Origin of the sequence: Streptomyces sp. x-19 (assembly GCF_046549115.1) — a bacterium.
Lineage (GTDB): Bacteria > Actinomycetota > Actinomycetes > Streptomycetales > Streptomycetaceae > Streptomyces > Streptomyces albulus_C.
Genome location: NZ_JAJPWK010000002.1, coordinates 112,706 through 879,019, shown reverse-complemented (window position 1 = coordinate 879,019; position 766,314 = coordinate 112,706). Strand labels below are relative to the sequence as shown.

Below are 766,314 nucleotides of genomic sequence, written 5' to 3'. Positions count from 1 at the left end.
CGATCGACGCGGCCCGCTTCGTCCCGGCCCTCGCCAAGGAGGGCTGAGGGCGTTCGCGTCGGCGGGGAGCGGGGGGCCCGGGCCGGCCCCCGGGGGCCCCCCCCCCCGGGGGGGGGGCCCCCCCCCCCCGGCCCCCCCCGCCGGGGGGGGGGGGGGGGGGGGGGGGGGGGGGGGGGGGGGGTGGGGGGGGGGTGGGGCCCCCCCCCCCCCCGCCCCGCAGCCCCCGGACCCTCCCGTGCGTGGCGGGGCGCGCCCCGGTGGGGGTGGGGGAGAGAGACCTGGGGCGTCCCGTGCGGGGAAGGGCCTTGCTCCGGTGGGGAGTTGAAGAAGAGAAACCGGGGGCAGAGAAAACCAGGGGGCAGGGAAAACCAGGGGGCGGAGAAAATCAGGGAGTGGCGGAGAAAGCCTGGGGCGCGGGTAGATAACCGTCCATGAGGCGATTCGAGGGGTACCGGGTACTGATCACGGGGGCCGGGCGGGGCATCGGTGCGGCCACGGCGCGGCGGTTGGCCGACGAGGGGGCCCGGGTGTTGGTCACCGACCTGGACGGGGCGCGTGCCGAGGAGGCCGCACAGGCGATCCGGGCGGACGGCGGGGCCGCGGAGGCGCGGGCCTGCGACGTCGGGGACCGGGCCGCGGTGGAGGCGGCCGTCGCACAGGCGGTGGAGCGCTTCGGCGGCCTGGACACCCTCGTCAACAATGCCTTCGGCTGCCACCCCGACGCACCCCGCTTCGAGGACACCCCGGACGACGACTGGGCCGCCGACCTCGACGCCACCCTGACCGGCGCGATGCGCTGCGCCCGGGCCGCGCTGCCGCACCTGGCCGCCGCCGGTGGCCGCGGCTCGATCGTCAACATCGGCTCGGTCAACGGCATCCAGGACTTCGGCAACCACGCCTACAGCGCCGCCAAGGCGGGTCTGGCCAGCCTGACCCGCACCCTCTCCGGCCACGCCGCGCCCCGCGGCGTCCGCGTCAACCTCGTCGCGCCGGGCACCATCCACACCCCCAACTGGGCCGGCCGCGAGGACCACCTCGAACGGGCGGCGGCCGTCTACCCGTTGGGCCGCGTCGGCCGCCCCGAGGACATCGCCGCCGCCGTCGCCTACCTCGCCTCCCCCGACGCCTCCTGGGTCACCGGCGTCACCCTCCCCGTGGACGGCGGCATCCTGGTCGCCAACACCGAACTCCGCCAGGCCCTCCACGGCACCTGACAGCAGCTCCCCCCACATCCACCCCACCGGGACAGGGCCCTTCCCCGCACGGGACGCCCCAGGGCTTTCCCCCTCACCCCCACCGGGGCGCGCCCCGCCACGCACGGGAGGGTCCGGGGGCGGAGGGGCGTGTTGTCGGACGTAAAGCGCAGCAGTCCGACAACACGCCCCGCAGCCCCCGGGCCCGGCACCACCCACAACAAGGGGCACCGCCCCACAACACCCCACCCGCCGAAGGCGAAAAACAGAACGCCCACGGCGGGAAACCCAACAACGTGGGAAAAATCAGCCGCCCACGGCGGCAACGGCAACGGCCTTGACCAACGCCTGCGCCCGCGGGTCCGCGGTCACGTTCGGCTGCATGCCGTTGGTGACGTAGCCGAAGGCGATCCCGCGCTCCGGGTCGGCGAAGGCCAGTGCGCCGCCGCGGCCGGGGTGGCCGAACGAGCCGGGGCCGAGCAGCGGGGAGGACGGGCCGTGCAGCATGAAGCCGAGGCCGAAGCGGGTGGTGACGAGGAGGGTGCGGTCGGGGCCGGCGGACTCCTCGGTGCGGGCGAGGGTGAGGGTGGCCGGGGCGAAGAGCCGGGGGTGGTCGTCGACGGGGCCGATCAGTGCGGCGTAGGCGCGGGCCAGCGCGGGGGCGGTGGCGATGCCGGCGGAGGCGGGGAGTTCGGCGGCGCGGTAGGCGTCGGCGTTCTCGTCGGGGGCCGGGGAGATCGCGGCGAAGGCGCGGCTGGTGAGGGAGGTCGGGTCGGCGTACGCGTCGGCGACGGACTTCTTGGGGCGGGCCCGCAGGCCGGCGGAGGCGGGGCGGGGCGGGGCCTCGACGCGGGTGAGGCGGCCGACGCGGGGGCGGGCCTCGTCGGGCAGGCCGATCCACAGGTCGAGGCCGAGCGGCCGGGATATCTCGTCTGCGACCCAGGTGCCGAGGGTGCGGCCGGTGACCCGCAGGACGAGTTCGCCCAGCAGCCAGCTGTAGGTCTGGGCGTGGTAGCCGTGGTCGGTGCCGGGCGTCCAGGCGGGGGCCTGGGCGGCGACCGCGGCCGGGCCGCTGACGCCGTCGATGGCCTGGGCGGGGGTGAGCGGGGTGTCCAGGGCGGGGACGCCGGCGCGGTGCGCGAGGAGGTGGCGGACCAGGACGCGGTCCTTGCCGGCGGCCTTGAACTCGGGCCAGTAGGTGCCGACGGGGGCGTCCAGGTCGAGCTGGCCGCGCTGGTGCAGCAGGAGCGGGACGGTGGCGGCGATGCCCTTGGTGGCGGAGCGGACGATCTGGGCGGTGCCGGGCTCCCAGGGGGCGGCCGTGGCGTCGCCCGGCTCGGCGTCGCCGTCCTTGGTGCCGCCCCAGAGGTCGACGACCTTGCGGCCGTCCCGGTAGACGGCCACCGCCGCTCCGCGCTCGCCGCGCTCGGCGAAGTTGGCTGCGAAGGCGTCCCGGACCGGCTCGAAGCCGTCCTCGACCGTGCCCTGGACGTCCACCCTGAATCCCGCTTCCCGCTTTTTCCGTCGCTTCGGTGACCCATCAATGGTGCAACGTCGGGATCCATGCTCATGACCAGGGGCGCCGCCAGGGCCCGGGGCCGTGGTCTTCCTCACATCCGTCCGTGGGGCGGGGCGGTCAGCCGGGGAGGGTCACCGAGCGCGGGTCGAAGCCGAACGGCAGTTCCAGGCGGTGGCCGCGCATCAGCTCCTCGTCGCAGAGCAGTTCCTGGGTGGTGCCGTCGGCGACGATCACCCCGTCGGAGAGCACCACGGACCGCGGGCACAGCTCCAGGGCGTACGGCAGGTCGTGGGTGACCATCAGGACGGTGACGTCCAACGAGCGCAGGATGTCGGCGAGTTCGCGGCGGGAGGCCGGGTCGAGGTTGGAGGACGGCTCGTCCAGGACGAGGATCTCGGGGCGCATGGCGAGGACGGTGGCGACGGCGACCCGGCGGCGCTGGCCGAAGGAGAGGTGGTGCGGCGGGCGGTCGGCGAAGGCGGTCATGCCGACCCGGTCGAGCGCCTCGGTGACGCGGGCGTCGAGTGCGGCGCCGCGCAGGCCGGCGGCGGCCGGGCCGAAGGCCACGTCCTCCCGGACGGTCGGCATGAACAGTTGGTCGTCGGGGTCCTGGAAGACGATGCCGACCCGGCGGCGGATCTCGGCGAGGTGCGCTTTGGCGACCGGCAGGCCGGCGACGGTGACGGAGCCCGCGCCGGCTTCGAGGATGCCGTTGAGGTGCAGCACGAGGGTGGTCTTGCCGGCGCCGTTGGGGCCGAGCAGGGCGACCCGTTCGCCGCGCTGGAGGGTCAGGTCGACGCCGAACAGGGCCTGGTGGCCGTCGGGGTAGGCGTAGGCGAGGCCGGCGACGGCGAGCGAGGGGGCGGGGGCGGTGGTACTCACAGGGTCCATCCCAGGAGGCAGACGGCCAGTGCGGCGAGCGGGAGGGCGGCCGCGCGGGTCCATTGGGTGCGGGTGGCGGTGGTCCGGTCGAGGACGGGCATGGTGCCGGTGTAGCCGCGGCTGACCATGGCGAGGTGGACGCGTTCGCCGCGCTCGTAGGAGCGGATGAACAGGGCGCCGGCGGATGTGGCGAGCACGCCCCAGTGGCGCACGCCGCGCGCTTCGAAGCCGCGGGAGAGCCGGGCGATCCGCATCCGCCGCATCTCGTCGGTGATCACGTCGCCGTAGCGGATCATGAAGGCGGCGATCTGGACCAGCAGCGGCGGCATCTTCAGCCGTTCCAGGCCCAGCAGCAGTTGCCGCAGTTCGGTGGTGGCGGCCAGGAGGACGGAGGCGGCGACGCCGAGCGTGCCCTTGGCGAGGATGTTCCAGGCGCCCCACAGGCCGCCCACGCTGAGGTCCAGTCCGAGGACATGGGTGCGCGGGCCCTGGGCGACGAACGGCATCAGCACCGCGAACGCCACGAACGGCACCTCGATCAGCAGCCGTTTGAGCAGGAAGCCGGCCGGGACGCGGGCGGCCGCGGCGACCGCCGCCAGCAGCACCGCGTGGAGCGCGAAGGCCCAGACGGCGGTGCGCGGGGTGGCGACGACGACCAGGACGAAGGAGAAGACCGCGGCGATCTTGCAGTGCGCCGGGAGGGCGTGGACCGGGGAGGCGCCGTCCCGGTACAGCTTGTGGGCGTGGCCTGCGCCCATGTCAGCCCTGCTCTGCGGGGGCGGGGGCGTCGACGGCCGGGGCGGCGTCGGCGGCGGCCTTGCGGCGGCGCAGCACGACGAAGACGCCGGTGCCGACGGCGAGCGTCGCGGCGACGCCGATGACGCCGGCGAGGCCGCCGGCCAGCCGAGGATTGGCGATGTCCTTGACGCTGTAGTCGGCGAGCGGGGAGTCGGCCGTGGCGTGCGCTTCGGTCTTGGTGTCCAGGCCCTTGTCGTGGGCGACCTTCTCCAGGCCGTCGGGGCTGCTGGAGGCGTAGTAGCTGAGGCCGCCGGCGCACAGCAGGGCGGCGGCGAGGCCGGCCAGCCACAGCGGGCGGGTCGAGCGGCGGGGGGCGGCGGGCGCGGGGGTCGGGATCGGGGCCGGCGTCGGCTCGTCGGCCGTCTGGTCGGGCGCGGCGGCCGGGGCGGTGCCGGCCAGCGGGGAGGTGCGCAGTTGGAGCGGGCGGGCCAGGTCGCGGGCGCCGTGGACGAGGTCGGGGCGGACCGCGATCACGGCGCCGACGGTGAGGGCGGTGATCACGGCTTCGCCGATGCCGATCAGCACGTGCACCCCGACCATGGCGGTGAAGACCTTGCCGATCGGCACGTCGGTGGTGCCGCCCAGGGCGTAGAGGGCGGTGAAGCAGACCGCGGCGGCGGGCACGGAGAGCAGGGCGGCGGCGAACGAGGCGACGGTGATCGAACGGCGGCTGCGCGGCAGCACCTTCACCAGCAGCCGGAAGACGCCGTAGGCGACGACGGTGGTGGTCAGCGCCATGTCGGAGATGTTGATGCCGAGCGCGGTCAGCCCACCGTCGGCGAACAGCACGCCCTGCATCAGCAGCACCACGGACACGCACAGCACGCCGGTGTACGGGCCGACGAGGATCGCCGCGAGGGCGCCGCCCAGCAGGTGCCCGCTGGTGCCGGCGGCGACCGGGAAGTTCAGCATCTGCACGGCGAAGATGAACGCCGCGACCAGGCCGGCGAGCGGCGCGGTGCGGTCCGCGCCGGTGCCGCCGCCCGTTCCGGCACCCGCCAGTTCGCGCCGGGCGCCGCGCAGGCTGACCGCCACCGCGGCGGCGGCGACCACACCGGCCGCCGCCGACACCGGCGCGTTGATGAATCCGTCGGGTACGTGCATCTTCAGGCTTCTTTCGCTTCTGGCTCCGCAACCCGACGATGATGTGGGTCCTGCAACTAAGTTGCAAGAGCGCCCGCGATGCGGGACGGTCCGACCGGCGCCGCGCGCCCCGTCCGCCCGCACCGCCATTGACTCTTGCGCCCCGCTCCCGCACCCTCCCGGCCATGGCTGCCCAGGAAGCACCCCAGGCCCCCGTCTCCGGTCCCGCCGCGTTCACGCCCTGCGCCGGAGAGGGCTGGCGCGCCCCGTGGGACATGTACGCGGCCCTGCGGGACCGCGATCCGCTGCACCACGTCGACGACGGCGACTACTGGGTGCTGTCCCGCTACGCGGACGTGCTCGCCGCCGCCCGCGACACCGAGCGGTTCTCCTCCGCCGGCGGCCTGACCTTCACCTACGGCGAGCGGGAGCGGCTCGGCATCACCGACGCCGCCCCAATGGTGATGCTGGACCCGCCCGAACACACCGACTTCCGGCGGCTGATCACCCGCGGCTACACCCCGCGCCGGGTGGCCGCCATCGAGCCGGACGTGCGCGCCTTCGTCCGGGACCGGCTGGACCGGATCGCCGGGCTCGGCGCCGGCTGCGACATCGTCGCGGAGCTGTTCAAGCCGCTGCCCAGCTTCGTCGTCGGCCGCTACCTCGGCGTGCCGGAGGCGGACCGGGGCCGCTTCGACGGCTGGACGCACGCCATCGTGGAGGCCAACGCGCTGGGCGACCCGCTGGCCGCGGTCGAGGCGGTGGGCGGGTTGTTCGGCTACTTCACGGAGCTGGTCGCGCGGCGGCGCGCCGAACCGGCCGACGACACCGTCTCCGACCTGGTGCGGCTACTGCCGGACGACGACACCGCGCTGCTGCGGATCCTCGGCTTCGCGTTCACCATGGTCGCCGGCGGCAACGACACCACCACCGGCCTGCTGGGCGGCGCCGCGGAGCTGCTGACCGCCGACCCGGACCGGCGCCGCGCCCTGCTCGACGCCCCCGCCCGGCTGCCGGCGGCCGTCGAGGAGCTGCTCCGGCTGACCTCCCCGGTGCAGTGCCTGGCCCGCACCGTCACCGCCGACACCATCCTGCACGGCCGCACCGTCCCGGCCGGCCGCAAGGTGCTGCTGCTGTACGGCGCCGCCAACCGCGACCCGCGCGCGTTCGGCCCGGACGCCGACCGGCTGGACCTGACCCGCGACGGGCCGCAGCACCTCGCCTTCACCCACGGCCCGCACCACTGCCTGGGTGCCGCCGCGGCCCGGCTGGTGGCGCGGGTCGCGCTGGCGGAACTGCTGGCCCGTTTCCCCGACTTCGCGGTGGACCCGGCCGGCGGCACCTTCGCCGACGGCCACTACGTGCGGCGGTACGCGACGCTGCCGTTCGTCACCGGCCGGGGGTGAGGGTTTCCCGTTCCCGGGCACGGGGCGCGGCACGTGGGGCGCGGCCGAAACGCGCCGGCCGGGCGGGCCGTCCGGGCAGGCCGACTTGCCGCCCGCCCGCGGCGCCGAAACCATGGGTGGGGTGAGCGATGCACCCGAGGCCACCGGGCCGCTCCCGGGGCCGGACGACGCGGACCGCGCGGACCCCGCCGCGGTCACCAACGACCCGGGGACTGTGGAGGGCGCCGGAGCACGCGGGCGGCTGCGGCGCGTGCCGCAGGGGCCGGACCGGCCGCCCGGCTCGTACCTGCGGTACCCCCACCTCCACGGCGACCTGCTCTGCTTCGCCGCCGAGGACGACCTGTGGCTGGCGCCGCTCGCGCCGGACGGGGCGGAGCCGGGCCGGGCCTGGCGGCTGACCGTGGACCGGACCCGGGTCGGGCACCCGCGGTTCTCGCCCGACGGCACGCAGATCGCCTTCACCACCTGGCGCAGCCTGGACCCGGAGATCCACCTGGTGCCGGTGGCCGGCGGGCCGGCCCGCCGATTGACGTACTGGGGCAGCACCGACGCCCGGGTCTGCGGCTGGACGCCGCCGGACCACGACGGGCAGGCGCAGATCCTCGCGGTGTCCTCGCACGGCCAGCCGTTCTCGTACTACTCGTGGGCCTACTGCCTGCCCACCGACGGCAGTCCCGGCGGCCAGTTGCCCTGGGGGCCGGTCGCCGACATCGCGCTGGCCGACCTCGCCGGGGAGCGGCGGACCCTGCTGCTCAGCGGCAAGCCGCCGCACGAGCCGGCGTCCTGGAAGCGCTACCGGGGCGGGGCGATGGGCCGGATGTGGCTGCACGGCACCCGGCTGTTGCCGGACCTGCAAGGGCATCTGGACGCGGTGATGTTCACCGCCGGCCGGATCGCCTTCCTCTCCGACCACGAGGGCGTCGGCAACGTCTACTCCTGCCTGCCGGACGGCACCGACCTGCGCCGGCACAGCGACCACCCCGACTTCTACGCCCGGCACGCCTCGACCGACGGTTCCCGGATCGTCTACCAGTGCGCCGGCGACCTGTGGTTGATCGACGACCTGTCGCCGGACGCGGTGCCGCGGAAGCTCGCGGTGCGGCTGGGCGGGCCGCGGGCCGGCCGCCGCAGCTACCAGGTGCCGGCCGCCTCGCACGTCACCGGCCTGGCGGTGGACGCCACCGGACGGGCCAGCGCGGTCGGGGTCCGCGGCAGCCTGTACTGGCTCACCCACCGCGACGGCCCGGCCCGCACCATCCACGACGTCCCGGGCGTGCGGGTGCGGCTGCCGGTGATGTTGGGCGCCACCGGGCGGATCGCGTACGTGACGGACGCCGAGGGCGAGGACGCCGTCGAGGTCACCAACCTGCCGCGGGCCAGTGGCCCGGGCACCCCGCGCCGGCTGGCGGCCGGGGCCCTGGGCCGGGTGCACGAGCTGGTCTCGGCGCCGGACGGTGAGCGGCTGGCGGTGGCGACCCACGACGGGCGGCTGCTGCTGGTGGAGACCGGCGCGCCGGAGGAGGCCGGGCCGGCGGACGGCGGGCCGGTCCAGGAGGTCACCGAGGTGGCCCGGTCCGGCAACGGCCCGGTGCGCGACCTGGCCTTCTCGCCGGATTCGCGGTGGCTCACCTGGTCGCACCCGGGCATCGGCCGCAGCCTGCGGATGATCAAGATGGCCCGGCTGTCGGACCGGCACGTCGTGGACGTCACCAACGGCCGCTTCGAGGACGAGCAGCCGGTGTTCACCCGGGACGGCCGGTACCTCGCCTTCCTGTCCTGGCGCGGTTTCGACCCGGTCTACGACGTGCACACCGGCGACCTGTCGTTCCCGTTGGGGTGCCGCCCCTACCTGGTGCCGCTGTCGTCGGCGACGCCGTCCCCGTTCGCGCTGTCCCCTGAGGGACGGCCGGCGGCCGGCGGGCTGGATCCGGACGAGAGCCCCCCGCCCGGCGAGGGTCCGGTGCTGGTGGAGGTGGAGGGGCTGGCGAACCGCGTCACGCCGTTCCCGGTCTCCGCGTCCAAGTACTCCGCGTTGAAACCGGTCAGCGGCGGCGGCCTGGTGTGGCTGCGCTGGCCGATCTCCGGTGCGCTGGGCGAGACCTTCGCCAACCCGGCCGACACCTCCGGCCGGCCCACCCTGGAGCACTTCGACCTGACCAAGGCCCGGCGCACCGAACTCACCAGCTCCCTGGACGGGTTCGCGCTCAGCGGCGACGGCACCCGGCTGGTCGTCAACGACGAGGGCGAGCTGCGCGCGGTGCCCGCCACCGAACCGGCGGACAGCGACTCCACGGTCTACCTGGACCTGCGGCGCATCCTGCACGACGTGGACCCGGAGGCGGAGTGGCGGCAGGCGTTCGACGAGGCGGGCCGGATCGTCCGGGCGTACTTCTGGGACCCCAAGCTGTGCGGCATCGACTGGGAGGACGTGCTGGCGCAGTACCGGCCGCTGCTGGAACGGGTCGCCAGCCCCGACGAGTTCGCCGACCTGCTGCGCGAGGTGCTGGGCGAACTGGGCACCTCGCACGCCTACGTCAGCGGCGCCCGGCGCAACGAGGGGCCGCCGCACTACCAGCGCCCGATCGGCCTGCTCGGCGCCAACTTCGTGCGCCGGGACGGGCGTTGGGTGGTCAAGCGGATCCTGCCCGGTGAGTCCTCGGACTCCAAGGCCCGTTCACCGCTGGCCGGCACGGGCGTCCGCGACGGCAGTGCGCTGACCCACGTCGACGGACGCCCGGTGGACCCGGTGACCGGCCCGTACCCGCTGCTGGCCGCGGCGGGCGGGACGACCGTGGAACTGACCTTCTCCCCGCCCGCCGCCCAGCCCCCGCCGGGCGAGGACCCTGCGGCCCCCCTCGCTCCACAGGCGGCGGGCAACGGCCACGCCCGGCGGGTCGCGGTGGTCCCCCTGATCGACGAGCGGCCGCTGCGCTACCAGGACTGGGTGGCCAAACGGCGGGCCGTGGTACGGGAGTTGAGCGACGGCCGGTGCGGCTACCTGCACATCCCCGACATGGGCGGTTCGGGCTGGGCGCAGTTCAACCGCGACCTGCGGCGGGAGGTGGCGATGCCCGCCCTGATCGTGGACGTGCGCGGCAACGCCGGCGGCAACATCTCCGAGCTGGTCATCGAGAAGCTGACCCGCACCATCATGGGCTGGGACCTGACCCGGGACGCCGAGCCGGTGTCGTACACCAGCAACGCGCCGCGCGGCCCGGTGGTCGCCCTCGCCGACGAAATGACCTCGTCCGACGGGGACATGATCACCGCGGCGTTCAAGCTCCAGGGCATCGGGCCGGTGGTCGGCACCCGCACGTGGGGCGGGGTGGTCGGCATGACCGGCCGGCACCGGCTCGGCGACGGCACCCAGATCACCGTCCCGATGAACGCGGCCTGGTTCCACCTCTACGGGTGGGGCGTGGAGAACCACGGCGTGGAGGTCGACATCGAGGCGCTGCGCTCGCCGCTGCACTGGGCGGAGGGCCGGCACCCGCAGCTCGGCGTCGCGGTGCGCACCGCGCTGGAACTCCTGGACCGGCACCCCGCGGCGGACCCGCCGGACCTCTCGGACGTCCCTGACCGCCGGCGTCCCCCGCTGCCCCCGCGCGGCGCCCACTGAGAACGCGCCGCACGAGAACGCGCCGCACGGGAACACATCACAGGGGAAGTCGACATCGATCGCGCCTCCCCTGCGGCTTCGGCTTCGGCTTCGGCACGCCGGAGAGGCGCACCCGGGATCACCGGATGCGCCTCTCCACGAGGACGAACGACCCTCGTTCAAGAAGACGTCAGGCGTCCGTCACGACGGACGCCCGGGCGTCAGCTCTGGTAGCGGTCCTCGACGTCGTCCAGCGACTGCTGGCCGCGCTCGCGGGCCTGCTGACCGCGCTCCTGGGACTGCTTGCCACGCTCCTGGCCCTGCTGCTTGCCGCGCTCCTGGCCCTGCTGGGCCCGCCGCTTGGCCTCGTCCTTGAGCTGCTGCGCCTTGTCCTTGAACTGGTCTTCGATGCCCATGCTGTTCACTCCTGTGGGGGTGTTGGGGGATCGGGCTCGACCAGCGTGACACGAACCGGCATTCGTCGCATTTCGATCACAATCGGACACTCTCCGTGGCCGTCCGCAGGTCGGAGCGGCCCCGCCCGCCCCCGCTACCCGTTCAGCCGGGCCTTCTCGTCCGCCTCGCCGCCCGCGCCGACCAGCCCGGGCCGGAACCCGTCGAGGCGGTCCCCGAACCGCCGCATCTCGCGCTGCCCCACCGTCCCGATGAGCGACGGCAGATGGCCCCGCACCGACTGCATCCCACGCAGCCACCACTGCCCGTAGACGTGCGCGGAACGGCGCTCGATGCCGGCCACGAGGCGGTCCACGGCCGGGCCCAGCGGATAGGTCTTGTTGGACGGCCAGGGCAGTCGCGCGCGCAACTCCCGCATCAGGTCCTCCCGGTCGGCGCCGCGCACCATGTCGGTGTCGGTCCAGCTCAGGTACCCGACGCCGACCCGGACGCCCTTGTAGCCGACCTCCGCGCGCAGGCTGTGCGCGAACGCTTCCACGCCCGACTTGGAGGCGCAGTACGCGCTCATCATCGGCGCCGGCGTGAGCGCGGCGAGCGAGGCGATCTGGAGGAAGTAGCCGCGGGACTCCATCAGCACCGGCAGGAACGCCCGGGCGGTGACCGCGCTGCCGATCAGGTTGACCTCGATGACCCGCCGCCAGGCCACCGGATCGGAGTGCACGAACGGGCCGCCGGTCGCCACCCCGGCGTTGGCGACCACCACGTCGACCTTGCCGAAGCGGACCTTGACCTGCTCGGCGACCTCGGCCATCGCCTCGTGGTCGGTGACGTCGGCGTGCCAGTGGTGGGCCGGGCCGTGCAACGAGGCGGCGACCTCGCGCAGTTCGTCCGGCTCCAGGCCGACCAGTGCCAGGGTCGCGCCGCGCGCGGACAGCTTGCGCGCCAGCAGTGCCCCGACCCCGCGCGCCGCGCCGGTGACGACCACGACCTGCCCGTCGAGCTTGCTTCCGTTCACGCCGTCTTCTCCTTCTTCTGCCGGGCCGGACGCCCGCCCCGGGGGGTCGGGGCGGTGGCCAGATGGTCGCGGACGAGGTCCCGCAGGCACCCGGCGACCGCGTCCGGGTCCTCGATCGGGGTCATGTGCCCGAGGCCGGGCAGTTCGGTCAGCCCCGCGCACTGCGGGAGGACGGAGGCCAGGCGCCGGGCGTGCACGACGGGGGTGAGCCGGTCCGCGGTGCCCACGAGGACCGCGGTCGGCACCTCCAACCGGCTTACTCCGCGGGTGAGTTGCAGCTCGTACAGCACGTGGCCCCAACGGGCGCGGACGCCCGACGGGCAGGCGTGCACGATCCGCGCGCACGCCTCGATCTGCTCGGCGCTCGCCCCGGCGCCCATCGTGGCGTACCGCAGGGCCCACTTGGCGGGCGGCGAGACCGGGCCGAGCGGGGCGCGGGAGCCCAGCAGCAGCCGGTGCGCGTGGCGCCGGCCACCGGGGGTGGGCAGCGGGAACACCCGGGCCTCGGACGCCAGGTCGGCGCTGCCGGTGCTGCACAGCAGGGCCGCCGCGGCGCGGGCGCGCAGCTCCGGCCGTTCGGCGGCCGCCATGATCGTCATGCCGCCCATGGAGTGCCCGCCGATGACGGCCCGCTCCCCGGGCGCGAGGGTCTGTTCCAGGACGGCGACCAGGTCGTCGGCGAGCGCGCGGGTGCTGTGGCCGGCGGGCGGGACGGCCGGGCTGCGCCCGTGCCCCCGCTGGTCGTAGACCACCACCTGGTGGGTGTCGGCCAGTTCCCGGACGACCGGCGCCCAGAAGGCGGTCGAGCAGGTCCAGCCGTGCGACAGGACCACCGTCGGGGCGCCCTCGGGCCCGTGGACCTCGGCGTACAGCCGGGACCCGTCGGCGGAGGTGACGTCCAGCGTCCTGCGGGGCACCGGCGGGGCGTAGCGGCCCTGGGTGAGGTGCGCGGGCTGCTTCATGCCGCCACCTCCTCGGTGGCCGCCCGGCCGGTGCGGGTCCGGGCCGGTGCGTCGTCCGGTTCCGTGCGGGGTGGCCGGATCACCTCGTACTCGGCGAGGTCCACCTGCCGGGTCTGGCGGCGGAACTCGGCGGTGGTGCCGGGCCAGGCGGTGGTGTTGCGCCCGTTGGCGTCCAGGTACCAGCTGTCGCAGCCGCCGGTGTTCCAGACCGTGCGGGTCATCCGCTGCTGGACGGTGCGGGTCCATGCGTCCACCGCGGACCGGCGGGCGTCCAGGGCGATCCGGTCGCCGAGCACGTCGAGTTGGCGCATGTAGTCGACGAGGTAGTTCAGCTGCGCCTCGATCATCAGGATCATCGAGCTGTTCCCCAGGCCGGTGTTGGGCCCGATGATGGTGAGGAAGTTGGGGAAGCCGGTCGCGCTGGTGCCGCGCAGCCCCTCCATGCCGTCCTTCCACTCCTCCGCCAGGGTGGTGCCCCCGACCCCGGTGACCCGCTTCGCGATCGGCATGTCGGTGACGTGGAAGCCGGTCCCGAAGACGATCGCGTCCGCCTCGACCTCGCTGCCGTCCGCCGCGACGAGGACGTTGCCCCGGATCTCGCGCAGCCCGGACGACACCACGTCCACGTTGGGCCGGGTCAGCGCCGGGTACCAGGTGTTGGACAGCAGGATCCGCTTGCAGCCGATGCGGTAGTCGGGGGTCAGCCGGGCCTGGAGCGCCGGGTCCTTGACCGCCCGGCGCATGTGGGCCTTGGCGAGGGTCTCGACCAGCCCCAGTTCGTTGGGCCGCTTGGTGAACGCGCTGACCTGCAACTCGCGGATGGTCCACAGCAGTTGGCGGCGCATCTGCCGGGTGGCCGGCACCTTGGTGTGCAGCCACCGCTCGACCCCGCTGATCCGCCGGTCGGCCCGCGGGATCACCCACGGCGGGGTCCGCTGGAACACCGTCAGCCGCCCCACCTCGGGCTGGATCGCCGGCACGATCTGGATCGCCGAGGCCCCGGTGCCGATCATGGCGACCCGCTTGCCGCGCAGGTCGTAGTCGTGGTCCCAGCGCGCCGAGTGGAAGACCTTGCCGGGGAAGTCCGCCAGCCCGGGCACGTCGGGGATCTGCGGGTCGGCGAGCGGACCGGCCGCCGACACCACCACGTCGGCGGTGAACGCCCCTTGCGCGGTCTCGACCTCCCACCACACCTTCTCGCCGTTCCAGGTCAGTTGGCGCACCTCGGCGTTGAAGCGGAGGTGCGGCCGCAGCCCGAACGTGTCCGCCACCCGCTCCAGGTACGCCCGGATGTGGCGCTGGCCGCTGAAGTTGCGCGGCCACGCCGGGTTGGGTGCGAACGAGAACGAGTACAGGTGCGAGGGCACGTCGCAGGCGCACCCCGGATAGGTGTTGTCCCGCCAGGCGCCGCCCACCGAGTCCGCCCGTTCCAGGACCACGAAGTCGGTGATCCCGGCCCGCCGCAGCCGTACGGCGGCGCCCAGGCCGCCGAACCCCGATCCGATCACCGCCACCCGCACGTGCCGCTGCCCGTCGTCGGCCATGCCGCCACCTCTCGCATCGACGCTCCACCGTCCCCCAATCGCGCCAGCAATCACTGGCACGATTGGCACGGTTGGAGCGTAAGGCAGTCCCGTACTGAGCGGTAGGGGTCCGGCGGCAGGAAGTTACCTCCGGTCACCTCACAGCCCCGGCGGACCCGTCCCGCATAGGCTGACCCCGTGGCAGATCAGGCGGCAGCGCAGACCCCCAGCAACGCGGGCCCCCGCGACAACGCGGCGGACACCCCGCCCGCGACGCCCGAAGACCCCGCGAAGGAACGCGAGTTCCGGATGGCGGACCTCGCCAGGGAAGCCGGCATCACCGTCCGCACCCTGCGCTTCTACCGCGAGCGCAAGCTCATCCCGGCGCCCCGCCGCGAAGGCCGGATCGCCTGGTACAACGAGCACCACCTCGCCCGCCTGCGCACCATCGCCGCCCTCCTGGAGCGCGGCCACACCCTCGGCGGGATCGCCGAACTCCTCACCGCCTTCGAGACCGGCCGCGACGTCGGCGAACTCCTCGGCCTGCCCAGCCCGCTGCTCTCCCCCTGGTCCGAGGAGACCCCGGTCCGCCTCACCCCCGAGGAACTGGCCGACCACTTCAGCGGCGAGGTCACCCCGGAGAACCTCACCGCCTCCCTGGCCCTGGGCTATCTGGCCGTGGACGGCGACGAGTTCGTGCACATCAGCCGGCGCCTGCTGGACGTCTCCACCAGCCTCATCGCCCAGGGCGTCCCGCTGGCCGCGGTGCTGGAGGCCGGCGGCCGGGTCCGCGCGCACGCCGACGCCCTCGCCGACATCTTCACCACCCTCATCCGCACCCACCTGGTCCCCACGCTCCAGGACCTGCCCCGCGCCACCGAGAGCGTCGAGAACCTCCGCCCGCTCGCCAAGGGCGTCGTCGACGCCGAACTCTCCATGGCCATGGACCGCCGCATCCGCACGGAGCTGGAGAGCCTGCTGACCGGCGGGGCGCCCGCTCCACGCTCCCCCGACGCCCAGGAGGCCGCGCACGAACAGCCGGCCCCCCGGGAGGACTGAACCCCCGGAAGGCCGGCTCCGCGAACGGCGCGGGTGGGACTACGCCCCGTACGCCACCGTCACCGGTGCGTGGTCGCTCCACCGCTGGTCGTAGCTGTCCGCCCGCTCCACGTACGCCTTGACCGCGCGGGCCGCCAGCCCGGGCGTGGACACGTGGTAGTCGATGCGCCACCCCGCGTCGTTGTCGAAGGCACGCCCGCGGTAGGACCACCACGAGTACGGCCCCTCGCCCTCCGGGTGCAGGGCCCGGACGACGTCCACGTAGCCGCCCTGCTCCGCGTCCAGCACGGCGGACAGCCAGGACCGCTCCTCCGGCAGGAAGCCGGACTTCTTCTGGTTGGCCTTCCAGTTCTTCAGGTCGGCCTCCTGGTGGGCGATGTTCCAGTCGCCGCAGACGAGGACCTCGCGGCCGGCCGCCGCCGCCCGCTCCCGCAGCCCGACCAGGTACGGCAGGAACTCCGCCATGAAGCGTTCCTTCTCTTCCTGCCGCTCGGTGCCGACCTCGCCGGCGGGCAGGTACAGGCTGGCCACCGTCACGCCCGGCAGGTCGGCCTCCACGTACCGGCCGCTGTCGTCGAACTCCGCCGACCCGAAGCCCACCTGCACCCGCTCCGTCTCCCGCCGCGTGTAGAGCGAGACGCCGGCCCGGCCCTTGGCGGCGGCCGGCGCGTGCACCACGTGCCAGCCCGCCGGCTCCCGCACCTCCGCCGGCAGCTGGGCCGTCTCGGCCCGCACCTCCTGGAGGCACAGCACATCGGCGTCGGTCCCGGCCAGCCACGGCACGAAGCCCTTCTTGGCCGCGGCCCGCAGCCCGTTCACGTTCACAGAGGTCACGGTCAGCATCCCGGCACCCTACCCGGCGCCGCACCGGCCGCGTCCGACCCGTCCACCGCGGCCGACCGCCGGCCGCCACGCCTCCCGGAGGCGGCGTCAAAGCCGCCAGGAATCCGCCGGGCGCTCCAGCCACGCCCGCGCGCCGTCGGCCTCGACGGTCAGCCCGAAGCGGTCGTGCCCGGGCCGGCCGCGCGCCGTCCACCACCGGTAGGCGGCCTCCGCCTCGTCCCAGAGCCGACGGTCCCCGTGCTGCCAGACCCGCGCGGCCCGGCCCTCCCGGAACTGCACGCAGGCCCACGACCGGTCCCCCAGCCCGTACAGCCAGACCGGCCGCGCACCGTCCCGTTTCTCCCCGACGACCTGAAGGCAGCGCGGCACGCGCAGCCCCAGGACGAAGCACAGGGCGTCGAACGGCCCCCCGACGAACGCGTCCTCCGCGACGGACGTGGCGGTCTCGTCACCGTCGGCCACGCTCCCCGGCACGTAGTCCCGGTGGACGACCGGCGGCAGGCGTTGCGCCCGCAGCTTCATGAACTCCACGGGCCCGGTGAACCGACCGGACGCGCTCCGCCCGTCGTCGCTCACGACCAGCCGGGCCACCGCGTCCCCGTTGCCGAAGTGGGTGCCCCAGGGGACCACGACGACCCCGCCCGGCCGGCACTGCGCCACCCACGCGTACGGGACGGCCCGCAGGCCGCAGGTCGCCACGACGCGGTCGTAGGGCGCGCCCGCCGGGTGCCCCTCGAAGCCGTCCCCGTGCACGACCTCGACCGGGGTGCCGAACCGCCCCAGTGCCGCCCGCGCGGCGGTGGCGACGGCCCCGTCGACCTCCATCGTGACCACGTTCTCCGGCCCGACCCGGTGCGCCAGCAGACCCGCGTTCCAGCCGGTGCCGGTCCCGATCTCCAGGACGCGGTGGCCGGGGCGCACATCGAGGTCCCGGAGCATGCGGAACACCACCGACGGCATCGACGCCGAACTGGTGGCGACCCGTCCGGGCGCGGTGCCGGTGTGCTCGCCGTCGTCCCACTGCGTCACGATCGGGCAGTCGGCGTCCGCGCAGGCGCGCCAGGCTTCCGGATCGTCCGCCCGGGAGACGGGCACGCTCGCGCCGACCCGCATGTCCCACGGCCACATGAGATCGGGCAGGAACGCGGCGCGGGGCACGGCGGCGTAGGCGGGGGCCCAGTCGGAGGAGAGGGCGCCGGCGGACATGAGGGCACGCCCCAGCCCGGTCCGACTGGGGCGCTCCTGGTGTGCGTCGGTCATCTTCAGTCGGCCTTGGGCGGGTTGGGGACACCGGGGCCGCCGTCGGGCGTCGGCGGCTGGTGGGGGCCGGGGTACGGCTCGCCGGGAAGCCTGTCGCCACCGTCGGCGCTGAGATTCATGAACAAGGGGTCTTCCTCCGGTCGCTGTCGTACGTCGGGAGTCTTCAGGGGCGGGGAGTGGACGACGAGCGTCACGCCGTGCTCGTCGCACCGGTACACCGCGGGGGCCCAGATCGTCATGTCGTGCCGGCCGACCGGGCAACGCACCGGCACGTCGTCACCCACTGGGTCCGACCGCGGCGCGGCACCCCGCTGAGCTGCGAGCAGGCGCCCTAGGAGGCGCTGCACGGCCTACCGCTCCCGTCGGTCCGCTTGCCCGCGTTCGGCCCCAACGCCCGCCTGGTCCGCTCCGCGTTGCGCGCACTGAGGTCGTCCGGCCGCCCGTCACCCGCCCGCGCCGCCCGCACGATCCGTGCCAACCGGGCGGTCTGACTGGGCGTGAGCAACGGCGGCGCCACCCGGGACACCGTGACGCCCTCGTCCTCCGTCACGGACACCGTGCAGGGCGGAGCGTCGATCCCCACCTCCCGCAACGCGGCATCAAACTTCGTTCCTTCCTCAGCGCACGCCGAGTAGGGCGTACGAACAGGACTGGCCATCAAGCCCTCCTTGCTCTCCGTAGCGGTGTCGCTACTGGGGAGGTTCAGAGTGGACCGCGCCTGGGGAGCATTCAACTTGTCACCACGGGACGGAAGGTCGTCGAACACCCCTTGAACAAGAACGAGTTGAACCCGGATTCCTCACCACAGGCGGCCTACGGAGCGCATTTACGCAGCGCCCGAGAGTCGCGCGGCTGGACGCAAGATGACCTCGCTCAACGCATGGACTATTCCAGCGTCCACGTTTCAGCCGTCGAAAACGGTCGGAAGCCTCCAACCCTCCGTTTCTCGCGTAGCGCAGACAGAGCCTTCGGCAGCCAGGGCGCAAGGGACTCCTTCGAGCGCCAGTGCCGCGAGATCACGCACGGCGGCTTGTTGGAAGGCTTCCCGGAGTACGTCAAATACGAGGGCCGGGCAGTAGAGATCCGCCTGTACAACATCGGGATCATCCCAGGCTTGTTGCAGACGCCTGAGTACGCCCGCGTCCTGGCAGAGAGCGCCATGCGACGGGGTGCCATCACGCCCGAACAGGCGGAGGAACGCGTCTCGTTCCTGGCAGACCGGCAAGCGGCACTGAGGCGACATCGACCCCCCATGATGTTTGTGACCATGGATGAAAGCTGCATTCGCCGACCCATCGGTGGGTCTCGGGTGATGGACGATCAGTTAGCGCACCTGGTTGAGTTCGCCGGGTTGCCCAACACACTGTTGCAGGTGGCTCCTTACGGGATAGGAGAGCGCCGGACCTTTGACCTGCCAGTCAACTTGCTGACACTGCCGGACCGCTCCGTGATCTGCTATGCGGAATCGCAAGCGCAAGGAAATCTCGACCGAGACAGCGCCTCCGTGGTGCCTGTGCTGAACGCTTACCATCAGCTACAGGCCGAAGCTATGTCCCAGGCGGCATCGGTGGCCATGATCGAGCAGGTACGAAAGGGCTCCCCGTGACGACTTCTCCCCGCTGGTTCACGTCCTCCTACAGCAACAACGGCGGCGACTGCATCGAGGTCGCCACCAACCTCGCCGCCACCCGCGGCACGGTCCCCGTTCGCGACTCCAAGGACCCGGGCGGCCCGCACCTGCACCTCACCCCCCAGGCGTTCGCCGGCCTCGTCGCGCTGGCGAAGCGGACGCACGTCTGAGGGCAGAGAACACGACGACGCCCCCGCCCGGAATCCCCTCTCCCGGTGGGGGCGCCTCACGTTTCCGCAGGCCAGGAGGGGCGTCACCGCACCTCCTCGGCCACCCCGCCCACCCGTCCAATCCGTCCAATCCGCCGCTTCCGCCCCGCCCGTCGCTTCCGTACGCTTCGTGGAATGGAGATACGCCCCGTCCGCTATGACCATCCCGACGCGCTCCGGCTCGACGAAGAGGTCCAGCAGGAGTACGTCCGGCGGTACGGCGGCGACGGGGACGTGACCCCGCTGGCGCCGGAGATGTTCCTGCCGCCGCACGGCCTGTACCTGATCGCCTACGAGGACGGCCGGCCGCTGGCCACCGGCGGCTGGCGGGTCCAGGACGACACCGCCTCCGGGCACGCCACCGGCGACGCCGAGATCAAGCGGATGTTCGTGGTGCCGACGGCCCGCGGCCGCGGCCTGGCCCGACGGATCCTGGCCGCGCTCGAAGCCGACGCCCGGGCCGCGGGCCGCACCCGGATGGTGCTGGAGACCGGCATCGAGCAGCCCGAGGCACTCGCCCTGTACGCGTCCAGCGGCTACGCGTTCGTCGAGAAGTTCGGCTACTTCCGGACGTACGAATCGAGCCGCTGCATGGCGAAACCGCTGGTCGGGGACGCGTAGCCGCACCGTCCGGAGCACCACCGGCCGCCGCCGGGCCCCTTGCGCTTTGACATGCACGCCACCCTCTCCCCATACTCATTCCACTAATTAACTAGCTAAAGGGGGGATCCACCATGCACGACCCGAGCCCCTGGGCGATCGAGGCCGAGGACCTGGGGAAGCAGTACCGCCGACGGTGGGCGCTCCAGGAGTGCTCCTTCCGGCTCCCGGCCGGGCGCGTCTGCGCCATGGTCGGTCCCAACGGCGCCGGCAAGAGCACCTTCCTGAACATCGCGGCCCGCCTGGTCGAGCCGTCCGCCGGCACCCTGCGGATGTGCGGCGTCCCGGTCAGCAACCCCGCCGTCCTCAAGCGCGTCGCCTACCTCGCGCAGAACAAGCCGCTCTACCCGCGCTTCACGGTCGCCGAGACGCTCCGGCTCGGCCGCGAGCTGAACCCGCGCTGGGACCAGGCGGTGGCCGAGCGCATCGTCCGCTCCGGCAACGTGCCGCTCGACGCCCGGGTGGGCACCCTCTCCGGCGGCCAGCGCACCCGCGTCGCCTTCGCCGTCGCCTTCGGCAAGCGCCCCGAGCTGCTACTCCTCGACGAGCCGATGTCCGACCTGGACCCGCTGGCCCGCGACGAGCTGTCCGGGCTCCTGATGGCCGAGGTCGCCGAGCACGGCACCACCGTCCTGATGTCCTCCCACATGCTGGCCGAGGTCGAGGAGATGTGTGACTACCTCCTCGTGCTGGCCGGCGGACGGCTGCGGATGGCCGGCCCGACCGAAGCCCTGGTGCCGGCCCACATGCTGGTGACCGGACGGGCCGTCGACGACCGGGTGCCCGCGGAGCTGACCGAGCGGCACACGATCGTCGAATCCCGCGTCAGCGGACGGCAGTTCAGCGCCCTGATCCGCCCCGAGGGGCCGCTGCCCACCCACTCCGGGGCCCCCGGAGACACGCCTTGGGACGCCATGCCGCCCAGCCTGGAGGAGATCCTGCTGGCCTGCATGCGCTCCCCGGACGCACCCGCCCTGATCATGGACGAGGCCCTGAAGGAGACCGCGGCATGAGCACCACCACCACCCCCGAGGCGGGCACGGTCGCCGGCACCGCCTCCGGCCCGCTGCGCGGCACCGTCTGGCTGGTCTGGCGCCGGCACCGCGCCGCGCTGCTCACCGGCATCCTCGTCACCCTCGCCGCCTGTGCGCTCTTCTCGTACCAGCGGATCGGCCTGATGGAGTACCTCGGCACCAAGACCGCCGGCCTCGACTCCTCAGGGGACGACTTCCGCATCCGCTTCGGCGGGACGTTCGAGGCCGACATCCAGTTCCTGGAGGCCGTGCCGCTGATCGTCGCCGCCTTCCTCGGTGCCCCGCTGATCTCCTCCGAGCTGGAGCGCGGCACCCTCCAACTGGTCACCACCCAGTCCGTGAGCCGCAGCCGCTGGCTCGCCAGCACGCTCGCCGTGCCCCTGACGCTCGTGGCGGCCTGCACGCTCCTGCTGTCGCTGGTCTTCCGGTGGCTCTGGTTTCCCGGCCACGAGCTGATCGTCAGCGGCGACTGGCTCAACAGCGGCCCGTTCGACGCCACCGGCCCCGTGCTGGTCGCCAAGACCCTGTTCCTCACCGCCTGCGGCATCGCCCTCGGCAAGCTCATCAAGCGGATGATCCCGGCAATGGTGGCCACCGCGTTCACCGTGGTGGTGGTGAACGTCATCTGGAGCGACAAGGTGCGGCCCAAGCTCGGCACGCTGCACGACCTCACCTACCCGGTCAACGGCGAGAGCCCCGGCGTGCCCCGCGGCGCGATCCAGATGGACGACTGGGTGGCCACCGCCGACGGCCGGCTCTTCGGCTTCAGCACCTGCGTCGGCGACGCCAAGCCCGAGGCATGCCGAGCCTCCAAGGGCATCGTCAACCACGTCACCCAGTACTACAACTTCGACCAGATGCCGGGGATGCAGTGGCTCGGCGCGGGCATCCTGCTGGCGCTGACCGCCCTGGTGCTGGCGTTCGTCGTGTGGCGGGCGACCCGGCGGCCGCTCTGAAACGGGACCGGCCGCGCCGCGGGGGACGCTTTGACACCCGCCGCGGACGGCCCGATCATCAAGCGGTCGGCCGGCCCGGCCCCCACGGACCAACCGGCCGCACCCGCCGCACCGAAACAAGCACAGAGGCAGAGAGGTGGTGAGCGCCGTCGAGTTCCGGATCGACCGCCGCAGCGGCGTCGCCACCTACCTCCAGATCGTCCAGCAGGTCCAGCAGGCGCTGCGGCTGGGCGTCCTGGTCGAGGGCGACCGGCTGCCCACGGCCGCACAGGTCGCCGCCTCGACCAAGGTCAACCCGAACACCACGCTCAAGGCGTACCGCGAGCTGGAGCGCGAGGGCCTGGTCGAGCCGCGGCCCGGGCTCGGCACGTTCGTCAGCCGCACCCTGGCCCGCCCCGACTCCGCGGCCGACGCCGTGCTGCGCGAGGAACTGCGCGCCTGGATGGAGCGCGCCCGGGCCGAGGGCCTGGACCGCGAGGACGTCCGGGCCCTGCTGAACTCCGTCCTGGAGGACCGCTTCCCGGACGCGTGAGCCGGCGGGCCGGACGGGCCGCCACGGGGGGGCGGACGGTGCGGACGTCCGCGGCGGCCGCCCCGGCTCACCGCCCGTCCGCGGCCCCGCCCGCTCCGGTCTCCCCGGCACCGTCGTCCCCCACCGGGCACAGCGCCCCCCGCAGGTCGACGGTGGCCTGCGCACCGCCCGCGGACGGGTTGGCGAAGCGCAGCCCGGCGCCCAGCACCCGGGCCTGACCCGCGGCGATGGTCAGCCCGAGGCCCAGCCCCGGACCGCCCCGGCCGCCGCTCGTGCGGAACCGCTGCGGACCGTGCGCCAACAGCGCCTCCGGGAAGCCCGGCCCGGCGTCCCGCACCCGTATCAGCCCGCCGTCGACCTCGACCGTCACCGGCTCCGCGCCGTGCCGCCGGGCATTGCTGATCAGATTGACCAGGATCCGCTCGACCCGCCGCGGATCGGTCTCCACCAGCCCGTCGGCCAGCACCCGCACCCGGACCGCCCCGTCCACGGACCCCGGACCGGCCGCCGCCCGGTCCGGCTCCGAAGCGCCCCGCCCGGCCGTGCCACCGCCGGCCCGGGCCCCGGCCCCCTGGCCACCGGCCTGACCGGACGCCGAGACCGCCCGCCGCACCAGCTCCCCCAGCGGACGCACCTCCCGGTCCGCCTCCTCCGTGCGGGCGTCCAGCCGGGCCACCTCCAACACGTCCTCCATCAGCCCGCGCACCCGCGCGGCCCGCTCCTGCACCATCTCGGCGGGCCGCGACGGCGGCAGCAGCCCGGCCGCGGTGACCAGGCCGGCGACCGGGGTCCGCAGTTCATGGGCGATGTTCGCGGTGACGTCGCGCTCCGCCCGCAACCGGCCCGCCAGCGCCTCCGCCATGGTGTTCACCGCCGCGGTGAGCTGCGCGATCTCGTCGTTCCCGGTGCGCGGCAACCGGGCGCCCAGATCGCCCTCCGCGATCCGCTGCGCGGTCGCCGCCGAGGCGGTCAGCCGCCGCCCGAGCCGGTGCGCGACCAGCAGCCCGACCACGCAGCCCAGCCCCGTCCCGGCCGCCCCGGCCACCCACAGCATCCGGTCCAGCGCCCGGACGGTCTGCTGCTCCCGGTCGTAGGGACGCTTGAGCGCGACGATGTCCGGCCCCAGCTTCGTCGCCGCCCACAGGTACGGCGTACGGCCGCCCAGCTCCAGGTAGACGCCCCGCCGACCGCCCTCCACCAGGGCCCGCAGCGGGCCCGGCAGGTCCTTGGGGTTGATCAGCCCCCGCCCGGTGTCGATGCCGGCGGCCCGGTCCTGAACGGTGGTCTGCAACCGGCTGTCGAGGGTGTGCCCGGACAGGTCGAGCTGGGCGTTGACGGTGCGGTGGTGGACGAGCACCCCGACGAGCACCGCCACCACCGCCGCGGTGGCGGAGATCGCGATACCGATCTTGGCGCGCAGCCCCATCCGTTCCCTTCTCCGTTCCGTTCGTCCCCCGGTCCCGTTGCGCGGGCACACCGCCCGCCGCCCGGCCCCGGGCCCGACGTCGGACCGTCCGAGCTATTCGACGTCGGGCAGGTGCAGGCTCACCCGCCCCAGCTCGGCGGCCTTCGCGCCGTGCACCTCGGGTGCGACCACCCCGGCGCTGGCGTAGTACGCGAACCCCCGCTGTCTCTGCAGTCCGCTCAAGGTGACCGTCACCTCGTACGGCGTGCGCACGCACTGCGGCGCGCACCAGTCCCCGACCAGCCCGCCGGCCGCCACCGCGGTCGGCCCGCCCCACGACTTCCAGCGCAGCCCGGTCAGCCGCGCGGTGTCGCCCAGCGGGAGCGCGTCCGGGCGCTGCAACGGCTGCCCGGCCTCACCCGCCGCGTAGACCGGGCCGCTGCGCGCCGGGGCGGACGGCGCCACCGGCGGCCCCTCGTCCCGCAGCAGCGGGGACGGCCCGCCGCACCCCGTGAGCACCGCACCGAGCAGCCCCGCGAGCAGCACGGCGAGCAGCGCGGCGCCGACGGCCCAGGCGGCTCGGGCGGTGGGGATTGCTGGTCTCACGAAATCCTCGGGCAGCGGCGGACGGGCGGACGGGCTGCGCACCACGTGCACGCTGTGCACACAAGCTCGTACAGGATGCGCACACACGAGCGAATAGCTGTTTCCCGACAAATGTAACGGCGGTCCCGCCGATCCGACGCCCCCCTCTCACATACCGACACCGCCCACACCCCTCCCCTTGACCCTCACGTCACGTCAGGCCACACCCTTGAACCACGCCGCGTGCAGCGCCACCCCCGTCGCACCACCCCACCCACCAGCGAAAGGCACCCCCATGGGATACCCGGTAGGCCAGGTCTCCGCCTTCGCCGGGGTCACCGTCCGCACCCTGCACCACTACGACCGGACCGGCCTGCTGCGCCCCAGCGACCGCAGCCCCGCCGGCTACCGCCTCTACAGCGACGCCGACCTCGCCCGGCTCCAACAGATCCTCTTCTACCGGGAGCTCGGCTTCCCCCTCGACGAGATCGCCACGATCCTCGCCGACCCCCAGGCCAACGCCCTCACCCAGCTCCGCGCCCGGCACCACCGACTCACCGAGGAGATCCACCGGCTGACGCGCCTGGTCGAGGTCGCCGAGCAGGCCATGGAGGTGCAGCAGACCGGCGTCCGACTGACCCCGCAGGAACGCTTCGAGGTCTTCGGCGAGATCGCCTTCGACCTGACCTACGCCACCGACGCCGACCGCAGGTGGCACGACAGCGACGGCTACCGCCGCTCGATGGCCCGGGCCGCCACCCACACCAAGGACGACTGGGCGCAACTCATGGCCGAGGCCGCCGCCTGGCGGGCCCGACTGACCGCCGCCTTCGACGCCGGCGAACCGGCCGACGGCGAACGCGCCATGGACCTCGCCGAGGAACACCGCCGCCACCTCACCCGCTGGTTCACCCCCTGCCCCACCGACATGCACGGCCGGATCGCCGACGACTTCGCCACCGACCCCCGCGCCTTCGCCCTGCTCGTCCCGCCCACCGAACAGCGCCCGGGCCTCGCCCCGTACCTGCGCACCGCCGTCCACGCCAACGCGGTCCGCCAGTCGCCCCCGGCCCCCGACGCCGACCCCGCGACCGGCCCCGCCCCCACCCGCCCCGAGGCCGCCCCATGAACATCCTGCTCACCGCCGCCGGCTCGCACGGCGACGTCGCCCCGTACACCGGCCTCGGCGCCCGCCTCCGGGCCGCCGGCCACCAGGTCACCCTCGCCACCCACGACAGCCACGCCCCCCTGGTCCGCGCGGCCGGCCTGGACTTCCGCAGCCTGCCCGGCGACCCCGGCGCCACCCCGGCCCACCGCGCCGACCATGACGCCCCGGGCACCCCCACCACCCACCGCGCCCTGATGCGCCGCGCCGCCACCTTCGTCGCACAACTCGGCACCGGCCTGGCCGACGCCGTCACCCCGGACACCGAACTGCTGCTGCTGTCCACCACCACGGCCCCACTCGGCTGGCACGTCGCCGAGGCCCTGGACATCCCGACCGTCGGCGCCTACCTCGTCCCCACCGCGCCGACCCGCGCCTTCTCCCCCGTCCTCAGCGGCGGCCGGCGGCTCGGCGGCTGGGGCAACCGCGCCGCCGGCCGCCTCTCCCTACGCGTCGTGGACCGCCTCCACACCGACGCCGCCCGTGCCCTGCGCACCCGCCTGGGCCTGCCGCCCGCCACCCCCGGCACGGTCCGCCGCCGCACCGAGGCCGCCAACTGGCCCGTCCTGCACGGCTTCAGCGAACTCGTCGTCCCCCGCCCCGCGGACTGGCGCCCCGGCCTCGACATCACCGGCTACTGGTGGCCCCACCTCGCACCGGACGCCCGGCTCCCGCCCGCCGTCGAGGACTTCCTCGCCGCCGGCCCGCCCCCGGTCTCCATCGGCTTCGGCAGCATGGCCGCCGCCGACGCCGAACGCCTGAGCTGCGTCGCGGTGCGCGCCCTGCGCCGCGCCGGCCTGCGCGGCCTCCTGCTGTCCGGCAACGCGGGCCTGACCGCCGCCGACTCCCCCGCCGACGACGTCCTCACGGTCCCCACCCCGGTCCCGCACGCCCTCCTCTTCCCCCGCGTCGCCGCCGCCGTCCACCACTGCGGCGCCGGCACCTCCGCCGCCGCGCTCCGCGCCGGCATCCCGTCCGTCCCCGTCCCGTTCACCGCCGACCAACCCTTCTGGGCCGCCCGCCTGGCCGCCCTGGGCGCCGCCACCCCCGCCCTCCCCGTCACCGCCCTCACCCGGGCCGCCTCCCCCGACGACGCCGTCACCCGACTCGCCGCCGCCCTCACCGAGGCCACCACCGCCCCGAACCTCCGCACCCGCGCCCGCGCCGCCGCCCACCACCTCACCACCGAAGACGGCCCCACCACCGCCCTCAACGCCCTCACCCGCCTCGCCCCCTGACCCACACCCCGTCACCAACGCCCCACCCCACACAAAAGCCCCCACCGGGCATCCCCGGTGGGGGCTTCACTGTGCAGTGCGGTGGACCTGGGGGAATTCGCCCCCCTGGCCCCCTCGCGGCGAACCATCGGCACGAGGCTCGCCGGGCGCACCCCGCAGGCGTTACGAGGCGGGCCCCGTGCCCTCCTCGAAGAGGAAGGTCTCGTCTTCCCCGAAGTCCGGGGCCTGGAAGGGGTTCGTCGTCGGGGGCGGTGCTGCCGCAGCGGAACAACGAGTTTGCCCTTCCGGGGCTGAGAACAGCGACGTCAGCTCGATGAGAGATCTCCCTTGCGCTCCAGGTCCCCGAAGGGCCTCGGCATGCCTACAACTTGGTCATCTTGGCGTACGGGCTCAAGATCCGCATTTGCGTCGAGCCGAAATCCACGAGTGCCGCAACTCCCTCCTCGACGCCGACCACCCGGCCGAGGCCGTACATGTCGTGTGTGACCTGGTCGCCCGTGGCAAAGTCCTTCGGCGCCGGCGCGACCGGGGCCTTGAAGGGACTGGTGGGCAAATGGCGCTTCGGTGCAGCAGGCTTTGTCATTGCGCACAGTATGCGCCTACCTGAGCCCCTGCGGCTGCGGTTGTCCACGCCCGATGACGGGCACCGCCCCCGCCGGCACCACCCGCGCCACCCGCGATTTCAAATGATCATGACCTTGGCCTGCGGGTTCACGGCTCCGACTGGATGTCGATCAGCCCCTCCACCGCCCCATGTGATCCGCCCCGTTCACCCTGGAGCCTGGCAAGTCGACCCACCCAGGGGCCCGACGCCGAGCATCGCCCCGTACCTCGCCCGACCACCCCTACGGGCCGAAACGGAGACGAGGACTCCCCCGCGGCACCCCCCCCCCCACCCCTGCGTGACACCCCTTCACATCCACGCACCGGACAGGAAGGCCCAGGAGACAGCCACCCAAGCCCCCGCCCAGCCCCGCGGCTCCCCCTCACAACACCTCGCCACACCCCACGCAAAAGCCCCCACCGGCTTCCCGGTGAGGGCTTCACTGTGCAGTGGACCTGAGGGGACTCGAACCCCTGACCCCCTCGTTGCGAACGAGGTGCGCTACCAGCTGCGCCACAGGCCCTTGCGACGAGTGAAACTCTAGCATCTCGTTCGCCGTGCTCGGAAATCGCTTCCGGCGCTGGTCAGTGGGGGGACCTCACTCGTTCGCCGCGCGCGGCCGGTCCTCGTCCTCGTACTGGTCGAAGAGGGGGGTGCGACCGCGGGCGCGGCGGCCCGGGTGGGTGGGGCGGTCCTGCGAGGCGTCGGGGCGCGGGCGCTCGGGGACGGAGCTGGAACGGGCGGAGCTCCAGGCGTCGTCGGCGTCCAGGTCGACGTGGCTGGTGGCGCGCGGGGCGACCGGGGCGGTCACGTAGGTGGGCAGTGGGACCGGGACGGGCTCCCAGCTGCCGGCGGCCGGCCGCCGGCGCTCGCGCTGCTGGTCGACCCACTCGGCGTGGTCGGTCTCCTCGACGAGGGCGCGGGCACCGGTGGCGTGCGGGGGCGGCGCCGGGCGGGACGGCTCGGGGGCGGCCTCGGCGGCGTCAGCGCGGACGTCGGGCTGGTGGTCGGCGGCGGGCGGCTGGTCGGCCGCCTGGTGAGGGCGGGGGCGACCCTCCCGCAGTCGTCGTGCTGCCGCCTCCGCCTTGCGCTGGTCCATGGTGAAGGTGAAGCGGCGGCGCTCCTGGGCGCGCAGGTACACGATGTAGGCGGTCAGCAGCACGGCGGGGAGGGCGGGGGCCCAGAAGAAGGGCAGCCCGCCGACGGCCGCGGCGATGGCACCGGCGGTGAAGCCGAAGAACAGGACGGTGATGGTGCGCCGGCGGCGGGCCAGCACCTTCGCGCGCTTGGTGCGCTCGGCCAGGGAGGGGCGCAGGGGCGCGGCGTGGGCGCGGGTGGGCATGTCGTCCGGGGGCGCCGGGGCCGGTGCGGGGTCGCCGAAGGACCGGGCGCCGGCCGGGTCGTCCGTGGCGTCCGGTTCCTGCTCCTCGGCCGCATCGTCGGCGGGGCACGCCCCGTGCGCCTTGTCGTAGCGGCGCTGCATGGCTGCGCGCCCCGACAGGAGCCGGATGGCCGTGCTGAAGCGCTCGGTGGGACGGGCCTCGTTGAGCTCGTCCTGCCTACGGAGCCACATCGGCACCAAATAGGCGGCCCAGGCCCCGACGATGACTGCGTAGATGAGGCCGCTGCTTCTCACAACTCACACGGTAGAGGGGTTTCCGTGGGGCCATCCGCCAATTGAGCCGGTGTGTCGCACGATCTGGCTGATATCTCGAACTTTTTTTGTGATTGTTGCGATGAAGTTGTGGTGAATGCAGTGTCGGCCACCGATTAATTCGAACAGGTTTTTCATTTGTGGGATGCGTCGGGGCGGCCGGAGGTGCCGGGTCGCTGGCTCCGCCAGCGGGCGAGTAGCCCTTCCGGCACTTCCTCCGCGGTCAGCGCGAAGACCGCGTGGTCACGCCAGGCGCCGTCGATGTGGAGGTAGCGCGGGCGGAGACCCTCCTCGCGGAAGCCGAGTTTCTCCACCACGCGTCGACTGGGGACGTTTTCCGGCCGAATGCAGACCTCGATGCGGTGCAGTCCGACGCTGCGGAAACAGTGGTCGACGGCGAGCGCCACGGCGGTCGGCATGACCCCGCGGCCGGCGACTTCCTGGTCGACCCAGTAACCGATATGGCCCGAGCACATCGAGCCCCAGGTGATGCCGGCGACGGTGAGTTGTCCGACGAGGCGACCGCGGTATTCGACGACGAACGGCAGCATCCGACCGGCGTGCGCCTCGGCCCTGAGGTGACGGATCATCTGCCGGAAGGTGGGGCGGTGCGGCACCGGGACGCCCGGCGGGGGCGGCGGGACCGTCGCCTCCCAGGGGCGCAGCCAGTCGCGGTTGCGGCGGTTGACCTCGCGCCAGGGGCGTTGGTCGCGCAGCTTTATGGGGCGGAGGGAAACGTCTCCGTCCCTCAGGACCACCGGCCAGGGCGTGTTCAGCTGGGGCTCCCGGAAGGTCTGGGATGGTCGCCGCCGCGGATCTGGTCGACGGCGTGCGGGAGGATCTCGGCGAGCACGGCCAGGCCGTCGCGCACGCCACCGGTCGAGCCGGGGAGGTTGACGATCAGGGTGCGGCCGGCGACGCCCGCCAGACCGCGGGAGAGGGCCGCGGTGGGGACCTTGGCGCGGCCGGCGGCGCGGATCGCCTCCGGGATGCCGAGGACGTCGTAGTCGAGGACCCGGCGGGTGGCCTCGGGGGTGCGGTCGGTGGGCGAGATGCCGGTGCCGCCGGTGGTGAGGACGACGTCGTAGCCGGCGGCGACGGCGGCGCGCAGGGCGGCCTCCACCGGGTCGCCGTCGGGCACCACCTGGGGGCCGTCGACGGCGAATCCCATGGCGGTCAGGCCCTCGGCGAGCAGCGGGCCGCCCTTGTCCGCGTAGACGCCGGCGGCGGCGCGGTTGGAGGCGGTGACGACCAGGGCGCGGGCGGGGTTCACGGCCGCCGCCAGTCGCCGGACTTGCCGCCGGTCTTCTCCTCGACGCGGATGTCGGAGATGACCGCGGCCTTGTCGACCGCCTTGACCATGTCGACGACGGTGAGCGCCGCGACCGAGACCGCGGTCAGCGCCTCCATCTCGACGCCGGTGCGGTCGGTGGTCTTGACCGTCGCGGTGATCTCGACGGCGTCATCGGCGACCACGAGGTCCACGGTGACGCCGGAGACCGCCAGCGGGTGGCACAGCGGGATCAGGTCCGGGGTGCGCTTGGCGCCCAGGATGCCGGCGATGCGGGCGGTGGCGAGGGCGTCGCCCTTCGGGACGCCCTCGCCGCGCAACAGCTCGACGACGCGCGGCGCGACCAGCACGCGGCCGCGGGCCCGGGCGGTGCGGGCGGTGACGTCCTTCTCGGAGACGTCGACCATGCGGGCCGCGCCGGCCGCGTCGATGTGGGTGAGGTGTTGCTGGCCGCTGCTCATCGTTCTCCCGGTCCATACTGCCGCTTGTGGGACGACACCGTACCGCTGGGCCCCGAAGGGCATTCGCTACGGGCCGCCCGCTTCCGCCCGCCCGGGGCGGGCGGGTCAGCAGGGACCGAGCGGGACGACGTCCACGACGGCGTCGGCGGGCACTTCGGTGGTGTCCTCGGGGATGACGATCAGGGCGTCGGCGTGCGCCATGGCCTTGATGAGGTGGGAGCCGGTGCCGCCGACGGGGGTGACCGTGCCGGCCACCGGGTCGTGGGCGCCGCGCAGGAACTGCCGCTTGCCGCGGGGCGAGGAGCCGAGCGACGCGGTGACGCGGGCGGGGACGGGGCGGCGGTGCACCTCGGGGTGGCCCATGAGTGTGCGGATGACCGGGCGGACGAACAGTTCGAAGGAGACGTAGGAGCTGACCGGGTTGCCGGGCAGGGCGAGCAGCGGGATGCGGTCGGGCCCGATCAGGCCGAAGCCCTGCGGCTTGCCGGGCTGCATGGCGAGCTTGCGGAACTCGACCCGGCCCTCGTCGGTGCCGAGGCCGGCCAGGGTCTCCTTGACCACGTCGTAGGCGCCGACGCTGACGCCGCCGCTGGTGACCAGGACGTCGGCGCGGGCGTACTGGTCCTCCAGGGTGGCGCGCAGCGTCTTCGCGTCGTCGGCGACGGCGCCGACGCGGTAGGCGATCGCGCCGGCCGCGCGGGCGGCGGCGGTGAGCTGGAAGCTGTTGGAGTCGTGGATCTGACCGGGGCCCAACGGCTCGCCGGGCTGGACCAGTTCGCTGCCGGTGGAGAGCACCACGACCCGGGGGCGGCGGTGGACCATGACGGTGTCCAGGCCGAGGGCGGCGAGCAGGCCGAGCTGGGTGGGGCCGAGGACGGTGCCGGCGGACAGGGCCGGCTCACCGGTCCGGGCGTCGCTGCCGGCCCGGCGGACGTGGGCGCCGGCGGCGGCCGGCCGGTGCACCCGGACCTCGCCGCCGGCGTCCTGCGGAGCGTGGCTGTGGGCGCGCATGGTGGCGGCCGGCCCCTGGCCGGTGCCGCCGTCGGTCCACTCGACGGGGACCACCGCGTCGGCGCCTGGCGGCACCGGGGCGCCGGTCATGATGCGGGCGGCGTGGCCGGGCTCGACGGTGGGGAGCTCCCCGCTGCCTGCGGCGACGTCGCCGATGACGGTGAGGGTGACCGGGGAGCCTTCGGTGGCGGCGGCGACGTCGGCGGCGCGGACCGCGTAGCCGTCCATGGAGCTGTTGTCGAACGGCGGCAGCGGCAGCGGCACGGTGAGGTCCTCGGCGAGGACGCAGCCCTGGGCGTCGAGGAGTTGCCGGCTGACCGGGGCCGGCAGCTGGAGCTTGGCCAGGATGTCGTCGAGGTGCTCGGCCACCGACCAGACGCGGTCAGAGTGGTGGGCCTGATCGGTGGTGCCGTTCAACGTCCTACATCTCCTCGGTGACGTAACTGCGCAGCCAGGCCCGGAAGTCGGGGCCCAGGTCCTCACGTTCGCATGCCAGTCTGACAATGGCACGCAGGTAGTCACCGCGGTCGCCGGTGTCATAGCGGCGGCCCTTGAAGACCACGCCGTGCACCGGGCCGCCCAGTTCGGGGTGGGCGGCCAGTACCTGGAGGGCGTCGGTGAGCTGGATCTCGCCGCCGCGGCCGGGGTCGGTCTTGCGCAGCACCTCGAAGACGGCGGGGTCGAGGATGTAGCGGCCGATGATCGCGAGGTTGCTGGGCGCCTCGGCCGGTTCGGGCTTCTCGATCAGGTCGGAGACGGTGACCACGTCGTCGTCGCCGGTGGGAGCGGCGGCCGCGCAGCCGTAGAGGTGGATGTTGGCCGGATCCACCTCCATCAAGGCGATAACCGATCCCCCGTGCTCCTCGCGGACCTCGATCATCCGGCGCAGCAGGGGGTCGCGGGGGTCGATGAGGTCGTCGCCGAGGAGGACCGCGAAGGGCTGGTCGCCGACGTGCGGCGCGGCGCAGAGCACGGCATGGCCGAGGCCCTTGGGGTTGCCCTGGCGGACGTAGTGGATGGTGGCCAGGTCGCTGGACTCCTGGACCTTGGCGAGCCGGGACCCGTCGCCCTTGCGGTGCAGGGCCTCTTCCAGCTCGTAGTTGCGGTCGAAGTGGTCCTCCAGCGGGCGTTTGTTCCGACCGGTCACCATGAGGACGTCGGTGAGTCCGGCCCCGGCCGCTTCCTCCACCACGTACTGGATGGCGGGCTTGTCGACGACCGGCAGCATTTCCTTGGGCGTGGCCTTGGTCGCCGGCAGGAACCGGGTGCCGAGCCCTGCTGCCGGGATGACAGCCTTGCTGATCCGTGCATGCGATGGGGTCATGCGCGCCACCCTAACCGGCCCGCACGGACCGATGATGAGCGTCCGGTTAAGAGATCATGAGAGCCCGAGCGAGGCCCACGATGAGCGTTGAGCACGAGGAAAAGCGCAGGTTGCGGCGGGATCTCCAGGAGGTGAGGAGAGCGTTGCCGACCGATGTCGTCGCGGCCCGGGGCGCCGCGCTGGCCCGGCGGGTGCGGGAGCTGGACGAGCTGCGGGCGGCGGCTCCGGCGGCGGATGCCGGGGGCCCCGAACCAGCCGCGCCGACCGTTGCCGCGTACGTGTCGATCGGCGGAGAGCCGGACACCCGGGCCCTGCTCGACGCGCTGCGGACGGCCGGGGTGCGGGTGCTGCTCCCGGTGCTGCTGCCGGACAACGATCTGGACTGGGCCGTGTACGAGGGCCCCGAGCATCTGGTGCCCGCGGCCTGGGGGCTGCGGGAGCCGGACGGGCCGCGGCTGACTCCGGAGGCGGTGACGGGGGCGGACGTGGTGCTGCTGCCGGGGCTGGCGGTGGACCGGACCGGGTTGCGACTGGGCCGGGGCGGCGGCTCCTACGACCGGGTGCTGGCCCGGCTGGAGCGGTCCGACCGGCGGACGGCGCTGGTGGTGCTGCTCTACGACGACGAGGTGGTGGACGCGGTCCCCGCCGAGCCGCACGACCGCCGGGTGCACGCCGCGGTGACCCCGTCGGGGGTGCACCGCTTCCGGCGCTGACCGGAGCCCCGCGGGACGGTGTTTCACGTGAAACGCCGTCGGGCGGGCCGGAGGTGTCCGGCCCGCCCGATGCGGTGGTGCTTCCGCCGTCCGTTACGGCGACAGGGTCAGGGTGTCCTTCCCGGCCTTCTTCACCGCGTCCTCGCTGAACGCCCAGGGCAGCAGCTCGCCCTTGGCCCACTTGTCGGTCTGGTCGTAGTAGTGGGCTTCGTAGGCGTGCCCGGAGGCGCCGGTGAGGTTTATCCAGCGGGACTTGTCGAGGTCGGCGAGGTTGACCACCATCCGCATGGACGGGACCCAGGTGACCTTGTAGCCGCCGGCGGCGTTCCAGCCAGTGGCGTCGACCGCGGCCTCACCGCCGCCGAGGTTCCACGGCCCGCGGTTGAGCAGGCTCTGGAGGAAGCCCGGGCCCTCCTTGCCAAGGGTCTGGTTGGTGAGGTCCATCTGGTGCAGGCGGCCCCAGGCCCAGTTGTCGATGTTCTTGCCCAGCTTGGACGTCAGCTCGTAGCGGGCGTCCTTCATGGCCTGGGCGAGGAGCTGGTCGCGGTTCTTCAGGCCGGGGTGGCCGGGCCGGTCCTCGGTGTGCCACCAGGCGTTGTTCGGGTCGTCGAGGATGTTCCGGACGACCTCGTACCAACGGTCGCCGCCGTCGGGCTGGGCGGTGTCACCGGACCGCTCGCCGCACTCGCGGACCAGCTTGTCCTGGTCGTCGGCCGGGCCGGTGTCGCTGGCCGGGCGGACGTAGAGGCACTGGCCCTGGACCCGCAGCTCCTTGGGCATCTTGTTGCCGAAGGCGAGCTTGAGGGTGTTGCGCCAGACCGCGTTGAAGTAGGCGGCCGCGGCGGAGTCCGGCTCCTGGGTGAAGTCCCAGCCGTTGAGCAGCTGCTGGGCGTCGCGGACGTACTTGTCCTTGATGTCGATCTTCGTCAGGTAGGGCGTCAGCAGCCGGGCGATCTCGCTGCTGTTGTCCGTCTGGAACGACTGCATGTCGTCGGTGGAGACCTTGCCGCCGTCCTTGATCTTGGACTCGATCAGGTCGGTGATCCGCTGACTGCGGGCGCCGTAGCCCCAGTCCTTGGTGATCAGGTACGGGTACTTGGCGTTGGTGACGGCCTGGTTGGCGGTGACGATGAAACCGCGCTTGGGGTTGTACTCGTAGGGCAGGGCGCTCTGCGGGATGGTGCCCTTCCACTGGTAGGCCGGGTCCCAGCCGGGCGCCGGGTAGGTGCCGTCGCCCTTCCCGCGGATCGGGATGGTGCCGGGGGCCTGGTAGCCGATGTTGCCCTTGGTGTCGGCGTAGATGAGGTTCTGCGAGGGGACCTCGAAGTCGGCCGCGGCCTTGCGGAAGCTGGTCCAGTCCTTGGCGCGGTTGAGCTCGAAGACGGCGTCCATGGACTTGCCGGGGGTCAGCGCGGTCCAGCGCAGGGAGACGGCGTAGCCGTCGCCGCGGTCGGGGGCGCCGTTGGTGACCGGGGCGTCCTTGCCGACGCCGGCCAGCTCGTCGTCGCGGTCAGAGACGATCGGACCGTTGTTGGTGGACCGGACGGTGATCTTGCGGCTCTCGCCGCCGGCGACCTTGATGGTCTCCTGGCGGGTGAGGAACGGCTTCTGCTTGCCGTCGTAGAGATAGCCGTCGGCGTTGATCTTCTCCAGGTAGAGGTCGGTGACGTCAGCGCCCAGGTTGGTCATGCCCCAGGAGATGTCCTGGTTGTGGCCGATGATGACGCCGGGCATCCCGGAGAAGGTGAAGCCGGCCACGTTGTAGTTGCACTTGGGACCGATGGTGCGGCAGTGCAGGCCCATCTGGTACCAGAGCGAGGGCATCTGCGGAGCCAGGTGCGGGTCGTTGGCGAGCAGCGGCTTGCCGGTGGTGGTGTGCTCCCCGGAGACGACCCAGGAATTGGAGCCGATGCCGTTGCCGTTGGGGCCGAGCAGCGCCGGGACCTGTCCGAGGGTCTTGGAGAGCGAGGAGAGCTGCGCCTGGACGCCGGCGGTGGCGTTGCGCGTGGTCCCGGTGCCCGTACCGGTCCCCGTGCCCGTACCGGTCCCCGTGCCGGTGCCCGTTCCCGTACCCGTGCCGCTGTTGGTGCCGGCGTTGCTGTCGCCCTTGGGGTCGAACTCCTTGGTGGCCGGGTCGACGCTGCCGCCGTCGACGATCGGCCGGTTCCGCTGGTACGGGTACTCCGGGTACAGCTGGGCGATCTGCTGCGGGGTGAACCGACTGGTCATCAGGGACCGGTCGATCTCTTCCTTCATGTTGCCGCGCAGGTCCCAGGCCATCGCCTTGAGCCAGGCCACCGAGTCGACCGGGGTCCAGGGCGCGGGCTTGTAGTCGTTGGTGAAACCGAGCGCGGCGTACTCCAGGGAGAGCGCCGAACCCTGGTGGTCCTTGAGGTAGGCGTTGACACCGGCGGAGTACGCCTGAAGGTATTTCTTCGTGCTGGCCGAGAGCTTGGTGTCGTATTCCTTCTGCGCCACCTCGTGCCACCCGAGGGTGCGCAGGAACTCGTCCGTCTTGATCTGGCTCTTGCCGAACATCTCGGAGAGCCGGCCGGCCGTCATGTGGCGGCGGACGTCCATCTCCCAGAAGCGGTCCTGCGCCTGCACGTAGCCCTGGGCGCGGAAGAGGTCCTCGTCGGTGTCGGCGTAGATCTGCGGAATGCCGTTGGCGTCACGGACGACGTCCACCGGGTCGGTCAGGCCCGGAAGTTTGAGCGATCCCGTGGTTTCCGGGAAGGAGGCGCGCACGGTGCTGACGCCCCAGTACGCGCCGAAGCCGATGCCCGCCACGAGCAGCAGCACGACCGTGAGGGCGACGAGGCGGCCTCGCCGCCCTCTCTTCTTTTTGGGGGCTGGACCGGACTTGTTGGCGGGCATCTCTGTCCTTCGAGGGGCAGGGTGGGAGTGCTGGAGCAACCATAGGCGCACCGGTTTGCCGACCCCTACGCGGAGTCACCACCGAGCACATTAAACTTTCAAGCAATGGTAAATTGTTAGGGTCAGTAACTAGATACGGTAAGGACAACCAGCCCATCCCGACCAAGGCGCGTGGAAGGATCAGCTCCTGACTGTCGAACACCTCAACGAACTCCTGCTGATCTGCTCACTCGTACTGCTCATCGCAGTGGCCGCAGTACGACTCTCCTCGCGCAGCGGGCTCCCCAGCCTGCTCATCTACTTGGGGATAGGCATCGCGATAGGGCAGGACGGCGTCGGCGGCGTCATCTTCGACAACGCCGAACTGACCCAACTCCTCGGCTACGCCGCACTGGTGGTGATCCTCGCCGAAGGCGGCCTGGGCACCAAGTGGAAGGAGATCAAACCGGCCCTCCCACGGGCCGCGGTGCTGTCCACCTTCGGCGTCGCGGTGAGCGTCGGGGTCACCGCTGCCGGCGCGCACTACCTCGCCGGCCTCGAATGGCGCCAAGCACTGCTGATCGGCGCGGTGGTGTCGTCCACGGACGCCGCGGCGGTCTTCTCGGTGCTGCGCAGCGTGCCGCTGCCGGCCCGGCTGACCGGCATCCTGGAAGCCGAATCCGGCTTCAACGACGCCCCGGTGGTCATCCTCGTCGTGGCCTTCTCCACCGCCGGCCCGGCCGAACACTGGTACGTGCTGCTCGGCGAGATAGCGCTGGAACTGGCCATCGGCGCCGCCGTCGGCCTGGCCATCGGCTGGCTGGGCGCGTACGGGATGCGACACGTGGCGCTGCCCGCCTCCGGCCTCTACCCGATCGCGGTGATGGCCATCGCGGTCTCCGCGTACGCGGCCGGCGCGCTGGCGCACGGCTCCGGCTTCCTCGCCGTCTACCTGGCCGCGGTCATCCTCGGCAACGCCAAACTCCCGCACGCCCCGGCCACCCGCGGCTTCGCCGAGGGGCTCGGCTGGATCGGGCAGATCGGCATGTTCGTCCTGCTCGGCCTGCTGGTCACCCCGCACAACCTGCTCGACGACATCGTGCCGGCGCTGCTCATCGGCATGATCCTCACGCTGGTCGCCCGCCCGCTGTCGGTCTTCACCTCGCTGCTGCCCTTCCGGGTGCCGTGGCAGGAGAAGGCCCTGCTGTCCTGGGCCGGGCTGCGCGGCGCGGTACCGATCGTGCTGGCCACCATCCCGATGGTGAGCGACGTCCCCGGCAGCGAGACGGTCTTCAACATCGTCTTCGTGCTGGTCGTGGTCTACACCCTCATCCAGGGCCCGACGCTGCCGTGGCTGGCCCGCCGGCTCCGATTGGGCGAGGGCGAGGAGGCCGCCGACCTGGGCATCGAGTCGGCGCCGCTGGAACGGCTGCGCGGGCACCTGCTGTCCACGTCGATAGGCCCCACCTCCCGGATGCACGGCGTGGAGGTCGGCGAGCTGCGGATGCCGGCGGGCGCCGCGGTCACCCTCGTCGTGCGGGACGGCACCAGCTTCGTGCCGTCCCCCACCACGGTGCTGCGCCGCGGCGACGAACTGCTGGTGGTCGCCACCGACCCGGTGCGGGACGCGGCCGAGCGGCGGCTCCAGGCGGTGTCCCAGGGCGGCAAGCTGGCCGGCTGGCTGGGGACCGGTGCGGAACGGACCGGTGCGGAACGGCGCCCTCAGGAAGGGGCGGCGGAGCGCGGACGGCGACGCGGGGTCGGTTGACCCGACGGGCGGCGGGCCCGCCCCGCTTGCCCGGCCGAGCGTCGTATGTGCGCTATCTCTCCACCGATAGCAAGGAAATCCGCGGGAAGCCCTGGTTAATCCCAGGGCTTCTTTGCCTTTTGCCTGTACAATCGAGAAGGAAATTTGTACGGATCACGAACCAACTCTGCCTGACGCAGAGCTGGCGCGACCGCTCGGCGGCCGCGGTCCCCTGCCACACGCAGCCACCCCTTTCGGTGCGGACCATGCGGTATCACTCGGTCCTGCGCGAGAGGACAGCTCTCGGCGCTCAACCGGGACGACCTCTCGGGGCAGCGCTACCAGGCAGTAGAAAGGCCCGGCCGTGGCATCCGCGGTCAAGGACCCCCGTCCCGGTTACGGACAACTGTTGCGCACGCCCAGTGCGTGGACCTTCCTGTTGCCCGGCTTCCTGGCCCGACAGCCGTTCGCCATGCTGACCATCGGCATCGTCCTGCTCGTCCAGTCCACCACCGGCTCCTACGGCACCGCCGGCGCGGTCTCCGCCGCCACCGGCGTCTCGATGGCGCTCTTCGCCCCGCAGGGCGGCAAGCTCGCCGACCGCTTCGGCCAGCGCGCCGTGCTCATCCCCGGCGTCCTGGTCCACGTCGCCGGCGTCTCGGCACTGATCGTCCTGGCCCTCGCGCACGCCCCCCTGTGGGCGCTGCTCGCCGTGGCCGTCCCCACCGGCGCCTCGACGCCGCAGGTCGGCCCGATGGTGCGGGCCCGCTGGGCGGCCAAGCTGGGCGGCACCCCGCTGATGCCCACCGCCGCCGCCTTCGAGTCGGTGACCGACGAGTTCACCTTCGTCGTCGGCCCGGTCCTGGCCACCGCGCTGTGCACCGGCATCCACCCGGCCGCCGGCCTGATCGCCGAGGCCGTGCTGTCGCTGGCCGGCGGGCTGCTGTTCGCCTCCCAGCGACGCACCCAGCCGCCCGTCCACCGGGGCGCGTCCGACGCCCACCCCCGCGTCTCGGCCCTGTCCATCCCCGGCGTGCGCGTCCTGATCGTGGCGTTCCTCGGCATCGGTTCGGTCTTCGGCGGCATGCAGGTCTCGCTGACCGCGCTGACCGAGAGCATCGGCCAGCCCGGCCTCAACGGCGTGCTCTACGGGGTCTTCGCCGGCGGCAACATGCTCGCCGGCATCGCCTGCGGCGCCATCGCCTGGAAGATCGGCCCCCGCCGCCGCCTGCTCGTCGCCTACGGGCTGCTGGCCCTGGCCACCACCCCGCTGTGGGCGGTGACCGCGCTGCCGCTGCTGGGCGCCGTCGGCCTGGTCGTCGGCCTGTGCATCGCCCCCGCGCTGATCACCGGCTACACCCTCGTCGAGTCGCTGGTCCCGGCCGCTGCCCGGACCGAGGCGTTCACCTGGCTGACCGGAGCGGTCGCCCTCGGCCAGGCCGCCGCGGCCACCTCCGCCGGCCAACTGGCGGACCGCTTCGGCCCGAGCTCCGGCTTCCTGGTGCCGCTGGCCGGCACCGTGCTGGCCCTGGTGGTCCTGCTGAGCCTGCGGGCCCATCTGATGCCCCGCACGTCCACGGTCGTCACCGGGTCGGCGGAGGCCGCCGGCACCCCCGCCGACGAGCGCGAACGCGAGCTGAGCCACGCCTGAACGGACGCCCCGGCGGGTCCGCGCACCGGCGTGGAGTCGGTCACCGTGCGACGTTCACGGTGGACTGGCGCGCGGGAATACTGCAAGATGGAGCGTCGTTAGCACTCAATGAGTGAGAGTGCCAGGAGGAAGTCAAGTGCCGACCTACCAGTACCAGTGCACCGCGTGCGGCGAGGGCCTTGAGGCCGTGCAGAAGTTCACCGACGACGCGCTCACCGAGTGCCCCAGCTGCAACGGACGCCTCAAGAAGGTGTTCTCGGCGGTCGGCATCGTCTTCAAGGGCTCCGGCTTCTACCGCAACGACAGCCGCGGCTCGTCGTCCAGCAGCAGCCCCGCCAACAGCTCCTCGACGTCGTCGAACGGCTCGTCGTCGAGCAGCTCCACCCCCTCGACGTCGACGCCCTCCACTTCGTCCTCGTCCTCCGACGGCGCTTCGAAGTCGTCGACCCCGGCGAGCTCCGGCTCGGCCGCCTGACCCGCGGCAGCAGCCCGGCGCGCGACGCCACCGGCAACCGGACTCCAGGCCCCGCCTCCCCACCAGGGACGGCGGGGCCCGTCGCATCCCGGCCGGGGCGTGCGAACCGAGCCCACCACCCCGGAGCCGAGCAGCGCGCCACGTGCCCGGCCCCGCGGACTCCGACGGTTCCGGTGACCCACCAGCGGACCGCCGCCACGCCCCGATAGTGTGACCGCATGGCTGAGGCGGAGATTGGCGTTATCGGCGGGTCGGGCTTCTACTCCTTCCTGGACGACGTGACCGAGGTCGCTGTGGACACGCCCTACGGGCCTCCCAGCGACTCCCTGTTCCTCGGCAAGATCGCCGGCCGCTCGGTCGCGTTCCTGCCCCGGCACGGCCGCGGCCACCACCTCGCGCCGCACCGCATCAACTACCGCGCCAACCTCTGGGCCCTGTGCTCCCTCGGCGTGCGGCAGGTCCTCGGCCCGAGCGCGGTCGGCGGGCTGCGCCCCGAGTACGGCCCGGGCACGCTGCTGGTCCCCGATCAACTCGTGGACCGCACCAAGTCCCGCGTCCAGACCTACTTCGACGGCGAACCGCTCCCGGACGGCAGCGTGCCCAACGTCGTCCACCTCACCTTCGCGGACCCGTACTGCGACACCGGCCGCGTCGCCGCCCTGGGCGCCGCCCGCGGCCGGGACTGGGAGCCGGTCGACGGCGGCACCCTCGTGGTGATCGAGGGCCCGCGCTTCTCCACCCGCGCCGAGTCGCGCTGGCACGCCGCGCAGGGCTGGTCGGTGGTCGGCATGACCGGCCACCCCGAAGCCGTCCTGGCCCGCGAACTGAGCCTCTGCTACACCTCGTTGACGCTGGTCACCGACCTGGACGCGGGCACCGAGACCGGCGAGGGCGTCTCCCACGAGGAGGTCCTGAAGGTCTTCGGCGAGAACATCAGCCGGCTCCGCGAGGTCCTCTTCGACACCGTCGCCGCACTGCCCGCCAACGAGGACCGCGCCTGCCGGTGCACCGACGCGCACCAGGGCTGGGACCTGGGCATCGAGCTGCCGTAGGCGCGGGAGCAGCGCCGGGGCGGGGACGGCTCGAACGCCCCTGTCGGGTGACGGAGTTGTCCACAACCGCAGGTTCGTCCACAGGCCGGAGCGGGCCACCGCGTCATGCGGCACGGTGGTGAGCGCGGGGCCGAACGCCGGTCCCGCTCCGCACCACAGGCGGTGACGACCATGCCCCACCCCTCCGCGCCCTTCCCTCCGACGCCCCGGACGCCCGTTTCTCCACTGCCCTCGCCGACCCCGCTGACTCGTCTGACTCCTCTGACTCCTCTGACGGCTGCGACGGCTGCGACGGCTGCGACGGCTGCGACGGCTGCGACGGCTGCGACGGCTGCGACGGTCTCGTTACCCCCGACGATCCGGACCATCCCGACGGACCCGTCGATCCCGTCGTCCCCGGTCCTGCCCGCTCCCCCGCGGTGTGAAGTGCCGCACTTCGCCCCCGTCCGCGCGGGCGGTCTCGGCCCCACCCGATGGCACGGGGCAGCACGGCGGCGACTGCTCACCGTCGCCCTGGCAACGACCGCCGCAGCACTGGCCACCGGCCTGTCGCACGGTCCGGCGCGCACCACGTCCGCGCCCACCGGCTGCCCCGCCGCGGCGGCCTCAGGGGGGCGATGACCATGACGGAGCGGGGGCAAGATCGAGTGGCGTCCACCGATCGGGCGCGCGAGACTTCTGCGAGTGGCGGGGCACCTGCCGCACGCCGCACCTGCCGGCGTGCCCGCACCACCGATACCGAAGCCGCTATCGGCACCGCCGCACCAATCGCCGCCGCACGGGCCCTGCCGAGCGGCCGGATTCGCCGCCGCCCGGTGGCTCCCGGTTCCCGCCCGGCCGCCCGGCCGCACCGTACGAGCCGCCTCCGGCACGGCCCGGTCCCCGGGATCCGTCGTACCAGTACGGAAATCCGCACTGACGCTCTGGCCGATCGCCGGTTCGGGTTGCGCGATTGGACACCTCCGCCCCGCCCTGCCGTAAGTTGCGGTGCTGATTGTCGGTGCACCGTCCAAAGTAAGCGTGGAAAGAGGCTGTCAGGTGAGCGAGAACAAGAGCGTCCTTCAGGGATTCAAGGACTTCCTGATGCGCGGCAACGTCATCGAACTCGCGGTGGCGGTCGTCGTCGGTGCGGCGTTCACGAGCATCGTCAACGCGGTGGTCAAGGGCGTCATCAACCCGATCGTCGGTGCCTTCGGCTCGCAGAACCTCGACAACTACCAGACCTGCCTCTCCACGTGCTCGGTGGACAAGAAGACCGGCCTGTACGTGGACGGCATCTACGTCCTGTGGGGCTCGGTGCTCAGTGCGGCGCTGACCTTCCTGATCACCGCGGGCGTCGTCTACTTCCTCATGATCCTTCCGATGAACAAGTGGAAGGCCCGCCAGGACGCCAAGAAGTCGGCCGACGACGCGGCGGCGCCGGCCCCGACCGAGATCGAGCTGCTCACCGAGATCCGCGACGCCCTGATCGCCCAGCGCGACGGCACCTCGGCCACTCCGGGGGCGGCCGCGGCGGCGGCGATCGTCACGCAGAAGACCCAGCAGACCCAGCAGTAGCGAGCGCTACGGACGGCCGAAGCCGCCCCCTCGCCTCGCTCAGAGGTGGTGGGGCGGCTTCTCGTCCAAGAAGCGGGCGAGGTCGGCGGCGCTGTCCGTGCTGGCGGCGCGCTCGCCCCAGCCGCGATCGGTGTCGTCCGAGGACTGCTGGCTCAACGGGTCGTCGAAGATCAGGGCGGCGGCGCTCCTCGGCGCCGGCCGCGCGGTGACGGCGGGCTCGCTGCCGGCCGGCGCCGCGGGGGCCTCGGCCGGGGCGACGAGCCCTCCGGACGCGGTCGGCTCCGGAGCCTCGGCCGGGACGACGGCGTCGGGCGTCGGGCTCGGGTCGCCGGTTCGGGTGCCCCGGCCGCCCCGGGCGGTCGGCTCGGGCTCGGCGGGGGGCTGGGACGTGGTGCTCACCCCTTCAGGGTACGGGCGGACACCGCGCTTGCCCGGCGCAGCGGGTCGTTGGTGACGCCGTGCTTGCGATGGCCGGGCGGAGGCCGGCGGGGCGGGGGCCGGCGGAGCTGCCGGGGACCCGCGGAGCTGCGGAGTGGTGTGGCTGCGGAGTGGTGTGGCTGCGGAGTGGTGTGGCTGCGGAGTGGTGTGGCTGCGGGGCGGCGTCCGGTTAACCGGTGGGTGGCTGAGCACCGTCCGGGCCAGCGGCTTCCGGTTGGTCGGTGGCTGGTTCGGCGGTGGGGGGGCGGGGGCGACGGCCGGGCCTAGGTGCTCCGGCTGCCGTTCTCGTGGGTGGGTATCGGGTGGGCCCGGTGCGCGTCCTGCGGGCGCGTGGGCGGACCGTGCTCGGCGCAGCCCCGCCCGCGCGCCCGCCCGCGCGCAGAACCGGGGAGGGAGAGGGGCACGGGGTGGGGGTGGGGGTGGGGGTGATGGCCCCGGGCTTCACTCTTCGGCATGGCTACCCGGCTTCCGTACGGGGGCGGGAAGACTCACGCTAGGAGCGCTCGCGGGGCCCGGCCCGCTGGGTGGCGCATCGGGGTGTGGGGTGCGGGGTCGCGTTCCGTGGGGGCCGGTGTCTGGGATGCCTGCGCTCACCGGTGGCGTTCCGTGGGGGCGGGTGCCGTTTCCGCCGGAGCGGGTCAGGACGGACGCCCGGGGCCGGACGAGTGCGCAGGCCGGGCGAGTGCGCAGGCCGGGCGTGCGTGTGCCCGATTCCGGGTGAGTGGCCGGGGCCGGACGAGGACCGGGAGCCGGACGGGTACCCAGGTCCGGGCGGCTGGAGCCAACTGCCCGAGGTGCCCGAGTCCGGGCAGCTGGAGCTGACGGCCGGGGCGAACTGCCCGAGGAACCCGGGCCCGGGATGCCTGCCCGCGGTACGGGCGGGACCTGATGGGATGGGTGATCACCGTGTTGCCGGGGCGGGGCGGGGCGGGTCGGGTCGGGGCGTTCGTGGGGAGGTGTGTCGGGCCGTGGGGAGCGTGACGCGGGCCGCGGTGGGCGCCGCGGCCCGTAGCGCGTGGGTCAGTCGGTGGCGAGGGCCTCGTGCCACCACTTGTCGCGGCCGGGCTTCCAGGAGACCGGGCGGGAGCAGCGGTTCACCACCAGGACGGTGTGCGGCAGGCCGCCGGCGGTGGCGGTGCGCGCCAGCGCGTGGTCCAGTACCGGCTTCACCGGCCGGATGGCGCCGTCCCAGAACGCCGCGTCCGCGGTGATCAGCACCCGGATCCCCGTCTCCCTTATTCGCGCGGCCAGTTCGGGGACGGTCAGCGAGACCGGCAGCGTGGTGCGTATCGCCTCCAGGCGACCGCAGGCGAGCGTGGCGATCACCGATTCGGGGACCAGCGGCAGGTGGACCGCGACCCGGTCGCCGGCGCGCACGCCGTAGCGGGCGAGCGCGGCGGCCGCGCGGTCGGCCTGTTCCAGGAGCATGCCGTGCGTCAGCTCCTCCAGACGGCCCGGCTCCCCGCTCCAGGTGAGGGCGATCTGCGACGCATCCGGCTCTTGCACTTCCGGGGCGTCATCTGCATGCTCTGAGATCACACGGCGCAACATGCGCATCAGCATGAGGACCAGCGATCAACGATCGCTGAACGTCCGCTGTACGGTCCCTCGGAGGCCGTGCGGCTCTACGGGGCGAACGCCGGGCCCCTTCTCGCACCCTGCACGGTAGCGCGGCCCGTTCCCGCCTCTATCTGCCCCGGTCCGGTGCGCTTCACCCCTCTCTCTTCTTCTTCCTTCCGTGGTTCTTCGTCCGGTGTGTTGAGAGGCGGGTCGTCGGCGCCATGTCCGTACCTCCTGTGAACGGTCTTCCTCCCCAGGTTCGTTGGGCGCAGGCGGCGTTGGCCGTCGGGGCGTTCTGCGTCCAGTTGGACTCCTTCGCGCTGAATCCGGCGCTGCCCGTCGTCCGGGCCGATCTGCACGGTTCGCCGGCCGTGGTGCCGTGGGTGGTCAGCGGCTACCTGCTCGCCGCGGGGGCGCTGATGCCGGCGGCCGGGCGGCTGGCCGACCTCTACGGGCGGCGGCGGATGCTGACGCTCGGAGCAGTGCTCTTCGGTGTGAGCGCTGCACTGTGCGCGCTGGCGCCGACACTGCCGTTCCTGGTGGCGGCGCGGGTGGCGCAGGGCGTCGGCGGCGCGTTGATCATGCCGGCGGGGTTGGCGCTGCTCACCAACGCCTCCCCGCCGGGGCAGGGGCGGCGGGCGACCGGGCGGGCACTGGGCCTGGCCGGGGCGGCCACCGTCTGCGGCCCGTTCCTCGGGGGCGTCCTGGCCCAATCGGCTTCCTGGCGGGCCGTGTTCTGGCTGACGGTGCCGTTCGCCGCGGCCACGGCGTGGTTGGCCCGCAGGGCGGACGAGTCCCGGGACGCGTCGGCCGCGCAGTCGCCCTTGGACGTGGCGGGCGCGTGGACCGCGACCGGCGCCCTGCTGTGTCTGGCGCGGTGGCTGGAGCACGTCGGCGGCTGGGGTTGGGCGGTGGGCGCGGCGTCGCTGGGCGCGCTGTTCGTCCGGGCCGAACGGCGCGCCCCCGCACCGCTGGTGGACCTCGCGTTGTTCCGTAACCTGCCCTACGTGACGCTGACCGCGGCCGGGGCCGTCGCCAACGCGGCGACGGTGGCGCTGCTCTACGTCCTGCCGTCGACGCTCCAACAGGGGTGCGGATGGGGGGCGTTGGGTGCGGGGGTCGCGTTCTTGGCGCCGGCCGCGGCGCTGGCCGTCGGGGGGCCGGTGGCCGGGCGGGTGCGTCCCGGGGCGGCCGTGCCGGTGATGGCCTCGTGCCTGGCCGGCGCCGGGGGCGCGCTGTGGGTGGCCGGGGCCGCGACGGGCCCGTCGGTCCTGGTGGTGGCCTCGACGGGCGCCGCGGTGGCGTTGGGGGTGGCGGGCGGACTGGCCCTCACCGGGACTCAGGCGGTGGTCCGTCGGGAACGCGCCGGGGAGGCTTCGGGCGTCACGAAGTCGGTCCTGACGGTGACGGCGGGGCTGGGGTTGGCCCTTGTGGGGGCGGGAACCGGCGATGCTGGGGGTGGCGGGGGCGCTGGTGGCCTGGTGGGGCCCGACGGCGCCGGTGGCCTCGTGGGGCGGGCGGCCGGTGGCGGAGTGCTGCCCTCTCTGGCGCTCCCGGCCGTGGGGTGCCTGGCGGGGGCCGTGCTTGCGGCGGCGCTGGCGGTCGTGGCGGCGGCATCGGGGCGCCGCGGCGCGGGCCGCGGCCGGGACGGGCGGCGGGGACGGGGATGAGGCGTGGGCGTGGGGGAGGGCCGGGGCCCTCCCCCACGGGTCAGGCGGGGACGGGCACCGGGCAGCCGCCGGAGACGTCGCTGACGTCGTCGAAGCCGCTCGCCTCCAGGAGGGCCGCGGCGATCACCGAGCGGTTGCCGCTGCGGCAGTAGAGGACGACCGGGCGGGCCGGGTCCAGCTCGTCGATCCGGTCCAGCAGGGCGGCCAACGGGATGTTGCGGGCGCCGGGCAGGGCGCCCGCCGCGTACTCGGCCGGGTTGCGGACGTCGATCAACTGGACGCCGTCCGTCGGGTCCAGGGGCAGTCGTTCGAGCAGGTCGGCCAGGCGCAGCCGGGTGCTGCGGCGGGTGCGTTCCGGGGCGCCCGCCAGGACGCCGGCCAGGTCCGGGAGGTGGCCGAGGACCCGGTCGTAGCCGATGCGGGCGAGCCGCAGGCGGGCCTCGTGCTCCGTCCCGGGGGCGGCCAGGAGCACGATCGGGGTGCCCGGGGCCACCACGCTGCCGGCGTACTCCGCGAACCGGGTGTCCAGGCCGACGTGCAGCGAACCGGCCAGGTGGGCGCGGGCGTAGTCGGCGGCCGGCCGGCAGTCGAGGAGGGCGGCGCCCTGCCGGTCGCGGGCGGTGAGCGCCTCGGCCAGGGTGAGCGGGGCCGGTGGTGCGGGGTCCCGTAGGGGGTGGCCGTCGCGGTTGAGGGCCGCGTCGTGGGCGAAGTAGCCGGGGGCGGTGGGTTGTTCGGCGGTGACGAGCCGGACGAAGGCGTCCTCGGTCATGGGCTGGAGTGCGTAGTTGAGGCGGCGTTGGTCGCCGATGGTGGAGCTGGTCTCGGTGGAGATGCTGCGGCCGCAGGCCGAGCCGGCGCCGTGGGCGGGGAAGATCCGGGTCGCGTCCGGGAGGGTGAGCAGTTTGGTGTGCAGGGAGCGGTAGAGGCGTGCGGCCATGTCCTGCGGGGTGTGGCCGGCGGCGGAGAGCAGGTCGGGGCGGCCGACGTCGCCGACGAACAGGGTGTCGCCGGTCAGGACGCCGAACGGCGCCTCGTCGTCGGGGTTCTCGCGGACGACCAGGCAGAGGGATTCCAGGGTGTGCCCGGGGGTGGCGAGGACGGTGAGGGTGACACCGGATTCCGTTCCCGTCGCCGTCCCGGATTCCGTTCCCGTCGCCGTCCCGGGCTCGGTCCCCGGGGCCGCGTCGGACGGCTCGCGGGGTGCGGCGCCCAGGCAGATGCGTTCGCCGTCCCGTAACCGCCGGATGGGGAAGCCGGTTTCGGCGGCGGCGCCGAAGGCGATCTCGGCGCCGGTCGCCCGGGCCACCTCCAGGTGTCCGGAGAGGAAGTCGGCGTGGATGTGCGTCTCGATGACGAGTTCGATGCGCAGGCCGGCCGCTTCGGCGTCGGCCAGGTACGCGTCGATGTCCCGGCGCGGGTCGACGAGGACGGCGCGTCCGGTGGTCTGATCGCCGATCAGGTACGACGCCTGGGACAGGCAGTCGAGGTAGTACTGCGCGAAGTGCACGGTCGGGCCTCCAGGGGTGCGCGGCGCCCGTGCGCGGTTCGGCTCGCTCGGGCTGGGAGCGTGGACGGCTGAATACACCGCGCATCTCGCTCTGTTGTGCGGATGCACGGATGTACGTACATTAAGTATCCGGTTGGCGGGGGGACAAGCCGGACCCCTCCCCGCGGACCGGACCACGGACGAGAGGACCGACATGACGCCGCCCCAGCCCGAACCGACGGGCGCGTACGGCCGGATGCCCCGGCGCGGCGCCGACGGCAACGGCGACGCGCACGGGCCGCGCCCGTTGGACCGCGGTTCCCCGCTGCCCCTGTGGGCGCAGCTGCGGGACGACCTGCGCCGCCGGATGGAAGCCGGTGCGTTCACCGAGGAGTTCCCGGCCGAGCACCGGCTGACGGGCGAGTACGAGGTCAGCCGCCACACCGTCCGGGAGGCGCTGCGCAAACTGCGCGCCGACGGCCTGGTGATCGCCGAACGCGGCCGCGCCAGCCGCCTCGACGCCCGCCGCATCCAGCAGCCGCTCGGCTCCCTCTACAGCCTCTTCCGCGACCTGGAGGCCCAGGGCGTGGACCAGCACAGCGAGGTGCTGCGGCTGGAGCGGACCGCGGACGCGACGGTCGCCGGGCACCTGGGGCTGATCCCGGACGCGCCGCTGGTCGTCCTGGAGCGGTTGCGCCTGGCGGACGGCGAACCGCTGGCCCACGACACCGCGTACCTCCCGGCCGACCTGGCCGAGCCGCTGCTGGGCGCCGACTTCGGACACACCTCGCTCTACGGCGAACTGTCCCGGCGCTGCGGGGTGAAGGTCACCGGCGGGCGCGAACGGATCGCCCCGTTCCTGCCGGACGTGCGGCAGGCGTGGCTGCTCGGGCTGGCCGACCGGGAGGCGGCGTTCGCCATCGAACGCGTCGGCCGGGCCGGGGAACGGGTGGTGGAGTGGCGCGAGACGGTGGTCCGCGGCGACCGCTTCGCGTTCGTCGCCGAGTGGTCCGACGCCGGTCGGGCGGTCGCCCTCGCCCCGCGCGCCGCGGCGCCGTCCGTCTGACGGGCCGCCGTGTCCGTCCTCATAGCCGCGACGGCGCTGCCCTGCGGGCTGTTGATCGGCCTGTTGCTGGGCGCGCTCGGCGGTGGCGGTTCGGTGCTGGCGGTGCCGGCCCTGGTCTATCTGATGGGCCAGTCCCCGCACGCGGCGACCGCGGGCGCCCTGGTGGTGGTCGCGGTCGGTGCGGTCAGCGGACTGCTCTGCCACGCCCGGGCCGGCCGGGTCCGCTGGGCCGCCGGCGCGACGTTCGGCGCCCTGGGGACGGCCGGCAGCTACGCCGGTTCCCGTTGGAGCGCGGCCCTGGACCCCGGCGTCCTGATGGCCGCGTTCTCGGTGCTGATGCTGGTGGTGGCGGCGGGCATGGTGTTGCGCGGGGGGCGGCGGAGCGCACCGGCCGCCACGGAGGACGGGGCACCGGAACCGGAGCCTCCCGAGGAGCGGTCGACGCCCCGGGGCTGGCCGACGCGCTTACGGGAGGGGCGGCGCTCGCGGGAGTTGACGCGCCCCCCGGAGTGCGGGCGCCGGCCCGAGGGCCCGGGCGTCCCCCGCCCCCGTCCGCTCCGCACCGCCCTGACCGCCTCGGCCGTGGGGCTGCTCACCGGCTTCTTCGGGGTGGGCGGCGGCTTCGTCGTGGTGCCCGCCCTCACCCTCGTCCTCGGCCTGGAGATGCCGGTCGCCGTCGGCACCTCGCTGCTGGTGATCCTGGTCAACTCCGGCGTGGCGCTGGCGACCCGGGCCGGTACCGGGTCCTTGGACTGGCCGCTGCTGGCCACCCTCGCGGCCTGTGCCGCGGCCGGCAGTCACCTCGGCAACCGGCTCGCCGGCCACCTGCGCCCGCAGACCCTCACCACGTCCTTCGCCGCCCTCGTCGCCGTCCTCGCGCTGGCGATGGCGGCCAGCACCCTGCCCGGCCTGTGAGACCGCCGCCCGGACGCCACGACGTCCCGCCTCAGGCCCGCGACCGACCCCGGGCCCGCACCTCCGGGGCCCGCCCGGGCACCCGGCCGCGCCCCGCGCCCCGGCCCTTCCGGAACCCCAACCCCCGACAACCACCCACGAGTCAGGAGACCCGCATGACCCGGCCCGCCGCCGACGCGGACCCCGCGCCCGCCGCCACCCCCATCCACCACCAGGTCCTGATCGTCGGCGGCGGTACCGCGGGCATCACCGTCGCCGCCCGGTTACGCCGCGCCGGCGTCCGCGACGTCGCCCTGCTGGACCCCGCCGAGACGCACTGGTACCAGCCGCTGTGGACACTGGTCGGCGGCGGCCAGGCGCCGCTGCGCGCCGCGCTGCGCCCCGAGGCCGAGGTCATTCCGCCCGGCGTGCGCTGGCTGCGGGAGCGCGCCACCGCCGTCGATCCGGTGGCCCGGACGGTCACCACCGCCACCGGCCGGGTGTTCTCCTACGGGCGGCTGGTCCTGGCGCCCGGTCTCAGCCTCGACTGGGACGGTGTGCCGGGGCTGGCCCAGGCCGTCGGCCATCACGGGGTGAGCAGCAACTACCGGGCCGACCTCGCCCCGTACACCTGGGAGTTGATCCGCCGGATGCGGCGCGGCACGGCCGTGTTCACCATGCCGTCCGGGCCGGTCAAGTGCGGTGGCGCACCGCAGAAGATCGCGTACCTGGCCGCGGACCACTGGCGCAAGCGCGGCGTCCTGGGCGACATCCGCATCGTCCTCGCCCTCCCGGAGCCCAGCCTCTTCAAGGTGCCGGTCTTCGCCCGGGCCCTGGAGGGGGCCGTCCACCGCTACGGCATCGAGGTGCGGCTGCAGACCGAACTGACCGAACTGGACGGCCCGGGGCGGGCCGCCGTCCTCACCGACCACGCCACCGGCCGCGCCGAGACCGTCCACTACGACCTGCTGCACGCGGTCCCGCCGCAGCGCGCCCCGCAGTGGCTCGCCGACGGCCCGTTGGCGGATCCCGGCTCCCCGCACGGCTACGTCAAGACGGACCCGCACACCCTCCGGAGCCCGGACTTCCCCGAGGTGTTCGCGCTGGGGGACGTGGCCCACCTCCCCACGTCCAAAACGGGCGCCGCGATCCGCAAGCAGGCCCCGGTCCTCGTCGCCAACCTCCTCGCCGGACTCCGCGGCAGGCCGGCCACCGCCCGCTACGACGGCTACACCTCCTGCCCCCTGGTCACCGCCCGGCACAAGATGCTGCTGGCCGAGTTCGACTACGACCTGCGCCCCGCACCGTCGATCCCCTTCCTCGACACCACCCGGGAGCGCACCGACATGTGGTTCCTCAAGCGCTACGGCCTTCCGCAGCTCTACTTCCAGGGGATGTTGAAGGGGCGGGCTTAGCGGCCGACGGGCGCCCAACTGCCCCGCGGGGGGCTGGTGTTGCCCCCTCCCCCGCCGGGCAGGGATCCCGCAAGGGGCACCCACACCCCCTAAGGGCACCCCGTAAGGGCCCGCCCCGCCCCCTTCCCGCCCGGCTCAGGCCGCCGCTGCCTCCTCCACCACGTCCGCCACCACGCATCCGACGTTGTCCGGGGCGCCGGCCTCGTGGGCGAGCCGGACCAGGTCGGCGACGGCCTCGTGGGGCGTGGCCGCGCCGGCGAGGGCCGCCCGGATCGCCTCGGGCGGCACGACGCCGGTCAGGCCGTCGGTGCACAGCAGGTACCGCTCACCGGGCCGGGCGTCGAGCAGCTGGAGGTCCGGGGCGAAGTCGGTGCCTCCGTCCAAGGACCGCGACAGCAGCGCGCGCTGCGGGTGCGACTGCGCCTCCTCGGGGGTGAGCCGGCCCTCGTCGACGAGGGACTGCACCAGGGTGTGGTCGTGGGTGAGGCGGATCAGGCCCGAGTCGCGCAGCACGTAGGCGCGCGAGTCCCCGACGTGCAGCAGCGCCAGGCGCGCGCCGGACCGCAGCACGGCGGTGAGGGTGCTGCCGGTCGACTCGTCGACGGACGGCGCCGCCCGGTGGGCGCGCCGGGCCGCCTCCTCCAAAACGGCCAACAGGTCGCCCGCGCCCGCCCACTGGTCCTCCTCGTCCTCCAGTGCCTTCAGCGCCTCGACGGCGGCGGTGGCGGCCGGCCCCCCGCCGGGACCGTAGCCGTCGGCCACCGCCAACAGGTGCGGGCCGGCGTGGGCCGCGTCCTGGTTGGCGGGCCGGACGAGTCCGCGGTCCGTGCGGGCGGCGCACCGCAGCGTCAACGGGGCGGTGGGGTCGTGGGGTTCGGTCATCGTGGCGTCCTTCCGTTCCAGCTGGTCCACGAGGAAGGCGGCCAGGTCCCGGCGGGCGGCGACCTCGGTCTCGACCTGCGCCCAGTACGCCGCGACCGCCCGGGCCGCGGCGGCCGGCGCCAGCGCGCACACCTCACGGATGCGGGCCAGCGGCATGCCGAGCCGCCGCAGCCAGGCGACCAACCGGGCGCGCTCCAACTGGGCCGGCGCGTAGTACCGGTAGCCGCTGTGCGGGTCGACGCGGACGGGGGTCAGCAGGCCGAGCTCGTCGTACAGGCGCAGCGCCTTCGGCGAGAGCCGGGACGCCCGTGCGAACGCCCCGATCGTCAGCATTTCCCCGTCCACCCGGTGCTCCTCCGCGCTCCGTCGCGCCCGCCCGGTCCGGGTCCGGCAGGTGTCCCGTGCCGGGCGGACCGGACCGTCGGCGGCGCTCCGCGCGCCGCCGACGAAGGGCGTCCGTCCTCCTCGTACCGGGCACCTCGCCCGGCCCCACCGATGCTGGGCCTTCCCCCAAGGACAAGGTCAACGAGCCGTTCGCCCCGGTGTCCGGCGGGTCCTGCGGGGCGCGGTCGCGCCCCGGCTACGCGCGGCCCAGCTGCCCCAACGCCGCCACCGTCAGCGCCTGCACGCCCGTGGACAGGGTCGGCCGGGTGACCGGCACGAAGCGGGACGAGTGGTTGGAGGGGATGTCCTGGGCCAGCCGCCCGGCGGCCAGCGCGGTGCGGAACGCGTCCGGGTCCCAGCCGCCCAGCCACCAGTAGTACAGCGGTGCCTCGGCGGCCGTCGCCAACAGGCCGGCGTCCTCACTGCCGGTCGCCGGGTCGAAGGCGAACACCCGCTGGTCGCCGAAGTGCCGCGTGAAGTCCGCGTTGACGGCCGCCAGCACCGCGTCGTCGTTGACCGTCACCGGGAACGAGTCGAGCATCGTCGTCTCCGGCTCCTCGGGCGCGCCGGACGCGGCCGCCTCGGCCCGCGCGATCCGCTCGACGGCCGCCAGCACCGCGGTCCGCACGTTCGCGTCGAAGCTGCGGACGCTGAGCCGCACGACGGCCCGGTCCGGGATCACGTTGGCGGTGTCACCGGCGTGGAACGAGCCGACCGTGACCACCGCCTGCTCCTTCGCCGCGATCTCCCGCGCCACCACCGACTGCACCCGCTGCACGAACGCCGCCGCCATCAGGATCGGATCGACCGTCGTCTCCGGCCGCGACCCGTGGCCGCCCGTCCCGTGGAACGTGATCTCCAGCGTGTCCGCCGCGGCCATGCAGGCGCCCGGGCAGTACGCGATCAGCCCCGCGCCGAACGGGGCGACGTGCTGCGCCAGCACCACGTCGGGCACCGGCACCAGCTGCTTGCTGTAGAGGCCGTCGTCGAGCATGGCGCGGGCGCCGCTGCCGGCCTCCTCGGCCGGCTGGAACAGCACCACGAGCGTCCCCGACCAGCGGTCGCGGCCGGCGGCCAGCAGGTCGGCGGCGCCCAGCAGGCACGTCACGTGGACGTCGTGGCCGCAGGCGTGCATCCGCCCCGGGACGGTCGAGGCGTACGGCACGTCGGAGTTCTCCGAGACCGGCAGCGCGTCCATGTCGGCACGCAGCAGGACCACCGGCCCCGGGCCGTTGCGCAGCACGCCGGTCACGCCGGTCACGCCGATGCCGGTCGTGACGTCGTAGCCGTACGCGGTCAGCCGGCGGGCCGCCTCGGCGGCGGTGCGGGTCTCCTCGTAGGCGAGTTCGGGGTGGCGGTGCAGGTCTTCGTAGAGCGCCACGAGGTCCGCGAGGCGGGCGTCGAGCGGTTCCAGGACGGATGCGGGGGAGGAAGGGTCACGGTCGCTCATACGCGCATTCGACCACGCACGGCCGCTGCCGTCTGCCCCCTGGCGCGCCCGTCCGCGCCGCCCGCCGCCCCGTGCGCCCTGGCCGGTACCCAGCGGTTCACCACCCCTCCCCCCGTGACACCACCGCCACCGCCTGCAACCGTGGATCACCATGCCTGCGACGTGGCGCAGCGCAGGCCCAAGCCGACGACCGGAGGCTGACGTTGGCCACTTCACCCACCCGACCGGCGGACGAGCCCGGCGACCTCGCGACCCACCTCATGGACCAGGCCCTGGGCCACCTCTTCTCCGCCGCGCTGCGCACCGCCGCCCACTACCGCATCGCCGACCGGCTCGCCCTGGGCCCGCGCACCCCCGAACAACTCGCCGCCGCCACCGACACCCACGCCCCCCACCTGCGCCGCGTGCTGCGCTACCTCGCCGCCCGCGGCGTCTTCCGCGAGGACGCCGCGGGCGCGTACCAGCTCACCCCGGCCGCCCGGCAGCTGCGCACCGACGTGCCCGACTCGCTGCACCCGGCGGTCATGATGCTCACCGACGACCTGTTCCTGCGGACCTCCGCCGGCCTGCCCGAGGCGGTGGCGCACGGCGGCGCGGCCTTCGAGCGGCTCTTCGGCACGCCGTTGTTCACCCACCTGGCATCGGACGCGGCCAAGCGGGAACTCTTCGACGACGGCATGGCCTCCCTGGCCGCACCGGCGGACGACGCGGTGGCCGCGGCCTACCCCTTTCCCGAGTCCGGCACCGTCGTCGACGTCGGCGGCGGCCGGGGCGGCCTGCTGCGCGCGGTGCTCCGCCGCCGTCCGCAGGCCACCGGCGTCCTCTTCGACCTGGCGCCGCCGCTGGCCCACCACCTCCTGGACACCGACGACCTGAAGGGCCGCTGGCGCACCCAGGAGGGCGACTTCTTCGCGGCGGTCCCCGAGGGCGGCGACGTCTACGTCCTCAAACACGTCCTGCACGACTGGCCGGACGAGCCCTGCCGCCGCATCCTGCGCACCTGCCGCGCGGCGATGGCGCCCGGCCGCCGCCTCCTGGTCGTCGACTCCGTCCTGCCGCCGGGGAACGCCCCGCACTTCGGCAAGACGATGGACATCGCCATGCTGGCCGTCCTCGACGGGCAGGAACGCAACGCGGACGAGTTCGCCGCGCTGCTGGCGGCGAGCGGCTTCCGGCTGACCCGGGTGCTGCCGACGGCCGGCTTCCCCTCCATCGTGGAGGCGGTCGCCGACTAGGACGGCGGTGCACGCCGCGCGGGGCCGCGACACGCCGCGGTCCCGGTGCCCCCACGGCCCTCGCCCCCGCGCTGTACTGAGTGCCACCCCATCAGCGGTCGACGAGAGGGGCTGGTGCACCGTGCCGGTTCTGATGCGTGCGCGCGGTCGTACGGAGGCGCACCGCGCCTCCACTCCCCTGGAGCTGTTCTTCGACCTCTGCTTCGTGGTGGCGGTCGCCCAGGCCGGCCGCCAACTGGTGCACGCCCTCGCCGAGGGCCACCCGGGGCACGGCGTCGTCGGCTATCTGATGGTGTTCTTCGCCATCTGGCTGGCGTGGCTCAACTTCAGCTGGTTCGCCTCGGCGTACGACACGGACGACGCGCTGTACCGCGTGGTGACGCTCGTTCAGATCGTCGGGGTGCTCGTCCTGGCCGCCGGCGTGCCGCGGGCCTTCACCGCCGGGGACTTCCGGATCGTCTGGTTCGGCTATCTGGTGATGCGGTTGGCACTGGTCAGCCAGTGGCTGCGGGCCGCCCACGACACCCGGGGCGCGGAACGGCGGACCGCCCTGCGCTACGCGTCGGGGGTGACCCTCTGCCAGGTCGGCTGGCTGGCGCTGCTGTTCCTGCCGCCGGCCGACGCCCCGTGGGTGTTCATCGTGATGGGCCTGCTGGAGCTGTCGGTCCCGGCGCTCGCCGAACGCGAGCGGCCGACCGGCTGGCACCCGCACCACATCGCCGAACGCTACGGCCTGTTCACCATCATCGTGCTGGGCGAAACGGTCTCCGCGGCGACCGTCGCGGTCCAGTCCGCGCTCGACGAGCACCACGACCTGGCCACCCTGCTGCCGATCGCGGCCGGCGGCCTGCTGCTGGTCTTCGCCGCGTACTGGATCTACTTCGCCGTCCCCATCCACCTGCACCTGCACTCCAACCGGCAGGCGTTCCTGTGGGGCTACGGCCACTACCTGATCTTCGGATCGGCCGCGGCGATCGGCGCGGGCATCGAGATCGCGGTGGAGGAGTCGGCCGGCCGGGCCCACCTGTCGGCGCACGCCGCGGCGGCCTGCGTCACGGTGCCGGCGGCGCTCTACCTGTTCACCGTCTGGCTGATCCACTCTCGCCACCAGAAGCACGGACCGGCCCAGCAACTGGTGTTGCCGGTCTCCGCCGTCCTGGTGTTGGCGTGCACCTTCGCGGGGTCGGCGGCGGTTCCGGCGGCGGGGCTGGTGGCGGCGGTGACGGTGGCGGTGGGGGTCACCCTGACGGCCCGCCAGGGCACCGCACTGGCGGAGGAGTAGCGGCCCTCCGGTCGCCCCGCCGCGCGCACGGGTGTGAGCGGCGCGCGGCCCGCGCGCCGTCCCCCGTTAGCGTGCCGAACGGCCGTGCGCGCGCCCGTCCCGCCGCGCGCCCCGCCCCCGCACCCCCTCCCCCGCGCACGCATCCCCCGAACTCCCGCATAGCGCGTCAACTCGCCGTACACAGGGCAGACTTGGGCCGCATTCCGGCCAACTTGGGGTGGCCCCCCGCGCCCCCGGGGCACCCTCCGGAGCGCCTCCCCCACCCCCGCCCATCCGACCAATCGGCGCATTCCCCTACCAAAGGTTCACCCGGCGTGCGGCATCGCCCCGATGCCCTCTACCGTTCACCAGGGCCCGCGGAAGCGGCTTCGCCGGAACGCGGTAGGGTGCAGATTGCCCTTTTTATGCCCGGGGGTCCTGCCGGTTCGCAGCGTCCCACGGGCCGTCCACCCGCCCGTACCTGAGGAGACGCCAGACATGGCAGCCCGCCACGCTCAGTCCCGTGCGCGCAGGAGACTGTCCCGGCGCAGCAAGGCCGTCAGCGGCCTCGCGCTCTCCACCCTGGTCGGCACCGCCCTGTGGGCCTGGCCGGCCTCGGGCGACGACCACAGCGGCCGACCGGACGCCAAGAGCGGTTCGACGCACGCGGCGTCCAGCCCGAACACCCCGGCGCCCGCACAGGCCGCACCCCAGACCGCCCGCGGCCTGCGCGCCATCCCGGACCTCAGCGACGCCGCCCGAAAGCGCATACCGGCCAACGCCCGCCAGGTCCTCGTCGTCACCGGCAAGGCCACCGACTCGTACGAGTCCCGGGTCGTCCTGTACACCCGCGCCGACGGCTCGGACTTCTGGGAGGCCGGCCCCAGCTGGGCCGCGCACAACGCCGCCCACGGCTGGACCGGCGACCACCACTACGGTGACCTGCGCTCCCCCGAGGGCGTCTACGCCCTCACCGACGCCGGCGGGCGACTGCCGGCACCCGAGGGCACCAAGCTGCCCTACGACCACAACCGCAGCTTCGTCGCCCACGGCACCGGCGTCGAGGGCGAGCCGCTGGCCGGCGCCTTCGACTACGTCATCGCCATCAACTACAACCGCGTCCCGGGCACCTCCCCGCTGGACGGGCAGCGCCCGCTCGGCGACGAAAAGGGCGGCGGCGTCTGGCTGCACGTCGACCACGACGGCCCCACCCAGGGCTGCGTCAGCCTCAAGCCGGAGGTGATGCGCGCACTGCTGCGCACCCTCGACCCGGCGCTCCACCCGGTCGTCGTGATGGGGCCGGCCGGCCACTGAGCGGGCTGCGCGCGTGGTACGCATGCCCCCATGACTGACGCGCGGCAGCATCAGCGGCACCAGGGGGGCGAGGCCACCCCTCACCCCCCGGGCCCGCACGACGCCCTGACCGACGTGCCCGGCCTGCGGGTCGGCCACGCCCAGCGCACCGGCGACGGCTGGCTCACCGGCACCACCGTCGTCCTCGCCCCCGAAGGCGGCGCCGTCACGGCGGTCGACGTCCGCGGCGGCGGCCCGGGCACCCGGGAGACCGACGCCCTCGACCCCCGCAACCTCGTCCAGCGCATCGAGGCCGTCGTCCTGACCGGCGGCTCCGCGTTCGGCCTCGACGCCGCGACCGGCGTCGTCGGCTGGCTGGAGGAACAGGGCCGCGGCTTCCGGGTCGGCCCCGATCCCGCCCAGGTCGTCCCCGTCGTCCCCGCCGCCGCCCTCTTCGACCTGGGTCGCGGTGGCGACTGGCGGGCCCGGCCGGACGCCGCCCTGGGCCGCGCGGCCGTCGAGGCCGCCGCCCGCACGACCCCCGGCTCGCCCGTCCCCCAGGGCAACGTCGGCGCCGGCACCGGAGCGGTCAGCGGCGGCATCAAGGGCGGCGTCGGCACCGCCAGCGCCGTGCTGCCGTCCGGGATAACCGTCGCCGCGCTCGCCGCCGTCAACGCCGCGGGCTCCTTCGCCGACCCGCACACCGGCGCCCTCTACGGCACCCCCACCCGGCTCCCCGACCCCGCGGTCCACGCGGCCGCCCGGCGCCGCCTCGTCCGGGCCCGGGAGATCTCCGCGGCCCGGTCCGCCGCGTCGGTCCACCCGCCCCTCAACACCGTTCTCGCGGTGGTGGCCACGGACGCCGACCTCACCCGCGCACAGGCCCACAAGCTCGCCGGCACCGCCCACGACGGCCTGGCCCGCGCCCTGCGCCCCGTGCACCTCCTCAACGACGGCGACGCGGTCTTCGCCGTCGCCACCGGCGCCCGCCCGCTGGCCACCGCGGAGGCCCTGGCCGACCCCGCCTTCGGCGTCCACCTCCAGGCCGGCGCCCTCAACGACGTCTTCGCCACCGGCGCCGACGTGCTGACCCGGGCCATCGTCAAGGCCGCCCACGCCGCCACCTCGGTGGACGGCCCCGGCGGCCTCTTCCCGTCGTACACGGACCTCTACGGTCCGCCGGCCGACGACGACCCGGACCGCTCCGGCACTCCGGGCGCGCCCTAGGCCCCCACCGCGCCCAGCAGCGTGCCCGCCACGTACGTGACCGCCATGGCCAGCGCGCCTCCGGCCACGTTCCGCAGCACCGCCGGGCCCACCGGCGCCGACCCCAGGCGGGCGCTGGTCCACCCGCACAGGGCCAGCGCCGCCAGCACCGCGGCCACCGTGATCCACAGGCGCTGGCCCGTCGGCGGCAGCACGATCGCGAGCAGCGGCAGCAGCGCGCCCGCGGTGAAGGCGAGGAAGCTGGCGCCCGCCGCGTGCCAGGGGTTGGTGAGTTCGTCCGGGTCGATGCCCAGCTCCACCTCGGCGTGGGCGCGCAGCGCGTCGTGGTGCGTCAGCTGCTCGGCGACCTCCCGGGCGAGTTCGGGGCCGAGGCCCTTGCCCTCCAGCAGTTCGGTCAGTTCGCGCAGTTCGGCCTGCGGTTCGGTGGCCAGCTCGCGCTTCTCCAGGGCCAGCGCGGCCTTCTCGGAGTCGCGTTGGGTGGAGACCGACACGTACTCGCCGGCCGCCATGGACATCGATCCGGCGAGCAGTCCGGCGAGTCCGGCGGTGAGCAGGGTGGCCCGCGAGTCGGTGGCGCCGGCGACGCCGACGACGAGGCCGGCGGTGGAGACCACTCCGTCGTTGGCCCCGAGGACCGCCGCCCGCAGCCAGTTGAGGCGGCTGCCGAGCCCGCCGCCGTGCGCCTCGTCGTGGTCCGGTGTCTGAAGGGTCACCGGTCGAGCGTCTCATCCGGGGCCGGCCGACGGGGCCTTGCCTCGCCCGGTGCCCATCGGTGCCGGCCCGGTACCACCCGGTAGCCGCCCCGGGTCAGCCGGTGCCCGCGCGTCGGGCCCCGGTGGGGCCGGTGGTAGAAACGGCCGTATGTCCGCATCGCCGCCCCCCACCCCGCCCCCGTCACGGTCCGGCCGGCGCGCCGCCGCGCCGTCGCGTGCGGAGCCGCCGCCCCCGCCGCCGCCCACGTTGGTGCAGCCGGCGCCCCCCGACTCCGGGGGCGCCCGCCCGCCGGCCGGGCGCCGGGAGTCCGTCCGTCAGGAGCCGGTGCGGCGCCGCCGGTTGTGGTGGCACCGGTTGATACTCGGGCTCTGGTACCGGCCGGTGGACGTGTTCGACGAGGCGCGGGACCGCAGTGCGTGGAGCGCTGCGGTGCTGCTGTGCCTGATCAGCGGCGGGATCGGGATCGTGTCGGTGGGCGCGTTCCGGGCGCAGTGGGCGGCCAACCACACGGCGGCGCTGCAGTTGGCCGGGATGGCCGAGGCGGGCGTGCTGCTGGCCAGTCTGGGGCTGGGGGCGGTCACGCACGCGATAGCGCGGACGCTCGGGGGCAACGGGCGGTTCGCGCCGACGGCGAGCCTGTTCGTGGTGGTCTTCTGGGTGACGGACCTGCCGCGGTTGCTCATCGCCGCCTGGCTGCCGACGAGTTCCACGTTCGTGCAGGCCGCCACCTGGACGACCTGGGGGTTCGGCTATTTCCTCGCGGTGCTGCTGATACGCGGTCAGCACCACCTGCCGACCCGTAAGGCGGCGACTGCGGTGTCGGTCCAGATGCTCGCGGCGCTGGCGCTGCTGAAGCTGGGGCCGGTGCAGTGAGCCGGGCGCGCCTGTGGAGCGCGCGCCCGGTCGGCCGGCGCCGGGTCAACTGCGGCTGCTGAGCTGTCGCACGAGGTCGTCGAACGCCTGGCGTTCGGCGGGGGTCAGGTCCACGTTCTCGGAGGGCGGGCCGCCGGGGCCGGTCTGGCGCGGGACGGCGTCGAGCCGGGCCCGGGAACGCGACGGGCGCCCGTACGGGGTGGGGGCGCCGTAGGTGCCGCGCCGGGTGAGTCTGACCAGGCCGACTGCCCAGAGGACGACGACGACCAGCAGAACGCCTAGGCCGATCTGCTGGAGAATCGAAACGGAGGGGACCATGCTGTTCCTCCCGAACAAGTGGGCGCTGGGCAAGCCCCAGTAGACACCACACGTCTGGGCTTCCAACAGGGAATCTTGGGTTGTAAATCGGTAAGTGACACATCTCCTATGACATTTCCCATCATTCCAGACACCACGCGCATAGCGCCTCTCCGTCCTGCGGCCCGCCGCCGGCGCTCGCCTCCCGCTCCGGCGCACCACCGGCCGGACCGGCGCACTGCCGCGCCGGCCGTTGGACACCGCGGCGGCTTCCCCGCGGCGCGCGGGTGCGCCAACGATGGCGGCACCCCGTCCGCGACGTGAGGAGTTCGCCCGTGCCCCGGCAACACCACCGGACCGCCCCCCGCGCCCTCGACGGCGTCCTCGTCGCCGACTTCAGCCGGGTCCTGGCCGGCCCGCTCGCCGCCGCCACGCTCGCCGACCTCGGCGCCGAGGTCGTCAAGGTCGAGCGGCCGGGGGTCGGGGACGACACCCGTTCCTGGGGGCCGCCGTTCGCCGACGACGGCACCGCGGCGTACTTCGACGCCGCGAACCGCTCCAAGCGGGGGCTGGCACTGGACCTGGGCGATCCCGAGGACGCGACGGCTGCCCGGGAATTGGCCCGGCGGGCGGACGTCCTGATCGAGAACTTCCGCCCCGGGTCGCTCGCCAAGTACGGCCTGGACCCCGCGGCCACGCTGGCGGCCAATCCGGGGCTGGTGCACTGCACCATCAGCGGTTTCGGTGCCGGGGCGGGGGCGGCGCTGCCCGGCTACGACTTCGTGGTCCAGGCGGTGGGCGGGCTGATGAGCATCACCGGCGAGCCCGGCGGGGCGCCGCTGAAGGCGGGGGTGGCGCTGGTGGACGTCTTGACCGCCAAGGACGCCGCGACGGGGATCCTGGCGGCGCTGCGGCACCGCGACCGGACCGGCGCGGGGCAGACGGTGGAGGTGAACCTGCTCTCGTCGCTCCTGGGGTCGTTGGTGAACCAGACGTCCGGCCATCTGGCCACCGGGCGGGATCCGGGGCCGATGGGCAACCGGCATCCGAGCATCGCCCCGTACGAGACGTTGGCGTGCCGGGGCGGGCTGTTGGCCGTCGCGGTGGGCAACGACCGGCAGTTCCGGGCGCTGGCGGGGGCGCTGGGGGCGCCGGAGCTGGCGGCGGACCCGCGGTTCCGCCGGAATCGGGATCGGGTGCGCAACCGTGCGGACCTGGTCCAAGAACTGGAGGATCGTCTGGTCGCCGACACCCCGCGGGGTTGGGCGGAGCGGCTGGCGGCGGTTGCGGTGCCGTGCGGACCGGTCAACACCGTGTCGGAGGCCCTGGAACTGGCGACGCGACTCGGGCTGGACCCGATCGCCCAGGTCGGCGCGGGGCGGATCCCCCAAGTGACCAGCCCGCTGCGGCTGTCGGGCACGCCGGTGACCCAACCCAGTGCGCCACCCCGCCTGGACGAAGACGGCGCGGCACTGCGAACCTGGCTATCAGGGCCGGACGACCGGCCCTTGCCGCCGAAATTGTGACCTTCGTCACAACAGGACCGTATCCGCAACCAAATCCACCCGTTGGTGCTGTTTACCAGCACGGAATCACAACACCCCTGTATGGAGCAGCTCGTGACATCGCTGGACAACCCCGCGCCCGCCCAGTCCCGCACCGACCACCAGCCGCTTCACCACGAGGCGCGGGATTCCGCCGCCCCCCGTCGCACCCGCCGGATGCGCCGCACCCTGGCCCTCACCGCCCTGCTCGCCGCGGGCGCACTGTCGCTGACGGCCTGTGGGGGCGACGCCTCGGCCGGTCAGGGCGACGGCAAGAACGGCCAGGCCGGCGCGGACGCCGCGGCCGCCAAGGACGCCTCCGACGCCAAGATCCAGGTCACGTCGAAGGACGGCGCCACCGACGCCAGCATCAACGACACCGGGGTGAAGGTCACCGGCGGCAAGTTGACCGATGTGAAGCTCACCGCCGTCGACACCGGCAAGGACGTCGCCGGCGCCATATCGTCGGACGGCCTGTCCTGGAAGCCCGGGGTGCAGCTGGAGCGCGGCGCCAAGTACAAGATCGTGGCGAACGCCAAGGACGCCAAGGGCCGCCCGGCGACCGAGAACGCGACCTTCACCACGGTCTCGTCGGCCAACAGCTTCATCGGCTCGTTCACGCCCGACAACGGCAAGACCGTCGGCGTCGGCATGCCGGTGTCGTTCAACTTCGACAAGTCGATCAGCAACCGCAAGGACGTCCAGTCCCACATCACGGTGACCTCCAGCAGCGGCCAGCAGGTCGTCGGCCACTGGTTCGGCGACCGGCGGCTGGACTTCCGGCCCGAGGACTACTGGAAGGCCGGCTCCAAGGTCACCATGAAGATCGACCTGGACGGCGTGAAGGGCGGCCAGGGCATCACCGGCGTGCAGTCCAAGACGGTCTCCTTCACCATCGGTCGCTCGCAGGTCTCCACGGTCGACATGAACACCCAGACCATGACCGTCAAGCAGGACGGCAAGGTCATCAAGTCCGTCCCGATCTCCGGCGGCAGCCCCGACCACCCGACCTACAACGGCCAGATGGTCATCTCGGAGAAGTTCGAGCAGACCCGCATGGACGGCTCCACGGTCGGCTTCGGCGGCGAGTACGACATCAAGGACGTGCCGCACGCCATGCGCCTGTCGTCCTCCGGCACCTTCATACACGGCAACTACTGGGGCAGCTCGTCGATCTTCGGCCGCACCGGCACCAGCCACGGCTGTGTCGGCCTGGAGGACAACAAGGGCGGCGGTGGCGACACCCCGGCCAAGTGGTTCTACACCAACTCGCTGATCGGCGACGTGGTGATCGTGAAGAACTCCCCGGACAAGACCGTCAAGCCCGACAACGGCCTCAACGGCTGGAACATGTCCTGGTCGGAGTGGACGGCGGGCAGCGCCTCCTGACGGCCGCCGGCCGCACCCGCTGAGCGCACGAGGCGGTGACCGCCCTTCGAGGAGGAGCGGTCACCGCCTCGTCGTGCGTGCGGCACGGTGCGCGGCGGCGGGTCACGCCGTCGGCGCCCCGGAGTGCAGCAGTTCCACGACCCCGCCGAGGCTCTCGTGGCCGTGCCCGTCCGCGACCCGGCGCTTCATCAGCTCCCACAGCGGGCCGAAGAGCTCCGTGCTGACGCCCTGCGCCCGGCTGACGTCGCCGATCGCGTCGTGCGCGACCTGCATGGCGAGGTGGGAGCCGGTGGCGCCGTACTCCCCGGCCGCCGCCTGCGCCGCCATCGCCGGCAGTTGGCTTTCGGCCATCGCCCGCAGCCACGGCACCAGCAGCTCCCGGGTGAACGCGTCGACGTTCCCGCCCGCCGACCGCACCAGGGCCGCGGCGTGCAGGAATCCACCGAACATGCCGTACATCCCGCTCAGCAGCGCGAGGTCGTGCAGTGGCGCCGCCCCGGGATCCGGGCCCAGATAGACGCTCCTCGCCATGGCGTCCAGCACCCCGCGATGCGCCTCGAAGGCGGCCTCGGCGCCACTGTAGAGCACGAACGCCTGGGGCTGCCCGATGATTTCCGGAACGGCCATGACGCCGCCGTCGAGGTACTCCGCGCCGAGCCCGGCGACCCGCTCCGCGAGCACCCGCGCCTCGGCCGGCGAACCGTTGGTCACGTTGACCACGACCCGGCCCTCCAGCGCCGCACCGGCGCCGTCGTCGGCCAGCAGCGGCGCGACGTCGGCGTAGTCCAGGATGCAGACGATCACGACCTCGCTCGCGGCGATCGCCGCGGCCGGCGATGCGGCGCGCCGGGCGCCCTCGGCCACCAGCGCATCGGCCTTGTGCGCCGTGCGGTTCCACACCGTCACCCGATGCCCGGCCGCCAGGAGCGCCGACGCCAGCGCCCTGCCCATGTCCCCCAGGCCGAGCACCGCGACGTTCTCGCGCGACGTTCCCGCACGCGCACGTTCCCCGGCCGCCTGCACCCGGGCCTCATTCTCCGCTGACATAACGGAACTGCACCCCCGCCTCGTTCTTCGCACTGATCACTTGCTGATCAGTTTTGGCGGGAGGGCAGTTCCGGACAAGTACCTACTTTTTAGTGGGTGGTTACCTCGCGGTGCGTGCTCACCTGGGGGTGCGTGGCGTCGGCGGCGGGCACGTCCGTGCCCGGGGTTCCGGCCGCCGGCGCCCGGAGGCTCTTGAGGAGCACGACCAGGGCGGCGCTGACGACGGTGCCGGCGGCGACGGCGAGCAGGTAGAGCAGCGGCTGGCCGATCAGCGGGACCACGAAGACGCCGCCGTGCGGGGCGCGGAGGGTGCAGCCGAAGGCCATCGACAGGCCGCCGGTGACCGCCCCGCCGACCATCGCGGAGGGGATCACCCGCAGCGGGTCGGCGGCGGCGAACGGGATCGCGCCCTCGGTGATGAAGGACGCGCCGAGGACCCACGCGGCCTTGCCGTTCTCCCGTTCGGCCCGGGTGAACAGGCGGCCCCGCACGGTCGTGGCCAGCGCCATCGCCAGCGGCGGGACCATGCCGGCCGCCATCACCGCGGCCATCACCTTCAGGCTGCCCGGGTTGGGGTTGGCCAGGCCGCCGACCGCGAAGGCGTAGGCGACCTTGTTCAGCGGCCCACCGAGGTCGAAGCACATCATCAGGCCCAGGAGCACGCCGAGGATGACGGCGTTGGCTCCGGACAGGCCGGACAGCCAGCCGGTGAGGGCCTTCTGGAGCGCGGCGATCGGCTTGCCGACCACCAGGAACATCAGGAAGCCGACCGCCGCCGAGGAGAGCAGCGGGATGACCACCACCGGCATGATGCCGCGCAGCACCGGCGGCACGTCGATCCGTTGGATCGCCCGCACCACCGCCCCCGCCAGCAGACCGGCGATCAGCCCGCCCAGGAAGCCGGCGTTGACGGTCAGCGCGACGGCGCCGCCGACGAAGCCGGGGACCAGGCCGGGCCGGTCCGCCATCCCGTAGGCGATGAAGCCGGCCAGGACCGGGACGAGAAAGCCGAAGGCGGTGCTGCCGACCTGGAAGAACAGCGCCGCCCAACTGGCCGACTCGGTCCACAGGAAGTGGTCGGCGACCGACGGTGCCTTGTCGACGGTGTAGCCGCCGATCGCGAACGCCAGGGCGATCAACAGCCCGCCCGCGGCGACGAACGGGACCATGTAGCTCACGCCGGTCATCAGCCAGGTGCGGAGCCGGGTGGCGTAGCCGTCGGTGGTCTCGGCGCCCTGGTCCATGGGGGCGGTGGGGCGGGCGGGTGCGTCGGCGGCCGGGACGGGGCCCCGGGCGGCCTTCTCGCGGACCTCGGCGATGAGTTCCGCGGGACGGTTGATGCCGGCCTTCACCCCGACGTCGACGAGCGGCTTGCCGGCGAACCGCTCGCGGTCCCGCACCTCGACGTCGTGCGCGAGGATCACGCCGTCGGCCGCCGCGATCAGCTGCGGGTCGAGGCGCTGGAAGCCGGCCGATCCCTGGGTCTCCACGGTGAGTTCGACCTCGGCCGCCCGAGCGGCCTTGGCCAGGGATTCGGCGGCCATGTAGGTGTGCGCGATGCCGGTGGGGCAGGAGGTGACCGCGACGATGCGGAACGGGGCGGACGCCGGGGCCTCCGGGGCGGTTCCGGGGGCGGCGGACGCGGCCTCGGGGGTGGTCGGCTCCGGTGCGGGGGCGTCGGCGGACCGCGGACCGTCCGCCTCCGGCCCCGGCCCCGGCTCCGACCGCGACTCCGACTCCGACCGCGATGCCGCCTGCGGCCCCGACTGCGGCTCCTCTTCAGGTTGCTGCTCCGGCTGCTGCTCCGGCTGTTCGCCCCGGATGAGCGCCGCCGCCCGCGCCGGCTCGGCCGCGGACCGCAGCGCGCCCGTGAACGCCTCGTCCATCAACTGGCGCGCGAGCGACGACAGGATCGACAGGTGGTCCGCGTCGCCACCCGCCGGAGCCGCGATCAGGAAGATCAGGTCGGCCGGGCCGTCCGCGGCGCCGAAGTCGATGCCGGCCGCGCTGCGCCCGAAGGCCAGCGTCGGTTCCGTGACGTGCGCGCTGCGGCAGTGCGGGATGCCGATGCCGCCGTCCAGGCCGGTCGGCATCTGGGCCTCGCGGGCGGCCACGTCCGCGAGGAACCCCTCCAGGTCGGTGACCCGGCCGGCGGCGACCATCCGCTCCGCCAACGACCGGGCGGCGGCGTCCTTCGTTGCGGCGGACAGGTCGAGATCGACCAGGTCCGCGCTGATCAGCTCACTCATCGCGGGCTCCCTTGCGCGCGGTACCGCCGGGCGGGCGGTGGGGACGGGGTGCGGGCGGATCGGGGACCGGCTCCGTCAGCGGCCGGCCGAGCGGCACTTCGACGCTCAGCACGACCCGTTCCGGGGCCAGGTCCGCGGGCGTTGGCATCAGGCTGCCGGGGAGTTGCACGGCGGCCGCGCCGTGCGCCACCGCCGCGGCCAGCGCCGGGGCACCGGTGCCGCCCGCGGTGAGGAAACCGGCGAGCGAGGCGTCCCCCGCACCGACGTTGCTGCGGACGGCGGCGACCGGGGCGCTGCCGAAGCGCGCGCCGTCGGCGTCGACCAGGAGCTGCCCGTCCGCCCCCAGGGAGGCCAGGACCGCCCGGGCGCCCCAGGAGCGCAGTTCCTCGGCAGCCTCGACCGCGTCGCCGACGGTGGTCAGCGGGCGGCCGACGGCCTGGGCGAGTTCCTCGGCGTTGGGTTTGACGACGTCGGGGCGTTCGCGCAGCGCCGCGGTCAGCGACGGGCCGGAGGTGTCCAGGGCGATCCGGGCGCCGGCGCGGTGCGCCCTGGCGACCAGTTCGGCGTACCACTCGGGGGCCAGGCCGCGCGGCAGGCTGCCGCAGCAGGCGATCCAGTCGGCGCCGGCGGAGCCCTCGCCGACCGCGGTCAACAGCGCCTCGGACTCGTCGGGGGTGAGTTCCGGACCGGCCGCGTTGATCTTCGTGAGGGTGCCGTCGGGTTCGGCGACGGCGATGTTGGAACGGGTCTGCCCGGCGACCGGGACGCCCGCCACGTCGATGCCCTCGGCCCGCAGCAACCCGGCCAGCGCCGCGCCCGCGGGACCGCCCAACGGCAGGACGGCGCGGGTGCGGTGGCCGGCGGCGGCGACCGCGCGGGAGACGTTGACGCCCTTGCCGCCGGGGTCGACGCGGTCGGCGGTGGCCCGCAGCACGGCGCCGCGCTCCAGCGCCGGGACCTCGTAGGTGCGGTCCAGGCTGGGGTTGGGGGTGACGGTGAGGACGATCATGGGTGTACCGGTCCGGCGGGTTGGGCGACGCGGGTCGCGGTCGGGGTGGTGGCAGCGTGGCGGGCGGGCCCGTGGGGCGGCGTCATGCGCGGACCACCTCCGTGCCGGCGCGTTCGATGGCGCGGGCGTCCTCGGGGCTCAGCCCGGTGTCGGTGATCAGCAGGTCGACGTCCGCGAGGTCGCCGAAGCGGGCGAAGTGCTGCTGTCCGAACTTGGCGGAGTCGGCGAGCAGCACCACCCGGCGGGCCGCGGCGATCAACGCCCGCTTGACCGCGGCCTCGGCGAGGTCGGGCGTGGTCAAGCCGCCGTCGAGGGAGAAGCCGTTGGTCGCCAGGAAGAGCACGTCGGCGTTGATCTCCCGGTAGGCGCGCAGCGCCCAGTCGTCGACCGCGGCCCGCGTGCGGTGCCGGATCCGGCCGCCCACGAGGTGGAGGGTGAGGCCGGGGTGGTCCGCCAGCCGCGCGGCGACCGGCAGGCCGTGGGTGACCACGGTCAGTTCGGCCTCCAACGGGATCTCCGCGGCGAGCCGGGCCGCGGTGGTGCCGGCGTCGAGGATCACGCTGCCGGGGCCCTCGCCGCCGGGCAGTTCGGCCAGCGCGGCCCGGGCGATGCGCTGCTTCTCGTCGGCGGCGACCGCGTCCCGCTCGGCGAGGTCGGGCTCGAAGTCCAGGCGGCCGGCCGGGATGGCGCCGCCGTGCACCCGCCGGACCAGGCCGGCGCGGTCCAGCGCCTTCAGGTCGCGCCGGATGGTCTCGGCGGTGACCTGGAACTCCTCGGCGAGGGAGAGCACGTCGACCCGCCCGCCTTCACGGGCGAGCCGCAGGATCTCTTGCTGGCGCTCGGGTGCGTACATCTGTGTCTGTGTCCGTTCCATGCCCGAACCTGTGGTTTCACCGGGATGCTACGCCCACACCCTCCCCAAGTAAACAGATACGGGCATCCCATCGGACCCAAACGGGCATGATCGCGCGCTATGGACCCACCACCCGGGCCTCCCACGGACGGACTCGGGCACCCCGTGGACCCGCCCGGCCACCCCCGTGGACGCAAAGGAGCCCCGACGCCGTCACGGCACCGGGGCTCGCCCAAAAAAACACCCGCACCCAGGACCGACGTCACCGCCGGCCCGGTATCACCGCGGGCCCGGCATGCGGGCCCGCCCCGGTGGACGCGACTCAGGCCGCCGCGTCGAACCCGGTGTCCCGCGCCATCCGCTTCAGCTCCAGCAGCGCGTGCTTCTCGATCTGGCGGATCCGCTCACGGGTCAGACCGTGCTGCTTGCCGACCTCCGTCAGCGTCCGCTCACGGCCGTCCTCGATGCCGTAGCGGGCCTTGATGATCGAGGCGGTGCGCTGGTCGAGGCGGTCGATCAGGTCCTCCAACTCCTCGCTGCGCAGCAGCGTGAGCACCGACTGCTCGGGCGAGGCCGCGGAGGTGTCCTCCAGCAGGTCGCCGAACTGGGTGTCGCCGTCGTCGTCGACCGACATGTTCAGGCTGACCGGGTCGCGGGCCCAGTCCAGGACGTCGGTGACCCGGGCCGCCGTGGAACCCAGCTCGCCCGCCACCTCCTCCGGCTCCGGGTCGCGGCCGTTCTCGCGGTTGAATTCCCGCTGCACGCGGCGGATCCGGCCCAGCTCCTCGACGAGGTGGACGGGCAGGCGGATCGTGCGCGACTGGTCGGCGATGGAGCGGGTGATGGCCTGACGGATCCACCACGTCGCGTAGGTCGAGAACTTGAAGCCCTTGGCGTAGTCGAACTTCTCGACGGCGCGCACCAGACCGGCGTTGCCCTCCTGGATCAGGTCGAGCAGCGGCAGGCCGGAGCGGGGGTAACGGCGGGCGACGGCGACGACGAGGCGCAGGTTGGACCGGATGAAGACGTCCTTCGCGCGCTCGCCCTCGGCGGCCAGCGCTTCCAGCTCCGCACGCTCGGCACCTGCGGCGTTGCCCTCGGTGATCTCGCCGTCCAGGATCTGCTGGGCGTAGACGCCCGCCTCGATGGTCTGGGACAGCTCCACCTCCTTGGCGGCGTCGAGCAGCGGCGTGCGCGCGATCTCGTCGAGGTACATGCCGACCAGGTCGCGGTCGGCGATGTCTCCGCCTACTGCGCGAACGCTGTTGGCCTGGCCAGAGCCGGTGGTGCTGGCCTGACGACGGGCGACGGCACGGGTTGCCATGCGGATGCTCCCTTAGCGCTGAGTCGGTCGCGGGACAGTGGAGCGGGTCGTCGGCCTATGGACCGTGTGGCCAACCGGCTGACCCGTCCGAAGGAAACAACGGCTGGAATCCGGACAGAATTCCCAAGCCGTTCCTCAATTTTTCTGATCATGCAGTACCCTGCGCCGTCACGAGGGAGGGCAGATGTCGCCTGAGCGCGGGGAAGTGCAGGTCAGAGCGGGCGCCGAGACGGACCTCACGGCCCTTACGGATCTTTACAATCACTACGTCCGTGAGACGGCCATCACATTCGACACGGAGCCCTTCAGCCCCGACCAACGTCGCCCGTGGTTGCTCTCCCACCCCAAAGACGGTCCGCACCGCCTTCTGGTTGCGCAGTCCGCAGGAGAGGGGAACGGTTCCCTCCTCGGCTACGCGACCAGCAGCGCCTTCCGCCCCAAGGGCGCGTACGCGACCTCCGTGGAGACGACCGTGTACTGCGCGCCGGAGGCCGGCGGCCGGGGCGTCGGCACGCTGCTGTACCGGGCGCTCTTCGCGGCGCTGGCCGACGAGGACGTGCACCGCGCCTACGCCGGGATCGCCCAGCCCAACGAGGCGTCCGTCCGGCTGCACGCCCGCTTCGGCTTCCGGCCCATCGGCACGTTCACCGAAGTCGGGCGGAAGTTCGACCGCTACTGGGACGTGTCCTGGTTCCAGAAGGACCTGCGGTAGGCGTTCCCGAAGGACCCGCGGTGGGCACGGGACGGAGCGGCGAACGCCGCGGCGCCTCGCGGGCCGCTCCCGTCCGACCCGCGGAGCCGCTCCGGTCGCCGGCCGGGCCGCTCCGGTTGCCGGCGCCGGTGCCCGGGTGTCGCCTGGACAGGAAGAAGGGCGAACGAGAGGAGCCCGTCATGGACCAGCACGCGCACGGCGACCAGCCCGCCCGCCGGGGTGAACCGTCCGGCGCCCGGGCCGCCCGCTCGCACGGCGCCGTCGAGCCGGAGCACGGCGCGTCGGCCACCGGCCCCGCCGCGGACTCAGCCACGGGGCGCTCCGTCACCGACAGGATCCGGCGCGCCCCGCTCACCGTGACCCTGCCGGTCATCGCGGCGCTCTGCTTCGGCTGCTACACGATCTGGATGGACCACACCAACGGGGCCAAGGGCGGCCAGGCCGCGCTCCTCGGGCTGATCGCGGCGGTGGTCACCGGGATCCTGGGCCTCACGTTGACGCACTTCCAGTCGAGCATGCTCACCGAGACCCGCGCCCTGGCCTACGCCGCGCTCTTCGGGGCGTCGATGGGCTGGCTCTACTCCCTCGGCGGCAGCCGGCCGTCGGTGCTGACTTCCGTGGGGTGGGGCATAGGGATGTTCTTCGTGATGTTCCTCGTCTCGCTCTACGTCTTCCGCACCCACCGCACGCGCGAACCGCACGGCCTGCACCGCCCCCACGAAGCACACGCGGCCGGCCGCAACCGCCTGCACGCCGCACACTGACCGCACCGGAGGCGGCACCCCCAACCCGCTTGACCTCAAACGCAGTTGAGTTCCTAGCCTCCTCCCCATGACACCCACACCCGCGACCCCACCGGCATCCGCCCCGGGCTCCGGCCCCACACACCCGCCGGAGCCCGACGGCACGGCACCGTCCCCGCCCGCCGACCCGGTCTTCACCCCGGAGGAGCGCGCCTACCTCGCCGGCCAGCCGCTCGCCCGTCTGGCGACCACGGGGCCCACCAGCACCTCCGGATCCTGCGACGTCCGTCGCAACGTCCGCAGCTGCCGGCCCGGCCGCCAGACCTCCAACTTCATGAACGGGGCCTCGACGGACGTCCGCACCACCTCCGTCAGCAGCGCCCGGAACAGCTCGAACGGCTCCGGCGGCTGCACCGCCGCCGCGTACCGCGCCTTCAGGCCCGGATCGCCCACCTCGACCACCCGCCCGGACACCCGCACGTCACCACCGGCCAGGTCCGTCCCGCCGCCGGGGTTGCCGTGCAGTGCGAAACGGGGGTCCCGCCGCAGGTCCTGCACCTTGCGCGAGCCCGCCATCATGCCCAGCCACAGCTCCCCGAAGCGGAAATCCGCCTCCAGCCCCGTCAGCCGCGGTGCGCCGTCCTTCCGCAGCGTGGCCAGGACGTGGTGCCGGTGCAGCCCGAACCGCTGCCGCACCAGCGCGGCGAACTCCGGCGCCGCCGCCTCCACGGCCGCCCAACCGACCGCCTCACTCTCGGCCCCCGCTCCGCCCCCGGTCCGTCGTGCGCTCTCACTCGTCATGCCGTCCAGGCTCCCGCCCATACCCGACACCCCCTGACCGGATTCCGGTCCCGATTCCCGCCCCGATTCCCGTCCGGAATCCCGTCCGGAATCCGCATGCAGAATCCGCCTCCGCGCGCCCGGGCCCCCGCGCGCCCCGCACCAACCCCCTTCCGCAGCCCTCCACTTCAGCGTCGCACCCACCACTGACAACGCCCCGCCGCACCGCCGGCGTCCCTGCTCGCGGCCCCTCGGCGGCCCCCGCCCGCCCGCCGGCCGTGCCGCGCCCCCGCCACGGCCCCCGTGCGCCGTAAGACCAAGGCCGTAGTCCCACCGGCCGGTTGGGGATCCGCCCGCGGCCCGTTACCCGGTCCCGGGGCCCGGTCCTAGCCTCGGGCCATGGATACGACGAGCGGCACACTCGACGAAGCCCTGGAACGCCTCCACACCACCGGCCCCGAGTTCAACGGGTTCCTCAGCAATCACGGTCCGATGGCCGTGGAGGCCCTCGTCCGGCACGGCCAGGTGCGCACCGTCCACCGCTGGCTCGACGACTACGCCACCCGGCTGGAGGACGTACCGAGCGCGCAGACCACGATCACCGAAGCCAACTGGCAGGAGGCGCTGGGCGATCCGCGCCGGGTCACCGACTGGACCGCGCACCTGACCCGCCAGGTCGCCGAACGCCCCTGGCGGGAGGTGCTCGCCGAGTGGTGGCCCCGACTCCTCCCCGGCATCGCGGGCGCCGCCACCCACCCGGTGATCCGCGTCGGCCACGCCGTGCGCACCCTCCTGGAACAGGGCGAAGAGGAGCCGCGGAGCGTGGAGTTGGCGCACGCCCTCGGCTACTGGGCGGCCCGCCACACCACGCTGCCGGTGTCCGTGCGGCCGAGCGGCACCGGCACCCCCGACGACGTGCTCGCCACGCTCCCGCACGTAGCCGACCAGCGGACGTCGGTCGTCAACGGACTGGCCCAGCTCCCCGGTACGCAGGGCTGGCTGGCCGCCGCCGAGTCGCTGCGCGCACCGCAGGGGCCCGAGGACGCGCGCGAGCAGCTGGCCGCGCTGGTGCGGGCCGCCACCCACCGGTACCTGGACTACGGCCACGGCGACGCGGTCCTCCTGGTGCACGCGGCCACCGCGCCGAGCGCGGTCCTGCGCACCCTCCCGGCGCTCCCCCGCGAGCTGTGGGCGCCCTCGCTCGGGGCGGCCTGGACGGCGAGCGCCGCGCTCACCTCCGTCTACAGCCCCGACGCTCCGTTGCCGGCCCTCAAGGCCGGGGCGCTCACCCCGGAGGAGGTCTTCGAGCGGGCCGCCGCGCACGGCGACGCGCACGCGATCAAGCTGACCGACACCGCCCTCGACGTGGCGTCCTGGACCCCGGACGGCGACGACCGCGCCCTGCTGGCCGCGCTCCGGTCCCTGGAGTTGATCACTCCGGGCGAGGACTGAGCGCGCCGGGGGCGCACCGGCGCGCTCCGGACGTCCGGAGCGCGCGGGCGGAGCGCGCGGGCGGAGCGCGCCCGGACGGCGCCCCGGCCGAGAAATGGTTTCGACATTAACGACATAACGGCGCTACGGCGTCACACTGGCGGTATCCGACCGCCCCGCGACGAGGGCCGTCCCACCGCGGGGCGCTCACACCTGCGGCCGACCCGGTTCCCCCGCGCCCGGATCCCCGCGCCCCGCCCGTTCGTCGACACCGGGCCCCTCCGACCGGAAGAAGGCCGTTCTCAGCCGAACCCGTATTGTTAAATATTAAATAATTCGCGTGGCGGTGAGAGAGTGGATGGCATGAGCAACGAATCCGCGACCGAGCCGCGCTGGCTCGACGACGAGGAGCAGCACGCCTGGCAGGCGTACCTCCACGCCACCACGCTCCTGGAGGACCACTTGGACCGCCAGCTCCAGCGTGATGCCGGGATGCCGCACGTCTATTACGGCCTGCTCGTCCAGCTTTCCCGCGCGCCGCGGCGCCGGATGCGGATGACCGAGCTGGCCCAGAACGCCAAGATCACCCGGTCCCGACTCTCCCACGCCGTCGCCCGCCTGGAGAAGAACGGCTGGGTCCGGCGCGAGGACTGCCCGTCCGACAAGCGGGGCCAGAACGCCCACCTCACGGACGAGGGGCTGCGGATCCTGGAGAAGGCCGCCCCCGGACACGTCAACGCGGTCCGGGCCGCGATCTTCGACCGCCTCACCCCGGAACAGATCGGCCAACTCGACGCGATCTGCTGCGTGATCGCCGACGGCCTCCAACCGCAGGGCGCCGACCTCCCCTGGCTCCGCTGAGCGTCAGCGGAACGAGGGGAGGCCGGCGCAGCGCCACGCGTTCGGATGGTTTCGGGGCGTGTGGGAGCAAGGGGGCGCAGCGGCCGCGCCGGCCGCCCGACGCCGCGCCGGTGCCGGCGCGGCGTCGTCCCGCGGGCCCCGCCCGCCGTCCCGCCCTCAGTGCACCAGCACCGGGACCTGCGCCGCCTCCTCGGCGCCGGCCGACGCGCCCGCACCGTCGTCCGACGACGCCTTCGGCGAACCGCCGCCGGGCCGCCCGGTGTTGATGAAGGTGAAGGCGATCACCGCCGCCAGGGCCAGGATGCCGACCGCCCACCAGATGGCGGAGGTGTAGCCGTGCACCATCGACTGGAGCTTGAGCAGGTCCGCCGAGCGGGCGCCGGCCGCGTGCGAGGTGGCGTACGCGGTGGTGGCGCTGGCCGCGATGGTGTTCAGCAGGGCGGTGCCGATCGCGCCGCCCACCTGCTGCGAGGTGTTGACCATCGCGGAGGCGACGCCGACGTCCCGCGGCTGGACCCCGTGCGTGGCCAGCGACATGGCCGGCATGAACGCCGTGCCCATGCCCAGGCCCATCAGGACGAAGCCGGGCAGGATCAGCGCCGGGTAGGACGTGTCCAGGTCGATCTGGGTCAGCACCAGCATGCCGAGCGCGGCGACCGTGAAGCCGGGCGCCATCAGCAGCCGCGGCCGCACCCGGGTCATCAACCGGGCGCCGATCTGCGTCGAACCGGTGATCATGCCCGCGACCATCGGGAGGAAGGCCAGACCGGTCACGACCGGCGTGTAGCCCTTCACGATCTGCAGGTAGTAGGTCAGGAACAGGAAGAGACCGAACATGCCGATCACGGCCAGGCCCAGCGACGCGTAGACGCCCGCGCGGTTCCGCTCGGCGACCACCCGCAGCGGCAGCAGCGGCGCCGCCACCTTGGACTCGACCACGACGAACGTCAGCAGCAGCACGGCCGCCGCGGCGAACAGCCCCAGCGTCGCGCCGGCCAGCCAGCCGTCCGACTCGGCCCGGGTGAAGCCGTAGACCAGCGAGACCAGGCCGAGCGTCGCCAGGATGACGCCGGGCACGTCCAGCCGGGAGGAGTTGCGGCCCTCCGCGGGCTCGCGGATGACCAGCGCCGCGCCGGTCGCGGCGACCACGGCGAACGGGATGTTGACGAAGAACGTCCAGCGCCAGTTCATGTACTCGGTCAGCACGCCGCCGAGGATCAGGCCGACCGCGCCGCCGCCACCGGCGATCGCACCGAAGATGCCGAACGCCTTGGCGCGCTCCCGGGCCTCCGTGAACGTCACCGCGAGCAGCGACAGTGCGGACGGCGCCAGCAGCGCACCGAAGGCGCCCTGCAGCGCCCGCGCGCCCAGCAGCATGCTCTCGTTGAGCGCGGCCCCGCCGACCGCGGAGGCCGCCGCGAAGCCGATCAGGCCGATGACGAAGGTCCGGCGCCGGCCCCACAGGTCGGCGATCCGCCCGCCGAAGAGCAGCAGCCCGCCGAAGGCCAGCGCGTAGGCCGTGATGACCCACTGCCGGTTGGCGTCGCTGATCCCCAGGTCGTCCTGGGCGGAGGGCAGCGCGATGTTCACGATCGTCGAGTCGAGGACGACCATCAGTTGCGCGAGGGCGATGAATATCAGCGCTTTCCAGCGCCGGGGATCGACGGGCGAAACGGTTTCAGGCATGACGGGGTCCACCTAGTGGTGCGTAACGGAACAGAGGTGACGAACGGGGCGGAACTAAGGGAACTAAGGAACTGCGGAACTGCGGAACTGAGGAGCTACGGAGTCGTGCAGTCGTGGACTGGCGCGGACGGAAGATCGGGAAGCGGGCGCACACCCGCAGGGGAACGGAAACGGACGACGACGTCCCGACGGAGGACGCCGGAGGCCGGGGGCTCGACGGGCCGGTCGGTCCGGCCCGCTCGCCTCAGCCGCCGCGGCTCACGAGCAGCGGTGCCTCAGGTCCTCCAACGTCACGGCGCAACCGGGCAGTTCGGACCGGCCGGGGGCCCGTAGGCCGTCCAGGAACAGCTGGAGGTGCCGGTGCGCGAACTTGTCGAAGTCGAGACAGCCACTGCCCGGCAACGGACGCGTGAGCTGGGTGAGCGCCACCATCAGGTCACCGACGGCGATGTCGGCGCGCAGTTGGCCGCCGTCGCGCGCGGCACCCATGACGGCCTCAATGGCCGCGTCCAGGCGCCCGCGCGCCGCGAGCAGATCGGGATGGGCCGGGTCGAAGCCGTCGGAGAGCAACGGGCACAACGCACCGATCCGCTCCTCCACCGCGTCGTGGACGAAGCGCCGCAGCGCTTCAAAGGCATCCGACTCCTCGGCGAGGGCACGCTCCGCGCGGTCCGCGATACGGGACATGACGGAAAGCGTGACGTGGTGGATCAACTCCCGGCGATCCGTGAAGTGACGATAGAGCGTCGCATTGCCGACACCCGCACGTCGAGCGATTTCATCGAACGGCACCTCGGCCCCGAATTCGACCATCGTCTCCCGCGCGGCAGCGATGATCCGCTCCCGGTTGCGCACCGCATCGGCCCGCAGCCGCGGCTGCACGCTCTTCACCCGCACCTCTCCGGACACGTCGGCACACTCCCTTCGTACGCGCCACACCCACGAAACCGGGGAGCTACTCCCCACTTCGCCCAACACCACGTACAAACGGGGATCGGCTCCCCGGATATTTCCCACCCGCCATGTGACGTGGAGCACAAGCGGTCGCGCCTGCGGGCCCCGACGCGCGCCGACCATCCCTCCGCACCACCCCGGCCCTCCATTTGACGCATCCCCACGCGCGGGCGACCATCCACCGCCGCAGGCTGAGCAGCATGAGGCAGAAGGCATCCGCCCAATGACCCGAACGGTCCGCCCGCACCCCGGCCCGGGCCACGCGCACACCGGCCCACGCCGCACGGCCGCCGGCCCGCCCCCCATGGCCGCCGGCCCGCACGAGGCGGACGCCCGCCCGCACCACGCCGCCCCCGCCCCGCACCCCGCGCACACCGGCACGCCCGAGGCCCCCTCCGAGGCATCCCCATGCGCCCCCTGACGCACCGGCTCCGCGCCGCCCTGGCGACGACCGCCACCTGCGCGGCCGCCACCATCGCCCTGACCACCCCGCGCTACGCCACCGCCGCACCACCGCCCCCCGGCACCCAGCCCGCCACACCGCCCACCGCCCCCGCCCGTCCGACCGCCGCGGCCACCACCGCAGCCGCGGCGACAGCCACCACGATCCCCGGCACCACCGCCCCCGCACCCCCCGTCGCGCCCCGTCCCCCCGTCCCCCCGGCGCCACCGACCCCGCCGGTCCCCCCTGGCGCCCCCGCCGCCGTTCCTCCCGGCGCACGCCCCACCGGCCCCTGCGCCCTCCCCGGTATCAGCGACGACGTCGCGGAATCCGCCCCCACCCCCGCCGCCTTCGCCCACGCCACCGGCACCGTCCGGGCCCTCACCCTGTTCGTTGACTTCCCGGACGCCCCCGCCGCCCTCTCCCCCATGGCCCGCTTCGCCGAGTTCTTCCCGGCCGTCACCGACTACTTCCGCACCAGCTCGTACGGGCGGCTCTCCTACGTCCCCAAGCCGCTCTTCCGCTGGATCCGCATGTCACGCCCCCTGGCGGCCTACGGCGTCACCCGCGGCGCCACCTTCGATCCGTCCTCGGACCGCGGCTACCACGCCCTCTCCCGCGAACTCGTGCACGCCGTGGACCCGTTCGTGGACTTCCGCAACTACGACATCGTCAACGTCATCGCGTCCCCCAACGCCGGCCCGGCCGCCACCCACACGGTCCTGTCGGTCACCTTCAGCGGTGCCGACCTCGGCCTCAAGAGCAGCCGCGGCGCGCCGTTCCGGAACGTCTCGTTCATCTGGAGCCGGCAGACCGGCCTGAGCGCCTTCCGCGTCCTCAACCACGAGAACGCCCACTCCTTCGGCCTACCGGACCTCTACTACACCGACGGGCGGAGCGGTTCGACGCCGGTGGGGCACTGGGACCCGATGGACGAGGACTGGGGGCCGACCAACGACTTCCTGGGCTGGCACAAGTGGAAGATGGGCTGGCTCGCCCCCGGCCAGGTGCACTGCACACCGGCCGGCGGAAGGCCCACCGAGCACGTCCTCACGCCGATCTCCACCCCCGGCGGCACCAAGATCGTCGTCATCCCGACCGGGCCGCACACCGCCTTCGTCGTCGAGGCCCGGGCCAGCGGCCTGCTGGACCCGATCGTCTGCCGCCCCGGCGTCCTCGTCTACCACGTGGACACCAAGGTCCCCACCGGCCGCGCCCCGCTCCGCGTCGTCGACGCCACCCCGCACAGCCGCGGCTGCTACACCGACGCCCGCTACGTCGAGGCGGACCTGACGGACGCCCCGTTCCGCCCCGGCGAGACCTTCACCGACCACACCAGCGGCGTCACCGTCACCGTCCTCACCGAGAACACCGACGGCACCTACCGCATCCGCACCACCCCCGCCCACCACTAACCCTCGGACGGCTCCGCGGAACCGGACGGCCCGGACCGCCCGTACTCCGCTTCCGTCCCCGGCGCGGGCGCCCGCCCCTCCTCCCCCCAATGCCGTCGCCCGAGGCTGATCAGCCGCAACTGCCGCCGGGCGCGCCACACCACCCGCTCGGCCGCCTCCTCGCCGCCCTCCTCCCGCGCGTCGAGCAGCTCCGCCGCGGTCGTCACCAGCCGGTCGACGTACAGCTCGGCCAGCATCCGCACGTCCTCGTCCCGCCAACCGGCCGACACCGGCTGGGTCTTGAGCGCCGCGGCGACCTCCGCCGCGAACCGGTCCAGCTCCCCGGCGATGGCGTGCCGCACCGCCCGCACCCCACCCCGCCGCTCGCGGGCCACGAACCGCACGTGCGCGGGGTGTTCGCGCACATGCCGCTCGACGACCGCGATCGTGCGGTCTATCCGCTCCTCCGCGGCGTCCTGCTCGGCGAGGATCGCGCGCACCATCACGTGCAGGCTGCCCAGCGCCTCCTCGACGAGCGCGACGCCCAACTCCCCCAGGTCCCGGAAGTGCCGGTAGAACGCGGTCGGGGCGACCCCCACCACCCGGGTCACCTCGCGCAGCCCGAGGCTGCTCAGGCTCTGCTCCTCCAGCAGCCCGAGCGCCGCGTCCAGCAGCGCCTGACGGGTCTTCTGCTTCTGCGCCTGCCGGACTCCACCCACACTGTGACTCATGTCATCCAGTAAACAACCGTTCTCCGAAGCAATCCACCCGCCCCCGGTCGTACACTGAAGAAGTCAGTGAACAACTGTCCTCTCAATTTTCGAGAGCCCGGAAATCCCTGACCCCGCAACCCCAAACCCTTCGGCCGACTCCACCGCGGACCCCACACCGGACCGCCCACGAGCCGGAACCGACCCCGGAAAGGCAGACCATGCTCTTCCTCGTCGCAGCCCTCCTCCTGATGGGGATCGCGCTGGGCACCGCGGCGCACCTCCCCGTCCCGGTCACCCTCGTCGCCGCCGCGGTCATCGCCACCTGGCTACTCGTCTTCTCCCTGCGCGAACGCCGCCGCCACACCGAGGGGAGCCCCCGATGACCACCCTCACCACCACGGGCACCACCACGCCCCCGGCGCAGCGCCCCACCGCACCCCGCCGCTCCCCCCAGGCCGACGGCATGGCCGTCGCCTCCTTCGTCCTGGGCCTCGTGGGCACCCTGGTCCTCAACATCGTCCTGGGCCCCTGCGCCCTGGTCCTCGGCACCCTCGCCCTCACCCGCGGCACCACCCGCCGCGGCCGCGCCCTCCTGGGCCTCACCCTCGGCGCCGCCGACCTCCTCCTCCTGGCCGCCCTCACCGCCACCGACGGCACCCTCAGCTGGCACCTCGGCTAACCCACCACCCCGGCACACCCCCGTCCCCAACCCACCATCCGCTACGCTTATCGCCGGATCGGCTCACCCCGATCCCCGCCTCCGTAGCTCAGGGGATAGAGCACCGCTCTCCTAAAGCGGGTGTCGCAGGTTCGAATCCTGCCGGGGGCACCAGTGGAAGGCCACCTACGAAAATTCGTAGGTGGCCTTTGGCGTCCATGCCCGACATCGCGGCAGGTGGCCGACGGCTGGGGCCACGTATGTTGCCCGCCCCGGCACGGCGATCACTTGCCATGCCAACTTGGCTGCACTGACAGGCGCGTTGAGGCGTTGTGACGCCGTCACGTGCCGCGCCACGTCAGCCCCGTGCGGACCGGCCTGCCGGGTGCCACGAGCGGGCAGGTGGGCGCGTCTGCTGCGGGCTCGTCGCGTTGGCTCTCCGGCCTCTGTGCCACGCCCACGACGGGGTCCAACGGCACACGGTGGACGGGTACTTCCGAGCGGCCGAGCCCTTCCGGGATGCCGGCGGTACGGACGTTCCCGGCGGCCGTACCCAGCGGGAGCGGTGCCCTCACTGTGAACCGTGGCGGCCCCGGCGCGCGTGAGCGGGATCTCGTGCCAACGGCGGCAAGGACCAAGGGCCATGTGCGACAAGGTCGGGAAGCGCTGCGATCCGGAAGCGCTGTCCGGGTCTCGTACGTCGTCGGGCCGCTTCCGGGCAGTCCGAGAGCGCTCGTGGGTGACCTCGGCGGCTGGATTGCGCGGCCCTTCCGCACGTCGGGGGGCGTCGTGGCACGCAACCCTCGAATCGGACAAAAGTGGCAAGCAACACATCAGTGAGAAGTCGCACAGGGGTAAGTGGTTGTTCTGCGCGCGGCCTCGGGGTGGAATCGCCGCAACTGTCGAGTGGGGGTCTCACCGTGCAAGGGGAATGATCATGCGCAGAGTTCGTGCGCGTCGCCGCATCGCGGCCGCAGCCGTCGGGGTCACCACCCTCACCAACATCGCACTGATGTCCCCCGCCCTGTCGGGTTCCGCGATCGCCGCACCGGTGCATGCGGGGCATTCGGCACGAGGGGTCAAGGTCGTGCCGGCCGCGGCCGGGGAGCAGTCGGGGAACACGGCCCACGGGTTGCTGACCACCGCGCAGTGCCAGGCGAAGTGGCAGATCTCCTGTTACTCCCCGAACCAGTTCCGGCAGGCGTACAACCTGAACCCGCTCTACCAGGCGGGAGTCACCGGCAAGGGGCGCACGATCGTGATCGTGGATTCCTTCGGCTCGCCGACCATCCAGCACGACCTGGATGTCTACAGCTCCCGGTTCGGCATGAAGAGCACCCCCGTCGACGTGGTGAAGTGGGGCAACGTCCCGCGCTTCGATTCCACCAACCCCGACCAGGTCGGCTGGGCCGGGGAGACCACCCTCGACGTGGAGATGGCGCACGCCGTCGCCCCGGACGCGCACATCGTCCTGGTGGAGTCCGGGGCCGACCAGAACGGGGACGGCACCACCGGCCTGCGGGAGATGATGGACGCCGAGAAGTCGCTCATCGACCGCGGTGTGGGCGATGTGATCAGCCAGAGTTTCGGCGCGACGGAGAACACCTTCCCCGGCTTCCGCAACGGTGACTTCTCCAGCATCGAGAACCTGCGGTACGCCTTCAAGGACGCGGCCCAGCACAAGGTGACCGTCCTCGCCGCCTCCGGCGACGGCGGAGCCACCAACACCACCGCGAGCGGCAACGGGGACTACCCGTACAGGGTCAACGCCTGGCCCTCCTCCGACCCGCTGGCCGTCTCGGTCGGCGGCACCCAGCTGCACCTGGACGCCAAGGGTGACCGCATCGCTCCGGACAGTGTCTTCAACGACGAGGGCGCGAGCGGCGGCGGCCCGTCCCACGTCTTCGCCCGCCCCTCGTACCAGTCCGGGGTCGAGCAGGTGGTCGGCGACCACCGCGGCACCCCCGACGTTTCGATGTCCGCCGCGCTGAAGGGCGGCGCATGGGTGTACTCCAGCTACGACCCGAAGCGGGTCGGCTGGGGGGTCTACGTCGGCACCAGCGAGGCCAGCCCGCTCTTCGCCGGCATCGTGGCCCTGGCCGACCAGGTCGCCGGACACCGGCTGGGTGACATCCACCAGGCGCTGTACGCGCTGTCCGCCCGGCCCGCGCGGAACCCGTCCACCGGGGTCGTGGACGTGAAGGACGGCACGAACAACAGCTACGCGGGAGTCACCGGCTACACCGCGGCGAAGGGCTACGACATGGCGACCGGCGTCGGCACGATCGACGCGGCCCGCTTCGTCCCGGCCCTCGCCAAGGAGGGCTGAGGGCGTTCGCGTCGGCGGGGAGCGGGCGCCCGTCGCGGACCGACGGGCGCCCGCTCCCGTGGCTGACGCTCCCCACACGGCGGGCACGCCCGGCGTGTGGGGGCGATGTTCGGGCCGGCCGGGCGGGCGGTGGGATTTCCCATACGGCCGGGTGCGGCGCCGGGCGTGGGGCGGGCGGTGGCGGGTGACGGGCGGCGGGGAGTAGGTGGAGTTGTCCACAGGGTCGGCGGCGGGTGGGGCGGAGCTCGTACGCTTTCGGAGTGGTTCCGGCGGACGTGGGAGTGGTCGTGGGCGTGGAAGGCGACGTGGACGTGGACGTGGCGAGTGGCCCGGAGGCGGGCGAGGCGGTGCAGACGCTGCGCCGGGTCTTCGGGTACGACGCGTTCCGCGGGGAGCAAGAGGAGATCATCGAGCAGGTGATCGGGGGCGGGGACGCCGTCGTCCTGATGCCCACGGGCGGGGGGAAGTCGCTGTGCTACCAGATCCCCTCGCTGGTGCGGCCGGGTGTCGGGGTGGTCATCTCGCCGCTGATCGCGTTGATGCAGGACCAGGTCGATGCGCTGCGGGCGCTGGGGGTGCGGGCCGGGTTCCTCAATTCGACGCAGGACTTCGAGGAGCGGCGGCTGATCGAGGCCGAGTTCCTCGCCGGCGAGCTGGACCTGCTGTACCTGGCGCCGGAGCGGCTGCGGGTCGAGCAGACGGTGCAGTTGCTGGACCGGGGGAAGATCTCGCTCTTCGCCATCGACGAGGCGCACTGCGTGGCGCAGTGGGGCCACGACTTCCGGCCCGACTACCTGATGCTGTCGATGCTGCACGACCGTTGGCCGGACGTGCCGCGGATCGCGCTGACCGCGACGGCGACGAAGGCGACGCACGAGGAGATCACGTCCCGGCTGCGGATGGACGGGGCCCGGCACTTCGTGGCGAGCTTCGACCGGCCCAACATCCAGTACCGGATCGCGGCCAAGAGCGAGCCCAAGCGGCAGCTGCTGGAGCTGCTGCGCGGTGAGCACGCCGGGGACGCGGGCATCGTGTACTGCCTGTCCCGCGCCTCGGTGGAGAAGACCGCCCAGTTCCTGGTGGACAACGGGATCGACGCGGTGCCTTACCACGCGGGGCTGGACGCCCGGGTACGGGCGGCCAACCAGGCGCGGTTCCTGCGCGAGGACGGTCTGGTCGTGGTCGCCACCATCGCGTTCGGGATGGGCATCGACAAGCCCGACGTGCGGTTCGTGGCCCATCTGGACCTGCCGAAGTCGGTCGAGGGGTACTACCAGGAGACCGGTCGCGCCGGCCGCGACGGCCAGCCGTCGACGGCCTGGCTGGCGTACGGGCTGCAGGACGTGGTGCAGCAGCGGAAGATGATCGACGGGTCGGAGGGGGACGACGCGCACCGGCGCCGGCTCTCCGCCCATCTGGACGCGATGCTGGCGATGTGCGAGACGGTGGAGTGCCGTCGGGTGCGGCTGCTGGCGTACTTCGACCAGGAAAGCGGTCCGTGCGGCAACTGCGACACCTGCCTCACGCCGCCGCAGACCTGGGACGGGACGGTGTCGGCGCAGAAGCTGCTGTCGACGGTGGTGCGGCTGAAGCGGGAGCGGGGGCAGAAGTTCGGGGCGGGGCAGATCATCGACATCCTGCTCGGCCGCAAGACCGCCAAGGTCATCCAGTTCGACCACGACGGGCTGAGCGTCTTCGGGATCGGGGACGACCTGCGCGAGGCCGAGTGGCGGGGCGTGGTGCGTCAGTTGCTCGCCCAGGGACTGCTGGCCGTGGAGGGGGACTACGGGACGCTGGTGCTCACCGAGTCCAGCGGTGAGGTGTTGCGCGGGCAGCGTCAGGTGCCGATGCGGCGGGAGCCGGAGAAGGCGGCGCGGGCGGCCAAGGCGAAGTCCAAGGGCAAGCGGGCGCCGGTGGACCTGCCGGAGGAGGCGCTGCCGGTCTTCGAGGTGCTGCGCGGCTGGCGGGGTGCCACGGCCAAGGAGCAGGGCGTCCCGGCCTACGTGATCTTCCATGACGCGACGCTGCGGGAGATCGCGACGGCCCGGCCGACGAGCCTCGCCGAGCTGGGCACGCTCACCGGAGTCGGTGAGAACAAGCTCGCCAAGTACGGGGAGCAGATCCTGGAGGTGCTGGCCGACGGGCCGGCCCCGGCCGAAGCGGCGGGAGCGGCCGAAACGGCGGGAGCGGCGGGAGCGGGCACGCCGCGCGCGGCCGGGCCGGGCGCGGCGGCTCCGGCCGGCGCTCCCGCCGGTGCGACCTCGGCCGGTGCCGCGCCGACGTCCGTGTTCGAGGAGGACGAGGCGCTGCCCGAGCCGCCGGACGACATCGACTGGTGAGGCGGGGCACGGGCGCACCGCTCGCCGGACGCGACGCGGGCGCCCCCCTCACGAGCCGAGCGGCCAACGGGCGGACGGCGGGCGGACCGCCGGCGGGCTGAGGGGTGCGGCAGTCGGCCCGCTCAAGGCGTCGCCCGGCCGCCCGGGCGGCCGGGCCGCTCCGTAGGGGGCTGCGGTGGGAACGTCAGGAGGGCGTGGGCGCCGCCGTCGGGGGCGTTGCCGAAGTGCAGGTCGATGCCGAGGACGGCGGCCTGTCCGACGGCGATGGTCAGGCCCAGTCCGTGGCCCCGGCCCCGGCCCGGGACGTCCGTGCGGAAGCGCTGCGGCCCGTGCTGGAGCAGGTCGGCGGGGAAGCCGGGGCCGTGGTCGCGCACGGCGATGGTCGGGGTGCCGTCGGGCGGCGCGTCGACGGTGACCGTGACCGGGGGCCGGCCGTGCCGGTGGGCGTTGAGGACGAGGTTGGCGAGGACGCGGTCCAGGCGGCGCCGGTCCGTTTCGACGACCGTGTCGGCGTCGATCCGCACCTCGGCGTCGAGACCGGTGGCGCGCACGGAGCGCAGCACGAGCGGGCCGAGTTCGTAGGCGGCGAGGTCGGCGTGCTCGGTGCCGGAGTCCAGGCGGGAGATCTCCAGCAGGTCCTCGGTGAGCCGGTGCAGGGCCCGCAGCCGGTCGTTGATCATCTCCTTGGGTCGGCCCTCGGGGAGGAGTGCGGCGGAGGCGAGGATGCCGGTGAGCGGGGTGCGCAGTTCATGGGCGACGTCGGCGGTGAAGCGCTGTTCGGCCTGCAGGCGGCTCTGCAGGGTGGCGGCCATGGAGTCCAGGGCGGCCGCGACGGCGGCCACCTCGTCCTGCTCCGCCCCGTCGCGCCGCCGTTGACCTGCGGATTCGTCGACCCTGGCGTCCAGGTCGCCGGCGCTGATCCGGCGGGCGACGGCGGCCGTGGTGGCCAGCCGGCGGCTGATGTGCCGGGCCAGGAAGAGTCCGGCCGCGGCGACGGCCGCGGCGGCGAGGACGGCCGAACCGAGGATCGCGGTGTCGAACTTGTCGAGGCTCCAGCGGGTGTTCCCGTAGGGCGACCAGACGGCCATGATCTGGTCGTCGGCGGGCGCCGCGGCCCACATGACGGGCTGCCCGCGGTAGCTGCCGACCATGCTGCCGCGCCGCCCGCGGTGCACCAACTCCCTTAGTTCCGAGGGGAGTTCGGGGGGATCGAGGACCGAGTTGATGCCTTCGCGGGAGGTGCCGTACTCGAAGAGGTCCAGTGCGGTGTCGAGGTCCGCGCGGGTCTCCTTGCGTACCTGGCCGACGGTCTGGCGGGCGACCGCGTTGTGCACGAGCGCCCCGAGGACGGCGGCGACCGCGCAGCACACCGCCGTCACGGTGAGCGAGATCTTCCAGCGCAGGGAGACCGCCGGGCGCCAGCGGAGGGGGAGCGTCGGCCACCGGCGGCGGGGACCCGCCGGGCGTCGGCCCGGCGGTTCGCCCGGGCGGGGGCGCGTCACGGGGGCCCCACTGCCGGGGCGGCGCCGGACGTGGTGGGTTTGGGCTTGTGGGCCAGGTCGAGGGTGAGGTCCCACAGGCCCATCGAGTTCCCGTCCCAGACGTAGTCGGTGACGCTGACGTAGCGCGGGTCCTTGGTGGGCTCGCGGATCGCCAGGTGGCCGGCCGCGAGTTCGACGCCGGCCAGTACGCCGCGCAGCGCGAGGATCCGGGTGACCACCGTCTTGCGGACGGTGTAGACGCGCAGTTCGCTGGTGCGGCGGTCGACGTCGACGACGGCGATCAGATCGGGTTTGCCGTCGTCGGTGAGGTCGTGCAGTTCCGGGCGGCGCACGGAGCCGGGCGCGGGCGGGGCGGCCCCGGACGCGGCGAAGTCCGCGTCGAGGACGGCGAGCGGATCGGCGTGCCCCATGTCGCCGCTCGGGATGCGGGGGAGCTCGGGGAGCGGCTTGAGGGCGGCCGGGTTCTCGTTCTCGCGCAACGGGGCGGGCGAGTTCCGCGGCCAGAGGTCCAGCGGCGCGGTGACCTGCCGCGCCCGCCCCTCGTCCTTGAGGCCCTCGGGGCTGGCGCATCCGGCGAGGAGGATCAGGAGCGCGGCGGCGAGGACGAGGGGTCGCGCGCGGGCACGGGGAACGGGCGCCGGGGTACGGGTGTGACCGACCGGCGAGCTCCCTGCGGGGCAAAATGCGGACATAACCTGACCAAGCTACCCAAGGTGTCGGGGTAGGGAATCTTCGGGACGACCGTTCCGGCGGCGGCTCGCCCCGTGCGGCGCACCGGGACGTCGGCCCGGCTCGCGGCCGGCACCCCGGGGCGACGCCGCCCCCGACCGCGTCGTCACAGGAATGACAGCAGAGGTGGGGCTGACTGTTACACAACATACGGATCGCCGTTATGGACCCTCCGTAGCGTGATCACCCGTTACCGCGTCCTCAGGGCGGCCGCCGGCCGCCCCCGTCAAGGAGTAGTCATGCGTGGTCAGCGCCGTTCCGTGATCCGTACCGCCACCGTTGCGACCGGTGCGCTGGCCGTCCTGCTGCTGCCCGCGGGCGCCGCGTTCGCCGCCGACTCGACCGCGCCGACGGAGACCCGGACCTCGATCATGCTCCCGGACGACGGGCTGGCCGGCCTCGCGGAGAAGGCCGGGCACCTGCCGAAGGCCGGCATCCTCGGCGGCGCGGCCGCACTGGGCGCGGCGAGCGTCGGCATCGCGGTGCAGCGGCGGCGGAACGAGCCCGCGGACCGGTCCCGGTAACCACCCGGCGCCCGCCCCGCCCGCGCCCCGCCGACCGGCGCGCCGCACACCGACGCGCTACGCCTCCCCGCGCTCCCCCGCACCCCGGCCGTCCCCGACGTCGCCGCTGCCGCCGGTCAGCCGCTGCACCTCCCCGTAAGCGAGCGCGTCCGCGCAGGCCGGCGGTTCCCCCGCGCCACGGACCGGCGCGCCGCCAGGCCGCCCGCCGCCCGCGCGGATCGCGTCCGCGGCCGCGCAGGCCGCCCCCAGGGCCGTACGGAACAGCAGCGAGCCGGTGCTGATGCGGCGCACGCCCAGGTCGGCCAGGCGGCGGACGGTGTGCCGGCCGGGAGCGAACAGCACGTTCAACGGCGCGGCGATGCCGTCCACGAGCACCGCGAGGTCCGCGTCGGCGGTGACGCCCGGCACGAAGACGCCGTCCGCCCCGGCGGCCAGATAGGTCTCGGCCCGGGCGAGCGCCTCCGACAGCGGCGGCGGGGTGTCCACCAACCAGTGCGTGTCGATGCGGGCGTTGAGGAAGAGACCCGGCGCGCACTCCTTCACCGCACGGATCAACTCCGCCTGGCGGGCCGGGTCTTGCAGCCCACCGCCGCCGGGGAGCCCGTCCTCCAGATTGATTCCGGCGGCGCCGCACTCCGCCAACTCCACTGCCAGAGCTGCTACTTCATCGGGCTCGGCGCCGTAACCGCCCTCGATGTCGACGGTGTACGGGCAGGGCAGCCGGCCGGCGAGCCGGCGCGCCAGGGCGAGCGTGGCGTCCCGGACCTCGGGCAGCGCCCGGCCGTCCGGATGGCCGTGCGCGGCCGCGACGCCCAGGCTGGTCGTGCCGATCGCCGGGTGACCGGCGTCGGCGAGGGCGAGGGCCGAGGCGCTGTCCCAGGCGTTGGGGAGCAGGAGGGGGTGGCCGGGACGGTGGTGGAGCGCGTGGAAGGCGGCGGGGTGCGGGTCGGTGCCCGGCGTGACGCCCGCGTGCCGGCCGTCGCCGGTGCCCGCGCCGCTGTGCGTGTCGGTGGTCATGGGCGCACCGTAGGCCGGCGACGTGTCGGTGGTCGCCGAAGCATCGCCGCGGACAATGGGCGTATGACGTCGCCGAAACGGACCGCGCAACGGACCGGGCCCGGACCGACCGCCCCGTGGCGCCCCGCTGTGGCGCCCGACCACAGCCACGAGCTGGCCCGGCTCGCCGCGCTGCTGGCGGACCGCACCCGGGCCGCGTTCTGCCTGGCGCTGCTCGACGGGCGGGCCTGGACCGCCGGGGAACTCGCCGGGTACGCGCGGGTGGCGCCCTCGACCGCCAGCGAGCATCTGTCCCGGCTGATCGCCGGCGGGCTGCTCGTCGAACGGCGGCAGGGCCGGCACCGCTACGTCCAGCTCGCCGGCCCGCGCGTGGCCGAGCTGCTGGAATCGGTGACCGCGCACCTGGACCCGCCGGCCGGGCCGCCGCGCGGGCTGCGGGCGGTCAACGCCTCGGCCGCGCTGGCCCGCGGCCGGACCTGCTACGACCACCTGGCGGGCCGTCTCGGCGTCACCCTCACCGACACCATGACCGCACGCGGCCTCCTGGACCAGGAGGGCGGTTTCGCCCTCACCGACACCGGCCGGGAGTGGTTCGCGGACGCCCTCGCGGTCCCTGCCGACGCCCTGCGCGGCGGCCGCCGCCCGCCGGCCCGCGGCTGCCTGGACTGGACCGAACGCCGTCAGCACCTCGCCGGCACGGCCGGCGCCCGGCTCTGCGAACGGCTGCTGGAGCGGCACTGGATCCGCCGGATCGGGACCGGCCGGGCGGTCCGCCTCACCTCCGAGGGCAGCAGCGCGCTGCGGGAACTGCTGGGCATCGACGGGCAGGCGGCCGGGCTGGTGTGAACCGGCCGAGGACGGACGACGGCCCCGGACCGCCGCGGCCCGCCTCCACCGGCCCGCGGCTCCGGGCGTCAGCAGCGGCCGCCGCCGCCCGGCCCGCCCACCCGCACGTACAGCGTGACCTCCGCGCCCCGCACCCGGGTGCGACGGCAGACCACGAACGCCGAGCGCAGCGTGGCCCGTTTGGCGATCTCCTGGTCGTTGGTGTCGGCCGGCTGCCCGGCCGGGTCCCCGGCGACGACGATGCGGCGGCTGGCCAGCATCCGGTCGCGGATCTCGTCGCCGGACAACTCCGTGCCGTAGAGGGTGCGGGAGGCCACCGGGTCCCGGTCCAGGGCGAGGTCGGGCAGTCCGCGGAAGTCGTGCGGCCGGGTCGCCCGCCAGATCCGGCGGCGGGACGGCGTGAAGAGCAGCCCGTCACCCGGTTCGGAGATCTGCCGGACGGCCTGGGCGACCGCGGTGACGTCGTCGACCCGGCTGTCCGGACTGCGCAGGTGGACGTCCACCGGGAGCAGCGCGGCCAGGACCAGCGCCACCGCCGCCGACCGCCGCAGCCGCCGGGCGGGCGTCTGGCCCGCCACGCCGGCCGGCCGCAGCAGCCGGGCCGCCGCGGCGCCCGCGACCAGCGCGAACCCGACGACGTAGTAGAGGACGTAGCGGTCCACGTAGGCCGGCTCGACGTTGGACAGGAGCAGCAGCAGGACCGTCGGCAGGAGCAGCAGCGCCAGGCCGAGGGCGCGCAGTCCGATCGGGCCGCGGGAGCGCACCGGGACGCGGGCGCAGAGGCAGCCGAGGACGGCCAGCACGGCGAAGGTGAGCAGTTGCAGCGGGTCCGGCCACATCAGCCAACTGATCTGGTCCGACTGGCTGGTGCTGAAGACGGCGAGCGGGGCGAGGACGGCGAGCACGGTGCCGGCCGCGAGCAGCCAGGCGCGCCGGGTCCGGCGCGGCAACCGGGCCAGGGCGACGGCGGCGCCGTGCGCGGGCAGCGCCAGCGACGCGAACTCGTGCAGCAGACAGGCCAGCACCATCAGCGCGGTGTACCCCCACCACAACGCGCGGCGCGGTCGGGTCCCGGCGACCAGCACGAGCAGGTACGACGCCCAGACCACCAGGGCGCAGACCAGCGCGTACGAGCGGCCCTCCTGCGCGTACTGCTGGACGACCGGGACCAGCGCGAACGCCAGCCCCGCGCACAGTCCGGCGCACCGTCCCACCAGGCGCTCGCCCAGCAGGGCCACCCCGGCGGCGGCCGCCGTCATGGCCACGGCCGACGGCAGCCGCAGGCCGATCACCGCGCCGAGGGCGTCGCCGAGGGTGGCGTCGTAGACGGCGAACCAGCAGTGCATCAGCGCGTAGTACAGGCCGTGCACGACGTCGACGTGCAGCAGCGTCGCCGCGAGGTCGGGCAGGCCGCGGTGCGCCATGTCGTAGGTGACCGCCTCGTCGCGCCAGACGGCGTCCTGGCGGCGGATGCCCCACGCGCTCAGGAAGAACATCAGCCCCGCCGGCACCAGCACCACCGCGCTCCGCGCGGCCCACGCGGAGCGCGCGGCGACGGAGCGGGCGCCGGACCCGTACGCCGGGTGCCCCGGGGCCACCGAGGCCGCCGGGGCCCCGTTGGACGACCCGAACGCCCGGGCCGCCCGGTGCGGCTGCGACGGCTGGTGCGGCTGCGGCGCTTGCGGGGCGTCGATGGCGGGCTCCGGTCACATCGGGGGCGGCGGCCGGCCGCCGGGAGCGGCCGGGGGAACGGTCCGGCGCGGACCGGACGGACGGAAAAACGGCCGGACGGCCGGGGGATGTGAAACATCCGCCCGACCGTCCGGCCGTGGACTCACCCCAGTCGGGTCAGCTTCGCCCCGAAGGTCGGGTTGCTCAGGGCCGACTGGAGCGCCACCGGCACCTTCTGCTGGCTGGCGCCGTTGCCGACGGTCAGCTCGCCGACGACGGTCCCGGCCGCGGCCTCGTGCGGGATGGTCTTGCCGTCACCGCCGATGCTCAACTGCAGCTTCTGGCCCGGGACTCCGACCGCCTTCAGGTCCTTGGTGGCGACGACCGGCGTCAGCGTGCCCAGACCGTCGTCGACGTAGCCGACGACCTGCCCCTTCTGCACCGCCGTGGCCGAGTTCAGTGCGTCGCGCACCGCCTCGATGACCTTCTTGCTGTTGCCCTTGACCATGGTCAGGCTGTTGGAGGCGTTGGGGTCCAGCCCCTTGAAGTGCTGGTCCATCATCGTGCCCAGTATCAGGCGGTCCTTGCCGTCCACCGTCTTGTACGCGGCCCAGGACAGGGTGCCGCCGGCCGCCGTGCTGGAGCCGGTCTTGATGCCCTTGACGCTCAGCCCCGCCAACAGCAGGTCGTCGTTGTTGTTGTTGATCCGCTCCGGCAGGCCCGGGATCTCGGCGTTGGGCATGGCGACGATCGGCCGGAACGCGTCGAACTTCATGACGGCCTCGGCGAGCTTGATCTGGTCGACGGCGGTGCTCACCGTCTTGGGGTCCAGGCCACTGGGGTCCGTGTAGGTGGTCTTCGTCATCCCCAGGTCCTTGGCGGCGGCGTTCATCTTCTTGACGAACGCGGCCTCGTCGGCGGACTGGGTGTCCCAACGGGCGAGCAGCCGGGCGATGTTGTTGCCGGACGGGATCATCAGCATCTTGAGCATGTCCTGCTCGCTGAACTTCTGCCCCGCCTTGAGCCCCGCGATCCGCGACTCGCTCTCGGAGTTGCCCTCCTGGACCGCCTTGTCGTCGACCTGGACCTGCGGACCCTTGTCGTTCTTGTCCTTCAGCGGGTGGTCCCGCAGGATCACGTAGGCCGTCATGATCTTGGCGACGCTGGCAGTCGGCACCGACTTCTGCTCACCGAACGTCCCGACCTCGCCGGAGCCCACGACCTTCACCGCCGCCTGCCCCTTCTCGGGCCACGGGATGGAGAGCTTGCCGCCCGCGAAGGTGAACGAGGACTTGGCGTCCCCGAGGACCAGCGTCGGGGCGGGCAGCGGACGCACCGCCTGGACCACCATGAAGACGATCACCAACAGCACCGCCAGCGGAGTCCAGATCTTGAACCGTCGGACGACGGTGCGCATCGGAGTCTCGGGCGGCGGCGGGGTGTTGGTGAGCTTCGCCAGGAGGTCCAGCGGCGGCAGCGGCTCCTGTCGGGTCCGCTCGGCATCGGCCTCGGACGCGGACGCGGCGGGCGCGGCGGCACCGGCGTCGGGCTTGCCGTCCGGCTTGGCCGGCGCGGCCGCCGGCATCGCACCGGGAGCCTTGCCCGGCCCCTTCTCCGGCGCCTTGTCCGACGCCTTGTCCGACGCGTCGCCGGACTTCCCGCCTGACTTCCCGCCCGCGGCGGCACCCTTGTCGGCGGTCTTGTCGGCGGTCTTGTCAGCGGCCTCGTCGGCCGCCTTCTCCTGACCCTTGTCCGCGTCGTCCGCGCCGCCGCCGGGCTTGCCGAGCGGCGCCTTGGGCGCGGTCTTGCCGATCGAGCGCTCCGCCGAACCGTCGTCCGACGACTTCAGCGCCACGAACTGGCTGGTCCGCTCGGCGTCCCGCTCGACCGCGGCGGCACCCTTGGCCTTCGCCCCGGCATCCTTGGCGTCGGGCTTCTCGTCGGCTTTCTTGGCGTCGGCCTCGGCGCCGTTCCCGTCGGCCTTCTTGGCGTCGCCGGCCTTGGGGTCGGTGTCCGTGCCCAGCTTGAAGACGGCGGTCGGCTGGTCGGCGGGCGGTTCCGCCGCCTCCTTCTCGGACGCCTCGGACGCCTCGGACTTCGCGGCCTTGGCTGTCTTCGCAGACTTCGCAGACTTCGCAGCCTTCGCAGTCTTCGCTACGGCAAAGACCCGCGTCGCGTCGTCGGCCGGCTCCTCCTCCGTGCTCTCGCCGGCGCCCTTCGGGTCCATCGTCTTGAAGACGGCGGTCGCCCGGTCCACGTCCTCCGCGTCGTCGGCCGGCGCGCCCTTCTCCTCGGGCGCGCCCTTCTCCTCGGAGGCGGCCGGCTTCCCCGACTTCTCGGGGGCGGCCAGCGCCTTCTCCTCGACGGTTCCGGCCTTCGCGCCCGCGGACGCACCGGCCTTCACACGGCCCGCACCAGCCTTGGCCTTCCCTTCACCCTCAGCATCGCCCTCCGTGGCCGTCTGAGCCGCCTCAGGCGCCTCCTCGGGCTTCTCGGCGGGCTCGGCCCCGTCCGCCTCCGCCGACGCGTCGGGCTTCGCCGTCCCGGACGCGCCCTTGCCGGACGCCTTCTCCGCACCGGCCGCCTTCACGCCGGACGCCTTCGCCCCGGCCGCCTTCACCCCGGCCGCCTTCGCCCCGGAAGTCTCCGCCTCGGGCGTCCCGTTGCCGTTGTCGTCGCCGTTGCCGGAAGCCCCCTCCTCGGGCGCCTTCCCCGCCCCGTCGTCCCCGGAGCCGTTCCCGGCCTTCTCCGCGCCGCCCCGATTCCCCCGCTCGTCGCGGAGGATCGACAGCCGCGGGTCCCGTTCGGTGCGCGCCGTCTCCCCCGACGACTGCTCCTTGCCCGACTTCTTGTCCGACTTGTCGGGGGACTCGCCCGCCACCGATGTCTCCTTCACTACGTCGCACTGCCCTGCCTGGTGCCATCTGGTACCGAACGGAACCAGTGTTGCCAAGTCTCCTGTGTCAGGGCGGCCGCTTCCCACCGCCACGCGAACCCGTTCGTGCCGCGCCCCTAGGAAGATGTCGCCGACGTGCTAGACGAGAACGACATACCTACCGGTTCCCTACCGAACCCACCACGCACCCTCGACAGATGAATGTGAGAGGGGTCACCCTGTCATTCATCCACGCGGGGAGGCTTGGATGGGCAGGAGCCGCAGAACAATTCCGGAGGAGCTTCTGCTGCTGGCTTTGGACCCGACCACGGGCACCACAGCACAGCCGCAGTCGCTCGACCTCGGCCTGGCCGGGGCCCAGCTAGTCGAGCTGGCTCTGGCAGGACGGATAGCCCCAGACGGGGATCGTATCGCCGTGGTCATGGCACGGCCGACAGGAGATCCGACTCTGGACTCAGCGCTCGAACTGCTGCGCCGTCGCGGCAGTCCGGTGCGCGCGGTCCACTGGATCGGCGGGCCCCGGCTGGGGCTGCGCCAGACGTACCTCACCCATCTCGAACGGTGCGGCATGGTGCATGCCGTGGCGGGCCAGATGTGCGGGGTGCTGCCGACGACGCGCTACCAAGCGACGGAGACGGCCATCAGCCGGGAGATCAGGACCCGGCTCGACAACGCGATCCGCACCGGAGTCCCACCGGACCCGCGGACCGCGGCGCTCGCCGCACTGGCCCACGCGGTCGGCCTCGGCAAGCACCTCTACCCGGGGAACGAGGGGCGCTCATCGCGCTCCCGCCTGAGGGACCTGATCCGGCACGACCCCATGGGCGGGCTGGTCGCACACGCCGTCATGGACGTCCAGAACGGCGTCGCGGCACAGCCGCGACGCAACGCCGGACCGGGCGGCGGCTCGGGGACACGGACGGCGGCGGCCCACCCGACGGCCGACGCCACCGGCGTGCCCGGCCAGTCACGACGACACGGGCACGGCAGCATGGCCCGGGTAGGCGCCCGCTGAGACCACCGGCACCACCGAAGAGCGCCGGCCCGCGATGCCCGGGCCCGGCGCGCACCACCGGGTGCCGCCGCGCACCGACCGCACCACCAGGGCAGCCCCCGCGCCGCGGAGGCACCCACCAGCGCCACCGCACCGCCCCTTCCCGGACCGTTCGGGAGCCGCAGTGAGAAGCGCGGGGTGGCGGACCGAGCCGTTCGGACGACGGCCCCGGTCCGCCACCCCGCGCACATGTGCGCTCGCCTACTGTGTTCATTTGACTGCGCGGCGTCCACATGAAGTGGCAGTCTGCTCAACAAGAAATGACAGCAGTGCGGAGCCGGAGGTGCACGTACCGTGGCGTCCAACGTCAACCCCACCGTCAGGCGACGCCGATTGGGCCAGGAGCTTCGCCGGCTCCGGGAGGACAAGGGCCTGACGGCGGAGCAGGTGGCCGAACGGTTGCTGGTCTCCCAGTCGAAGATCAGCCGACTGGAGAACGGCCGCCGCAGCATCAGCCAGCGCGACGTCCGCGACCTGTGCGGGGTCTACGAGGTGGACGACCGCCGGATAGTGGATTCGCTGATGCAGATGGCCAAGGATTCGCGGCAGCAAGGCTGGTGGCACGCCTTCGGCGACATTCCGTACAGCGTCTACATCGGGCTGGAGACCGAGGCGGCGTCCCTGCGGACCTACGAGTCCCTGCTGGTGCCCGGTCTACTGCAGACGCCCGGCTACGCCGAGGCGGTCATTCCCGGCGCGGTTCCGGAGCTGGCGCCGGAAGACCTGGAGAAGCGGATCCAGGTGCGGATGCGACGCCAGGACCGGGTCCGCGACCAGGAGCGCCCGCTGCGGCTGTGGATCGTCCTCGACGAGAGCGCGCTGCGTCGGGTGGTCGGCAGTCACCTGGTCATGCGCGAGCAGTTGGAGCACCTCGTCGAGGTGAGCACGCTCCCGCACGTGACGGTGCAGGTGCTGCCCTACGACACCGGTGCGCACGCCGGGATGTCGGGGACGTTCTCGATCCTGGAGTTCGACGACGCCGCGGATTCCAGCGTGGTCTACATCGAGGGCGTCACCAGCGACCTCTACCTGGAGAAGACCAACGACGTGCACAAATACACCATCATGTACGAGCACCTGCGGGCGCAGGCGTTGAGCGCGGACGCCAGTCGCGAGTTCATCGCCGAGGCCGCCAAGCGTCATGCGGACGCGCTGAGTTGAGGGCGCCGGGGCGGGTTCGACGGCGCGGATCGCACGGAATGTTGAATTCCGATGAACGCGGCCGCACGGTACACCTGAGCCTCGACGCCTGAAAAGAGATCGCGGAATATGCCATTCGGACGGGTGAACGGCCCTCTGCGGCCGGTGATGTTGGCGCGTAGCGTCGTCCTCACCGAATCCGCGGTAACTCAGAGTAAGGTGGAGTGACAATGGCCGTTCAGCCCAATTCCGCGTTCTCCTGGACCAAGTCCTCGTACTCCGGCGGGAATGGCGCCTGCGTGGAGATCGCCGCACCGGCCGTCACGGCCATCGCGGTGCGCGACTCCAAGGTCCCCGACGGTGAGCGTCTGACCTTCGGCAACTCCTCCTGGAGCAGCTTCGTGGCGGACGTCGCCGCGGGCACCTTCGACCTCTCCTGAACCGAGTCGTCACCGCCCGCAGTCCTTGTGACGCCAGCGCGGATACGAGCCCTCTCGACTGGATCGCCGTCCCGGCCGAGGGGGCTCGGCCATGTCCGGGCACGGACGGTCTCCGGTGAGCGCCACGCACGGTCATCGGCGCCGCCGCTCAACGGAGTTCGGACACATAGCGGTCGGTGCCCGGGACGGTGGGCACGAAGGGTGCCACCAGCTCGACGCGCCCCAGGCCGGAGGCGGCCACCTCGGCGTCCAGGTCGGTGAAGTGCGCCGCCCAGGCGCGGCGCGGGTCCTCCTCCAGGAACCACAGCAGGGTGAGCCGGGTGTCCACCCCCTCGACCTGTTTGACGTAGGACATCCGGTCGCCGGGCAGCGGCGTCGGCCGGAAGACCGTGACCAGCGCCGACGGCGAGTCGGCCAGGCGTCGTGGCAGGCGGTCGGAGCGCAGCCAGTCCAGCAGGGCGGCGCGCGATTCCGGGCCGTCGGCGTCGATGACCTCCAGGACCAGTCCGGCGTAGGGGTGGTCGAGGGCGTGGAAGTCGCGGGGGCCGGAGGGGCCGTCGCGGTAGACGGTCGCCGCGTGGTCCTGGAAGGCGGTGAAGACGTGCGTGCGGTCGTGGTGGACCCGGCCGTCGCGGTTGAGGCGCTGGTTGATGGCGACGGTCCACCGCATGTGGGCGTCGTAGCGGCCCTCGGTGAGCCAGTAGGTGGAGAGGTAGCAGCCGGCGGTGACGGGGTGGGCGACCGCGGAGTGCTCGGGGTAGCGCAGGAGTTGCAGGTCGCGGGTGGCGACCCAGCGGCGGCCGGCGAACATCCAGGGCATCGCCATGGCGCCGGCGATGTAGTGGTCGTCCTCGTACCAGCGGTTGTAGGCGCGTTCGTGGCCGGGGTGGGGCTCGACCATGGTGATCAGGGCGTGGCCGGGGCGGACGCCGTAGGGGCCGGTGGCGGGCAGGGCGGCGTAGGCGGCGAGTTCGTCGGCGGCGTGGTCGGCGGCTTCCCGGGGGGCGCGGTGGTCGTCGGTCGTCATGGCGGTCAGGTGTAGCTGACGTTGCGTCAGAAGGGGAGGGGCGTGGACGGGGAATCACGGCGGTGGTTCACGATGCGGGCACGTGCGTCAGGTCCGGTGGAACGCGTCTAAGCTGCCCGGCAGCTGCCGCTAACGATGGTTAACGCAGCGCACGAGCGAATGGAGCTGCCCATGTCGGACCAGGCCCTGACCCTTGCCACCGCCCCCGTTCCCGAGCTCGCCGCGCGGGCGGTGCGGACCGGCAGCTCGCCCGTACGCGACATCCTGGCGCTGACCGCCCGGCCGGAGGTGATCTCGTTCGCCGGCGGACTGCCCGCGCCCGAACTCTTCGACGTCGAGGGGATATCCGCGGCGTTCCGGGAGGTGCTGGCGCGGGCGCCACGGCAGGCCCTGCAGTACTCGACCAGTGAGGGCGATCCGGCGCTGCGGGCCGCCGTGGCGGCGCGCACCACGGCGCGCGGGTTGCCCACCGACGCCGACGACCTGCTGGTCACCACCGGCTCCCAGCAGGGGCTCACGCTGCTGGCCGCCGCGCTGCTGGAGCCGGGTGACGTGGTCCTGGTCGAGGACCCCTGCTACCTGGCGGCGTTGCAGATCTTCTCGCTCGCGGGCGCCCGGGTGGTGGCGGTGCCGACCGACGACGAGGGCCTGGACCCGGTGGCGCTGGACGAGTTGGCCGCCCGCGAGCGCCCCAAGCTGCTCTACGTCATCCCGACGTTCCAGAACCCCACCGGGCGGACGTTGGGTGCCGAGCGGCGGGCCGCGGTCGCTGAGGTGGCCGCCCGGCGCGGGCTGTGGATCGCCGAGGACGACCCGTACGGGGAGCTGCGCTTCGAGGGGGAGCCGCAGCGCTGGGTGGCGTCCTTCCCGGGGGCGGAGGACCGCACGGTGCTACTCGGTTCGTTCTCCAAGGTGATGGCGCCCGGGCTGCGGCTGGGCACGCTGCGGGCCCCGGCGGCGCTGCGCCGGGCCTGCGTCATCGGCAAGCAGGCCGCCGACCTGCACACCTCCACCATCGACCAGGCCGCCGCGGCGCGGTACTTGGCGTCCTCGGACCTGGACGCGCACCTGGCCCGGGTCCGGGACGCCTACCGGGAGCGGCGGGACGCCCTGGTGGACGGGTTGGCCGGGGCGCTCCCCGAGGGCTCGCGGTGGAACCGCCCGGCGGGCGGGATGTTCGTGTGGGCGACGCTGCCCGCGGGGTGGGACGCGGCCGCGCTGCTGCCGGAGGTGGTGCGGCACGACGTGGCGTACGTCCCGGGCGGGCCGTTCTTCGCCGGGCGGCCGGACCCGGCGGCGATCCGCCTGTCGTTCGTGACCCACCCGCCGGAGGAGATCGCGACGGGGCTGCGGCGACTGGGGGCGGCGCTGACGGCGGCGCGGCGGGCCGCCTGACGACGTCGGGCGGCCCGGGGGCGGGCCCGTCGGCGGCGGAAAATCCGCTTCCCGCGGGCCCGGCCCCGGGCGGACACTGGTAGGTCCGCGGCGCCCGCCACGGGAGCCCCCATGCCGGGCCCCCGGCGGCACATGGACCAGGACCTCCCAGGAGGCCGGATGACCGATGGCCCCGACGCACGGGATCCGACGGATCCCCCGACTCCCACGGCTCCTCCGGCTCCTCCGGCTCCTCAGTCCCCTTCGTTGCCCCGGCGGCTGCGGACCGCCCTGCGCGACGCCGGGTCGCGGCTGCGCGGTGCCGGGCGCTGGCTGCGCGCGCACGCCCGGCACGCCCTGGTGGTGGGCGTGGCCACCTCCGTCGTCGGCGCGCTCGCCACGTTCGCCGTCGACCAGTTGCCCAAGCTGTTCGAGGAGCCTCCGCCCGGCTGCCCCGGGGCCGGCTGCGACGGCAAGGACCCGCAGTCCACCGGGTGCGGGGTGGACGCGACGTCCTTCGAGCCGGCGCAGGGCAATCCGGTCCACCTGCACCTGCGGTACAGCAAGCGCTGCGGTGCGGTCTGGGGCGGATCGTGGCGGGCACGGTCGGGGACGAGGTGACGGTGAGCGCGTCGGGCGGCTCGTCCCGCAGCGCCTTCATCGCCACCTATCACGACGTCTTCACGCCGATGGTGTCGGTGGGCGGCACCTTCCGGGTGCGGTTCTGCGCCGTGCCGACGAACAGTCCCGACCGGTCACGCTCCTGGGTCAAGTACTGCTTCGAGGCGACCGAGGCGTCGGCCTGGGACTGACCGGCGGGTCCGATCGGGCCCGGTGGACGGCGGCCTTCCCTTCGCGGTGCGGCGCGCCTACCCTGGCCATTCGCCATTAACTGACGCTCCGTCAGGTCATGTTCGGCCGAGACCTGGCGCGGGCCGGCCGGCAGGAGGGTGCCGCATGCTGCTGCGCGACAAGACCGTCATCGTCTCCGGGGTCGGCGCCGGGCTCGGCCACCGGGTCGCGGCGGCGTGCGTACGGGACGGCGCCCGGGTCGTGCTCGGTGCGCGCACCGAGCAGAACCTCGCGGCGACCGCGGCCCGGATCGACGCCTCGGGGGAACGGACCGCCTGGCGGGCGACCGACATCGCCGACGAGGAGCAGTGCACGGCGCTGGCCGGGCTGGCCGTGGAGCGGTTCGGCGGGATCGACGCGGTGATCAACGTCGCGGCGCTGGACGGGCACCTCGGGGGCCTGCGGGACGCCGACTTCGACGCCTGGCGGCAGGTGGTGGACGTCAACCTCTTCGGCACGCTGCGGATGACCCGCGCCTGCCTGCCGGCGATGACGGCGGGCGGCGGCGGGTCGGTGGTGCTGATCGGCACCCAGTCGTCGGTGGCCGCACCCTCGCAGGTGCAGCAGGCGGCGTACGCGGCGTCGAAGGGCGGACTGGTGTCGGCGATGTACTCGCTGGCGCGGGAGGTGGGGCCGGACCGCATCCGGGTCAACACCGTGCAGCCGGGCTGGATGTGGGGTCCGCCGGTCGAGGGGTACGTGCGGTACGCGGCGCAGACCGAGGGGGTGCCGGAGTCGGAGGTACTGGACCGGCTCGCGGGGCGGATGGCGCTGCCCGACCTGGCCACGGACGGGGACGTGGCGGAGGCGGCGGTCTTCCTCGCCTCGGACCGGGCGCGGGCCATCACGGGCCAGTCGCTGCTGGTGAACGCCGGGGAGTTGATGCGGTAGCGGCTGGCGGGGGCAGGGGGCGGCGCCGCGGGTGCGCCCTTGAGGGCCGTACGGGACGGGCGTCTCGTACGGCTCTTTCGCGCGCCCGCCGGCGGGCCCGTTCCGCCGGGTGTGCGGGCGCGGGGCCGTGCGGCGTGCGGGGGCGGGGCCGCGCGGTGTGCCGGGGGCGGGGCCGCGCGGCGCGCTTCGTTCGTCTCGATGACCTGTGTTCATATCCATGACCGTCGAGGCCCTTGACCGGCGGCCGCGTCGAACGGTTCAATCCCCAAAGTTCCCGCTGTCGGGCGGGGAGTTGGCGCCGCAGGACCGCATCACGACGACGTGCTTCCACATCCGGAACGTTCACAAGGCGGACCCCTGGAGGGGGCATGAACAGTCTCGACTGGGCCGTGCTCATCGGCTACTTCGGCGTGATGGTCGCGATCGGGGCGTGGTCGCACCGGCGGGTCGCGGACGTCAGCGACTTCTTCACCGCCGGCGGCCGGATGCCGTGGTGGCTGTCGGGCATCTCGCACCACATGTCCGGCTACAGCGCGGTGATGTTCACCGGGTACGCGGGCATCGCCTACCAGTACGGCATCACCTCCTACGTCACCTGGTCCTTCCCGATCGCCGTCGGGATCGCCATCGGGGCCCGGCTGTTCGCCGGCCGGCTGAACCGGCTGCGGTCCCGCCTGGGGGTCGCGTCGCCGCTGGAGTACCTCAAGGACCGCTACAACCTGTCCACGCAGCAGGCGCTCGCCTGGTCCGGGGTGCTGCTGAAGATCGTGGACGTGGGCGCCAAGTGGGCGGCGATCGCGACCCTGTTGACGGTCTTCACCGGCATCTCCCTCAACCAGGGCATCCTCCTCACCGGAGTGATCACCGGGATCTACTGCACGGTCGGCGGGCTGTGGGCGGACGCGCTGACCGAGCTGGGCCAGTTCGTCATCCAACTGCTGGCCGGGGTGGCGATGGTGGTGACGGTGCTGGGGGAGCTGGGCGGCGTCAGCGGACTGTGGACGCTGTGGGACCGGCTGCCGGCCGGCCACGCCCAGCCGACCGCCGGCCCGTACACCGTGACCTTCCTGCTGGCCTACCTCTTCATCAAGACCTTCGAGTACAGCGGCGGTATGTGGAACCAGGCCCAGCGCTACATGGCCACCCGCACCGCCCGGGAGGCGCGGCGGTCGGCGCTGCTGTCGGCGGCGCTGTGGTTCGTGTGGCCGGTCGTGCTGTTCTTCCCGATGTGGGCGGCGCCGCTGTTGGTGACGAGCGGCAAGCCGGACGCCTCGGACGCCTACGCGCTGTTGTCCGAACGGCTCTTACCGCACGGCCTGTTGGGGCTCGTCGTGGTCGGCTTCTTCTCCCACACGATGGCCATGTGCTCCTCGGACGCCAACGCGATCGCCGCGGTCTTCACCCGGGACATCGCGCCGGCGGTGTCGGCACGGGCCCGGGCCTGGTCGCACCGGGCCGGGCTGGTGGCGGCGCGGCTGTCGACGGTGTGCTTCCTGGCGCTGTCGATGGCGATCGCGACGCAGGTCGACTCGCCGGCGTTCAAGGACATCATCACCGTGGTCATCAAGTGGGTGGCCGGGCTGGTCGGGCCGGTGTCCATTCCGTTCCTGCTGGGGATGGTGCCGCTCTTCCGCCGGTCCGGGCCGACGGCGGCGCTGGTGTCCTGGGCGGCCGGCCTGGTCGCGTTCTGGCTGACCAACTACGGCCTGGCCGGCGTCCAGTTGCAGGTGCAGATCGTGGCGCCGGTGGCGACGTCGCTGGTGCTGTTCGTGCTGCTCGGGCTGGTGCGGCCGGAGCCGAGCGCGGCGCGCGACGCGCTGTTGGCGCGCATCAACGACGGAGACGACGGAGACGACGGGGACGCCGAGGACGCCGAGGACGGGTCGGCCCGGCCCGCGGCGCTGCCGGACGGGGCCTGACCTGCGGGGCGGCGGGTCAGGCGCGGGGGTAGCGGGCCAGCCAGCCGGCGGCGGAGCCCGCCGGGCCGTGCAGGGCGGGGCCCTGGGTCATCTCCATGGCGAAGTCGTCGGCGAGTTGCAGGATGGTGGCGCGGCCCTCCAACTCGACCAGCCAGTTGGGGGGCAGTGCCGTCTCGCCGTGCAGGGCGCCGAGGAGGTTGCCGCAGACGGCGCCGGTGGAGTCGCTGTCGCCGCCGTGGTTGACGGCGAGCAGCAGGCCGTGCCGGACGTCCTCGGCGACCAGGGCGCAGTACACCCCGATCGACAGGGCCTCCTCGGCGGTCCAGCCTTCACCGAGCGACTCGACCCGGGCGGGCGTCGGCATGCCCTGCCGCACGGCGCCCAGGGCCCGCTTGAGCGCGTCGGTGGTCTCCTCGTGGCCGGGGCGGGTGGCGAGGTGGGCCAGGGCCTTTTGGACCGCGCCGTCCAGGTCCTCGCCGCGCGCCAACGAGTGGCTGATCACGGCGAACGCGCCGGCCGCGAGGTAGCCGGTGGGGTGGCCGTGGGTCTGCGCCGCGCATTCGACGGCGAGCTGGAAGACCAGTTGCGGCTCCCATCCGACGAGCAGGCCGAACGGCGCGGAGCGCATCACCGCGCCGCAGCCCTTGGAGTCGGGGTTCTTCGGCTGGTCGAGGGTGCCCATGACCTCGTCGCCGAGGCCGCTCAGGCAGGCCCGACCGGGGGCCCGGCGGGCGTAGAGCCACTCCTCGCGGGCCAGCCAGCCGTCGTCGTCCTTGCGCTCGTCGGGGCCCCAGTCGCGCTGGGTGGCGGCCCAGCGGAGGTAGGCGCGGTGGACGTCGGTGGGCGGGTGCCAGGCGCCGGTGTCGCGGCGTACCTGGGCGCGGATCAGGCCGTCCATGGTGAAGAGGGTCATCTGGGTGTCGTCGGTGACCGCGCCGCGCCGCCCGAAGGCGGGGACGAGGTCGGTCACACCGTCCTGGCCGTGCGCCTCGCGGATCGCGTCCAGCGAGTCGAACTCGACGGCGGCGCCGAGCGCGTCACCGATCGCGCCGCCCAGCAGGCAGCCGCGCACCCGGCTGCGGAAGTCCTGCTGCTCGGCGCGGCCCCAGATGGCGCTGCCTCCTGCCGCTGCGCTCATGCCGACACCTCGCTCCGCTCGTCCGCCCGGTCCCGGGGCCGTGCGGAGGCCCCTGGCGAAGCACTGTATCGACCGGGAATGATCGAAACCGGGCCGGGTTTGTATCAGGTTCGTATCGTGATCTGACGGGTGGGACGGTCCGCCGCCCGTCACCGCCCCGGGAGGCCCCATGACTGCGTCCGCCACCGCGCCCGAGCCGGGCACCGGCCGGTCCGCGGCCCTGCGCTGCACCGTGCTCGACGACTACCAGGGCGTGGCGCTCACCCTGGCCGACTGGTCCGCGCTGGCCGACGCCGGCGCCGGCACCGTCGACGTTCGGGCGCTGCGCACGCCGCTGCGCTCCGAGGACGAGGTGGTCGAGGCGATCGGCGACTGCGAGATCGTGGTCGCGATGCGCGAGCGGACGCCGTTCCCGGCCTCGCTGCTGGCGCGGCTGCCGCGGCTGCGGCTGCTGGTCACGTCGGGGATGCGGAACGCCTCGATCGACCTGGCGGCGGCCGCCCGGCACGGCGTCACGGTCTGCGGCACCGCCAGCAACGGCGAACCGCCCGTCGAACTGACCTGGGCGCTGCTGCTGGGCCTGGCCCGCAACGTGGTCGCCGAGAGCACCGCGATGCGGACCGGCGGGCCCTGGCAGAGCACCGTCGGCGCGGACCTGCACGGCCAAACGCTGGGCCTCGTCGGCCTCGGACGGATCGGCAGCCGGGTGGCGCGGGTCGGCCTGGCCTTCGGGATGGACGTGGTGGCCTGGAGCCCGAACCTGACCGCCCGGCGGGCCGCGGAGGTGGGCGTGCGGGCCGCCGCCAGCAAGGAGGAGCTGTTGGAGGGCAGCGACTTCGTCTCCGTGCACCTGGTCCTCAGCGACCGCACCCGCGGGCTGCTCGGCGCCCCGGAACTGCGCCGGATGCGCCCCACCGCCTACCTGGTGAACACCTCGCGGGCCGGTCTCGTCGACCAGGCCGCGCTGCTGCGGGCCCTCGACGAGAACTGGATCGCCGGCGCCGGCCTGGACGTCTACGAGCAGGAGCCGCTGCCCGCGGACGCCGCGCTGCGCACCCTCCCGAACGTCCTCGCCCTGCCCCACCTCGGCTACGTCACCCGGCGGAACTACGAGGGCTACTTCCGCGAGGCCGTGGCGGACATCGCGGCCTACCTGGCGGGGGAGCCGGTCCGCCAACTGCTCTGAGGCACCGGGCGCGGCGCCGGCCGCCCGGACCCGGCCGGGGTGGTGGGGCGCGGTCGGCCGGCCGGCGGGTTCCCTTTCCGACCGCCCGTTCGATGATGGCGCTGTCACCCGCTGGGCATGCTCTTCCCATGTCCGAGTACGAGTGGGATCGCACCACGATGGCCGTCGTCGCCTCGGCCCTGTCCGGCGACAGCGACGGCGCGGTGGAACTCCTCCGACCGCTCCCCCAGCGCGACGTGTGCCACGTCGCGGTGCGGCTGGCCGCCATGGCCGCCGACGCCCTGATCGTCGCCGCCCAGGACGCCGGTGGCGACCGCGAGGAGGCGCTGTCGCAGTGGCAGCAGTGCATCCTCCAGCACGAGGCGGAGCACAGCGGGGAGTGACGGGTGCCGGCCCGGCCGGGCGGGACGCTCCCCCGCCCGGCCGGGCCGGCACCCCGTGCGGGCGGCTACTCCACCACCGGCAGCAGCTCCGGCAGGTGGCCGTCGGACGCCAGCGCGGTGGCCTGGCGCTCGGCGGGGACGTTGCCGTAGGTGGTGGTGCGGGGGCGGGCCGGGCGGCCGGCGAGCTCGGCGATGCCGACCAGGTCCTGGAGGGAACGGTAGGAGCCGTAACTCGAACCGGCCATCCGGGAGATGGTCTCCTCCATCAGCGTGCCGCCGAGGTCGTTGGCGCCGGAGCGGAGCATCTCCGCGGCGCCCTCGGTGCCCAGTTTCACCCAGCTCGTCTGGATGTTGGGAATGTGCGGGTGGAGCAGGATCCGGGCCATCGCCGTCACCGCGCGGTTGTCACGGGTGGTGGGGCCGGGGCGGGCGATGCCGGCGAGGTAGACGGGCGCGTTGGTGTGGATGAACGGCAGCGTGACGAACTCGGTGAAGCCCTCGACGCCCTTGGCCACCGCGGACCGCTGGATCTCGGCGAGCAGCCGGAGGTGGCCGAGCCAGTGCCGGGGCTGGTCCACGTGGCCGTACATCATCGTCGAGGAGGTGCGGATGCCCAGCTCGTGCGCGGTCTTGATGACCTCGACCCAGGTGGCGGTGGGGAGTTTGCCCTTGGTGAGGATCCAGCGGACCTCGTCGTCGAGGATCTCCGCGGCGGTGCCGGGGAGGGTGTCCAGGCCGGCGGCCTTGGCCTCGGTCAGCCACTCCCGGATGGACAGGCCGGTGCGGGTCGCCCCGTTGACCACCTCCATCGGGGAGAAGGCGTGCACGTGCATGCCGGGGACCCGCTCCTTCACCGCGCGGGCGATGTCGAAGTAGGCGGTGCCGGGCAGGTCGGGGTGGATGCCGCCCTGCATGCAGACCTCCACCGCGCCCACGTCCCACGCCTGTTGGGCGCGGTCGGCGACCTGGGAGAGGGAGAGGGTGTAGGCGTCGGCGTCCGTGCGGCGCTGGGCGAAGGCGCAGAACCGGCAGCCGGTGTAGCAGACGTTGGTGAAGTTGATGTTCCGGGTGACGATGTAGGTGACGGCGTCGCCCACCGTGGCGCGGCGCAGGTCGTCGGCGATCCGGCAGAGCGCGTCCAGCGCCGGACCGTCGGCGTGCAGCAGCGCGAGCGCCTCGTCGTCGGTGAGCCCGGTGGGGTCGTCGGCGGCCTGGGAGAGGGCCTGGCGGACGTCGGCGTCCAGGCGGGAGGGCACCATGCCGGGCGCGGCGGCCTCGCGCAGCTCCGCCCAGTCGCCGTACACCTCGTCGAAGTCGTCCCGGCGGTCCGCCGTGCGGCCCTCGGTGTCGATGGTGCGGTGCAGGTCCGTTCGGCCGGTGGCGACGAACCCCTCGTCGGGCTCCTGCCAGGGGCGGCCGGTCACCACGGCGTCCTCGCGGGCCAGGCCGGTGGCCGGGTCGGCGAGGGCCGTGACGTGCGGCAGCAGCCGCGGGTCCAGCCAGGGCTCGCCGCGCCGGACGAACTCCGGGTAGACCGCGAGGCGTTCGTGCAGTTGGAAGCCCTCGGCCGCGGAGTGCTCGGCGAGGGTGTCGATCTGGGGCCAGGGCCGCTCGGGGTTGACGTGGTCCGGGGTGAGCGGGGAGACGCCGCCCCAGTCGTCGATGCCGGCCCGGATCAGCCGGCCGTACTCCTCGTCGACGAGGTTGGGCGGCGCCTGGAGGCAGGCGGACGGACCCATGAGGTGCCGGGCGACGGCGACCGTGGCGACGAGTTCGTCGAGTTCGGCGTCGGGCATGCCGCGCATCGCGGTGTCCGGCTTGGCGCGGAAGTTCTGCAGGATCAGCTCCTGCACGCCGTGGTAGGCGCGGGAGACGCGGCGCAGCGCGAACAGCGAGTCGGCGCGCTCCTCGTAGCTCTCCCCGATGCCGATCAGCAGGCCGCTGGTGAACGGGACGGAGCTGCGCCCGGCGTCCTCCAGGACGCGCAGCCGCACCGCGGGCTCCTTGTCCGGTGAACCGTAGTGGGGGCCGCCGGGCTCGCTCCACAGGCGCTCGGCGGTGGTCTCCAGCATCATGCCCATCGACGGGGCGACGGGCTTGAGGCGCTGGAAGTCCGTCCACGACAGCACGCCGGGGTTGAGGTGGGGCAGCAGCCCGGTCTCCTCCAGGATGCGGATGGCGATGGCCCGGACGTAGGCGAGGGTGTCGTCGTACCCCTCGGCCTCCAGCCACTCGCGCGCCTCGGGCCAGCGCTCCTCCGGCTTGTCCCCGAGGGTGATCAGGGCTTCCTTGCAGCCGAGTTCGGCGCCGCGGCGGGCGATCTCCAACACCTCGTCCGGGGACATGAACATCCCGTGGCCGGCGCGGCGGAGCTTGCCGGGGACGGTGACGAAGGTGCAGTAGTGGCACTTGTCGCGGCACAGGCGCGTCAAGGGGATGAAGACGCTCTTGGAGTACGTGATGACGCCGGGGCGGCCGGCGGCCTCCAGGCCGGCGTCGCGGACCCGCGCCGCGGAGGCGCACAGGTCCTCCAGGTCCTCGCCGCGCGCCTGGAGGAGCACGGCGGCCTCGGTGACGTCCAAGGCCACCCCGTCCCGGGCCCGCTTGAGCGCCCGGCGCATCGCGTTGGCCGTCGGCCGCGGGGGCGCGGCGCTGCGGTCGGCCTCGTCCGACACCTGGTCAGATCCCTGGTGAGAGCCCTGGTCAGATCCCTGCGCGCTGGAAGTCATGCCCCGAGCATACGAGCGAGGACCGACATCTCCGCCGCCGGAAGCGGAGCGATCCGTGTGCTGCTGATCACGTTAAACGGAGGGCATCTCCGGTCGGGTGGGGCGACACCGCCACGATGCCCACGGCACGCCGACGGCTGGTCCGGCCGGGCCGGACCAGCGGCGGGCACCACCACGCTCAGAGCGAGTTCAGCAGTTCCTCGGAGTAGGTCCGGGTCAGGAACTCCATGGCGTGGCCGTCGGGGTCGTCGACGTACACGCCCCGACCACCGTCGTGGTGGTTGATCTGCTGCGGCCTGGAGTGCCTCGGGTCCGCCCAATACGGCAGGTCACGCTTCTGTATGCGGGCCAGGATCCCGTCGAACTCCTCCTCCGTCACCAAGAACGCGTAGTGCGTGGCGACGAATTCCCGGCCGCCGGCAACATGCTCGGCGTAGTCGAGGGTCACCCCGTTGTCCATCCTCAACGCGGCGAACGGGCCGAACGCCTTGGGTTCGGGGGCGTCCAACAGGTCGGCGAGGAAACGGGCCGAGGCGAAGCGGTCCTTGCTGTGCACGATCGTGTGGTCGAGGCTGGGCATGGCGTCTCCTTCATCTCCGAGAGTTCGGCTGAACTCCTTCGGGGAGGTGGTCCCTGGTGCCTTCCCTTCCGACGTTACGCCCGGCGCCAACGGGGCGGATCGGTCTGAGGTACCGCTCCACCGGCACGACGCCGTAGGCCGCTGGGCCTAGGGCGTGCCCGATGGGTCAGGCCAGGGCGCACGGGCCCCGCCAGGTCACAGGTACTGCGCGAAGTCGTCCAGGGTCCGCAGCACCTCCGCCTCGCCCGCCGCCGGCAGTTGGAGGACCACCTCCGGCACGCCCAGCTCCCGGAAGTGCGCCAACTTCCCCGGCGTGGGCCGGACCGCGTACGGCACCACCGCCGGCTCGCCCACCCGGCCGGCGTCCGCCCAGGCGCGCCGCAGCGCCGGGAGGCTCTCGGACAGCCCGCCGCCACCGATCGGCAGCCAGCCGTCCGCGGTGGCCGCGATCTCCGCCAGGAGCTTGGGCCCGGCCGCGCCGCCCAACAGGACGCGCGGCGCGCCACGGACCGGCTTGGGGTGGGCGAACGAGGCCCGGACCGAGCCGAAGGGGCCCTCGTAGGCGGTCGGTTCCTCGGCCCACAGGGCGCGCATCAACGCCAGCCGGTCGCGCACCAGGGCCCGCCGGGTCGACCACTCCACCCCGTGGTCGGCCGCTTCCTCCACGTTCCAGCCGTAGCCGACGCCGAGGGTGAAACGACCGCCGGAGAGGTGGTCCAGCGTCGCGACCTGCTTGGCCAGGTCGACCGGGTCGTGCTGGGCGACGAGCGTGATGCCGGTGCCCAGGCGCAGCCGCTCGGTGACCGCGGCGGCCTGACCGAGGGCGATGAACGCGTCGAGGGTGCGGCCGTACTCCCGGGGCAGCGGCTCGCCCATCGGGGCCGGGGTGTCCCGGGATGCCGGGATGTGGGTGTGTTCGGGCAGGTACAGCCCGTCGAAGCCGCGCTGCTCCAACTCCTGGGCCAGCCGGGTCGGCCGGATCGTCTCGTCGGTCAGGAACAGCGTGGTCGCGATCCGCATGCTGGGTGCCTCCGCGTCGGGTGGTCGGGGGTGGTGAGCGGTCGGGAGTGGGTCGTGATCGGGAAGGGGTCGTGATCGGGAAGGGGCCGCGTGGTCGAACGTGCCGGAACGAACGGGTGGGCGGCCGGGCGGGCCGTCGCGGACGCCGGCCGGGTGGGTGGAGTGACCGCATGTTGCCGCACCGCCCGCGAGTTATCCACAGGGCTTTCCCCGCGTGTCACACACGCGTAGAACAGTTTTCACAGCGCGCAACGACGCGGAGACGGCACGGCACCGGCATCGGCACCGGCACGGGCCGGCACGCCACCGCCGACCGGCCCGAGCGCAGCACGACCCGCGGCCCACGACCCGCGGCGCACCGCACACCGACGACGCACGACGAATCCCGACGACGCAAAGGGGGCGAAGATGGAGCGACGCGACGTACTGAGGCTTTCGGCGGCCACCGGCGCGGCCGGCACGCTGCCGCTCGGCCGGCTGAGCTTCGCCGAGGCGGCACCGACCACCGGACCACCCCCGGACGGGCCGGCCGAGCAGCGGCGCACGGTCACCGGCCGGCTCCCCGTCGGCGCACCCGACTACGTCTACCTCCCCGTCGACGTCCCGCACGGCGTCCGGGAGATCGCCGTCGCGTACCGCTACGACAAACCACCGGTCCCCGACGGCACCGCGGGCAACGCCTGCGACATCGGCATCTTCGACGAGCGCGGCACGGCACCGGGCGGCGCCGGCTTCCGCGGCTGGTCGGGCGGGGCCCGCTCGGAGTTCTTCCTGCGCGCCGACGACGCCACCCCCGGCTACCTCCCGGGCCCCGTCAACGCCGGCACCTGGCACATCGCCCTCGGCCCGTACACCGTCGCCCCCCAGGGCCTGGCCTACGAGGTCACCGTCACCCTGCGGCACGGCCCACCGGGGACGACCCCGCCGCCCGTCCACCCGCCGGAGCGGGCCCGGGGCCGCGGCCGCGCCTGGTACCGCGGCGACAGCCACCTGCACTCCGTGCACTCCGACGGCAAGCGCACCCCGGCCCGCATCGCGGCACTCGCCCGGGCCGCCGGGCTCGACTTCATCACCACCACCGAGCACAACACGACCTCCAGTCACCGCGCCTGGGAGGGGCTGTGGGGTGAGGACCTGCTGATCCTCACCGGCGAGGAGGTCACCACTCGCAACGGCCACGTGGTGGCGATGGGCACCGACCCCGGCGTCTTCATCGACTGGCGCTACCGGGCCCGGGACGGCGCCTTCGGCCGGTACGCCCGGGCCATCCACCGCGCCGGCGGCCTGGTCATCCCGGCCCATCCGCACGCCACCTGCGTCGGCTGCGGCTGGAAGTTCGGGCTCGACGACGCCGACGCGGTCGAGGTGTGGAACGGCCCGTACGGCCCCGACGACGAGATCACCCTCGCCGCGTGGGACAACGCCCTGGTCGCGCACGTCCGGGACGGCGCCGCCTGGCTGCCCGCCGTCGGGCACAGCGACGCCCACCGCGACCCGGACGTGGTCGGCCTGCCGCAGACCGTCGTCCTGGCCGACGACCTCTCCCGCCGGGCCCTGCTGGACGGCATCCGGGCGGGCCGGGCGTGGATCGCCGAATCCGCCGGGATCGACCTCGCGTTCACCGCCACCGGCCCGCGCGGCGAGCACGCCGGGATCGGCGAGCGCCTGGCACTGCCCGGCCCGGCAGCGGTCACCGCCCGGCTGGCCGTCTCCGGGGCGCCCGGCTGCACGGTCTCCTTCGTCACCGACCAGGGCCGCCGGCACACCGCGCCGCTCCCACCGTCCGGCACCGGCACGCTCACCTGGCCGACCACACCGGACAACGCCGCCTACATACGCGTCGAGGTCCGCCACCCGTCAACGGCGGCGGACCTCCCGGGCCCGATGGCAGCGCTCACCAACCCGATCTTCCTGGGGCAGCGGTAGCGCCGAAGCGGCATGGGGTGGGGTGGGGTGGGGTGGGGTGGGGTGGGGTGAGGGCGGGGGGAAAGCCCCCCAGGCCACCACTCCCCTACTCCTCCACCACCAGCGCCGGCGTGGCGCGGGTGAGGATCTCGCCGCGGAAGAAGGCCGGGCTGCGGCGCTGCATGACGAGCATGAGCACGACGCCGAGGAGCAGCAGGCCGACGCCGATGATGAACACCGAGCCGATGCCGAAGACCGAACTGCCCGATCCGTAGGCGGGGTTCCACATGTCGATCAGCGTCTTGGTGAAGACCGCGGCCAGCAGCAGCCCGCCGAGCAGCGGGAAGACGCCCTTGAGGAAGAGGTCGCGGACGGAGTTGCGCAGGTCGCGGCGGAAGTACCAGGCGCAGGCGAAGGCCGTGATCGAGTAGTAGAAGCAGATCATGAGGCCCAGCGCGTAGATGGTGTCGATCAGCACGTTCTCGCTGATGAAGCTCATCACGGCGTAGAAGACGCCGGTGGCGGCGCCGGCGGCGATGGTGGCCTTGCCCGGGGAGCGGAAGCGCGGGTGGATCTTGGCGAAGGAGGCCGGCAGCGCTTCGTAGGTGCTCATCGCCAGGACGGTCCGGGCCACCGGGATGAAGGTGGTCTGGAGGCTGGCGGCGGCCGAGGCGAGGACCGCGACGAAGAGCAGTACGCCGAGTGCGGTGCCCATGACGGGGTTGGCGAGGGTGGCGAAGACGTTGTCGGCGGTGTGCGGGTTGCCGAGGCCCAGGCCCTTGCCGCCGACGCCGGCGAACATCTGGGAGCCCACGGCGGTGAGCAGGTAGGAGCCGATCAGCACGAGCATCGCGAGCAGGGCGGCGCGGCCGGGCGTCTTCTCGCTGCCGGCGGTCTCCTCGTTCACGGTCAGGCAGGTGTCCCAGCCCCAGAACATGAAGATGGAAAGGGAGAGTCCGGCGGTGAAGGAGGAGAAGGACTTGACCGCGAAGGGGTCGAGCCAGGTCCAGGAGAAGTGCAGGGAGCCGGCGAAGTCACCGGAGCGGGCCTTGACGACGGCCATCGCCACGAAGACGGCGAGGACGGCGAGTTGGAGGCCGACGAGGGTGTACTGGATGCCCTTGGTCGCGGTCATTCCGCGGTAGCTGATGGCGGTGGCGACGGCGATGAAGGCCAGGCACGTCAGGACGTGGGCGATCCGGTTGTGGTCCAGGGCGGCGATGGTGGGTGAGCCGGTGAGTTCGCCGAGCAGCAGGTAGAAGAACGAGGTGGCGACGCCGGCGAGGTTGGAGAGCACGATGATCGTCGCGATCACCAGGCCCCAGCCGCACATCCAGCCGACCCGCGGCCCGAATGCCTTGACGGTCCAGGTGAAGGAGGTTCCGCAGTCGGGGACGGCCTTGTTCAACTCGCGGTAGGCGAAGGCGACCAGCAGCATCGGCAGGAAGCCGGCCAGGAAGACGGCGGGCATCTGCACGCCGACCTCGCCGACCGTGGGGCCGAGCGTGGAGGTGAGGCAGTAGACGGGTGCGACGGTGGAGATGCCGATCACTGCGCTGCCGAGCAGGCCGACGGAGTTGCCGCTGAGGCCCTTGCTCCGGGTGTCACCGGAGCCGCCCTGGCTGTTACTGCCGGTAGCCATGACGCTCGTTACCGTGTCTCCGGTCTGGGGCCGGGGGTCAACCTGAACCATGAACAGGACGTTAAGCGCTGCTGTTTTCGTATCCGGAAGATCATCCTCCGGGGCGCCACTCTTCACTCCGCAGGAAAATTTGATGCAGAGGGCACCCATTCACAAGAAAAAATTGAGTTGAACCTTGGACTTCACGGGCACGACTGAAGTCTTCCGCATTGCGAGAACCGCAGCACTGTCCGTTTTACCCCGGTTCTAAATTTTCCCGTCCGGATTTCGAACGTCACATTCCCGCCATGCGAACACCTCGCGCGTCCGCACCGTCGGCCCCCCTTCTCCCGTCCGCATTCCCCCGTCCGCACCGTCGGCCCCCTATCTCCCCGCCTCACCCCGCCTCACCCCGGCCAGACGATCGCCTGGAGCTCGCTGTAGGCGTGCAGGGCGTACGAACCCACGTCGCGGCCCACCCCGCTGCGTTTGAAGCCGCCGAACGGCGCCTCCATGTTCCGACCGACCGTGTTGATGCCGACCCCGCCGGCCCGCAGCCGCCCCGCCACCCGGAAGGCCCGGGCCACGTCGCCGGACCACACGTAGTCCAGCAGCCCGTAGTCACTGTCGTTGGCCAGCGCGACGCCCTCCTCCTCGTCGTCGAAGGGCACCACCGTCACCACCGGCCCGAAGATCTCCTCGCGGACCGCCCGCATCACGGGGGTGCAGTCGGCGAAGAGCGTCGGCGCCACGTAGAAGCCGCGCGCCGGCGCCGGCCGCTCGCCCCCGGTCACCAGGCGGGCCCCCTCCTTCACCGCCAGTGCGACGTACGCCTCGATGCGGTCCCGGTGGGCGGCGGAGATCACCGGACCGACCACCGTGCCCGGCTCCCGCGGATCGCCGACGCTCAGGTGCTCCGCGTATCGCGCCAGGCCGGCCACCAGCCGCTCGTAGATCCCGCGCTGGGCCAGCACCCGGGTCGGCGCGGTGCAGATCTGACCGCTGTAGAAGGAGAACGTGGTGCCGATCCCGGACACCGCGGAGGCCAGGTCGGCGTCGTCGAAGACCAGCGCCGCGCCCTTGCCGCCCAGCTCCATCAGCTGCCGCTTCATTCCGCGGCCGCACTCCTCGGCGATCCGCTGGCCGACCGCGGTGGAGCCGGTGAAGCTGACCATGTCCACGCCCGCGGCCGCCACCGCCGCCTCGCCGACCTCCGGCCGCGCCCCGCTGACGACGTTGACCACGCCCGGCGGGGCCCCGGCCTCCGCCAGCGCCTCGGCCATCCGGTACACCGACAGCGGGTCCTGCGGGGCCGGCTTGACCACCACCGTGTTGCCCATCGCCAGCGCCGGCGCGACCTTCCCCGCCGGATTGGCCCATGGGTTGTTGTACGAGGTGATGCAGGTGACGACGCCCACCGGGCGACGCACCGCGACCGCCCCGAAGACGCCCCCGCCGCCCATCGGCCCGGCCGCGTTGATCTGCGGCGGCACCGCGGTCTCCACCGGTTCCAGGGCGCCGCGGGCGTAGCGCTCGAAGCGGGCCGCGGACACCCCGACCTGGAGGGCCCGGGCCGTCGCGGTCGTCGCACCGCTCTCCGCCTGCGCGAGTTCCGCGTAGCCGGCGGCCTCCCGGCGGATCACCCGCGCGGCGCGGTCCAGGACGGCCGCGCGTTCCTCGGGCGCGGTCCGCGACCAGCCGTCGAAGGCGTCCCGGGCCGCGTCCACCGCGGCCGCCACCTGTGCCCGGCTCGCCTCCGGGGCCGCCCCGACGACCTCCTCGGTCGCCGGGTTGATCACGTCGTAGTGGCCGCCGTCGGGCGCCACCCACTCCCCGCCGATGTAGAGCCGCTGTGCGGCCGGGTTCCGGTCCGTGCTCACCTGGTGCTCACCGTCCTCGTGTCCCGCCCGGAGCGCAGTACGGTTCCGGGCACCGCGCCGGTCACCACGTCGTCCCGGATCGTCTCCACCCCGTTGACGCGCACGCTGACCACGCCGATCGCGCGGGAGTCCAGCCGCGGGCTGTCCCCCGGCAGGTCGTGCACCAGGGTGGCGGGCCCGGCGTCGATCCGTTCGGGGTCGAAGAGGACCAGGTCGGCGTGGTGGCCCTCGGCGATCCGGCCCCGGTCGCGCAGTCCGAACAGCTGCGCCGGGTCGTCGGTCAGCATCCGCACCGCCGCTTCCAGCCCGACGAGCTTGCGTCCGCGCAGGCAGTCGCCGAGGAAGCGGGTGGTGTACGGGGCGCCGCACATCCGGTCCAGGTGGGCGCCGGCGTCGGAGCCTCCCAGCATGACGTCCGCGTGCTGCCAGGTCTGCTGCCGCAGTGCCCAGCTGTCCGGGTCGTTGTCGGTCGGCATCGGCCAGAGGACGGTGCGCAGGGCGTCGTTGGCGCAGATCTCGACGAGGCAGTGGAAGGGCTCCTGGCCGCGTTCGGCGGCGATGTCGCGCACCACCCGCCCGGACAGTCCTTCGTTGGCCGCCGAGTAGGTGTCCCCGATGACGTACCGCGCGAAGTCGGTCAGCCGGCGGAAGACGCCGGCCTCCTTGCTGTGGGCGCGGCGCAGCATCTCGGTCCGGACGTCGGCGTCGCGGAGCCGGGCGATCCGCTCGGGCACGGGGAGGCCGAGGACGTCTCCCCAGCCCGGGATGAGGTTGAGGGCGCAGAAGGTGCCCAGCGACATGTTCATCGGGGTGAGGATCGGCATGGTCAGGGCCACGATGCGGCCGCCGGCCCTGCGGGCCCGTTCGCTGGCGAGGAGTTGGCGGGGCACGCGTTCGGGGACCGCGGCGTCGATGGTGAGCACGTTCCAGTTGAGTGGGCGGCCGGCCGCCGCCGACATCTCCACCAGCAGGTCGATCTCGTCGTCGGCGAACTGGTCCAGGCAGCCCGCGACGATGGCCTCCAGTTGGGTGCCTTCGTGGGCGGCGACGGCGCGGGAGAGCGCGAGCAGTTCGTCGGGGCGGGCGTGCCGGGAGGCGACGGGTGCGCCGTCGCCGTCCGAGTGGCTGGAGGACTGGGTGGTGGACAGACCCCAGGCGCCGGCGGCCATCGCGTCGTGGAACAGCGTGAGCATGGCGTCGAGTTGGGCTTCGGTGGGTTGTCCGCCGACGGCGTCCGGGCCCATCACGTGGCGGCGCAGTGCGCAGTGCCCGACCATGAAGCCGGCGTTGACCGCGATCCGGCCCTCCAGTGCGTCGAGGTACTCGCCGAACGTGTGCCAGTTCCAGGGCGTGCCCTGTTCCAGTGCGACCAGCGCCATGCCTTCGACCTTGCTCATCATCCGCCGGGTGTAGTCGGCGTCCTCGGGCCGGTCGGGGTGGAGCGGGGCGAGGGTGAAGCCGCAGTTGCCGCCGGCGACGGTGGTCACGCCGTGGTTGAGGGACGGGGTGGCGTACGGGTCCCAGAAGAGCTGGGCGTCGTAGTGGGTGTGCGGGTCGATGAAGCCGGGGGCGAGGACGAGTCCCGCCGCGTCCTCGGTGGTCCGGGCGTCCTCGGTGACGGTGCCCGGCCGGGCGATCACCGCGATCCGCCCGTCCCGGATGCCGACGTCGGCCGCGAAGGCCGGCGCGCCCGTGCCGTCCACGACGGTCGCGGACTGGATGAGGTGGTCGAGCATGGCGTGCGTCCTTCCTGGGGTGCGGGCGCGTGCGGGACGGGCGGGTGCGGGGCCGGGCGGGCTCAGCCCGTCGTCCCGGCCGCCTGCCGGAAGCGGGTGGTCCGGTGCACCGGATCGGTGTCGATCTTCGGGATGACGTGCTCGCCGATCAGCTTGATGCTGTTCAGGGTGTCCTCGCGGGAGACGCCGATCGGCAGTCCGAAGGAGAGTTGGTCGGCGCCGGCCTGTTCCCAGCGCTTGCACTGGCGCAGTACCTCGTCGGGGTCGCCGCAGATCATCAGTTCCTCGGCGATCAGCAGCTCGATGATCTCCTCGGTGTAGTCCGGGAGCAGTTCGGGCCACTCGGGGATGCCGTCCGGGCGCGGGAAGGTGTCGTGGTAGCGGAAGAGCAGCGACTGGAGGTAGTTGAGGCCGCCGCCGAGGGCGATCTGGACGGCCTTTTGGTGGGTCTCGGCGCAGATGGCGGTCGACGTCACCATCACGTTGTCGTTGACGAAGTCGCCGACGGGTTCGGCGTCCTTGACCGCGTTCTTGTACGACTCGACGACCCATTCCATGTCGGCGACCTTCTGCACGCTGAAGCCGAGGACGCCGAGTCCCTTCTTGCCGGCCATCGCGTACGAGGCCGGCGATCCGGCGGCGTACCACATGGCGGGGTGGGAGCCGCGGTACGGCTTGGGCAGGACCTTGCGCGGCGGCAGCTGCCAGTGCTTGCCCTGGAACCCCTGGTACTCGTCCTGGAGCCACATCTTGGGGAATTCCGCGATGGTCTCTTCCCAGATCTCCTTGGTGTGGTTCATGTCGGTGATGCCCGGCAGGAACCCCAGGATCTCGTGGCTGCCGGCGCCGCGGCCGGAGCCGAATTCGAAGCGGCCGGCGGAGAGGTGGTCGAGCATGGCGACCTTCTCGGCGACCTTCACCGGGTGGTTGACCGGGGCGAGCGGGTTGAAGATGCCGGAGCCGAGGTGGATCCGGTCGGTCGCGTGCGCGAGGTAGCCGAGGTAGACGTCGTTGGCGGAGAGGTGGGAGTACTCCTCCAGGAAGTGGTGCTCGGAGGCCCAGGCGTACTTGAAGCCGGACTTGTCCGCCTGGATGACGTACTCGGTCTCCTCCATCAGTGCGTGGTGCTCGGCCTCCGGGTCGGCCTGCGCTCGCGCGGCGGGCACGTAGCCCTGCACAAAGAGCCCGAATTCCAAGGGGGTTCACCGTCCCTTATCCGCTGCTGCGGCTATTTCTGACGTACCATCAGATTGGCTTTCCCCGACTGTTCCAGTGGCACCGGGGCCCGTCAATACCCGCAACCCGCAAACCTGACGGCGCATCAGTTATGGGCGCCGGGCCCCTGCCCGCGCCTCGCCCGGCCCTCGCCCGGCCCTCGCCCGCGGAACGGTCCCGGACGCCCCTCAGAACGGACTCACCCCCGCCAGCCACCCCCCGTCGATCACGAACGGCTGCCCCGTGATGTACGACGAGTCCTCCGTCGTCAGGAACAGCGCCAGCCGCGCCACCTCCTCCGGTCGCCCGATCCGCCCCAGCGGCACCAGCTTCCGGTACAGCTCGTCCACGGCCCGCGCGCTCCGCGCCGGGTCCGCCGACGGGTCCAGCGCCGCCGGGTTCGTCATCGGCGTGTCCACCGCCCCCGGACAGACCGCGTTCACCCGGATCCCCTGCGCCGCCAGCTCCAGCGCGGCGACCCGGGTCAGCCCCACCACCGCGTGCTTGGTGGCGGCGTACGCCCCGACGAACGCCATCCCGGTCACCCCCGCGTACGAGGCGGTGTTGACGATCGTCCCGCCGCCGGCCGCCGCGATCCGCGGCGCCACCGCCCGCATCCCCAGGAAGCAGCCCGTCTGGTTGACCGACACCACCTGCTGGAACTCCTCCAACGGGGTGTCCACCAGCGCGTTGAACCGCAGGATGCCGGCGTTGTTCACCAGCCCGTCGATCTTCCCGAACGCCTCCTCGGCGGCGTCGACCAACGCCGACCAGTCCTCCTCCACCGCCACGTCCAGATGCACGAACCGCGCCCGCTCCGGCCCCAACTCCGCGGCGAGCGCGTCCCCCCGTTCGTCCAGCACGTCACCGAGCACCACCCGCGCCCCCTCCGTCACGAAGAGCCGCGCCTCGTGCTCCCCCTGTCCGCGCGCCGCCCCGGTGATGACGACGACCCTGCCGTCGAGCTTGCCCATGCCCACGCTCCTGTGGTGTGCGTACGGATCGCGGCGCCCCGGGCTCCCGTGAACCCGCCCGGCCGCAGCGCCAACGGCCCCGGCGGCCGCGGCGCCTCCAACGGCCCGACCGCTCAGTCGTTCAGCAGCGGCCCGACCTCGGCCCCGAAGGCCGTGACCTGCTCGACGAGCTCCGCCCGTTCCCGGCTGCGGAACCGCACCTGGAGCTGCTGCACCCCCATCGCCGCGTACTCCCGCAGCGAGGCGGCGATCCGCTCCGGCGCCCCGACCAGCGTCCGCCGCCCGACGTCCCACCCGGCATCCCCCACATACACCGGCTCCACGATCGCCCCGATCTCGATCGGCTCGTCGACGCCCGCCGCCTCCCGCAGCCGCCGCACCTTCGCGATCTGCCCCGGAAGCTGCTCCCGCCGGTCCCCCTGCGGCAGCCACCCGTCACCCCGCACCGCGGCCCGCCGCACCGCCGCCGGGGACGAGCCGCCCACCCACACCGGCGGCCGGGGCGCCTGCACCGGCCGCGGCGCCTGCCCCAACCCGGCGAACGCGAACCGCTCCCCCTTGAACTCCGGGAACTCCTCCTCCCCCAACGCCGCCTTCAACGCGTCGATCGCCTCGTCCAGCACCGCCCCGCGCCGCGCGAAGTCCACCCCGACCGCCTCGAACTCCTCCCGCACGTGCCCGGCCCCGACGCCGAGGATCAACCGCCCACCCGACAGCCGGTCCACCGTCGCGTACTGCTTGGCGCCGAGCAGCGGATGCCGCAGCCCGACCACCGCCACGTGGCTCAACAGCCGCACGCGCTCCGTGACGGCCGCCAGGTAGGAGAGCGTGGCCACCGGGTCGTACCACACGGTCCCCATCGGCCCCGCCAGGCGCCGCGGAATCGCCACGTGCTCGCAGCACGCCACGTACGCGAAGCCGGCCCGGTCCGCCGCCCGCGCCACCGCCACCAGGTCCGCCGGCCCGCCGCCCGCCTCCCACTCCTCCGCGAAGAGCGTGCTCTGCGCCTGCACCGGCAACTGCATCCCGTACACCAGCCGCCCCTGCGGCAGCACTTGCACCATGACTGCACCCCTTGTCCGTCCCTGCGCCACGCCGCCGCGTGCCGCGCGAAGTGCGGACATGGTGATACCTGACGGCCCATCAGACAAGGGTGCGGACAACGCAGCGACCCCGCCCGCCCCTGACACCGGGGCGGACGGGGCCCACCTCCCTCACCACGCCACCCGGCGCGGCACCCTTCAGGGGGGACGCCCGGGACGCTCCCCGCAGGACGGACCGGGCCGACGAGCCACACCCGCCGACCCCGATCGGGGGAGCTCCTAGCCGGGCACCTCACCCGACTCGCCGAGCCGAGCGCCGCGACTCACCGCCACCCGACGGACGTCCCGCAGCGCACGCGTCAAATTCCGCGCCAAGAAACGCAGTTCCCCCTCCGAAAGCCTCGCCTCACCGAGCATCCCGTCCGCGTGCGCGACCAGCCCGCCCGCCATCTCCAACTGAACGGCCTCCACCCGGTCCGCCATCCGGGACACGAACCCCTTCCCGTCCCCCAACAGGAAACACGTCTTCCCCTCCGGTGACACCCACGGCAACAGCCGGGGCTCCGTCCCCTCGCTCACCGTCCGGCCACCTCCACCCGGCGCCGTCGTCCCGAGGCGGGCGCTAACGGCCGCAACAGCGGCTCGAAGACACGGGCGATACAGTGCGGCATGTTGACCTGCTTCCTTCAGGTTGGCCACGCCCCCGGGCCGTTCGCAGCGGTCGCGGGGGTCCTCGGTGGTGAGGTACTGATCGACCGTATGGCGTCTGCGGCCGGCGAGGGGGCACAGTTTGTGCCCACCCTTCACACAGCCAGTGTTCCGATTCTTACTGCGAGTTCGCTCGCCCTGCGTCGCTGTCCGGGACTCTTGGACTCGGACTCCTCAAGGATGATGCGGCGGGCGTAGCCGTTGTAGCGGATGGTCTCCGGAGCCGCCTCGTACGCCTTGGCAAGCGTGGCCAAGGCCGCCTCCGGCTGACCGTCGAGTTGGTAGCCGCGGGCCTCCTCGATGCGGTGACGAGCCCGGCGCGGGCGGGAGGGCAAGGCCGAAGTGACGTCCGCGGCTCTTGCCTGCCGGACGCTCTCTGAGCCCGAGTGCAGCTCGACCGCGATGGTCACGGCATGTGCGCCCATGACCGCGCGGGAGAAGGACGTCACGGGATGGTAGTAGTCGTCAGCCAGCCGTTCGGCGATGGTTCGGGCGGTGTCCCAGTAACGCCAGGCCGTGCCCGTGTCACCGCGACGGGCGGCGGTGTAGCCGGCCTCGAACCGCAGTGCCCCCGTAATGGCGAGCACGTCTGGTGCCGCATCCGGCAGTAGCGGCTCCAAGTAGCGCAATGTCGCCAGATTCACCGCATCCGCCGCATCGAAGTGGGCGTGCCCGCTGTCGCGGTGCGCCTGGGTCGCCAGCCAGGCGGCTACGCCGATGGCGTGCGGGTCCTCGGACTCCTGCGCGGCGACCATGCCGCGCTCCACTGCCCGCCACAGCAGCGCCGGGTCCGGCTGGTACGCGAGAAAGAATTGGCTCAGGCCGTACACCTCGGCGAGCAGCCCCTGAGCCGTGCGGCGCTCACGGCCCGAATCGGCCTGGAGGACGGCGCGTTGCGCGTCCTGGATGAGCGCCGGAAGCAAGGCGCCGACGACATCGCGGTGGTTCGGCGCGGAATGCCGAGCCTGCCAGGCCCGCACCAAACGCTCCTGCAGGTGCGTGGTGCTCGGCGCAGGCTGCCGCGACGCCAGAGGGAAGGCGTCGATAGCCGCCCGCACCTGGGGCAGCCGCGGGTGGCCCGGGCCGGTGAACATCGCGACCGACATGGACTGGTCACCGGTCAGATCAGCAAGGTCCCCGACGCGCAGGACCTCGGCGATCCGCAACACCACCGGGAGCTTGGGCATCTGGAGTCGTCCGCACTCCACTTGTTTGACCCAACTCGGCGACCTTCCCAACAGCCCGGCGAGCACGGTCCGGCTCATACCGCGTCGGTTCCGAAGGATCTGCATGCGCTGACCAAAGACGACAGGTTCGACCACCGGGTCGGGCGTAGCATCAGATGTCACGGCCTTGCCCCTTTCTGGACAGTTCGTCACTGTCAGCGTACGGGGCAGGACCGTATGCATCGCCGCTGCGCGCAGGCTGTGCGCGGAGGACGGCAGCAGCGCGGTGTCAGATCGTCACTCCGGGCCTTCAAGTGCCGCCATTTCGCGCCGAATCAGCGCCTTGGCCGCGTCCCCATAGACCGCGGACCGCTCCAGACGGCGGAACGCTTCCTCGTAGACACGGACCTGATCCGGTTCGGTGTGCGTCGGAGCTCCCCCGTACAGCTCAATCTCCACACGCTTCCCATCGAAGATCCCGAACGAGTGGCCCGGGTAGACGTGCTGCTCCGCCCGGTCGGGGATGACGCCGAGCTTCAAGCCTGGGAGTTCGTACGATTCCAGAAGCCTGACGAGCTGCCCCCTCATGACCTCGCGCCCACCGATGTTCGTGCGAAGGGCCGCTTGAGCGAGGATCACGTGGTAGGTACGTCCCTCTGCGCCGATAAGTTCGGCTCGTGCGGTCCGGCCCTGCACGCCGGCTTCAATGTCGCCGGGTGTGCCGTGGAAGTCGGCCACCAGCCGCAGCATCGCCCGCACGTAGTCCGGAGTCTGGAGATTCCCCCAGATCACGTTCGCGCAATAGTTCTTCGTGTCCTTCGTGCTGCGCACCAGGTCGAGGAAGGCTTGCTGCGTCGGCCCCACGCCATGGCGGAGAAGGTCATCCCATCCACGGAACTCATACTCTGTGCTCACGTTCGAACCCTTCCTCCGAGGCTTCCAGGCATCGTGCCAACCGCAGGCGGCAGCAGTGGCCGACGACGAACACTCTCTATCGGTGCAAGTTCCTGCAAGTCACGTGCGGCGTCAGGTGCGTTGGGGGCAATCTCCGTTGCAGAGGCCCCGTTCCGCAAGCGAGGAGGACACTGTGTCATTGCATATGCTCGGCAAGGACCCCCAATCCAAAGAGGGAAAGTCCGCAACCGTCTACTACGACGACGTCAGGGACAGGTACTTGGTCCAGGGCCTGAAGGTCCTGGACGACGAGCGGCTGTCGCAAATGGACCTACCGGACCACGAGACGGTCGTTGAAATCCCCACGTACATGGTCGAGTTCTTCCCGGAGGTGAACGGTGGCGGAGACGACGTTTGAGGACCTGTTCCGACAGGCCAAGCACTCCGCCGTGCACCTGGAAATGCGCGACGGCTACATGCGCTCGGACTCCGAGTTCGTTTCCTGGTCGCAGGATCCCGGCAGTGTTCCGCCGGTGTGCGATCCAGAGACGCGGGCCTGGCTGTCGCTGATGAAGGAGATCACCAGCCGCGGGGTGGTGGTGCGCCGGGCCCGGGTCTTTTCCGAGCCGATGAGCGACTACCTCCGCTTCGAGCACTACCTGACGCCGCGCAATGTCGAAGCCGGCGAACAGGTTCGTTGGCTGCCACGTCGCAGGGCCTCGGACCTGGCGCTCCCCGGCAACGACTTCTGGCTGTTCGACAACAGCCTCGTGCTCTTCCTGCATTTCACGGGCGAGGGTGAGCTGTCTCCGGAGGGCGACGAGGAGCGCACCGCCGAGCCTTCGGTGGTTCGCCTGTGCGCCACAGCCTTCGAAGCCGTCTGGGGGCGAGCCATCGCCCACGAGGACTACCGGCCGGTTTGATCGACTGACCAGGCCGTTCACCGTGTCCCGTCCGTCACCGCCACCAAGCATCCAGCAGGCCCGAGAGGCGCTGGGAAAGCGCTTACGCGAGATCCGCCAGGACGCGGGCCTGACTGCTCGCGCGGTGGCGGCGATGGCGGGGTGGCACGAGTCGAAAAGCTCCCGGCTTGAGAACGGCAAGACGGCGCCGTCAGACGAAGACATCCGGCTGTGGACCCGCATCTGCCACGTGGAAGCCCAGGCAGCAGACCTGATCGCGACAGCACGCGGCATCGACGGCCTGTACGTCGAATGGCGCCGGCTGGAACGCGCTGGACTCAAGCACGTACAAGACTCCGTGCTTCCGCTGTACGAACGAACCCGTTGGTTCCGCTTCTACCAGTCCCAGGTCGTGCCGGGTCTGCTGCAAACGCGGGAGTACACCGAGGCGATCCTCCGAACGGTTGTCGCGCTCCGGGACGCCCCCGACGACATCGAGGAAGCTTCCGCGGCCCGCATGAGCCGCCAGCGTGTTCTCCACAGCGGTGGGCGCCGTTTCGCCTTCGTCGTGGAGGAGTGGGTGCTCCGCTCGGTCATCGGCAGTCCGGACATCATGGTGAACCAGCTCGGGCACCTGATCGGCATGACGGCCACGCCCTCCCTGAGCATGGGCGTGATCCCCATGGGAGTCGTCCGGGGCCATGCCTGGCCGTGCGAATCCTTCTCCCTCTACGACGGCGAAGAGGCTGCCTCAGAGCTGGTGTCCGCCAGCCTCACCGTCACGCAGCCCAGCGAGGTCGCCGAGTACGCGAAAACGTTCGTCGAGCTCGCGAATCTCGCTGTTTACGGCGCAGCAGCCAGGAAGCTCATCATCTCCGCGCTCGATGCCCTCGGATGAGGTCGCGCAAGTTCGTAGAAGTTCGTTGAGCTCGTACTTCCGCCCGCCTTACCGTCGGGAGGGCAAGCGGGTCCCTGTGTGTGCCCCACGGTTCGGGGGCCCGGTGCATGTTCCCGCCCCGGCCGCGAAGCCCTGGACAGTCGAGCGGCCGAAGCGGGTGACCCAGCCGCAGGAAACCTGCGGGTCCACGGGCCGTGCCTCGACGGTACGGCGGCACGGCCCCTCGGAGAAGAGGAGGTTGGTAGATGAGCGTGGCAACCGTCGAGACGTACGACACGCGCACGCCCGACGCCGATGGCTGGCGCGGCGTCCCGTTCCGGTGCCCCCGGGAGTTCACAGTCGTCGCGCAGGACGACGGCGGGAAGCACGACGGGGGTCCGCTGCCCCCGGAGGCGCCGCGTGAGCCGGAGCCGCAGCCGCAGGGCGGCGACGGCGCGTGAGCCATTGACGGATCCCGTCAGTGGCTGAAACCGGTCCCGTCCGCCGTACGTCCCGGTGACACGCGGACGGGACCTCTGCTTGTCAGCGATGTCGATCGAGTCGGCCTCACATCGTGGGGGCCGACGGCCCCCACAGCCCCTCCCCCGTCAACCCCAACAGCTCGATCGCGTTGCCGCGGACGAGGCGTTCGACGACGTCGGGGGCGAGGTGGGACATCTGCGTCTCGGCGACCTGGAGGGACTTGGGCCAGGTGGAGTCGGAGTGCGGGTAGTCGGTCTCGTAGAGGACGTTGCCGACGCCGATGGCGTCGAGGTTCTTCAGGCCGAACGCGTCGTCGAAGAAGCAGCCGAAGACGTGGCCGGCGAAGAGTTCGGACGGCGGGCGGCGGACCTTGTCGGCGACGCCGCCCCAGGCGCGGTTCTCCTCCCAGACCACGTCCGCGCGCTCCAGGATGTACGGGATCCACCCGATCTGACCCTCGGCGTACATGATCCTGAGGTTGGGGAAGCGTTCGAACTTGCCGCTCATGAGCCAGTCGGTCATCGAGAAGCAGCAGTTGGCGAAGGTGATCGTGGAGCCGACGGCGGGCGGCGCGTCGGCCGACGTGGACGGCATCTTCGACGACGAGCCGATGTGCATGGCGATGACCGTGCCGGTCTCGTCGCAGGCGCGCAGGAACGGGTCCCAGTAGTCGGTGTGGATGCTGGGCAGCCCCAGGTGCGGCGGGATCTCGCTGAAGCAGACGGCGCGCACGCCGCGGGCCGCGTTGCGGCGCACCTCCTCGGCGGCCAGCTCCGCGTCCCACAGGGGGATGAGGGTGAGCGGGATGAGCCGGCCGCCGGCCTGCGGGCCGCACCACTCCTCGACCATCCAGTCGTTGTAGGCGCGCACCCCGAGCAGCCCCAGGTCGCGGTCCTTGGCCTCGGTGAAGGTCTGGCCGCAGAAGCGCGGGAAGGTGGGGAAGCAGAGGGCGGACTGGACGTGGTTGACGTCCATGTCGGCCAGCCGGTCGGGGACCGCGTAGGAGCCGGGGCGCATCTGCTCGTAGGTGATGCCCTCCAGTTTGATCTCGTCGCGAGGGTAGCCGACGGCGGTGTCCAGGCGGGTCAGCGGGCGGTGCAGGTCCTCGTAGATCCACCAGTCGGCTATCGGCCCGTCGTCGCCGGGCGCTCCCATCTTCGGGGCGAACTTGCCGCCGACGAAGGTCATCTCCTTGACGGGGGCGCGGACGATGCGGGGGCCGGTGTCGTGGTACTTCGACGGGAGCCGGTCCCGCCAGACGCCCGGGGGCTCCACGGTGTGGTCGTCGACCGAGATGATCAGGGGGAAGGGTTCCTGGGGGTGTTCGGGCGCCTGGGTCTCCTTGGGCTGCGTGGTCTTCATGGGCGGTACGGTAGCGCTGATCTGACGGTCCGTCAGTAAGTTGGACGGGGAACGGGTCGGCGGCGGGCGACGTCGGGGCGGCCGCGGGGCCCCGCGAGACGGCACGGGGCGGCCCGAGCTGCGGCGGGGCGTCGCACCGGAGGACCGGCCGACGGCCCGCGGGCCCGTACGCAGGCGGTTCGGGCGGCCGGTATCGATCCACCGGCAGTAACAAACCAGCCAGTCAGAAACGTTGTGCGGCATGCCGGGTGGACAGCGGCGGGCCTTCGAGCGGCGACCGGGCAGGGTGGCCCGAACGCGGGGCGGCGGGCGGGCGAGCGGGTGACGGTCGGCCCGGCACACCGCACCCATCAGGGCGAATGCGCGGGACGGCCGCCGCCGGGGGCGGAGCGAGTAAGAACGGAAGGTTCCCCTCCGAACTCCCGGGAAATCGCCGCACCTTCCCCTCCGCGCCACACGAGGAGGCTTTGTGCACGCTCCGGACCCCTACTGACGCGAGGGGTCGCGACAAGGCAGACTGACCGTTGCGCACGATGTAAAGGCGCGAACGGCCTTGACAAAGCGGACAGACGGGACAGGGCAGGGGGACACCATGGACGACGGTCCGGGACAGGTGCGGGAGCGGCTCCGCTTCACCGTGCTCGGTCCCGTGCGGGCTTGGCGCGGTGCGACGCCGCTGGCCGCGGGTTCTCCGCAGCAGCGTGCCCTGCTCGCCGCGCTGCTGCTACGCGGCGGCCGGACCGCCACCGCGCCCGAGCTCGTCGACGCCCTGTGGGGCGACGAACCGCCGCACGCCGCGCTCGCCGCCCTGCGGACCTACGCCTCCCGCCTGCGCAAGGCACTCGGCACCGACGCGGAGGCGCTGGTCAGCGAGTCCGGCGGCTACGCCCTGCGGTCCGTGGACGGTCTCCCGTTGGACCTCGACCACGACACCGCCGAGCAGTACGCCGCCGAGGCGGAGAAGGCCAAGGCCACCGGCGACCGCACCCGGGCCCGCGAACTCCTCGACGCCGCACTGGACCTGTGGGACGGCGAACCGCTCGCCAGCGTCCCCGGGCCGTACGCCGAGAACCAACGCACCCGCCTCCAGGAGTGGCGGCTGTCCCTGACCGAGGTCCGGCTCGAACTGGACCTGGAGGCCGGCTGCCACGCCGAGGCGGTCTCCGAACTCACCGCGCTCACCGCCGCGCACCCGTTGCGGGAACGACTGCGGGAACTGCTCATGCTGGCCCTCTACCGCAGCGGCCGGCAGGCCGAGGCACTCGCGGTGTACGCCGACACCCGGCGGCTGCTCGCGGACGAGCTGGGCGTAGACCCCTGCGCGTCGCTCTCCGAGCTGCACCAGCGGATCCTGCGGGCCGACACCGAGTTGGACGCCCCACCCGCCGCGGACTCCGGTTCGCCGGAGGCCACCTTCGTCCGGCCGCGCCAGCTCCCGGCCACCGTCGCCGACTTCACCGGCCGCGCCGCCTTCGTCACGGAGCTCAGCGACCAGCTGGCGGCGGCGGAGGGCAGCGTGATGGCGGTCTCCGCGGTCGCCGGCATCGGCGGCGTCGGCAAGACCACCCTCGCGGTGCACGTCGCCCACGCCGCACGGGAACACTTCCCGGACGGCCAGCTCTACGTCGACCTCCAGGGCGCGGGACACAACCCCGCCGAACCGGAGGCGGTGCTCGGTGCCTTCCTGCGAGCGCTGGGCGCGGCGGACTCCGCCATCCCGGACGGACTGGAGGAACGGGCCGCCCTCTACCGCTCCACGCTCGCCGGACGACGCGTCCTGGCGCTGCTCGACAACGCCCGGGACGCCGCCCAGGTCCGCCCCCTCCTGCCCGGTACGGCCGGGTGCGCGGCCCTGATCACCAGCCGCTCCCGGATGATCGACCTGGCCTCGGCCCATCTGGTCGACCTCGACGTGATGAGTCCCGAGGAGGCCCTGACCCTCTTCATCCGCATCGTCGGTGAGGAGCGTGTCACCTCCGAGCGGCAGGCCGCCATGGCGGTGGTCGGCGCCTGCGGCTTCCTGCCGTTGGCCATCCGCATCGCCGCCTCGCGCCTGGCCGCCCGCCGCACCTGGACGGTCTCCACCCTGGCCAGCAAGCTCGCCGACGAACGCCGCCGACTGGACGAACTCCGCGCCGGCGACCTGGCCGTGAAGGCCACCTTCGAACTGGGCTACAAGCAACTGGAGCCCGCCCAGGCCCGCGCCTTCCGCCTGCTGGGCCTGGCCGACGGTCCGGACATCTCGCTGACCGCCGCGGCCGCCGTGCTCAACCTGCCGCCGGACGACACCGAGGAACTGCTCGAATCGCTGGTCGACACGTCCCTGTTGGAGTCCGCGGCCCCGGGTCGCTACCGCTACCACGACCTGGTGCGCCTGTACGCCCGCGCCTGCGCCGAGCGCGACGAGCACCCGCCCTCCGATCGACACGCGGCGCTCTCCCGGCTGCTCGACTTCTACCTGGTGACCGCCTCCCGGATGTACGCGCTGGAACGCCCCGGGGACCGGCTGATCGCCCACATGGAGCCCACCGACTACCCGGGGCTGGAATTCCCCGACCGCGCCTCCGCGTTGGAGTGGCTGTTCAGCGAGGCGGGGTGCGTCCTGGCGTGCGCCCGGCAGTCCACGAGCCCGTCGACCCTGCGCCGCGCCGCCGACCTGCTGCTGCTCACCAAGGACCTGGCCGAATCCGGGGCCGACGCGCTCCAGTACGAGCAGGCGAACACCGCCCTGCTGACCGCGGCCCGCGAACTCGGCGACGAACATGCACAGGCCCGCATCCACACCGCCCTGGCCTACGTCCGGACGCTCTCGGGCCGGTTGGAGGACGCCGACGAGAACGCCAAGTCCGCGATGCTGCTCGGGCTCGCCGCCGGGGACGCCTTCTCCTCCTCCTACGCCCCCAACGACCGCGGCATCATCGCCAACGCGCAGCGCCGCCACAAGGATGCCGAGGCGTACCTGTTGCAGGCCCTGGCGGCCTTCCGCGACGACGGCAATCGGCAGTCCGAGGCCAGCGCGCTGTGCAACCTCTCCCGCGTATACCTGGACACCGGGCGGGTGGACCACGCCATCCGCCTGGCGGAGGAGGGCATCGCGATCTATCACGACCTCGGAGCCAGACGGCGTCTCGCCAACGGCATGTACGCCCTCGCGCTGGCCTACACCCAAGCCGGGCGGCTGCCCGAGGCGGCCGAGCAGCTGATGGCCGCCCTGGGCATCTTCCGGGACAGCCGCCAGCGCTTCTGGGAGGGCATGACCAACTACCGGCTGGCCGAGGTGGACCTCGCCGCCGGCCGCCCCACCGCCGCCGCCAACCGCGCCGAGCAGGCGCTGACCGCGTTGCGGGGAATCGGCGGGGAGCCGTGGCGGGCGAGCGCCCTGACCACGCTCGGCCGCGCCCTGCACCAGATCGGGCACGGCGGTCGGGCCCGCGTGTGCTGGCAGGAAGCCCTGACGATCTTCGAGCGGCTGGGCTCCGCGGAAAGCGCCGCCGTGCGCAGCCTGCTCACGCCCGCAACGGTGGCCTGACGCCCGTTCAGCCGCGCGCCGCCGGCGTTTATCGATCGTTCATCGGCCCGGGCCAATCTTATGGCTACCGATCCGCCGCCTCGGGGGGCAAGCGGCTCGGTGCCCAGGCCGCGCAGTTATCGTGAGCGGCCGCGTCACGTCCGTCCGGCGGCCAACGGGGGAGTCGCCGGCCGGACTGACAGCCTTCAAGCGCCCATCAGGAGTTGATCGCCATGAGCACCGAGAACACTGTGCAGAATTCGGGGGAACGGGACGTCGTCGCCCCGCGCGACAGCCATCAGCCGATCATCGCGCCGCGCGACAGCCACCAGCCGATCATCGCGCCCGGCACCGCACCGAAGGTCCCGAAGCCCCGGGACCGTGACGTCGTCAAGCCGATGGACAGCCACCAGCCCATCGCCGCCGACGCGGTCACCGCGGAAGCCCCGGCGGACAAGGTCGGGAAGGCTCCGGCCAAGGGGGAGAACCTCACCACCATGGACAGCCACCAGCCCGTCGGCGGAGTCAAGTAGACCGTCGACGCAGGGGGAACACGGGGGACACGGGGGGGCACGGGGGACGGGGGAGCACGACCGGAGGACCCGGGGGGGGTCTCCGGGGGGATCCGGATGATTCCGGGAGCTCGTAGGGGCCGTTTTCCCGTGGCTTGGAGGGGAAGCCACGGAAAACCGGCCCCTACGACGTTTTCGTGCGGGAAGTAAAACCTGTAGATGTGCCTCGGCTTTCCATGGCAAGGCTCGAACACCTGCTCACACTTGACGCTAGTTTGTTTCTGGGAACAGCAACGACCCCCGTTACTTGAGGAGTTGGAATGACCCGCACGAAGAAGTCCCTGGCCGTCGCCGCCATCGCGGCGGCCGTGCTCGGCACCGCCGCGGTGCCCGCCATGGCCGACAACCACATACCCGGCCCGCCGAACACGGTCACGGCCCAGGACCGCCACACGCCGATGGCGCCGCAGGACAACCACGCACCGCTGGCCCCGCAGGCCCAGTACGCGGGACTGGCTCCGATGGACAACCACATGCCCTGACCGGAAGCCGAAGGACAGCCCTCCGGTAGCGGCATCACGGACGGGGCCGGGTCTGCACCCGGCCCCGTCCGCCGTTCTCCAACGGCCGGACGTTTCCATTCCGAAACGCTCGGCGCGGCCCGGGGACAGGGCGCGGCACCCGGACGGAGCACCGCACCACATCTGATGCTCCGTCAGTTCTGGTGCTACAGTCACGCCCCACCCCGCCCATCCACCCCCGGAGGCGCGCCGTGTTCGAACCCGCCCGTCTACGCACGCTGTGGGAACTGGTCGAGTACCGGGCGCGGGCCTCCGGGGACGCGCCGATGTTCTTCGACGGCGACGGCGGGCGAACCATGACCTTCGGGGCGGTCCGGGACGCCGCGGCGCGCGCCGCGGCCGGGTTCCGGCAGTGGGGCATCGGGGCCGGCACGCGGGTGATGTGGCAACTGCCGACCCGGATCGACACGGTGGTCGCATCGCTCGCACTGGCCCGGCTCGGGGCCGTGCAGACGCCGGTGATCCACCTGCACCGGGCGCGGGAGGTCGGGTTCATCCTGCGCGAGTCGGCCGCCGAGTTCGCCCTGGTGCCCGGGGCGTTGCGGGGCTTCGACTACCCGGCGATGGTGCGCGGCGCGGCCGGGGACCACTCCGACGTGCGCGTGGTCTCGGTGGCGGACGGGCTGCCCGAGGGCGATCCGGACACCCTGCCCGCGGCCCCGGCCGCCGAGGACGACGCCACGCGGTGGATCTACTACACGTCCGGCACGACCTCCGCCCCCAAGGGCGTCGAGCACACCGACGCCTCGCTCATCGCCGGCGGCGTGGGGCTGGCCACCGCACTGGGCATGACGGCGGACGACGTCGGCTCGATCGCGTTCCCCTACGCCCATATCGCCGGGCCGGACTACGTGATCGCCATGCTGGTCAGCGGCTTCCCGGCGGTGGTGCTGGAGAGCTTCGACGCGGACCGGGCGGCCGCGGTCTACCGACGCCACGGGGTGACCATGGCGGGCGGCAGCACCGCGTTCTACCAGGCGTTCCACGACGCCTCGCGGCGCCGCCGGGCCGCCGCGCCGGACGCCGGGCCGCTGATCCCCTCGCTGCGGCTGCTGTCCGGCGGCGGGGCGCCGCTGCCGCCCGAGCTGTACCGCGCGGCCGGACGGGAACTGGGCTGCGCCCTGGTGCACGGGTACGGGATGACGGAGAGCCCGATGATCGCCATGGGGACGCCGTACGACACGGACGAACAGCTGGCGCACACCGTCGGCCGGCCCGTGGCGGGCGCCCGGGTGCGGATCGTGCGGGCCGACGGGAGCCCGGCCGCGACCGGAGAGACCGGTGAGGTCACGGTCTCCGGGCCGATGGTGTTCCGGCGCTACACCGATCCCGCGCTGACGGCCGGGGCGTTCACCGCGGACGGCGCGTTCCGCACCGGCGACCTCGGGCACCTGCGGGCCGACGGGCACCTGGTGCTCACCGGGCGGCTGAAGGACATCATCATCCGCAAGGGCGAGAACATCTCCGCGCAGGAGGTCGAGGACCTGGTCCACACCCACCCGGCGGTGGCCCAGGCGGCGGTGATCGGCCTGCCGGACCGGGAGCGCGGCGAGCGGGTCTGCGCGGTGGTCACGCTCGCCGAACCGCGGGACGGGGCGCCGCAGCTCACCCTGGCCGACCTCACCGCGCACCTGCGGGCGGCGGGGCTGATGACGCAGAAGCTGCCGGAGCAGTTGGAGATCACCGATGCGCTGCCGCGCGGCGGGCCGCTGGGCAAGGTCCTGAAGGCGGCGCTGCGGGAACGCTACGGGCGTTAGCGGCTGCCCGGGGGCCGGGGCCGGGCGCGCCGATGAGTTCTCGGGCGTTGCGGGGTCTTCACTCGTGAGACCGGCCGCGGTGGCCGGCCCGCCGGAGGAAGGGACCCGCAATCATGACCGAGAAGGCTGCCCCGCCGACCCCGCCGATCGACTTCGCGGCGCAGGCCCGGGAGGTGGCGCGGCTCGCCGCCGGGACCGCCGACGCGCAGCTGGGGGCGCCCACCCCCTGCCCCGCGTACGCCGTGCGGCACCTGCTGGGCCACCTGGCCGGGCTGACCGTCGCGTTCCGGGACGCCGCGCGCAAGGACCTGGGGCCGACCACCGACACGCCCCCGGACACCGAGCTGCCGGACGTCGCCCCGGGCTGGCGCGCGGAACTGGCGCGGAACCTCGACGAGCTGGCGGCGGCCTGGCGGGTGCCGGCCGCCTGGGAGGGCGAGACGCAGGTGGGCGGGGTCACCCTGCCCGGGGCCGCGGCGGGCCGGTTCGCGCTGAACGAACTGGTGCTGCACGGCTGGGACCTGGCGCGCGCCACCGGCCAGGAGTACGCGCCCGACGGCGCGAGCCTGGAAGTCGCGCACGGACTGCTGGCGACCGTGGCCGACGCGGCGCGCGACGGGTCGCTCTTCGGGCCGGCGGTCCCGGTGGCGCAGGACGCGCCACTGCTGGACCAGGTGGTGGCGCTCGGCGGACGCGCGCCGGACTGGACGGCGGCACCGGCGGACGGCGACGCGCGGTGAGCGGCGCCCGGTGAACGGCCGCCGCCCGCCCGGCCCTTGACCCTCACATCGGTGTCAGGGCTTAGGAAGGGGCGTCCGACCCAGTCCCCCTTATCGGGAGCGGAGGCCCCCATGAGCGACGCCGTCACCCCCCAGCACCCCAACGCCCACCCCACCGTCCCCGGTGCGGCCACCGGGCGGCCGGACCGGATGCGGCTGCACGTCGTCCTGCCGTCCGAGGCGGGCACGATGCCCGCCCCGGAGCTGGTCCGGCTGGCCCGGGAGGCCGAGGAGCTGGGGTACGCGGGGGTCTGGCTGCCGGACCACCTGCTGCCGCCGGGCCCGTACGGGCGACCGCCGGACGGCTACGGCGGGGTGTACGAGGCGCTGACCACGCTCGCCTTCCTGGCCGCCGCGACGGAACGGCTCACGCTGGGGACGTCGGTGCTGATCGCGCCGCTGCGCGAACCGCTGCTGCTGGCCCGCCAGTCGGCGACGCTGGCGCGGCTGAGCGGCGGCCGGTTCGTGCTGGGCGTCGGCGTGGGCTGGCAGCCGTACGAGTTCGCGGCGGCCGGCGTCGGCTTCGGCGACCGGGGTGCGCGCACGGACCGGACGCTGCGGCTGGTGCGGCACCTGCACGCGGGAGCGGGCGGGCCCTACGACGACGGGCAGGTGGCCTTCGACGGGCGGGCGGTGTTCCAACCGGTGCCGCGGGAGCCGGTGCCGTTCCTGATCGGCGGGAACTCGGACGCGGCGCTGCGCCGCGCCGCGGAGTTCGGCGGCCACTGGCAGGGAGTGGGCCTCACCCCCGGGCAGTTCGCCGAGCGGGCGGCGGAGTTGGCCCGGCGGGCCGCGTCGCGTGGGACCCGGGTGACGGCCGGCACCCGGATCGGCTGGGACGGCCCGGACCGCACGGTGGCGGACGTGGCGGCCGAGGTCGCCGACTGGGAGGCGGCGGGCGCCGCGGACCTCGGGGTGTGGTTCGGGTCGGCGGACGCCGGGTTCGCGGACCGGATGCGGGCGCTGGCGGAGCGGACCGGGGTCACCGGCGGCCGCGTCGCACGGTGAGCACGTCGCGGGCCGTTCGGCTTGGCCGGGACCGAGGAGGGCCGTTCCGGGCGGGGCGTCGTCGGACGCCCGGCCCGGAACGGCCTCCGGGGGGGCCGGGGCGTCAGCCGATGGGGTTGACGAAGGTGGCCGGGTGGGTGGCGCCGCGCTGGTCGACGAGCGTGCCCCAGGGCCACTCGACCTTCAGCGAGGTGGTCTCGTTGGGCGGGGTGATCTCCACCCATGCGGGCTGGTAGAAGCCCTCGTTCTCCTTGGTCATGGCGACGTTGAGCGTGACGTCGGTGCTGTCGCCGGGCGCCAGGGTGATCGAGCTGAACTTGGCCGAGGAACGGGCCAGAGACCACCGCTCGCCGCCGTTGATGGACGTGAGGTCCACACCCGGGAACCCGCCGATCTTGCAGGCGCGGCTGCCCTTGTTGACCAGGTTGATGCTGGTGGTCGTCGACCCGCCCGCGTCCTCGTCCGGGACCGCGTCCCCGCCGGTGTTGAACGACGCCTTCAGCCCGGAGGTGTGGCAGCGCTCGATGCCCGAGCCGGCCCGGCCGCCGGTGGCGTGCGCGGTCCCCGCCTGCTGGCCCGCGGCCCCCGCCTTCGTGCCGCCCTCGGCGCCCGTGCCCGCCTTGGCGCCACTGTTCGGGCCGTCGGCGGAGGGGCCGGCGGCGTCGGTGCCGGCGGTGCCGGTGTCGGCGGAGGAGCCGGCGGCGTCCACGCCGGCGGCGCCCACCGCTCTCTCCGTGCCGCCGGCGGCCTTGGCGGCGCCGGGCGTGTCCGCACCGGAGCAGGCGGTCAGGGTCAGGCCGGCGACCGCGGTCAGTGCCGCGGCGGCGATGCGCAGGGTGTGGCGGCGGGCGTTGCGGACGGCGGTGTTGGAGCTCATGTCAGGTCCCCCCGGGACGGTCGGTGTCGTGGTCTCCTCGGTACGACACCCACTCTGTCCGGGCGCCCTGGCGTCCGGCTGCCACGTGGCTAACGCGCCGCTAATGCCTCCGCGGCCGCGCCCCGCGCGGTCTCCGGCGCGGGTGTCCCCCGGCCCCGCCGGCCCTCAGCACGCCCCGCCCCGCCCGGTACGCGAATCGCCCTGCGTGGTACGCGAACCGCCCTGCCGCAGCCGCCCCTTGACCACCTTGCCGCTCGCGTTGCGCGGCAGTCCGGCGACGAACTCCACCTCCCGGGGGACCTTGTAGTTCGCCATCTCGCGCCGGGACCAGGCGATGAGGTCGTCCGCGGTGAGCCGGGAACCGTGGCGGCGGACCGCGTACGCCTTGCCGACCTCGCCGAGGCGGCGGTCGGGGACGCCGATGACCGCGACGTCGGTGATGTCCGGGTGACGGGCGAGGAGTTGCTCTATCTCGGCGGGATAGGCGTTGAAGCCGCCGACGATGAACATGTCCTTGATGCGGTCGGTGATCCGGAGGTTGCCGGCCCCGTCCAGGACGCCGACGTCGCCGGTGCGCAGCCAGCCGTCGGGGGTGAGCGCGGCGGCGGTGGCGGCCGGGTCCTCGAAGTAGCCGGACATCACGTGGTAGCCGCGGACCAGGATCTCGCCGGCCTCGCCGGGCGGCTGCGGACGGCCCGCGGGGTCCACCACCCGGACCTCGGTGTCCGGCACGGCGCGCCCGGAGGTCGCCGCGATCACCTCGGGCGGGTCGCCGCGCCGGCACATGGTGACCACGCCGGTGCTCTCCGACAGGCCGTAGGCCGTCAGGACGGTGGCCACCTTCAGCTCGCCGCGCAGCCGTTCGACCAGCTCCAGCGGGACGACGGCGGCGCCGGTGACGACCAGCCGCAGCGCCGACAGGTCGTGCAGGGCGCGGTCGGGGTGGTCCAGGAGCTGCTGGTGGAGGGTGGGCGGGCCGGGCAGCACGGAGATCGCCTCGGCGGCGATGTTGGCGAGCGCGGTCTCCACGCTGAAGACCGGCTGCGGGACCATCGTGGCGCCGCGCAGCAGACAGGCGACGACGCCGGCCTTGTAGCCGAAGGTGTGGAAGAAGGGGTTGACGATGAGGTAGCGGTCGCCCTCCTCCAGGCCGGCCAGTGCGCTCCAGACGTCGTAGGCGCGCAGCGTCTGGCCGTGGGTGATCACGGCGCCCTTGGGATGGCCGGTGGTACCGGAGGTGAAGATGATGTCGGAGGGGTCGTCGGGGCCGAGGGCGTCGGCGCGGGCCCGGACCGCCTCGGGCGGCACCGCCGCACCGGCCGCGAGGAAGTCGCGCCAGGTGGTGAAGTCGGCGGGGGCGTCGTCGGCGAGCACCACCACCCTTTCCAGGTGCGGCAGTCCGGGCAGCGGGCCGTGGCCGTCGCCCCGCTCGGCGGCGCGGCGCAGCGAGGCGACGTAGGAGGTGCCGAGGAAGGTGCCGGTGACGAAGAGGGCCTTGGCGCGGGTGCGGCGCAGCACGTCGGCCGCCTCGGCGCCCTTGAAGCGGGTGTTGACCGGGACGAGGACCGCACCGGAGGTCACCGCGCCGAGGGCGGAGACGATCCAGTCGAGGGTGTTGGGCGCCCAGACCGCGACCCGGTCGCCGGGGGCGACGCCGGCGGCGACGCAGGCCGCGGCGGCCCGCTCCACCCGCCCGCCCAGTTCGGCGTAGGACACCCGGGTGCGGCCCTCGACGACGGCCTCCCGGGGGCCGTACCGCGCGGCGGCCGCGCGCACCAGGTGCGCCAGCGAGCCGTATGTCACGTCCGCCCGCGCATCGAGCTGTTCGCCCATCGCACTGCCTCCCGCTCCCGGCAAAGACCCCGCACCGCACTAGCTGACTGCCCGTCAGATTAGCGGTAGCCTCCTGCGCTGTCAGCAGTGACGGCCGAGCACGGAGGTGGCGATGGGGGCGACCCTCAAGGACGCTACGGCGATCGTCGGCATCGGACAGACGCCCTTTGCCAAACAACTCCACGAATCCGAGCGGACCTTGGCGTGCCGGGCGATCGTCGCGGCCCTGGACGACGCCGGGATCGCCCCCTCCGAGGTGGACGCCTTCGCGTCGTACACCATGGAGGAGACCGACGAGGTCGAGATCGCCAAGTCCATCGGCGCCGGGGACGTCACGCACTTCTCCAAGGTCGGCTACGGCGGCGGCGGTTCGTGCGCGACGGTGGCGCACCTGGCCGCCGCCGTCGCCACCGGGCAGGCGAGCGTCGGCGTCGCCTGGCGGTCCCGCAAACGCGGCTCCGGACCCCGACCGTGGACCAGCACCCACGCCCAACTCCCCACCCCCGGCCAGTGGACCCGGCCCTTCGGCCTGCTCCGACCCGCCGACGAGATCGCCATGCTGGCCCGGCGCTACATGCACGAGTACGGCGCCACCCGCGACCACTTCTTCAACGTCGCGCTGGCCTGCCGCAACCGCGCCAACCAGAACCCGGCCGCGATGATGTACGACCGCCCGCTGACCCGCGAGATGTACATGACCTCCCGCTGGATCAGCGAACCGCTCTGCCTCTTCGACAACTGCCTGGAGACGGACGGCGCCCTGGCCTGCGTCGTGGTCTCCGCCGAGCGCGCCCGCGACTGCCGCCGGCGCCCGGTCTACGTCCACGCCGCGGCCCAGGGCCTGCCCGCCCAGCACCACGGCATGGTCAACTACTGGAACGACGACCCGCTCAGCGGCCCGGCCCAGGCCGCCGCCCGCCACCTCTGGAAGGGCGCCGACCTCGGACCGCAGGACGTCGACGTGGCGCAGATCTACGACGCGTTCACCCCGCTGATACCGCTCTCCCTGGAGGGCTACGGCTTCTGCGGGCGCGGCGAGGGCGCGGCCTTCACCGAGGGCGGCGCCCTGGAGATCGGCGGCCGGCTCCCCCTCAACACCGCCGGCGGCGGCCTCTCCGAGGCGTACCTGCACGGCTTCAACCTCATCACCGAAGGCGTCCGCCAACTGCGCGGCACCAGCACCGCGCAGGTGCCCGACGCCGCCACCTGCCTCGTCACCGCGGGCGAGTGCGTGCCCACCTCCGCGCTACTGCTGAGGAGCTGATCCGAGATGCGCGCAGACCACCGCGCCGGCGGGACCACCGCCGACGCCCGATCCGTGACCGCCGACGGCCCCCCGGCCCCCGAGACCGGCCTGCTGACACCCGTCACCGACGACGACGGGGCCCCCTTCTGGGAGTACGCGGCCCGCGGCGAGCTCCGCGTGCAGACCTGCACCGACTGCGACGAACCGCGCTTCCCGCCCCGCCCCTGCTGCCCGCACTGCCAGTCGTTCACCGCCCACTGGCAGCGGACGAGCGGCCGCGGCCGGATCTGGTCCTTCGTCGTGCCGCACCCGCCGCTGCTGCCCGCCTACGCGGCCCAGGCCCCCTACAACACGATCGTCGTGGAGCTCGCCGAGGCGCCGCGGATCCGCCTGGTCGGCAACCTCGTCGCCGCCGCCGACGCCGCCCTGAACTCCGTCGACCCGGCCAAGCTGCGCATCGGCGCACCCGTGAAGGCCGTCTTCCACCGCACGCCCGACGGTCCCACCGTCCCCCGCTGGGTCCTGGAGCGGCCGTGACGTCCCCCGGGGTCCGCACCGAGACCGCCGACGGGGTCGCCCTGGTCACCCTGGACCGCCCCGACCGGCACAACGCCCTCGACCTGGCCACCGCCGACGAACTCGCCGCCATCTGGCGGGAGTTGCGCTTCGACGACACGGTGCGCGCGGCGGTCCTCACCGGGGCCGGCGGCCGCGCCTTCTGCACCGGCCTGGACCGCTCCGCCGACGTCCCCCAGCCCACCAGCCCGTTCTCCCTCGACGACCCGCTGCTCCGGATCGGCCCGAAGGCCAACGACCTGTGGAAGCCGGTGGTCGCCGCGGTCGAGGGCATGGCCTGCGGCGGCGCCTTCTACCTGCTGGGCGAGGCGGAGTTCCTCGTCGCCGCCGAGGACGCCACCTTCTTCGACCCGCACACCACCTACGGGATGGTCAGCGCCTACGAGTCCATCCTCATGGCACAGCGGATGCCGCACGGCGAGATCGCCCGGCTCGCCCTGATGGGCACCGCGGAGCGGCTGGGCGCCCGCCGCGCCCACGCCGTCGGCCTGGTCTCCGAACTGACCCCGCCCGGCGCCGCCGCCGAGACCGCGCTGCGCCGGGCCGCGGTGCTGGCCGCGCAGCCCACCGAGGCCGTCCAGGGCACCGTCCGCGCCCTGTGGGCGGCGAAGGAGGCCACCCGGGCCCAGGCACTGGCGCACGCCCCGCAGCTGATCGCGCTGGGCAACCTCCCGCCGGAGCGGCAGGCCGCCCTGTTCGCCGCCCGCCCGCGGACCACCACCGCAGCCGCCCCGCCGCCCGTCAGATGACCGGCGGCGCACCGCGGCGCCGGCGGGCCGGCGTCACATCTTGGACTTCGTCGCCCGGGTGATCTGGCAGGTGTACCAGAACGCCTGCCAGGAGGACTGGTTCAGCGTGTACTTGGCGGTGTAGGTCTCGGTCGCACCGGGCGCCACCACGACGCTGCGTTGGTGCTGCCCGTAGGACGAGCCGTCCGCCGGCCGGTCCTTCATCCAGTCGATCCGCATGTCGTAGGAGTACGAACTGGTCGTCGACGGGTTGGTGATGGAGACCGTGTAGGTGAACTGGCGCAGCGAGGCGGAGAAGTCGCAGCCGCTGCCGCGGACGTCGGACCGCCCGTCCGGGTCGTACGTCTCCTGCGTGGGCGACGGCGACGGCGAGTAGCTGTCGTAGCCGGGCGTGTACGACGGGGTCGGGTTGTACGGGTCGTAGCTGGCGGACGGCGAGGCCGTCGCCCAGCTCGGGGGCGTCACGTCGATCTTGGGCCGGCCGAACGCACAGCCGCCGACCGTGGCGAGCGTGACCGCCGCCACCCCCACCGCGAGTCCCGCCCTGATCCCCCTGCGGACCCGGTCCGCGGTGCCCGCGGCGGCCGTGCCCGTGCGCGTACGCGTGCGCTGCTCCATGTCCTTCGACCATCCCCCGTTGCTGCGTTCCAAGACGCGCTACCCCCAGGGTTGACGCGTGCACGGCACCCTAGCAAGAGCCGGTGACAGCCCGTGCGGAGCCCTCGGCGCGGTCGGACCGCATCCGGCCGTGCTTGTCTAGCGGGCGCAGACGGGCAGGCGTAGCGTCGATCACGGGACGACAGGACGAGTCGAAACGAGGCGACGCCGGTGGTGCGCAACGTGCTCGGCTCCCTGATCGCCCTCATCGGAGCGACGGCCGCCGTCTGGAGCCCCTTCCGTCCCTGGTACGACGGCCGTCACGGAAGCGACATCCGGATCGAGGACCTCTTCAACGGCCTCACCGACGGCGGCGCCACGCTCTTCGGCTCGCTGCTGCTGCCGATGGTCTTCGCCGGGCTGCTCACCCTGATCGGCGTGGTGCTGCGCTCCCGTTTGCTGATCACCCTCGCCGGGCTGGTGGTGCTGGGCTGCACCGTCCTGTGGATGGTCCGCCAGGGCCAACGCACCGGCGAACTCGCCGCCGGCGCCCACGGACTGGGCATCGGCGCGGCCACCGCCCTCGGCGGCGGCGCACTGCTGATCCTGGGCGCCCTCGTCATGCGCGGACGCCCCCGCCGGGTCCCGGCACACGAGGACTACGACGACGCCCGCGACGCCTACGGCGCCTACGGCTCCTACGACTCCTACGACTCCTACGACTCCTACGACGAGGACCGCGCGGGCTACGGCCGCGCACCCCACCGGCCGCCGCCCGACGCCTGGGACCCCTCTCACCAGCCCACCCGGACCTGGCACCCGCAGCCGCCCGGCCCCGCTCCGGGCCCACCGCCCCCGCCGACCGGGCCGCAGGCGCCCACGCCGCCCGTGGAGTGGGGCCGGAGCCAACGGCCGGCCCCGGAGCACCCCCCGGACGACCGGCCCACCCGACCGACCCGACCGGACTGGCCCGCCCCACCGGACGGACCGGAGGCACCGCACGACCCGGGGCCGAGCGGGCCGGACGCACCCCGGTGACGGCCCGGGGTGACGGCCCGGGGTGACGGCCCGGGGTGACGGCCCGGGGTGACGGCCCGGGGTGACGGCCCGCCAGCGAGGAGCCCCGCCTACGGGCGCCGGGCCAACCCCGTCCCCTTGGCGGCGTCCAGGGCGTACACGCAACGGTCCTTGCTGCAGGCGTAGACCACCCCGCCGACCGCCACCGGAGAGCCGGTGATCTCACCACCGGTGGCCAGCTTCCACCGCAGCTGACCGCCCATCGCGTCGAGGGTGTACAGGCAGTGGTCGTTGGAGCCGAAGTGCACCCGGCCCTCCGCGACCACCGGCGAGCCCACGACCTCGGCGCCCGCCTGGAAGCGCCAGCGCGGGGTGCCGGTCACCGCGTCGAGCGTGTAGAGCGCCTTGCCGCTGCCCAGGTGGACGGCGCCGTGCGCGACCAGGACCGGTTCGGTGGACTGGCGCGACTCGGTGGCGATCCGCCAGCGGTCCCGGCCGTCCGCCGCGTCCAGGGCGTAGACCGTGCCGAGGTAGTCGGCGAGGTAGAGGCCGCCGCCGGTGACGGCCGGACCGGGCGCGAAGGCGGGCGGGCTCAGGAAGGCCGCAGGCGCCTCGAAGTGCCAGCGCAGGTCACCGCGGGCGGCGTCCAGGGCCAACACCCGGGTGCCGGCGACCACGTACACCGCACCGTCCGACGCGGGCAGCAGCCGGACCGGCACGCCGCCGCAGGACGCCGCGTCACCCACCGGGTACGACCAGCGCTCGACGCCGGTGCGCGCCTGAAGCGCCTTGAGCCGGGCGTCGGCCCAGACGTAGACCGTGCCCTCGTGCTGGACGGGCGCGGCCTCGGGGGTCTCGAACTCCGTCTGGGCGCCGGACAGCTCCCACAGCAGCTCGCCGGTGGCGGCCTCCCGCGCCTGGACGCCGCCGCCCCGGGTGCTGGTGACGACGGTGCCGCGGTCCGCGGTGAGGGCGTAGACCCATCCCTCGCTGCTCAGGCGCCACAGCTCGCCGCCGTCGTCGGCGTCCAGGGCGTAGAGGGTGGGGCCGTCCGAGGCGTGGATCCGGCCCTCGGCGACCGTCATCGCCCAGGCGACGTCCCGGGTCTTGAACTTCCGTCGGCCGCTGCCCACATCGAGGGCGTGCACTTCGAAGGAGGTGACGTAGAGCAGGTCGCCGGCGACCACCGGGGTGCCCCAGACGTCGTTCGACATCCGGAACCGCCAGGGGCGCCAGCGGCCGGGCTCGGCGGACGGCGGCTCCGGCGGGGCGGACGGCACGGCCTCCCCGCCGGAGCCGCCGCCGGTGACCGCACCCTGCTGGGGCACGACGGCCGCGGGTGCCCCGGCCGGCGGCCGGACCCAGTTCGTGGCGGCGGCCGGGCCGTGCTGCGGCGGGGCGTCGGCGGCGCGCGGACCGGGCCCTATCGGGGCGGGCGAGCCCCCGAGCCGCACGGGGCCGCCGGCGGCGTCCGGGGCCGGCGGGGCGGCCGGCGGGGCGGTGGCGGGCTGGGGCACCGGGGCGGCCGCGCCGCGGGGGTCGGCGGCGCGGTGCGCACCGGGGCCGGCGCCGATCCGGCCGGGCCAGCCCTCGGCCGGCCGGGAGCCCTCGGCCCGCTGCGGCACGGGTTGCGGCGGGGCCTGCGGCATGGGCGGCGCGGCCACCGGCTCCCGGCGAGCGGCGTCCCGGGGTGCGGCGGCGGCCCGCGGGGTGCTCGGTGCCACGGCGCCACGGCCGCCGCCGCGCCGCTGCTCGATGAGCGCCACGGCGCCGGGCGGCAGCCAGGCGGACGCGGTGCCGCTGTCGTCGCTGCCGGAGCTGAAGAGGTGCGGCGCCAGTTGGGACTGCAAATCGGCCGGGGACGGCCGGTGGACCGCCTCCATCTGCATGCAGGACTCCATCAGCGGGCGCAGTTCGTCGGGCAGTCCGGCCACGTCGGGGCCTTCCCGCAGCAGCATGAAGACCGTCTCGACGGGGTTGGCGCCGTGGAACGGCGCGTGCCCGGTGGCGGCGAAGACCAGCGTGGAGCCGAGCGAGAAGACGTCGCTGGCGCCGGTGACGCTGCGGGAGTCGCGGGCCTGCTCCGGCGACATGTAGGCGGGCGTCCCGACGGCCACGTTGGTCATCGTCAGGCGGGTGTTGGACACCCCGGAGGCGATGCCGAAGTCGATCACCCGGGGGCCGTCCTCGACCACCAGGACGTTCGACGGCTTCAGGTCGCGGTGGACGAGGCCGGCGCCGTGGATGGACTGGAGCGCCTCGGCGATGCCGGCGGCGAGCCAGCGCACCGCCTGGACCGGCAGCGGCCCGCACTCATTGACTATCTCCTCCAGGGAGGGCGCGGGCACGTACGCGGTGGCCAGCCAGGGCACGGCCGCCCGGGGGTCGGCGTCGACGACGGCCGCGGTGTAGAAGCCGCTGACCGCGCGGGCCGCCTCCACCTCGCGGGTGAACCGGACCCGGAACAGCTGGTCCTCGGCGAGTTCGGACCGGACCGTCTTGATCGCCACGCGCCGACCGGACGCCGACCGCGCCAGATAGACCAGTCCCATGCCGCCGGCCCCGAGACGGCCGAGGACCTCGAACGGGCCGATCCGCCGGGGATCGTGCTGCGTCAGCTGCTCCACCACTTGCCTGCCACCTCCCCGTGGGGCATAAAACGAGACTCTCCAAAGCCACGAGCCGCCGAGGGCGACTGCCCCGCGCAGCGTCTCACCGCCTGCGGCCAGGGCTGCCGAAACGGCCGTACGCACCTTGATTCTTCCTGGCCGGGCCGGCGGTTGCGAACCCGGGGCCTGTCGGCCGTGTCACGACTCACCCCCTGCGGTACGCAACAAGCCCATTACCCGGCGTATTCCACCCCGCCCTGACGTGCTCCGATACGTCCGGGGACGGGTGATTGCCGAAGGGTTACCGACCAGTTGCGGCCCGCGTGGGGGTGCCGTTCGCGGAATTTCCGCCGCCCATCGCCCCATCCGGACGGACTGGTTCCGCCCAGGCGGACGGATCGGGGGGCCTCCGCCGCCCCCTCGACGCCCGACGCGAACCCGGGCGACCAACCGCCCCCCGTGGCCGAAAACGCTCCATTTCCCCGCCCGTCATCCGTCCGCACGCCTTCCCCCGCACCCCGCCTTGCGTCAACGGTTCAATTCTGCTTCGCCCGCGGCGATTTCGTGGCCGTGACACCGCGCGCGGCGCAGGGATTCCCCCACCCCCCTCGCCAGGCACCCGATGCGGCACGCCCACCCCCTTGTCCACCGATGTTGTCCACAGCCTGTTGATAACGGCGTTCACTGGATCGGACCAATGCCTGGGCGGCCAGTCCCGGCGGCCGTCGGGCCCGCAACCAGCACGGCAACGGGCGCCGGGCGGGCCGAACTCCCCCGTCCCCATTTGCAGGCAGCCAAATCGCGCTCCGATCACCCCTCGGTAAGCTGACGGCATGACAGGACAAGTGCGAACCGTCGACGGCAGAGTTGCCGGCCGCCGCGGACAGGCGACGCGGCAAAAGCTCCTCGACTGCCTCAGTGAAATGCTCAGTTCGTCCCCCTACCGGGACGTCAAAGTCATCGATGTGGCCCGAAAAGCGGGCACTTCACCCGCGACGTTCTATCAGTACTTCCCGGACGTTGAAGGTGCGGTCCTCGAAATCGCCGAAGAGATGGCGAAAGAGGGCGCGAGCCTGACCCATCTCGTCGCCGAACGCTCCTGGGTGGGCAAATCCGGTTGGCAGGCCGCCGAGGAGTTGGTCGACGGCTTCCTCTCCTTCTGGCGCAAGCACGACGCCATCCTGCGCGTCGTCGACCTGGGCGCCGCCGAGGGCGACAAGCGGTTCTACAAGCTCCGCATGAAGATCCTCAACGCGGTCACCAACTCCCTTACGGAGTCGATCCAGGAGCTCCAGGCCAAGAACAAGGTCGACAAGGACGTCAGCCCGGCAGCCATGGCCGGCTCCATCGTCGCCATGCTCGCGGCGGTCGCCGGCCACCAGAAGGGCTTCCAGAGCTGGGGCGTCAAGCAGGCCGACCTCAAGCCCAACCTGGCCCTGCTCGTGCACTTCGGCGTCACCGGCAAGAAGCCCACCAAGTAGCGGGCCGCCCCGCCCGGATCCCGAGGGTCCGCGTCGGGACCGCCGCACCGCTCGGGCCGCCGAGCCGCCGTTCCCGCCGCGCCGGAACGCCGCGCCGCACCGTCGCGCCCCAGCCACCGCACTACCGCCGGGGAGGCCGTCGCATCCCCGATGTCCCGGTGTCGCCGGGGCAGTTCGCCCACGTCGTCCTGTGTCCGTCCTGCCATAGTCGTACCGCGTCGCAGCGGGTGCCGACCGCCCTTTCGGGGCCGTACGGCACCCGCTGCGCGCGTATGACGGCCCCGTCCGGGCAGGTCAGCGCCGGTCCAGCCGGAACAGGCGGATCTCCCGTTCCAGCCGCGCCTGATAGGCCGCGTACGGCGGCCAGAACTCCAGCGCCGCCCGCCAGGCCCGCGCGCGCTCCTCGCCGGTGAGCAGCCGGGCCCGCACCGGGACGTCCCGACCCCGCCAACTCACCTCCGCCTCCGGGTTCTTGATCAAGTTTCCGGTCCAGGCCGGGTGTCCCGGGCGGCCGAAGTTGCTGCCGATCAGCAGCCAGCCGCCGTCGTCCTGCGGCATGCAGGCCAGCGGGGTGCTCCGCGGCAGGCCGCTCCTGGCGCCGATGGCGGTCAGTACGACGCCGGGCAGCATCCGGGTGCTGAGCAGCGCCCTGCCGCCGGACAGTCGGTGGACGGCGCGGTCCAGCGCGGGGATGACGTGGGGTGCGACCCGGGCGAACGTGCGGGTCGAGGAGATCTTCTGCACCAGCCGTGTGCGTCGGTCCATCAGGCACCGACCGCCGCTCGCGCCACCGGGCCGGCGAGGTCGCCCGCGCCCGCCCCGTCCGGCCCGGTGGCCCCGAACAGGCCGGCCTGCTCCGCCGCCCGGGCCCGCAGTCGGTGCACCGGCCCCAGCAGCAGTTCGTCACAGGCGGCCCGCTTGAAGTACAGGTGTGCCGTGTGCTCCCACGTGAAGCCGAGCCCGCCGTGCAGTTGCACCGCCTCGGCGGCCACCGCGCGCAGCGCCTCCAGCGACTGGGCCAGCGCCAGGCCGCCCGCCCCGGGTTCGGGGTGGGCGCCGCCCGCCGCCCAGGCCGCGTAGTACGCCGCGGAGCGCGCCGCCTGCACCGCCACGTACAGGTCGGCGAGCCGGTGCTGCACCGCCTGGAAGGACCCGATCGGGCGGCCGAACTGGGTGCGCTCCTTGACGTAGCCGACCGTGCGGGACAGCGCCGCGTCGGCCGCGCCGACCGCCTCGGCCGCCAGGCACGCGGCCGCCGTCGCCCCGGTGGCGGCCAGCGCCGCGGTCACCGCGCCGTCGTCCCCGGCCGGGTCGGGTCCCAGCAACTCCGCCGCCACGTCGCGGAGTTCGATGCGTGCTTGCGGACGGGTCTCGTCCATCGCGGTCTGCCGGGTCCGCAGCAGCCCGGGCGTCTCGGTGCCGTCCGGGCCCGTGGTGCGCACGGTCAGGAGCAGGGTCCGGCTGCGCGCGAAGCCGCCGGTGTGCGCGGCGACCACCAGCACGTCCGCTGTGTGTCCGTCGAGGACCTGGCCGGCCTCCCCGTAGAGCCGCCAGGCACCGTCGACCTGCCGTGCCTGGATCCCGCCGGCCCGGCCGCCGCCGGCCCAGTCACCGTCGTTCGGCCCGGTCAGTGCCAGCGCGGTGGCCAGTTGTCCGTCGGGGACGACGAGGGTGGCGGTCAGCTCCCCGGCGGCGAGCGGTGGGAGCAGTGCGGCGCGCTGTTCCTCCCCGCCCAGTGCGAGGATCAGCGGCGCGGCGAGCACGGCGGTGCCGATCAGCGGTGCGGGCAGCAGGGCACGGCCGGTCTCCTCGCAGGCCAGGGCGAGTTCGGTGGGGCCGCAGTCGGCTCCGCCGTACGCGGCGGGCAGGGCGAGGCCGGGCAGCCCCAACTGCCCGGCGAGCTGCCGCCACAGCGCCTGGTCGTGGCCCGCCGGGGTGCGGACCGCGGCCCTGACCTCGTCCGGGCCGCAGCGTTTGTCCAGCAGTGCGCGCAGGGTGCGGCGGATCTCGTCCTGCTCCTCGGTGAACGCGGCATCCATCGGCGGGCTCCTCCCGGCCGTGCGGCGACGCCCGTCCGCTCGAACGGGGTCCGATCTGACGGCCCGTCATAGTAGGCATCCGGGCGGCACTTTCCTAGAGACGGGCGCGGGGAAGCCGCGCGCCGGAGCCTCTGCCCACTCCCCCACATCTGATGTACCGTCAGATTTATGAGGCTGACGCCAGGGACCCCTTCCCGGAACCGCAAGGTCGCCGTCGCCGGAGTCGCGCTCTCCGACTGCGGACGGGTGGACGAGGCCACCCCGTACGCCCTGCACGCCCAGGCTGCCCGCCGGGCGCTCGCCGACTCCGGCCTGGACCGGTCGGTGATCGACGGCTTCGCCTCGGCCGGGCTCGGCACCCTCGCCCCCGTCGAGGTCGCCGAATACCTCGGGCTGCGCCCCACCTGGGTGGACTCCACCTCGGTCGGCGGCGCCACCTGGGAGGTGATGGCCGCGCACGCCGCCGACGCCATCGCGGCCGGGCACGCCAACGCCGTCCTGCTCGTCTACGGCTCCACCGCCCGCGCCGACATCAAGGCCAAACGCCGCACCGCCAACCTCTCCTTCGGCGCCCGCGGCCCACTCCAGTTCGAGGTCCCCTACGGGCACACCCTGATCGCCAAATACGCCATGGCGGCCCGCCGCCACCAGCACCAGTACGGGACCACCCTGGAACAGCTGGCCCAGATAGCCGTCCAGGCGCGGGCCAACGCGGCCACCAACCCGGAGGCCATGTACCGCGATCCGATCACCGTCGACGAGGTGCTGTCCGGCCCGATGATCGCCGACCCGTTCACCAAGCTGCACTGCTGCATCCGCTCCGACGGCGGCTGCGCGGTTCTGCTGGTCGCCGAGGACCACGTGCCCGACCTCGCCAAACGGCCGGTCTGGGTGCTCGGTTCGGCCACCGCCGTCTCGCACACCACCATGGCGGAGTGGGACGACTTCACCGTCTCCCCGGCCGCCGTCTCCGGCCGGCTCGCCTTCCAACGGGCCGGCGTCCGCCCCGCCGAGATCGACCTCGCCGAGATCTACGACGCCTTCACCTACATGACCCTGGTGACGCTGGAGGACCTGGGCTTCTGCGCCAAGGGTGAGGGCGGACCGTTCGTCGAGAAGGGGCGGCTGCTGCGGGACGGGGAGCTGCCGGTCAACACCGACGGCGGCGGACTGGCCGCCTGCCACCCCGGCATGCGGGGGCTGTTCCTGCTGGTCGAGGCGGTGCGACAGCTGCGCGGCGAGGCCGGCCCGGACCGCCAGGTCCACAAACCGGACGGCGCCCTGCCGCAACTGGCCGTCGCGTCCGGCACCGGCGGCTGGTTCTGCTCCTCGGGAACCGTGGTCCTCGGACGGGGATAGCGGCCCGCCCGACGGCGGCCGTCGCCCCTTCCGCCGGCACCCCGAGCACCCCGCGTACGCTGCCTGGCATGCCCGACCACACGGATCACCGCGCCGCCGGGGCCGCTCCGGACCCCGAGCCCGGCGTCCCCGCGGCCCCCGGGCCGGCGGCCGACGCCGACGCCCGCGCCTTCCGCACGCTCCTGCGCGGCCTGCGGGTCTGGGACGGCGAGCTGCCGACCTTCGCCGCGGAGCGGGCGCCGGCCGAGCCGCTGCCGCTGTTCCGGCAGTGGTTGCGGGAGGCCGCCGAGGCCGGCGTTCCCGAGCCGCACACCATGTCCCTGGCGACGGCCGACGCGGCCGGCGACCCCTCCGTGCGGATCGTGATGCTGCACGACGCGGACGAGCACGGCTGGCACTTCGGCACCCACCGCGACAGCCGCAAGGGCCGCGAGCTCGCCGCCCGCCCCCGCGCCGCGCTGGCCTTCTACTGGCCGGCGGTCGGCCGCCAGGTGCGGGTCCACGGCACGGTGACCGCGGCGGGCCCGGAGGAGAGCGCGGCCGATCTGCACCACCGCTCCACGGGCGCACTGGCCGCCGCCCTGGTGGGCCGCCAGAGCCAGGTGCTCGGCTCGGCCGAGGAACTGGCCCACGCCGCGGACGCCGCCTGGGAACGCGCCCGGCGCGAACCGGACGCACCGGTACCGAGCTGGACGCTGTACGTGCTGCGCGCCGACGAGGTCGAGTTCTTCCAGGGCGACCAGCACCGGCGTCAGCACGTACGACTCAACTACCGCCGCAGGGCGGACGGTTGGGAGACGGAGCTGCTCTGGCCGTAAGACCCGCCGGCACCGGGCCGCCCGGCGCCCGGCCGTCGCGGGCGGCTACAGCTTCTGGTACATGACGTGCAGCCCCACGTACCCGTGAGCGGGGTGGTGGAAGCCCTCGGGGATGGTCGTCATGATCCGGAAGCCGAGCGACTGCCAGAGGGCGACCGCGCCGGTGTTGGCCTCCACCACCGCGTTGAACTGCATCCCCCGGTAGCCCTCGGCGCGGGCCCAGGCCAGGGCGTGCTCCCCCAGCGCCCGCCCGGTGCCGCGCCGGCGGTGCTCCGGGTCGACCATGAAGCTGGCGCTGGCGACGTGCGCGCCGTTCCCGCTCTGGTTGGGGTTCATCTTGGCCGAGCCGAGCACCGTTCCGCGGTCGTCGACGGCGATCACCGTGCGGCCCGGCGGGCGGAGCATCCACAGGTCGCGGGCGGCCGGCTCGTCGATGTCCTGGGGGTAGGAGTAGGTCTCGCCGGCCCGTACGACGGAGCGGAAGAAGGGCCAGATCGACGGCCAGTCGGCCGGGTTCGCGTCTCGAATCAGCACGCGGGCAGCCTCCCCGAGAAGCCCGTCCTCCGCCACTCCATTAATCCGGCGGGCGGGCCGGCGGGCGCCTCACGCCGGCCGGAACACCGGTACCGCGCACCCGCCGTCCCCCGCCGGCCCGTCGCCGCTCCCCGCCGCCGGCACGGGGCGGAAGTGCACCGCGAGCGGCATCCCGATCCGCAGGTCCGACGCCGCGCAGTCGGTCACCTCGGTCATCATCCGGGGGCCCTCGGCGAGTTCGACGACCGCGGCGACGTACGGGACCCGGTCGCCGAACGGCGGCAGGTCGTTGCGGTGCACGACGGACCAGGTGTACAGGGTGGCCCGCCCGGTGGCCGGCTCCCAGGCGACGTCCTCGCTCCAGCACCGCGGGCAGAACTCCCGTGGGTAGTGGTGCACGGCCCCGCACCCCTCGGCCCGGCACCGGCGCAACAGCAGCCGGCCCTCGGCCGCCGCGGCCCAGTACGGCCGGGTGAAGGCGTCCACCTCCGGCCGATCGAACCGCGCCGCCGCGCGCCCCGGCGGGGCCGCCGCACCCTGCACCCGCCCCGCCCTTCCGGCGTCGTCCCGCACGGCCATCCCGGCACTCCCCTCAACGGTTCAGCCCAGCAGTTAACTGACGTTGCGTCAGTTCAATGACGTCCGGCCAGTCCAGCCCATCGACCGCCCGCCCGCAAGAGGGTCGACACCCTCGCCCCCCGGGCGGCACCGCGAAGCTTTACCGCGCACACCCATTCCTGACATGGCGTCAGTTCAGTAATCTGACTATGCGTCAGCTACTGCGAGCGCGGTACGGCGCGCAGTCCACGAGAGCCGTCACACAGGAGCGGGCGTCTGCGATGCTTGGATCGACTCACGGCACCCTCACCACGCACTCCCGGCCGGCCCGCGTCGTGGCCTGCGGGGAGCGCCCACCCCACACCGTCCACGGCACCGCCGACCCCGACGGCGTCGAAGGCCCGCGGTCCGCCGGCGCCACCACCGGCCCGGCCGGCACCGACCAGGACGTCAGCGGACGCCCGCTGTACGCGCCGGTGCCCGACCTGGACCGCTTCTTCCGGCCCGAGTCGGTGGCCGTGATCGGCGCCTCGGACAGCGAGGGCCGCCCCAACACCGGCATCACCCGACAGCTGATCGCCTGGGCGGAGCGGGTCGGCGCCCGGCTCCACCCCGTCAACCCCGGGCGCGAGCGGGTCTTCGGCCTGCCCTGTCACGCCGGCGTCGGCGAACTGCCGGAGCCGGTCGACCTGGCCGTGCTGCTGGTCGGCGACCCGCTGCCGCTGATCGGACAACTGGCCGAGGCCAAGGTGAAGTTCGCGGTGGCCTTCGCCTCCGGCTTCGCCGAGACCGGCGAGGACGGCGCGGCCGCCCAGGCCCGGCTGGCCGACGCCGTGGCCCGCTCCGGCCTACGACTGCTCGGCCCCAACACCAACCTCAACGCCTTCGAGAAGTTCCGCGACGACCTCGACGGCCCGGCCATCGCCCTGATCACGCAGTCGGGCCACCAGGGTCGGCCGGTCTTCACCCTCCAGGAACTGGGCGTCCGCCTCTCGCACTGGGCGCCGACCGGCAACGAGGCCGACCTGGAGACCGCCGACTTCCTCTCCTACTTCGCCACCCGCCCCGAGGTCGGCGCGATCGCCGCGTACGTCGAAGGGCTCAAGGACGGCCGCAGCTTCCTGCTCGCCGCCGACCGCGCCGCCCGCAACAAGGTGCCGGTGGTCGTCGTCAAGGTCGGCCGCACCGAGGCCGGCGCCCGGACCGCCGCCTCGCACACCGGCAAACTCACCGGCGCGGACGAGGTGGTGGACGCGGCACTGCGGCAGTTCGGCGTGATCCGGGTCGACGGCCTCGACGAGCTCCAGGACACCGCGGCGCTGCTGGCCCGCGCCAAGAAGCCCACCGCCGAGGGCGTCGCGGTCTATTCGATCTCCGGCGGCACCGGCGCCCACTTCGCCGACCTGGCGACCGCGGCGGGCCTGACCCTGCCCGCCCTGTCCCACGCCAAGCAGACCGAACTCCACCAGTGGATACCGGACTACCTCAACGTCGCCAACCCGATCGACAACGGCGGGCACCCGGTCGGCGACTGGCGCGGCCGCAAGATCATCGACGCGATCCTCGCCGACCCGGCCGTCGGCGTCCTGATCTGCCCGATCACCGGCCCCTTCCCGCCCATGAGCGACAAGCTGGCGCAGGACCTCGTCGACGCGGCGGAGCAGACGGACAAGCTGGTGTGCGTGGTCTGGGGGTCCCCGGTCGGCACCGAGGACGCCTACCGCCGCACCCTCCTCGGCTCCTCCCGCGTGGCGACCTTCCGCACCTTCGCCAACTGCATCACCGCCGTCCGCGCCCACCTCGACCACCACCGCTTCACCGCCGCCTACCGCTCCCCCTTCGACGACGCCCCGCGCACGGCCTCCCCCTCCGCCCGCAAGGCGCAGGCCCTCCTGCGGCCCGGCCAGCAGCTCAGCGAGCACGCGGCGAAGCAACTGCTGCGCGCCTACGGCATCCGCGTCCCGCGGGAACAGCTGGTGACCAGCGCGGCGGCGGCCGTCCGGGCGGCGAGCCAGGTCGGCTACCCGGTGGTGCTGAAGGGCTCCGGCCCGGAACTGGCGCACAAGACCGAACTCGGCCTGGTCAAGGTCGGATTGACGTCGGCGAGCCAGGTCCGCGACGCCTACCGCGAACTTACCGACATCGCCCGCTACGAGGACCTGCCGCTGGACGGCGTCCTGGTCTGCCAGATGATCGAACGGGGCGTCGAGATGGTCGTCGGCGTCACCCCGGACCCGCTCTTCGGGCCGACCGTCTCCGTCGGCCTCGGCGGGGTGCTGGTCGAGGTCCTGAACGACATCGCGGTCGGCGTCCCGCCCTTCGGTGAGGAACACGCCCGCAGCATGCTGCGCCGACTGCGCGGACACGCGCTCCTGGAGGGCGTCCGCGGCATGCCGCCCGCGGACACCGACGCGCTGGTCGAGACCGTGCTGCGGGTGCAGCGGATGGCCCTCGAACTCGACGGCGAACTGGCCGAGCTGGACATCAACCCGCTGGTCGTGCTGCCCCGCGGGCAGGGCGCCGTGGCCCTGGACGCCCTCGCGGTGTGCCACTGACCACCGGCCGACCGGCCGCGCCCGCGCCCCCGTCCGCCCTCTTCCCCGGAGCCGCTCCGCCATGATCTCCGCATCCTCCCCCAGCCCCGCACCGGCCGCCGCCGACCCGGTCGACGCCCTGGTGCTCCACACCGCGCACGACGGCGTCGCCCACCTCACCCTCAACCGCCCCGACGCCCTCAACGCCCTCACCTGGGACATGCGCGAACGCCTCATCGCCCACCTCGCCGACGCCGCCGCCGACCCGGACGTCCGCGCCGTGGTGCTCACCGCGACCGGCAAGGGCTTCTGCGCCGGTGCCGACCTGCGCGGCGCACCGGCCGCCGGGGACCGGGTCGCCGGCGACGTCGCCCGGATGATCCGCAACGGCGCACAACGCCTCGTCACCGCCGTCCTGGACTGCGAGAAGCCGGTGATCGCCGCCGTCAACGGCACCGCCGCCGGCATCGGCGCCCACCTCGCGTTCGCCTGCGACCTGGTGCTGGCCGCCGAATCCGCCCGCTTCATCGAGGTGTTCGTCCGCCGCGGCCTGGTCCCGGACGGCGGCGGCGCCTACCTGCTGCCGCGGCTCGTCGGCCCGCAGCGCGCAAAGGAGCTGATGTTCTTCGGGGACGCCGTGCCGGCCGCCGAGGCCGCGCGGCTGGGCCTGGTCAACCGGGTCGTCCCGGACGGGGAGTTGGCGAAGACCGCCCGCGCGTGGGCCGAGCGGCTCGCCGCCGGCCCCACCCGCGCCCTCGCCCTCACCAAGGCGCTGGTCAACGCCTCCCTCGACGGCGACCGCGGGACGTCCCTCGCGGCCGAGGCCACCGCCCAGGAGATCAACATGACGACGGCGGACGCACAGGAGGGCGTCGCCTCGTTCGTCGAACGCCGCCGCCCCACGTACCGGGGCCGGTGACACCCGCCCCGCGCGCCCGGCCGCCTCACCAGCCGTCCGCCGGGCACTCCGGCACCTCCCGGGTGTTGCGGGTGCGCACCCCGGGCAGCCACCCCTCCGTCCCCTGCCCGGTGCGCACCCGGTACCAGCGGGTGGAGGTGACGCCCTGCTCGTCCCGCACCAGCTGCCCGTCCGGCACCACGCACCGGGCCGCGAGCACCTCCCCGTGCCACACCCGCCCCGCGGTGTTGCCGCGCGCCGCGTACGCCCGGTGCGGGTCCTCGGCCAACCGCAGTGCGCACTCCAGGGTGTGCCGCGGGCGGCACGCCGCCTCGCTGTTGTAGACCGTGAGCGGCACCGTCCGGGGCGGCCCGGCCGGTCTGACCTCCAGCGCCGCCGGCCGCAGGAACGCCCACCAGACGCCCAGCACCACCGCCGCCACCGCTGCCGCGACCGCCACCACGACGGCGTACGGGTGCCGCCGCGGCGACCGGGCCGCGCCGAAGCGTCCCGCGGCCCCCGCGGCACCGGCCGAACGCCCGTCCGCCGCGGGCTCCTTGACCCGTTCCCACAGCCCCGGCGGCGTCTCGATCTCCTCGTCGGCCGCCCGCAGCCTCGCCCGCAGCAGCCCCTCGACCTCGCCGTCGCCGCCCGCACCGTCCCGTGGCCCCGCGCCCACCGTGCCGCTCACCTCCCGGCCTGCCCGTGCTCCGATTCAACGAGGTACGCGCGCAGCCTGTCCAGGGCACGGGCCCGGTGCCGGGCGGCGGTGCCGCGGTGCACCTTCATGATCTTCGCGGCCTGGTCGATCGTGTACCCGTCGAGGTCCACGAGGATGACGATCCCCGCCTGCCGGTGCGACAACCGGCCCAACAACCGGACCGCCTCCAGCTCCGCGTGCCGCCGCCCCACCCCGCCGTCCCACCCGCCGAACCCGCCCACGGCGCGCGGCCCGGCACCGGCCCCCGGACCGTCCGCCTCGTCCACCGCCTCCACCAGCACCTGTCGCCGCTCCTTGCGGTGGGCGTCCCGGGCCACACTGAGGACGGCGGTGAAGGCGTAGGCGTACGGCTCCGGGTGGGCCAGGAAGCGCTGCGGGCGGGCGGCGAGCTTGAGGTACGCCTCGTGCACCACGTCCTCCGCCGACTGGCGCGTGCCGGCGAGCATCACGGCCCGCCGGTAGAGCCGCGGCAGCAGCTCGCAGAAGACCTCGTCGAAGGTGGGCGCCGCGGCGTGCGGGCCGCCCGGCGGTCCGGGCGGTCGGGACCGCGGGTGCGGGTTTCCCGCCCCCGTCGGACGGGCCTGCGGGGGCCCGGCGGCCGACCAGGCGGTCGGCGGTGTCGCATCGGCCATGACCGGAACACTCCCCCGTGCTGGGCTACGGCGCGGCCGAGGTGGGAGGTACCCGAGCGCTCGGCGGGCAATCAGGAACGCGGTGCCCAATCTGCCCCGAACCGCCATGATCCGGCCGGCTTTTCCGCACCAAACCACCCGTGCGAGTGGCGCCTCCACCCTTCCGATCTGACGATGCATCAGATTCAATGGAAGGCGCCAGCCCACCGAACGCCGTAAGGGGACGGAAGCCATGATGGGACACGCCGGAATGGCGGCCACCGCCATTCGCTACCTGCGCTCCGTCGGCGCCCCCACCACCGCCCCGCCGTCGGCGGCGCCCGCCCGCACCACCACCCCGCGCCCCCCACTGCGCGCCGTGCGCGACGGCGAGCGCGCCCCCCTCGATCCGGCCGAATTCCGCGCCGTGCTGGGCCACTTCGCGAGCGGCGTCACGCTCATCACGGCCCCCGGCGAACCGCAGCCGGCCGGCTTCGCGTGCCAGTCCTTCGCCTCGCTCTCCCTGGACCCGCCACTGGTGGCGTTCATGGTCGCCCGCACCTCGACGACCTGGCCGCGCCTGGCGCGGGCCGGCGTGTTCTGCGTCAACGTCCTCGGCGCCGACCAGGGCGACCTCTGCCGGGCGTTCGCGGTCAGCGGCGCCGACAAGTTCGCCGGCGTCCGGCACACCCCGGCCCCGGCCACCGGCTCCCCCCGCCTCGCGGACGTACCCGCCTGGATCGACTGCACCGTGCACGCCGTGCACACCGGCGGCGACCACCTCATCGTGGTCGGCCGCGTCGAGGCCCTCGGCACCGACCCGGCCGCCGCGGCCCGCGGCCCGCTGCTCTTCCACCGCGGGGCGTTCGGCCGCTTCGCCCGCTAGGCCACCGGCAGACCCCTCGGCCTACGGAGCCGGCAGCCCACAAGCCGCCTACCGGAACCCGGCTCCGGCCACCGAAAGAACACCGAAGCCACCCGCCCGTTCACCCGCTCCCGTACACCGCGGCCCCGTACGACCGACCACGGGCAGAAAGAACACCGGCCGCGCCGACCACTCCACCCACAGCCCGCCGCAGTCAAGCGCCAACCCGCACGACTCGCCCCGGTACAGCGCGGCAACCGCCTCCACCTGCCCGCCACCGGCCACCCCGCCTGCCCACCGCCGGGCATCCATCCGGATCGCCCGCACAGCACGCACCGGATCGGCGACCGCCAACGCCGACCACGACACGACCTCCTCCGCGCGCACCGACCGGTACACCACCCGCTCGCACCACACCCCCGCCGCGCCGAACCCCCCGCTCACGCCGCCAGCCACGCCGACCCCCGCACATCCGCCCAGGACACTCCCTCGCGCCGGGCGACCAGGTCGTAGGCGCACCCCTCCGCGTCGACGACCGTCAGCCGTAACGGACTTCCGCACTCCAGCGCACCCACGGCCGCCGCGAACTCCACCCTTTCCCCGAGCCACGCCGGCACCCCGCCGTCGTACGGCGCACCCAGCTGCTGCGCCACCTGCCGCGCCCGCGTCCGCACCCATCCCACGGCCCGACGAGGCGAGGACGACGCCCACCCCCCGAGCCGGATCGTCGCCCCGTCCGGGCACCGCACCGTCACCTCCGCCCGATACCTGGCCACACCCCCGATACGGCCAACTCCGCCCACACGACCTTTCCGATGCCGTCCGGCTCCACGCCCCAGCCACTTGCCAAGGCATCCACGAGCACCAACCCACGACCACATTCCGCGGCCTCCCCTTCCGTCTCTTCTGCTTGCTTGTCGTTGATCACGGGACGGCCACCACTCCCGTCCCGCACCTCCAACCGCACCCGCCGCCCACCGCCCTCCAGCGCGAACCGGACGCCGACCCAGGTACCACCACCGGCCACCTGCGCCCGCACGGCGTTGGCCATCAGCTCCGACACCAATAGCGCTGCAGATTCGCCCAGTTCACCGGCCAACCCCCACTGCTCCAGCTGCCGCCGCAGCTCTCTGCGAACCCAGCCGACGCTGCGGGGTTCGCTCGGCAAGCGGTAGGCAATTGAGGTTGGCGTGGCAGGTGCGACGCGTGATGCGACTGACCGGGCGCGTGTGGACATGGCTATCCCCTCGGGGAGCGCGGCTGAAGAGACCCCGTATGCCACTGGGCTGACGCCCCAGCGTGGCTGGGCCCGCACCCAACGTGACAGCGCCGAGACTATTGATGCAACCCAATCCCGGGAATTAATTCTCGCGAGCGATAGCTCCGGCACCTATGTTGCAGTGCGTCGTTACGAACCCAGAGACTGTGCACGCGCACTCACAGGAGGCAGCCATGCCGGGGCAACAGGCAGGCACAGAACGCAAATCCACCGTCTTGGGCAGGAAGTTGGGTGGCGAGCTGCTAAAGCTCCGCACCGCGAAGGGGCTGACGCAGCCCCAGGCTGCGGAGCACCTCACGGCTACCCAAACGAAGATCGCCAAAATAGAGCGCGGCGTCGTGCCCGTACGCGATCCGGACCTTCACACCCTGTGCGACCTGTACGGAGTGGAACGTCCCAGCCCGGCAAGGGACCGCCTGGTAGCGCTAGCCAAGGCCGACCGCGAACGCCGCAAGGCGAAAGGCTGGTGGGAGGAGTACACGGATCTCGGTGATCTCCTGGAGTACATCCAGCTTGAGGCCGGGGCCACCAGGATCCGCACGTTCCAGAACCAGTTGGTGCCCGGTCTGCTCCAAACACCTGAGTACGCCCGCGCGGTGACCGTGGCAGATGACGTCTGGGAAGACCCGGACGAGGTCGATCAGTTCGTTGCGGCACGGATCGGCAGACAGGGGCGGCTCACCGATGACAATCCGCTGGAGCTGTGGGCGATCCTCTCGGAAGCAGCCCTCCGTCAACAGGTCGGCGGCCCGTCGGTGATGCAGGGCCAACTGGAACGGCTTCTTGACGCTTCTTCCACGCCCAACGTCAAGCTGCAGATGTGGCCTTTCGAAGCCGCAGCGCACGCCTCGATGACCGGGCCGTTCGTGATCGTAGGCTTCGAAGAACCCGCCGCGCTGGACGTGGTCTATGTCGAGACCGCCGGCTCACGGCTCTGGCTGGAGAGTGAGGACGACGCCAACCGGCATCGCGGACTGTTCGATAGCGTTCGCAGAAAGGCGCTGTCCCCCGAGGACACCCGCGCCCGGCTGGCCAGCCTGTTCAAGGAGTACCGGTGACCATATTCGAGTTTCGCAAGTCCAGTTACAGCGGCTCCCAGGGGGAATGCGTAGAGGTTGCCCGCAACCTCTACGGGGTCGCGGCCGTGCGCGACAGCAAGGACGCCGCGGGCCCGCAGGTGACCGTGAGCGCAGCCGCCTGGGCCGCCTTCATCGACGACGTGAGGAACGGCGAAGCGGCGATCGGCTGAGGCGCCGGAGCACCCGTACCACCCACCAGTGAGCCCCGCCCCCTCCCGGACCGGGGCTCGCTGGTGTGCGTGGCCGGTAAAGGCAAGGCGCGGCAGGGCAGACGCCGCGCACTCAGGCCGCGACGGCCGCCGTCCTCCCCCGCAACACCAGTGCCATCAGCGCCGCCACCGCGCACAGCGCGCCGGAGGCGTACCAGACCGGGTCGTAGGTGCCGAGCGCGTCGCGGGCCAGGCCGCCCAGGTAGGCGATGAGCGCGGCGCCGACCTGGTGGGCGGCGAGGACCCAGCCGAAGACGATGGCGCTGTCGTCGCCGTAGTGCGCGCGGCAGAGGGCCAGGGTCGGGGGCACGGTCGCGACCCAGTCGAGCCCGTAGAAGACGATGAAGAAAATCATCGGGGGATGGACGGTGGCGGAGAGCAGGACGGGCAGGAAGAGCAGCGAGACGCCGCGGAGGGCGTAGTAGACCGCGAGCAGGCGGCGGGTGTCGAAGCGGTCGGTGAGCCAGCCGGAGCCGATGGTGCCGGCGATGTCGAAGACACCGATCACGGCGAGCAGCGAGGCGGCCGCCGTCATGGGCATGCCGTGATCGTGGGCGGCGGGCACGAAGTGGGTCTTGACCAGGCCGTTCGTGGTGGCACCGCAGATCGCGAAGGTGCCGGACAGCAGCCAGAAGGGCGCCGTGCGGGCCGCGGAGAAGAGGGCGGCCAGGGCGCGGCGGGCGGCGCCGCGCTGCGGGGGCGGCTTGGGGACGAACTCCGCCGAGCCGTAGGGGGCGGTGCCGACGTCGGCCGGGTGGTCGCGCAGCAGGAGCCACACCAGCGGGACGACGGCGAGGGCTGCCACGGCGACGGTGACCGCGGCCGGGCGCCAGGAATACCGCTCGACGATCAACGACAGCAGCGGCAGGAAGACCAGTTGCCCGGAGGCACCGGCCGCGGTCAGGATGCCGCTGACCAGGCCGCGGCGGGCGGTGAACCAGCGGTTGGTGACGGTCGCGGCGAACGCCAGCGCCATCGAGCCGCTGCCCAGGCCGACCAACACGCCCCAGCACAGCACCAGTTGCCAGCTCGCGGTCATGAAGACGGTGAGACCGGCGCCGACCGCGATCACGGTCAGCGCCGCGGCCACCACCCGGCGGATGCCGAAGCGGTCCATCAGGGCGGCGGCGAACGGCGCGGTCAGCCCGTAGAGGGCGAGGTTGACCGAGACCGCGAGGCCGATGGTGCCGCGCGACCAGTGGAACTCGGCGTGCAGCGGGTCGATCAGCAGTCCGGGCAGGGAGGCGAAGCCGGCCGCGCCGATGAGGGTCAGGAAGGTGGCGGCGGCGACCGACCAGGCGCGGTGCGGACGCCGCCGGACGGGGGCCGGGCCGGAGGGCGGCCCCGGGCTCACGGGGGCGGCGGTGGGAGCGGGCGGCTCGGGCGAGGTGCGGGTCACCCGAGCAGCTTCGACGAGCCGGCCCGCCCGTACGAGTGGCCGAACGGACAGGGATCGCAAGGATCGGGCCAGCCCACGCGCGCCGCCCGCCGCACGCCCCCTCACTCCCCGAAGACCAGCACCGCCCGCGCCACCCGTCCACGGTGCGCGTCCTCCGCCGCCTTGGCGAAGTCCGCCACCCCGTACGTCGCGGTCACCAACTCGTCCAGCAGCAGCCGCCCTTCGCGGTACAGCCGGGCGTAGAGCGCGATGTCCCGTTGCGGGCGGGCCGAACCGTAGCGGCAGCCGAGGATGGACTTGTCCAAGTACATGGCCGAGACCAGGAACGACGCCTCGGCGGTGGCCGGCGGGACGCCGAGGAGCACCGCCTGCCCGCGCCGGTCCAACAGGTCGATCGCCTGCCGGATCAACCGGGTGCTGCCCACGCACTCGAAGGTGTGGTCGGCACCGGTCGGCAGGATCTCCCGCACCGCCTTGACGGCGTCCGGCACGGCCGAGGCGTCGACGAAATGCGTCGCCCCGAACTGCCGGGCCGACGCCTCCTTGTCCGGGTTGGCGTCCACCGCCACGATCACCGAGGCGCCCGCGATCCGGGCGCCCTGGAGCACGTTGAGGCCGATGCCGCCGGCGCCGATCACCACCACCGAGTCCCCGCGGTCCACCCGCGCCCGGTTCAGCACCGCGCCCACCCCGGTCAGCACGCCGCACCCGATCAGCGCGGCCGACGTCAGCGGGATGTCCTTCGGGATCTTCACCGCCTGGACCGCCTTGACGACCGTCCGCTCCGCGAACGCCGAGTTCGACGCGAAGTTGTACAGCTCCGCGCCGCCCCGCCGGAACGGCGTACCGGGCATCCCGATCGCCTTGCGGCACATCGTGGGCCGTCCGCGGTCGCACTCCGCGCAGGTACCGCAGTTCGCCAGCGTCGAGAGTGCCACGTGGTCACCGGGCGCCACGTGGCTCACGCCCGCCCCCACGGCCTCGACCACGCCCGCGCCCTCGTGCCCGAGCACCACCGGCACCGGGAACGGAATCGTCCCGTCGATCACCGACAGGTCGCTGTGGCACAACCCGGCCGCCCGGATGCCCACCAGCACCTCGCCCGGCCCCGGATCCCGCACCTCCAGGTCGTCCACGTACCGGGCCTGTTCACCGTCGAATATGACGCCTTTCATCCCCGCTCCACTCTGGGCAGGCCGAGCACCCGCTCGGCGATGATGTTGCGCTGGATCTCGTCCGAGCCGCCGTAGATCGTGTCGGCCCGAGTGAACAGGAACAGCCGCTGCCAGTCGTCGAGCGCGTACGGCGCCGCGGCGGACCAGTCGACGGGCCCCACGGCCCCGACCGCGCCCCGCACCCGCATCGCCACCTCGCCCAACCGCTGGTGCCACCCGCCCCACAGCAGCTTCGCCACACTCGGCGCCCCCGCGTCGCCCGCCGCACCCAAGGTCCGCAGTGCGTTCCACCGCATGACCCGCAACTCGGCCCACTGTCGGACGAGTTGCTCGCGCAGCACGGGATCGCGCACCGCCCCGCCGCGCACCGCGGCGTCGATCACCTCCGCCAACTCCTGCGCGAAGCCGATCTGCTGGACGAGCGTCGACACCCCCCGCTCCAGGGCGAGCAGCCCCATCGCCACCCGCCAGCCGGCCCCCTCGCCGCCCACCACGTGGTCGGCGTGCGCCACCGCCCCGTCGAAGAACACCTCGTTGAACTCCGCGGTCCCGGACATCTGCCGGATCGGCCGCACCTCGATGCGCCCCGGCTGGTCCATCGGCACCAGCAGGAACGACAGCCCGCGGTGCCGCCGCGCCCCCGGATCGGTGCGCGCCAGGACGAAGCACCAGTCGGCCTCCGCGGCCAGCGAGGTCCACACCTTCTGGCCGCTGATCCGGTAGCCGGCCCCGTCCCGGACCGCCGTCGTCCGCAGCCCGGCCAGGTCCGACCCCGCCTCCGGCTCGCTGTAGCCCTGGCACCACAGTTCCTCGCCCCGCGCCACGGCCGGCAGGAACCGCTTCCGCTGCGCCTCGTCCCCGTACGCGATCAGGGTCGGCGCCAGCAGGTTCTCCCCGATGTGGCCCACCCGACCCGGCGCCCCGGCCCGCGCGTACTCCTCCGCCCACACCACCTGCTGCGTGAGCGACCCGGCCCGGTTCCCGTACGCCCCGTGCGCCCGGTCCCACCCCAGCCCGATCCACCCCCCGCGCCCCAACTCCCGTTCCCAGCGCCGCCGGACGGCGACCCCGACGTGCTCGCTCCCGGGCCCACCGCCCGCCCCCAACGCGGCGAACTCGCCCACGAGGTGCGACGCGAGCCACCCCCGCACCTCACCCCGAAACCCCTCGTCCTCGTCACCAAACCCGAACTCCACCCGAACCCTCCCTCTGGCACCAACCCACCCACCCCAGGCCCCACCCACCCGTCTTTTCCCACCCACAACGGGAGGTGGCGGGCCGGAGGGGGTGGTGTGCAGGACGTAAAGCGCAGCAGTCCTGCACACCACCCCCGCAGGCCCGTCACCGCCACCCAACAGCCCCGCGCAGCGGACAACGCCCCGCGCCGCAGGCGCAACGGCGAAACCCCCACGGCGGGACGGCCGACCACGTGGGAAGAAGCCCGCGCCGCAGGCGCAACGGCGGGACGGCCGACCACGTGGGCCTACGAATTGGGCCGCTCCTGGGCCGCCGCCGCCCTGGCCATCTCCTCCAGTTGCGCCAGCATCGGCATGGGGTCGACGCCCACCGGCCCGGCCACCGCCTCGGCGACCCGCTCCGGCGTCCACCACCGGCCCCCGTCGGCGCCGTCCGGCCGCTCCTCGTCGGCGTGCACCGCCCGCAGTTCCACCGGCTGGGCCCACACCGCGATCTTCGGCCCCGCCACGGTGTAGACCTGGCCGGTGACCCCGTCGGTGCGCGCCCGTTCGCTGAGCAGGTAGACGACGAACGCCGCCACGTCCTCCGGCTCGCCGATCTCCTTGAGCTCCATCGGGACGTTGGCCGACATCCGCGTCCGGGCGACCGGCGCCACGGCGTTGGCCGTGACCCCGTACTTGTGCAGGCCGAGTGCCGCGCTGCGCACCAGCGAGATGATCCCGCCCTTCGCCGAGGAGTAGTTGGCCTGGGCGACGCTGCCCTGGTGGTTGCCGCTGGTGAAGCCGATCAACGTGCCGGACTTCTGCTTGCGCATCACGGCGGCGGCGGCCCGGAACACCGTGAAGGTGCCCTTGAGGTGCGTGGCGACGACCGGGTCCCACTCCTCCTCGGACATGTTGAAGAGCATCCGTTCGCGCAGGATGCCGGCCACGCACACCACGCCGTCGATCCGGCCGTACTCGGCCAGCGCGGTGTCCACGATGCGCTGACCGCCGGCCATGGTGGCGACGTCGTCGGCGACGGCGACGGCGGTGCCGCCGGCCGCCTCGATCTCCTTGACGACCGCCTGGGCCACCGCGCTGCTGGGCTCGCCGCCCTCGATGGAGACGCCGTAGTCGTTGACCACCACCTTCGCGCCCTCGGCGGCCGCCGCCAGGGCGACGGCCCGGCCGATGCCGCGGCCGGCCCCGGTGACGGCGACCACCTTGCCGGCCAAGAAGTTCCCCATGCCGCGCCCCTTCCACGGTTTCTGACGGACCGTTAGATTTTTGAGCAGACGCGGTGCGAGCACAAGACCCCGGACGCAACCCCGGAGATCCGAGGTGGCACGATGCGCCAGTACGGCACAGGACGCACCACCGGAGGCGTCGGCGCACCGCACGCCCGCGCCCCTCTTCGGAACCGACCGACCGCACCCGACGCCAAGGAGCACCCATGCCCCTGCCGCAGGAGTTCCACGACATCGCCCGACGCGTGAACAACTGGGGCCGCTGGGGACCGGACGACGAGCTCGGCACCCTGAACCTGATCACCCCGGACGTGGTGCGCGCCGCCGCCGCGACCGTCCGCAGCGGCCGTCGCGTCCCGCTCGCCCTCCCGCTCCAACAGGACGGCGTGCAGAACGGCATGATCCTGGGGCGGGTCAACCCGCTGCACACCATGGTCGCCATCAACCACGAGCTCTTCGGCCCGGACACGGTCGCCGTCTCCGACGACACCGTCACCATGGGCCTCCAGGCCGCCACCCACTGGGACGCCCTGACCCACGTCTCGCACTCCGGGCGGTTCTACAACGGCCGGCCCGCCGGCATCGTCACCCCGCACCGGGGCGCCACCGCCCTGGGCATCGAGAAGGCCGCTCCGGTCGTCTCCCGCGGCGTACTGCTCGACGTGGCCCGGGCCCGCGGCACCGAGCGGCTGCCGGGCGGGCACGCGATCACGCCGGAGGACCTGGACGCCGCCGAGGAGTTGGCCGGCACGACGGTCCGCGCCGGCGACGTCGTGCTGGTCAGGACCGGACAGCTCCAGCACTACCTGGCCGGCGACCGGGACGCGTACGCGATGCCGTCGCCCGGACTGTCGCTGCGCACGCCGGAGTGGTTCCACGCCCGCGACGTCGCCGCGGTCGCCAACGACACCCTGGTCTTCGAGACCTTCCCGCCGGAGATCGAGGGCCTGTGGCTGCCGGTGCACGCCCTGCACCTGGTCGAGATGGGCATGCTCCAGGGCCAGAACTGGAACCTGGAGGAGTTGTCGACGGCCTGCGCGGAGGAGGGCCGCTACGCCTTCCTGCTGACCGCGATGGCGGAACCGTTCGTCGGCGGCACCGGGAGTCCGGTCGCACCGGTGGCGGTGCTCTGAGGCGCGGCGGGGCGCCTCGGGCCGGCCCGGTGGCGGCGCGGGGCACACCACATCAACGCCTGGCCTGGACCCACTCCCTGCCAGGCGAACCGATTCAGCGGCCTACGCCCTATTTGTCGCGGCGCAAGCGGGGTCGTACGTGCCCAGGTCCGCGCCGGCCGTCATCAGGAGCGACTGCCCACGGTCCACCTCGCACCAGATCCGCTTGCCGGCCCCCTCCTGCTGCCACCCCCAGCGGTCCGCGAGGCCGTCGACGAGCTCCAGGCCGCGGCCGTTGGTGTCGTCCCCCTCCGCGTGCCGCGGGCGCGGCGGGCGGGCGCTGGCGTCCACCACCTCGACCCGCACGGTGGCCACCACGGCACCGGACCCGGAGAAACACATCCGCAGCCGGGCCGCCGAGCCGGTGTGCACCACCGCATTGGTGACCAACTCGGAGATCAGCAGGATCAGCGTCTCGGCGAGCGGCTCGTCCGCCCCTATGCCCGACCCCGCGAGCCTCGACCGGGCCCACCGTCGGGCCCGCCCCACTTCCGCGGGGTCGGGCCGCACTTCCAACTGCACCTGAAGCACCTGCACCGCTCACACCATCCGAACCGGCGGAAACATCGCCTCGCGCCTCCACGGAGTCACGGTGCGTGACTCCGACGAAGCACAGCATGGTTGACGTTCAGTCACCGCAACAACCGCTTCGGGCATATTCCAGCGCAAGGGAGTATGCGTGCGGCATACTGTGCGACGCACAGCGCGGGGAGTCGAACATGGGGGGTCGTCGGGGCCTCGCCCGAGGCGAGCGGCGTGCAGTCGGTACCCCGGAGCCGTCCTTCCGACGGCACCGTGACCGTTGCGCCAACGCACCACTCGCACCCCACGGAGCGTACCCGAGCGGGCCGCCGACTCCCGCCTGTGACGAGTCACGCCCAGGACACAACCCGATATCGACCCTCCGTGACCGCTTCTGCGTGCGGCATCCGACATTCCGCACGCGGGTTGCCAGAGTCTGACACCGACACCGCGATCGCCACGCTCCGTGATCATCCACGACCGCCGGCGCACGCCCTCAATCCACCAGGGCGGCCGCCCACCGCTCCGCCGCGTCCTGCGCACCGCCCCACGCCGCGGCCCGCAACCAGGCCCGTTTGAGGTGCAGGTGGACGTCGGCCTCCCAGGTGAAGCCCACGCCGCCGTGCACCTGGAGGCAGTCCCGGGCGTTGTGCACCGCGGCCTCGTCGGCCAGCAGCTTGGCGCCCGCGACGTCGAGCGCGTCGCCGGTCACCGCCGCCGCGTAGACCGCGACGCGGGCCAACTCGGCGCGGACCAGCATCCCGGCGCACAGGTGCTTGACGGCCTGGAAGGAGCCGATGGGCGCGCCGAACTGGGTGCGCTGCCGGGCGTGTCCGACCGCCATCTCCACCGTCCGGGCCGCGCTGCCGAGCTGCTGGGCGGCGGTCAGCAGGGCCGCCTCGCGGCGCAACCGGGGCACGTCGAGGCCGTCGCAGGGGGTGCCGTGCGCAGAGTCGGTGACGCGGGCGAGCGGAGTGAGGGGGTCGACGGAGGCGTAGGGGGCGCGGGCGACCTCGGCCGGCGCACTCTGGCGCGCCCGGCCGACGTGCTCCGGCGCACTTCCCTCCAGGAAGATCAACAGGTCGCAGTCGGCCGGGTGTTCGCACAGCACCGGCTCGACCGATCCGTCACACAGCGCGACGATCCGCTCGCCGGTCGCCACCCCCTCCACCGCGCCGGCCAGCAGATGGCCGGCCACCAGCGGCCCCGGCAGCAGCGCCCGGCCGGCCTCCTCGAAGACCAGGACGGCCTCGGGCAGCCCCAGCCCGACCCCGCCGTCCGCCTCCGGCAGCCGCAGCGCGAAGAACCCGGCGTCGGCCAGTTCGCGCCACAGCGCGCGGTCCAGTGCGGGGTCGTCGACGGCCGCGCGCAGCCGATCGCGGTCGAAGCGGCCGGTCAGCAACTCCCGGGTGCCGTCCCGCAACGCCCTTTGGTCCACGGTGAGTTGGAAGTCCACCGGCCGCTCACCGCCCCTTCGGCAGGCCGAGGATCCGCTCGGCGACGATGTTGCGCTGGATCTGCGAGGTACCCGCGGCGATGGTGTACGACAGGGCGGAGAGCCGGTCGGCGACCCAGGGGTGCGCGGCGTCCAGTGCCTGGCCGCCGAGCACCTCGGCCGCCGCGTCGTAGAGCTCCTGGCGGGCGTGCGAGTAGCGCAGCTTGAAAACCGAGCCGCCGGTGCCGGGGACCCCGCCGGTACTCCCCCTCGGTCTGGAACCCGCTCGACCAGAGGGGACCCCCATGGCCTCACTGACGTTCCACTGGGTCAGCCGCCACAGGGCGGCGAACTCGACGTTCAGCCGGCCCAGTCGGCGGCGGAGCACGGCGTCGTCCCAGCGGCCGTTGGCCCGGGCGGTGCGGGCGAGTTCGGCGAGCACCCGGCGGCAGGCCACCACCTCGCCGACGAAGGCGGTGCCGCGCTCGAAGGAGAGCGTCACCATGGTCACCCGCCAGCCGTCGTGCTCGGCGCCGATGCGGTGGTCGACCGGGACCCGGACCTCGTCGAGGAACACCTCCGCGAACTCCGTGGAGCCGGCCAGCGTGCGCAGCGGCCGCACGGTCACCCCGGGGGCGTCCATCGGCATCGCCAGCCAGCTGATGCCGCGGTGCCGGGGGGCCTCGGGGTCGGTGCGGACGAGCAGTTCGCACCAGTCGGCGACCTCGGCGTGCGAGGTCCAGATCTTGCTGCCGGTCACCACGTACTCGTCGCCGTCCCGGACCGCCCGGGTGCGCAGCGCGGCCAGGTCGGAGCCGGCGTCCGGTTCGCTGAAGCCCTGGCACCAGATCTCGTCGCCGCGCAGGATCGGCGGCAGCCAGCGGGCGCGCTGGGCGGCGGTGCCCTCGGCGGCGATGGTCGGGCCGGCGTGCAGCAGTCCGACGAAGTTGGCGCCGACGTAGGGGGCGCCGGCCTTCTCGGTCTCCTCCAGGAAGATCAGGTGCTGGGTGGGGGTGGCGCCCCGGCCGCCGGCGTCGACCGGCCAGTGCAGTCCGGCGTACCCCGCGTCGTACAGCATCCGCTGCCAGGCCGCGTCGTGGCGCCGCCGGCCGGGCCAGTCGGTGGCGGCGGGCTTCGGCGGCAGCTTCGGCAGCACGTCGGCGAGCCAGGTCCGCAGGCGGGCCCGGAAGGCTTCCTCCTCCTCGGTGAAGGTGAGGTCCACTAGCGGTCCCGGTGGGTCGGCGCCGGGTGGGCCCCGGGGCGCTCCGCGGGCGCGCCCGCGGTGCGGTCGGCGCCGGTGCCGCGCGGCGGCTCGGTTCGGTTCGCCATCGTTTCCCCTCACCGGGTGCCGGTCGCCCCGCACCACCCATATCTGATGACCCGTCAGTTTCAGGCTAGCGCCGGACCCCTGGACCGACAAGGCGTCGCCCCTTACCCTCGGGCCCTGATCTGACGATGCGTCAGTAACGAGTCGGGGAGGGCCACATGACCGGCGACACCCTGTGGGACCTGGTCGCCTGGCGCGCCGCCCGCACACCGGACGCCACCGCCCTGATCCAGGGCGCCGAGGCCGCCCGGGACGAGCGCCGGATCACCTTCGGCCACCTGCGCGAGCGCGCCGAACGGGTCGCCGCCGGACTGGCCGCGCACGGCGTCACACCCGGCAGCCGGGTGGTCTGGCAACTCCCCACCCGGATCGAAACGGTGCTGGTCAGCCTGGCCCTGGCCCGGCTCGGCGCGGTGCAGAGCCCGGTCCTGCCGCTCTACCGCGAGCACGAGCTGGGCCAGGTGCTGCGCCGCACCCGCGCCAGCCACGTGCTCGTCCCCGGCGTCCGGCGCGGCGTCGACCACACCGCGATGGCGCACCGCCTGGCCGCGGAGCTGCCCGCGCCGCCGACCGTCGTCGAGGCGTACGACACCCTGCCGGACGGCGACCCGGCCGTCCTGCCACCGCCGCCCATCGACCCCGACGCACCCCGCTGGATCCACTGGACCTCCGGCACCACCGCCGCCCCGCGCGGTGTGCTGCACACCGACCGCAGCCTGCGCACCGCCGGCAGCTGCCTGGCCGCCGCGCTGCGCCTGGGCCCGGACGACGTCGGCTCGATGGCCTTCCCGTACGCCCACGTCGCCGGGCCCGACTACACCGTCATGCTGCTCGTCCACGGCATCCCGGCCGTCCTGGTGGAGCACTTCGCCCTGCCCGGCGCGCTCGCCCCCTACCGCCGCCACCGGGTCACCGTGGCCGGCGGCTCCACCGCCTTCTACTCCCTCTTCCTCGCCGCCCAACGCGCCCTGCCGCCCGGGCGGCGCCTGCTCCCGGCGCTACGCCTGCTGGCCGGCGGCGGCGCCCCCAAACCGCCCGCGCTCTACCACGAGGTGGTGGCCGAGCTGGGCTGCCAACTCACTCACGGCTACGCCCTCACCGAGGCCCCGATGGTCACCATGGGCGACCCGCACGACACCCCCGAGGCGCTGGCCACCACCGACGGCCGGCCGCCCGCCGGCATGGAGATCCGGATCGCGCCGGGGAGCGGGGAGGTCCTGCTGCGCGGCCCGGCCGTCTGCCGCGGCTACCTGGACGAACCGACCCCGTTCGACGCGGACGGCTTCCTGCACACCGGCGACCTCGGCCACCTGACCCCCACCGGGCACCTCGTCATCACCGGCCGCCTCAAGGACATCATCATCCGCAAGGGCGAGAACGTCTCCGCGCGGGAGGTCGAGGACCTCCTCTACGGCCACCCGGACGTCGCGGACGCCGCGGTCATCGGGCTGCCCGACCCCGAGCGCGGCGAACTGGTCTGCGCCGTGGTCGAACAGCCGCCGGGCGCCGCCGCGTTGACGCTGGCGACGGTCACCGCGCACCTGCTCGCCCAGGGACTGGCCCGGCACAAGCTCCCGGAACGGCTGGAGGTGCTGCCCGCCCTGCCGCGCGGGGCGACCCTGCGCAAGGTGCTCAAACAGGAGCTACGAGAACGCTTCGGAGCCCCCACCCCTCGCGGACAGCCACTGTCCTAGATCCCCACTACCGTCGGGCGCCATGAGCCCCGCACCCTCCACCCGGCCCCGGATCGACGCCGCCCAGCGCCGCGCCCGCCTCGCCCGGCGACACCTGCTCGCCCCCGAGCACCGGGCGGCCACCGCCGAGGAGATCGCCGACGCGGTCGTCGCCCTGCACGCCAGCGACCCGGCCACCGTCCACCTGGCGGCCTGCGCCCGCCTGCGCGCACCGGACCACACGGAGGTCGAACGGGCGCTGTACGACGACCGGTCGCTGGTGCGGATGCTGTGCATGCGACGCACCCTCTTCGCGCTCGGCACGGAACTGGCACCCGTCGTCGCGTCCGCCGCGGCCCGCCCCATCGCCGCGAGGGAACGGCGCGGCCTGGTGAAGTGGGTCCGGGACGGCCTGGGCTGGGACGAGGCGCGCCTGGCGGAGGTGACCGACCTGGCGCTGGCCGCGCTGGCCGCCCGCGGCGAGGCGACCGCCACCGAGCTCGCCGCCGACGTCCCCGAACTGCGCGCCACCGTCGTGGACTCCCCCGGCAAGCCCTACCAGGCCACCGTCTCGGTCAACAGCCGGCTGCTGCGGGTACTGGCCGCCGAGGGCAGCGTCCGCCGCAGCCGGCCGCGCGGCGGCTGGACCAGCAGCACCTTCCGCTGGGCACCGGGCACCGCGCTCGTCGACCTGCCCGCCCCGCCGGCCCCCGAGGCGCGGGCCGCGCTCGCCCGCCGCTGGCTGGCCGCCTACGGTCCGGCGACCGTCGAGGACCTCAGGTGGTGGACCGGCTGGACGCTCACCGACACCCGGCGCGCCCTGGCCGACCTCGGCGCCGCAGAGGTCACACTGCACGGCGACGACGGCACCGCCACGCCCGGCGTCGCCCTGCCCGACGACCTCGGCCCCGTCCCGACGGCCGACCCCTGGGCCGCGCTGCTGCCCGGGCTCGACCCGACCGCGATGGGCTGGAAGGCCCGCGACTGGTACCTCGACCCGGCGCTGACGCCCCGGCTCTTCGACCGCAGCGGCAACATCGGGCCGACGGTGTGGTGGAACGGCCGGATCATCGGCAGCTGGGCGCAGCGCCCCGACGGCGAGATCGTCTGGCACCTGCTGTCCGACGGGGGCCGCGCCGCCGACGACGCGGTGGCGGCCGAGGCGGCCCGGCTGGCCGACTGGCTCGGCGACACCCGCGTCACCCCGCGCTTCCGCACCCCGCTGGAACGCGAACTGAGCAGGCCGTGAACCCTGACGGCACCCGACGCCTCAGGGCTGGTCGGGGCGGTAGGCGCTGCTCGCCTGGGCGTAGAACCGGTCCACCTCGGCGCGGCCGGCCTCCGGGCCGATGACCAGGACGAGGTGGTAGCGGCCCCGGTCGATCATCGCGAGGTTGCGGGCGTAGAGCTGGCGGCCGCCGCCGTCCCGCCAGCTGAAGGTCCCCTCGGCCATCGCGGTCTGACCCACGTCGATGCGCCGCAGCCCGGCGGCCGACGACCAACCGGCGCCCCGGACCGCCGCCAACTCGGGCTCCGCGTCCTGCTGGTACGCCAGCGGGTCGGCGCCGAACCGCGCGGTCGTGTCGCGGCCGGGCACCACCAGCAGTTCGTAGCCGCCGCCCGCGTAGCGCACCTGGCCGCGGTCCGGGCCGGTGCGGCGCTGCCAGCCCTTGGGCACCGCGATCTGGAACCCCGCGGGATCGGTGCGCAGCGCGAAACCGGGGGCGAGATCCCCGGGAGTGGTGGTCTGCGGCGTACCGGCGCCCGGCGGGCGGCCGGCACCCTTGCCGTCGTCCGCGCCGGACGAGGGGGCGGAGCTGCTGCCGGGCGCCGCACCCGCGGACCCGGAGAGGTCCGCGCCGGACGGTCCGCCCGCCGCATCCCTCCCGGACTTCGGCAGGAACACCACGGCGTAGGCGATCCCCGCCACCACCAGCAGCAGGATCACGGTGAGCAGCACCCTGCCCAGGCTGCGCGGGGCACGCCCCCGCCGCCCGGGCTCCCGCTGCGCCGCGGGACCGACCCCGAACCGCCCCAGCGACTCCCCCGCCTCCGGCCCCGCACCGGTCGAAGGCGCCGAGGACCGGGGCGCCCTGGGCGGGCGGGCCGCCGCGGACCGCCCGGCGGACCGGGACGGCCCCGCGGACGCGGACCGCGGACGGACCCGCGGCCTCTTCGGCCGCCCCCGGCGGACGAGTTCGCCCCGGCGCCGCAGGATCGGCAGCCGCCGCGGATCGGCAGGCCCCTCCAGCGCGGGCAGGGACACCATCCGACGGCCGAGGTCCGGCTCCGGCGCCGCCCGCACCAGGGCCCGCAACCGACCGCGCAACTCCTCGGCCCCCGGCCGCCCGGCCGGATCGAAGCAGAGCAACGCCTCGATGACCGGCCGCAGCACCCCGCCCGCCGCCGCCTCGGCGGGCGCCTGCGCCCGCACCAGCCGCGCGAGTTCAACGGCGCTGTCCTCCGGGAACGGCGGCTGCCCCTGCACCGCACGGAACAGCAGGGCGCCCACCGCCCACAGGTCCGCGGCCGGCCCCAGGGGCGCGCCGCTCCCGTCCACCGGTCCGGCCTGCTCCGGCGCCCAGCGCTCGGTGACCGGACCGACCATCTGGAGCCGCGCCTGCCGGGCCCGCTCGGCGGCCAACCCGGTCAGGCCGCCCTCCGCCGCGCCCGCGCCGCCCTCCTCGCAAACATCCCCGGCACCGCTCCCGGCGGCCGCCTTCATCAGCGAGACCGCCGCCGGCACCCTCGGCACCGGGTCGTACCCGCACAGCGCCTCCTGGGCCGCGCCGGCCGCCAGCCCCGTCAGCACGGCCCGGCCGTCGTCGCAGACCAGGACCGTGTGGGCGGTGACGTTGCGGTGCAGCCAGCCGTGCGTGTGCAGGGCGCGCAGCGCGGTGAGCAGGTCGGCGGCGATCTCGGCCGCCCGGTGCGGGCTCAGCGGCCGCCGGGCGAGCAGCGCGGCCAGCGGCCGGGCCGGCAGCAGCTCCCCGACGATCCACAGGCTGCCGTCCTGCGTGAAGACGTCGAAGACCTGGTCGAGCAGGGGGTGGTCGGGGAGCTGGGCGGCGGCCGTCGCGGCCTGTAGGGCGCGCCGGACGACCGGGTCCCGGGGGTCGCGGTCGGCGCCCGGCGCGGCCCACCGCCCGGTGCGGCCGGCCGGAGCCCCGCTGGCGAAACCATCCTGCGCACGTCCGTCCGCCGCGAACCCGTCCGCTCCGTCGTCGCCGCCCGCCACGATCTCGGCGTCCACCACCTCCGGCAGCGGCACCTGACGGATCAGCACTTCCTGGCCGCTGTAGGTGTCGAAGGCCCGGGTCGCGGGGGACGCCTCGGGGCAGGAGACGTCGAAGGTGACGTCGAAGCCGTCCGCTGCGGCGTCGGGCCCGTCGGCGGCCGGCCGGGCCGGCAGGCGGTAGCGCTCGGCGAGCACTCTCCCCGCGTACTCGTCCACGACGCGCCTCCCCTCAGCGTGCGCCGCTCCCGCCCGAGGCGGATGCGTACGACTGTGGACTTCTCACGATACGGGGCAGCACCGACAGTTGAGCCCGTCGGACCGCGCCGCGCGCCGTGTCCGTCCGCGCCGGCCGGGGGCCGGCCGGCGCACGGCGTCTGGTCAGTCCTTCACCGCGAAGGTGCGGAAGGCGGTGTTCCGCAGCTCCCGGCACTCCTTGTCGTCCCAGGCGCCCGCCTTGCAGGTGATCATGATGGCGTAGCCGTGGTTGTCGTCGGCGCGGAAGCCGCGGTTGAGCACCCGCACGTCCTGACCGTGCTGCCGGCGGGTGAACGACCAGTCGGCGACGGTCGGGTAGTCGCGCCAGCCGATGGCCTTGATGCCCAGCAGGTGGTAGTTGTCGCTGGAGCCGGCCACGCTGGGTTCCTGACTGCGCCAGGAGGCCGCGGCGTCCTGGCCGGGCGAGTCGTTGTAGTCGACCTGGATGCGCGGGAAACCGCCGGAGGCGCTGTATATGGCGCCGGAGTTCTGCCCGGCCGTGTCGGTCTGCTTGAACCCCTTGGGCATCACCATGGCGAAGTGGAACCCGCCGTTGGTGACCTGCGCGAAACCGTCCGGGACCGCCGCCCCGCCCTTCTTGCCGCCGGCCCCTTCCTTGCCGCCGCCGGGCGTGCCACCCGGCTTCGCGCCCGGCGCGGACGCACCGTCCGACGCGGAGCCCTGGCCCGCGTCGGCCGACGGGTTCGCGTCCCGGCTCGCGGCCGTGGGGTTGGCGTCCTTGCCGCCCTTGCCGGCGGAGTCGGTGCTGTCGCCGTTGCTGAACACCAGGGCCAGCAGCGTCCCGAGGACGACGACGACCACGACCACCCCGATGATCAGCGTGCGGCGCGGGACGACGTCGGTCACCGAGGCGCGCGGCGGGGCGGGACGGCCGTCCCCGTCGCCGGGTCTGGAGTCCGACCGGGCCGCGGCGGCGGCGTTGCGCACCGACGTCAGGGCCGCCCGCACCCGCTCCTTGGCGGCCTCCGCGTCGAACCCGGGACGCGCCGCGGAACCGCTCGCGGCGGTCTTGCCCGCGACCGGCGCCACCGCGGTGGCATCCTTGGTGTCCCTGCCGTCCCTGCCGTCCTTGGCACCCTGGCCGGACTCCCGCGCCGGCGCCGGCTTCACCGCGGCACCACTGCCGCCCGTCGCCTCCGGTGCCTGCCGGGCCGTGCCGGCCGCCGCACCGGCCGCTCCGACCGCTCCGACCGTCGGCTTCCCCTTCGGCTTCTTCGGCACGCGGGGCTTCGCCGCGGGCTTGGCGGGCCTGGCGGCCTTCCCCGGGGTGCGCTCCGCCGGCTCCACCGGCGCGGTGGGCAGCGTCATCGCCCGCGTCGCGTCCAGCGGGGGCTCCGGCTTCGGCTCCGGGGCGTGCACGACCTCCTGGAGCAGCACCCGCGCCCCGGCCTCGTCGAGCCGGCTCGCCGGGTCCTTCACCAACAGGCCGTAGATGACGTCCTCCAGCGGCCCGGCGCTCTTGGGCGGCTCGACCGGTTCGGTCATCACGGCGGTCAGGGTGGCGATCGCCGACCCCTTGTCGTACGGGGGCACGCCCTCGACGCAGGCGTACAGCAGACCGCCGAGCGACCACAGGTCGGCGGGCGGGCCCGGCTTCTGGCCGCGGGCCCGCTCCGGCGAGATGTACGAGGGCGCGCCGACCAGCATGCCGGTCGAGGTCACCGAGGGGTCGCCCTCGACCTGGGCGATGCCGAAGTCGGTGAGCACGACCCGGCCGTCGTCGGAGATCAGGACGTTGGACGGCTTCACGTCCCGGTGCAGGATGCCCTGACCGTGGGCGGCGCGCAGGACGTCGAGCACCGCGAGGCCGACCTCGGCGGCGCGCCGCGGGGTGAGCGGGCCGTCGTCGCGGACCGCTTCGGCCAGCGAGCGGCCCTCGACCAGCTCCATCACGATCCACGGCCGGTCGTCCTCGTCGACCACGTCGTAGACCGTCACCGCGCCGTTGTTGCGGATCCGGGCGATCGCCTTGGCCTCGCGCAGGGTGCGGGTGATCAGACGACGCTTCTCGTCCTCCTCGACCCCGCCGGGGAAGCGCAGCTCCTTGACCGCGACCGTGCGGCCCAGGACCTCGTCGCCGGCCCGCCAGACGGTGCCCATCCCGCCCCGGCCGAGAACATCGGCGAGCCGGTACCGGCCGGCGAGCAGCCTGCCCTCCTTGCCGTCCATCTCGACCTCGTCGCCCACTGAATCCCCTCTGCAATCCAGCCGAGTTGGCAGCCTCGATTCTCCATCGATCACCAAACTGGCCCAACTCGGACAACCCACCCTGGCAGAGCCTTCATTCTCTCTCATCCGCGGCCGTGCGGAAGGCCCGGGTGGGTGCCGGCAGGTGCCCCGCACCCGTCATGATGGCCCCGACGACGGGAGATCTTTTTGCCCCTCCGCCCGCACCGCCCGGCCGCGCCGGGCCCGTCGCGCCCGTCCGCCCGCACCACCGTGGCCACCCTGGCCGCCCTGCTCCTGACGGCGTGTTCGAGCACCCCGCCGGCCGCCGTGCGCCCCCCGACCGCGCCCCGGCCGCCGGCGTCCACGGCGTTCGCACTGCACCGCCTGGTGGCCGACGGCGCACCCGGCGCGGCCTCGTTGGTCACCCGGGACGGCCGCCTCGGCGCCTCGCGGTTCGCCGCGGTCGGTGTGGCCGATGTGCGCAGCGGCCGGAAAATGGGCCGCCTGGACCGCTTCCGGGCCGGCAGCCTCACCAAGACCCTGGTCGCGACGGTGGTCCTGCAACTCGTCGGGGAGGGCCGGCTCCGGCTGGACGACCGGGCCGCCGACCACCTGCCGCCCGGCGTGCCGCTGACCGGCGCGGGTGGCGCGAGTGACCTGCGCCGGGTGACGGTCCACCAACTGCTCGACCACACGAGCGGCCTGTTCAACTACACCGAGGACCCGCACCTCGCCGAGCAGCTGTACGGCGCCGGCTTCCCGGCCCACCGCTACGACCGCTACACCCCCGCCGAGCTGCTGCGAGTCGCCCTCGACCACCCGCCGACCGCCCCGCCCGGCGCCCGCTACGCCTACTCCAACACCAACTACCTGGTCCTCGGCCTGCTCATCCAGGGCGCCACCGGCCACCCGTACGCCGACGAGCTGCGGCGCCGCATCCTGACCCCGTACGGCCTGACCGGCACCTCGTTCCCCGGCAACAGCGCGGCCCTGCCCGCACCGCACGGCCGCGGCTACTCCCGGATCGACGGCCGCCAGGTGGACAGCACCACCCTCAACCCCAGCCGGGCGGGTGCCGCCGGCGAGATGGTCACCACGCTGGTCGACCTCAACCGGTTCTTCGCCGCGCTGCTCGGCGGCAAGCTGCTGGCGCCCCGCCAGATGACCGAGCTGCGCAGCGAACAGGCCACCGGCGGCCGGTACGGCCTGGGCGTCTACGCCACCCGCCTGCCCTGCGGGGTGACCGTCTGGGGCCACAACGGCGACATCAACGGCTCCTACGCCCAGACCGCGGGCACCACCGACGGCCGGCACCTGGTCAGCTACCGCCTCAACACCGACGCCCCGACCGGCCGGACCGACGGCACCGCCGTCCTGACCGCCGAGTTCTGCCCGTCCCGCGGCCGACCGGACCGACCGGACCGACCGGACTGACCGGACCGGCGGCTACGTCAGCGGCACGATGTCCGGCGCGCCCAGCCGGGCCGCATCGGCCGTCAGGTCGTCGGGCTGCCGCTGCGATTCGCGCTCCGCCTCCACCCGCTTCTCGTAGTGCGCGACCTCCTTGTCGACCTGCGCGGCGTCCCAGCCCAGGGCCGGCGCCATCAGCTCGGCCGCCTCCCGGGCGCTGCGGGTGCCGCGGTCGAAGGTCTCGATGGAGATCCGGGTGCGCCGGGTCAACACGTCGTCGAGGTGCCGGGCGCCCTCGTGCGTGCACGCGTAGACCACCTCGGCGCGCAGGTAGTCGTCGGCCCCGGCGAGCGGCCGGCCGAGCGCGGGATCGGCCACCACCAGCTCCAACAGCTCCTCGGCCAGCGATCCGTAACGGTTCAGCAGGTGCTCTATCCGGGCCACGTGCAGTCCGGTCCGGGCGGCGATCCGGGCCCGCGCGTTCCACAGCGCCCGGTAGCCCTCGGCGCCGACCAACGGCACGTCCTCGGTGACGCACTCGGCGACCCGCGCGTCGAGCGCGTGCACCGCCTCGTCCACCGCGTCCTTGGCCATCACCCGGTACGTCGTGTACTTGCCGCCCGCGACGACCACCAGGCCCGGCACCGGGTGGGCGACGGTGTGCTCCCGCGACAGCTTGCTGGTGGCGTCCGACTCGCCGGCCAGCAGCGGCCGCAGCCCGGCGTAGACGCCCTCCACGTCGTCCCGGGTGAGCGGCGTGGCCAGCACCGAGTTCACGTGCTCCAGCAGGTAGTCGATGTCGGCGCTGGAGGCCGCCGGGTGCGCCTTGTCCAGGTCCCAGTCGGTGTCCGTGGTGCCGATGATCCAGTGCCGCCCCCACGGGATGACGAAGAGCACGCTCTTCTCCGTCCGCAGGATCAGCCCGGTGGTGGAGTGGATCCGGTCCTTGGGCACGACCAGGTGGATGCCCTTGGACGCCCGCACGTGGAACTGGCCGCGCTCCCCGATCAGCGCCTGGGTGTCGTCGGTCCACACGCCCGTCGCGTTGACGACCTGCCGGGCCCGGATCTCGTGCGCCACCCCGCCCTCGACGTCCTGCACCCGCGCGCCGACCACCCGCTCACCCTCGCGCAGGAAGCCCACCACCCGCGCCCGGTTGGCGACGTGCGCCCCGTAGGCGGCGGCGGTACGCACCAGGGTGGTGACGTAGCGCGCGTCGTCCATCTGCGCGTCGTAGTACTGCAACGCCCCGACCAGCGCGTCCTTGCGCAGACAGGGCGCCACCCGCAGCGCCCGGCGGTGCGAGAGGTGGCGGTGGACGGGCAGCCCCCGGCCGTGGCCGGACGACACCGACATCGCGTCGTAGAGCGCCACGCCGGAGCCGGCGTACCAGCGCTCCCAGCCCTTGTGCTGGAGCGGGTAGAGGAACGGGACCGGTTTGACCAGATGGGGCGCCAGCCGCTGGAGCAGCAGCCCGCGCTCCTTCAACGCCTCCCGCACCAGCGCGAAGTCCAGCATCTCCAGGTAGCGCAGGCCGCCGTGGATGAGCTTGCTCGACCGGCTGGAGGTGCCCGACGCCCAGTCACGGGCCTCGACCAGCCCGGTGTCCAGCCCGCGGGTGGCGGCGTCCAGGGCGGTGCCGGCGCCGACCACGCCGGCGCCGACCACCAGCACGTCCAGTTCCCGCTCCGCCATCTGGGTGAGTGCCTTGGCGCGCTGCGCCGGTCCGAGTGTCGCTGTCTTCACCACTGCCTCCCGCTGTGATTCGGAACTGGACCCCCCGTCCGTCGATTCTGTCCGCGCCTGGTTCCGGCAACCGCCTTCCGTTCGCGGTGGCAACACCCGACCAGCTTGATCCACCAATACCCATTCTGGGTCAAATATCCGCTTAGTCTACTTATGCCACTTCGGTGGTCGGCCCGCCCGCGCGGCGCCCGACCGCCGCGAGGACACCGCGCAGGGCACCCACACACTCGCTCGGGAAGGACGGCCGCAGCATGCCCGCAGATCTCGCCGTCATCGGACTCGGACACCTGGGTCTCCCCCTCGCCCAGGCCGCCACCGCCGCCGGCCTCACCACCATCGGCTACGACCCCGATCCCCGCGCGGCCGCCCTCCCCGGCGCCGGCGGCCCGCTGTCCGCCACCGAGGTCCGCCGCCTCATCGCCGCCGGCTTCCGCACCACCACCGACCCCGGAGCGCTCGGCCGGGTCCGCACCGCCGTCCTCTGCACCCCCACCCCGGTCGACGAGGACCGCACCCTGGACCTGTCGGCCCTCGCCGAGGCGGCCCGCACGCTGGCCACCCGCCTGCGCCCGCACACCACCGTCATCCTCGAATCGGCCGGCTACCCGGGCACCACCGAGGACGTCCTGCGGCCCCTGCTGGAAGCGGGCTCCGGCCTCACCGCCGGCCGCGACTTCCACCTCGCCTGCTCCCCCGCCCGCCACGACCCCGGCAACCGCACCCACCGCTACCGCAACACCCCGAAGGTCATCGGCGGCCTCACCCCCGCCTGCACCGAGGCCGCCGCCGCCTTCTACGGCCGGCTCACCGACAAGGTGGTCCGCGCCCGCGGCCCCCGCGAGGCGGAGACCGCCCACCTGCTGGAGACCAACTACCGGCACATCAACATCGCCCTGATGAACGAGATGGCGGTCTACTGCCACGAGATCGGCGTCGACCTGTGGGACGTCATCCGCTGCGCCGAGACCAAGCCGTTCGGCTTCCAGTCCTTCCGCCCCGGCCCCGGCGTCGGCGGCCACGCCGCGCCCCTCGACCCCAACCTCAGCCCCCCGCACAGCCGTTCGACCGGCGCCCCGCTCCGGATGGTGGAACTCGCCCGGGAGATCAACGACCGGATGCCGGCCTACGTCATCCAGCGCTGCACCACGCTCCTCAACGAGCACGGCAAATCCGCCCGCGGCGCCCGCATCCTGCTGCTCGGCGTCACCTACAAGCCCGACCTCGCCGACCTGGCCGGCACCCCCGCCCGCGAGGTCGCCGCCCGCCTGCGCACCCTGGGCGCCCACCTCACGTACCACGACCCCTACGTCCCGCGGTGGGAGGTCGACGGCCGCCCGGTCCCCCGCGCCGAGTCCCTCTACGACGCCGCCTCCGCCGCCGACCTGACGGTGCTGCTCCAACCGCACCGCACCTACGACCTCCAGGGCCTGGCCGTCAAGGCCCCACTCCTCCTGGACACCCGCGGCGCCACCCCCACCGGCGCCGCCCACCGCCTCTGAACACGACGAAGCCCGGCCGCGCAGCAGCACACGACCGGGCTCTCTCCCCCCACCGGTGGAAGCCGCCACACAACGGAAGGGGTCAGGTCTCCGGTGCGGGTCGTTCGGACGTAAAGCGCAGCAGTCCGAACGACCCGCACCGGAGACCTGACCCCGAACCCCTCCACGAGCGAGAGCCACCCCACCACGCGCGAGGGCCGCCCCGCACAAGACGGAGCGGCCCGACGCACGGCGGAAAAGCCGACGACGCGGTGCGACTACCGCCCCGGCGCCACCGTGACCTCCACCCGCTGGAACTCCTTCAGCTCGGAGTACCCGGTGGTGGCCATCGCCCGACGCAGCGCGCCGAAGAAGTTCATCGTCCCGTCCGGCGTGGTCGACGGCCCGCAGAGGATCTCCTCCGTCGTGCCGACCGCACCGAGGTCCACCCGCTTGCCGCGCGGCACGTCCTCGTGGACCGCCTCCATGCCCCAGTGGTGGCCACGGCCCGGCGCGTCCGTCGCGCGCGCCAGCGGCGAACCCATCATCACCGCGTCCGCACCGCAGGCGATCGCCTTGGGCAGGTCGCCGGAGTAGCCCACGCCACCGTCGGCGATCACGTGCACGTACCGGCCGCCGGACTCGTCCATGTAGTCCCGGCGGGCGGCGGCGACGTCGGCCACCGCGGTCGCCATCGGCACCTGGATGCCCAGGACGTTGCGGGTGGTGTGCGCCGCCCCGCCGCCGAAGCCGACCAGCACGCCCGCCGCGCCGGTCCGCATCAGGTGCAGCGCAGCGGTGTACGTCGCGCAACCGCCGACGATCACCGGCACGTCCAGCTCGTAGATGAACTGCTTGAGGTTCAGCGGCTCGGCGGCGCTGGAGACGTGCTCGGCGGAGACCGTCGTCCCGCGGATCACGAAGATGTCCACGCCGGCGTCCACGACCGCCTTGGAGAACTGCGCGGTGCGCTGCGGGGAGAGCGCGGCGGCGGTGACGACACCGGCCTCGCGCACCTCCTTGATCCGCTGCCCGATCAGCTCTTCCTTGATCGGCGCGGCGTAGATCTCCTGGAGCCGCTTGGTGGCGGTGGCACCGTCCAGCTCCGCGATCTCCGCGAGCAGCGACTCGGGGTCCTCGTAGCGGGTCCACAGCCCTTCGAGGTTGAGCACTCCCAGACCGCCCAGCTCACCGATGCGGATCGCGGTCTGCGGGGAGACCACCGAGTCCATCGGGGCCGCCAGGAAGGGCAGCTCGAAGCGGTAGGCGTCGATCTGCCAGGCGATCGAGACCTCCTTCGGGTCGCGGGTGCGCCGACTGGGTACCACGGCGATGTCGTCGAACGCGTATGCCCGGCGGCCGCGCTTGCCGCGCCCGATCTCGATCTCAGTCACTGGTTCTGCCTTCCTACGGATACGCCCCCAGTATCCCCGACGGGGAAGACTGGGGGCGCATCCGGCCGCCGCTCGGCGGAGCGGACGGCGAGGGGGGCGTCAGCTGCGCGCGTAGTTGGGCGCCTCGGTGACCATCTGCACGTCGTGCGGGTGGCTCTCCTTCAGACCGGCTGCGGTGATCCGCACGAACCGGCCCTTCTCCTTGAGCTCCGGGACGTCGGCCGACCCGACGTACCCCATGGAGGCGCGCAGGCCGCCGACGAGCTGGTGCGCGACCGAGGCCAGCGGGCCGCGGTAGGGCACCTGACCCTCGATGCCCTCCGGCACCAGCTTGTCCTCGGAGAGCACGTTGTCCTGGAAGTAGCGGTCCTTCGAGAACGACTGCGCCTGGCCGCGCGACTGCATCGCGCCCAGCGAGCCCATGCCCCGGTAGGACTTGAACTGCTTGCCGTTGACGAAGACCATCTCGCCCGGCGACTCCTCGCAGCCGGCCAGCAGCGAACCGAGCATCACGGTGTCCGCACCGGCCGCGATCGCCTTGGCGATGTCACCGGAGAACTGCAGACCACCGTCGCCGATCAGCGGCACGCCCGCCGCGTGGCACGCCTGCGCGGCCTCGTAGATCGCGGTGACCTGCGGGACGCCGATGCCGGCGACCACCCGCGTGGTGCAGATGGAGCCGGGGCCGACGCCGACCTTCACGCCGTCCACGCCCGCGTCGATCAGCGCCTGGGCGCCCTCGCGGGTGGCGACGTTGCCGCCGACGACGTCGACGCTGATGTTGGACTTGACCTTGGAGATCATGTCGAGGATGCCGCGGCTGTGGCCGTGCGCGCTGTCGATGACCAGGAAGTCCGCGCCCGCCTCGACCAGCGCCTGCGCCCGGTCGTAGGCGGAGTCGCCGACGCCCACCGCGGCACCGACGATCAGCCGGCCCTCAGCGTCCTTCGCGGCGTTCGGGTACTTCTCCGCCTTGACGAAGTCCTTGACCGTGATCAGGCCCTTGAGCACGCCCGCGTCGTCGACCAGCGGCAGCTTCTCGATCTTGTGGCGGCGCAGCAGCTCGATGGCGTCCTCGCCCGAGATGCCGACCTTGCCGGTGACCAGCGGCATCGGCGTCATGACCTCGCGGACCTGACGGCTGCGGTCCATCTCGAAGGCCATGTCGCGGTTGGTCACGATGCCCAGCAGCTTGCCCGCGGCGTCGGTGACCGGCACCCCGCTGATCCGGAACTTGGCGCACAGCGCGTCCGCCTCGGTCAGCGGCGCGTCCGGCCGGACCGTGATCGGGTCGGTGACCATGCCGGACTCGGAGCGCTTGACCAGGTCGACCTGGTTGGCCTGGTCCTCGATCGACAGGTTGCGGTGCAGGACGCCCGCACCGCCCTGACGCGCCATGGCGATCGCCATCCGCGCCTCGGTGACCTTGTCCATCGCGGCGGAGAGCAGCGGAATGTTCACCCGGACGTTCCGCGAGACGCGGGACGCGGTGTTCACGGTGTTGGGCAGGACCTCCGACGCGCCGGGCAGCAGCAGCACGTCGTCGTATGTCAGCCCGAGCATGGCGAATTTGGCGGGCATACCCTCGACGTTGTCACTCATGACACCTTCCCCAATGCTCTTGCCTCAGCGCGGACTCCCATGCTAACGGCCTTGTAGGGTGTCCCATTCCACGAGCACTGAGGGGCTCGTCACTCGTGCTTTCCTACGGCGACTTCCCGCCGCACGCAGGGCGAATTCGCGGCACGTCGGACGGTGCACGCTCCGTGGACTACTGCTCGGCCAACGCCCGCAGCCTGCTCAGTGCGCGGTGCTGGGCGACCCGCACCGCGCCGGGCGACATCCCCAGCATCTGCCCGGTCTCCTCGGCCGTGAGCCCCACCGCCACCCGCAGCAGGACCAGCTCCCGCTGGTTCTCCGGCAGGTTGGCCAGCAGCTTCTTGGCCCATTCGGCGTCGCTGCTCAGCAGCGCCCGCTCCTCGGGGCCCAGCGAGTCGTCCGGCTGCTCGGGCATCTCGTCCGACGGCACGGCCGTACTGCCCGGGTGCCGCATCGCGGCCCGCTGGAGATCGGCGACCTTGTGCCCGGCGATGGCGAAGACGAACGCCTCGAAGGGCTTGCCGGTGTCGCGGTAGCGCGGCAGCGCGCACAGCACCGCGACGCACACCTCCTGCGCCAGGTCCTCGACGAAGTGCCGGGCGTCGCCGGGCAGCCGGGACAGCCGGGTGCGGCAGTAGCGCAGGGCCAGCGGATGGACGTGGGCCAGTAGGTCGTGGGTGGCCTGCTGGTCGCCCTCGACGGCGCGTGCGACGAGAGCGCCGATCTCCTGCTTCCCGTCATCGCGCATCGGTCCATGGTGCCTTGACGGCGAACGATCCGCGGCATCAGGTCCACGCTTGTGCGCCGAAGCGTTATGCGCGGCAGGTGCGCCGGGTGTCATCTCCTGCGCCCTCCCCTCGTGCCCGAACGACCCGTCCCCGAGGAACTCCATGCCTCAAGCATGCGGCACCGCGCGGGGAATCGGGCCGCCGTGGCGCCCGCCGGCGTGCGGGGCCTCATGCCGCCCCGCCCGCCGCAGGGCGGGCGGGGATCTTCATTCCCCCGCATCGCTGCACGTCACGACGGTTCAGCGGACCAGACCCCAGCGGAAGCCGAGCGCCACGGCATGCGCCCGGTCGGAGGCGCCCAACTTCTTGAACAGCCGCCGCGCGTGCGTCTTGACGGTGTCCTCGGAGAGGAACAGCTCACGTCCGATCTCGGCGTTGGAGCGGCCGTGACTCATGCCCTCCAGCACCTGGATCTCGCGGGCGGTGAGCGTCGGTGCGGCGCCCATCTCGGCGGACCGCAGCCGGCGTGGGGCGAGCCGCCACGTCGGGTCCGCCAGGGCCTGGGTCACCGTCGCGCGCAGCTCGGCGCGCGAGGCGTCCTTGTGCAGATAGCCGCGGGCGCCGGCGGCGACCGCGAGCGCGACCCCGTCGAGGTCCTCGGCCACCGTGAGCATGATGATCCGGGCACCGGGGTCGGCGGACAGCAGCCGACGCACGGTCTCGACACCGCCGAGGCCGGGCATCCGCACGTCCATCAGAATCAGGTCCGAGCGGTCGGCCCCCCAGCGGCGGAGGACCTCCTCGCCATTGGCCGCGGTGGTCACGCGCTCGACACCGGGCACGGTCGCAACCGCCCGTCGAAGCGCCTCTCGGGCAAGCGGGGAGTCGTCGCAGACGAGGACGGATGTCATGACCGCCCTCCGCAGCTGATGCGCGTCACCTTGAGCCTCCAGGCTGGTACGTATCGTCACCTGGGCGATTGACGAACCCCTCGGACACCTGCCCGAGGGCTACCTCTGCCAACCGCCTCCGCACACTCAACGACGGTCACTCGAAAGAGTTACGGCTTCGGCGACCGAGTTCAGCACGCTCCGTGAGGAGCCGGATACGCAGACGACTCACTGAGCAGCCGGCATCCGCGCGTGCACCCTATGCCCTATTTGGCCCTGTTTCTTCCATTTTGGCGTTGACTGCGACTAGATTCGCAATGAGTCATATTTACATCTACTTAGACAGTAGATGTACCGTCGTGAGCACCGAGCCCGCTCCGCATCGCCTCCGAGGGGACACGCAATGGCAGATTTCTCCCGCCTCCCGGGCCCGAACGCAGACCTCTGGGACTGGCAGCTGCTGGCCGCTTGCCGCGGCGTGGACAGCTCGCTCTTCTTCCATCCCGAGGGCGAGCGGGGAGCGGCCCGCAGCGCGCGGGAGGCGTCGGCGAAGGAGGTCTGCATGCGCTGCCCGGTGCGGGCCCAGTGCGCGGCGCACGCGCTGGCCGTCCGGGAGCCCTACGGCGTGTGGGGCGGCCTCACCGAGGACGAGCGCGAGGAGCTCATGGGTCGGGCCCGTCACCGGATGGTCCCGGCCAGTTCGTTGCCCGGCCACGCGAGCATGCCGGGCGCCTGACCGTCGCCGCGACCCAGCGTTCGAAGAAACGTTCCTGCGCAGCTCACGACACCTCGCCCGCGCGCCCCGCCCCTCCGGGGCCCGCGTCACCGGCCCGCGGCGTCCGCCAGCTGGTCCAGCATCGCCCCGACCGCGGGCACGTGCGCCAGGTCCGGCAGGGTGAGCGCGACGATCTCACGGTGCACGGCCGGCTCCATACGGACCGTCGCCGCCCCCTTGGGCCGCACCGACTCCAGGGTCAGCTCGGGCAGCGCCGCGACCCCCAGCCCCGCCCCGACCAGGCCGATCACCGCCGGATAGTCGTCGGTGGCGAAGTCGATGCGCGGGGTGAACCCGACCCGCTCGCAGACCTCGACCAGGTGCGTGCGGCAGCGCGGGCAGCCCGCGATCCACGGCTCGTCGGCCAGGTCCGCGAAGCGCGCGGTGCCGGCCCGTGCCAGCCGGTGGCCCTCCGGCACCAGCCCCACCAGCCGGTCGGACAGGACCGGCCGGACCACCAGGTCGGCCCACTCCGCCCCGGCGGACGGATCGGCGCCGGGCACCTCCGGGTAGCGGAAGGCCAGCGCGATCTCGCAGTCGCCGTTGCGCAACAGGTCGATCGAGCGCGGCGGTTCGGCCTCGTCCAGCGACACCCGGACGCGCGGGTGCGCGGCCCGCATCTTGGCCAGCGCGGTCGGCACCAGCGTCGAGCTCCCCGACGGGAACGACACCAGTCGCACCCGCCCCGCGCGCAGCCCCGCGATCGCCGCGACCTCGTCCTCGGCCGCGGTGAGCCCCGCCAGGATGCCGACCGCGTGCCGGACCAGGGCTTCACCCGCGTGCGTCAACCGCATCTCGCGTCCCGTGCGCACCAGCAGCGGGGTGCCGACGGACTGCTCCAGGGCCTTCATCTGCTGACTGACCGCGGGCTGGGTGCAGCCGAGTTCCCGTGCGGCGGCGGAGAAGGAACCGGTCCGGGCCACGGCGCGCAGCACCCGCAGATGACGAGCTTCGATCACCCTTCAAGCATAAGCGAATCTTGGACAGACCGTGAAAAATCGAAAGACGCCTTTTGCCGGATGTCTTACCGTACGGACATGAACGCGAAGCTGCTGTCCGTGAACGTGGGGCGGGCCTTCGCCGCTCCGTACACCTCCGCCGAGGGCGGCACCGGCATCGACAAGCGCCCCGTGACCGGCCCCGTCGCGGTGTCGGCCCCCGGTCCCAAGGGCATCGGCGGCAGCGGCCTCGCCGGCGACGCGGTGGTGGACCGGCGCCACCACGGCGGCGACGACCAGGCCGTCTACGCCTACGCCCGCGAGGACCTCGACGACTGGCAGCGGCAGCTGGACCGCACACTGCCCAACGGCGTCTTCGGCGAGAACCTCACCACCACCGGCCTGGAAGTCACCGACGCCCGCATCGGCGAACGCTGGCGCGTCGGGCCCGAGGTGTTGCTGGAGGTCACCTGCCCGCGGATCCCCTGCCGCACGTTCCAGGGCTGGCTGGACGAGCGCGGCTGGATCAAGCGGTTCACCGCGGCCGCGACGCCGGGCGCGTACCTGCGGGTGCTCCAGGCCGGGGAGATCCGGGTCGGCGACCCGGTGCGCGTCGAGCACCGGCCCGACCACGACGTCACCGTCGCGCTGATGTTCCGCGCCCTGACCACCCGGCGCGAACTGCTGCCGCGCCTGTTGGAAGCGGGCGATCCGCTGCCGGCGGAGGCCCGGGCGACCGTGCTGAAGCACCGTGCGCGGACGGCGAACTGACGCCCCGGGGCCCGGCCGCCCGGGCCCCGGGGCGCACCGCCTCCCGACAGGCGTGCGGCAACTCCCCTACTGAGGACCGTACTTGCGTCCCGTGCGCGAGGTGAGTCCGCCGAGCAGGCCGCGCGGCGCCAGCTTCACGGCGCCCATCAGGGCCTTGTAGCGCGGGTCCGGGACGGACAGCGACTTGCCGCGCGCCAGGTCCTTCATGGCCGCGTCGACGAGGTTGTCCGCGTCGAGCCACATCCAGCCCGGGATGTTGTCCGTCCCCATCCCGGCCCGCTGGTGGAACTCGGTCCGCACGAAGCCCGGGCACAGCGCCATCAGGCGCACCCCGCTGCCGGCCAGGTCGCGGGCGGCGCCCTGGGTGAACTGCACGACCCACGCCTTGCTCGCGCCGTACGTGCCGCGCGGGACGAACGCCGCGACCGAGGCCACGTTCACCACGGCGCCGCGCCGGCGCTCGCGCATCCCCCGCGCCGCGGCCGTGGTCAGCCGCAGCACGGCCTCGCAGTGCACCTTGAGCATCGCCAGCTCGTCGGCCATCGGGACTTCGAGGTACTCGCCCTTGTTGCCGAAGCCGGCGTTGTTGACCAGCAGGTCCACCGGGTGCTTGGGGTCCGTCAGGCGCGCCTCGACGGCGGCGATCCCCTCTTCGGTCGCCAGGTCGGCGCTGAGCACCTCCGCCTCGATCCCGTGCCGGTCGTGCAGTTCGGTGGCCTGCTCGCGGAGCCGCTTCTCGTCGCGGGCCACCAGCACCACGCTGTGCCCGTCGCCCGCGAGCCGACGGGCGAACGCGGCGCCGATGCCGGCCGTCGCTCCTGTGATCAGTGCAGTCGTCATACCGGAACGGTAGCGGGGCGGCGGGGCGTGTCCCGTGGTGGCCGGGGTGGCGTGTGGTCTTCCGGTGGGGTGCGGCGGCGCGCCGCCGATGGGATTGCCCGCCCTTTCGACGGGCAGTCAGCAACCGCCGGGGCGGCGGGAGCCGCACGCCGCCCGCCATCACGCAGGAGGAGTCGACAGATGCGCCCAGCCCTTCTTCTGGCCATGGGGCCAGGCATCGCCGAACGGCTGCTCGGGCCGTCGCAGCGGGCCCGGTTGGCCCGCCTGGTCCGTACGGACGACCGGCTCGTCGCGCACGACCTGGCCGCGGCGGAGCCCGCGGTCGCGGCGGCCCTGGCCACCGCGGAGGTGCTGCTGACCTGCTGGGGCGCGCCGCCGCTGACCGCCCGGGTGCTGGCCGCGGCGCCCCGGCTGCGGGCCGTCGTGCACGCCGCCGGGTCGGTCAAGGGCCATGTCACCGACGCCTGTTGGGACCGTGGCGTCGTCGTCAGCTCGGCCGCCGCGGCGAACGCGCGGCCGGTCGCGGAGTACACCCTGGCCGCCATCCTGTTCGCCAACAAACGGGTGCTGCCCGCCGCGCACCGCTACCGCACCCTGCGCACCCGGCACGACTGGCTGCGCGAGCTGGACGGTGCCGGCAACCACGACCGCACGGTGGGGATCGTCGGCGCCTCCCGCATCGGCCGCCGCGTCATCGAACTGCTGCGCCCGTTCGCGCTGCGGGTGCTGCTGCACGATCCGTTCGTGACCGCCCAGGAGGCGGCGCGGTGGGGCGTGCGGAAGGTCGCGCTGGCCGAGCTGTGCGCGGGCAGCGACGTGGTGAGCGTGCACGCGCCGGAGGTGCCCGCCACCCGGCACCTGATCGGCGCCCGCGAGCTGGCCCTGATGCCGGACGGGGCGACGCTGGTCAACACCTCGCGCGGGTCCCTCGTCGACGGGGCGGCGCTGCTCGCCGAGCTGTCCAGCGGCCGGCTCGGCGCGGTGCTGGACGTCACCGAGCCCGAACTCCCGCCCGCCGACTCCCCGTTGTACGACCTGCCGAACGTGCTGCTCACCCCGCACATCGCCGGTTCGTTGGGCACCGAGCTGCACCGGATGGCCGACCACGCCCTGGACGAGCTGGAACGGTACGCGGCGGGGCGGCCGTTCGCGGATCCGGTGCGGCGGGAGGGGCTGGGCCACTCGGCCTGACGCACCGCCGTTCCCCGGTACCCGGCGGGGCGCCGGACGCGGGCGAGGCCCGGTCCCGCGGGGAGCGGGACCGGGCCTCGACGGGTGCCGGCGGGCGTGCCGCCGGCGGATGCGCGCGGTGCGTCAGTGCGCGTGGCCGTGGCCGTGGCCGGCAGCGGCGGGCTCTTCCTCTTCCTTCTTCTCGACGACCAGGGTCTCGGTCGTCAGGAGGAGGGAGGCGATGGAGGCCGCGTTCTCCAGGGCGGAGCGGGTGACCTTGACCGGGTCGATGACGCCGGCCTTGACCAGGTCGCCGTACTCGCCGGTGGCGGCGTTGAAGCCGTTGCCCTTGTCGAGCTCGGCCACCTTGGCGGTGATCACGTAGCCCTCAAGGCCGGCGTTCTCGGCGATCCAGCGCAGCGGCTCGACGGCGGCGCGGCGGACCACGGCGACACCGGTGGCCTCGTCGCCGTCCTTGCCGAGGTTGCCCTCCAGGACCTTCACGGCGTGGACGAGCGCGGAGCCACCGCCGGAGACGATGCCCTCCTCGACCGCGGCGCGGGTCGCGGAGATGGCGTCCTCCAGACGGTGCTTCTTCTCCTTGAGCTCGACCTCGGTGGCCGCGCCGACGCGGATCACGCAGACGCCGCCGGCGAGCTTGGCGAGGCGCTCCTGGAGCTTCTCGCGGTCCCAGTCGGAGTCGGTGGCCTCGATCTCGGCCTTGATCTGGGCGACGCGACCCGCGACGTCCTCGGAGTTGCCGCCACCGTCGACGAGGGTGGTGTCGTCCTTGGTGACGGTCACACGACGGGCGGTGCCGAGCACCTCCAGGCCGACCTGGTCGAGCTTGAGGCCGACCTCTTCGGCGACGACGGTGCCGCCGGTGAGGGTGGCCATGTCGCCGAGCATCGCCTTGCGGCGGTCACCGAAGCCGGGGGCCTTGACGGCCACCGCGTTGAAGGTGCCGCGGATCTTGTTGACGACGAGGGTGGAGAGGGCCTCGCCCTCGACGTCCTCGGCGATGATCAGCAGCGGCTTCGAGGCGCCGGCCTGGATGATCTTCTCCAGCAGCGGCAGCAGGTCCTGGATGGAGGAGATCTTGCCCTGGTGGATCAGGATGTAGGGGTCGTCGAGGACGGCCTCCATGCGCTCCTGGTCGGTGACCATGTACGGCGACAGGTAGCCCTTGTCGAAGGCCATGCCCTCGGTGAAGTCCAGCTCCAGGCCGAAGGTGTTGGACTCCTCGACGGTGATCACGCCGTCCTTGCCGACCTTGTCCATCGCCTCGGCGATCAGCTCGCCGACCTGCGGGTCCTGGGCGGACAGCGCGGCCACGGCGGCGATGTCGGACTTGTCGTCGATCGGGCGGGCGGTCGCCAGCAGTTCGTCGGAGACGGCCTTGACGGCGGCGTCGATGCCCTTCTTCAGGGCGGCCGGGGAAGCACCCGCGGCGACGTTGCGCAGACCCTCGCGGACCAGGGCCTGGGCCAGCACGGTCGCGGTGGTGGTGCCGTCACCCGCGATGTCGTTGGTCTTGGTCGCCACCTCCTTGACGAGCTGGGCGCCGAGGTTCTCGTACGGGTCCTCGACCTCGACCTCGCGGGCGATGGTGACACCGTCGTTGGTGATGGTCGGCGCACCGAACTTCTTGTCGATGACGACGTTGCGACCCTTGGGGCCGATGGTGACCTTGACCGTGTCGGCCAGCTTGTTGACGCCGCGCTCAAGGGCGCGACGGGCGTCCTCGTCGAACTTCAGGATCTTCGCCATGGGTGCTTCAAGTCCTCTCGTTGCGATCGTCGGCCTCGCCGCCGTGACCGCTTTCGCTCAAACGAACTGCGCCCCTGCCCCGGGTCGATGAGAACGCGGGAACCAGGGGCGCAGATCAGGGCAAATCTGGGTGACTTACTTCTCGACGATCGCGAGCACGTCGCGAGCCGAGAGGACGAGGTACTCCTCGCCGCTGTACTTCACCTCGGTGCCGCCGTACTTGCTGTAGAGCACGACGTCACCGACCTTGACGTCGAGCTCGACGCGCTTGCCGTCCTCGAAGCGGCCCGGACCGATCGCCAGGACGACGCCCTCCTGGGGCTTCTCCTTAGCAGTGTCCGGAATGACCAGGCCCGAAGCCGTGGTCTGCTCGGCGTCGAGCGGCTGGACCACGATGCGGTCCTCAAGCGGCTTGATGGCAACCTTGGAGCTGGCGGTCGTCACGATCCGACCTCCCCCTTCGGAGATCTCACGGGGTTAACTGTCTGAGGTGGCGACCAGGTCGATCCGTCGTCGCGGGTGCCGGACCTGCCCGTCGCTGTGTTGGCACTCCCTTAGGGAGAGTGCCAACGCTGAGACTATGACGCGGTTAGCACTCGGTCAAGCGGAGTGCCAGCGCGCCGGGGACGCGTACCGTATCTGCTGCCCGTGGCCGGGCGTGGAGTCGGACACACCTTCCGCCCGGCCGCAACCCGGCCCCTACGCTGCCCCGTCTTGCCTCCGGGACCGCCGAGTCCGGGCCACGACCCGGCCGCCCCGCGGCCCAGACCCATCGATGGCGGAGGAACCGTGCGTGGACTGACCAGCGCTCCCCGGGATTCCGGGGGGCCGGAGAGCGACGCCGAGCGCACCATGACGTTCGCCGCGCTGGCCCAGGCCCCGAACCGTCGGCGCACCGAGGCGTGGCTGCTCGGCTTCGTCGTGTTCATCACCGTCTTCGGCTACGCCTACACCGAGCTGTCCATGAAGGGGCAGCTCGGGGGCGGGCTGGGCGGTTTCGCGGTGAGCGTCTTCTTCATCGCGCTGGTGGCGCACCTCGTGGTCCGCCGGTTCGCGCCGCGCGCCGATCCGCTGATCCTCCCGCTGGCGACCCTGCTCACCGGGATCGGCCTGGTGCTGCTGCACCGGCTGGACATCACCTACGCGGAGAAACCCCGGCTGCACATCGCCCAGGCGGCGACCGGGCAGTTGGTGTGGACGGTCATCGGCGTCGCGGTCTGCGTCGTCATCCTGATCGTGCTGCGCGACCACCGGCTCCTCCAGCGCTACATCTACCTGACGATGGCGGTCGCGCTGGTGATGCTGATGGCACCGGCGTTCTTCGGCGCGGACAAGTTCGGCGCCAAGCGCTGGATCATGCTCGGGCCGTTGTCGCTCCAGCCCGGCGAGTTCGTGAAGATCATGATCGTGGTGTTCTTCGCCGGCTACCTGACCGTCAGCCGTGACGCGCTGGCGCTGTCCGGGCGCCGGGTGCTGGGCATGCAGCTGCCGCCGGGGCGACAGCTCGGCCCGATCTTCACGATCTGGGTGATCAGCCTGCTGGTGCTGGTCTTCGAGCGCGACCTGGGCACCTCGCTGATCTTCTTCGGCGTCTTCGTGATCATGCTCTACATGGCCACCGAACGCACCAGTTGGGTGGTCTGCGGCCTGCTGATGGCCGTGATCGGCGCCGGCGTCGTCGGCTCCACCGAACCGCACGTCAAGGGCCGCGTGATGGCCTGGCTGCACCCGATGGACATCTTCCTGCCGCCGGACAAGCGGCCGCCGGGCCTGATCTCCGACCAGGCCGCGCAGGCGCTGTTCAGCTTCGGCAGCGGCGGGATCGGCGGCACCGGCCTCGGCCAGGGCCACCCCGAGCTGATCGGCTTCGCCGGCAACAGCGACTTCATCCTCACCACCGTCGGCGAGGAGTTGGGACTGGCCGGAGTGATGGCCATCCTGCTGCTGTACGCACTGCTGGCCCAGCGCGGCATGCGGGCCGGACTGACCGCCCGCGACCCGTTCGGCAAGCTGCTGGCGGTCGGCCTCTCCGGGGCGCTGCTGCTCCAGGTCTTCGTCGTCACCGGCGGCGTCACCGGCCTGATCCCGCTCACCGGCAAGGCGCTGCCGTTCCTCGCCGCGGGCGGTTCGTCGATGGTCGCGAACTGGGTGATGGTGGCGGTGCTGCTGCGGGTCAGCGACAGCGCGCAGCGCCGGCGGGAACCGGTCCGACCGGCACCGCCGCGGCCGGACGCCGACGCCACCCAGCGGGTGCCGCGGGTCACCGGCCCCACGCCCGGCACCTGACGGCCCCCGCCACCGGGCGGACCGCGGGCCGAGCCGTCCGCGGGCCCGCCCGGCGGCTGGCCCACAATGGTGCGGGTGACCGACCTCGACACCTTCTCCGCGCTGCTCGCCCCCGAAGGACAACAGCTCCTGGCCGTCCTGCGGGACCACGACCCGGCGGACGAACTGGCGACCGCCACCCGGCTGCGCCGCGACCACCCCGCACCGCTGGTCTCCGCCGCCCTCGGGCAGGCCCGGCTGCGGCAACGCGCGGCCGCGAAGTTCGGCCCGGACGCGGCGCGGATGTACTTCACCCCGAACGGCGTCGAGCAGTCCACCCGCGCCCCGGTGGCCGCCCACCGCGCCGCCCGGCTCGCCGCGCTCGGTGTGCGGACCCTGGCCGACCTGTGCTCCGGGATCGGCGGCGACGCGCTCGCCCTGGCCCGGGCCGGGATCCGGGTGCTGGCCGTGGACCGCGATCCGCTGGCCTGCGCGGCCGCCCGGGCGAACGCCGAGGCGCTGGGCCTGGCGGACCGGATCGAGGTGCGGTGCGCGGACGTCACGGAGGTCGACACCGCCGGGTACGACGCGGTGTTCGTGGACCCGGCGCGCCGCACCAAGGCACGCGGCGGCCGCGTCTTCGACCCCGAGGCGTACTCGCCGCCGCTGTCCTGGGCCGTCGAGGCGGCCCGCGCCGCACCGCACGCGGCGTTGAAGATCGCGCCGGGGGTGCCGCACGAGGCGCTGCCCGCGGACGCCGAGACCGAGTGGATCTCCGACGGCGGGGACGTGAAGGAGGCCGTGGTGTGGTTCGGCACCGGCCGGGCCGGCGCCCGGCGGGCCACCCTGCTGCCGGCCGGCGACTCGCTGCTCGGCGCCGGCCTGCCCGATCCCGAGCCCGGCCCGGTCGGCGGCTGGCTCTACGAGCCGGACGGTGCGGTGATCCGCGCCCATCTGGTCGCGGACGTCGCCGAGCAGGTCGACGGGCGACTGATCGACCCGACCATCGCCTACGTGACGGCGGACCGGCTGCGGCCGACGCCCTACGCCACCGCGTACGCGCTCACCGACGTGCTGCCCTTCAACGTCAAGAAGCTGCGGGCGCTGCTGCGGGAGCGCGGGGTCGGCGTCGCGGTGATCAAGAAGCGCGGGTCCGCGGTGGAGCCCGAGGAACTGCGCAAGAAGCTCAAGCTCGCCGGGCCGCACGCGTGCACGGTCTTCCTCACCCGGGTCGCCGGCGCGCCGACGATGCTGCTCGGGCACCCCGCCGGAGCGGACGCCTGACGGCGGCTCAGGCCAGGTCGGTCAGGTCCTCGGCGTAGACCTGGGAGAGCGGCTGCGGGCCCACGTACTGCTGGCAGTTGCACCGGCGGGCCTCGTACCGGACCGGCGCGTGGTCCGCGTCCCAGGCCACGGCCGTGGGCACCGTCTCGTGGCACATGCCCTGCTTGTCGTGCTTGGCGAGGTGGTGCTCACAGCCGCAGACCGGGGCGGGCGGCCGGTCCGCGGCCTCCAGGGCCAGGCGCTCCTCGCGGCGGGCCTCGATGAGGGCCAGCTTGCGCCGGTGCCGGGTCTTCAGCGCTTTGCGGGCCGCACCCCGCGCCGCGGAGGCGGCGTAGAGGGCCGGCCCGGTCAGGACGAAGAGATACCACCACTGCACTGCGTCGACCCCCGTCGTCCCCCGGTGTTGCGAACGGGGCGGCTCCCCGGCCCCCCGGCCCTCCAGGATAGGACGCCGCACCGGGGCCGCCACGGTCCCGGCCGCCTACGGGTACAGGTTGTCCTTGCTGAGCTCGTGGAAGTGATCGTGGTCGTGATCTTGCGCGTGGCCGTGCCCGTGGTCCTGGCCGTGGTCGTGCGCGTGCGGGTCCGGGACGTGCGGCTCGGTGACCGGCAGCGAGGAGTCCGCGGAGAGGTCCCAGGCGGAGGCCGGGCGGTTGCGGGCCACCATCTCGGCGCCCAGGGCCGCGACCATCGCGCCGTTGTCGGTGCACAGCTTGGGGCGCGGCACCCGCAGTCGGATGCCGGCGTCCTCACAGCGCCGCTGCGCCATCGCCCGCAGCCGGGAGTTGGCCGCCACCCCGCCGCCGATCATCAGGTGGTCCACGCCGTTGTCCTTGCAGGCCCGCACGGCCTTGCGGGTCAGGACGTCGACGACCGCCTCCTGGAAGGACGCCGAGACGTCCGCCACCGGCACCTCCTCGCCGGCCGCCCGCTTGGCCTCGATCCAGCGGGCCACCGAGGTCTTCAGGCCGGAGAAGGAGAAGTCGTAGGCGGCGTCGCGGGGGCCGGTCAGCCCGCGCGGGAAGCGGATCGCCTCCGGGTCGCCCTCGCGGGCCCAACGGTCGATGACCGGGCCGCCGGGGAAGCCGAGGTTGAGCACCCGCGCCACCTTGTCGAACGCCTCGCCCGCCGCGTCGTCGATGGTGGCGCCCAGCGGCCGGACGTCGGAGGTGATGTCCGGGGCCAGCAGCAGCGACGAGTGGCCGCCGCTGACCAGCAGCGCCATCGTCGGCTCCGGCAGCGGGCCGTGCTCCAACTGGTCGACGCAGATGTGCGAGGCGAGGTGGTTGACGCCGTAGAGCGGCTTGCCGAGGGCGTAGGCGTACGCCTTGGCGGCCGAGACGCCGACCAGCAGGGCACCCGCCAGGCCGGGGCCGGCGGTGACCGCGATGCCGTCCAGGTCCGAGGCGGTGACCCCGGCGTCCTTCAGCGCGCGCTGGATGGTGGGGACCATCGCCTCCAGGTGGGCGCGGGAGGCCACCTCGGGCACCACTCCGCCGAAGCGGGCGTGCTCGTCGACGCTGGAGGCGACCGCGTCGGCCAGGAGGGTGTGACCGCGGACGATGCCGACACCGGTCTCGTCGCAGGAGGTCTCGATGCCGAGGACGAGCGGTCCGCCGCGGGAGTCAGCCATGTTCACGTTCCTTGTACGGAGGGTGCTTCGGAAGAGGTCTGGGTGGGGCGGCGCATCACCAGCGCGTCGACGTTGCCGGGCTGGTAGTAGCCGCGGCGGAAGCCGAGCGGTTCGAAGCCGAACCGCTCGTAGAGGCGCTGGGCGCGGGCGTTGTCGACCCGCACCTCCAACAGCACCTCCTGGCACTCGAAGTCGGTGGCGGCGGCCAGCAGCGCGGTCAGCAGTCGGGCGCCGAGGCCGGTGCCCCACTGGTCGCGGGCGGTGGCGATGGTCTGCACGTCACCGGTGCCGCAGGTCGCGGCCAGCCCTCCGTAGCCGAGGATCCGGCCGGCCGACTCGGCGACGAGGTAGCGGCGGTTGGCCAGCGGGCCGCGGGCGTGCGCGAGTTCGGACCAGAACATCCCCGGCGACCAGGCGTCCTCGGGGAACAGCTCGCGCTCCAGCTCCAGCACCGCGTCCAGGTCCCACCAGCGCATCTCCCGCAGTTCGACGGGGCGACCCGGCGCCTCGGGTTGGCCACTCACTGGGGAGTGACCACCTTGTAGTTGGCCGGCACCTGGGCGTCGGGCCGGCGCAGGTACAGCGGGCGCGGCGGGAGCAGTTCCTCGCCGGCGGCCAGTTTCCGGGCCGCCAGCTCGGCCAGCGCGGCGGCGGACTGGTGCGCGGGCCCGTCCCGCAGCACGCCGGTGAAGACGGTGTCGTAGAGCAGCGCGCCGGCCCCCACGGCGGGGACCCCGGCGACCTGCTCGGCGAGGTCGGCGGGGCGGTCCACCGCGGGCTCGGTCAGCCGGGTCAGGGGGAGGGGCGCCGCGGAGCGGCTCGTGCCGGGGCGGTGGTCGGGCGACGGGCGGGCGTAGCGTGCCCAGTAGACCTCCTTGCGGCGGGCGTCGGTGGCCACGACGAAGGGTTCGGTCAGGCCGGAGGCGTGGGCGATGCCGTCCAGCGAGCACAGGCCGTGGACCGGGACGCCCAGGGCCGCGCCGAAGGTGGTGGCGGTCACCAGGCCCACTCGCAGCCCGGTGTACGGGCCGGGGCCGACGCCGACGACGACGTCGCTGACCTCGGCCAGCTTGTGTCCGGCCTCGGCCAGCACCCGGTCGACGGCGGGCAGCAGCAGTTCGCCGTGCCGGCGGGCGTCCACCTCGCCGGCGGCGGCGAGGACGCGGGAGCCGTCGTGGAGCGCGACCGTGACGGCGGGGGTGGCGGTGTCAAGAGCTAGCAGCAGCACGCCTTAAAGACTACGGCGCGGCCGGCGGTGCCCCGGCCGGTGCTACCGTCGATCCGCAGTCGGCACAGTCAGCAGCCTCCCCGCCGGTGGCCGGGAGCGGACGGAAAGGTGGCACCCGCGGTGCCCTCGAAGAGCAGCACGATCGTCACCGGTCTCACCGCGGCCGCCCTGGTCGCGATCGGCCTGCTCGGTTTCCAGGCGTCCGCGTCCGCCTCCGGCCCGCTGACCCCGGTCCGCGGCAGCGTCCGGACCTCCGACGAGAAGCCGGCCGCCCGCGACCAGCACGACAAGAAGGACAAGCCGCCGGCCCCCGCCCCGGTCCCGGCGCAGTCCGGCAGCGGAAAGCGCGTGGTGTACGCGCTGGGCGCCAAGCGGGTCTGGCTGGTCGGCGCCGACGGCGCGGCGCAGCGGACGTTCGCGGTGGCGCCGAGCACGGTGTCCCCGGTGCCGGGGACGTACCCGGTCAGCTCGCGGTCGGTGAGCGTGACCGGCTCGGACGGGGTGGCGATCGAGCACGTGGTGCGGTTCGCCAGCGTGGACGGGGTGGTCGTCGGCTTCAGCGCGGCGGTCGACGGCTCCACGCCCGCCCCGGGTGGGGCGAACGCGAAGAAGACCGGTGGCATCCGGGAGTCGCGCGCGGACGGCGCGGCGCTGTGGGACTTCGCGGTGCGCGGCGTGAAGATCGTCGTCGTCCCCTGAGCCGGCGGCGCGGAGCCGTCCGCGCCCGCCCGCTTCGCCCCTGTGGGTTACGCGGCGTCGCGTCCCGGAGTGGACGCCCGACCGCCCGGCCCGGCGTTTTTCCCTGACTCGCCCGAGTCGTCGGCTTTCTCCGTAGCGGGCCGCTCCGCGGTGTCCGGCGGCGTGGAGACGGCGTTGGCCGCGGCGCCCGCGGCGAGCAGTTCGTTCATCGTCGGCGGGGTCTTCCGTGCGGTCCGATCGGCGCGCCCGGCCGCCGCGACGGGGGCGTCCGCGCGCCGCTCGGGCGCGGACGGGGGCTGGTGGGGGGACATGGACGCCTCCCGGGCTCCTGGGGCAAGCGACAGCGGTTAGGCTCTACTTAGGCACACCTAACCAGGGCTCTTCCACCCATGTGACCACGGCCGACACCGCGCGCGCAACATCTTGCCGACGGCTTGTCGGAAACTATCGGGCCGCCTGGCCCGATAAGAGCCTTTACGCCCCTTTCGTCAGCAGATCTCCAGCTCGGGAAGGCCGGCGTCCGCCCACCGCGCACCGAGCCCGATGACCGTCACCTCGCGGACGTCGTCCACGTCGTCCAGGCCCTCCTCCAAGTGACCGGCCGGCCCACCAGGGGCGTCGTCCCCTCCCACGGCCCGCCCGATGACGACGTGCAGCCGGTCCTCCGACAACTCCTCGACCTTGCCGTCGCCCCACTCGACGACCACCACCGACTCCGGCAGCGAGACGTCGAGGTCCAGGTCCTCCATCTCGTCCAGGCCGCCGTCGAGCCGGTACGCGTCGACGTGCACCAACGCCGGACCGCCGGTGAGCGACGGGTGCACCCGCGCGATGACGAAGGTCGGCGAGGTCACGGCACCCCGCACGCCCAGGGCCTCGCCCAGGCCGCGGGTCAACGTCGTCTTGCCCGCGCCCAGCTCACCGGTGAGCAGCACCAGGTCGCCGGGGCGCAGCAGCGGCGCCAACCGGCGACCCAACTCCTGCATCTGATCGGGGGACTTGACGGTTACGCGGGCGGTCACGCCAGTGGTGCTCATGCCGCAAATGGTACGGCCCGGACGGGCTGCCGGTCCCGCGTCGGGCCCGGCCCCGGCGCCTGGGCCCGGCTCAGGCCCGCGCGGTGCGCGACCGGCGGGCCGCCGCGCTCGCCCGTTCCACCAGCCCCACCAGGTGGTCGTTGACCAGCTCGGGCCGCTCCAGCATCACCAGGTGCCCGGCGTCCGGGACGCACACCAGCTCGGCGTCCGGCAGCACCTCGGCGATGGTCCGGCTGTGCTCGGCCGGCGTGATCAGGTCCTTCTCCCCGGCCAGCACCAGCGCCGGCACCGCGTCGTACGCCACCAGCGCCTCGGTCTTGTCGTGCACCGCGAACGCCGGGAAGAACTCGGCGACCACGTCGATCGGGGTCGCCTCGATCAGCCGCTCCCCGAACCGCGCGATCGCCGGGTCCACGTCCTGCGCGCCGAACGAATAACGCTTGATCAACCCCGCGAACAGGTCGGCGGTGGCCCGCCGGCCCCGCTCGACGATCTCGCTCTGCCGCCCCAGCGCCTTGAGCACCCCCGGCGCCAGCAGGTGGAACGCCTTCGAGCCCATCGACGGCAGCCCGAAACCCACCTCGCTCAGCCGGCCCGCCGACGTCCCGATCAGCGCCACGCCGACCACCCGCTCCGCCACGTACTCGGGGAACTGGTCGGCCAGCGCCATCACCGTCATCCCGCCCATCGAGTGCCCGACCAGCACGATCGGCCCCTCGGGCACCGCGGCGTCCAGCACCGCCTTCAGGTCCCGGCCCAGCAGGTCGATGGTGACCGGTTCGGTCCCCTCGATCTGCCCGTGGCCGCGCGCCGAGCGGCCGTGGCTGCGCTGGTCCCAGTGCACCGTGCGGACCGCGCCGCGCAGCGCGGCGCGCTGGAAGTGCCAGGAGTCCTGACCGAGGCAGTAGCCGTGGCTGAAGACGACCGTGGGCGCCGGGGAGCGCCGCCCCAGGGCCGCCGTCAGCCGCTTGTGCAGCCCGGTCCGGGCCTCGTGCGCGGCCCGCGTCTCCTTGCCCGCCCGGCCGCCCCCGACAACCCTGCCGCCCTTGGGAGCCGGACCGGTCGCCACCTCGTCGACCTCGTAGTACAGCTCGGTCCCGTCCTCGGCGAGCGCCACCCCCGAGGTGCCGCGCAGCGTGCCGTACGGGCCCGCCGCGTCCAGCGCCAGCCGCGCCCGGCGCCGCATCCCGCGGCCGACCGTCAGACGCTCTATGGCCACCCCGGCCGCCGCACCCGCCGCGACCACGCCGATCGCCAGGCCCGCGAAGCCCGCCTGACGCCCCGCCTTGGCCCAGTTGCCGGCCGCCTCCGCGGCGGTCTCGACCGCCTGCGCCGCGGCCTCCGTCCCGTCGGTCATGCCACGCCCCCCGTCAGCGCCGTGTCACCCTCGCTCCGGTCCCCGGCCTGCGCCGGCACCTCGCTGTCCACGTAGACGCGCGGCACCCGCTTGCCGATCCGCGTGACGATCTCGTACCCGATGGTTCCGGCCGCCCGCGCCCAGTCCTCCGCGCTCGGCTCCCCGCGGTCCCCGGGGCCGAACAGCACCGCCGGCTCGCCGACCTCGGCCCGGTCGCCGCCCAGGTCCACCACGAACTGGTCCATCGCGATCCGCCCGGCGACCGTCCGCCACTTCCCGGCGACCAGCACCGGTCCGGTGCCCGAGGCGTGCCGCGGGATCCCGTCGGCGTACCCCAGCGGGACCAGCGCCAGCGTCGTCTCCCCCGGCGTCGTGTAGTGGTGCCCGTACGACACCCCGTGCCCGCCCGGCACCCGCTTGACCGACGCCAGCGACGCCTCCAGCGTCATCACCGGCCGCAGCCCGAAGTCCTCGGGGGTGCCGAGCTCGGGGCTGGGCGAGACCCCGTAGACGCCGATGCCGGTGCGGACGAGGTCGAAGTGGGCCTCGGGGAGGGTGAGCAGCGCCGGGGTGTTGGCGATGTGCCGCACCTCCGGGCGCAGCCCGGCCGCCTCCGCGACGGCCAGCGCCCGGTGGAACTCCGCCAGCTGGGCGGCGATCGACGGGTGCCCGGGCTCGTCGGCGCAGGCGAAGTGCGACCAGACGCCGGTGACCGCGAGCAGGCCCTCGGCCTCGGCGGCCCGGGCGGCGGCGGTCAGTTCCGTCCACTCGGCGGGCGGGCAGCCGTTGCGCCCCAGCCCGGTGTCGACCTTGAGCTGCACCCGCGCGGCGCGCCCGCGGTCGCGCGCCGCTGCGACGACCTCCCGCAGCGCCCACAGGCCGCTCACCGAGACGTCGACGTCCTGCTCGATCGCTCTGCCCCAGGGCCCGCCGGGCGTCCACAGCCAGCACAGCAGCCGGCCGACGTCCCCGGCCGCGCGCAGCGCGAACGCCTCCTCGGGCAGCGCCACGCCCAGCCAGGGCGCGCCGGCCTCACGGGCGGCGCGGCCGCAGCGGACCGCGCCGTGGCCGTAGGCGTCCGACTTCACGACGGCCATCAGCTGCGCCCGTGGGGCACGCTTCCGCAGTGCACGGACGTTCGACCGCACGGCGGCGAGGTCAATGGCGGCACGGGCTCGCATCGCTGTCTCGTTCATCCCCCTCAGTGTCGCAGGCGAGGCGCTGAGCCGGCCGCCTTCCCACGTTGTGGTGCGGGTGCGTTCCTCTTCCGCGGGGGTGCGGGGGCGGGGTCGCGCGGCGTGGCGGCGGGTGGCGAGGAGCGTCGCCGCCCCACGGCGCGGCGGCCGTCGACGGGCCCCCGCCCCGCCGCACGACCCGCCCGTCCTATGAGGACACCACGTTCTCCCACGCCGCCCCCAGCGCCCCCGCCACCTCCGACGCCACGATCGGCTCCCCGTGCCGGCCGGCCGCCAGCCGCCCCGCGAGGCCGTGCAGGTAGGCGCCCGCCGAACCGGCGTCGCGCGGGTCGAGGCCCGCCGCCAGCAGCGCGCCGGTGAGGCCGGAGAGCACGTCCCCGCTGCCGGCGGTCGCCAGCCACCCCGTCCCGGTGGGGTTGACCCGCACCGGAACGCCCTCGTCCGGATCTGCCACCAACGTCGTCGAGCCCTTCAGCAGCACCGTCGCCCCGTACCGCCCCGCCAGCTCCCGCACCGAGGCCAGCCGCGCCGCCTCGACCTCCGCGCGCCCGCGCTCCAACAGCGCCGCCGCCTCCCCGGCGTGCGGCGTCAGCAGGGTCCCGGCCGTCCGCCGCCGCACCTGCTCGGGCGTCAGGAAGCGCAGCCCGTCCGCGTCCACCAGCACCGGGACGTCCGCCGCCAGCACCTCCGCCAGCGCCCCCGACTCGTCGCCGAGGCCCGGTCCGATCACCCACGACTGGACCCGGCCGGCCTTCTCCGGCGGGCCGGCGTGCACCAGCGTCTCCGGAAACCGCGCCAGCACCGCCTCCGCCGCCGGTCCCACGTACCGCACCGCCCCGGCACCGCCCCGCAGCGCACCGGCCACCGCCAGCACCGCCGCCCCCGGGTAGCGCGCCGACCCGGCGACCACCCCGACCACGCCCCGCCGGTACTTGTCGCTCTCCGCGGCCGGCCGCGGCAGCAGCTCCGCCACGTCCGCGTGCTGGAGCGCCTCCACGTCCGCACCGGCCGGCGGGCGCAGGCCGATGTCCACCAGGCGGAGCGCCCCGGCCCGTTCGCGCGCCGGGTCGATCAGCAGGCCCGGCTTGTACGCGCCGAACGTCACCGTCGCGTCCGCGCGCACCGCGTCCCCGGACACCTCGCCGGTGTCGGCGTCCACCCCGCTCGGCAGGTCGACCGCCGCCACGGTCGCCGCGGCCCGCGCGGCCCGGGCGAGCCGGGCGGCGTCCGGGCGCAGCCCCCCGCGGCCGCCGATGCCGACGATGCCGTCCAGGACCAGATCGGCCCGTTCCAGGTCGCGCAGCGGGTCGGTCGCCACCCGGCCGCCGGCCCCGCGCAGCGCCGACAGGCCGCCGGCGTGGGCCCGTTCGGGTGCGAGCAGCACCGCGGCCACCCCGGCGCCGCGGCGCGCCAGCCGCGCGCCGGCGTACAGCGCGTCCCCGCCGTTGTCGCCGCTCCCCACCAGCAGCACCACCCGGGAGCCGTACACCCGGCCCAGCAACTCCGCGCACGCGACGGCCAGTCCGGCCGCCGCCCGCTGCATCAGGGCCCCCTCGGGCAACCGGGCCATCAGTTCCCGCTCGGCGGCCCGCACGGTCTTCACGCTGTAGGCAGTCCTCATGCGGCCAGTGTCACACCGGGCCGCGGCGGTGGCGCGGAGCGCTCGCCCCCGCACGCCGCCGGGCGCACCGGGGAGTACCCGGGCCGCCTACCCCTCCGCGATCACCACCGCCGAGGCCACCCCGGCGTCGTGACTGAGCGACACGTGCCAGGACCGCACGCCCAGTTCCGCGGCCCGGGCCGCGACCGTGCCCTGCACCCGCAGCCGCGGCTGCCCGGTCTCCTCCACGTACACCTCGGCGTCCGTCCACCGCAGGCCCCCCGGCGCGCCCAGCGCCTTGGCCACCGCCTCCTTCGCGGCGAACCGGGCCGCCAAGGAGGCGATGCCCCGGCGTTCACCGCTCGACAGGTTCAACTCCGTCTCGTTGAACAGCCGGTGCGCCAGCTCCGGCGTCCGCCGCAGCGCCGCGTCGAACCGGTCGATCTCCGCGACGTCGATCCCAACCCCAATGATCACCAGGTCACTCCACCGTCACCGACTTGGCGAGGTTGCGTGGCTGGTCGACCTCGTTCCCCCGGGCGGTGGCCAGCTCGCACGCGAACACCTGCAGCGGCACCGAGGACACCAACGGCTGTAGCAGCACCGGCGTCCGCGGGATCCGCACGAGGTGGTCGGCGTACGGCACCACCGCCTCGTCGCCCTCCTCGGCGATCACGATGGTGCGGGCGCCGCGGGCCCGGATCTCCTGGATGTTGGAGACGATCTTGCCGTGCAGGACGGACCGGCCGCGGGGCGACGGGACGACCACGACCACCGGCAGGTCCTCCTCGATGAGCGCGATCGGGCCGTGCTTGAGCTCGCCGGCCGCGAAGCCCTCGGCGTGCATGTACGCCAGTTCCTTGAGCTTGAGCGCGCCCTCCAGGGCCACCGGGTAGCCGACGTGCCGGCCCAGGAACAGCACGGTGTTCTTGTCCGCGAGGGAACGGGCCAGCTCCCGGACCGGCTCCATGGTGCCGAGGACCTGCTGCACCTGCGTGCCGATCGCCGCCAGTTCGCGCACCACGTCCCGGATCTCGTCGCCCCACTTGGTGCCGCGCACCTGCCCGAGGTACAGCGCGACCAGGTAGACCGCGACCAGTTGGGTCAGGAACGCCTTCGTCGACGCCACCGCGACCTCCGGCCCGGCGTGCGTGTACAGCACCGCGTCCGACTCGCGGGGGATGGTCGAGCCGTTGGTGTTGCAGATGGCGAGCACCCGCGCGCCCTGCTCCCGGGCGTGCCGCAGCGCCATCAGGGTGTCCATGGTCTCGCCGGACTGGCTGATGGCGATCACCAGCGTGCGGTGGTCCAGGATCGGGTCGCGGTAGCGGAACTCGCTGGCCAGCTCGGTCTCGCAGGGGATCCGCGTCCAGTGCTCGATGGCGTACTTGGCGATCATGCCGGCGTGGTAGGCCGTCCCGCACGCCACGATGACGACCTTGGAGACCTCCCGCAGCACCGCCGGCGGGATCCGCACCTCGTCCAGGGACAGCACCCCGGCCGCGTCGACCCGGCCCAGCAGGGTGTCCGCGACCGCCTTCGGCTGCTCGGCGATCTCCTTGAGCATGAAGTAGTCGTAGCCGCCCTTCTCGGCGGCCGAGGCGTCCCAGTCCACGTGGTACGCGCGGACCTGCGCCGGCGCCCCGTCGAAGTCGGTGACCGTCACCCCGTCCCGGCGCAGCTCCACGACCTGGTCCTGCCCCAGCTCGACGGCCTGCCGGGTGTACGCGATGAACGCCGCCACGTCCGAGGCCAGGAACGCCTCGTCCTCGCCGATGCCCACCACCAGCGGGGAGTTGCGGCGCGCCCCGACGACCACGTCCGGCGTGTCGGCGTGCACCGCGACGAGGGTGAACGCCCCCTCCAGCCGCCGGCACACCTGCCGCATCGCCTCGGCCAGCTCCCCGCACGAGGAGTACTCCTCGGCCAGCAGGTGCGCGACCACCTCGGTGTCCGTCTCGGACGCCAACGCGTGGCCGCGGTCGGCGAGTTCGGCGCGCAGCGCGGCGAAGTTCTCGATGATGCCGTTGTGGACGACGCTGACCCGTCCGGCGTTGTCGAGGTGCGGGTGGGCGTTGGCGTCCGTCGGGCCGCCGTGGGTGGCCCACCGGGTGTGGCCGATGCCCACCGCGCCCGTGGGCAGCGGCCGATCGGCCAGCTCCTTCTCCAGGTTGGCCAGCTTGCCGGCCTTCTTGGCCGCCGCCAGCCCACCGTCCGCCAGCACCGCGACCCCGGCCGAGTCGTAGCCCCGGTACTCCAGCCGTTTCAGCCCGGCCAGCACCACCTCAAGGGCGCTCTGCCCGCCCACGTATCCCACGATTCCGCACATGGGGGCAGCCTACGCCGGGGCCTTGTCAATACCCGCGAGCTATCCGGTCCCGCGCCTCGCGGACGCGTTCGCGCAGTTCCTCGTCGGCCTCCGGGTCGGCGCCCGGCTCGTAGCGGTCCAGGAAGTCCGTCAGGTCCTCCCCGAGGTCCTCGTCCGGCAGGTCCTCGGCCAGTTCGGCGTGGACCCGCGCGGCGAAGCCGTCCGCCCGCAGCCGTCGTTGCCTGGCCCGTTCGCGCAGTAGTTCCCGCAGGCGCGCTCGCACGCCACCCCCCTGTGTCGCCACGGCGCCCCCTGGCGCCGCCCCCGGTCACCGACCGTACCGGGCTCCGCCCCGGCCGGCCACAAACGCACAGGTCCGGTCGGGCCCGGCCACCGCACCGCCACCCCGCCGCCGGGCCGCCCGCGCCGGCCCCGGACAATGGGCCCGTGCCCCTGACGACGGATCCGCAGCAACGACGCCGCACCGACAGCTCGCCGTACGTCGACCTGACCCGCGCGGAGTGGAGCGCCCTGCGGGAGAAGACCCCGCTGCCGCTCACCGCCGAGGAGGTCGAACGGCTGCGCGGCCTGGGCGACGTCATCGACCTCGACGAAGTGCGCGACGTCTACCTCCCGCTGTCCCGGCTGCTCAACCTCTACGTCGGCGCCACCAGCAACCTGCGCGGCGCGCTCAACACCTTCCTCGACGACACCGGCAACGGCCACGGCGCCCAGCCCGGCACGCCGTTCGTCATAGGCGTCGCGGGCAGCGTCGCGGTCGGCAAGTCCACCACCGCCCGGCTCCTCCAGGCGCTGCTGGCCCGCTGGCCGGAGCACCCGCGCGTCGAGCTCGTCACCACCGACGGCTTCCTCTTCCCCAACGCCGAACTCCACCGCCGTGGCCTGATGTCCCGCAAGGGCTTCCCGGAGTCCTACGACCGCCGGGCGCTGACCCGCTTCGTCGCGGACGTGAAGTCCGGCAAGGCGGAGGTCACCGCGCCCGTCTACTCGCACCTGATCTACGACATCGTGCCCGACGAGCGGCTGACCGTGCACCGGCCCGACATCCTCATCGTCGAGGGCCTCAACGTCCTCCAGCCGGCCCTGCCCGGCAAGGACGGCCGCACCCGGCTGGGCCTCGCCGACTTCTTCGACTTCTCGGTCTACGTGGACGCCCGCACCGAGGACATCGAACGCTGGTACCTCGGCCGGTTCCGCAAGCTGCGCGGGACGGCCTTCCAGGACCCGTCCTCGTACTTCCGCAAGTACACCCAGGTATCCGAGGACGAGGCGCTGGAGTACGCCCGCATGATGTGGCGCACCATCAACCGGCCCAACCTGGAACAGAACGTGGCCCCCAACCGCGGCCGCGCCACCCTCGTCCTGCGCAAGGGCCCGGACCACAAGGTGCAGCGGCTGTCGCTGCGGAAGCTGTAGACACCACGACGGGGCCGCCCCGGACGGCAGTGGCACTGCCGTCCACGGGCGACCCCGCCGATCGGAACTCCGTTACCCCAGCGCGGACTTGACCGCGTCGGCGAGCCGCTGCGCGACCGCCCGGGCCTGCTCGATGTCGGCGGCCTCGACCATCACCCGGACCAGCGGCTCGGTGCCGGACGGCCGCAGCAGCACCCGCCCGGTGGCGCCCAGCTCCTGCTCCGCCTCGGAGACCGCCGCGGCGACCTCGGCGGAACTGCCCACCCGCGCCTTGTCGACGTCGGGGACGTTGATGAGGATCTGCGGCAGCCGCTCCATCACGCCCGCCAGCTCGGCCAGCGACCGGCCGGTCGCCGCGACCCGGGCGGCCAGCATCAGCCCGGTCAGCGTGCCGTCACCGGTCGTGGCGTGGTCCAGCACGATGACGTGCCCGGACTGCTCGCCGCCCAGCGCGTAGCCGTGCGCCTTCATCTCCTCCAGGACGTACCGGTCGCCGACCCCGGTCTGCACGAGGTCGATGCCCTCGCCCTCCATGGCCAGCTTGAAGCCCAGGTTGGACATGACGGTGGCGACGACGGTGTTCTTGCGCAGCGTCCCGGCCTCGCGCATCCCGAGCGCCAGGACGGCGAGGATCTGGTCGCCGTCGACCTCGTTGCCGGCGTGGTCCACGGCCAGGCAGCGGTCCGCGTCACCGTCGTGGGCGACGCCCAGCGCGGCGCCGTGCTCGACGACGGCGGCCCGGAGCTTGTCGAGGTGCGTGGAGCCGCAGGCGTCGTTGATGTTGAGCCCGTCCGGCTCGGTGCCGAGGGTGACGACCTCGGCGCCGGCCCGCGCGAACGCCTCCGGCGAGACCCGGGCGGCCGCGCCGTGCGCACCGTCGATGACGACCGTGAGCCCGTCCAGCCGGTTGGGCAACACGCCGACCAGGTGCGCGACGTACTTGTCGAAGCCCTCGTCGTAGTCGGTGACCCGGCCCACGCCGGCACCGGTCGGCCGCTCCCACGGCTCACCGGCGCTGTGCGCGCGGTAGGTCTCCTCGATCCGGTCCTCCAGCTCGTCGGCGAGCTTGTGACCACCCCGGGCGAAGAACTTGATGCCGTTGTCGGGCATCGGGTTGTGGCTGGCGGAGAGCATCACGCCCAGGTCGGCGCCGAGCGCGCCGGTCAGGTACGCCACCGCCGGGGTCGGCAGCACGCCCACCCGCAGCACGTCCACTCCGGCACTGGCCAGGCCGGCGACCACCGCGGCCTCCAGGAACTCCCCCGACGCCCGCGGATCGCGTCCGACCACGGCCACCGGCCGGTGTCCCTCAAACGTCCCCGCCTCGGCCAGCACGTGAGCCGCCGCGACCGACAGACCGAGCGCCAGCTCCGCCGTCAGGTCCGCATTGGCGACGCCGCGCACACCGTCTGTGCCGAAGAGTCGTGCCACTGGTGTCCTCCGAAGTAGATGAGCTGTGACCGGGGCTTGGATTCCAGGTATACGCCGCCGGTCGCCGAAAGCCGAACGCCCCGGCAGCACGGAAGTGCCACCGGGGCGTTCGACAAGGGCTGCCTGCGTGCAGCGCGCGATTAGCGCTTGCTGTACTGCGGCGCCTTGCGGGCCTTCTTCAGACCGGCCTTCTTGCGCTCGACCGCACGGTCGTCACGCTTGAGGAACCCGGCCTTCTTCAGGGCCGGACGGTTCGCGTCCACGTCGGCCTCGTTCAGCGCACGGGCCACGCCCAGGCGCAGCGCACCGGCCTGGCCGGAGATGCCGCCGCCGGAGATGCGGGCGATGACGTCGTAGCGGTTGTCCAGCTCGAGCACCTTGAAGGGCTCGTTGACTTCCTGCTGGTGCACCTTGTTGGGGAAGTAGCCCTCAAGGGTGCGACCGTTGATCTTCCACTGACCGGAGCCCGGAACGATCCGGACGCGGGCGATGGCGTTCTTGCGACGGCCCAGGCCGGCGGCCGGCTGCGGCTCGCCGAAGCGGGACGCGAGGGACTCGGAGGTGTACTCGCCCTCCAGCGGAACCTCGGTCTCGGTGGTGTACTCCTCGACCTCAACCTCGTCCAGCGGGGTCTCGGGGGTGGTCTCAGCCACGATGCTCCTTAAGAATTCTCTGTCGTCTTAGGGGGTGGCCGGACTTACTGCGCGACCTGGGTGATCTCGAACGGGACCGGCTGCTGCGCAGCGTGCGGGTGCTCGGCGCCCGCGTAGACCTTCAGCTTCGAGAGCATCTGACGGCCGAGGGTGTTCTTGGGGAGCATGCCCTTGATGGCCTTCTCGACGGCCTTCTCGGGGTTCTTGTCCAGCAGCTCGTCGTAACGGACCGAGCGCAGACCACCCGGGAAGCCGGAGTGGCGGTACGCCAGCTTCTGGGTGCGCTTGTTGCCGGAGAGGTGCACCTTGTCGGCGTTGACGATGATGACGAAGTCACCCATGTCAACGTGAGGGGCGTAAACCGGCTTGTGCTTACCCCGGAGGAGGGACGCAGCCTGGCTGGCCAGACGGCCCAGGACAACGTCCTGCGCGTCGATGATGTGCCACTGGCGCTGAACGTCGCCGGGCTTGGGGCTGTACGTACGCACGTCTTAGCCTTCGCTTCGTGAGTTGGGGTATCCCCGTGGTCCGAAGGGACCGCGGGGAAGGGTCCTGTACTGGCACCGCGGCTGCTCGCACAGTGAGATGGCGCTACGGGCGACGCAACCCGATCGTCCACCGCTGGTGAGCGGCTCGGCTAGCCGCGCAAGGCCCCTCACGTGAGATAGAGCAAGCCCATACGCATAACGAACCAGCAGGATACTGACCCAACCCCGTACGGGTCAAAACGCGCCCCGGACAGGCGTGCGGCCGGCCCCCTCACCCCACCTGCGATCATGGCCCCCGCCCGACCCCGGCCGGCTCCCTCCAAGGACCCGCACCGCGCCCGCGCCCCCGCGGCGCCCCGCTCCAGCACCGGCCGCAACGGGTTCCGCACCGCCCGCCACACCGCCGGCCCGGCGCATTAGGATGCGCGGCATGAGCTTTGGGCAAGGGGGGCCGTTCGGCGGCCCGGGGGGTTCCACTCCGGACTGGGAGGCGCTGGCCGACGAGAGTCGGGCCCGCTCCCGCCGCAAGCGCTGGGTCGTGATCGGCGGAGGTGCCGTCGCCGCACTCGCGGTCGCCGGCATCGTCGCCGTCGCCGTGATCAACAACAACGGCTCCCCCGGCGGCAACGCCACCGCCCGGCCCACCGCGTCCGGCCAGTCCGCGCTGCCGGACGACAAGCCGTCCTTCCCCGACGTCTCGGTCCCGCCCCCGCCCAATCCGCAGGACTACATCTCCGACCCGAAGAAGGACACCGCGCCGCTCACCCCGGCCACCCTCTTCCCGCAGAAGGCCATGCTCGTCGGCGAGCACAGCTACCCGCAGACCGGCACCGCCAGCACCGCGGACTGCACCGCCGGCGCCCAGGGCGCCCTGGTCTCCTCGCTCCACCACAACGGCTGTAAGCAGCTGCTGCGCGCCACCTACTCCCAGGGCGGGGTCGCGGTCACCATCGGCGTGGCCGTCTTCGACTCGCCGGCCCAGGCCGCCGCGGTGATGAACGAGAACAAGCCCAACCTGCTGCCGCTAGCCGGCGGCGGCGTCCCCGCCGACTTCTGCCAGGGCAGCAAGTGCCGGATGACCACCAACGCCACCGGCCGCTACGCGTACTTCACCATCGCCGGCTACACCGACGGCAAGGACGTCACCGCCGGCGAGACCAAGGCCCAGCAGATCAGTCGGGACGGCGGCGCGTACGCCTTCACCCAGATCGCCCAGCGCGGCAAGGACCAGGCCGCCAAGGCCGCCGCGCAGCAGCTCAAGGAAGCCCAGCGCAAGGCCGGCCAGACCTCCTGACGCCCCGGGCCGCGCCCGCCCCCGACCGACCGGCCCGGGGCGGGCCCCGTCCTCAGCAGCAGCCGGCCGACGGCAGCGACCGCTTGTTGCGCGCTTCCTTGTTCCGGGCCATCAGCAGCTCGTCGGCCGGGTAGCCGACCTCCTCCAGCGTCAGCCCGTGCGGCCGGACGACGTGCACCGCGGAATCCCGCACCCCCGCGGTCAGCACCTTCCCCGGCCAGTCCACCGGACGGTGCCCGTCGCCGACGAACAGCAGGGCCCCCACCAGCGACCGCACCATGTTGTGGCAGAACGCGTCCGCCCGGACCGTCGCCGTGATGATCCCGTCCGCGTCCCGCTCCCAGCTGAGCGCCTGGAGCGTGCGGATCGTCGTCGCCCCGTCCCGCCGCTTGCAGTACGCGGCGAAGTCGTGCTCCCCCAGCAACGGCCGCGAGGCGGCGTTCATCGCCTCGACGTCCAGCTCCCAGTCGTGCCACAGCACGTGCCCGCGCAGCAGCGGATCGACGCCCCCGTGGTGATCGGTGACCCGGTACGCGTACCGCCGCCAGATCGCCGAGAACCGCGCGTTGAAGCCGTACGGCGCCTCCGACACCCGCCACACCCGGACGTCCTTGGGCAGCCGCCCGGCCAGCCGCCGCAGCAGCTTGTCGTGGTGCTCGGCCCACAGCTCGGCCGGCAGGTCCACGTGCGCCACCTGCCCGCGGGCGTGCACCCCGGCATCGGTCCGCCCGGCCACGGTGAGCTCGTACGTCTCTCCGGACCGCGTCACGGTCCGGAGGGCGTCCTCCAACTCCCCCTGGACCGTTCGCTGTTCGCGCTGCTTGGCCCATCCGGAGAACTCCGCGCCGTCGTACGACAGGTCCAGCCGCACCCGGACGAAACCGGGCTCCACTTCGTCACTCACACCAGCAATCCTCTCAGGCCCACCACAGACGAAAGCGGGCCCGCCCCAAAGGGGCGGGCCCGCTCACCGCTCAGCGACGACGAACGCAGGCGTCCGGGTCACCTCCGCTCACGCGGAGCACGGACTCAGGCGTCCTTCGACTCCTCGGCCGGAGCCTCGGCCGCAGCCTCGGACTCCTTCACCGCGCGCTTGGTCGCGGCCTCGGCCTCGGCGACGGTCGCCTTCTTGGCGATCTCGCCCTCGACCAGCTCGATGACGGCCATGGGGGCGTTGTCACCGCGACGGTTGCCGATCTTGGTGATGCGGGTGTAACCACCCGGACGCTCCGAGAAGCGGGGCGCGATCTCGGTGAAGAGCGTGTGGACGACGCTCTTGTCCGTGACCAGCTCCATGACCTGGCGGCGGTTGTGAAGGTCGCCCTTCTTCGCCTTGGTCACCAGGCGCTCCGCGAACGGACGCAGACGGCGGGCCTTGGCCTCGGTCGTCGTGATGCGGCCGTGCTCGAAGAGGCTGGTCGCCAGGTTGCGCAGGAGCGCCTTCTCGTGGGAAGCGCTGCCGCCCAGACGGGCACCCTTGGCGGGCTTCGGCATGGTGTTTCTCCTCAAACGTCTGCCCCGGCCGTGTCAGGTACCGGAGTCAGTATCCGAGCAGGCGGTTGCCTGTCGGAGATCCGCGCCCCTGCTGGGGCCCGGAGGACCCGCGCCCCCAGCAGGGGCGCGGGGAACCGCGTGGCCGGTCGAGGACCGGCCCGCAGTCAGGATCGAACAGCGAGCCGGAGCCCTCAGTACTGCTCGGTCTCCACGAACCCGGCGTCCGCGTCGTCGTCCGCACCGAAGGCGTCGGCGGCGGCGGTCGGGTCGAATCCGGGCGGGCTGTCCTTGAGCGCCAGGCCCATGCCGGCCAGCTTCGCCTTGACCTCGTCGATCGACTTCGCACCGAAGTTGCGGATGTCGAGCAGGTCGGCCTCGGAACGCGCCACGAGCTCACCCACGGAGTGGATGCCCTCGCGCTTGAGGCAGTTGTAGGAGCGGACCGTGAGCTCCAGCTCCTCGATCGGCAGCGCCAGGTCGGCGGCGAGCGCGGCGTCCGTCGGCGACGGGCCCATGTCGATGCCCTCGGCGTCGATGTTCAGCTCGCGGGCGAGACCGAACAGCTCCACCAGGGTCTTGCCGGCCGAGGCCATGGCGTCGCGCGGACGCATCGCCTGCTTGGTCTCGACGTCGACGATCAGCTTGTCGAAGTCGGTGCGCTGCTCGACACGGGTCGCCTCGACCTTGTAGGTGACCTTGAGGACCGGCGAGTAGATCGAGTCGACCGGGATCCGGCCGATCTCCTGGCCGACCTGCTTGTTCTGCACGGCGGAGACGTAGCCGCGACCGCGCTCGACGGTCAGCTCCATCTCCAGCTTGCCCTTGCCGTTCAGCGTGGCCAGGACCAGGTCGGGGTTGTGCACCTCGACACCGGCCGGGGGCGCGATGTCGGCGGCGGTGACCAGACCCGGGCCCTGCTTGCGCAGGTACATCACGACCGGCTCGTCGTGCTCCGAGGAGACGACCAGCTGCTTGATGTTGAGGATCAGGTCGGTGACGTCTTCCTTGACGCCCGGCACGGTGGTGAACTCGTGCAGCACGCCGTCGATGCGGATCGACGTGACCGCCGCACCCGGGATCGAGGAGAGCAGGGTCCGGCGCAGGGAGTTGCCGAGGGTGTAACCGAAGCCCGGCTCCAGCGGCTCGATCACGAACCGGGAGCGGTACTCGTCGACGACCTCTTCGGTCAACGAGGGACGCTGAGCAATCAGCATGGTGTCTTTCCTTCAGTCATGGACGCCCGCTATTTGACGTCCGCTGCACTTCAAAGGGTACGGGCGGTACGACGCCATCGGCTCCGTACCGCCCGTACCACTTCGCTCAGCTCTTACTTGGAGTAGAGCTCAACGATCAGCTGTTCCTGCACCTGGGTGTCGATCACCGGGCGCTCGGGCAGGCTGTGCACGAGGATCCGCAGCTGAGAGGGCATCGCCTCGAGCCACGCCGGGACGGTCTTCTCGCCGGCCTCCGCCTTGGCCACCTCGAAGGGGGTCAGGTTCTTGGAGCCCGAGCGGACCTCGATGATGTCGTTCACGGCGACGCGGGACGACGGGATGTCGGTCTTGCGGCCGTTGACCTGGATGTGTCCGTGACGCACCAGCTGACGGGCGTGGTCGCGGGACTTGGCGAAGCCGGCCCGGTAGACCACGTTGTCGAGGCGGGTCTCAAGGATGCGCAGAAGGTTCTCACCGGTCTTGCCGGTCTTCTGGTTCGCTTCCTTGTAGTAGTTCACGAACTGCTTCTCAAGGACACCGTAGATGCGGCTGCACTTCTGCTTCTCACGAAGCTGCAGCAGGTACTCGCTGTCCTTGGTGCGCCCGCGACCGTGCTCACCCGGGGGGTAAGGACGGATCTCGATCGGGCACTTCGCGCTCTCGCACTTGCTCCCCTTGAGGAAGAGCTTCTGCTTCTCCCGACGGCAACGCTTGCAGTCGGCCCCGGTGTAACGCGCCATTGTCTAGTTGTCTCCTACTTCAGTGGGTCAGACGCGGCGACGCTTGGGCGGGCGGCATCCGTTGTGCGGGGTGGGGGTGACGTCCTGGATGGAGCCCACCTCAAGACCGGTCGCCTGAAGCGAACGGATGGCGGTCTCGCGGCCCGAACCCGGACCCTTGACGAAGACGTCGACCTTGCGCATGCCGTGCTCCTGCGCGCGACGGGCGGCCGACTCGGCGGCCATCTGCGCGGCGAAGGGGGTGGACTTGCGCGAGCCCTTGAAGCCGACGTGGCCGGCAGAGGCCCAAGAGATCACGTTCCCGGTCGGGTCGGTGATCGAAACGATCGTGTTGTTGAACGTGCTCTTGATGTGAGCGTGCCCGTGGGCGACGTTCTTCTTCTCCTTGCGGCGCACCTTCTTGGCGCCGGCCGTACGGCCCTTCGGAGGCATTCAATATCTCCCGTGGAGGTGGTCGGTCCTACAGCGAAGACCGCTGACGTGGTCCTGCTGAGGACTACTTCTTGCCCGGCTTCTTCTTGCCGGCGATCGCGCGACGCGGACCCTTGCGGGTACGGGCGTTCGTGCTGGTGCGCTGACCGTGCACCGGCAGGCCGCGACGGTGACGCAGACCCTGGTAGCAGCCGATCTCGACCTTGCGGCGGATGTCGGCCTGGATCTCGCGACGGAGGTCACCCTCGGTCTTGAGGTTGTTGTCCACGTACTCGCGGATCTTGACCAGGTCTTCCTCGGCCAGGTCGCGGACCCGGGTGTCCGGGTTCACGCCGGTGGCGGCGAGGGTCTGCTGCGAGAGCGTCCGCCCGATACCGAAGACGTAGGTGAGGGCGACCTCCACCCGCTTTTCGCGCGGGAGGTCAACGCCTGCGAGGCGTGCCATTGATGTGGCTCCTGATGGCTATTCGGAGGTCTTCCGCAGCACCGTTCCCGTAAGACTCTTCGGTATTACGAGCCGGGTCCCCGGCCTCCGAGCCGGGGGTGGCGTCCCTCGCGCGGGGCGCGGGGTCGGGTGACTGCATATGTACGTGATGTGCTTGCGTCGCGCGAACTGCGAAATGCAGGTGGTCGGCGTGCGTCAGCCCTGGCGCTGCTTGTGGCGCAGGTTGTCGCAGATGACCATGACCCGGCCGTGTCGGCGGATCACCTTGCACTTGTCGCAGATCTTCTTGACGCTCGGCTTGACCTTCATGGGATGTGAGGTTCTCCGGGTCAGTGCCGCTGCCCCACGGGAGCGGGGCGTCGGCAAGATCTACTTGTACCGGTAGACGATCCGGCCACGCGTCAGGTCGTAGGGAGAGAGCTCCACCACGACCCGGTCATCCGGGAGGATACGGATGTAGTGCATCCGCATCTTGCCGCTGATGTGCGCGAGGACCTTGTGACCGTTCTGGAGCTCTACCTTGAACATTGCGTTCGGCAGAGACTCGATCACGGTGCCCTCGATTTCGATGGCACCTTGCTTCTTGGCCACGCTTCGCCTTTCGGATCGGCTACCTTGATCAACTCACTTGCACTGCCGCACCCGACGTGCGGGCACACGGGTGCACGAGAGCCGACGCGTCAGTCTACGTCAGTGCCTGAGAAAAGACGAATCCAGGAGTATTGCCCACCACGGAGATCATTACGCGTACGACACGGGTGCGACGCCCACGGACGGACCGCTACGCCAGCGGGTCGGGCGCCGCGGTGATGCCGAGGGAGGCGAGCCTGGCCTTGCCGCCGTCGGGGGCGGTGAGCACCAGCGGACCGTCCTCGGTCAGCGCGACCGAGTGCTCCCAGTGCGAGGACCAGCTGCCGTCGTTGGACTTGACCGTCCAGTCGTCCTCGAGGACATGGGTCTTGGCGGTGCCGAGGTTGACCATCGGCTCGATGGCGATGCAGAAGCCGGGCACCAGCTTCGGGCCGCGGCCGCGCTTGCGGTCGACGTAGTTCAACAGGTGCGGGTCCATGTGCATCTGCGAGCCGATGCCGTGGCCGCCGTAGTCCTCGACGATGCCGTACTTGCCGCTGGCCGGCCGCGGCTGGCGGCGGATGTACCCCTCGATCGCCTTGGAGATGTCCACCAGCCGGTTGCCCTTGGCGACCGCGGCGATCCCCGCCCACATCGACTCCTCGGTGACCCGGCTGAGCTCGACCAGCTCCGCGGAGTGACCGGACCCGACGAAGGCGGTGTACGCGGCGTCGCCGTGCCAGCCGTCGATGATCGCGCCGCAGTCGATGGAGATGATGTCGCCGTCCTGCAGCACCTCGTCGGCGGACGGGATGCCGTGCACGACGACGTCGTTCACGGAGGTGCAGATCGTGGCGGGGAAACCGCCGTACCCGAGGAAGTTGGACTTCGCGCCGTGCTCGGCGAGCACCTTGCGCGCCGCGTCGTCCAGGTCCTTGGTCGTGGCACCCGGCACCGCGACCTCACGCGTGGCCGCGTGGATGGCGGCGACCACCAGCCCCGCCTCGCGCATCTTCGCGATCTGTGCGGGGTTCTTGATCTCCAGCATGCCGGTGCCTTCCGCCTTCACTCTCGTCCGCGGGCTTTTCCCGCCCGCCCAACACTACGGCCGCGGTGCCCGTGCTGGACAACCGCGGCCGTTCGGAGCGTGCCGCTCTACGCGTCGCCGCCCAGGGCGCTCATCGCGCGCTCGGTGACCTCCGCGACCTTGCCGAGGGCAGAGATCGTGGCGACCAGGCCTTGGGCCCGGTAGAAGTCGATGATCGGCTCGGTCTCCGCGTGGTAGACCTCCAGCCGCTTGCGGACGGTGTCCTCGCGGTCGTCCTCGCGCTGGTACAGCTCGCCGCCGCAGGCGTCGCAGACGCCCTCGGTCTCCGGCTGGTTGTACGTGACGTGGAAGACGTGACTGGAGTCCTTGCGGCAGATGCGCCGACCGGCGATCCGCTTGACCACCTCGTCCTCGGGGACCTCCAGGTCCAGCACGGCGTCGAGCTTGAGGCCCTTGCCCTGGAGGTACTCGTCCAGCGCCTCGGCCTGCGCGAGGTTCCGCGGGAAGCCGTCGAGCAGGAAGCCCTCGGCCGCGTCGGCCTGCTCCATGCGGTCCTCGGCCATCCCGATGGTGACCGAGTCCGGCACGAGGTTGCCGGCGTCCATGTAGGACTTCGCCTCGACCCCCAGGGGCGTGCCCTGGGAGATGTTGGCGCGGAACAGGTCCCCCGTGGAGATGTGCGGGATCGTGAGGTTCTTGGCGAGGTACGCGGCCTGCGTACCCTTACCGGCCCCCGGGGGTCCGACGAGGACGATTCGCATCAGCGGAGGAACCCTTCGTAGTTGCGCTGCTGAAGCTGGCTCTCGATCTGCTTCACGGTCTCCAGACCCACACCCACGATGATCAGGATGCTCGTCCCGCCGAACGGGAAGTTCTGGTTCGCGTTGAACAGCACCAACGCCACCGTTGGTACGAGCGCGATCAGCCCCAGGTACAGCGAGCCCGGCCACGTGATCCGGTTGAGCACGTAGCTGAGGTACTCGGCCGTCGGGCGACCAGCCCGGATGCCCGGGATGAAGCCACCATACTTCTTCATGTTGTCGGCAACTTCTTCGGGGTTGAAGCTGATGGCCACGTAGAAGAAGGCGAAGAAAACGATCAACAAGAAGTACGTAATGATGTAAACGGGGTGATTTCCCTTGGTGAAGTTGGTGGCGATCCAGGTCGCCCATGCCGCCTTCGACCCGCTGAACTGTGCGATGAGCGCCGGGATGTAGAGCAGCGACGACGCGAAGATGACAGGAATCACACCTGCCTGATTCACCTTGAGCGGGATGTACGTGGACGTACCGCCGTAGGAACGGCGCCCGATCATGCGCTTCGCGTACTGCACCGGAACGCGCCGCTGCGCCTGCTCGACGAAGACCACGAGGGCGACCATCGCCAGGCCCACCACGATCACCGAGAAGAACTCGATCCAGCCGTCGGCGAGCTTGCCCTGGAGCTTGATCTGCCACAGCGCGCCCGGGAAGCCGGCCGCGATCGAGATGAACATCAGGATCGACATGCCGTTGCCGATGCCGCGGTCGGTGACGAGCTCACCGAGCCACATGATCAGGCAGGTGCCGGCGGTCATCGTGACCACCATCGTGATGGTGGTGAAGATCGAGTCGTTGGGCACGATCTGGCTGGCGACCGGGCAGCTCTGGAAGAGCGCACCGCTGCGGGCGGTGGCCACCAGGCCGGTGCCCTGCAACACGGCCAGTGCCACGGTCAGGTAGCGGGTGTACTGGGTGATCTTCCCCTGCCCGGACTGCCCCTCCTTCTTGAGGGCCTCCAACCGGGGAATCACCACGGTCAACAGCTGGAGGATGATGCTCGCCGTGATGTACGGCATGATCCCCAGCGCGAAGATCGTGATCTGCAGCAGCGCTCCACCGCTGAACATGTTCACCAGGGCGAACAACCCGCTGTTGCCGCCGGCCTGCTTCATGCAGGTCTCGACGTTCGCGTAGTTCACCCCTGGGACCGGGACGTGCGCTCCGATCCGGTAGAGCACGATGATGCCCAACGTGAACAGCAGCTTCTTGCGCAGGTCGGGCGTCTTGAACGCTCGGGCGAACGCGGTGAGCACGGTGCCTCCTGCGCCTCCCGCCTTCACAGGCTGAGAGGTGACGGTCTTGAGGATCGACGAATACGTAGCGGCTGTACCGCGCGGACAGCGCCCGCACGGTGCGTTCCGGAGCGGACCCCGGACAAATCAAACAGTGCAGGCCACCTTACCGGCGACCGTACCCCCGTGGAACGACCAACCGGGGATGCCCCAAACGATGGGCATCCCCGGTCAGTTGAACCAACGAACTCAGAGGAGTTCGGTGACGGTGCCGCCGGCGGCGGCAATCTTCTCCTTGGCGGAGCCGGAGACGGCGTCAACCGTCACCTGCACTGCCACGGAGATCTCGCCGGTGCCGAGCACCTTGACGAGCTCGTTCTTGCGCACCGCGCCCTTGGCGACCAGGTCGGCCACCGTGACCTCGCCACCCTGCGGGTAGAGCGCGGCCAGCCGGTCCAGGTTCACGACCTGGAACTGCTTGTGGGCGGGGTTCTTGAAGCCCTTCAGCTTCGGGAGGCGCATGTGGAGGGGCATCTGCCCACCCTCGAAGCGCTCCGGAACCTGGTAACGGGCCTTGGTGCCCTTGGTACCACGACCAGCGGTCTTACCCTTGGACGCCTCACCACGACCGACACGGGTCTTGGCGGTCTTGGCGCCCGGGGCGGGCCGGAGGTTGTGGACCTTCAGCGGGTTGCTCTCCGCCATGTCAGTCGACCTCCTTGACCGACACGAGGTGGCGGACGGTGTGCACCATGCCGCGGTACTCGGGACGGTCGTCCTTGACAACCACGTCGTTGATCCGCTTCAGACCAAGCGAACGCAGGGTGTCGCGGTGGTTCTGCTTGCTGCCGATCACGGACTTGACCTGCGTGATTTCGAGGCGAGCCATTACGCACTCACCCCTGCACGCGCCCGCAGCAGAGCGGCGGGGGCCACGTCCTCCAGCGGCAGGCCACGACGGGCGGCGATCTCCTCGGGCCGCTGCAGGCCCTTGAGCGCCGTCACCGTGGCGTGCACGATGTTGATCGGGTTGGACGAGCCGAGCGACTTGCTCAGCACGTCGTGGATGCCCGCGCACTCCAGGACGGCGCGCACCGGGCCACCGGCGATCACACCGGTACCGGGGGAAGCCGGCTTGAGCAGGACGACGCCCGCAGCCTTCTCGCCCTGGATCGGGTGCGGGACGGTACCGGCGATACGGGGGACCTTGAAGAAGTTCTTCTTGGCCTCTTCCACGCCCTTGGCGATGGCAGCCGGAACTTCCTTGGCCTTGCCGTAACCGACACCTACGGTGCCGTCACCGTCGCCCACCACGACGAGCGCGGTGAAGCTGAAGCGACGACCACCCTTGACAACCTTGGCGACGCGGTTGATCGCGACAACGCGCTCAACGTACGCGGTCTTCTCGGCGGCAGCGCCACCGTCGCGACCCTTCCGGTCCCGCCGCTCGCCGCCACCGGCACCGCTTCCGCGGCGCTGGGGTCCAGCCATTGGATTTACCTCTCTCTGTTACGTCCGCTAGCTCCGGAACCGGGGCTTAGAACTTCAGCCCGGCTTCGCGGGCGGCGTCGGCCAGAGCGGCAATCCGCCCGGCGTACTGCTTGCCACCGCGGTCGAACACGACGGCCTCGACACCGGCGGCCTTGGCACGCTCGGCGACCAGGGCGCCCACCTTCTGGGCCTGGGCGCTCTTGTCGCCCTCGCCACCACGGATCGACGCGTCCAGGGTCGACGCCGAGGCCACAGTGTGGCCCGCAACATCGTCGATCACCTGGGCGAAGATGCCGCGGTTGGACCGCGTCACCACCAGACGCGGACGCTCCGAAGTACCCGAAATCCGCTTGCGGATGCGGATGTGGCGACGCTTGGCGGCAGCGCGCTTGTAGGCGTTGCCCTTAGCGATCTTCACACCGTATGCCATGGCTTACTTACCCGCCTTTCCGACCTTGCGGCGGATGACTTCGCCCTCGTACTTGACGCCCTTGGCCTTGTACGGGTCGGGCTTCCGCAGCTTGCGGATGTTCGCGGCGACCTCGCCGACCTTCTGCTTGTCGATGCCCTCGACGCTGAACTTCGTCGGCGACTCGACCTTGAACGAGATGCCCTCGGGCGCCTCGATCAGGATCGGGTGGCTGTAGCCCAGGGAGAACTCCAGGTTGGAACCCTTGGCCTGGACGCGGTAACCAACACCGCTGATCTCGAGCTTCTTCACGTAGCCCTGGGTCACGCCGGTGATCATGTTCGCCACCAGCGTGCGGGACAGGCCGTGCAGGGCCTTGTTCTGACGCTCGTCGTTCGGACGGGAGACGGCGACGACGCCGTCCTCACCCTTGGCGACCTCGATGGGCGCCGCGACGGTGTGCGAAAGGGAACCCTTGGGGCCCTTCACGTTGACCGTGCGGCCCTCGATGGTGACGTCCACACCAGCGGGAACCTGGATGGGCAGCTTGCCAATGCGCGACATTAGCTATTCCTCCGTTCCCGATTACCAGACGTAGGCGAGGACTTCCCCACCCACGCCCTTCTTGCTGGCCTGCTGGCCGGTCAGGAGACCGTGGGACGTGGAGATGATCGCCACGCCCAGGCCGCCGAGGACCTTCGGCAGGTTGGTGGACTTTGCGTAGACCCGCAGACCCGGCTTCGAGATTCGCTTGATGCCGGCGATCGAGCGCTCGCGGTTCGGCCCGAACTTCAGCTCCAGGACGAGGTTCTTGCCAACCTCTGCGTCCTCGACGCTCCAGCCGGTGATGTAACCCTCCTGCTGGAGGATTTCCGCGATGTGCGACTTGATCTTGCTGTGCGGCATCGCCACGGTGTCGTGGTACGCCGAGTTCGCGTTACGCAGACGGGTCAACATGTCTGCGATGGGATCAGTCATGGTCATGAATTGGCCTTCGGCCTCTCTCGCCGGGGTTTCCTATATGCGCCATCCCTCTCCCCGATCTCGGTCGGGACGGGTGCGGCACGGGGACCTACGGCGTAGTAAGCGACGTTATGCGGGCGGAGCCCGCGGTCGGTCTCGGGCGGCGGGGCGCCCAAACCCTTCCAGCGTACGGGAAACGGGTCCGGGCCCCCACCAGCCGATTGCTTACCGAGAGCCTCCGGTAATGCCCAACTAGGGGATTACCAGGAGCTCTTGGTCACGCCCGGCAGCTCGCCACGGTGAGCCATCTCACGAAGGCACACGCGGCACAGGCCGAACTTGCGGTACACGGAGTGCGGGCGGCCACAGCGCTGGCAGCGGGTGTAGGCACGCACACCGAACTTGGGCTTACGAGCAGCCTTGGCAATAAGAGCCTTCTTCGCCATCTCGCTTACGCCTCCTTGAACGGGAAGCCGAGGTGACGAAGCAGGGCACGGCCCTCGTCGTCGTTGGTCGCCGTGGTCACCACGGTGATGTCCATACCCCGGGTACGGTCGATCTTGTCCTGGTCGATCTCGTGGAACATGACCTGCTCGGTGAGACCGAAGGTGTAGTTGCCCCGACCGTCGAACTGCTTCGGGGACAGACCACGGAAGTCGCGGATGCGCGGCAGCGCCAGCGACAGCAGGCGGTCCAGGAACTCCCACATGCGGTCACCGCGGAGGGTGACGTGGGCACCGATCGGCTGGCCCTCACGCAGCTTGAACTGCGCGATGGACTTACGGGCCTTGGTGACGGCCGGCTTCTGGCCGGTGATCGTGGTGAGGTCGCGGATGGCGCCCTCGATCAGCTTGGAGTCGCGGGCGGCGTCGCCCACACCCATGTTGACCACGATCTTGGTCAGACCGGGGATCTGCATGACGTTCTCGTAGGAGAACTCGTCCTTCAGCTTCCCGGCGATCTCTTCGCGGTAGCGCGTCTTGAGACGCGGCGCGTTGGTGGTGGCAGTCATCAGATGTCCTCACCGGTCCGCTTGGCAACGCGGATCTTGTTGCCCTCGTCGTCAAAGCGGTACCCGACGCGGGTAACGACCTTCTTGCCGTCCTGCTCCACGACCAGCTGCACGTTGCTGACGTGGACGGGGGCCTCGGTCGTCACGATGCCGCCGGTCTGCGAACCACGAGCGGTCTGTCCGGCCTTGGTGTGCTTCTTGACCCGGTTGACACCCTCGACCAGAACACGGTCCTCGCGGGGGTAGGCCGCGATGACCTTGCCCTGCTTGCCCTTGTCCTTGCCGGTGATGACCTGGACCAGGTCGCCCTTCTTGATCTTCATCGGTTACAGCACCTCCGGCGCGAGCGAGATGATCTTCATGAACTTCTTCTCGCGCAGCTCACGGCCCACGGGGCCGAAGATACGGGTGCCGCGGGGGTCGCCATCGTTCTTGAGGATGACGGCCGCGTTCTCGTCGAAGCGGATGTACGAGCCGTCCGGACGGCGGCGCTCCTTGACGGTGCGAACGATGACGGCCTTGACGACGTCACCCTTCTTCACGTTGCCACCGGGGATCGCGTCCTTGACGGTGGCGACGATGACGTCACCGATGCCCGCGTAGCGGCGACCGGAACCACCGAGAACACGGATGCAAAGGATTTCCTTCGCACCAGTGTTGTCGGCGACGCGCAGTCGCGACTCCTGCTGGATCACGTCTATCTCCTGAATGTCTGCCGGTTCCCGGCAGGGGCCCGCCCCTTACGGGACGTCAGCCCCTGCCGAGCCTGGCGGAACTGTTCCTAGGGGGTCCCCCTAGGAGGGATGTGCTTGCCTGTCGAAATCCCCGCGAGGGAATTACTTGGCCTTCTCGAGGATCTCGACGATGCGCCAGCGCTTGGTGGCGGACAGCGGCCGGGTCTCCATCAGGAGGACGCGGTCGCCGACGCCGGCAGCGTTCTGCTCGTCGTGCGCCTTGAGCTTGTTGGTACGGCGGATGACCTTGCCGTACAGCGCGTGCTTGACGCGGTCCTCGACGGCGACGACGACGGTCTTGTCCATCTTGTCGCTGACGACCAGACCCTCACGGGTCTTGCGGAAACCGCGCTCGTTCGTCTCAGTCACATTCTTCTCGCTCATCAGGCGCTCTCCACCGTCTCGATGCCGAGCTCGCGCTCCCGCATCAGGGTGTAGATCCGGGCGATGTCCTTGCGGACGGCCTTCAGCCGGCCGTGGTTCTCGAGCTGTCCCGTCGCCGCCTGGAAGCGGAGGTTGAACAGCTCCTCCTTGGCCTCACGCAGCTTGGCAACGAGGTCCTCGTTGTTCAGCTCGCGCAGCTCGGTCGCCTTGATACCGGCCGCCATCACGACTCACCTGCCTCGCGCCGCACGATGCGGCACTTCATCGGAAGCTTGTGGGCGGCGCGGGTCAGCGCCTCCTTGGCAACCTTTTCGTTCGGGAAGGACAGCTCGAACATCACCCGACCGGGCTTGACGTTCGCGATCCACCACTCCGGGGAACCCTTACCGGAACCCATGCGGGTTTCGGCCGGCTTCTTCGTCAGCGGGCGGTCGGGGTAGATGTTGATCCACACCTTGCCGCCACGCTTGATGTGACGCGTCATGGCGATACGAGCGGACTCGATCTGACGGTTCGTCACGTAGGCCGCGGTGACGGCCTGAATGCCGTACTCACCGAAGGCAAGCTCGGTACCGCCCTTGGCCATACCGTTCCGCTTCGGGTGGTGCTGCTTGCGGTGCTTGACCCTGCGAGGGATCAGCATGTCGGTCAGCCCTCCGTTCCAGGGTTCTCCGCCGGAGCAGCGGCAGCGGCCTCGGCCTTGGGGGCCTCGGCAGCCGGCGCCTGCTGCTGCGGCTTGCGGCCGCGGCCGCCACGCTCGCCACCACGACGCGGGCGCTCGTTGCCACCACCACGGGCCGGGCGGTTGCCCGCACGGGCGGCGGCGTTCTCGGCACGCACCTCGGCGATGTTCTTGACGTCGCCCTTGTAGATCCAGACCTTCACGCCGATACGGCCGAAGGTGGTCTTGGCCTCGAAGAAGCCGTAGTCGACGTTCGCGCGGAGCGTGTGCAGGGGCACACGGCCCTCGCGGTAGAACTCCGAACGGGACATCTCGGCGCCGCCGAGACGGCCACCACACTGGATCTTGATGCCCTTGGCGCCGGCCTTCATCGTCGACTGCATGCTCTTACGCATGGCGCGACGGAAGGAGACGCGGGAGGACAGCTGCTCGGCGACGGCCTGGGCCACCAGCTGAGCGTCGGTCTCGGGGTTCTTGACCTCGAGGATGTTCAGCTGGACCTGCTTGCCGGTCAGCTTCTCCAGCTCACCGCGGATGCGGTCGGCCTCGGCGCCGCGGCGGCCGATGACGATGCCCGGGCGAGCGGTGTGGATGTCAACGCGGACGCGCTCACGGGTGCGCTCGATCTCCACCTTGGAGATGCCGGCGCGCTCCATGCCCTTCGTCATCATGCGACGAATGGCGACGTCTTCCTTGACGTAGTCCTTGTACAGCTTGTCGGCGTACCAACGCGACTTGAAGTCGGTGGTGATGCCGAGCCGGAACCCATGCGGGTTTACCTTCTGGCCCATTACCGGGTTCCTTCCTTGCTGCTGACGACCACGGTGATGTGGCTGGTCCGCTTACGGATCCGGTAGGCACGGCCCTGGGCACGCGGACGGAACCGCTTCAGGGTCGGGCCCTCATCCACGTACGCCTCGCTGATGACCAGCGAAGAGGCGTCGGTGTGGTCGTAGTTGTGCGCGGCGTTGGCAATGGCGCTGTCCAGCACCTTGCCCACCGGCACGCTCGCGGCCTGCGGGGCGAAACGCAGGACCGCCTGAGCCTCCGTGGCATCCATGCCACGGATAAGGTCCACCACGCGGCGGGCCTTCATGGGCGTGACGCGGATGTACCGCGCCTGGGCCCTGGCTTCCATGGTTGTCCCTTCGGTGTCAGTCATAGTCTTCGCACTCCGGTCGATCAGCGACGACGCGACTTGCGGTCGTCCTTCTCGTGGCCGCGGAAGGTGCGGGTCGGCGCAAACTCGCCGAGCTTGTGGCCGACCATCGACTCGGTGACGAACACCGGGACGTGCTTGCGGCCGTCGTGCACCGCGATCGTGTGGCCGAGCATGGCCGGGACGATCATGGAGCGGCGGGACCAGGTCTTGATGACGTTCTTGGTGCCTGCGTCGTTCTGTACGTCCACCTTCTTGGCGAGGTGGTCGTCGACGAAGGGCCCCTTCTTGAGACTGCGCGGCATCTAAACCCGCTCCTAGCGCTTCTTGTTCGTCTTGCGGCGGCGGACGATGTACTTGTTGCTGGCCTTCTTCGGCGAGCGAGTACGACCCTCCTTCTTGCCCCAGGGCGAGACCGGGTGGCGACCACCGGAAGTCTTGCCCTCACCACCACCGTGCGGGTGGTCAACCGGGTTCATCACGACACCACGCACGGTCGGGCGGACGCCCTTCCAGCGCATGCGGCCGGCCTTGCCCCAGTTGATGTTCGACTGCTCGGCGTTGCCGACCTCGCCAACAGTGGCGCGGCAGCGGACGTCGACCAGGCGGATCTCGCCGGACGGCATGCGCAGGTGGGCCATGGAGCCCTCACGCGCCAGCAGCTGCACGGAGGCACCCGCGGAGCGGGCGAACTTCGCGCCGCCGCCGGGCCGCAGCTCGATGGCGTGGATGGTCGTACCGACCGGGATGTTGCGCAGCGGCAGGTTGTTGCCCGGCTTGATGTCGGCGCCAGCGCCGTTCTCAATCCGGTCACCCTGCTGCAGGCCGCGCGGCGCGATGATGTAGCGCTTCTCGCCGTCCGCGTAGTGCAGCAGCGCGATGCGCGCGGTGCGGTTGGGGTCGTACTCGATGTGCGCGACCTTGGCCGGCACGCCGTCCTTGTCGTGACGACGGAAGTCGATCACGCGGTAGGCGCGCTTGTGGCCACCGCCCTGGTGGCGAACGGTCACACGACCGGCGTTGTTACGGCCGCCCTTGCTGTGCAGCGGGCGGACCAGCGACTTCTCCGGCGTGGACCGCGTGATCTCGACAAAGTCGGCGACGCTGGAGCCACGACGGCCCGGGGTCGTCGGCTTGTACTTGCGGATACCCATTTCTCAGTCCTCGTCCGATTCCGGACGACTCGGACTCCGTTAGGAGACCGGGCCGCCGAAGATGTCGATACGGTCGCCCTCGGCGAGGGTCACGATGGCGCGCTTGGTGTCAGCGCGCTTACCGAAACCGGTCTTGGTGCGCTTGCGCTTACCCTGACGGTTAATCGTGTTGACCCCGGTGACCTTGACCGAGAAGACCGCCTCGACGGCCTGCTTGATCTGGGTCTTGTTCGAGCCGGGCGCGACGATGAACGTGTACTTGTTCTCGTCCAGCAGCGCGTAGCTCTTCTCGGACACAACCGGCTTGACGAGGACGTCACGCGGGTCCGTGAAGGTCTTGCTGGTGACGACGGCCTCACTCATCAGGCGTCGCTCCCTTCGGTCTCAACGGCCTTGGGGCCAGACACGAAGGACTCGAAGGCGGCCTTGGTGAAGACCACGTCGTCGGAGACGAGCACGTCGTACGTGTTCAGCTGGCCCGGCTCCAGGATGTGCACCTGGGGCAGGTTACGGGCGGACAGCCACGCGGCCTCGTCGGAGCGCTCGGCGACCAGCAGGACGTGCTTGCGGTCGCTGACCTTGCCGAGCAGGCCCTTGGCGGCCTTGGTGGACACCGCGCCGTCGACCACGCCGGAGACGACGTGGATGCGGCTGTGGCGGGCCCGGTCCGAGAGGGCACCGCGCAGCGCGGCGGCCTTCATCTTCTTCGGGGTCCGCTGGCTGTAGTCACGCGGCTGCGGGCCGTGGACGACGCCACCACCGGCGAACTGCGGCGCACGGGTCGAACCCTGGCGCGCGCGGCCGGTGCCCTTCTGGCGGTACGGCTTCTTGCCACCGCCGCGGACCTCGCCACGGGTCTTGGTCTTGTGCGTGCCCTGACGGGCAGCGGCCAGCTGTGCGACGACGACCTGGTGGATCAGCGGAACGCTGACCTTCGCGTCGAAGATCTCCGAGGGGAGCTCGACGGTCCCGGCCTTGTCGCCTGCCGGCGAAAGGATGTCAATGGTGCTCATCGGTTACCTCAGGCCCCCTTGGCCGCGGTACGGACCAGGACGAGGCCGCCGTTCGGACCAGGAACTGCGCCCTTGATGAGCAGCAGACCCTTCTCCGCGTCAACGGCGTGGACGGTCAGGTTCTGGGTGGTGACCCGCTCATTGCCCATACGGCCGGCCATCCGCATGCCCTTGAACACGCGGCCCGGGGTGGCGCAGCCACCGATGGAACCAGGCTTACGGTGCACGCGGTGGGCACCGTGCGATGCCTTGCCGCCGTGGAAGCCGTGACGCTTCATGACGCCGGCGAAGCCCTTGCCCTTGCTCTTGCCGGTCACGTCCACCTTGACGCCGGACTCGAAGGTCTCAGCGGTCAGCTCCTGGCCGAGGGTGTACTCGCCGGCATCGGCGGTACGGACCTCGACGAGGTGGCGACGGGGGGTGACGTCGGCCTTCGCGAAGTGGCCCTTGAGAGGCTTGTTCACCTTGCGCGGGTCGATCTCGCCGAAGGCGATCTGGACGGAGTCGTAGCCGTCCTGGTCATTGGTGCGCACCTGGGTAACGACGCAGGGGCCGGCCTTCACCACGGTCACCGGGACGACACGGTTGTTCTCGTCCCAGACCTGGGTCATGCCGAGCTTCTCGCCCAGGAGCCCCTTGATCTGCTTAGCCATCTCTTCCGCGCCTCTCAGAGCTTGATCTCGATGTCAACGCCGGCCGGAAGGTCCAGGCGCATCAGCGAGTCAACGGTCTTGGGCGTCGGGTCGAGGATGTCGATCAGGCGCTTGTGCGTGCGCATCTCGAAGTGCTCGCGCGAGTCCTTGTACTTGTGCGGCGACTTGATGACGCAGTACACGTTCTTCTCAGTGGGCAGCGGCACCGGGCCCGCGACCGACGCACCAGTGCGGGTCACCGTCTCGACGATCTTCTTCGCCGAGGAGTCGATGACCTCGTGGTCGTAGGCCTTGAGCCGGATGCGGATCTTCTGTCCCGCCATGGCTACTTCGTAGTCCTGTCTCTCGTAACGCTCTGGGACCCGGGAGGTCACCGTTCTTCTCCGACCCACGCGGTCGGGCGTGTCGCACCCCTTCTCGTAAATCTCCACATGGAAGATCCCTCGAGGAGGAGAACGTGGGGGAAGAACACCCACCGGGCGCCTGGAGGAGGCACCCCGCTGACGCTTCCCGGAAGATTCCCGTACTTCCGCCCCTGAAAAGGAACGACGAATACCTGGGACTCGCTTCCGGTCCCCCCGGCGGGAGGCGCGCAGCATCGGCACTCAACCGAGCAACCTGGACAGTGTGCCACACGGGCCGCGCGTAAGGCCAATCGAGGCCCAACTGTCAAGAAGCCCCGCCCACCTGGTGGCGAGCGGGGCTTCCCGAACTACTACCGGATCAACCGGAGACCGTCTTACTTGACGATCTTGGTGACCTGGCCGGCGCCGACGGTCCGGCCACCCTCACGGATGGCGAACTTCAGGCCCTCTTCCATCGCGACGGGCTGGATGAGGTCCACCTTCATCTCGGTGTTGTCACCCGGCATGACCATCTCGGTGCCCTCGGGGAGGGTCACAACACCGGTCACGTCAGTCGTACGGAAGTAGAACTGCGGACGGTAGTTGTTGAAGAACGGCGTGTGACGGCCACCCTCGTCCTTGGACAGGATGTAGGCCTGCGCCTCGAACTCGGTGTGCGGGGTGACCGAGCCCGGCTTGATGATGACCTGGCCGCGCTCGACGTCCTCGCGCTTGATGCCGCGGAGCAGCAGACCGACGTTCTCACCGGCCTGGCCCTCATCGAGCAGCTTGCGGAACATCTCGATACCGGTGACGGTGGTCGAGGTCTTCTCCTGCTTGATGCCGATGATGTCGACGGTCTCGTTGACCTTGAGGATGCCGCGCTCGATACGACCGGTGACGACGGTGCCACGACCGGTGATCGTGAAGACGTCCTCGATCGGCATCAGGAACGGCTTGTCGACGTCGCGCTCGGGCTGCGGGATCGACTCGTCGACGGCCTTCATCAGCTCGAGGACGGAGTTGCCCCACTCCTTGTCGCCCTCAAGGGCCTTCAGGGCGGAGACCTTGACGACCGGAACGTCGTCGCCGGGGAACTCGTACTCGGAGAGGAGCTCACGGACCTCGAGCTCGACGAGCTCCAGGATCTCCTCGTCGTCCACCATGTCGGCCTTGTTCAGGGCGACGACGATGTACGGAACGCCGACCTGGCGGGCCAGGAGCACGTGCTCCTTGGTCTGCGGCATCGGGCCGTCGGTGGCGGCGACCACGAGGATGGCGCCGTCCATCTGCGCGGCACCCGTGATCATGTTCTTGATGTAGTCCGCGTGACCGGGGCAGTCAACGTGGGCGTAGTGACGCGTCTCGGTCTGGTACTCGACGTGCGCGATGGAGATGGTGATACCGCGCTGGCGCTCCTCAGGAGCCTTGTCGATCTGGTCGAAGGCCGAGGCCTCGTTCAGGTCCGGGTACGCGTCGTGCAGCACCTTGGTAATGGCGGCCGTGAGGGTCGTCTTACCGTGGTCGATGTGACCGATGGTGCCGATGTTGACGTGCGGCTTAGTCCGCTCGAACTTCGCCTTCGCCACTGGGGTCCTCCTGTGGAGTGGTTCTGTACGCCTTACTCATCGGCGCCAGGTGATCTTTGCTGGATAGCCCGGGGCCCGGGGGCATTCCTCCGCTGTTGCGGCGGAATGCCCCGGCAGGCTCCGGAGTCAAGCCTAGAGCGTGAACTCGGGGGGTGAGTTACTCGCCCTTGGCCTTGGCGATGATCTCCTCGGCGACGTTCTTGGGAACCTCGGCGTAGGAGTCGAACTGCATCGAGTAGCTCGCGCGACCCGACGTCTTGCTGCGGAGGTCTCCGACGTAGCCGAACATCTCCGAGAGCGGAACCAGGCCCGTGACGAGCTTGGCGCCGGCGCGGTCCTCCATGGACTGGATCTGACCACGGCGGGAGTTGATGTCGCCGATCACGTCGCCCATGTAGTCCTCGGGCGTGGTGACCTCGACCTTCATCATCGGCTCGAGCAGGGCCGGGCTGGCCTTGCGGGCGGCCTCCTTGAAGGCCATCGAGCCGGCGATCTTGAACGCCATTTCCGACGAGTCGACCTCGTGGAACGCGCCGTCGAGGAGGGTGACCTTGACACCGGTCAGCGGGTAGCCGGCGAGAACACCGAACTCCATGGCCTCCTGGCAGCCCGCGTCCACGGACGGGATGTACTCCCGCGGGATGCGGCCACCGGTGACCTTGTTCTCGAACTCGTACCCGTCGCCCTCGAGCGGCGCGAGCGCGATCTGCACCTTCGCGAACTGGCCGGAACCACCAGTCTGCTTCTTGTGCGTGTAGTCGAGGCGCTCGACCGGCTTGCGCAGGGTCTCGCGGTACGCGACCTGCGGCTTGCCGACGTTGGCCTCGACCCGGAACTCACGCTTCATACGGTCGACCAGCACGTCGAGGTGCAGCTCGCCCATACCCGCGATGATGGTCTGGCCGGTCTCCTCGTCGGTGTGCACCTGGAACGAGGGGTCTTCCTCGGCGAGACGCTGGATGGCGACACCCAGCTTCTCCTGGTCGCCCTTGGACTTGGGCTCAATGGCGACCTGGATGACCGGAGCCGGGAACTCCATCGACTCGAGGATCACCGGGGAACCCGCGTCGCAGAGGGTCTCACCGGTGGTGGTCTGCTTCAGACCCATGACGGCGACGATGTCGCCGGCACCCACCGCGTCGATCTCCTCACGCTTGTTCGCGTGCATCCGGTAGATCTTGCCGATGCGCTCCTTCTTGCCCTTCACCGAGTTCTGCACCTGCGTGCCGGCCTCGAGGCGGCCCGAGTACACCCGGATGAAGGTGAGCTTGCCCAGGTGGGGGTCGCTCGCAATCTTGAACGCGAGGGCGGCCAGCGGCTCGTCCTCGGACGGGCGGCGCTTGATGACCTCGTCCGGGTCGTTGACCGCGTGGCCCTCAATGGCCTCGACGTCCAACGGGGAGGGGAGGTAGCGCACGACCGCGTCGAGCAGGGGCTGCACGCCCTTGTTCTTGAACGCGGTACCGCAGAACACCGGCGTGACGGTGGTGACGTCGGCGTTGCCGGAGGCGATGGTGATGCGACGGATCGCGGCGTAGAGCTGCTCCTCGGTGGGCTCCTGGCCCTCCAGGTACAGCTCCATGACCTCTTCGTCGTTCTCGGCCACGGTCTCGAGGAGCTTGCCGCGCCACTCGTCGGCAGCCTCGATGTGCGTGTCCGGGATGTCGACGGTGTCGTACATCTCGCCCTTGGCGGCCTCGGCGGACCAGACCAGGGCCTTCATCGACACCAGGTCGACGACGCCCTTGAAGTCGGCCTCGGTGCCGATCGGCAGCTGCATCACGATCGGGGTCGCGCCCAGGCGATCCGTGATCATGTCGACGCAGCGGTGGAACTCGGCACCGGTCCGGTCGAGCTTGTTGACGAAGCAGATACGCGGAACGCCGTAGCGGTCCGCCTGACGCCAAACGGTCTCGGACTGGGGCTCGACACCGGCGACGCCGTCGAACACCGTCACCGCACCGTCGAGCACGCGCAGCGAGCGCTCCACCTCGACGGTGAAGTCGACGTGGCCCGGGGTGTCGATGATGTTGATGGTGTTGTCGACGTTGTCCAGCGGCCAGTGGCAGGTCGTCGCGGCAGACGTGATCGTGATGCCGCGCTCCTGCTCCTGCTCCATCCAGTCCATCGTGGCAGCGCCGTCGTGGACTTCACCGATCTTGTAAGAAACACCGGTGTAGAACAGGATCCGCTCGGTGGTGGTCGTCTTGCCCGCGTCGATGTGGGCCATGATCCCGATGTTGCGGACCTTGGCCAGGTCAAGCGAAGTGGTAGCCATAGTGGCTCAGTCTTCTCTCGGTCTCGATGTGGGTTGCGACTACCAGCGGTAGTGCGCGAAGGCCTTGTTGGACTCGGCCATCTTGTGCGTGTCCTCACGCTTCTTGACCGAAGCGCCGAGGCCGTTGGAGGCGTCGAGCAGTTCGTTCATGAGGCGCTCGGTCATGGTCTTCTCGCGGCGGGCGCGGGAGTAGCCCACGAGCCAGCGGAGCGAGAGGGTCGCGGCGCGGCCGGGCTTGACCTCGATCGGGACCTGGTAGGTCGCGCCACCGACACGGCGGGACTTGACCTCAAGGGTCGGCTTGATGTTCTCCAGCGCGCGCTTCAGCGTGATGACCGGGTCGTTGCCGGTCTTCTCACGCAGACCCTCCATGGCGCCGTAAACGATGCGCTCGGCGGTGGAGCGCTTTCCGTTCAGCAGCACCTTGTTGATGAGGGAGGTCACCAGAGGAGAGCCGTAGACCGGGTCGATGATGACCGGGCGCTTCGGGGCGGGGCCCTTACGAGGCATTCTTACTTCTCCTTCTTGGCGCCGTAGCGGCTGCGAGCCTGCTTGCGGTTCTTGACGCCCTGCGTGTCGAGGGAGCCGCGGATGATCTTGTACCGAACACCCGGCAGGTCCTTCACACGGCCGCCGCGCACGAGCACGATCGAGTGCTCCTGCAGGTTGTGGCCCTCACCCGGAATGTAAGCGGTGACCTCGATCCCACTGGTCAGACGCACACGCGCGACCTTACGCAGGGCCGAGTTCGGCTTCTTCGGGGTGGTCGTGAACACACGCGTGCAGACGCCACGGCGCTGGGGCGAACCCTCGAGTGCGGGCGTCTTGTTCTTCTCGACCTTGTCCTGCCGGCCCTTACGGACCAGCTGCTGGATCGTAGGCACTACTTCTCCGGTTTCTGTGTGCCAGTCTCGGTAAAGCTAACCTGGAACATTCCCCGACCCACGCGGTCGGGTGTGTCGAACACTGCAGACCTGTCCTCGCTGGGACGAGGGCGGCGGCAGATTGCGGTGTCAAAACCCGGCTTCCGCGCTGCCGGGACTCTCCGGCCGGGATCCTCCTGGGCCTTGAACGGCCCGGGCGGTACCCCCGGGCGGGAGAAGGCGCGCACGGCAGCCCAGGGACACCCCAGGCACAAGGTCAGAGCGTACCTAGCGCATTGGCTGCGGTCAAAACAAATGCACACGCGAAGGACACGCCGGACTCCCCCGGCGTTGCCGCCACCGTAGTGGGATCAACGGCACTACGGAAGCAGGAACGGCGCCGTCAGGAGTGGCTCACCGCCACCAGCGCCATCACCAGGAAGAACAGTGCCCAGGCTCCGATCCCGAGCCAACCGAGCACCAAACCGGCGACCGCCTGACCGTCCCCCCGCTCCCCCGTGCGCCGGATCTCCGCCCGCGCCTTGTGCCCCAGGATCACCGCGGGGATCGAGGTCAGCCCCCAGGTGAACGGCGCTATCAGTCCGCAGACCAGCGCTCCGGTGGCCGAACCGTTGGTGCTCGGCGGCATCGGCATCTGCATCGGGAGGAACGTCGCGGGCACCGCGGGCATCGGGGGCCGCGGTGCGAACTGCGCCTGCGGAACCGGCCCCTGCGGCAGGTCGGCGACCAGCATCTGGAGCTCGGCGTGGGTCTGCGCCTGATAGGCCCGGCCGATCCGCTGCTCGTACTCCGGCTGTCCCAACCGCCCCTCGGCGAAGCCCGCCTTCAGCACGTCCACCGCCCGCTCGCGATCGGCGTGCGAGGCCCGCATGGCCGGCACCTGGTACGGGTTCTGCGCGGGCTGCCCACCCTGCCACGGCTGGAATGCCATGTCGCGAACCTCCCCCCGCTCAACAGTTGTCCCCATCCTCTCATCACAGACGCGGCATTGGGAGGACAAGTTCCCGCGGCCCGCCGAACGCCGCAGGGCGGCCACCCCGTTGGGGTGACCGCCCTGCGAAGGCGCATGTGGCCTTACTGGTTGTACGGACCGTAGTCGTAGTCCTCCAGCGGGACCGCCTGGCCGGAACCGGTGCCGAAGGGCGAGTAGTCGATGTCGTCGTAACCGACGGCCGAGTACATCGCGGCCTTGGCCTCCTCGGTGGGCTCGACCCGGATGTTGCGGTAGCGGGACAGACCCGTACCGGCCGGGATGAGCTTACCGATGATGACGTTCTCCTTGAGGCCGATGAGGCTGTCGGACTTGGCGTTGATCGCCGCGTCCGTCAGCACTCGGGTCGTCTCCTGGAAGGAGGCGGCCGACAGCCAGGATTCCGTCGCCAGCGAAGCCTTGGTGATACCCATCAGCTGCGGACGGCCGGAGGCCGGGTGGCCGCCTTCCGCCACCACGCGACGGTTCTCGCCCTCGAACTTCGAGCGCTCCACGAGCTCGCCCGGCAGCAGCTCCGCGTCGCCGGACTCGATGATCGTCACGCGGCGCAGCATCTGCCGGATGATGATCTCGATGTGCTTGTCGTGGATCGCCACGCCCTGGCTGTTGTAGACCTTCTGGACCTCGCCGACCAGGTGGACCTGGACGGCACGCTGACCCAGGATCCGCAGCACGTCGTGCGGGTTGATCGCACCGACGGTCAGCGGCTGGCCGACCTGCACGTGGTCACCCTCGGTCACCAGCATGCGAGCACGCTTGGAGACCGGGTAGGCCGTCTCGTCGCTGCCGTCGTCCGGCGTGACGATGACCTTCTTGGTCTTCTCGGTCTCCTCGATCCGGACGCGGCCGGCCGCCTCCGAGATCGGGGCGACGCCCTTGGGCGTACGGGCCTCGAAGAGCTCGACGACACGCGGCAGACCCAGGGTGATGTCGTCACCGGCCACACCACCGGTGTGGAAGGTACGCATCGTCAGCTGGGTGCCGGGCTCACCGATGGACTGGGCGGCGATGATGCCGACCGCCTCACCGATGTCGACCAGCTTGCCGGTGGCCAGCGAACGGCCGTAGCAGAAGGCGCAGGTACCGACCGCGGACTCACAGGTCAGGACCGAGCGGGTCTTGACCTCCTCCACGCCGTGCGCGATCAGCTGGTCGATCAGCACGTCACCAAGGTCGACGTTGGCCGGGGCGATGACCTTGCCGTCGACCACGACGTCCTCGGCGAGCATCCGCGCGTACACGGAGGACTCGACGTCGTCCGCCTTGCGCAGGATGCCGTCCGCGCCCTTCGAACCGATCCGCAGCTTCAGGCCGCGCTCGGTGCCGCAGTCCTCCTCGCGAATGATGACGTCCTGGGAGACGTCGACCAGACGACGGGTGAGGTAACCGGAGTCGGCGGTACGCAGGGCGGTGTCGGCCAGACCCTTACGGGCACCGTGGGTGGAGATGAAGTACTCCAGCACGGACAGGCCCTCACGGAACGACGCCTTGATCGGACGCGGGATCGTCTCGTTCTTGGCGTTCGACACCAGACCACGCATACCCGCGATCTGACGCATCTGCATCATGTTTCCGCGCGCACCCGAGTCCACCATCATGAAGATGGGGTTGGTCTTCGGGAAGTTCTCGTTCATCGCCTCGGCAACCTCGTTGGTCGCCTTGGTCCAGATGTTGATGAGTTCCTGCGTGCGCTCGTCCTTGGTGATCAGACCGCGCTCGTACTGCTTCTGGACCTTCTCGTCCTGCGCCTCGTAACCGGAGACGATCGCCTTCTTGGCCTCCGGCACGACGATGTCGGAGACGGCGACGGTGACGCCGGAACGGGTGGCCCAGTAGAAGCCGGACGCCTTCAGGTTGTCGAGCGTCGCCGCCACGATGACCTTCGGGTAGCGCTCGGCCAGGTCGTTGACGATCGCGGAGAGCTGCTTCTTGCCCACCGAGTAGTCGACGAACGGGTAGTCCTCGGGCAGCAGCTCGTTGAAGAGCGCGCGACCCAGGGTCGTCCGCAGCCGGAAGCTGTCGCCCTGCTGCCACTCCGGCTCGCCCTCGACCGGGGCCGGCGGGGTCCAGCCGCGCGGCGGCACCGTGCCGATCGGGAAGCGGATGTCGACCTTCGCCTGGAGCGAGAGCTCCTTGGCGTCGAACGCCATGATCGCCTCGGCGGCCGAGCCGAACGCCCGGCCCTCACCGATGACCTTGCGCTCCTCTTCATCCGTGGTCAGGAAGAAGAGGCCCAGCACCATGTCCTGGGTCGGCATGGTGACCGGACGGCCGTCGGCCGGCTTGAGGATGTTGTTCGAGGACAGCATCAGGATGCGGGCCTCGGCCTGCGCCTCCGCGGAGAGCGGCAGGTGGACGGCCATCTGGTCACCGTCGAAGTCCGCGTTGAACGCGGTGCAGACGAGCGGGTGGATCTGGATGGCCTTGCCCTCGACCAGCTGCGGCTCGAAGGCCTGGATGCCGAGGCGGTGCAGGGTGGGTGCACGGTTCAGCAGCACCGGGTGCTCGGCGATGACCTCTTCGAGGACGTCGTACACCACGGTGCGGCCACGCTCGACCATGCGCTTCGCCGACTTGATGTTCTGCGCGTGGTTGAGGTCCACCAGGCGCTTCATCACGAACGGCTTGAAGAGCTCCAGCGCCATGGCCTTGGGCAGACCGCACTGGTGCAGCTTCAGCTGCGGGCCGACGACGATGACGGAACGCGCAGAGTAGTCCACACGCTTGCCGAGCAGGTTCTGACGGAATCGACCCTGCTTGCCCTTGAGCATGTCGCTGAGGGACTTCAGCGGACGGTTGCCGGGGCCCGTCACCGGGCGACCACGACGGCCGTTGTCGAAGAGCGCGTCGACGGCCTCCTGGAGCATGCGCTTCTCGTTGTTCACGATGATCTCGGGCGCGCCGAGGTCGAGAAGCCGCTTCAGGCGGTTGTTGCGGTTGATGACGCGGCGGTACAGGTCGTTCAGGTCGGAGGTCGCGAAGCGGCCACCGTCCAGCTGCACCATCGGACGCAGGTCCGGCGGGATGACCGGGATGCAGTCCAGCACCATGCCCTTGGGGCTGTTGCGGGTCTGCAGGAAGGCGGAGACGACCTTCAGGCGCTTGAGCGCACGGGTCTTCTTCTGGCCCTTGCCGGTCCGGATGATCTCGCGGAGGCGCTCGGCCTCCTCGTCGAGGTCGAAGGTCTCCAGGCGCTTCTGCAGCGCGGCGGCGCCCATGGAGCCGTCGAAGTACGTGCCGAAGCGGTCACGCAGCTCGCGGTAGAGGAGCTCGTCGCCCTCCAGGTCCTGGACCTTGAGGTTCTTGAAGCGGCTCCAGACCTCGTCGAGACGGTCGATCTCGCGCTGCGCGCGGTCGCGCAGCTGCTTCATCTCGCGCTCGGCACCCTCACGCACCTTGCGGCGCGCGTCGGCCTTGGCACCCTCGGCCTCAAGCTCGGCCAGGTCGGTCTCGAGCTTCTTGGCGCGGGCCTCCAGGTCGGAGTCGCGACGCTGCTCGATCTGCTGGCGCTCGACGGAGACGTGCGCCTCCAGCGAGGGCAGGTCGCGCGTACGGCGCTCCTCGTCCACCCACGTGATCATGTAGGCGGCGAAGTAGATGACCTTCTCAAGGTCCTTGGGCGCGAGGTCCAGCAGGTAGCCCAGCCGGCTCGGCACACCCTTGAAGTACCAGATGTGGGTCACGGGAGCGGCCAGCTCGATGTGGCCCATCCGCTCACGACGCACCTTGGCGCGCGTGACCTCGACGCCACAGCGCTCGCAGATGATGCCCTTGAAGCGGACGCGCTTGTACTTGCCGCAGTAGCACTCCCAGTCCCGGGTCGGACCGAAGATCTTCTCGCAGAAGAGTCCGTCCTTTTCGGGCTTCAGGGTGCGGTAGTTGATGGTCTCGGGCTTCTTGACCTCGCCGTGGCTCCACTGACGGATGTCGTCAGCGGTGGCCAGACCGATCCGGAGCTCATCGAAGAAGTTGACGTCGAGCACTATGCGTCAATCCCTCTCAGGGTTGTAAGTCTGTGGTCTGAAACGGGGGTCGCGGGGTCGGTAGGGGCCCATTCCTGGGCCCCTACCGGAACTCCCGTCAGACCTCTTCGACGCTGCTCGGCTCGCGCCGGGACAGGTCGATGCCGAGCTCCTCCGCAGCGCGGAAGACGTCCTCGTCGGTGTCGCGCATCTCGATGGACATGCCGTCCGAGGACAGCACCTCCACGTTGAGGCACAGGGACTGCATCTCCTTGATGAGCACCTTGAAGGACTCGGGGATGCCGGGCTCGGGGATGTTCTCGCCCTTGACGATGGCCTCGTAGACCTTCACGCGGCCGGTGACGTCGTCGGACTTGATCGTCAGCAGCTCCTGGAGGGCGTACGCGGCGCCGTAAGCCTCCAGCGCCCACACCTCCATCTCACCGAAGCGCTGGCCACCGAACTGAGCCTTACCGCCCAGCGGCTGCTGGGTGATCATCGAGTACGGACCGGTCGAGCGGGCGTGCAGCTTGTCGTCGACCAGGTGGTGGAGCTTGAGGATGTACATGTACCCGACGGAGATCGGGTCCGGGAACGGCTCACCGGAACGGCCGTCGAACATCCGCGCCTTGCCGGACGGCAGGACCATGCGGTCGCCGTCGCGGTTGGGTCGGGTGTTCTCCAGCAGGCCGGCCAGCTCGTCCTCGCGGGCGCCGTCGAAGACCGGGGTCGCGACGTTGGTGCGCGGCTCGACCTGGTCGGCGGCGATGGACTGCAGGCGCTGGGCCCACTCCTCACCGAGGCTGGAGACGTCCCAGCCCTGGCTGGCGAGCCAGCCGAGGTGGATCTCCAGGACCTGTCCCGGGTTCATGCGGGACGGGACGCCCAGCGGGTTGAGGATGATGTCGACCGGGGTGCCGTCCTCCATGAACGGCATGTCCTCGACCGGCAGGATCTTCGAGATGACGCCCTTGTTGCCGTGACGGCCGGCGAGCTTGTCACCGTCGGTGATCTTGCGCTTCTGCGCGACGTAGACGCGGACCAGCTGGTTCACGCCCGGAGGAAGCTCGTCGCCCTCCTCGCGGTCGAAGACGCGGACGCCGATGACCTTGCCGATCTCGCCGTGCGGCACCTTCAGCGAGGTGTCACGGACCTCGCGCGCCTTCTCACCGAAGATCGCGCGGAGCAGACGCTCCTCGGGGGTCAGCTCGGTCTCGCCCTTGGGCGTGACCTTGCCGACGAGGATGTCGCCGGCGACGACCTCGGCACCGATCCGGATGATGCCGCGCTCGTCGAGGTCGGAGAGGACCTCCTCGGAGACGTTCGGGATGTCCCGGGTGATCTCCTCGGGGCCGAGCTTGGTGTCACGGGCGTCGACCTCGTGCTCCTCGATGTGGATCGAGGAGAGGACGTCGTCCTGCACGAGGCGCTGCGACAGGATGATCGCGTCCTCGTAGTTGTGACCCTCCCACGGCATGAACGCCACGAGCAGGTTCTTGCCGAGCGCCATCTCGCCCTCGTCCGTGGACGGACCGTCGGCGAGGACCTGGCCCTCGATGACCCGCGCGCCCTCGTCCACGACGACCTTCTGGTTGAAGGAGGTGCCCTGGTTGGAGCGGGTGAACTTGGCGACGCGGTACGTGGTGTACGTGCCGTCGTCGTTGGCGACGGTGATGTAGTCCGCGGAGACCTCCTGGACCACACCGTTCTTCTCGGCCTTGATGACGTCGCCGGCGTCGACCGCGCAGCGGTACTCCATGCCGGTGCCGACCAGCGGCGACTCCGCCTTGATCAGCGGAACGGCCTGGCGCATCATGTTCGATCCCATGAGCGCGCGGTTGGCGTCGTCGTGCTCGAGGAACGGGATCATGGCGGTCGCGGCCGACACCATCTGGCGCGGCGAGACGTCCATGTAGTGCACCTCGTCGGCGGGGACGAGGTCGACCTCGCCGCCACGACGACGGACCAGCACACGCTGCTCGGAGAAGCGCAGGTCCTCGCTGAGCTTGGCGTTGGCCTGGGCGATGAGGAAGCGGTCCTCCTCGTCCGCGGTGAGGTAGTCCACCTCCTCCGTGACCTGGCCGTCGACGACCTTGCGGTACGGCGTCTCGATGAAGCCGAAGACGTTGACCCGGCCGTAGGACGCGAGCGAACCGATCAGACCGATGTTCGGGCCTTCGGGCGTCTCGATCGGGCACATGCGGCCGTAGTGCGACGGGTGCACGTCACGGACGTCCAGACCGGCCCGCTCACGGGAGAGACCACCCGGGCCCAGCGCCGACAGGCGGCGCTTGTGGGTCAGACCCGACAGCGGGTTGGTCTGGTCCATGAACTGGGACAGCTGGCTGGTGCCGAAGAACTCCTTGATGGAGGCGACGACCGGCCGGATGTTGATCAGGGTCTGCGGCGTGATCGCCTCGACGTCCTGGGTGGTCATGCGCTCGCGCACGACGCGCTCCATACGGGCGAGACCCGTACGGACCTGGTTCTGGATCAGCTCGCCGACGTTGCGCAGGCGGCGGTTGCCGAAGTGGTCGATGTCATCGGTCTCGACAACGATGCTGTTGCCGTTCTCGCCGATCGTCTCGGTCTCGCCGGCGTGCAGCTTGACCAGGTACTTGATCGTGGCGATGACGTCATCGGTGGTCAGCACACCGGCGTCCAGCGGCTCGTCGCCGCCGAGCTTCTTGTTGACCTTGTAGCGGCCGACCTTCGCGAGGTCGTAGCGCTTGGGGTTGAAGTAGAGGTTCTCCAGCAGCGTCTGCGCGGCCTCGCGGGTCGGCGGCTCGCCCGGACGCAGCTTGCGGTAGATGTCGAGCAGCGCGTCGTCCTGGCCCTGGGTGTGGTCCTTCTCCAGGGTGGCGCGCATCGACTCGTACTCGCCGAACTCCTCGAGGATCTGCTCGGTGGTCCAACCGAGCGCCTTGAGCAGGACGGTCACGGACTGCTTGCGCTTACGGTCGATGCGCACACCGACCATGTCGCGCTTGTCGATCTCCATCTCCAGCCAGGCACCCCGGGACGGGATGATCTTGGCGGAGAAGATGTCCTTGTCGGACGTCTTGTCGATCGAGCTGTCGAAGTACACACCCGGCGAGCGGACCAGCTGCGACACCACGACACGCTCGGTGCCGTTGATGACGAAGGTGCCCTTGTTGGTCATGAGCGGGAAGTCGCCCATGAAGACCGTCTGGGACTTGATCTCGCCGGTCTCGTTGTTGGTGAACTCCGCGGTGACGAAGAGCGGAGCCGCGTACGTGAAGTCGCGCTCCTTGCACTCGTCGATGGAGTTCTTCGGAGGCTCGAAGCGGTGGTCGCGGAAAGTCAGCGACATCGACCCGGAGAAGTCCTCGATCGGGGAGATCTCTTCGAAGATCTCTTCCAGACCGGACTTGGTGGGAACTTCCTGCCCACTCTCCAGCGCAGCCTCGACGCGACCCTTCCATGCGGCATTGCCGAGCAGCCAGTCGAAGCTTTCGGTCTGCAGCGCAAGGAGGTTCGGAACCCCGAGGGGCTCCTTGATCTTCGCAAAAGAGATGCGCAGCGGGGCGGTGCTGTCGCCGTTGTTCGTATTGGCAGTCGAGGCGTTGCGCGAGGCGGCCAAGAGGGGGTCCTTCCGAGGGCTCGGACTCACTACGCGCGTACCGGTCCCGAATCGAGCAAAGCGGCGGAAAGCCCAGGTCAGGGCGGGTCAGTCAGCTTTGCTCGGGCTCGGGTATGCCCCTGGTGACGGGCAGGGAGCAGCTAACAGGCAGCGCAAAGGGTCAGTGTAGCCACATGGCCCACTGATGTCCAGAGCGAGTTTCCGGAGACCGGTACCGCACCGTGTGCCGATCTTCTCCCTCCGGGAGGTGATGCCCTCCGCAACGGAGGTGCGCCTCGTTGTTCTTCTCTACGCCCAATGCCCTGCGCCTGCCGAAAGCCCTGCGCCAGTGGCGCACACCGATGCTTCCCTCTTCGTCCGCGATCCATGCCTCGAACCCTGGACCGCTTCTGCGTCGCGTCCCGAGAATTGCGCGCCGCGTCCGGTTCGTCAAGGCCCCCCGCCTCTGGGAGATCGTCACACCGAGGTGCGTCCGGACAACGAAGATCACCATACTCGCACTCGGTCGCGGGGCAACGCAGCCGGGGCGGGTACGCGGAAGGGCGACCACCCGTATGGGTGATCGCCCTTCGCGGTGTCCGCGTTACACCCTCAGGCGCAGCGGACGGGAGTCAGAGACTCACCAAGGTCACTTGACCTCGACGGAGGCGCCGGCGCCCTTGAGGGCCTCGGCGGCCTTGTCCGCGGCGTCCTTGGCGACCTTCTCCAGGACCGGCTTCGGGGTGCCGTCGACCAGGTCCTTGGCCTCCTTCAGGCCGAGGGAGGTCAGCTCACGCACGACCTTGATGACCTGGATCTTCTTCTCGCCGGCACCGGTGAGGATGACGTCGAACTCGTCCTGCTCCTCCTCGGCGGCGGCGGCCGGGGCGCCGGGGACACCGGCGGCGACGACGGCGGCCGGGGCGGCGGCGGTGACGTCGAAGCGCTCCTCGAAGGCCTTCACGAACTCGGCGAGCTCGATGAGGGTCATCTCGTCGAACTGGGCAAGCAGGTCTTCCTGGCTGAGCTTCGCCATGATGGCGGTCCTTCCACTAATTCGGCTGGTGCCGGATGTACATTTCGGCGGGCGTGCGGCCCGCTGTAACCCGCGCCGGAATGGCGCGGATCATGACGCGAGCCGAATTACTCGGCACCGCCCTGCTCGGCCTTCTTGGCGCGAAGCGCTTCCGCGGTGCGGACGAACTTCGACGGGAGCGCCTGGAAGAGCGCGGCAGCCTGGGACTGCTTGCCCTTCATGGCGCCCGCCAGCTTGGCGAGCAGAACCTCGCGGGACTCGAGGTCCGCAAGCTTCTTGATCTCGTCGGCGGACAGCGCCTTGCCGTCAAGGACACCGCCCTTGATGACGAGGTTCTGGTTCTCCTTGGCGAAGTCACGAAGACCCTTCGCCGCCTCAACCGGGTCACCGGTCACGAAGGCGACGGCCGTCGAGCCACTGAGGTGCTCGTCCAGCACAGAGATCCCGGCCTCCTGGGCCGCGATCTTGGTCAGCGTGTTCTTCACCACACGGTACTGAGCGTTCTCACCGAGCGAACGGCGCAGATCCTTGATCTGCGCAACGGTAAGACCGGTGTACGCGGTCACAACAGCGGCGTTCGAGTTGCGGAACTTCTCGGCAATCTCGTCGACTGCTGCGACCTTGTCGGGCCTCGCCATGAGCCTCGGCCTCCTTCCGGGTGATGAGGACCGCGCAGAAGGGGCTGGGCAAAACAAACGCCCCGGCGCAGGGCACGGGGCGTCACTCAACCAGTCAGAAAACTGTCCGGGAGTTTCTCCACACAACCTGCGCAGGCCGTCCGCAGCTAGCGGATCCTTCGGCCGCCGCGCGTCCGGGATCGGACGCACAGAGACAACCAGCGGTCTTTGGCTTCCGGGACACCGTACGGGAACGACCCGGGCCGGAGCAAATCGGCTGAGCGGGGGCACCGGGAATGAGCCCCGGACCCCCGCTCACCAGTGGACCTTTAACGCAGCGGACTTACTTGTACTCGGTGGTGTCGCTCGCCGGCGGCGGCGTCACCGAGACCTTGGTGCCGTAGTCCGAGTAGTAGACCGTCGAGTCGTACGGCGACTTGCCGTCCATCTGCTCGTGCTTCTTGACCAGCAGGTTGTCCGAGCTGACCCAGAGGTCGATGGTCTCGTTCTTGGCGCCGAGCGCCTGCAGCTGCCCCTCCAGGGACTTCAGGTCCGCCTCGCTGACGTTCTTCGTCTGCATGCGGGTCAGCTCGCTCACCGAGAGGGTGCCGCTGTAGTGGGTGGCCTGGACGCCGCGGACGTCTTCCTTGCCGACTTCCTTGACCTTGCCCGAGGCGATCAGCAGGTCCACGGACCGGCCCGGGTTGTTGTTGTTCATCATGTCCTTCATGAGGGCGCCGGCCGCGCCCATCTTCTTGGCCATGACGTCGTAGTCGTACTTGATCCAGTTCTTGCCGCCCATGGGCATGCCCATGTTCATGTACATCGCGTCCGGCGTGTACAGCGCCTTCATGGGCTTGCCGGAGCCGCCCATCGGACCGCCGGCCTGGGTGATGTCCACCGACATGTGCATGCCGGACGCCCAGTCCATCGCGCCCTTCATGGTCTGGGTCATCGCGCCGTTCTTGGTGGTGCCCTCGACCTTGGCGGAGTTCTTGCCGTTCGTCTGCTGCGAGGCCGTCTTCAGCGAGGCGAGCGCCGCGTCCAGCGGGGACTTCGCCCCCGCCGCGTCGTTGCTGCCACCGCTGGCGCTGCCACCGCCGGTGCCGTTGCTCTTGTCGCCGCCGCCGTTACAAGCGGTCAGGCCGGCCATCATGACAACTCCCGCCGCAACGGCGACGGCAATACGCATGGTGCGCACTGAGGCTCCCCCTTAGATCTTTTTATGGACCTCGGTGGCGACTGTAGTGCAGACCCCCGACAGCCCGTGCGCCAGGCCCGCGAGGAACGCATCAAGCCCCGCCCTCCCTGGGGAGAGCGGGGCCTGCAGGTAACGCGTCACGCGCTACGAGGCGTCGATCGGTGAGATCAGACGGCCTCGTCCTCGACGAGGAGGTTGCGGGTGCGGTTGGGGTCCACCGGGATGCCGGGGCCAATGGTGGTGCTGATCGTCGTCTTCTTGATGTAGCGGCCCTTGGCGGCGGACGGCTTCAGACGGCTGATCTCCTCCAGCGCCGCGGCGTAGTTCTCCACCAGCTTGGTGTCGTCGAAGGACACCTTGCCGATGATGAAGTGGAGGTTGGAGTGCTTGTCGACGCGGAACTCGATCTTGCCGCCCTTGATGTCGGTGACGGCCTTCGCGACGTCCGGCGTGACGGTGCCGGTCTTCGGGTTCGGCATCAGACCACGGGGACCGAGCACGCGGCCGAGGCGGCCGACCTTGCCCATGAGGTCCGGGGTGGCGACGACGGCGTCGAAGTCCAGACGGCCCTTGGAGACCTCGTCGATCAGTTCGTCCGAGCCGACGATGTCGGCGCCGGCGGCTTCCGCGGCCGCAGCACGGTCACCGGTCGCGAAGACCAGGACCCGGGCGGTCTTACCGGTGCCGTGCGGGAGGTTCACGGTGCCACGGACCATCTGGTCGGCCTTGCGCGGGTCGACGCCCAGACGCATGGCAACCTCGACGGTCGCGTCGAACTTGGCGGACGTGGTGTCCTTGGCGAGACGGACGGCCTCGAGCGGGGCGTACAGACGCTCCCGGTCGATCTTCGCGTCCGCGTTGCGAAGAGTCTTGCTGCGCTTCACTTCTGCTCCTGATGCAGTGGGGTGGAGTCGTGGTACGGACCAGCGCCTGGTCCTGCCACGGGCTGAGCCAACGTGCGGCGTGCGCCGCACGGCCGTGACGAGCTGAGGATCAGCCCTCGACCGTGATGCCCATGGAACGGGCGGTGCCGGCGATGATCTTCGACGCGGCGTCCAGGTCGTTGGCGTTCAGGTCGGGCATCTTGGTCGTGGCGATCTCGCGGACCTGCGCCTCGGTGATCTTGGCGACCTTGGTCTTGTGCGGCTCGCCGGAGCCCTTCTCCACGCCCGCGGCCTTCAGGATGAGCTTCGCGGCCGGCGGGGTCTTGGTGACGAAGGTGAAGGAACGGTCTTCGTAGACCGTGATCTCCACCGGCACGACCATGCCACGCTGCGACTCGGTCGCGGCGTTGTAGGCCTTGCAGAACTCCATGATGTTGACGCCGTGCTGGCCCAGCGCGGGGCCGACCGGCGGAGCCGGGTTCGCGGCACCGGCCTGGATCTGGAGCTTGATAAGCCCCGTGACCTTCTTCTTCTTGGGAGGCATGCTCTCTCCGGGTCCTAGTGAGAGGTGGTTCGCCCCGCAATCCGGTCATCCGGATGGAGGCATACCGCACCACGATAACGGGTACTGTCGTGCGGCCAAAAACCGCGCAGGTCAGACCGGCTCTGCGCCGGTCTGACCTGGTCGGTGGCTGGAGGTCCGGAAGAACCTAGTTCTTCTGGATCTGGTCGAAGCTCAGCTCGACCGGGGTCTCGCGGCCGAAGATCTCCACCAGGCCCTTGACCTTCTTCGAGTCGGCGTTGATCTCGTTGATCGTGGCCTGCAGCGTCGCGAACGGACCGTCGGTGACGGTGACGGAGTCGCCCACCTCGAAGTCCAGCACCTGGACCTCGACCTTGCGGGACGGCGCCGGCTTGCCCTCGGCCGCGGCGGCCTCCTTGGCGGCCTTCTCCTCCGCCTCCGGCGCGAGCATCTTGACGATCTCGTCCAGGGTCAGCGGGTACGGGTCGTAGGCGTTGCCGACGAAGCCGGTGACGCCCGGGGTGTTGCGGACGACGCCCCAGGACTCGTTGGTCAGGTCCATGCGCACCAGCACGTAGCCCGGGAGCTTGTTCTGGCGGACGGTACGGCGGTCACCGTTCTTGATCTGCACTACCTCTTCCTGCGGCACCTCGGCCTGGAAGATGTAGTCCTCGACGTTCAGCGACACGGCGCGCTGCTCGAGGTTGGTCTTCACGCGGTTCTCGTAGCCCGCGTAGGTGTGGATGACGTACCACTCGCCGGGGAGCCCGCGCAGCTCGTCACGGAGGGCGGCCACCGGGTCGACCGGCTCCTGCTCCTCGACGTCCTCGGAGGCCTCGTCGGCCTCCTCGTCCTCGACGTGCACGGCGGCCGCCTCGGCGGGCTCGCCGGCGTCGGCGTCCTCGGCGTCCAGCTCGTCGACGTCGTCCGCGCCCGCGACGATGTCCGCGGCGGCGTCCTCGTCAGCGATGGCCGCAGCCTCCCCCTCGACCTCGGCCGAGACGGCCTCGTCAACCTCGGCCTCTGCAGCCGCGACGGGCTTGGCGGCGTCGTTCAGGTTCGGGTCAGACACGTGGCTGCTTCTTCCTTGCTTCAAGGGGTTGAACGTGCGAAGGGCCGCCCCGCAGAGGCACCCTCCGCGGGATCAGCCGAAGACGTACCCGACGACTCGGTTGATTCCCAAGTCAATCACGGTTACGAGACCGATGACGATGGCCACGAAGACGATCACCACGGTGGTGTACGACGACAGCTGGCTGCGCGTCGGCCAGACGACCTTACGCAGTTCCGCGATGACCTGACGGTAGAAGAGCGCGAGCCGTGCGAAGGGCCCCTTCTTGCCGCGCTTGCCACCGCGGCGGGGCTTCTTCTCGGATTCCGTGGCGTCCTCTTCGGAACGACCGCGCTCAGGCATGTCGATGGAGCCCAGGGCGTCCGTCACTCGTCCTCACCTGAATCCGGGTCGTGGCCGTGCCGCGCCCGGCCCGGCCGCACGGCGGTGCATTTCGTACGTACGCGTGCACGCACTCGGTGATGACAGTGCGTGTAGCAGGGCCGGAGGGACTTGAACCCCCAACCGCTGGTTTTGGAGACCAGTGCTCTACCAATTGAGCTACGACCCTTTGTGGTTCCCCCAACCTACCGCATGCGGACGACTGCACTATGTCGTGTCATCGTGCGCCGCGGCGACCCGGTGGGAGCCAACGGTCAGCGAGTGTACGTGGTTCGGGGCCGGGCGTCGAACAGGAACCTCCCGTACCGCCCTGCAAACCCGTGCAACGCGGTCGCGCCCGGTCTGCAACGATGCCCCTATGAGCGCTGCCACTCCCTCTGCATCGTCCCCCGCCGACCGCCGGGTTTCCGTGCGCGTCGGTTCGATCTCCGAGTCCGCCACCCTCGCCGTCGACGCCAAGGCCAAGGCCCTCAAGGCCGCCGGGCGTCCGGTGATCGGCTTCGGCGCCGGCGAGCCCGACTTCCCCACGCCCGACTACATCGTCGAGGCGGCGGTCGAGGCCTGCCGCAACCCGAAGTTCCACCGCTACACCCCCGCCGGCGGCCTCCCCGAGCTGAAGTCGGCGATCGCGGCGAAGACGCTGCGCGACTCCGGCTACGAGATCGAAGCCGCGAACGTCCTGGTCACCAACGGTGGCAAGCAGGCCATCTACGAGGCGTTCGCGGCCATCCTGGACCCGGGCGACGAGGTCATCGTCCCGGCGCCGTACTGGACCACCTACCCCGAGTCGATCCGGCTCGCGGGCGGTGTGCCGGTCGACGTGGTCGCCGACGAGACCACCGGATACCGGGTCTCCGTCGAGCAGTTGGAGGCGGCCCGCACCGAGCGCACCAAGGTGCTGCTGTTCGTCTCGCCGTCGAACCCGACCGGTGCGGTCTACCCCCGCGAGCAGGTCGAGGCGATCGGCCGCTGGGCCGCCGAGCACGGCCTGTGGGTGCTGACCGACGAGATCTACGAGCACCTGGTCTACGGCGACGCGGAGTTCTCCTCGCTTCCGGTCGTGGTGCCGGAGCTGCGCGAGAAGTGCATCGTCGTCAACGGCGTGGCGAAGACGTACGCGATGACCGGCTGGCGGGTGGGCTGGGCCATCGGCCCCAAGGACGTCATCAAGGCGGCCACCAACCTCCAGTCGCACGCCACCTCCAACGTCTCCAACGTGGCGCAGGTCGCGGCCATCGCGGCGGTCAGCGGTGACCTGACGGCCGTCGAGGAGATGAAGGTCGCCTTCGACCGGCGCCGCAAGACCATCGTGCGGATGCTCAACGAGATCGACGGCGTGCTCTGCCCGGAGCCGGAGGGCGCGTTCTACGCGTACCCGTCGGTCAAGGGGCTGCTGGGCAAGGAGATCCGCGGCAAGCGCCCGCAGTCCAGCGTCGAGCTGGCCGAGCTGATCCTGGAGGAGGCGGAGGTCGCCGTCGTCCCGGGTGAGGCCTTCGGCACCCCCGGTTACCTGCGTCTTTCGTACGCCCTGGGCGACGAGGACCTGGTCGAGGGCGTCTCGCGGATCCAGAAGCTGCTGGCGGAGGCGAAGTAGCCGCGTAGCGCGGCGAGGTCAGCCGCTCGGCGTGCGGGGTCGGACCGTCGTCCGGCCCCGCACGCCTTTTTGGTGGTCCCTCCGTTCGGGGCGGGGCCTATGCCGGCGGGCGGCGGGTGCGGCAGTATCTGCGGATGGAGCGTGTTCGTGATCTGCGTCAACTGCCGAAGGCCCACCTGCACCTGCACTTCACCGGCTCGATGCGACCGGCGACGCTGCTGGACCTCGCCGACAAGTACGGCGTCCATCTGCCGGAGGCGCTCACGAGCGGGAAGCCGCCCCGGCTGAGCGCCACCGACGAACGCGGCTGGTTCCGCTTCCAACGGCTCTACGACATCGCACGGTCCTGCCTGCGCTCCCCCGAGGACATCCAGCGGTTGGTGCGCGAGGCGGCACAGGAGGACGTCCGGGACGGCTCCCGCTGGCTGGAGATCCAGGTCGACCCGACCTCGTACGCGCCGCGGCTGGGCGGGCTGATCCCGGCCCTGGAGATCATCCTGGACGCGGTGGACCGTGCCTCGCGCGACACCGGGCTGGGCATCCGCGTCCTGGTGGCGGCGAACCGGATGAAGCACCCGTTGGACGCCCGCACGCTGGCCCGGCTGGCCGTGCGCTACGCCGACCGCGGGGTGGTCGGCTTCGGGCTCTCCAACGACGAACGCCGCGGCCTCGCCCGGGACTTCGACCGGGCCTTCGCCATCGCCCGGGACGGCGGCCTGCTCTCCGCACCGCACGGCGGCGAGCTGTCCGGGCCGGCGAGCGTCCGGGACTGCCTGGACGACCTGCACGCCGCCCGGATCGGGCACGGGGTGCGGGCCGCGGAGGATCCGGTGCTGCTGCGCCGGCTGGCGTCCCGCGGGGTGACCTGCGAGGTGTGCCCGGCGTCCAACGTGGCGCTGGGCGTCTACGGGAAGCAGGAGGACGTGCCGCTGCGGACGTTCTACGAGGCGGGGGTGCCGATGGCGCTGGGCGCCGACGACCCGCTGCTGTTCGGCGCGCGCCTGGCCGCCCAGTACGAGATCGCGCGCACCGCGCACGCCTTCACCGACGCCGAGTTGGCCGAACTGGCCCGGCAGTCCGTGCGGGCCTCCCGGGCGCCCGAGGAGGTGCGGCGGGCGGTGCTGGCGGACGTCGACGCCTGGCTGGCCGCCCCGGTGCCGTAGCGGCCCGGGCGGCCGGCCAGGGGCGCCTACAGGCTGACGCCTACCGTCACCGGCTCGTTGACGAGGGTCACCCCGAAGGCGGCGTGCACGCCGTCGCGGACCTCGCGGGCCAGCGCGAGCAGGTCCTCGGTGGTGGCGCGGCCGCGATTGGTGAGGGCCAGGGTGTGCTTGGTGGAGATCCGGGCCGGGCCGCTGCCGTAGCCCTTGGTGAAGCCGGCCCGGTCGATCAGCCAGGCCGCGGAGGTCTTCACCCGGCCGTCGCCGTCCGGGAAGGCGGGCGGCGCGGCGTCGGGGCCGAGCCGGTCGTGGACCCGCCGGACGAACTCGGCGTGCTCGTCCTCGGTGAGGACGGGGTTGGTGAAGAAGGAGCCGGCCGACCAGGTGTCGTGGTCGTCGGGGTCCAGCACCATGCCCTTGCTGGCCCGCAGCGCCAGGACGGTCTTGCGGGCGACGGCGAGCGGCACCCGGTCCCCGGTGCCGACGCCGAGGGCGCGGGCCGTCTGGTCGTACCTCAGGGGCGCGGAGAGCCCGTCCGCGTCCTCCAGGGCGAACCGCACGCGCAGCACGACGAACCGCTCGGGGTGCTGCTTGAACCGGCTGTGGCGGTACGAGAAGCCGCACTCCGCGCGGGAGAGGGTGACGGTCTCACCGCTGTGGCGGTCGTAGGCGACGACTTCGGTGAGGGTCTCGGAGACGTCCTGCCCGTAGGCGCCGACGTTCTGGATCGGGGTGGCGCCGGCCGAGCCGGGGATGCCGGCCAGGCACTCGACGCCGGCCAGCCCGGCCTCGACGGTGCGGCCCACGGCGTCCGACCAGTTCTCGCCCGCGGCGAGCTCCAGCGCGGTGCCGTCGAGTGCGAAGCCGCGGGTGGCGATGCGCAGGGCGGTGCCTTCGAAGCCCTTGTCGCCGATGACGAGGTTGCTGCCGCCGCCGATGACCAGCAGCGGGGTGCCGGCGTCGTCCGCCGCGCGGACGGCCGCGATCACCTCGTCGTCGGTGGTGGCCGTGACGAGCCGGGTCGCGGGGCCGCCGAGCCGGAAGGTGGTCAGCGGGGCGAGGGGGGCGTTGTTCTCTACGTGGCGTTCCTGCACCCGGCCAAGGGTACGGGGGCGGCCCGGCGGTGCCGGCCGGCCGCCCCGCGCGGCTGCGTCAGGCGAGCCGGACCACGGCGCGGGACATGCCCAGCACCTTCTGGTCGGCGCTCTTGGCGGTGAGGTCCACCCGGACGGTCCGCTCGTCGTCGTCGAGCTTGGCCGCGACCGTGGCGCTGACCTCGATCAGCGCGCCGTCCTCGTCGTTGGGCACGACGACGGGCTTGGTGAAGCGCACGCCGTACTCGGCGACCGCACCCGGGTCGCCGACCCAGTCGGTGACCACCCGGACCGCCACGGCCATGGTGAACATGCCGTGCGCGATGACGTCCGGCAGCCCGACCTCCTTGGCGAACTTCTCGTTCCAGTGGATCGGGTTGAAGTCCCCGGAGGCGCCGGCGTACTGGACGAGCGTGGCGCGGCTCACGGGGAAGTCCTGCGCGGGGAGCTCGGTGCCGACCTCGACGTCGTCGTAGGCGATCTTCGCGGTCATGTCAGGCCTCCTCGGCGCGCCGGGCGACGAGCTTGGTGATGGCGGTCACGACGTGCTCGCCGGCCTCGTCGTGCACCTCGCCGCGGATGTCGATGACCTCGTTGCCGGCCATGGAGCGGATCGACTCGATGGTGGAGGTCACGGTCAGCCGGTCACCGGCGCGCACCGGCCGCCGGTAGGCGAACTTCTGGTCGCCGTGCACCACCCGGCTGTAGTCCAGACCGAGTTGCGGGTCGGCGACGACCTGCCCGGCGGCCTTGAACGTGATGGCAAACACAAAAGTCGGCGGGGCGATCACATCGGGGTGACCGAGCGCCTTGGCGGCTTCGGTGTCGATGTAAGCGGGGTTGGTGTCACCGATCGCCTCCGCGAATTCGCGGATCTTTTCCCGGCCGACCTCGTACGGGTCGGTGGGCGGGTACGTGCGTCCGACGAATGACTGGTCGAGCGCCATGGGCTCGCAACCTCCCTGTACTGATGGTGCTAATGCCGCGAGGCCGCCCCCAGGAAATGGGGACGGCCTCACAGACGAGCCTGAGTTATCGCGTCTCGCGGTGCGCGGTGTGCGCGTTGCAACGCGGGCAGTGCTTCTTCATCTCCATGCGGTCCGGGTCGTTGCGCCGGTTCTTCTTGGTGATGTAGTTCCGCTCCTTGCACTCCACGCAGGCCAGCGTGATCTTCGGGCGGACGTCGGTGGCAGCCACGTGAGTGCTCCTTGACGGACGGATAGTCGATACGAACGCATACAAGAGTAGCCGACCGGAGGACCGACCCCACAATCGGCTACTGTAAGTAGCGGTGACCGGACTTGAACCGGTGACACAGCGATTATGAGCCGCTTGCTCTACCGACTGAGCTACACCGCTGCGGTGCGAGATTCCCCCGTCCGAAGACGGGATCCTCACACACCAGAGCCCCAATACGGAATCGAACCGTAGACCTTCTCCTTACCATGGAGACGCTCTGCCGACTGAGCTATTGGGGCGAGCGATGAAGACATTACACGGCCCGCCGCCAAACGTGAAATCCGTATCCGCGTCGCGTCCCAAGAACCCCCCGCACCACACCGGTACGACTATTTCGCGCCTGCGCGATGCGCTCCGGGCCGCGCCCTAGGCTCGGTTCCACGCCGCGTGATCTTGCACGCCGGGGCTTCGAGGAGCGCGATGTCCGACAGCAGTTCGCCGCAGCCGGGGAAGCCCGGGGGTGCCGGCCGGTACGCCCGGCCGGATTCCGGCGCACTGGTCCTGTGCGGCGCCCGGCTCGCCGACGGCCGCACCGTGGACGTCCGGCTCGGCAGCGGGCGCATCGAGGCGGTCGGCACGGCCGGCAGCCTCGCCCCGCAGGGCGCCCGGGTGGACCTCGCCGGCTACCTGCTCCTCCCGGCCCCCGCGGAGCCGCACGCGCACTGCGACACGGCCCTGACGGCGGACGCCGACGGGCCCGCCTCCGACTCCGCCGAGGACGTCCAGCGGCGCACCACCGAGGCGGCGCTGCTCCAACTGGGGCACGGGGCGACCGCGTCACGGAGCCACGTGCGGATCGGCGGCGTCCAGGGGCTCCAGGCCCTGGCGGCGGTGCTCCGGGCCCGGCGGGCGCTGCGCGGGCTGGCGGACCTGGCCGCGGTGGCGGTGCCGCGGGTGCTGACCGGGGTGGCCGGCGCGAACGGGCTGGCGATGCTGCGGGACGCGGTCAAGATGGGCGCCACGGTCATCGGCGGCTGCCCGGACCTGGACCCCGATCCGACCGGCTACGTGGAGACCGTCCTGGAGGTGGCCGACGAGCACGGCTGCCCGGTGGACCTGCACACCGACGGCGACGACCCCGCGCGGCTGGCCCGGTTCGCGGCGATGTGCGGCGGGCTGCGGCCGGGCGTGGCGATCGGGCCGTGCGCCGGGATGGCGCGGATGCCGCGGAGCGTGGCGGCGCGGGTCGCGGAGCAGTTGGCGGCCGCCGACGTCACCGTCGTCTGCCTGCCGCAGGGCGACTGCACGGGTCTGGAACGGAACGGCAGCCGGGTGTCACGGCCGGCGCCCGTGCGCCTGCTGCGGGCGGCCGGGGTGCGGGTGGCGGCGGGCAGCGGGGCGCTGCGGGACGCGGCGAACCCGGTGGGGCGCGGCGACCCGTTGGAGGCCGCATACCTGCTGGCCTCCTTGGGCGAGGCGACGCCGGAGGCGGCCTACGAGACGGTGAGTTCGGCGGCGCGGGCGACGCTGGGGCTGCCGGAGGTGCGGGTCGAGGCGGGTTTTCCGGCGGAGTTGCTGGCGGTGCGCGGAGAACGGATCGCCGGGGTGCTGTCGTTGGCGTACAGCCGGATCGTGGTGCACCGGGGCCGCGTGGTGGCGCGTACCAGTGCGGTGCGCGAGTACTGCGATTCGGTGGACGTGGCACTGGAGTTGCCCCGCCAGTCACAGCGCTGAGCGCCGCACCGGCCGGTCCTGCGGTGTGCCGGGGCGGTTCGGCGTACGGTCGGCAGCATGCGCATTGTCATCGCAGGTGGACATGGTCAGATCGCGCTGCGGCTGGAGCGGTTGCTGCACGCGCGCGGGGACGAGGTCGCCGGGATCGTCCGGCGGCCGGAACAGGCCGGCGATCTGCTGGCCGCGGGTGCCGAACCAGTGGTGTGCGACCTGGAGTCGGCGTCGGTGGGCGACGTCGCCCGGCACCTGGAGGGTGCGGACGCGGCCGTCTTCGCCGCGGGCGCCGGGCCGGGCAGCGGCGCCGCGCGCAAGGACAGCGTGGACCGCGGCGCGGCGACGCTGTTCGCGGACGCGGCCGAGGCGGCGGGCGTGCGGCGGTTCGTGGTCGTGTCGTCGATGGGTGCGGACCAGGAGCCGCCGGAGGGCACCGATCCGGTCTTCGCGGCCTACCTGCGGGCGAAGGGCGCCGCGGACGCCGACGTTCGGGCCCGCGCCAGGCTGGACTGGACGATCCTGCGGCCCGGTCGGCTCACCGACGACCCCGGTGCCGGTCAGGTGACGTTGGCCGACGCGACCGGGCGCGGGGCGGTGTCGCGGGACGACGTGGCGGCCGTGCTGGCGGCGCTGTTGGACGAGCCCGGGACGGCCGGACGGACGTTGGAGCTGATCGGCGGGGACGTGCCGGTGGTGGACGCGGTGCGGAACGTGGCGTCGCACTGAGGGGTGTCGGCGGCGGAACGCGCCCTGAGAGGCCCTGAGGGCGCGTCTGCCGCCCCGTGACGCCCCCAGCGACTCTGCGGTGGGCGTCGGGCGTCTGTGCGGCCGCTGGCGCCCGTGCCGCCAGGAGGCGGGCGCGGCGCGCCGAAGGGCCGCGCCGCGGAAATTCACCCGGCGCGGAACCGGAGCGCGACACCACACGAAAGGCGGCAACACGAAAGAGCCCCCGGATCGCATTTCTACGATCCGGGGGCTCTTTCTTGGCTGTGGCGGCGCCAGGATTCGAACCTGGGAAGGCGAAGCCGGCAGATTTACAGTCTGCTCCCTTTGGCCGCTCGGGCACACCGCCGGGTTGTGTCGTCCGGAGTTCCGCTGTGGGGCGGCGCTCCGTGGCAACGACGTAAACCATACCCGATGACAGGGGGTGCTTTGCCACTCGCTTCCGGAGCGCTGGATCTTGGTCGGGTGGCTAGGCTTGGCGGGCGGTCCGGGAAGGGCCGCATCCCTGATGGATCTACGTACGAGGAGCCAACCCACCATGGCCGACTCCAGTTTCGACATCGTCTCGAAGGTCGAGCGGCAGGAGGTCGACAACGCGCTCAACCAGGCCGCCAAGGAGATCTCGCAGCGTTACGACTTCAAGGGCGTGGACGCGTCGATCCAGTGGTCGGGCGAGAAGATCGAGATGCGGGCCAACGCCGAGGAGCGGGTGAAGGCCGTCCTGGACATCTTCCAGTCCAAGCTGGTCAAGCGCGGGATCTCGCTCAAGGCGCTGGAGACCGGCGACCCGCAGGCGTCGGGCAAGGAGTACCGGATCTCCGCCTCCACGCAGGAGGGGATCTCGCAGGAGAACGCGAAGAAGGTCGCCAAGATCATCCGCGATGAGGGCCCGAAGGGCGTCAAGGCGCAGGTGCAGGGCGACGAACTGCGGGTCAGCTCCAAGAGCCGGGACGACCTGCAGACCGTTCAGCAGCTGCTGCGCGGCAAGGACCTGGACTTCGCGATCCAGTTCGTGAACTACCGCTGAGTCAACTACCGCTGAGCGGCCCCGAACGGGGCGGGCAGCGGCACGCGGTGAGTCGCTGGGGCGGCGCGGCACGGGAGCGCGCCGCCCCAGCGGCGTTCATCGGGTGGCGAACGGCTGGTCGGTGGGGACGATCTCGCGGCCCAGGGGGACCAGGGAGATCGGGATCATCTTGAAGTTGGCGATGCCGAACGGGATCCCGATGATCGTCACGCACAGGGCGATGCCGGTGATGACGTGGCCGAGCGCCAGCCACCAGCCGGCGAAGACGATCCAGACGATGTTGCCGATCACCGAGCCGGCGCCGGCGTCGCGGCGCTCCACGGTCGTCCGGCCGAACGGCCACAGGGCGTAGCCGGCGATGCGGAAGCTGGCGATCCCGAAGGGGATCGTGACGATCAGGATGCAGCAGATCACGCCCGCGAGAACGTAGCCGAGCGCCATCCAGAAGCCGCAGAGGACCAGCCAGAGGATGTTGAGGATGAACTTCATGATCGGCCTTCCAAGGGCGGGACGGGCAGTGGTTCCGCCGTCCTAGACGCGACCGGTGCCGGGAAACGTTGCGTCCTTCGGGTGACCGGTCGGTTTCAGGGGCGGTGGTGGCCGGCCATGCGCTCCAGTCGGGCGATGCGTTCGGGCATCGGCGGGTGGGTGGAGAAGAGCCGGGAGAGGCCCTCGCCGGGGCGGAACGGGTTGGCGATCATCATGTGGCTGGCGGTCTCCAGGCGGGGCTCGGGCGGCAGCGGGAGCTGCTGGGTGCCCCGTTCCAGTTTGCGCAGGGCGGAGGCCAGGGCGAGCGGATCGCCGGTGAGCTGGGCGCCGGAGGCATCGGCCTGGTACTCACGGGAGCGGCTGACGGCAAGCTGGATCAGTGAGGCGGCGATCGGGCCGAGGAGCATGATCAGGAGCGTGCCGAGGAGGCCGGGGCCCTCGTCGTCGTCGGAGCGGCCGACCGGGATCAGCCAGGCGAAGTTGACCAGGAACATCACGACCGAGGCCAGTGCGCCCGCGACGGAGGAGATGAGGATGTCGCGGTTGTAGACGTGGCTGAGCTCGTGGCCGATGACGCCGCGCAGCTCGCGCTCGTCGAGGATCTGGAGGATGCCGTCGGTGCAGCAGACCGCGGCGTTGCGGGGGTTGCGGCCGGTGGCGAAGGCGTTGGGCGCCTGGGTCGGGGAGATGTACAGGCGCGGCATGGGCTGGCGGGCCGCGGTCGAGAGCTCCCTGACCATGCGGTAGAGCCGGGGCGCCTCGAACTCGCTGACCGGGCGGGCCCGCATCGCGCGCAGGGCGAGTTTGTCGCTGTTCCAGTACGCGTAGGCGTTGGTGCCCACGGCTACCAGGACCGCGAGGACCAGTCCCGTACGGCCGAAGAAGCTGCCGATGACGATGATGAGTGCGGACAGTCCCCCGAGGAGTACGGCGGTCCTGAGCCCGTTGTGCCGGCGGTGCACGGTACGCCCTCCAAGTGGTGCGGCAGGGGAACCCTTTGCTTCGTTTCTCCACTCTCCAGTGGACCCTTACTCACTGGTCAACGCGAGATGAGTAGGGGTGGTTCCCCGGGCCGTGGCTGGTGGCGGCCGGGTGGGGTGCGGCATGCGGGGTAGGGGTGGGCGCCCCCACGACCCCACGGCCAAGGGGCCGGGGGTCGTGGGGTGCGGCGGTCCTAGAGGAGGGCGCCGACGGCGAAGCGGAGGACGAGCTGGGGGGCGCCGGAGAGGGCGACGCCCAGCACGGCGGCCAGGGCCAGGGCGGTGGTCAGGGCCGCCGGGATCGGGGCGCGGGACGGGCCTGCGGGCTCTTCGGCCGGTGCCTGGGCCGGGCGGAAGAGCAGCGCGGTCCACTGGAGGTAGTAGTAGAGCGCGATGACCACGTTCACGGCCATGACGACGGCGAGCCAGCCCAGTCCGGCGTCGACCGCGGCCGAGAAGACCGTCACCTTGGCGAACAGGCCGATGATGCCCGGCGGCAGGCCCGCCAGGCACAGCAGGAAGAAGCCGAGGGCGAGCGCCACCAGGGGGCGGCGGTGGTACAGGCCCCGGTAGTCGACCAGACGGTTGGCGGGGCTGGTGCGGGCCACCAGGGCGGCGACGGCGAAGGCTCCGAGGTTCACCGCGGCGTACATCAGGGCGTAGGCGACGGTGGCGCCGACGGCGTGCGCGGGGTCGTGGGCGTAGCCGGCGGCGGCGATCGGGACCAGCAGGTAGCCGGCCTGGCCGACGGAGGACCAGGCGAGCAGGCGGATCGCGCTGTGGGTGCGGGCCGGGTCCTGGCGGAGCGCGGCGACGTTGCCGACGGTCATGGTGAGCGCGGCGAGCACGGCCAGCGCCGGGCCCCAGACATCCGCGTACGCGGGGAAACCCTGGACGGTGACCAGGATCAGGCCGGAGAAGCCGACGGCCTTGCCGACCACGGAGAGGTACGCGGCGATCGGCAGCGGCGCGCCGACGTAGGTGTCCGGCACCCAGAAGTGGAAGGGGGCGGCGGCGGTCTTGAAGGCGAAGCCGACGAGGGTGAGCGCGACGCCGGCGCTGGCCAGGGTGGCCAGGCGGGGGTCCGGGAGGGCGGCCAGGGCGTGCGCCACCCGGGAGAGGTGCAGGCTCCCGGTGGCCGCGTAGACGAAGCTCACACCGAGCAGCATCACGGCGGTGGCGGCGACCGAGGAGAGGAAGAACTTCAGCGCCGCCTCGGAGGAGAGCCGGTCGCCGCGGCGCAGCCCGACCAGGGCGAAGGCCGGCAGCGAGGCGACCTCCAGGGCGATGACCAGGGTGGCCAGGTCCCGGGAGGCGGGCAACAGGGCGGCGCCGGCCGCGGAGGACAGCAGCAGGAACCAGTACTCGCCCGCGGGCAGGTCGTGGTCCTTGACGGCGTCGATGGACAGCAGGGCCGTCAGGAGCGCCCCGGCCAGCACCAGGAACTGGACGATCAGTGTGAAGCGGTCGGCGACGTAGCTGCACGCCTCCGGGGTGCCGGTCAGGCAGAAGGTACGGCGGTGGCCGTCCACGAGGGGCAGCAGCAGGAGCGCGGAGGCGGCCAGGCCGGCGGTGGCCAGCCAGCCCAACAGGGGCTTGCGGGCGGCCGGGAGGAAGAGGTCGGCGACCAGCACCACCAGGGCGACGGCCGCGGTGAGGGTGGGCGGGGCGATGGCGACCCAGTCGACGGACTGGACCAACGAGGTGACCTGACTCATCACTTACCGCCTCCGAGGAGCTGCTGGACGGCCGGGTTCGTGAGGCCGAGGAGGGCCGCGGGCCACAGTCCGGCGAGGACGGTGAGGACGACCAGGGGGCTCCAGGCCGCGTATTCGTAGCCCGCGAGGTCGGGGAGGGCGGGGGCGGTGGCCGGCCCGCCGGCGTCCGTCGGGGAGGTCGGGGCCTTGAGGGTGCCGCCCATGCAGATCCGGCGGACGACCAGCAGCAGGTAGGCGGCGGTCAGCAGGGTGCCGAGGCCGGCCAGTGCCATGAACGTCAGGAACGCGGGGCGGCTGAGGCCGGCGGCCGGGTGGAACGCGCCGAACATCGCCAGCATCTCGCCCCAGAAGCCGGCCAGTCCGGGCAGGCCCAGGGAAGCCACGGCGCCGAAGGCGAGCAGGCCGCCGAAGCGCGGCGCGCGGCCGTAGAGGGCGGCGCCGGTGGTACCCGCCAGGGTGTCCAGGTCGGTGCTGCCCAGGCGGTCCTTGAGGCCGCCGACGAGGAAGAAGAGCAGGCCGGTGATCAGGCCGTGCGCGATGTTGGCGAACAGCGCGCCGTTGACGCCGGTGGGGGTCATGCTGGCGATGCCGAGCAGGACGAAGCCCATGTGGCCGACGGAGCTGTAGGCGATCAGCCGCTTGAGGTCTCCCTTGGCGCCGGTGCGGACCAGCGCGAGGCAGGCCAGCGAGCCGTAGACGATGCCGACGGCGGCCAGCGCGGCGAGGTACGGCGCGACGGCGTGCAGGCCGTCGGGCGTGATCGGCAGCGCGATCCGCACGAAGCCGTAGGTGCCCATCTTCAGCAGGACGCCGGCCAGCAGCACCGAGCCGACGGTGGGGGCGGCGGTGTGCGCGTCCGGCAGCCAGCTGTGCAGCGGCCACATCGGCGACTTGACGGCCAGTCCGATGCCGACGGCGAGCACCGCGACGAGCTGGACGGTGTGGCTGAGCTGGGCCTTCGGCCCGTTGTCAGTGGCCAGTGCGACCATGTCGAAGGTGCCGGACTTGAGCCCGATGAGGAGGAGGCCGAGCAGCATGACGACGGAGCCGAGCAGCGTGTAGAGGATGAACTTCCAGGCCGCCGCCTGCCGTCCGGCGCCGCCCCAGCGGGCGATGAGGAAGTACATCGGGATGAGGACCATCTCGAAGGCGAGGAAGAAGAGCATCAGGTCCAGCACGGCGAAGGTCGCCAGGGTGCCGGATTCCAGGACGAGGAGCAGCGCCACGAATGCCTTCGGGGACGGGCCCGTCGGCATCTTGAAGTAGCTGTAGACGGCGCAGAGGAAGGTCAGCAGCGCGGTCAGGACGACGAGGGGCAGCGAGATGCCGTCGACGCCGAGGTGGATGCGGATGCCGAGCGCCGGGATCCAGCTGACGTCGGTGGTGGCCTGCATGCGCGCCGGGTGGCCGTGGTCGAAGCCGACGGCCAGTGCGAGGGTCGCGGCGAACACCACGCCGGTGACGGTCACACCGTGGCGCAGCACGGCCTGGTCCGGGTTCTTCCCCTTCAGGCCGGGCGGGGCCGGCAGCAGCGCGGCGAGCGCGCCGACGAGGGGGAGGACGACGGAGCCCGCGAGGAGGATCTGCAGGGCGGTGTGGTTCACGGGTCAGGCCCTCCTCAGGGTTTCGGCTCCGGCGGGGCCGGCCACGGGGACGGTCGGCTGGGGGTGCGGGGGGCGGGCCCCGGGGGATGGCGGCACGGTCAGGCTCCCGTGCCCGTGGCGAACAGGACGGCGGCGATGCCCAGGACCAGCGCGCCGGCCAGCAGCGCGCCGAGGTAGGTCTGGACGTTCCCGGTCTGGGCCCGGCGGACGGCGGCGCCCAGCCAGCGGGGGGCGGCGCCCGCGCCGCTGACGTAGGTGTCGACGACGGCGCGGTCCAGGAAGCGGACCAGTTCCGCGGCGGCGCGGACCGGCCGGACGAACAGCGCGGAGTAGACGGCGTCGAGGTGGAAGCCGGCGGCGGCGTGGCGGTGCAGCGGGCCGAGGAGGAGCCGGCCGGGGTCGGCCGGGTCCGGGGCGCCGGCTGCGTCGCCGTAGGCCGGGGGGTGGGTGACGATGGCCAGTTCCTCGGCGAGGGCGGGGGTGGCGTCCTCCGCCACGGCGACCGCGCCGAGCGGGGCACGGGCGGCGAGGGAACTGGTGTGGCGCCAGGCGGCGTAGGTGATCAGGCCGCCGACGAGGGCGACGCCGGTGCCCAGCACGGAGGTGGTGGCGGTCGGGACGAGCGGGCGCCCGTCGAACCAGGCGGGCAGGAAGGGGGCGGTCAGCCCGAAGCCGACGGTGGGCACGAAGAGCACCCACAGCATGGCGGTCATGGGCAGCGGCTGGCGGCCGTGGTCGGGGACCTCCGGGCCGCTGCCGCGGAAGACCAGCAGCCACAGCCGGGTGGCGTAGGCGGCGGTGAGGAGGGCGGTGACCAGGCCGGAGATCAGCACGGTCCAGCCGGCGGCGCCGGGGATGCCGGCCGCGTGGCCGGTGGCGGCGTGCTCGGCGGCACCCAGGACGGCCTCCTTGGAGAAGAAGCCGGCGAACGGCGGGATGGCGGCCAGCGCGAGCAGGGCGACGGCCAGCGTCCAGGCGGCGTCCGGGATCCGGCGGGCCAGGCCGCCCATCCGGGACATCGCGGCGAGCGAGTTGGTGCCCGCGGCGTGGATGACCACGCCCGCGCCGAGGAAGAGCAGGGCCTTGAACGCGCCGTGCGACAGCAGGTGGAAGACGGCGGCGCCGCGGTCGCCGACGGCCAGCGCCCCGGTCATGTAGCCGAGTTGCCCGACGGTCGAATAGGCCAGTACGCGCTTGATGTCGTCCTGGGCGAGCGCGGCCAGCGCGGAACCGACCATGGTCACCGCGGCCAGCACGGCGAGCACGACCAGCGCCGCGGCGGAGGCGGCGAAGACCGGCAGGAGCCGGGCGACGACGTAGACGCCGGCGGCGACCATCGTCGCGGCGTGGATGAGCGCGGAGACCGGCGTCGGGCCGGCCATCGCGTCCGGGAGCCAGGTGTGCAGCGGGAACTGCGCCGACTTGCCCGCGACGCCGGCCAGCAGCAACAGCGCGATCAGCGTCGGGTGGTGCAGGCCGTCGCGGGCGACGTGGCCGAGGATGCCGGTGATCCGGAAGGTCCCGGTGTCGGCGGCCAGCGCGAAGATGCCGAAGAGGAACGGCACGTCGCCGAGCTTGGTGACGAGGAACGCCTTGAGCGAGGCGGCGCGGGCGGCCTCGGTCTCCCAGTAGTGGCCGACCAGGAAGTACGAGCAGATGCCCATGACCTCCCAGCCGACCAGCAGCACCATCAGGTCGCCGGTGTAGACGACCAGCAGCATCGCGGAGGTGAAGAGCGAGACCAGCGCGGCGTAGGAGGGGTAGCGCGGATCGTCGCGCAGGTACGCCGTGGAGTAGACCTGCACGCAGGTCGCGACCACGCCGACGAGGACGGCGATCAGTGCGGCGAAGCCGTCGACGTGCAGCGCCAGGTCGATGGGGAGCGAGCCGGTCGGGGTGAGCCGGGTGGCGACGTCGGTGGCCGGGCCGCCGCCCTGGCCGACGGCGACGGCGACGGTCAGCACCGCGGCGGCGAGCGTCGGCAGCACCGCCAGCGGTCGGACGAAGCCGGGCGAGCGGCGCCCCGTGAGGAGGCCGGCGACGGCCCCGAGGAACGGCAGGAGGGGAACGAGTACGGCGGTGGTCGTGAGCGTCACGCGGTGGCCTCCGCCCCGGTGTCCGGCTGCGCCTCGCGCGACCCGGCGGCGCCGTCCGGCCCGGCCGGCCGCTCGGCGAGGTCGCGGAGCCGGTCGATGTCGGAACTGCCGCGGTTGCGGTAGACCAGCAGCACGATCGCCAGCCCGATGCCGATCTCGGCGGCGGCGACGGCGATGGTGAAGAGGGTGAGCGCCTGGCCGCCGTGCAGGGCGTCGCGCAGCCAGACGTCGAAGGCGACGAGGTTGAGGTTGACGGCGTTGAGCATCAGCTCGACGGACATCAGTACCAGGATCGCGTTGCGGCGCGCGAGCACGCCGTACAGGCCGGTGCAGAAGAGCAGGACGGCGAGGACCGCCGGGTACGCCAGATGCATCAGTGCCGTTCCTCCCCCGCGGCGGGGGCCGAGGTCTCGGCGGCGCCCTTGGCGTCGCCGCCGCGGCGGGACAGCACGATCGCGCCGACCAGCGCGGCGAGCAGCAGGACGGAGAGCGCCTCGAAGGGCAGCACCCAGAAGCGGAACAGGCTGCGCCCGGAGACCTCGGCGGAGCCCTGCACGGTCTGGTCGAGGTCGATCCAGGTGGCGCGGAAGGCGTCGACGACGACCCAGACCAGGGCCGCGGCCGAGGCCCCGGCCACCGTGAGCGCGGCCCAGCGGTTGCCCGAATCGGCGTCCGGGGACGGGCCGATGGGCGCCTTGGTGAGCATCAGCCCGAAGAGCAGCAGCACGACCACCGATCCGACGTAGATCAGCACCTGCACCCAGGCGATGAACTCGGCGGTGAGCAGGAGGTACTCCACGGCGACCCCGCCGAGGGCGACCACCAGCCACAGGGCCGCGTGCACCAGTTGCCGGGAGGTGACGGTCTGCAGCGCCGCGCCGAGCGTGGCGATGCCGACGAGGACGAAGGCGATCTCGACGCCGGTGGGCGACAGGAAGCCGTGGCTTGCGGCGGCGAGCGTCACGTTCCCTCCCCGGTGGTGTCGGTGGCGTTGTCGGCGGGCGGCGGCGCGGCGGCCTGTTGGGCGGCGAGCTTGTCCGCGGCCTTCTGGGCGGCGGCGATCTCCTTGGGCTCTTCGGCCGCCGGGTCCAGCGCGGGCGGTTCGGGCACCGTCCACATCCACTCGCGCAGTTTGTCGCGTTCGTGGGTCAGGTCGCGGATGTCGGTCTCGGCGTACTCGAACTCCGGCGACCAGAAGAGCGCGTCGAACGGGCAGACCTCGATGCAGATCCCGCAGTACATGCACAGCGCGAAGTCGATGGCGAAGCGGTCCAGCACGTTGCGGCTGCGTTCGCGGCCCCCGGGGGCGGCCGGCGGCACCGTCTCCTTGTGGGAGTCGATGTAGATGCACCAGTCGGGGCACTCGCGGGCGCACAGCATGCAGACCGTGCAGTTCTCCTCGAACAGCCCGATGACGCCGCGGGTGCGCGGCGGCAGGTCGGGTTGGACGTCCGGGTACTGCGCGGTGACGGACTTCCGCGTCATGGTGCGGAGCGTGACGGCCAGGCCCTTGGCCAGACCGGAACCGGGAAACGAGCGGGATCGCTTGGAAGGCGCCGTCGAGGGGTGGTGGTCGGGCGACGGGAGGGACATTTAGGAGATCACCACCTTGATGACGCCGGTGAGGGCGATCTGGGCGAGCGCGAGCGGAATCAGGACCGTCCAGGCGAGCTTCTGCAACTGGTCCTCGCGCAGCCGCGGGTAGGTGACCCGCAGCCAGATGACGACGAAGCAGAGCGCCACGGTCTTCACCAGCGTCCACAGCCAGCCCAGGCCGTCGGCGCCGAACGGGCCGTGCCAGCCGCCCAGGAAGAGGACCGCGGTCAGGGCGCTGAGCACGACGATGCCGGCGTACTCGGCGAGCAGGAAGAGCGCGAAGCGCAGTCCGGTGTACTCCGTGTACGCGCCGAAGATGATCTCCGAGTCGGCGACCGGCATGTCGAACGGGGGCCGTTGGAGCTCGGCGAGCCCGGCGGTGAAGAACACCACGCCGCCGATGAGCTGCCACGGCAGCCACCACCAGTGGAAGGCGTCGAGGATGCCGGGCAGCGACAGGGTGCCGGCGGCCATCGCGACGGACGCGGCGGCCAGCAGCATCGGCAGTTCGTAGGCGAGCAGTTGCGCGGCCGTCCGCAGACCGCCGAGCAGGGAGAACTTGTTGGCCGAGGCCCAGCCCGCCATCAGGGAGCCGAGCACACCGACGCCCATCACCGCGAGCACGAAGAAGACACCGGCGTCGAGGGCCTGCCCGACGGCGTTGTGCGGTCCGACCGGGATGGCGACCATGACCAGGAGGTACGGCAGCAGCGCGACCGCGGGCGCGAGCTGGAAGATCCGCCGGTCGGCGCCGTTCGGGACCACGTCCTCCTTCTGCGCGAACTTCACGCCGTCGGCGACCAGCTGCGCCCAGCCGTGGAAGCCACCCGCGTACATGGGGCCGAGCCGGCCCTGCATGTGGGCCATCACCTTGTGCTCGGTCTGGCCGATGACCAGTGGGAACACCAGGAAGACGACGAAGACGGCGAGCAGGCGCAGCACCAGGGCGAGGGTGTCGCTCACGGGGTGTCGCCTCCTTCGGGTCGTTCGTCGGACTGCTGCGGGGCGGGCTCCGGTGCCGGGGCCGGCTTCCGGGGCGCTTCCGGCTCCGGCTCGGGCTCCGGCGCGCGCTCGGGCTCCGACTGCGGTTCCCCGGCCAGTTCCGGCCCGGGCGCGGTGTCGGGTGCGTCGAAGGCCGGGCGGGCGTGGTGCCAGGGCGCGTCGGAGGAGCGCGGGGCGGCTGCGGCGGGCGAGGTCCCGGCGTCAGCGGTGCCTCCGGGCGCGGTGTCCTTGGGTGCCGCGTCCTTGGGCTCTGCAGCCTTGGGCTCTGCAGCCTTGGGCTCTGCAGTCTTGGGCTCTGCGGCCTCGGACGCGTCCCCGGGCGCGGTGGTCTCGGGCGTGGGGGCCTCGGTGGCGGCCGCCTGCTGGCTGGCCGAACCGTCGCCCGCCGAGCGGGTGCGGCGGGCGGGCCGGTCCGGGCGGGCGGCCCGGGCAGGACGCTCGACCGGGGTGCCGGCCGGCGTCTCGGTGGCCGGGGCCTCGGTGGCCGGGGCCTCGGTGGCCGGGGCCTGCTGGCTCGCCGATCCGCTGCTCGCGGTGCGGGTCCGCCGGGCCGGGCGCTCGCCGGCGGCACCCGCCGCCCGTGCGCCGCGGGCCGGCCGCGCCGGGGCGGGCGGCAACTGCCCCTTGAGCGGGCCCCATTCGTTGGGGTCGGGCACCCCCGGGGGCAGCATCTGCCGCCGCTTGGGCCCGCCGTGCTCGGACTCCCCCGGCTCCTTGGCGCCGGGCCACGCCTTCGCGACCCGGGCCGCCAGCACGAAGTCCTTGCGCAGCGGATGGCCTTCGAAGGCGTCCGGCAGCAGCAGCGGCACCAGGTGCGGGTGGCCGGTGAAGTCCACGCCGAACATCTCGTGGGTCTCCCGCTCGTGCCAACCGGCACCCGCGAACACGCCCACGGCGGTGGGCAGCGCGGGCGCGTCGTGCGGCACGGTGGTCCGCACGACCAGCCGGCGGACGGTGCCGCGGCGGGCCACGTCGACGAGGTGGGCGCAGATCCGGAAGCCGGTGCCGGGCTCGTCGACGGCGCTCAACCAGTCGAAGTAGGTGCAGCCGAGGTCGTCGCGGGCGACGGTCAGCGCGGTGAGCCAGGCGGCGGCCGGGACGTCGACGGTCAGCAGGTCGTACGCCAGCTCCGCGGTGGCGCCGGGGCCGAAGATCTCGCCGGTCGGACGCGGCAGCCAGCCGACGGGCGCCTCGACGGCCGCGGCGCCCTCCCCGGCCGGCTCCTCGGACGGGACTGCTGACTGTTCCGGCTGCTCGGGCTGCTCGGTCATCGGGGGTCCTCCCCCGCGGCGGTGGGCGCGGCCGGCCCGGGGGCGGCCGGCGGGGTCACCAGACCGCTGCGCAGCGCCGCGGCGGACGGCCGGGCGGAGCGCCCGTAGCGCTCGCCGAGCGACTCGCGGGCGATCTTCTCCTGGAGCTTGAGGATGCCCTGGAGCAGCGCCTCCGGGCGGGGCGGACAGCCGGGGACGTAGACGTCCACCGGGATGATCTGGTCGACGCCCTTGGTGACCGCGTACGAGTCCCAGTACGGGCCGCCGCAGTTGGAGCAGGCGCCGAAGGAGATGACGTACTTCGGCTCGGGCATCTGCTCGTAGAGCCGCTTGATCGCGGGCGCCATCTTGTCGGTGACGGTGCCGGAGACGACCATCAGGTCGGCCTGGCGCGGGCCGGGCGCGAACGGGATCACGCCGAGCCGGATGAAGTCGTGCCGGGCCATGGACGCCGCGATGAACTCGATGGCACAGCAGGCCAGGCCGAAGTTGAAGACCCACAGGCTGTAGCGGCGGCCCCAGTTCAGGACCACCTTCATGGGTTCGGGCGCGAGCCGGGCCAGCGTGCCGAGGCGCCGCGGCTCCGGGAGGAACTCGGGGGCGGCGGGGGCAGGGGTCACGTCCATTCCAGGACGCCCTTCTTGTACGCGTAGAGCAGGCCGATGGCGAGGAAGCCGAGGAAGACGAACATCTCCACCAGCGTCACTCCGCCGAATCCAGGAGCGGCGAAGACCGTGGCCCAGGGGAACAGGAAGATCGAGTCGACGGCGAAGACGACGTAGAGGAAGGCGTAGACGTAGTAGCGGACCTGGGTGTGCGCCCAGCCCTCGCCGACCGGATCCACGCCGCACTCGTACGTCAGCAGTTTCTCGGGCGTGGGCACGACGGGTCGCAGCAGTCGCCCGGCCCCGAAGGCCACGGCGACGAACAGCACTCCGACCACGGCGATGATCCCGACGGCCGAATAGCCCTGGAAATAGTCCGCGGCGACGGTGGTGCGTACGGTCGCGTCCGGCACGTCCGCCCCTCGCTCCCTGACTGCGCTTCTTGAAACGACTTTTACACGATCTGTACAGACGGGAGTCTAGGCCCTGCCTCGGCCGCCTTGAGAAGCCACATGATCACGGTCGGTGGGGTTGTCCCCACTTCGCCCTAACTGGGTGGCCGGAAGCGTAGACGGCGGGTCCGGTCGTCTCACGAGGCGTCTCACAGGTCGGACGGCATCCGTCCGACTGGCGGGACGGCGACGGATCGGGGCGGGCCGGGAGGGGCCCGGAGCGCGGTCTCCTCAGCGCGGGGTGCCGCCGCCGTACGGGCTCCGGGGATCGGTCGGCGGAAGCGGCGCGAGGTGCTGCGGGTGCGCCTGGGGCTGGGGAGGAGGCGTCAGGGGCGGGGCGCTCGGGGGACGGACCGGCGACTGGGGGTAGCCCTGGGGGGCCGGCGCCGCGTGGGGGTGGGGCACCGGGGCGGGGTGGTCCCCGCGGGGCGGCGCCCCCTGGGCGGTCGGCTGCGGCGGCTCCTGGTGCGGCGGCCGGCGCCGGGACCCGTCCCGGGAGACCGCGCGATCCATCACCTCGGCCGCGATCCGGGCCGCCGCCTCCCGCGTCCGGGCCCCCAACAGCTCGCCGCGGATGGCACCGCCCGCCGCCAGGTGACGGTCGTAGGGCAGCGGCAGCACCGCCGCGCCGCCGGCGCCCAGGTGCGCGGCGGCCCTGCGGACGTCGACGCCGCTGTCCGGCGAGGAGTGGGTGAGCACCACGACCGTGGTCGGCAGCAGCCCGCGGTGCAGGGTGCCGACCCAGTCCAGTACGGAACGGGTGGCGGCCACGCCCTCCGGCGTCGCCGGGGTGACCAGGACCCGGGCCTGGGTCGTCACCAGCGCGGTGCGGGCCACTTCGGCGGGCAGCGTCTCGCAGTCCACGACCGTCGCGGCGAAGTGCCGGCGCAGCGTGGTCATCACCACCCGGTAGGTGTCGAGGTCCAGGCGGGTGCCGATGGCGCCCTGACTGCCGGGCAGCAGCCAGCCGCCGCCGGCGAACGGGAGGAGGTAGCCGGTCAGGTCGGTGATCAGCATCGACGGGTCGAGGATCTGCGCGAGGTCGCCGCTCGACCAGCGGACCTCGCGGGCGCCGAGCCGGTGCGGGAGCGTGCCCAGCGCCGGGTCGGCCTCCACGGCGAGGACCGGGTCGGGGCGGTAGTGCGCGAAGGTCAGCGCGAGCAGGGCGGCGACGGTGGACTTGCCCGCACCGCCGCGGATGCTCGACACCGCGATCTGCCGGCCGCTGCTGACCGGCTGCTGGATGGCGGCCGCGGCCTGGGTGACGGCCGCGGTCTCGGCGGCGGGCGAGGACGCGAAGACCCGGCGCAGGGCCCGGCCCGCGCGCCGCGCCAGCGGATCGCCGCGACGCGGCCGGGGCTGCCCGTCGGCCAACTCCGGCGGCAGCAGCGGCACGGAGAGCGGCGTCCGCGCGGGCAGCCCGGCGCGCCCGTAGTGCCCGGGGGCGGGCGCCGACGCGGCGGTGGGTGCGGGGCCGGCGGGGGCGACCGACGGGGGCACGGGGCCGGTGGCGGCGGGGACCGGGCCGGCGGGCGGTACGGGGCCCGGCACGATGGCGGTCGGCGACAGCGGGGCGGCCGGGGGCGGAGCGGCGGGCGTGACGGGCATGACGGGTGTGTGGGGAGCGGCGGGCGTGTAGGGAGCGGCGGGTGCGGTGCGTGCGGCTGCCGGTGCAACTGCCGGCGCGGGCCCGGCCATGGGCGCAGCGGCCTGCGACGGTGCGGCGACCGCTGTCGGCGCCGGTGCCGGCGAAGGTACCGGTACCGGTGCCGGTGCCGGGTCGAACGGGGACGGCTCGGCGACGACGGGCAGCGGGCGGGTCGGGGCCGGGGCCGGGCCGGGAGCCGGCGCGGCCGTCGGCATCGGCACCGCGGCGGGCAGGGCGCCCGGCGCACCACCGGCCGACGCCGCACCGCCCGGTCCACCGGTACCGGCCGGACCGGCAGCGCCCACGGCACCGGCACCACCGGCAGCTCCTGCCACCGGGCCGGGGTTCACCGCGCCCACAGCGCCCCCCGCACCCGCCGGACCGCTCGCACCGTCCGCACCCACCGCATCCACCACGCCCTCCGTCGTCACCCGGTCCTCACCCCCGCCCCGTCATCGCCGCCCCGCGGGCCCCTGCGTTCCGAACTCCCCGGCCCGGCCGGAACGTTCCGGCCGGGCCGGGTCTTCACAGGATGCACCCGTCGCCCCCTCGTCCCCGAAGCTTGCGAAGCTTCCGTCCTCCCCCGTCAGGAACCGCCCAGCAGCAGCCCGTACAGCCCGAACGCGCCGAGGCCGACGGGGATCAGCGCCACCATGCTCACCGCCTCCACGAGGTCCAGCCAGCGTCGCAGCCGGTTCCGCAGCGGCTCCGGCAGCCGGACCGCGCGCGACACCACCGGGACGGCGGCCAGGAGTCCCAGCACGGCCAGCGCCGGCCCGGGGGCCCCGCCGTCCGTCGCACAGAGCACCACCAGCCGCACGCAGACGGCCGTTCCGGCGGCGAGCAGGGCGACCACCTCGGCGGCCAACGGGTAGGCGCGGGCCCGGGAGAACAGCACGAGGGCGAGCAACACGGCGGTGAGCACCGTCCAGGTCCCGGTCTCGCCCGCCGCGAGGACCCCGGCCGCGCCGGCCGAGGCCGCCAGCGCCACGGTGGCCGGGGCCAACCCGCGGTGGGTGGCGGCGAGCGCGGCGGCCACCCGGTGGCGGCTGACCGGGGTGCCGCCGGCGTGCCGGTCGTCCAACCCGGTCAGCCCGGCCGCGCGCAGCGCCAGCCGGGGCAACGCCCCCAGGGCCAGGAGGGAGAGGAAGCCGAGCACGACGCCGGTGCGGACCGGGTCGGTCAGGGCCAGCAGCAGTTCCCAGCAGGCCACCGCCAGCGCGACCGCGGCCGCGCCGGTGAGCCCGCCGCGCCCCAGGTCGGTGCGGAGGCCGAGCAGGGCCAGCGCGACCGCGGCGGCGAGTCCGGTGGCGGCCAGCCGGGCGGCCCCGCCGGGGGTCGCCTGCCAGGCGGCCAGCACGCCGAGGACGGTGCCGCAGAGCAGCAGGGCGGTACCGGCGGCCCGTTGCCTGGGCACCGCGGTGAGCGCGGTGCCCCCGGCGGCGGCCACGACGGCCACGACTCCCAACCAGAGGGTGGCGGCGGTGCCGTACCAGGTGGCGGCGCAGATCCCGAAGGCCGCGGCGAGCAGCCCGCCGGCGGCCACCGCGGTCCGGTCGCGGCTGCGGTCGTCCCAGCACCGGCCACCGGTGTCCTGGGGATCGGTCGGGCCGGACGGCGCCGCGGCGGGTCCCGCCGGGGTCGGGGTCCGGCCGTGGTCGGCGCGTTGTCCGGGGCCCGCGTCCGCACCCGTCGTCGCACTCGTCATGTCCACGCGGCCGTTCTGCACCGCAACACCATACGGGCCGGGCGGCGCACCCTGTCCACAGCGTGGCGCGCCAATCCGGGCCGCCCCGCGAAGGGTGGGGCAAACCCCCCGCCCACCACCCGACGCACCCCATGGCAGAGCGGCACGGAGCCCGGCAAGCTGGGGCACATGACGGAAAGTTCCCAGCTCGCTGCCGACGCCGACGCCACCGACGGGGTGTCGCTCCCGCCCCCGCGGCCGCCGCTCGACGCGTGGACCTGGCGGGAGATCGGCCACCTGCTGGTCAACCTCCCGCTCAGCCTCACGGCGTTCGTGGTGCTGGTGGTGTGGCTGACGCTGGGGATCGGCCTGTCCGTCACGGTCGTCGGACTGCCGCTGCTGGCCGCGGGACTGACGGCCTGTCGGCTCTACGGGAAGCTGGAACGGGCCCGGGCCCGCGCCTGGCTCGGGATGTCCGTCACCGAACCCAGCCCGCTGCGGCTGCGCGAGCACGGCTTCTTCGGCTGGCTCTGGGCGCGTCTGAAGGACCCGGTGGCCTGGCGGCACGCGCTTTTCGCGGTCATCCGGCTGCCGTGGGGCGTCTTCACCTTCTCGGTGGTCCTCACCGCGCTGTTCGTGGGCTGGCCGGTGCTGCCGTGGTTGGCGCGCTGGCTGTCCACCGTGGACCGGGCGATGGTGCGCGGACTGCTCTCGCCCTCCGACGAGTTGGAGCGGCGGATCGCCGAGCTGGAGTCGGACCGGACGGCGGTCACCGACACCGCCGCCGCCGACCTGCGGCGGATCGAACGGGACCTGCACGACGGCGCGCAGGCCCGCCTGGTGGCGCTCGCCATGGGCCTGGGCCTGGCCAAGGAGAAGCTGCTGGAGGGGCAGGCCGACGAGACCGTGGCGGCGATGGTGGACGAGGCGCACGGCGAGGTGAAGCTGGCCCTCCAGGAACTACGGGACCTGGCGCGCGGCATCCACCCGGCGATCCTCACCGACCGCGGGCTGGGGCCGGCGCTGGCGTCGCTGGCCGGCCGCTGCACGGTGCCCGTCACCACCTCCGTGGACCTCACCGAGCGGCCCGCGCCGGCCATCGAGGGCATCGTCTACTTCACCGTCTCCGAACTGCTCCAGAACGTCGCCAAGCACAGTGCAGCACGGGGGGCGTCGGTGGAGGTGTGGCGCTCCCGGGACCGGCTGCTGCTCCAGGTGCAGGACGACGGGAAGGGCGGCGCACGGCTCGACGGCGGCAGCGGAATGGCCGGGCTGGCGGACCGACTGGGCGCCGTGGACGGGCTGTTCGCGCTGGACTCTCCGACGGGCGGGCCGACCCGGGTCACGGCGGAGGTGCCGTGGCGGCCACGGCCGGAGGCCGGCACCGGGCCGCGGACCGGGCGGGGCCGGGGCGCCGGCGGGCGCTGAACCGCCCGCCGCCCGCCGCCGGGGTGGGGAAAACCCCCGGCCGAAGAGGGCGAGCAGCGTCATGGTCCGGGCGGCGGCGGGCGGCGACCCTGGACGGAGCCGGCAGGGGCCGGCCGGAACCCGCCCGGAGTGCCGGCGGGGCCCACCGGAACCACCGCCGGACCGCACCCCGCACGGTGCCGCCCCGGCGCCCGACACCACGGCAGAACGGACGGACTTCGAGACATGGACACCGCGTACTCCGCGCACCGCGCCCACCCCCCGCGGCCCGGCGGCCACCGGGTGCCCGCGGGCCTGCGCGCCCCGTTCTCCGGTCGCACCTGGCGGGAGTTCCTCCACCTCTGCCTGAGCCTCCCGGTGGCCTGCGTGGCGTTCACCTACGCGGTGACCCTGGTCGGGCTGAGCGCCGGGCTGCTGATCACGTTCCTGGGCGTCCCGGTGCTGGCCGGCGGGCTGCTCGGGGCGCGCGGACTGGGCGCCCTGGAGCGGGTCCGGGCCGCGGCGCTGCTGCGGCTGGACGTGCCCGCCCCGGAGCCGCTGCGCCCCGCGAAGCCGGGCCCGATGGCGTGGATCGCGGCGGTGCTCAAGAGCGGCGCGTCCTGGCGGCACCTGCTCTACGCGTTCGTGCTGTTCCCCTGGGCACTTTTCACGTTCGTCTTCGCGCTGACGTTCTGGACGGTGGGCTGGTCGCTGCTGACCTTCCCGCTCTGGTACTGGCTCGTGCCCTCGTACACCGGGCTGCCCGGCATCCAACTGTGGGGGGACGGGGGCACCGTCCTGTACGTGAGCCCGACGGTGGCGGCGTTGGCGAGCGGGGCGTGCGGACTGCTGATCGTGCTGGCCGGGCCGTGGGCGTTCCGCGGACTGACGCAGGTCGACCGACTGCTGGTGCGCGGGCTGCTGGGGCCGTCGCCGCTGGCCAACCGGGTCATCGAGCTGGAGTCGGACCGCGGGGTGGTGGTCGACACCGCCGCCGCCGACCTGCGGCGGATCGAACGGGACCTGCACGACGGCGCCCAGGCCCGCCTGGTGGCACTGGCGATGGACCTCGGACTGGCCAAGGAGAAACTGGCCGCTGACCCCCAGGCGGCGGCGCGGATGGTGGACGAGGCGCACGGCGAGGTGAAGATCGCCCTCCAGGAACTGCGGGACCTGGCCCGCGGCATCCACCCGGCGATCCTCACCGACCGCGGGCTCGGCCCGGCCCTGTCCGCACTGGCCGGCCGCTGCCCGGTGCCGGTCACGGTCCACGTGGACCTGACGCGCCGCCCGGCCCCCGCCATCGAGGGCATCGCCTACTTCACCGTCTCCGAACTGCTCCAGAACGTCGCCAAGCACAGCGGGGCGGACCGCGCGACGGTGGACGTCTGGTACGACGGGGACGACGGACTCCCGGAGCCGGACGGAACCGGGCGACCGTCGGGACGGCTGATGCTCCTGGTGTCGGACGACGGCCGGGGCGGCGCGAGCACCGCGTCCGGCGGCGGACTGGCCGGCCTCGCCGAGCGGCTGGGCTCCGTCGACGGCCTGCTCGTCGTGGACTCCCCCGCCGGCGGCCCGACCGCCGTCACCGCCGAGCTGCCCTGGCGCGGCTGACCGCCGGGCGCACACCGCCGCGGGGGGGGGGGGGGGGGGGGGGGGGGGCCCCCCCCCCCCCCCCCCCCCCCCCCCCCCCCCCCCCCCCCCCCCCCCCCCCCCCGACCCCTCCCGTATGAGGGTGGGAAGAAAGGTGGATGGGGGTACGCCCGGCAGGGCTCGTGCGGCACATCGGGGGAGGACTGACCAGCAGCGGACCACTCAGGCTGGGGCCCACTCACCCATCTTTTCCCCCACCCCCAACGGGAGGGGACGGGCCGGAGGGGGTGGTGTGCAGGACGTAAAGCGCAGCAGTCCTGCACACCACCCCCGCAGGCCCGTCACCGCACCCAACAGCCCCGCGCAGCGGACACCGCCCCGCGCCGCAGGCGCAACGGCGAGACGACCCACGGCGGGACAGCCGACAACGCCCGCGCCGCCAGGCGCAAACGGCACCCCCCACGGCGGGCCGGCCGACCACGTGGGAAGCCCCACATCACCGCTTGGCGTGGCGCCCCCGCCCCTGCGGGGCCGTCGTGTCCGCCGCTGCGACGGCCGGTTCCTTCTTTGCCTTGGCGCGGGCGCGCAGGAACTCGATGGCGACCGGAATCACCGAGAGCAGCACGATTCCCACGAGGATCGCCTCGATGTTCTTGTGCACGAACTCGACGTTGCCCAGTGCGGCGCCCAGGAGCGTGACGCCGGCACCCCACAGCGTCCCGCCGATGACGTTGAAGGTGATGAAGGAGCGGTACTGCATCCGGCTCACGCCGGCGATGATCGGCGTGAAGGTCCGCACGATCGGCACGAACCGGGCCAGGATCAGCGACTTCGGGCCGTGCTTCTCGAAGAAGGCGTGCGCCTTCTCCACGTTCTCCTGCTTGAACAGTCGGGAGTCGGGTCGGGTGAAGAGCGAGGGGCCGACCTTGCGCCCGAAGAGGTAGCCGGCCTGGTCACCCAGTACGGCTGCCAGCACCACCAGCACGCACACCAGCCACAGCGGCGTGTCGATCTTGTTCGTCGTCACCATCAGGCCGGTGGTGAACAGCAGCGAGTCCCCGGGCAGGAAGAAGCCGATCAGCAGCCCGGACTCCGCGAAGACGATGAGCAGGACGCCGATCAGGCCGAATGTCGTGATCAAGTAGTCCGAGTTCAGCCACTGGGGGCCGAGCGCGAGAGTATTCACGGGGTGAAGGCTCCTGGGTCGAGGGCGCCCGGCTCGCGCGGTGCGGCGAGCGGAAGCGGAGGTGCAGGCGCAGTGTGCGGCCCAAAGCTATCAACGGACTATGGCGCCCAGCGGTTCCACGGCCCTCCCACCCGACCGCCCCCGGCCACTGGCCGCCCCCGCCGGGCCGGGCGATCCTGACCGAAAGGACAGGAGGTGCGGACCATGGGCATCGAGGAGTACGGCGGCGGACAGCAGACGCAGTCCGACGTCCTGGTCGTGACGACCAACGACGTACCGGGGTTTCACGTGAAACAGGTCATCGGCGAGGTCTTCGGCCTCACCGTGCGCTCCCGGCACCTCGGCAGCCAGATCGGCGCGGGACTGAAGTCGATGATCGGCGGTGAGCTGCGCGGCCTGACCAAGACCCTCGTGCAGACCCGCAACCAGGCCATGGAACGCCTGGTGGAGCAGGCCCGCGCACGCGGTGCGAACGCGGTCCTGATGTTCCGCTTCGACGTCACCGAGGCCGCCGACGTCGGCACCGAGGTCTGCGCGTACGGCACGGCCGTGGTGCTGGAACCGGCGGGCTGACCGGCCTCGGCGGGCCACGCGCGGCCCGGCCCGCCGCTCACCCGTTGCGCGCCGCGTTCGCCACCATCGCGTCCCGCAGGTACGCCGCGAGCCCCGGCCGGATCGCCTCGTAGGTGGCGGTGAACCGTTCGTCGGCGACGTACATCTCGCCGAGTCCGGCGTGGATCTCGTGGGTGCAGTCGTAGTACGCGCGGCCGATGAACCGCCGGTGCTCCTCGGCGACGTCCATCGCCGCCGCGGAATCCGCCGGCACCCCCTGCGCGAGCAGCTCCGCCATCGTGCGGTGGAGGGTGTCGAACTCCGCCGTCAGCCGCTTCCAGTCGTCCTTGGTGTACGTGGCCGTCCGGCGCCGGGACTGCTCGTGGGCGTCGGTGCCGCCCCAGCGCCGGGCCGCTTCCTCGGCGTGCCGGTCGGGGTCGAAGTCCCCGAAGACCTCGAACTTCTCCTCCGGGGTGAGCCGTACGTTCATCCTGCGTGCCTCCATGGCGTGTTCGACGGCGGCGGCCATCTTCTGGAGCGTCCCGATCCGCGTGGTCAGGAGTGCGTGCTGGCGCCGCAGGTGTTCCTGCGGGTCCGCGTCCGGGTCGTCCAGGAGGGCCGCCACCTCGTCGAGCGGAAAGCCCAGCTCCCGGTAGAACAGGATCTGCTGGAGCCGGTCCAGGTCGTCGTCGCCGTAGCGCCGGTGCCCCGCGTGGCTGCGGGCGCCGGGCACCAGCAGCCCGATCTCGTCGTAGTGGTGCAAGGTGCGCACCGTGACTCCGGCGAGATCGGCGACCTGGCCCACCGAATAGCTCACTTCCGCTCCCTCGTCGGTCGTCGGTACGCACGTCACGATGGCTCCTCACGCCACGTGAGGTGCAAGTCCGGATGGTGAAAGCCCGGTGAGGCGGCCGAGCGGCGGGTGAGATCCTCCGCACATGCTCGGAATAACGGATCTGCCCACGTATCTGGTGGGCCTCGCCCTCATCGTCCTGCTGCCGGGGCCGAACTCGCTGTACGTCGTGTCGGTGGCCGCCCGGCGCGGCCGTCGCGTGGCGTACCGGGCCGCGGCGGGCGTGCTGTGCGGCGACACGGTGCTGATGACGTTGTCGGCGGGCGGGGTGGCCTCGCTGTTGACGACGAGCCCGGTGCTGTTCGGCATCGTGAAGTTCGTCGGCGCGGGCTATCTGACGTGGCTGGCGGTCGGGATGCTGCGCGGCGCCTGGTCGCTGTGGCGCGACGGCCGGGCCCGCCGGGCGCTGCGGGACGAGGCGGCGCGGCAGGCGGCCGGAGAGGCCCCCGCGGCTGCTGCGGAGGCGCCGAAGGCCACCGTCGAGCGGCCGTTCCGTCGGGCGCTGGTGGTCAGTCTGCTCAACCCCAAGGCGATCCTCTTCTTCATCTCCTTCTTCGTGCAGTTCGTGGACCCCTCCTACGCGCACCCGGTGCTGTCGTTCGTGACCCTCGGCGCCTGGGCCCAGCTCTTCAGCTTCACCTACCTGTCGCTGCTGATCTTCAGCGGGACGTTCCTGGCGGCGACCTTCCGCCGTCGCAAGCGGCTGACGGCCGGTCTCTCCGCCGGTGCCGGCGCCGCCTTCCTCGGCTTCGCCGCGAAGCTGTCGCTGGCCAGTACCAGCTGACCGCCACGGGCCGGGTCCGCGAAGGGCCCGGCCCGGTCGCGCTTCCACTGGGCGAACCCTGGAGGCCGCAGACACCCCATGCCCCTATTGTCGGGTTTCAGGAGGTGCGTCCATGCCCGTGCACGACGTCAACGTCGCCGTCATCTACTACTCGTCGACCGGCACCGTCGCCGAACTCGCCCGGCTGATCGCCGACGCCGCCGAGCACGCGGGCGCCGACGTCCGGCTGCGCCGGGCCGCCGAACTGGCACCGCGGTCCGCCATCGACTCCAACCCGGCCTGGGCGGCCAACGTCGCGGCCACCGCCGACATCCTGGAGGCGACCCACGACGACGTGCTCTGGGCGGACGCCGTGCTCTTCGGCACCCCCACCCGCTTCGGCAACGTGACGTCCCAGCTCAAGCAGTTCGTGGACACCCTGGGCGGCCTCTGGCAGCAGGGCCGCCTGGCCGACAAGGTCTACAGCGGCTTCACCGCCTCCGCCACCAAGCACGGCGGCCAGGAGTCCACCCTCCTGGCGCTCTACAACACGATCCACCACTTCGGCGGCATCCTCATCGCCCCGGGCTACACCGACCCGGCGAAGTTCACCGACGGCAACCCCTACGGCACCTCGCACGTCGGCGGCCCGGACACCCCGGTCGACGCCGACGCCGCCACCGCCGCCCGCGTCCAGGCGGCGCGGGTGGTGCGGTTCGCCAAGGCCATCAAGGCCGGCCTGGCCGCCACGAGCTGACGAAAGGCCGCAGCAGATGCCCCTGCACAACGGCGACGCCGAACGCCCCCGCGACCACCGGCGGCACCCGGTCAACCCCTTCTACGGCGAGGCCGACCCGGTCGCCGGGATGGCCACCTCTCCCCCGGTGCACGCCCTTCCCGACGGCCCGATCTCCCCCCACAACGCCTACCAGTTCGTCCACGACGAGCTGATGCTGGACGGCAACGCCCGGCTCAACCTCGCCACCTTCGTCACCACGTGGATGGAGCCGCAGGCCACCGTCCTGATGTCGGAGTGCCGCGACAAGAACATGATCGACAAGGACGAGTACCCGCGCACCGCCGAACTGGAGCGGCGCTGCGTGGCGATGCTCGCCAACCTCTGGCACGCCCCCGACCCGAGCGCCATCATGGGCTGCTCCACCACCGGCTCCAGCGAGGCGTGCATGCTCGCCGGCATGGCTCTCAAGCGCCGCTGGGCCAGGCGCAACCAGGACCGCTATCCCGGCACCGCCCGGCCGAACCTCGTCATGGGCGCCAACGTCCAGGTCTGCTGGGAGAAGTTCTGCAACTTCTGGGAGGTCGAGGCCCGCCAGGTCCCCATGGAGGGCGACCGCTTCCACCTGGACGCGGATTCCGCCGCCGCGCTCTGCGACGAGAACACCATCGGCGTCGTCGCCGTCCTCGGCTCGACCTTCGACGGCTCCTACGAGCCGGTGGCGGAGATCTGCGGGGCGCTCGACGCGCTCCAGGAACACACCGGTCTGGACGTCCCCGTCCACGTGGACGGCGCCTCCGGCGCGATGGTCGCGCCGTTCCTCGACCCCGAGCTAGTGTGGGACTTCCGCCTCCCCCGGGTCGCCTCGATCAACACCTCCGGCCACAAGTACGGCCTGGTCTACCCGGGCGTCGGCTGGGCGCTCTGGCGCAACCAGGAGGCGCTCCCCGAGGAACTGGTCTTCCGCGTCAACTACCTGGGCGGCGACCTCCCCACCTTCGCCCTCAACTTCTCCCGCCCCGGCGCCCAGGTCGCCGCCCAGTACTACACGTTCCTGCGGCTGGGCCGGGACGGCTACCGCGCCGTCCAGCAGGTCACCCGCGACGTGGCCCGCTCGATGGCCGAACGGATCGGTGCGCTGGGCGACTTCCGGCTGCTCACCCGCGGCGACCAACTGCCGGTCTTCGCCTTCACCACCGCCGACGACGTCACGGCCTTCGACGTCTTCGACGTGTCCCGGCGGTTGAAGGAGCGCGGGTGGCTGGTCCCCGCCTACACCTTCCCGCCCAACCGCCAGGACCTCTCCGTCCTGCGGGTGGTCTGCCGCAACGGTTTCTCCCTGGACCTGGCCGACAACTTCCTGGCCGACCTGGAGGAGTTGCTCCCCGAACTCCGGCGGCAGCCGGCCCCGTTGGGCCGCTCGGAGAACGTCGCCACCGCCTTCCACCACTGATCGCCGCGGGCCCCGGGGACCCGCCGGCCGTCAGTCGGTGCCCGGCTGTTGGGCGTCGGCGTCGTCCCGCACCGCGTACGGGTTCGGCTGCCCCGGCGCGAGCACCCCCACGAACGGCGCGCCCTCGCCGGCGAAGACGTACGCCCCGCCCTCGATCCGCGCGATCAGGCCGCGGGTCCACTCCACGCCGCTGTCCGTCGCGTGCACCCACATGTGCATGATCTCGCCGATGTGGCCGAGTTCCCCGGCCCCGCCTTCGGGCGCGTAGGACGACGTGACGGTGGTCCGCCACTCCGTGAGCGCCCGCACCCGCTCCTTGAGCAGCGCCACCGCCTCCGCCCGCGGCAGATCGACGAGGAAGCCGAGGCCGGCGCTGAGCAGGTCGGTCTTCGGGTCGCGCTGCACCAGCGCCGCCCGCAGCAGCCGGAAGTACTCCTCCTCGCCCGCCGGGGTCAGCTCGTACTCGGTGCGCGGCGGGCCGCCCGCGGTGCTCGGCGCGGTGTCGTGGGCGTGCAGCAGTTGCTGCTTCGCCATCTGCTTGAGCGCGTGGTAGATCGACCCGGGCTTGGCGTTGGACCACTCGTGCGCGCCCCAGTACTCCAGGTCGTTGCGGACCTGGTAGCCGTGCGCCCGACCGTGCTGCCGCACGGCGCCGAGCACCAGCAGCCGGATCGCCGACATCGCCACTCCCGTCCCGGCGCGCGGTCCCGTCCGCGCCCTGCCGCCACCCTAGGCCGCCGGCCGCGGCGACCGGCCGCTACCCCTCTCGCGCCGTGCGCTCCTCGTCGACCAGCACGAAGGCCGTCTTGCCGTCCAGGGACTCCCGGACGATGTCGGCATGGCCCGCGTGCCGTGCGGTCTCCTCGATCAGGTGCAGCAGCAGCCACCGCATCGACTGCCGGGCGTCCTTGGGGAACCACGGGGCCGGCGGCAGCGGGAAGGTGTCGTCGAGGCTGGGCACCGACCGGATGAACTTCTCCGTCTCGGCCGCGACGCCCGCCCAGAACTCCAGCGTCCCCGCGACGGTCTCGCCGTCCTGGAGCTGGAACCCGAGGTGCCAACTGCTCTGATCGCGCGGAACGGAGGGCTCCCGCTGCTGCGCGAACTCCAGCCAGCGCTGCTCCACCTCGGCGACGTGCTTGACCAACCCGCCCAGCGACAGCTCGCTGGCGCTCGGCTGCTGCTTGGCCTGCGCGTCGGTCAGACCCAGGACGGCCCGGCGCAGCCCGCCGCGCTGCGCCTCCAAGAAGGCCAGCAGCGCTCCGCGCTCATCACCGTGGGCCTCGGCCAGAACATGAGTGGGCATGGTGGTTCCACCTTTCGTCACGCCAGCGGGTGCGGCACCGCGCACTGGCCGGCACCGAACCGTCCGCCCGCTTCCCGATGTCTCCGACCCTACGAACCACCTAGGACAGCAAGCGTCCTATATCCCCGCGGACCGCTCGCGCGCCGTGTCGCATCCCCCGTCCTCAGAGAGGGAACGACGTCCGCCCGTGCTGGATCGACACCCACTTCTGCGTCGTGAACGCCTCGACCGTGGACTCGCCGTTCAGCCGTCCGATGCCGGAGAACTTCTCGCCGCCGAACGCCACCTGCGGCTCGTCGTGCACCGTCCCGTCGTTGACGTGGACCATCCCGGTCTCGATCCGCTGGGCGATCCGCGCCCCGCGCTCCACGTTGGCGGTGTGCACCGCTCCGCTGAGTCCGTACGGGGTGTCGTTGGCGATCCGCACCGCCTCGTCCTCGCCGTCGAACGGCACCAGCAGCGCCACCGGCCCGAACAGTTCCTGGCCGTGCAGGGCGGAGTCCGCGGGCAGCCCGGCCAGCACGCTCGGCTCGACGAGGTTGCCCTCCGTGCGGCCGCGCAGCAGCGCCGTGGCGCCCTCGGCTATCGCCCGGTCCACGAGCGAGGTCAGCGCGTCCGCCTGGAAGGTGTTGATCAGCGGGCCGATCTGGGTGCGCGGATCCCGCGGGTCACCGGTCCGCAGCGCCGCCACCTTGGCCACGAACTTCTCGGTGAACTCGGCCTCCACCGCGCGGTCCAGCAGCACCCGGTTGGCCGCCATGCAGACCTGCCCCTGGTAGACGAACCGGCTGAAGACCGCGGCGTCCACCGCGTAGTCGACGTCGGCGTCGTCCATCACGATCAGCGCGCTGTTGCCGCTGAGTTCGAGGACCACCCGCTTGAAGTGCCCGGCGCTGACCGACGCCACGTGCCGGCCGACCTTGTCCGAGCCGGCGAACGAGATGACCCGGGGCACCGGGTGCTCGATCAGCGCGTCCCCGATCTCCGCGATGTCGGTGATCAACACGTTGAGCAGGCCGTCCGGCAGCCCCGCGTCCTGGAACAGCTTGGCGATCAGGCCGCCGCCGGTGATGGGGGTGTTCTGGTTGGGCTTGACGACCACCGCGTTGCCCAGCGCCAGCGCCGGCGCCACGGACTTCATGGAGATCAGGAACGGGAAGTTGAACGGGCTGACCACGCCGATGACCCCGACCGGCCGGGTGTAGACGCGGTTCTCCTTGCCGTCCACCGGCGACGGCAGTATCCGGCCCTGCGGCCGCAGCGCCAACTGGATCGCCTCACGGACGAACTCCTTGGCGAGCCGCACCTCGTACTCCGCCTTGATGCGGGTGCCGCCCAGTTCGAGGACGAGGGCCTCGATGATCTCGCCCTCGCGCTCCTCGATCAGCCGTAGCAGCCGCTCGGTGACCTGCCGCCGTTCGTAGGGGTTCCGCAGCGCCCAGTCCCGCTGCGCCCGCTCGGCGGCGCGGTAGGCCGCATCGACCTGGTCCGCGCCGGCGACCGTGATCGACGCCAGCTTCTCCTGGTCGTAGGGGTTGAAATCGATGATGTCCCACGAGCCACTGCCGGCCCGCCACTCACCGTCGATGAACTGGTAGGCCAGGTCTGCGAAGAAGGACATGGCATCCCTACTCTGTGCGGCACTGCTCTGCGGGGGGCTGATCCAGTGTCATCCTACTGCCGGGTTACGTGAGTTGGAGTAGACCACGCAGCAGGTCCCTGGTGCCGGACGGGTTCGGGCTGTCCTCCTGGAGCCGCTCCATCGCCCGCTCGTAGAGCGCGACCTCCTCCGGCTTGTCCACGTAGAGGGCGCTGGTCAGCTGCTCCAGATAGACGACGTCGGACAGGTCGGACTCCGGGAAGCGCAGCATGGTGAACGCACCGCTCTCCCCCGCGTGCCCGCCGAAGTTGAACGGCATCACCTGGAGCCGCACGTTCGGACGCTCGGAGATGTCGATCAGGTGCTTCAACTGCCCCCGCATAACCGCCCGTCCACCGTAGGGGCGGCGCAGCGCGGCCTCGTCGAGGACGCAGTGCAGTTGCGGCGCCCGTTCGGACAGCAGCAGCTTCTGCCGCTCCTGGCGCAGCGCGACCCGGCGCTGGACGTCGGCGGCCGACGCGTCCGGCATACCGCGGGAGACCACGGCGTGCGCGTACTCCTCGGTCTGCAACAGCCCGTGGACGAACTGGACTTCGTAGACGCGCAGGAGCGATGCGGCCCCTTCCAGGCCCACGTACGTCTGGAACCACCCGGGCAGCACGTCGCTGTAACTGTGCCACCAGCCCGCGACGTTCGCCTCCTTGGCCAGTGAGAGCAGCGCCTCGCGCTCCTGCTCGTCGCTCACGCCGTAGAGCGTGAGGAGATCTGCGACATCGCGTGCCTTGAAGCTCACCCTGCCCAACTCCATGCGGCTGATCTTCGATTCGGACGCACGGATCGAGTAGCCGGCCGCTTCACGGGTTATCCCGCGCGACTCACGCAGCCGACGGAGCTGGGATCCGAGCAGGATCCGCCGCACCACCGACCCGCCCGACTCACTTGCGGACACCTCTCTGACCCTCCTGTGACCCCACCCCGTCCAACAGTGGGCCGCAGTCTGCCACGTTCAGGCTTCGTTCAGTGCTCATGTGGTTACTGATATGTGCGGCCCCTGCAAGCCCTCCACAAGAAATCACAGGAAGAATACGGCGCTTATACATCCAGCCCTACGCAATCGCGTCAGCTGCACGTGCATCTGCCCTTGCATCTGCCCTACGCATTGGGAACCATGGGCATCGCACGCATGCACGCTCGTGAAAGATCCGCCAGATCCCCGGCTGACCGGCCTGGGTCATGACGTCCGCGAACGCCAGGAGTGCCTCGCATGGGGACCAAGGTTTCGACCATGCTCGACTTCGAGCCTTTATGGCAGGGCTTTCCTCCCGTCGACCCCTTGGCCGTCTCCGGTTCCGCGTCCTGCCCGCTCCCGCCCCGTTACGAATCGGTCGGCGGCGCCCGCAAGTTCACCCGTGACACGCTCGTCGGCTGGGGCCTGGAGGAACTCTTCGACGGCGTCGGCCTGGTCGTCTCCGAGCTCGTCACCAACGCCCTGCGGCACGCGGTCCTCGCCGCCCCGGAGCACCCCCGTTTCGGTGCGGACTTCACCGACGGTGCCCTGCCCGCCCGGCTCCACCTGATGCGCTGGTCCTCCCGGCTGGTCTGCGCGGTGCGCGACCCCAGCGACGCCTCTCCGGAGGCCGGCGAGGCGGACTCCGCCGACGAATCGGGCCGCGGGCTCTACCTCGTGGACTCGTTCAGCGACAGCTGGGGCTGGCACCGGTTGTCCGGGGGCCGGCACGGCAAGATCGTGTGGGCCCTCTTCCGGCTGCCGTGAGGGCCGCCGTGCGGTCCGTGCCGACCGGCTGACCGCTTCCGCCGTCCATCCTCGCGCAAACGGGCGCCCGCACGACGCGGGCGCCCGTCTTCCGTGTGCGCGCCGACCGCGACCGCGTCGGCGCCGCCGGTCCGCTCAGTCGCGCACCAGGTGGTCGAACTCCCCGTCCTTGATGCCCAACAGCATCGCCTCGACCTCGGCCGGTGTGTAGACCAGCGCCGGGCCGTCGGGGAAACGGGAGTTGCGCACCGCTATGTCGCCCCCGGGCAGCTTCGCGAATTCCACGCAGGAGCCCTGGGAATTGCTGTGCCGGCTCTTCTGCCAGGCCACGTCGCGGAGCTCCGTTGCGGCCATGCCGTTGTATGCGTGGGGCACAGGGCTCTCCCGGGTGGTGAACTCGGTGATAAACGGTGTCAACTGCCCGGGATCATAGCTGCGTTCACATGCGGATGCATGCGCAGATGCACGTGCACGACAGGGGGTGCCGGGCCGGTCACATTTTGTTGAGCACCTTCCCCAAAGCGTCCGTCACAATCGACCGCCAGCCGCCCCCCATGATGCGGTGCGCCTGCACCTGGTACGGGTCGTCCGGGTCGAAGCCCTCGTGGACGAGGAAGAGACGCGTGCCGCGCCCTTCGGGTTCCAAGGTCCAGGTGAGCGTCCAGTCCGCGCGGTTGCCCTGGCCCTCGTCGGCGTCCCGCCAACGCAGCCGCAGCATCCGCTCCGCCTCGAACGCGACGACCTCGGCGACCACCGCGCCGGAGAAGTTGGTGTTCGGCCGGGGCAGGGTCCGCATCGCGTAGCGGTGGCCGACCTCCAGCCGGAAGTCGCCGGGCATCATCCACTGCGCGATCAGCTCCGGCTCGGTCAGCGCCCGCCAGACCTTCGCGGGAGGATGCGGCAGGAAGTGGTCGACGCGGAGCGTCGTCGCGTCCGCCGGGTCGTCGTCGGGAACCGGGATGCCGTGGGTGTTCATTGCGCCTCTTCGCGGGGGATTGCGTGGGGGTTCTCGTGGGGGATGCGGTCGAGCAGCTCGCCCAGGCTCGCGAGCTTCGCGCGCCAGAACCGCTCGTAGGGTCCGAGCCAGTCCTGCACCTCGCACAGCGGTGCGGCCTCCAGGCGGTAGATCCGCTGCCGGCCGGCCCGCCGCTCGCTCACCAGCCCCGCCTCGCGCAGCACCTTCAGGTGCTCGGACAGGCTGGGCCGGCTCATCGCGAAGTGCTCGGCCAGCGCCCGGACCGGTTGCGGCCCGTCGTCGCGCAGCAGGCGGAGCAGCTCGCGCCGGGTGGCGTTGGCGAGCGCCGCGAAGACCCGGTCCTGAGCGTTTGCGGACGGCACGGGGAGCGGCGGTGCAGGAGTGGCGTTCACATCCCCCAAAATAAGTAGGAGATTCCCTACGCGTCAAACGTAGGGAATCTCCTACCGGTCCCGAGGGGCGGCGCCGGCTGCCGGGAGCCCCGCCCCCGCGAGGTCCGCGTCACCGCGAGGAGTACGGCAACAGCGCCATCTCCCGGGCGTTCTTGATCGCGCGAGACAGCTGCCGCTGCTGCCGGGCGGTGACCCGGGTGACCCGACGGCTGCGGATCTTGCCGCGGTCCGAGACGAACTTCCGCAGCAGATCGGTGTCCTTGTAGTCGACGTACGTGATCCCGGCCGCGTCCAGCGGGTTGCGGCGGGGCACGGCCGTGCGGCGCGCGTCGTGGCGACGGGTCATGGCGGGGTTTCCTTCTCGGGGTGGAGGGACTGGTTCCGGGCGGGTAAACGGCCGGTTCGAGGGGGGCCCGGCATCACGACACCGGATCGAGCAGCACGTCGAAGGCGGGCGACAGGCCCTTCCAGGCCGCCGGACCGCCCGCGTACTCGGCGTCGGTGAGCAGGCAGGACGCCAACAGGTCACGCAGCCCCGAGCGGTCCAGCCCGGGCGAGGTGAACGTCAGGTACTGCCCCCGGTCGCCGTGCTCGGGATGCCAGTCCAGCGCGGCGGCCGCCCGGCGCACCGGCGGCACCAGCTCCCAGGCGGCGTCCGGCAGCGCGGCCAGCCACGGCCCGGCGTTCTCCACGCACAGCGCGCCGCCGGCGGCGTCCCAGGACAGCAGCGTGTCCGGCCGGTCGGCCAGCCAGAACCTGCCGCGGCTGCGGGCCGCCGCGCACGTCAGGTCCTCCAGGGCCGCGTAGAGCCGCTCCGGGTGGAAGGGCCGGGCGCCGCGCCAGACGAACGTGCCCACGCCGGCCGCCTCGGCCTCCTGCGGCAGCAGCGCGCAGGCCGGGTGCTGTCGGCTCGCCGCGGCCTCCACGTCGAAGCCGGCCAGCGCGGCGGCCGCCAGCTCCACGGAGTCCACGGCCACCTGGCGCGCCATCGGGTGCAGTTGCGCCAGCAGCGCGTGGTCGGCGTCGTCCGCGGCCTCCTCCCCGCAGGCCAGGGCCAGCACCGGGGCGTACTCCAACTGCCGCGCCCAGGTGTCGGCGACGGTCCGCTGGTCGGAGGCGGCGGCCGCCAGCCCGGCCTCGGCCAGGTCGTCGCCGCAGCTGAGGTAGGGCAGCAGCAGCGCCGGGTCGACCGCCGTGATCACGCCGGTCAGCGCCAGGTTCGCGCTGCCGCACGAGGCGACCACCTCGGCCATCGCCTTCGGCTCGACCGAGTCCCACAGCTCGACGATGGCCAGCCGGCAGGTCCGGCCGGCGGCCAGCCGCTCCAGTTCGGGCACCAGGTCCTCGCGCAGCGCACAGCAAGCACAGTCGTTGACCAGCGGCGCCTCACCGGTGTCCAGCGTGCCGCCGGCGTCGCGGACCGTGCGCCGCACGGTGCCGTCGGCCGCGGCGGCCAGGTCGTGGTGGAGGGCGACGCTGCCGGGGACGGTCCGCAGCAGCCGCTCGACGGCGGCCCGCCGGGCGTCCGCGTGCAGGCCGCCCACCAGCGCCACGCTCAGCCGCTCCATCAGCGGGCCCCGCGCTTGCCGTACCGGCGCTCGAACCGCTCGACGCGGCCGGCGGTGTCCAGCACCCGGGCGGCGCCCGTGTAGAAGGGGTGGCTCGCCGAGGAGATCTCGACGTCGATGACGGGATAGGTGTTGCCGTCCTCCCACTCGACCGTCTTGTCGCTGGTCATGGTCGAGCGGGTCAGGAAGGCGAAGTCCCCGGCCCGGTCGCGGAAGACGACGGGCCCGTAGGCGGGGTGGATTCCGGGCTTCATCGCGCTCAGCGCTCCTCTCGGAAGGTGACGTGCCGACCGACCACGGGGTCGTACTTGCGCAGTTCCAGGCGGTCGGGGTCGTTGCGGCGGTTTTTGCGGGTGACGTAGGTGAACCCGGTGCCGGCGGTGGACCGGAGCTTGATGACCGGGCGTATGTCGTTGCGGGCCATGCCAGGTAGTATACGCAAATGGTTTCCATTTTCAATAAGCCCGCACAGGGCCCGACCACCGGAGGGACCGCACCATGTCCGCCCACTGCCAGCTGACCGGCCGCAAGCCGGGCTTCGGCAAGTCCGTCTCCCACTCGCACCGCCGCACCCCGCGGCGCTTCGACCCCAACGTCCAGCGCAAGCGCTACTGGCTGGCGAGCGAGGGCCGCCACGTCCGGCTGACCCTGAGCACCAAGGCGATCAGGACCGTCGACGCGATCGGCGTCGAAGCGGCCGTCGCCCGCATCCGCGCCCGCGGGGAGAAGGTCTGATGGCCAAGAAGAGCAAGATCGCCAAGAACGAGCGCCGGCGCGCCACGGTCGCCCGGTACGCGGCCCGCCGGGCCGTCCTCAAGGCCGTCATCCGCGACCCGCGCGCCCCCGACGAGGAGCGCACCGCCGCCCGACGGGAGCTGTCCCGTCAGCCGCGGGACGCCAGCGCCACCCGCGTCCGCAACCGCGACGGCGTAGACGGCCGCCCGCGCGGCTACTTCCGGGCCTTCGGCCTCTCCCGGCTCAACCTCCGCGACCAGGCCCACAAGGGCCACCTCCCGGGGGTCACCAAGTCCAGCTGGTGACCCCACACCCGGCTGCCCGCCCCGAACGCGCCCCCGGGGGCCGGGCAGCCGGGCCGTTGGGGTAATACTGGGCAGACCCCCCACCGCCCCGACGAAAGCGAGAGCGCCCGTGCTGCGCAACGCCCTGGAGCCCTGGCACCTGTTCTTGATCCTGGCCGTCCTCGTCCTGGTCTTCGGCTCCAAGAAGCTCCCCGACATGGCGCGCGGCCTCGGCCGCTCGATGCGCATCCTCAAGTCGGAGGCCAAGGCCCTCAAGGACGAGCGCCCCACCGAGGCCGCCCGCACGGAGCAGCCCGCCGGCAACTGACCCGGCCCCGCCCCGCCGAGGTCAGTGGTCGCCGCCCTCGTCGATCAGTCGCCGCACCTCGCGGTCGATGAGCCCCAGGCGGGCCTCCGCGACGAGCGGTACGGCCCGCCGCTGCCGCCGCGCCTCGGACGGGTCGATCTCCACGGTGACCAGCGCCGTCTCCCACTTGGGCGCCTGCGCCACCACCGCGCCCCGCGGGTCCACCACCCGTGAGCCGCCCCAGAACGACGCCCCGTGCTCGTTGCCGACCCGGTTGACGAAGACCACCCAGCACTGGAGCATCCGCGCCGTGTAGGACAGCAGCGTGTCCCAGTAGAGCCCGGTGTCCATCGCCTCCGGATCCAGGCTCGCCGCGCTGTTGGTCGGCACGAACAGCACCTCGGCACCGTCCTGCACCGCCAACCACGGCAGCACCGGCTGCCAGGCGTCGTTGCACACCAGCGTCGCCCCCCGCCCCCCGCTCGGCGACTTCGCCAGCTCGTACGAGCGCAGCGACTGCCCCGGGCTGACGTGCTTGCGCTCCTCCCAGGCCAGGTAGTTCGGCAGGTAGAGCTTGCGGTGCGCGTGCGCCAGCTCCCCGTCCACGTAGTACGCGGACGTGTTGTACGCCCGCAGACTGGTGTGCTCGTGGAAGCCGACCAGCACCGCCGGCCCCAGCGTGCTCAGCTCCCGCAACCGCGGATCGCCCGCCTCCAGGGACGCGTCCCGCTTGAGCGCCCCCAAGTGGTAACCGTGCAGGCTGAGTTCGGGGAACACCACGAGGTCCGCACCCTGGACCGCCGCCTGCTCGATCTGCTCCCGGGCGACCCGCAGGTTCTCCGCCACGTCCCCGAGTACGCAGTCCGTCTGCGCCAACGCGATGAGCATGCCCCACATCCCCCTCAGCCAATTGCGTTTAATCGGTTTTACTACCTACCTCCACATTCTCCCCAAACATCCCGTTCCGCCGCATCCCACCAACGAGCGAAAGGGCGGACCTCCCCGTGCCGACGGTCGCCATCGCGCGTTGATCCGCACGACCCGTCGTGCCCGCGGGCGGCCTCCAGCCGCAGCTCCGCCCGGTACCAGCGGTACGGCGGCCGCGGTCGGGACGTCCGGCGCTCACGGCGTCGCCCCGGCCGGGCGGCCCTGGCCGAGCGGCCCGCCGCATCCGCTCGGCCGGCCGCCACGCCCCGCGGCGCCACACGACTCATCCCCGGCGACCACGGGCCCATTGCAGCAACGCCACCCCGCCGAGCAGCAGCCCGCCGCCGGCCCCGGCGACCAGCCCCAGCCGCCGCGCCCCACTGGATGCCAGCAGCGCCTCCCCCACCGACTTGCCGGCCCGCGCCACCGCGCCCACCCGGGGATCCTGGTAACCGCGCGCCCCCAAGCCCCGACGAACCGCCGCCTCGGACACTCCGACCCGTCGCCGCTCCCGACGCCTTTCCGGCCCCGCCGCGCCCCGCACCGACCCGACCCGGCGCCCCTCCGCCCGGCGCCCGGCCGACGGCAGCCGCGAGGACCTCGCCCCGTTCCCGCACCGGATCCCCGAACCCACCCGCAACGCCCTGAGCCCGCCCAGCGGGTTGCCGCACGCAGCGACCGGCGTCGGCGCCCCGGACGAGCCCGCGGCACCTCCCCGCGCGCCGGCGTCCGCGAACACCGGCCCTCCGCCCACCCCCAGCACGCCCGTCGCCACCGCGACGACCAGGCACGCCCTCAGCCTCTGTCCCATGTCCCCTCACTCCGCAGTCCTCGCGCACGGACACCCCGCCCGCGTCCCCGTGGCGCTTGCACGACCGGGCGGCCAACGGCGCACACGCCCGTTGGCCGCCCGGTGTCGCAAGCGGTGAATCGGCCGAAGCCGACGGCCGTCAGCGGTTCTTGACCCCGTTGCCCGAGAGGATCGGAATGTCGTCGACGATGTGCGACAGCGCCTCGTCGCCCTTGGCCTGGGTGGAGTTCCGCGCGCACTGCTGGTTCTGCGGCGACGACAGGACGTTGATGTCCTGCACGGTGACCGGAATTCCGCCGATCAGCGAGCCGACGTTCCCCTTGGCAGGCAGGCCGACGCAAAGGTCGTTCAAGCTGCCCTGCAGGAGACCGAGTTGGGTGCTGCGCTTGCCGTGCGTCTTGGAGTTCCCGTACACGGACTTGGTGCCGTTGCCGTTGACGGTGCTGGTGCCGTTCTGGTCGCCGATCGCCAGGGCTTCCTGAGCCGCCGCGGCCGAAATCCCGACGAGCGATGCCGCGATCGCCGCGGTCGCCATCATCTTCTTCATCGCGCTAAACCCTTCAAGAGAAGGAACCCCCGGCACGGGAGCCCTGTTTCAACAACACACCGCGGCCGCCCGAGTTCCGCACCGTCACCCGAACAGATGGTGATCGGACTCCCCAAAAGTCCTACCGCGCGCACCACAGGCCCGGGAAATCACAACGGAATCTCCCGGGCCGCGTACCCATTTTCGGCCGGCATGCCAATGCCCCGGCAACCCCATCAATCTCGCGAGGGCATTGGCATGCATCCCTCCACACACTCCCATAACGAGCCCACCGAACCCTCGGCGGTCACGAGCGAATAACAATCCCAAAATCGCCGGGGCGACAAAGAAAAACCCGGGCCGCTCAGATGCGATATCTGAGCGGCCCGGGCGGTGCTCACCCGATCAGCGGTTGTGGACGCCGTTCGCGGAGAGGACCGGGATGTCGTCCAGGATGTGCGACAGCGGCTCGTCGCCCTTGGCCTGGGTGGAGTTCTCGGTGCACTGCTGGTTCTGCGGCGACGACAGGACGTTGATGTCCTGGACCGAGACCGGAACCACGCCGGCCAGCGAACCGAGGTTCGCCTTGGCGGGCAGGCCGATGCAGGGCTTGTTGAGCGAACCCTGGATCAGGCCGATCTGCGGGCTCATGTAGCCGTAAGTGGTCGAGTTTCCGAAGAACTGCTTCGAACCATTGCCGTTGACAGACGACGTGCCGTGCTGGTTACCAGTGGCCATCGCCTGGGGGGCGGCGGCTGCGGCTACCCCAACAATGGAAGCAGCCGCGGCTGCGGTCGCCAGAGCCTTCTTGATCATTGTTGATCCTTCGTGTTTCGGGATGCCCTTGAGCCGGGCGATCTGACCAACTCAGAAGGGCACATTTAGTTGTGCTCATTCACTCAAATGAGCTTATTATCCGGATCACCTCTTGCCGACCAGGCATCCCGTCCCAATTTTTGCAGCCGTGATTCACCATCCGGATCGGGCGCAACCTCGAAAACTCATTGACGCACACAGTGCCGATCCGACGGCTGAGACTTCACACGGCCGCACCGAATTCCCCGGACGATCCCCGGGGGCAGTCACATCGCGGTTCGCCGAACCGTCACTTGCCGAACGGCAGACCACCGAGCAGCGGAAGTTCCTTGGTGGCCCCCGTGGCGCCACCAACGATCTGCTTGGGGTGCTTGGCGGTCTTCTCCGCCCCCCGGACGGTGTCGACCAGCGGCTTGACCTGGCGACCGTCCACGTGCTGCTGGCTCAGCGCATCCGCCAACCCGCCGTTGAGACTCATGTGCGGCGAGGCCATGTTCGGCGAACCGGCATCGGCAGCGAAAGCGGGCACCGCCGCACCCAGCGCCATGACGGAGCCGGCAACAGTTGCAGCAGACTTCGCGTACTTCACTTTCCACTGTCCCTTCTGGTGCGGTGCTCGAAGAATCCACGGCACCAGTGCCGCGTGAGCAGTCACTTCACTGCTCGAACCACCGCATTCCCTCTGCCTAACGAGGGCCGGCGCACCGAGAAACTGTGACGTTCCGATTCTCCGGACGCACTCGCGAATGCTTTCGGGGCCGCCTGGAACACAAAGGCGAAGGACCGGAAAACCGTCGGCCCCGGCCGCAACAAAGGCGAGCCGGGGCCGGCCACAACGACGCGGCTGGGAACTGTGCCGATCAGACGTTGACGCAGCGGTTGCCGAAGGCCGGGTTCAGGATCCCGATGAAGCTGGCCGTGTTTCCGCACACGTTGACCGGGATGTGGACCGGAACCTGGATGACGTTCCCGGAGATGACGCCCGGAGAACGCTTGGCGCCGCCCTTGGCGTGCGCGTCGGCGAATGCCGGCGCGGCAGCGCCCACCACCATGAGCGTGCCTGCGGTGACTGCTGCGACCTTTGCGTACTTCACTTTCAGCCCTTCCTGCAGCGGGATCCGTAGCACACACGACCGTCGTGTCGCACGGGCGTGAATCTGCTCGCCCGTAACTCCGCTGCCGATATTGGTAACGATTTCCCGCGCCTCGCGAAACTCCCGAAGGGGGGTTTTCGGAGAAATCGCCCGAATGTCGCAAAGTTTTTGTGGCGCACCCATTCATATAAAGAAAAAACAACACGGAAATTCCAACGGGCGAAGCGCTCGCTGAATGCGAATTCCGACCGGGAAGGCGCCGGGCATTTTCGTCCCGGCACCTCCTCGAACGCGCCGCAGGCCCGGGGGCCCTCAAGGAACACGAGGACCGGCACCCGGACCTACGACCGGAGTCGACCGACTCAGCGGTTGCCGATGCCGTTGGCCGACAGGGCCGGGATGTCGGACAGGATGTGCGACAGCGCCTCGTCGCCCTTGGCCTGGGTGGAGTTCTCGACGCACTGCTGGTTCTGCGGTGACGACAGCACGTTGACGTCCTGGACCGAGACCGGAATGCCCCCGAACAGCGAGCCGACGTCCCCCTTGAGCGGCAGTCCCACGCAGAGCTTGTTCAACGACCCCTGGACGAATTCCATCTGCGGGCTCATCCGGCCGTGCGTGGTGGAGTTGCCGAAGACGGCCTCGGAACGGTTGCCGTTGACCGTGGAGGTGCCGTGGCGATCACCGACCGCCATCGCCTGCGGGGCGACGGCCGCCGCGACGCCGACCATGGAAGCGGCTACTGCCGTCGTGGCCAGGACCTTCTTGATCACTGTTTACCCTTCTGGAAGCGGAGCGCCCGTATCGGGAGCGCACTGGTCAACTCGCCTCGCGGGGTGCGGTTTCGCGGATTCACCCGAATGCCACGCAATCCGTAGACCCATATCACTGCGTCCGTGCGTCAACGCAGGGCGTCGACAGTCCGCTTGGCGGTATCGGTCGGCAAGTCGTCTGCTTCGTAGGCGAATTCGGCACGAAAAAGGCCCGCCCCGGAGCGGGGCGGGCCTCAATCACCCGATGGTGATCACTTGTTGATGCAGCGGTTGCCGAACGCCGGGTTGAGCGCGCCGATGACGTCGACGGTGTTGCCGCACACGTTGACCGGGACGTGGATCGGCACCTGGATGAGGTTGCCGGAGAGCACGCCGGGCGAACCCACGGCGGCACCCTTGGCGTGGGCGCCATCGCCGTGCCCGTGGGCACTGGCCATGCCAGCGCCTCCGACGACGGCAATGCCCGCGGCGGCGGACAGGACAACGGCCTTGGAGACAAACTTCACGGTGAACCTCTTTACTGAGCAGCATTCAGGTTTCTGTGCGCGCCGCCTGGAGCGACAAGCAGTTCAACGCAACAAACCGGGCAAAAGTAGCGGCCCAAACGGGTGATAGTTCGTGGTAAGTGCCGTACGGGGCAGATGTGCTTTCCGTGGTGAATTCGTGCGGAGCTCCCGTCCCGGCGACACGCCGCCCGGTCCGTCGTTCCTCACTCGCGCCATCGTCACACGGCGTCGGTCGCGCACCGGTGATTGGCGCCGCCGTCGCGCCGGGGCACTGTGGCGCCGGAACCCGTGCCGGCGTGAAGGTGCTGGTCAGGGGCATTGTCAGACCCTGGTGCAAGACTCGGGGCATGAGATGGGCGGTTGCAGAGACGGGCGACGGGGGTGTTCGTCTCTGCCCGCTCACTCAGGACGGGCGGCCCGCCGGCCCGGTGGTGCGGGAGTCCTCGCTCGCCGGAGCGGTGCGGTCCCGCCCTGAGGTCGAGCGGTGGGTGTGGCGGTCCACTGCCGAGACCTACCGCCGCCTGTTGGCGGCCGGGGTGCGGGGCGAGCGGTGCTACGACGTCGAGGCCGCCGAGGCGCTGCTGATCGGTCACGAGGAGGGGCAGTCGGGCCAGCCCCACTCGCTGGCTGCCGCCTGGGCCCGGTTGCACGGCCTGCCGGTGCCGGCCGACGCGCCCCTGCGCACCGCCGAGACCCAACCGTCCCTGTTCGAGCCGGGGCCGGTGCCGCTGCCGCCCGACACCGACGAGTTCACCGCCCTGCTGGAGGTCTACGCCGGCCAACTCGCCCGTACGGAGCGGGCCGAGCACCCGGACCGCATGCGGTTGCTGCTGGCGTCCGAGTCGGCGGGCATGCTGGTCGCCGCGGAATTGTCCCGGACTGGCATTCCCTGGCGGGCGGACGTGCACCGCGCGGTGTTGGACGGGCTGCTGGGCGAGCGTTTCCCGGGTGGGGTGGAACCGCGGCGCATGGCGGAGCTGGCCGACGAGGTGTCGCGGGCCTTCGGGGCGGGCGCGCGGGTCCGCCCCGATCTGCCCAACGACATCATCCGGGCCTTCGCCCGCGCCGGGATCGCGCTCTCCTCGACCCGCAAGTGGGAGCTGCAACAGGTCGACCACCCCGCGGTGGCACCGTTGTTGGCGTACAAGTCGCTCTACCGCCTGTACACCGCCCACGGCTGGTCCTGGCTCCAACAGTGGGTGCACGAAGGCCGGTTCCGCCCCGAGTACCTCCCCGGAGGCACGGTCACCGGCCGCTGGACCACCAACGGCGGCGGCGCGCTGCAGATCCCCAAGGTGATCCGGCAAGCGGTGCGGGCCGACCCGGGGTGGCGCCTGGTGGTGGCCGACGCCGCCCAGATGGAACCGCGGGTGCTGGCCGCGGTCTCCCGCGACCAGGGCCTGATGGAGGTCGCCGGCAGCGGCGCGGACCTCTACGCCGACCTGGCGGCCCGCGCCTTCGGCGGCGACCGCGACCGCGCCAAACTCGCCCTGCTGGGCGCCATGTACGGCCAGACCTCGGGAGACGGTCTGAAGCACATGGCCGATCTGCGCCGTCGCTACCCCGCCGCGGTGGCGTACGTCGACGACGCGGCCCGGGCCGGCGAGGAGGGCCGGCTGGTGCGCACCTGGTTGGGCCGCACCTGCCCGCCCGCCTCGGTGGCACCGCCCGACGAGGCGGGCCTGCCCCAGGAGGAGGAACGGCCCGCCGGCTTCGGCGGTACCTCGGCGGCGCGCGCCCGCGGCCGCTTCACCCGCAACTTCGTGGTGCAGGGCAGCGGCGCCGACTGGGCCCTGCTGGTGCTGGCCGCACTGCGCCACGCGATGGCCCGCGCCGGCCTCCGCGCCGAGCTGGTCTTCTTCCAGCACGACGAGGTGATCGTGCACTGCCCGGCGGAGGAGGCCGGCACGGTCGCCGAGGCCGTCGCGACGGCGGCCGCCACCGCGGGCCGGCTCGCCTTCGGCCCGACACCGGTGCGGTTCCCGTTCACCACGGCGGTGGTGGAGTGCTACGCGGACGCGAAATGACCACGGGGGACGTACGGGTGGACGGGCCGGCGGGGCGCCCCCGCGTGTCGTCTACTGCCGTCCGGCCCCTTCCGGGAGCAGGCCGCGCGTGAGGCGGGACATCGCGGCGACCAGAACCGCGCGCGGGGTGTCGGGGCGCTCCAGCCACCACAACGCGAGGCCGTAGAGCGAGCTGCGGATCGCCTCGCCCAGGGGCTCCAGTTCGGGCTCGGGGATGTCGGGCGCCACCTCGCGCAGCAGGGCCATGTCCGTCTCCCGTTGCCGGCGCTGGAGTTCGCGGTGGAACGCCTGCACCTCGGGGTCGCCGGTGGTGTCGTGGAACATCATCCGCCAGGTGTACGGGTGGGTCTGCACATGGCCGAACCAGGCGTCGTACATGGCCTCCATCCGGGCGTGCAGAGCTCCTTCGCCGTGCAGCAGTTCGCGCAGCGGTGCGGCGGCCAGCTCGTCGCGGTGCCGTTCCAACAGGACGAGGTGCAGCTCCTGCTTGGAGTCGAAGTGGCGGTAGAGCATCGGCTTGCTCAGGCCGGCCTCGGCGGCGATCTCCCCGATGGTGGTGCCCGCGAAGCCGCGCTCCGCGAACAGCCGGGCCGCCGCGTCCTCGATGCGCGTCCTGGCCTCCGCGCGGGCGGCGCGGCTGCGGTCGATCTCGTTCATCGGGCGTCCTCGTGGCTCTCTGGGGTGGCGTGCTTCTCGTCGTTCTCGGGCGGCCCACCGGCTGCTGCGGCCCCTGGCGCAACCACCGCCTCGGTGGTGCCGGGCGCGTCAGGCGCGGCCCCGCCCGCGTGCGGGAATCCGGCGCATTGCGCCGTGGCGTCCCCCTCGCAATTGTCTCCACCATGCGGCATACTCAGTCGTGTACCACATGGTATACGCGTGAGTAACTTGCTGGCTGGTCACGCGTCGGGACGGACGGGGGTCCAACATGATCGTTTCCGTGCACATCGCCGACCTCGGCGTGCGCGCCGCCCGCACCGCCCTCGGTCGGCCTCCGCGGCCGGGCGCGGTCCCCGGCCTGCGGTTCGCCACCACCGCCCTCACCGGCGCCCTCGCCGCCGGCCCGCCCTCCGTGCACCCAAATCGGGCCGCGCTGCTCGCCTCATGGGACGACGACGCCGCCCTGGACCGCTTCCTCGCCGAAGACGCCCTGGCCAGGCGGCTGGCGGGTGGCTGGCGGGTGCGGCTGCGGCCGGTGCGGGTCCTGGGCGCGTGGGGTCCGCTGCCGGTCGAGACCGACCCGGACGCCGCGCTCGGCGACGAGGACGGACCGGTCGCCGTGCTCACCCTCGGCTCGCTGCGGCTGCGCCGCGCGGTCCCGTTCTTGCGGGCCAACTCCCGCGCCGCCGGGCGGGCCGCGGCCGATCCCTCGATGCTCACCGCCGTCGCGCTGGCCAGACCTCCCCGGTTCGTCGCCACGTTCTCGATATGGCGGACCGTCTCCGCGATGAGCCGCTACGCGTACGGCACCGCACACCCACAGCACAGGGAGACCGTCCGGGAACACCGCACCGAGCCGTTCCACCACGAGGCGGCGTTCGTCCGCTGCCGGCCCTACGGCGCCCGGGGCACGCTCGACGGGAGCGATCCGATGGCCACGGCCGCTCAGGACCCGTCACGCCCTAAACTCGCCGGGTAGGGGGCCGTCAACCGACGGGCGGCCGGGATCCGAGCCATTCACGCCATCCGAGCCGTCCTAGCCGCGAAGGGACCAGCGTTGACCGACACCGAAGGGGCCGCCGAGGCCCCGGTCGCGAGTGAGGCGCCGGTCACCAAACTGAGCCCCAAGGACCGCCGCAAGCGGATCACCGACCGGGTGCTGGCCGAGGGCCAGGTGAGCATCGAGGAACTGGTCCTGGAGCTCGGCGTCAGCCAGATGACGGTGCATCGCGATCTGGACGCCCTGGAACACCAGGGCTGGCTGCGCAAGGTGCGTGGCGGGGCCACCGCCACCCCCAGCGCCCTCTTCGAGTCCACGGCACGCTGGCGCGGCAACGAGCAGGTGGCGGCGAAGGAGGCGATCTGCGCGGCCGCACTGGCCATGGCCGAACCAGGACAGGCCGTGATCATCGACGACTCCAGCACGGCGCTGCCGCTGGCGCGCTCGCTCTCCTCGCGCGGCGCGTTCACCGTCATCACCAACTCCCTCCAGGTCATCAACGAACTGGCGGAGGAGCCCGACATCCGGGTGATCGCGCTGGGCGGCGAGTACCACGCGGCGTTCAACGCCTTCCTCGGCATGTCCACCGCCGACATCGCCCGCAGCTTCCGCGCGGATGTCGCCTTCTTGTCCACCTCCGCCGTCGACAACGGCCACTGCTACCACCAGGCGCAGGAGAACGTCCTGGTCAAGCGCGCCCTGATGGCCGCCGCCCGGCGCAAGGTCCTGCTCGTGGACCACTCGAAGTTCGGCCGCCAGGCCCTCTACGAACTCGCGCCACTGGCCGACTTCGATCTCGTCATCTCCGATGAACACCTTCCCCAGGAGGAGCAGGACGCGCTTCAATCCCTGGGAGTGCGTTACGAGTTGGCGACGGAGGGGAGCAGACGGGGATGAGCGACGGCAACGACGGCAACCGCAACGGCCACGACGGCGTGGAGCGCATCAACCCTCCGCACCTCGCGCCGCCGACCGGATTCAGCCACGCCGTGCGCATCGCAGCCCCCGGCACACTGGTGTTCCTGGCCGGGCAGACCGCCCTCGACGGCACGGGCCGGATCGTGGGCGACGGCATCGTCGAGCAGTTCGAGCGGGCGCTCCGCAACCTCCTGGAGGTGGCGGCCGCGGCCGGCGCCGCCCCGTCCGACCTGGCCAAGCTCACCGTCTTCGCGGTCGACGTCGCCGACTACCGCCGCCACGCGAAGGAACTCGGCCGGGTGTGGAAGCGCCTGGTCGGCGGGGACTTCCCGGCCATGGCCGTGATCGGCGCCACCCGGCTGTGGGACGAGACGGCCCTGGTGGAGATCGAGGGCATCGCGGTGGTGCGGGAGGGCCGCACGGCGCCGCGGTAGCACGGACACTGGTGCGCGCGACCGGGTGAGGGGCGCCCGACCGCGGCGGGACATCCGACTTCCGCAGCCCGGGACACCCGACTTCCGCAGCCGGTCGACATCCCGACGAGCCCGGTCCCCGTGCCCCGCGCCAGCCGGCCCCGGCCAGGCGGCCCCGGCCGCGGCCGAGCCGCCCGGCTCCCCGCCTCACTCCCCGTACGTCGCCACCAGCGCCTCGGCGTCCGCCGCGGACAGCGTGATCCCGAATTCGGAGTCCAGCAGGCCCGGAAGCTCCTCCGGCGCCACCTCCCGCACCTCCCGCGACCAGTCCGGCCGGGTCAGCGTCAGCTCCCGTCCGACCAACGTGCGGCGCAGCTCGGGGTCCGGCTTCTGCACCACGATCTTGCCGGTGAACGGCGACCGCGGGTGCGTCGATATGTAGTGGTTGAAGACGGCGTAGTCGGCCGGGAAGCGCTGCTCGGTCCCGAAGGCGTACAGGTCGAACCACCCGTCCGCGTGCCGCGACCGCAGCACCCACGACTCGGACTCCTTCTCGTGGACCAGGCCGAAGGTCCAGGCGCCCTGTGCCTCCTCGACGCCGTCCCGCAGCGGGAGCGGGGCGAGCAGCGCCTCACCGCCGAAACCGACGTCAGTGATCCACTCCGTGCCGGCCAGCTCCACCTTCAGCAGGGCGTGGGTGACCGCGCGGACCTTGGCCTCGCCCATCCGGATCCGGGCGCCGAGCCCGGAGACCCGGAAGCCGAGGCGCTCCAGGGCAGCCGCGTAGAGGAGGTTCTGCTCGTAGCAGTAGCCACCACGCCGCTTCCGCACCATCTTGGCCTGGAGCGCCTCCATGTCGAGCAGGATCGGGCGGCCCAGCACGATCTCCACGTTCTCGAAACCGATGGCGGCGCTGTGCGCGGCATGCAGCGCCCGCAGCGTCTCCAGGGTCGGTCGACGGTCGCCGGCGTAGCCGATGCGCGCCAGATAGGCGTCCAGATCGAGCTGCTCGCCGCCCCACGTGGTTCCGGTCATGGTGCCTCTCCCCCTCGTCACGGTGTCCTCCCTGCGGGGAGCCGCAAGGGAGCTTAGGTGACGCCTGCGCAGGGCCGGATCGACTGTCGGGACGACATCCGGCAGCGGCTGGGCCTAGGCCCCCGGACCGAGGAACGGAGAGCGGGGAACGGGACAGCCGGGGCCGAAGAGCGCGAGGGCCGGGACGCCGGGCCGACGGACCCTCCCGGCCGACCGGCCGACGGACCACCGGCCGCATCCCGGCCCTCCCCGCCCCGACGTCAGCGACGCCGGCGCGCCATCCCCACCGCGTCGGGCTTGAACGCCCAGTTCATCTTGGGCTCCATGGCGAACCGGAAGGTCCGCTGCACCGGCGGCGTGCACAGCAGCGTGACGATGGTGCCCGCGATCAGGGTCAGCAGCACCTGCCCCCACGGCGTGTGCAGCCAGTCGTTGTCGTACCAGTGCCAGAAGCGCGAGCCCTTGGCGAGGAACCCGTGCAGCAGGTAGCCGTAGAGGGTGCCCGCGCCCAGCGCCGTGAACCACATCCGGCGGCCCGGCACCCAGGCGAAGAAGCAGGCCACCAGCACCAGCGAGCAGCCGAACATCGCCAGTGTCATCACCACGCCGCTCCACCAGGGAGCACCCAGTTCCTGCGCGCTGTCGCGGTGGTAGAACCACGCGGCGTTCACCCGCGGCGCGGCCCAGTAGGCGAAGACCAGCGCACCGGCGACCACCGGCAGCGCGGCCATCCGCACCGACCGGCGGCGCACGAGTTGGAAGTGCTCCGGCCGCAGGGTGAGCCCCACGACGAAGAACGGCAGGAACTGCAGCACCCGCTGGAGGTTCAGGTCGTCACCGATCTCCGGCGAGACGGCCGCCAGGACCGCGATGGTCAGCGCGAGCGGCAGCGGCCAACGCACGATCTTCCACAGCGGCGTGGTGAGCCGCCAGATGAAGAGCGCGATCAGGAACCACGTCAGGTACCACGGCTGCAGCAGGGTGATCGGGTACCCGGGATCGTCGTCCGCCCAGCGCTTGAAGAAGGTGTAGGCGACCTCGAAGAGGACGTACGGGACCGCGACGCCGGTGATCAACCGCTGGAGCCGGTCCTTGCGCATGTCGAAACTGCGCGAGAAGTAGCCGGAGATGATGATGAACGCCGGCATGTGGAAGGCGTAGACGGTGATGTAGAGCGCCGCCGCCGATCGGCTGCCGTCGCGCAGCGGCTCCCAGGCGTGCCCCATCGCCACCAGCACGATGGCCAGGTACTTCGCGTTGTCGAAGAACGCGTCGCGGCTCTTGGCCGGAGCGCCGTCGCCCGTCGGCCGACCGGTGGCGGCCGTGGCCGGGGCCGCGCGGCCCTTGGCGTGCCGCCGGCCACCTGGCGCACCGCCGGCGTCGGCGTCCTTCTCCGACGGCGTGACCGGGGCGAGGGTGGCCGTGGCCGTCGCCACACCCGTCCCGTCCGCCCCTGCGGGTGCGCCCGCGGCCGGTGGCGCGTCCTGCGGCATCTGCCGCGGCGCGGGAAGCGGCACCCGCCGCTCGCCGTACGCCGGAAACTCGTTCGTCAAGGGCCCTCCCGGAACGCGCCTGTCGGAGGAGCCGGATGCGGCGGCGAAATGCCGGGCCCCGAAACGGAACCCACAGGCCAAATCCAGCGTCTTAGTTGAATTACGGGGAGTGTGGCGTCGAACATCTCTGGCACCTTAGCCGCGTCGACGGAATCCCGTAAATCCCGCACGGCCAGGGCCGCTCGTGGAGTCGCGCCCCTTCACCGCACCTTCACCGGATGCGGACGAAACCGCGCAAAACACGGGCGGGAGATTACACCCGCGCCCCTCGGACGAGCCGCCGCAACTCCGACACACACGAAAAAACCACCCACCCCCGAACAACCCGTCACGTCCGCAACGATTCCCGCACGCATCCCGCCCCGCCACCTCGCCCGCGCACCGCCTCCGTCCGCTCCCCGAAGCGGGCGACCCGTCGATCGGTCAGTCGATTACGCCTTCCACGCCGCGCCCCCGCACCGCCCGCACGCTCGCCTGCGCCCCCACGTCCCAGGCGTAGATCTCCAACCGCCGTCCGTGCGGCCCGTGCAGCCCGTGCACGACCCGGGCCCAGCGTGAACCGACCTCGGACATACGGGGATTGATCTGGTCGGCGAAGCGCGCATAACGCCGCAGCTTGCTCAGCGACGGCCGTCCCAGGATCCCCGTGCGCACCTCGGGCATCAGCTTGTGCACCCGCTTCACGCACCGCACGCAGAAGCTCTGGATCACCAGCCGGTTGGTGAGGTGCGCGGCATCCAGCCAACCCAGCGACCGGAGTTCACGGAGCGTCTGGCGCTCGATTCCCGGATACTGCTCGGGCGCCTTGAGCTCCAGCAGCAGGCCCTGCCGATGCCGGTCCAACCTGCGCAGGTAGTCCGCGAGCGTGGGCACGTGCTCCCCCGCGAACCGCTTCCCGAACCAACTCCCGGCGTCCAGCCGCGCGATCTCCGCGGCGGTGAAGTCCCCCACCCGCCACGGCGCCCGCCCCGGGAACACCTTCGCGACGTTGGTGGTCCGGTTGAGGGTGGTGTCGTGCAGCACGATCAGCCGACCGTCCTTGGTCCGCTGCACGTCGTTCTCGACCCACACCAACCCCCGCCGGTACGCCGCGTCGACCGCCGCGAGGGTGTTCTCCGGCGCGTACCGGGACGCACCCCGGTGGGCGATCACGAACGGTGCGCTGCCCCCGGCCTGGAGGCTCACGACCTTCCCGCCCCGGGTGGCGAGTTGCTGTCCGTCCGGGCCGGAGGCCAGCGCGGACGAGGCCACGGTCAACGTGACCACGGACGCGAGCGCCCCCGACGCGACCCGCAACGGCCGCCGGAGCCACACCACCCCACGGACCCGCACCGATCGTCGAACCATGCGGGGCCTCCCGGTCGCTCGGCCGCAGACGCTGCCGTCTGCGTCAGGTACGCCCCCTAGGACCGCCTTGCCGGCCCTGCCTCCCGACCCTGCCCCCATCCCGGCACCCGCGCCACGCGAACACCCCCCTCCCCACCCCTCCAACCACCCCCCACACCCCCTTTTCCGCAGGTCAGCACCCTCCCCAACCACTCACCACCAAGCCCTCCATCCGGTGCCCCACCCCTCCCCGGACACAACAAAAAACCCAGGTCAGAGATTCTCTGACCTGGGTTCCAGCTGAGCCGCCTTCGGGATTCGAACCCGAGACCTACGCATTACGAGTGCGTTGCTCTGGCCAACTGAGCTAAGGCGGCGTGTTGCGCGGCCCAGTCTACACAGGAGCGGGGGGTGCTCTGTACTCGGTTGATGCGGGTCCGGTGGGGGTGGGGCGGGTGTGGGGTGGATCACGTACAGCGCTTGCTCTTGGCGGGTGGGGTGCCTTCCAGGAGGTAGGTGTTGATGGCGGTGTCGATGCAGTCGCTGCCCCGGCCGTAGGCGGTGTGGCCGTCGCCGACGTAGGTCAGCAGGGTGGCGCTGGAGAGCTGGGCGGCCAGGCCCTTGGCCCAGGTGTACGGGGTGGCCGGGTCGCGGGTGGTGCCGACGACGACGATCGGAGCGGCGCCCTTGGCCTCGATGCGGTGGACCGTGCCGGACGCCTTGACCGGCCAGTACGCGCAGTTCAGCGCCGACCAGGCGAAGTTGTCGCCGAAGACGGGGGATGCCTTGCGGAAGGCCGGCAGGGCAGCTTCCACCTGGTTCGGGCTGGTGAAGGCACCGGGGAGGTCGAGGCAGTTGACGGCCGGGTTGGCGAACATCTGGTTGGCGTAGTGGCCCGAGGCATCGCGCTCGTAGTAGCTGTCGGACAGTGCGAGCAGTTCGCGGCCGCTGCCTGCCTGGGCCTGGGCGATGGCCTCGCGCAGCATCGGCCAGGCGCCCTGGTCGTACATCGCGGCGATCACGCCCGTGGTCGCGAGGGACTCCGTGAGCTTGCGCTCCTGGCCGGTGTCCACCGGGTGGGAGTCCAGCTTCTTGAAGAGCTCGGAGAGGCGTCGGCCGGCGTCCTGGGCGTTCTTGGTGCCGAGCGGGCAGTCCTTCTTCTTCACGCAGTCCTCGGCGAACGCCGTGAAGGCGGTGTTGAAGCCGGCGGTCTGGTCGACGTTGATGGCGCGGGAGTCGAGCATCGGGTCCATCGCGCCGTCGAGGACCAGGCGACCGGAACGGGTCGGGAACAGGCCGGCGTAGGTCGCGCCGAGGAAGGTGCCGTAGGAGGCGCCCACGTACGTCAGCTTCTTGTCGCCCAGGACCGCGCGCAGCACGTCCATGTCGCGGGCCGCCTCGATGGTGGAGACGTGCGGCAGCAGCTTGCCGGAGCGGGTCTCGCAGCCCTTGGCGAAGTTGCGGTAGGCGGTGACGAGGGTGTTGATCTCGGCGGGGGTGTCGGGGGTGGTGTCGGTCTGGGTGAAGCGGTCCATCTGACGGTCGGTGAGGCATTCGATCGGGTCGCTGCGGGCCACCCCGCGCGGGTCCATGGCGACCATGTCGTACCGCGCCCGGACCGCGGCCGGCTGCGGCGCGTACTGCTGGAGGTAGTCGATCGCCGAACCGCCGGGACCGCCCGGATTGACCAGCAGCGAGCCGAGCCGCTGCCCGGGGCCGGTGGCCGTCCTGCGGGCCACCGCCAGCTTCAGGTCGGTGGCCGGGTCGGGCTTGGCGTAGTCCAGGGGGGCCTTCATCGTCGCGCACTGGAAGCCCGCCACGCCGCAGTCGTGCCAGCTCAGCTTCTGGTCGTAGTACGGCCGGAGGCCGGCCGGGATGGCCGTGGGCAGCGGCTGGAGCGGGGTGACGGCGGCCGCCGGGCGGTCTGCGCCGGCCTCCGTCGAATGGCCCGAGGAGCCGGCGTCACCCGGGGACGACGTCCCCGACGAGCAGCCGGAGATCAGCAGGGCGAGGGCCGCGGCGGCAGCGGCCGCGGCGGCGGTGGTGGAGCGGAACGGGCGGCTGGACGGCATGGCGGTCCCTTGGTGTCGATCCCCCGGTAGGGGTGTTCCCGGTGGTGGCCTGCGGTGCGTTCCTGGTGGCGGCGGCTCCTCGGGGGCTCCTCGATGGGGCTTCTCGGCGGGGCTCCTTGGTGGGGGTGGGTGCCGGGGCGGGTGGGGTGCGGTTGCGGGGGTCGGGCCAGGAGCCCGGGCGTCTCGTCCCGACCGCGGCGGCTACCTACGGAGCGTATCCATAGATCAACGATGTGTGCGCGATGGTCGAGGGGACGGTGGCGGACGGTGCGCTGGTCAGCCGGCCCGGAGCGCGACCGTCATGGCCTCGACGGCGAGCAGGGGTGCGACGTTGCGCCCGAGGGCTTCCCGGCACGCGATCACCGCTTCTATGCGGCGCAGGGTGCCCTCGGCCGTGGAGGTGGAGGCGATGCGTCGGAGGCTGTCGCCGACCTCGTCGTTGGCGAGAGGAACGGAGGCCCCCATCTGGACGGCGAGCACGTCGCGGTAGAAGCCGGTGAGGTCGACCAGGGCGAGGTCGAGGCTGTCGCGCTGGGTCCGGGTCGAGCGGCGCTTCTGCCTGTCCTGGAGCTCCTTCATGGCGCCCGCGGTGCCCCGGGGCAACCGTCCGCCGGTGCCGGCCGCGGCGCCCAACGCGGCGCGCAGCTCCTCGGTCTCCTTGGCATCGACCTCCTCCGCGACCTGCTTGGCGTCCTCCCCGGCGGCGTCGATCAGCTCCTGGGCGGCTTTCAGACAGCCACCGACGTCGTCGACGCGCAGGGGCAGCTTCAGGACGGCCGCCCGGCGGGACCGGGCCCGCTCGTCGGTGGCCAGCCGGCGGGCCCGGTCGATGTGGCCCTGGGTGGCGCGGGCCGCGCGGTCGGCCGTCTCCGGGTCGATGCCGTCGCGCCGGACGAGGATCTCGGCGACCGCCCCGACCGGGGGCGTGCGCAGCGAGAGGTGGCGGCAGCGCGAGCGGATGGTGGGCAGGACGTCCTCGATGGAGGGGGCGCACAGGAGCCAGACCGTGCGAGGGGCGGGCTCCTCGACGGCCTTGAGCAGGACGTTGCCTGCACCCTCGGTGAGGCGGTCGGCGTCCTCCAGGACGATCACCTGCCAGCGGCCGCCGGCCGGCGAGAGGGAGGCCCGGCGGACCAGTTCACGGGTCTCCTTGACGCCGATGGAGAGCAGGTCGGTGCGGACGATCTCGACGTCGGCGTGGGTGCCGACCAGCGTGGTGTGGCAGCCGTCGCAGAAGCCGCAGCCGGGGGCGCCGCCGAGGGCGCGGTCCGGGCTGACGCACTGCAGGGCGGCCGCGAACGCCCGGGCGGCGGTGGCCCGGCCGGCCCCGGGCGGGCCGGTGAACAGCCAGGCGTGCGTCATCTGGGAAGCGCCGCTGCGCTCCGGTGCGGCGGCCTCCTGTGGCGCGTCGCCGGCCGACGACCGCGGGCCGGCGCTTCCGGCCGCCACGAGGGCGTCCGCGTCGCGTGCGGCCGCGGCGAGCTGCTCCGTCACCCGGTCCTGGCCGACCACGTCGTCCCATACCGCCATCGCTGCTGCCGTCCTGTCCGATCGCCTGTGGTGCGGGAGGGGTGCCCTGGGGCGCGCCCTCGCCGCGGGTGCTGCTCGTGTCGCCGCACGGCGCGCGGCGACGACCGCACGGCCCCGCGGCCCGTCGCGGACCGCGGCGTACGACCCGTGGCCGTGCGCCCGCAGGCGCCGCGCCGACCGGTCGCCGTGCCCCGCCCGCCCGGACGCGGCCGTGTCGACCCGCGCCCTACCCATTGTGGTGCAACCCACTGACAACCCCGCCCACGCCGGGGCGTCGCCCCCGCCCGGAACGGGGAACGGCCGTGGCCGCAGCGCGAGGGCTGCGGCCACGGCCGTTCGTGCCGGTGCTTCCGGTCCGGGTGGTGTCAGCCGCGCCGGCCCCGGCGGCGGCCGTTCCCGCCCGGGCCGCGGTCGGCGTCCTCGTCCGCGTGCGGCCCGAGGAGTTCGTCGGCCAGCGTCGGCAGGTCGTCCAGCGGCGTCTCCTCCGCCCATTCGGGGCGGGGGCGACCGCTGCGCGCGGACTGGGCCGGGCGGCCGGTCTCGGGGTCGACCTGCGGGAGCTCACGGGTCCGCTCGGCGCCGCCGTCGGTCGCGCCGTGCTCCGCGTCCGCGCCGTTCTCCCGGGCGAACATCCACGGCGGCACGCGGTCCGCCGGGTCGTCCTGACGGAACGACGGCAGTACGGCGGTCTCCTCGGAGTCCGCACCGCCCGTCCGGTGGGCGTCGTGGGCGTCGTCCCGTACGGACGGCAGGACCGCCGTCTCGTCGGCCGGGGCGTGCGCGTCGCGCGGCTCGGGGCGGGGCAGCGCCGCCGTCCGCTCGGCGTCCGAATCGGCACCGGAGGCGGCGGAGTCGGCGCCGCGCCCGGAGGCGGCACCCGAGGGCCCGTCCTCCTCGGCGATCCGCTTCCGCAGCTGGGTCACGTCGGTCTCCGCGGTCGGCGCCTCCGCCGCCTCGGCGGCCTCCGCCTTGGCCTGCGCCGCCGCCGCAGCAGCCGCGGCGGCCGCCGCGACCCGGGCCTGCTCGGCGCGCACCAGCGCCTCCTCGGCCTTGCGCTGCTTCTCCAGGCGGCGCTCCTCGGCCTCCCGGCGCAGCCGCGCCTCCTCCTCGTGCTGCTTGCGCAGCCGCTCCTGTTCGGCCAGGCGGGCCTGCTCCTCCGCCTCGCGGCGGCGGCGCTCCTCCTCCGCCGCCTGGCGGGCCTCCTCGGCGCGCTTGCGGGCCTCCTCGGCCTGTCGGGCGGCCTCCCGGGCCTTGGCCTCCTCGGCCTCCTGCCGCTTGCGCTCCTCCTCCTCGGCGCGCAGCTTGGCGAGCTGCTCCTCGCGCTCCCGTTCCCGGCGCTCCTCCTCGGCCTTGCGCGCGGCCTCCTCCTCGGCCTTGCGGCGGGCCTCCTCCTCGGCGGCCTTGCGGGCCTCTTCCCGGGCCTGGACCTCGGCCTCGGACAGCGGGAGCGCCTGGTCGAGCCGGTGCCTGAGGACGGTGGTGATGGCCTCCGGCTCCTGGGCGGCGTCGACGACCAGATAGCGGGCGGGGTCGGCGGCGGCCAGGGTGAGGAAGCCGCTCCGGACCCGCTCGTGGAACTCGGCGGGCTCGGACTCCATGCGGTCCGGGGCCTCGGTGAAGCGCTCGCGGGCCGCGTCCGGGGCGATGTCCAGCAGGACGGTCAGGTGCGGGACCAGGCCGCCGGTCGCCCAGCGGTTGATCCGGGCGATCTCGGTCGGCGCGAGGTTGCGGCCGGCGCCCTGGTAGGCCACCGACGAGTCGATGTAGCGGTCGGTGATGACCACGGCGCCGCGCTCCAGCGCGGGCCGGACGACGCTGTCGACGTGATCGGCGCGGTCCGCCGCGAACATCAGCGCCTCGGCCCGGTCGGAGAGCCCGGAGGTGGACACGTCCAGGATGATCGACCGCAGCCGCTTGCCGATGGCGGTGGCGCCCGGCTCGCGGGTCACCACGACCTCGTGGCCCTTGCCGCGGATCCACTCCGCCAGCGCCTCGACCTGGGTGGACTTGCCGGCCCCGTCGCCGCCCTCCAGGGCGATGAAGAAGCCGGTGGCCGCGGTGGCCTGCGCCGGGTCGCCGCCGCTGACCGCCTCCCGCAGGTCGTGCCGGAGCGGGACGCCCTGCCGGTCGTCGGTCTTGCCCAGCACCCAGGCGGCGACCGGCAGCAGCAGCGCGCCGACCAGCATCAGGGTGTACGCGGCACCGCCGTGCGCCAGGACGAAGGCACCGCTGCCCACCTGGTGCGGGCCGATCAGCCCGGCCAGCAGGGGCGCGACGATGGCGGCCAGCCCGATGGCCAGCCGCACCATGGCCTGGAGGTGCTCGGTGGTCCGGGCGGTGCGGGCCTCCTCGGTCTCCTGGTCCAGCAGGACGTGGCCGGTGTTGGCGGCGACGCCGGCGCTGAGCCCGGCCAGCAGCGCGAGCAGCAGCACCGTCGTGGTGTCCGGCACCAGCCCCATGGCGAGCAGCAGCAGCCCGGTGGCGGCGACCGCCAGGGCGAGCAGCCGGCGCCGGGAGAAGCCGGGCAGCACCTTCTGGGCGCCGCGGATGCCGAGGGCGGTGCCGCCGGTCAGGGCGAGCACCAGCAGGCCGTAGGTGGCCGGCCCGGCGCCCAGGTCCACGGCGTGCAGGACGCCGAGCGCGGCGGCCGCGGCGATCGCGGCGGCCACTGCCGTGCAGGCCAGCACCAGCAGCGGGATGGCGCCGGTGCGGCCCTTCTCGGCGGTGGTGCCGTTCTTGGCCGTGGCCGAGGTGATCTTCGGGCGGCGCAGTCCCTCCAACGGGGAGCGCGGCCGCGGCGCCGGCCCACCGGGCAGTTCGATGAAGTAGAGGATCGAGATGGACGCGGCGAACAGGCCGGCCGCGACGTACGAGCCGAGCGCCGCCTGGTGGAGGTGGAACCACTCCACCCCGGTCCCCAGCAGCTTCCCTACGAGTGCGCAGAGCACCAGTGCGGCGGCCGCGATGGGCAACGCGACGAAACCGGTGCGCAGGAAGAGCCGGCGCAGCGCGTCCATGTTGTCGGGCAGCGGCCGGATGGCGGCGCCCTCCGGGGGCGGAGCCGGCAGCAGGGCGGGCGCGGCGCTCTCCCGGGCGACGGTCCAGAAGCGCTCGGCGACGCCGGTGACGAAGGCCGTCACCAGCAGCCAGGCCAGGGCGTTGCCGGGCGTCCAGTCGATCCACAAGGGGGCGATGACCAGCAGCGCGAGCCGCAGCCCGTCCGCGGCGATCATCGTCCAGCGGCGGTCCAGCGGCCCGTCCGGCGCCGTCAGCGCGGACAGCGGCCCCAGGAGGACCGCCCCGAAGAGGAGGGTCGCCAGCATCCGCACGCCGAGGACCGCGGTGACCGCGAGGGCTGCCCCTCGATAGCCACCGCCGAAAACGGCCTGGCCCCCCAGCGGTACGTACAACGCCGCCTGGAGGGCGAGGAGTACCAGGACCAGCAAGGACAGGGCATCGCCGACACCCCCGACGAACTGGGCGCTCCACAACCGCTTCAGTGGGGGGAAGCGGAGCAGGGCGCGTACGGCGCGCTCGCGGGAATCGGCTGCGAGGACGTCTGCGGTGGGGGTCACGACCGTTGGCTGCTCGGCACGCGTCATCCCGCCAGCCTATCGGGACGGGACACTCCACTGGGCGCCCGCCCGAACAAACGGGCGGATGCACCGGGGCGCGAAAGGGCGGGCCGGCGGAAAGGTGTCCGCCGGCCCGCCCTCCTCCCGCGCCGGACCGGGCCGGCGCGGGCCGTGCTGCTACTCCTCGGCCGACGCGGCCGTCTTCTTGGCCGCCGCCGTGGCCGCGGTCTTCTTCGCGGTGGTCTTCTTGGCCGTCGTCTTCTTGGCCGCCGTCTTCTTCGCGGTGGTCTTCTTCGCCGCGGTCTTCTTCGCGGCCGTCTTCTTGGCCGGCGCCTTCTTGGCCGCCGTCTTCTTCGCCGGCCCCTTGGCCCGCTTCTCCGCCAGCAGCTCGTAGCCACGCTCGGGCGTGATCGTCTCGACGTCGTCGTCCCGCCGCAGCGTCGCGTTGGTCTCGCCGTCGGTGACGTACGCGCCGAACCGGCCGTCCTTGACCACCACCGGCTTGCCGCTGACCGGGTCGGTGCCCAGCTCCTTCAGCGGCGGCTTGGCGGCGGCCCGGCCGCGCTGCTTGGGCTGTGCGTAGATCGCCAGCGCCTCGTCGAGGGTGATCGTGAAGAGCTGCTCCTCCCGCTCCAGGGAGCGCGAGTCGGTGCCCTTCTTGAGGTACGGCCCGTAGCGGCCGTTCTGCGCGGTGATCTCCACGCCCTCGGCGTCGGCGCCGACGACGCGCGGCAGCGACATCAGCTTCAGCGCGTCCTCAAGGGTCACGGTGTCCAGGGACATCGACTTGAAGAGCGAGGCGGTGCGCGGCTTGACCGCGTTCTTGCCGGTCTTCGGGGTGCCCTCGGGCAGCACCTCGGTGACGTACGGGCCGTAGCGGCCGTCCTTCGCCACGATCTGGTGCCCGGAGTGCGGGTCCATACCCAGCTCGTAGTCGCCGCTCGGCTTGGCCAGCAGCTCCTCGGCGTAACCCACGGTCAGCTCGTCGGGCGCCAGGTCGTCGGGGACGTCGGCCCGCTGGTGGCCCTCCTCGTCCTTCTCGCCGCGCTCGACGTAGGGGCCGTAGCGGCCGACCCGCAGGGTGATGCCGCCGCCCACCGGGAACGACGAGATCTCCCGGGCGTCGATCGCGCCGAGGTCGGTGACCAGCTCCTTCAGGCCGCCGAGGTGGTCGCCGTCGCCGTTGCCGGCGTCCGCGGCGCCGCTCTCGCCGGCTCCGGTGGCCTCGCCGAAGTAGAAGCGCCGCAGCCACGGCACGGCCTGCGCCTCACCGCGGGCGATGCGGTCGAGGTCGTCCTCCATCTTGGCGGTGAAGTCGTAGTCGACCAGCCGGCCGAAGTGCTTCTCCAGGAGGTTGACCACCGCGAAGGAGAGGAACGACGGGACGAGCGCGGTGCCCTTCTTGAAGACGTAGCCGCGGTCCAGGATCGTGCCGATGATCGACGCGTACGTCGACGGGCGGCCGATCTCCCGCTCCTCCAGCTCCTTGACCAGGGTGGCCTCGGTGTAGCGGGCGGGCGGCTTGGTGGCGTGGCCGTCGGCGGTGATCTGCTGGGCGGCCAGCGCGTCACCCTCGGCGACCTGCGGCAGCCGCCGCTCGCGGTCGTCCAGCTCGGCGTTCGGGTCGTCGGCACCCTCCACGTACGCCTTGAGGAAGCCGTGGAAGGTGAGGGTCTTGCCGGACGCGCTGAACTCGGCGTCCCGGCCGTCCGCGGCCCGACCGCCGATCTTGACGGTGACGGAGTTGCCGGTCGCGTCCTTCATCTGGGAGGCGACGGTCCGCTTCCAGATGAGCTCGTACAGCTTGAACTGGTCGCCGGTCAGCCCGGTCTCGGCGGGCGTGCGGAAGCGGTCGCCGGAGGGGCGGATCGCCTCGTGCGCCTCCTGCGCGTTCTTGACCTTGCCGGCGTACGTGCGCGGCTTGTCCGGCAGGTACGCGGCGCCGTACAGCTGCGTCACCTGCGCCCGGGCCGCGGTGACGGCGGTGTCCGAGAGCGTGGTGGAGTCCGTACGCATGTAGGTGATGAAGCCGTTCTCGTACAGCTTCTGCGCGACCTGCATGGTGGCCTTGGCACCGAAGCCGAGCTTGCGGCTGGCCTCCTGCTGGAGGGTGGTGGTGCGGAACGGCGCGTAGGGCGAGCGGCGGTAGGGCTTGGACTCGACCGAACGGACCGCGAACTCGGTGTCCGCCAGGGCGGCGGCCAGCGACCGCGCGTTCGCCTCGTCCAGGTGGAGCACGTCGTTGTTCTTGAGCTGCCCGTTGGGGCCGAAGTCGCGGCCCTGCGCGACGCGGCGGCCGTCGACGTTGTTCAGGCGGGCGGTCAGCGTCGACGGGTCGCTGGCGTCGCCGGCCCGCCCGGTGGAGAAGGTGCCGGTCAGGTCCCAGTACTCGGCGGAGCGGAAGGCGATGCGCTCGCGCTCCCGCTCGACGACGAGCCGGGTCGCCACCGACTGCACCCGGCCGGCGGACAGCCGCGGCATGACCTTCTTCCACAGCACCGGGGAGACCTCGTAGCCGTAGAGGCGGTCGAGGATCCGGCGGGTCTCCTGGGCGTCGACCAGCTTCTGGTTGAGGTCGCGGGGGTTGGCGACGGCCTCGCGGATGGCGTCCTTGGTGATCTCGTGGAAGACCATCCGGTGGACCGGGACCTTCGGCTTGAGGATCTCCTGGAGGTGCCACGCGATGGCCTCGCCCTCGCGGTCCTCATCGGTGGCGAGGAAGAGTTCGTCGGACTCGGCCAGCAGCGCCTTGAGCTTCTTGACCTGGTCCTTCTTGTCGGTGTTCACGACGTAGATCGGCTGGAAGTCGGCGTCGACGTTCACGCCGAGGCGGGCCCAGGACTCGCCCTTGTACTTCGCCGGGACCTCGGCCGCGCCGTTGGGGAGGTCGCGGATGTGCCCGACGCTGGCCTCGACCACGTAGCCGGGGCCGAGGTAGCCCTTGATCGTCTTCGCCTTGGCAGGCGACTCCACGATGACGAGTCGGCGGCCGCCGCCCTCTGCGGTCTCGCTGGTCGGGGACAACTTCGCTCTTCTCTCCGGTCGACGCTGGGGAACCTCCCGGGCCGGACGCCCGGGGCGCACTGCGGTGACGCTTGACGCTGCGGAGTGTGACGGTACCTCCCGCCCCCGTGTCAAACGGAAAAACCCCGCAACGCCACTCGAACGGTAACCCGACTACATGCCTTCGTGCCGCCCCGACCGCTCCGGCCGCTCCCCCACGGCCCTCCGACGGCGGCCCGTGGATCACGGCCCGCGGTGGGCCCCCGCGGCCCCGCGGACGGCCGGTCACCCGCTCCGGCCTGGCCCTGCTTCCGCTGCGTGACCACGCGGTGCGTCCCGCCGTTCGGCCGTCGTCGTCCACGGGCCGGACGGCGGGCGCGAAGTCGCTCCCGTTGGCGTCATCACCGTGATACGGCGGGTGAGCGGGCTGGCAGGATGGAGGCGGCACGGCCCGCGGGCGGGTCGGCTGCCGTCGTCATCACGATCCTCGGGGGGAACCACACCTATGGCGCACCAGTACCCCGGACCGCCTCCGGAACAGCCGCCGGGCCAGCCCGGCCAGAACCCCTACGCCGCTCCCGAGGGCGGCCCGCCCGCCGGGGCGGGCTACGGCTATCCGCACGGCGGGGGCGCCGGCGAGCCCGGTTACGGCTACCCGCAGGCCGGCCCGCCGCCCGCTCCCGGTTTCCCGCCCGGCACCCCGCCGCCGCCTCCGCCCGGCGGTTTCCCGGGGCAGCAGCAGCCGCCGGTCGGCGGCATGGCGCTGTCGCTCGGCGACATCGCGGTCAGCGGCGACACGGTCATGACCCCGGCCGGTTCGATGCCGCTGCGGGGCGCGGTCTGGACGGCCACCGACATGTCGCGCACGGAGGAGAAGATCCCCGCGCACGCGGTCGTCCTCGCCATCATCTTTTTCTTCTTCTGCCTGCTCGGGCTGCTCTTCCTCCTGATGAAGGAGCGCACCACGACCGGCTTCGTGCAGGTCACCGTGAACAGCCAGGGGCGACACCACTCCACGATGATCCCCGTGCAGTCGCGCGAGCAGGTCATGTTCGTCCTCAACCAGGTCCATTACGCCAGGTCGCTGAGCGTGTGAACCCCGACGAGCCCGTGCACCCCGACGAGCCCGCGGGGCCCGGGCCCGCCGACCCGACGTCGCCCGGTGGCCCCGTGCCGCCGGGCGGCCCCGCGGCGGTCCGCCGGCACACCCTGCGCCAGGCGTCGCTCGCGCTCGGCGTCGCCGCGCTGGGCGCCGGCTACCTCTGGCAGACCGACCCGCACCAGCCCGGCCAACTGCTGCTCCCCTGCCCGTTCCGCCTGCTGACCGGACTGCTCTGCCCGTTCTGCGGCGGGACGCGGCTGGCGTACGACCTGATGCACGGCGACGTCGTCACGGCCTTCCACGACAACGCCGCCCTGCTCGTCCTCGGCGTGCCCGCCCTCGCCTACGTCCTGGTGCGCTGGCTGGTCGCCGGGGTGCGCGGGCGGCACCTCCCACTGAAGCTGACCGCCCGCGGCAATGCCGTGGTGCTCGGCACCGCCGCGGTGTGGATGGTCGCCCGCAACCTCATCGGCTGACGGCCGACGGGGCGTGCGTCAGCGGACGGTGACCTTCACGACCGGGGAGAGGGTGTTCCCCGACGCGATCCGCAGCTCGTTGACGCCCTTGATGCCGAGCTTGACGCGTATCGCGTAGCTGCCGTTGGCGTTGACCGGCGCCTGGGCCGGCAGCGACACCCACTTCTTGCCCTGCTTCTGCTGCACCGTCACCTTGGTGCCGGGCTTGATGCCCTTGGCGGCGCCGGTGATCCGGAATTCCTGCCAGGCGTTGACCGTCGTGGCGCTGGTCTTGGCGGTCAGCGTCGCGGTCGCGGGCGCGGTGGCCACGACCGGGGCGGGCGTGTGGACGACGTCCTGGGCGGCGAAGGCGACGGCCGAGCCGCCGGCGAGCAGGGCGACGGTGGCCGCGGCGACACCGGCGTAGCGAAGTGCACGGTTCATGTCGGATTCCTCACTGATGGGCCAATGAGCTGGTGGATGACCTTCTTTGAGGAATACGGGCGCCCGCGAGCGGAGGTTCCCCTTCCGCGGTCGAAACCGCCGACTTCTCCGAACCTGGCCGGAACTGAACGTCCCTGCCCGTAAAGGCGGTTGTCCCCTCACAACGCACCCAGCAGTCGGCACCCCACCGTCAGGAATCCCGCCCCGGCCAGCAGCGCCGTCACCGTCCCGGCCACCCGGCCGTACCCCACCGCCACCGGCTGCCCGGTCCGCACGCAGACCGCCGCCCACAGCAGCAACCCGCCGCCGAACAGCGCGAACGCCGCGCCCGCGAATGTCTCCGGCCCACTATCCATGCGGGCAGCCTGCCAGCCGCGTGCGGCAGCGGGACGAACGCCGCGTGAACGCCGCCCGCCGCCAGCCGCCTCAGCCGACCGGCTCCAGGAAGCCCTGCTCGACCAGCATCCGGATCGCGGCCGGCGTACGGTCCCGGAGCAGCACCGGGTCCTCGCCGACGAGTTGCGCGATGGCGTCCAGGATCCGCCCGGCGGGCAGCGACCCGTCGCAGACGCCCGCGAAGCCGGCGCCGACGGTGTCCACCTTCGTGGCGCGGCGCATGCCGCGGTTCTGGCGGAGCACCACGTGCTCCGGGTCCTCCGCACCGGGCAGCCCGACCTGCTCCTGCACCACCTCGTCGGCCAGCCGGAAGTGCCCGGCCAGCAGCGCCGCGTCGTCGGTGGACCGCAGGTAGTCCTGCCGGTCGAAGTGGCGCAGCACCGCCTCGCCCAGGGGCTGTTCGACCGGGTGCGGCCATTCCTCGACCGTGACGGACGGGTCCGCGGCGCCGGACTTGCGCAGCGTGATCCAGCCGAAGCCGACGGCCTTGGTCTTGTGCGCCTCGAACTCGTCGAGCCAGGCGTCGTACCGCGCCGCGTACTCCTCCTGGCCGGCGCGGTGGTCGCCGCCGTCGCGCAGCCACAGCTCGGCGTACTGGGTGACGTCCTGGACCTCGCGCTGCACGATCCAGGCGTCGCAGCCGCGCGGCACCCACGAGCGCAGCCGGTCCTGCCACTCCTCGCCCTCGACGTGCTGCCAGTTGGCCAGCAGCTGGCAGTACCCGCCGTCGTTGAGGTGCGCGGCGGCCTGCTGGACGAGGGTGCGGCACAGGTCGTCGCCGCCCATTCCGCCGTCCCGGTAGGTGAGCCGGGCGCCCGGCGAGATCACGAACGGCGGGTTGGAGACGATCAGGTCGTAGGTCTCCTCGCCCGCCGGCGCGAAGAGCGAGCCCTCGCGCAGGTCCGCCGACCGGGCCCCGGAGAGCGCCAGCGTCAGCGCGGTGATCCGCAGCGCGCGGGGGTTGAGGTCGGTGGCGGTGACCTGGGTGGCGTGCTGCGCCGCGTGCAGTGCCTGGATGCCGGAGCCCGTGCCGAGGTCGAGCGCCTTGGCGACCGGGCGGCGCACGGTGATCCCGGCGAGCGTCGTGGAGGCCCCGCCGACGCCGAGCACCAGCTCGGCACGGTCCGCCCCCGCCGCGCCCCGGATGCCGCCCGCCCCGCCGACCGCGCAGCCGAGGTCGGAGACGACCCACCAGTCCTGCCCGTCGGGGCCGCCGTACGGGCGCACGTCCACCGTGGCGCGCAGCGCGTCGCCGTCCGGCACCAGCCACCCGTCGGCGAGGCAGTCCGCCACCGGCAGCACCGCGGCCGCCTGTGCCCGGGGCACCGAATGCTGGAGCAGGAACAGCCGCACCAGGGTCTCCAACGGCCCGTCACCCCGGGTGGCGCGCAGGGCGGGAACGGTCTCGCTGCGGGCCAGCGCGGCGTACGCGGGCGCGCCGAGCAGCTCCAGCAGTCCGTCGGCGGTGAAGGCGGCGGCCAGCAACGCCTCGCGCAGCCGGCTGGTGCGGGCGCTGCTCTCGGGGTCCTGGGCATCTGCGGTGGGGAGGTGCGTTGTCACCCCTCCATTGTCGGTCCTGCCACCGACATTCGGCGACGGCCCGGCGCCACGCCCGTCTCGGGCGCGTCGCCGGGCCGTCGCCCGCGCTCGTGGCCGGCGGGAGCCCCCGCGGTCCGGCTCCCGCGCTACGCGCTCTTGGACGGCGCGGCCGACGGTCCGCTGGACCCGCCCTGGTTCTGGCAGCCCTTCTGACGGGCCATCGCCTTGCCCACGTCGCCGGCCTCCAGCTTCTTGAAGGCCTGCTCGCTCTTGGCGTTGAGCTTGTTGATCCCGTCGGAGAGCTTGCGCAGCCCGTCCGCGAACTTGAGCTTGTCCCCGGTGTCCAGGGCGTCCACCTGCTTCTTGAGGTCCAGGTACCCCGCGGAGAGGGAGTTGAGTTCCTTGACCGCGTTCTTCTGCGCCTGGTCCCCACCCTCGTTCGGCGGCGCCCCGGCCTTGTCCAGGGACTTGGCCAGCTGCGCGTACGCGTCGGAGATCTTCTGGAAGGCCGCCGAATCGGTCTGCTGGACCTTCTTGGAGTCCGTGGTGCCGCTGTCGGCCGTCTGCATGGCCGCGTTGGCGTCCTGGATCTGCTTGAACGGAGCCTGCGCGGGGTCGCAGAACGACTTCGCCCAGTTGTCGAGCTTGTCAGTGTTGTCGCTGCTGCAACCGGTCAGCGCGAGCAGGACTGCAGCACCGCCGGACAGGGCAGCCACGAGCTTCTTGTTCACCGGATTGGTCCCTTCCATGGCTCTCGGCCCCGGAACATACACGTCCAAACGGCCTGGTCCATGGGTCGGGCATCGGCCCCGGCCCGCATTGCAGCCATTTGCACCAAGGACCGCGGCGCCGTCCGGGCATGCCGCGGGCGGGTGTCCGGCGCGGGCAAGAAGCGCCGTACACCCGCCCGTTGAGCGGTCTGCGGGCCGGTAGGGCGGCCCTTCCCGTCAGGACGCCACGGCCGTCTCGGTCGACTTGGCGACGTTCTCGGGATCTTCGGAGTTGTTGTCTTCGTCACCCACGGCGATTCCGCGCCGCTTGGAGACGTAGACCGCGACGACGATGATGCCGATCGCCAGCACCGCGGCCGCGACGCGCACCCCGAGGCTCTTGTCATGGCCGTACGAGAACTTCACCACGGCCGGTGCGATCAGCAACGCGACCAGGTTCATCACCTTCAGCAGCGGGTTGATCGCGGGGCCCGCGGTGTCCTTGAACGGGTCGCCGACGGTGTCGCCGATGACCGTCGCGGCGTGCGCCTCGCTGCCCTTGCCGCCGTGGTGGCCGTCCTCGACCAGCTTCTTGGCGTTGTCCCACGCGCCGCCGGAGTTGGCGAGGAAGACGGCCATCAGCGTGCCGGTGCCGATCGCGCCGGCCAGGAACGAACCGAGCGCCCCGACGCCGAGCGAGAAGCCGACCGCGATGGGCGTGAGCACCGCCAGCAGCCCCGGCGTGGCCAGTTCGCGCAGCGCGTCCTTGGTGCAGATGTCGACCACCCGCCCGTACTCGGGCTTCTCGGTGTAGTCCATGATCCCCGGCCGCTCGCGGAACTGCCGGCGCACCTCGAACACCACCGCTCCGGCCGACCGCGACACCGCGCTGATCGCCAGCCCGGAGAACAGGAAGACGACCGAGGCCCCGAGGATCAGCCCCACCAGGTTGTTGGGCTGCGAGATGTCCAGGCTCAGGCCCAGCCCACCGGCCGCGTGGCCGACGTCCCGCACGGCGTTGGCGATCGCGTCCCGGTACGAGCCGAACAGCGCGGAGGCCGCGAGCACCGCGGTCGCGATGGCGATGCCCTTGGTGATGGCCTTGGTGGTGTTGCCCACCGCGTCCAGGTCGGTCAGCACCTGCGCGCCGTCCCCGGTGACGTCACCGGACATCTCGGCGATGCCCTGCGCGTTGTCGGAGACCGGGCCGAAGGTGTCCATCGCGACGATCACCCCGACGGTGGTCAGCAGGCCGGTCCCGGCCAGTGCCACCGCGAACAGCGCCAGCGTGATCGAGGCGCCGCCCAGCAGGAACGCCCCGTAGACCGCCAGTGCGATCAGCACCGCCGAGTAGACGGCCGACTCCAGGCCGATCGAGATGCCGGAGAGCACGACGGTGGCCGGGCCGGTCAGCGAGGTCTTGCCGATGTCCCGGACGGGCCGCCGGTTGGTCTCCGTGAAGTAGCCGGTCAGCTGCTGGATCAGGGCGGCCAGCACGATGCCGATGGCGACCGCGACCAGGGCGAGCATCCGCGGGTCGCCGCTGCGCCCGAGGATCTCCGGGTCGCTCACGCCGCTCAGGTCCTGGTAGCGCGACGGCAGGTAACTGAAGACCGCGGCGGCCACCAGGACCAGCGAGATGCCCGCGGAGACGAAGAAGCCGCGGTTGATGGCGGTCATCCCGCTGCGGTCCCGCCGCCGCGGCGCCACCACGAAGATCCCGACCATCGCGGTGAGCACGCCGATCGCCGGCACCAGCAGCGGGAAGGCGAGCCCGGCGTCGCCGAACGCCGCGGTGCCCAGGATGAGCGCGGCGACCAGCGTCACCGCGTACGACTCGAAGAGGTCGGCGGCCATGCCGGCGCAGTCGCCGACGTTGTCGCCGACGTTGTCCGCGATGGTGGCGGCGTTGCGCGGGTCGTCCTCCGGGATGCCCTGCTCGACCTTGCCGACGAGGTCGGCGCCGACGTCCGCGGCCTTGGTGAAGATGCCGCCGCCGACCCGCATGAACATCGCGATCAGCGCCGCGCCGAGGCCGAAGCCCTCCAGCACCTTGGGGGCGTCCACCGCGTACACGAGCACCACGCAGGACGCACCGAGCAGCCCGAGGCCGACGGTGAACATGCCCACGACGCCACCGGTGCGGAAAGCGATCTTCATCGCCTTGTGCGCGACCGCCGTAAGATCCTTTTGCTCTTTCGCGCCGTCGTCCGGAGTGGCTTCCCGGGCCGCAGCCGCCACACGCACATTGCTGCGCACCGCGAGCCACATGCCGATATAGCCGGTGGCCGCCGAGAATGCCGCACCGATCAAGAAGAAGACGCTGCGTCCGGCCCGCTGGCTCCAGTTCTCCGCGGGCAGCAACATGAGCAGGAAGAACACGACGACGGCGAATACGCCGAGGGTCCGCAACTGCCGTGCCAGGTAGGCATTTGCGCCCTCCTGCACCGCCGCCGCGATCTTCTTCATACTGTCGGTACCCTCACCGGCCGCGAGCACCTGGCGCACCAGCACCGCCGCGACCGCCAGGGCGGCGAGGGCGACGACGGCGATCACCAGCACGATGCCGCGGTTGCCCGCGGTGAGCGAAGGTGCGGCCAGATAAGTGGGGGTGTCCATCAACTGAGGGGTATAAGGCCCCGCCATTCGTCCTCCTTGACGTTATGGCACATGGGCGCGCGGAAGCACGCTCAGGCGTCCTGAGCAAGATGCTGACGGATTGTAGGGAGCCACGGTTGATCAAAACAGGGCGCCGCAAAGGGAATTCGCCTGATCCTGGCGAAGATCGAAAGGCAGAGGGTTCAACGAATTCGCCCGGACGGAGGAAACCCAGGAATTCGCTGACTCCCGACCGATGATCTCCATTTCCTACTGATCCCGCTGCTCAACGACCCCGCGCCCCGGCTCGATCCGGCTGTGACCGCCGTGAAATCGGAGGGAATTGAGCCGCGGACCGCTCCGCGGGAATCACCACGCAGGCCCCACAGCCCCCTCCCACACCATCCAGCGTGCGGTGACAGCCCGTCAGATCCCGACCGGATCACGTCGCCCACGACGCCGCCGACCACTCGGGACGCGCCCGTTCGCCCCGGGACACATGGCCACCCGGGAACCTGGGCACCGCTCGCCCTCACGCCACCCCGCGCGACCGCCAACACCAGGGGCCCGCACCGCACGGAGCCCGGTACACGGCGCTCGCCGCACACGGACGCGCACCCGACCGCCCCGCTCGGGCGGCACGCGAACACACGCCGGAAACCGGGACCCCAAGATCCCGGGAGCGGGACACACCCCTGAGCACGCGAACGATCAGTGCCACGAAGAGGCGGAAACCCAACAGCTGAGGCAGAAACGCGACAGCTCAAGAACACGAACGGCGCACCGCGCCCTGGGGGACCCCCGAAACCGCCCGCACGACGACGGGCTCACCGCCCACTACGGACGAGGGCCGACCACCGCGCCCTCCGCCCGACGGGCGTACGCGTACCGCCCTACGGCAGGACGGGTGCCGGGTGCGCGGGCCAGCTCATCCGGATCCGCCCGCCGTTCTCACCGGCGGACACCTCGACGTCGTCGACCAGCCCGCTGATGACCGCGAGGCCCATCTCGTCCTCGCCCTCGGCGTCGTTCTCCCCGGCGCCCTCGGCCTCGCCGCCCGCGGCGGCCCCGCCGGAGCCGGGAACCTCGTCGCCCACCTCGATCGAGAACGTCTTCTCGTCCTCGACCAGCACCACCCGCACCGGCGCCGTGATGCCGTGGCTCTCGTGCAGCCCCACGGCCCGGCTGCACGCCTCGCCGACGGCGAGCCGCACCTCGTCCAGCACGGCCTCGTCCACCCCCGCGCGCCGTGCCACGGCAGCCGCGACCAGACGCGCGGTCCGGACGTGCTCGGGAAGGGCGCTGAAGCGCAGTTCGACGGTGGCCATGCCATCCCCCTCGTGATGCGGGCGTGCAACGCGGGGGGCCGGACGAAAGCGTCCGGTACCCCCCACTCCTTCCACCCCCGCGCCCGCGGCGCGGGGGACCGGCCGACCGTCAGTCAGTTGCTGCGACGGCTTCGTCGACCGAGGTGTGGATCGGGAACACCTTGGTCAGACCGGTGATACGGAAGATCTTGAGAATGCGCTCCTGGTTGCAGACCAGGCGCAGCGAACCCTCGTGGGCACGCACCCGCTTGAGCCCGCCAACCAGGACGCCGAGCCCTGTGGAGTCCAGGAAGTCGACACGTTCCATGTCCACCACGAGGTGGTAGCTTCCGTCGTTCACAAGCTCGACCAGCTGCTCGCGCAGCTTGGGCGCGGTGTATACATCAATCTCGCCACCGACCTCGACGACCGTACGGTCGCCAACGGTCCGGGTCGACAGGGACAGGTCCACGGATCCTCCAGCACCTTGCTATCGAGCGGTCGCCCCCCTGGGGCCTCCCCACCGAGGTAGGGGCGGATCGGCAGCCGCCATGGCATTCAATCACTTACCAGCAGGCGTGCACGACGCCTTGTGAGCATTGTCCGTCACACCGGTGACACACTCGGTGCCGATGGCCTCCAATCGACTCCCGCCGGATCCGGGCGCGCGCACTTCCCCAGGCATGATTCTCGACCGTCTGGCCCGGGGCGCGACCCGCGCTGCGCGCATCACTCATACGGAGCACTTGCCCCCGCGCATCGGCACCCATGCCGACTGGCCGGCACGGATCCGGCCGGAAGTGATCGACGCCATCCGTTCGGCCGGAATCGATCGCCCCTGGGCCCACCAGGCACGCACGTCCGAACACGCACTGCGCGGGGAATCGGTCGTGGTCGCCACCGGCACCGCCTCCGGCAAGTCACTGGCCTACCTGGCGCCGGTGCTCTCCACCCTCCTGGACGGCTCCGAGGCGCCCAACGGCCGGGGGGCCACGGCCCTGTACCTGGCGCCCACCAAGGCCCTGGCGGCCGACCAGCGGCGGGCCGTGCGCGAACTGGCCGCCCCGCTCGGCACGGCCGTCCGGCCCGCCGTCTACGACGGCGACACCCCGGTCGAGGAACGCGAGTGGGTACGCCAATACGCCAACTACGTGCTGACCAACCCCGACATGCTGCACCGCGGCATCCTCCCGGCCCACCCCCGGTGGTCCTCCTTCCTGCGCGCGCTGCGCTACGTCGTCATCGACGAATGCCACGCCTACCGCGGCGTCTTCGGCTCCCACGTCGCCCAGGTCATCCGCCGGCTGCGCCGGGTCTGCGCCCGCTACGGCGCGGAGCCGGTCTTCCTGCTGGCCTCCGCCACCGCCGCGGAGCCGGCCCAGGCGGCGTCCCGGCTCACCGGGCTGCCGGTGGCCGAGATCACCGAGGACGCCTCGCCGCGCGGCGAGGTGGTCTTCGCCCTGTGGGAGCCGCCGCTGACCGAACTCCACGGCGAGCAGGGCGCCCCGGTCCGCCGCACCGCGACCGCGGAGAGCGCCGACCTGCTCACCGACCTCGCCGTCCAGGGCGTGCGAACGGTCGCCTTCGTCCGGTCCCGGCGCGGTGCCGAACTGATCGCCCTGATCGCGCAGGAGCGGCTGGCGGAGGTGGACCGATCGCTGCCCGGCCGGATCGCCGCGTACCGGGGCGGTTACCTGCCGGAGGAGCGCCGGGCCCTCGAACGCGCCCTGCACGGCGGGCAGCTCCTCGGGCTGGCCGCCACCACCGCCCTGGAACTGGGCGTGGACGTCTCCGGCCTCGACGCCGTGGTCATAGCGGGCTATCCCGGCACCCGCGCCTCCCTGTGGCAGCAGGCCGGACGGGCGGGCCGCGCCGGACAGGGCGCGCTGGCCGTCCTGGTCGCCCGCGACGACCCGCTGGACACCTATCTCGTGCACCACCCCGAGGCGCTGTTCGACCAGCCCGTCGAGTCGACGGTGCTCGACCCGGACAACCCGTACGTGCTCGCGCCGCACCTCTGCGCGGCGGCCTCCGAACTTCCGCTCACCGAGGCCGACTTCCCGCTCTTCGGGCCGGAGACCGCCGGCCTGCTGCCCCAGCTGGAGGCCGCGAACCTGCTGCGCCGGCGGACCTCCGCCTGGTACTGGACGCGCCGCGAGCGGGCCGCCGACCTCACCGACATCCGCGGCCAGGGCGGCTCGCCCGTCCAGGTCGTCGAGGCCGGCACCGGGCGGCTGCTGGGCACCGTCGACGCCGCGGCGGCGCACACCACCGTCCACGACGGGGCGGTCCACCTCCACCAGGGCCGCAGCTATCTCGTCCGGCACCTGGACCTGACGGACGACGTCGCGCTCGTGGAGGAGGCCAATCCGCCCTACTCCACGACGGCCCGCGACACCACGGCGATCTCGATCCTGGAGACCGACACCGAAGTGCCCTGGGGGGACGCCCGGCTGTGCTTCGGCTCCGTGGAGGTCACCAACCAGGTCGTCTCCTTCCTGCGGCGCAAACTGATCACCGGTGAGGTCCTGGGCGAGACCAAGCTCGACCTGCCGCCCCGGACGCTGCGCACCCGCGCGGTGTGGTGGACGGTCACCGAGGACCAGCTCGACGCCGCCCGGGTCAACCCCGAGCAGTTGGGCGGCGCCCTGCACGCCGCCGAGCACGCCTCCATCGGCATGTTGCCGCTCTTCGCCACCTGCGACCGCTGGGACATCGGCGGCGTGTCCGTGCCCCTGCACCCGGACACCCTGCTGCCCACGGTCTTCGTCTACGACGGCCACCCCGGCGGCGCGGGCTTCGCCGAACGCGCCTTCCACACCGCCGCCGAGTGGCTCGCCGCCACCCGCAGCGCCATCGCCGCCTGCGAGTGCGAGGCCGGCTGCCCCTCCTGCATCCAGTCCCCCAAGTGCGGCAACGGCAACGACCCGCTCCACAAACGGGGCGCCATCCGACTGCTGGGGGAACTGCTGCGCGGGGCACCGGACGGCCCGGCCGACACGCCGCACGACGGTTAGGCCCGCGCACCGGCCGAGGAGGCGCGTGCACCCGGCGCCGGCGCCCGTTCCCGCCCGGCAGGTCCCCGGCCACCGGGCGCCCGCCCGCAGTCCCGGCCGGGTGCCCGGCCCCAGCCCACCTCGGCCGCCCCGGCGAACGTGCTGCCAGAGGGGCGCTTCGGGACGCCGGACGGCGCTCCGGACCGGGCCTCCGGCACGGGGTCGCCGGCCGCCCGCCATGAGCCCGTCGTACGCCACCGGGCCGCCGTTCACCCCGGCCTCCGGCCCGCCCGTGCCGGGGCCGGCCCGGGACCGCACCCGCGAGGTGAACGGCCCGCCGCCGACCTCCACCGTCACGTCGGCGATCAGCCCGACCACCGCGCAGCGCACCACGCTGGTCCGCTGCCCGACGGCCACCCGGCGTGCCGTGGCGCAGGCCGCCGCCGGGCCCCGGGGGGCCTGGTCCGCGGCGGCCAGTGCCGCCAGGTCCGCCGCCGCGCCCGCCCGGTGCCGGGCGGTGACCGCCTGGCCGACGGCCATCAACGCGGCGAAGACCGCGCACAGCGCCGCCGCCGCGACAACCGTCCACACCGTGGCGGAGCCCGCGTCACCGCACCGTTTCCTCCGCAAGGGCCACCGCCTCTCCCCCGACCCGTAACGCCAGCCGGCCCGCCCCCGGCAGCGCGGCCTCGACGCGTACGCGCACCAGGTCGCCCTCGCGCGAGACCTCGATCCGTGCGCCCCGGGGAGCCGCCTGGCGGGCCGCGGCAACCACCCGCACCGGTGGCTCCTGCCGTGCGGCCGCGCGGGCGGCGGCCCGTGCGGCGTCCACGCAGGCGATCCGGGCGCAGGCGGCCAGCAACCCCCAGATCAGCGCCGCGGCCACCGCCACCAGCACCGGCAGCACCACCGCCGCCTCCGCCGTGACGAACCCGGTATCCCGCGCCCGGCGCCCGCCCGGCGGGCCCGCGCCGGCCGGTGCGGCCCGGGCCCGCCCGCGGCGCTCAGAACGGCACATCGAGCGCCCTCTGGAGCACCGACCGCAGCGCCGCGGCCACCGGTCCACTCGTCACGAGCTTGTAGAGCACCGCGGCGAACGCGCACGCCGCCAGCGTCCCCACCGCGTACTCCGCGGTGCTCATCCCGCGGTCCACGCCGTCCGCGCGCACCCGCGCCCACCATCGACGGAACATCCTCTGCCTCCTCGGAATCCCTGCATTCGCCTGTGCATCCGTGAACGTGTGCAGCCCGTCGAGCCCCGCGCCGCATGGCACCCCGCGCAACACGGGGCTGCGCACGGGCTCCAGGCCCGTCCGGTCCTGTAGTCGCGCGCCAGACCGATCCGGTCGTCGCGCGCCGTCGCCTCACCCCACGCCGTCACCCCCCAGCAGTCCGCCCGCGAGCCCGATCAGGACCGGGGCCACTCCGAGCACCAGGAAGGCCGGCAGGAAGCACCCCGAGAGCGGGAGGGTGACCAGTACCCCTGCGCGCCGGGCCCGCGCGGCCGCGGCCCGGCCCCACTCGGCGCGCAGCTCGGCCGCGATCCGGGAGGCCGGCTCGACGGCCGGGGCTCCCGAGGTGCCCGCGCGCTCCAGGCACCTCGCCAGGGCCTCGGCACCGGGCAGCTCCGCCAGTCGAGGCCACACGGCGGCCGGTTCGCCGCCCAGGCGCAACTCCGCCGCGATGTGGCGCAGTCGCTCGGCGACCGTCCCGTCCAGCGACCGGCCCACCGCCTCGGCGGCCTCCCGCGGCCCGGCGCCGGCCGCCAGACAGGCCGCCAGCAGATCGCCGGCGGGGGCGAGTTCGGCGGCCACCCGCGCCGTCGCGGTCCGGCCGGCCGCCGCGGCCCGCTGCCACCGCAGCCAGCGGTACGCGCCCCAGCCCACCGCCAACCCCAGCAGCACCCCGGTGACGCCACCCAGGAGAACGGCCGTCCCGCCGGCCGCCGCCAGGGGCCCGCCCCACTCGCGCAGCCGGCCGGCCCGCCGATCGTCCTCCGGGGCCGCTGGGCGCCCGCGCCAGCGCCCCCGGACGTTCCACCGCGGACGCGCACTGCCGCCCTCCTGGCCGCCGTACGGCCCCTTCACCACCCCTTCCAGCACCAATGGCACCCGTCGCCGCACGGCCTGCTCGGCCCGTACCCTCCGCGCCAGTGCCCCCGCGCACAGCACCGTCGTCACGGCCAGCACCGTCATCCCCACCCTGTGGACAACTTCCGGGCTCACCACGCCCACCTCCCGCTCATCTCCGCACCCCCGCCGCCTCGGCGACGATCCGGGCCGTCCACGCCACTCCGCCCCACTCCAGTAGCCCGCCGACGACCAGAGCGCCCCACCCGGCCGGGGTGTGCAGCAGCACCCCGAGCGGATCGGCGCCGAGCGCACCGCCCATCAGCAGTCCGCCCACCGGCAGCAGCGCCAGCACCAGGGCGGTGGCCCGCGGCCCGGCCAACTGGGCCCGCAGCTCCTCCCCTTGGTCGCGTCGCGCGGCGAGCCCGGCCGCGATCCGTTCCAGTCCCAGGGCCAGCCCCGCGCCGCCCTCCACCGCCCCCTGCCAGCACGCGGCAGCGCCGGTCAGCCCCTCGGCGCCCGGCTGCCGCGCCGCCGCCCGCAGCGCGGCGGGGACGTCCCCGCCGTACCGCGCGGCCGCCACCACCGCGGGCCCCGCTTCCCCCAGCCCCGACGCCCCGGCCGTGACCAGGGCCAGGTGCGGCTGCCGGCCGGCCCGCAGCTCCCCCGCCACCGCCGCGCAGAACCCGATCACCGCCGCCGCCCGCCGGTCAGCAGCCCGCTGCCGCGCCCGCCCGACCAGCCACCGCCGTACGACGAACAGCGCCGCGACCGAGGCCACCACCGGCAGCACCGACCGCCCGAGGACCCCCAACGCGACGCCGGCCGGCAGACACCAGACCTCCGCCCCGACCTCGCAGCGGCGCCCGAGCCGCCACCGCCGCCCCGCCTCACCGGCGACCATCCGCCCGGCACACCACCGCCACAGCCCCGCCCCGGCGGACACCGCCCCGGTGTCCTTCAGGATCACCGCCGCCCGCCGCCGCAGGGCGCGGGCCCGCCGCAGCCGCCGCACCGGCACCACCGCGCACCCCACGAAGGCCACGACCGCGATCAGCCCCGCCCCGTCCCTCAACACCCCTCGCCGCCCCTCTCGCACAGCCGGGCCAACCGCCCCCAACCACGCGCCTCCTGGAACCCCCGCGGACTCCACACCGCCGCCGGAACGGTCACCACGAAGCCGTCACGGTCCCGCTCCAGCACATGGACCTCGGCGATCCGCCGCCGCCCGGCCCGGTCGCGCACGAGGTGCAGCACGACGGACAACGCGGCCGCCAACTGGCTGTGCAGGGCCGCCCGATCCAACCCAGCGGTGCACCCCAGCGCCTCCAGCCGGGCCGGCACGTCGCACGCGGCGTTGGCGTGGACGGTGCCGCTGCCCCCTTCGTGGCCCGTGTTGAGCGCCGCCAGCAGGTCCGTGACCTCGGCGCCGCGGACCTCACCGACCACCAGCCGGTCCGGTCGCATCCGCAACGCCTGCCGCACGAGGTCCCGGAGGGTCACCCGACCGGCGCCCTCCTGGTTGGCGGGCCGGGTCTCCAACCGCACCACGTGGGGGTGGTCCGGCCGCAGCTCCGCCGAGTCCTCGGCCAGCACGATCCGCTCGTCCGGTCCGACGAGCCCGAGCAACGTGCTGAGCAGCGTGGTCTTAGCTACCCCAGCTAAGTACCACCGCTAGCCGTGAGGGAGAATTCCCAGGTGAGAGCACTTATAGCGGTCCGACTGTCCAACGTGACGGACACGACCACATCCCCCGCCCGTCAGCGCCGCGCCGGTCAACTGTGGTGCAAGGCTCACGGCGCAATGGTGATCGGTGAGGCCACCGACCTTGACGTTTCCGCGTCTCGGGTCGATCCATTCAGCCGCCCGGAGCTGGGCAAGTGGCTCGCGCGACCGGACGACTACGACGCAATCGTCTTTTGGCGCCTTGACCGCGCTGTCCGGTCTATGGCAGACATGGCCAAGTTGGGCGAGTGGGCCAAGAAACACGGCAAGCTACTCGTCTTTGCTGAGGGACCGGGCGGGACGGCGCTTGAGCTGGACATGCGCGCCGCTTCGCTCGTGTCTGAGCTGATCATCATGCTCCTGGCGTTCGCGGCGCAGATGGAGGCGGAAGCAATCAGGGAGCGGGTCAAGGGCTCTCGCGCCCACCTACGCCATGAGGGGCGGTGGCATGGCGGACGCATTCCGTTCGGATGGGCGGTCGTCCCTAACCCTGACGGCGCTGGCTACGTGCTGGATGAGTGCCCCGAGACTGGCCCGATTGTCCGCGAGATCATCCGCCGCGTAATCGCTGGTGAGTCCATCTACGCCGTGGCTAAAGATCTTGATGACCGCGAGGTGCCTACACCGATCGACCGCGAGAAGCACCGGATTGCACAGCGGATGGCAGCCAAGTCCCCGGAAAAGTACCTGATGCCAAGCAAGCTTCCCGAGAAGCGGAAGCGCTGGGATCACCAGCACGTTGCCGCCATGCTCCGGTCCGAGCACCTGCGGGGCTACACGATGCACGATCCCAAAGCCACGGAGAAGCGCAGCAAGTACGAAGAGAGTGGCGAGTGGGAGCAGTGGCAGGGTCGGCCCGTGCTTGACCGGAACGGTCACCCTCGCTGTGATCGACCGGCGTTGGTGGATGACGAGACCTGGGCCGTACTCCAGGAAGTCATGGGCACGAAGAAGCGCGCAGAAACGCGCATGCGGTCCGCTGGTTCGCTGCTCGTACGGGTCGCCTACTGCGCCGGTATCAACACGGATGGTTCCGTCTGTGAGCGACCCATGTACGGGAGTAGCAAGAAGGCCACCAGCAACGGCAAGACACTGCACGAGGCCCCCCGTATACGCACCTACCGGTGCACTCAGCGGGGAACTGGGCATGCGGTATCGGTGAAGGCTGACGTTCTCGACAAGTGGGCCGAACAACAGTTCCTCAAGCGGATTGGGCACAGCCACATATCCGTTCCAGTGACCGACCCGGGCGAAGACCACACCACAGACCTTGAGCGTGTCCGCGAGAGCATCCGACGGCTGCGCCGTGACCGTGACGCCGGGCTGTACGACGGCGACGAGGACGAAGCAGAGTACGACGAAATGATGGCGTCTCTCCTGAAGGAGCGGCGCGAGCTTGAATCACTGCCATCGCGCCCGGCCGCTACGCGATGGGTACGGACCGAACACACCGTCGCTGACATGTGGCATAGCGCCGACACCGAAGGGAAGCGCCGGTTGCTTATGGATACAGGTGCGCGCATCACGGTGACGAGCGGGAAGCACTCCGGTGCTGGCTTCGACTACAGCCGCTTGTCATTCGCCATTGGCGAGCACGACGACCCGGCTGCCGCTGCGCTTGCTGCGATCGCTGCCGAGCTGGAGGACGAAGCGTCCACACCCCCTAGGCTCACCCCCTTGGCACCTGAAGAGCATGAAGAGGTCCGGCAGGACATCTTGGACGACATCGCGCACCAAGAGGGGCTGCGGTAAGCCTGACTGAGCGCCGTTACGGCCTGTTGCTGGGGAATTTCCCTGGCAGCGGGCCGTTCGTGCGTTCTAGGGTGCTTATCCCGGTTCTGGGGCATTGTCAGTGGGTGCGTCTACGGTTGGGAGAGTTGTTCCACTTGCCGTGGCGTCAAACCTGACGCGCCCGGTACGGACCACCCGCTGATTGGAGATACCGCTGAACGACCACGACAACATTCCCGAGGTTCCCGCCCGCTACGTCCCACCGCCTAACCCCCGCCTTGGCTCCGGCCAACTGGTGGTCAGTTGCCCGCACTGCGGTGTGCTCCACCGTCACGGCGCTGGTACCCCCGACAGCGAGGGACTGCCCGACAGTCGGTCGTACGGTCACCGGGTGGCGCACTGCGCGAGCGGCCCCGGCGGCTCGTACGTCCTGATACCGGAGGACCACGCATGACTGCCCCCTCCGAACTCCTCCCTGAGCAGATTGCCGCCGTTATGGCTCTCGTCCGGGCAGCGAACGACGACCCCGGCGGGTACAGCGATGATGAGCTGGCGCAGGCGCTGTTCGAGCACCTGGGCGGGAACGTCCGCTACGACAAGGCCACCGGGTGGGCGCTGTTCCCTGAAGGTTCGCACGCCTGGCAGATCAGCCCGAACGGCCTGCCGATCAAGCAGGAAGCGCAGAGCTACTTGCGCCAGTTGCGCGAGAAGGCCAGCGACGACAGGTCCGCCAAGGGGCTAGGTTCCCGTGCCCGCCGTGATGCCGTGGTGGACATGCTCAGCACCCTGCCCGGCGTGCTCACCAGCGGAACGTCATGGGACCGGAACCCTGATCTCCTCGCGTGTGCGAACGGTGTCGTGGATTTGCCGACCGGGACGCTCATCGCCGGCGAACCGGGTCAGATGATCACGCGCAGCGTGGCGACCGCGTACGACCCCGACGCGCAGTGCCCGCGCTGGATGCAGTTCCTACGTGAGGTATTCCCCGGTGACCCCGAACTCCCCGCCTACGTACAGCGGTTGATCGGGTACGGCATCACCGGGCACACCAGCGAACAGGTCTTCGCCGTGCTCTACGGAGAAGGCAGCAACGGCAAGAGCGTGTTCCTGAACACCCTCCGCGCTCTGTTCTCCGACCATGCCGCGACGGTGCCGTTCGACATGTTCACCAGCACTGGGAACAAGCGGGGCGGGGCCGACGCCGAACTGCTGCGCGGGGCGCGCCTGGCGCTGGCCAGCGAGACCAACCGGGGCGCCGTACTTGACGCCGCAGCGATCAAGAACGCGACCGGCGGAGAGGAGATGAGCGTCAACCCCAAGTACCGCGACCCCTACAGCTTCAAGCCCGAGGCGCTGATCTTGCTGGCCACCAACTACCGGCCCGAGGTGCGCGAGCAGGACCACGGCACGTGGCGGCGTGTGAAGCTGCTCCCCTTTGAGCGGAAGTTCAGTGCCAGCGAGCGGGACAACACGCTAGATGCGACGCTGCGCAGTGAGTTCCCCGGCATTCTCGCGTGGGCCGTTCGTGGGGCGCAGCAGTGGTACAACCACGGCCTAGGCGAAACGCCCAGCGTGGTGCAGGCCACGGCGGAATACCGCGAAGACAGTGACCCGCTGGCGGGGTTCTTCCCCGGCGTCCTGGTGGCCGATCCGGAGGCGGAGACGCCCATACCGACGATTTGGTTGGAGTACCAGGATTGGGCGGAAGCGCAAGGCATCCCGCCGTTCAAGTCGTCGCGCACACTGGGCGATGCGCTCATTGAACGGGACGGCTCCATTCGCCGGGCACGCACCAATTCTGCGCGGGTACTCCAGGGCGTACGCGTGGTGACGCAGGAAAGGCCCGCCGGGTCGGGAATCTTCGCTCACTGACCCTGGGTAGACGCCGGGAGGGGTGGCGGTGACGTACACAGCGTCACCCCTCCGTCTTGCGTCACTCCCATGAAGCCGCTCTGACCTGCGTGGATGACAGTAGTGACAGAAGTGACACTAATTCTAGAAAAGTATCTAAGGGTTACCTATCACTAAGAACGTTTGCCCAACGAGCTGTGTCACCGTCACCGGCGTCACCTGCTGATTACCGGGGGCAAGCAGACTTTGGCGGACGGTGAGGCATACCCCGCTGCGCCTGATCTTGGGCACCGATACGTGTTAGCGGCCCGCTGACTGTACGGGTTCTCAGGTCGTTCAGGGGCAGGCGGGTGCCCCTCTATCGGCCGTCGCCTGAGCGGCAGCGAGCAAAAGTTCTCGCATGGCTCATCAGACCGTTTCGGCGGGCACGGGAAGACTCCCGGGCGCTGTCAGTGGCGGCATGCATGATGGCGCCATGGAAGACGTTCACAAGATCACCAACCTAGATGACACCTGGCAGCCTGGGGACGTTGTTCTCGACGCTGAGGGAACGCTGCGCGTGCGCTCTGCACACCCGAAGTGGGTATGGGACTCCCCCGGCGAAGGCGAGACACGGTCCAACGTCGGGGGCCCAGCAGTGCCGGAGGGTGGCCAAGAGGATCACGAAGTACCGCGCCCGCTGATCTTGCTGGTACGCAACGGGCAGGCAGTAGCGGGGCGGGCGATCGAGCAGTGAACGGGGCGGGGTGGCGCAGCGTCACCACTTCCCGACGTCTCACAATCGATGGTTATTGAGACGCTGGAGCACACAGCGGGCGGGTGTCCGTTTCATCCCAGCTCCGGCGTCTCAAAACCCGTCGCAAAAGATCTGTCTCGCATCTGGCTTTAGAGACACGTTTATGAGACGATTTGATCATGACGACGAACACCACCACCCCCGCTGACCTGACCGAGCGCCACGACTGCCCGAAGTGCGCAGCGCCCGCCGGTAGTCCGTGCCGTACGTCCACGGGCAAGGTGGCTGCGAACTACCACACGGGCCGTTTCACGCTGGTGCCCGCGCTGAAAGCGGAGCTGACGGTGAAGACTCCGGCGGACCGGAACCCCGGGAAGCCGTGGGCGGCGGGTGCGGCGGTACCGGACGTGATCGAGGCGGCGCCGGGCGCAGCGATTCGGATTGGCTACGCCCGTTGTTCCACGGTCGGTCAGGAACTTCAGACGCAGTTGGATGCGCTGGCCGGTGCGCAGTGCACCCGGGTCTTCTCGGAGAAGATCAGCACCCGTGTGAAGGAGCGGCCGGAGCTGGAGAAGGCTCTGACGCTGGCTCGGGAGATCCGGGCGGCTGCGCCCGGTCAGCCGGTCATCCTGACCGTGGTGGAGATGAAGCGGCTCGCCCGTAGCGCCGCTGAACTCATGGCGCTGTCGTCCACGCTCCAGGCGGACGGCATCCAACTCGAACTCCTCTCGGGTCCCCTCCAGGGCGTGTACGACCCGAACGGGTCCGGGGCCATCGTCTTCGCTGTCCTTGCTGTCTCCGCTGAAGTGGAACGGGAGGGCATCCGGGAAAAGACCCTGGAGGGGCTGGAGACTGCCGCCCGCAATGGCAATCACGGGGGACGCCCGACCGTCATGGACGCTGACAAACTCGCCGTAGCGCAGGCGCGCCGGGCCAAGGGTGAGAGCGTCACGGCGATTGCTAAGGCCCTCAAGGTGTCCCGGGCGACGCTGTACCGGGCGCTGAGTGAAGCGTCGTAATCCTGCTGCGCTGAGATCTGAGAGACCGTCTGTCCACGCGTCAGACGGTCTTTCGCTGTGTCAGCGCGGGGAAGGGCGGAGCGCTGCGAAAGTTCAGCCGTTAGCGCGTCTGGCGATCCCGACTCAAGCACGAGACGCGTGCGCTGGGTGTGAAGCCGTTTTTTGCTGCCATTCGCGCTGTGACCAGCGGAAACGTGTCGGACCGGCCCCGAGAACGACCCCGTTAAGGGGTGGGGAGTGACCCCCTAAGCACTGTTAGGGCTACCGGCAGTGGATAGCAGCGCTGTCCGTGTACGGGTCACGGAGGTACGGGTCACAGGTTTTTTCCGGGCACAGCCGGGCCCCGCTGCCGTGGGCGTGGCGAACGGGGCCGGGAGGGTGCGGGGGTCAGGTGGTCGGGAGTTCGGCGCCCTGGAGGTTGTTCACGAACGCTGACCAGGCGTGCGCGGAGAAGGTCAGTTCGGGGCCGTGGGGGTTCTTGCTGTCACGGACGGGGACGACGCCGGAGGATGACACGAGGGCGGGGGCCCATTCGACGCACTGTCCGCCGTTGCCCTGGCTGTAGCTGGACTTCTCCCACGTGGCTTGGAAAAGGTCCGGGGTAGTGCTCATGGGTGTGTGCCTCCATAACGTTCCGGATGAACGACAGCGAGTCGGCGGGGGATAAGGCGTCAGCACGCAGGCGTTCGTAAGCTGCACGCGCTTCGGCAACAGCTTCCGCCGAGTCGTCCACCTGCCCTCGCTGATACGTCTCCTCGTACAGAACTTCTGTTCCGTCCTGCTGAGTCAGCAGGTTAAACGCCACACCTCGTGAGGGCGTACCTGCACTGAACGACAGAACCTGAAGGGTGATGCGCGGAGAATCCGACACGGCTAGCAGGTGTTCAAGCTGACCCCGCATGACCTCCGGGCCGCCCACGGCAGACCAGAGAACCGACTCGTGCAGGATCACCCACAGCGATGGAGGGTGCGGGCCGTCGAACAGCTCTCGCCGCCGCAAGCGGTCTTCCACCCGTTGCTTGATCTTGGCTGCCGAGTCGTCCGGGCGAGCGGACCGGAAGACAGCTTCGGCGTACTCAGGGGTTTGCAGTATGCCCATGACGAACGCGTTGGAGTAGTCGCAGATGACTGCCGCTTCACGCTCCAGCTCAAGGTACGGAATGAACCACACGGGGTTGCCGGCGTCGGCCGCTCGCTGACGCATCCGGGCGTAGGTGCCGGGCGTGCCGAACACTTTGTCGCACTGCTCCGCGAACTGCGCCGATGGGAGATGCCCGTTCTCCGTCTTGCTGACGTAGGGCTGTTTGCAGCACAGCTTGAACGCTAACCGGGTCTGCGACCATCCCCGCGCTTCCCGGGCGTACTTGATCTCTAACCCGAACTCCACCGCTGGCGACATTGGGTCGCTCATGCGCTCAACCCCCTTTATTCCAAAGCTGGTTGGAATCGGAAAGCCCCTGGTCAGCGTACGCCGGGTTCGGCACGGTGGGATACCCAGCAACCCCCGGTGCTAGGAGCAGATCATGAGCGCCAACTCTGTGTCGGACAGAACGGCCGACGAACTGTGCAAGCGCCTGAACGACGCCTTGCGTGCTGCTGGTTTCGATGTGGAACCGGCGTTGGTTGCCACCCTCAGCACGAGGGGCGGCGCCCTGGTGGACAAGGTTGCCCCTCCGCTGTTTGACGAGAGGCAGACGGAGCGCCTGTGCCGGATCGTTGAGGCGGCGCGGCGGTGAGCGGCAGCGCTGACGATCTGAGCAAGCGAACCAAAGAGCTGAACGACCGCAGCAGCAACGGGAGCAACAGCGGTAAGCGGACAGATGGGGCCGGGAAGCCGTGTGGAGGGTCCTAGAACGGCTGTTCAGTCCCCGGGAGGAGGAACCGGTCGCCCCGGTGCTGGAAAGCGACTACCGGCCCGTTCAGTGCCCCATGGCGTGGCACGACATGACTCCGCTGGGAGGCGGGGCGTACCGGTGTGAGATGCACGGGGCAACCGTGGTGTTCCATGCCCCCGGCCCGCCGACCGACACCCCGCCCCGGACGATCACGGCGCCACTCGCTGGGACGCTCCATGGCCGCCACCGTCGGGCCTGAATGCCCCGTCCCCGCCAGTTCGAAGCCGATACCGGAAGTTACGCATGAGAGGAGATGCTCAGTGGCAGTATGCGAAGTGGTAACGCACCCGTGTAAGCCCGCAGTGCCCGTGTCACCGCAGATGGGTCCGCAGTGCCCAGCATGCGGGAGCGCCGATGACAGTTACATCGGGCAGGACGAGGGCGGGGTGTTCGTTCAGTGCAACGTGTGCAGCACTAAGACGTACATCTAGGAAGGGGTCCCCCATGGCGCTTTGCGTCTGTGAGGAGCGGCACCGGCCGGTGGGTCCGGACGGGCGTCTGGCGCCACTGTGTGATCTGTGTCAGGCCCGGCATGACCTGTACGAGGCGCAGGACGCTATGAGAGTCGCGGAGTCTATAGAGCGGGAAGACCCGTGCCCGGACTGCCGTGGGACGGGGGCGAGATTCTCGGAGTATTTCGACTCGGGCAGTGAGCGCCCGTACATGTCGGGAACCAAGGTCTGCCCTACGTGCGATGGCACCAAGAAGGCTGTGGGCGGCTGACCTCACTCGGCCCCGTCCGTGCGCTGACCCCCGTGGCGCATGGGCGGGGCTTGCGCGCATGGCAGACGGGCAGCGAGACTAGCGGCGGTACATAGGAAGAGTGGTCTTGCCGGAGCCCGTGCCGCCGCTGATCAGGAACGACAGTCGGGCGGCCAACAGCGCCCGGAGCAGCCGGTCCCCGCCCGGCGGAACCGTCCCCGCCGCCACCAGCTCCGGAAGGGCGAACGCCCGAGGTCGCAGCACCCGCAGGGACAGGCACGTGCCGGCGACCGCCACCGGGGGCAGCACGGCGTGCAGCCGCGTCCCGTCCGGAAGACGGGCGTCCACCCACGGCCGGGCGTCGTCCAGCCGCCGTCCGGCGACCGCCGCCAACCGCTGGGCCAGCCGGCGCACTTCGGCCGCGTCCCGGAAGCGGACGTCGGTGCGCTCCAGCCCGCCGCCCCGGTCGACCCACACCGCGTCGGGCGCGGTCACCAGCACGTCCGTCACCTCGGGTGCGGCCAGCAGCGGCTCCAGCGGCCCGCTGCCCACCATTTCCGACCGCAACGCGCTTACCACGCCCAGCACTTCGGCGTCCCCGAGGAGGCGGCCTTCCGCGCGCAGCGCCACCGCCACCCCGGCCGGCGTCGGCTCCGCCCCGGCCTCTGCGAGCCGCCGGCGCACCACCTCCAGGAGCTCCCGGTTCATCGCGCACCCCCATAGCCGGCCGCCACCACGACCCACCCGGCCCCGACGGGCCCGCCGCCGCTCCTACGGGACCACCACCCCGCCCCGCACAGCAGCCCGTCCCGCCACCAGTCACCGAACCGTGGCCCGTGCCCCGGGGACGTCCGGCCCCCTGGACCGGCCGTCCGCCCCCGGCTCCACCGCGCGCCCGTCGCCCGCCGCCTCATTCCGCCGCACCTCCCGGCTCCGATGCGGCTCCGCGGTCCGCGCCCACGGCCGCCGCCGCATCGGGCCCACCGGCCCGCACCCGCGTCCAGAACCCGGTGCAGAACCGTGCCAGCGGCCCCCGCGCCCGGCCTCCGGGCACCCGCCCCCGCGCCAGGTCCTCCGACAGCCCTGCCTCCCACGGGAGTTCGCCCGCCAATGGCAGTCCCACCAGGCGCGCGACCTCCTGTGCCGTCGGCCGGCCGCCGCTCCCCGGGCCGGGAGGTCCACAGGCCACCACCCGGACGTCGCCGAGCTCCGCCCGGACCCCGTCGGCGACCCGGCGCGCCGCCGCGACCGCCCGCAGCTCCGCCGGGACGAGCAGCAGCCCGACGTCCACCTGCGCCAGTGCCTCGGCCACCGTCCGGTCGACCCGGCGCGGCAGGTCCACGACCACCACTCCTCCGCGCCGCCGGGCCGCAGCCAGGACCGCCCGCATCGCCGGCGGCGGAATGGCCACCTCCGCACCCCGGTCCCAGCTCAGCACCCGTAAGGAGTGCAGCCGGGGCAGCGACTCGGCGAGCGCACCACCCGCCACCCGGCCGCGCGACTCGGCGAAGGCCGGCCACCGCAGCCCCTTCTCCTGTTCACCACCGAGCAGGACGTCGAGCCCACCACCGAGCGGGTCGCCGTCCACGAGCAGGGTGCGCTCCCCGGTGCGGGCGGCGGCGACGGCCAGTGCCGCCGCGAGGGTGCTCGCCCCGGCGCCGCCGCGCCCGCCGATCACCCCGACCGTCAGGGCGGGCGGCCCCGCCCCCTCGACCGCGTCGGCGATCCGGTCCACCAGCCAGCGTTCGCCGTCGGGGAGGGCCAGCACCCGCTCCGCCCCGACCGCGACGGCCTGGCGCAGTACGGCGACGTCGTCCGCGTCCCGGCCGGCGATGATGACGCCCGCCCGGCGCCCCGCGCCGGACAGCCGGTCGGCACAGTCCGCACCGACGACCACCAACGGCGCCGCTTCCCATTCCGCGGTGCGACGGGGCGGGCGGTGCGCCACTTCGGGCAGCGCCCCGGCCGCCGCGCACAGCCGCAGGAGGTCGTCGAGGAGTTCTTCGTCCTCGGTGACCAGCAGCGGCCGGTCCCGCTCTCCACCGTTTCGCACCAGCTGGTCGGAAGTAGTTGATCCGGACACGTTCTGTCCCCCTATCGCTACGCAACTCGCGCTTCCGCGAACTTCGCGGACTTTTACGGTGCAGCGATCGGGAAATCTCCGTGGATCTTGACCCAAAACTGTGGACAACTCCGCGGTTGTGAATATCCCCGTCACCTATTCCAGCGACGAACGGCTACTTCTGGGGCGCACGAGAAGCCTCCGCAGAGCAGTCCGGCGACTACACTGAGTAGTGGCATATGCATGTCAGAATCGGACGCCAGCGATGCGCGGAACCGCACTGGATCAAGGATTCACGCCAGAAAAGGCATCCGGACATGCGACGACCCCCGCCGGGGGGGAGAGCGGGGGTCGTCCCCACGGCCGACTCGGGGGGGGAGGAGCCGGACCGGGTTAGCACGGTCGCGAACGATCCGTGACTTCCATGGTGTACCCGAGAGCCTTCTCAGGCAAACCCACGCGCCACACCTTACGCCGAATGGTGGGCGCCTATGCTCGCCCCGTGGAAAACCACTCCGTGCCTCACTCGACTCCCCGTACTGCCGCGTTCTTCGACTTGGACAAGACCGTGATTGCAAAGTCGAGCACGCTGACCTTCAGCAAGTCCTTCTACCAAGGCGGCCTGATCAATCGGCGGGCCGTACTGCGCACCGCGTACGCCCAGTTCGTGTTCCTCGCGGGCGGCGCCGATCACGACCAGATGGAGCGGATGCGCGAATATCTCTCGTCGCTGTGCCGCGGCTGGGATGTGGCCCAGGTCCGCGAGATCGTCGCCGAAACGCTGCACGATCTCATCGACCCGATCATTTATGACGAAGCGGCCTCGCTCATCGAGGAACACCACGCGGCCGGGCGGGATGTCGTCATCGTCTCCACCTCCGGCGCCGAAGTCGTCGAGCCGATCGGCGAACTCCTGGGCGCGGACCGGGTGGTGGCCACCAGAATGGTGGTCGGGGACGACGGCCGCTTCACCGGAGAGGTGGAGTATTACGCCTACGGGCCGACCAAAGCGGAGGCCGTCCGGGAACTCGCCGCGTCCGAGGGGTACGACCTCCAGCGCTGCTACGCCTACAGCGACTCGATCACCGACGTGCCGATGCTGGAGACCGTCGGCAACCCCTGCGCAGTCAATCCGGACCGGGCGCTGCGCCGCGAGGCGACCGCCCGCGGCTGGCCGGTGGTCACCTTCAACCGGCCGGTCCCCCTCAAGAAGCGGCTGCCCACGCTGTCGATGCCGTCCCGTCCGGTGATCACCGCCGTCGCCGCGATCGGTGCGGCCGCCGCCACCGCGACCCTGGTCTGGTACGCCAGCAGCCGCCGCAATACCGGAAAGAATCGACTCGCCGTATTGCCCGCATTTGCGGCTAAACGTAAAGATCTGGAAGCTGGGCTTCCGCTCACCCGCCACGAGTAGTACAAAGGACTTAACGGCCCGCGAGACCAAGGACATCCGAGAGGAACGCCTTTAACGCATCAGGCCCACGGACCGACGCATGAATGCCGAGCACCCACGCGACGCCGACCCGTCGATTACGGGCCAGCCGCACCAGGTAAGCGGACAACGAATCCGACCTGATGGGCAAATTTCGAGCACGCCTGGTAACTCGGTGGACGTGCCAGCGGCGGTACCGAAGGGTTGGTACCGCCGCAACCCGTGTCAGGGACCGGGCACCGCGCCGTCAGGCCGCGCCGCGCTGCAGCGCCTCGCAGACCGCCGTGCTTTCCCGCACGCCTAGTTCGACCGCGCGCCCACAATGGGCGATCCACTCCCCCACGCCCTCCGGGGTGCCCGAGACGTAGCCCTGGAGGGCGGCCACGTAGGCCGCGCCGCCTTGTTCCGCGTGCCCGACCTCGGCAGGGCAGATCGACTTCGGGTCCAGCCCGCTGTCGATCAGCACGATCCGCTCCGCGGCCCGCGCCACCAGCCCGTTGTACGAGCCGAAGGGCCGCAGCGCCAGTAGTTCGCCGTGCACCACGGCGGCCACCACCAGGGCCGGCGCCCCGGTGCCCGCCAGTAGCAGCCGCGACAGCCCGTCCAGCCGGCCGGCCACCTCGTCGGCGTCCGGCAACGGCAGCTCGACCAGCGGCTCGTCCACCGGCTCGGCGCCGAGCCGCGGCCGGCCCACGGCGTCGTCGGCCACGCCGCCGCCGGCCGCCACCAGGTGGAGTCGGGCCAGCACCCGCAGCGGCGACTGCCGCCAGACGCTCAGCAGTTGGCCCGCCTCGGCGGTCAACCGAAGCGCCGCGCCGACCGTGCGCGGCTCGCTGCCGTCACCGAAGTCGGTGCGCCGCCGGACCTCTTCGAGCGCCCAGTCGGCCCCGGACAGCGCGGCGGACCCGCGCGCCGCGCGCAGGGCTGCCTCGGCCGTGATCTCGGTGCTGCGGCGCCGCATGATCCGGTGCCCGTAGACCCGGTCGACGGCCTTGCGGACGGAGTCGACGGAGTCCGCGACCCCCGGGAGCGACGCCAGCGCCGCGAGCGGGTCGGTGCTCGCCTGGGGAGGTTCGGGGGGCGTCCCCCGGGAGATTCCAGCCATGAGTCGACCCTACGCACCACCAGGCCGGACCCCTCGAAGGAGTGGTCTTCTTCACGTAAACCACCCTCCGAGAGGTTGGCCACACCTAGCCTGCTGAACATGAAGATCGCTTTCGTAGGCAAGGGCGGCAGCGGCAAGACCACCCTGTCCTCCCTGTTCATCCGGCACCTCGCCGCGGCCCGGGTTCCCGTCGTCGCGGTGGACGCCGACATCAATCAGCACCTGGGCGTCGCGCTCGGCATGGACGAGGCGGAGGCCGCCGCACTGCCCGCGATGGGGGCCCACCTCCCCTTGATCAAGGACTACTTGCGCGGCAGCAACGCCCGCATCCCGTCCACCGAAACGATGATCAAGACGACGCCGCCCGGCGAGGGCTCGCGACTGCTGCGGATCTGCGAGGACAACCCGGTCTACGACGCCTGCGCCCGGGCCGTGGCCCTCGACGACGGGGCGGTGCGTCTGCTGGCCACCGGGCCGTTCACGGAGTCCGATCTGGGCGTGGCCTGCTACCACTCCAAGGTCGGCGCGGTCGAGCTGTGCCTGAACCACCTCGTCGACGGCCGCGGGGAGTACGTCGTCGTCGACATGACCGCCGGGTCCGACTCCTTCGCCTCCGGCATGTTCACCCGCTTCGACATGACCTTCCTGGTCGCCGAGCCGACCCGCAAGGGCGTCGCGGTCTACCGCCAGTACAAGGAGTACGCCCAGGACTTCGGCGTCCCGTTGAAGGTCATCGGCAACAAGGTCCAGGGCCCGGACGACCTGGCGTACCTGCGCGCCGAGGTGGGAGAGGACCTGCTGGTCTGTGTCGGCCACTCCGATTGGGTGCGGGCCGTGGAGAAGGGCCGCCCCACCCCCTTCGCCCTCCTGGAGGAGGCCAACCGCCGCGCCCTGGAGACGCTGCACGACACCGCCGACGCGGCCTACGGGCACCGCGACTGGGAGCGCTACACGCGCCAGATGGTGCACTTCCACCTGAAGAACGCCGAGAGCTGGGGCAACGCCAAGACGGGGGCCGACCTGGCGGCCCAGGTCGACCCCGCCTTCGTGCTCTTCGAGGGAGCGGCGGCTACTCCGCAACCGGCGTGATCCGGGCCGCCGGCGCCGAAGCGGACGCTTCCGGAGTACCCGAGAGGTACGCCCCCCAGCCGTCCTCCGGCGCCCGGCCCACCGGCAGGTCCTGGAGCTTGGCCAGCACCTGCGGGTCCTGGGCGTCCAGCCAGTCGCTCAACTGCTTGAAGCTGACGCAGCGCACGCCCTTGCGGGGGCAGATCTCCTTGATCGCCTCCTCGACGGCCTTCATGTACGTGCCGCCGTTCCAGGACTCGAAGTGGTCGCCTACGAAGAGCGGCGCGCGGTTGCCGCGGTGGGCACGCTCGAAGGCGTCCAGGATCCCGTCGCGCATCTGCTGGCCCCAGGCGGCGTGCATCGCACGGTCGCCGTGGGTGGAGCCGGACTGGTTGGCCAGGAAGTTGTAGTCCATCGAGAGCGCCTCGAAGTTCCGGCCGGGGAACGGTATCTGCTGGAGCGGGAAGTTCCAGATCCCGTCGATCTTGTGCGGCCAGGTCTGCAGTCCGCCCGCCGAGCTGGCGTCGTAGCGGAACCCCATCTCCTTGGCCGCGGGTATCAGGTTGCGCTGCCCCTCCAGACAGGGTGCGCGGCCACCGACGAGTTCCTTGGCGTAGTCGAAGGGGAGCGGCGGTTCGTTCCTGAGGCCGGAGTTGCTCTTCCAGTTCCGGACGAACCACACGGCCTGCTCGATCTCGCTGCGCCACTGCTCGGGCGTCCACCTGCCGACCCCGTTGCGGCCGCAGAAGTGGCCGTTGAAGTGGGTGCCTATCTCGTTGCCGTCCTCCCAGGCGCCGCGCATCTGGGCCACGGTGTCCTTGATCCCCTGGACGTCGTTGAAGCCGATCGCCGAGGCGCCGGTCGTGTGGCCAGGCGGTTCATAGAGCTCCGCCTTGTCGCTGGGGAGCAAGTAGACGCCGCTGAGGAAGTACGTCATCGTCGCGCGGTACTTCTTGCCGACGGCACGGAAGTGGGAGAACAGCTTCTGGCCGTCCTCACCGGCGCCGTCCCAGGAGAAGACCACGAACTGTGGTGGTCTCATGCCCGGCTTGAGGCGGGCCGGCCGTGGTTGGTGGGGCTGTGCCCCGGTGTACGCGGTGGAGCCGTCGCCTATCAGGCGGAGCGGGCGGGCGGCCGGGGCCTTGCCGGGCGCCGCGCGCCCTTCGGTCGTGCTCTTCGGGGGCCCGTCCTGGGTCGCCGCGGCGCAGCCGGCTATCGCCGCCAGCGCCACCGCAGCCGCGATGCGCACCGTCGTCTTCGATATGACCGCCATCAGCCACCTCATTCCCGGCACACAGGGCACCATGGGTTTAATCAGGACGAACCTGTCGATTCGCCTATATCCATTGACGGGTGACAGAAAGACCGTGGCAAAAGTCGTTTTATTCACTCGATAGTTGGAATGACTGCGCCATATGCCCGAAAACCCTTCTCAGGGTCTTTACGCGTCATTACGATTCGTTTACCGATGCTTGAGAGTCACCGGCCCGTCGCCCACCGCGACGCCCGCCGGCCGGCTCGCTCCCGCCGCAGCACACCGCCGCCCCGCGGTCGCGCCCGAGGCCGACCGCGCCGCCCCGGAGGAGACGGGAATGACGCAGATCCAGAAGCCGCCGCAGCCGCCACCGGCCGCCCTCGCGCCCGAGCCCCCGACGCTCCCCGGGGCGACGCCCGACGACGAAGCGCCCCACGCCAAGGGGAAGGGCGCGGCCTGGCGCGGGGACCTCTCCGCCTCGGTCGTGGTCTTCCTGCTGGCCGTCCCACTGTCACTGGGCATCGCCCTGGCCACCGGCGCCCCGCTCCAGGCCGGTCTGGTGGCCGCGGTGGTCGGCGCGATCGTCGCCGGCCTCCTGGGCGGCGCCCCGCTCCAGGTGACGGGCGCCGCCACCGGCCTCCTGGTGATCACCGCGGATCTCGTCCAGCGGTACGGCTGGCGCGCCACCTGTGCGATCACGGTCCTGGCGGGGCTGACCCAACTCGCCCTCGGGGCACTGCGGGTGGCCCGGGCGGCGCTCGCCGTCAGCCCGGCGATCGTGCACGGCATGCTCGCCGGCATCGGCGTCACCATCGCCCTGGGCCAGCTCCACGTGGTGCTCGGCGGCAGCCCCGACGGCTCGGCCGTCGACAACGCCGTCGCGCTGCCCGGCCAGCTCGCCCATCCGCACGTCACGGCGCTGCTGATCGGCGCCGTCACGGTCGTCGTCCTGGCCGGCTGGGCACGGCTGCCGGGCCGCGCCGGGCGCTGGGCCCGCCTGCTGCCGGCACCGCTGGCCGCGGTGCTCGCCGCGACGGCGGTCAGCGCGGGGACGTCGGTGCCGCGCGTCGCGCTGCCGTCCTGGCAGCTGCCGCAAGCACCGCTGCTCCCCCACGCCTCCCTCGCCGCGCTGCTCACCACGGTGCTCACGGTCACCCTCGTCGCCAGTATGGAGTCGCTGCTGTCCGCGGTGGCCGTGGACCGGCTGGCCGCCGAGCGGCCGGGGACTCCCCCGGGGCGTCCGCAGCTCAACCGCGAACTGGCCGGTCAGGGCCTCGCCAACGTCATGTCCGGCCTGCTCGGCGGCCTGCCGGTGTCCGGCGGCGCGATCCGCGGCTCGGCCAACGTGCGGGCCGGTGCGACCACCCGCCGGGCGACCGTGCTGCACGGCGTCTGGGTGCTGCTGTGCGCGGGCCTGCTGGCCGGGGCGCTGGAGCTGATCCCGTTGGCCGCGCTGGCCGCCCTGGTGATGGTCGTCGGCGTGCGGATGGTCAGCTTCGCGCACCTCAAGCACGTGCAGCGGCACCGCGAATTCCCGGTGTACGCGGCGACGTTGAGCGCGGTGGTGCTCTTCGGCGTGCTGCTGGGCGTCCTGACCGGCATCACGGTCGGGATCTTCCTGGCGCTGCGCCGACTGACCCACACCCGGGTCGCGGTGACCGAGGAGTCCGGCCGCCATCGGGTGCGCGTCAGCGGCCAGTTGACGTTCTTGGCGGTGCCCCGGATGACCCGGGCGCTGGCGCACGTCCCCCCGGGTGCCGACGCCGTCGTCGAGTTCCACGGGTCGTTCATGGACCACGCGGCCTACGAAGCCCTGCAGTCCTGGGCGACCGCCCATCGGGCGACCAAGGGGTCGGTGACGCTCGGCGGTCGCTCGGGCCGCTCCGCCCGCCCGACCGTCGAGCCCGACCGGGCGCACGCCTGCCGACCGTGGACGCCCTGGCGCAACCACCACTGCACCCGCCCCGCACCGGCCCGCACCGCGGAGCTGCCGGGCGGCGACCAACTCCTGGGCGGGGTCAGCGCGTTCCAGCGGCACACCGCTCCCCTGGTGCGCGAGGAGCTGGCCCGGCTGGCGCGGGAGGGGCAGCGCCCCACCCAGCTCTTCCTGACCTGCGCCGATTCCCGGCTGGTGACGAGCATGATCACGTCCAGTGGGCCGGGCGACCTGTTCACCGTGCGCAACGTCGGCAATCTGATGCCGCCGCCCGGCTCGGACGCCTCCTGCGACTCCGTGGGGGCCGCGGTCGAGTACGCCGTGGAGGTGCTGCGGGTCGCGTCGATCACGGTCTGCGGGCATTCGGGCTGCGGCGCCATGGCGGCGCTGCTCGACTCGGCTGGTTCTCCGCCCCCGACCGACGGGGCCACCCCACTCACCCGTTGGCTGCGGCACGGCCGGCCGAGCCTGGCCCGGATGGCGCGGATCGGGCGGCTGGGCAGGGGTGAAGTCGCCCTCGCCGGGCGGCCGGTGGCCGACGACCAGGAGCGGCTGGCGCTGGTCAACGTCCGTCAGCAGCTCGACCACCTGCGGGCACACCCGTGCGTCGCCCGGCGCTTGGCCGAGGGCACCCTCGCCCTGCGCGGCATGTACTTCCACGTGGCCGAGGCCCAGGCATACGTGCTGGACGAGTCCACCGGGCGGTTCCGGACGGTGCGGGCCGACGTGCCGGCGATCGGGGTGTGACCTGCGCGGGGACACCCGATTGGCCCTATCAGGAGCCATATTCGGACAGGTCTACACCAATAGTTGTCCACAGCCCTTGTCAGGGTCGGTCGCGGGCTGATGAGCTATGGCCCGGGACACATCGCACGCCCTGGGAATGGGAGATGTCGTGAGCAACGAGAGCCTGGCCAACCTCTTGAAGGAGGAGCGGCGGTTCGCACCGCCCGCCGAGCTGGCCGCGAACGCCAACGTCACGGCCGCCGCGTACGAAGAGGCCGCGGCGGACCGGCTGGGCTTCTGGGCCGAGCAGGCCAAACGCCTGACCTGGGAGACCGAGCCCACTGAGACCCTCGACTGGTCCAACCCGCCGTTCGCGAAGTGGTTCGCCGACGGCAAACTCAACGTCGCCTACAACTGCGTGGACCGCCACGTGGAGAACGGCCACGGCGACCGGGTCGCGATCCACTTCGAGGGCGAGCCGGGCGACAGCCGGGCGATCACCTACGCCGAGCTCCAGCGCGAGGTCTCCAAGGCCGCCAACGCGCTGATCGAGCTGGGTGTCCGGACCGGCGACCGGGTCGCCATCTACCTGCCGATGATCCCGGAGGCGGTGATCGCCATGCTGGCCTGCGCCCGGCTCGGCGCACCGCACTCGGTGGTCTTCGGCGGCTTCTCCGCGGACGCACTGGCGACGCGGATCAACGACGCGGACGCCCGCGTGGTGATCACCTCCGACGGCGGCTACCGCCGCGGCAAGCCGTCCGCGCTCAAGCCCGCGGTGGACGAGGCGCTGACCAAGCCCGGCACGGAGCACGTCCGCAGCGTGCTGGTCGTCCGTCGCACCGGCCAGGACGTCGGCTGGACCGAGGGCCGGGACGTGTGGTGGCACGACCTGGTCGAGCGGCAGAGCGAGCAGCACACCCCCGAGGCGTTCGACGCCGAGCACCCGCTGTTCATCCTCTACACCTCCGGGACGACGGGGAAGCCCAAGGGCATCCTGCACACCACCGGCGGCTACCTCACCCAGGTCTCGTACACCCACCACGCGGTCTTCGACCTGAAGCCGGAGACCGACGTCTTCTGGTGCACCGCCGACGTCGGCTGGGTGACCGGCCACTCGTACATCACCTACGGCCCGCTCTCCAACGGCGCCACCGAGGTGCTCTACGAGGGCACCCCGGACACCCCGCACCAGGGCCGCTGGTGGGAGGTCGTCCAGAAGTACGGCGTGACGATCCTCTACACCGCCCCGACCGCGATCCGCGCCTGCATGAAGTGGGGTGACGACATCCCGGCCACGTTCGACCTGTCGTCGCTGCGCCTGCTCGGGTCAGTCGGCGAGCCGATCAACCCCGAGGCGTGGATCTGGTACCGCAAGCACATCGGCGCGGACCGCACGCCGATCGTCGACACCTGGTGGCAGACCGAGACCGGCGCGATGATGCTCAGCCCGCTGCCGGGCGTGACGGAGACCAAGCCCGGCTCGGCGCAGATGCCGCTGCCCGGCATCGCCGCCACGGTCGTCGACGACGACGCGCGCGAGGTGCCCGACGGCGCCGGCGGCTACCTGGTGATCACCGAGCCCTGGCCGTCGATGCTGCGCACCATCTGGGGCGACGACCAGCGCTACCTCGACACCTACTGGTCCCGCTTCGCGGGCACCTACTTCGCCGGCGACGGCGCGAAGAAGGACGAGGACGGCGACATCTGGCTGCTGGGCCGGGTGGACGACGTGATGCTGGTGTCCGGCCACAACATCTCCACCACCGAGGTGGAGTCGGCACTGGTCTCGCACCCGAAGGTGGCCGAGGCCGCGGTGGTCGGCGCCACCGACCCGCAGACGACCCAGGCCATCTGCGCCTTCGTCATCCTGCGCGGCGGGGCGGCCGAGGACGAGGGGCTCGTCGAGGAGCTGCGCGCCCACGTCGGCCAGCAGCTCGGTCCGATCGCCAAGCCCAAGCGGATCATGCCGGTCGCGGAGCTGCCCAAGACCCGCTCCGGCAAGATCATGCGGCGTCTGCTGCGCGACGTCGCCGAGAACCGCGCCCTGGGCGACGTCACCACCCTCACCGACTCCTCGGTGATGGACCTGATCCAGGCGAAGCTGCCGAGCGCGCCCAGCGAGGACTGACGCACCACACGACGCTGCCGCCGCACCTGCGGCGGCACCGCGCCGACCTGCGCGCTCCAGGGGCACCGGACCATGGCGTCCGGTGCCCCTGCGGCGTTCACGGGTCGGGTCCGCGCCGCCCCGGCGGCCCAGTGCCCGAAATGCCCGTAACGTTAAGCCCACGCATCAACCCCTTGCACCCACCCGGTAGAGTTAAGGGCAGCGTCAATGAGGCGCTAAGAAACTCTGGGTGCGCCGGGAAGTCTGGTCGGCAACTGCTACAGCCGTTCTCAGCTGCCGGAGGTCATCGCGTGACTGCGCCCAGCAACCGCCGCTCCATATTCCTCGGCCGGATGCCGTTGCCGGAGCGAAACTTCATCGCCGACGCGTTGCGCACCGAAACCGTCGGCGGAGTTCTCCTCCTCGCCGCCGCCATCGCTGCCCTGATCTGGGCCAACACGCTCGGCGGCAGCTACGAGGCGGTCCGCGGCCTGCACCTCGGTCCGGCCTCGCTGGGCCTGGACCTCTCCCTCCAGCACTGGGCGGCCAACGGCCTGCTCGCGGTCTTCTTCTTCGTCGCCGGCATCGAGCTCAAGCGCGAACTGGTCGCCGGCGAGCTCCGCGACCCCAAGGCCGCCGCCCTCCCGGTGATCGCCGCGATCTGCGGCATGGCCACCCCCGCTCTGGTCTACTTCGCCGTCAACGCCACCGGCGGCGGCTCGCTCCAGGGCTGGGCGGTCCCCACCGCCACCGACATCGCCTTCGCGCTCGCCGTCCTCGCGGTCATCGGCACCTCCCTGCCGTCCGCGCTGCGCGCCTTCCTGCTGACCCTCGCCGTCGTCGACGACCTCTTCGCGATACTGATCATCGCGATCTTCTTCACCTCGAAGCTCAACTTCCTCGCCCTCGGCCTGGCCGTCGCCGGCCTGGTGCTCTTCTACGTGCTGCTGCGCGTGGGCGTCCGCGGCTGGTACGTCTACGTCCCCCTCGGCCTGGCGATCTGGGCCCTGATGGAGAACAGCGGCGTGCACGCCACCATCGCCGGCGTCGCCATGGGCCTGATGCTGCGCTGCCACCGCCGCGACGGCGAGCGGCAGTCCCCCGGTGAGCACATCGAGCACCTGGTCCGCCCGCTGTCGGCGGGGCTGGCGGTGCCGCTGTTCGCGCTCTTCTCCGCGGGGGTGTCCATCTCCGGCGGCGCGGTCCACGACGTCTTCACCCGGCCGGAGACGCTGGGCGTGGTCCTCGGCCTGATAGTGGGCAAGGCCGTGGGGATATTCGGCGGCACCTGGTGCACCGCCCGCTTCACCCGGGCCGAACTCAACCCCGATCTGAAGTGGCCGGACGTCTTCGGCGTGGCCGCGCTGGCCGGCATCGGCTTCACCGTCTCGCTGCTCATCGGCGAACTGGCCTTCGCCGGCGACCCGACACTGACCGACGAGATCAAGGCGTCGGTGCTGATCGGCTCGCTGCTCGCGGCCGTCTTCGCGGGCGTCCTCCTCAAGATCCGCAACAACAAGTACCGGCACCTGTGCGACGAGGAGGAGCGGGACGAGGACCAGGACGGCATCCCCGACATCTACGAACGGGACCAGCCCGCCTACCACCTGCGGATGGCGGCGATCCACGACGCGAAGGCCGCGGAACACCGCCGCCTTGCCGAAATGGCTGCCGACGCCGGCTCCGGCGACGATGGTCCGGCATGATCTGAGAGGCTTTGCATCCAGGCGAAGAGAAGAGGGAGACGGCGATGAGCGCAGCCGACGACGGTGCGGACCGCAGCCTCGGGCAGTTGGTGGCCACGGCGACCGCGGAGATGTCCGCGCTGGTGCACGACGAGATCGCACTGGCCAAGGCGGAACTGCGGCAGGACGCCAAGCGGGCCGGCATCGGCAGTGCCGCGTTCATCGTGGCGGGCGTGCTGGCGCTGTTCGCGCTGCCCGTGCTGAGTTTCGCGGCGGCCTACGGCATCCACAACCTCGGCCTCGGCCTCGCCTGGTCCTTCCTGATCGTGGGCGGCGCCTTCCTGGTGATCGCCGTGCTCCTGATCCTGATCGCGCTGGCCAAGATCAAGAAGATCAAGAAGCCGGAGAAGTCGATCGCCTCCGCCAAGGAGACCGCGGCCGTGCTGCAGAAGGCCCGGCCGCACCCGCGTCCGGCGGACTCGGACCACCCGGTCCTGGAGTCTGTGACACGCTCGTCGGTATGACAGCCCCTGACAGCACCGCCTCGGTCGTCCGGATCGGTCTCCCGGACGGCACCGAGGTGACGCACCGGGACGTCGCGGCCAACGGCGCCCGTTTCCACATCGCCGAGGTGGGCGACGGGCCCCTCGTGCTGCTGTTGCACGGCTTCCCGCAGTTCTGGTGGACCTGGCGCCACCAGCTGCCCGCACTGGCCGACGCGGGCTTCCGCGCGGTCGCCATGGACCTACGGGGCGTCGGCGGCAGCGACCGCACCCCGCGCGGCTACGACCCGGCGAACCTCGCCCTGGACATCACCGGCGTCATCCGCTCCCTGGGCGAGCCGGACGCCGCGCTGGTCGGCCACGACCTGGGCGGATACCTCGCCTGGACGGCCGCGGTGATGCGCCCCAAGCTGGTCCGCCGGCTCGCGGTGTCCTCGATGCCGCACCCGCGGCGCTGGCGGGCCGCGATGCTCGCCGACGTCCGCCGCAGCTCGCACATCTGGAGCTTCCAGCGACCCTGGCTGCCCGAGCGCGCGCTGACCGCGGACGACGGGGCCCTGGTGGGCCGCATGATCCGCGACTGGTCCGGTCCCCAGCTCCCCGCGGACGAGACCGTCGAGGTCTACCAGCGGGCGATGGCCATCCCCTCGACGGCCCACTGCTCGATCGAGCCGTACCGCTGGATGGTGCGCTCGATGGCCCGCCCCGACGGCCTCCAGTTCAACCGCCGGATGAAGCTGCCCGTCCGGGTGCCCACCCTGCACCTGCACGGCTCCGCGGACCCGGTGATGCGCACCCGCAGCGCCGCCGGCTCCGGCGAGTACGTGGAGGCCCCCTACCGCTGGCGGCTCTTCGACGGCCTGGGGCACTGGCCGCACGAGGAGGACCCGACGGCCTTCTCCACCGAGCTGATCAACTGGCTGAAGGACCCGGAACCGGACCGCTGAGGGCCCACGCCCCACACCCGGCACCCCGCCCCCACCGGCACCGCACGGCATCGGACCTGCCCCGCCCGTCACACGAACGTTCGTCTGACGAACAGCCAATTGCCTCCCGCATAGGCCGATTGGCCCTCTCCGGGGCGGTTACGGACCCCGGGCCACGGGCAGAGTCGAGGGTATGGGCTGGACGCACGACTACCGTGACGTGGCACGCAACCGCCGCAGCAGTGCCGCTGCAGTGGGCACGCAGGACAGGGGCACTCCGGATCTCGGATCCGGCGGGTCCCCCGACCCCGCGCACCCCATGGGCATCCCCCGCATCCTGCGCCGCAGAGCGCGTTGGATGAGCGCACGATTGCGCCATACCCGCAGCTGATCCCGCGCGACGTCCCCGCGGGCGCCGGGCCGCGTCCCGTCCCGCAGCGGAACGGTCAGCGGCCCCGCGCCCGGTCTCAGATCGCGCACCCCTGGGTGTCGGCCTGCTGGGTCGCGCTCCGCCCCCGGACGGCGTCCTGGCGGACCTCGTCGGCGGTCAGCGCGTAGCCGGTGTGGGCGTCGTCCCGCGACTTGGCGAAGACCACGCCGTAGACCTCACCCTGGGGCGTGAGCAGCGGACCGCCGGAGTTGCCTTCCCGGACCGTGGCGTAGAGCGAGTAGACGTCGCGGCCGACCGTGCCGCGGTGGTAGATGTCCGCGCCGTCGGCCTGGATGCGGCCGCGGATCCGGGCCGGGCGGACGTCGTACCCGCCGTTCTCCGGGAAGCCCGCGACGATGGCGCTCTTGCCGCTGCTCGCGTCCTTGTTGGCGAACTTCAGCTCCGGGGCGCGCAGTTGCGGGACGTCCAGCACGGCGATGTCGCGCTCCCAGTCGTAGAGCACGACCTTGGCGTTCACCGGCAGCCCCTCGCCGCCCACCTGGACCGTCGGGTCGCTGACGCCGCCGACGACGTGCGCGTTGGTCATCACCCGGTGCGGGGCGAAGACGAAGCCGGTGCCTTCGAGGATCTTGCCGCAGCCGGGCGCCCGTCCGACGATCTTGACGATGCTGCGCCGGGCGTCGGCCGCCACGGGACCGTTGGCCAGCGCCGGGTCCGGCGGGCGCACCGGCCGGATCGGCTCGTTGGCGAACGGCGTGAAGACCTGCGGGAAGCCGTTCTGGGCCAGCGCCGAGGAGAAGTCCGCGAACCAGGTGTTGGCCTGCGGCGGCATCACCTGGGACACCCCGAGCAGCACCTTGGAGTTGCGGACCTCCTTGCTGAGCGTCGGCAGCGACGTGCCGGCCAGCGCCGAGCCGATCAGCCAGGCGACCAGCAGCATCGCCAGGACGTTGACCAGCGCCCCGCCGGTGGCGTCGAGCGCCCGCGCCGGTGTCCAGGTGATGTGGCGGCGGAGCTTGTTGCCGAGGTGGGTGGTGAGCGCCTGCCCCACCGAGGCGCAGACGATCACGATGGCGACCGCCGCGATCACCGCGAAGGTGCCCGGTTTGGCGTCGTCGGTGACTCCGTTCCAGATCACCGGCAGGACGTAGACCGCGATCAGACCTCCCCCGAGGAAGCCGATCACGGACAGGATGCCGACGAGGAAGCCTTGCCGGTAACCGACGATCGCGAACCACACGGCCGCGATCAGCAGCAGGATGTCCAGGACGTTCACGCCGGACACCGTCTCACGAGCGCCAGTCGAGCGGGACCTGCTTGTCGCGGTCCCATGCGACTTCCCAGCCCGCGTAGTGCAGGATCCGGTCGATCACCCCGGCGGTGAAACCCCAGACCAGCGCGTCCTCGACGAGGAATGCGGGGCCGACGTGGCCACTGGGGTGACGGGTAGTGACCCGATGTGCCGGGTCCGTGAGATCCGCCACGGGAACGGTGAACACCCGGGCGGTCTCGCCCTGGTCCACCGCGCCCACCGGGCTCGGCTGCCGCCACCACCCCAGCACGGGCGTGACGACGAAGCCGCTGACGGGGATGTAGAGCCGCGGCAGCACCCCGAAGACCTGGACCCCACGGGGGTCGAGCCCGGTCTCCTCCTGGGCCTCCCGCAGCGCCGCGCGGACCGGCCCCGGGCCGTCCGGGTCGCCGTCCTGCGGATCGAGCGAGCCACCGGGGAAGGAGGGCTGTCCGGCGTGCGAGCGCAGGGTGCCGGCGCGCTCCATCAGGAGCAGTTCGGGCCCTCGGGCACCGTGCCCGAAGAGGATCAGGACGGCGGACTGCCGGCCGCCGTCCTCGGGCGGCAGGAACCGGCTGAGCTGGCGCGGCTCGATCGTGGCGGCCGCCCGGGCCACCGGAACCAACCACTCCGGCAGCCCCTCGGCCGTCACCTCGACCTCCCGCCCGGCCGTCGCCGGCCGGGCCTCGGCCGTCTCGCCGTACTGCTCCCGTGCACTCGTCATCCGCGCCCCCTTGAGGCTTACGTCGATGGTCGGGTCCCCCAGTGGAATCGCGCCCGCCGGTGCGGCCCTACGAGGCCGCCAGCGGGGCCGCGGGCCGCCCCGGATAGTCGGCCGGGGGCTTGAGCCGCTGCCCGGGCTGGCCGCCCAGCTCGTACTTGAGCAGCTTCTTCGCCTTCTCGGGGTCGGTCTCGCCCTCGCCGTACGCCGGGCACAGCGGGGCGATGGGACAGGCCCCGCAGGCGGGCTTGCGGGAGTGGCAGACCCGACGGCCGTGGAAGACCACCCGGTGCGAGAGCATCGTCCAGTCGCTCTTGGGGAAGATCTCGGCGACGTCCGCCTCGACCTTCTCGGCGTCCTGCGCGGTCGTCCAGCCGAAGCGTCGGGCCAGCCGGCCGAAGTGGGTGTCCACGGTGATGCCGGGGACGCCGAAGGCGTTGCCGAGCACGACGTTGGCCGTCTTGCGGCCGACGCCGGGGAGCGTGACGAGGTCCTCCAGGCGGCCGGGCACCTCGCCGTCGAAGCGGTCGCGCAGGGCGGTGGACAGGCCGATCAGGGACTTCGCCTTGGCCCGGAAGAAACCGGTGGGGCGGATCAGCTCCTCCAGCTGCTCCGGCGGGATCGCGGCCATGTCCTCGGGCGTGGGGCAGGCCGCGAAGAGCCGGGGGGTGGTCTGGTTGACCCGCAGGTCGGTGGTCTGCGCGGAGAGGACCGTGGCGACCAGCAGCTCGAAGGGGTTGGTGAAGTCCAGCTCCGGGTGGGCGTACGGGTACAGCTCGGCCAGCTCGCGGTTGATCCGGCGGGCCCGACGCACCATGGCGACCCGGGACTCGGGCTTGCGGGCCGGGGCCGCCTTCTGGGCGGGCGCCTCGGCCTTGGTGGCCGCCGTGCGCTTGGTGGCGGCCGCCTTCTTGGCCGCCGGTGCCCGCTTCGCGGTGGTGGTCTTCTTCGCCGCGGTGGTCGTCGTCGGCGCGGCCGTCTTCGTCGCGGTCTTCTTGGTCGTGGTCTTCTTCGCAGCCGGCTTCGCGGGGGTCTCGTTCACGCCGCCTCCTTCGCACCGGGACGCGACGCGCCGGTTGCGGGCGCCATCGGCTTCCGCCCGGCCGTCACCCTGGGGGACGATTTGTTACTTTTGTCGGACTCCGAGGCGCCTGCGGGCAGCTGTTCGCCCACAGCGGAATCGCGCCCTGCGCTCACTCTGTCGGCCCCCAGTCCTCTGCTCTCACCGGCGTATTGGACACTCGGCCAGACTAAGGCCACCCACTGACATCCGACTCGATCACCGGGATTCGTGACCCCAATCGGCCCCCTGCCGTAGGGCTCGGGCCACGGGTCCGGCAAACTTGTGATTGATCGCACTGTTTTGCATTCCGGCATGATGGGGACCACAGTCCTCCGGAGCATGTCGACAAGGAGAGAACTCGTGGACGACGTTCTGCGGCGCGCCCCGCTCTTCGCGGCGCTCGACGACGAGCAGGCGGCCGAGCTTCGCGCCTCGATGGGAGAGGTCACGCTCGCCCGCGGCGACGCCCTGTTCCACGAAGGGGACCCGGGCGACCGCCTGTACGTGGTCACCGAGGGCAAGGTGAAGCTGCACCGCACCTCACCCGACGGCCGCGAGAACATGCTGGCCGTCCTCGGCCCCGGCGAGCTCATCGGCGAACTGTCCCTCTTCGACCCGGGACCGCGCACGGCCACTGCCACCGCGCTCACCGAGGTCAAGCTGCTCGGCCTGGGCCACGGCGACCTCCAGCCCTGGCTGAACGCCCGCCCCGAGGTGGCCACCGCCCTGCTGCGCGCGGTCGCCCGCCGCCTGCGCAAGACCAACGACCAGATGTCCGACCTGGTCTTCTCGGACGTCCCGGGCCGGGTGGCACGCGCCCTCCTGGACCTGTCGCGCCGCTTCGGCGTGCAGTCCGAGGAAGGCATCCACGTCGTGCACGACCTCACTCAGGAGGAGCTGGCCCAGCTGGTCGGCGCCTCCCGGGAGACGGTCAACAAGGCGCTCGCGGACTTCGCCGGCCGCGGCTGGCTGCGCCTGGAGGCGCGCGCCGTGATCCTGCTGGACGTCGAGCGGCTGGCCAAGCGCTCGCGCTGACGTCCCGCGCCCCTCGCGACGCCCCAAGGGCCCCGCTCCGGCGGGGCCCTTGTCGTACCCGCTGCCGTACCCGCGCGGCGGCCGTCGACAAATGGCTCGCGGCCCGCCATCGCGCCGCCCCATAGTGGGCGCCATGAAAACCGGCGGGGAATCCCGGGGCAAGGGCCTCGACCAGGACGGCTGCTTCGTTCGGGAGGGTTCCCTGGTGCGCGTGCCCGCGGCGTTCGCGCCCGTCGTGGCGGGGCTGACCGCCCGACTGGCCACCCACTTTCCCCCCGACCGGCTGCTGAGCAGCTACCTCTACGGGAGCATCCCGCGCGGCACCGCCGTCCCCGGGGTGTCCGACCTCGACGCGCTGCTCGTCCTGCGTACGGGCACCGCCGACGAACCCACGGGGACCGACCGGGCCGCGGCCCGGGCCGTGGAGGCGGAGCTGGACGCCGCCTTCCCGCAGATCGACGGCGCCGGGATCCTGCTGATCACCGAGGGCCGGCTGCTCGGCGCGCCGGAGCGGTACGACATGGCGTGGTTCGTGGCCTGTCTGTGCACGCCGCTCGGCGGGCCGGACGTGACGGCGGCGCTGCCCCGTTACCGACCCACCTCGCTGCTCGCCCGGGAGACCAACGGCGACCTGCACCGACACCTACCGGGGATGCGCGAGCGGGCCGCCGCGGCCACCACCCAGGAGGAGCTCACCCGACTGACCCGCGGGATGACGCGCAAGCTCGTCCGCACCGGGTTCACCCTGGTCATGCCGCGTTGGGGCGGCTGGACCAGCGACCTCGTCGAGTCCGCCGAGGTGTTCGGGCAGTACTACCCGGCGCACGCCGAGCGGATGCGCATGGCGGCGCGCGCCGCCCGGCACCCCGCCGTGTACCCCGAGCTGCTCGACGACCTGCTGACCGGGCTCGCCCCGTGGCTGGCCGACGAGTACCTGGCCGTCCACGGGGCGAAGGCGCTCCCGCCCCAAGGGCCCTGACGGCCCCGTAGCGGCCCTGGACGGCCCGCCGGGCCCGTTGGGTCGGGGCGGGGGCCGTTCGGCCCTAGATCAGCCCGTGCTCGCCCAGGTAGTCCAACTGCGCCCGCACCGACAGCTCGGCCGCCGGCCACAAGGAGCGGTCGACGTCCGCGTAGACGCTGGCCACGACCTCGCCGGGGGTGCGGTGGCCGGCCTCCACCGCGGTCTCCACCTGGGCCAGCCGGTGGGCCCGGTGCGCCAGGTAGAACTCCACCGCCCCCTGGGCGTCGTTCAGCACCGGCCCGTGGCCCGGCAGGACCGTGGCGACCCCGTCGTCCACGGCGAGGGAGCGCAGCCGGCGCAGCGAGTCGAGGTAGTCGCCGAGCCGTCCGTCGGGGTGCGCGACCACCGTGGTGCCGCGCCCGAGGATCGTGTCGCCCGTCAGGACCGCCCGGTCAGCGGGCAGGTGGAAGCAGAGCGAGTCCGCGGTGTGCCCAGGGGTGGGCACCACCCGCAGCTCCAGGCCGCCGGTGGTGATGACGTCGCCCGCGCCGAGCCCCTCGTCCCCCAGGCGCAGCGCCGGGTCCAACGCCCTCACGGGGGTGCCGGTCAGTTCGGCGAACCGGGCCGCCCCGTCGGCGTGGTCGGGGTGCCCGTGGGTGAGCAGGGTCAGGGCGATCCGCTGCCCGGCCCGTTCCGCGGTGGCGATGACGGCTCGGAGGTGGTCCTCGTCGAGCGGTCCGGGGTCGATGACGACGGCCAGGTCGGAGCCCGGCTCGGCGACGATCCAGGTGTTGGTGCCGTCCAGCGTCATCGGGGACGGGTTCGGGGCCAGGACGCAGTGGGCGCGCGCGGTGGCCGGCCCCGTGAGGACCCCGCCGCGGGGCTGGCCGGGGAGGGCGGCTGCTTCGGTCATGCGGAGGGACCTCCCGAACGCCCGGCGGGGCCCTCGTCCGTCGCGATGTGCTTGGTGAACTCGTCGTGGCCCGGCCAGCTCAGCACGATCTCGCCGTCCACCAGGTGCGCGCGGGCCAGCACCGGCGTCAGGTCCTGCGCCCCGGCTCCGGCCAGCGCCTCGGCGACGCCGGCGTACGGCTGGAGGGAGCGCAACGTGGAGATGGTCGGCGGCATCATCAGCAGCTCCCCGCGGTCGTAGCCGGCCGCGGCCTCCTCCGGGCGGATCCACACCGTCCGGTCCGCCTCCGTGGAGACGTTGAGGGCGCGCTGTCCCGCGGGCAGCGCGGCGACGAAGAAGAACGTGTCGTAGCGGCGCGGTTCGAACTCCGGGGTGATCCAGCGCGCCCAGGCGGCCAGCAGGTCGGAGCGGAGCAGCAGGCCGCGGCGGGCCAGGAAGTCGGCGAAGGACAGCTCGTGGGCGACCAGCGCCGCCCGGTCCGCGGCCCACTCCTCGCCGTTGGTGTCCGCGACGACGGTGGTGGCGGAGTCGCCGGCGAGCAGCACCCCGGACTCCTCGAACGTCTCGCGCACCGCGGCGCAGACGATGGCCTGCGCGGTGGACGGGTCGACGCCCAACCGCACCGCCCATTCGGTGCGCGAGGGCCCGGCCCACCCCATGGGCCGTTCGTCCCGGGGATCGACGGAACCGCCCGGATACGCGTACGCGCCTCCGGCGAAGGCCATGGAGGCGCGTCTGCGCAGCATGTGGACGGCGGGACCGCCGTGGTCGGTGTCCCGCAGCAGCAGGACCGTCGCGGCCCGCCGGGGCGCGGACGGCGTCAGTTCGCCGTTCGTCAGGGCCCGGATGCGGGCCGGCCATTCCGGCGGATACCACTGGCCATTCGTCGTCGACGCCATGGCCGGATGCTATGCGCTCGCGTGCGGATGTTCGAGGGGCCCTCCGCGGGGACGGCCCGATCCGGACGCGAGCGCAACCATGCGCGGACCGTCAGTCGGCGATCTCGACCTGGATCTCGACCTCGACCGGGGCGTCGATCGGCAGGACCGCCACGCCGACGGCGGAGCGGGCGTGCACGCCCTTGTCGCCCAGGATCTCGCCGAGCAGCTCGCTGGCGCCGTTGACGACGCCCGGCTGGCCGGTGAAGTCCGGCGCGGACGCCACGAAACCGACGACCTTCACGACCCGCACGATCTTGTCGAGGTCACCGGTGACGGACTTCACGGCGGCCAGCGCGTTGAGCGCGCAGACCGCGGCGAGTTCCTTGGCCTGCTCCGGGCTGACCTCGGCACCGACCTTGCCGGTGACCGGCAGCGCGCCGTCCACCATCGGCAGTTGGCCGGAGGTGTGGACGTACGCGCCGGAGCGGACCGCGGGCTGGTAGGCGGCCAGCGGCGGCACGACCTCCGGCAGCTTCAGGCCGAGCGCCGCGATCTTCTCCTCTACGGCGCTCACGCCTTCTCCCGCTTCAGGTAGGCCACCAACTGCTCGGGGTTGTTCGGGCCCGGCACGACCTGGACCAGCTCCCAGCCGTCCTCGCCCCAGGTGTCCAGAATCTGCTTCGTCGCGTGCACGAGCAGCGGCACGGTCGCGTATTCCCACTTGGTCATGGGGCGAGCGTAATGCCTGTCCCGGGGGCCGGGGGGTCCACGACCCCTAGGGCCGATCCCCGACGCCGTCCCTGACCTCGCGCGGGCGGATCTCCGGGTGCTCCCAGGCGTATCCCGTGCGTACGCGGGACGCGGACTGGTTAGGCTCCTTGGCGTGAGCAGGCTCCATGTCGTCAGCGGCAAGGGCGGCACCGGCAAGACCACGGTCGCCGCTGCCCTTGCCCTCGCCCTGGCCACCGAAGGGCGCCGCACCCTCCTGGTCGAGGTCGAGGGCCGGCAGGGCATCGCCCAGCTGTTCGAGACCGAAGCGCTTCCCTACGAGGAGCGCAAGATCGCGGTGGCCCCCGGGGGCGGTGAGGTGCACGCCCTGGCCATCGACGCCGAGCGCGCCCTGCTGGACTACCTCCAGATGTTCTACAAGCTCGGCAGCGCCGGCCGGGCCCTGAAGAAGCTCGGCGCGATCGACTTCGCCACCACCATCGCCCCCGGCCTGCGGGACGTCCTGCTGACCGGCAAGGCGTGCGAAGCCGTCCGCCGCAAGGACAAGAGCGGCGCGTTCGTCTACGACGCGGTCGTGATGGACGCCCCGCCGACCGGCCGCGTCACCCGCTTCCTCAACGTCAACGACGAGGTCGCCGGCCTGGCCAAGATCGGCCCGATCCACAATCAGGCGCAGGCCGTGATGCGCGTCCTGAAGTCCCCCGAGACGGCGGTGCACCTGGTGACGCTCCTGGAGGAGATGCCCGTCCAGGAGACCGCCGACGGCATCGCCGAACTGCGCGCCGCCGGCATCCCGGTGGGCGGCGTCGTCATCAACATGACCCGCCCCGCGCTGCTGGACAACGGCGATCTGGAGGTCGCCGCCCGCGGTGCCCGCACCGGCATCGCCAAGGCGCTCTCCCAGGCCGGGCTGGGCGGCGCCCGCCGTGGCGGCCTCGCGGAGCGCCTCATCGACCCCCTGCTGGAGCAGGCGCGCGAGCACGCCGAGCGGGTCGAGCTGGAGCGCACCCAGCACGCCGCGCTCACCGACCTCGGCCTGCCCACCTACGAGCTGGGGTTGCTCCCCGAGGGAGTGGACCTCGCCGGGCTCTACGGCCTGGCCAGAGACCTGCGGAAACAGGGGCCCATATGACCTCGGACGACACGACGCTGGACGCCTCGGCCCCGTGGCTGGAGGTCGACGCCCTGATCGACGACCCGCGCACCCGCATCGTGGTGTGCTGCGGCTCGGGCGGCGTCGGCAAGACGACCACCGCCGCGGCGCTGGGGGTGCGCGCCGCCGAGCGCGGTCGCAAGGTCGTGGTGCTGACCATCGACCCGGCCCGCCGCCTCGCGCAGTCGATGGGCATCTCCGAGCTCGACAACGTCCCCCGCCAGGTCAAGGGCGTCGACGAGAGTGCCGGCGGCGAACTCCACGCGATGATGCTGGACATGAAGCGCACCTTCGACGAGATCGTCGAGGGCCACGCGGACGCCGAGCGGGCCCGCGCCATCCTGGAGAACCCCTTCTACCAGTCCCTGTCTGCCGGTTTCGCCGGTACGCAGGAGTACATGGCGATGGAGAAGCTCGGCCAGCTCCGCGCCGGCGACGCGTGGGACCTGATCGTCGTGGACACCCCGCCGAGCCGCTCGGCGCTCGACTTCCTGGACGCGCCCAAGCGGCTGGGGTCCTTCCTGGACGGCAAGTTCATCCGGGTCCTGATGGCGCCGGCCAAGGTCGGCGGGCGGGCCGGCATGAAGTTCCTCAACGTCGGCATGTCGATGATGACCGGCACCCTCAGCAAGCTCATGGGCGGCCAACTCCTGCGCGACGTGCAGACGTTCGTGGCCGCGATGGACACCATGTTCGGCGGTTTCCGCACCCGCGCGGACGCCACCTACCGACTACTCCAGGCGCCCGGCACGGCGTTCTTGGTGGTCGCCGCGCCGGAGCGGGACGCGCTGCGCGAGGCGGCGTACTTCGTCGAGCGGCTGGCCGCCGAACAGATGCCGCTGGCCGGGCTGGTGCTCAACCGCGTGCACGGCAGCGGCGCGGCCCAGCTCAGCGCCGAGCGGGCGCTGGCCGCGGCGGAAGCGCTGACGGAGGGCCTTCCCGACCGCGTCCCGGAGGACGAGGCGGCCGCATCGGGGGCGGACGACGACGCCAACTCGCCGTCCCGTGACGGCGGTTCACCGTCCGTGGAAAATCTTGAGCCGGCCGGCATTGTCGATCTAGCCGACGGGAAGACTGGATCACGTACCCCCGGTGGCTCCTCCCCCGCCGCCGCGGCGGAGCACGCGACATCCCCTTCGGCCCCGACGGCGCAACTCGCCGCCGGCCTGCTGCGACTGCACGCCGAACGCATGCAGGTCCTGGCACGCGAACGGCGCACCCGTGACCGCTTCACCGCACTGCACCCCGAGGTGCCGGTGACGGAGGTCGGTGCGCTGCCCGGTGACGTCCACGACCTCGCGGGCCTGCGCACGATCGGCGACCGCCTGGCGCTGCGCCCCGGCGAGACCGAGGTCTGACCGACGGCTGGCCGACCACTGATGAACGGACGGCCGCCGCACGGCGAACGGGCGCTACCCGACCGCCGCGTACTCGTCGTCGAACGCGTCGTCCGAGCAGTCCACCGGCAACAGGTCCGTGCTGCGCTCGTATTCCGTACGCGCCGTCTCCAACAGGCGTCGCCATGACGTGACCGTCGGCCGGCGGCGCAGCAGCGCCCTCCGCTCGCGTTCCGTCATCCCGCCCCACACACCGAACTCCACCCGGTTGTCCAGGGCGTCGGCCAGGCACTCCGTACGCACCGGACAACCGGTGCACACCGCCTTGGCGCGGTTCTGCGCCGCCCCTTGAACGAACAGTTCATCCGGATCGGTAGTGCGGCATGCTGCCTGTGCACTCCAGTCGGTTACCCAGCCCATGCTGGCGCCGTCCTCTCCCGAATCGAGGCTCCCCCACGGCGGCAAACGGCATATTCACCGTTGCCAGTTGAGGACGTTACGGAAGCCGGGCAGGGCGCAACACCCCCTTCGGGCCCAATCTTGAATGGCCCGAACGGACTATGCGTACGCGGCAGATCACCCAACGGAGTGACCGTGCGACATACGTCACTTCCCTCCCAAGCGGGACAGTTCGCTGTAGTGGCAAGGGATTTCTGGCACACAGCGGGCATGTGGGACGGCACCCACGCCGGGAGGAGGGCTTGACGTACTCAGGCGAAACCGTTCAGCTGCGGCAGGTGAGAACAGGCTAAACGAACAGGTGCGCCCCTGTCCGGCGAATGAGAACGTAGGCTTCGCCCATGGCTAAGAAGCGCGAGGGCGGGGGTCCGACCAGGACCCAGCAGGCCGCCAAGTTCCTCGGTGTCAGCGTCCTTGCCGGAGCCGTCCTGGCCGGGATCGCGCTTCCGGCGGCCGGAGCGTTGGGGCTGGCGGCCAAGACGTCCGTCGAGGGCTTCGACGACATCCCGGCCAACCTCAGGACCCCGCCGCTCAGCCAGCGCACCACCATCCTCGACTCCGACGGCGGGGAGATCGCGTCGGTCTACTCCCGCGACCGCACCGTCGTCGGCCTCAAGGACATGTCGCCGTACGTCCAGCAGGCGATCGTGGCCATCGAGGACGCCCGCTTCTACACGCACGGCGCGATCGACCTCAAGGGCATCCTGCGCGCGGTCAACAAGAACGCCCAGTCGGGCGGCGTCTCCCAGGGCGCGTCGACCCTGACCCAGCAGTACGTGAAGAACGTCTTCGTCGAGGAGGCGGGCGACGACCCGGACAAGGTCGCGCAGGCCACCCAGCAGACGCTCGGCCGCAAGGTCAAGGAGCTGAAGTACGCGATCAAGCTGGAGGAGAAGCTCGGCAAGCGCAAGATCCTCCAGAACTACCTCAACATCACCTTCTTCGGCGAGCAGGCGTACGGCGTCGAGTCCGCCGCCCAGCGCTACTTCAGCAAGTCCGCCAAGGACCTGAGCCTGGGGGAGTCGGCGCTGCTCGCCGGCATCGTCCAGTCCCCGACGCGGTACGACCCGGTCAACCACCCGCAGGCGGCGACGGAGCGTCGCAACACCGTGCTGCGGCGGATGGCCGACCTGAAGGACGTCACCCGGGCCCAGGCCGACGCGGCCGCCGCCCAGCCGATCAAGCTGAAGGTCAGCCGCCCGCAGAACGGCTGCATCACCTCCACCGACGGCGCCGGCTTCTTCTGCGACTACGTCCGCGAGGTGCTGCTGAACGACAAGACGTTCGGCGCGACCCGCGAGATCCGTTCCAAGCGCTGGATGCAGGGCGGCCTGACCGTCCGCACCACTCTGGACCGGCAGACCCAGAAGTCCATCCAGGCGTCGCTGAGCAAGCACGTCTACGCGGACGACCCGGTCGCCGGCGCCGCCGCGGTCGTCCAGCCGGGCACCGGCAAGATCCTCGGCATGGGCCAGTCCCGCCCGTACGGCTTCGGCACCAACCAGACCCAGATCAACCTCTCGGTCGACCGCAAGATGGGCGGCGGCGCCGGCTACCAGCCCGGCTCGACGTTCAAGCCGATCATCGCGGCGGCCGCCCTGGAGCAGGGCATCAGCCCGTACCAGCAGTACTCCTCACCGTTCAAGATGGCGTACCCGACGCCGGTCCAGACCTGCGACGGCCAGTGGAGCGACCACGACACCGTCCAGAACGAGGACCCCAAGGAAGTCGGCCCGTACGCCATGAAGGAGGCGACCGCGAAGTCGGTCAACACCTACTACGTGCAGCTGATCAGCGACATGGGCATCTGCCCGGCGGTCACCATGGCCCAGAAGATGGGCATCCAGCGGGCCGACGGCGAGCCCATGAAGCAGGTGCCCTCCATGGCGCTCGGCGGCCAGGAGATGTCCCCGCTGACCATGGCCACGGCCTACGCCACCTTCGCCGACGAGGGCACCTACTGCTCCCCCGTCGCGATCGAGTCGATCACCGACGCGCAGGGCAAGGCGCTGAACGTCCCCAAGAGCAACTGCCGCAGCGCGATGTCCAAGAAGACCGCGGACACCGTGAACGCGCTCCTCAAGGGCGTCGTCGAGGACGGCACCGGCAAGGAGGCCGGCCTCAAGGGGCGGGACAGCGCCGGCAAGACCGGCACCACGGACAGCCGCTACGCCGCCTGGTTCGTCGGCTACACCCCGAACGCCGCCGGCGCGGTCTGGGTCGGCGACCCCCGCCACCAGCGGCAGATGTACAACATCACCATCGGCGGCGTACCGCACGACAAGGTCTACGGCGCCGACACCCCCGGCCCGATCTGGCGCGACCTGATGGGCGGCGCGCTGGACGGTCGGCCGGCCCCGGCGCTGCCGACCGTCCAGATCGACGGCCCCAAGGACAAGGGCAACGACGGCAACAAGGGCAAGCCGAAGCCCCCGCAGAAGCCGAAGCCCGGCGGCGGCTGGCACATCCCCGGCTTCCCCGACATCCTGGGCGGCGGGAACGGCGGCTGGTGATCCACCGGCCCGCCTGACCACCGGCGCGGCACGCGAAAGGGGCGCCCTCCCAACGGGGGGCGCCCCTTCGACGTGCGTGCGACGACCGGCCGGGGCCGGGCCGTCGCGTACGGCCTCAGCCGGCCAGCAGCTTCTTCACCATCGCGGCGACCCGGCCGCCGTCGGCGCGGCCCGCCACCTTCGGGTTGACGATCTTCATCACGGCGCCCATGGCCTTCGGGCCCTCGGCCCCGGCCCCGGTGGCCTCCGCCACCGCCGCGGCGACCAGCGACTCCAACTCGTCGTCGGTCAGCGGCTTGGGCAGGTACTCGGCGAGCACCTCGCCCTCGGCGCGCTCGCGCTCGGCCTGCTCGGCCCGACCGCCCTTGTCGAACGCCTCGGCGGCCTCGCGGCGCTTCTTCGCCTCCCGCGCGACGATCTTCTCGACCTCGCCGTCGGACAGCTCGCGCGCCTCGGTGCCCGCCACCTCCTCCTTCTGGAGCGCGGTCAGCGTCAGACGGAGGGTGGCGGAACGCAGCTCGTCGCGCGCCTTGATCGCGGCGGTGAGGTCGTCCTTGAGCTTGGCCTTGAGCGTGGTCATGACCTTGAGTATGCCCCCACCCGCCGACAACCGTCGCGCCTTTTCCGCCGCGCGCCCGGCCCGGGTCACGCGTCCTCGCGCCAGGGGGTCGCCGGACCGCTTGAACCAAGATCGCATCGGCCCTGCCCGCCGCCGTCCCCACTCTGCAACCATGGACCCATGCGCGCGCGATACGGAGTTCCCCTGTCCCTTGCCGCGGTCGGCGCGGCCGGCCTGGCCTACGCCGCCGGCTTCGAAGTCCGCTCCTTCCGCCTGCGGCGCGTCACCGTGCCCGTACTGCCCCGCGGCATGCGGCCGTTGCGCGTCCTGCAGGTGTCCGACATCCACATGGTCAGCGGGCAGCGCAAGAAACAGCGCTGGCTCCAGTCGCTCGCCGGGCTCCGCCCCGACTTCGTCGTCAACACCGGCGACAACCTCTCCGACCCCGAGGGCGTCCCGGAGGCCCTGGACGCCCTGGGCCCGCTGATGGACTTCCCCGGCGCCTACGTCTTCGGCTCCAACGACTACTACGGCCCGCGGCTGCGGAACCCCGCCCGCTACCTGTTCGAGAAGGTCCAGGGCCGGCACGGCCTGAACGGCAACGCCCCGGCCGTCGGCGTCGTCCACAACCCGTGGGAGGACCTCCGCGACGCCTTCGACGCGGCCGGCTGGGTCAACCTCACCAACGCCCGCGGCCACCTGAAGCTGGACGGCGCACAGATCGCACTGACCGGCCTGGACGATCCGCACATCAAGCGCGACCGCTACGCCGAGGTCGCCGGCGGCCCGGAAGCCGACGCCGACCTCTCCGTGGCCGTCGTCCACGCCCCGTACCTGCGGTCCCTGGACGCCTTCACCGCCGACGGCTACCCGTTGGTCCTGGCCGGCCACACGCACGGCGGCCAGCTCTGCGTCCCCTTCTACGGCGCCCTCGTCACCAACTGCGACATCGACACCCAGCGTGCCAAGGGCCTCTCGACCCACACCGCCGACGGCCGGACCTCCTATCTCCACGTCTCGGCCGGCTGCGGCACCAACCGCTACACCCCCGTCCGCTTCGCCTGCCCGCCGGAGGCCACCCTCCTGACGCTGACGGCGCGCGACTGACCCACCTGCGCACCCCGGCCCCCGTCCCCGCACCCAGGGTCGGGGGCCGCGCGCGTTCCGGACGGGCCCACCGGTGCCCCGGACCCGGATTCACGCCCCAATTCGGCGTGACCTGCGTCACTTACCCCCCTCCGGCGCCCCCCGACGCCTCACTGGCCCCCCGAAGCCCCCTCCGCACCTTCCGATAAAACCGCAGGTCAGAGCGGTTTCCGTCGTCGACCGAAAGCGGATTTCACCTACGGGGATCAGTCCGCTAAAGTAGAGCTCGTTGCTTCGGGGTGTAGCGCAGCTTGGCAGCGCGCTTCGTTCGGGACGAAGAGGTCGTGGGTTCAAATCCCGCCACCCCGACTGAAGGAACACAGGTCAGGGGCCTGATCCGCGAGAGCGGGTCAGGCCCCTGATGCGTTTCCCGGGTGCTGAAGTTCCGTCACGCCGTCGGAGGCGGGGGTGGCTTGCCCGGGCCGGCCCGGTGGGTCCTGGTGCGGGCGGCCGCGTCGGACGCCGGTCTTCCGGCCCGCTGCGCACGGTGTCCGGCGGCGAGCGCGATCAGGGGGCGGTGAGCTCCGCGCCGTTCGGCACCGGTCCCTCCCCTCGTGGGGACCGGTGCCGAACGGCACAGGCGGCATCGATCCGCAGTCGGCGGATCGGGCGGCAGGGGACCGGGATCGCGCCTCAAGAGGTGTCGCTCCGAGGGCTGAACCGGTGGCATGTCCGGGTAGTACCCGATTGCTGCCCTGCCGCGTGGTGATCCTGCCAGCTGTGACTTCCGGGGAGGAGGTTCCGGCGTCGGTTGGACCCCTTCGTCGCAGGTCAGCCGGTTAAGGTGAGTTTTCCGGTCCGGATGTCCAGGTGCGGGGGAAGTAAGGGGTGGAGACCTTGAGTTCCGACTCAGGGGCACGCACGGCCTTCGCCGAACGTCTCGCGCTGCTCTACAAGGAGGCGGGCAACCCTCCCCTGAAGAAGGTGGCCGAGTCCGTCGTCCGGTTGCAGCGGGTCGACGAACGCGGGCGGCCGGTGCGGGTGTCCGTGCAGCGGATCAGCGACTGGCGGCGGGCCAAGAACGTCCCCGCGCAGTTCGCCGCGCTCGCCGCGGTGCTGCACGTCCTGATCCCGGAGGCCCGGCGGGCGCGACCCGCGCCGGTGTCCGCGGGACTGTACGACATGGCGCAGTGGCAGCGCCTGTGGGAGCGTGCGGTCGCCGGTCCGGTCGGTGACCGCACCGCGACGGCCGCGCAGGAGGAGGACCGTGCCCCGGCCGAGGCCGCCGCCGTCGCCGGCGTCTGCCCCTACCGGGGGTTGGCCTCCTACCGTCAGCAGGACGCCCGGTGGTTCTTCGGACGGGAGCGGAGCCTGGACGCCCTCGTCGCGCAGTTGCGGGCGGCGGAGAAGACGGGCGGGCTGGTGATGCTCGTGGGCGCTTCGGGGGCGGGGAAGTCCTCGTTGCTCAACGCCGGCCTGGTGCCCGCGTTGGAGAACGGCGCGCTGGGTGACGGAGCGGGCCGGGGGCGGCAGGTGCTGCAGTTGGTGCCGGGGGGTGATCCGCTGGCGGAGGTGACCCGGCGGATCCCCGAGCTGGTGCCGGTCCTGGCCGGCGCGGACGGGCCCGGCGCCGAGGATTCGGACCCGGCGCGGTTCGGCTCCGCGGTGCGGGCCGCGACCACGGCCTGGGCGGGGGGCGAGGCGTCCGCCGCCCGGCCGGTGGTGATCGTGGACCAGTTCGAGGAGGCGTTCACGCTCTGTTCCGACGAGGCGGCCCGACGTGCCTTCATCCGGCTGCTGCACGCCGCGTGCACGCCCACCGACGCCGACGGCCCCGCCCCGGCGCTGGTCATCCTCGGCATACGCGCCGACTTCTACGAGCAGTGCCTGGGCCATCCGGAGCTGGCCGACGCGCTGCAGCACCGGCACATGGTGCTCGGCCCGCTGACCACGGCGGAGCTGCGCGAGGCGGTGATCCGTCCGGCCAAGGCCGTCGGCCTGGAACTCGAACCGGGCCTGGCGGAGCTGATCGTCCGGGAGGTGAGCATCGACGGCCCCGGCGGGGCGCACGACGCGGGGGTGCTGCCGCTGCTCTCGCACGCCCTGCTCGCCACCTGGCAGCGGCGGTCCGCGGGGCGGTTGACGCTGGCCGGCTACCGTGCCGCGGGCGGCATCCAGGGTGCGGTGGCGGCGACCGCCGAGCGGGCCTGGACCGGTCTCGACCCGACCGCGCGCACCGCTGCGCGCCTGCTCCTGCTGCGGCTGGTCCGGCTGGGCGAGGACACCCAGGCCACGCGGCGGCGGGGGACCCGGCGCCAGCTGGCGGACGAGTCGACGGACCCCGACAAGACGGAGGAGTCGCTCGAAGCGCTGGTGCACGCCCGTTTGGTGACGCTCGACGCGGAGGCCGTGGAGATCACCCACGAGGCGCTGCTGCACGCCTGGCCGCGGCTGCGCGACTGGATCGACGAGGACCGCAACGGCAATCTGCTGCGCCAGCGGCTGGAGGAGGACGGTCGGGCCTGGGAGGGCTCGGACCGCGACGCGTCGCTGCTCTACCGGGGTTCCCGGCTGGAGCAGGCCCGCACCTGGGCGCAATCCGCCGGCGACACCTTGCTCACCCGCAGTGCGGTGGAGTTCCTGGCCGCTTCGGTGCGGCTGCGCCGACGCGTGGTCTGGCTCAGTCGCGGTGCGGTGGCGGCCCTGGTCGTCATGGCGATGGTGGCCGTCGGCGCGGCGGTCGTCGCGTGGCGGCAGCGCGACGACACCGTCTTCGAGCAGGTGTTGGCGCAGGCCGACCGCGCGCAGTACACGGATCCGTCCCTCTCCGCGCAACTGGACCTGGTGGCGCACGGGCTGCGGCCCGACGACGAGGGCACGAACAACCGGCTGGTCTCGATCGTGAACGCGCCGTTGGCCACGCCGCTGCTGGGCCACACCGGCGCCGTGTACCTGACGTCGTTCAGCCCGAACGGCCGGCTGCTGGCCACCGCCAGCTACGACCGGACCGTCCGGCTGTGGGACGTGTCGGACCGGACCCGCCCCAAACCGCTGGGCGCGCCGCTGACCGGTCATTCCAGCTGGGTGAGCGCCGCCGTCTTCAGTCCGGACGGGCAGACCCTCGCCAGCGCCTCGGACGACGGCACGATCCGGCTGTGGGACGTGCGGGACCCCCGCCACCCGGAGCCGATCGGCGCGCCGATCGCCGGCCACGACGGCACGGTCTACCTGGTCGCGTTCAGCCCGGACGGCCGCACGCTGGCCGCGGCCACCGAGCAGCGCACCGTGCGCCTGTGGGACGTCGGCGACCGGCAGCGCCCGCGGGCGCTCGCCTCGTTGACCGGCCCGACCGCCGCGGTGCGCTCCGTGGCGTTCAGCCCCGACGGGCGGACGCTGGCGGCGGGCGGCGACGACAACGCGATCCGGCTGTGGGACGTGGCCGACCGGCGGCGTCCGACGCCGATCGACACGGTGCTGACCGGCCACTCGGCCACGGTGCACTCCGTGGCGTTCAGTCCCGACGGCCGCACGCTGGCCAGCGGCAGCGCCGACGACACCGTCCGGCTGTGGGACGTGGCCGATCCGCAGCACCCGGAGCCGCTCGGCGCGCCGCTGACCGGCCACACGGGCCCGATGTGGTCCGTGGCGTTCAGCCCCGACGGCAGCATGCTCGCCGCCGGCAGCGCGGACAGTTCGGCGAGCCTGTGGAACGTCAGCGATCCGGCGTTCCCGTCGCAGGTCGGGGAGCCCTTGGCAGGCAGCAGCGGGGAGATGTACGCCGTGGGCTTCAGCCCCGACGGGCGGACCCTCGCGACCGGCAGCGGTGACAGCAAGGTGCGGCTGTGGTCGATTCCGACGTCCAGCATGGTCGGTCGGATCGGTGCGTTCCGCCCGGACGGGAAGGTGCTGGCCACGGCCGCCCGGGACCAGAAGGTGCGGCTGTGGAGCGTGGCGTCGCCCAAGCGGCCCGTGGAACTGGGCGAGCCCTTCCGGTCCGGGAAGGGGGGCAACGTCTACGCGGTGGCGTTCTCCCCCGACGGCCGCACCCTGGCGGTGCGGACGGGCAACCCCAGCCCGGCGGTCCAGTTGTGGAACGTCGCCGACCCGTCCCGGCCGGTGCCGCACGGGCCGCCCCTCACGCTGCCGATCCGGTTCGCGGGCCCGGACACGGTCGCGTTCAGCCCCGACGGGCGCACGTTGGCCACCGCCTACGACGACTTCACCGTCCAGTTGTGGAGCATCGCGGACCCGGCGCACCCGCGTCGCCTCGGGGGGCTCCTCACCGGTCACCAGGGGTACGTCAACTCCCTCGTCTTCAGTCCGGACGGCCGCACGCTGGCCAGCGGCAGCGCCGACGACACGATCCGGCTGTGGAACACCACCGACCCGGCGCACGCCACCGGGCTCGGCGCGCCGCTGCGCGGGCACCTGGGTCCCGTCAACGCGCTGGCGTTCAGCCCGGACGGCCGCACGCTGGCCAGCGGCAGCGACGACGACACCGTTCGTCTGTGGAACACCGCCGATCCGCGTGCGGCGACGCGGCTGGGCCCGCCGCTGACCGGTCACACCGAGGCGGTGGTGTCGTTGACGTTCAGCAAGGACGGCCACACGTTGGCGAGCGGCGGCAACGACAACACCGTCCGGTTCTGGAACGTCGCGGTCCCGTCCCGGGCCGCCGCCATCGGCCAGGCGACCAGCCCGAACGCCAAGACCGGCAACTTCTTGTCGTTCAGTCCGACGAGCCATCTGCTCGGCGTGTCCAGTGGTGCCGGCACCGTGCGGCTGTGGGACCTGGACACCGACGGGGCGATCCGCCGCATCTGCGCCACGACCAGGGGTGTTCTGACGCCGGAGAAGTGGCACGAGTATCTGCCGCACCTGTCGTACGCGCCGCCGTGCGGCGGGTAGGCGGCGCGCGGGACACGGCCGGAAGGCGTGAAACCGGTCACAACTCCGCCAGGCAATTCGGCAGTTGACTCCCGTCACAGGGGCAGCCTTGCTAGGCTGGGTCGTAGCCCGATCGCTGGTGCATCCCCCGTCGCCAGCGATCGGGCGTTTTCATGCCGTCGGGCGGCCGGTGCGGCCCCTACGGGCGGTGGTGGGGACGCCATGATCAGGCGTCATAGGGCGGGTAAAGCGCCGCGCCGCGGGCCGGTGGCGCGCGTAGGGTCGGACTCCGTGACTTCTGCGAAGAGCACCGAGACGAGTCCCAGTTCCCCGACGGCGGCGGAGGCGAACGCGCGATCCGCGTCCGCTCCGGCCGCGGCAGGACGGCACGCGGACGACGCGGCGTCGAACCCCTTCTTCACGGCGAGCGAACTCCCCTACGGGCTACCGCCCTTCGCCCGCATCCGGCACGAGCACTTCCGGCCCGCCTTCGAGCGGGGCGTCGACGAGCAACTCGCCGAAGTGGCCGCCATCGGGGCGAGCCCCGACCCGCCGACGTTCGAGAACACCGTGGTGGCGCTGGAGCGCAGCGGTGCGGTGCTGCGGCGGGTGTCCGCGGTGTTCTTCAACAAGGCGAACGCCGACGCCGACCGGGCCACCCAGGAGCTGGAGGCGGAGATCGTGCCGCGGCTGGCCGCCCACGAGGACGCGCTACTGCTCGATCCGGCCCTCTTCGCCCGTTTGGCGGCGCTCCACGACGGCCGGGACGGGCTCGGGCTGGACGAGGAGCAGGCGCGCCTGTTGGCGCGGCACCATGGCGCGCGGGTGCGGGCCGGGGCCCGGTTGGCGCCCGCGCAGCAGCAGCGGCTGCGGGAGCTGAACGCGCGACTCGCGACCCTGTGCACGGAGTTCCAGCAGAACCTGCGGGCCGACACCGCGGCGGCCGCGCTGGTGGTGGACCGCGCCGAGGAGCTGGCCGGGCTGCCCGCCGACGAGATCGCCGCGGCCGCCGAGAACGCCCGGGCCCTCGGGCACGACGGCGCCTTCGTGTTGAGCCTGTTGAACTTCACCAACCAGCCGCAGCTCGCCGCCCTGGAGGACGCCGCGCTGCGGGAGCGGCTGCTGGCCGCCTCCATGGGGCGCGGCGGCGCCGCCAACGCGGCCGTCGCGGTGACCGTGGCCCGGCTGCGGGCCGAGCGCGCGGCCCTGCTCGGCCATCCCCACCACGCTTCCTGGCAGGTCGCGGACCAGACCGCGGGCACGGCCGGCGCCGTGGAGGAGATGTTCGACAAGCTGATCGGCCCGGCGGTGGCCCATGCCGAGCGGGAGGGCGCGGCGTTGGCGGCGGCCGCCGGCGTGCCGGAAGTCGGCGCCGCCGACTGGCAGTTCTTCGCCGAGCGGGTGCGCAGGCAGCGGTTCGACCTCGATGCGGCCGCGCTGCGCCCCTATCTGGAGCTGGAGGCGGTCCTGCGGGACGGCGTCTTCCACGCCGCCACCCTGGTGTACGGGATCACCTTCACCGAGCGCCCCGATCTGGTCGCGTACCACCCGGACGCCCGGGTCTTCGAGGTGCACGACGTCGACGGCGGCCCGCTCGGCCTGTACGTCGGCGACTTCCACGCCCGGGAGTCCAAGCGCGGCGGCGCCTGGATGAACGAACTGGTCACGCAGTCGCACCTGTTGGGGCAGCGGCCCGTGGTGGTCAACAACCTGAACATCGCCAAACCGGCGGCGGGCGAGCCGGTGCTGCTGAACTGGCACGAGGTCACCACCCTCTTCCACGAGTTCGGGCACGCGCTGCACGGCTTGTTCTCCGACGTGCGCTACCCGTTGCTGGCGGGCACCGAAGTGCCGCGGGACTTCGTCGAGTTCCCGTCGCAGGTGAACGAGATGTGGGCGGAGTGGCCCGAGGTGCTGACCCGGTACGCCCGGCACCACCGCACCGGGGAGCCGATGCCGCCCGAACTGCCGGCCAGGCTGCGGGAGGCGGAACGGTTCGGCGAGGGCTTCGACAGCGTCGAGCACCTGTCCGCCGCCGTCCTGGACTGGGCCTGGCACACCCTGCCGGCCGCGGAACTGCCCGACGCGGCCGGCGTGGCGGCGTTCGAGACCGCCGTGCTGGCGCGGCACGGGCTGGCCCATCCGGCGATCCCGCCGCGCTACCGCACGGGGTACTTCGCGCACGTCTTCGGCGGTGGCTACGCGGCCGGCTACTACGGGTACCGGTGGGCGGAGGTCCTGGACGCGGACACCGTGCGCTGGTTCCGCGAGAACGGCCGGACGGTCCGCGAGAGCGGCGAGGTGTTCCGGCGCGAGTTGCTCAGCCGCGGCAACAGCGTCGACCCGATGGCGGCGTTCCGGGCGGTGGTCGGCCACGAACCGGACTTCGGGCCGCTGTTGGCGCGGCGCGGTGCGACCGCCACGCCGTGAGCGAGGGGCGTCGGGGCCCGCACCCGCGGCCTCCGACGCCCGCTCCCGCCCCCGCCGCCGGCCCGTCGACTCCGGGTCGGCTACTGCGGGCCGTCGGCCGCCGCCCGCCAGGTGACCGGCTGTGCACCGTCGCCGCTGCCCTGGAAGGTCAACGAGGCCGGCGGGTCGCCCTTCGGCAGCATGTGGACGGTGCACTCGGTCACCGTGGCGCCCGGCTTGAGCATCTTGTGGGGCACCGCCTCCGGGCAGTGGGGGACGCCGGGACCGCCGATGTCCAAGAAGATCATCTTCCGCGCCTGCTGACCGCTGACGCCGGTCAGCGTCAGGCTGTCGTTGAGGCTGGGGAGCAGGTCCTGGGTGCCCGTGTTCCGGTACACCACCGTCACGAAGTACGGGACGAGCTTCTTCTGGTCCGCGTCCAGGTCGTAGCGGCTCAGATCGGCCGGGGAACCCGGGCGGACGCTCTTCGGGGTGGCCAGGACGGTGGCCGTGCGGCGGTCGCTGTCCGTGGTGACCGCGTCGGCCGGCCGGTGCGCGGGCAGCACCCCGTGCGCGCCCTGGAGCGCGCCGCCGATCTGCCACAGCAGGGTGTCGCCGCCGTCGTCCTTGTAGGAGACGTTGCCCGGCTTCAGCCCCTTGGGGAGCATGAAGATCTGGCAGACCGCCGAGGTCTCACCGGCGGCGAGCGTGGCCTTCCCGGCTTCCTGGCACTCCGGCGGCAGCCCGTTGCCGGTGGCCAGCGGGTCGTTGCGGAACAACGACAGTTGCTCGCCGGCCTTGCCGTCCACTCCGGTGAGGGAGAAGTTCCGCTCCGGGTACACCTGACTGAGCGCGTCCTTGCCGGTGTTGGTGTAGGACACGGTGAGGTAGTACGGGACCATCCCCTTGAGGTCGTCGTCCAACCGGATGTGCGCGAGGTCCGAGGGGTGCCCCCGGGCCAGCCGGGTCGGCTTGAGGCGCAGCGGGCGCGCCGTGTGGTCCGTGCCGGTCCAGGTGGCGGCGCGGGCCGCGGACACCATCGGCAGCGGCTCGGCGGGCGTCACGCGCTCGGCGGACGCCCCCGGGCCCGGCTTGGCGGCCGGTCCGCCGCACCCCACGGCCATCAGCGCCAGCACGCTCGCGCCCGCGGCACCAGCCATCCGTCTGCGTACGCGCACGGACAAAACCCCCGTTGCAGTGTTGGTTGCCGAGCCCACCGGCGCCGCCCGCGTCCTCGCGGACCGGCGCCGGGCTCGAAGTGGTCGCTCCCCGCCGTCCCTTGGGGCCGCCGACCACGACCGGTCCCCTCAAGGCCGGAGGGCCGAAGGCCGGTCCCCGGGGCGGCCGACCGAAACCGACCGGGCCGTCCGCCACAGTAACCGGCCGGCGACGCGCCGGCCCCGGCGGGCTCCGCGGCCCAACGGGGCCGTCGATGCCCCGTCAGGCCGGCGCCTTCAGGCCACCGGCTTCAGGCCACCGGCTTCGTCGCCTTCAGGGAGTACATCAGCGGAATGCGGGGCCGGTCCTCCGGGAACCGGTAGAAGCCGTCCTCGCCCCGTCGCAGCACGCCGAACCGCTGGAACAGCGTCATGTCGTGCTCGTGCAGGAACGCGATCCGCAACCCGGCCGCCGCCACCGCGCTGACCACCTCCCCCAGGGAGTGCTGCCATTCGACGCTCCTGTTGTGGACCGTCCGCGCCCCGAAGTCCGTGTAACTGCCGGACGTTTCCTCGTCCCACGCCTCACGCCGGAAGTAGTCGAAGGCGACGCGCGAACCGGTCTCCTCGTCCAGCACGTCGCCCAGCGGGTGGAATTCGGCGAGGTAGAGGAAACCGCCCGGCGCCACCAACGACGCCGCGGTCTCGGCCCAACCCACCAGGTCAGGCAGCCAATTCACCGCACCGATCCCGGTGTAGACGATGTCGTACGCCGGGTCGGGCACCGCCTCGGCCGCGTCGTAGACGTCGGCGGCGACGAACGCCGCGCGGTCCGGGCCGTAGCCGAGTTCGGCGGCGAGGTCGCGGGCCGTCTCGATGGCGGGTTCGGAGAAGTCCAGGCCGACGACCCGGGCCGCGCCGCGGTGCGCCCACGACAGCGTGTCCTGGCCGAAGTGGCATTGCAGGTGCAGCAGGCTCCGCCCCGTGACGTCGCCGACCTCCGCGGCCTCGAAGTCGCGAATCACGTCCCGGGTCCGCAGGAACGCGCCCTGGTCGTAGTAGTCGCTCGCGGTGTGCAGGCCGACGCGCTCGTCCCACCTCGCACGATTCACCTCGCGCCAGTCGTCGGGTCCCTCCTCGTCTCGCATAGGGCGAAGTTATCCACAGCCCGCCGGCCTCGCCAGCGGAAATTCCACCGCCGGGCGCAGAATGGCCCCATGACTGACGAGACCACAGGCCCCGGCCGCACCCCCGCCGATCCGCACCCCGCCCACCCCCGTTCCGCCGACACCGCGGCGGGCACGACCGCCGGCATGCCGGACTGGGAGCAGCGTTTCCGCGCCCCGCGGATCGGACTGCCGGAGTGGGCGGAGCACGCCCCGGACCGCTCCCTGTTCGTCTCGAACGCCACCGGCACCTTCGAGCTGTACGCCTGGGACCGCGCGAGCGGCACCCAACGGCAGGCCACCGACCGCCCGCACGGCACGACGGACGGCACGCTCTCGCCGGACGGCCAATGGATCTGGTGGTTCTCCGACACCGACGGCGACGAATTCGGCATCTGGATGCGCCAACCCTTCACGGGCGGCCCGGACGAGCCGGCCGCGCCGGGACTCGACCCCTCCTATCCGGGCGGACTGGCCATCGACCGGGACGGCACGGCGGTCATCGGCCGCTCGACGGACGAGGACGGCTCCACCCTCCACGTCGTCCGGCCCGGACAGCCGCCGGTGGAGATCTACCGGCACCGCGAGTCGGCGGGCGTCGGCGACCTCTCCCACGACGGTTCGCTGATCGCCATCGAGCACACCGAGCACGGCGACGCCATGCACTCCGCCATCCGCGTCGTCCGCACCGACGGCTCCACCGTCGCCGAACTGGACGACACCCACGGCGGCAGCGAGGAACTGGGCCTGTCGGTGATGGGCTTCGCCCCGGTGGACGGCGACAGCCGGCTCCTCGTCGGGCACCAGCGGCGCGGCCGTTGGGAACCGATGATCTGGGACCCGCTGACGGGCGTGGAGACCGCCCTGGACATCGACCTGCCCGGCGACGTGGGAGCGGACTGGTACCCCGACGGCTCGGCGCTCCTGATCGAGCACGAGTACCAGGCCCGCAGCGAGCTCTGGCGCTACGACCTGACCACCGCCGACGCCACCGGCAGCGCCCTGAGCCGCGTCGACACCCCCGCCGGCACGGTCTCCGGCGCCACCGCCCGGCCCGACGGGACCGTGGAGTTCCTGTGGTCCTCCGCCGCCCAGCCGCCGGAGGTGCGGTCGACCGACGGCACGGTGGTCCTGGACCCGCCCGGGATGAAGGCCCCCGGATCGGTCCCGGTGACGGACGTCTGGGTGGACGGACCCGGCGGCCGCATCCACGCGCTGATCCAGCAGCCCCCCGGCCCGGGCCCCTTCCCCACCCTCTTCGACGTCCACGGCGGCCCGACGTGGCACGACAGCGACGCCTTCGCCTCATCCCCGGCGGCCTGGGTGGACCACGGCTTCGCGGTCGTCCGCGTCAACTACCGCGGCTCCACCGGCTACGGCCGGGCCTGGACGGACGCGCTCAAGCACCGCGTCGGACTGATCGAACTGGAGGACATCGCCGCCGTGCGCGCGTGGGCGGTCTCCTCCGGCCTCGCGGACCCGGAGCGACTGGTGCTGGCCGGCGGCTCCTGGGGCGGCTACCTGACCCTGCTGGGCCTGGGCACCCAGCCGGACGCCTGGGCACTGGGCCTGGCCGCCGTCCCCGTCGCGGACTACGTCACGGCGTACCACGACGAGATGGAAGCCCTGAAGGCCATGGACCGCACCCTCCTGGGCGGAACCCCCGAAGAGGTCCCCGACCGCTTCGAGGCGTCCTCCCCCCTGACGTACGTCGACGCCGTGCAGGCCCCCGTCTACATCTCCGCCGGCGTCAACGACCCCCGCTGCCCGATCCGTCAGGTCGAGAACTACGTCCAACGCCTCGAAGGGCGCGACCACCCGCACGAGGTCTACCGCTACGACGCAGGCCACGGCTCCCTCGTCGTCGAGGAACGCATCAAGCAGGTCCGACTCGAACTCGACTTCGCCCGCCGCCACCTGGACGCCCAGCCGCCGCGGACCACGGAGGAGGAGAACAAGAAGAAGACAACGACGAAGACCGAGTAGCGGTGGTGGGGGGGGGAGGCCGGGGTGGGTGGGCGGGGGGGGGAGGCCCCCAGGGGAACAGTCCCCTACTTGCCCGCCGGGACTTCGTCCCCGGCGTCCCCGGCCGGGACGCCCCCGCCCCCGTCACCGCCCGTGTTCTCCTTCGCGCCAACTGCCGCCCCGGACGCCGCTGCGTCCTTCGCCGCGTCCGCCGGTCCGTCCGCCGGTCCGTCCGTCGCCGTGTCCGTCGCTGCGTCCGTCGCCGGGCCGGCCCCCGCGTTCGCTGCCCCGGTGCTCGGCCCGTTCGTCGCCCCGGTGCTCGCCCCGTTCGTCGCCCCGTCCGCTTCCTCCGGGAGGATGCCCAGGGCGGCGTCCTTGGCTGCTTCCGCCTCGCGGCGGACCAGTCGGAACCACATGAAGACGACGAAGCCCGCGAAGACGAACCATTCGCCGGTGTAGCCGAGGTTCTGGAACGCCTTCATGTCCAGGCCGCTGCCCTCCGCCGCGGCCGGCGGCACGGCGTGCAGCGGGGCCGGCGGGTCGGCGAGGGTGATCCAGGCGTCGTAGACGCCGTACGGCACGAGGTTGACCAGCGACGCCGCGCTGATCATGCCGAGCTGTCCCTTGGGCAGGCCGCCGCCGGCCTGCACGCCGGACGTCCCCTGGTTCTCGGACGCCTGGAGCGCACCGGTGACCGTGACCTCGCCCGCGGGCGGTGCGGGCACCTTCGCCGTGTCGGCCTTGGCGTTCGCGTCACCGGGGAGCCAGCCGCGGACGACCGGGAGGGCCTTGCCGTCGTCCGTGCGGAGCAGCGTCAGGACGTAGAAGCCCTGCTGGTCACCGTGCTTGCTCTGCAGGGTGCGGTCCGGGACCAGGAGTTGGTGCGCGGTGTCGTAGCGGCCGCGGGCGCTGGCCTGCCGGCCGGAGGTGATCTGGTCGACGGGCAGCAGGCTCTGCAGCGGTCGGGGAGCCGCGGTCTTGGCGTCAGCGGACCGGTCCTCCTGCTGCTGTTGCGAGGCGACCCGGGCGTCGAAGCGGCTCAACTGCCAGCTGCCCATGAAGATGCAGAAGGGGATCGCCAGTACGGCGAAGACGTTGATTCCCCACCACCGCGGGGTCAGCAGGAACCGGTACACCCCACCAACGGTACGGGGCCCGCGCCGCACGGCCGCACCGCCCCCTCCCCTCCCGCCGCCGGACCCGCGCGACCCGGGCCGTGCGCCCTCGTCGGCGCCCACGGCAGCAGACCGCTCCCGACTCGCTCCCGACGAGGTGCCCGCACTCACCGCGCCACCGCCCGGACCACCACCCGGACCACCACGCGGACCATCACGCGAACGGCCCGGCGCACCGGCCGGCACACCGACCACGACGCCGTGCACGAAGCCCTGGCGCCGCCCCATCACGGCAGGGATCGGCCACCACACAGATCGGCCACCACACAGTCCGGCCACGACAGCGGCCGGCCACGACACAGCCCAGCCACGGCAGCGACCGGCCACGGCCCGGTGCGGCCACTACCTGGTCCGACTACGACCTGGTCCGACTACGACGTCGCCAGTGGTGCCGTGCGGTACACCGTGCCGGCGCACGCGTCCGCGATCTTGACGTCGGCCGCGACGGGCTCGCCGGCCTCCGGGGTGTGGGTCAGGAGCACGCCGCCGCCCGCCGCGCCGCCGTCCCCGGTGCCGGTGTCTCCGCCGGCTTGGCCTTCCGTGCCGCCGCCGCTCGTCGCCGCGGCGGCCGGTGACTCTCCGGGCGCCTTGGACGGATCGGGCGTCGGCGACGGCCCCGGGCTGACACATCCGGTCGGCCCGCCGCCGGCGGCCGGGATCCAGGCGAACTTGACCTCGTACGCCTGCCCCGGCTTCAACACCAACTGGTCGGGGGTGGTCGCCGGATCCGGCAGCCCGGGGGCGTCGTCGCCCGAGGTGTGGTCGACGACGTGGACCTTGTCCGCCTTGGTGGAGCCCTGTGGGGTGAGGTCCACCGTTCCGCCGCCCTGCACGGAGCAAGCGGAAGCGGAGGTGTTCACCACCCGGAACGCGCCGTAGACCCGTCCTGAGGAGTCGGCCGGGCCGACCGTGCCCGTGCCCTTGCCGAGTTGCTCGCGTCCGCAGACCGGCGAGGTGACGTCCATGGTCGCGTCGGGAGCGGGCGTGCCGACCCCGGCGCCGGCTCCCGCGCCGGGCATCGCGGTGCCCTTGCCCGCCGTGTCCGGCGGGTGGTCCGTGCCGGGCTTGCCGCCGCCTCCGCCGCTCGGGCGGGTGCTGGCCCGCTCGGTGCCCTCGCCGTATCCGCCGCTGGTGTCCTGCTCGGCGGTGCGGCTGCTCGCGGCGTTCGCCGGCCGGTCTCCGGGGGCGTCGCCGAAGCTCGCCACGTGGACCATCGCCGGGATCGCCGTGCCGCCGAGCAGCAGCGCCGCGGCCGCGCCGACCACGGCGTGCCGGCGTCGTTGGCGGCGGGCCGGAACGGCACGTCGCAGGTGCTCCAGTGCGTCCGGTGCGGGTTCCAGATCGGCGACGCGGGACTGCAGCAGGCGCCGCAGTTCGTCCTCGCCGCCGAAGCCGGAACGCGTCCCAGGGTCGGTTCCGAATCCAGAAGTGGAACGGGAACCGGACCTGGAAGCGGAATCAGCGGCTGGCGCCTCGCTGGCCCGGGAAGCCGGACCGCTGCCCGCACTCGCCTCGAAGTCGTCGTGCCGGCCGTCCTGATGCACCTCGCCGGCCCCTGGAACGGTTTCTCGTCCCCAGCCGCCGCGGGTCTCTCGGGGTTCCCAGGGCTCCCGGGCGTCCCGCCCCTCCCGGGGGTCCCCGTCGTGCCCGGTGTTTCCCCGGCTGGATCCTGCCGCACTCACGCCGGAGCCTCCATGGCGACGCGAAGCGCCGCGATGCCCCGCGAACCGTACGCCTTGACCGAGCCGAGCGATATTCCCAGCGTCTCCGCGACCTGGGCCTCCGTCATGTCGGCGAAGTACCGGAGCACCAGCACTTCCCGTTGACGGCGCTGCAGCCCGCGCATCGCCTTGATCAGCTCGTCCCGCTCCAGCAGGTCGTAGGCGCCTTCCTCGGCGCTCGCCATGTCGGGCATCGGCTTGGAGAGCAGCTTCAGCCCGAGGATCCGGCGGCGCAGCGCGGAGCGCGAGAGGTTGACGACCGTCTGCCGCAGGTAGGCCAGGGTCTTCTCGGGGTCGCGCACGCGGCCGCGGGCGGAGTGCACGCGGATGAAGGCTTCCTGTACGACGTCCTCACAGGAGGCGGTGTCGTCGAGCAGCAGCGCCGCCAGTCCGAGGAGGGAGCGGTAGTGCGCGCGGTAGGTCTCGGTGAGGTGGTCGACTGTGGTGCCGGCTGCCATCGCGTCGTCAGTGTCCCCACGCTGCGTCGACAACTGCGCGGGGCGCGCGGCGGACCAGGGGGCGATCACCGGCATGCCCCCGGAAGCCCGTGGGCGCTGCGGGCGCACTGCTGCGCCGGCTGCTCCCGCCGGGGCGATGGTGAATCCGAGTACCTCTGCCACGCCTGTTGGACACGCTTCCCCCCAAAAGGGTTGTACGCGCAAGGCACCGCTTGTGGCGATGCGTCAAATGCCCTCATGCGCACCAGCTCTTTCCAAACACCCCAATTGCCCTGATACGACCACCCTGACGCGATCGTCCCGCCACCCCAGGGCTCCAGGAGTGGCCCGCGAACACCACGGGCACCCCCGAGGGATGACCCGGTAAGACGCCACCCACCGGCCGCCGGTTGCACCATCGCGGGAAGCGAATGATCGAACAGAACATCAGCCCAGATCAAGTGAATCGGACGAGCACCCCACACACGAAATCTTCACACGTCCCACAAAGTATGTCGCAGGCGGCCGGCACCTCGCAGCCACTCCCGCCAACTACCGCACCCACAAGCGAATCCGCAGGTCACAGCGCCACCAGCAAATCGCCATCAAAGCGACAACCAGCAAAAATCAACTGGAGCCCAGGGGCCGGAAATCGAGAAAGGGAGGCGGCTAATGGGAATGCGATCCCCTCGCCCCAAAGGGCCGGCACCCGAGCCCCGGCAACCGCCGGGCGAAATCCGCAATGCACCAACCGAGAACCCAACGGCCAAACAATCCGAACGAATCGAGCGAACCAACCGAACCGGGCAAGTCGAACCGATGAAACAGATCACACGGACCGAGCAGACGAAGGACCCCGTGGACCCCGAGGAGAGCCAGGAGACCGAACGCCCCGAAGCCCCCGGAGCATCAGCCGCCCCCTGAGAGCCGACCGCCCCGCCACACCCGCGGCCCTATCGCCGCATCTCCCCCGCCACCAGTTCCCCGATCTGCGCCGCGTTCAACGCCGCGCCCTTGCGCAGGTTGTCGCCGCACACGAAGAGTTCCAGGGCCCGCGGATCGTCCAACGACCGCCGTACCCGCCCCACCCACGTGGGATCGGTCCCCGCCACGTCCGACGGGGTCGGGTACTCGCCCTCCGCCGGGTCGTCGCAGAGCACGACGCCGGGTGCGGCCGCCAGGATCTCGTGCGCGCCGGCGACCGTGACCTCGTTCTCGAAGCGCGCATGCACGGCCATCGAGTGTCCGGTGAGCACCGGAACCTGCACGCAGGTCGCGGTGACCGGCAGTTCGGGCAGCCCCAGCACCTTGCGGGACTCCTCACGGATCGCCAGCTCCTCCGAGGACCAGCCGTCCGCCTGGAGCGATCCGGCCCACGGCACGACGTTGAGGGCGAGCGGCGCCTGGAACGGCCCGAGGGTGTCGCCGACCGCCCGTCGCACGTCGCCCGGCGCGGCGCCCAGTTCGGTGCCGGCCACCGCCGAGAGCTGCGCCCGCAAGGTGTCGGTGCCGGCCCGCCCGGCCGCCGACGCGGCCTGGTACGAGGAGACGACCACGTCGCTGAGTCCGTACTCGGCGTGCAGCGCGCCGAGTACGACGATCATCGACAGGGTGGTGCAGTGCGGGTTGGCGATGATGCCGCGCGGACGGATCCGCGCCGCGCACCCGTTGACCTCGGGCACGACGAGCGGCACGTCCGGGTCAGCCAGGAACGCGCCCGAATTGTCCACCACGACCGCGCCCTTGGACACCGCGACCGGCGCCCAGTGGGCGGCCACCTCGGGCGGCACGTCGAAGACCGCGACGTCGACGCCGTCGAAGGCTTCCTCACTCGCCGCGACGACCTCGACCTCCTCGCCCCGCACGGTCAGCTTGCGGCCGGCCGAGCGGGGTGAGGCGATCAGCCGGATCTCACCCCAGATGTCGGCCCGCTCGGAGAGGATGCCCAGCAGGACGCGGCCGACGGCACCGGTGGCACCGACGACCGCGAGGTGCGGCTTGGCAGCCGGGCGGGCCCCCGCCCCCGCCGAATCGGCGAGGGACGGGCGGCCTGCCTCGGCCGGAATCATCGCCCGGTGCCGCCGTAGACGACTGCTTCGTCGGTCTCGCTGTCGAGGCCGAAGGCGCTGTGCACCGCCTGGACGGCCTCGTTGACGTCATCGGCGCGGGTGACGACCGAGATGCGGATCTCGGAGGTCGAGATGAGCTCGATGTTCACGCCCGCGTTCGACAGCGCCTCGAAGAACGTCGCGGTGACGCCGGGGTTGGTCTTCATGCCCGCGCCGACCAGCGAGATCTTGGCGATCTGGTCGTCGTAGCGGAGCGAGTCGAAGCCGACCGCGGCCCGGGTCTTCTCCAGCGCGGCGACGGCCTTGCGGCCCTCGGCCTTCGGCAGCGTGAAGGAGATGTCCGTCAGACCGGTGGAGGCCGCCGACACGTTCTGGACGACCATGTCGATGTTGACCTCGGAGTCGGCGATGGCACGGAAGATCCGTGCGGCCTCGCCCGGCTTGTCCGGGACCCCGACGACCGTGACCTTCGCCTCGGAGGTGTCGTGTGCGACGCCCGAGATGATCGCCTGTTCCATCGGCCTGTCCCCTTGCGGTTCGTTGCTGACCCACGTGCCCTGCAGCCCCGAGAAGGAGGAGCGGACGTGGATCGGGATGTTGTAACGGCGTGCGTACTCGACGCAGCGGTGCAGCAGCACCTTGGAGCCGGAGCTGGCCAGCTCCAGCATGTCCTCGAAGGAGATCCACTCGATCTTCCGGGCCTTCTTCACGACCCGCGGGTCGGCGGTGAAAACGCCGTCGACGTCGGTGTAGATCTCGCAGACATCGGCGTTCAGGGCGGCGGCGAGCGCCACCGCGGTGGTGTCCGAACCACCGCGCCCGAGCGTCGTGATGTCCTTCTTGTCCTGGGACACGCCCTGGAATCCGGCGACGATGGCGATGTTGCCCTCGTCGAGGGACGCCTTGATGCGGCCCGGCGTGACGTCGATGATCCGTGCCTTGTTGTGCACGGAGTCAGTGATCACACCGGCCTGGCTACCGGTGAAGGACTGCGCCTCATGGCCGAGGTTTTTGATCGCCATCGCCAACAGGGCCATGGAGATCCGCTCTCCGGCGGTCAGCAGCATGTCGAACTCGCGCCCCGACGGGATCGGGGACACTTCCTGCGCGAGATCGATCAGCTCGTCCGTCGTGTCGCCCATCGCCGAGACCACGACGACAACCTGGTTGCCGTTCTTCTTGGCCTCGACGATTCGCTTGGCAACGCGCTTGATGCCCTCGGCATCCGCAACGGATGAGCCGCCGTACTTCTGCACGACAAGGCCCACGTGCGCTCCTCGCAACTGTCTCTGCGGGAGGGGGTCCCTCCCGGACCCCCGGAAATGGGGGTACTGCGGTCGGCTCAGTCTAACGAGCGGGCGGAATACGCCCCGCTACTACCACATCGTGAGACACAAAACCCACGCTTCGATCAACCTGCCCACCACGGTTTCGCCCTTGCAGACGTGCGGTGAACGTGTCGAACGCGGTCGGTGAACGCCGTGTCCCTCGCCGGTCCAGCGCGGTGCTCCGTCGCACCTGCTCGGCGTGCGCCTGCCCGCTTCCACACCGGGCACACGGAAAGGTAAGCCAGGTCACACCGCCGCGACGCGCCGGCGCCCGGCGGCGCGGGGCGCCGTCAGACCCGGCGCAGCCCCAGCGGGCCGGCGATCTCGGCGGCCATGACCTTGCCCGCCTCCTCGGCGAGCCGGTCCTCGTCCCCGTCGGCGCCGCTGTCGGTGTCCAGGCCGTCGAGGGCGTCCAGCGGCTGGTCGAGGCGGACGTGGGCGACCAGCGACTGCAGCGCCCGGAGGGCGGCCGAGGCGGTCGGGCCCCAGTTGGAGAGGTAGGAGAACTGCCACCACCACAGGGCCTCGGTGACGCGGCCGGCCCGGTAGTGCGCCAGCCCGTGCCGCAGGTCGGTGATGACGTCCGCGAGGTCGTCGGAGATCCGGCAGGCCACCGGCTCGGTGCGCGGCACGTACGGGTCGAAGACCTCGGAGTACACGTCCACCGGGTCGAGCAGCACCGCGAACCGCTCGCGCAGCTCGTCCACGTCCGGTTCCGGACCGGTGTCCGGTTCGTACCGCTCGTCCGGGACGATGTCCTCGTGGGCGCCCAGCCGACCGCCGGTGAGCAGCAGCTGGGAGATCTCCAGCAGGAGGAAGGGCACCGCGCTGTCCGGCTCGTCGCCCTTGGCGACCTCGGTCACCGCGACGATGAAGCTCTCGATCGAGTCGGAGATCGAAACGGCGAAGTCGTCAGGGTTCTGTGTCGTGTCGTGCAGCGTGGCGTCAGACATCGAGAAGTCTCCTCCCTTCGAAGGCCCGCCCGAGCGTGACCTCGTCGGCATACTCCAGATCGCCTCCGACCGGCAGTCCACTGGCCAGTCGCGTCACTCTGAGGCCCATCGGCTTGATCATGCGGGCCAGGTACGTGGCCGTCGCCTCGCCCTCCAGATTCGGGTCGGTGGCCAGGATCAGCTCGGTGACCGTGCCGTCCGCGAGCCTGGCCAGGAGTTCCCGTATCCGCAGGTCGTCGGGGCCGACGCCCTCGATCGGACTGATCGCTCCACCGAGGACGTGGTAGCGGCCGCGGAACTCCCTCGTCCGCTCGATCGCCACGACGTCCTTGGGCTCCTCCACGACGCAGATGACCGCCGGATCGCGCCGCGGGTCCAGGCAGACCCGGCACTGCTCCTCCTGTGCGACGTTGCCGCACACGCTGCAGAACCGGACCTTGGCCTTGACCTCCATCAGTGCGTTCGCGAGCCGGCGGACATCGGTCGGCTCGGCCTGAAGGATGTGGAAGGCGATCCGCTGCGCGCTCTTGGGACCGACGCCGGGCAGCCTGCCCAACTCGTCGATCAGATCCTGAACCACGCCTTCGTACACGGAACGTCTTCTCTCTCTTCTGCCGTGCTGCGCACGTTAGTTGGCTCCGTACGCTAGTTGGCTACTCCTCAGAAGGGGAGGCCGGGGATGCCGCCGCCTCCGCCGCCCAGCGCCTGGGCGAGCGGGCCGAGCTTCTGCTGCTGGAGCCTCTGCGCCGTGGCGTTGGCGTCGCGGACCGCGGCGAGGACGAGGTCGGCGAGGGTCTCGGCGGTCTCCTCCGCGGAGTCGGTGTCGATCGCCTTCGGGTCGATCACCAGCCCCTTGAGCTCACCGGAACCCGTCACGGTCGCCTTGACCAGGCCACCCCCCGCGGAACCCTCCACGGGCGTCTCCGCCAGCTCCTGCTGGGCGGCCGCGAGATCCTGCTGCATCTTCTGGGCCTGCTGGAGCAGCTGCTGCATATTGGGCTGACCACCGGGGATCACGACATGACTCCTGCCGTACGACAACGTTTGGTGCGGTAGCCCGAGCCTACGTGTTTCCCGCGCCCGGCGCCCTACGCCGCAGGGAGGAGCACTGATGTGCGCCGTACGCCCCTGGGACGGGCCGGCGAGCGCCCGGGCGCACGGCGCGGGCGCGCACCGCGTCCGCGCCGTGACGTTCCGCCACCGACCCGGCGTCCGCCGCCGGTCCGCGCGGACACCGCCGCGCGTCCGCCACCGCGCGCTCAGTCGTTGTCGAACTCGTCCAGGACGGTCGCGCCCAGCTCGCGCACGATCAACTCGTGTCCGCTCAGCGCGGAGTCGACGAGGTCCGGGTCGTCCTCCGCCGGCATGTCGTACTCGATGGACATCGGGGGCTCGGGCGCATACGCGGGCTCCGCCGCCGGGCCGCCCTGGCCGCCGGTGCCCGGTGCGGCGGACACCGCCTCGCGCGCCGTCCGGGCACCCTGCCCGCCGCCGCCACCGGCCCCGCCGCCGCCCGCCCCGTAGGAGTCGGGGGCTGCCGGGGCACTCTGCCGGGCCGGGGCCTGCGCCGGGGGCTGCGGTGCGCCGCCCCCGCCGCCGAAGCCGCCCCCGCCGCCGCGGGCACCGCCGGCCGGGGGGTTGGCGCCGCCGGACGGGTCGACGATCGCCTCGACCCGCCACTGCACCTGGAAGTTCTCGGCGAGCACGTCCTTGAGGACGTCCTCGCTGCCGCCGTTGGCGAAGCTGTCCCGGGCCCCGGCGTTGGGGAAGCCGATCTGCAACGTGGTGCCGTCGAAGCCGGAGACCTGGGCGTTCTGGCTCAGCAGGATCCAGGTGAAACGCCGGCGGCCCTTGACCGCGTCCAGGATCTGCGGCCAGAGCTGCCGCACCTGGGCCGCACCGCCGGACAGCGCCCCGCCGCCGGCCGCCGGCTGCGCGGGCCCCGCGGGAGCGGGAGCCGGGGCGGGCGCGCCGCCGGGTGCGCCGGCGGTCGGCGCGGGCGCACCCGCGCCGGCCCCGGACCCCGCCGGTCCGGCCGCCGCCGGTCCGCCCTGTCCCGGCGTCGCGGCCGACGGCCAGCTGCCGGGCTGCCGCGCGCCCTGTCCCGGGCCCGCCGCCGCACCGGTGCCGGCGCCACGGGTGCTGCCGGGCCACGCTCCGGGCCGCGCCGCGCCGCCCTGCGGAGCCGCCGCCGGCCCGGCCCCCTGGCCGCCCGGCGCACTGCTCCGGATCTCACCGGCGTCCGCAACGGGCCCGGGGGCCGCGGGTGCCGCGGGGCCGGCGGCGGCCGCGGGGGTCTCGCCCGAGGCCGGTCCGCCCGTCGTCCCCCGCACCGCGGCCCGCGCCGCCGCCGGGCCGGACGGTCCGGCGGCCGGCATCGGCGGATGGGCCTCCGGGCCCGGCGCGTAGCCCACCGAGGGCCCGCCGGACTCCAGCACCGCCCCACCGGGGCCGACGCCACCGACGCCGCCTGCGGTCCCCAGCCCGCCGCCGCCCAACGCCGCGGCCGCCGCCCCGGCGCCGATCCCGCGCTCCAGGCGGTCCAGCCGTGCCTGCACCGACCGTTCGTCGTCGTACGCCGCCGGCAGCAGGACCCGGGCGCAGATCAGCTCCAGCTGGAGCCGCGGGGACGTCGCCCCGCGCATCTCCGTCAGCCCGGCATTGACCAGGTCGGCGGCGCGGCTCAGCTCGGCCGCCCCGAACACGGACGCCTGCGCCGTCATCCGCTCCACGACGTCGGCCGGGGCGTCGATCAGTCCCTTCTCCCCGGCGTCCGGCACCGCCGCCAGGATCACCAGGTCCCGCAGCCGCTCCAGCAGGTCGGCCACGAACCGCCGCGGGTCGTTCCCGCCCTCGATGACCCGGTCGACGACCTCGAAGGCCGCCGCCCCGTCACCGGCCGCGAACGCCTCCACGACGGAGTCCAGCAACGATCCGTCGGTGTACCCCAGCAGCGACGTCGCCATGGCGTATGTCACACCGTCCTCGCCGGCGCCGGCGAGCAGCTGGTCCATCACGGACATCGAGTCCCGCACCGAACCGGCACCGGCCCGCACCACCAGCGGCAGCACGCCGTCCTCGACCGGGATCGCCTCCCGCCCGCACACCTCCGCGAGGTACTCCCGCAGCGTCCCGGGCGGCACCAGCCGGAACGGATAGTGGTGCGTACGCGACCGGATCGTCCCGATGACCTTCTCGGGCTCGGTCGTGGCGAAGATGAACTTCAGGTGCTCCGGCGGCTCCTCGACGACCTTCAGCAGGGCGTTGAACCCCGCCGAGGTCACCATGTGCGCCTCGTCGATGATGTAGATCTTGTACCGGCTGCTGGCCGGCCCGAAGAACGCCTTCTCCCGCAGCTCGCGCGCGTCGTCGACGCCACCGTGCGACGCCGCGTCGATCTCGATCACGTCGATCGAGCCGCGGCCGTTGCGCGCCAGGTCCACGCAGGAGTTGCAGGTCCCGCACGGCGTGGGAGTGGGACCTTCCTCACAGTTCAAACAGCGCGCCAGGATCCGCGCGCTCGTCGTCTTGCCGCAGCCGCGCGGCCCGCTGAACAGGTACGCGTGGTTGACCCGGTTGTTCCGCAACGCCTGCTGCAGCGGGTCGGTCACGTGCTCTTGCCCGATGACCTCGGCGAAGGTCTCGGGGCGGTAGCGGCGGTACAGCGCAAGGGACGACACGCATACGACGATATCGGGCCCCGCTGACAACCGGCCCGTCCCCAAACGCAAGCGCCCCCCACGCACCCGCCAGAGCCGACCTACCCTTGCTGCCTTCCGGCCCTGGGGGAGTTCAGTCAGATAGCGCCACGTGAGGGGCTGCGCCCCACATTAGCGGATCCCCACCCCAAGAAACGACCCGACCCCTCACCGGGCCTTCCTCCCGACCTCCTCGTGCCCCCTCCCCCGGATCGTGTTCGCGAGCACTCCCCAACGTCTTGTATTGTTTGCGGCGGAGGATTCGCCTAGTGGCCTAGGGCGCACGCTTGGAAAGCGTGTTGGGGGCAACCCCTCACGAGTTCGAATCTCGTATCCTCCGCCATTGCTCTCACCGGGCAATACGTTGAAGGGCCCCACCGCTTGCGGTGGGGCCCTTCGGCGTTCCTCGGTCCTCGTCGTCCTGGTTTTCGTCCACGGCGGAGGGCGCCGGGGGTCTTCTCGGGGTGTGGCCCGGGGGGGCGGTGGTCAGTGGAAGGGGGCGGTGCGGTCCAGGTGGCGGTAGACGCCCAGGGCCCAGCCGGCGTCGGTGGCGGCCACGGCGACGGGGGTGGGCGCGCCGAAGAACTCCTCGCAGGCGCGCAGCACGCCGGGGGACGTGGGTCGCGCCGGGCAGGAGGCGTCCGCGTAGTCGTCGATGACGAGCACGGCGCCGGGTGACAGGCGCGGTACGCAGGCGCGCAGGCAGGCGAGCGTCGAGGCGTACCGGTCGGCGTCCACGTAGCCGAACGCGATGCGTTCCGGCAGGTCGCCGGGGAGCGTCTGGTGGAACCCGCCCTCGTGGATGACCGGTTGGGGCAGTCCCCAGGTGTCGTGCAGGCCGCGCACGTCGGCGGTGCGGGCGGTGGACGCCTCGGTCGCCGGGTGGTCGCCGTCGTGCGCTGCGGTGGCCGGCCGGCCCTGGAGGGCGTCGTAGGTGTGGATCACGCGGTCGGAGGACCCCTGCACCTCCAGGACGGCCCGCATCCAGGCCGTCATGCCGCCGCGGAAGCAGCCGAACTCCACCACGGCGCCGGGGACGCCGGTGGCCACCACGCGCGCCAGTTCCCGTTCCACCACCGGCATCCGCCCGCGGTTGACGGTGCGCGGCTGCTCCCAGAGCAGGGCCTCCCGCAGTGCCCCACGAACGTCCGTCATGTCTCACCGAACCTCTCCGCCATAGGGACGTGCCGCCGCTCGACGCCGGGCGGGGCACGGTGCTCACTCGGCATGCATGGACCGGGGGACGCGCGCAGAAACGCACCGACCGGGGTGCGGTGGTGGTGCGCGGGGCGTGGCGTGCGTGCGTCCCGTCGGTCGTACGCCGTCGGGGGAGGGTTCCGGGTGGGTTCGGGGCGGGTTCGGGTCGGGTTTTCGGCTCGCGTGGTGGGTGTCTGGTGGGGGCGTGGGCGGGGTCGTCCTGAGGTCTTGAGGAGTCGTAGGCTGGAAGGAGTCGGGTGATCCGGCGGGGTCGACCGGTCGGCGGCCCGGGCCGCAGGGCCGGAGCGTCGGGCGACGGAACGGTGTGACCCATGGCAGTGGCGTACGAGCGGATCGCGGACGAGCTCCGCACGGCCATCCGGGCGGGTCGGCTGGGGCCGGGAGAGCGGTTGCCGGCCGAGACCAAGCTCGCGGAGCGGTTCGGGCGCAGCGTGCCGACGGTCCGGGAGGCGCTGCGTGCGCTGCAGGACGAGGGGCTTTTGGAGAAGCGGCACGGGGTGGGCAACTTCGTCCGCTGCCGGCGCACCCTCGCGCGGCGCACCAATCTGCGGCACCAGTGGGAGAAGGACCGGGCGCGCGCGCCCTTGGAGCGGCGGGCGCAGACCGGGGCGACCGAACACGACACCGGCCTGCACGTCGAGGACCTCGTGTTCCGGGCGCGGTACCGCGAGGTGGCCGCGCCCGCGGGCGTCGCGGAGGTGCTGGGCGTGCCCGAGGGCACGGCGCTGCTGGAGCGCCGTTACCGCACGCGGTGTGCCGTCGAGCACGCCCCGTTCAGCCTGGTCACCTCGTACCTCGTGCACGACATGATCGCGGGTAATCCCGCTCTGTTGGACGAGCGCGAGGAGCCGTGGCCGGGCGGCTCGCAGAGCCAGCTGTTCTCCGTCGGGATCGAGGTGGACCGCGTCGAGGAGCACGTCACCGCCCGGCCGCCGACGCCGGAGGAGGCCGACGAACTGGAGCTGCCGCCGGGGACGTCGGTGCTGGTGCTCCGGAAGGTCTCGTACGCCACCGACCAGCGCGTCGTGGACGTCTCCGACGTCATCCTGCCCGGCGACCGCACGGAACTGGTCTTCACTACTCCCCTGGAAAGGTGGTGAGCCGTGCGTCGGCGCATCATCATCGTCACGGCCGTCCATGCTCCCTCCGCGACGTATTTGCCGGACGCCTACGCCTCGTTGCGGCAGCAGGAGCTCCCGGACGGGTGGGAGTGGCGGTGGGTCGTCCAGGAGGACGGCACGGGTGCCGAGGTCGCGCCGTACGTCCCGGAGGACCCGCGGGTGACCTTCCGTCAGGGGCGTCCGGGTGGGCCGGGGGTCGCGCGCACCATCGCGTTGGCGCGGGCGGAGGGCGAGTACGTCAAGGTGCTGGACGCCGACGACCAGTTGACGCCCGGCGCGCTCGCCCGTGACCTGGCCGCCCTGGAGGGCGATCCCGGCATCGGCTGGGCGACCTCGCGCGTCCTGGACCTGCTCCCGGACGGTTCGACGGTCGGTTTCGCCGGGGATCCGGCGCCCGGGCCGGTCGAGCGGGGCGCGGTCCTCGACTTCTGGAAGGCCCACGACTACCGGGCGCCGGTCCACCCCGCGTCGCTGTGCGTGCGCCGGGACCTGCTGCTCGCGTTGGGGGGCTGGATGGCCCTGCCGGCTTCCGAGGACACCGGGTTGCTGCTGGCGCTGAACGCGGTGAGCCGGGGCTGGTTCTCCTCCGAGGTGGGCCTGCTCTACCGGAAGTGGCCCGGGCAGGTGACCGGTCAGGCGTCGCACACCGACGCGGGCGAGCGGGACGCCCGGATGGCCGTGGTGGAGGCCCGGGCCCGCCAGTTGGCCGGTTTGGGCTGGCGCTATCCGGACGGTCGCTGACGGGTTTCGGCCGGGTCCGCCCGGATCCGGCCGGGGCGGTGTCCGTGCTGGCCAGGGGCCGGTTTGCGGGGTGGTCGAGGGGCACTTGCCGTTCGTCGGGCGCTCTCGTAGCGTCGTGGTCATGTCTTCCGTCCGGCTCCGCCCCCCGCCGTCCGAGACGCACCTCGTGCCGCCGCCGTGGACGCCGCTGCTGCTGGCGTCCCGCTGGTGGGTCCGCCACGGGTGGGGCCTGGGGCTGAAGCGGTTGATGCTGCGCGAGTGGCTCGACGTGGGGTTGCAGCAGAACCCGCGCCGCGACCGGGTGGTGCGCACCCGCTACGGCTTCCGCGTGCGGGTCGGCACGACCGAGGACCTGATCCAGCGCTCGATCCTGGTGCACGGGTGCTGGGAGCCGCACGTCAGCGCGTTCATCGCGGGGCGGTTGACGCCGGGTTCGGGGCTGGTGGACGTCGGGGCGAACGTGGGGTACTACTCGTTGCTCGCCGCGCAGTTGGTGGGTCCACAGGGCCGGGTGGTCGCGGTCGAGCCCGCCCCCGACACCCACGCCGCGCTGCGGGCCAACCTCGATCTGAACGGCTTCTCCCAGGTGCGGACGGTGCGGTGCGCCGTCACGGCGGAGCCCGGCGAGGTGCGGCTGTTCGTGCCGCACGCGGGGAACCTGGGCGCCACGAGCGTGATCGAGCCCGCGCGGCACACGGCGGAGCTGCGGGTGCCGGGCCTGCCGATGACCGAGGCGGTGACCGAGGAGGAGCTCCGGCGGGCCCGGATCATCAAGATCGACGTCGAGGGGGCCGAGGGGACGGTGCTGGCCAGCCTGGTGCCGCTGCTCGACGACCTGCCGGCGGACTGCGAGATCGTGGTGGAGGTCAGTCCGGACCGGCTGGCGGCCTGCGGGACGACCGCGGACGAGGTCCTGGCGCCCTTCCTCGCCCACGGCCTGCACCCGTACCGTCTGGTCAACTCCTACATGCCGGAGGACTATCCGGTGATGTTGCGTCGGCCGCGGCCACCGGTGCGGGTGCGCGGGCCGGTGACCGAGCAGATGGACCTGGTCCTGTCACGGGTGGACGCCGACGCCCTCGCCTGACCGGCGCCGGTTCGGCGCCGCCGGGCGTCAGGGGGTCGCCCCGGCCGGCCGCCGGTCGCGGTCGAACGGCAGGTCCAGCATCCGGATCGCGTTGCCGCGGAGCAGCTTGTAGGCCACGTCCTGGGGGAGGTGGCCTACGTGGTCGGCGGCCACCTCCTTGGTGTGCGGCCAGGTGGAGTCGACGTGCGGGTAGTCGGTCTCGAAGGTCGCGTTGTCCACCCCGACGGTCTCGATCGCCTCGACCCCGTGCTTGTCGCGGAAGAAGCAGCAGAAGATCTGCCGGTAGTAGTAGGTCGACGGCGGCTCCGGGATGAGGTCCTTCACGCCGCCCCACGCCCGGTGCTCCTCCCAGACGTCGTCGGCTCGTTCCAGGGCGTAGGGGATCCAGCCCATCTGGCCTTCGCTGTAGGCGAGTTTGAGTCGTGGGAACTTCACCAGCACCCCGCTGAACAGGAAGTCCATCATCGAGGCCATCGCGTTGTTGAAGGAGAGCGATGCCTGTACGGCCGGCGGGGCGTCCGGTGAGGCCGCGGGCATCTGCGACGACGACCCGATGTGCATGTTCACCACCGTCCCGGTCTCCTCGCAGGCCGCGAAGAACGGGTCCCAGTAGCCGGAGTGGATGGACGGCAGGCCCAGGTAGGTGGGGATCTCGCTGAAGGTGACCGCGCGGACGCCGCGCGCGGCGTTGCGCCGGATCTCGGCGACGGCGAGGTCGATGTCCCACAGGGGGATCAGGCACAGCGGGATCAGCCGGCCGCCGCTGTCGCCGCACCACTCCTCCACCATCCAGTCGTTGTAGGCGCGGACGCAGGCGAGGCCGACCTCCTTGTCCTCGGCCTCGGCGAAGGTCTGGCCGCAGAACCGCGGGAAGGTCGGGAAGCAGAGCGACGCCTCGACGTGGTTGACGTCCATGTCCGCCAGCCGGGCCTTGGGGTCCCAGCAGCCGCGCCGCATCTGGTCGCGGGTGATGCCGTCGAGCGTCATCTCGTCGCGGGAGAAGCCGACGGCCGCGATGATGCGCTTGTACGGGAAGAGCAGTCCCTCGTACTCCCACCAGTCCGTGGTCTGGCCTTCGGGGTCGGTGGTGAAGCGGTACTTGCCGCCGATGTACGCCAGCTCTCCGATGCCGGCGGTGAACGGTTTGGGGCCGCGGTCGCGGTACTTCCGCGGCAGCCAGGTCTCGAAGAGGTGGGCCGGCTCGATCACGTGATCGTCGACGCTGATGATCCTCGGAAGCTCCGCGGTGCCGCTGGTGCCGGTGTTGCCGCTGGTCACGCTTTACCCCCAACTGCCGTGCCGGTGAGTCACGCCGGTCCGGAATCTGACGACCCATCAGTTCGGAGGTTAGGAGGTCGCCCTCGCATCCACAAGGGAGGGCCGGAAACTCGACCCCTTGCGCGATCGCCCGACCTCCGCTGAACTGACGCACCATCAGAAACGTGGCTCCGCGGACACACCAGGGAACTGAGAGGGGCAGCTCGCATGCACACGATCTGGCTCACCGGCGCCGAATGGCTCGCCGTCCTCCGCATCGGTCTCGGGCTGTGGTGGCTGGAGAGCTGGCGCCACAAGGACAAGAAGAGCTGGTTCGCCGGCGGCGGCATCACCTGGGCGGCCGGGGTCGCGGCCGAACACCGCTGGAGCGTGGTGCGGACCGGCTTCGACCGCGTCGTCGCACCCCGGCCGCGCCTGATGGCGTACCTCGTCGCCTACGCCGAACTCGCCCTCGGACTCGGCCTGATCGTCGGCCTGCTGACGCCGATCGCCCTGGTCGCGGGGCTGCTGCTCAACCTCGTCTACCTCGTGCTGATGATCCACGACTGGGCGGAGCAGGGCCAGAACCTGATGATGGCGCTGGTCTCCGCCGTCGGCTTCCTCGCGATGTGCTGGCAGGGCTGGTCGCTGGACGGGGTGTTGGGGTGGTTCGCGTGAGGCGGCGGGCGCACCTGTCGTCGGCGCCTCGCCGAGGGGGGTGCCGGCGAGGCCGGGCTCACATCCAGCCCGCCGCCTCGGCCGCCGCCACCGCCGCCGCCTCGGCCGCGTCCGCCGTGCGGTTCAGCGCCTCGTCGCGGCCCCCCGCGGTCCGGGCGGCGGCCGCGCCACCGGCCATGGACGCCGTGAGCGCGGCGCGGTGGGCGCGCTCCGCGAGGTCGCCGGTCCCCGCCCGGTCCTGCGCGGCCTTGGCGACGACGGCCGCGGCCGCGGCGGCGTTCCGCGCGGAGCGGGCGTCGGCCGCGGGGTCGAGCGGCTGCTCGGGCAACCGTGCGAGGGCCTGCGCGGACAGCCGGACGGCGTTGGCCGCCTTCGCGGCGGGGTCCTTGGGCACCACCTGCGCGGCGTCCTCGGCGATCCCGGCGTAGCGGCACATGGCCGCGGCGCGGTCGACCGCGCTCCGGCCGCGTGCGAGGTGCCGCCTGCGCAGCTCCGGTGGGGCTTCGTCGAGGCGGGTGGTGCCCGTGGGGGATGCGGTGTGCTGCGGCTCGCTCTCGCGGGGTGCGCTCATGGCCGTCTCCTCGTCCGTCGCGCCCGGATCGTGGGCGCCGGCAGGGTGCCACGTCGGCCGTGAAATCGCCAGCGCGTTGCGATGGGGGAGCGGCCCGCGCGGCTACTTCTTGCCTTCGAAGAGCTGCGCGTACAACCCGCCGCGGAGCAGGAGTTCGGTGTGGGTGCCGGATTCGACGAGGTCGCCGTCGTCGAGGACGAGGATGTGGTCGGCGGTGGCGGCCAGGTCCAGGTCGTGGGTGATGACGACGGTGGTGCGGCCGGTGGCCAGGCGGTGGAGGGGGCCGAGGATGCGTTGGGCGGCGAGGGTGTCGAGGCCGGTGGTGGGCTCGTCCAGGATGAGGACCGGGGCGTCGCGGAGCATGGCGCGGGCGATGGCGATGCGCTGCAGCTGGCCGCCGGAGAGGGCCGCGGTGGCGGGGGCGATGACCGTGTCGTAGCCGTCCGGGAGGGCGGTGACGAAGGCGTGGGCGTCGGCGGCCCGGGCCGCCTGGACCACTTCCTCGTGGGTCGGGGTCGGGTCCTCGCGTCCGCAGGCGATGTTGTGCTCGATGGTGTCGTGCAGGACGAGCGTCTCCTGGGGCAGCAGGGTGATGTTGCGGCGGAGGTCGGCGAGCCGGAGGCGGTCGACCTCGATGCCGTCGAGGCGGACGGTGCCGGCGTCCGGGTCGTAGAAGCGCAACAGCAGGGCCGCGAGGGTGGACTTGCCGGCGCCGCTGGGCCCGGTGACGACCAGGAACTGGCCGGGGCGGGCGGTGAAGGAGAGGGCGTTGACGGCGTTGTGGTGCGGGGAGCTCGGGTAGCGGAAGGTGACGGCCTGCGCGGTGACCTCACCGTGGGCACGCTGCGGGAACGGGGTGGTGCGGGCCGGTTCCGGGTCGGTGACCGCGGGGCGGGCGTCGAGGACCTCCAGCAGGCGGTCGCCGGCTGCGGTGGCGGCGGTGGCGGTCAGGCCCAACTGGCCCAGGGAGCGGATCGGCGGGTAGAGGTAGCCGATGAAGGCGGCGAAGGCCAGCAGCTCGCCCAGGGACATCCGGCCGGCCGAGATCTCCCAGGCGCCGAGGCCGATGATGGCCAGCACGCAGAGCGTCTCCAGGACCTCGATGAGCTGGGTGTAGAGGGCGTTGAGGCGGGCGCTCGCGACGGAGGCGCGCAGCCAGCGGCGGGCCGCCCGTCCCAGGCGCTGCTCCTCGTCGTGCTGGCGGTTGTACGCCTGCGTCAGCACCACGTTGACGAGGGTCTCCTCGACGACGGAGGTGAGGGCGCCGTCGGCGGCGCGCAGGCGGCGGGAGACCTCGCGCAGCCGGTTGGTGAAGCCGCGGGTGGCGGCGAAGAAGATCGGTGCGGCGACGAAGGTGGCGAGCGCCAGTTCCCAGCGCAGCCAGAGGGCGGCGGCGCCGTAGAAGAGCGTGCTGAAGACGGCCGCGCAGGCGCTGACCAGGCCGGTCACCACGAGGCGTTCGATGGCGTCGACGTCGCCGGTCAGCCGTTCCAGCAGGTCGCCGCGGCGGTTGCGTTGGAAGAAGTGCGGCGGCAGCGTCTGGAGGTGGGTGAAGACGCGGGCGCGCAGGCGCAGCAGGAAGCGTTCCGCGGTCCAGGCCGCGACGGAGTTGCCGAGGTAGCCCACGATCGCGCCGAAGACCGCGACCCCCAGCCAGATGCCGGCCGGGTGCCAGAAGGCGCTGACCGAGCCCTTCGCCAGGGCCTGGTCGGTGAGTTGGGCGAAGATCAGGATCGTGACGGTCTCGGCGAGGGCGGAGAGGACGGCGCACATGATCACCAGCACGAGCCAGCGGCGATCGCCCTGGGTCAGCGGCCAGAAGCGCCGGAACGCCTCCACGGGGCCGACGTGCCGGGTCACGATGGGCACGTCGTCGGTGGGGAGGTGGGCGAGGAGTTCGACGTCCGCCGGGTGCGAGCCCGGCCGCGGTGCGGACCGGTGCGCTCCGGACGGCGGGGCGTCGACGGGTGGGGCGGGCGGTGGGGCGTCGGTGAGGGTGGCCGTCCGCGTCCCGCGCCCGCGGGACGTCGTCGTCTCGCGGTCGGTGGCCGTCCGCGGCCCTCGGCCGTCGTTGGCCTTGGCACCGCGGATGCGGCGTGAGCTGCGTAGATGCATGGTCACTGGGTGCGTGCGGACGGGCCTGGTGAACCGTGGCACGGCAGCCTACGAGGCCGGCTCGCGGGTGTTGCGCGAGCCCGCCTCGGGCTGTGTATCAGGTCACTAGGCCCGACTCACATGTCTTGTCTGTGGTCAACAACTGTCGTGCGAAATCGGTGACAACAGATCAACTGTCGTGCTGTGATCGGTGACAACAGATGATGACAACGGATCAGGTCAGAACCTACCGATGACGAAGAAGCCGCCGCGTCCGTAGCCGCCGCGCCCATAGCCGCCGCGTCCGTAACCGCCGCGTCCGTAGCCGCCGTAGCCTCCGTATCCGCCGTAGCCTCCGCCGCCCCAGCCGCCGCCGCCGTGCCGGCCGCGGTCGTCCCAGCGGTTGCGGGGGAAGCATGCCCTGAAGGTCATCTCTGCCTCCTGTGATGGGATGTCGCCGCGGCTTTCCGGACCGTGCTCTGGTGGCGATTCGGTGCGCCCGTCGGGGTGTTCCCCTGTGGGTCGTTCCGGCGGTATGTGCTCGCCGCGACACTTCCGACACTACGTCGAACACCCGACACCAACAAGTGCCATTACGTGAAAATTCAGGCAAATCGGGCAGGTCACCGTGGGTGGCTCGACGCTCGCCCGGGGTCGCCGCAGCGGGGCCCGGCGAGCCGGCCCGGCCTCACGGGTGCCGCCGCGCGCGCACCAGGAACAGGCCCACGGCCGAGGCGACGGCCACCGTGCCGGTGCCGACGCCGAGCAGGACCTGCTGAACGCCGTCGAAGGCGAAGCTGGTCGAGACGTTGACGGCGACGGCGAGCGTCAGGACGCACCAGAGCAGGGCTTTCAGGGTGTTCATCGATCGAGGATGGTCGTTCCTTCCGGGGGGCGTTCGAGGGCCTGGGGCCGGGGCGCGGGCGGGGCGCCACGGCGTCGCGCGCGCCGGGTCGCCCGGCGCCGACACCGCGTCAACGGCGGGTGACCCGGTGCGTTCGACCCGTCCACCACGATGCCCGGCGCGTCGACCGGCGACGAGGGAGCGCACCCGGATCGGGGGTGGAGCGGGCTCCGCCCCCGGGCGCGACGGGCACCGGCGCGGCCCCGGAACGCCGCCGACCGGGCCCGCGGCAACCGGCGGGCGTCGCTGGCCTGTGCGCATGGGGGGGCGGGCGGACGATGGGGGCGGTGGTGCGGCGCGCGACGTGCGCCACCGGCCAGTTGGGGCTGGCGACGGGGCTGTCGCTGGTGTGCCCGCTGGGCCTGGTGGTTGACGGGGTGTGGTGCGGCCTGATGGGGCGCCGGGCGGTGGTGCTGCCGTTGATCGCGCGGCTCGCCGACCTCGACGCGACGTGGTCGCGGGCGCTGCTGACGCCGACGCCCGAGGCCCTGCGCACCGGCCAACTCGCCGCCCGTGTCGAGGAACTGACCGCCACCCGGGCCGGTGCGGCGGCCGCGCACGGCGCCGAACTGCGCCGTATCGAGCGGGACCTGCACGACGGCGCCCAGGCCCGCCTGGTGGCGCTGTCGATGCGGCTGGGGCTGGCCCGACGGGCGTACGACGCGGACCCCGAGGCCGCGCGCACACTGCTGGACGACGCCCAGGACCAGGCCGAAGGGGCCCTCGCCGAGCTGCGGCACGTCGTTCGAGGCAGCCATCCGCCGGTCCTGACCGACCGTGGACTGGCGGGTGCCGTACGGGCCTTGGCGGCCGGCAGCGGCCTGTCGGTCGAGGTGCGCGAGGACGGCCTCGCCGCGGCGCCGCGCGCCCCGGCCGCGGTGGAGGCCGCCGCGTACTTCGTGGTCGCGGAGGCGTTGACCAACACGGCCAAGCACAGCGGGGCGGACCGGGCCGCGGTCGAACTCGCCCGCACGCCAAGCGCGTTGCGGGAGGGGCTGGTGCTGTTGCTGACCTCCGCCGGGCACGAGGTGGCGGCCGTCGCGGCCACCGGCCCGGAGGTCCTGCCGGCCCTGCTCGCGCACCGCCCGAACGTGGCGGTGCTGGACGTGCGGATGCCGCCGGGCTTGCGCGACGAGGGACTGCGGGCGGCGCTCACGGCCCGCCGGGAGGTGCCCGGGCAACCGGTGCTGGTGCTGTCGCAGTACGTCGAGGAGACCTACGCCGCCGAGTTGCTGGCCGACGGCGCGAGCGGGGTCGGCTACCTGCTCAAGGACCGGATCGGCCGGGTGGACGCCTTCTTGGACGCCCTCCAGCGGGTCGCGGCCGGCGGGACGGCGCTGGACCCGGACGTGGTCACCGAGTTGTTGGCCCGACGGCGCGACGATCCGCTGGACTCGCTGACGCCGCGCAAGCGCGAGGTGCTCCACCTGATGGCGCAGGGCCGGGACTTCACTCGCTCGCCGCGGCCCCCCGGCCCCGCTCCGTCACCACCCCCGCCCGCTTGTACGTCCGCAGCAACAGGGCCGCCTCCGCGGCCGTGACGCCGTCGAGCGGGGCGAAGACGCGGGCGGTGAAGGCGTGCAGGTCCTGGGCGGAGCGGTGGCTGGAATACCCCTGGACGTTGCTGTGGCCGGTGGTGAGGACGAGGTGGCGGACCTCGGGCTCGCGGGCCAGGCGGCGCACCGCGGCGTCCAGCGCCCGGTGTTCGACGGTCAGCCGGAAGCGGGCCTCGACCGGGAAGCCGAGGACCTCCGGTTCGGCGTGCAGCCGCAGGTGCAGGATGTGCGAGTCCATCAGCCGGGCCAGCCGGCGCCGGGCGGTGGTCTCGCCGACGCAGAGTTCCTGCGCCAGGCGGGTCATGGGGGCGCGGGCGTCGCGCTCCAGGAGGGCCACCAGGCGCCGGTCGAGTTCGTCGATGGCCGGCGGCGGGGGCAGCGATCCGCCCTCCGCGATCCGCCGCCGGGTCGCGGTGGGCTCGTCCCCGTACGGGTCCCAGTCGGTGGCGGTCAGCAGCAGCCGCAGCACGACCGCGGTGTGGATGCCGGTGACGCCGGGGATGCGGGCGATCGGCCCGTCGACGAGGGAGAGCAGCTGGTCCGGGCCCGGCACGATCATCTCGGCGACCGCCTCGGACGCGCCGGTGGCCACGTCCACCGCGCGCACATCCGGCCGCCGGGCCAGCGCCTGCGCCGTCTCGTGCAGCCGGCCGGGGGCGCAGCGCACCGCGAGCTCGACGACCAGGCCCTCGCCGAGGTGCTCGGGCACCAGGAAGGCGGTGAAGCGGACCAGGCCGGCGGCGATCAGCCGGTCCAGGCGGCGGGCGACCGTCCGCTCGTGCACGCCCAGGCGCGCCCCGACGTCGGCGAAGGCGGCGCGCGGCTCGCGGGCCAGGAGGCGGATGACGGCATGATCCAGCTCGTCCAAAAGCTCCACGGCGCCGGCCGTGATGTCTGAATCCACCGATGATCACCTCTGGGATGCGGGTTTCGGGCCACCTGAGGGTCACATATGGACGAGGGTACGGCGTTCCCGCCACATTGATGCCCTGTTTCCGCCAGCGACGATTTTCCGCCATCCGGCGGCCCGCCGCGGAGGCTCCTCACCCCGGCCGCACGGCTCCCCGCCGCGCGCCCTCGTCAGAACAGGTGCGGCACCGCCATGACCGAGCCAGGAACGACCCTCGACCCGACCCCGCCCGCCAGATCCCGCGGCCGGGCCGCCGCGACTCGCGCGAGCGGCCGCGGCACGGTCCCCACCTCCCCCGCGATCGTCCTGCTCTGCCTGGTCCTCGTGGAGCTGTCCAGCGGCGTCACGCAGGGCTTCCTGGGCCCGCTGCTCAAGGGCCTCACCTCGACCCTGCACGTCACCGTCGCCGACCTGAACTGGATCAGCGTCGCCAACCTGCTCGCCAGCGTCGCCTTCACCCCCGTGCTGTCCCGCCTGGGCGACCTGCACGGCCACCGCCGCATCCTGCGCTGGAACCTCGCGCTGGTCCTCGCCGGCTCGGTCCTGGTCGGCCTCAGCCGGTCCTTCGGCCTGCTGCTGGTCGGCTCGGTCCTCCAGGGCGCGTTCGCCGGCTTCTTCCCGCTGCTGGTGGGCGTCCTGCGCAACCGCGGCACCGCCCAGCAGAACCGGCGCGGCATCAGCGTGATGGTCGCCGCCCTAGTCGCCGGGCTCGCCCTCGGCACCGTCGCCAGCGGCCTGATCGCGCAGTTCGTGGCCCGGCCGACGGCCGCCCTGTGGGTGCCGGCCGCCGCGGTGTCCCTCGCCCTGGTGGTGACCTGGCCGCTGCTGCCGGAGAGCGCCGACCGCCCCGGCGGGCGCACCGACTGGTGGGGCGCGCTGCTGCTGTGCACCGGGCTGGTGGCGCTCATGCTCGCGCTCGGTCAGGGCGGCTCCCCCGGCTGGGAGTGGACCTCCCCCAAGACCCTCGGCTGCCTCGTCGGCGGCCTGCTGGTGACGGCCCTGTGGGTGCGGGTCGAACTGCGCACCGCGGAGCCGGTGATGGACGTCCGGCTGTTCCGCCGCCGCAACGTCGTGGTGGTCTCCGTCGTCACCGTCACCTTCAGCTCCTGCATGCTGGGCCTGCTGGTCGCCAACCCGGTGTTCCTCGGCACCTCCCCCGCCGAGGCCGGCTACGGACTCGGGCTCGCCCCGCTGGCCACCGCGTTCGCCCTGCTGCCCAACATGCTGGCGCTCGTCGTGGGCGCGCTGCTCGCCCCCGCCCTGGCCCGCCGGATCTCCGACCGCCGCACCCTGGTCACCGGCTCGCTGCTGATGGCCGCCGGCAACCTCGCCACCTTCGCCTGGCACACCTCCCTGGTGCCGTACCTGGTCTTCACCGCGGTCGTGGGCCTCGGCAGCGGGCTGCTCCAGCACTCCACGCGCACCCTCGCCGTCGAGGCGGTGCCGCACGACCAGACCTCGGTCGGCTCCGGCATCAACGAACTCCTGATCAACGTCGGCGGTTCGCTCGGCGCCGCCGTCGTCCTGTCGGTCTTCGCCGCCGAGACCACCGCGGGCCACCAGCTGCCCGCCGAGTCCGCGTACACCCACGCCTGGCTGCTGTGCACCGTCGTCTCGCTGGCGGGCGCGCTGATCGGCCTCCTGTACCGCCACCACCGCGACGCGCCCGCGACGCCGACGACCGCCCCCTGACGCCCGCCCGCCCGGCCCGTACGGAAAGGACCCCTCGATGACGGCCCCCACCGCCCCGCTTCCCCTCACCGCCCTGCACCACCGCACCCGCGACACCGTCACCGCCCACCAGGACGACGTCATCGCGCTCAGCCACAGCCTGCACGCGGAGCCGGAACTCGCCTACGAGGAGCACCGCTCCGCGAAGAAGATCGCCGATCTGGTGGAGCGGGCCGGTTTCGCCGTCGAGCGGGGCGTCTGCGACCTGCCCACCGCCTTCACCGCCACCGCCGGTTCCGGCGAGCTGGTGATCGGCATCTGCGCGGAGTACGACGCCCTGCCCGGCATCGGCCACGCCTGCGGCCACAACGTCAACGGCGCCGCGGCGACCACCGCGGCGCTCGCTCTCGCCCCGTTCGCCGACGAGCTCGGCATCACCGTCAAGCTGCTCGGCACGCCCGCGGAGGAATCCGGCGGCGGCAAGGCCGACATGCTCCGCGCCGGCGCCTTCGACGACGTGGCCGCGGCGATGATGGTGCACGCCGCCCCGACCGACGCCATCGGCATGACCTCCCTGGCGATCAGCAGTTGGGAGGTGGCCTACACCGGCCGCACCGCGCACGCCTCGGCCGCCCCGCACCGCGGCGTCAACGCCGCCGACGCCCTGATGATCGCGCAGGTGGCCATCGGCGCCCACCGCCAGCAGATGGTCCCCGGCGGCGTCGTCCACGGCATCACCACCTCCGGCGGCGAGGCCTCCAACGTCATCCCCGGCCGCACCACCGCCGCCTACGACTGCCGCGCCGAGACCGTCGAGGACCTGCGCGAACTCCAGTCCCGCATCCGGCACTGCTTCGAGGCCGGCGCGCTCGCCACCGGCGCCGACCTCACCCTCACCCCGGTCGGCAACGACTACGCCGACCTGCGCCAGGACCTCGACATGTGCGCCCTCTACACGGCCGCCGCGACCGCCCTCGGCCGCACCGTGCCGCCCAGCGACCCGACCCTGCGCGGCGGCTCCACCGACATGGGCAACGTCTCGCAGATCGTCCCCACCATCCACCCCATGATCGGTTACGACTGCGCCGACGCGATCATGCACAACCCGGAGTTCACCCGCTACGGCACGACGGCCAGTGCCGACCGCGCCCTCCTGGACGGCGGCCTCGCCATGGCCTGGACCGCCCTGGCCCTCGCCCAGGACGACGCCCACCGCGCCCGCCTCCTGGCCCACCTGGCGGCCCGCCGCCCCAACTGACCACCGGCACACACCGGTTGGACGGCCACGGCGCGGGGGCTCCCACTCGCTGCCCCGGGGCGGGCGGAACGCAGGCCGCCCGCCCCGACCTCACCGCCCCTAGTCGGGCGCCCCCACCAGTGCCCGCCTGAACCCCACCGGCCCCTCGGTCACCTTCGAACAACACGGCCCCGTACGGCTCACGACCGGCAGGAAGAGCACCGGCCGCGCCGACCACTCCACCCACGCCCCACCGCAGTCGAGCGCCAGCCCGCACGGCTCTCCCCGGTGCAACGCGGCCATCGCGCCCACCCGCCCGCCGCCGTCCACGCCGCTCAACACCCGGCGCCGCACCCGACCGTCCAGCCCACCGGCCATCCTCCGCGCATCCGCCCCGATCGCCCGCGCCGCCTGCACCGGGCTCCCCACGGCCAGCGACGTCCACGACGCGACGACGTCCGCGTCCGGCGACCGGTACACCACCCGCTCGCACCAGATCCCCGGCGTCCCCAACCCCCGCGTCACGCCGCCACCTCCAGCGCCGCGACGACCGGCCGCGCCACCAGCGCGTACGCACACCCCTCACCGTCCACCACCGTCAACGCCACGGCACTTCCCCCGGCCAGCGCGTCCACCGCCCCGCCGAACTCCCCCGCCCCCTCCAACCAGGCCCGCACCCCGCCCTCGTACGGCGCCCCTAACTGCTGCGCCAGATGCACGGCCCGCCGCCGGACCCACCCCACCGCCCGACGCGGCGACGACGACGCCAGCCCGCCCAGCGCGATCGCCGCCCCGTCCGGGCACCGCACCGTCACCTCGGCGCGGTACCGCACGGCACCTCCGGTACCGCCAGCTCCGCCCACACCACCTTTCCGGTGCCGTCCACTGCCACGCCCCAGCCACTTGCCAAGGCGTCCACCAGCACCAACCCACGCCCACATTCCGCGTCCTCCTCCACGTCGTCGTTCATCACGGGCTTCTCCGCACTCCCGTCCCGCACCTCCAGCCGCAGCCGCCCGCCCGAGAACCCGAACCGGACCCCGACCCACGCGCCGTCCTCCCCCTGCGCCCGGACCGCGTTGGCGACCAACTCGGACACCAACAGCTCTGCGACATCGACGAGTTCACCCACCACGCCCCACTGCCCCAAGCGCCACCGCAGCTCCCTACGGGCCCACCCAGCACTACGGGGCTCACTCGGTATGCGGTAGGCGACGGATGCCGAGACGGCGGGGGCAAGTCGGGCGACTACGGGCCGGGCGCGTGTGGACATGGCTATCCCCTTGGAGCGCATGACGGAACGTCGAGATCACTCAACAGTGAACACATCGACACGCTGAGCGACTGCCCACTCAGGATGCTCGGCACTAGAGAAATTGGCAAGCGTGAAATTGGCACTAGTGCCAACACGTGATCGTGACGCTAGTGTGGGCAACCAGCCGTTCAGAAGGGGTACTTCATGGCCGGAACGCGTCCCACGGTTCGCCGCCGACGCCTCGCCGCGAAGCTGATCGAGTTCCGGGAGCAGGCGGGGAAGACTCCGCAGGAGGCTGCCGACCGCATCGGATGCCATCGCACGAAGATCAACAAAATTGAGAACGCTCGCCTGGGCATCTCACTGGGCGAACTACGCGATCTGCTGCGGTTCTACGCGGTCGTTGACGACGCTCTGGTCGAGGACATGGTGTCGCTGGCACGACGGAGTCGGGAAGCAGGGTGGGTGCACCGGGTGGGACTCGCACGCCCCACGTTCACCGACTTCATCGACTACGAAACAACGGCCAACTACATCCGGTCGTACGAAAGCAGCCTCATCGCTGGCCTGTTGCAGACTCCCGAGTACGCACGCGCGGTGCTCGCCTGTCCGCCGTCAGCCCTCGGCCACGAGGAGATCGAGGCATTGGTGGAGTCGCGTATAAAGCGACAGGAGATCCTGGAGAGGTCCGACCCGCCACGCGTGTGCGTGATCGAGACCGAGGCAGCCCTGCGCCTTCAGGTAGGCGGCCGCGAAGTGATGCGCAACCAACTCGACCACCTGAAGGCCGTGGCCGACCACCCCTTCGTAGAACTCCAGGTCATCCCCGACCGAGCCGGCGCGCACGCGGGCCTCAACGGTTCGTTCGTGCTGTTCAGCTTCCCGAACTCGACCTATTCCGACGTCGTGTGCGTCGAGCACCGGACCGGCATGCTCTACATGGAGACCGAGGAGGAGGTCGAGGAACATACCCTCATCTTCGACTCGCTGCGATCGATCGCCTTGAGCCCGGCGGACAGCCTCGACCTGATCGCCCGGGTACGGGAACACCTGTAGCGACACGGACTGAGAGAGGCATCGAGGGATGGACAACCGAGACCTTGACGGCGCCATATGGCACAGGAGCAGCTACAGCGGGACGGGCGGCAACTGCGTCGAAGTCGTAGTCTGGCGCAAGAGCAGCTACAGCAGCGCGAACGGCCAGTGCGTCGAGGTCACCGACGGCCAACCGGACGTCATACCCGTCCGCGACAGCAAGAACCCCACCGGTCCCCACCTTGTCTTCGGCGTCGGCGCCTGGGAATCGTTCGTCACGTCGCTGAAGAACGGCGCATCCGCGACCGTCTGAGAACGCACCGAACTCGGTGTCGCCGGAGCCCCGGACCCACCGCAGTCCGGGGCCCCACCGCCGCCCGGCGGTGCGCCGCGTCGCCTACTCGACAGGCAGCCCGAGCGACCGCAACGTGCCCGGCGCAACGTCCAGCCCCTCAAGGTCATCTGCCAGACGCAACGCATGGTCAGCGACAACGAGATCGTGCGAGACCGACGGGATGTCATCACCAAGGCCGCGCAGAAACCCGGCGATCCTGCGCCAGGAATAGAACGCCGTCCCTTCCGTCTCCACCTCCGGCTCCGGGAAGCCGCCGGACCCACGCTGCCCACGCGACAACTGCACCAAGGACTGACGGCTACGTCCACATCGCTGCGCGGCTTCGCCCAGCGTCACCATGTCGTCGTGCCGGACGCCTACCGCGTGCAGCCCGGGAACGAGCCGGATGTTGCGGGCCACCTGGGCGATGGCGTCCAAGAGCGTCGGCGCCTCGACGTCGCAGGAGAGTTCTCGTAAAGCCGGAGTGAACGGCATCAGCGTCGGCAGAGCGCTGCGGGAACTACGAGAGGCCAGCGGAAAGCAGGCCAAGGTAGTCGCCCGCAGCGCCGCCATGTCTCCGAGCAAGCTGAGCAAGATCGAACACGAAGCGCTCGCTCCCAGCGTGATGGACGTTGAACGCGTCCTCACGGCCCTGGAGGTATCCGAGGAGGTCAAGGCCGGCCTCACCGAAGCCGCGCGCAAGGCTGCCACGGAGGCGACCGCATGGCGCCTGTACCGCCGCACTGGCCTGCATAAGCATCAGGAAGAGATCCGGGCCATCGAGGCGCAGACGGATCTCATGCGCCTCTTTCAACCCGCATGCATTCCCGGACTAACGAATGCAACTCGCAAACTGTCAGCGGAAATTGGGAGTACTCGACGTATGCGCCCGAGGGTCAGCGGTGCTTCGCCTGCCGGGAGCCGATCCGGACGTTCGAGCTGACTCGCCGAGGCCGGATCGAGTGCTTCCCTGGGCCACCCACCGTGATCTACCGGCACTCCGCCAAGTGCCCGCAGTAGCCCCCGTGAGCGCGCAGACGCAACCGGATGCGGAGCAGCCGTCCCCGGACCCTCCTGAGTGGCCGGCGGAGCACCAAGGGGGGTTGGCTGCGGCCTCCGGAGTCGTGCGCATCCCTCCGGGGGCGAAGGTGCCCCCGTGCCCCTTCCCGTGCCTCAGTTGCCGGCGCAAGGGCCGCCAGCAGCCAGCGGCCCATTGACCGCTCACTGTCCAGCCCCCGGCCCCTCCCCGCCCCCCGGTGCAGGGCAGGGCGGGGCCGGCCGGCCGTTCAGTCCACCGCGGCGTCGAAGGTGCCGGCCTGGTAGGAGCCGCCCTTGGTCCTGGTGATCACCAGTAGCCGGTTGGCGGCGTTGATCATGGCTACCAGGTAGACCAGCGCGGCGGTCTGGTCGTCGTCGTAGTGCTTGCGTACCAGGGCCCAGGTCGCGTCGGACACTCCGTGGTGGGCGTCGGCGATGCGGGTGCCCTCCTCTGCCAGCGCCAGTGCGGCCTGCTCGGCCTCGGTGAACACGGTGGACTCGCGCCAGGCGGCGACCAGGTTGATCCGGACCGCGGGTTCACCGGCGGCCGCCAGTTCCTTGGCGTGCGCGTCGACGCAGAATCCGCAGCCGTTGAGCTGGCTGGCACGCAGTTCCACCAGCTCCATCAGCGACCTCGGCAGGCCCGACTGCATGATCGCGACGCTGGTGTGGGCGAAGCGCTTGCCGATCTTCGCGCCGAGGGCGTTGGCGTTCAGGTCGAAACGGGGTTCCATGGCGGGGTCCTCACTCGTGGCGGTGCCTGCATGAACGACCACGAGACGGCGGGCAGCGGACCGGCATAACACCTGCCGCGGTGTGAGCTGAACCACCTCGGTTCGGTGTTACGCGACGGCGGTGGCCGGCGTCGGGTGGGGGACACCGTCGAGAGAGAGCAGGATCCCCATGACCGGATCGGCGCGGACCACATCTGACGAGCGCGGCGTCGGCGGGCACCGCTCCGGCCGCGCGGCCCTCGCCACCGAGGCGTACGTCGCCCACCGCAACCTGCTCTTCACGGTCGCCTACGAGATGCTCGGTTCGGCCGCCGACGCCGAGGACGTCCTCCAGGAGACCTGGTTGCGCTGGGCCACCGTCGACCTCGACGCCGTGCGGGACCAGCGCGCCTACCTGGTCCGGATCACCACCCGCCAAGCGCTCGACCGCCTGCGCGCGCTCGGCCGCCGCAAGGAGACCTACGTCGGCCCCTGGCTGCCCGAACCCCTGCTCACCGCTCCCGACGTGGCCAACGACGTCGAACTGGCCGAACACGTCTCGATGGCGATGCTGCTGGTGCTCGAAACGCTCGCGCCGGTCGAGCGGGCGGTGTTCGTCCTGCGCGAGGTCTTCGCCCTGGACTACGAGGAGATCGCCGAGGCCGTCGAGCGGACCCCGGCCGGGGTCCGCCAACTCGCCTACCGGGCCCGGGCCCACGTCGCGGCCCGACGGCCACGAGGGTCCGCCTCACCGGCCGACACCCGGAACGCCGTGACGGCGTTCCGGCGGGCGATCAACACCGGTGACCTGCAACCCCTGCTCGACGTCCTCGCGCCCGACGTCGTGTTCCTCGGCGACGGCGGCGGCATCGCCCGCGCCGCGCTCGCCCCCGCCGTCGGGGCCGATGCGGTCGCCGCCGTCCTGGCCGCCGGGCTGGACAACCTCCGCACGCGGGTATTGGAGTTGACGCAGGTCAACGGTTGTCCGGCGCTGCTCCTTCGGCTCGACGGGCAGATCGACACCGTGCTGGCGGTGCGCATCGACGACGGCCTGATCACCGGGCTCTACTCCGTGCGCAACCCGCAGAAGCTGTCCGGTCTGCGGCGCAGCACGACGCTGCGCCGCTGAGCCTGGTCCCGCGCGAGGCCGAACCGGCACCCCGGCCGGTTCAGGCCCCGGCCGGCACCCGCGCCGCCGATGTCCCCAGCCCCGTCGCGCCCGGGTTCCAGCCCGTGGTGCCGGGGTGGTGGCGGAGGTACTCGGGGCGGTAGCGGCGGCATTCGCGGTGCCAGGTGAGGATGCCGGCGAGCCAGTTCTCCAGCTCCTTGACGTAGCCGTCGAGGGTGCCGCGGGCCTCCGCGGAGAGCTTGAAGTCGTCGTAGAGGATGGGGAGTTGGTGGGCGGCGATGTGCTGGAACTCGCGCATGCGGGAGGTCATCAGGTCGTGGACGATGGCCAGCGCGGTCGGGTAGTCGCAGTCGAAGAAGTTCTGCACGACGAGGACGCCGTTGTGGACCTCGCCCTCGTACTCGATCTCCTTCTGGTACGAGAAGACGTCGTTGAGCAGGCAGGCGTAGTCGGCGGCGGCGTTCTCCAGGGAGCGCATCGGGCCGCTGCGGTAGACCTCCGGCGGCACCTGGCGGCCGTGTCCGAGCCGGCTCAGGCTCATGGTGAGGTCCGAGCCGAAGGTGGCGCGGCGCATCTCGATGTAGTCGACCGGGTCCGGGACGCGGTGCAGCACCATGTTGTCCAGTTCCCAGAGCCAACTGGCCGTCATGGCGTCGACGGTGGCCTTGAACGTGCGGCGTGCGTCCGGCGCCATCGGCCCGGCGGTGCGGGTCCACAGGTCGGCGAGGGCGCGTTCGAGGGCGTTGGCCGCTTCGGGCGCCCGGTCGGCGGTGTCGACGGGCATCAGGGCGGAGAGGCGCTTGGTGGTGGCCATCGCGCCGGCGACGTCGCGGGTCCGGCCGAAGACCGCGGGGTAGTAGTCGTCGGCGTAGGTGCCCCAGGTCAGCCACTGGGTGCCCAGGTCGAGTTCGTCGAGGGTGGCGTCGGGGTGCAGGCCGGCGGCGCACAGCGCGAAGTCGAAGCGGACCAGCGCGTCCTCGTCCCAGATGGCGGAGAACGGCACGCCGGGCTGCGGCTGGAGCAGCCCCATCCGCTGCGCCCAGGTGACGACGTTGCGCCGGGCCGCCGCCAGGTGGGGGCTGAGGGTGGTGCTGAACGGCATGACGAAGTCGGGGAGTTGGGACGGTCCGACCGGCTGGTGGGGGGCGTGGCTGCGGCGGCGCACCCGCTGGGCGCCGGCGGTGCGCAGCGCGGTCGGCAGGTCCGCGGCCGAGGTGCCCAGGCCGAGCGCCCCGGTGGCGAGCGCGCCCAGGCCCTGGGTGCCCAGGCCGCCGAAGACCAGCGGTGACCAGGGGGCCGCGGTGCCGCCGGGTTCGCCCGCCCCGCCGCCGTTCATGTAGCGGCTGGAGCGCATGTGCCACTCGTGGCCGCCGGACTGCCAGTCCTGGAGGCCCTTGGCGTACGCGAGCACGGCGGCGCAGCCGGCCGGGTCGAGGCCCTGGTCGGCGAAGAGCGTGGGCAGTTCGGTGAAGACGGTGTCTTCGAACTGCTGGAGGCGCGAGGTGATCAGGTCGTTGACGGCGTCCGCGGCCTCCTGGGTGGTGCAGTTCAGGAACGTCTCCAGCACCAGGACGCCGTTGCTCAGTTCGCCCTCGTCCTCGATCTCGCGCTGGTACGAGAAGAGGTCGTTGCGCAGGTGGACGGCGTCGGAGAAGGCGTCCTTGAGGACGCGCAGGGGGCGGGAGCCGGCGACGGCGGCCGGGACCTCGGCGCCGGTGGCGTACTCCACGAGCCCCGCCGACCAGGGGGCGCCGCCCACCTTCCGCCGCATCTCGATGTACTCGACCGGGTTGGAGATCCGGTTGATGTTGATGTTGGAGAGTTCCCAGAGGGATTCGTTGAGCAGGTTCTCGGTGCTCTCGGCGAACCGGCGGCGCCAGTCCAGCGACATCGCGGGCACGGTGCGCCGCCACAGGTCCGCCAGCCCCGCCTCGACCTGGTTGGTCGGCTCCGGCATGGGCGTGTCCAGGTCCATCGGCATGAACGCGGGGAGCCGGTCGAGGTACGCCTTGCCGCCCTCCCGGTCCAGGGTGCGCTTGAACTCCTCCAGGAAGTGGTCGTCGAAGAAGAAGACCCAGACGTACCAGTCGGTGACGAGGTTGAGCGCCTCCTCGGAGCACTCCGGGTGGGTGTAGGCGCACAGCAACGCGTAGTCGTGGGCGTCCAGGTCCCGCTGGTCCCAAATGCCGGAGCCTTCCAGCATGTTCATCTGCCGGGCCCACTGTCGGGAGTGCGTCCGGGCGGCCTCCAGGTGCGGGTTCAGCCGCGCCGGGTGCGGCATGTAGAAGTGCGGCAGGGTGAACGGCTGCGCCGCGGGGTGGGACTGTGACTGCGTCACCGTTGGTGGCCTCTCCCGATACTGGTGCCCCTCCGTACGGACGGTGCGCACGGAAGGAGGGCGCGCCAAAGCACCCCCTCTGACGGCGCCAGCCCTACCCCGGGCGTCAGCGCCGTAGACCTCAGCCGTCATACCGGCGCTGAACTGGCACTCTTTCGAGTTGAGTTGGAGGGGTGGGGGTGTAACTTCTGGGGCGTGTGAGCTATAGGGGGAGTCTCGTGGGGGACGTCGACCGTCCGGGCCGGGCCCTTCCGGTCACCGAACGTCACCGGCCGCGGCCCGGCGCAGCGCCAGTGCCGCCAGCGTCTCCGGGGCGCCGGCCTGGCCGCGGATGCCAGGAAAGGCGTTGATGTCCACGAACAGCGCGGCGCCGGCACCGAGGTGCAGCACGTCCACGCCGTACACCTCCAGGCCGAAGACCTCGCCGGCGTGCAGTGCGGCCTCGATCCAGGCGGCGGGCAGGGCGGCGGGCGGCAGCGGGCGGTTCGGGCCGCGGCCGCCGGGGGACAGCTCGGAGCGGCGGCGGGCGGCGAACGGCTGCCCGTCCACGATCCACAGCTTGTGGTCCCAGCCGCTGTTGGCGGTGAACTCCTGGACGACCACGGGCTCGTCGGGCCGGGCGGCGGCCCACTCCGCCAGCTCGGCCGGCGATCCGACGCGCGCCACGAGGTCGCCGCGGCGGCTGCGGCGGCTCTTGAGGACCAGGGGGTAGTCGAGGTCCGCCCCGCCGGCCGCCAGTTCGCGGACCGTCGCCACCCGCAGGGTCTCCGCGAACGGCAGCCCGGCCGCCCGCGCCCGCTCCGCCATCTCGACCCGGTCCAGGCAACCCTCGGTCGCCGACACCGAGTTGATGACCGGCACCCCCCGGTCCGCCAGCCGCGCGGCGGTGGTCAGCGCCTCCGGTGTCCGCGCCTTGAGCAGGTAGACGTCGGCCGGGGTGCCGGGCGCGGCCCGCCCGGCCGGTCGCCCGTCCGGGTCGAGCGGCGTGCCGTCCGGGGCGACGAACTCCACCCGGTGGCCGTCCCGCCGCAGCACCGCCGCGGTCGCCGACAGCAGCGGGTGCCCGGGTTCCGCGCTGATCATCCCGATCCTCACCGCGCGCCTCCGACCGCCTCCGCCGCGGGCCACGGACCGCGCTGGTGGCCGATGAAGGGCACCGTCCCCGCCGGTGCGCACGCCGTGCCGTGGCGGGCCAGTCGCAGCACCGCGGCGGAGACCCGGGCGACCGCGTCCGGCACCTGCCGGAAGCTCGGGAAGTCGTTGATGTCGACCACCATCGGCCCGTCCGGGCCCAGCAGCACGTCCACCCCGTACAGGTCGAGCCCGAAGACCGCGCCCACCTCGGTGGCGATGCGGGCGACCTCGGCCGGCAACGGAACCTGCCGTTCCGGTACGGCCTGGTCGGGGTGGAGCGGGGAGCGGCGCTCGGTCGCGTAGAGCTCGCCGGCGACGCAGTAGACCTTCAGGTCGGTACCGGAGTTGGGGACGTAGGGCTGCGCGATCAGCATGCCGCCGTCGGCGCCGTCGGACATCGCAACGCCCCCCGCGGTCAGCTGCTCGGGCCGCTCCACCAGGCGCACCGCCCGCCCCGAACTGCCGTCCGCCGGCTTCACCACCAGCGGGTACTCGGCCTCCGGCACCGCCGCGAACTCCTCGGCCCGGGCCGCCGCGTACGTCATCGGCACCGGCAACCCACCGCTGCGCGCGAGCACCGCGGCCAGCGCCTTGTCCCGCACGCCCCGTATGGCGCGGACGTCGTTGACCGTGGTCAGCCCGGTGGTCGCCGCGGCCTCCAGGAGGGTCAGTCCCGGTCCGCCGGAGACGGTCTTGAGGACCCAGGCGTCGTGCCGCCCGGCCGCCACCACCTCGGACAGTTCCGACATCCGGATCATCGAACGGCCGGGCCACTCCACGTCCACCTGGTGCCCCCAGGCCCGGAGTTGGGCGATCACGTCCCGCGGCATGCCGTCGTGGCGGTACTGCTCCTCCACCAGGAAGCAGAGTCTCATCGATGCACCCATGTATCGCCGCACGTCCACCCGTATCACCAACCCGTCCGCCGCCGTCGGCGGACGTCCACCCCGTGTCGCCGTGGGCACGCCGGCCGCCCGGCGGGCACACGACGCACCAGGATCCCATGCGGCGCTCACGCGTTCGGCCGTGGCCCGACCGCCGACCCGCGGGGCGTGTTTCGGCGACGTTACGCCACCGGTCGGGACCTCGACACACGCCGTGAGCTGGGACGCGATCAACGCCCCGGGAGGTTGCGCCACCCACCCCCCGACCTCGCCAAATCCCGTATGTCGAAAGTCTTGTTCCGCTTTATGGCTGGTCCTAGGGTCAGGCCACCCAACGCGGCCGCCCGGTTCCGGGGCGGCCGCGCCTATGTACGCGGTGACGGAAGCAGGCGAGCGGGTTGGCGAACGAGCAGCAGGGCCACACGGCCCCGGAGTCCGGGACGGACCACCCCGGCGAGTGTCCGGGCGCACGGACCAACGGCGCGACGACGGACGGTACGACGGCTGACGGCGCGCGGCGCGCGGACGCGCCCGACGCGACACCCGGCACACCGCCCGAAGGGAGCGCCACCCGCGGCGGTTTCGCCCGGCGCGGCTTCCTCGCCGGCGTGGCCGGACTGACCGGTGCGGGCGCCAGCGGCCTGCTCGGCGGGCCCGGCGCCGGCGCCGCGTACGCGCAGTCCCCGGCCGCGCCCCGCTCCGACACCCGGGCCACGCCCCGCCCGGACGCCCACCCCGCGCTGCGCCCCGACCAGTTCGCCGGCGAGCGGCAACTCCTCCTCCCGGAGGTCGTGCTGCTGCCGACCGGTCCGGTGCGCGACCACGCCGTCCTGATCGAGCACGGCACCTTCCGCGAGGTCGGGCCGGCCGCCCGGCTCCTCGCCGCGCACCGGGGCGGCCCCGCCCCGGTCCGCCTCGACGGCCACCTGCTGATGCCCGGCTTCGTCGACGCGCACCACCACCTCACCCAGAGCTTCGGCAAGGCCCAGGCGTTCGGCCAGCCGTCGGAGATCTTCAAGACCGTCTGGGAGCCGCTGGAACACGCCCTGGACGAGGAGAGCGCCTACCTGTCGGCGAAACTGGCCGCCCTGGAGGCGCTGCGCGGCGGCTTCACCACCGTCGCGGACGCCGGGACCCGGGCACCGGTCGACGTGGCGGCGCTGGCCAAGGCCACCGAGGAGGTCGGCATCCGCTGCGTCCTCGGCAAGATCGTCTCGAACGGGACCGGCGGCCCGGCCCACCTCGCACGCTGGCACGGCCATCCGCTGGTCCACCCGTCCCTGGCCATCGCCGTCCCCGAGGACGCCACCGGCCCGGTCATCAAACACACCGCGGACCTGTGCGCCGACGCCGGGGCGGTGCTCCAGATCCACGTCAACGAGCACCTGGCCTCCGTGGAGCGCTCGTTGAAGAGCGTCGGCCGCCGCCCGGTGGACTACCTGCACCACCTCGGCGCCCTCGGCCCGCACACGCTGGGCGCGCACGCCACCCTGCTCACCCCCACGGAGATGCGGCAGGTGGCCGACTCCGGCGCGGCGATCAGCTACAACCCGGTGGCCAGCGCCTGGAAGGGCAACGCCGTCGCGCAGGCCACCATGTGGGCCGCGCTGGGCATCCGCTTCGGCACCGGCACCGACGGCACCCGCGGCGACGGCTTCCGGCTCGTGGACGCGGCGGAGTCGGCCCAGCGCCTGACCTACGGGCTGGCCACCGGCGACTCGGTGTGCGGCGCCGGCGACCTGTGGCTGAAGCACGGCACGGCGGGCGGCGCCGACGCCCTCGGGCTGGGCCGCGTCACGGGCCAGATCGCCGCCGGCAAGGCCGCCGACTACCTCCTGGTGGACCTGGCCGTCCCCGAACTCACCCCCTCCTACGACCTGCGCTGGGAACTCGTCCGGCTGGCGGGCCGCGACCAGATCCGCGCCGTGGTGGTCGCCGGCCGGCTGCGCCTGTGGGAGGGCTGGCCGACCGACTGGGACGCCCGCGCCCTGGTCGCCCGCGCCGCCGAGGTGGGCCCGAAGGTCGTCGAGCGGGCCAAGATCCAGCGGGTCGAGCCGCGGTAGCCGCGCGGACGGGGCGCGCCCGGACCGACCGGACGCGCCCCGCCGGGTCTCACTCGCCGACGCGCACGAACCGCCAGCGCTGCGAGGCCGATCCGTTCGCCGGCTGCAGGTGGAGCTGCTCGCGCCCGGCCGCGTTCAAGGTGGCCACCGCGTCCTCGTGCGGCACGTGGATCCGGTACGTGCCCTCGCCGGCCGGCTCGACGGCGAACGCGCCGCGGTCACCTTCGGAGGCCACGATCGAGTCGCCGCGGACCGACCAGTGCGCCCCTGGGCGCGTCGTGGAGTTGATGCTGAACGCGCCGTCCCCCACCGGCCGCACCGTCCACTGCTCCTTCAGGTCCTTGTCGTGCGAGCCGACGATGAAGAAGATCGGCGGGAAGACCGGCACCGTGAACGGCGCGAAGGTCAACTTCCCCACCTCGGGGTTCTCGCTGACGATCAGATAGCGGCCCTCCTGCATCCGCGTCGCCGCGCCCGCGGGCTTGGCGGCCTGGGCCGAACCGGCCAGCGGGGCCAGCGTCATGAGCGCGGCGGCGGCAGCGGCGATCAGGGCGTTGCGACGACGCATGGGGTTTCCCCTCCCTCTCGCTCCCGGCCCTTCCGGGAGACCGCCTGCGATCTGTCCCCGGCGCACACCCCTTACGCCTCGCGCACGACCGGTTACCTCGTGTGAGTTACGTGCGTGCCTCCGCCGCTGCCACCCGCTCCGCCTCCGGCATCCACCGGTAGATCGCGCCCGCCGCCAACGCCACCCCCGCCGCCAACACCAGCGTCGCCACGTGCAGCCCCCCGGTGAAGGCGGCGACCACCGCGGTCCGCAGCTGGGCACCCCCGCCCGGCAGGTCGCCGAGCGCGGCCTCGGCCGCCGCGACCGTCGTCGGCCCCCCGGGCCCGGCCAGCGGCGCCGGCAGCCGGGCGGCGAACACCGCGGCGGTCAGCGTCCCGGTCACCGCGATCCCCAGCGCGCTACCCAACTCCCGCGTCAGGCTCTGGAGTCCGGAGCCGACCCCGGCGGCCTCCGGCGGCAGCGCCGACATCATCGCGTGCGACAGCAGCGGCGTCGCGGTCCCGCAGCCCAGCGCGGTCAGCCCGGCCCCGACCGCGTACAGCGCGTACGGCGTGCGGGCGTCCGCGGCCGACACCGTGGCGAGCCCGGCGGCCAGGACGAGCATCCCGGCGGCCACCGCGCCGCGCCGCCCGCACCACCGCTCCAGCACCAGCCCGCACCGCGGCCCCGCCAACAGCGCCGCCGCCATCGGCAGCAGCCGCACCCCGGCGCCGAACGGCCCGTACCCCTTCGCGTACTGGAGGTACTGCCCGTTGAGGTAGAACAGCCCGAACATCCCCAGGAACAGCACCGCCATCCCGACCGCCCCCGCCCGGACCGCGGGCCGGGCGAAGATCCGCGGGTCCAACAGCGGCCGCGCGGAACGCAGTTCGCGCCGCGCCCAGGCCGTCAGCAGCAGCCCGGCCGCCACGAGGGAGCCGAGCACCCACGGGCGGAGCCACCCGTCCTGCGGCCCGCTGACGATCCCGTTCAGCAGGGCCAGGAACCCGCCGGTGAACAGGGCGGCGGCCAGCGGCGCGACCGGCCCCGGATGCCGCCCCGCCACCGGCGCCACCACGGCCACCAGCACCAGCGCGGCCGACGCGATGGGCACCACGCACACGAACAGCGCCCGCCAGCTCCCGTACTCGATCGCCGCGCCGCCGCCCACGTTGCCCAGCACCGCGGCGAGCCCGGTCATCGCCGCCCAGACCGCGATCGCCCGGCGGCGCGGCCCGTCCGGCAACCCGTCCACCAGCAGCGCCAGGGTGTTCGGCAGCACCGCGGCGGCCCCCACCCCGCTGAGCATCCGGCCCGCGATCAGCACCCCGACGTGCGGTGCCACCGCGCACACCGCCGAGCCGACGACGAACACGCCCATCCCGCACAGCAACGTGCCCTTGCGCCCGCGCCGGTCGGCGAGCGCCCCGGCCGGCACCAGCAGACAGGCGAAGACCACCACGTAGCCGTCCACCACCCACACCACGGCCCCGGCGGACGGGTGCAGCGGCCCGGCGGACAGGTCCGGGATGGCCAGGTTGACCGCCGAGACCATGCCGACGACCAACGTCACGCACAGGCACATCGCGACGGTCAACGGCCCCCGCGGGGCCGACCGGTCCGGCATCCCGCTCACCCCTCCCGGACCCGGTCCAGCCGCGCCCGCAGCGTCAACCGGTCCCCCCGCAGGTGGATGAACTCCAGGTCGGCCGGCCGCCCGTCCGCCAGCCGCGTCAACCGCTCCACCGCCAGCACCGCGCCGCCGCCCGGCATCGCCAGCACCCCGCAGGTCGCCGGGTCCCCGACCACCGCCCGCACGGCCACCTCCGCCGATCCCAACGGCCGCCCGGCCGCGCTCTCGATCAGGTCGAAGACGTCCCGGCTCTCCAACCGTTCGCGCCCCAACGCCAGAAGGGGTTCGCCCACTTCGGGGATGAGGTAGGTGCAGTCCAAGGACAGCGGCATCCCGTCCACCCGGCGCAGCCGCTCCAGATAGACCACCTGGCCGTCCGCCGGCAACTGAAGCCGCCGCGCCACCGCCCCCGGCGCCCGCACGGTGCGCGCCGCCCGCACCTCGTTGACCACCGTCCCGTGCTGCTGCAACACCTCCGCCAGCCCCGACAGTTCTCCCAAGGGGTGCTCGTAGGCCCGGCCGACGACCACCGTCCCCACCCCGCGCCGCCGCTCCACCAGCCCCTCGTCGCGCAGCAGCCCCAACGCCTCCCGGACCGTGTTGCGCGTGGTGCCGAACTCCGCGACCAGGGCCCGCTCGTCGGGCAGCACGCCACCGGGGAACGCGCCCTGGAGCACCTGTCCGCGCAGCACGTGCGCCACCCGCCGCGCCCGGTCGGCCCGCGTCAGCCCGTCGCCGACCGCGTCGCCGCCGCGCGCGAGCGCCCCGTCCCGGCCGTCTCCGCCGCCGTCCGCGTCCATGCCCGCCCTCCTCGACTCCCGGTCACGCCGCCCGCGCCGACCCCCTACGGGCGACCGCCGGGCCCCCGACGCTAGAGCACGCCCCATTACGGCAGAGTTACGCCACCCATACTGACCTGCACCAATGCCTGACCTGGGAGTTTCCCGCCGGGGCCGGGCGCTGCGCCACCAACCGTCACCCCCGTTACCGTGACCTCAACCCCGCGACCCGGGGGACGGGAGGGGAGAGGAAGAAAGGGCCGCCCCATGAGCACCAAGTCCGCGTCGTTCGACGAGCTGGACCGCAAGATCGTCGCCGCGCTGATCGAGAACGGCCGGGCGAGCTTCGCCGAGATCGGCTCGGCCATCGGCCTCTCCCCCACCGCCGTCAAACGCCGGGTGGACCGCCTGCGCGAGAACAACGTCATCACCGGCTTCTCCGCCACCGTCCGCCCCGCCGCCCTGGGCTGGCTCACCGAGGCGTACGTCGAGGTCTACTGCGACAGCGCCGCCCCGCCCCGCCGGCTGGCCGAGGTCGTCCGCAACCACCCGGAGATCGCCGCCGCGATGACCGTCACCGGCGGCGCCGACGCCCTGCTGCACGTCCGCGCCACCGACGTCGAGCACTTCGAAGAGGTCCTCGAACGCATCCGGACCGAGCCGTTCATCCGCAAGACGATCAGCTACATGGTGCTCTCGCACCTCCTCCCGGACAGCCCCGAGGCCGGCGCCCGCCGCCCCGCCGACCGCACCGACGTGCCCGCCCCCGCCCGGCCCGCCGACCGCCCCCGGAGTGTGCCCCACCCACAGACCCGCGCAGCGAACCAGCGGTAACCGCCCCGTACACGCACCATTCCTGCGTATCTGCGCAGCATTCATTTCTTGTCGCCAGAATCGGCCGCTCCGTACCGTGAATTGCCCCCGGTGACGACCACTCACGGTCCGTCACCCGGCGGGCAGTGGAAACGGATCCCAGGAAGCGGAGGCCCTTTCTGTGCCCACCACCCAGCCCGGCGGCGCACTGCTGAACGCGGTGCACCGCACCCCCCGCGCCCGGCGCTACCTGCTCTGCCGGCCCACCCACTTCGCCGTCGAGTACGCCATCAACCCGTGGATGCGCGAGGACGCCGACGTCGACACCGCACTGGCCCTGGCCCAGTGGGAGGACCTGGTCCGCGCCTACCGCGACCACGGCCACACCATCGAGACCGTCCAGCCCGCCCCCGGCCTGCCCGACATGGTCTTCGCGGCGAACTGCGCGGTCGTCGTGGGCGGCCGCGCCTTCGGCTCGCTCTTCCGCGCCCCGCAGCGCCGCCCGGAATCCCGCGAGTACGAGATCTGGTTCAAGGCCGCCGGCTACGACCTCTACCGGCCCGAATCACCCTGCGAAGGCGAGGGCGACCTCGTCCCCGTCGGCGGCTACGTCCTCGCCGGCACCGGCTTCCGCACCACCCGCGCCGCCCACGCCGAGGTCCAGGAGCACTTCGGCCTCCCGGTGATCGGCCTCCAGCTGACCGACCCGTACTTCTACCACCTGGACACCGCCCTCTTCGTCCTCGACGACGGCCTGGGCAGCGGCGACGCGGCGGGCGACACCGGCGGCGCGGCCGTCGCCTACTACCCCGAGGCGTTCTCCCCCGGCAGCCGCGAGGTGCTGCGCCGCCTGTTCCCCGACGCCGTCCTCGCCACCCGCGACGACGCCCTCGCCTTCGGCCTCAACTCGGTCTCCGACGGCCGCCACGTCTTCATCGCGCCCCAGGCCACCCAGCTGATCGAACGACTCACCGCCCGTGGCTACGTCCCCGTCCCCGTCGACCTCTCCGAGTTCCACAAGGCCGGCGGCGGCATCAAGTGCTGCACCCAGGAGCTGCGCCCATGACGACCGCACCCACCACGTCCCCCGACGCCCGCACCGCCACCGGCCGTTCCTCCGCCGCCCTGATCGCGGCCGAGGCGCCCGTCCTGGCCCACAACTACCACCCCCTCCCCGTGGTCATCTCCCGCGCCGAGGGCGCCTGGGTCGAGGACGTCGAGGGCCGCCGCTACCTCGACATGCTGGCCGGCTACTCGGCCCTCAACTTCGGCCACCGCCACCCGGCGCTCGTCGAGGCCGCCCACCGCCAGCTCGACGCGCTCACCCTGACCTCCCGCGCCTTCCACCACGACCGCCTCGCGCAGTTCGCCGAGGGCCTCGCCGGCCTCACCGGCCTGGACATGGTCCTCCCCATGAACACCGGCGCCGAGGCCGTCGAGAGCGGCATCAAGCTCGCCCGCAAATGGGCCTACGAGGTCAAGGGCGTCCCCGCCGACCGCGCCACCGTCGTCGTCGCCACCGGCAACTTCCACGGCCGCACGACCACCATCGTCAGCTTCTCCGACGACGAGGACGCCCGCGCCGGCTTCGGCCCCTACACCCCCGGCTTCCGCACCGTCCCCTACAACGACCTCGCCGCCCTCGAAGCCGCCCTCGACGACACCACCGCCGCCGTCCTGATCGAACCCATCCAGGGCGAGGCCGGCGTCATCATCCCCGACGACGGCTACCTCGCCGGCGTCCGCGCCGCCACCACCCGCGCCAACTGCCTCTTCATCGCCGACGAGATCCAGTCCGGCCTGGGCCGCACCGGCACCACCCTCGCCGTCGAACACGAACGGGTCGTCCCCGACGTCATCCTCCTCGGCAAGGCCCTCGGCGGCGGCATCGTCCCGGTCTCCGCGGTCGTCGCCCGCCGCGAGGTCATGTCCGTCCTCGGCCCCGGCCAACACGGCTCCACCTTCGGCGGCAACCCCCTGGCGGCCGCCGTCGGCACCGCCGTCATCGACCTCCTCGCCACCGGCGAGTTCCAGTCCCGCGCCACCGACCTCGGCAAGGTCCTGCACGCCGGCCTCACCGAACTCCTCGGCCACGGCGTCACGGCCTTCCGCACTCGCGGCCTCTGGGCCGGCATCGACATCGACCCCGCCCTCGGCACCGGCCGCACCATCAGCGAACGCCTCATGTCCGAGGGCATCCTCGTCAAGGACACCCACGGCTCCACCATCCGCCTGGCCCCACCCCTGACCATCACCGAGCCCGAACTGACCACGGCCCTGGCCTCCTTGCGCCGCGTACTGGGCTAACTAACGCAACCCGAACACCCCACCCTTCACGGCACCCACGAACGCCCCCCAAGCCCCCGCCGGCACAACGATCACCGGCCCACGCGGATTCTTGGAGTCACGAACGGGGGTGCCGTGGGGGTGGTGGTCGAGGACCTCGATGCAGTCGGCCCCCTCGTTGTCGCTGTACGACGACTTACGCCAGCCGCTCAACGTGGCGGCACTCGGAACAGCGCTCTCAGCCATGGTGTTCGTACTCCTTCGCTTGTGCCCTCATCAGAGCCAGTGACTGCTTCAGCGGTAGTGCATCACTCAGCACCAGAGCGTATTTGCTGTGCAGTCCTTGGACTACGGCCGGCGAATCATGCAGGAAACTGCTGGACACGCCCTCGGTATAGCCCGCCGGTGGCTGGTCCGAGAACCACATCAGCTTCAACTGCCCCTGCATGAAGGTCGCGGCGCCCTGGGCGAGCGGCAACACGTGGATTCGGACCCGGCCGCTCTCTCCCAGGCTGACCAAGTGCATGATCTGCTCTGCCATCACGTCCGGTCCGCCGACAGGCCGGCGCAAAACGGCCTCGTCCAACACCGCCCACATGACAGGCGTCACCGGGTTGTCGAGGATCTTCGCTCGTCCCAGCCGCGTGCGGACGAGCCGGTCACGTTCCTCCTCTCCCCACGGCGGGAAGGCCGTGCGCATGACGGCATGGGCGTATCTGCCTGTCTGCAAGAGGCCCGGCACCAGGGCACTCGCGAACTCCCAGATCATCGTGGCCTGTTGCTCCAGCTCCAGCGCATCCGAGAAGCGCTCAGCAACCGTCACCTCGTCGGCTGGCCGGAAACTGCTCAGCACGTTCCCGGTGTTGAGTGCCTGGTCCAGCCTTCTCGCATCGTCCTTCGACGGCACCCGCCGCCCCGCCTCGATGTGCGCGATATGGGAACGCGTCATGATCGCCACATCCGCCAACTGCTGCTGCGTCAGGCCCGACAGCTCCCGCTGCTGCCGCAGCCACTCGCCATACGTATTGCTCATGCGTGCGTACCCCCTCGTGACATCCCTTTCGTCACCGTCGGTCCATTGCGAGCCTACGCGCAGTGACGCAACGCTGAGGGGGAATCCACAGGCCCGCCCACGACGCACGCGGAGACGAACTCGCGATGACCTACGACCCCGACAACCCCCAACAACCGGGCTCCGCGCTCCGGCTGCTCCCCTGGTCGACGTGGGACGGCCGCCCCTGCTACCTCGCCCCCTCCGGCGACGGCCACGGCTACCTCACCCGCAAAGCGGACCGCATGGAATCCCAACAGATGCGCAACGCCGCCATCGCCTACACCGACGCGGAGACCACCCTCCACAACGAAGCCGCCGGCCCCCTCCTCCTCCGCCTAACCCTCCTCCGCGCCACAGCCGCCCTCGCCAACACCCTCCGCATCGCCGACAGCCGCCTCGGCCGCCTGCCGGCGCCAGTTGACGATGAGCCTGCCCCCGAGGGACCGGCACCCCCTGTATCTCGATAAGCAAGGCGACTAGCAGGGCCGCCTAACAAGGGCGAGCGGCGCCAGCATCGCAGAGATGACCCTCAACGCGTTGCGGCGCCGCCGGCGCGGCGGTACACAAACCCGGGACCCACGACGTCCCTTCCATTCCCCACCGGACAATTCGGGGTCACTTCAGCACACATGGGTCGCCCCCCTCAGGAGGCGCAGCTACCCACAGACGCCATTGTCTCCGCCACGACAAAGAGTCATCGCAAGTACTAGGCCGCCATCGCTGACTGCGCTCTAAAGTCGAGTTACCACGACGATAACCATACCGCAGAAATTTGCAACGTGGCGCACGCAAAGGTCTTTAGTCGTGCACGCACTGAGCTGGGAAATTGCGCACCCTCAATCGACCCTCAGCTTCACCTGGCGATTATGCTCGACGTGATCCACGACAACTCCTTGGATGACGTCTCCAACAGCGGGCCAGTCCGCCAGGTCAGCTACTTCACCGGCACGCAAATAAGAAATACCATCCACCACGGCTGCCACTTCAGGAAAGTCTGTAATTTCGACGAAAAAACCGAAGGGGAGATGCCGCAAAACGGTGGCTTCCACTTGAGCACCAAAGGGAAGCGCCTGCTTTGCATCACGCCAAACTTGATCATCGATCATTTATACCAACGCCTCTCATACCCATTTAGATGCTTCATACCTTCGTGCGGGATGGGAACTTCAACAGCCGGCCCCCCTTCGTATGGCCTTTCATACTTCCGAAAAAGGCGTACATAGTCTTCGACCGGCACCGATACTTCAATCACCCCTTCTCCGTAGAACTTTGCATACTTCGTCAACGGGACCTCAAAATCATCCTTGGCGAAATAAGCACGCCCATCGAAGCCCGATGGGTGATTATCCCCTCCAGGGAAATCCTCTGGAAGGTACCCATTTTCGTACTGGTGCCGACCAAGCCCCCTCTGCGGAGCCTTATAGAGTCTAACTAAATCATCACTCGCGTTCGCCCCGCAAGACATGAGTCCCAGTGGGTCGAATTTAGAGAGGGGATTGCTGACGTACGCGACGGGATTATCTGCCGGACTCAGACCCAACGGGTCGGGCGACACGTATCGCGCCACACACGGGTCGTAGTACCGAAAACAATTATAATGAAGGCCCGTCTCAGGGTCGAAATACTGCCCAGGGAACCTCAATGGCGTGTATGCGACGGCCCTACTATTCCATACGCTGGAACCCCAGGTTGTCGCACGAGTTCGCCATGCGACCTCGCCAGCTTCCGATACGAGCTCAGCAGGGTTTCCAACGGAACCAGCAACGACAGAAAAGAAGCGACTGTCAGTCGACGGCAGTTCGGGATTGGGCAGCTTGCGTTCAGTTTGAGAAACGGGCTGAAAACCTTTTACATCCCATGTGAGGACAACGAACTTAGAGGAACTTGAATTTCGCGCGAATTGTTCGGTGAGAGTGTGCCCATCCCAAGTAAAGTCCGTCTGCTCGGCAACAGTGGCCCTGTCGTGCGCCAACTGTTGTTTAGCTACCCGGCGGCCGAGGGGATCGTAGAGATAGCGCCAGGTGGAACCCTCGGGCGTAAGGACACAAGTAAGTCTGTCCTCCGAATTCCAGGCGTACCGCCAGGTATCCGGCTTCCGCGACACGCGTGTCTTCTGCCGGAGCACGACCCGACCCAACCCATCATGCTCATACCGAACCCGCCCCGCCCGGGTAATCCGTGTCCCCTCATAAGCACGCTCACCCCGGGCCGAAGCCCCCGGATGCCGGTCCGGCCAAGCCGCGTACGTCTGGTTTCCCGCCGCGTCGTAGGCGTAGGTCTCGGTCCAGTCCGTGGCGTGGACGGCGGTGACGCGGCCGGCGGGGTCGAGGGCGAAGGTGCGGCGGCCGGTGTGGGAGTCGTCGATGGCGGTGAGGTGGCCGTCGGGGCGGTAGGTGTAGGCGCGTTGGAGGACTTGTTGGACCTCGGCCTGGGCGGTGCCGGTGGGGTCGGTGGCTGCTGCTGAGAGGGACTGGCTGGTGAGGCGGCCGGTGGGGTCCCAGGTGTGGGTGAGGTGGAGGTTGTTGCCGATGGTGCGGGTGAGTTCCTGGCCGGCGGCGTCGTACGAGAACGACAAGGGGTGGCCGGCGATGTCCATGCCCGTGCGGTTGCCGGCCGCGTCGTAGGTGTAGGTGGTGGTGTGGCCGGTGGGGGTGGTGCGGGAGGTGCGGCGGCCCAGGATGTCGTAGGTGAACGTCATGGTGCGGTCGTTGACCGTTTCGGTCAGGACGCGGCCCAGGATGTCGCGGGTGTAGGTGACGGTGGCGTCGGGGTTGGCGGCCTGGTGGAGGTTGCCGGCGGGGTCGTGCACGTAGGTGGTGACCAGCCCTGCGGCGTTCTTCTCCGTGATGCGACCGAGGGAGTCACGGGTGTACGTCGTGACTTCGTCCAACGTGTTGGTGCGTGAGGCGAGTTGGCCTGCCGCGTCGTGGGCGTAGGACAGTACCCGGTCGTCGAAGTCGGATTCGGATATCAGGCGGCCGGCGCCGTCGTAGGTGTAGTTCCAGGTGAGGCCCTGGGGGTTGGTGACCTGGGTGAGGCGGAGTTCGGTGTCGTGGGCGAACTCGTAGCGGACGCCGTCGGGGTCGGTGCGGGCGGCGAGCAGGTCGAAGTGGGTGTAGGAGAAGTGGGTGGTCTGGCCGACGGCGTCGGTGTGGGTGAGGCGGTTGCCCTCGCCGTCGTAGGTCCACTCTTCCCTGGCGCCGGTGGGATCTGTTCGGGCCGCCAGCTTTCCTTCGACGGTCCACTGGAGGTGGGTGGTGGCGCCCAAGGGGTCGGTTATCGACGTGGTGCGGCCGAAGGCGTCGCGGCGGTAGTGGGTGGTGTGGCCCAGGGGGTCGGTGACCGCGGTGGGCAGGCCGGCGGCGTCGCAGGTGATGCGGGTGGTGTTGCCGAGTGCGTCGGTGACGGAGGCGAGGTTGCCGCGGGCGTCGTGGGTATAGGTGGTGGTGGCGCCGGCCGGGTCGGTGGTGGCGACGCGGTGGCCGTGCGCGTTGTAGGTGTGCGCCCAGGTGGTGCCGTCGGGGCCGGTGACGTTGAGGGGGTTGCCGTGGGCGTCGTAGACGGTGGTGGAGGTGGTGCCGTCGGGGAGGGTGACGGTGGTGGGGCGGCCCTCGTCGTCGTAGGTGAAGCGGGTGGTGCGGCCCAGGGGGTCGGTGGTGGACAGGACCCGGTGCTTGGCGTCGCGGGTGGTGCGGGTGGTGGCGCCGGTGGGGTCGGTGGTGGCGACGATCTGGTGGTGGTCGTTGACCTGGTAAGTGGTCAGCTGGTCCTGGGAGTTGAAGAAGCGGTTGGTGCGCAGGCCCGTCGTGGGGTCCGGGTCGCCCCAGACGTAGCGGGCGCGGAGGTGGCCGGCGATGCCGCCCTGGGAGGTGCAGCGGTCCGCCTCGTCGTAGGCGTAGGTGTAGCTGCTGCCGTTGGTGTCGGTCCAGGAGGTGATGCGGCCGGCGTCGTCGTAGGTGAAGCCGAGGGGGCGGTCGGAGGCCGGCTTGGTGACGGTGGTGAGGTGGCCGAAGGCGTCGTAGCCGTAGGTGGCCAGGAGTTGGTCGGTGCCGTCGGGGGCGGCGCCGGCCAGGTGGAGGGCGGTGATGCGATCGCCCTCGGGGGTCGCCTCGGTGGTGAGCAGGAGGCGGTGGCCGGCGCTGTGGGTGATCGCGGTGGGCTTGCCGTCTTCGGTGTAGTCGAAGGTCTGGTGGTTGCCGTGGCGGTCGGAGATCTCGTCGAGGAGGGCGAGGTGCTCGGTGTGGGTGGTGAAGTAGCGGCGGATGCCGGTGGCGTGGTCGACGAGGAAGTAGTCGCCGTCCGGGGTGCGGGCGAGCGGGGCGCCGTCGCCTTCGAGGGGGAGGGTGGGGACGCCGACGGCGGGGTGCGGGTAGAGGAGGAGGTTGCCCTCCTCGCCTATGAGGATGACGCCCTCGGCGTCGATCTCCAGGCGCTGGTCGAGCGTGGACATCCACGTGCGGCCGAACCAGCGGCCGGTGCGGTAGGACGACTCGAAGGTGCGGGTGAAGGCGAGCGGCAGGCTGCCGGGGAGGGCGACGTCGGTCTGCGGCAGGATCATGCGGCCGGTGGCCAGGTCGATGGGGTCGCTGCCGAAGGTCTTGCACCAGGCGGTGCGCAAGCGGTCGCGCACCGTCCGCTTGCCGCCCTCCTTCACGGCGTTGCGGGCGGCGCCCTTGAGCGCGTCCTTCGCGCCCGCCCGCACGGCTCCCTTGGCCAGCCCGCCGGCTCCCTTGCCCCCGACGAGGTTGCCGAGGAAGGTGCCGTACGCCTCCGCCGGGTCGCTGCCCCAGCCCGAGCCCAACACGCCCTTGGCCATCTCGACGGGGTGCAGGGGCGCCTGGGCCAGTCCGAGGAGCGTGGTGGAGACGTTCGAGGCGAACTGGAAGGGGTGGGCGATGTTGTAGGGGTCGAGGGGGTTGACCTTGCGGGCGAGGTTCAGGGTCTCGATGCCGGCCTTGGCCACGCCGCCGGCGAGGTGCATGTGCTCGATGGCGAACGCCTTGGCGCCGTCCTTGAGGCCCGCGCCGGCCAGGTCGGTGAACTGCGGCTTGTCGGGGGCGTGCGCCAGGGCGCCCTTGAGGGCGTTGCGGGCCCGCTCGGCGGCCTCGTTCCGCTGGCTGCGGGCGTTCTTGATCATGTCCTGGGCGGCCTCGCGGCCCTCGGTGCCCGGGTCCACGAAGTCGCCGGGCGACGTCGGCTGCGGGCCGGCGTCCTGGCCCTGGGCGACGGCCGCCTCGTAGCGCTGGCCCTGCGCCACGTACGCGTCGACCTTCGCCTTCCAGGCGTGCAGGGCGTTCTCCCGGTCCTGTTGTGCCCGGCGGTACTTCTCGATCGCCGAGGACGCCTGGCCCTGTGCCCAGGAGACCGTTTCCGCGTACCCCTGAAGCGCCTTGTACGCGTCGTCGCACGCGTCGGCGGCGTGCATCCACTGCTTGGGGTGCATTTCGAACGCCTCGCGGAACGCGTCGGCGGCCTGGCCGGACCAGTGCTGGCCGGAGCCCAGCTTGCGCATGCCGTCGGCGACGCGGTTGAACGCCGCCGCGAAGTCCTTCAGGTGGGAGACGGTTTCGTCGAGTTTCTCGACGTCCCCGTGGATGAGCTGTTTGGGGTCCTCGGTCTCGCCGAGTTGCCGCTCGTCGACGTGGGCGCCCAGCGCGCCGGCGAGCTTGTCGCCCCCTGAGCGGACCGTGTCCGCGGCGCCGTCGGCTCCGACCATCTCCAGGCCGTCGCCCAGCTTGTCGGCCCCGAACTCCACGACCTTCCCGGCGCCGCTCTCCACGGCATCGGTCAGCTCGCCCACCCCGTCGGCGATTTTGTTGAGGCCGTCCCCGAACACGCTCACTTCTCACTGCCCCCGTGTGTCTGCCGTGGTTCCTGGAGCTTCGCGGTCGTGTCGGCCGGGTCCTCGCCGCCGTTGGCGATGCGGTCCGGGATCGACGTCACCTCGTGCTCGAACTGCTCGACGGCTTCGTAGCTCCTTTGGTACGACTCGCGCGAGGCCTGCGAATTCGGGTCCCAGTCCCAGTTCTTGTACGCGTCGACGGTGTCGTTGCCGAGCTTGCTCCAGGATGTCTTGTGGAGCTCCTCCGCCGTCTTGTTCGGGTCGCCGACCGCGGCGTTCACGCCCTGCTTGAGGATGTCGGAGGCGTACTGCTCCTGCTCGTAGTAGTTGCCGGCCGTGAGCCCCAGCTTCTTGGAGAAGTCGTTGGCCTCCTGCATCAGGTTGTAGACGCCCCAACCCCAGCGGTCGCAGAACGACGAGAAGACCGATGCCAGGCCGTCGTCGCCGCATTCCATCGCGTCCAAGGACAGCTTGTCGAAGCCGCGACCGAGTTGGGCTTCGATGTCGAAACCCAGCTCCTTCAGTTCACTGATCGCCGCCGTTATGCCCTTGGTGAGCTGTTCGAAAGCCTCCGGATCGGTGCGGTAACCGCTTCCCTCTATAAGCCCCATGAACGATCCCCCCTAGGCGTGCGTGGTGCCCGGTGTGTCAGCAGACGAGGCTGTGGCCGAGTCGGTGTGCGCGTCTATCGCAACGCGATCCGGGACGATTCCGGATACCGGCGGGAAAACCATGCCGTGTTCGCTCCCGGCGTCCAGGGCCACGCCCACGGGCCCGCCGATGGCCGGAACCAGCACGTCGAGGACGCGGGCGCCGACCACGGACACGTACCGCCACTCCGACTCCGGTTCGCCCCCGCGTTCCGCGGCAAATCCGGACAAGGCAGCCTCGTCGCTGAATGCATAAAGCCAGCGAATACCGTCCAACTCGGCCGTGAGGAATGCGTCGTCGACGATCGGGAGTATCACGATCGTGCGCCGGAATTCGCCGACCAGTGCGGCCGGATTCGGTCGGCCTTCGTGGCATGCGGCCACCTCGTCCGCCAATGGCACGGTGAGCCCCTCCCCCATTGCTACCCAGCTCATCTGCTGGGTCCACTTTGGCACACGGCACTGACAACACCGCCGGGCGATCTCCCCCAATAAACCGGCCGGGCGTTCCTTTTAATTTCAATCAAGAGGGGTCGGTCGCGGACGCCCCGACCAACACCCGCGCCGCCGCCGCGGCCGTGTCCGCGGACGCGGGGTCGCCCGTTATCGCGGCGGCGGTGATGGCACCGTCGACCAGGAAGGCCAGTTGGGTGCCCAGGACGGTGGGGCTGGGGTGGTTCAGCGGGCGGACGAGGTCGGTGAGGTAGGCGTGCAGGGCGCGCTTGTGGTCGCGGGTGGCCCGGGCGACGCCCTCCGCGGTGGTGCCCAGTTCGCCGTAGGCGTTGATGAAGGCGCAGCCGTGGAAGTCCGGGGCGGCGAACCACCCCGCGAGCCAGTCGAAGACCGCGCGGATCCGGTCCGCCGGAGCGCCGGCGTCCGTCCCGGTTCCCGGGCCCCCGCGCGCGGCCACGTAGGCGGCGAGGTCGGCCCGCCAGCGGGTGTCGCGGCGGCGCAGGTACGCCTCGACGAGGTCGTGCTTGGCCGGGAACGTGCCGTAGAGGCGCTTGAGGGACACGCCGGCGGCGGTGCGGAGTTCGTCCATGCCGACGGCTTGGATGCCGCGCTCGTAGAAGAGCCGTTCCGCGGCGTCGAGGATCCGCGTCCGCATCTCGTCGTGGACATCGCCGTGGACCGTCACTGGGGCCCGCCTTCCCGGGAGAACGTTCGTTCTCTAGACTAGCCGAGCACCCGGAGAACGCTCGTTCTCCGGTGCTTCGCCCATGTCCCCGCAGACGGGAGTCACGCCATGACCGCGACCGCACCCCGGCCCCCCTTCCCCCCGTTCGACGAGGCGGGCGCACGGCAGAAGGTCCAGGCCGCCGAGGACGCCTGGAACACCCGCGATCCCGAGCGGGTGGCCCTCGCGTACACCGAGGACTCCATCTGGCGGAATCGGGACGTCTTCCTCACCGGGCGCGCCGAGATCGTCGCGTTCCTGCGCGACAAGTGGGCCCGGGAGTTGGACTACGCGCTGCGCAAGGAACTCTGGTCGTACGCCGGGGACCGGATCGCGGTGCGGTTCCAGTACGAGAGCCGGGACACCAGCGGCCAGTGGTGGCGGAGTTACGGCAACGAGCTGTGGGAGTTCGACGCGTCGGGACTGATGCGCCGGCGGGAGGCGGGGATCCACGACGTCCGGATCGAGCCGGCCCAACGGCGGATCCTCGGCGCGCGGCCGGAGGGGGAGCGGGGGCTGCCGATTCCGTTTCAGTGAGGAGGGCGGCGGCACGGGGCCGTCGCCGGACTGCACCCCGCTTGGGGAACGCGGCGCCGTTCTCGGTCAACGCGGCCGCCAGTCAGTCACGTTGCCCGGCAGTACGTCGAGCCGGCACGCCGTCCCGGAGGGTGCCGGGACCCCAGGACGCACCGTTGACCGGATGCCGCATGCCGGAAGCCGGCAGGTCCGTTGTGACCTGCCGGCTCGACGTACCGCGCATGGCGATCAGTTGGCGATGCCGACCGGGTGGACCTGGATGCTCTCGTCGTAGGAGCCGCCCAGCTTGAGCGCGTCCGCGGGCCACTTGAGGTCGACGCTGTGGGTCTCGTTCGGCGGCGTCACGATGATGTCGGTCGGGCTGGCCAGGCTGTCGCCGCTGAAGTCGACCTTGTACGAGATGCTGAAGGTGGCGGTGTCACCCGGCTTCAGGTCGGTGATGCGAGGCACCTCACCGCCGCGGTGCACCGGGGCGGAGGTACCGTCGGCGTCCTTCAGGTCGACGCCCGCGAAGCCCGCCGCCGAGCAGGTGCTGCCGCCCTTGTTCGTCATCTGGACGGTGATGTCGCCCACCTTCTGGTCGGGCGAGCTGTCCGAGGCATCCATGATCAGGTCCGACGTGCGGCAGAACGGGACCTTCCCACCGCTCTTCGCCGCACCGGCGCCGGAGCCGGCACGGGCCGAGGTGCCGCCGGACCGGGCCGAAGTACCGTTGCCGGAACCCGCCTTGGCGTTGTCCGGCTGAGCCTCGGTGCCCTGCGCCCCGGCCTGGGAATCCGCGCCACTGGAGTCGGCCGAACCCACACCACTGGCCTCCGCGGCCACACCCGTACCCGACTGACCCCCCGCCTTGGAGCCCCCCGCGTCCGAACCGGAGCAGGCCGTCAGGGAGAACGCGGCAGCCGCCGTCAGAGCAGCAGCGGCAACGCGCAGGGTGCGACGACGAGCGGAGCGGGTAGCGGTGCTGGCAGTCATTTCGGGTCCCCCCAGGGAAGTCGAAGTCGTTCTCTCCTCGGTACGACAACCACTCTGGCCGGCACCACTATCGCCAGGCTGCCGCTCCGCTAACGCGCGACTAAGACAGGCGCGAGCAGGGCGAGGGCGTCGAGGCCCCGCCCCATGGCGCGCCCGTCGGGCCCCCGCCCCCGTTAGCCACCGCCACGGACCACCTCACCCAGGACCGCGACGCCCTCCGTCAGTTCCCCAGGGGTACGGGCCGCGTAGCCGAGCACCAGGCCGGGGCGTCCGTAGGGGCGTTGGCCGTGCCAGGAGAGGGGGTGGACCTTGACGCCGCGGGCGAGGGCGGCGGCGGCCAGCGCGGTGTCCGGCGGGGCGGTGGGCGGGAAGGTGATCGTCAGGTGGAGGCCGGCCGCGGCGCCGTGGACGGTCGCGGTCGGGAGGTGGCTGCGGACCGCGGCGACCACGGCGTCCCGGCGGGCCCGGTGGCGCCGCCTCAACTGGCGGATCAGGCGCTCCAGTTCACCGGACGCCATCAGGTGGGCCAGCACGAGCTGTGGCAGCGCCGCGTTGCCGAGGTCGGCGAACCGTTTCGCGTCCACCAGCGCCTCCCGGTGGCGGGGCGGCGCGAGCAACCAGCCCACCCGCAGTGCGGGGGCCAGCAGTTTGGAGACGCTCCCGACGTAGCAGACCTGGTCGGGCAGGAGGGAGTGCAGCGCGGGGACCGGCGGGCGGTCGTAGCGGTGCTCGGCGTCGTAGTCGTCCTCGATGACCAGCCCCTCGCACTCGGTGGCCCAGCGCAGCAGGTCGCGGCGCCGGGCGCCGCCGAGCACCACGCCGGTCGGGAACTGGTGGGCCGGGGTGAGCAGCACGGCCCGGGCGCCGCTCGCCCGCAGCGCGTCGACGCGCAGGCCGTCGGCGTCCACCGGGACCGGCGGGGTGGCCGCGCCCCAGTACTGGAGGTGCTGCCGGACGCCGAGCGAACCGGGGTCCTCGACGGCGATCGAGGGGTGGCCGTCGCGGTGCAGCACCTGGGTGAGCAGGGCGAGGGCCTGGGTCGTGCCGGCGACGACCAGGACGTCGGCGGGGTCGGCCCGGATGCCGCGGGTGCGGGCCAGCCAGTGGGCGACGGCCCGCCGCAGTTCGGGCGTGCCGCGCGGGTCGCCGTAGCCGAGGGCCGCCGCCGGGAGGCCCGTGAGCACCGTGCGTTCGGCGCGGCGCCAGGCGGCGCGCGGGAAGGAGGCCAGGTCGGGCACGCCGGGCGTGAGGTCGATGCGGGCGGGCGCCGCGCGCAGGGCGTCGAAGACGTCGCGGGCGGGCGGGGCGGTGAAGGGGACGGGCGGCGGGTCCGGGGCCGGGGCCGGGGTGCGGGACGGCCCACCGGCGCCCGTCAGCGGGGCGGCGACCACCACCGTGCCGGCGCGCCCCCGCCCGGCCACCTGGCCGTCCTCGCGCAGCCGTTGGTACGCCTCGGTGACCAGGCCGCGGGAGACCCGCAGGTCGGCGGCGAGCACCCGGGTCGCGGGCAGTCTGCTCCCGACCGGCAGCCGGCCGTCCGCGATCGCCCGCCGCAGTTCGCCGGCGAGCCAGTCCGCCCGGCCGCCGGCGGGTGCCGCCCCGATCCGCAGCTGGAGGAAATCGGACCCGGTGGCGGCGCCGGCCCTTATGGACCGTTCGGCCGCCCCGTCTTTGGGCCTGTCCACCGGACCATTCTGCCGCGACCGTGATCCCATGAACACCCCGATCCGGGCCGACGGCCCCACCCCCGAACGCGCCCGGCGCGAAGGGCCGCACCGTGCCCAACCCCTTCCCCCCGTAACCGCATGTGCTGCCGCCGCCCACGGCTCCCCCGCCTACGTGCACGGCTACTCCGACGACGAGGCCCGCCGCCTCGGCGACCAGGCCGACACCCTTGTCCGGCTGCTGCACGCCGGCACCGCCTACCCGGCCGGGAGCCGGGTCCTGGAGGTCGGCTGCGGCGTCGGCGCGCAGACCGTCCACCTGGTGCACGGCAGTCCGGGCGCCCGGATCACCGCCCTGGACCGGTCCGCGTCGTCCCTCGCCCAGGCCCGCGCCCACCTGGCGGCACACGCCCCGCACGCCCTGGACCGGGTGCGCTGGCACCACGCCGACCTGCACGACCTCCCCTTCCCGGACGGCTCCTTCGACCACGTGTTCCTCTGCTTCGTCCTGGAGCACCTCCCCGACCCCGTCCGCGCCCTGACCGCCCTGCGCCGCGTCCTCCGGCCGGGCGGGACGGTCACCGCCATCGAGGGCGACCACGGCTCGGCCGTCTTCCACCCGGACAGCCCGGCCGCCCGCCGGGTGATCGGCCACCAGGTCCGGCTCCAGGCGGCGGCCGGCGGAAACGCCCTGGTGGGACGGCAGTTGCAGCCCCTGCTCGGCGCCGCCGGCTACACGGAGGTCAGCGTGCGGCCCCGCACCGTGTACGCCGACGCGAGCCGGCCCGACCTCGTCCAGGGCTTCACCCGCCGCACCTTCATCGCCATGGTCGAGTCCGTTCGGGCCGACGCCCTCGCCGCCGGGCTGACCGGGCCCGCCGACTGGGACCGCGGCGTCGCCGACCTGCGCCGCACCGCGGAACCCGGCGGCACCTTCCACTACGCGTTCTTCAAGGCCGTGGCCGTGGCTTGACCCCGGGCGCCTCCACCACCGGCGCGCACCACCACGACGCCGCCCCCTGGGCCACGAGCGGGCCCGGGCCCCCGCCGCCCGGGCCGTCCGCGCCCCCCTGCTGCCGTCCCCCGCCCCCGGTCCGACGGCCCTCCGACGCTCGGCCCCGGCACGTCCCCTCAACGGCGCACCAACTCGCCGCCCTCCCGCCATAGGCCGGCGCGGGCCGGAGCGCTATCGTCGGATTCCAAGAACGAAACGGGGGAGGGCAGCGGTCGATGGCCCAGGATGATGCGGTGATCGGCTGTACCGGAGTGCTGCTGATCGGCACCCGCGGCACTGCCGGACCCGGTGAGGTTCTGGTGCGGATCCGGGGTGGCTCGGAAGCCTTCCTCGCGTGGTCCGCCGAGCCCCTGCCCAAAGGGGCGACCGTGCTCGTGATCGACTCCCGAGGCAATCGCCAGGTCGACGTCATGGAGTGGTCTGATCCGTTGGACGCGTCAGCCGGGACGACCGGCGACGCTGGTTGAGGAGACGAGTGATGTTCGGTTACCGCGTTCCTTCCCCCGATCAAGCCATGCTGATCTCCGGTGGCAGGCGGGGACAGGGCGGTGCGCCCTTCCGGGTGGTGACCGGCCACGGCAAGTTCGTGCTGCCGGTGTTCCGCAAGGTCCGCTTCCTGACCCTGGCGATGTGCGAGTCCGAGGTCGCCGAGAAGTGCGTGACCCGGCAGGGCATCGCCCTCACGGTGCGCGCCGTGATCGCGTTCAAGGTCGGCAACGACACCGAGAGCATCGTCAACGCCGGCCAGCGCTTCCTGTCCGACCAGGACCAGATGGCGATCCTGACCGGCCGGATCTTCGCCGGTCACCTGCGTTCCATCATCGGCTCGATGACGGTCGAGGAGATCGTCACCGAACGGCAGAAGCTGGCCACCGAGGTCCTGGAGACGTCCAAGACCGAAATGGCCAAGATCGGCCTGATCGTCGACTCGTTGCAGATCCAGTCGATCGACGACGGCGACACCGGCTACATCGAGGCGATGTCCGCCCCGCACAAGGCGGCCATCCAGCGCCAGGCCCAGATCGCCCAGGCGCAGGCCACCCAGGCTTCCGTCGAGGCGCAGCAGGAGGCAACCCGCAACCAGGCCGAGTACTCCCGCCAGACCGCGGTGGTCCAGGCCGAGTACTCCGCCGAGGTGGACCGCGCGCAGGCCCGCGCCGCGCAGGCCGGCCCGCTCGCCCAGGCGCACGCGCAGCAGGAGGTGTTGGCCGCCCAGACCGAGCTGGCCGAACGCCGCGCCCAGCTGCGCCAGCAGGAACTGGTCGCCGAGGTCGTCAAGCCCGCCGAGGCGGAGGCCGAGCGCATCAAGCTGCTGGCCACGGCCGAGGCCGAGCGGATGAAGATCCAGGCCGAGGCGGCGGCCTCGCACGACCGGGTGGCCCTGGACCGGATGCTGATCGACCAGCTCCCGCAGATCGTCAAGGAGGCGTCCGCGGGCCTGGCCAACGCCAACGTCAACGTCCTCAACGGCACCGACGGCCTCGGCGAGATCGCCGCCGGCCTGGTCGGCCAGGGCCTGACCATCCTGGACTCGGTGCGCCGCAACCTCGGCACCCAGTCCTCGTCCGACACCGCGGGCGGCGCGTCCGGCTCCGCAAACGGCAACGGCGGTGCGCACAGCGGCCGCGTCGAGATCGAGTAGTCAGCCGTCGGGGCACCGGCACCGGTGCCCTCGATGCGGGGCGGGCCGCCGCGCGGTCCCGCCCCGGGGCGCCGCGTCGCTTCAGGCCCCGCGCCCCCGCACCCGCGGCTCCTCCACGTGCTTGTCGCGGACGTAGTCGACGAGGCGGAGCAGGACCGCCTTGGTGACGTCCAGGTCGGCATCGTCGAAATCGCTCAACGCCTGGCGCAATTCGGCCAGTCGGGCGGCCCGGAAGCTCTCCAGAACGGCCTTGCCGTGCGGCGTGATCGCGACCCGCCGGGCCCGCCGGTCCAACTCGTCCGGCGTGCGTTCGACCAGGTCCTGCGCCTCCAACTGGCTGATCTGCCGGGTGACGTGCGGCGGCTCGACCATCAGCTGCACCGCCAGGTCGCCGACCCGGCTGACGCCGCCGCTGTCCTCCAGCGCCATCAGCAGGTGGAGGTCGGAGCGGCCGGCCGTGACGCCCGCCTGGCTCGCCTGGCGCTCGTGCGCCCGCGAGCGGGTGAGCAGGTAGGACAGCGTGGCCAGCACTCTTTGCAGTGCGGCGGTGGAGTCCTCGGGGGACGCGGGGTCCGACATGGGGGAACTGTAGCCGGACCGGTCCGGGGGTCCGGCGCGGTCCGTACCAGGATCCGGCCACCGCCCGTCCCGTCCGCACGCCGCCCCGCCGACCGTCGTCCACCCGCCCCTGCGGCCATGCGGTTTGAGCCAACCTCGACGCTGCCGCGATCTGCCCTTCCCTCCCCCGCCGGGCCTGCGTTAGCGTGACGGCATCTTAATTACCTAAGTTAGGTAATTAGCTCACGCGGAAGGACCGGCCGCATGACGACCGCAGAACGCACCGCTCCCCCCGACGCCCTCACCGTCCCGGCCAGCCGCGCCCCCGGCTGCCCCTTCGACCCCGCGCCCGACGTCACCGAGGCGGCCCGCACCGAACCGGTCACCCGGGCCACCCTCTGGGACGGCTCCTCCTGCTGGCTGGTGACGCGCCATCAGGACGTGCGCGCGGTCCTCGGCGATCCGCGCTTCAGCGCCGACGCCCACCGCACCGGCTTCCCCTTCCTGACCGCCGGCGGCCGCGAAATCATCGGCACCAACCCGACCTTCCTGCGCATGGACGACCCGGAGCACGCCCGGCTGCGCCGGATGCTCACCGCCGACTTCATCGTCAAGAAGGTCGAGGCGATGCGCCCCGAGGTGCAGCGCCTCGCCGACGACCTGGTCGACCGGATGACCACCGGACGCACCTCCGCCGACCTGGTCACCGACTTCGCGCTGCCGCTGCCGTCCCTGGTGATCTGCCTGCTGCTCGGCGTCCCCTACGAGGACCACGCGTTCTTCCAGGAGCGCAGCCGGGTCCTGCTCACCCTGCGGTCGACACCCGAGGAAGTCCGGGCGGCCCAGGACGAGTTGCTGGAGTACCTCGCCCGGCTCGCCCGGACCAAGCGGGAGCGGCCGGACGACGCCATCATCAGCCGCCTGGTCGCCCGCGGCGAGCTCGACGACACCCAGATCGCCACCATGGGACGCCTGTTGCTGGTCGCCGGCCACGAGACGACCGCCAACATGACCGCGCTCTCCACCCTCGTGCTGCTGCGCAACCCCGACCAACTCGCCCGGCTGCGCGCCGAACCCGCGCTCGTCAAGGGCGCCGTCGAGGAGCTGCTGCGCTACCTGACGATCGTCCACAACGGCGTTCCCCGGATCGCCACCGAGGACGTGGTCATCGGCGGCCGCACCATCGCCGCCGGCGAGGGCGTCCTGTGCATGATCAGCTCCGCCAACCGGGACGCCGAGGTGTTCCCCGGCGGCGACGACCTCGACGTGGCCCGCGACGCCCGCCGCCACGTGGCCTTCGGCTTCGGCGTCCACCAGTGCCTGGGACAGCCGTTGGCCAGGGTGGAGCTCCAGATCGCCATCGAAACGCTGCTGCGCCGCCTGCCGGACCTGCGGCTGGCCGTGCCCCACGAGGAGATCCCGTTCCGCGGCGACATGGCGATCTACGGGGTCCACTCGCTGCCGATCGCCTGGTAGCCCGGGCGCCCCCGCCACCGACCACCACGCACCCTTGGGAGCACCATGCGCATCCACGTCGACCAGGACAAGTGCTGCGGCGCCGGCAGTTGCGTCCTCGCCGCGCCCGACGTCTTCGACCAGCGGGAGGAGGACGGCATCGTGGTCGTCCTCGACGCCGCGCCGCCCGCCGCGCTGCACGACGCGGTCCGCGAGGCGGCGACCATCTGCCCCGCCGCCGCGATCACGGTGACCGACTGAGCCACCGGCCGCCCCACCCGCCCGCGCCCCGGCCCCCGCATCCCCCCGCGGGGCCCGGGGCGCGCCCGCCCGCGACGCCGCCCGTCCGACGGCGGGGCCCGTCCCTAACCCGCCGCCCCGCACGCCGTCGCGCGCGCCGCCAGTGCCCGCAGCGCCGCCTCGGACGACGAACCCGGCGCGGCGTGGTGGGTCACCAGCGTCTGCCCCGGTTCGGCGGCCACGCGCAGCGTCCCGTAGGTGAGGGTCAGCGGGCCCACCACCGGGTGGTCCAGCTGCTTCGTCCCGAAACCCTTGTCCTTGATGTCGTGCCGGGCCCAGAAGCGCCGGAACTCCTCGCTCTGCACGGTCAGTTCGGTGATCCGCGCGGTCAGCGCGGGGTCGTCCGGGATCCGCGCCAGTTCCTGCCGCAGCAGCGAGACCGTCACCTCCGCCTTGTCCTCCCAGTTCACGTACAGCGCGCGGGTGGCCGGGTCCAGGAAGACCTGCCAGGCGAGGTTGCGCCGCTCGGGCGGCAGCGCCGGGAAGTCGCCGAACACGGCGCGGCCGAGCCCGTTCCAGCCGATGATGTCCAGCCGCCGGCCCACCACGAACGCGGGGACCAGCTCCAACGCGTCCAGCAGTTGCCGGCACGCGGGCCCCACCCGCTGCGGGCCGGCGACCGGCCGGGCCCGGCGGGGGACCGGGCGGACCAGGAGCCGGAGGTGATCGCGCTCGGTCGGGGTCAGCCGCAGTGCGGTGCCGAGCGCCGCCAGCACGGCGTCCGAGACGTTCTGGCCGTGGCCCTGCTCCAGCCGCGTGTAGTACGCCACACTCACCCCGGCCAGCTGCGCCAGCTCCTCGCGGCGCAGCCCCGGCACCCGGCGCCGGGCACCGCGGTCGGGCAGCCCGACGTCCCCGGGCCGCAGCCGGGCCCGCCGCGAACGCAGGAAGTCGCTCAGCTCGGTGCGCCGGTCGACGGCCACGGGCACCGGCCGCTCCGCCCGCCCACCGGGGGCCGCGGGCTTCCCGCCCCCCAAGGGGGTTCCGTCAGTAGTAGGCACAGCATGCATATGTTCAAGAGTGCACTGGTTGGCACCGTCGCGGCCACGCATGCTCGGTGGCATGACCCACACCTCTGTCGCCGCGTACGCCGCACCCGCACCGAAGGCACCGCTGGAGCGGACCACCGTCCCGCGCCGCGAGCTGGGTGCCCACGACATCCTGATCGACATCAAGTTCGCCGGCATCTGCCACTCCGACATCCACACCGTGCGCGCCGAGTGGGGCGACGGCGGCAACTTCCCGATCGTCCCCGGCCACGAGATAGCCGGCGTGGTCTCCGCGACCGGCTCCGAGGTCACCCGCTACCAGGTGGGCGACCGGGTCGGCGTCGGCTGCTTCGTCGACTCCTGCCGCACCTGTGACAACTGCCGGGCCGGCCTGGAGCAGTACTGCACCGGCGAGCTCGGCACCGTCAACACCTACAACGACACCGACCGGAACGGCGAGGCCACCTACGGCGGCTACGCCACCCACGTCGTCGTCGACGAGAACTACGCGCTGCGCATCCCCGACGCGCTCCCGCTGGACGCCGCGGCCCCGCTGCTGTGCGCCGGCATCACCCTCTACTCCCCGCTCGCCCACTGGCAGGCGGGCCCCGGCAAGAAGGTCGCGGTGGTCGGCCTGGGCGGCCTCGGCCACATGGGCGTCAAGATCGCGCACGCGATGGGCGCGGAGGTCACCGTCCTGAGCCAGTCGCTGCGCAAGAAGGACGACGGCCTGCGCCTCGGCGCCGACCACTACTACGCGACCAGCGACCCGGCCACCTTCGAGGCGCTGGCCGGCACCTTCGACCTGATCGTCAACACCGTCTCGGCCAACCTGGACATGGGCGCCTACCTCGGGCTGCTGCGCACCAACGGCACCCTGGTCCAGCTCGGCGTCCCCGAGCAGCCGCTGCCCATCGCGCCGTTCGCGCTGATCGGCGGCCGCCGCTCGATCGCCGGCTCGCTGATCGGCGGCATCGCGGAGACCCAGGAGATGCTCGACTTCTGCGCCGAGCACGGCCTGACCTCGGAGATCGAGGTGATCAGCGCCGACCGGATCAACGAGGCGTACGAGCGGGTGCTGGCCAGCGACGTCCGCTACCGCTTCGTGATCGACACCTCGACGATCTGAGCCGCCGCGCCGGCGGCACCGACCGGCCGTGCTGACGACCCGTCACCCCCCGAGCCGCGGCGCGGGTGAGCGCCCGGGGCCGCCCCCACTGGCTGCCCCGGGCGTGGTGCGTGCCGTGACCCCAGGCACTGCACCGCAGTCTAATTGAAAACGGTGCTCATTTCCATATAGCCTCCGTCCCGTCCGGCTCCCACCCGATCGACGGAAGGCCCACCACCATGGCCGTGCCCAAGCGCAAGCTCTCCCGCAGCAACACCCGCCACCGCCGCGCCCAATGGAAGGCCAGCACCCCGCAGCTGGTACCGGTCACCGTCGACGGCTCCGTCTATCAGGTCCCGCAGCGCCTGGTCGCGGCGTACCGGCGCGGCCTGATCGACCCGAAGGGCTGACCGCGCCGTGCCGACCCGCCCCCGCCTGCCCGTCACCGTGCTCTCCGGCTTCCTCGGCGCGGGCAAGACCACGCTGCTCAACCACGTCCTGGCCAACCGGGAGGGCCTGCGGGTCGCCGTCATCGTCAACGACATGAGCGAGGTCAACATCGACGCCGCCCTGGTCCGCGGCGGCGACGCGGCACTCTCCCGCACCGAGGAACGCCTGGTCGAGATGACCAACGGATGCATCTGCTGCACCCTGCGCGACGACCTGCTGGCGGAGGTCGACCGGCTGGCCAGGGCCGGCCGCTTCGACCACCTGCTGATCGAGTCCAGCGGGATCTCCGAGCCGATGCCGGTCGCCGCCACCTTCGCCGTCCCGCGCGACGACGGCGCCACCCTGGGCGACCTGGCACGCCTGGACACCATGGTCACCGTCGTCGACGCCGCCGCCTTCCTGCCCGAACTCGCCGGCGGCGACGCCCTGGTGGAGCGCGGCCTGGCCCCGTACGAGGACGACGAGCGCACGGTCAGCGACCTGCTGATGGACCAGATCGAGTTCGCCGACGTCCTCGTACTCAACAAGACGGACCTGGTCGAGGCGGCCGCAGCGGACCGCCTTGCGGCCGCCCTCGCCCGCCTCAACCCGGCCGCCCGGATCGTCCCCGCCCGGCACGGCCGGGTCCCGCTGGCCGAGGTCCTGGACACCGGCCGCTTCGACCTCGAACGCGCCCAACAGGCCCCCGGCTGGGTGCGCGAACTCAACGGCGACCACGTCCCCGAGACCGAGGAGTACGGCATCTCCAGCACCGTCTTCCGGGCCGACCGTCCCTTCCACCCGGGCCGCCTCTGGCAGTTCGTCACCACCGGCATGGACGGCGGCGCCTACGGCGACGTCCTGCGCTCCAAGGGCTTCTTCCGGCTCGCCACCCGGCCCGGCGTCACCGGACTGTGGTCCCAGGCGGGCGCGGTCGCCCGCTTCGAGCCGGCCGGGGCGGACGCCGACGACGCCGCCGACACCGACACCGACGCCGCCGACCGCCCCGCCGAACCGCTCGGCCCGTCCGGCCAGGAACTCGTCTTCATCGGCACCGACCTGCGCCCGGCGCCCCTGCACGCCGCCCTGACCGCCTGCCTCCTCGCCCCCGACGAGCCCGTCCCCACCGCGGCCGACGACCCGTTCCCGGCCTGGGCGGTGCACGGCCCCGCCGACGCCTGCGCACACGACCACGACCACGACCACGCGGACGCGCCGGTGGCCCTCACGGCGAGGGGCTAGCCGGGGCCGGCCCCGGCGCACCGGCCGGCGGCGGCCGGCCGTCACGGGATACGGTCACGAACGCGGTGCCGGCCCGCGAAAAGTTTTTCGGCGCGGGCGGCAACCCCGCCCCCGGCCGCACGTCGTCTCGGGTGAGGGCGCCCCCGGGCGCCACCGTCGACGAACTGGAGCAGCCGACCGTGAACCCGTCCCGTACCGCCCGTCCCTCCCGCACGCGCCGTGCGGCCGGTGCCGGCCTCCTGGCCGCGATGGCGCTCGCCGCCATCTCGACGACCGGCACCGCCTACGCCGCCCCCGCCTCCGCACTCGCCTCGGGCCCGGCCGCCAGCGCCAGCCCGTCGCCCGTCCCCACCCAGCCGCCCGGGCACGGCAGCGGCCCGAGCGCCGAACCCACCCAGCCGCCCAGCCACAGCAGCGCCCCGAGCGCCGAACCCACCTACCCCCCGGGCCACAGCGCCACCCCGTCCCCGGTGCCGCCCCGCGGGACCGCCACCCCCTCACCGGTCCCCAGCCAGCCCGGCAGCCGGCCGGCCCCCGGCAAGGACACCGGCGACGGCCAGCAGCTCGCCAAGACCGGTGCCTCCTCCGGCACCACCCTCGCCCTGGGCGCCGGCGCGGCCGCCCTGATCGCGGTGGGCGGCGGCGCGCTCTACGTCGTGCGCCGGAACCGCGCCTGACCGACCGGGTACGCCCGAGGGAACGATGGCCCACTACGCACCGCACCCGGCCCCGGCAGGTTTCGCCCTGCCGGGGCTCCGGCGCGCCGCCTGGCGCCGCCTGCTGCGCGCCGTCCGCCGCGAGTCGCCGGCCCGCCACTCCGCATCCGTCCACCAACTCCCCGCTTCCGCACGGCAGTCGGCCCACGCCTGGGACGACGCCCCGGAGCCGCACCGTCCCACCCTCACCGAGCTGTACCACGCCCACCGGCTGAAGATGGTCCGGCTGGCGGTCCTCCTCGTCGACGACCGCGCCACCGCCGAGGACGTCGTCCAGGACGCCTTCGCCGCCCTCTACAAGCGCCACGGCGAACAGCTCGGCGAGGTCGACAACGCCCTCGCCTACCTGCGGACCGCGGTGGTCAACGCCGCCCGCTCGGTGCTGCGCCGGCGCCGCACCGCCCGCGAGTACACCCCGCCGCACGAGGCCGACGCGCCGTCCGCCGAGGAACGGGTGGTGCTCGACGAGGAGCACCGCGAGGTCCTCGCCGCGCTCGGCGCCCTCACCGCCCGCCGCCGCGAGGTGCTGGTCCTGCGCTACTGGGGCGACCTCACCGAAGCGGAGATCGCCACGACCCTCGGCATCAGCCGCGGCGCGGTGAAGTCCCTGGCCAGCCGCGCCCTGGACGCCCTGGAGAAGATCCTGGAGGAACGGTCTTGAGCACCCGCGACACCGCCCCCTGGGACGCCACGGGCGAACGCCCCGTCGAGGACCGGCTGCGCCGCGCCCTCGCGGCCCGCGCCGACGCCGTCGACGTCCACGACCTGCGCCCGGCGGCGCCCCCCGGCCCGCACCGGGGCCGCGGCCGCCCGTCCTGGCCGGCCCTGCGCACCTCCTTCCGGCCGCGCCGCCTGGCGCTGCCGCTGGCCGCCGCGGCGACCGCCGCCGTGGTCGCCCTCGCCGCGCACCTCGCCACTACCTCCGACCGCGCCCCGGCCCCTCCACAGCCGGCCGCCCCGCCGATCCCGGCCACGCCGTCCCCGCGCGGCGCCACCCCGACCCCCACCCCGTACCCGTCCGCCCCGGGCCGCTCCGCCGAGCCCGGCCGCGGCCCCCTCGGCACCGCCCCGGGCACCCCCTCCCGCCGGCCGACGCCCAGCACCGCCCCGCCCGTCCCGACCAGCCGGCCGTCCGGCCGCGCCACCGACGGTGCCACCGGTGGCGCGGAATCCAGCGGCCTCCCCACGCCCGCCACGTCCACGCCGTCCGCGCCCCCGTCCACGGCCAAGGCGTCGCCCGGCGTTCGCTGACCGGTCCCTGTCCGCCCCGGCCCCCCTTCCCCGAGAATCGTGCCCATGCCCCTCCGGCCCGCACCTTCGCCCCCGACCCCGTCCGGGTGCACCGGCGCCGCCCGCCGCGCCCGAACCCTCGTCGCCGCCGTCCTGGCCGCCGCGGCCGCCCTCCCCCTCGCCGCCTGCCAGAACGCCGGCGGCGAACGGGACGCCGCCGGCCCGCGCACCGTCGCCGCCCCGTCGCCCACGGCCGGAGCGCACCCCCGCGACCGGAACGCCTGCACGCCCGACATGCTGCGCTTCCACGCCGGCGCGGAGCCGCACCGGGACCGCCGCATGCTGCTGACCGTCACCAACATCGCGGACCGCACCTGCACCTTCGCCGCGCAGCCCTACCCCCTGCTGCACTTCGGCGACCGGCTCCCCGACCCGCTCCCACCCCTGCCGTACAGCAGACCGCGCACCCCGGTCGTCCTCCCGCCCGACGGCACCGCCTACGCCGAAGTGCTCACCGCCGCCGCGCCCGGCGGACCGGGCGGCCGCAGCGCCCCGGCCAGCACGACCGAAAAGGCGTCCCAATTCGGCATCGCCCTGACCGCCCGCACCACCCCCGCACAGGTCGGCGTGGACGGTCACGCCCCGATCCGGGTGGACCCGGGCACCGCCGCGGTCACCTACTGGCAGCCGGGCCCACCGGCCCCGGGACGGTGGTGATCCGGCCATGTTCCGGGGCGGCTGCCGGCCGTCGCGAGCGGACGAGCGAGCGATAGCCCGTTCGTGCCGTATCAGCCAGCTCATCACCCACCAAAGATCCAATTTTGCCGTGATTGATCTCCTTTGCGCCGCCCCCTCCTGGCTGCGCCCGGTGCCTCCGGCCCGGTAGGCTTTCCGTGTGATCTTCAAGCGCATCGGAAATGGGCGGCCGTACCCCGACCACGGCCGGGAGAGCACCCGCCAGTGGGCGGACGTCGCCCCGCGCCCGGTACGCCTCGACCAGTTGGTGACCACCAAGCAGCAGCTCGACCTCGAAACGCTGCTCGCCGAGGACTCCACGTTCTACGGCGACCTCTTCGCCCACGTCGTGAAGTGGGAGGGCGACCTCTACCTGGAGGACGGCCTGCACCGCGCGGTCCGCGCGGCCCTCCAGCAGCGCCAGGTACTGCACGCCCGCGTCCTCGAACTCGACAACTGACGGTCGGACGGCGCCCGCTGGGCCGTTCGGGCGTCAGCACGGGAACCCGCCGCGGCGCCAGTCGAATTGGCCCACTCGGGTTTCCCTCACACAACGCACTGATCATCTAGTAGGCACGGCACACGCCCGGGACTACGCTGCGGCCATGAGCATGCTGACGCCTCCGGGAATGGGCGGTAAGTACCGCATCACGGGCGACAGGTACCCGCGGATGCGCCGCCCCCGCCACCGTCGCCGCATCATCCTCAGCATCGTCGCCAGCGCCTGCGCCCTCGGGCTGGTCGGCTGGGGAACTCTGCAGCTCATCGACGTCTTCGGCGGCCGGGGCAGCACGGCCCAGGCCGCGCAGGACACCAGACCGTGCCCGGACGGCACCGGCGGTCCCGACAAGGCCGCCCCGTCGGCCGCCAAACCGCCCGCCCCGGCGTCCCTGACCGTCAACGTCTACAACGCCACCCCGCGCTCCGGTCTCGCCAAGCGCACCGCCGACGAACTCCAAAAGCGCGGCTTCAAGATCGGCAAGGTGGGCAACGCCCCGGCCGCCTACGACAAGAAGGTGGCCGGCACCGGCATGCTGCTCGGCCCCGCGGCGGCCACCGGCGGCGCGCTGAAGGTGCTGGCCACCCAGCTCGCCGGCGCCCAGCTGAAGACCGACGACCGCAAGGGCGCCGACCTCGACCTGATCATCGGCGGCGCCTTCAAGGAGCTCACCGCCCCGCAGCAGGCCGCCAAGGCCCTGGCCCTGCTGTCCCGCCCGGCCCAGGCGCCGGCCCCCGCCAAGTGCTGAACGCCGCGGGGCCCGCACCACGAGTGGTGCGGGCCCCGCGGACTACCGGCGGCTCAGCCGCGAAGGACGGGCTCAGCCCGCCGTGCCGTACATGCGGTCGCCCGCGTCGCCCAGGCCCGGCACGATGTAGCGGTCCGCGTTGAGCTGCTCGTCGACGGCGGCCGTGACCACCGTCACCGGCGTGCCGGCCAGCTCGCGCTCCATGACCTCGACGCCCTCGGGCGCGGCGAGCAGGCAGATCGCGGTGACGTCGTCCGCCCCGCGCTTGATCAGCTCCTTGATCGCCGCGACCAGCGTGCCGCCGGTGGCCAGCATCGGGTCGACGACGTACACCTGCCGCCCCGACAGGTCGTCGGGCATCCGCGTCGCGTAGGTGTGCGCCTCGTAGGTCTCCTCGTTGCGCACCATGCCCATGAAGCCGACCTCGGCGGTGGGCAGCAGCCGGACCATGCCGTCCAGCATGCCCAGCCCGGCCCGCAGGATCGGCACGACCATGGGGCGGGGGTGCGACAGCCGCACGCCGGTGGTCGCCGTCACCGGCGTCTCGATGTCGACCTGCTCGGTGCGCACATCACGGGTGGCCTCGTAGGCGAGCAGGGTGACCAGCTCGTCGGCGAGCCGCCGGAAAGTCGGGGAGTCGGTGCGCTTGTCGCGCAGAGTGGTGAGTTTGTGCGCCACCAGCGGGTGGTCGACGACGTGGATCCGCATACCTCGACACTAACCGAGCCGCAAGGCCCCGGCGCCCGTCATATGCCGCCCACGCTCCGGCACGTGAGCGACATCTCTCACAACGTCCGCACGACGCAGCGTCGAAGACGCCGCGCGGACGGGATGTTTCTGCCACGATTCCGAAAGGGGCGGGAAGCAGCGGCGTGCAGCGCCGCCCCGCCCGGCCCGGCACGCCTCTACCAGTGGGAGAGTCACGGTGTACTTCGCCGCACTGCTCGCGCGCACCGAAGACGGGTGGGAAGCGAGCGACACAGAGCTCGACGATGTGGAAACGCTGACCGATCTGACCAACCTGGCCCGAGAAGCAGCCGCCGACGACACGGTAGTGGTCCTCATCGAGCAGGAGGACGCCTGGTTCGGCGTCGTCCGGATCGACGGCGAGGACGACCCGAGGGTCTTCGTCTCCAACGCCGCGATGGCGGCCAGGAGCTCGTACGGCACGATGCTGACCGACGAGCTGCTCGGCCGCGACGACGACGCGGACGACCTCGACCTGCTCGACCTGGACGGCACCGAGGACGGCGAACCGGAAACGGAGGACGAGGACCCGGAGGGCCGGGACACCGACGAGGCACCGGTGGCCCGCGGCCCGCTCGGCGACGCCCGGCTCCTGGAGGACGTCGGCGTCGGCGAACGGGAGCTTTTGGCCCTCGACGGCGACGCCCTCGGGTCGATCGCCGAGGCCCTGGGCTGCTCCGACCTCCTGGAAGCCGTCCGCTGAACCGCCGGGCCCTCGCACCGCCGGGCCCGGCACCGGCCGCACCACCCCGTCCCCGACACTGGGGACATGACCGTCCCTCCGTCCGCCTCCCTCCCCTCCCCCACGCCCGACCCGCTGCGCGACCCCTGGACCGGGCCGATGCGCCGGGCGCTGGCGGAGGCCGCCCGCGCCCCCGGGACCGGAGACGTCCCGGTGGGCGCCGTCGTGCTGTCCGCCGACGGCACGGTCCTGGGCACCGGCCACAACGAACGCGAGGCCACCGGCGACCCCACCGCACACGCCGAGGTCCTCGCCCTGCGCGCCGCCGCCCGGACCGTCGGGCAGTGGCGACTGACCGGCTGCACGCTCCTCGTCACCCTCGAACCGTGCACGATGTGCGCCGGCGCGATCGTGCTCTCCCGCGTCGACCGGGTCGTCTACGGCGCCCGGGACGCCAAGGCCGGCGCGGTCGGCTCCCTCTGGGACGTGGTCCGCGACCGCCGGCTCAACCACCGCCCCGAGGTCGTCGCCGGTGTCCTGGAAGCGGACTGCGCGGCCCTCCTGACCGCCTTCTTCCGCGACCGCTGACCGCCGCACGCCCCACTGACCGCAATCCGATTTCGGCGCACGGGGCCCTTTGGGCTAAGCTCTCTCTCGGTAGCGTGTCCGAGCGGCCGAAGGAGCTCGCCTCGAAAGCGAGTGTGGCGCAAGTCACCGAGGGTTCAAATCCCTCCGCTACCGCCAGTAACACCCCCCTGAACTGCGGAAACGCAGATCAGGGGGGTGTTGTGCGTGAGGGCCGCGTGGTGATCGGCGCTGGGGTGTTGAGGTGTCCCCGCGGCAGCCGTCCCACCCCTCCATCTCCTTCGAGGGTCAACGGAGTTGCCGCTCGCGGCGGGAATCTCCGCCGGCGGAACCGAGTTGCCCGCTGTGACAGCGAGGACGACGGGGCTGCGGTCCCCGCGGGGAGGGGACGGGGTCCGATGAGCCTTCGTCAGTTCGAGTACGCCCTGGCCGTTGCGGAGGAGGGTTCGGTGACCGCGGCGGCGGAGCGGCTGCGCGTCGCCCAGCCCTCGGTGTCCCAGCAGATCCGCGGCCTGGAGCGGGAGCTCGGCGTGGAGCTGTTCGCGCGGACGCCGACGGGGCTGGTGCCGACCGCGGTCGGCCGCGCGTTCCTGCGGGACGCGGAGGCCGCGGTGCGCGCGGCGCGGCGGGCGCGGGCGACGGCGCGGGCCGGAGCCGAGGAGCTGGTGGGCGAGCTGGTGGTCACCGTGCAGATGGGCTTCGGCACGCGGCAGCTGCCGGGGGCGCTGGGCGCGCTGCGTCGCCGCTTCCCGCGGGTGGAGGTCACCGTCTTCGAGGAGCCGAGCTCCGCCGAGATGGATCGGCTGTACCGCCGGGGCATGCTGGACCTCGCCCTGATGGCGAAGTGCGAGCGGACTCCCGCCAACGCCCACCACCTCGGCGACGAGGAGTTCGTGGTGGTGCTGGGCGCCGGGCACCCGCAGCTCGCCGCGGAGCGGGTCGAGCTGCGGGAGCTGGCGGGTGAGCCGTGGGTGCGGTTCGACCGTGACAGCGCCCTCGACGGCGTACTGCTGGAGGTGCTGCGGGACAACGGGCTGACCCCGACCACCGTCGCCCGCGTGTCCCAGACGGCGACGGCCGTGCGCTGGGCCGCCCACGGGCTGGGGGCGACGCTCGTCCCGGCCTCCGCGGTGCCCCGCGGGCACGAGCACCTCGTGCGTCCGGTGTTCCCGGTGGTGTCCCAGCCCGTGATCGCCGTGGTCCGGCCCGTCGCGGGCCCGGCGGAGACGGCCCTGCTCGAACTCCTGCGTCAGGAGACCTGGTCCGAGCCCGTGGCGGAACGGTAGGACGGGCTCAGAGCTGGGTGGCGCCGCCGTCCACGACGAATTCGGCGCCGGCGGTGTACGTGGCGTCGAAGGCGAGGAACGCGGCCGCCCCGGCGATCTCCTCGGGGGTGCCGAAGCGCCGCATGGGATTGCCCGCGACCTGCTGCGCCTTGAACTGCTCGGCGGCCTCCGGGGTCAGCGTGCCCTCCAGGACCCCGGTGTCGACGGGGCCGGGGCTGACCGCGTTGACGCGGATCCCGCGCGGCAGCAGTTCGCGGGAGAGGCTGCGGGCCATCGAGCGCAGGGCCGCCTTGCCGGCCGCGTAGACGCTGGTCTCCGGCACGCCGAGGACGTTCGCGACCGAGGTGGTGAGGACGACGCCGGCACCCGTGTTCAGCAGCGGGGCGAGCTTCTGCACGCTGAAGTAGGCGCCCTTGACGTTGATCGCGAACAGTTCGTCGTACGCCTTCTCCGTCGTCGAGGCGAAGGGCGTGAGGGTGGCGATGCCGGCGTTGACGAACAGGGCGTCCAGTGTGCCGAGTTCGCCCCGCACCCGGTCGGCCAGCGCGTCCAGGTCAGGGAGCGCGGCCACGTCGCCCCGGACGGCCACCGCATGCGGGCCGAGGTGCTCCAGCGCCGCGTCGAGCGTGGCCTGGGAGCGACCGGTGATCACCACGCGGGCCCCCTCGTCCACGAGCAGCTTCGCCGTCGCGAGCCCTATGCCGCTGCCGCCGCCCGTGATCACTGCGTTCTTGCCGCTGTACTTGCCCATGACTGGATTCCTTCTGTTTTCTCGTGCGCGCGGGGCTTCGATCAGCTCACGCCCGTGAATTCCTTTTTTCGAAAACGGCGTTGCGGAATGCTGCCGGTGTCACCCCCGGGGGAATTCGCCGCCGTCCACGACGAGGTTGCTCCCGGTCAGCCAGCCCGCCCGGTCGGAGACGAGGAACAGCACCGCGTCGGCGATGTCGTCGGGCCGGCCGTCGCGCCCCAACGGTGGGGCGTCGGCGGCGTTGGTCTGGCCCGGCGCCGCGTTCAGGCGCGCCCACTGCTCCCGCGTCGCCTCGCCGCCGGGGGTGGCGGTCCGGCCGGGGGACACGGTGTTGACCCGGATTCCGAACGGGGCCAGCTCCGAGGACAGGCCCCGGCTGTAGTTCTCCAGCGCCGCCTTCGCCGTCGTGTAGTGCAGGAACTGGCCCACCGGGGTGCGGACCGCGGCCGAGGAGACGTGCACGATCGCCCCCGAACGCCGTTCCCGCATCCCCGGCACCAGCAGCGAGTCCAGCCGCACCGACGACAGGAAGTTCAGGTCCAGCGCCGCCTGCCACTCCTCGTCGGGGATGGCCGAGGCGCCCGCGTGCGGGCGCGCCCCGCCCGCGTTGTGGACGACGACGTCCACCCCGCCGAGCGTCTCCTGCGCGGCGGCGGCGAGCGCCTCCGCGCCGGCCCGCGTCTGCACGTCGGCCGCCACGAAGGCGGCCCCCTGCGGCACCGTGTCCGGCGCCGACCTGGCGGTTGTGAGCACCTCGGCGCCCGCGGCCAGGAGTTGGCGCACCACGGCCGCTCCGATGCCGCGGGTGCCGCCCGTGACCAGCGCCCGCTTTCCTGCGAGTTCGCCCGTTCCCCGTTCGGTTTTGCTCGTGGTCATGCCACCGTTCCTTTTCGCTCGCGTGCGGGTCCGCTCGACGGAAAGGAGAAAGCGGCGTGCGCCGGGCGCGATTCTTCGAAAGAAGTCGCGGTGCGCACCTCGTCGAGCCGTTTCACGGTAGATCCGGAAAAGAACGCGAGGCAAAGACCAAATTCCAGCGGGCGCCATAGGGGATTCCTATGGCGCCCGGGTGCTGACTGAGCGTCAGAGATCGAGGGGGGTGACGTCGGGGGCCGCCAGGGGGCTCGTGGGAAGGCCGAGGGCCATGTTGCCGACGTGGCTGAGGTGGGCGCGCAGGGACGGGGGCAGGAAGGGGGCGGTGAACGGGGCCTCCATGCGGCCGGTGAGGCAGGAGGCCAGGCCCAGGTCGGTGGCGGTCAGCGAGAGGGTCTGCATCAGGCAGCCGGTGTCGCGGTAGATCAGGCTGAGGGCCATCCCCTCGTACTTCCAGGTGGTGCGCGCCGCCACGGCGGTCAGGCAGAGGCTGGCCGGGGGCGCGTGGTCCAGCAGTGCGGGGTCGGTGACGGTGCGCTGCTGGAAGGCGGCCAGGTCGTCGGTCCAGGGGGCGAGCCGGTGCAGGACGTGGGCGAACGGGTCGTAGTGATAGGCGCCGGGGGCCAGTCCGGCGACCGTCCGGGCCACCAGGTGGACCTCCAGGCTGTGGCGGGCGCCGCCGGACGGGGCCGGGCGCTGGGTCTGCTGGTAGGCCCGCGGCGCCAGGTGCCCGCGGACCCGCACGGCGCGGGCCAGCAGAGCGGCGAGGAGCGGCAGCGGCACCGGGTCGGGAGCGTAGCCGCGGACGCTGCGGCGCGCGGCCAGGACGTCGACCAGCGGACGGCTGGGCGCGTCGGCGCCGTCGGGAAGGGCGATCACCGCGTCGACGCCGGGGTGGTCCAGGCGGGCCGGCGGCGGGGTGCCGCGGCCGGCCGCGGCGTCCGGGCCGAGGCCCGAGCGGGCGTGCACGGCGCGCTCGTACGCGGTCCAGCCGGCGCCGGGGTCCTTCGCCGCGTCCTCGGCGTCTTCGGCGGCGTCCGTCGGGGGCGGGGCGCAGCGGCGGAGGATGCCGGCCGCGGCGAGCCGGTCCAGCAGCCTGCGGACGTCGCCGCCCGGGGCGGACTCCCGCCAGTGGTCCTGGAGTTGGTCGGCGGTGTGCGGGCGGTCGAGTTGGTTGAGCAGGTCGACGAGGACGGCCTTGGCGGCGAACTTCCGCCAGCTGCCGCAGTCGACGAGGACCGGGCCGCCGCCGTCCGCCCACTCCAGCAGCAGGTCGGGGTTGCGGCGGTAGGGGCGGGCGTCGTGGTCGGGGGCGCCGTTCGGGGCGCCCGGTGCGTCGTGGGCCGTGGTGTCGTCCATGCGGTGGTCGGGGCCCTCCGGCGGGTCGTCGGCGGTCGGTGGGGGGGGAGGTCGGCGGGTGTCACAGGAACGGCAGTGGCCAGGGGTTGAGTTGGTCCTCCGTCAGCGCGGTGGCGCGCACGCCCATCGCGACCGGGGCCTGGCGGACGCGGGGGCCGCCGCGCCGGTGGAAGTCGCTGCGCAGGGTGAGCGGGCACAGGCCCGGGACCACCGTGCGGACCACGCTGACGCCGCATTCGGCGACGTCGATGGGGGTCAGGTCGACGGCGATCGCCTCGTGGCCGCGGGCGGCGAGCCGGCGGACGGCCTCGGCGACGTCGTCCTGGAGGCTGCCGGCCGGCCGAGCAGCGGGCAGCGGGTGCAGCGGCCCGTCCGCCCAGAAGGCCAGGTGGTGCTGGCGGTCGGGCGCGCAGTAGTAGAGGCAGAACTCGCTCAGGCTGCTCAACGCGGCGTCGACCGCCGGCACTTCGCCCTCTTCGAGCCAGATGCCGGCGCCGGTCCGGCACAGGCACGCCTCCTCCAGCGCGCCCAGCAGCGCGGTGTGCGGGTCGAGGTCGGCGCGTGCGGCGTGCACCACGACCGGCCGCTCGGCGGTGCCCCCGGCGAACCGCACCGCGACGGCCGGGATGCCCAGGTCGGTGGTGAGGTCCTTGCAGGTGACCGTCGCGCCCTCGGCGGTGATCCGGTCGACGATGCGCCGGGCGGACCCGTCGGGCAGGCCGGTCAGGTCGAGGCCGGGCAGCGTCAGCCGGTTCTCCCAGAAGACCAGGGTGGCGTCGCGTTCGACGCTCTCCATCAGGCCGCCGAGCACGGCGTGGTGGTACGAGCCGCCGGCGGCTAGCCCGGTGGAGATCGGGTCGAACCACGGCTTGTGGGCGCGCGGGAAACGGTAGGGCAGGTAGACGGCGCAGGCCGGGACGTACCGCGGGCGGCCGGTGGTCAGGGACGTCCCCGCCACCCAGTCGATCGGCACGGCCGGGTCGAAGGGGGCGTAGCGGCGCTGGGCGGCGTACTCCTGGTCGGAGCCCAGCGGCAGGCTGCGCGGGTCGACCGCGGCGTCGCCGAGTTCCGCGAGGGTGGCGCGGACCAGCCGGTCGGGGTCGTACACCCCGGCCGCGTACCGCTCCATGGTCTCGCCCACCGCGCAGACCCGGGCGTTGACCGGGTCGCTCTTGACCGCGCCGCCGCGGGCTTCGGCGGCCACCGGGGAGAACCACGTGGTGGTGGTCATGCCGGCGGTGCGCGCATAGGTGGTGCCGTCGGGGCCGCTCGGCTCGTCCACCCGGAGTTCGGGCACCAGCCCGGTCAGCGGGTCGACCGCGCCGCGCATCAGCCGCCAGCTCTCCGCGACGTCCACGGCGGCCGTCCCGTCCCGTTTGGGGGGCACGGCGGCGCTCGCGCACGCGGGGCAGCCGGGGGTGTGGAACAGGGCGTGCCCGGTGCGCTCCCAGGTGGCGTGGTCGAGTTCGGTCAGCTCCGGGGGCCCGGTGGGTGCCTCGGGGGCGGCGAGGGCGGTGAGCACCGCGTGGGCCACCGCGCCGGCCGCGACGGCGGTGGTCGGCCACGCCTCGCTCTGTGCCGCGCCCAGCAGCAGGTCCAGCGGCAGTCCGGCCACCGGCTGCCAGGTGTGGTTGGCCCGGATCCGCCGCACGAGGCAGACCGGGCAGGGCGTGCGCGGGGGGCTGAGGGTGGCGAGCAGCAGCCGGGTGGGGGTGCTGAGGTACGTCACGAGCGGTGTCCCGCGGTCCAGCACCAGGGCGGTGCGGCGGAGCAGTTCGTCTTCGGGCAGGCCCAACGGGAGGACCACCGCGGCCGGTTGGTCGGTGGTGTCGGCCGGTGCGGTCCGCACCCCGGCCCTTTCGAGGAGGGCGACCGCCTCGGTGGCCAACGGGCCGTCTCCCACGACCACGACCGGCCGACGCCCGCGTTCGGCGCCGGCCCCGTAGAGCGGGTGCGGCAGCCGGCCGTCCCCGGGGTGGGCCAGGCCGCGGGCGTGCAGGCCCTCGGCCACCCGCTCGGGCACCGCGTCGAGGGTGACCGTCCGGTGGTCCGCGTCGTCGGTCGGCAGCTGGACGGGGACCCGCAGGGTGCCGGTGCTCGCGCAGACGTAGAGGTGCCGGCCACGGCTGACGAGCCGGACGTCGCGGCGGAGGGTGAGCGGGGCGGGGGGCCGGGGGGTTTCCAATGCTGTCCGCCTTCGGGAGCCGTGGGGTGGGGGCGCGAGATGTGCCTCCCGGCCGGTTCGTCCGCCGGCCGGGAGGCACGTCTCGCCGTTACTCCGCCGACTCCGTGTCGTCGTATTCGGTGACGAAACAAAGACAGCTGTGGCCGGCGAAGGCCGTCTCCGACTCCGGAATGGCCATCTCCTCGAACAGGTCGTCTTCCTCGGCCATGACGATTCCCCTTTCCGTGGATTTCCCAATTACCCCATGAGTCACACCCGCCAACACTCCGGGTGAGCGCTCGACAACCATTGCCGCGGACCCGGGTAATCCTCGTCAAGAAAAACCGATGAAATGACTCGATTCCCCATTAGTACGATAGTGCGACGCATTTCCTTGCGCTTCGCATACGCCTCTGAGCTGGCACTTCTCCCGACGGCGCGGTCACTCACGAAGACCTCCGGCGGCGCAAGTGCGCGAACCGGCCGCCAGCCGGCGACACCCCCTTTTCAGTCACCCAGAAATTCCCGGGAAAATCGCACGCAAAACGAAAACGGGGGCGGTCGGAGTCCGTTGTGGACTCCGACCGCCCCCGCAGTGCGCGGACGGCGCAGAAGCAATTGACGTGATCCGTCAGTCCCGGCGGCGGAAAGCCTTCCGGATGAAGTGAACGATCAGCCAGATCAACAGGATCACGATGACGATGATGACCACGACGATCACGATCAGGAAGACGCCGAGCTTCTTGAAGAAGCCCATCTTCTTTTTCTTCGGCTTGTCGTGGGACGTGAAGGACGCCTGGTGCGTCACCTGGCGGTGGCTGCCGTGCGTGCTGTGCGTGCTGTGCGTGCTGTGCCGCCACTTCGCGGGGGCCGCGGCGGCCGCCTCGACGCGCTCGGCGTCGACGGCGGTCGTCCGGGCACCCGACGCGGCGTGCGGGGCGGCCACGGCGGCCGGGCGGGCCGCGGCGGCCTCGGACAGTCCGGCGGCGGCAGCGGGGCCGGCAGCGGCGGCCACCATGCCGAACAGCAGCGCCAGCACCACCATCGGGCGGCGCCCCCAGGTCCGGCGGACGGGTGCGTGCGGCGAACCGGACTGCCGGTGCGCGGAGTTCGTGTGCTTCGGTCGCATGGGTTGCATTCCCCCTCGTACGGTGCGTTCAGCCATTATGGGCGGGCGCGGGCGCGGACACCCCGGCGGACGTCTCGACCTCCATCAAGGAGGCGCTGTGCCGCTCCTCGTCGAAGGCCGCGCGACCGCCCCGCAGGCCGAACAGCCGCTTGGCGACCGCGATGTAGAGCACCGCGAGGATGTTGATGACCAGGGTGGCGATCTTGAGCCAGCTGACCTTCTCGGTCAGCTCGTAGATCTCCAGGGGCAGGAACGCCGCGGTCGCCACCACCGCCAGGTACTCCGCCCAGCGCTGGGACCACCACAGGCCCACGCCCTCGACGATCTCCACCAGGGCGTACGCCAGCAGGAGCCCGGCCACCAGCAGCAGGGTGGAGTGCTGGTAGCCGAAGGTCTTCCGGATGGTGTCGACGACCGGGGAGTGGTCCAGGTCGTAGTGGAAGTGCACGGCGACCGGACGGACCACGTCCAGGTTCTTGTCGAAGAACTGGCGGACCGCGTCCTGGCTGTTGCTGAACTGCCAGACGGCGAGCGCCGCCAGCACGACGAACAGCCCGCGCAGCGCCCGCTCGACGGCCAGGAACCGCAGGATGAACAGGTCCCGCAGCGCCTTCCCGCGCGGCACCAGCGGGGCGTCGCAGGCCGGCCCGGAGCCGTGCGGCTCGCCCAGCACGAAGTCCCCGCAGCGCAGGCACCGCCAGGCCGTCCCCAGGGCGGTGCCGGCGTGCAGTCTCTCTTGGAGGTGCGTCTCGTCCGGGAGATAGGTGATGTGTCCGCGCCGCGCACAGGTGCGCCGGTTCCAGTCGATCTTCACCGTTGGAGCCCCGTGTTCCTCTCGTCGTCCCGCGCGGACCGTCGTGCCGCGGCGGTCGGCCGCCGCGGCGCGGGTCCGCGCTCCGTGCCGGGTGATTGTCGCGTACATGCGGGAATCGCCGGCGTACGGGGATGCCTTACGGACAGAGGGACGAGAAGAACGGTCCTGAGGTTGCCGGGACGACGGTCCGGACTGGTGCGCGCGCCCGGCGCACGGGGCGCGGGGGCGTTGGCCGGGGGAGGCGGGCCAGGGGGTTGGATCCGCCTCCCCCGATGAGGACCGGCCCCGATGTCCACGCCGCACCGTCAGGGAACGCGCGACGCGGACCCCGCAGTGGGGCGCTGGTCCCGGGGCCCCTGCGGATTCCTGCCAGACCCGCCGTGACCCGTGCCTCCATCCTGCCGCCCGCGGGCCAACCCAACAGCCGGGCGAAGGACCCTCCTTGGTGGGCCTTTGGTCCATAAGACCCGCGTGAAGGGCAGGGCCGGACGGCCCGCACCGCCTGCCCCGCTCGAACACCTGTGGTTACACTCGCCCGACCGCACCGGCAACCGGAGCGGCCACGGGGGCCAGGGGGCCCACGGGGAACGCCGTAGGGGCACAGGGTCCCGCCGCAGGGGAGACGGAACTGATGGCGACAGCGAAGAAAGTGGCGTTGTACCTGGTCGTCATCTTCGTGCTCTGGACGATCATCGCCACCCCCAAGCGGGCCGCCGGGCTGGTCCAGATAGGCTTCGAAGGCATCTCGACCGCCGCGCAGAGCGTCGGCCAGTTCATGACCCAGCTGGTCAGCTAGGTCCCAGTCGGCCCGCCGGACCGGCTGCGCATCATCCCGCCGCACGGAGGCCGCCGTGATCCGCCACCTGGTCCTGTTCAAGCTCAACGAGGGCGTCTCGCGCGACGAGGAGCGCGTGCAGGCCGGCGTCCGCGCCTTCGCCGCGCTGGAGAAGGAGATCCCGGAGCTGACGTTCTGGGAGTGCGCCTGGAACATCACCGACCGGCCGATCGCCTACGACTTCGCGATCAACTCGGCCGTCGCCGACACCGACGCCCTCAAGCGCTACATCGAGCACCCGGCCCACCAGGCGGCCGCCGCCCAGTGGCGCGAATTCGCCACCTGGGTGATCGCCGACTACGAGTTCTGACCCCGGCCGGCGCCACCGCGCCGCCGCCGGCGTCCCGGCCCCCCGCCCGCCCGGACGGGGGGCTTCGCCATGCTCCCGGGCCCCCCACCGCACCCCTGTCGCGCGCAACCCGCGCGTGACCCGCGCGCGACGCCAACTCTCTCTTCAACACGGCGTTATGGGGTGCTTGCACACAGTGCACATGTCTTGTGATGCTATGACCGCTTTTGCCGGATACATGCGATACGCGATACATGCTGCGATACATGCACTGTGAAGGGTGGCGTGACCGTGACGGCCCGTACTGCGCCCAAGGCTCCGGCCCGCGAGAGCCGTAGCGCGGACACCCGGGCGCTGACGCAGGTGCTCTTCGCGGAGCTGGCGGGCCTGGCACCCGGCACCCCCGAGCACTCCCGCGTCCGTGCCGCACTGATCGAGGCCAACCTCCCGCTGGTCCGCTACGCCGCGGCCCGCTTCCGCAGCCGCAACGAACCCATGGAGGACGTGATCCAGGTCGGCACCATCGGCCTGATCAACGCCATCGACCGGTTCGACCCGGAGCGCGGCGTGCAGTTCCCCACCTTCGCGATGCCCACCGTCGTCGGCGAGATCAAGCGCTACTTCCGGGACAACGTCCGCACCGTGCACGTCCCGCGCCGCCTGCACGAGCTGTGGGTCCAGGTCAACGGCGCCACCGAGGACCTCACGGTGCTGCACGGCCGCTCCCCCACCACCGCCGAGATCGCCGAACGGCTGAAGATCGGTGAGGACGAGGTGCTGGCCTGCCTGGAGGCGGGCCGTTCGTACCACGCCACGTCGCTGGAGGCCGCCCAGGAGGGCGACGGGCTGCCCGGCCTGCTGGACCGCCTCGGCTACGAGGACCCCGAACTGGCCGGCGTCGAGCACCGGGACCTCGTGCGGCACCTCCTCGTCCAGCTCCCGGAGCGCGAGCAGCGCATCCTCCTGCTCCGTTACTACAGCAATCTGACGCAGTCCCAGATCAGTGCGGAACTCGGGGTTTCGCAGATGCACGTGTCCCGGCTACTGTCGCGGAGCTTCGCCCGACTGCGATCCGCAAACAGGATCGACGCCTAACCGGCACGGGCGACCCGTTCCTGCACGGATATGTCGACAAGACGCTACAGCGCGTTGCCGACATGTGACATTCTGCTGGAACCGCGTTTGCCGTGGTGCTGCCTCCGGTATTCAGGTGGAGGCATAACTCCTCGGTCCGCCCTGGGCCGGGGACGCCGCAGCGACCCGTCCGCGACCTCAAGGGGGTGGCATGTCCGTAGAACTGGGCAGCTCGAAGGTGCTTCCCGCGATTCCCGCGCCGGCACCACACGTGCATGACGACGTCGACGCCATCAACACCCGCTCGCTCTCCCGGTCCCTGTTCCTGCGGCTCGCCACGCTCGACAAGGACTCCGCCGAGCGCGCGTATGTGCGCGACACACTCATCGAACTGAACCTCCCGCTCGTGCGTTACGCGGCCGCGCGCTTCCGCAGCCGCAACGAGCCGATGGAGGACATCGTCCAGGTCGGCACCATCGGTCTGATCAAGGCCATCGACCGTTTCGACTGCGAACGCGGGGTGGAATTCCCGACGTTCGCGATGCCGACCGTGGTCGGCGAGATCAAGCGCTTCTTCCGCGACACGTCATGGTCCGTGCGCGTCCCGCGCCGCCTCCAGGAGCTCCGTCTGGCCCTCACCAAGGCCAGTGACGAGCTCGCCCAGAAGCTGGACCGCTCGCCCACGGTGCCCGAACTCGCCGTGTGCCTGGGGGTGTCGGAGGAGGACGTCGTCGACGGCCTGGCGGTGGGCAACGCCTACACCGCCTCCTCGCTCGACTCGCCCTCGCCCGAGGACGACGGCGGCGAGGGCTCCCTCGCGGACCGCCTCGGCTACGAGGACAGCGCGCTGGAGGGCGTGGAGTACCGCGAGTCCCTCAAGCCGCTGCTGGCCAAACTCCCGCCCCGGGAGCGCCAGATCATCATGCTGCGGTTCTTCGCCAACATGACGCAGTCCCAGATCGGCGAGGAGGTCGGCATCTCCCAGATGCACGTCTCCCGGCTGCTCACCCGCACGCTGGCACAACTCCGGGAAGGTCTGATCTCGGACTGAGGCACGGTCCGCCGAGGGCCATCGGCGAGCGCCGATCCGGTCGCTCGGCGGACAGCAACCAAGACGACGGCGCGCCCCCGCGCGACGCCCGACTCCGCCTCCACCGGCCGCGTGCCGTGACTCCCGTGATGCCCCCACCCCTTCGGCCCCGCGCCGACCCTTCGCGCGGCGCAGCCCTGCGCTCCGCCGCCCTTCTCTTCTGATGGTTCGTCAGCAACACTGTGCCCAGCTACCGCTGGGAGGTGTCCGCACCATGCGACGGACCACGCCTGTTGCCTACGTCGCCACCGCCTCGGCGGCCGTGTTCTGCCTGGGCGGCGTCCTCACCGGCTGCGGCAGTGCGGCCGGATCCGGCTACGCCGCGGTGGGCGCGGCAGGCCCCGCCGACCCGAGCGCACCCACGAGACCCGCGCCTCCACGGGGCGGCGTCGAACTGACGCCCCTGGAAGGCGGCGGCGCCACCGGCCCTTCCGCCTCTCCCGGCTCCCCGGGCTCATCCGGCCCTTCCCGCCCCACCGCACCGGGCACCACCGGCACCACCCCGCCCGGCACACCCGGCGCGTCCGACGGCTCCGGCACCCCGCCCTCAGCCCCGCCCGGCTCAACGACGGGTCAGGGCGGCAATCCTCCCGGCACCACGACCCCCGCCCCTCCCGGCGGTTCACCCGCACCCGGACCCGGCGGTTCCACCACCCCCGAGCCGCCCGCCCCGCCCTCCCCCACCATCCCTGCCGGCCCCAACGCCCCGTCCGGCCTGGTCGTCGGCAAACCCGTGCTCGCGGACACCGACGTCCGCTGGTGCCAGCGGGTCACCATCGACTTCCTCAACACCGGCCAACACCCGGTCACCGCAGGCACCGTCACCTTCGGCAGCCACGTCATCGGCGCCCTCGGCATCGACTGGGCCACCCTCGACTCCACCCGCGACCTCCCGCTCCCCCTCCCTCCCGGAAAACCGGCGACCGGCACCTGGCGGGTCTGCGTGGACGCCTGGCGCGTACCGCTCGGCATGCACCTGGACACCAAGGACGTCACGTTCAAGTGGCAGTGAGCGGGCGGTGGTTCACGACCTACGACGGCCGGCCGGCCACCGTCACGCCCGCACGTCGTATTCGAGGACGTACGCGGCCGAGTCCAGGACCATCTCGTTGACCTCCACCGCGCGCCCGCCGTCCGCGAAGGCGGTGCGGACGATCACGATCACCGGCGTACCCGTACCGAGCCGCAACCGGTCCACCTCCCCCTCGGACGGCATCCGACTGCGGACCTCCTCCCGGAAGTGCACGGGCGCGCTACCCAGTTCGGCCAGGCGCGCGTAGACGCCGCCGGGTCCGGTGTCCTCGTCGACGACCGCGGAACCGGCCACCAACGCGGCGGGCAGGAAGCTCGTGGCCCACAGCACCGGCTTGCCGTCGAGGACGAACCGACGCCGGCGCACGCACACCGGCTCCTCCGATGCCATGCCGAGCACGTGCGCGACGGCCGCGGGCGCCGGCTCCTCCGTGACGGCGACCCGGTCGACGACCAGCTCCCGCGCCCCGACGTCGGCCGACCAGACGGACCGCCCCGCTCCCCACCACTCCCGCGCGAGCCGCTGGACGCCACGGCGGCGCAGCAATGGCGGGGCGTCCCGGAGGGCGGCGTCGGCCTCGTCCCACCCCTCGGCGCGGTCTCGGTACTGCGGCTGCGGCTGCGGCTGCGGCTGCGGCTGACCCTGCTCCTCGGCGTTCATGCGCCCTCCTCGCGGGACTGGGGACCTCGTCGGCGGATTCGTACCCGAATGGCGATGAGTCCGGCACCGCGCAACGGTCGATACAGAGGACGGCCCCCGGGCCGCCGATACACCGATCACCGTCAGCCGGCCGTCCGGCCCCGTCACCAGGAGCGCGTCATGCCGAAGATCACCCCCAACCTCTGGTTCGACACCCAGGGCATGGAGGCCGCCGAGTTCTACTGCTCGGTCTTCCCGAACTCGGAGATCAAGAACGTCACGCACTACACGGAGGGCAGTCCGCGCACGGCCGGCACGGTGCTGACCGTCGAGTTCGAACTGGACGGCCGGGAGTTCATCGCGCTCAACGGCGGACCGCAGTTCACCTTCGACGAGGCCATCTCCTTCGTCGTCGCCTGCGCCGACCAGGAGGAGATCGACCACTACTGGGCCAAGCTCTCCGAGGGCGGCGAGGAGGGCCCCTGCGGCTGGCTGAAGGACAAGTACGGGCTGTCCTGGCAGGTCGCCCCGGACGGAATGGCCGACATCCTGAACGACCCCGACCGGGCCCGAGCGGCCCGCGCGATGCAGGCCGTGATGGGCATGAAGAAGCTGGACATCGCCGCCATCAGGGCGGCGGCCGACGGGAAGGGGTGAGCCGCCTGGCGGCTACACGGTAACGGCCCCCGGAATTCGCCGTTTTGGGGGCCGTTCGCTTCGGTGGCAGGTGGTCGACCGGGTCAGCTGCCTGCGAACTCCCCATGCCTGACGGCGGATACGAAGGAGGCCCAGCCGTCTGCCGGGAAGACGAGGGTCGGCCCCTGCGGCACCTTGCTGTCGCGGACCGGGATCGCCTCGGCCGACGCGAAGCTCGGGGAGATCTCAATGCACTGGCCTCCATTGGAGGCGCTGTACGAGGACTTGACCCAATCGGCGTCGGTGAGATCGATGCCTGCGCTCATGAGGCGTACTCCTTGTGCAGTTTCTTGACCATGGCAAGCGAATGGTCCGGGGGCAGCGCGTGCGCCCTCAACCGTTCGTAGTGACCTTCACCCTCCGCGACGATCGCCCCCTTGTCGAACAGTTTGCCCCCTTGCGGCCCGTCCGCATAAAGGGCCGTAGGGGCGGAGTCGAACACGAGCAGGGTGAACGGTGCCACATGCGCCGCTGCCGCCCCCGCCGCGAAGGTGATCACCTGGATGTCGATGTCAGGGCTTTCAGCCGAGTCGATCAGGTGCTCCAACTGGCCCGCCATGACAGCGGGACCTCCTACGACCGTCCGTAGGCACGTCTCGTGGATGACCACCCACAGTGCGGGCGGATTGTCTTTCGCCATCACTGCACGACGCCTTAAACGAGCATCGACCTTGCCCTGAAGCACTTCCGCCCGTGCCTGCGGGTGTCCCGCACGGAAGATTGCATGGGCGTACGCCTCCGTCTGCAAGATGCCCATGATTGCGTAGACCGAGTAGTCCTGGATGCGGATCGCCTTCTTCTCCCGCTCCAGGTAGTGGACGAACCAGCTCGGATGGTCCCCCTCGTCGATCCGCTTCAGCAAGCCCGCGAACAGGCCGTTCGTCCCGAAAGCCAGGTCGCACCCCTTGGCGAACCTCATGCTGGGCATCTGCTTCCCGGACTCGACCATGCTGACGTACGCATCTGTGTAGCCCGCAGCCTTACCCAGGTGCTTCTGCGTGAGCTTGCGCCCGAGCCGTACACGCTTCACATCCGCCCCGAAGCGCTGAAGGGGATTTAACGTCTCCGGTCCGCTCGTCACTTCCAACCCTGTGACCTCCAACAATGGCGCCCTGACGGGGATCTCAAGGGATGACAAACCAAAGAACATCCACTTAAGTCCACCTAGCCTATTGGAAGTTAGGTGGCATGGGTGACCAAATGGCTACACCCGGTAAGCGAACGAGGGGCCGGGCCGACGCCAGACCATCCGCCACACACAAGACCCCCGCGACCGTTGCTGGACGGCCCGGGGGCGTGGCCCTCAACCCTCAGGAGGTTGACGACAGTGCCGCACACTATCCGAACGATCTTCGAAATTCTGCTGTGCCTGTTACTGCCCGCCCGCGGCTGTCACCGGGCGGGCGGCGCGGGGCCCACCGCGCGTCGGGAACGACGCGTGCAGCGTGGTCGGCGGCGGGAGTTGTGGCTGGCGGTGCACGGGGTCGACGTCGGGCCGCGTCGGCTGCACGGGGTGGAGGTGGCGGCGCGATGAATGCCATCGAGGGTGCGCGGTTGCTGCCGTGGACCAGTTGGGACGGGAAGCCGTGCTATCTCCTGCGCGGCAACGGGATCGGGTACGTCTCCCGGCTCGCCGACCGGGTCGAGGCGGAGCAGATGGCCTCGGCGGCCGAACTCGTCGAGGACTCCGGCCGGGTGCTCACCGAGCGTGCGTGGACGCCCGGTGAAATCCATCTGTTGGCAGTGGAGTTGAACGCTCACCTCGCCAAGGTGCTGCGGGTGTCGGAGAGTCGGGGTGCCCGTCTGCTGTTCCTGGAGGGCGACTTCGATGAGGACGACGAGGACGGCGGAGGGAGCGGCGGAGGGTTCGAGGCTCCGCCCGTCGCGTAGGTCCGCCCGTCGCGTAGCGCGGAGCGGGTGGGGCGTTGGGGGGCGTAGGGCTGGACCGCCCCCGCCCCAGCCGCAACTTCCCCCGACCGGAAAGGTCCTGAGCCGGGACGGCCCCCGTCCCGTCCGTACGCACGGACTCAGCGCACGGTCCGGTCCGTCCTGCGGGGAGCGTCCCGGGCGCTCCCCTGAAGGGTGCCGCGGCGGGTCCGCCCGCGCGGTGAGGGGAAACGGTCCCGCCCGGTGGGCATGAGCGACGGGCGGGGCCGGCCCACGGTGGCGTGTCGGGTGGGCCCGGCGGTCGACCGGGCCTCGGGGCCGGGGGCGGCGGGTGAACTCCCGCCGCCCGTGGGGGCGTCAGCCCAGCGCCAGCCAGGCCGCGCCGGCCACCACCACGAGGGCGACGATGACGCCGACGATCAGGCCGACGCGCGGGCCGGCGGACGCCTGCTGGGGCGCGGGAGCGCGGCGGCCGCCCTGGGGGGCGCCGCCCTGCGGTGCGCCGCCGTCGTCCACGAAGGCTTTGAACATCTGCGTGCTGCCCGCCGGGTCGTAGTTGCCCTCGGCCTGGTTCTGCGGGTTGGTCGCCATGGGGAAGGACCCTAGCGAACCCCGGGCGTGGGGGCACCCTTGGGGCGCGTATCCTCCGCGTGCACACGCGGGCGCGGCAGACAGGGGCGCCGGGATCCCGCCTACGGAACGCATACCCCCTGGTCACAGAGCGCAGGCGGGGCGTCTACGCGGGGATGCGTGACGCGTACATGGCGTGAGCGTTCGGGGTGGACACGGGGGGACAGGGCCGCACAAAGGCCGCGCGGGTGCCGGACCGACCCCTCCCTACCGCATTGACCAGCACCTTTACGCTCCAAAACAGGTTTCTTGGGATTTCCATGGGTAACGCTTTGCCTTTTCCATGCCCTTCGGGCCGCCAAATCGTTTGCCTTCAGCAACCAACTTTGCCTATGGTTGCCCCAAGCAACAAAACAACCGCGTAGGTTGCGCAGGTGAAGAGGCATGGAGGAGCCGGTGGCCGCTCACAGTCAGTACGAAGAGCTGGCCCGGCAACTCAGCGCCATCGGGGCCGTCAAGCGGGAGATGGGGCGGATCCTGCCCCAGGACTGCCCGCCGGCGTCGGCCGGAGTGCTCACGCTCCTCGACCGGCACGGCGAGATGCGGATGAGCCAGCTGGCCGAGCTGCTCGCGATCGACATGTCGGTGACCAGCCGGCACGTCGCGCACATCGCTGAGCGCGGCTGGATCGAGCGCGAGCCCGATCCGGCGGACAAGCGGTCGCGGCTGCTGCGGCTGACCCCGAAGGGCAGGGAGCTCCTGACGGAGCTCTCCGAGCGCTACACACAGACGCTCGCCCGGTACTTGGACGACTGGACCGACACCGACGTCGGGCACCTCATCGAGCTGCTCGCCAGGCTCCGCACGAGCTTCGGCGACTGCCGCACCCGGGCACATCACGACTCCCCCTCCCCCACCCGCACCCCCGCAGCCGGATGAGCAGCGAAGCAAAGGAAGTAAGGAACTACATGGCTACGACCTCACCAGCAGGTGTGCGGGGCGGGCATGCCAAGCATGGGGGCGGCCACGGCGGCTCCCACGACGGCCCCATGACACACCGTCAGATCATGGAGGCGCTGTCCGGGCTGCTGCTCGGCATGTTCGTCGCCATCCTGTCGTCGACGATCGTCTCCAACGCGCTGCCGCACATCATTCACGACCTGCACGGCGGGCAGAGCGCGTACACCTGGGTCGTGACCGCGGCGCTGCTGGCGATGACCGCGACCACGCCGCTGTGGGGCAAGCTCTCCGACCTGTTCAGCAAGAAGGCGCTCGTCCAGATCGCGCTGATCATCTACGTCAGCGGTTCGGTCATCGCGGGCCTGTCGCAGAACACCGGGATGCTGATCGCCTGCCGTGTGGTGCAGGGCATCGGCGTCGGTGGCCTGTCGGCGCTGGCGCAGATCGTCATGGCCGCGATGATCTCCCCGCGTGAGCGCGGACGGTACAGCGGCTACCTGGGCGCGACCTTCGCGGTCGCGACCGTCGGCGGACCGCTGCTCGGCGGCGTCATCACCGACACCAGCTGGCTCGGCTGGCGCTGGTGCTTCTACGTCGGCGTGCCGTTCGCGATCATCGCGCTGATCGTGCTGCAGAAGACCCTGAAGCTCCCGGTCATCAAGCGCGAGGGCGTCAAGGTCGACTGGCTCGGCTCGTTCTTCATCGCCGCCGCGGTCACCCTGCTGCTGGTGTGGGTCACCCTGGCCGGCACGAACTACGACTGGATCTCCTGGCAGACCTTCGCCATGGTCGGCGGTGCGGTCGTGCTCGCGGTGATCTTCGTGATCGTCGAGTCCAAGGTCGAACAGCCGCTGATCCCGCTGCGGTTGTTCCGCAACAAGACGATCACCCTGGCGACCATCGCCTCGCTGTGCGTCGGCGTCGGCATGTACAGCGGCACGGTCTTCTTCTCGCAGTACTTCCAGCTGGCCGAGGGCAAGACCCCGACGATGTCCGGCATCATGACCATCCCGATGGTCATGGGCCTGTTCCTCGCCTCGATGATCTCCGGCCAGATCATCACCCGCACCGGGCGCTGGAAGGTCTTCCTCGTCAGCGGCGGCGTGCTGCTCACCGCGGGCCTCGGCCTGCTGGGCACGCTGCGCGCGGACACCCCGTACTGGCACGCGGCCATCTACATGGCGCTGATGGGCCTGGGCGTCGGCATGATGATGCAGAACCTGGTCCTGGCGACCCAGAACCAGGTCTCGCCCCAAGACATCGGATCCGCCAGCTCGCTGGTCACTTTCTTCCGTACCCTCGGTGGTGCGGTGGGCGTCTCGGCGCTCGGCGCAGTGCTCGCCAACCGCGTCACGCACTACGTGACCGACGGCCTGACCGCCCTCGGTCCCAAGGCCGCCGCGGCGGCGAGCCACGGCAGCACCGGCGGCGGCATTCCGGACCTGTCCTCGCTGCCCGCCCCGATCCGGTCGATCATGGAGGACGCGTACGGGCACGGCGTCGGTGACGTCTTCCTCTACGCGGCTCCGTTCGCCCTACTCGCCCTGCTCATCACCCTGTTCATCAAGGAGGTCGCCTTGCGCAGCAAGTCCGGTACGGAGCGCAGCCTCGCCCAAGACGGCGACAGCGACGCGTCCCAGACCCCCGCGGCCGCCGCGGCACCGGCCCCGCTCACCGCGTCCGCCCCGACGTCCGCCGCCGCGGTCGAGGAGCGGGAGCCCGCCCTGGTGGGTGCCGCCCCCTCCATATCCGACGACGACGGCCTGCACACCCCGTCCTGGGCCAAGCCGGCCCAGGCGACCCAGCCCCTGGCCGCCTACGCCTCCGCCGGCGGCGGCGACGCCGCCCCGGTCGGTCCCGCGGTGCACGGCTTCGTCCGCAACGGCGAGGGCCACCCGGTGCCCCGCTCCGCCGTCACGCTGATCTCGCTCAGCGGCCGGCAGTTGGGCCGCTCGGTCGCCCAGGCCAACGGCTCGTACGCGCTCCAGGCGCCCGGCGCCGGCTCCTACGTCCTGATCGCGGCGGCCGACGGCCACCAGCCGCAGGCGTCCACGGTCGTCATCGGCGACGCGCCGCACGCCTACGACATCCTGCTCAGCGGCACCAGCGGCCTGGTCGGCCTGGTCCGCAGCGCAGTGACCGGCGAGGTGGTGGGCGGCGCGATGGTCGTCGTCACCGACGTCCGGGGCGAGGTCCTCGCCACCGGCCTGACCCCCGCCGAGGGCACCTTCGCCTTCGCCGAACTCACCCCCGGCACCTACACCGTGGCGGTCAACGCGGCGAACTTCCGGCCCACCGCCCAGCCCGTCGAGGTCGGCGGCCAGGGCACCACCCGGACCGAGGTCGAGCTGCTGTCCGGCGCCCGGGTGCAGGGCGTCGTGCGGGCCGGTGCGGACCGCACCCCGCTGGCCGACGCCCGGGTCACCCTGGTCGACGCGGCGGGCAACGTCGTGGCCACCTCCACCACCGGTGCGGACGGCGCCTACGCCTTCACCGACCTGGACGCCGGCGACTACACGGTCATCGCGAGCGGCTACCCGCCGGTCGCCTCCGGCCTGGCGATCAACGCCGGCGGGGTGGACGGCTACGACGTCCAGCTCGCCCACCCCGGGGACTGACCCCGGACCCGGGCCCCGCGACCGCGGCGGCCCGGGCGACACACCCCGGACCGGGGCGCGCGTTGAGCGGAGGCGCGCCCCGGACCGGACCCGGGGCTCCGGCGGCGGCGCTGCGCACAGGCAGGGGACGGCCTGCAGCGCCGCCGCCGGAGTCCGACCCCCACCGACCGGCCGGGGAACGGTACGCACCGAGGCCGGACCGGGACACCCGGGCCCGCAGGGCCCGACGGACCACACGCTCACACGGACACACGCACGGACAGGCACGGCACGCACCAGCACCACGCGGTACGCACCGGCACTGAACGGGAGAGGCACGCACATGACTTCGACGGGCGCGGGAGCTGCGGGAGTACGGGCGCAGGTCCGCACACGGGACGGCTGGGCGGTACAGCACGCCGTACTGACCGTCACCGACATGACGGGCGCGCAGGTGCTGCGGGCCTCCGCCGACGAGGAGGGCGTGGTGCGCAGCGCGGAGCCGCTGCCGGCCGGCCCCTACACGGTCATCGTCACCGCGGTCGGCTACGCACCGATCGCCTCCAGCGCGATCGTCACGGCCAGCGGCCGGATGGACGTCGGCAACGTCACCCTGGCCCGCCAGGGCGGCGTGGAGCTGCCCCCGCCGGGCCCCTGGACCATCGACCCCATGCACTCCACCGTGGCGGCGGTCGCCCAGCACCTGGGCATCTCCAGCGTGCACGGCCGCTTCACCGAGTTCAGCGGCCGGATCGACATCGCCGAGGACGTCGAGAAGTCCCGCGTGGAGGCGGTCATCAAGGCCGCGTCGATCGACACCGGCAACGGCATGCGCGACGGCCACCTGCGCAACGAGGACTTCCTCAACGTCGAGGTGTACCCGCAGATCACCTACCGCAGCACGGGGATCGAACCGGCCGGCCCGGACCGCTGGACGGTGCACGGCGACCTCTCGCTGCACGGCGTGGTCCGCCCCGTGGACCTCGACCTCAGCTACCTCGGCACCGGCCCGGACCCGTGGGGCGGCGTCCGCGCCGCCTTCCGCGCCACCGCGGAACTGCGCCGCGAGGACTTCAAGATGAACTACAACCAGGTCGTGGCCGCCGGCATCGCCGCCATCGGCACCACCCTGAAGGTGGAACTGGACATCCAGGCCGTGCAGGGCGACAGCCTGCCCATGGCCTGAGCGGCGTCCGGACGCGGGTCCGTGCGCGTCCGCGCGAAGGGGCGGGCCCCGGCGAGTTCTCTCGCCGGGGCCCGCCCCTTCGGCTACGACCGGAGCGCCTCGCGTGGCTCGGGCGCGGTGGCGGCGGTCTCCCACACCGTCAGGAAGGCCAGCCGCAGACAGGCCGCGAGCGCCGGGTGCTCGATGACCAGGGCGGTGGTGGAGTCCCCGCCGGCCACCGGGTCGGGCATGTCGCACAGCACCAACGAGGCGTCGGCGATGACGAGTTTGAGCGGCAGGTCCGCGGTGAAGCGGGCCTCCTCGCCGGCCTCCGCGAAGCTGCGGACGTTGGCGAGCATGCCGGCGTCCTCCAGCGCCCCGGAGGAGTAGATGGCGCGGACGGTGCCGCCGGCCCGGTGCAGGCGGCGGGCGGCCGTCATGCCCTCGGCGTTCTCCGCGGGGGCGACGAACGGCGGCTTGCAGAAGCTCAACAGCTCGTGGCGGGCCTGGCGTTGGATGTCGGCGAAGCGTTCGGCGATGGCCGCCGGATCGCGCAGGACCTCGACGTAGTCGAGCGGGTCGCTGTGCCGGCGGCCGTCCGCCCAGAGCGGCTGGAGGGAGGTGGCCAGCGTGTCGGAGGCGCGCTCCAGCCGCTCCAGGGACTCGCGTTGCAGCGCCACCAGCCGGGCCACGGCGAGTTCGGGCGCGACGGCCGAATACGTCGCCACCCGTCCTGGGTGCGCATTGGCCAGCCGCCGCCGAACCAGCGCGTCCAGCACGTCGTACACCCGCTGGCGCGGCACGTCGGCCTCGCGCGCGACCTCTGCGGCGGTGTACGACTCCCGTCGGATCAGGGCGAGATAGACCCGTGCTTCGTAACGGGCCAGCCCCAGCGCGACGAGGTTGCCGACCGCGTCCTCTTCCCACTCCATGACGCACCAAGGTATCGGGCCGCGCCGCCCGGCGGGTCGGTGTCCGGGAGGCCGCCAAAAGCGGACCAGGAGAAGGCTTTGCCGTAACCGGGTGTCCCTTTGACGGTGTGTTCACTACTTTCCTCATAAGCCACCACTGACCGGGGTGGCACCCATCGAGTGCATGTGCGCGACGCACCACCGGAATTGCCCGGAGTCCACGGGGGGCCGGACGTCATGCCCGCGACGTGACGGGGGACCGTGCGGGGGGCTGCACCTCACCCCTCCGCCCGCTTACCTGTCATGTCCGTGACATGCCGCCCGGACCGCGCGACGCCACGACTCCGGTCCCCACCCGCACCACCGGCACCACCGCGTTTCAGCACCGCACCCGCACCCCCCACCCGGCGCCCTCGGACCGTCGGTCGCCGGCCCCCTCTCCCCCCACGGAGGTCATTCCCTTGCCTTCCCTGCGACAGCGCACGGCGGACAGCGACAGAGCGGACCGCACCGGAGGGCTGGCGCGCCGCGGCGTCCCGGCCCTGCTCTCGGCGGCCACCCTCGTCCTCGGCGGCCTGATCGCGGCCGCCCCGGCGGGCGCCGCGCCGGCCCCGGCCGCCCCGCACGCGTCCCCCACCGCGTCGACGTCCACCACCGTCCACACCCACCGTCTGTGCTCGGAGCCGACCAAGCCCGGCTACATGGCGTGCAACGCGGTGGCCCGCACGGACGTGAAGCAGAGCCTGTCCCTCGGCCGCCACCTCACCCCGTCCGGCTTCGGCCCCAGCGACCTGCAGAGCGCGTACAAGCTGCCGAAGACCGGCGGTTCGGGCCAGACGGTGGCGATCATCGACGCCAACGACGACCCCAACGCCGAGAAGGACCTGGCCACCTACCGCAAGCAGTACGGCCTGCCCGACTGCACCACCGCCAACGGCTGCTTCAAGAAGGTCGACCAGAACGGCGGCACCAAGTACCCGGCGCCGGACTCCGGTTGGGCCGGCGAGATATCGCTCGACGTCGACATGGTCAGCGCGGCCTGCCCCTCCTGCCACATCCTGCTGGTCGAGGCGAACAGCGCCAACATGGACGACCTGGGCGCGGCGGTGAACCGCGCGGTCACCATGGGCGCCAAGTTCGTCTCCAACAGCTACGGCGGCGGCGAGGACTCCACCGACGCCACCTCGGACGAGAAGTACTTCAAGCACCCGGGCGTCGCGATCACCGTCAGCTCCGGCGACAGCGGCTACGGCGTCGAGTACCCGGCGGCCTCGCAGTACGTCACCGCGGTCGGCGGCACCTCGCTCAAGAAGGACAGCAGCACGCGCGGCTGGAGCGAGTCGGTCTGGGGCACCAAGGCGGGTGGCGAGGGCGCCGGTTCCGGCTGCTCGCAGTACGACGCCAAGCCGTCCTGGCAGAAGGACACCGGCTGCGCCAAGCGCGCCGTGGCGGACGTCGCCTCGGTCGCCGACCCGGCCACCGGCCTGGCGGTCTACGACAGCTACCAGGCCACCGGCTGGAACGTGTACGGCGGCACCAGCGCCGCCGCCCCGTTCATCGCCGGCGTCTACGCCCTCGCGGGTGCCCCGGGCGCGTCCGACACCGCGGCCTCGTACCCGTACACCCACGCCTCCGCGCTGAACGACGTCACCAGCGGCGCCAACGGCTCCTGCTCGCCGGCGTACCTCTGCACGGCGGGCAAGGGCTACGACGGCCCGACCGGCCTCGGCACCCCGAACGGCACCGCGGCCTTCACGAAGTGATCCACCCCCCGGTGGTCTGACCCGGCTGCGGTGCGGTCACCCGACCGCACCGCAGCCGGCCGACCGCCCCACCGACCGTCGCAGTCCGGTGCCCGTCCGACGAACCGGACTGCGACCCGCAACCCGTGGGCCCGGACCGTTCCCGACCGGTCCGGGCCCGCACCCGTACCGACCTGGTGGCGGTGTGAGATGACCCAGTCGTGCCCGGTGCGCCAGCCCCGGCTCTGCGGGGCGACCCGACCGGAGGACAGCAACAACCCGCGGCCCTGCGCCCGGACCGAACACCGCGGGGGCCAGCACATCGACCGGCAGGGCGTCGCGTGGTCCGAGCGGATCGAGGCGCGGTAGCAGGCGGCGCGGCACGCCGTACGGGCGGTGCGGGACCCCCGGCGCGCCGGAGAGCCGGAGGAGCCGCGCGCCGGGTCGGCTCGGCCCGGGCCCCCACACGCTGCCGGATTTCGTCCGCGGTTCACTCCCTGGAGGCACGGAAGACGGCCGGCTGGCCGATGCGGGCCGCGAAACCCCGAGATGCCTGCTCGGGTGGAGCGCAGTGATCACTACCGCCCCAGGGAGAGCCATGCACCGTTGTCCTCCGGCCAGCGCGCCCCCCGGCAAGGCATCGACCCGATACCGCGCGGGCAGACCGTCGCCATCGCGGCGCAGCCGTCGTCTCTTCTGCGGCGTGACCACCGCTCTGCTGCTGGCCGGCGCCCTGGTGGCGGCCGGCGCACCGCCGCGCGCCGCGACCCGACGTCTGGCCCGCTATCCGATCCGCGTCGGCGCCTATGTGGCCAACAGCGGTTCGGAGACCGTTTCGGCCTATGACACCCGTCTGGACAGCAGGTTCGGCGCCGTCCAAGTGGGCCACGGCCCGATCGGCGTGGGCGCGGCTCCGGACGGCAACGAGGTCTACGTCGCCAACGGCCGTTCCGACACGGTCTCCTTCATCAACACCGGCCCCCGACTGGTCACGGCCACCGTGCGGGTGGGACGCCGGCCCTTCGCCGCCATGCCGACCCGGGACGGCCACACGGTGCTGGTGGCCAACTTCGGTTCGGACACGGTCTCGGTCGTCAGCGTCCGGGCCCGCCACGTGATCGCCACCGTGCCGGTGGGGCCGCTGCCGCACAGCATCACCACGATTCCGGACGGACGCGCCTACGTGACCGACAACGGCGGCGGCGCGGTGACCGTACTCGATCCACACTGGCGCCCGATCCGCAGGATCCGGGTGGGCGACTTCCCCAGCGGCATCAGTTCGCCGCCCTCCGGCCGCCTGGTGTACGTCTCCAACACCGGCTCCGGCACGGTGTCAGTGATCGACACGCGCCGCGACACCGTGGTGGCCACCCTGGCCGCCGGCCGGGCTCCGCTGGGCAACGCGGTCAGCCCCGACGGCAGATTCCTCTACGTCGCCGATTCGGGCCGCGGCTGCCTGCTCATCATCGACATCGCTGCCCGCCACGCCATCGCCCACCTCCACGTCGGCGCCCAGCCGCAGGGGGTCGCCGTCACCCCCGACGGCCGGCGGGTCTGGGTGACCAACGAACAGTCCGACACCGTCTCGGTCATCGATCCCTTCACCCGACGGGTCCGCGCCACCCTGCCGACCGGACACGAGCCCGAGGGCATCGCCATCACCCCACGCTGAACCCGCCGAACCGTTCTCCCCCTCCCACCCCACGGCTCCCGGGCACTCGTACAACGATGCCCGCAAGCGTGACAGTGACTCGAACGCCGGGCCCGGCTCCACGCGCCTGCCACACACTGGCCCGTACGGCCTCCGTCCGGTCAGGGCGCGCTGGCTCGGTGCAGGTGATCAGGCCAGGCCACCGCCCCACGACCGGCGGACGCCGCGTCAGGCAACCCAGTCCACGTCACGCTTCGACCGTCACGGGAGATCCGGAGAACCCATGCGCATGCGCATCCAGCACCTCGCCACGGCACTCGGCCCCCTGACCGCCGCCCTCATCCTGACCACCGCTCTCGGCCTCCCCGCACACGCGGGGACCGGCGCGGCGCCGGTCCCCCGGGCCCGCGCCGCGGCCACCTGCCCGGAAGGTTCCCTCTGCTTCTGGTCGGAACCCGACTTCGGCGGCGCGATGAGCACCGCCCGCGCCCCCCGACACGGCTGCGCGCGCACACCGTTCGAACCTGCGCGATCGATCTACAACCACACCCACGACATGCGAACGTTCTACTCGGGCCCTAACTGCTCGGTACGCGTCGGCGCACTGGAGCCGGACGGCTCGGTCCGCTCGGTTGCGGTGTCCAGCTGGCAGTGAGCCGTCTCCCGGTGGCTGTTCGGTCACAGGGATGCCGAGTGCGTGACGCCCGGGCGAGTCCCGGGTGGCTCTTCCGTCGCCCCGTCGTCGCCCCGTCGTGGGCCCGTCGTGGGCCCGTCGTGGGCCCGTCGTGGGCCCGTCGTGGGCCCGTCCGTCAGCGGCCCCCGGCCCGCGCCCCGCTCTGCGCCTCCCGCATCGCGTCGATGCCCGCGATCTGGAGGTCGAGGGCGAAGGCGAAGTCGCGGTCGAGCATGTCGAGGGCGCTGGCGTCGGGCATGGCGTAGCCGGCCCGGGCGGAGAGCTCCATCGTCTCGGTGAAGTCGGGTCGGTCCGAGATCGCCGCGATGACGTGGGCGAAGTAGTCGTCGATGCTCAGGCCGGCGGCGCGGCAGCGGGCCTCGTGCAGGCTGCGGATGGTGGCGAAGCCGTAGACGAAGTGGAAGAGCGAGGCCAGGGCGCCGGAGGTGCCGTCCGGGCCCAGCCCGCTGCGGGCCATGACCCGCAGGGTGGCGCTGGAGAACGCCATGGAGTGCGGGCCGATGTTGAGGACCTCGCCGAGCAGACGCGGCGCCCACGGGTGCCGCAGCAGGACGTCGCGGTAGGTGGTGGCCAGGCCGCGGAGCTGGTCGCGCCAGTCGGCGGTGTCGTCCTCGGCGTCGTCGGGCAGCGCCAGTTCGCCGGCCACCGCGTCCACGGCCAGTTCGAGCAGGTCGTCCTTGGTGTCGACGTACCAGTACAGGGACATCGCGGTCACGCCGAGCTCGGCGGCCAGGCGCCGCATGGAGAACTTGGCCAGGCCCTCGGCGTCGAGCAGCCGGACGGTCGCCTCGACGATCTTGTCGAGGCCGAGTCCGGCCGGCTGCTCCGCCTTCCTCCTGAGCGGGGGGCGCCCGGTCAGCCAGACGCTGTGCGGTCGCTGCTCGGCGCGCTCGTTCGTCGCCGCTGCCATGGCGCCCCTCCTTGGGTCGTGCGGTAGGACAGGGCCTCCGGGCGCGCCCCGTCGGGACGGCCGTCGGCCCGGACGGGACGAGCGGGGCCCCGTCTCCGACTCCGATGCTATTCCGCCGCCACGGTGGCCGGATCCTGGCCGGTGGTCGGCGCCGGAACCGCGGCCGCGCGCTCGACGCGCTCCGCCCGCCGCAGCAGCACCGCGGCGGTGAGCCCGCCGAGGAACACCGCCGCCGCACCGACCAACTGGCTGGTGCCGATGCCGGACGCGAAGGCGTCGTGGACGGCGGTGCGCTCGTGGGCGGTGTGCGTGCGACCCAGGGCCGCGGGGAGCGACCCGGCGCCGGCGGCCACCACCGGGAGCAGCGCGGCGAAGCGGGAGTTGAGGACCGCGCCGAGCACCGCGACGCCCAGGCCCTGGCCGAACTCCATCAGGGTGCCGTTGACGCCGGCGCCGACGCCCGCCTTGGCCGGCGGGATCGCGGACATGACGGCGTTGGCCATCGTCGGCATCGCGATCGCCACGCCGACGCCCATGACGACCAGGCCGACGAGCATGCCGCCGTAGCTGTGGCCGCCCAGCAGGGATATCGCGGCGAGGCCGGCGGCCAGCAGGGACATCCCGGTGACGATCATGCCCGGGGTGCCGAAGCGGGGCATCAGCCGGGCGCCCAGGCCGGTGAAGTTGATCAGCACGACGGTGAGCGCGAGCGGCGCCATCCGCAGACCGGCGTCCAACGGGCCGAAGCCGAGCACCAGTTGGAGGTGCTGGGTGAGCAGGAACATCGAGCCGCCCATGCCGAAGGCGACCAGGATGCCGCCGGCGACCGCGCCGACGAACCGGCGGTTGCGGAAGAAGTGTATGTCCAGCATGGGGTGCGGGATGCGCAGCTCCCAGAAGGCGAAGAGCGCCAGGCCCACGACGCCGACGGCGGCCGAGAGCAGCACCCGGTCCGACAGCCAGCCGTGCACCGGCCCCGAGATGATCGCGAAGACCACCCCGACCATGCCGACCATCGACAGCAGCGCGCCCAGCACGTCCGGGCGCTCACCGCCGCGGCTCTTGGACTCGGGGACCAGCGCGAGGACGGCGACCAGCGAGATCCCCACGACCGGGAGGTTGACCAGGAACAGCGAGCCCCACCAGAAGTGGTCGAGCAGCGTGCCGCCGATCAGCGGCCCGGCGGCGAAGCCCAGCGAGTTCACCGAGCTCCAGATGCCGATGGCCTTGGGCCGCTCCGCGTCGTCGAATATCTGCATCACGACGGCGAGGGTGGTGGTCATCAGCAGCGCCCCGCCGACCCCCATCCCGGCCCGGGCGGCGATCAGCTGGCCTGGCGAGTGGGCGAGGGTGGCGGCGAGCGAGGCGATGCCGAACAGCGCCAGGCCCACGGCGAGCATCTTCTTGCGGCCGTAGCGGTCCGCGGAGTTGCCCGCGATCAGCAGCAGGCCGGACTGGACCAGCGAATAGGCGTTGAGCATCCACTGGACGTCGGCGGTGGTCGCGCCCAGTTCCTCGGTGAGGGACGGGACGGCGACGTTGAGCACGGTGTTGTCGAGGACGACCGTGAGCTGCGCCAGGCAGATGACGGCGAGGATCAGCCAGCGGGTGGCGGGCCGGCCGGGGGGTTGGAGGGTGGCGGTGGCATCGGGGGCCACGGCGGGCATACGAGCTCCCTGTACGGTGCGAGCGGATGGCTTACACCGTACAGGGACTCTTATACGCCGTACATTTCGTTTTCGGTGGGGTGGTCCCCGGCCCGCGGGCCGGGGACCGAAGGGCCCGGGAACCCGCCGCTACGCCGTGCGCTGGGTCAGGTCGTAGAAGGTGGCCCCGCCGACGGTGACCTTCTTGAAGGTCTTCTCGATCCAGGTGCTGATCTGCGTCGCGGGGCCCTTGTCGGCACCACCGCCGGGCATCCCGCCACCCGGCATCCCACGGCCGGCCGCCCGCTTGCCCTCGGCGCCGCCCAGGGCGCCGCGGAACCCGCCCCGCTCCCCCACGATGAAGTAGTGGATCTTGCCCTCCGCCACGTACCGCTGGAACTGGGCGAGGGTCGGCGACGGGTCGCTGCCGTTGAAGCCGCCGATGGCCATCACCGGCTTCTGGGTGGCCAGTTGGTAACTGGCGGCGTTCTGCGAGCCGACGGCCGCGGCCGCCCAGGTATACCGGTCGGCGTCCCGCTCCACCAGCCGCTTGGCCTGGTCGCTCACCGAGGCGCCGTTGAGCAGACCACCCATGCCGCCCCCGCCGCCGGCACCGTGCGACCGACCGCCGTGCCCGGCGGCGCCGCCCTTCTGGCCGCCGGGGAAACCCCCTCCGGCGGGGAAGCCCGCCCCGCCCGGGAAGCCCCGGCCGGTCCTGCCCTGCCCGCCGGTGCCGCCCGGCATGGGCATCGTCCCCCTGCCGCCCTTCCAGGCCATCCGCCCCGGTCCGCCGCCGGGGAAGCCCCCGCCGCCCTGGACCGCGGGGCCGGCGGTGATGATCGAGCCGCCCTTGGGGGTGTTGACGGTGTCCAGGGTGTACGCGAGGGGGCCGGCCAGCGCCGTCGCCACCCCGAGCCCGGCCGCCACACCGGCCACCACCCCGACGCGCTGCCGCGCCCGCCCCGGCACGGAGGCGGATCCCCGGGCCGCATCGCCCTCGCCGTCGTCGGCGGCCGGATCGCCGTCCGCAGCAGACCGCGCGCCGTCGCCGGACGCCGGACCCGCCGTCAGCAGCAGGCCCACCGCGGCCAGCAGGCCGAGCACCAGCACCACCCACCGCAGCCACGGCAGCCACTGCGGCGACCGGTCCAGCAGCACGTACGACCAGACCGCCGTCACCGCGACGACCACCGCCAGCACACCCCGCGCCAGCCGGCCGCCGCGCCGCCACAGCAGCACCGACCCCATGCCGACCAGCGCCGCGACGTACGGCGCCAGCGCGATGTTGTAGTACTGGTGGAAGATCCCGGACATGAAGCTGAAGATCGTGAACGTCATCAGCAGCGCGCCGCCCCACACCAGGAACTCCGTGCGCTGCGCGGCCCGTTCGGCGTCCACCGCGCGCCGCGCCCGCCACAGCACGCCGACGGCGACGACCAGCAGGATCAGCGCGGCGGGCAGCAGCCAGGAGATCTGACCGCCCATGTCGGAGGAGAACAGCCGGGTGATCCCGGTCTGGCCCCAGCCGCCGCCCATGCCGCCGCCGCGGTGACCGCCCCCGACGCTGCCCCGCTCGTTGCCGTCGATCCGCCCGAAACCGTTGTAGCCGAACGTCAGCTCCAGGAAGCTGTTGGTCTGCGAACCGCCCACGTACGGCCGGGCCGACGCCGGCAGCAGCTCGACGATCGCGACCCACCAGCCGCCGGACACCACGAGCGCCAACCCGGCCAGGAGCAGCTGCCCCAGCCGCTTGGGCAGCCGCACCGGCGCGCAAGCGGCGTAGACCACGGCCAGCGCCGGCAGGATCAGCCACGCCTGGAGGGTCTTGGTCAAGAAGCCGAGCCCGAAGCAGACACCGGCCAGCACCAGCCACTTGGTCCGGCCCGCCTCCAGGGCGCGCAGCACGCAGGCGACGGCGCACACCATCAGCAGGCACAGCATCGCGTCCGGGTTGTTGAAGCGGAACATCAGCGCGGCGACCGGGGTGAGCGCCAGCGCCCCGGCCGACAGCAGCCCCGCCGCCGCCCCGAAGCGGCGCCGGACGGTCGCGTGGAGGACGCCGACCGCGGCGACGCCCATCAGCGCCTCCGGCACCAGGACCGCCCAGGAACTCAGTCCGAAGAGCCGGACGGAGAGCTCCATCGGCCACAGCGAGGCCGGCGGCTTGTCCACCGTGATGGCGTTGGCCGCGTCCGAGGAGCCGAAGAAGAACGCCTTCCAACTGACGCTGCCGGCCTGTACGGCGGCCGAGTAGAACTGGTTGGCGTACTTGGACGCCGACAGGTCCCAGAGGTAGAGCGCGGCGGTGACCACCAGCAGCGCCAGCAGCGCGGGCCGGGCCCACCGCGGGTCCTCCGGTCGCCCCCGCACGACCCGCTGGACGAAGCCGCGCGGTGCGGCCGCGTCGCCCGGGGCCGCCGTCGGCTCCTGTTGCGTATGGGGTGGACGGGTACTCATCGAGCGCTCCTGCTCCAGTCGTTCCGGTCGTGCGCGTCCTGCGCGTCCTGCGCGTGGGGGACGTCGTGCGGCGCCGTCGGCCCGCGCCCGGCGTTCCGGGCGCCGTCCCCGGCCACCCGGCCCGCCGCCTCCCGCCGCTCGCGCTCCGGGAACACCCAGGCGCGGAAGAGCAGGAAGCGCAGCACCGTGGCCGCGAGGTTGGCCGCCACCAGCACCGTCAGCTCGCTGCCGGGCGAGGGGCTGACGGTGGCGGCGTCCAGGGCCGCGAGCGACCCGCTGGTCAGCGCCAGCCCGATGGCGAAGACCACCAGGCCCTGCGCCTGGTGACGGACCGCGCGCTCCCGCCCCCGCACCCCGAACGTCAACCGCCGGTTGGCGGCCGTGTTGGCCAGCGTGCCCACCAACAGGGCCGCGGCGTTGGCCACTTGGGGGCCCACTCCGAGCCGGCAGAGGGAGTACAGGCCGAGGTAGAGCAGCGTGCTGAGGGCGCCGACGACGGCGAAGCCGACGAGTTGCCGGGCCAGTCCGCCCGGCACGCCGGCCAGTTCCCGGTCCCTGGGGTCGTCGCCGAACGGCCGGGCCAGCCGGTCCAGCGGCAGCGCGCCGGTGGCCAGCGCCCGTCCCACCCGCCACACGCCCTTGAGGTCGTCGGTCGCGGTCCGCACCAGGTGCACGGTGCTGTCCGGGTCGTCCACCCAGTCCACCGGCACCTCGTGGATGCGCAGCCCGGCCCGTTCGGCCAGCACCAGCATCTCGGTGTCGAAGAACCAGCCGGTGTCCTCGACCATCGGCAGCAACCGCCCCGCCACGTCGCCGCGGATCGCCTTGAAGCCGCACTGCGCGTCGGAGAACCGCGCGGCCAGCGAACCGCGGAGGATCAGGTTGTAGGTCCGCGAGATGAACTCCCGCTTCGGCCCGCGCACCACCCGCGCGCTGCGGCTGAGCCGCGACCCGATCGCCAGGTCCGAATGCCCGGAGATCAGCGGCGCCACCAGCGGCAGCAGCGCGTTGAGGTCGGTGGACAGATCGACGTCCATGTAGGCCAGCACCGGCGCCTCGGACAGCGACCACACCGTGCGCAGCGCCCGACCGCGGCCCTTCTGCTCCAGCCGCACGGCGGTGACGTGGTCCATCTCGTCGTCAAGCAGGGCGGCGACGCGGGGCGTGTCGTCGGTGCTGGCGTTGTCCGCGATGGTGATCCGGAACCCGTAGGGGAAGGTGCGGACCAGATGCTCGTGCAACCGGCGCACACAGGGTTCCAGGTCCTTCTCCTCGTTGTAGACCGGGATCACGACGTCGAGGACGGTCCCGGTCTGGCCCGGGCGCAGATGCTCGCGTGGCGGCAGGGAACCCAACGGCGTCGGGCTCAGCGGAGGCGTCGTCATGCCCACGACGGTCGCGGGCCGGCCTGTCACGGCTGTGTGGTGCACCTGTGGGCCCGCTGTGAGTCCGTGCGGCGGCCCCCAGCGCGACTTACGGGCCGTCCGCCCGGGCCACCGGCAGGGTCACCGTGAACACCGTCCGCCCCGGGACGGTGTTCACGGTGACCGTCCCGCCGTGCGCGGCCACCACCGCCTGCACGATGGCCAGCCCCAGCCCGGTGCTGCCGCCGCTGCGGCCACTGCCCGCGGCCCGCGCCCGGGACGCGTCGCCCCGCGCGAACCGCTCGAAGACGTGCGGCAGCAGCCCGGCCGGAATCCCCGGCCCGTCGTCCTGCACCTCCAACCGGACCGCCTCCGGCGCCGCGCCGACGGGCGGCACCTCACCCGGCCGGGGCCGCCGGGGGCTGAGCACCCGGGCGGTCACCGTCGTCCCCTCGGGCGTGTGGGTCCGCGCGTTGGCCAGCAGGTTGACCAGGATCTGGTGCAGCCGGTCGGCGTCCCCGCGCACCAGCGCCGGCTCGTCCGCGTCCGGGAGTTCCAGCCGCCAGCCGTGGTCGGGGCCGGCCGCCCGCGCATCGCTCACCGCGTCCACCACCAGCGGCGACAGGTCGACGGTGGCGTACGACAGCGGGCGCCCGGAGTCGAGCCGGGCCAGCAGCAGCAGGTCCTCCACCAGGCCGGTCATCCGCTCCGCCTCGGACTCGATCCGCCCCAGCGCGTGCCGGGTCTGCGGACCGGGCCGCTCCTGCCCGCGCCGGGTCAGCTCGGCGTAGCCCCGGATCGACGCGAGCGGCGTGCGCAGTTCGTGGCTGGCGTCGGCGACGAACCGCCGCACCCGCGTCTCGCTCTCCTGCCGCGCCGAGAGCGCCGAGCCGACGTGCCCCAGCATCCGGTTGAGCGCCGCCCCGACCTGACCGACCTCCGTCCGGGCGTCGGCCTCAGCCGCCGGGACGCGCACGTGCAGCGCCACCTCGCCCTGGTGCAGGGAGAGTTCGGACACCCGGGTCGCGGTCGCGGCGACCCGCCGCAGCGGGCGCAGCGCGATCCCGACCATGGCCGAACCGGCGATCCCGGCCGCCACCAACCCGGCGAGCGTCACGCAGCACTCGATGAGCACCAGCCGCCCGACCGTGTCGTCCACCTCGTTCAGCGGCACCCCCAGCACCAGCGCGCCGTTCTCGGCGTACTGCACCCGGTACGAACCGAGGCCGGGCAGGTCCGTGCTGTGCGGCTTGCCGTCCCGGCTGACCCCGTCCAGCGCCGCCAGTTGGTGCCCGTCGAGCGTGGTCAGCCGCTCCGACGGCAGCCGGCTCGTCGAACGGTTCATCCGCGCGCCGGCCGCGAGCGTGCCGTCCGGCGCGACCCGTGCCCCCACCGTCCCGGGAACCTGGCCCGGTATGGCCACGAACTCCAGTCCGTTGTCCGGCACCAGATCGTGCGGCCGCGGCCCGTCCGCCCGCCGGATGCCCTCGACGAGCCGGTGGTCCAACTGCCCCTGGAGATAGGAGTGCAGCGCGACCGCGGTGACCGTGCTGATCACCGCCCCCACGACGGCGATCAGCGCCACGGCCGACACCACGAGCCGCGTCCGCAGCGTCCACCGGCCTCCCCCACGTCCGAACGAACCGGAGCCGAAGCCCGAACGGAACCCGGAACGGAACCCAGAACGGAACCCGAAACGGCGCCGCCGCCCCTTGCGGTCACCGGGCCCCGGAGCCTCGGGGGAACCGGAATCGGAAGCAGAACCGCAACCGGCCCCCGCACCGGCACCGGCCCCGGAAGTCACCGCGGACGCGGAGGAACTCACGGCCCGCTACCCGGCCGGCTTGATCAGGTAGCCCGCACCCCGCCGGGTGTGGATCATCGGCTCCCGCCCCACGTCGATCTTCCGCCGCAGGTACGAGATGTACAGCTCGACGACGTTGGCCTGCCCCCCGAAGTCGTAGCTCCACACCCGGTCCAGGATCTGCGTCTTGCTCAGCACCCGCCGCGGGTTCCGCATCAGGTAGCGCAGCAGCTCGAATTCGGTGGCCGTCAGGTGGATGTCCTGGCCGTCCCGCCACACCTCGTGACTGTCCTCGTCCAGCACCAGGTCGCCCACGGTCAGCAGCGACTCGCTGCGCACCGCCGCGGCACCCGCCCGCCGCAGGAGTCCGCGCAGCCGCGCCACCACCTCCTCCAGGCTGAACGGCTTGGTGACGTAGTCGTCGCCGCCCGCCGTGAGCCCGGCGATCCGGTCCTCGACCGCGTCCTTGGCGGTCAGGAACAGCACCGGCACGTCCGGTACCTCGTTGCGCAGCCGGCCCAGGACCGTCAGCCCGTCCATGTCCGGCAGCATCACGTCGAGCACCACCGCGTCCGGCCGCCAACTCCTGGCGCACCGCAGCGCCCCCGCGCCGTCGCCCTCCGCCCGGATGTCCCAGCCCTCGTATCGCAACGCCAGCGACAGCAGGTCCGCGAGGGAGGACTCGTCGTCGACGACCAGCACCCGCACCGGACTCCCGTCCGCCCGCAGCAGCTCCGGCTGCCTGCCGGGCGCCTTACCGGTCGCCCTCCGGGAGGACGTGCCCGAGACCGGCGCACGGTACGAAGCTGAGGACGTCGACGAAGTCAGGGTCATGGGCGGCAGCCTGGCCCCGGCCTCTGAAAGCTCCCTTGCTGGTTCCTGTGAATCTCCTGAGAATCTCCCCTCCCTTCGGTCAAGGCCGCGCCGGCCCGACGGGGACGCCCCGCCGCCCCGCGCCCGCGCCGACGGCGCCGCACCCCCGTCACGACCGGCCCGGACCGCCCCGGACCGGCCCCCGCACGGCCCGGGACCCCGTAACGTCGCCCCCATGCCCCGACTCCTCGCCCTCTCCGGCAGTCTCCGCGCCCGTTCCTCCAACGGCGCCGTCCTGCACTCCGCCCTGGAGCTGTTCGACGGCCCCACCGGCACCGCCGACATCGGCGCGCTCCCGCACTTCAACCCCGACCTGGACGGCGAGGGCGCCACGCCGCCCGGCCCCGTCGCCGCGCTGCGCACCGCCGTCGGCGCCGCGGACGCCCTGCTCCTCGTCAGCCCCGAGTACGCGCACGGCGTCCCGGGAGTCCTCAAGAACGCGCTCGACTGGCTGGTCAGCAGCGGCGAGTGCGTCGGCAAGCCGGTCGCCGTGATCACCGCCTCGCCGTTCCCCACCGGCGGCGACCACGCCAACGCCCAACTCCGCGAAACGCTGCGCATGATGACCGGCACGGTCGTGGCGGACGCCTGCCGGGAGATCCCCGCCATCGGCCCGAAGGTCGACCCCGCCGCCGAACGCGTCACCGACGCGCCCACCCTCGCCGACCTCCGCACCGCCATGACCCACCTGGCCGCCGCGGTCCCCCGGTCCGACGGAGCCCCCACGGACCCCGCCACCGGAGCCGCCGCCTAACCGATCCCGAACAGCCGCGCCGCGTTCCCGTAGCAGACGGCCCGCAGCCACTCCTCCCCCAACTCCAGCCGCGCCAACGCCTCCAGCGCATGCGCGTACCCGTACGGGATGTTGGGGAAGTCGCTCCCGAACAGCACCCGGTCGCCCACGTCCAGCAGGCGCCCCCGCTCCGCCCTCGGGAACGGCGCGGTCTGCTCGGCGAAGTCCGTGCAGACCATCGTGGTGTCCAGGCACACCCGCGGATGGCGCGCGGCCAACGTCAGGAAGTCGACGTACTCCGGCATCCCCAGGTGCGCGACGACCAGCCGCAACCGGGGGTGCCGGGCCAGCACCCGGGCGATCGGCTCCGGCCCGGTGTGCTTGCCGGGCACCGGCCCCGACCCGCAGTGCACGACCACCGGCACCCCGGCCTCCGCCAGCAGCCCCCACACCGGGTCCAGCACCGCGTCCGCCGGGTCGTAGCCGCCGACCTGCACGTGCGCCTTGAAGATCCGTGCCCCGCCGGCCAGTTCGTCCGCCACGTACCCGGCGACCCCGTCCTCCGGGAAGAACGTCGCGGTCCGCAGGCAGTCCGGCGTGCGGGCCGCGAAATCCGCCGCCCAGCCGTTCAACCAGCGCGCCATGCCGGGCTTGTGCGGATAGACCATCGACGTGAACGCCCGCACCCCGAAGCGCCGCAGCACCGCCAGCCGCTCGTCCTCCTCGAAGCGGTACGCGATCGGCCAGCGCCGCCCGACCAGCGGCCCCGCGGCGTCGAAGTACGCCCAGACCTTGGCCATCACCCGCGCGGGCATGAAGTGCGTGTGCACGTCGATCAGTCCCGGCAGCCCCAGCCCCCGCCAGAACTCCTCGACCCGCCCGTCCCCCGCCACCACACCCGCTCCGTCCGCCACGTCCACCACGCCCGCCCTCCACACACCGTCCCGCACACCCGTCAACGGGCCGCACCCGCAGCCGCGCCCCGCACCCGAACCCTCAGCCTCAAAACAGCCCCTCCTGCTCCCCTCCCCCCGCACCGCCCGCCTCCGGCACCCGCCGCACCGGCACCGTCGTCACCCGCCCCCGGGCCGCCCCCAACACCCAACCGGACAGCATCCGCGCGTCCAGTACGGCGACCGGCCCGCCGGCACCCGCCGCACCGCCCTCGCCGCCCTCACCGTCCGCGCCGCCCACGCCTTCCGCGTCGGCCGACCGCAGGCGCAGGTACACATCGGCCCCGGCCCCGGCCACGACCTCGCCCACGACCTCCGCCCCGGCGGTCAGCCCGCCCAGCTCCGCGACCCCGCCCGCCGGCACCCGCGCCAACCCGAACAGCTCGAAGTGGTCCGCGCACGCGAACTCCACCGGCTCCAGCGATTCCGGCCAGCCCGCCAACTCCGTTGCCGCACCGTGAAGTTCGGCCAGTGCGGCGGCCCGTTCCGCCACCGGGGGCAGCGCCCCGCGTGCCGCCCGCTTGGCCTCCTTCGCGAACCGGTCCGGCACCCCCAGCGCGCTCCCGAGCACCGCCTCGGCCCGCCGCGCCGCCATCAGCGGCCCCCGCCCCAGCCAGGCGTAGGCCACCGCCCCCTGCTCCACCAGCCGGGCCGCCCCGCGCTCCGCGGCCGTGATCCCCACCTTGACCAGCCCGGGTCCGAAGTACGCCAGATAGACGCCGTACGGGCGCGGATCGTCAGCCATGGTGTCCGCTGCCACCGACCGCGACCGGTCCAGCTGCGCGCACCGCGGACATTGGTCCTTCACCCCGGCGCCGTCCAGCACCGCGCCGTACGGGCAGACGAGCCACCGCCCGGCCCGCCGCACCCCCAGGCACCGCCGCTCCCCGACCGCCGCGAAGGCCAACGCCTTCCCGGGCGGCAGCAGGCTCACCCGCTCGGCGTCCCGCTCCGCGCAGTACCAACCGAGCCGCTGGCCGAACCGCCCTTCCGGCCCGGCCACCGGCCCGCCACCCGACCACCGCGGTCCCGTACATCGCCACACACCGTCAGCGTACGACCGCCCACCGACAACGCCCCGACTCCGCCTACCCCACGTCGGACAGGTCCGCCGTCCCCCGGAACGTGCTGCGGTACGCCCGCGGCGACACCCCCAGTGCCACCTGGAAGTGCTGCCGCAGCGACGCCGCCGTCCCGAACCCCGCCTGTGCCGCGACCCGGTCCACGCTCAGCGCCGTCTCCTCCAGCAACTGCCGGGCCCGCTCGATCCGTTGCTGCGTCAGCCACTGCACCGGCGACAGCCCCACCTCCTCCCGGAACCGCCGGGTGAAGGTCCGCACGCTCATCGACTCCCGGGCCGCCAGCTCCCGCAGGCTCAGCGGCCGGTCCAGATGGGCCAGCGCCCAGGCCCGCGCCGCGCCCGTCGACGACACCTGCGGCTCCGGGACCGGCCGCGGCACGTACTGCGCCTGCCCGCCCTCCCGGTGCGGCGGCACCACGGTCCGCCGCGCCACGTCGTTGGCCACCGCCGCCCCGTGGTCGCACCGCACCATGTGCAGGCACAGGTCGACCCCGGAGGCGACCCCGGCCGCCGTCAACACGTCGCCCTCGTCCGTGTACAGCACGTCGGCGTCCAGCTCGACCTGCGGGAAGAGCCGCCGGAAGTCGTCCACCGACCGCCAGTGCGTGGTCGCCCGGCGCCCGTCCAGCAGCCCCGCCGCGGCCAGCACGAACGCCCCCGTGCAGATCGACGCGATCCTCGTCCCCGGCCGGATCCGGGCCAGCGCGTCGGTCATCGCCGGGCTCAGCCGCCCCTCCCGCCGCTCCGGCCCCGGGTCGTAGTCGACCGCGGACGCCGGCAGGACGACCGTGTCCGCGGTCCCCAACACCTCAGGGCCGTGCGCCACGTTCACCGTGAAGTCCGCGTCCGTGGGCACCACTCCCGGCTCCAGCGTGCAGGTCACCGGCTCGTACAACTGCTCCCCGGACGCCGACCTGGCCTCCCCGAAGATCCGGTGCACGATCCCCACCTCGATGGGCAACATCCCCGGCCGCACGAACACCGCCACCCGGTGCCGCCGCCCGCCCCGCTCCCGCTCGCCGTCCCTCAGACCACCCATGGCCCGATCCTTGCACACACTGACCATCCGGCCACTCGTCCGCGCCGCGCCCCACCCGGAGGCTGGACGCCATGAAGGTCCTCTGGCTGTTCGCCCACCCCGACCCCCGCTCCCTCAACGGCGCCCTCAAAACGGCGGGACTGCACGTCCTCGAAGCCCACGGCCACCAGCACCGGGTCTCCGACCTCTACGCCATGAAGTGGAACCCCCTGGTGGACGCCGCCGACTACGACCACGACCCGACCGACCGCCTCCTGGTAGGCGACGCCTCCGAACGCGCCTACAGCGCCGGCCGCCTGAGCCCCGACATCGCCGCCGAACAGCGCAAACTCGCCTGGGCCGACACCCTCGTCGTCCAGTTCCCCCTCTGGTGGTACGGCATGCCCGCCATCCTCAAGGGCTGGTTCGACCGGGTCTTCGTCAAGGGCTTCGCCTTCGGCCACACCGACCCGACCACCGGCCGCCCCCAGCGCTACGGCGACGGCCCGCTCACCGGCAAACGCGCCCTGGTCGTCGTCACCGCCGGCGCCCGCGCCACGACCCTCGGCCCCCGGGGCGTCAACGGCGACCTCAACGACCTCCTCTTCCCCCTTCAACACGGCACCCTCTGGTACACCGGCATGTCCGTCGCCCCACCCCTGCTGATCCCCGGCGCGGACCGCACCACCCCGGACGCCTACGCCGACGCCACCGACCGGCTACGCCACCGCCTCCTCACCCTCCCCACCACCGACCCCCTCCCCTTCCGCCACCAGAACACCGGCGACTACGACGACGACCTCCTCCTCCACCCCCACCTCACCCCCACACCCCCCACCGGCCCCTGGGCCCACTACACCACCCCACCCCAACTCCCCTCCCCCTCAACCCATTTGCCCCCTCCCTCTGCAAAACTCCCCCCATGCCCCACCACCTGATCTCCGTCATCGGCAACAGCCCCGGCGTCGGCAAGTCCACCCTCTGCCGCGCCCTGGCCGACTGGTTCGAGGAGTCCGGCAGCACCGTCGAACACTTCGCCGAGCCCGACATCCTCACCCACCCCGCCTTCCGCCCCGTCGCCGAGGAATTCGCCACCGCCGACCACACCGTCCGCCCCGAAACCCTCGTCGCCGCCACCCGCACCTACGTCACCGACGCCCGCGCCGCCGGCACCGACGTCCTCGTCACCGACGCCCTCATCCCCTTCCTCCCCTCCCTCATCGCCTGGGGCCACGACGAACCCGCCCTCACCCGCGTCCTGAAGGACCTCGCCGCCGCCGTCCACCCCACCCAGGTGACCATCGTCTACGTCCAGGACGACCCCGCCAGCGCCCTACGCCGCGCCATCGACCGCGAGGGCCCCGCCTGGGCCGACTGGTACCTCACCAAACTCGCCAACTCCCCCGGCACCAGCACCGTCCACGACCTCGACTCCGCCGCCGCCCACCTCCGCCACGAAACCGCCCTCACCCACCGCCTCCTCGCCACCACCCCCTGGCACGTGATCCCCGTCCACACCACCACCCGCACCGCCCCCGAAACCGCCACCCACACCCGCACCCAACTCACCCACCACCTCAACCTGAACCCGTAGACAAGGAAGCGCGAAGACACTGGGAGCACAGGAAGCGGAAGACCCTGGAGGAAGTCTGACCCGAACCGACTTCGTCACGCCCGAGCCAATCAGCCCACCGCCCCAAGGAACGCCGCAACCACCAACGACAGCCACCCGACCCCGCCGCCCTTCACCACCGCACCACACGACAAAGCCCCCCGCCGGGTTATCCGGGCGGGGGCTTTGCTGTGTGGCTTGTAGTGATCAACCACGACGGCTTGAGCACCTCGGATCGTGAGCCACTCGTCCCAGACCGCCGACGCACTCGCCAAGAGGGCAGCTGCGGCATCTCCGTCGCTTGGCTCTCCGTGAAGAACCGGAAGGACACCCGCGAGTTGATGAATGAGCCGAACGGTCTCTCAAGTCAGGCCCTGCTGCCCATCGGGCCCGTTGCTACAATCTCTCCTCGCTTGCGGACTTTGATGAGGCCATGTCAGCTGACGCAGTTCAACCACCGAGCACGGGGAGAGCGTTGATCATGCAGGGCGGGTTCTCCGTGGATCTCGACGCGCTACGCAAGGCCGCATCTGGGATCAGAACCACTCTGGACGCGATGGCGACCAAGAAGGTGAGCGACATCGATGCCCCCAAGGACGACTTCGGACACGATGAACTGGCCTCAGCAGTAGCCGATTTCTGTGATCGGTGGAACATCGGTGTCTCACACCTGGCCTCTGACGGAGCAGAGGTCTCCGACCGGCTGGACCATTGCGTGAAGAGCTACGAGAAGGCCGAGCAACATATCCAACTCTCGGCCAAGGACATTCTTCAGTCGTCATCCGGAACAGACCCGGGGGCGTCCTGATGGCTCAGCTTGGTGAGACGTCGAACCCCCGCGAGCTTGTCCCTGGCGCTCCGGGTCCTCTGAGCGCGACCGCGCAGTCCCTGCTCGCCTACGGTGATGTGCTCATAGAGGCTGGCGAAGGGCTGGCGAAAATCGACACTGAGGATGGCTGGCGCGGAAAAGCCGGCGATGCCTTCCGTGATCGTTTCCATGGTCAGCCGGCCAGATGGGTCGAGGCGGGCAACAATTTCCACGCCGCCGCGAAAGCTCTGTACGACTACATTCACACCCTGCGCGCAGCCCAGCAGCGCGCCGACGACGCTATATCCCAATTCGCACGCGGCGAGGCGAGCACCACAACTGCCGTGAAAGCCCACGCTCAGCAAGTCAACGAGGCGTACAGCCGAGGCGACTCCACCGAAATTCCTTTTCACGACCCTGGCGAAGCAGACCGTGCTGCCGCTCGCGAGAATCTCAAAATTGCTCGCGCCAATGTGAAGAGTGCGGGGAGCACCGCGGCGAAGCTGGTGAAGAAGGCCACGGAGTCCGCCCCGGAACGCCCGGGATTCTGGTCCGACGTCGGCGACTTCTTCAGTGATGTAGGCGAAGGGCTGTTGGACGGAGGTGAGACCGTCCTCACCGGCCTTGCCTCCTTCGGAAACGCCATGATCCAGCATCCGGGCGACACCGCTGCGATGCTCGGCGGCACGCTCTTGGCCGGAGTCAGTGCCGGCGGTGAAGGGCTCGGCGTCGCCCTGGACGCCACAGGCGTCGGTGCTGTCGCTGGAGTTCCGCTTGGCGCCGTCTCCGCTGCCGGGATCGCCACCGGCGTCGGCCTGGCAGGTGCCGGCGCCGCGGACCTCGCCCAACACGCCAAAAACGACTCCGCGGTCCAACCTCTACAGAGGAACAGCGAAGGACCTGGAGCCAGCGGTTCCGAACAGCAAGAAGCATCGGAACTGATCAAGAATGGTCAGCAATACAAGGGTACCGGTGGTCGCGCAGGGAACAACCTGCCGGTGGAAGGCGGCCCAAAAAACGGAACCCTCTACAAGACAAACCCGGAGACCGGAAAAGTAACAAACTATACAACTTACGACTCCGAAGGGCGCCCTTTGAAGCGTGTAGACTTGGAAGGCGACTCGCATGGCGGAGTAGAGACCCCGCACGTCGTAGAATACACGCACAACACCAATCCAAAGACCGGTGAAGTCTTCGTGCGCCCATCAAGGTCAGTGCGCGCCGCATTCCCCTGGGAGATCCCGTGAGCAGCAGCAAACCGGCGTGGTCCGAGCGTGAGCTGCCGGCTTTCTTCAGGCAATGGCGCACGGACTGGAAGGACGAGGACCTCTCGCCGGACAACTACCTCGACTTCGAGGGCGGCCTGCGTTTTGTCCTGGCCGCATCCTGGCTTTTTTGCCCCGAGACGGTCGAGTACCGCGGCTGTGTGTTCCTCAAGGAGCACTTCAGCCAGGGCACTATCGACGACTGGTTCACGACTCTGGAGAACGATCGGCGCCGTATCGAAGTCGTCGCCAACCACGTCGAGTTGTGGGCCACTTTCAGCAACACCCCTTTGACGGCGGACGATCAACTCGGGGAGGAACTCCCTCAACTTGCCCTGGCCTTGGGGGAGTGTTGGCAAGGAGTCCTGTCCACTCGCTACCCCGACCGGGAGATCACCGTCGAGGTGAGCGACGAGGAGGACGGCTCCTACGGGCCGACCGTGACCTTCTGGACGTCCCCGGCTGTATCAGCCTTCGGCTAGCACCACATTCGCCTCTTCCCGCGAACTGTGCACTCTCAGCACGTAATTCCGCCCCTGACCGGCGTCGGCCTGGAGCTCCGTTTCCTGCCCCGCTAGCAGCGCGTTTTCACGAGGCGGGCTGCCCGACCGGCAATCGCGTGAGCGGAATTCGCTCTGACCAGCGTGCTTGGGCAGGCTGATGCGCCGTCCATCTTGGGGCCTTGAGCCAAGTACTGGAGCTCGTTGTCGTGAGTGCCCGTGTGCCGTCGTTGCCGTTGCCGTCACTCGACGACGGTCAATGTGCTGTCTGGGCGTACGCAAGAGCTACTCTCCACCGACCGAAGGCTGGCAGCCACTCCTCTTGAGGCTCCGCTCCACCGACCGAACTGGGCCCGGTGCGGCAGAACGGCCGCTTTCCGCACTCCACTCATGCCACCGGGCGGTAGGCATACCACGGTACGGAGTCAGTGTCCGTAGAACTCGCTCAGGTGGGCGACCAGCCGTTCGGAAGCAACCGCTGATGCCGGCGCCAGTGCCTCCGAGGCGGTGTGCAAGTCTGATGGCTTGCCGAGGTGGTCTCGGGTCCGGGCCAGCCAGAAGGCGTGGAAGGCTCGTCCTCGCTGGTTGGTCCCGTGCTCCCTGCGCATGGCATCCACGTTCAAGCGGCGCTTGATCTCGTCGACCACGGTCGGCATCGCGAACGTCGTGAATTCCACCCTGCGTTCGCAGTCGAAACGGTCGATGGCCCTGATCAGTGAAGTAGGCGCGGGCCTGGTTGTACCGGCGGGCGTCGAAGTGAGTCCAGCCAGTGAGCCGGGCGAGTTCGGCTGCGACCGCGACCCCGTACAAGTCGTTCTTGAAGATTCCGGACTTGCTCTCGCTCAAGAGCCACACGACATACCGGAGTTGCCCCACCACCGCTGGTCGCGGCGTTTCGCCGCCATGCTGGTCGTTACGCCGCCAGTAGCCCTCGATCGATGCCCGTAGCACTCAAGGTGATGGGCTCGGGCCGGGTGCCGAAGTCGGCGCAGGGATGCTGTCCACGTCAGCCCCGGGGAGATCCACGGGCTTGGACCGGAAGGCCGCGGGGGACACCTGGAAGGGGACGGAACACGGTCTGGTCTTCACCCTGAAGAACGGGACTCCCCTCGAGCCCCGCAACCTGAACCGGTCCTTCGAAACGCTCTGCGTCCGCTCCGGTATCCACAAAGCCCGCTTCCATGACCTGCGGCACACGTGCGCGTCCTTGCTCCACGAACAGGGCGCCGATGCCCGAATGATCATGGAAGTCCTGGGCCACAGCTCCATCCGCGTGACCATGGACGTCTACACCTTCGTCCGCCTCGGCTCCCAGCGCTCCGCGTTCGACCGCGTTGGGAACGCGCTGAGGGGTGACGGCACCCCGCCGGACGATGACGACGGTGCGGCAGGCGCCCTGGTGACCGCCTGGCTGTCCCCGATCAGCCATTGGAGGCGGTTGCCGTCAAAACTGCCGTCAACGCATACGCCAGAGGCCCCGTCGATTTCTCGACGGGGCCTCTGACCTGCTGTGCGCTCGGCAGGATTCGAACCTGCAACCTTCTGATCCGTAGCTCTAGAGAGATCGGTCAGAGACGGTCACACAGGTCGCGCATCGGTCCCGAAAGGACGCTACGGGGCGGAGCCGGTTGCTGTGGTTGCTGTATCCAGCTGCTGCACAGCAGGAACCTGGTGGGGGGATGGCATGGAACGGGATCTACACGAACGGCTGTTGGTGGGAAACGACGAGGCGTCCGTGGCAGCTTTGGCTGCGCTCCGCTGTGGTGGCTCCCACCTGATCTGGGACGGAGCCACGTCTGCTTCGGCGCTCGCCCTTGTCTATGGACGTCGGCTGCGGCACACGCGCCGCCGGGGCATCGAGACCACGAACCTGGCACAAGCCGTGGAGCTGCTCGGCCGGCATCAGCAGCCAGTTCGCCTGGGGCAGATCAGAGCCGCCGATGACTCCTGGATGTTCATGCTGTTCCTCACCGAAGACGGCAGCAGGCTGATCACGTGGACCGGTGTGCGGCAGACCCACGTCTGAACCTCAGCCGACGATCGTCAGCCACGATGGCGGGTGTGCCGACCGATCAGGCGCGCGTATGTCTCGCTCCACCCCCACCGACCTCAGCCACGCTGCTCGATGACGTCGGCCAGAGCAAGACACGACGGCCGGTCCGTGACAACGGTGGTGGAGCCCTCAGCTTGGGAAGCTGCGATCATACGGGGCTGGTTCGGACGCTGACCTGCGCGAACGGCCGAGGTGCGGCATCGTCGGGCTCAGTTGCTTTCACCGTGGTTCCCCGCTGTTCCCCACTCGATCTGGTGCGCTTGTGGTGCGGCCGCAGACGAGGCTCCCGCACGAGCTGGCGGGGGTCTGGCACGCCCCACCGTTCCCGCAGTGGCGGTTGAGAGCGGTAGCTCACTGCCGTGCCGCCGGCCGTCGGACCGCCCCAGGGGGACGTCTGTCACCGGTGCTCGCTGGGTTGGCTAACCGTCTGTGTCGCCACGCGCAGGGCGTGCGCCCCCATGCGCTCTGCGTGCCGCAAGCGCCTGCCCCTCCTGTGACGACTCTCCTGACATGGCGTCATCCTTCATTTAGCCTGAGGTCGATAAGGCTGAGGGGGCCCCTTGCTTCACACTCGCATGACGCGTGCACGACTTTACGTACTCGTGGACTCGTTCGAATCTGACGTACGGCAGATGCTCTTGCGGTTCATCCTCGACCACATGAGTGAGACCGAGGCTCTGGGTGACAGCTACGTGCGGGCAGCTGAACGCCGTCACGCTGACGCCAGTGACGACGAGCTCTCCATTGTCGAATACCTCGACATGCGTGAGGCGTACGACATTCTGAACCGACATCGGGAAGCACTCCCTGTGGAGCTGGCCCGAGAATTACGCCTCGGCACGCCACGAATGGACACCCTGGTACCGATCCGCAACCGCGTCATGCACGGGCGTCCCCTACAAGCTGGTGACGCCGAAAAGGCAGTAAGCGCATGTCGGGAATTCAAGAGTCGATTTTGGCCAACAATGCGCGACACCTTGGACAGGTTGAGCGCTGAGCCGGAGTGGGAGCCAGCGTTCAACGGCGCAGATCGGCGCTACTCTGACCGGATTCTCCACAATCTTCCGCCATTCGATTATGACGACACTGGCCTTATCGGAAGGTCTCAGGCATGTAGTGCCATAGTAAGGCACCTTTTGAGGCGCCGTGAGCCAATGATCACCATTACGGGGGAAGGCGGAATCGGTAAGACGGCCCTCGCATCTGACGTGGCCTATTCACTCCTTGACAACCCGGATTCCCCTTATGAGTGCATTCTGTGGACGTCTTTGAAGACGGAGCGGCTAACGGCTAACGGAGTCATCGAGATTGCGGGCGCAGTACGCGATATTACAGGTGCCACTCAGACCTTGGGCAAGGTGCTAGCAGAAGATTTTAAGGGCGGTGCTGAAGAGCTGGCCGAAGCCCTCCAGGGCATTGAGGCCTTAATCATCATCGATAACCTCGAAACCGTTAGCGGTAGCGAGATCGTAACGCTGTACGAAACGCTCCCCGATAACGTCACGTATCTCATGACGAGTAGGATCGGCGTGGGGCAAATCGAGCGCCGAATCCCTCTTCCCCCACTGGAGAAGAAGGACGCGCAGACACTCTTCAGGTCGTTTGCTAGAGCGCGCGGAGGGCGGGCTGAATTCTTGGCAAGCCTGAAGCAGGAAACTGTCGAGCAGATTGTCACTCGGCTGCGCTTCAGCCCCTTGGCTATTCGATGGTACGTCCTTTCCGTTGAATCCGGGAGAGAACCTCATCCCACTTTGACTGATCAGGACGAGTTGATCGACTTCTGTGTCCGGTCGGTCTTTGACGCCCTCAGCGAAACACCAAAAGCCATCCTGTCCGTTCTCTATGCTCTTGATCGATCTTCGACATTCGACGAGCTGGCAGTCCTGACCGACTCCCCAATCGACGCCCTGAACCTAGCAGTTAAGGAGCTAAGTGCGGGTTCGCTGGTAAGTCAGAAGCCAGATCCTGATGACGAGTTGATTTCACGAGTTCAGATAACTGAAGCGGCTCAACACTTCCTGCGCCGAGTCGCCCCGCCGCCAAAAGCGGACATCAGTAGCACACTGCTGCGAGAGCAGGAGTTCAAGCGCTCAGAGGAGCAACGTCGTGCGGACGAAAGTAAGCGTCAGCTCGCCCCCAACGTTGTGAGGGTTCGTTCGCCGCATGACGAGCCCACAGCCCATCTGCTGAGGCTCGCGTTGGCGCAGTCGCGCGCGGGGTCGATCGACCGTGCTCAGAGTTACCTGACGCGTGCCCGGGCGCTGAATCCCGAGTTCTGGGAGGTGGATCGCGTAGAAGCCTTCATCCTCTCCCAAAACGATCAAATCGACCAGGCTAGCTCCCTTTACCGCTCGGCCCTGCGTAAGGCTGACGAGGCCGGTAAGGCCGTTATCTCCTACTATTTTGCGGGGCACCTTGCCGGCCGCGGCCACGATGTGGATGCCGCTCTACCTCTGGCAGAGTCAGCGCATGAGCACTTTCAAACTGCTGACACCGCACAGCTACTGGGTAAAATTAATCTGTGGGCCCGCAATTACGAAGAGTCCCAGGTACACCTTGAATGGGCCCTAGAAAACATGACTGGTCGAGGAAGGCTTCGACTGATCATCCTCACCAGTCTCGTCGACTCCTGGCGCCGGTGGTCTGAGTCGCTACTTGAAGATGATCGGCGTCCCATAGAAGCCGCTCATAAGGCGTCAGCAGGATTCTCTCAGGGCATTAAGGAGCTAGACTCGGGGGCGTGGGATCAACGACTAGCCGAAATGCTTCTTGAAAGTGCGAATGCTTTCCTGCGAGCGATTGGCGAACTCGGGTTGTTTCCTCCCATTTTCGAGAATGATGCAGTCCGCATCCTGAAAGGAGTGAAGCGTCATGCTGTCCTTTTTGAGCGCTGCGCTGCATGGCGCCACTTTCCCGGGCGGGTCGGCAAGTTGTATCGTCTATCGGGCATCAGCGAAGAAGTGTCAAGCCTTTGCGAGGACTTGGTAAATGTGGCCAAGCCGAAACTAGGCGGTAGTTCAGATGTGTCACCCCGAGGGATTGTTAAGGCCTGGCGCGGAACTTTCGGTTTCATCTCGCATCCCGACTATCCCAGCGACGTGTTCTTTCCGGGGGCGGCAGTCCAAGAAGGACACGGCGTGAAATGGGACTCCCTTAACCCTGTCGGCGTACACGTCATTTTTGAAGTCGACGAGCACGGCAAAGGGGACCGTCCACGCGCCAACTACGTATCTCCTATCGCCGTAGACGAGTAGCCAGGATGCGAGGCCATTAGCGCAGGGTCGGCGGAGCGGTTTTGGGCTGGAGCTGCTTTGGGGCGAGTGATCATGGCCCCGTAAGCTGATGGCGCGTCGGGCAGTCTGTGGACCTGCCCGGTAAAGCACGACGTTGGGGCCATGATCTTAGAGGCTCGCCCCAAAGTGGCTGCCTAAAGCCGTGGAGCCGACCGCCCCAGCCACGACGCACCCCGTCTCTGGCCCCAGGCGGCTGATCGTTGAGCGCGCGGGACGGGCGCCGGCCGGGCTGGAGCGGGGCGGAGACAGGAGCGCAGGCCCGGCCGGGGGCCGGGCCGCGCGCGGCGAGCGCAAGCGAGCCGCCTTGAACCCGTAGAGAAGGTTGTTACTCAGTAGGGCGTGGGGGCTTTCGGGCGTGGCGTGAACTTCTCGGCGCAAGCTGGGAGTTCGGTCGCCTCGCGGTGGGCCAGGCCGACGAAGAGCACGGGCCGGGCGGTCCACTCGATGTGGGTGTCGCGGTGGCTGACGGTGATCTCGTAGGGCGTGGTGTACGCCAGGGCCTCGATGGCGGCCACGTAACCGCCGGCCAGCCAGCTCCGGGCGCATGCGGCTGCCTCGGGTTCGAGGGCTGAGGTGATGGTGCGGAGTGCGACGCGGATCCAGCGGACGGCTTGGACGGCGTTGTCGGCCTGGCAGGAGGCGAGGAGGACGGGGGCCTCACCGGTCGCCGGGCTCTGGGTCCAGCACTCGCACCAGTAACCGGGGCGAAGGACGGGCATGGCTGCGGGAGTCATTTGGCGCTCCATGCGGGGCTCGCTGACAGCGTGTAGCGGGTGGCTTCCTCGAAGATCGTGAGGAGGTAGGAGTCGCCCCGGGCAAGGGCGAAGAGCGCGTACTCATGGGCGGCGTGATCGCTGAGCCAGTGGCGGATCGGTCGGGCTGCCGCGGCGTCGAGCTGGTCCGCGATGTCGATGGCTCGGCTGCGGAGCCACCGCAGTGCCAGGCGTGGAGTAGCCACCGAGCCTGAGCTGAGCGGAACGGAACTGCCTTCAGGGAATGAGTGGGCAACGGCTTCGCACCGGTAGCCGGCAGCAGCACCGACCGCTTGATCGCGGGCAATGTCGCGCAGCGTCCATCCGCCGCCGACACCGACACCTTCCTCCAGCGAAGTTGGGCGTTCGCCTCCAACAGCTAGGCGACTGCTCGTATACTCGTGCATACAAGTTCCTTTGTGCTGGTGGGCCGCTATGGGTAGTGGGTTCGAGCTAGATGAGTTTCACGCCGTCGTGCGCTCGCACGGCGGGTGGCGAAGTCGCGTCAAGGGCGTCCAGGACGCGAATCGCGTACGCCTCGTCGGCGAGTTCCGTGACTTCCTCGCGGGTGGCCCAGCGCAGGGCACGGGTTTCCTCGCCGGTCGTGGGGGTGCCGTCGATCGCTTCGCAGCGGAAGACCATCGAGACGATCAAGCCGGTCATGTTCTTGTAGATGCCGGTCAGGGTCGCCGGGAGGGCGATCTTGATGCCGGTCTCTTCGAGGACTTCGCGCTGGAGCGCTTCGGGGATGGTCTCGCCTGGTTCGAGCACGCCGCCGGGCGGTTCCCACTGGCCGTTGTCCCGGCGCTGGATGAGCAGGGCCCGGCCCCGGTCGTCGACGATGACTCCGGCGACGCTCACGGAGTGCGGACGCTCGGCGCTCACGGAACTTCCATCCCCTTCGGCTGGCTAGGCTTCCCACCGTAGCAATAAGCGCCAGCCGCTCGTCTAGATACCTAAAGGAGCCAAAATGCCCGCTCAGGGTACTGCCCTGCTCGGCGCACTGGACCCCACCAGTGACCGTGCGGTGTTCCGGCAGATCGCCGATCAGCTCCGCGAGGCGATCGACAAGGGCCGGTTCAAGGAGGGCGCCAAGCTCCCGTCCGAGACTGAGCTGATCGAACACTACGGAGTTTCGCGGATGACCGTCCGGAACTCGTTGTCCGTCCTCCAGGGCGAGGGCCTGGTGGTCTCGGAGCACGGCAAGGGCGTCTTCGTCCGGCCGCGTCCGCCGGTCCGGCGGCTGGCCTCGGACCGCTTCGCCCGGCGGCACCGGGAGCAGGGCAAGTCCGCGTTCACCGTGGAGGCGGAAGCCGCGGGCAGTCGACCGGAGGTGGACAGCCTGGAGGTGAAGGAGGAGCGCCCCTCGCAGGACATCGCCACGCGCCTGGGTGGACCGCGCCGCGTGCTGGCTCGTCGCCGCCGCTACCTGCTCGACGGCCGACCGGTCGAGTTCGCCACCTCGTACATCCCGCTGGATCTGGCGACCGGCACCCCGATCGCCGAGCCGAACCCCGGCCCCGGCGGCATCTACGCCCGGCTGGAAGAGCTGGGGCACCGCCTCGACCACTTCGACGAGGAGATCCGCGCCCGGATGCCCTCGCCCCAGGAGGTCAAAACGCTCCGGCTGGCCTCCGGCGTCCCGGTGATTCACCTGATCCGCACCGCGCACGACAGCGAAGGACGTGCGGTCGAGGTCTGCGACACGGTGATGGCCGCTGACGCCTACGTCCTGAACTACCAGCTCCCCGCCACCTGATGACGGGGCGGATGGAACGCGATGCGCTTCCGCCCTCCCCTCCGTCGACTCGTACACACGAGACAGCCAACATATATAGACGAGTAGCTGTCTCTATGTCATAGTGATGCGCACGCCCCCGGATTGCGGGGTGACGACGGCAGCTTGTCTAGATGACTAGCTGTCATGGAGGAGGAGAAGGCATTGCGTTCCATCCGCGTGGAGACCTCGGCGGCCACGATCCTGCTGACCGAGGCTCCGGAGAAGAAGCTGAAGGACCGGCGGACCGGCGAGGTCGCCACCGACGCCAACACCGGTGACGTGCTGTGGACGGTCGGGGTCGTCTACATCGAGGGCGGCGAGTCGGCGCTCCTCAAGGTCACCGTGCCGGAGAACGGACTGACCGAGGGGCTGACGGTCGGCGCGCCTGTCTCGCTGGCCGGGCTGGTGGCTCGCCCCTGGGAGTCCACCTTCAACGGCCAGGAGCGCCACGGCATCGCCTTCCGTGCCACCGCTGTGATGCCCGGCGAGTTCCCCGTGCCGGCTTCGGTGGCGGCCTGATCGCCATGTCCGATCTGCTGACGTTGCTGGAGGTGGGTGCTCCGGTCGCCGCACTCGGTGGCGGGGGCGCCTACCTCCGGGCGAAGCACCCGGCCGCCTTCTGGTGCACGGCCGGCCTGCCAATCTCCACCGCCCGCCTGCTCGGCACGTACGGCTCGACCATGGAGGCGTGCGGGCTGACCGTCCAGCCGTCCCGGCTCCGCGCTCTGCTCGTCCAGGCGACGACTCGGCGCGAGGTACGGCCGGTTCCGCCGCGCCGGGGCCTGATTCGCCCGACCTCGACGGGCATGCGGCTCCGGCTGCGGTTGGCTCCGGGCCAGGAACCGGCTGACGTGACGGCCTCCGCTGAACGGCTGCGGCACGCCTGGGGCGTTCACGCCGTGTACGTCACCGAGGTCAAGCCGGGCGTCGTCGAACTGCGACTCGTCGGCTTCGACGTGCTCCGCAAGGTCCGGATGCCGCGCAAGGTCGAGGGCGGGTTGCTGAAGGTCCCGGTGGCGCTGCGGGAAGACGCGACCGCATACGTCCGCGACTACCGCACCGTCCCGCATCAACTCACCCTGGGCGCCACTCTGTCGGGCAAGTCGATGTTCCTGCGCCACCTGGTCGCCGGGCTAGCCCGACAGCCGGTCGCCCTGGTCGGGATCGACTGCAAGCGGGGCGTGGAGCTGGCGCCGTTCGCCCCTCGGTTGTCGGCGCTGGCCACGGACCCCGGGCAGGCGGCTGAACTGCTGCCCGTGCTCGTGCGGTTGATGGAGGACCGGTACGACCTGATCAAGGCCAGGCAGGGCGTCGCCCCGGGCACCCCGGACGAGGAGATCACCTCCGACATCTGGGGCCTGCCCGAGTCCGAACGCCCGGTTCCGGTGGTGGTCGTCGTCGACGAGGTGGCCGAGCTGTTCATGGTCGCCACCCGCAAGGACGAGGAACGGCGGGACGAGATGGTCACCCAGCTCATCCGTCTCGCCCAACTCGGCCGCGCCGCCGGCATCTACCTCGAAGTGTGCGGCCAGCGCTTCGGCGCCGAGCTGGGCAAGGGCGCCACCATGCTCCGCGCCCAGCTCACCGGCCGCGTCTGCCACCGGGTCAACGACGAAGCCTCGGCGAAGATGGCGCTCGGGGACATCGCCCCTGAGGCGGTCATCGCCGCCTGCGGCATCGCGCCCGAACGCCCTGGCCTGGCCGTCGCCGGGGACACCTCCGGCGGCTGGTCCCGCATCCGCACCCCGTATTTGTCGCTCGCCGACGCCGCCGCCGCCTGCACCGCCTCGGCCCACTTGGTCCCGGACATTCCGGCGCTCGATCGCTTCCGGCCCGTCGTTTCGGCCGGCCCTTCTGACTCGGCGATTCCGCTGGTCAAAGCACTGCCGGCCACCAGCTGACCCACACCCTCAACGGTCGGCGCGACCGCTTCGCGCCAGGTCCCTACCCACTCCATGCCTGAAACCGGAAGGAGGTCCACCCATGCGCGATCAGACACGCGAATCCATCCACCGCATCGAGAAGGCCGTACGAGCTGGCGACTACGCAACCGCGCTGGCGGACGCCCGTCGCCTGTACCGGAATGCCACCACCGAAGCCGAACGCGCCGAGCTGCTGGCCGTTCTCGGCCCGCGGGCCGTCCCGCCCACCGCACCGGCGAGGGGCTAGGTCAGTGCCTGCGTACCTCGCCCGCGTGGACGCGGTCCTCATCCAGGCCGTCATCGCCGCCGCACTGTCCTTCGCCCACCTCCACGACATCGCCGTGGCAGCCGGGCAGGACGGTTGGAAGGCATGGGCCTACCCGGTGTCGGTGGACCTGCTCCTCATGGCGGCCTGGCGGCGGCTGCGGTCCGGGACGGACAAGCGGAGCGGGTGGTGCTGGTTCGTCATCGCGTTGACGGCCTCACTCGGCGCCAACGTGGCCACCGCCGGCCTCCTCGACCTGCACGCCGTCCCCGCCTGGCTCCGCATCCTCGTCGCCGGCTGGCCAGCGGTCGCCTTCCTCGGCGGATCACTGCTCGCGCACTCCACCCCACAGCAGACAACAGCCGAGAAAGCACCCGAGCGGAAACCGGAAAAGGCCAACGCCTCCGCACCCGTACCGCCGCCCGCCGAGCCGGTCACGCCGCCCAGCCCTGCGCCCTCGGCCTCGCCCGTCCCATCCGTCCCGGCCGCCTTGGTCGACCACGCCCGCCAGGTCGCCGCCGACCACCACGCCCGTACCGGCGCCCCCATCGACACCACGACCCTGCGCGCCCGCCTCGGCATCCCCACACAGCTTGCCGAAGCCGTCGCCGCCCGACTGTGACAGGAGAACACCCCATGCGCCCGTCCACCCTGCACGCCTTACAACGCGCCGCCGAACTCACCCGTGCTGGCCGCTTTGTTGAGGCCATGGCCACCGCCGAGCCCGTCATCCTCACCGCCGATCCGGACGAGAGCCAAGAGATCGCACAGTGGCTCACCGAACACGCCGACGACTTCGTCCGTAAGCCGGAGGAGCGCTGATGGTCGCCAACCGCCGCTTCCGCAACGTCGCCCGCATCGGCCCCGTCCAGGTCGGCACCGCCTACGACATGCGGGGCCGGGAGAAGCACACCGCCGCGTGCACCGCCCCGCGCTGCGGCTTCTCCGCCGACTACGACAGCCGCGCCGCCGCCGAGCTGGCGGCCCGCACCCACCGTTGCCCCGTCCGCTGAAAGGCCCGCCCGTGACCGTCACCCTGCCCCTGGTCCTCGTGCTCGGCGTCGTCGCCTGGGCCGCGATCAAGTTCCTCGGCATCCGCATGTGGGCGGCCGTCGCCATCGCCCTCTTCGGCTTCTGGCTCGCCCACACCTTCCTCGCCCCCGCCGTGGAGTCCGGCACCCGCACCGGAGTCCACATCGTCAACGGCACACACATCTAGACGACTAGCCAACCAAGGAGAAATCACCCGATGTCCGCCCGCACCACGCCGCCGATCACGCACCTGGCTGCGCTGGCCTCACTGGGCACCATGCCCGCCCTGCTCCGGCAACTCCGGGGCCTGGGCGGGTGCGGCCAACCCATCCGCCTCGACGGCCACCGCACCGAGATCCACCCCACCACCGGCCAGATCCTCTCCGAGCTGCATGCCAGCGACCTGCCCGCCGGTCACCTCCTGGTCCGCTGCAACAACCGCCGCACCACCCGCTGTCCCGCCTGCGCCGAGACCTACCGCCGCGACACCTACCAACTGATCACCACCGGCCTCCGCGGCGGCAAAGGAACCCCCGAACAAGTCGCCACCCACCCCCGCGTGTTCGCCACCTTCACCGCTCCGTCCTTCGGCCCCGTCCACAACCGCCCTACGGGAAAGGGCGGACCGGCCCGCCCCTGCCGCTGCGGCACCCGCCACCCCGACGACGCCCCCGCGCTGGGCACCGCGCTCAACCCGAACGCGTACGACTACGAGTCAGCGGTGCTGTGGAACGCCCACGCCGGCGCCCTGTGGCGGCGCTTCTCCATCTACCTCCGCCGAGAGATCGCCAAGCGAGCCGGTCTCACCCAACGGGCCTTCCGCCACCACGTCCGCGTCTCCTTCGCCAAGGTCGCCGAGTACCAAAAACGCGGCGCGGTCCACTTCCACGCCGTCATCCGCCTCGACGGCCCCGCCGGCAGCAACACCCCACCCCCGACCTGGGCCACCACCGACCTCCTGACCGACGCCATCCAGGCCGCCACCACCAAAGCCACCGTGCCCGGCCCAACCATCGACGGCAGGCCCCACACCTTCACCTTCGGCAAGCAACTCGACATCCGCCCGATCCGCTCCGCCGACCTCGACGGCGGTACCGAACTAACCGAACGCGCGGTCGCCGCCTACATCGCCAAGTACGCCACCAAGGGCGCCGAAACAGCCACCGGCACCCTCGACCGCCCGCTCAAGTTCCTCGCCGAACTCGCCCAACTCGACATCAACGACCACGCCCGCCGCATGATCCGCACCGCCTGGACCCTCGGCGGACGCCGCGACCTCGAAGACCTCCGCCTCCGCTCCTGGGCCCACATGCTCGGCTTCCGCGGCCACTTCTCCACCAAGACCCGCCACTACTCCACCACCCTCGGCGCCCTCCGCACCGCCCGCGCCGAATGGCAACGCCTCCAAGCCCAGCCCAACCCCCCCGGAACCGACGCCCACCGCCACCGACGAAACCACCCTCGTCCTCTCCCACTGGACCTTCGCCGGCACCGGCCTCACCCCCGGCGAATCCTGGCTCGCCACCACCCTCCACCGCGAACACCCCCACCCCGAAGCCGAAGGAGACAACCAGCCATGACCACCACAGTGATCGAAAGGAAGTGGCACACCACCGCCGAAGTCACGCAGATGCTCGGCTACGGCCTGTCCAAGACCAAGATGCTCGTGCTCACCGGCGAGATCCGCTCCATCAAGGACGGCCGCAACCGCCGCATCCTCCCCCGCTGGGTCGACGAGTACGTCGAACGCCTCGCCCGTGAGGCCGAGATGGAGATGGAGTGGTCGGCATGAGCGGCAAGCGCGGCAACGGCGAAGGTTCCATCTACCCCTACAAGAACGGCTTCGCCGCCTACGTCTGGGTCACCACCCCCGACGGTCAGAAGAAGCGCAAGTACGTCTACGGCAAGACCCGCGACGAGGTCCACGACAAGTGGCTCAAGCTCCACATGGAAGCGAAGAAGGGACCGGTGGCCACGCGCCACCGCACGCTTGCCGCCTTCCTCTCCTACTGGCTTGAGTCGATCGTGAAGCCCAACCTCGCCCCGCTGACGTACGTGTCGTACGAGGGCTCCGTGCGGCTCTACATCGCGCCGCACCTGGGCCCCAAGCGCCTCGACAAGCTCACCGTGCGCGATGTGCGGGAGTGGCTGACCAAGCTCTCCGGCATCTGCCAGTGCTGCGCCCAGGGGAAGGACGCCAAGCGGGCTCCCGGAAGCCGACGTTGCTGTGCCGCCGGCGAGTGCTGCGAGGCGTACCCGTCCCGCCGCGTCGTCCAGGCTGCCCGCGATGCCCTGCGGGCAGCTCTCACCCACGCCGTCGCCGAAGAGGAGATCGGGAAGAACGTCGCCGCCCTGGTCAAGGTCCCCAAGCCGCGCCGCCGTCGCATCAAGCCCTGGTCCGCGGCTGAGGCGAGCCGGTTCCTCGCCGACGCGGTGGCCCGTGAGGATCCGCTCTTCGCGGCCTGGGTGCTCGTCCTGTGCCTGGGGCTCCGCCGGGGCGAAGTGCTGGGACTGACCTGGAAGTCCGTCGACTTCGAAGCGGGCGAGCTGTACGTGGACCACCAGATCCAGCGGGCGGGCCGTCAGATCCTCCACCGGGAGACGAAGACCGAGGAGTCGGACGACTTCCTACCGCTGCCGGCGCTCTGCCTCAAGGCGCTCCGGGTTCGTCGTGCTCAGCAGACCGGGGACCGGAAGGCAGCCGGAGACCTGTGGCAGGACAGCCACGATCTGATCTTCACGACGAAGTACGGCACGCCAATCGAGCCGGGGAACCTGACCCGCATGTTCGCGCTGCGTGCGCGTCGCGCCGGGCTCCGGGTCATCCCGCTGCGGAACACCCGGCACGCCTGCGCCGCGCTGCTGGTGCTCCTGAAGGTCCACCCCAGGGTGGCTCAGCGCATCCTCCGGCACTCGCAGATCGCGATGACGATGGAGGTCTACGCCGAAGCGGATGACGCAGCGGTGCGTGAAGCCCTGGCGATGCTCTCCGGAGCCATGGGCGGCGCCGGCTGACCCCGTTGCTGTACTTCACTGCTGTACCGCACGACAAAGCCCCCGCCCGGAGAACCCGGCGGGGGCTTTGGCCTGCTGTGCGCTCGGCAGGATTCGAACCTGCAACCTTCTGATCCGTAGTCAGATGCTCTATCCGTTAAGCTACGAGCGCTTGGCTTTCCGGCGGTTTTTCTTGCCGGTCGGCGTTGCAGGAGAAACATTACATGAGCTGCGCCGTAAGGCGAAATCCAGTTCCCACACCCTGCCTGACCTGCGAAAACGCCCGTGCGCCCGTGTTGCGCGTCAGGCCGGCCAGGGGGAGTCCTCGATGATCCGGACGAAGTTCGGGCGGGTGTAGTCCGCTTCGAAGCGGTCGAGGACGTCGGCCTTGACGTTGCCGAAGGCGGTCTGGGGGCGGTGGGCCAGGCCGGCGTGGAACGCGCGCAGGATGCGGCGCTTGAAGTCCGGGCGGGGGTGGGCGGCGACGACGGCCTCGCGGGTCTGCGGGGGCAGGGCGTCGTAGCCGATGCCGAGGATGTCGAGTTCGACGCCGGCCGTGACGAGGGCGACCTCGGGGGCCATGTGGTGGGGGATCTCCGGGGTGGTGTGCAGGGCGATGCCCTCCCAGACCAGGCGGGCGCGGTCCTCGGGGATGCCGCGGGCGGTCAGGAAGGCGCGGGCCTCGTCGGCGCCGTCGATCTCGAAGCGCTGCTGGGAGGTGCGGAACTTCTCGGTGAGGCCGAGGTCGTGGAAGAGGGCACCCACGTAGAGCAGCTCGGGGTCGAACGCCAGGCGGTGGGTGAGGCCGTGGTGGGCGCCGAAGAGGTAGACGCGGTGCGAGTGGTGGTAGATCAGGTCGTCGGTGACGTCGCGGACCAGTTCGGTGGCCTCGCGGGCCAGGCGGCTGTCCGGGACGGGGATGCCGGCGAGGGTGGACGTGGGGGCGGGGTCGTTGGTGGTCATGGGGGAAGGTTCGCGCGGCGGGAGTGGTCGGCGCCCGGTGCGTGCCGGCCACATGGCCCACGGATGCGGACATCCGACGGGGACGTGCGGCGCGCGCCGGTGGCGGTCAGCGGGTGGTGGTGCGGAAGCGGGAACGGTAGGCGGAGGGGGTGACGCCCAGGCGGCGGAGGAAGAGGCGGCGCAGGGACTCGTCGCTGCCGATGCCGGTGCGGCGGGCGGTGGCGGTGGCCGTCTCGCCGTTCGCGAGGAAGGTCTGGGCGGCCTCCAGGCGCACCGCCTCGACGTAGCCGGCCGGGGTGGTGCCGGTGTGCTCGCGGAAGAGCCGGGTGAGGTGACGGGGGCTGAGGCCGGCGCGGGCGGCCAGCGCGGTGTTGGAGTGGTCGGCGGCCGGGTCGGCGGCGATCGCGTCCAGGAGGGCGCGCAGTGCGTCGTGGCGGGGCCGCGGGGTGCGGGCGGGCACCGAGAACTGTGACTGGCCGCCCGGCCGCTGCATGAAGACGACCAGGTCGCGGGCGACCTCACGGGCCAGGTCGGGGCCCTCGTCGGCCTCCACCAGGGCCAGGGCGAGGTCGATGCCGGCGGAGACCCCGGCGGAGGTGAAGAGCGCGCCGTCGCGGACGTAGAGCGCGTCCGGGTCGACGGTGAGGGTGGGGTGGCGGGCGGCGAGGGTGGCGGTGTGGCGCCAGTGGGTGGTGGCCCGCCGTCCGTCCAGCAGCCCGGCCCCGGCCAGGGCGAACGCCCCGGCGCAGACCGAGGCGACCCGGCGGGAGCGGCCGGCGAGGCTGCGGACGGCGTCCAGCAGGCCGGGCGGGAAGCGGCCCTGGGTGAGTTCCTCGGCGCCGGGGACGAGAACGGTGTCCACGGGGCGGCCGGCGACCTCCGGCACCGCCGCGTCGACCACCAGGCGGGTGCCCGAGGCGGTGGTGACGGTCCGGCCGTCGGGGGAGCAGGTGCGGACGGCGTAGCGGCCGCCGAGGCGGGCGGCGGAGCTGAAGACCTCCAACGGGCCGGTGACGTCGAGCAGTCGGGCGCCCTCGAAGGCCAGCATCACGACGGTGCGCGGGGTGGGGGCGGACCGCTCGGGGACGGACCGGGTTGGCGGTGTCGACCTCGGCAGGGACATGACCGGCAGCGTAGGCGGCGGGGGCGGTGCAGGGCCGCAGCCCGCCGGGCCGGTGCCGCGGTGGTCCGGTGCCGCGGTGGTCCGGTGGCGGCGGGCGGGCAAAAAAACGAGCCCGGTCGTGATGACCGGGCCCGGGGTGGTGCAAGAGCGGAGGCGGAGGGATTTGAACCCTCGATGGGTGTTAAAACCCAAACCGCATTAGCAGTGCGGCGCCATAGACCGGACTAGGCGACGCCTCCACACACCTGACGCGCGTGAGCGCGATGTGGCGTGACCAGATGATGACACAGCTCGGTGGCCTGTCACCAATCGCCCCCTACGGTACTCGGCCCGCGGGCCACCCGGCAAAGACGTTCCTGCGGCGCAACGTCACGGCCGGCGGCGCGTTAACCGAGTCGGGGCGGCACCGACGCACGCGTGTCGTGCGCCCCCGGCGCGTACCGACCGCGTACCGCCGACCGTCCCGTACGGGCCGGTCCCGCCGCCTTGCGGCGGGCCGCCCCGCACTCGCCCGTCAGGAGCCCGTGATGTCCCCTCGCCGGATCCCGTCCCCGTTCCGCGCCCGGTCGCTGCCGAGGTTCGCCGCGGCGCTCGCGGCCGCCGCGTGCGCGGTGCCGGCGCTCGTGCTGGCGCCGGCCGCCTCCGCGGCGCCGATCCCGCTGCCGTACCACCACGACGTGCTGCCACTGCTGGGGCATGGCGGTCCCGGCGCCGCGGGGTCCGGTGACCGGCCGGGCGGGCGGCGCGCGGACCACCTCACGATCACCGTGACCCGTTCCGGCGCGGAGCGCACCGACGGCAGGTTCGAGCTGTACTGCCATCCGCGCGGCGGCAACCACTTCGACGCCCGGCGCGCCTGCGACCGGCTGGACCGGATGACGCGGTGGGGCAAGGACGCGTTCGCCCCCGTGCCGCAGGGGGCGCAGTGCACGATGATGTACGGCGGTCCGGCGCGGGCGCACGTCACCGGGACCTGGGCGGGACGCCGGGTGAACGCCGACTTCAAGCGCACCAACGGGTGTGAGATCGAACGCTGGAGCCGCTTCCAACCGATGCTCCCGACGACCGTTTCCTGACCCGGTTCGTGCCGGAGTAGCGCGTCAGATCCGGACGAGGGGCACATGTCGGGCGTGCGGGGAGTCGCGTCGGGGCGCGGCATAAGCGGGTCGTCATCCGCCTCCGCGTCCCCGGCATGTGCCCGTAGACTCCATCCCAGCGATCCGCCATGGTGGATCGGCAAGATGCGGTAACAGGGAGGAAGCGTCGCGTGAGCAGCAGGCCATCCCGAGGCGCTGCTCGCCTCGCAGCCATACTGGACGCCCTCCCGGACGCGTTGCTGCTGGTCAACTGCAACGGCACGGTCGTCAACGCCAACGCCATCGCGCTGGAGATGTTCGAGGCGCCGGGCACCGCCCTGGTCGGCCGGGGCCTCCTCGACCTGCTGCCCTCCTTCGACTCCAAGCGGATCCCCGGTTCCATGCGGCGCCGGGACGACGAGGTCGAGGGACGGACGAAGCCGACGCGGATGGTCGCGCGCCGGACCGACGGCGGCGAGCTGCTGGTCGAGGTGACCAGCGCCAACCTGGAGGACGGCCGCACCCCGTACGAGTCCGCCTTCGAGGCGGCCTACGCTGACCACCGCAACGGCTACACGGGCAACGAACTGCTGATGCTCGTGGTGCGGGACCTGACCGGGACGCTGGACACCGAGACCGAGCTGGCGCGCCAGCAGCGGCAGACCGAGATGATCCTGCGGGCCGCGGCGGAGGGCGTCGTCGGCGTCGACTCCGAGGGCCGGGTGGTCCTCGTCAATCCGTCCGCGGCGCAGATCCTCGGCTACCGGGCGAGCGAGCTGGGCGGCAAGGAGCTGCACCCGCTCGTCCACCACTCGCGGGCGGACGGCTCGAAGCTGCCGTTGGAGGACACCCCGCTCGCCGACACCCTCAAGTCCGGCCGCAAGCACCGGGTGCGCGGGCAGGTGCTGTGGGCCAAGGACGGCCGGGCGGTCGCCGTCGACCTGACGACGGCGCCGGTGCGGGACGGCGACCAGTTGGTGGGCGCGGTGATGACGTTCACCGACCGCCGGCCCCTCGACGCGCTGGCGGCGCGGCACGCGCAACTGTTGGCCGTCCTGGGGCAGTCGCTGCGCGGGCCGCTGTCCGAGCTGAGCGGCGAGCTGGGCACCCTGGCCGCCGATCCGGCCGGGCAGTTGTGGCCCGAGGCGAACCAGATGCTGCACCACCTCGCGGCCGGGCACGCCCGGATGACGACGCTGGTCGACAACGTCCTCGGCTACCAGCGGTTGGACTCCGGCAAGGACAAGCTCAAGCGGACCAAGGTGTCGCTGGACCAGGTGGTCGCGGCCGGCGTGGAGGGCGCGATCGAGCTGATCGGGCCGGGCCGGGCGCAGTTCGCGGTGCACGCGCCGCCGATAGCGGCACTGGTGGACGCGGAGCGGTTGGCGATGGCGCTGTCGCACCTGATCGCGGACGTCGCCGGGGTGGACTCCACCGGGCGGCACGCGGTCGGTGACGGCGCCGGACGGCCGGGCGGACGTCCGGTGCCCGGCGACTCGACGATCGTGGTGGCGGCGGCCAAGCGCGGCCAGGTCGTGCGCATCGAGGTGCGCGGGCCGTTCGGCGGCGGCGATCCGGTCCACGGGCCGATCGTCCGCGGGATCGTGCGGATGCACGACGGGTTGATCCAGACGCACCAGGTGCCGGGCGGGTCCGGCGCGGGCGGCAGCGCGTTCGTGCTGGAACTGCCGGTGCTGATCGACGAACCGGAGCCGGCGGACGACGAGGCGGCCGAGGGTGCCGCGGCGCCGGACGACGGGGCCGACGGTGCCGAGCCCGCCGACGGAACGACCGCGGCCCCGGCCGGCCCGGGCACGGACGGCCGTGGCCAGATCGCGGCCGGGGAGCCGGCCGCGGGTGCGGAAGCGGCGAACGGCACCGGCGGCGGGCAGCCGACCGGGCGTCGGCGGGCCCGTCGCCCGGGTGCGGAGCCCGGTGCCGGCGCCGACGGCACCCAGGGGGCGGGGCTGCCGACGGGCGCCGAGGCGGTGCCGCCGAGCGGTCGCCGTCGGGCGCGGCCGGCGACCGAGGGCTCGGCGCTGCCCGCGCTGCCGTCCGGGGCCGGTGACGGGGCCCCGGCCGGGCGGCCGGCAGCAGCCGGCCTGACCCCGGCGGCGGGCCCGGCGCTCGGGCCGGTGCCGCCGCAGGGACAGCAGCAGGGACAGCAGCAGGGACAGTCACAGGGGCAACAGCCGGCCCAGCAGGGGCCGCAGGCGGGGCGGTCGCAGGGGACGGCGCCGGGTCTGCTGCCGGCACTGGCGCAGGGTTCCGCTCCGGGTGCCGCCGGCCGACGGACCCGCCGGGCGCTGGCCGAGGCACCCGAGCGGGCCGGCGAGCCGGGGGCGCCCGGCGCCCCCGGTGGTGGCGCTCCGCAGCAGGCCGGCGGCCGGGCCGCCGCGCAGGCCCCGGCCCCGGCGCGCTCGCCGTTCGCCCTGCCGCCCGCCGCGGCGGACCGGGCACCGCAGCCGCCGACCGCACAGCCGGCGCTGCCCGCGGTCGCGGGCGGGGCGCCGGTGCCCGCCGAGGTCCCGGGGCCGGTGGCGGGCGGACCGCAGGAGGCCGGCGGTACGGGCCGGCGCCGGGCACGCCGCCCGGTGGCCGGGGGCCCGGAGGCGCCCGCCGGCGCACCGGCCGGGCAACCGACCCCGGCCGACGACTCCCCCGAAGCACCGGGGACTTGGGACGCCGAGCCGACCGGCCGGCGCCGGGCGCGGCGGGCCGCCGCCGAGGAGCGCGCGGCCGCGGCGATGGCCGACTCCGAGGCGTCCGGCACGTTCGTGGCGGGCCCCGAGGGCCTGGTCGCACAGCCCGCGGGTCCGGACGCACCGGCGGAGGCGACGGACACGGGCACCGGCACCGCCCCCGGCATCGCCGGCGGCCCCGCCCCCGCCCCGACCCCGCCCACCGGCCGCCGTCGGGGTCGCCCCAGCCCCGTCGAGGAGACCGCGGCCGCCCCGGCGCCGGGTCCCGCGGGCGGGCCGGCTCCGTCGGGTGCCGCCGTGCCGCCGCAGCCCCGGCAGCCGCTGCCGCCGGCCGACGACGAGTCCGGGCACACCGCCGGGCGGGCCTTCAGCGTGCGCACGCTCGGCCAGGGCGTCCCGTTCGCCCAGCAGTTGACCGATCCGCAGCGTCCGGCGCCGCAGCCCGGCGCGACCCCGGCGGGCGGCACGAGCACGCCGCCGGGCGGCACGCCCACCGGTTCCGGTCGTCGGCGCAAGCTCGCCGCGCCGCCGCCGGAGGACGAACGCGGCCCGACCGCCGAGGTCGCCGCGCCCGGTGCCCCGCACCAGGCGGCGGCCCGCCCCAAGCAGCCGGGTCCGCAGCCGCACCTGATGGACGCCAGTGAGGGCCGGGCGTTCGCCATCTCCGCGCCCGACGAGGGCAGTGAGGGTCCCGAGCCGTTGGACGGGCCGAATGGCGCCATCGAGGTGACGGAGCGTCAACAGCCGCCGATGGACGACGAGTTGCCCCCGGAGCCGTTGGACAACCCGCGTCGGCTGCTGGTCTGGCCGGCGCCCGACGTCGCCACCCAGCAGGCGCTCAGCGACCGCGGCTACCGCCCCGTGATCGTCAACTCCCGTGAGGAGGTGGACGCGCAGATCGCCGCGTACCCGGCGGCGCTCTTCGTGGACCCGCTGACCGGGCCGATCACCCGCACCGCACTACAGTCGTTGCGCCAGGCGGCGGGGGCCGCGGAGGTGCCCGTCCTGGTCACCGCCGGGCTGGGGCAGGCGACCCGGGAGGCCGCGTACGGCGCCGATCCGGCCGTGCTGCTCAAGGCGCTCGCCCCGCGGGACGCCGAGGACCAGCCGGCACGGGTGCTGCTCATCGAGCAGAACGACGCCATCGCGGGCGCGCTGACCGCGTCGTTGGAGCGGCGCGGCATGCAGGTCGCCCGGGCTGACGCGGACACCGACGCGGTCGCGCTGGCGACGCAGCTGCGACCCAACCTCGTGGTGATGGACCTGATGCAGGTGCGCCGCCGCCGGGCCGGCATCGTCGACTGGCTGCGCGCCAACGGGCATCTGGACCACACCCCGCTGGTCGTCTACACCTCCGCCGACCTGGACCCGACCCAACTGCCCGGTCTCGCCTCCGGGGAGACGGTGCTCTTCCTGGCGGAGCGGTCCACCAGCGCCGAGGTGCAGGCCCGGATCGTGGACCTGCTGGCGAAGATCGGCACGAACTAGCCGGACCGCCGCACGAACACCGGGCCCGCCGGAAGCGTCCGGCGGGCCCCGAGGGTGGTCAGGCCAGCAGGGTGACGTTCAGTTCCCCGTCGGCGTACTGGCGGCGGAGCACCTTCTTGTCGAACTTGCCGACGCTCGTCTTCGGGACGGACGGGATCACCGCCCAGCGCTCCGGGAGCTGCCAGCGGGCGATCCGCTCGCCGAGGAAGGCCCGCAGCTCCTCGTAGGTCAGGGCGGCCCCGTCGGTCAGCACCACCGTCGCCAGCGGCCGTTCGCCCCACTTCTCGTCGGGGACGGCCACCACCGCGGCCTCGGCGACGCCCGGGTGCGCCATCAGGTGGTTCTCCAGCTCGACCGAGGAGATCCACTCGCCGCCCGACTTGATGACGTCCTTGGCCCGGTCGGTCAGGGTGAGGTAGCCGTCCGGGGTGATGGTGCCGACGTCACCGGTGCGCAGCCAGCCGTCGGGGCTGAACTTGTCCTCCGGGCGGAGCGCTCCGCCCTGCGCGCCGCCGTAGTACGCGCCCGCGATCCAGGGGCCGCGCACTTCGAGTTCGCCCGCTGCGGTGCCGTTCCAGGGCAGTTCCTCGCCGGCCGGGCCGATCAGCCGGGCCTCGACGGAGGCCGGGAAGCGGCCCTGGGTGGCGCGGTAGGCCCACTCCTCCTCGTCGCTCACCCCGGCCGGCGGGTGCGAGACGCAGCCCAGCGGCGAGGTCTCGGTCATCCCCCAGGCGTGCACCACGCGGATGCCGTGCCGCTCCTCGAAGCCCCGCATCAGGGCGGGCGGACAGGCCGAGCCGCCGATGACGACGGTGTGCAGACAGGCCACGTCGCGCTTGTGGGCGTCGAGTTCGGCCAGCAGGCCCTGCCAGATGGTCGGGACCGCGGCGCCGATGGTGGGCCGGATCGTCTCGATCATCTCGGCGAGCGGGGCGGGCTGGAGGAACCGGTCCGGCATCAGCAGCGAGGCGCCGGCCATGAACGCGGCGTGTGGCAGGCCCCAGGCGTTGACGTGGAACATCGGCACCACCGGCAGCGCGATGTCCCGCGAGGCGAGGGCGAACGCCTCGGCGGTGTTGACCTGGAGCGAGTGCAGGTAGAGGGAACGGTGGCTGTAGACCACGCCCTTGGGCTCGCCGGTCGTGCCGGAGGTGTAGCAGAGCGCGGCGGCCGTCCGCTCGTCGACCTGCGGCCAGTCGTAGTGCTCCGGCCGGCCGGCGAGCAGCTCCTCGTAGTCGTGGACCTGGGCGTGGCCGCCGGCCAGCGGGGCGCGGTCGCCGGGGCCGACGACGACCACGTGCGCCACCGTGGGCAGCTGCGACAGCAGGGGGGCCAGCAACGGGATCAGGGTGCCGTTGACGAGGATCACGCGGTCCTCGGCGTGGTTGACGATCCAGGCCAGCTGTTCGGCGGGCAGCCGCAGGTTGAGCGTGTGCAGCACCGCCCCCATGGAGGGGATGCCGAGGTACGCCTCCATGTGTTCGCTGTTGTTCCACATGAGCGTGCCGACGCGCTCCGCGGCACCCACCCCGAGGGTGTCGCGGAGCGCGTGCGCGAGCCGCGCGGCCCGGCGGCCGATCTCGGCGAAGGTGCGGCGGTGCGGCTCTGCCTCGCCGGTCCAGGTGATGACCTGGGCCTTTCCGTGGACCGTCGACCCATGGGTGAGGATTCGCGAGACCGTGAGCGGTACGTCCTGCATCGTGCTGAGCACCGGGTGCCTCCGCTTTGTTACGGGCGGGTAGTGGTGCTGCGATTGTCGATGCGTACCGGGTGGTATGTCACGCGTTGCTGGCGTGTTCTTTTCCCTCGGACCGGAAACGGCCGGGAAGGCGCTGACCTGCCGCGGACGTCAGTCCCACTGCGCTTCCGCGAGGGAGCCGACCGGCTGCGGCTTGCCGATGACGGCCACCGCGATGAAGAAGTTGATCTGGCCGATCGCGAGGGTGAGGGTGGCCAGCGCCTTCGGGTCGTAGTGCTGCGCCACCTCGGCGTACAGCGCGTCGGAGACGCGTTCCGTGCCGTGCGGGGCGGGCTGGAGGGTGGCCTCCACCAGCGCGAGGGCGGCGCGTTCGGCGTCGGTGAAGTACGGCGCGTCCGGCCAGGAGGAGACGGCGGTGATCCGCTCCTCGGACTCCCCCGCCTTCCGCAGGAAGCTGGTGTTCAGGACGGTCAGGTAGGTGTTGTTGACGATCTGGCCGGCGCGCAGGTGGACGAGGTTGATCGTGGTGCGCGGCACCGACTGGTTGCCGGTGGCCCGGAAGAGGGCGGCGCTGACGTCGTTCATCTCGGGCACGAGTGCAGCCGGGTTGGGCATCCGGGAGAGGGGGGTCTTCGTCATGGCGGTGTGCTCCTTGGGTTCGGCCCGTTCGGCCTGTCGGCGTCTTCACAGCCCCGACGGATGGGCGCCAGCGGATGTGACGGGATTGCCGGAAGTTTTTCCGACACCCTCCTGACCTGCGGAAACTTCGACCCTGTCCGTGCCGCGCCTGGCTGACGACCCCCATCCGACGGGGTGGGCAGCGGTCACTCGGCCCCCTCCGCGGGCCGCCCGGCAGCGTGGGTGCGGCCGGGCGTACCAGTCCCCGCACGGCCTTCGTCCAACGCGAACCACACGCGCTTCCAGCCGTCGGAACCGGTGGGCCACACGACGCCCCACCCCGACGCCAAGGCGGCGACGAGGCACAGCCCCCGCCCCGACTCGGCGCCGTCGCGGCCACCTCGGAACGCGGGACGCAGTTCGGGACTGGCGTCCCAGACGCTGACGTTGACGCGGGCCGGACCGAGTAAGACGTCGAGGTGGATCGTGCGGGTGCGGGTGTGCAGATGGGTGTTGGTGACCAACTCCGAGACGAGCAGGCGCGCCGTCTCGGACGCGAGGGCGTGTCCGGTGAGAACCAGCAGCCTCGCGACCATTTCCCGCGCGACCTTGGGGGCGGCGGAACCGCTCGGGACGCTGAAGCGGTACGACTCTCGGGCGGGGTGGTGCGGCCGGGGAACGGGTTCTTCGTCAACCGTGCTCATGGTCGTGTCTCCTCACGAGAACGAGAGCGCCGCCGCTGCCGTCCGTGGCCTGGCCCACCCGCGGGCGCCCAAGGGGCTTGCGGGTGACTGCACTTCGGGTCTTCTCGGCAGGCGATGCGCCGTTGCGAGGACCATAGGGGCATACATGCCCCGGGGCAAGATTGTTCCTTAAGGTTCGCCAGACTGGGTGGACCCGTGACACCGTTACGCGGGAGACTGAGCGCGAGCAGGGGAAGGTGACATGCCGCCGAGGGACAATCCAACGGCCCGACAAGCCAGACTGGGCGCGGAGTTGCGCAAGCTGCGCGAGCGCGCGGGGAAGACTGCCCGCGAGGCGGCCGGGATGGTGTCGACCGACCAAGCCAAGATTTCGCACATAGAAGCGGGTCGGGTCGGCGTCAGCGAGGATCGCATCCGGCGACTGGCGACCTTCTACGCCTGCGACGACGATGCGTTCGTCGACGCCCTGTGCGCGATAGCGCGCGAGCGCCGAGGTCAGAACTGGTGGGACGGATACCGAGGAATCCTCGCGCCCGGGTTCCTCGACATCGCAGAATTGGAGCACCACGCAACGCGGTTGCGCTGCCTCCAGCCCGTGACGTTCCCAGGAGTTCTCCAGACCGAGGAGTACGCGCACGCGCTGTTCGCCGGAGTCATTCCACAACTCCCCGAAGATGAGATACAGGCGCGGGTCGAGCACAGGATGGAACGACGGGCGATCCTCGAACGTGAGAGTGCCCCACAGTTCGAAGCAATCGTCCACGAGGCCGCGCTACGCATGCGCGTGGGCGGGCGGAAAGTCGCACGAGCACAGCTCGAATACCTCTTGTCGACGTCCGAGCGCCCTGGACTCACCCTGCGCGTCATCCCCTTCACCAGCGAGGACTTCGTCGAGGTCACGCAGACCGTGATGTACGCGAGCGGCGTCACACCACAGCTCGACACCGTCCACATCGACACCCCGTTCGGGGGCCGATTCCTCGACGCGGCAGCCGACCTCGACCGCTACCGAACACTGCTCGGATTCGCCGAGCAAACGGCACTCTCACCCGAAGAGTCGCAGAGTTTCATCCACCACATCGCAAGAGAACTGTGAGTCAGGGAATGAGCGAGATCATGTGGCAAAAGTCGAGTTTCTCCGGCGGCGGTGGCGAGCAGTGCATCGAAACCGCCGCGGTCGACGGTGAGATCCTGCTGCGCGAAAGCGACGACCCCGACGTCATCGTGCGGACCACCCCAGCGAAGCTCAAGGCGTTCATCGCCGGCGTGAAGGCCGGGGAGTTCGACCACTTCGCCAGCTAACCATCTACCGGCGCAACCATGCCCCCGTCCAGCTGGACGGGGGCATGGTTGCGTCTGTCGCGCGACATATATGCCCCGGGGCATACTTGCCACCTCGCCTTGCGTAGCGCTACGGTCACCATGTGTTGCCTGGTCGAGGCGGCCCCGCGGCCGACCGTACTCAGGATGCACGCAACTCTCCCTGGGCACATGCACGTTGGGAGAGTACTCACGGTTGCCCCTGCCCGCCTTCCCTGACCGGGCAGGGGCAACTATGGCGCTACGACAGCAGGGCGGCCAGAGCAACTGGCAGGTAGCCACCAGGCCCAATGGGGGACAACCTTGCCTGGCCCCACCAGGCCGCCGCACCAGGAGGTCTCCCATGCTCTACACGCCGCCCTCCAACTGGCCGGCCGAACCTCAGCCGCATCCCGACTGCGCCCGATGCCACGAACTCGCCCAGGAGCGCGCCGACGCCTACCGACGCGGCGACTTGAGCGCGGTGTCCGACGCAAACGTGCTTCTCCGGCACCACCTGCGCGAAATCCCGCACCCTTCCGGCCCCGGCGCGGCGCTCCGGCACTGAGCACCGCCGAACACCCCTCCCCGGGCCACGATCACCCCATCGGGCCGCGCGCCAGCATGACCGCCTGGAGGACGAGTACCGAGAGGTCGTCCTCCACCGGGCCGGTGCCGAAGTCGTGGGCGGCTCGGCGGATGTGTTCCGCCAGGGCCTTGGCGCCCAGGCCGAGGCCGTCCCGCAACACCTCGACCAGGCCGTCGTTGTCGTCCAACTGCCAGTCGCCGCAGCGGCGTTCGGTGACCCCGTCGGTGACGCAGAGCAGCGTCTCGCCGGGCGCGAGGGCGAAGGTGCTGGCGTGGAACTCGGTGCCCTCGTCGATGCCGAGCAGCATCTGCGGGTCGGAGGCCGGCTCCACGACGCCGTCGGTGAACAGGTGCAGCGGCGGCGGGTGGCCGGCGCTGGCGACCGTGCAGCGGGCGCCGGGGACGCCGGGGTCGACGGCCAGTTCCCCGTAGAGCAGGCTCAGGAAACGGGATTCGGCCCGCTCCCCGCCGACCTCCACCGCCTCCGCGCTCTCCTCGGCCATGGCGAGGTTCAGTCGCCCGAGGACCGATTCGACGCCGTGCCCCTCGCGGGCCAGCAGGCGCACCAGGTGGCGGGCCAGCCCGGTCACCGACATCGCCTCGGGGTCCTTGCCCTGGACGTCCCCCAGGAGGAAGCACCAGCGGCGGTCGCCCATGGGGAAGACGTCGTAGAAGTCGCCGCCGACGGTCTGTCCCTCGCCGTGCGGTTCGTAGACGATCGCGGTGTCCACGCCGGGGATGCTGGCCAGTGAAGCGGGCAGCTGGCGGCGTTGGAGGGCCAGGCTGATGGTGGTCTGCCGGGTGTACTGGCGGGCGGTGTGGACGGCCTGGGCGACCCGGCGGGCGACGTCCTCCACCATGCGGACGACGGTGTCGGTCATGGTCAGCTTGCCGGCCCGCCCCAGCAGCAGGACGCCCTGGAGCTCACCGCGGGCCACCAGGGGGAAGGCCAGCGCCGACCCGCCCGACGGGGACGCGCCGGCGCATTCCGGCCAGGGCCACGGGGTGCCACCGGCGCCGGCGACGTCGGTGGGCGGTTCGCGCTCCAGGTCGGTGCGGAGCGGTCCGATCCGCCGCTCGTCGACGTGCCAGACCCGGGAGAGGGCCATCCGGCCGCCCTCGACGCTCAGCCAGATCGCGCACCAGTCGGCGAGGCGCGGCACCAGCAGCTGCGCGGCGAGCGCGGTGACCATGTCCTGGTCGAGTTGGCCGGCCAGGAGTTCGCTGGTCTCGGCGAGGAACGAGGGTCCGCCGCGGTCCACCCATTCGGCGGCGTCGCCGTGCGGCGGGCGGCCACCGTGCCCGGGCGGCACCCGGACCGGGGTCGCGGCGCCGTGCGGATGCCGGGCCGGGCCCGCCGGTGGGGCGCCCGGCTCGCCCTCGGTGGCCTCCAGGCGGAACCAGACCGTCTTGGTGGACTTGCGGTAGGTCACCCCCCAGGACTCGGCGAGCGCGCTGACCAGCTGGAGGCCGAAGCCGGGCTCCCCGCTGCGGGCGTCCACCCCGCCGCGCACCACGCGGGAGGGGTGGCGGTCGGAGACCTCCAGGACGACGGCGACGGTGGCCGGGCCGGGGCGGTCGGCGGTGCGGGCCGCGGCCGGGCGGCGCGCGTCGCCGTCCGCTGGCTTGCGCCCGTACTCCAGCCGGCAGACGACGTCGATGTCGGTGCCGGCGTACATCACGGCGTTGGTGACCAGCTCGCTGACCAGGAGGACGGCCTGGTCGATGAGGTCCGGGGTGATCGCCGCGGCGCCGGGGGCGGCGTCCGGGGCGGCGGCCCGTTCGGTCAGCAGGGTGCGCACGAACCTGCGGGCCCCGGCGGCGGCCAGCTGGTTCGCCGGCAGTCCGGTGCGGGACACCGTTTCGGTCTCCTGCGGGGCCGTCGTCCGCGGGGACAGCGACGTCACTGCGCCCCCTGCTGAAACCTGGAAAAGTAACTCATTACGGGCGCTTTATACTATGACATATCTGCCCAATTCGATCAGTTCCGGGCCTCTTCCGGAACCCTGCCGGGACGGGCCCGGACCAGCCCCGGACCGCCCCGCCCGGTACGGGCCGAACGGCGCTGCACCAGCCGGCCGGCCCGGTACCCGTTCGGTTCAAGTTCGGTCTCGATCACTGGGGGGATGGTGTGCCATGGCGCCCGACCCGACCCGGCCCGAGTCCGCGGCGTCACCCCCGGACCCCCGCCCCGACGGCCAGTGGGTGCGCACCAGCGAGCTGCGCCCCCTGCTGGCCGCCATGAACGCCCTACGCGACGGTGACTTCACCGCCCGGGTCGAACACGCCCAGGGCGATCCGCCGGCCGACGGCGTGCTGGCCGACATGACCGACGTCTTCGCCCAGATCGTCGCCCGCAACGCCCACCTGGCCACCGAGCTGGCGCGACTGCGCCGCGAGGTCATCCGCGAGGGCCGGCTGGACGAACGGCTCAGCGCCAGCCCCGGACAGGGCGGCTGGTCCACCAACGTGGAGGCCGCCAACGCGGTCCTGGAGACGCTGGTCACCCCCGTCGCCAAGGCCACCCGGGTACTGGACTCGATCGCCGACGGCGACCTGACCCGCCACGTCGACCTGCACGACGGCAGCCGCCAGCTCCGCGGCGACCTGCGCCGCCTGGGCAGCTGCGTCAACCGCGTGGTCGACCAGCTCTCGCTGTTCACCGGCGAGGTCACCCGGGTCGCCCGCGAGGTCGGCACCGAGGGCCGGCTCGGCGGCCGGGCCAAGGTGCAGGGCCTGGCCGGCGACTGGCTGCACGTGACCGAGGCGGTCAACACCATGGCGTCCCGGCTGACCGCCCAGGTCCGCGACATCGCGGTGGTGACCACCGCGGTGGCCGGCGGCGACCTGACCCAGCAGGTCACGGTCGAGGCCACCGGCGAGCTGCTGGAGCTGAAGCTGACCGTCAACACCATGGTCGACCAGCTGCGGGCGTTCGCCGACGAGGTCACCCGCGTCGCCCGCGAGGTCGGCACCGAGGGCCAGCTCGGCGGCCGCGCCCAGGTCCGCGGCGTCTCCGGCGTCTGGAAGGACCTCACCGACAACGTCAACCTCATGGCGTCCAACCTGACCTGGCAGGTCCGCAACATCGCCCAGGTCACCACCGCCGTCGCCAACGGCGACCTCAGCCAGAAGATCACCGTGGACGCCCGCGGCGAGATCCTCGAACTGAAGTCGACCATCAACACCATGGTCGACCAGCTCTCCGCCTTCGCCGACGAGGTCACCCGCGTCGCCCGGGAAGTCGGCACCGAGGGCCAGCTCGGCGGCCGCGCCCAGGTCCGCGGCGTCTCCGGCGTCTGGAAGGACCTCACCGAGAGCGTCAACTTCATGGCGGACAACCTCACCACGCAGGTCCGCAACATCGCGCTGGTCGCCACCGCCGTCGCCGAGGGCGACCTCGGCAGGAAGATCACCGTCGAGGCGAAGGGCGAGATCCTCGAACTGAAGTCGACGATCAACACCATGGTCGACCAGCTCTCCGCCTTCGCCGACGAGGTCACCCGCGTCGCCCGCGAGGTCGGCACCGAGGGCAACCTCGGCGGTCAGGCGCAGGTCCGGGGCGTCTCCGGGGTCTGGAAGGAGCTCACCGACAACGTCAACTCCATGGCCCTGAACCTCACCTCGCAGGTCCGCAACATCGCCCAGGTCACCACCGCCGTCGCCAACGGCGACCTGACCAAGAAGATCGACGTGGACGCCCGCGGCGAGATCCTGGAGCTGAAGGACACCGTGAACACCATGGTGAAGCAGTTGCGGGCGTTCGCCGACGAGGTCACCCGCGTCGCCCGCGAGGTCGGCACCGAGGGCCGGCTCGGCGGGCGCGCCCAGGTGCACGGCGTCTCCGGCGTCTGGAAGAACCTCACCGACAACGTCAACTCCATGGCGGACAACCTGACGTCCCAGGTCCGCAACATCGCCGAGGTCGCGACGTCGGTGGCCCGCGGCGACCTCTCCAAGAAGATCGACGTCGACGCCCGCGGCGAGATCCTCGAACTCAAGACGACCATCAACACCATGGTCGACACCCTCTCCTCGTTCGCCTCCGAGGTCACCCGGGTGGCCCGCGAGGTCGGCAGCGAGGGCCAACTCGGCGGCCAGGCACGGGTCGAGGGCGTCTACGGCACCTGGAAGCAGCTCACCACCAGCGTCAACGAGCTGGCGCTCAACCTCACCACGCAGGTGCGCGCGATCGCCGCGGTGACCAGCGCGGTCACCCAGGGCGACATGTCCGGCTCGATCACCGTCGACGCCCAGGGCGAGGTCGCCGCCCTGAAGAACAACATCAACCTCATGGTCGCCAACCTCCGCGAGACCACCCGCGCCAAGGACTGGCTGGAGTCCAACCTGACCCGCATCGCCGGCCTGATGCAGGGCCACCGCGACCTGGTCGAGGTCGCCGACCTGATCCTGCGCGAGCTGACCCCGCTGGTGAACGCCCAGTTCGGGGCGTTCTTCCTGGCCGAGGCGGGAGCCGCACCGGGCGAGGGCCTGGAGCTGATCGCCGGCTACGGCACCGGCCGCCCCGAAGGCCGCAGCGCGCTGCCCCGGCTGCGGATGGGCAGTCCCGGCTGGGGCCTGATCACCCAGGCCGCGACGGAGAAGAAACGCATCCTCGTCGAGGCCGTCCCCAGCGACTACCTCACCATCAGCTCCGGGCTCGGCGCCGCCGCCCCCGCCAGCGTCGTCATCCTGCCGATCCTCTTCGAGGACCACGTCCTCGGCGTGATCGAGCTGGCCTCCTTCAGCCGCTTCAGCGACGTCCACCTCGCCTTCATCGACCAGTTCGTCAACACCATCGGCGTCTCCATCAACACCATCATCGCCAACTCCCGCACGGAGTCGCTGCTTTCGGAATCCCAGCGGCTGACCGCCGAACTCCGCCAGCGCTCCGACGAACTCCAGCTCACCAACGCCGAGTTGGAGGAGAAGGCCGCACTGCTCGCCACCTCCTCCCAGTACAAGTCGGAGTTCCTGGCGAACATGTCGCACGAGCTGCGCACCCCGCTGAACTCCCTGCTCGTCCTCTCCCGCCTGCTGGCCGACAACCCCGAGAAGCACCTCGGCCCGCAGGAGGTGGAGTTCGCCGTCACCATCCACCGTGCCGGCTCCGACCTGCTGCAACTCATCAACGACATCCTCGACCTGTCGAAGATCGAGGCCGGCCGGATGGACGTCCACCCCAAGGCCCTGCCGCTGAAGAAGCTCCTCGACTACGTACGGGCCACGTTCCGTCCGCTCACCGTCGACCGCGGGCTGAGCTTCGACGTCCGGGTCGGCGACGACGTCCCCGCGGAACTCTTCTCCGACGAACAGCGCCTCCAGCAGATCCTGCGCAACCTGCTGTCCAACGCGGTGAAGTTCACCTCCACCGGCGGCGTGGAACTCCTCGTGGAACGCGTCCCCGGCCCCGCGTGCAGCCAGTTCGACGAGGCGTCCCTGCGCACCGCCGACGCCGTCATCGCCCTGTCCGTCAAGGACACCGGCATCGGCATCCCGCCGGAGAAGCTCGACGGGATCTTCGAGGCGTTCCAGCAGTCCGACGGCACCACCAACCGCAAGTACGGCGGCACCGGCCTCGGCCTGTCCATCAGCCGCGACATGGCCGCCCTGCTCGGCGGCCGGATCAAGGCCGAGAGCCAGGTGGACGTCGGCTCCACCTTCACCCTCTACGTCCCCGCCCACTACACCGGGCCGTCCGCGACCCCGGCCTCCGGCGCAGCGCCGGGCACCGGCGGCGGGCCCACCGCCCTCGTTCCCCCGGACGGCGGCGGGCCCACCGTCACCGGCGAGACGCCAGCCCTGGGCGCCGCGCCCCCGGCCCCGACGGGCCCGGCCGCCCACCCGGTCCTGGCCGAACAGCTCACCGCCCGACCGGCCGCCACCGCCCCGTCCCCCGGCGACGTCTTCCCCGCCCGGGAGGGCACCGCCGCGCACGCGAGCCTGCGCCCCGGCGACAGCGGCGACGTGACCTGGCCCGAGGCGACCCGCCTGAAGGACTGGCTCAGCGGACGCCCCGGGCGGATCCTCGCCGAGCGCCGGATCCTCATCGTCGACGACGACATCCGCAACGTCTTCGCGCTCACCCACGTCCTGGGCCGGGTCGGCATCAACGTCAAATACGCCGAGAACGGCCGCGAGGGACTGGAGGTCCTCGACCGGACCCCGGACGTCTCCCTCGTCCTGATGGACATCATGATGCCGGAGATGGACGGCTACGAAATGATCCGGGCCATCCGCCACACGCCCCGCTTCGCCGACCTCCCGATCGTCGCGCTCACCGCCAAGGCCATGCCCGGCGACCGCGAGAAGACCATCGAGAGCGGCGCCGACGACTACATCCCCAAACCGGTCGACGTGGACCGCCTGCTCGGGGTCATCTGCCAACTCCTCGACCCGGAGACCAGGAAGGCCGCCGGGTGCCCGGACGTCACCCCCGACGACGGCCCGGCCACCGCCCCCGACGACGCCCCAGACACCACCCCAGACGCCAGCACGGACGACACCTCCGACGAGGGAACGGCAGGGCCGCAGCCATGACACCCCCACCCGACACCGCGCCCATCCTCATCGTCGACGACATGGAGGAGAACCTGGTCGCCCTCGAAGCGGTCCTCAGCTCCCTGACCCCGAAGGTCGTCCGCGCCCGCTCCGGCGAGGAAGCCCTGAAGGCCATGCTCCGCGAGGAGTTCGCGGTCGTCCTCATCGACGTGCTGATGCCGGGCATGAACGGCTTCGAGACCGCGGCCAACATCAAGGGCCTGGACCAGACGAAGGACGTCCCGATCATCCTGCTGACCGGCGCCGCGGTCGACCCGAACTACGCCTACCGCGGCTACACGGTCGGCGCCGCCGACTTCCTCATCAAACCCTTCGACCCGTGGCTGCTGCGCACCAAGGTCAACGTCTTCCTCGACCTGTACCGCAAGAACCACCAACTCGCCTCCCAGGCCGACCAGTTGAAACGCCTGCTGACCGGTCCCGGCGAGGCCCCGCCGGCCGCCGAACCCCGCCGACCCGACCGCGAGCCCGCCCCGCACCGGCCGGCACCCCCCGCGTCGGAGCCCGGCGCACGGGAGCCCGCCGCGGCGCCCACGGCCGGCGACGAGGCCCGCCTGTCGGACATCGCCAGCCGCCTCGTCCAGATCGAACTGCTCCTGCGCGACGCCCGGGACCTCGAAGCCGCCGGGCTCGCCGACCGCATCGTGGCCCTGGAGGAGGCGGTGGAACGGCTGATGGCGGGCCGGGAGGCGTAGGACGGGCGTCTCAGCCGCTTGCCAGGGTGCGCTTCAGCAGGGGGAGCAAGCGGTCCCAGTGCCGCTTCAGTCCGTCGGCGCTGAAGGCGTCGGTGTCGGCCATGGTGAAGCCGTGGACGGTGTCGGGGTAGATCTCGGAGGTGTGGCGGACCCCCGCGGCGTCCAGGGCCCCGTTGAGCGCGTCGAGGTCCTCGGGCGTCACGTCGGTCGCAGCGTGGCCGAGGTGGACTTCGGCGGTGAGCCCGGACAGGAGGCCGTGCCGGCCGTCGGGCCCGTCGGCCGGCACGGGGCCGTGGAACCCGGCGACGGCGGCCACCCGGCCGGGGTGGGCCGCGGCGGTGCGCAAGGCCAGCAGGCCGCCTATGCAGTAGCCGGTCACCGCGACCGGGCCGGCGCCGACCTCGGGCCGGGCGGCGAGGAAGGTGAGGAAGGCGTCGGCGTCGCTCAGGGTGCGTGCGGCGGTGTGCGCGTGGATCAGCGGCATCAGCTGGGCGACGGCCGCGGTCCGGGCCGCCTCCCCGATGTGCGCGGGAAGCTCGACCACCGGGGTCGGGCCGTGCCGGTAGAAGACGTTGGGGACGAGCACGTAGTAGCCGTGCCCGGCCAGTTCGCGGGCCATCTCCCGCAGCACCGGCCGGATGCCGAAGGCGTCCCCGTACATCAGCACCCCCGGGTGCCGGCCGCCGCCGTCGGGGAAGGCGGCGAAGGCGTCGGCCCGGCCGTCCGGGGTGGGAATCTGCAACGTCGTGGTGGGAATGGCGGATGGTCCTTCCTGTGGGTGCGCCCGCTGCCGTTGGTCGCCCAACGCCGCCGGCGCGGACCGAACGTATAGCGTTAGTCCCACTAACGCAATGGCTAGGATGAGCCCCGTGACCAGAGCCGAAGCCGCGGACCTGCCCGACGACAGCACGCCCCGCACGCCCGAGCGGCTGCGCCGCCGGACCAGCCGGCTGCTGTCCCAACTCACCGTGCGGTCGGACCGGCTGATCAACGACGGACTGGCCCGGGTCGACGCCCGCAAGTGGCACTACGCGGTGCTCGCCTCCCTACTGGAGTACGGGCCCGCCAGCCAGGCGGCGCTGAGCCGGCGCACCGGCATCTACCGCAGCGACATGGTCGGCGTGATCAACGAACTGGTCGCCCGCGACCTCGTGGAGCGCACGCCGGACCCCGACGACCAGCGCCGCAACCTCATCACCCTCTCGCCCCGAGGCCGCCGCCGCCTGCGCCGCCTCGACGCGCTCCTGGACGACCTCCACGACGAACTGCTCGCCCCCCTGGACCCGCCCGAACGCGACCAACTCGTCGAGCTGCTCACCCGCCTGCTGGACCACCACACCCGGACGCCCTGACGGCCCCCGGACCGAACCGCGCCCCGACTCGCCCTCGACCACCACCCGTTGACACGGAACGTCGCGAACCGCTCAGCCGTAGGGACGGAGCACACCGGTGTCGAAGACGAACGCGAAGGGCTCGGGGATGTGCACGCCCTCGCCGAAGTCGGCGTCCTCACGAAGCCGGTAGCGACCGTTCCCCACCTCGCTGAACAGCGTCACCACCTTTTGCCGCGCATCGACGACGAGGTAGAGCGGAACGCCCATCAGGGGGTAGTCACGGAGCTTGCCGACCCAGTCGTTCTCCGGGTTCGAAGGGGAGACGACCTCCACGGCGATCAGCGCCAGCTCGGCGGCGACGCTGCTGTCCGTGGTGGTCATGGCCTCCTCGGGCAGGTACGTCAGGTCCGGGTTGCGGACCTTCGCCGTCTGCGGAGACACCAGGTCCGTGTTGCCGGTGAAGACGTACCCCTCTGGAACGTGTGCGTCGAACTGACCGTGGATCTTGCTCAGGTTCAGCTGATGCATGGCCGAAGGAGATGCCTGCACCACGATGAGGTCGCCGGACAGTTCGGTCTTGAAGCCCTCGGGCAGAGCGCGGCGGGCCCGTTCGAGCAGCTCGAAGTGCTGTCGATTCATCATGTGCTCCACGGAGAGGAAGAGAGGCACCCGGGTCCAACGTACGTGACCGGCCGGACCGGCCACCGGGCCCGACGCGCACGCCTCGCTCCCGAAGCCGTCCGCCTCCGCGGCTCCCCGCCCGCACGGTCCCACGGCCCCCGACCACGCGTCCCCCCGGGCCCGCCCCGTCGCGTGCGCCGGCCGTCAGGCGGCGATCCGGCTCAGGCCCAGGCCCGCCAGCTCCGGGTCCTCCCTGAGCTTGGCCAGGGCGCGCGAGACGGCGCTCTTGACCGTGCCGATCGAGACCTCCATGACCTCGGCGGTCCGGGCCTCGCTGAGGTCCTCGTAGTACCTGAGAACGACCATCGCGCGCTGCCGCGCCGGCAGCCGCATGATCGCGCGCCACATCGCGTCGCGCAGGCCCTGGAGTTCGGCCGGGTCCGGCGCGGGCACCGGGTCCGGCTCGGGCAGCTCGTCGCAGGCGAACTCCTCGACCTTGCGCTTGCGCCACTCGGAGGTGCGGGTGTTGATCAGCGCGCGCCGCACGTAGCCGTCGAGCGCACGGTGGTCCTCGATCCGTTCCCAGGCCACGTACGTCTTGGTCAGCGCGGTCTGCAGGAGGTCCTCGGCGTCGTTCGGGTTCGAGGACAGGGACCGCGCGGCGCGCAGCAGGACCGGCCCCCGGGCCCGTACGTAGGACGCGAACGACGGGAACGTCGCGGGCGTCGAGGCGCTTGTGCACACTGACGTGGTCATGCGTCCCACGCTAGAAGCGGCGGTGGGGCGTGGGCGTCGGCCCAAGGTGCCGAAGCCGCGTCCCCCTCAAGTTGTAGGGGTGGGGTCCGCCGGACCTCCTCAGGGGGGACCGCGCCGGGCGCTCCCCTAGGGGCGGGCCGGGCGCCCGACGCCCACCGGGCTACCCCGCCCGCCCCAGCACCAACCCCGACGTCGGCACTCCGGTTCCGGCCGTGACCAGGACGTGGGCGGGCGTGCCGGCCTGGTTGACGCTGCTGCCGCGGAGCTGGCGCACGGCCTCGGCGATGCCGTTCATGCCGTGCAGGTACGCCTCGCCGAGCTGGCCGCCGTGGGTGTTCAGGGGGAGCGTGTCGGCGGCGACGAAGTCGGCGGCCTCGCCGCGTCCGCAGAAGCCGAACTCCTCCAGCTGCATGAGGACGAAGGGCGTGAAGTGGTCGTAGAGGATGGCGACGTCGATGTCGGCCGGGGCGAGGCCGGAGGTGCGCCACAGCTGGCGGGCGACCACGTCCATCTCGGGCAGTCCGGTGAGGTCGTCGCGGTAGAAGCTGGTCATCTGCTCCTGGGCGCGGCCGGCGCCCTGGGCGGCGGCGGTGATCAGCGCGGGTGGGTGCGGCAGGTCGCGGGCCCGCTCGACGGAGGTGACCACCAGTGCCTGGGCGCCGTCGGTCTCCTGGCAGCAGTCCAGCAGCCGCAGCGGTTCGACGATCCAGCGGGACGCGGCGTGGTCGGCCAGTGTGATCGGCTTGCCGTGGAAGTACGCGGCCGGGTTGCGGGCGGCGTGCCGGCGGTCGGTGACCGCGACGTGGCCGAAGGCGTCCGGGGTCAGTCCGTAGGCGTGCAGGTAGCGCTGAGCGGCCATGGCGACCCAGGAGGCCGGGGTGAGCAGGCCGAAGGGGAGGTTCCAGCCGAGCGCGGTGCCCTCGGCGGACGGTTCGCGCTGCTGCACGCCGGCGCCGAAACGGCGGCCGGAGCGTTCGTTGAAGGCGCGGTAGCAGACCACGACGTCGGCGAGCCCGGTGGCGACCGCCAGGGCCGCCTGCTGAACGGTGGCGCAGGCCGCGCCGCCGCCGTAGTGGACCCGGGAGAAGAAGGTCAGCTCACCGATGCCGGCCGCCTGGGCGACGGTGATCTCCGGGTTGGTGTCCATGGTGAACGTGACCAGGCCGTCCACGTCGTCCGGGGTGAGTCCGGCGTCGGCGAGGGCGGCGTGCACGGCCTCGACGGCGAGCTTGAGTTCGCTGCGGCCGGAGTCCTTGGAGAACTCGGTGGCGCCGATGCCGGCGACCGCGGCCCGGCCGCCGAGGGCGTCGGGGCGGTGGCGGGTCATCGGGCGGCCGTCCCCAGCTGGACGGTGGCGGTCCCGGTGACGTGGTGGCCGAGGCCGTTGGCCCCCACGACCCGCACCTCGACCACGTCCCCGTCGACGGCGGTGACCGTCCCGCTCAACACCATCGTGTCTCCTGGGTAGTTGGGGGCGCCGAGCCGGATGGCGAGCCGACGCAGGACGCACCGGGGTCCGAAGCGGTCGGTGAGGTAGCGGCCGACGAGGCCGTTGGTGGTGAGGATGTTCATGAAGACGTCCGGGGAGCCCTTCTCCCGCGCCGCCTCGGCGTCGTGGTGCACGTCCTGGTAGTCGCGCGAGGCCAGCGCCCCGGCGACGATCAGGGTGCGGGTGACGGGGAGGGTGAGGGGCGCGAGTTCCTGGCCCGGGTGGGGCGCGGTGGTCCCGTCCGCGTCCCGGGCGGCGTCGGTGGTCATGCCTGCGACTCCTTCGTCAGCAACGCGCCCAGCTCTTCGAGGAGTGCGGCGCCGGCGCCCAGGTAGGCGTCGAGCTGCCGGCCCCAGAGGAAGTGCCGGTGCACCGGGTGGTCGAGGTCGGCGCCGATGCCGCCGTGCAGGTGCTGGCCGGTGTGCACCACCCGCTTGCCGGCCTCGGAGGCCCACCAGGCGGCCGTCAGCGCGTGCGTCGCGTTCTCCAGGCCGGCGTCCGGGCGCCAGGCCGCCTCGTAGGCGGTGACCCGGATCGCCTCGGTGTCCATGTACGCCTCGGCGGCGCGCAGTTGGACCGCCTGGTGGGTGGCGAGCGGGCGGCCGAACTGCTCCCGGACGGTGGTGTGCGCGACCGCCCGGGCCAGCGCGCCGGCGCACACGCCCGCCTGAAGGCCGGCGAAGGCGGTCCGGGCGACGGCGAGCACGTCGTCGTGGGCGCGGTGCGGGGGGCGGTCATGGGCGTCGCCGGGCGCGGGCGGGCCGCCGAGCGGTTCGGCGGCGGCGCCCTCCAGCGTCAGCCGGCCCGCGGACCAGGGCGCGGTCGTCGCCACCGGCTCGACGCCGACCCCGGGTTCGTCGGTCCGCACGAGCCACAGCCGGCGCTGCGCGTCCGGCACCAGCAGCACGGTGGCCTCGCACAGCCAGGGGACGACGGCCACCGTGCCGATGAGTCGGGCCCGTCCGGAGCCGGCCGCCCCGTCGACGGTGACCGGCCGGGCCCCGCCCCGCGCGAACGCCCCGGTCGCCACCTCCGTGCCGTCCGTCAGCCCCGGCAGCAACCGGGCCCGCTGCGCGTCGCTGCCGTGCGCGCCGACGCCCAGCAGCCCGTACGCGCAACTGGCCGCGAACGGCACCTGGGCGGTCGTGCGGCCCTGCTCCTCCAGCATCAGCACCAGGCCCAGCAGCCCGGTCTCCGCCACCGCGCCCGGTAGCCCGGCGGCGCACAGCGCCTTCCACAGGTCGGCGTCGGTGGCCGCGCCCAGGGCGGCCAGCCGCTCGGGGGTGGACAGGTCGCCGAAGATCTCCGCCGCCAGGTCGCCCGCGGCGCGCTGCTCCTCGGTGGGTGTGAAGTCCACGTCAGCCCTCCCCGCCCGCGCCCGCCGCCGGGTCCGCCCCCGCGGCGGGATCGTCCCCGGCCCGGAAGACGGGGAGCACCAACTCCTCGTCCACCCGCAGGAACTCCAGCCGCACCGGCATCCCGATCCGCACCCGGTCGTACGGCACTCCGACCACGTTGCTGACCATCCGCACCCCCTCCGCCAGCTCGATCAGCCCCACCGCGTACGGCCCCGCCGCGCCGGTGGCCCCCTCGGACGCGCTGAAGGCCGGGAACGGCGGGTGGTGCATCACCACGTACGAGAAGACCGTCCCCGCGCCGCTTGCCTCGACCGTGTCCCACTCGGCCGCGCAGCAGCCGTTGCAGCCGGGCAGCCAGGGCAGGCGCAGCCGGCCGCAGCCGCCGCAGCGCTGGATCAGTAGTTTGTGCGCGGCCACGCCGTCCCAGAACCCGGCGTTGTCCCGGTTGACGACCGGCCGGGGCCGCATCGCCCGGGACGGGCCGTCGGCGCCCCGCTCCGTGGGGCCGCGGCGGGCCGCCGGCGCGTATTTCAGGATCCGGAAGCGGTGCGTGCCGGCCAGTTCCCCGTTCGCCCGGACGTCCGTCCGCGTGGTGACGAAGTGCCCGGTGCCCAGCTTGGTCGTCTTGCGCGCGGACACCGACTCGATCACCGAGTCGTAGCTGATCGCGTCGCCGGGGCGCAGCGGCCGCAGGTACTCCTGCTCGCAGTCGGTGGCGACGACCGCGGTGTAGCCCGCGCCGTCGAGCAGCGCGAACAGCGCGTCGTGGGCGCCGGCGGCGCGGCCCTGGTGGCCGGCGAGCCCGCCCATCGTCCACGCCTGGAGCATGGTCGGCGGGGCCGTGGCGTCCGGCCCCCGGTAGGCGGGGTGGGCGTCGCCCATCGCCTCGCACCAGTGCCGGATCATCGGCTCGTTGACCGGGTCCTTGCCCGTGCCCCCGGTCGTCGCCGGCCGCCCCTCGAACGCCTTGAGCACCCGCTCGTACGCGGCGTCCGCCGGCGCCTTCGCCCGCTCCGGAGCCGCCTTCTCCCCGCTCACCGTCGCCGCCCCCTCCGCATGCCCAGTCGCATCGTGGCCACGATCTCCCTCTGCACCTCGCCGACCCCGCCCCCGAAGGTGTTGATCTGCGCGGCGCGGTTCATCCGCTCCAACTCGCCGTCCCCGTGGGCGCCCGGCGAGCCGGCCCGCACGAGCGCGGTGTCGCCGACCACCTCCTGGCACATCCGGTAGACCTCGACCGTGCTCTCCGTCCCGGCGAACTTGACCCCGCTGGCGTCGCCGGGGCTGAGCGTCCCGGCGCCCACGTCGCCGACCAGCCGCCAGTTGAGCAGCCGGGTGGCGGCCAGCCGGGCGTGCGCCTCGGCGAGCCGGGACCGCACCCAGGGCAGGTCGGCGGGGCGCGCCCCGGTCTCCGCGTCCGGTGTGCGGGCGTGGGCCAGCGCCGCGTCGTAGGCGTCCTCGGCCTGCATGCCGATGGCCGCCAACGCGACGCGTTCGTGGTTGAGTTGGTTGGTGATCAGCCCCCAGCCGGCGTTCTCCGCGCCGACGAGGTTCCCGTACGGCACGCGCACCCCGTCGTAGTAGGTGGCGGTGGTCATCAGCCCGCCGACGGTCTCGATGGGGGTCCAGGAGAAGCCGGGCGCGTCGGTCGGCACGAGGACGATCGAGATGCCGCGGTGCGGGGGCGCGTCCGGGTCGGTGCGGCAGGCGAGCCAGATCCAGTCCGCCTGGTGGGCGTTGCTGGTGAAGCTCTTGCTGCCGTCGATCAGCCAGTCGGGCCCCTTCGGACCGCCCGGCGGACCGCCCTCCCCTGCTTCCCCGGCCTCCCCGGCCTTCACCGCGCGGGTCCGCAGCGACGCCAGGTCCGTACCGGCCTCCGGCTCGGTGTAGCCGATCGCGAAGACCAGCTCGCCCTTGAGGATGCGCGGCAGGAAGAAGTCCTTCTGGGCTTGTGTCCCGTACTTCATCAACGTCGGGCCGACGGTGTTCAGGGTGACCATCGAGACCGGGGCGCCCGCGCGGTACGCCTCGTCGAAGAAGACGAACTGCTCGTCGGGGCCGCGTCCCTGACCGCCGTACGCGGTCGGCCAGCCCAGGCCCAACAGGCCGTCGGCGCCGATCCGGCGGAGCACCGTGCGCTGTTCCGCCGGGTCCGCGACCGGACCGTCCGGCAGCAGGGCGCGGAAGTAGGCGCGCAGTTCGGCGCGGAGTCGTTGCTGACGCGGGGTGGGGGCGAGGTGCACGTCGGCGGGCCTTCCTTCGGGTGATGGCCGTACGAACGAGCGAAACGGGTTTCTGACTGTCCGTCAGAAACCCGTTCGCTGTCAAGGTCCGCGCGGTGAACCCCAGAGCGGCCCACTGGCCCGCCGCGCGACGCCTCGCATCACCCACCGATCAACCGCCCCACGCGGATGGGGCGGACCGCCTCACCAGATCTGGTTGAAGTCGACGTTGGCGTTGTCCTGGTCGATCACCGTGAAGCCGTGACCGTTGACGCTGGCCGTGTTGTTCTGGTTCGACGCGCCGGGACCGTTGGCCACCTGCTGGCCGGTCGTGGAGTTGCCGTGGTTGTCGCCGGCGACGCCGGTCCCCGTCTGACTGGTGGCGGCCGAGCTCGACCCGTTGTTCGCGAAGCCGCCGTTGTCGGCCTGTGCGACGCCGGCGCAGAGCGCGGCGGCGAAGGGCAGCGCAAGGGCGACAGCGATGACACGGGCGGTACGGGTGCTTGCCATGTCTCTTCCTCCTACGGAAGGCAAACTTCTAGCTTCTGACCTGAGGGTTCCGATAAGGGACCCGGCCTGCGGGACCCTCCCCCGGGCGGGGTCCCGACCTCCCGGCCCCCACTGCGGACGACCGGTCCCGACCGGTCCGTAAAGCGCTAACTCCATGAACTCACCGGGTAGTTGGCCAACCACCGCGGCTCCTGCCTCGACGTCGCGACCTCAGGATTGCCCACCCGACCCCCGCCGAACCCGCCACCAACGGCCGATTCCCCCGCAAGCATGAGGAACCCCGGGTAAACCCCGACGCCCCCACTCACGCCCCCGCGCCACCGCCGCCCTCCGCAGTGATCCACTACAGGCCGGTCGCCCCTAGGGGCACGCCCTCCGGCGCCCGCCCCGACGGACCCGGCGCGCACGTGATCTTCGCCGCACACCCACCCCACCCCCCTTCCCTTCGTCGAACATCCGTACGAAAATAAAGCCATGGCCACGCCCCGACGCCATACCGCACCGAGCACCGCACACCAGGCGGCGGACGCGCTCCCCCCGCAGGCCCCCGCCGCCGTCCGACCCACCCCGCACCCGCCCCTGCGGACGCCGCCGCCCGCCACACCGGCGGACGCCCACCACACCGCCCTCGCACACGCCCTGCGCGCCGCCGAGCGCGGCCACCCCGTCATCCCGCTGACCCGCGGCAAACTCCCCGCACTGCGGTCCCCGCACCACGACCACGGCGCCGCCGACGACCCCGCCGCCCCGCCCTGCCACGGCACCTGCGGCCGCCTCGGCCACGGCGTCCACGACGCCGCCACCGATCCGCTCGCGATCCGCCGGATGTTCGCCGCCGCCCCGTGGGCCACCGGCTACGGCATCGCCTGCGGCCGGCCCCCGCACCACCTCGTCGGCCTCGACCTCGACACCAAGAACGGCGCCGACGGCCCCACCGCCCTCCGCCTCATCGCCGAGGCGCACGGCTTCCACCTCCCGGCGACGGTCACCGTCCTGACCCCCAGCGGCGGCCGGCACCTCTGGTTCTCCGGCCCGCCCGCGCCACCGGTGGCCAACTCCGTCGGCCGGCTCGCCCCGGGCATCGACGTCCGCGGGGCGGGCGGCTACCTCGTCGGCCCCGGCTCCCTCACCACGCACGGCCGGTACGTCCTCGCGCCGGACGCCCCCGGCCGGCCCGCGCCGGCCCCACCCGGCCTGCTGGCGCTCCTGCATCCCCCACTCGGCACACCCACCGGCCGCCCGCACGCGCCCGCGCGCCCCCGGCCCCAGCCGCCCGCCGCCGCCCTCCTGCGCTTCGTCCGCGTCTCCCCCCGCGGCCAGCGCAACGCCCGCCTCTTCTGGGCCGCCTGCCGCGCCTACGAGTCGGGGCTCGGACCGGAACTCGCCGAGCGCCTGGTGGCCGCGGCCCGCCACACCGGCCTCGCGGACACCGAGGCCCGCACCACCGTCGCCTCGGCGGCCCGCCGCTGACCGCCCCCGGCGCGCACCGCCCCGGGGGCCGCCGGCCCGCCTACGCGGCCGGCTTGCGCGCCTCGATCAGGAACCGCGTCGTGTGCGCCACGAACGCCCCTTCCCGACGGATCAACTGGTCCAACTCCCGCAGTTTTTCCTCGTATTGCTCGACGGTGAATCCCGGCACCATCCACACCACCTTCCGCAGGAAGTAGACAACGGCCCCGATGTCGAAGAATTCGGTCCGCAGCTTTTCGTGCCGCAGATCGACGACGTCCAATCCCGCCGCTTCCGCCGCCCGCCGCGCGTCCTCGGGGTGGCGGGCGCGCCGCACTTCCGCCGGCTGCGGCCCCAGGAAATACTCCACCACTTCGAACACACTGGCCGGACCGACCTGTTGGGAGAAATACGTACCGCCCGGCCGCAACACCCGGGCGATTTCCTTCCACCACACCGTCACCGGATGCCGGCTGGTCACCAGGTCGAACGCCGCGTCCCCGAACGGCAACGGCGGCTCGTCCTCGTCGACCACCACCACCGCGCCCAGCGGGTGCAGCCGCGCGGTGGCCTCGGCGACGTTCGGCGGCCAGGCTTCCGTGGCCACCATGACCGGCGGAACGCCCCCGCGCCGGCCAGCACCTCACCGCCCCCGGTCTGCACGTCCAGCGCCGCCGACGCCCCCGCCAGCCGCTCGGCCAGCAACCGCTGGTAGCCCCACGAAGGCCGTTGCTCGGTGGCCCGCCCGTCCAGCCAGGAAAAGTCCCAGCCGGCCACCGACACCTCGGCGGCCTCCGCCACCCATTCCTCAAAAGAACGCTCCATGCCCCCACCCTCACCGCCCTCCGCCGCCCCCGCCAGCTATTTCCGTTCGCCGACCCCCACCCGGCCCCGTATTCCCCGCCCCTTTACCGCCGCCCCGGCCTTTTCCCCTTTGCCGCCGGGCCGCCCCAGGAACACCCCGCACAGCACCAACACCAATCCGCACGCTTCCCGCCCGCCGAGCGCCTCCCCGGAAAGCGCCGTCCCCAACAACACCCCGGTCGCCGGATTGAGCAGTCCGATCAACCCCACCGTCGCGGCCGGCAGCCGCCGCAACCCGGCGAACCAGGCGGCGAACGCCACCGCCGTCGCCACCACCGTCACATAGCCGAAACCCAGCACCGCCCGCCCGTCGAGGACCGGCGGCGCACCCTCCACCACCACCGCGAACGGCAGCAACAACAGCCCGCCCGCCACCAACTGCCAGGCCGTGGATGCCAGTACGTCCACCTCGGCGCCGTCACCCCCCGCGCTCCACCGCTTGGCCAGCACGTAGCCCAGCGACGACATCGCCATGGCCCCGACCGACGCCAGCACCCCCACCGGATCCACCACCGTCGTCGCCGTCAGCAGCATCAGTCCGACCCCGCCGGCCCCCACCGCCGCCCCGACCAGATGCCCGGCCCGCGGCCGCTCGCCCAGCAGCCCCCACGCGATCAACGCCATGGCCAGCGGCGACAGCGCCATCACCACCGAGGCCAGACTCGTCGGCAACCGCTGCGCCGCCACGTAGACCAGCGCGAAGAACCCGCCCATGTTGAGCACGCCGAGCACCACCGACCGCCACCACCACGCCCCGCGCGGCAGCCGCCGCCCCACCGCCAGCAGCAGCAGACCGGCGGGCAGCGCCCGGATCGCCGCCCCGTACAGCGGATGGCCGTCGGGCAGGAACTCGTGCGTCACGTAGTAGTTGGCTCCCCAGGCCACCGGCGCAACGGCCGTGACCACGCCCCACCGCAAATTACCTTCCATGGAAGCTAAAGTACCTTCCGAGGAAGCTATACGCTCCCCCCATGCCCGAAATCCCGCCAGCCACCCCCGACCACGTCTCCCGCATCCAGGCCGAATGGGCCCGCGAACGCCCCGACCTCGACGTCCGCCCGCAAGGCGTCATCGGCCGCCTGCACCGCCTCGGCACACTCCTCACCGACCGGCTCTGCCTCGTCTACCGCCGATACGGGCTCAGCGAGGGCGAGTTCGACGTCCTGGCCGCCCTGCGCCGCGCCGGAGCACCCTACGAGCGGGCCCCCGGCGAGCTGGCCGCGCACACGATGGTCACCACCGGCGCGATGACCAAGCGGATCGACCGCCTCGAACGCGACGGCCTGGTCACCCGCCGCCGCTCCACCGCCGACGGCCGCGGCCGCGTGATCGCCCTGACCGACGCCGGCCGCGACCTCTTCGACCGGGCCTTCACCGACCACATGCACAACGAGCGCGCCCTCCTCGACGCCCTCACCCCCGAAGAGGCCACCCACCTGGAAGCCCTCCTCGCCACCTGGCTGAGCCGCGTCGAACCCCCGCGCCAGTAAGCCGCGCCCGCCACCCGCCAACCAGGTGAATCCCCCCACGGCACCCGCGCCACCTCCGCAGAATCGAACGGGTGAGCGGTATCCTTGCCCCGTGGCTGACAAGCAGAAGACCTACGACTTCCCCCAGGACCTACGGGAAGCACAGCTGGAGCTGCATCAGGTCCAGTCCGCCCTCGCGGACCTCTACAAGCGCCTGCCGTGGTCGATCGACCCCCTCCCCGGCTGGACGCACACCAAGGAGAACGGCCACTTCCACGAGACCGCCCGCCAGGACTCACCGGGCTGGTCCGACGAAGAGCAGGACCAGGTCGCCGAGTTGCGCACCCGCCAACTCGCCCTCGCCGAAAGCGTCGTCACCCACGCCTTCTGGTCCACCTGCGACGACACCCCCGCCGCCCGCTCCGCCCTCAAACACCTCCACGCCCAGGAGGAAGACGCCGAAGAACGCCAGGCCCTCGGCGAATAACCCCACCCGCCCCCAGGAACGCCGAAGACCCCCGACCACTCTTCCCAGGTCAGGGGCCTTCTTCCGTGCGGAGGCTGTGGGATTTGAACCCACGGTGGCGTTGCCGCCACGACAGTTTTCAAGACAAGGCACGTTCAGATACGCAGCAGCGCGAAGACCTGCTAGAACCGTCCATCGAGCGACAGAATCCGCGCCCTTGGTCCACAGATGGTCCACAGGGCTTGATCGAAAGGGAATCGATCAAGCCTCGGCTCAGCAGGCGGAGCATGAAGACAGGCTGACGCGGACGAGGGCCCACGCGTACCGTAGGCCGGAAGGAACGCGACGATCGCGGGAGGCTCGGGCCGTGAGTGACCAGACCTGGACCATCGAATCTATCTGCGAGGCACTCGGCAGCCCATCCGCGAAGCAGCGGTTCCTCAGTGAGATCAACCGGGCATCGGTGCACGAGATCGTGACGGTGTTCGCAAAGTGGCAAGCCATCGCGGCCGGCATGGCCGCAGCGGCCGAGCGCGGACGAGAGCTGGCGCGCATCGAGGCCGAGACCGGCAATGTGCCGGGTGAATGGATCGACGTGACGGACCGCATCCGAGCAGAAGCCGCGACAGCTCGCTCGCGTGGGGTTGCCTGATGCTGTTCCGGTTAAAGTACGGCGCCGACGCAGAGGCAGTGCACGACGCGATGCCTCTGGACGCCAGCGCGCAGTTGTCCTCCGCCCTTGCCGCAGCGTGCAACGATCCCATCGAAGCGACCGAACCCTACGGCGAAGACGACGGCATCGTCCGTACCCTCACTACTGACCACGCGATCGCAGTGCTCCTAGTCGGGGAGATCACTAAGACCATCACGGTGCTGCAGCTGAGCTTCGTGGGCTAAGCGGGGCTAAGCGGGCACGTCAGGGGGCGGACGACTCGTCCACGGCCCGCAAGAGGTCCAACGCCTCGGAGATCTCCAATGGTCGATCTTTTGCTCTCGCCCAGCGCTCCATGATGGAGGCGGCAGCCTCCACCAGGTCATCGGGAAGTCCCAGCTCGCTGATGGTTGAAGCAGCTTCGCGCAGCTCCGGGCCCCAGCGCCATGACCGTGCAGCCACCTTCGGGATGTAGGCCGGCTCCGCCAAATAGCTGGTGGACCGGCCTTGCGCGATGTCCAGGAGTTCGTCCTGCACGTCCCAGTCACGCGCGACGCCGTGCGCCACCGCAGCCAGAACCCGGCTGACCTTCTGATAGCTGCTGTACGCGAGCTTCAGCGCCGAGGCTTTCCCAATGCCACCATCGAGCTTTCGAGGATCCACGGCCGTGCCGGAGAAGAGAGCGGCCACTGTACCCACGGCTTCATCGGGACCCGACAGGTAGAGCCGTGCGGTCTTCGAGGCTGATGGAGGAGATCCGACAACCGAGCCGTCAACCAGTTGGGCAGCCTTGCCGAGCGCGGACGCCTTGATGATGGCCATAGTTGCCGGCGACACGGCGTTGGCCTCGACGTAGATCCCGTGGAAGCTTTCCGCGCCCACCAGCACGGCGACGGACTCGGCATTCGCCGGCGGGCAGAGAGACACGATGACGTCGCAACGCCTCACCAGCTCTGAAAGGTCGCGAGCCACGGTGAACCCGGCCGCGGAAGCGCGCCCTCTGGTGGCAGTGCTGCGGCCCTCAGGGCACCAGATCACCTCCGATCCGTTCCCCCTTGCCTGAGCAGCCACAGCCGTGCCCATGCTGCCGGGGTGCAAAATGCCTACCGTCGTCATGACACCAACCCCGGAATGTCGCGCACAACCGCGGCGGGATTGTCTTCCAACGCCTCGGTGATGGCTTTCGCCGTCTCTGCAGCCGAGCAGTGGTGCGTCTCGATCACCAGGGACCAAGGCTCTGTTGCATTAGCCAGCAGGTCTTCGCGCGTCTCGTCCCAGACCTTGAGGCGCGCCTCCACGTCCTTGTCGCCACGCTGGATGCACCGGTCTTCCGTGACCTCCCTGGGGCACCACAGAAGGACTTTGAGCCAACGCAGCGGGAAAGTCTCCACAGCACGGGCACCGACAACTTGGCCCATATGCAGAACCGGGATCCGCCCGGAAATCACGACTTCGGCGAGACCTGGCCGGTCGATCGCATACTCGGCGTTGTAGCGGCTATTTCTGTACAGCACCTCTCCGGCTTCGACGAGCCTTGCAATGTGCTCACGGCTGGTTAGGCGGTACCCAGTTGTCCGCCCAGGCCCAGCCTTGAGACGCTCGAACAGCGCGAACTCACCACGGAGTTGCGTCAGTTCTGCGGCAACCGTGTCCTTCCCGGCACCCGGGGGGCCATACAGGATGATGCCGGCCGGGCTCACAGCCCACCTCCGCTCAGAGTGTCCCTTGCCTGGTCTGCCATGGCCACGGCGCCGCCCAGCCGGTTGTCGACGATGAAGTGAGGCCCCTGGGGCTTCATCTCCAGGTCAAGGGTGGCAAGGTACTCGTCCCAGGCATCCATTTTCCAGGCATCCCGAGGCGCACCTCGGAATTCGATGTACTCGCGCATCGATTCAGGATCGCACTGTACCCATATGGTGGCGACCGCCACACGCTTTGAGCGGCATCGATTATAGAAACGCAGCATCCAGTCAGCCTGAGAGAATTCTGCGACGAATGGTGCATCGAGGATTGTCGAGATTCCGCAGTTGAGGTTATCCCACGCCGCCTCCAGAAGGCAGCGATACTCCAGCGGCCGAACCTTTTCCCTGTAGAGCGCAGAACTCCTGTCGTGAGATTCCCCTCCGAGAGCGACGAGAAGCTGGTCCACAAGCGGCCGAGTAATCGAATCCTTGTCGAGGATCGGCCATCCCGTGAGAGTTCCAAGGAACTTGGCGAACTCGGATTTCCCCGATCCTGCGAACCCTCCCACGAGGACGACGGTGGGAGTAGTCGTGTCGCCACCGGCCGTGCGGCACCGCCACGCGTCGATGACGCGTTCACGCAGCGCCGCGTCATCGACGTCGTCACTTCCAGGGCGAATGACATCGAGCGCTTCCGCGATCGCCTTCGACGGGTCGGGGAGCCCCTTGCTCTGCGGGCTTGGGACGGATTCCACCCGCGCATCCTCTCCGGGGAGGGCACGGCGGAAGCCTAGTTCGGCCTCGTTCCGGTCATAGAGAAGCGAGTAAGCCCGGCGGTAATGCGGGCCAGGGTAGATAGAGCCGCTCTCATGACCCCAGATCGTCTGAAAATTCGCAGCAATATTGAAGCTATGCCGCTGCGCGATCTCCCGAAGCCGTTCCCCCGTTTCCTCCAGCGTAAGTCCGTGACTCTCACGGCGCTGCTTGAGAAATTCCGGCTTCCAATCTGGATTCCGCCGAGCCATCTGCCCCTCCTAGATAGCCACTCGGAGCCGCGAGTGTAGCGCCCCGAGATACCCCTTGAAAAACCGTGATAGTGAATGTGTAAGCGGATGTGTAAAAACCTTTGAGCCGAAAAGGCTAGGGCCTCGTGATACCGATTCTCGGGCCCAAGCGGTGAACTGACACCACGTCCGATTCAGGAGGGTGTCATGCACCACACGTCTACATCAGCTGCCTTCGAGCTTGGCGACACGCCCACGCAGCTCGCCCACCTCGGTGCGAAGCAGCATGAGTTCCTGCCTCAGCTGGGCGACGTCATTGCCCGCCGGCGCACGGCCAGCCAGCCTTGCAGCGTCCGGCGTCAGGAAGGCCGCCTTCCCCTGGTGGCTGACAACGAGACCGTCCGCCTTGAGCTGCCGCACCGCTTCACGAGCCACCGTGACGGAGACCTTGAACTCCGCCTGAAGCTGGGACAGCGACGGCAAGCGGCCGGCGTCGGTGAACTCCCCGGCTCTAATCCGGTTACGCAGCTCGTCCGCCACCTGCTGGTAGGCGGGCTTGCCGGACCACTCAACCATCTGCACCCCAATGCTCGCGTCGCATCTCTCTGCCCCATAGTGCCCAAGCGCTACGCGCAGGGCTACCTCACTCTGACCTGGAAGTGAGCCGAGAGACTTGACGCACTCTGCCTCACAGTGCACTCTGAGACAGAGCCGAGACGCTCCGGGAGTGCACGAAGCCCACGCAAGGCCCTGCCTGACCTGCATGGATTCGCGCCGATAGCCCCGGAGAGCCCGTAAAACGGGTCCTCGGTTTGCACCACAGAACGACAGCAGTTGTCGCTGCTTACATGCAGCGGTTGGGGTTGATAGCACCATCAAATCCCCCGGCCGGCGACGGCTGTTGTGCATGGACATCGCTGATGCGCTGTCCGCTTGCCAGGACTCCGGGATGCCTCGGGTGTGCCTGTCAGGCGGAGAGCACACCCGCCCCGCTCATCGTTAGCCGAGGAGTCCTCATGCCTGCTGCTGTCACCCGCCAGGGCCCTTCCCGCACTCGCACCGAGGGGGAGCGCCTGCGGCGCACCCGCACCAAGAACATCTCCCACCTCCCCGCCCTTGAGGCCAGCGCCCTTCCCGCCCAGGAACTCGACCTGGAGCCCGGCCGGGAGCACCTGCGCTGCCCCGACTGCCGGACCTGGTGCCCGATCACCGGCCTTCAGCTCCCGAAGCTCGTCCCTCACGGCCGCTACCCAGGCCCCAACGCTCCGCGCTGCAGGAGCACCAACCGCCGGTTGGTGCTCGACGTGAGCGTGGAGGACTGGCGCGTGGCGATGGACGGCATGGTGCGGGACGCCGCGTCCCGGCGCTCTGCCCGCCAGTTCCACAAGCCGTTGCCGGCCCCGGCCACGCCGGTCCACCGGATCAACCAGCCCCACCGGCCCACCGCCGATGAGGCGCTCGCGACCTACGGTGCCCACCGCAAGCACTGCTCGGCCTGCACCACCAGCCGCACGAGCTGCGCGACCGGCACCCACCTCGCCACCGCCTACGCCCGACTGAAGCGCCAGGAGGAAGCCAAGCGGCTCCGGACCAAGTCGAAGGCGCAGCAGTGGGCGGCGGTCACTCCGGCCACGCAGGCCGCTGCGATCCAGCGGATCGGTGACGAACTCGCCGCCACGCTCCGGCAACTCAACGGCCAGCTCGACCGCTTCGCCCGGGCGAAGCTCGACCTGCGCATCACCGAGCTGGCCGAGACGCTGTGGTGGCGCCTGTAGAACCTCGCAGCACGAACGACCACGGCCGCCCACCTGCATAAGCAGGTGGGCGGCCGTGGCTGCTCGCACCGAGCGCCAAGTAGGCGCGGGCCCAGGGGCCGTAATCCCCGGGGCCCGCCACAGGCACACCTAGCGAGAGGCACACCTGTGTTGACGCACATCTTCGCACCCTCGCCCGCGACCTCGCCGGACGAACGCGAACACCCGAGCCAGACCGACGAGTTCCTCCGCCGCGCCCGGCAGACCGACGCGCAGCAGGCCGGGGGTGGTTACCGGTGAGCGACATCGCCGAGCAGCAGGCGGCCGACGCGCTCGCCCAGCAGCGGATCGAGTCGGCGCGGCAGGCCGCCGAGGCAGCCGAAACCGCCCGGCAGCAGGCCGCGACGCTGCGGAGTGAGGCTCGGTGAGCGAGCCCGAACCGCAGCACGACCGCGCTCCCGACACCACCGACGAGTTGCCGTCGCTGCCCCAGCGCGAACCCGGCGGCTCCCTGTAGCCCCGGCCGTGACCAGCCCGATAGCCAGGGCCCGCATCACCCACTACGCGGCGATGCGGGCCCTGGCTCGTCACGGCGTACGTCACCCCGTGGCCCGCGCTCTGCTCGCCGCGGCGGCCGGCGCCGCCGTCAGCGCGTACAGCGCGGGCCACCACGTCCTCGACATCCACACCGAGTTCCGCCGAAAGGGATACCGCTGATGAAGTCGCGCAAGGGTTACAAGATCACCGACGCCGACGGGTTCGGCTGGCTGGGCGACTGCGCGCGCGGCATGACCGAAGCCCGTGCCGCCGGCCTGAACGTGCAGCCGATCCGCATCTACGGGACGCGCCGCTGGCCGTGCGCGTCCTGCAAGCACGGCCTCCGTCACTGACCACCGCCTGCCCTCCCCGCCCGCTGGCCTCCGGGCCCTCGGGCGGGGCGCGGAAGGGCCGCTTCGCCTCCAAGGAACCTCATGACTGCTGCTGTAGAGATCGTCTCGTTCGGCTACCTGCACGACGCACCGCCGCCGGCGGACCTCACGCTCGACCTGCGCCACCACTTCCGCGACCCGCACATCTCACCCGAACTGCGGTACATGACCGCCGAGGACGAGCCGGTCCGCGCCGCCGTCCTGGACACCGCGGGCGTCACCGACCTGGTCGCGGCCGCCTCCATGGCCGTCGCCGCATTCGCCGCCGGCCCGAGTGCCGGGGTCGTGACCGTCGCCTCCGGCTGCGCCGGAGGTCGCCACCGCGCCCCGACCGTCGCTCTGACGCTGGCCAATCTGCTGCGCCTGGCGGGCCACGAGGTCACGGTCACGCACCGGGACCTGCACCGCCCCGTCGTCCAGCGCTGAACGGTCCACCACGCCGAGGAGCCGACGGCTTCCTCTACCGACTTCTCGCAGGGCGCCCGCCGGCCGTATAGCCGGCGGGCGCCCTGCGCACACCCAACTTCGGAGCATCTGTGATGAAGACGTTCATCGGCCGCCACCAGGCCCTGACCGACACCGACTACCTCGAACTCGCCCTGGGCACCCCGCTGGATCTGTGGCTCGGCGAGGACAACGAGAGCGAGCAGGAGCGCGCGGCCCGTCTGGACGCGGCCCGCGACATCCTCGCCGACGACCCCGGCCTCTACGACCTCAGCCTGCACACCGCCGCCACCGCGCTGCGCGACGACCGGATCGGCCGGCTGGCGGCCCTGCACCGCACCGGCCGCGGTCCCTTCCGTCGTGGCCACGACGACGCTCTCGCCGCGGTCCTGCCGCTGCACACCCGCCGCCCCATCGACGACACCTCTGGGATGGGGGAGGCGGCATGAGCGCGTTGACCATGTCCGACCTCGCGGCGCCGATGCGGGCGCTGCGCCTGCTGGCCGCGGACTTCGCCGACCTTCCCGCCGTGAACCTGGGGATCTCCCGGATCTACCCCGGTCGGTTGGAGCTGTCCTGCCACGACGGTTTCGACGTCTTCGAAGCGTGGCGGGAAGCCCTGGCGATTCCGCCCGAGGCGGTCACACATGACGAGTTGGACAAGGACACGCGGACACTGGAAGCCGACGTCGACTTCGCCGGCGTCCGCTTGCGCCTGATCGGCTACAGCTGCAACTACCGCCAGGTCGAGTTCCCGAAGGCGGTGGCCTGATGCACAGCGTTCCTTCGCGCCGTCCGCTGTCCACGACCCAACGCTGGGTGCTGGGAGCGGCGTTCGTCCCGATGCTCGCCACCGGGATTGCCGGTGGTGTCGGGACGTTCAGCAACGTCAGCCGTGCGTACGGCAAGGGCACCGCGCTGGGCGCTGTGGCCGCCGGCGAGGGCGCCACCGCCGTGTTGGCCCTGGTTCTGCTGGGGTTGACCATGCTGGGTCAGACCTCCCCGCTCGTCGTCCGCGCCGGGTTGTGGGCGCTGCCGGCCGCGGCGTCGGCGATGGCGGCCATGGCCGCGCCGGATTCCAGCCGCACGGTGATCTACGCGATCACCCCGATGGGCATGTGCGTGGCAGCAGAGGGCATGGCCTTCCTGGCCCGGCGCATTGTGGTCCACCAGGACGGCCGGGACATCGAGGCCGACCGCAAGGCCGCCACGGTGGTCCAGGCGCTGGCGTATCACCGTGCCCGCGCTGCGAACCACCCCGACGAGAGGCTTCGGGGCGAGTCGGAGCGCAAGTCCTGGAAGCTGGCGCAGAAGGTCGGCGCCGGCGACACCGCGCTGGCGTCACGGCTGCTGGACGTCCAGCGTGAGCGCGTCACGGAAGGCGCCGATGCCGCCATCGCCGACATGTTCACCGTCACGGCGCCCGTCGCACCCGTGACGGAAACCGTGACGCCCACGGCCGAGCCCGTGACGCCGAGCCTCACCACCGCGAGCGCACCACCCGCATTGGAGGGCGCCTCCACGGGTGACCGTGACGCTGAAGGCATGCAGGTCAGCGCGCCGGACGCGCCCTCGGAGCTGCTCGCCGTCACGGGTGCGGCGCCGACCGTGACACCCGTGACGCCCCCCGTGACGGAGGACCGGCCGGACGTCACGGTCGCGACGCTGGAGGAACTCGCGGCGGTGGCGGGCGTGTCCACGCCGGTGCCGGGGGAGCGGCTGACCGATGAGCAGCTTGAGGTGGTGCTGCGGCACCTGCGCTACCGCGACGATCCGCCGCTGTCCTACCGCCAGGCCGGGACGGACTTCCGTGACGCCGGGTACGTCGGCAGCGAGCAGCGCGTGCGCAAGGCGTGGGGCGCGTTGATGTCCCACGAGGAAGCCGACACGGCCCGAGACGTCGAGGTCGGCGAGACCGAGAAGGACCAGTAGTCCGGCACCACCAGTGACGGCCAGCCCACCTGTGCGGGCTGGCCGTTGCTGCGACTGCCGGAAGTCGACAGGCACCGCAGACCCGGCGAGCAGCCGGTGAGTGACCCGACCTCGCGGCCATGCCCGCGACCGGTGAGCAGACCCGCCAGCAGACCCGGCGAGCGCTGCCCAACCCGACACACCAGCAGCCGAGTTCACACACCCACACCTGACAACGCCCAGGAGAAGCCCATGTCCACCAGTACCCAGTCCACCTGGCCCGAGGGCGTCATCGCCCGCTACCTCACCGCCGGCGGCGCAACTGTCGACCTGACCGGCAGCAAGTACGACGCGTCCGGTTCCTGCGGGGGCTGCCAGCAGACGTTCAGCGGCAGCGGCTACGTGTCGCGATGGCTCTCTGTTGCCCGTTCTTGGGCCCAGGACCACGCCGAGAAGTGCCGGGCCATGCCTCGCCCCGGTCGCCCCTGATATGCCCGGTCCCCAGTTCTGGGACCCGGACGGAGCCCGCTACGGCATCCCCACCTACCCCTACCACCTCGCCCCTGACGGGCTGGCCACCCGCCGACAGCTCCGCGCCCGCGGACTGCGGCCGGGCGGCCAGCGCGTCGCCGCACAGATCCTGTGGCGCTCCCGGCGCCGCGGGGTGCGGGCCGCCTACCTCTACCGCCTCGACCTGGCGCTGCCGGTCCGGCCGATGACCCCGGCCCGATGGTCCGCCGTGGCGAAGGCCCTGGCTGCCCGCCGGTGGTGCTCCTGCTGCCGGCGGGATGCGGGCTACAGCCTCCCCACATCACTCGGCATCTGCCTGACCTGCGCGGAGTCCCCCGCGCTCGCCGCCTGAACGGAGACCGTGATGTCCCGCCAGACCGTCTCGCGCCTCGTCGCGACCGGCGCCGTCGTGCTCGGGGTGGCCACCGCCGTCGCCATCGGCACCCGACTGGCCGCCTACGACGTGCCGCTGTCGCTGATCGCCTCGTGCGCGCTGGCCTGCCTCGCCACGACCGTGTGGGTCGTGGACCTCCTCATCAAGGCGTTCGCCTCGACGACGTACCGGTGCCCGGACCCGGCCTGCGACTTCACGGTCCGCGTCCGGCACGCCGACGCCGCGGAGAACCGCCGCTGGCAGGAGACCGCCGCCGAGCACCCCACCCACCTCTACCGCTCCTAATCCCCTCGCCCGTTCGACCAGGAGTTTCCTCATGTCCTTCTTCTCCCAGGCCCGTCTAAACGAGGAAGCTGCCGGCTTCGAGGCCGCAGCCCGACGCTCCGACGCCGCTGCACGGTCCGGCGAACAGGACGCCAAGGACCCGAACGTCAGCACCTACACCCAGGGCGTCGCCTCCCGCTGCGCCGCCATCGCGCGCAGCAACGCCCACGAGTACCGCGAGATCGCCGCCGCCCTGCGCGACGGCGAGATCCCCGACTGCCTCAACCTGGAAGAGGAATGACCGCGACCGCATGACCTGAGCCGAAAAGTAGACGCCGTGCTCCCGGCCCGCTTTCCAGGGCCTGGCCGAGAGCACGGCCTTTCTACGACCGCGGCTGGCTGCTTTCCAGGGCCTGCCAGCCGTCCGGTCTCTCCCTGTGACAAGGAGCTGTACCAGCATGGCATTGCGCCGTATCTCCATCGCGCCCGGAAGCCGACCCGACCCGCAGCATGAGACGACGTACCAGGCGTCGCGCGGCGGCTGGTTCAAGCCTGAGCCCAAGCCGGTTCCCGGCACCCCCAAGAGCAAGAAGGGGGACCGGTGATGGCGCTGTTCGGGCTGTTCGGCAACGACCGCACGATGGCCGAGACCACCTACAGCGGCCGGGAGTCGGCCTCTGAGAAGGCGTCGCGCAAGCGGCGCGAGGCCCACCACCGCAACGCGCGCGCCGCGGACCGCCAGGGACAGGCTTGGGAGGACGCCGAGCGGCGCCGCCAGGACCGCTGGGGCCGGTGGGGCGGATGAGCCGGGACCTGAAGACCGAACTGGCCCGTGAGGAGCAGCGCACGCTGTCGGCGGTCCGCACCGTCCGCAGCAGCCTTCACGGTGTGGCGGCGTGCTGGCAGGAGTCGAAGGCGACGCTGTTCGACGCCGCCGGCAGCAGCCGCGCCCCCACCGGCCTCCGCGAACAAGCAGCCCAGGTGTGCGAGCGCTGCCCGCTCGCCGCGACGTGCGGTTTCCGCATCCCGATGCCGGGCCTGCGCTCCCGGGCCCGGGCCCGCCTGCGCACCTGACCTCACCTGTTGCAGCCCGCACCTCGTGGTGCGGGCTGCCCACCCTTGGAGTGTGTCGTGCTCTCTTTCTGCGTGATGCGTCGCTCGCGTCGCCTGCGTCATCTGCGGCGCCTTGCCGACCGCACCACTGTCGTCACCCGCCTCTACCTCCCCGGCCACCACCCCGCCGCCGCCCGGCACCGGGTCGAGCCGACGCCCGGCCCTGCCCCGCGGGCCCGGCTGCACGAGGGCGGGCCGGACGGCGACGAGCGCAACGTCCAGGCCCTGCTGCAGATCCTCATCGACGGCCGGCCCACGGCCTTGCCGAGGGAGGCCCGCGATGGCTGAACCCCCGGGCTCCTTCACCAAGCAGGAGACGAGCTGGCCGCTCGGCCGGCCCGAGGGGGGCTGCTGCGCGGGGTGCCCGATCCGTGAGGGCTGCGCGCTCGCCGCCGACACCTACGTCGTGTGCCCCATCACCGGCAGCACCCCGCCCCCGGCCCCACCAACCCACACCCCCGCTCCAGCGCCCGGTGCCGACGGCTTCGTCGAGGAGCCCGCGGCACGCAGGTTCGATGTCACCGCGGTCGCTTCGCGGGGCGTCGAGGCCGCGATCAGCGGGGCGTTCGGCTTCGGCTGGACGGACCTGGCCACCGCGCTCATCGAACGCGGCGCCGTGTGGGACTCGGAGGGGAACCGGGTCGACTGGGAGCGGTTGCAGATCAAGCGCAATCTGCTGTGCATCGCAGTCGCGACCGCGGTCCCGCTCGGCGAGCACACCGCGACCATGTGGGTCGCGGACGCCCTGCGCACCCACAGCATCAGCGCCGTCTTCGTCCCCGCCGGGATGGCCCTCGGCGTCGCGATGCCGGTGTTCGTCGGCCAGTTCGTCCCCGGCATTGGTGGCCTGTGCAAGGCCGCCATCAGCGTCACCCAGCTCATCGGACGCGCCTGCTGGCGCTTCCTCTCTTCGCGGTTGGGCTGGATCGTCACCCGCCCCGCCATCTGGGCCGTGATCTGCGGACTGGCCACCGCCACCTGGCGCTTCGTTGTCTACCGCCTGACGGGAGCCGTCTGACATGAACCTCTTCGACAACCCCGGCGCCAACGCGGGGTTCGGCACCCTCGCCTTCGCCGCCATCGGCACCGTCGTGATCGTCGCCGGATTCAAGTTCCGGTGGCTGCGGGCCAAATCCACCGTGATCCTCGTCGGCCTGTTCATCCTGCTGGTCACCGTCAACTCCGGCGGCATCCTCGGCGAGATCGCCGGCGCCCTGCGCCACGGTATGAACGCAGGCGGAGAGGCCGCCGTGCACGGCGTGTCCGGGGCCGCGGTCACCCCGCGCGCTCCCAAGACCGCCATTACCCCGGTCTCCGCCGGGGGAGCCCTGGTGGGGCTGTGCGGGATCGCCTGGTACGGCGTGAAGCTCTTCGCCGCCAAGGGCCGCGCCAAGGACCTCAAGGAAATGATCATCGGCCTCGGTGTCGGCATCTGCTACGGCACCGGCCTGGGCTTCACCGGCTACTTCGTCGCCGGCGCCGTCCTGGCCGCCAACAACGTCGGCCTGTGGGCCTTCGGCGGCTAGCTCCGGGCTGAGACGGTCCCCCACACCCCACAAACGGGGTGTGGTGGGCCGCCTCAGCCCGGACCGCCGATGGAGGAAGGCACATGAGCACCGACCACAGCACCCAACTCGCCCCCTACGAGGGCGAATACGTATGGGCCGAGATCCTCGACGACAAAGACCCCGGCCCCCGGAAAGACCACACCGACAAGCCCACCAGCCACGGCCCCGGCGCCGCGCGCGCCGCTCGGTACGCGGCCGGCGTCCTGCGGCTCGTCGCCGGCGGGACCCTGCCGGGGCTGCGTCACGCCTGGGCAGCCACCTCGCACTGGACGACCCTCGCCTACATGTCCGACGAGGAGATCCGGCGCCGCCTCGTCAAACGGCACCTCGACACCTACCTCGAACAGCGCGAAGGCGTCACCGCCGACATCAACCGCCTGGGCAAGAAGGCCCACAAACTCACCCGCGAAGCCGTCGACTTCGGCCTGACCACCGAGGAAGGACGCCGCCTCAAAGACCTCGGCACCGAACTGAAGCTTCGCCGCACCGCCGGCGCCGCCCTGGCACAGATCCCCTTCGACATCACCACCGCCCAACCCACCCGCGAGCAGATCCGCCGCTACCGCACCGTCCGCGCCCTGGGCCGGTTCACCGGCGTACTCCTGCCGGCAGGGTCCGCGGCCCTCGCTGTCGCGCTCGCCGCACCGGTCGCGGGCCTGGTGGCCGTGCCGGTGCTTGCCGGGGCCGCTTGGTGGCTGGGGCGTCACCCGCTGGCCCTGGCCCCGCGCGCCCTGCCCGCCGAACTGGTCGGTCCCCGAGAACTGGAACGGCCGGCCAAGACCACAGACGACAACACCGGCGCTACGGCGACGGAGGTGGAGGTCGAGGTGCTGCCGGAGGAGGTGATCCGTCTCAACGCCGCCCTGACGGCAGCCGGTCTGCTCAACGGGGCCAAGAGCGTCGAGGTCCTCGACGGGCCGGACTACAGCGTCGGCAACGGCTACACGCTCGTCGCCGACCTGCCCAAGGGCGGCGGGAAGCTGGTCAAGGACGTCATCGCCAAGACCGAAGTCCTCGCCGGTGAACTCGGCATCCCACCCATGCAACTGATCATCCGAGAACTACCGGCCGCCGAAGGCGGGCACGGGCGCCGGATGCACATGTGGGAGGCCGTGGAGGACCCCTACCTGGCCGTCGGCCACGCCACCAGCCCGCTTGCCACCGCCCAGAGCTGGGACTTTTGGGCCGGCACCCCCCTCGGCCAGACCGTCCTCGCCGAAGCCCGAACCATCCCCACCGAGTTCGCCGGCGGCTTCACCAGCCACTTCTACTCAGGGATCATGCGCTTCGGCAAAACCGCCGCGATGCGCCTGGACGTCGCCGCCGGACTGCTCGACCCGGGGGTGCGGCTGTACTTGGCCAACGGCAAGGGCGGCACGGACTGGCGGGATGCCGAACCCGTCGCACACCGCTTCACCGAAGGCACCGACGACGCTGGCCTGAGCGCCTTCGAGGACCTCCTGGAGGAACTCGTCGACGACATGAACACCCGCTACGCCGACCTCAAGACCGTCGACGCGCAGCTGGTCCCCGACGGGCGCCTGACCCCCGACCTCGCCCGCACCCACAACCTGCCCGTCCTGCTGGCCGTCATCGACGAACTCCAGCTCTACCTCCTCGCCCTGCCGCCCAAGCGCCGCGAACGCGCCCTGGAGAAGCTCAAGAACCTGCTGCGGGCCGGACCGGCCGCCGGCGTCTTCCTCGTCGTCGGCACCCAACGCCCCGACGGCGAAGAAGTCCCCACCGGATTCCGCGACCTCTTCGGCGTGCGTGTCTCCGTGCGCTGCCTGGACTCCCGTTCCAGCCGCATGAGCCTGGGCGACCTCGCCTCCGACGCCGGAGCCGACGCCTCGGTCCTCACCGAAGACCACGTCGGCGTCGTCGTCGCAGCCACCGGCCACCGCTGGGAAATCCTCAGCGCCGACTTCCTGAGCCTGCCCGACTTCGCCAACGTCTGCCAGCGCGCCCGCCAGATGCGCGAGCAAGCCGGCACCCTCACCGGCGACGCCGCCGGACAACCCCGCATCACCGAACCCCGCCACATCCGCGCCGTCCACGCCTGCCTCGCCGCCCTCGACGAGCTGGGCACCGACCGCGCCCGCGTCGAAACCCTTGCCGAAGCCATCGGCGCGGACGGCGAATTCGAGGGCATCGACAAGACCAAACTCGGCGCCCTGCTGCGCAAAGCCGACTGCGGCAACGCCGTCAGCATCGGCGCCGTCGACGGCCAGAAGAACGCGAAGGGTTACAAACGCTCCGCACTCCAAGACGCCCTCGACACCGCAAACGGCGCCGACTGACCCGCTCGACCCCCGCTCGTGGGGCGCTCTGCACCCGCTCGATGCCCACTCGGGGCCCAACCCACCGAGCGGGTATCGAGCGCCCTGCGAGCGCCCCACGAGCGGGTCTGCCGCAGCTCTGACCAGCGATCGAGCGGGAAGAGCGGCCCCGCGGGGGAAACGGCCCCCTACGCCGCCACACGGCGCTTCTAAGAGCTTCGGCCGCCCCACGCGCTCCGGCCCGCTCTAGCCGCCGTCCAGGACGCACCGCTGCTAGCCACAGCGACTACTCACCGTCACACCGGCTCCTTCCGGTCCTCCGTGGATCTGCGCTGAGAGCCGGCCCGTACCCACCGGAAAGAAGCGACCCCATGCGCCGGTACCTCTACCGCTGCCCCGTGTGCCGCACCACCAGCCCCGTCTGCTGGACCCGCGCCGAGCTGAAGGCCGAAAGCGACGGCCACCGCGCCGCCCTCCACGGCGGCCACTACCCCGACGGCGAGCACGACGGCGAAGTCGACCGCCGCGGCCGCTGGTACGCCGAACTCGACCTCCTCACCGCCATACAGGCCCGCATCGCCGACGCCTACGCCGACCTGCGCGACCCCGACGGCATGGGCCGACGCCTATGGGCCGAGGCCCTGTCCTGGCTCACCCTCACCGCCACCGCAGCAGCCGCGCTGTGGTGCACCACCACCGCCCTCCAGCCCTGACACCACAACCACCACAAGGAGCACCACGTGAGTGAGTCCACCCCGTACATCTCGCACGTCCCGTACATCGAGGCGGTTGCCGAGGCCCTCGACGCGGCCGGCCTGACCGTCGCCGACTGGAACGCCGACGACAACGACCCCCGCGACGCCTACATCGAGTTCGACCGGACCATCACCACCCCTGCCTACAGCGACGACACCGAGGTCAATCTGCTGTGGCGGGAGGACAGGGGATGGATGGTCGGCTGGGGCGACGCCGACTCCGTATCGCAAAACGGCCTGGACTGGGTCGTCGACCTCTTCTGCGGAGTGCTGCCCACCCCCGAAGAGATGGTCACCGAGGCCCGCACCGTCATCGCGAAGATCCCCAGTCCCCAAGGCGGCCCGTACGGCCGGTACCGCGACACCGAGGACGACGACGGCTTCGAGGCCGAGCTTGCCCAGTACGCCAAGAACACCGACAACCACAGCTAAGGAGAAACCCCATGGCCATGGGCGAAACCCCGATCACCATCATCGGCAACCTCACCGCCGACCCCGAGCTGAAGTTCACCAACAACGGTGCCGCACTGGTGAAGTTCACCGTCGCCTCCACCCCGCGCACCTACGACAAGGAAGCCGGGCAGTGGACGGACGGCACGGCCGCGTTCTTCCGCTGTGCGGCGTGGCGCCAGTTGGCCGAGCACATCGCCGACAGCCTCACCAAGGGCTCCCGCGTCGTCCTCTCCGGCCGCATCCGCCAGCACAACTGGCAGACCCCGGAGGGCGAGAACCGTTCAATGCTCGCCGTCGAAGTCGACGACATCGGCCCCTCCCTGCAGTTCGCCACCGCCACCGTGCAGCGCACACAGCGCTCCGCCCCGGCCGGAGCCGGCGCCGACCCCTGGGACGCGGCGTCCGCCAACCGCCCGGCTGCAGACGGCGCTGCCTCCAACGGCCCGGCTGCTGACGCGCCGCCGTTCTAACCCACCCAGCACGCCTCACCGCACAGGAGCATCAATGCCAAGGAACACTCGGACGGCCTGGCAGCAGGCCGTCGACGGCCTCAATGCCCTCCTCGACGCCGGCATCCCGATCCACATCGAACCCGACGGCCACATCGCCAACCCCCTCGGCGACGAGCACATCGAGTGGAACCGAGACACCCGCAGGTGGAACCTCGTCCACGACGAGAAAGAAACCGTCGACTGCAGCACCACCCGCCCCGCAGCCTCGGGCAACCGTGCACCGCTGACGCGCAGTGTCAGCTGCTACGTCCCGGTGTGCTCCCTGTGCGGCGGCAGCACGGACGTCGACGGATTCACGCCCCACCTCGACACCCCCGACGAGGCCATCGACTACATCACCCTCGCCGGCGGCAGCGACGGCTGGACGCTCACCGACGACGGCCGGCTGATCTGCGACGCGGTCCGTGACACCGCGCACGAGGACGCGCACGCCATCGCCGGCAAACGCATGGGCCCCGATGCCATGGCCCTCACCTGGGACGACGCCATGAGCACCGCCCCGCTGCTCTAACTACGCCCAGGGCGGCCCGCGCATCTCGCCAAAGAACCGGGCCGCCCTGGTCTCCAGTCCACAACAGACCTTCGGAGGTCACCAGCATGACCCAACCCACCCCGATTTGGCACACCGCCCTGGCCCTGGCCGCGGCCGACGTGCCAGTGCTCCCGCTGAGGCGCGGTAAGCGCCCCTTCGCGAACTGCCCCGCCTGCGAGCAGAGCGCCTGCGGCGACCGGCCCCACATGAAGGCCGCCGGCCCGTGCCGCTGCCCGCGGCCGTGCCACGCCTGGGCCGCTGCCACCACCGACCGCTTCGTGCTCACATCCCCGGACTGGGTATCGGCATGGCGGGCCGCGGTCGCCGTGGCCTACCACCCGGCAGGCGCCGGGGTGACCGTCGTGGACCTCGACAACGCCGCAGCAGTCACCTGGGCCCGCGAGAACCTCCCGACCACCCGCACCGTGCAAACGACCCGCGGGGAACACTGGATCTACCGCGGCACGATGCAGTCCGCGAACAAGGTGCGCCCCGGCGTGGACATCAAGTCCCGCATGACCTACGCCCGCTGGCTCGGACTCGGCACCGGCACCCCGACCGACCTGCCACCGGCCGTCCGCGCCCTGGTCATGAAGGAAGAGACCACCCCCGCCCGGCGCGGCGTGGTCTCTTCCACCCCCCAGCGCGCCACCTGGGACCACACCGTCGCCACCGGCTGCCGCCACACCGAGCGCTACGTCCTGACCGGCCTCGACCGCGGACTCGCCATGGTCCGCAGCTGCTCCGAGTCCGGGGCCGGGTCGAAGGCATACGCAGTCGCGTCCTTCCTGGCCACCCAGCACGCCGACTGCCCCGGACCCTGCGGCCTGGAAGCCCTCGGCCAGGACATCGTCGACGCGGCCGTCTCCGTCGGCGTCCCCGCCCCCTACGCCCGGCGCGCCGTCACCCGCGGCCTCCACAGCGCCGGGAAAGCAGCATGACCACCAACGCGCCGCAGTCCGCCACCACCGGTCGGCCGTCGTCTGGCGGTGGCGGCTCAAAGGACGTCGCCCGAAGGGCGTCCTTTCAAAGCTCTGACCCGCACCCGACCGGCGACGGACGCTACCCCGTCGCCTGGCTGCATATCACCGCACCCCGCGGCGCCGTCCCCACCGCCACCTCCACGTGCCTCTGCGGCCGGAACGCCAGCGCCATCGGCCACACCAAGGTGCTCGCCCTGATCACCGAGCACCAGGCCCACCGCGACACCTGCACCTGGCGCCACCCCGCCGCCCACGAGACAAGGAAAGCCTCATGACCGACCCCATCGACGGCGCCGCCCTCCTGGACGAAGTCGAGCAATTCCACCGCCGCTTCAACGTCTTCCCCACCGAGCACGCCTACGTCGCTGTCGCTCTGTGGGACGCCCACGCCCACCTGATGGACGCCCTGGACGGCACCGCCCGCCTGGCCTTCCTCTCCCCGGAGCCGGGCTCGGGCAAGTCCCGCGCTCTGGAGATCGTGGAGACCCTCACTCCCCGTGCGGCGACCACAGTCAACGCCTCCGCCAACGCCCTGTTCCGCCTCGTCTCCGCCGAGGAGGGCACCCCAACGCTCCTGTTCGACGAGATCGACACCGTCTTCGGACCGAAAGCCGGCGGGAACGAAGAGGTCCGCGGGTTCCTCAACTCCGGATACCGGCGCGGCGCCAAGTCGCTGCGCTGCATCGGCGACGGCACCGACCAGAAGGCAGCGTTCCTCCCCTCGTTCTGCGCCGTCGCGATGGCCGGACTCGGGTCGCTGCCGGACACGATCCTGACCCGCTCGATCATCATCCGCATGCGCAAGAAGGCCCCCAACGAGACCTGCGAGCCCTACCGGCGCCGCATCCACGAGAAGCAGGGCCACGCCCTGCGCGACCGCCTCGCGGAATGGTGTGCCCCCCTGCACGATCAGATCGCCGAAGCCTGGCCCGAGATGCCCGAAGGGGTCGTGGACCGGCCGGCCGACGTGTGGGAACCGCTGCTCGCGGTCGCGGACGCGGCCGGCGGGCACTGGCCCGAGCGGGGACGCGCCGCCTGCCTGGCCCTGATCAAGGCCTCCAGCGTCGGCGACGAAGCATCCTTGGGGGTGCGACTGCTGACCGACCTGCGCGACCGCGTGTTCTGCGGCGTGGACCGGATGCCCACCGCCGCCATCCTCGAAGTCCTCCTCCAGCTCGATGACTCCCCGTGGGACGACATGAGCGAGGACGGTCAGAGCGTCAAACCTCTCACCGCCCGTCGGCTGTCCAAGCTCCTGAGCCAGTACACCAAGCCCGACGACACCCCGATCAAGCCCAAGGGCATCCGGGTCGGCAGCACCACGCCCAAGGGCTACTACGCCGACGACCTCCGGGACGCCTGGAACCGCTACTGCCCCCCGGACCCCCGAAAGTCCGCAACATCCGCAACAGCCGCAACACCGCAGGTCAACGAGGGTGGACCTGTGGCGGAAACCCCTTCCGGGAGCCGCCACATGTTCGCGGAAACCGACACACGAACCCTCCGCAGCGTCGGCTGACCAACCCCACCCCGAAGGTGCCGCCAGGCCCCCGCCTGGCGGCACCTATCCGCAACAGAAACAGATCCGCCACAGATTTACCCCCACTGACCTGCGGTGTTGCGGCGTGGCGGATGTTGCGGATTTCCAGAAGGGGGCGGGAAGCCCCCGGCCGTTGCCCAAAAGGAGACGTCACTGTGCCCAGCTCCAAGATGCTCAGGCTCACCGAGGTTCTCGCAGAACTCGACATGTCCCGCGCCGCCTTCTACCGCATGCGGGCCCGCGGCCTGGCTCCCCGGATCGTCAAGCTCCCGAATCACCAGATCCGTATCCGTCGCGCTGACCTCGACGCCTGGCTGTCCGGCCAGGAAGAGCAGCCCGCGGCTTGACCTCTGTGGTGGGCCCGGACGACGCACCGGCCGGGCCCACCATTATTCGCTAGGAGAACTTCCCTTGCTCACCTTCGAATTCACCATGCATTCCATTCGCGAGAGGCCCGATCGCCCCAAGCCATTTCAGCTGCGCTGGAAAGTCGGCTCACGCCCTCACTCCAAGAGCTTCACAACGAAAACGCTGGCGGATGGCCGCCGCTCGGAACTGATGGCCGCCGCCCGGCGCGGGGAGCAGTTCGACACCGAGACCGGTCTACCTAAATCCGAACTGGCCGCACTCCAGCCTCAGGTGACCTGGTTCGAGCATGCCAAGGACTACGCCGAGATGAAGTGGTCCGAGGCTGCGTCAGCGAAGGGCCGGGCCACGCGTGCCGACGCACTCGCGACCGTAACCGCTGCCCTGGTCAAGGACACGAAGGGAGCACCCGCAGCACCTGTGTTGCGACGCGCGCTGAGCGGCTATGCGTTCAATTTCTCCGAGCACCGCATGCCCCCACCGGACCAACTCGCCACGGCGCTTGCTTGGCTCACCACCAAGTCGCTTCCCGTGTCCGTGCTGGAGGACGACTCCGAAATGATCCGTGCTGCCCTAAAGGCACTGAGCACGCGGCTTGACGGCGAACGCGCGGCTGCAACGACCATTACGAACCGCCGGACGGTCTTTAACAACGCCCTCCGGTATGCCGTGGAACGCAAGCGCCTCACGACGAATCCACTGCCGTCCATCGACTGGTCTCCTCCCGCGACAGACGACGAAATCGACTTCCGGTACGTCCCTAATCCTCGGCAGGCGGAGGAACTCATCGATGCTGTCGGAACATTGGGCTCCCGCGGTGAGCATCTCCAGGCGTTCTTCGCGTGCATCTACTACGCGGCCACGCGGCCGGCCGAGGCTATGAATCTCAGAGAGAGCGACTGCACGCTCCCCGAGACCGGGTGGGGCGTCCTGCTGCTCTCCGGGAGCGCATCCCGGGTAGGAGCCGCCTGGACGAACGACGGCAAGTCCTACGAGGAGCGCGGCCTGAAGCATCGCGCTCGCTCGTCCGTGCGCGATGTTCCGATCCCGCCGGAGCTGGTGAGGATGTTGCGCGCTCATATCAAGCGGTATGGCGTGGCACCGGACGGGCGGCTCTTCCGAGCAGCGCAGGGTGGTGTCGTGCTGAGCAAGGAGTACTCAGACCTCTGGCAGGCAGCTCGCAAGGTGGCGCTCACTGAACAGCAGGTCATGCACCATTTCGCGGAAGCGCCGTACACCGGACGGAAGGCCGGCATCTCGTTCTGGATCGCCTCCGGTGTCGACCCCACGGAGGTCGCCCGTCGCGCCGGCCACAGCGTGGCAGTACTGCACAAGTTCTACGCCAAGGTGCTGGACGGAAGGCGCGAGCACGCCAACGCGTTGATCGAACAGGCCATGCGTACTGCGGAATGATCCCCGGGTGCCTGGTCCACGCCTGGTCCACACGGGGTGATTCCAGTCGGGACGCACGCGGCACGGGGTGAGACAACATGCGGGCGGGAGGGGCCCCGAGTTCCCCCGGAAAGCCCCTCCCACCTGCACAAACGCTCTTCTTGCGATTATCGGAGCGGAGGCTGTGGGATTTGAACCCACGGTGGCGTTGCCGCCACGACAGTTTTCAAGACTGTTCCCTTAGGCCGCTCGGGCAAGCCTCCCCGCGGCACCGCGCGTGCGGTGTCGCGGGGATCAGACTAGCGCGTCACTTGTCGCCCGTGCGCTGTCCCAAGGTGACTTGGGTGGTGTGCTCCTTGCCGCTGCGCTTGTACGTGAGGGTGACGCGGTCACCGGGCTTGTGCTGCCAGATCTCGCTGATGAGGGTCGGACCGCTGTCGATGACGGTGTCGTCGAGCTTGGTGATGGTGTCGCCGGGCTTCAGGCCCGCCTTGTCGGCCGGGCCGCCCGGGGTGACCGGCTCGCTGCCGTTGTTGCCGGTCTGGGCGATGGTCGCGCCGTCGCCGGACTCCCGCATGCCGACCTGGACGCCTATCTGCGGGTAGACCGGCTGCCCGGTCCTGATCAGGTCGTCCGCCACCCGCTTGGCCTGGTCGATCGGGATCGCGAAGCCCAAGCCGATGCTGCCGGACTGGCCGGATTCGCCGCCCATCCCGCCGCCGTTCCCGGCGGACTGGATCGCGGAGTTGATGCCGATGACGTTGCCGCCGGCGTCCAACAGCGGGCCGCCGGAGTTGCCCGGGTTTATCGACGCGTCGGTCTGGAGGGCGCTCATGTAGGAGGCGCTGCTGCCGCCGCCGTCGCTGGAGGCCACCGGACGGTCCTTGGCGCTGATGATGCCGGTGGTGACCGTGCCGGACAGGCCGAAGGGCGCGCCGATCGCGATCGTGGCGTCGCCGACCTGGACGTTGGCGGACTTGCCGAGCGGGAGCGGGTTGAGCGTGGCGCCGGAGGCGTTCTTGAGCTTGATGACGGCGACGTCGTAGCCCTGGGCGTGGCCGATGACCTCGGCGTCGTACTTCTTGCCGTTGGAGAACGTCGCGGTGAGCCGGCCGCCGTCGGCCGCGCTGGCGACCACGTGGTTGTTGGTGAGGATGTGGCCCTGCTTGTCGTAGACGAAGCCGGTGCCGGTGCCGCCGTCGCCGCTCGCGCCCTGGGCCTCGATGGTGACGACGCTGGGCAGCGCCCGCTGCGCTATCCCGGAGACGGAGGTGGGCTTGCGGTTCAGCGCCTCGGGGTCGCCGGAGGCGGAGACCGTCGTCGAGCCGGTGTCGTTGCGGCCCGCGGCCCAGTAGCCGATGCCGCCGCCGACGCCGCCCGCGACCAGCGCGGCGACCAGCACCGCGGCGATCAGGCCGCCGTTGCGCTTCTTCGGGGCCGGCTGGTGGCCGGGCGGGGCCCAGGGGTCACCGCCGCCGGGCGGGGGCGCACCCCAGCCACCGGCCGGACCGTGTCCGGCCGCGGCATACGGGGAGGACGGGGAGGACGGGGAGGACGGGGCCGGGGGCTGTTCCGGGTGGGCGGCCGGCGTCGGGGGGAGCGGCTGGGTGCGGTCGTGCTCGGCCGGGCCGGCGGTGCCGGGCGCGGCGGGCCGTGGTGCGTAGTCCGGCGGCGGGGGCGCCGCGGGCGGCGTGGCCGGCGCGGCCTGAGTCGGTTCGCCGGAGGCGGGCGCGGGGGCGCTGTCCGGCTGCGGCCCGGTCGGCGGCTTGGCCTCCGACGGGACTCCGGCTCCCTCGTTCTCGGTGCTCACAGCTCTCTCCTCAGTCAGCTTGCTTCACGGCGGTACCGGCCCGGGGCCGGATCCCGGTCTCCCGGCATCCGGGATCCCGCGGTACTCCAGCATCCGCGATCCTGCCGCTCCGGGCGAGTCCCGACCGTCCCGTCGGTGGTCCACCGCCCCGCACCGACCCGGCCGTCACCACCCGGCCTCCCCCCAGCCTTCCCCATGGCCCGTCAGAGGACCGTAAGCCGAACCTGTGACTTATTCGCCTCGTTCTTGAGCAAACCGCATCGGATCCGAGGTGCACGGCGCATGCGGCATATCAGGCATCGTGCCTGGTCCCCGTGCGCGACGGGTGCGCCGGTGATCGCCTCCCGGGCGGCCGCCGAACGGTGGATGGGACGATAACGCGGTGACCTACCCACGCCCCGCCGAGAAGGCCCGTCCGGGTCGTCCCGCCATCGCCGTCGTGGCCCACCGCGGCGCCTCCGACGACGCGCCGGAGCACACCCTGGCCGCCTACCGGAAGGCCATCGAGGACGGGGCGGACGCCCTGGAGTGCGACGTCCGACTGACCGCGGACGGGCACCTGGTCTGCGTCCACGACCGGCGGGTCAACCGCACCTCCAACGGGCGCGGCGCGGTCTCCGCGCTGGAGCTGGCCGATCTCGCCGCGTTGGACTTCGGGTCGTGGAAGGACACCGTGGAGGGGCCGGGCGGCGTCATGGAGGACATGCAGCGGACCGGCGGGCGACCGGTGCACGCCGACGAGGAGCCGGACTGGCAGCAGGGGAACGCCGAGCGGACCTCGGTGCTGACCCTGGAGCGGCTGTTGGAGCTGGTCGCGGACGCGGACCGCCGCGTCGAGCTGGCCATCGAGACGAAGCACCCCACCCGCTGGGCCGGACAGGTGGAGGAGCGGCTGGTCGAGTTGCTCGCCCGCTTCGGTCACACGAAACCGGCCACCCGCGACTGGACGCCCCCGGTCCGCGTCATGAGCTTCTCCGCACGCTCCCTGCACCGGGTGCGCGCGGCGGCGCCGGGTATCCCGGGCGTCTACCTGATGCAGTTCCTCACCCCCCGCCACCGCGACGGGCGGCTGCCTCCCGGGGTGGGCATCGCCGGCCCCGGGGTGCGCATCCTGCGCGCACATCCGGAATACGTCGCCAAGGCGCACCGGGCGGGCCATCAGGTGCACGTGTGGACGGTCAACGAGACGGACGACGTGGCGATGTGCCGGGAGCTCGGCGTCGACGCAATCATTACGAACCGCCCCAAGCAGGTGCGAACCCAACTCGGCCTTAGGTAAGGCTCATCACGGGGTGTGCACCGGCGCATTCGGCCCGTAGGTGACGGTGTCGAGTGCGTCACTGTGTGCCGGTTGGCCGGTTTCCGGTCCAGTCCATTGGGGCATCCATCCCGTGGCGTGGGGCAAAGGAGGTCTCGGGGGTGGCGTTGGTGGTGGCACAAGAGGTGCCGACGTCGTCGATCATGGCCGTACCCCATGGACCCGTGGGTGTCGGCATGGCCAGGCGGCGCATGCGAGCAGAGCTGTTGGCAAGTGGAGTTCAGGACAGTGTCGTCGATGACGCGGTGCTGGTCCTCTCGGAACTCCTGAGCAATTCGTGTCGCCATGCGCGTCCGATATACGACGACGTCGCGTCGGATTCCGTAACGGGAAGCAGTCCCGACGGCGCGTCAGGAACGGGCCGGGGCGGCGCCCGGGAGTCCGTCCACGACGGTTCCCCCGCGGTCGGCGCCGGCGCCACCGTGCGCGCCACCGTGCGCGCCGCCTGGCGCATCGACGGACAGGGGCGCCTGATCGTCGCGGTCACCGACGGCGGCGGTCCGACCCGTCCGGTTCCGGCCACTCCGTCCGTCACCGCCCGCGGCGGGCGCGGGCTGGCGATCATCCGCTCGCTCGCCAAGGACTGGGGCGTGCGCGACAGCGCGCCCGGCGAGGTGACGGTCTGGGCCGCCCTCTCGCTCCAGGGTGCTTTCGCTACGCGCGTTGACCTGACGGCGGATCTGCCCGCGGAGCTCGCGCCCGAGTTGCCGTCCGACCTGACGGCCGGGCTCCCGCTCTCCCTGCGGAAGGCCCCGCGCGGCACACCGCCGCGCACCGCGCACCACGGCCGCCGCCCGGGCCGCGGCGCGTCCGGCCTGACCTTCGCGGACCTCGACGACCTGCCCTGACGCCGGCGTCGCGCCCTCCGTGCCGAGGGTCCCGCCGCGCTGACGGCGATGTGTGGCGGGCTTGCGGGCGCCGCTCTCCTCTAGGCTCGCGCCGGAACGCGTCCGCACTAGAGGAACCACCAGGAGACACCGTCGCCATGGCCAAGAAGCGCCGTCCCCAGCCCCGGGCCGCAGCAGTACAGACCAAGGACGCCGAGGTGCCCGTGGTCGGCGCCCGCGAGCCCTGTCCGTGTGGTTCCGGCCGCCGTTACAAGGCATGCCACGGCCGGGAGGCGGCGCACGCCGTCACCGAGCTGGTCCGGCGCCCGTTCGAGGGGCTGCCCGGCGAGTGCGACTGGGTGGCGCTGCGCGAGCTGGTGCCCGCCGCCACCGCCGAGTTGACCCTCAAGGGCGGCCTGCCCGAGGACGTCCCGTCGGTGACGCTGGCCACCGTGCTCCCGATGGCCTGGCCCGCGCTGCGCCGGGACAACGGGGCGGTGCTGCTCGGCCTGCAGAACGACACCTCGTCCGGCGACATCAGCCGGGACCTCGCCGACACCCTCCAGCGGGCGCTGACCACCGAGCCCGGCCACCCGGTCGCCGCCGGGCGGGCCCCCGCCGACGGGCCGCGGTTGCAGGACCTGCTGGACCCGGACGCGCCTTTCGAGCCGACCGTCCACACCGGCTTCGAGTTCTGGGTGGAGAACGCCGAGAACGCCACCGCCGAGGTCGCCGCCTCCCTGGAGCGGGCCAACGCCGCCGCGATCCCGACCGCCCGGATCCCCGGGCTGGAGGGGGCGTACTGGTGCGAGGCCCCGGAGAAGAACCACCTGCGCTGGGTCACCGCGCACCCCGAGGAGCAACTCCTCGACGCGCTCGCCCGGCTGCACGCCGCCGGCACCTCGTCGCTGGGCGAGGGCACCCGCCTGGTCGGCTCGTTCCGGGCGCACGGCCTGGTCGTCCCGGTGTGGGACCTGCCGTCGTCGATGGGCGCCGACGAGGTCACCGCCCCGGCCGCCGCCTTCGGCGAGCGGCTGGCCAAGGCGCTCGCCTCGGACGCCCCGCTGACCGCGGAGGAGCGCCGGGCCCGCGGCGGGCTCACCAACCGTCAGATCACCCTGAGCTGATCGCGCGGTCGATTCGTTCACGGACGTGAGAACCGTCACAGGTCGCGGGCGACTGCCCGTACTTGCCGGTAAATCCGCGTCCGGAATTCCACGATCGAATTTGCGAACCGCCGATCTCTTGTTACGGTTCTAGGAGCCCGGTCGCTGGTGCATCCCCCGTCGCCAGCGACCGGGCGTTTCCATGCCCGGACGGCCCACGGCCGGCTCCGGACTCACGCCCTCGCAGGGCCGGGCCCTCAGCGCCCCGAACTCCCGCCGTCCGGCGTCCAGTTGCCGCCGGAGCGCAGCAGCAGCCGCTCCCCCGCCAGGTCCGAGAACTCCGCCACCGCGCCGTACGGCAGCCGTGCCCCGCGCGCCGTGGGACCGTCCGGCGTCTCGCACACCCCGGGTGCCCCGTCCGCCGGTACCGCGCAGTTCGCCTGGACGCTCCGGCCGTCCGGACGCAGCAGCGTCAACGCGGCGCGCAGCGGTTCCCCCGTGGAGTTGTGGAAGAAGGTCCGCGCCCAGGTGCGGCCGGCCTCGGCGAGGACGCAGGTCTGGGCCGTGATCCCCGGGCGGGCGGTGAGTTCGGGGCCGCAGTGAGTGGTGCGCCCCCGGGCCAGGAGGGGGCGGGTCAGCTCGGTGAGCGGGTCGCCGGAGGCGGCCGACGGGCCGGGCGAGCCGGGGTCGCGGCCGGCGTCCGGGACCACCGGCGGGAGGAGGCTGTCCGCCGGCCCGGCCGTCGCGGCGGCCAGGGGGACGGCGAGGGCGAGCACGGCGGTGCCGGCGAGCCCGATCAGGCGGAGAATCCGCGCACGCTGCATGGAACCCACTTGCGGAGGTGACGAGGTATGCCGGAGGTGTGGCACGGGGAAGGTGCCGCCCGCGGCGCGGCGGGCGGTGCGCCTCGAACCTATCGGGCAACCGGGGCGGCGCTGGGCGCCCTCGACCGCGATTCCCGGAGGAATCGGGACAGCTCACACCCTTACGGGTGAACCGGAACTATGCGTTTCCGGCCACCCGTGGACGCACGCGGTGCGGCGGCGCGCGGCGGTGCTCAGTAGGCGAGCCGGCTGCCGCCGTCGGGGGTGCTGGTGCTCGCCGTCACCAGCGCGTCGACGATCGTGGCCACCTTCGGCAGCCAGGGTGCGGCCTGGGTGCTGGCCGGCGGGCGCTCCCAGCGGACCTTGCCGGCGCCGGTCGGCGACGGCGGCAGCACGAGGTAGCCGCCCTCGCCGTGGAACCGCAGCGAGCTCGGCACCCAGTCCCGGGAGCTCAGCAGTTCGCCCAACTCCGCGAGGTCGTACGGCGATACGAGCAGCGACCAGCGGGTCGGGGTGGCCACCACGGGTCCGGTGCGGACGCCGAAGTGGTCCAGCGCGGCCAGCGCCCGGGCCCCCGCGACGGCCGGCAGGCTCACCGCGCAGGGCGCCCGGCCGCCGGTCGCCAGGATCACCGGCGCGTCCGGGCGGTTGCTCCACCACCACCGCACCATGCGGGCGTCGGTGGTCGCCGCCAGCAGTGCGGGGTCGAAGGGGTGCGCCCCCGGCACCGCGCAGTCGGCGTCGGGGCAGTTGCAGCGGCGGGGGGCCCGCTCGCCGAGGCCGAGCCGGCCGCCCGCCTGCTGCCGCCCGGCGGGTCGCAGCCCGACGCCCGGGAGGACGGGCCACTGCCACTCGGTGGCGCAGTGGAGCGCCGCACCGAGGAGCGCCGACCTCCCGCTGCGCCGGAACAGGGGCTTGCGTCGCCTTCCGAGGATCTCGCGCATGAGCGCTCGTTCCTTTCCGTTACGCCGAGGGCTTGGGTCCTTCGCACTGCACGCCGATGAGCTGGACACACCGTAGGTGCGTGCCGTTTCGCAATTGCCGTTGTGCTGTTCCGGGCCGGTGCGGAGTGGTACGGGTGGTGCTGCGGCCCGGTCGTGCGGTTCGGCCGGCCGGCCTGGTTGTGCGACCCGGAGGTCGTTCGCGCTCGATCGCCACACGTAGCGATCGGGTCACCGCGTGTACGAGGCAGCGCATCACGCCGTACACCGGGCGTGGAACGTGGCGGAGGGTGGCGCGCGCATGGCGCTTGCGCTTCCGGTGGTGCCTTCCCGCCACTGGGGAGTGCGTCGCGGTGGTCGCCGTATAGGACGCCGGGGCCGGCCGGAGAGTTCCGGTGCGGCTCCAACTGCCCCCGCACCTATCCGAGTACGTACCCGCCACGGTGGATATGACGCGCTGCTGGTCGCCGCCAGCAGACCTCAAATTGACGCTCGGGGGGCTTTTTTCAGGCCAATCTACAGACCTCGCTGACACCACAAACCCCAAGGGGACAGTGCTGGACATCACATTGCTGGTGCGTGTACATGTGGAGGCATTGATAGCGGAGCAGCATGACATGGGGGTTTGCGATGCTATTGAGGACATTGAGCGGACCGCACGACCGCACAACATCACTCAACAAAAAGCCGCACTCCCCGTCACATCGCGGCCTGAACTGGGCTTTTTTCGGTCACTTCGTAGGTCGTCGGCCATGAGCGCCCCCCACGTCCCGAAAGTGGCTGGAATCGAACCAGCGCTTCCCGCCCCGGCGCACACTGCCGAACCTCGCGCGACGGCGCCTCCCGCCGATCCCTCTGATCCCGCCGATTCCATCGATTCCACCGATCCCGCCTCCGACGCCTCCGCTGACGGCCCGTCCGGCACCGCCGGCACCGCGCAGGACGACGCCCGCCCCGGCGCACCGGGCGCCACCGACGGCCCCTCCCCCGTCGACCGGATCGCCGCCGTCCAGGACCGGCTGGCGGGCTGGATCTCCGACCTCAGCACCCTGCACGACCTCACCGAACGACTCGTCCGCACCCGCACCTTGGACGACGCGCTGCGCGAACTCCTGCGGGCCGGCGCCTTCCTCGTCGGCGCCCGGCGCGGACTGGTCGTGCTGGCGCCGCAGGACGGTCTCGGCCCGAAGACCACCGTCGGGCTGGGCCTGGGCCACGCCGAGCTCGGTCACCTGGAGACCGTGCCGCGCCGCGCCCTGTCGTACGCGCGGATACTGGACGGCCTCCCCGAGCCCGGCGCGGGCGACGACGCCGGGGCCGAGGCCCGCACCGAGATCGCCGAACCGGACATCCCCGGGGAGAAGGACCTCGACCCGCGACTGCGCGAGGTCGCCGCCCGACTCGGCTACGCCGCCAGCTACGCCGTACCGCTCACCGCCGGCCCCGTCGGCCGGATCGGCGCCGTGGTCTGGCTGTACGACGAACCGGCCGAACCCGGTGACCGGCGGCGCCACCTCGTCGGCCTCTACCGCGCGCACGCCGCCGAACACCTCGCCCGGCTGCTCGAACTCCACCGCAGCCGGCAGGCCGCCCGGACCCTGCGCGACGAACTGCTGCCCCGCCGGCTGCCGCGGATCCCCGGCGTCCGGCTCGCGGTGCGGCACGCCACCGGGCCGTGCGGCGGCGGCGACTGGTACGACGCGCTGCCGCTGCCGGACGGCGCGCTGGGCCTGGCGGTGGGCTCGGTCACCGGGTCCGGCCCGAGCGCGGTGGCCGCCATGGGGCGGCTGCGGGCCTCGCTGCGGGCCTACGCCGTCATGGAGGGCGAGGACCCGGTCGCGGTCCTCTCCGACCTCGAACTGCTGATGCGGCTGACCGAGCCGGCCCGGAGCGCCACCGCGCTGTTCGCCTTCACCGAGCCGCCGGGCGGTCCGGGCGGGCCCCCGGTGCCGGCCGGGATCGGCGGCCCGGCGCCGCGCAAGATGGTGCTGGCCGGGGCCGGCCACTGCCCGCCGCTGGTCCTCGGCGACCTGCGGGCGGAGTTCGTGGAGACCTCGCTGTCCGCGCCGCTGGGCATGCTGGCCTGCTGGGAGGCGCCCAGCGTCGAGATCGAACCGGCCCCCGGCGAGACCGTGCTCCTGTACAGCGACGGGCTGCTGCACCGCACCGGCGAGCCGATGGACCGGGCGTTCGCCCGTCTGCACTCCGCGGCCGCCGGCGTCCCCCGGGCCAGCCGGCACGACCCGGAGGCCGTGGTGGACCACGTCGTGCGGGCCATGCTGCCCCAGGGGCTGGACGACCCGTCCTCGGAGGAGGACGTGGTTCTGCTCGCGGCCTACTTCGAGGAGTAACGGCGTCACCGCAGGTCACAGGGGCGGGCGCGGCGGCGCCCGGCCCCCGGGACCGGCGTGCGGGACAGGTCACCTCGTCCGACCCCTGGACCGCGTTCCGTTCGCACTTACGATGGAATGCGGTGCAGTCTGAAAAGCCTTAAAAGGAGGCATGGTGACCGACGAGCTCGCTCCGGAGACCCCGGAAGAGGAAGAGCAGCCGATCAAGCAGCGCAAGAACGGCCTGTACCCGGGCGTATCGGATGAGCTCACCGAGAACATGCAGGGTGGCTGGGCCGACACCGAACTGCGCGACCTGGAGCCGATCGCGCAGGCGTCGCACGCCGCCCGGCGCCGCGCCGCGCTCTCCGCGCGCTTCCCCGGCGAGCGCCTGGTGATCCCCGCGGGCCTGTTGAAGACCCGCTCCAACGACACCGAGTACCCCTTCCGGGCCTCGACCGAGTACGTCCACCTCACCGGCGACCAGACCGACGGCAGCGTCCTCGTCCTGGAACCGCGGGGCGACGGCGCCGAGGGCCACGACGAGACGCTCTACCGCCTGCCCCGCTCCGACCGCGAGAACGGCGAGTTCTGGCTGAACGGCATGGGCGAGCTGTGGGTCGGCCGCCGGCACAGCCTCGACGAGTCCGCGGCGCTGCTCGGAATCGTCTGCAAGGACGTCCGCGAGCTGCCCGAGCTGCTCAAGGAGGCCACCGGCCCGGTCCGGGTCGTCCGCGGCCACGACGCCCCGATCGAGCAGGCGCTGCACGACAAGGTCACCGCGGAGCGGGACGAAGAGCTGCGGGTGTTCCTCTCCGAGGCCCGGCTGGTCAAGGACGAGTTCGAGATCGGCGAGCTGCAGAAGGCCGTCGACTCGACGGTGCGCGGCTTCGAGGACGTGGTCAAGGTCCTCGACAAGGCCGAGGCGACCAGCGAGCGCTACATCGAGGGCACCTTCTTCCTGCGCGCCCGCGTCGAGGGCAACGACGTCGGCTACGGCTCCATCTGCGCCGCCGGCCCGCACGCCACCACCCTGCACTGGGTGCGCAACGACGGCGCGGTCCGCTCCGGCGACCTGCTGCTGCTCGACGCCGGCGTGGAGACCACCACCCTCTACACCGCGGACGTCACCCGCACCCTGCCGATCAACGGCCGCTACACCGACCTCCAGCGCAAGGTCTACGACGCGGTCCACGAGGCCCAGGAGGCCGGCATCGCGGCGGTGAAGCCGGGCGCCGGCTTCCGGGACTTCCACGACGCCGCCCAGCGGGTGCTCACCGAGAAGCTGGTCGAGTGGGGCCTGGTCGAGGGCCCGGTGGAGCGCGTCCTGGAGCTGGGCCTGCAGCGCCGCTGGACCCTGCACGGCACCGGTCACATGCTCGGCCTGGACGTCCACGACTGCGCCGCGGCCCGCACCGAGAGCTACGTCAACGGCACGCTGGAGCCCGGCATGGTGCTGACCGTCGAGCCCGGCCTGTACTTCCAGGCGGACGACCTGACGGTCCCCGAGGAGTACCGCGGCATCGGCATCCGGATCGAGGACGACATCCTCGTGACGGAGGACGGCAACCGCAACCTCTCCGCCGCGCTGCCGCGCCGGTCGGACGAGGTCGAGGCGTGGATGGCCGGCCTGCTCGGCAAGTAGGCCCCGCGCGCAACGTCAACGGCGCGCCGGAGCGGGTGGCTTCAGTCCCCCCGCTCCGGCGCGCCGTTGTCGTCCGCGCCGTTGCCGTCCGGGCCTTCGTGCTCCGGGCCTTCGTGCTCCGGGCCGTCGTGCTCCGGGCCGGTGCGCTCCGGGCCGGTGCGCTCCGGGGTGCCGGCCGGCCGGCGGTCACCGGTGGCGTACGCGCCCGCCCGCGCCGCGGCCCACACGGCGGTGGCGGTGGACTCGGCGAGGCCGGGCTCCACGGGGCGGCGGGCGATCAGGATCCGGTAGTAGAAGGGCGCGCCGAGCGCCGCCATCACCGCTTCGGGGTCGGTGTCCGCGGGGAGTTCGCCGCGCGCGATGCCGCGCCGCACGAGCTCGCCGGCCAGCACCAGCCGCTCGTCGAAGAAGTCCCGCAGCGCGGTGGCCGCCTGGGGGTCGCGGGCCGCGGCGGCGACCACCGCCTCGATCAGGCCGCGGGTGCGGTCCGCGCCGTAGAACCGGCCTATCCCGTGGGCCAGCGCGCGCAGGTCGCCGGGCAGGGTGCCGGTGTCCGGCAGCGGCACCCCGCTGCTCATGTCGGTCAGCAGCTCGCAGACCAGCTTGTCCACGCTGCGCCAGCGGCGGTAGAGGGTCGCCAGGTGCACCCCGGAGCGCTGGGCCACCCGCTCCATGGTGAGCGTGGCGAAGCCGCCGTCGGCCAACTCCTCGGAGACGGCGGTCAGTACGGCTCGGCGGGTACGCGCCGTTCGTCCCCCGGGGCGGGTCTCACCCGGGGCCTGGTGCGCGGTCGTCACAGCGGCTCCGTTACGGGGGTCGTGGTACGGATCGCAGCGCGGATTGCAGTGCGGGTTCTGGCCAAGTATTGTCCAGGACAGATTAACGCGAGCAACTTCGCGTTAATCGGGGTGCCGCGCTGGTCTCGCTGGGAAAGGGGACGCCGCGGGGGAGGTCCTCCTCTCGCGAGACCGCGCAGTCCACCTTCGTCCAACGGCGATTTCCAGCCGTTTTCCGACTCTTCCGGGTTCCGCCCGTTGTCGCCCGGTTCCCCCGGTCCGCCAGGTCCGCCCGGTCCTGGGCACCGTCCCGGCCCGCCGTGCGCGGCCCGCTCAGCGCAGCCCGTGCCGCCGGGCCACCATCCGCTGCACCGTCGCCTCGGGCAGCAGCCGCCGCAGCAGGAAGACCGCGGAGGCGTTGCTGCCGACCGCGTAGTGCGGCCGGGGGCGGGCCGCCTCGATGGCCTTCAGGACGGTGGCGGCGACCTTCTCCGGTGGGATGCCGCGCGCCTCGTTGGCGTCGAGGGCGGCCAGCATCGTGCGGTACTCGTCCGCGAACGGCGAGCCGTCCGCCACGTAGTGGGTGCGCCGGGCGCTGATGCCGGTGGCGATCGAGCCCGGTTCGACGGTGGTGAGCGCCACGCCGTAGGGCGCGACCTCCCGCCGGGCGGCGTCCGCGAAGCCCTTGAGCGCGGCCTTGGCGGCCACGTAGGAGGAGCGGTAGGCGAGCGGGAAGCTGGCCAGCATGGAGCCGATCATCACCACCCGGCCGTGGCCGCGCTCCCGCATCCCCGGCAGCACGAGCTGGGTGAGCCGCACGGCGCCGAAGACGTTCAGCTGGAAGAGGCGGCGCACCGCGGCCATCGGGAGCTCCTCGAAGGGCCCGTTCTGGCTCTCGCCGGCGTTGTTGACCAGCACGTCCACCGGGCCCGCCGCCGCGGCGCACGCCTCGATGCCGGCCTCGTCGGCGAGGTCGAGCGGGAGGTAGCGGACGCCGGGCAGCGGCGCGGCGACCGTCGACGGGTCCCGGCTGGTGCCCAGGACGTGGTAGCCGCGGGCGACCAGCGCCGCGGCGACCGCCGCGCCGATGCCGGAGGAGGCCCCGTCACCAGCGCGGTGCGCCCGCCGCGGTCGCCCGCCCCGGCCGGGCTCCGGCCCGTCGCGGGGGCGCTCACGCCAGGTCGCGGGCCAGCGCCCGCCCCGCCGCGCGGCCGGAGAAGATGCAGCCGCCCAGGAAGGTGCCCTCCAGTGCGTTGTAGCCGTGTACCCCGCCGCCGCCGAAGCCGGCGACCTCGCCGGCCGCGTACAGCCCGGCGAACGGCGTGCCGTCCGGGCGGACCACCTGCGAGTCCAAGGTGGTCTCCAGGCCGCCCAGCGTCTTGCGGGTCAGCAGGTGCAGCCGGACCGCGATCAGCGGGCCGTGCGCCGGGTCGAGGAGCCGGTGCGGCTTGGCGACCCGGGTCAGCTTGTCCGGCCAGTACTCGCGGGCGTTGTGCACCGCCATCAGTTGGAGGTCCTTGGAGTACGGGTGCGCCACCGCCCGGTCCCGGGCCAGTACTTCCCGTTCGACCGTCGCGTAGTCGAGGGGGGCCGTCGGCTCGACGGCGTTCATGCCGGCGACCAGTTCGCGCAGGGTGCGCCGGACGACGAAGTCCGCGCCGTGGTCGAGGAACGCCTGGACCGGGCCGGGTGCGCCCTTCTTCACCCGCGCCAGCGCGAGCTTGAGGTCCTTGCCGGTGATGTCCGGGTTCTGCTCGGAGCCGGAGAGCGCGAACTCCTTCTCCACGATGGAGCGGGTCAGCACGAACCAGGTGTGGTCGTGGCCGGTGTGCACGATGTGGCGCAGGGTGGCCAGGGTGTCGTGGCCGGGGAAGAGCGGTGCGGGCAGCCGGCGTCCGGTGGCGTCCAGCCACAGCGAGGACGGGCCGGGGATGATCCGGATCGCGTGGTCGGGCCAGATCGGGTCCCAGTTCTTGATGCCCTCGGTGTAGTGCCACATCCGGTCGCGGTTCACCAGGGAGCCGCCGGCCCGTTCGGTGATCTGCAGCATCCGCCCGTCCACGGAGGCGGGCACGCCGGTGATCATCGACTTGGGGGCCGGGCCGAGCCGGTCGACCGGCCAGTTCTCCCGGATCAGTTCGTGGTTGCCGCCGATGCCGCCGGAGGTCACCACCACCGCCTGCGCCCCGAACGCGAAATCGCCCGTCGTCTCGCGCCCGGAGGCCACCCCGCGCGGGAGGTCCGACGGCGCCAGCGTGCTGCCGCGCACCCCGACCGCGGCCCCGTCCTCCACGATCAGTTCGTCGACCCGGTGGCGGTGCCGGAAGACCACCAGCCCGCGCTCGGCGGCGGCCCGCACCGGTTCGGCGAAGACCCGGACCACCTCGGGGCCGGTGCCCCAGGTGAGGTGGAAGCGGGGGACGGAGTTGCCGTGGCCGGTCGCCAGGCCGGCGCCGCGCTCGGCCCAGCCGACGGTCGGCATCAGCCGCAGCCCGAGGTCGTGCAGGTAGCGGCGCTTCTCGCCCGCCGCGAAGTCCACGTACGCCTGCGCCCACCGCCGCGGCCAGTGGTCCTCGCGGTCCCGGTCGAAGCCGGCGGAGTCCAGCCAGTCGGAGAGCGCCAGTTCGGGCGAGTCCCTGATGCCGGCCCGCCGCTGCTCGGGGCTGTCCACCAGGAACAGCCCGCCCAGCGACCAGAACGCCTGGCCGCCGAGGTTGGCCTCGCTCTCCTGGTCGACGACGAGCACCCGGCGCCCCGCACGGGTGAGTTCGTAGGTGGCGACCAGCCCGGCCAGTCCGGCACCTACGACGATGACGTCGGCGTCGTCGCTCATTCCGCCACCTCGTTGCGCTCGCTCATGGGGGAGCTCCTCTACGGTTCGCGGCGGCCGTCGACATCCGGCCGACAACCTTGTCGCGTCCATGTCCGTAACAACCGATACAGGAACGTATCCGATGGGTCGGTGCCACAACAAGGACCACCGGGCAGACACCCCCCGGGGCGACGGCCGCACCACCACCGCGGCGCCACAGGTCCGGCTTCTACTATGAACGGGACATCCGAGCGGACGTACTCCGTCGTCGTCACCGCCGGCAGCGGTCCGGTCGGGGCGGCCGGAGCGAACTGGGGGGACCTGGCGTGGGCTTCATGGACCGCGTACGCGGCGAATTCATCGACATCATCGAGTGGACCGACGACAGTCGGGACACCCTCGTGTGGCGCTTCCCGCGCTTCGAGAACGAGATCAAGATGGGCGCCAAGCTCATCGTGCGCGAGTCGCAGGCCGCCGTCTTCGTCAACCAGGGCCGGATCGCGGACGTCTTCGCGCCGGGCATGCACGAGCTGCAGACCGGGAACCTGCCGATCCTGTCGACGCTCCAGGGCTGGAAGTACGGGTTCCACTCGCCGTTCAAGGCGGAGGTCTACTTCGTCACGACCCGGCAGTTCACGGACCTGAAGTGGGGCACGCAGAACCCGGTCACGGTCCGCGACCCCGAGTTCGGCATGGTGCGGCTGCGAGCGTTCGGCGGCTACGCGGCGCGGGTCACCGACCCGGGCCGGCTGATCACCGAACTCGCCGGCACCGACCCGCAGTTCCGCACCGAAGAGGTCGAGGAGTACCTGCGGCAGCTGATCGTGGGGCGGCTCGGCACGCTGCTGGCCAGCTCGGGCATCCCGATGCTCGACCTCGCCGCGCGCCAGGCCGAGCTCGGCGACCGCCTGGCGAAGGCACTGACGGACGAGGTGGCGGCCTCGCACGGCCTGTCCATCCCGAAGTTCATCATCGAGAACATCTCGCTGCCGCCCGAGGTCGAGCAGGCCATCGACGCCCGCAGCCGCATGGGCATCATCGGCAACGTCGACAACTACGCGCGCCTCCAGGCCGCGGACGCGGTCCGGGACGCGGCGAACAACCCCGGCGGCGCCGGCGAGGGCGTGGGCCTGGGGCTGGGCATGGCCGCCGGTCAGCAGCTGGCGCAGGCGTTCGCGCCCCAGCAGGGCCAGCAGCCCGCCGCGCCGGCCGCTCCCGCCCCGGGCGGCGGGGCCGTGCCGCCGCCGCTGCCCGGTCAGCAGCAGTACCAGTGGTACGTGGCCGTGGACGGCCAGCAGCAGGGCCCCTACGACCACGCGACGTTCACCGGGCACATCGGCTCGGGCGCCATCCGGCGCGGCATGCTCGCCTGGCGCGAGGGGATGGCGGCGTGGCAGCCCGTGGAGAACGTGCCGGAGCTCGCCCCGCACTTCCGTGCCACCCCGCCGCCGCTGCCGCCGCAGGCGTGACGCACCGCCAGGAGGCCGTGACCCCATGAGCTACCAGCCGTACCAGCCGCAGCAGCCGTATCCGCCCCAACAGCCTCATCCCCAGCAGCCTCCGCAGGGGTACCCGCCGCCGGCGCCCCAGCAGGGGTACCCGCAGCAGGCACCGCCGCAGGGGTACCCGCCTCAGGGGTACCCGCCCCAGGCACCGCCGCAGCCGTACCAGCAGCAGCCCCCGCAGCAGCCACAGCCCCCGCAGGCCGGGCAGGACGGGCAACAGCCGCAGTCCTACGCGTGTCCGAGCTGCGGTTCCACCGCCGAGTACGCCCCGGGCACCAACGTGCTGCGCTGCCCGAACTGCCGGTTCGAGCAGCCCATCGCACCCGTCAACCGCGAGGTGCGGGAGCACGCCTGGGAGGAGCTGGCGGGCCTGGCTCCCAAGCCGACGGCGGCCGGCGGGCAGGTCCTCACGTGCCCCGGTTGCGGTGCGGCCAACGAGACCTCCGCGCTCTCCGGCCGCTGCCAGTTCTGCGCCACGCCACTGGTCGCCTCGACCGCCGGGGACCGGATCGTGCCCGAGGGCCTGGTGCCGTTCCGGGTGAACAAGCGGGACGTGCACGACAACCTCGGCAAGTGGGCGAAGTCCCGCTGGTTCGCGCCGAACAGCCTGAAGAAGGTGAACGCGGCGGAGACCCTGCACGGGACGTACGTGCCGCACTGGACGTACGACGCCGCGACCGCGACCGCCTACAGCGGCGAACGCGGCGAGGAGTACACCGTCGGCACCGGCGACAACAAGGAGACCAAGGTCCGCTGGTACCGGGTCAACGGCACCGTCCAACGGTTCTTCGACGACGTCCTGATCCCCGGTGTCGGGCACGTCCCGGCCGACCGGCTGGAGGCACTGGAGCCCTGGCCGCTGAAGCAGGCCGTGGCCTACCAGGAGGCGTACCTGGCGGGCTTTCGGACCCTGCGGTACGACGTCGAGCCGGAGGCGGGCTTCCAGAACGCCCAGCAGAAGATGGCCAAGGTCATCGAGAAGGACTGCAAGCGGGACATCGGTGGTGACCGGCAACGGCTGCACTCGGTGGACACCAACTACGGGTCGGTGACCTACAAGCTCCTGCTGCTGCCCGTGTGGTTCGCCTCGTACGTCTACAACGGCAAGCAGTGGCAGGTCATGGTCAACGCCGAGACGGGCGAGGTGACCGGGGACCGTCCCTACAGCCCGTGGAAGATCGCCTTCACGGCCCTCCTCGTGGCCGCCGTGGTGACGACGCTCCTGGTCGTCTACAACATGCACCGCCACTGACCGACGACGCCCACCACGACGTCGACGCGGCGCTCACGAACCCTCGTGAGCGCCGCGTTCGCGCGTGGTCCGGCAGGGGCCGGCGGGCCCTCAGCGCTTGGTGGTGCCGTTGAACAGCGCGCGCGACCAGACGTAGCCGACCAGGGAGATGACGGCGCACCAGGCGAGCGCGAGCCAGCCGCTGTTGCCGATCTCCGAGCCGGAGAGCAGGCCGCGCAGCGCCTCGGTCATCGGCGTGAAGGGCTGGTTCTCGGCGAACCAGCGCAGCCCCGGTGACATCGACCCGGCCGGCACGAACGCCGAGCCGAGGAACGGCAGGAACTGGATGAGCAGCGGCTTGTTGCTCGCGGACTCGACGGTCTTGGAGAGCAGGCCGAGCGCGGTCGACAGCCAGGTCACCGCGAAGGCGATCGCCGCGAGCAGACCGGCGGCGGCGAGCCACTGGAGCGGCGTCGCCCCGGACCGGAAGCCGAGGGCCAGCGCGACGCCCACCACCAGCACGGTGCACGCCATGGTCTGGAGGACGCTGCCGATGACGTGCCCGGTCATGAACGACGAGCGGGTGATGTTCATGGTGCGGAAGCGGTTGATGATGCCCTCGGTCATGTCGGAGCAGACCGCGATCGAGGTCGACATCGAACCGGCCGCCACCCCCATGATGATGACGCCGGGCGTCAGGTACTCCAGATACGCGTCCCGTCCCCCGCCTCCCGGCAGCCCCGCGCCGATCGAGTCCCCGAAGGCGTAGACGAAGAGCAGCAGCATCAGGATCGGCATCATGGCGGTGCCGAACCCCACGGACGGGTAGCGGATCGCGTGCTTGAGGTTGCGCCGCAGCATCGTCATCGAGTCGTGCGCGGCGTGCGCGAGGGTGCTCATCGCCGGGTCTCCTTCACGGGGTGCGGGGTGCCGGTGCCGGTGCCGGTGCCGGTGCCGGTCAGGGCGAGGAACACGTCGTCCAGGTCGGGGGTGTGCACGGAGAAGTCCGCGGCCCGGATCCCGGCGGCGTCGAGCCGGTCGAGCAGGGCCCGCAGCGCGTCGAGGCCGCCGTCGCCGGCCACCCGCAGGGCGAGTCCCTCGTCGTCGCGGACCGCGCCGGGGAAGGCGACGACCGCGCGCTCGTACGCGGCGGGGTCGGTGAACCGCAGCCGGACGTGGCTGCCGGGAATCTGCGCCTTGAGCTCGTCGGCGGTGCCCTCGGCGACGATCCGACCGCCGTCGAGCACGGCGATCCGGTCGGCCAACTGGTCGGCCTCCTCCAGGTACTGGGTGGTGAGGAAGACGGTGGTGCCGCCCGCGACCAGCGCGCGCACGGTGTCCCACATGGTGCGGCGGCTGCGCGGATCGAGTCCGGTGGTCGGCTCGTCGAGGAAGATCACCTGCGGGTCGCCGACCAGCGTCATCGCGAGGTCGAGCCGGCGGCGCATGCCGCCGGAGAAGGTCGCGGCCCGCTTCTGCGCGACGTCCGCGATCTCGAAGCGCCGGAGCAACTCCCGGGCGCGGGAACGCCCTTCACGCTTGCCCAGGCGCAGCAGGTCGGCCATGAGGAGCAGGTTCTCCTCGGCGGTGAGCAGGTCGTCGAGCGCGGCGAACTGCCCGGTGACGCCGATCGCGGCGCGCACCCCGTCCGGTGCGGCGGCCACGTCGTGGCCCGCGACGCGGGCCTGTCCGCCGTCGGCGGCGAGGAGCGTGGAGAGGATCTGCACGGTGGTGGTCTTGCCGGCGCCGTTGGGCCCGAGCAGCGCGAACACGGAACCGGCCGGGATGTGCAGGTCGATGCCGTCGAGCACGGTCTTGTCGCCGTAGGACTTGCGCAGCCCGGTGGCGGAGACGGCGACGGGCGGCTGCGCACCCGAGAATCTTGGCGCGTTCATGACAGTAGCGGACATGGAGCCCTCCCGTTCGAAGGGTGAGGTTGACTGGGACGCGAGTGGGGCGGGGCGGGCGGGGCCGGCGCTCAGGCCCGGGCGCGGCGGACGTCGATGTTGCCCCACTTGGTGCGGGCGCGGACCTCGACGGTGTCCTCGGCGTCGTTCGGGCTCTCGGACGCGGTGAGCGTGTTGCGCACCTGACCGGACTGGGAGCTGACATCGAGCCAGGCGGCGGTGCCCTCGCGGACGCCCACCTCGATGGCGCCGTAGTTGGTCTCCAACTGGACCGTGCCGCGGGCGGCCTCGGCGATGCGCAGGGCGCCGTAGGCGGTGGTCGCGGTGACCGAGCCCTCGGCGCGGGCGACATCGACGTCGCCGTGGGCACCGCTCACCCGCAGGTCACCGGTGACCGCGCCGACGCTCGTCGTGCCGTGCGAGTTCTTCAGGACGGCGGAGCCGTCGACGGTGCCGATGCGCAGGCTGCCGGAGCTGGTGGTGATCTCGGCCGCGCCCTCGACCCGGTCCACGGTCACCGACCCGTGCGACGCGGTCAGGTGCAGCGGCCCGGTGGAGTCGAAGCGCGCGTCGCCCGCGGAGGTCTTGACCCGGACCTCGCCGAGCCGGCCCTCGCCGAGGACCTGGGTCCAGGCGCCGGTCATGTCGACCCGCGAACCCGCCGGCAGCTCGACCGTCACGTCGACGACGCCGTGGCGCCCGATGCGGTAGCGCGGCCTGGGCGTCCGGATGGTCAGCACGCCGTTCGCGTAGCTGACCTCGGTCTGTTCGGCCGCCCGCACGTCCAGGTCCTTCTTCGGTTCGCGGGGGCGCACCTCGACGACGGTGTCGGTGCGGTCGCCCGCGGTGAACTGGAGGGAACCGGCCTCGACATGGGCGACGGCGGCGATCGGCTCGGGGGTGTCGAAAGAAGGCATGGCTGTACCGTCCTCTTGGGTCGTGGAGTCGTCCCCGCTGGTGGGACGTGGTGTGGGTGGAGCGGGGCGGGCGGAGCGGGGCGGGCGCCGGCGCGGCTAGCGGACCCAGCCGGTGAAGCTCTGTCCGAGCGTGCGGGTCTTCTCCGCCGGGCGGCCCTGGCCGCCGCCGACCGCGGCCGACACGGCCCGCACCAGCCACGCGTTGACCGACAGGCCCTCCCGACTCGCGGCCTCCTCGGCACGCGCCTTGAGGTGGGCCGGCAGGCGCAGGTTGACGCGGGCGGTGCCGCCGTCGTCACCGTCGGCGGGGGCCGGGGCGCCGAGGGGTTCGACGGGCGCGGTGGGCTGGGGGGCGGCGACGTCGGTGGGCGGCGGCGTCACCACGAAGTCGGGGTCGAGCCCGCGCAGCCGTACGTCGACGGAGCCGGGGGCGAGTTCGCGGGTGATCTCGTCCATCGCGGCGGAGAGCACGTTGAGCATCGTCAGCCGGGCGGCCGAGTCCAGCGGGGCGGTGAGCCGCTCGGCCAGCTCGCGGGCTTCGTCCCCGCCGGCTTCGGCGGCCACCGCGAGTTCACGGTGGAGGGAGTCGACATACGGCGTGAGGTCCATGACGTCATAGTGGCACCACGATGGCACCACACGCAAGCCCGCGCGGCACCGCACGCCGGGCGAACGCCACCGAAACGGCCCCGACCTGCGAAGACACGGAAAAATTCGATGCGCGCCAGGGTGACACCACAGACGCTCATCGCCCCTCGGGGCGCCACTTCGACACTGGGTGGCACCGACTGGCGCCACGTGGCGCCACATGGCACCAGAGGGCGGGTACCAGAAGGCACCGCTTCGCCGTCAGACGACGCCGCCCCGGTCGCCCCGCTACGACGCCAGCGGAAGCGCCGCCCCCTCGCGCCACTTGAGGATCTTGTCGAAGCTGACCACGGCGCCGGTTCGCCCGGTGCGGTTGCGGTACTGCACGTGGTCGGTGAGCGCCTCGATCAAAAAGAGCCCCCGGCCGTCCTCGGCGTATCCGGGGGCCTGCGCGGGGGCGGGGACGGGGACCGGCGGCAGCGCGCGGTCCGCGGCGGTATGGGGCGGGGCGGCGGGGCCGAAGCCGGGGCCGGAGTCGGTGACCTCGATGCGACAGGTGTCGCCGTCGATGTAGACGGTGACGCGGTAGTCGTCGGTGGTGTCGCCCCCGTGCTCGACGGCGTTGGCACACGCCTCGGAGAGGGCGACCGAGAGGTCGTAACAGATGTCCGGGTCGACGCCGGCGGTCTCCATCGCGCCCAGCAGCAGCCGTCGGGCGAGCGGCACACTCGCGGCCTCCCGCCGCAGGTGGAGGGACCACCAGATGCTCATCTCTCCCGCCTCCTGGCCACGGCTCGACATACCGATACCTATTGCCGGGCCGCAAGGTCGGTAAGCGTCTTCGGGACGTGATACCGCTCATTCGGCGGATGCGAAAAGTGAGCGCACAGGTGTAGGCGTGGTGCCGGGCGTGCGCCACCGCGCGCCCGCTGCGGGACTCCGGACGCCTCTGGTGGGCGCCCCGTGAGCCGCCCGTGCGGTAGCCGCTGAAACCCTGCCGTACACGACGAACGGGGGCAGTGGGATGATGGCGCCCGCCATGACTGCCCCCTCCGTCCCCACAGCGCGGGCGGCCGCCGATCTGCGGCTGCTACGGGCCGCGGTGTTCACCGCGGCCTGCGTCACGCTGTCCGCGGCCGGGCACATGGCCGCTTCGATGGCCGCGGTGCCGTTGTGGACGCTGGGGCTCGCCGCGGTCGCGGTGTTCGCGGTGGTGGCCCCGCTGGCCGGCCGGGAGCGCTCGCTGCCGGGGATCGCGGCCGGACTGGCCGTCGGGCAACTGGCGCTGCACGCGCTGTTCGCGATGGGCCAGCACCCGATGCCGGCCCTGTCCGGGCGGGCCTCCGGCCTCTCCGACCAGGCCGCGGTGGCACTGGCCCGGCACCTGACGTGCGGGCTGGAGGGCGTCCGGCTCGACGGCGGCACGGCACGGCAGTTGCTCGGCCCCGGCGGCCTGGAACTGGCCGGCAACGCCGGGCTGATCGGCGCCGGCGGGCACCCGACGGGTGGGGCCGGCGTGCCGATGATGGCGGGCTGCCTGGCCCCGTCGCTGCCGATGCTGCTCGGGCACCTGCTCGCCGCGCTCGGCCTCGGCCTGTTGCTGCGGCGCGGTGAGGCCGCGCTGTGGCGGCTGGTGCGGCTGTCCGCTCCGGCGGCGCGCGAGGTCGCGGCACGGGCGCTGGTCGGCGCGGTGCGCCGCTCGCTCACGCTGGTCCGGGCGCTGCTCTCGGTGCTCGGCGCGGCGCAGGAGGAGGGCCGGCGCGCCCCCTCGCCGCACGGGGACGCGCCCGGTCCGCAGGACCCTGCGCTCCAGCACAGCGTCATACGACGCGGCCCGCCGTCGGCCGACCGCCTGGCCCTCGCGGCCTGACGCCACGCGCAGCACGCTCCCGAGGAACCCCCGAGGACCACGACGGACCACGGAGAGGGACGGCGGCGCGCGGCGGCCGTGCGCCCCGAGGCCGGGCACCGCACCACGTCACCCCGCAGTCGTTTCCTCCCTTCTCTTCGTGGAGCGTCCACATGACCAAGAAGTCTGGTATGTCAGAGATTTCGGGCGGCGCGTCGTCCTCGGCACGGCGCCTGGCCCGCCGGCTCCCCGTCGTCGGCGGGATCGCGGCCGGCAGCGTGCTGCTGCTGGCCGGCCCGGCCTTCGCGCACGTCACCGTGCAGCCCGGCACCGCCCCCAAGGGCGGCTTCGCCACCGTCAACATCAAGGTGCCGAACGAGCGCGACGACGCCTCGACGGTGAAGGTCGAGGTCTCCCTGCCGACCGACCACCCGCTGACGTCCGTCATGCCGCAGCCGGTGCCCGGCTGGAAGGTCGACGTCACCAAGTCCAAGCTCGCCAAGCCCGTCGAGATGGAGGGCGAGAAGGTCAACGAGGCCCCCTCGAAGATCACCTGGACCGCGGACGGCAAGGGCATCGAGCCGGGGCAGTTCCAGCAGTTCCCGCTCTCGGTCGGCCAGTTGCCCAGCGACACCGACCAGCTTGTCTTCAAGGCCCTCCAGACGTACGACAACAAGGAGGTCGTGCGCTGGATCGAGCCGGCCAAGCCCGGCGGCCCGGAGCCGCAGAACCCGGCGCCGGTGCTCAAGCTCACCGCGGCCGACGCCCAGGACCCGGCGGACGGCAAGAACGCCAAGGGCGACACCACGGCCGCCCCGGCGTCCACCAGCGACACCACGGCACGGGTGCTGGCCGTCGGCGGGATCGTCGTCGGCATCGTCGGCGTCGCGTTCGGCGTGCTCGCCGGCCGTCGCCGCAACGCCTGATCCGCACCCCGCGACCGGACCCGGTCGGACCGGCGCGCCCCACGCGCCGGTCCGGCACCCTCCGGTACGCACCCGTCGATCCGAGAACACCTGACACCCACCGGCCCAGCGCCACGGAAATACCAGGACACACCCGTCATGCGTAGAAGAAAACTGCTGCTGTCCGCCCTGGGGGCGGCCGCCGCACTCGGCCTGACCCTGACCGCCTGCGGTTCCGGCGACGGCTCCGACCAGCCCATCGCCCAGGTCTCCGGCGGGACGGCGGCCAAGCCGATCGTCACCCTCGACAGCCCGATGGAGAAGCCGGACCTCAGCCTCACCGACTCCGACGGCAAGCCCTACGACCTGCTGGAGAAGACCAAGGGCCACCCCACCCTGATCTACTTCGGCTACACCAACTGCCCGGACGTCTGCCCGACGACCATGGCCAACATCGCGGTCGCGGTGAAGCAGCTGCCGGCGGCCGAGCGCAGCGACCTGCGGGTGGTCTTCGTGACCTCCGACCCGGAGCGCGACACGCCCGCCCAGCTCAAGAAGTGGCTCGGCGGCATCAACAAGGACTTCATAGGGCTCACCGGCCCGTTCAACAAGATCCAGCAGGCCGCCCGCAGCGTGAACATCGGCATCGAGGCGCCGGTCAAGAAGAAGAACGGCGACGTGGTCTCCACCCACGGCGCCCAGGTCCTGCTGAGCTCCCCCAAGGACGACAAGATCCACTGGATGGGGATGCAGGAAGCCACCTCCGACAACTACACCGCCGCGCTTCCTCAGATCATCAAGGGACAGAACCCGTGACCCGCCGCACCGCCCCCCGCGCCCGCCTCGCCCCCGTCAGCCGCCGCATAGCCGTCGGCTCCGCGTTCGCCCTCACCGCCGGTCTCGCCCTCGCGGGCTGCGGCGGCGGGGACGGCAAGCCGCAGCTCTCGGTCAGCGGCGCCTACATGCCGCAGCCGGTCACCCAGGACATGGCCGGCGCCTACTTCGTGATCAAGAACGACGGCTCCACCGCCGACAAGCTGACGTCCGTCACCAGCGACCTGTCCAAGGACATCAGCATCCACAAGACCACCGGCAACAAGATGGAGCAGGTCAACTCGCTGCCGGTGCCCGCGGGCGGGGAGCTCACGCTCAGCGCCGGCGGCAACCACCTGATGTTCATGGGCCTGACCCGCAAGCCCACCGCGGGCCAGAAGGTCACCGTCGAGCTGCACTTCGCCACCGCCGACCCGGTCAAGGTCGAGGTCCCGGTGAAGCCCGCCGACTACCGACCGCAGAAGTGACGGTCTCCGCCGCACCGCGGACACCGTGAGAGGAGGGCCCGGCGACGGGCCCGGTGAAGGAAACGGACACCTCATGCCAACGGGAAGGGGAGCGAGCACCATGGTCCTCACCGGCTTCCGGCCGCGACGGCTGCTGGTCGTCGTGGCGGTGCTGTTCGGCGTGCTGGCCGCCGGCGTCGCGCCGGCCGCCGCGCACGCCGCGCTGACCGGCAGCGACCCCGCGCAGGGCTCGGTGGTGGCGCACGCCCCCGAGCAGGTCGCGCTCACCTTCTCCGAGGGTGTGGCGATGGGGAACGACTCGCTGCGCGTCCTGGACCCGCAGGGCAAACGGGTGGACCGCGGCAAGCTGCGCAACCTGTGCAGCGGGAGCGTCGTCAAATACGGCGCGGGGCTCCCGCCGGGGCTCCCCGACGGGACGTACACCGTCGCCTGGCAGGCGATCTCGGCGGACAGCCACCCGGTGTCCGGTGCCTTCACCTTCTCCATCGGGGCGCCGTCCAAGACCGCCGCCGCCGTTCCCCAGCAGCAGGTCGGCGGCGGCCTGGTGGGCGCGCTCTACGAGATCGCCCGCTATCTCGCCTACGCCGGGTTCGTGCTGCTGGTCGGCGGCGCGGCCTTCGTGGTGGCGTGCCGGCCGGCCGCCGCCCGGGTGCGGTCCGTGCAGCGCCTGGTGGTCCGCGGCTGGGCGCTGCTGACCGGCGCCACACTGGCGATGCTGTTGCTGCGCACCCCGTACACCGGCTCCGGCAAGCTCGCCGACGTCTTCGACTTCGGCGGGCTCCAGCAGGTGGTGATGAGCAAGCCGGGGGCCGCGTTGCTCTCCCGGCTGCTGCTGCTCGCCGCGGCGGCGCTGTTCGTGGCGGTGCTGTTCGGCGCGTACGCCCGGCTCCACGCACCGGACGGCACGGACGCCAACGGCACCGACGGCACCGGTGAGGCCGAGGACGCCGAGGACGCCGCCAAGCGGCGCAAGGACCTCACGTTCGGGCTCTCGGTGGGCGGAGCGGTCCTCGCCGCGGGGCTGGCCACCACCTGGGCCGTCGCCGAGCACGCCTCGACGGGGCTCCAGCCGGCCGTCGCGATGCCCGTCGACGTGCTGCACCTGCTCGCGGTCGCCGCCTGGCTCGGCGGTCTGGCGGCCCTGCTGGTCTCCCTCTACTGGGGGCCGCCGGTCGAGCGGACCGCCGTCCGGCGTTTCTCCCGGGTGGCCTTCGGCTCCGTGCTGGCGCTGGTCGCCACCGGCACCTACCAGTCGTGGCGCCAGGTCGGCTCCTGGCACGCGCTGACCGACACCTCCTACGGGCAACTGCTGTTGGTCAAGGTGGGTCTGGTCGCGGTGATGGTGGCCGTCGCCGGGCTCTCCCGCCGCTGGACGGGCCGGCTGACGGCCGCCGCCCAGGGCACGGACCGCACGGAGCGCACGGAACCCACCGCCGCCCCGGCTGACGTGCAGGACGTCTCGAACACCTCAGCCCCTTCGGACACCTCGGACACCTCGGACGCCGAGGACGCGCCGGCGGCGGAAGCGGCCGGTTTCGGCGGCCCCGCCGACCCGGCCCGGGTCGCCCAACTGGCGCGCCAGCAGGCCGCGTTGGCCACCGCACGGAAGAAGCGGATCCGGGACGCCGACCCGGTGCGGCGGGGACTGCGGCGGTCGGTCCTGACCGAAGCCGCCGTCGCGGTGCTGCTGCTCGCGGTGACCACCGCCCTGACCACCACCGAGCCGGCCCGCACCGCGGAGGCCGTCAAGGCCGCCTCGGCCGGCCGCTCCCCCGACGCCAACCAACCGCGCGTGCTGAACGTCCCGTTCGACACCGGCGGCGCGGACGGCAAGGGCACCGCCCGACTCGATCTCGACCCCGGGCGCAGCGGCGGCGGCAACGAGCTGCGGCTGCGGATCGCCGACCCGTCCGGCAAGGCCCGGGACGTCCCCCAGGTGGCGGTCTCCTTCACGCTCGGCGCCAAGAAGCTGGGGCCGCTCCCGGTCGCGCTCCGGCACAGCGGCACCGGCCACTGGACCGCGAGCGGCGTCCAACTCCCGGTCCCGGGACGGTGGCAGCTGTCACTGCTCGTGCGGACCTCCGACTTCGACCAGGTGACCGAGACCAGGAACGTGACGATCGACTGATGAGCAAGCAGCAGGACGCCACCGCCACCCCGCCCGACGACGCCCCCCGCACCCGGCCCGCGCCGGCCGCGGACGACACCGCCCCGCAGCTGTCCCGCCGCCGCCTCCTGGGGACCGTCGGTGCGGCCGGCGCGGCCGGGCTGGTCGTCGGCGGGGCCGGCGGCGCGCTCGGTGCCTCGGCCGCGCAGGGCGACGCCCCGGCGGCGCTGACCACGATCGGGTCGACCGAGGTCCCGTTCCGCACGGCGGGCGCCAAGCACCAGGCCGGCATCACCACCCCGCTCCAGGCCAGCGGCCACCTCGTCGCCTTCGACCTGGCGCCCGGCGCCGGCCGCGCGGAGGCCGCCGCGCTGCTGCGCCGCTGGTCGCAGACGGCCCGGGAGCTGATGGCCGGGCGTACCCCGCAGGCCGACACCGACGTGGCGCGGGACGCCGGCCCGTCCTCGCTGACCGTCACCTTCGGGTTGGGCCGCGGCTTCTTCGACCGGACCGGCCTGACCGCGCGCCGCCCGGTCCAGCTCGACCCGCTGCCCGCCTTCTCCAACGACGCCCTCGACCCCCGGCGCTCCGACGGCGACCTGTGGATCCAGGTCGGTGCCGACGACGCGCTGGTCGCCTTCCACGCCCTGCGCGCCCTGCAGAAGGAGGCGGCGGGGGCCGCCCGGCTGCGCTGGCAGATGAACGGCTTCAACCGCACGCCGGGCGCCACCGCGCGCCCGATGACCGCCCGCAACCTGATGGGCCAGGTCGACGGCACCAACAACCCCAAGCCGTCCGACCCGGACTTCGACCGGCGGATCTTCGTCGGCGCGGACACCGCGCAGGAGTGGATGCGCGGCGGCTCGTACGCGGTGGTGCGCCGGATCCGGATGCTGCTCGACGACTGGGAGAAGCGCCCGCGCACCGAGCAGGAGCGGGTCATAGGCCGGCGCAAGGACAGCGGCGCCCCGCTGACCGGCGGCACCGAGACCACCCCGATGAAGCTGGACGCCACCGGCCCCGACGGGCTCCCGGTCATCCCCGCCGACGCGCACGCCCGGATCGCCGCCCCGGAGGCCAACCAGGGCGCGGCGCTGCTGCGCCGCCCGTTCTCCTTCCACGACGGCTTCCGCGACGACGGCGCCCCAGACGCCGGGCTGCTCTTCGTCTGCTGGCAGGCCGACCCGCTGCGCGCCTTCACCCAGATCCAGCGGAAGCTGGACCGCGGCGACGCGCTGTCGCCGTTCCTGCGGCACGAGGCCAGCGGTCTGTACGCGGTGCCGCCGGCGCCCTCGGACGGCGACTACGTGGCCCAGCCGCTGCTGGAGGGCTGAGCGGGTCGGTCGGGCCCACTCTTCGGAACGCGTCCGCCCGCCACCGGCCCGCTCGGTATCGTGGCAGGGGCAGGGGGAAAGACAGCGGGGCGCTCCCGCGAGCACATGAGGGAGTCCACTCCATGTCGGCCAGTCGCTATACGTATCTCGGTCCCGCGGGCACCTTCACCGAGGCCGCCCTGCGCACCCTGCCGGAGGCGGCGACCCGGGAGCTGGTGCCGATGGTGTCGGTGCCGGCCGCGTTGGACGCGGTCCGGGCCGGGGAGGCCGCGGCGGCGCTGGTGCCGATCGAGAACTCCGTCGAGGGCGGGGTGACCACCACCCTCGACGAACTGGCCTCCGGCGAACCGCTGATGATCTACCGCGAGGTGCTGCTGCCGATCGCCTTCGCGCTCCTGGCCCGCCCGGGGACGGCGCTGTCCGACGTGAAGACGGTGACCGGGCACCCGGTGGCGCAGCCCCAGGTCCGCAGGTGGTTGGCGGCCCAACTCCCGGACGCGGTGTGGGAGTCGGCGGCCTCCAACGCGGACGGTGCGCGGCTGGTCCAGGAGGGCCGCTACGACGGCGCGTTCGCCGGTGAGTTCGCGGCCGCGACGTACGGGCTGGAGCCCCTGGTCGCCGGCATCCACGACGCGCAGAACGCCGCCACCCGCTTCGTGCTGGTCGGCCGCCCGGCCCGGCCGGCGTCGCCCACCGGTGCGGACAAGACCTCGGTGGTGCTGTGGCTGGCCGCCGACCACCCCGGTGCGCTGCTGGAACTGCTCCAGGAGTACGCGGTCCGCGGGGTCAACATGATGCGGATCGAGTCCCGGCCGACCGGTGAGGGCATCGGCCGCTACTGCTTCTCGGTGGACTGCGAGGGCCATGTCACCGACCGGCGGGTGGGCGAGGTCCTGATGGGCCTCAAGCGGGTCTGCCGCGATGTGCGGTTCCTCGGCTCGTACCCGCGGGCGGACGAGGTCACCGCCACCGTCCGACCGCAGGTGACCGACACGGCGTTCACCGCGGCGTCGGATTGGCTGGCGCGCTGCCAGGACGGCCGGGGCTGAACCCAGCCACCCCTCCTGCCCCTCAGGTCACGGGCTGTGACCTGCGCCTTCGGCGGGGCCGGCGGCGCCGTTCCGGCGCGCCGTCCAAGGACCCTCCGCGGTTGTCCACAAAGTTATCCACAGGCTCGCTTCTCGACCTGTGGGTAAGTCGACATCCGGGTCGGACAGAGTCGACATATCACCCTAGCGACCACACACCCCTCCACAGCCGCCCACAATGGATCACCGTGCACCTCGTCAGCACAATTCCCGTAACCAATCCTTTAGGGCGAGGTAATCCCACACGAAAGAGTGCGTGAACGGGGTTTGGGTCAAGAATCCATAGGTGAGCATTTCGGGCACAGAATGATCAATTCCGGCTTCCACAGATCTCACACACAGCCTGTGGATAAGAATCCGCAACCCCCTCCCCCCTGTGGACAACCCGGTGGGAAACCTGGGGACCACACCGGACCAGCCACCGGAAGCCGGGAATCCGCCGCCGCGAATGCCCCTTTTCGCGGCAAGAACCGGGAATTCCGCAGGGCCTTACGATGCGTTACGAAGCGACCTCCGGGAAGGCGCGCGGGGTCGATTCCCCGCCACGGAATAAATAACCGCAAAACGGGCAAATGGCCGCCCCTGCGAATATCACGTCGAGGGCCGGCTGCGGGCCCCGGTAGCCTGGTGGGGTGATTGACCTTCGCCTGCTCCGTGAGGACCCCGACCGTGTTCGCGCCTCCCAGCGCGCCCGTGGAGAGGACGTCGCACTCGTCGACGCACTCCTCTCCGCCGACGAGCGGCGCAGGTCGTCCGGCGTCCGCTTCGACGAGCTGCGCTCCGAGCAGAAGGCGCTCGGCAAGCTCATCCCCAAGGCCAGCGGCGACGAGAAGGCCGAGCTGCTGAAGAAGGCCGGCGAGCTCGCCGCCGCCGTCAAGGCCGCCGACGCCGAGCAGGACGAGGCCAAGGAAGAGACCCAGGCGCTGCTGCGCAAGCTGGGCAACATCGTCCACCCCGACGTCCCGGTGGGCGGCGAGGAGGACTTCACGGTCCTGGAGACGCACGGCACCGTCCGCGACTTCGCCGCCGAGGGCTTCGCCCCGAAGGACCACCTGGAGATCGGCGAACTGCTCGGCGCCATCGACGTCGAGCGCGGTGCCAAGGTCTCCGGCTCGCGCTTCTACTACCTCACCGGCGTCGGCGCCCTGCTGGAGCTGGCGCTGGTGAACGCCGCCATCGCGCAGGCCACCGAGGCCGGCTTCACGCCGATGCTGACCCCCGCCCTGGTGCGCCCGCGCGCCATGGAGGGCACCGGCTTCCTCGGCCAGGCCGCCGAGAACGTCTACCACCTGGAGCGTGACGACTTCTATCTGGTCGGCACCTCCGAGGTCCCGCTCGCCGCGTACCACATGGACGAGATCGTCGACGCGGAGCAGCTGCCGCTGCGCTACGCCGGGTTCTCGCCGTGCTTCCGCCGCGAGGCCGGCACCTACGGCAAGGACACCCGCGGCATCTTCCGGGTCCACCAGTTCGACAAGGTGGAGATGTTCTCCTACGTCGCGCCGGAGGACGCCGAGGCCGAGCACCGGCGCCTGCTGGAGTGGGAGAAGCAGTGGCTGACCGGCCTGGAGCTGCCGTTCCAGGTGATCGACGTCGCCACCGGCGACCTGGGCGCCTCCGCCTCCCGCAAGTTCGACTGCGAGGCGTGGATCCCGACCCAGGGCAAGTTCCGCGAGCTGACCTCGGCGTCCAACTGCAACGAGTTCCAGGCGCGCCGGCTCTCGGTCCGGATGCGCGAGACCGTCGACGGCAAGCCGAAGGTCAAGCCGCTGGCGACGCTCAACGGCACGCTCTGCGCCGTCCCGCGGACCATCGTGGCGATCTTCGAGAACCACCAGCAGCCCGACGGCTCGGTCCGCGTCCCCGAGGTGCTCCGCCCCTACCTGGGCGGCCGTGAGGTACTGGAGCCCGTCACCAAGTGAGCTCCCCCAAGTTCTCAGCTCCGTTCGCACAGGGGGGACCCCCACCAGCCCCGGCGGGTTCGCCGCTGCCGTACAAGCTCATCGCGACGGACCTCGACGGGACGCTGCTGCGCCACGACGAGTCCGTCTCCGCACGCACCCGCCAGGCGCTCGCCGCGGCCACCGCGGCGGGCGCGGCGCACATCGTCGTCACCGGTCGGGCGGTGCCCTGGACCCGGCACATCCTCGACGCCCTGGACTACCAGGGCCTGGCGGTGTGCGGACAGGGCGCGCAGGTCTACCACGCCGGTGAACGGCGGCTGCTGACATCGGTGACGCTGGACCGCCAGCTGGCCGGCCTCGCGCTGTCCAAGATCGAGGCGGAGGTGGGCCCGCTCCACCTGGCGGCGAGCCGCGACGGCCTGGCCGGCGAGGTACTGGTCGGCCCGGGCTACCAGGTCCAGGAGGGCCCGCTGCCCAACGTCCTGATCGACGATCCGGGCGAGCTGTGGGCCGCACCGCTGAACAAGGTCTACATACAGCACCCGACGCTGGACGACGACGCGCTGGCCCGCGCCGCCCGCCAGGTCGCCGGGGACCTGGTCGGCGTCATGGTCGCCGGGCCCCGCATCGTCGAGCTGCTGCCGCTGGGGCTGACCAAGGCCACCGGGCTCTCGCTGGCCGCCCGCCGCCTGGGCATCACCGCCAAGGAGACCCTGGCGTTCGGCGACATGCCCAACGACATCCCGATGTTCGCGTGGGCCGCGCACGGCGTGGCGATGGCCGGCGCCCACGACGAACTCAAGGCCGTGGCCGACGAGATCACCGCCTCCAACGAGGACGACGGGGTCGCGCTGGTACTGGAGCGGCTCTACTCCTGACGCCCGGGCGGGGGCGGCGGCCCGGCCCCGCCCCCGTTGTCGTCCCCCGCCGCCACGTCGGACGGCCCCACCCGCGCCGCCGGCGTCAGCGGCCAGCACGCGAACCCCATGGTCAGCGCTATGGCGTGGCCGAAGTCGGTGAAGGTCGCGCCGGTCGCCAGGGGCACCCCGAAGAAGGCCAGCACGCCGACGAGGTAGCCGTAGCGCCAGGGCGACGGCAGTCGGTAGGTGAGCACACCGGCCGCGGCGGCCAGTCCGTAGGAGACGCCGATGTCCACCACGTGGGTCATCGAACGCGGCAGCTGGTGGCCCTCGATGGCGAGCAGCACCAGTTCCTGGCTGGCCAGGGTGGCCGCGACGTGTGCCGCGCCGACACTCAGCAGCCAGCGCCAACTCCCCATCCAACGCTCGACGTTGGCGTGCACCAGCTCGAACATCACCGCGTAGAGCAGGAACGACCCCGGCTGCTCGATCCAGAACCCGCTGATCAGCAGCGAGGGCACCGGATGCTCGTTCAGCTCGTGGATGTTGCTGCTGGTGCGGTGCAGGAGGAACTGCTCCAGCCCCTCGGAGGCCGAGGCGATCACCAGGCTGGTGACGCCGATGATCAACAGCCAGATGTGGGTGCCGGGTGTGGAGCGCACCCAGTCCAGCACCCAGTTCCACGCCCGGCGGGCCGGGGCGGCGAGGGGTGGGGTCATCGACGGCTCCTCGGGACGGCGGGGCCGACCGCGAAGTACGGGCCGGGCCCCTTGACGTGCCGGATCCGCGGCGCGCTCTCCATGGTCCGCACGCCCGGCAGTGCCGCGACCCGGGTCGTCAGGTAGGTGTAGAGCGCGCCGGTGTCCCGGCACAGGACGGACGCGAAGAGGTTGTGCGGGCCGGTGGTGGCGCCGGCGAAGGCGACCTCCGGATGGGCCGCCAACGCCGCGCCGGTGGCGGCGAGTTCGGCCGGTGCGACGGACAGCCACAGGGCGACCATCACCCCGTACCCGAACAGCCGCAGATCGTAGTCGACGTCGTAGTACAGCACGCCGTCGGCGCGCAGCGCCTCCAGTCGGCGGCGGACCGTGGTGGGCGACCAGCCGGTGGCCGCGGCGAGGTCGGCGAGCGGGGCCCGGCCGTCCCGGCCCAGCGCCTCGAAGAGCCGCCGGTCGGCGTCGGAGAGCACCACCGGTTCGGCCGGCGGGCCCGGAAGGGGGTCCCCGGTGCTCGGACGAAAGTGGGAACGCGGGGGCGGCGGGCTCAACCGGGCGGCCTCCTCGTCGGTCAGCGCACCGGACTTGCTGATCATGCTCTGCGGGCCGCCGTAGAACTCGTGCAGCAGGCAGTGGGCGGTCACGCCGACGACGCGCGGGGTGCGCGGCAGCTTCTGGAGCAGCAGCGTGTCGCTGTGCTCGCTGCTCCCCGACCGGCAGACCGCGGAGATCTCGGTGCCGCCGGACATCAGGCTGACCCAGGAGGTGTCCGGGCGGCGGGCCAGCGCCTCGGCGACCGACACCGCGGCGTCCGGCGCGCACTGCACCCGCACCAGCCACTCCACCTCGCCCAGCGCCCGCGGCTCGGCCAGGCCCAGCACCCGGAGCCCGCCGGAGCCGCGGTGGCGGGCGTAGCGCCGGGCGACCGTCTGGTCGGAGACCCCGAGGACCTCGGCGATCCGGCTGAAGGGGGCGCGACCGTCGGTCTGGAGGGCGTGGATCAGTCGCCGGTCGAGGTCGTCGAAGGGCGCCGGCCGGCCGGCGCTGCCGTCGGTTTTCACCGTTGGAGGCTAACCCGTGTCGGATTGCGCCGCCGGGAACGCCGTGGCTGGGGAAGCGGGCGGGGTACGGCGCAGAGTGGTACCCGGCCGGGCGTCTGCCCGGCCACGTACATGAGCGCACCATCCAACGGAGGACAGGACCATGCGGTACGCACCCGGGCAGGCGCCCGACGGGGGCGACGGCCACGGCAGAGCGCGCGGGAAGTGGTGGCCCCTGGTGGCCATCACCCTCGGCAACTTCATGCTGCTGGTCGACGTGACGATCGTGAACACCGCGCTGCCCCGGATAGCCGACGGCCTGGGCGCCTCCTTCTCCTCGCTCCAGTGGGTGATGGACAGCTACGCGCTGGCGCTGGCCGCGCTCCTGATGGTGGCGGGCTCGGCGGCCGACCTGTACGGCCGGCGCCGGCTCTACGTCGGCGGGCTGGCGCTCTTCGCGCTCGCCTCGCTGGCCTGCGGGCTGGCCCCCGGCGCGGACCTGCTGGTCGCGGCCCGGGTCGTGCAGGGCATCGGGGCGGCGGCGATGTTCGCCACCAACACCCCGCTGCTGATGGCCGCCTACCAGGGCCGGGACCGCGGGGTGGCGTTCGGTGTCTGGGGCGGCACCAGCGGCGCGGCGGCCGCGGTCGGCCCGGTGCTGGGCGGAATGCTCACCGAGTGGACCGACTGGCGGGCGATCTTCCTGGTCAACCTGCCGCTGACCGCGATCGCCATCTGGCTGACCCTGCGCCACCTCGGCGAGTCCTACGGCGACCGGGGCGCGCGGATCGACTGGCCGGGCGCCGGGACGTTCACGCTGTGCGCGGGCGCGCTGACCTACGGGCTGATGCGCGGCGGCGAGCACGGGTGGACCGAGACCGGGACGCTGGTGGCGTTGGTGGTCGCCGCGCTGGCCCTGCTGGTGTTCGTGATCGTCGAGCGGCGGACCGCCGGGCCGCTGTTGGACCTCCGGCTGCTGCGCCGCCCGTCGTTCGCCGTGCTGATGGTGGCGGCGCTGCTGATGCAGGCGGCGGCCTTCCCGTACCTGACGTTCGTCGGGCTGTGGACGCAGGACGTGCTCGGGCTGAGCCCGATCGGGGCCGGGCTCGCGGTGACGCCGATGGCGCTGATGTCGCTGCTGGTCGGCGTGTTCGGCGGCCGGGCGCTTCAGCGGCTCTCTCCCCAACTTCCGCTCGGCATCGGCGTGTTGCTGATCGGCGCGGGGGCGCTGCTGCACGTCGCGCTGCTCGGCTCGGGTGCGAGCTGGCCGGCGCTGGTGCCCGGTCTGGCGGTGAGCGGGCTCGGCGTCGGTGCGGCGATGCCGGTGCTGGTGTCGGCGGCGCTCGGCGCGGCCCCGCCGCAGCGGGCCGGGATGGCGAGCGGCGCGGTGAACACCTTCCGCCAGCTCGGGTTCGCCTTCGGGATCGCGGTCCTGGGGACGGTCTTCGGCACCGCCCTGCGGGACTCCGGGGCCTCCTCCGGCGGCCGGGCCGCGCTCGCCGACGGCTACCTCTCGGGGCTGCGGGACATCACGCTGCTCTCCGGCCTGGCGGCGCTCGCCACCGGCCTGCTGGTCCTCGCCGTGGTCCGGCGCGCTCCGCGGACGGACGGCGGACGGCCGGGCGGCGCGCCCTCGGGTGCACCGTCGAGCGCCGACGGTGCGGCCGGTACCGGCGGTGCGGAGCACGACGACGCCCGGTCGCGTTCGGGGGCGCCGGCGGGGGCGTGACGCCGACGACCCGTATGGGCGGCACCACATGGGCGGCGCCGTACGGGCGGGTCGGCACCCGGAACCGTACGGCCGTCCACGGTTCCGGGTTGCCGCCCAGGGCCCTGCGACGATCGTCCCGGGGCCGCAGACCCAAGTCAATCCTCGGGTTTCCTTCCAAACTCCTTAGTCATGGCTTGGGTTGCCGGTCGGCCGCGCACTAGCGTGGCCGGGTGACCCTCGACGATCTGCGCGCCTTCGTGGCCGTCTGCGAGGCGGGCAGCCTCAGCGCCGTCGCCCGCGACCTCGGCTGCACCCAGTCCGCCGTCAGCCAGCGCGTCAAGCGCCTCGAACGGGAGGCCGGCATCGGCCTGTTGGAGCGCCGGCCGCGCGGCGTCGCGCCGACCGCCGCGGGCCGCATCCTGCACCGCGCCGCCGCCGACGGCCTCGGCGGACTGGACCTGGCGCTGCGCCGGCTGGCCGACATGCGGCGGGGCGACGGCGGGACGGTCCGGGTCACCACCGGGGCGACCACCGTCCGACACTTCATGTCGGACGCGGTGGTCGCCTTCCGGCACCGGCATCCGCACGTCAACCTGGAGTTCCACACCGAGAGTTCCAGCCGCCGCTGCTTCGAGGCGGTCGCGGACGGCGACTCCGAACTGGCCTGGATCACCATCGGGCCGCCCGTGCGGGGCATCGAGCAGCACCCGGTGATCGGCCTGCCGTGGGTGCTCGCGGTCCGCGCCGACGATCCGCTCGCCGCCCGCGCCCACGTCGCACCGGACGAACTGGCCGGCCTCCGCCTCGTCCGGCTGCCGGAGAACTCCACCTCCCGGATGCGCCTCGACGGGCACCTCGGCCACCAGGAGGGCACCCCGGCACCGGCCCCCGCCGTCCCCGGGCCCAGCACCACCAGCGTCGCCGATTGGGACACCGCGCTGCTCCTCGCCGAACTCGGCGTCGGCCCCGCCGTCGTCCCGCGCCTGCCCGGCGACCGGGCCACCGCCGACCATCCGGGCCTGCGGCTGGTGCCGATCCCGGCGCTGCCGCCGCTGACGACCGGGTGGGCGGTGCGCCAGTGGGCGGCGCTCAGCCCGGCCGCCGTGGAGTTCGCCGGGACGGTGAACCGGTGCCTGATGGACGGGGCGCCGCCCACCGGGCACCGGTCACCGACCGCGGGTCCCGACGCCGCGGCCACGGCCGTCGGCACCGTCCCCGGGCCCCGGCCTCAGGCCCGGACGACCGGTTCCTGAATCTCGGTGACCCACTGCTCCTGGTCGTCCGGGCACTCCCGGTACAGCTCGCGGGCGTACCCGGCCGAGCGGTAGCCGTTGCCGTCGATCCCGTGCGCGAGGGCTTGCGCGGTCGGCACGATCCGGCTCATCGGGCCGCGGTGGACGACCGTCGCGGCCAGGTCGAGCCCGGGCAGCGTGACGGTGTCGAAGCCGAGCCCGGCGCCGTCCTCGCCGCGCCGCACGGCCCTCGCCAGCTCCTCCCGGCCGATCGCGACCCCGGCGTGCACCAGCACCGCGTCCCCCGCGCCCCCGGGGCCGGTTGAGCCGGGCGAGCTGGGCCGCCGCGTACGAGCGGTAGCCGGTGACGGGGTCGGTACGGGCCGGCCGCAGCAGTCCGATGGCGTCGTAGTGACGCAGCATCCGGGCCGACACCCGGCCGTACCTGGCGAAATCCCCGATGCTGAACAAGACGCCTTCCAGTGGAGTGGTTCCCACAGTGTCAAGGTCAAGGACGGCCGCAACCCCACGGAGGGGGTGACCACGTCGGTCACGGTCCGTTGCCCGTCCGGGACCACTCCGCGACCGGATCGCGCCACCGTCCGACGGGCCCCGGCCACCGGCGGCAGCATCGCGTCAAGTCCGGTCCCCTAACCGTCAACGAAGCGTCATGGAGCCACGGGGTGCCCCCCGCACCGGGCATAGCGTCTGTGCCGAGCCCCGGCGCACGCGCAGTCCACTGGTCCGGGGCGCCGTCCCGTCGAGGAGCAACGCCGTGTCCCACCCTCTCCACGCGGAAGACCCCGAGCCTGCTGAACGCGTCCCGGCCGGGCCTCTCTTCGTCCCCGTCCGGCCGGGACCCGCGGGCTGCACCGCCCGCCTGTTCCGCACCCCCCTCGGCGGCCGCACCGCCGTCGGCTTCACCTCACCGCAGCGGCTGGCCGAGGTCCTCGGCGGCGGCCAGCCCTGGGTGCGGCTCTCCGAGCCCGCGCTGCGCGCACTGGCCGAACCCCTCGGCGCGGCCACCGTGACCGTCGATCCGCGCTTCACCCCCGACGTCGCGCGGGACGGCCGGCGCCCGGCCGACGCCGCCGGGCGCGCACCGCAGTTCACCCCGGACGCCGCGGGCGATCCGCGGTTCGCACGGGACGTCCCCAGGGACCCGCGCCTGGCTCCCGACGTCCGCCGCGAACCGTGCTTCGCCCCGGGAATCCCCCGGGGCTCCCGGAACAACCAGCTACGGGCCGTCTGAGGAGGGGGACCCACCATGACCCACACGACCCTGCCCCGGACCACCGAGACCCCCCGGCCCCCGCGGACCGCGCCGCCGGCCCCCGACGCGACGGCCCTCCACCCGGCACCCTCGCCGTCCCCGGGCGGCGGCCCGGACGAACTCGCCATATGGCCCGCGTCGACCCTGCCGCTCCCCGAGGACGACCTGTCCATCGGCGGCGTCGCGCTGACCGAACTCGCCGACCGCTTCGGCACCCCCGCCTACGTCCTGGACGAGGACGAGGTCCGCCGCCGCTGCCGCACCTACCTGCGCGCCTTCCCCGACACCGACGTCTACTACGCGGCCAAGGCGTTCCTGTGCCGCGCCATGGCGCACTGGGTCGCCGAGGAGGGCCTGGGCCTGGACGTCTGCTCCGCCGGCGAGTTGGAACTCGCGGTCACCACCGGCTTCCCGCCGGAGCGGATCGTGCTGCACGGCAACGCCAAGAGCCCGGCCGACCTGCGGGCCGCGCTCCGGCTCGGCGTCGGCCGGATCGTCATCGACAGCACCTCCGAGATCGCCCGGCTGGCCGCCGCGGTCCCGGCGGACAGCCGGCAGAAGGTGCTGATCCGGGTCGTCCCCGGGATCGCCGCCGGCGGCCACGCCAAGATCCGCACCGGCACCGACGACCAGAAGTTCGGGCTGTCCCTCACCGACGGCTCCGCACAGCACGCGATCACCCGCGTCCTGGGCCAGCCGCGCCTCGAACTCGTCGGCCTGCACTGCCACTTGGGCTCCCAGATCACCGCCGTCAAGCCGTACCTCTCGGCCGTGCGGCGCCTGGTCGGCCTGCTGGCCCGGGTCCGGGAGCAACACGGCATCACCCTTCCCGAACTGGACCTGGGCGGCGGTCACGGCGTGGCCTACCTGCCCGGCGAGCCCGCCCTCGACGTGGTCGGACTCGCCACCAAGGTCCGCGCCGAACTGGCCGGCAGCTGCGCGGCGGCCGGCCTTCCCGTGCCCCGGCTGGCCGTCGAACCGGGCCGCGCCATCGCCGGCCCCGCGGGCGTCGTCCTCTACCGGGTGCTGTCCGTCAAGCGCACCGGCTCCCACAGCTTCGTCGCGGTGGACGGCGGGATGAGCGACAACCCGCGGCCCGCGCTGTACGGGGTGCGCTACGCGCCACGGCTGGTCGGGCGCCGCTCGGCGGTGCCGACCGAACCGGTGACCGTCGTCGGCCGGCACTGCGAGGCGGGCGACGTCCTCGCCTCCGACGTCCACCTGCCCGGCGACGTCCGCCCCGGTGACCTGCTCGCCGTCCCCGTGGCCGGCGCGTACCACCTGTCCATGGCCTCCGGCTACAACCTCGTCGGCCGACCGCCGGTCGTCGCGGTGACCTCGGGCCACGCCCGGCTGCTGGTCCGCCGGGAGTCCCTGGCGGACATCCAGGAACGCGACATCGGCCTCTGACCGGCCGGGCACGGACTCGGGGCGACGGCGGGTGTCCCGCCTGGCCCCGGGCCCGGCCGCCTGGCCCCGTTACGCCCCGGGCGGTGCCGGCTCCACCGGGGGCATCGGGGCTCCGCCCGGGTTCCAGGCCGCGAGGAAGGCCGGCTGCCGAGCCAGGTCGACGAGTTCGACCCGGGCGCCGATGCTGTCCACCCGGTGGTACGCGAACGACCGCCCGTAGGGGCAGCCGCTGAACTCCTCGGGGAACCCCTCCGCCGCCAACCGCCGGGACCCGTCCTCGACCGACCGCGTCCAGAACCCGAGGTGGTCGAAACGCGGCCCCTCGGACACGTCCCACGGCCCGCCGGGCGCGGGCTCGATCAGCTCGACGTACGGCGGCTCGCCCCGCGTGAAGGCGATCCGGAAGTCCCACTCCCCGATCCGGTCCGCCCGCGGCGCACTGAACTCGACACCGGCCGCCGTCCCCAGGTCACGGATCGCCGCCGCCATGTCCGGCACGACGAAACACACGTGGTAAAAGCCCGCCACCGGGCCTCCTCTCCCCCTGCGCTGCTCTGCGCTCTTCTTCGTCACTCTGCTTCGACTGGTCGTCGTTTCGCGGTTGTTCGGCGTTGTTCGCCGTCGTTCGCCGTCGTTCGCCGTCGTTCGCCGTCGTTCGTCTACGGTCCCCGCCCTCCGTCCTTCCGCATCTCACCCCACCACGGATCGCCGCCGGCGGAGATCGTCGCGGCGGATCCCGGGCGAGCGATTTAGGTCCACAAGGAAACGAACTGGTTGTAGGATGACTGGGCAACCGGGCAAACGTGCGAGGCGGAGCCACCGGCGAACGGGCCGGCCGGCCGGCGCACCGGACCCGGTGGGCGACCGCGTTCCGACGCACGGGCCCGCCGCGGCACACGACCCGCACGACGACACACGCACAGGAACGGACACGGGACCAGGGCGATGGCACTCAAGGCAGCAGGACGGCAATCCCTCGTCGACACCGTCGTCGACGCGCTCCGCGCCCAACTGGCCGCCGGAGAATGGCAGGTCGGCACCCGCATCCCGACCGAACACGCCCTCGCCGAGCAGCTCCAGGTCGGCCGCAACACCGTCCGCGAGGCGGTACGCGTCCTCGTGCACGCCGGAATGCTCCGCTCCCGCCAGGGCGAGGGCACCTTCGTCGTCTCCACCGCGGACCCGGCCGAGATCATGCGCGGCGTCCAGCGCGCCGGCATCCGTGACGTCCTGGAACTGCGCATCGCCCTGGAGGCGGAGGCCGCCCGCCTGGCCGCGCTCCGCCACGAACCCGCCGACCTGGAACGGATGCGGGCGGCCCTGGACGCCCAGGCCGCGCTGGAGGACTCCGAGGGCCGGCCGCACTCCGGCAGCCTGGAGCTCTACGCCGACCACGACATCGCCTTCCACAAGGCCGTCGTCGAGGCCGCGCACAACACCGCGCTGACGGCCACCTACGGATGGTTCAGCAGTTCCGTACGGGAGGCGCTGGTCAGCGCGCTGGACGACCAGGCGATGCCGAAGATCGTGCACGGTGACCACCGCGCCGTCCTGGACGCGATCGCACACGGCGACCCGGACGCCGCCGAACGCGCCACCCGCGCACTCCTGGAGAAGCCCAAACGGGCCGTGGAGGCCCTCCTCGCCGGCGAGTGAGGGCCGGCTCCCGGCTCCTCCTCGCTCCCCCTGAGCCTCCCCGTCCCGTCCCCCTCCCCTCCCCCTTCTGACCTTCTCCGCCCTCCCCAGCACGAGGGCACGATTGGCTAGGTACGCACGCATGTCAGGGACCGATTCGACCGCTCCGGTCGACCTCATCGACGCCGAGGAAGACCTGATCCCCGCGCCGCAGGTGGCCACCGCCCGGCGCCGGCTGCGGGCTCACCCCGCGCTCCTCCTCACCGGCATCGTGCTCGCCGCGGTGAACATGCGCGCGGCGCTCGCCGGGGTCTCCCCGCTGCTCAACGAGATGGCGCAGCACTTCCACCTGGCCGCCACCGCCAGCAGCCTGGTGACCACCATCCCGCTGATCTTCATGGGCCTGGGGTCGGTCATCGCGCCGCGGCTGGCGCGGCGTTGGGGCACCGAGGCGGCGCTGTGCGGCGCGCTGGTCGCACTCTGCGGCGGCATCGTGCTGCGGATCGCGCCGCCGGTCGCCGCGCTCTTCGCCGGCTGCGCGGTGGTGGGCGGCTCCATAGCCCTGCTCAACGTGCTGATGCCGGGCCTGATCAAGCGGGACTTCCCCGAGCGGGCGGCGAGCATGACGGCGCTCTACTCGACCGCGATGATCCTCGGTGCGACCGTGTCGGCCGCCTCCGCCGTCCCGTTGGAGAACGCGCTCGGCAGCTGGCAGGGCTCCTTGGTCTCCTGGTCGCTGCTGGCCGCCGTCGCCGCCCTCGTCTGGCTCCCGCAGGCCGTGATCGCCCGCCGGGGCACGCACCACGGCGAGGCCGCGGCGGCGCCCGCCCACACCACCGAGCACGGCCCGAAGCTGACCCGTTCGCCGCTCGCCTGGCAGGTGACCCTCTTCATGGGCTCGCAGTCGCTGATCGCGTACGTGGTCATCGCCTGGATGCCGACGATCTTCACCGACCACGGCATGGGCAAGAGCGAGGCGGGGTTGGTCTTCGCCTTCAGCACGCTGGTGCAGATGGCCGGTTCGTTCGTGGTCCCCACGCTCGCCGGCCGGATGCGCCGTCAACGGCTGCTGGGCGTAATGGTCTCCATCCTGATGGCGTGCGGCGTCACGGGGCTGCTGATCGCGCCGGTGGCGGGTGCCTGGCTGTGGGCCGCGGTGCTCGGCGTCGGCCAGGGCGGCGCCCTCGGCCTGGCCCTGACGATGATGGTGCTGCGGTCCGGCGACGCGCACACCGCCGCCCGGCTCTCCGGCATGGCCCAGACCGGTGGCTACCTCCTCGCCGCCGTCGGCCCGCTGGCCCTCGGCGCCGTCCACCAGGCCACCGACGGCTGGACCGTTCCGCTGTGCCTGCTGCTCGTCGTCTGCGCCGGCCTGGCCCTCCTGGGTCTGGGCGCCGGCCGTGACCGCCGCATCGGGGAGCGGGCTGCCGCCTGAGGGAGAAGAGCCGAGGCCCGAACGGTGCGGGCCGAACGGTAAGGGCCGAGGGGCGAGGGGGGCTGCGGCGAGGGCGGGCGTTGCGGCGTCCGCCGCCCGCCACCGCCACGCCACCGCCCCACCAACGGGCTAGTGGCCCCGCTGCCGACGGTTCGGTGCGGGACGCCGGCCCCCGGGCCGCCCCGCGCGGTGCCGGCACCGGCGTTCCGCGTCCGGTCCGCGCCGTTCCGAGCTCCGGTCCGCTGCGCCGGGCGGGTCCCGCAACGCGGCGGGCTGGCCTACCGTGCCCCCATGAGCGATGTTCAGCACACCGGTCACCGGCCCGGACCGCGGATCTCGCGCGCCGGCTGGATCCTGCTCGGCGCCGTCCTGTGCGTCGTGGTCGCCCTCGTCGTGCTGATCGTGCCGCGGCTGCTGCGCGAGCGGCAGAGCGGACAGCTCACCGTTCCCGAGGGACAGCGGGCCAGCCAGATCTACGCGGCCGTCGACCGGGCCTTGAAGGTTCCCGCCGGCACCACCGCGCAGGCCGCCAAGACCGCGCACCTGGACCTGCCCGCCGAAGCGCAGGGCAACCCGGAGGGCTACCTCTTCCCGGCCACCTATCCGCTGCGCAAGGGCACCACGCCGGCATCGCTGCTCACGTACATGGTCAAGACCGCCGATCAGCGGCTGGCCGCCGACCGCGTCACCAGCTACCGCACGGTGGTGATCGCCAGCATCGTGCAGGCCGAGGCGGACCGGCCGGCCGACATGGGCAAGGTGGCCCGGGTGATCGACAACCGGCTCGCCCGGAACATGCCGCTCCAGATGGACTCGACGATCAACTACGCGCTCGGTCGCAGCACGCTGCGCACCAGCCACGCCGACACCCGCACCAACAGCCCCTACAACACCTACAAGTTCCAGGGCCTGCCGCCGACCCCGATCGACAATCCGGGTGCCGACGCGCTGAAGGCCGCGGCCGCGCCGCCCGCGGGGGACTGGCTCTACTTCGTCACCGTCAAACCGGGTGACACCCGCTTCACCGCCGACTACCGAGAGCACCTGCGCAACGTGCAGGAGTTCAACAACTCCCAGAAGGACACCGCCGCCGGCGACACCTCCACCGGCGGCTGACCCGACGCCGGTCGGGCCGACCGGGAAGGCACCCCGGCCGGCCGGAACGGCCTTCGCTCACTCCTCCCCGGCCAGCGTCAGCGACTTCAGCCGGCGCGCCGCGTACCAGGTCGCCGCGCCGGTGACGGCCACCAACAGGCAGACCGCGAGCGGGAGCTGGACCGCGGAGCTGAGGGCTCCCTCGGCGCCGACCTTCTGCCCCACCGCGAGCGCCCACTGCTGGACGCTGAGGGTCCGCGCCCCGGGGACGACGTTCCCGACGAACGCCTCCCAGACCAGGGCGTAGACCAGGCCGAAGACCACGGCGTGCCGGGTGAGGGTGCCGAACAGCAGGAACAGGGCGCTGTAGGCGACCGAGGCGACGGCCGCCGCCACCGCGTACGCCACGGCTATCTGCTGGCTGTTGCCGTTGAGCACGAACCCGGCGACCAGCACTGGTATCGCCGAGAACACGGCGGTCACCCCGATCGCCACCAGCAGTTTGGTGATGATGATCGTCGAGCGGCGGACCGGCTTGGCGAGGAGGTAGACCACCGAGCCGTCGTCGATCTCCGGCCCGATCGCGCCCGTCCCCGCGATCACGCCGATCAGCGGGACCATCGTGCCCAGCGCGAAACCGCCCAGGATGCCGCCGGCCGTCGTGTCGTCGGCACCGGTCAGCCCTCGGACGATCAGCGCGATCGCCACCAGGAGGGCCGGCAGCGCGAAGAGGATCAGGGCGCGGCGTCGGCCGAGCAGCGCGCGGTAGGTGAGCCGGGCGACGGTCGGGTGGAAGAGCGCGGCCTTGGGCGCGGCGGCAGGCGCCGGCGGGGCCGCGGGAGAGGTCGTGGACATGGTGCCTCAGGGCTCCTTTCTGGCCTCAGGCCGCGACGAGGTACGAGAAGACGGATTCCAACGACTCGTCGGAGGGCGAGACGGTCAACAGGCGGATGCCGTGGTCACGGGCGACCCGCGGCAGGAGCGCGGTGAACCTGGCGAAGTCGACGGCCTGGATGCGCAGGGCGCCCTCGACGACGTCCACCTCGATACCGGCCGTCGAGGGGTCGGCGATCAGCGCCCCGGCCAGCGCCCGGTCGTCGTCGGACCGGACGAGGTAGCGGTGCGGGCGGTCGGTCATCAGCCGGCGGATCTTGCGGAAGTCGCCGGAGGCGGCATGCCGGCCGGCCACCACCACCTCGATGTGCGAGGCCAGTTGCTCGACCTCTTCGAGGATGTGGGACGAGAACAGGACCGTGCGGCCTTCGTCGCCCATCTGCCGCAGCAGTTCCATCAGCTGCATCCGCTGCCGCGGGTCCATGCCGTTGAACGGCTCGTCGAGCAGCAGCACCGACGGGTCGTGGACCAGCGCGGAGGCCATCTTCACCCGCTGCCGCATGCCCTTGCTGTACGTCGAGACCTTGCGGTCCTGGGCGTGCTCCATCTCGACGGTGGCCAGCGCCCGGGCCGCCGCGGCCCGGCCCAGGCCGTGCAACTCGGCGTTGGCGAGGACGAATTCACGCCCGGTGAGGAAGTCGTACATCGCCTCGCGCTCCGGGACGAGGCCGATGTGGCGGTAGCTCGCGGCGTTCCGCCAGATCGTCGTCCCGTCGAGGGTGACGGTGCCGTTGGAGGGGGCGAGGAAGCCGCCCATCATGTTGATGAGGGTGGACTTGCCGGCGCCGTTGGGACCGAGCAGTCCGGTGACGCCGGGGCCGATGGTCATGGTGATGTCGTTGACGGCGACGACGTTGCCGAACCAGCGCGAGACGTGGTCGATGTGAAGAGTGTTCACGGGTGCAGCCCATTCCTTGCGGGGCGGTGTGCGGGCGACGGGCGGGAGGTCACAGTCCGGCCTTCCGGTAGCGGCGCATCAGCAGGCCGTAGCAGCCGACGATGACGAGCAGCGAGACGAGGAGGTACACGCATCCGGCGCCGGTCGACGGCGTCAGTCCGTTGGGGAAGGAACTGGTGCCGCCCAGGAACGTGGACTGCACCCCGTCGACGAGGGTGATCGGGGAGAACAGCCCCAGCCAGCCGACGGCTGCCTCGCTGCCCTGGAGGGTGGCGATGCCCTGGATGGCGCTGACCGCGCCGTACGGGATGGTGAGCACGGCGATCACCGCGGCGACGCCGAAGCCACGGCGCGGGGTGAGCGCCGAGACGACCAGCCCTATCCCCGCGAACAGCAGCGACAGCAGCGCGACGCAGACCAGCCCCTGCCCGAACCCCTTGGTCTGTGCGGCGAAGTCCAACTTCCCCAGCAGCGCCCCGACGTAGAGGATCACCAGGGGGGCGGCGGTGAGGACGAACAGCGCGCTCGCCATCGCCGCGTACTTCGCCACGACGTAGTCGGCCCGCTCGATCGGCCGGGAGAAATACAGCGGCGTGGTCTTGAACCGCAGGTCGCGGGAGACCGACTGCGGGGCCTGCGCCGCCAGGTAGAGGCCGATGACGGCCTGGAGGAAGATCGCGTACCGGGTGTAGCCGATCGGGAGGCTGCTGGCCTTGGTGAACATCGTCACCGCGACCGTGATCCCGGCGGGCAGGCACATCACTCCGAAGAGCAGCATCGGCAGCACCTTGCTCTTCGCCGACCGCCCCAGACCGTACGCGCCGCGCAGGCTCTGCGAGAACAGCGAGCGCCGGGCGTAGGAGCGGCCGAGTCGGGGGCCGTCGTAGTGCCGGTAGCCGATGTTGTGGATGTAGGCGCCGCCGGGCGTGGTTTCCGTACTCATCCTGCGTTCCCTCCGCCCACGGTCGTGGACCGATCGGTGTCCTGCTCCGCCGTTGCGTTCCGTACCGTCGGCGTGGCGCCGGGCTGCGCCGGTGCACCGGCAGCCGCCTGCGCGTCCGCGTCGCGGAACACCTCGGCTATCTGGTGCCGCCGCTGCTCCATCCGCACCAGCCCGAGCCCCAGCCCGGCGACCGTGTCGCGCACCAGGTCGTACGTCTCGTCCCCGGACGCCTCGACGAAGAGGACGTGCCCCGGGGCGGCCAGACCCTCGGTGCCGGGGGCGCCGGTGGTCACCGCGGCGCCGGCCGCGGTGAGCGCCGCGCGCAGCGCTCCGGTGCCGTCCGGATGGGCGTCGGTGTCCGTGACCTCCACCGCCAGGGAGGCGGTGACCTTGGTGAACTCCGTGGTGGAGGAGGACCGCAGCAGCTTGCCGCCGTCGATGACGACGACGTGGTCGCAGGTGCGCTCCAGCTCTCCCAGCAGGTGCGAGGTGACCAGGACCGAGATGCCGAAGTCGGTGTGGACGCGCCGGATCAGGCCGAGCATCTCGTCCCGACCGACCGGGTCCAGGCCGTTGGTGGGCTCGTCCAGGAACACCAGCTGCGGGTCGTGCACCAGCGCCTGGGCCAGCTTGACGCGCTGCTTCATGCCCGTGGAGTAGCCCCCGATGGGGCGGTACCGCTCCTCGTAGAGCCCGACGTGGCGCAGGGTGTCGGCGGTGCGCTCCCGGGCGGCGGTCGGCGGCAGACCGGACATCCGGGCCATGTGCACCACGAACTCGGTCGCGGAGACGTCCGGCGGCAGGCAGTCGTGCTCGGGCATGTAGCCGACCCGCTCACGGATGCTGCTGCCGTCCTTGGTCACGTCCAGTCCGAGGACGTGGGCGGTCCCCTCGGTGGCGGGAGCCAGCCCGAGGAGGATCTTGATCAGGGTCGACTTTCCGGCGCCGTTGGCACCCACCAGGCCCGTTACGCCGGGGGCGATGTCAACGGAGAGCCGGTCCAGGGCGGTCACCCGCGGGTACCGCTTGGTCAGGCTTTCGGTCACGATCACAGTCACGTGTTCGACGGTAGTGGCCCCCACTACGCCCGTCGTCAACCCCAGCGGTGGTCTTCGCCTACCCCTCGGGTACGACATGCCCGTAGGGGTTCTCCTGCTTCAGCGGCACGGGAACCGGGATCGAACGGTGCTTTCGGGCCTCACCTCGGGCGTTCCCGGGCCTTCCCGGGCCTTCCCGACGGTCCTCTCCTTGCGCCTCCGCCGTCGCCGTGCCGTGGGGGCTCGTCGGCCGCGCACCCTTGACGCAGCCTCCAGTCATTGTCACATTCATCAGTGGCAAGTTACGGGCACGTACCGCGATGGACCGCTTACGGACGGACGGTTGGCGATGGCCTCAGTCACCTCAGCGACCTCAGCAGCAACGGGAGGACGCACCGCCGAGCTCAGGGGATTCCGGGAGGTGCAGCGGCTCGCCTACGCCTGCGCGGAAGCGGTGGCCGCCCAGCTCAAACCCGGTGTCACCGAGCGCGCGGCGGCGCGGATGCAACGCGAGTGGCTGCGCGAGCGCGGTGTACGGGACTGGTTCCACCTGCCGTTCGCGTGGTTCGGCGACCGCACCGCGTTCGTCAACTTCCGCGTGCCGCTGCAGTTCTTCCCCACCCACCGCGCACTGGAGCCGGGGATGCCGTTCATCCTCGACATGGCACCGGTCCTCAACGGCTACACCGCCGACATCGGCTACTCCGGCTGCCTGGGCCTCAACCCCGTGCACGACCGGCTGCTGGCCGATCTCGAAGCCCACCGCGAGCTGATCCTGCGCGAGGTCCGCGAGCGCCGCCCGCTGCGCGAGATCTACCAGGACGTCGACCGGTTGATGGTGCGCCAGGGCTACGCCAACCGCCACCGCGCCTACCCCTTCGGCGTCATCGCGCACAAGGTCGACCGCGTCCGGCAGCGCCGCTGGTCCCCCACCCTCTTCGGGTTCGGCACCCAGTCCCTCAAGGGCCTCGCCTCCGACGCGCTGCACGGCCACCGGGACGGCTGGTCCCCGCTGTGGAGTCCGTACACCTTCTCCGACCACCCCCCGCAGCCCGGGCTGTGGGCGGTCGAACCCCACCTCGGCTTCCGGGGCACGGGAGCGAAGTTCGAGGAGATCCTGGTCGTCACGGACTCCAAGGACCCGCAGGAAAGCGCCTTTTGGTTGGACGACGATCTGCCGCACGTGCGGCGCTGGCAGGAGGAGAAGGCCGCGTGAAGACGGGACGTGGACGGCACGAACACCAGGGCCGTGGCCGGGGCCGCGGACAGGAACGGGGCGCAGGGCGGCCGACGGCGGCCGGCACCGGACTCCCGGAGGCCCGGGAGCGTCGGGTGCACACCGGCGGGATCGACCTGTGCGTCGCCGAACTCGGCGACCCCGACCGGCCCACCGTGGTGCTGGTGCACGGCTATCCGGACAGCAAGGAGGTCTGGTCGGAGGTCGCCCGCGGCCTCGCCGAACGCTTCCACGTGGTGCTCTACGACGTCCGCGGCTGCGGACGCTCCACCGCACCGCGACCGCTGCGCGGCGGCTTCACCCTGGAGAAGCTGACCGATGACTTCCTGGCCGTGGCGGACGCGGTCAGCCCCGACCGGCCGGTCCACCTCGTGGGCCACGACTGGGGCTCCGTCCAGGGCTGGGAGTTCGCCACCGTGCGACGCACCGAGGGCCGGATCGCCTCCTTCACCTCCATGTCCGGCCCGTCCCTCGACCACTTCGGCCACTGGATCAAGAAGCGGATGGCACGCCCCACCCCGGGACGCGCCGCCCAACTGCTCAACCAGGGCGCCAAGTCCTGGTACGTCTACCTGCTGCACACCCCCGCACTGCCCGAAATGGCATGGAAAGGCCCGCTCGGCAAGCGGTGGCCGGGCATCCTGCAACGGGTCGAGAAGGTGCCCGGCGGCGACTACCCCACCGCCTCGCTGCCCACCGACGCGGCCCACGGCGCCTGGCTCTACCGCGACAACGTCCGCGCCCGCCTGCGCCGCCCCCGCCCCGACGCCTACGCGCACTGCCCGGTACAGCTCATCACCCCGACCGGCGACGCCTTCCTCTCCCAGCGCCTCTACGACGACCTCGACCAGTGGGCGCCCCACCTGGTGCGCCGCTCACTCCCGGCCAAGCACTGGGTGCCGCGCACCAGGCCGGACCAACTCGTCTCCTGGATCGGTGCGTTCATCACCGCGAAGGAGGAGGGCGACCCGGCGAGGGACGTCGTGGCCGCCGGCCCGCACGCCGACCGCTTCGGCGGGCAGCTGGTCCTGGTGACCGGCGCGGCCAGCGGGATCGGCCGGGCCACCGCGTTCGCGTTCGCGGAGGCCGGTGCGCGGATCGTCGCCGTCGACCGGGACGCCGAGGGTGCCGCCCGCACCGCCGAGATGGCCCGGCTGATCGGCGCCCCGGCGGCCTGGGGCGAGGCCGTCGACGTCTCGGACGAGGCGGCGTTGGAGAAGCTCGCCGACAAGGTGGACACCGAGTACGGCACCGTCGACGTGCTGGTCAACAACGCCGGCATCGGGCTTTCCGGCGCCTTCCTGGACACCACCACCGAGGACTGGAAGAAGGTCCTGGACGTCAACCTGTGGGGCGTCATCCACGGCTGCCGGATCTTCGGCAAGCGGATGGTGGACCGCGGCCAGGGCGGCCACATCGTCAACACCGCCTCGGCCGCCGCCTTCCAACCGTCGCGGATCCTGCCCGCCTACAGCACCTCCAAGGCGGCAGTCCTGATGCTCAGCGAGTGCCTGCGCGCCGAACTGGCCGGGCAGGGCATCGGCGTCACCGCCATCTGCCCCGGTCTCGTCAACACCGGCATCACCGGCACCGCCCGCTTCGCCGGGGTCTCCGCCGAGGAGGAGAAGCGCCGCCAGGCCAAGGCCGCGCGGATGTACGGGATGCGCAACTACCCGCCGGAGAAGGTCGCCGACGCCATCCTGCGCGCGGTGGTCCGCAACCAGGCGGTGGTCCCGGTCACCCCCGAGGCGCGCGGCGCCCACCTGCTGTCCCGCTTCACCCCACGGGCGCTGCGCGCCCTCGCCCGCATCGAACCCCCGGTGTAGCCGCGCCGCTCGCCATGCCCCGCAGGCGCCCCACGGCCCGTGCCGGGTGGCGGCCGGGCCGGACGCCACCGGTCCGGCCGCCACCCCGAGATCAGGAGAATCCCGCACGTCAGGAGCTGCCGATGAGCACGTCACACGCCCAGGAGCACCACCCCATCGCGCCCCGCCGAGTCTCCTTCGACTGGCGCGAGACCCCGCTGCACTGGATACCGGACGAACCCACCGCCACCCATGTGATCAACGTGCTCCACCTGCTGCTCCCAGCCGGTGAGCGGTGGTTCGTGAAGGTCTTCAAGGAGGCCCTCCCCCTGGTCGAGGACGAGCAACTCCGCCAGGACGTCAAGGGGTTCATGGGCCAGGAGGCCACCCACAGCGTCCAGCACTCCTACGTCCTGGACCACCTCACCCACCAGGGCCTTGCCACCGACCCCTACACCCGGCACGTCGACTTCCTCTTCGAGCACCTCCTGGGGGACCGGCCCCCCTTCGGCGTCCCGATCCCCGAACGGGAGTGGCTGCGCTTCCGGCTGGCCCTGATCGCCGCCATCGAGCAGTTCACCGCGGTGCTCGGCACCTGGGTCCTGGCCGCCGGCGGACTGGACCGCGCCGACCCGGACCCGGTGATGCTCGACCTGCTCCGCTGGCACGGCGCCGAAGAGGTCGAGCACCGCGCGGTCGCCTTCGACATGTACCAGCACGCCGGCGGCCGGGACCCCGCCCGCTACGCCCGCCGCGTCCTGGCCATGGGCGTGACGGCCCCCGTCCTGCTGTACCTCTGGGCCTGGGGCGCGGCCTACCTGCTCCGCCACGACCCCCAACTGGCCGCTCCCGCCCGCTACTCGCTCCGCGAACACAACCGCGCGGTGCGCAAAGGGCTGTTGCCCACCTGGCGGGAACTGGGCGCGGCGATCCCCCGCTACCTGCGGCGCTCCTATCACCCGTCGCAGGAAGGATCGCTCCGTGCCGCCGTCGCCTACCTCGCCTCCTCCCCGGCCGCCCGCGCCGCAGCGGGTGCGGTGGGCCGCGCGGCGCTCCGCTAGGCAGTCCCCACCCGGGCGCTGCTCGGCCGGGCCCCGCGGACTTCGGAGCAGGCAGCCGGGCAGCCGGGCAGCCGGGCAGCCGTATCGTGGCACCGCCGCGCCCGGCCCGTGGCACGGCCAACGGTGCCGCTGCCGAGGTCCGCGGCGCCCCCGGCCCGGCGACCCGGCGACCCGCAGGCAACCGCCACGTAGGCAGCCGTCCCGTGACGGCTGACCGGCACATCGGCCCTCCTCGGAGGGGGAGCCGCCCGTAAGGAGCACCGCAGTGACGACCGAGCAGCCGCCGACGGCCGAGTACCGGATCGAGGACCTGGCCCATCTCACCGGCGCCACGGTCCGGACCATCCGCGCCTACCAGGACCGGGGACTGCTCCCCCGCCCCGAGCGCCGCGGCCGCGCCAACGTGTACGGCGACGCCCACCTGGCGCGGCTTCGCCAGATCGCCGACCTGCTCGACCGCGGCTACACCCTCGCCAGCATCAAGGAACTCCTCGAAGCCTGGGACGCCGGACGGGACCTGGGCGGCGTCCTGGGCCTGGTCGCCGAGATCGACGGGCCATGGACCGACGAGAAGCCGACCCGCATCAGCCGCACCGACCTCGACGCCGCCTTCGGCGGCACCCCCGACGAGCGAGCGGTGGCCGAGGCCGTCGACCTGGGCGTCCTGGAACGCGTCCCCGGCCGGGACGACGAGTTCCTGGTCCCCAGCCCCCAGGAACTCGCCGTCGCCGCCGAACTGCACTCCGCGGGCGTCCCGCTCCTGGCGATCTCCGAGCACCTGCGGGAGGTGCGCGGCCAGGTCGAGCACATCGCCTCGCGTTTCCTGGACTTCACCACCGAGCACGTCTTCCGGACGTTCCTCCGCCATGCCCCCACCGAGGCCGAGACGGCGGAGGCCACCGCGTTGGTACGCCGCCTCCGACCGCTCGCCCAGCAGACCATCGACGCCGAACTGGCCCGCGCCATGCGCACCCTGGCCACCCGGTACATCCGTCACCACCTCACCGAGGCACTGACGCCCGGCCAGCCGCAATCCGACAGCCCTCCGACGGAACGGTCGGGCAGTGCCTCGGGGCCGGCCGCGCGGTGGCCCGAGCCGCCAGTCCCGGAGGGACGGGACGCCGGCAGGCGGCCCACGAGAGGGACCGAGGACGGGCCACGGCACCTGCCGGAGGCAGCGGCTCCCGAACCCGACGCGGACCCCTGTCCCGCGCCCGGCACCGAGGCCGTGTCGCTGCCCAGCGCGTCCGTCCAGGCCGTACGCGATCTGGTCGGGCCGCAGCGCACAGCCGCCTTCATCGCCGCCGCCGCCCAGCGCGAGGTGCAGGCCCGCACCATGGACGCCCTGACCGCAGCCGCCCGGGAACCCCGTCCGGCCGAGGGGGACGTGCCCCGTTCCTGACCGCCCGCCGTGCGCCTCCGGGCGTCCGGCCCCTACCCACGCCCCACCCCCTCCCGCGCTGGGCCCTTCACCAGGGCAGCTCAGGCTTGCCGCACTGTGCAGTTGTCAAGGATCACGCCGGACGGGCCCTCCCGCCTGACCGCCCCTCCGGAGGGCGCCACACGGCCGGGTCCGGCAACCAGTTGCCGTGGAAGCCGTACGGCACCCGGCGGGGCAGGGACACCGTGGCGACCGGGCCGGCCGTGAGGTCGTCCGCGTCGAGGATCACCAGGTCACTGGTGTCGCTCGTCGCGTCATAGACGTAGGTGATCAGCCAGCCCGGTCCGCCCGGCCGGTCGTCGGCGGGGGCGAACGCGGCCTCGCCCGGGGTGCGTCCCGGCCCGAAGTCGTACCGCGCCACCGCGCCGGTCCTCAGGTCGTAGCGGAGCAGCGCGCCGGGGCGTCCGCCGGTGCCGGGTCCGTCGGCGGAGGTGACGTGACCGAAGCGGGCGGGCTGTCCGGCGAGCCGGTCGTCTATTCGGGGGAACTCACCTGCCTGGTCGTCGATTTGCTCCTCGGCCACGGTGCCGGTGGCGAGATCGACGGTCCAGCGCCAGAGGCAGGGGGTCGAGCGGCCGTCCAGCGCGGCGTAGCGAGAGACGTGGAGAACGATCCGGTGCTCGCCGTCGTCATGGGCATTCAGCGCGTGGAAGACGTAGCAGGGATCGATGGCCAGCCAGCGGACCTCACCGTGCGGATCGTCGCGGCGCAGCACTCCCAAGCGGGCCCCGTACTCCGGATCCCAGCGGTACGGCATGCCAGGACGTTGACGGTCGTGGACCATCGGGAGGTCCATGAAGACGACGTGGCGGGCCGTCAGATGGAAGTCGTGCATCATCGTGGCAGCGGGGACGTCGATCGGACGGCTGAGCACCAACTCCCCTGCGGCGTCTGCGCGGTGATAGGTCAGGTAGCGGCCCGTGGAATGGCCGTAGCCGAAGAAGTGCAGCTCACCGGTGGTGGGGCAGGTTTTGGGGTGGGCGGTCATGGCCGTGGTGAGTCGGCCGCCGAAGTCGTGGGGTCCGACCGTTTCCAGCTCGTGCCCGGGTCGGCAGTCGATCTCGTAGGGGAAGGACGATTCGACCAGCGCCATCGTGCGACCGGCGTGCCGGACGACGTGGGTGTTGGCGACCCCGGCGGTCGGGTCGTGGTGACCCTGCGCGTCGATGACGCGGACGCGGTCGACGAAGGTCGAGGTGCGCACCCAGCGGTTGCGGTAGGAGACGGCCCGTCCGCCCTCCAGACGCACGCCGTGGACCATGCCGTCCCCGAAGAACCAGTGCGGGCTGTCGGCGTCCTGCGGGTTGGGACCGTTGCGCAGGTACCAGCCGGTGAGCTCCGTCGGGATGGAGCCGGTGACCGGGAGGTCGTAGGCGGTCAGTTCGTCGGTGACCGGGGCGAAGTTGCCGGCCAGGTGCGGCGGTGCGGCCGATGCGGCGGACACCGTGGTGGACGGAGCTGTGCTCATGAGGTCATGCCTCCCTGGACGTCGAGCCGCGCGCCGGACTGCTGCAGGAAGCGGGCCCGTGCCCGGTCCGGATAGGCGGCGGTGAATCGGAGGGGAAGGACGAATCCGGCGATCTGCACGAGGACCGAGAGGGCCGCGCCGAAGCCGTAGGCGGCTATCACGACCTGGGCAGCAGCGCTGAGAGTGAAGGACAGGGCCCATGCCGCGGTGATGGCGACGTTGATGCGCCGGAACAGCGGGGTGCGCCAGACCTCGGGCGGTGCCATCCGGCGGGCGATCGCCATGGTGAAGGGGCGCCGCACGGCGAGCGAGACCCAGGCGATGAGCGCGAGCCACCCCACTGACAGGGCGCTGCTGTACGCCTCGACGCCGCTGTCGGGGCGGGCGAAGGCGACGGCGGTCAGGCCCGTGAAGAAGACGATGGTGCCGTACTCCAACAGCCGGGATTCCAGGCCGAGTCCCGCGGCGCGGTCCGCTATCAGCAGCGCCACCGAGGCCACCAGTCCGACGAGCGCCCCCCACTGCCAGCCGGCCGTGGACACCCCCGCGAAGACCAGCCATGGAATGAAGCTCCGCAGGTAATTCATGATCCCCCCATTTCGGTCGCGCCCGATCGCATCGGGCGACTGGTCGACGCTGCACCGGCCGGCGGGCGCGGCTGCAACTGCGTCGGGAGCGGCGTTCCCACCCTCCCCCCGATGACATTCCAACAGTGACATGTCGAAGTTGGAAAGTCCAGCTTTGACATGTCGACTGTGGAAGGTAAAGTGCGAGTCATGAGCCTGAGACATGCCGTGTTGGGCCTGCTCTCCGAGTCCCCGGCGAGCGGCTACGACCTGATGAAGCTGTTCAACGCCTCGCTCACCAGCGTCTGGCCGGCGACCCAGAGCCAGGTCTACGGCGAACTGAACAAGCTCACGACCGCCGGCCTGGTCGAGGTCGCCGCCCAGGGCCCGCGCGGCCGCAAGGAATACGCGATCACCCACGACGGCCTGACCGAGCTGCGCCACTGGCTCACCGAGGTCGCACCCATCGGCCAGCAGCGCCACGACGCCCTGCTGCGGGTGTTCTTCCTCGGCATCCTCACCCCGCTCGAGGCGCGCACCTACCTCCTCACGCAGGCCGAGGCCGCCGCCCGCGCGCACGAGACCTACAAGCAGGTCGACGAAAGCACCGAGTGGGACGACGAAATGATCTCTGTCTACGGGCAGATCGCGCTGGAGTACGGCCTGCGGTTGTCCGCGACGATGGAGGAATGGGCCCGCTGGGCCGCCGACGAGGTGACCAGCGCCAAGGCCAGGAAGGCCAGCGAGCTGGCCCGCGCCCGGTACGAGGCGGAGCAGACGGAGCTGGACGGGGAGCCGGCCCCCGAGCGTCCCGACGACGTGTGAGGGCCGCGCCCGACGCTCACCGTCGCCTGCGCGCCCACTGACGGCGGTGACGCGCGGCCCTTCCGCCCCGCGCCGAATTTCGGGTGCCGCGGCACGGACGCCGCGGCATGCTGAAGCCATGAACCACCAGCGCTCCGTGCGCATTTCGAAGTACCTGGCGAAACGCCTGCGCCACGAGCCGGAGCGGATCGGCATCACCCTCGACGTCCACGGCTGGGTTCCCGTGGCGGAGCTGATCGACGCCGCCGCGCGACACGGTTTCCCGTTCTCCCGAGCGGAGCTGGAGACCGTGGTCGCCGACAACGACAAGCAGCGCTACGCCTTGGAGCACGGCCGCATCCGTGCCTGTCAGGGCCACTCCATCCGCATCGACCTCGGACTGCCGCCGGCGGTGCCGCCCGGCTTCCTCTTCCACGGCACGGTGGAGCGGAGCGTCGCCGCCATCCGGCGCGAGGGGCTGCGCCCGATGTCCCGACATGCCGTGCACCTCTCACCGGACCGCGAGACCGCGACCCGCGTGGGCGCACGGCGCGGCACTCCGGTCGTGCTGACGGTCGACGCGGGCGCGATGCACCGGGCCGGTCACGTCTTCCACGTCAGCGCCAACGGGGTCTGGCTGACCGAACGGGTCCCGCCGGAGTTCCTCCGCTTCCCCGGCTGATCTCCCTCTCAGGAAACGCACAGGTCAGAGGCCGGGCGCTCCCCACACGGGGAACCACCGGGACAGGTCCTTCTCGACCGTCAGATCGTCCCCGAGCATCGCCCGGACCTGGAGTTCGAGCGGGTTGTCCCGCTTCTCGCCGCCGTCGGGTCGCGGCGCGAAGGGATAGAACGTGCCGCGCTTGTAGAGGTAGACCAGCGCCAACGACCGCTGCCGCTCATCGCGGAACCCGATCAGGGAGCAGAGCAGCTGCGGCCCGAACCCCGCCTCTTCCAGCGACGTGTTGACCGCGTGCAGATCGTTGACCAGGCCCGCCACGTCCTCCGGGGCATGCCGCACCAACAACCACGTGTAGCCGTACGCGTCCTGCGTGAACTCCACCGAGCCGTCCAGCAGCGCTCGCGCCTCGTCCTGGATGCGTGAGAAGGCGCCGCCCTCGACGCTCGCGAAACACACCGACCCCAGCCCGGTGGGGAGGAACCCCGCCGCGGCCTGCAGGGTGACCGCGGCGGACGGCAGCGCGAACAGCTGGTCCAGATCCGGGCGTACCGGCTTGCTACGGCCGAGGATGGCGTCCAGAAATCCCATGCGCGGCTTACTCCTTGATCCTTCGCTCCGGTGACGCGGCGAGGTGTTTCACGGGAAACATCGCCGTGCGTCGGCCACTGCCGTCCCGCCGGCAGCCGTTCACGGCCGCCCCAACTGCGCCGCTATCCGGCCCAGCTGGTCGAGCCGCTGCTCCAGCGTGGGGTGCGACGACAGCAGCTGGCTGAAGCTCTCCTTGTTGAACGCCGGGGCGAAGTAGAAGGCGTTGAACGGCTGGGCCTTGCGGAGGTCCTCGGTGGGGATCCGTGCGATCTGGCCGGTGACCTTCGTCAGGGCGGACGCCAGCGCCGAGGGGCGACCGGTCAGTATCGCCGCGGCCCGGTCCGCGGACAGTTCGCGGTAGCGGGAGAGCAGCCGGGTCAGCAGGAAGCTGATGGCGTACACGACGACGCTGACGGCGGTGACGATCAGCACCGCGATGGCGGCGTTCTGGTCCCGGTTGTTGCGCCCGACGCCGCTCCACAGGGCGGCGCGGGTGATGATGCCGGCCAGGACGCCGAGGAACGAAGCGATGGTCATCACCGCGACGTCGCGATGGGCGACGTGGGAGAGCTCATGCGCCAGGACGCCCTCCAGCTCCTCCGGCTCCAGGCGCCTGAGCAGCCCGGTCGTGGCGCAGACCATGGAGTTCTTCTGGTTGCGGCCGGTGGCGAAGGCGTTCGGCACGTCCGACTCGGCGATCGCGACCCTCGGTTTGGGCATGTCGGCCAGCGCGCAGAGCCGGTCCACGGCGCCGTGCAGTTCGGGCGCCTGCTCCGGCGTGACCTCGTGCGCCCCCATGCTGAAGGCCGCGATCCGATCGCTGAACCAGAACTGGGCGACGAACATGGCCCCGGCGATCAACAGGACCACCACCCAGGCGCCCTTGAGCAGCACCACCAGCGCACTGACGACCACGACGTACAGCAGCCCGATGAAGAACATCGTCATGACCATGCGCGAGGTCAGCCCACGGTCCGGGGCGAATCGGGTCTGTGCCATGGCTCCTCCACTACGCACCGCACTTCGCGCAGTGCGCCGACCCGGGCACGCGCCGTCATCCGACGGGCGCCAGGTCTCGCACACTGCGCCGCTGCCCCAATTCTCCCTCTTGGTGGCTATATACCGGGTAAAGCCCCGGCCGGAGGCCAGGGCGCACCAGGATCTGCGGCCCTTCGTCGCCGATGCGCAGCCGGACGCGGCTACGCGCCGAGCTGGGCGAGCCCCTCGGTGGCGATCCGCTCGAAGACCGCCGGGTCGGTGGCGAAGATCGAATCGGCGATCGGCCAGTGGACAACCAGTTCGTCGATGCCCAGCTCGGCATGGCGGCCGGCGAAGTCCACGAAGGCGTCCAAGGAGTCCAGCGGCTGGTCCGGGGTGAAGCCGGTCAGCATGATCTTCTGGAGTTCGTCGAGGTCACGGCCCTGGTCCGCACACGCCTTGGCCAGGCCGTCGACCTGCCTGCGGATGGCCTCCCGCGACTCGGCCGGGGTGCCGCCCGCGTTCGACACCTTGGGGTCACCGGTGGTCACCCACGCCTGGCCGTAGCGGGCCGCCAGCTTCAGCCCGCGCGGGCCGGTGGCCGCCACCGCGAACGGCAGCCGCGGCCGCTGCACGCAGCCGGGGACGTTGCGCGCCTCGTCCGCGGAGTAGTGCGTGCCTCGGTGCGAGACGGCGTCCTGGGTCAGCAGCTGGTGCAGCAGCGCCGTGAACTCGGCGAAGCGGTCGGCCCGCTCCCGCGGCGACCAGGGCTCCTGGCCCAGCGCGGTCGCGTCGAAGCCGTTGCCGCCGGCGCCGATGCCCAGCGTGACGCGGCCCGCGCTGATGTCGTCGAGGGAGATCAGTTCCTTGGCGAGGGTGACCGGGTGCCGGAAGTTCGGCGAGGTGACGAGGGTGCCCAGTCGCATCCGGGAGGTCGCGGTGGCGGCCGCGGTCAGCGTCGGGAGGGCGCCGAACCAGGTCTGGTCGCGGAAGTCCCGCCAGGAAAGGTGGTCGTACGTGTACGCAGCGTGGAACCCGAGTTCCTCGGCGCGCTGCCAGGTCTCCTTCCCGCCTTCGGACCAGCGGCGGACAGGCAGGATCACAGTGCTCACTCGCATGCATTCGAGCGTACGGGGGCGCCGCGGAAACCCCGCCCGGCCGCCTGGCCACCGGACTCCGGTCCGCCACCCACCGCACATCCGTACGTGCCGGTACGCGAAGATGGCCCCGTGACTGATGCCCCCGCCACGCCGCCCCGGCCCACCCGGCTGATCGCCACCGATCTCGACGGCACCCTGCTGCACGACGACAAGACGGTCTCCGGCCGGACGATCGCCGCGCTCGCCGCCGCGGAGAAGGCGGGCATCGAGGTGTTCTTCGTCACCGGGCGTCCGGCTCGCTGGATGGACGTGGTCAGCGATCACGTGCACGGCCACGGCCTGGCGATCTGCGCGAACGGCGCGGCCGTCGTCGATCTGCACCGGGAGAACCGGATCGTCGAGGTCAGCCCGCTGGACCACACGGTGGCGCTCGACGTCGTCCACGCCCTGCGCGCGGCGGCTCCCGGCACCACCTTCGCCGTGGAGCGCACCAGCGGCATCCACTACGAGCCGCAGTACCCGCCCTTCCTCCTCGACCCGGCCGCGGTCATCGCGCCCGCGGAGAAGCTCCTCGCCGAGGGTTTCGCCGCACCGTCCAGACCGGGTCCGACGAACGATGTCGGCAGCGCCAGCGACCACCCGGTGCTCAAGTTGCTGGCGCACCACCCCGAGCTGGACCCCGACGCCTTCCTCACCCTCGCCCGGGCCGCCTCCGGCCACCTGGCGTCCTTCACCCGGTCCAGCCCCACCGCGCTCCTGGAGATCAGCGGCCTGGGCGTCAGCAAGGCCGGCACCCTGGCCCGCTGCTGCGCGGAACGCGGGATCTCGCCGGACGAGGTGGTCGCCTTCGGTGACATGCCGAACGACATCGAGATGCTCACCTGGGCAGGCACCTCGTACGCCATGGCCAACGCCCATCCGGACGTGCTGGCGGCGACGACGGGTCGCACGGCGTCCAACAACGACGACGGCGTGGCCGCCGTGATCGAGCAGATCCTGCGCCAGCGGTGAGGACGTCAGGGACGGTGCCGCCGCCCCCGAAGCGACAACGGACCGCTGGTTGACGCCCTCGCTCAGCTGACGCGTGCACTCAGCAGTTCCACGCAGTGCGCGTGGTTTCACGTGAAACCACGCGCAGCTTTCCGGACCGAGATGTTTCACGTGAAACGATCAACTCCGGGAAAGAGAAGGCCGTTTCACGTGAAACCACGCGTCCGGCCGGGGCAGCCACCGCCCCCGTTCCCCCTAAAGCGGCGCCTCCCAGGTCACCATCGTCCCCCCATCCTCCTCACCCAGCCCGGGACCGTACGTGCTGGACCCACCCAGCGACTCCGCCCGCTTGGCGAGGTTCTTGAGGCCGCTGCGACGCCCGCCCCGCGCAATCCCCACCCCGTCGTCGGCGACGGTCAACCGGACACCGGGAGTGCCGTCCGGCAAGCTGGCCGTCGCGTCGACCACCACCTCGATCCGGGATGCCCCGGCGTGCCGGAAGGCGTTCGACAACGCCTCCCTCAGCGCGGCGATCAGGTTCTTGCCGGCCCGCTCCCCGACTCGGGAGTCCACGGGGCCGACGAACTGCGCTGACGGCTGGAAGCCGAGTGGTACGGCAGCGGTGCCGATCTCCCGCAGGACCCGGGTCCGGAGCCCCGACGGCGCCTCGGCCGGGCTCTGTTGAAGGGCGAAGATCGCGGTCCTGATCTCCTGGATGGTGATGTCGAGTTCGTCGATGGCCTTGCCTACCCGCCGGGCCACCTCCGGCACCACGGTCTTGCGCTGTGCGCTCTCCAACATCATCCCCGTCGCGAACAGCCGCTGGATCACGAGGTCGTGCAGGTCACGGGCGATCCGGTCGCGGTCCTCGTAGACCGCCAGCCGCTCCCGGTCGCGCTGCGCGTCGGCCAGCACCAGCGCCAGCGCGGCCTGTGCGGCGAACTGCGTGGCGAGGGTCCGCTCGGCGGCGGAGAACGCCCGGGCGCCACGGCCCCGCGGTGTGGCGAGGGTGCCGAGCACCCGCCCACCGCTCTTGAGCGGCAGCAGCATGCTCGGGCCGAACCGCGGCGCGAGATCGGTGACCATCCGCGGATCGCTGGCCGAGTCGTCCACGAAGACCGGTTCGCCGGCGAGGAGTTGCTCGGTCACCGGGCTGTCGGGCGGGATCTGGGTCCCCAGGATTCCGGTCGGGTCGTCGGCGGACACCGCGACGACCTCCAACCCGCCGTCCTCGTCCGGCAGCAGCACGATGCCGGCCGTCGAATCCGCCAGCTTCCTGGCCTGTTCGGCGACGACCGCGAGCGCGTCGTCGACGTCGCTGCCGGCGAGCAGCTCGGTGGTCACCGCCACCGAACCGTCGATCCAGCGCTCCCGCTGCCGGGTCGCGGCGTACAGCCGGGCGTTGCCGATCGCGATCCCGGCCTCGGTGGCCAGCACCCGCACCATGTGCAGGTCCTCTTCGCTGAACTCCCCTCCGCGCTTCTCGGTCAGGTAGAGGTTGCCGTAGATCTCGCCCTGAACGCGGATCGGCACCCCGAGGAACGACCGCATCGGCGGGTGACCGGGCGGGAAGCCCGCCGAGCGGGGGTCCTGGGTGAGGTCCGCCAGCCGCACCGGCTTCGGGTCGTGGATCAACGCACCGAGCAGGCCCTTGTGGCCGTCGGGCAGCGCGCCGATGCGTTCGTGCTGCTCACCGGTGACGCCGTAGGTCACGAAGTCCGACAGCCCTTCCCGGGCGTCGTCGATGATCCCGATCGCGGCGTAGCGCGCATCGGCGAGTTCGGCGGCGGTCTCCACGATCCGGTCCAGGGTGATGTGCAGGTCCAGCCCGGCGCCGACCGTGCGCATCGCCTCCAACAGCTGTGGGACCCGGGCAGTCAGCTCGGACGACAGCCCCTGGAGGCTGCGGGTGGCCTCGGTGGCGGCGTCCATGGGGTCCGGGCGTCCACCGGCGCGTGCGGTGTCCACGGGGTCTGGGGGCGATCCTGCCGTGACTGCCATGCCCCGAGCCTAATAAGGGGCCATTTCAGGGGAAAGTTCAGTTCTCCGGCACGGCCCGCCCCCACGGATGACCGGCCCGCGCCCTCCCGGGCCCGGCGCCGGTCCCGACCGTCATCCCGAGAACGCGGCCACGTCGGCGCCTGCACCGGCGGACGCCCCCGCGGGCACCCGCTCGGCGTCCTCCCGCGCGCTTCCGTCCCCGCCGGTCACCATCCGCGGATACGCCGCGTCCACCGCCCGCTCACGCTCCAACATCCGCCGGAACGGACCGTCGACCGCGGCCAACTCCGCGTAAGCACCACGCTGCGCCACCCGGCCGCGGTCCAGCACCAACACCTCGTCGACCGCGTCCAGCCCGGCGAGCCGGTGCGTGATCAGCAGCGTGGTCCGGCCCTCGGTGGCCGCCAGCAGATCGGCGGTCAGCGCGTCGGCCGTGGCCAGGTCGAGGTGCTCGGCCGGCTCGTCCAGCACGAGCACCGGGAAGTCCGCGAGCAGGGCCCGCGCGAGGGCGAGCCGCTGCCGCTGGCCGCCCGAGAGCCGGGCGCCATGCTCCCCGACCATGGTGTCCAGGCCGTCGGGCAGCCCACGCACCCAGGCCGCCAGCCGCGCCCGGTCGAGCGCGTCCCAGAGGTCCTGGTCGTCGGCACCGCCCGCACCGGCACTGCGGTCGCGCCGGGCGAGCCGGAGGTTCTCCCGCAGCGAGCTGTCGAAGAGGTGCGCGTCCTGCGCGCACAGCCCCACCAGCCGTCGCACCGCGTCGCCGGCCATCTCCTGCGCGTCCGTCCCGGCCAGGGTGTAGGCCCCCGACTCGCGGTCCACGAAGCGCAACAGCACCTGCGCGAGCGTGGTCTTGCCGGATCCGGACGGGCCGACGACGGCGAGCCGGCGGCCCGGTGCCAGGGTGAAGCCGACGCCGTCCAGCGCCGGTTCCTCCTGCCCGGGGTGACGTGCGGTCAGACCGCTCACGGTCAGCGGGAACGGCGCGTCGGGCGCGGCCACGGGGGCGTCCGGCTCACGGACCGGCGCCGGCGCGTCCAGCACCTCGAACACCCGGTCCGCGGCGTGCCGGGTGCGGCGCCGGTACTGCGCGGCCAGCGGCAGCCCGGCGACCGCCTCGAACGCGGCGAGCGGGGTGAGCACGATGACGGCCAGTTCCACGCCGGCCAGCCGGCCCGCGTGCACGGCCTGGATGCCCACCACCGCGGCGGCGGCCACGGTCAGCCCGCACAGCAGCGCCGAGAGGCCGGCTCCCGCCCCGGCCGCGGTGGCCGAACGCGAGGCGATCCGGGTCAGGTCCCGGTCCGCGCGGCGCACCCCCTCCGTGCGGGCCCCGAGGGCCCCGGCGACCGTCAACTCGGCGGTACCGGTGAGGAGATCGACGACCCGGGTGGCGAGCACCCCTCGGGCGGGGGCCAGCCGGCGCTCCGCACGCCGGGCCAGCGCGCTCGACAGCGCGGGCACCCCGGCCCCGGCGAGCAGCAGTCCGCCCGCGAGGATCACCCCGGCTTCCGGCAGCAGCCAGCCGGTGAACGCGACGGTGCCCACGCCGACCAGCAGTGCCGCCCCGACCGGCAGCAACCAGCGGAGGAAGTAGTCCTGCACCGCATCGACGTCCGCGACCAACCGCGACAGCAGATCGCCGCGGCGGCGCTCCTTGAGGCCGGCCGGGGCCAGCCGCTCCAACCGTCGGAAGACGGCCACCCGGACGTCGGCGAGCATCCGGAACACCGCGTCGTGCGCCACCAGTCGCTCGGCGTACCGGAAGACCGCCCGGCCGATACCGAACGCCCTGGTCGCGGTCACCGCCACCATCAGATACAGCACCGGCGGCTCCTGCGAGGCCCGCGAGATCAGCCAGCCGGAGGTCGCCATCAGGCCCACCGCGCAGCCCAGGGCGAGGCTGCCGAGCAGCAACGCGAGCCCCAGGCGCGCCCGCCGGGCCCGGGCCAGCCCACGCAGGCGCCCCAGCGCGGAGCGCGCGGAACCCGGCACGGAGCCACCCGGCTCCGACCCACCGACCACCGGTGGGACCGGCTCGGCGGCCGGCACCGCACCCGCGTCCGGACCCGGCGCGGAAACTGCCGCCACCGCCGGTGCCACGGACCCGTCGGCCACCTCGGGCGCCGCCAACCGCACCGTGCGATCCGCCACCGCCAGCAGCGCCGGCCGGTGGACGACCATCAGGACCGTGCGCCCGACCGCGAGCCGGCCCACCGCCTCGACCAGGGCCTGCTCGGTCTCACCGTCCAGATTGGCGGTGGGCTCGTCGAGCAGCACGACCGGGCGGTCGGCGAGGAAGGCACGGGCGAGCGCGATGCGCTGGCGCTGGCCGGCGGAGAGCCCGGCGCCGGATTCCCCGAGCCGGGTGGCCGGGCCGTCGGGCAGCGCGTCGACGAAGTCCAGCGCGCCGGCCTCGCCCAGCGCCGTGCGGACCGCCGCGTCGTCGGCGTCCGGCCGCACCAGCCGGACGTTCTCCGCGATGGAGCCGGCGAAGAGGTGCGGATGCTGCGGCACCCAGGCGATCCGGCTGCGCCAGTCGGAGGGGGAGAGGTCGGCGACGTCCCGTCCGTCGACGAGGACCCGCCCCTCGGACGGTTCGGTGAAGCCGAGCACCACGCTCAGCAGCGTCGACTTGCCGGCGCCGGAGGGGCCGACCAGCGCGACGGTCTCGCCGGGGCGGACCTCGAACGAGGTCGCCGGCAGCGACGCCGCGCTGCGCCCGGGGTGGCGGACCACCAGCTGCTCGACGGTCAGCCCGGTGCCGTCGGGCGCGGGCGCCGTGCCGGGCGTCCGCGGCCGGGTCTCCAGCACGGCGAAGATCTCCTCCGCCGCCGAGAGCCCTTCGGCCGCGGCGTGGTACTGCGCCCCCACCTGCCGCAGCGGCAGGTACGCCTCGGGCGCCAGCACCAGCACCATCAGCCCTGTGTAGAGGTCGAGTTCGCCGTGCACCAGGCGCATGCCGATGCCGACCGCGACCAGCGCCACCGAGATGGTGGCGAGGAGTTCGAGCGCGAACGAGGAGAGGAACGCGATCCGCAGGGTGCGCAGGGTGGCCTGGCGGTACTCGTCGGTGATCGCGCGGATGGAAGCGGCCTGGGCCTTGGCCCGGCCGAAGATCTTGAGGGTCGGCAGGCCCTCGACGACGTCGAGGAAGTGCCCGGAGAGCCGGGCGAGCAGCCGCCACTGGCGGTCCATCCGCGACTGGGTGGCCCAGCCGATGAGGACCATGAAGAGCGGGATCAGCGGCAGGGTGATCACGATCGTCAGCGCGGAGATCCAGTCCCCGGTGACGATCCGGACCAGCACCGCGATCGGCACCACGACCGCCAGCCCCAACTGCGGCAGGTACCGGGCGAAGTAGTCGTCGAGGGCGTCGATGCCGCGGGTGGCCAGGTTCGTCAGTTCCCCGGTCCGCAGCTCCAAGGTGCCGGCGTCCTCGGTCCCGTCCGCGCGCTGGACCGCAGCCCCGGGCCCGAGCGCCGTGGCCCGCTCGATCAGCCGCATCCGCAGTTCGGACTTGACCGCCGCGCTGGCGCGGTGCGCGGCCAGTTCGGTGAGCCAGGAGACCAGCCCCCGGCCGACGGAGATGGCGGCGAGCAACGCCACCGGCGTGACCAGCGCGTCGAGGGCGAGGTCGTGTTGGAAGGCTCCGACCACGATCTCCGCGATCAGCATGGCCTGACCGATGACCAGGCCTGCGCCGGCAAGCCCCAGCACCACCACCGCGATGAGGAATCCGCGGGTGGCACGGGCGTACTGGAGCAGGCGCGGGTCGACCGGTTTCACGTGAAACCTTCCGTTCTCCCGAGCCCCGCCCTGGCCGGGCGGGGCGGGACTCAGCTAGTGGGCTTCGGCGATGTGCTGGGTGCCGATCCGCTTGCGGAACACCCAATAGGTCCACCCTTGGTAGAGCATCACGAGCGGCGCGGCGATCCCGGCGCACCACGTCATGATCTTCAGGGTGTAGGGGCTGGACGAGGCGTTGCTGACCGTGAGGCTCCAGCTCTCGTTCAACGTGGACGGCATGACGTTCGGGAAGAGCGTCAGGAACAGCATCGCGACCGCCGCCGCGATGGTGATCCCGGAGAACGCGAACGCCCAGCCCTCACGCCCGAGCTTGTTGGCCCCGAGCGCGGCGACCAGCGCCACCACGGCGACGACCATGGCGACCAGGCTGCTGCCGTTCCCCCGGTCGGCCTGGGTCCACGCCAGGAACCCGATCGCGAGCACGGCGGTGATCAGTCCGAGGACACCCGCCATCCTGCGCGCCCGCTCCCGGATGTCCCCCACGGTCTTCAGCGAGGCGAACACCGCACCGTGGAAGGTGAACAGCGTCAGCGTCACCAGACCGCCGAGGATCGCGTACGGGTTGAGCAGGTCGAGCAGGCCGCCGACGTACTCCTTGTGGGCATCGATCTTCACGCCGTGGACGATGTTGCCGAAGGCCACGCCCCACAGCACCGCGGGCAGCAGCGAGGTCCAGAAGATCGCGTGCTCCCAGTTGCGCTGCCAGTACTCCTCGGGCCGCTTGGCGCGGTACTCGAACGCCACTCCGCGCACGATCAGGCAGACCAGGATCAGCAGCAGGGGCAGGTAGAACCCGGAGAAGAGGGTCGCGTACCAGTCCGGGAAGGCGGCGAAGGTCGCGCCGCCCGCACTGAGCAGCCAGACCTCGTTGCCGTCCCAGACCGGGCCGATGGTGTTGATCAGCACCCGCCGCTCGCTCCGATCCCGGGCCAGCAGCTTGGTGAGCACGCCGATCCCGAAGTCGAAGCCCTCCAGGAAGAAGTAGCCGGTCCAGAGGAAGGCGATGATGACGAACCAGATGTCGTGGAGTTGCACGGTCGCCTCCTAGTACGAGAAGGCCATCGGCCGGTCGGCGTCGGTGGAATCTCCACCGATCTTGGTGGGCGGGTTGAGGTCGGAGTCGGTGAGTTCCTGGGGTCCGGCCTTGATGTACTTCGCCAGCAGCCGTACCTCGACCACGGCGAGGATCGCGTAGAGCGTGGTGAAGACGACCAGGGACGTGATCACTTCGCCCTGCGTGACGCCTGGCGAGACCGCGTCACGGGTGCGCAGCACGCCGTAGACGACCCAGGGCTGGCGGCCCATCTCGGTGAAGATCCAGCCCCACGAGTTGGCGATCAGCGGGAAGCCGAGGGTGACGAAGGCCAGTCGCCAGTACCACTTGGTCAGGCGCTCGCCCAGCACCTTGTCCTTGGTGAGCGCGAGGTGCGGTGGTTCCTCGTCGCCGGTCCGCAGCGCGGGCGCGAGCCAGAACTTCCTGCGGGTGAGCCACAGGCCGGCCAGACCGATGACGAAGGACGTCATCCCGAAGCCGATCATCCAGCGGAAGCCCCAGTAGGTGACCGGGATGTTGGGCCGGTAGTCACCGGGCCCGAACTTCTGCTGCTCGGCCTTGTTGACGTCGTTGATGCCGGGCACCGGCGAGGAGAAGTCGCTGTGCGCCAGGAAGGAGAGCAGGCCCGGTATCTCGATGGCGACCTTGTTGTGCCCCTTGGCGACGTCGCCGTACGAGAAGACCGAGAACGGTGCCGGCGCGGCCTTGTCCCACAGCGCTTCGGCCGAGGCCATCTTCATCGGCTGCTGCTTGAACATGACCTTGCCGAGCGAGTCACCGCTGATCGCGGTGAGCATGCCGGCGATGACCAGGGTGACCAGGCCGAGCCGCAGCGACGTCCGCATGACCTTGACGTGCTTCTTGCGCATCAGGTGGTACGCGGAGACGCCGACCATGAAGGCGGCACCGGTCAGGAACGCCGCGGTCAGGGTGTGGAAGACGACGACGAGGGTGGTGTCCTGCGTCAGCACCTTCCAGAAGTCGGTCAGCTCGGCCCGTCCGGTGACGTGGTTGTACTTGTAACCGACCGGGTGCTGCATCCAGGAATTGGCGGCGAGGATGAAGTACGCCGAGAGGATCGTTCCTATGGACACCATCCACATGCAGAAGCAGTGGAGCTTCTTCGGCAGCTTGTCCCAGCCGAAGATCCACAGACCGATGAACGTGGACTCGAAGAAGAACGCGATCAAGGCTTCGAAGGCGAGCGGCGCACCGAAGACGTCCCCGACGAACCGCGAGTAGTCCGACCAGTTCATGCCGAACTGGAATTCCTGGACGATGCCGGTGACGACGCCCATCGCGATATTGATCAGGAACAGTTTGCCCCAGAACTTGGTGGCCTTGAGGTACTTCTGCTTACCGGTTCGCACCCATGCGGTCTCAAGTCCGGCCACCAAAGCGGCGAGGGAGATCGTCAGCGGGACGAACAGGAAGTGGTAGACGGTCGTGATGCCGAATTGCCATCGCGCCATAGTCTCCGGCGCCAAAGCCAGTTCCACGTCGCGACCTCCTTACGTCCTTGCATCGCCGCTTCACGGCAGGTATGTCCCTTTTGCGGCGCACGAGACGCCACAGGTCAGGACGTGAGCTTGTGAACGCGTTCACATTCACAAGCATTATTACCCATGCACCTCTCACCTTGGGGAAGGGGGGTACGTGACTGCGGTCACGTACGAATCCATGGCCCGTGAACGTTTATGCCGAGGTTATGTCCACGCCCTTCCGCGCGGCTTCAACATATTGTTGAATTCGTCGCCATGAAGATCCGCATCTCCTGGCCCGCCGGGCACGTGACCGCCACCCTCGACGACACCCCGACCGCCACCGCGCTCCTCGCCGCCCTGCCGCTCCACGGCACGGCGAACACCTGGGGCGAGGAGGTCTACTTCGACACCGGGCTCACCCCCGCCCTGGAGTCCGACGCCCGCCAGGTCGTCGACCCCGGCACGGTCGCCTTCTGGACCGAGGGCAACGCCCTCGCGCTCCCCTACGGGCCGACCCCGATATCCCGCGGCGACGAGTCCCGACTCGCCTCCCCCTGCAACGTCCTGGGCCGCGTCGACGGCGACCCGCGCGCACTGGCCACCGTCCGCAACGGCGACGCCATCCACGTCCAAGGGGCCTGAGGCCACACATGCCGGAGGCCGCGGGTCGGACAGGGACCCACGGCCTCGGAACGCACCGCCCGCCCGCCGGCAGCGCGCCGCCGACGGACCGGAAGACGACTACAGAACCTTGCGGAACTCCGCCGCCGCCTCCAGGAACAGGTCCATCGCCGGCTCCTCGCCAATCGTCACGCGCACGCCCTCGCCCGCGAACGGCCGCACGACCACCCCGGCCCGCTCGCACGCCTCGGCGAACGCGGTGGTCCGGTCCCCCAACCGCAGCCAGACGAAGTTCGCCTCCGACGCCGGTACGGTCCAACCCTGCGCCACCAGCGCGTCGTACACCCGCGTCCGCTCGACGACCAGCGCGTCGACCCGCTCCAGCAACGCCGCCTCGCTGCGCAGCGACGCCACCGCCGCCTCCTGCGCGAGCTGGCTGACGCCGAACGGCACCGCCGTCTTGCGCAGCGCCGCGGCCACCTCCGGGTGCGCCACCGCGAAGCCCACCCGCAGCCCCGCCAGGCCGTACGCCTTGGAGAAGGTGCGCAGCACGCACACGTTGGGGCGGTCGCGGTAGAGCTCGATCCCGTCCGGCACGTCCGCGTCGCGGATGAACTCGCGGTACGCCTCGTCCAGCACCACCAGCACGTCGTCCGGCACCCGGTCCAGGAAGGACTCCAGCTCCGCACGGCGCACGACGGTGCCGGTGGGGTTGTTGGGGTTGCAGACGAAGATCAACCGGGTCCGCTCGGTGATCGCCGCCAGCATCGCGTCCAGATCGTGCACCTCGCCGGAGGTCAGCGGAACCTGCACCGACGTCGCACCGGAGACCTGGGTGACGATCGGGTACGCCTCGAACGACCGCCAGGCGTAGATCACTTCGTCCCCGGGACCGGCCGTCGACTGGACCAGCTGCTGGGCCACGCCCACGGATCCGGTACCGGTCGCCAGGTGGTCCACCGGCACCGAGAACCGGTCGGCCAACTCCGCCATCAGGCCGGTGCACGCCATGTCCGGGTAACGGTTGAACGACCCGGCGGCCTCCACCGCACTCTCCAGGACGCCCGGCAGCGGCGGGTAGGGGTTCTCGTTGGAGGACAACTTGTAGGCGACCGGACCGCCGGCCGCCGCCGGCCGCCCCGGCTTGTAGGTGGGGATGCCGTCCAGCGCAGCACGCAGCCTCGGGGTCTTCTCGCTCACCGCAGGTCCTCCTCAACCATCCCTCTCGACTCCAATACTGCACACCTTATGAGGATTGCCCCGTCCGGCGTCAGGCCCTGATGTGACGGCCCTCCCGCGGGCGCGCCCCACGGGCCTTCCCACGAACCTTCCCGCGGGCTCCGCCGTGGCGAGCGCCGGGCGTGCATCCGAAGGGGAGCGCTAAGCGATGCAGTGCGCGCCGGTGGCTCACTCCGTGGCGCGCGTCCCTCGTCAAGGTGACTTGAGACCTCTTCGAGACCTGGGCATATCGCCAGGCAGACCACTCCCCACTCCCCCCATAGGCCCATCAGAGCCAGCAAGTTCCTTCAATCGCAAGGTAGCTGACGGCACATCACCGTGCAGAAACGTGCCTTCTTGCGGCCGTCGGCGGTCACCCGCGAATGGCCGTAGCGAGCCCTACTATCGGCTCGCCATGACAGCAGCAGGGAAGCACCAGGTGGGCCGGTCGTCCGGTCGCCGACTGGGACGCGCGGGCATCCGGGACGTGGCCGCCGCAGCCGGTGTATCGATCACGACTGTCTCCGACGCGCTCAACGGCAAGGGCCGGCTTCCGGACGCCACCCGTAGCCACGTCCGCGAGGTGGCCGACCGGCTGGGCTACCGCCCGTCCGCGGCCGCCCGCACGCTCCGTACCGGCAAGTCGGGTCTCATCGGCCTGACCGTGACCACCTACGGGGATGAACCTTTCACCTTCACCGAGTTCGCGTACTTCGCGGAGATGGCCAGAGCCGCCACCTCCGCCGCGCTGGCCCGCGGCTACGCCCTGGTCATCCTGCCCGCGACCTCCCGGCACGACGTCTGGTCCAACGTCGCCCTCGACGGCACCGTCGTCATCGACCCGGCCGACGGCGACCCGGTCCTGACCGAACTCGTCCGGCACGGCATCCCGGTCGTCTCCGACGGGCGCCCCGGCGGCACCATCCCGGTCACCGGCTGGGTCGACAACGACCACGAGGCGGCCGTCCTCGGCCTGCTCGACCACCTCGCAGAGGCCGGCGCCCGCCGCATCGGGCTGCTCACGGGCACCACCACCGACACCTACACCCAGCTGTCGACCACCGCCTACCTGAACTGGTGCGAGCGGGTCGGTCAGGACCCGGTCTACGAGTCGTACCCCGCGTACGACCCGCGGGCGGGCGCCGTGGCCGCGGACCGGCTGCTGGCCCGCCCGGACCGGCCGGACGCGGTCTACGGGCTCTTCGACCCCAACGGCACCGACCTGCTCGCCGCGGCCCGCCGCTACGGACTGCGGGTACCGGACGACCTGCTGCTGGTGTGCTGCAGCGAGTCCACCGTCTACGCCACCACCGAGCCGCCGATCACGACGCTCTCGCTCAAGCCGCGGCGCATCGGCACCGCCGTGGTCCAGATCCTGATCGACGCCATCGAGGGGCTCGACAGCACGTGCCCGGTCGAGCAGGTGATACCGACCGACCTGATCGTGCGCACCTCCTCGCAACGCCGCTCCCCGAGGACGACGGTCAGCCCGCCGCGGGGCCCGGCCGGCGACTGAGCGCGCCCCGGCACGACGGGCCAGGCGCTCCGGCGAACCCCGGGCGCCCGCTCCGCCGAGGAAAAAACGGGCTGATCCCGGGAGAAATCCATCGCGAACGCCGGGCTTCGCAGGATTGATCACCCCCGGGTGCGTCACAACCCGCGAGCGGCGTTCCTATGATGGGCGCACGACACTGCGGACCGCCGTCGACCAGGCAAAGGTCCGAGAGGTGCACGGCGGCGCAACGGTGGAGGGGTCGATGACTCAGGGGGCCAGTCAGGGACCCATGGTGTGGACCATGGGGGCACAACCTCCGGAGTCCGTTCCGCCACCCCCGGCACCCGCCGGGCAACCGCTCCAGGCGCCGGCCGCAACCCCGGTCGCGCCGCCCACCGCGCCTCCGGTGCAGATGCCCGAGGAGTACACCCCGACCGCCCGTGACCTGCCGGTCATCACGCGCACGGACACCCTCATCGACCACCCGTCCGTGCTGGCGGCGCAGGAGCCGGCCGCCGCACCGGAGGGCCTGGGCCCGCTGTACGTCGTCGGCGACGTCCACGGCTACTACGACGAACTGCGCGCCGCGCTGGAGGCCGAGGGGCTGATCGACGCCGACGGCACGTGGGCCGCCGGCACCGCCCGGCTCTGGTTCCTCGGCGACTTCACCGACCGCGGTCCGGACGGCATCGGCGTCATCGACCTGGTCATGCAGCTCTCCGCCGAGGCCGCGGCGGCCGGCGGCTACTGCAAGGCCCTGATGGGCAACCACGAGCTGTTGCTGCTGGGCGCCAAGCGGTTCGGCGACACGCCCGTGCAGTCCGGCGCCGGCACCGCCTCCTTCCAGGCGGCGTGGCTGCTCAACGGCGGCCAGAAGAACGACATGGACCGCCTGGAGGACCACCACCTCCAGTGGATGGCCCGCCTGGACGCCGTGATGGAGGAGGACGGGCACCTGCTCGTGCACTCCGACACCACCGCCTACCTCGAATACGGCGCGTCGATCGAGGAGGTCAACGACACCGTCCACGATGTGCTGACGCGCAGCGACGCCGACGAAGTCTGGGACCTCTTCCGCAAGTTCACCAAGCGGTTCGCCTTCCGCGACGAGGCCGGCGCGCAGGCCGTGCGCGAACTGCTCGACGCCTACGGCGGCAACCGCGTCGTGCACGGCCACAGCCCGATCCCGTACCTGCTGGGCGAGGTCGGCGCGGAGGACGGCGAGGACGACGGCGTCGCCGTGGACGGCCCGCACGTCTACGCGGACGGTCTGGCCATCGCGATGGACGGCGGTGTCACGATGGCCGGAAAGCTGCTGGTCTGCCAACTCCCGTTGGCGGGCTGACGGTTCCTCCGACGGTCCGATGCCGTCCCGACCTGTTATCAGATAGGACGGGAATCGGTCGCGGCATCAGGCAAATTCCGCAAACTCTCTGTCACCCCGCGCCGGCGGCGCTCTACCATCGGTCTATCCGTAGCAGGCTCTCCTCCGTTTCCGCCCGGCGCCCGGCCCCCGGCCGGCCCGTACGGCCCTACGGAGCTTCGGGGGATCCACATGAACAGCGCTCCGCACCTGCTGAACGAGGACCGCACGGAATTCGCGCGGATCCTTGATGAGGCGCTGCGCACCGCCGAAAACCGCCCGGACGATCTCACCACCGCCGCCGGAAACCGGCTCAGCAGCGAGCAGTTGCGCATGATGGCGCTCAGCGCGACCAGCGCGATCGCCGCCTGCGCGACGGCCGAATACGAACGCTTCGTACAGCTGCGCACCGAGCTGCGCGCCCCGTCGACCGCCGCGTCCGGCGCCGGAGGGGGCGGTCCGTCGGCGGACCAGACCTCTGACGAACGCACCGGACCGGCCACCGCGGACGACGAGCCGGAGTCCGATCCTGCCGGCTTCGGGCTCGCCGCGATGGCCACCGTCCTCGTGCCGGTGCTCGCCGGCATCGCGGCCGTCCTCTTCCTCGTCATCGGCTACGTGCTGCGCGCCGTCGACCCGGACCCGGCCGTCTCCCGGCCCCTGGTCAGCGTCGGCTGGGTCTTCGCGGGGCTGGCCGCCGCCGGGGCACTGGTCGCCATGGGCTGCGTGGTCGTCACCGCGCTGCGCAACGGCACGGCCCGGGACACGGCGGCCAAGGAGCGGACCGCCGCGCTGGACAGCGCCCACGACGCCTGGCGACAGGCCCTCCTCGACCGCGGGTTGCTGCCCTTCCTGCGCGAGGCGCTGGCCGATCCCGCGGCCGACCCAGAGGACGATCCGGTCCGGTACGTGCCCCGCCCCACACCGGCCGAGGAGCGCCGCACCCCCACGCTCGGCTACACCCGTCCCCGCTTCAGCAGCCGCGACACCGACGCCTCCTGGTCCCGCCCCCGCTACTCCAGCCCGGACTTCACCAGCCCCGACTACGGGGGGCCGGAACACCGGTCGGAGTAGCTGCCGGGCGGGCCGCCCGCGTTGGTGCCCCGCGGTGCCCGGCCGCGTTGACGAACGGGCGGACGGCCCGAAGACGCACGCGACGCACGTCTTCGGGCCGTTCCCGGTCCGTCCCGTCGGCTCAGTCCGCGATCGGCAGGTAGACGCGGTTGCCGGCCGCCGCGAACTCCCGCGACTTCTCCGCCATTCCGGCCTCGGCGTCGGCGGCCAGCGCACCGCCGTGCTCGCGGCGAATGTCCTGGGAGATCTTCATGGATCTGAAGATGCGTCGTCGTGGGTCAGTCGAGGCTCCGCAGCGAGCGGTCACCGACACCGCCCCGAAGTGCGCCTGCACTCCTGGGCGCTGCCGAACGGTCCACGCGCAAAGCCAGTTGATGAACGGCGAGCTGGAAGCCACCGTGTAGACAGCCAGCCTCACGGTCTGTAGCAGAAGGCACCTGTCAGTCGTCCCGCTTCCATCAGTGGGTCACCGACTTCCGGCAGGAGAACCGCATCCACGCCGGTAACCCCGCCGTGACACCCCTGTGTGAACAGGTACGGGATGCCCTCGCCCGCTTGGAGGACGAATTGCACATACCGAGGGCGGCAATCCCGAGGACCGTCGTCATTCCGAAGGCCGCTGGCACTCTGCCGCACTCGCCTCGCCCTCCTGCGCGTCCTGCACGAGCTGCGCCCCTCTGCAGAACCCCGGCGGACCACCCGGCATCCGTACCTGGGCCGGTCGTAAATGTTCCGCCCCTACCCAGTCACGAGGTCGGCGTGCCGCCCAAGACCGTGGTGTCCCACGGCCTTGCCCCTCAGATCCCGCTCCGGGCGATCGAAGCAGACGGACTCAACGTCGACGAGGGGCGCATTCTCGGACCACGAGTCGTTGGCGTTGAACCGCCATGCCCACACCAGCTTCCTTAGCCACGCGATCAACCCGGACACGCTACGGCGACCTAGAGCGAATGCGGATCCAGCCGACCAACAAGTAGACCCGGGGGCGCCGCAGACCTGCACAACCGCTGAGTGCATAGCCGAGACCGCCCAGGCTTCAAGGACTCGCTAAGAAATCGTACGAATCAAGTCGCGTTGATGACTGTGGCGAGATGAAGAGAACAAAGGCCCGACTCTGGAACGGGGAGCCTTAGATCCAGCCGAGGCCGCAACTTACCAGCCAACCTGAGGAACTATCTCGTACAGCCATTAGGGCCGCAGGTACGATCAAAATTTCTGTGCCGGCAACACCGGCCCCACAGAGCCATCGACATGAAGGGGATCATGTAATGGACTGGGGAACCACACCCTCCCCTCCCAATTCTGGGGAAAACGGGGTTGCTGCGATCAAGGATCCAGCGAAGCTACGCCATGCCGGAAACAACTCTCTGGAACTAGCGGGTGAGCTGCACACCAAGGGACGTAGCGCGAAGGATGAGACCGTGAATGCAGCCACCGCTTTCAAGAACGCTTCATGGGACGGAAGTCTAGGACACACCCTGAGCCATACGGCAGATATTTGGGATGATCAGGTTGCGCAACTCGTCAGGAGCTTACGCGACATACACACGAAGTGCACCAATACCGCCGCAAATTACGAGCGGACAGAGCGCGAAAACATGGTGAAATTCAAGCCCATGCCCAAGAACTCGCCCTTCGGATGAGGTGACAGTGCATGGTGACGTACGAACAGCTCTACCACCTCGACCTAAGCAGGCTGGAGAGCGCCATCGAGGCATGGGACGCTCAGGTCCATCATCTCGAATCCCTGAATGACGCATTCACGCGGGACGTGTCTAAGACGTTCAGTCAGGCAGGTTGGAGCAGCCTCGACCTCACCTCAGCAGTGGCAGCTGGTCAGATCGAGGACGCCGATAAAGAGATCACGAATGCCGTCACTGAGGCCAAAGGCATTCGCGACATATTGCGCGACGCCCACGGCAGGCTAAAAAAGAACAAGGCAGAACTCCATAAAGTCGCCGATGCAGAGGCGCCAGACCGAGGTTTGACGATCAGCAGTACTGGCTATATCGAAGCCCGCAACGACACCACTCAGGACCTTCCAAACCAAGACGACCCCGACAACGAAGAAATACGCGCCCTGCAGAAGAAGAAGATCGAAGATTTCAGCGCGAGGATCCAGGAGATCCTCGCCGACGCAGAAGAAACAGACAACTTCGCCTCTCAGGCTCTCCGTAGCAACACCTCGGGCGATCCCGCAGACGGATTCAAGGGCAAGGTTTACACCTCCATTAGCTCTTACGAGAAGGACTTCCGGAAGCCTGCTCGCGCCGGCACGCACACGCTAGGAGTCAAGCCCTGGGGCAGTGACACCATCAAGCCAGTGGCAGAATTCTTCAGCTATAAGTCCTGGATCAATGCTGGAGATTCTGCACTGCACGGCAGGTTCGGGGAGGCATGGGACTACTTCGTGGGTGGCACCCCTCCAAATGCTGTCGCAGGGATGGCTAAAACGGCAGGCACGAATCTCGGCGCGGGTGGCGGATCCGTCATCAACAAGATTGGCAGCGGGATCATTAAGGGCGCAGGTAAGATCTTCGGCGTGCCTGTCGCCGCTGTCGCAACGTTTATCGACTACGCCTATACCCCCGAGGACGACTCGAAGAAGCTGGAACAGCAGAGCCGGAACGTAAGCCCCAATAAGTTCAACCCCGTATACGGAGAGGGGAAAACTCGTGGAGGAAGCGGACCGATCGCCTAGACCTCAAAGCAGGAGGTTCGCTCCACTGTGGTTTTTGAACGAGATGCTTGGTTCATTCCTGAACCTCAGATCCTTCCACCTGATCATCCTTGGCGGGATCGCAGCATTTGCAGGTACCGGCGGTTTCATATTGGGCCTCACGGAAGGTCGCGGGATAACGAGCGTCCTCATCAGCCTGATGATCGGTGCCGTCGGGGCGTGCCTGGTATCCGTTTGCATTCTTGAGCATTCGAAGAAGTAAGTTCGGCCTAGCTCACCGACAAGTGAAGGCCATGCGGCCGGGCATCAGAGGGTACGACCGCCCGGCGCCACGCCGTATACCGCGGCGCCCAGACCTTAAAGAGGTCTGGGCGCCGACGAAAAACCAACTCAGGCTAGTCAACAGTCGGCATGGAGACTGATAGCTTTCGCCTGTTGTACGCTCCGCAGCCGAGGATTCCCTCCCGCGCAGCTACGTTCAACGTACATACGGATTGACTGGCAACGTCGGTGGCCGTTCGCATCATGCCGAGGGCTGGCTGGGCCTCATACACCGTGCCAGAGGCCCACCGCTCCAAGGCATCAGGACTCAGCCAAAGGCAGGTACACCCGGTTCCCAGCCGCCGCGAACTCCTTGGACTTCTCCAGCATTCCGGCCCGGACCTCCTCGGGGGTCGCGCCCTCTGCACCGCCGAACTGCTCTGTGATGCTTCGGCTAATTTTCATCGAGCAGAACTTCGGCCCGCACATCGAGCAGAAGTGGGCCGTCTTGGCCGGTTCGGCGGGCAGCGTCGCGTCGTGGAAGGCGCGGGCGGTGTCCGGGTCGAGGGCCAGGTTGAACTGGTCCTCCCAGCGGAATTCGAAGCGGGCGTCGGAGAGCGCGTCGTCCCATTCCTGGGCGCCGGGGTGTCCCTTGGCGAGGTCCGCCGCGTGGGCCGCGATCTTGTAGGTGATGACGCCGGTCTTCACGTCGTCGCGGTCCGGGAGGCCCAGGTGCTCCTTGGGCGTGACGTAGCAGAGCATCGCGGTGCCCCACCAGGCGATCATCGCGGCGCCGATGCCCGAGGTGATGTGGTCGTAGGCGGGCGCGATGTCGGTGGTGAGCGGGCCGAGCGTGTAGAACGGGGCCTCTTCGCAGATCTCCTGCTGGAGGTCGATGTTCTCCTTGATCTTGTGCATCGGGACGTGGCCCGGGCCCTCGATCATGGTCTGCACGCCGTGCCGCTTGGCGATGGTGTTCAGCTCGCCGAGGGTCCGCAGCTCGGCGAACTGCGCCTCGTCGTTGGCGTCCGCGATGGAGCCGGGACGCAGGCCGTCACCGAGGGAGAAGGTGACGTCGTAGGCGGCGAGGATGTCGCAGAGCTCCTCGAAGTGCGTGTAGAGGAAGGACTCCTGATGGTGCGCCAGACACCACGCCGCCATGATCGAGCCGCCACGGGAGACGATGCCGGTCTTCCGGTTGGCGGTGAGCGGGACGTAGCGGAGCAGCACGCCGGCGTGCACCGTCATGTAGTCGACGCCCTGCTCGGCCTGCTCGATGACGGTGTCCTTGTAGATCTCCCAGGTCAGTTCCTCGGCCTTGCCGTCGACCTTCTCCAGCGCCTGGTAGAGGGGAACGGTGCCGATGGGGACGGGGGAGTTGCGCAGCACCCACTCACGGGTGGTGTGGATGTTGCGGCCGGTGGAGAGGTCCATGACCGTGTCGGCACCCCAGCGGGTCGCCCAGGTCATCTTCTCCACCTCCTCCTCGATCGACGACGTGACCGCGGAATTGCCGATGTTGGCGTTCACCTTCACCAGGAAGTTCTTGCCGATGATCATCGGCTCGATCTCCGGGTGGTTGATGTTGGCCGGCAGCACCGCCCGGCCCGCCGCGATCTCGTCCCGCACGAACTCGGGGGAGACGTTCTCGCGGACGGCGACGTACTCCATCTCCGCGGTGATCTCGCCGCGTTGGGCGTACGCGAGCTGGGAGACCGGGGTGCCGCCCCGGCCGCGACGCGGCTGGCGCGGCCGGCCGGGGAAGACCGCGTCGAGGTTGCGCAGGCCACCGCGCGGTGACGTGTGCTTGATCCCGTCGTCCTCGGGACGCATCGGGCGGCCCGCGTACTCCTCGGTGTCGCCCCGGGCGATGATCCAGTTCTCGCGCAGCGGCGCCAGACCGCGGCGAACGTCGGTTTCGATCTGGGGATCGGTGTACGGCCCTGACGTGTCGTAGAGCGTCACGTCCTTGCCGTTGGTGAGGTGCACCCGCCGGACCGGGACCCGGAGGTCCGGACGCGATCCGGAAACGTAGCCCTTGTGCCAGCCGATCTGCGGCTTTTCGCCGTCGGCCGAGCCGTTTTCAGGCGTGCGTGCATCCTGCAGAGTCATGTAGACCCAACTCCCTACGCCGGCATTACCCGGTAACAGGTTCGGCGGTCGACGCAGCGGCTTCCGTCATCCGGTGTTTCACGTGAAACACCGCTGGGACGGAGGTCAGCGCCCTCTCAGCCCGGTGCTCCGAGCTCCCGCGATTGCAAAGGTGCCACCACGGTAGCGGCCGAGGCGTCGGTGTGAACAGGGGGCCCACGGGTTCTTGCAATGATCGGGCGGTGAGCCCTCCCGAAACCCAGCACGCCACCGCCGGCCATGCGCACGCGCACGGCCACGGGCCGGCCGCACCGGTGTCCCGCCATCTGCGCAAGGTCATCGCCGCCGTCCTGATCCCGTTCGCGGCCGCGGTGGCGGTCGGTCTGCTCGTCCTCTGGCCCGGCGGCGCGCCTCCCCACAAACCGTCCGGTGTGGGCTTCGACCAGCCCACCGAGAAGGCCCGGGTCACCAAGGTCGAGGAGGTGGACTGTGCGGCGGTGCACGCCGAGCAGCAGCCGCAGCCCACCACGCCCGGGGGCCAGCCACCGGCCGGCGGAGCGTCCCGCGGCAAGCCCTGCGAACAGGCGACGATCAAGGTCACCACGGGGGAGAACACCGGCCGGACCTTCCAGACGGTGGTGACACCGGATGCCCCGCGTCACTACACGACCGGACAGGACGTGATCGTCTCCTACTCCCCCAAGGCTCCGAGGGAGCTTCAGTACGCGGTGACCGACGTCGACCGCACGGTGCCGATGTGGGTGCTGGCAGCGATCTTCGCCTTCGCGGTGGTGATCATCGGGCGGCTGCGCGGAGTGCTCGCGCTGGTGGCGCTGACGGCCAGCTTCGGCCTGTTGACCCTGTTCATCCTGCCGGCGATCCTTCAGGGCTCCGATCCGCTGGTGGTGGCGGTGGTCGGCGGCAGCGCGATCATGCTGATCGCGCTCTACCTGTGCCACGGGCTGACGGCCCGCACGTCGGTGGCGGTGCTCGGCACCCTCGCCTCGCTCCTGCTCATCGCACTGTTGGGCTCGGTCTTCACCCACTGGGCGCTGCTGACCGGCAACACGGACGACACCACCGGGCTGGTGCACGGGCTGTACCCGAACATCGAGATCCGCGGTCTGCTGCTGGCGGGGATCATCATCGGTTCGCTGGGGGTGCTCGACGACGTGACGGTGACGCAGACGGCCGCGGTCTGGGAGCTCAAGGAGGCCGATCCGACGGCGGGTTGGCGCAAGCTGTACGGCGCGGCGATGCGCATCGGGCGGGACCACATCGCCTCGGTGGTGAACACCCTCGTCATGGCCTATGCGGGCGCCGCGCTCCCGCTGCTCCTGCTGTTCTCGATCGCGCAGAGCAGTGTCGGGCGGGTCGCCGGCAGCGAAGTCGTCGCGGAGGAGATCGTCCGGACCCTGGTGGGCAGCATCGGGCTGGTCGCGTCGGTGCCGGTGACCACGCTGCTGGCGGCCCTGGTGGTCTCGGCGGACCGACCGGCGCCGGGCGGGTCGGGGCGGACGGGGGCCGTCGGTGGACGCGGTGGGCGACGCGCGGCGCGCGGACGGCGCCGGAAGCACTGATGGCGGACGGGCCACGGGGCCGGCCGGTGCGAGGGGACGGTGCGGGTGACGGACGGGGCGCAACAGGGCGGGGGCGGCCGACAGCCGGGCGGCGAGGGCAGGGGAACAGGGGAGAGGGGCCGGGGCCGGGGCCGGCGGCTCAGCCGGCCGGAGCCTCCGTGAGGATCCGGTCGAGCGCGGCCTCCAGGGTGTCGCAGACCTCTTCCTTGCCGAGCGGGACGATCCGGTCCGTGCGGTCCAGGAAGGCGATCAGCGGCGGCGCACTGGCCCGGAACAGCGCCCGCTCGGGGCCGACTTGAAGGCTGATGTAGACGTCGCTGAGGTGCTCGGGGGCGGACGGCTCGACCCGGACGTCGCCCTCGCCCGCCGGGCGGGTCAGCCCGTCCAGCAACAGCTCACGGCCGAACACCCAGGTCACGGGCGCGTCTCCGGGGAGATCGAAGGTGAGCCGGACGGCATAGGGATCGGCGCTGTCGAATTCCAGCTCCACCGGGATCCGGAAGGCGAGCTCCTCCGAGACGAGGAAGCTCATGATCACTTCTGCCTGAACCGTGTCGTTCATCAACCACTGCCCCGCACTTGATCGGAGATGGCCGGGAATCATCCCCGGAAGCCCTATTGACGCCATCGTCGGTCACATGCAGGCAGATCACAAGGAGTGAGTTTTCAGATACTGATAGAGAAGGCGAGTGTCGTTAGTACCCTCTCCGCCATTTTCCGTAGTCGCTCCGTAACTGCTTGCAATCGGTGCACTTCCGTCGCAGGAAGAGAAACCGCCAGCGTCGCGGCGGCCGAGCCGACTCGGACCGGGATCGCCGAACACACCGTGCCCAGGGCATATTCCTGGCGATCGTAGGCAACCTGGCCGCGACGCACCGTAGCCAGCCGATTCAGTAGATCACCTTCGGAACGCACCGAAAAGGGCGTCATCGACTGCACCGGATAACGGGACAGGTGTTCTTTCCTGGTCGGTTCGTCGAGTTGCGCGAGAAGGCACTGGCCGATCGCGTGGGTGTGGGCGGTGGAGCGGAAGTCGGCCCATTCCTCGACGGGCGGTCGCTCCGGGTCGGCGGTTATCGCCACCACCTCCACTTCGCCCTCGCGGTAGACGGCGAAGTAGACGGCGGCGCCCAGTTCGCGGCCCGCCACGGCCAGCGCGTCGGCCAACTGCCGGCGCTGCCGGCGCCGGGCCCCCGCCCGACCGATGGACTCCGCGCCCTCGCCGATGACGAAGACGCCGTTCTCCCTGCGCAGATAGCCCTCATGGGTCAGCGTCCGCAGCAGGTGATAGGTCGTGGGCAGGGGGAGTTGGGCCTCCCTGGCCAGCTGCTTGGCGGGCGCACCGTCGGCGTGCGCGGCCACCGCTTCCAGGAGTCGCAGCGCCCGCTGCACCGACCCGATCAGGGTGGGGTGCGAGCCGGACTCGTCGTTGCCGATCGCCAACGCAACCCCCAGGTCCGAGTGCCATGGCCCCGTGGCCCGGGCCGCGGGATCCGCTCCCCGCGGCCGTGCGCCTCCCCGGACTGCCGGCACGACTCCGGCCCGATCGCTCGGTATTTTCCGGAACATCACCATCCGGAAGACGCCTGCGTCCGCACTGTAGCCCGGGCGATCCGGAACGGGAGCCGAAAGTCGGGGAGTTGCCCCCGTCTCGACGGCACGCCCGGCCTCGATGACGCTACGAAGCAAGGTACACACTCTTGGTGAGCAGGTGGAACGCCGTGCACCCCACCGGTGCGAGAACCGCAGGTGGGCCGGATTCCGATCCTCGTTCGGCCCCGGCGCAAGGCGTGTCGGACGGTCTCCGGAACGCCGGACGCCCTGCTCCCGGGCGGGGGCAGGGCGTCTTCGGGGGGTGCGGGTCGGACAGTGCCGATCGGTGGGGGCTCGGCCTACCAGTCGCTCTTCGACGAGGACGAGGACGAGGATCCGGTGAACCTGCGCACGAGGTAGATGACACCGGCGATCAGCGCCGCCGCGATCAGCACCTTGAAGAGCAGGCCGATCAGGAATCCCACGGCGGTGGCGATCAGTCCGCCGAAGACGACGATCAGGATGACGGGCACCACGACCCAGGTGACCCACCACGGAAGCCCTGCGAGTATCCCCTTACCAGCCACTGCTCTGCCCTGCTTTCTGTCTGTCGCGCCGTTGTCGGTCCGTACCGCTCCGGTGGCACCGTCCGCGTGCTCCGCATCCGTCGCACCGCGTCTCCGGTTCCCCCTGTACACCAACGATGCTAGGCCGCCGGCGGGCGCCGTGGGGGCCCGACAGCCCCGGCTCTCCCCTGAGCCGACCCTTACGGGTTCCGGGGTCCGGCCCTCAGCTCTCGGGCGGAGAAAAGACCACCACGACCCGGAGGTCCTCGCTGATGTGGTGGAACTTGTGGGGCACCCCGGCCGGCACGTAGACCACGCTGCCGCGGGCCACCGACTCGGTCTCCGTCCCCACCGTGATCGCCGCCCGGCCGCTCACCACCAGGTACACCTCGTCCTGGGCGTGCGGCTGCTGCGGGTCCGCGGTGCCGGCGTCCAACGCGTACAACCCCACCGACATGGTGCGTTCCCGGAGGAACTGCAGATACGCGCCGTCGTTCGCGAGCCGTTCCGCTTCCAGTTCGTCCAGCCGGAAAGCCTTCATCCCGTTCGCACCTCTCACCAGTCAGCAGTCGTCTGCGACGATCTCACCATGAAGCATTTTCTGGTCAAGACGCTCGCCAACGCCGCGGCCCTGGCCGTGGCCATCTGGCTCCTCAAAGGCATCACGCTCACCGGAGAGAACACCGGCCGCAAGGTGCTCACACTGATCCTGGTGGCGCTGATCTTCGGGTTGGTGAACTTCCTGGTCAAGCCCGTGGTCAAGGTGCTCTCGTTCCCCCTGTTCATCCTCACGCTCGGCCTGATCACGCTGGTCGTGAACGCGCTGATGCTGCTGCTGACCTCCTGGGTGGCCGGCAAGGCCGACCTCGCGTTCCACGTGGACGGCTTCTGGTCGGCGCTGCTCGGCGGCGTGATCGTCTCCATCGTCTCCTGGGCGATGCACGTGATGCTCCCCGACAAGGACTGACGGTTGTCCACCTGCTACCGCGTCTGTTTCGTCTGCACCGGCAACATCTGCCGTTCGCCGATGGCCGAGTCCGTCTTCCGTGCCCGGATCACCGAGGACGGGCTCGACGCGCTGGTCGAGGTCGACAGCGCCGGCACCGGCGGCTGGCACGAGGGCAACGGGGCCGACCCCCGCACCCTCGCCGTGCTGCGCACGGGCGGCTACCCGAGCGCACACACCGCCCGGCAGTTCCGCGCCTCCTGGTTCGCGCGCCGCGACCTGGTCATCGCGCTCGACTCGGGCCACCTGCGCGAACTGCGCCGGCTGGCCCCGACCGCCGAGGACGCCGCCAAGGTCCGGCTGCTGCGCTCCTACGGCTGCGGCACCGCCCCGGTCGCCGACCCCTCGGACCTCGACGTGCCGGACCCGTACTACGGCGGCCTCGCCGGCTTCGAGGAGTGCCTGGAGATGATCGAGACGGCCTGCGACGGCCTCCTGGAGGCGGTCCGCGCCGAGGTCACCTCCGGGACGCCCGGCCCCGCCGAGCCCCGGCCCGGCCTGTACCGCCCCCACCACGAGGAGAGCGCATGACCGGCGACGGCACCCGTGCGGTGCGGGCCGGACTCCCGGAGCCCGTGGCCTACGAACCGGCCCTTCCCGGACCGGTGTTCGCCGCCCACTTCCACCTCCCCGGCGAGGCCACCGGCCCGTACACCTACGGCCGCGACACCAACCCCACCTGGACCCGGCTGGAAGCCGCCATCGGCGAGCTGGAGTCGCCGGACGAACCCGCCCACACGGTCGCCTTCGCCTCCGGGATGGCGGCGATCACCGCCGTGCTCTTCTCCCAACTGCGCGCCGGCGACGCGGTGGTGCTCCCCGCCGACGGCTACCAGCTGCTGCCCGCCGTCCGCTCCCGCCTGGAGGGCTACGGCATCGAGGTCCGCACGGCCCCCACCGCCGACGACGCCCAGCTCGACGTCCTCGACGGCGCCCGGCTGCTGTGGATCGAGACGCCCTCCAACCCCGGCCTGGACGTCTGTGACGTCCGGCGGCTGGCGGACGCGGCGCACGCCCGCGGGGCGCTGGTCGCCGTGGACAACACCCTCGCCACCCCGCTCGGCCAGCGTCCGCTGGACCTGGGCGCGGACTTCTCGGTCGCCAGCGGGACCAAGGCGCTGACCGGCCACGGCGATGTCCTGCTGGGCTACGCCACCAGCCGGGACGCGGCGCTGGCCGACGGCGTCCGGCTGTGGCGCAAGACCGTCGGGGCGATCCCCGGCCCGATGGAGAGCTGGCTGGCCCACCGCTCGCTCGCCACCCTGGCGCTGCGCGTCCGCCAACAGGCCGAGGGCGCGATGGCGTTGGCCACCGCACTGGCCGACCGCCCCGCGGTCGGCGCAGTGCGCCACCCCGGCCTGCCGTCGGACCCGTCGCACGCGCTCGCCGTCCGGCAGATGCGGCCCGGCCGCTTCGGTTCCGTGGTGTCCTTCGTCCTGCCGGACAAGGCCCACGCGGAACGGTTCTTGGCCGCACTGACGCTGGTGGACGACGCGACCAGCTTCGGCGGCGTGCGGTCCACCGCCGAGCGCCGTGCCCGCTGGGGTGGGGACGACGTGCCCGAGGGCTTCATCCGCTTCTCGGTCGGCGTGGAGGATCCGGAGGACCTGGTCGCCGACGTCCTGCGGGCGCTGGACGAGGCGAAGGCGTAGCGCGAAGGCACCAGCGCGAAGGCGGCAGCGCACAGAACGGCCGGCAGGGTATCCCCCCTCGTCACCCTGCCGGCCGGCGGTTCCCGTGAATCCGGTCCGGACGTTTTCACGGACCGATGTTTCACGTGAAACGAACCGCTTCAACAAGGCTAGTTGACTGAGCGTCAGTGTCCAATCACGCTAGCGACACAGCCCTATCGACAAATTTATAGTTGGCTCGCGACCAGGCTTCCGAGGGGCGCAGGAGGTACCCGATGGATCTGGCGCTACTGCGTACCTTCGTCACGGTCCACCGGGCCGGCTCCTTCACCCGGGCCGCCGCGCTGCTCGGACTCTCCCAGCCGGCGGTGACCAGCCAGATCCGCACGCTGGAACGGCAATTGGGCCGCCCCCTCTTCGTCCGCTGCGCCCGTGGCGTCACCGCCACCACCGTCGGCGACGAGCTCGCCCACAAGGTCGCGCCGCACCTCGACGCCCTCACCGAGATCACCGAGGCCGGGCTGGACCAGGACTCCCCCACCCGCACGCTCCACCTGGGCGGGCCACCGGAGTTCACCGCCGAACGCGCGTTACCCGCCCTGAGCCCACTCATCTCCCAGGGCCTGTCCATACGCACCGCCTTCGGTGCCGCCGACGAAGTGCTCAACGGACTCGCCGCCGGACACCACGACATGACCGTCACCACCACCCGCCCCCGCGGCGGACTGCTCACCGCCACCCCCCTGTGCGACGAGGAACACGTGCTGGTCGCCGCGCCCCGCTGGGCGACCCGACTGGGCGGTCCCGGCGCCCTCCAGGCCCGCGGCGTCCGCTTGCTGGATCCGGTCCCGCTGGTCGAGGTCCACGAGAGCCTGCCGCTGATCGCCCGCTACTGGGCCGCCATCTTCGACGCCAAGCCGACCGCCGCCGCCGCGGTGATCGCCGGCGACCTTCGGGCGGTGCTGTCCTGCGTCACGGCGGGCGCCGGGTTGGCCGTGCTGCCGCGGTACCTGTGCACCGAAGCGCTGGACAGCGGCGCGGTGGTCGCCCTCCTCGACCCTCCGGTGCCGCCGCTGCGCACCTACTTCCTGGCCGTACGGACCGGCACGTTGGGCCTGCCGCACATCGCCCGGGCCCACGAATGGCTGCTGCGCAGCGCCGCGGGGTGGTGACGCGAGCGGCGGGGCGGGGTTTCACCGGGCCGTGACTGCGGCATCTGTCCCCTATGACCGTACGGCCAGTCGTCAAACGCACCGCCCGCGCGATCCTGCTCGACGGAGCGGACCTCGTCCTGATCAAGCGCACCAAGCCGGGGCGGGCCCCTTACTGGATCACTCCGGGCGGCGGCGTCGAGCCGGAGGACGCCACGGTCATCGAGGCCCTCCACCGCGAGCTGGACGAGGAGCTCGGCGCCAAGGTCAGCGATGTGGTGCCGGTCTTCGTGGACACGGTCGAGCACCTCACCGACGGCGGTGTGGACGGCGTCAAGGTCCAGCACTTCTTCGTCTGCCGGCTGGACTCGATGGACCCGTCGCGCCGGCACGGCCCCGAGGTCGAGGAGCCGTGCGGCGAGTACGAGATCGTGCGGGTGCCCTTCACCCGGGTGGGGATCGCCTCGGTCGACGTCGTTCCGCTGTCCCTGCGGCACTACCTGGACGGCAACATCGAGGGCGTGCGGGCGATGCACGCCCCCGACCTGGGCTAGCCCGGGTCGGTCGGCGGCGGCGCGGTGGTGCCCCGCCGCCGAGGGTGCCGCCCGCCGGTCAGCCGTCGCGCCGGTCGAACCAGCCGCGGAACTCCGGCCCGTCCTCCGCGGGGCGACGCGGCTGGGCACGGGCCAGTACCCGCTCGACCCGTTCGAGGAACTCCCCGTTCAGCTCGGCTGCGAGGTCGTTCCCCGACGACCGCGCCCCGGGCACGGACGCCGGCTCGGCCCCGTGGCCGGGGGCCGGGAGGTCCTCGTGCAGTCCGCCGCGCAGGTGCTCGTTGACGTGCTGCGGACGCCGGAACGGCGGGCGTCGGTCCGCCTCGACGGCGGCCCCGAAGAAGTCGCCGCCCTTGCGCTTGAAGTCGTCGGTGCCCCAGGCCCGGGCGCCCCGCTCGTTCACCGGGACCTTCTGCAGGTGTGGGATGTGCTTGGCGCAGTGGATGTACGCCTCCTCCACCTCGACCATCACCCACAGCTGCGCCCGCCGGCCCGGGATCGGGTCCACCGGGAGGTCCGGGAAGTGCGCCCGCATCTCCTCGTCCAGCACGACCCGTGCCCGGCCGTTGAGGTGCAGCCCTATCCGGTCCCGGGTGAAGTCGATCATGAGGATGCCCAGTCGCGGGTTCTCGGAGAGGTTGCCGACGGACGCCATGACGCCGTTGCCGCGGTACTCCGGGTACGCCAGCAGCCGGTCGCCCAGCACCTGCACGAAACCGCTCGGGCCGGCCCGGAACGTCGAATCGCACTCGCCGTGCCGGTCCGCCGTGGCCAGGAAGAACATCTCCTGCCGGGCCACGAACTCCTGCATCCGCACGTTGAGGTGGTCCAGGACCTGGTCCGCGTAGAAGCGGTCGGCGCGCCCGGACGTCCCGAGTCTCTGCTGCACCAGGTGCTCACCGTCGCTCCCGGGGCGCTCCGCCGGTTGGCGCAGCCCCCGCCCCTCCGTCGGCCGACCGTATTCACCGTCTGCTGCCAAGACTTCAGTCTCCTGTCGATACCAGCTCTTCGATGGAGTCGTGCCGGATCCGCCCGGCCGGGACACCGACCCCCATCAATGCCTCCACACCGCTGCGGATCAGCCCCGGCGGTCCGGAAAGATACGCGTCGTACGCGTGGTACGGGCCGTACTGCCGGACGGCGTCCGGGAGTTGGCCGGTCAGGGTGCCGGGGCCGCCCCGGGTGCCCGGACCGATGGCGACGACCGGGCGGACGGAGAGCCAGGGGTGGGTCTGCTCCAGCCGCAGCATGGTGTCGATGTCGTACAGGTCGTGATCGCTGCGGGCGCCGTAGAAGACGTCCACCGGGCGCCGGACGCCATGGTCCGCGACGTCCTCGATCAGCGCCTTGATGGGCGCGATGCCGGTGCCGCCGCCGACGCACAGCAGGCCGCCGGCGGTGGAGTGGTCGACGGTCATCGAGCCGCCCGGCGCGCCCAGCCGCAGCACGTCACCGGGACGGGCGCGGTGCACCAGCGCGTTGGAGACCCAGCCGGCCGGCACCGCCTTCACGTGGAAGGCCAGCAGGCCGTCGGAACGCGGCGCCGAGGCGAAGGAGTAGTGCCGCCAGACCCGCGGCCACCACGGGGTCTCCAGGCTGGTGTACTGGCCGGCGCGGAACGGGTACGGCTGGTCCGGGCGGACCGTCAGCACCGCGGTGTCGGGGGTGCGCAGCTCGTGGGAGACGACCTCGGCCTGCCACCAGGCGGGGGCGACCGCCTCGTCCTCGGCGGCCGCGTCGATCATGATCTGCGAGATCGCGGTGTACGCGCGCACCCAGGCGCCCTCGGCCTCCGGGCTCCAACTGGACGTGGCGTAACGGGACAGCGCGCTCAACAGGCATTCGCCGACGGCCGGGTAGTGGTCGGCCTGGGTGCCGTACTTGCGGTGTCCGCGGCCGAGCTGGGAGAGGTACTCGGTGAGCACCTTGCCGTTGTCGACGTGCTGGGCCGCGGTGAGCAGCGCCTTGAAGAGTCGGTCGCGCTGGGCGTCCATGGAGGCGGGGAACAGCGCCCGCAGGTCCGGGTGCTGGACGAACAGCAGCGCGTAGAAGTACGAGGTGACCTTGTCGGCCACCGGCTCGATCTCGGCCATGGTGCGGCGGATGAGGATCGCGTCGGGTGAGGCCCCCGCGTCGGACGGGCCGGTGGCCGCCAACGTGGCGAGGGAGGGCGCCGCGGTGGCCGGTGCCTGGGCGGCCGGCGGTGCGGACGCGGCCGAAGGGGCCGAAGGGGCGGTGACGCCGGCGGGGGCCGGGGCCTCGACGGGGGCCGAAGGGCCCGAGCCGGGCGGCGTGGCGCGCGGGGCGGCGAGGCCAAACGCGTCGAACGGGGAGTGGGCGGCGGGCTCGTGGACCGGCTCCGGCTCGGCCTCCTGGCGCGGGGCGGGCGGTGCGGGCCGCTCGGCGGGCGCGGGGCCGGCGGGCTGACGGGACGTCTCCCACGGGGGTTGCGGGGCCTGCCGCGGCACCCGCTGCGGTTCCGGTTCGCGCTCCCGCTCGGCGGCGGTGCCCACCGGGCGTATCGGATTCACCGGACGGCTGGGTATCCGTTCCGATGCGGCCCGTTCGTCCGGTGCATTGGGGTCGTCCTGCGGCGATTGCTGCCCGTCCCGGCTGTTTTGCCGGTCCTGTTGATCTCCGGAAGGGTTTTTCGACGGCGGAGTGAACCAACCCCAATCGCCACTGCTGCCGCCAGAAGAGCCGCTATCGGCCGACGTGGTGGTCGGAGCGTCCATGGTCTGCCTCGCCTCGAACGTCTTTCGGTTGTCTTCGCCGTTCCGCTGGCCGGAACTGCCGGAATTCCCCCGCCCTGACCGGAATTCTTAATCGACTCAAGCGATTCCGGCAACATCCCCTAAAGCGGACACATCTCACTTCCCTGCATCAAGCGGCCCAGATGCCGTACCGTCAGCATGCCACCCCGCTCCGCCGCACCGGACAAATAGCCGGAAGCTTGGGTGACACGGGCCGCTTCCCCGCTAGGCTGACGAGCTTTGCCCTGCCGTCCACGCGCCCACGGAGAACCTCACCCCCGCCAAGTCGGACTCGACCATACCGGCAGTAGTTGAAACCACAAGCCCCGATCTGGGAACACTCCGTGCGCCCCCGGCAATATCCGTGATCCTCCCCACAGACAGCAATTTCCTTGTGCACAGCGGACGAATCCACCGCGGAAAACGCCCGGCCCGACGAATTACTCGCCGGTACGCACCAGTTCGTATGCCCCGCGCAGATCACGCCCCGTGTACGCATACGTGGCCAGGTGACTGACATGGTGATCTGCATTCACCGCCACCGACTTCGGTACTACTGCGAAGAGTTCGGCGTCCGACATCGAGTCGCCGTACGCCACGCAATCGTCCCGGGTCAGCCCGTACCGCGCGCAGAGGTCGTCCGCGATCCGTACCTTCGCTGACGACGAGAGGATGCCGGCCGGTTCCAGCGGCTCCCGGATCGGCACCGTGGGCCACCGGGAGCCGTGCGCGGTGTCGACGCCCCACGCCAGGAGCCGTTCGACGAAGAAGCCCGGCGAGAGGGAAATCACGGCGCACCGCTCGCCGCGGGCCCGGATGTCGGCCCACACCTCCTGGATGCCGGCCAGCCACGGCGCGCCCTCGAAGGCCGCCGCCACCTGAACGTCACTCAAGTCAGCCGCCCACAGCGCGCACGCCTGCTGCGCGAAGCCCGCCGGGGTCAGCTCGCCGGCCGCGAACGCCCGCTCCAACACGGCGATCTCCCGTTCCAGCCCGAGCTGCCGGGAGATCTCGACGGCGGCCGCGGACCCGTGGAGCAGGGTGCCGTCCATGTCGAACAGATGCAGCTTGCTCATGGGCGGAGCCTAGAGCCTGCCGCGCGGCCCGGTGCGGGCGGGCGGAGGCCGGACGCCGGCCGTGCCGTACGCGTCGCCGCGTAGACGCGGATACTCCCGCCGTCAGATGCCCCGCCGGGCGCCGCCCGCCACCGTGGGGGCATGCAGCTCAGCCGGCCCGCCCGTCGGGCCCTCCTCGTCGTCCATGTCGCCGTGTCCGTCGGTTGGCTGGGGCTCACCACCGGGCTCCTCGCCCTCGGGCTCACCGGCTTCACGACCGACGCCCCGCAGACCGCCGCGGGCGCCTACGGGGCGATGCGGATCCTCACCGACTACCTGGTGCTCCCGGTGGCCGTGCTCTCCCTGGCGAGCGGTGTGGTGCTGGCCCTGGGCACCCCGTGGGGACTGGCCCGGCACCGCTGGGTCCTGACCAAGTTCTGGCTGACGCTGCCGGCCGTCGGCATGACGGTGCTCGCGCTCCGACCCGGCATCGACCGGCTCGCCGCGGCGGCCGCCGCCGGCCACTCCGCGCCCGATCCCGGCCTGCTCGTCGCGCCGGCCGTCTCCTGCGTCCTCTATCTCTTCCTCACGGCGGTCTCCGTGCTCAAGCCCTGGGGACGCACCCGACGCGGCGGCCGACCGCACGGGACGCGGCCGACCCCTCCGACCTGATGGCACACACCTTTAACCAGCATCAACAATGATTGCTTACGCCTCTTATTCGCGGGCGCCGGATATTTCACATGTGCCCTACCCTGTGCGTACGACGGATGAGGAGGTCTGCGATGACGCAGCGGACGCGGGAGTCGGCCACGACACAGGAAGCGGCCGCCGGGGGCCTCGCGCAGGGCTGGTGCGCGCTCTCCTCCCTGCACGGCCGTATCGAGTCGCACATCGAGCGCGCCCTCCAGGCCGGACACGACCTCAGCGTGCGGGAGTTCTCGGTCCTCAACGTGCTCAGCCAGCAGCACGACGGGCCGGGCGGACACCTCCGGATGCACCAGGTCGCCGACTCCGTCGTGCTCAGCCAGAGCGCCACCACCCGGCTGGTCACCCGACTCGAAGAGCGCGGGCTGCTCGCGCGCTACCTCTGCCCGGACGACCGGCGCGGCATCTACACCAACGTCACGCCCGACGGCCTGCGCCTCCTCGAAGAGGCTCGCCCCACCCATGACACCGCGCTGCGCGAGGCCCTCGGGGACGCCGCCCAGCGGCCGGAGCTCGCCCCGCTGGTGACCGCGGTCGAGGCGCTGGGCACCTCCGCGTAACGCACCGGACCACCACATTCCACCCAGAGGGGCGACACGGACCGTCCGCACCCCTGGGCCGCCCCGGATCCGCCGCATAAGGTCACGCCCATGAGCGATCTTGAGATACGCCGCGCCACCGAGGCCGACCTGCCCGCCATCGTCGCGATGCTCGCCGACGACGCGCTGGGCGCCACCCGCGAGTCCCCGGACGACCTGACGCCGTACCGCACCGCGTTCGCCGCCCTGGACTCCGACCCGAACCAGCACCTGGTCGTCGCCGACCGCGGTGGCCGGGTGGTCGGCACGCTCCAGCTCACCGTGATCCCCGGCCTGTCCCGCCGCGGCGCCACCCGCACGATCATCGAGGCGGTGCGGGTGCACGCCGACGAACGCGGGGCCGGCCTGGGCACCGAGCTCATCGAATGGGCCGTCGCTGAATCCGAGCGGCTCGGCTGCCAGCTCGTCCAGCTCACCTCCGACGCCACCCGCGTCGACGCGCACCGCTTCTACGAGCGCCTCGGCTTCGAGGCGTCCCATCTGGGCTTCAAGCGGCAGCTCTGACCGGTCTGACCGGTCTGACCTGCAGGGAAACGGTCAGCGGCGGTCCGGGGGAGCGGTACGGCGCGCCCGGTGGGCCTTCTGCCGGCAGGCCCCGCCGCAGTACCGCGCGGGCCGCCCGGTGCGCGCCGTCACGAGCACCGCACCGCACACCGCACAGCGGGTTCCGTTACGGTCCGGGGCCGCCACCGGAAGTTCCGTTACGGTCCGGTCGGCGCGGAGACCATCGAGCATCAGCGCCGTCATCCGGCCCGCCGGGGCCGCACCCGCCCCCGCGTCCGGGGCCGCCGGCTCCCGCCCGACCGCGCGTCGGCGCTCCATCGCCAGGCACCCGCTCAGCAGCGTGCGGACGTCCGCCAGATCGACGTCCGCCCTTACCGCACCCGCCCGTTGGGCCCGGGTCAGCAGGACGCCGAGTGCCAGCAGGAACTCCGGCTCCGGCCCCGCCGGCGGCTCCGCACCGGCCTCTCCGACCGTCTCCAGCACCTCGCAGAGCGCCTTGTTGGGGGCGGCCAGCCGCACCACCGACGCCAGGAAGCGGAAGAACACCCCTCCTGGATCGTTGGCATCGGCCAACTCCTCCGCGGCGTCGGCGAACAGCTGCAACCGCTCCCTGACCGCCGTGCGGAACAGCACGTCCTTGGAGGGGAAATGGCGGTACACGGTGCCGGCACCGACCCCGGCGCGCCGGGCGATCTCATCGAGCGGAACGCCCAACCCCCGCTCCTCGAAGGCGGATCGGGCCGCCTGAAGCACCAGCGCACGATTCCGTCGGGCATCCGCGCGGGTGGTCACCGCCCCGCCGTCCGCCCGCCACGCCCCTGGTGAGACCACCGTGCTCCTCCGCGTTCCGCCGCCCGGAAATAACCGGGTCGATCGTTCCGATTCTATGAGGGCGTTAAAACACGCGTGCGGATCGCCGCGCGCGGCCGACGGGCCGCGCGGAGAAGCGAGAGGGGCACGCGGAGAAGCGAGGAGGGGCGCCCGGAGAACGGGAGCCGGAACGAGGCGCGTGGCGGAGGCCGCGTGGCGGAGGCCGCGACGGAGGACGGCGCACCGCGGTGAGGAAGAAGGGGAGGGGAGGGAGGGAGGGGAGACGGCGAGAGCGAGGAGGACGACCGGGGCGCATGCCCGCAAGCGGACTCGCAAGCGCCAGTGGGACGGGGCTAGGCAGCAAAAAGGGTGTGGTCCGTTTCACGTGAAACGGACCACACCCCTGGCACTCCTGTCGAGGGCGCGTCCTCCGGCCGAACCCGCCTCCGGCAGCGGGTCAGCCGGGTCAGCCGGGTCAGCGCAACGGCACGGCTCAGTCCGCGGCGACGGCCTCGTCCCATGCCGCGCCGGCCGCGGCAGCCGCGGCGTCCTCATCAACGGCCACGCCCAGCGCCCGCATGCCGGCCGCCAGCGCCGCCAGCGAGGCCAGCACCACCGCGCGGTCCGCGGCCCGCCCGTAGTGGTTCACCCGGATCATCTCCGCCGCCAGGGCACCGGCAGCGGCCTGCACCGGCACCGCACCGTCAGCGGCGAGCGCGGCGGAGACCACCTCACGGGCGTCCACCCCGGCCGGCGTGCGGAGCGTGGTGGCCGCCGGCGCCGCGTGCTCGTCCCGGATCACGTACGGCACCGGGCCGCCGAGCACCGCGACGCCCGCCCGCACCGCCGCGGCGGCGGCCCGGTGGCGGGCGATGACCGTCTCCAGCCCCTCGGCCTCGATCCGGTCCATGGCCTGCTCCAACGCCAGCATCTCCAGCTGTGCCGGGGCGTGCGGCAGGGCGGTGCGCCCGGCGTCGACCCAGCGCTCCTTCCAGTCCAGCAGCGAGAGGTACGAGCGGCGCGGGGCCTGCTCGTTGGCCGCGATGCGCTCCCAGGCGCGGGCGCTGACCGACACCACGGAGACCCCGGCCGGACCGGCCAGCGCCTTCTGCCCGCCGATGACGCACAGGTCCACTCCCCACTCGTCGGTGAGCAGCGGTTCGGCACCCACCGAGGCGACCGCGTCGAGCATCAGCAGTGCACCGTGCTCGCGGACCACCGCACCGATCTCGGCGACGGGGTTGGTGTTGCCGGTCGCCGCCTCGGCGTGCACCAGGCTCACGAAGTCGATCTCGGGGTGCTCCCGCAGCGCGTCCGCCACCTGCCCGGGGGTGACCGCTCCGGTGAACGGCGCGCTGATGGTGACCACCTCGGCTCCGCAGGAACGCAGCCAGCCACCGAACGTCTCGCCGTAGGGGCCGGTGATGATGTTGAGGGCGGTGCTGCCGGGCCGTACCGCCGAGCGGATGCACGCCTCCAGGGGCAGCAGCGCCTCGCCCTGCGTCGTGACGACATCGCAGCGGGTGCGCATGAGCGCCGCGACCTTGTCCTCGATCCGCGCGAAACGGGCGGCGTCGAGCGGAGGCAGATCGAGCAGAACCGGGGTGTCGGCGTTCGCAGTCACGGCAGTCACAGTGGCCTTCCAGCGGTAGCGAGCCGCGCACTGCGGCGGCTCCTGACGTCTGGCTCGACTGTACGTCCGCCCGTTCCGACCTGGCCGGACGGGCCCGAGCGCCCGACGCCGGGCCTCGGCCCTACCGCCACGGGGCCGCGGGCCCGCCGGCACCCGCGGTCGGTGCGCACGCCCCGGTCAGACTCCCCGCCAACCCTCCGGGTCCACCCCGCCCGGCACCGGCCCGGCGGGCGCGTAGGGGCCCCGGGTGAAGACGAAGGTCCCCAGGTCGAGGTGGCTGACGGTACCGTCCGGGGCCCGCTCCACCCGCAGCGTCTCGCCCGCGTAGTAGCCGTCCAGCCCGGTCCAGGTCCCATCGGCCTCGGCCCGGAAGCGCGAGGTGCGGCCGTTGCCCGACAGCGTGACCAGCTCCAGTGCCCGCCCGCCGGTCAGCCGCAGCGCGAACGGGCTGGCGCCCCAGTACCAGGGTCCGGTCAGGGCCAACAGCTCCTCGTCCACCGCGCCCGGTAGCGGCCGCCACGGTGCCGGGATGCGCGGCTCGTGGTAGGCCACGGCGTCCAGGAAGTCGGCCGCCACCGCGGCGATCGGCACGCCGGACGTGCAGTTCGCCAGCGCGAGCGCCGCCGTGTCCTCCGACGGATCGGCCCACAGCACCGCCAGGAAGCCGGGCATCGATCCGGTGTGCCCGACCAGTCGGCGTCCGTTCCGCCAGACGAGCTGCGTCCCGAAGCCGTAGCCCGCGTCCCAGCCGTCGCCCTCCGGCGGCACCGCGGGGTTCTGCATCTCGGCCAGGCTCGCCCTGCTCAGCACCCGCTCGTCGCCCCGGAGCGAGAACACCGCCCATCGGCACAGGTCCTCCGTCGTGGACCACAGCTGCCCGGCCGGCCCCATCAGTCCGGTGTCGTGCGCGGGTTCCGGCAGCATCACATCGGCCCAGGGGTGGACCGCCCAACCGCCCGCGTGCGGCATCTCCGGCTGAAGGGTCGTCCGCGTCATGCCCAGCGGCTCCAGCACCTCGCGGCGCAGCACCTCGCCCCACGGCGTCCCGCCCCGCAGTCGTTCGACCAGCGCCCCGAGGACCGCGAAGCCGGGGTTGGAGTAGTGGTGCCGCCGCCCCGCCGGGTGCAGCCGTGCCTCCTCGCCGAACAGGTCGGCCGGCTCGGGCCGCAGCTCACCGGCGGTCCGTTCCCACCACGGACCACGGGACTCGGCCGCCAACCCCGCACTGTGCGACAGCAGTTGGGCGATGGTCGCCTCGGGCACGGGGACGTCCGCGAGGTGGCTCCCGATGGGGTCGTCGAGCTCCACCAGCCCCTCGTCCCGGAGCCGGAGCACCAGCACGGCCACGAAGTTCTTGGTCAGCGAACCGATCCGGTACTGCACGTCCCCGTGCGGCACCTCCCCGTCCACCGCACTTCGGGCCCCCGTCCAGACCACCTCGCCCCCGCGGACTACCGCCCCCATCATCGACGGCGCCCGCCCCTCGGCCTGCGCGATGGCCAACCGCCGGAGCAACGCCCGCCGCGTCTGCGGCATCAGCTCCCGGTGGTCTTCGACCGAGTCCACGACGGCCCCGCCGCGCGGGACCACCTCACGCAACCCGTTCTCCCTCGACTCGGGCCCCTGCGGCTCCACGGACTCCACGACCGTCATGACGCTCCTCAACGAGACTTCCACCCGACAAAGCCAGCTCGGCCGGCCCATGGCAGCGGCGAGCGGCTGCCCGCCATGCCCGCCATCCTGCCGCGGCCACCGCCAACGGCGCCTCCGTGTTTCACGTGAAACGCCGCCGGGGGCTTCACCTGAGCCGTGGTACGACGCCCAGCAGCAGCCGGGCACGGTTTCACGTGAAACGACGCACCTCCCTCAGCCCGTCGTTTCACGTGAAACACCCCAGCGGGCTGCGCCCTCACGTCACGTCCACGGCCCTCATCGCCCGCTCTACCCAGGTCTGTTCCTCGACGGGAAGCCAGCGCGCCGCATGCACCCTGTGCAGCGCGCTCCGCAGCCGAACCCGGTCCCCAGTCGTCCCGAGGTAGCCCAGATACGCCGGCAGCGTCAGCCCCAACGCCTTGAGGTCGCCCCGCTCGCACCACCGCGCCAGCAACTCCCGCACCGGCCCTTCGACTCCGACGTCGACACGTCCTCGCCGCCCTGCCTCCGCGTCCCCCTCCGCGGCAGCGGCGGCCGCCGTGTCCCGCAGCCCCTCCCCGATCGCGAACCGGTTCCAGTCCCCGTACTGCCCCTCCGGCGCGTCGGCCGCCCGGTCCGCCGCCAGCACGAAGTACCGGTGGGCACAGGCGAGTCGACCGAGTTCCCGGTACGCGGTGGCCATGTTCACGTACAGCGACGGATAGAAGCCCTGCACCCGCTCGTCCCCGACCAGGTCGGCACGGTCCAGGCACTCCTGGTTCCAGCGCAACGTCTCCGCGGGCGAGCTCTGGTGCCGCGCGAGGTAGTGCGCGGCGATGCACGCCTCGTAGTCGTCGCGGGCACCGTCCCACGCCTGCTGGAAGAGCTCCCGCGCCGCCGCGGCGCGGCCCTCCGCCTCGGCCTGCATGCCCGCCACGCACAGCCGTACCACCGGTAGTTCCGGATCCATCCGCCCGCTTCCTCCCTCAGCCGTCGTCGTCGCCCGCCCCGGGCGTCCGTACCGCTCCCGCGTCCCTCACCGTGCCGGCGCCGACTCTCCGCTGCCCGCCCTCAGCGGTCCCGCACGGGCATCACCACCATCGTGAAACTCCCCTGGTCCGCCGAGCGGACGACGACCGGCTGGTCCGGCGCCGCGATCTCCAGCAGCACGTCGGGCCCCACCCCCGCCTCCAGCACCGGCACCAGGACCGCAGGATCGAAGGCGATCCGCAGTCCGGGGCCGGTGCGGATCGCCCGCAACCCGTCGGGCCCGGCCTCCCCGCCCGACACCGCCAGCACCCCTTCTGTGGTGCCGCCCGCTTCCGCCCCGACCGCCAACGACACCGCCGCGCCGCCCCGGTCCGCCACCGCGTCCCGAAGCGCCGCCCGGTCCACAATCACCCGGTGCCGCACGGCCGCCAGCCCCGTCAGCATCAGCCGGTAGTCCGGGAACTCCCCCGGCTCGCCCTCGCCGACGTCCGCCGTGCCCCAGCTCTCCGTCCCGCTGCGCAGCTGCACCCGTGCGGTGTCCGCACCCTCCACCGCAGCCGGGAACTCCACCTCGACCAACCGCCGCCGCACGGCCCACCGGGCCATCCGGCGCGCGGTGTCCGCCGCGAGCAGCACCCACCGAGGACCGCCCTCGTGGGCCTCCGGCCGCAGCGCCCGCACCGCCAGCCGGTAGCGGTCCGTTGCCACCAACCGCATTTCCCCGTCGCCGAGTTCCAGCAGTACGCAGCCCAGCGCCGGGTGTTCCGCGGCCAGCGCGCCGACCGCCGCCGCGGGTCCCACCTGCCGCACCGCGCTGGCGAGCTCCGCCCCGTCCACCCGCGCCCGCGCGGTTCCCCCGTGGTCCGCCGGCGTCGCGGACGCCTCCCGCAGGAAGCCCTCCACCACGGCGCGTGCCTCCTCGGCCGCCCGCTGGGTCCGCTCCAGGTGCGCCCGCAGCACGTCCCGGGCCGCGGCCTCGGGACCGTCCAGCACGGTCTCGACGTCCACCAGCGGCAGCCCCGCGGCCCGCAGGTGGCGCAGGCGCACCGCCCGCTCCACCTGCCCGGCCCCGTAGCGCCGGTACCCCGTTGCGGCGTCCACCCGGTCCGGTCGCAGCACCCCGCAGTCGTCGTAGAAGCGCAGCGCGCTCGGCGTCAGTCCCGCCCGCCGGGCGAACGCGCCGATGCCCCACAGCTCGCCGTCCTCGTCCATGGCCGCGATTCTCGGACTTCGACCAACCTGAAGGTCAAACCGTCCGCCGGGATGCCGGTGGCCCCGCGCCGCGGACGCTCCGCTCCGTCACGGCGCGAGCGCGTCCTCGACCAGCTGGGACCAGCCGGTCCCCGTGCCCTCCCGGGCCACCTCGGTGAACCGCGCGTCGCCGAGGCGGTCCCGCGCGGACCGTTCGATCCGGGCCGCGTCCGGGTGGGAGTGGTCCTGGAGCCCGCGCACGTCCGTGTTCGCCGCGAGCAGCCGCACGGCCTGCTCCGGCCGGTCGCGGCGCAGTGCCAGGTCCGCGACCCCGACCAGCACCTGCGCGATCAGCGGCGCGTATCCCGCCTCGGCCGCCGCCGCGCAGGCCGCCGCGCGGTGCGCCCGGGCCTCGTCGAGGTCGTCGGTGAGGTAGCCGTGCAGGTCGTGCGTCAACGCGCGGATCTGCGCCCCGTCCGCCTCGTCGCCCAGCAAGGCGGCCATGACGCCGAGTTGGTCCCGCGCCTCCTCGGTGTTGCCGCTCCACCGGGCGAGTTCCGCCTTCGACAGGGCCAGTTCGGCCAGCGCGTCCGGCCAGGTGACCCGCTCCGCGCACCGCTGCGCCTCGGCGAGGGTGGCCGCGCTGGTGTCCTCGTCGCCCAGCAGCCAGTACAGCTGCGCCTGCCGCGCCCGCATGCGGATGACGTCCTCGGTGGCACCGACCTCGGTGACCGCCGTGATCGCCTGCTCGTAGTGCGCGCACGCACCGGCGAACGCGCCGCGCGCCGCCATCCGGTCCGCCAGCTCGGACTGCGCGAACGAGATCCCGAACCGCTCGCCGAGCAAACGGAACTCGGCGAGCGCCTTCTCCAGGTGGACGTCGGCTTCCGTCCCGCCCAGCCCGTGCACGATCCGCATCTTGCCCGACTGCAGCCGGGCCATGGCCCGCACCCAGGGGTCTGCGTCGTCGAGGAGCGGTTCGAACGCGGACAAGGCCGTGTCCGGGGCCCGCAGCATGCGTTCCAGCGGGGCGACGAGCCCCAGCAACGGGGAGCGGCGCCGACTGCGCTGGCTGGACCGGTACGCCTTATGGATCCATTCGGCGGCCTGGTGCTCGTCGCCCCGTCCGGAGCTGACGAACTGCACCATGAAGGCGTACGCCATGGCCCGGACCTCGTCGGTGACCTCGCCCGGCGTCCGACTGGCCGCGGCGATCAGCTCCCTGCCCTCGGTCCGGTGCCCGGCGAGCCACCAGTACCAGCCCGCGGCCGCCGCGAGCCGCATCGCTTCCTGAGCCTCACCCGCCGCGAGCGCACCGCGCATCGCCGCGCCGATGTTGTCATGCTCGGCCTCCAGCACGGCCAGCCAGTGGAGTTGCTCGGCCCGGCGCAGGTGCGGCTCCGCGGTCTCGGTGAGTTCGGTGAAGTGGGCCAGGTGTGCGTGGCGCGCCCGGTCCGTTTCCCCCGCCTCCGCGAGCCGGTGCCCGGCGTACTCCTTGATCGTGCCGCTCATGCGGTAGCGCGGCGTGCCGTCGCCCTCCGCGAGCAGCAGCGACTTCTCGGCCAGCGCCGTGAGCAGTTCGAGCACGAGTTCCGGCTCGGCCCCGTCGCCGGCGCAGACCCGTTCGGCCGCTTCCAGGCTCGCCCCGCCGGAGAACACCGAGAGCCTGCGCAACACCGTCCGCTCGGCGCCGGTGAGCAGTTCCCAGCTCCAGTCGACCACCGCGCGCAGCGTCTTGTGGCGCGGCAGCGCGGTCCGGCTGCCGCTGGTCAGCAGGCGGAACCGGTCGTCGAGCCGGTTGGCGAGCTGATCGACGGACAGGGTGCGCAGCCGGGCCGCGGCCAGTTCGATGGCCAGTGGCATTCCGTCCAGGGCACGGCAGACGCGCGCCATCGTCGCCAGCGCCTGGGCGTCGACCGCAAGGTCCGGGCGGACCGCCCCGGCCCGGTCCCGCAGCAGTTGGACGGCGGGGGAGTTCGCGGTCCCGTCCGGGCCCGCGTCGGTCGCCGGCAGCGCCAGAGGTTCGAGGGGCCACAGCGCCTCCCCGGTGATGCCGAGCGGTTCCCGGCTCGTCGCCAGGACCCGCAGCCGTCGGCACTCCCCGAGCACCCGGTGGACGAAGACCGCCGCCGACTCGATGACGTGCTCGCAGTTGTCCAGGACGAGCAGTGCCTCCCGCTCGCGGACCGCGGCGATCAGGCGGTCCGTCAGCTCCGCGTGCGGGGCCCCGCCGAGCAGCGTGTCGCGCAGCCCCAGTCCGGCGAGCGCCGCCTGCGGCACGTCGCCGTCCACGCCGAGGGCGGCGAGCTCCACCAGCCACGCTCCGTCCGGCAGATCACCGAGCAGCGTGCGCGCGGTCTCCGTGGCCAGCCTGGTCTTCCCGGCGCCCCCCGGTCCGATGACGGTGGTGAGCCGGTGCTCGGCGACGAGCCCGCGGAGCGCGGCGACGTCGGTGTCCCGGCCGACGAAGCTGGTCAGTTCGGCGCGCAGGTTGGTCCTGCGGCTCTCCTCGCGCCGCCCCAACTCACCGCGCAGCAGCGCGACGTGCACGGCGGACAGCTCCGGCGAGGGGTCGGCGCCCAGCGTGTCGGCGAGGGCTTCCCGTGCGCGCTGGTACACCAGGAGCGCCTCGCTGTCGCGACCGGCCGCGGCGAGGGCGCGCATCAGCGCGGCGACGAGCCGCTCGCGTACCGGGTGCGCGGCCACCAGGTCGGTCAGCTCCGTGACCGCCTCCGCACCGCGCCCGAGGGCGACGTCCGCGTCGGCCCGCTCCTCCGTGGCGGTCAGCCGCAGCCCCTCCAGCCGCCCGACCGCCGCGTCGAACGCGGCGCTGTCCTGCAGACCGACGTCCTGCAGGGCCGCACCGCGCCACAGCCCGAGGGCCTCGCGCAGCAGCCCCGCCCGTCGGGCCGCGTCCTCGGTACGGACCTGCCCCTCGGTCGCGAGGCGTTCGAACCGTACGGCGTCGACGGCGTCGGGCTCGACCGCCAACCGGTAGCCGTCCGGGTGCCCCTCGACCGTCCCGCCCGGCAGCACCTTCCGCAGCCGGGAGACCAGGCGCTGCAGCGCGTTCGTGGCGTCGGCGGGCGGCTGCTCCCCCCAGATCCAGTCGATCAGCGACGCCTTCGGGACCACCCGCCCCGGCCTGAGCGCGAGGGCGACCAGCAGTCCGCGCAACCGCGCGCCCGGTACGTCGGCCGAGCCGCCGTCCGCCGTGCGCACCTCCAAGGGGCCCAGCATCCCGATCTGCACCCGCTGATTTTGCCACGGGCGTTCGACGCCCCTCACCGGATCAACGACGCCTCACCGCCCGAAGGTTGAGCACCGCGTGCGGGACCGTCCGCAGCGGGTGCGCCGGCCGGCGTCGGCCCCGGTCCGGAGGGACGAGCCTCGTCGCGCGGGCCCGCGTTCGGACGTGACGTGGTGGGTGGTCATCCCGTCCATCCGGTGTGGCGCAGCCAGTCCTCGAAGGTCATCAGGTCGGGGTGCAGGCGGCGCAGGAGGTTGAGGTCCCGGTCCCGGGCGCAGAGATCACGGTCGGCGAAGAACTGGAACATCGCCGCGTAGTCGTGGCCGAAGTCGGGGACGGCGGCGCGCAGTTCGTCGTGCGGCATCGGGAGGTAGGTGCTGGGGACGCCCGTGACCCGGGCGAAGGTGGCGGCGATCGCGTCGCCGGTGAGGCTGTCGCCGATCACCGCGAGGTCGCGGGCGCCCCAGGACTGCCAGTTGTCGAACATATGGCAGGCGAACCAGGCGATGTCGTCGAGGGCGACGAGCGGGTAGGGGGCGGCGCCGAGGGGGAGCCTGAAGGTCAGGCCGCCCCGGCCGTCCGGTCGGGGCGCGAGCCGGTCCCGCAGGTTCTCGAAGTACGGCGCCGTGGTCAGTACCGAGACGTGGTCCGTGTACCAGCCGTCGGTCTCCTTTCGGAGCATTTCCTCCGACCGCATCAGGTCGATGTGGGCGGCGACGGCGGCCTTGCTGTCGAAGTGCGGGACGGGGCGGCCGGTCAGGGACACCGCGCTGTCCAACGAGGACCAGGTGAAACGCTCCACGCCGGCCCGCTCCGCGGCGGCCAGCAAGTGCAGCCCTTGCCGGTACTCACCCACGGCGCTGCCCGTCGCGAAGAAGTCGGTGTTGGCGAACACGCGGTCGGCCTGCCCCATCAGGACTTCGAGGGCCGCCGCGTCGGAACGGACCAGTCGCACGCGGTCGGGCGCGGTGGCGGCGAGTTCGGTGGCGTGGGCGGACTCCGGGTGGCGGGTGGGCACGGTGAGGGTGGCGTCGGTGGTGGCCAACAGGCGTCGGATCACGTGCCTGCCCATGGCTCCGGTGCCGCCGACGACGAGGACGTGGGTCATGGCGTTCTTCCCTGGTGTGTCAGGACGTGTTCGGCCACCTGGGCGTGGGTCGCGACCCAGACGTCGCCGGACGCACGGAGGTGGTCGAGGATCTGGCCGACCATGCCCGCGAGGAGCGGTCGGCCTGCGACGTGGGCGTGGACGGTCAGACGGAAGACGCCTGGGCCGGGGGCGGCGAGCATCTGGTCCAGTAGCTCGCGGTGCAGGTCGCGGTAGGCGTACGGGCCGGCCGCGGCGTCCCGTACGTCGGAGTGGTCGCTGTGCATGAGGGAGACCAGAGGACCGTGAGCGGTGGACAGGACCTGCGGGAGGTCGTGGTCGCCGTGGTCGCCGGTCCAGCGGTAGCCGGCCTCGGCGAGCAGGTCGACGGTGTGCCGCGAACCGGTGGCGCGCGGGCTCATCCACCCCGTCGGGCGCACGCCGGTGACGCGGCGCAGGACGTCGGTGCAGCGACGGATGTTGGTCCGCTCGGCATCGACGTCGAGCAGCGCGGGCACCACGTCCTGGGCCCAGGAGTGTGCGGCGATCTCGTGGCCCGCCTCGTGCACGGCCAGGACGGTCTCGGGGTGCCGCTCGGCCACCAGCCCGTTGACGCCGACGGTGGCGGGCAGGTCACCGAGGACGTCGAGCAGCCGCCAGATGCCGGTGGTGACGCCGTACTCCGCCCAGGAGGTGCTGTGCGTGTCGTCGACGCCGGGCAGCGGCCACGCCGCGGCCATCGGCGCGTAGGCGGGCCAGTGCCCTGGTGACCACAGTTCCAACGCGACGGTGACCAGCGCGACGACCTTCCGCCCGCCCGGCCATGCGGTCTCTGCCCTCATGGGTTCCCCCTGCTCGGTAGCTTCCGTCGTGGACGCTAGTGAGGCGGTAGGTACCTCCGGGTTCCTGGCGGCGGGCTACGGTCGAGGCATGCGTGAGTACTCCGGCAGCGTCTTCCTCGCCGACTGCCCGGCTCGGCTGGCGATCGAGATCATCGCCGACAAGTGGGCGGTGGTCGTGCTGTTCGCGTTGAGCCGGGAACCGTGCAGGCACGGCGAGTTGGTCGACCTGATCGGCGGAATCTCGCGGAAGGTGCTGACCCAGACGCTGCGGCGGTTGCAGGGGTACGGCCTGGTCGACCGCCACGCGGAGGCCGGGAAGGTCGCGTACGTGCTGACGGACTTGGGCCGGACACTGGTGCAGCCCATCGCCGTGCTGACCGAGTGGGCGCACGAGCACGGCGCGGCCGTGGTGGGATTCCAGGAGTCCCAAGCGAACTGAGTTCGCTCGGCGTCCCGGCTCAGGTCTGCGCCATGTCCACGAAGCGCGAGTAGTGGCCCTGGAACGCCACGGTGATGGTCGCGGTCGGACCGTTACGGTGCTTCGCCACGATCAGGTCGGCCTCACCGGCCCGGGGCGATTCCTTCTCGTAGGCGTCCTCGCGGTGCAGCAGGATGACCATGTCGGCGTCCTGCTCGATGGAACCGGACTCACGCAGGTCCGACACCATCGGCTTCTTGTCCGTGCGCTGTTCGGGGCCACGGTTCAGCTGCGACAGCGCGATGACCGGCAGCTCCAGCTCCTTGGCCAGCAGCTTGAGGTTTCGGGACATGTCCGAGACCTCCTGCTGACGGCTCTCGGCCCGCTTCGAACCACCGGACTGCATCAGCTGGAGGTAGTCGATGACCACGAGCTTGAGCTCGTTGCGCTGCTTCAGCCGCCGGCACTTGGCGCGGATCTCCATCATCGAGAGGTTCGGCGAGTCGTCGATGTAGAGCGGGGCGGCCGAGACGTCCGGCATCCGGCGCGCCAGCCGCGTCCAGTCGTCGTCCGTCATGCTGCCGGACCGCATGTGGTGCAGCGCGACCCGGGCCTCGGCGGACAGCAGACGCATCGCGATCTCGTTGCGCCCCATTTCGAGCGAGAAGATCACGCTCGGCAGGTTGCTCTTGATCGAGCAGGCCCGCGCGAAGTCCAGCGCGAGCGTGGACTTACCCATGGCCGGACGGGCCGCGATCACGATCATCTGCCCCGGGTGCAGACCGTTGGTGAGCGCGTCGAGGTCGGTGAAGCCCGTCGGCACACCGGTCATCTGGCCCTGCCGCGAGCCGATCGCCTCGATCTCGTCGAGCGCGCCCTCCATGATGTCGCCGAGCGGCAGGTAGTCCTCGCTGGTCCGCTGCTCGGTGACGGCGTAGATCTCCGCCTGGGCCTTGTTGACGATCTCGTCGACGTCGCCGTCGGCCGCGTATCCCATCTGCGTGATCCGGGTGCCGGCCTCGACGAGGCGGCGGAGCACGGCCCGCTCGTGGACGATCTCGGCGTAGTACTCGGCGTTGGCGGCCGTCGGTACCGACTGGACCAGGGTGTGCAGGTAGGAGGCGCCGCCGACCCGGCCGATCTCGCCGCGCTTGGTGAGCTCGGCCGCGATGGTGATCGGGTCGGCCGGCTCGCCCTTGGCGTACAGGTCGAGGATCGCCTGGAAGATCAGCTCGTGGGCGGGACGGTAGAAGTCGTCCCCCTTGAGCACCTCGACGACGTCGGCGATGGCGTCCTTGGACAGCAGCATGCCGCCGAGCACGGACTGCTCGGCGTCGAGGTCCTGCGGCGGGACCCGCTCGAAACCGCCGGGCCAGGAGCCCCCGCCGTCCTCGTCGCGCTCCGCACGGTCGCCGCGGCCCCGACCCTTGCCGTCACCACGGCGGGAGCGGGCGGCCGGCAGCAGGTCGCTGGGACCGGAGTCCGCCCAGGGGTCGTCCATGGGCTCGGGAATGCTCACCCCGGCACCTCCTCCCGTCCGCGACGCGGACCTTGCTGTGCGGTTCTTTCTTACGGCACAGCCCTGACATTCGAGACGCCCGACTCCGGTTACGGCGCGTCGAGTTCGGACGGGTTCTCATGGCCGGAACAGGCGGCGGGTGCCGGACCACGGTAGGCCCGCGCGCACCGTCCGCCAATCTGGTTATCCACAGGCCATGTGGATGACCGCCCCATAGCTGTGGAGAAGTCCCCGGATCCTGTGCACGGGCTGGGGGAAACTTCTGTGGACAAGCACACAATCACGCCACCCACACCCCTCTGACCTGCATTTTCTTCATCCATAGGCTGTGGGGGAGAAAAACTTCGGCAACCTGTTCATGATCGTCGCCAACGCCACGCGGACGTCACCGGCACGCAGCGTAAAGTAAGGACCGCAAGACGGTTGCATCTCTTACCTGTGGACGATTAGATTGCGCCTCATGACCCAGGCCCCCGCGACGCCCCGGCGCGCCCTCCGCCACCATGACCGCGAGATCGTCGCGCTGGCGCTGCCCGCCTTCGGCTCCCTCGTCGCGGAGCCGCTCTTCGTCATGGTCGACAGCGCCGTCATCGGCCACCTGGGCACCCGCCAACTCGCCGGGCTCGGCGTCGCCGCCGCCCTCCTCACAACCGCCGTCTCCGTCTTCGTCTTCCTCGCCTACGCCACCACCGCCGCGGTCGCCCGCCGGGTCGGCGCCGGCGACCTCTCCTCCGCGATACGCCAGGGCATGGACGGTATCTGGCTCGCCCTCCTCCTCGGCGCGGCCGTCATCGTCACCGTCCTGCCCACCGCCCCCTGGCTCGTCGAAGCCTTCGGCGCCTCACCGGCCGCCGCCCCGTACGCCACGACCTACCTGCGCATCAGCGCCCTCGGCATCCCCGCGATGCTGGTCGTCCTGGCCGCCACCGGAGTCCTCCGCGGCCTCCAGGACACCAAGACCCCGCTCTACGTCGCCATCGGCGGCTTCACCGCCAACGCCGCCCTCAACGCCGGACTGGTCTACGTCGCCGGGCTCGGCATCGCCGGCTCCGCCTGGGGCACCGTCATCGCCCAGTGCGGCATGGCCGCGGTCTACCTCGTCGTAGTGGTCCGCGGCGCCCGTCGCCATGGTGCCTCACTCCGCCCGGACGCCGCCGGGATCCGCGCCTGCGCGCAGGCCGGCGTCCCGCTGCTGATCCGAACGCTCTCGCTGCGCGCGGTGCTGATGATCGCCACCGCGGTCGCCGCCCGGCTCGGCGACGCCGACGTCGCCGCCCACCAGATCGTCCTGTCCCTGTGGCAGCTCCTGGCCTTCGCCCTGGACGCCATCGCCATCGCCGGCCAGGCCATCATCGGACGCTACCTCGGGGCCGGCGACCAGGACGGTGCCCGTGCCGCCTGCCGCCGCATGGTCCAGTGGGGCATCGCCTCCGGCATCGTCCTCGGGGTGCTGGTGGTGCTGGCCCGGCCGCTGTTCGTCCCGCTCTTCACCACCGACCCCGCCGTCCGGTCCCCGCTGCTCACCACGCTCCTGGTCGTCGCGATCACCCAGCCCGTCGCCGGCATCGTCTTCATCCTCGACGGCGTCCTCATGGGCGCGGGGGACGGGCCCTACCTCGCCGGAGCGATGGTGGTGACACTCGCCGTCTTCGCCCCGGCCGCCCTGGCCGTCCCCGCCCTCGGCGGCGGCCTCGTCGCCCTGTGGTGGGCGATGGCCCTGATGATGACCACCCGGATGCTCACACTGTGGCTGCGCACCCGGTCCGGTCGGTGGATTGTGACGGGGGCCTCCCGGTGAACCACCTCGCCAATCCCGGACCCGTGCAGATAATGACCTTGTGCGCTCGCTTGCCAGGAAATCCGTCCTGCCCCTGACGCTCGTCATCGTGGGGGCAGCTGCAGTGGTGGGCTACGCGGCGGAGGAGTCCCACCCGAGCAGAACCACCGGCAGCCACACCGGCCACGGCACGTCCGGCGCATCCGGCGACGAGCCCGAGGACCAGGACCCCTCGGCCAGCGCCCCGCCCAAGAACGGCAACGCCTACACGCCGCGCAGGACGGAGGAGAACGCCCGGATCGGCGCAGTCTTCGAGAAGGACGACCACGGCTCCCACTTCTGCACCGCCAGCGTGGTGCAGAGCCCGGGCCGGAACATGCTGATCACCGCGGCCCACTGCGCCTTCGACGCCGACGCCGGCAAGCCGGTGGACGACCTGGTCTTCGCCCCCGACTACCGCAACGGCGACGAGCCGACCGGCCTGTGGAAGGTCAACAAGGTCGTGGTCGACGACCGCTGGGCAAAGTCGCAGGACGAGGACCTCGACGTCGCCTTCCTCGTCCTCGACGCCAAGCAGGGCAAGGAGATCCAGGATGTCCTCGGCGGCAACACCCTCGGCATCGACCGCGGCTTCGACAACCAGGTGAAGATCACCGGCTACCCCACCAGCCGCGACACCCCGATCTCCTGCCAGAACCGCACCACGAAGTTCAGCGACACCCAGATGCGCGTCCAGTGCACCGATTTCGAGGGCGGCACCAGCGGCAGCCCCTGGCTGGCCGACTACGACCCCAAGAGCCACACCGGCACGGTCATAGGCATCCTCGGCGGCCACGAGGGCGGCGGCGACGAGGACGACGTCTCCTACGCCTCGTATTTCGACGAGGACATCGCCCATCTCTACAAGCGCGCCCAGGACGAGGACTGAGCCTCGGCCCCGCGCCCCCGTTCAACGCGAAGGGCCGCACCCCGTGGCGGGGTACGGCCCTTCAGCGTGCTGCTGCGAGCTGCGCTCAGGCGGCGACGACCTCGACGCCGAGCTTTGCAACGACCTCGGCGTGCAGACGCACCGAGACCTGGTGCGCGCCCAGGGTCTTGATCGGCGAACCGATCTCCACGCGACGCTTGTCGACGTCCGGACCACCGGCAGCCTTGATCGCCGAGGCGACGTCGGCCGGGGTGACGGAGCCGAACAGGCGACCCGCGTCGCCGGCACGGACGGCCAGCTTCACGTTGACGCCCTCAAGCTGAGCCTTGACCTCGTTGGCCTGCTCGATCGTGGCGATCTCACGGATCTTGCGACCGCGACGGATCTGCGCGACGTCCTTCTCGCCACCCTTGGTCCAGCGGATCGCGAAACCACGCGGAACCAGGTAGTTACGGGCGTACCCGTCCTTGACGTCAACAACGTCACCAGCGGTACCGAGGCCGGAGACCTCGTGGGTGAGGATGATCTTCATTTGTCGGTCACCCTTCCCTTATCGCGCGGTGGACGTGTAGGGCAGCAGCGCCATCTCACGGCTGTTCTTCACGGCCGTGGCGACGTCACGCTGGTGCTGAGTGCAGTTGCCGGTCACCCGGCGGGCACGGATCTTGCCGCGGTCGGAGATGAACTTCCGCAGCAGGTTCGTGTCCTTGTAGTCGACGTAGGAGATCTTCTCCTTGCAGAACACGCAAACCTTCTTCTTAGGCTTGCGAGCAGGCGGCTTCGCCATTGTCTCTCTCCAGTGAGTTCAAGAAGTGTGTGCTGACGCCCTCAAGGCCCCAGGCCGTTCGCCGACCTCGTTTCACGTGAAACGAGCCGTTTCACGTGAAACACCGGCGGACGAACGCATCGCCCGGACCTAGAAGGGCGGCTCGTCCGAGTAGCCGCCGCCGGAGCCGCCGCCCCAGCCACCGCCGCCGCCCTGGCCACCCTGGCCGCCCTGGCCACCGCCAGAAGGACCACCGGTCGCCCACGGGTCGTCGGCCGGAGCGCCGCCGCCCTGCTGACCGCCGCCGGGGCCACCGCCCCAGCCGCCGCCACCCTGGCCGCCGCCCTGCTGACCGCCGCCCTGGCCGCCGCCGAAGCCGCCGCCCTGGCCACCACGACCGCTGGTCTTGGTGACCTTCGCCGTGGCGTTGCGCAGGCTCGCGCCCACTTCCTCGACGTCGAGCTCGTAGACCGTGCGCTTCACGCCCTCGCGATCCTCGTACGACCGCTGCTTCAAGCGGCCCTGGACGATCACGCGGGTACCCCGCGTAAGGGACTCGGCGACGTTCTCCGCCGCCTGACGCCACACCGAGCAGGTCAGGAACAGGCTCTCGCCGTCCTTCCACTCGTTGGTCTGGCGGTCGAAGGTGCGGGGAGTGGACGCGACGCGGAACTTCGCGACCGCCGCACCGGACGGGGTGAAGCGCAGCTCGGGGTCGTCGACAAGATTGCCGACGACCGTGATGACGGTCTCGCCTGCCATTAGGGGAACCTCTCGGCGGGTGTGCTGCTGGCTGCTGGTGTTGCTGCTACTCGAACCCGATTACCGCTGGACGCGTACGCGCTCAGTGGGTCTCGGGACGGAGGACCTTGGTCCGAAGAACCGACTCGTTCAGGTTCATCTGACGGTCGAGCTCCTTGACGACCGCAGGCTCGGCCTGCAGGTCGATGACCGAGTAGATGCCCTCGGGCTTCTTGTTGATCTCGTACGAGAGACGACGACGGCCCCAGGTGTCGACCTTCTCGACCTTTCCGTTGCCCTCACGGACGACGGAGAGGAAGTTCTCGATCAGGGGGGCGACAGCGCGCTCCTCCAGATCGGGGTCGAGGATGACCATCACCTCGTAGTGACGCATGGTTAACCCACCTCCTTTGGACTCAGCGGCCACGGTCGTTCCGTGGCAGGAGGGTCGTGATGCGTTCCGCGCCCGGCCCGCCGGAGAATCCGGGCAGACATGTGCGCAGACCGTACAGAGTACCTGCCTCCGCGCTTCCGGTTGAAATCCGCCCGGCGGACCCCTCAATCTGGAACACAACGGGTGTGAGCGGCGTTACAGTGCGCCGCCCTGTCAGTGGAGGTGCCGCATGGCACAGGCAGCACGGACCCAGCGAAATCTGCTCGCGCTTCTCAACAGCGACGGCCAATCCCATCCCGTGGAGAACACTCTCGCGGTCGTGACCTTGGTACTCGGTGCGATTGCCGCCTTCAGCGCGCTCTCGCCCGGCCTGCACCTGGTCAGTTCCTGGGTGGGCCTGATCGGCATCGGAACGGGCCTGTGGGGCCAGTACATCTCCTCGACGACGGCTGAACGCTTCCTGTTGATCATCGGGCTCGGCGCCGCCGGCGTCGGCTTCTACCTCGGTCTCGCACACGGCGGTCTCTTCGGCGGCGTGGTCGGCTAGACCACCGCGCTGCGGCATACGGGGCCCGGCCCCGTACGGCCCAGACGGGGCGCTCCCCGGTCACAGTAGGCTTCGGCGCGAGAGCCGGAGCCCCGACCATGGGGACACACCAGCCGAGGAGCGCCCCGCATGAGCCTGACCCTGAGGACCATCAGCCGAGAGCAGCATCTGGCATACATCCAGAGCCTGCCCGCGGCGAGCCACATGCAGGTCCCGGCCTGGGCTGACGTCAAGGCCGAGTGGCGGTCCGAGAGCCTGGGCTGGTTCGACGCGTCCGGCGAGCTGGTCGGTGCCGGCCTGGTCCTCTACCGCCAGCTGCCCAAGATCAAGCGCTACCTGGCCTACCTCCCCGAGGGCCCGGTCATCAACTGGTTCGCGCCGAATCTCGAAGAGTGGCTGCGACCGATGCTCGCCCACCTCAAGCAGCAGGGCGCCTTCTCCGTGAAGATGGGCCCGCCGGTGATCATCCGCCGCTGGGACTCCACCGCGATCAAGGGCGGCATTCAGAGCCCCGACGTCAAGCGACTGCGGGACGTCGAGGCCACCCACATCGAACCGCGCGCCTTCGAGGTCGCCGACCGCCTGCGCCGCATGGGCTGGCAGCAGGGCGAGGACGGCGGCGCCGGCTTCGGCGACGTGCAGCCCCGCTACGTCTTCCAGGTGCCGCTGGCCGACCGCGCGCTGGAGGACGTCCACAAGGGCTTCAACCAGCTGTGGCGCCGCAACATCAAGAAGGCCGAGAAGGCCGGCGTCGAGGTCGTCCAGGGCGGCTACGAGGACCTGGCCGAATGGCAGCGGCTCTACGAGATCACCGCGAAGCGCGACCAGTTCCGGCCGCGTCCGCTCGGCTACTTCCAGCGCATGTGGTCCGCCCTCAACTCCGAGGACCCCAACCGCATGCGGCTCTACTTCGCCCGCCACAACGGGGTGAACCTCTCCGCCGCGACCATGCTCGTCGTCGGCGGGCACGTCTGGTACTCCTACGGAGCCTCGGACAACATCGGCCGCGAGGTCCGCCCCTCCAACGCGATGCAGTGGCGGATGCTGCAGGACTCCTACGCGCTCGGCGCCTCCGTCTACGACCTGCGCGGCATCAGCGACTCGCTGGACGAGAACGACCACCTCTTCGGTCTGATCCAGTTCAAGGTCGGCACCGGCGGGCAGGCGGCGGAGTACCTCGGCGAGTGGGACTTCCCGCTCAACAAGCTCCTGCACAAGGCGCTCGACATCTACATGTCGCGCCGCTGACCGCTCCACCGCACCGTCCGCACTCCTGACACACCCCAGCCACGAGAAAGGTTCCGGGCCGGCCATGGCGCTCACCCTCTACGTCGACACCGCACGCTGGCGGGCGCATCAACAGAGCGTTCTCCAGCAGTTCCCCGGGCTGGTCCCGGTCTGCAAGGGCAACGGCTACGGCTTCGGCCACGAACGCCTCGCCGACGAGGCCACCCGGCTCGGTTCCGACATCCTCGCGGTCGGCACGACCTACGAAGCAGCCCAGATCAAGGACTACTTCAGTGGTGATCTGCTGGTCCTGACCCCGTTCCGGCACGGCGAGGAGCCGGTGCCGCTGCCCGACCGCGCGATCCGCTCGGTCTCCTCGGTCGAGGGCGTGGGCGGACTGGTCGGCGCCCGGGTCGTCATCGAGGTCATGAGCAGCATGAAGCGGCACGGCGTGAAGCCGGAGGACCTGCCGAAGCTGGCCGCGGCCATCGAGGACGTCCGGCTGGAGGGCTTCGCCATCCACCTGCCGCTGGACCGCGCCGACGGCACCGACTCGGTCGACGAGGTCATCGGGTGGATGGACCAGCTGCGCGCCGCCCGTCTCCCGCTGCACACCATGTTCGTCAGCCACCTCAAGCCCCAGGAATTCGCCCGCCTCCAGCAGCAGTTCCCGCAGACCCGCTTCCGCGCGCGGATCGGCACCCGGCTGTGGCTCGGTGACCACGACGCCACCGAGTACCGCGGCTCGGTGCTGGACGTCACGCGCGTCGCCAAGGGCGATCGGTTCGGCTACCGCCAGCAGAAGGCGGCCTCGGACGGCTACCTCGTCGTGGTGGCCGGCGGCACCTCGCACGGCGTCGGCCTGGAGTCCCCCAAGGCGCTGCACGGGGTGATGCCGCGGGCCAAGGGCGTGGCCCGCGCCGGCCTGGCGACCGTCAACCGCAACCTCGCGCCGTACGTCTGGGCCGGCAAGCAGCGCTGGTTCGCCGAGCCCCCGCACATGCAGGTGTCGATCCTGTTCGTCCCGTCGGAGGCCCCCGAGCCCAAGGTCGGCGAGGAACTGGTCGCCCACCTGCGGCACACCACCACGCAGTACGACCGCCTCGTGGACCGCTGAGCCGTCCGTCCGGCTGAAGACCGACGTCAGGGCCCGGTGGTGCGGAATCTTCCGCACCACCGGGCCCTGACGCTCTTCGCCGCTTCCCTCAGTCCCGTACGACGCCCCAGCGCACCCGCGGCGCCCCCTCGAAGTGCAGCGCGTGCCGCGGCTCATGGGACGCCTGTCCGAGCACGAACACGTCGGGGCTGCGGTCCAGCACGCCCCCCGAGGGGTCGTCGTCGCCGTCCCTACGGACCACGTCGCGCTCCGGCAGCAGGATGTCCCGGACCACCACGGCGCAGAGGTAGAGCGTGCCGAGCAGGTGCAGTGCGATGGCCAGTTGGTAGCCCTCGGGCGGCAGTCCCTGGTGTTTGTCTCCGCTGCCGGTGTAGGCCAGGTACATCCAGATCCCCAGGAAGTACATGACCTCGCACGCCTGCCAGATCAGGAAGTCCCGCCAGCGCGGCCGGGCCAGCGCCGCCAGCGGGATCAGCCACAGGACGTACTGCGGTGAGTAGACCTTGTTGGTGAGGATGAACAGCGCCACCACGAGGAAGGCGAGCTGTGCGAAGCGCGGCCGGCGCGGTGCGTAGAGGGTCAGCAGCGCGAGGGCTCCGCAACCGACGACCATGAGCAGCGACGCGTAGAGGTTGGCGTTCTCCAGGGGGTTGCCGGTCCGCTGCGAGATCAACAGCCAGACCGAACCGAAGTCGATGGGCCGTTCCTGGCTGAAGGTGTAGAACTTCGCCCAGCCCTCCCGGATGTGGAAGCCGGAGGCATCGTGGGCGATCATCACCGGCAGGTTCACCACCAGCCAGGACACCACCGCACCGAGGACGGCCCGCCCGTACGCGCGCCAGGCCCCCGCCCGCCAGCACAGCACCAGCAGCGGACCGAGCAGCAGGACCGGGTACAGCTTCGCCGCGGTCGCCAGCCCGATCAGGACGCCCGCCGCCAGCGGCCGGCTGCGGGACCACAGCAGCATCCCGGCCGCGGTCAGCGCGACCGCCAGCAGGTCCCAGTTGATGGTGGCGGTGAGGGCGAACGCCGGTGCCAGGGCGACCAGCAGCCCGTCCCACGGACGCCGGCGGTGGGTACGGGCGACGCAGACCGCGATGACCGCGGCGCAGACCATCAGCATGCCGGCGTTGGCCAGCCAGTAGATCTGCTCCCGGGCCTGGATCGTGCCGCCGTGCGGCGTCAGCCAGGAGGCGACCTCCATGAAGAGCCCGGTCAGCACCGGGTACTCCAGGTACTGCATGTCGCCGGGCAGCTTGTCGAAGTAGGGGATCAGGCCGTCGGCGAACCCCCGGCCCGAGTAGAGGTGCGGGATGTCCGAGTAGCAGGCGTGCACGTACTGACTGGTGGCGCCGAAGAACCAGCCGCCGTTGTAGCAGGGCAGCTTCTGCACCATGCCGAGCGCGAACATCCCGATGGCGACGAGTGCGACGACCCGCACCGGCGACAGCCAGTGCGCCCCGAGCAGCGCGCGCCGGCCGATCGGCCCGCCGATCAGCTCGCTGCCGGCCGCCGCCACCTCATCCCGTCGCGTCGGCCGTACGGGCTCGTCCTGTCGCAGGCTCGTCATGGCCCCATCCTGCCGTACCCACCGGGGACGAACGCGACGAAGCCCCCGACCCGGTCGTTCGGGTCGGGGGCTTCGTGGAGCCGTGTTTCACGTGAAACGTCGGCACCGTTTCACGTGAAACGCTCAGTTGTTGCCAGAGCCCGTGGGGCCGCCGAAGATGCCACCTCCGCCGTTGTTCCCACCACCGGTCGGATCGGGCGTCGCCGGCGGCGAACCACCGGTGCCACCGCCCGGTCCACCGGGGCCACCGCCAGTGCCGCCGCCGTTGTTCCCCCCGTGGTTCTTGCAACGGACGTCCCACGGAGAACAGGTCTCGGTCGGAGTTGCGGTCGGGGTCTGCGACGGGGAGGCCGTGTTGCTCGGCGTGTCCGACGGAGTGGGCGTGGGCGTCGGCGTGGGCGTCGGCTTGGGCGTCGGCATACCGGACTCGTTGATGACCTGCCCGATCGACTGGGCCGGCGGGAAGGGCTCCGAGGCAAGCCCGTTCATCGCCTCCAGCATGTACTGCGTCCACACCTCGGTGGGCAGTGCGCCACCGTGGATCGAGTCGAAGCCACCGACCCCGTTCATGGACAGCTGGCGGGGGTTCTGCGCGTCCTCGCGGAACATGGTGATGGCCGTCGACAGCTGCTTGGTGTAGCCGACGAACCAGGCCGACTTGTTCTCGTCGGTGGTGCCCGTCTTGCCCGCGGCGGGCTTCCCCAGCTTCTTGGCCGCCTTGCCCGTACCGTTCTGGATCACGTTCTCCAGCACATCGGTGACGTTGTTGGCGATGTCCGAGTCGATCGCCGTCTGCGGCTTCGGCTTCTCGAAGCCCGGCAGCTCCTTGCCCTCGGAGACGACCTTGGTCACGGAGTAGGGCTCCACCTGCGTCCCGGAGGCGGCGAAGGTGGCGTAGGCGTCGGCCATGCGGATCGCGCTCGGCGTGGAGGTGCCCAGTGCGAAGGACGGGTTGAGGTTCCGGTCGAAGCTGGCCGGCGAGATGCCCGCGGCCTGCGCCATGTCCCGCACCTTGTCCATCCCGACGTCCATGCCGAGCTGGACGAACGGGGTGTTCACCGACTGCTCCATCGCCTTCCGCAAGGAGATGTAGCCCCAGGGGAAGTCGCTCTCGTTCACCTGGTAGAAGGGCGTGTTGTCCTTCTTGAGGACGTACGTCCCGTCCGGGTTCCTCACCTTGAGGTGGTCGTCGCCGTTGTACTTGCTGTCCGGCGAGAGCGGCTGGCCGCTGCCGACCTTGCCGTACTTCATCGCCGCGGCGAGGACGAACGGCTTCCAGGTCGAGCCGACCGGCACGCCGTAGGTGTCGGCGTTGTTGCTGAAGTGGCCCTTGTCGTAGCCCTCACCGCCGTACAGGGCCACGATCCTGCCGTCCCCCGGCACCACCGAAGCGCCACCGAACTGGACGTACTTGTCCTTTTCCGGCCGCTTCTTCAGGTTGATGTACCGGTCGTTGACCGTCTGCACCGCGGCGGCGAGCGCCTTGGTCTTCTTCTCGTCGAAGGTCGTCTGGATCGTGTAGCCGCCCTTGTCGAAGCGGGCCTCACTGATGTCCGTGTGCTTGAGGACGTACTTCTTGGCGACGTCGATCAGGTAGCCGACCTGGCCGCCCTTGCTGGCCCCAGCCTTGGGCTTCTGCGGCACGGGGAAGCCCTGGGTCTTCCACTTGGCCGCCTCCGCCGCCGACAGGTGGTTGTTCGCCACCATGCGGTCGAGGATCCACGACCAGCGCTCCTTGGCGCGGGCGGTGTTCAGCGCCGGGGTGGCGTTCGCCCCGATGCCGCCGGCCGGGTCGTACAGGTTCGCGCCCTTGAGCACCGAGGCCAGGAAGGCGGACTGACTGGCATTCAGCTGGGAGGCGTTCTTGCCGTAGTACGCCTGGGCCGCGGCCTGGATCCCGTAGGCGCCCCGACCGAAGTAGCTGGTGTTCAGGTAGCCCTGGAGGATCTCGTTCTTCGACTGCTTCCAGCCGACCTTGACCGAGATGAAGAGTTCCTTGAACTTGCGGTCCAGGGTCTGTTCCTGGCTCAGCATGGCGTTCTTCACGTACTGCTGAGTGATGGTCGAGCCGCCCTGGGTGTCGCCACCCCGCGCCATGTTGAACAGCGCGCGGAGGATGCCCATGGGGTCGACGCCGTGGTCCTTCCGGAACGAGGCGTTCTCAGCCGAGATGACCGCTTCCTGCATGGAAAGTGGGATTTCGCTGATCCCGACCACCTGGCGGTTGGTCTCGCCGTCCCGGGCCATGGTCTTGCCGTTGGCCCAGAGGTAGACGTTGTTCTGCGACCTGGCGGCCTTGTTCTCGTCGGGCACCTGCACCAGCGCGAGGCCGACGCCGGCCACCCCCACGACCAGGCCGGCGACCGCGACGCACATGCTGGCCACCTGTTTCCAGGAGGGCATCCACCGCCGCCAGCCGGTGTGGTTGGCGCGCGGGTAGTCGATGAAACGCTTCTTGGGCGGCTTGCCTCCGCCCCGACCGCGCCCCCGGCCTCCTTCTCCGCCACCGCCTCCGCCACGGCGGCCGCCGCCGTGACCGGCACCACCGCCGGACGCCATCGCCGCGGTGTCGGATCCTCGCCGACGACCGCCGCGTTGGGCGGCCCGGCGGGCCTCGGCACGTCCACCCGGCCGCGGCTGAGGCGGCTGAGGCGGCTGAGGCGTGGCCCCGGTGCCGGCACCCTGCGGAGGGGCCGCTCGGCGCCCGGAGGGTGGTGCGGCGCGTCTGGCAGCGGCACGCCCGCCACCTTGCGGCTGGGGTGGTTTGCGACGGTGCTCGCTCATGGAACGAATACTCCTCGGGCAGGCGCGCTCTCTCGTCGCCTGAAGGCGGTAGTTGTCTTCAGATCCCCCCGAAGCACGACCCGTTCCTGACGCGCGGGCCGCACTACGCCGAGGTCAGGGACGTCACGTATAGGCCCACGGTTCCCGGCAGTCTGCATGCCGCACAGACTACGCACGGCCAAAACCTGCCCAGTGTTGAAATTCACTCCAAAACAGTCAGGTTGGCTCGCACGAATAAGTGATGTGACGCCGTTCACCGTCCGACCACTTGTTCCGCCCTGGGCACCGTTCTATCGTCTGGATGTATCGAGTCGATACATCAGCACGAGATAAAGACCGCACAGGGCCTAGGAGGCGGAGGATGAGCAGGCGTTCGGGCATCCTCGAATTCGCCGTCCTCGGCCTGCTCCGGGAATCCCCGATGCACGGTTACGAGTTGCGGAAGCGGCTCAACACCTCGCTCGGGGTGTTCCGGGCGTTCAGCTACGGCACCCTCTACCCCTGCCTCAAGGCGCTCGTCGCCCACGGCTGGCTGGTGGAGGAAACGGGCGGTGACCCCGACGGGGTTCCCGCCACGGCGCTCACCGGACGCCGCGCCAAGATCGTCTACCGACTGACCCCGGCGGGCAAGGAGCACTTCGAAGAGCTGCTCAGCCACTCCGGACCGGAGGCGTGGGAGGACGAACACTTCGGTGTCCGCTTCGCGTTCTTCGGTCAGACGTCGCGAGACGTGCGGATGCGCGTGCTGGAAGGCCGCCGCAGTCGGCTGGAGGAGCGCCTGGAGAAGATGCGCACCTCCCTGGCCAGGACCCGCGAGCGGCTGGACGACTACACCCTCGAACTGCAGCGGCACGGCATGGAGTCCGTGGAACGCGAAGTGCGGTGGTTGAACGAGCTCATCGAGAGCGAGCGAGCCGGGCGCGATCAGCGCGCACCGGAGTCCACCGAGCAGGGCGAGAACGACCAGTCAGCAGATACGGGCGGCCTGCCCCGGCACCGGGGTGGTTCCCGGCCGGATCCGTCCGAATGACACCACCACATGAGGGCCTGCCCGGCAGGCCCTCATCGAGAACACAGGGAGCAACCGGAATGGGTTCGGTTCGCGTAGCCATCGTCGGCGTGGGCAACTGCGCCGCCTCGCTGGTACAGGGCGTCGAGTACTACAAGGACGCCGACCCGGACAGCCGCGTGCCCGGCCTCATGCACGTGCAGTTCGGCGACTACCACGTCCGTGACGTCGAGTTCGTCGCGGCCTTCGACGTCGACGCCAAGAAGGTCGGCCTGGACCTCTCGGACGCCATCGGCGCCAGCGAGAACAACACCATCAAGATCTGCGACGTGCCGAACGCCGGCGTCCGGGTCCAGCGCGGCCACACCCTCGACGGGCTGGGCAAGTACTACCGCGAGACGATCGAGGAGTCCCCGGAGGCCCCGGTCGACGTCGTCCAGGTCCTGAAGGACAAGCAGGTCGACGTGCTGGTCTGCTACCTCCCCGTCGGCTCCGAGGACGCGGCGAAGTTCTACGCCCAGTGCGCCATCGACGCCAAGGTCGCCTTCGTCAACGCCCTCCCGGTCTTCATCGCCGGCACCAAGGAGTGGGCGGACAAGTTCACCGAGGCCGGCGTGCCGATCGTCGGTGACGACATCAAGTCGCAGGTCGGCGCCACCATCACGCACCGCGTCATGGCCAAGCTGTTCGAGGACCGGGGCGTCGTCCTGGACCGCACCATGCAGCTGAACGTCGGCGGCAACATGGACTTCAAGAACATGCTCGAGCGCGACCGCCTGGAGTCCAAGAAGATCTCCAAGACCCAGGCCGTCACCTCCCAGATCCCCGACCGCGAGCTGGGCGAGAAGAACGTCCACATCGGCCCGTCCGACTACGTGGCCTGGCTGGACGACCGCAAGTGGGCCTACGTCCGCCTCGAAGGCCGCGCCTTCGGCGACGTCCCGCTGAACCTCGAGTACAAGCTCGAGGTCTGGGACTCCCCGAACTCCGCGGGCGTCATCATCGACGCGCTGCGCGCCGCCAAGATCGCGAAGGACCGGGGCATCGGCGGTCCGATCCTCTCCGCTTCCTCGTACTTCATGAAGTCGCCGCCGGTGCAGTACTTCGACGACGAGGCGCGGGAGAACGTCGAGAAGTTCATCCGTGGCGAGGTCGAGCGCTAACCACTCGCCCCACCCCTCTCCGCCGGCCTCCGGGTATTCCTCCCGGAGGCCGGCGGCCTGTGTGAGGCTGTGCCTCATGCATGCTGTGCGCGCTCTCCGCGTATTACTCCGGCTACGCGACTTCCGTTCGCTCCTGGCCGCACGGCTCCTCTCCCAGGCCGCCGACGGCGTGTTCCAGGCAGCGCTCGCCACCTTCGTCATCTTCTCGCCCGAGAAGCAGGCGTCCCCCGAGGCGATCGCCTCCGCCATGGCGATCCTGCTGCTGCCGTACTCCCTCCTCGGGCCGTTCACCGGTGTCCTGTTGGACCGCTGGCGCCGGCGCCAGGTCCTGCTGTACGGGAACCTGCTGCGCACCGTGCTCGCCGTGCTCACCGCGGCCCTGATCGCGATGCAGGTCCCGGACTGGCTCTTCTACGTCTCCGCCCTGTGCGTGACCGCCGTCAACCGCTTCGTCCTGGCGGGGCTGTCGGCCGCCCTGCCCCGCGTGGTCGACGGCGGACAGCAACTGGTGACGGCCAACTCCCTCGCACCCACGGCCGGCACGCTCGCCATGACAGTGGGCGGCGGGCTCGCCTTCGCCATCCGGCTGGCCGGTGCGGACCTCGACGGAGTCGTGGTCCTGCTCGCCGCGCTGCTGTACCTCTGCTCCGCCCTCACCGCCCTGCGGATGACACCGCAACTGCTCGGCCCCGACCCCACGGTCCTGCAACCGCACGTCAGGGAAGCCCTGTTGAGCACGGTGCGGGGACTCGCGGAGGGGCTCCGGCATCTCGCCGCACGCCCCACCCCGGCGGGCGCGCTCACCACGATGACGCTGGTCCGCTTCTGCTACGGCGCGCTGACGGTGATGGTGCTGATGCTGTGCCGGTACGCCTGGTCCGACACCACATCCGAGGGCCTGGCCCTGCTCGGAGTGACCGTCGCCGTGTCAGGAGCCGGATTCTTCGCGGCCGCCGTGGTCACCCCGTGGGCGGTCGGCCGGTTCACACCCTTCGGTTGGATGGCCTGCTGTGCCGTGGCAGGCGCGGTCCTCACGCCCGCACTCGGGCTGTTCTTCCGCCCGGCGCCCATGCTGGCAGCCGCGTTCGTCCTCGGCCTGGGCACCCAGGGCACCAAGATCACCACGGACACCGTAGTCCAGTCGTCCATCGACGACGCCTTCCGCGGTCGCATCTTCGCCCTCTACGACGTGCTGTTCAACGTCGCCTTCGTCGGCGCCGCCGCGGTCGCCGCCCTGATGCTGCCACCGGACGGCCGGTCCGCCGTACTGGTCGTGGTGGTCGCCGCGCTCTACGCCCTGGTCGCCGCGGCACTGATCCGCTTCGGACGCCGTTGAGCGCGGCTTCCCCCAGCGGGAACCCTCGCCCGTGCGACGCCTTCGCCGGAGCCGGTACGTTACGGACGTTGATTCACGCGCCCGGACACCTCGTTTCCGGGCACACCAATCTCGGGGGAATTCCCATGACCACGCCGCCGCAGGGGCACAACCCGTACGGCCAGAACCCATACGGACAGCAGCCGTACGGCCAGCCGCCCTATCCGCAGCAGCCTCAAGCCCCGTACGGACCGCCCCCAGGCGGTCAACCGCAGGCCGGACCGCCGCCGCAAGGCGGGTACGCCTACCCGCAGCAGCCACAGCCTCCCTACGGCCAGCAGCCGCAGCCGGGTTTCCCCCCGGCGCCGCAGCAGCCCTACATGCAGGGCGGGGCGCCCGTTCCACCGCAGAACCCCCGGCCTTCCCGTTCCCCCAAGGCGATCCTGAAGGGGGTCGTCGCGGTCGTCGGCCTGATCGTCATCGGCATCGCCTGGGTGAGTTCCTGGGACAACGCCGATACCGCCGAGGTCGGCAACTGCATGAAGAACGAGGGCAACGAGATCAAGCCCGATCTCAAGGTGGTGGACTGCGGTACGGCGGAGGCCACGTACAAGGTGCAGGCAGTCCACCCCGACACCACCGACGTCGCGCTCTGTTCCAAGAACACCACGGCCTACGCGGAGACCCAGCGCCATCGCCGGTCCTCCACCACGCGGTTCGTGCTCTGCCTTGAGCCGCTGAAGTAGCGCGGGAACGCCGAGGGGCGGTGTTTCACGTGAAACGGCCGGTCAGCTACCGGCATGTTTCACGTGAAACACCGCCCCATGGCACTGCGCCCCGTTTCACGTGAAACATCGTCGGTTTCACGGCCACGCGAGCCTCGGCCGACTCAGCTCTGAGCGGCCCACCACTCCTTGAGAGTCGCCACCGCGGCCTCGTGCTCCAACGGGCCGTGCTCCAGCCGCATCTCCAGCATGTGCTTGTACGCGTTGCCGACCTGCGGGCCGGGACCGATGCCGAGGATCTCCATGATGGCGTTGCCGTCCAGGTCCGGGCGGATCGCGTCCAGCTCTTCCTGGTCCTGAAGCAGCCTGATGCGCTCTTCCAGCCCGTCGTAGGCGCGGGACAGGGCGCCGGCCTTGCGCTTGTTGCGGGTGGTGCAGTCCGAGCGGGTCAGCTTGTGCAGGCGCCCCAGCTGCGGGCCGGCGTCCCGGACGTAGCGGCGCACCGCGGAGTCCGTCCACTCTCCGGTGCCGTACCCGTGGAAGCGCAGGTGCAGCTCCACCAGCCGCGCGACGTCCTTGATCATTTCGTTGGAGTACTTCAACGCGGTCATGCGCTTCTTGGTCATCTTCGCTCCGACCACCTCGTGGTGGTGGAAGGAGACCCGACCGTCCTTCTCGAAGCGCCGCGTCTTGGGCTTGCCGATGTCGTGCAGCAGCGCCGCCAACCGCAACACCAGATCGGGCCCGTCGTCCTCCAGGTCGATGGCCTGTTCCAGCACGGTCAGCGAGTGCTCGTAGACGTCCTTGTGACGGTGGTGCTCATCGCTCTCCAGGCGCAGTGCGGGCAGCTCGGGCAGCACCCGGTCGGCGAGCCCGGAGTCGACCAGCAGTCGCAGCCCCTTGCGCGGGTTCGGAGCCAGGATGAGCTTGTTCAGCTCGTCACGGACCCGTTCCGCGGAGACGATCTCGATGCGCTCCGCCATCGAGGTCATCGCCTCGACGACCTCGGGCGCCACCTCGAATTCCAGCTGGGCGGCGAAGCGCGCCGCCCGCATCATCCGCAGCGGGTCGTCGGAGAACGACTCCTGCGGCGTCCCCGGCGTCCGCAGCACGCGGGCCGCGAGGTCCTCCAGACCGTCGTGCGGGTCGACGAACTCCTTCTGCGGGAGCAGCACCGCCATCGCGTTGACCGTGAAGTCCCGGCGGATCAGATCGTCCTCGATCGAGTCGCCGTACGACACCTCCGGCTTGCGCGAGGTGCGGTCGTACGCCTCGGAGCGGTAGGTGGTGATCTCGATGTCGAACGAGTTCTTCTTGCAGCCGACGGTGCCGAAGGCGATGCCGACCTCCCAGACGGCGTCCGCCCACGGCCGGACGATCTTCAGTACGTCCTCCGGCCGGGCGTCCGTGGTGAAGTCCAGGTCGTTGCCGAGCCGGCCGAGCAGCGCGTCCCGGACCGATCCGCCGACCAGGGCAAGCGTGAAACCGGCCTCCTGGAAGCGGCGGGCCAGGTCGTCCGCGACGGGGGACACCCGCAGCAGTTCGCTCACGGCGCGGCGCTGCACGTGGTTCAGCGCGTCCGTCTGCTGCGGGGTCCGCTCGGGCTGCGGGGTGGGGAAGTCATCGTTGGCGTTCGGCACAACAGAAAAGGGTACGTGGCCGCGCGGCACCCGGCGTCACGTTAATAAAGGGGACAAGCGCACACGGATTTCCGGCGTAGTGATCATGTGGCGCAGTCCGCGGCACTACGGCGCGCCGGGCCTCGTTACCATTCGTGGACGCACATTCCGACGACCACTGATCACGACGAGGGACGGGCGAGCGCGTGGCCGATGCGGCAGGGTTCCAGGCGACTGAACGGCCGCGTGGCCGGTGGCTGCGAAGGACCGTGACGCTGCTCACCGGAGTGCCCCTGCTCGTGGCGTCGCTGCAGCTCCCGCAGGCGGCCACGGCGAGGGCCGACTCGGCCGGCTCCCACCCGGTCAGCGTCACGATCAACGCGATGTCCCCGGCCGCGCCCGGCAAGGACGACACGGTCACCGTCTCCGGCACACTGACCAACGACAGCAAGAACCCGATCACCGGCGCCCACGTCGGGCTCCACCGCGGGGCCGCGCTGAACGACCGCAGTTCCATCGAGGCTGTGACCAAGCGCACCGGGTACCAGCCGGGAGCCGACGGCGAGGAGATCGCCAAGCACACCGAGAAGGTCGACAGACTGGACCCGGGAGCCAGCCGGACCTTCACCGTGAACGTCCCGGTCAAGGACCTCGGCCTCAGCGCCGACGGCGTCTACCCGCTCGGGATCACCCTGTCCGGACACACGTCGAGCTCGTCGTACGACCAGGTGCTCGGCATCGACCGGACCTTCCTGCCCTGGCAGGACGCCGCCCCGGCGAAGAAGACCCAGCTCACCTACCTGTGGCCGCTGATCTCCACCACCCACCTGACGGCCGAGACCGGCGCAGACGCCCAGCAGACTCCGGTGTTCCGCAACGACGACCTGGCGGCGGAGATCGCCCCAGGCGGCCGGCTGCAGAAGATGATCGAGCTGGGCAAGAACCTCCCGGTGACCTTCGTCATCGATCCGGACCTGCTCGCGTCCGTCGAAGCGATGACCAAGACGTACCGCGTGCACGGCCCGGACGGCCCGATGGGCAAGAACCAGGCCGTCGCCATGCAGTGGCTCAACGACCTTGAGAACGCCGTGAAGGGGCACGAGGTCGTCGCCCTGCCGTTCGGCGACCCGGACCTGGCCTCGCTCGCGCACCACGGCAAGAGCGTGCCCAGTGCACTCGGCCACCTCGGTCCGGCCACCGAACTCGCCTCGAAGACGGTCGACACCATCCTGGGCGTGAAGCCACGCACCGACTTCACCTGGCCGGTGAACGGCGCCATCGACTCCTCGATCGTCGACGTCGCCACGTCGGCCGGTGCCCACAACGTCATCACCCGCAGCGACAGCCTGCGGGACGACGGCCTCTCCTACACCCCGACGGCCGCCCGGCCGATCGGCGGCGGCAACACCGCCATCGTCGCCGACACCCAGCTCTCCCGGGCCTTCGAAGGCGACATGTCGAAGTCCGGGAACGCCAGCCTGGCGATCCAGGAGTTCCTCGCCGAGGCCCAGATGATCGGCCTGGAGAACCCGGAGCAGCAGCGCAGCGTCGTCGTCGCGCCGCAGCGCATGCCCTCGGCGCCCCAGGCCCAGGCGATGGCCAGCGCGCTGCGGAACCTGGAGCAGGCCAGCTGGGTCCAGCCGACGAAGCTCGGTGACGCGGCCAAGGCCAAGCCCGACCCGAACGCCAACCGCCAGATCCCCAGCCGCTCCGCCTACCCGTCGTTCCTGCGGCGGGAGGAGCTCCCCATCGAGGCGTTCCAGCAGATCGAGGACACCCAGACCGCGCTGGACGACTTCCAGGTGGTCCTGGCCCAGCCCGAGCGCGTGGTCACCCCCTTCGGCAACGCCATAATGCGGGAGATGTCCACGTCATGGCGGGGCGACGACAAGGGGGCTGCCGCGTTCCGGACCTCGGTCCGCGGCTACCTCGGCGGCCTGACCAAGAAGGTCCGCCTGATCCCGAAGTCGGAGGCGACGCTCTCCGGGCGCAGCGCCACGATCCCGGTGACGGTCCAGAACAACCTCCTGCAGGGCGTCCAGGGCCTGACCCTGCGGCTGACCTCGTCGCAGCCCAACCGTCTGGACGTGGGCAAGAGCCAGCAGATCAAGGTGGACGGCGGGCACAGCCAGTCGTTCAAGTTCGAGACCACCGCGAACGCCAACGGTCTGGCCTGGGTGACCGCCCAGCTCTACACCGCGGACGGCAAGCCCTACGGTGAGCCGATGACGTTCCGCGTGAACGTCACCGAGATCACCGCCACTGTGATGCTCGTCATCGCCGGCGGTGTCCTCCTGCTGGTGCTCGCTGGCGTCCGGATCTACCTCCAGCGCAAGCGGGCGGCGGCCGAGGAGACCGACGACGAGGAAAACGGCGAGGACAACGGCGGTTCCGCCGCCGACGAGAAGGGCGACGACGACGGCGGCACGGGCGGCGACGCCCCCGGGCAGCCGGGTGAGCCCACGCCGGACACCGGTTCGGAGAAGTCCGGGCCGTCCGGCTCAGGTGAGAAAGTGGACCGTTGATAGACGACGGGGCCGGATGGCCGGCGACGGATGAGGTGGGGCAGCGATGAATGCGCCGTACGACGGTGACCGCGGCCGGGGCGCCCATGGCGATCCCTCGGGGGCGGTCCCTCCGACGCCGCCGCCCCCTGCGGACCAGGACCAGTACGCCCAGGACCCGTACGCGCAGAACCCCTACCGCAACGACCCGTACGCGTCGCCCGCCCCGACGGGCCAGGGTCCGACCGCCGAGCCCGGCTACGGCCAGGCCGCGCCCCCGCCGTCCCCGGGACAGCCCGCACACCCCCTGTACCAGCAGCCGCCCGGCCCGCAGCAGTGGCCGGCGCCGGCGCCCGCGGGGCCTCAGGCCCCGACCCACGATCTTTCGTACGGCGATCCCGACACGACGATGCAGTTGGCCGGAGGCGACGCGCTGACGGCCCAGGGCGCCGACGAACAGCCCGAGCGGGACGCGTTCGCCCACCTCTTCCGCGACCAGCAACAGCCCTACCAGCTGCCGCACCCCGCGCCGGGCCCCGTGGCCCCCCTGGCCCCGCAAGGGCCGCAGGCCCCACAGGCGCCACAGGCGCCGGTGGCGTCCCCCACCGGCCCGGAGCCGGTGGCGCAGCAGCTCACCGAGGAGCCCGCGCCGGAGCCCGCCCCCGTGGCGGCGGCCGGCAAGCAGTCCGGGGGCCGCGCCTCCGGACTGCTGAAGTCCAGCGCGGTGATGGCCGCCGGCACGATGGTGTCCCGGCTCACCGGCTTCGTCCGCTCGGCGCTGATCGTCGCGGCGCTCGGCGGCGCGGTGCTCGGTGACTCCTGGCAGGTCGCCTACCAGCTGCCGACGATGATCTTCATCTTGACCATCGGTGGCGGCCTGAACTCCGTCTTCGTCCCGCAGCTCGTCCGCGCGATGAAGGAGGACGAAGACGGCGGCGAGGCGTACGCCAACCGGCTCCTCACCCTGGTCGTCGTCGTCCTGGGCGTCCTGACCGTATTGGCAGTGTTCGCCGCACCGCTGTTGGTCAAGCTGGTCTCGTTCGACATCTCCAGGGATCCGGCGGCCAACGAGGTCGCGGTCGCCTTCACCCGCTACTGCGTGCCCACGATCTTCTTCATGGGCCTGCACGTCGTCATGGGGCAGATCCTCAACGCCCGCGGTCGCTTCGGCGCGATGATGTGGACCCCGGTCCTCAACAACATCGTCATGATCGCCACTTTCGGCCTGTTCATCTGGGTCTACGGCACGGCGAAGACCTCCCACATCGGCGTCACCACCATCCCCGACGAGGGCATCCGCCTGCTCGGCATCGGCACCCTCCTCGGCCTGGTGGTCCAGGCGCTGGCGATGATCCCGTACCTGCGGGACGCCGACTTCAAGCTGCGGCTCCGGTTCGACTGGCGCGGCCACGGCCTGGGCAAGGCCGCCAAGCTCGCGAAGTGGACGGTCCTGTTCGTCCTCGCCAACCAGGCCGGCGTCCTGGTCGTCACCCAGCTCTCCACCTGGGCCGGAAACACCGCGGACCGCCAGGGCCACCCGGGCACCGGCTTCATCTCCTACGCCAGCGCCCAGCTGATCTGGAACATGCCGCAGGCGATCATCACCGTCTCCGTCATGGCGGCGCTGCTGCCCCGGCTCGCACGCTCCGCCCACGACGGCGACACCGGCGCCGTCCGGGACGACATCTCCCAGGGCCTGCGGACCTCGGCCGTGGCGATCGTCCCGATCTCGTTCGGATTCCTCGCGCTCGGCATCCCGCTGTGCACGCTGGTCTACGGCTCGTCCGGCGCCGGCATCCCGATGGGCTACATGCTGATGGCCTTCGGCGTGGGCCTCATCCCGTTCTCGGTGCAGTACGTCGTCCTGCGCGCCTTCTACGCGTACGAGGACACCCGCACCCCCTTCTACAACACGGTGATCGTCGCCGGCGTCAACGCCGCGGCCTCCGCGCTCTGCTTCCTGCTCCTGCCCGCTCGCTGGGCCGTGATCGGCATGGCGGCGTCCTACGGCCTGGCGTACGTGATCGGCGTCGGCGTGGCCTGGCGCCGGCTGAGCAAGCGGATGAACGGCGACCTGGACACCGCACACGTGGTGCGGACCTACGCGCGGCTGGCCGGCGCCAGCGTCCCCGCCACGATCGTTTCCGGCGCCCTGGTGTACGTCCTGATGCAGGCACTCGGCACCGGACTCGTCGGATCACTCGCCGCCCTCATCGGCGGCGCCGCCGCACTTCTGGCCGTCTTCTACCTCGCCGCCCGAAAAATGCGGATCGAGGAGCTGAACGCCCTGGTCGGCATGGTCAGATCCAAGCTGGGACGCTGACCGGGCACAACCATCGACTGCCACCGTGTGTCGTGCATAGTGGCGGACTGTGGGCACAATTGTCTTGGCTCATTGAGCCTGCAACGGATGGGGAGGCAGGAACGACGGTGGCGGAACGGAGCACGGCTGCCGTCGACGTGGCCGACACGAGCGGCGAAGAGCCGCTGACCGCCAAGGCGGGTCAGGCCACGGACGACGGTGCGGAGGCCGAAAAGGTATCCAGCACGGAAACGGACACTGCAGGCACCGACGACAAGGGTGCCGAAGCGACCGACTCCAAGCCACCCGAACTCCACAGCGGCCACAAGCTCGCCAGACGCTACCGGCTCGAGGAGTGCGTCACCCGTCTGGACGGATTCAGCAGCTGGCGCGCCGTGGACGAGAAGCTCCGCCGGGCGGTGGGCGTGCACGTCCTGCCCGCGGACCACCCGAGGGCCCGTCCGGTTCTCTCGGCCGCCCGGGCCTCCGCCCTCCTCGGCGACCCACGCTTCGTCCAGGTCCTCGACGCCGTCGAGGACAACGACCTGGTCTACGTCGTCCACGAGTGGCTGCCGGACGCCACCGAGCTGGCGACGGTCCTCGCCAACGGGCCGCTCGAACCGCACGACGCCTACCAGCTCGTCAGCCAGGTCTCGCAGGCCATGGCCGCCGCCCACCGCGAGGGCCTGTCCCACCTGCGCCTCACGCCCAGCTCGGTGCTGCGCACGGAGTCCGGGCAGTACCGCATCCGCGGCCTGGCCGTCATGGCGGCGCTGCGCGGCATCTCCTGCGAGCACCCGCAGCGCACGGACACCGAGGCGATCGGCGCGCTGCTCTACGCCGCCCTCACCCAACGTTGGCCCTACGAGAACGACGCCTACGGTCTGACCGGCCTGCCCAAGGGCGTCGGCCTGATCGCGCCGGACCAGGTGCGCGCGGGCGTGCACCGGGGGCTGTCCGAGCTCGCCATGCGGGCCCTGGTCAACGACGGGGCCACCGCGTCCCGCCAGGAGCCGGCGTGCACCACGCCGGACGAGCTGGCCAAGGCGGTCGCCGCGATGCCGCGCATCCGTCCGCCGGAGACCGCGTTCTCGACTCCGCCGCCGTACCAGCGCACGGGGTACCAGCAGGGTTCCTATGGCCAGCCGCGGGGCCACAACGGTCAGTCGGTGCAGGCGACGCAGCCCGTCGCCGCGCCGCCGCCCCCGCTCCAGAGCCGCACCGGCAAGGCGCTGAAGTGGTCGGTGTCCGCGCTCCTGATCGCCGCGCTGGGGCTGGGCAGCTGGCAGCTGGCGGACACCCTGCTGAAGCGGGAGAACGACCAGGACAGTCCGGGGAACTCGCAGACCGCCGGCGGCGCCACGAAGCCCGACGGCAAGGCGATCAAGATCGTGGACGGCGCCGAGTACTACCCCGACGGGCAGCCGCAGCACCCCGACGAGGCGCGGGACACCTACGACAGGGACCCCTCGACCTACTGGCGCAGCAAGAGCTACCGCGAGGGCCCCGATCTGAACCCGGCCTTCAAGAAGGGCGTCGGGCTGGTCTATGACCTCGGCTCGAAGCAGCGGATAAGCACCGCGTCCATCGGGCTGCACTACACCGGTGACCACACGACGGTGACGCTCTACGCGGCCGATTCCCTCTCACCGTCCGAGCCGCTGAGCTCCATGCAGGAGCTCGGTACGGCCAAGACCTCGGGAGGAACGGCCAAGGTCACGCTCAAGACCCCCGCGAAGACGCGCTACGTCGTCGTGTGGATCACAGCGATGCCCTATTCACCGCAGGACACCTACAGCGGCGCCGGCTACAAGCAGGGCGTGACCGAGGTGTCCTTCACCAGCTGAGCACGCGCACTCCCCGAGGGGCGTGGATACGGCAGTCGAACGGCCGCAAGGCCGCACCGGCTCCCGTATCCACGCCCCTCTGCACACGTAGATCATCTCCGCTCGCCGAGGTGCCTCTCCCAGCATTTACATTCGTCATCGGGCGGGCTTCAATGGGACCGAGATCAGACAGCTACGGCCGGGGGGCCCGTGTCCACCGACAGCGACAAGGCTTCAACACCAACCGACGCTGATCTCCTTGCGCTGCACGTGAAAGGTGACCCCGACGCGTTCGGGGAGATCGTCCGCCGCCACCGCGACCGGCTGTGGGCCGTGGCCTTACGGACCCTCGGTGATCGCGAAGAGGCAGCTGATGCCGTTCAGGACGCACTCGTCTCCGCTTATCGCGCCGCACACTCGTTCCGCGGTCAATCCGCCGTGACGACCTGGCTTCATCGCATCACCGTCAACGCCTGCCTCGACCGGGCCCGCAAGGCAGCCTCGCGCCGCACCTCACCGGTCGCCGAAACAGAGCGACTGGAACAGCTCCTCGAACCCGAAGAATCCGCGGCACTCCCGGCGGAACGGGAAGACCTCCACCGCGAAGTCCTCGTCGCGCTGCGCACCCTCCCCGAGGAGCAGCGTGCCGCGCTCGTACTCGTCGACATGCAGGGATATTCGGTCGCGGAGACCGCTGAGATCCTCGGCGTACCGACCGGAACGGTGAAGAGCCGCTGCTCACGAGGCCGAGCTCGGCTCCTGCCCTTGGTCACCCATCTGCGCGGCGACGGCGGGGGTAGCAATCCCGCGGCCGGGGGAAGGAACCGGGCGCAGGGGCCATCCGTCCCACCGACGGCAGGACCGAAGGGCACAGATGCCGTGAAGGGCGGAGGTGGGCGAGCGTGACGTCGACAACCGGCGCGGGCGAGCACCCGGAGGTCTCCGAGATCTCCGATCTCACGGACGGGTTGCTCTCCCCCTCACGCACCGCGGATCTAGAGGACCACCTGGCTAGCTGCGCATTGTGCGAAGACGTACGTGTGTCCCTGGACGAGATCCGAGGACTCCTCGGCACGCTCCCCGGTCCGACGCGGATGCCGGCCGATGTCGCTGAGCGCATCGATGCCGCCCTCGCCGCCGAGGCGCTCCTGGATGCCGTCACCTCCGAGGGCGAGCCTCTCGTTTCACGTGAAACATCGCCGAGCCACGCTTCCGTTTCACGTGAAACATCGACCGAACCGGTGCCGGTTTCACGTGAAACATCGGCCGCGCCCTCCCCTGTTTCACGTGAAACCAGCGGGCAGGCAGCCGCCCCTACCACCCCGTCCGTATCGCCGGGCAGGCGAGCCCGCGGCACATCTGGGCCCGGCCGCCAAACGCCAGGGCGCCGTACGTCACGCTCCCGACGATGGCCACGGGTTCTGCTCGGCTCGGCGGCTGCCGCCGCGGTGCTCAGCGTCGGTGGGCTGCTGATCCAGAGCGGCGGCAACGGCGGCGTTGAAGCCACCAGGCAGAACAGTTCCGCCTCAGCCCGCGGAGAATCCCCATCGGGACTGACGGTCGCGACGCTCGGGACGGACGTCCACAAGCTGCTTGCCACGAAGAAGTCTCAGCAAGCGCCGGAGATCGGCACCCGCAGCTCTCCCGAGACACCCTTCCGAGGCGAGGCGGACACCGTCCCGTCGTGTGTACGCCAGGGCATCGGTCGCCCCGAGAAGCCGCTGGCCGCCACGCGCAGCGTCTATGAGGGCAAGGACGCGTTCCTGGTGGTGCTGCCGCATCCGTCCGACCCGAAGAGCGTGTCCGCCTACGTCGTCACCGCTTCCTGTATCTCCAGCAGTCCGCCGGCTCCGGGGAAGGTCCTCCTGACCCACTCGTATCGACGAGACTGAACGCCGGCACGTGCGCTGTGGCACTCCGGGAATGCTCGCCCCTTAGGATCCGTTGGGTGGGGTGAGAGTTCCGAGACCCCAGCAAGCCGTCGGCAGAGACAAGGAAGACACCCGTGAGCGACGTCCGCAACGTGATCATCATCGGCTCCGGGCCCGCGGGCTATACCGCAGCGCTCTACACCGCCCGCGCGTCCCTGAAGCCGCTCGTCTTCGAAGGCGCCGTCACCGCCGGTGGCGCACTGATGAACACCACTGACGTGGAGAACTTCCCCGGCTTCCGCGACGGCATCATGGGTCCGGATCTGATGGACAACATGCGCGCCCAGGCCGAACGCTTCGGCGCCGAGCTGGTGCCGGACGACATCGTCTCGGTCGACCTCACCGAGGAGATCAAGACCGTCACCGACACCATGGGCAAGGTCCACCACGCCAAGGCGGTCATCATCGCCACCGGCTCCCAGCACCGCAAGCTCGGCCTGCCGCGCGAGGACGAGCTGTCCGGTCGTGGCGTCTCCTGGTGCGCGACCTGCGACGGGTTCTTCTTCAAGGACCAGGACATCGCCGTGATCGGCGGTGGCGACACCGCGATGGAGGAGGCCACCTTCCTCTCGCGCTTCGCCAAGTCCGTCACGGTCGTCCACCGCCGCGACGCGCTGCGGGCGAGCAAGGCGATGCAGGAGCGTGCCTTCGCCGACCCGAAGATCAAGTTCGTGTGGGACAGCGAGGTCGCCGAGGTCCACGGCGAGAACAAGCTCTCCGGCCTGACGCTGCGCAACGTCAAGACGGGCGAGACTTCCGAGCTTCCGGTCACCGGCCTCTTCATCGCGATCGGCCACGACCCGCGGACCGAGCTCTTCAAGGGCCAGCTGAACCTCGACGACGAGGGTTACCTCAAGGTCGATGCGCCCAGCACTCGCACAAACCTCGCGGGCGTCTTCGCGGCCGGTGACGTCGTCGACCACACCTACCGCCAGGCGATCACCGCTGCTGGCACGGGCTGCTCCTCGGCCCTTGATGCCGAGCGGTTCCTCGCGGCGCTCTCCGACGGTGAGGCCACGGCCGAGCCGGAGAAGACCGCTTCCGCCTGACCCGCGCACCACACAGCTTTTCCCATCACCCACCCAGTAAGGAGATTGCCATGGCCGGCGCCACGGTGACCGTCACGGACGCCAACTTCGAAGAGGTCGTCCTCAAGAGCGACAAGCCCGTTCTCGTGGACTTCTGGGCCACCTGGTGCGGCCCGTGCCGCCAGATCGCCCCGTCCCTGGAGGCCATTGCCGCCGAGCACGACGAGATCGTCATCGCCAAGCTCAACACCGACGAGAACCCGGCCACCACCGCCAAGTACGGCGTCATGTCGATCCCGACCATGAACGTCTACCAGGGCGGCGAGGTCGTGAAGACCATCGTCGGTGCCAAGCCGAAGGCCGCCATCGAGCGCGACCTGGCGGACTTCCTCGCCTGAGGCACGACGTCACGTTTCACGTGAAACAGGCCCGCCCCTTCGTGGGGGCGGGCCTGTTTCACGTGAAACACCTGGCGATGTTTCACGTGAAACATCGCTGCGGCCGCCTACAACGGTCGGAGCGCGGGCTCCTTCTGCACGGCTCCGAGCAGACGGTCCAGCGCAAGCTCGACGTCTTCCTTCCACGAGATCGTGGTTCGTAGCTCAAGCCGCAACCGGGGAAACCGGGGATGCGGGCGCACGGTCTTGAAGCCCACGGCCAGAAGATGATCGGCGGGCAGCACACACGCCGGCTCGGTCCAGCGCGCGTCACCGAACGCTTCGATCGCCTTGAAGCCCCGCTGGATGAGATCCTTGGCCACCGTCTGGACCATCACCCGCCCGAGCCCCTGCCCCTGGTAGCCAGGAGTCAGCCACGCCGTCAGCAACTGCACCGCATCCGGTGACACCGGGCTCGTGGGGAAGGCCGTGGAGCGCGGGACGTAAGCCGGCGGGGCGTACATGACGAATCCAGCCGGCACATCGTCGACGTAGACGACGCGCCCGCACGATCCCCACTCCAGCAGTACCGCTGAGATCCAGGCTTCCTTCTCCAGCTCTGGACGTCCCGCCTTTACCGCGGCCTCGCCGCTGACGGGGTCGAGCTCCCAGAAGACGCAGGAGCGACAGCGCTTGGGGAGATCTGGAAGGTTGTCCAGCGTGAGCGGTACGAGCCGACGGCCCATGGAACCAGGTCCTCGCTTCCCTCGCCTGCCGCACCGCGCAGTGCTGTCAGCGCCACCTGCTCCCTGAGCAGACCACCAACGAACCCTCCGAGGGCTGCGAGGCCGAACCCCGCCACCAGCAGTCCGGTGCGGCTCACTGATCGCATGGCCCTCTCCTCGATGTGAGGTCTCTCCACGTGGATGCGTGCCATACCCGATCGCATCGTATCCACCCTTTATGGGCGCGGGTACTGCCAGAAAGCAAAGGGCGAGCCGTGTTCCGGTATCAGTCTCCGGAACACGGCTCGCCCCGAGCCTCACACGTCAGGTCACTGTTCGTCGGCGCCCTCGTCGGCCGACGTGCTTCCCATGACGGAGCCCTCGCCCGGAGCAAGGGTGCCGAGGATGCGTTCCAGGTCCTCCATCGAGGCGAACTCGACGACGATCTTCCCCTTCTTCTGGCCAAGGTCGACCTTCACCCGGGTTTCGAAGCGGTCGGACAGACGGGAAGCCAGGCCGGTGAGCGCGGGGGAGACCCGAGCACCCGCCCGGGGCTTCTTCGCCTTGCCAGCGCTCGTGGGGCTCGACCCCATGAGCGTCACGATCTCCTCGACGGACCGGACCGAAAGCCCCTCCGCCACGATCCGGCGCGCGAGGTTGTCCTGCTCCTCCGGATCGTCCAGCGACAGCAGAGCCCTGGCGTGTCCCGCGGAGAGGACTCCTGCCGCGAGCCTCTTCTGCACCGAAGGCGACAGCCTCAGCAGCCGGAGCGTATTGGTGACCTGCGGTCGCGAACGCCCGATCCGGTCGGCCAACTCGTCATGGGTGCACTTGAAGTCCTGCAGCAACTGGTCGTAGGCAGCGGCCTCTTCCAGAGGGTTCAGTTGAGCCCGGTGCAGGTTCTCCAACAGCGCGTCGAGCAGCAACCGCTCGTCTTCGGTGGCGCGCACGATCGCCGGGATCTTCTCGAGCCCGGCTTCTCGGCAGGCTCGCCAGCGTCGCTCGCCCATGATGAGCTCGTAGCGCCCCGGCGCCGTCTGACGGACCACGACCGGCTGGAGCAGGCCCACCTCCTTGATGGAGGTGACCAATTCGGCGAGGGCGTCCTCGTCGAAGACTTCGCGCGGCTGCCGCGGGTTGGGCCGGATGGCATCCAGCGGCACTTCGGCGAAGTGTGCGCCGGCCACCTCAGCCGGAAGATCGCTCGCGCTCTGCGTACCCGCCGGCGCCTCTGTTTCACGTGAAACACCGGGCGTCGGCAGCGAGGCCACCTTGGCGGCCGCCACTCCGCGGTCCGGTGCCAGAACCGGTCCGGACGACGGTGACGTGGTTCCCCGTCCTACCACCGGCCCGGACTGGTCCGTGCCCTGCGGTGCGGCGGGGATCAGCGCACCCAGCCCGCGGCCCAGCCCCCTGCGTCGTTCACTCACTGAGTCCCCTCCGAGATGGTGTGCTGTGCTTGGTAGTTCACACTCAGGCCCTGCTCTCCGGGCTGCTGGGGAGCCCCCCGGAGCGCAATCTCCCTGGCTGCTTCGAGGTACGAGAGCGCACCGCTGGATCCCGGGTCATAGGTGAGCACCGTCTGTCCGTAGCTGGGCGCTTCCGAGATGCGTACCGAGCGGGGGATGCTCGTCCGGAGCACCTCATTGCCGAAGTGGCTGCGCACCTCGTCGGCAACCTGTGAGGCAAGACGGGTACGTCCGTCGTACATGGTGAGCAGGATGGTCGAGACGTGGAGCTTGGGGTTGAGATGCCCCCGCACCAGTTCGACGTTCCGCAGCAACTGCCCCAGACCTTCGAGCGCGTAGTACTCGCACTGAATCGGAATCAGCACCTCGGCGCCGGCGACCAACGCATTGACGGTCAACAGGCCGAGCGAGGGCGGGCAGTCGATGAGGATGTAGTCCAGGGGCTGTTCATACGCCTTGATGGCGCGGTCCAACCGGCTTTCGCGTGCCACCAGCGAGACCAGCTCGATCTCGGCACCGGCCAGGTCGATGGTGGCGGGGGCGCAGAAGAGCCCCTCCACTTCCACCACCGGCTGCACGACGTCGGAGAGCGGCTTGCTCTCGACCAGCACGTCGTAGATGGAGGGCACTTCGGCGTGATGGTCGATCCCCAGGGCTGTCGACGCATTGCCCTGCGGGTCGAGGTCGATCACCAACACCCGAGCTCCGTGCAGCGCCAGTGACGCCGCGAGGTTCACGGTGGTGGTGGTCTTGCCGACCCCGCCCTTCTGATTGGCGACCACCATGACGCGGGTCGCTTCGGGACGAGGCAACCCCTCGCCTACGCGGCCCATGGCCCCTACCGCCAGCTGCGCTGCGCGACCTACCGGTGTGTTGTCCATCAGGGGCGGCGTTTCACGTGAAACGTCGTCCCCGAACGACTCGTTGCGGGGACCGGGGACCGGATCGGTCATCGGTCCCGCGATGTTGGCGTCGGACCGCAAGGATTCACTCTCCTCGACATCAGGCTCACAATGGTGAGAGCCTGCCATGCTTTCGGTATCGCGAACCAGTGAGGTCCGTTCTCCTGTGGATGAACCCGCCCCTGTGGATACTTTCGTGACCCGTGTGGGTTTCCGGTCGTGCGGCTCGGCAGCCGCACGACCGCGGCTGATGATCCCTTGCAGCAGAGAACGACGTTTCACGTGAAACACGATGCCAGCGCCGCGTCCGAATAAGCCGCGACACTCCGTCTTGTGGCTTTTTGTGGCACCTGCGGAATTCGCCCTTTCTGCTATTCCGTGGACGCCTACGCCCACCACGGACCAGCAGATCAGGGCCCCTTCCTCAGTCCACCATCAGCGTCGGCGCCCCCGCGACACCCGGCTGGTACGCGCCGCCTTCGCCCGCTTCGCGGCGAAGCGCACCCCACCGGGGCTCTCTCCCACCTCGACGCGCACCACGGTCGACGGCGGATCCACCACACCCTCGCCGACGTGCACGACGGAGGTGTCCACCACACCGAGCTTGCTCAGCGCTGCACGGGCCGACTTGAGCTCCTCCTCCGCGGTGTCGCCCTTGAGCGCCAGCATCTCGCCGTAGGGACGCAGCAGCGGCACCCCCCAGCCGGCCAGCCGGTCGAGCGGCGCGACGGCTCGCGCGGTCACCACATGCACCTGCGGAAGCTTGCCCATGACTTCTTCCGCACGGCCGCGCACCACCGTGACATGGTCCAGTCCGAGCAGCTCGACGACCTCCTGAAGGAAGTTCGTCCGCCGCAGCAGCGGCTCCAGGAGCGTGATCTTGAGGTCCGGGCGCACCAGCGCCAGGGGAATGCCGGGCAGCCCGGCACCCGAACCCACGTCACACACCGAGACGCCCTGAGGGACCACCTCGGAAAGCACCGCGCAGTTCAGCAGGTGCCGCTCCCACAGCCGCGGCACCTCGCGCGGACCGATCAGCCCGCGCTTCACGCCCGCATCGGCGAGCAGCTCGCCGTACCGCACGGCCTCCGGAAAGCGCTCGCCGAATACCTCCTGCGCCGTTTTCGGCGCGGGAGGGAGCTCCGCTGATGCCTCGGTCACGGGAACCGCCCTTCCTCTGGACTGCTTTTCCTGCCGGGAACCCGGCGTTACGACCGGGGATAACACAGAAGGCTGACAAGTTTTGGCCCCGCCTGCGAGCAGACGGGGCCAAAGAAAGACTGAGCGCGAGGCGTCAGGCCGGGAGAACAACCACGCAGCGCTGCGGTTCCTCGCCCTCGGACTCGCTTCGCAGGCCGGCCGCTGCCACCGCGTCGTGCACGACCTTGCGCTCGAACGGCGTCATCGGGTCAAGCTTCACGGGCTGGCCAGTGCTCTTGGCTTCCTCCGCCGCACTCGTACCGACCTTGGCGAGCTCCTCGCGCTTGCGCGCCCGGAAGCCGGAGATGTCCAACATCAGACGGCTGCGGTCGCCGGTCTCACGGTGCACCGCGAGCCGCGTCAGCTCCTGGAGCGCCTCCAGCACCTCGCCGTCACGGCCCACCAGCTTCTGCAGATCGCGGCTGTCCGAGTCGCCGACGATCGACACCGAGGCACGGTCCGCCTCGACGTCCATGTCGATGTCACCGTCGAGGTCCGCAATGTCCAGCAGGCCCTCGAGGTAGTCGGCGGCGATCTCGCCTTCCTGCTCCAAGCGGGTAAGGGTGTCGGTGCCCTTGGCGCCAGGGGTCGTGTCCGTCACGTAAGGACTCCTTCTTACTTCTTGGACGGGTGCTTGGGGCGCTGCTGGCCCTTGCGCTGCCCGGACTTGGTGTTACGGGATCCGGAGGCGCCGCCCTTGGCGGGCGTACCACCCTTTTCCTTGGCGTCCTGCGAAGCCTCGCTACTGCCCGCCGTAGAACTCGCCCGCGTGCGGTTCTGCGCGGACCCGGTCGGTGCACTGGTACCGGCACCGGCACCGCCCTGACGCTTGGCCTTGGTCTGCCGCTTGGGCTGCTGGCGGTTCTGGCGCGCCTCCTCGGCGGCCTCCTTCGCTGCGACCTCGGCCGGGCTCTCGACCAGCTTGCCCTGGGCGCGCAGCCGCTCCTGACGCTCGGTGAACGCCTTGCTGCCCGGGGTGGGGTTGCGGCGGATGACGAACATCTGCTGGCCCATGGTCCACACGTTGGTGGTCAGCCAGTAGACGAGGACACCGACGGGGAAGTTGATGCCGAAGACGGCGAACATGACCGGGAAGACGTACATCAGCATCTTCTGCTGCTGCATGAACGGCGTCTTCACCGTCAGGTCGACGTTCTTCGTCATCAGCTGGCGCTGGGTGTAGAACTGCGACGCCGACATCAGGACGATCATGATGACCGTGACCACGCGGACGTCGGTCACCGAAGCGCCGAGGCTCTGGATCTTCTCCGCGCTGTCCATGAACTTCGCCGCGAGCGGCGCACCGAAGATGTGCGCCTTCTGCGCGCTCGCCAGGAGCGTCGGGTCGATGAAGCCGACGGTCTTGTTCTGCGCGATGTGGCTGAGGACCTGGTACAGGGAGATGAAGAACGGGGACTGCGCCAGGATCGGGAGACAGCTCGAGAGCGGGTTGGTGCCCGACTCCTTGTAGAGCTTCATCATCTCTTCGGACTGGCGCTGCTTGTCGCTCTTGTAACGCTCCTGGATCGCCTTCATCTTCGGCTGGAGCGCCTGCATGTTCCGCGTCGACTTGATCTGCTTCACGAAGAGCGGGATCAGGCAGATACGGATCAGCACCACCAGCGAGACGATGGACAGACCCCACGCAGCTCCACTGTTCGCGTCAAAGATCAAACTGTAGAACGAGTGGAACTGGACGATGATCCAGGAAACTGCGTAATAAAGAGGACTGAGGATCGTGTCCACGAATCAGGCTCCTTGGGCGTTGGGCTGAGTCTCGGGCTGGGCGACAGGCTCAGGGACGGTGGGCCCGCCCAGACGGCTCCTCAGCCGCTGATGCCAAACCGGACGCTTCCGGGGAGGGACGTGGTCGACGCCACCGAGCGACCACGGGTTGCACCGCAGAATGCGCCAGGCGGTCAGCGCAGTCCCCTTCACCGCGCCGTGCCGGTCGATGGCCGTGTAGCCATAGTGCGAACACGACGGGTAGTACTTGCAGACCGGGCCCAACAGAGGGCTGATGGTCCACTGGTAGATCTTGATCAAAAGCAGCAGCGGGTACTTCACTGTGCGCTCCCTCCCGGGTCCCGTCCGGGCTTCCCGGGGCCAGCGGCGCGGCCGCCGTCGGTCACCGCCCCGGTGGGATTGCAGCCTTTCGGCGCCCCTCCCAGCAGCCGCTCGACGGCGGCGTCCAGGTCGCGGGCCAGTTGGTCGTACTCCGCCTCACCCGCGCCGGGCAGGGCCCGTACCACAACCAGGCTACCGGCGGGCAGCCGGTCCAGCCGGTCGCGCACGAGATGGCGCAGTCTCCGCTTGACCTTGGTGCGGACGACGGCTCCGCCAACGGCCTTGCTCACGACGAAACCCGCACGCGCTGGGGGAACACTTCCCCCAGCTGCGTGCGGGTCCGTTGCGCCGTTACGACAGTGCACTACGAGGAGCGGGCGGCCGGCCCTGCGTCCCCGGCGTACCGCGGTCGCGAAGTCCTCGCGCCGCCTCAGCCGATGTTCGGTAGGCAGCACGTCATGGACCTAGGTCAGGCTGCTCAGGCCGACAGGCGGCCGCGGCCCTTGCTACGGCGCGACGCGAGAATCGCGCGGCCGGCACGGGTCCGCATGCGCAGGCGGAAGCCGTGGGTCTTCGCGCGACGACGGTTGTTCGGCTGGAAGGTGCGCTTGCTCACTCGGGGGCTCCAGGAAACTTGTTGTCTCAGAGAGACAGATTTGTGGGGCGTCGACTGGCTGTCACCGTGCGCCCACGAGTAGCTCGCCACGCCCGAGTGCACCGCTACACGCTCACGAGAGCGCGATCTTTGCCCATCGGAGGCAGGCGGCAGCAGCCATCGACAACTCGACCTGGTCACGGTACGCGGGGCTACGCCATTCGGTCAAACCAGCTCCGGAACGGTGCGGAGAGCCCCCGCCAGGACACACTATGCACAGCCTGTGGACAACAACTTGAATCCCCAGGCCCGCCCTGACTACCGTGGCTGAACTCCATTTCCTTCCCGCCCGTCCTGAGAATCACACATTCGTGGGACTGTGAGAGAGCGTGCTCTGTGGCTGACGTACCTGCCGATCTTGCCGCAGTGTGGCCACGCGTACTCGATCACCTCCTGCGGTCCGAGGCCGACGGCCTCAAGCCCAAGGACCAGGACTGGCTCAAGCGGACCCAGCCGCTGGCGCTGGTCGCGGACACCGCGCTGCTCGCCGTGCCGAACGAGTTCGCGAAGGGCGTGCTCGAGGGTCGGCTGGCGCCGTTGATCGGTGAGGCACTCAGCCACGAGTGCGGACGGCCGATCCGGATCGCGATCACCGTCGACGACTCCTCCGAGGAGCCCCCGGCCCCGCAGCCCGCACCGCACCAGCAGCACGCCCCGCACCAACAGCCTCACCAACAGCCGCAGCACGAGGCGTACGACGGCTACGACGGGCGCCACGACTCACGCCAGGGCTACGGGCACCAGGGCGACGACCTGCCCAGTGTCCGTCCCGCCTACCCCGACTACCCGCAGCACCGGCACGAGCCCGGTGCGTGGCCGCAGCACTCCCGCACCGACGCGGTCGGCCCCCGCGAGGAGTACGGCTGGCAGCAACAGCACCTCGGCGGCTACCCCGACCGCGAGACGTCCACGGAGCAGTGGCGCGAGCCGTACGGTTCGCCGCCCGCCCATCTCCAGCAGCACCAGAACGACTACCGCTCGCAGGGTCCGGACCGCGGCGGTCCGCGGCCCTCGGACGGCCCGCGGTCCCCTTATGAGCAGCAGCGCCGCGACCACTCCGAGCTTCCGCCGCCGGGGCCCGGTGGTCGGCCGGGCGGTCCCGGTTCGCTGCCGGCGCCCAGTGGCGCGCCCGGCCCGCTCGCCGCGCAGCCCGCGCCGGCCACCGGCCCCGGCGAACCGACCGCGCGGCTGAACCCGAAGTACCTCTTCGACACCTTCGTGATCGGCGCTTCCAACCGCTTCGCGCACGCCGCGGCGGTCGCGGTCGCCGAGGCGCCGGCCAAGGCGTACAACCCGCTCTTCATCTACGGGGAGTCGGGGCTGGGCAAGACCCACCTGCTGCACGCCATCGGGCACTACGCCCGAAGCCTCTATCCGGGCACCCGGGTGCGGTACGTCAGCTCCGAGGAGTTCACCAACGAGTTCATCAACTCCATCCGCGACGGCAAGGCGGACGCGTTCCGCAAGCGCTACCGGGACATGGACATCCTGCTCGTCGACGACATCCAGTTCCTGGCGAGCAAGGAGTCGACGCAGGAGGAGTTCTTCCACACCTTCAACACCCTGCACAACGCGAACAAGCAGATCGTGCTCTCCAGTGACCGGCCGCCGAAGCAGCTGGTCACCCTGGAGGACCGGCTGCGCAACCGCTTCGAGTGGGGATTGATCACGGACGTCCAGCCGCCGGAGCTGGAGACCCGGATCGCGATCCTCCGCAAGAAGGCGGTACAGGAGCAGCTGAACGCGCCGCCGGAGGTCCTGGAGTTCATCGCGTCCCGGATCTCGCGGAACATCCGCGAGCTGGAGGGCGCGCTGATCCGGGTCACCGCGTTCGCGTCGCTGAACCGGCAGCCGGTGGACCTGGGGCTCACCGAGATCGTGTTGAAGGACCTGATCCCCGGCGGTGAGGACACCGCGCCGGAGATCACCGCGACCGCGATCATGGCCTCGACCGCCGACTACTTCGGGCTGACCGTGGACGACCTGTGCGGCTCCTCGCGCAGCCGGGTGCTGGTGACGGCCCGCCAGATCGCGATGTATCTGTGCCGGGAGCTCACCGACCTGTCGTTGCCGAAGATCGGCGCGCAGTTCGGCGGCCGCGACCACACCACCGTGATGCACGCCGACCGCAAGATCCGCGCGCTGATGGCCGAGCGGCGCTCCATCTACAACCAGGTCACCGAGCTGACCAACCGCATCAAGAACGGCTGACGGGCGGCCTGCCGCAGACCGCCACCGCCACCAGGGCGCCCCGGGACCCGCTCCCGGGGCGCCCTTCGTCGTGGTGTCGCCGTACAGGACCGAAGGGGACGGGGAGGCGCCCGAGGGCGCTGGAGGGCACTGGAGGGCACTGCCGCAGGCGGTGTGACGGCGTCGTGCGGCGGTTCGCGAGCCGGTCGACAGGCCAGGCGCCGGGGTTCGCGGCCCCTCCGCCGCCGTCCCAAACCTGTGGAGCGCGTCAGCTCTGTTCGATTCCTGGCCAGGTCACGGCTTCTCTCCACAGATTGGGCAAGAATCTTCCGTCCACAACCTGGGGAGGGGAAAGTTATCCCTGTGGGATCCACAGGCCGGCCTGCTGACGGATCATCGGACGAGGTCAACCGGCTGTGGATTTGTGGCCAACCGTAATCCACAGCCTGTGGACAGAGTTTTCGTCCACAGGGGCCGCGCGGACTTGTCCACCGGCTACCCACAGGTCAGGGGCCGTTGTCCCCAGCGATCCCCAGCTTCTCCACACCGCTGTCCACTGTTCGGCAACGCAACACCCCCTCTCACCGCGCCGAGTGAAAGCGGTCACACCAAGGTGGTGGGTTGGGCTGTGGGGAACGTGGGTATTCCTGGGGACGGCACTGGGGAGAAGTCCCCTGCCTCTGTGCATGGGGTGTGCAGAACTTCGCGCAGTCCACAGCCGGAGCCGCTTATCCACGGCTTCCACCCACAGGCACGGTGGACAAAAAATCGGTGCTGACCTGCGCAAAGCCAGTTGTCCACGGTTTCCACAGGCCCTACTACTACGACCACGGATATCTACCGGGGAATTCGTTCGGAACCGGGCCCTGTGCACAACTCGTCTCCGGAGCGCGCCGCTCCCACCGAGCCGACTTGACCCCGAGCCGCACCGACCATCGACGGCGTGCGTCAGACTGGTCTCCGGCAACTCAGCCGACGACGAAGAGCCAGCAGGGCGAGAGCCAGCAACAGCAGGAGGCGGTTTCCGGTGAAGATCCGGGTGGAGCGCGATGTACTCGCGGAGGCAGTGGCCTGGGCGGCCAAGAGCCTCCCGGCCCGTCCGCCGGTGCCCGTCCTCGCGGGCCTGCTGCTGAAGGCGGACAACGGCGCACTGAGCCTCTCCGGCTTCGACTACGAGGTCTCGGCGCGGGTCTCGGTCGATGCCGACGTGGAAGAGGAGGGCACCGTCCTCGTCTCCGGCCGGCTGCTCGCCGACATCTGCCGCGCGCTCCCCAACCGCCCGGTGGAGATTTCCACCGACGGTGTACGGGTGACCGTGGTCTGCGGCTCCTCCCGCTTCACCCTCCACACCCTGCCTGTGGAGGAGTACCCGGCCCTGCCGACGATGCCCACCGCCACCGGCACCGTCTCCGCCGAGGTCTTCGCGGCCGCCGCCGCCCAGGTGGCCATCGCCGCCGGCCGTGACGACACGCTCCCCGTGCTCACCGGTGTGCGGATCGAGATCGAGGGCGACACCGTCACCCTGGCCTCCACCGACCGCTACCGCTTCGCGGTCCGCGAGTTCCTGTGGAAGCCGGAGAACCCGGACACCTCCTCGGTCGCCCTGGTCCCGGCCAAGACCCTGCTGGACACCGCCAAGTCCCTGAGCAGCGGCGACACCGTCACCCTGGCGCTCTCCGGCTCCGGCCAGGGCGAGGGCCTGATCGGCTTCGAGGGCGCCGGCCGGCGGACCACGACCCGTCTGCTCGAAGGCGACCTGCCGAAGTACCGCACGCTCTTCCCCACGGAGTTCAACTCCGTCGCGGTGATCGAGACCGCGCCCTTCGTCGAGGCCGTCAAGCGCGTGGCGCTGGTCGCCGAGCGGAACACCCCGGTGCGGCTGAGCTTCGAGCAGGGCGTGCTGATCCTGGAGGCCGGCTCCAGCGACGATGCACAGGCTGTGGAAAGGGTCGACGCCGACCTGGACGGCGACGACATCTCGATCGCCTTCAACCCGGGCTTCCTCCTGGAGGGCCTGTCGGCCATCGACTCCCCGGTTGCCCAGCTGGCGTTCACCACGTCGACGAAGCCGGCGCTGCTCAGCGGCCGCCCGGCCAAGGACGCGGAGGCCGATGACGCCTACAAGTACCTGATCATGCCGGTCCGCCTCTCGGGCTGACACCGGCGGACGGCCCTCGTGTCGAGCGGGCCCCGGCCGTGCGCCGGGGCCCTTGCGACGACTGGCTGACGCGGCCCTGATGAGCGGCTGAGCCCACAGCTGTGCACGGGGCCTCGGGCGTAGGCTCGGGCTCGGGTACGAACAGCAACGACTATGTGCAAAGAGGGTCTGTGATGGAGCTCGGTCTCGTCGGTCTCGGCAAGATGGGCGGCAACATGCGCGAGCGCATTCGCCGCGCCGGCCACACCGTCATCGGATACGACCGCAACCCCGACCTGGCCGACGTGGACAGCCTCAAGGCCCTCGTGGACGGCCTCAAGGGCCCGCGGGTGGTCTGGGTCATGGTCCCGGCCGGCGCCGCCACCCAGTCGACCATCGACGAACTGGCCGAGCTGCTCTCGCCCGGCGACCTCGTCGTGGACGGCGGCAACTCCCGGTGGACCGAGGACGAGAAGCACGCCGAGGAGCTGGCGGCCAAGGGCATCGGCTTCGTGGACTGCGGCGTCTCGGGCGGCGTCTGGGGCCTGGAGAACGGCTACGCGCTGATGTACGGCGGCGACAAGGAGAACGTCGCCAAGGTGCAGCCGATCTTCGACGCTCTCAAGCCCGAAGGTGACTTCGGCTCGGTGCACGCCGGCAAGGTCGGCGCGGGTCACTTCGCGAAGATGGTCCACAACGGCATCGAGTACGCGATGATGCAGGCCTACGCCGAGGGCTGGGAGCTGCTGGAGAAGGTCGACTCGGTCACCGACGTGCGCGAGGTCTTCCGGTCCTGGCAGGAGGGCACGGTCATCCGTTCCTGGCTGCTGGACCTGGCGGTCAACGCCCTCGACGACGACGAGCACCTGGACAAGCTGCGGGGCTACGCCGAGGACTCCGGCGAGGGCCGCTGGACGGTCGAGGCCGCGATCGACAACGCCGTGCCGCTGCCGGCGATCACGGCGTCGCTCTTCGCGCGCTTCGCGTCCCGCCAGGACGACTCCCCGCAGATGAAGATGATCGCCGCGCTGCGCAACCAGTTCGGTGGCCACGCGGTCGAGAACAAGAAGTAAGCACAACCGGCTCAGCAGCCGGGGGAGGTCGGCGCGTAGTCATGCACGTATCGCACCTGTCGCTCGCCGACTTCCGCTCGTACGCCCGGGTCGAGGTCCCGCTCGACCCGGGCGTCACGGCGTTCGTGGGGCCCAACGGGCAGGGCAAGACGAATCTGGTCGAGGCGGTCGGCTACCTCGCCACGCTCGGCAGCCACCGGGTCTCCTCGGATGCGCCGCTGGTGCGGATGGGGGCGGACCGCGCGATCGTCCGGGCCGCGGTCGTGCAGGGCGAACGGCAGCAGTTGGTGGAGCTGGAGCTCAATCCGGGCAAGGCCAATCGCGCCCGGATCAACAGGTCGTCGCAGGTCAGACCTCGTGATGTGCTGGGTATCGTCCGGACGGTGCTGTTCGCGCCCGAGGACCTGGCACTGGTCAAGGGCGACCCCGGCGAGCGCCGGCGGTTCCTCGACGAACTGATCACCGCCCGCTCGCCGCGGATGGCGGGCGTGCGCGCGGACTACGACCGCGTCCTCAAGCAGCGCAACACCCTGCTGAAGACGGCGGCGTTGGCACGGCGGCACGGCGGTCGGCAGATGGACCTGTCGACGCTGGACGTCTGGGACCAGCACCTGGCCCGGGCCGGCGCCGAGCTGCTGGCCCAACGGCTCGACCTGATCGCCGCGCTGCGGCCGCTGGCGGACAAGGCGTACGAGCAGTTGGCGCCGGGCGGCGGACCGCTGGGGCTGGAGTACCGCGGCTCCGCGGGCGAGGCGATGGCCGCCGCCTCGAACCGCGAGGAGCTGTACGGCGTGCTGCTGACGGCGCTCGGCGAGGCCCGCAAGAACGAGATCGAGCGCGGGGTGACCCTGGTCGGGCCGCACCGCGACGATCTGCTGTTGAGGCTGGGGCAGTTGCCGGCGAAGGGCTACGCCAGCCACGGCGAGTCCTGGTCGTACGCGCTGGCGCTGCGCCTCGCGTCGTACGAGCTGCTGCGGACCGAGGGCAACGAGCCGGTGCTCGTCCTCGACGACGTCTTCGCCGAGCTGGACGCGCGGCGCCGGGAGCGGCTGGCGGAGCTGGTGGCGCCTGGCGAGCAGGTGCTGGTGACCGCGGCGGTGGACGACGACGTGCCGGGAGTGCTGGTCGGGGCGCGGTACGCGGTCTCCGGGGGCCTTGTGGAGAAGGTGGAACGGTGACCGAGCCCCAGCCGGAGCGCCCCAAGACGCCGGAGCTGTCCGGCGTGGACCTGGCGCGTCAGGCGTTGGTCGCCGCCAAGGAGCAGGCGCGGGCCCGGGGCGCCGCCGTGCAGCAGAAGAAGCAGGCCCGGCGCGGTGGACTGCGTTCGGGCGCGCGGGCGGACGGCCGGGACCCGCTGCCGTTGGGCGCCGCGATCAACCGACTGATCACGGAACGCGGCTGGGAGACCCCGGCGGCGATCGGTGGGGTGATGGGCCGCTGGCCGCAGCTGGTGGGGCCCGAGGTGGCGCAGCACTGCGAGCCGCAGCGGTACGACGAGGAGGCCCGCGTCCTGACCGTCCAGTGCGATTCGACGGCCTGGGCGACGCAGCTGCGGCTGCTGGCCCCGACGCTGGTGGCCCGCCTCAACGAGGACCTGGGCCACGGCACGGTCAAGGTGATCAAGGTGTGGGGGCCGGGCGGTCCGGCCCGTCGGTACGGCCAGCTGCGGGCGCCGGGCAGCAAGGGGCCCGGCGACACCTACGGCTGACCCCGACCGCGCGGCGGAGCATTCCTGGGGAGGGGCGGTGTTTCACGTGAAACACCGCCCCTCTCGGGCTTTCTTGCCTGGTCGGGGGCTGTTTCACGTGAAACGGCGCTCGCCGGTACGAACCCGGTAAACACGTGTGACGCATGAGACTGCGCTCACGGTAGCCGCCGGTTGACATCCCGAAGCGCTGAGTGCCTGCGTGGGCGCCCTGAGCCCCCTTCTCGCATATGGGGAGTCGGCGGACGTCAGTTCAGGGCGGCACATGGCGACTCAGGCGCCTACAAACCCCCATGAGTGTCGGCGCTACCGGTAGACTGGTGACAATCCCGCCCACTCGCGGAACAAGTCGAACGACGAGCCGCTCCCACCTGTCCTTCGCGGGGAGATCGCAACAGGTGTGGAAGGGCTCGTGCTGTGCCAGAAAGGGCGCTTCGTGGCCGACTCCGGCGACCTCAACGAGAACAACATGGCTGCTACCGAAGAGGGGGGTTCGGCCGGCGCTGTGGGCGACTCCTCGGTGGAGAAGTCGTACGACGCCAGCGCGATCACCGTCCTTGAGGGCCTGGACGCGGTTCGCAAGCGCCCCGGCATGTACATCGGCTCAACGGGCGAGCGCGGTCTGCACCACCTCGTGCAGGAGGTCGTCGACAACTCCGTCGACGAGGCGCTGGCCGGGCACGCCGACACCATCGAGGTGACGATCCTCGCCGACGGCGGTGTCCGGGTCGTCGACAACGGCCGCGGCATCCCCGTCGGCATCGTGCCGTCCGAGAACAAGCCGGCCGTCGAGGTCGTGCTGACGGTGCTGCACGCCGGCGGCAAGTTCGGCGGCGGCGGGTACGCGGTCTCCGGTGGTCTGCACGGCGTGGGCGTGTCCGTGGTGAACGCCCTGTCGACCCGGGTCGCGGTCGAGATCTGCACGGACGGCTACCGCTGGACGCAGGAGTACAAGCAGGGCGTGCCCACCGCCCCGCTGGCCCAGCACGAGGCCACCGACAAGCACGGCACCTCGGTCACGTTCTGGGCCGACGGCGAGATCTTCGAGACCACCACGTACAGCTTCGAGACGCTGTCGCGGCGCTTCCAGGAGATGGCGTTCCTCAACAAGGGGCTGACCATCTCGCTCAAGGACGAGCGCGCGGACCACGTGGACGAGGACGGCAAGCCGCTCTCGGTGCGGTACCACTACGAGGGCGGCATCGTCGACTTCGTGAAGTACCTCAACTCCCGCAAGGGCGAGTTGGTGCACCCGACGGTGGTCTCGGTGGAGGCCGAGGACAAGGAGCGGAACCTCTCCGTCGACCTCGCGATGCAGTGGAACACCCAGTACAGCGAGGGTGTCTACAGCTTCGCGAACATCATCCACACGCACGAGGGCGGTACCCACGAGGAGGGCTTCCGCGCCGCGCTGACCGGGTTGATCAACCGCTACGCGCGCGACAAGAAGCTGCTGCGCGAGAAGGACGACAACCTCACGGGTGAGGACATCCGCGAGGGTCTGACGGCGATCATCTCGGTCAAGCTCTCCGAGCCGCAGTTCGAGGGCCAGACCAAGACCAAGCTGGGCAACACCGAGGTGAAGACCTTCGTCCAGAAGGTCGTCCACGAGCACCTCAACGACTGGCTGGACCGCAACCCCAACGAGGCCGCGGACATCATCCGCAAGGGCATCCAGGCCGCCACCGCCCGGGTCGCGGCCCGTAAGGCGCGCGACCTGACCCGCCGCAAGGGGCTGCTGGAGACGGCGTCGCTGCCCGGCAAGCTGAGCGACTGCCAGTCCAACGACCCGACCAAGTGCGAGATCTTCATCGTCGAGGGTGACTCCGCCGGTGGTTCGGCCAAGTCCGGCCGCAACCCGGAGTACCAGGCGATCCTCCCGATCCGCGGCAAGATCCTCAACGTCGAGAAGGCCAGGGTCGACAAGATCCTGCAGAACAACGAGGTCCAGGCGCTGATCTCGGCCTTCGGCACCGGGGTCCACGAGGACTTCGACATCGAGAAGCTCCGCTACCACAAGATCATCTTGATGGCGGACGCCGACGTCGACGGTCAGCACATCAACACCCTGCTGCTGACCTTCCTGTTCCGCTTCATGCGACCGCTGGTCGAGGCCGGGCACGTCTACCTCTCCCGCCCGCCGCTGTACAAGATCAAGTGGAGTCGGGACGACTTCGAGTACGCCTACTCCGACCCGGAGCGGGACGCGCTGATCGAGCGCGGCAAGCAGAACGGCAAGCGGATCCGCGAGGACTCCATCCAGCGGTTCAAGGGTCTCGGCGAGATGAACGCCGAGGAGCTGCGCGTGACGACCATGGACGCCGACCACCGGGTGCTCGGCCAGGTCTCGCTGGACGACGCGGCCCGCGCGGACGACCTGTTCTCCGTCCTCATGGGCGAGGACGTCGAGGCCCGCCGCTCGTTCATCCAGCGCAACGCCAAGGACGTCCGCTTCCTCGATATCTGAGCCCTGTCGGCCCGCACACCAGCCGCAGCTCGAAAGGACTTTGAACCACCATGGCCGACGAGAACCCCCCTGTGACCCCGGACGGCGTGACCGCCGAGGGCGCGCCCGCCACCATCGAAGGCGTCGGGATGCGCGTCGAGCCCGTCGGGCTCGAAACGGAGATGCAGCGCTCCTACCTCGACTACGCGATGTCCGTCATCGTCTCGCGTGCGCTGCCCGACGTCCGCGACGGCCTCAAGCCGGTGCACCGCCGCGTGCTCTACGCGATGTACGACGGCGGCTACCGCCCCGAGAAGGGCTTCTACAAGTGCGCCCGCGTCGTCGGCGACGTCATGGGCACGTACCACCCGCACGGTGACACCTCCATCTACGACGCGCTGGTCCGCCTGGCCCAGCCCTGGTCGATGCGGATGCCGCTGGTCGACTCCAACGGCAACTTCGGCTCCCCGGGCAACGACCCGGCCGCCGCCATGCGGTACACCGAGTGCAAGATGAAGCAGCTGTCGATGGAGATGCTCCGGGACATCGACGAGGAGACCGTCGACTTCCAGGACAACTACGACGGCCGCAACCAGGAGCCGACGGTCCTGCCGTCCCGCTTCCCCAACCTGTTGATCAACGGCTCGGCCGGCATCGCGGTCGGCATGGCCACCAACATCCCGCCGCACAACCTCCGCGAGGTCGCCGAGGGCGCGCAGTGGGCGCTGGCCCACCCGGAGGCGTCCAGCGAGGAACTGCTGGACGCGCTGATCGAGCGGGTCAAGGGCCCGGACTTCCCCACCGGTGCGCTGGTGGTGGGCCGCAAGGGCATCGAGGAGGCGTACCGCACCGGCCGCGGCTCGATCACGATGCGCGCGGTGGTGGCGGTCGAGGAGATCCAGAACCGCCAGTGCCTGGTGGTCACCGAACTCCCGTACCAGGTCAACCCGGACAACCTCGCGCAGAAGATCGCCGACCTGGTCAAGGACGGCAGGATCGGCGGCATCGCGGACGTCCGCGACGAGACCTCCTCGCGCACCGGCCAGCGGCTGGTCATCGTCCTCAAGCGGGACGCGGTCGCCAAGGTCGTCCTCAACAACCTCTACAAGCACACCGATCTGCAGACCAACTTCGGCGCGAACATGCTCGCGCTGGTCGACGGCGTGCCGCGCACCCTGTCCCTGGACGCCTTCATCCGGAACTGGGTCACGCACCAGGTCGAGGTCATCGTCCGCCGGACGAAGTTCCGGCTGCGCAAGGCCGAGGAGCGCGCCCACATCCTGCGCGGCCTGCTCAAGGCGCTGGACGCCATCGACGAGGTCATCGCGCTGATCCGGCGCAGCGACACGGTCGAGGTGGCCCGCGAGGGCCTGATGGGCCTGCTCCAGATCGACGAGATCCAGGCGAACGCGATCCTGGAGATGCAGCTCCGCCGGCTGGCGGCCCTGGAGCGGCAGAAGATCACCGCCGAGCACGACGAGCTCCAGCGGAAGATCAGCGAGTACAACGCGATCCTGGCCTCCCCCGAGCGGCAGCGCCAGATCATCAGCGAGGAACTCGCCGCGATCGTCGAGAAGTTCGGCGACGACCGGCGCAGCAAGCTGGTGCCCTTCGAGGGCGACATGTCCATCGAGGACCTGATCGCCGAGGAGGACATCGTCGTCACCATCAGCCGTGGCGGCTACGTGAAGCGGACGAAGACCGACGACTACCGCTCGCAGAAGCGCGGCGGCAAGGGCGTGCGGGGCACCAAGCTCAAGGAAGACGACATCGTCGACCACTTCTTCGTCTCCACCACCCACCACTGGCTGCTCTTCTTCACCAACAAGGGCCGGGTCTACCGCGCCAAGGCCTACGAACTCCCGGACGCCGGACGGGACGCGCGCGGCCAGCACGTGGCCAACCTCCTGGCCTTCCAGCCGGACGAGCAGATCGCGCAGATCCTGGCGATCCGCGACTACGAGGCGGCGCCCTACCTGGTCCTCGCCACCAAGGCCGGCCTGGTGAAGAAGACCCCGCTCAAGGACTACGACTCGCCCCGCTCCGGCGGCGTGATCGCGATCAACCTGCGCGAGCAGGCGGACGGCACGGACGACGAGCTGATCGGCGCCGAGCTGGTCTCCGAGACCGACGACCTGCTGCTGATCAGCAAGAAGGCCCAGTCGATCCGGTTCACCGCGACCGACGAGGCGCTGCGCCCGATGGGCCGCGCCACCTCGGGCGTGAAGGGCATGAGCTTCCGCGAGGACGACGAACTGCTCTCGCTGAACGTGGTCCGGGAGGGCACCTACGTCTTCACCGCGACCGACGGCGGCTACGCCAAGCGCACCGCGGTCGGCGAGTACCGCGTCCAGGGCCGCGGCGGCCTGGGCATCAAGGCCGCCAAGATCGTCGAGGACCGGGGTTCGCTGGTCGGGGCGCTGGTCGTCGAGGACACCGACGAGATCCTCGCGATCACGCTCGGCGGTGGCGTGATCCGTACGCGGGTCAACGAGGTCCGGGAGACCGGCCGTGACACCATGGGCGTCCAACTGATCAACCTGGGTAAGCGAGATGCCGTCGTCGGCATCGCGCGCAACGCCGAGGCCGGCCGCGAGGCCGAGGAGGTCGACGGGCCCGACGGGCCCGAGGAGACCGGTGAGGCCGAGGAGTCCGGGGCCACCGCAGCCGAGGGTGCGCAGCCCGCGGCGGAGTAACACGAGGAGTAGGTCGTGAGTGGAGCCACGGGCGCTGCGACGGGCGGAGCGGAAGTCACACAGGACTCCGCTCCGGAACCCGCAACCGAGGGGGAACGCAGCGCCCGTGGCTCCGTCGCGTCCGACGGCACCCCGGACGAGGGCGCCCATGAGGGGGGAACCGTGACCAACACCCGACAGCCGCAACCGCAGCCCCAGCCACAGAGCCGGGGCGGCCAGGAAAAGCCCCAGGGCGGCACGCAGCAGCCGTACCAGCCGCCCCAGGCGTATCCCACGGGCGGCGCGGAGACCGGAGCCGGTCAGACCGTCCGCAAGCCGCGTACGGGCGTCAGCACGGCCCCGCGGACGCGCAAGGCCCGGCTCCGGGTGGCGCGCACCGATCCCTGGTCGGTGATGAAGGTGAGCTTCCTGCTGTCGATCGCGCTGGGCATCTGCACGGTGGTGGCGGTGGCGGTCCTGTGGATGGTGATGGACGCGATGGGCGTCTTCTCCACCGTCGGCAAGACGATCAGCGAGGCGACCGGCTCCGCCGAGGGCGGTGGCTTCGATCTGCAGTCGTTCCTCTCGCTGCCGCGGGTGCTGCTGTTCACCTCGGTCATCGCGGTGATCGACGTGGTCCTGGCGACCGCGCTGGCCACCCTCGGCTCGTTCATCTACAACCTGTCGGCGGGCTTCGTGGGCGGGGTGGAGCTGACCCTCGCCGAGGACGAGTGAATGCTCGTGGCGGGCGTCTGCACCGGGCGTTCCCGAGGCTTCGGGAACCGATTTTGGGAACGCCTCTGAAGTGCGCTAATCTTCTGGTGCAGCGAGCGAGCGGCTATAGCTCAGACGGTTAGAGCGCTTCCCTGATAAGGAAGAGGCCCCAGGTTCAAGTCCTGGTAGCCGCACCGCACACACGGCCCGGCCGGAGGATTCTCCGGCCGGGCCGCTGCTTTTGGGCGCGCGCCCGGCCCGGTGGGCCCTGGGAACGGAAGACGGGGGCGATTCGTTGTGAAGGGGCGGGAGTTGAGGCCGGTTTGGCACCCCCGGACGGGGTGTTGTCGAGTACGGGCTAGATAACCGATCGGTATCGGCCGGTGTGTATCATCGGCCGACATAGGGTCCCCTACGTCAACGAAAGACGAGGTCGCGCGGTGAAGAAGCTTCTCCTGGTCGCACTGGCCGCCATCGGCGGGCTCCTCGTGTACCGCCAGATCCAGGCGGATCGCGCCGAGCAGGATCTGTGGACGGAGGCGACCGACTCCGTGCCCGCAGGTTCGGGTGTGTGAGACCACGCACAGCACAGTTCGTATGGACCCCGGTTGCCCCAAGGGCGACCGGGGTTTCGTACGTGTCGGGGGCGGACAGGCCCTCGATTTGCGATCGCACATTAATGAGTTGCAGCGGCAAAGCCGCTGGTCGTGATGTCGATGTCCGGGCTGTGACCGGCGGACGCGAGGGGGACGGGACGTGGCACGACCACCACGCAGGGGGGCGACGCTGGAGGTACGGGTCCCCCCTGCTCGGACGAGGTTGAGGGCATGGGCGGTGCTGCTGGCCCTGACCGCGGTGGCGCTCCCGGCCGCGTCGGCCCCGCGGGCGTCGCCGTCCGCCGCCGAGGGGAGCGGGCTGGTGATGGTGCTCGACTCCTCCGGCTCGATGGCCGGCAGTGACGGGGCCGGGAGCACCCGCATCGCCGCCGCCCGCAAGGCCGTCGGCACCGTCGTCGACGCCCTGCCCGCGGGGTATCCCACCGGTCTGCGGGTCTACGGCGCGGACAAGCCCAAGGGCTGCGACGACACCCGGCTCGCCCAGCCGGTCGCCCCGCTGGACCGGGACGGCCTCAAGAAGGCGGTCGCGGGCGTGACTCCCAAGGGCGACACCCCGATCGGGCTCTCCCTGTCCAAGGCCGCCCAGGACCTTCCCCGGCCGGTCGCCGGCGCGGGCGGCAAGCGCACCATCGTGCTGGTCTCCGACGGTACGGACACCTGCAAGACCCCGCAGGCCTGCCAGATCGCGTCCCAACTCGCCGCGTCCAGCCCTGATCTGCACGTCGACGTCGTCGGCTTCCAGGCCGCCGGCGCGTCCCGCAGCCAGTTGGAGTGCATCGCCAAGTCCGGCAACGGCCAGTACTACGACGCTCCGGATGCCGCGTCGCTCGCCCGACAGCTGCAGCGGGCCGGCCAACTGTCCGCGGCGGGCTACCGGTTCCGGGGCACACAGGTCAGCGGCACGGACGACCGCAAGGGCGCACCCGTCGTCCGCCCCGGGCAGTACCTGGACAGCATCGGCCCCAACGAGAAGCGCTACTACGCCGTCGATCTGGACGCGGCGTCGGCGGCCGACTTCTCCGCCACCGTGGTGCCGCCGCCCGGTGCCGCGGTCGACACCCTCGACACCGTGCGCACCCAGATCGTGTCCGGCGCGGACGGCAGCTGCCAGTCCTCGACCGCGATGTTCGGTCAGCGGGAGGGTGCCACCCCGCTGACCTCGGCCGTCAGCCGCATCCCGTCGCAGGGCGGCGCTGGTACCTGCGACAAGGCGGGCCGGTACGGGCTGGTCGTCGAACGGCACGCGGACCCCGGCTCGGACGCCGCGCGCTGGCCGATGGAGCTGATGTTTCACGTGGAACAACCGCTGGCGAAGGGCGCCACGCCCGCGCAGTCGGCACCGGAGTACGGCGCGGGCGGCAAGGCCGCCACCCTGCCCACCACCCAGCCCAAGGACGTCACCGGCGGCACCGGATTCAATGACGCCCGCCCGCTGGGCCCGGGCGTCTGGCGGGACCAGATCCTCCCCGCGCAGACGCTCTGGTACAAGGTGCCGGTCAGCTGGGGCCAACAGCTGCGCTACGACGTGGAGTTCGCCAACGCGCCGCGGTCCGGTCAGAGCATCCGCACCTCGTTCGGCAGCACCCAGGTCTACACGCCGTTCCGCGCCCCCGTCGGCAGCGGGACCGGCGTCTTCACCCCGCAGGTGCCGTACAGCGGGCGACCCGCCTCGCTGAGCATGGGAACGGTGCCGGTCTCCTGGAGCAACCGCTACGAGACGTACCCCACCGTCATCCCCGTCCACGCCAAGGGCGACTTCTACATCGCGGTCACGCTCGGCGCGAGGTCGGCGCAGATCGCGCAGAACCCGAGGGTCGGCGTGGTGCTGCGGGTCGCCGTCCTGGGGCGGGCGAAGGCCGGTCCGGAGGTCGCGGCGGCCGACCAGGACGAGGCGCCCGACGGCGGTTCGAGCCCGGCGGCCAGCGGGACGACGGGCGGTCACTGGCCCGCGATCCGGGTCGCCGGCGTCTCCGTCGGCGGGCTGGGCGTCCTCCTGCTGGCCGGGCTGGGCCTGTCGTACGGCTGGGCCCGCCGGAAGCCGCGGTCGGGCAGCGGGGGAGCCGCGCGGTGACGCGGCACGCAACGGGGATGAGGCGCCCGGCCACCCTCGCGGCGCTGGCCCTGCTGGGGCTCACGGCGGCTCCGGCGGCCGCGGCCGCCGGCGCACCGGGCTATCGGACGGCCTCCGGCAGCAAGCCCGTCAAGGGGGCCGAGAGCGCGGCGCAGGCCCCGCGACTCGACCGCGGGCAACACGTGGACACCTTCCGACGGGGGGAGACCAAGTACTACGCGGTCGCGCTCGACGGCATCAGCAACGCGTACTTCTCGGTGGTCGCCGCGCCCCGCCCGGGCACCAAGGTCGAGGACTACACCGACCGACTGACCGTCAAGGTCGAGGACAGCGGCGGCACCACCTGCGGCCCGGACGGGACCGCGCAGTTCCACAGCGGCGGCACCGCCTACCCGGTCGCCGACTACGCCGCACGCCTCATCGGCCCGGACGTCTCCAACTGCCAGCACGCCGGCCCCTACTACGTGGTCGTCAGCCGCGAAGGTCCGCTGACGTCCGGTCCGGAGCCCTGGCCCGTCGAGATCGGTCACCTCACCGAACCCGCGCTCAAGGGCACGGCCCCGTCCCCGTCGGCCCCCGGCGGCTGGAGCTCCGCCACGCCCGCACCGCCCACGGACACCACCACCCACCAGGTCCTGGGCGGCACCGGGTTCAACGACGCGGCCGCGGTCGGAAGGGGCGTGTGGCGGGACCACCTCGCCCCCGGCGCAACCCGCTTCTACCGCGTCCCGGTGGACTGGGGACAGCGCCTCAACCTCAGTGCCGAACTCCCCAACTCCACCGGATCGGCAACCGCGTTCGTGCCGAGCGCGCTCGGGCTCACCGTCTACAACCCGGCGCGCGGCGCGGTCAGCCAGGACGGCTTCGTCGCGTTCGACGGGAAACCGGCCGCGGCGAGGGCGTTCACCGCACCGGTGGCCTACGGCAACCGCACGGCACCGCAGCGCGCGGTCGCCGGGATGCGCTTCGCCGGCTGGTACTACGTGGCGGTCACCTTGAGCGCGCGCACCGCGGCGGCCTTCCCCCAGGGGGCCGCCCTCACCCTCCGGGTGGACCTCCGCGGCACTCCGCAGGCCGGCCCCGACTACGCCTCGCCGGCCGGTGACCTCGGCACCCTGCCGGGCGACGACGGCACGGGCCGGCCCGTGCAGGGGGCGGGCGGCCCCCGGACGGCCGTGGCGTACGCCGGGATCGGCGTCGGGGTGCTGCTGCTGGCCGGGCTGGGCGCCTGGACGGTGCTGGCCCGGCGGGCCGCCGCCCGAGGGGCCGTCCCGGCCGTCCCGCCGGGCCCGGAACTGCCCACGGACCAGCAGACGACCCGGGCGTCACCCCGCCGGTCCGCACCGCCGGGGGAGGACTAGGGTCCGTCAGTCGGCGAGCAGCGCCCACACCCCGACCGCGATGCACAGCAGCGCCACGATCAGGACCGGGACCGCGACCTTCGGGGGCGGTCCCGGTTTCCGCACCGGGCCGGCCGGGGCGGGTACCGCCGGCACGCCGGCGTCCCCGGTCGGTGGGTGGCCCGGCAGCGGCGGCTGCCCGGCGGTGTACGGGCGGGTGGCGGGCGCCAGCGGGGGTGCCGCGGCCGTCGGCTCGTACCGCGGCATCGGGGCCGGCAGCGGCGTCGGCGGCGGGGTGCGGGGCGGAGTGGTCGGCGGGGCCGGGACGGTGCCGCGTGGCGGGGTGGCCGGGGGCGGCGGGGTGCTCGGCTGTGGCGGGACCGACGGCTCGGGCGGTGCGAGGTGGAAGCTCCCGGTGTCCGTGAAGGAGGCCGGGCCGGTGACCGGACGCCCGCCGGTGTCGGAGGGCGCGGTGGACGCGGCGCCGGCCACGGTGGTGGCCCCGGTGGCATCGCCGCGTGGTGCGCCGCGCAGCGGACCGTCCGGACCGAATCCGGACGGCAGCGGCCCGATGTGGTCGAAGACCTCGATGACCTCGTCCTCGATGGTCGCCTCCGGCAGCAGCTCGGCCGCCGCCAGCAGCGCCTTCCGGGCCCCCGTCGCGGTCTTGAACCGGGCGTCCGGATCGGGGTGCAGCAGCGACGCCAGCACCTGCCACACCGGCTCCGGGACGTCCTCGGGCGCGTTCGGTATGCCGCCGTGGTCCATGAACCGGCGGACCAGCGCCTCGGTGTCCGGTTTGGCGCCGGTGATCAGGCTGAGCGCGACCAGCCCGGCCGCGAACAGGTCGGCGGGGAAGTCCGGTTCGGACCCCAACATCTGCTCCGGCGCGAAGTAACCCGGCGTCCCCACCACATAGTTGGTCTCGGTCAGTCGCGGCTCGCCCTTGCGCATCGCGATGCCGAAGTCGGACAGCCGCAGGTGCGGGCGGCCGGTGCCGGTGGCCTCCAGCAGGATGTTCGCCGGCTTGATGTCCCGGTGCACCACGCCCTCGGCGTGCACGGCGGTCAGTCCGGCCAGCAGCTGGTCCATCAGCGTGCACACCATGCCCGCGGGCAACGGGCCGTAGTCGCCGGTCAGATGGGCCAACGAGCCGCCGTGCACCAGGTCCATGGTGAACAGCACCTTGTCGTCGTCCGCGGCCCAGCTCGCCGGGGCCAGCACGTGCGGATGATCGATCCGCAGCGCCTGTTCCCGGACGAAGCGCAGCAGGGTGTGCGCATCGCTCTGTTGCAGCACTTTGGCCGCCACGTAGCGGCGGCGCCGGTGGTCCCAGGCGCGCCAGACGGCGCCCACCCCGCCCCGACCGATCGGGTCCACGAGCTCGTACCGACCGGCGAAGATCTCACCCATTGCGCCCCGTCCGCTTCTGGATCACGACTCCCTGCGGCCAACTACCCGGCGGCCGCCCGCGCTTGGCTAGCTCTGGTGCGCCTCGTAGTGGGCGACGGCGTCGGCGGTGCGGCCGGCACCGTAGACCCGGAGGAACTCTGCCAGCTCGGGGTGGGTGGCGGCGAGGCCGTTCGCCGCGTCGATGATCTCGCCGGCGTCGGAGACCGACCGCAGCAGCGACTGGATCTCCCGCACCACCCGGCGCACCGTGGTGGCGCCCGTCGACGACGTGGTCTGGGTGGTGTTGTTCAGGACCGACCCGCCCGCCGTCTTCTTGATCTCTTCCATCCGGTCGGTGGCCTCGGCGGCGCTGACGCTGCCGTCCGATACCTGGCCGGCCAGCTCCTGCAGCGCCTGCACCCGCTGGACCACGGCCGGGTTGCCTATCTTGGCGCGCTGCCCGCTCATCAGCTGGGACAACATCGGGGCGGACAGGCCGAGCACCGCGGCCAGCCGGGCCTGGTTCAACCCGAGGTCGTCGATCAGACGGCGGAACAGCGCGCCCAGAGGTTCCCCGTACCAACTGCGCTGGAGCTCCCGGGCCCGCGCGGTGGCTTCCTGCTGTGCTGCATCCATGCCGTCTCCCCTGTATGCCCGATCGCGCTTCGCTGCCGCGAATCTCGCGAAGCATCCTACGGAGAGCGACGGTGCGCGGCGATACCCGGTCGGGAAAGCACTCCGACACCGGGTACCCTGTTCGGCGAAGGGGCCTTAGCTCAGTTGGTAGAGCGCTGTCTTTGCATGGCAGATGTCAGGGGTTCGACTCCCCTAGGCTCCACCCCAAACCCCTCCGACCTGCGGTAACGCGTCGGAGGGGTCTTTTTTGTGCGCTGCCGTGGTGGGACGGCCCCGATAAGCGCGCCGTCGGACCGTCCGGGCGGCGGCGTCGGGGCCGGCACGAGCGCGCCCAACTCGCCCACCGGGAAGCACGATTGGACGTCGGACCGCGGGCTCCTGCCCGGGCGCCCGTCCGGTGCCGGCCCGGGCCCCGCGCACGCCACCGGGCCGCGCCCCGGTGCGGGGTGCGGCCCGGTGGCGGTGGAGCCGGGGTCAGGCGGTCGAGTCGCCGCCCCGTCGTTCGTCGGATTCCGCCTCGGCCTGCTTGGCCCGCACCTCGGGGTCGAGCGGGGCGCCCTGCCCGCCGTCGACGGAGCTCAGGTGGGCGCGGTCGTCGACCTCGGTGGGCGCCGGCGGCTCGACCAGCCAGTCCGGGTTGGCCTGCTTGTCCCACCACTTCCAGGCGGCGACCGCGCCGGCCACCACGACGCCCAGCAGCGCCAGCCGCTTGGCGGCCTTGCCGCAGGCCGCCCGGCGGCACTGCTTCTTCTGCAGCTTCTCGATCTCCGCGGCCGTCACCTGCCCGCGGAGCGCGGCCAGCGCCGCGGCGCCCCTGGCCAGCGCCTCCTCGCGCACCGGCTCGGCCGCCGCCCGGGCGTTGACCACGGCGTTCTCCAGTCGCGGGGTGGTGTAGTCGGCGGCCTGCCGTGCGGCCTGGAGGGTGCGCAGGGCGGCCCGGCTCGCCGCCGCGTCCACCTTGGGCGGCAGCGCGCCGCGGGCGTGCTCGATCCGCGGGGACAGGTGGGTGTCGTACTGGGCCCGGGCCTGCTGCGCCGCCTCGGCGACCCGGGGAGCCAGCCGGGTGCGGGCCTCCTGCGAGTAGTGGACGGCGGCGTCCTTGGCCGTACCGGCGTAGGGAGCCACCGCCTCGGCTGCGTGCCGCACGCCGTCCTTGGCCGAATGGGTCGCGGCGCGCACACTGTCCTTGCGGGTCACGGGGATTCTCCTCCTCGGTGGGGTCCGGGTCTGGGGGCTGCTCCCCCACCTCTGCTGTGTCGCCTGTCCACCCGATTGACGAGCATGCCCGCTCCCCGCCCACACGGCATGTGCGAACGGGCATCCGGGTCATTGGGGACCTTCCGGAGCCTTGTGACGACGATGCCACGCACTGCCGCATCGTGCGCGGGAAATCAGTACGAAGACCGTCAAGAGGTGGCGGCCCGGCACCCGGCGGGCGGTTCATGACAGGATCGGGGACCGTCAGTGAAGACTTATGGAAGGTAGATCGTGGCTGAGCAGCTCTACGCCACCCTGAAGACGAACCAGGGCGACATCGAACTCCGGCTTCTGCCGAACCACGCCCCCAAGACGGTCAAGAACTTCGTCGAGCTCGCCAACGGCGAGCGGGAGTGGATCGACCCGAACACCGGTCAGAAGACCACCGCCCGTCTCTACGACGGCACCGTCTTCCACCGCGTGATCAGCGGCTTCATGCTGCAGGGCGGTGACCCGCTGGGCAACGGCACGGGTGGCCCCGGCTACAAGTTCGCCGATGAGTTCCACCCCGACCTGGCGTTCACCAAGCCGTACCTGCTGGCCATGGCCAACGCCGGTCCGGGCACCAACGGCTCGCAGTTCTTCATCACCGTGTCCCCGACCGCCTGGCTGACCGGCAAGCACACCATCTTCGGTGAGGTCACCAACGAGGCCAGCAAGAAGGTCGTCGACGCCATCGCCGAGACCCAGACCAACCCCCGCACCGACCGTCCGGTGCAGGACGTCGTCATCGAGTCGGTGGTCATCGAGACCCGCTGAGCGGGTCCCGCCCCGGCCTGTTCCGGGGAACCATCGCGCCCCGTCCGGTCGTAGAAGATGGAGACGGGGCGCGAAGCTCGTTGTGGGGCGTGCCCGGGCGACGGGCGGGGCGTGAAGCCCGTTGTGGGGCGCTGCTCGGGCGACGGGCGGGTGCCCCGGTGACCCCGGTGAGGATGAGGACGAGGGGACCGATGGACCAGCCAGGCAGCCCGCAGGAGCCGCAGCAGGCGCACGGCCAGGACGGCCTGCCCGGTTGTCACCGTCACCCGGACCGGCCGACCGGCATCCGCTGCACCCGTTGCGACCGGCCGATCTGCCCGGAGTGCATGGTCAGCGCCTCGGTCGGCTTCCAGTGCCCGGACTGCGTGCGCACCGGCGGCGGCAGCGGCCCGGCACCGCGGGCCAGCGCGCCGCGCACGATAGCGGGCGGCACGCTCACCGCCGACCCCAAGCTGATCACCAAGATCCTGCTGGGCCTGAACGTCGCGGTCTTCGTCGCGGTGCTGGCGTCCAAGCAGTACGGCTTCGACCTGGTCAACCGGCTCGACATGATCGGCCTGGCCGTCGACCCCAGCCGCTACCAGCTGGTCGGGGTCGCGCACGGCGAGTGGTACCGCCTGCTGACCGCGGTCTTCCTGCACGAGGAGATCGCGCACATCGGCTTCAACATGCTCTCGCTGTGGTGGCTGGGCCCGCCGCTGGAGGCGGCGCTGGGCCGGCTGCGCTTCACCGCCCTGTACCTGCTCGCCGGTCTGGGCGGCAGCGCGCTGTCCTTCCTGCTCAGCGCGCAGAACCAGCCCTCGTTGGGCGCGTCGGGCGCGATCTTCGGCCTGCTGGGTGCCACGGCCGTGCTGATGCGCCGGCTGCGGTACGACATGAAGCCGGTGCTGATCCTGCTCGCCCTCAACCTGGCCTTCACGTTCCTGTGGCCGAACATCGCCTGGCAGGCGCACGTCGGCGGGCTGATCGTGGGCGCCGCGGTGGCGTTCGGCATGGTGCACGCACCGCGGGAGCGCCGGACGCCGGTGCACGTCGGCACGTGCGTGCTGGTGCTGCTCGCGATCGTCGCGGTGGTGTGGGTACGCAGCCTTCAACTGGTGGGTTGAGGCCCCGCGGGGCCATGTTGTCCACAGTCCGTGAAGGATCTTGTGCATGCTGTGCAGAAGCCGGCCTCGCTGCCCCGCTGCGCGGTGTTTCCGCAGGAAGGGGCAGGGATGGAGGCCGGCTTGCAGGGGTGCCGCCGGTCACACCGGCGTCAACCTCACGAGGGTTATCCACAGATCTTCTGAAGTTTTCCCCGGCTGTGGATAACTGTGTGGATGGCCTTGGGCAGGGCTTGCGCTAGCCCTGGGGGAGGGCGCGGGCTACTTCCACTGGGTGGAGACGCCGAACCCCACCGCGATGAAGCCGAAGCCGCACACGATGTTCCAGTTGCCCATCGCCTTGATCGGCAGATCGCCCTCGGAGACGTAGTACAGCACGATCCACGCGAGCCCGATGACGAACATCGCCAGCATCAGCGGCGCGACCCACCCGCGGCCTGCGTTCATCTTCAGATTGGTGGTCTTCGCCGGCGGCGGCGTGAAGTCGTCCTTCTTGCGGATCCGTGACTTCGGCACGAGGAACTCTCCTGTCGATGTGCTGCTCCCCCGCTCTCCACGGTGAGCGGGCGGTTCCCTCCGCACGGATGCGGTACGAGAGCCAGGGTACGGACACGAGGGGAACGGAATTCCTTCCCGGGCGTCCGTTAGCGTAGTGCTTCCGCGGCGTCGTAAGGAGTAAGGGTACGTTGAGCACTTCCGACGGCTCCCCCGGGCGCCCCCTCCGAGCCCGACTGCGGCCCGTTCGGCTCCTCACCCTCCTCGTCTTCGCCCTCGCCGGCCTGATGTTCTGGCTCAGCTTCGACACCGCCCGCGGCACCAACCTCCGCTCGGACGACTCGATGCTCCGGCTGTCCGACCTCATCCAGGAACGCAGCCACAAGAACGGCGGCCAGGACGAGCGCAACGCCGGTCTGCGCCGCGAGGTCGACGCCCTCGCCCGCCGCGACACCGCCCCGTCCGCCTCGCAGGAGGCCGCGCTCCAGGGCCTGGAGAAGAGCGCCGGCACCAAGCCGGTCTCCGGTCAGGGACTGACGGTCACGCTCACCGACGCCCCGCCGAACGCCACCGCCAAGATCCCCGGCATCCCCGAACCGCAGCCCAACGACCTGGTCATCCACCAGCAGGACCTCCAGGCCGTGGTGAACGCGCTCTGGCACGGTGGCGCCAAGGGCATCAAGGTCATGGACCAGCGGCTGATCTCCACCAGCGCGGTCCGCTGCGTCGGCAACACCCTGATCCTCCAGGGCCGGGTCTACTCCCCGCCCTACAAGATCACCGCAGTCGGCGACCGGGACGCCCTCAACGGCGCCCTGACCGCGTCCCCCGCCATCCAGAACTACCTCCAGTACGTCAACGCCTACGGCCTCGGTTGGAAAGTCGACCAGGACGAGGCGGTGACTCTTCCCGGCTACTCCGGCACAGTGGATCTCCACTACGCACAGCCTGTGAAGCCGTAGCCCGCATCCCGCGGGCCGGCAGGGAGGGGCGGTCGGATGACGGTGCGGTGGATCGTGCGGACGGCCAGCGAAATCTGTCTCACCGTCGGCACGCTGATCGTCCTCTTCGTCGTCTACCTCCTCTACTGGACCGGCGTCCGGGCGGACAGTGCGATGGACGGCGAGATCGGCAGGCTCCAGGACCAGTGGTCCACCGGCCCGGTCGCCGCCGCCGGCACCCCCGCCCCCACACCCACCGCCCCGCCCCGCCGCTACGCCCCGGGCGCGTCCTTCGCCGTGATGTACATCCCCCGCTTCGGGCCGGACTGGGCCAAGCCCGTCCTGGAGGGCACCGGGACCGACGTCCTCCAGCGCGGCCTGGGCCACTACGACGGGACCGCCCGGCTCGGCGCGACCGGAAACTTCGCCGTCGCCGGCCACCGCCGCACCTACGGCGACCCGTTCAAGGACTTCCCGCAACTGCGCCCCGGGGACGCCGTGGTCCTCACCGACGGCACCACGTGGTTCACCTACCGCATCGACAACCACCCCTACACGACGCTGCCCACCGACATCGGCGTGATCGACCCGGTCCCCCGGAAGTCCGGCTTCACCGGCCCCGGCCGCTACCTCACGCTGACCACCTGCGAACCGGAGTGGGGCCACAGTCACCGCCTGATCGCCTGGGCACACCTCGATTCGACCCAATCCGTCACCCAGGGAAGGCCGTCGGCTTTGACCGGCTGACCCACCCGAGCACAGCCTCTCCCCTTACTCTGGTGTCGCAATCGACATCGTCAAACGGCATCGGCAAGGGGACAGCGACAGCATGTACGGCTGGATCTGGCGGCATCTGCCGGGCACCACGTGGGTGAAGGCGCTGATTTCCGTGGTGCTCGCCCTGGCGGTGGTCTTCGTGCTCTTCCAGTGGGTCTTTCCGTGGGCGGAGCCACTGCTCCCCTTCAATGACGTCACTGTCGACCAAGGGATGGCAGCCACCCGATGACCGCACGGATTCTCGTCGTCGACAACTACGACAGCTTCGTCTTCAACCTGGTCCAGTACCTCTACCAGCTCGGTGCCGAATGCGAGGTACTGCGCAACGACGAGGTGGCCCCGCGCCATGCCCAGGACGGTTTCGACGGCGTGCTGCTCTCCCCGGGCCCCGGTACCCCCGAGCAGGCCGGGATCTGCGTCGACATGGTCCGGCACTGCGCGGGCACCGGCGTCCCGGTGTTCGGCGTGTGCCTGGGCCTGCAGTCGATGGCGGTCGCCTACGGCGGGGTGGTGGACCGGGCCCCCGAGCTGCTGCACGGCAAGACCTCGCCCGTCCTCCACGAGGGCGCCGGCGTCTTCGCCGGGCTGCCCTCGCCCTTCACCGCCACCCGCTACCACTCGCTGGCCGTCGAACCGGACACCGTCCCCGACGAGCTGGCGGTCACGGCCTGGACGGAGGCGGACGACGCCCCCGGCGGCCGGATCATCATGGGGCTGCGGCACCGTGAACTCCCCGTGGAGGGAGTGCAGTTCCACCCCGAGTCGGTACTGACGGAATGGGGACACCGGATGCTGGCCAACTGGCTGGTGGAGTGCGGCGACGAGGGAGCGGTGGAGCGTTCGGCGGGGCTTGCCCCGGTGGTCGGCAAGGCCGGCGCGTGACCGCGCTGCGCCCCGAGCACGAAGGACGGTCCTACGAACCGCACGAGGACCCGCCACAGGCACCGCATGACCCGTACGCGCCCACCGACCCGCACGGCCGGTCCGACGCGTTCGAGGCGGCGGTGGGACGGCTCGACGACCCGCTGAGCGACCCCCTGCCCGGCCGGTCGGCGACATCGCGCCCCCACCCCGACCCGTACCCGACCCCGTACGCACAGGACGTGCCCCCCGTCCGCCCCGGCGGGGGAGCCGCGGCCGAGGGCTCCCCCTGGTTCCGGCCCCGCCAGGACCCGCCGGCACCGTCCCGGCCCGAGGCACCGGACCCTCCGCGGCGTTCGGCCCGGCACCGCAGACCCGGCCCCGGCGACACCCCGCCGGTGCCCCGGCCCGCGCCGCCGCACGGCCCCGAAGCCGATCTCTACGGCCAGGTGAACGGCGGCTTCGGCCGCGGCAGTTACGCACCGCCCCCCACCGAGCCGATACCCGGCCCGCACGGCCCGCACGGGGTCGCGGAGGCCCTCACCGCGCCTCTCCCCACGATCCCCCCGCTGGTTCCGTCACGGTCCGGTCGGTCCGTGCGCCCCACACCGGCCGCTGCTCCGGCACAGCCGGACGACGAGACCATGGCGCTGCGCCAGGCCGAACAGCCCGCCCGCGGCGACGTTTCACGTGAAACCAGCGCGACGGTTTCACGTGAAACCGACCCCACCACCGCCGTTTCACGTGAAACCACGACCGCCTTGGAGACGGGAGGCCGCGCGGCCCGTCGCAAGGCTGCCCAGGCGGCGGTCAAGCGGGGCGGCCGCCACGGTCGACGCGGCGCCGTGGCTGCCGCTGCGTCCGCCCCCGCCGCCGCGACCGCGGCCGAGGCGCCCAAGCCACCCATGACGCGCGTCGAGGCCCGCCGGGCCCAGCGCGCCGCCAAGGACAGCCCCGGCCTGATCGCCAGCCGCGCGCTGGGCGAGGTGTTCATCACGCTCGGCGTGCTGATGCTTCTCTTCGTCACCTACCAGCTGTGGTGGACGAACGTGATGGCCGGCGAGGAGGCCGGCGGCGCCGCCAACAACCTCCAGCACGAGTGGGACCAGGGCGGCGGCGAGAAGAAGAACCTCGCGGACGGTGAGCGCTTCGGCATCATGTACATCCCCAAGCTCGATGTGAAGGCCCCGATCGCCGAGGGCATCGACAAGCACTCCGTCCTCGACCACGGCATGATCGGCCACTACGACGCCGCCAGCGGCATCAAGACCGCCATGCCGTGGGACAAGACCGGCAACTTCTCCGTCGCCGCCCACCGCAACACCCACGGCGAGCCGTTCCGCTACATCAACCGCCTGACCAAGGGCGACAAGATCGTGGTCGAGACGCAGAGCGCCTACTACACCTACGAGATGGAGAGCGTCCTCCCGCAGACCTCTCCCAGCAACACCAGCGTGATCACGCCGGTGCCGCCCGGGTCGGGATTCACCGGCCCCGGCCGGTACATCACCTTGACCACCTGCACCCCGGAATTCACCAGTACCTATCGGTTGATCGTCTGGGGCAAGATGGTCGACGAGCGGCCGCGGAGCAAGGGCAAACCAGCAGCGCTCGCCGGCTGAGCGGACGACTGAAGGGGAGCGACGCGGTGACTGCCAGCGGAATCGACGAGGACCACGACCGGCCCGCGACGCCACCGGAACCGCGCCGGAGGTGGCACACCTTCGCCTCCGTCGTCAGCGTCATCGGTGAACTGCTCATCACAGCCGGGCTGGTCCTGGGCCTGTTCGTCGTCTACTCGCTGTGGTGGACCAACGTCCTCGCCGACCGCGAATCGCACAAGCAGGGTGACAAGGTCCGCCAGCACTGGGCCACCGCGGCCCCCGGCCCCAAGGGCCCGGGGGAGTTGGACACCAAGGACGGCATCGGCTTCCTGCACGTCCCGGCGATGAACAACGGCGACGTGCTGGTCAAGAAGGGCACCGGCAGCGACATCCTCAACGAGGGCGTGGCCGGCTACTACACCAAGCCCGTCAAGTCCGCCCTGCCGCAGGACAAGGAAGGCAACTTCACCCTCGCCGCCCACCGCGACGGCCACGGCGCGAAGTTCCACAACATCGACAAGCTCAAGGACGGCGACCCGATCGTCTTCGAGACCAAGGACACCTGGTACGTCTACAAGGTCTTCGCGACGCTGCCGCAGACCTCGAAGTACAACGTGAAGGTCCTCGACAAGGTCCCCGCCGAATCCGGCAAGCACCAGGCCGGCCGCTACATCACGCTCACCACCTGCACCCCCGTCTACACCTCGGACTACCGCTACGTCGTCTGGGGCGAGCTGGTCCGCACCCAGAAGGTCGACGCGGACCGCACGCCGCCCGCCGAACTCCGCTGAGCCCCGCACCGCACGACGGAGCCCCGGCCGCCCTTCAAGGGCCGCCGGGGCTCCGTCGTCGTACGGTGCCGCGCGGGCGCTAGTGCTTCTTGCCCCAGCCGAACGGGCCGCCGAAGATGCCGCCGTCGTTGTTGCCGTCGTTGTTGCCACCCATGGTGGTCAGGGTGACGGTGGTCGACGCGGGGTCACCGCCGGTTCCCGGCTGCGGGTCCTGGCTGATGACCATGGCGTTGTCGTCCTGCGAACTACCGCCTGCGAACTGGATGTTGTTGAAGCCCGCCTGCTGCAGCATCTGCTTGGCGTCCTTCACCTTCTTGCCCGTCACGCCCGGCACCTGCGCCTGCGCCGCCTTGCCCACGGTCAGCGTGACCGTGGAGCCCTGCGCCGCCTGCTGGTTCCCGGTCGGGGACTGGGAAATGACCTTGCCGTTCTGCCCCGGGTCGGACACGTCCTGGTCGGTCCGGTTGACGGTGAAGCCCAGGTCCTGCAGCTGCTTCTGCGCCGCGTTGAAGTCCTGGCCGGTGACGTCCGGAACGGTCGACTTCGGCGCCGCCTTGGCCACCGTCAGCGTGATCTGGGTGTCCTTGGTCGTCTCGGCCTGCCCCTTGGGGTCCTGCTTCGTGACGACGCCCGGCGTCCGGTCGGAGACCTCTTCGGTCTTGGTGATGTTCTGGAAGCCCTTGCTCTTGAGCTCCTGCTCCGCGGCGTCGAAGGGCATGCCCTGCACGTCCGGAACGGTCACCTTGACCGCGCCCGAGCACATCGTCACCTTGACCGTGGTGCCCTTGTCGATCTTCTCGTCGGCCGCCGGCTCCTGCTCGGTGATCTGGCCCTTCTTGGCGTTGTCGCACTGCTTGCTGCCCTGCTTGGCGACCTTGAAGGAGCTGTTCTCGCCGTAGGACTTCGCCTCCGCCAGCGTCTTGCCGACGAGGTTGGGCACCGAGATGGTGTTGTTCTTGGTCCCGCCGCTGAACATGGCCTTGCCGATGAAGATCGCACCGACCAGGACCAGGACCGCCGCCAGGACCAGCAGGATCGTGGAGAGGTTGCTCTTCTTCTGGCCGCCGCCCCGCCGCCGGTCCGCGCGGTCCTCGTAGCCGTAGCCCCCGTCGTCGGGGTTCATCGGCGGCAGCATCGACGTCTTCGGACCGCCCGGGTCCTGCGCCCGCAGCAGCGTCGTCGGCTGGTCCTGCTCGCCGTATCCGACCGCACCCAGCGCGGCGGTCGCCGCGACCGGCTGGCCGTCCAGCGCCGCCTCGATGTCGGCCCGCATCTCGTCCGCCGACTGGTAGCGGTAGTCCGGGTCCTTGACCAGCGCCTTCAGGACGATCGCGTCCATCTCCGGGGAGATCTCCGGATCGAAGGTGCTCGGTGGCTGCGGCTCCTCCCGCACGTGCTGGTAGGCCACCGCGACCGGGGAGTCCCCCACGAACGGCGGCCGCACCGTCAGCAGCTCGTAGAGCAGGCAGCCCGTCGAATACAGGTCGGAGCGGGCGTCGACCTGCTCGCCCTTGGCCTGTTCCGGCGACAGGTACTGCGCGGTGCCGATCACCGCCGCGGTCTGCGTCATGGTCATCCCGGCGTCGCCCATGGCCCGGGCGATGCCGAAGTCCATCACCTTGACCTGGCCGGTACGGGTCAGCATCACGTTGGCCGGCTTGATGTCGCGGTGCACGATGCCGGCGCGGTGCGAGTACTCCAGCGCCTGCAGCACACCGGTGGTCATCTCCAGCGACCGCTCGGGCAGCAGCTTCCGCCCGGAGTGCAGCAGCTCGCGCAGCGTCGACCCGTCCACGTACTCCATGACGATGTACGGGATCGACACCCCGTCGACGTAGTCCTCGCCGGTGTCGTAGACCGCGACGATCGACGGGTGGTTCAGCGAGGCGGCCGACTGGGCCTCACGGCGGAACCGGGCCTGGAAGGACGGATCGCGGGCGAGGTCCACCCGCAGCGTCTTCACCGCCACGGTGCGGCCGAGGCGGGTGTCATGCGCGAGGTAGACCTCCGCCATGCCACCACGACCGAGCACCGAGCCCAGCTCGTACCGGCCGCCGAGGCGACGCGGCTCTTCCATAAGCTTCTCCAGCCCTCTCCGTCAGTCCCGACCGCACCCGTGTGTGGTCCGGCGGTGTGCTGTCCGGGCATACCGTACCCGGCACGCCGTCCCGGACCGGACCGGAGCCGCAACCTGATATGTGACCGGTATCGCCATGACCGCCGTCACCGCTCGCCGGCGATGACCGCCTCCATCACGCTCTTCGCGATCGGAGCGGCGAGCTTGCCGCCGGCGATGTCGCCACGCAGGGTGTCCGACCCCTCGATGACGACCGCCACCGCCACCGGGGTGCCCTTGGCGGTCTTCGCGTACGAGATGAACCAGGCGTACGGGTTGTCCTTGTTGTTCTCGCCGTGCTGCGCGGTACCCGTCTTGCCACCGACCGTGACGCCGGGGATCTGCGCGGTGGTGCCCGTGCCCTCCTTGACCACGGTCTCCATGATGCTCTGCAGCTTCTGCGCGTTCTCCGGCTTCAGCGGCCGGCTCATCTCCTGCGGCGTGTGCTGCTGCACGACGTTGAGGTTGGGGGCCACGAGCTGGTCGACCATGTACGGCTTCATCAGCTTGCCGCCGTTGGCGACCGCGGACGCGACCATCGCCATCTGCAGCGGCGTGGCGCGGTTCGACGCCTGGCCGATGCCCGCCATCGCGTTCTGCGGCCGGTTGTCCTTCGGGTAGACGCTCTCCGCGGCCCGCACCGGAGTGTCGATCTTCGCGTCGTTGAAGCCGAACTTCTCCGCCTCGGACTTCATCTTCGCGTTGCCGAGGTCCGCGCTGATCTTGCCGAAGACGGTGTTGCAGGAGTACTGCAGCGCCACCCGCATCGTCGCGTTCTCGCAGGGGATGTTGCCCTCGTTGTTCAGGGGCTGGTGCGCGGTGTCCGGCAGGATGTACGGCACCGGCGAGTCGGTCTTGGCGTCGACATCGGTGTACAGGCCGCTCTCCAGCGCCGCGGCGGCCGTCACGACCTTGAACGTGGAGCCGGGCGGGTACGTCTGCCGCAGCGCCCGGTTCAGCATCGGGTCGTCGGGGTCGTTCTGCTTCAGCAGCCCGTTGTACGCCTTGGCGTCCTTGTCGCTCATCCCCGCGAACGTCGACGGGTCGTACGACGGGGTGCTGGCCAGCGCCAGGATCGCCCCGGTCTCCGGGTTGAGCGCCACCACGGCGCCCTTCTTGTCCCCGAGCCCGTCGAAGGCCGCCTGCTGCGCCTTGGCGTCGAGGGTGGTCACCACGTTGCCGCCCTTCTGCTTGCCGCCAGTGAACATGTCGACCGTGCGGCTGAAGAAGAGTCGGTCATCGGTGCCGGTGAGGATCGCGTCGTTCAGCTTCTCCAACTGGTTGGAGTCGAAGGCCTGCGACGCGTAGCCGGTCACCGGCGCCCACATCTTGCCGTTCTTGTAGGTGCGCTTGTACTTGAAGTCGCCGATGTCCGTGGTCGTCGAGCCGGTGATGGCCTTGCCGTCCACGATGATGTTGCCGCGCGGGGTGCTGTAGCGCTCGATCGCCACCCGGCGGTTGTTCGGATCGTTCTTGAGCTGGTCGCTCTGGACGAACTGCACCCAGTTCACGCGGACGAGCAGGGCGAGGACGAGCAGGCCGCAGAAGACCGCGACCCGTCGCAGGGGCTTGTTCACGGGCGGACCACCTGGGTCATCTCGGCATCGGTGGACGGGGCGGGGGCGGGTGCGGGACGGCGCGCGGTGTCACTGATCCGGAGCAGGATGCCCACCAGCGCCCAGTTGGCGATGACGGACGAACCACCCTGCGCCAGGAACGGCATCGTCATGCCGGTCAGCGGGATGAGACCCGTCACACCGCCGGCGACGACGAAGACCTGGAGGGCGAAGGCACCGGAGAGACCGACCGCCAGCAGCTTGCCGAACGGGTCGCGGGCGGCCAGCGCCGTGCGGATGCCGCGCTCGATGAGCAGGCCGTACAGCAGGAGGATCGCCATCAGACCGGCCAGGCCGGTCTCCTCGCCGACGGTGGCGAGGATGTAGTCGCTCTTCGGGGCGATGCCGCCGATGAGGCGCGAGTAGCCCTGCCCGAGGCCGGACCCGAGGATGCCGCCGGAGCCGAAGGAGTACATCGCCTGCGCGGTCTCCGTCACGCCGCCGTTCAGCAGCTCCAGCGGGTTGAGCCAGTTGTGGACGCGGACCTGCACGTGGGACTCGAAGGTGGCCACGGCGACCGCACCGCCGGCGCTCAGCAGCAGACCGAACACGATCCAGCTGGTCCGCTCGGTCGCGACGTACAGCATGATCACGAAGAGGCCGAAGAAGAGCAGCGAGGTGCCCAGGTCGGTCTCGAAGACCAGGATCATCAGGCTGAGCGCCCAGATGACCAGGATCGGGCCGAGGTCCCGGCCGCGCGGCAGGTACATGCCCATGAAGCGGCGGCTGGCCAGTGCCAGTGCGTCCCGCTTCACCATCAGGTAGCCGGCGAAGAAGATCGCGATGACGATCTTCGCGAACTCACCGGGCTGCAGCGAACCCACACCGGGGATCGTGATCCAGATGCGCGCGCCGAAGCGTGCCGGGAAGAAGATCGGTGCGACCAGCAGGATCAGCGCGACCACCATCGAGATGTAGGTGTAGCGCTGCAGGACGCGGTGGTCCTTGAGGAAGATCAGTACGCCGAGGAAGAGCGCGACGCCCAGTGTCGACCACATCATCTGGCCCGGTGCCATGGCGCCGCCCAGCTGCGGGGTGCTGATCTTCGGCTCCTGGTCGAGCCGCCAGATGAACACCAGCCCCAGGCCGTTCAACAGCGTCGCGATGGGCAGCATCAGCGGATCCGCGTACGGCGCCCACTTGCGGACGACGAGGTGCGCGACGCCCGCCAACAGTCCCAGCCCCAGGGTGTACCCCAGCGCCCCGGCGGGCACCGAACCGTCCTTCGCCAGGCCGACGTTGACGTAGGCGAAGACCGGGATCAGCACCGCGAACACCAGCAGGGCCAGCTCGGTGTTGCGACGGCTGGGCGCGGCGAACGTGCCCACGGTGGTCGTGGTCGTTGTACTGCTCATGAAATCTCCGGCCCCCTACGCCCTCACTGCTGGGTGCTGCAATTCTTCTCCAGCTTCTGCTGCTCCTCGGAGGGAGTCTGAGTGGGGGTGGGGGTGGGGTCTGCAGTGGTGGACAGGGCTCCGGTCACGCCGTTTCCGGCGGGGGTGCCCGTCTTGCTGCCGGGCTTCTGGCCGCTCTTGCCCTTGGCGGCCGCGGCCTCCCGCTCGGCGGCCTCCCGCTGCTCCTTGGCCTGGCAGGCGTTGGCCTGCTTGCCGAGCTCGGTCACCTTGTCGCTGGCCTGGTTGCGGTTGTCGACCGCGATGGTCTCCTTGACCTGGTTGCGTTGGTAGACCGGCAGGTACTTGAGTTCGATCTCGGGGTGGTCCTCGTCGACCGAGTTGAGCTTGATCCACGCGAGGTCCTGGCTGATGCCCCGGTACAGCGCGACGTGGTCGTCCTTGGCGCCGACGAAGTACTGCGTCTGCGTCCACTGGTAGCCGGCGTACAGCCCGCCGCCGAGCACTCCCAGCGCGAGCACGGTGAACAGCGACGCCTTGAGCCACTTGCCGCGCCGGCGCGGCTTGAGGAAGTCCTCGTCGGTGAACGCGCCGAACGAGCCGTGCGGCACCCCGCCGGCCTCGGGCTCCCCGCTTCCGGGCGGCCCGAACGCGCCTCCCGGAGCCGGCGGGGCGTCCCGGCGGCCCAGCTCGGCGGCGCGGGCGGCCGGCGTCTGGAGCGTGCTGGGGTCGTTCAGCTGGTGCTGGTTCTCGGCGACCGCGCCGACCACCACCGGGGTGTCGTTGAGCTGCCCGGCCGCGGCCTCGGTGCCGTCCACGTCCAGCACGTCGGCGACGATGCAGGTGATGTTGTCCGGCCCGCCGCCGCGCAGTGCGAGCTGGATCAGCTCCTGCACCGTCTCGTGCGGCCCCTGGTAACCGGCCAGGGTCTCTTCGAGGGTCTGGTGGCTGACCACTCCGGACAGCCCGTCCGAGCAGATCAGGTACCGGTCCCCGGCCCGCACCTCGCGGATCGACAGGTCCGGTTCGACGTGGTCGCCACTGCCCAGCGCCCGCATCAGCAGCGACCGCTGCGGGTGGGTGGTGGCCTCCTCCTCGGTGATCCGGCCCTCGTCGACCAGCCGCTGCACCCAGGTGTGGTCCTGCGTGATCTGGGTCAGCACCCCGTCGCGCAGCAGGTAGGCGCGGGAGTCGCCGACGTGCACCAGGCCGAGCCGCTGGCCCGTCCACAGCAGGGCGGTCAGGGTCGTCCCCATGCCCTCCAGCTGAGGGTCCTCCTCGACCATCACCCGCAGCTGGTCGTTGGCGCGCTGCACGGCGGTGCCCAGCGAGGTGAGGATGTCGGAGCCGGGGACGTCGTCGTCGAGCTGGACGAGCGTGGAGATCACCTCGGAGGAGGCGACCTCACCGGCGGCCTGGCCGCCCATGCCGTCCGCGATGGCGAGCAGTCGGGGCCCGGCGTAGCCGGAGTCCTCGTTGCCCTCGCGGATCATGCCCTTGTGCGATCCGGCGGCGAAGCGCAGCGACAGACTCATGCGCACCTCACCCGTCGGCTCGGGGTACAGCCGGTCTCGTCGAGCCACACTGCCCACCCTCCGGTCGGGAGCACGCCCGGGTCCGCCGAGTGGACCGTTACGGCTCGCTCGCTCCGCTCGCTCATTGTCGTACTACTTCCGCAGCTCGATGACGGTCTTGCCGATGCGGATCGGGGCTCCCAGAGGAATCGGAGTCGCGGTCGTCAGTCGGGTCCGGTCAAGGTACGTGCCGTTGGTGGAACCGAGGTCCTCGACGATCCACTGGCCGTCACGGTCCGGGTAGATCCTGGCATGCCTGCTGGACGCGTAGTCGTCGTCCAGCACGATGGTGGAGTCGTGCGCCCGGCCCAGGCTGATCGTCTGGCCCTGGAGGGCGACGGTCGTACCGGCCAGGGTGCCTTCGGAGACCACCAGCTTGGTGGGGGCTCCGCGCCGCTGCCGGCCCCCGCCGCGGCTGCCGCTCTCCTGGCGGCGCTGCTGCTGGGGCGCGGCCTGGCGCTGGGTGCGCGGTTCGGGTCCGCCGCGTCGGGCGGCGCCGCGCTGTGTGACGCGCGTGCCGAACAGATCGCTGCGGATGACCTGTACGGCCACGATGACGAACAGCCACAGTACGGCGAGGAAACCCAACCGCATGACCGTCAGGGTCAGCTCTGACATTGGCCCCGCTTCACCCTTCGGCTTGCCGGTAAACGATGGTGGTACTGCCCACGACGATCCGCGAGCCGTCGCGGAGACTAGCGTGGGTGGTGTGTTGCCCGTCCACCACGATCCCGTTGGTGGACCCCAGATCCTGGATCGTGGGGGGCGGTCCGACGCGGATCTCGCAGTGGCGCCGCGAGACTCCCGGGTCGTCGATCCGCACGTCGGCGTCGGTGCTGCGACCCAGCACCAGGGTGGACCGCGAGATCTGGTGGCGGGTGCCGTTGATCTCGACCCAGCGTCGGGTCTGCGCGTACGGCTGCGGCCCCGCGCCGGGCGCTGTCGACCGGGGCACGGGCGGCGCACCGGGCGGCGGCGAGGTCGGCATGGGTGGGGCCACGTGGCCGCCGGGCTGGCTCGGCGCTCCGGTGGCGCGGGCCGCCGCGGCCTGGCCGGGCCGGTCCTGGGACGTGCTGGAGGCGAGGGTGCGGCTGCGGACGCGGTACAGGCCGGTGTCGAGATCCTCGGCCTTCTCCAGGTGGACCTTGATCGGGCCCATGAAGGTGTAGCGCTGCTGCTTGGCGTAGTCGCGGACCATGCCCGCCAACTCGTCCCCGAGCTGCCCGCTGTACGGACTCAGCCGCTCGTAGTCCGGAGTGCTCAGCTCGACGATGAAGTCGTTGGGGACGACCGTGCGGTCGCGGTTCCAGATGCTGGCGTTGTTGTCGCACTCGCGCTGCAGAGCGCCGGCGATCTCAACGGGCTGCACTTCGGACTTGAACACCTTGGCGAAGGTGCCGTTGACGAGACCTTCGAGACGCTGCTCGAAGCGCTTCAGTACTCCCACGGGGCACCTCCTTCCTCAGTCTTCCTCAGGGTCGTCCTGATACTGCTTACTGATCGTATCCACGCGCCGGGAAATCGGCTGGTTCCCCTTTCCTGCCTGGAGGACGAGTGTCGCCCACCACAGGGTTGCCCGGTGTCCGTCGTCCTCCTGCCGCTCTCCTTCGGCCGCTTGCGGTGCACTGCGATCGTAGATGTGCCCCGATACCAGTGTCCCGCAACCGCCCATCCGCCCGAGGGGGCGGGGGCCGACTCCGGCCAGTGTCCCGGGAGCCCCTCCGAGGAACGCGCGCGGTCGTCCGTGAGTGCCGCCCCGCCGCTCACAGGCCCGTGGCCGGGGGAAAGGCGTGTGAAGTCACCCCCGACACCGTGCTAATGTTCTCGATGTCGGAAGGCGCTCCCGCAAGACCCGGACCGAACGGCCCGGATCGCGTGAGAGAATAAACCGGCAGCACCCATGCGCGGGTGGCGGAATAGGCAGACGCGCTGGATTCAGGTTCCAGTGCCCGAAAGGGCGTGGGGGTTCAACTCCCCCCTCGCGCACAGATGAGACCCCCGGTCTCCGGAGAAATCCGGAGACCGGGGGTCTTGCGTTGTGTCCGCAGTTCCGCGGGCCGACCGCCGTGCGGTGCGGGCCGTGAAGTGGGCCCGGCCACGTGAGCACCACGACGTGAGTCCTACGTCACATTCCCCGGCGCGCTTGCCCGTTCGGGGTGTCCGGCGGGTGGTGAAGTGACTGCCGTCACAGCTCGCACGGCGGCGGTGAAGGCGCGGACCCGGGCGGTTTCCCGTGCCGCGTGGTGCACCACCCCCAGCGCCGACTCCCGGAGCCCGGTGATCGGAACGAAGACGACGTCACGGCGGCCGTGGTAGTCCGCCGTCGGTCGGCACAGCAGCATCCCGCCCCGGCCCGCCGCGGTCAGCGTCAGGCCCTCCTGGAGCGTGCTGACCCGGGGGCCGGCCGGGATGGGCAGGCCGCCGGGCGTGGTGGTGGGCGCCTGCGCGGTGCGCCAGTACGGCGGCGCCGGCTCGTCGGGGGAGATCAGGGGCAACGCGGTCAGTTCCTCGGCGTCGACGGCCGTGCGGGATGCCAGGGGGTGCCGCACGGACAGTGCCACGGTGAGCGGCTGCGACGAGAACACCGGGCCCAGCACGAGGTCCGGTTCGGTGACCGGGAGCAGCAGCACCGCCACGTCCACCGCCCCGCTCCGCAGCGCGCTGAACGGGTCGCAGAGCGGGATCTCCACGATCTCCGTGGTGCACCGCGGGTGCTGGGCGTGGAAGGTGTCGATGGCCTGCATGATCCGGTCGTCCGCGGTGCCCTGGAATCCGACGGCGAGCCGGCCCTCGACGCCGCGGGCGGCGGTCCGTGCGCTCTCCACCGTGGCGCGCAGGGCGTCGTAGGCGGGGCGCAGGGAGGCGCGGAACTCCTCGCCCAGGGGCGTCAGGCGGACCCGGCGGCACGTGCGGTCCACCAGGCGTGCCCCGATCCGGGACTCCAGGGAGCGCAGCAGCTGACTGACCCGGCTCTGGGAGACGTAGAGGCGGGTACCGGTGCGGCCGAAGTGCAGTTCCTCGGACAGCACGAGGAAGCACTCCAGCTCGCGGAGTTCGAGGCCGCCGGCGCGGATCGGGCCGGTGCGGGCGGTCGGGCCGCTCATGACTCCCTTCCCGGTGCGGTCGATCGATGAGTCCTGCTCATAGAAGGGTGAGGAGTTGACTGTTGTTCCCGGCCGCTGCGGGGCGTTGTGTGGGCGCCATGGCGAAGAGTGAGAGTGCGGAGCGCGTCGCGGCCGCCGCGGACACGGCGGCGGACCGGCAAGCGGCGGCGGCTGCGGGGGAGTTGCGGCGGCCGTGGGGCGGTGGGTGGCCCGCGGTCGCGGCGTCGGCGGCGGCGACGTTCACGGTGGTGACGTCGGAGCTGCTGCCGGTGGGACTGCTGACGCCGATCGGTCGGGACCTGGGGGTGACGGATGGGACGGCCGGGCTGACGGTGAGCGTCACCGGCATGGTCGCCGCGGTCGCCGCCCCGGTGTTGACGCTGTTGATCGGACGCCGGGACCGGCGTGCCGTCCTCGCCCTCCTGATGGGCACGTTGGCGGTCGCGAACCTCCTGGCGGCGTACGCGCCGAACGTTGTGGTGCTGTTGGTGGCCCGGGTGCTGGTGGGGCTCGGGATGGGTGGGGTGTGGGCGATCGCCTCGGGGCTGGCGGTGCGGCTGGTCCCGGAGCGGCGGGTGGCGGCGGCCACGGCCCTGATATTCAGCGGGGTCGCGGCGGCGTCCGTCCTGGGCGTCCCGGCCGGTGCCCTGGTGGGCGAACTGGCCGGCTGGCGCACGGCGTTCGTGGCGATGGCCGGGGTCTGCGCGGTGGTGGCGGGCGCCCTGGCCGTCCTGCTGCCACGGCTGGAGGCGAGCGGCGCGGTACGGCTGGGCGGGGTACTGGGGCTGTTGCGCCGGCCCCCGGTGTGCACCGGGTTGGTCCTGGTCGCGCTCCTGGTGACGGGGCACTTCGCCGCGTACACGTACGTGCGTCCGGTCCTGGAGGAGGTGGCGGGCGCGCCGCCCGGCCAGATCGGCAGCGTGCTGTTGGCCTTCGGGGTCGCCGGGCTGGCGGGGAACTTCGCTTGCGGCGCCGCCGCGGCGCGTGTCCCGCGGGCCGCACTGCTGGCCATCTGCGCGGTGCTGGCCACCGCGGTCCTGTTGGTGCCCCCGATCGGGCACGCCGCGGGCGTGCCGGGCGCCGCGGTCATGGTGGCCCTCTGGGGCCTGGCCTACGGGGGCGTGTCGGTCGGCACCCAGACCTGGCTGATGGCGGCCGCGCCGGATGCGCGGGAGGCGGCCTCCGCGCTGTTCGTGGCGGTGTTCAACGCGGCCATCGCCCTGGGGGCGTTGGTCGGCGGGCGGGCCGCGGACGGCTGGGGGGCCGGTGGCGTCATCTGGTTGGGCGGTGCGCTCGTGGTGGGTGCGCTGCTGACCGTGGTGCTGGGCCGGGCCCCGTCCAGGGGAGCGGCGAGCACCGGGTGAGGCGTACGGGACGTGCCGCCCGGGGGCGAGCAACTACGGGCCGTGGGGCGCGTGGTCGCTGCCCCGGGCGGCGCGTCCCGGCGTGCCCGGCAGGGGCGGTGTGCCGGCGTGCGCGTCGGAGTCGGCGGTGTGGAGCCGGTCTCCGGCCCGGGCTCCCGTCGGGCGGTGGGTCGTCCGCTCAGGCGGAGAGGCGCGCGACCAGTTCCTTGGCCTTGGTCTCGGCCTGCTCGTGGGCCTTGGCGCGGGAGGTCTCGAAGAGCGGGACCAGCTCGGACATGGCGGGGTTGGCGGGGGCCATGGTCAGCTCCGGCACGATGAACTCCACGTCGAGGCCGAAGGCGCCGTTGAGGACGGCCTCCAGGTAGTTCTGGACGTACTCGAAGGACTCGCGCGGGGTGCCCGGCGCGTAGGAGCCGCCGCGGCTGGCGACGACGACGGCCGGCTTGCCCTTCACCGACGCGTTCTCGCCGGCGGTGCGGCCCATGATGATCGCCTGGTCGAGCCATGCCTTGAGGGTCGAGGGGATCGTGAAGTTGTACATGGGCGCGCCTATGACGATGGCGTCGGCCTGCTCCAGTTCCTCGGCCAGCTGGGTGCGCAGGGCGAACGCGGCCTGCTGCTCCGGGGTGTGGGTGGCCGGGTCGGAGAAGCCGGCGGAGGCGCCGACGGCGTCCAGGTGGGGCAGCGGGTCGGCGGCCAGGTCGCGGTGGATGACGGTGCCGTCGGGGTGCTGCTCCTCCCAGGTCTTGCGGAACGCGGCGGTCACCGAACGGGACGCGGAGCCGTCCTCGGGGAAGAGGGACGAGTCGATGAGCAGGAGCGTGGCCATGGGATCGGTCCTTCGCTACGGGGCCGGGCGGGACCGGCCGTTAGTTGAATTCCGTATGTCACTATTCATAGCACAGGAACTTACTTTTCCGCAGTAGCCAACGGGAAGACGGTACTCTGGAGGCATGGCGGACCACGACGAAGCGGTGTGTAGGCAGGTCGACGGCGGTATGACGCGCGTCTTCGAGCTGTTCGGTAAGCGCTGGACGGGTCTGATCGTGGCCACCCTGATGCCCGGGCCCGTTCACTTCGCCGACCTGCGGCGCGCCATCACCGGCATCAGCGAGCGGATGCTCTCCGACCGCCTGATGGAGCTGGCGGCGACCGGCCTGGTCGTCCGCGAGGTCGACGCCGGTCCGCCGCTGCGCGTCTCCTACCGGCTCACCGAGGCCGGCCGCGCCATGGAGCCCGCCCTCGTGGAGCTGGGGCGCTGGGCCGAGACCTACCTCGTCGAGGGCGGGCAGTGTCCGGAGCGGTTCCGGAAGTAGCGCCGGGGCGGCCCGGGGCTGGCGGGGCCGTGCGGCGCGGCTCCTATGGGGCTGACGGGCGTGCCGTCCCGTTGGGCGCACCCCTGCTCCCGGGGCGTCGGCTGTTCCCGGTGCGTCAGCCGAGTCGTTCCTGGGCGGCGTTGTAGCGGACCAGGTATGAGGCGAAGCGGTCGAGGTCCTCCTCGCGCCAGTCGGCGAGCCGCTCGTGGAACGCCTTGCGGCGGCTGGCGGTCACGTTCGCGAGCACCTGGGCGCCCTCGGCGGTGGGGTGCAGGACCTGGACGCGGTGGTCGTCCGGATCGATGCGCCGCTCGACGAAACCGAGCTTCTCCAGCGCTGCGATCTGTCGGCTGACCGTGGACTTGTCCAGGTAGTAGTGCGCCGCGAGGTCGGTGGCGCGGCATCCCTGCTGGTCGTCGAGGTGGGCGAGCAGGGTGTAGGAGACCAGGGACAGCTCGGGGTGCATGCGGGCGGCGGTCGCGCGGGCGCGCCGGGCGAACGCGGTCATCTCCTGCTGGATGGTCTCTACGGAGTCGTCGCGATGGGTCACGGAGTTGCCTTTCGGTGAACTAGTTGTATAGTACAACGTGGTGTGAGAGTTGTAATTACCAACCGCTAACGCGCCTCCACCCACCGGAGCCACCACCCCTGGCCACAGCTGAACGACGACGACCGGACCGCCCACGACCGGCCCCGGACGACCACGAAGAAGGCTTGCCCATGACCGCGGACCGACGACGTCCCGACCACCACAGCGACCGGCACTCCACCCGCGCCGCCGACCTGCGCCACGTGGTGACCCACCTGCTCACCCCGCTCCTGATGTGCATCGGGATGGGCCTCGCCTACCTGGGCGCCTTCGCCAACCCCGCACCGCACCACCTGCCCGTCGCCATCGTCGGAACCGGCACCCACGCACAGGTCCTCGCCCAGACACTCAACGACGAGACGCACGGCACACTCGAAGCACGCACCGTCCCCGACCGCGCCACCGCCATCGAGCAACTCAAGGACCAGGACGTCTTCGGCGCCTACCTGGCCGGCGCCAAGGCCACCGGCACCGGTGCACCGCACACCCCCGAACTCCTGGTGGCCACCGCCGGATCCGACACCAGCGCCACCGTCGTCCAGAAGGTCTTCACCCCGCTCGCCGCCCAACAAGGCGCCCCGCTGAAGGTCACCGACATCGCACCGACCGCCGAGAACGACCCCACCGGACAGGGCATCTTCTTCCTGCTGGTCGCCATCAGCATCGGTTCCTACGCCTCGGTCGCCGTGATCGGCGGCGCCGGCGCCGTCCTCCCGATGCGCCTGCGCGCCGCCCTCGCGATCGGCACCTCCTTCGTCGTCAGCATCATCGGCACGCTCTTCGCCGGCCCCGTCTTCCACCTCGTCGACCACGGCCTGTGGGCCCTGTGGAGCCTGGCCTGGCTCTACTCGGCCGGCATCCTCCTCATCGGCACCGGCCTGCACACCTTCCTCAAGCGATGGACCACGCTCGGCGTCATGACGCTGTTCGTGATGCTCAACTTCACCTCCTCCGGCGGCATCTTCCGGCCCGAGATGCAGAACGGCTTCTTCGCCGCCCTGCACTCCTTCTGGAACGGCGCCGGCTTCGTGGAAGGCACCCGCAGCCACGTCTACTTCGCCGACCACGGCCTCGCCGGACACGTCTGGACCCTCGTCGGCTGGCTGGTCGTCGGCCTGCTGACCGTCGGCGTGGCGGCACTCGCCGAAAAGCGCCGACGCACCGCCGAAGCCGAAGCGATCGCCCACGCCGGAGCCGTGGCCGCCGCCGCAGTGGCGGCCACGGTGCCCGAACGGGCCCCCGGACGGACCCCGGCACACCCCGCAGCAGGAGGGGAGACGGACGCGGAGGAGGAGATGGAAGAGGCGGTCGGGGTGTAGGCGGCCGGCCGCCGCGCGGGACCTTCGGCAGCCGCCCGCCGCCTGCGCGCCCCCGCTCTCCGCTCCCGCTCCCCCGCAACTGCTCCCCCGCATCCGAAAGTTATCCACAGGCCCGGCAGACACCCGCCGAACATCGGTAACGTCATCGACCAGCAAGCCGGAAACACCCGGCGAGCCGGACGGATGCGGGGGATCCCGGTGCGCCGACACGCACCACGGATGCCGCGCGAAACCAGGGGCGTGAAGGGGGAGGTGGCCCGCCATGTCGCGTGTGCCATACGTACCGGGGTTCGCAAGGGCGGACGAAGAAGGGCCGTCGGCCAAGGCCGTGGGCCGAGAACTGCGGGCACGACTGCCCCGGGCCGAACAGGCCGCCCTGCGGCTCACGACCGCCCGGCCCGACGCGGTCGCCTCGGTCGAAGAATCCAACGCCGGGCGACTGCCCGAACTGACGCCGATACGCGTCGGACGCATGGCCGCCAGCCCCTTCGCGTTCCTCCGCGGCTCAGCCGGACTCATGGCCCACGACCTCGCGGAAAGCCCCGTCACCGGCATCGGCGCCCAACTCTGCGGCGACGCGCACGCCGCGAACTTCGGCATCTACGCCGACGCCCGCGGCGGCCTGGTCATCGACCTCAACGACTTCGACGAAACCGTCCACGGCCCCTGGGAATGGGACGTCAAACGGCTCGCGACCTCGATAGTCCTGGCCGGCAGAGAAGCGGGCGCCAACGACGACGCCTGCCGGGCCGCGGCCCAGGACGCCGCCGGCGCCTACCGCCGCACCATGCGGCTGCTCGCCAAGCTCCCGGTGACCGAGGCGTGGAACGCCATCGCCGACGAAGAACTCGTCTCGCACACCGACGCCCGCGACCTCCTGGGCACGCTGGCACGGGTCGAAGCCAAGGCCCGCAAGAACACCAGCGCGCGCTTCGCCGCGAAATCCACCGAGCGCGGACCCGACGGCGGACTCCGCTTCGTGGACGCACCACCCGTCCTGCGCCGGATACCCGACGCCGAAGCGACGGCCGTCGCGGCCTCGCTCGCCGGCTACCTGGAAACCCTGCCCGACGACCGACTGCCGCTGCTCGCCCGGTACGCCGTGCACGACGTCGCCTTCCGCATCGTGGGGACCGGCAGCGTCGGGCTGCGCTCCTACGTGGTGCTGCTGCTCGACCACCGCGGCGAGCCCCTGGTCCTCCAGGTGAAGGAGGCCCGCCGCTCCGTACTCGCGCCCTACGTCACCAAAGCCGGCTTCCCCCCACCCCCGGCGGAACACGAAGGACGACGCGTGGTGCTCGGCCAGCGACGCATGCAAGTCGTCAGCGACCTGCTGCTGGGCTGGACCACGGTGCGCCAGAACACGGCACACGGAACACCCGGCCGGGCCGAGGACACGTCACACACGACTGCGGCGACACCGGACGGTACGGGCACGGGACTGCCGTTCCAGGTGCGGCAGTTCCGCAACCGCAAGGGCAGCGTCGACCCCGCCCAACTGACCGACGGGCAACTCGACGACTACGCCCGCATGACCGGCGCCCTCCTGGCCCGCGCCCACGCACACAGCGCCGACCCGCGCGTCATAGCCGGCTACTGCGGCAAGGGCGAGGCACTCGACGAAGCGATGGCGGCCTTCGCGGTGACCTACGCGAACCGCACCGAAGCAGACCACGCGGACCTCGTCGCGGCGATCCGCAGCGGGCGGGTGGCGGCGGAGAGCGGGGTGTGAGGGGGCTGTAGGAGGGGGCGAGGGGCTGAGGGGGCCGAGAGGGGTTTGGCGGGAGCGGTGGGGGTGGGTGGGCGAGGGGAGGGGGAGGGGGCCCCACCCGGATGCTTCAGGTGCGGCCCGGTGCCCAGTTCCCGTAGGGCCGTACGCTGACCGGGTGACGAACTCGCACGCGGAGAACGCGCAGGACGGCCAGGACCGACCGGACGTACCGGGGGCACCCGGTGCCCCGGCCGAACCGGGGGCGGCGGACGCCCGCGGGGAGGTGCCGGGCGCGGAGCGGAGCGGGGGGTCGGCCGCTGCCGGTGGGGCGCCGGAGGGCGCGGCCGGCGCCGCGGACGCGCAGGACGAGGCGACGCGGCGGTTGGCGAAGGCCGTGGAGGCGGCTGAGCGGGCCTTGATCGAGTTTGAGATCGCGGTGGAGACCTTCCGGGTGGAGGTGGAGAACTTCTCCCGGCTGCACCACCAGCGGCTCGGCCCCGTGTACGCGCGGTTGGACGAGCTGGATGCGCAGATTGCGGAGGCCGTGGCGGCGCGCACCGGTGACCCGGACGACATCCGTAAGGCCCGTGAGGCCCGTGCGTCGGTACTGCCGATGCCGCAGGTGGAGGAGTTGTTCCACGGCTGGCTCGGTTCGGAGGGGCTGTTCCCCGAGGCGCAGGCGATGCTGACCGACCAGCCGGTCCAGCCGCCGCCGAAGGTGCGGCCCGGCGAGGAGGCCCGCAAGATCTACCGGGATCTGGTGCGTCGGGCGCACCCGGACCTGGCGCGCGACGATGCGGAGCGGGCCCGGCGGGACGGCTTCATCGCGCGGGTCAACGCTGCGTACGGGAGGGGCGACGAGAAGTTGCTGCGGGAGCTGGTGCGGGAGTGGGAGGCCGGGCCGGCGCCCGTGGAGCGGCGGCCGAGCGCGAGCGAGGAGCTCTACGCCCGGCTGGAGTGGCTGGCCGAGCGCAAGGAGATGCTGTCGTCCGTGGCCGCGGAGCTGGAGGCCAGTGCGATCGGCGCGATGATCAAGATGGCGCCGGACGACCCGGACGCGTTGTTGGACGAGATCGCCGAGAAGCTGTTGACCGACCTCCGGGAACGCGAGGCGTACCTCGCTCAGCTGGTCGGGTAGCGTCGGGAGTATGCATTTCGGTTCTGTGCCCACGGTCGGTGTCGACGCCCTCACGCCCGAGGACTTTCTTCTGGACGTCCGCGAGGACGACGAGTGGGAGGCGGGTCATGCCGAGGGGGCGTTGCACATCCCGATGAGCGCATTCGTCGCCCGTTACGGCGAGTTGACGGAGGCCGCGCCCGCGGACGGGAAGATCTACGTGCTGTGTCGGGTCGGCGGGCGGTCGGCCCAGGTCGCGCAGTACCTGATCCAGCAGGGCGTCGACGCGGTGAACGTCGCGGGCGGCATGCAGGCGTGGGAGGCCGCCGGGCGTCCGGTGTCGGACGGCAAGGGCGGCGCGGGCGCGGTCATCTAGACCCGCTGGTCGAGACGTCCTTCCGGCGCCGCTGCCCGGTGGCGGGTGGGGCGTGGGTGCGTCAGCTCAGTGGGTGTGCGGCGAGGAGTTCGCCGAGGGCCTCTTCGTGGGCTGCTGCGGGTCCCAGCGCGAGTTCGAGCTGTTTGGCCCAGGCGTGGTAGCGGTGCAGCGGGTAGTCGGTGTCGGCGCCGAAGCCGCCGTGGAGGTGCTGGGCGGTCTGGACGATGCGGCGGACGCCCTCGGCGGCCCAGATCTTGGCGACCGCGATGTCCCCGGTGGGCGGGAGGGGGCCCGTGGCTCCGGTGGTGAGGCGCCAGGCCGCCTGCCAGAGGGTGGCCTCCATCGCGCGGAGGTCGATGAAGCGGTCGGCGGTCTGGACGGCGACGGCCTGGAAGGTGGCCAGGGGGAAGCCGAACTGTTCGCGTGTGCTGGTGTAGTCGCTGGTCATGGCGAGGACGCGTTCGCCCAGGCCCAGGGCGAGTGCGCAGGTGCCGGTGGTGAGCAGGTTGCGCAGGGTCTCCCAGGCGTCCGGGTCGGTGAGGGTGTTCCGGGCGTCGATGCGTACGGAGTCCAGGTGGATTTCGGCGTGCGGTTCGCCGTTGGTGGAGGTCTGGCCGTGGAGGCTGAGGCCGGGGCTGTCGCGGGGGACGAGCGCGAGGACGGTGCGGCCGTCGGTGGTCTGGGCGGGGAGCAGGATCCGGTCGGCGGTGAGTGCCCAGGGGACGGCGGTGTGGGTGCCGTCGAGGGTCCAGGTGGTGTCGTCCTGGCGTGCGGTGACGGCGAGTTCGGCCGGGTCGTGGCCGGTGTGGCCGTTGGCGGCGGCGGTGATGACGAGGTTGCCGCTGGCGATCTGTGGCAGGACCTCGGTCCGTAGGGCGTCGGTCGCGTGGTTCTGGAGGGTGTGCGCGGTGGCGTAGGACTCCAGGAGGGGGACGCGGGCGAGGACCTTGGCGGATTCGCGGAGGACGAGGCAGAGGGCGATCGGGTCGAGGCCGGCGCCGCCGTGCTCGGGGGCGAGGGGGAGGCCGAGGAGGTCGGCGTCGGCGAGTGTGCGCCAGAGGGCGCGGTCGAAGTCGTCGGCGACGGGGCCGCGGGTGAGTGCCGGGCTGGGGACGTCGTCCGGGGTGACTCCGGAGAAGACGGCTTGTGCCGCTTCGACGGCGGCCTGTTGTTCTTCGGTGAAGGTGAAGTCCACTGGTCCGTCCTCCCGCGTCGCGCCGTCGGCGTCCGACCTTCGACGTGTCAGATCTGACGAGGCGTCAAGGTAGAACATGTTGCAGGAATTGGGAATGGCGCGGACGCGGACGGTGGTGGGGGCTGCTCAGCGGTCGAAGTCCAACTCGACCTTTTCCGTGGCCGGGTGCGACTGACAGGCCAGCACGTACCCGGCGTCGACCTCGTCGGACTCCAGGGCGAAGTTGCGGTCCATCCGGACGTCGCCGGACACGAGGAAGGCGCGGCAGGTGCCGCAGACGCCGCCCTTGCAGGCGTAGGGGGCGTCGGGGCGGTTGCGGAGGACGGCTTCCAGCAGGGATTCGCCGTCGTGGACCGGCCAGGTGCCGGAGCGGCTGTCGAGGGTGGCGGTCACCGTGCTGTGTGCGGGCGCGGTGGTGGCGGGAACGGGGGCCGCGGCGCCGTTGTCTATGTGGAAGATCTCTTCGTGGATGCGGGTGCGCGGTACATCGAGGTCGCGCAGTGCCCGTTCGGCGCCTTGGACGAGGCCGAAGGGGCCGCACAGGAACCAGCCGTCGACGGCGTCGGTCCGGAGCAGCGCGGGGAGCAGGGCGCGCAGGCGTTCCTGGTCGAGGCGGCCGGAGGGGAGGCCGGCCTGCCGCTCTTCGCGGGAGAGCACGTGGACCAGTTGGAACCGGTCGGGGTAGCGGTCCTTGAGGTCGGCCACCTCCTCCAGGAACATCGTGGAGGCCGTGGTGCGGTCGCTGCGGATCAGGCAGAAGCGGGCGTGCGGTTCGCGGGCGAGCAGGGTGGTGACGATGGACAGCACCGGGGTGATGCCGCTGCCGCCGACGATGCCGACGAACTGGCCGGGGCGGGGGGCCAGGGTGAAGCGGCCGGCCGGGGCCATCACGTCGACGGTGTCGCCGACGGCGAGTTCCTTGAGGGCGTAGGTGGAGAAGGCGCCGTCTTCGACCAGGCGGATGCCGACCCGTAGGACGGGGTCGTCGGTGGCGGGGGTGCACAGGGAGTAGGTGCGGCGGATCTCCTGGCCGTGGAGGGTCGCGCGCAGTGCGATGTGTTGCCCGGGGGTGTGTCGGAAGGTCGTGCGGAGCTCGGGCGGGACCGTGAACGTGACGGCCACCGCGTCGTCCGTGAGCCGCTCGATCTCCCGCACCTGGAGCGGGTGGAACATCACAACTCCTTGAAGTGGTCGAAGGGTTCGCGGCAGGACTCGCAGCGGCGCAGCGCCTTGCAGGCCGTGGCGGAGAACCGGCTGAGCAGCGTGGTGTCGGTGGATCCGCAGTGCGGGCAGCGGAGGGTGAGGTCGACGGTGACCGGTCCGCTGGTCGGGCGGGTGGGCCGTGGTGGGGCGATGCCGAACGCAGCTAGCTTCCGGCGGCCTTCGTCGGTGATCGCGTCGGTGGTCCACGGTGGGCTGAGGACGGTGCGGACGTCGACCCTGGGTATGCCGTGGTCGTGCAGGACGCGTTCCACGTCGGCGGACATCGCTTCGATGGCGGGGCAGCCGGTGTAGGTGGGGGTGAGGGTCACCTCGACGTGGTCGGGGGCGGTGAGCCGCACGCCGCGCAGGACGCCGAGTTCGGCGAGGGTGAGGACGGGCAGCTCGGGGTCGGGAACGGCGCCGGCGAGGGCGAGGAGTTCCGCCTCCAGGGCCGTGGTGGTCACCATGTCGCCCCCGGGTGGCTGCGGTGGAGGTGCTGCATTTCGGCGAGGAGCCGGCCGAAGGGTTCGGTGTGCAGTCCCTGGCGTCCGCCGCCGGCGGTCCAGGCGCCGTGCTGGGGGCCGTCGGGGACGGTGAGGGTGGCGCGCGCGAGGGTGGCGGTGATGCGGGTGGTCCACTCGGTGCGGAGGGCGGTCCAGGGGACGTCGTCCAACCCGTCTACGGGGTCGAAGGGTTCGCCGGTGAAGCGCCAGAGGGCGTCCAGGGCGCGTTGCATCCGGGTGTGGCTCTCTTCGGTGCCGTCGCCGAGGCGCAGGGTCCACTGCTCGGCGTGGTCGCGGTGGTAGGCGGTCTCCTTGACGGCCTTTGCGGCGAGCGGTGCCACGGTGGTGTCGGTGGTGGCGAGGTGGTCGTAGAGCAGCTCTTGGTAGGTGGAGAAGTAGAGCTGGCGGGCGAGGGTGTGGGCGAAGTCGCCGTTGGGCTGCTCGACGAGTTGGACGTTGCGGAACTGGCGTTCCTCGCGGAGGTAGGCGAGTTCGTCCTCGTCGCCGACGAGGGAGAGCAGGATCCGGGCCTGGCCGAGGAGGTCGAGGGCGATGTTGGCCAGTGCGACTTCCTCTTCGAGGACGGGGGCGTGGCCGGCCCATTCGCCGAGGCGGTGGGAGAGGATCAGGGCGTCGTCGCCGAGGGGGAGGGCGGGGGTGGGCGTCATAGGTGGTGCACCCCCTCCGGGATCTCGTAGAAGGTCGGGTGGCGGTAGGGCTTGTCGCCGGCCGGTTCGAAGAAGGAGTCCTTCTCGTCCGGGGAGGAGGCGGTGATCTGGGCGGAGGGCACCACCCAGAGGGAGACGCCTTCGGAGCGCCGGGTGTAGAGGTCGCGGGCGTTGCGCAGCGCCATCTGGGCGTCGGGGGCGTGGAGGCTGCCGGCGTGGGTGTGGGACAGGCCGCGGCGGCTGCGGACGAAGACCTCCCACAGGGGCCAGTCGGCGGGGCCGGCGGTGGGTGCGGCGTCCGCCGTGCCGGTGGGCTGGGGTGTGCCGGCGGGTGGGGCCGGGGTGTTGGCGGGGCGTGGTGTGGTCATCGGGCCGCCTCCTCCTGGTCGGTGCCGGTGTGTGGCGTGGGGGCCGGGTGCTTGGCGGCGTGTGCGGCGGCGGCCTCGCGTACCCAGGCGCCGTCGGCGTGGGCACGGCGGCGGCGGCCGATCCGTTCGTCGTTGCAGGGGCCGTTGCCCTTGAGGACTTCGCGGAATTCGGTCCAGTCGATGGGGCCGAAGTCCCAGTGGCCGCGGTCTTCGTTCCACCGCAGGTCGGGGTCGGGGAGGGTGAGGCCGAGGGCTTCGGCCTGGGGGACGCAGATGTCCACGAAGCGTTGGCGGAGTTCGTCGTTGGAGTGCCGCTTGATCTTCCAGGCCATGGACTTCGCGGAGTGGGCCGATTCGTCGTCGGGCGGGCCGAACATCATCAGCGACGGCCACCACCAGCGGTCGACGGCGTCCTGGGCCATGGCGTGCTGGGCTTCGGTGCCGCGGCTGAGGGTGAGCAGGAGCTCGTACCCCTGGCGCTGGTGGAAGGACTCCTCCTTGCAGATGCGGACCATGGCTCGGGCGTAGGGGCCGTAGGAGCAGCGGCACAGCGGGACCTGGTTGGTGATGGCGGCGCCGTCCACGAGCCAGCCGATGGCGCCGACGTCGGCCCAGGTCAGGGTGGGGTAGTTGAAGATCGAGGAGTATTTCTGGCGGCCGGTGTGGAGCTTGTCGAGGAGTTCGTCGCGGCCGGTGCCGAGGGTTTCGGCGGCGCTGTAGAGGTACAGGCCGTGGCCGGCCTCGTCCTGCACTTTGGCCATGAGGATCGCTTTGCGGCGCAGGGACGGTGCCCTGGTGATCCAGTTGGCTTCCGGCTGCATGCCGATGATCTCGGAGTGGGCGTGCTGGGCGATCTGGCGCACCAGTGAGGCGCGGTAGTCGTCCGGCATCCAGTCGCGTGGTTCGATCCGCTCTTCCGCGGCGATGGTGGCGTCGAACAGGGCTTCGTGTCCCGTGTCCTGCGGCGCGATCGTCGTCATGTGGTGCCCCCTCCTCCCGACCGACCGATCGTTCGGTTCAATGGTGGGTGGGGCGGCGGCGGGTGTCAAGCCTGTGGATAACCCCGGGGGAAGGTGTGCCGGGAGCGGCCGCATAGGTACGGTTCCGGGGCGGAGACACCCGCATGAGGACTGGGAACGGGGCGGGAATGCAGTCATACGGGGACGAAACGCGGCCGTTGGCCGCGCTGTCGCTGCCCTCGCGCATCGTCATAGGAACGGCGGCCAGCGCCATCGCGGTCGCCGCCCTGATCCATCTCGCGATGATGTTCTTGCACGTCGCACCGTCGAACACGCTCAGCAAGCAGCAGTCCGGCCTGATCAGCGACTACGTCTATCCCGAGTACGAGCAGAACTGGAAGCTGTTCGCCCCCAACCCCCTCCAGCAGAACACCGACGTCCAGGTCCGCGCGCAGCTGCGCACCCCGGACGGCACGTCGCGCACCACCGACTGGACCGACCTGACCGCCCGCGACGGGCAGGCCATCCTCCACAACCCGCTGCCCAGCCACACCCAGCAGAACCAGCTGCGCCGCGGCTGGGAGCTGCTCTCCAGCACCCTCGACGCGCAGAACCGCCCGAGCGGCGACCGCGGCGAGATGTTCGCCCGCTACCTCCGCCGGATCGCGATGCTCCGGATGTCCGGCGAGTGGACCAAGAACGGCGACCGGGTCGCCGAGATCCAGTTCCGCTCGCAGACCACGGCGGTGCTCCCGCCACCGTGGAGCGCCGAGAAGGTCAGCGACAAGCCCGTCTACCGCGTGCTGCCCTGGTGGCAGATCACCGCCTCCGATCTGCCCGAGGGGGCGACGAACAAGTGACGTCACCGACGCCGCAGCCGCCCACCACCCCGCCGAGCACCGGCACCGTGCAGACCACCGACGCCCCGCAGGCCGCCGACGCTCCCGGTGCCTATCAGGAGACCCGCATCGAGCGCGCCATCGGTCGTGGTCTCGCCCGGGTCACCGCCCGCGCCCTGGCCCCGTACCAGACCGCCGTCATCCGGATCGGCTTCGCCGGCACCTGGTTGCTGTTCCTGCTGCGGGAATGGCCGCACCGGCAGCAGCTCTACGGCCCCGCCGGCCCGTTCGACTTCGGCATGGCGCGCCAACTGCTGGACGGCAACCACGCCCTGTCCGTCCTGGTGTGGTCCGACGGCCGCGGCTGGTTCGAGTGCGTCTACTTCCTCGCCATCGCGGCCAGCGCGCTGCTGATGCTCGGCTGGCGCACCCGCACCATGTCGGTGCTGTTCATGATCGGCGTGCTCTCGCTGCAGAACCGCAGCGTCTTCATCGGTGACGGCGGCGACAACGTCATCCACCTGATGTCGATGTACCTCGTGCTGACCCGGTGCGGGCAGGTGTGGTCGCTGGACGCGCGCCGCGCCCGGCGGGCGGCCGCCCGCCCGGCGGAGGACGGCGCGACCCCGCCCCGGGACGTGACCGGCATCGTGCTGTGGGCGGCGCTGGGCCTCGCCCTCGCCGTCGCCCAATTGCAGGGCGCCGCCGGCCTCACCTGGTTCGGACACGGGCCCTTCCCGCACTTCGGCTGGAGCCTGGCCCTGTGGGGACTGTGGGCGGCGCACGGCCTGTGGTGGGCGGCACAGCGGTACGCCCCCGGGGAGCCCCGGACGGTCCTCGACACCCTCGCGACCCTGGCGCACAACGCCGTCCTGCTGGTGATCATGGTCGAGGTCTGCCTCGTCTACGCCACCGCCGGCTGGTACAAGATCCAGGGCTCGCGCTGGCAGGACGGCACCGCCGTCTTCTACCCGATGCACCTGGACTACTTCTCCCCCTGGCCGGGGCTGTCCCACTTGCTCGGCAGCAACGGGCTGATGGTCATGCTGATCACCTACGGCACCGTGATCGTCCAGGTCGCGTTCCCGTTCACCCTGTTCAACCGGCGCCTGAAGAACGTGCTGCTGGTCGCCATGATCTGCGAGCACCTGTCGATCGCGGTGCTGCTCGGGCTGCCGTTCTTCTCGCTGGCGATGATCACCGCCGACGCGGTCTTCCTGCCGACCAACTTCCTGACCTGGCTCGGCGGTCGCCTCTCCCGCCTGCGCGGACGACTGTTCCCGGGCACCGGCGCCGCCGGCTCCGAAGTGGCGGCCGGCGAGGGGCCGCCGGAGGGTGCTGCCCGCTCCGGTGGCGATGGCCATACGCTCGTGGGGTGAGCAGCGAAACCACCGCCCCCGCCGAGCCCCTCCAGTACGACGACGGGTACGGGCCCAAGATCGGCGTCGGCCCGCACCCGGAGCCCTGGCCCGAGGACGGCCGTTACGACCCCGAGCTGCTCGCCCACGGCGACCGTCGCAACGTCGTCGACGGCTACCGCTACTGGACCCGTGAGGCGATCGTCGCCGACCTCGACACCCGCCGTCACGACTTCCACGTGGCCGTCGAGAACTGGAGCCACGACTTCAACATCGGTTCGGTCGTCCGGACCGCCAACGCCTTCCTGGCCAAGGAGATCCACATCGTGGGGCAGCGCCGCTGGAACCGCCGCGGTGCGATGGTCACCGACCGCTACCAGCACGTCCGCCACCACCCCGACACCGAGGCCCTGACCTCCTGGGCCGCCACCGAGGAACTGCCGATCATCGGGATCGACAACCTCCCCGGCTCCGTGCCGCTGGAGACCACCGTGCTGCCGCGCCGCTGCGTGCTCCTCTTCGGACAGGAGGGGCCGGGGCTGACCGAAGAGGCCCGCCGGCACGCCTCCCGGGTCTGCTCGATCGCGCAGTTCGGCTCGACCCGCTCCATCAACGCCGGAGCCGCCGCGGCCATCGCCATGCACGCCTGGATCTCCCGCCACGCCCGGATCGAGGACGTCTGACGCGGCCCTGACCGCCGGGACTCCACCCGGACCGGCTTCTCCGGGCCGCGCATGACGGCGACCGTGCGCGGGGACGGCCGGACCGGCTCACACCCCGGTGCGGCCGCGGGCTGGTCCCCGGGTCCTCACGGAACACGGGGACCCGGGCCCGGGCAGCCGCTCGGCCCCGGGCCCGCCCGCGATCTCACGCCTCCCGACGCACCTCCACCGTCCGGAACCGGTTCGCCACGAAGGCGCCGTCGCACAGCGCCGCGTTCGCCGCCGGATTGCCGCCCGAGCCGTGGAAGTCGGAGAACGCCGCGGTCTGGTTCACATACACCCCACCGGTCAGATTCAGCGACAGCTGGGCGCATTCCTCCAGGCAGACCTCCTCCACCTGGCGCTCCACCTCGGCAGAGGTGGTGTACGCCCCGACCGTCATGGCGCCCTTCTCGCGGACCGTGCGGCGCAGCAGCGCCACCGCGTCGGCGGCGGAATCGACCGCCACCGCGAACGCCACCGGGCCGAAGCACTCCGACAGGTACGCCGCCTCGGAGTCCGGCTTGGCGCCGTCCAGCTTCACGATGACCGGCGTGCGGACCGTGGCCCCCGGGAACTCCGGGTTCGCCACCTCGCGGGAGGCCAGCGCCACTTCGCCGAGCCCCGACGCCTCCCCGATCCGCGCCGTGACCTGCGGATTGACGATCGCGCCGAGGAGTGCGTTGGCCCGTGCGTCATCGCCCAGCAGACCGCTGACCGCGCCCGCCAGGTCGCTGACGACCTCGTCGTACGACTTCGGGCCCGCGTCGGTGTCGATGCCGTCCCGTGGAATCAGCAGGTTCTGCGGGGTGGTGCACATCTGGCCGCTGTAGAGCGACAACGAGAAGGCGAGGTTGCTCAGCATGCCCTTGTAGTTGTCCGTGGACTCGATGACCACGGTGTTGACGCCGGCCTTCTCGGTGTAGACCTGCGCCTGGCGGGCGTGCGTCTCCAGCCAGTCGCCGAAGGCGGTGGAGCCGGTGTAGTCGATGATCCGGACCTCGGGCCGGACCGCCAGCGTCTTGGCCAGCCCCTCGCCGGGCTTGTCCACCGCCAGGCACACCAGATTGGCCGGCAAACCGGCCTCGGCGAGCACCTCCCGGGCCACCTGGACCGTCAGCGCCAGCGGCAGCACGGCGCGCGGGTGCGGCTTGACCAGCACCGGGTTGCCGGTCGCCAGCGAGGCGAACAGGCCGGGGTAGCCGTTCCACGTCGGGAAGGTGTTGCAACCGATCATCAGGGCCACGCCACGCGGCACTGCCCGGAAGGTCTTGGTCAGCTCCAGCGGGTCCCGCTTGCCCTGCGGCTTGCTCCACGCCGCCTTCTGCGGGGTACGGGTCTGCTCCTCGTAGGCGTACGCCACCGCCTCCAGGCCGCGGTCCTGCGCGTGCGGCCCGCCCGCCTGGAACGCCATCATGAACGCCTGGCCGCTGGTGTGCATCACGGCCTGGGCGAACTCGTGGGTGCGCGCGCTGATCCGGGCGAGGATCTCCAGGCACACCGCGGCGCGGGCCTCCGGGCCGGCGTCCCGCCACTCGGGGATCGCGGCCTGCATGGCCGGCAGTAGCACCGAGACGTCCGGGTGCGGATAGGTGATGCCCAACTCCGGCCCGTAGGGCGAGACTTCCTCGCCCGTCCAGGCGTCCGTGCCGGGCTGGTCGAGCGCGAAACGGGTGCCACGCAGCGCCTCGAAGGCAGCCAGGCCGTCCGGTGCGGCGGTCTCGCCGTATGCCTTGGGGTGCTCGGGGTGCGGGGACCAGTACGCGCGGGTCCGGATTGCTTCCAGCGCCTTGTCGAGGGTCGGGCGGTGCTTCTCGATCAACTGCGCTGCGGTCATTTCGGCGGCCATCGATGACCAACTCCTCGTCGACTGCGCGGAAAGTGGATGGGGACTGGGAGTGACACAGCAACGGAGTTAGAGTAACCGAACGATCGGTCGGGGCAAGAGTGCTCGACCAACCTGTGGAAAACTCGCTCGGGGAGGATCAGCTGCCATGACGGCACTCGGCACCGACACCACCGTGGCAGTGGTGGGCACCGGCACCATGGGCCAGGGGATCGCGCAGGTGGCGCTGGTCGCCGGGCACCCCGTGCGGCTCTTCGACAGCGCACCGGGCCGGGCCGCGCAGGCCGCCGAGGCCGTCGTGCGGCGGTTGGACCGACTGGTGGAGAAAGGCCGGATCCCGGCGGTCGAACGGGACGCCGCCCGCGCCCGTCTCTCCCCCGCCGAGACCCTCGCCGAACTCGCCGACGCCGCACTCGTCGTCGAGGCGATCCTGGAGCAACTCCCCGCCAAACAGGAGCTGTTCCGCGCCCTTGAGGACGTCGTCCCGGCGGACTGCCTGCTGGCCACCAACACCTCCTCCCTCGCGGTGACCGCGGTCGCCGGCGGGCTCCGGCACCCCGGGCGCTGCGTGGGCATGCACTTCTTCAACCCCGCGCCCCTGCTCCCGCTCGTCGAGATCGTCAGCGGCTTCGCCACCGACGCCGCCGCCGCGACCACCGCCTACGACACCGCCGCGACCTGGGGGAAGACCCCCGTGCGCTGCGCCGACACCCCCGGCTTCATCGTCAACCGCATCGCCCGCCCCTTCTACGCCGAGGCCCTGCGCGTCCACGAGGAACGGGGCGCCGACCCCGCCACCATCGACGCCGTCCTCCGTGAGGGCAGCGGCTTCCGGATGGGCCCGTTCGAACTCACCGACCTCATCGGACAGGACGTGAACGAGGCGGTCACCCACTCGGTGTGGACCGCGTTCTTCCAGGACCCGAAGTTCACCCCCTCGCTGGCCCAGCGCCGCCTGGTGGAGTCCGGCCTGCACGGCCGCAAATCGGGGCGCGGCTGGTTCGACTACGCCGAGGGCGCCCGCCGGCCCGAGCCGCACACCGCAGGGCCCTGCCCCGCGCCGTCCTCGGTCACCGTGCTCGGGGAGCTCCCCGGGCCCGCCGCGGTGCTGCGCGAGGCGATCGAGGAGGCCGGCATCAAGGTCACCGGCGACCGCACCGCACGGGAGCCGGAGTCCGCGGGTGCCGTCCGGCTGCCCGGTGGCGCCCTGCTGGCCCTGACCAGCGGCGCTCCGGCCACCCGCCGGGGCCGAGGCGCCACCATCAGCTTCGACCTCTCGCTCGACTACCGGGCCGCGACCCGGATCGCCCTCGCCCCCTCGGCGACCGCCTCCGAGGGGGACCTCGCCGAGGCCGTCGGACTCTTCCAGGCGCTCGGCAAGCAGGTCAGCGTCATCGACGACGTTCCGGGCATGATCGTCGCCCGCACGGTCGCGATGATCATCGACTTCGCGGTGGACGCCGCGGCCCGCGGCGTCGCCACCCCCCAGGACATCGACACGGCGATGCGGCTCGGGGTGAACTACCCCGGCGGTCCCATGGAGTGGGTCGATCGGCTGGGCGCCCCCTGGGCGTGGCGCCTGCTGGACTCCCTGCACCGCCAGAATGCGCAGGGACGCTACGTACCGTCCTGGGCGCTCCGGCGCCGTGCGGACCTCGAGGAATGGGTGCTCTAATCATGACCATGGCCAAGCGCGACGCCTACACGCCCGATTCGCTGCTCGCGGTCTCCGTCGAGGTGTTCATCGAGCGCGGCTACGACGGCACCTCCATGGAGCACCTCTCCAAGGCGGCCGGCATCTCCAAGTCGTCGATCTACCACCACGTGCGCAGCAAGGAAGAGCTCCTCCGTCGCGCGATAAGCCGCGCCCTGGACGGGCTCTTCGGTGTTCTCGCGGAAGCCGACGCCCAGGAGGGGCGGGCGATCGAGCGGCTGGAGCACGTCACCCGGCGCGTGGCCGAGGTGCTGATGGACGAACTCCCCTACGTGACGCTGCTGTTGCGGGTGCGGGGGAACACCGACACCGAGCGGTGGGCCATGGAGCGCCGCCGCGAGTTCGACCACCGGGTCGCCGACCTCCTCAAGGAGGCCGCCGCCGACGGCGACCTGCGGGACGACGTGGACGTCCGGCTGGCCACCCGCCTGCTCTTCGGCATGATCAATTCGATCGTGGAGTGGTACCGGCCCGGGCGGGGCGGCGCCGCCAGCCGCGACGAGGTCGCCGAGGCCGTGGTGCGGACGGCGTTCTCGGGGCTGCGCAAGGTCTGAGCGGGCGGTTCGCGCGTGCGGTTCGCGGCGGGGCGGACCGGGGCCGGGAAGGCCCCACACGGCCCCGTCGGCGCCGCCCCCGCCCGCGGCCCCGGCGCTACCCCTCCTCCACCCCCAGGTCCGTCTCCTCGAACACCAACAACGTGCGGGTGCTGAGCACCTCCGGTATCGACTGGATCCGGGTCAGGACCAGTTCGCGCAGCTCCCGGTTGTCCTTGGTGTGCACCAGCAGCAGCACGTCGAAATCCCCGCTGACCAGCGCGATGTGCGCGGCACCGGGGAGCGTGGTGAGTTGTTTGCGCACGGTCCGCCAGGAATTCTGCACGATCTTCAACGTGATGTAGGCGGAGGCGCCCTGACCTGCCCTTTCCTGGTCCACGAGGGCGCTGAAGCCGCGTATGACGCCGTCGTCGAGCAGCCGATTGATCCGCGCGTAGGCATTGGCGCGCGAGACGTGCACCTGCTCGGCGACGGAGCGTATCGACGCCCGGCCGTCGGTTCGCAGCAGCCGCAGGATGGCGCGGTCGATCTGGTCGAGGGGGCGTGCGGCCGGAGGTGCGGGGGCGGGCGCCGCCGACGGCTGCCCGCCCGGATTGGCCATCTGTTCCTCCGGCATGTGCTCCCGCCTCCCCTTTGTGGACTCCCTGCCTTCATCACAAGCTGTGGAGAACCGTTTGTCCACAGGCTGAACCCGCCTGTAGCCAAAATGCATCAGCGACCGAACAATCGGTAGGGAAGGGGTCACCGGCCCCGACCGTTCGCGTTCTGCCAGACCCCCAGCGACCGCTGGGAGGTACCACCGGCTCGCCCACCACCCATGAGGCGCATCGCGCCACCCCTTCGATGACGAGGAGGTGCCCGACATGACGGTTCTCGAGCAGCCCGGCAGCAGCAGGCACACCAGTGACCTTCCCGGCCCGCCGCCCGCCTGGCGGCCGCGCGTCGATCCCGCGCCCCTCCTGCCCGACGCCGAGCCGTATCGCCTCCTGGGCACCGATGCCGCCGGCCGGCTCGACCCCGGACTGCTGAAGCGGCTCTACACCGAGCTGGTGCGCGGTCGCCGGTACAACACCCAGGCCACCGCCCTCACCCGCCAGGGTCGGCTGGCGGTCTACCCCTCGTCCACGGGCCAGGAAGCCTGCCAGGTCGCCGCCGCGCTCGCCCTCCAGGAGCAGGACTGGCTCTTCCCCAGTTACCGCGACACCCTCGCCGCCGTCGCCCGCGGGCTCGATCCGGTGCAGGCCCTGACCCTCCTACGGGGCGACTGGCACACCGGCTACGACCCTTACGAGCACCGCATCGCCCCCCTGTGCACCCCGCTCGCCACCCAGCTCCCGCACGCCGTGGGCCTGGCGCACGCCGCCCGCCTCAAGGGTGACGACGTGGTCGCCCTGGCCATGGTCGGCGACGGCGGCACGAGCGAGGGCGACTTCCACGAGGCGCTCAACTTCGCCGCCGTCTGGCAGGCACCGGTCGTCTTCCTCGTGCAGAACAACGGCTTCGCGATCTCCGTGCCGCTCGCCAAGCAGAGCGCCGCGCCGACCCTCGCCCACAAGGCGGTCGGCTACGGCATGCCCGGTCGCCTGGTGGACGGCAACGACGCCCCCGCCCTGCACGAGGTCCTCACCGACGCGGTGCGCCGGGCCCGTGAGGGCGGCGGCCCCACCCTCGTCGAGGCCGTCACCTACCGCCTAGAGGCCCACACCAACGCCGACGACGCCACCCGCTACCGCACCGACGCCGAGGTCGAGAGCTGGCGGGCCCACGACCCGATAGCCCTGCTGGAGCGCGCGCTGACCGACCGCGCCCTGCTCGACGACGCGTTCGCCACCGCCACCCGCGACGGAGCCGAGCGCCTCGCCGCCGACCTCCGGGAGCGGATGCACGCCGAAGCGTCGCTGGCGCCGATGGACCTCTTCGACCACGTCTTCACCCAGCAGACCAGCCAATTGCGCTCCCAGGCCGCCCAGTTGCGCGCCGAGCTGGACGCCGAGGCCGAAGGGGCCGACGCACCCGAGTCCGCCACGGTCACCGTGGCGCCCGCCCAGGAGGCCAGGCCATGACGACCACCGCCGCGCCGACCGCGCGCAAACCGGCCACCATGGCGCAGGCGCTCACCCGCGCCCTGCGCGACGCCATGGCCGACGACCCGACCGTCCACGTGATGGGCGAGGACGTCGGCGCCCTGGGCGGCGTCTTCCGGATCACCGACGGCCTGGCCGAGGAGTTCGGCGAGGACCGCTGCAGCGACACCCCGCTCGCCGAGGCCGGCATCCTCGGGACCGCCGTCGGCATGGCCATGTACGGGCTGCGGCCGGTCGTGGAGATGCAGTTCGACGCGTTCGCCTACCCGGCCTTCGAGCAACTTGTCAGCCACGTCGCCCGGATGCGCAACCGCACCCGGGGCGCGGTCGCCATGCCGCTGACCATCCGCATCCCCTACGGCGGCGGCATCGGCGGCGTCGAGCACCACAGCGACTCCTCCGAGGCGTACTACCTCGCCACCCCCGGCCTCCAGGTCGTCACCCCGGCGACCGTCGAGGACGCCTACGGGCTGCTGCGCGCCGCCATCGCCTCCGACGATCCGGTCGTCTTCCTCGAACCCAAGCGGCTCTACTGGTCCAAGGCCGACTGGTCGCCGGACGCGCCCACTGCGGTCGCCCCCATAGGCCGTGCGGAGGTCCGCCGCCGCGGCAGCAGCGCCACGCTCCTGACCTACGGCCCGTCCCTGCCCGTCTGCCTGGAGGCCGCCGAGGCCGCCCGCGCCGAGGGCTGGGACCTGGAAGTCGTCGATCTGCGCACCCTGGTGCCGTTCGACGACGACACGGTGTGCGCATCGGTGCGGCGCACCGGGCGGGCCGTGGTCGTCCACGAGTCCAACGGGTTCGGCGGTCCCGGCGGCGAGATCGCCGCGCGGATCACCGAGCGCTGCTTCCACCACCTGGAGGCGCCGGTGCTGCGCGTGGCCGGCTTCGACGTCCCCTACCCGCCGCCCATGCTGGAGCGTCACCACCTCCCGAGCGTGGACCGGATCCTGGACACCGTCGCCCGCCTCCAGTGGGAGTCGCGCTGGACCGAAGGACGTGGTGCGTGATGGCCGTGGTGCGCGAGTTCACCCTGCCCGACCTGGGGGAGGGCCTCACCGAGGCGGTGATCGTGCAGTGGCTGGTCGAGGTCGGCGAGGTGGTGGCCGTCGACCAGCCGGTGGTGGAGGTCGAGACCGCCAAGGCGATGGTCGAGGTGCCGTGCCCGTATGGCGGGGTGGTCACCGCCCGCTTCGGCGCGGCGGGCACCGAAGTCCCGGTGGGGGCGCCCCTGGTGACGGTCGCGGTCGGCGCGGCACCGGAGGACTCGGCCGGTCGCGGGTCGGCCCCCGGCAGTGCCAACGGGTCGGCCTCGGTCGCCGTGCCGGCGGACCCGGCCCCTGGCGCCGAGGGCGCGGGAACGGACGCTGCCGGTTCGGGAAACGTCCTGGTCGGCTACGGGACGAGCGGTGCCGCGGCGCGCCGCCGGCGGATCCTCCCGAGCGCCGCGGAGGCCCCCGCGCGCCGGCCCGCCACGCCCGAACCCCCCGCCACCACGAACGGCACGGCCACGAACGGCACGGCCACGAACGGCACGGCCACGAACGGCACGGCCACGAACGGCACGGCCACGAACGGCACGGCCACCAACGGCACCGCGACCGGGGACGCCCCCGGTACCGCGGTGGCCGACGGCCCCCGCACGGTGGCCGTCATCTCCCCGCTGGTGCGCCGCATCGCCCGGGAGCACGACCTGGACCTGCGGGAAGTACGCGGCAGCGGGCGCGACGGCCTGATCCTGCGGACGGACGTCGAATCCGCGGTGCGGGCCCTGGGCGAACGGCAGTCCGCAGCGGCCCGCGCCGCCGGCACCGCCGACGCCGCCGGGCCCGTCCCCGGTGAGGAACGGATCCCGCTCAAGGGCCTGCGTGGCGCCGCGGCCGAGAAGTTCAGCCGCAGCCGCCGTGAGATCCCGGACGCGACGTGCTGGGTGGACGCCGACGCCACCGACCTCCTCGCCACCCGCCGGGCGATGAACGTCCCCGGCGCCCCCAAGGTGTCGCTGCTGGCCCTCCTCGCCCGCATCTGCACCGCCGCGCTCGCCCGCTACCCCGAGCTGAACGCCACCGTGGACACCACGGCCCAGGAGATCGTCCGGCTGCCCGCCGTCCACCTGGGCTTCGCGGCGCAGACCGACCGCGGCCTGGTGGTGCCGGTCGTCCGGGACGCCCAGGACCGCACGGTCGAGCAGCTGTCCGCCGAGATCGCCCGGCTCACCGACGCCGCGCGGGCCGGGAAGCTCTCCCCGGCCGAGCTGTCCCGCGGCACCTTCACGCTCAACAACTACGGCGTCTTCGGCGTCGACGGCTCCACCCCGATCCTCAACCACCCCGAGGCGGCGATGCTCGGCGTCGGCCGGATAGCCGCCAAACCCTGGGTCCACGACGGTGAGTTGGCGGTGCGGGAGGTGGTCCAGCTCTCGTTCACCTTCGACCACCGGGTGTGCGACGGCGGCATCGCCGGTGGATTCCTGCGTTACGTGGCCGACTGCGTGGAGCAGCCCGCGCTGCTGCTGCGCTCGTTGTGACGGCCGGGCGGCGGCAGACGGTGTGAGCGTGACGCGCCCGGCGATACTCAAGGGGTGAGCGACCACACCGACTACGACGCGATCGTGCTGGCGGGAGGGGCGGCCCGACGGCTCGGCGGGGCGGACAAGCCCGCCCTGGCGGTCGGCGGCCGCGCCCTCCTGGACCGGGTCCTGGCCGTCTGCCGCGACGCCGCGGCCACCGTCGTCGTCGGCCCCGCCCGCCCGACCGCCCGCCCGGTGGTCCAGACCCGCGAGGACCCGCCTGGCGGTGGGCCGCTCGCCGCGCTCGACGCCGGACTGCGCCACACCACCGCCCCCACGGTGCTGGTCCTCTCCGCCGACCTGCCGTTCCTGACGGCCGCGACCGTACGCGCCCTCCTCGACGCGGCGACCGCCAGCGCCGCCTCGCCCCGGGACGGGGCGCTGTTGTGCGATGCGGACGGGCGCGACCAGCCGTTGGTGGCCGCCTACCGTTCCGTCCCGCTGCGCCGCGCCCTCGACCGGCTGCGGGTCGAACGCGGCACCCTGACCGACCTGCCGCTGCGCCCCCTGCTGTCCGCGCTGGCGCTCGCCCGGGTCCCGGACGCCTCGGCCACGGCGTCCTTCGACTGCGACACCTGGGAGGACCTCGGCACGGCGCGCGCCCGGATCAGGGAGCATGGACACGTGTTGGACGAATGGATCACCGCAGTCAAGGCCGAACTGGGCATCGACCTCGATGTCGACACGGCGGCTCTCCTCGACCTCGCGCGGGACGCGGCACACGGCGTGGCCCGCCCGGCCGCGCCGCTGACCACCTTCCTGATCGGCTACGCGGCGGGACAGCAGGGCCGCGACGTGCCGGAGTTGGCGCAGCGGGCCGCCGCCCTCGCCGAGCGCTGGGCGGCGGAAGCGGCCACCGAGGAGGCCGCGGCGGCGCGGACGACCGGCGGTGCCCCGGCGGGCGAAACGAAGCGCGCGGAATGACCGACGGGGAACACGGCGACCCGTTCGGTGACGAGTTCGCCGATGCGCTCGCGCTGGTCAACGGCACCGCGTCCACCCGTGGGCGGTCCGGGACCACCGACCGGCCGGGCGCGTCCGGCGGCGCACCCGCCGGGCATGCCGCAGGCTGCGCGGGACCGCCCCCGACCGGCGGCGCCCCCGGGGCCGGCCACGTCGAGGAGGACTGCCCCGCCGCCTGCGGCGACGCTCGCGGCGCCGGGTCCGCCCGCCCCGCGACGCGGTCCTCCGGCCACGCCGTCACACCCTGGCGCACCGCCCGTGACCTCGCCGAACGTGCGGTGCCCGGACCCGTGGGGCCGGGTACCGCAGAGCTCGCCGACGCGCTCGGCCGCACGCTCGCCGCTCCGCTGAAGGCCCTCACCGACCTGCCGTCGTTCGACACCTCGGCGATGGACGGCTGGGCGGTCGCCGGCCCCGGTCCCTGGCGCGTCGACCGCGCCACCGACGACACCGGGCCCGGCCCGGACGCCGGCATCCTCGCCGGCCACGCCACCACCGCGGTGCTCCCCGACGGCCACGCGCTGCCCATCGCCACCGGCGCCCGCATCCCGACCGGCGCCACCGCGGTGCTGCGCAGCGAGCACGGCGAGGTCCTCGAACTCCCCGACGGCCGCGCCCGGCTGTACGCGCCGCGTCCGGTGCCGCCCGGCCAGGACATCCGCCCGCGCGGTCAGGAGTGCCGGTGCGGTGACCAACTCCTGCCCGCCGGCACGCTGGTGACCCCCGCGCTCCTCGGCCTGGCCGCGGCGGCCGGCTACGACGAGCTCGCCGTCCACCCCCGTCCCCGCGTCGAGGTGCTCGTCCTCGGCGACGAGTTGCTGCGCGGCGGGCTCCCCGAGGGCGGTCGGATCCGCGACGCGCTCGGCCCGATGCTGGTGCCCTGGCTGCGCGCCCTGGGCGCCGAGGCGGCACCCCCGCGGCACCTCGGCGATGACGCCGAAGCACTGCACGAGGCCCTCGCCGGATCCACCGCCGACCTGGTCATCACCACCGGCGGCACCGCGTCGGGCCCCGTCGACCACGTGCACCCCACCCTCCAACGGCTCGGCGCGGAGCTGCTGGTGGACGGCGTGGCGGTGCGCCCCGGCCACCCGATGCTGCTGGCCCGCCTGGGACCGCGCCGGCACCTCGTCGGCCTTCCGGGGAACCCCCTGGCCGCGGTGTCCGGTCTGCTCACGCTCGCCGAACCCCTGCTCCGCACGCTCGCCGCCCGCCATCCCGCCGCGCCGTACCGCGTGCCGCTGGCCGCCGCCGTCCCCGGGCACCCGCGCGACACCCGGCTCGTCCCGGTGGCCTACCGCGACGACGACCGGCACGGGCTGGTGGCCGGGCCGCTGCACTTCCACGGACCCGCGATGCTGCGCGGGATCGCTGCCGCGGACGCGATGGCGGTCATCCCGTCCGGCGGCGCGGAGCGCGGCACCGAGGTCGAACTCCTCGAACTTCCCTGGCCGACGGGCTGGTCGGCGGGCTGGCCGACGCCCGACACCTGCTACGACCCCGCAGCTCCCACCGGAGGCACCGCGTGA

726 protein-coding genes, 16 tRNA genes, 1 other RNA gene, 10 pseudogenes and 1 riboswitch (1 of these 754 running past the window's edge) are annotated in these 766,314 nt (G+C 72.0%); of the genes and pseudogenes, 347 read left to right on the top strand and 406 right to left on the bottom strand.

The features are described 5' to 3' along the window. Positions 1-431 precede the first annotated feature (431 nt). A complete protein-coding gene (locus ACLJT4_RS08580) occupies positions 432-1,214 on the top strand; it encodes an SDR family NAD(P)-dependent oxidoreductase (protein WP_020930724.1) in 783 nt (260 codons plus the stop codon). Between the two features lie 285 nt (positions 1,215-1,499). On the opposite strand, the gene ACLJT4_RS08575 is transcribed toward ACLJT4_RS08580, so the two are convergent. The 4 genes from ACLJT4_RS08575 to ACLJT4_RS08560 form a co-directional block, all read right to left on the bottom strand. Then, positions 1,500-2,690, bottom strand: a complete 1,191-nt coding sequence (locus ACLJT4_RS08575; RefSeq protein ID WP_411121670.1) for a serine hydrolase domain-containing protein — start codon at positions 2,688-2,690, stop codon at positions 1,500-1,502. 139 nt (positions 2,691-2,829) lie between these two features. Further along, positions 2,830-3,603 carry an energy-coupling factor ABC transporter ATP-binding protein gene (locus ACLJT4_RS08570; RefSeq protein ID WP_038519935.1) on the bottom strand — a complete coding sequence of 258 codons (774 nt, stop codon included), beginning with the start codon at positions 3,601-3,603 and terminating at the stop codon, positions 2,830-2,832. Beyond that, positions 3,591-4,352, bottom strand: coding sequence for a cobalt ECF transporter T component CbiQ (gene cbiQ / locus ACLJT4_RS08565; protein WP_016573287.1), 762 nt, complete (start codon positions 4,350-4,352; stop codon positions 3,591-3,593). Before cbiQ ends, ACLJT4_RS08570 begins: the two co-directional genes overlap by 13 nt. A 1-nt stretch (position 4,353) precedes the next feature. Next, the gene (locus tag ACLJT4_RS08560) at positions 4,354-5,496 is read right to left on the bottom strand and encodes an energy-coupling factor ABC transporter permease (protein WP_411121669.1); all 1,143 of its coding nucleotides are present in this window, start codon (positions 5,494-5,496) and stop codon (positions 4,354-4,356) included. Positions 5,497-5,660: 164 nt separating this feature from the next. Between ACLJT4_RS08560 and ACLJT4_RS08555 the strand changes: the two genes are divergently transcribed. Next, positions 5,661-6,881: a cytochrome P450 gene (locus tag ACLJT4_RS08555; RefSeq protein ID WP_411121668.1), complete on the top strand. Its 1,221-nt coding sequence runs from the start codon at positions 5,661-5,663 to the stop codon at positions 6,879-6,881. 250 nt (positions 6,882-7,131) lie between these two features. Then, a complete protein-coding gene (locus ACLJT4_RS08550) occupies positions 7,132-10,500 on the top strand; it encodes a S41 family peptidase (protein ID WP_411121708.1) in 3,369 nt (1,122 codons plus the stop codon). Between the two features lie 200 nt (positions 10,501-10,700). Here the strand turns inward: ACLJT4_RS08550 and ACLJT4_RS08545 are convergent, their stop codons facing one another. The 4 genes from ACLJT4_RS08545 to ACLJT4_RS08530 all read right to left on the bottom strand — a co-directional run bounded on the left by ACLJT4_RS08545 (position 10,701) and on the right by ACLJT4_RS08530 (position 14,414). Further along, positions 10,701-10,895, bottom strand: coding sequence for a hypothetical protein (locus ACLJT4_RS08545; protein ID WP_411121667.1), 195 nt, complete (start codon positions 10,893-10,895; stop codon positions 10,701-10,703). 134 nt (positions 10,896-11,029) lie between these two features. Beyond that, positions 11,030-11,908 carry an SDR family oxidoreductase gene (locus ACLJT4_RS08540; protein WP_016570702.1) on the bottom strand — a complete coding sequence of 293 codons (879 nt, stop codon included), beginning with the start codon at positions 11,906-11,908 and terminating at the stop codon, positions 11,030-11,032. After that, a complete protein-coding gene (locus tag ACLJT4_RS08535; RefSeq protein WP_411121666.1) occupies positions 11,905-12,870 on the bottom strand; it encodes an alpha/beta fold hydrolase in 966 nt (321 codons plus the stop codon). The genes ACLJT4_RS08540 and ACLJT4_RS08535 overlap by 4 nt, the downstream gene beginning before the upstream one ends. Beyond that, positions 12,867-14,414, bottom strand: a complete 1,548-nt coding sequence (locus tag ACLJT4_RS08530; RefSeq protein ID WP_411121665.1) for a flavin-containing monooxygenase — start codon at positions 14,412-14,414, stop codon at positions 12,867-12,869. Before ACLJT4_RS08530 ends, ACLJT4_RS08535 begins: the two co-directional genes overlap by 4 nt. 288 nt (positions 14,415-14,702) lie before the next feature. Between ACLJT4_RS08530 and ACLJT4_RS08525 the strand changes: the two genes are divergently transcribed. Further along, on the top strand, positions 14,703-15,452 hold the full coding sequence (locus tag ACLJT4_RS08525; protein ID WP_411121707.1) for a MerR family transcriptional regulator: 750 nt from the start codon (positions 14,703-14,705) through the stop codon (positions 15,450-15,452). Positions 15,453-15,491: 39 nt separating this feature from the next. Here the strand turns inward: ACLJT4_RS08525 and ACLJT4_RS08520 are convergent, their stop codons facing one another. From ACLJT4_RS08520 to ACLJT4_RS08505, 4 genes are all read right to left on the bottom strand, one after another. Continuing rightward, the gene (locus ACLJT4_RS08520; RefSeq protein ID WP_411121664.1) at positions 15,492-16,295 is read right to left on the bottom strand and encodes an exodeoxyribonuclease III; all 804 of its coding nucleotides are present in this window, start codon (positions 16,293-16,295) and stop codon (positions 15,492-15,494) included. Between the two features lie 87 nt (positions 16,296-16,382). Then, on the bottom strand, positions 16,383-17,555 hold the full coding sequence (locus ACLJT4_RS08515) for a methyltransferase domain-containing protein (protein ID WP_411121663.1): 1,173 nt from the start codon (positions 17,553-17,555) through the stop codon (positions 16,383-16,385). 2 nt (positions 17,556-17,557) lie between these two features. Beyond that, positions 17,558-17,827, bottom strand: a complete 270-nt coding sequence (locus ACLJT4_RS08510; protein WP_411121662.1) for a hypothetical protein — start codon at positions 17,825-17,827, stop codon at positions 17,558-17,560. Positions 17,828-17,886: 59 nt separating this feature from the next. Beyond that, positions 17,887-18,213: a hypothetical protein gene (locus tag ACLJT4_RS08505; RefSeq protein WP_411121661.1), complete on the bottom strand. Its 327-nt coding sequence runs from the start codon at positions 18,211-18,213 to the stop codon at positions 17,887-17,889. 111 nt (positions 18,214-18,324) lie between these two features. Here ACLJT4_RS08505 and ACLJT4_RS08500 point away from each other — a divergent pair, with 111 nt between their 5' ends. From ACLJT4_RS08500 to ACLJT4_RS08475, 6 genes are all read left to right on the top strand, one after another. Next, positions 18,325-19,161 carry a helix-turn-helix domain-containing protein gene (locus ACLJT4_RS08500; protein WP_411121660.1) on the top strand — a complete coding sequence of 279 codons (837 nt, stop codon included), beginning with the start codon at positions 18,325-18,327 and terminating at the stop codon, positions 19,159-19,161. Continuing rightward, entirely contained in the window at positions 19,158-19,355 is a 198-nt protein-coding gene (locus ACLJT4_RS08495; RefSeq protein ID WP_331249928.1) for a DUF397 domain-containing protein, read from the top strand. Before ACLJT4_RS08500 ends, ACLJT4_RS08495 begins: the two co-directional genes overlap by 4 nt. 174 nt (positions 19,356-19,529) lie before the next feature. Further along, complete coding sequence (locus tag ACLJT4_RS08490) at positions 19,530-20,015, top strand: GNAT family N-acetyltransferase (protein WP_411121659.1); 486 nt, start codon at positions 19,530-19,532, stop codon at positions 20,013-20,015. A 113-nt stretch (positions 20,016-20,128) separates the two neighbouring features. Continuing rightward, on the top strand, positions 20,129-21,067 hold the full coding sequence (locus ACLJT4_RS08485; protein WP_411121658.1) for an ABC transporter ATP-binding protein: 939 nt from the start codon (positions 20,129-20,131) through the stop codon (positions 21,065-21,067). Continuing rightward, a complete protein-coding gene (locus ACLJT4_RS08480; protein WP_411121657.1) occupies positions 21,064-22,044 on the top strand; it encodes an ABC transporter permease in 981 nt (326 codons plus the stop codon). Before ACLJT4_RS08485 ends, ACLJT4_RS08480 begins: the two co-directional genes overlap by 4 nt. A gap of 136 nt (positions 22,045-22,180) precedes the next feature. Continuing rightward, a complete protein-coding gene (locus tag ACLJT4_RS08475) occupies positions 22,181-22,576 on the top strand; it encodes a GntR family transcriptional regulator (protein WP_411121656.1) in 396 nt (131 codons plus the stop codon). A gap of 67 nt (positions 22,577-22,643) precedes the next feature. Here ACLJT4_RS08475 and ACLJT4_RS08470 read toward each other — a convergent pair whose 3' ends face one another. Continuing rightward, positions 22,644-24,002, bottom strand: a complete 1,359-nt coding sequence (locus ACLJT4_RS08470; RefSeq protein ID WP_411121655.1) for an ATP-binding protein — start codon at positions 24,000-24,002, stop codon at positions 22,644-22,646. Between the two features lie 93 nt (positions 24,003-24,095). After that, positions 24,096-24,587 (bottom strand): hypothetical protein, encoded by a 492-nt coding sequence (locus tag ACLJT4_RS08465; protein ID WP_411121654.1) that lies wholly within the window; start codon positions 24,585-24,587, stop codon positions 24,096-24,098. Between the two features lie 274 nt (positions 24,588-24,861). Between ACLJT4_RS08465 and ACLJT4_RS08460 the strand changes: the two genes are divergently transcribed. Both ACLJT4_RS08460 and ACLJT4_RS08455 read left to right on the top strand, forming a co-directional pair. Further along, positions 24,862-25,695 (top strand): MerR family transcriptional regulator, encoded by an 834-nt coding sequence (locus ACLJT4_RS08460; protein ID WP_411121653.1) that lies wholly within the window; start codon positions 24,862-24,864, stop codon positions 25,693-25,695. Then, on the top strand, positions 25,692-26,969 hold the full coding sequence (locus tag ACLJT4_RS08455) for a glycosyltransferase (RefSeq protein WP_411121652.1): 1,278 nt from the start codon (positions 25,692-25,694) through the stop codon (positions 26,967-26,969). The genes ACLJT4_RS08460 and ACLJT4_RS08455 overlap by 4 nt, the downstream gene beginning before the upstream one ends. 361 nt (positions 26,970-27,330) lie before the next feature. Here ACLJT4_RS08455 and ACLJT4_RS08450 read toward each other — a convergent pair whose 3' ends face one another. From ACLJT4_RS08450 to galU, 8 genes are all read right to left on the bottom strand, one after another. Continuing rightward, positions 27,331-27,552: a hypothetical protein gene (locus ACLJT4_RS08450; RefSeq protein WP_037632354.1), complete on the bottom strand. Its 222-nt coding sequence runs from the start codon at positions 27,550-27,552 to the stop codon at positions 27,331-27,333. Positions 27,553-28,023: 471 nt separating this feature from the next. Beyond that, a tRNA-Ala gene (locus tag ACLJT4_RS08445) sits at positions 28,024-28,096 on the bottom strand. Positions 28,097-28,171: 75 nt separating this feature from the next. After that, positions 28,172-29,209, bottom strand: coding sequence for a gephyrin-like molybdotransferase receptor GlpR (glpR, locus tag ACLJT4_RS08440; protein WP_411121651.1), 1,038 nt, complete (start codon positions 29,207-29,209; stop codon positions 28,172-28,174). Positions 29,210-29,361: 152 nt separating this feature from the next. Further along, positions 29,362-30,003 (bottom strand): GNAT family N-acetyltransferase, encoded by a 642-nt coding sequence (locus ACLJT4_RS08435; protein WP_411121706.1) that lies wholly within the window; start codon positions 30,001-30,003, stop codon positions 29,362-29,364. Then, positions 30,000-30,500, bottom strand: coding sequence for a molybdenum cofactor biosynthesis protein B (locus ACLJT4_RS08430; RefSeq protein WP_411121650.1), 501 nt, complete (start codon positions 30,498-30,500; stop codon positions 30,000-30,002). The genes ACLJT4_RS08435 and ACLJT4_RS08430 overlap by 4 nt, the downstream gene beginning before the upstream one ends. After that, on the bottom strand, positions 30,497-30,979 hold the full coding sequence (gene moaC, locus ACLJT4_RS08425; protein WP_016573203.1) for a cyclic pyranopterin monophosphate synthase MoaC: 483 nt from the start codon (positions 30,977-30,979) through the stop codon (positions 30,497-30,499). The genes ACLJT4_RS08430 and moaC overlap by 4 nt, the downstream gene beginning before the upstream one ends. A 105-nt stretch (positions 30,980-31,084) precedes the next feature. After that, a complete protein-coding gene (gene glp, locus ACLJT4_RS08420; RefSeq protein ID WP_411121649.1) occupies positions 31,085-32,407 on the bottom strand; it encodes a gephyrin-like molybdotransferase Glp in 1,323 nt (440 codons plus the stop codon). A gap of 4 nt (positions 32,408-32,411) precedes the next feature. After that, positions 32,412-33,314: a UTP--glucose-1-phosphate uridylyltransferase GalU gene (gene galU / locus ACLJT4_RS08415; protein WP_233658696.1), complete on the bottom strand. Its 903-nt coding sequence runs from the start codon at positions 33,312-33,314 to the stop codon at positions 32,412-32,414. An 80-nt stretch (positions 33,315-33,394) separates the two neighbouring features. Here galU and ACLJT4_RS08410 point away from each other — a divergent pair, with 80 nt between their 5' ends. Beyond that, the gene (locus ACLJT4_RS08410) at positions 33,395-34,027 is read left to right on the top strand and encodes a 5-formyltetrahydrofolate cyclo-ligase (protein WP_411121648.1); all 633 of its coding nucleotides are present in this window, start codon (positions 33,395-33,397) and stop codon (positions 34,025-34,027) included. 93 nt (positions 34,028-34,120) lie between these two features. On the opposite strand, the gene ACLJT4_RS08405 is transcribed toward ACLJT4_RS08410, so the two are convergent. Next, positions 34,121-36,904 carry a penicillin acylase family protein gene (locus ACLJT4_RS08405; protein ID WP_411121647.1) on the bottom strand — a complete coding sequence of 928 codons (2,784 nt, stop codon included), beginning with the start codon at positions 36,902-36,904 and terminating at the stop codon, positions 34,121-34,123. Positions 36,905-37,091: 187 nt separating this feature from the next. On the opposite strand from ACLJT4_RS08405, the gene ACLJT4_RS08400 reads away from it, so the two are divergent. The 5 genes from ACLJT4_RS08400 (at position 37,092) to mscL (ending at position 43,365) form a co-directional block, all read left to right on the top strand. Further along, positions 37,092-38,651, top strand: a complete 1,560-nt coding sequence (locus tag ACLJT4_RS08400; protein WP_411121705.1) for a potassium/proton antiporter — start codon at positions 37,092-37,094, stop codon at positions 38,649-38,651. Positions 38,652-38,994: 343 nt separating this feature from the next. Beyond that, entirely contained in the window at positions 38,995-40,281 is a 1,287-nt protein-coding gene (locus ACLJT4_RS08395; RefSeq protein ID WP_411121646.1) for an MFS transporter, read from the top strand. 136 nt (positions 40,282-40,417) lie between these two features. After that, the gene (locus ACLJT4_RS08390; protein ID WP_411121645.1) at positions 40,418-40,756 is read left to right on the top strand and encodes an FmdB family zinc ribbon protein; all 339 of its coding nucleotides are present in this window, start codon (positions 40,418-40,420) and stop codon (positions 40,754-40,756) included. A 218-nt stretch (positions 40,757-40,974) separates the two neighbouring features. Beyond that, a complete protein-coding gene (locus ACLJT4_RS08385; RefSeq protein WP_411121644.1) occupies positions 40,975-41,808 on the top strand; it encodes an S-methyl-5'-thioadenosine phosphorylase in 834 nt (277 codons plus the stop codon). 1,038 nt (positions 41,809-42,846) lie between these two features. Continuing rightward, positions 42,847-43,365 (top strand): large conductance mechanosensitive channel protein MscL, encoded by a 519-nt coding sequence (gene mscL / locus ACLJT4_RS08380; protein WP_016575973.1) that lies wholly within the window; start codon positions 42,847-42,849, stop codon positions 43,363-43,365. Positions 43,366-43,404: 39 nt separating this feature from the next. Here the strand turns inward: mscL and ACLJT4_RS08375 are convergent, their stop codons facing one another. Together ACLJT4_RS08375 and ACLJT4_RS08370 are read right to left on the bottom strand one after the other, a co-directional pair. Next, positions 43,405-43,764 carry a hypothetical protein gene (locus ACLJT4_RS08375; RefSeq protein WP_411121643.1) on the bottom strand — a complete coding sequence of 120 codons (360 nt, stop codon included), beginning with the start codon at positions 43,762-43,764 and terminating at the stop codon, positions 43,405-43,407. 1,059 nt (positions 43,765-44,823) lie between these two features. Further along, complete coding sequence (locus ACLJT4_RS08370; RefSeq protein ID WP_016574400.1) at positions 44,824-45,309, bottom strand: AMP-binding protein; 486 nt, start codon at positions 45,307-45,309, stop codon at positions 44,824-44,826. 275 nt (positions 45,310-45,584) lie between these two features. Here ACLJT4_RS08370 and ACLJT4_RS08365 point away from each other — a divergent pair, with 275 nt between their 5' ends. Next, positions 45,585-47,033: an MFS transporter gene (locus ACLJT4_RS08365; RefSeq protein WP_411121642.1), complete on the top strand. Its 1,449-nt coding sequence runs from the start codon at positions 45,585-45,587 to the stop codon at positions 47,031-47,033. Between the two features lie 40 nt (positions 47,034-47,073). Here ACLJT4_RS08365 and ACLJT4_RS08360 read toward each other — a convergent pair whose 3' ends face one another. Beyond that, positions 47,074-48,540 carry a rhodanese-like domain-containing protein gene (locus tag ACLJT4_RS08360; RefSeq protein ID WP_411121641.1) on the bottom strand — a complete coding sequence of 489 codons (1,467 nt, stop codon included), beginning with the start codon at positions 48,538-48,540 and terminating at the stop codon, positions 47,074-47,076. A 193-nt stretch (positions 48,541-48,733) separates the two neighbouring features. Between ACLJT4_RS08360 and ACLJT4_RS08355 the strand changes: the two genes are divergently transcribed. From ACLJT4_RS08355 to ACLJT4_RS08345, 3 genes are all read left to right on the top strand, one after another. Then, entirely contained in the window at positions 48,734-49,585 is an 852-nt protein-coding gene (locus ACLJT4_RS08355) for a GntR family transcriptional regulator (RefSeq protein WP_411121640.1), read from the top strand. A gap of 9 nt (positions 49,586-49,594) precedes the next feature. Then, on the top strand, positions 49,595-50,500 hold the full coding sequence (locus ACLJT4_RS08350; RefSeq protein ID WP_411121639.1) for a sulfite exporter TauE/SafE family protein: 906 nt from the start codon (positions 49,595-49,597) through the stop codon (positions 50,498-50,500). A 155-nt stretch (positions 50,501-50,655) separates the two neighbouring features. Further along, entirely contained in the window at positions 50,656-51,894 is a 1,239-nt protein-coding gene (locus ACLJT4_RS08345) for an FAD-dependent oxidoreductase (RefSeq protein WP_411121638.1), read from the top strand. A 135-nt stretch (positions 51,895-52,029) separates the two neighbouring features. On the opposite strand, the gene ACLJT4_RS08340 is transcribed toward ACLJT4_RS08345, so the two are convergent. Next, a complete protein-coding gene (locus ACLJT4_RS08340) occupies positions 52,030-53,109 on the bottom strand; it encodes a MerR family transcriptional regulator (RefSeq protein ID WP_411121704.1) in 1,080 nt (359 codons plus the stop codon). Positions 53,110-53,356: 247 nt separating this feature from the next. Continuing rightward, a complete protein-coding gene (locus ACLJT4_RS08335) occupies positions 53,357-54,610 on the bottom strand; it encodes an amidohydrolase (RefSeq protein WP_411121637.1) in 1,254 nt (417 codons plus the stop codon). A gap of 203 nt (positions 54,611-54,813) precedes the next feature. On the opposite strand from ACLJT4_RS08335, the gene ACLJT4_RS08330 reads away from it, so the two are divergent. From ACLJT4_RS08330 to ACLJT4_RS08315, 4 genes are all read left to right on the top strand, one after another. Next, the gene (locus ACLJT4_RS08330; protein WP_411121636.1) at positions 54,814-55,845 is read left to right on the top strand and encodes a methyltransferase; all 1,032 of its coding nucleotides are present in this window, start codon (positions 54,814-54,816) and stop codon (positions 55,843-55,845) included. A 121-nt stretch (positions 55,846-55,966) separates the two neighbouring features. Then, positions 55,967-57,127: a low temperature requirement protein A gene (locus ACLJT4_RS08325; RefSeq protein WP_411121635.1), complete on the top strand. Its 1,161-nt coding sequence runs from the start codon at positions 55,967-55,969 to the stop codon at positions 57,125-57,127. A gap of 477 nt (positions 57,128-57,604) precedes the next feature. Next, a complete protein-coding gene (locus ACLJT4_RS08320; protein ID WP_411121634.1) occupies positions 57,605-58,420 on the top strand; it encodes a L,D-transpeptidase family protein in 816 nt (271 codons plus the stop codon). Between the two features lie 30 nt (positions 58,421-58,450). Beyond that, a complete protein-coding gene (locus ACLJT4_RS08315; RefSeq protein WP_411121633.1) occupies positions 58,451-59,626 on the top strand; it encodes a P1 family peptidase in 1,176 nt (391 codons plus the stop codon). On the opposite strand, the gene ACLJT4_RS08310 is transcribed toward ACLJT4_RS08315, so the two are convergent. After that, entirely contained in the window at positions 59,623-60,339 is a 717-nt protein-coding gene (locus ACLJT4_RS08310; protein ID WP_411121632.1) for a VIT family protein, read from the bottom strand. The two genes, ACLJT4_RS08315 and ACLJT4_RS08310, sit on opposite strands and share 4 nt — an antisense overlap. A 148-nt stretch (positions 60,340-60,487) precedes the next feature. Between ACLJT4_RS08310 and ACLJT4_RS08305 the strand changes: the two genes are divergently transcribed. Then, on the top strand, positions 60,488-61,213 hold the full coding sequence (locus tag ACLJT4_RS08305; protein WP_411121631.1) for a Yip1 family protein: 726 nt from the start codon (positions 60,488-60,490) through the stop codon (positions 61,211-61,213). A 45-nt stretch (positions 61,214-61,258) separates the two neighbouring features. Here ACLJT4_RS08305 and ACLJT4_RS08300 read toward each other — a convergent pair whose 3' ends face one another. Next, complete coding sequence (locus ACLJT4_RS08300) at positions 61,259-61,531, bottom strand: hypothetical protein (protein ID WP_411121630.1); 273 nt, start codon at positions 61,529-61,531, stop codon at positions 61,259-61,261. 314 nt (positions 61,532-61,845) lie between these two features. Between ACLJT4_RS08300 and ACLJT4_RS08295 the strand changes: the two genes are divergently transcribed. Together ACLJT4_RS08295 and ACLJT4_RS08290 are read left to right on the top strand one after the other, a co-directional pair. Beyond that, positions 61,846-63,036 (top strand): CaiB/BaiF CoA transferase family protein, encoded by a 1,191-nt coding sequence (locus ACLJT4_RS08295; protein WP_411121629.1) that lies wholly within the window; start codon positions 61,846-61,848, stop codon positions 63,034-63,036. Positions 63,037-63,117: 81 nt separating this feature from the next. Continuing rightward, a complete protein-coding gene (locus tag ACLJT4_RS08290) occupies positions 63,118-64,443 on the top strand; it encodes a L,D-transpeptidase (protein ID WP_411121628.1) in 1,326 nt (441 codons plus the stop codon). Positions 64,444-64,545: 102 nt separating this feature from the next. Here the strand turns inward: ACLJT4_RS08290 and ACLJT4_RS08285 are convergent, their stop codons facing one another. The 5 genes from ACLJT4_RS08285 to ACLJT4_RS08265 form a co-directional block, all read right to left on the bottom strand. Next, on the bottom strand, positions 64,546-65,490 hold the full coding sequence (locus tag ACLJT4_RS08285) for an NAD(P)-dependent oxidoreductase (protein WP_411121627.1): 945 nt from the start codon (positions 65,488-65,490) through the stop codon (positions 64,546-64,548). Positions 65,491-65,579: 89 nt separating this feature from the next. Then, on the bottom strand, positions 65,580-67,739 hold the full coding sequence (locus tag ACLJT4_RS08280; protein WP_411121626.1) for a fructose-specific PTS transporter subunit EIIC: 2,160 nt from the start codon (positions 67,737-67,739) through the stop codon (positions 65,580-65,582). Beyond that, on the bottom strand, positions 67,732-68,745 hold the full coding sequence (pfkB, locus tag ACLJT4_RS08275) for a 1-phosphofructokinase (RefSeq protein ID WP_411121703.1): 1,014 nt from the start codon (positions 68,743-68,745) through the stop codon (positions 67,732-67,734). Before pfkB ends, ACLJT4_RS08280 begins: the two co-directional genes overlap by 8 nt. 85 nt (positions 68,746-68,830) lie before the next feature. After that, positions 68,831-69,601, bottom strand: a complete 771-nt coding sequence (locus tag ACLJT4_RS08270) for a DeoR/GlpR family DNA-binding transcription regulator (protein ID WP_411121702.1) — start codon at positions 69,599-69,601, stop codon at positions 68,831-68,833. Positions 69,602-69,923: 322 nt separating this feature from the next. Continuing rightward, a complete protein-coding gene (locus ACLJT4_RS08265) occupies positions 69,924-70,925 on the bottom strand; it encodes an RNA polymerase sigma factor RpoD/SigA (RefSeq protein WP_411121625.1) in 1,002 nt (333 codons plus the stop codon). Between the two features lie 184 nt (positions 70,926-71,109). Between ACLJT4_RS08265 and ACLJT4_RS08260 the strand changes: the two genes are divergently transcribed. Further along, complete coding sequence (locus tag ACLJT4_RS08260) at positions 71,110-71,637, top strand: GNAT family N-acetyltransferase (RefSeq protein ID WP_411121624.1); 528 nt, start codon at positions 71,110-71,112, stop codon at positions 71,635-71,637. A 179-nt stretch (positions 71,638-71,816) separates the two neighbouring features. Continuing rightward, positions 71,817-72,401, top strand: coding sequence for a hypothetical protein (locus tag ACLJT4_RS08255; RefSeq protein WP_411121623.1), 585 nt, complete (start codon positions 71,817-71,819; stop codon positions 72,399-72,401). Positions 72,402-72,593: 192 nt separating this feature from the next. On the opposite strand, the gene ACLJT4_RS08250 is transcribed toward ACLJT4_RS08255, so the two are convergent. Next, the gene (locus tag ACLJT4_RS08250) at positions 72,594-73,181 is read right to left on the bottom strand and encodes a pyridoxamine 5'-phosphate oxidase family protein (protein ID WP_411121622.1); all 588 of its coding nucleotides are present in this window, start codon (positions 73,179-73,181) and stop codon (positions 72,594-72,596) included. Between the two features lie 378 nt (positions 73,182-73,559). Here ACLJT4_RS08250 and ACLJT4_RS08245 point away from each other — a divergent pair, with 378 nt between their 5' ends. Continuing rightward, the gene (locus ACLJT4_RS08245; RefSeq protein ID WP_411121621.1) at positions 73,560-74,612 is read left to right on the top strand and encodes a questin oxidase family protein; all 1,053 of its coding nucleotides are present in this window, start codon (positions 73,560-73,562) and stop codon (positions 74,610-74,612) included. Positions 74,613-74,954: 342 nt separating this feature from the next. Beyond that, on the top strand, positions 74,955-75,452 hold the full coding sequence (locus ACLJT4_RS08240) for a MarR family winged helix-turn-helix transcriptional regulator (RefSeq protein ID WP_016575232.1): 498 nt from the start codon (positions 74,955-74,957) through the stop codon (positions 75,450-75,452). Between the two features lie 156 nt (positions 75,453-75,608). On the opposite strand, the gene ACLJT4_RS08235 is transcribed toward ACLJT4_RS08240, so the two are convergent. Beyond that, on the bottom strand, positions 75,609-77,138 hold the full coding sequence (locus ACLJT4_RS08235) for an MFS transporter (protein ID WP_411121620.1): 1,530 nt from the start codon (positions 77,136-77,138) through the stop codon (positions 75,609-75,611). 258 nt (positions 77,139-77,396) lie between these two features. After that, positions 77,397-78,047, bottom strand: coding sequence for a TetR/AcrR family transcriptional regulator (locus ACLJT4_RS08230; protein ID WP_411121619.1), 651 nt, complete (start codon positions 78,045-78,047; stop codon positions 77,397-77,399). A gap of 268 nt (positions 78,048-78,315) precedes the next feature. Between ACLJT4_RS08230 and ACLJT4_RS08225 the strand changes: the two genes are divergently transcribed. Then, positions 78,316-78,513 carry a hypothetical protein gene (locus ACLJT4_RS08225; RefSeq protein ID WP_411121618.1) on the top strand — a complete coding sequence of 66 codons (198 nt, stop codon included), beginning with the start codon at positions 78,316-78,318 and terminating at the stop codon, positions 78,511-78,513. Further along, positions 78,501-79,949 (top strand): M6 family metalloprotease domain-containing protein, encoded by a 1,449-nt coding sequence (locus tag ACLJT4_RS08220; protein WP_411121617.1) that lies wholly within the window; start codon positions 78,501-78,503, stop codon positions 79,947-79,949. Before ACLJT4_RS08225 ends, ACLJT4_RS08220 begins: the two co-directional genes overlap by 13 nt. On the opposite strand, the gene ACLJT4_RS08215 is transcribed toward ACLJT4_RS08220, so the two are convergent. Then, positions 79,946-80,659 carry a TetR family transcriptional regulator gene (locus tag ACLJT4_RS08215; protein ID WP_411121616.1) on the bottom strand — a complete coding sequence of 238 codons (714 nt, stop codon included), beginning with the start codon at positions 80,657-80,659 and terminating at the stop codon, positions 79,946-79,948. The two genes, ACLJT4_RS08220 and ACLJT4_RS08215, sit on opposite strands and share 4 nt — an antisense overlap. Positions 80,660-80,859: 200 nt before the next feature. Between ACLJT4_RS08215 and ACLJT4_RS08210 the strand changes: the two genes are divergently transcribed. From ACLJT4_RS08210 to recQ, 5 genes are all read left to right on the top strand, one after another. Next, positions 80,860-81,024 carry a hypothetical protein gene (locus ACLJT4_RS08210; protein ID WP_411121615.1) on the top strand — a complete coding sequence of 55 codons (165 nt, stop codon included), beginning with the start codon at positions 80,860-80,862 and terminating at the stop codon, positions 81,022-81,024. Further along, on the top strand, positions 81,021-81,320 hold the full coding sequence (locus tag ACLJT4_RS08205) for a hypothetical protein (protein ID WP_411121614.1): 300 nt from the start codon (positions 81,021-81,023) through the stop codon (positions 81,318-81,320). The genes ACLJT4_RS08210 and ACLJT4_RS08205 overlap by 4 nt, the downstream gene beginning before the upstream one ends. A gap of 77 nt (positions 81,321-81,397) precedes the next feature. Further along, a tRNA-Arg gene (locus tag ACLJT4_RS08200) sits at positions 81,398-81,473 on the top strand. Positions 81,474-82,236: 763 nt separating this feature from the next. Continuing rightward, entirely contained in the window at positions 82,237-83,628 is a 1,392-nt protein-coding gene (locus tag ACLJT4_RS08195) for a S8 family serine peptidase (RefSeq protein ID WP_411121613.1), read from the top strand. 293 nt (positions 83,629-83,921) lie between these two features. After that, complete coding sequence (recQ, locus tag ACLJT4_RS08190) at positions 83,922-85,967, top strand: DNA helicase RecQ (RefSeq protein WP_411121701.1); 2,046 nt, start codon at positions 83,922-83,924, stop codon at positions 85,965-85,967. A gap of 122 nt (positions 85,968-86,089) precedes the next feature. Here the strand turns inward: recQ and ACLJT4_RS08185 are convergent, their stop codons facing one another. Beyond that, positions 86,090-87,469, bottom strand: a complete 1,380-nt coding sequence (locus ACLJT4_RS08185; protein WP_411121612.1) for a sensor histidine kinase — start codon at positions 87,467-87,469, stop codon at positions 86,090-86,092. Then, positions 87,466-88,161 carry a hypothetical protein gene (locus ACLJT4_RS08180; protein WP_411121611.1) on the bottom strand — a complete coding sequence of 232 codons (696 nt, stop codon included), beginning with the start codon at positions 88,159-88,161 and terminating at the stop codon, positions 87,466-87,468. Before ACLJT4_RS08180 ends, ACLJT4_RS08185 begins: the two co-directional genes overlap by 4 nt. A gap of 276 nt (positions 88,162-88,437) precedes the next feature. Here ACLJT4_RS08180 and ACLJT4_RS08175 point away from each other — a divergent pair, with 276 nt between their 5' ends. Then, positions 88,438-88,722 carry a hypothetical protein gene (locus ACLJT4_RS08175; protein WP_411121610.1) on the top strand — a complete coding sequence of 95 codons (285 nt, stop codon included), beginning with the start codon at positions 88,438-88,440 and terminating at the stop codon, positions 88,720-88,722. A 57-nt stretch (positions 88,723-88,779) separates the two neighbouring features. On the opposite strand, the gene ACLJT4_RS08170 is transcribed toward ACLJT4_RS08175, so the two are convergent. Beyond that, a complete protein-coding gene (locus ACLJT4_RS08170; protein WP_411121609.1) occupies positions 88,780-89,739 on the bottom strand; it encodes an isocitrate lyase/phosphoenolpyruvate mutase family protein in 960 nt (319 codons plus the stop codon). Between the two features lie 63 nt (positions 89,740-89,802). Between ACLJT4_RS08170 and ACLJT4_RS08165 the strand changes: the two genes are divergently transcribed. Continuing rightward, a complete protein-coding gene (locus ACLJT4_RS08165) occupies positions 89,803-90,585 on the top strand; it encodes an ArsR/SmtB family transcription factor (RefSeq protein ID WP_411121608.1) in 783 nt (260 codons plus the stop codon). Positions 90,586-90,653: 68 nt separating this feature from the next. Here the strand turns inward: ACLJT4_RS08165 and ACLJT4_RS08160 are convergent, their stop codons facing one another. Both ACLJT4_RS08160 and ACLJT4_RS08155 read right to left on the bottom strand, forming a co-directional pair. Continuing rightward, positions 90,654-92,183: a hypothetical protein gene (locus ACLJT4_RS08160; RefSeq protein WP_411121607.1), complete on the bottom strand. Its 1,530-nt coding sequence runs from the start codon at positions 92,181-92,183 to the stop codon at positions 90,654-90,656. A gap of 236 nt (positions 92,184-92,419) precedes the next feature. Next, on the bottom strand, positions 92,420-95,137 hold the full coding sequence (locus tag ACLJT4_RS08155) for a D-alanyl-D-alanine carboxypeptidase (protein WP_411121606.1): 2,718 nt from the start codon (positions 95,135-95,137) through the stop codon (positions 92,420-92,422). 262 nt (positions 95,138-95,399) lie between these two features. Between ACLJT4_RS08155 and ACLJT4_RS08150 the strand changes: the two genes are divergently transcribed. The 3 genes from ACLJT4_RS08150 to ACLJT4_RS08140 all read left to right on the top strand — a co-directional run bounded on the left by ACLJT4_RS08150 (position 95,400) and on the right by ACLJT4_RS08140 (position 97,786). Further along, positions 95,400-96,167 (top strand): GOLPH3/VPS74 family protein, encoded by a 768-nt coding sequence (locus ACLJT4_RS08150; protein WP_016571959.1) that lies wholly within the window; start codon positions 95,400-95,402, stop codon positions 96,165-96,167. A gap of 333 nt (positions 96,168-96,500) precedes the next feature. Beyond that, a complete protein-coding gene (locus ACLJT4_RS08145) occupies positions 96,501-97,367 on the top strand; it encodes a helix-turn-helix domain-containing protein (RefSeq protein WP_020929840.1) in 867 nt (288 codons plus the stop codon). A gap of 209 nt (positions 97,368-97,576) precedes the next feature. Continuing rightward, positions 97,577-97,786, top strand: coding sequence for a DUF397 domain-containing protein (locus ACLJT4_RS08140; RefSeq protein WP_016571961.1), 210 nt, complete (start codon positions 97,577-97,579; stop codon positions 97,784-97,786). A 148-nt stretch (positions 97,787-97,934) separates the two neighbouring features. On the opposite strand, the gene ACLJT4_RS08135 is transcribed toward ACLJT4_RS08140, so the two are convergent. Further along, complete coding sequence (locus ACLJT4_RS08135; RefSeq protein WP_411121605.1) at positions 97,935-98,813, bottom strand: hypothetical protein; 879 nt, start codon at positions 98,811-98,813, stop codon at positions 97,935-97,937. 171 nt (positions 98,814-98,984) lie between these two features. Here ACLJT4_RS08135 and ACLJT4_RS08130 point away from each other — a divergent pair, with 171 nt between their 5' ends. The 5 genes from ACLJT4_RS08130 to ACLJT4_RS08110 all read left to right on the top strand — a co-directional run bounded on the left by ACLJT4_RS08130 (position 98,985) and on the right by ACLJT4_RS08110 (position 103,849). After that, the gene (locus ACLJT4_RS08130; protein ID WP_411121604.1) at positions 98,985-100,208 is read left to right on the top strand and encodes a PLP-dependent aminotransferase family protein; all 1,224 of its coding nucleotides are present in this window, start codon (positions 98,985-98,987) and stop codon (positions 100,206-100,208) included. Positions 100,209-100,454: 246 nt separating this feature from the next. Beyond that, positions 100,455-100,808, top strand: coding sequence for a DUF2690 domain-containing protein (locus ACLJT4_RS08125; protein ID WP_411121603.1), 354 nt, complete (start codon positions 100,455-100,457; stop codon positions 100,806-100,808). Continuing rightward, a complete protein-coding gene (locus ACLJT4_RS08120) occupies positions 100,781-100,999 on the top strand; it encodes a hypothetical protein (protein ID WP_411121710.1) in 219 nt (72 codons plus the stop codon). Before ACLJT4_RS08125 ends, ACLJT4_RS08120 begins: the two co-directional genes overlap by 28 nt. 145 nt (positions 101,000-101,144) lie before the next feature. Beyond that, positions 101,145-101,930: an SDR family oxidoreductase gene (locus ACLJT4_RS08115; RefSeq protein WP_411121602.1), complete on the top strand. Its 786-nt coding sequence runs from the start codon at positions 101,145-101,147 to the stop codon at positions 101,928-101,930. Between the two features lie 368 nt (positions 101,931-102,298). Further along, positions 102,299-103,849 (top strand): sodium:solute symporter family protein, encoded by a 1,551-nt coding sequence (locus ACLJT4_RS08110; protein ID WP_411121601.1) that lies wholly within the window; start codon positions 102,299-102,301, stop codon positions 103,847-103,849. 16 nt (positions 103,850-103,865) lie between these two features. Here the strand turns inward: ACLJT4_RS08110 and ACLJT4_RS08105 are convergent, their stop codons facing one another. After that, the gene (locus ACLJT4_RS08105; RefSeq protein ID WP_020929842.1) at positions 103,866-104,987 is read right to left on the bottom strand and encodes an ADP-ribosylglycohydrolase family protein; all 1,122 of its coding nucleotides are present in this window, start codon (positions 104,985-104,987) and stop codon (positions 103,866-103,868) included. A 169-nt stretch (positions 104,988-105,156) separates the two neighbouring features. On the opposite strand from ACLJT4_RS08105, the gene ACLJT4_RS08100 reads away from it, so the two are divergent. Both ACLJT4_RS08100 and ACLJT4_RS08095 read left to right on the top strand, forming a co-directional pair. After that, positions 105,157-106,173 carry a D-2-hydroxyacid dehydrogenase family protein gene (locus ACLJT4_RS08100; protein ID WP_411121600.1) on the top strand — a complete coding sequence of 339 codons (1,017 nt, stop codon included), beginning with the start codon at positions 105,157-105,159 and terminating at the stop codon, positions 106,171-106,173. A gap of 128 nt (positions 106,174-106,301) precedes the next feature. Beyond that, positions 106,302-106,556: a hypothetical protein gene (locus ACLJT4_RS08095; RefSeq protein WP_018538657.1), complete on the top strand. Its 255-nt coding sequence runs from the start codon at positions 106,302-106,304 to the stop codon at positions 106,554-106,556. A gap of 65 nt (positions 106,557-106,621) precedes the next feature. On the opposite strand, the gene ACLJT4_RS08090 is transcribed toward ACLJT4_RS08095, so the two are convergent. The 3 genes from ACLJT4_RS08090 to ACLJT4_RS08080 all read right to left on the bottom strand — a co-directional run bounded on the left by ACLJT4_RS08090 (position 106,622) and on the right by ACLJT4_RS08080 (position 110,885). Then, a complete protein-coding gene (locus tag ACLJT4_RS08090; RefSeq protein ID WP_411121599.1) occupies positions 106,622-109,285 on the bottom strand; it encodes a bifunctional FO biosynthesis protein CofGH in 2,664 nt (887 codons plus the stop codon). 178 nt (positions 109,286-109,463) lie between these two features. Continuing rightward, positions 109,464-109,865, bottom strand: coding sequence for a VOC family protein (locus tag ACLJT4_RS08085; protein ID WP_016571191.1), 402 nt, complete (start codon positions 109,863-109,865; stop codon positions 109,464-109,466). A gap of 195 nt (positions 109,866-110,060) precedes the next feature. Next, positions 110,061-110,885, bottom strand: coding sequence for a TIGR03619 family F420-dependent LLM class oxidoreductase (locus ACLJT4_RS08080; RefSeq protein WP_411121598.1), 825 nt, complete (start codon positions 110,883-110,885; stop codon positions 110,061-110,063). Positions 110,886-111,293: 408 nt separating this feature from the next. Between ACLJT4_RS08080 and ACLJT4_RS08075 the strand changes: the two genes are divergently transcribed. Next, positions 111,294-112,811 carry a CehA/McbA family metallohydrolase gene (locus ACLJT4_RS08075; protein ID WP_411121597.1) on the top strand — a complete coding sequence of 506 codons (1,518 nt, stop codon included), beginning with the start codon at positions 111,294-111,296 and terminating at the stop codon, positions 112,809-112,811. 85 nt (positions 112,812-112,896) lie between these two features. On the opposite strand, the gene ACLJT4_RS08070 is transcribed toward ACLJT4_RS08075, so the two are convergent. The 9 genes from ACLJT4_RS08070 to ACLJT4_RS08030 form a co-directional block, all read right to left on the bottom strand. Next, positions 112,897-114,483, bottom strand: coding sequence for an APC family permease (locus ACLJT4_RS08070; RefSeq protein ID WP_411121596.1), 1,587 nt, complete (start codon positions 114,481-114,483; stop codon positions 112,897-112,899). Positions 114,484-114,818: 335 nt separating this feature from the next. Continuing rightward, the gene (locus tag ACLJT4_RS08065; RefSeq protein WP_411121595.1) at positions 114,819-116,291 is read right to left on the bottom strand and encodes an aldehyde dehydrogenase family protein; all 1,473 of its coding nucleotides are present in this window, start codon (positions 116,289-116,291) and stop codon (positions 114,819-114,821) included. Next, a complete protein-coding gene (locus ACLJT4_RS08060; protein ID WP_411121594.1) occupies positions 116,288-118,027 on the bottom strand; it encodes an N-acyl-D-amino-acid deacylase family protein in 1,740 nt (579 codons plus the stop codon). The genes ACLJT4_RS08065 and ACLJT4_RS08060 overlap by 4 nt, the downstream gene beginning before the upstream one ends. Before the next feature lie 62 nt (positions 118,028-118,089). Then, positions 118,090-119,223, bottom strand: a complete 1,134-nt coding sequence (locus tag ACLJT4_RS08055) for an LLM class flavin-dependent oxidoreductase (RefSeq protein ID WP_411121593.1) — start codon at positions 119,221-119,223, stop codon at positions 118,090-118,092. Positions 119,224-119,430: 207 nt separating this feature from the next. Continuing rightward, positions 119,431-120,216 (bottom strand): SDR family NAD(P)-dependent oxidoreductase, encoded by a 786-nt coding sequence (locus ACLJT4_RS08050; protein WP_411121592.1) that lies wholly within the window; start codon positions 120,214-120,216, stop codon positions 119,431-119,433. 113 nt (positions 120,217-120,329) lie between these two features. Beyond that, positions 120,330-121,280 (bottom strand): TIGR03619 family F420-dependent LLM class oxidoreductase, encoded by a 951-nt coding sequence (locus ACLJT4_RS08045; RefSeq protein WP_411121591.1) that lies wholly within the window; start codon positions 121,278-121,280, stop codon positions 120,330-120,332. A gap of 258 nt (positions 121,281-121,538) precedes the next feature. After that, positions 121,539-121,838: a hypothetical protein gene (locus ACLJT4_RS08040; RefSeq protein ID WP_411121590.1), complete on the bottom strand. Its 300-nt coding sequence runs from the start codon at positions 121,836-121,838 to the stop codon at positions 121,539-121,541. A 224-nt stretch (positions 121,839-122,062) separates the two neighbouring features. Then, positions 122,063-123,259, bottom strand: a complete 1,197-nt coding sequence (locus ACLJT4_RS08035) for a helix-turn-helix domain-containing protein (protein ID WP_411121700.1) — start codon at positions 123,257-123,259, stop codon at positions 122,063-122,065. A gap of 171 nt (positions 123,260-123,430) precedes the next feature. Next, on the bottom strand, positions 123,431-124,048 hold the full coding sequence (locus ACLJT4_RS08030; protein ID WP_411121589.1) for a DUF5753 domain-containing protein: 618 nt from the start codon (positions 124,046-124,048) through the stop codon (positions 123,431-123,433). Between the two features lie 184 nt (positions 124,049-124,232). On the opposite strand from ACLJT4_RS08030, the gene ACLJT4_RS08025 reads away from it, so the two are divergent. From ACLJT4_RS08025 to ACLJT4_RS08010, 4 genes are all read left to right on the top strand, one after another. Continuing rightward, a complete protein-coding gene (locus ACLJT4_RS08025; protein WP_411121588.1) occupies positions 124,233-124,445 on the top strand; it encodes a hypothetical protein in 213 nt (70 codons plus the stop codon). Further along, a complete protein-coding gene (locus ACLJT4_RS08020) occupies positions 124,426-124,950 on the top strand; it encodes a DUF6879 family protein (RefSeq protein WP_411121587.1) in 525 nt (174 codons plus the stop codon). The genes ACLJT4_RS08025 and ACLJT4_RS08020 overlap by 20 nt, the downstream gene beginning before the upstream one ends. A 22-nt stretch (positions 124,951-124,972) precedes the next feature. Next, positions 124,973-125,827 carry a helix-turn-helix domain-containing protein gene (locus ACLJT4_RS08015; protein ID WP_411121586.1) on the top strand — a complete coding sequence of 285 codons (855 nt, stop codon included), beginning with the start codon at positions 124,973-124,975 and terminating at the stop codon, positions 125,825-125,827. Positions 125,828-126,072: 245 nt separating this feature from the next. Then, positions 126,073-126,267, top strand: a complete 195-nt coding sequence (locus ACLJT4_RS08010; RefSeq protein WP_411121585.1) for a hypothetical protein — start codon at positions 126,073-126,075, stop codon at positions 126,265-126,267. A 106-nt stretch (positions 126,268-126,373) separates the two neighbouring features. On the opposite strand, the gene ACLJT4_RS08005 is transcribed toward ACLJT4_RS08010, so the two are convergent. Beyond that, a complete protein-coding gene (locus tag ACLJT4_RS08005; protein WP_411121584.1) occupies positions 126,374-127,651 on the bottom strand; it encodes an amidohydrolase family protein in 1,278 nt (425 codons plus the stop codon). 592 nt (positions 127,652-128,243) lie between these two features. Here ACLJT4_RS08005 and ACLJT4_RS08000 point away from each other — a divergent pair. The 6 genes from ACLJT4_RS08000 (at position 128,244) to ACLJT4_RS07975 (ending at position 135,796) form a co-directional block, all read left to right on the top strand. Continuing rightward, positions 128,244-131,180: a BTAD domain-containing putative transcriptional regulator gene (locus ACLJT4_RS08000; RefSeq protein WP_411121583.1), complete on the top strand. Its 2,937-nt coding sequence runs from the start codon at positions 128,244-128,246 to the stop codon at positions 131,178-131,180. A 212-nt stretch (positions 131,181-131,392) separates the two neighbouring features. Continuing rightward, positions 131,393-131,692 (top strand): hypothetical protein, encoded by a 300-nt coding sequence (locus tag ACLJT4_RS07995; protein WP_331250126.1) that lies wholly within the window; start codon positions 131,393-131,395, stop codon positions 131,690-131,692. Between the two features lie 299 nt (positions 131,693-131,991). Then, positions 131,992-132,213: a hypothetical protein gene (locus tag ACLJT4_RS07990; RefSeq protein WP_411121582.1), complete on the top strand. Its 222-nt coding sequence runs from the start codon at positions 131,992-131,994 to the stop codon at positions 132,211-132,213. 230 nt (positions 132,214-132,443) lie between these two features. Next, on the top strand, positions 132,444-134,009 hold the full coding sequence (locus ACLJT4_RS07985; protein WP_411121581.1) for a class I adenylate-forming enzyme family protein: 1,566 nt from the start codon (positions 132,444-132,446) through the stop codon (positions 134,007-134,009). 113 nt (positions 134,010-134,122) lie between these two features. Continuing rightward, positions 134,123-134,749, top strand: coding sequence for a TIGR03086 family metal-binding protein (locus tag ACLJT4_RS07980; protein WP_411121580.1), 627 nt, complete (start codon positions 134,123-134,125; stop codon positions 134,747-134,749). 111 nt (positions 134,750-134,860) lie between these two features. Then, positions 134,861-135,796: a TIGR03619 family F420-dependent LLM class oxidoreductase gene (locus ACLJT4_RS07975; protein ID WP_411121579.1), complete on the top strand. Its 936-nt coding sequence runs from the start codon at positions 134,861-134,863 to the stop codon at positions 135,794-135,796. 103 nt (positions 135,797-135,899) lie between these two features. Here ACLJT4_RS07975 and ACLJT4_RS07970 read toward each other — a convergent pair whose 3' ends face one another. Then, positions 135,900-136,673 carry a DUF4232 domain-containing protein gene (locus ACLJT4_RS07970; RefSeq protein WP_411121578.1) on the bottom strand — a complete coding sequence of 258 codons (774 nt, stop codon included), beginning with the start codon at positions 136,671-136,673 and terminating at the stop codon, positions 135,900-135,902. Between the two features lie 165 nt (positions 136,674-136,838). Then, positions 136,839-138,506 (bottom strand): FadD3 family acyl-CoA ligase, encoded by a 1,668-nt coding sequence (locus ACLJT4_RS07965; RefSeq protein ID WP_411121577.1) that lies wholly within the window; start codon positions 138,504-138,506, stop codon positions 136,839-136,841. Positions 138,507-138,618: 112 nt separating this feature from the next. Between ACLJT4_RS07965 and ACLJT4_RS07960 the strand changes: the two genes are divergently transcribed. The 3 genes from ACLJT4_RS07960 to ACLJT4_RS07950 are packed head-to-tail and all read left to right on the top strand — an operon-like array spanning position 138,619 to position 141,077. After that, on the top strand, positions 138,619-139,770 hold the full coding sequence (locus ACLJT4_RS07960) for a lipid-transfer protein (RefSeq protein ID WP_411121576.1): 1,152 nt from the start codon (positions 138,619-138,621) through the stop codon (positions 139,768-139,770). Positions 139,771-139,776: 6 nt separating this feature from the next. Beyond that, on the top strand, positions 139,777-140,289 hold the full coding sequence (locus ACLJT4_RS07955; RefSeq protein ID WP_411121575.1) for a Zn-ribbon domain-containing OB-fold protein: 513 nt from the start codon (positions 139,777-139,779) through the stop codon (positions 140,287-140,289). Then, positions 140,286-141,077 (top strand): enoyl-CoA hydratase/isomerase family protein, encoded by a 792-nt coding sequence (locus ACLJT4_RS07950; RefSeq protein WP_411121574.1) that lies wholly within the window; start codon positions 140,286-140,288, stop codon positions 141,075-141,077. The genes ACLJT4_RS07955 and ACLJT4_RS07950 overlap by 4 nt, the downstream gene beginning before the upstream one ends. Before the next feature lie 33 nt (positions 141,078-141,110). Here ACLJT4_RS07950 and ACLJT4_RS07945 read toward each other — a convergent pair whose 3' ends face one another. Continuing rightward, the gene (locus ACLJT4_RS07945; protein ID WP_411121573.1) at positions 141,111-141,695 is read right to left on the bottom strand and encodes a hypothetical protein; all 585 of its coding nucleotides are present in this window, start codon (positions 141,693-141,695) and stop codon (positions 141,111-141,113) included. A gap of 210 nt (positions 141,696-141,905) precedes the next feature. On the opposite strand from ACLJT4_RS07945, the gene ACLJT4_RS07940 reads away from it, so the two are divergent. Continuing rightward, entirely contained in the window at positions 141,906-142,712 is an 807-nt protein-coding gene (locus ACLJT4_RS07940) for a hypothetical protein (protein WP_411121572.1), read from the top strand. A gap of 89 nt (positions 142,713-142,801) precedes the next feature. On the opposite strand, the gene ACLJT4_RS07935 is transcribed toward ACLJT4_RS07940, so the two are convergent. Then, positions 142,802-145,321, bottom strand: a complete 2,520-nt coding sequence (locus ACLJT4_RS07935) for a PQQ-binding-like beta-propeller repeat protein (RefSeq protein ID WP_411121571.1) — start codon at positions 145,319-145,321, stop codon at positions 142,802-142,804. 812 nt (positions 145,322-146,133) lie between these two features. Between ACLJT4_RS07935 and ACLJT4_RS07930 the strand changes: the two genes are divergently transcribed. Then, a complete protein-coding gene (locus ACLJT4_RS07930; protein WP_344582286.1) occupies positions 146,134-146,781 on the top strand; it encodes a TetR family transcriptional regulator in 648 nt (215 codons plus the stop codon). Positions 146,782-147,075: 294 nt separating this feature from the next. Here the strand turns inward: ACLJT4_RS07930 and ACLJT4_RS07925 are convergent, their stop codons facing one another. Next, entirely contained in the window at positions 147,076-147,546 is a 471-nt protein-coding gene (locus ACLJT4_RS07925) for a nitroreductase family deazaflavin-dependent oxidoreductase (protein ID WP_411121570.1), read from the bottom strand. Further along, entirely contained in the window at positions 147,546-148,820 is a 1,275-nt protein-coding gene (locus ACLJT4_RS07920; protein ID WP_411121569.1) for an acyl-CoA dehydrogenase family protein, read from the bottom strand. Before ACLJT4_RS07920 ends, ACLJT4_RS07925 begins: the two co-directional genes overlap by 1 nt. Positions 148,821-148,988: 168 nt before the next feature. Between ACLJT4_RS07920 and ACLJT4_RS07915 the strand changes: the two genes are divergently transcribed. After that, positions 148,989-150,179, top strand: a complete 1,191-nt coding sequence (locus ACLJT4_RS07915) for a thiolase C-terminal domain-containing protein (RefSeq protein WP_411121568.1) — start codon at positions 148,989-148,991, stop codon at positions 150,177-150,179. Between the two features lie 68 nt (positions 150,180-150,247). Then, the gene (locus ACLJT4_RS07910; protein ID WP_411121567.1) at positions 150,248-150,997 is read left to right on the top strand and encodes a pyridoxal 5'-phosphate synthase; all 750 of its coding nucleotides are present in this window, start codon (positions 150,248-150,250) and stop codon (positions 150,995-150,997) included. A gap of 45 nt (positions 150,998-151,042) precedes the next feature. On the opposite strand, the gene ACLJT4_RS07905 is transcribed toward ACLJT4_RS07910, so the two are convergent. After that, on the bottom strand, positions 151,043-151,531 hold the full coding sequence (locus ACLJT4_RS07905) for a GNAT family N-acetyltransferase (RefSeq protein WP_411121566.1): 489 nt from the start codon (positions 151,529-151,531) through the stop codon (positions 151,043-151,045). 69 nt (positions 151,532-151,600) lie between these two features. Further along, positions 151,601-152,110 carry a Zn-ribbon domain-containing OB-fold protein gene (locus tag ACLJT4_RS07900; RefSeq protein WP_411121565.1) on the bottom strand — a complete coding sequence of 170 codons (510 nt, stop codon included), beginning with the start codon at positions 152,108-152,110 and terminating at the stop codon, positions 151,601-151,603. Between the two features lie 260 nt (positions 152,111-152,370). On the opposite strand from ACLJT4_RS07900, the gene ACLJT4_RS07895 reads away from it, so the two are divergent. Together ACLJT4_RS07895 and ACLJT4_RS07890 are read left to right on the top strand one after the other, a co-directional pair. After that, positions 152,371-154,644: an acetate--CoA ligase family protein gene (locus tag ACLJT4_RS07895; RefSeq protein WP_411121564.1), complete on the top strand. Its 2,274-nt coding sequence runs from the start codon at positions 152,371-152,373 to the stop codon at positions 154,642-154,644. Positions 154,645-154,705: 61 nt separating this feature from the next. Beyond that, on the top strand, positions 154,706-155,542 hold the full coding sequence (locus ACLJT4_RS07890) for an enoyl-CoA hydratase/isomerase family protein (protein WP_411121563.1): 837 nt from the start codon (positions 154,706-154,708) through the stop codon (positions 155,540-155,542). Between the two features lie 25 nt (positions 155,543-155,567). Here the strand turns inward: ACLJT4_RS07890 and ACLJT4_RS07885 are convergent, their stop codons facing one another. Together ACLJT4_RS07885 and ACLJT4_RS07880 are read right to left on the bottom strand one after the other, a co-directional pair. Further along, on the bottom strand, positions 155,568-156,212 hold the full coding sequence (locus ACLJT4_RS07885; RefSeq protein WP_411121562.1) for a hypothetical protein: 645 nt from the start codon (positions 156,210-156,212) through the stop codon (positions 155,568-155,570). Further along, complete coding sequence (locus tag ACLJT4_RS07880) at positions 156,209-156,874, bottom strand: RNA polymerase sigma factor (RefSeq protein ID WP_411121561.1); 666 nt, start codon at positions 156,872-156,874, stop codon at positions 156,209-156,211. The genes ACLJT4_RS07885 and ACLJT4_RS07880 overlap by 4 nt, the downstream gene beginning before the upstream one ends. A 232-nt stretch (positions 156,875-157,106) precedes the next feature. Here ACLJT4_RS07880 and ACLJT4_RS07875 point away from each other — a divergent pair, with 232 nt between their 5' ends. Then, positions 157,107-157,739: a flavin reductase family protein gene (locus tag ACLJT4_RS07875; protein WP_411121560.1), complete on the top strand. Its 633-nt coding sequence runs from the start codon at positions 157,107-157,109 to the stop codon at positions 157,737-157,739. A 419-nt stretch (positions 157,740-158,158) separates the two neighbouring features. Here ACLJT4_RS07875 and ACLJT4_RS07870 read toward each other — a convergent pair whose 3' ends face one another. Then, positions 158,159-158,371 carry a hypothetical protein gene (locus tag ACLJT4_RS07870; RefSeq protein ID WP_411121559.1) on the bottom strand — a complete coding sequence of 71 codons (213 nt, stop codon included), beginning with the start codon at positions 158,369-158,371 and terminating at the stop codon, positions 158,159-158,161. A 98-nt stretch (positions 158,372-158,469) separates the two neighbouring features. Next, positions 158,470-158,955, bottom strand: coding sequence for an ATP-binding protein (locus ACLJT4_RS07865; RefSeq protein ID WP_411121558.1), 486 nt, complete (start codon positions 158,953-158,955; stop codon positions 158,470-158,472). A 215-nt stretch (positions 158,956-159,170) separates the two neighbouring features. On the opposite strand from ACLJT4_RS07865, the gene ACLJT4_RS07860 reads away from it, so the two are divergent. Both ACLJT4_RS07860 and ACLJT4_RS07855 read left to right on the top strand, forming a co-directional pair. Further along, on the top strand, positions 159,171-160,055 hold the full coding sequence (locus tag ACLJT4_RS07860; RefSeq protein WP_411121557.1) for a helix-turn-helix domain-containing protein: 885 nt from the start codon (positions 159,171-159,173) through the stop codon (positions 160,053-160,055). Continuing rightward, positions 160,052-160,246: a DUF397 domain-containing protein gene (locus ACLJT4_RS07855; RefSeq protein WP_411121556.1), complete on the top strand. Its 195-nt coding sequence runs from the start codon at positions 160,052-160,054 to the stop codon at positions 160,244-160,246. The genes ACLJT4_RS07860 and ACLJT4_RS07855 overlap by 4 nt, the downstream gene beginning before the upstream one ends. Positions 160,247-160,358: 112 nt before the next feature. On the opposite strand, the gene ACLJT4_RS07850 is transcribed toward ACLJT4_RS07855, so the two are convergent. The 4 genes from ACLJT4_RS07850 to ACLJT4_RS07835 form a co-directional block, all read right to left on the bottom strand. Beyond that, positions 160,359-161,684 (bottom strand): MFS transporter, encoded by a 1,326-nt coding sequence (locus tag ACLJT4_RS07850; protein WP_411121555.1) that lies wholly within the window; start codon positions 161,682-161,684, stop codon positions 160,359-160,361. 101 nt (positions 161,685-161,785) lie between these two features. Next, positions 161,786-162,859, bottom strand: coding sequence for a Zn-dependent alcohol dehydrogenase (locus ACLJT4_RS07845; protein ID WP_411121554.1), 1,074 nt, complete (start codon positions 162,857-162,859; stop codon positions 161,786-161,788). Continuing rightward, positions 162,856-164,055, bottom strand: coding sequence for an acyl-CoA dehydrogenase family protein (locus ACLJT4_RS07840; protein WP_411121553.1), 1,200 nt, complete (start codon positions 164,053-164,055; stop codon positions 162,856-162,858). Before ACLJT4_RS07840 ends, ACLJT4_RS07845 begins: the two co-directional genes overlap by 4 nt. Positions 164,056-164,342: 287 nt before the next feature. Then, a complete protein-coding gene (locus tag ACLJT4_RS07835; protein ID WP_411121552.1) occupies positions 164,343-165,284 on the bottom strand; it encodes an SDR family NAD(P)-dependent oxidoreductase in 942 nt (313 codons plus the stop codon). 206 nt (positions 165,285-165,490) lie between these two features. Between ACLJT4_RS07835 and ACLJT4_RS07830 the strand changes: the two genes are divergently transcribed. Next, complete coding sequence (locus tag ACLJT4_RS07830; protein ID WP_411121551.1) at positions 165,491-166,417, top strand: cyclase family protein; 927 nt, start codon at positions 165,491-165,493, stop codon at positions 166,415-166,417. 102 nt (positions 166,418-166,519) lie between these two features. Here the strand turns inward: ACLJT4_RS07830 and ACLJT4_RS07825 are convergent, their stop codons facing one another. The 3 genes from ACLJT4_RS07825 to ACLJT4_RS07815 form a co-directional block, all read right to left on the bottom strand. Further along, entirely contained in the window at positions 166,520-166,993 is a 474-nt protein-coding gene (locus ACLJT4_RS07825; RefSeq protein WP_016575401.1) for an ATP-binding protein, read from the bottom strand. A gap of 481 nt (positions 166,994-167,474) precedes the next feature. Beyond that, entirely contained in the window at positions 167,475-168,434 is a 960-nt protein-coding gene (locus tag ACLJT4_RS07820) for an acyl-CoA dehydrogenase family protein (protein ID WP_411121550.1), read from the bottom strand. Positions 168,435-168,441: 7 nt separating this feature from the next. Then, complete coding sequence (locus ACLJT4_RS07815; RefSeq protein WP_411121549.1) at positions 168,442-169,635, bottom strand: acyl-CoA dehydrogenase family protein; 1,194 nt, start codon at positions 169,633-169,635, stop codon at positions 168,442-168,444. 263 nt (positions 169,636-169,898) lie between these two features. Between ACLJT4_RS07815 and ACLJT4_RS07810 the strand changes: the two genes are divergently transcribed. Together ACLJT4_RS07810 and ACLJT4_RS07805 are read left to right on the top strand one after the other, a co-directional pair. Continuing rightward, on the top strand, positions 169,899-171,434 hold the full coding sequence (locus ACLJT4_RS07810; protein WP_411121548.1) for a class I adenylate-forming enzyme family protein: 1,536 nt from the start codon (positions 169,899-169,901) through the stop codon (positions 171,432-171,434). A gap of 22 nt (positions 171,435-171,456) precedes the next feature. After that, complete coding sequence (locus ACLJT4_RS07805) at positions 171,457-172,662, top strand: winged helix DNA-binding domain-containing protein (protein WP_411121546.1); 1,206 nt, start codon at positions 171,457-171,459, stop codon at positions 172,660-172,662. Between the two features lie 21 nt (positions 172,663-172,683). Here the strand turns inward: ACLJT4_RS07805 and ACLJT4_RS07800 are convergent, their stop codons facing one another. Both ACLJT4_RS07800 and ACLJT4_RS07795 read right to left on the bottom strand, forming a co-directional pair. Then, the gene (locus ACLJT4_RS07800) at positions 172,684-174,867 is read right to left on the bottom strand and encodes a protein kinase (protein WP_411121545.1); all 2,184 of its coding nucleotides are present in this window, start codon (positions 174,865-174,867) and stop codon (positions 172,684-172,686) included. 162 nt (positions 174,868-175,029) lie between these two features. Continuing rightward, a complete protein-coding gene (locus tag ACLJT4_RS07795) occupies positions 175,030-177,114 on the bottom strand; it encodes a protein kinase domain-containing protein (protein WP_411121544.1) in 2,085 nt (694 codons plus the stop codon). Between the two features lie 189 nt (positions 177,115-177,303). Between ACLJT4_RS07795 and ACLJT4_RS07790 the strand changes: the two genes are divergently transcribed. After that, positions 177,304-178,530 carry a serine hydrolase domain-containing protein gene (locus ACLJT4_RS07790; protein WP_411121543.1) on the top strand — a complete coding sequence of 409 codons (1,227 nt, stop codon included), beginning with the start codon at positions 177,304-177,306 and terminating at the stop codon, positions 178,528-178,530. Between the two features lie 12 nt (positions 178,531-178,542). Here the strand turns inward: ACLJT4_RS07790 and ACLJT4_RS07785 are convergent, their stop codons facing one another. Beyond that, complete coding sequence (locus ACLJT4_RS07785; protein ID WP_411121542.1) at positions 178,543-180,252, bottom strand: glycerol-3-phosphate dehydrogenase/oxidase; 1,710 nt, start codon at positions 180,250-180,252, stop codon at positions 178,543-178,545. Positions 180,253-180,503: 251 nt separating this feature from the next. Between ACLJT4_RS07785 and ACLJT4_RS07780 the strand changes: the two genes are divergently transcribed. Next, positions 180,504-181,751, top strand: a complete 1,248-nt coding sequence (locus ACLJT4_RS07780; RefSeq protein ID WP_411121541.1) for a nucleotide sugar dehydrogenase — start codon at positions 180,504-180,506, stop codon at positions 181,749-181,751. Between the two features lie 257 nt (positions 181,752-182,008). On the opposite strand, the gene ACLJT4_RS07775 is transcribed toward ACLJT4_RS07780, so the two are convergent. The 4 genes from ACLJT4_RS07775 to ACLJT4_RS07760 all read right to left on the bottom strand — a co-directional run bounded on the left by ACLJT4_RS07775 (position 182,009) and on the right by ACLJT4_RS07760 (position 186,362). Next, positions 182,009-183,124, bottom strand: a complete 1,116-nt coding sequence (locus ACLJT4_RS07775) for a GuaB3 family IMP dehydrogenase-related protein (RefSeq protein ID WP_020929935.1) — start codon at positions 183,122-183,124, stop codon at positions 182,009-182,011. Between the two features lie 99 nt (positions 183,125-183,223). Continuing rightward, positions 183,224-184,726 (bottom strand): IMP dehydrogenase, encoded by a 1,503-nt coding sequence (guaB, locus tag ACLJT4_RS07770; protein ID WP_016571316.1) that lies wholly within the window; start codon positions 184,724-184,726, stop codon positions 183,224-183,226. Between the two features lie 169 nt (positions 184,727-184,895). Next, positions 184,896-185,471: a sigma-70 family RNA polymerase sigma factor gene (locus ACLJT4_RS07765; protein ID WP_275464174.1), complete on the bottom strand. Its 576-nt coding sequence runs from the start codon at positions 185,469-185,471 to the stop codon at positions 184,896-184,898. Between the two features lie 279 nt (positions 185,472-185,750). After that, complete coding sequence (locus ACLJT4_RS07760; RefSeq protein WP_003948568.1) at positions 185,751-186,362, bottom strand: response regulator transcription factor; 612 nt, start codon at positions 186,360-186,362, stop codon at positions 185,751-185,753. Between the two features lie 382 nt (positions 186,363-186,744). Here ACLJT4_RS07760 and ACLJT4_RS07755 point away from each other — a divergent pair, with 382 nt between their 5' ends. After that, positions 186,745-187,077 (top strand): WhiB family transcriptional regulator, encoded by a 333-nt coding sequence (locus ACLJT4_RS07755; RefSeq protein WP_016571318.1) that lies wholly within the window; start codon positions 186,745-186,747, stop codon positions 187,075-187,077. A gap of 86 nt (positions 187,078-187,163) precedes the next feature. On the opposite strand, the gene ACLJT4_RS07750 is transcribed toward ACLJT4_RS07755, so the two are convergent. Then, the gene (locus ACLJT4_RS07750) at positions 187,164-188,075 is read right to left on the bottom strand and encodes a LysR family transcriptional regulator (RefSeq protein WP_016571319.1); all 912 of its coding nucleotides are present in this window, start codon (positions 188,073-188,075) and stop codon (positions 187,164-187,166) included. 78 nt (positions 188,076-188,153) lie between these two features. Here ACLJT4_RS07750 and ACLJT4_RS07745 point away from each other — a divergent pair, with 78 nt between their 5' ends. Then, positions 188,154-188,825: an MOSC domain-containing protein gene (locus ACLJT4_RS07745; RefSeq protein WP_411121540.1), complete on the top strand. Its 672-nt coding sequence runs from the start codon at positions 188,154-188,156 to the stop codon at positions 188,823-188,825. Between the two features lie 66 nt (positions 188,826-188,891). Here ACLJT4_RS07745 and ACLJT4_RS07740 read toward each other — a convergent pair whose 3' ends face one another. Beyond that, positions 188,892-189,665, bottom strand: coding sequence for an SDR family NAD(P)-dependent oxidoreductase (locus ACLJT4_RS07740; protein WP_411121539.1), 774 nt, complete (start codon positions 189,663-189,665; stop codon positions 188,892-188,894). Between the two features lie 180 nt (positions 189,666-189,845). Here ACLJT4_RS07740 and ACLJT4_RS07735 point away from each other — a divergent pair, with 180 nt between their 5' ends. Continuing rightward, positions 189,846-190,856, top strand: a complete 1,011-nt coding sequence (locus ACLJT4_RS07735) for a hydroxyacid dehydrogenase (RefSeq protein WP_411121538.1) — start codon at positions 189,846-189,848, stop codon at positions 190,854-190,856. Positions 190,857-190,979: 123 nt separating this feature from the next. Here the strand turns inward: ACLJT4_RS07735 and groL are convergent, their stop codons facing one another. Next, a complete protein-coding gene (gene groL / locus ACLJT4_RS07730) occupies positions 190,980-192,605 on the bottom strand; it encodes a chaperonin GroEL (RefSeq protein ID WP_411121537.1) in 1,626 nt (541 codons plus the stop codon). Positions 192,606-192,740: 135 nt separating this feature from the next. Then, positions 192,741-193,049 (bottom strand): co-chaperone GroES, encoded by a 309-nt coding sequence (groES, locus tag ACLJT4_RS07725; RefSeq protein ID WP_016571324.1) that lies wholly within the window; start codon positions 193,047-193,049, stop codon positions 192,741-192,743. Positions 193,050-193,457: 408 nt separating this feature from the next. On the opposite strand from groES, the gene ACLJT4_RS07720 reads away from it, so the two are divergent. Together ACLJT4_RS07720 and ACLJT4_RS07715 are read left to right on the top strand one after the other, a co-directional pair. Then, a complete protein-coding gene (locus tag ACLJT4_RS07720) occupies positions 193,458-194,891 on the top strand; it encodes an FtsW/RodA/SpoVE family cell cycle protein (RefSeq protein ID WP_411121699.1) in 1,434 nt (477 codons plus the stop codon). A gap of 66 nt (positions 194,892-194,957) precedes the next feature. Next, positions 194,958-196,154, top strand: a complete 1,197-nt coding sequence (locus ACLJT4_RS07715; protein ID WP_020929933.1) for a class I SAM-dependent methyltransferase — start codon at positions 194,958-194,960, stop codon at positions 196,152-196,154. Between the two features lie 7 nt (positions 196,155-196,161). Here the strand turns inward: ACLJT4_RS07715 and ACLJT4_RS07710 are convergent, their stop codons facing one another. The 4 genes from ACLJT4_RS07710 to tsaB form a co-directional block, all read right to left on the bottom strand. Then, positions 196,162-196,530, bottom strand: coding sequence for a hypothetical protein (locus ACLJT4_RS07710; protein ID WP_411121536.1), 369 nt, complete (start codon positions 196,528-196,530; stop codon positions 196,162-196,164). 105 nt (positions 196,531-196,635) lie between these two features. After that, positions 196,636-197,787 (bottom strand): tRNA (adenosine(37)-N6)-threonylcarbamoyltransferase complex transferase subunit TsaD, encoded by a 1,152-nt coding sequence (gene tsaD / locus ACLJT4_RS07705; protein ID WP_411121535.1) that lies wholly within the window; start codon positions 197,785-197,787, stop codon positions 196,636-196,638. A gap of 2 nt (positions 197,788-197,789) precedes the next feature. Next, on the bottom strand, positions 197,790-198,311 hold the full coding sequence (gene rimI, locus ACLJT4_RS07700; protein ID WP_411121534.1) for a ribosomal protein S18-alanine N-acetyltransferase: 522 nt from the start codon (positions 198,309-198,311) through the stop codon (positions 197,790-197,792). Beyond that, positions 198,308-199,015, bottom strand: a complete 708-nt coding sequence (gene tsaB / locus ACLJT4_RS07695) for a tRNA (adenosine(37)-N6)-threonylcarbamoyltransferase complex dimerization subunit type 1 TsaB (RefSeq protein ID WP_275464165.1) — start codon at positions 199,013-199,015, stop codon at positions 198,308-198,310. Before tsaB ends, rimI begins: the two co-directional genes overlap by 4 nt. A gap of 120 nt (positions 199,016-199,135) precedes the next feature. Between tsaB and ACLJT4_RS07690 the strand changes: the two genes are divergently transcribed. Further along, positions 199,136-199,714, top strand: a complete 579-nt coding sequence (locus ACLJT4_RS07690) for a hypothetical protein (protein WP_411121533.1) — start codon at positions 199,136-199,138, stop codon at positions 199,712-199,714. 47 nt (positions 199,715-199,761) lie between these two features. On the opposite strand, the gene ACLJT4_RS07685 is transcribed toward ACLJT4_RS07690, so the two are convergent. The 8 genes from ACLJT4_RS07685 to ACLJT4_RS07650 all read right to left on the bottom strand — a co-directional run bounded on the left by ACLJT4_RS07685 (position 199,762) and on the right by ACLJT4_RS07650 (position 207,495). Beyond that, positions 199,762-200,025, bottom strand: a complete 264-nt coding sequence (locus ACLJT4_RS07685; protein WP_411121532.1) for a hypothetical protein — start codon at positions 200,023-200,025, stop codon at positions 199,762-199,764. Positions 200,026-200,202: 177 nt separating this feature from the next. Further along, positions 200,203-200,751 (bottom strand): tRNA (adenosine(37)-N6)-threonylcarbamoyltransferase complex ATPase subunit type 1 TsaE, encoded by a 549-nt coding sequence (tsaE, locus tag ACLJT4_RS07680; protein WP_411121531.1) that lies wholly within the window; start codon positions 200,749-200,751, stop codon positions 200,203-200,205. A gap of 70 nt (positions 200,752-200,821) precedes the next feature. Then, positions 200,822-202,108, bottom strand: coding sequence for an alpha/beta fold hydrolase (locus ACLJT4_RS07675; RefSeq protein ID WP_411121529.1), 1,287 nt, complete (start codon positions 202,106-202,108; stop codon positions 200,822-200,824). Further along, positions 202,105-203,304, bottom strand: coding sequence for an alanine racemase (gene alr / locus ACLJT4_RS07670; RefSeq protein ID WP_411121528.1), 1,200 nt, complete (start codon positions 203,302-203,304; stop codon positions 202,105-202,107). The genes ACLJT4_RS07675 and alr overlap by 4 nt, the downstream gene beginning before the upstream one ends. A gap of 187 nt (positions 203,305-203,491) precedes the next feature. Continuing rightward, positions 203,492-204,925, bottom strand: coding sequence for an NAD(P)H-hydrate dehydratase (locus ACLJT4_RS07665; protein ID WP_411121527.1), 1,434 nt, complete (start codon positions 204,923-204,925; stop codon positions 203,492-203,494). Between the two features lie 87 nt (positions 204,926-205,012). Continuing rightward, positions 205,013-205,384, bottom strand: coding sequence for a holo-ACP synthase (locus ACLJT4_RS07660; RefSeq protein WP_037633743.1), 372 nt, complete (start codon positions 205,382-205,384; stop codon positions 205,013-205,015). A 1-nt stretch (position 205,385) separates the two neighbouring features. Then, complete coding sequence (gene glmS / locus ACLJT4_RS07655) at positions 205,386-207,233, bottom strand: glutamine--fructose-6-phosphate transaminase (isomerizing) (protein ID WP_411121526.1); 1,848 nt, start codon at positions 207,231-207,233, stop codon at positions 205,386-205,388. Between the two features lie 25 nt (positions 207,234-207,258). After that, on the bottom strand, positions 207,259-207,495 hold the full coding sequence (locus ACLJT4_RS07650) for a hypothetical protein (RefSeq protein ID WP_016575941.1): 237 nt from the start codon (positions 207,493-207,495) through the stop codon (positions 207,259-207,261). A 164-nt stretch (positions 207,496-207,659) separates the two neighbouring features. Between ACLJT4_RS07650 and coaA the strand changes: the two genes are divergently transcribed. Then, complete coding sequence (gene coaA / locus ACLJT4_RS07645; RefSeq protein ID WP_016575942.1) at positions 207,660-208,649, top strand: type I pantothenate kinase; 990 nt, start codon at positions 207,660-207,662, stop codon at positions 208,647-208,649. A 72-nt stretch (positions 208,650-208,721) separates the two neighbouring features. On the opposite strand, the gene glmM is transcribed toward coaA, so the two are convergent. The 3 genes from glmM to rplM all read right to left on the bottom strand — a co-directional run bounded on the left by glmM (position 208,722) and on the right by rplM (position 211,221). Next, positions 208,722-210,080: a phosphoglucosamine mutase gene (gene glmM / locus ACLJT4_RS07640; RefSeq protein ID WP_016578435.1), complete on the bottom strand. Its 1,359-nt coding sequence runs from the start codon at positions 210,078-210,080 to the stop codon at positions 208,722-208,724. Between the two features lie 140 nt (positions 210,081-210,220). After that, on the bottom strand, positions 210,221-210,733 hold the full coding sequence (rpsI, locus tag ACLJT4_RS07635; RefSeq protein WP_016578436.1) for a 30S ribosomal protein S9: 513 nt from the start codon (positions 210,731-210,733) through the stop codon (positions 210,221-210,223). Positions 210,734-210,777: 44 nt separating this feature from the next. Further along, complete coding sequence (rplM, locus tag ACLJT4_RS07630; protein WP_016578437.1) at positions 210,778-211,221, bottom strand: 50S ribosomal protein L13; 444 nt, start codon at positions 211,219-211,221, stop codon at positions 210,778-210,780. Positions 211,222-211,651: 430 nt separating this feature from the next. Here rplM and ACLJT4_RS07625 point away from each other — a divergent pair, with 430 nt between their 5' ends. Further along, entirely contained in the window at positions 211,652-212,515 is an 864-nt protein-coding gene (locus ACLJT4_RS07625; RefSeq protein WP_411121525.1) for a hypothetical protein, read from the top strand. 52 nt (positions 212,516-212,567) lie between these two features. Here the strand turns inward: ACLJT4_RS07625 and truA are convergent, their stop codons facing one another. The 47 genes from truA to ACLJT4_RS07390 form a co-directional block, all read right to left on the bottom strand. Next, positions 212,568-213,419 (bottom strand): tRNA pseudouridine(38-40) synthase TruA, encoded by an 852-nt coding sequence (gene truA / locus ACLJT4_RS07620; RefSeq protein ID WP_411121524.1) that lies wholly within the window; start codon positions 213,417-213,419, stop codon positions 212,568-212,570. Between the two features lie 125 nt (positions 213,420-213,544). Continuing rightward, on the bottom strand, positions 213,545-214,009 hold the full coding sequence (rplQ, locus tag ACLJT4_RS07615; RefSeq protein ID WP_411121523.1) for a 50S ribosomal protein L17: 465 nt from the start codon (positions 214,007-214,009) through the stop codon (positions 213,545-213,547). A gap of 191 nt (positions 214,010-214,200) precedes the next feature. Further along, on the bottom strand, positions 214,201-215,223 hold the full coding sequence (locus ACLJT4_RS07610; protein ID WP_003956430.1) for a DNA-directed RNA polymerase subunit alpha: 1,023 nt from the start codon (positions 215,221-215,223) through the stop codon (positions 214,201-214,203). A gap of 113 nt (positions 215,224-215,336) precedes the next feature. Then, on the bottom strand, positions 215,337-215,963 hold the full coding sequence (rpsD, locus tag ACLJT4_RS07605) for a 30S ribosomal protein S4 (RefSeq protein ID WP_016571071.1): 627 nt from the start codon (positions 215,961-215,963) through the stop codon (positions 215,337-215,339). 27 nt (positions 215,964-215,990) lie between these two features. Further along, complete coding sequence (rpsK, locus tag ACLJT4_RS07600; protein WP_004571845.1) at positions 215,991-216,395, bottom strand: 30S ribosomal protein S11; 405 nt, start codon at positions 216,393-216,395, stop codon at positions 215,991-215,993. A gap of 64 nt (positions 216,396-216,459) precedes the next feature. Then, positions 216,460-216,840, bottom strand: a complete 381-nt coding sequence (gene rpsM, locus ACLJT4_RS07595) for a 30S ribosomal protein S13 (RefSeq protein WP_006604894.1) — start codon at positions 216,838-216,840, stop codon at positions 216,460-216,462. Between the two features lie 195 nt (positions 216,841-217,035). Then, complete coding sequence (rpmJ, locus tag ACLJT4_RS07590; RefSeq protein ID WP_003956441.1) at positions 217,036-217,149, bottom strand: 50S ribosomal protein L36; 114 nt, start codon at positions 217,147-217,149, stop codon at positions 217,036-217,038. A gap of 60 nt (positions 217,150-217,209) precedes the next feature. Further along, positions 217,210-217,431, bottom strand: coding sequence for a translation initiation factor IF-1 (infA, locus tag ACLJT4_RS07585; protein ID WP_003956442.1), 222 nt, complete (start codon positions 217,429-217,431; stop codon positions 217,210-217,212). A gap of 190 nt (positions 217,432-217,621) precedes the next feature. Beyond that, positions 217,622-218,458, bottom strand: coding sequence for a type I methionyl aminopeptidase (map, locus tag ACLJT4_RS07580; protein ID WP_411121522.1), 837 nt, complete (start codon positions 218,456-218,458; stop codon positions 217,622-217,624). A 107-nt stretch (positions 218,459-218,565) separates the two neighbouring features. Continuing rightward, positions 218,566-219,219, bottom strand: a complete 654-nt coding sequence (locus tag ACLJT4_RS07575; protein WP_411121521.1) for an adenylate kinase — start codon at positions 219,217-219,219, stop codon at positions 218,566-218,568. After that, the gene (gene secY / locus ACLJT4_RS07570) at positions 219,219-220,532 is read right to left on the bottom strand and encodes a preprotein translocase subunit SecY (protein ID WP_016571068.1); all 1,314 of its coding nucleotides are present in this window, start codon (positions 220,530-220,532) and stop codon (positions 219,219-219,221) included. The genes ACLJT4_RS07575 and secY overlap by 1 nt, the downstream gene beginning before the upstream one ends. A 228-nt stretch (positions 220,533-220,760) precedes the next feature. Next, positions 220,761-221,216, bottom strand: coding sequence for a 50S ribosomal protein L15 (gene rplO, locus ACLJT4_RS07565; protein ID WP_016571067.1), 456 nt, complete (start codon positions 221,214-221,216; stop codon positions 220,761-220,763). A 1-nt stretch (position 221,217) separates the two neighbouring features. Further along, positions 221,218-221,400, bottom strand: coding sequence for a 50S ribosomal protein L30 (rpmD, locus tag ACLJT4_RS07560; protein ID WP_016571066.1), 183 nt, complete (start codon positions 221,398-221,400; stop codon positions 221,218-221,220). Next, entirely contained in the window at positions 221,400-222,002 is a 603-nt protein-coding gene (rpsE, locus tag ACLJT4_RS07555) for a 30S ribosomal protein S5 (protein WP_016571065.1), read from the bottom strand. Before rpsE ends, rpmD begins: the two co-directional genes overlap by 1 nt. A 46-nt stretch (positions 222,003-222,048) precedes the next feature. Further along, a complete protein-coding gene (rplR, locus tag ACLJT4_RS07550) occupies positions 222,049-222,432 on the bottom strand; it encodes a 50S ribosomal protein L18 (protein ID WP_016571064.1) in 384 nt (127 codons plus the stop codon). Between the two features lie 3 nt (positions 222,433-222,435). Then, the gene (gene rplF, locus ACLJT4_RS07545; RefSeq protein WP_016571063.1) at positions 222,436-222,975 is read right to left on the bottom strand and encodes a 50S ribosomal protein L6; all 540 of its coding nucleotides are present in this window, start codon (positions 222,973-222,975) and stop codon (positions 222,436-222,438) included. Between the two features lie 21 nt (positions 222,976-222,996). After that, the gene (rpsH, locus tag ACLJT4_RS07540) at positions 222,997-223,395 is read right to left on the bottom strand and encodes a 30S ribosomal protein S8 (protein ID WP_039635369.1); all 399 of its coding nucleotides are present in this window, start codon (positions 223,393-223,395) and stop codon (positions 222,997-222,999) included. Between the two features lie 239 nt (positions 223,396-223,634). Next, positions 223,635-223,820, bottom strand: coding sequence for a type Z 30S ribosomal protein S14 (locus ACLJT4_RS07535; protein ID WP_003956452.1), 186 nt, complete (start codon positions 223,818-223,820; stop codon positions 223,635-223,637). A 5-nt stretch (positions 223,821-223,825) separates the two neighbouring features. Then, positions 223,826-224,386 carry a 50S ribosomal protein L5 gene (rplE, locus tag ACLJT4_RS07530; protein WP_016571061.1) on the bottom strand — a complete coding sequence of 187 codons (561 nt, stop codon included), beginning with the start codon at positions 224,384-224,386 and terminating at the stop codon, positions 223,826-223,828. Continuing rightward, a complete protein-coding gene (gene rplX / locus ACLJT4_RS07525; RefSeq protein ID WP_016571060.1) occupies positions 224,386-224,709 on the bottom strand; it encodes a 50S ribosomal protein L24 in 324 nt (107 codons plus the stop codon). Before rplX ends, rplE begins: the two co-directional genes overlap by 1 nt. 3 nt (positions 224,710-224,712) lie before the next feature. Further along, a complete protein-coding gene (gene rplN / locus ACLJT4_RS07520; protein ID WP_003998823.1) occupies positions 224,713-225,081 on the bottom strand; it encodes a 50S ribosomal protein L14 in 369 nt (122 codons plus the stop codon). A 141-nt stretch (positions 225,082-225,222) separates the two neighbouring features. Beyond that, positions 225,223-225,504, bottom strand: a complete 282-nt coding sequence (rpsQ, locus tag ACLJT4_RS07515) for a 30S ribosomal protein S17 (protein WP_006604882.1) — start codon at positions 225,502-225,504, stop codon at positions 225,223-225,225. Next, positions 225,504-225,728, bottom strand: coding sequence for a 50S ribosomal protein L29 (gene rpmC, locus ACLJT4_RS07510; RefSeq protein WP_344580548.1), 225 nt, complete (start codon positions 225,726-225,728; stop codon positions 225,504-225,506). Before rpmC ends, rpsQ begins: the two co-directional genes overlap by 1 nt. Further along, the gene (gene rplP, locus ACLJT4_RS07505; protein WP_016571059.1) at positions 225,728-226,147 is read right to left on the bottom strand and encodes a 50S ribosomal protein L16; all 420 of its coding nucleotides are present in this window, start codon (positions 226,145-226,147) and stop codon (positions 225,728-225,730) included. The genes rpmC and rplP overlap by 1 nt, the downstream gene beginning before the upstream one ends. A gap of 5 nt (positions 226,148-226,152) precedes the next feature. Next, positions 226,153-226,977, bottom strand: a complete 825-nt coding sequence (rpsC, locus tag ACLJT4_RS07500; RefSeq protein WP_016571058.1) for a 30S ribosomal protein S3 — start codon at positions 226,975-226,977, stop codon at positions 226,153-226,155. Beyond that, the gene (gene rplV / locus ACLJT4_RS07495; protein WP_004571827.1) at positions 226,977-227,324 is read right to left on the bottom strand and encodes a 50S ribosomal protein L22; all 348 of its coding nucleotides are present in this window, start codon (positions 227,322-227,324) and stop codon (positions 226,977-226,979) included. The genes rpsC and rplV overlap by 1 nt, the downstream gene beginning before the upstream one ends. Positions 227,325-227,368: 44 nt before the next feature. After that, positions 227,369-227,650 carry a 30S ribosomal protein S19 gene (rpsS, locus tag ACLJT4_RS07490; protein WP_016571057.1) on the bottom strand — a complete coding sequence of 94 codons (282 nt, stop codon included), beginning with the start codon at positions 227,648-227,650 and terminating at the stop codon, positions 227,369-227,371. Between the two features lie 12 nt (positions 227,651-227,662). Beyond that, a complete protein-coding gene (gene rplB, locus ACLJT4_RS07485) occupies positions 227,663-228,499 on the bottom strand; it encodes a 50S ribosomal protein L2 (RefSeq protein ID WP_016571056.1) in 837 nt (278 codons plus the stop codon). 39 nt (positions 228,500-228,538) lie between these two features. Continuing rightward, on the bottom strand, positions 228,539-228,862 hold the full coding sequence (gene rplW / locus ACLJT4_RS07480; protein WP_016571055.1) for a 50S ribosomal protein L23: 324 nt from the start codon (positions 228,860-228,862) through the stop codon (positions 228,539-228,541). Next, entirely contained in the window at positions 228,862-229,512 is a 651-nt protein-coding gene (rplD, locus tag ACLJT4_RS07475; protein ID WP_411121520.1) for a 50S ribosomal protein L4, read from the bottom strand. The genes rplW and rplD overlap by 1 nt, the downstream gene beginning before the upstream one ends. An 8-nt stretch (positions 229,513-229,520) precedes the next feature. Beyond that, positions 229,521-230,165, bottom strand: coding sequence for a 50S ribosomal protein L3 (gene rplC / locus ACLJT4_RS07470; protein WP_016571053.1), 645 nt, complete (start codon positions 230,163-230,165; stop codon positions 229,521-229,523). 14 nt (positions 230,166-230,179) lie between these two features. Further along, positions 230,180-230,488 carry a 30S ribosomal protein S10 gene (rpsJ, locus tag ACLJT4_RS07465; protein WP_003948644.1) on the bottom strand — a complete coding sequence of 103 codons (309 nt, stop codon included), beginning with the start codon at positions 230,486-230,488 and terminating at the stop codon, positions 230,180-230,182. 416 nt (positions 230,489-230,904) lie between these two features. Then, entirely contained in the window at positions 230,905-232,098 is a 1,194-nt protein-coding gene (gene tuf, locus ACLJT4_RS07460) for an elongation factor Tu (RefSeq protein WP_016571052.1), read from the bottom strand. A 157-nt stretch (positions 232,099-232,255) separates the two neighbouring features. Continuing rightward, entirely contained in the window at positions 232,256-234,376 is a 2,121-nt protein-coding gene (fusA, locus tag ACLJT4_RS07455; protein WP_411121519.1) for an elongation factor G, read from the bottom strand. 39 nt (positions 234,377-234,415) lie between these two features. Then, the gene (gene rpsG / locus ACLJT4_RS07450) at positions 234,416-234,886 is read right to left on the bottom strand and encodes a 30S ribosomal protein S7 (protein ID WP_030986135.1); all 471 of its coding nucleotides are present in this window, start codon (positions 234,884-234,886) and stop codon (positions 234,416-234,418) included. Positions 234,887-234,888: 2 nt separating this feature from the next. Beyond that, positions 234,889-235,260, bottom strand: coding sequence for a 30S ribosomal protein S12 (rpsL, locus tag ACLJT4_RS07445; protein ID WP_003948652.1), 372 nt, complete (start codon positions 235,258-235,260; stop codon positions 234,889-234,891). Positions 235,261-235,642: 382 nt separating this feature from the next. After that, complete coding sequence (locus tag ACLJT4_RS07440; protein WP_037633763.1) at positions 235,643-236,131, bottom strand: DUF1707 and DUF4190 domain-containing protein; 489 nt, start codon at positions 236,129-236,131, stop codon at positions 235,643-235,645. A gap of 203 nt (positions 236,132-236,334) precedes the next feature. Next, positions 236,335-240,234 carry a DNA-directed RNA polymerase subunit beta' gene (locus ACLJT4_RS07435; protein WP_411121518.1) on the bottom strand — a complete coding sequence of 1,300 codons (3,900 nt, stop codon included), beginning with the start codon at positions 240,232-240,234 and terminating at the stop codon, positions 236,335-236,337. A gap of 97 nt (positions 240,235-240,331) precedes the next feature. After that, positions 240,332-243,817 carry a DNA-directed RNA polymerase subunit beta gene (rpoB, locus tag ACLJT4_RS07430; protein ID WP_016571048.1) on the bottom strand — a complete coding sequence of 1,162 codons (3,486 nt, stop codon included), beginning with the start codon at positions 243,815-243,817 and terminating at the stop codon, positions 240,332-240,334. 628 nt (positions 243,818-244,445) lie between these two features. Further along, positions 244,446-244,832: a 50S ribosomal protein L7/L12 gene (rplL, locus tag ACLJT4_RS07425; RefSeq protein WP_411121517.1), complete on the bottom strand. Its 387-nt coding sequence runs from the start codon at positions 244,830-244,832 to the stop codon at positions 244,446-244,448. Positions 244,833-244,939: 107 nt separating this feature from the next. Then, entirely contained in the window at positions 244,940-245,470 is a 531-nt protein-coding gene (rplJ, locus tag ACLJT4_RS07420; protein WP_016571046.1) for a 50S ribosomal protein L10, read from the bottom strand. Between the two features lie 322 nt (positions 245,471-245,792). Continuing rightward, a complete protein-coding gene (locus ACLJT4_RS07415) occupies positions 245,793-246,641 on the bottom strand; it encodes a hypothetical protein (RefSeq protein ID WP_411121516.1) in 849 nt (282 codons plus the stop codon). A 176-nt stretch (positions 246,642-246,817) separates the two neighbouring features. After that, on the bottom strand, positions 246,818-247,534 hold the full coding sequence (gene rplA, locus ACLJT4_RS07410; protein WP_016571044.1) for a 50S ribosomal protein L1: 717 nt from the start codon (positions 247,532-247,534) through the stop codon (positions 246,818-246,820). A 109-nt stretch (positions 247,535-247,643) separates the two neighbouring features. Continuing rightward, positions 247,644-248,078: a 50S ribosomal protein L11 gene (gene rplK / locus ACLJT4_RS07405; protein ID WP_016571043.1), complete on the bottom strand. Its 435-nt coding sequence runs from the start codon at positions 248,076-248,078 to the stop codon at positions 247,644-247,646. Between the two features lie 166 nt (positions 248,079-248,244). Beyond that, on the bottom strand, positions 248,245-249,129 hold the full coding sequence (nusG, locus tag ACLJT4_RS07400) for a transcription termination/antitermination protein NusG (RefSeq protein WP_016571042.1): 885 nt from the start codon (positions 249,127-249,129) through the stop codon (positions 248,245-248,247). A 72-nt stretch (positions 249,130-249,201) separates the two neighbouring features. Continuing rightward, entirely contained in the window at positions 249,202-249,498 is a 297-nt protein-coding gene (gene secE, locus ACLJT4_RS07395; protein ID WP_411121515.1) for a preprotein translocase subunit SecE, read from the bottom strand. Between the two features lie 108 nt (positions 249,499-249,606). Then, positions 249,607-249,679 (bottom strand) — tRNA-Trp (locus ACLJT4_RS07390). Positions 249,680-249,868: 189 nt separating this feature from the next. On the opposite strand from ACLJT4_RS07390, the gene ACLJT4_RS07385 reads away from it, so the two are divergent. Both ACLJT4_RS07385 and ACLJT4_RS07380 read left to right on the top strand, forming a co-directional pair. Continuing rightward, complete coding sequence (locus ACLJT4_RS07385) at positions 249,869-251,104, top strand: pyridoxal phosphate-dependent aminotransferase (protein WP_037633739.1); 1,236 nt, start codon at positions 249,869-249,871, stop codon at positions 251,102-251,104. Positions 251,105-251,238: 134 nt separating this feature from the next. Continuing rightward, the gene (locus ACLJT4_RS07380; RefSeq protein ID WP_044377241.1) at positions 251,239-252,267 is read left to right on the top strand and encodes an adenosine deaminase; all 1,029 of its coding nucleotides are present in this window, start codon (positions 251,239-251,241) and stop codon (positions 252,265-252,267) included. A 26-nt stretch (positions 252,268-252,293) separates the two neighbouring features. On the opposite strand, the gene ACLJT4_RS07375 is transcribed toward ACLJT4_RS07380, so the two are convergent. The 6 genes from ACLJT4_RS07375 to ACLJT4_RS07350 form a co-directional block, all read right to left on the bottom strand. Continuing rightward, a complete protein-coding gene (locus tag ACLJT4_RS07375; protein ID WP_411121514.1) occupies positions 252,294-253,358 on the bottom strand; it encodes a UDP-N-acetylmuramate dehydrogenase in 1,065 nt (354 codons plus the stop codon). A 58-nt stretch (positions 253,359-253,416) separates the two neighbouring features. After that, positions 253,417-253,851: a MaoC family dehydratase gene (locus ACLJT4_RS07370; protein ID WP_411121513.1), complete on the bottom strand. Its 435-nt coding sequence runs from the start codon at positions 253,849-253,851 to the stop codon at positions 253,417-253,419. Between the two features lies 1 nt (position 253,852). Continuing rightward, positions 253,853-254,305, bottom strand: coding sequence for a MaoC family dehydratase N-terminal domain-containing protein (locus ACLJT4_RS07365; protein WP_411121512.1), 453 nt, complete (start codon positions 254,303-254,305; stop codon positions 253,853-253,855). An 85-nt stretch (positions 254,306-254,390) separates the two neighbouring features. After that, positions 254,391-254,555 carry a 50S ribosomal protein L33 gene (gene rpmG / locus ACLJT4_RS07360; protein ID WP_016578602.1) on the bottom strand — a complete coding sequence of 55 codons (165 nt, stop codon included), beginning with the start codon at positions 254,553-254,555 and terminating at the stop codon, positions 254,391-254,393. An 89-nt stretch (positions 254,556-254,644) separates the two neighbouring features. Continuing rightward, positions 254,645-254,717, bottom strand: a tRNA-Met gene (locus ACLJT4_RS07355). Between the two features lie 46 nt (positions 254,718-254,763). Continuing rightward, positions 254,764-254,836 (bottom strand) — tRNA-Thr (locus ACLJT4_RS07350). Between the two features lie 181 nt (positions 254,837-255,017). Between ACLJT4_RS07350 and ACLJT4_RS07345 the strand changes: the two genes are divergently transcribed. Both ACLJT4_RS07345 and ACLJT4_RS07340 read left to right on the top strand, forming a co-directional pair. Continuing rightward, positions 255,018-256,271, top strand: coding sequence for an amidohydrolase family protein (locus ACLJT4_RS07345; RefSeq protein WP_411121511.1), 1,254 nt, complete (start codon positions 255,018-255,020; stop codon positions 256,269-256,271). Positions 256,272-256,328: 57 nt separating this feature from the next. Further along, positions 256,329-256,991 carry an NAD(P)H-binding protein gene (locus tag ACLJT4_RS07340; RefSeq protein WP_411121510.1) on the top strand — a complete coding sequence of 221 codons (663 nt, stop codon included), beginning with the start codon at positions 256,329-256,331 and terminating at the stop codon, positions 256,989-256,991. Between the two features lie 264 nt (positions 256,992-257,255). Here ACLJT4_RS07340 and ACLJT4_RS07335 read toward each other — a convergent pair. Then, a tRNA-Tyr gene (locus tag ACLJT4_RS07335) sits at positions 257,256-257,337 on the bottom strand. A 189-nt stretch (positions 257,338-257,526) separates the two neighbouring features. Between ACLJT4_RS07335 and ACLJT4_RS07330 the strand changes: the two genes are divergently transcribed. Then, positions 257,527-258,015 (top strand): YajQ family cyclic di-GMP-binding protein, encoded by a 489-nt coding sequence (locus ACLJT4_RS07330; RefSeq protein ID WP_233657572.1) that lies wholly within the window; start codon positions 257,527-257,529, stop codon positions 258,013-258,015. Between the two features lie 96 nt (positions 258,016-258,111). On the opposite strand, the gene ACLJT4_RS07325 is transcribed toward ACLJT4_RS07330, so the two are convergent. The 14 genes from ACLJT4_RS07325 to ACLJT4_RS07260 all read right to left on the bottom strand — a co-directional run bounded on the left by ACLJT4_RS07325 (position 258,112) and on the right by ACLJT4_RS07260 (position 273,205). Further along, positions 258,112-258,504: a YccF domain-containing protein gene (locus tag ACLJT4_RS07325; protein WP_016578598.1), complete on the bottom strand. Its 393-nt coding sequence runs from the start codon at positions 258,502-258,504 to the stop codon at positions 258,112-258,114. A 95-nt stretch (positions 258,505-258,599) separates the two neighbouring features. Continuing rightward, on the bottom strand, positions 258,600-259,466 hold the full coding sequence (gene htpX, locus ACLJT4_RS07320; protein ID WP_411121509.1) for a zinc metalloprotease HtpX: 867 nt from the start codon (positions 259,464-259,466) through the stop codon (positions 258,600-258,602). A gap of 212 nt (positions 259,467-259,678) precedes the next feature. Continuing rightward, positions 259,679-261,202, bottom strand: a complete 1,524-nt coding sequence (locus tag ACLJT4_RS07315; protein ID WP_411121508.1) for an NADH-quinone oxidoreductase subunit N — start codon at positions 261,200-261,202, stop codon at positions 259,679-259,681. After that, positions 261,202-262,791 (bottom strand): complex I subunit 4 family protein, encoded by a 1,590-nt coding sequence (locus ACLJT4_RS07310; RefSeq protein ID WP_411121698.1) that lies wholly within the window; start codon positions 262,789-262,791, stop codon positions 261,202-261,204. Before ACLJT4_RS07310 ends, ACLJT4_RS07315 begins: the two co-directional genes overlap by 1 nt. Before the next feature lie 113 nt (positions 262,792-262,904). After that, positions 262,905-264,902 (bottom strand): NADH-quinone oxidoreductase subunit L, encoded by a 1,998-nt coding sequence (locus ACLJT4_RS07305; protein ID WP_411121507.1) that lies wholly within the window; start codon positions 264,900-264,902, stop codon positions 262,905-262,907. Continuing rightward, positions 264,899-265,276, bottom strand: a complete 378-nt coding sequence (nuoK, locus tag ACLJT4_RS07300) for an NADH-quinone oxidoreductase subunit NuoK (RefSeq protein WP_233657568.1) — start codon at positions 265,274-265,276, stop codon at positions 264,899-264,901. Before nuoK ends, ACLJT4_RS07305 begins: the two co-directional genes overlap by 4 nt. Then, positions 265,276-265,866, bottom strand: coding sequence for an NADH-quinone oxidoreductase subunit J (locus ACLJT4_RS07295; protein WP_411121506.1), 591 nt, complete (start codon positions 265,864-265,866; stop codon positions 265,276-265,278). The genes nuoK and ACLJT4_RS07295 overlap by 1 nt, the downstream gene beginning before the upstream one ends. Next, complete coding sequence (locus tag ACLJT4_RS07290; RefSeq protein ID WP_411121505.1) at positions 265,863-266,495, bottom strand: NuoI/complex I 23 kDa subunit family protein; 633 nt, start codon at positions 266,493-266,495, stop codon at positions 265,863-265,865. Before ACLJT4_RS07290 ends, ACLJT4_RS07295 begins: the two co-directional genes overlap by 4 nt. Beyond that, positions 266,496-267,461 (bottom strand): complex I subunit 1/NuoH family protein, encoded by a 966-nt coding sequence (locus ACLJT4_RS07285; RefSeq protein WP_411121504.1) that lies wholly within the window; start codon positions 267,459-267,461, stop codon positions 266,496-266,498. It lies immediately after the preceding gene. Then, positions 267,458-268,771 carry an NADH-quinone oxidoreductase subunit C gene (locus tag ACLJT4_RS07280; RefSeq protein ID WP_411121503.1) on the bottom strand — a complete coding sequence of 438 codons (1,314 nt, stop codon included), beginning with the start codon at positions 268,769-268,771 and terminating at the stop codon, positions 267,458-267,460. The genes ACLJT4_RS07285 and ACLJT4_RS07280 overlap by 4 nt, the downstream gene beginning before the upstream one ends. Continuing rightward, positions 268,768-269,397 carry an NADH-quinone oxidoreductase subunit B gene (locus ACLJT4_RS07275; RefSeq protein ID WP_411121502.1) on the bottom strand — a complete coding sequence of 210 codons (630 nt, stop codon included), beginning with the start codon at positions 269,395-269,397 and terminating at the stop codon, positions 268,768-268,770. The genes ACLJT4_RS07280 and ACLJT4_RS07275 overlap by 4 nt, the downstream gene beginning before the upstream one ends. Next, entirely contained in the window at positions 269,388-269,789 is a 402-nt protein-coding gene (locus ACLJT4_RS07270; protein ID WP_016573332.1) for an NADH-quinone oxidoreductase subunit A, read from the bottom strand. The genes ACLJT4_RS07275 and ACLJT4_RS07270 overlap by 10 nt, the downstream gene beginning before the upstream one ends. A 270-nt stretch (positions 269,790-270,059) precedes the next feature. Then, positions 270,060-271,436, bottom strand: coding sequence for a hypothetical protein (locus ACLJT4_RS07265; RefSeq protein ID WP_411121501.1), 1,377 nt, complete (start codon positions 271,434-271,436; stop codon positions 270,060-270,062). Between the two features lie 626 nt (positions 271,437-272,062). Beyond that, positions 272,063-273,205, bottom strand: a complete 1,143-nt coding sequence (locus ACLJT4_RS07260; protein ID WP_411121500.1) for a secretion protein snm4 — start codon at positions 273,203-273,205, stop codon at positions 272,063-272,065. A gap of 147 nt (positions 273,206-273,352) precedes the next feature. On the opposite strand from ACLJT4_RS07260, the gene ACLJT4_RS07255 reads away from it, so the two are divergent. Then, positions 273,353-274,591 carry a sensor histidine kinase gene (locus ACLJT4_RS07255; RefSeq protein WP_411121499.1) on the top strand — a complete coding sequence of 413 codons (1,239 nt, stop codon included), beginning with the start codon at positions 273,353-273,355 and terminating at the stop codon, positions 274,589-274,591. A gap of 225 nt (positions 274,592-274,816) precedes the next feature. After that, positions 274,817-276,187: a sensor histidine kinase gene (locus ACLJT4_RS07250; protein WP_411121498.1), complete on the top strand. Its 1,371-nt coding sequence runs from the start codon at positions 274,817-274,819 to the stop codon at positions 276,185-276,187. Between the two features lie 475 nt (positions 276,188-276,662). Here ACLJT4_RS07250 and ACLJT4_RS07245 read toward each other — a convergent pair whose 3' ends face one another. Further along, positions 276,663-277,352 (bottom strand): DedA family protein, encoded by a 690-nt coding sequence (locus tag ACLJT4_RS07245; protein WP_411121497.1) that lies wholly within the window; start codon positions 277,350-277,352, stop codon positions 276,663-276,665. Positions 277,353-277,556: 204 nt separating this feature from the next. On the opposite strand from ACLJT4_RS07245, the gene ACLJT4_RS07240 reads away from it, so the two are divergent. Beyond that, positions 277,557-277,925, top strand: a complete 369-nt coding sequence (locus ACLJT4_RS07240) for a YbjQ family protein (protein ID WP_016578170.1) — start codon at positions 277,557-277,559, stop codon at positions 277,923-277,925. A gap of 37 nt (positions 277,926-277,962) precedes the next feature. Here ACLJT4_RS07240 and ACLJT4_RS07235 read toward each other — a convergent pair whose 3' ends face one another. After that, positions 277,963-278,721 (bottom strand): MerR family transcriptional regulator, encoded by a 759-nt coding sequence (locus ACLJT4_RS07235; RefSeq protein WP_411121496.1) that lies wholly within the window; start codon positions 278,719-278,721, stop codon positions 277,963-277,965. A gap of 121 nt (positions 278,722-278,842) precedes the next feature. On the opposite strand from ACLJT4_RS07235, the gene leuE reads away from it, so the two are divergent. The 3 genes from leuE to ACLJT4_RS07220 all read left to right on the top strand — a co-directional run bounded on the left by leuE (position 278,843) and on the right by ACLJT4_RS07220 (position 281,709). Further along, a complete protein-coding gene (leuE, locus tag ACLJT4_RS07230; protein WP_411121495.1) occupies positions 278,843-279,541 on the top strand; it encodes a leucine efflux protein LeuE in 699 nt (232 codons plus the stop codon). Positions 279,542-279,653: 112 nt separating this feature from the next. Continuing rightward, positions 279,654-280,277: an NAD(P)H:quinone oxidoreductase gene (gene wrbA, locus ACLJT4_RS07225; protein WP_411121494.1), complete on the top strand. Its 624-nt coding sequence runs from the start codon at positions 279,654-279,656 to the stop codon at positions 280,275-280,277. A 16-nt stretch (positions 280,278-280,293) separates the two neighbouring features. After that, on the top strand, positions 280,294-281,709 hold the full coding sequence (locus ACLJT4_RS07220) for a glutamate decarboxylase (RefSeq protein ID WP_411121493.1): 1,416 nt from the start codon (positions 280,294-280,296) through the stop codon (positions 281,707-281,709). 30 nt (positions 281,710-281,739) lie between these two features. Here the strand turns inward: ACLJT4_RS07220 and ACLJT4_RS07215 are convergent, their stop codons facing one another. From ACLJT4_RS07215 to ACLJT4_RS07200, 4 genes are all read right to left on the bottom strand, one after another. Then, on the bottom strand, positions 281,740-282,390 hold the full coding sequence (locus ACLJT4_RS07215; RefSeq protein ID WP_411121492.1) for a PadR family transcriptional regulator: 651 nt from the start codon (positions 282,388-282,390) through the stop codon (positions 281,740-281,742). Positions 282,391-282,466: 76 nt separating this feature from the next. Continuing rightward, entirely contained in the window at positions 282,467-283,015 is a 549-nt protein-coding gene (locus ACLJT4_RS07210; RefSeq protein WP_055583462.1) for a DinB family protein, read from the bottom strand. Positions 283,016-283,178: 163 nt separating this feature from the next. Next, positions 283,179-284,636: an aldehyde dehydrogenase family protein gene (locus tag ACLJT4_RS07205; RefSeq protein ID WP_411121491.1), complete on the bottom strand. Its 1,458-nt coding sequence runs from the start codon at positions 284,634-284,636 to the stop codon at positions 283,179-283,181. A gap of 64 nt (positions 284,637-284,700) precedes the next feature. Then, positions 284,701-285,564, bottom strand: coding sequence for a helix-turn-helix domain-containing protein (locus ACLJT4_RS07200; RefSeq protein ID WP_411121490.1), 864 nt, complete (start codon positions 285,562-285,564; stop codon positions 284,701-284,703). A 315-nt stretch (positions 285,565-285,879) separates the two neighbouring features. Between ACLJT4_RS07200 and ACLJT4_RS07195 the strand changes: the two genes are divergently transcribed. After that, complete coding sequence (locus ACLJT4_RS07195) at positions 285,880-286,389, top strand: ATP-binding protein (protein ID WP_411121489.1); 510 nt, start codon at positions 285,880-285,882, stop codon at positions 286,387-286,389. A 135-nt stretch (positions 286,390-286,524) separates the two neighbouring features. Here the strand turns inward: ACLJT4_RS07195 and ACLJT4_RS07190 are convergent, their stop codons facing one another. The 7 genes from ACLJT4_RS07190 to rpmG (ACLJT4_RS07160) form a co-directional block, all read right to left on the bottom strand. Continuing rightward, complete coding sequence (locus ACLJT4_RS07190; RefSeq protein WP_411121488.1) at positions 286,525-286,764, bottom strand: DUF397 domain-containing protein; 240 nt, start codon at positions 286,762-286,764, stop codon at positions 286,525-286,527. 118 nt (positions 286,765-286,882) lie between these two features. Continuing rightward, positions 286,883-287,365, bottom strand: a complete 483-nt coding sequence (locus ACLJT4_RS07185) for an SRPBCC family protein (protein ID WP_411121487.1) — start codon at positions 287,363-287,365, stop codon at positions 286,883-286,885. Next, the gene (locus ACLJT4_RS07180) at positions 287,362-287,757 is read right to left on the bottom strand and encodes an ArsR/SmtB family transcription factor (RefSeq protein WP_411121486.1); all 396 of its coding nucleotides are present in this window, start codon (positions 287,755-287,757) and stop codon (positions 287,362-287,364) included. The genes ACLJT4_RS07185 and ACLJT4_RS07180 overlap by 4 nt, the downstream gene beginning before the upstream one ends. 109 nt (positions 287,758-287,866) lie before the next feature. Further along, positions 287,867-288,103 carry a 30S ribosomal protein S18 gene (gene rpsR, locus ACLJT4_RS07175; protein ID WP_016573103.1) on the bottom strand — a complete coding sequence of 79 codons (237 nt, stop codon included), beginning with the start codon at positions 288,101-288,103 and terminating at the stop codon, positions 287,867-287,869. Between the two features lie 73 nt (positions 288,104-288,176). Beyond that, entirely contained in the window at positions 288,177-289,325 is a 1,149-nt protein-coding gene (locus ACLJT4_RS07170; protein ID WP_411121485.1) for a CobW family GTP-binding protein, read from the bottom strand. Further along, the gene (locus tag ACLJT4_RS07165; protein WP_016573101.1) at positions 289,325-289,579 is read right to left on the bottom strand and encodes a type B 50S ribosomal protein L31; all 255 of its coding nucleotides are present in this window, start codon (positions 289,577-289,579) and stop codon (positions 289,325-289,327) included. Before ACLJT4_RS07165 ends, ACLJT4_RS07170 begins: the two co-directional genes overlap by 1 nt. Before the next feature lie 5 nt (positions 289,580-289,584). Beyond that, positions 289,585-289,749, bottom strand: coding sequence for a 50S ribosomal protein L33 (gene rpmG / locus ACLJT4_RS07160; protein WP_016573100.1), 165 nt, complete (start codon positions 289,747-289,749; stop codon positions 289,585-289,587). 74 nt (positions 289,750-289,823) lie between these two features. Between rpmG (ACLJT4_RS07160) and rpmB the strand changes: the two genes are divergently transcribed. The 3 genes from rpmB (at position 289,824) to tatA (ending at position 290,672) form a co-directional block, all read left to right on the top strand. Continuing rightward, a complete protein-coding gene (gene rpmB, locus ACLJT4_RS07155) occupies positions 289,824-290,060 on the top strand; it encodes a 50S ribosomal protein L28 (RefSeq protein WP_016573099.1) in 237 nt (78 codons plus the stop codon). Continuing rightward, positions 290,060-290,365, top strand: a complete 306-nt coding sequence (rpsN, locus tag ACLJT4_RS07150) for a 30S ribosomal protein S14 (RefSeq protein WP_233661848.1) — start codon at positions 290,060-290,062, stop codon at positions 290,363-290,365. The genes rpmB and rpsN overlap by 1 nt, the downstream gene beginning before the upstream one ends. 109 nt (positions 290,366-290,474) lie before the next feature. Then, on the top strand, positions 290,475-290,672 hold the full coding sequence (gene tatA / locus ACLJT4_RS07145) for a Sec-independent protein translocase subunit TatA (protein ID WP_016573097.1): 198 nt from the start codon (positions 290,475-290,477) through the stop codon (positions 290,670-290,672). A gap of 21 nt (positions 290,673-290,693) precedes the next feature. Here the strand turns inward: tatA and ACLJT4_RS07140 are convergent, their stop codons facing one another. From ACLJT4_RS07140 to ACLJT4_RS07105, 8 genes are all read right to left on the bottom strand, one after another. Next, a complete protein-coding gene (locus tag ACLJT4_RS07140; protein WP_038526205.1) occupies positions 290,694-291,539 on the bottom strand; it encodes a nitrilase-related carbon-nitrogen hydrolase in 846 nt (281 codons plus the stop codon). A gap of 322 nt (positions 291,540-291,861) precedes the next feature. Beyond that, on the bottom strand, positions 291,862-292,044 hold the full coding sequence (locus tag ACLJT4_RS07135; RefSeq protein WP_411121484.1) for a hypothetical protein: 183 nt from the start codon (positions 292,042-292,044) through the stop codon (positions 291,862-291,864). 484 nt (positions 292,045-292,528) lie between these two features. Beyond that, positions 292,529-292,936: a rodlin gene (locus ACLJT4_RS07130; RefSeq protein ID WP_233661844.1), complete on the bottom strand. Its 408-nt coding sequence runs from the start codon at positions 292,934-292,936 to the stop codon at positions 292,529-292,531. A gap of 384 nt (positions 292,937-293,320) precedes the next feature. Continuing rightward, positions 293,321-293,731 carry a rodlin gene (locus ACLJT4_RS07125; protein ID WP_037633824.1) on the bottom strand — a complete coding sequence of 137 codons (411 nt, stop codon included), beginning with the start codon at positions 293,729-293,731 and terminating at the stop codon, positions 293,321-293,323. Positions 293,732-294,020: 289 nt separating this feature from the next. Beyond that, the gene (locus ACLJT4_RS07120; protein ID WP_233661843.1) at positions 294,021-294,320 is read right to left on the bottom strand and encodes a hypothetical protein; all 300 of its coding nucleotides are present in this window, start codon (positions 294,318-294,320) and stop codon (positions 294,021-294,023) included. A 271-nt stretch (positions 294,321-294,591) separates the two neighbouring features. After that, positions 294,592-294,825 carry a chaplin gene (locus ACLJT4_RS07115; RefSeq protein WP_233661861.1) on the bottom strand — a complete coding sequence of 78 codons (234 nt, stop codon included), beginning with the start codon at positions 294,823-294,825 and terminating at the stop codon, positions 294,592-294,594. A 362-nt stretch (positions 294,826-295,187) separates the two neighbouring features. Continuing rightward, positions 295,188-295,598: a rodlin gene (locus ACLJT4_RS07110; RefSeq protein ID WP_016574569.1), complete on the bottom strand. Its 411-nt coding sequence runs from the start codon at positions 295,596-295,598 to the stop codon at positions 295,188-295,190. Between the two features lie 251 nt (positions 295,599-295,849). Next, positions 295,850-296,035, bottom strand: coding sequence for a chaplin (locus ACLJT4_RS07105; protein ID WP_411121697.1), 186 nt, complete (start codon positions 296,033-296,035; stop codon positions 295,850-295,852). A gap of 416 nt (positions 296,036-296,451) precedes the next feature. Between ACLJT4_RS07105 and ACLJT4_RS07100 the strand changes: the two genes are divergently transcribed. Beyond that, on the top strand, positions 296,452-298,131 hold the full coding sequence (locus tag ACLJT4_RS07100) for a bifunctional 3'-5' exonuclease/DNA polymerase (protein WP_411121483.1): 1,680 nt from the start codon (positions 296,452-296,454) through the stop codon (positions 298,129-298,131). Positions 298,132-298,182: 51 nt separating this feature from the next. On the opposite strand, the gene ACLJT4_RS07095 is transcribed toward ACLJT4_RS07100, so the two are convergent. Continuing rightward, complete coding sequence (locus ACLJT4_RS07095; RefSeq protein ID WP_411121482.1) at positions 298,183-298,788, bottom strand: TetR/AcrR family transcriptional regulator; 606 nt, start codon at positions 298,786-298,788, stop codon at positions 298,183-298,185. 268 nt (positions 298,789-299,056) lie between these two features. Between ACLJT4_RS07095 and ACLJT4_RS07090 the strand changes: the two genes are divergently transcribed. The 3 genes from ACLJT4_RS07090 to ACLJT4_RS07080 all read left to right on the top strand — a co-directional run bounded on the left by ACLJT4_RS07090 (position 299,057) and on the right by ACLJT4_RS07080 (position 301,140). Next, complete coding sequence (locus ACLJT4_RS07090; protein WP_411121481.1) at positions 299,057-299,767, top strand: spheroidene monooxygenase; 711 nt, start codon at positions 299,057-299,059, stop codon at positions 299,765-299,767. A gap of 78 nt (positions 299,768-299,845) precedes the next feature. Continuing rightward, positions 299,846-300,685 carry a DeoR/GlpR family DNA-binding transcription regulator gene (locus tag ACLJT4_RS07085; protein ID WP_411121480.1) on the top strand — a complete coding sequence of 280 codons (840 nt, stop codon included), beginning with the start codon at positions 299,846-299,848 and terminating at the stop codon, positions 300,683-300,685. Continuing rightward, positions 300,682-301,140: a RidA family protein gene (locus tag ACLJT4_RS07080; RefSeq protein WP_411121479.1), complete on the top strand. Its 459-nt coding sequence runs from the start codon at positions 300,682-300,684 to the stop codon at positions 301,138-301,140. The genes ACLJT4_RS07085 and ACLJT4_RS07080 overlap by 4 nt, the downstream gene beginning before the upstream one ends. A 186-nt stretch (positions 301,141-301,326) precedes the next feature. Here ACLJT4_RS07080 and ACLJT4_RS07075 read toward each other — a convergent pair whose 3' ends face one another. The 8 genes from ACLJT4_RS07075 to topA all read right to left on the bottom strand — a co-directional run bounded on the left by ACLJT4_RS07075 (position 301,327) and on the right by topA (position 315,234). Continuing rightward, positions 301,327-302,154 (bottom strand): arylamine N-acetyltransferase family protein, encoded by an 828-nt coding sequence (locus tag ACLJT4_RS07075; RefSeq protein WP_411121478.1) that lies wholly within the window; start codon positions 302,152-302,154, stop codon positions 301,327-301,329. A gap of 260 nt (positions 302,155-302,414) precedes the next feature. Continuing rightward, a complete protein-coding gene (locus tag ACLJT4_RS07070) occupies positions 302,415-303,707 on the bottom strand; it encodes an acyltransferase family protein (RefSeq protein WP_411121477.1) in 1,293 nt (430 codons plus the stop codon). A 423-nt stretch (positions 303,708-304,130) separates the two neighbouring features. Next, positions 304,131-305,054 carry a glycerophosphodiester phosphodiesterase gene (locus tag ACLJT4_RS07065; RefSeq protein WP_411121476.1) on the bottom strand — a complete coding sequence of 308 codons (924 nt, stop codon included), beginning with the start codon at positions 305,052-305,054 and terminating at the stop codon, positions 304,131-304,133. Between the two features lie 282 nt (positions 305,055-305,336). After that, positions 305,337-305,410 (bottom strand) — tRNA-Thr (locus tag ACLJT4_RS07060). Between the two features lie 90 nt (positions 305,411-305,500). After that, positions 305,501-307,105, bottom strand: a complete 1,605-nt coding sequence (locus ACLJT4_RS07055; protein WP_411121475.1) for an alpha/beta hydrolase — start codon at positions 307,103-307,105, stop codon at positions 305,501-305,503. Positions 307,106-307,381: 276 nt separating this feature from the next. Next, positions 307,382-308,635, bottom strand: coding sequence for a DNA polymerase III subunit delta' (locus ACLJT4_RS07050; protein WP_411121474.1), 1,254 nt, complete (start codon positions 308,633-308,635; stop codon positions 307,382-307,384). A 365-nt stretch (positions 308,636-309,000) separates the two neighbouring features. Beyond that, positions 309,001-312,237, bottom strand: coding sequence for a dTMP kinase (tmk, locus tag ACLJT4_RS07045; protein WP_411121473.1), 3,237 nt, complete (start codon positions 312,235-312,237; stop codon positions 309,001-309,003). A gap of 150 nt (positions 312,238-312,387) precedes the next feature. Further along, positions 312,388-315,234, bottom strand: coding sequence for a type I DNA topoisomerase (gene topA, locus ACLJT4_RS07040; protein ID WP_411121472.1), 2,847 nt, complete (start codon positions 315,232-315,234; stop codon positions 312,388-312,390). Positions 315,235-315,718: 484 nt separating this feature from the next. On the opposite strand from topA, the gene ACLJT4_RS07035 reads away from it, so the two are divergent. Both ACLJT4_RS07035 and ACLJT4_RS07030 read left to right on the top strand, forming a co-directional pair. Further along, positions 315,719-316,309 (top strand): hypothetical protein, encoded by a 591-nt coding sequence (locus tag ACLJT4_RS07035; RefSeq protein WP_411121471.1) that lies wholly within the window; start codon positions 315,719-315,721, stop codon positions 316,307-316,309. A 14-nt stretch (positions 316,310-316,323) separates the two neighbouring features. Then, positions 316,324-316,791: a DUF2752 domain-containing protein gene (locus ACLJT4_RS07030; RefSeq protein ID WP_411121696.1), complete on the top strand. Its 468-nt coding sequence runs from the start codon at positions 316,324-316,326 to the stop codon at positions 316,789-316,791. A gap of 18 nt (positions 316,792-316,809) precedes the next feature. Here the strand turns inward: ACLJT4_RS07030 and ACLJT4_RS07025 are convergent, their stop codons facing one another. The 7 genes from ACLJT4_RS07025 to bldG all read right to left on the bottom strand — a co-directional run bounded on the left by ACLJT4_RS07025 (position 316,810) and on the right by bldG (position 324,236). Further along, positions 316,810-317,214: a hypothetical protein gene (locus tag ACLJT4_RS07025; protein ID WP_411121470.1), complete on the bottom strand. Its 405-nt coding sequence runs from the start codon at positions 317,212-317,214 to the stop codon at positions 316,810-316,812. 158 nt (positions 317,215-317,372) lie between these two features. After that, a complete protein-coding gene (locus ACLJT4_RS07020; protein WP_411121469.1) occupies positions 317,373-317,570 on the bottom strand; it encodes a hypothetical protein in 198 nt (65 codons plus the stop codon). A gap of 70 nt (positions 317,571-317,640) precedes the next feature. Next, positions 317,641-319,170 carry a methyltransferase gene (locus ACLJT4_RS07015; protein ID WP_411121468.1) on the bottom strand — a complete coding sequence of 510 codons (1,530 nt, stop codon included), beginning with the start codon at positions 319,168-319,170 and terminating at the stop codon, positions 317,641-317,643. A gap of 125 nt (positions 319,171-319,295) precedes the next feature. Beyond that, positions 319,296-319,880: a small secreted protein gene (locus ACLJT4_RS07010; protein WP_411121467.1), complete on the bottom strand. Its 585-nt coding sequence runs from the start codon at positions 319,878-319,880 to the stop codon at positions 319,296-319,298. Between the two features lie 216 nt (positions 319,881-320,096). Beyond that, positions 320,097-322,505, bottom strand: coding sequence for a sodium-translocating pyrophosphatase (locus ACLJT4_RS07005; protein ID WP_411121466.1), 2,409 nt, complete (start codon positions 322,503-322,505; stop codon positions 320,097-320,099). 845 nt (positions 322,506-323,350) lie between these two features. Next, entirely contained in the window at positions 323,351-323,785 is a 435-nt protein-coding gene (locus ACLJT4_RS07000) for an ATP-binding protein (RefSeq protein WP_275463625.1), read from the bottom strand. 109 nt (positions 323,786-323,894) lie between these two features. Next, positions 323,895-324,236 carry an anti-sigma factor antagonist BldG gene (gene bldG / locus ACLJT4_RS06995; RefSeq protein WP_004571875.1) on the bottom strand — a complete coding sequence of 114 codons (342 nt, stop codon included), beginning with the start codon at positions 324,234-324,236 and terminating at the stop codon, positions 323,895-323,897. Between the two features lie 160 nt (positions 324,237-324,396). On the opposite strand from bldG, the gene ACLJT4_RS06990 reads away from it, so the two are divergent. Beyond that, positions 324,397-326,781 (top strand): DEAD/DEAH box helicase, encoded by a 2,385-nt coding sequence (locus ACLJT4_RS06990; protein WP_411121465.1) that lies wholly within the window; start codon positions 324,397-324,399, stop codon positions 326,779-326,781. Positions 326,782-327,117: 336 nt separating this feature from the next. On the opposite strand, the pseudogene ACLJT4_RS06985 reads toward ACLJT4_RS06990, so the two are convergent. From ACLJT4_RS06985 to ACLJT4_RS06960, 6 genes and pseudogenes are all read right to left on the bottom strand, one after another. Beyond that, positions 327,118-327,351, bottom strand: a pseudogene (locus tag ACLJT4_RS06985) (Rv3654c family TadE-like protein); the annotation flags it as partial. A gap of 16 nt (positions 327,352-327,367) precedes the next feature. Beyond that, complete coding sequence (locus ACLJT4_RS06980) at positions 327,368-327,778, bottom strand: TadE family type IV pilus minor pilin (protein ID WP_275463627.1); 411 nt, start codon at positions 327,776-327,778, stop codon at positions 327,368-327,370. Then, a complete protein-coding gene (locus ACLJT4_RS06975) occupies positions 327,765-327,953 on the bottom strand; it encodes a DUF4244 domain-containing protein (protein WP_016574352.1) in 189 nt (62 codons plus the stop codon). Before ACLJT4_RS06975 ends, ACLJT4_RS06980 begins: the two co-directional genes overlap by 14 nt. A 171-nt stretch (positions 327,954-328,124) precedes the next feature. Continuing rightward, entirely contained in the window at positions 328,125-328,985 is an 861-nt protein-coding gene (locus tag ACLJT4_RS06970) for a type II secretion system F family protein (protein WP_411121464.1), read from the bottom strand. 16 nt (positions 328,986-329,001) lie between these two features. Beyond that, positions 329,002-329,904: a type II secretion system F family protein gene (locus ACLJT4_RS06965; RefSeq protein WP_411121695.1), complete on the bottom strand. Its 903-nt coding sequence runs from the start codon at positions 329,902-329,904 to the stop codon at positions 329,002-329,004. Next, positions 329,901-330,488 (bottom strand): annotated as a pseudogene (locus ACLJT4_RS06960) (ATPase, T2SS/T4P/T4SS family); the annotation flags it as partial. The gene ACLJT4_RS06965 and the pseudogene ACLJT4_RS06960, both read right to left, overlap by 4 nt. 21 nt (positions 330,489-330,509) lie before the next feature. Here ACLJT4_RS06960 and ACLJT4_RS06955 point away from each other — a divergent pair. The 4 genes from ACLJT4_RS06955 to ACLJT4_RS06940 all read left to right on the top strand — a co-directional run bounded on the left by ACLJT4_RS06955 (position 330,510) and on the right by ACLJT4_RS06940 (position 335,891). Beyond that, entirely contained in the window at positions 330,510-332,306 is a 1,797-nt protein-coding gene (locus tag ACLJT4_RS06955) for a recombinase family protein (protein WP_411121463.1), read from the top strand. 429 nt (positions 332,307-332,735) lie between these two features. Further along, a complete protein-coding gene (locus tag ACLJT4_RS06950) occupies positions 332,736-334,157 on the top strand; it encodes a phage/plasmid primase, P4 family (RefSeq protein WP_411121462.1) in 1,422 nt (473 codons plus the stop codon). A gap of 454 nt (positions 334,158-334,611) precedes the next feature. Beyond that, on the top strand, positions 334,612-334,872 hold the full coding sequence (locus tag ACLJT4_RS06945) for a hypothetical protein (protein WP_411121461.1): 261 nt from the start codon (positions 334,612-334,614) through the stop codon (positions 334,870-334,872). Positions 334,873-335,051: 179 nt separating this feature from the next. Then, positions 335,052-335,891, top strand: a complete 840-nt coding sequence (locus tag ACLJT4_RS06940) for a recombinase family protein (RefSeq protein ID WP_411121460.1) — start codon at positions 335,052-335,054, stop codon at positions 335,889-335,891. A gap of 387 nt (positions 335,892-336,278) precedes the next feature. Here the strand turns inward: ACLJT4_RS06940 and ACLJT4_RS06935 are convergent. Continuing rightward, positions 336,279-336,416 (bottom strand): annotated as a pseudogene (locus ACLJT4_RS06935) (DUF397 domain-containing protein); the annotation flags it as partial. Continuing rightward, the gene (locus ACLJT4_RS06930; protein WP_411121459.1) at positions 336,376-337,302 is read right to left on the bottom strand and encodes a helix-turn-helix domain-containing protein; all 927 of its coding nucleotides are present in this window, start codon (positions 337,300-337,302) and stop codon (positions 336,376-336,378) included. The gene ACLJT4_RS06930 and the pseudogene ACLJT4_RS06935, both read right to left, overlap by 41 nt. Positions 337,303-337,414: 112 nt before the next feature. Between ACLJT4_RS06930 and ACLJT4_RS06925 the strand changes: the two genes are divergently transcribed. Continuing rightward, a complete protein-coding gene (locus tag ACLJT4_RS06925) occupies positions 337,415-337,627 on the top strand; it encodes a hypothetical protein (protein ID WP_411121458.1) in 213 nt (70 codons plus the stop codon). A gap of 978 nt (positions 337,628-338,605) precedes the next feature. On the opposite strand, the pseudogene ACLJT4_RS06920 reads toward ACLJT4_RS06925, so the two are convergent. Continuing rightward, a pseudogene (locus ACLJT4_RS06920) lies at positions 338,606-339,196 on the bottom strand (ATPase, T2SS/T4P/T4SS family); the annotation flags it as partial. A gap of 202 nt (positions 339,197-339,398) precedes the next feature. Further along, positions 339,399-340,571: a septum site-determining protein Ssd gene (ssd, locus tag ACLJT4_RS06915; RefSeq protein ID WP_411121457.1), complete on the bottom strand. Its 1,173-nt coding sequence runs from the start codon at positions 340,569-340,571 to the stop codon at positions 339,399-339,401. Between the two features lie 457 nt (positions 340,572-341,028). Here ssd and ACLJT4_RS06910 point away from each other — a divergent pair, with 457 nt between their 5' ends. Continuing rightward, the gene (locus ACLJT4_RS06910) at positions 341,029-341,964 is read left to right on the top strand and encodes an HAD family hydrolase (RefSeq protein ID WP_037636047.1); all 936 of its coding nucleotides are present in this window, start codon (positions 341,029-341,031) and stop codon (positions 341,962-341,964) included. Between the two features lie 265 nt (positions 341,965-342,229). Here the strand turns inward: ACLJT4_RS06910 and ACLJT4_RS06905 are convergent, their stop codons facing one another. Then, entirely contained in the window at positions 342,230-343,087 is an 858-nt protein-coding gene (locus ACLJT4_RS06905) for an oxidoreductase (RefSeq protein WP_411121456.1), read from the bottom strand. A gap of 99 nt (positions 343,088-343,186) precedes the next feature. Here ACLJT4_RS06905 and ACLJT4_RS06900 point away from each other — a divergent pair, with 99 nt between their 5' ends. Continuing rightward, positions 343,187-344,176, top strand: coding sequence for an ATP-binding protein (locus ACLJT4_RS06900; protein ID WP_411121455.1), 990 nt, complete (start codon positions 343,187-343,189; stop codon positions 344,174-344,176). Here ACLJT4_RS06900 and ACLJT4_RS06895 read toward each other — a convergent pair. After that, positions 344,157-345,428: a hypothetical protein gene (locus ACLJT4_RS06895; protein ID WP_411121454.1), complete on the bottom strand. Its 1,272-nt coding sequence runs from the start codon at positions 345,426-345,428 to the stop codon at positions 344,157-344,159. The genes ACLJT4_RS06900 and ACLJT4_RS06895 overlap by 20 nt on opposite strands. Before the next feature lie 319 nt (positions 345,429-345,747). On the opposite strand from ACLJT4_RS06895, the gene ACLJT4_RS06890 reads away from it, so the two are divergent. The 6 genes from ACLJT4_RS06890 (at position 345,748) to ACLJT4_RS06865 (ending at position 353,687) form a co-directional block, all read left to right on the top strand. Next, positions 345,748-348,093 carry a SulP family inorganic anion transporter gene (locus ACLJT4_RS06890; protein ID WP_411121453.1) on the top strand — a complete coding sequence of 782 codons (2,346 nt, stop codon included), beginning with the start codon at positions 345,748-345,750 and terminating at the stop codon, positions 348,091-348,093. A 148-nt stretch (positions 348,094-348,241) separates the two neighbouring features. After that, positions 348,242-350,203, top strand: coding sequence for an acetate--CoA ligase (acs, locus tag ACLJT4_RS06885; RefSeq protein ID WP_411121452.1), 1,962 nt, complete (start codon positions 348,242-348,244; stop codon positions 350,201-350,203). A 332-nt stretch (positions 350,204-350,535) separates the two neighbouring features. After that, entirely contained in the window at positions 350,536-351,888 is a 1,353-nt protein-coding gene (nhaA, locus tag ACLJT4_RS06880; RefSeq protein ID WP_411121694.1) for a Na+/H+ antiporter NhaA, read from the top strand. Positions 351,889-351,932: 44 nt separating this feature from the next. Further along, positions 351,933-352,391, top strand: coding sequence for a phage holin family protein (locus ACLJT4_RS06875; protein WP_233660574.1), 459 nt, complete (start codon positions 351,933-351,935; stop codon positions 352,389-352,391). Beyond that, positions 352,388-353,317 carry an alpha/beta fold hydrolase gene (locus tag ACLJT4_RS06870; protein ID WP_016573475.1) on the top strand — a complete coding sequence of 310 codons (930 nt, stop codon included), beginning with the start codon at positions 352,388-352,390 and terminating at the stop codon, positions 353,315-353,317. Before ACLJT4_RS06875 ends, ACLJT4_RS06870 begins: the two co-directional genes overlap by 4 nt. A 172-nt stretch (positions 353,318-353,489) precedes the next feature. Continuing rightward, positions 353,490-353,687 carry a hypothetical protein gene (locus ACLJT4_RS06865; RefSeq protein ID WP_078487036.1) on the top strand — a complete coding sequence of 66 codons (198 nt, stop codon included), beginning with the start codon at positions 353,490-353,492 and terminating at the stop codon, positions 353,685-353,687. A 76-nt stretch (positions 353,688-353,763) separates the two neighbouring features. On the opposite strand, the gene ACLJT4_RS06860 is transcribed toward ACLJT4_RS06865, so the two are convergent. The 3 genes from ACLJT4_RS06860 to nth all read right to left on the bottom strand — a co-directional run bounded on the left by ACLJT4_RS06860 (position 353,764) and on the right by nth (position 356,741). Next, positions 353,764-354,963, bottom strand: a complete 1,200-nt coding sequence (locus tag ACLJT4_RS06860; protein WP_411121451.1) for a MarP family serine protease — start codon at positions 354,961-354,963, stop codon at positions 353,764-353,766. Between the two features lie 13 nt (positions 354,964-354,976). Then, entirely contained in the window at positions 354,977-355,702 is a 726-nt protein-coding gene (locus ACLJT4_RS06855; RefSeq protein ID WP_411121450.1) for an NUDIX hydrolase, read from the bottom strand. 67 nt (positions 355,703-355,769) lie between these two features. After that, on the bottom strand, positions 355,770-356,741 hold the full coding sequence (gene nth / locus ACLJT4_RS06850; RefSeq protein WP_411121449.1) for an endonuclease III: 972 nt from the start codon (positions 356,739-356,741) through the stop codon (positions 355,770-355,772). Between the two features lie 381 nt (positions 356,742-357,122). Here nth and ACLJT4_RS06845 point away from each other — a divergent pair, with 381 nt between their 5' ends. Next, positions 357,123-357,797 (top strand): Crp/Fnr family transcriptional regulator, encoded by a 675-nt coding sequence (locus ACLJT4_RS06845; protein ID WP_003981529.1) that lies wholly within the window; start codon positions 357,123-357,125, stop codon positions 357,795-357,797. Between the two features lie 133 nt (positions 357,798-357,930). Continuing rightward, entirely contained in the window at positions 357,931-358,776 is an 846-nt protein-coding gene (locus ACLJT4_RS06840; RefSeq protein ID WP_411121447.1) for a nucleotidyltransferase, read from the top strand. A 64-nt stretch (positions 358,777-358,840) separates the two neighbouring features. On the opposite strand, the gene ACLJT4_RS06835 is transcribed toward ACLJT4_RS06840, so the two are convergent. The 4 genes from ACLJT4_RS06835 to ACLJT4_RS06820 form a co-directional block, all read right to left on the bottom strand. Next, complete coding sequence (locus tag ACLJT4_RS06835) at positions 358,841-359,671, bottom strand: MBL fold metallo-hydrolase (RefSeq protein ID WP_016571824.1); 831 nt, start codon at positions 359,669-359,671, stop codon at positions 358,841-358,843. Further along, on the bottom strand, positions 359,668-360,570 hold the full coding sequence (locus tag ACLJT4_RS06830; protein ID WP_411121446.1) for an NUDIX hydrolase: 903 nt from the start codon (positions 360,568-360,570) through the stop codon (positions 359,668-359,670). Before ACLJT4_RS06830 ends, ACLJT4_RS06835 begins: the two co-directional genes overlap by 4 nt. Before the next feature lie 91 nt (positions 360,571-360,661). After that, entirely contained in the window at positions 360,662-361,126 is a 465-nt protein-coding gene (locus ACLJT4_RS06825) for a RidA family protein (RefSeq protein WP_411121445.1), read from the bottom strand. Then, positions 361,123-361,281 carry a DUF4177 domain-containing protein gene (locus ACLJT4_RS06820; protein ID WP_003967454.1) on the bottom strand — a complete coding sequence of 53 codons (159 nt, stop codon included), beginning with the start codon at positions 361,279-361,281 and terminating at the stop codon, positions 361,123-361,125. The genes ACLJT4_RS06825 and ACLJT4_RS06820 overlap by 4 nt, the downstream gene beginning before the upstream one ends. A 154-nt stretch (positions 361,282-361,435) precedes the next feature. Between ACLJT4_RS06820 and ACLJT4_RS06815 the strand changes: the two genes are divergently transcribed. Continuing rightward, positions 361,436-362,413: an ArsA family ATPase gene (locus ACLJT4_RS06815; RefSeq protein WP_016571821.1), complete on the top strand. Its 978-nt coding sequence runs from the start codon at positions 361,436-361,438 to the stop codon at positions 362,411-362,413. Continuing rightward, positions 362,410-363,792, top strand: coding sequence for an ArsA family ATPase (locus ACLJT4_RS06810; protein ID WP_411121444.1), 1,383 nt, complete (start codon positions 362,410-362,412; stop codon positions 363,790-363,792). The genes ACLJT4_RS06815 and ACLJT4_RS06810 overlap by 4 nt, the downstream gene beginning before the upstream one ends. Before the next feature lie 54 nt (positions 363,793-363,846). On the opposite strand, the gene ACLJT4_RS06805 is transcribed toward ACLJT4_RS06810, so the two are convergent. Beyond that, positions 363,847-364,191, bottom strand: coding sequence for a WhiB family transcriptional regulator (locus tag ACLJT4_RS06805; protein WP_411121443.1), 345 nt, complete (start codon positions 364,189-364,191; stop codon positions 363,847-363,849). Positions 364,192-364,571: 380 nt separating this feature from the next. Here ACLJT4_RS06805 and ACLJT4_RS06800 point away from each other — a divergent pair, with 380 nt between their 5' ends. Then, complete coding sequence (locus ACLJT4_RS06800) at positions 364,572-366,743, top strand: transglycosylase domain-containing protein (protein WP_411121442.1); 2,172 nt, start codon at positions 364,572-364,574, stop codon at positions 366,741-366,743. Positions 366,744-366,858: 115 nt separating this feature from the next. Here ACLJT4_RS06800 and ACLJT4_RS06795 read toward each other — a convergent pair whose 3' ends face one another. After that, positions 366,859-367,323: a GatB/YqeY domain-containing protein gene (locus ACLJT4_RS06795; RefSeq protein WP_016571817.1), complete on the bottom strand. Its 465-nt coding sequence runs from the start codon at positions 367,321-367,323 to the stop codon at positions 366,859-366,861. Between the two features lie 159 nt (positions 367,324-367,482). Here ACLJT4_RS06795 and ACLJT4_RS06790 point away from each other — a divergent pair, with 159 nt between their 5' ends. The 4 genes from ACLJT4_RS06790 to ACLJT4_RS06775 all read left to right on the top strand — a co-directional run bounded on the left by ACLJT4_RS06790 (position 367,483) and on the right by ACLJT4_RS06775 (position 375,705). Continuing rightward, positions 367,483-368,409: a metallophosphoesterase gene (locus ACLJT4_RS06790; RefSeq protein ID WP_016571816.1), complete on the top strand. Its 927-nt coding sequence runs from the start codon at positions 367,483-367,485 to the stop codon at positions 368,407-368,409. A 274-nt stretch (positions 368,410-368,683) separates the two neighbouring features. Continuing rightward, a tRNA-Pro gene (locus ACLJT4_RS06785) sits at positions 368,684-368,757 on the top strand. Positions 368,758-369,276: 519 nt separating this feature from the next. Continuing rightward, positions 369,277-373,296 (top strand): AAA family ATPase, encoded by a 4,020-nt coding sequence (locus tag ACLJT4_RS06780; protein ID WP_411121441.1) that lies wholly within the window; start codon positions 369,277-369,279, stop codon positions 373,294-373,296. 270 nt (positions 373,297-373,566) lie between these two features. Next, on the top strand, positions 373,567-375,705 hold the full coding sequence (locus tag ACLJT4_RS06775) for a M3 family metallopeptidase (RefSeq protein ID WP_411121440.1): 2,139 nt from the start codon (positions 373,567-373,569) through the stop codon (positions 375,703-375,705). 80 nt (positions 375,706-375,785) lie between these two features. Here the strand turns inward: ACLJT4_RS06775 and ACLJT4_RS06770 are convergent, their stop codons facing one another. Beyond that, entirely contained in the window at positions 375,786-376,844 is a 1,059-nt protein-coding gene (locus ACLJT4_RS06770) for a hypothetical protein (RefSeq protein WP_411121439.1), read from the bottom strand. Between the two features lie 308 nt (positions 376,845-377,152). Continuing rightward, complete coding sequence (locus ACLJT4_RS06765) at positions 377,153-377,989, bottom strand: class I SAM-dependent methyltransferase (RefSeq protein WP_411121438.1); 837 nt, start codon at positions 377,987-377,989, stop codon at positions 377,153-377,155. Between the two features lie 165 nt (positions 377,990-378,154). Between ACLJT4_RS06765 and ACLJT4_RS06760 the strand changes: the two genes are divergently transcribed. Next, a complete protein-coding gene (locus ACLJT4_RS06760) occupies positions 378,155-379,993 on the top strand; it encodes a S9 family peptidase (RefSeq protein ID WP_411121693.1) in 1,839 nt (612 codons plus the stop codon). 65 nt (positions 379,994-380,058) lie between these two features. Here ACLJT4_RS06760 and ACLJT4_RS06755 read toward each other — a convergent pair whose 3' ends face one another. The 10 genes from ACLJT4_RS06755 to ffs all read right to left on the bottom strand — a co-directional run bounded on the left by ACLJT4_RS06755 (position 380,059) and on the right by ffs (position 391,478). Beyond that, the gene (locus tag ACLJT4_RS06755) at positions 380,059-381,108 is read right to left on the bottom strand and encodes an SURF1 family protein (RefSeq protein WP_411121437.1); all 1,050 of its coding nucleotides are present in this window, start codon (positions 381,106-381,108) and stop codon (positions 380,059-380,061) included. A 410-nt stretch (positions 381,109-381,518) separates the two neighbouring features. Then, positions 381,519-382,691, bottom strand: a complete 1,173-nt coding sequence (locus tag ACLJT4_RS06750; RefSeq protein ID WP_411121436.1) for a hypothetical protein — start codon at positions 382,689-382,691, stop codon at positions 381,519-381,521. Positions 382,692-382,825: 134 nt separating this feature from the next. Next, positions 382,826-383,401, bottom strand: a complete 576-nt coding sequence (locus ACLJT4_RS06745; RefSeq protein WP_016575566.1) for a SigE family RNA polymerase sigma factor — start codon at positions 383,399-383,401, stop codon at positions 382,826-382,828. An 857-nt stretch (positions 383,402-384,258) separates the two neighbouring features. Continuing rightward, positions 384,259-385,374 (bottom strand): aspartate-semialdehyde dehydrogenase, encoded by a 1,116-nt coding sequence (locus ACLJT4_RS06740; protein WP_411121435.1) that lies wholly within the window; start codon positions 385,372-385,374, stop codon positions 384,259-384,261. Next, the gene (locus ACLJT4_RS06735; RefSeq protein WP_016573802.1) at positions 385,371-386,642 is read right to left on the bottom strand and encodes an aspartate kinase; all 1,272 of its coding nucleotides are present in this window, start codon (positions 386,640-386,642) and stop codon (positions 385,371-385,373) included. Before ACLJT4_RS06735 ends, ACLJT4_RS06740 begins: the two co-directional genes overlap by 4 nt. A 350-nt stretch (positions 386,643-386,992) precedes the next feature. Next, positions 386,993-387,655: a DUF5063 domain-containing protein gene (locus ACLJT4_RS06730; protein ID WP_411121434.1), complete on the bottom strand. Its 663-nt coding sequence runs from the start codon at positions 387,653-387,655 to the stop codon at positions 386,993-386,995. Next, a complete protein-coding gene (recR, locus tag ACLJT4_RS06725) occupies positions 387,648-388,247 on the bottom strand; it encodes a recombination mediator RecR (protein WP_006604196.1) in 600 nt (199 codons plus the stop codon). The genes ACLJT4_RS06730 and recR overlap by 8 nt, the downstream gene beginning before the upstream one ends. 68 nt (positions 388,248-388,315) lie before the next feature. Beyond that, positions 388,316-388,672, bottom strand: coding sequence for a YbaB/EbfC family nucleoid-associated protein (locus ACLJT4_RS06720; protein ID WP_411121433.1), 357 nt, complete (start codon positions 388,670-388,672; stop codon positions 388,316-388,318). Positions 388,673-388,914: 242 nt separating this feature from the next. Beyond that, entirely contained in the window at positions 388,915-391,335 is a 2,421-nt protein-coding gene (locus ACLJT4_RS06715) for a DNA polymerase III subunit gamma and tau (RefSeq protein ID WP_411121432.1), read from the bottom strand. A gap of 44 nt (positions 391,336-391,379) precedes the next feature. Beyond that, positions 391,380-391,478, bottom strand: an RNA gene (gene ffs, locus ACLJT4_RS06710) — signal recognition particle sRNA small type. 130 nt (positions 391,479-391,608) lie between these two features. Here ffs and ACLJT4_RS06705 point away from each other — a divergent pair. Further along, positions 391,609-391,696, top strand: a tRNA-Ser gene (locus ACLJT4_RS06705). Positions 391,697-391,839: 143 nt separating this feature from the next. On the opposite strand, the gene ACLJT4_RS06700 is transcribed toward ACLJT4_RS06705, so the two are convergent. Further along, positions 391,840-392,508, bottom strand: coding sequence for a TylF/MycF/NovP-related O-methyltransferase (locus ACLJT4_RS06700; protein ID WP_411121431.1), 669 nt, complete (start codon positions 392,506-392,508; stop codon positions 391,840-391,842). 374 nt (positions 392,509-392,882) lie between these two features. On the opposite strand from ACLJT4_RS06700, the gene ACLJT4_RS06695 reads away from it, so the two are divergent. The 3 genes from ACLJT4_RS06695 to ACLJT4_RS06685 all read left to right on the top strand — a co-directional run bounded on the left by ACLJT4_RS06695 (position 392,883) and on the right by ACLJT4_RS06685 (position 395,520). Continuing rightward, the gene (locus ACLJT4_RS06695; RefSeq protein WP_411121430.1) at positions 392,883-393,671 is read left to right on the top strand and encodes a GntR family transcriptional regulator; all 789 of its coding nucleotides are present in this window, start codon (positions 392,883-392,885) and stop codon (positions 393,669-393,671) included. Between the two features lie 3 nt (positions 393,672-393,674). Next, a complete protein-coding gene (locus ACLJT4_RS06690) occupies positions 393,675-394,433 on the top strand; it encodes a glycosyltransferase family 2 protein (RefSeq protein WP_411121429.1) in 759 nt (252 codons plus the stop codon). 121 nt (positions 394,434-394,554) lie between these two features. Further along, positions 394,555-395,520, top strand: coding sequence for an FkbM family methyltransferase (locus tag ACLJT4_RS06685; protein ID WP_411121428.1), 966 nt, complete (start codon positions 394,555-394,557; stop codon positions 395,518-395,520). A gap of 27 nt (positions 395,521-395,547) precedes the next feature. On the opposite strand, the gene ACLJT4_RS06680 is transcribed toward ACLJT4_RS06685, so the two are convergent. Then, a complete protein-coding gene (locus ACLJT4_RS06680) occupies positions 395,548-396,798 on the bottom strand; it encodes an amidohydrolase family protein (protein WP_411121427.1) in 1,251 nt (416 codons plus the stop codon). A gap of 207 nt (positions 396,799-397,005) precedes the next feature. Here ACLJT4_RS06680 and ACLJT4_RS06675 point away from each other — a divergent pair, with 207 nt between their 5' ends. Continuing rightward, on the top strand, positions 397,006-397,455 hold the full coding sequence (locus tag ACLJT4_RS06675; protein ID WP_411121426.1) for a DoxX family membrane protein: 450 nt from the start codon (positions 397,006-397,008) through the stop codon (positions 397,453-397,455). A 58-nt stretch (positions 397,456-397,513) separates the two neighbouring features. Here the strand turns inward: ACLJT4_RS06675 and ACLJT4_RS06670 are convergent, their stop codons facing one another. From ACLJT4_RS06670 to ACLJT4_RS06655, 4 genes are all read right to left on the bottom strand, one after another. Beyond that, positions 397,514-398,026 (bottom strand): hypothetical protein, encoded by a 513-nt coding sequence (locus tag ACLJT4_RS06670; RefSeq protein ID WP_411121425.1) that lies wholly within the window; start codon positions 398,024-398,026, stop codon positions 397,514-397,516. Positions 398,027-398,128: 102 nt separating this feature from the next. Then, positions 398,129-400,141: an ABC transporter ATP-binding protein gene (locus ACLJT4_RS06665; protein WP_411121424.1), complete on the bottom strand. Its 2,013-nt coding sequence runs from the start codon at positions 400,139-400,141 to the stop codon at positions 398,129-398,131. Positions 400,142-400,360: 219 nt separating this feature from the next. Continuing rightward, entirely contained in the window at positions 400,361-400,552 is a 192-nt protein-coding gene (locus ACLJT4_RS06660) for a hypothetical protein (protein ID WP_411121423.1), read from the bottom strand. A 256-nt stretch (positions 400,553-400,808) separates the two neighbouring features. Further along, positions 400,809-400,985, bottom strand: a complete 177-nt coding sequence (locus ACLJT4_RS06655; protein WP_411121422.1) for a hypothetical protein — start codon at positions 400,983-400,985, stop codon at positions 400,809-400,811. A 395-nt stretch (positions 400,986-401,380) separates the two neighbouring features. Here ACLJT4_RS06655 and ACLJT4_RS06650 point away from each other — a divergent pair. Next, positions 401,381-402,013: pseudogene (locus ACLJT4_RS06650) on the top strand (sensor histidine kinase); the annotation flags it as partial. After that, a pseudogene (locus tag ACLJT4_RS06645) lies at positions 402,008-402,472 on the top strand (response regulator transcription factor); the annotation flags it as partial. The pseudogenes ACLJT4_RS06650 and ACLJT4_RS06645, both read left to right, overlap by 6 nt. A gap of 1 nt (position 402,473) precedes the next feature. On the opposite strand, the gene ACLJT4_RS06640 reads toward ACLJT4_RS06645, so the two are convergent. Then, on the bottom strand, positions 402,474-403,484 hold the full coding sequence (locus ACLJT4_RS06640; protein WP_411121421.1) for an Lrp/AsnC family transcriptional regulator: 1,011 nt from the start codon (positions 403,482-403,484) through the stop codon (positions 402,474-402,476). A 198-nt stretch (positions 403,485-403,682) separates the two neighbouring features. Between ACLJT4_RS06640 and ACLJT4_RS06635 the strand changes: the two genes are divergently transcribed. Beyond that, on the top strand, positions 403,683-405,182 hold the full coding sequence (locus ACLJT4_RS06635; protein WP_411121420.1) for an MFS transporter: 1,500 nt from the start codon (positions 403,683-403,685) through the stop codon (positions 405,180-405,182). Positions 405,183-405,219: 37 nt separating this feature from the next. Beyond that, a complete protein-coding gene (locus ACLJT4_RS06630; RefSeq protein WP_411121419.1) occupies positions 405,220-406,419 on the top strand; it encodes an amidohydrolase in 1,200 nt (399 codons plus the stop codon). Positions 406,420-406,518: 99 nt separating this feature from the next. Here ACLJT4_RS06630 and ACLJT4_RS06625 read toward each other — a convergent pair whose 3' ends face one another. Genes ACLJT4_RS06625 through ACLJT4_RS06615 form a run of 3 tightly spaced genes read right to left on the bottom strand, consistent with a single transcriptional unit; the run spans position 406,519 to position 407,671 of the window. Then, a complete protein-coding gene (locus ACLJT4_RS06625; RefSeq protein WP_411121418.1) occupies positions 406,519-406,923 on the bottom strand; it encodes a hypothetical protein in 405 nt (134 codons plus the stop codon). Further along, entirely contained in the window at positions 406,920-407,231 is a 312-nt protein-coding gene (locus tag ACLJT4_RS06620; RefSeq protein WP_411121417.1) for a hypothetical protein, read from the bottom strand. The genes ACLJT4_RS06625 and ACLJT4_RS06620 overlap by 4 nt, the downstream gene beginning before the upstream one ends. Next, positions 407,210-407,671: an ATP-binding protein gene (locus ACLJT4_RS06615; protein ID WP_411121416.1), complete on the bottom strand. Its 462-nt coding sequence runs from the start codon at positions 407,669-407,671 to the stop codon at positions 407,210-407,212. Before ACLJT4_RS06615 ends, ACLJT4_RS06620 begins: the two co-directional genes overlap by 22 nt. A gap of 186 nt (positions 407,672-407,857) precedes the next feature. Here ACLJT4_RS06615 and ACLJT4_RS06610 point away from each other — a divergent pair, with 186 nt between their 5' ends. Continuing rightward, on the top strand, positions 407,858-408,709 hold the full coding sequence (locus ACLJT4_RS06610; RefSeq protein ID WP_411121415.1) for a helix-turn-helix domain-containing protein: 852 nt from the start codon (positions 407,858-407,860) through the stop codon (positions 408,707-408,709). A 28-nt stretch (positions 408,710-408,737) separates the two neighbouring features. After that, positions 408,738-409,001, top strand: a complete 264-nt coding sequence (locus ACLJT4_RS06605; RefSeq protein ID WP_411121414.1) for a DUF397 domain-containing protein — start codon at positions 408,738-408,740, stop codon at positions 408,999-409,001. A gap of 84 nt (positions 409,002-409,085) precedes the next feature. On the opposite strand, the gene ACLJT4_RS06600 is transcribed toward ACLJT4_RS06605, so the two are convergent. Next, positions 409,086-409,460 carry a hypothetical protein gene (locus tag ACLJT4_RS06600; RefSeq protein WP_411121413.1) on the bottom strand — a complete coding sequence of 125 codons (375 nt, stop codon included), beginning with the start codon at positions 409,458-409,460 and terminating at the stop codon, positions 409,086-409,088. A 46-nt stretch (positions 409,461-409,506) separates the two neighbouring features. On the opposite strand from ACLJT4_RS06600, the gene ACLJT4_RS06595 reads away from it, so the two are divergent. Further along, positions 409,507-409,965, top strand: coding sequence for a helix-turn-helix domain-containing protein (locus tag ACLJT4_RS06595; protein WP_411121412.1), 459 nt, complete (start codon positions 409,507-409,509; stop codon positions 409,963-409,965). Between the two features lie 343 nt (positions 409,966-410,308). Here ACLJT4_RS06595 and ACLJT4_RS06590 read toward each other — a convergent pair whose 3' ends face one another. After that, the gene (locus ACLJT4_RS06590; protein WP_411121411.1) at positions 410,309-410,794 is read right to left on the bottom strand and encodes a carboxymuconolactone decarboxylase family protein; all 486 of its coding nucleotides are present in this window, start codon (positions 410,792-410,794) and stop codon (positions 410,309-410,311) included. A 169-nt stretch (positions 410,795-410,963) separates the two neighbouring features. On the opposite strand from ACLJT4_RS06590, the gene ACLJT4_RS06585 reads away from it, so the two are divergent. Beyond that, on the top strand, positions 410,964-411,902 hold the full coding sequence (locus ACLJT4_RS06585; RefSeq protein ID WP_411121410.1) for an RNA polymerase sigma-70 factor: 939 nt from the start codon (positions 410,964-410,966) through the stop codon (positions 411,900-411,902). 40 nt (positions 411,903-411,942) lie between these two features. Here the strand turns inward: ACLJT4_RS06585 and ACLJT4_RS06580 are convergent, their stop codons facing one another. The 3 genes from ACLJT4_RS06580 to ACLJT4_RS06570 form a co-directional block, all read right to left on the bottom strand. After that, positions 411,943-414,183 carry a terpene synthase family protein gene (locus ACLJT4_RS06580; protein WP_411121692.1) on the bottom strand — a complete coding sequence of 747 codons (2,241 nt, stop codon included), beginning with the start codon at positions 414,181-414,183 and terminating at the stop codon, positions 411,943-411,945. A 312-nt stretch (positions 414,184-414,495) separates the two neighbouring features. Continuing rightward, positions 414,496-415,323, bottom strand: coding sequence for a RimK family alpha-L-glutamate ligase (locus ACLJT4_RS06575; protein WP_411121409.1), 828 nt, complete (start codon positions 415,321-415,323; stop codon positions 414,496-414,498). Between the two features lie 8 nt (positions 415,324-415,331). Further along, positions 415,332-416,249, bottom strand: a complete 918-nt coding sequence (locus tag ACLJT4_RS06570; RefSeq protein ID WP_411121408.1) for a RimK family alpha-L-glutamate ligase — start codon at positions 416,247-416,249, stop codon at positions 415,332-415,334. Positions 416,250-416,656: 407 nt separating this feature from the next. Here ACLJT4_RS06570 and ACLJT4_RS06565 point away from each other — a divergent pair, with 407 nt between their 5' ends. Continuing rightward, a complete protein-coding gene (locus tag ACLJT4_RS06565; RefSeq protein ID WP_411121407.1) occupies positions 416,657-418,321 on the top strand; it encodes an amidohydrolase family protein in 1,665 nt (554 codons plus the stop codon). A gap of 49 nt (positions 418,322-418,370) precedes the next feature. Here ACLJT4_RS06565 and ACLJT4_RS06560 read toward each other — a convergent pair whose 3' ends face one another. From ACLJT4_RS06560 to ACLJT4_RS06550, 3 genes are all read right to left on the bottom strand, one after another. Beyond that, on the bottom strand, positions 418,371-418,889 hold the full coding sequence (locus ACLJT4_RS06560; RefSeq protein ID WP_411121405.1) for an RICIN domain-containing protein: 519 nt from the start codon (positions 418,887-418,889) through the stop codon (positions 418,371-418,373). Between the two features lie 106 nt (positions 418,890-418,995). Next, a complete protein-coding gene (locus tag ACLJT4_RS06555) occupies positions 418,996-420,495 on the bottom strand; it encodes an MFS transporter (protein ID WP_411121404.1) in 1,500 nt (499 codons plus the stop codon). A 5-nt stretch (positions 420,496-420,500) separates the two neighbouring features. Then, positions 420,501-421,301 carry a GntR family transcriptional regulator gene (locus ACLJT4_RS06550; RefSeq protein WP_411121403.1) on the bottom strand — a complete coding sequence of 267 codons (801 nt, stop codon included), beginning with the start codon at positions 421,299-421,301 and terminating at the stop codon, positions 420,501-420,503. Between the two features lie 246 nt (positions 421,302-421,547). On the opposite strand from ACLJT4_RS06550, the gene ACLJT4_RS06545 reads away from it, so the two are divergent. The 3 genes from ACLJT4_RS06545 (at position 421,548) to rocD (ending at position 424,400) form a co-directional block, all read left to right on the top strand. Further along, positions 421,548-422,114 carry an Lrp/AsnC family transcriptional regulator gene (locus ACLJT4_RS06545; protein ID WP_411121402.1) on the top strand — a complete coding sequence of 189 codons (567 nt, stop codon included), beginning with the start codon at positions 421,548-421,550 and terminating at the stop codon, positions 422,112-422,114. 160 nt (positions 422,115-422,274) lie between these two features. Beyond that, positions 422,275-423,159 (top strand): dimethylargininase, encoded by an 885-nt coding sequence (gene ddaH, locus ACLJT4_RS06540; RefSeq protein ID WP_411121401.1) that lies wholly within the window; start codon positions 422,275-422,277, stop codon positions 423,157-423,159. Continuing rightward, positions 423,156-424,400: an ornithine--oxo-acid transaminase gene (gene rocD, locus ACLJT4_RS06535; RefSeq protein ID WP_411121400.1), complete on the top strand. Its 1,245-nt coding sequence runs from the start codon at positions 423,156-423,158 to the stop codon at positions 424,398-424,400. The genes ddaH and rocD overlap by 4 nt, the downstream gene beginning before the upstream one ends. Here rocD and ACLJT4_RS06530 read toward each other — a convergent pair whose 3' ends face one another. Both ACLJT4_RS06530 and ACLJT4_RS06525 read right to left on the bottom strand, forming a co-directional pair. Further along, the gene (locus ACLJT4_RS06530) at positions 424,401-424,625 is read right to left on the bottom strand and encodes a DUF397 domain-containing protein (protein ID WP_411121399.1); all 225 of its coding nucleotides are present in this window, start codon (positions 424,623-424,625) and stop codon (positions 424,401-424,403) included. Next, positions 424,618-425,412, bottom strand: coding sequence for a helix-turn-helix domain-containing protein (locus ACLJT4_RS06525; protein WP_411121398.1), 795 nt, complete (start codon positions 425,410-425,412; stop codon positions 424,618-424,620). The genes ACLJT4_RS06530 and ACLJT4_RS06525 overlap by 8 nt, the downstream gene beginning before the upstream one ends. Before the next feature lie 125 nt (positions 425,413-425,537). Between ACLJT4_RS06525 and ACLJT4_RS06520 the strand changes: the two genes are divergently transcribed. Further along, positions 425,538-425,900 carry a hypothetical protein gene (locus tag ACLJT4_RS06520; RefSeq protein ID WP_411121397.1) on the top strand — a complete coding sequence of 121 codons (363 nt, stop codon included), beginning with the start codon at positions 425,538-425,540 and terminating at the stop codon, positions 425,898-425,900. A 369-nt stretch (positions 425,901-426,269) separates the two neighbouring features. On the opposite strand, the gene ACLJT4_RS06515 is transcribed toward ACLJT4_RS06520, so the two are convergent. The 5 genes from ACLJT4_RS06515 to ACLJT4_RS06495 form a co-directional block, all read right to left on the bottom strand. After that, complete coding sequence (locus ACLJT4_RS06515) at positions 426,270-426,539, bottom strand: hypothetical protein (protein WP_411121396.1); 270 nt, start codon at positions 426,537-426,539, stop codon at positions 426,270-426,272. After that, positions 426,536-431,269, bottom strand: coding sequence for a putative T7SS-secreted protein (locus ACLJT4_RS06510; protein WP_411121395.1), 4,734 nt, complete (start codon positions 431,267-431,269; stop codon positions 426,536-426,538). The genes ACLJT4_RS06515 and ACLJT4_RS06510 overlap by 4 nt, the downstream gene beginning before the upstream one ends. A gap of 2 nt (positions 431,270-431,271) precedes the next feature. Next, a complete protein-coding gene (locus ACLJT4_RS06505; RefSeq protein WP_411121394.1) occupies positions 431,272-431,886 on the bottom strand; it encodes a hypothetical protein in 615 nt (204 codons plus the stop codon). Between the two features lie 12 nt (positions 431,887-431,898). Next, a complete protein-coding gene (locus tag ACLJT4_RS06500; protein WP_411121393.1) occupies positions 431,899-432,360 on the bottom strand; it encodes an SseB family protein in 462 nt (153 codons plus the stop codon). Positions 432,361-432,448: 88 nt separating this feature from the next. Continuing rightward, positions 432,449-433,063: a TetR/AcrR family transcriptional regulator gene (locus ACLJT4_RS06495; protein WP_411121392.1), complete on the bottom strand. Its 615-nt coding sequence runs from the start codon at positions 433,061-433,063 to the stop codon at positions 432,449-432,451. A gap of 108 nt (positions 433,064-433,171) precedes the next feature. On the opposite strand from ACLJT4_RS06495, the gene ACLJT4_RS06490 reads away from it, so the two are divergent. Further along, a complete protein-coding gene (locus tag ACLJT4_RS06490) occupies positions 433,172-433,639 on the top strand; it encodes a nuclear transport factor 2 family protein (RefSeq protein ID WP_411121391.1) in 468 nt (155 codons plus the stop codon). A 228-nt stretch (positions 433,640-433,867) separates the two neighbouring features. On the opposite strand, the gene ACLJT4_RS06485 is transcribed toward ACLJT4_RS06490, so the two are convergent. Together ACLJT4_RS06485 and ACLJT4_RS06480 are read right to left on the bottom strand one after the other, a co-directional pair. Beyond that, positions 433,868-434,614, bottom strand: coding sequence for a DUF4232 domain-containing protein (locus ACLJT4_RS06485; protein WP_411121390.1), 747 nt, complete (start codon positions 434,612-434,614; stop codon positions 433,868-433,870). A gap of 173 nt (positions 434,615-434,787) precedes the next feature. Continuing rightward, complete coding sequence (locus ACLJT4_RS06480) at positions 434,788-436,329, bottom strand: PLP-dependent aminotransferase family protein (protein WP_411121389.1); 1,542 nt, start codon at positions 436,327-436,329, stop codon at positions 434,788-434,790. Here ACLJT4_RS06480 and ACLJT4_RS06475 point away from each other — a divergent pair. From ACLJT4_RS06475 to ACLJT4_RS06465, 3 genes are all read left to right on the top strand, one after another. Next, a complete protein-coding gene (locus tag ACLJT4_RS06475) occupies positions 436,328-437,251 on the top strand; it encodes a methyltransferase domain-containing protein (RefSeq protein WP_411121388.1) in 924 nt (307 codons plus the stop codon). The two genes, ACLJT4_RS06480 and ACLJT4_RS06475, sit on opposite strands and share 2 nt — an antisense overlap. A gap of 257 nt (positions 437,252-437,508) precedes the next feature. Continuing rightward, positions 437,509-437,760 carry a hypothetical protein gene (locus tag ACLJT4_RS06470; protein ID WP_411121387.1) on the top strand — a complete coding sequence of 84 codons (252 nt, stop codon included), beginning with the start codon at positions 437,509-437,511 and terminating at the stop codon, positions 437,758-437,760. 11 nt (positions 437,761-437,771) lie between these two features. Beyond that, a complete protein-coding gene (locus ACLJT4_RS06465; protein WP_411121386.1) occupies positions 437,772-438,935 on the top strand; it encodes an SPFH domain-containing protein in 1,164 nt (387 codons plus the stop codon). Between the two features lie 81 nt (positions 438,936-439,016). Here ACLJT4_RS06465 and ACLJT4_RS06460 read toward each other — a convergent pair whose 3' ends face one another. Beyond that, a complete protein-coding gene (locus ACLJT4_RS06460; protein ID WP_411121385.1) occupies positions 439,017-439,514 on the bottom strand; it encodes a MarR family winged helix-turn-helix transcriptional regulator in 498 nt (165 codons plus the stop codon). A gap of 243 nt (positions 439,515-439,757) precedes the next feature. On the opposite strand from ACLJT4_RS06460, the gene ACLJT4_RS06455 reads away from it, so the two are divergent. After that, a complete protein-coding gene (locus ACLJT4_RS06455) occupies positions 439,758-440,969 on the top strand; it encodes a cytochrome P450 (protein WP_376440848.1) in 1,212 nt (403 codons plus the stop codon). A 45-nt stretch (positions 440,970-441,014) separates the two neighbouring features. Next, entirely contained in the window at positions 441,015-441,209 is a 195-nt protein-coding gene (locus ACLJT4_RS06450) for a ferredoxin (protein WP_275463694.1), read from the top strand. Positions 441,210-441,313: 104 nt separating this feature from the next. Here the strand turns inward: ACLJT4_RS06450 and ACLJT4_RS06445 are convergent, their stop codons facing one another. Next, the gene (locus ACLJT4_RS06445; protein ID WP_411121691.1) at positions 441,314-442,171 is read right to left on the bottom strand and encodes a helix-turn-helix domain-containing protein; all 858 of its coding nucleotides are present in this window, start codon (positions 442,169-442,171) and stop codon (positions 441,314-441,316) included. A 139-nt stretch (positions 442,172-442,310) separates the two neighbouring features. On the opposite strand from ACLJT4_RS06445, the gene ACLJT4_RS06440 reads away from it, so the two are divergent. From ACLJT4_RS06440 to ACLJT4_RS06400, 9 genes are all read left to right on the top strand, one after another. Beyond that, entirely contained in the window at positions 442,311-443,366 is a 1,056-nt protein-coding gene (locus ACLJT4_RS06440) for an NAD(P)-dependent alcohol dehydrogenase (protein ID WP_038526159.1), read from the top strand. A gap of 218 nt (positions 443,367-443,584) precedes the next feature. Beyond that, the gene (gene rpmF / locus ACLJT4_RS06435) at positions 443,585-443,755 is read left to right on the top strand and encodes a 50S ribosomal protein L32 (protein ID WP_016576166.1); all 171 of its coding nucleotides are present in this window, start codon (positions 443,585-443,587) and stop codon (positions 443,753-443,755) included. A 7-nt stretch (positions 443,756-443,762) separates the two neighbouring features. Then, on the top strand, positions 443,763-445,016 hold the full coding sequence (locus tag ACLJT4_RS06430) for a GTP-binding protein (protein ID WP_411121384.1): 1,254 nt from the start codon (positions 443,763-443,765) through the stop codon (positions 445,014-445,016). Positions 445,017-445,147: 131 nt separating this feature from the next. Then, positions 445,148-445,693 carry an LPXTG cell wall anchor domain-containing protein gene (locus tag ACLJT4_RS06425; protein ID WP_411121383.1) on the top strand — a complete coding sequence of 182 codons (546 nt, stop codon included), beginning with the start codon at positions 445,148-445,150 and terminating at the stop codon, positions 445,691-445,693. 25 nt (positions 445,694-445,718) lie between these two features. Beyond that, the gene (locus ACLJT4_RS06420) at positions 445,719-446,393 is read left to right on the top strand and encodes an RNA polymerase sigma factor (RefSeq protein ID WP_411121382.1); all 675 of its coding nucleotides are present in this window, start codon (positions 445,719-445,721) and stop codon (positions 446,391-446,393) included. Further along, positions 446,390-446,983 carry a hypothetical protein gene (locus ACLJT4_RS06415; RefSeq protein ID WP_411121381.1) on the top strand — a complete coding sequence of 198 codons (594 nt, stop codon included), beginning with the start codon at positions 446,390-446,392 and terminating at the stop codon, positions 446,981-446,983. Before ACLJT4_RS06420 ends, ACLJT4_RS06415 begins: the two co-directional genes overlap by 4 nt. A 45-nt stretch (positions 446,984-447,028) precedes the next feature. Continuing rightward, the gene (locus tag ACLJT4_RS06410) at positions 447,029-447,679 is read left to right on the top strand and encodes a DUF4232 domain-containing protein (protein WP_411121380.1); all 651 of its coding nucleotides are present in this window, start codon (positions 447,029-447,031) and stop codon (positions 447,677-447,679) included. 178 nt (positions 447,680-447,857) lie between these two features. Continuing rightward, positions 447,858-448,157, top strand: coding sequence for a type II toxin-antitoxin system VapB family antitoxin (locus ACLJT4_RS06405; RefSeq protein ID WP_016572550.1), 300 nt, complete (start codon positions 447,858-447,860; stop codon positions 448,155-448,157). Between the two features lie 145 nt (positions 448,158-448,302). Beyond that, positions 448,303-448,944, top strand: coding sequence for a LytR C-terminal domain-containing protein (locus tag ACLJT4_RS06400; protein WP_411121379.1), 642 nt, complete (start codon positions 448,303-448,305; stop codon positions 448,942-448,944). A 72-nt stretch (positions 448,945-449,016) separates the two neighbouring features. Here the strand turns inward: ACLJT4_RS06400 and upp are convergent, their stop codons facing one another. Next, a complete protein-coding gene (gene upp, locus ACLJT4_RS06395; protein ID WP_016572552.1) occupies positions 449,017-449,652 on the bottom strand; it encodes a uracil phosphoribosyltransferase in 636 nt (211 codons plus the stop codon). A 217-nt stretch (positions 449,653-449,869) separates the two neighbouring features. Here upp and ACLJT4_RS06390 point away from each other — a divergent pair, with 217 nt between their 5' ends. From ACLJT4_RS06390 to ACLJT4_RS06375, 4 genes are all read left to right on the top strand, one after another. Next, positions 449,870-450,394, top strand: a complete 525-nt coding sequence (locus ACLJT4_RS06390) for a hypothetical protein (RefSeq protein ID WP_411121378.1) — start codon at positions 449,870-449,872, stop codon at positions 450,392-450,394. Positions 450,395-450,460: 66 nt separating this feature from the next. After that, entirely contained in the window at positions 450,461-450,961 is a 501-nt protein-coding gene (gene tadA / locus ACLJT4_RS06385) for a tRNA adenosine(34) deaminase TadA (RefSeq protein ID WP_411121377.1), read from the top strand. Between the two features lie 68 nt (positions 450,962-451,029). After that, positions 451,030-451,117: transfer RNA gene (locus ACLJT4_RS06380), tRNA-Ser, on the top strand. Positions 451,118-451,356: 239 nt separating this feature from the next. Then, the gene (locus ACLJT4_RS06375; protein WP_411121376.1) at positions 451,357-452,244 is read left to right on the top strand and encodes a LysR family transcriptional regulator; all 888 of its coding nucleotides are present in this window, start codon (positions 451,357-451,359) and stop codon (positions 452,242-452,244) included. A 7-nt stretch (positions 452,245-452,251) separates the two neighbouring features. On the opposite strand, the gene ACLJT4_RS06370 is transcribed toward ACLJT4_RS06375, so the two are convergent. The 7 genes from ACLJT4_RS06370 to ACLJT4_RS06340 form a co-directional block, all read right to left on the bottom strand. Further along, positions 452,252-452,995, bottom strand: a complete 744-nt coding sequence (locus tag ACLJT4_RS06370; RefSeq protein WP_411121375.1) for an SDR family oxidoreductase — start codon at positions 452,993-452,995, stop codon at positions 452,252-452,254. A 99-nt stretch (positions 452,996-453,094) separates the two neighbouring features. Then, entirely contained in the window at positions 453,095-453,871 is a 777-nt protein-coding gene (locus ACLJT4_RS06365) for an SDR family oxidoreductase (RefSeq protein WP_411121374.1), read from the bottom strand. 204 nt (positions 453,872-454,075) lie between these two features. Continuing rightward, on the bottom strand, positions 454,076-455,224 hold the full coding sequence (locus tag ACLJT4_RS06360; protein ID WP_411121373.1) for a SagB family peptide dehydrogenase: 1,149 nt from the start codon (positions 455,222-455,224) through the stop codon (positions 454,076-454,078). A gap of 61 nt (positions 455,225-455,285) precedes the next feature. Further along, positions 455,286-457,409, bottom strand: coding sequence for a YcaO-like family protein (locus ACLJT4_RS06355; RefSeq protein ID WP_411121372.1), 2,124 nt, complete (start codon positions 457,407-457,409; stop codon positions 455,286-455,288). Positions 457,410-457,497: 88 nt separating this feature from the next. Then, entirely contained in the window at positions 457,498-457,617 is a 120-nt protein-coding gene (locus tag ACLJT4_RS06350) for an azolemycin family RiPP peptide (RefSeq protein ID WP_020930782.1), read from the bottom strand. A 402-nt stretch (positions 457,618-458,019) separates the two neighbouring features. Next, positions 458,020-458,517 carry a hypothetical protein gene (locus ACLJT4_RS06345; RefSeq protein WP_411121371.1) on the bottom strand — a complete coding sequence of 166 codons (498 nt, stop codon included), beginning with the start codon at positions 458,515-458,517 and terminating at the stop codon, positions 458,020-458,022. A 28-nt stretch (positions 458,518-458,545) separates the two neighbouring features. Then, a complete protein-coding gene (locus ACLJT4_RS06340) occupies positions 458,546-459,331 on the bottom strand; it encodes a DUF2127 domain-containing protein (protein ID WP_411121690.1) in 786 nt (261 codons plus the stop codon). A gap of 631 nt (positions 459,332-459,962) precedes the next feature. Here ACLJT4_RS06340 and ACLJT4_RS06335 point away from each other — a divergent pair. From ACLJT4_RS06335 to ACLJT4_RS06315, 5 genes are all read left to right on the top strand, one after another. After that, positions 459,963-460,127, top strand: coding sequence for a hypothetical protein (locus ACLJT4_RS06335; RefSeq protein WP_016574699.1), 165 nt, complete (start codon positions 459,963-459,965; stop codon positions 460,125-460,127). Positions 460,128-460,182: 55 nt separating this feature from the next. After that, entirely contained in the window at positions 460,183-460,476 is a 294-nt protein-coding gene (locus ACLJT4_RS06330) for a Dabb family protein (protein ID WP_016574700.1), read from the top strand. 264 nt (positions 460,477-460,740) lie between these two features. Then, entirely contained in the window at positions 460,741-461,550 is an 810-nt protein-coding gene (locus ACLJT4_RS06325; protein ID WP_411121370.1) for an RNA polymerase sigma factor SigF, read from the top strand. Positions 461,551-461,740: 190 nt separating this feature from the next. Next, positions 461,741-462,580, top strand: coding sequence for an RNA polymerase sigma factor SigF (locus tag ACLJT4_RS06320; RefSeq protein ID WP_411121369.1), 840 nt, complete (start codon positions 461,741-461,743; stop codon positions 462,578-462,580). 253 nt (positions 462,581-462,833) lie between these two features. Next, positions 462,834-463,631, top strand: coding sequence for a hypothetical protein (locus ACLJT4_RS06315; RefSeq protein ID WP_411121368.1), 798 nt, complete (start codon positions 462,834-462,836; stop codon positions 463,629-463,631). A gap of 42 nt (positions 463,632-463,673) precedes the next feature. Here ACLJT4_RS06315 and ACLJT4_RS06310 read toward each other — a convergent pair whose 3' ends face one another. Then, positions 463,674-464,312, bottom strand: coding sequence for a GntR family transcriptional regulator (locus tag ACLJT4_RS06310; RefSeq protein WP_411121367.1), 639 nt, complete (start codon positions 464,310-464,312; stop codon positions 463,674-463,676). 159 nt (positions 464,313-464,471) lie between these two features. Between ACLJT4_RS06310 and ACLJT4_RS06305 the strand changes: the two genes are divergently transcribed. Continuing rightward, on the top strand, positions 464,472-464,948 hold the full coding sequence (locus tag ACLJT4_RS06305) for a VOC family protein (RefSeq protein WP_411121366.1): 477 nt from the start codon (positions 464,472-464,474) through the stop codon (positions 464,946-464,948). 83 nt (positions 464,949-465,031) lie between these two features. Here the strand turns inward: ACLJT4_RS06305 and ACLJT4_RS06300 are convergent, their stop codons facing one another. Both ACLJT4_RS06300 and ACLJT4_RS06295 read right to left on the bottom strand, forming a co-directional pair. Beyond that, the gene (locus ACLJT4_RS06300; RefSeq protein ID WP_411121365.1) at positions 465,032-465,253 is read right to left on the bottom strand and encodes a DUF397 domain-containing protein; all 222 of its coding nucleotides are present in this window, start codon (positions 465,251-465,253) and stop codon (positions 465,032-465,034) included. Continuing rightward, the gene (locus ACLJT4_RS06295; RefSeq protein WP_411121364.1) at positions 465,250-466,137 is read right to left on the bottom strand and encodes a helix-turn-helix domain-containing protein; all 888 of its coding nucleotides are present in this window, start codon (positions 466,135-466,137) and stop codon (positions 465,250-465,252) included. The genes ACLJT4_RS06300 and ACLJT4_RS06295 overlap by 4 nt, the downstream gene beginning before the upstream one ends. 380 nt (positions 466,138-466,517) lie before the next feature. Here ACLJT4_RS06295 and ACLJT4_RS06290 point away from each other — a divergent pair, with 380 nt between their 5' ends. Beyond that, positions 466,518-466,877: a hypothetical protein gene (locus ACLJT4_RS06290; RefSeq protein ID WP_411121363.1), complete on the top strand. Its 360-nt coding sequence runs from the start codon at positions 466,518-466,520 to the stop codon at positions 466,875-466,877. Positions 466,878-467,231: 354 nt separating this feature from the next. Here ACLJT4_RS06290 and ACLJT4_RS06285 read toward each other — a convergent pair whose 3' ends face one another. Further along, entirely contained in the window at positions 467,232-467,465 is a 234-nt protein-coding gene (locus tag ACLJT4_RS06285; RefSeq protein WP_411121362.1) for a hypothetical protein, read from the bottom strand. A gap of 435 nt (positions 467,466-467,900) precedes the next feature. Here ACLJT4_RS06285 and ACLJT4_RS06280 point away from each other — a divergent pair, with 435 nt between their 5' ends. The 3 genes from ACLJT4_RS06280 to ACLJT4_RS06270 all read left to right on the top strand — a co-directional run bounded on the left by ACLJT4_RS06280 (position 467,901) and on the right by ACLJT4_RS06270 (position 472,187). Then, entirely contained in the window at positions 467,901-468,383 is a 483-nt protein-coding gene (locus tag ACLJT4_RS06280) for a MarR family winged helix-turn-helix transcriptional regulator (protein ID WP_411121361.1), read from the top strand. Positions 468,384-468,412: 29 nt separating this feature from the next. After that, entirely contained in the window at positions 468,413-471,022 is a 2,610-nt protein-coding gene (locus ACLJT4_RS06275) for an MFS transporter (protein ID WP_411121360.1), read from the top strand. Positions 471,023-471,344: 322 nt separating this feature from the next. Beyond that, positions 471,345-472,187 carry a YceI family protein gene (locus tag ACLJT4_RS06270; protein ID WP_411121359.1) on the top strand — a complete coding sequence of 281 codons (843 nt, stop codon included), beginning with the start codon at positions 471,345-471,347 and terminating at the stop codon, positions 472,185-472,187. A gap of 83 nt (positions 472,188-472,270) precedes the next feature. Here ACLJT4_RS06270 and ACLJT4_RS06265 read toward each other — a convergent pair whose 3' ends face one another. Then, on the bottom strand, positions 472,271-473,098 hold the full coding sequence (locus tag ACLJT4_RS06265; RefSeq protein ID WP_411121358.1) for a TrmB family transcriptional regulator: 828 nt from the start codon (positions 473,096-473,098) through the stop codon (positions 472,271-472,273). 497 nt (positions 473,099-473,595) lie between these two features. On the opposite strand from ACLJT4_RS06265, the gene ACLJT4_RS06260 reads away from it, so the two are divergent. From ACLJT4_RS06260 to ACLJT4_RS06245, 4 genes are all read left to right on the top strand, one after another. Next, the gene (locus ACLJT4_RS06260) at positions 473,596-474,840 is read left to right on the top strand and encodes a S8 family serine peptidase (RefSeq protein ID WP_411121689.1); all 1,245 of its coding nucleotides are present in this window, start codon (positions 473,596-473,598) and stop codon (positions 474,838-474,840) included. A gap of 189 nt (positions 474,841-475,029) precedes the next feature. Then, the gene (locus tag ACLJT4_RS06255) at positions 475,030-475,188 is read left to right on the top strand and encodes a hypothetical protein (protein WP_020930778.1); all 159 of its coding nucleotides are present in this window, start codon (positions 475,030-475,032) and stop codon (positions 475,186-475,188) included. A gap of 334 nt (positions 475,189-475,522) precedes the next feature. Further along, positions 475,523-476,491: a beta-propeller fold lactonase family protein gene (locus ACLJT4_RS06250; RefSeq protein WP_411121356.1), complete on the top strand. Its 969-nt coding sequence runs from the start codon at positions 475,523-475,525 to the stop codon at positions 476,489-476,491. Between the two features lie 262 nt (positions 476,492-476,753). Continuing rightward, positions 476,754-477,125 carry a peptidase inhibitor family I36 protein gene (locus ACLJT4_RS06245; RefSeq protein WP_411121355.1) on the top strand — a complete coding sequence of 124 codons (372 nt, stop codon included), beginning with the start codon at positions 476,754-476,756 and terminating at the stop codon, positions 477,123-477,125. A gap of 154 nt (positions 477,126-477,279) precedes the next feature. On the opposite strand, the gene ACLJT4_RS06240 is transcribed toward ACLJT4_RS06245, so the two are convergent. From ACLJT4_RS06240 to ACLJT4_RS06215, 6 genes are all read right to left on the bottom strand, one after another. Then, positions 477,280-478,074 carry a TetR/AcrR family transcriptional regulator gene (locus ACLJT4_RS06240; RefSeq protein WP_411121354.1) on the bottom strand — a complete coding sequence of 265 codons (795 nt, stop codon included), beginning with the start codon at positions 478,072-478,074 and terminating at the stop codon, positions 477,280-477,282. A gap of 107 nt (positions 478,075-478,181) precedes the next feature. Beyond that, positions 478,182-479,741 (bottom strand): MFS transporter, encoded by a 1,560-nt coding sequence (locus ACLJT4_RS06235; RefSeq protein ID WP_411121353.1) that lies wholly within the window; start codon positions 479,739-479,741, stop codon positions 478,182-478,184. A 129-nt stretch (positions 479,742-479,870) separates the two neighbouring features. Beyond that, on the bottom strand, positions 479,871-482,177 hold the full coding sequence (locus tag ACLJT4_RS06230; RefSeq protein WP_411121352.1) for an ArnT family glycosyltransferase: 2,307 nt from the start codon (positions 482,175-482,177) through the stop codon (positions 479,871-479,873). Then, entirely contained in the window at positions 482,174-483,562 is a 1,389-nt protein-coding gene (locus ACLJT4_RS06225; protein WP_411121351.1) for a glycosyltransferase, read from the bottom strand. Before ACLJT4_RS06225 ends, ACLJT4_RS06230 begins: the two co-directional genes overlap by 4 nt. A gap of 88 nt (positions 483,563-483,650) precedes the next feature. After that, the gene (locus ACLJT4_RS06220; protein WP_411121350.1) at positions 483,651-485,126 is read right to left on the bottom strand and encodes a sensor histidine kinase; all 1,476 of its coding nucleotides are present in this window, start codon (positions 485,124-485,126) and stop codon (positions 483,651-483,653) included. A 246-nt stretch (positions 485,127-485,372) separates the two neighbouring features. Next, positions 485,373-486,074 carry a response regulator transcription factor gene (locus tag ACLJT4_RS06215; protein ID WP_037635863.1) on the bottom strand — a complete coding sequence of 234 codons (702 nt, stop codon included), beginning with the start codon at positions 486,072-486,074 and terminating at the stop codon, positions 485,373-485,375. 319 nt (positions 486,075-486,393) lie between these two features. Here ACLJT4_RS06215 and ACLJT4_RS06210 point away from each other — a divergent pair, with 319 nt between their 5' ends. Then, complete coding sequence (locus ACLJT4_RS06210) at positions 486,394-486,972, top strand: NADPH-dependent FMN reductase (RefSeq protein ID WP_411121349.1); 579 nt, start codon at positions 486,394-486,396, stop codon at positions 486,970-486,972. Here ACLJT4_RS06210 and ACLJT4_RS06205 read toward each other — a convergent pair. The 3 genes from ACLJT4_RS06205 to ACLJT4_RS06195 form a co-directional block, all read right to left on the bottom strand. Then, positions 486,969-487,874 (bottom strand): amidohydrolase family protein, encoded by a 906-nt coding sequence (locus tag ACLJT4_RS06205; RefSeq protein ID WP_411121348.1) that lies wholly within the window; start codon positions 487,872-487,874, stop codon positions 486,969-486,971. The two genes, ACLJT4_RS06210 and ACLJT4_RS06205, sit on opposite strands and share 4 nt — an antisense overlap. A 79-nt stretch (positions 487,875-487,953) precedes the next feature. Next, positions 487,954-488,907 (bottom strand): DUF2797 domain-containing protein, encoded by a 954-nt coding sequence (locus ACLJT4_RS06200; protein ID WP_411121347.1) that lies wholly within the window; start codon positions 488,905-488,907, stop codon positions 487,954-487,956. 85 nt (positions 488,908-488,992) lie between these two features. Beyond that, on the bottom strand, positions 488,993-490,051 hold the full coding sequence (locus tag ACLJT4_RS06195; RefSeq protein WP_411121346.1) for a GlxA family transcriptional regulator: 1,059 nt from the start codon (positions 490,049-490,051) through the stop codon (positions 488,993-488,995). Positions 490,052-490,095: 44 nt separating this feature from the next. Between ACLJT4_RS06195 and ACLJT4_RS06190 the strand changes: the two genes are divergently transcribed. From ACLJT4_RS06190 to ACLJT4_RS06170, 5 genes are all read left to right on the top strand, one after another. Continuing rightward, entirely contained in the window at positions 490,096-490,941 is an 846-nt protein-coding gene (locus tag ACLJT4_RS06190; protein ID WP_411121345.1) for an NAD(P)H-dependent oxidoreductase, read from the top strand. Beyond that, entirely contained in the window at positions 490,926-491,597 is a 672-nt protein-coding gene (locus ACLJT4_RS06185; RefSeq protein WP_411121344.1) for a hypothetical protein, read from the top strand. Before ACLJT4_RS06190 ends, ACLJT4_RS06185 begins: the two co-directional genes overlap by 16 nt. A gap of 451 nt (positions 491,598-492,048) precedes the next feature. Beyond that, entirely contained in the window at positions 492,049-492,423 is a 375-nt protein-coding gene (locus ACLJT4_RS06180; RefSeq protein WP_411121343.1) for a hypothetical protein, read from the top strand. Then, on the top strand, positions 492,423-493,670 hold the full coding sequence (locus tag ACLJT4_RS06175) for a putative T7SS-secreted protein (protein ID WP_411121342.1): 1,248 nt from the start codon (positions 492,423-492,425) through the stop codon (positions 493,668-493,670). The genes ACLJT4_RS06180 and ACLJT4_RS06175 overlap by 1 nt, the downstream gene beginning before the upstream one ends. After that, on the top strand, positions 493,667-494,170 hold the full coding sequence (locus ACLJT4_RS06170) for a hypothetical protein (protein ID WP_411121341.1): 504 nt from the start codon (positions 493,667-493,669) through the stop codon (positions 494,168-494,170). The genes ACLJT4_RS06175 and ACLJT4_RS06170 overlap by 4 nt, the downstream gene beginning before the upstream one ends. Before the next feature lie 443 nt (positions 494,171-494,613). Here ACLJT4_RS06170 and ACLJT4_RS06165 read toward each other — a convergent pair whose 3' ends face one another. Further along, positions 494,614-494,865 carry a hypothetical protein gene (locus ACLJT4_RS06165; RefSeq protein WP_411121340.1) on the bottom strand — a complete coding sequence of 84 codons (252 nt, stop codon included), beginning with the start codon at positions 494,863-494,865 and terminating at the stop codon, positions 494,614-494,616. Positions 494,866-495,218: 353 nt separating this feature from the next. Between ACLJT4_RS06165 and ACLJT4_RS06160 the strand changes: the two genes are divergently transcribed. The 3 genes from ACLJT4_RS06160 (at position 495,219) to ACLJT4_RS06150 (ending at position 499,495) form a co-directional block, all read left to right on the top strand. Further along, entirely contained in the window at positions 495,219-495,692 is a 474-nt protein-coding gene (locus ACLJT4_RS06160; RefSeq protein WP_411121339.1) for a tyrosine-type recombinase/integrase, read from the top strand. Between the two features lie 180 nt (positions 495,693-495,872). Next, positions 495,873-496,214 (top strand): hypothetical protein, encoded by a 342-nt coding sequence (locus ACLJT4_RS06155; protein WP_411121338.1) that lies wholly within the window; start codon positions 495,873-495,875, stop codon positions 496,212-496,214. Positions 496,215-496,900: 686 nt separating this feature from the next. Next, on the top strand, positions 496,901-499,495 hold the full coding sequence (locus tag ACLJT4_RS06150; protein ID WP_411121337.1) for an NB-ARC domain-containing protein: 2,595 nt from the start codon (positions 496,901-496,903) through the stop codon (positions 499,493-499,495). A gap of 368 nt (positions 499,496-499,863) precedes the next feature. On the opposite strand, the gene ACLJT4_RS06145 is transcribed toward ACLJT4_RS06150, so the two are convergent. From ACLJT4_RS06145 to ACLJT4_RS06135, 3 genes are all read right to left on the bottom strand, one after another. Beyond that, positions 499,864-500,268 (bottom strand): hypothetical protein, encoded by a 405-nt coding sequence (locus tag ACLJT4_RS06145; RefSeq protein WP_411121336.1) that lies wholly within the window; start codon positions 500,266-500,268, stop codon positions 499,864-499,866. After that, a complete protein-coding gene (locus ACLJT4_RS06140) occupies positions 500,265-500,492 on the bottom strand; it encodes a hypothetical protein (RefSeq protein WP_411121335.1) in 228 nt (75 codons plus the stop codon). Before ACLJT4_RS06140 ends, ACLJT4_RS06145 begins: the two co-directional genes overlap by 4 nt. A gap of 247 nt (positions 500,493-500,739) precedes the next feature. Further along, positions 500,740-501,147: an NUDIX hydrolase gene (locus ACLJT4_RS06135; RefSeq protein ID WP_411121688.1), complete on the bottom strand. Its 408-nt coding sequence runs from the start codon at positions 501,145-501,147 to the stop codon at positions 500,740-500,742. A 109-nt stretch (positions 501,148-501,256) separates the two neighbouring features. On the opposite strand from ACLJT4_RS06135, the gene ACLJT4_RS06130 reads away from it, so the two are divergent. The 11 genes and pseudogenes from ACLJT4_RS06130 to xerC all read left to right on the top strand — a co-directional run bounded on the left by ACLJT4_RS06130 (position 501,257) and on the right by xerC (position 508,300). Then, positions 501,257-502,045, top strand: coding sequence for a GntR family transcriptional regulator (locus tag ACLJT4_RS06130; RefSeq protein WP_411121334.1), 789 nt, complete (start codon positions 501,257-501,259; stop codon positions 502,043-502,045). A gap of 183 nt (positions 502,046-502,228) precedes the next feature. Continuing rightward, the gene (locus tag ACLJT4_RS06125; protein ID WP_411121333.1) at positions 502,229-502,585 is read left to right on the top strand and encodes a hypothetical protein; all 357 of its coding nucleotides are present in this window, start codon (positions 502,229-502,231) and stop codon (positions 502,583-502,585) included. A gap of 5 nt (positions 502,586-502,590) precedes the next feature. Further along, entirely contained in the window at positions 502,591-503,967 is a 1,377-nt protein-coding gene (locus ACLJT4_RS06120; protein WP_411121332.1) for an FtsK/SpoIIIE domain-containing protein, read from the top strand. Positions 503,968-504,049: 82 nt separating this feature from the next. Then, on the top strand, positions 504,050-504,235 hold the full coding sequence (locus tag ACLJT4_RS06115; protein ID WP_411121331.1) for a hypothetical protein: 186 nt from the start codon (positions 504,050-504,052) through the stop codon (positions 504,233-504,235). Positions 504,236-504,239: 4 nt separating this feature from the next. Beyond that, positions 504,240-504,875: a DUF2637 domain-containing protein gene (locus tag ACLJT4_RS06110; protein WP_411121330.1), complete on the top strand. Its 636-nt coding sequence runs from the start codon at positions 504,240-504,242 to the stop codon at positions 504,873-504,875. Between the two features lie 14 nt (positions 504,876-504,889). Next, a complete protein-coding gene (locus ACLJT4_RS06105) occupies positions 504,890-505,075 on the top strand; it encodes a hypothetical protein (RefSeq protein WP_411121329.1) in 186 nt (61 codons plus the stop codon). Beyond that, a complete protein-coding gene (locus ACLJT4_RS06100) occupies positions 505,075-505,266 on the top strand; it encodes a mobile element transfer protein (protein ID WP_376170685.1) in 192 nt (63 codons plus the stop codon). The genes ACLJT4_RS06105 and ACLJT4_RS06100 overlap by 1 nt, the downstream gene beginning before the upstream one ends. 11 nt (positions 505,267-505,277) lie before the next feature. Then, positions 505,278-505,472, top strand: a complete 195-nt coding sequence (locus tag ACLJT4_RS06095; RefSeq protein ID WP_100606025.1) for a hypothetical protein — start codon at positions 505,278-505,280, stop codon at positions 505,470-505,472. Between the two features lie 90 nt (positions 505,473-505,562). Beyond that, positions 505,563-506,865 (top strand): annotated as a pseudogene (locus ACLJT4_RS06090) (replication initiator). After that, the gene (locus ACLJT4_RS06085; RefSeq protein ID WP_411121328.1) at positions 506,862-507,077 is read left to right on the top strand and encodes an excisionase family DNA-binding protein; all 216 of its coding nucleotides are present in this window, start codon (positions 506,862-506,864) and stop codon (positions 507,075-507,077) included. The pseudogene ACLJT4_RS06090 and the gene ACLJT4_RS06085 overlap by 4 nt, the downstream one beginning before the upstream one ends. After that, positions 507,065-508,300, top strand: coding sequence for a tyrosine recombinase XerC (gene xerC, locus ACLJT4_RS06080; protein WP_411121327.1), 1,236 nt, complete (start codon positions 507,065-507,067; stop codon positions 508,298-508,300). The genes ACLJT4_RS06085 and xerC overlap by 13 nt, the downstream gene beginning before the upstream one ends. A 78-nt stretch (positions 508,301-508,378) precedes the next feature. On the opposite strand, the gene ACLJT4_RS06075 is transcribed toward xerC, so the two are convergent. The 4 genes from ACLJT4_RS06075 to ACLJT4_RS06060 all read right to left on the bottom strand — a co-directional run bounded on the left by ACLJT4_RS06075 (position 508,379) and on the right by ACLJT4_RS06060 (position 510,604). Further along, positions 508,379-508,451 (bottom strand) — tRNA-Arg (locus ACLJT4_RS06075). A 131-nt stretch (positions 508,452-508,582) separates the two neighbouring features. Beyond that, on the bottom strand, positions 508,583-509,242 hold the full coding sequence (locus ACLJT4_RS06070) for an HD domain-containing protein (RefSeq protein ID WP_411121326.1): 660 nt from the start codon (positions 509,240-509,242) through the stop codon (positions 508,583-508,585). Positions 509,243-509,348: 106 nt separating this feature from the next. After that, complete coding sequence (locus tag ACLJT4_RS06065; RefSeq protein ID WP_411121325.1) at positions 509,349-510,365, bottom strand: GlxA family transcriptional regulator; 1,017 nt, start codon at positions 510,363-510,365, stop codon at positions 509,349-509,351. 148 nt (positions 510,366-510,513) lie between these two features. Continuing rightward, a tRNA-Ser gene (locus ACLJT4_RS06060) sits at positions 510,514-510,604 on the bottom strand. 288 nt (positions 510,605-510,892) lie between these two features. Here ACLJT4_RS06060 and ACLJT4_RS06055 point away from each other — a divergent pair. Continuing rightward, positions 510,893-511,441 carry an SSI family serine proteinase inhibitor gene (locus ACLJT4_RS06055; protein ID WP_411121324.1) on the top strand — a complete coding sequence of 183 codons (549 nt, stop codon included), beginning with the start codon at positions 510,893-510,895 and terminating at the stop codon, positions 511,439-511,441. A 191-nt stretch (positions 511,442-511,632) separates the two neighbouring features. Further along, a complete protein-coding gene (locus tag ACLJT4_RS06050) occupies positions 511,633-515,631 on the top strand; it encodes a PAS domain-containing protein (RefSeq protein ID WP_411121323.1) in 3,999 nt (1,332 codons plus the stop codon). 58 nt (positions 515,632-515,689) lie between these two features. Here the strand turns inward: ACLJT4_RS06050 and ACLJT4_RS06045 are convergent, their stop codons facing one another. From ACLJT4_RS06045 to ACLJT4_RS06035, 3 genes are all read right to left on the bottom strand, one after another. After that, a complete protein-coding gene (locus tag ACLJT4_RS06045) occupies positions 515,690-517,342 on the bottom strand; it encodes a long-chain fatty acid--CoA ligase (RefSeq protein WP_411121322.1) in 1,653 nt (550 codons plus the stop codon). A gap of 138 nt (positions 517,343-517,480) precedes the next feature. Continuing rightward, positions 517,481-517,969, bottom strand: a complete 489-nt coding sequence (locus ACLJT4_RS06040; RefSeq protein WP_411121321.1) for a carboxymuconolactone decarboxylase family protein — start codon at positions 517,967-517,969, stop codon at positions 517,481-517,483. Between the two features lie 185 nt (positions 517,970-518,154). Beyond that, complete coding sequence (locus ACLJT4_RS06035) at positions 518,155-518,652, bottom strand: ATP-binding protein (protein WP_411121320.1); 498 nt, start codon at positions 518,650-518,652, stop codon at positions 518,155-518,157. A 241-nt stretch (positions 518,653-518,893) separates the two neighbouring features. Here ACLJT4_RS06035 and ACLJT4_RS06030 point away from each other — a divergent pair, with 241 nt between their 5' ends. From ACLJT4_RS06030 to ACLJT4_RS06020, 3 genes are all read left to right on the top strand, one after another. After that, positions 518,894-519,748 (top strand): helix-turn-helix domain-containing protein, encoded by an 855-nt coding sequence (locus tag ACLJT4_RS06030; RefSeq protein WP_411121319.1) that lies wholly within the window; start codon positions 518,894-518,896, stop codon positions 519,746-519,748. Between the two features lie 8 nt (positions 519,749-519,756). Beyond that, complete coding sequence (locus ACLJT4_RS06025) at positions 519,757-519,954, top strand: DUF397 domain-containing protein (protein ID WP_233661465.1); 198 nt, start codon at positions 519,757-519,759, stop codon at positions 519,952-519,954. A gap of 361 nt (positions 519,955-520,315) precedes the next feature. Then, entirely contained in the window at positions 520,316-520,519 is a 204-nt protein-coding gene (locus tag ACLJT4_RS06020) for a hypothetical protein (protein WP_411121318.1), read from the top strand. 31 nt (positions 520,520-520,550) lie between these two features. On the opposite strand, the gene ACLJT4_RS06015 is transcribed toward ACLJT4_RS06020, so the two are convergent. Beyond that, positions 520,551-522,446, bottom strand: a complete 1,896-nt coding sequence (locus ACLJT4_RS06015) for a SpoIIE family protein phosphatase (protein WP_411121317.1) — start codon at positions 522,444-522,446, stop codon at positions 520,551-520,553. Positions 522,447-522,675: 229 nt separating this feature from the next. Here ACLJT4_RS06015 and ACLJT4_RS06010 point away from each other — a divergent pair, with 229 nt between their 5' ends. Both ACLJT4_RS06010 and ACLJT4_RS06005 read left to right on the top strand, forming a co-directional pair. After that, entirely contained in the window at positions 522,676-527,079 is a 4,404-nt protein-coding gene (locus tag ACLJT4_RS06010) for a HAMP domain-containing protein (protein ID WP_411121316.1), read from the top strand. Continuing rightward, positions 527,076-527,795 (top strand): two-component system response regulator, encoded by a 720-nt coding sequence (locus ACLJT4_RS06005; protein WP_411121315.1) that lies wholly within the window; start codon positions 527,076-527,078, stop codon positions 527,793-527,795. The genes ACLJT4_RS06010 and ACLJT4_RS06005 overlap by 4 nt, the downstream gene beginning before the upstream one ends. Positions 527,796-527,805: 10 nt before the next feature. Here the strand turns inward: ACLJT4_RS06005 and ACLJT4_RS06000 are convergent, their stop codons facing one another. After that, positions 527,806-528,552: a dienelactone hydrolase family protein gene (locus ACLJT4_RS06000; protein WP_411121687.1), complete on the bottom strand. Its 747-nt coding sequence runs from the start codon at positions 528,550-528,552 to the stop codon at positions 527,806-527,808. Positions 528,553-528,655: 103 nt separating this feature from the next. On the opposite strand from ACLJT4_RS06000, the gene ACLJT4_RS05995 reads away from it, so the two are divergent. Next, on the top strand, positions 528,656-529,147 hold the full coding sequence (locus tag ACLJT4_RS05995; protein WP_411121314.1) for a MarR family winged helix-turn-helix transcriptional regulator: 492 nt from the start codon (positions 528,656-528,658) through the stop codon (positions 529,145-529,147). A gap of 72 nt (positions 529,148-529,219) precedes the next feature. Here ACLJT4_RS05995 and ACLJT4_RS05990 read toward each other — a convergent pair whose 3' ends face one another. The 8 genes from ACLJT4_RS05990 to ACLJT4_RS05955 form a co-directional block, all read right to left on the bottom strand. Then, a complete protein-coding gene (locus tag ACLJT4_RS05990) occupies positions 529,220-529,798 on the bottom strand; it encodes a Uma2 family endonuclease (RefSeq protein ID WP_411121313.1) in 579 nt (192 codons plus the stop codon). Positions 529,799-529,954: 156 nt separating this feature from the next. Next, complete coding sequence (locus ACLJT4_RS05985; protein WP_411121312.1) at positions 529,955-530,506, bottom strand: SigE family RNA polymerase sigma factor; 552 nt, start codon at positions 530,504-530,506, stop codon at positions 529,955-529,957. 160 nt (positions 530,507-530,666) lie between these two features. Next, positions 530,667-531,833: a lipid-transfer protein gene (locus ACLJT4_RS05980; protein ID WP_411121311.1), complete on the bottom strand. Its 1,167-nt coding sequence runs from the start codon at positions 531,831-531,833 to the stop codon at positions 530,667-530,669. Beyond that, entirely contained in the window at positions 531,830-532,264 is a 435-nt protein-coding gene (locus tag ACLJT4_RS05975) for a MaoC family dehydratase (protein ID WP_233661459.1), read from the bottom strand. The genes ACLJT4_RS05980 and ACLJT4_RS05975 overlap by 4 nt, the downstream gene beginning before the upstream one ends. After that, on the bottom strand, positions 532,261-533,352 hold the full coding sequence (locus ACLJT4_RS05970) for an acyl-CoA dehydrogenase family protein (RefSeq protein ID WP_411121310.1): 1,092 nt from the start codon (positions 533,350-533,352) through the stop codon (positions 532,261-532,263). Before ACLJT4_RS05970 ends, ACLJT4_RS05975 begins: the two co-directional genes overlap by 4 nt. Before the next feature lies 1 nt (position 533,353). Continuing rightward, positions 533,354-534,391, bottom strand: coding sequence for a bifunctional MaoC family dehydratase N-terminal/OB-fold nucleic acid binding domain-containing protein (locus ACLJT4_RS05965; protein ID WP_411121309.1), 1,038 nt, complete (start codon positions 534,389-534,391; stop codon positions 533,354-533,356). Further along, complete coding sequence (locus tag ACLJT4_RS05960) at positions 534,388-535,596, bottom strand: acyl-CoA dehydrogenase family protein (protein WP_411121308.1); 1,209 nt, start codon at positions 535,594-535,596, stop codon at positions 534,388-534,390. The genes ACLJT4_RS05965 and ACLJT4_RS05960 overlap by 4 nt, the downstream gene beginning before the upstream one ends. A gap of 183 nt (positions 535,597-535,779) precedes the next feature. Continuing rightward, entirely contained in the window at positions 535,780-536,085 is a 306-nt protein-coding gene (locus ACLJT4_RS05955; protein ID WP_016572123.1) for a hypothetical protein, read from the bottom strand. Positions 536,086-536,559: 474 nt separating this feature from the next. Between ACLJT4_RS05955 and ACLJT4_RS05950 the strand changes: the two genes are divergently transcribed. After that, a complete protein-coding gene (locus tag ACLJT4_RS05950) occupies positions 536,560-537,555 on the top strand; it encodes a bifunctional DNA primase/polymerase (protein ID WP_411121307.1) in 996 nt (331 codons plus the stop codon). Between the two features lie 40 nt (positions 537,556-537,595). Here the strand turns inward: ACLJT4_RS05950 and ACLJT4_RS05945 are convergent. After that, a pseudogene (locus ACLJT4_RS05945) lies at positions 537,596-538,359 on the bottom strand (class I SAM-dependent methyltransferase). A 36-nt stretch (positions 538,360-538,395) separates the two neighbouring features. Further along, the gene (locus ACLJT4_RS05940) at positions 538,396-539,328 is read right to left on the bottom strand and encodes a DMT family transporter (protein ID WP_411121306.1); all 933 of its coding nucleotides are present in this window, start codon (positions 539,326-539,328) and stop codon (positions 538,396-538,398) included. Positions 539,329-539,369: 41 nt separating this feature from the next. Here ACLJT4_RS05940 and ACLJT4_RS05935 point away from each other — a divergent pair, with 41 nt between their 5' ends. The 4 genes from ACLJT4_RS05935 to ACLJT4_RS05920 all read left to right on the top strand — a co-directional run bounded on the left by ACLJT4_RS05935 (position 539,370) and on the right by ACLJT4_RS05920 (position 541,230). Beyond that, positions 539,370-539,888 (top strand): MarR family winged helix-turn-helix transcriptional regulator, encoded by a 519-nt coding sequence (locus tag ACLJT4_RS05935; protein WP_411121305.1) that lies wholly within the window; start codon positions 539,370-539,372, stop codon positions 539,886-539,888. A gap of 91 nt (positions 539,889-539,979) precedes the next feature. Continuing rightward, positions 539,980-540,354, top strand: coding sequence for a hypothetical protein (locus ACLJT4_RS05930; protein WP_411121304.1), 375 nt, complete (start codon positions 539,980-539,982; stop codon positions 540,352-540,354). Positions 540,355-540,700: 346 nt separating this feature from the next. Next, positions 540,701-540,985 (top strand): hypothetical protein, encoded by a 285-nt coding sequence (locus ACLJT4_RS05925; protein ID WP_411121303.1) that lies wholly within the window; start codon positions 540,701-540,703, stop codon positions 540,983-540,985. Further along, positions 540,985-541,230 (top strand): hypothetical protein, encoded by a 246-nt coding sequence (locus tag ACLJT4_RS05920; RefSeq protein ID WP_411121302.1) that lies wholly within the window; start codon positions 540,985-540,987, stop codon positions 541,228-541,230. Before ACLJT4_RS05925 ends, ACLJT4_RS05920 begins: the two co-directional genes overlap by 1 nt. A 19-nt stretch (positions 541,231-541,249) precedes the next feature. Here ACLJT4_RS05920 and ACLJT4_RS05915 read toward each other — a convergent pair whose 3' ends face one another. The 4 genes from ACLJT4_RS05915 to ACLJT4_RS05900 form a co-directional block, all read right to left on the bottom strand. Continuing rightward, the gene (locus ACLJT4_RS05915; RefSeq protein ID WP_411121301.1) at positions 541,250-542,101 is read right to left on the bottom strand and encodes a DUF1932 domain-containing protein; all 852 of its coding nucleotides are present in this window, start codon (positions 542,099-542,101) and stop codon (positions 541,250-541,252) included. Continuing rightward, positions 542,098-542,685, bottom strand: coding sequence for a guanylate kinase (locus ACLJT4_RS05910; protein ID WP_411121300.1), 588 nt, complete (start codon positions 542,683-542,685; stop codon positions 542,098-542,100). Before ACLJT4_RS05910 ends, ACLJT4_RS05915 begins: the two co-directional genes overlap by 4 nt. After that, entirely contained in the window at positions 542,682-543,692 is a 1,011-nt protein-coding gene (locus tag ACLJT4_RS05905) for an AAA family ATPase (RefSeq protein WP_411121299.1), read from the bottom strand. Before ACLJT4_RS05905 ends, ACLJT4_RS05910 begins: the two co-directional genes overlap by 4 nt. A 204-nt stretch (positions 543,693-543,896) precedes the next feature. Next, a complete protein-coding gene (locus ACLJT4_RS05900; protein WP_411121686.1) occupies positions 543,897-544,247 on the bottom strand; it encodes a winged helix-turn-helix domain-containing protein in 351 nt (116 codons plus the stop codon). 440 nt (positions 544,248-544,687) lie between these two features. Between ACLJT4_RS05900 and ACLJT4_RS05895 the strand changes: the two genes are divergently transcribed. The 29 genes from ACLJT4_RS05895 to ACLJT4_RS05755 all read left to right on the top strand — a co-directional run bounded on the left by ACLJT4_RS05895 (position 544,688) and on the right by ACLJT4_RS05755 (position 561,391). After that, entirely contained in the window at positions 544,688-545,446 is a 759-nt protein-coding gene (locus ACLJT4_RS05895; RefSeq protein WP_411121298.1) for a hypothetical protein, read from the top strand. A 150-nt stretch (positions 545,447-545,596) separates the two neighbouring features. Further along, complete coding sequence (locus ACLJT4_RS05890; RefSeq protein WP_411121297.1) at positions 545,597-545,725, top strand: hypothetical protein; 129 nt, start codon at positions 545,597-545,599, stop codon at positions 545,723-545,725. After that, positions 545,722-545,853: a hypothetical protein gene (locus ACLJT4_RS05885; protein WP_411121296.1), complete on the top strand. Its 132-nt coding sequence runs from the start codon at positions 545,722-545,724 to the stop codon at positions 545,851-545,853. The genes ACLJT4_RS05890 and ACLJT4_RS05885 overlap by 4 nt, the downstream gene beginning before the upstream one ends. A 97-nt stretch (positions 545,854-545,950) precedes the next feature. After that, positions 545,951-546,142, top strand: coding sequence for a hypothetical protein (locus ACLJT4_RS05880; RefSeq protein WP_411121295.1), 192 nt, complete (start codon positions 545,951-545,953; stop codon positions 546,140-546,142). Beyond that, complete coding sequence (locus ACLJT4_RS05875; protein WP_411121293.1) at positions 546,142-546,315, top strand: hypothetical protein; 174 nt, start codon at positions 546,142-546,144, stop codon at positions 546,313-546,315. Before ACLJT4_RS05880 ends, ACLJT4_RS05875 begins: the two co-directional genes overlap by 1 nt. An 81-nt stretch (positions 546,316-546,396) precedes the next feature. After that, positions 546,397-546,780 (top strand): ATPase, encoded by a 384-nt coding sequence (locus ACLJT4_RS05870; protein ID WP_411121292.1) that lies wholly within the window; start codon positions 546,397-546,399, stop codon positions 546,778-546,780. 113 nt (positions 546,781-546,893) lie between these two features. Continuing rightward, positions 546,894-547,247, top strand: coding sequence for a hypothetical protein (locus ACLJT4_RS05865; protein ID WP_411121291.1), 354 nt, complete (start codon positions 546,894-546,896; stop codon positions 547,245-547,247). Then, positions 547,244-547,570 carry a hypothetical protein gene (locus ACLJT4_RS05860; RefSeq protein ID WP_411121290.1) on the top strand — a complete coding sequence of 109 codons (327 nt, stop codon included), beginning with the start codon at positions 547,244-547,246 and terminating at the stop codon, positions 547,568-547,570. Before ACLJT4_RS05865 ends, ACLJT4_RS05860 begins: the two co-directional genes overlap by 4 nt. Next, positions 547,570-548,730, top strand: a complete 1,161-nt coding sequence (locus ACLJT4_RS05855) for a hypothetical protein (RefSeq protein ID WP_411121289.1) — start codon at positions 547,570-547,572, stop codon at positions 548,728-548,730. The genes ACLJT4_RS05860 and ACLJT4_RS05855 overlap by 1 nt, the downstream gene beginning before the upstream one ends. Before the next feature lie 231 nt (positions 548,731-548,961). Beyond that, positions 548,962-549,198 carry a hypothetical protein gene (locus ACLJT4_RS05850; protein ID WP_411121288.1) on the top strand — a complete coding sequence of 79 codons (237 nt, stop codon included), beginning with the start codon at positions 548,962-548,964 and terminating at the stop codon, positions 549,196-549,198. A gap of 1 nt (position 549,199) precedes the next feature. Next, on the top strand, positions 549,200-549,571 hold the full coding sequence (locus ACLJT4_RS05845; protein WP_411121287.1) for an RRQRL motif-containing zinc-binding protein: 372 nt from the start codon (positions 549,200-549,202) through the stop codon (positions 549,569-549,571). Between the two features lie 12 nt (positions 549,572-549,583). Beyond that, positions 549,584-549,898, top strand: a complete 315-nt coding sequence (locus ACLJT4_RS05840; RefSeq protein ID WP_411121286.1) for a hypothetical protein — start codon at positions 549,584-549,586, stop codon at positions 549,896-549,898. A 31-nt stretch (positions 549,899-549,929) separates the two neighbouring features. Then, a complete protein-coding gene (locus ACLJT4_RS05835) occupies positions 549,930-550,178 on the top strand; it encodes a hypothetical protein (RefSeq protein WP_411121285.1) in 249 nt (82 codons plus the stop codon). 157 nt (positions 550,179-550,335) lie between these two features. Next, a complete protein-coding gene (locus ACLJT4_RS05830) occupies positions 550,336-550,482 on the top strand; it encodes a hypothetical protein (RefSeq protein WP_411121284.1) in 147 nt (48 codons plus the stop codon). Further along, positions 550,482-550,682: a hypothetical protein gene (locus ACLJT4_RS05825; protein ID WP_411121283.1), complete on the top strand. Its 201-nt coding sequence runs from the start codon at positions 550,482-550,484 to the stop codon at positions 550,680-550,682. Before ACLJT4_RS05830 ends, ACLJT4_RS05825 begins: the two co-directional genes overlap by 1 nt. Continuing rightward, complete coding sequence (locus ACLJT4_RS05820; protein WP_411121282.1) at positions 550,679-550,951, top strand: hypothetical protein; 273 nt, start codon at positions 550,679-550,681, stop codon at positions 550,949-550,951. Before ACLJT4_RS05825 ends, ACLJT4_RS05820 begins: the two co-directional genes overlap by 4 nt. 57 nt (positions 550,952-551,008) lie before the next feature. Further along, the gene (locus ACLJT4_RS05815; RefSeq protein ID WP_411121281.1) at positions 551,009-551,278 is read left to right on the top strand and encodes a hypothetical protein; all 270 of its coding nucleotides are present in this window, start codon (positions 551,009-551,011) and stop codon (positions 551,276-551,278) included. Then, positions 551,271-552,008, top strand: coding sequence for a hypothetical protein (locus tag ACLJT4_RS05810; RefSeq protein ID WP_411121280.1), 738 nt, complete (start codon positions 551,271-551,273; stop codon positions 552,006-552,008). Before ACLJT4_RS05815 ends, ACLJT4_RS05810 begins: the two co-directional genes overlap by 8 nt. Before the next feature lies 1 nt (position 552,009). Continuing rightward, positions 552,010-552,516 carry a hypothetical protein gene (locus ACLJT4_RS05805; protein WP_411121279.1) on the top strand — a complete coding sequence of 169 codons (507 nt, stop codon included), beginning with the start codon at positions 552,010-552,012 and terminating at the stop codon, positions 552,514-552,516. Positions 552,517-552,599: 83 nt separating this feature from the next. After that, a complete protein-coding gene (locus ACLJT4_RS05800) occupies positions 552,600-554,858 on the top strand; it encodes a hypothetical protein (RefSeq protein ID WP_411121278.1) in 2,259 nt (752 codons plus the stop codon). Between the two features lie 350 nt (positions 554,859-555,208). Further along, a complete protein-coding gene (locus tag ACLJT4_RS05795) occupies positions 555,209-555,550 on the top strand; it encodes a hypothetical protein (protein ID WP_411121277.1) in 342 nt (113 codons plus the stop codon). 27 nt (positions 555,551-555,577) lie between these two features. Further along, positions 555,578-556,024 (top strand): DUF6292 family protein, encoded by a 447-nt coding sequence (locus tag ACLJT4_RS05790; RefSeq protein WP_411121276.1) that lies wholly within the window; start codon positions 555,578-555,580, stop codon positions 556,022-556,024. A gap of 11 nt (positions 556,025-556,035) precedes the next feature. Beyond that, positions 556,036-556,515: a single-stranded DNA-binding protein gene (ssb, locus tag ACLJT4_RS05785; RefSeq protein ID WP_411121275.1), complete on the top strand. Its 480-nt coding sequence runs from the start codon at positions 556,036-556,038 to the stop codon at positions 556,513-556,515. A 34-nt stretch (positions 556,516-556,549) separates the two neighbouring features. After that, complete coding sequence (locus ACLJT4_RS05780) at positions 556,550-557,068, top strand: hypothetical protein (protein WP_411121274.1); 519 nt, start codon at positions 556,550-556,552, stop codon at positions 557,066-557,068. Between the two features lie 86 nt (positions 557,069-557,154). Beyond that, positions 557,155-558,030: a DNA primase gene (locus tag ACLJT4_RS05775; RefSeq protein ID WP_411121273.1), complete on the top strand. Its 876-nt coding sequence runs from the start codon at positions 557,155-557,157 to the stop codon at positions 558,028-558,030. Next, positions 558,027-558,347: a hypothetical protein gene (locus ACLJT4_RS05770; RefSeq protein WP_411121272.1), complete on the top strand. Its 321-nt coding sequence runs from the start codon at positions 558,027-558,029 to the stop codon at positions 558,345-558,347. The genes ACLJT4_RS05775 and ACLJT4_RS05770 overlap by 4 nt, the downstream gene beginning before the upstream one ends. Further along, complete coding sequence (locus ACLJT4_RS05765) at positions 558,344-559,591, top strand: DUF3631 domain-containing protein (RefSeq protein WP_411121271.1); 1,248 nt, start codon at positions 558,344-558,346, stop codon at positions 559,589-559,591. The genes ACLJT4_RS05770 and ACLJT4_RS05765 overlap by 4 nt, the downstream gene beginning before the upstream one ends. A 191-nt stretch (positions 559,592-559,782) precedes the next feature. Beyond that, positions 559,783-559,959, top strand: a complete 177-nt coding sequence (locus tag ACLJT4_RS05760) for a helix-turn-helix transcriptional regulator (RefSeq protein WP_411121685.1) — start codon at positions 559,783-559,785, stop codon at positions 559,957-559,959. 64 nt (positions 559,960-560,023) lie between these two features. Then, positions 560,024-561,391, top strand: coding sequence for a tyrosine-type recombinase/integrase (locus ACLJT4_RS05755; RefSeq protein ID WP_411121270.1), 1,368 nt, complete (start codon positions 560,024-560,026; stop codon positions 561,389-561,391). 155 nt (positions 561,392-561,546) lie between these two features. Here ACLJT4_RS05755 and ACLJT4_RS05750 read toward each other — a convergent pair. Continuing rightward, a tRNA-Ser gene (locus ACLJT4_RS05750) sits at positions 561,547-561,633 on the bottom strand. A gap of 44 nt (positions 561,634-561,677) precedes the next feature. Then, entirely contained in the window at positions 561,678-563,180 is a 1,503-nt protein-coding gene (locus ACLJT4_RS05745; RefSeq protein ID WP_411121269.1) for a S1C family serine protease, read from the bottom strand. 382 nt (positions 563,181-563,562) lie between these two features. On the opposite strand from ACLJT4_RS05745, the gene ACLJT4_RS05740 reads away from it, so the two are divergent. From ACLJT4_RS05740 to ACLJT4_RS05730, 3 genes are all read left to right on the top strand, one after another. Then, positions 563,563-564,459: a glycerophosphodiester phosphodiesterase family protein gene (locus ACLJT4_RS05740; protein ID WP_411121268.1), complete on the top strand. Its 897-nt coding sequence runs from the start codon at positions 563,563-563,565 to the stop codon at positions 564,457-564,459. 53 nt (positions 564,460-564,512) lie between these two features. Continuing rightward, the gene (locus ACLJT4_RS05735) at positions 564,513-565,346 is read left to right on the top strand and encodes an ATP-binding protein (RefSeq protein WP_411121267.1); all 834 of its coding nucleotides are present in this window, start codon (positions 564,513-564,515) and stop codon (positions 565,344-565,346) included. A gap of 137 nt (positions 565,347-565,483) precedes the next feature. Further along, complete coding sequence (locus tag ACLJT4_RS05730; protein ID WP_411121266.1) at positions 565,484-566,452, top strand: DUF5926 family protein; 969 nt, start codon at positions 565,484-565,486, stop codon at positions 566,450-566,452. Between the two features lie 236 nt (positions 566,453-566,688). Here the strand turns inward: ACLJT4_RS05730 and ACLJT4_RS05725 are convergent, their stop codons facing one another. Together ACLJT4_RS05725 and ACLJT4_RS05720 are read right to left on the bottom strand one after the other, a co-directional pair. Then, positions 566,689-567,255: a hypothetical protein gene (locus ACLJT4_RS05725; RefSeq protein WP_233657335.1), complete on the bottom strand. Its 567-nt coding sequence runs from the start codon at positions 567,253-567,255 to the stop codon at positions 566,689-566,691. Between the two features lie 233 nt (positions 567,256-567,488). Continuing rightward, complete coding sequence (locus ACLJT4_RS05720; protein WP_037683460.1) at positions 567,489-568,199, bottom strand: bifunctional DNA primase/polymerase; 711 nt, start codon at positions 568,197-568,199, stop codon at positions 567,489-567,491. 551 nt (positions 568,200-568,750) lie between these two features. Here ACLJT4_RS05720 and ACLJT4_RS05715 point away from each other — a divergent pair. Then, positions 568,751-570,547 carry a PP2C family protein-serine/threonine phosphatase gene (locus ACLJT4_RS05715; RefSeq protein ID WP_411121265.1) on the top strand — a complete coding sequence of 599 codons (1,797 nt, stop codon included), beginning with the start codon at positions 568,751-568,753 and terminating at the stop codon, positions 570,545-570,547. A gap of 154 nt (positions 570,548-570,701) precedes the next feature. Then, on the top strand, positions 570,702-572,171 hold the full coding sequence (locus ACLJT4_RS05710) for an aminopeptidase P family protein (RefSeq protein ID WP_411121684.1): 1,470 nt from the start codon (positions 570,702-570,704) through the stop codon (positions 572,169-572,171). A gap of 41 nt (positions 572,172-572,212) precedes the next feature. Here ACLJT4_RS05710 and ACLJT4_RS05705 read toward each other — a convergent pair whose 3' ends face one another. The 3 genes from ACLJT4_RS05705 to ACLJT4_RS05695 all read right to left on the bottom strand — a co-directional run bounded on the left by ACLJT4_RS05705 (position 572,213) and on the right by ACLJT4_RS05695 (position 575,780). Then, positions 572,213-572,968 (bottom strand): TetR/AcrR family transcriptional regulator, encoded by a 756-nt coding sequence (locus tag ACLJT4_RS05705; protein WP_411121264.1) that lies wholly within the window; start codon positions 572,966-572,968, stop codon positions 572,213-572,215. A gap of 312 nt (positions 572,969-573,280) precedes the next feature. Then, positions 573,281-574,012, bottom strand: coding sequence for an SDR family NAD(P)-dependent oxidoreductase (locus ACLJT4_RS05700; RefSeq protein WP_411121683.1), 732 nt, complete (start codon positions 574,010-574,012; stop codon positions 573,281-573,283). Positions 574,013-574,118: 106 nt separating this feature from the next. After that, positions 574,119-575,780: an FAD-binding dehydrogenase gene (locus tag ACLJT4_RS05695; protein ID WP_411121263.1), complete on the bottom strand. Its 1,662-nt coding sequence runs from the start codon at positions 575,778-575,780 to the stop codon at positions 574,119-574,121. A gap of 314 nt (positions 575,781-576,094) precedes the next feature. On the opposite strand from ACLJT4_RS05695, the gene ACLJT4_RS05690 reads away from it, so the two are divergent. Then, positions 576,095-577,228, top strand: coding sequence for an SPFH domain-containing protein (locus ACLJT4_RS05690; protein ID WP_411121262.1), 1,134 nt, complete (start codon positions 576,095-576,097; stop codon positions 577,226-577,228). A 25-nt stretch (positions 577,229-577,253) separates the two neighbouring features. Then, the gene (locus ACLJT4_RS05685; RefSeq protein ID WP_411121261.1) at positions 577,254-578,516 is read left to right on the top strand and encodes a hypothetical protein; all 1,263 of its coding nucleotides are present in this window, start codon (positions 577,254-577,256) and stop codon (positions 578,514-578,516) included. A gap of 90 nt (positions 578,517-578,606) precedes the next feature. Here ACLJT4_RS05685 and ACLJT4_RS05680 read toward each other — a convergent pair whose 3' ends face one another. The 5 genes from ACLJT4_RS05680 to ACLJT4_RS05660 form a co-directional block, all read right to left on the bottom strand. Beyond that, positions 578,607-579,395 carry an ABC transporter permease gene (locus tag ACLJT4_RS05680; RefSeq protein WP_411121260.1) on the bottom strand — a complete coding sequence of 263 codons (789 nt, stop codon included), beginning with the start codon at positions 579,393-579,395 and terminating at the stop codon, positions 578,607-578,609. Continuing rightward, positions 579,392-580,390, bottom strand: a complete 999-nt coding sequence (locus ACLJT4_RS05675) for an ATP-binding cassette domain-containing protein (RefSeq protein WP_411121258.1) — start codon at positions 580,388-580,390, stop codon at positions 579,392-579,394. Before ACLJT4_RS05675 ends, ACLJT4_RS05680 begins: the two co-directional genes overlap by 4 nt. Positions 580,391-580,473: 83 nt before the next feature. Continuing rightward, positions 580,474-581,319: a DUF4097 family beta strand repeat-containing protein gene (locus tag ACLJT4_RS05670; protein ID WP_411121257.1), complete on the bottom strand. Its 846-nt coding sequence runs from the start codon at positions 581,317-581,319 to the stop codon at positions 580,474-580,476. 96 nt (positions 581,320-581,415) lie between these two features. Then, complete coding sequence (locus ACLJT4_RS05665) at positions 581,416-581,928, bottom strand: hypothetical protein (RefSeq protein WP_411121256.1); 513 nt, start codon at positions 581,926-581,928, stop codon at positions 581,416-581,418. A gap of 267 nt (positions 581,929-582,195) precedes the next feature. Further along, entirely contained in the window at positions 582,196-582,678 is a 483-nt protein-coding gene (locus ACLJT4_RS05660) for an ATP-binding protein (RefSeq protein WP_020931108.1), read from the bottom strand. A 268-nt stretch (positions 582,679-582,946) separates the two neighbouring features. On the opposite strand from ACLJT4_RS05660, the gene ACLJT4_RS05655 reads away from it, so the two are divergent. From ACLJT4_RS05655 to ACLJT4_RS05615, 9 genes are all read left to right on the top strand, one after another. Beyond that, on the top strand, positions 582,947-583,777 hold the full coding sequence (locus ACLJT4_RS05655) for a hypothetical protein (protein WP_411121255.1): 831 nt from the start codon (positions 582,947-582,949) through the stop codon (positions 583,775-583,777). Positions 583,778-583,947: 170 nt separating this feature from the next. Next, positions 583,948-584,682 (top strand): YcnI family protein, encoded by a 735-nt coding sequence (locus ACLJT4_RS05650; protein WP_411121253.1) that lies wholly within the window; start codon positions 583,948-583,950, stop codon positions 584,680-584,682. A 138-nt stretch (positions 584,683-584,820) separates the two neighbouring features. Beyond that, positions 584,821-585,477: an SCO family protein gene (locus ACLJT4_RS05645; protein WP_411121252.1), complete on the top strand. Its 657-nt coding sequence runs from the start codon at positions 584,821-584,823 to the stop codon at positions 585,475-585,477. Continuing rightward, positions 585,474-585,962, top strand: a complete 489-nt coding sequence (locus tag ACLJT4_RS05640; protein ID WP_411121251.1) for a copper chaperone PCu(A)C — start codon at positions 585,474-585,476, stop codon at positions 585,960-585,962. The genes ACLJT4_RS05645 and ACLJT4_RS05640 overlap by 4 nt, the downstream gene beginning before the upstream one ends. A 100-nt stretch (positions 585,963-586,062) precedes the next feature. Continuing rightward, positions 586,063-588,090 (top strand): copper resistance CopC/CopD family protein, encoded by a 2,028-nt coding sequence (locus ACLJT4_RS05635; RefSeq protein WP_411121682.1) that lies wholly within the window; start codon positions 586,063-586,065, stop codon positions 588,088-588,090. After that, positions 588,090-589,403 (top strand): iron uptake transporter deferrochelatase/peroxidase subunit, encoded by a 1,314-nt coding sequence (gene efeB / locus ACLJT4_RS05630; protein WP_411121250.1) that lies wholly within the window; start codon positions 588,090-588,092, stop codon positions 589,401-589,403. Before ACLJT4_RS05635 ends, efeB begins: the two co-directional genes overlap by 1 nt. Positions 589,404-589,525: 122 nt before the next feature. Then, the gene (gene pheA, locus ACLJT4_RS05625; protein ID WP_411121249.1) at positions 589,526-590,452 is read left to right on the top strand and encodes a prephenate dehydratase; all 927 of its coding nucleotides are present in this window, start codon (positions 589,526-589,528) and stop codon (positions 590,450-590,452) included. Between the two features lie 671 nt (positions 590,453-591,123). After that, entirely contained in the window at positions 591,124-592,413 is a 1,290-nt protein-coding gene (serS, locus tag ACLJT4_RS05620; protein ID WP_411121248.1) for a serine--tRNA ligase, read from the top strand. A gap of 65 nt (positions 592,414-592,478) precedes the next feature. Beyond that, a complete protein-coding gene (locus ACLJT4_RS05615; RefSeq protein ID WP_038526123.1) occupies positions 592,479-593,273 on the top strand; it encodes an HAD family hydrolase in 795 nt (264 codons plus the stop codon). On the opposite strand, the gene ACLJT4_RS05610 is transcribed toward ACLJT4_RS05615, so the two are convergent. Together ACLJT4_RS05610 and ACLJT4_RS05605 are read right to left on the bottom strand one after the other, a co-directional pair. Next, positions 593,264-593,974 carry a rhomboid-like protein gene (locus tag ACLJT4_RS05610; protein ID WP_411121247.1) on the bottom strand — a complete coding sequence of 237 codons (711 nt, stop codon included), beginning with the start codon at positions 593,972-593,974 and terminating at the stop codon, positions 593,264-593,266. The genes ACLJT4_RS05615 and ACLJT4_RS05610 overlap by 10 nt on opposite strands. Continuing rightward, the gene (locus tag ACLJT4_RS05605) at positions 593,971-595,032 is read right to left on the bottom strand and encodes an Lrp/AsnC family transcriptional regulator (protein ID WP_411121246.1); all 1,062 of its coding nucleotides are present in this window, start codon (positions 595,030-595,032) and stop codon (positions 593,971-593,973) included. The genes ACLJT4_RS05610 and ACLJT4_RS05605 overlap by 4 nt, the downstream gene beginning before the upstream one ends. Positions 595,033-595,174: 142 nt before the next feature. Between ACLJT4_RS05605 and ACLJT4_RS05600 the strand changes: the two genes are divergently transcribed. Both ACLJT4_RS05600 and ACLJT4_RS05595 read left to right on the top strand, forming a co-directional pair. Beyond that, positions 595,175-596,740 (top strand): MFS transporter, encoded by a 1,566-nt coding sequence (locus ACLJT4_RS05600; RefSeq protein WP_411121245.1) that lies wholly within the window; start codon positions 595,175-595,177, stop codon positions 596,738-596,740. A gap of 212 nt (positions 596,741-596,952) precedes the next feature. Beyond that, on the top strand, positions 596,953-597,975 hold the full coding sequence (locus ACLJT4_RS05595; protein ID WP_411121244.1) for a LysR family transcriptional regulator: 1,023 nt from the start codon (positions 596,953-596,955) through the stop codon (positions 597,973-597,975). Here the strand turns inward: ACLJT4_RS05595 and ACLJT4_RS05590 are convergent. Beyond that, positions 597,951-598,250 (bottom strand): hypothetical protein, encoded by a 300-nt coding sequence (locus tag ACLJT4_RS05590; RefSeq protein WP_411121709.1) that lies wholly within the window; start codon positions 598,248-598,250, stop codon positions 597,951-597,953. The genes ACLJT4_RS05595 and ACLJT4_RS05590 overlap by 25 nt on opposite strands. A gap of 479 nt (positions 598,251-598,729) precedes the next feature. On the opposite strand from ACLJT4_RS05590, the gene ACLJT4_RS05585 reads away from it, so the two are divergent. After that, positions 598,730-599,206 carry an SAV_915 family protein gene (locus ACLJT4_RS05585; protein WP_411121243.1) on the top strand — a complete coding sequence of 159 codons (477 nt, stop codon included), beginning with the start codon at positions 598,730-598,732 and terminating at the stop codon, positions 599,204-599,206. A gap of 15 nt (positions 599,207-599,221) precedes the next feature. Beyond that, complete coding sequence (gene lysA / locus ACLJT4_RS05580) at positions 599,222-600,637, top strand: diaminopimelate decarboxylase (protein ID WP_411121242.1); 1,416 nt, start codon at positions 599,222-599,224, stop codon at positions 600,635-600,637. Positions 600,638-600,706: 69 nt separating this feature from the next. On the opposite strand, the gene ACLJT4_RS05575 is transcribed toward lysA, so the two are convergent. Then, positions 600,707-601,165 (bottom strand): VOC family protein, encoded by a 459-nt coding sequence (locus tag ACLJT4_RS05575; RefSeq protein ID WP_016574680.1) that lies wholly within the window; start codon positions 601,163-601,165, stop codon positions 600,707-600,709. Positions 601,166-601,582: 417 nt separating this feature from the next. Here ACLJT4_RS05575 and ACLJT4_RS05570 point away from each other — a divergent pair, with 417 nt between their 5' ends. The 3 genes from ACLJT4_RS05570 (at position 601,583) to mltG (ending at position 604,823) form a co-directional block, all read left to right on the top strand. Then, positions 601,583-602,293, top strand: coding sequence for a FadR/GntR family transcriptional regulator (locus ACLJT4_RS05570; RefSeq protein WP_411121241.1), 711 nt, complete (start codon positions 601,583-601,585; stop codon positions 602,291-602,293). Between the two features lie 121 nt (positions 602,294-602,414). Further along, positions 602,415-603,707 carry a CynX/NimT family MFS transporter gene (locus ACLJT4_RS05565; protein ID WP_411121240.1) on the top strand — a complete coding sequence of 431 codons (1,293 nt, stop codon included), beginning with the start codon at positions 602,415-602,417 and terminating at the stop codon, positions 603,705-603,707. A gap of 291 nt (positions 603,708-603,998) precedes the next feature. After that, a complete protein-coding gene (gene mltG, locus ACLJT4_RS05560) occupies positions 603,999-604,823 on the top strand; it encodes an endolytic transglycosylase MltG (RefSeq protein WP_411121239.1) in 825 nt (274 codons plus the stop codon). 57 nt (positions 604,824-604,880) lie between these two features. Here the strand turns inward: mltG and ACLJT4_RS05555 are convergent, their stop codons facing one another. The 4 genes from ACLJT4_RS05555 to ACLJT4_RS05540 are packed head-to-tail and all read right to left on the bottom strand — an operon-like array spanning position 604,881 to position 608,595. Next, positions 604,881-605,657, bottom strand: coding sequence for an ABC transporter permease (locus tag ACLJT4_RS05555; protein ID WP_038520527.1), 777 nt, complete (start codon positions 605,655-605,657; stop codon positions 604,881-604,883). A 25-nt stretch (positions 605,658-605,682) separates the two neighbouring features. After that, complete coding sequence (locus tag ACLJT4_RS05550; protein ID WP_016570615.1) at positions 605,683-606,594, bottom strand: ABC transporter ATP-binding protein; 912 nt, start codon at positions 606,592-606,594, stop codon at positions 605,683-605,685. Between the two features lie 49 nt (positions 606,595-606,643). Continuing rightward, positions 606,644-607,537, bottom strand: a complete 894-nt coding sequence (locus ACLJT4_RS05545; RefSeq protein ID WP_016570616.1) for an ABC transporter permease — start codon at positions 607,535-607,537, stop codon at positions 606,644-606,646. Next, a complete protein-coding gene (locus tag ACLJT4_RS05540; RefSeq protein ID WP_411121238.1) occupies positions 607,534-608,595 on the bottom strand; it encodes an ABC transporter ATP-binding protein in 1,062 nt (353 codons plus the stop codon). Before ACLJT4_RS05540 ends, ACLJT4_RS05545 begins: the two co-directional genes overlap by 4 nt. A 328-nt stretch (positions 608,596-608,923) precedes the next feature. On the opposite strand from ACLJT4_RS05540, the gene ACLJT4_RS05535 reads away from it, so the two are divergent. From ACLJT4_RS05535 to ACLJT4_RS05520, 4 genes are all read left to right on the top strand, one after another. After that, on the top strand, positions 608,924-609,790 hold the full coding sequence (locus ACLJT4_RS05535) for a M24 family metallopeptidase (protein ID WP_411121237.1): 867 nt from the start codon (positions 608,924-608,926) through the stop codon (positions 609,788-609,790). Beyond that, positions 609,787-611,637 carry an SDR family oxidoreductase gene (locus ACLJT4_RS05530; protein WP_411121236.1) on the top strand — a complete coding sequence of 617 codons (1,851 nt, stop codon included), beginning with the start codon at positions 609,787-609,789 and terminating at the stop codon, positions 611,635-611,637. The genes ACLJT4_RS05535 and ACLJT4_RS05530 overlap by 4 nt, the downstream gene beginning before the upstream one ends. 122 nt (positions 611,638-611,759) lie before the next feature. Next, positions 611,760-612,677: a metal-dependent hydrolase gene (locus ACLJT4_RS05525; RefSeq protein ID WP_411121235.1), complete on the top strand. Its 918-nt coding sequence runs from the start codon at positions 611,760-611,762 to the stop codon at positions 612,675-612,677. Between the two features lie 265 nt (positions 612,678-612,942). Further along, complete coding sequence (locus ACLJT4_RS05520) at positions 612,943-614,079, top strand: MerR family transcriptional regulator (protein ID WP_411121234.1); 1,137 nt, start codon at positions 612,943-612,945, stop codon at positions 614,077-614,079. Between the two features lie 112 nt (positions 614,080-614,191). Here ACLJT4_RS05520 and ACLJT4_RS05515 read toward each other — a convergent pair whose 3' ends face one another. Both ACLJT4_RS05515 and ACLJT4_RS05510 read right to left on the bottom strand, forming a co-directional pair. Beyond that, on the bottom strand, positions 614,192-615,586 hold the full coding sequence (locus ACLJT4_RS05515) for a carotenoid oxygenase family protein (protein ID WP_411121233.1): 1,395 nt from the start codon (positions 615,584-615,586) through the stop codon (positions 614,192-614,194). After that, positions 615,583-616,173, bottom strand: a complete 591-nt coding sequence (locus ACLJT4_RS05510; protein WP_411121232.1) for a hypothetical protein — start codon at positions 616,171-616,173, stop codon at positions 615,583-615,585. Before ACLJT4_RS05510 ends, ACLJT4_RS05515 begins: the two co-directional genes overlap by 4 nt. 189 nt (positions 616,174-616,362) lie before the next feature. Between ACLJT4_RS05510 and ACLJT4_RS05505 the strand changes: the two genes are divergently transcribed. Both ACLJT4_RS05505 and ACLJT4_RS05500 read left to right on the top strand, forming a co-directional pair. After that, complete coding sequence (locus tag ACLJT4_RS05505) at positions 616,363-616,977, top strand: PadR family transcriptional regulator (protein WP_411121231.1); 615 nt, start codon at positions 616,363-616,365, stop codon at positions 616,975-616,977. A gap of 118 nt (positions 616,978-617,095) precedes the next feature. Further along, positions 617,096-617,638 carry an RNA 2'-phosphotransferase gene (locus tag ACLJT4_RS05500; protein WP_411121230.1) on the top strand — a complete coding sequence of 181 codons (543 nt, stop codon included), beginning with the start codon at positions 617,096-617,098 and terminating at the stop codon, positions 617,636-617,638. Positions 617,639-617,662: 24 nt separating this feature from the next. Here ACLJT4_RS05500 and pspAB read toward each other — a convergent pair whose 3' ends face one another. The 3 genes from pspAB to ACLJT4_RS05485 all read right to left on the bottom strand — a co-directional run bounded on the left by pspAB (position 617,663) and on the right by ACLJT4_RS05485 (position 620,322). Continuing rightward, the gene (gene pspAB, locus ACLJT4_RS05495; protein WP_411121229.1) at positions 617,663-618,226 is read right to left on the bottom strand and encodes a PspA-associated protein PspAB; all 564 of its coding nucleotides are present in this window, start codon (positions 618,224-618,226) and stop codon (positions 617,663-617,665) included. Between the two features lie 99 nt (positions 618,227-618,325). After that, positions 618,326-619,225 carry a zinc metalloprotease HtpX gene (gene htpX, locus ACLJT4_RS05490; protein ID WP_016570627.1) on the bottom strand — a complete coding sequence of 300 codons (900 nt, stop codon included), beginning with the start codon at positions 619,223-619,225 and terminating at the stop codon, positions 618,326-618,328. A gap of 200 nt (positions 619,226-619,425) precedes the next feature. After that, a complete protein-coding gene (locus ACLJT4_RS05485) occupies positions 619,426-620,322 on the bottom strand; it encodes an LLM class flavin-dependent oxidoreductase (RefSeq protein ID WP_037632547.1) in 897 nt (298 codons plus the stop codon). Positions 620,323-620,433: 111 nt separating this feature from the next. On the opposite strand from ACLJT4_RS05485, the gene ACLJT4_RS05480 reads away from it, so the two are divergent. Beyond that, complete coding sequence (locus ACLJT4_RS05480) at positions 620,434-621,315, top strand: HAD hydrolase family protein (protein WP_411121228.1); 882 nt, start codon at positions 620,434-620,436, stop codon at positions 621,313-621,315. A gap of 234 nt (positions 621,316-621,549) precedes the next feature. On the opposite strand, the gene ACLJT4_RS05475 is transcribed toward ACLJT4_RS05480, so the two are convergent. From ACLJT4_RS05475 to ACLJT4_RS05460, 4 genes are all read right to left on the bottom strand, one after another. Next, entirely contained in the window at positions 621,550-623,226 is a 1,677-nt protein-coding gene (locus ACLJT4_RS05475; RefSeq protein ID WP_411121681.1) for a GAF domain-containing protein, read from the bottom strand. Positions 623,227-623,406: 180 nt separating this feature from the next. Further along, positions 623,407-627,081: a thiol reductant ABC exporter subunit CydD gene (gene cydD, locus ACLJT4_RS05470; RefSeq protein ID WP_411121227.1), complete on the bottom strand. Its 3,675-nt coding sequence runs from the start codon at positions 627,079-627,081 to the stop codon at positions 623,407-623,409. A 54-nt stretch (positions 627,082-627,135) separates the two neighbouring features. Beyond that, on the bottom strand, positions 627,136-628,137 hold the full coding sequence (gene cydB, locus ACLJT4_RS05465; RefSeq protein WP_016570822.1) for a cytochrome d ubiquinol oxidase subunit II: 1,002 nt from the start codon (positions 628,135-628,137) through the stop codon (positions 627,136-627,138). A 9-nt stretch (positions 628,138-628,146) separates the two neighbouring features. Further along, complete coding sequence (locus ACLJT4_RS05460; protein ID WP_411121226.1) at positions 628,147-629,655, bottom strand: cytochrome ubiquinol oxidase subunit I; 1,509 nt, start codon at positions 629,653-629,655, stop codon at positions 628,147-628,149. A 258-nt stretch (positions 629,656-629,913) separates the two neighbouring features. Between ACLJT4_RS05460 and ACLJT4_RS05455 the strand changes: the two genes are divergently transcribed. Beyond that, entirely contained in the window at positions 629,914-630,282 is a 369-nt protein-coding gene (locus tag ACLJT4_RS05455; RefSeq protein ID WP_411121225.1) for a cyclophilin-like fold protein, read from the top strand. Between the two features lie 99 nt (positions 630,283-630,381). On the opposite strand, the gene hisC is transcribed toward ACLJT4_RS05455, so the two are convergent. Next, complete coding sequence (gene hisC, locus ACLJT4_RS05450; protein WP_411121224.1) at positions 630,382-631,461, bottom strand: histidinol-phosphate transaminase; 1,080 nt, start codon at positions 631,459-631,461, stop codon at positions 630,382-630,384. Between the two features lie 433 nt (positions 631,462-631,894). Here hisC and ACLJT4_RS05445 point away from each other — a divergent pair, with 433 nt between their 5' ends. The 3 genes from ACLJT4_RS05445 to ACLJT4_RS05435 all read left to right on the top strand — a co-directional run bounded on the left by ACLJT4_RS05445 (position 631,895) and on the right by ACLJT4_RS05435 (position 635,411). Further along, positions 631,895-632,995, top strand: coding sequence for a LacI family DNA-binding transcriptional regulator (locus ACLJT4_RS05445; protein ID WP_351464481.1), 1,101 nt, complete (start codon positions 631,895-631,897; stop codon positions 632,993-632,995). Positions 632,996-633,275: 280 nt separating this feature from the next. Beyond that, positions 633,276-634,319: a metallophosphoesterase gene (locus tag ACLJT4_RS05440; RefSeq protein WP_411121223.1), complete on the top strand. Its 1,044-nt coding sequence runs from the start codon at positions 633,276-633,278 to the stop codon at positions 634,317-634,319. Positions 634,320-634,529: 210 nt separating this feature from the next. Further along, positions 634,530-635,411: a hypothetical protein gene (locus ACLJT4_RS05435; RefSeq protein WP_411121222.1), complete on the top strand. Its 882-nt coding sequence runs from the start codon at positions 634,530-634,532 to the stop codon at positions 635,409-635,411. A gap of 121 nt (positions 635,412-635,532) precedes the next feature. On the opposite strand, the pseudogene ACLJT4_RS05430 reads toward ACLJT4_RS05435, so the two are convergent. Next, a pseudogene (locus ACLJT4_RS05430) lies at positions 635,533-635,766 on the bottom strand (hypothetical protein); the annotation flags it as partial. A gap of 913 nt (positions 635,767-636,679) precedes the next feature. Here ACLJT4_RS05430 and ACLJT4_RS05425 point away from each other — a divergent pair. Together ACLJT4_RS05425 and ACLJT4_RS05420 are read left to right on the top strand one after the other, a co-directional pair. Then, positions 636,680-637,054 carry a WXG100 family type VII secretion target gene (locus ACLJT4_RS05425; protein ID WP_411121221.1) on the top strand — a complete coding sequence of 125 codons (375 nt, stop codon included), beginning with the start codon at positions 636,680-636,682 and terminating at the stop codon, positions 637,052-637,054. Between the two features lie 11 nt (positions 637,055-637,065). Then, positions 637,066-638,112: a hypothetical protein gene (locus tag ACLJT4_RS05420; protein ID WP_411121220.1), complete on the top strand. Its 1,047-nt coding sequence runs from the start codon at positions 637,066-637,068 to the stop codon at positions 638,110-638,112. A gap of 52 nt (positions 638,113-638,164) precedes the next feature. Here the strand turns inward: ACLJT4_RS05420 and ACLJT4_RS05415 are convergent, their stop codons facing one another. Together ACLJT4_RS05415 and thiC are read right to left on the bottom strand one after the other, a co-directional pair. Further along, positions 638,165-638,341: a hypothetical protein gene (locus ACLJT4_RS05415; protein WP_411121219.1), complete on the bottom strand. Its 177-nt coding sequence runs from the start codon at positions 638,339-638,341 to the stop codon at positions 638,165-638,167. Positions 638,342-638,673: 332 nt separating this feature from the next. After that, the gene (gene thiC / locus ACLJT4_RS05410) at positions 638,674-640,464 is read right to left on the bottom strand and encodes a phosphomethylpyrimidine synthase ThiC (protein ID WP_411121218.1); all 1,791 of its coding nucleotides are present in this window, start codon (positions 640,462-640,464) and stop codon (positions 638,674-638,676) included. After that, positions 640,459-640,615: riboswitch (TPP riboswitch) on the bottom strand. (Overlaps the previous gene by 6 nt.) 70 nt (positions 640,616-640,685) lie before the next feature. Between thiC and ACLJT4_RS05405 the strand changes: the two genes are divergently transcribed. Continuing rightward, positions 640,686-642,023 (top strand): YibE/F family protein, encoded by a 1,338-nt coding sequence (locus tag ACLJT4_RS05405; protein WP_411121217.1) that lies wholly within the window; start codon positions 640,686-640,688, stop codon positions 642,021-642,023. A gap of 139 nt (positions 642,024-642,162) precedes the next feature. Here ACLJT4_RS05405 and ACLJT4_RS05400 read toward each other — a convergent pair whose 3' ends face one another. From ACLJT4_RS05400 to ACLJT4_RS05385, 4 genes are all read right to left on the bottom strand, one after another. Then, positions 642,163-642,585, bottom strand: coding sequence for an SsgA family sporulation/cell division regulator (locus ACLJT4_RS05400; protein ID WP_078486673.1), 423 nt, complete (start codon positions 642,583-642,585; stop codon positions 642,163-642,165). Between the two features lie 104 nt (positions 642,586-642,689). Then, complete coding sequence (locus ACLJT4_RS05395; protein ID WP_411121216.1) at positions 642,690-643,466, bottom strand: IclR family transcriptional regulator; 777 nt, start codon at positions 643,464-643,466, stop codon at positions 642,690-642,692. A 449-nt stretch (positions 643,467-643,915) separates the two neighbouring features. After that, complete coding sequence (locus tag ACLJT4_RS05390) at positions 643,916-644,143, bottom strand: DUF5326 family protein (protein ID WP_037632552.1); 228 nt, start codon at positions 644,141-644,143, stop codon at positions 643,916-643,918. 202 nt (positions 644,144-644,345) lie between these two features. Further along, the gene (locus tag ACLJT4_RS05385) at positions 644,346-644,663 is read right to left on the bottom strand and encodes a cupin domain-containing protein (protein ID WP_411121215.1); all 318 of its coding nucleotides are present in this window, start codon (positions 644,661-644,663) and stop codon (positions 644,346-644,348) included. A gap of 48 nt (positions 644,664-644,711) precedes the next feature. Here ACLJT4_RS05385 and ACLJT4_RS05380 point away from each other — a divergent pair, with 48 nt between their 5' ends. The 5 genes from ACLJT4_RS05380 to ACLJT4_RS05360 all read left to right on the top strand — a co-directional run bounded on the left by ACLJT4_RS05380 (position 644,712) and on the right by ACLJT4_RS05360 (position 648,464). Next, positions 644,712-645,089 (top strand): phage holin family protein, encoded by a 378-nt coding sequence (locus ACLJT4_RS05380; RefSeq protein WP_411121214.1) that lies wholly within the window; start codon positions 644,712-644,714, stop codon positions 645,087-645,089. A gap of 60 nt (positions 645,090-645,149) precedes the next feature. Further along, on the top strand, positions 645,150-645,659 hold the full coding sequence (locus ACLJT4_RS05375; protein WP_411121680.1) for a low molecular weight protein-tyrosine-phosphatase: 510 nt from the start codon (positions 645,150-645,152) through the stop codon (positions 645,657-645,659). Next, a complete protein-coding gene (locus ACLJT4_RS05370) occupies positions 645,656-646,780 on the top strand; it encodes a cystathionine gamma-lyase (RefSeq protein WP_411121213.1) in 1,125 nt (374 codons plus the stop codon). The genes ACLJT4_RS05375 and ACLJT4_RS05370 overlap by 4 nt, the downstream gene beginning before the upstream one ends. A gap of 254 nt (positions 646,781-647,034) precedes the next feature. Continuing rightward, entirely contained in the window at positions 647,035-647,931 is an 897-nt protein-coding gene (locus ACLJT4_RS05365; RefSeq protein WP_411121212.1) for a LysR family transcriptional regulator, read from the top strand. Between the two features lie 53 nt (positions 647,932-647,984). Continuing rightward, complete coding sequence (locus tag ACLJT4_RS05360) at positions 647,985-648,464, top strand: NUDIX hydrolase (RefSeq protein WP_351464516.1); 480 nt, start codon at positions 647,985-647,987, stop codon at positions 648,462-648,464. Between the two features lie 58 nt (positions 648,465-648,522). On the opposite strand, the gene ACLJT4_RS05355 is transcribed toward ACLJT4_RS05360, so the two are convergent. The 3 genes from ACLJT4_RS05355 to ACLJT4_RS05345 all read right to left on the bottom strand — a co-directional run bounded on the left by ACLJT4_RS05355 (position 648,523) and on the right by ACLJT4_RS05345 (position 652,293). Next, positions 648,523-649,353 (bottom strand): pyridoxamine 5'-phosphate oxidase family protein, encoded by an 831-nt coding sequence (locus ACLJT4_RS05355; protein ID WP_411121211.1) that lies wholly within the window; start codon positions 649,351-649,353, stop codon positions 648,523-648,525. Positions 649,354-649,447: 94 nt separating this feature from the next. Then, positions 649,448-651,199 (bottom strand): globin domain-containing protein, encoded by a 1,752-nt coding sequence (locus ACLJT4_RS05350; protein WP_411121210.1) that lies wholly within the window; start codon positions 651,197-651,199, stop codon positions 649,448-649,450. Between the two features lie 458 nt (positions 651,200-651,657). Then, on the bottom strand, positions 651,658-652,293 hold the full coding sequence (locus ACLJT4_RS05345; protein WP_411121209.1) for an HAD family hydrolase: 636 nt from the start codon (positions 652,291-652,293) through the stop codon (positions 651,658-651,660). Between the two features lie 141 nt (positions 652,294-652,434). Between ACLJT4_RS05345 and ACLJT4_RS05340 the strand changes: the two genes are divergently transcribed. The 3 genes from ACLJT4_RS05340 (at position 652,435) to ACLJT4_RS05330 (ending at position 654,083) form a co-directional block, all read left to right on the top strand. Continuing rightward, the gene (locus tag ACLJT4_RS05340; protein ID WP_411121208.1) at positions 652,435-652,944 is read left to right on the top strand and encodes a DUF2269 domain-containing protein; all 510 of its coding nucleotides are present in this window, start codon (positions 652,435-652,437) and stop codon (positions 652,942-652,944) included. 113 nt (positions 652,945-653,057) lie between these two features. Next, complete coding sequence (locus tag ACLJT4_RS05335) at positions 653,058-653,540, top strand: MarR family winged helix-turn-helix transcriptional regulator (protein WP_411121207.1); 483 nt, start codon at positions 653,058-653,060, stop codon at positions 653,538-653,540. A 90-nt stretch (positions 653,541-653,630) separates the two neighbouring features. Next, entirely contained in the window at positions 653,631-654,083 is a 453-nt protein-coding gene (locus tag ACLJT4_RS05330; protein WP_233657275.1) for a GNAT family N-acetyltransferase, read from the top strand. A gap of 33 nt (positions 654,084-654,116) precedes the next feature. On the opposite strand, the gene ACLJT4_RS05325 is transcribed toward ACLJT4_RS05330, so the two are convergent. From ACLJT4_RS05325 to ACLJT4_RS05290, 8 genes are all read right to left on the bottom strand, one after another. Further along, positions 654,117-654,836: a TetR/AcrR family transcriptional regulator gene (locus tag ACLJT4_RS05325; protein ID WP_411121206.1), complete on the bottom strand. Its 720-nt coding sequence runs from the start codon at positions 654,834-654,836 to the stop codon at positions 654,117-654,119. Between the two features lie 550 nt (positions 654,837-655,386). After that, positions 655,387-656,526, bottom strand: a complete 1,140-nt coding sequence (locus ACLJT4_RS05320) for a pyridoxal-phosphate-dependent aminotransferase family protein (protein WP_411121205.1) — start codon at positions 656,524-656,526, stop codon at positions 655,387-655,389. 177 nt (positions 656,527-656,703) lie between these two features. After that, entirely contained in the window at positions 656,704-658,062 is a 1,359-nt protein-coding gene (locus ACLJT4_RS05315) for a serine hydrolase domain-containing protein (RefSeq protein ID WP_411121679.1), read from the bottom strand. 373 nt (positions 658,063-658,435) lie between these two features. Then, positions 658,436-659,128, bottom strand: a complete 693-nt coding sequence (locus tag ACLJT4_RS05310; protein WP_411121204.1) for a hypothetical protein — start codon at positions 659,126-659,128, stop codon at positions 658,436-658,438. Between the two features lie 101 nt (positions 659,129-659,229). Continuing rightward, on the bottom strand, positions 659,230-660,360 hold the full coding sequence (locus ACLJT4_RS05305; protein ID WP_411121203.1) for a MerR family transcriptional regulator: 1,131 nt from the start codon (positions 660,358-660,360) through the stop codon (positions 659,230-659,232). Positions 660,361-660,447: 87 nt separating this feature from the next. After that, complete coding sequence (locus ACLJT4_RS05300; protein ID WP_411121202.1) at positions 660,448-663,591, bottom strand: BTAD domain-containing putative transcriptional regulator; 3,144 nt, start codon at positions 663,589-663,591, stop codon at positions 660,448-660,450. 179 nt (positions 663,592-663,770) lie between these two features. After that, complete coding sequence (locus ACLJT4_RS05295; protein ID WP_411121201.1) at positions 663,771-664,697, bottom strand: NmrA family NAD(P)-binding protein; 927 nt, start codon at positions 664,695-664,697, stop codon at positions 663,771-663,773. Next, positions 664,694-665,518 carry a polysaccharide deacetylase family protein gene (locus tag ACLJT4_RS05290; RefSeq protein WP_411121200.1) on the bottom strand — a complete coding sequence of 275 codons (825 nt, stop codon included), beginning with the start codon at positions 665,516-665,518 and terminating at the stop codon, positions 664,694-664,696. The genes ACLJT4_RS05295 and ACLJT4_RS05290 overlap by 4 nt, the downstream gene beginning before the upstream one ends. Before the next feature lie 88 nt (positions 665,519-665,606). On the opposite strand from ACLJT4_RS05290, the gene ACLJT4_RS05285 reads away from it, so the two are divergent. Next, the gene (locus tag ACLJT4_RS05285) at positions 665,607-665,957 is read left to right on the top strand and encodes a winged helix-turn-helix transcriptional regulator (RefSeq protein ID WP_376439176.1); all 351 of its coding nucleotides are present in this window, start codon (positions 665,607-665,609) and stop codon (positions 665,955-665,957) included. Positions 665,958-665,976: 19 nt separating this feature from the next. Here the strand turns inward: ACLJT4_RS05285 and dnaB are convergent, their stop codons facing one another. Further along, the gene (gene dnaB / locus ACLJT4_RS05280) at positions 665,977-667,455 is read right to left on the bottom strand and encodes a replicative DNA helicase (protein WP_411121199.1); all 1,479 of its coding nucleotides are present in this window, start codon (positions 667,453-667,455) and stop codon (positions 665,977-665,979) included. A 460-nt stretch (positions 667,456-667,915) separates the two neighbouring features. Between dnaB and ACLJT4_RS05275 the strand changes: the two genes are divergently transcribed. Together ACLJT4_RS05275 and ACLJT4_RS05270 are read left to right on the top strand one after the other, a co-directional pair. After that, a complete protein-coding gene (locus tag ACLJT4_RS05275) occupies positions 667,916-669,253 on the top strand; it encodes an MATE family efflux transporter (RefSeq protein ID WP_038520462.1) in 1,338 nt (445 codons plus the stop codon). An 88-nt stretch (positions 669,254-669,341) separates the two neighbouring features. Next, positions 669,342-670,160: a trypsin-like serine peptidase gene (locus ACLJT4_RS05270; protein ID WP_411121198.1), complete on the top strand. Its 819-nt coding sequence runs from the start codon at positions 669,342-669,344 to the stop codon at positions 670,158-670,160. An 85-nt stretch (positions 670,161-670,245) separates the two neighbouring features. Here ACLJT4_RS05270 and rplI read toward each other — a convergent pair whose 3' ends face one another. The 4 genes from rplI to rpsF all read right to left on the bottom strand — a co-directional run bounded on the left by rplI (position 670,246) and on the right by rpsF (position 672,061). Next, complete coding sequence (rplI, locus tag ACLJT4_RS05265) at positions 670,246-670,692, bottom strand: 50S ribosomal protein L9 (protein ID WP_016578035.1); 447 nt, start codon at positions 670,690-670,692, stop codon at positions 670,246-670,248. Positions 670,693-670,710: 18 nt separating this feature from the next. Then, positions 670,711-670,947, bottom strand: coding sequence for a 30S ribosomal protein S18 (rpsR, locus tag ACLJT4_RS05260; protein WP_003978893.1), 237 nt, complete (start codon positions 670,945-670,947; stop codon positions 670,711-670,713). Positions 670,948-671,076: 129 nt separating this feature from the next. Continuing rightward, on the bottom strand, positions 671,077-671,688 hold the full coding sequence (locus tag ACLJT4_RS05255) for a single-stranded DNA-binding protein (RefSeq protein WP_016578034.1): 612 nt from the start codon (positions 671,686-671,688) through the stop codon (positions 671,077-671,079). A gap of 82 nt (positions 671,689-671,770) precedes the next feature. After that, on the bottom strand, positions 671,771-672,061 hold the full coding sequence (gene rpsF / locus ACLJT4_RS05250; RefSeq protein ID WP_018542659.1) for a 30S ribosomal protein S6: 291 nt from the start codon (positions 672,059-672,061) through the stop codon (positions 671,771-671,773). A 229-nt stretch (positions 672,062-672,290) separates the two neighbouring features. On the opposite strand from rpsF, the gene ACLJT4_RS05245 reads away from it, so the two are divergent. The 3 genes from ACLJT4_RS05245 (at position 672,291) to ACLJT4_RS05235 (ending at position 674,952) form a co-directional block, all read left to right on the top strand. Beyond that, entirely contained in the window at positions 672,291-672,608 is a 318-nt protein-coding gene (locus tag ACLJT4_RS05245) for a hypothetical protein (protein WP_016578032.1), read from the top strand. 129 nt (positions 672,609-672,737) lie between these two features. Next, complete coding sequence (locus ACLJT4_RS05240) at positions 672,738-673,856, top strand: lipid II:glycine glycyltransferase FemX (RefSeq protein ID WP_016578031.1); 1,119 nt, start codon at positions 672,738-672,740, stop codon at positions 673,854-673,856. Between the two features lie 64 nt (positions 673,857-673,920). Continuing rightward, on the top strand, positions 673,921-674,952 hold the full coding sequence (locus ACLJT4_RS05235) for an alanine racemase (protein WP_411121197.1): 1,032 nt from the start codon (positions 673,921-673,923) through the stop codon (positions 674,950-674,952). An 88-nt stretch (positions 674,953-675,040) separates the two neighbouring features. Here ACLJT4_RS05235 and ACLJT4_RS05230 read toward each other — a convergent pair whose 3' ends face one another. Together ACLJT4_RS05230 and ACLJT4_RS05225 are read right to left on the bottom strand one after the other, a co-directional pair. Continuing rightward, positions 675,041-676,522 (bottom strand): glycosyltransferase family 87 protein, encoded by a 1,482-nt coding sequence (locus tag ACLJT4_RS05230; RefSeq protein WP_359820699.1) that lies wholly within the window; start codon positions 676,520-676,522, stop codon positions 675,041-675,043. A gap of 123 nt (positions 676,523-676,645) precedes the next feature. After that, positions 676,646-679,306, bottom strand: coding sequence for a transglycosylase domain-containing protein (locus ACLJT4_RS05225; protein WP_411121196.1), 2,661 nt, complete (start codon positions 679,304-679,306; stop codon positions 676,646-676,648). A gap of 361 nt (positions 679,307-679,667) precedes the next feature. Here ACLJT4_RS05225 and ACLJT4_RS05220 point away from each other — a divergent pair, with 361 nt between their 5' ends. From ACLJT4_RS05220 to ACLJT4_RS05205, 4 genes are all read left to right on the top strand, one after another. After that, positions 679,668-680,336, top strand: coding sequence for a PadR family transcriptional regulator (locus ACLJT4_RS05220; RefSeq protein ID WP_016578027.1), 669 nt, complete (start codon positions 679,668-679,670; stop codon positions 680,334-680,336). 59 nt (positions 680,337-680,395) lie between these two features. Further along, on the top strand, positions 680,396-681,478 hold the full coding sequence (locus ACLJT4_RS05215) for an inositol-3-phosphate synthase (protein WP_411121195.1): 1,083 nt from the start codon (positions 680,396-680,398) through the stop codon (positions 681,476-681,478). 76 nt (positions 681,479-681,554) lie between these two features. Further along, positions 681,555-682,814, top strand: a complete 1,260-nt coding sequence (locus ACLJT4_RS05210) for an MFS transporter (RefSeq protein WP_411121194.1) — start codon at positions 681,555-681,557, stop codon at positions 682,812-682,814. A 125-nt stretch (positions 682,815-682,939) separates the two neighbouring features. Further along, a complete protein-coding gene (locus ACLJT4_RS05205; RefSeq protein WP_411121193.1) occupies positions 682,940-683,539 on the top strand; it encodes a hypothetical protein in 600 nt (199 codons plus the stop codon). A gap of 143 nt (positions 683,540-683,682) precedes the next feature. Here the strand turns inward: ACLJT4_RS05205 and ACLJT4_RS05200 are convergent, their stop codons facing one another. Next, a complete protein-coding gene (locus ACLJT4_RS05200; RefSeq protein WP_411121192.1) occupies positions 683,683-685,158 on the bottom strand; it encodes a CCA tRNA nucleotidyltransferase in 1,476 nt (491 codons plus the stop codon). Between the two features lie 248 nt (positions 685,159-685,406). On the opposite strand from ACLJT4_RS05200, the gene ACLJT4_RS05195 reads away from it, so the two are divergent. The 7 genes from ACLJT4_RS05195 (at position 685,407) to trxA (ending at position 695,126) form a co-directional block, all read left to right on the top strand. After that, positions 685,407-687,662 carry a DUF6049 family protein gene (locus ACLJT4_RS05195; RefSeq protein WP_411121191.1) on the top strand — a complete coding sequence of 752 codons (2,256 nt, stop codon included), beginning with the start codon at positions 685,407-685,409 and terminating at the stop codon, positions 687,660-687,662. A gap of 46 nt (positions 687,663-687,708) precedes the next feature. Next, positions 687,709-689,964 carry a murein biosynthesis integral membrane protein MurJ gene (murJ, locus tag ACLJT4_RS05190; protein ID WP_411121190.1) on the top strand — a complete coding sequence of 752 codons (2,256 nt, stop codon included), beginning with the start codon at positions 687,709-687,711 and terminating at the stop codon, positions 689,962-689,964. 107 nt (positions 689,965-690,071) lie between these two features. Next, the gene (locus ACLJT4_RS05185) at positions 690,072-691,790 is read left to right on the top strand and encodes a serine/threonine protein kinase (RefSeq protein ID WP_376172719.1); all 1,719 of its coding nucleotides are present in this window, start codon (positions 690,072-690,074) and stop codon (positions 691,788-691,790) included. Positions 691,791-691,979: 189 nt separating this feature from the next. Continuing rightward, positions 691,980-692,675 carry an RNA polymerase sigma factor SigM gene (gene sigM, locus ACLJT4_RS05180; RefSeq protein ID WP_275463870.1) on the top strand — a complete coding sequence of 232 codons (696 nt, stop codon included), beginning with the start codon at positions 691,980-691,982 and terminating at the stop codon, positions 692,673-692,675. After that, positions 692,672-693,661 (top strand): hypothetical protein, encoded by a 990-nt coding sequence (locus ACLJT4_RS05175; protein WP_411121189.1) that lies wholly within the window; start codon positions 692,672-692,674, stop codon positions 693,659-693,661. Before sigM ends, ACLJT4_RS05175 begins: the two co-directional genes overlap by 4 nt. 113 nt (positions 693,662-693,774) lie before the next feature. Further along, the gene (gene trxB / locus ACLJT4_RS05170) at positions 693,775-694,749 is read left to right on the top strand and encodes a thioredoxin-disulfide reductase (RefSeq protein ID WP_411121188.1); all 975 of its coding nucleotides are present in this window, start codon (positions 693,775-693,777) and stop codon (positions 694,747-694,749) included. 50 nt (positions 694,750-694,799) lie between these two features. Next, a complete protein-coding gene (trxA, locus tag ACLJT4_RS05165) occupies positions 694,800-695,126 on the top strand; it encodes a thioredoxin (protein ID WP_016571638.1) in 327 nt (108 codons plus the stop codon). Positions 695,127-695,233: 107 nt separating this feature from the next. Here trxA and ACLJT4_RS05160 read toward each other — a convergent pair whose 3' ends face one another. From ACLJT4_RS05160 to rpmH, 9 genes and pseudogenes are all read right to left on the bottom strand, one after another. Further along, entirely contained in the window at positions 695,234-695,851 is a 618-nt protein-coding gene (locus ACLJT4_RS05160; protein ID WP_233657252.1) for a GNAT family N-acetyltransferase, read from the bottom strand. A gap of 308 nt (positions 695,852-696,159) precedes the next feature. Then, positions 696,160-697,260 (bottom strand): ParB/RepB/Spo0J family partition protein, encoded by a 1,101-nt coding sequence (locus ACLJT4_RS05155; RefSeq protein ID WP_411121187.1) that lies wholly within the window; start codon positions 697,258-697,260, stop codon positions 696,160-696,162. Further along, positions 697,257-698,330 (bottom strand): ParA family protein, encoded by a 1,074-nt coding sequence (locus ACLJT4_RS05150; protein WP_411121678.1) that lies wholly within the window; start codon positions 698,328-698,330, stop codon positions 697,257-697,259. Before ACLJT4_RS05150 ends, ACLJT4_RS05155 begins: the two co-directional genes overlap by 4 nt. Before the next feature lie 306 nt (positions 698,331-698,636). After that, positions 698,637-699,362, bottom strand: a complete 726-nt coding sequence (gene rsmG / locus ACLJT4_RS05145; RefSeq protein ID WP_037632570.1) for a 16S rRNA (guanine(527)-N(7))-methyltransferase RsmG — start codon at positions 699,360-699,362, stop codon at positions 698,637-698,639. A 133-nt stretch (positions 699,363-699,495) separates the two neighbouring features. Next, on the bottom strand, positions 699,496-700,002 hold the full coding sequence (locus ACLJT4_RS05140) for a protein jag (RefSeq protein WP_275463875.1): 507 nt from the start codon (positions 700,000-700,002) through the stop codon (positions 699,496-699,498). Positions 700,003-700,016: 14 nt separating this feature from the next. Next, positions 700,017-701,147, bottom strand: a complete 1,131-nt coding sequence (gene yidC, locus ACLJT4_RS05135; protein WP_275463876.1) for a membrane protein insertase YidC — start codon at positions 701,145-701,147, stop codon at positions 700,017-700,019. A gap of 3 nt (positions 701,148-701,150) precedes the next feature. Beyond that, the gene (gene yidD, locus ACLJT4_RS05130; protein ID WP_006604423.1) at positions 701,151-701,468 is read right to left on the bottom strand and encodes a membrane protein insertion efficiency factor YidD; all 318 of its coding nucleotides are present in this window, start codon (positions 701,466-701,468) and stop codon (positions 701,151-701,153) included. Between the two features lie 86 nt (positions 701,469-701,554). Further along, positions 701,555-701,923: pseudogene (gene rnpA / locus ACLJT4_RS05125) on the bottom strand (ribonuclease P protein component); the annotation flags it as partial. A gap of 23 nt (positions 701,924-701,946) precedes the next feature. Then, entirely contained in the window at positions 701,947-702,084 is a 138-nt protein-coding gene (gene rpmH / locus ACLJT4_RS05120) for a 50S ribosomal protein L34 (RefSeq protein WP_009716483.1), read from the bottom strand. A 375-nt stretch (positions 702,085-702,459) separates the two neighbouring features. On the opposite strand from rpmH, the gene dnaA reads away from it, so the two are divergent. The 12 genes from dnaA to ACLJT4_RS05060 all read left to right on the top strand — a co-directional run bounded on the left by dnaA (position 702,460) and on the right by ACLJT4_RS05060 (position 719,112). Continuing rightward, entirely contained in the window at positions 702,460-704,334 is a 1,875-nt protein-coding gene (gene dnaA, locus ACLJT4_RS05115; protein WP_078486660.1) for a chromosomal replication initiator protein DnaA, read from the top strand. A 1,006-nt stretch (positions 704,335-705,340) separates the two neighbouring features. Continuing rightward, positions 705,341-706,471, top strand: coding sequence for a DNA polymerase III subunit beta (gene dnaN, locus ACLJT4_RS05110; protein WP_016571629.1), 1,131 nt, complete (start codon positions 705,341-705,343; stop codon positions 706,469-706,471). A 173-nt stretch (positions 706,472-706,644) separates the two neighbouring features. Beyond that, positions 706,645-707,523 (top strand): phosphogluconate dehydrogenase (NAD(+)-dependent, decarboxylating), encoded by an 879-nt coding sequence (gene gnd, locus ACLJT4_RS05105; RefSeq protein WP_016571628.1) that lies wholly within the window; start codon positions 706,645-706,647, stop codon positions 707,521-707,523. Between the two features lie 41 nt (positions 707,524-707,564). After that, on the top strand, positions 707,565-708,701 hold the full coding sequence (recF, locus tag ACLJT4_RS05100) for a DNA replication/repair protein RecF (protein WP_411121186.1): 1,137 nt from the start codon (positions 707,565-707,567) through the stop codon (positions 708,699-708,701). After that, positions 708,698-709,231, top strand: coding sequence for a DUF721 domain-containing protein (locus ACLJT4_RS05095; protein ID WP_411121185.1), 534 nt, complete (start codon positions 708,698-708,700; stop codon positions 709,229-709,231). Before recF ends, ACLJT4_RS05095 begins: the two co-directional genes overlap by 4 nt. A 409-nt stretch (positions 709,232-709,640) precedes the next feature. Next, positions 709,641-711,695, top strand: a complete 2,055-nt coding sequence (gene gyrB / locus ACLJT4_RS05090) for a DNA topoisomerase (ATP-hydrolyzing) subunit B (protein WP_411121184.1) — start codon at positions 709,641-709,643, stop codon at positions 711,693-711,695. A 50-nt stretch (positions 711,696-711,745) separates the two neighbouring features. Continuing rightward, the gene (gene gyrA, locus ACLJT4_RS05085) at positions 711,746-714,370 is read left to right on the top strand and encodes a DNA gyrase subunit A (protein ID WP_411121183.1); all 2,625 of its coding nucleotides are present in this window, start codon (positions 711,746-711,748) and stop codon (positions 714,368-714,370) included. Between the two features lie 15 nt (positions 714,371-714,385). After that, positions 714,386-715,084 carry a DUF3566 domain-containing protein gene (locus ACLJT4_RS05080; RefSeq protein ID WP_411121181.1) on the top strand — a complete coding sequence of 233 codons (699 nt, stop codon included), beginning with the start codon at positions 714,386-714,388 and terminating at the stop codon, positions 715,082-715,084. A gap of 99 nt (positions 715,085-715,183) precedes the next feature. Continuing rightward, positions 715,184-715,257: transfer RNA gene (locus tag ACLJT4_RS05075), tRNA-Ile, on the top strand. Between the two features lie 246 nt (positions 715,258-715,503). Further along, the gene (locus tag ACLJT4_RS05070) at positions 715,504-715,638 is read left to right on the top strand and encodes a DLW-39 family protein (RefSeq protein WP_003958712.1); all 135 of its coding nucleotides are present in this window, start codon (positions 715,504-715,506) and stop codon (positions 715,636-715,638) included. A gap of 259 nt (positions 715,639-715,897) precedes the next feature. Further along, positions 715,898-717,751: a vWA domain-containing protein gene (locus tag ACLJT4_RS05065; RefSeq protein WP_411121180.1), complete on the top strand. Its 1,854-nt coding sequence runs from the start codon at positions 715,898-715,900 to the stop codon at positions 717,749-717,751. Positions 717,752-717,768: 17 nt separating this feature from the next. Next, entirely contained in the window at positions 717,769-719,112 is a 1,344-nt protein-coding gene (locus ACLJT4_RS05060) for a hypothetical protein (protein WP_411121179.1), read from the top strand. A gap of 6 nt (positions 719,113-719,118) precedes the next feature. Here the strand turns inward: ACLJT4_RS05060 and ACLJT4_RS05055 are convergent, their stop codons facing one another. Further along, the gene (locus tag ACLJT4_RS05055; protein WP_411121178.1) at positions 719,119-720,504 is read right to left on the bottom strand and encodes a serine/threonine-protein kinase; all 1,386 of its coding nucleotides are present in this window, start codon (positions 720,502-720,504) and stop codon (positions 719,119-719,121) included. 66 nt (positions 720,505-720,570) lie between these two features. Then, positions 720,571-721,119, bottom strand: a complete 549-nt coding sequence (locus ACLJT4_RS05050) for a helix-turn-helix domain-containing protein (RefSeq protein ID WP_411121177.1) — start codon at positions 721,117-721,119, stop codon at positions 720,571-720,573. 129 nt (positions 721,120-721,248) lie between these two features. Between ACLJT4_RS05050 and ACLJT4_RS05045 the strand changes: the two genes are divergently transcribed. Next, positions 721,249-721,321: transfer RNA gene (locus ACLJT4_RS05045), tRNA-Ala, on the top strand. Positions 721,322-721,593: 272 nt separating this feature from the next. On the opposite strand, the gene ACLJT4_RS05040 is transcribed toward ACLJT4_RS05045, so the two are convergent. Next, on the bottom strand, positions 721,594-722,316 hold the full coding sequence (locus ACLJT4_RS05040) for a DUF5324 family protein (RefSeq protein WP_411121176.1): 723 nt from the start codon (positions 722,314-722,316) through the stop codon (positions 721,594-721,596). Between the two features lie 291 nt (positions 722,317-722,607). Here ACLJT4_RS05040 and ACLJT4_RS05035 point away from each other — a divergent pair, with 291 nt between their 5' ends. Both ACLJT4_RS05035 and ACLJT4_RS05030 read left to right on the top strand, forming a co-directional pair. After that, positions 722,608-723,135, top strand: a complete 528-nt coding sequence (locus tag ACLJT4_RS05035) for a peptidylprolyl isomerase (protein ID WP_016571112.1) — start codon at positions 722,608-722,610, stop codon at positions 723,133-723,135. 191 nt (positions 723,136-723,326) lie between these two features. Continuing rightward, positions 723,327-724,241: a rhomboid family intramembrane serine protease gene (locus ACLJT4_RS05030; protein WP_016571111.1), complete on the top strand. Its 915-nt coding sequence runs from the start codon at positions 723,327-723,329 to the stop codon at positions 724,239-724,241. Positions 724,242-724,499: 258 nt separating this feature from the next. Here ACLJT4_RS05030 and crgA read toward each other — a convergent pair whose 3' ends face one another. After that, positions 724,500-724,754 carry a cell division protein CrgA gene (crgA, locus tag ACLJT4_RS05025; protein WP_016571110.1) on the bottom strand — a complete coding sequence of 85 codons (255 nt, stop codon included), beginning with the start codon at positions 724,752-724,754 and terminating at the stop codon, positions 724,500-724,502. A 170-nt stretch (positions 724,755-724,924) separates the two neighbouring features. On the opposite strand from crgA, the gene ACLJT4_RS05020 reads away from it, so the two are divergent. From ACLJT4_RS05020 to ACLJT4_RS04995, 6 genes are all read left to right on the top strand, one after another. Further along, the gene (locus ACLJT4_RS05020) at positions 724,925-725,695 is read left to right on the top strand and encodes a DUF881 domain-containing protein (protein WP_411121175.1); all 771 of its coding nucleotides are present in this window, start codon (positions 724,925-724,927) and stop codon (positions 725,693-725,695) included. Positions 725,696-725,731: 36 nt separating this feature from the next. Further along, on the top strand, positions 725,732-726,421 hold the full coding sequence (locus ACLJT4_RS05015; RefSeq protein WP_376437888.1) for a class E sortase: 690 nt from the start codon (positions 725,732-725,734) through the stop codon (positions 726,419-726,421). Positions 726,422-726,503: 82 nt separating this feature from the next. After that, positions 726,504-726,680 carry a hypothetical protein gene (locus ACLJT4_RS05010; protein ID WP_275463891.1) on the top strand — a complete coding sequence of 59 codons (177 nt, stop codon included), beginning with the start codon at positions 726,504-726,506 and terminating at the stop codon, positions 726,678-726,680. Continuing rightward, positions 726,677-727,333, top strand: coding sequence for an aminodeoxychorismate/anthranilate synthase component II (locus tag ACLJT4_RS05005; protein WP_411121174.1), 657 nt, complete (start codon positions 726,677-726,679; stop codon positions 727,331-727,333). Before ACLJT4_RS05010 ends, ACLJT4_RS05005 begins: the two co-directional genes overlap by 4 nt. Next, positions 727,330-728,934 carry a class E sortase gene (locus tag ACLJT4_RS05000; RefSeq protein ID WP_411121173.1) on the top strand — a complete coding sequence of 535 codons (1,605 nt, stop codon included), beginning with the start codon at positions 727,330-727,332 and terminating at the stop codon, positions 728,932-728,934. Before ACLJT4_RS05005 ends, ACLJT4_RS05000 begins: the two co-directional genes overlap by 4 nt. A 26-nt stretch (positions 728,935-728,960) precedes the next feature. Beyond that, entirely contained in the window at positions 728,961-729,707 is a 747-nt protein-coding gene (locus ACLJT4_RS04995) for a class E sortase (protein ID WP_411121172.1), read from the top strand. Between the two features lie 79 nt (positions 729,708-729,786). Here the strand turns inward: ACLJT4_RS04995 and pknB are convergent, their stop codons facing one another. From pknB to ACLJT4_RS04965, 6 genes are all read right to left on the bottom strand, one after another. Next, on the bottom strand, positions 729,787-731,784 hold the full coding sequence (gene pknB, locus ACLJT4_RS04990) for a Stk1 family PASTA domain-containing Ser/Thr kinase (RefSeq protein WP_411121171.1): 1,998 nt from the start codon (positions 731,782-731,784) through the stop codon (positions 729,787-729,789). Between the two features lie 146 nt (positions 731,785-731,930). Continuing rightward, positions 731,931-733,400: a peptidoglycan D,D-transpeptidase FtsI family protein gene (locus ACLJT4_RS04985; RefSeq protein WP_411121170.1), complete on the bottom strand. Its 1,470-nt coding sequence runs from the start codon at positions 733,398-733,400 to the stop codon at positions 731,931-731,933. Next, positions 733,397-734,794, bottom strand: a complete 1,398-nt coding sequence (locus ACLJT4_RS04980) for an FtsW/RodA/SpoVE family cell cycle protein (protein WP_411121169.1) — start codon at positions 734,792-734,794, stop codon at positions 733,397-733,399. Before ACLJT4_RS04980 ends, ACLJT4_RS04985 begins: the two co-directional genes overlap by 4 nt. 23 nt (positions 734,795-734,817) lie before the next feature. Continuing rightward, positions 734,818-736,326, bottom strand: coding sequence for a PP2C family protein-serine/threonine phosphatase (locus ACLJT4_RS04975; protein WP_411121168.1), 1,509 nt, complete (start codon positions 736,324-736,326; stop codon positions 734,818-734,820). Between the two features lie 132 nt (positions 736,327-736,458). Next, positions 736,459-736,983, bottom strand: a complete 525-nt coding sequence (locus ACLJT4_RS04970; protein ID WP_411121166.1) for an FHA domain-containing protein — start codon at positions 736,981-736,983, stop codon at positions 736,459-736,461. A 10-nt stretch (positions 736,984-736,993) separates the two neighbouring features. Continuing rightward, complete coding sequence (locus tag ACLJT4_RS04965) at positions 736,994-737,812, bottom strand: FhaA domain-containing protein (RefSeq protein ID WP_016574846.1); 819 nt, start codon at positions 737,810-737,812, stop codon at positions 736,994-736,996. Positions 737,813-738,267: 455 nt separating this feature from the next. Between ACLJT4_RS04965 and ACLJT4_RS04960 the strand changes: the two genes are divergently transcribed. Continuing rightward, positions 738,268-738,351, top strand: a tRNA-Leu gene (locus tag ACLJT4_RS04960). 134 nt (positions 738,352-738,485) lie between these two features. Here ACLJT4_RS04960 and ACLJT4_RS04955 read toward each other — a convergent pair. Beyond that, on the bottom strand, positions 738,486-739,469 hold the full coding sequence (locus tag ACLJT4_RS04955; protein WP_411121165.1) for a LysR family transcriptional regulator: 984 nt from the start codon (positions 739,467-739,469) through the stop codon (positions 738,486-738,488). 98 nt (positions 739,470-739,567) lie between these two features. Here ACLJT4_RS04955 and ACLJT4_RS04950 point away from each other — a divergent pair, with 98 nt between their 5' ends. After that, positions 739,568-740,833: an MFS transporter gene (locus ACLJT4_RS04950; RefSeq protein WP_411121164.1), complete on the top strand. Its 1,266-nt coding sequence runs from the start codon at positions 739,568-739,570 to the stop codon at positions 740,831-740,833. Positions 740,834-741,011: 178 nt separating this feature from the next. On the opposite strand, the gene ACLJT4_RS04945 is transcribed toward ACLJT4_RS04950, so the two are convergent. After that, positions 741,012-741,662 (bottom strand): FMN-dependent NADH-azoreductase, encoded by a 651-nt coding sequence (locus ACLJT4_RS04945; RefSeq protein WP_016574482.1) that lies wholly within the window; start codon positions 741,660-741,662, stop codon positions 741,012-741,014. Positions 741,663-741,786: 124 nt separating this feature from the next. Here ACLJT4_RS04945 and ACLJT4_RS04940 point away from each other — a divergent pair, with 124 nt between their 5' ends. Beyond that, the gene (locus ACLJT4_RS04940) at positions 741,787-742,149 is read left to right on the top strand and encodes a winged helix-turn-helix transcriptional regulator (RefSeq protein WP_016574483.1); all 363 of its coding nucleotides are present in this window, start codon (positions 741,787-741,789) and stop codon (positions 742,147-742,149) included. A 115-nt stretch (positions 742,150-742,264) separates the two neighbouring features. On the opposite strand, the gene ACLJT4_RS04935 is transcribed toward ACLJT4_RS04940, so the two are convergent. Continuing rightward, positions 742,265-742,699, bottom strand: a complete 435-nt coding sequence (locus tag ACLJT4_RS04935) for a MarR family winged helix-turn-helix transcriptional regulator (protein ID WP_344574815.1) — start codon at positions 742,697-742,699, stop codon at positions 742,265-742,267. 170 nt (positions 742,700-742,869) lie between these two features. Between ACLJT4_RS04935 and ACLJT4_RS04930 the strand changes: the two genes are divergently transcribed. The 4 genes from ACLJT4_RS04930 to ACLJT4_RS04915 all read left to right on the top strand — a co-directional run bounded on the left by ACLJT4_RS04930 (position 742,870) and on the right by ACLJT4_RS04915 (position 747,261). Further along, positions 742,870-744,057: an ABC transporter permease gene (locus ACLJT4_RS04930; RefSeq protein WP_411121163.1), complete on the top strand. Its 1,188-nt coding sequence runs from the start codon at positions 742,870-742,872 to the stop codon at positions 744,055-744,057. Between the two features lie 262 nt (positions 744,058-744,319). Next, a complete protein-coding gene (locus tag ACLJT4_RS04925) occupies positions 744,320-745,789 on the top strand; it encodes a DUF2252 domain-containing protein (RefSeq protein ID WP_411121161.1) in 1,470 nt (489 codons plus the stop codon). A gap of 154 nt (positions 745,790-745,943) precedes the next feature. Beyond that, a complete protein-coding gene (locus tag ACLJT4_RS04920) occupies positions 745,944-746,906 on the top strand; it encodes a hypothetical protein (RefSeq protein ID WP_411121160.1) in 963 nt (320 codons plus the stop codon). A 10-nt stretch (positions 746,907-746,916) separates the two neighbouring features. Next, positions 746,917-747,261 (top strand): rhodanese-like domain-containing protein, encoded by a 345-nt coding sequence (locus tag ACLJT4_RS04915; RefSeq protein ID WP_016570509.1) that lies wholly within the window; start codon positions 746,917-746,919, stop codon positions 747,259-747,261. A 61-nt stretch (positions 747,262-747,322) separates the two neighbouring features. Here ACLJT4_RS04915 and ACLJT4_RS04910 read toward each other — a convergent pair whose 3' ends face one another. The 6 genes from ACLJT4_RS04910 to paaA all read right to left on the bottom strand — a co-directional run bounded on the left by ACLJT4_RS04910 (position 747,323) and on the right by paaA (position 752,178). Then, positions 747,323-748,456, bottom strand: a complete 1,134-nt coding sequence (locus ACLJT4_RS04910) for an acyl-CoA dehydrogenase family protein (protein ID WP_411121159.1) — start codon at positions 748,454-748,456, stop codon at positions 747,323-747,325. 126 nt (positions 748,457-748,582) lie between these two features. Continuing rightward, entirely contained in the window at positions 748,583-749,629 is a 1,047-nt protein-coding gene (locus tag ACLJT4_RS04905; protein WP_411121158.1) for a 2Fe-2S iron-sulfur cluster-binding protein, read from the bottom strand. Continuing rightward, positions 749,629-750,126: a 1,2-phenylacetyl-CoA epoxidase subunit PaaD gene (gene paaD, locus ACLJT4_RS04900; RefSeq protein WP_376445438.1), complete on the bottom strand. Its 498-nt coding sequence runs from the start codon at positions 750,124-750,126 to the stop codon at positions 749,629-749,631. Before paaD ends, ACLJT4_RS04905 begins: the two co-directional genes overlap by 1 nt. Further along, positions 750,120-750,830, bottom strand: coding sequence for a 1,2-phenylacetyl-CoA epoxidase subunit PaaC (paaC, locus tag ACLJT4_RS04895; RefSeq protein WP_402539476.1), 711 nt, complete (start codon positions 750,828-750,830; stop codon positions 750,120-750,122). The genes paaD and paaC overlap by 7 nt, the downstream gene beginning before the upstream one ends. Next, positions 750,827-751,198: a 1,2-phenylacetyl-CoA epoxidase subunit PaaB gene (gene paaB / locus ACLJT4_RS04890; RefSeq protein WP_374206781.1), complete on the bottom strand. Its 372-nt coding sequence runs from the start codon at positions 751,196-751,198 to the stop codon at positions 750,827-750,829. Before paaB ends, paaC begins: the two co-directional genes overlap by 4 nt. Next, positions 751,195-752,178 (bottom strand): 1,2-phenylacetyl-CoA epoxidase subunit PaaA, encoded by a 984-nt coding sequence (gene paaA, locus ACLJT4_RS04885; RefSeq protein ID WP_411121157.1) that lies wholly within the window; start codon positions 752,176-752,178, stop codon positions 751,195-751,197. The genes paaB and paaA overlap by 4 nt, the downstream gene beginning before the upstream one ends. A gap of 167 nt (positions 752,179-752,345) precedes the next feature. Here paaA and ACLJT4_RS04880 point away from each other — a divergent pair, with 167 nt between their 5' ends. Genes ACLJT4_RS04880 through ACLJT4_RS04870 form a run of 3 tightly spaced genes read left to right on the top strand, consistent with a single transcriptional unit; the run spans position 752,346 to position 755,037 of the window. Then, positions 752,346-753,017, top strand: a complete 672-nt coding sequence (locus ACLJT4_RS04880; RefSeq protein ID WP_411121677.1) for a DUF5819 family protein — start codon at positions 752,346-752,348, stop codon at positions 753,015-753,017. Beyond that, positions 753,014-754,375: an HTTM domain-containing protein gene (locus ACLJT4_RS04875; RefSeq protein ID WP_411121156.1), complete on the top strand. Its 1,362-nt coding sequence runs from the start codon at positions 753,014-753,016 to the stop codon at positions 754,373-754,375. The genes ACLJT4_RS04880 and ACLJT4_RS04875 overlap by 4 nt, the downstream gene beginning before the upstream one ends. Then, positions 754,372-755,037, top strand: a complete 666-nt coding sequence (locus ACLJT4_RS04870; RefSeq protein WP_016570500.1) for a TrmH family RNA methyltransferase — start codon at positions 754,372-754,374, stop codon at positions 755,035-755,037. The genes ACLJT4_RS04875 and ACLJT4_RS04870 overlap by 4 nt, the downstream gene beginning before the upstream one ends. 184 nt (positions 755,038-755,221) lie before the next feature. Here ACLJT4_RS04870 and paaN read toward each other — a convergent pair whose 3' ends face one another. Then, positions 755,222-756,904, bottom strand: a complete 1,683-nt coding sequence (paaN, locus tag ACLJT4_RS04865) for a phenylacetic acid degradation protein PaaN (protein ID WP_411121155.1) — start codon at positions 756,902-756,904, stop codon at positions 755,222-755,224. A 145-nt stretch (positions 756,905-757,049) separates the two neighbouring features. Here paaN and ACLJT4_RS04860 point away from each other — a divergent pair, with 145 nt between their 5' ends. Next, the gene (locus tag ACLJT4_RS04860) at positions 757,050-758,576 is read left to right on the top strand and encodes a 3-hydroxyacyl-CoA dehydrogenase (RefSeq protein WP_411121154.1); all 1,527 of its coding nucleotides are present in this window, start codon (positions 757,050-757,052) and stop codon (positions 758,574-758,576) included. 2 nt (positions 758,577-758,578) lie between these two features. After that, the gene (locus ACLJT4_RS04855) at positions 758,579-759,169 is read left to right on the top strand and encodes a TetR/AcrR family transcriptional regulator (RefSeq protein ID WP_233657214.1); all 591 of its coding nucleotides are present in this window, start codon (positions 758,579-758,581) and stop codon (positions 759,167-759,169) included. A 97-nt stretch (positions 759,170-759,266) separates the two neighbouring features. Here ACLJT4_RS04855 and ACLJT4_RS04850 read toward each other — a convergent pair whose 3' ends face one another. Continuing rightward, positions 759,267-759,785, bottom strand: a complete 519-nt coding sequence (locus ACLJT4_RS04850; RefSeq protein ID WP_016570496.1) for an Lrp/AsnC family transcriptional regulator — start codon at positions 759,783-759,785, stop codon at positions 759,267-759,269. Positions 759,786-760,032: 247 nt separating this feature from the next. On the opposite strand from ACLJT4_RS04850, the gene pdhA reads away from it, so the two are divergent. Further along, on the top strand, positions 760,033-761,232 hold the full coding sequence (pdhA, locus tag ACLJT4_RS04845; protein WP_411121152.1) for a pyruvate dehydrogenase (acetyl-transferring) E1 component subunit alpha: 1,200 nt from the start codon (positions 760,033-760,035) through the stop codon (positions 761,230-761,232). After that, positions 761,229-762,263: an alpha-ketoacid dehydrogenase subunit beta gene (locus tag ACLJT4_RS04840; RefSeq protein ID WP_016570494.1), complete on the top strand. Its 1,035-nt coding sequence runs from the start codon at positions 761,229-761,231 to the stop codon at positions 762,261-762,263. Before pdhA ends, ACLJT4_RS04840 begins: the two co-directional genes overlap by 4 nt. Then, entirely contained in the window at positions 762,263-763,780 is a 1,518-nt protein-coding gene (locus ACLJT4_RS04835) for a dihydrolipoamide acetyltransferase family protein (RefSeq protein WP_411121151.1), read from the top strand. Before ACLJT4_RS04840 ends, ACLJT4_RS04835 begins: the two co-directional genes overlap by 1 nt. A 54-nt stretch (positions 763,781-763,834) precedes the next feature. Next, entirely contained in the window at positions 763,835-764,746 is a 912-nt protein-coding gene (locus ACLJT4_RS04830) for an NTP transferase domain-containing protein (protein WP_411121150.1), read from the top strand. Beyond that, a complete protein-coding gene (locus ACLJT4_RS04825; RefSeq protein WP_411121149.1) occupies positions 764,743-766,314 on the top strand; it encodes a molybdopterin molybdotransferase MoeA in 1,572 nt (523 codons plus the stop codon). The genes ACLJT4_RS04830 and ACLJT4_RS04825 overlap by 4 nt, the downstream gene beginning before the upstream one ends. Further along, positions 766,311-766,314 carry the 5' portion of a potassium channel family protein gene (locus ACLJT4_RS04820; RefSeq protein ID WP_016575321.1) on the top strand. The gene runs 1,136 nt beyond the window's last position, so 4 of the gene's 1,140 nt are visible here — the first part of the coding sequence; the start codon lies at positions 766,311-766,313; the stop codon falls past the right edge of the window. Before ACLJT4_RS04825 ends, ACLJT4_RS04820 begins: the two co-directional genes overlap by 4 nt.

What these genes read in the sequence shown, in the direction of transcription:
- ACLJT4_RS05830 (WP_411121284.1), top strand. Translation starts at nt 550,336, where the DNA reads ATGGCATTGCGCCGTATCTCCATCGCGCCCGGAAGCCGACCCGACCCG.
- ACLJT4_RS08385 (WP_411121644.1), top strand. Translation starts at nt 40,975, where the DNA reads ATGGCTGAGGCGGAGATTGGCGTTATCGGCGGGTCGGGCTTCTACTCC.
- ACLJT4_RS06685 (WP_411121428.1), top strand. Translation starts at nt 394,555, where the DNA reads ATGTCTTCCGTCCGGCTCCGCCCCCCGCCGTCCGAGACGCACCTCGTG.
- ACLJT4_RS06440 (WP_038526159.1), top strand. Translation starts at nt 442,311, where the DNA reads ATGACCCACACCTCTGTCGCCGCGTACGCCGCACCCGCACCGAAGGCA.
- ACLJT4_RS07440 (WP_037633763.1), bottom strand. Translation starts at nt 236,131, where the DNA reads ATGCGGGCCTCGCACGCCGATCGCGAGCGGGCGGTGGACGTGCTGAAG.
- ACLJT4_RS06740 (WP_411121435.1), bottom strand. Translation starts at nt 385,374, where the DNA reads ATGATTCCGGCCGAGGCAGGCCGCCCGTCCCTCGCCGATTCGGCGGGG.
- ACLJT4_RS06290 (WP_411121363.1), top strand. Translation starts at nt 466,518, where the DNA reads ATGAATGCCATCGAGGGTGCGCGGTTGCTGCCGTGGACCAGTTGGGAC.
- ACLJT4_RS06375 (WP_411121376.1), top strand. Translation starts at nt 451,357, where the DNA reads ATGAGCCTTCGTCAGTTCGAGTACGCCCTGGCCGTTGCGGAGGAGGGT.
- ACLJT4_RS06115 (WP_411121331.1), top strand. Translation starts at nt 504,050, where the DNA reads ATGCGCGATCAGACACGCGAATCCATCCACCGCATCGAGAAGGCCGTA.
- rplW (WP_016571055.1), bottom strand. Translation starts at nt 228,862, where the DNA reads ATGAGTGAGGCCGTCGTCACCAGCAAGACCTTCACGGACCCGCGTGAC.
- ACLJT4_RS06570 (WP_411121408.1), bottom strand. Translation starts at nt 416,249, where the DNA reads ATGAGACTCTGCTTCCTGGTGGAGGAGCAGTACCGCCACGACGGCATG.
- ACLJT4_RS07090 (WP_411121481.1), top strand. Translation starts at nt 299,057, where the DNA reads ATGATCGTTTCCGTGCACATCGCCGACCTCGGCGTGCGCGCCGCCCGC.
- tsaD (WP_411121535.1), bottom strand. Translation starts at nt 197,787, where the DNA reads ATGGCTGACTCCCGCGGCGGACCGCTCGTCCTCGGCATCGAGACCTCC.
- htpX (WP_016570627.1), bottom strand. Translation starts at nt 619,225, where the DNA reads ATGGCACAGACCCGATTCGCCCCGGACCGTGGGCTGACCTCGCGCATG.
- ACLJT4_RS08135 (WP_411121605.1), bottom strand. Translation starts at nt 98,813, where the DNA reads ATGACGACCGACGACCACCGCGCCCCCCGGGAAGCCGCCGACCACGCC.
- ACLJT4_RS08005 (WP_411121584.1), bottom strand. Translation starts at nt 127,651, where the DNA reads ATGAAGACCACGCAGCCCAAGGAGACCCAGGCGCCCGAACACCCCCAG.
- ACLJT4_RS05290 (WP_411121200.1), bottom strand. Translation starts at nt 665,518, where the DNA reads ATGAGGGCAGAGACCGCATGGCCGGGCGGGCGGAAGGTCGTCGCGCTG.
- rpmG (WP_016573100.1), bottom strand. Translation starts at nt 289,749, where the DNA reads ATGGCCCGCAACGACATACGCCCGGTCATCAAGCTCCGGTCCACCGCC.
- mltG (WP_411121239.1), top strand. Translation starts at nt 603,999, where the DNA reads ATGAGCGATGTTCAGCACACCGGTCACCGGCCCGGACCGCGGATCTCG.
- ACLJT4_RS07970 (WP_411121578.1), bottom strand. Translation starts at nt 136,673, where the DNA reads ATGAGCTCCAACACCGCCGTCCGCAACGCCCGCCGCCACACCCTGCGC.
- ACLJT4_RS08265 (WP_411121625.1), bottom strand. Translation starts at nt 70,925, where the DNA reads ATGGCAACCCGTGCCGTCGCCCGTCGTCAGGCCAGCACCACCGGCTCT.
- ACLJT4_RS05435 (WP_411121222.1), top strand. Translation starts at nt 634,530, where the DNA reads ATGAACAGCGCTCCGCACCTGCTGAACGAGGACCGCACGGAATTCGCG.
- ACLJT4_RS08175 (WP_411121610.1), top strand. Translation starts at nt 88,438, where the DNA reads ATGCGTGGTCAGCGCCGTTCCGTGATCCGTACCGCCACCGTTGCGACC.
- ACLJT4_RS06800 (WP_411121442.1), top strand. Translation starts at nt 364,572, where the DNA reads ATGGCTAAGAAGCGCGAGGGCGGGGGTCCGACCAGGACCCAGCAGGCC.
- recF (WP_411121186.1), top strand. Translation starts at nt 707,565, where the DNA reads ATGCACGTATCGCACCTGTCGCTCGCCGACTTCCGCTCGTACGCCCGG.
- rpsN (WP_233661848.1), top strand. Translation starts at nt 290,060, where the DNA reads ATGGCCAAGAAGAGCAAGATCGCCAAGAACGAGCGCCGGCGCGCCACG.
- rplO (WP_016571067.1), bottom strand. Translation starts at nt 221,216, where the DNA reads ATGGCGGAGAGCAACCCGCTGAAGGTCCACAACCTCCGGCCCGCCCCG.
- rpsR (WP_016573103.1), bottom strand. Translation starts at nt 288,103, where the DNA reads ATGACCCGTCGCCACGACGCGCGCCGCACGGCCGTGCCCCGCCGCAAC.
- ACLJT4_RS07280 (WP_411121503.1), bottom strand. Translation starts at nt 268,771, where the DNA reads ATGACCGAGCAGCCCGAGCAGCCGGAACAGTCAGCAGTCCCGTCCGAG.
- ACLJT4_RS06130 (WP_411121334.1), top strand. Translation starts at nt 501,257, where the DNA reads ATGCCCGCTCAGGGTACTGCCCTGCTCGGCGCACTGGACCCCACCAGT.
- ACLJT4_RS06990 (WP_411121465.1), top strand. Translation starts at nt 324,397, where the DNA reads ATGGCCTCCAATCGACTCCCGCCGGATCCGGGCGCGCGCACTTCCCCA.
- ACLJT4_RS07080 (WP_411121479.1), top strand. Translation starts at nt 300,682, where the DNA reads ATGAGCGACGGCAACGACGGCAACCGCAACGGCCACGACGGCGTGGAG.
- ACLJT4_RS08340 (WP_411121704.1), bottom strand. Translation starts at nt 53,109, where the DNA reads ATGCTGACGATCGGGGCGTTCGCACGGGCGTCCCGGCTCTCGCCGAAG.
- ACLJT4_RS05525 (WP_411121235.1), top strand. Translation starts at nt 611,760, where the DNA reads ATGAGCACGTCACACGCCCAGGAGCACCACCCCATCGCGCCCCGCCGA.
- ACLJT4_RS07330 (WP_233657572.1), top strand. Translation starts at nt 257,527, where the DNA reads ATGGCCGACTCCAGTTTCGACATCGTCTCGAAGGTCGAGCGGCAGGAG.
- ACLJT4_RS07140 (WP_038526205.1), bottom strand. Translation starts at nt 291,539, where the DNA reads ATGCTCATCGCGTTGGCGCAGACGGACTGCGTACTCGGGGACGTGGCG.
- ACLJT4_RS06420 (WP_411121382.1), top strand. Translation starts at nt 445,719, where the DNA reads ATGGCCCACTACGCACCGCACCCGGCCCCGGCAGGTTTCGCCCTGCCG.
- ACLJT4_RS05985 (WP_411121312.1), bottom strand. Translation starts at nt 530,506, where the DNA reads ATGACCACGTCAGTGTGCACAAGCGCCTCGACGCCCGCGACGTTCCCG.
- ACLJT4_RS05720 (WP_037683460.1), bottom strand. Translation starts at nt 568,199, where the DNA reads ATGCGCGAGATCCTCGGAAGGCGACGCAAGCCCCTGTTCCGGCGCAGC.
- ACLJT4_RS05315 (WP_411121679.1), bottom strand. Translation starts at nt 658,062, where the DNA reads ATGCCGCAGACGCGGCGGGCGTTGCTCCGGCGGTTGGCCATCGCGCAG.
- ACLJT4_RS05310 (WP_411121204.1), bottom strand. Translation starts at nt 659,128, where the DNA reads ATGGATCCGGAACTACCGGTGGTACGGCTGTGCGTGGCGGGCATGCAG.
- ACLJT4_RS07370 (WP_411121513.1), bottom strand. Translation starts at nt 253,851, where the DNA reads ATGACCGCGAAGATCGCCTACGACGACGTCGAGGTCGGCACCGAGCTC.
- rpsF (WP_018542659.1), bottom strand. Translation starts at nt 672,061, where the DNA reads ATGCGTCACTACGAGGTGATGGTCATCCTCGACCCCGATCTGGAGGAG.
- ACLJT4_RS05900 (WP_411121686.1), bottom strand. Translation starts at nt 544,247, where the DNA reads ATGGTTGAGTGGTCCGGCAAGCCCGCCTACCAGCAGGTGGCGGACGAG.
- rpsR (WP_003978893.1), bottom strand. Translation starts at nt 670,947, where the DNA reads ATGGCGAAGCCGCCTGCTCGCAAGCCTAAGAAGAAGGTTTGCGTGTTC.
- rplE (WP_016571061.1), bottom strand. Translation starts at nt 224,386, where the DNA reads ATGACTGCCACCACCAACGCGCCGCGTCTCAAGACGCGCTACCGCGAA.
- ACLJT4_RS08035 (WP_411121700.1), bottom strand. Translation starts at nt 123,259, where the DNA reads ATGCAGATCCTTCGGAACCGACGCGGTATGAGCCGGACCGTGCTCGCC.
- ACLJT4_RS06950 (WP_411121462.1), top strand. Translation starts at nt 332,736, where the DNA reads ATGACTGCCCCCTCCGAACTCCTCCCTGAGCAGATTGCCGCCGTTATG.
- ACLJT4_RS08170 (WP_411121609.1), bottom strand. Translation starts at nt 89,739, where the DNA reads ATGACCACCGACACGCACAGCGGCGCGGGCACCGGCGACGGCCGGCAC.
- rpmJ (WP_003956441.1), bottom strand. Translation starts at nt 217,149, where the DNA reads ATGAAGGTCAAGCCGAGCGTCAAGAAGATCTGCGACAAGTGCAAGGTG.
- ACLJT4_RS07215 (WP_411121492.1), bottom strand. Translation starts at nt 282,390, where the DNA reads ATGTCGGCGATCCGGCTGCTGGTGCTCGGCGCCGTGCGGCAGCACGGT.
- ACLJT4_RS05795 (WP_411121277.1), top strand. Translation starts at nt 555,209, where the DNA reads ATGCGCCGGTACCTCTACCGCTGCCCCGTGTGCCGCACCACCAGCCCC.
- tsaE (WP_411121531.1), bottom strand. Translation starts at nt 200,751, where the DNA reads ATGAGCACCACTGGCGTGACCGCCCGCGTAACCGTCAAGTCCCCCGAT.
- ACLJT4_RS04925 (WP_411121161.1), top strand. Translation starts at nt 744,320, where the DNA reads ATGTCGCGTGTGCCATACGTACCGGGGTTCGCAAGGGCGGACGAAGAA.
- ACLJT4_RS07745 (WP_411121540.1), top strand. Translation starts at nt 188,154, where the DNA reads ATGAACGCGAAGCTGCTGTCCGTGAACGTGGGGCGGGCCTTCGCCGCT.
- ACLJT4_RS06310 (WP_411121367.1), bottom strand. Translation starts at nt 464,312, where the DNA reads ATGAACGCCGAGGAGCAGGGTCAGCCGCAGCCGCAGCCGCAGCCGCAG.
- ACLJT4_RS05515 (WP_411121233.1), bottom strand. Translation starts at nt 615,586, where the DNA reads ATGAGCACAGCTCCGTCCACCACGGTGTCCGCCGCATCGGCCGCACCG.
- ACLJT4_RS07365 (WP_411121512.1), bottom strand. Translation starts at nt 254,305, where the DNA reads ATGGCGCTCGACCAGTCATTCGTCGGACGCACGTACCCGCCCACCGAC.
- ACLJT4_RS07195 (WP_411121489.1), top strand. Translation starts at nt 285,880, where the DNA reads ATGGGGACCAAGGTTTCGACCATGCTCGACTTCGAGCCTTTATGGCAG.
- ACLJT4_RS05240 (WP_016578031.1), top strand. Translation starts at nt 672,738, where the DNA reads ATGAGCCTGACCCTGAGGACCATCAGCCGAGAGCAGCATCTGGCATAC.
- ACLJT4_RS05500 (WP_411121230.1), top strand. Translation starts at nt 617,096, where the DNA reads ATGAACCACCAGCGCTCCGTGCGCATTTCGAAGTACCTGGCGAAACGC.
- ACLJT4_RS06105 (WP_411121329.1), top strand. Translation starts at nt 504,890, where the DNA reads ATGCGCCCGTCCACCCTGCACGCCTTACAACGCGCCGCCGAACTCACC.
- ACLJT4_RS06225 (WP_411121351.1), bottom strand. Translation starts at nt 483,562, where the DNA reads ATGACGACGCCTCCGCTGAGCCCGACGCCGTTGGGTTCCCTGCCGCCA.
- nhaA (WP_411121694.1), top strand. Translation starts at nt 350,536, where the DNA reads ATGCCGTTGCCGGAGCGAAACTTCATCGCCGACGCGTTGCGCACCGAA.
- ACLJT4_RS06030 (WP_411121319.1), top strand. Translation starts at nt 518,894, where the DNA reads ATGCCGCCGAGGGACAATCCAACGGCCCGACAAGCCAGACTGGGCGCG.
- ACLJT4_RS06480 (WP_411121389.1), bottom strand. Translation starts at nt 436,329, where the DNA reads ATGGGATCACGGTCGCGGCAGAATGGTCCGGTGGACAGGCCCAAAGAC.
- ACLJT4_RS05855 (WP_411121289.1), top strand. Translation starts at nt 547,570, where the DNA reads ATGCACAGCGTTCCTTCGCGCCGTCCGCTGTCCACGACCCAACGCTGG.
- fusA (WP_411121519.1), bottom strand. Translation starts at nt 234,376, where the DNA reads ATGGCTACCACTTCGCTTGACCTGGCCAAGGTCCGCAACATCGGGATC.
- ACLJT4_RS06475 (WP_411121388.1), top strand. Translation starts at nt 436,328, where the DNA reads ATGAACACCCCGATCCGGGCCGACGGCCCCACCCCCGAACGCGCCCGG.
- ACLJT4_RS08300 (WP_411121630.1), bottom strand. Translation starts at nt 61,531, where the DNA reads ATGGTCCCCTCCGTTTCGATTCTCCAGCAGATCGGCCTAGGCGTTCTG.
- rpmC (WP_344580548.1), bottom strand. Translation starts at nt 225,728, where the DNA reads ATGGCGGCCGGTATCAAGGCGACCGAGCTGCGCGAGCTGAACAACGAG.
- ACLJT4_RS06515 (WP_411121396.1), bottom strand. Translation starts at nt 426,539, where the DNA reads ATGATCGATGATCAAGTTTGGCGTGATGCAAAGCAGGCGCTTCCCTTT.
- ACLJT4_RS08085 (WP_016571191.1), bottom strand. Translation starts at nt 109,865, where the DNA reads ATGCCCAGCCTCGACCACACGATCGTGCACAGCAAGGACCGCTTCGCC.
- ACLJT4_RS05775 (WP_411121273.1), top strand. Translation starts at nt 557,155, where the DNA reads ATGACCCAACCCACCCCGATTTGGCACACCGCCCTGGCCCTGGCCGCG.
- ACLJT4_RS06025 (WP_233661465.1), top strand. Translation starts at nt 519,757, where the DNA reads ATGAGCGAGATCATGTGGCAAAAGTCGAGTTTCTCCGGCGGCGGTGGC.
- ACLJT4_RS05915 (WP_411121301.1), bottom strand. Translation starts at nt 542,101, where the DNA reads ATGACGACGGTAGGCATTTTGCACCCCGGCAGCATGGGCACGGCTGTG.
- ACLJT4_RS06235 (WP_411121353.1), bottom strand. Translation starts at nt 479,741, where the DNA reads ATGCCCGCCGTGGCCCCCGATGCCACCGCCACCCTCCAACCCCCCGGC.
- ACLJT4_RS05535 (WP_411121237.1), top strand. Translation starts at nt 608,924, where the DNA reads ATGGCCTCAGTCACCTCAGCGACCTCAGCAGCAACGGGAGGACGCACC.
- ACLJT4_RS07810 (WP_411121548.1), top strand. Translation starts at nt 169,899, where the DNA reads ATGACCGGCGACACCCTGTGGGACCTGGTCGCCTGGCGCGCCGCCCGC.
- ACLJT4_RS07380 (WP_044377241.1), top strand. Translation starts at nt 251,239, where the DNA reads ATGGAGCGTGTTCGTGATCTGCGTCAACTGCCGAAGGCCCACCTGCAC.
- ACLJT4_RS06350 (WP_020930782.1), bottom strand. Translation starts at nt 457,617, where the DNA reads ATGGCCGAGGAAGACGACCTGTTCGAGGAGATGGCCATTCCGGAGTCG.
- rplC (WP_016571053.1), bottom strand. Translation starts at nt 230,165, where the DNA reads ATGGCTAAGCAGATCAAGGGGCTCCTGGGCGAGAAGCTCGGCATGACC.
- gnd (WP_016571628.1), top strand. Translation starts at nt 706,645, where the DNA reads ATGGAGCTCGGTCTCGTCGGTCTCGGCAAGATGGGCGGCAACATGCGC.
- upp (WP_016572552.1), bottom strand. Translation starts at nt 449,652, where the DNA reads ATGCGGATCCACGTCGTCGACCACCCGCTGGTGGCGCACAAACTCACC.
- ACLJT4_RS06345 (WP_411121371.1), bottom strand. Translation starts at nt 458,517, where the DNA reads ATGCGACCGAAGCACACGAACTCCGCGCACCGGCAGTCCGGTTCGCCG.
- ACLJT4_RS06630 (WP_411121419.1), top strand. Translation starts at nt 405,220, where the DNA reads ATGACGGCCCCCACCGCCCCGCTTCCCCTCACCGCCCTGCACCACCGC.
- ACLJT4_RS05010 (WP_275463891.1), top strand. Translation starts at nt 726,504, where the DNA reads ATGTACGGCTGGATCTGGCGGCATCTGCCGGGCACCACGTGGGTGAAG.
- ACLJT4_RS05305 (WP_411121203.1), bottom strand. Translation starts at nt 660,360, where the DNA reads ATGGACGAGGACGGCGAGCTGTGGGGCATCGGCGCGTTCGCCCGGCGG.
- ACLJT4_RS07845 (WP_411121554.1), bottom strand. Translation starts at nt 162,859, where the DNA reads ATGAAAGGCGTCATATTCGACGGTGAACAGGCCCGGTACGTGGACGAC.
- ACLJT4_RS06185 (WP_411121344.1), top strand. Translation starts at nt 490,926, where the DNA reads ATGCCCCACCACCTGATCTCCGTCATCGGCAACAGCCCCGGCGTCGGC.
- ACLJT4_RS05365 (WP_411121212.1), top strand. Translation starts at nt 647,035, where the DNA reads ATGGATCTGGCGCTACTGCGTACCTTCGTCACGGTCCACCGGGCCGGC.
- ACLJT4_RS05415 (WP_411121219.1), bottom strand. Translation starts at nt 638,341, where the DNA reads ATGCTCAAGAATGCAAACGGATACCAGGCACGCCCCGACGGCACCGAT.
- ACLJT4_RS06070 (WP_411121326.1), bottom strand. Translation starts at nt 509,242, where the DNA reads ATGACCACCAACGACCCCGCCCCCACGTCCACCCTCGCCGGCATCCCC.
- ACLJT4_RS06465 (WP_411121386.1), top strand. Translation starts at nt 437,772, where the DNA reads ATGTTCGGTTACCGCGTTCCTTCCCCCGATCAAGCCATGCTGATCTCC.
- ACLJT4_RS05875 (WP_411121293.1), top strand. Translation starts at nt 546,142, where the DNA reads ATGAAGTCGCGCAAGGGTTACAAGATCACCGACGCCGACGGGTTCGGC.
- ACLJT4_RS06295 (WP_411121364.1), bottom strand. Translation starts at nt 466,137, where the DNA reads ATGTTCTTTGGTTTGTCATCCCTTGAGATCCCCGTCAGGGCGCCATTG.
- ACLJT4_RS08045 (WP_411121591.1), bottom strand. Translation starts at nt 121,280, where the DNA reads ATGGTGCAAGTGCTGCCGCAGGGGCGGCTGGTGTACGGGATGCAGTTG.
- ACLJT4_RS07765 (WP_275464174.1), bottom strand. Translation starts at nt 185,471, where the DNA reads ATGCGCGATGACGGGAAGCAGGAGATCGGCGCTCTCGTCGCACGCGCC.
- ACLJT4_RS05445 (WP_351464481.1), top strand. Translation starts at nt 631,895, where the DNA reads ATGACAGCAGCAGGGAAGCACCAGGTGGGCCGGTCGTCCGGTCGCCGA.
- ACLJT4_RS07185 (WP_411121487.1), bottom strand. Translation starts at nt 287,365, where the DNA reads ATGAACACCCACGGCATCCCGGTTCCCGACGACGACCCGGCGGACGCG.
- ACLJT4_RS08215 (WP_411121616.1), bottom strand. Translation starts at nt 80,659, where the DNA reads ATGAGTCACAGTGTGGGTGGAGTCCGGCAGGCGCAGAAGCAGAAGACC.
- ACLJT4_RS06120 (WP_411121332.1), top strand. Translation starts at nt 502,591, where the DNA reads ATGTCCGATCTGCTGACGTTGCTGGAGGTGGGTGCTCCGGTCGCCGCA.
- ACLJT4_RS06635 (WP_411121420.1), top strand. Translation starts at nt 403,683, where the DNA reads ATGACCGAGCCAGGAACGACCCTCGACCCGACCCCGCCCGCCAGATCC.
- ACLJT4_RS06870 (WP_016573475.1), top strand. Translation starts at nt 352,388, where the DNA reads ATGACAGCCCCTGACAGCACCGCCTCGGTCGTCCGGATCGGTCTCCCG.
- ACLJT4_RS06020 (WP_411121318.1), top strand. Translation starts at nt 520,316, where the DNA reads ATGCTCTACACGCCGCCCTCCAACTGGCCGGCCGAACCTCAGCCGCAT.
- ACLJT4_RS05850 (WP_411121288.1), top strand. Translation starts at nt 548,962, where the DNA reads ATGTCCACCAGTACCCAGTCCACCTGGCCCGAGGGCGTCATCGCCCGC.
- rpsS (WP_016571057.1), bottom strand. Translation starts at nt 227,650, where the DNA reads ATGCCGCGCAGTCTCAAGAAGGGGCCCTTCGTCGACGACCACCTCGCC.
- ACLJT4_RS05160 (WP_233657252.1), bottom strand. Translation starts at nt 695,851, where the DNA reads ATGGGCCGTCGGCTCGTACCGCTCACGCTGGACAACCTTCCAGATCTC.
- ACLJT4_RS07955 (WP_411121575.1), top strand. Translation starts at nt 139,777, where the DNA reads ATGCGCGCAGACCACCGCGCCGGCGGGACCACCGCCGACGCCCGATCC.
- rplR (WP_016571064.1), bottom strand. Translation starts at nt 222,432, where the DNA reads ATGGCATACGGTGTGAAGATCGCTAAGGGCAACGCCTACAAGCGCGCT.
- ACLJT4_RS06315 (WP_411121368.1), top strand. Translation starts at nt 462,834, where the DNA reads ATGCGACGGACCACGCCTGTTGCCTACGTCGCCACCGCCTCGGCGGCC.
- ACLJT4_RS05655 (WP_411121255.1), top strand. Translation starts at nt 582,947, where the DNA reads ATGACTGCCCCCTCCGTCCCCACAGCGCGGGCGGCCGCCGATCTGCGG.
- ACLJT4_RS06285 (WP_411121362.1), bottom strand. Translation starts at nt 467,465, where the DNA reads ATGGCGACCAACCCGCAGAACCAGGCCGAGGGCAACTACGACCCGGCG.
- ACLJT4_RS07345 (WP_411121511.1), top strand. Translation starts at nt 255,018, where the DNA reads ATGTCCGACAGCAGTTCGCCGCAGCCGGGGAAGCCCGGGGGTGCCGGC.
- ACLJT4_RS08150 (WP_016571959.1), top strand. Translation starts at nt 95,400, where the DNA reads ATGGGCAGGAGCCGCAGAACAATTCCGGAGGAGCTTCTGCTGCTGGCT.
- ACLJT4_RS06010 (WP_411121316.1), top strand. Translation starts at nt 522,676, where the DNA reads ATGGCGCCCGACCCGACCCGGCCCGAGTCCGCGGCGTCACCCCCGGAC.
- ACLJT4_RS05360 (WP_351464516.1), top strand. Translation starts at nt 647,985, where the DNA reads ATGACCGTACGGCCAGTCGTCAAACGCACCGCCCGCGCGATCCTGCTC.
- ACLJT4_RS06195 (WP_411121346.1), bottom strand. Translation starts at nt 490,051, where the DNA reads ATGGTCAGTGTGTGCAAGGATCGGGCCATGGGTGGTCTGAGGGACGGC.
- ACLJT4_RS06910 (WP_037636047.1), top strand. Translation starts at nt 341,029, where the DNA reads ATGGTGGGCGCCTATGCTCGCCCCGTGGAAAACCACTCCGTGCCTCAC.
- ACLJT4_RS07100 (WP_411121483.1), top strand. Translation starts at nt 296,452, where the DNA reads ATGAGATGGGCGGTTGCAGAGACGGGCGACGGGGGTGTTCGTCTCTGC.
- ACLJT4_RS05825 (WP_411121283.1), top strand. Translation starts at nt 550,482, where the DNA reads ATGGCGCTGTTCGGGCTGTTCGGCAACGACCGCACGATGGCCGAGACC.
- ACLJT4_RS06730 (WP_411121434.1), bottom strand. Translation starts at nt 387,655, where the DNA reads ATGTCTGACGCCACGCTGCACGACACGACACAGAACCCTGACGACTTC.
- ACLJT4_RS05800 (WP_411121278.1), top strand. Translation starts at nt 552,600, where the DNA reads ATGAGCACCGACCACAGCACCCAACTCGCCCCCTACGAGGGCGAATAC.
- ACLJT4_RS05610 (WP_411121247.1), bottom strand. Translation starts at nt 593,974, where the DNA reads ATGACCCCACCCCTCGCCGCCCCGGCCCGCCGGGCGTGGAACTGGGTG.
- ACLJT4_RS06835 (WP_016571824.1), bottom strand. Translation starts at nt 359,671, where the DNA reads ATGACCGAAGCAGCCGCCCTCCCCGGCCAGCCCCGCGGCGGGGTCCTC.
- ACLJT4_RS06655 (WP_411121422.1), bottom strand. Translation starts at nt 400,985, where the DNA reads ATGAACACCCTGAAAGCCCTGCTCTGGTGCGTCCTGACGCTCGCCGTC.
- ACLJT4_RS07665 (WP_411121527.1), bottom strand. Translation starts at nt 204,925, where the DNA reads ATGAGGACTGCCTACAGCGTGAAGACCGTGCGGGCCGCCGAGCGGGAA.
- ACLJT4_RS05455 (WP_411121225.1), top strand. Translation starts at nt 629,914, where the DNA reads ATGAAGATCCGCATCTCCTGGCCCGCCGGGCACGTGACCGCCACCCTC.
- ACLJT4_RS08525 (WP_411121707.1), top strand. Translation starts at nt 14,703, where the DNA reads ATGGCGGACCTCGCCAGGGAAGCCGGCATCACCGTCCGCACCCTGCGC.
- ACLJT4_RS05975 (WP_233661459.1), bottom strand. Translation starts at nt 532,264, where the DNA reads ATGACCACCGACGCCGCCCGGGACGCGGACGGGACCACCGCGCCCCAC.
- ACLJT4_RS05680 (WP_411121260.1), bottom strand. Translation starts at nt 579,395, where the DNA reads ATGAGCACCCTCGCGCACGCCGCGCACGACTCGATGACGATGCTGCGG.
- ACLJT4_RS08060 (WP_411121594.1), bottom strand. Translation starts at nt 118,027, where the DNA reads ATGCTCGACCACCTCATCCAGTCCGCGACCGTCGTGGACGGCACGGGC.
- ACLJT4_RS06055 (WP_411121324.1), top strand. Translation starts at nt 510,893, where the DNA reads ATGTCCCCTCGCCGGATCCCGTCCCCGTTCCGCGCCCGGTCGCTGCCG.
- ACLJT4_RS08405 (WP_411121647.1), bottom strand. Translation starts at nt 36,904, where the DNA reads ATGCCCGCCAACAAGTCCGGTCCAGCCCCCAAAAAGAAGAGAGGGCGG.
- ACLJT4_RS07610 (WP_003956430.1), bottom strand. Translation starts at nt 215,223, where the DNA reads ATGCTGATTGCTCAGCGTCCCTCGTTGACCGAAGAGGTCGTCGACGAG.
- rpsQ (WP_006604882.1), bottom strand. Translation starts at nt 225,504, where the DNA reads ATGAGCGAGAAGAATGTGACTGAGACGAACGAGCGCGGTTTCCGCAAG.
- ACLJT4_RS05055 (WP_411121178.1), bottom strand. Translation starts at nt 720,504, where the DNA reads ATGGGTGAGATCTTCGCCGGTCGGTACGAGCTCGTGGACCCGATCGGT.
- ACLJT4_RS04880 (WP_411121677.1), top strand. Translation starts at nt 752,346, where the DNA reads ATGCAGTCATACGGGGACGAAACGCGGCCGTTGGCCGCGCTGTCGCTG.
- rplX (WP_016571060.1), bottom strand. Translation starts at nt 224,709, where the DNA reads ATGAAGATCAAGAAGGGCGACCTGGTCCAGGTCATCACCGGCAAGGAC.
- ACLJT4_RS06410 (WP_411121380.1), top strand. Translation starts at nt 447,029, where the DNA reads ATGCCCCTCCGGCCCGCACCTTCGCCCCCGACCCCGTCCGGGTGCACC.
- ACLJT4_RS06190 (WP_411121345.1), top strand. Translation starts at nt 490,096, where the DNA reads ATGAAGGTCCTCTGGCTGTTCGCCCACCCCGACCCCCGCTCCCTCAAC.
- ACLJT4_RS08070 (WP_411121596.1), bottom strand. Translation starts at nt 114,483, where the DNA reads ATGGTTCAGGTTGACCCCCGGCCCCAGACCGGAGACACGGTAACGAGC.
- ACLJT4_RS06245 (WP_411121355.1), top strand. Translation starts at nt 476,754, where the DNA reads ATGCGCATGCGCATCCAGCACCTCGCCACGGCACTCGGCCCCCTGACC.
- ACLJT4_RS06460 (WP_411121385.1), bottom strand. Translation starts at nt 439,514, where the DNA reads ATGTCGGACCCCGCGTCCCCCGAGGACTCCACCGCCGCACTGCAAAGA.
- ACLJT4_RS07755 (WP_016571318.1), top strand. Translation starts at nt 186,745, where the DNA reads ATGGCAGATTTCTCCCGCCTCCCGGGCCCGAACGCAGACCTCTGGGAC.
- ACLJT4_RS05375 (WP_411121680.1), top strand. Translation starts at nt 645,150, where the DNA reads ATGGCCGAGTCCGTCTTCCGTGCCCGGATCACCGAGGACGGGCTCGAC.
- ACLJT4_RS05765 (WP_411121271.1), top strand. Translation starts at nt 558,344, where the DNA reads ATGACCGACCCCATCGACGGCGCCGCCCTCCTGGACGAAGTCGAGCAA.
- ACLJT4_RS07220 (WP_411121493.1), top strand. Translation starts at nt 280,294, where the DNA reads ATGCCCCTGCACAACGGCGACGCCGAACGCCCCCGCGACCACCGGCGG.
- ACLJT4_RS06660 (WP_411121423.1), bottom strand. Translation starts at nt 400,552, where the DNA reads ATGACCTTCAGGGCATGCTTCCCCCGCAACCGCTGGGACGACCGCGGC.
- ACLJT4_RS07065 (WP_411121476.1), bottom strand. Translation starts at nt 305,054, where the DNA reads ATGGTTCGACGATCGGTGCGGGTCCGTGGGGTGGTGTGGCTCCGGCGG.
- ACLJT4_RS08520 (WP_411121664.1), bottom strand. Translation starts at nt 16,295, where the DNA reads ATGCTGACCGTGACCTCTGTGAACGTGAACGGGCTGCGGGCCGCGGCC.
- ACLJT4_RS08320 (WP_411121634.1), top strand. Translation starts at nt 57,605, where the DNA reads ATGGCAGCCCGCCACGCTCAGTCCCGTGCGCGCAGGAGACTGTCCCGG.
- ACLJT4_RS07900 (WP_411121565.1), bottom strand. Translation starts at nt 152,110, where the DNA reads ATGGCCGTGCGGGACGACGCCGGAAGGGCGGGGCGGGTGCAGGGTGCG.
- ACLJT4_RS08365 (WP_411121642.1), top strand. Translation starts at nt 45,585, where the DNA reads ATGTCCGTACCTCCTGTGAACGGTCTTCCTCCCCAGGTTCGTTGGGCG.
- ACLJT4_RS07865 (WP_411121558.1), bottom strand. Translation starts at nt 158,955, where the DNA reads ATGTCCACACGCGCCCGGTCAGTCGCATCACGCGTCGCACCTGCCACG.
- ACLJT4_RS07020 (WP_411121469.1), bottom strand. Translation starts at nt 317,570, where the DNA reads ATGGATAGTGGGCCGGAGACATTCGCGGGCGCGGCGTTCGCGCTGTTC.
- ACLJT4_RS06940 (WP_411121460.1), top strand. Translation starts at nt 335,052, where the DNA reads ATGACGACGAACACCACCACCCCCGCTGACCTGACCGAGCGCCACGAC.
- ACLJT4_RS07685 (WP_411121532.1), bottom strand. Translation starts at nt 200,025, where the DNA reads ATGTCCCCCCACCAGCCCCCGTCCGCGCCCGAGCGGCGCGCGGACGCC.
- ACLJT4_RS08490 (WP_411121659.1), top strand. Translation starts at nt 19,530, where the DNA reads ATGGAGATACGCCCCGTCCGCTATGACCATCCCGACGCGCTCCGGCTC.
- ACLJT4_RS05505 (WP_411121231.1), top strand. Translation starts at nt 616,363, where the DNA reads ATGAGCCTGAGACATGCCGTGTTGGGCCTGCTCTCCGAGTCCCCGGCG.
- ACLJT4_RS06605 (WP_411121414.1), top strand. Translation starts at nt 408,738, where the DNA reads ATGGACAACCGAGACCTTGACGGCGCCATATGGCACAGGAGCAGCTAC.
- ACLJT4_RS08130 (WP_411121604.1), top strand. Translation starts at nt 98,985, where the DNA reads ATGTCGGACCAGGCCCTGACCCTTGCCACCGCCCCCGTTCCCGAGCTC.
- cbiQ (WP_016573287.1), bottom strand. Translation starts at nt 4,352, where the DNA reads ATGGGCGCAGGCCACGCCCACAAGCTGTACCGGGACGGCGCCTCCCCG.
- ACLJT4_RS07975 (WP_411121579.1), top strand. Translation starts at nt 134,861, where the DNA reads ATGAGCGACGCCGTCACCCCCCAGCACCCCAACGCCCACCCCACCGTC.
- tadA (WP_411121377.1), top strand. Translation starts at nt 450,461, where the DNA reads ATGACCGTCCCTCCGTCCGCCTCCCTCCCCTCCCCCACGCCCGACCCG.
- ACLJT4_RS07340 (WP_411121510.1), top strand. Translation starts at nt 256,329, where the DNA reads ATGCGCATTGTCATCGCAGGTGGACATGGTCAGATCGCGCTGCGGCTG.
- ACLJT4_RS07255 (WP_411121499.1), top strand. Translation starts at nt 273,353, where the DNA reads ATGACGGAAAGTTCCCAGCTCGCTGCCGACGCCGACGCCACCGACGGG.
- rpsE (WP_016571065.1), bottom strand. Translation starts at nt 222,002, where the DNA reads ATGGCTGGACCCCAGCGCCGCGGAAGCGGTGCCGGTGGCGGCGAGCGG.
- ACLJT4_RS07275 (WP_411121502.1), bottom strand. Translation starts at nt 269,397, where the DNA reads ATGGACGTGACCCCTGCCCCCGCCGCCCCCGAGTTCCTCCCGGAGCCG.
- ACLJT4_RS05760 (WP_411121685.1), top strand. Translation starts at nt 559,783, where the DNA reads ATGCTCAGGCTCACCGAGGTTCTCGCAGAACTCGACATGTCCCGCGCC.
- ACLJT4_RS06575 (WP_411121409.1), bottom strand. Translation starts at nt 415,323, where the DNA reads ATGATCAGCGCGGAACCCGGGCACCCGCTGCTGTCGGCGACCGCGGCG.
- efeB (WP_411121250.1), top strand. Translation starts at nt 588,090, where the DNA reads ATGAGCAAGCAGCAGGACGCCACCGCCACCCCGCCCGACGACGCCCCC.
- ACLJT4_RS05690 (WP_411121262.1), top strand. Translation starts at nt 576,095, where the DNA reads ATGGACCGCGTACGCGGCGAATTCATCGACATCATCGAGTGGACCGAC.
- ACLJT4_RS08165 (WP_411121608.1), top strand. Translation starts at nt 89,803, where the DNA reads ATGACGTCGCCGAAACGGACCGCGCAACGGACCGGGCCCGGACCGACC.
- ACLJT4_RS06545 (WP_411121402.1), top strand. Translation starts at nt 421,548, where the DNA reads ATGAGCACCAAGTCCGCGTCGTTCGACGAGCTGGACCGCAAGATCGTC.
- ACLJT4_RS06400 (WP_411121379.1), top strand. Translation starts at nt 448,303, where the DNA reads ATGAGCATGCTGACGCCTCCGGGAATGGGCGGTAAGTACCGCATCACG.
- ACLJT4_RS04945 (WP_016574482.1), bottom strand. Translation starts at nt 741,662, where the DNA reads ATGGCCACGCTCCTGCTCATCGACTCGTCCCTCTTCCCCGAGGACGGC.
- ACLJT4_RS05665 (WP_411121256.1), bottom strand. Translation starts at nt 581,928, where the DNA reads ATGGACCTCACGCCGTATGTCGACTCCCTCCACCGTGAACTCGCGGTG.
- ACLJT4_RS04825 (WP_411121149.1), top strand. Translation starts at nt 764,743, where the DNA reads ATGACCGACGGGGAACACGGCGACCCGTTCGGTGACGAGTTCGCCGAT.
- ACLJT4_RS05510 (WP_411121232.1), bottom strand. Translation starts at nt 616,173, where the DNA reads ATGAATTACCTGCGGAGCTTCATTCCATGGCTGGTCTTCGCGGGGGTG.
- ACLJT4_RS05005 (WP_411121174.1), top strand. Translation starts at nt 726,677, where the DNA reads ATGACCGCACGGATTCTCGTCGTCGACAACTACGACAGCTTCGTCTTC.
- ACLJT4_RS06175 (WP_411121342.1), top strand. Translation starts at nt 492,423, where the DNA reads ATGGCTCAGCTTGGTGAGACGTCGAACCCCCGCGAGCTTGTCCCTGGC.
- ACLJT4_RS08470 (WP_411121655.1), bottom strand. Translation starts at nt 24,002, where the DNA reads ATGGGGCTGCGCGCCAAGATCGGTATCGCGATCTCCGCCACCGCGGCG.
- ACLJT4_RS06830 (WP_411121446.1), bottom strand. Translation starts at nt 360,570, where the DNA reads ATGGCGTCGACGACGAATGGCCAGTGGTATCCGCCGGAATGGCCGGCC.
- ACLJT4_RS06875 (WP_233660574.1), top strand. Translation starts at nt 351,933, where the DNA reads ATGAGCGCAGCCGACGACGGTGCGGACCGCAGCCTCGGGCAGTTGGTG.
- ACLJT4_RS06210 (WP_411121349.1), top strand. Translation starts at nt 486,394, where the DNA reads ATGCCCCGACTCCTCGCCCTCTCCGGCAGTCTCCGCGCCCGTTCCTCC.
- tmk (WP_411121473.1), bottom strand. Translation starts at nt 312,237, where the DNA reads ATGACGCGTGCCGAGCAGCCAACGGTCGTGACCCCCACCGCAGACGTC.
- ACLJT4_RS06925 (WP_411121458.1), top strand. Translation starts at nt 337,415, where the DNA reads ATGAGCGCCAACTCTGTGTCGGACAGAACGGCCGACGAACTGTGCAAG.
- ACLJT4_RS05475 (WP_411121681.1), bottom strand. Translation starts at nt 623,226, where the DNA reads ATGGACGCCGCCACCGAGGCCACCCGCAGCCTCCAGGGGCTGTCGTCC.
- ACLJT4_RS07735 (WP_411121538.1), top strand. Translation starts at nt 189,846, where the DNA reads ATGCGCCCAGCCCTTCTTCTGGCCATGGGGCCAGGCATCGCCGAACGG.
- ACLJT4_RS04850 (WP_016570496.1), bottom strand. Translation starts at nt 759,785, where the DNA reads ATGCCGGAGGAACAGATGGCCAATCCGGGCGGGCAGCCGTCGGCGGCG.
- ACLJT4_RS07575 (WP_411121521.1), bottom strand. Translation starts at nt 219,219, where the DNA reads ATGCGAATCGTCCTCGTCGGACCCCCGGGGGCCGGTAAGGGTACGCAG.
- ACLJT4_RS06590 (WP_411121411.1), bottom strand. Translation starts at nt 410,794, where the DNA reads ATGGAACCCCGTTTCGACCTGAACGCCAACGCCCTCGGCGCGAAGATC.
- ACLJT4_RS06100 (WP_376170685.1), top strand. Translation starts at nt 505,075, where the DNA reads ATGGTCGCCAACCGCCGCTTCCGCAACGTCGCCCGCATCGGCCCCGTC.
- ACLJT4_RS07835 (WP_411121552.1), bottom strand. Translation starts at nt 165,284, where the DNA reads ATGGGGAACTTCTTGGCCGGCAAGGTGGTCGCCGTCACCGGGGCCGGC.
- ACLJT4_RS06500 (WP_411121393.1), bottom strand. Translation starts at nt 432,360, where the DNA reads ATGAGCTGGGTAGCAATGGGGGAGGGGCTCACCGTGCCATTGGCGGAC.
- ACLJT4_RS05150 (WP_411121678.1), bottom strand. Translation starts at nt 698,330, where the DNA reads ATGGCAGGCTCTCACCATTGTGAGCCTGATGTCGAGGAGAGTGAATCC.
- ACLJT4_RS06675 (WP_411121426.1), top strand. Translation starts at nt 397,006, where the DNA reads ATGCACACGATCTGGCTCACCGGCGCCGAATGGCTCGCCGTCCTCCGC.
- ACLJT4_RS04970 (WP_411121166.1), bottom strand. Translation starts at nt 736,983, where the DNA reads ATGTCAGAGCTGACCCTGACGGTCATGCGGTTGGGTTTCCTCGCCGTA.
- ACLJT4_RS06810 (WP_411121444.1), top strand. Translation starts at nt 362,410, where the DNA reads ATGACCTCGGACGACACGACGCTGGACGCCTCGGCCCCGTGGCTGGAG.
- ACLJT4_RS06670 (WP_411121425.1), bottom strand. Translation starts at nt 398,026, where the DNA reads ATGAGCGCACCCCGCGAGAGCGAGCCGCAGCACACCGCATCCCCCACG.
- ACLJT4_RS05730 (WP_411121266.1), top strand. Translation starts at nt 565,484, where the DNA reads ATGGCCAAGAAGCGCCGTCCCCAGCCCCGGGCCGCAGCAGTACAGACC.
- ACLJT4_RS08050 (WP_411121592.1), bottom strand. Translation starts at nt 120,216, where the DNA reads ATGGGCAAGCTCGACGGCAGGGTCGTCGTCATCACCGGGGCGGCGCGC.
- ACLJT4_RS05350 (WP_411121210.1), bottom strand. Translation starts at nt 651,199, where the DNA reads ATGGACGCTCCGACCACCACGTCGGCCGATAGCGGCTCTTCTGGCGGC.
- ACLJT4_RS07965 (WP_411121577.1), bottom strand. Translation starts at nt 138,506, where the DNA reads ATGGGCGAACAGCTCGATGCGCGGGCGGACGTGACATACGGCTCGCTG.
- ACLJT4_RS08100 (WP_411121600.1), top strand. Translation starts at nt 105,157, where the DNA reads ATGACTGCGTCCGCCACCGCGCCCGAGCCGGGCACCGGCCGGTCCGCG.
- ACLJT4_RS06550 (WP_411121403.1), bottom strand. Translation starts at nt 421,301, where the DNA reads ATGGACGCGGACGGCGGCGGAGACGGCCGGGACGGGGCGCTCGCGCGC.
- ACLJT4_RS08105 (WP_020929842.1), bottom strand. Translation starts at nt 104,987, where the DNA reads ATGAGCGCAGCGGCAGGAGGCAGCGCCATCTGGGGCCGCGCCGAGCAG.
- ACLJT4_RS06790 (WP_016571816.1), top strand. Translation starts at nt 367,483, where the DNA reads ATGCGCGCGCGATACGGAGTTCCCCTGTCCCTTGCCGCGGTCGGCGCG.
- ACLJT4_RS08535 (WP_411121666.1), bottom strand. Translation starts at nt 12,870, where the DNA reads ATGAAGCAGCCCGCGCACCTCACCCAGGGCCGCTACGCCCCGCCGGTG.
- ACLJT4_RS08480 (WP_411121657.1), top strand. Translation starts at nt 21,064, where the DNA reads ATGAGCACCACCACCACCCCCGAGGCGGGCACGGTCGCCGGCACCGCC.
- ACLJT4_RS05050 (WP_411121177.1), bottom strand. Translation starts at nt 721,119, where the DNA reads ATGGATGCAGCACAGCAGGAAGCCACCGCGCGGGCCCGGGAGCTCCAG.
- ACLJT4_RS07055 (WP_411121475.1), bottom strand. Translation starts at nt 307,105, where the DNA reads ATGCCGTCCAGCCGCCCGTTCCGCTCCACCACCGCCGCCGCGGCCGCT.
- ACLJT4_RS08335 (WP_411121637.1), bottom strand. Translation starts at nt 54,610, where the DNA reads ATGAGCGACCGTGACCCTTCCTCCCCCGCATCCGTCCTGGAACCGCTC.
- ACLJT4_RS08095 (WP_018538657.1), top strand. Translation starts at nt 106,302, where the DNA reads ATGTCCGAGTACGAGTGGGATCGCACCACGATGGCCGTCGTCGCCTCG.
- ACLJT4_RS06320 (WP_411121369.1), top strand. Translation starts at nt 461,741, where the DNA reads ATGTCCGTAGAACTGGGCAGCTCGAAGGTGCTTCCCGCGATTCCCGCG.
- rocD (WP_411121400.1), top strand. Translation starts at nt 423,156, where the DNA reads ATGACGACCGCACCCACCACGTCCCCCGACGCCCGCACCGCCACCGGC.
- ACLJT4_RS05330 (WP_233657275.1), top strand. Translation starts at nt 653,631, where the DNA reads ATGAGCGATCTTGAGATACGCCGCGCCACCGAGGCCGACCTGCCCGCC.
- ACLJT4_RS06490 (WP_411121391.1), top strand. Translation starts at nt 433,172, where the DNA reads ATGACCGCGACCGCACCCCGGCCCCCCTTCCCCCCGTTCGACGAGGCG.
- rpsJ (WP_003948644.1), bottom strand. Translation starts at nt 230,488, where the DNA reads ATGGCGGGACAGAAGATCCGCATCCGGCTCAAGGCCTACGACCACGAG.
- ACLJT4_RS06560 (WP_411121405.1), bottom strand. Translation starts at nt 418,889, where the DNA reads ATGCGTCGTCGCAACGCCCTGATCGCCGCTGCCGCCGCCGCGCTCATG.
- ACLJT4_RS08260 (WP_411121624.1), top strand. Translation starts at nt 71,110, where the DNA reads ATGTCGCCTGAGCGCGGGGAAGTGCAGGTCAGAGCGGGCGCCGAGACG.
- pspAB (WP_411121229.1), bottom strand. Translation starts at nt 618,226, where the DNA reads ATGGGATTTCTGGACGCCATCCTCGGCCGTAGCAAGCCGGTACGCCCG.
- ACLJT4_RS06450 (WP_275463694.1), top strand. Translation starts at nt 441,015, where the DNA reads ATGCGCATCCACGTCGACCAGGACAAGTGCTGCGGCGCCGGCAGTTGC.
- ACLJT4_RS08140 (WP_016571961.1), top strand. Translation starts at nt 97,577, where the DNA reads ATGGCCGTTCAGCCCAATTCCGCGTTCTCCTGGACCAAGTCCTCGTAC.
- ACLJT4_RS05345 (WP_411121209.1), bottom strand. Translation starts at nt 652,293, where the DNA reads ATGAGCAAGCTGCATCTGTTCGACATGGACGGCACCCTGCTCCACGGG.
- ACLJT4_RS08245 (WP_411121621.1), top strand. Translation starts at nt 73,560, where the DNA reads ATGGATACGACGAGCGGCACACTCGACGAAGCCCTGGAACGCCTCCAC.
- ACLJT4_RS05845 (WP_411121287.1), top strand. Translation starts at nt 549,200, where the DNA reads ATGCCCGGTCCCCAGTTCTGGGACCCGGACGGAGCCCGCTACGGCATC.
- ACLJT4_RS07625 (WP_411121525.1), top strand. Translation starts at nt 211,652, where the DNA reads ATGAGCTTTGGGCAAGGGGGGCCGTTCGGCGGCCCGGGGGGTTCCACT.
- ACLJT4_RS08180 (WP_411121611.1), bottom strand. Translation starts at nt 88,161, where the DNA reads ATGTCCGCATTTTGCCCCGCAGGGAGCTCGCCGGTCGGTCACACCCGT.
- ACLJT4_RS06470 (WP_411121387.1), top strand. Translation starts at nt 437,509, where the DNA reads ATGGCCCAGGATGATGCGGTGATCGGCTGTACCGGAGTGCTGCTGATC.
- ACLJT4_RS06820 (WP_003967454.1), bottom strand. Translation starts at nt 361,281, where the DNA reads ATGACCAAGTGGGAATACGCGACCGTGCCGCTGCTCGTGCACGCGACG.
- rplK (WP_016571043.1), bottom strand. Translation starts at nt 248,078, where the DNA reads ATGCCTCCCAAGAAGAAGAAGGTCACGGGGCTTATCAAGCTCCAGATC.
- ACLJT4_RS05840 (WP_411121286.1), top strand. Translation starts at nt 549,584, where the DNA reads ATGTCCCGCCAGACCGTCTCGCGCCTCGTCGCGACCGGCGCCGTCGTG.
- ACLJT4_RS07715 (WP_020929933.1), top strand. Translation starts at nt 194,958, where the DNA reads ATGGTGCGGGTGACCGACCTCGACACCTTCTCCGCGCTGCTCGCCCCC.
- ACLJT4_RS05670 (WP_411121257.1), bottom strand. Translation starts at nt 581,319, where the DNA reads ATGCCTTCTTTCGACACCCCCGAGCCGATCGCCGCCGTCGCCCATGTC.
- ACLJT4_RS06980 (WP_275463627.1), bottom strand. Translation starts at nt 327,778, where the DNA reads ATGTGCCGTTCTGAGCGCCGCGGGCGGGCCCGGGCCGCACCGGCCGGC.
- groL (WP_411121537.1), bottom strand. Translation starts at nt 192,605, where the DNA reads ATGGCGAAGATCCTGAAGTTCGACGAGGACGCCCGTCGCGCCCTTGAG.
- ACLJT4_RS05215 (WP_411121195.1), top strand. Translation starts at nt 680,396, where the DNA reads ATGGGTTCGGTTCGCGTAGCCATCGTCGGCGTGGGCAACTGCGCCGCC.
- ACLJT4_RS04975 (WP_411121168.1), bottom strand. Translation starts at nt 736,326, where the DNA reads ATGAGTCTGTCGCTGCGCTTCGCCGCCGGATCGCACAAGGGCATGATC.
- ACLJT4_RS08205 (WP_411121614.1), top strand. Translation starts at nt 81,021, where the DNA reads ATGACCACCCTCACCACCACGGGCACCACCACGCCCCCGGCGCAGCGC.
- ACLJT4_RS06255 (WP_020930778.1), top strand. Translation starts at nt 475,030, where the DNA reads ATGACCCAGTCGTGCCCGGTGCGCCAGCCCCGGCTCTGCGGGGCGACC.
- rpsG (WP_030986135.1), bottom strand. Translation starts at nt 234,886, where the DNA reads ATGCCTCGTAAGGGCCCCGCCCCGAAGCGCCCGGTCATCATCGACCCG.
- ACLJT4_RS05380 (WP_411121214.1), top strand. Translation starts at nt 644,712, where the DNA reads ATGAAGCATTTTCTGGTCAAGACGCTCGCCAACGCCGCGGCCCTGGCC.
- ACLJT4_RS08570 (WP_038519935.1), bottom strand. Translation starts at nt 3,603, where the DNA reads ATGGACCCTGTGAGTACCACCGCCCCCGCCCCCTCGCTCGCCGTCGCC.
- ACLJT4_RS06335 (WP_016574699.1), top strand. Translation starts at nt 459,963, where the DNA reads ATGGCGACAGCGAAGAAAGTGGCGTTGTACCTGGTCGTCATCTTCGTG.
- ACLJT4_RS06900 (WP_411121455.1), top strand. Translation starts at nt 343,187, where the DNA reads ATGAAGATCGCTTTCGTAGGCAAGGGCGGCAGCGGCAAGACCACCCTG.
- rplJ (WP_016571046.1), bottom strand. Translation starts at nt 245,470, where the DNA reads ATGGCGAGGCCCGACAAGGTCGCAGCAGTCGACGAGATTGCCGAGAAG.
- ACLJT4_RS07105 (WP_411121697.1), bottom strand. Translation starts at nt 296,035, where the DNA reads ATGGCCAGTGCCCACGGGCACGGCGATGGCGCCCACGCCAAGGGTGCC.
- ACLJT4_RS08010 (WP_411121585.1), top strand. Translation starts at nt 126,073, where the DNA reads ATGAGCGTGGCAACCGTCGAGACGTACGACACGCGCACGCCCGACGCC.
- ACLJT4_RS08305 (WP_411121631.1), top strand. Translation starts at nt 60,488, where the DNA reads ATGTCCGCATCGCCGCCCCCCACCCCGCCCCCGTCACGGTCCGGCCGG.
- ACLJT4_RS05060 (WP_411121179.1), top strand. Translation starts at nt 717,769, where the DNA reads ATGAGGCGCCCGGCCACCCTCGCGGCGCTGGCCCTGCTGGGGCTCACG.
- ACLJT4_RS05370 (WP_411121213.1), top strand. Translation starts at nt 645,656, where the DNA reads ATGACCGGCGACGGCACCCGTGCGGTGCGGGCCGGACTCCCGGAGCCC.
- ACLJT4_RS08580 (WP_020930724.1), top strand. Translation starts at nt 432, where the DNA reads ATGAGGCGATTCGAGGGGTACCGGGTACTGATCACGGGGGCCGGGCGG.
- ACLJT4_RS06700 (WP_411121431.1), bottom strand. Translation starts at nt 392,508, where the DNA reads ATGACGGACGTTCGTGGGGCACTGCGGGAGGCCCTGCTCTGGGAGCAG.
- ACLJT4_RS08555 (WP_411121668.1), top strand. Translation starts at nt 5,661, where the DNA reads ATGGCTGCCCAGGAAGCACCCCAGGCCCCCGTCTCCGGTCCCGCCGCG.
- rplL (WP_411121517.1), bottom strand. Translation starts at nt 244,832, where the DNA reads ATGGCGAAGCTCAGCCAGGAAGACCTGCTTGCCCAGTTCGACGAGATG.
- ACLJT4_RS07050 (WP_411121474.1), bottom strand. Translation starts at nt 308,635, where the DNA reads ATGGCGGTATGGGACGACGTGGTCGGCCAGGACCGGGTGACGGAGCAG.
- nuoK (WP_233657568.1), bottom strand. Translation starts at nt 265,276, where the DNA reads ATGCATCTGGCGTACCCGGCGGTCCTCGCCGTCCTGCTCTTCTGCACC.
- ACLJT4_RS08280 (WP_411121626.1), bottom strand. Translation starts at nt 67,739, where the DNA reads ATGAGTGAGCTGATCAGCGCGGACCTGGTCGATCTCGACCTGTCCGCC.
- ACLJT4_RS06370 (WP_411121375.1), bottom strand. Translation starts at nt 452,995, where the DNA reads ATGGGCAAGTACAGCGGCAAGAACGCAGTGATCACGGGCGGCGGCAGC.
- ACLJT4_RS07130 (WP_233661844.1), bottom strand. Translation starts at nt 292,936, where the DNA reads ATGAAGAAGATGATGGCGACCGCGGCGATCGCGGCATCGCTCGTCGGG.
- ACLJT4_RS05940 (WP_411121306.1), bottom strand. Translation starts at nt 539,328, where the DNA reads ATGGAAGGTAATTTGCGGTGGGGCGTGGTCACGGCCGTTGCGCCGGTG.
- paaA (WP_411121157.1), bottom strand. Translation starts at nt 752,178, where the DNA reads ATGACGACGATCGCGCCGCAGGACACGGGACACGAAGCCCTGTTCGAC.
- ACLJT4_RS06840 (WP_411121447.1), top strand. Translation starts at nt 357,931, where the DNA reads ATGAAAACCGGCGGGGAATCCCGGGGCAAGGGCCTCGACCAGGACGGC.
- ACLJT4_RS06525 (WP_411121398.1), bottom strand. Translation starts at nt 425,412, where the DNA reads ATGAGCAATACGTATGGCGAGTGGCTGCGGCAGCAGCGGGAGCTGTCG.
- ACLJT4_RS08090 (WP_411121599.1), bottom strand. Translation starts at nt 109,285, where the DNA reads ATGACTTCCAGCGCGCAGGGATCTGACCAGGGCTCTCACCAGGGATCT.
- galU (WP_233658696.1), bottom strand. Translation starts at nt 33,314, where the DNA reads ATGACCCCATCGCATGCACGGATCAGCAAGGCTGTCATCCCGGCAGCA.
- ACLJT4_RS06520 (WP_411121397.1), top strand. Translation starts at nt 425,538, where the DNA reads ATGACCTACGACCCCGACAACCCCCAACAACCGGGCTCCGCGCTCCGG.
- ACLJT4_RS07675 (WP_411121529.1), bottom strand. Translation starts at nt 202,108, where the DNA reads ATGACCGACGGGACGGAGGCCGCGGCGCAGGCGGTCGAGACCGCCGCG.
- ACLJT4_RS04855 (WP_233657214.1), top strand. Translation starts at nt 758,579, where the DNA reads ATGACCATGGCCAAGCGCGACGCCTACACGCCCGATTCGCTGCTCGCG.
- ACLJT4_RS04950 (WP_411121164.1), top strand. Translation starts at nt 739,568, where the DNA reads ATGGCGAAGAGTGAGAGTGCGGAGCGCGTCGCGGCCGCCGCGGACACG.
- ACLJT4_RS06145 (WP_411121336.1), bottom strand. Translation starts at nt 500,268, where the DNA reads ATGACTCCCGCAGCCATGCCCGTCCTTCGCCCCGGTTACTGGTGCGAG.
- ACLJT4_RS05725 (WP_233657335.1), bottom strand. Translation starts at nt 567,255, where the DNA reads ATGCAGCGTGCGCGGATTCTCCGCCTGATCGGGCTCGCCGGCACCGCC.
- ACLJT4_RS06065 (WP_411121325.1), bottom strand. Translation starts at nt 510,365, where the DNA reads ATGTCCCTGCCGAGGTCGACACCGCCAACCCGGTCCGTCCCCGAGCGG.
- ACLJT4_RS08220 (WP_411121617.1), top strand. Translation starts at nt 78,501, where the DNA reads ATGCGCCCCCTGACGCACCGGCTCCGCGCCGCCCTGGCGACGACCGCC.
- ACLJT4_RS05695 (WP_411121263.1), bottom strand. Translation starts at nt 575,780, where the DNA reads ATGAGCGACGACGCCGACGTCATCGTCGTAGGTGCCGGACTGGCCGGG.
- ACLJT4_RS06695 (WP_411121430.1), top strand. Translation starts at nt 392,883, where the DNA reads ATGGCAGTGGCGTACGAGCGGATCGCGGACGAGCTCCGCACGGCCATC.
- ACLJT4_RS05245 (WP_016578032.1), top strand. Translation starts at nt 672,291, where the DNA reads ATGGCACAGGCAGCACGGACCCAGCGAAATCTGCTCGCGCTTCTCAAC.
- ACLJT4_RS08455 (WP_411121652.1), top strand. Translation starts at nt 25,692, where the DNA reads ATGAACATCCTGCTCACCGCCGCCGGCTCGCACGGCGACGTCGCCCCG.
- ACLJT4_RS05485 (WP_037632547.1), bottom strand. Translation starts at nt 620,322, where the DNA reads ATGCGAGTGAGCACTGTGATCCTGCCTGTCCGCCGCTGGTCCGAAGGC.
- ACLJT4_RS04955 (WP_411121165.1), bottom strand. Translation starts at nt 739,469, where the DNA reads ATGAGCGGCCCGACCGCCCGCACCGGCCCGATCCGCGCCGGCGGCCTC.
- ACLJT4_RS05905 (WP_411121299.1), bottom strand. Translation starts at nt 543,692, where the DNA reads ATGGCTCGGCGGAATCCAGATTGGAAGCCGGAATTTCTCAAGCAGCGC.
- rplV (WP_004571827.1), bottom strand. Translation starts at nt 227,324, where the DNA reads ATGGAAGCCAGGGCCCAGGCGCGGTACATCCGCGTCACGCCCATGAAG.
- ACLJT4_RS05995 (WP_411121314.1), top strand. Translation starts at nt 528,656, where the DNA reads ATGAGCCCCGTGACCAGAGCCGAAGCCGCGGACCTGCCCGACGACAGC.
- rpsD (WP_016571071.1), bottom strand. Translation starts at nt 215,963, where the DNA reads ATGGCGCGTTACACCGGGGCCGACTGCAAGCGTTGCCGTCGGGAGAAG.
- ACLJT4_RS05385 (WP_411121215.1), bottom strand. Translation starts at nt 644,663, where the DNA reads ATGAAGGCTTTCCGGCTGGACGAACTGGAAGCGGAACGGCTCGCGAAC.
- ACLJT4_RS06610 (WP_411121415.1), top strand. Translation starts at nt 407,858, where the DNA reads ATGGCCGGAACGCGTCCCACGGTTCGCCGCCGACGCCTCGCCGCGAAG.
- ACLJT4_RS08315 (WP_411121633.1), top strand. Translation starts at nt 58,451, where the DNA reads ATGACTGACGCGCGGCAGCATCAGCGGCACCAGGGGGGCGAGGCCACC.
- wrbA (WP_411121494.1), top strand. Translation starts at nt 279,654, where the DNA reads ATGCCCGTGCACGACGTCAACGTCGCCGTCATCTACTACTCGTCGACC.
- ACLJT4_RS08515 (WP_411121663.1), bottom strand. Translation starts at nt 17,555, where the DNA reads ATGACCGACGCACACCAGGAGCGCCCCAGTCGGACCGGGCTGGGGCGT.
- ACLJT4_RS05420 (WP_411121220.1), top strand. Translation starts at nt 637,066, where the DNA reads ATGGTGACGTACGAACAGCTCTACCACCTCGACCTAAGCAGGCTGGAG.
- ACLJT4_RS06890 (WP_411121453.1), top strand. Translation starts at nt 345,748, where the DNA reads ATGACGCAGATCCAGAAGCCGCCGCAGCCGCCACCGGCCGCCCTCGCG.
- ACLJT4_RS07880 (WP_411121561.1), bottom strand. Translation starts at nt 156,874, where the DNA reads ATGGCCGATGCGACACCGCCGACCGCCTGGTCGGCCGCCGGGCCCCCG.
- pknB (WP_411121171.1), bottom strand. Translation starts at nt 731,784, where the DNA reads ATGGAAGAGCCGCGTCGCCTCGGCGGCCGGTACGAGCTGGGCTCGGTG.
- ACLJT4_RS08025 (WP_411121588.1), top strand. Translation starts at nt 124,233, where the DNA reads ATGCTCGGCAAGGACCCCCAATCCAAAGAGGGAAAGTCCGCAACCGTC.
- ACLJT4_RS06240 (WP_411121354.1), bottom strand. Translation starts at nt 478,074, where the DNA reads ATGGCAGCGGCGACGAACGAGCGCGCCGAGCAGCGACCGCACAGCGTC.
- ACLJT4_RS07860 (WP_411121557.1), top strand. Translation starts at nt 159,171, where the DNA reads ATGCCGGGGCAACAGGCAGGCACAGAACGCAAATCCACCGTCTTGGGC.
- rpsM (WP_006604894.1), bottom strand. Translation starts at nt 216,840, where the DNA reads ATGGCACGCCTCGCAGGCGTTGACCTCCCGCGCGAAAAGCGGGTGGAG.
- lysA (WP_411121242.1), top strand. Translation starts at nt 599,222, where the DNA reads ATGACCCACACGACCCTGCCCCGGACCACCGAGACCCCCCGGCCCCCG.
- ACLJT4_RS08485 (WP_411121658.1), top strand. Translation starts at nt 20,129, where the DNA reads ATGCACGACCCGAGCCCCTGGGCGATCGAGGCCGAGGACCTGGGGAAG.
- ACLJT4_RS05340 (WP_411121208.1), top strand. Translation starts at nt 652,435, where the DNA reads ATGCAGCTCAGCCGGCCCGCCCGTCGGGCCCTCCTCGTCGTCCATGTC.
- ACLJT4_RS05335 (WP_411121207.1), top strand. Translation starts at nt 653,058, where the DNA reads ATGACGCAGCGGACGCGGGAGTCGGCCACGACACAGGAAGCGGCCGCC.
- ACLJT4_RS07980 (WP_411121580.1), top strand. Translation starts at nt 134,123, where the DNA reads ATGACCGAGAAGGCTGCCCCGCCGACCCCGCCGATCGACTTCGCGGCG.
- ACLJT4_RS08000 (WP_411121583.1), top strand. Translation starts at nt 128,244, where the DNA reads ATGGACGACGGTCCGGGACAGGTGCGGGAGCGGCTCCGCTTCACCGTG.
- ACLJT4_RS05980 (WP_411121311.1), bottom strand. Translation starts at nt 531,833, where the DNA reads ATGACCCGCCACCGCCCCGACGCCCTCGGCGGCCGGGCCGCGGTCGCC.
- ACLJT4_RS07720 (WP_411121699.1), top strand. Translation starts at nt 193,458, where the DNA reads ATGACGTTCGCCGCGCTGGCCCAGGCCCCGAACCGTCGGCGCACCGAG.
- ACLJT4_RS06305 (WP_411121366.1), top strand. Translation starts at nt 464,472, where the DNA reads ATGCCGAAGATCACCCCCAACCTCTGGTTCGACACCCAGGGCATGGAG.
- ACLJT4_RS08460 (WP_411121653.1), top strand. Translation starts at nt 24,862, where the DNA reads ATGGGATACCCGGTAGGCCAGGTCTCCGCCTTCGCCGGGGTCACCGTC.
- ACLJT4_RS07780 (WP_411121541.1), top strand. Translation starts at nt 180,504, where the DNA reads ATGCCCGCAGATCTCGCCGTCATCGGACTCGGACACCTGGGTCTCCCC.
- trxA (WP_016571638.1), top strand. Translation starts at nt 694,800, where the DNA reads ATGGCCGGCGCCACGGTGACCGTCACGGACGCCAACTTCGAAGAGGTC.
- rpsH (WP_039635369.1), bottom strand. Translation starts at nt 223,395, where the DNA reads ATGACCATGACTGATCCCATCGCAGACATGTTGACCCGTCTGCGTAAC.
- ACLJT4_RS05255 (WP_016578034.1), bottom strand. Translation starts at nt 671,688, where the DNA reads ATGGCAGGCGAGACCGTCATCACGGTCGTCGGCAATCTTGTCGACGAC.
- ACLJT4_RS08545 (WP_411121667.1), bottom strand. Translation starts at nt 10,895, where the DNA reads ATGGGCATCGAAGACCAGTTCAAGGACAAGGCGCAGCAGCTCAAGGAC.
- ACLJT4_RS06665 (WP_411121424.1), bottom strand. Translation starts at nt 400,141, where the DNA reads ATGCATCTACGCAGCTCACGCCGCATCCGCGGTGCCAAGGCCAACGAC.
- ACLJT4_RS08115 (WP_411121602.1), top strand. Translation starts at nt 101,145, where the DNA reads ATGCTGCTGCGCGACAAGACCGTCATCGTCTCCGGGGTCGGCGCCGGG.
- ACLJT4_RS05920 (WP_411121302.1), top strand. Translation starts at nt 540,985, where the DNA reads ATGCTGTTCCGGTTAAAGTACGGCGCCGACGCAGAGGCAGTGCACGAC.
- ACLJT4_RS05675 (WP_411121258.1), bottom strand. Translation starts at nt 580,390, where the DNA reads ATGAACGCGCCAAGATTCTCGGGTGCGCAGCCGCCCGTCGCCGTCTCC.
- ACLJT4_RS08240 (WP_016575232.1), top strand. Translation starts at nt 74,955, where the DNA reads ATGAGCAACGAATCCGCGACCGAGCCGCGCTGGCTCGACGACGAGGAG.
- ACLJT4_RS05570 (WP_411121241.1), top strand. Translation starts at nt 601,583, where the DNA reads ATGGCACTCAAGGCAGCAGGACGGCAATCCCTCGTCGACACCGTCGTC.
- ACLJT4_RS05600 (WP_411121245.1), top strand. Translation starts at nt 595,175, where the DNA reads ATGCGGTACGCACCCGGGCAGGCGCCCGACGGGGGCGACGGCCACGGC.
- ACLJT4_RS06945 (WP_411121461.1), top strand. Translation starts at nt 334,612, where the DNA reads ATGGAAGACGTTCACAAGATCACCAACCTAGATGACACCTGGCAGCCT.
- ACLJT4_RS04840 (WP_016570494.1), top strand. Translation starts at nt 761,229, where the DNA reads ATGACGACCACCGCCGCGCCGACCGCGCGCAAACCGGCCACCATGGCG.
- ACLJT4_RS06765 (WP_411121438.1), bottom strand. Translation starts at nt 377,989, where the DNA reads ATGCGAGACGAGGAGGGACCCGACGACTGGCGCGAGGTGAATCGTGCG.
- ACLJT4_RS06180 (WP_411121343.1), top strand. Translation starts at nt 492,049, where the DNA reads ATGTCAGCTGACGCAGTTCAACCACCGAGCACGGGGAGAGCGTTGATC.
- ACLJT4_RS04835 (WP_411121151.1), top strand. Translation starts at nt 762,263, where the DNA reads ATGGCCGTGGTGCGCGAGTTCACCCTGCCCGACCTGGGGGAGGGCCTC.
- ACLJT4_RS05225 (WP_411121196.1), bottom strand. Translation starts at nt 679,306, where the DNA reads ATGAGCGAGCACCGTCGCAAACCACCCCAGCCGCAAGGTGGCGGGCGT.
- ACLJT4_RS04980 (WP_411121169.1), bottom strand. Translation starts at nt 734,794, where the DNA reads ATGAGCAGTACAACGACCACGACCACCGTGGGCACGTTCGCCGCGCCC.
- rplB (WP_016571056.1), bottom strand. Translation starts at nt 228,499, where the DNA reads ATGGGTATCCGCAAGTACAAGCCGACGACCCCGGGCCGTCGTGGCTCC.
- ACLJT4_RS07205 (WP_411121491.1), bottom strand. Translation starts at nt 284,636, where the DNA reads ATGTCCTTCTTCGCAGACCTGGCCTACCAGTTCATCGACGGTGAGTGG.
- ACLJT4_RS05230 (WP_359820699.1), bottom strand. Translation starts at nt 676,522, where the DNA reads ATGACGAGCCTGCGACAGGACGAGCCCGTACGGCCGACGCGACGGGAT.
- ACLJT4_RS05205 (WP_411121193.1), top strand. Translation starts at nt 682,940, where the DNA reads ATGACCACGCCGCCGCAGGGGCACAACCCGTACGGCCAGAACCCATAC.
- ACLJT4_RS08290 (WP_411121628.1), top strand. Translation starts at nt 63,118, where the DNA reads ATGGAGCAGCTCGTGACATCGCTGGACAACCCCGCGCCCGCCCAGTCC.
- ACLJT4_RS06805 (WP_411121443.1), bottom strand. Translation starts at nt 364,191, where the DNA reads ATGGGCTGGGTAACCGACTGGAGTGCACAGGCAGCATGCCGCACTACC.
- ACLJT4_RS08110 (WP_411121601.1), top strand. Translation starts at nt 102,299, where the DNA reads ATGAACAGTCTCGACTGGGCCGTGCTCATCGGCTACTTCGGCGTGATG.
- ACLJT4_RS07250 (WP_411121498.1), top strand. Translation starts at nt 274,817, where the DNA reads ATGGACACCGCGTACTCCGCGCACCGCGCCCACCCCCCGCGGCCCGGC.
- ACLJT4_RS08410 (WP_411121648.1), top strand. Translation starts at nt 33,395, where the DNA reads ATGAGCGTTGAGCACGAGGAAAAGCGCAGGTTGCGGCGGGATCTCCAG.
- ACLJT4_RS05865 (WP_411121291.1), top strand. Translation starts at nt 546,894, where the DNA reads ATGAAGACGTTCATCGGCCGCCACCAGGCCCTGACCGACACCGACTAC.
- ACLJT4_RS05820 (WP_411121282.1), top strand. Translation starts at nt 550,679, where the DNA reads ATGAGCCGGGACCTGAAGACCGAACTGGCCCGTGAGGAGCAGCGCACG.
- ACLJT4_RS08210 (WP_411121615.1), top strand. Translation starts at nt 80,860, where the DNA reads ATGCTCTTCCTCGTCGCAGCCCTCCTCCTGATGGGGATCGCGCTGGGC.
- ACLJT4_RS05650 (WP_411121253.1), top strand. Translation starts at nt 583,948, where the DNA reads ATGTCAGAGATTTCGGGCGGCGCGTCGTCCTCGGCACGGCGCCTGGCC.
- ACLJT4_RS07035 (WP_411121471.1), top strand. Translation starts at nt 315,719, where the DNA reads ATGGCGCACCAGTACCCCGGACCGCCTCCGGAACAGCCGCCGGGCCAG.
- ACLJT4_RS06155 (WP_411121338.1), top strand. Translation starts at nt 495,873, where the DNA reads ATGGAACGGGATCTACACGAACGGCTGTTGGTGGGAAACGACGAGGCG.
- rplF (WP_016571063.1), bottom strand. Translation starts at nt 222,975, where the DNA reads ATGTCGCGCATTGGCAAGCTGCCCATCCAGGTTCCCGCTGGTGTGGAC.
- ACLJT4_RS06855 (WP_411121450.1), bottom strand. Translation starts at nt 355,702, where the DNA reads ATGACGAGTGCACGGGAGCAGTACGGCGAGACGGCCGAGGCCCGGCCG.
- ACLJT4_RS05295 (WP_411121201.1), bottom strand. Translation starts at nt 664,697, where the DNA reads ATGACCCACGTCCTCGTCGTCGGCGGCACCGGAGCCATGGGCAGGCAC.
- ACLJT4_RS06895 (WP_411121454.1), bottom strand. Translation starts at nt 345,428, where the DNA reads ATGGCGGTCATATCGAAGACGACGGTGCGCATCGCGGCTGCGGTGGCG.
- ssb (WP_411121275.1), top strand. Translation starts at nt 556,036, where the DNA reads ATGGCCATGGGCGAAACCCCGATCACCATCATCGGCAACCTCACCGCC.
- ACLJT4_RS08285 (WP_411121627.1), bottom strand. Translation starts at nt 65,490, where the DNA reads ATGTCAGCGGAGAATGAGGCCCGGGTGCAGGCGGCCGGGGAACGTGCG.
- ACLJT4_RS04930 (WP_411121163.1), top strand. Translation starts at nt 742,870, where the DNA reads ATGACCGCGGACCGACGACGTCCCGACCACCACAGCGACCGGCACTCC.
- ACLJT4_RS05275 (WP_038520462.1), top strand. Translation starts at nt 667,916, where the DNA reads ATGACCCAGGCCCCCGCGACGCCCCGGCGCGCCCTCCGCCACCATGAC.
- ACLJT4_RS08080 (WP_411121598.1), bottom strand. Translation starts at nt 110,885, where the DNA reads ATGCGGATCGCGACCACGCTGTTCCTGACCGACGAGACGATCCGGCCG.
- ACLJT4_RS08345 (WP_411121638.1), top strand. Translation starts at nt 50,656, where the DNA reads ATGACCCGGCCCGCCGCCGACGCGGACCCCGCGCCCGCCGCCACCCCC.
- ACLJT4_RS05400 (WP_078486673.1), bottom strand. Translation starts at nt 642,585, where the DNA reads ATGAACGACACGGTTCAGGCAGAAGTGATCATGAGCTTCCTCGTCTCG.
- ACLJT4_RS05895 (WP_411121298.1), top strand. Translation starts at nt 544,688, where the DNA reads ATGCCTGCTGCTGTCACCCGCCAGGGCCCTTCCCGCACTCGCACCGAG.
- paaC (WP_402539476.1), bottom strand. Translation starts at nt 750,830, where the DNA reads ATGACGCCCACCCCCGCCCTCCCCCTCGGCGACGACGCCCTGATCCTC.
- ACLJT4_RS07095 (WP_411121482.1), bottom strand. Translation starts at nt 298,788, where the DNA reads ATGAACGAGATCGACCGCAGCCGCGCCGCCCGCGCGGAGGCCAGGACG.
- ACLJT4_RS06230 (WP_411121352.1), bottom strand. Translation starts at nt 482,177, where the DNA reads ATGAGTACCCGTCCACCCCATACGCAACAGGAGCCGACGGCGGCCCCG.
- glmS (WP_411121526.1), bottom strand. Translation starts at nt 207,233, where the DNA reads ATGTGCGGAATCGTGGGATACGTGGGCGGGCAGAGCGCCCTTGAGGTG.
- rplP (WP_016571059.1), bottom strand. Translation starts at nt 226,147, where the DNA reads ATGCTGATCCCTCGCAGGGTCAAGCACCGCAAGCAGCACCACCCGAAG.
- ACLJT4_RS05285 (WP_376439176.1), top strand. Translation starts at nt 665,607, where the DNA reads ATGCGTGAGTACTCCGGCAGCGTCTTCCTCGCCGACTGCCCGGCTCGG.
- pheA (WP_411121249.1), top strand. Translation starts at nt 589,526, where the DNA reads ATGTCGGCCAGTCGCTATACGTATCTCGGTCCCGCGGGCACCTTCACC.
- map (WP_411121522.1), bottom strand. Translation starts at nt 218,458, where the DNA reads ATGCTGGAGATCAAGAACCCCGCACAGATCGCGAAGATGCGCGAGGCG.
- rpmD (WP_016571066.1), bottom strand. Translation starts at nt 221,400, where the DNA reads ATGGCTCGCCTCGAAATCACGCAGGTCAAGTCCGTGATCGGCAGCAAG.
- ACLJT4_RS06005 (WP_411121315.1), top strand. Translation starts at nt 527,076, where the DNA reads ATGACACCCCCACCCGACACCGCGCCCATCCTCATCGTCGACGACATG.
- paaD (WP_376445438.1), bottom strand. Translation starts at nt 750,126, where the DNA reads ATGGTGACCACCACGGCCCTGGAGGCGGAACTCCTCGCCCTCGCCGGC.
- ACLJT4_RS07290 (WP_411121505.1), bottom strand. Translation starts at nt 266,495, where the DNA reads ATGTCCCTCCCGTCGCCCGACCACCACCCCTCGACGGCGCCTTCCAAG.
- ACLJT4_RS07005 (WP_411121466.1), bottom strand. Translation starts at nt 322,505, where the DNA reads ATGGCGGGGCCTTATACCCCTCAGTTGATGGACACCCCCACTTATCTG.
- paaN (WP_411121155.1), bottom strand. Translation starts at nt 756,904, where the DNA reads ATGGCCGCCGAAATGACCGCAGCGCAGTTGATCGAGAAGCACCGCCCG.
- ACLJT4_RS07895 (WP_411121564.1), top strand. Translation starts at nt 152,371, where the DNA reads ATGCTTGGATCGACTCACGGCACCCTCACCACGCACTCCCGGCCGGCC.
- ACLJT4_RS05015 (WP_376437888.1), top strand. Translation starts at nt 725,732, where the DNA reads ATGACGGTGCGGTGGATCGTGCGGACGGCCAGCGAAATCTGTCTCACC.
- ACLJT4_RS05565 (WP_411121240.1), top strand. Translation starts at nt 602,415, where the DNA reads ATGTCAGGGACCGATTCGACCGCTCCGGTCGACCTCATCGACGCCGAG.
- ACLJT4_RS07805 (WP_411121546.1), top strand. Translation starts at nt 171,457, where the DNA reads ATGAGCCCCGCACCCTCCACCCGGCCCCGGATCGACGCCGCCCAGCGC.
- ACLJT4_RS06275 (WP_411121360.1), top strand. Translation starts at nt 468,413, where the DNA reads ATGGCTACGACCTCACCAGCAGGTGTGCGGGGCGGGCATGCCAAGCAT.
- ACLJT4_RS05645 (WP_411121252.1), top strand. Translation starts at nt 584,821, where the DNA reads ATGCGTAGAAGAAAACTGCTGCTGTCCGCCCTGGGGGCGGCCGCCGCA.
- ACLJT4_RS06085 (WP_411121328.1), top strand. Translation starts at nt 506,862, where the DNA reads ATGACCACCACAGTGATCGAAAGGAAGTGGCACACCACCGCCGAAGTC.
- ACLJT4_RS06035 (WP_411121320.1), bottom strand. Translation starts at nt 518,652, where the DNA reads ATGAGCACGGTTGACGAAGAACCCGTTCCCCGGCCGCACCACCCCGCC.
- ACLJT4_RS05220 (WP_016578027.1), top strand. Translation starts at nt 679,668, where the DNA reads ATGAGCAGGCGTTCGGGCATCCTCGAATTCGCCGTCCTCGGCCTGCTC.
- ACLJT4_RS05780 (WP_411121274.1), top strand. Translation starts at nt 556,550, where the DNA reads ATGCCAAGGAACACTCGGACGGCCTGGCAGCAGGCCGTCGACGGCCTC.
- ACLJT4_RS07875 (WP_411121560.1), top strand. Translation starts at nt 157,107, where the DNA reads ATGATGGGACACGCCGGAATGGCGGCCACCGCCATTCGCTACCTGCGC.
- ACLJT4_RS06580 (WP_411121692.1), bottom strand. Translation starts at nt 414,183, where the DNA reads ATGCCGCACCCGGCGCGGCTGAACCCGCACCTGGAGGCCGCCCGGACG.
- ACLJT4_RS04905 (WP_411121158.1), bottom strand. Translation starts at nt 749,629, where the DNA reads ATGTTCCACCCGCTCCAGGTGCGGGAGATCGAGCGGCTCACGGACGAC.
- ACLJT4_RS07740 (WP_411121539.1), bottom strand. Translation starts at nt 189,665, where the DNA reads ATGACGACTGCACTGATCACAGGAGCGACGGCCGGCATCGGCGCCGCG.
- rplQ (WP_411121523.1), bottom strand. Translation starts at nt 214,009, where the DNA reads ATGCCGAAGCCCGCCAAGGGTGCCCGTCTGGGCGGCAGCGCTTCCCAC.
- ACLJT4_RS07915 (WP_411121568.1), top strand. Translation starts at nt 148,989, where the DNA reads ATGAGGCTGACGCCAGGGACCCCTTCCCGGAACCGCAAGGTCGCCGTC.
- ACLJT4_RS06530 (WP_411121399.1), bottom strand. Translation starts at nt 424,625, where the DNA reads ATGGCTGAGAGCGCTGTTCCGAGTGCCGCCACGTTGAGCGGCTGGCGT.
- ACLJT4_RS05810 (WP_411121280.1), top strand. Translation starts at nt 551,271, where the DNA reads ATGGCTGAACCCCCGGGCTCCTTCACCAAGCAGGAGACGAGCTGGCCG.
- rpsC (WP_016571058.1), bottom strand. Translation starts at nt 226,977, where the DNA reads ATGGGCCAGAAGGTAAACCCGCATGGGTTCCGGCTCGGCATCACCACC.
- thiC (WP_411121218.1), bottom strand. Translation starts at nt 640,464, where the DNA reads ATGACTCTGCAGGATGCACGCACGCCTGAAAACGGCTCGGCCGACGGC.
- pdhA (WP_411121152.1), top strand. Translation starts at nt 760,033, where the DNA reads ATGACGGTTCTCGAGCAGCCCGGCAGCAGCAGGCACACCAGTGACCTT.
- paaB (WP_374206781.1), bottom strand. Translation starts at nt 751,198, where the DNA reads ATGACCACACCACGCCCCGCCAACACCCCGGCCCCACCCGCCGGCACA.
- ACLJT4_RS07170 (WP_411121485.1), bottom strand. Translation starts at nt 289,325, where the DNA reads ATGGAGCGGCTGAGCGTGGCGCTGGTGGGCGGCCTGCACGCGGACGCC.
- ACLJT4_RS06770 (WP_411121439.1), bottom strand. Translation starts at nt 376,844, where the DNA reads ATGGCTGGTGCCGCGGGCGCGAGCGTGCTGGCGCTGATGGCCGTGGGG.
- rplD (WP_411121520.1), bottom strand. Translation starts at nt 229,512, where the DNA reads ATGAGCACCATTGACATCCTTTCGCCGGCAGGCGACAAGGCCGGGACC.
- alr (WP_411121528.1), bottom strand. Translation starts at nt 203,304, where the DNA reads ATGAACGAGACAGCGATGCGAGCCCGTGCCGCCATTGACCTCGCCGCC.
- ACLJT4_RS06265 (WP_411121358.1), bottom strand. Translation starts at nt 473,098, where the DNA reads ATGGAGTGGGAAGAGGACGCGGTCGGCAACCTCGTCGCGCTGGGGCTG.
- ACLJT4_RS07210 (WP_055583462.1), bottom strand. Translation starts at nt 283,015, where the DNA reads ATGCCCACTCATGTTCTGGCCGAGGCCCACGGTGATGAGCGCGGAGCG.
- ACLJT4_RS06505 (WP_411121394.1), bottom strand. Translation starts at nt 431,886, where the DNA reads ATGGGGCTTATAGAGGGAAGCGGTTACCGCACCGATCCGGAGGCTTTC.
- ACLJT4_RS05635 (WP_411121682.1), top strand. Translation starts at nt 586,063, where the DNA reads ATGGTCCTCACCGGCTTCCGGCCGCGACGGCTGCTGGTCGTCGTGGCG.
- ACLJT4_RS06365 (WP_411121374.1), bottom strand. Translation starts at nt 453,871, where the DNA reads ATGACCACGAGCAAAACCGAACGGGGAACGGGCGAACTCGCAGGAAAG.
- ACLJT4_RS08560 (WP_411121669.1), bottom strand. Translation starts at nt 5,496, where the DNA reads ATGCACGTACCCGACGGATTCATCAACGCGCCGGTGTCGGCGGCGGCC.
- ACLJT4_RS07025 (WP_411121470.1), bottom strand. Translation starts at nt 317,214, where the DNA reads ATGAACCGTGCACTTCGCTACGCCGGTGTCGCCGCGGCCACCGTCGCC.
- ACLJT4_RS06975 (WP_016574352.1), bottom strand. Translation starts at nt 327,953, where the DNA reads ATGTTCCGTCGATGGTGGGCGCGGGTGCGCGCGGACGGCGTGGACCGC.
- ACLJT4_RS07075 (WP_411121478.1), bottom strand. Translation starts at nt 302,154, where the DNA reads ATGACCGGAACCACGTGGGGCGGCGAGCAGCTCGATCTGGACGCCTAT.
- ACLJT4_RS05835 (WP_411121285.1), top strand. Translation starts at nt 549,930, where the DNA reads ATGTCCTTCTTCTCCCAGGCCCGTCTAAACGAGGAAGCTGCCGGCTTC.
- moaC (WP_016573203.1), bottom strand. Translation starts at nt 30,979, where the DNA reads ATGAGCAGCGGCCAGCAACACCTCACCCACATCGACGCGGCCGGCGCG.
- ACLJT4_RS07890 (WP_411121563.1), top strand. Translation starts at nt 154,706, where the DNA reads ATGATCTCCGCATCCTCCCCCAGCCCCGCACCGGCCGCCGCCGACCCG.
- ACLJT4_RS06485 (WP_411121390.1), bottom strand. Translation starts at nt 434,614, where the DNA reads ATGACTGCCAGCACCGCTACCCGCTCCGCTCGTCGTCGCACCCTGCGC.
- murJ (WP_411121190.1), top strand. Translation starts at nt 687,709, where the DNA reads ATGAATGCGCCGTACGACGGTGACCGCGGCCGGGGCGCCCATGGCGAT.
- ACLJT4_RS06865 (WP_078487036.1), top strand. Translation starts at nt 353,490, where the DNA reads ATGGGCTGGACGCACGACTACCGTGACGTGGCACGCAACCGCCGCAGC.
- rpsK (WP_004571845.1), bottom strand. Translation starts at nt 216,395, where the DNA reads ATGCCTCCGAAGGGCCGTACGGCCGGCGCCAAGAAGGTGCGCCGCAAG.
- ACLJT4_RS08250 (WP_411121622.1), bottom strand. Translation starts at nt 73,181, where the DNA reads ATGACGAGTGAGAGCGCACGACGGACCGGGGGCGGAGCGGGGGCCGAG.
- ACLJT4_RS06270 (WP_411121359.1), top strand. Translation starts at nt 471,345, where the DNA reads ATGACTTCGACGGGCGCGGGAGCTGCGGGAGTACGGGCGCAGGTCCGC.
- ACLJT4_RS05440 (WP_411121223.1), top strand. Translation starts at nt 633,276, where the DNA reads ATGGGGGCACAACCTCCGGAGTCCGTTCCGCCACCCCCGGCACCCGCC.
- ACLJT4_RS06760 (WP_411121693.1), top strand. Translation starts at nt 378,155, where the DNA reads ATGCCGGACTGGGAGCAGCGTTTCCGCGCCCCGCGGATCGGACTGCCG.
- ACLJT4_RS06905 (WP_411121456.1), bottom strand. Translation starts at nt 343,087, where the DNA reads ATGGCTGGAATCTCCCGGGGGACGCCCCCCGAACCTCCCCAGGCGAGC.
- ACLJT4_RS06455 (WP_376440848.1), top strand. Translation starts at nt 439,758, where the DNA reads ATGACGACCGCAGAACGCACCGCTCCCCCCGACGCCCTCACCGTCCCG.
- ACLJT4_RS05555 (WP_038520527.1), bottom strand. Translation starts at nt 605,657, where the DNA reads ATGTCCACGACCTCTCCCGCGGCCCCGCCGGCGCCTGCCGCCGCGCCC.
- leuE (WP_411121495.1), top strand. Translation starts at nt 278,843, where the DNA reads ATGCTCGGAATAACGGATCTGCCCACGTATCTGGTGGGCCTCGCCCTC.
- ACLJT4_RS07415 (WP_411121516.1), bottom strand. Translation starts at nt 246,641, where the DNA reads ATGCGTATTGCCGTCGCCGTTGCGGCGGGAGTTGTCATGATGGCCGGC.
- ACLJT4_RS08505 (WP_411121661.1), bottom strand. Translation starts at nt 18,213, where the DNA reads ATGGCCAGTCCTGTTCGTACGCCCTACTCGGCGTGCGCTGAGGAAGGA.
- ACLJT4_RS07315 (WP_411121508.1), bottom strand. Translation starts at nt 261,202, where the DNA reads ATGAGTCAGGTCACCTCGTTGGTCCAGTCCGTCGACTGGGTCGCCATC.
- ACLJT4_RS06745 (WP_016575566.1), bottom strand. Translation starts at nt 383,401, where the DNA reads ATGCCGGTGATCGCCCCCTGGTCCGCCGCGCGCCCCGCGCAGTTGTCG.
- ACLJT4_RS05685 (WP_411121261.1), top strand. Translation starts at nt 577,254, where the DNA reads ATGAGCTACCAGCCGTACCAGCCGCAGCAGCCGTATCCGCCCCAACAG.
- ACLJT4_RS08195 (WP_411121613.1), top strand. Translation starts at nt 82,237, where the DNA reads ATGCGCAGAGTTCGTGCGCGTCGCCGCATCGCGGCCGCAGCCGTCGGG.
- ACLJT4_RS05030 (WP_016571111.1), top strand. Translation starts at nt 723,327, where the DNA reads ATGGACCAGCCAGGCAGCCCGCAGGAGCCGCAGCAGGCGCACGGCCAG.
- guaB (WP_016571316.1), bottom strand. Translation starts at nt 184,726, where the DNA reads ATGAGTGACAACGTCGAGGGTATGCCCGCCAAATTCGCCATGCTCGGG.
- ACLJT4_RS05235 (WP_411121197.1), top strand. Translation starts at nt 673,921, where the DNA reads ATGGCGCTCACCCTCTACGTCGACACCGCACGCTGGCGGGCGCATCAA.
- ACLJT4_RS07995 (WP_331250126.1), top strand. Translation starts at nt 131,393, where the DNA reads ATGAGCACCGAGAACACTGTGCAGAATTCGGGGGAACGGGACGTCGTC.
- ACLJT4_RS08530 (WP_411121665.1), bottom strand. Translation starts at nt 14,414, where the DNA reads ATGGCCGACGACGGGCAGCGGCACGTGCGGGTGGCGGTGATCGGATCG.
- ACLJT4_RS08225 (WP_411121618.1), top strand. Translation starts at nt 78,316, where the DNA reads ATGACCCGAACGGTCCGCCCGCACCCCGGCCCGGGCCACGCGCACACC.
- ACLJT4_RS08075 (WP_411121597.1), top strand. Translation starts at nt 111,294, where the DNA reads ATGGAGCGACGCGACGTACTGAGGCTTTCGGCGGCCACCGGCGCGGCC.
- ACLJT4_RS07265 (WP_411121501.1), bottom strand. Translation starts at nt 271,436, where the DNA reads ATGCCCGTCACGCCCGCCGCTCCGCCCCCGGCCGCCCCGCTGTCGCCG.
- rpmB (WP_016573099.1), top strand. Translation starts at nt 289,824, where the DNA reads ATGTCCGCCCACTGCCAGCTGACCGGCCGCAAGCCGGGCTTCGGCAAG.
- ACLJT4_RS07325 (WP_016578598.1), bottom strand. Translation starts at nt 258,504, where the DNA reads ATGAAGTTCATCCTCAACATCCTCTGGCTGGTCCTCTGCGGCTTCTGG.
- ACLJT4_RS07945 (WP_411121573.1), bottom strand. Translation starts at nt 141,695, where the DNA reads ATGGAGCAGCGCACGCGTACGCGCACGGGCACGGCCGCCGCGGGCACC.
- ACLJT4_RS05805 (WP_411121279.1), top strand. Translation starts at nt 552,010, where the DNA reads ATGAACCTCTTCGACAACCCCGGCGCCAACGCGGGGTTCGGCACCCTC.
- ACLJT4_RS08235 (WP_411121620.1), bottom strand. Translation starts at nt 77,138, where the DNA reads ATGCCTGAAACCGTTTCGCCCGTCGATCCCCGGCGCTGGAAAGCGCTG.
- ACLJT4_RS07385 (WP_037633739.1), top strand. Translation starts at nt 249,869, where the DNA reads ATGAGCGCTGCCACTCCCTCTGCATCGTCCCCCGCCGACCGCCGGGTT.
- ACLJT4_RS08355 (WP_411121640.1), top strand. Translation starts at nt 48,734, where the DNA reads ATGACGCCGCCCCAGCCCGAACCGACGGGCGCGTACGGCCGGATGCCC.
- ACLJT4_RS04860 (WP_411121154.1), top strand. Translation starts at nt 757,050, where the DNA reads ATGACGGCACTCGGCACCGACACCACCGTGGCAGTGGTGGGCACCGGC.
- ACLJT4_RS07240 (WP_016578170.1), top strand. Translation starts at nt 277,557, where the DNA reads ATGGGCATCGAGGAGTACGGCGGCGGACAGCAGACGCAGTCCGACGTC.
- ACLJT4_RS05770 (WP_411121272.1), top strand. Translation starts at nt 558,027, where the DNA reads ATGACCACCAACGCGCCGCAGTCCGCCACCACCGGTCGGCCGTCGTCT.
- ACLJT4_RS06360 (WP_411121373.1), bottom strand. Translation starts at nt 455,224, where the DNA reads ATGGACGACACCACGGCCCACGACGCACCGGGCGCCCCGAACGGCGCC.
- rpmF (WP_016576166.1), top strand. Translation starts at nt 443,585, where the DNA reads ATGGCCGTGCCCAAGCGCAAGCTCTCCCGCAGCAACACCCGCCACCGC.
- ACLJT4_RS08270 (WP_411121702.1), bottom strand. Translation starts at nt 69,601, where the DNA reads ATGTACGCACCCGAGCGCCAGCAAGAGATCCTGCGGCTCGCCCGTGAA.
- gyrA (WP_411121183.1), top strand. Translation starts at nt 711,746, where the DNA reads ATGGCCGACGAGAACCCCCCTGTGACCCCGGACGGCGTGACCGCCGAG.
- ACLJT4_RS07990 (WP_411121582.1), top strand. Translation starts at nt 131,992, where the DNA reads ATGACCCGCACGAAGAAGTCCCTGGCCGTCGCCGCCATCGCGGCGGCC.
- ACLJT4_RS08255 (WP_411121623.1), top strand. Translation starts at nt 71,817, where the DNA reads ATGGACCAGCACGCGCACGGCGACCAGCCCGCCCGCCGGGGTGAACCG.
- ACLJT4_RS07760 (WP_003948568.1), bottom strand. Translation starts at nt 186,362, where the DNA reads ATGACATCCGTCCTCGTCTGCGACGACTCCCCGCTTGCCCGAGAGGCG.
- ACLJT4_RS04915 (WP_016570509.1), top strand. Translation starts at nt 746,917, where the DNA reads ATGCATTTCGGTTCTGTGCCCACGGTCGGTGTCGACGCCCTCACGCCC.
- ACLJT4_RS08450 (WP_037632354.1), bottom strand. Translation starts at nt 27,552, where the DNA reads ATGACAAAGCCTGCTGCACCGAAGCGCCATTTGCCCACCAGTCCCTTC.
- ACLJT4_RS05860 (WP_411121290.1), top strand. Translation starts at nt 547,244, where the DNA reads ATGAGCGCGTTGACCATGTCCGACCTCGCGGCGCCGATGCGGGCGCTG.
- ACLJT4_RS07830 (WP_411121551.1), top strand. Translation starts at nt 165,491, where the DNA reads ATGCCCCTGCCGCAGGAGTTCCACGACATCGCCCGACGCGTGAACAAC.
- ACLJT4_RS05955 (WP_016572123.1), bottom strand. Translation starts at nt 536,085, where the DNA reads ATGGCAAGCACCCGTACCGCCCGTGTCATCGCTGTCGCCCTTGCGCTG.
- ACLJT4_RS06555 (WP_411121404.1), bottom strand. Translation starts at nt 420,495, where the DNA reads ATGCCGGACCGGTCGGCCCCGCGGGGGCCGTTGACCGTCGCGATGTGC.
- ACLJT4_RS05425 (WP_411121221.1), top strand. Translation starts at nt 636,680, where the DNA reads ATGGACTGGGGAACCACACCCTCCCCTCCCAATTCTGGGGAAAACGGG.
- ACLJT4_RS05950 (WP_411121307.1), top strand. Translation starts at nt 536,560, where the DNA reads ATGGCCACGCCCCGACGCCATACCGCACCGAGCACCGCACACCAGGCG.
- rplI (WP_016578035.1), bottom strand. Translation starts at nt 670,692, where the DNA reads ATGAAGATCATCCTCACCCACGAGGTCTCCGGCCTCGGTACCGCTGGT.
- ACLJT4_RS06300 (WP_411121365.1), bottom strand. Translation starts at nt 465,253, where the DNA reads ATGAGCGCAGGCATCGATCTCACCGACGCCGATTGGGTCAAGTCCTCG.
- ACLJT4_RS06040 (WP_411121321.1), bottom strand. Translation starts at nt 517,969, where the DNA reads ATGACGAAGACCCCCCTCTCCCGGATGCCCAACCCGGCTGCACTCGTG.
- ACLJT4_RS05660 (WP_020931108.1), bottom strand. Translation starts at nt 582,678, where the DNA reads ATGAGCATCTGGTGGTCCCTCCACCTGCGGCGGGAGGCCGCGAGTGTG.
- ACLJT4_RS06585 (WP_411121410.1), top strand. Translation starts at nt 410,964, where the DNA reads ATGACCGGATCGGCGCGGACCACATCTGACGAGCGCGGCGTCGGCGGG.
- ACLJT4_RS07535 (WP_003956452.1), bottom strand. Translation starts at nt 223,820, where the DNA reads ATGGCGAAGAAGGCTCTTATTGCCAAGGCTGCTCGTAAGCCCAAGTTC.
- ACLJT4_RS07930 (WP_344582286.1), top strand. Translation starts at nt 146,134, where the DNA reads ATGACAGGACAAGTGCGAACCGTCGACGGCAGAGTTGCCGGCCGCCGC.
- ACLJT4_RS07165 (WP_016573101.1), bottom strand. Translation starts at nt 289,579, where the DNA reads ATGAAGCCCGGAATCCACCCCGCCTACGGGCCCGTCGTCTTCCGCGAC.
- ACLJT4_RS07925 (WP_411121570.1), bottom strand. Translation starts at nt 147,546, where the DNA reads ATGGACCGACGCACACGGCTGGTGCAGAAGATCTCCTCGACCCGCACG.
- ACLJT4_RS07125 (WP_037633824.1), bottom strand. Translation starts at nt 293,731, where the DNA reads ATGATCAAGAAGGCTCTGGCGACCGCAGCCGCGGCTGCTTCCATTGTT.
- ACLJT4_RS07960 (WP_411121576.1), top strand. Translation starts at nt 138,619, where the DNA reads ATGGGGGCGACCCTCAAGGACGCTACGGCGATCGTCGGCATCGGACAG.
- ACLJT4_RS06795 (WP_016571817.1), bottom strand. Translation starts at nt 367,323, where the DNA reads ATGACCACGCTCAAGGCCAAGCTCAAGGACGACCTCACCGCCGCGATC.
- ACLJT4_RS05545 (WP_016570616.1), bottom strand. Translation starts at nt 607,537, where the DNA reads ATGAGTACGGAAACCACGCCCGGCGGCGCCTACATCCACAACATCGGC.
- ACLJT4_RS05935 (WP_411121305.1), top strand. Translation starts at nt 539,370, where the DNA reads ATGCCCGAAATCCCGCCAGCCACCCCCGACCACGTCTCCCGCATCCAG.
- ACLJT4_RS06150 (WP_411121337.1), top strand. Translation starts at nt 496,901, where the DNA reads ATGAGTGAGACCGAGGCTCTGGGTGACAGCTACGTGCGGGCAGCTGAA.
- ACLJT4_RS04940 (WP_016574483.1), top strand. Translation starts at nt 741,787, where the DNA reads ATGGCGGACCACGACGAAGCGGTGTGTAGGCAGGTCGACGGCGGTATG.
- ACLJT4_RS07000 (WP_275463625.1), bottom strand. Translation starts at nt 323,785, where the DNA reads ATGGCCACCGTCGAACTGCGCTTCAGCGCCCTTCCCGAGCACGTCCGG.
- ACLJT4_RS07920 (WP_411121569.1), bottom strand. Translation starts at nt 148,820, where the DNA reads ATGGATGCCGCGTTCACCGAGGAGCAGGACGAGATCCGCCGCACCCTG.
- ACLJT4_RS06930 (WP_411121459.1), bottom strand. Translation starts at nt 337,302, where the DNA reads ATGAGCGACCCAATGTCGCCAGCGGTGGAGTTCGGGTTAGAGATCAAG.
- ACLJT4_RS05870 (WP_411121292.1), top strand. Translation starts at nt 546,397, where the DNA reads ATGACTGCTGCTGTAGAGATCGTCTCGTTCGGCTACCTGCACGACGCA.
- ACLJT4_RS07910 (WP_411121567.1), top strand. Translation starts at nt 150,248, where the DNA reads ATGCCCGACCACACGGATCACCGCGCCGCCGGGGCCGCTCCGGACCCC.
- ACLJT4_RS05210 (WP_411121194.1), top strand. Translation starts at nt 681,555, where the DNA reads ATGCATGCTGTGCGCGCTCTCCGCGTATTACTCCGGCTACGCGACTTC.
- ACLJT4_RS06615 (WP_411121416.1), bottom strand. Translation starts at nt 407,671, where the DNA reads ATGTCCACACGCGCCCGGCCCGTAGTCGCCCGACTTGCCCCCGCCGTC.